General features: G+C 67.5%; 884 protein-coding genes, 9 tRNA genes, 1 other RNA gene, 3 pseudogenes and 1 riboswitch (2 of these 898 cut by a window edge). Of the genes and pseudogenes, 565 read left to right on the plus strand and 332 right to left on the minus strand.

Going from position 1 to position 912171, the window contains the following annotated elements:
* The 5 genes and pseudogenes from JOD62_RS06490 to JOD62_RS15160 all read left to right on the plus strand — a co-directional run.
* Positions 1 to 1453, plus strand: the 3' portion of a protein-coding gene (locus JOD62_RS06490; protein WP_204938494.1) for a YhgE/Pip domain-containing protein. It extends 1334 nt beyond the left edge of the window; the window shows 1453 of its 2787 coding nt (coding positions 1335-2787); the start codon falls outside the window, past its left edge; it ends in the stop codon at positions 1451 to 1453.
* Positions 1450 to 3633: a YhgE/Pip domain-containing protein gene (locus JOD62_RS15090; protein ID WP_271171467.1), complete on the plus strand. Its 2184-nt coding sequence runs from the start codon at positions 1450 to 1452 to the stop codon at positions 3631 to 3633. Before JOD62_RS06490 ends, JOD62_RS15090 begins: the two co-directional genes overlap by 4 nt.
* A gap of 103 nt (positions 3634 to 3736) precedes the next feature.
* Positions 3737 to 6367 (plus strand): penicillin acylase family protein, encoded by a 2631-nt coding sequence (locus tag JOD62_RS06500; protein WP_204938495.1) that lies wholly within the window; start codon positions 3737 to 3739, stop codon positions 6365 to 6367.
* Positions 6368 to 6482: 115 nt separating this feature from the next.
* Positions 6483 to 6848 (plus strand): IS5 family transposase, encoded by a 366-nt coding sequence (locus JOD62_RS15155; RefSeq protein WP_425561506.1) that lies wholly within the window; start codon positions 6483 to 6485, stop codon positions 6846 to 6848.
* Between the two features lie 38 nt (positions 6849 to 6886).
* Positions 6887 to 7069: pseudogene (locus tag JOD62_RS15160) on the plus strand (IS5/IS1182 family transposase); the annotation flags it as partial.
* 82 nt (positions 7070 to 7151) lie between these two features.
* On the opposite strand, the gene JOD62_RS06510 reads toward JOD62_RS15160, so the two are convergent.
* From JOD62_RS06510 to JOD62_RS06535, 6 genes are all read right to left on the minus strand, one after another.
* Complete coding sequence (locus JOD62_RS06510; RefSeq protein ID WP_271171468.1) at positions 7152 to 8336, minus strand: serine hydrolase domain-containing protein; 1185 nt, start codon at positions 8334 to 8336, stop codon at positions 7152 to 7154.
* Entirely contained in the window at positions 8333 to 9175 is an 843-nt protein-coding gene (locus tag JOD62_RS06515) for an ATP-binding cassette domain-containing protein (protein WP_239527071.1), read from the minus strand. The genes JOD62_RS06510 and JOD62_RS06515 overlap by 4 nt, the downstream gene beginning before the upstream one ends.
* Before the next feature lie 5 nt (positions 9176 to 9180).
* Complete coding sequence (locus tag JOD62_RS06520; protein WP_204938497.1) at positions 9181 to 10185, minus strand: ABC transporter ATP-binding protein; 1005 nt, start codon at positions 10183 to 10185, stop codon at positions 9181 to 9183.
* Complete coding sequence (locus JOD62_RS06525; protein ID WP_204938498.1) at positions 10182 to 11087, minus strand: ABC transporter permease; 906 nt, start codon at positions 11085 to 11087, stop codon at positions 10182 to 10184. The genes JOD62_RS06520 and JOD62_RS06525 overlap by 4 nt, the downstream gene beginning before the upstream one ends.
* Positions 11084 to 12100 carry an ABC transporter permease gene (locus JOD62_RS06530; protein WP_204938499.1) on the minus strand — a complete coding sequence of 339 codons (1017 nt, stop codon included), beginning with the start codon at positions 12098 to 12100 and terminating at the stop codon, positions 11084 to 11086. The genes JOD62_RS06525 and JOD62_RS06530 overlap by 4 nt, the downstream gene beginning before the upstream one ends.
* A 75-nt stretch (positions 12101 to 12175) precedes the next feature.
* Complete coding sequence (locus JOD62_RS06535; RefSeq protein ID WP_204938500.1) at positions 12176 to 13774, minus strand: ABC transporter substrate-binding protein; 1599 nt, start codon at positions 13772 to 13774, stop codon at positions 12176 to 12178.
* Between the two features lie 125 nt (positions 13775 to 13899).
* Between JOD62_RS06535 and JOD62_RS06540 the strand changes: the two genes are divergently transcribed.
* Both JOD62_RS06540 and JOD62_RS06545 read left to right on the plus strand, forming a co-directional pair.
* Positions 13900 to 14811 carry a LysR family transcriptional regulator gene (locus JOD62_RS06540; RefSeq protein ID WP_204938501.1) on the plus strand — a complete coding sequence of 304 codons (912 nt, stop codon included), beginning with the start codon at positions 13900 to 13902 and terminating at the stop codon, positions 14809 to 14811.
* 163 nt (positions 14812 to 14974) lie between these two features.
* The gene (locus JOD62_RS06545) at positions 14975 to 17257 is read left to right on the plus strand and encodes a hypothetical protein (RefSeq protein ID WP_204938502.1); all 2283 of its coding nucleotides are present in this window, start codon (positions 14975 to 14977) and stop codon (positions 17255 to 17257) included.
* 87 nt (positions 17258 to 17344) lie between these two features.
* On the opposite strand, the gene JOD62_RS06550 is transcribed toward JOD62_RS06545, so the two are convergent.
* Positions 17345 to 17440, minus strand: a tRNA-OTHER gene (locus JOD62_RS06550).
* Positions 17441 to 17763: 323 nt separating this feature from the next.
* Between JOD62_RS06550 and JOD62_RS06555 the strand changes: the two are divergent.
* Positions 17764 to 18029: pseudogene (locus JOD62_RS06555) on the plus strand (IS5/IS1182 family transposase); the annotation flags it as partial.
* On the opposite strand, the gene JOD62_RS06560 reads toward JOD62_RS06555, so the two are convergent.
* On the minus strand, positions 18026 to 19075 hold the full coding sequence (locus JOD62_RS06560; RefSeq protein WP_204938503.1) for an NAD-dependent epimerase/dehydratase family protein: 1050 nt from the start codon (positions 19073 to 19075) through the stop codon (positions 18026 to 18028). The pseudogene JOD62_RS06555 and the gene JOD62_RS06560 sit on opposite strands and share 4 nt — an antisense overlap.
* A gap of 161 nt (positions 19076 to 19236) precedes the next feature.
* Between JOD62_RS06560 and JOD62_RS06565 the strand changes: the two genes are divergently transcribed.
* A complete protein-coding gene (locus JOD62_RS06565; RefSeq protein ID WP_204938504.1) occupies positions 19237 to 20376 on the plus strand; it encodes an ROK family transcriptional regulator in 1140 nt (379 codons plus the stop codon).
* A 35-nt stretch (positions 20377 to 20411) separates the two neighbouring features.
* Here the strand turns inward: JOD62_RS06565 and JOD62_RS06570 are convergent, their stop codons facing one another.
* The 6 genes from JOD62_RS06570 to JOD62_RS06595 all read right to left on the minus strand — a co-directional run bounded on the left by JOD62_RS06570 (position 20412) and on the right by JOD62_RS06595 (position 28051).
* Entirely contained in the window at positions 20412 to 21383 is a 972-nt protein-coding gene (locus JOD62_RS06570) for a Gfo/Idh/MocA family protein (protein WP_204938505.1), read from the minus strand.
* Positions 21384 to 21415: 32 nt separating this feature from the next.
* A complete protein-coding gene (locus JOD62_RS06575; protein ID WP_204938506.1) occupies positions 21416 to 23782 on the minus strand; it encodes a hypothetical protein in 2367 nt (788 codons plus the stop codon).
* 40 nt (positions 23783 to 23822) lie between these two features.
* A complete protein-coding gene (locus tag JOD62_RS06580; RefSeq protein WP_204938507.1) occupies positions 23823 to 24677 on the minus strand; it encodes a carbohydrate ABC transporter permease in 855 nt (284 codons plus the stop codon).
* Positions 24670 to 25572, minus strand: coding sequence for a carbohydrate ABC transporter permease (locus tag JOD62_RS06585; protein WP_204938508.1), 903 nt, complete (start codon positions 25570 to 25572; stop codon positions 24670 to 24672). Before JOD62_RS06585 ends, JOD62_RS06580 begins: the two co-directional genes overlap by 8 nt.
* A 65-nt stretch (positions 25573 to 25637) precedes the next feature.
* Complete coding sequence (locus JOD62_RS06590; RefSeq protein WP_204938509.1) at positions 25638 to 26909, minus strand: ABC transporter substrate-binding protein; 1272 nt, start codon at positions 26907 to 26909, stop codon at positions 25638 to 25640.
* A 47-nt stretch (positions 26910 to 26956) separates the two neighbouring features.
* Positions 26957 to 28051 (minus strand): dihydrodipicolinate synthase family protein, encoded by a 1095-nt coding sequence (locus tag JOD62_RS06595; protein WP_271171469.1) that lies wholly within the window; start codon positions 28049 to 28051, stop codon positions 26957 to 26959.
* Positions 28052 to 28249: 198 nt separating this feature from the next.
* On the opposite strand from JOD62_RS06595, the gene JOD62_RS06600 reads away from it, so the two are divergent.
* On the plus strand, positions 28250 to 28984 hold the full coding sequence (locus tag JOD62_RS06600; protein ID WP_204938510.1) for an SGNH/GDSL hydrolase family protein: 735 nt from the start codon (positions 28250 to 28252) through the stop codon (positions 28982 to 28984).
* A 78-nt stretch (positions 28985 to 29062) separates the two neighbouring features.
* Here the strand turns inward: JOD62_RS06600 and JOD62_RS06605 are convergent, their stop codons facing one another.
* Positions 29063 to 30604 carry a carbohydrate-binding protein gene (locus JOD62_RS06605; protein WP_204938511.1) on the minus strand — a complete coding sequence of 514 codons (1542 nt, stop codon included), beginning with the start codon at positions 30602 to 30604 and terminating at the stop codon, positions 29063 to 29065.
* Between the two features lie 157 nt (positions 30605 to 30761).
* Here JOD62_RS06605 and JOD62_RS06610 point away from each other — a divergent pair, with 157 nt between their 5' ends.
* Positions 30762 to 31523, plus strand: coding sequence for an alpha/beta fold hydrolase (locus JOD62_RS06610; protein WP_204938512.1), 762 nt, complete (start codon positions 30762 to 30764; stop codon positions 31521 to 31523).
* 85 nt (positions 31524 to 31608) lie between these two features.
* On the opposite strand, the gene JOD62_RS06615 is transcribed toward JOD62_RS06610, so the two are convergent.
* The 7 genes from JOD62_RS06615 to JOD62_RS06645 form a co-directional block, all read right to left on the minus strand.
* Complete coding sequence (locus JOD62_RS06615; protein ID WP_204938513.1) at positions 31609 to 32169, minus strand: endonuclease domain-containing protein; 561 nt, start codon at positions 32167 to 32169, stop codon at positions 31609 to 31611.
* 560 nt (positions 32170 to 32729) lie between these two features.
* A complete protein-coding gene (gene mnhG, locus JOD62_RS06620; protein WP_204938514.1) occupies positions 32730 to 33122 on the minus strand; it encodes a monovalent cation/H(+) antiporter subunit G in 393 nt (130 codons plus the stop codon).
* Positions 33119 to 33388 (minus strand): monovalent cation/H+ antiporter complex subunit F, encoded by a 270-nt coding sequence (locus tag JOD62_RS06625; RefSeq protein WP_204938515.1) that lies wholly within the window; start codon positions 33386 to 33388, stop codon positions 33119 to 33121. Before JOD62_RS06625 ends, mnhG begins: the two co-directional genes overlap by 4 nt.
* Position 33389: 1 nt before the next feature.
* Entirely contained in the window at positions 33390 to 33977 is a 588-nt protein-coding gene (locus JOD62_RS06630; protein ID WP_204938516.1) for a Na+/H+ antiporter subunit E, read from the minus strand.
* The gene (locus JOD62_RS06635; RefSeq protein WP_204938517.1) at positions 33974 to 35533 is read right to left on the minus strand and encodes a Na+/H+ antiporter subunit D; all 1560 of its coding nucleotides are present in this window, start codon (positions 35531 to 35533) and stop codon (positions 33974 to 33976) included. The genes JOD62_RS06630 and JOD62_RS06635 overlap by 4 nt, the downstream gene beginning before the upstream one ends.
* Complete coding sequence (locus JOD62_RS06640; RefSeq protein WP_204938518.1) at positions 35530 to 36144, minus strand: Na(+)/H(+) antiporter subunit C; 615 nt, start codon at positions 36142 to 36144, stop codon at positions 35530 to 35532. The genes JOD62_RS06635 and JOD62_RS06640 overlap by 4 nt, the downstream gene beginning before the upstream one ends.
* On the minus strand, positions 36144 to 39098 hold the full coding sequence (locus tag JOD62_RS06645; protein ID WP_204938519.1) for a Na+/H+ antiporter subunit A: 2955 nt from the start codon (positions 39096 to 39098) through the stop codon (positions 36144 to 36146). The genes JOD62_RS06640 and JOD62_RS06645 overlap by 1 nt, the downstream gene beginning before the upstream one ends.
* A gap of 222 nt (positions 39099 to 39320) precedes the next feature.
* On the opposite strand from JOD62_RS06645, the gene JOD62_RS06650 reads away from it, so the two are divergent.
* Positions 39321 to 40826 (plus strand): hypothetical protein, encoded by a 1506-nt coding sequence (locus JOD62_RS06650; protein WP_271171470.1) that lies wholly within the window; start codon positions 39321 to 39323, stop codon positions 40824 to 40826.
* On the opposite strand, the gene JOD62_RS06655 is transcribed toward JOD62_RS06650, so the two are convergent.
* A complete protein-coding gene (locus JOD62_RS06655) occupies positions 40823 to 41917 on the minus strand; it encodes a LacI family DNA-binding transcriptional regulator (protein WP_204938520.1) in 1095 nt (364 codons plus the stop codon). The genes JOD62_RS06650 and JOD62_RS06655 overlap by 4 nt on opposite strands.
* A gap of 59 nt (positions 41918 to 41976) precedes the next feature.
* Here JOD62_RS06655 and JOD62_RS06660 point away from each other — a divergent pair, with 59 nt between their 5' ends.
* A complete protein-coding gene (locus JOD62_RS06660) occupies positions 41977 to 43209 on the plus strand; it encodes an MFS transporter (protein ID WP_204938521.1) in 1233 nt (410 codons plus the stop codon).
* Here the strand turns inward: JOD62_RS06660 and JOD62_RS06665 are convergent.
* Both JOD62_RS06665 and JOD62_RS06670 read right to left on the minus strand, forming a co-directional pair.
* Positions 43206 to 43847 carry a response regulator transcription factor gene (locus JOD62_RS06665; protein WP_204938522.1) on the minus strand — a complete coding sequence of 214 codons (642 nt, stop codon included), beginning with the start codon at positions 43845 to 43847 and terminating at the stop codon, positions 43206 to 43208. The genes JOD62_RS06660 and JOD62_RS06665 overlap by 4 nt on opposite strands.
* On the minus strand, positions 43844 to 45037 hold the full coding sequence (locus JOD62_RS06670; RefSeq protein ID WP_204938523.1) for a sensor histidine kinase: 1194 nt from the start codon (positions 45035 to 45037) through the stop codon (positions 43844 to 43846). Before JOD62_RS06670 ends, JOD62_RS06665 begins: the two co-directional genes overlap by 4 nt.
* A 117-nt stretch (positions 45038 to 45154) precedes the next feature.
* Between JOD62_RS06670 and JOD62_RS06675 the strand changes: the two genes are divergently transcribed.
* Genes JOD62_RS06675 through JOD62_RS06685 form a run of 3 tightly spaced genes read left to right on the plus strand, consistent with a single transcriptional unit; the run spans position 45155 to position 47472 of the window.
* Positions 45155 to 46030, plus strand: a complete 876-nt coding sequence (locus tag JOD62_RS06675) for a GAP family protein (protein ID WP_204938524.1) — start codon at positions 45155 to 45157, stop codon at positions 46028 to 46030.
* A 41-nt stretch (positions 46031 to 46071) separates the two neighbouring features.
* Positions 46072 to 46767, plus strand: coding sequence for an endonuclease NucS (gene nucS, locus JOD62_RS06680; RefSeq protein ID WP_204938525.1), 696 nt, complete (start codon positions 46072 to 46074; stop codon positions 46765 to 46767).
* A 30-nt stretch (positions 46768 to 46797) separates the two neighbouring features.
* Entirely contained in the window at positions 46798 to 47472 is a 675-nt protein-coding gene (locus JOD62_RS06685; RefSeq protein ID WP_204938526.1) for an HAD hydrolase-like protein, read from the plus strand.
* A gap of 106 nt (positions 47473 to 47578) precedes the next feature.
* Here the strand turns inward: JOD62_RS06685 and JOD62_RS06690 are convergent, their stop codons facing one another.
* From JOD62_RS06690 to JOD62_RS06720, 7 genes are all read right to left on the minus strand, one after another.
* On the minus strand, positions 47579 to 47785 hold the full coding sequence (locus JOD62_RS06690; RefSeq protein WP_110555044.1) for a cold-shock protein: 207 nt from the start codon (positions 47783 to 47785) through the stop codon (positions 47579 to 47581).
* A 727-nt stretch (positions 47786 to 48512) separates the two neighbouring features.
* Positions 48513 to 48908, minus strand: coding sequence for a DUF6389 family protein (locus tag JOD62_RS06695; RefSeq protein ID WP_204938527.1), 396 nt, complete (start codon positions 48906 to 48908; stop codon positions 48513 to 48515).
* Between the two features lie 66 nt (positions 48909 to 48974).
* Positions 48975 to 49736 carry a hypothetical protein gene (locus tag JOD62_RS06700; RefSeq protein ID WP_204938528.1) on the minus strand — a complete coding sequence of 254 codons (762 nt, stop codon included), beginning with the start codon at positions 49734 to 49736 and terminating at the stop codon, positions 48975 to 48977.
* Positions 49733 to 50656 carry an ABC transporter ATP-binding protein gene (locus JOD62_RS06705; protein WP_204938529.1) on the minus strand — a complete coding sequence of 308 codons (924 nt, stop codon included), beginning with the start codon at positions 50654 to 50656 and terminating at the stop codon, positions 49733 to 49735. The genes JOD62_RS06700 and JOD62_RS06705 overlap by 4 nt, the downstream gene beginning before the upstream one ends.
* Complete coding sequence (locus JOD62_RS06710) at positions 50653 to 50886, minus strand: PLDc N-terminal domain-containing protein (RefSeq protein WP_204938530.1); 234 nt, start codon at positions 50884 to 50886, stop codon at positions 50653 to 50655. Before JOD62_RS06710 ends, JOD62_RS06705 begins: the two co-directional genes overlap by 4 nt.
* Positions 50883 to 51449 (minus strand): helix-turn-helix domain-containing protein, encoded by a 567-nt coding sequence (locus JOD62_RS06715; protein ID WP_204938531.1) that lies wholly within the window; start codon positions 51447 to 51449, stop codon positions 50883 to 50885. The genes JOD62_RS06710 and JOD62_RS06715 overlap by 4 nt, the downstream gene beginning before the upstream one ends.
* A gap of 116 nt (positions 51450 to 51565) precedes the next feature.
* Positions 51566 to 51649 (minus strand) — tRNA-Leu (locus JOD62_RS06720).
* Positions 51650 to 51840: 191 nt separating this feature from the next.
* On the opposite strand from JOD62_RS06720, the gene JOD62_RS06725 reads away from it, so the two are divergent.
* From JOD62_RS06725 to pknB, 7 genes are all read left to right on the plus strand, one after another.
* Complete coding sequence (locus tag JOD62_RS06725) at positions 51841 to 52563, plus strand: FhaA domain-containing protein (RefSeq protein WP_204938532.1); 723 nt, start codon at positions 51841 to 51843, stop codon at positions 52561 to 52563.
* Entirely contained in the window at positions 52560 to 53072 is a 513-nt protein-coding gene (locus JOD62_RS06730; RefSeq protein WP_204938533.1) for an FHA domain-containing protein FhaB/FipA, read from the plus strand. Before JOD62_RS06725 ends, JOD62_RS06730 begins: the two co-directional genes overlap by 4 nt.
* Before the next feature lie 8 nt (positions 53073 to 53080).
* Positions 53081 to 54319, plus strand: coding sequence for a PP2C family protein-serine/threonine phosphatase (locus JOD62_RS06735; RefSeq protein ID WP_204938534.1), 1239 nt, complete (start codon positions 53081 to 53083; stop codon positions 54317 to 54319).
* Positions 54316 to 55710, plus strand: coding sequence for an FtsW/RodA/SpoVE family cell cycle protein (locus JOD62_RS06740; RefSeq protein WP_204938535.1), 1395 nt, complete (start codon positions 54316 to 54318; stop codon positions 55708 to 55710). Before JOD62_RS06735 ends, JOD62_RS06740 begins: the two co-directional genes overlap by 4 nt.
* Positions 55707 to 57170 carry a penicillin-binding transpeptidase domain-containing protein gene (locus tag JOD62_RS06745; protein ID WP_204938536.1) on the plus strand — a complete coding sequence of 488 codons (1464 nt, stop codon included), beginning with the start codon at positions 55707 to 55709 and terminating at the stop codon, positions 57168 to 57170. Before JOD62_RS06740 ends, JOD62_RS06745 begins: the two co-directional genes overlap by 4 nt.
* The gene (locus JOD62_RS06750; RefSeq protein WP_204938537.1) at positions 57167 to 58963 is read left to right on the plus strand and encodes a protein kinase domain-containing protein; all 1797 of its coding nucleotides are present in this window, start codon (positions 57167 to 57169) and stop codon (positions 58961 to 58963) included. Before JOD62_RS06745 ends, JOD62_RS06750 begins: the two co-directional genes overlap by 4 nt.
* 76 nt (positions 58964 to 59039) lie before the next feature.
* On the plus strand, positions 59040 to 60731 hold the full coding sequence (gene pknB, locus JOD62_RS06755; RefSeq protein WP_204938538.1) for a Stk1 family PASTA domain-containing Ser/Thr kinase: 1692 nt from the start codon (positions 59040 to 59042) through the stop codon (positions 60729 to 60731).
* 3 nt (positions 60732 to 60734) lie between these two features.
* Here the strand turns inward: pknB and JOD62_RS06760 are convergent, their stop codons facing one another.
* From JOD62_RS06760 to JOD62_RS06770, 3 genes are read right to left on the minus strand one after another with little or no spacing between them, the layout of a single operon-like run.
* A complete protein-coding gene (locus JOD62_RS06760; RefSeq protein ID WP_204938539.1) occupies positions 60735 to 61373 on the minus strand; it encodes an anthranilate synthase component II in 639 nt (212 codons plus the stop codon).
* On the minus strand, positions 61370 to 61525 hold the full coding sequence (locus JOD62_RS06765; protein ID WP_204938540.1) for a hypothetical protein: 156 nt from the start codon (positions 61523 to 61525) through the stop codon (positions 61370 to 61372). The genes JOD62_RS06760 and JOD62_RS06765 overlap by 4 nt, the downstream gene beginning before the upstream one ends.
* Positions 61525 to 62301 (minus strand): class E sortase, encoded by a 777-nt coding sequence (locus tag JOD62_RS06770; RefSeq protein WP_204938541.1) that lies wholly within the window; start codon positions 62299 to 62301, stop codon positions 61525 to 61527. Before JOD62_RS06770 ends, JOD62_RS06765 begins: the two co-directional genes overlap by 1 nt.
* A gap of 55 nt (positions 62302 to 62356) precedes the next feature.
* Between JOD62_RS06770 and JOD62_RS06775 the strand changes: the two genes are divergently transcribed.
* Positions 62357 to 62596, plus strand: a complete 240-nt coding sequence (locus JOD62_RS06775) for a cell division protein CrgA (protein ID WP_204938542.1) — start codon at positions 62357 to 62359, stop codon at positions 62594 to 62596.
* Positions 62597 to 62773: 177 nt separating this feature from the next.
* On the opposite strand, the gene JOD62_RS06780 is transcribed toward JOD62_RS06775, so the two are convergent.
* Together JOD62_RS06780 and JOD62_RS06785 are read right to left on the minus strand one after the other, a co-directional pair.
* Entirely contained in the window at positions 62774 to 63670 is an 897-nt protein-coding gene (locus JOD62_RS06780; protein WP_204938543.1) for a rhomboid family intramembrane serine protease, read from the minus strand.
* 30 nt (positions 63671 to 63700) lie between these two features.
* Entirely contained in the window at positions 63701 to 64258 is a 558-nt protein-coding gene (locus JOD62_RS06785; RefSeq protein ID WP_204938544.1) for a peptidylprolyl isomerase, read from the minus strand.
* A gap of 99 nt (positions 64259 to 64357) precedes the next feature.
* Between JOD62_RS06785 and JOD62_RS06790 the strand changes: the two genes are divergently transcribed.
* Positions 64358 to 64876, plus strand: coding sequence for a DNA helicase (locus JOD62_RS06790; RefSeq protein WP_204938545.1), 519 nt, complete (start codon positions 64358 to 64360; stop codon positions 64874 to 64876).
* Positions 64873 to 65379 (plus strand): aminoacyl-tRNA deacylase, encoded by a 507-nt coding sequence (locus JOD62_RS06795; RefSeq protein ID WP_204938546.1) that lies wholly within the window; start codon positions 64873 to 64875, stop codon positions 65377 to 65379. The genes JOD62_RS06790 and JOD62_RS06795 overlap by 4 nt, the downstream gene beginning before the upstream one ends.
* Positions 65380 to 65386: 7 nt before the next feature.
* Here the strand turns inward: JOD62_RS06795 and JOD62_RS06800 are convergent, their stop codons facing one another.
* Both JOD62_RS06800 and JOD62_RS06805 read right to left on the minus strand, forming a co-directional pair.
* The gene (locus JOD62_RS06800; protein WP_204938547.1) at positions 65387 to 65824 is read right to left on the minus strand and encodes an NUDIX hydrolase; all 438 of its coding nucleotides are present in this window, start codon (positions 65822 to 65824) and stop codon (positions 65387 to 65389) included.
* Between the two features lie 46 nt (positions 65825 to 65870).
* Positions 65871 to 67466, minus strand: a complete 1596-nt coding sequence (locus JOD62_RS06805) for an amidohydrolase (protein WP_204938548.1) — start codon at positions 67464 to 67466, stop codon at positions 65871 to 65873.
* A gap of 308 nt (positions 67467 to 67774) precedes the next feature.
* Here JOD62_RS06805 and JOD62_RS06810 point away from each other — a divergent pair, with 308 nt between their 5' ends.
* From JOD62_RS06810 to JOD62_RS06855, 10 genes are all read left to right on the plus strand, one after another.
* Positions 67775 to 68161: a type IV pilin protein gene (locus JOD62_RS06810; protein ID WP_204938549.1), complete on the plus strand. Its 387-nt coding sequence runs from the start codon at positions 67775 to 67777 to the stop codon at positions 68159 to 68161.
* A 172-nt stretch (positions 68162 to 68333) separates the two neighbouring features.
* A complete protein-coding gene (locus tag JOD62_RS06815) occupies positions 68334 to 68756 on the plus strand; it encodes a type IV pilus modification PilV family protein (RefSeq protein ID WP_204938550.1) in 423 nt (140 codons plus the stop codon).
* Positions 68757 to 68776: 20 nt separating this feature from the next.
* On the plus strand, positions 68777 to 69322 hold the full coding sequence (locus JOD62_RS06820) for a prepilin-type N-terminal cleavage/methylation domain-containing protein (RefSeq protein ID WP_204938551.1): 546 nt from the start codon (positions 68777 to 68779) through the stop codon (positions 69320 to 69322).
* Positions 69316 to 70731 carry a hypothetical protein gene (locus JOD62_RS06825; RefSeq protein WP_204938552.1) on the plus strand — a complete coding sequence of 472 codons (1416 nt, stop codon included), beginning with the start codon at positions 69316 to 69318 and terminating at the stop codon, positions 70729 to 70731. Before JOD62_RS06820 ends, JOD62_RS06825 begins: the two co-directional genes overlap by 7 nt.
* A complete protein-coding gene (locus JOD62_RS06830; RefSeq protein ID WP_204938553.1) occupies positions 70728 to 71540 on the plus strand; it encodes a prepilin peptidase in 813 nt (270 codons plus the stop codon). The genes JOD62_RS06825 and JOD62_RS06830 overlap by 4 nt, the downstream gene beginning before the upstream one ends.
* A gap of 34 nt (positions 71541 to 71574) precedes the next feature.
* Positions 71575 to 72621, plus strand: a complete 1047-nt coding sequence (gene pilM, locus JOD62_RS06835) for a pilus assembly protein PilM (RefSeq protein WP_204938554.1) — start codon at positions 71575 to 71577, stop codon at positions 72619 to 72621.
* Positions 72621 to 73307: a hypothetical protein gene (locus tag JOD62_RS06840; RefSeq protein WP_204938555.1), complete on the plus strand. Its 687-nt coding sequence runs from the start codon at positions 72621 to 72623 to the stop codon at positions 73305 to 73307. The genes pilM and JOD62_RS06840 overlap by 1 nt, the downstream gene beginning before the upstream one ends.
* A gap of 2 nt (positions 73308 to 73309) precedes the next feature.
* Positions 73310 to 73981, plus strand: coding sequence for a hypothetical protein (locus JOD62_RS06845; protein WP_204938556.1), 672 nt, complete (start codon positions 73310 to 73312; stop codon positions 73979 to 73981).
* A 7-nt stretch (positions 73982 to 73988) separates the two neighbouring features.
* Positions 73989 to 75131 (plus strand): type IV pilus twitching motility protein PilT, encoded by a 1143-nt coding sequence (locus tag JOD62_RS06850; RefSeq protein WP_204938557.1) that lies wholly within the window; start codon positions 73989 to 73991, stop codon positions 75129 to 75131.
* Between the two features lies 1 nt (position 75132).
* Positions 75133 to 76368 carry a type II secretion system F family protein gene (locus JOD62_RS06855; RefSeq protein WP_204938558.1) on the plus strand — a complete coding sequence of 412 codons (1236 nt, stop codon included), beginning with the start codon at positions 75133 to 75135 and terminating at the stop codon, positions 76366 to 76368.
* A gap of 74 nt (positions 76369 to 76442) precedes the next feature.
* On the opposite strand, the gene JOD62_RS06860 is transcribed toward JOD62_RS06855, so the two are convergent.
* The 7 genes from JOD62_RS06860 to JOD62_RS06890 all read right to left on the minus strand — a co-directional run bounded on the left by JOD62_RS06860 (position 76443) and on the right by JOD62_RS06890 (position 82054).
* Positions 76443 to 78113, minus strand: a complete 1671-nt coding sequence (locus tag JOD62_RS06860) for a GspE/PulE family protein (protein ID WP_204938559.1) — start codon at positions 78111 to 78113, stop codon at positions 76443 to 76445.
* Positions 78114 to 78222: 109 nt separating this feature from the next.
* The gene (locus JOD62_RS06865; RefSeq protein ID WP_204938560.1) at positions 78223 to 78786 is read right to left on the minus strand and encodes a hypothetical protein; all 564 of its coding nucleotides are present in this window, start codon (positions 78784 to 78786) and stop codon (positions 78223 to 78225) included.
* A 91-nt stretch (positions 78787 to 78877) separates the two neighbouring features.
* A tRNA-Ala gene (locus JOD62_RS06870) sits at positions 78878 to 78950 on the minus strand.
* 28 nt (positions 78951 to 78978) lie between these two features.
* A tRNA-Ile gene (locus JOD62_RS06875) sits at positions 78979 to 79052 on the minus strand.
* A gap of 62 nt (positions 79053 to 79114) precedes the next feature.
* Positions 79115 to 79981, minus strand: coding sequence for a DUF4097 family beta strand repeat-containing protein (locus JOD62_RS06880; protein ID WP_204938561.1), 867 nt, complete (start codon positions 79979 to 79981; stop codon positions 79115 to 79117).
* A 46-nt stretch (positions 79982 to 80027) separates the two neighbouring features.
* Positions 80028 to 80708, minus strand: a complete 681-nt coding sequence (locus JOD62_RS06885) for a response regulator (protein ID WP_204938562.1) — start codon at positions 80706 to 80708, stop codon at positions 80028 to 80030.
* Positions 80696 to 82054 carry a sensor histidine kinase gene (locus tag JOD62_RS06890; protein WP_204938563.1) on the minus strand — a complete coding sequence of 453 codons (1359 nt, stop codon included), beginning with the start codon at positions 82052 to 82054 and terminating at the stop codon, positions 80696 to 80698. The genes JOD62_RS06885 and JOD62_RS06890 overlap by 13 nt, the downstream gene beginning before the upstream one ends.
* Before the next feature lie 118 nt (positions 82055 to 82172).
* Here JOD62_RS06890 and JOD62_RS06895 point away from each other — a divergent pair, with 118 nt between their 5' ends.
* Positions 82173 to 82886, plus strand: a complete 714-nt coding sequence (locus tag JOD62_RS06895) for a VIT1/CCC1 transporter family protein (RefSeq protein WP_204938564.1) — start codon at positions 82173 to 82175, stop codon at positions 82884 to 82886.
* A gap of 55 nt (positions 82887 to 82941) precedes the next feature.
* On the opposite strand, the gene JOD62_RS06900 is transcribed toward JOD62_RS06895, so the two are convergent.
* From JOD62_RS06900 to dnaA, 7 genes are all read right to left on the minus strand, one after another.
* Positions 82942 to 83349: a DUF3566 domain-containing protein gene (locus JOD62_RS06900; RefSeq protein ID WP_204938565.1), complete on the minus strand. Its 408-nt coding sequence runs from the start codon at positions 83347 to 83349 to the stop codon at positions 82942 to 82944.
* Positions 83346 to 85889 (minus strand): DNA gyrase subunit A, encoded by a 2544-nt coding sequence (gene gyrA / locus JOD62_RS06905; protein WP_204938566.1) that lies wholly within the window; start codon positions 85887 to 85889, stop codon positions 83346 to 83348. Before gyrA ends, JOD62_RS06900 begins: the two co-directional genes overlap by 4 nt.
* A 35-nt stretch (positions 85890 to 85924) precedes the next feature.
* A complete protein-coding gene (gene gyrB / locus JOD62_RS06910; RefSeq protein ID WP_204938567.1) occupies positions 85925 to 87913 on the minus strand; it encodes a DNA topoisomerase (ATP-hydrolyzing) subunit B in 1989 nt (662 codons plus the stop codon).
* A gap of 210 nt (positions 87914 to 88123) precedes the next feature.
* The gene (locus JOD62_RS06915; protein WP_204938568.1) at positions 88124 to 88609 is read right to left on the minus strand and encodes a DUF721 domain-containing protein; all 486 of its coding nucleotides are present in this window, start codon (positions 88607 to 88609) and stop codon (positions 88124 to 88126) included.
* Entirely contained in the window at positions 88596 to 89813 is a 1218-nt protein-coding gene (gene recF / locus JOD62_RS06920) for a DNA replication/repair protein RecF (protein WP_204938569.1), read from the minus strand. The genes JOD62_RS06915 and recF overlap by 14 nt, the downstream gene beginning before the upstream one ends.
* 89 nt (positions 89814 to 89902) lie before the next feature.
* Positions 89903 to 91045, minus strand: a complete 1143-nt coding sequence (dnaN, locus tag JOD62_RS06925; RefSeq protein WP_204938570.1) for a DNA polymerase III subunit beta — start codon at positions 91043 to 91045, stop codon at positions 89903 to 89905.
* A gap of 534 nt (positions 91046 to 91579) precedes the next feature.
* A complete protein-coding gene (gene dnaA, locus JOD62_RS06930; RefSeq protein ID WP_204938571.1) occupies positions 91580 to 92977 on the minus strand; it encodes a chromosomal replication initiator protein DnaA in 1398 nt (465 codons plus the stop codon).
* 296 nt (positions 92978 to 93273) lie between these two features.
* Between dnaA and rpmH the strand changes: the two genes are divergently transcribed.
* The 9 genes from rpmH (at position 93274) to JOD62_RS06975 (ending at position 98991) form a co-directional block, all read left to right on the plus strand.
* A complete protein-coding gene (gene rpmH, locus JOD62_RS06935; RefSeq protein ID WP_058724833.1) occupies positions 93274 to 93411 on the plus strand; it encodes a 50S ribosomal protein L34 in 138 nt (45 codons plus the stop codon).
* Positions 93412 to 93416: 5 nt separating this feature from the next.
* Positions 93417 to 93752 carry a ribonuclease P protein component gene (gene rnpA / locus JOD62_RS06940; RefSeq protein ID WP_204938572.1) on the plus strand — a complete coding sequence of 112 codons (336 nt, stop codon included), beginning with the start codon at positions 93417 to 93419 and terminating at the stop codon, positions 93750 to 93752.
* Positions 93749 to 94099, plus strand: a complete 351-nt coding sequence (gene yidD / locus JOD62_RS06945; protein ID WP_204938573.1) for a membrane protein insertion efficiency factor YidD — start codon at positions 93749 to 93751, stop codon at positions 94097 to 94099. The genes rnpA and yidD overlap by 4 nt, the downstream gene beginning before the upstream one ends.
* 3 nt (positions 94100 to 94102) lie before the next feature.
* Complete coding sequence (gene yidC / locus JOD62_RS06950; protein WP_204938574.1) at positions 94103 to 95170, plus strand: membrane protein insertase YidC; 1068 nt, start codon at positions 94103 to 94105, stop codon at positions 95168 to 95170.
* Entirely contained in the window at positions 95167 to 95676 is a 510-nt protein-coding gene (locus JOD62_RS06955) for a Jag family protein (RefSeq protein ID WP_407666006.1), read from the plus strand. The genes yidC and JOD62_RS06955 overlap by 4 nt, the downstream gene beginning before the upstream one ends.
* A 32-nt stretch (positions 95677 to 95708) precedes the next feature.
* Positions 95709 to 96344: a 16S rRNA (guanine(527)-N(7))-methyltransferase RsmG gene (gene rsmG, locus JOD62_RS06960; RefSeq protein ID WP_204938575.1), complete on the plus strand. Its 636-nt coding sequence runs from the start codon at positions 95709 to 95711 to the stop codon at positions 96342 to 96344.
* Between the two features lie 107 nt (positions 96345 to 96451).
* Entirely contained in the window at positions 96452 to 97381 is a 930-nt protein-coding gene (locus tag JOD62_RS06965; RefSeq protein ID WP_204940104.1) for a ParA family protein, read from the plus strand.
* Positions 97381 to 98337 (plus strand): ParB/RepB/Spo0J family partition protein, encoded by a 957-nt coding sequence (locus JOD62_RS06970; protein WP_204938576.1) that lies wholly within the window; start codon positions 97381 to 97383, stop codon positions 98335 to 98337. The genes JOD62_RS06965 and JOD62_RS06970 overlap by 1 nt, the downstream gene beginning before the upstream one ends.
* A 315-nt stretch (positions 98338 to 98652) precedes the next feature.
* Positions 98653 to 98991, plus strand: a complete 339-nt coding sequence (locus JOD62_RS06975) for a tryptophan synthase subunit alpha (RefSeq protein ID WP_378786226.1) — start codon at positions 98653 to 98655, stop codon at positions 98989 to 98991.
* A 1461-nt stretch (positions 98992 to 100452) separates the two neighbouring features.
* Here JOD62_RS06975 and trxA read toward each other — a convergent pair.
* The 4 genes from trxA to JOD62_RS06995 form a co-directional block, all read right to left on the minus strand.
* Positions 100453 to 100776 (minus strand): thioredoxin, encoded by a 324-nt coding sequence (gene trxA / locus JOD62_RS06980; protein ID WP_204938578.1) that lies wholly within the window; start codon positions 100774 to 100776, stop codon positions 100453 to 100455.
* A gap of 81 nt (positions 100777 to 100857) precedes the next feature.
* Complete coding sequence (trxB, locus tag JOD62_RS06985) at positions 100858 to 101811, minus strand: thioredoxin-disulfide reductase (RefSeq protein WP_204938579.1); 954 nt, start codon at positions 101809 to 101811, stop codon at positions 100858 to 100860.
* Positions 101812 to 101930: 119 nt separating this feature from the next.
* Positions 101931 to 103559 carry a murein biosynthesis integral membrane protein MurJ gene (gene murJ / locus JOD62_RS06990; RefSeq protein WP_204938580.1) on the minus strand — a complete coding sequence of 543 codons (1629 nt, stop codon included), beginning with the start codon at positions 103557 to 103559 and terminating at the stop codon, positions 101931 to 101933.
* Between the two features lie 7 nt (positions 103560 to 103566).
* Positions 103567 to 105690 carry a DUF6049 family protein gene (locus tag JOD62_RS06995; protein ID WP_204938581.1) on the minus strand — a complete coding sequence of 708 codons (2124 nt, stop codon included), beginning with the start codon at positions 105688 to 105690 and terminating at the stop codon, positions 103567 to 103569.
* 103 nt (positions 105691 to 105793) lie between these two features.
* On the opposite strand from JOD62_RS06995, the gene JOD62_RS07000 reads away from it, so the two are divergent.
* The 3 genes from JOD62_RS07000 (at position 105794) to JOD62_RS07010 (ending at position 109130) form a co-directional block, all read left to right on the plus strand.
* Positions 105794 to 107299, plus strand: a complete 1506-nt coding sequence (locus tag JOD62_RS07000; protein ID WP_271171471.1) for a DUF7059 domain-containing protein — start codon at positions 105794 to 105796, stop codon at positions 107297 to 107299.
* Between the two features lie 43 nt (positions 107300 to 107342).
* Complete coding sequence (locus tag JOD62_RS07005; protein WP_204938582.1) at positions 107343 to 108401, plus strand: LLM class flavin-dependent oxidoreductase; 1059 nt, start codon at positions 107343 to 107345, stop codon at positions 108399 to 108401.
* A gap of 255 nt (positions 108402 to 108656) precedes the next feature.
* Complete coding sequence (locus JOD62_RS07010) at positions 108657 to 109130, plus strand: hypothetical protein (RefSeq protein ID WP_204938583.1); 474 nt, start codon at positions 108657 to 108659, stop codon at positions 109128 to 109130.
* Positions 109131 to 109227: 97 nt separating this feature from the next.
* Here the strand turns inward: JOD62_RS07010 and JOD62_RS07015 are convergent, their stop codons facing one another.
* The 3 genes from JOD62_RS07015 to JOD62_RS07025 are packed head-to-tail and all read right to left on the minus strand — an operon-like array spanning position 109228 to position 111285.
* On the minus strand, positions 109228 to 109557 hold the full coding sequence (locus JOD62_RS07015; protein ID WP_204938584.1) for a hypothetical protein: 330 nt from the start codon (positions 109555 to 109557) through the stop codon (positions 109228 to 109230).
* Positions 109554 to 110042 carry a GNAT family N-acetyltransferase gene (locus JOD62_RS07020; RefSeq protein WP_204938585.1) on the minus strand — a complete coding sequence of 163 codons (489 nt, stop codon included), beginning with the start codon at positions 110040 to 110042 and terminating at the stop codon, positions 109554 to 109556. Before JOD62_RS07020 ends, JOD62_RS07015 begins: the two co-directional genes overlap by 4 nt.
* Before the next feature lie 10 nt (positions 110043 to 110052).
* Positions 110053 to 111285 (minus strand): FAD-dependent oxidoreductase, encoded by a 1233-nt coding sequence (locus tag JOD62_RS07025; RefSeq protein WP_204938586.1) that lies wholly within the window; start codon positions 111283 to 111285, stop codon positions 110053 to 110055.
* A 72-nt stretch (positions 111286 to 111357) separates the two neighbouring features.
* Between JOD62_RS07025 and JOD62_RS07030 the strand changes: the two genes are divergently transcribed.
* The gene (locus JOD62_RS07030) at positions 111358 to 111987 is read left to right on the plus strand and encodes a TetR/AcrR family transcriptional regulator (protein WP_204938587.1); all 630 of its coding nucleotides are present in this window, start codon (positions 111358 to 111360) and stop codon (positions 111985 to 111987) included.
* A gap of 12 nt (positions 111988 to 111999) precedes the next feature.
* Here JOD62_RS07030 and JOD62_RS07035 read toward each other — a convergent pair whose 3' ends face one another.
* Positions 112000 to 113790, minus strand: a complete 1791-nt coding sequence (locus tag JOD62_RS07035; protein WP_204938588.1) for an alkaline phosphatase family protein — start codon at positions 113788 to 113790, stop codon at positions 112000 to 112002.
* 69 nt (positions 113791 to 113859) lie between these two features.
* Between JOD62_RS07035 and JOD62_RS07040 the strand changes: the two genes are divergently transcribed.
* The 13 genes from JOD62_RS07040 (at position 113860) to JOD62_RS07100 (ending at position 126404) form a co-directional block, all read left to right on the plus strand.
* The gene (locus JOD62_RS07040; RefSeq protein WP_204938589.1) at positions 113860 to 114153 is read left to right on the plus strand and encodes a hypothetical protein; all 294 of its coding nucleotides are present in this window, start codon (positions 113860 to 113862) and stop codon (positions 114151 to 114153) included.
* A 75-nt stretch (positions 114154 to 114228) separates the two neighbouring features.
* Complete coding sequence (locus JOD62_RS07045) at positions 114229 to 115656, plus strand: CCA tRNA nucleotidyltransferase (protein WP_204938590.1); 1428 nt, start codon at positions 114229 to 114231, stop codon at positions 115654 to 115656.
* 136 nt (positions 115657 to 115792) lie between these two features.
* Entirely contained in the window at positions 115793 to 116821 is a 1029-nt protein-coding gene (locus JOD62_RS07050) for a LacI family DNA-binding transcriptional regulator (RefSeq protein ID WP_204938591.1), read from the plus strand.
* Positions 116818 to 117714 (plus strand): ribokinase, encoded by an 897-nt coding sequence (locus JOD62_RS07055; RefSeq protein WP_204938592.1) that lies wholly within the window; start codon positions 116818 to 116820, stop codon positions 117712 to 117714. Before JOD62_RS07050 ends, JOD62_RS07055 begins: the two co-directional genes overlap by 4 nt.
* 46 nt (positions 117715 to 117760) lie before the next feature.
* A complete protein-coding gene (locus JOD62_RS07060) occupies positions 117761 to 118804 on the plus strand; it encodes a nucleoside hydrolase (RefSeq protein ID WP_271171472.1) in 1044 nt (347 codons plus the stop codon).
* Between the two features lie 48 nt (positions 118805 to 118852).
* Positions 118853 to 119674, plus strand: a complete 822-nt coding sequence (locus tag JOD62_RS07065) for an ECF transporter S component (RefSeq protein WP_204938593.1) — start codon at positions 118853 to 118855, stop codon at positions 119672 to 119674.
* Positions 119675 to 119678: 4 nt separating this feature from the next.
* Complete coding sequence (locus JOD62_RS07070; RefSeq protein ID WP_271171473.1) at positions 119679 to 120458, plus strand: energy-coupling factor transporter transmembrane component T family protein; 780 nt, start codon at positions 119679 to 119681, stop codon at positions 120456 to 120458.
* The gene (locus JOD62_RS07075; protein WP_204938595.1) at positions 120455 to 121300 is read left to right on the plus strand and encodes an energy-coupling factor ABC transporter ATP-binding protein; all 846 of its coding nucleotides are present in this window, start codon (positions 120455 to 120457) and stop codon (positions 121298 to 121300) included. Before JOD62_RS07070 ends, JOD62_RS07075 begins: the two co-directional genes overlap by 4 nt.
* The gene (locus JOD62_RS07080; protein ID WP_204938596.1) at positions 121297 to 122121 is read left to right on the plus strand and encodes an energy-coupling factor ABC transporter ATP-binding protein; all 825 of its coding nucleotides are present in this window, start codon (positions 121297 to 121299) and stop codon (positions 122119 to 122121) included. The genes JOD62_RS07075 and JOD62_RS07080 overlap by 4 nt, the downstream gene beginning before the upstream one ends.
* Positions 122118 to 122951, plus strand: a complete 834-nt coding sequence (locus JOD62_RS07085) for a DMT family transporter (RefSeq protein ID WP_204938597.1) — start codon at positions 122118 to 122120, stop codon at positions 122949 to 122951. Before JOD62_RS07080 ends, JOD62_RS07085 begins: the two co-directional genes overlap by 4 nt.
* A 90-nt stretch (positions 122952 to 123041) precedes the next feature.
* Positions 123042 to 124364: a GAF domain-containing protein gene (locus JOD62_RS07090; RefSeq protein ID WP_204938598.1), complete on the plus strand. Its 1323-nt coding sequence runs from the start codon at positions 123042 to 123044 to the stop codon at positions 124362 to 124364.
* A 100-nt stretch (positions 124365 to 124464) separates the two neighbouring features.
* Positions 124465 to 126015 carry an acetaldehyde dehydrogenase ExaC gene (gene exaC, locus JOD62_RS07095; RefSeq protein ID WP_204938599.1) on the plus strand — a complete coding sequence of 517 codons (1551 nt, stop codon included), beginning with the start codon at positions 124465 to 124467 and terminating at the stop codon, positions 126013 to 126015.
* A complete protein-coding gene (locus JOD62_RS07100; protein ID WP_204938600.1) occupies positions 126015 to 126404 on the plus strand; it encodes a DUF779 domain-containing protein in 390 nt (129 codons plus the stop codon). Before exaC ends, JOD62_RS07100 begins: the two co-directional genes overlap by 1 nt.
* Before the next feature lie 31 nt (positions 126405 to 126435).
* Here the strand turns inward: JOD62_RS07100 and JOD62_RS07105 are convergent, their stop codons facing one another.
* The gene (locus tag JOD62_RS07105; protein ID WP_204938601.1) at positions 126436 to 127470 is read right to left on the minus strand and encodes an NAD(P)-dependent alcohol dehydrogenase; all 1035 of its coding nucleotides are present in this window, start codon (positions 127468 to 127470) and stop codon (positions 126436 to 126438) included.
* Between the two features lie 128 nt (positions 127471 to 127598).
* Here JOD62_RS07105 and JOD62_RS07110 point away from each other — a divergent pair, with 128 nt between their 5' ends.
* Positions 127599 to 127952 carry a DUF4259 domain-containing protein gene (locus tag JOD62_RS07110; protein ID WP_204938602.1) on the plus strand — a complete coding sequence of 118 codons (354 nt, stop codon included), beginning with the start codon at positions 127599 to 127601 and terminating at the stop codon, positions 127950 to 127952.
* 83 nt (positions 127953 to 128035) lie between these two features.
* Here JOD62_RS07110 and JOD62_RS07115 read toward each other — a convergent pair whose 3' ends face one another.
* On the minus strand, positions 128036 to 129142 hold the full coding sequence (locus tag JOD62_RS07115) for a hypothetical protein (RefSeq protein ID WP_204938603.1): 1107 nt from the start codon (positions 129140 to 129142) through the stop codon (positions 128036 to 128038).
* 269 nt (positions 129143 to 129411) lie between these two features.
* Between JOD62_RS07115 and JOD62_RS07120 the strand changes: the two genes are divergently transcribed.
* Genes JOD62_RS07120 through JOD62_RS07135 form a run of 4 tightly spaced genes read left to right on the plus strand, consistent with a single transcriptional unit; the run spans position 129412 to position 135025 of the window.
* A complete protein-coding gene (locus JOD62_RS07120; protein WP_204938604.1) occupies positions 129412 to 130431 on the plus strand; it encodes an SIS domain-containing protein in 1020 nt (339 codons plus the stop codon).
* 27 nt (positions 130432 to 130458) lie between these two features.
* Positions 130459 to 131319: a PfkB family carbohydrate kinase gene (locus tag JOD62_RS07125; RefSeq protein ID WP_204938605.1), complete on the plus strand. Its 861-nt coding sequence runs from the start codon at positions 130459 to 130461 to the stop codon at positions 131317 to 131319.
* Positions 131316 to 133379 (plus strand): hydantoinase/oxoprolinase family protein, encoded by a 2064-nt coding sequence (locus tag JOD62_RS07130; RefSeq protein WP_204938606.1) that lies wholly within the window; start codon positions 131316 to 131318, stop codon positions 133377 to 133379. Before JOD62_RS07125 ends, JOD62_RS07130 begins: the two co-directional genes overlap by 4 nt.
* Positions 133376 to 135025, plus strand: coding sequence for a hydantoinase B/oxoprolinase family protein (locus tag JOD62_RS07135; RefSeq protein WP_204938607.1), 1650 nt, complete (start codon positions 133376 to 133378; stop codon positions 135023 to 135025). Before JOD62_RS07130 ends, JOD62_RS07135 begins: the two co-directional genes overlap by 4 nt.
* Positions 135026 to 135074: 49 nt before the next feature.
* On the opposite strand, the gene JOD62_RS07140 is transcribed toward JOD62_RS07135, so the two are convergent.
* Positions 135075 to 136163 carry a LacI family DNA-binding transcriptional regulator gene (locus tag JOD62_RS07140; protein ID WP_204938608.1) on the minus strand — a complete coding sequence of 363 codons (1089 nt, stop codon included), beginning with the start codon at positions 136161 to 136163 and terminating at the stop codon, positions 135075 to 135077.
* A 289-nt stretch (positions 136164 to 136452) separates the two neighbouring features.
* On the opposite strand from JOD62_RS07140, the gene JOD62_RS07145 reads away from it, so the two are divergent.
* The 9 genes from JOD62_RS07145 (at position 136453) to rplI (ending at position 144299) form a co-directional block, all read left to right on the plus strand.
* Entirely contained in the window at positions 136453 to 138012 is a 1560-nt protein-coding gene (locus JOD62_RS07145; RefSeq protein ID WP_204938609.1) for an ABC transporter substrate-binding protein, read from the plus strand.
* A 59-nt stretch (positions 138013 to 138071) separates the two neighbouring features.
* Positions 138072 to 139022 carry an ABC transporter permease gene (locus tag JOD62_RS07150; protein ID WP_204938610.1) on the plus strand — a complete coding sequence of 317 codons (951 nt, stop codon included), beginning with the start codon at positions 138072 to 138074 and terminating at the stop codon, positions 139020 to 139022.
* Between the two features lie 2 nt (positions 139023 to 139024).
* Positions 139025 to 139930: an ABC transporter permease gene (locus tag JOD62_RS07155; RefSeq protein WP_204938611.1), complete on the plus strand. Its 906-nt coding sequence runs from the start codon at positions 139025 to 139027 to the stop codon at positions 139928 to 139930.
* Positions 139927 to 140784, plus strand: coding sequence for a sugar phosphate isomerase/epimerase family protein (locus tag JOD62_RS07160; protein WP_204938612.1), 858 nt, complete (start codon positions 139927 to 139929; stop codon positions 140782 to 140784). Before JOD62_RS07155 ends, JOD62_RS07160 begins: the two co-directional genes overlap by 4 nt.
* Positions 140781 to 142436, plus strand: a complete 1656-nt coding sequence (locus JOD62_RS07165; RefSeq protein ID WP_204938613.1) for an ABC transporter ATP-binding protein — start codon at positions 140781 to 140783, stop codon at positions 142434 to 142436. The genes JOD62_RS07160 and JOD62_RS07165 overlap by 4 nt, the downstream gene beginning before the upstream one ends.
* A gap of 209 nt (positions 142437 to 142645) precedes the next feature.
* Positions 142646 to 143011, plus strand: a complete 366-nt coding sequence (gene rpsF / locus JOD62_RS07170) for a 30S ribosomal protein S6 (RefSeq protein ID WP_204938614.1) — start codon at positions 142646 to 142648, stop codon at positions 143009 to 143011.
* Positions 143012 to 143016: 5 nt separating this feature from the next.
* Complete coding sequence (locus tag JOD62_RS07175; protein ID WP_204938615.1) at positions 143017 to 143517, plus strand: single-stranded DNA-binding protein; 501 nt, start codon at positions 143017 to 143019, stop codon at positions 143515 to 143517.
* A gap of 60 nt (positions 143518 to 143577) precedes the next feature.
* Complete coding sequence (rpsR, locus tag JOD62_RS07180) at positions 143578 to 143832, plus strand: 30S ribosomal protein S18 (RefSeq protein WP_040168021.1); 255 nt, start codon at positions 143578 to 143580, stop codon at positions 143830 to 143832.
* 14 nt (positions 143833 to 143846) lie between these two features.
* Entirely contained in the window at positions 143847 to 144299 is a 453-nt protein-coding gene (gene rplI / locus JOD62_RS07185; RefSeq protein ID WP_204938616.1) for a 50S ribosomal protein L9, read from the plus strand.
* 114 nt (positions 144300 to 144413) lie between these two features.
* Here rplI and JOD62_RS07190 read toward each other — a convergent pair whose 3' ends face one another.
* Both JOD62_RS07190 and JOD62_RS07195 read right to left on the minus strand, forming a co-directional pair.
* Complete coding sequence (locus JOD62_RS07190; RefSeq protein ID WP_204938617.1) at positions 144414 to 145589, minus strand: chaplin family protein; 1176 nt, start codon at positions 145587 to 145589, stop codon at positions 144414 to 144416.
* Positions 145590 to 145670: 81 nt separating this feature from the next.
* Positions 145671 to 146609, minus strand: coding sequence for a hypothetical protein (locus tag JOD62_RS07195; RefSeq protein WP_204938618.1), 939 nt, complete (start codon positions 146607 to 146609; stop codon positions 145671 to 145673).
* A gap of 533 nt (positions 146610 to 147142) precedes the next feature.
* On the opposite strand from JOD62_RS07195, the gene dnaB reads away from it, so the two are divergent.
* Both dnaB and JOD62_RS07205 read left to right on the plus strand, forming a co-directional pair.
* On the plus strand, positions 147143 to 148534 hold the full coding sequence (gene dnaB / locus JOD62_RS07200; RefSeq protein ID WP_204938619.1) for a replicative DNA helicase: 1392 nt from the start codon (positions 147143 to 147145) through the stop codon (positions 148532 to 148534).
* Between the two features lie 231 nt (positions 148535 to 148765).
* Complete coding sequence (locus JOD62_RS07205) at positions 148766 to 150163, plus strand: reverse transcriptase family protein (RefSeq protein ID WP_204938620.1); 1398 nt, start codon at positions 148766 to 148768, stop codon at positions 150161 to 150163.
* A 10-nt stretch (positions 150164 to 150173) separates the two neighbouring features.
* On the opposite strand, the gene JOD62_RS07210 is transcribed toward JOD62_RS07205, so the two are convergent.
* Positions 150174 to 150905, minus strand: coding sequence for a hypothetical protein (locus tag JOD62_RS07210; protein WP_204938621.1), 732 nt, complete (start codon positions 150903 to 150905; stop codon positions 150174 to 150176).
* A 170-nt stretch (positions 150906 to 151075) separates the two neighbouring features.
* On the opposite strand from JOD62_RS07210, the gene JOD62_RS07215 reads away from it, so the two are divergent.
* Together JOD62_RS07215 and JOD62_RS07220 are read left to right on the plus strand one after the other, a co-directional pair.
* On the plus strand, positions 151076 to 152617 hold the full coding sequence (locus JOD62_RS07215; protein ID WP_204938622.1) for an Ig-like domain-containing protein: 1542 nt from the start codon (positions 151076 to 151078) through the stop codon (positions 152615 to 152617).
* Positions 152618 to 152684: 67 nt separating this feature from the next.
* Positions 152685 to 154010: a flavin monoamine oxidase family protein gene (locus JOD62_RS07220; RefSeq protein WP_204938623.1), complete on the plus strand. Its 1326-nt coding sequence runs from the start codon at positions 152685 to 152687 to the stop codon at positions 154008 to 154010.
* On the opposite strand, the gene JOD62_RS07225 is transcribed toward JOD62_RS07220, so the two are convergent.
* The 6 genes from JOD62_RS07225 to JOD62_RS07250 all read right to left on the minus strand — a co-directional run bounded on the left by JOD62_RS07225 (position 154011) and on the right by JOD62_RS07250 (position 158897).
* Entirely contained in the window at positions 154011 to 154916 is a 906-nt protein-coding gene (locus JOD62_RS07225) for a DnaJ domain-containing protein (protein ID WP_204938624.1), read from the minus strand.
* The gene (locus JOD62_RS07230; RefSeq protein WP_204938625.1) at positions 154916 to 155383 is read right to left on the minus strand and encodes a nucleoside deaminase; all 468 of its coding nucleotides are present in this window, start codon (positions 155381 to 155383) and stop codon (positions 154916 to 154918) included. The genes JOD62_RS07225 and JOD62_RS07230 overlap by 1 nt, the downstream gene beginning before the upstream one ends.
* Positions 155384 to 155425: 42 nt before the next feature.
* Positions 155426 to 156076: a YigZ family protein gene (locus tag JOD62_RS07235; protein ID WP_204938626.1), complete on the minus strand. Its 651-nt coding sequence runs from the start codon at positions 156074 to 156076 to the stop codon at positions 155426 to 155428.
* A 42-nt stretch (positions 156077 to 156118) separates the two neighbouring features.
* A complete protein-coding gene (locus JOD62_RS07240) occupies positions 156119 to 157039 on the minus strand; it encodes a DUF808 domain-containing protein (RefSeq protein ID WP_204938627.1) in 921 nt (306 codons plus the stop codon).
* Between the two features lie 65 nt (positions 157040 to 157104).
* Positions 157105 to 157911 carry an arginase family protein gene (locus tag JOD62_RS07245; protein ID WP_204938628.1) on the minus strand — a complete coding sequence of 269 codons (807 nt, stop codon included), beginning with the start codon at positions 157909 to 157911 and terminating at the stop codon, positions 157105 to 157107.
* Positions 157908 to 158897, minus strand: a complete 990-nt coding sequence (locus tag JOD62_RS07250; RefSeq protein WP_204938629.1) for an acetylxylan esterase — start codon at positions 158895 to 158897, stop codon at positions 157908 to 157910. Before JOD62_RS07250 ends, JOD62_RS07245 begins: the two co-directional genes overlap by 4 nt.
* Positions 158898 to 159125: 228 nt before the next feature.
* On the opposite strand from JOD62_RS07250, the gene JOD62_RS07255 reads away from it, so the two are divergent.
* The 7 genes from JOD62_RS07255 to JOD62_RS07285 all read left to right on the plus strand — a co-directional run bounded on the left by JOD62_RS07255 (position 159126) and on the right by JOD62_RS07285 (position 169315).
* Positions 159126 to 160226 (plus strand): LacI family DNA-binding transcriptional regulator, encoded by a 1101-nt coding sequence (locus JOD62_RS07255; protein WP_204938630.1) that lies wholly within the window; start codon positions 159126 to 159128, stop codon positions 160224 to 160226.
* The gene (locus JOD62_RS07260; protein WP_204938631.1) at positions 160223 to 161848 is read left to right on the plus strand and encodes an FAD-dependent oxidoreductase; all 1626 of its coding nucleotides are present in this window, start codon (positions 160223 to 160225) and stop codon (positions 161846 to 161848) included. The genes JOD62_RS07255 and JOD62_RS07260 overlap by 4 nt, the downstream gene beginning before the upstream one ends.
* 39 nt (positions 161849 to 161887) lie before the next feature.
* Entirely contained in the window at positions 161888 to 163195 is a 1308-nt protein-coding gene (locus JOD62_RS07265; protein ID WP_204938632.1) for an ABC transporter substrate-binding protein, read from the plus strand.
* 6 nt (positions 163196 to 163201) lie between these two features.
* A complete protein-coding gene (locus JOD62_RS07270) occupies positions 163202 to 164149 on the plus strand; it encodes a carbohydrate ABC transporter permease (protein WP_204938633.1) in 948 nt (315 codons plus the stop codon).
* A complete protein-coding gene (locus tag JOD62_RS07275) occupies positions 164139 to 165089 on the plus strand; it encodes a carbohydrate ABC transporter permease (protein WP_204938634.1) in 951 nt (316 codons plus the stop codon). Before JOD62_RS07270 ends, JOD62_RS07275 begins: the two co-directional genes overlap by 11 nt.
* A gap of 115 nt (positions 165090 to 165204) precedes the next feature.
* Positions 165205 to 167520 carry a beta-xylosidase family glycoside hydrolase gene (locus JOD62_RS07280; protein WP_204938635.1) on the plus strand — a complete coding sequence of 772 codons (2316 nt, stop codon included), beginning with the start codon at positions 165205 to 165207 and terminating at the stop codon, positions 167518 to 167520.
* A 151-nt stretch (positions 167521 to 167671) separates the two neighbouring features.
* Complete coding sequence (locus JOD62_RS07285) at positions 167672 to 169315, plus strand: MFS transporter (protein WP_239526582.1); 1644 nt, start codon at positions 167672 to 167674, stop codon at positions 169313 to 169315.
* Here the strand turns inward: JOD62_RS07285 and JOD62_RS07290 are convergent.
* A complete protein-coding gene (locus JOD62_RS07290) occupies positions 169304 to 172006 on the minus strand; it encodes a cation-translocating P-type ATPase (RefSeq protein WP_204938636.1) in 2703 nt (900 codons plus the stop codon). The two genes, JOD62_RS07285 and JOD62_RS07290, sit on opposite strands and share 12 nt — an antisense overlap.
* Positions 172007 to 172167: 161 nt before the next feature.
* On the opposite strand from JOD62_RS07290, the gene JOD62_RS07295 reads away from it, so the two are divergent.
* Together JOD62_RS07295 and JOD62_RS07300 are read left to right on the plus strand one after the other, a co-directional pair.
* Positions 172168 to 173661 (plus strand): MATE family efflux transporter, encoded by a 1494-nt coding sequence (locus JOD62_RS07295; RefSeq protein ID WP_204938637.1) that lies wholly within the window; start codon positions 172168 to 172170, stop codon positions 173659 to 173661.
* A 28-nt stretch (positions 173662 to 173689) separates the two neighbouring features.
* Positions 173690 to 174634, plus strand: a complete 945-nt coding sequence (locus JOD62_RS07300) for a DMT family transporter (protein WP_204938638.1) — start codon at positions 173690 to 173692, stop codon at positions 174632 to 174634.
* On the opposite strand, the gene JOD62_RS07305 is transcribed toward JOD62_RS07300, so the two are convergent.
* On the minus strand, positions 174597 to 175397 hold the full coding sequence (locus JOD62_RS07305) for an alpha/beta fold hydrolase (RefSeq protein ID WP_204938639.1): 801 nt from the start codon (positions 175395 to 175397) through the stop codon (positions 174597 to 174599). The two genes, JOD62_RS07300 and JOD62_RS07305, sit on opposite strands and share 38 nt — an antisense overlap.
* A gap of 150 nt (positions 175398 to 175547) precedes the next feature.
* Between JOD62_RS07305 and JOD62_RS07310 the strand changes: the two genes are divergently transcribed.
* Positions 175548 to 176246 (plus strand): acyl-CoA synthetase, encoded by a 699-nt coding sequence (locus JOD62_RS07310; protein WP_204938640.1) that lies wholly within the window; start codon positions 175548 to 175550, stop codon positions 176244 to 176246.
* The gene (locus JOD62_RS07315; RefSeq protein WP_204938641.1) at positions 176243 to 176602 is read left to right on the plus strand and encodes a hypothetical protein; all 360 of its coding nucleotides are present in this window, start codon (positions 176243 to 176245) and stop codon (positions 176600 to 176602) included. Before JOD62_RS07310 ends, JOD62_RS07315 begins: the two co-directional genes overlap by 4 nt.
* 92 nt (positions 176603 to 176694) lie before the next feature.
* On the opposite strand, the gene purB is transcribed toward JOD62_RS07315, so the two are convergent.
* The gene (purB, locus tag JOD62_RS07320; RefSeq protein WP_204940111.1) at positions 176695 to 178077 is read right to left on the minus strand and encodes an adenylosuccinate lyase; all 1383 of its coding nucleotides are present in this window, start codon (positions 178075 to 178077) and stop codon (positions 176695 to 176697) included.
* A gap of 25 nt (positions 178078 to 178102) precedes the next feature.
* Entirely contained in the window at positions 178103 to 178612 is a 510-nt protein-coding gene (locus JOD62_RS07325; protein ID WP_204938642.1) for a low molecular weight protein-tyrosine-phosphatase, read from the minus strand.
* A gap of 130 nt (positions 178613 to 178742) precedes the next feature.
* Here JOD62_RS07325 and JOD62_RS07330 point away from each other — a divergent pair, with 130 nt between their 5' ends.
* Complete coding sequence (locus JOD62_RS07330; protein WP_204938643.1) at positions 178743 to 179009, plus strand: hypothetical protein; 267 nt, start codon at positions 178743 to 178745, stop codon at positions 179007 to 179009.
* On the plus strand, positions 179009 to 180307 hold the full coding sequence (locus tag JOD62_RS07335) for a hypothetical protein (protein ID WP_204938644.1): 1299 nt from the start codon (positions 179009 to 179011) through the stop codon (positions 180305 to 180307). Before JOD62_RS07330 ends, JOD62_RS07335 begins: the two co-directional genes overlap by 1 nt.
* Here the strand turns inward: JOD62_RS07335 and JOD62_RS07340 are convergent.
* Both JOD62_RS07340 and JOD62_RS07345 read right to left on the minus strand, forming a co-directional pair.
* Positions 180282 to 181052 carry a glycerophosphodiester phosphodiesterase family protein gene (locus JOD62_RS07340; protein ID WP_204938645.1) on the minus strand — a complete coding sequence of 257 codons (771 nt, stop codon included), beginning with the start codon at positions 181050 to 181052 and terminating at the stop codon, positions 180282 to 180284. The two genes, JOD62_RS07335 and JOD62_RS07340, sit on opposite strands and share 26 nt — an antisense overlap.
* Complete coding sequence (locus tag JOD62_RS07345; protein ID WP_204938646.1) at positions 181049 to 181996, minus strand: MurR/RpiR family transcriptional regulator; 948 nt, start codon at positions 181994 to 181996, stop codon at positions 181049 to 181051. Before JOD62_RS07345 ends, JOD62_RS07340 begins: the two co-directional genes overlap by 4 nt.
* A 158-nt stretch (positions 181997 to 182154) precedes the next feature.
* On the opposite strand from JOD62_RS07345, the gene JOD62_RS07350 reads away from it, so the two are divergent.
* The 6 genes from JOD62_RS07350 to JOD62_RS07375 are packed head-to-tail and all read left to right on the plus strand — an operon-like array spanning position 182155 to position 187951.
* Positions 182155 to 182910, plus strand: coding sequence for a sugar isomerase domain-containing protein (locus JOD62_RS07350; protein WP_204938647.1), 756 nt, complete (start codon positions 182155 to 182157; stop codon positions 182908 to 182910).
* 59 nt (positions 182911 to 182969) lie between these two features.
* Entirely contained in the window at positions 182970 to 184382 is a 1413-nt protein-coding gene (ngcE, locus tag JOD62_RS07355) for an N-acetylglucosamine/diacetylchitobiose ABC transporter substrate-binding protein (protein WP_204938648.1), read from the plus strand.
* Entirely contained in the window at positions 184379 to 185353 is a 975-nt protein-coding gene (locus JOD62_RS07360) for a carbohydrate ABC transporter permease (RefSeq protein WP_204938649.1), read from the plus strand. Before ngcE ends, JOD62_RS07360 begins: the two co-directional genes overlap by 4 nt.
* Complete coding sequence (locus JOD62_RS07365; protein WP_204938650.1) at positions 185350 to 186267, plus strand: carbohydrate ABC transporter permease; 918 nt, start codon at positions 185350 to 185352, stop codon at positions 186265 to 186267. Before JOD62_RS07360 ends, JOD62_RS07365 begins: the two co-directional genes overlap by 4 nt.
* Entirely contained in the window at positions 186264 to 187244 is a 981-nt protein-coding gene (locus tag JOD62_RS07370; protein ID WP_204938651.1) for an N-acetylglucosamine kinase, read from the plus strand. Before JOD62_RS07365 ends, JOD62_RS07370 begins: the two co-directional genes overlap by 4 nt.
* Positions 187241 to 187951, plus strand: coding sequence for an MgtC/SapB family protein (locus JOD62_RS07375; RefSeq protein ID WP_204938652.1), 711 nt, complete (start codon positions 187241 to 187243; stop codon positions 187949 to 187951). The genes JOD62_RS07370 and JOD62_RS07375 overlap by 4 nt, the downstream gene beginning before the upstream one ends.
* 1 nt (position 187952) lies before the next feature.
* Here JOD62_RS07375 and JOD62_RS07380 read toward each other — a convergent pair whose 3' ends face one another.
* Positions 187953 to 188354: a phage holin family protein gene (locus tag JOD62_RS07380; protein ID WP_204938653.1), complete on the minus strand. Its 402-nt coding sequence runs from the start codon at positions 188352 to 188354 to the stop codon at positions 187953 to 187955.
* Between the two features lie 33 nt (positions 188355 to 188387).
* Positions 188388 to 188816 carry a cupin domain-containing protein gene (locus JOD62_RS07385; protein WP_204938654.1) on the minus strand — a complete coding sequence of 143 codons (429 nt, stop codon included), beginning with the start codon at positions 188814 to 188816 and terminating at the stop codon, positions 188388 to 188390.
* 79 nt (positions 188817 to 188895) lie between these two features.
* Between JOD62_RS07385 and JOD62_RS07390 the strand changes: the two genes are divergently transcribed.
* From JOD62_RS07390 to JOD62_RS07485, 20 genes are all read left to right on the plus strand, one after another.
* On the plus strand, positions 188896 to 189978 hold the full coding sequence (locus JOD62_RS07390) for a histidinol-phosphate transaminase (RefSeq protein WP_204938655.1): 1083 nt from the start codon (positions 188896 to 188898) through the stop codon (positions 189976 to 189978).
* Between the two features lie 27 nt (positions 189979 to 190005).
* Complete coding sequence (locus JOD62_RS07395) at positions 190006 to 191136, plus strand: thiamine pyrophosphate-dependent dehydrogenase E1 component subunit alpha (RefSeq protein ID WP_204938656.1); 1131 nt, start codon at positions 190006 to 190008, stop codon at positions 191134 to 191136.
* Complete coding sequence (locus JOD62_RS07400) at positions 191133 to 192113, plus strand: alpha-ketoacid dehydrogenase subunit beta (RefSeq protein ID WP_204938657.1); 981 nt, start codon at positions 191133 to 191135, stop codon at positions 192111 to 192113. The genes JOD62_RS07395 and JOD62_RS07400 overlap by 4 nt, the downstream gene beginning before the upstream one ends.
* Before the next feature lie 24 nt (positions 192114 to 192137).
* Positions 192138 to 193466, plus strand: a complete 1329-nt coding sequence (locus JOD62_RS07405; protein WP_204938658.1) for a dihydrolipoamide acetyltransferase family protein — start codon at positions 192138 to 192140, stop codon at positions 193464 to 193466.
* 234 nt (positions 193467 to 193700) lie between these two features.
* Positions 193701 to 194696 (plus strand): metal ABC transporter solute-binding protein, Zn/Mn family, encoded by a 996-nt coding sequence (locus JOD62_RS07410; protein ID WP_271171474.1) that lies wholly within the window; start codon positions 193701 to 193703, stop codon positions 194694 to 194696.
* A complete protein-coding gene (locus JOD62_RS07415) occupies positions 194693 to 195484 on the plus strand; it encodes a metal ABC transporter ATP-binding protein (RefSeq protein ID WP_204938660.1) in 792 nt (263 codons plus the stop codon). Before JOD62_RS07410 ends, JOD62_RS07415 begins: the two co-directional genes overlap by 4 nt.
* The gene (locus JOD62_RS07420) at positions 195481 to 196368 is read left to right on the plus strand and encodes a metal ABC transporter permease (protein ID WP_239526589.1); all 888 of its coding nucleotides are present in this window, start codon (positions 195481 to 195483) and stop codon (positions 196366 to 196368) included. Before JOD62_RS07415 ends, JOD62_RS07420 begins: the two co-directional genes overlap by 4 nt.
* 117 nt (positions 196369 to 196485) lie before the next feature.
* On the plus strand, positions 196486 to 197997 hold the full coding sequence (locus JOD62_RS07425; RefSeq protein ID WP_204938661.1) for a coiled-coil domain-containing protein: 1512 nt from the start codon (positions 196486 to 196488) through the stop codon (positions 197995 to 197997).
* 47 nt (positions 197998 to 198044) lie between these two features.
* Entirely contained in the window at positions 198045 to 198452 is a 408-nt protein-coding gene (locus JOD62_RS07430; protein ID WP_204938662.1) for a Fur family transcriptional regulator, read from the plus strand.
* Positions 198453 to 198454: 2 nt separating this feature from the next.
* Positions 198455 to 199459 (plus strand): permease, encoded by a 1005-nt coding sequence (locus tag JOD62_RS07435; RefSeq protein WP_271171475.1) that lies wholly within the window; start codon positions 198455 to 198457, stop codon positions 199457 to 199459.
* Positions 199452 to 200258 (plus strand): TIGR03943 family putative permease subunit, encoded by an 807-nt coding sequence (locus tag JOD62_RS07440; protein ID WP_239526591.1) that lies wholly within the window; start codon positions 199452 to 199454, stop codon positions 200256 to 200258. The genes JOD62_RS07435 and JOD62_RS07440 overlap by 8 nt, the downstream gene beginning before the upstream one ends.
* Positions 200248 to 201882 carry a hypothetical protein gene (locus JOD62_RS07445; protein WP_204938663.1) on the plus strand — a complete coding sequence of 545 codons (1635 nt, stop codon included), beginning with the start codon at positions 200248 to 200250 and terminating at the stop codon, positions 201880 to 201882. The genes JOD62_RS07440 and JOD62_RS07445 overlap by 11 nt, the downstream gene beginning before the upstream one ends.
* Positions 201879 to 202640 (plus strand): DNA-3-methyladenine glycosylase, encoded by a 762-nt coding sequence (locus JOD62_RS07450; RefSeq protein ID WP_204938664.1) that lies wholly within the window; start codon positions 201879 to 201881, stop codon positions 202638 to 202640. Before JOD62_RS07445 ends, JOD62_RS07450 begins: the two co-directional genes overlap by 4 nt.
* Positions 202641 to 202795: 155 nt before the next feature.
* Positions 202796 to 203032, plus strand: coding sequence for a 50S ribosomal protein L28 (rpmB, locus tag JOD62_RS07455; RefSeq protein WP_204938665.1), 237 nt, complete (start codon positions 202796 to 202798; stop codon positions 203030 to 203032).
* Complete coding sequence (rpmG, locus tag JOD62_RS07460; RefSeq protein ID WP_017203558.1) at positions 203032 to 203202, plus strand: 50S ribosomal protein L33; 171 nt, start codon at positions 203032 to 203034, stop codon at positions 203200 to 203202. The genes rpmB and rpmG overlap by 1 nt, the downstream gene beginning before the upstream one ends.
* 2 nt (positions 203203 to 203204) lie before the next feature.
* Complete coding sequence (gene rpsN / locus JOD62_RS07465) at positions 203205 to 203510, plus strand: 30S ribosomal protein S14 (RefSeq protein WP_204938666.1); 306 nt, start codon at positions 203205 to 203207, stop codon at positions 203508 to 203510.
* A gap of 384 nt (positions 203511 to 203894) precedes the next feature.
* Complete coding sequence (locus JOD62_RS14870; RefSeq protein WP_239526592.1) at positions 203895 to 204539, plus strand: DNA/RNA helicase; 645 nt, start codon at positions 203895 to 203897, stop codon at positions 204537 to 204539.
* A gap of 485 nt (positions 204540 to 205024) precedes the next feature.
* A complete protein-coding gene (locus JOD62_RS07475) occupies positions 205025 to 205312 on the plus strand; it encodes an HU family DNA-binding protein (RefSeq protein WP_204938667.1) in 288 nt (95 codons plus the stop codon).
* 115 nt (positions 205313 to 205427) lie between these two features.
* Positions 205428 to 206333 (plus strand): alpha/beta hydrolase family protein, encoded by a 906-nt coding sequence (locus JOD62_RS07480; protein ID WP_204938668.1) that lies wholly within the window; start codon positions 205428 to 205430, stop codon positions 206331 to 206333.
* An 18-nt stretch (positions 206334 to 206351) separates the two neighbouring features.
* Positions 206352 to 208406 carry a cytochrome c oxidase assembly protein gene (locus tag JOD62_RS07485; RefSeq protein WP_204938669.1) on the plus strand — a complete coding sequence of 685 codons (2055 nt, stop codon included), beginning with the start codon at positions 206352 to 206354 and terminating at the stop codon, positions 208404 to 208406.
* A gap of 35 nt (positions 208407 to 208441) precedes the next feature.
* Here JOD62_RS07485 and JOD62_RS07490 read toward each other — a convergent pair whose 3' ends face one another.
* On the minus strand, positions 208442 to 209557 hold the full coding sequence (locus JOD62_RS07490) for a hypothetical protein (protein ID WP_239526594.1): 1116 nt from the start codon (positions 209555 to 209557) through the stop codon (positions 208442 to 208444).
* Positions 209558 to 209677: 120 nt separating this feature from the next.
* Between JOD62_RS07490 and JOD62_RS07495 the strand changes: the two genes are divergently transcribed.
* A complete protein-coding gene (locus JOD62_RS07495; RefSeq protein WP_407666007.1) occupies positions 209678 to 211105 on the plus strand; it encodes an ATP-dependent DNA helicase in 1428 nt (475 codons plus the stop codon).
* Between the two features lie 65 nt (positions 211106 to 211170).
* Here JOD62_RS07495 and JOD62_RS07500 read toward each other — a convergent pair whose 3' ends face one another.
* Together JOD62_RS07500 and JOD62_RS07505 are read right to left on the minus strand one after the other, a co-directional pair.
* Positions 211171 to 211818 (minus strand): biliverdin-producing heme oxygenase, encoded by a 648-nt coding sequence (locus JOD62_RS07500; protein ID WP_204938670.1) that lies wholly within the window; start codon positions 211816 to 211818, stop codon positions 211171 to 211173.
* A gap of 55 nt (positions 211819 to 211873) precedes the next feature.
* A complete protein-coding gene (locus JOD62_RS07505; RefSeq protein WP_271171476.1) occupies positions 211874 to 212185 on the minus strand; it encodes a DUF2470 domain-containing protein in 312 nt (103 codons plus the stop codon).
* 94 nt (positions 212186 to 212279) lie between these two features.
* On the opposite strand from JOD62_RS07505, the gene JOD62_RS07510 reads away from it, so the two are divergent.
* From JOD62_RS07510 to JOD62_RS07520, 3 genes are all read left to right on the plus strand, one after another.
* Complete coding sequence (locus JOD62_RS07510; RefSeq protein WP_204938671.1) at positions 212280 to 213602, plus strand: serine hydrolase domain-containing protein; 1323 nt, start codon at positions 212280 to 212282, stop codon at positions 213600 to 213602.
* Between the two features lie 32 nt (positions 213603 to 213634).
* Positions 213635 to 214651 (plus strand): magnesium/cobalt transporter CorA, encoded by a 1017-nt coding sequence (corA, locus tag JOD62_RS07515; protein ID WP_204938672.1) that lies wholly within the window; start codon positions 213635 to 213637, stop codon positions 214649 to 214651.
* A 107-nt stretch (positions 214652 to 214758) separates the two neighbouring features.
* Positions 214759 to 216051, plus strand: a complete 1293-nt coding sequence (locus JOD62_RS07520) for a cation:proton antiporter domain-containing protein (protein WP_204938673.1) — start codon at positions 214759 to 214761, stop codon at positions 216049 to 216051.
* Here JOD62_RS07520 and JOD62_RS07525 read toward each other — a convergent pair.
* Together JOD62_RS07525 and JOD62_RS07530 are read right to left on the minus strand one after the other, a co-directional pair.
* A complete protein-coding gene (locus JOD62_RS07525; RefSeq protein ID WP_204938674.1) occupies positions 216048 to 217034 on the minus strand; it encodes a diaminopimelate dehydrogenase in 987 nt (328 codons plus the stop codon). The two genes, JOD62_RS07520 and JOD62_RS07525, sit on opposite strands and share 4 nt — an antisense overlap.
* A 73-nt stretch (positions 217035 to 217107) precedes the next feature.
* Positions 217108 to 217575, minus strand: coding sequence for a MarR family winged helix-turn-helix transcriptional regulator (locus JOD62_RS07530; RefSeq protein ID WP_204938675.1), 468 nt, complete (start codon positions 217573 to 217575; stop codon positions 217108 to 217110).
* A gap of 121 nt (positions 217576 to 217696) precedes the next feature.
* On the opposite strand from JOD62_RS07530, the gene JOD62_RS07535 reads away from it, so the two are divergent.
* Both JOD62_RS07535 and JOD62_RS07540 read left to right on the plus strand, forming a co-directional pair.
* Positions 217697 to 218053, plus strand: coding sequence for a DUF7882 family protein (locus tag JOD62_RS07535; protein WP_204938676.1), 357 nt, complete (start codon positions 217697 to 217699; stop codon positions 218051 to 218053).
* A complete protein-coding gene (locus JOD62_RS07540) occupies positions 218050 to 218388 on the plus strand; it encodes a peptide ABC transporter permease (protein WP_204938677.1) in 339 nt (112 codons plus the stop codon). Before JOD62_RS07535 ends, JOD62_RS07540 begins: the two co-directional genes overlap by 4 nt.
* Positions 218389 to 218398: 10 nt before the next feature.
* Here the strand turns inward: JOD62_RS07540 and JOD62_RS07545 are convergent, their stop codons facing one another.
* Entirely contained in the window at positions 218399 to 218782 is a 384-nt protein-coding gene (locus JOD62_RS07545; protein ID WP_204938678.1) for a protein-L-isoaspartate carboxylmethyltransferase, read from the minus strand.
* Between the two features lie 157 nt (positions 218783 to 218939).
* On the opposite strand from JOD62_RS07545, the gene JOD62_RS07550 reads away from it, so the two are divergent.
* Positions 218940 to 221561, plus strand: coding sequence for a metallophosphoesterase (locus tag JOD62_RS07550; RefSeq protein WP_204938679.1), 2622 nt, complete (start codon positions 218940 to 218942; stop codon positions 221559 to 221561).
* An 11-nt stretch (positions 221562 to 221572) separates the two neighbouring features.
* On the opposite strand, the gene JOD62_RS07555 is transcribed toward JOD62_RS07550, so the two are convergent.
* Complete coding sequence (locus JOD62_RS07555) at positions 221573 to 222184, minus strand: phosphoribosylanthranilate isomerase (RefSeq protein WP_204938680.1); 612 nt, start codon at positions 222182 to 222184, stop codon at positions 221573 to 221575.
* A gap of 22 nt (positions 222185 to 222206) precedes the next feature.
* Positions 222207 to 222734, minus strand: a complete 528-nt coding sequence (locus JOD62_RS07560) for a hypothetical protein (RefSeq protein WP_204938681.1) — start codon at positions 222732 to 222734, stop codon at positions 222207 to 222209.
* Positions 222735 to 222864: 130 nt separating this feature from the next.
* On the opposite strand from JOD62_RS07560, the gene JOD62_RS07565 reads away from it, so the two are divergent.
* Positions 222865 to 223305, plus strand: a complete 441-nt coding sequence (locus tag JOD62_RS07565; protein WP_204938682.1) for a hypothetical protein — start codon at positions 222865 to 222867, stop codon at positions 223303 to 223305.
* A 60-nt stretch (positions 223306 to 223365) separates the two neighbouring features.
* Here JOD62_RS07565 and JOD62_RS07570 read toward each other — a convergent pair.
* Positions 223366 to 223439: transfer RNA gene (locus JOD62_RS07570), tRNA-Gly, on the minus strand.
* A gap of 200 nt (positions 223440 to 223639) precedes the next feature.
* On the opposite strand from JOD62_RS07570, the gene JOD62_RS07575 reads away from it, so the two are divergent.
* The 5 genes from JOD62_RS07575 to JOD62_RS07595 are packed head-to-tail and all read left to right on the plus strand — an operon-like array spanning position 223640 to position 228113.
* Positions 223640 to 224563 (plus strand): ABC transporter ATP-binding protein, encoded by a 924-nt coding sequence (locus tag JOD62_RS07575; RefSeq protein ID WP_204938683.1) that lies wholly within the window; start codon positions 223640 to 223642, stop codon positions 224561 to 224563.
* Positions 224560 to 225378: an ABC transporter permease gene (locus JOD62_RS07580; protein WP_204938684.1), complete on the plus strand. Its 819-nt coding sequence runs from the start codon at positions 224560 to 224562 to the stop codon at positions 225376 to 225378. The genes JOD62_RS07575 and JOD62_RS07580 overlap by 4 nt, the downstream gene beginning before the upstream one ends.
* 32 nt (positions 225379 to 225410) lie before the next feature.
* Positions 225411 to 226643: a sensor histidine kinase gene (locus JOD62_RS07585; protein ID WP_204938685.1), complete on the plus strand. Its 1233-nt coding sequence runs from the start codon at positions 225411 to 225413 to the stop codon at positions 226641 to 226643.
* Entirely contained in the window at positions 226640 to 227323 is a 684-nt protein-coding gene (locus JOD62_RS07590) for a response regulator transcription factor (protein ID WP_204938686.1), read from the plus strand. Before JOD62_RS07585 ends, JOD62_RS07590 begins: the two co-directional genes overlap by 4 nt.
* 22 nt (positions 227324 to 227345) lie before the next feature.
* The gene (locus tag JOD62_RS07595) at positions 227346 to 228113 is read left to right on the plus strand and encodes an aspartate dehydrogenase domain-containing protein (protein WP_204938687.1); all 768 of its coding nucleotides are present in this window, start codon (positions 227346 to 227348) and stop codon (positions 228111 to 228113) included.
* Between the two features lie 110 nt (positions 228114 to 228223).
* Here the strand turns inward: JOD62_RS07595 and JOD62_RS07600 are convergent, their stop codons facing one another.
* Positions 228224 to 229447 carry an NAD(P)/FAD-dependent oxidoreductase gene (locus JOD62_RS07600; protein WP_204938688.1) on the minus strand — a complete coding sequence of 408 codons (1224 nt, stop codon included), beginning with the start codon at positions 229445 to 229447 and terminating at the stop codon, positions 228224 to 228226.
* Between the two features lie 132 nt (positions 229448 to 229579).
* Between JOD62_RS07600 and JOD62_RS07605 the strand changes: the two genes are divergently transcribed.
* Genes JOD62_RS07605 through JOD62_RS07615 form a run of 3 tightly spaced genes read left to right on the plus strand, consistent with a single transcriptional unit; the run spans position 229580 to position 231570 of the window.
* Positions 229580 to 230062: an Lrp/AsnC family transcriptional regulator gene (locus tag JOD62_RS07605; RefSeq protein ID WP_204938689.1), complete on the plus strand. Its 483-nt coding sequence runs from the start codon at positions 229580 to 229582 to the stop codon at positions 230060 to 230062.
* A 58-nt stretch (positions 230063 to 230120) separates the two neighbouring features.
* Positions 230121 to 230726: a dCTP deaminase gene (dcd, locus tag JOD62_RS07610; protein WP_204938690.1), complete on the plus strand. Its 606-nt coding sequence runs from the start codon at positions 230121 to 230123 to the stop codon at positions 230724 to 230726.
* 1 nt (position 230727) lies between these two features.
* Positions 230728 to 231570, plus strand: a complete 843-nt coding sequence (locus JOD62_RS07615; protein ID WP_204938691.1) for a hypothetical protein — start codon at positions 230728 to 230730, stop codon at positions 231568 to 231570.
* On the opposite strand, the gene JOD62_RS07620 is transcribed toward JOD62_RS07615, so the two are convergent.
* Positions 231571 to 232440, minus strand: coding sequence for an alpha/beta fold hydrolase (locus JOD62_RS07620; RefSeq protein ID WP_271171477.1), 870 nt, complete (start codon positions 232438 to 232440; stop codon positions 231571 to 231573).
* A gap of 66 nt (positions 232441 to 232506) precedes the next feature.
* On the opposite strand from JOD62_RS07620, the gene JOD62_RS07625 reads away from it, so the two are divergent.
* A complete protein-coding gene (locus tag JOD62_RS07625) occupies positions 232507 to 233178 on the plus strand; it encodes a TetR/AcrR family transcriptional regulator (RefSeq protein WP_204938692.1) in 672 nt (223 codons plus the stop codon).
* 76 nt (positions 233179 to 233254) lie between these two features.
* Here JOD62_RS07625 and JOD62_RS07630 read toward each other — a convergent pair whose 3' ends face one another.
* Positions 233255 to 234655 carry an MFS transporter gene (locus JOD62_RS07630; protein ID WP_204938693.1) on the minus strand — a complete coding sequence of 467 codons (1401 nt, stop codon included), beginning with the start codon at positions 234653 to 234655 and terminating at the stop codon, positions 233255 to 233257.
* Positions 234656 to 234778: 123 nt separating this feature from the next.
* On the opposite strand from JOD62_RS07630, the gene JOD62_RS07635 reads away from it, so the two are divergent.
* Complete coding sequence (locus JOD62_RS07635) at positions 234779 to 235981, plus strand: MFS transporter (RefSeq protein ID WP_204938694.1); 1203 nt, start codon at positions 234779 to 234781, stop codon at positions 235979 to 235981.
* Positions 235982 to 235998: 17 nt separating this feature from the next.
* Here JOD62_RS07635 and JOD62_RS07640 read toward each other — a convergent pair whose 3' ends face one another.
* From JOD62_RS07640 to JOD62_RS07715, 16 genes are all read right to left on the minus strand, one after another.
* Complete coding sequence (locus JOD62_RS07640; protein WP_204938695.1) at positions 235999 to 236937, minus strand: helix-turn-helix domain-containing protein; 939 nt, start codon at positions 236935 to 236937, stop codon at positions 235999 to 236001.
* A 185-nt stretch (positions 236938 to 237122) separates the two neighbouring features.
* Positions 237123 to 237806 carry a deoxyribose-phosphate aldolase gene (gene deoC, locus JOD62_RS07645; protein ID WP_204938696.1) on the minus strand — a complete coding sequence of 228 codons (684 nt, stop codon included), beginning with the start codon at positions 237804 to 237806 and terminating at the stop codon, positions 237123 to 237125.
* A gap of 95 nt (positions 237807 to 237901) precedes the next feature.
* Positions 237902 to 238981, minus strand: coding sequence for a hypothetical protein (locus JOD62_RS07650; protein WP_204938697.1), 1080 nt, complete (start codon positions 238979 to 238981; stop codon positions 237902 to 237904).
* Between the two features lie 100 nt (positions 238982 to 239081).
* Complete coding sequence (locus JOD62_RS07655) at positions 239082 to 240008, minus strand: NAD(P)/FAD-dependent oxidoreductase (RefSeq protein ID WP_204938698.1); 927 nt, start codon at positions 240006 to 240008, stop codon at positions 239082 to 239084.
* Complete coding sequence (fdxA, locus tag JOD62_RS07660) at positions 240005 to 240328, minus strand: ferredoxin (protein ID WP_204938699.1); 324 nt, start codon at positions 240326 to 240328, stop codon at positions 240005 to 240007. Before fdxA ends, JOD62_RS07655 begins: the two co-directional genes overlap by 4 nt.
* Entirely contained in the window at positions 240325 to 241725 is a 1401-nt protein-coding gene (locus JOD62_RS07665) for an FAD-dependent oxidoreductase (RefSeq protein ID WP_204938700.1), read from the minus strand. Before JOD62_RS07665 ends, fdxA begins: the two co-directional genes overlap by 4 nt.
* Positions 241722 to 242606 (minus strand): uroporphyrinogen-III C-methyltransferase, encoded by an 885-nt coding sequence (gene cobA, locus JOD62_RS07670; protein ID WP_204938701.1) that lies wholly within the window; start codon positions 242604 to 242606, stop codon positions 241722 to 241724. Before cobA ends, JOD62_RS07665 begins: the two co-directional genes overlap by 4 nt.
* Entirely contained in the window at positions 242603 to 243508 is a 906-nt protein-coding gene (locus JOD62_RS07675) for an ABC transporter permease (RefSeq protein ID WP_204938702.1), read from the minus strand. The genes cobA and JOD62_RS07675 overlap by 4 nt, the downstream gene beginning before the upstream one ends.
* Positions 243498 to 244331 carry an ABC transporter ATP-binding protein gene (locus tag JOD62_RS07680; RefSeq protein ID WP_204938703.1) on the minus strand — a complete coding sequence of 278 codons (834 nt, stop codon included), beginning with the start codon at positions 244329 to 244331 and terminating at the stop codon, positions 243498 to 243500. Before JOD62_RS07680 ends, JOD62_RS07675 begins: the two co-directional genes overlap by 11 nt.
* The gene (locus JOD62_RS07685) at positions 244328 to 245392 is read right to left on the minus strand and encodes an ABC transporter substrate-binding protein (RefSeq protein ID WP_204938704.1); all 1065 of its coding nucleotides are present in this window, start codon (positions 245390 to 245392) and stop codon (positions 244328 to 244330) included. Before JOD62_RS07685 ends, JOD62_RS07680 begins: the two co-directional genes overlap by 4 nt.
* Before the next feature lie 30 nt (positions 245393 to 245422).
* Complete coding sequence (locus tag JOD62_RS07690) at positions 245423 to 246733, minus strand: sulfate adenylyltransferase subunit 1 (RefSeq protein WP_204938705.1); 1311 nt, start codon at positions 246731 to 246733, stop codon at positions 245423 to 245425.
* On the minus strand, positions 246733 to 247674 hold the full coding sequence (gene cysD, locus JOD62_RS07695; RefSeq protein WP_204938706.1) for a sulfate adenylyltransferase subunit CysD: 942 nt from the start codon (positions 247672 to 247674) through the stop codon (positions 246733 to 246735). Before cysD ends, JOD62_RS07690 begins: the two co-directional genes overlap by 1 nt.
* On the minus strand, positions 247671 to 248408 hold the full coding sequence (locus tag JOD62_RS07700) for a phosphoadenylyl-sulfate reductase (RefSeq protein ID WP_271171478.1): 738 nt from the start codon (positions 248406 to 248408) through the stop codon (positions 247671 to 247673). Before JOD62_RS07700 ends, cysD begins: the two co-directional genes overlap by 4 nt.
* The gene (locus JOD62_RS07705; protein WP_204938707.1) at positions 248405 to 250126 is read right to left on the minus strand and encodes a nitrite/sulfite reductase; all 1722 of its coding nucleotides are present in this window, start codon (positions 250124 to 250126) and stop codon (positions 248405 to 248407) included. Before JOD62_RS07705 ends, JOD62_RS07700 begins: the two co-directional genes overlap by 4 nt.
* A gap of 74 nt (positions 250127 to 250200) precedes the next feature.
* Positions 250201 to 250917 (minus strand): sirohydrochlorin chelatase, encoded by a 717-nt coding sequence (locus JOD62_RS07710; protein ID WP_204938708.1) that lies wholly within the window; start codon positions 250915 to 250917, stop codon positions 250201 to 250203.
* A 189-nt stretch (positions 250918 to 251106) separates the two neighbouring features.
* Entirely contained in the window at positions 251107 to 251682 is a 576-nt protein-coding gene (locus JOD62_RS07715; protein WP_204938709.1) for a DUF2165 domain-containing protein, read from the minus strand.
* 119 nt (positions 251683 to 251801) lie between these two features.
* On the opposite strand from JOD62_RS07715, the gene JOD62_RS07720 reads away from it, so the two are divergent.
* Positions 251802 to 252263 carry a DUF3817 domain-containing protein gene (locus JOD62_RS07720; RefSeq protein WP_204938710.1) on the plus strand — a complete coding sequence of 154 codons (462 nt, stop codon included), beginning with the start codon at positions 251802 to 251804 and terminating at the stop codon, positions 252261 to 252263.
* Positions 252264 to 252318: 55 nt separating this feature from the next.
* Here the strand turns inward: JOD62_RS07720 and JOD62_RS07725 are convergent, their stop codons facing one another.
* Together JOD62_RS07725 and JOD62_RS07730 are read right to left on the minus strand one after the other, a co-directional pair.
* Entirely contained in the window at positions 252319 to 254280 is a 1962-nt protein-coding gene (locus JOD62_RS07725) for a vWA domain-containing protein (RefSeq protein ID WP_204938711.1), read from the minus strand.
* Positions 254281 to 254399: 119 nt separating this feature from the next.
* The gene (locus tag JOD62_RS07730) at positions 254400 to 255005 is read right to left on the minus strand and encodes a hypothetical protein (protein WP_204938712.1); all 606 of its coding nucleotides are present in this window, start codon (positions 255003 to 255005) and stop codon (positions 254400 to 254402) included.
* A gap of 261 nt (positions 255006 to 255266) precedes the next feature.
* Here JOD62_RS07730 and dnaK point away from each other — a divergent pair, with 261 nt between their 5' ends.
* The 5 genes from dnaK (at position 255267) to JOD62_RS07755 (ending at position 260669) form a co-directional block, all read left to right on the plus strand.
* Entirely contained in the window at positions 255267 to 257129 is a 1863-nt protein-coding gene (gene dnaK, locus JOD62_RS07735; RefSeq protein ID WP_204938713.1) for a molecular chaperone DnaK, read from the plus strand.
* 2 nt (positions 257130 to 257131) lie between these two features.
* Complete coding sequence (locus JOD62_RS07740) at positions 257132 to 257755, plus strand: nucleotide exchange factor GrpE (RefSeq protein WP_204938714.1); 624 nt, start codon at positions 257132 to 257134, stop codon at positions 257753 to 257755.
* Positions 257756 to 257768: 13 nt separating this feature from the next.
* Complete coding sequence (locus JOD62_RS07745) at positions 257769 to 258755, plus strand: DnaJ C-terminal domain-containing protein (RefSeq protein ID WP_204938715.1); 987 nt, start codon at positions 257769 to 257771, stop codon at positions 258753 to 258755.
* Positions 258756 to 258826: 71 nt separating this feature from the next.
* Positions 258827 to 259258 (plus strand): heat shock protein transcriptional repressor HspR, encoded by a 432-nt coding sequence (locus JOD62_RS07750; protein ID WP_204938716.1) that lies wholly within the window; start codon positions 258827 to 258829, stop codon positions 259256 to 259258.
* Positions 259259 to 259301: 43 nt separating this feature from the next.
* Positions 259302 to 260669: an FAD-dependent oxidoreductase gene (locus JOD62_RS07755; RefSeq protein WP_239526597.1), complete on the plus strand. Its 1368-nt coding sequence runs from the start codon at positions 259302 to 259304 to the stop codon at positions 260667 to 260669.
* Here JOD62_RS07755 and JOD62_RS07760 read toward each other — a convergent pair.
* Positions 260644 to 261309 carry a Pr6Pr family membrane protein gene (locus tag JOD62_RS07760; RefSeq protein WP_204938718.1) on the minus strand — a complete coding sequence of 222 codons (666 nt, stop codon included), beginning with the start codon at positions 261307 to 261309 and terminating at the stop codon, positions 260644 to 260646. The genes JOD62_RS07755 and JOD62_RS07760 overlap by 26 nt on opposite strands.
* Before the next feature lie 217 nt (positions 261310 to 261526).
* On the opposite strand from JOD62_RS07760, the gene JOD62_RS07765 reads away from it, so the two are divergent.
* The 8 genes from JOD62_RS07765 to JOD62_RS07800 all read left to right on the plus strand — a co-directional run bounded on the left by JOD62_RS07765 (position 261527) and on the right by JOD62_RS07800 (position 270451).
* On the plus strand, positions 261527 to 262195 hold the full coding sequence (locus JOD62_RS07765; RefSeq protein ID WP_204938719.1) for a GntR family transcriptional regulator: 669 nt from the start codon (positions 261527 to 261529) through the stop codon (positions 262193 to 262195).
* 101 nt (positions 262196 to 262296) lie between these two features.
* Positions 262297 to 263268: a tripartite tricarboxylate transporter substrate binding protein gene (locus JOD62_RS07770; RefSeq protein WP_204938720.1), complete on the plus strand. Its 972-nt coding sequence runs from the start codon at positions 262297 to 262299 to the stop codon at positions 263266 to 263268.
* A 54-nt stretch (positions 263269 to 263322) separates the two neighbouring features.
* The gene (locus JOD62_RS07775; protein WP_204938721.1) at positions 263323 to 263850 is read left to right on the plus strand and encodes a tripartite tricarboxylate transporter TctB family protein; all 528 of its coding nucleotides are present in this window, start codon (positions 263323 to 263325) and stop codon (positions 263848 to 263850) included.
* Positions 263847 to 265499, plus strand: coding sequence for a tripartite tricarboxylate transporter permease (locus tag JOD62_RS07780; protein ID WP_204938722.1), 1653 nt, complete (start codon positions 263847 to 263849; stop codon positions 265497 to 265499). Before JOD62_RS07775 ends, JOD62_RS07780 begins: the two co-directional genes overlap by 4 nt.
* The gene (locus JOD62_RS07785) at positions 265496 to 266365 is read left to right on the plus strand and encodes a dihydrodipicolinate synthase family protein (RefSeq protein ID WP_204938723.1); all 870 of its coding nucleotides are present in this window, start codon (positions 265496 to 265498) and stop codon (positions 266363 to 266365) included. Before JOD62_RS07780 ends, JOD62_RS07785 begins: the two co-directional genes overlap by 4 nt.
* Positions 266366 to 266390: 25 nt before the next feature.
* Positions 266391 to 267890 (plus strand): FGGY-family carbohydrate kinase, encoded by a 1500-nt coding sequence (locus JOD62_RS07790; RefSeq protein ID WP_204938724.1) that lies wholly within the window; start codon positions 266391 to 266393, stop codon positions 267888 to 267890.
* Positions 267891 to 267929: 39 nt separating this feature from the next.
* The gene (locus tag JOD62_RS07795) at positions 267930 to 269561 is read left to right on the plus strand and encodes a fucose isomerase (RefSeq protein WP_204938725.1); all 1632 of its coding nucleotides are present in this window, start codon (positions 267930 to 267932) and stop codon (positions 269559 to 269561) included.
* Between the two features lie 2 nt (positions 269562 to 269563).
* On the plus strand, positions 269564 to 270451 hold the full coding sequence (locus JOD62_RS07800) for a ribokinase (protein WP_204938726.1): 888 nt from the start codon (positions 269564 to 269566) through the stop codon (positions 270449 to 270451).
* A gap of 11 nt (positions 270452 to 270462) precedes the next feature.
* On the opposite strand, the gene JOD62_RS07805 is transcribed toward JOD62_RS07800, so the two are convergent.
* Entirely contained in the window at positions 270463 to 271806 is a 1344-nt protein-coding gene (locus tag JOD62_RS07805) for a DUF2252 domain-containing protein (RefSeq protein WP_204938727.1), read from the minus strand.
* A gap of 105 nt (positions 271807 to 271911) precedes the next feature.
* Between JOD62_RS07805 and JOD62_RS07810 the strand changes: the two genes are divergently transcribed.
* Positions 271912 to 272505: a glycoside hydrolase family 38 C-terminal domain-containing protein gene (locus JOD62_RS07810; protein ID WP_271171541.1), complete on the plus strand. Its 594-nt coding sequence runs from the start codon at positions 271912 to 271914 to the stop codon at positions 272503 to 272505.
* A 70-nt stretch (positions 272506 to 272575) separates the two neighbouring features.
* Here the strand turns inward: JOD62_RS07810 and JOD62_RS07815 are convergent, their stop codons facing one another.
* The 5 genes from JOD62_RS07815 to JOD62_RS07835 all read right to left on the minus strand — a co-directional run bounded on the left by JOD62_RS07815 (position 272576) and on the right by JOD62_RS07835 (position 278089).
* A complete protein-coding gene (locus JOD62_RS07815; RefSeq protein ID WP_204938729.1) occupies positions 272576 to 274027 on the minus strand; it encodes a sulfatase family protein in 1452 nt (483 codons plus the stop codon).
* 79 nt (positions 274028 to 274106) lie between these two features.
* On the minus strand, positions 274107 to 275138 hold the full coding sequence (locus JOD62_RS07820) for an aliphatic sulfonate ABC transporter substrate-binding protein (protein WP_204938730.1): 1032 nt from the start codon (positions 275136 to 275138) through the stop codon (positions 274107 to 274109).
* 23 nt (positions 275139 to 275161) lie between these two features.
* Positions 275162 to 275968 (minus strand): ABC transporter ATP-binding protein, encoded by an 807-nt coding sequence (locus tag JOD62_RS07825; protein ID WP_204938731.1) that lies wholly within the window; start codon positions 275966 to 275968, stop codon positions 275162 to 275164.
* A complete protein-coding gene (locus tag JOD62_RS07830; RefSeq protein ID WP_239526599.1) occupies positions 275965 to 276819 on the minus strand; it encodes an ABC transporter permease in 855 nt (284 codons plus the stop codon). The genes JOD62_RS07825 and JOD62_RS07830 overlap by 4 nt, the downstream gene beginning before the upstream one ends.
* Before the next feature lie 25 nt (positions 276820 to 276844).
* Positions 276845 to 278089, minus strand: coding sequence for an ROK family transcriptional regulator (locus tag JOD62_RS07835; RefSeq protein ID WP_204938732.1), 1245 nt, complete (start codon positions 278087 to 278089; stop codon positions 276845 to 276847).
* A 155-nt stretch (positions 278090 to 278244) separates the two neighbouring features.
* On the opposite strand from JOD62_RS07835, the gene JOD62_RS07840 reads away from it, so the two are divergent.
* Positions 278245 to 278655, plus strand: coding sequence for an MmcQ/YjbR family DNA-binding protein (locus tag JOD62_RS07840; protein WP_204938733.1), 411 nt, complete (start codon positions 278245 to 278247; stop codon positions 278653 to 278655).
* A 39-nt stretch (positions 278656 to 278694) separates the two neighbouring features.
* On the opposite strand, the gene JOD62_RS07845 is transcribed toward JOD62_RS07840, so the two are convergent.
* Positions 278695 to 279285 (minus strand): hypothetical protein, encoded by a 591-nt coding sequence (locus tag JOD62_RS07845; RefSeq protein ID WP_204938734.1) that lies wholly within the window; start codon positions 279283 to 279285, stop codon positions 278695 to 278697.
* A 148-nt stretch (positions 279286 to 279433) separates the two neighbouring features.
* Here JOD62_RS07845 and JOD62_RS07850 point away from each other — a divergent pair, with 148 nt between their 5' ends.
* The 3 genes from JOD62_RS07850 to JOD62_RS07860 all read left to right on the plus strand — a co-directional run bounded on the left by JOD62_RS07850 (position 279434) and on the right by JOD62_RS07860 (position 283082).
* Positions 279434 to 280657: a glycosyltransferase gene (locus JOD62_RS07850; protein WP_407666013.1), complete on the plus strand. Its 1224-nt coding sequence runs from the start codon at positions 279434 to 279436 to the stop codon at positions 280655 to 280657.
* 3 nt (positions 280658 to 280660) lie between these two features.
* Positions 280661 to 281884, plus strand: a complete 1224-nt coding sequence (locus JOD62_RS07855) for a glycosyltransferase family 4 protein (RefSeq protein WP_204938736.1) — start codon at positions 280661 to 280663, stop codon at positions 281882 to 281884.
* A gap of 223 nt (positions 281885 to 282107) precedes the next feature.
* Positions 282108 to 283082, plus strand: a complete 975-nt coding sequence (locus JOD62_RS07860; RefSeq protein ID WP_204938737.1) for a GlxA family transcriptional regulator — start codon at positions 282108 to 282110, stop codon at positions 283080 to 283082.
* Positions 283083 to 283124: 42 nt separating this feature from the next.
* Here the strand turns inward: JOD62_RS07860 and JOD62_RS07865 are convergent, their stop codons facing one another.
* Complete coding sequence (locus JOD62_RS07865; RefSeq protein ID WP_204938738.1) at positions 283125 to 283910, minus strand: ABC transporter ATP-binding protein; 786 nt, start codon at positions 283908 to 283910, stop codon at positions 283125 to 283127.
* Between the two features lie 69 nt (positions 283911 to 283979).
* Positions 283980 to 284927: an ABC transporter substrate-binding protein gene (locus JOD62_RS07870; protein ID WP_204938739.1), complete on the minus strand. Its 948-nt coding sequence runs from the start codon at positions 284925 to 284927 to the stop codon at positions 283980 to 283982.
* 40 nt (positions 284928 to 284967) lie between these two features.
* On the opposite strand from JOD62_RS07870, the gene JOD62_RS07875 reads away from it, so the two are divergent.
* Genes JOD62_RS07875 through JOD62_RS07885 form a run of 3 tightly spaced genes read left to right on the plus strand, consistent with a single transcriptional unit; the run spans position 284968 to position 287895 of the window.
* Entirely contained in the window at positions 284968 to 286014 is a 1047-nt protein-coding gene (locus JOD62_RS07875) for a FecCD family ABC transporter permease (RefSeq protein ID WP_204938740.1), read from the plus strand.
* Positions 286011 to 287084 carry a FecCD family ABC transporter permease gene (locus JOD62_RS07880; protein WP_204938741.1) on the plus strand — a complete coding sequence of 358 codons (1074 nt, stop codon included), beginning with the start codon at positions 286011 to 286013 and terminating at the stop codon, positions 287082 to 287084. Before JOD62_RS07875 ends, JOD62_RS07880 begins: the two co-directional genes overlap by 4 nt.
* Positions 287077 to 287895, plus strand: coding sequence for a siderophore-interacting protein (locus JOD62_RS07885; RefSeq protein WP_271171479.1), 819 nt, complete (start codon positions 287077 to 287079; stop codon positions 287893 to 287895). The genes JOD62_RS07880 and JOD62_RS07885 overlap by 8 nt, the downstream gene beginning before the upstream one ends.
* Here JOD62_RS07885 and JOD62_RS07890 read toward each other — a convergent pair.
* Positions 287892 to 288593, minus strand: coding sequence for an NRDE family protein (locus JOD62_RS07890; protein ID WP_204938742.1), 702 nt, complete (start codon positions 288591 to 288593; stop codon positions 287892 to 287894). The genes JOD62_RS07885 and JOD62_RS07890 overlap by 4 nt on opposite strands.
* Before the next feature lie 88 nt (positions 288594 to 288681).
* On the opposite strand from JOD62_RS07890, the gene JOD62_RS07895 reads away from it, so the two are divergent.
* Positions 288682 to 289752 (plus strand): PucR family transcriptional regulator, encoded by a 1071-nt coding sequence (locus JOD62_RS07895; protein ID WP_204938743.1) that lies wholly within the window; start codon positions 288682 to 288684, stop codon positions 289750 to 289752.
* Positions 289753 to 289761: 9 nt separating this feature from the next.
* Here the strand turns inward: JOD62_RS07895 and JOD62_RS07900 are convergent, their stop codons facing one another.
* Positions 289762 to 290685 (minus strand): aminoglycoside phosphotransferase family protein, encoded by a 924-nt coding sequence (locus tag JOD62_RS07900; protein ID WP_204938744.1) that lies wholly within the window; start codon positions 290683 to 290685, stop codon positions 289762 to 289764.
* Positions 290686 to 290885: 200 nt separating this feature from the next.
* Here JOD62_RS07900 and JOD62_RS07905 point away from each other — a divergent pair, with 200 nt between their 5' ends.
* From JOD62_RS07905 to JOD62_RS07920, 4 genes are read left to right on the plus strand one after another with little or no spacing between them, the layout of a single operon-like run.
* Positions 290886 to 291113: a ferredoxin gene (locus JOD62_RS07905; protein WP_204938745.1), complete on the plus strand. Its 228-nt coding sequence runs from the start codon at positions 290886 to 290888 to the stop codon at positions 291111 to 291113.
* A gap of 2 nt (positions 291114 to 291115) precedes the next feature.
* Positions 291116 to 292246 (plus strand): NAD(P)/FAD-dependent oxidoreductase, encoded by a 1131-nt coding sequence (locus JOD62_RS07910; RefSeq protein WP_204938746.1) that lies wholly within the window; start codon positions 291116 to 291118, stop codon positions 292244 to 292246.
* Between the two features lie 16 nt (positions 292247 to 292262).
* On the plus strand, positions 292263 to 293309 hold the full coding sequence (locus JOD62_RS07915) for a zinc-binding dehydrogenase (protein WP_204938747.1): 1047 nt from the start codon (positions 292263 to 292265) through the stop codon (positions 293307 to 293309).
* 11 nt (positions 293310 to 293320) lie between these two features.
* The gene (locus JOD62_RS07920) at positions 293321 to 294490 is read left to right on the plus strand and encodes a cytochrome P450 (protein WP_204938748.1); all 1170 of its coding nucleotides are present in this window, start codon (positions 293321 to 293323) and stop codon (positions 294488 to 294490) included.
* 72 nt (positions 294491 to 294562) lie between these two features.
* On the opposite strand, the gene JOD62_RS07925 is transcribed toward JOD62_RS07920, so the two are convergent.
* Entirely contained in the window at positions 294563 to 297109 is a 2547-nt protein-coding gene (locus tag JOD62_RS07925; RefSeq protein ID WP_204938749.1) for a lamin tail domain-containing protein, read from the minus strand.
* 154 nt (positions 297110 to 297263) lie between these two features.
* On the opposite strand from JOD62_RS07925, the gene coaBC reads away from it, so the two are divergent.
* The 4 genes from coaBC to JOD62_RS07945 all read left to right on the plus strand — a co-directional run bounded on the left by coaBC (position 297264) and on the right by JOD62_RS07945 (position 302471).
* Positions 297264 to 298466 carry a bifunctional phosphopantothenoylcysteine decarboxylase/phosphopantothenate--cysteine ligase CoaBC gene (gene coaBC / locus JOD62_RS07930; RefSeq protein ID WP_204938750.1) on the plus strand — a complete coding sequence of 401 codons (1203 nt, stop codon included), beginning with the start codon at positions 297264 to 297266 and terminating at the stop codon, positions 298464 to 298466.
* Between the two features lie 172 nt (positions 298467 to 298638).
* Positions 298639 to 299817, plus strand: a complete 1179-nt coding sequence (locus JOD62_RS07935) for a hypothetical protein (protein ID WP_204938751.1) — start codon at positions 298639 to 298641, stop codon at positions 299815 to 299817.
* Positions 299798 to 301942 carry an ATP-dependent Clp protease ATP-binding subunit gene (locus tag JOD62_RS07940; protein WP_204938752.1) on the plus strand — a complete coding sequence of 715 codons (2145 nt, stop codon included), beginning with the start codon at positions 299798 to 299800 and terminating at the stop codon, positions 301940 to 301942. The genes JOD62_RS07935 and JOD62_RS07940 overlap by 20 nt, the downstream gene beginning before the upstream one ends.
* 61 nt (positions 301943 to 302003) lie before the next feature.
* A complete protein-coding gene (locus JOD62_RS07945) occupies positions 302004 to 302471 on the plus strand; it encodes a hypothetical protein (protein WP_204938753.1) in 468 nt (155 codons plus the stop codon).
* Positions 302472 to 302504: 33 nt separating this feature from the next.
* Here the strand turns inward: JOD62_RS07945 and JOD62_RS07950 are convergent, their stop codons facing one another.
* The 6 genes from JOD62_RS07950 to JOD62_RS07975 all read right to left on the minus strand — a co-directional run bounded on the left by JOD62_RS07950 (position 302505) and on the right by JOD62_RS07975 (position 307911).
* Positions 302505 to 303083, minus strand: a complete 579-nt coding sequence (locus tag JOD62_RS07950) for a nitroreductase family protein (RefSeq protein WP_204938754.1) — start codon at positions 303081 to 303083, stop codon at positions 302505 to 302507.
* Positions 303084 to 303208: 125 nt separating this feature from the next.
* The gene (locus tag JOD62_RS07955) at positions 303209 to 303937 is read right to left on the minus strand and encodes a hypothetical protein (protein ID WP_204938755.1); all 729 of its coding nucleotides are present in this window, start codon (positions 303935 to 303937) and stop codon (positions 303209 to 303211) included.
* 174 nt (positions 303938 to 304111) lie between these two features.
* Complete coding sequence (locus JOD62_RS07960; protein ID WP_271171480.1) at positions 304112 to 304642, minus strand: gluconokinase; 531 nt, start codon at positions 304640 to 304642, stop codon at positions 304112 to 304114.
* Positions 304639 to 305877 (minus strand): D-mannonate dehydratase ManD, encoded by a 1239-nt coding sequence (gene manD, locus JOD62_RS07965; RefSeq protein WP_204938756.1) that lies wholly within the window; start codon positions 305875 to 305877, stop codon positions 304639 to 304641. Before manD ends, JOD62_RS07960 begins: the two co-directional genes overlap by 4 nt.
* A gap of 103 nt (positions 305878 to 305980) precedes the next feature.
* The gene (locus JOD62_RS07970) at positions 305981 to 307120 is read right to left on the minus strand and encodes an N-acetylglucosamine-6-phosphate deacetylase (protein WP_204938757.1); all 1140 of its coding nucleotides are present in this window, start codon (positions 307118 to 307120) and stop codon (positions 305981 to 305983) included.
* A complete protein-coding gene (locus JOD62_RS07975; RefSeq protein ID WP_204938758.1) occupies positions 307117 to 307911 on the minus strand; it encodes a 6-phosphogluconolactonase in 795 nt (264 codons plus the stop codon). Before JOD62_RS07975 ends, JOD62_RS07970 begins: the two co-directional genes overlap by 4 nt.
* A 71-nt stretch (positions 307912 to 307982) precedes the next feature.
* On the opposite strand from JOD62_RS07975, the gene JOD62_RS07980 reads away from it, so the two are divergent.
* From JOD62_RS07980 to JOD62_RS08010, 7 genes are all read left to right on the plus strand, one after another.
* A complete protein-coding gene (locus JOD62_RS07980) occupies positions 307983 to 308987 on the plus strand; it encodes a LacI family DNA-binding transcriptional regulator (protein WP_204938759.1) in 1005 nt (334 codons plus the stop codon).
* 32 nt (positions 308988 to 309019) lie between these two features.
* Complete coding sequence (locus tag JOD62_RS07985; RefSeq protein ID WP_204938760.1) at positions 309020 to 310018, plus strand: Gfo/Idh/MocA family protein; 999 nt, start codon at positions 309020 to 309022, stop codon at positions 310016 to 310018.
* Positions 310015 to 311010, plus strand: coding sequence for a Gfo/Idh/MocA family protein (locus tag JOD62_RS07990; protein WP_204938761.1), 996 nt, complete (start codon positions 310015 to 310017; stop codon positions 311008 to 311010). Before JOD62_RS07985 ends, JOD62_RS07990 begins: the two co-directional genes overlap by 4 nt.
* Positions 311011 to 311075: 65 nt before the next feature.
* Positions 311076 to 312368, plus strand: coding sequence for an ABC transporter substrate-binding protein (locus JOD62_RS07995; protein ID WP_204938762.1), 1293 nt, complete (start codon positions 311076 to 311078; stop codon positions 312366 to 312368).
* An 11-nt stretch (positions 312369 to 312379) separates the two neighbouring features.
* The gene (locus tag JOD62_RS08000) at positions 312380 to 313303 is read left to right on the plus strand and encodes a carbohydrate ABC transporter permease (protein ID WP_271171481.1); all 924 of its coding nucleotides are present in this window, start codon (positions 312380 to 312382) and stop codon (positions 313301 to 313303) included.
* 76 nt (positions 313304 to 313379) lie between these two features.
* A complete protein-coding gene (locus JOD62_RS08005; protein WP_239527110.1) occupies positions 313380 to 314228 on the plus strand; it encodes a carbohydrate ABC transporter permease in 849 nt (282 codons plus the stop codon).
* Between the two features lie 56 nt (positions 314229 to 314284).
* Entirely contained in the window at positions 314285 to 315643 is a 1359-nt protein-coding gene (locus JOD62_RS08010) for a mannitol dehydrogenase family protein (protein WP_271171482.1), read from the plus strand.
* A 118-nt stretch (positions 315644 to 315761) separates the two neighbouring features.
* Here the strand turns inward: JOD62_RS08010 and JOD62_RS08015 are convergent, their stop codons facing one another.
* From JOD62_RS08015 to JOD62_RS08025, 3 genes are read right to left on the minus strand one after another with little or no spacing between them, the layout of a single operon-like run.
* Complete coding sequence (locus tag JOD62_RS08015; protein WP_204938765.1) at positions 315762 to 315899, minus strand: hypothetical protein; 138 nt, start codon at positions 315897 to 315899, stop codon at positions 315762 to 315764.
* Positions 315896 to 318223: a phosphoribosylformylglycinamidine synthase subunit PurL gene (gene purL, locus JOD62_RS08020; RefSeq protein WP_204938766.1), complete on the minus strand. Its 2328-nt coding sequence runs from the start codon at positions 318221 to 318223 to the stop codon at positions 315896 to 315898. The genes JOD62_RS08015 and purL overlap by 4 nt, the downstream gene beginning before the upstream one ends.
* A 34-nt stretch (positions 318224 to 318257) precedes the next feature.
* Positions 318258 to 319235 (minus strand): helix-turn-helix transcriptional regulator, encoded by a 978-nt coding sequence (locus tag JOD62_RS08025; protein ID WP_204938767.1) that lies wholly within the window; start codon positions 319233 to 319235, stop codon positions 318258 to 318260.
* 107 nt (positions 319236 to 319342) lie between these two features.
* Here JOD62_RS08025 and JOD62_RS08030 point away from each other — a divergent pair, with 107 nt between their 5' ends.
* The 3 genes from JOD62_RS08030 (at position 319343) to JOD62_RS08040 (ending at position 321298) form a co-directional block, all read left to right on the plus strand.
* Entirely contained in the window at positions 319343 to 319798 is a 456-nt protein-coding gene (locus JOD62_RS08030) for a VOC family protein (RefSeq protein ID WP_204938768.1), read from the plus strand.
* Positions 319799 to 319946: 148 nt separating this feature from the next.
* Entirely contained in the window at positions 319947 to 320483 is a 537-nt protein-coding gene (locus JOD62_RS08035; protein ID WP_204938769.1) for a hypothetical protein, read from the plus strand.
* Complete coding sequence (locus JOD62_RS08040; RefSeq protein WP_204938770.1) at positions 320468 to 321298, plus strand: hypothetical protein; 831 nt, start codon at positions 320468 to 320470, stop codon at positions 321296 to 321298. The genes JOD62_RS08035 and JOD62_RS08040 overlap by 16 nt, the downstream gene beginning before the upstream one ends.
* A gap of 52 nt (positions 321299 to 321350) precedes the next feature.
* On the opposite strand, the gene JOD62_RS08045 is transcribed toward JOD62_RS08040, so the two are convergent.
* Positions 321351 to 321833, minus strand: a complete 483-nt coding sequence (locus tag JOD62_RS08045) for a pyridoxamine 5'-phosphate oxidase family protein (RefSeq protein ID WP_204938771.1) — start codon at positions 321831 to 321833, stop codon at positions 321351 to 321353.
* A 145-nt stretch (positions 321834 to 321978) separates the two neighbouring features.
* Positions 321979 to 322947 (minus strand): sugar-binding transcriptional regulator, encoded by a 969-nt coding sequence (locus JOD62_RS08050; protein WP_204938772.1) that lies wholly within the window; start codon positions 322945 to 322947, stop codon positions 321979 to 321981.
* A gap of 167 nt (positions 322948 to 323114) precedes the next feature.
* Between JOD62_RS08050 and JOD62_RS08055 the strand changes: the two genes are divergently transcribed.
* From JOD62_RS08055 to JOD62_RS08070, 4 genes are read left to right on the plus strand one after another with little or no spacing between them, the layout of a single operon-like run.
* Positions 323115 to 324476 carry an MFS transporter gene (locus JOD62_RS08055; protein WP_204938773.1) on the plus strand — a complete coding sequence of 454 codons (1362 nt, stop codon included), beginning with the start codon at positions 323115 to 323117 and terminating at the stop codon, positions 324474 to 324476.
* On the plus strand, positions 324473 to 325906 hold the full coding sequence (locus JOD62_RS08060) for a sulfatase family protein (RefSeq protein ID WP_204938774.1): 1434 nt from the start codon (positions 324473 to 324475) through the stop codon (positions 325904 to 325906). The genes JOD62_RS08055 and JOD62_RS08060 overlap by 4 nt, the downstream gene beginning before the upstream one ends.
* Entirely contained in the window at positions 325906 to 326937 is a 1032-nt protein-coding gene (locus JOD62_RS08065; protein WP_204938775.1) for an NAD(P)-dependent alcohol dehydrogenase, read from the plus strand. Before JOD62_RS08060 ends, JOD62_RS08065 begins: the two co-directional genes overlap by 1 nt.
* Positions 326934 to 327863: a carbohydrate kinase family protein gene (locus JOD62_RS08070; RefSeq protein WP_204938776.1), complete on the plus strand. Its 930-nt coding sequence runs from the start codon at positions 326934 to 326936 to the stop codon at positions 327861 to 327863. The genes JOD62_RS08065 and JOD62_RS08070 overlap by 4 nt, the downstream gene beginning before the upstream one ends.
* Here JOD62_RS08070 and JOD62_RS08075 read toward each other — a convergent pair.
* Together JOD62_RS08075 and JOD62_RS08080 are read right to left on the minus strand one after the other, a co-directional pair.
* Positions 327860 to 328186 (minus strand): DsrE family protein, encoded by a 327-nt coding sequence (locus JOD62_RS08075; protein WP_204938777.1) that lies wholly within the window; start codon positions 328184 to 328186, stop codon positions 327860 to 327862. The genes JOD62_RS08070 and JOD62_RS08075 overlap by 4 nt on opposite strands.
* Positions 328187 to 328313: 127 nt before the next feature.
* Positions 328314 to 329309: an SDR family NAD(P)-dependent oxidoreductase gene (locus JOD62_RS08080; protein ID WP_204938778.1), complete on the minus strand. Its 996-nt coding sequence runs from the start codon at positions 329307 to 329309 to the stop codon at positions 328314 to 328316.
* 83 nt (positions 329310 to 329392) lie between these two features.
* Between JOD62_RS08080 and JOD62_RS08085 the strand changes: the two genes are divergently transcribed.
* Positions 329393 to 329953 carry a TetR/AcrR family transcriptional regulator gene (locus tag JOD62_RS08085; protein WP_271171483.1) on the plus strand — a complete coding sequence of 187 codons (561 nt, stop codon included), beginning with the start codon at positions 329393 to 329395 and terminating at the stop codon, positions 329951 to 329953.
* A 63-nt stretch (positions 329954 to 330016) separates the two neighbouring features.
* Here the strand turns inward: JOD62_RS08085 and JOD62_RS08090 are convergent, their stop codons facing one another.
* Complete coding sequence (locus tag JOD62_RS08090; protein ID WP_204938779.1) at positions 330017 to 330916, minus strand: EF-hand domain-containing protein; 900 nt, start codon at positions 330914 to 330916, stop codon at positions 330017 to 330019.
* A 567-nt stretch (positions 330917 to 331483) separates the two neighbouring features.
* On the opposite strand from JOD62_RS08090, the gene JOD62_RS08095 reads away from it, so the two are divergent.
* From JOD62_RS08095 to JOD62_RS08110, 4 genes are read left to right on the plus strand one after another with little or no spacing between them, the layout of a single operon-like run.
* On the plus strand, positions 331484 to 333433 hold the full coding sequence (locus JOD62_RS08095) for a type I restriction-modification system subunit M (RefSeq protein WP_204938780.1): 1950 nt from the start codon (positions 331484 to 331486) through the stop codon (positions 333431 to 333433).
* Complete coding sequence (locus JOD62_RS08100; RefSeq protein WP_204938781.1) at positions 333430 to 334761, plus strand: restriction endonuclease subunit S; 1332 nt, start codon at positions 333430 to 333432, stop codon at positions 334759 to 334761. Before JOD62_RS08095 ends, JOD62_RS08100 begins: the two co-directional genes overlap by 4 nt.
* On the plus strand, positions 334758 to 337916 hold the full coding sequence (locus tag JOD62_RS08105; RefSeq protein ID WP_204938782.1) for a type I restriction endonuclease subunit R: 3159 nt from the start codon (positions 334758 to 334760) through the stop codon (positions 337914 to 337916). Before JOD62_RS08100 ends, JOD62_RS08105 begins: the two co-directional genes overlap by 4 nt.
* A 19-nt stretch (positions 337917 to 337935) precedes the next feature.
* Positions 337936 to 340227 carry an NACHT domain-containing protein gene (locus tag JOD62_RS08110; RefSeq protein ID WP_204938783.1) on the plus strand — a complete coding sequence of 764 codons (2292 nt, stop codon included), beginning with the start codon at positions 337936 to 337938 and terminating at the stop codon, positions 340225 to 340227.
* A 30-nt stretch (positions 340228 to 340257) separates the two neighbouring features.
* Here the strand turns inward: JOD62_RS08110 and JOD62_RS08115 are convergent, their stop codons facing one another.
* The 4 genes from JOD62_RS08115 to JOD62_RS08130 form a co-directional block, all read right to left on the minus strand.
* Positions 340258 to 341469, minus strand: coding sequence for an McrC family protein (locus tag JOD62_RS08115; RefSeq protein WP_204938784.1), 1212 nt, complete (start codon positions 341467 to 341469; stop codon positions 340258 to 340260).
* Positions 341466 to 343601, minus strand: a complete 2136-nt coding sequence (locus JOD62_RS08120) for an McrB family protein (RefSeq protein ID WP_204938785.1) — start codon at positions 343599 to 343601, stop codon at positions 341466 to 341468. The genes JOD62_RS08115 and JOD62_RS08120 overlap by 4 nt, the downstream gene beginning before the upstream one ends.
* Before the next feature lie 232 nt (positions 343602 to 343833).
* The gene (locus tag JOD62_RS08125) at positions 343834 to 345399 is read right to left on the minus strand and encodes an SDR family oxidoreductase (RefSeq protein WP_204938786.1); all 1566 of its coding nucleotides are present in this window, start codon (positions 345397 to 345399) and stop codon (positions 343834 to 343836) included.
* Between the two features lie 201 nt (positions 345400 to 345600).
* Positions 345601 to 346608: an FxLYD domain-containing protein gene (locus JOD62_RS08130; protein ID WP_204938787.1), complete on the minus strand. Its 1008-nt coding sequence runs from the start codon at positions 346606 to 346608 to the stop codon at positions 345601 to 345603.
* Between the two features lie 269 nt (positions 346609 to 346877).
* On the opposite strand from JOD62_RS08130, the gene JOD62_RS08135 reads away from it, so the two are divergent.
* The 7 genes from JOD62_RS08135 to JOD62_RS08165 all read left to right on the plus strand — a co-directional run bounded on the left by JOD62_RS08135 (position 346878) and on the right by JOD62_RS08165 (position 352873).
* Entirely contained in the window at positions 346878 to 348047 is a 1170-nt protein-coding gene (locus JOD62_RS08135; protein ID WP_204938788.1) for a DUF4303 domain-containing protein, read from the plus strand.
* Between the two features lie 157 nt (positions 348048 to 348204).
* Positions 348205 to 348966, plus strand: coding sequence for a DUF2520 domain-containing protein (locus tag JOD62_RS08140; RefSeq protein ID WP_204938789.1), 762 nt, complete (start codon positions 348205 to 348207; stop codon positions 348964 to 348966).
* Positions 348963 to 349829, plus strand: a complete 867-nt coding sequence (gene panC / locus JOD62_RS08145) for a pantoate--beta-alanine ligase (RefSeq protein WP_204938790.1) — start codon at positions 348963 to 348965, stop codon at positions 349827 to 349829. Before JOD62_RS08140 ends, panC begins: the two co-directional genes overlap by 4 nt.
* Positions 349829 to 350221 (plus strand): aspartate 1-decarboxylase, encoded by a 393-nt coding sequence (gene panD, locus JOD62_RS08150; protein WP_204938791.1) that lies wholly within the window; start codon positions 349829 to 349831, stop codon positions 350219 to 350221. The genes panC and panD overlap by 1 nt, the downstream gene beginning before the upstream one ends.
* Positions 350218 to 351090: a 3-methyl-2-oxobutanoate hydroxymethyltransferase gene (panB, locus tag JOD62_RS08155; RefSeq protein ID WP_204938792.1), complete on the plus strand. Its 873-nt coding sequence runs from the start codon at positions 350218 to 350220 to the stop codon at positions 351088 to 351090. The genes panD and panB overlap by 4 nt, the downstream gene beginning before the upstream one ends.
* Positions 351091 to 351261: 171 nt before the next feature.
* Positions 351262 to 351612, plus strand: a complete 351-nt coding sequence (locus JOD62_RS08160; protein ID WP_204938793.1) for a TraR/DksA family transcriptional regulator — start codon at positions 351262 to 351264, stop codon at positions 351610 to 351612.
* A gap of 31 nt (positions 351613 to 351643) precedes the next feature.
* On the plus strand, positions 351644 to 352873 hold the full coding sequence (locus JOD62_RS08165; RefSeq protein WP_204938794.1) for an MFS transporter: 1230 nt from the start codon (positions 351644 to 351646) through the stop codon (positions 352871 to 352873).
* A 112-nt stretch (positions 352874 to 352985) separates the two neighbouring features.
* Here the strand turns inward: JOD62_RS08165 and JOD62_RS08170 are convergent, their stop codons facing one another.
* From JOD62_RS08170 to JOD62_RS08180, 3 genes are all read right to left on the minus strand, one after another.
* Entirely contained in the window at positions 352986 to 354083 is a 1098-nt protein-coding gene (locus tag JOD62_RS08170) for an ABC transporter permease (protein ID WP_204938795.1), read from the minus strand.
* A complete protein-coding gene (locus JOD62_RS08175; protein WP_204938796.1) occupies positions 354080 to 354976 on the minus strand; it encodes an ABC transporter ATP-binding protein in 897 nt (298 codons plus the stop codon). The genes JOD62_RS08170 and JOD62_RS08175 overlap by 4 nt, the downstream gene beginning before the upstream one ends.
* Positions 354977 to 355130: 154 nt before the next feature.
* Positions 355131 to 356318, minus strand: coding sequence for a benzoate/H(+) symporter BenE family transporter (locus JOD62_RS08180; protein ID WP_204938797.1), 1188 nt, complete (start codon positions 356316 to 356318; stop codon positions 355131 to 355133).
* Between the two features lie 104 nt (positions 356319 to 356422).
* Here JOD62_RS08180 and JOD62_RS08185 point away from each other — a divergent pair, with 104 nt between their 5' ends.
* Positions 356423 to 356995, plus strand: a complete 573-nt coding sequence (locus JOD62_RS08185) for an NADPH-dependent FMN reductase (RefSeq protein WP_378790004.1) — start codon at positions 356423 to 356425, stop codon at positions 356993 to 356995.
* A gap of 63 nt (positions 356996 to 357058) precedes the next feature.
* Here JOD62_RS08185 and JOD62_RS08190 read toward each other — a convergent pair whose 3' ends face one another.
* The 3 genes from JOD62_RS08190 to JOD62_RS08200 all read right to left on the minus strand — a co-directional run bounded on the left by JOD62_RS08190 (position 357059) and on the right by JOD62_RS08200 (position 359414).
* Positions 357059 to 357286 carry a multidrug transporter gene (locus tag JOD62_RS08190; protein ID WP_204938799.1) on the minus strand — a complete coding sequence of 76 codons (228 nt, stop codon included), beginning with the start codon at positions 357284 to 357286 and terminating at the stop codon, positions 357059 to 357061.
* A 146-nt stretch (positions 357287 to 357432) separates the two neighbouring features.
* Positions 357433 to 358113: a response regulator gene (locus tag JOD62_RS08195; protein WP_204938800.1), complete on the minus strand. Its 681-nt coding sequence runs from the start codon at positions 358111 to 358113 to the stop codon at positions 357433 to 357435.
* Positions 358110 to 359414 (minus strand): sensor histidine kinase, encoded by a 1305-nt coding sequence (locus JOD62_RS08200; RefSeq protein WP_204938801.1) that lies wholly within the window; start codon positions 359412 to 359414, stop codon positions 358110 to 358112. The genes JOD62_RS08195 and JOD62_RS08200 overlap by 4 nt, the downstream gene beginning before the upstream one ends.
* A 165-nt stretch (positions 359415 to 359579) precedes the next feature.
* On the opposite strand from JOD62_RS08200, the gene JOD62_RS08205 reads away from it, so the two are divergent.
* Together JOD62_RS08205 and JOD62_RS08210 are read left to right on the plus strand one after the other, a co-directional pair.
* Positions 359580 to 360026 carry a VOC family protein gene (locus JOD62_RS08205; RefSeq protein WP_204938802.1) on the plus strand — a complete coding sequence of 149 codons (447 nt, stop codon included), beginning with the start codon at positions 359580 to 359582 and terminating at the stop codon, positions 360024 to 360026.
* 22 nt (positions 360027 to 360048) lie between these two features.
* Positions 360049 to 360681, plus strand: a complete 633-nt coding sequence (locus tag JOD62_RS08210; protein WP_204938803.1) for a dihydrofolate reductase family protein — start codon at positions 360049 to 360051, stop codon at positions 360679 to 360681.
* A 3-nt stretch (positions 360682 to 360684) separates the two neighbouring features.
* Here the strand turns inward: JOD62_RS08210 and JOD62_RS08215 are convergent, their stop codons facing one another.
* From JOD62_RS08215 to JOD62_RS08235, 5 genes are all read right to left on the minus strand, one after another.
* Positions 360685 to 361533, minus strand: coding sequence for an HAD family hydrolase (locus JOD62_RS08215; protein WP_271171484.1), 849 nt, complete (start codon positions 361531 to 361533; stop codon positions 360685 to 360687).
* Entirely contained in the window at positions 361530 to 362375 is an 846-nt protein-coding gene (locus JOD62_RS08220) for an exodeoxyribonuclease III (RefSeq protein ID WP_204938804.1), read from the minus strand. The genes JOD62_RS08215 and JOD62_RS08220 overlap by 4 nt, the downstream gene beginning before the upstream one ends.
* A 194-nt stretch (positions 362376 to 362569) precedes the next feature.
* On the minus strand, positions 362570 to 363112 hold the full coding sequence (locus JOD62_RS08225; protein WP_204938805.1) for a YbhB/YbcL family Raf kinase inhibitor-like protein: 543 nt from the start codon (positions 363110 to 363112) through the stop codon (positions 362570 to 362572).
* Positions 363113 to 363134: 22 nt separating this feature from the next.
* Positions 363135 to 364313, minus strand: a complete 1179-nt coding sequence (locus JOD62_RS08230) for an MFS transporter (protein WP_204938806.1) — start codon at positions 364311 to 364313, stop codon at positions 363135 to 363137.
* On the minus strand, positions 364313 to 365215 hold the full coding sequence (locus tag JOD62_RS08235; protein ID WP_204938807.1) for a MurR/RpiR family transcriptional regulator: 903 nt from the start codon (positions 365213 to 365215) through the stop codon (positions 364313 to 364315). Before JOD62_RS08235 ends, JOD62_RS08230 begins: the two co-directional genes overlap by 1 nt.
* Before the next feature lie 165 nt (positions 365216 to 365380).
* Between JOD62_RS08235 and JOD62_RS08240 the strand changes: the two genes are divergently transcribed.
* The 13 genes from JOD62_RS08240 (at position 365381) to JOD62_RS08300 (ending at position 378784) form a co-directional block, all read left to right on the plus strand.
* Complete coding sequence (locus JOD62_RS08240) at positions 365381 to 366934, plus strand: ABC transporter substrate-binding protein (protein ID WP_204938808.1); 1554 nt, start codon at positions 365381 to 365383, stop codon at positions 366932 to 366934.
* Positions 366935 to 367001: 67 nt separating this feature from the next.
* Entirely contained in the window at positions 367002 to 367973 is a 972-nt protein-coding gene (locus tag JOD62_RS08245; protein ID WP_204938809.1) for an ABC transporter permease, read from the plus strand.
* Positions 367970 to 368857 (plus strand): ABC transporter permease, encoded by an 888-nt coding sequence (locus tag JOD62_RS08250; RefSeq protein ID WP_204938810.1) that lies wholly within the window; start codon positions 367970 to 367972, stop codon positions 368855 to 368857. The genes JOD62_RS08245 and JOD62_RS08250 overlap by 4 nt, the downstream gene beginning before the upstream one ends.
* Complete coding sequence (gene murQ, locus JOD62_RS08255) at positions 368854 to 369759, plus strand: N-acetylmuramic acid 6-phosphate etherase (RefSeq protein WP_204938811.1); 906 nt, start codon at positions 368854 to 368856, stop codon at positions 369757 to 369759. The genes JOD62_RS08250 and murQ overlap by 4 nt, the downstream gene beginning before the upstream one ends.
* Positions 369759 to 370949 carry an anhydro-N-acetylmuramic acid kinase gene (locus JOD62_RS08260; protein WP_204938812.1) on the plus strand — a complete coding sequence of 397 codons (1191 nt, stop codon included), beginning with the start codon at positions 369759 to 369761 and terminating at the stop codon, positions 370947 to 370949. Before murQ ends, JOD62_RS08260 begins: the two co-directional genes overlap by 1 nt.
* The gene (locus tag JOD62_RS08265; RefSeq protein ID WP_204938813.1) at positions 370946 to 371437 is read left to right on the plus strand and encodes a GNAT family N-acetyltransferase; all 492 of its coding nucleotides are present in this window, start codon (positions 370946 to 370948) and stop codon (positions 371435 to 371437) included. The genes JOD62_RS08260 and JOD62_RS08265 overlap by 4 nt, the downstream gene beginning before the upstream one ends.
* Positions 371434 to 372570 carry a dipeptide epimerase gene (locus tag JOD62_RS08270; RefSeq protein ID WP_204938814.1) on the plus strand — a complete coding sequence of 379 codons (1137 nt, stop codon included), beginning with the start codon at positions 371434 to 371436 and terminating at the stop codon, positions 372568 to 372570. Before JOD62_RS08265 ends, JOD62_RS08270 begins: the two co-directional genes overlap by 4 nt.
* The gene (locus tag JOD62_RS08275) at positions 372567 to 373655 is read left to right on the plus strand and encodes a serine hydrolase domain-containing protein (protein WP_204938815.1); all 1089 of its coding nucleotides are present in this window, start codon (positions 372567 to 372569) and stop codon (positions 373653 to 373655) included. The genes JOD62_RS08270 and JOD62_RS08275 overlap by 4 nt, the downstream gene beginning before the upstream one ends.
* The gene (locus JOD62_RS08280; protein ID WP_204938816.1) at positions 373652 to 375280 is read left to right on the plus strand and encodes an ABC transporter ATP-binding protein; all 1629 of its coding nucleotides are present in this window, start codon (positions 373652 to 373654) and stop codon (positions 375278 to 375280) included. Before JOD62_RS08275 ends, JOD62_RS08280 begins: the two co-directional genes overlap by 4 nt.
* Positions 375281 to 375302: 22 nt before the next feature.
* Positions 375303 to 375875 (plus strand): orotate phosphoribosyltransferase, encoded by a 573-nt coding sequence (gene pyrE / locus JOD62_RS08285; RefSeq protein ID WP_204938817.1) that lies wholly within the window; start codon positions 375303 to 375305, stop codon positions 375873 to 375875.
* 2 nt (positions 375876 to 375877) lie between these two features.
* Entirely contained in the window at positions 375878 to 376912 is a 1035-nt protein-coding gene (locus JOD62_RS08290) for a LacI family DNA-binding transcriptional regulator (protein WP_204938818.1), read from the plus strand.
* 99 nt (positions 376913 to 377011) lie between these two features.
* Positions 377012 to 377923 carry an ROK family protein gene (locus JOD62_RS08295; RefSeq protein WP_204938819.1) on the plus strand — a complete coding sequence of 304 codons (912 nt, stop codon included), beginning with the start codon at positions 377012 to 377014 and terminating at the stop codon, positions 377921 to 377923.
* Positions 377924 to 377947: 24 nt separating this feature from the next.
* Positions 377948 to 378784, plus strand: coding sequence for a phosphotransferase (locus JOD62_RS08300; RefSeq protein WP_204938820.1), 837 nt, complete (start codon positions 377948 to 377950; stop codon positions 378782 to 378784).
* A gap of 3 nt (positions 378785 to 378787) precedes the next feature.
* Here JOD62_RS08300 and JOD62_RS08305 read toward each other — a convergent pair whose 3' ends face one another.
* The 7 genes from JOD62_RS08305 to JOD62_RS08335 all read right to left on the minus strand — a co-directional run bounded on the left by JOD62_RS08305 (position 378788) and on the right by JOD62_RS08335 (position 383586).
* A complete protein-coding gene (locus JOD62_RS08305; RefSeq protein WP_204938821.1) occupies positions 378788 to 379636 on the minus strand; it encodes a universal stress protein in 849 nt (282 codons plus the stop codon).
* An 85-nt stretch (positions 379637 to 379721) separates the two neighbouring features.
* Positions 379722 to 379868 (minus strand): hypothetical protein, encoded by a 147-nt coding sequence (locus JOD62_RS08310; protein ID WP_204938822.1) that lies wholly within the window; start codon positions 379866 to 379868, stop codon positions 379722 to 379724.
* The gene (locus JOD62_RS08315) at positions 379865 to 380434 is read right to left on the minus strand and encodes a YdeI/OmpD-associated family protein (protein ID WP_204938823.1); all 570 of its coding nucleotides are present in this window, start codon (positions 380432 to 380434) and stop codon (positions 379865 to 379867) included. Before JOD62_RS08315 ends, JOD62_RS08310 begins: the two co-directional genes overlap by 4 nt.
* Positions 380435 to 380436: 2 nt before the next feature.
* Positions 380437 to 381234 (minus strand): HAD-IIA family hydrolase, encoded by a 798-nt coding sequence (locus tag JOD62_RS08320; protein WP_204938824.1) that lies wholly within the window; start codon positions 381232 to 381234, stop codon positions 380437 to 380439.
* A gap of 76 nt (positions 381235 to 381310) precedes the next feature.
* On the minus strand, positions 381311 to 381943 hold the full coding sequence (locus JOD62_RS08325) for a metal-dependent transcriptional regulator (RefSeq protein WP_204938825.1): 633 nt from the start codon (positions 381941 to 381943) through the stop codon (positions 381311 to 381313).
* 1 nt (position 381944) lies between these two features.
* A complete protein-coding gene (locus tag JOD62_RS08330) occupies positions 381945 to 382274 on the minus strand; it encodes a hypothetical protein (RefSeq protein WP_204938826.1) in 330 nt (109 codons plus the stop codon).
* A gap of 25 nt (positions 382275 to 382299) precedes the next feature.
* Positions 382300 to 383586 (minus strand): Nramp family divalent metal transporter, encoded by a 1287-nt coding sequence (locus JOD62_RS08335; protein ID WP_204938827.1) that lies wholly within the window; start codon positions 383584 to 383586, stop codon positions 382300 to 382302.
* 89 nt (positions 383587 to 383675) lie between these two features.
* On the opposite strand from JOD62_RS08335, the gene JOD62_RS08340 reads away from it, so the two are divergent.
* Entirely contained in the window at positions 383676 to 384347 is a 672-nt protein-coding gene (locus JOD62_RS08340) for a TrmH family RNA methyltransferase (RefSeq protein WP_239526601.1), read from the plus strand.
* Positions 384348 to 384350: 3 nt separating this feature from the next.
* Here the strand turns inward: JOD62_RS08340 and JOD62_RS08345 are convergent, their stop codons facing one another.
* Complete coding sequence (locus JOD62_RS08345) at positions 384351 to 385676, minus strand: MATE family efflux transporter (protein WP_204938828.1); 1326 nt, start codon at positions 385674 to 385676, stop codon at positions 384351 to 384353.
* A gap of 55 nt (positions 385677 to 385731) precedes the next feature.
* On the opposite strand from JOD62_RS08345, the gene JOD62_RS08350 reads away from it, so the two are divergent.
* The 6 genes from JOD62_RS08350 (at position 385732) to JOD62_RS08375 (ending at position 393273) form a co-directional block, all read left to right on the plus strand.
* A complete protein-coding gene (locus JOD62_RS08350) occupies positions 385732 to 387573 on the plus strand; it encodes a lipase family protein (protein WP_204938829.1) in 1842 nt (613 codons plus the stop codon).
* Positions 387574 to 387686: 113 nt separating this feature from the next.
* Complete coding sequence (locus tag JOD62_RS08355; RefSeq protein WP_271171485.1) at positions 387687 to 388613, plus strand: metal ABC transporter substrate-binding protein; 927 nt, start codon at positions 387687 to 387689, stop codon at positions 388611 to 388613.
* Complete coding sequence (locus JOD62_RS08360) at positions 388610 to 389350, plus strand: metal ABC transporter ATP-binding protein (protein ID WP_204938830.1); 741 nt, start codon at positions 388610 to 388612, stop codon at positions 389348 to 389350. Before JOD62_RS08355 ends, JOD62_RS08360 begins: the two co-directional genes overlap by 4 nt.
* Complete coding sequence (locus JOD62_RS08365; RefSeq protein WP_204938831.1) at positions 389347 to 390231, plus strand: metal ABC transporter permease; 885 nt, start codon at positions 389347 to 389349, stop codon at positions 390229 to 390231. The genes JOD62_RS08360 and JOD62_RS08365 overlap by 4 nt, the downstream gene beginning before the upstream one ends.
* Positions 390228 to 392201 carry a M13 family metallopeptidase gene (locus tag JOD62_RS08370; protein WP_204938832.1) on the plus strand — a complete coding sequence of 658 codons (1974 nt, stop codon included), beginning with the start codon at positions 390228 to 390230 and terminating at the stop codon, positions 392199 to 392201. The genes JOD62_RS08365 and JOD62_RS08370 overlap by 4 nt, the downstream gene beginning before the upstream one ends.
* A gap of 151 nt (positions 392202 to 392352) precedes the next feature.
* Entirely contained in the window at positions 392353 to 393273 is a 921-nt protein-coding gene (locus tag JOD62_RS08375; RefSeq protein WP_271171486.1) for a serine hydrolase, read from the plus strand.
* Here JOD62_RS08375 and JOD62_RS08380 read toward each other — a convergent pair.
* On the minus strand, positions 393270 to 393773 hold the full coding sequence (locus JOD62_RS08380; protein WP_204938834.1) for a MarR family winged helix-turn-helix transcriptional regulator: 504 nt from the start codon (positions 393771 to 393773) through the stop codon (positions 393270 to 393272). The genes JOD62_RS08375 and JOD62_RS08380 overlap by 4 nt on opposite strands.
* Positions 393774 to 393870: 97 nt before the next feature.
* Between JOD62_RS08380 and JOD62_RS08385 the strand changes: the two genes are divergently transcribed.
* Together JOD62_RS08385 and JOD62_RS08390 are read left to right on the plus strand one after the other, a co-directional pair.
* Complete coding sequence (locus JOD62_RS08385) at positions 393871 to 394494, plus strand: NADPH-dependent F420 reductase (RefSeq protein ID WP_204938835.1); 624 nt, start codon at positions 393871 to 393873, stop codon at positions 394492 to 394494.
* 72 nt (positions 394495 to 394566) lie between these two features.
* Positions 394567 to 395784 (plus strand): aminotransferase class V-fold PLP-dependent enzyme, encoded by a 1218-nt coding sequence (locus JOD62_RS08390; RefSeq protein WP_204938836.1) that lies wholly within the window; start codon positions 394567 to 394569, stop codon positions 395782 to 395784.
* Here the strand turns inward: JOD62_RS08390 and JOD62_RS08395 are convergent.
* Complete coding sequence (locus tag JOD62_RS08395) at positions 395744 to 398206, minus strand: glucosidase family protein (RefSeq protein ID WP_204938837.1); 2463 nt, start codon at positions 398204 to 398206, stop codon at positions 395744 to 395746. The genes JOD62_RS08390 and JOD62_RS08395 overlap by 41 nt on opposite strands.
* Positions 398207 to 398624: 418 nt before the next feature.
* Between JOD62_RS08395 and JOD62_RS08400 the strand changes: the two genes are divergently transcribed.
* Genes JOD62_RS08400 through JOD62_RS08420 form a run of 5 tightly spaced genes read left to right on the plus strand, consistent with a single transcriptional unit; the run spans position 398625 to position 403664 of the window.
* A complete protein-coding gene (locus tag JOD62_RS08400; RefSeq protein WP_204938838.1) occupies positions 398625 to 399785 on the plus strand; it encodes an ABC transporter substrate-binding protein in 1161 nt (386 codons plus the stop codon).
* Between the two features lie 11 nt (positions 399786 to 399796).
* Positions 399797 to 400804: a carbohydrate ABC transporter permease gene (locus JOD62_RS08405; RefSeq protein WP_204938839.1), complete on the plus strand. Its 1008-nt coding sequence runs from the start codon at positions 399797 to 399799 to the stop codon at positions 400802 to 400804.
* Positions 400794 to 401681 carry a carbohydrate ABC transporter permease gene (locus tag JOD62_RS08410; protein WP_204938840.1) on the plus strand — a complete coding sequence of 296 codons (888 nt, stop codon included), beginning with the start codon at positions 400794 to 400796 and terminating at the stop codon, positions 401679 to 401681. Before JOD62_RS08405 ends, JOD62_RS08410 begins: the two co-directional genes overlap by 11 nt.
* A gap of 8 nt (positions 401682 to 401689) precedes the next feature.
* A complete protein-coding gene (locus JOD62_RS08415; RefSeq protein WP_204938841.1) occupies positions 401690 to 402793 on the plus strand; it encodes a Gfo/Idh/MocA family protein in 1104 nt (367 codons plus the stop codon).
* A complete protein-coding gene (locus JOD62_RS08420) occupies positions 402786 to 403664 on the plus strand; it encodes a DUF6807 family protein (RefSeq protein WP_204938842.1) in 879 nt (292 codons plus the stop codon). The genes JOD62_RS08415 and JOD62_RS08420 overlap by 8 nt, the downstream gene beginning before the upstream one ends.
* 1 nt (position 403665) lies before the next feature.
* On the opposite strand, the gene JOD62_RS08425 is transcribed toward JOD62_RS08420, so the two are convergent.
* From JOD62_RS08425 to JOD62_RS08455, 7 genes are all read right to left on the minus strand, one after another.
* Positions 403666 to 404682 carry a LacI family DNA-binding transcriptional regulator gene (locus JOD62_RS08425; protein WP_204938843.1) on the minus strand — a complete coding sequence of 339 codons (1017 nt, stop codon included), beginning with the start codon at positions 404680 to 404682 and terminating at the stop codon, positions 403666 to 403668.
* A gap of 10 nt (positions 404683 to 404692) precedes the next feature.
* Complete coding sequence (locus JOD62_RS08430) at positions 404693 to 406084, minus strand: FAD-dependent oxidoreductase (RefSeq protein ID WP_204938844.1); 1392 nt, start codon at positions 406082 to 406084, stop codon at positions 404693 to 404695.
* A 7-nt stretch (positions 406085 to 406091) separates the two neighbouring features.
* Positions 406092 to 406877 (minus strand): enoyl-CoA hydratase/isomerase family protein, encoded by a 786-nt coding sequence (locus JOD62_RS08435; RefSeq protein ID WP_204938845.1) that lies wholly within the window; start codon positions 406875 to 406877, stop codon positions 406092 to 406094.
* Positions 406874 to 408082, minus strand: a complete 1209-nt coding sequence (locus tag JOD62_RS08440) for a CaiB/BaiF CoA transferase family protein (RefSeq protein WP_239526602.1) — start codon at positions 408080 to 408082, stop codon at positions 406874 to 406876. The genes JOD62_RS08435 and JOD62_RS08440 overlap by 4 nt, the downstream gene beginning before the upstream one ends.
* Positions 408069 to 409127 (minus strand): NAD-dependent epimerase/dehydratase family protein, encoded by a 1059-nt coding sequence (locus tag JOD62_RS08445; protein WP_204938846.1) that lies wholly within the window; start codon positions 409125 to 409127, stop codon positions 408069 to 408071. The genes JOD62_RS08440 and JOD62_RS08445 overlap by 14 nt, the downstream gene beginning before the upstream one ends.
* A 15-nt stretch (positions 409128 to 409142) precedes the next feature.
* The gene (locus JOD62_RS08450) at positions 409143 to 410201 is read right to left on the minus strand and encodes a dihydrodipicolinate synthase family protein (RefSeq protein ID WP_239526604.1); all 1059 of its coding nucleotides are present in this window, start codon (positions 410199 to 410201) and stop codon (positions 409143 to 409145) included.
* A gap of 63 nt (positions 410202 to 410264) precedes the next feature.
* Positions 410265 to 411641, minus strand: a complete 1377-nt coding sequence (locus tag JOD62_RS08455; RefSeq protein ID WP_204938847.1) for an enolase-like domain-containing protein — start codon at positions 411639 to 411641, stop codon at positions 410265 to 410267.
* A gap of 172 nt (positions 411642 to 411813) precedes the next feature.
* Between JOD62_RS08455 and JOD62_RS08460 the strand changes: the two genes are divergently transcribed.
* Positions 411814 to 412209 carry a hypothetical protein gene (locus JOD62_RS08460; RefSeq protein ID WP_204938848.1) on the plus strand — a complete coding sequence of 132 codons (396 nt, stop codon included), beginning with the start codon at positions 411814 to 411816 and terminating at the stop codon, positions 412207 to 412209.
* Positions 412210 to 412252: 43 nt separating this feature from the next.
* Here JOD62_RS08460 and JOD62_RS08465 read toward each other — a convergent pair whose 3' ends face one another.
* On the minus strand, positions 412253 to 413686 hold the full coding sequence (locus JOD62_RS08465) for an MFS transporter (RefSeq protein WP_204938849.1): 1434 nt from the start codon (positions 413684 to 413686) through the stop codon (positions 412253 to 412255).
* Between the two features lie 77 nt (positions 413687 to 413763).
* Positions 413764 to 414216 carry a MarR family winged helix-turn-helix transcriptional regulator gene (locus JOD62_RS08470; protein ID WP_204938850.1) on the minus strand — a complete coding sequence of 151 codons (453 nt, stop codon included), beginning with the start codon at positions 414214 to 414216 and terminating at the stop codon, positions 413764 to 413766.
* A 94-nt stretch (positions 414217 to 414310) separates the two neighbouring features.
* Here JOD62_RS08470 and JOD62_RS08475 point away from each other — a divergent pair, with 94 nt between their 5' ends.
* Genes JOD62_RS08475 through JOD62_RS08490 form a run of 4 tightly spaced genes read left to right on the plus strand, consistent with a single transcriptional unit; the run spans position 414311 to position 417439 of the window.
* Complete coding sequence (locus tag JOD62_RS08475; RefSeq protein WP_271171487.1) at positions 414311 to 414967, plus strand: NADPH-dependent F420 reductase; 657 nt, start codon at positions 414311 to 414313, stop codon at positions 414965 to 414967.
* A gap of 26 nt (positions 414968 to 414993) precedes the next feature.
* The gene (locus JOD62_RS08480; protein WP_204938852.1) at positions 414994 to 416037 is read left to right on the plus strand and encodes an LLM class flavin-dependent oxidoreductase; all 1044 of its coding nucleotides are present in this window, start codon (positions 414994 to 414996) and stop codon (positions 416035 to 416037) included.
* Positions 416038 to 416080: 43 nt separating this feature from the next.
* Complete coding sequence (locus JOD62_RS08485; RefSeq protein ID WP_204938853.1) at positions 416081 to 416707, plus strand: hypothetical protein; 627 nt, start codon at positions 416081 to 416083, stop codon at positions 416705 to 416707.
* 42 nt (positions 416708 to 416749) lie between these two features.
* A complete protein-coding gene (locus JOD62_RS08490; protein WP_204938854.1) occupies positions 416750 to 417439 on the plus strand; it encodes a GNAT family N-acetyltransferase in 690 nt (229 codons plus the stop codon).
* 9 nt (positions 417440 to 417448) lie between these two features.
* Here the strand turns inward: JOD62_RS08490 and JOD62_RS08495 are convergent, their stop codons facing one another.
* On the minus strand, positions 417449 to 418921 hold the full coding sequence (locus JOD62_RS08495; protein ID WP_204938855.1) for a peptide MFS transporter: 1473 nt from the start codon (positions 418919 to 418921) through the stop codon (positions 417449 to 417451).
* 141 nt (positions 418922 to 419062) lie between these two features.
* On the opposite strand from JOD62_RS08495, the gene JOD62_RS08500 reads away from it, so the two are divergent.
* The 3 genes from JOD62_RS08500 (at position 419063) to JOD62_RS08510 (ending at position 421804) form a co-directional block, all read left to right on the plus strand.
* Positions 419063 to 420448, plus strand: coding sequence for a glycine--tRNA ligase (locus JOD62_RS08500; protein WP_204938856.1), 1386 nt, complete (start codon positions 419063 to 419065; stop codon positions 420446 to 420448).
* Between the two features lie 77 nt (positions 420449 to 420525).
* A complete protein-coding gene (locus JOD62_RS08505) occupies positions 420526 to 421152 on the plus strand; it encodes a hypothetical protein (RefSeq protein ID WP_204938857.1) in 627 nt (208 codons plus the stop codon).
* A 49-nt stretch (positions 421153 to 421201) separates the two neighbouring features.
* On the plus strand, positions 421202 to 421804 hold the full coding sequence (locus JOD62_RS08510) for a hypothetical protein (protein ID WP_204938858.1): 603 nt from the start codon (positions 421202 to 421204) through the stop codon (positions 421802 to 421804).
* Positions 421805 to 421813: 9 nt separating this feature from the next.
* Here JOD62_RS08510 and JOD62_RS08515 read toward each other — a convergent pair whose 3' ends face one another.
* Positions 421814 to 422131, minus strand: coding sequence for a thioredoxin family protein (locus JOD62_RS08515; RefSeq protein ID WP_204938859.1), 318 nt, complete (start codon positions 422129 to 422131; stop codon positions 421814 to 421816).
* Between the two features lie 236 nt (positions 422132 to 422367).
* Here JOD62_RS08515 and JOD62_RS08520 point away from each other — a divergent pair, with 236 nt between their 5' ends.
* The 6 genes from JOD62_RS08520 to JOD62_RS08545 are packed head-to-tail and all read left to right on the plus strand — an operon-like array spanning position 422368 to position 428338.
* Positions 422368 to 423417: an ABC transporter substrate-binding protein gene (locus JOD62_RS08520; protein WP_204938860.1), complete on the plus strand. Its 1050-nt coding sequence runs from the start codon at positions 422368 to 422370 to the stop codon at positions 423415 to 423417.
* Between the two features lie 6 nt (positions 423418 to 423423).
* Positions 423424 to 424191 (plus strand): ABC transporter ATP-binding protein, encoded by a 768-nt coding sequence (locus tag JOD62_RS08525; RefSeq protein ID WP_204938861.1) that lies wholly within the window; start codon positions 423424 to 423426, stop codon positions 424189 to 424191.
* Positions 424188 to 425030, plus strand: coding sequence for an ABC transporter permease (locus JOD62_RS08530; RefSeq protein WP_204938862.1), 843 nt, complete (start codon positions 424188 to 424190; stop codon positions 425028 to 425030). The genes JOD62_RS08525 and JOD62_RS08530 overlap by 4 nt, the downstream gene beginning before the upstream one ends.
* 7 nt (positions 425031 to 425037) lie before the next feature.
* Complete coding sequence (locus tag JOD62_RS08535; RefSeq protein ID WP_204938863.1) at positions 425038 to 426057, plus strand: Ldh family oxidoreductase; 1020 nt, start codon at positions 425038 to 425040, stop codon at positions 426055 to 426057.
* Positions 426054 to 427394, plus strand: a complete 1341-nt coding sequence (locus tag JOD62_RS08540; RefSeq protein WP_204938864.1) for an acyl-CoA thioester hydrolase/BAAT C-terminal domain-containing protein — start codon at positions 426054 to 426056, stop codon at positions 427392 to 427394. Before JOD62_RS08535 ends, JOD62_RS08540 begins: the two co-directional genes overlap by 4 nt.
* A gap of 53 nt (positions 427395 to 427447) precedes the next feature.
* Positions 427448 to 428338 carry a DUF1684 domain-containing protein gene (locus JOD62_RS08545; RefSeq protein WP_204938865.1) on the plus strand — a complete coding sequence of 297 codons (891 nt, stop codon included), beginning with the start codon at positions 427448 to 427450 and terminating at the stop codon, positions 428336 to 428338.
* 60 nt (positions 428339 to 428398) lie between these two features.
* Here the strand turns inward: JOD62_RS08545 and JOD62_RS08550 are convergent, their stop codons facing one another.
* On the minus strand, positions 428399 to 429319 hold the full coding sequence (locus JOD62_RS08550) for a LysR family transcriptional regulator (RefSeq protein WP_204938866.1): 921 nt from the start codon (positions 429317 to 429319) through the stop codon (positions 428399 to 428401).
* 157 nt (positions 429320 to 429476) lie between these two features.
* Here JOD62_RS08550 and JOD62_RS08555 point away from each other — a divergent pair, with 157 nt between their 5' ends.
* Positions 429477 to 430286, plus strand: a complete 810-nt coding sequence (locus JOD62_RS08555; RefSeq protein ID WP_204938867.1) for a serine hydrolase domain-containing protein — start codon at positions 429477 to 429479, stop codon at positions 430284 to 430286.
* Positions 430287 to 430295: 9 nt separating this feature from the next.
* Here the strand turns inward: JOD62_RS08555 and JOD62_RS08560 are convergent, their stop codons facing one another.
* The 4 genes from JOD62_RS08560 to JOD62_RS08575 form a co-directional block, all read right to left on the minus strand.
* The gene (locus JOD62_RS08560) at positions 430296 to 430718 is read right to left on the minus strand and encodes a DUF1801 domain-containing protein (protein WP_204938868.1); all 423 of its coding nucleotides are present in this window, start codon (positions 430716 to 430718) and stop codon (positions 430296 to 430298) included.
* A gap of 12 nt (positions 430719 to 430730) precedes the next feature.
* Positions 430731 to 431108, minus strand: coding sequence for a VOC family protein (locus tag JOD62_RS08565; RefSeq protein WP_204938869.1), 378 nt, complete (start codon positions 431106 to 431108; stop codon positions 430731 to 430733).
* Between the two features lie 3 nt (positions 431109 to 431111).
* On the minus strand, positions 431112 to 431642 hold the full coding sequence (locus JOD62_RS08570) for an HhH-GPD-type base excision DNA repair protein (RefSeq protein WP_271171488.1): 531 nt from the start codon (positions 431640 to 431642) through the stop codon (positions 431112 to 431114).
* 106 nt (positions 431643 to 431748) lie between these two features.
* A complete protein-coding gene (locus JOD62_RS08575) occupies positions 431749 to 432249 on the minus strand; it encodes a hypothetical protein (protein WP_204938870.1) in 501 nt (166 codons plus the stop codon).
* 70 nt (positions 432250 to 432319) lie between these two features.
* Between JOD62_RS08575 and JOD62_RS08580 the strand changes: the two genes are divergently transcribed.
* Together JOD62_RS08580 and JOD62_RS08585 are read left to right on the plus strand one after the other, a co-directional pair.
* Entirely contained in the window at positions 432320 to 432535 is a 216-nt protein-coding gene (locus JOD62_RS08580) for a helix-turn-helix domain-containing protein (protein ID WP_204938871.1), read from the plus strand.
* A gap of 46 nt (positions 432536 to 432581) precedes the next feature.
* Complete coding sequence (locus tag JOD62_RS08585; protein WP_204938872.1) at positions 432582 to 433118, plus strand: hypothetical protein; 537 nt, start codon at positions 432582 to 432584, stop codon at positions 433116 to 433118.
* Between the two features lie 540 nt (positions 433119 to 433658).
* Here the strand turns inward: JOD62_RS08585 and JOD62_RS08590 are convergent.
* On the minus strand, positions 433659 to 434570 hold the full coding sequence (locus JOD62_RS08590; protein WP_204938873.1) for an AbiTii domain-containing protein: 912 nt from the start codon (positions 434568 to 434570) through the stop codon (positions 433659 to 433661).
* Between the two features lie 156 nt (positions 434571 to 434726).
* Here JOD62_RS08590 and JOD62_RS08595 point away from each other — a divergent pair, with 156 nt between their 5' ends.
* Positions 434727 to 436700: an AAA family ATPase gene (locus tag JOD62_RS08595; protein WP_204938874.1), complete on the plus strand. Its 1974-nt coding sequence runs from the start codon at positions 434727 to 434729 to the stop codon at positions 436698 to 436700.
* 1 nt (position 436701) lies between these two features.
* Here the strand turns inward: JOD62_RS08595 and JOD62_RS08600 are convergent, their stop codons facing one another.
* From JOD62_RS08600 to JOD62_RS08665, 14 genes and pseudogenes are all read right to left on the minus strand, one after another.
* Entirely contained in the window at positions 436702 to 437370 is a 669-nt protein-coding gene (locus tag JOD62_RS08600; protein ID WP_204938875.1) for a recombinase family protein, read from the minus strand.
* Positions 437367 to 437507 carry a hypothetical protein gene (locus JOD62_RS08605; RefSeq protein WP_204938876.1) on the minus strand — a complete coding sequence of 47 codons (141 nt, stop codon included), beginning with the start codon at positions 437505 to 437507 and terminating at the stop codon, positions 437367 to 437369. The genes JOD62_RS08600 and JOD62_RS08605 overlap by 4 nt, the downstream gene beginning before the upstream one ends.
* A complete protein-coding gene (locus tag JOD62_RS08610) occupies positions 437504 to 437827 on the minus strand; it encodes a hypothetical protein (RefSeq protein ID WP_204938877.1) in 324 nt (107 codons plus the stop codon). The genes JOD62_RS08605 and JOD62_RS08610 overlap by 4 nt, the downstream gene beginning before the upstream one ends.
* A gap of 219 nt (positions 437828 to 438046) precedes the next feature.
* Positions 438047 to 438622 (minus strand): hypothetical protein, encoded by a 576-nt coding sequence (locus JOD62_RS08615; RefSeq protein ID WP_204938878.1) that lies wholly within the window; start codon positions 438620 to 438622, stop codon positions 438047 to 438049.
* Between the two features lie 65 nt (positions 438623 to 438687).
* Entirely contained in the window at positions 438688 to 438924 is a 237-nt protein-coding gene (locus JOD62_RS08620; protein WP_204938879.1) for a WhiB family transcriptional regulator, read from the minus strand.
* A gap of 46 nt (positions 438925 to 438970) precedes the next feature.
* The gene (locus tag JOD62_RS08625) at positions 438971 to 439234 is read right to left on the minus strand and encodes a hypothetical protein (protein WP_204938880.1); all 264 of its coding nucleotides are present in this window, start codon (positions 439232 to 439234) and stop codon (positions 438971 to 438973) included.
* Positions 439235 to 439263: 29 nt separating this feature from the next.
* Complete coding sequence (locus tag JOD62_RS08630) at positions 439264 to 440490, minus strand: AAA family ATPase (protein WP_204938881.1); 1227 nt, start codon at positions 440488 to 440490, stop codon at positions 439264 to 439266.
* Positions 440487 to 441212, minus strand: a complete 726-nt coding sequence (locus JOD62_RS08635; RefSeq protein ID WP_204938882.1) for a bifunctional DNA primase/polymerase — start codon at positions 441210 to 441212, stop codon at positions 440487 to 440489. Before JOD62_RS08635 ends, JOD62_RS08630 begins: the two co-directional genes overlap by 4 nt.
* Complete coding sequence (locus JOD62_RS08640) at positions 441209 to 441562, minus strand: hypothetical protein (protein WP_204938883.1); 354 nt, start codon at positions 441560 to 441562, stop codon at positions 441209 to 441211. The genes JOD62_RS08635 and JOD62_RS08640 overlap by 4 nt, the downstream gene beginning before the upstream one ends.
* Positions 441559 to 441777: a hypothetical protein gene (locus JOD62_RS08645; protein WP_204938884.1), complete on the minus strand. Its 219-nt coding sequence runs from the start codon at positions 441775 to 441777 to the stop codon at positions 441559 to 441561. Before JOD62_RS08645 ends, JOD62_RS08640 begins: the two co-directional genes overlap by 4 nt.
* 157 nt (positions 441778 to 441934) lie before the next feature.
* A complete protein-coding gene (locus JOD62_RS08650) occupies positions 441935 to 442225 on the minus strand; it encodes a hypothetical protein (RefSeq protein WP_204938885.1) in 291 nt (96 codons plus the stop codon).
* Between the two features lie 200 nt (positions 442226 to 442425).
* Complete coding sequence (locus tag JOD62_RS08655; RefSeq protein WP_204938886.1) at positions 442426 to 443799, minus strand: recombinase family protein; 1374 nt, start codon at positions 443797 to 443799, stop codon at positions 442426 to 442428.
* Positions 443800 to 443825: 26 nt separating this feature from the next.
* A pseudogene (locus JOD62_RS08660) lies at positions 443826 to 443921 on the minus strand (HhH-GPD-type base excision DNA repair protein); the annotation flags it as partial.
* A 53-nt stretch (positions 443922 to 443974) separates the two neighbouring features.
* Positions 443975 to 445288, minus strand: a complete 1314-nt coding sequence (locus JOD62_RS08665) for a glutamyl-tRNA reductase (RefSeq protein WP_204938887.1) — start codon at positions 445286 to 445288, stop codon at positions 443975 to 443977.
* Positions 445289 to 445393: 105 nt separating this feature from the next.
* Between JOD62_RS08665 and hemE the strand changes: the two genes are divergently transcribed.
* The 11 genes from hemE to JOD62_RS08720 all read left to right on the plus strand — a co-directional run bounded on the left by hemE (position 445394) and on the right by JOD62_RS08720 (position 454689).
* A complete protein-coding gene (gene hemE, locus JOD62_RS08670; protein ID WP_204938889.1) occupies positions 445394 to 446416 on the plus strand; it encodes a uroporphyrinogen decarboxylase in 1023 nt (340 codons plus the stop codon).
* 25 nt (positions 446417 to 446441) lie between these two features.
* Positions 446442 to 447980, plus strand: coding sequence for a protoporphyrinogen oxidase (gene hemG, locus JOD62_RS08675; RefSeq protein ID WP_204938891.1), 1539 nt, complete (start codon positions 446442 to 446444; stop codon positions 447978 to 447980).
* A gap of 68 nt (positions 447981 to 448048) precedes the next feature.
* Positions 448049 to 448465, plus strand: a complete 417-nt coding sequence (locus tag JOD62_RS08680) for a hypothetical protein (RefSeq protein WP_204938892.1) — start codon at positions 448049 to 448051, stop codon at positions 448463 to 448465.
* Between the two features lies 1 nt (position 448466).
* Positions 448467 to 448874 (plus strand): phage holin family protein, encoded by a 408-nt coding sequence (locus tag JOD62_RS08685; RefSeq protein ID WP_204938893.1) that lies wholly within the window; start codon positions 448467 to 448469, stop codon positions 448872 to 448874.
* The gene (locus tag JOD62_RS08690) at positions 448861 to 449160 is read left to right on the plus strand and encodes a hypothetical protein (protein ID WP_204938894.1); all 300 of its coding nucleotides are present in this window, start codon (positions 448861 to 448863) and stop codon (positions 449158 to 449160) included. Before JOD62_RS08685 ends, JOD62_RS08690 begins: the two co-directional genes overlap by 14 nt.
* A gap of 108 nt (positions 449161 to 449268) precedes the next feature.
* Entirely contained in the window at positions 449269 to 449967 is a 699-nt protein-coding gene (gene hemQ, locus JOD62_RS08695; RefSeq protein WP_204938895.1) for a hydrogen peroxide-dependent heme synthase, read from the plus strand.
* 2 nt (positions 449968 to 449969) lie between these two features.
* Entirely contained in the window at positions 449970 to 450968 is a 999-nt protein-coding gene (gene hemC / locus JOD62_RS08700) for a hydroxymethylbilane synthase (RefSeq protein WP_204938896.1), read from the plus strand.
* Positions 450969 to 450973: 5 nt separating this feature from the next.
* The gene (locus tag JOD62_RS08705; protein ID WP_204938897.1) at positions 450974 to 451765 is read left to right on the plus strand and encodes a uroporphyrinogen-III synthase; all 792 of its coding nucleotides are present in this window, start codon (positions 450974 to 450976) and stop codon (positions 451763 to 451765) included.
* Positions 451762 to 452763 (plus strand): porphobilinogen synthase, encoded by a 1002-nt coding sequence (gene hemB, locus JOD62_RS08710; RefSeq protein WP_204938898.1) that lies wholly within the window; start codon positions 451762 to 451764, stop codon positions 452761 to 452763. The genes JOD62_RS08705 and hemB overlap by 4 nt, the downstream gene beginning before the upstream one ends.
* A 15-nt stretch (positions 452764 to 452778) precedes the next feature.
* A complete protein-coding gene (hemL, locus tag JOD62_RS08715; protein ID WP_204938899.1) occupies positions 452779 to 454098 on the plus strand; it encodes a glutamate-1-semialdehyde 2,1-aminomutase in 1320 nt (439 codons plus the stop codon).
* Positions 454099 to 454236: 138 nt separating this feature from the next.
* Positions 454237 to 454689, plus strand: a complete 453-nt coding sequence (locus JOD62_RS08720) for a hypothetical protein (protein WP_204938900.1) — start codon at positions 454237 to 454239, stop codon at positions 454687 to 454689.
* Between the two features lie 58 nt (positions 454690 to 454747).
* Here JOD62_RS08720 and JOD62_RS08725 read toward each other — a convergent pair whose 3' ends face one another.
* Positions 454748 to 457420 (minus strand): ABC transporter ATP-binding protein, encoded by a 2673-nt coding sequence (locus tag JOD62_RS08725; RefSeq protein ID WP_204938901.1) that lies wholly within the window; start codon positions 457418 to 457420, stop codon positions 454748 to 454750.
* A gap of 184 nt (positions 457421 to 457604) precedes the next feature.
* On the opposite strand from JOD62_RS08725, the gene JOD62_RS08730 reads away from it, so the two are divergent.
* The 3 genes from JOD62_RS08730 (at position 457605) to JOD62_RS08740 (ending at position 462819) form a co-directional block, all read left to right on the plus strand.
* Positions 457605 to 458696: an enoyl-CoA hydratase/isomerase family protein gene (locus tag JOD62_RS08730; protein ID WP_271171489.1), complete on the plus strand. Its 1092-nt coding sequence runs from the start codon at positions 457605 to 457607 to the stop codon at positions 458694 to 458696.
* A gap of 161 nt (positions 458697 to 458857) precedes the next feature.
* Positions 458858 to 460585, plus strand: coding sequence for an ABC transporter ATP-binding protein (locus JOD62_RS08735; RefSeq protein WP_204938903.1), 1728 nt, complete (start codon positions 458858 to 458860; stop codon positions 460583 to 460585).
* Between the two features lie 44 nt (positions 460586 to 460629).
* Positions 460630 to 462819: an ABC transporter ATP-binding protein gene (locus JOD62_RS08740; RefSeq protein ID WP_239527130.1), complete on the plus strand. Its 2190-nt coding sequence runs from the start codon at positions 460630 to 460632 to the stop codon at positions 462817 to 462819.
* Positions 462820 to 462889: 70 nt separating this feature from the next.
* Here the strand turns inward: JOD62_RS08740 and JOD62_RS14880 are convergent, their stop codons facing one another.
* The gene (locus JOD62_RS14880; RefSeq protein WP_204938906.1) at positions 462890 to 464413 is read right to left on the minus strand and encodes a D-alanyl-D-alanine carboxypeptidase family protein; all 1524 of its coding nucleotides are present in this window, start codon (positions 464411 to 464413) and stop codon (positions 462890 to 462892) included.
* A gap of 76 nt (positions 464414 to 464489) precedes the next feature.
* Positions 464490 to 464599: riboswitch (TPP riboswitch) on the plus strand.
* Here JOD62_RS14880 and JOD62_RS08750 point away from each other — a divergent pair.
* The 3 genes from JOD62_RS08750 to JOD62_RS08760 all read left to right on the plus strand — a co-directional run bounded on the left by JOD62_RS08750 (position 464592) and on the right by JOD62_RS08760 (position 467493).
* Positions 464592 to 465215 (plus strand): ECF transporter S component, encoded by a 624-nt coding sequence (locus JOD62_RS08750; RefSeq protein WP_204938907.1) that lies wholly within the window; start codon positions 464592 to 464594, stop codon positions 465213 to 465215. It overlaps the preceding riboswitch by 8 nt.
* A gap of 2 nt (positions 465216 to 465217) precedes the next feature.
* On the plus strand, positions 465218 to 466684 hold the full coding sequence (locus JOD62_RS08755; protein WP_204938908.1) for an ABC transporter ATP-binding protein: 1467 nt from the start codon (positions 465218 to 465220) through the stop codon (positions 466682 to 466684).
* Positions 466681 to 467493 carry an energy-coupling factor transporter transmembrane component T family protein gene (locus JOD62_RS08760; protein WP_204938909.1) on the plus strand — a complete coding sequence of 271 codons (813 nt, stop codon included), beginning with the start codon at positions 466681 to 466683 and terminating at the stop codon, positions 467491 to 467493. Before JOD62_RS08755 ends, JOD62_RS08760 begins: the two co-directional genes overlap by 4 nt.
* Positions 467494 to 467579: 86 nt before the next feature.
* Here the strand turns inward: JOD62_RS08760 and JOD62_RS08765 are convergent, their stop codons facing one another.
* A complete protein-coding gene (locus JOD62_RS08765) occupies positions 467580 to 468305 on the minus strand; it encodes an aminoglycoside 3'-phosphotransferase (RefSeq protein WP_204938911.1) in 726 nt (241 codons plus the stop codon).
* Between the two features lie 99 nt (positions 468306 to 468404).
* On the minus strand, positions 468405 to 468764 hold the full coding sequence (locus JOD62_RS08770) for a DUF488 domain-containing protein (protein WP_204938912.1): 360 nt from the start codon (positions 468762 to 468764) through the stop codon (positions 468405 to 468407).
* 125 nt (positions 468765 to 468889) lie between these two features.
* Here JOD62_RS08770 and JOD62_RS08775 point away from each other — a divergent pair, with 125 nt between their 5' ends.
* Together JOD62_RS08775 and JOD62_RS08780 are read left to right on the plus strand one after the other, a co-directional pair.
* The gene (locus JOD62_RS08775; protein WP_204938914.1) at positions 468890 to 469651 is read left to right on the plus strand and encodes an SDR family NAD(P)-dependent oxidoreductase; all 762 of its coding nucleotides are present in this window, start codon (positions 468890 to 468892) and stop codon (positions 469649 to 469651) included.
* A 76-nt stretch (positions 469652 to 469727) separates the two neighbouring features.
* Complete coding sequence (locus JOD62_RS08780; protein WP_204938915.1) at positions 469728 to 470558, plus strand: SDR family oxidoreductase; 831 nt, start codon at positions 469728 to 469730, stop codon at positions 470556 to 470558.
* 6 nt (positions 470559 to 470564) lie between these two features.
* Here the strand turns inward: JOD62_RS08780 and JOD62_RS08785 are convergent, their stop codons facing one another.
* Both JOD62_RS08785 and JOD62_RS08790 read right to left on the minus strand, forming a co-directional pair.
* Positions 470565 to 471299, minus strand: a complete 735-nt coding sequence (locus JOD62_RS08785) for an ankyrin repeat domain-containing protein (protein ID WP_239526611.1) — start codon at positions 471297 to 471299, stop codon at positions 470565 to 470567.
* A gap of 35 nt (positions 471300 to 471334) precedes the next feature.
* Complete coding sequence (locus JOD62_RS08790) at positions 471335 to 471973, minus strand: bifunctional 4-hydroxy-2-oxoglutarate aldolase/2-dehydro-3-deoxy-phosphogluconate aldolase (RefSeq protein ID WP_204938917.1); 639 nt, start codon at positions 471971 to 471973, stop codon at positions 471335 to 471337.
* Positions 471974 to 472158: 185 nt separating this feature from the next.
* Here JOD62_RS08790 and rlmN point away from each other — a divergent pair, with 185 nt between their 5' ends.
* Both rlmN and JOD62_RS08800 read left to right on the plus strand, forming a co-directional pair.
* Positions 472159 to 473403 carry a 23S rRNA (adenine(2503)-C(2))-methyltransferase RlmN gene (rlmN, locus tag JOD62_RS08795; RefSeq protein ID WP_204938919.1) on the plus strand — a complete coding sequence of 415 codons (1245 nt, stop codon included), beginning with the start codon at positions 472159 to 472161 and terminating at the stop codon, positions 473401 to 473403.
* Between the two features lie 146 nt (positions 473404 to 473549).
* Entirely contained in the window at positions 473550 to 475250 is a 1701-nt protein-coding gene (locus JOD62_RS08800; RefSeq protein ID WP_204938922.1) for a DUF4407 domain-containing protein, read from the plus strand.
* On the opposite strand, the gene JOD62_RS08805 is transcribed toward JOD62_RS08800, so the two are convergent.
* Positions 475247 to 475858 carry an NAD(P)H-dependent oxidoreductase gene (locus JOD62_RS08805; RefSeq protein WP_204938923.1) on the minus strand — a complete coding sequence of 204 codons (612 nt, stop codon included), beginning with the start codon at positions 475856 to 475858 and terminating at the stop codon, positions 475247 to 475249. The two genes, JOD62_RS08800 and JOD62_RS08805, sit on opposite strands and share 4 nt — an antisense overlap.
* 65 nt (positions 475859 to 475923) lie before the next feature.
* Between JOD62_RS08805 and JOD62_RS08810 the strand changes: the two genes are divergently transcribed.
* Complete coding sequence (locus JOD62_RS08810) at positions 475924 to 476484, plus strand: TetR/AcrR family transcriptional regulator (protein ID WP_204938924.1); 561 nt, start codon at positions 475924 to 475926, stop codon at positions 476482 to 476484.
* Here the strand turns inward: JOD62_RS08810 and JOD62_RS08815 are convergent.
* Positions 476481 to 476996, minus strand: coding sequence for a glycine cleavage system transcriptional repressor (locus JOD62_RS08815; RefSeq protein WP_204938925.1), 516 nt, complete (start codon positions 476994 to 476996; stop codon positions 476481 to 476483). The genes JOD62_RS08810 and JOD62_RS08815 overlap by 4 nt on opposite strands.
* A gap of 54 nt (positions 476997 to 477050) precedes the next feature.
* Entirely contained in the window at positions 477051 to 478166 is a 1116-nt protein-coding gene (locus JOD62_RS08820) for an alcohol dehydrogenase catalytic domain-containing protein (protein WP_204938926.1), read from the minus strand.
* Between the two features lie 246 nt (positions 478167 to 478412).
* Here JOD62_RS08820 and JOD62_RS08825 point away from each other — a divergent pair, with 246 nt between their 5' ends.
* From JOD62_RS08825 to JOD62_RS08850, 6 genes are all read left to right on the plus strand, one after another.
* Positions 478413 to 479804: an MFS transporter gene (locus tag JOD62_RS08825; RefSeq protein WP_271171490.1), complete on the plus strand. Its 1392-nt coding sequence runs from the start codon at positions 478413 to 478415 to the stop codon at positions 479802 to 479804.
* An 11-nt stretch (positions 479805 to 479815) separates the two neighbouring features.
* On the plus strand, positions 479816 to 481339 hold the full coding sequence (locus tag JOD62_RS08830; protein WP_271171491.1) for an FGGY family carbohydrate kinase: 1524 nt from the start codon (positions 479816 to 479818) through the stop codon (positions 481337 to 481339).
* A 1-nt stretch (position 481340) separates the two neighbouring features.
* A complete protein-coding gene (locus tag JOD62_RS08835; protein ID WP_204938929.1) occupies positions 481341 to 483014 on the plus strand; it encodes a glycerol-3-phosphate dehydrogenase/oxidase in 1674 nt (557 codons plus the stop codon).
* Positions 483011 to 484540 (plus strand): FAD-binding oxidoreductase, encoded by a 1530-nt coding sequence (locus JOD62_RS08840; protein ID WP_204938930.1) that lies wholly within the window; start codon positions 483011 to 483013, stop codon positions 484538 to 484540. The genes JOD62_RS08835 and JOD62_RS08840 overlap by 4 nt, the downstream gene beginning before the upstream one ends.
* A 69-nt stretch (positions 484541 to 484609) precedes the next feature.
* Positions 484610 to 485149 (plus strand): glycerol-3-phosphate responsive antiterminator, encoded by a 540-nt coding sequence (locus JOD62_RS08845; protein ID WP_204938931.1) that lies wholly within the window; start codon positions 484610 to 484612, stop codon positions 485147 to 485149.
* Complete coding sequence (locus JOD62_RS08850) at positions 485146 to 485448, plus strand: putative quinol monooxygenase (RefSeq protein ID WP_204938932.1); 303 nt, start codon at positions 485146 to 485148, stop codon at positions 485446 to 485448. Before JOD62_RS08845 ends, JOD62_RS08850 begins: the two co-directional genes overlap by 4 nt.
* Positions 485449 to 485512: 64 nt before the next feature.
* Here JOD62_RS08850 and JOD62_RS08855 read toward each other — a convergent pair whose 3' ends face one another.
* Positions 485513 to 486568 carry a PLP-dependent cysteine synthase family protein gene (locus JOD62_RS08855; RefSeq protein WP_204938933.1) on the minus strand — a complete coding sequence of 352 codons (1056 nt, stop codon included), beginning with the start codon at positions 486566 to 486568 and terminating at the stop codon, positions 485513 to 485515.
* A gap of 106 nt (positions 486569 to 486674) precedes the next feature.
* On the opposite strand from JOD62_RS08855, the gene JOD62_RS08860 reads away from it, so the two are divergent.
* The 4 genes from JOD62_RS08860 to JOD62_RS08875 are packed head-to-tail and all read left to right on the plus strand — an operon-like array spanning position 486675 to position 490892.
* A complete protein-coding gene (locus JOD62_RS08860) occupies positions 486675 to 487337 on the plus strand; it encodes a GntR family transcriptional regulator (RefSeq protein WP_204938934.1) in 663 nt (220 codons plus the stop codon).
* Entirely contained in the window at positions 487334 to 488860 is a 1527-nt protein-coding gene (locus tag JOD62_RS08865; RefSeq protein ID WP_204938935.1) for an MmgE/PrpD family protein, read from the plus strand. Before JOD62_RS08860 ends, JOD62_RS08865 begins: the two co-directional genes overlap by 4 nt.
* Positions 488860 to 489762, plus strand: a complete 903-nt coding sequence (gene prpB, locus JOD62_RS08870) for a methylisocitrate lyase (RefSeq protein ID WP_204938936.1) — start codon at positions 488860 to 488862, stop codon at positions 489760 to 489762. The genes JOD62_RS08865 and prpB overlap by 1 nt, the downstream gene beginning before the upstream one ends.
* A gap of 2 nt (positions 489763 to 489764) precedes the next feature.
* Positions 489765 to 490892 (plus strand): bifunctional 2-methylcitrate synthase/citrate synthase, encoded by a 1128-nt coding sequence (locus tag JOD62_RS08875; protein ID WP_204938937.1) that lies wholly within the window; start codon positions 489765 to 489767, stop codon positions 490890 to 490892.
* A 56-nt stretch (positions 490893 to 490948) separates the two neighbouring features.
* Here the strand turns inward: JOD62_RS08875 and JOD62_RS08880 are convergent, their stop codons facing one another.
* A complete protein-coding gene (locus tag JOD62_RS08880; protein WP_204938938.1) occupies positions 490949 to 491563 on the minus strand; it encodes an antibiotic biosynthesis monooxygenase in 615 nt (204 codons plus the stop codon).
* Positions 491564 to 491761: 198 nt separating this feature from the next.
* Between JOD62_RS08880 and JOD62_RS08885 the strand changes: the two genes are divergently transcribed.
* The 8 genes from JOD62_RS08885 (at position 491762) to JOD62_RS08920 (ending at position 500057) form a co-directional block, all read left to right on the plus strand.
* Positions 491762 to 492283 (plus strand): hypothetical protein, encoded by a 522-nt coding sequence (locus JOD62_RS08885; protein ID WP_204938939.1) that lies wholly within the window; start codon positions 491762 to 491764, stop codon positions 492281 to 492283.
* A gap of 27 nt (positions 492284 to 492310) precedes the next feature.
* Complete coding sequence (locus JOD62_RS08890; protein WP_204938940.1) at positions 492311 to 493495, plus strand: thiolase family protein; 1185 nt, start codon at positions 492311 to 492313, stop codon at positions 493493 to 493495.
* A gap of 369 nt (positions 493496 to 493864) precedes the next feature.
* Positions 493865 to 495364, plus strand: coding sequence for a CoA-acylating methylmalonate-semialdehyde dehydrogenase (locus JOD62_RS08895; RefSeq protein WP_204938941.1), 1500 nt, complete (start codon positions 493865 to 493867; stop codon positions 495362 to 495364).
* Between the two features lie 30 nt (positions 495365 to 495394).
* The gene (locus JOD62_RS08900; RefSeq protein ID WP_204938942.1) at positions 495395 to 496576 is read left to right on the plus strand and encodes an acyl-CoA dehydrogenase family protein; all 1182 of its coding nucleotides are present in this window, start codon (positions 495395 to 495397) and stop codon (positions 496574 to 496576) included.
* Positions 496576 to 497466 (plus strand): 3-hydroxyisobutyrate dehydrogenase, encoded by an 891-nt coding sequence (mmsB, locus tag JOD62_RS08905; RefSeq protein ID WP_204938943.1) that lies wholly within the window; start codon positions 496576 to 496578, stop codon positions 497464 to 497466. The genes JOD62_RS08900 and mmsB overlap by 1 nt, the downstream gene beginning before the upstream one ends.
* Positions 497467 to 497586: 120 nt before the next feature.
* A complete protein-coding gene (locus JOD62_RS08910; RefSeq protein WP_204938944.1) occupies positions 497587 to 498363 on the plus strand; it encodes an enoyl-CoA hydratase-related protein in 777 nt (258 codons plus the stop codon).
* The gene (locus tag JOD62_RS08915; RefSeq protein ID WP_204938945.1) at positions 498360 to 498812 is read left to right on the plus strand and encodes a putative immunity protein; all 453 of its coding nucleotides are present in this window, start codon (positions 498360 to 498362) and stop codon (positions 498810 to 498812) included. Before JOD62_RS08910 ends, JOD62_RS08915 begins: the two co-directional genes overlap by 4 nt.
* A gap of 90 nt (positions 498813 to 498902) precedes the next feature.
* The gene (locus JOD62_RS08920) at positions 498903 to 500057 is read left to right on the plus strand and encodes a MalY/PatB family protein (protein ID WP_271171492.1); all 1155 of its coding nucleotides are present in this window, start codon (positions 498903 to 498905) and stop codon (positions 500055 to 500057) included.
* A 1-nt stretch (position 500058) separates the two neighbouring features.
* On the opposite strand, the gene JOD62_RS08925 is transcribed toward JOD62_RS08920, so the two are convergent.
* The gene (locus JOD62_RS08925) at positions 500059 to 500601 is read right to left on the minus strand and encodes a MarR family winged helix-turn-helix transcriptional regulator (protein ID WP_204938946.1); all 543 of its coding nucleotides are present in this window, start codon (positions 500599 to 500601) and stop codon (positions 500059 to 500061) included.
* Between the two features lie 142 nt (positions 500602 to 500743).
* Between JOD62_RS08925 and JOD62_RS08930 the strand changes: the two genes are divergently transcribed.
* From JOD62_RS08930 to JOD62_RS08940, 3 genes are read left to right on the plus strand one after another with little or no spacing between them, the layout of a single operon-like run.
* Entirely contained in the window at positions 500744 to 501520 is a 777-nt protein-coding gene (locus JOD62_RS08930) for an electron transfer flavoprotein subunit beta/FixA family protein (RefSeq protein WP_204938947.1), read from the plus strand.
* Positions 501521 to 501528: 8 nt separating this feature from the next.
* The gene (locus JOD62_RS08935; RefSeq protein ID WP_204938948.1) at positions 501529 to 502506 is read left to right on the plus strand and encodes an electron transfer flavoprotein subunit alpha/FixB family protein; all 978 of its coding nucleotides are present in this window, start codon (positions 501529 to 501531) and stop codon (positions 502504 to 502506) included.
* 2 nt (positions 502507 to 502508) lie between these two features.
* Positions 502509 to 504125, plus strand: coding sequence for a cytochrome b/b6 domain-containing protein (locus JOD62_RS08940; RefSeq protein ID WP_204938949.1), 1617 nt, complete (start codon positions 502509 to 502511; stop codon positions 504123 to 504125).
* Positions 504126 to 504188: 63 nt separating this feature from the next.
* Here JOD62_RS08940 and JOD62_RS08945 read toward each other — a convergent pair whose 3' ends face one another.
* Positions 504189 to 504695, minus strand: coding sequence for a GNAT family N-acetyltransferase (locus tag JOD62_RS08945; RefSeq protein ID WP_204938950.1), 507 nt, complete (start codon positions 504693 to 504695; stop codon positions 504189 to 504191).
* A 140-nt stretch (positions 504696 to 504835) separates the two neighbouring features.
* Here JOD62_RS08945 and JOD62_RS08950 point away from each other — a divergent pair, with 140 nt between their 5' ends.
* Positions 504836 to 505396: an acyl-CoA thioesterase gene (locus tag JOD62_RS08950; RefSeq protein ID WP_204938951.1), complete on the plus strand. Its 561-nt coding sequence runs from the start codon at positions 504836 to 504838 to the stop codon at positions 505394 to 505396.
* 13 nt (positions 505397 to 505409) lie between these two features.
* Here the strand turns inward: JOD62_RS08950 and JOD62_RS08955 are convergent, their stop codons facing one another.
* A complete protein-coding gene (locus tag JOD62_RS08955; protein WP_204938952.1) occupies positions 505410 to 505829 on the minus strand; it encodes a hypothetical protein in 420 nt (139 codons plus the stop codon).
* A complete protein-coding gene (locus tag JOD62_RS08960; protein WP_204938953.1) occupies positions 505816 to 507159 on the minus strand; it encodes a hypothetical protein in 1344 nt (447 codons plus the stop codon). Before JOD62_RS08960 ends, JOD62_RS08955 begins: the two co-directional genes overlap by 14 nt.
* A gap of 62 nt (positions 507160 to 507221) precedes the next feature.
* Between JOD62_RS08960 and JOD62_RS08965 the strand changes: the two genes are divergently transcribed.
* Positions 507222 to 508523 (plus strand): hypothetical protein, encoded by a 1302-nt coding sequence (locus JOD62_RS08965; RefSeq protein ID WP_204938954.1) that lies wholly within the window; start codon positions 507222 to 507224, stop codon positions 508521 to 508523.
* Here the strand turns inward: JOD62_RS08965 and JOD62_RS08970 are convergent.
* From JOD62_RS08970 to JOD62_RS08980, 3 genes are read right to left on the minus strand one after another with little or no spacing between them, the layout of a single operon-like run.
* Complete coding sequence (locus JOD62_RS08970) at positions 508507 to 509124, minus strand: hypothetical protein (RefSeq protein ID WP_204938955.1); 618 nt, start codon at positions 509122 to 509124, stop codon at positions 508507 to 508509. The two genes, JOD62_RS08965 and JOD62_RS08970, sit on opposite strands and share 17 nt — an antisense overlap.
* The gene (locus JOD62_RS08975; RefSeq protein WP_204938956.1) at positions 509121 to 509681 is read right to left on the minus strand and encodes a DUF4352 domain-containing protein; all 561 of its coding nucleotides are present in this window, start codon (positions 509679 to 509681) and stop codon (positions 509121 to 509123) included. The genes JOD62_RS08970 and JOD62_RS08975 overlap by 4 nt, the downstream gene beginning before the upstream one ends.
* Positions 509678 to 510421 carry a hypothetical protein gene (locus JOD62_RS08980; RefSeq protein WP_204938957.1) on the minus strand — a complete coding sequence of 248 codons (744 nt, stop codon included), beginning with the start codon at positions 510419 to 510421 and terminating at the stop codon, positions 509678 to 509680. Before JOD62_RS08980 ends, JOD62_RS08975 begins: the two co-directional genes overlap by 4 nt.
* A gap of 140 nt (positions 510422 to 510561) precedes the next feature.
* Between JOD62_RS08980 and JOD62_RS08985 the strand changes: the two genes are divergently transcribed.
* The 6 genes from JOD62_RS08985 (at position 510562) to rocD (ending at position 518398) form a co-directional block, all read left to right on the plus strand.
* Positions 510562 to 514248 carry a proline dehydrogenase family protein gene (locus JOD62_RS08985; protein WP_204938958.1) on the plus strand — a complete coding sequence of 1229 codons (3687 nt, stop codon included), beginning with the start codon at positions 510562 to 510564 and terminating at the stop codon, positions 514246 to 514248.
* Positions 514249 to 514472: 224 nt separating this feature from the next.
* A complete protein-coding gene (locus JOD62_RS08990) occupies positions 514473 to 514907 on the plus strand; it encodes a hypothetical protein (protein ID WP_204938959.1) in 435 nt (144 codons plus the stop codon).
* Positions 514907 to 515122 (plus strand): helix-turn-helix transcriptional regulator, encoded by a 216-nt coding sequence (locus JOD62_RS08995; RefSeq protein ID WP_204938960.1) that lies wholly within the window; start codon positions 514907 to 514909, stop codon positions 515120 to 515122. Before JOD62_RS08990 ends, JOD62_RS08995 begins: the two co-directional genes overlap by 1 nt.
* A 26-nt stretch (positions 515123 to 515148) precedes the next feature.
* On the plus strand, positions 515149 to 516171 hold the full coding sequence (locus JOD62_RS09000) for an NAD(P)-dependent alcohol dehydrogenase (protein WP_204938961.1): 1023 nt from the start codon (positions 515149 to 515151) through the stop codon (positions 516169 to 516171).
* A 155-nt stretch (positions 516172 to 516326) separates the two neighbouring features.
* On the plus strand, positions 516327 to 517202 hold the full coding sequence (gene ddaH, locus JOD62_RS09005) for a dimethylargininase (protein ID WP_204938962.1): 876 nt from the start codon (positions 516327 to 516329) through the stop codon (positions 517200 to 517202).
* Positions 517202 to 518398 (plus strand): ornithine--oxo-acid transaminase, encoded by a 1197-nt coding sequence (rocD, locus tag JOD62_RS09010; RefSeq protein WP_204938963.1) that lies wholly within the window; start codon positions 517202 to 517204, stop codon positions 518396 to 518398. The genes ddaH and rocD overlap by 1 nt, the downstream gene beginning before the upstream one ends.
* A 186-nt stretch (positions 518399 to 518584) precedes the next feature.
* Here rocD and JOD62_RS09015 read toward each other — a convergent pair whose 3' ends face one another.
* On the minus strand, positions 518585 to 519925 hold the full coding sequence (locus tag JOD62_RS09015; RefSeq protein WP_204938964.1) for an MFS transporter: 1341 nt from the start codon (positions 519923 to 519925) through the stop codon (positions 518585 to 518587).
* Positions 519922 to 520365, minus strand: a complete 444-nt coding sequence (locus JOD62_RS09020; protein WP_204938965.1) for a MarR family winged helix-turn-helix transcriptional regulator — start codon at positions 520363 to 520365, stop codon at positions 519922 to 519924. Before JOD62_RS09020 ends, JOD62_RS09015 begins: the two co-directional genes overlap by 4 nt.
* 120 nt (positions 520366 to 520485) lie before the next feature.
* Between JOD62_RS09020 and JOD62_RS09025 the strand changes: the two genes are divergently transcribed.
* The 5 genes from JOD62_RS09025 to JOD62_RS09045 all read left to right on the plus strand — a co-directional run bounded on the left by JOD62_RS09025 (position 520486) and on the right by JOD62_RS09045 (position 525194).
* Positions 520486 to 521223, plus strand: a complete 738-nt coding sequence (locus JOD62_RS09025) for a copper homeostasis protein CutC (protein ID WP_204938966.1) — start codon at positions 520486 to 520488, stop codon at positions 521221 to 521223.
* A gap of 83 nt (positions 521224 to 521306) precedes the next feature.
* On the plus strand, positions 521307 to 522167 hold the full coding sequence (locus JOD62_RS09030; RefSeq protein ID WP_204938967.1) for an alpha/beta fold hydrolase: 861 nt from the start codon (positions 521307 to 521309) through the stop codon (positions 522165 to 522167).
* A gap of 28 nt (positions 522168 to 522195) precedes the next feature.
* A complete protein-coding gene (locus tag JOD62_RS09035) occupies positions 522196 to 523245 on the plus strand; it encodes a lipoate--protein ligase family protein (protein WP_204938968.1) in 1050 nt (349 codons plus the stop codon).
* A complete protein-coding gene (locus tag JOD62_RS09040) occupies positions 523242 to 524231 on the plus strand; it encodes a DNA-methyltransferase (RefSeq protein WP_204938969.1) in 990 nt (329 codons plus the stop codon). The genes JOD62_RS09035 and JOD62_RS09040 overlap by 4 nt, the downstream gene beginning before the upstream one ends.
* An 84-nt stretch (positions 524232 to 524315) precedes the next feature.
* The gene (locus tag JOD62_RS09045; protein WP_271171493.1) at positions 524316 to 525194 is read left to right on the plus strand and encodes a M48 family metallopeptidase; all 879 of its coding nucleotides are present in this window, start codon (positions 524316 to 524318) and stop codon (positions 525192 to 525194) included.
* Between the two features lie 77 nt (positions 525195 to 525271).
* Here JOD62_RS09045 and aztA read toward each other — a convergent pair whose 3' ends face one another.
* A complete protein-coding gene (aztA, locus tag JOD62_RS09050) occupies positions 525272 to 525925 on the minus strand; it encodes a zinc ABC transporter ATP-binding protein AztA (RefSeq protein WP_204938970.1) in 654 nt (217 codons plus the stop codon).
* Positions 525926 to 525979: 54 nt separating this feature from the next.
* On the opposite strand from aztA, the gene aztB reads away from it, so the two are divergent.
* The 4 genes from aztB to aztD are packed head-to-tail and all read left to right on the plus strand — an operon-like array spanning position 525980 to position 530159.
* Positions 525980 to 526810 (plus strand): zinc ABC transporter permease AztB, encoded by an 831-nt coding sequence (gene aztB / locus JOD62_RS09055; RefSeq protein WP_204938971.1) that lies wholly within the window; start codon positions 525980 to 525982, stop codon positions 526808 to 526810.
* Positions 526807 to 528009: a hypothetical protein gene (locus JOD62_RS09060; RefSeq protein ID WP_204938972.1), complete on the plus strand. Its 1203-nt coding sequence runs from the start codon at positions 526807 to 526809 to the stop codon at positions 528007 to 528009. Before aztB ends, JOD62_RS09060 begins: the two co-directional genes overlap by 4 nt.
* Positions 528006 to 528929 (plus strand): metal ABC transporter substrate-binding protein, encoded by a 924-nt coding sequence (locus JOD62_RS09065; protein WP_204938973.1) that lies wholly within the window; start codon positions 528006 to 528008, stop codon positions 528927 to 528929. The genes JOD62_RS09060 and JOD62_RS09065 overlap by 4 nt, the downstream gene beginning before the upstream one ends.
* A 33-nt stretch (positions 528930 to 528962) precedes the next feature.
* Positions 528963 to 530159 carry a zinc metallochaperone AztD gene (gene aztD / locus JOD62_RS09070; RefSeq protein WP_239526615.1) on the plus strand — a complete coding sequence of 399 codons (1197 nt, stop codon included), beginning with the start codon at positions 528963 to 528965 and terminating at the stop codon, positions 530157 to 530159.
* Between the two features lie 29 nt (positions 530160 to 530188).
* Here the strand turns inward: aztD and JOD62_RS09075 are convergent, their stop codons facing one another.
* Positions 530189 to 531088, minus strand: coding sequence for a LysR family transcriptional regulator (locus JOD62_RS09075; RefSeq protein ID WP_204938974.1), 900 nt, complete (start codon positions 531086 to 531088; stop codon positions 530189 to 530191).
* Positions 531089 to 531216: 128 nt separating this feature from the next.
* Here JOD62_RS09075 and JOD62_RS09080 point away from each other — a divergent pair, with 128 nt between their 5' ends.
* Positions 531217 to 534666 carry a bifunctional proline dehydrogenase/L-glutamate gamma-semialdehyde dehydrogenase gene (locus JOD62_RS09080; protein WP_204938975.1) on the plus strand — a complete coding sequence of 1150 codons (3450 nt, stop codon included), beginning with the start codon at positions 531217 to 531219 and terminating at the stop codon, positions 534664 to 534666.
* Between the two features lie 4 nt (positions 534667 to 534670).
* On the opposite strand, the gene JOD62_RS09085 is transcribed toward JOD62_RS09080, so the two are convergent.
* The 4 genes from JOD62_RS09085 to galT form a co-directional block, all read right to left on the minus strand.
* Entirely contained in the window at positions 534671 to 536182 is a 1512-nt protein-coding gene (locus JOD62_RS09085; RefSeq protein WP_204938976.1) for a carboxylesterase/lipase family protein, read from the minus strand.
* Between the two features lie 63 nt (positions 536183 to 536245).
* Positions 536246 to 537223, minus strand: coding sequence for a UDP-glucose 4-epimerase GalE (galE, locus tag JOD62_RS09090; RefSeq protein ID WP_204938977.1), 978 nt, complete (start codon positions 537221 to 537223; stop codon positions 536246 to 536248).
* 82 nt (positions 537224 to 537305) lie between these two features.
* The gene (gene galK, locus JOD62_RS09095; RefSeq protein ID WP_204938978.1) at positions 537306 to 538490 is read right to left on the minus strand and encodes a galactokinase; all 1185 of its coding nucleotides are present in this window, start codon (positions 538488 to 538490) and stop codon (positions 537306 to 537308) included.
* Between the two features lie 55 nt (positions 538491 to 538545).
* Positions 538546 to 539709 (minus strand): galactose-1-phosphate uridylyltransferase, encoded by a 1164-nt coding sequence (gene galT / locus JOD62_RS09100; protein WP_204940141.1) that lies wholly within the window; start codon positions 539707 to 539709, stop codon positions 538546 to 538548.
* Between the two features lie 92 nt (positions 539710 to 539801).
* On the opposite strand from galT, the gene JOD62_RS09105 reads away from it, so the two are divergent.
* The 4 genes from JOD62_RS09105 (at position 539802) to JOD62_RS09120 (ending at position 543472) form a co-directional block, all read left to right on the plus strand.
* Positions 539802 to 540755, plus strand: a complete 954-nt coding sequence (locus tag JOD62_RS09105; protein WP_204938979.1) for a LacI family DNA-binding transcriptional regulator — start codon at positions 539802 to 539804, stop codon at positions 540753 to 540755.
* 99 nt (positions 540756 to 540854) lie between these two features.
* Positions 540855 to 542507, plus strand: coding sequence for an MDR family MFS transporter (locus JOD62_RS09110; RefSeq protein WP_204938980.1), 1653 nt, complete (start codon positions 540855 to 540857; stop codon positions 542505 to 542507).
* A 7-nt stretch (positions 542508 to 542514) separates the two neighbouring features.
* Positions 542515 to 542970, plus strand: a complete 456-nt coding sequence (locus tag JOD62_RS09115) for a MarR family winged helix-turn-helix transcriptional regulator (RefSeq protein ID WP_204938981.1) — start codon at positions 542515 to 542517, stop codon at positions 542968 to 542970.
* A gap of 52 nt (positions 542971 to 543022) precedes the next feature.
* Positions 543023 to 543472, plus strand: coding sequence for a MarR family winged helix-turn-helix transcriptional regulator (locus tag JOD62_RS09120; RefSeq protein ID WP_204938982.1), 450 nt, complete (start codon positions 543023 to 543025; stop codon positions 543470 to 543472).
* Between the two features lie 63 nt (positions 543473 to 543535).
* Here the strand turns inward: JOD62_RS09120 and JOD62_RS09125 are convergent, their stop codons facing one another.
* The 4 genes from JOD62_RS09125 to JOD62_RS09140 are packed head-to-tail and all read right to left on the minus strand — an operon-like array spanning position 543536 to position 548089.
* Positions 543536 to 544894, minus strand: coding sequence for a sulfatase family protein (locus tag JOD62_RS09125; protein ID WP_204938983.1), 1359 nt, complete (start codon positions 544892 to 544894; stop codon positions 543536 to 543538).
* Positions 544891 to 545823 (minus strand): carbohydrate ABC transporter permease, encoded by a 933-nt coding sequence (locus JOD62_RS09130; RefSeq protein WP_271171494.1) that lies wholly within the window; start codon positions 545821 to 545823, stop codon positions 544891 to 544893. The genes JOD62_RS09125 and JOD62_RS09130 overlap by 4 nt, the downstream gene beginning before the upstream one ends.
* Positions 545824 to 545831: 8 nt before the next feature.
* The gene (locus JOD62_RS09135; protein WP_204938984.1) at positions 545832 to 546797 is read right to left on the minus strand and encodes a carbohydrate ABC transporter permease; all 966 of its coding nucleotides are present in this window, start codon (positions 546795 to 546797) and stop codon (positions 545832 to 545834) included.
* On the minus strand, positions 546794 to 548089 hold the full coding sequence (locus tag JOD62_RS09140; protein ID WP_204938985.1) for an ABC transporter substrate-binding protein: 1296 nt from the start codon (positions 548087 to 548089) through the stop codon (positions 546794 to 546796). Before JOD62_RS09140 ends, JOD62_RS09135 begins: the two co-directional genes overlap by 4 nt.
* A gap of 221 nt (positions 548090 to 548310) precedes the next feature.
* On the opposite strand from JOD62_RS09140, the gene JOD62_RS09145 reads away from it, so the two are divergent.
* The 4 genes from JOD62_RS09145 to JOD62_RS09160 are packed head-to-tail and all read left to right on the plus strand — an operon-like array spanning position 548311 to position 553282.
* Positions 548311 to 549429 (plus strand): GntR family transcriptional regulator, encoded by a 1119-nt coding sequence (locus JOD62_RS09145; RefSeq protein ID WP_204938986.1) that lies wholly within the window; start codon positions 548311 to 548313, stop codon positions 549427 to 549429.
* A 15-nt stretch (positions 549430 to 549444) separates the two neighbouring features.
* Positions 549445 to 550443, plus strand: a complete 999-nt coding sequence (locus JOD62_RS09150) for a Gfo/Idh/MocA family protein (protein WP_204938987.1) — start codon at positions 549445 to 549447, stop codon at positions 550441 to 550443.
* On the plus strand, positions 550440 to 551894 hold the full coding sequence (locus JOD62_RS09155; protein ID WP_271171495.1) for a sulfatase family protein: 1455 nt from the start codon (positions 550440 to 550442) through the stop codon (positions 551892 to 551894). Before JOD62_RS09150 ends, JOD62_RS09155 begins: the two co-directional genes overlap by 4 nt.
* Before the next feature lie 2 nt (positions 551895 to 551896).
* Positions 551897 to 553282 carry a sulfatase family protein gene (locus JOD62_RS09160; protein ID WP_204938989.1) on the plus strand — a complete coding sequence of 462 codons (1386 nt, stop codon included), beginning with the start codon at positions 551897 to 551899 and terminating at the stop codon, positions 553280 to 553282.
* Positions 553283 to 553291: 9 nt separating this feature from the next.
* On the opposite strand, the gene JOD62_RS09165 is transcribed toward JOD62_RS09160, so the two are convergent.
* Positions 553292 to 554725: a sulfatase family protein gene (locus JOD62_RS09165; RefSeq protein WP_204938990.1), complete on the minus strand. Its 1434-nt coding sequence runs from the start codon at positions 554723 to 554725 to the stop codon at positions 553292 to 553294.
* Between the two features lie 108 nt (positions 554726 to 554833).
* Here JOD62_RS09165 and JOD62_RS09170 point away from each other — a divergent pair, with 108 nt between their 5' ends.
* The 7 genes from JOD62_RS09170 (at position 554834) to JOD62_RS09200 (ending at position 563201) form a co-directional block, all read left to right on the plus strand.
* Positions 554834 to 556780: a DUF2264 domain-containing protein gene (locus JOD62_RS09170; protein ID WP_204938991.1), complete on the plus strand. Its 1947-nt coding sequence runs from the start codon at positions 554834 to 554836 to the stop codon at positions 556778 to 556780.
* 175 nt (positions 556781 to 556955) lie between these two features.
* Complete coding sequence (locus JOD62_RS09175; RefSeq protein WP_204938992.1) at positions 556956 to 558119, plus strand: Gfo/Idh/MocA family protein; 1164 nt, start codon at positions 556956 to 556958, stop codon at positions 558117 to 558119.
* A 4-nt stretch (positions 558120 to 558123) separates the two neighbouring features.
* Positions 558124 to 559296 (plus strand): dihydrodipicolinate synthase family protein, encoded by a 1173-nt coding sequence (locus tag JOD62_RS09180; protein ID WP_204938993.1) that lies wholly within the window; start codon positions 558124 to 558126, stop codon positions 559294 to 559296.
* Positions 559293 to 560159, plus strand: a complete 867-nt coding sequence (locus JOD62_RS09185; protein WP_204938994.1) for a sugar phosphate isomerase/epimerase family protein — start codon at positions 559293 to 559295, stop codon at positions 560157 to 560159. Before JOD62_RS09180 ends, JOD62_RS09185 begins: the two co-directional genes overlap by 4 nt.
* A gap of 34 nt (positions 560160 to 560193) precedes the next feature.
* Positions 560194 to 560970, plus strand: coding sequence for a sugar phosphate isomerase/epimerase family protein (locus JOD62_RS09190; protein WP_204938995.1), 777 nt, complete (start codon positions 560194 to 560196; stop codon positions 560968 to 560970).
* Between the two features lie 42 nt (positions 560971 to 561012).
* Positions 561013 to 562092, plus strand: a complete 1080-nt coding sequence (locus JOD62_RS09195; RefSeq protein ID WP_204938996.1) for a LacI family DNA-binding transcriptional regulator — start codon at positions 561013 to 561015, stop codon at positions 562090 to 562092.
* Complete coding sequence (locus JOD62_RS09200; protein WP_204938997.1) at positions 562089 to 563201, plus strand: glycerate kinase; 1113 nt, start codon at positions 562089 to 562091, stop codon at positions 563199 to 563201. Before JOD62_RS09195 ends, JOD62_RS09200 begins: the two co-directional genes overlap by 4 nt.
* A 154-nt stretch (positions 563202 to 563355) precedes the next feature.
* Here the strand turns inward: JOD62_RS09200 and pgm are convergent, their stop codons facing one another.
* The gene (pgm, locus tag JOD62_RS09205) at positions 563356 to 564999 is read right to left on the minus strand and encodes a phosphoglucomutase (alpha-D-glucose-1,6-bisphosphate-dependent) (RefSeq protein ID WP_204938998.1); all 1644 of its coding nucleotides are present in this window, start codon (positions 564997 to 564999) and stop codon (positions 563356 to 563358) included.
* Between the two features lie 26 nt (positions 565000 to 565025).
* Between pgm and pheA the strand changes: the two genes are divergently transcribed.
* Positions 565026 to 566018: a prephenate dehydratase gene (gene pheA / locus JOD62_RS09210; protein WP_204938999.1), complete on the plus strand. Its 993-nt coding sequence runs from the start codon at positions 565026 to 565028 to the stop codon at positions 566016 to 566018.
* Positions 566019 to 566144: 126 nt separating this feature from the next.
* On the opposite strand, the gene JOD62_RS09215 is transcribed toward pheA, so the two are convergent.
* Complete coding sequence (locus tag JOD62_RS09215; RefSeq protein ID WP_204939000.1) at positions 566145 to 567188, minus strand: LLM class flavin-dependent oxidoreductase; 1044 nt, start codon at positions 567186 to 567188, stop codon at positions 566145 to 566147.
* Positions 567189 to 567250: 62 nt separating this feature from the next.
* Here JOD62_RS09215 and JOD62_RS09220 point away from each other — a divergent pair, with 62 nt between their 5' ends.
* Positions 567251 to 568960: a cation:proton antiporter gene (locus JOD62_RS09220; RefSeq protein WP_204939001.1), complete on the plus strand. Its 1710-nt coding sequence runs from the start codon at positions 567251 to 567253 to the stop codon at positions 568958 to 568960.
* Positions 568961 to 569005: 45 nt separating this feature from the next.
* On the plus strand, positions 569006 to 569641 hold the full coding sequence (locus JOD62_RS09225) for a phosphoribosyltransferase (protein WP_204939002.1): 636 nt from the start codon (positions 569006 to 569008) through the stop codon (positions 569639 to 569641).
* 65 nt (positions 569642 to 569706) lie between these two features.
* Here the strand turns inward: JOD62_RS09225 and JOD62_RS09230 are convergent, their stop codons facing one another.
* Together JOD62_RS09230 and JOD62_RS09235 are read right to left on the minus strand one after the other, a co-directional pair.
* Entirely contained in the window at positions 569707 to 569919 is a 213-nt protein-coding gene (locus JOD62_RS09230; RefSeq protein ID WP_204939003.1) for a DUF2795 domain-containing protein, read from the minus strand.
* Between the two features lie 33 nt (positions 569920 to 569952).
* Complete coding sequence (locus JOD62_RS09235) at positions 569953 to 570375, minus strand: Hsp20/alpha crystallin family protein (protein ID WP_204939004.1); 423 nt, start codon at positions 570373 to 570375, stop codon at positions 569953 to 569955.
* A 152-nt stretch (positions 570376 to 570527) separates the two neighbouring features.
* Between JOD62_RS09235 and JOD62_RS09240 the strand changes: the two genes are divergently transcribed.
* Positions 570528 to 570821, plus strand: coding sequence for a MerR family transcriptional regulator (locus JOD62_RS09240; protein ID WP_204939005.1), 294 nt, complete (start codon positions 570528 to 570530; stop codon positions 570819 to 570821).
* Positions 570822 to 570882: 61 nt separating this feature from the next.
* On the opposite strand, the gene JOD62_RS09245 is transcribed toward JOD62_RS09240, so the two are convergent.
* A complete protein-coding gene (locus JOD62_RS09245) occupies positions 570883 to 572328 on the minus strand; it encodes a dicarboxylate/amino acid:cation symporter (RefSeq protein ID WP_204939006.1) in 1446 nt (481 codons plus the stop codon).
* Positions 572329 to 572494: 166 nt separating this feature from the next.
* Between JOD62_RS09245 and JOD62_RS09250 the strand changes: the two genes are divergently transcribed.
* On the plus strand, positions 572495 to 573262 hold the full coding sequence (locus tag JOD62_RS09250; protein ID WP_204939007.1) for an SDR family NAD(P)-dependent oxidoreductase: 768 nt from the start codon (positions 572495 to 572497) through the stop codon (positions 573260 to 573262).
* Positions 573263 to 573370: 108 nt separating this feature from the next.
* On the opposite strand, the gene JOD62_RS09255 is transcribed toward JOD62_RS09250, so the two are convergent.
* Genes JOD62_RS09255 through JOD62_RS09265 form a run of 3 tightly spaced genes read right to left on the minus strand, consistent with a single transcriptional unit; the run spans position 573371 to position 574805 of the window.
* On the minus strand, positions 573371 to 573598 hold the full coding sequence (locus tag JOD62_RS09255; protein ID WP_204939008.1) for a helix-turn-helix domain-containing protein: 228 nt from the start codon (positions 573596 to 573598) through the stop codon (positions 573371 to 573373).
* Positions 573595 to 574200: a hypothetical protein gene (locus JOD62_RS09260; RefSeq protein ID WP_204939009.1), complete on the minus strand. Its 606-nt coding sequence runs from the start codon at positions 574198 to 574200 to the stop codon at positions 573595 to 573597. Before JOD62_RS09260 ends, JOD62_RS09255 begins: the two co-directional genes overlap by 4 nt.
* On the minus strand, positions 574200 to 574805 hold the full coding sequence (locus JOD62_RS09265; protein ID WP_204939010.1) for a hypothetical protein: 606 nt from the start codon (positions 574803 to 574805) through the stop codon (positions 574200 to 574202). The genes JOD62_RS09260 and JOD62_RS09265 overlap by 1 nt, the downstream gene beginning before the upstream one ends.
* Positions 574806 to 575019: 214 nt before the next feature.
* On the opposite strand from JOD62_RS09265, the gene JOD62_RS09270 reads away from it, so the two are divergent.
* The 8 genes from JOD62_RS09270 (at position 575020) to JOD62_RS09305 (ending at position 584121) form a co-directional block, all read left to right on the plus strand.
* Entirely contained in the window at positions 575020 to 577548 is a 2529-nt protein-coding gene (locus tag JOD62_RS09270) for an ATP-dependent Clp protease ATP-binding subunit (protein ID WP_204939011.1), read from the plus strand.
* 159 nt (positions 577549 to 577707) lie between these two features.
* Positions 577708 to 579378: a thiamine pyrophosphate-binding protein gene (locus tag JOD62_RS09275; protein ID WP_204939012.1), complete on the plus strand. Its 1671-nt coding sequence runs from the start codon at positions 577708 to 577710 to the stop codon at positions 579376 to 579378.
* Positions 579379 to 579485: 107 nt separating this feature from the next.
* The gene (locus JOD62_RS09280) at positions 579486 to 581363 is read left to right on the plus strand and encodes an FAD-dependent monooxygenase (protein ID WP_204939013.1); all 1878 of its coding nucleotides are present in this window, start codon (positions 579486 to 579488) and stop codon (positions 581361 to 581363) included.
* Between the two features lie 119 nt (positions 581364 to 581482).
* On the plus strand, positions 581483 to 581983 hold the full coding sequence (locus JOD62_RS09285) for an amino-acid N-acetyltransferase (RefSeq protein ID WP_204939014.1): 501 nt from the start codon (positions 581483 to 581485) through the stop codon (positions 581981 to 581983).
* Positions 581984 to 582006: 23 nt separating this feature from the next.
* Positions 582007 to 582657, plus strand: coding sequence for a hypothetical protein (locus JOD62_RS09290; protein WP_204939015.1), 651 nt, complete (start codon positions 582007 to 582009; stop codon positions 582655 to 582657).
* 281 nt (positions 582658 to 582938) lie between these two features.
* Positions 582939 to 583430 (plus strand): dehydrogenase, encoded by a 492-nt coding sequence (locus JOD62_RS09295; protein WP_204939016.1) that lies wholly within the window; start codon positions 582939 to 582941, stop codon positions 583428 to 583430.
* Between the two features lie 53 nt (positions 583431 to 583483).
* Positions 583484 to 583789, plus strand: a complete 306-nt coding sequence (locus JOD62_RS09300; RefSeq protein WP_204939017.1) for a hypothetical protein — start codon at positions 583484 to 583486, stop codon at positions 583787 to 583789.
* 44 nt (positions 583790 to 583833) lie between these two features.
* On the plus strand, positions 583834 to 584121 hold the full coding sequence (locus JOD62_RS09305; RefSeq protein ID WP_204939018.1) for a hypothetical protein: 288 nt from the start codon (positions 583834 to 583836) through the stop codon (positions 584119 to 584121).
* 16 nt (positions 584122 to 584137) lie between these two features.
* Here the strand turns inward: JOD62_RS09305 and radA are convergent, their stop codons facing one another.
* The gene (radA, locus tag JOD62_RS09310; protein WP_204939019.1) at positions 584138 to 585505 is read right to left on the minus strand and encodes a DNA repair protein RadA; all 1368 of its coding nucleotides are present in this window, start codon (positions 585503 to 585505) and stop codon (positions 584138 to 584140) included.
* A 151-nt stretch (positions 585506 to 585656) separates the two neighbouring features.
* On the opposite strand from radA, the gene JOD62_RS09315 reads away from it, so the two are divergent.
* The 6 genes from JOD62_RS09315 (at position 585657) to JOD62_RS09340 (ending at position 592834) form a co-directional block, all read left to right on the plus strand.
* Positions 585657 to 586274 carry a helix-turn-helix transcriptional regulator gene (locus JOD62_RS09315; RefSeq protein ID WP_204939020.1) on the plus strand — a complete coding sequence of 206 codons (618 nt, stop codon included), beginning with the start codon at positions 585657 to 585659 and terminating at the stop codon, positions 586272 to 586274.
* 125 nt (positions 586275 to 586399) lie between these two features.
* Positions 586400 to 587812, plus strand: a complete 1413-nt coding sequence (locus JOD62_RS09320) for a cytochrome ubiquinol oxidase subunit I (RefSeq protein ID WP_204939021.1) — start codon at positions 586400 to 586402, stop codon at positions 587810 to 587812.
* A gap of 16 nt (positions 587813 to 587828) precedes the next feature.
* Positions 587829 to 588857, plus strand: a complete 1029-nt coding sequence (gene cydB / locus JOD62_RS09325; RefSeq protein WP_204939022.1) for a cytochrome d ubiquinol oxidase subunit II — start codon at positions 587829 to 587831, stop codon at positions 588855 to 588857.
* A gap of 118 nt (positions 588858 to 588975) precedes the next feature.
* Positions 588976 to 590664: a thiol reductant ABC exporter subunit CydD gene (cydD, locus tag JOD62_RS09330; protein WP_204939023.1), complete on the plus strand. Its 1689-nt coding sequence runs from the start codon at positions 588976 to 588978 to the stop codon at positions 590662 to 590664.
* Entirely contained in the window at positions 590661 to 592334 is a 1674-nt protein-coding gene (gene cydC, locus JOD62_RS09335) for a thiol reductant ABC exporter subunit CydC (protein WP_204939024.1), read from the plus strand. The genes cydD and cydC overlap by 4 nt, the downstream gene beginning before the upstream one ends.
* A gap of 38 nt (positions 592335 to 592372) precedes the next feature.
* The gene (locus tag JOD62_RS09340) at positions 592373 to 592834 is read left to right on the plus strand and encodes an SRPBCC domain-containing protein (RefSeq protein WP_204939025.1); all 462 of its coding nucleotides are present in this window, start codon (positions 592373 to 592375) and stop codon (positions 592832 to 592834) included.
* Positions 592835 to 592843: 9 nt separating this feature from the next.
* Here JOD62_RS09340 and JOD62_RS09345 read toward each other — a convergent pair whose 3' ends face one another.
* Positions 592844 to 593620: a hypothetical protein gene (locus JOD62_RS09345; RefSeq protein WP_204939026.1), complete on the minus strand. Its 777-nt coding sequence runs from the start codon at positions 593618 to 593620 to the stop codon at positions 592844 to 592846.
* Between the two features lie 154 nt (positions 593621 to 593774).
* Here JOD62_RS09345 and JOD62_RS09350 point away from each other — a divergent pair, with 154 nt between their 5' ends.
* From JOD62_RS09350 to JOD62_RS09380, 7 genes are all read left to right on the plus strand, one after another.
* Positions 593775 to 594824, plus strand: coding sequence for a hypothetical protein (locus tag JOD62_RS09350; RefSeq protein WP_204939027.1), 1050 nt, complete (start codon positions 593775 to 593777; stop codon positions 594822 to 594824).
* A 71-nt stretch (positions 594825 to 594895) separates the two neighbouring features.
* Positions 594896 to 594985: transfer RNA gene (locus JOD62_RS09355), tRNA-Ser, on the plus strand.
* Between the two features lie 145 nt (positions 594986 to 595130).
* Positions 595131 to 595364, plus strand: a complete 234-nt coding sequence (locus JOD62_RS09360; protein WP_204939028.1) for a hypothetical protein — start codon at positions 595131 to 595133, stop codon at positions 595362 to 595364.
* An 85-nt stretch (positions 595365 to 595449) separates the two neighbouring features.
* Positions 595450 to 595650, plus strand: a complete 201-nt coding sequence (locus tag JOD62_RS09365; RefSeq protein ID WP_204939029.1) for a hypothetical protein — start codon at positions 595450 to 595452, stop codon at positions 595648 to 595650.
* A gap of 105 nt (positions 595651 to 595755) precedes the next feature.
* Positions 595756 to 596541, plus strand: a complete 786-nt coding sequence (locus tag JOD62_RS09370; RefSeq protein WP_204939030.1) for a hypothetical protein — start codon at positions 595756 to 595758, stop codon at positions 596539 to 596541.
* 69 nt (positions 596542 to 596610) lie between these two features.
* The gene (locus JOD62_RS09375) at positions 596611 to 598110 is read left to right on the plus strand and encodes a VaFE repeat-containing surface-anchored protein (RefSeq protein WP_204939031.1); all 1500 of its coding nucleotides are present in this window, start codon (positions 596611 to 596613) and stop codon (positions 598108 to 598110) included.
* Positions 598111 to 598319: 209 nt separating this feature from the next.
* Entirely contained in the window at positions 598320 to 600116 is a 1797-nt protein-coding gene (locus tag JOD62_RS09380; protein WP_204939032.1) for a sigma-70 family RNA polymerase sigma factor, read from the plus strand.
* Here JOD62_RS09380 and JOD62_RS09385 read toward each other — a convergent pair.
* The gene (locus JOD62_RS09385) at positions 600113 to 600661 is read right to left on the minus strand and encodes a DnaJ family domain-containing protein (protein WP_204939033.1); all 549 of its coding nucleotides are present in this window, start codon (positions 600659 to 600661) and stop codon (positions 600113 to 600115) included. The genes JOD62_RS09380 and JOD62_RS09385 overlap by 4 nt on opposite strands.
* A 165-nt stretch (positions 600662 to 600826) precedes the next feature.
* Between JOD62_RS09385 and JOD62_RS09390 the strand changes: the two genes are divergently transcribed.
* The gene (locus tag JOD62_RS09390) at positions 600827 to 601327 is read left to right on the plus strand and encodes a CinA family protein (RefSeq protein ID WP_204939034.1); all 501 of its coding nucleotides are present in this window, start codon (positions 600827 to 600829) and stop codon (positions 601325 to 601327) included.
* Complete coding sequence (locus JOD62_RS09395; protein ID WP_204939035.1) at positions 601324 to 602817, plus strand: FAD-dependent oxidoreductase; 1494 nt, start codon at positions 601324 to 601326, stop codon at positions 602815 to 602817. The genes JOD62_RS09390 and JOD62_RS09395 overlap by 4 nt, the downstream gene beginning before the upstream one ends.
* A 22-nt stretch (positions 602818 to 602839) precedes the next feature.
* Here the strand turns inward: JOD62_RS09395 and JOD62_RS09400 are convergent, their stop codons facing one another.
* Complete coding sequence (locus JOD62_RS09400; protein WP_239526616.1) at positions 602840 to 603247, minus strand: hypothetical protein; 408 nt, start codon at positions 603245 to 603247, stop codon at positions 602840 to 602842.
* A gap of 130 nt (positions 603248 to 603377) precedes the next feature.
* Between JOD62_RS09400 and JOD62_RS09405 the strand changes: the two genes are divergently transcribed.
* The gene (locus JOD62_RS09405; protein WP_204939036.1) at positions 603378 to 604820 is read left to right on the plus strand and encodes a glycosyltransferase; all 1443 of its coding nucleotides are present in this window, start codon (positions 603378 to 603380) and stop codon (positions 604818 to 604820) included.
* A 16-nt stretch (positions 604821 to 604836) separates the two neighbouring features.
* Here JOD62_RS09405 and JOD62_RS09410 read toward each other — a convergent pair whose 3' ends face one another.
* Positions 604837 to 605739 (minus strand): hypothetical protein, encoded by a 903-nt coding sequence (locus tag JOD62_RS09410; RefSeq protein WP_204939037.1) that lies wholly within the window; start codon positions 605737 to 605739, stop codon positions 604837 to 604839.
* Between the two features lie 210 nt (positions 605740 to 605949).
* On the opposite strand from JOD62_RS09410, the gene JOD62_RS09415 reads away from it, so the two are divergent.
* Positions 605950 to 606399, plus strand: a complete 450-nt coding sequence (locus tag JOD62_RS09415) for an aromatic ring-opening dioxygenase LigA (protein WP_204939038.1) — start codon at positions 605950 to 605952, stop codon at positions 606397 to 606399.
* Positions 606400 to 606457: 58 nt separating this feature from the next.
* On the opposite strand, the gene JOD62_RS09420 is transcribed toward JOD62_RS09415, so the two are convergent.
* Complete coding sequence (locus tag JOD62_RS09420; RefSeq protein WP_204939039.1) at positions 606458 to 607261, minus strand: DUF1206 domain-containing protein; 804 nt, start codon at positions 607259 to 607261, stop codon at positions 606458 to 606460.
* A gap of 58 nt (positions 607262 to 607319) precedes the next feature.
* On the opposite strand from JOD62_RS09420, the gene JOD62_RS09425 reads away from it, so the two are divergent.
* Together JOD62_RS09425 and JOD62_RS09430 are read left to right on the plus strand one after the other, a co-directional pair.
* Positions 607320 to 608210, plus strand: coding sequence for a TIGR01777 family oxidoreductase (locus JOD62_RS09425; protein ID WP_204939040.1), 891 nt, complete (start codon positions 607320 to 607322; stop codon positions 608208 to 608210).
* 84 nt (positions 608211 to 608294) lie between these two features.
* Positions 608295 to 609464 carry an AI-2E family transporter gene (locus tag JOD62_RS09430; protein WP_271171497.1) on the plus strand — a complete coding sequence of 390 codons (1170 nt, stop codon included), beginning with the start codon at positions 608295 to 608297 and terminating at the stop codon, positions 609462 to 609464.
* Positions 609465 to 609489: 25 nt separating this feature from the next.
* On the opposite strand, the gene JOD62_RS09435 is transcribed toward JOD62_RS09430, so the two are convergent.
* From JOD62_RS09435 to JOD62_RS09450, 4 genes are all read right to left on the minus strand, one after another.
* Entirely contained in the window at positions 609490 to 610335 is an 846-nt protein-coding gene (locus tag JOD62_RS09435; RefSeq protein WP_204939042.1) for a TspO/MBR family protein, read from the minus strand.
* 77 nt (positions 610336 to 610412) lie between these two features.
* Positions 610413 to 611099: a DUF899 family protein gene (locus tag JOD62_RS09440; RefSeq protein ID WP_204939043.1), complete on the minus strand. Its 687-nt coding sequence runs from the start codon at positions 611097 to 611099 to the stop codon at positions 610413 to 610415.
* 21 nt (positions 611100 to 611120) lie between these two features.
* Positions 611121 to 612518 carry an MFS transporter gene (locus JOD62_RS09445; protein ID WP_204939044.1) on the minus strand — a complete coding sequence of 466 codons (1398 nt, stop codon included), beginning with the start codon at positions 612516 to 612518 and terminating at the stop codon, positions 611121 to 611123.
* Positions 612515 to 613036: a MarR family winged helix-turn-helix transcriptional regulator gene (locus tag JOD62_RS09450; protein WP_307818791.1), complete on the minus strand. Its 522-nt coding sequence runs from the start codon at positions 613034 to 613036 to the stop codon at positions 612515 to 612517. Before JOD62_RS09450 ends, JOD62_RS09445 begins: the two co-directional genes overlap by 4 nt.
* 86 nt (positions 613037 to 613122) lie before the next feature.
* Here JOD62_RS09450 and idi point away from each other — a divergent pair, with 86 nt between their 5' ends.
* The 8 genes from idi to JOD62_RS09490 are packed head-to-tail and all read left to right on the plus strand — an operon-like array spanning position 613123 to position 619139.
* Complete coding sequence (gene idi, locus JOD62_RS09455) at positions 613123 to 613665, plus strand: isopentenyl-diphosphate Delta-isomerase (protein ID WP_204939045.1); 543 nt, start codon at positions 613123 to 613125, stop codon at positions 613663 to 613665.
* Positions 613653 to 614678: a polyprenyl synthetase family protein gene (locus JOD62_RS09460; RefSeq protein WP_204939046.1), complete on the plus strand. Its 1026-nt coding sequence runs from the start codon at positions 613653 to 613655 to the stop codon at positions 614676 to 614678. The genes idi and JOD62_RS09460 overlap by 13 nt, the downstream gene beginning before the upstream one ends.
* Positions 614675 to 615535, plus strand: coding sequence for a phytoene/squalene synthase family protein (locus tag JOD62_RS09465; protein ID WP_204939047.1), 861 nt, complete (start codon positions 614675 to 614677; stop codon positions 615533 to 615535). The genes JOD62_RS09460 and JOD62_RS09465 overlap by 4 nt, the downstream gene beginning before the upstream one ends.
* Positions 615532 to 617061, plus strand: coding sequence for a phytoene desaturase family protein (crtI, locus tag JOD62_RS09470; RefSeq protein WP_204939048.1), 1530 nt, complete (start codon positions 615532 to 615534; stop codon positions 617059 to 617061). The genes JOD62_RS09465 and crtI overlap by 4 nt, the downstream gene beginning before the upstream one ends.
* Positions 617061 to 617390, plus strand: coding sequence for a lycopene cyclase domain-containing protein (locus tag JOD62_RS09475; RefSeq protein ID WP_204939049.1), 330 nt, complete (start codon positions 617061 to 617063; stop codon positions 617388 to 617390). The genes crtI and JOD62_RS09475 overlap by 1 nt, the downstream gene beginning before the upstream one ends.
* Complete coding sequence (locus JOD62_RS09480; RefSeq protein WP_204939050.1) at positions 617387 to 617707, plus strand: lycopene cyclase domain-containing protein; 321 nt, start codon at positions 617387 to 617389, stop codon at positions 617705 to 617707. The genes JOD62_RS09475 and JOD62_RS09480 overlap by 4 nt, the downstream gene beginning before the upstream one ends.
* Positions 617707 to 618576: a prenyltransferase gene (locus JOD62_RS09485; RefSeq protein WP_204939051.1), complete on the plus strand. Its 870-nt coding sequence runs from the start codon at positions 617707 to 617709 to the stop codon at positions 618574 to 618576. Before JOD62_RS09480 ends, JOD62_RS09485 begins: the two co-directional genes overlap by 1 nt.
* 23 nt (positions 618577 to 618599) lie before the next feature.
* Positions 618600 to 619139 (plus strand): YaeQ family protein, encoded by a 540-nt coding sequence (locus JOD62_RS09490; protein WP_204939052.1) that lies wholly within the window; start codon positions 618600 to 618602, stop codon positions 619137 to 619139.
* A 41-nt stretch (positions 619140 to 619180) separates the two neighbouring features.
* Here JOD62_RS09490 and rarD (JOD62_RS09495) read toward each other — a convergent pair whose 3' ends face one another.
* Positions 619181 to 620080: an EamA family transporter RarD gene (gene rarD, locus JOD62_RS09495; protein WP_204939053.1), complete on the minus strand. Its 900-nt coding sequence runs from the start codon at positions 620078 to 620080 to the stop codon at positions 619181 to 619183.
* Positions 620081 to 620161: 81 nt separating this feature from the next.
* On the opposite strand from rarD (JOD62_RS09495), the gene JOD62_RS09500 reads away from it, so the two are divergent.
* Together JOD62_RS09500 and JOD62_RS09505 are read left to right on the plus strand one after the other, a co-directional pair.
* The gene (locus tag JOD62_RS09500; RefSeq protein WP_204939054.1) at positions 620162 to 620446 is read left to right on the plus strand and encodes a putative quinol monooxygenase; all 285 of its coding nucleotides are present in this window, start codon (positions 620162 to 620164) and stop codon (positions 620444 to 620446) included.
* Entirely contained in the window at positions 620443 to 620964 is a 522-nt protein-coding gene (locus tag JOD62_RS09505; protein WP_204939055.1) for a hypothetical protein, read from the plus strand. The genes JOD62_RS09500 and JOD62_RS09505 overlap by 4 nt, the downstream gene beginning before the upstream one ends.
* Before the next feature lie 21 nt (positions 620965 to 620985).
* On the opposite strand, the gene JOD62_RS09510 is transcribed toward JOD62_RS09505, so the two are convergent.
* From JOD62_RS09510 to JOD62_RS09520, 3 genes are read right to left on the minus strand one after another with little or no spacing between them, the layout of a single operon-like run.
* Positions 620986 to 621327 carry a DUF202 domain-containing protein gene (locus tag JOD62_RS09510; protein WP_204939056.1) on the minus strand — a complete coding sequence of 114 codons (342 nt, stop codon included), beginning with the start codon at positions 621325 to 621327 and terminating at the stop codon, positions 620986 to 620988.
* A complete protein-coding gene (locus JOD62_RS09515; protein WP_204939057.1) occupies positions 621327 to 621686 on the minus strand; it encodes a YidH family protein in 360 nt (119 codons plus the stop codon). The genes JOD62_RS09510 and JOD62_RS09515 overlap by 1 nt, the downstream gene beginning before the upstream one ends.
* A gap of 20 nt (positions 621687 to 621706) precedes the next feature.
* Positions 621707 to 622687 carry a formylglycine-generating enzyme family protein gene (locus JOD62_RS09520; protein ID WP_204939058.1) on the minus strand — a complete coding sequence of 327 codons (981 nt, stop codon included), beginning with the start codon at positions 622685 to 622687 and terminating at the stop codon, positions 621707 to 621709.
* A gap of 80 nt (positions 622688 to 622767) precedes the next feature.
* Between JOD62_RS09520 and JOD62_RS09525 the strand changes: the two genes are divergently transcribed.
* Positions 622768 to 622995, plus strand: a complete 228-nt coding sequence (locus tag JOD62_RS09525) for an RNA-binding S4 domain-containing protein (protein WP_204939059.1) — start codon at positions 622768 to 622770, stop codon at positions 622993 to 622995.
* 9 nt (positions 622996 to 623004) lie between these two features.
* Here JOD62_RS09525 and JOD62_RS09530 read toward each other — a convergent pair whose 3' ends face one another.
* From JOD62_RS09530 to JOD62_RS09575, 10 genes are all read right to left on the minus strand, one after another.
* Entirely contained in the window at positions 623005 to 623493 is a 489-nt protein-coding gene (locus JOD62_RS09530) for a DUF1877 family protein (protein ID WP_204939060.1), read from the minus strand.
* Between the two features lie 29 nt (positions 623494 to 623522).
* The gene (locus JOD62_RS09535) at positions 623523 to 624620 is read right to left on the minus strand and encodes an alpha/beta hydrolase (RefSeq protein WP_204939061.1); all 1098 of its coding nucleotides are present in this window, start codon (positions 624618 to 624620) and stop codon (positions 623523 to 623525) included.
* Between the two features lie 72 nt (positions 624621 to 624692).
* Positions 624693 to 625631, minus strand: coding sequence for a DUF4862 family protein (locus tag JOD62_RS09540; protein WP_204939062.1), 939 nt, complete (start codon positions 625629 to 625631; stop codon positions 624693 to 624695).
* Entirely contained in the window at positions 625628 to 626323 is a 696-nt protein-coding gene (locus JOD62_RS09545; RefSeq protein WP_204939063.1) for an N-acetylmannosamine-6-phosphate 2-epimerase, read from the minus strand. Before JOD62_RS09545 ends, JOD62_RS09540 begins: the two co-directional genes overlap by 4 nt.
* Positions 626320 to 627279 (minus strand): ROK family protein, encoded by a 960-nt coding sequence (locus JOD62_RS09550; protein WP_204939064.1) that lies wholly within the window; start codon positions 627277 to 627279, stop codon positions 626320 to 626322. The genes JOD62_RS09545 and JOD62_RS09550 overlap by 4 nt, the downstream gene beginning before the upstream one ends.
* A complete protein-coding gene (locus tag JOD62_RS09555) occupies positions 627279 to 628226 on the minus strand; it encodes a dihydrodipicolinate synthase family protein (protein ID WP_204939065.1) in 948 nt (315 codons plus the stop codon). The genes JOD62_RS09550 and JOD62_RS09555 overlap by 1 nt, the downstream gene beginning before the upstream one ends.
* Before the next feature lie 19 nt (positions 628227 to 628245).
* Positions 628246 to 629052, minus strand: coding sequence for an ABC transporter ATP-binding protein (locus JOD62_RS09560; RefSeq protein WP_204939066.1), 807 nt, complete (start codon positions 629050 to 629052; stop codon positions 628246 to 628248).
* On the minus strand, positions 629049 to 631103 hold the full coding sequence (locus tag JOD62_RS09565; protein WP_204939067.1) for a dipeptide/oligopeptide/nickel ABC transporter permease/ATP-binding protein: 2055 nt from the start codon (positions 631101 to 631103) through the stop codon (positions 629049 to 629051). Before JOD62_RS09565 ends, JOD62_RS09560 begins: the two co-directional genes overlap by 4 nt.
* 1 nt (position 631104) lies before the next feature.
* On the minus strand, positions 631105 to 632061 hold the full coding sequence (locus JOD62_RS09570; protein WP_271171498.1) for an ABC transporter permease: 957 nt from the start codon (positions 632059 to 632061) through the stop codon (positions 631105 to 631107).
* A gap of 65 nt (positions 632062 to 632126) precedes the next feature.
* The gene (locus tag JOD62_RS09575; RefSeq protein ID WP_204939068.1) at positions 632127 to 633728 is read right to left on the minus strand and encodes an ABC transporter substrate-binding protein; all 1602 of its coding nucleotides are present in this window, start codon (positions 633726 to 633728) and stop codon (positions 632127 to 632129) included.
* A gap of 131 nt (positions 633729 to 633859) precedes the next feature.
* Between JOD62_RS09575 and JOD62_RS09580 the strand changes: the two genes are divergently transcribed.
* Entirely contained in the window at positions 633860 to 634582 is a 723-nt protein-coding gene (locus JOD62_RS09580; protein WP_271171499.1) for a FadR/GntR family transcriptional regulator, read from the plus strand.
* A gap of 14 nt (positions 634583 to 634596) precedes the next feature.
* Here the strand turns inward: JOD62_RS09580 and JOD62_RS09585 are convergent, their stop codons facing one another.
* Positions 634597 to 635136, minus strand: coding sequence for a TetR/AcrR family transcriptional regulator (locus tag JOD62_RS09585; protein WP_204939069.1), 540 nt, complete (start codon positions 635134 to 635136; stop codon positions 634597 to 634599).
* Positions 635137 to 635231: 95 nt separating this feature from the next.
* Between JOD62_RS09585 and JOD62_RS09590 the strand changes: the two genes are divergently transcribed.
* Complete coding sequence (locus JOD62_RS09590; RefSeq protein WP_204939070.1) at positions 635232 to 635939, plus strand: MBL fold metallo-hydrolase; 708 nt, start codon at positions 635232 to 635234, stop codon at positions 635937 to 635939.
* Positions 635940 to 635974: 35 nt separating this feature from the next.
* Here the strand turns inward: JOD62_RS09590 and JOD62_RS09595 are convergent, their stop codons facing one another.
* From JOD62_RS09595 to JOD62_RS09625, 7 genes are all read right to left on the minus strand, one after another.
* A complete protein-coding gene (locus tag JOD62_RS09595) occupies positions 635975 to 636577 on the minus strand; it encodes a cysteine hydrolase family protein (protein WP_204939071.1) in 603 nt (200 codons plus the stop codon).
* On the minus strand, positions 636574 to 638025 hold the full coding sequence (locus JOD62_RS09600; protein ID WP_204939072.1) for a purine-cytosine permease family protein: 1452 nt from the start codon (positions 638023 to 638025) through the stop codon (positions 636574 to 636576). The genes JOD62_RS09595 and JOD62_RS09600 overlap by 4 nt, the downstream gene beginning before the upstream one ends.
* Before the next feature lie 57 nt (positions 638026 to 638082).
* The gene (locus tag JOD62_RS09605; protein WP_204939073.1) at positions 638083 to 639372 is read right to left on the minus strand and encodes a M18 family aminopeptidase; all 1290 of its coding nucleotides are present in this window, start codon (positions 639370 to 639372) and stop codon (positions 638083 to 638085) included.
* 78 nt (positions 639373 to 639450) lie between these two features.
* Positions 639451 to 640317 carry a PaaX family transcriptional regulator gene (locus JOD62_RS09610; protein WP_204939074.1) on the minus strand — a complete coding sequence of 289 codons (867 nt, stop codon included), beginning with the start codon at positions 640315 to 640317 and terminating at the stop codon, positions 639451 to 639453.
* On the minus strand, positions 640307 to 641536 hold the full coding sequence (locus tag JOD62_RS09615; RefSeq protein WP_204939075.1) for a kynureninase: 1230 nt from the start codon (positions 641534 to 641536) through the stop codon (positions 640307 to 640309). The genes JOD62_RS09610 and JOD62_RS09615 overlap by 11 nt, the downstream gene beginning before the upstream one ends.
* A complete protein-coding gene (locus tag JOD62_RS09620) occupies positions 641533 to 642516 on the minus strand; it encodes an amidohydrolase family protein (protein WP_204939076.1) in 984 nt (327 codons plus the stop codon). The genes JOD62_RS09615 and JOD62_RS09620 overlap by 4 nt, the downstream gene beginning before the upstream one ends.
* Positions 642513 to 643388 carry a tryptophan 2,3-dioxygenase gene (locus JOD62_RS09625; RefSeq protein ID WP_204939077.1) on the minus strand — a complete coding sequence of 292 codons (876 nt, stop codon included), beginning with the start codon at positions 643386 to 643388 and terminating at the stop codon, positions 642513 to 642515. The genes JOD62_RS09620 and JOD62_RS09625 overlap by 4 nt, the downstream gene beginning before the upstream one ends.
* 184 nt (positions 643389 to 643572) lie before the next feature.
* Between JOD62_RS09625 and JOD62_RS09630 the strand changes: the two genes are divergently transcribed.
* Together JOD62_RS09630 and JOD62_RS09635 are read left to right on the plus strand one after the other, a co-directional pair.
* Positions 643573 to 644472: a sulfurtransferase gene (locus tag JOD62_RS09630; RefSeq protein ID WP_204939078.1), complete on the plus strand. Its 900-nt coding sequence runs from the start codon at positions 643573 to 643575 to the stop codon at positions 644470 to 644472.
* A gap of 193 nt (positions 644473 to 644665) precedes the next feature.
* Positions 644666 to 645532: an EamA family transporter gene (locus tag JOD62_RS09635; protein ID WP_204939079.1), complete on the plus strand. Its 867-nt coding sequence runs from the start codon at positions 644666 to 644668 to the stop codon at positions 645530 to 645532.
* Between the two features lie 54 nt (positions 645533 to 645586).
* Here the strand turns inward: JOD62_RS09635 and JOD62_RS09640 are convergent, their stop codons facing one another.
* Complete coding sequence (locus JOD62_RS09640; protein ID WP_204939080.1) at positions 645587 to 645835, minus strand: hypothetical protein; 249 nt, start codon at positions 645833 to 645835, stop codon at positions 645587 to 645589.
* A 131-nt stretch (positions 645836 to 645966) separates the two neighbouring features.
* Between JOD62_RS09640 and JOD62_RS09645 the strand changes: the two genes are divergently transcribed.
* Positions 645967 to 646695 (plus strand): alpha/beta fold hydrolase, encoded by a 729-nt coding sequence (locus JOD62_RS09645; protein WP_204939081.1) that lies wholly within the window; start codon positions 645967 to 645969, stop codon positions 646693 to 646695.
* A 3-nt stretch (positions 646696 to 646698) separates the two neighbouring features.
* On the opposite strand, the gene JOD62_RS09650 is transcribed toward JOD62_RS09645, so the two are convergent.
* Complete coding sequence (locus JOD62_RS09650) at positions 646699 to 647445, minus strand: GntR family transcriptional regulator (RefSeq protein WP_204939082.1); 747 nt, start codon at positions 647443 to 647445, stop codon at positions 646699 to 646701.
* A 174-nt stretch (positions 647446 to 647619) separates the two neighbouring features.
* On the opposite strand from JOD62_RS09650, the gene JOD62_RS09655 reads away from it, so the two are divergent.
* The 8 genes from JOD62_RS09655 (at position 647620) to JOD62_RS09690 (ending at position 656207) form a co-directional block, all read left to right on the plus strand.
* The gene (locus JOD62_RS09655; protein ID WP_204939083.1) at positions 647620 to 648543 is read left to right on the plus strand and encodes a phosphate/phosphite/phosphonate ABC transporter substrate-binding protein; all 924 of its coding nucleotides are present in this window, start codon (positions 647620 to 647622) and stop codon (positions 648541 to 648543) included.
* A gap of 68 nt (positions 648544 to 648611) precedes the next feature.
* Positions 648612 to 649469 carry a phosphonate ABC transporter ATP-binding protein gene (gene phnC / locus JOD62_RS09660; RefSeq protein ID WP_204939084.1) on the plus strand — a complete coding sequence of 286 codons (858 nt, stop codon included), beginning with the start codon at positions 648612 to 648614 and terminating at the stop codon, positions 649467 to 649469.
* Positions 649466 to 651214 carry a PhnE/PtxC family ABC transporter permease gene (locus JOD62_RS09665; RefSeq protein WP_204939085.1) on the plus strand — a complete coding sequence of 583 codons (1749 nt, stop codon included), beginning with the start codon at positions 649466 to 649468 and terminating at the stop codon, positions 651212 to 651214. Before phnC ends, JOD62_RS09665 begins: the two co-directional genes overlap by 4 nt.
* Positions 651211 to 652341, plus strand: coding sequence for a TIGR03364 family FAD-dependent oxidoreductase (locus JOD62_RS09670; RefSeq protein WP_204939086.1), 1131 nt, complete (start codon positions 651211 to 651213; stop codon positions 652339 to 652341). The genes JOD62_RS09665 and JOD62_RS09670 overlap by 4 nt, the downstream gene beginning before the upstream one ends.
* Positions 652338 to 653039, plus strand: coding sequence for an HAD family hydrolase (locus tag JOD62_RS09675; protein WP_204939087.1), 702 nt, complete (start codon positions 652338 to 652340; stop codon positions 653037 to 653039). The genes JOD62_RS09670 and JOD62_RS09675 overlap by 4 nt, the downstream gene beginning before the upstream one ends.
* A 1-nt stretch (position 653040) precedes the next feature.
* Positions 653041 to 654126 (plus strand): alcohol dehydrogenase catalytic domain-containing protein, encoded by a 1086-nt coding sequence (locus JOD62_RS09680; protein ID WP_271171500.1) that lies wholly within the window; start codon positions 653041 to 653043, stop codon positions 654124 to 654126.
* 59 nt (positions 654127 to 654185) lie between these two features.
* Positions 654186 to 655124 carry an EamA family transporter gene (locus JOD62_RS15095; protein ID WP_204939088.1) on the plus strand — a complete coding sequence of 313 codons (939 nt, stop codon included), beginning with the start codon at positions 654186 to 654188 and terminating at the stop codon, positions 655122 to 655124.
* Between the two features lie 39 nt (positions 655125 to 655163).
* Positions 655164 to 656207, plus strand: coding sequence for an NAD(P)H-dependent flavin oxidoreductase (locus JOD62_RS09690; protein ID WP_204939089.1), 1044 nt, complete (start codon positions 655164 to 655166; stop codon positions 656205 to 656207).
* On the opposite strand, the gene purU is transcribed toward JOD62_RS09690, so the two are convergent.
* Positions 656197 to 657048 carry a formyltetrahydrofolate deformylase gene (gene purU / locus JOD62_RS09695; protein WP_204939090.1) on the minus strand — a complete coding sequence of 284 codons (852 nt, stop codon included), beginning with the start codon at positions 657046 to 657048 and terminating at the stop codon, positions 656197 to 656199. The two genes, JOD62_RS09690 and purU, sit on opposite strands and share 11 nt — an antisense overlap.
* Positions 657049 to 657158: 110 nt before the next feature.
* Here purU and JOD62_RS09700 point away from each other — a divergent pair, with 110 nt between their 5' ends.
* Both JOD62_RS09700 and JOD62_RS09705 read left to right on the plus strand, forming a co-directional pair.
* Positions 657159 to 658352 carry a cation:proton antiporter gene (locus tag JOD62_RS09700; protein WP_271171501.1) on the plus strand — a complete coding sequence of 398 codons (1194 nt, stop codon included), beginning with the start codon at positions 657159 to 657161 and terminating at the stop codon, positions 658350 to 658352.
* Complete coding sequence (locus tag JOD62_RS09705; protein WP_204939092.1) at positions 658349 to 658816, plus strand: glutaminase; 468 nt, start codon at positions 658349 to 658351, stop codon at positions 658814 to 658816. The genes JOD62_RS09700 and JOD62_RS09705 overlap by 4 nt, the downstream gene beginning before the upstream one ends.
* Positions 658817 to 658820: 4 nt before the next feature.
* Here JOD62_RS09705 and JOD62_RS09710 read toward each other — a convergent pair whose 3' ends face one another.
* The 6 genes from JOD62_RS09710 to JOD62_RS09735 form a co-directional block, all read right to left on the minus strand.
* Positions 658821 to 659546, minus strand: a complete 726-nt coding sequence (locus tag JOD62_RS09710) for a glutamine amidotransferase-related protein (protein WP_204939093.1) — start codon at positions 659544 to 659546, stop codon at positions 658821 to 658823.
* Between the two features lie 42 nt (positions 659547 to 659588).
* Complete coding sequence (locus tag JOD62_RS09715) at positions 659589 to 660368, minus strand: LysR substrate-binding domain-containing protein (RefSeq protein WP_204939094.1); 780 nt, start codon at positions 660366 to 660368, stop codon at positions 659589 to 659591.
* Between the two features lie 45 nt (positions 660369 to 660413).
* Positions 660414 to 660821, minus strand: a complete 408-nt coding sequence (locus JOD62_RS09720; RefSeq protein ID WP_204939095.1) for a transferase — start codon at positions 660819 to 660821, stop codon at positions 660414 to 660416.
* A 104-nt stretch (positions 660822 to 660925) separates the two neighbouring features.
* On the minus strand, positions 660926 to 661699 hold the full coding sequence (locus JOD62_RS09725) for an Fpg/Nei family DNA glycosylase (RefSeq protein ID WP_204939096.1): 774 nt from the start codon (positions 661697 to 661699) through the stop codon (positions 660926 to 660928).
* The gene (locus JOD62_RS09730; RefSeq protein WP_239526622.1) at positions 661692 to 662510 is read right to left on the minus strand and encodes an EI24 domain-containing protein; all 819 of its coding nucleotides are present in this window, start codon (positions 662508 to 662510) and stop codon (positions 661692 to 661694) included. The genes JOD62_RS09725 and JOD62_RS09730 overlap by 8 nt, the downstream gene beginning before the upstream one ends.
* Entirely contained in the window at positions 662510 to 667195 is a 4686-nt protein-coding gene (locus tag JOD62_RS09735; RefSeq protein WP_204939097.1) for an ATP-dependent helicase, read from the minus strand. The genes JOD62_RS09730 and JOD62_RS09735 overlap by 1 nt, the downstream gene beginning before the upstream one ends.
* 156 nt (positions 667196 to 667351) lie before the next feature.
* Here JOD62_RS09735 and JOD62_RS09740 point away from each other — a divergent pair, with 156 nt between their 5' ends.
* The gene (locus JOD62_RS09740; RefSeq protein WP_204939098.1) at positions 667352 to 668332 is read left to right on the plus strand and encodes a hypothetical protein; all 981 of its coding nucleotides are present in this window, start codon (positions 667352 to 667354) and stop codon (positions 668330 to 668332) included.
* A gap of 15 nt (positions 668333 to 668347) precedes the next feature.
* Here the strand turns inward: JOD62_RS09740 and JOD62_RS09745 are convergent, their stop codons facing one another.
* The 5 genes from JOD62_RS09745 to JOD62_RS09765 all read right to left on the minus strand — a co-directional run bounded on the left by JOD62_RS09745 (position 668348) and on the right by JOD62_RS09765 (position 672663).
* The gene (locus JOD62_RS09745) at positions 668348 to 669940 is read right to left on the minus strand and encodes an ABC-F family ATP-binding cassette domain-containing protein (protein ID WP_204939099.1); all 1593 of its coding nucleotides are present in this window, start codon (positions 669938 to 669940) and stop codon (positions 668348 to 668350) included.
* Positions 669941 to 670208: 268 nt separating this feature from the next.
* Positions 670209 to 670886 carry a GAP family protein gene (locus tag JOD62_RS09750; RefSeq protein ID WP_204939100.1) on the minus strand — a complete coding sequence of 226 codons (678 nt, stop codon included), beginning with the start codon at positions 670884 to 670886 and terminating at the stop codon, positions 670209 to 670211.
* Positions 670887 to 670929: 43 nt separating this feature from the next.
* Entirely contained in the window at positions 670930 to 671265 is a 336-nt protein-coding gene (locus JOD62_RS09755; RefSeq protein WP_204939101.1) for an SHOCT domain-containing protein, read from the minus strand.
* A gap of 1 nt (position 671266) precedes the next feature.
* A complete protein-coding gene (locus JOD62_RS09760; protein ID WP_204940244.1) occupies positions 671267 to 671746 on the minus strand; it encodes a DUF6325 family protein in 480 nt (159 codons plus the stop codon).
* Complete coding sequence (locus tag JOD62_RS09765) at positions 671716 to 672663, minus strand: DUF1214 domain-containing protein (protein ID WP_239526624.1); 948 nt, start codon at positions 672661 to 672663, stop codon at positions 671716 to 671718. The genes JOD62_RS09760 and JOD62_RS09765 overlap by 31 nt, the downstream gene beginning before the upstream one ends.
* A 152-nt stretch (positions 672664 to 672815) precedes the next feature.
* Here JOD62_RS09765 and JOD62_RS09770 point away from each other — a divergent pair, with 152 nt between their 5' ends.
* Positions 672816 to 673913 (plus strand): ATP-binding protein, encoded by a 1098-nt coding sequence (locus JOD62_RS09770; protein WP_204939102.1) that lies wholly within the window; start codon positions 672816 to 672818, stop codon positions 673911 to 673913.
* Positions 673914 to 673917: 4 nt separating this feature from the next.
* Here the strand turns inward: JOD62_RS09770 and JOD62_RS15100 are convergent, their stop codons facing one another.
* A complete protein-coding gene (locus JOD62_RS15100) occupies positions 673918 to 676512 on the minus strand; it encodes a LuxR C-terminal-related transcriptional regulator (protein WP_204939103.1) in 2595 nt (864 codons plus the stop codon).
* A 174-nt stretch (positions 676513 to 676686) separates the two neighbouring features.
* On the opposite strand from JOD62_RS15100, the gene JOD62_RS09780 reads away from it, so the two are divergent.
* The gene (locus tag JOD62_RS09780; protein WP_204939104.1) at positions 676687 to 678348 is read left to right on the plus strand and encodes a SulP family inorganic anion transporter; all 1662 of its coding nucleotides are present in this window, start codon (positions 676687 to 676689) and stop codon (positions 678346 to 678348) included.
* Positions 678349 to 678399: 51 nt separating this feature from the next.
* The gene (locus tag JOD62_RS09785) at positions 678400 to 678723 is read left to right on the plus strand and encodes a hypothetical protein (protein ID WP_204939105.1); all 324 of its coding nucleotides are present in this window, start codon (positions 678400 to 678402) and stop codon (positions 678721 to 678723) included.
* Here JOD62_RS09785 and JOD62_RS09790 read toward each other — a convergent pair.
* Positions 678712 to 679371 carry an alpha/beta hydrolase gene (locus tag JOD62_RS09790; RefSeq protein ID WP_204939106.1) on the minus strand — a complete coding sequence of 220 codons (660 nt, stop codon included), beginning with the start codon at positions 679369 to 679371 and terminating at the stop codon, positions 678712 to 678714. The genes JOD62_RS09785 and JOD62_RS09790 overlap by 12 nt on opposite strands.
* Positions 679372 to 679466: 95 nt before the next feature.
* Between JOD62_RS09790 and JOD62_RS09795 the strand changes: the two genes are divergently transcribed.
* On the plus strand, positions 679467 to 680069 hold the full coding sequence (locus JOD62_RS09795) for an NUDIX hydrolase family protein (protein WP_204939107.1): 603 nt from the start codon (positions 679467 to 679469) through the stop codon (positions 680067 to 680069).
* 18 nt (positions 680070 to 680087) lie between these two features.
* On the opposite strand, the gene JOD62_RS09800 is transcribed toward JOD62_RS09795, so the two are convergent.
* On the minus strand, positions 680088 to 681152 hold the full coding sequence (locus JOD62_RS09800; RefSeq protein WP_204939108.1) for a threonine aldolase family protein: 1065 nt from the start codon (positions 681150 to 681152) through the stop codon (positions 680088 to 680090).
* A 97-nt stretch (positions 681153 to 681249) separates the two neighbouring features.
* Here JOD62_RS09800 and JOD62_RS09805 point away from each other — a divergent pair, with 97 nt between their 5' ends.
* Both JOD62_RS09805 and JOD62_RS09810 read left to right on the plus strand, forming a co-directional pair.
* Positions 681250 to 682725 carry an MFS transporter gene (locus JOD62_RS09805; RefSeq protein ID WP_407666008.1) on the plus strand — a complete coding sequence of 492 codons (1476 nt, stop codon included), beginning with the start codon at positions 681250 to 681252 and terminating at the stop codon, positions 682723 to 682725.
* On the plus strand, positions 682722 to 683315 hold the full coding sequence (locus JOD62_RS09810; RefSeq protein WP_204939109.1) for a hypothetical protein: 594 nt from the start codon (positions 682722 to 682724) through the stop codon (positions 683313 to 683315). Before JOD62_RS09805 ends, JOD62_RS09810 begins: the two co-directional genes overlap by 4 nt.
* 49 nt (positions 683316 to 683364) lie before the next feature.
* Here the strand turns inward: JOD62_RS09810 and JOD62_RS09815 are convergent, their stop codons facing one another.
* Together JOD62_RS09815 and JOD62_RS09820 are read right to left on the minus strand one after the other, a co-directional pair.
* On the minus strand, positions 683365 to 684144 hold the full coding sequence (locus JOD62_RS09815) for an ABC transporter permease (protein ID WP_204939110.1): 780 nt from the start codon (positions 684142 to 684144) through the stop codon (positions 683365 to 683367).
* A complete protein-coding gene (locus tag JOD62_RS09820) occupies positions 684141 to 685196 on the minus strand; it encodes an ABC transporter ATP-binding protein (protein ID WP_204939111.1) in 1056 nt (351 codons plus the stop codon). Before JOD62_RS09820 ends, JOD62_RS09815 begins: the two co-directional genes overlap by 4 nt.
* 61 nt (positions 685197 to 685257) lie before the next feature.
* Between JOD62_RS09820 and JOD62_RS09825 the strand changes: the two genes are divergently transcribed.
* The 4 genes from JOD62_RS09825 (at position 685258) to JOD62_RS09840 (ending at position 687315) form a co-directional block, all read left to right on the plus strand.
* On the plus strand, positions 685258 to 686286 hold the full coding sequence (locus tag JOD62_RS09825) for a helix-turn-helix transcriptional regulator (protein WP_204939112.1): 1029 nt from the start codon (positions 685258 to 685260) through the stop codon (positions 686284 to 686286).
* Between the two features lie 35 nt (positions 686287 to 686321).
* Positions 686322 to 686394: transfer RNA gene (locus JOD62_RS09830), tRNA-Met, on the plus strand.
* 36 nt (positions 686395 to 686430) lie between these two features.
* A complete protein-coding gene (locus tag JOD62_RS09835) occupies positions 686431 to 686988 on the plus strand; it encodes a DUF6578 domain-containing protein (RefSeq protein ID WP_204939113.1) in 558 nt (185 codons plus the stop codon).
* Between the two features lie 36 nt (positions 686989 to 687024).
* Positions 687025 to 687315, plus strand: a complete 291-nt coding sequence (locus JOD62_RS09840; protein WP_204939114.1) for a DUF4287 domain-containing protein — start codon at positions 687025 to 687027, stop codon at positions 687313 to 687315.
* Here the strand turns inward: JOD62_RS09840 and JOD62_RS09845 are convergent.
* Together JOD62_RS09845 and JOD62_RS09850 are read right to left on the minus strand one after the other, a co-directional pair.
* Entirely contained in the window at positions 687312 to 687953 is a 642-nt protein-coding gene (locus tag JOD62_RS09845) for an SDR family NAD(P)-dependent oxidoreductase (RefSeq protein ID WP_204939115.1), read from the minus strand. The two genes, JOD62_RS09840 and JOD62_RS09845, sit on opposite strands and share 4 nt — an antisense overlap.
* A gap of 126 nt (positions 687954 to 688079) precedes the next feature.
* Positions 688080 to 689507, minus strand: a complete 1428-nt coding sequence (locus tag JOD62_RS09850; protein WP_204939116.1) for a DUF6421 family protein — start codon at positions 689505 to 689507, stop codon at positions 688080 to 688082.
* Between the two features lie 71 nt (positions 689508 to 689578).
* Between JOD62_RS09850 and JOD62_RS09855 the strand changes: the two genes are divergently transcribed.
* The 3 genes from JOD62_RS09855 to JOD62_RS09865 all read left to right on the plus strand — a co-directional run bounded on the left by JOD62_RS09855 (position 689579) and on the right by JOD62_RS09865 (position 692538).
* Entirely contained in the window at positions 689579 to 690031 is a 453-nt protein-coding gene (locus JOD62_RS09855) for an Lrp/AsnC family transcriptional regulator (RefSeq protein WP_204939117.1), read from the plus strand.
* 56 nt (positions 690032 to 690087) lie between these two features.
* On the plus strand, positions 690088 to 691416 hold the full coding sequence (locus JOD62_RS09860) for an aminotransferase class I/II-fold pyridoxal phosphate-dependent enzyme (protein WP_204939118.1): 1329 nt from the start codon (positions 690088 to 690090) through the stop codon (positions 691414 to 691416).
* A 165-nt stretch (positions 691417 to 691581) separates the two neighbouring features.
* Complete coding sequence (locus JOD62_RS09865) at positions 691582 to 692538, plus strand: 1,4-dihydroxy-2-naphthoate polyprenyltransferase (protein ID WP_204939119.1); 957 nt, start codon at positions 691582 to 691584, stop codon at positions 692536 to 692538.
* A 3-nt stretch (positions 692539 to 692541) separates the two neighbouring features.
* On the opposite strand, the gene JOD62_RS09870 is transcribed toward JOD62_RS09865, so the two are convergent.
* Positions 692542 to 692814, minus strand: coding sequence for a DUF4229 domain-containing protein (locus JOD62_RS09870; RefSeq protein WP_204939120.1), 273 nt, complete (start codon positions 692812 to 692814; stop codon positions 692542 to 692544).
* Between the two features lie 113 nt (positions 692815 to 692927).
* On the opposite strand from JOD62_RS09870, the gene JOD62_RS09875 reads away from it, so the two are divergent.
* From JOD62_RS09875 to JOD62_RS09885, 3 genes are read left to right on the plus strand one after another with little or no spacing between them, the layout of a single operon-like run.
* On the plus strand, positions 692928 to 693290 hold the full coding sequence (locus tag JOD62_RS09875; protein ID WP_204939121.1) for a PLD nuclease N-terminal domain-containing protein: 363 nt from the start codon (positions 692928 to 692930) through the stop codon (positions 693288 to 693290).
* A 26-nt stretch (positions 693291 to 693316) separates the two neighbouring features.
* Positions 693317 to 694978 (plus strand): 2-succinyl-5-enolpyruvyl-6-hydroxy-3-cyclohexene-1-carboxylic-acid synthase, encoded by a 1662-nt coding sequence (menD, locus tag JOD62_RS09880; protein ID WP_204939122.1) that lies wholly within the window; start codon positions 693317 to 693319, stop codon positions 694976 to 694978.
* Positions 694979 to 695016: 38 nt separating this feature from the next.
* Positions 695017 to 695877 carry a polyphosphate kinase 2 family protein gene (locus JOD62_RS09885; protein WP_204939123.1) on the plus strand — a complete coding sequence of 287 codons (861 nt, stop codon included), beginning with the start codon at positions 695017 to 695019 and terminating at the stop codon, positions 695875 to 695877.
* Between the two features lie 13 nt (positions 695878 to 695890).
* Here JOD62_RS09885 and JOD62_RS09890 read toward each other — a convergent pair whose 3' ends face one another.
* Positions 695891 to 697159, minus strand: coding sequence for an isochorismate synthase (locus JOD62_RS09890; RefSeq protein WP_204939124.1), 1269 nt, complete (start codon positions 697157 to 697159; stop codon positions 695891 to 695893).
* A gap of 585 nt (positions 697160 to 697744) precedes the next feature.
* Here JOD62_RS09890 and JOD62_RS09895 point away from each other — a divergent pair.
* From JOD62_RS09895 to JOD62_RS09915, 5 genes are all read left to right on the plus strand, one after another.
* Positions 697745 to 697939: a hypothetical protein gene (locus JOD62_RS09895; protein WP_204939125.1), complete on the plus strand. Its 195-nt coding sequence runs from the start codon at positions 697745 to 697747 to the stop codon at positions 697937 to 697939.
* Positions 697940 to 698561: 622 nt separating this feature from the next.
* Positions 698562 to 699140 (plus strand): hypothetical protein, encoded by a 579-nt coding sequence (locus JOD62_RS09900; protein WP_271171503.1) that lies wholly within the window; start codon positions 698562 to 698564, stop codon positions 699138 to 699140.
* Entirely contained in the window at positions 699137 to 699874 is a 738-nt protein-coding gene (locus JOD62_RS09905; RefSeq protein WP_407666009.1) for a class I SAM-dependent methyltransferase, read from the plus strand. Before JOD62_RS09900 ends, JOD62_RS09905 begins: the two co-directional genes overlap by 4 nt.
* Positions 699875 to 699921: 47 nt before the next feature.
* Positions 699922 to 700983, plus strand: coding sequence for a polyprenyl synthetase family protein (locus JOD62_RS09910; RefSeq protein WP_271171504.1), 1062 nt, complete (start codon positions 699922 to 699924; stop codon positions 700981 to 700983).
* A 51-nt stretch (positions 700984 to 701034) separates the two neighbouring features.
* Positions 701035 to 702408: an FAD-dependent oxidoreductase gene (locus JOD62_RS09915; protein WP_204939127.1), complete on the plus strand. Its 1374-nt coding sequence runs from the start codon at positions 701035 to 701037 to the stop codon at positions 702406 to 702408.
* Positions 702409 to 702474: 66 nt separating this feature from the next.
* Here JOD62_RS09915 and JOD62_RS09920 read toward each other — a convergent pair whose 3' ends face one another.
* Complete coding sequence (locus JOD62_RS09920; RefSeq protein WP_204939128.1) at positions 702475 to 702858, minus strand: hypothetical protein; 384 nt, start codon at positions 702856 to 702858, stop codon at positions 702475 to 702477.
* Between the two features lie 136 nt (positions 702859 to 702994).
* On the opposite strand from JOD62_RS09920, the gene JOD62_RS09925 reads away from it, so the two are divergent.
* The 12 genes from JOD62_RS09925 (at position 702995) to JOD62_RS09980 (ending at position 713708) form a co-directional block, all read left to right on the plus strand.
* A complete protein-coding gene (locus JOD62_RS09925) occupies positions 702995 to 703633 on the plus strand; it encodes a hypothetical protein (protein ID WP_204939129.1) in 639 nt (212 codons plus the stop codon).
* Between the two features lie 106 nt (positions 703634 to 703739).
* Complete coding sequence (locus JOD62_RS09930; protein ID WP_204939130.1) at positions 703740 to 704357, plus strand: copper resistance CopC family protein; 618 nt, start codon at positions 703740 to 703742, stop codon at positions 704355 to 704357.
* 14 nt (positions 704358 to 704371) lie between these two features.
* Complete coding sequence (locus JOD62_RS09935; RefSeq protein ID WP_204939131.1) at positions 704372 to 704935, plus strand: copper chaperone PCu(A)C; 564 nt, start codon at positions 704372 to 704374, stop codon at positions 704933 to 704935.
* Positions 704935 to 706164: a Dyp-type peroxidase gene (locus JOD62_RS09940; RefSeq protein WP_204939132.1), complete on the plus strand. Its 1230-nt coding sequence runs from the start codon at positions 704935 to 704937 to the stop codon at positions 706162 to 706164. The genes JOD62_RS09935 and JOD62_RS09940 overlap by 1 nt, the downstream gene beginning before the upstream one ends.
* A gap of 67 nt (positions 706165 to 706231) precedes the next feature.
* Positions 706232 to 707299, plus strand: coding sequence for an alpha/beta hydrolase (locus tag JOD62_RS09945; protein WP_204939133.1), 1068 nt, complete (start codon positions 706232 to 706234; stop codon positions 707297 to 707299).
* A gap of 9 nt (positions 707300 to 707308) precedes the next feature.
* The gene (locus tag JOD62_RS09950) at positions 707309 to 707797 is read left to right on the plus strand and encodes a YajQ family cyclic di-GMP-binding protein (RefSeq protein ID WP_204939134.1); all 489 of its coding nucleotides are present in this window, start codon (positions 707309 to 707311) and stop codon (positions 707795 to 707797) included.
* A 178-nt stretch (positions 707798 to 707975) separates the two neighbouring features.
* Positions 707976 to 708605, plus strand: coding sequence for a GntR family transcriptional regulator (locus JOD62_RS09955; protein WP_204939135.1), 630 nt, complete (start codon positions 707976 to 707978; stop codon positions 708603 to 708605).
* Complete coding sequence (locus JOD62_RS09960) at positions 708605 to 711118, plus strand: glycoside hydrolase family 2 protein (protein WP_204939136.1); 2514 nt, start codon at positions 708605 to 708607, stop codon at positions 711116 to 711118. Before JOD62_RS09955 ends, JOD62_RS09960 begins: the two co-directional genes overlap by 1 nt.
* A gap of 57 nt (positions 711119 to 711175) precedes the next feature.
* Entirely contained in the window at positions 711176 to 711328 is a 153-nt protein-coding gene (locus tag JOD62_RS09965) for a hypothetical protein (RefSeq protein WP_204940245.1), read from the plus strand.
* 113 nt (positions 711329 to 711441) lie between these two features.
* Positions 711442 to 712443, plus strand: coding sequence for an ABC transporter (locus JOD62_RS09970; RefSeq protein WP_204939137.1), 1002 nt, complete (start codon positions 711442 to 711444; stop codon positions 712441 to 712443).
* Positions 712444 to 712485: 42 nt separating this feature from the next.
* The gene (locus JOD62_RS09975) at positions 712486 to 712980 is read left to right on the plus strand and encodes a hypothetical protein (protein ID WP_271171505.1); all 495 of its coding nucleotides are present in this window, start codon (positions 712486 to 712488) and stop codon (positions 712978 to 712980) included.
* Between the two features lie 80 nt (positions 712981 to 713060).
* Positions 713061 to 713708 (plus strand): spermidine/putrescine ABC transporter substrate-binding protein, encoded by a 648-nt coding sequence (locus tag JOD62_RS09980; RefSeq protein WP_204939138.1) that lies wholly within the window; start codon positions 713061 to 713063, stop codon positions 713706 to 713708.
* Between the two features lie 4 nt (positions 713709 to 713712).
* On the opposite strand, the gene JOD62_RS09985 is transcribed toward JOD62_RS09980, so the two are convergent.
* The gene (locus JOD62_RS09985; protein ID WP_204939139.1) at positions 713713 to 714126 is read right to left on the minus strand and encodes an META domain-containing protein; all 414 of its coding nucleotides are present in this window, start codon (positions 714124 to 714126) and stop codon (positions 713713 to 713715) included.
* A 136-nt stretch (positions 714127 to 714262) separates the two neighbouring features.
* Between JOD62_RS09985 and JOD62_RS09990 the strand changes: the two genes are divergently transcribed.
* The 37 genes from JOD62_RS09990 (at position 714263) to rplQ (ending at position 747569) form a co-directional block, all read left to right on the plus strand.
* The gene (locus JOD62_RS09990) at positions 714263 to 716290 is read left to right on the plus strand and encodes a S1 family peptidase (RefSeq protein WP_204939140.1); all 2028 of its coding nucleotides are present in this window, start codon (positions 714263 to 714265) and stop codon (positions 716288 to 716290) included.
* A gap of 193 nt (positions 716291 to 716483) precedes the next feature.
* Positions 716484 to 716852 (plus strand): 30S ribosomal protein S12, encoded by a 369-nt coding sequence (rpsL, locus tag JOD62_RS09995; RefSeq protein ID WP_036318318.1) that lies wholly within the window; start codon positions 716484 to 716486, stop codon positions 716850 to 716852.
* A 5-nt stretch (positions 716853 to 716857) separates the two neighbouring features.
* Entirely contained in the window at positions 716858 to 717328 is a 471-nt protein-coding gene (rpsG, locus tag JOD62_RS10000) for a 30S ribosomal protein S7 (protein ID WP_204939141.1), read from the plus strand.
* A gap of 99 nt (positions 717329 to 717427) precedes the next feature.
* Positions 717428 to 719542, plus strand: coding sequence for an elongation factor G (fusA, locus tag JOD62_RS10005; protein ID WP_204939142.1), 2115 nt, complete (start codon positions 717428 to 717430; stop codon positions 719540 to 719542).
* 205 nt (positions 719543 to 719747) lie between these two features.
* Positions 719748 to 720938 (plus strand): elongation factor Tu, encoded by a 1191-nt coding sequence (tuf, locus tag JOD62_RS10010; protein ID WP_204939143.1) that lies wholly within the window; start codon positions 719748 to 719750, stop codon positions 720936 to 720938.
* Positions 720939 to 721232: 294 nt separating this feature from the next.
* Positions 721233 to 730259 carry an isopeptide-forming domain-containing fimbrial protein gene (locus JOD62_RS10015; protein WP_204939144.1) on the plus strand — a complete coding sequence of 3009 codons (9027 nt, stop codon included), beginning with the start codon at positions 721233 to 721235 and terminating at the stop codon, positions 730257 to 730259.
* Between the two features lie 115 nt (positions 730260 to 730374).
* A complete protein-coding gene (locus JOD62_RS10020) occupies positions 730375 to 730599 on the plus strand; it encodes a hypothetical protein (RefSeq protein WP_204939145.1) in 225 nt (74 codons plus the stop codon).
* 474 nt (positions 730600 to 731073) lie between these two features.
* Positions 731074 to 731382, plus strand: a complete 309-nt coding sequence (rpsJ, locus tag JOD62_RS10025; protein ID WP_017201594.1) for a 30S ribosomal protein S10 — start codon at positions 731074 to 731076, stop codon at positions 731380 to 731382.
* Positions 731383 to 731390: 8 nt separating this feature from the next.
* On the plus strand, positions 731391 to 732050 hold the full coding sequence (gene rplC / locus JOD62_RS10030) for a 50S ribosomal protein L3 (RefSeq protein ID WP_204939146.1): 660 nt from the start codon (positions 731391 to 731393) through the stop codon (positions 732048 to 732050).
* Positions 732051 to 732055: 5 nt separating this feature from the next.
* On the plus strand, positions 732056 to 732715 hold the full coding sequence (gene rplD / locus JOD62_RS10035) for a 50S ribosomal protein L4 (RefSeq protein WP_204939147.1): 660 nt from the start codon (positions 732056 to 732058) through the stop codon (positions 732713 to 732715).
* Positions 732712 to 733035 carry a 50S ribosomal protein L23 gene (gene rplW / locus JOD62_RS10040; RefSeq protein ID WP_204939148.1) on the plus strand — a complete coding sequence of 108 codons (324 nt, stop codon included), beginning with the start codon at positions 732712 to 732714 and terminating at the stop codon, positions 733033 to 733035. The genes rplD and rplW overlap by 4 nt, the downstream gene beginning before the upstream one ends.
* A gap of 20 nt (positions 733036 to 733055) precedes the next feature.
* Positions 733056 to 733895 (plus strand): 50S ribosomal protein L2, encoded by an 840-nt coding sequence (gene rplB, locus JOD62_RS10045; protein ID WP_204939149.1) that lies wholly within the window; start codon positions 733056 to 733058, stop codon positions 733893 to 733895.
* 12 nt (positions 733896 to 733907) lie between these two features.
* The gene (rpsS, locus tag JOD62_RS10050) at positions 733908 to 734189 is read left to right on the plus strand and encodes a 30S ribosomal protein S19 (RefSeq protein WP_045275479.1); all 282 of its coding nucleotides are present in this window, start codon (positions 733908 to 733910) and stop codon (positions 734187 to 734189) included.
* A gap of 24 nt (positions 734190 to 734213) precedes the next feature.
* Positions 734214 to 734612, plus strand: a complete 399-nt coding sequence (gene rplV / locus JOD62_RS10055; protein ID WP_204939150.1) for a 50S ribosomal protein L22 — start codon at positions 734214 to 734216, stop codon at positions 734610 to 734612.
* A complete protein-coding gene (gene rpsC, locus JOD62_RS10060) occupies positions 734612 to 735361 on the plus strand; it encodes a 30S ribosomal protein S3 (RefSeq protein ID WP_204939151.1) in 750 nt (249 codons plus the stop codon). The genes rplV and rpsC overlap by 1 nt, the downstream gene beginning before the upstream one ends.
* Positions 735361 to 735780, plus strand: a complete 420-nt coding sequence (gene rplP / locus JOD62_RS10065) for a 50S ribosomal protein L16 (RefSeq protein WP_204939152.1) — start codon at positions 735361 to 735363, stop codon at positions 735778 to 735780. The genes rpsC and rplP overlap by 1 nt, the downstream gene beginning before the upstream one ends.
* On the plus strand, positions 735780 to 736097 hold the full coding sequence (rpmC, locus tag JOD62_RS15020; protein ID WP_204939153.1) for a 50S ribosomal protein L29: 318 nt from the start codon (positions 735780 to 735782) through the stop codon (positions 736095 to 736097). The genes rplP and rpmC overlap by 1 nt, the downstream gene beginning before the upstream one ends.
* A complete protein-coding gene (gene rpsQ, locus JOD62_RS10075) occupies positions 736097 to 736414 on the plus strand; it encodes a 30S ribosomal protein S17 (protein WP_204939154.1) in 318 nt (105 codons plus the stop codon). The genes rpmC and rpsQ overlap by 1 nt, the downstream gene beginning before the upstream one ends.
* Positions 736411 to 736779, plus strand: coding sequence for a 50S ribosomal protein L14 (gene rplN, locus JOD62_RS10080; RefSeq protein ID WP_025102399.1), 369 nt, complete (start codon positions 736411 to 736413; stop codon positions 736777 to 736779). Before rpsQ ends, rplN begins: the two co-directional genes overlap by 4 nt.
* 2 nt (positions 736780 to 736781) lie before the next feature.
* Positions 736782 to 737141: a 50S ribosomal protein L24 gene (gene rplX, locus JOD62_RS10085; protein ID WP_204939155.1), complete on the plus strand. Its 360-nt coding sequence runs from the start codon at positions 736782 to 736784 to the stop codon at positions 737139 to 737141.
* Positions 737141 to 737731, plus strand: a complete 591-nt coding sequence (rplE, locus tag JOD62_RS10090) for a 50S ribosomal protein L5 (RefSeq protein WP_204939156.1) — start codon at positions 737141 to 737143, stop codon at positions 737729 to 737731. The genes rplX and rplE overlap by 1 nt, the downstream gene beginning before the upstream one ends.
* 132 nt (positions 737732 to 737863) lie before the next feature.
* Positions 737864 to 738262: a 30S ribosomal protein S8 gene (gene rpsH / locus JOD62_RS10095; protein WP_204939157.1), complete on the plus strand. Its 399-nt coding sequence runs from the start codon at positions 737864 to 737866 to the stop codon at positions 738260 to 738262.
* A gap of 6 nt (positions 738263 to 738268) precedes the next feature.
* Positions 738269 to 738805 carry a 50S ribosomal protein L6 gene (gene rplF, locus JOD62_RS10100; RefSeq protein ID WP_204939158.1) on the plus strand — a complete coding sequence of 179 codons (537 nt, stop codon included), beginning with the start codon at positions 738269 to 738271 and terminating at the stop codon, positions 738803 to 738805.
* A gap of 2 nt (positions 738806 to 738807) precedes the next feature.
* Positions 738808 to 739167 (plus strand): 50S ribosomal protein L18, encoded by a 360-nt coding sequence (gene rplR / locus JOD62_RS10105; RefSeq protein ID WP_204939159.1) that lies wholly within the window; start codon positions 738808 to 738810, stop codon positions 739165 to 739167.
* A 20-nt stretch (positions 739168 to 739187) separates the two neighbouring features.
* Entirely contained in the window at positions 739188 to 739847 is a 660-nt protein-coding gene (gene rpsE / locus JOD62_RS10110) for a 30S ribosomal protein S5 (RefSeq protein WP_271171506.1), read from the plus strand.
* Positions 739847 to 740032: a 50S ribosomal protein L30 gene (rpmD, locus tag JOD62_RS10115; protein WP_204939161.1), complete on the plus strand. Its 186-nt coding sequence runs from the start codon at positions 739847 to 739849 to the stop codon at positions 740030 to 740032. The genes rpsE and rpmD overlap by 1 nt, the downstream gene beginning before the upstream one ends.
* Positions 740032 to 740649 carry a 50S ribosomal protein L15 gene (gene rplO, locus JOD62_RS10120; protein WP_239526626.1) on the plus strand — a complete coding sequence of 206 codons (618 nt, stop codon included), beginning with the start codon at positions 740032 to 740034 and terminating at the stop codon, positions 740647 to 740649. The genes rpmD and rplO overlap by 1 nt, the downstream gene beginning before the upstream one ends.
* A gap of 99 nt (positions 740650 to 740748) precedes the next feature.
* The gene (gene secY / locus JOD62_RS10125) at positions 740749 to 742071 is read left to right on the plus strand and encodes a preprotein translocase subunit SecY (protein WP_204939162.1); all 1323 of its coding nucleotides are present in this window, start codon (positions 740749 to 740751) and stop codon (positions 742069 to 742071) included.
* The gene (locus tag JOD62_RS10130; RefSeq protein ID WP_204939163.1) at positions 742071 to 742685 is read left to right on the plus strand and encodes an adenylate kinase; all 615 of its coding nucleotides are present in this window, start codon (positions 742071 to 742073) and stop codon (positions 742683 to 742685) included. Before secY ends, JOD62_RS10130 begins: the two co-directional genes overlap by 1 nt.
* Before the next feature lie 3 nt (positions 742686 to 742688).
* Positions 742689 to 743537 (plus strand): type I methionyl aminopeptidase, encoded by an 849-nt coding sequence (gene map, locus JOD62_RS10135; protein WP_204939164.1) that lies wholly within the window; start codon positions 742689 to 742691, stop codon positions 743535 to 743537.
* A 144-nt stretch (positions 743538 to 743681) separates the two neighbouring features.
* Positions 743682 to 744353: a DsbA family protein gene (locus JOD62_RS10140; RefSeq protein WP_204939165.1), complete on the plus strand. Its 672-nt coding sequence runs from the start codon at positions 743682 to 743684 to the stop codon at positions 744351 to 744353.
* 161 nt (positions 744354 to 744514) lie between these two features.
* A complete protein-coding gene (gene infA, locus JOD62_RS10145; RefSeq protein ID WP_102191677.1) occupies positions 744515 to 744736 on the plus strand; it encodes a translation initiation factor IF-1 in 222 nt (73 codons plus the stop codon).
* A gap of 79 nt (positions 744737 to 744815) precedes the next feature.
* Positions 744816 to 744932, plus strand: a complete 117-nt coding sequence (rpmJ, locus tag JOD62_RS10150; RefSeq protein WP_005050492.1) for a 50S ribosomal protein L36 — start codon at positions 744816 to 744818, stop codon at positions 744930 to 744932.
* 156 nt (positions 744933 to 745088) lie between these two features.
* A complete protein-coding gene (gene rpsM, locus JOD62_RS10155; protein ID WP_204939166.1) occupies positions 745089 to 745463 on the plus strand; it encodes a 30S ribosomal protein S13 in 375 nt (124 codons plus the stop codon).
* Positions 745464 to 745494: 31 nt separating this feature from the next.
* Positions 745495 to 745893, plus strand: coding sequence for a 30S ribosomal protein S11 (gene rpsK / locus JOD62_RS10160; protein WP_071644012.1), 399 nt, complete (start codon positions 745495 to 745497; stop codon positions 745891 to 745893).
* Positions 745894 to 746032: 139 nt separating this feature from the next.
* Positions 746033 to 747022, plus strand: coding sequence for a DNA-directed RNA polymerase subunit alpha (locus tag JOD62_RS10165; RefSeq protein ID WP_204939167.1), 990 nt, complete (start codon positions 746033 to 746035; stop codon positions 747020 to 747022).
* Positions 747023 to 747056: 34 nt separating this feature from the next.
* Positions 747057 to 747569, plus strand: coding sequence for a 50S ribosomal protein L17 (rplQ, locus tag JOD62_RS10170; RefSeq protein WP_204939168.1), 513 nt, complete (start codon positions 747057 to 747059; stop codon positions 747567 to 747569).
* Between the two features lie 337 nt (positions 747570 to 747906).
* Here rplQ and JOD62_RS10175 read toward each other — a convergent pair whose 3' ends face one another.
* Positions 747907 to 749373, minus strand: coding sequence for a hypothetical protein (locus JOD62_RS10175; RefSeq protein WP_204939169.1), 1467 nt, complete (start codon positions 749371 to 749373; stop codon positions 747907 to 747909).
* The gene (locus JOD62_RS10180; RefSeq protein WP_204939170.1) at positions 749370 to 750170 is read right to left on the minus strand and encodes a glycosyltransferase family 2 protein; all 801 of its coding nucleotides are present in this window, start codon (positions 750168 to 750170) and stop codon (positions 749370 to 749372) included. Before JOD62_RS10180 ends, JOD62_RS10175 begins: the two co-directional genes overlap by 4 nt.
* 80 nt (positions 750171 to 750250) lie before the next feature.
* Here JOD62_RS10180 and JOD62_RS10185 point away from each other — a divergent pair, with 80 nt between their 5' ends.
* A complete protein-coding gene (locus tag JOD62_RS10185; RefSeq protein WP_204939171.1) occupies positions 750251 to 750736 on the plus strand; it encodes a GtrA family protein in 486 nt (161 codons plus the stop codon).
* On the opposite strand, the gene JOD62_RS10190 is transcribed toward JOD62_RS10185, so the two are convergent.
* Entirely contained in the window at positions 750721 to 752643 is a 1923-nt protein-coding gene (locus tag JOD62_RS10190) for an acyltransferase family protein (protein WP_239526629.1), read from the minus strand. The genes JOD62_RS10185 and JOD62_RS10190 overlap by 16 nt on opposite strands.
* 142 nt (positions 752644 to 752785) lie before the next feature.
* On the opposite strand from JOD62_RS10190, the gene truA reads away from it, so the two are divergent.
* The 10 genes from truA (at position 752786) to JOD62_RS10240 (ending at position 764430) form a co-directional block, all read left to right on the plus strand.
* Positions 752786 to 753634 carry a tRNA pseudouridine(38-40) synthase TruA gene (truA, locus tag JOD62_RS10195; RefSeq protein ID WP_204939172.1) on the plus strand — a complete coding sequence of 283 codons (849 nt, stop codon included), beginning with the start codon at positions 752786 to 752788 and terminating at the stop codon, positions 753632 to 753634.
* Between the two features lie 86 nt (positions 753635 to 753720).
* On the plus strand, positions 753721 to 754389 hold the full coding sequence (locus JOD62_RS10200; RefSeq protein WP_204939173.1) for an endonuclease/exonuclease/phosphatase family protein: 669 nt from the start codon (positions 753721 to 753723) through the stop codon (positions 754387 to 754389).
* 153 nt (positions 754390 to 754542) lie between these two features.
* On the plus strand, positions 754543 to 756393 hold the full coding sequence (locus JOD62_RS10205) for a polysaccharide biosynthesis protein (protein ID WP_204939174.1): 1851 nt from the start codon (positions 754543 to 754545) through the stop codon (positions 756391 to 756393).
* 14 nt (positions 756394 to 756407) lie between these two features.
* Positions 756408 to 757523 carry a DegT/DnrJ/EryC1/StrS family aminotransferase gene (locus tag JOD62_RS10210; RefSeq protein WP_239526631.1) on the plus strand — a complete coding sequence of 372 codons (1116 nt, stop codon included), beginning with the start codon at positions 756408 to 756410 and terminating at the stop codon, positions 757521 to 757523.
* Positions 757513 to 758139: a sugar transferase gene (locus JOD62_RS10215; protein WP_307818795.1), complete on the plus strand. Its 627-nt coding sequence runs from the start codon at positions 757513 to 757515 to the stop codon at positions 758137 to 758139. The genes JOD62_RS10210 and JOD62_RS10215 overlap by 11 nt, the downstream gene beginning before the upstream one ends.
* Positions 758132 to 758818 (plus strand): acetyltransferase, encoded by a 687-nt coding sequence (locus JOD62_RS10220; protein WP_204939176.1) that lies wholly within the window; start codon positions 758132 to 758134, stop codon positions 758816 to 758818. Before JOD62_RS10215 ends, JOD62_RS10220 begins: the two co-directional genes overlap by 8 nt.
* On the plus strand, positions 758818 to 759987 hold the full coding sequence (locus tag JOD62_RS10225) for a glycosyltransferase family 4 protein (protein WP_204939177.1): 1170 nt from the start codon (positions 758818 to 758820) through the stop codon (positions 759985 to 759987). The genes JOD62_RS10220 and JOD62_RS10225 overlap by 1 nt, the downstream gene beginning before the upstream one ends.
* 75 nt (positions 759988 to 760062) lie before the next feature.
* Positions 760063 to 761880 (plus strand): hypothetical protein, encoded by a 1818-nt coding sequence (locus JOD62_RS10230; RefSeq protein WP_204939178.1) that lies wholly within the window; start codon positions 760063 to 760065, stop codon positions 761878 to 761880.
* Positions 761873 to 763123, plus strand: a complete 1251-nt coding sequence (locus JOD62_RS10235; RefSeq protein ID WP_204939179.1) for a glycosyltransferase family 4 protein — start codon at positions 761873 to 761875, stop codon at positions 763121 to 763123. The genes JOD62_RS10230 and JOD62_RS10235 overlap by 8 nt, the downstream gene beginning before the upstream one ends.
* Before the next feature lie 23 nt (positions 763124 to 763146).
* Positions 763147 to 764430, plus strand: a complete 1284-nt coding sequence (locus JOD62_RS10240; protein WP_204939180.1) for a lipopolysaccharide biosynthesis protein — start codon at positions 763147 to 763149, stop codon at positions 764428 to 764430.
* On the opposite strand, the gene JOD62_RS10245 is transcribed toward JOD62_RS10240, so the two are convergent.
* Positions 764331 to 765740, minus strand: a complete 1410-nt coding sequence (locus tag JOD62_RS10245; protein WP_204939181.1) for a hypothetical protein — start codon at positions 765738 to 765740, stop codon at positions 764331 to 764333. The genes JOD62_RS10240 and JOD62_RS10245 overlap by 100 nt on opposite strands.
* Before the next feature lie 73 nt (positions 765741 to 765813).
* The gene (locus JOD62_RS10250) at positions 765814 to 767241 is read right to left on the minus strand and encodes a hypothetical protein (protein ID WP_204939182.1); all 1428 of its coding nucleotides are present in this window, start codon (positions 767239 to 767241) and stop codon (positions 765814 to 765816) included.
* 153 nt (positions 767242 to 767394) lie between these two features.
* Between JOD62_RS10250 and JOD62_RS10255 the strand changes: the two genes are divergently transcribed.
* Positions 767395 to 769329: a DUF4012 domain-containing protein gene (locus JOD62_RS10255; RefSeq protein WP_204939183.1), complete on the plus strand. Its 1935-nt coding sequence runs from the start codon at positions 767395 to 767397 to the stop codon at positions 769327 to 769329.
* A 10-nt stretch (positions 769330 to 769339) separates the two neighbouring features.
* Here JOD62_RS10255 and JOD62_RS10260 read toward each other — a convergent pair whose 3' ends face one another.
* Positions 769340 to 770464, minus strand: a complete 1125-nt coding sequence (locus tag JOD62_RS10260) for a nucleotidyltransferase family protein (protein ID WP_204939184.1) — start codon at positions 770462 to 770464, stop codon at positions 769340 to 769342.
* Between the two features lie 56 nt (positions 770465 to 770520).
* Between JOD62_RS10260 and JOD62_RS10265 the strand changes: the two genes are divergently transcribed.
* Both JOD62_RS10265 and JOD62_RS10270 read left to right on the plus strand, forming a co-directional pair.
* Positions 770521 to 771816 (plus strand): nucleotide sugar dehydrogenase, encoded by a 1296-nt coding sequence (locus JOD62_RS10265; RefSeq protein ID WP_204939186.1) that lies wholly within the window; start codon positions 770521 to 770523, stop codon positions 771814 to 771816.
* Positions 771816 to 772802 (plus strand): Gfo/Idh/MocA family protein, encoded by a 987-nt coding sequence (locus tag JOD62_RS10270; protein WP_204939188.1) that lies wholly within the window; start codon positions 771816 to 771818, stop codon positions 772800 to 772802. Before JOD62_RS10265 ends, JOD62_RS10270 begins: the two co-directional genes overlap by 1 nt.
* Before the next feature lie 69 nt (positions 772803 to 772871).
* Here JOD62_RS10270 and JOD62_RS10275 read toward each other — a convergent pair whose 3' ends face one another.
* Positions 772872 to 774257 carry a tyrosine-protein kinase domain-containing protein gene (locus JOD62_RS10275; RefSeq protein WP_204939189.1) on the minus strand — a complete coding sequence of 462 codons (1386 nt, stop codon included), beginning with the start codon at positions 774255 to 774257 and terminating at the stop codon, positions 772872 to 772874.
* 288 nt (positions 774258 to 774545) lie between these two features.
* Here JOD62_RS10275 and rplM point away from each other — a divergent pair, with 288 nt between their 5' ends.
* From rplM to glmM, 3 genes are read left to right on the plus strand one after another with little or no spacing between them, the layout of a single operon-like run.
* Positions 774546 to 774992, plus strand: a complete 447-nt coding sequence (gene rplM, locus JOD62_RS10280; protein ID WP_204939190.1) for a 50S ribosomal protein L13 — start codon at positions 774546 to 774548, stop codon at positions 774990 to 774992.
* A 30-nt stretch (positions 774993 to 775022) separates the two neighbouring features.
* Entirely contained in the window at positions 775023 to 775502 is a 480-nt protein-coding gene (gene rpsI, locus JOD62_RS10285) for a 30S ribosomal protein S9 (RefSeq protein WP_378788146.1), read from the plus strand.
* Between the two features lie 15 nt (positions 775503 to 775517).
* Positions 775518 to 776876, plus strand: coding sequence for a phosphoglucosamine mutase (gene glmM / locus JOD62_RS10290; RefSeq protein ID WP_204939192.1), 1359 nt, complete (start codon positions 775518 to 775520; stop codon positions 776874 to 776876).
* Between the two features lie 30 nt (positions 776877 to 776906).
* On the opposite strand, the gene lepB is transcribed toward glmM, so the two are convergent.
* The 3 genes from lepB to JOD62_RS15105 form a co-directional block, all read right to left on the minus strand.
* Positions 776907 to 777623 (minus strand): signal peptidase I, encoded by a 717-nt coding sequence (lepB, locus tag JOD62_RS10295; protein WP_204939194.1) that lies wholly within the window; start codon positions 777621 to 777623, stop codon positions 776907 to 776909.
* 36 nt (positions 777624 to 777659) lie between these two features.
* A complete protein-coding gene (locus JOD62_RS10300) occupies positions 777660 to 778319 on the minus strand; it encodes a hypothetical protein (protein ID WP_204939195.1) in 660 nt (219 codons plus the stop codon).
* A gap of 200 nt (positions 778320 to 778519) precedes the next feature.
* Positions 778520 to 779416: a helix-turn-helix domain-containing protein gene (locus JOD62_RS15105; RefSeq protein WP_204939197.1), complete on the minus strand. Its 897-nt coding sequence runs from the start codon at positions 779414 to 779416 to the stop codon at positions 778520 to 778522.
* 172 nt (positions 779417 to 779588) lie between these two features.
* Here JOD62_RS15105 and JOD62_RS10310 point away from each other — a divergent pair, with 172 nt between their 5' ends.
* Positions 779589 to 780938, plus strand: a complete 1350-nt coding sequence (locus tag JOD62_RS10310; RefSeq protein WP_204939199.1) for a hypothetical protein — start codon at positions 779589 to 779591, stop codon at positions 780936 to 780938.
* On the opposite strand, the gene JOD62_RS10315 is transcribed toward JOD62_RS10310, so the two are convergent.
* From JOD62_RS10315 to JOD62_RS10330, 4 genes are all read right to left on the minus strand, one after another.
* Positions 780939 to 782402 (minus strand): tyrosine-protein kinase domain-containing protein, encoded by a 1464-nt coding sequence (locus JOD62_RS10315; protein WP_204939200.1) that lies wholly within the window; start codon positions 782400 to 782402, stop codon positions 780939 to 780941.
* A gap of 64 nt (positions 782403 to 782466) precedes the next feature.
* A complete protein-coding gene (locus tag JOD62_RS10320; RefSeq protein WP_204939202.1) occupies positions 782467 to 783198 on the minus strand; it encodes an arsenate reductase/protein-tyrosine-phosphatase family protein in 732 nt (243 codons plus the stop codon).
* The gene (locus tag JOD62_RS10325; RefSeq protein ID WP_204939204.1) at positions 783195 to 783641 is read right to left on the minus strand and encodes a VanZ family protein; all 447 of its coding nucleotides are present in this window, start codon (positions 783639 to 783641) and stop codon (positions 783195 to 783197) included. Before JOD62_RS10325 ends, JOD62_RS10320 begins: the two co-directional genes overlap by 4 nt.
* A gap of 9 nt (positions 783642 to 783650) precedes the next feature.
* A complete protein-coding gene (locus tag JOD62_RS10330) occupies positions 783651 to 784592 on the minus strand; it encodes a Ppx/GppA phosphatase family protein (RefSeq protein ID WP_204939206.1) in 942 nt (313 codons plus the stop codon).
* Positions 784593 to 784649: 57 nt separating this feature from the next.
* Here JOD62_RS10330 and coaA point away from each other — a divergent pair, with 57 nt between their 5' ends.
* On the plus strand, positions 784650 to 785591 hold the full coding sequence (gene coaA, locus JOD62_RS10335; RefSeq protein WP_204939207.1) for a type I pantothenate kinase: 942 nt from the start codon (positions 784650 to 784652) through the stop codon (positions 785589 to 785591).
* Positions 785592 to 785713: 122 nt separating this feature from the next.
* The gene (glmS, locus tag JOD62_RS10340) at positions 785714 to 787558 is read left to right on the plus strand and encodes a glutamine--fructose-6-phosphate transaminase (isomerizing) (RefSeq protein WP_204939209.1); all 1845 of its coding nucleotides are present in this window, start codon (positions 785714 to 785716) and stop codon (positions 787556 to 787558) included.
* Between the two features lie 98 nt (positions 787559 to 787656).
* On the opposite strand, the gene JOD62_RS10345 is transcribed toward glmS, so the two are convergent.
* Entirely contained in the window at positions 787657 to 788493 is an 837-nt protein-coding gene (locus JOD62_RS10345; RefSeq protein WP_204939211.1) for a type IV toxin-antitoxin system AbiEi family antitoxin domain-containing protein, read from the minus strand.
* Positions 788494 to 788787: 294 nt separating this feature from the next.
* On the opposite strand from JOD62_RS10345, the gene JOD62_RS10350 reads away from it, so the two are divergent.
* The 4 genes from JOD62_RS10350 to JOD62_RS10365 all read left to right on the plus strand — a co-directional run bounded on the left by JOD62_RS10350 (position 788788) and on the right by JOD62_RS10365 (position 791639).
* A complete protein-coding gene (locus JOD62_RS10350) occupies positions 788788 to 789144 on the plus strand; it encodes a holo-ACP synthase (RefSeq protein WP_204939213.1) in 357 nt (118 codons plus the stop codon).
* A complete protein-coding gene (alr, locus tag JOD62_RS10355) occupies positions 789141 to 790247 on the plus strand; it encodes an alanine racemase (protein ID WP_204939215.1) in 1107 nt (368 codons plus the stop codon). Before JOD62_RS10350 ends, alr begins: the two co-directional genes overlap by 4 nt.
* Before the next feature lie 38 nt (positions 790248 to 790285).
* Complete coding sequence (gene tsaE, locus JOD62_RS10360; RefSeq protein WP_204940158.1) at positions 790286 to 790720, plus strand: tRNA (adenosine(37)-N6)-threonylcarbamoyltransferase complex ATPase subunit type 1 TsaE; 435 nt, start codon at positions 790286 to 790288, stop codon at positions 790718 to 790720.
* Between the two features lie 109 nt (positions 790721 to 790829).
* Complete coding sequence (locus JOD62_RS10365; RefSeq protein WP_204939217.1) at positions 790830 to 791639, plus strand: response regulator transcription factor; 810 nt, start codon at positions 790830 to 790832, stop codon at positions 791637 to 791639.
* Here the strand turns inward: JOD62_RS10365 and JOD62_RS10370 are convergent, their stop codons facing one another.
* Together JOD62_RS10370 and JOD62_RS10375 are read right to left on the minus strand one after the other, a co-directional pair.
* A complete protein-coding gene (locus tag JOD62_RS10370) occupies positions 791640 to 793172 on the minus strand; it encodes a chitinase (RefSeq protein ID WP_204939218.1) in 1533 nt (510 codons plus the stop codon).
* Complete coding sequence (locus JOD62_RS10375) at positions 793169 to 795571, minus strand: glycosyltransferase family 2 protein (protein WP_204939222.1); 2403 nt, start codon at positions 795569 to 795571, stop codon at positions 793169 to 793171. The genes JOD62_RS10370 and JOD62_RS10375 overlap by 4 nt, the downstream gene beginning before the upstream one ends.
* Positions 795572 to 795789: 218 nt before the next feature.
* Here JOD62_RS10375 and JOD62_RS10380 point away from each other — a divergent pair, with 218 nt between their 5' ends.
* The 7 genes from JOD62_RS10380 to JOD62_RS10410 are packed head-to-tail and all read left to right on the plus strand — an operon-like array spanning position 795790 to position 802313.
* Positions 795790 to 797388, plus strand: a complete 1599-nt coding sequence (locus JOD62_RS10380) for a sensor histidine kinase (RefSeq protein ID WP_204939223.1) — start codon at positions 795790 to 795792, stop codon at positions 797386 to 797388.
* 11 nt (positions 797389 to 797399) lie between these two features.
* On the plus strand, positions 797400 to 798542 hold the full coding sequence (locus JOD62_RS10385) for a hypothetical protein (RefSeq protein WP_204939224.1): 1143 nt from the start codon (positions 797400 to 797402) through the stop codon (positions 798540 to 798542).
* Complete coding sequence (tsaB, locus tag JOD62_RS10390; RefSeq protein ID WP_204939225.1) at positions 798539 to 799162, plus strand: tRNA (adenosine(37)-N6)-threonylcarbamoyltransferase complex dimerization subunit type 1 TsaB; 624 nt, start codon at positions 798539 to 798541, stop codon at positions 799160 to 799162. Before JOD62_RS10385 ends, tsaB begins: the two co-directional genes overlap by 4 nt.
* On the plus strand, positions 799159 to 799662 hold the full coding sequence (gene rimI / locus JOD62_RS10395; protein ID WP_239526633.1) for a ribosomal protein S18-alanine N-acetyltransferase: 504 nt from the start codon (positions 799159 to 799161) through the stop codon (positions 799660 to 799662). Before tsaB ends, rimI begins: the two co-directional genes overlap by 4 nt.
* Positions 799659 to 800744, plus strand: coding sequence for a tRNA (adenosine(37)-N6)-threonylcarbamoyltransferase complex transferase subunit TsaD (gene tsaD / locus JOD62_RS10400; protein WP_204939226.1), 1086 nt, complete (start codon positions 799659 to 799661; stop codon positions 800742 to 800744). Before rimI ends, tsaD begins: the two co-directional genes overlap by 4 nt.
* On the plus strand, positions 800734 to 801126 hold the full coding sequence (locus JOD62_RS10405; RefSeq protein ID WP_204939227.1) for a hypothetical protein: 393 nt from the start codon (positions 800734 to 800736) through the stop codon (positions 801124 to 801126). Before tsaD ends, JOD62_RS10405 begins: the two co-directional genes overlap by 11 nt.
* Positions 801123 to 802313 carry a hypothetical protein gene (locus JOD62_RS10410; RefSeq protein ID WP_204939228.1) on the plus strand — a complete coding sequence of 397 codons (1191 nt, stop codon included), beginning with the start codon at positions 801123 to 801125 and terminating at the stop codon, positions 802311 to 802313. Before JOD62_RS10405 ends, JOD62_RS10410 begins: the two co-directional genes overlap by 4 nt.
* A 33-nt stretch (positions 802314 to 802346) precedes the next feature.
* Here the strand turns inward: JOD62_RS10410 and JOD62_RS10415 are convergent, their stop codons facing one another.
* The gene (locus JOD62_RS10415) at positions 802347 to 803543 is read right to left on the minus strand and encodes a class I SAM-dependent methyltransferase (protein ID WP_204939229.1); all 1197 of its coding nucleotides are present in this window, start codon (positions 803541 to 803543) and stop codon (positions 802347 to 802349) included.
* Between the two features lie 155 nt (positions 803544 to 803698).
* Between JOD62_RS10415 and groES the strand changes: the two genes are divergently transcribed.
* The 3 genes from groES to JOD62_RS10430 all read left to right on the plus strand — a co-directional run bounded on the left by groES (position 803699) and on the right by JOD62_RS10430 (position 806372).
* Positions 803699 to 803995 (plus strand): co-chaperone GroES, encoded by a 297-nt coding sequence (gene groES / locus JOD62_RS10420; protein ID WP_039394204.1) that lies wholly within the window; start codon positions 803699 to 803701, stop codon positions 803993 to 803995.
* A 73-nt stretch (positions 803996 to 804068) separates the two neighbouring features.
* Positions 804069 to 804983 (plus strand): EamA family transporter RarD, encoded by a 915-nt coding sequence (rarD, locus tag JOD62_RS10425; protein ID WP_204939230.1) that lies wholly within the window; start codon positions 804069 to 804071, stop codon positions 804981 to 804983.
* 129 nt (positions 804984 to 805112) lie between these two features.
* Positions 805113 to 806372, plus strand: a complete 1260-nt coding sequence (locus JOD62_RS10430; RefSeq protein ID WP_204939231.1) for an ABC transporter substrate-binding protein — start codon at positions 805113 to 805115, stop codon at positions 806370 to 806372.
* Positions 806373 to 806574: 202 nt separating this feature from the next.
* Here the strand turns inward: JOD62_RS10430 and JOD62_RS10435 are convergent, their stop codons facing one another.
* The 5 genes from JOD62_RS10435 to JOD62_RS10455 all read right to left on the minus strand — a co-directional run bounded on the left by JOD62_RS10435 (position 806575) and on the right by JOD62_RS10455 (position 811767).
* The gene (locus JOD62_RS10435) at positions 806575 to 807495 is read right to left on the minus strand and encodes a hypothetical protein (RefSeq protein WP_204939232.1); all 921 of its coding nucleotides are present in this window, start codon (positions 807493 to 807495) and stop codon (positions 806575 to 806577) included.
* 230 nt (positions 807496 to 807725) lie between these two features.
* Positions 807726 to 808463, minus strand: coding sequence for an ABC transporter ATP-binding protein (locus JOD62_RS10440; protein ID WP_204939233.1), 738 nt, complete (start codon positions 808461 to 808463; stop codon positions 807726 to 807728).
* A complete protein-coding gene (locus JOD62_RS10445; RefSeq protein ID WP_204940160.1) occupies positions 808460 to 809416 on the minus strand; it encodes an ABC transporter ATP-binding protein in 957 nt (318 codons plus the stop codon). The genes JOD62_RS10440 and JOD62_RS10445 overlap by 4 nt, the downstream gene beginning before the upstream one ends.
* Positions 809417 to 809483: 67 nt before the next feature.
* Positions 809484 to 810461 (minus strand): branched-chain amino acid ABC transporter permease, encoded by a 978-nt coding sequence (locus JOD62_RS10450; protein ID WP_204939234.1) that lies wholly within the window; start codon positions 810459 to 810461, stop codon positions 809484 to 809486.
* A 4-nt stretch (positions 810462 to 810465) separates the two neighbouring features.
* On the minus strand, positions 810466 to 811767 hold the full coding sequence (locus JOD62_RS10455) for an ABC transporter permease subunit (protein ID WP_204940161.1): 1302 nt from the start codon (positions 811765 to 811767) through the stop codon (positions 810466 to 810468).
* Between the two features lie 312 nt (positions 811768 to 812079).
* On the opposite strand from JOD62_RS10455, the gene guaB reads away from it, so the two are divergent.
* Positions 812080 to 813582: an IMP dehydrogenase gene (gene guaB, locus JOD62_RS10460; RefSeq protein WP_204939235.1), complete on the plus strand. Its 1503-nt coding sequence runs from the start codon at positions 812080 to 812082 to the stop codon at positions 813580 to 813582.
* A 76-nt stretch (positions 813583 to 813658) separates the two neighbouring features.
* Positions 813659 to 813934 (plus strand): DUF2277 domain-containing protein, encoded by a 276-nt coding sequence (locus JOD62_RS10465; protein ID WP_204939236.1) that lies wholly within the window; start codon positions 813659 to 813661, stop codon positions 813932 to 813934.
* Positions 813935 to 813996: 62 nt separating this feature from the next.
* Here the strand turns inward: JOD62_RS10465 and JOD62_RS10470 are convergent, their stop codons facing one another.
* On the minus strand, positions 813997 to 814341 hold the full coding sequence (locus JOD62_RS10470) for a DUF4190 domain-containing protein (RefSeq protein WP_204939237.1): 345 nt from the start codon (positions 814339 to 814341) through the stop codon (positions 813997 to 813999).
* 174 nt (positions 814342 to 814515) lie between these two features.
* The gene (locus tag JOD62_RS10475; RefSeq protein ID WP_204939238.1) at positions 814516 to 815085 is read right to left on the minus strand and encodes a hypothetical protein; all 570 of its coding nucleotides are present in this window, start codon (positions 815083 to 815085) and stop codon (positions 814516 to 814518) included.
* Positions 815086 to 815257: 172 nt separating this feature from the next.
* On the opposite strand from JOD62_RS10475, the gene JOD62_RS10480 reads away from it, so the two are divergent.
* From JOD62_RS10480 to JOD62_RS10680, 41 genes are all read left to right on the plus strand, one after another.
* The gene (locus JOD62_RS10480; RefSeq protein ID WP_204939239.1) at positions 815258 to 815809 is read left to right on the plus strand and encodes an OsmC family protein; all 552 of its coding nucleotides are present in this window, start codon (positions 815258 to 815260) and stop codon (positions 815807 to 815809) included.
* Positions 815810 to 815914: 105 nt separating this feature from the next.
* A complete protein-coding gene (locus JOD62_RS10485; protein ID WP_204940162.1) occupies positions 815915 to 817603 on the plus strand; it encodes an ABC-F family ATP-binding cassette domain-containing protein in 1689 nt (562 codons plus the stop codon).
* Between the two features lie 28 nt (positions 817604 to 817631).
* Positions 817632 to 818750, plus strand: a complete 1119-nt coding sequence (locus JOD62_RS10490) for a GuaB3 family IMP dehydrogenase-related protein (RefSeq protein ID WP_204939240.1) — start codon at positions 817632 to 817634, stop codon at positions 818748 to 818750.
* A gap of 13 nt (positions 818751 to 818763) precedes the next feature.
* A complete protein-coding gene (locus JOD62_RS10495) occupies positions 818764 to 819564 on the plus strand; it encodes an SURF1 family cytochrome oxidase biogenesis protein (RefSeq protein WP_378787840.1) in 801 nt (266 codons plus the stop codon).
* Positions 819565 to 819800: 236 nt separating this feature from the next.
* Positions 819801 to 824051, plus strand: a complete 4251-nt coding sequence (locus JOD62_RS10500; RefSeq protein ID WP_239526639.1) for an ExeM/NucH family extracellular endonuclease — start codon at positions 819801 to 819803, stop codon at positions 824049 to 824051.
* A gap of 108 nt (positions 824052 to 824159) precedes the next feature.
* Positions 824160 to 824645 carry a DUF3817 domain-containing protein gene (locus JOD62_RS10505; RefSeq protein WP_204939241.1) on the plus strand — a complete coding sequence of 162 codons (486 nt, stop codon included), beginning with the start codon at positions 824160 to 824162 and terminating at the stop codon, positions 824643 to 824645.
* Positions 824642 to 826237 (plus strand): glutamine-hydrolyzing GMP synthase, encoded by a 1596-nt coding sequence (gene guaA / locus JOD62_RS10510; RefSeq protein WP_204939242.1) that lies wholly within the window; start codon positions 824642 to 824644, stop codon positions 826235 to 826237. The genes JOD62_RS10505 and guaA overlap by 4 nt, the downstream gene beginning before the upstream one ends.
* Before the next feature lie 186 nt (positions 826238 to 826423).
* A complete protein-coding gene (locus tag JOD62_RS10515; RefSeq protein WP_204939243.1) occupies positions 826424 to 827197 on the plus strand; it encodes a sigma-70 family RNA polymerase sigma factor in 774 nt (257 codons plus the stop codon).
* 176 nt (positions 827198 to 827373) lie between these two features.
* A complete protein-coding gene (locus JOD62_RS10520) occupies positions 827374 to 828204 on the plus strand; it encodes a flagellin N-terminal helical domain-containing protein (protein WP_204939244.1) in 831 nt (276 codons plus the stop codon).
* 104 nt (positions 828205 to 828308) lie between these two features.
* On the plus strand, positions 828309 to 829667 hold the full coding sequence (gene fliD / locus JOD62_RS10525) for a flagellar filament capping protein FliD (protein WP_204939245.1): 1359 nt from the start codon (positions 828309 to 828311) through the stop codon (positions 829665 to 829667).
* A 50-nt stretch (positions 829668 to 829717) separates the two neighbouring features.
* Positions 829718 to 830128: a flagellar export chaperone FliS gene (gene fliS, locus JOD62_RS10530; RefSeq protein ID WP_204939246.1), complete on the plus strand. Its 411-nt coding sequence runs from the start codon at positions 829718 to 829720 to the stop codon at positions 830126 to 830128.
* A complete protein-coding gene (locus JOD62_RS10535) occupies positions 830125 to 830412 on the plus strand; it encodes a hypothetical protein (protein WP_204939247.1) in 288 nt (95 codons plus the stop codon). The genes fliS and JOD62_RS10535 overlap by 4 nt, the downstream gene beginning before the upstream one ends.
* A 106-nt stretch (positions 830413 to 830518) precedes the next feature.
* A complete protein-coding gene (locus JOD62_RS10540) occupies positions 830519 to 830866 on the plus strand; it encodes a flagellar basal body rod protein FlgB (protein WP_204939248.1) in 348 nt (115 codons plus the stop codon).
* Complete coding sequence (locus JOD62_RS10545; protein ID WP_204939249.1) at positions 830863 to 831258, plus strand: flagellar basal body rod protein FlgC; 396 nt, start codon at positions 830863 to 830865, stop codon at positions 831256 to 831258. The genes JOD62_RS10540 and JOD62_RS10545 overlap by 4 nt, the downstream gene beginning before the upstream one ends.
* A complete protein-coding gene (gene fliE / locus JOD62_RS10550) occupies positions 831255 to 831581 on the plus strand; it encodes a flagellar hook-basal body complex protein FliE (protein WP_204939250.1) in 327 nt (108 codons plus the stop codon). The genes JOD62_RS10545 and fliE overlap by 4 nt, the downstream gene beginning before the upstream one ends.
* 3 nt (positions 831582 to 831584) lie before the next feature.
* Positions 831585 to 833219: a flagellar basal-body MS-ring/collar protein FliF gene (fliF, locus tag JOD62_RS10555; protein WP_204939251.1), complete on the plus strand. Its 1635-nt coding sequence runs from the start codon at positions 831585 to 831587 to the stop codon at positions 833217 to 833219.
* Complete coding sequence (gene fliG / locus JOD62_RS10560; RefSeq protein ID WP_239526640.1) at positions 833216 to 834313, plus strand: flagellar motor switch protein FliG; 1098 nt, start codon at positions 833216 to 833218, stop codon at positions 834311 to 834313. Before fliF ends, fliG begins: the two co-directional genes overlap by 4 nt.
* Positions 834314 to 834438: 125 nt before the next feature.
* Positions 834439 to 835071: a FliH/SctL family protein gene (locus tag JOD62_RS15025; protein WP_204939252.1), complete on the plus strand. Its 633-nt coding sequence runs from the start codon at positions 834439 to 834441 to the stop codon at positions 835069 to 835071.
* On the plus strand, positions 835068 to 836387 hold the full coding sequence (locus JOD62_RS10570; RefSeq protein ID WP_204939253.1) for a FliI/YscN family ATPase: 1320 nt from the start codon (positions 835068 to 835070) through the stop codon (positions 836385 to 836387). The genes JOD62_RS15025 and JOD62_RS10570 overlap by 4 nt, the downstream gene beginning before the upstream one ends.
* Complete coding sequence (locus tag JOD62_RS10575) at positions 836387 to 836812, plus strand: flagellar export protein FliJ (RefSeq protein ID WP_204939254.1); 426 nt, start codon at positions 836387 to 836389, stop codon at positions 836810 to 836812. Before JOD62_RS10570 ends, JOD62_RS10575 begins: the two co-directional genes overlap by 1 nt.
* Entirely contained in the window at positions 836809 to 838065 is a 1257-nt protein-coding gene (locus tag JOD62_RS10580; protein ID WP_204939255.1) for a hypothetical protein, read from the plus strand. Before JOD62_RS10575 ends, JOD62_RS10580 begins: the two co-directional genes overlap by 4 nt.
* Positions 838066 to 838079: 14 nt before the next feature.
* Positions 838080 to 838532, plus strand: coding sequence for a flagellar hook assembly protein FlgD (locus tag JOD62_RS10585; protein ID WP_204939256.1), 453 nt, complete (start codon positions 838080 to 838082; stop codon positions 838530 to 838532).
* A gap of 30 nt (positions 838533 to 838562) precedes the next feature.
* Positions 838563 to 839729 (plus strand): flagellar hook protein FlgE, encoded by a 1167-nt coding sequence (locus JOD62_RS10590; RefSeq protein WP_204939257.1) that lies wholly within the window; start codon positions 838563 to 838565, stop codon positions 839727 to 839729.
* Positions 839730 to 839844: 115 nt separating this feature from the next.
* Positions 839845 to 840072, plus strand: a complete 228-nt coding sequence (locus tag JOD62_RS10595; RefSeq protein ID WP_204939258.1) for a flagellar FlbD family protein — start codon at positions 839845 to 839847, stop codon at positions 840070 to 840072.
* Between the two features lie 2 nt (positions 840073 to 840074).
* Positions 840075 to 840866 carry a motility protein A gene (locus JOD62_RS10600; RefSeq protein ID WP_204939259.1) on the plus strand — a complete coding sequence of 264 codons (792 nt, stop codon included), beginning with the start codon at positions 840075 to 840077 and terminating at the stop codon, positions 840864 to 840866.
* Positions 840863 to 841672, plus strand: a complete 810-nt coding sequence (locus tag JOD62_RS15110) for an OmpA/MotB family protein (protein WP_271171509.1) — start codon at positions 840863 to 840865, stop codon at positions 841670 to 841672. The genes JOD62_RS10600 and JOD62_RS15110 overlap by 4 nt, the downstream gene beginning before the upstream one ends.
* Before the next feature lie 3 nt (positions 841673 to 841675).
* Positions 841676 to 842599 (plus strand): flagellar motor switch protein FliM, encoded by a 924-nt coding sequence (locus JOD62_RS10610; RefSeq protein ID WP_204939260.1) that lies wholly within the window; start codon positions 841676 to 841678, stop codon positions 842597 to 842599.
* Positions 842596 to 843255: a FliM/FliN family flagellar motor switch protein gene (locus JOD62_RS10615; RefSeq protein ID WP_204939261.1), complete on the plus strand. Its 660-nt coding sequence runs from the start codon at positions 842596 to 842598 to the stop codon at positions 843253 to 843255. Before JOD62_RS10610 ends, JOD62_RS10615 begins: the two co-directional genes overlap by 4 nt.
* A 3-nt stretch (positions 843256 to 843258) precedes the next feature.
* A complete protein-coding gene (locus JOD62_RS10620) occupies positions 843259 to 843714 on the plus strand; it encodes a flagellar biosynthetic protein FliO (RefSeq protein WP_204939262.1) in 456 nt (151 codons plus the stop codon).
* 192 nt (positions 843715 to 843906) lie between these two features.
* Positions 843907 to 844662: a flagellar type III secretion system pore protein FliP gene (gene fliP / locus JOD62_RS10625; protein WP_204940166.1), complete on the plus strand. Its 756-nt coding sequence runs from the start codon at positions 843907 to 843909 to the stop codon at positions 844660 to 844662.
* Positions 844659 to 844934: a flagellar biosynthesis protein FliQ gene (gene fliQ, locus JOD62_RS10630; RefSeq protein ID WP_204939263.1), complete on the plus strand. Its 276-nt coding sequence runs from the start codon at positions 844659 to 844661 to the stop codon at positions 844932 to 844934. Before fliP ends, fliQ begins: the two co-directional genes overlap by 4 nt.
* Positions 844934 to 845695: a flagellar biosynthetic protein FliR gene (locus JOD62_RS10635; RefSeq protein ID WP_204939264.1), complete on the plus strand. Its 762-nt coding sequence runs from the start codon at positions 844934 to 844936 to the stop codon at positions 845693 to 845695. Before fliQ ends, JOD62_RS10635 begins: the two co-directional genes overlap by 1 nt.
* Entirely contained in the window at positions 845692 to 846789 is a 1098-nt protein-coding gene (locus JOD62_RS10640) for an EscU/YscU/HrcU family type III secretion system export apparatus switch protein (protein WP_204939265.1), read from the plus strand. Before JOD62_RS10635 ends, JOD62_RS10640 begins: the two co-directional genes overlap by 4 nt.
* A 41-nt stretch (positions 846790 to 846830) precedes the next feature.
* Positions 846831 to 848885, plus strand: coding sequence for a flagellar biosynthesis protein FlhA (locus JOD62_RS10645; RefSeq protein WP_204939266.1), 2055 nt, complete (start codon positions 846831 to 846833; stop codon positions 848883 to 848885).
* An 88-nt stretch (positions 848886 to 848973) separates the two neighbouring features.
* Complete coding sequence (gene csrA, locus JOD62_RS10650) at positions 848974 to 849216, plus strand: carbon storage regulator CsrA (protein ID WP_204939267.1); 243 nt, start codon at positions 848974 to 848976, stop codon at positions 849214 to 849216.
* Positions 849217 to 849356: 140 nt separating this feature from the next.
* Positions 849357 to 849818 carry a flagellar export chaperone FlgN gene (gene flgN, locus JOD62_RS10655; RefSeq protein WP_239526641.1) on the plus strand — a complete coding sequence of 154 codons (462 nt, stop codon included), beginning with the start codon at positions 849357 to 849359 and terminating at the stop codon, positions 849816 to 849818.
* Between the two features lie 7 nt (positions 849819 to 849825).
* Entirely contained in the window at positions 849826 to 851208 is a 1383-nt protein-coding gene (gene flgK / locus JOD62_RS10660) for a flagellar hook-associated protein FlgK (RefSeq protein ID WP_204939269.1), read from the plus strand.
* Between the two features lie 17 nt (positions 851209 to 851225).
* Positions 851226 to 852113, plus strand: a complete 888-nt coding sequence (locus JOD62_RS10665) for a flagellin N-terminal helical domain-containing protein (protein ID WP_239526642.1) — start codon at positions 851226 to 851228, stop codon at positions 852111 to 852113.
* Positions 852110 to 852490 (plus strand): flagellar assembly protein FliW, encoded by a 381-nt coding sequence (locus tag JOD62_RS10670; protein WP_204939270.1) that lies wholly within the window; start codon positions 852110 to 852112, stop codon positions 852488 to 852490. Before JOD62_RS10665 ends, JOD62_RS10670 begins: the two co-directional genes overlap by 4 nt.
* 204 nt (positions 852491 to 852694) lie before the next feature.
* Positions 852695 to 853111 carry an HU family DNA-binding protein gene (locus JOD62_RS10675; RefSeq protein ID WP_204939271.1) on the plus strand — a complete coding sequence of 139 codons (417 nt, stop codon included), beginning with the start codon at positions 852695 to 852697 and terminating at the stop codon, positions 853109 to 853111.
* 168 nt (positions 853112 to 853279) lie between these two features.
* The gene (locus tag JOD62_RS10680) at positions 853280 to 854086 is read left to right on the plus strand and encodes a sigma-70 family RNA polymerase sigma factor (RefSeq protein ID WP_204939272.1); all 807 of its coding nucleotides are present in this window, start codon (positions 853280 to 853282) and stop codon (positions 854084 to 854086) included.
* 23 nt (positions 854087 to 854109) lie between these two features.
* On the opposite strand, the gene JOD62_RS10685 is transcribed toward JOD62_RS10680, so the two are convergent.
* Positions 854110 to 854790 (minus strand): DNA alkylation repair protein, encoded by a 681-nt coding sequence (locus JOD62_RS10685; RefSeq protein ID WP_204939273.1) that lies wholly within the window; start codon positions 854788 to 854790, stop codon positions 854110 to 854112.
* A 110-nt stretch (positions 854791 to 854900) separates the two neighbouring features.
* Here JOD62_RS10685 and JOD62_RS10690 point away from each other — a divergent pair, with 110 nt between their 5' ends.
* Positions 854901 to 855065 carry a hypothetical protein gene (locus JOD62_RS10690; protein WP_204939274.1) on the plus strand — a complete coding sequence of 55 codons (165 nt, stop codon included), beginning with the start codon at positions 854901 to 854903 and terminating at the stop codon, positions 855063 to 855065.
* A gap of 12 nt (positions 855066 to 855077) precedes the next feature.
* On the plus strand, positions 855078 to 855533 hold the full coding sequence (locus tag JOD62_RS10695) for a phosphatase PAP2 family protein (protein WP_204939275.1): 456 nt from the start codon (positions 855078 to 855080) through the stop codon (positions 855531 to 855533).
* A 60-nt stretch (positions 855534 to 855593) separates the two neighbouring features.
* On the opposite strand, the gene JOD62_RS10700 is transcribed toward JOD62_RS10695, so the two are convergent.
* Together JOD62_RS10700 and JOD62_RS10705 are read right to left on the minus strand one after the other, a co-directional pair.
* The gene (locus JOD62_RS10700; protein ID WP_204939276.1) at positions 855594 to 855866 is read right to left on the minus strand and encodes a GlsB/YeaQ/YmgE family stress response membrane protein; all 273 of its coding nucleotides are present in this window, start codon (positions 855864 to 855866) and stop codon (positions 855594 to 855596) included.
* A 163-nt stretch (positions 855867 to 856029) separates the two neighbouring features.
* The gene (locus JOD62_RS10705; protein ID WP_204939277.1) at positions 856030 to 856950 is read right to left on the minus strand and encodes a Bax inhibitor-1/YccA family protein; all 921 of its coding nucleotides are present in this window, start codon (positions 856948 to 856950) and stop codon (positions 856030 to 856032) included.
* An 88-nt stretch (positions 856951 to 857038) separates the two neighbouring features.
* Here JOD62_RS10705 and JOD62_RS10710 point away from each other — a divergent pair, with 88 nt between their 5' ends.
* From JOD62_RS10710 to JOD62_RS10720, 3 genes are read left to right on the plus strand one after another with little or no spacing between them, the layout of a single operon-like run.
* On the plus strand, positions 857039 to 858025 hold the full coding sequence (locus tag JOD62_RS10710) for a glycerophosphodiester phosphodiesterase family protein (RefSeq protein ID WP_204939278.1): 987 nt from the start codon (positions 857039 to 857041) through the stop codon (positions 858023 to 858025).
* A gap of 48 nt (positions 858026 to 858073) precedes the next feature.
* On the plus strand, positions 858074 to 858985 hold the full coding sequence (locus tag JOD62_RS10715) for an ABC transporter ATP-binding protein (RefSeq protein ID WP_204939279.1): 912 nt from the start codon (positions 858074 to 858076) through the stop codon (positions 858983 to 858985).
* Entirely contained in the window at positions 858982 to 860010 is a 1029-nt protein-coding gene (locus JOD62_RS10720; protein ID WP_204939280.1) for an ABC transporter permease, read from the plus strand. Before JOD62_RS10715 ends, JOD62_RS10720 begins: the two co-directional genes overlap by 4 nt.
* A gap of 6 nt (positions 860011 to 860016) precedes the next feature.
* Here the strand turns inward: JOD62_RS10720 and JOD62_RS10725 are convergent, their stop codons facing one another.
* Complete coding sequence (locus JOD62_RS10725; RefSeq protein ID WP_204939281.1) at positions 860017 to 860409, minus strand: YccF domain-containing protein; 393 nt, start codon at positions 860407 to 860409, stop codon at positions 860017 to 860019.
* 98 nt (positions 860410 to 860507) lie between these two features.
* Between JOD62_RS10725 and JOD62_RS10730 the strand changes: the two genes are divergently transcribed.
* From JOD62_RS10730 to JOD62_RS10760, 7 genes are all read left to right on the plus strand, one after another.
* Entirely contained in the window at positions 860508 to 862961 is a 2454-nt protein-coding gene (locus JOD62_RS10730; RefSeq protein ID WP_204939282.1) for an ATP-dependent helicase, read from the plus strand.
* 43 nt (positions 862962 to 863004) lie between these two features.
* Positions 863005 to 864102 (plus strand): SseB family protein, encoded by a 1098-nt coding sequence (locus JOD62_RS10735; protein WP_204939283.1) that lies wholly within the window; start codon positions 863005 to 863007, stop codon positions 864100 to 864102.
* A 215-nt stretch (positions 864103 to 864317) separates the two neighbouring features.
* Positions 864318 to 864947, plus strand: coding sequence for a SipW-dependent-type signal peptide-containing protein (locus JOD62_RS10740; protein ID WP_204939284.1), 630 nt, complete (start codon positions 864318 to 864320; stop codon positions 864945 to 864947).
* A gap of 55 nt (positions 864948 to 865002) precedes the next feature.
* Positions 865003 to 865605: a SipW-dependent-type signal peptide-containing protein gene (locus JOD62_RS10745; RefSeq protein ID WP_271171510.1), complete on the plus strand. Its 603-nt coding sequence runs from the start codon at positions 865003 to 865005 to the stop codon at positions 865603 to 865605.
* 12 nt (positions 865606 to 865617) lie between these two features.
* Positions 865618 to 866238, plus strand: coding sequence for a signal peptidase I (locus JOD62_RS10750; RefSeq protein WP_239526644.1), 621 nt, complete (start codon positions 865618 to 865620; stop codon positions 866236 to 866238).
* The gene (locus JOD62_RS10755) at positions 866235 to 866867 is read left to right on the plus strand and encodes a hypothetical protein (protein WP_204939286.1); all 633 of its coding nucleotides are present in this window, start codon (positions 866235 to 866237) and stop codon (positions 866865 to 866867) included. The genes JOD62_RS10750 and JOD62_RS10755 overlap by 4 nt, the downstream gene beginning before the upstream one ends.
* Entirely contained in the window at positions 866864 to 867376 is a 513-nt protein-coding gene (locus JOD62_RS10760) for a hypothetical protein (protein ID WP_204939287.1), read from the plus strand. The genes JOD62_RS10755 and JOD62_RS10760 overlap by 4 nt, the downstream gene beginning before the upstream one ends.
* A 1-nt stretch (position 867377) precedes the next feature.
* Here the strand turns inward: JOD62_RS10760 and JOD62_RS10765 are convergent, their stop codons facing one another.
* Positions 867378 to 868058 (minus strand): YqaJ viral recombinase family protein, encoded by a 681-nt coding sequence (locus JOD62_RS10765; RefSeq protein ID WP_204939288.1) that lies wholly within the window; start codon positions 868056 to 868058, stop codon positions 867378 to 867380.
* A gap of 396 nt (positions 868059 to 868454) precedes the next feature.
* Between JOD62_RS10765 and rplJ the strand changes: the two genes are divergently transcribed.
* Positions 868455 to 868943 carry a 50S ribosomal protein L10 gene (rplJ, locus tag JOD62_RS10770; protein ID WP_204939289.1) on the plus strand — a complete coding sequence of 163 codons (489 nt, stop codon included), beginning with the start codon at positions 868455 to 868457 and terminating at the stop codon, positions 868941 to 868943.
* A gap of 48 nt (positions 868944 to 868991) precedes the next feature.
* Complete coding sequence (gene rplL, locus JOD62_RS10775; RefSeq protein ID WP_204939290.1) at positions 868992 to 869375, plus strand: 50S ribosomal protein L7/L12; 384 nt, start codon at positions 868992 to 868994, stop codon at positions 869373 to 869375.
* A 67-nt stretch (positions 869376 to 869442) separates the two neighbouring features.
* On the opposite strand, the gene JOD62_RS10780 is transcribed toward rplL, so the two are convergent.
* Positions 869443 to 870447 (minus strand): LacI family DNA-binding transcriptional regulator, encoded by a 1005-nt coding sequence (locus JOD62_RS10780; protein WP_204939291.1) that lies wholly within the window; start codon positions 870445 to 870447, stop codon positions 869443 to 869445.
* Between the two features lie 262 nt (positions 870448 to 870709).
* Here JOD62_RS10780 and JOD62_RS10785 point away from each other — a divergent pair, with 262 nt between their 5' ends.
* The 4 genes from JOD62_RS10785 to JOD62_RS10800 all read left to right on the plus strand — a co-directional run bounded on the left by JOD62_RS10785 (position 870710) and on the right by JOD62_RS10800 (position 875619).
* Positions 870710 to 872032 carry an ABC transporter substrate-binding protein gene (locus JOD62_RS10785; RefSeq protein WP_204939292.1) on the plus strand — a complete coding sequence of 441 codons (1323 nt, stop codon included), beginning with the start codon at positions 870710 to 870712 and terminating at the stop codon, positions 872030 to 872032.
* A 98-nt stretch (positions 872033 to 872130) separates the two neighbouring features.
* Complete coding sequence (locus JOD62_RS10790) at positions 872131 to 873264, plus strand: carbohydrate ABC transporter permease (protein WP_204939293.1); 1134 nt, start codon at positions 872131 to 872133, stop codon at positions 873262 to 873264.
* Complete coding sequence (locus JOD62_RS10795) at positions 873261 to 874220, plus strand: carbohydrate ABC transporter permease (RefSeq protein WP_204939294.1); 960 nt, start codon at positions 873261 to 873263, stop codon at positions 874218 to 874220. Before JOD62_RS10790 ends, JOD62_RS10795 begins: the two co-directional genes overlap by 4 nt.
* A gap of 169 nt (positions 874221 to 874389) precedes the next feature.
* Positions 874390 to 875619 carry a multidrug effflux MFS transporter gene (locus JOD62_RS10800; protein WP_204940169.1) on the plus strand — a complete coding sequence of 410 codons (1230 nt, stop codon included), beginning with the start codon at positions 874390 to 874392 and terminating at the stop codon, positions 875617 to 875619.
* Positions 875620 to 875627: 8 nt separating this feature from the next.
* Here JOD62_RS10800 and JOD62_RS10805 read toward each other — a convergent pair whose 3' ends face one another.
* Positions 875628 to 875960, minus strand: a complete 333-nt coding sequence (locus tag JOD62_RS10805) for a cupin domain-containing protein (RefSeq protein ID WP_204939295.1) — start codon at positions 875958 to 875960, stop codon at positions 875628 to 875630.
* 74 nt (positions 875961 to 876034) lie between these two features.
* On the opposite strand from JOD62_RS10805, the gene JOD62_RS15115 reads away from it, so the two are divergent.
* Positions 876035 to 877303, plus strand: a complete 1269-nt coding sequence (locus JOD62_RS15115; protein ID WP_307818798.1) for a GNAT family N-acetyltransferase — start codon at positions 876035 to 876037, stop codon at positions 877301 to 877303.
* Between the two features lie 44 nt (positions 877304 to 877347).
* Here JOD62_RS15115 and JOD62_RS10820 read toward each other — a convergent pair.
* Positions 877348 to 877435, minus strand: a tRNA-Ser gene (locus JOD62_RS10820).
* Positions 877436 to 877514: 79 nt separating this feature from the next.
* On the opposite strand from JOD62_RS10820, the gene JOD62_RS10825 reads away from it, so the two are divergent.
* From JOD62_RS10825 to JOD62_RS10835, 3 genes are read left to right on the plus strand one after another with little or no spacing between them, the layout of a single operon-like run.
* Entirely contained in the window at positions 877515 to 878912 is a 1398-nt protein-coding gene (locus tag JOD62_RS10825) for an LssY C-terminal domain-containing protein (protein ID WP_271171511.1), read from the plus strand.
* Positions 878913 to 878921: 9 nt separating this feature from the next.
* Positions 878922 to 879815, plus strand: a complete 894-nt coding sequence (gene trhO, locus JOD62_RS10830; protein WP_204939296.1) for an oxygen-dependent tRNA uridine(34) hydroxylase TrhO — start codon at positions 878922 to 878924, stop codon at positions 879813 to 879815.
* Between the two features lie 42 nt (positions 879816 to 879857).
* On the plus strand, positions 879858 to 881120 hold the full coding sequence (locus JOD62_RS10835; RefSeq protein WP_204939297.1) for a hypothetical protein: 1263 nt from the start codon (positions 879858 to 879860) through the stop codon (positions 881118 to 881120).
* Here JOD62_RS10835 and JOD62_RS10840 read toward each other — a convergent pair.
* From JOD62_RS10840 to JOD62_RS10850, 3 genes are read right to left on the minus strand one after another with little or no spacing between them, the layout of a single operon-like run.
* Complete coding sequence (locus JOD62_RS10840) at positions 881098 to 883404, minus strand: transglutaminase TgpA family protein (protein ID WP_204939298.1); 2307 nt, start codon at positions 883402 to 883404, stop codon at positions 881098 to 881100. The genes JOD62_RS10835 and JOD62_RS10840 overlap by 23 nt on opposite strands.
* Complete coding sequence (locus JOD62_RS10845; protein ID WP_204939299.1) at positions 883394 to 884632, minus strand: DUF58 domain-containing protein; 1239 nt, start codon at positions 884630 to 884632, stop codon at positions 883394 to 883396. Before JOD62_RS10845 ends, JOD62_RS10840 begins: the two co-directional genes overlap by 11 nt.
* Positions 884633 to 884641: 9 nt before the next feature.
* Positions 884642 to 885652 (minus strand): AAA family ATPase, encoded by a 1011-nt coding sequence (locus JOD62_RS10850; protein WP_407666010.1) that lies wholly within the window; start codon positions 885650 to 885652, stop codon positions 884642 to 884644.
* 200 nt (positions 885653 to 885852) lie between these two features.
* On the opposite strand from JOD62_RS10850, the gene ffs reads away from it, so the two are divergent.
* The 10 genes from ffs (at position 885853) to JOD62_RS10900 (ending at position 898012) form a co-directional block, all read left to right on the plus strand.
* Positions 885853 to 885949, plus strand: an RNA gene (ffs, locus tag JOD62_RS10855) — signal recognition particle sRNA small type.
* A gap of 39 nt (positions 885950 to 885988) precedes the next feature.
* Positions 885989 to 886588, plus strand: a complete 600-nt coding sequence (locus JOD62_RS10860) for a rhomboid family intramembrane serine protease (protein WP_271171512.1) — start codon at positions 885989 to 885991, stop codon at positions 886586 to 886588.
* Positions 886585 to 887226, plus strand: coding sequence for a hypothetical protein (locus tag JOD62_RS10865; protein WP_204939300.1), 642 nt, complete (start codon positions 886585 to 886587; stop codon positions 887224 to 887226). The genes JOD62_RS10860 and JOD62_RS10865 overlap by 4 nt, the downstream gene beginning before the upstream one ends.
* 38 nt (positions 887227 to 887264) lie before the next feature.
* Positions 887265 to 889373: a phosphate acetyltransferase gene (pta, locus tag JOD62_RS10870; RefSeq protein ID WP_204939301.1), complete on the plus strand. Its 2109-nt coding sequence runs from the start codon at positions 887265 to 887267 to the stop codon at positions 889371 to 889373.
* Between the two features lie 2 nt (positions 889374 to 889375).
* Complete coding sequence (locus JOD62_RS10875) at positions 889376 to 890590, plus strand: acetate/propionate family kinase (RefSeq protein WP_204939302.1); 1215 nt, start codon at positions 889376 to 889378, stop codon at positions 890588 to 890590.
* 110 nt (positions 890591 to 890700) lie between these two features.
* Positions 890701 to 891429 (plus strand): HAD family hydrolase, encoded by a 729-nt coding sequence (locus JOD62_RS10880; protein ID WP_271171513.1) that lies wholly within the window; start codon positions 890701 to 890703, stop codon positions 891427 to 891429.
* Between the two features lie 30 nt (positions 891430 to 891459).
* Complete coding sequence (locus tag JOD62_RS10885; protein WP_204939304.1) at positions 891460 to 893937, plus strand: glycoside hydrolase family 65 protein; 2478 nt, start codon at positions 891460 to 891462, stop codon at positions 893935 to 893937.
* A gap of 75 nt (positions 893938 to 894012) precedes the next feature.
* Entirely contained in the window at positions 894013 to 896439 is a 2427-nt protein-coding gene (locus JOD62_RS10890; protein ID WP_204939305.1) for a DNA polymerase III subunit gamma and tau, read from the plus strand.
* The gene (recR, locus tag JOD62_RS10895) at positions 896439 to 897032 is read left to right on the plus strand and encodes a recombination mediator RecR (RefSeq protein WP_204939306.1); all 594 of its coding nucleotides are present in this window, start codon (positions 896439 to 896441) and stop codon (positions 897030 to 897032) included. Before JOD62_RS10890 ends, recR begins: the two co-directional genes overlap by 1 nt.
* A complete protein-coding gene (locus tag JOD62_RS10900) occupies positions 897029 to 898012 on the plus strand; it encodes a DMT family transporter (RefSeq protein ID WP_204939307.1) in 984 nt (327 codons plus the stop codon). Before recR ends, JOD62_RS10900 begins: the two co-directional genes overlap by 4 nt.
* A 6-nt stretch (positions 898013 to 898018) precedes the next feature.
* Here JOD62_RS10900 and JOD62_RS10905 read toward each other — a convergent pair whose 3' ends face one another.
* Positions 898019 to 898483 carry a DUF2871 domain-containing protein gene (locus JOD62_RS10905; protein ID WP_204939308.1) on the minus strand — a complete coding sequence of 155 codons (465 nt, stop codon included), beginning with the start codon at positions 898481 to 898483 and terminating at the stop codon, positions 898019 to 898021.
* Between the two features lie 95 nt (positions 898484 to 898578).
* Here JOD62_RS10905 and JOD62_RS10910 point away from each other — a divergent pair, with 95 nt between their 5' ends.
* From JOD62_RS10910 to JOD62_RS10935, 6 genes are all read left to right on the plus strand, one after another.
* Positions 898579 to 899784, plus strand: a complete 1206-nt coding sequence (locus JOD62_RS10910; RefSeq protein WP_204939309.1) for a sensor histidine kinase — start codon at positions 898579 to 898581, stop codon at positions 899782 to 899784.
* A complete protein-coding gene (locus JOD62_RS10915) occupies positions 899781 to 900398 on the plus strand; it encodes a response regulator (RefSeq protein ID WP_204939310.1) in 618 nt (205 codons plus the stop codon). The genes JOD62_RS10910 and JOD62_RS10915 overlap by 4 nt, the downstream gene beginning before the upstream one ends.
* A 94-nt stretch (positions 900399 to 900492) precedes the next feature.
* On the plus strand, positions 900493 to 901779 hold the full coding sequence (locus JOD62_RS10920) for an aspartate kinase (RefSeq protein WP_204939311.1): 1287 nt from the start codon (positions 900493 to 900495) through the stop codon (positions 901777 to 901779).
* A 169-nt stretch (positions 901780 to 901948) separates the two neighbouring features.
* Positions 901949 to 903019 carry an aspartate-semialdehyde dehydrogenase gene (locus tag JOD62_RS10925; protein ID WP_204939312.1) on the plus strand — a complete coding sequence of 357 codons (1071 nt, stop codon included), beginning with the start codon at positions 901949 to 901951 and terminating at the stop codon, positions 903017 to 903019.
* A 57-nt stretch (positions 903020 to 903076) separates the two neighbouring features.
* Positions 903077 to 904549 carry a malate:quinone oxidoreductase gene (locus JOD62_RS10930; protein WP_204939313.1) on the plus strand — a complete coding sequence of 491 codons (1473 nt, stop codon included), beginning with the start codon at positions 903077 to 903079 and terminating at the stop codon, positions 904547 to 904549.
* A 9-nt stretch (positions 904550 to 904558) separates the two neighbouring features.
* A complete protein-coding gene (locus tag JOD62_RS10935) occupies positions 904559 to 905200 on the plus strand; it encodes a thymidine kinase (RefSeq protein WP_204939314.1) in 642 nt (213 codons plus the stop codon).
* Positions 905201 to 905242: 42 nt separating this feature from the next.
* On the opposite strand, the gene JOD62_RS10940 is transcribed toward JOD62_RS10935, so the two are convergent.
* From JOD62_RS10940 to JOD62_RS10955, 4 genes are all read right to left on the minus strand, one after another.
* Complete coding sequence (locus tag JOD62_RS10940; protein WP_204939315.1) at positions 905243 to 906016, minus strand: HAD-IIB family hydrolase; 774 nt, start codon at positions 906014 to 906016, stop codon at positions 905243 to 905245.
* A gap of 97 nt (positions 906017 to 906113) precedes the next feature.
* A tRNA-Pro gene (locus JOD62_RS10945) sits at positions 906114 to 906187 on the minus strand.
* Positions 906188 to 906238: 51 nt separating this feature from the next.
* Positions 906239 to 907174, minus strand: a complete 936-nt coding sequence (locus JOD62_RS10950; RefSeq protein ID WP_204939316.1) for a metallophosphoesterase — start codon at positions 907172 to 907174, stop codon at positions 906239 to 906241.
* Positions 907171 to 909756 (minus strand): transglycosylase domain-containing protein, encoded by a 2586-nt coding sequence (locus JOD62_RS10955; RefSeq protein ID WP_204939317.1) that lies wholly within the window; start codon positions 909754 to 909756, stop codon positions 907171 to 907173. Before JOD62_RS10955 ends, JOD62_RS10950 begins: the two co-directional genes overlap by 4 nt.
* Positions 909757 to 909842: 86 nt before the next feature.
* Here JOD62_RS10955 and JOD62_RS10960 point away from each other — a divergent pair, with 86 nt between their 5' ends.
* Positions 909843 to 910067, plus strand: coding sequence for a DUF4177 domain-containing protein (locus JOD62_RS10960; RefSeq protein WP_204939318.1), 225 nt, complete (start codon positions 909843 to 909845; stop codon positions 910065 to 910067).
* Positions 910064 to 910522, plus strand: a complete 459-nt coding sequence (locus tag JOD62_RS10965; RefSeq protein ID WP_204939319.1) for a RidA family protein — start codon at positions 910064 to 910066, stop codon at positions 910520 to 910522. The genes JOD62_RS10960 and JOD62_RS10965 overlap by 4 nt, the downstream gene beginning before the upstream one ends.
* A 60-nt stretch (positions 910523 to 910582) precedes the next feature.
* Here the strand turns inward: JOD62_RS10965 and acs are convergent, their stop codons facing one another.
* On the minus strand, positions 910583 to 912171 hold the 3' portion of the coding sequence (gene acs / locus JOD62_RS10970) for an acetate--CoA ligase (protein ID WP_204939320.1). It continues 379 nt past the right edge of the window; only the last 1589 of its 1968 coding nucleotides appear in the window; its start codon lies beyond the right edge, outside the window; its stop codon occupies positions 910583 to 910585.

The raw sequence follows: 912171 nt of genomic DNA on the forward strand, positions 1-912171 counted from the left end.
GCTGTCTGGGCTGAAGACGCAGCTCACCGGCACCTCCGATGCTCTCGCCGCGCTCGACGGCAACCTCGCCGCCGCCGAGACGGGCCTCGGCACCGTGCGCACGGATGTGCTTGCGCTGGGGTCGGCCGAGATCTGGAACAAGCTCAGCGTCGTCACCGGCCTCGATCCCGACGAGATCGCGCGCTTCATGGCATCTCCCGTCGAGGTGAGCACGAAAGTGATGTTCCCGACGGCCGCGTACGGCTCCGCCATGGCCGCGCTGTTCACCAACCTGTCACTGTGGATCGGCGCCTTCGTGCTTATGGTCATCATGCGTGTCGAGGTCGACACCGAGGGCGTCGAGGGCATCACCGTGCGGCAGGCGTACATCGGAAGATGGCTGCTGTTCGCGACGATCGTCGTGTTCCAGGCCGCGCTGGTCTGCATCGGAAACCTCGTGATCGGCGTTCAGACGGCGAACGCCCTCGCATATGTCGGCACAGGCATACTCATCGGCCTCGCCTACCTGAGCATCATCTACGCCCTGTCGGTGTGCTTCGGCATCGTCGGCAAGGGTCTGTGCATCGTGCTGGTGATCCTCCAGATCCCGGGCGCCTCGGGCCTGTACCCGATCGAGATGATGCCGGACTTCTTCCGCGGGCTGTATCCGTTCCTGCCATTCACCTACGGCATCGATGCGATGCGCGAGACCATCAGCGGATTCTACGGCGACCACTGGTGGCGGTTCATGGGCGTGCTGGCGATCTTCACCGGGCTGGCCTGGATTCTGGGACTCTTCCTGCGGGGGCGTCTGGGCGGCTTCGCCCTGCTCTTCAACCGGCGCCTCGCCGAGACGGAGCTGATGGTCAGCGAAGACGTGCAGATCACCGGTCGGCGGCGCATCCCCGAGATCATCCGCGCACTGACGGACGGAGACGGGTTCCGCGCCGACGTCGCACGTCGTACGCAGCGCTTCGACGAGCGATACGCGACCCGGCTGCGCCTGACGCTGCTCGTCGGCGCCGGTGTGCTGGTCGTGCTCGCGCTCTGCGGGTGGCTGATCCCGGGTGCGAAAGCCGTCGTGCTCGGCCTCGGCGCGCTCTGGTGCCTGCTGCTCATCGCCGTCCTCGTCACGCTCGAGTACCTGAGACAGAGCATCGAGCAGGCGGCCGAGGTTGCGATGATGCCGGATGCTGATCTGCGCCGTGCCCTCGCCGTCGAGAGTTCCGGGGAGCGAGAGGTGCTCACCACGCCCGTCGATGCGCACCCCGATCGGTTCGACGTTCCTGCACCGGAGCCAGAGCCAGCGCTCGAGCCCGAGTCCGAGCCCGAACCCGAGCCCGAGCCCGAGCCCGAGCCCGACGACACCCTCGTGCTGGATGAGCTGTTCCCTGAGGTGCCGGATGTGGACGAGGTCACCGACGTCGACGCAGACAGCCCCGCGCTTCCGGACGAGAAGGAGGACGAGAAGTGAACAACGTGCTTGCCGTCATCCGACACGACATCCGGCGTACGATGAGCAGCGTCATGGCCCTCATCGTGCTGTTCGGGCTCGTGGTCATCCCGTCGCTGTTCACCTGGTTCAATGTGATCGCGAGCTGGAACCCCTTCGACAACACCCGCAACCTCACCGTCGCCGTCGCGAACACCGACGACGGCTACCAGAGCGACCTCGTGCCGATCCGTCTCAACGTCGGCGAGCAGGTCGTGTCGGCGTTGCGCGCCAACGACGACCTCAACTGGGTCATCACCTCGGAAGACGCCGCGATCGACGGCACCCGCTCCGGTGAGTACTACGCCGCGATCGTGCTGCCGCCGACGTTCAGCGCCGACATGATGACCTTCTACACGAGCGGGGCCGACCGCACGCGCATCGACTACTACCTCAACGAGAAGAAGAACGCGCTCGCTCCCAAGATCACGGGGCAGGGCGCAAGCGAGGTGTCGGCGAGCATCAACGAGGTCTTCACCGAGACCCTCGGCGAAGCGGGCATGAACATCATCAGCTCGCTGTCGTCGTACCTGGACGACGCAGACACCCAGGCGGCGCTGTCGAAGCTGCACGCGCGCGTCGAGTCCGTGGGGGCGCAGCTGCGCGCCGGTGTTGCGACGGCGGACATGTTCACGTCGCTGATCGCCTCGAGCACGCCGCTGGTCGACAGCGCGTCTGGTCTTGTCACGGCATCCGGTGACGCCCTGCGCGACGCGAGCGGCGCGATCGGGGGCGGAAAGGATGCCGCCGCATCACTGAAGACCGTGCTGTCATCGACCACCGCATCCATCGACGAGGCGCTCAAGGGCACCTCGGACAGCTACCAGTCACTGTCCGACAGCATCGACGGTGTGTTCGCCGCGATGGACTCGCAGTCGAGCAGTGCGGCCAACAGCCTCCGTGCCCTCGCTGACCGCGTGCAGGTGCAGATCGATCAGCAGCAGGCGCTGCGCGACGGACTCGTGAACGACGTGCGCCCGGTTCTTCCCGACAGCGCCCTCGCCGCCTTCGACTCATCCGTATCGCGAATCGACGCCGCGATCGCCAGGCAGCAGTCGCTGCAGACTCGCCTTGACGAGGCAGCAACGCACGTCACCGACGCGAACGCCGCCAGCCAGGCGACCCGCGACGAGATCACGGCGTTGACTTCCGAGGCCAAGGCGGCCATTGACGCCGCTCGCCGGTCCTACACCGACAGCCTGCGTCCCCAGCTCGACGCGCTCGCCTCGACCCTCGCGAGCATCAGCGACGGGGTCGACTCCATCGGCGACGAGCTGTCGTCCGCCGCGCGAGCGCTGCGCGGTTCCTCGTCGACGGAATCGGCGCTGGCGCGTGCGGAGACACTGACATCCGGCATCTCGGATTCGCTCACCGCAACGGCCGCCCGCTTCGACGAGCTTGCCGCCGCCCTCACGACTGCGATCGACACCGGCGACCTCAGCGACCTCACCGCACTGATCGGCGCGGACCCGAAGGCCCTCGCCGCGCAGCTCGCCGAACCGGTCGAACTCACCCGCGTTCCGGTGTACTCGGTGGTCAGCTTCGGCGCCGCGATGACGCCGCTGTACACGGTGCTCGCACTGTGGGTGGGCGCGCTGCTCACCTCGGTGGCGATCCGAGTCGATCCGCCGCGCGACGGATCGACCGGTCTCCCCGAACTGTCCCCGACCGAGACCTACCTCGGACGCTTCGGCATCTTTGCACTCATCGGCTTCCTGCAGAGCTCGCTCGTGAATCTCGGCAGCGTGTTCTTCACGCAGGTGCAGCCGCAGCATCCCTTCCTGCTGATCCTCACCGGATGGGTGACTTCGCTGGTGTTCACTCTGATCATCTACACGTTCGTCGTGACCTTCGGCAACGCCGGCAAGGCGCTCGCGGTGCTGCTGCTGGTGATCCAGATCTCGGGATCGGGCGGGGCCTACCCGCTGCAGGTGCTGCCGCAGTGGTTCCAGAGCATCAGCCCGTTCCTGCCGGCGACGCACGCCGTCAACGCGATGCGCTCGGCGATCGCCGGGGTGTACGAGAACGACTACTGGGTGTCGCTGGGCTGGCTGGCGTCGTTCGCGGTGCCGGCGCTGCTGCTGGGTCTGGTTCTGCGGCGCCCGTTCATCCGCAGCAATCAGAAGATGCTCGCGGCGCTGCGGTCGACAAAGCTCATGTAATCGGCGACAGTGGCGGATAGGATGCCAGGGCGCGCGCTGTCCCGAGACGCGCACCCGGACTCCGCGATACCCGGTCCCACCGAAACTTGAGGACTTTCCGCCGATGACGACTGATATTCCCACCGCAGCACCGTCCCGGAGCATCGCCGCGCGCATCGGCCGGATCGCATTCCTCGTCGTCGCGGGGCTCCTCGTCATCGCCACCGCCGCGGCGTTCTTCGTGGTGTGGACGATCCAGCGCTCCTTTCCGCAGACGACGGGCGACATCCCGCTCGCCGGCCTCACCTCCGAGGTCACGGTGCAGCGCGATGCGCGCGGGGTGCCGACGATCACCGCCCAGAATTCCCAGGACCTCTTCTACGCGCAGGGCTTCGTGCACGCGCAGGACCGCTTCTTCGAGATGGACTTCCGACGCCATGTCACCAGCGGTCGGGTCGCGGAGATGTTCGGCGAATCTCAGGTGGCCACGGATGCTTTCCTGCGCACCCTGGGCTGGCGGGTCGTGGCCGAACAGGAAGTCGCGGCGATGGACGAGACGACCCTCGGCTACTACCAGGCCTATGCGGACGGCGTGAACGCCTACCTGGCGGATCGCTCCGGCGCGGAGCTGTCCCTCGAATATGCCGTACTCGGAATGCAGAATCCGGACTACGCTCCCGAGCCCTGGGTTCCTGCGGACTCGGTGGCCTGGCTGAAGGCGATGGCCTGGGATCTGCGTGGCAACGTCGAAAGCGAGACGGAACGAGCCCTGCTCGCCGCGACCGTCGACTCCGAGACGATCAGCCAGATCTATCCGGAGTATCCGTTCGACCGCAACCCGGTGATCGTGCCGACGCTGTCGGTGCTGCCACTCGCCGCATCCGGTGAGAGCGCTGCCGGCGGAGGTGGCTCGGCCGTCGGGGCGGTGACCTGGACGGAAGCGACCGACGTCATCGAAGCGGTGAGTCTGCTCGTCGGCGACACGGGCGAGGGGATCGGGTCGAACTCCTGGGTGGTCTCGGGCGAGCTGACAGACACCGGGATGCCTCTGCTGGCGAACGATCCGCACCTGGGCGCTTCGCTGCCATCCGTCTGGTACCAGATCCAGCTGCGTTGCGAGACAGCGACGACCGACTGTCCGTTCGACCTGGCCGGCTTCTCCTTCGCGGGGCTTCCGAGCATCGTGATCGGCCACAACGGCACCGTGGCCTGGGGTTTCACGAACCTCACGACCGATGTCACCGACCTCTACATAGAGAAGGTCGATGGCGACAGCTACTGGCGCGACGGTGCGCTCACCCCGCTGGAGGTTCGAGAGGAGACGATCTCCGTTGCAGGCGGAGACGACATTCCGCTCACGATTCGCAGCACCGTGCACGGCCCGATCATCTCCGGACTGACGGATGACTTCACGACGATTGCGGAGGATCCGCAGCTGGTGCCGACGCAGCCGTCGGCACCGGATGCGGCGGGGTCCGCGCCTCCCGTCGTCGGCCCACCCGACGCATCCGCCGACGCTCTCTCGGGCGAGTACGCAGTGAGCCTGCGCTGGACCGCTCTCGATCCGGGCACCACTGCGGTCGCCCTCTTCGCGCTGGGCACCGCCACGACCTTCGACGAGTTCCGCGCGGCGGCATCCGGCTTCGACGTTCCCGCACAGAACCTCATCTACGCCGACACAGCCGGCAACATCGGCTACCAGGCACCCGGAAGGCTTCCGGTTCGAGGCGCTGGCGACGGCTGGGTGCCGCAACCGGGATGGCTCAGCGCCTACGACTGGACGGGATACATTCCGTTTGAGGAACTGCCTGCCTCGTACAACCCGAGCGAGGGGTACATCGTCACCGCCAACAACGCGATCGTGACGGACGACTACGCCTACTTCCTGTCGCGCGACTGGGATGCGGGATACCGCGCGGGGCGCATCGTCGATCTCCTGGAACAGGCGATCGCGGAGGGCTCGGTGACGGCGGACGACATGCGACGCATCCAGATGGACAGTGAGATGTGGATCGGCACGCGCTTCGTGGAGGCGCTCGACGGGGTTCCGATCGACCGGCCGGAAGTGGAGCAGGCGATCGAGCTCCTGCGCGCGTGGGACGCCCAGAACGACGCATCGTCTCCTGCGGCCGCCTACGCGAACGTGCTGTGGTCGCGCCTGGCGCAGAACCTGTTCTCCGAGCGAGAGAACCCGCTGCCGACGACCGGCCAGGCGCGCATGTTCACCGTCGTATCGGCGCTGCTGGATGAGCCGACCGCGTCGCTGTGGACCAACGAGTCCATCGGCGTGGACGGGCGCAACGCGATGCTCGCCCTTTCGGCAGAGCAGGCCTACGACGAACTGGTGAGTCTGCAGGGCGATGCGCCCGCGCTGTGGAACTGGGGTTCGCTGCACGCGATCACGCTGACGCATCAGACGCTGGGCACGTCCGGCATCGCTCCGATCGAGATGCTCTTCAATCGCGGGCCGTATCCGGTGAGCGGCGGGTCATCGGTCGTGAACGCGACGGGCTGGAGCCTCGGGGAGTCGTACGCCACGACGACCGTCCCGTCCATGCGGATGGTCATCGACCTGTCCGACTTCGACGCGTCCACCTGGAATCACCTGACCGGCGCGAGCGGACATGCCTTCCACCCGCACTACACGGACCAGACCGAGGCCTGGATGAAGGGCGAGCAGTCGCCCTGGCCGTTCAGCCCTGACGCGGTGACGAAGGCGACGGTCGACACGTTGACGCTGGCACCGCGCGACTGACTACGGCAACCCGCAATCGCTGATCCGCTCGCACCCGGCCTAGGGCGTGTCTCCTATATGCGCGGTGATTGAGCGGTGAAACTGGGGATGTGTCGTCTTCTTCTCGTTCTCGTAGATGACTGATGCGCAGTGGGCGCTGATCGGCCCGCTGCTGCCGTCGAACGCGGATCGGCGGGGTCGCCCGTTCGAGGATGATCGCCGGGTCGTGGACGGCATCATCTACCGGTTTCGGACGTCGACGCCGTGGCGGGATGTGCCGCGGTCGGAGTTCGGGCCGTGGCAGACGATTTGGAAGCGTCACCGCCGATACGCCAGCGACGGCACCTGGGAGCGGGTGCTGCACGCACTCCTCGCGCACGCGGACGCCGTGGGCCTTATCGATTGGGACGTGTCGGTGGATGCGACGATCGCGCGTGCCCATCAGCACGCGACGAACACCATGCCGTCGACGGGCGCGGTCTGCCGCTGGCGATCGTTGTGACCGGCGGACAACGCAACGACGGCGCGATGCTGGAGCAGGTCCTCGACGACATCCGCGTCCCTCGGATCGGCGGCGGGCGTCCACGAACCCGCCCTGATGCTGTCCTCTCCGACGTGAACCGGCGCATGCTCCGCGCCCGCGGCATCCGGGCAGTGATTCCGGAGAAGAGCGATCAGATCGCGTCCCGCAAACGCAAGGGCAGCAAGGGTGACCGACCCGTTACAACAAGCTTGCCATCACGTACCGCGCCGGAGCCGTGCTCTACGCCGCCCTCACCTGGGCGACCCTATTGGGAGACACACCCTAGTCGATCGTCGCGTCGCAGATGTCGCGGAAGAGCCGCGCGTGCAGGCGGTTCCACTCCTCGGTGACCGGCTCAGGGCAGGATGAGAACTTGACGACGACGGTTCGGGTCCCCGGGTCGACCCAGACATACTGCCCGTGGATGCCCACGGCGTAGTAGTCGCCCCGCTCGCTGCCGGTGATCCACCACTGATTCGAGTAGGCGCCCCCGGGGTGCACCCGGTGGAAAACACTGCCCGTCGCGGCATCCGGATTCCCATCCTCGACCGTGCGCCGCACCCAGTCGGCGGAGACGACTCGACGACCGTCGACGAGACCGCCGTCGAGCATGAGCCGTCCGACGCGGCTCAGGTCGCGCGCCGTGCAGGAGATGCCGCCGTTCGCGAAGCCGAATCCGCCGGCGTCGACGGTGATCTGCGCATCGTGCTCGCAGCCCAACCGCGACCAGAGGCGCTCCGACACGACGTGGGGGTAGCGCAGGCCGGTGACGCTCTCCGCCACCCACGCCAGCACATCGGTGCCGGCGGAGCAGTACTTGAATCGTTCTCCGTGCCGTCCGCCTCCGCGGAGGGAGGCGAGGAACGCGTAGGTGTCGGCGGGGTCGCCGTCGAGCCGGGGCCGCCAGCCGGCCACCCGATCCTGCGCCTGCACCTCGGACGCGGGGTTGCGGTAGTCCTCGTCGTAGTCGACGTCCACGGTCATGTCGAGCACCTGCTGCACGGTCGCGTCGCCGTAGGCGCTCCCCGCCAGCGCGGGCACGTAGCGATCGACGCGCTGGGCAGGATCGATCAGCCCTTCGTCGACGAGGGCGCCGACGGTGAGGCCGCAGATCGACTTCGAGACGCTCATCAGCAGGTGGACGCCGTCCGGATGAAGGCCGTCCCGATAGTGCTCGGCGACGATCTCCCCATCGCGCACGACGACGAGGGCGTCGGTGAAGCTCTCCTCGAGGCGAGAGCGCACACCGGGGAGGCTCTTCAGCGCGTCCAATCCGACGACTGCTCTCATGCTCTCCTCTGCCGCGCGGTGCGGGATCGGGGCCGTCGGCACGAACTCCGCGACGTGCGCGAAAGCCCAGCGGTTGTGCGGGGCATCCTGCCACGTGTCGAGCGTCGGCTTCCCCGACGCCCCGGGCACCCGCGGCGGGTGGGTGTCTGCGGCGATCTGGTGGAGCAGTGGGTTCACGACAGGATCCTCTTCTCGCGGGTCTCAGCGGCCGCGCCTTGTTCGGGTTCGTCGACACCGGAGAGACGGAGGGGCAGGGCTCCGGGCGTCTCGGGCATCGCGGCCAGCAGCTGCTGCGTGTACTCGTGCTGCGGCCGGACGAGCACCTCGGCCGCCGGGCCGATCTCGACGAGGCTCCCCCGACGCATGACGCCGGCGGTGTCGCTCATGTACCGCACCACGTCGAGGTCGTGGGAGATGAGCAGATAGCTGAGCGCATGCTCCCGGCGCAGCTCCTGCAGCAGGTTCAGCACCTGCGCCTGCACGGACACGTCCAGCGCGCTGGTCGGCTCGTCCAGGACGAGGAGCCGGGGGCGGGTCGCCAGCGCCCTGGCGATGCCGACGCGCTGGCACTGTCCCCCCGAGAGCTGGTGCGGAAGGCGGTCGGCGTGCGCCTGGGCGAGGCCGACCTCATCGAGAAGCTCTCGAGAACGCGAGGCGAGCGCCCGGCCGCGGAGGTTCGTGTGCGTCAGCAGCGGCTCCGCGATCGACTGCGCGATCGTGAGGCGGGGGTTCAGGGCGGCGACGGGGTTCTGGAACACCATGCCGGTGCGCGCCCGCAGCCGCCGCAGGGCGCCGCCGCGGAGCGCGCCGATCGGCGCGCCGTCGATGCTCGACGAGCCGGAGGTCGGTTCGATGAGCCGGAGCGCGCAGCGGGCGACGGTGCTCTTGCCCGATCCGGACTCGCCGACGAGGCCGAAGGTCGTGCCGGCCTCGACCTGGAACGAGACGCCGTCGACCGCTCGGACCTGGCTGCCGTACGCCCGGTACACCTTCACAATGTCGTCGACGGTCAGCATGGCGGTCACGAGCTGACCCCCTCTGGCGCGGCGGCCACGATGCAGGCGGCCTCGTGAAACGGGGACACCGGTCCGAGCCCCGGATCGATGTCCGCGCAGGCGTCGACCGCGATCGGGCAGCGTTCGCGGAACGAGCATCCGGTGAGGCCGAGAAGGTTGCCCGGCACCGCGCCGCGGATCGCGTCGAGCGCCTGACCGGGCCGGTGCCTGGCGGGAAGGGCGCCGAGCAGGCCGCGCGTGTACGGGTGGGCGGGGGCGCGCAGCACGGCATCCGTCGGTCCCGTCTCGACGACCCGGCCGGCGTAGAGCACGGCGATGCGATCGCAGACCTCCCGCACCACGCCGAGGTTGTGCGTGATCAGCAGCACCCCGAACCCGAAGCCATCCCGGAGCTCGAGGATGAGCTCGAGGATCTGCTTCGCGATGGTCACGTCGAGGGCGGTGGTCGGCTCGTCGAGGATCAGCAGCTTCGGCTCGCACACGAGCGCCATCGCGATCATCGCGCGCTGCAGCATCCCGCCGGAGAGCTCATGCGGGTAGCTGCGGAAGACCCGCTCGGGGTCGGGGAGGCCGACCTGCGCGAGATAGTGCAGGATGTGCGCCTTCGCGGCCGCGCGACCGAGCCTGTGACCGTCGACCCGACGATGTCGGTCGACGACGTCGCGCATCTGCCGGCCCAGTGTGAACACCGGGTTGAACGCGGTCCCGGGGTTCTGGAAGACGATCGAGATTGCCTCGCCGCGGGCGGATCCGCTGCCGTCAAAAGGCTGCTCGACTCCGTCGAGGAGCACCCGCCCTCGCGGCACGGCGCCCTTCGGGAGGAGGCCGAGCACGGCGAGCCCCGTGAGGCTCTTGCCACAGCCGGTCTCGCCGACGATGCCGACGACCTCGCCGGGCGCGACGGCGAGCGTGATGCCGCGGACCGGTCGGTTGGTGAGGACTCCGCGTTCCTCGAACGCGACCTCGAGGTCGTCGATGCGGAGGAGCTCGGTCGTGTGTGCGGTGGTCATCGCTTCACCTGCCGGGGGTCGAAGAGGTCGCGCAGCGCATCGCCGAGCAGGTTGAAGCCGAGCACGGTCACGAAGATCGCGAGTCCGGGGAAGGCCGAGATCCACCAGTGGGTGAAGATCTGCCCGCGCCCCTCGGCGACCATGAGACCCCAGTCGGGGGATGGCGGCTGGGCGCCGAGGCCGATGAAGGCGAGAGAGCCCGCGGCGAGCACGACGCTGCCGATGTCGACGGTGGCCTGGACGAGCACGGGGGTCAGGCAGTTGCGCAGGATGTGCCGGGGCACAATGCGCCAGGCCGGGACCCCGATCGACCGGGCCGCCTCGACGAAGGGCCGATCGCGCAGCGACCGTGCTTCAGCGCGCACGAGCCGGGCGTACCAGGGCCACCAGCAGATCGCGAGTGCGAGGCCGGCGTTGGTGAGGCTCGGACCGAGGATCGCCACGGTCACCATCGCCAGCAGCAGCGGCGGGAAGGCCTGGAAGACCTCGGTGACGCGCATGAGCACCTCGTCGAGCCAGCCGCCGCGGTATCCGGCGATCGCCCCCAGCGGGATGCCGATGAGCGCGGCGATCGCGACGACGAGCACCGAGATGGTGAGCGCGGGGCGCGCGCCGATGATGATGCGGCTCAGGATGTCGCGTCCGAGCTGATCCGTGCCGAACCAGTGCGCGGCGCTGGGGGCCAGCCCTCGGTTCCCGACGCTCGTCTCGCCGTATCCCTGTGCGGGGAACGGCGCGATCCAGGGGCCGAAGAAAGCGAGGATCAGGACGAGGAGGATGAGAGCGAGCCCGAGCGCGGCGAGCCGATCCGTGCGCATCACCCGGGTGAAGCGTCCCAGGGCTCCGTGGCCCCGTGAGACGGAGTCGATGGGCGGGAGAGGGGGCAGTGCGGTGGCGGTCATGCGAGCCTCACCCGGGGGTCGAGTCGCGCCTGGACCAGGTCGACGACGAAGTTGGCGATGAGGTAGCCGGCGGCCCCGAGGAGGGTGATCGCCATGATGGCCGGATAGTCCACGGCGAGCATCGCACCGGCGGCGAACTGCCCGATGCCGGGCCAGTTGAAGACGACCTCGACGAAGAAGGTGCCGGTCAGGGTGTAGGCGGCCGCGAGTCCGATGATCGTCATCGTCGGCGGGAGGGCGTTCTTCAGCGCGAGCCGCCACCGGATGAGTCCGTCGCGCAGTCCATAGGCGCTCGCCGTGAAGACGTAGTCCTGGCTGAGCACCTCGAGCATCGAGGCGCGGGTCATACGGGCGACGAGTCCGAGCGGATAGGCGGCGAGGGTGAGCGCGGGCAGGATGAGGTGCGCGAGCCCGTCGCTGTAGGCGGCCCAGTTCCCCGTGAGGAAGCTGTCGAGGAGCGGGAACCCGGTGACCGGCGTGATCGGCGAAAGGTACTCGACGTCGGTGCTGAACTGGCCGGTCGCCGGCAGCAGCTTCAGCTGCCCGACGAAGAGCACCTGCAGCAGCAGGCCGAGCCAGAACGCCGGCATCGAGACACCGCCGATGGCGAGGAACCGGATCGCGCCGTCCAGCGCCTTGCCCGGCCGTCGCGCGGCCACGACCCCGAGCACGATGCCGACGACGATGGCGAACAGCATCGCGGCGAAGAGGAGCTCGAGCGTGGCCGGAAGCCGGGTCGCGAGCTCGTCGAGCACGGGGCGCTTGGTGGCGAGCGAGTCGCCCCAGTCGCCCCGGACGAGACCGGTGAGGTAGTTGAAGTACTGCAGGACAAGCGGCTGATCGAAGCCGAGCTTCTCGCGGATGCGGGCGAGCTCCTCCGGCGGCGCCTTCGGGCCGGCGTAGACGACGGCCGGGTCGGCCGGGATGACGCGCGCGAGCACGAACACGATGAGCGTGAGCACGAACAGCACGAGCGCCGCGGTTCCGAGCCTGCCGGCGAGGAAGCGGATCATGGGAGTCTCCTGGGTCGGTGGGGTCCGGTCGGGCGCCCCGTCTTCTGCGGGGCGCCCGACCGGACGCGTGCGGCGTCAGTTCGCGGGGGCGATGGGGGCGAAGAACGTCGTGAACGGGTAGTTCTCGTTGAAGTCGGCCACATGGAGCCCCTTCGGGACGACGTTCACCGCCTGGGCGTCGTAGAGGAAGATGCCGGGCGCCTGGTCCACGAGCAGCTTCATCGCCTCCTCGTACTTTGTCTGCGCGGCCTCGCGGTCGCTGCCGGTCAGGGTTCCCGCCTCGTCGACGAGGGCGTCGTACTCGGCGTTGTCCCAGTAGCTGAGGTTGAAGAACGGCGCGTCGCTGGAGTGGAACAGCGAGTACAGGTTGTCGGAGCCGGCGTCGCTGTACGTCGGCCAGTAGTAGACAACGAAGATGTCCTGCGCGCCGGCGGGGTCGGCCTTCGCGTTCTCCCACTGCTGGTTGAACAGCTCGGCGCGCACGTCGAGCGTCACGCCGATCTTCGCGAAGGCGTCCTTGATCAGCGGCACGAACCTGGCCTCGGCCGAGTTCTCCGAGGCGAAGGTGAGCGTGAGCGTCAGGCCGTCCGCGTGGCCCGCCTCGGCGAGGAGCGCCTTCGCCTTGTCGAGGTCCTGGGTGTACTGCGGCACATCCTCGGAGTACGGGAAGATGCCCTTCGGCACGGGGCCATGGGACTGCGTGCCGTATCCGGCGCCGCCCACCTCAATGATGTCCTCGTAGGGGACGGCGTAGCTCAGCGCCTGCCGCACCTTCGGGTCGTCCAGGGGCGCGCGGGTCGTGTTGAAGAAGGCCACGAAGTTGAACGGCGAGTTCGCGGTGCGCACCTCCGTGCCGAGGTCGTCGGCGATCGTGTCGACGTTCTCCAGCGGCAGGTTCGTCGCGAGGTCGACCTCGCCAGATGTGAGCATCTGCTGCGCGGTGACGGCATCCGGGGTGATCGCGATGTCGACGATGTCGTAGGTCGGCGCGGCGTCCTCGTTCCAGTACTCGTCGTACGCCTCCAGCACGACCTTCTCGCCCGGGGTGTAGGACTTGACCGTGTAGGGGCCAGATCCCGCGTCGATGCCCGCCTCGAAGTACTTCTCGTCGTCGGCCGAGGCCTCGAGCGCCTTCGGGGAGACGATCCAGGCGCCGTAGGTGGAGGCGGCGACGAGATCCATGGGCGCCGAGTAGGCGAGGTGCATGACGACGGTCGTATCGTCCGCGGCCTCGATCGACTCCAGCGGCGCCCAGATGAAGGAGGCCCCGGCGTGGTCCTTCGCGGCCTCGATGCTCGCCTTCACGGCCTCCGCGTCGACCGGCTCGCCATCGTGGAACGTCGCCCCTTCGCGGATGCGGAAGGTCCAGGTGAGTCCGTCCTCGCTCGTCTCCCAGGACTCGGCGATGCCGGGCATGAAGTCCTCGTCCGCGCCCTCGGCGTTCTTCCACAGCAGCGGCTCGTAGACGTTGCCCAGGTACAGGGCCTCGGTCGAGAAGGAACGCACCGGATCCCAGGTGGTCACGGCCGCCGACGCGGCGACGCTGAGCACCGAGGTCGACGGCTCACCGCCGTCCTTCCCTCCCGCGGTGCAGCCGCTGACGGTCAGCGCGGCAGCCGCGCCGATGGCCAGGATGGAGAGGATGCGGGGGGCTCCCGCTCGGGTGACTGCCATGTCTGCCTCCTGCTGTGGGGTCGCCACCCGGGATTCTTCGGCGGCGAAGTCTGGCCAGTCTATGGACACCAGGACTTATCACACCAATACTTGGTTTCAGCCAAACTGATACCTCGGAGGCATCGATGGATCTTCGTCTGCTGCGGTACTTCCTCACCGTGTGCGAGACCGGCACCCTGCATGGTGCCGCCGCCGTCCTCCACGTGGCGCAGCCGTCGCTGAGCCGGCAGATACGGCGGCTCGAACAGGACCTCGGCTTCACGCTCTTCGACCGCTCGGCGCGGGGCCTCTCCCTCACCGCCGCGGGCCGCGCGTTCCGTCCCGTCGCAGAGGACCTCCTCACCCGCGCGACGCAGGTGACCTCGACCGCCCGCGCGATCGCCCGCGGCACCGTCTCGGATCTCACCGTCGTCGCCGCCCCCACCACCGTGGCCGACGTGATCTCGCCGTTCATCGTCCACGCCGGCGCCGGCGGCGTCATCGGCAACGCGATCGAGGCGATGCCCGAGCACGTGTACGGCGCCATCGAACGCGGCGACGCCGACTTCGCCGTCGGCACCCGCATCCCGCCAGCGGAGCTGCGGTCGATGGTGCTCGGGCACGCCTACCTGTGGGCGCAGATGCCGGCCGACCACCCGTTCGCGAGTCGCGCCAGCATTCCGATCGAGGAGCTGGTGCGCGAGCGCCTCATCGTCATGAGCCCGGCGCACGGCGTGCGGCACATGCTCGACTCCGCCGCCGCGCGCGCAGGGCTCTCGTTCTCTGCGGCGGTGGAGACGACCTCCCCCGTGCTCGCGCAGGCGCTCGCCGCCGCCGGGCGCGGCATCTGCGTGCTCTCCGACGACCCGCACTACGACCTGGCCGCGGTGCCGATCTCGGCGACCGGCGGCGACCTCATCATCACCCTGTTCGGGGTGTGGGATGAGATGCACTACGCCGGCGCGCAGATCGCGGCCTGTCTGGAGGATCTGAGCGCCTTCAACGCCGTGCTGTACCCGCAGACGACGAAGTTCGCCGTCCCCGTGCCGCCGGCCTGAGAGGCCGAGCAGACTCCCCCGCAGACCTCGGCGATGCTCCGAGAGCATCACTTCGGGGCCGAACAGGTCGTGGACGCATCCGCTCCGGCGCGTCCACACTGGGGGCACCGCGTGGGCCCCTCCCCCATGCCTCCCGCCGTGCGATCGAATCGAAGGAGATTCCATGCGCCGTTCCCTGTCCTCCGTGCTGTGCGGCGCCCTGCTCGCGACCGCCCTGGTCGCCCTCAGCGCGCCCCCGTCCATGGCCGCCGCCGTTCCGGTGCCCGGCGACCCGCTCACCGGCTCCGGGGCCGTGAGCCGCACGGTGCTCACCTCCGCTCAGCTGGCCTCGGGCGCCGCCCCCGCAGCCCCCGTCTCGAACGACGCGTTCACCCTGCCCGCCAACGCGGCGGCGCCCGCGCACTCCTTCGAGGGCACACTCACCCTGAACGGCGTCGCTGCGTCCGGAAGCTTCACGACGCTCAAAGATCCCTACGGCTACGCCTCGACCGCTGCTCTGAAGCACCTGCCGCCGTTCTCGGTGCAGCTCGTGCAGAACGGGAGCCACCTCGTCCCCGTCGCGCGGGGGCTGCAGTACACGGGGAGTCCGTACTGGAATCTCGCGGTCGGCGCGGGGCGCGCGTGGACCGAGAGCGGCGACGGCGGCCAGACGCGCGCGTCCCTTCCGTTCGCGATGATCGAGCGGAACGCGAACTGCGTGCACAACGGCGTCCTCACCTTCCTGTTCACCGGGACGAGCGTCTCGAACGTGCGCTACCAGGTCGTCAACGAGACGTGCGAGTACTTCCAGTTCGACCTCTGGGGGCAGACGACCGCGACGTACGCCCCCGGGGGCGTCAGCGGCGCCGAGGCCGTCCGCGCCGCCTATGCGACAGAGGTCTCCGGCCGGCTCCCCTCGAAGCCGATCAGCGCGCTCGCCACCGATCACCCGAGCGCGGGCGTCGACCTCTCCGCCTTCGGAGGAGGCATCACCCCCAGCGCTCTCAGCACCTTCGGCTTCCTCTTCGAGGGCGTGAACTACGTCGGCGCCTGCCCCACCCGTCAGGGCGCCTACCCGTACTGCAGTCAGATGCTGCTCCCCTCGTACTCGACGGCGAAATCCGCGTTCGGCGGCCTCGCGCTGATGCGCCTCGCGCAGAAGTACGGCCCCACGATCGCCGGCGAGCTCGTGAAGGACCACGTCACGGAGGCATCCGGCACGGCCTGGAACGGCGTCACCATCGACCACGCGCTCGACATGGCCACCGGCAACTACTCCTCCGCCGGCTACGAGGTCGACGAGGCCGGCTCGACGATGTCGTCCTTCTTCCTCGCCGAGTCATACGCCGACAAGATGACCGCGGCGCTCTCGTTCCCGCACAAGGCGAGCCCCGGATCCATCTGGACTTATCACACCTCCGACACCTTCCTCGCCACGCGCGCGATGGACGATGCGCTGAAGGATCGCGCCGGTTCGGGGGCGGAGATCTTCGCCATGCTCCGCGACGAGGTGCTGAAGCCGGCCGGGGTCGGCCCCGACGCGCTGACCACCCTGCGGACCGGCAACTCCGCGAGCGGCGCCGCGTTCGGCGGCTACGGCATGTTCTGGACCCAGGATGACATCGCGAAGGTCGCGAAGCTCCTCACCGTCGACGACGGCGTCGCGAACGGCGCGCAGGTTCTGCATCCGGGCCTGCTCGACGCGACGATGCAGCGCGACCCCGCCGACCGCGGAGTCACCACGACCGGCTCCGTCCCGTTCCGCTACAACAACGCGTTCTGGGCGCGGGACTTCACCAGCGCCGACAACGCGGCTTTCACGACGCCGTTCTCCGTGCCGTTCATGTCCGGGTTCGGCGGGATCTCCGTGGCCCTCATGCCCAACGGCTCCAGCTACTACGCCTTCAGCGACAACAACGAGTTCGCGTGGAACAGCGTGGTCGTCCAGTCGAACAAGCTCGCCCCCATGGCCAGCGGTGGCGGCACGGGCAGCTGCACCGCGGGAGACCTGCTCGGCAACGGCGGCTTCGAGACCGGCACCGCCGCGCCCTGGACAGCGAGCGCCGGCGTGATCGACAACCGCACCTCGCTGCAGCCGCCGCGCACCGGTTCCTGGAAGGCCTGGCTCAACGGCTTCGGCACCGCGAACACCGAGACGCTCTCCCAGACTGTGAGCATCCCCGCCGGCTGCGCCGACGCGGCCTTCACCTTCTGGCTGCGCATCGACTCCGCCGAGAACCTGGCCAACGTCTACGACACCCTGACGCTCACCGCGACGCCGGCCGGCGGATCGGCGGCCACACTCGCGCAGTGGTCCAACCTCGACGAGGCCGGATACGCACGCAAGAGCTACCCGCTCGGCGCGTACGCCGGCCAGACGGTCACCCTGAAGTTCACCGGCAGCGAGGACTACTCGCTGCAGACCTCGTTCGTCATCGACGACGCCGCGACCCCCGCCGCGGGCTGATCGGAGGTGCGGGACGGGGCGGGTCCTCCCGCCCGATGAAAAAGGTCAGGCCCGGTGAGAACCGGGCCTGACCTTGACTTCTTTCTGCGGAGACGAGGGGTTTTGAACCCCTGACCCCCGTAAGGGGACTCCACCTTAGCAGGGTGGTGATCCCCGCTATCGCTGACGTCGCGCCCGTCTGCCCGCTTGGTCGGAGATCGCCCGGAATCCGCGGAAACACACGCATCTCCGACTATTCGAAGCCATTCCTCGCAGAACTCACCACACTCGCGATGCACTCCGAGATCGCTGCGCTCGGGATTATCCGGACACTTCTGGGACACTCGGAGTTCACCAGCGCGCCCTCCCGGCCGACGTCCCCGGAACTCTTCCGTCGGCCCTCCTACCGCGGACTCTCGCAGGGCATGTGTGCAACTCCAGGAACGCATGAGACCACGCGCATCGGTGATGAGCAGCGCCGCGCGCATCTGCGCCGCCTCGCGGGAGCCGACCTCTCAGTGCGCATGATCCGCGCCCGCGGCATCCGGGCAGTGATTCCGGAGAAGAGCGATCAAATCGCGTCCCGCAAACGCAAGGGCAGCAAGGGTGGCCGACCCCTGGCTTCGACGCGAACGCCTACAAAGACCGCAACGTGGTCGAGCGGTCGTTCGCGCTCGTCAAGCAGTGGCGCGGAATCGCGACCCGTTACGACAAGCTCGCCATCACCTACCGCGCCGGAGCCGTGCTCCTCGCCGCCCTCACCTGGGCGACCCTATTGGGAGACACACCCTAGAAGCGGCCGTCGCGAACCGCCCACTTCGTCGGTTTCGCAGAGATCGGGAGACCGTTCCTGATCCACTCCGCCTGCCACCGCACCAGCTGGGCGGCGGACACGGTCGGGTATCCGAACAGCTCCATGCAGCGCCGGGAGTCGCTCAGCAACGCGCTGCCCTGGGGTGTGCCCTCGAGAACGACTTCCTGCTCGAGAAGCACACCGAAGTCTCGCGCCACCTTCTCGACGCTCAGCAGCTCGGGCCCGGCGAGGTTCACGATGAAAGGCTCGGGGTCTGCGTGGACGAGACTTCTCAGCACGACCTCGTTGGCGTATCCCTGCCACACGACGTTCACGTTCGCCGTCTCCAACGAGACCGCCTCGCCGCTCGCAACCGCCTGCCCGATGTCAGCCAGCACGCCGTATCGGAGATCGATCGCATAGTTGAGGCGGATGACCGAGACGGAGGTGCCCCACTCCCGCGCCGCGAACTCGAAGACGCGCTCCCGGCCAAGACATGACTGCGCGTACTCGCCGATGGGCGAGGGGGGTACGCTCTCGTCCGCCCCACCCGTCGCCGGCGAGACGAAGGGGTAGACGTTGCCGGTCGAGAGCACCGCGATCGCCGCACCCCGGTAGCGACGCGCGATCCGGTCGGGCAGCGCGGCATTCACCTCCCACGCCCACGATGCGTTGGAAGCAGCGCCGAACTTCGCGCCCACCATGAACACGACATCGCTCGCGTCGGGCAGCCCGGAGAGGTCATCGTTGGCCACGAGGTCGAACGGGAAGACGATGACACCCGCTTTCGACAGGCGCTCCTTCGTCTCCGCATCACCAAAGCGAGACACGGCGTACACGCGATCAGACTCGCGACCCGCGGCATCGAGCGCTCTGCGGGCGAGCACCGCCAGGGTGGGCCCCATCTTCCCGCCAGCGCCGAGAAGGACCAGATCGCCGGACCGCTTTCGCATGTCTTCGATCAGAGCGGTGCTGGGTGTTGTCAGCGCATCCTCCAGCTCCGACTCCGAGCCAAACCCGCCCGACACAACCGACTCGCCGCTCATCCTGCTCCTTCGCCGTATGACCTTTACCCAATTAAAACACACAACTTGCATAATTCAAGAATGGTTGCGCCTGTTTGTACACAGATTCAGCCCAGAGCCGGGACTTCCGTTTGGCCATTGTGTTACGTTTACTCGACCATTCATCGAATCAGTGAGGCCCCATGTCCGGCACCGATCGCCTCCCCCTCTCTGCGCGCACAGCCGTGCACCTGCGTGACTCCGGCGCCGCGACGGTCACCGACCTCGCCCGGGCGCTCGATCTCTCTCGTACGTCGGTCGAGAGCTCGGTGACTCAGCTCGTCGCCGCCGGCATCGTCGAGGAGACCCTGACTCCGGCGGGCCCTCGGGGCGCCGGCCGCCCCGCCCGCACCTATGAGTTTCGCGCCGATGCAGGCCTGATCGCAGGGTTGGACGTCGGCACGCACAGCGTACGTCTCCTCCTGGCGGATCTCGCCGGTGTCGTGCGGTCGCGGCACTCCTTCCCGGGTCTCGACACGACCGCGACCGGGGCCGAGCAGATCGATGTCGTCATCGGGCACCTCCGTCAGGCCCTCGCGTCCGAAGGACTCGCACCGGGATCTCTGCGCGCGATCGGGATCTCCCTGCCCGGCATCGTCGATGCGACGGGCCGGGTGCTCACATCCGTGATCGTGCCCGGATGGGGGAGCATCGATCTGCCGGCGCAGTTCCACGCAGCATTCGGATGCCCGCTCGCCATCGACAACGGTGTGCGCCTCGCCGCTCTGGCGGAGCACCACCTCGGCGCTGCGCGACTCGTCGATGACGTTCTGTATGTCTCGGTCGGCACACGCGTATCCGCCGGCGCGATTCTCGGTGGTCAGGCCCGGCGCGGAGCGCACAACGTGGCAGGCGACATCGGCCGACTCGCGGTCCGGCAGAGTGATCCGACCACAGGAGAGATCGTCTGGCGCAGCGCAGAGACCGGCGAAGACGCCGCCCGGCTCGCCATGTCCGGAGATGAGGATGCCCGCGCCGAGATCGAACACCTGGTCGACGATCTCGGTCGCAGCCTCGCGCTCCTGACGATGGCGATCGACCCGGCGATCGTCGTCATCGGCGGCGGCATGTCACTCGCCCGCGAGGCATTCCGTGAGCCCCTCGCACGCGCCGTCTCGCGCCACACGGGTCTTCCCTTCGAACTTCCGATCGTCAGCGCCGCCCTCGGAGCGGATGCCGCCGCATACGGCGCTGTCGTCTTCGCCTTCGGGCAGTGCGCGGATTCGCTCTACGGCGGAGTCACGCTTCCCGAGCCGCGCGTGGTCCCCCTCCCTGCCGCGTGACTTTCTGATCGCGCAGCAGGGAAAGGGGGCGGCCATCACCCTTCGGTGACCGCAGCCAGCACGAGTTCTGCGGTCCGCATCGTGTGCAGTGCCCCCGCGAGCCCGACACGCAGCGGATCCCCCGCGGTGATCGCACGTGCGAACGCCAGGTACTGCTCCCGAAGTGCCTCATCGGCGTCGACGGATCGCCACCGTTGCTCGTGCAGCACTCCGTCGTCGTCGACGTAGGTGATGCCCGCACTCGCATCCTCCACCCACGCCGTGCCACGGTCTCCGGTCAGGGTCAGGCGCATACGGGGTCCCCCGCGTGCCACGAGACTCGCTTCGAGAACGCCCAGGCAGCCGCCCGGGAACCGAAGCGCGGCAGCGAGACTCTCCTCGACGTCCACCCCGGGAACACGCGAGGTTCTCCGGTACCCGCGTGCGTCATCCGGCGCGCCGAGGAACCAGACCAGCAGATCCAGGGCGTGCCAGCCATGGTTGAGAAGATTGCCGCCACCCGCCGCCGCTCGACCACGCCATTCGGCGTCCGTGAAGTAGGAATCATCTCGCCAGACGGAGGTGTCGAGGTGCGCGGTGCCGATGCGTCCGAGAAGACCGGCACTCAGCGCATCCTTGACCGCAGCCCCGCCGGCCTGGAACCGTCGCTGGCTGACGACGTCGACGAGCAGGCCACGGCTCAGCGCCTCGCTCTCCATCACCTCGCACTCCTCGGCGGACCTGGCGAGCGGCTTCTCGAGCAGCACATGCACATCGCTGCGCAGCGCGCGCAGCGCGACCTCCACGTGCGCAGCGGTGGGAACGACGACCGTCGCGATCTCCGGACGCACCTGTGCGCACGCCTCCTCGACGTCGTCGTACGCGGCGACTCCGAGCTCCGCCGCCAGTTCCGTCGCGCGCTGCGCGTCACGGTCGACGACAGCGGCCAGCCGCAGCCCGGGAGAGTCCTTGATGGCCTGGGCGTGGGCGCGGGCGTACGCTCCGGCGCCTATGAGTAGGACGTCCACCTGTCTCCTTTCGATGAAGCGATCGCGAGCCGTCAGTCCAGCACCGTCGAGTAGTCGAAACCGTTGACGGTGAGGATCGACGGCGCGAGGACGGCGACGCCGTTGACCTTGCGGAACAGCTGCTCGCGGGCCACGATGTCCGTTCCCACCTGCAGCAGATCACCGCCCGGCGTCGTCACGGCTGACGAGTGCACGGTGGCCGACTGCTGCTGCGAGATCTTGGCCAGGGCCGTCTGGGAGGCGAACGTCTGCGCCTCGGCGAACGACGCGCAGGGGCCGGTCCGCGCGTAGAGCGTGACCGCGGCGCGGTCCGCGACAAGTGCGGTGCGCGTCGCAGACTCGAACTGCGTCAGCGCCAGTCGTGCCATCCCGACGTCGAGGCCCGGCTGGTCCACGACGAATGCCGCCTGCACCGTGTGCCCGTCGATTCCGTCCGCGCGGAGCACACGCACGGCGACACAGCTGTCTCCCTCCCACATGGTGACCGTGGAGGTGAGAGTCGCCGGCGTCTCCCCGACGACGGAGGTGTCCACGACGTTCCCGTCGACGAGGACAGCCTCGGCGACACTCGGGATCAGGATGTTGGTCTCGAACGATGCCGTGCGCACGCCCGCGGGGCGCAGGTCGAGCTGGGTGAGCAGTTCACCGCCCTTCTGCACGGTTACGGGGTAGAGCGGCGCGTGCAGCGGGGCAGACCCGCTGTACGTCTTGCCGTAGGGATCCGTTCCCGCAGACGGGACGAAGCTCACGGTGCCCACCGTCGGATCGCTGCCGACCGCACTGATGCTGATCGCCTTGTCGTAGGGCGTCGGCGCGCCCATGCCCGGAATCACGTTCGTGAACGACTCGCTGGTGCTTCCCATCGCACGGCCGTTCTCGATGTACGTGTAGCGGTCGAGGAACCGGTTGGGATCGGTCTTGGCTTCGACGATCTTCGGAGAGGCGAGCGCCATGGTGCGGTGCGCAGGGCTCGGGTGATAGACGAGGCCGCGATACGAGACGAGCACCTGGTAGTTGAAGACGGAATAGGAGTCGAGCGGACGCGTGCGCCAGTCCTCGACCCTGAGGAAGTAGGCCGGACCGTTCGAGTGGGTCCAGTCGTACTCGCGCGCGGACGAGCCCGCCATCGTCTCCCGCCCGGGCAGGTAGTTCGCGGCGATGTCGTACCAGAAGAAGTCGAGCGCCTTGCGGAACTCCTCTCGCACGACCGGGTCCTGCACGTACCCGTAGCCCATCATCAGCGCTCCGAGGTCGATGCCGTAGTAGACCGTCGACCCGTACTCGCGGATGCCCCATTCGCGTGTGTAGTCGAGCCAGTCGCGCCACCGGTCGACGCCATCCTGATAGAGCGCGGTGTCCCCGGCGCCCTGACCGACGAGGATCATCTGCACGTCGCGCAGGAGCCGCGCATTGGTGTACCCGAGCTGGGCGTGCGAGGCATCCGCCGTCGAGCGGGATGCCAGCACGAATCGCTCACGGATGGTCTGCTGCTGCGCCGCGGTGAACTGGGTGAAGTACTGCGGAGCATTGAGGATGCCCGCGCCCAGCAGCAGCGAGAAGGAGGTCGCGTTGATCTCGGGCGTGCCGTTCGCCACCACGGCGACTCCCACACCGGCTCCCGTCTGCGACGGGGTCCATGCGCCGGGAGCGTCGTCGGCGATCGGCGAGCCGGTCAGCGTCATCGAGTCGACCGAGACCTTGACGGGAAAGTTCGTCACGCCGCGCTTCTCGAGCAGCCGAAACGAGACGGTCGTACTGGTCGAGCCGCTGAGGGCGCTCGAAACGTCGACACTCACATGCTCCCAGTCGGTCGTACCACCCGACACGTCACGCTCCCAGACGACCTGACCGTCGACGAGCGCTTGGAAGAGGTGATAGTTCGCCTGAACAGCCGTCACGGAGTCCTTGACGTCGAACGACAGCACATGCGGGCCTGCGTCCAGGTCGACAGTACGGCTGATGAGCGACGAGGCGCCGGCCACGGTCGGCGTGCTGGGTGCGACGCTGAACTGATAGCACTCGACGCCGTACCAGCAGTTGCCCCAGATGTCCTGCGGCATCGCCCCGTAGTCCGGGTGCGACGGCTCCATGGTCTGATGGTCGAAGACCAGCTGCAACGCCTCCCACGCGGCCGTGGGATCCGAGTGCTCGGCGAGCTCATGGGCGACGACGCTCATGAGACGCCGCGAGGTGACGACCGGGGTGCGCTCGAACATCGCGTCCTGGAAGGCATCGACCTCGGTGATGATGCCCGTGGCGATCTCGTCGAGGCGGTCTTCCCAGGTGAGCGTCATGGGGCGTGGCCCGCCCGGTGCCGCCGCCGCGGGAACGGCAGTGCCGACGGCGAGCGCCGAGGCCAAGACGGCTGCTCCGAGTGTGGTCCATCGTGGAAACTTCATTGTCTCTCCTTGCGTGATGGTCGTGCGTACGGTGGACTGTTCAGCCCTTGAGGCCGCTGAAGGCGATGCCTTCGATGACACGGCGCTGCAAGACGATGAACACGATGAGGATGGGAATGGTCGCCAGAACACTGCCGGCCATGATCACGGGGTAGTCGGTGATCTGATCGCCCTGCAATGTGGCGAGTCCGACGGTGAGTGTCATCGCGTCTTGACGGGTGTTCACGATGAGCGGCCACATGAGGTCGTTCCAGGAGTACAGCACGGCCAGCACGGCGAGGGTGACGAGTGCCGGCCCCGCGAGGGGAAGCGTGACGTGCCAGAACGAGCGCCATGGGTTGCATCCGTCGAGCTCAGCCGCCTCGTCGAGTTCGACGGGAAGCGTCAGGAAGTACTGCCGGAGCAGGAAGGTTCCGAAGGCGTTGAACATCCCGGGGATGATGAGCGCCTGCAGTGTGTTGAGCCAGCCGAGGCTCGACATGATCTGGAACTGGGGCAGCAGGAAGAGCTCGCCCGGCACCATGAGCACCGACAGGAAGACGACGAAGATCACGTCACGCCCCGGGAACCGCAATCGCGCGAAGGCATACGCGGCGAGCGCGCAGAACACCAGCTGCGCCACGGTTCGCCCCACGGTCATGAGCACGGTGTTGACGAACATCTGCCCGAAGGGCAGCACCTCGAAGACCTCGGCATAGTTCGCCAGGTCCCAGGTCTCGGGGAGGATCGTGGGCGGTACGAGGATCGATTCGCCGTAGGTCTTCACGCTCGTGAGGGCCTGCCAGATGAAGGGGAAGACCATCAGCAGCGCGCCCGATGCGAGCACGAGATGACTGGTGGTCGACACCGCGGCGCTCTTGAGGCGCCGCTGCGGGAGCACGGGACGGTCACGCATAGTGGACGACCTTCTTCTGCAGAGCGAACTGAACGAGCGTCAGCAGCATGATGAGGATGAGGAGCACGACGGCGATCGCCGCGCCGTACCCCTTGTCGTTGAGCTGGAACGTGCGCTCGAAGAACAGGTAGACGATCGTCTTGGCCTGCGGCAAGGCGGGGTTCATGCGACCGATCATGATGAACACGAGGTCGAAGACCTGGATCGACCGCATCACCGTGATCACGGTCAGGAAGAACGTCGTGGGGCTCACGAGGGGGACGGTGATGGCGAAGAACTGCCGCATGCCTCCCGCCCCGTCCAGCGCTGCGGCCTCGTAGACCTCACCGGGGATGCTCTTCAGACCGGCGGACAGGATGACGACGTTGTAGCCGATGACGGACCAGATGCCGACGACGATCATCGCCGCCATGACGGTGTCTCCGTTGCTGATCCAGTTGGTGCCGCTGAGCCCGACGGCGCCGAGCACGGCGTTCAGGACCCCGAAGTCGCCGTTGTAGATCCACCGCCACATGATGGCGATCGCGACGGGCATCGTCACCATCGGCACGAAGTAGAGCACCTGGTACACCGATCGTCCGCGCAGGCCCGGCCTGTTGAGCATCGCCGCGATGACGATGCTCAGCGGAACAGAGAGCAGGACGCCCGCGGTGTAGAAGACGCTGTTGCGCAGTGTGGTGTAGAACTCCGCGTCGCCGACGAGGCGCGCGTAGTTGTCCCATCCGACCCATTCCTGGCCGCCGAACGCACCCCACTCGGTGAAGCTGAAGGCGATGCTCTGCACGACGGGCCAGAGGTAGAACACGCTCAGGCCGAGGCCGAGCGGGGCGATCATCAGATAGCCCCAGAGGACGTGCCCGGGGCGGTAGCGACGGGGTCTGCGCAGGCGAGACATGCCTTCTCCGTTTGTTGGACGGTGGGGTCGGACCGTCATCCGCTCCGACCCCACCGTGGATGCGTCTATCGTCCGGTCGCCAGGACGGCGTCGACGTCGACAGTGAGCTGTGAGAGGCCCTCGGGCAGAGGAACTTCTCCGCCGAAGATGCGCGTCATCGCGTCGACCTCGATGCTCGTCCATTCCGCCGTGTTGAGCGTGGCGGGAAGGGCGAACGCCGCGGCGAGCGACTCGTCATAGAGCTCCGTCAGGGCGAACGGGGAGTTGTCTGCCCATTCGCGCCACATCTCACCGAAGGCGGGAGCCTTGTCCTGGCGCTCGATGCGGATCTTCGCCGCCTCCTCCGAAGCGGTGAACGCCGCGAAGCGTGCAGCGACGTCGCCGTGCGCCGACTTCGCGTTGACCGCGGAGACGAGGGAGTTCACGCTGACTCCTTCGCGGGCGCCCGCCGGGAGCGGAGCGACGTCGACCGTCGACGCGAGCGCCGGGTCATCGGTGTAGGGACCGACGTTCCAGGTGCCGCTGTAGTACATCGCGAGCTTGCCGCTCGGGAAGAGCTGGTGCGCCGGAGTCTCCGCCAGCTGAGCGACGGTGGGCGACTGTCCGGCCTCGATGAACTGACGCCAGAAGGCGATGCCCTCCTCGGCCTCGGGAGTGTCCCAGTTGCTGCGGAGACCGTCTCCCGAGAGAACCTCGACTCCCGCCTGGTAGACCGTGTTGTAGTAGTTCGACTGGGAATCGACGCTGGACGCGATCCCGAAGACGCCCTGAGCGGGATCGGTGAGTGCGGCCGCGGCGACCTCCACGTCCGCCCAGGTCCACTCGGCCGTCGGGTAGGCGAGACCGGCCGCATCAAACAGCGGCTTGCTGTACCAGAGACCGATCGTGTCGAGGTCCTGAGGCAGGCCGTACTGGGCCCCCTCCCACGCGTACTTCTCCATGATCGCCTCGGGGTACTCACCGAGGTCTATTCCCTCCTGCGCGATGACATCGTCGAGCGGGGCGAGCACGCCGTTGCTCGCGTAGAGCGGCAGGTTGAGGTGGTTCATCCAGAACACATCGGGGGCGGATTCCCCCTGGATCGATGTCTGCAGCTTCGTCCAGTACTCACTGATGGGCGTCAGCTCGATCTCGATCGTCACACCCGGATTCGCCTTCTCGAAGGCGTCCGCGATCGCACGGAATGTGGGTTCCTGGTTGACGTTCCACATCCCGTATCGCAGCACCACGTCTTCCTGCGTGCCAGCGGATCCCTCGGGTGCGGGGGCGCCCGCGCAGGCGGTGAGCGCGAAGAGCGCACCGATACCAGCCAGGGCGCTCAGTCGAATGCCTTTCATGTCTCCTCCATCGGGTTGTCGCGCCGCATCGTTGCGGCGGCGTTGTACTACTTGAGCCACTCGTCCTTGTTGGCGTGGATGAACTCGTCGTCGCCGAACCACGGGTAACGTGCGTGCGCCTCGTCGATGAGTTCCCACTGCCCCGGAGAGAGGACTTCCGATTCCGCCAGGCACAGGGCGCTGGGGAGCAGACCCTGCCGGTGCAGGATCGCGTTGACTCCCGCGATGCATCCGCGGAAGTCGTTCGCCACGTCGAAGACAGCGGCATTCACCGCAGTCAGCTGCGGTGCTGCCCTGATCACCCACTCTGCCGCTTCGGCGTCGCCCTGGCGTGCAGCACGCACAGTGTCCAGCATCCGCACGGCGGCTCTCGTGCCCACGGCCCACTGTCCCAACAGGCCGCCGTCGAACCAGCGTGTTCCCTGCGGTGTCGCGAAGGGCGTGAAGAGGTCGCCGAGGATGTTGTCATCGTTGCCCGTGTAGAGCGCGATGTCGTTCGCCCTGCCCGAGGACAGCACCGCGTCGACGACGTCGAGCGTCCGGTAGCGGTCGAACGGTGCGACCTTCACCGCGACGACACCTTCGATCTCAACGAAAGCACGCCAGAAGGCGGGAGAGAGTCGGGGCCCGCCGATCGCCTCCTGCAGGTAGAAGCCGATCACGGGCAGCACTTCCGCGACCGCCCTCGCGCGCTCGAGCATCTCCGCGTCGGCGAGCTCCTGATGACGAAGCGGAGAAAGCAGCACGGCCTCGTAGCCGAGGGAAGCGGCCAGTTCGGCCTCCGCCACAGCGTCCGCGCGGTCTCCGGCGACCCCGGCGACGCGGAGCATGCGGGGATTCTCCAGGAGAACTTCGGCGGAGGCGGCGAGAACGGGCTCGTAGAGACCGAAGCGGGGCTCACGGATCTCAAACTGCGTCGTGTGCACCCCGACGGCGACGCCGCCGGCGCCCGCCGCAGCGTAGTACCGGCCGATCGCGCGTTGATGGCGGGGCGAGAAGCTCCGTTCCGCGTCGAGAGCGAGAGGCATCGCCGGGATGACCTGTCCCTCGCGAAGCAGACGGACGATGTCCGCGTGGCTTCGTGATGCGTCGACGCCGCTCGCGATCGCCTGCACGCCGTTTGATTCCGTTCCCACTGCCACGCCCGATCTGCTTCCTCACAAGGTGGCGCGACTGCAACCACCTCTTTATGACATTGCTCTTTGATAATTCACCACGAGTATTGCAAATGTCAACATGCGGATGAAACAATCTTGTTGGAGTATTCGCCAGAAGCCGCTCCCCCTCACCCCTGTCCAACGAGACAGGACGCCACGACAACGAGGCCGACAGGACCATCGATGAACTCTGACTTCTCTGCGCTTCGCTACGCACTCTCCACCCCTGCAGGCAAGACATGGGTGTTCACGGGAGATTCGATCACCCACGGGCTTCTGCACACCCAGGGTCAGCGCAGCTACACCGAACACCTGCATGAGCTCATCCGCGGCGATCTCGAACGGACCGACGACATCGTGATCAACTCCGCCATCAGCGGCTGGCGTCTCGCGCAGATCCTCGATGATTTCGAACGGCGGGTGGCGATGTGGCGACCGGACATCGTGGCGCTCATGATCGGGACCAACGACTGCTCCACGGGCGGCGTCTTCCCCGTGATCGAGCCGGATGCGTTCCGCGGCTCACTGCGGAAGTTCGTCCGCCGGGTACGTGAACGAGGCGCCCTTCCCGTACTCCAGACACAGCCCGGAATCGACATCGCCAACGCCCCCGAGCGCGCGCGCATCGGGGAGTTCGCCCAGGCCGTGCGCGATATCGCGGCCGAGGAAGGGGTGGTACTCGTCGATCACTACGCGCGATACGGCGAGTTCGGTGACGGCGGTGCCGCCGGGGGGCTGCTCAACGACCCGTTCCACCCCAACGGCGCAGGTCACGCGATGCTCGCGCTCGAGTTCGCCACTTCTGTGGAGTTCCCCGCCCACCTGCCCACGATGCGCCACCTTGAGGAGCGCGTGGACGCACGTCAGCGTTCAGCAGGGACGGGTCTGACGAGGTCCGGGCGCGGCATCCGCCCTTAACGTCCGGATGCCCCGGAGAGGCGACTCCGGGGCATCCGCTGTCAGACCGCGCGAGGCGCGCTGACTCCTATCGACCGATCAGCTGCAGGCGGCAACCAGCTGCCATGCACCCCAGGTAGCGGAGCCGGGAGTCTCACCCTGCGTCCACCAGCGAGCCTTGTAGTCAGAGCCCTGGTAACTGACCGTCGCGCCGCCGACGTAGGCGCTGCCCGCGACCCATGCGGGCGCGCACGTGGTGCCCGTCGGCTCGGTCGTGCCCGGATCCGTGGTGCCCGGGTCTGTCGGACCTGCGCCGGGGTCACACGCACCCACGAGGTTCCACACGGCGTTGGTGCCGGGGGTGTCGCCCTGCGTCCACCACTTCGCCGTGTACTCGGAACCGTTGTGGCTGACCTTGTTGCCGCCCGTGTAGACCTTCGACGACGACCAGGCGGGCGAGACGCAGTTCACGCTGCCGGGATCGGTCGTGCCGTCCGTCGTGCCATCGGTCGTGCCGTCTGTCGGGTCTGTCGTTCCCGGGTCGGTGGTGGTGCCGTCAGTGGTGCCGTCCGTCGGCTCGGTCGGACCGGGGGTGCCGGATCCACTGCCCAGACGCTGCCCGATGACGTTCGCCAGCTCGAAGTTGTTGGTCTTGTCCCAGTTGACCGACCACGTCATGACGCCACCGATCTTGCCGTACTGCTTCGCCGGCTTGAAGCTGCCGCAGTTGATGCCCTTCTCCAGGCAGTCGACCGCCTTCACGACGTTCGCGATCGGCTGGTAGCCACCGCCGGCAGCCTTCGGCACCGCCGGCACACCGATGCCGACCTGGTCGGGGCGCAGGCCCATCTCGAGCTTGATCACGCTGAGCGCGGTCAGGAAGTCCACCGAACCCTGCGAGTACACCTTGCCGTCGGCACCGAGCATCGCGCCCGAGTTGTAGTACTGGGTGTTCGTGACCGTCAGGATGTCTTTGATGTTGAGGGTGAGCTGGTAGTAGCCCATCGACGTCGCCTGGTAGTCGATCGTCTGCGGTGCCATCGTGAGGATCAGGCTGGGGCCGACCTTCGCCGAGAGCTGACGGAGCGCCGATGTCATGTACTGCGCGTTGATGCCGTGCTCGAGGTCGATGTCGACGCCGTCGAAGCCGAACTCCTGCATCGTCGCGTACACGGTGTCGGCGAAGTTCTTCGCCTCGGTCGCGTTCGACACGATGACGTTGCCCTTCTCGCCACCGACCGAGAGCACGACCTTGCGCCCCTCTGCCCGGACGGCCGCGACATCCGCCTTGAACTGCGCGTTCGTATAGCCACCCAGTTCGGCGCTCGCGACATCGAACTTCACGCCGCCGGGCGTGCCCGCCAGGTTCTCGGCGAAGGCGATCGCGACGAGGTTGTACGCCTTGGGAATCTCGCTCACACGCATGGTGACAGACTTGTTGTCGAAGTTGTGCCAGTAGCCCGTGAGCCACTGCGCCGTGCCCGCGGTCGCCGCAGCAGGCGCGGGCTGTGCACCCGGCTCCGCAGCCGCCACGGGGGCCGAAATGAAGATCGCGCTGGCCGCGACCGCCGCAGCCGTCGCCACCGTGGCAACAGCGCCGACGATGCCGCGACGACGGCGGGATGGGGAATTCAGTCTCACAGGAGTCTCCTTGGTTCTCCGCGCCGACGTGCAAGGGGAGCCATACCGTCGACACTGGTTCCGCCCACGCTAAGGAGGGGTCCCGCTGCGGCGCATCCGTGGTTTCCACATTCCTGTCTTCAGGGGATTGCGACCACGCCCGTACTAGCGTGGAGACATGCCGGAACGACTGCTCGCGCCCGCAGGGGCGCCCGCCTCGATCGTCGAGTTCGCACACGCAGGAGCCACTCTCATCGCAGAGGACTTCGGGACCGGCCGCAGCACCTTCGTGCTGCTGCACGGAATCGGTATGGGGCGCAGCGTCTACCTCGACCTCGTCCAGCGCTTGGAAGGGCGCGTGATCGCCCTCGACCTACCCGGGTTCGGCGAGGCCCCCGAGCCGATCCGCACCCTCACGATGGAACGCCACGCCGACCTCGTCGCCGCCTACCTCGACGAATCCGACGCAGAGGACGTCATCGTCATCGGCCACTCAATGGGCGCACAGATCGCCGCGGAGCTCGCCGTGCGACACCGTTCACTCGTCGCCGGCGTCGTGCTCGCGGGGCCCACGGTCAACACGGCCGCCCGCAGCATCGGCGCGCAAGCGACCTATCTGCTCCGTGATCTCCTCGGCGAACGTCCGCTCGTGATCTGGCGCGGCGCACGCGAGTATCTGCGCGGCGGGCCGCACCTCATCCGCAAGATGCGGGCGACCATCGTGCACGAGGCCGAGCGCGCCTACGCGCGGATCACGCAGCCCACCCTCGTGCTGCGCGGCGAGAGCGACCCGCTCGCCCCCATGGGGTGGTGCCGCGAGATCGTCGACGCGATCCCCGGAGCGCAGCTCGAAGTCATCCCGGATCACGGGCACGGAACGCTCATCAGCGACGCCGAACCCGCCGTGCGGCTCATCCTGGAGTTCGCGGAGCGGGTATAACTCCTTCAATATGCGGTGACAGCGACGGCAGTGTCGCATCTTTTCGCGAGCTGCGCACGCCGGGGGCAGAAACTGAAGGAGTTAGTTACCGGACGGTGGCCCGGGCATCAAGGATGTCGATCAGTGCCAAGCGGAGCCGATCTGGGTGATCCATGATGTCCGCAGCAAGCGGTCGCACCGTCGTGTATCCCAGACGCGCGGCCGCCAGATCGCGCCGACGATCCGCCACCTGCTGCTCCCACCCCGCATGAAACGCCCGACTGTCGCACTCGATGATCAACCACCCGTCAACCATGAAGTCCACCCGCCCCACACCGGGAATCCGTACCTGCGTCTCGAACGGCACGCCCAAGGTTCGAAGGATCAGACGCACGAAGGTCTCCGGACCGGACTCCGCCGACCCATCGGCGAGCGCGAGCAGAGAACGGAACCGGCGCGGGACGGTGTCGAAGACCTCGATGAGGTCTTCGCGCGTCATGAGTCCCAGAAAGAGCAGGCTGTCCAACGTCGCCAAAGCCGCGCGCGGCTCTTGACAGCGCACGGCGTGACGAACCACGTCGATGAGCGACGCCACATGCAGAAGTTCAGCCTGTTCAATGGCCGGATGCCAGTGCAGAGTCGTCGAACGTGCGCGCGGAGTCCGCAACCGCGACCCGCCCCGAACGATATGCACGTGCAGCCCTCGGGAGCGGTGCACGAAAACGCCGAGTTGCTGCAATACGGAGAGACACGAGGCGGCCGCCGATACGAACGGCCTCACGCACATGCGCGTCGAGGTTCGCGGACGCATAGCGATCGCGGCGGATCCGGATCAGCGCACCCGCGCGCACAGCGTTCGCGATGCGCCGCGGGGTCATTCCCTGCGCCCTCAGGTCAGCTCGGCTGTAAACCATCGGCCGGTACAGGGTGAGGAAGTGTTGTTGATGTGACTGGCGCATAGGCGCAGTCTCTGTGCGGTGGCCGGGTGCCGAAGCGGCCAACTCCGCGAGCTGGGGACGACGCGGGGAGGACGACCGTTGTGCAGAAGACCCCAGGCGGACACAACTCCTTCAATTTATGGTCGGCACAGGTGTGAGCTGCCGGGAAACCGGCGCGGCCCGCGCGACGTCGACAAAACTGAAGGAGTTGTTTACCGCGCGGGCAACGGGCCTCGGCAGCTCACACCTGTGCCGCGGCCCACTCGGCCCCGTCCCGCGAGCCGCTGAGCTAGCCGCCTGCGGCAGGTGGCGTCTCGCGCGACTCCGCAAGCTCGTCGACCACGAGCGAGCGCTCGTCGATCGTGCCGTTGCGGTAGGCCTGCCGCCCGACCATGTGCGCCGACAGCGGTGCGGTCGCGAACTGCATGAGCACCACAGGCACCACGAGGGCGATGCCCGTGACGATTCCGACGATCGAGCGCTGCGACAGCGCAATCGCCAGACAGATCAGCAGCAGCCCGAGCACCTGGGGCTTCGTCGCGGCATGCAGTCGCGTCGGCACGTCCGAGAAGCGCAGCAGACCGATCGCGGCCGTCAGGCAGAGCAGTGCACCCGCGAGGATGAGCACGAGCACCGCGACATCGATCACGGGATCCGGGATGACCAGGTCGAACACGTTCATGAGGTCGTGTTGTCCCTTCGTGCGACGTATCGTGCGACGGAGATCGATCCGAAGACGCCAACCGCGGCGACGATCAGCAGCACCGGAAGCGTGCGGATGTGCTGGTTGATCGCCATCTCGGCGCCCAGCACGCAGATCACTTCGGTGAGCAGCACATCGGATGCCACGGCGCGGTCGAGGATCGACGGACCGATGACGATCCGCACCACGGTGAGGATCGCAGCGATGCCGAAGACGATCATGATGATGAGCAGGAGGGTGTTCATGTCAGACGCTCTCCTTTCGTGCGGCTCGAGCCGCGCTCTCATCCGCGCGCAGAGCGCGATACTGCGCAGGCGAACCCAGCGCACGCACGATGCGGCGCTCCCAGCGCAGCACATCGTCGCGCTGCCGGTCGGCATCCGCCCGCGAGTTCACACCGATGATGTGCAGATAGAGGATGCGCCGGTCTCGATCGGCTTCGACGACGAGCGACCCGGGGATGAGTGACGAGGTAACAGAGACGTGCGTCATGATCATGTCGTCGGCGTACCGCAGCGGAACCGCGATGATGGCGGTGCCCGGGTGGCGGCGCAGATTCAGCGCCTGCGCGGCGACCGTGATCGAACCGCGCACGACCGCTGCGAGGAACTGCACGATGAACAGAGCGGTGTACCAGAGGTTGACGCGCCCGGACAGTTCGATCGTCGGCAGGCGGAAAACGCGGGTCACGAACAGCGCAACGATGATTCCCGTCAGGAACGACAGCACCGTGAACTGCCCCCACAGCAGCATCCACAGCAGCACGAGCCAGAGGAGGAACGGCACCTGCAGCCAGATGTCGCGCCAGAAGGGCGAGCGCATCTCGGGGCTCATTCGCCGACCTCCTCGTCTGCGAAGACGAGCTGAACGGGCTGAAGCAGGGCGTCGCCGATCCGGTCGCAAAGGGCGTAGAGCGGCCCGGCGAAGATCGTCAGCGCGAGAGTCACCGCGACCATGCCGCCCGTGGCGACGGTCATGATGACAGGGATGCGGCGGCGCTGAGACTCGTCATCGGCGGCCGGGGCCGTGCCGAGGAACGCGGTGTGGCCCCCGGCTTCCGCGTCGGAGGTGTCGTCATCCTCGCGCCAGAACGCGAGGTTCCATGCGCGCATGAGCGCATAGAGCGTGAGCAGCGACGTGATGATGCCACCGAAGATCAGCACGATCATGAGCGGGGTGCCGACGGAGGCGGCCGCTTCGAAGAGGGCGAACTTTCCGATGAACCCGGAGAACGGAGGCAGACCGCCGAGGTTGATCGCCGGCACGAAGTAGAGCACGGCGATCAGGGGCGCGGCACGCATGAGCCCCTTGACCTTCAGGATCGAGGTGCTGCCCGCCCTGCGCTCGACCAGGCCCACCGCGAGGAAGAGCGTCGTCTGCACGACGATGTGGTGCACGATGTAGTACACCGTGGCGCCGATCGCGGCAGGCGTCGCGATCGCGAGGCCGAAGATCATGTAGCCGACGTGACTCACGAGCGTGAACGACAGGATCCGCTTGAGCTCGGCTTGCGCAACCGCGCCGAGCACCCCGACGATCATCGTCGCCAGGGCGATGATCAGCAGCAGCGTGTCGATGCTGTTGGAGGCGAAGAGCTGCGTCTCGGTACGGATCAGCGCGTAGACGCCGACCTTCGTCAGCAAGCCGGCGAAGACGGCGGTGACGGGTGCAGGCGCCGTCGGGTAGGAGTCCGGCAGCCAGAACGACACCGGGAAGATCGCGGCCTTGATGCCGAAGGCAGCGACGAGCAGCAGGTGCAGCACAAGCTGCGTCTCCTGCGGCAGCTCACCCATCCGCTGCGCGATCTGCGCCATGTTCACCGTGCCGAGCGCGCCGTAGATCACGGCGATCGCGGCGAGGAACAGGATCGACGACACGAGCGAGACGACGATGTACACGGCGCCCGTGCGGATGCGCGACTCGGTGCTGCCGAGGGTGATCAGCACATAGGACGCGACCAGCAGGATCTCGAAGCCGACATAGAGGTTGAACAGATCGCCCGCGATGAAGGCGTTGAAGATTCCCGCCGCGAGGATCAGGTACGACGGGTTGAAGATCGAAATCGGGGTCTCTTCGGCGCCGTCAGCGGCACCTTGACCGATCGAGAAGAGCAGAACGGCCAGGAGCACAATGCTCGAGATGAGCACGAGCAGCGCGGCGAGTCGGTCGACGTAGAGCACGATGCCGAACGGCGCAGGCCATCCACCCACCGAGACGGCGATCGCGCCGTGAGCGTCGACCGTCACCAGCAGCACCGCCGCGATCACCGAGACCACGGCCAGCGTGACGATCGAGACCGTGGCCTGCAAGCGCAGACGCTTGCCGAAGATGAGCGTCGCGGCAGCACCGAGCAGCGGGATCGTGACGAGGAGGGGAACCAGGGCGCTCATCGCGCGTCCTCCTCGGGGGTGTCAGGGGCGGATGCCTCGGGCTCGGCGGATTCAGGGGCGGATGCATCCGCCGGTGAGGGTTCCGCCTCGGGGGCCGCGACGGGCGCGGCATCCGCGGAATCGACCGGAGCATCGTCGACGATCCACGGAAGATCCCGACTGTGCAGCACGCGAATCGGCGCCGTGTCGACACCCACGAAGTCGGTGGTGGCGTCGTCGTCGTCAGTGTCGCTCTCGTCGTCCATGAGGTCTTCTTCAGCGTCCGTGCGCTCACGCAGCGCGAGGTCGTCCGCGTCGTCCTCGACCGTGTCCGCCTGGCCGAGCTGCCAGGAGCGGTAGATGAGGGCGAGCAGGAACGCCGAGACCGCGAAGGTGATGACGATGGCCGTGAGCGTCAGCGCCTGAGGCAGCGGATCGCTCACCGTGCCCTCGGCACCGTAGAACGGTGCGACGCCGGGCACGCCCATGACGATCAGCAGAAGCAGATTCGTGGCGTTGCCCAGCAGCAGGAAGCCGATGAGCACGCGCGTGAGGCTGCGTTCGAGCATCGCGTAGACACCGCAGGCGAACAGCACCGCCATGATGATGATGAGCGTGAGCGAGACATCCATCAGGCACCCACCCCTCGCGTGCGCTGCGCATGCGCCTGACGATCGACCTCAGCGCCGAGGCTGCGCAGCACGTCGAGCACGAGGCCGATGACGACGAGGTAGACACCGATGTCGAAGATCGTCGACGTGACGAACTCGACGTGCCCGATGACCGGGAGCGTCGCCTCCCAGAACGTGCTCGTGAGGGGCGCTTCGCCGAAGAACAACGGCACGACCGCGGCTCCCACCGCGAGGATGAGGCCCGCGCCGAGCAGGCGTCCGGCGTCTGTGGGAGCGGCGGCACCGAGCTCCCAGCGCCCACCCGCCACGTACCGCATGACGAGCGCCATGCCCGCGACGAGACCGCCGGCGAAGCCGCCGCCCGGCAGGTTGTGTCCGGCGAAGAGCAGGAAGATCGACACCACGATGATGGTGTGGAACAGCACGCGCACGATGACTTCCAGCAGGATCGAGCGACTCTGCGGGTCGACGTGCTGACTGCTCACGAGCCAGGCGCGCGGGGCGTCGCGGTTCTCCGCCGTGCGGAAGCGCAGCCCCTCGGTCGTCTCGACCAGCGGGATGCGCGCCTGGACACGCCGCGACGCATCCGGCAGGTTCTTGGTGCTGGAGAGCAGATCGTCGCGATGCGTGACGAAGACGAGGGATGCGACACCGGTCGCCGCGAGCACGAGAACGGAGAGCTCACCCATGGTGTCCCAGCCGCGGAGGTCGACGAGTGCGACGTTGACGACGTTCTTCCCGTGTCCGAGCTCATAGGCCAGCTCGGTGAAGGCGACGGAGATGGGCTCGGCGATGCGCGCGCTCGTCGCGACGATCGCGACCAGCGCCATCGTGACGCCGACGGATGCGCCGAGCACGGCACGAGGGATGCGTCCGACGGACGCGTTGTGCTCCCCCATGCGCGCGGGCAGTCGACGCAGCACGAGCGCGAACGTCACGAGCGTGACGGTCTCGACGAGGATCTGCGTGAGCGCGAGGTCGGGCGCACCGCTGGTTGCGAAGAGCACGACCATGCCGAGACCTGTGACCGAGACGAGCACGACGCCGGTGTAGCGCTTCTGGGCACGGACCGCGATGATTCCGGCGGCGATCATGATCGGCGCGACGACCAGCTGGATCGGAGTGTGCCAGGCGCTCAGCTCTGCGCGCGCCGGACCGCTCGCGAACAGTGCCGTCGCCTCGGCGGCCACGACGACGACGAAGATCGTGCCGACATACACCGGAAGCGAACCGCGCTGCGTGAGCGTGGTCGTGAGCACGGAGAGCCGGTCGATGCCGCGCACCACGAGGTAGTAGCCGTCGATCGCGGTGAACGGGAGCAGCCTCTTGCGACTGCTCCAGCCGAGGCGCAGCGTGAAAACGAACAGCCCGATGCCGAGCGCGATCGCCAGCAGGGAGATGAAGAGCGCAGGTTCCAGGCCGTGCCACAGCGCAAGATGCCCGGGCTCGAGCGGAGAGCCGTCGTAAGCGGGAATCGTCGACGTGTGGGCGTAGCCCTGCAGCGCGTGATCGACGAGTGGAGCCGCGAGGCCGATTAGCGACAGGCCCGACAGGACCACGGGCGCGACGAGGAATCCGAACGGCGGGTCGGGCCATGCCGTTTCTGGAATATATTCGCCGGCGGAGTCCTTCTTGCGCCAGAACGCACCCCACAGGAAGCGCGCGCCGTAGGCCGCGGTCAGCACAGCGCCGAGAACGACACCCATGAACGCCACGAGTCCCCAGGGGGATCCGAGCTGGGCATCATGCAGGAGCGCGGTGAGCGCTGACTCCTTCGCGACGAAGCCGATCGTCGGCGCGATGCCGGCCATGGAACCGATGGCGATGAAGGCAGCTGTCGCCATGACCGGCGCCTGGCGTCCCACGCCCGAGAGTTCGTTCACGTCACGCGTGGACAGCTGACGGTCGATGACGCCGACGATGAGGAAGAGTGCCGACTTGAAGAGCGCGTGACCGATCACGAGAGCGAGGCCCGCAAGGGCGGCATCCGGGGTTCCGTAGCCGATCACGACCGTGAACAGACCGAGCTGACTCACGGTGCCGAACGCGAGGATGCGCTTCAGGTCGGTCTCACGCAGCGCCTGATACCCGCCGATGAGCATCGTGAGCACGCCGAGGCTGATCACGACCGGGCGCCACGGACCCGACAGGGCGAAGACGGGAGCGAGGCGTGCGATCAGGTAGATGCCCGCCTTCACCATGGCGGCGGCATGCAGGTAGGCGCTGACGGGAGTCGGTGCGGCCATGGCACCGGGCAGCCAGAAGTGGAAGGGGAAGATCGCCGACTTGCTGAGCGCGCCCACCAGGATCATGACGATCGCCGCGTCGATGAGCGGCCCCGTCGGGGCGAGTTCGAGGATCTCCGTGATGCTCGTCGTCCCGGTGTCCACCACGAGGAGCACGACGCCGACGAACATGACGAGGCCGCCGAGTGTCGTGACGAGCAGCGCCTGCAACGCCGAACGTCGGCTCGCACCGCGTCGGTTGTAATACCCGATCAGAAGGTAGGAGAGGATGCTCGTCAGCTCCCAGAACATGACCAGCAGCACGAAGTCATCGGTGAGCACGAGTCCGTACATCGCGCCCGCGAAAGCGAGAAGCACCGCGGCGAACTGACCGAGGCCAGGCTCGGGCTTCTCGGAATCGAAGTACCAGCGGCAGTACAGGAGCACCAGGGCACCGACGCCGGTGACGATGAGGGTCAGCACCCAGCTGAGGACGTCCATGCGGAACGACAGGGTGATCCCGAGCTGAGGGATCCACTCGACTGATTGCTGGGGGATGTGTGCGGCATCGGATGCGCCCGCGATGACGGTCGGCGTCAGAAGCGCTGCATGAACAAATGCCGCTGCGGGAATAAGAGCCGCCACAGCGAATGCCCGCGCGCCGATCCACTTCACGAGCAGCGGCAGAAGCAGCGCAGAGAGCGTGAACACGACGAGGAGGGTCAGCATGTGCGAACTCCTCTGGCTCGTCGGTCGGCGGGCGACTCAGGCGGGCGGTACTCGTCCATTTTACGGGGAAACCAGGCCGGTCCCGACCGTTTGGGGGACAGAAACACGCGAAAGGCGCATCGGATCACCCCTTGGCAACCAGCGCCCAACAGGCGTTTCACGTGAAACGGTGCGCTCAAGATTTCTCGACAATTCCTTGCCATGGCACCGCAGAATGGAGCGGTGACTCACCTGCGACGGGCTCTGCCGGAGATCGGTGGATGGGCGGCGGCCATTGCGATCGCGGTGATCATCGTCGGTCAGGTGGCTTCCACGGCGCGAGCCGAGGTGCTGTTCCGGGATGCGGATTCCCTCATCGTCGCACTCGTGACGAGATCCCTCGTCGAAGGTTCAGCGACACAGTGGGCCATGTCTCCGGTGCTCTTCCTCCCAGAGGTCGCCGCGTTCCTTCCCCTCTGGCTCGTCGCACATTCCCTTCTCGGCATGAATCTGTTCGGAGTCCTGGCGGTGAGCGCCGTGATCACTGTCGCGCTGCTCTATGGGGCTCTCCGCTTCGCAGCCGGGCCCCGCGGGGAGGGCCGATGGCCGATCGTCGCGGCCCTCGCAGCGCTCAGCCTGTTCGGGATCCTTGCTGCAAGTGAGTCCTCCGCGTCTCGCGACTCCCTCGAGTTGGCCTCCCTCGCACTGACCTCCACCTACTACATCGGAGCCGTCGCGGCGATGCTCTTCACCATCGGCGCTCTGCGTCGCCACCGCGAGCAGCCGCGGCACGGCACCGCTCTGCTGATCACCCTCGCGCTGGTCGCATTCGTCTCCACGCTGTCGAACCCGCTGTTCATCGCCTGGGCGACCGCACCGCTCGCACTGCTGCTGGGCTGGCGGATGTTCCGGGGCGATGTGCCCGCACGGCGGGAGCTCGTCCTGCTTGTCGGAGGCTCGGCGCTCGGCTTCCTCAGTCGCATTCCACTTTCGGCATGGATTGCGGACACGAGCGCCGCCTACGCCCAGCCCGCGCGCTGGCTCGACGCGGCGAGCGCCTACCTCACCCTGCTCGGTGAGCGACTGAGCACTCCCCAGGGACTCCTGGCCGCGTTGCTCGTCGTCGGTCTCCTCGGGCTCGGGATCGAGCGCACGCGACACGTCCGCGATTCAGGCACCGCCCTCGTCGCGATGGCATCCTGGCTCATCCCTGCCGTGGTAGTCGTCGGGATGATCGCAATGGGAACGCAGTCCGCGCGCTACCTGCAGCCGGTCGTGTGGGCGCCTCTCCTCGCGGTGCTGTGCCTACCTCGCCCGCCGCTGCCCCGCCGACTGCGCATGGTCCTCGCGGTGACGCTCTCGATCGTGCTGCTTCTCATCGCGGTCCTCAGCACACAGCGGATCCGCACCGCGGTGCAGCATCCGGATCCCGACCTCGCCTGCGTGACCGACCGGATCCGCGCACACCCCGAACAGACCGGCGCAGGGCAGTTCTGGACGGTCCGCCTGCCCAAGGCGCTCCTCCCCGATCCGTCCCAGCTCGTGCAGGTCGATCATGAGCTCAACGCCTACGCCTGGCTCGTCGACCGGGGCGACTTCTCCGTCGACGCCGTCACGTTCCTGATCGAGGATGCGCAGACGGTCGCCGGGAACTTCCCCGGGCGAGAGAACGCCACAGAGATCTCGTGCGGTCGGTACACGATCGTGCAGCTCCCCGAGCCCGTGCCCCTCGGTCCGCAGAGGTCCTAACTGCGCGCGGCGGGACCCGTGGTGGTGCCGATGCGGAAGGTGCAGTTCAACAGCTGGGAGCTTGCGGGCTCACCCCGCAGCATTCGCGCCACCGCGGCACCCGCCGCGCGGCCCTTCTCTGCCGATGGCTGCACGACCGTGGTGAGCACGTGGCCACCGAGACCGTCGACTTCGACCCCGTCGAAGCCGGTCACGCTCACATCCTCGGGCACCCGCAGGCCGAGCTCTTCGGCGGCGCGCACGACGCCGGCAGCGAGCAGGTCGCTCTGCGCGATGATCGCCGTTGGGCGACGACGCGGACCGTCCTCCGGCACGTCGAGCAGCAGCCGCCCGGCCAGCACTCCCTCGTCGATGAAGCTGCCCTCACTCTGGACGACCTGCGCATCCGGGAAGGCCTGCCGCACATCGCGCAGGCGGCGCGCGGTGATTTCGACGCGGATGCGCGCGATCTGCTCCTCGGTGACGAAACCGCGTTCAAGATCCAGCCCGAACGGAAGAGTGACGATCGCGACGTCTTCATGGCCGAGGTCGCGCAGATGCGTGTTGAGCTGCGCGGATGCTTCGTCGCTGTCGAGTTCGACGTGCGCGGCATCCGCTCCGCCGTCGCCTTCGATCACCACGACCGGCAGCCCGCGGGCGCGGATGACGTCGAGGCTCTCATAGGTGCGGGGCGTGCAGCTCAGGAGCACGACCGCGTCGACGGGCGCGGTGTCGAGGGTGACGGGGTTCTCCCCGCCGGGGTCGTGCCGCAACAGAAGCACGCCGGAGCCGAGCGTGGCGAGTGCGTCGGTGAGGCCGTCCATCGTGGCGGTCTTCACGGGGTCGAGGAAGGCGGTGCGCAGGTGCTCTTCGAGGACGACCGCGACGATGCCGCTGCGCCCCGTGCGCAATGAGGCGGCCCGCGGATCGGGCCCGGCGTAGCCCAGTTCGGCCGCCGCATCCAGCACGCGCTGCCGGGTCGCATCCGACACCTTGGTCTTGCCGCTGAAGACCACCGAGGCGGTGGAGCCGGAGACTCCGGCGGCTCGGGCGACGTCGGCGATCGTCGCTCGGCGGGGCGCCGGCGTGCGGTTCGTCTCGGTCGTGCTCATAGAAAGGAGAATACCGCGCCCCTTCTGCGGCATCGAATCGTTTCGATACGATGGAGTCCATGGATGCCACCCTCACCCGCCCGGTCTACGTGCGCTGGCGTACCGCGATCTTCGCGATCTTCTTCTCCAGCGGCCTCTCGATCGCCACCTGGGCATCGCGCGTGCCAGACATCCGCCTCGCCCTCGAGATCGACAAGGCGCAGGTCGGAATGCTGCTGCTCGGCGCAGGCATCGCCTCCATCATCGGCATCTCCTCGAGTCCTGCCGTGCTGGCGCGCACCGGTGCCCGGCTCGGGATGATCCTCTCGATCACGACCTTCGCGACCGGTGTCGCCCTGATCGGCATCGGCGCGAACGTCTTCGGCTCCTTCCAGATCGTGCTGCTGGGACTCGTGCTGTTCGGACTCGGCAATGGGTGCGTCGACGTCATGATGAATGTCGAGGCCACCGCCATCGAGCAGCACTCCGGCAAGACGATCCTGCCGCTGTTCCACGCGTTCTTCAGCTTCGGCACCGTGATCGGCGCGGGCATCGGCGCCCTCGCCGCCCTGTGGCAGATCTCCGTCTTCGCGCATGCCGTGACCGTCGGAATCCTGATCTTCGTGATCGGCGCTGTCAGCGTGGCCAACGTTCCGCGCCGCGCCGAGACACTCGACCCCGTCGAGGGCGACACCGAGAAGGTGCACTGGCGCGAGCGGATGCACGTGGCGCTCTCCGCCTGGCGGGAGCCGCGCACCTACGCGCTGGGTGTGGTCATGCTCGGCATGTCGTTCGCCGAGGGCGGCGCCAACGACTGGCTCGCCCTCGGAGTGGCCGAGGAGCACGCGGGCGGCACGCCCGCTCTGGGTGCGGCGGCACTCGCCGTCTTCTCCGTCGCGATGACGACCGTGCGCATCTTCGGCGGTCCCCTCGTCGACCGTCTCGGCAGAGTGATCGTGCTGCGGGTTCTCGCGTTGACGGCGGCTGCGGGCATCCTGCTCTTCATCCTCGCGCCGTCGATTCCGATGGTCTTCCTCGGCGCCGCACTCTGGGGCATCGGGGCGTCGCTCGGATTCCCACTGGGAATGTCCGCCGCCGCGGACGACCCGGCGAAGGCCGCCGCGCGCGTGAGCGCCGCCGCCACGATCGGCTACATCTCCTTCCTCGGCGGTCCGCCGGTGCTCGGCTTCATCAGCGAGCACATCGGCCTGCTGAACACGCTGTACATCCTGGTCGTGCTGGCCGTGGCATCCGGTCTGTTCTCGGGCGCCGCCCGTCCGCTGCGCGAGGACGAGAAGACGCCGACCACCTAGGCGCGGGGTCGGCGTGCGAGCGCCGCCGCATGCGAGCGGCTCTCCGCGCCGAGCTTGGCGAGCACGTTCGACACGTGGGTCTTCACGGTCGGAAGAGAGATCCCCAGTCGATCGGCGAGCTGACGATTCGACCATCCGTTCAGGATGCCGTCGAGCACCTCGCGTTCCCGCGTCGTGAGCTCGGGCTGATCTGCAGGATCGGGCGCAGCATCCGGCGCATCCCGCACGACGAGTGCGAGCGCACGGCGCGTGACTTTCGGATCCAGTGCCCCGTCGCCAGCGGCGACCGCGTGCACAGCCTGCACGAGCGTCGGCGCATCGACGGTCTTGAGCAGGAACCCTGCCGCACCCGCGCGCAATGCGCCGAAGACCAGCTCGTCCTCATCGAAACTCGTCAGCACGAGGACGTCACTGAGGCCGCGTTCGACGATCTCTCTCGTCGCCGAGACGCCGTCTCGGCCGGGCATCCGCAGGTCCATGAGCACGACGTCCGGGCGCAGCGCCTGCGCATTGCGCACCGCCACATCGCCGTCCGCGGCCTCACCGACCACCTCGACTCCGTGCGCTTCGAGCATGATCCGCAGGCCCGCGCGGATCGCGCCATGATCGTCGGCGAGCAGCACCGTCGGCGCACTCATGCCGCCACCTCTCGCGGAAGCACCGCATCCACCGACCATCCGCGGGCGATCGGCCCCGCATGCAGCGTGCCGCCCAGCATCCCCACCCGCTCCTTCAGCATGCTCAGCCCCCACCCGCTGCCGCTGTAGCCGGGAACCGTGAAGGACGTGCCCCCGCGCGAGATCACGCGCACGCGCACCGCCTCGTCCTCCGTGGCGAGAAGCACATCGACCTCCGCGCCGCTCGCGTGCCGAGCACAGTTCACGAGGGCCTCGCGGATCGTCCGCACCACCGTCTGCTCGGCGGCAGACGACAGCGGCGTGACGGCCTCGAGCACCGCCGTGACCTGCAGGCCCGATCGGCGAGCGTCGTCGATGATCGCATCGAGGTCTGCCAACCGGGGTGTGGAGAGCGGATCTCCCTCGCCGTGCCGCAGCACCGTGATCATGCTGCGCAGCGCCCGGTGCGCGTCGAGTCCGGCATCGCGGACCGCCTGAAGCGCCGCCCGGTCGCGCTCCTGCGCAGGCGCGGTCGACAGCGCCGCCTCGGCGCGGATCGCCATGGCCAGCACGTGCCCGGCGACGACATCGTGGAGCTCCTTCGCCATCGTCTCGCGTTCCTCGCGGATGGCCTCTTCGCGGTCGCGCTCCGCGGCTTCGGCCGCCGCATCCGCACGCTGACGGTGCAGCTCTGCGAGTTCGTTGGCCTGTGCCATCGCGACCGCCCACCAGTAGTCGGTGCCGAAGATCGCCCCGAACTGCGCCGCCGTCAGCAGCGCGACCGGGAACGGCATCCGCGCCATCAGCAGCGCTCCCGCGAAGATGACGATCACGGCGATGACGATGGCCCACAGCAGGCGTCGACGAACAGCAGGCGACGCCTGGAAGGCCATGAACCAGAGCACATCCAGGAGCACGAGCAGGGGCCCGATGCCGCCGACGGTGAGCAGGTCGACCGTGAAGACGACGCTCGCGCCGATCAGGGAGAACAGCGGCGCGCGGCGCTTGGTCAGCATGAACACCGCGGCGGGAAGCACCGTGAGAAGCGTCGCCCAGGAGGATAACCCCTCGATCGCGAGCGGCATGAACCGCCAGCTTCCGCCGACCCCGAGCGCGGCGATCAGAACGCTGAACAGCACGACACCCAACGCATCGAGCACGAGGCGGTGCCGCTGATACGCCTCGCGAATCCACGATCCCGCCTGTGACATGACTTCATGCAACCATGCCCGACCTCCCGTCGCATCCGCCGAAGGTATGAGCCGTTGCGCAGGAAGACGGGACTTTCGCCCGATCTCAGAACGTGATCGCATCGCGAGGCTGAGGATATGGAGATCTTCGGAGGACTGCCTCTGCCCCTCGCGCTGGCGATACTGGCGCTCGTCGACAGTCTGAGCATCGGCACGCTGCTCATCCCTGTCTTCCTGCTGCTGAGCCCGGGGCGGGTGCGCGTGGGGCGCATCCTGCTGTATCTCGCGACCATCGCGGGCTTCTACTTCCTCGTCGGTCTGCTCTTCCTCTGGGGCCTGGTGAATGTCGTCGACGTCGCCGCCGACTTCCTTGCGTCGCCGGTGGGCGTGGGAATCCGCCTCGCGATCGGGATCGCCCTGCTGGTCACGTCCTTTCTGATCCCCAGCGGAAAGAAGACAGCGGATGCGTCGGCCGCACCCGCCGCCGGCTCGATCAGCGTCTCCTCGACCGCTGCCTCTGGCTCCTGGGTCGCCGGCACGAGTCTGAGTGCGTCGACGGCCTTGCCCGCCCCGACTCCGGACGCGAGCGCCGCGGCCCCGGAAGGGCGGGTCACGCGCTGGCGTGCGCGGCTGCTCGATCCCCGGACGCGCGGATCCGCCGTCATGGTCGTCGCGCTGACGGCCGGCCTCGTCGAGGTGGCGACGATGCTGCCGTACATCATGGCGATGACGATGCTCGCGGATTCGGGCGTGAGCACGCCGATGCGGGTGGTCTCCCTCGTCGGCTACTGCGCGCTGATGACCGTTCCCGCACTGTTGTTGCTGCTGCTCCGCCTCGTCGCCGCCGGCATCGTGCAGGGTCCGCTGGAGCGACTGGCCGCGTGGATGCAGCGCACCGGTGCCGAGAACACGGCGTGGATCGTGGGCATCCTGGGGTTCCTCATCGCCCGTGCTGCGGCGACCGAACTCGGCCTCCTCGACGGCGTGGGCTCCTTCCTGGACTCGATCACCTGACCACGCGCGCGCGTCGCGCGCACACGAAGTAGGCTCGTCGGGTGCGTCTTGTCATTGCCCGTTGCTCGGTGGATTACACCGGCCGCCTCAACGCTCATCTCCCCCTCGCCACGCGTCTGCTCGTGCACAAGGGAGACGGCTCGCTGCTCGTGCACTCCGATGGTGGCAGCTACAAGCCCCTCAACTGGATGAGCCCGCCCTGCTCGCTCGCCAACGAGGAGCCGGGCGAAGAAGAGGCATCCGCGGGCGTCGTCGAGGTGTGGCGCGTGACGCACAAGAAGACCGGCGATGCGCTGCGTGTGCAGATCTATGAGGTGCTGCACGACTCGGCGCACGAGCTCGGCATCGACCCCGGGCTGCAGAAGGACGGCGTCGAAGCCGACCTGCAGCGCCTGCTCGCCGAGCAGGTCGATCTGATCTCGGATGGCGCGACGCTCGTTCGTCGCGAGTACCCCACGGCGATCGGTCCCGTCGACCTGCTGGTTCGGGATGCCTCGGGCGCCGCCATCGCCGTCGAGGTGAAGCGCCGCGGCGACATCGACGGCGTCGAGCAGCTCACCCGCTACCTCGAGCTCATGGGCCGCGACCCGCACCTCGCCCCCGTGCAGGGCGTCTTCGCGGCACAGGAGATCAAGCCCCAGGCCCGTGTGCTCGCCGAAGACCGCGGCATCCGGTGCCTCGTCCTCGACTACGACGACATGAAGGGCATCGAGTCGGGCGCTCCGCGTCTGTTCTGAGCCGCCGCGAACGCCCATAGGCTGGGAGGCATGTCTGCCTCCCCCTACACCTGCATCCTCTGGGACGTGGACGGCACGATCGCCGACGCCTCGCCCGGCATCCTTCCGCGACTCGTCGAGACGCTCGCGACCTTCGGGATCGATGCTCCGGATGCCTCGCAGCTGTCGCACTGGATCGGCCCGCCGCTCGCGCTCTCGTTCCGCGACTTCGCTGGACTGGATGAAGCGAGCGCAGAAGAGGCGGTCCGTCGCTACCGTGCCCTGGCCGCGCGCGACGGCTACGCGGCATCCGTGCACATCTATGACGGCGTTCCCGACGTGCTCCGCGCCGTGCAGGCGGCAGGCATCCCCCAGTCGACGGCGAGCACGAAGCCCGAGAATCAGGTGATCGCGATCCTCGAGCACTATGAGCTGTTGCCGCTGTTCACGGCTGTCTCGGCGGCCACGACCGGCCCCGCCGGCAACCACGAGGGGAAAGACATCGTCGTCGGCCGCGCCCTGGAGCGCCTCGCCGCCGCCGGCGCCGACATCTCGCGCCCCGTCCTGATCGGCGACCGTCACCATGACGTCGACGGCGCGAAGCCGTTCGGCATCCCGGTCATCTTCTCGGCATGGGGATTCGGCGACCCGAGCGAAGCCGAGGGGGCGATCGCCATCGCCGAGTCGGCCGCTGATCTGAAGGCGCTGCTGCTTCCTGGCTCCTGAGCACGCAGCATCCACCTGCTCGAGACACAGAACTCCCCGGGTCGCACGTAGCTGTGCGTCCCGGGGAGTTCCTGAGAAAACTTGCGCGGCGAACCGCGTCCGTCACTTAGAGGGGACGGATGTTCTCGGCCTGCAGGCCCTTGGGGCCCTGCGCAACGTCAAACTCAACGCGCTGGTTCTCGTCGAGCGAGCGGTAGCCGTTTGACTGGATGGCGGAGTAGTGCGCGAACACATCGGCGCCGCCGTCATCGGGGGAGATAAAGCCGAAGCCCTTCTCCGAGTTGAACCACTTAACTGTGCCCTGGGTGCTCATTTACTGCCGTTCTGCTGATGGGGCGAAGCCGACGCAGGATGCACCGACGAAGCCCACGCTAGTAGAGCAAGTGCAAGTCGGCGCAAGATTTGAGACCAGAAGGTAACCCAAATGTTGCATGAAGACCCGTTTTGGGTGCTACGCGCGTGCGATACCGGGCAAAAAAGTGGCCCTCACCGCGGGGGGAGCAGTGAGGGCCGAAGACGACCGGAGGGTGCGTCAGACTCCACCCTATCGCGCTTCAGAGATTTTTGTCCCCCATTTGGGGGACAAATCTGAACTTTGGTGGCACAATGATCTCGGGGGAGGACAAAAACGCGAAGTTCCCGATCGCGAATGGGGTCGCAATCGAGATCGTCGCTCACCTGGACCGCGTGAAAACTGGAGAGCATCGCTGATCTTGGGGAATCGGCAACGTTGGACGTCTCGAGCACCGACAACACTTGCACCCACAGCACACGCGGCCCAGGTCCGGACTCTTGACGATCGCGTCGTCGATCGCACCGCAAAGAATGATCCCCTCGAGTGTTTCATTGGGGACGAGCACTCGAGGGGACCCATTTGCCTACGCCAGATCGCCGGCTCTGGGGAAGCCTCACTCGTGGATCTGGGGAACCCACGCTTCGCGATCAAATCCCCGGCGCATGCGACTCTCACACTAGGGGAGCGTAGGTTCCTTGTAAATGCTCCTTCTGTGGCGTTATGACACTTCTGGTCACCGCAGACGTCAGCAGTACGCGAGCACTTCGAGAGCCGGGCCGTTCGGCACCAGTGTCCCGACCCAGAGCTCCACCTCGTCGACCACGACATCCTCCAGCTCATCGCGACTCCAGCCGCGTGGGCGCGCGGGAACCCCCGGCTCCCATCCTTCTTCGGTCCACGTCACCCCGAACAGGTGGCGCTCCTTCTGAAACCGCTGGTTGAGCGCGAAGACATCGGCGCCCTCGAACTGCGCGTAGACATCGAACGGCCCCTCGCCGTCCTGCCCGACGAAGACGCCAAGCGTCAGCGTGACATCCGCCTCTTCGGCCGCATCAAGAAGACTGCGCAGCTGCGCGGATGCCACCTCTGTCGTCGATTCGAGAATCGGACGCAGTGCGGCGAGGTACTCCTCTTTCGACATGACGATCAGCGTAGCGGCGGGGACTCGACGACCGGGTGCGGCGTCTGCGCCTCGACCGAACAGGACCTACGCATCCCGACGGAGGCTCTGCCTGTTCGCCGCGAAACCCGCAACCACGACGCACACCGCGGACACAGCGATCGCCGAGAGCATCGGCAATGCAAGATCGACGAAATCTGCGCCGGATGCCGTGAGAAGCGTGGTGGGCACCCACGGCCCGAATGCGCGGATGCTGTTCAACAGTGGCAGCACGAGCATCAGGACGGTCGTGGCGGCGATCGCCGCCGCCGTGCGTCGGACGAGCGCCATGATCAGAAATCCGATGCTCATCGCCATGACGAGGTAGAGGGCGGACGAGAGTCCCACAGCGCCGACGAGGCTGGGCGGGAGCTCTCCGATGAAGACGGTGGTGAGCCCCACTGCGAGCAGCAGCGCCACGAAATAGCTGGAGATCACGGCAAGACAGCACAGGGCGAGACGGGGCACGGAGAGAGAGGCAAGATTCCCGACTCGGGTGCGGTAGAAGATCGACGATCCCGGCCGTGCGTCCCAGCCGAGTGAGGTGATCGCCATCACGACGGCGAGAATGAGCCCGAGCTGCATGGCGCTCTGGTTGAACAGCGCGATCCCGTCTGCAGGAGTTGCCTCAGCGGCTTCGATGCGCAGTTGCTCAGTGCCGGCAGCGGCTTTCAAGATCTCGGGCATCGAGAGCGCGAGCGCCGGGCCGGCCAGGCCGAAGAAGCCGAAGACGACGAGCACTCCGATCAGAAGACCGGATCGGCTGAGGCGACGCATCTCGACCTGCGCAGAGATGAGGAGCAGAGTCATGAGCGTTCCGTCCTCTGGATGATGCGAGCGAAAGAGGCGTCGAGATCACGGTCGCGGAGGGTGACTTCGAGGATGGGCGCACGAAGGATCCCCAGCGCGACGATGAGCCGGGTCGCGGCGACCTCAAAGCTGGGGAACCGCAGGGTGCAGAGCGTGTCCGTCTCAAACACGATGCGGGCCTCCGGAACCACGTCAGCAAGATCCGCCGCGCTGAACGGTGCGGGTGCGCCGAGACGGACTCGCCACACAGGTTCGAGCCCGTCGGTGAGGATCGACTCGGTGCTTCCCTGAACGACCACGCGTCCCTGATCGATGACAACGATGTTGTCGGCAAGCTGCTCGACCTCGCTGAGCATATGGCTGGAGAGCAGGACGCAGCGGTCGCGCTTCTGCTCGGCGATGATGTCGCGCACGTCCGCGCGTCCGACCGGATCGAGGGCGCTGTTCGGCTCGTCGAGGATCAGAACCTCCGGATCAGTGACCAGGGCCGCAGCGATACCCAGACGCTGAAGCATCCCGCGCGAGAAGTCGGCCACGCGACGATCCATCACCGATCCGAGTCCACAGGCCTCGAGCGCGCCACGAGAGAGCCGGTCCGCGTTCGCGCCGCGTCCGCCGCTGTCACCCCCACGTGATACCGCGAAAGAGACCTGCACGACTTCCCGGGCCGTGAGCCAGGACTCGAACTGCGGCACGTCGGGGCAATAGGCCACCCGTGTGTTCGGTGAGCGGAACTCGACAACGCCCGATTCTGCCCGGGTGAGACCCGCGATGATGCTGAAGAGCACCGTCTTGCCCGCTCCGTTGGGCCCGATCACGGCGGTGACGGCCCGTTCCTGAGCGATGAATCCGACGTCGCGGATGCCCCCACCTCCGGGATAAACACGGGTGAGCTTCTCAACGGTGAGAGCCGCGGTCAATGGAGATCCTCGTCTCGAAGTTCTTGCCCCCGGGCACGACCGCCGATGAGGTAGATGACGGCGCCTAGTGGCACCACGAGCACCACGACCAGCGCCCACGCCCATTTGGGAAGGTGCCGGACGGGCGCTCGGACAATCTGGACGAGCGACCATCCGATGAGGACGGCCACGAGAATGAGCACGGGCGCGAGCGGGATGAGCATCGCCGGGTCGATTCGCACGAGGTTCATGCGAGCTCAGCCTCGTCCGCCGCGGCTTCCGTGCCGACATTGTCTCGCGGCATCAGCACAGTGGTGAGCGTGCGGCGCCGGCGATGCTGAGAAGGTTCATTGGTCAGCATGGCCTCGAGCGCGCCCATCAGAGCCCGGCCGAACTCGTCGACTTCCTCGTCGCTCGCCCAAAATGATGCCTGCGCGAAGCTCACACGGTCTGCGAACAACTCCCTGTCGGCCTGGCGGAGGTAGTCCCCGAAGTCCCGGACGAGACCGGAGGTGAACACTGTGAATGCGGTCAGCAGCTCCTCACTGCTCAGCGATTTCAGTTCCTCGGCCGTAGGGTTCGAGATCCCGGGAGCCAGACGATACGTCCTCTCGCTGGCGCCTCGGATCTGCCGCTCTTCAGCCACCTCGAGCAACTCGTGGACAACCAGGTGGCCGACATGGCGATACAGGGTGGCGATCGGGATGTCGGGCAGCCGCTCATGCAGCTGGTGCGTCGTCAGTTCCGCCTCACCTAACAGTGACTGAACGATACGAAGCCGTACCGGATGCAGCAGTGCCGAAGAAGTCTCCATGCCCGAACCATATCAGTATTGATATTGATATTGATGGCTTCGACCCAGAATCACGCAATGGCGATGCGCGCGAAAACGAAGAAAGGCCATCCCGAAGGATGACCTTTCTTTTCCTGTGCGCGAGGGGGGACTTGAACCCCCACACCCTTGCGAGTACTGGCACCTGAAGCCAGCGCGTCTACCTATTCCGCCACTCGCGCATGTCGCGCTCCGAAGAACTCAACTTCCCGAGGATATCACGCGTTGTGACACCATCCGAACCCGAGCGCGGCCCGGGAGCGGCGCACGCAGCAGATCGCAACGGAGAAGTACCCGGTACGGCCAGGAATCGGGCGGCATTCAGGTCATCTGACTACGATGGCGTTACCGATCGGTCAGCCATGGGAGCCCAGTGGGACTACTAGACAGCTTTGAGAAAGGTCTTGAGCGCGCTGTGAACAGCGCCTTCGCCAAGACCTTTCGCAGTGGCATCCAGCCGGTGGAGATCGCGTCGGCGGTGCGCCGCGAGCTCGACACCAAGGCGGCTGTCGTCAGCCGCGACCGCATCATCGCGCCCAGCAACTTCGTCGTGCATCTGAGTGGTGAAGACGCCGCCGCGATGAACGGTCTCGGCTCCGCGCTCACCGACGAACTGCACACGCTCGTCGCAGAACATGCGCGTGCGCAGGGGTACAGCTTCGCGGGCCCGCTCTCGATCACGCTCGAGGCCGACGACAAGGTCGCCACCGGCACGGTGCATGTCGACTCGGGTTCGTCGCAGGGGCGGGTGACGTGGCAGGCGGTCCTCGAGGTCGATGGCCGACGACACACTCTTACTCAGGCGCGCACCGTCGTCGGCCGCGGCAGCGACGCCGATCTGACGATCGCCGATTCGGGATCGAGTCGCAAGCATGCCGAAATCCTCTGGGACGGCGAGCGCGCCATGATGCGCGACCTCGGGTCCACGAATGGCACGAAGGTCGATGGCGTAAAGGTGCGCGAGGCACCGCTCACGTCCGATACGGTCATCACTATCGGACGCACCGACCTGGTGTTCCGCATTGTTCCTGTCGCCGCGCGCCCACGCTCGGCCGGGGGCGACGATGCCACCCGCACCTTTGGAGTGATGCCATGAGTGAGCTGACTCTGCTTATTCTGCGCATCGGCTTCCTGGTGCTGCTGTGGTTCTTCGTGTTCGCGGTGGTCTATTCGCTACGTGCGGATCTGTTCGGCGTGCGGGTGCGCAAGATGCCCCAGACCGCGGATGCCACGGCAGGGTCCGCTCCGCCGGTCGCCGCCGCGCCGAAGGCTGCGCCTGCGCGCAGCCGTGCGGGCGAACCGGCCACAGCCACCTCCGTGAAGACGCTCGTGATCACCTCGGGTCCGAAGGCGGGGCTCGAGATTCCCCTGGAGTCGGAGTCGATGACGATCGGCCGCTCCAGCGAGTCGGGTCTCGTCATCCGCGATGATTACACGTCCAGCCATCACGCGCGCCTGCAGCTGCGCGGCGGCCAATGGGTGATTCAGGACCTCGACTCCACGAACGGCACTTTCCTCAACGGTCAGCGCGTCAGCGGCACCGCCGCGGTCACGATCGGCACTCCCATCAAGGTGGGCGCGACCACGTTCGAGCTGCGAGCCTGACCGCCGCCATGGTCTTCGAGGGCTCGAGCGCCGCGATCTCCCATACCGGGCGGGTCCGCTCCAACAACCAGGACTCCGGGTACTCCGGGGCGAACCTGTTCGCCGTCGCCGACGGCATGGGCGGCCACGCAGGCGGAGATGTCGCCTCGAGCATCGCGATCCACCGGCTTGAGGGCCTGGACCAGGGCTTCCCCTCGACGCAGGACGCACAGGCGTCGCTGCAGGCTGCGGCGACGACGGCGGCTGGCGACCTGATCCGTGCGGCGAAGGATCGACCCGAGCTCGCCGGCCTCGGCACGACGCTCAGCGCGATCATCATGGTCGATGACTATGCGGTGATCGGTCACATCGGCGACTCGCGCATCTATCTTCTGCGTGACGATGAGCTGACGCAGATCACCGCAGACCACACTTTCGTGCAGCGCCTGGTCGATTCGGGCCGCATCACGCTCGAAGAGGCGCGCTATCACCCGCGCCGGTCTGTGCTCATGCGCGTGCTCAGCGACATGGATGCCGACCCGGAACTCGACATGTTCGTCATGCCGACGCAGCCCGGTGATCGCTGGCTCCTGTGCTCGGACGGACTCTCCGGCGTCGTGGATGACGCGCACATCGAGAAGGTGCTGCGGATGGGCTTCGCGCCCGGACGCTCCGCCGATGTGCTGCTGAAGCAGGCTCTCGATGGCGGCGCACCGGACAACGTCACGATCGTCATCGTCGACGTCGGCGGTCACCACCCCCTGATGTCCGGCACTCCGACGATCGTCGGATCTGCGTCGAACCCGCAGGGCGTTCTCATCCCCGCTGCGCGTGCTCCTCGCTCGAACTGGCTGCACCCCGTTCGTCAGGCCGCGAACGAGCCGTCCCACTTCGAGCCCGCGGCGGAGTACCTCGAAGAGCTCATCGAGGAAGACCGTCGGCGCGCGCGACGCCGCCGCGTCGGCTGGTTCGCAGGCCTGCTGCTCGTCATCGCGATGCTCGTGGGTGTCGCGTTCGCCGGGTACGCCTGGACCCAGACTCGGTACTTCGTCGGCGTCGACGACGGTGTCGTGGTGATCTACCAGGGCATCCAGCAGGACATCGGCCCCATCTCGCTGTCCAGCGTCTGGGCAACGACGAGCATCGAGGTCGACGATCTTCCTGGTTTCGACCGATCCCGCGTCGAGGCGACGATCACCGCCCGTTCACTCGACGATGCCCAGCAGATCGTCCAACGTCTGCGCGATTCCGCGAAGGAGGGCCGATGAGCACGGATCAGATCGACGTCTCGGCCGACACGAGCGTTGTGCGCGCGCTGAAGAAGATCCGGATGCCGCAGTCGCAGCGCAACCGCGAGTTCTGGCTCCTGCTGTTCGCGAGCGCCGTCTCGGGTGTCGCGATCACCCTCGTGCAGTTCGGCGCGCTCGGACAGGTCGACCCGATGATCCTGTTCATCGGCGGCGGTCTTGCGGTGCTCGCGTTCGCGCTGCATATCGTGCTGCGTTTCGTGGCGTCCGATGCGGATCCCTTCGTCCTGCCGATCGCCACGGCTCTCACGGGCCTCGGCATCGCGATGATCTACCGGATCGACATCGCCCAGCGGAACACCGGCTGGGAGGCGTTCTCGAACAAGCAGCTCGCGTGGACGGCGATCTCACTCGCCGGCGCGATCGCTCTCGTGATCGTTCTCCGCAACTACCGCCTGCTGTACCGCTACACGTATCTCTCAGGACTCATCGGCATCGTCCTGCTGCTGCTCCCCTTCGTCCCGGGTCTGCGCGTCGCCGATGCGAACGCGGACGTGTGGGTCTCGCTCGGCGGCATCTTCTCGTTCCAGCCCGGTGAGCTCGCGAAGATCTTCCTGGCGATCTTCTTCGCCGGCTATCTGGTGCGCACGCGCGAGAGCCTGTCGTCCGTGGGCAAGCGGGTTCTCGGAATCACCTGGCCGCGCATGCGCGAGCTCGGGCCTGTCATCGTGGTGTGGCTGATCTCGCTCGGCATCATCGTGAGCCAGCGCGACCTCGGTACCGGCCTGCTCATCTTCGGCATGTTCGTCGCGATGCTCTACGTCGCCACCGGCAAGACGAGCTGGGTGCTCATCGGACTCAGCCTCGTCGCGGTCGGTGCTGTGATCGCTACGCAGATCCTCTCCTACGTGCAAGGGCGCTTCCGCAACTGGCTGGACGCCTTCAACCCCGACCTGATCGCGGCCGACGGTGGCAGCTACCAGCTCGTGCAGGGCATCTTCGGACTCGCGCACGGCGGACTCATCGGCACCGGCCTCGGCCAGGGGCGGCCGCACCTCACGCCGCTCTCGGAGAGCGACTACATCATCCCGAGCCTGGGCGAGGAACTCGGTCTGATCGGGCTCTTCGCGATCCTGTGTCTCTACATGGTGTTCGTCAGCCGCGGTCTGCGCATCGGTCTCGCCGGACAGGACGACTTCGGCAAGCTGCTCGCGACGGGCCTGTCGTTCACGATCGCCCTGCAGGTGTTCATCATGGTCGGCGGTGTCACACGTGTCATCCCGCTCACGGGTCTCACCACGCCGTTCCTCGCTGCCGGTGGCTCCTCCCTCGTCGCCAACTGGCTCATCGTCGCGCTCCTCCTGCGCATCTCCGATGGTGTCCGCCGCCAGCCCCGGGTGGTGATCGGATGACCAAGGAACTGCGCCGCATCAGCATCGTGATCCTGCTGATGTTCATGTCGCTGTTCGCCGCGATCAGCTGGATCCAGGTGATCGAAGCCGAAGCGCTCGGGCAGCACGAGCAGAACCGCCGTACGCTGCTCGACAGCTACGAGATCCAGCGCGGATCCATCCTCGCCGGCGGCACGCAGATCGCCTCCTCGACGCCCACCGACGACATGTTCTCGTTCCAGCGCGTCTACGTCGACTCTGCGATGTGGGCCCCGGTCACCGGCTACTACAATCCGGCGCTCGGCAGCGCGACGGCCATCGAACGTGCGCTCAACAGCGAACTGTCCGGCACCGGGGGCACGAACTTCTTCGCCAGCATCGAACGCATCATCTCGGGCCAGCCGCAGCGCGGGGCGAACGTGGTGCTCAGCCTCGATCCCGCGGTGCAGCAGGTCGCCTACGACGCCCTCGTCTCCGAGGGATACGAGGGCGCGGTCATCGCGATCGAGCCCTCCACCGGCCGTGTGCTGGCGATGGTGTCGACGCCGTCGTACGACACGAATCTGATGGCGGTCCACGATGCGGATGCTGCCGAGGCGACGTTCGCCGCGCTCGAAGACGATCCGACCGATCCGCTCTCGAACCGTGCCATCGCCGGCAACATGAACCCTCCCGGGTCGACCTTCAAGATCGTCACGGTGGCGACAGCACTGGCATCCGGCAAGTACACGATGGATTCGATGATGCCGAACCCGGCGGCGTACACGCTGCCCGGCACCAGCACCTCGGTGCAGAACGCCTGGGGCGGCACCTGCGGCGGCGGCGCCACGGTATCGATCGGCGACGCGCTGAAGCTCAGCTGCAACATCCCGATGGCAGAGCTCGCCGTCGAGCTCGGTGACGACGCGATCCTCGCGATGGCCGAGAAGTTCGGCTTCAACCTGAGCTTCGACATCCCGCTGGAGTCCACGCCGTCGAGCTACCCGCGCGGCCTCGATGCCGCGCAGACGGGCCTGACCGGCTTCGGACAGGGTCCTGTCATCGCGAGCCCGCTGCAGATCGCCATGGTGTCGGCTGCCGTCGCCAACGGTGGGGTCGTGATGAACCCGCGCATGGTGGACAGCATCCTGGGTGACGACCTTTCCGTGCTGAAGGCCTTCGAGAACTCGGAGTTCGGTCGGGCGCTGAGCGCAGATGAGGCGAAGGCACTCACGCAGGTCCTGGTCGCCGGCGTCCAGAGCGGCGCGGCACAGGGTGCAAGAATAGACGGAGTCGATGTAGCCGGTAAGACGGGCACGGCGGAGAACGGTGACGAAAAGCCATACACGCTGTGGTTCACCGGGTTCGCGCCGGCTGACAATCCGGAGGTCGCTGTTGCCGTTGTCGTCGAAGACGGCGGCGGCAAGGGTCAATCCGGTTCGGGTGATGAGATCGCATCCCCGATCGCAAAGAAGGTCATAGAGGCGGTGCTGAGCAGATGAGGCCGACGCAGGGTGTGTCGTTCGGTGGTCGCTACGAGCTGTTGTCGCGTATTGCGATCGGTGGCATGGGCGAGGTGTGGGAGGCGACGGATCACGTCATCGGACGAACCGTCGCCATCAAGATCCTCAAAGACGAGTACATGGGAGACCCGGGGTTCCTCGAGCGTTTCCGTGCCGAAGCTCGTCACGCCGCCTTGGTCAACCATGAGGGCATCGCGAGTGTGTTCGACTACGGCGAGGAGAACGGCAGCGCCTACCTCGTCATGGAGCTCGTGCCCGGCGAGGCCCTGTCGACCATCATCGAGCGTGATGGCTCGCTGAGCGCCGACAAGACGCTCGACATCGTCGCGCAGACCGCCGCAGCTCTCCAGGCCGCACACGCCGCAGGCCTCGTACACCGTGACATCAAGCCCGGCAACCTGCTGATCACACCCGACGGCCGCGTCAAGATCACCGACTTCGGTATCGCCCGCATCGCCGACCAGGTGCCGCTCACGGCCACGGGCCAGGTCATGGGCACCGTGCAGTACCTCTCTCCGGAGCAGGCATCCGGTCACCCGGCATCTCCGGCGACCGACATCTACTCGCTCGGCATCGTCGCGTACGAGTGCCTCGCGGGCAAGCGTCCCTTCACCGGCGAGTCGCAGGTCGCGATCGCGATGGCCCAGATCAACGAGCAGCCCCCGCCGCTGCCGACGACGATCCCCGTCCCGGTGCAGAACCTCGTCATGGCGATGATCGCCAAGAAGCCGGCCGAACGTCCCTCTTCTGCGGCGACCGTGGCTCGGGCTGCGCAGGCTCTGCGTCGCGGTGACCTGAACTCCGCCGCCATCGCCATTCCGGCGATCGCGACGGGTGTCGGCGGCGCCCAGGATGACATGACCCAGCTGCTGACGCCCGGCGTCGACAGCGCCACGCGCATCCTTCCGGCGACGGCCCAGATCCCGACGGATCAGAACGTCGACGCCGAGACACCGGCGAAGAAGAAGCGCAGCCCGTGGACGTGGCCGCTCATCGCCCTGATCGGACTGCTCGTGATCGTGCTGATCGGCACCGTGATCGCGCTGATGAGCAATCAGGGCACGCCCGAGACGAAGCCCACCGACACCGCGCCGACCTCGGCATCGCCGTCGACGTCTCCCAAACCCACTCCGAAGCCCACGACGGAACGCGTCGACATTGCAAGTCTGGGCCTCGTCGGCCTGACCTGCGACGACGCGAGTGCCAAAGCAGCAGCGGCCGGGCTCGAGCCCGTCTGCGCCGCCGGCTCGGCGGCTCCGTCCGACGACAAGGTCGGCACGGTCGAGAAGATCTCGCCCTCGTCCGGCAACGTCGACAAGGGCACCACGGTCACGCTCACCATCTACGGCGACCGGATCCCCGTCGGCGCGCCGACCGGCGCTCCGGCTCTGGTCAATGGCAGCGAGGTCGAGGCCAGCACGACCGTCGACATCAAGTGGGGTGCCTTCACCTGCCCGAGCGGTACCGGCAATGTCAGCGGCTACAACGTCACCCTGACAAACGGCACGTTCGTCACGAACGGCTCGTCGACCGCCACCTTCGGCGCGAACGAGCTGCGTGCGACGATCTCGGTCGCCAACGCCCCGGGTCAGCAGCTGACCGCTGTCTACACGGCGCTCTGCTCGGGTGGCGATGGTGGTGACCGCCGCGAGTCCGGTCCGTCTCCGCAGATGTCGGTGCCGATCGTCGCGGGCGGTTCCACAGACGGCACGACCGATGGTGCAACCGACGGCGCGACAGACGGCGCCACGGACGGCGGTTCTGCAGGCTAGTACGGGTAGCCTTAGTCCATCATCGCGAGAAGGCTCGCGACGGGTATGAGCTGTTCGTCTAGCAGGGGGTCGATTCGTGTCAGCGGAACCACGCGTTCTGTCGGGCCGCTATCAGGTCGGTGAACTCATCGGTCAGGGCGGAATGGCTCGGGTCTACCGAGGAACCGATCTGACGCTCGGCCGCACTGTGGCGATCAAGATCCTCAATCCCGAGCTGGCCCGCGACACGGCATTCCGTACGCGATTCCGTCTGGAGGCGCAGGCGGCGTCCCGCATGGCACATCCGTCCATCGTCCGTGTCTTCGATGCGGGCGAAGAGAGCGAGACCGATGCGCAGGGCACGCACGCCGTGCCGTACATCGTGATGGAGCTCGTCGACGGCGAGCAGCTGAAAGACGTGATCGCTCGCGGTCCGGTCGATGTCGCAACAACGGTGAAGTACGTCGACGGCATCCTCGAGGCGCTGGAGTACTCCCATCGTGCAGGTGTCGTGCACCGCGACATCAAACCCGGCAACGTCATGATCACGACCGGCGACAAGGTCAAGGTCATGGACTTCGGGATCGCCCGTGCTGTGTCGGACTCGTCATCGACGGTCGCTGAGACGACGCAGATCATCGGGACCGCCGCGTACTTCTCGCCTGAGCAGGCGAAGGGCGAGCAGGTCGACGCGCGCGCCGACCTGTATTCGACCGGAGTCGTCCTCTACGAGCTGCTCACGGGTCGCCAGCCCTTCCGTGGCGATTCGCCCGTCGCTGTGGCGTACCAGCACGTCAGCGAGGCGCCTGAGCCGCCGAGCGAGGTCACCGACAAGGCGCCTCGGTCGATGGATGCGATCGTGCTCCGTGCGCTCGCAAAGGATCCGTTCCAGCGCTTCCAGGATGCCGCCACGTTCCGCGCGGCACTCGATGCCGCCGTCACGGGCAAGGCCCCGACCAAGAAGCAGCTCGGCGAGCTCACGAGCGAGCTGTACGGACCGTCCCCGCGCCAGGCGGCGGAGACAGCACGATCGCTGCGCCAGCTCAGCAGCGACACCACCATGGTTCGCACGCAGTCCGGTCCCCCCGTGGCGTGGATCTGGGCGGGGGTCGCGCTTCTGGCCGTGCTTCTGGCGTCGGTGCTCATCTGGGTCGTGACGATGCGTCCCGCGAATGACCTTCCGACGAGCTCACGCACCGTGCCACTGCTGACCGGCATGACCTACGAGCGCGCCGAGGCAGAGCTCGAGAAGCACGATCTCAAGGCAGCCCGCCTGAACGAGTCGAACGCCGAGGTCGCGGAGGGCAATGTGATCCGCTCTTCGCCGTCCGCGGATGCGCGCCTGGAGGCCGGCCAGACGGTGACCCTGTTCGTGAGCACGGGGGCCGAGATGGTGAAGGTGCCGGTTCTCGTCGGCCTCTCGCAAGAAGCCGCGAAAGCCGCGCTCGAGGCGGCGGGGCTGGTCGTCGGGTCGGTCAAGCCGGTGAACGACATTCAGGCCGCAGCCGGTACCGTCCTGAGCGCCAGTGTCGAGGCGGGTGGCGAGGTCGCCCCGGGCACCGTCGTGGCGCTCGACGTCGCCAGTGGTGTCGTGTCGCTGAAGGATCTCAAGGGCTATCCGCTGGAGGCCGCGCAGCAGGAACTCGAGGCGCTCGGGTTGACCGGAAATCCGGTGGAAGATCCGAACTGCAAGGCGACGGATCCCCGCACGGTGATCTCGATGTCGTCCGCTCCCGGTGATGTTCCGGTGCGCTCCACGATCGATCTGCGGTTCTGCGCCGGCTCCTAGGCGTCAGCGCAGCGGATCGAGTGTCGCTGAGGCAGCGACGGCGGTTGCCGATCCGCACTGCTCCAGCCAGTTCGCGAGCAGGCGGTAGCCGCTTTCGGTGAGCACGCTCTCGGGGTGGAACTGCACTCCCCAGATCGGGAGCTCACGGTGCTCGATCGCCATGACGGTCCCCTCGAGCGTGCGCGCAGTCACGACGAGATCATCGGGCAGGGCCGTCTCCGCGACGGCGAGCGAGTGGTAGCGTCCTGCACGGAAAGGCGACCGGATGCCTTGGAACAGCGCCGTTGCCTCGTGCCGCACGTCGGAGACCATCCCGTGCTTGAGCTCCGGCGCCCCCGTCACCGCAGCCCCGAACGCCGCAGCGATCGACTGATGCCCGAGGCACACGCCCAGCAGGGGCATCCGCTTCTCTGCGGCGACCCGGACGACGTCCATCGAGGCGCCTGCAGCCTCCGGTCTCCCCGGACCGGGCGAGATGAGCACGCCGTCATAGCCATCGAGCATGGTGTCGAAGGCGCTCCCGTCGTGGGCATCCGACTCGACGAGATCCACCTCGGCACCGAGCTCACGCAGGTAGCCGACGAGAGTGAAGACGAAGCTGTCGTGGTTGTCGACGACGAGCACGCGCGTCGCGCGGGTCACGACAGGTCGACCTCGCCCGGAGTCACGAACGGTGCGATCCACGGGAAGACGTAGAAGAAGAGCCCGTAGAGCACAGCGGCGATGAGCACGAGCAGGATCAGCAGCCGGACGAACCAGGGGCCGGGGAGGATGCGCCAGAGAGCCGCGTACATCACAGGCCTCCTTCGGTGAGTGAGGCGGGCGGACCTTCGGCGCGCGGCTGGAAGCCCTCGAACAGGCCGTAGGCGACGATGCGCTCCGCGAGCGAGTACAGCGGGGAGCAGGCGGTCAGTGTGATGTACCGCTCGCCGGTCTGCATCTGCGGCATCGCCGGCACGTCCGCGAGAACCTCGACCTGGGTGGGCGTGACGTACTCGAGCGTGCGGAAACGGTAGGTGTACCACCCCTCGGGGGTCTCGACGACGATGGCGTCATTGAGCCGCAGCTTGTCGATGAGGTTCAGGGGCTTGCCCCAGGTGGTGCGGTGTCCGGCGAGAGAGAAGTTGCCGACCTCACCGGGCATCTTCGACTGCTCGTAGAGCCCGAGACCGATCTGGTCGAGCGTGATCTCTCGACTCGTGCCACCTGCGATGGGCACGGCGTAGTCCGCGCCGAAACGAGGGATGTGCATGGTCGCGAAGACTTCGCCTTCGGCGGGGTGCGGCAGAATCGGCGGCTCCCAGACTCCTGTGGCCTCAACGTCGACGCTTGGCGCGGGAGGTTCCGGGACCGGAGCAGACGCCCACTCCTCGGAGTACGCGGCACCGCGCTCGTTGTTCTGCGCGCTGATGATGATGTCGCCGATCCACATCTGCCAGGCGACGAAGAGGAGCACGAGCACGCCGGCGGTCAGCAGCAACTCGCCGAGCACACTCGTCACGGTCGCGCGCGGGCGGCGGCGCTGTCGGCGAACGCGCCGCGGCGCAGTCTCCCCCACGGTCAGCGTCATGCCACCGAGTGTAGCTTTCTCCTGTAACGGGTTGCTGATGAGTAGACTGGTCCGCATGGCACGATCCAGCTCCTCTGAAGACAACGTCGTCGACAAGCCCGAAGGCGACGCCGCACCCAACGCGGTGTGGTTCAAGCCCGTGATGGTGGGCTTCATGCTGCTGGGGCTCGTCTGGATCCTCGTCTTCTACATCAGCGGCATGCAGTTCCCGGTGCCCGGCATCGGCTCGTGGAACCTGGTCATCGGTCTCGGTATCGCGATGATCGGCTTCCTGATGACGACGCGCTGGCGATAACGCCTCTTCTTCGAAACGCCCTCGCAACCGTTGCGAGGGCGTTTTTGCGTGTATCGCGACGAAATTGCAGGAATTACACGGGTGTAGTTCTCCCCAGTGTGGATAACATCTGTGGATAACTTCCGGGGTCGACGAGGGCAACGCGCAGCATCCGGATGCGTCGCAGCGAGGGCTATCTCAGGCGGTGAGAAGCAGCGGCGGGACGAAGAAGACGACCAGCAGAAGCACGACCGAAAGCGCCGCGAGCATCCCGATCTGCACCCACTTCTGCGAGGCCTTGCGGGTGCGCGCGAAGATGAAGGCCACGAGTGCACCGACGACCAGGCCGCCAACGTGCGCCTGCCAAGAAATCTGCGCACCAGGCAGGAACCCGAGCGCGAGGTTGATGCCGAGGATCACGACGATGCCCGTGACGTTCGCTCCGAGATGCCGGCCGATGACGAATAGGGCCCCCATGAGGCCGAAGACCGCCCCGGAGGCGCCGATGACCGGCGTGAGCGGAGACAGCAGCGCAACCGCGACGGAACCGCCGAGGGCGCTGATCAGATAGAGCGTGAGAAAGCGGGCGCGGCCGAGCATGGGCTCGAGGCTGCGGCCGATCATCCAGAGCGCCAGCATGTTGAGGCCGAGGTGCCAGACGCTGCCGTGCACGAGCGCCGCCGTGAGCAGGCGCCATGGCTCGAACGGGAAGAGGGAGATCTGTGGAAGCACGTACGGCGTGTAGAACCACAGCGCTCGGGTGACCAGATCGCCGAATCCGGGGATCAGCTGGAGCAGCCCGACGAAGACCGTGACGGCGATGATGACCGCGGTGACGATGGGGGTTCCGCCGAGGGCGACGGCAGAACCCGCCCGCCCGCGCATGCCCCACTGACGGCGGGCACGGCGCTGGGCGGGCGATTCTGACTTTCGCTGCTCTTTCATGCATTCCGGGCAGATGACGCCCACGGGCGCAGGGGTCTGGCATTCAGCGCAGACCGTGCGCATGCACCGCTGGCACAGCACGAAGCTCTGCCGACCGGGGTGCCGGTAGCAGAAGTTGTCGCGGTTGGCGGTGAACTCCGGAGTCGTCATCGAGGATGCGAAACGTGAAAGAGCGGGCGATCAGTTGGCGACGATGTCGACCGAGTGCAGCACGACCGGCTCGATCGGGCGGTCGCCAGCGGCGGTCGGCACTGCAGCGATCGCGTCGACGACAGCGCGCGAGTCGGCGTCTGCGACCTCACCGAAGATCGTGTGCTTGCCCTGCAGCCACGGGGTGGGGTCGGTCGTGATGAAGAACTGCGAACCGTTGGTGCCCTCGACCTCACCGGTGATCGCGTTGCGACGCAGGCCGGCGTTGGCCATGGCGAGGATGTAGGGCTCGTTGAAGTTCAGTTCGCCGTGGATCTCGTCGTTGAAGTTGTAGCCCGGACCGCCGACGCCCTGACCGAGCGGGTCGCCACCCTGGATCATGAAGTTCGGGATGATGCGGTGGAAGATGACGTCGGTGTACAGAGCGCCCTCGCCCGGCTGACCGGTGGCGGGGTTCGTCCACGCGCCCGTGCCGTCGGACAGGCCGACGAAGTTCTTGACCGTGCGAGGAGCGTGCTCGCCGAACAGGTTGATGACGATGTCACCGTGGTTGGTGTGCAGAGTTGCGACGTGGGTTGCGTGAGCCATGCCCTTATTCTCTCAGAGGTTCTCAGTCAACCCATGTCTTCTGCAGCATGCGTCTGGCAAGATGGGGAATCCGAACTCCGTTTCGATTAGGAGGGCCCCGTGAGCCTCAGCCGCAAGCGCAAGAAGGAACTCCGCCGTCTGCAGGGCGACGCGACCAAGCTGTGGGAATCGCAGCAGATTCTGGTCAACGATGCCGCGAACGTCGCCCGCGAGGCGAGCCGCCAGCTCGGCAATTTCGGTCGGGAACAGGTGATTCCTGCCGTCCAAGACACGTATGAACACCGAATCGTCCCTGCGGTCGATCGGGGTGTGAAGTTCTCGAAGCACATCGTCGACGACCGGGTCGCTCCGGCGATCGGCGGCGTTGTCGGCACGGCGCTCTCGGCGTGGGATGTCGCGAACTCAAAGCGCGCTCAGCTCGCCTCGAGCCGTGCCGGAGGCCGTCCGGTCGCTTTCGTGGCTCCGGAGAAGAAGAGCGGACTCGGCGTGGGTGGCGTCATCGCCATCATCCTCGGCGTCGGCGCCGCGATCGGTGTGCTCTACGCCGCGTGGCAGACGCTCCGCGCTGACGACGAGCTGTGGGTCGCTGACGACCCTCTGAGCGCACCTGAGGCGTGAGCGAGACGGCCGCCGACTCCACTGAGGGAGCGGATGCTGACACGCACGCACGCGTACGGAACGCTGCGGCTGCGCGCGGCCTTGACATCGAGATTCGTCAACGGCCGGCGGCGCGCACCCTGCATGAGGCGGCAGAGCTGCTCGGCCTGAGCCCGTCCGGGATCGTCAAGACGCTCGTCGTCAAGCGATCTGACGACACGTACCTGTTCGCGCTGGTCCCCGGTGGGCGCAAGATCTCGTGGCCAAAGCTGCGTGCCCTTGTAGCGGTGAACAAGCTCAAGCTGCCGGAAGCGGATGCTGCGCTGGCTGCGACCGGCTATGAGCGTGGCACGATCGTGCCGATCGGCAGCACGACGGACTGGCCGGTCTTCGCGGATGAGTCGATCATGGGGCAGCGGATCGCGATGGGCGCCGGCACTCACGGCTACAGCCTTTTCGTCGACGCAGATGACCTGATCAGCGCGTACAACGCGACCGTCGCCGATATCTCCGAGCCCGAGTAGGAACGCCTCAGGCCGGCACGGCGATGCCCGCCATTCGGAGGGCGACGTCGACGAGTTTGACGCGCTGCAGTTTCGAGACGGCGGGGAGCGTGAACCAGCCGGCCATGTCCGTGGAACCGTCAAGCTCGAAGCGCAGCGCACCTCCGACGACGTGCGCCCGGTAGAGAATCCGGAGCGTGTGCAGCGGAGCATCCGTTTCCGGCGCTCGAACCCGCTGTGACGCCGGAATGACGCGCGAGTGGATGCCGAGAAGCCCATCGATCTTGACGCGGTATCCCGTCTCTTCGAGCACCTCGCGGCGCGCAGCCACCTCGGGGTCTTCACCGGGTTCGAGCCCTCCACCGGGCATCGTCCACGCGGCGCGGCGACCTTCGATCCAGCGCGCGAGAAGCACCCGGTCGTCATCATCGGTGATGACCGCGTACGAGGCGACCCGCATGTCCACGGCATCACCCTAACCGGAACTGCGACCCGGCCGAGACGACAACGCGTCACATCACGCGGCGCCCACCGAGATACGTCGCTGCCACCTGAGTCTCGGCCAGAGCTTCGGCTGATACCTCCAGCGGGTCCCGATCGACGACGATGAAGTCGGCGAAGAGTCCCGGAGCGAGTGCACCGATCTCATGTTCGCTGAACAGCTGCCAGGCAGCGTTCGTCGAATGCGCGGCGAGCGCATCCGCGCGCCGAACGGGCCGCCCGCCCGGCATCGTGCGGCCCGCGCGCGTGGTGCGCGTCTCGGCAACCGCCATGTTGCGGAACGGCTCGTTCGGGGTGACCCACCCGTCGTTGTGGAACGTGGCACGTTGACCCGCGGCGAATGCGGCTCCCGCGTCGGCCCATGCCCCGCCGTGCTCTGCACCGAAGAGATCGTCAACGAGCACCTCGCCCCAGTAAGTGATGTGATCGACGAAGACGCTCACCGTCACTCCGAGGTCGGCGGCCCTCTGGAACTGCGCTTGGGTCATGGCGCCGACGTGCTCGAGGCGGAACCGGTGATCCTCCAGGTTATGCCGCGTGATCAGGTCTTCATATACGTCGAGGGTGGCGTCGATCGCACGGTCGCCGTGCGCGTGGCACGCCAGCTGCCAGCCCGCCGCCGCATACGGCTCGGCGATGGCGAGGAGCTCATCGGCCGAGTAGTTCGCCACTCCGATGTGCCCCGGTTCGAGCCCGAGATCGCGGGTCGCAGGCGTGTCCAGGTAGGGGAAGCTCGTCGCGATGTTGCCGATCCACGGCGAGCCGTCCGACCAGGTCTTCACCCCGATCTGACGGATCGCGGCGTCGCCCTCACCCCGCTGCGAGACCGCGCCGCCCGGCTGCGACATCTCGTACCACCGCACCCGCAACGGAAGTGTTCCGCTGTCGCGCATGGCCTCGACGACCGGTGTCAGCTGACGATCCCAACTCAGATCGGACACGGTCGTGTAACCGTGTCGGGACAGGTCTGCGAAGTGCGCGGACAACAGCGCGGGAATCGCGGCCTGCGCCTGCCTGAGGAAGGGGGCGAGCACCTGCTGCACGGCTCGTGCTTCGAGCGCCGTGCCCGCGAGATCGCCATTCTCGTCACGGACGAAGGAGGCGCCCGGGGGATCAGGTGTCTCGCGGGTGAGGTTCGACAGTTCGGCTGCTGCGGTGTTGAAGTATGCAGAGTGACCGGAGTTGTGCACGATCACGAGCGGTGTGTCGCCTGCGAGCTCGTCGAGGAAGCGGATGTCGGGAGTGGGCAGCCCGCGCTGCAGCAGCGCATCCCATCCGTTCACGTATACCGGACCGGTGGCTGCCGCGACGGCGTCACGAAGCAGGCGCAGCACGCTTTCGGCTTCCGGGACGACCACCGGGCGGATGTCGACGACGCGGTCTGAGAGAAGGATCGCAGCAGTACCGGGGTGGCCGTGGGGCTCGATGAGACCCGGCATAACCCATCCCTCGAGCTCCTGCGGGGCAGCATCCGGGTACTGCTCGGCGAGAGTTTTGGGCTCGCCCACGGCCAGAACCCGACCGTCGTCATCGACCACGAAAGCATCCGCCTGCGCCTCGACGTGTGGCCAGAAGGGGCGGACGCGTCCGGTGTACATCGTCGTCATGGTGCCAGTTTTGCACCGGAATCATGCGGCAGCAAGGGCAGTGCGGCGGAACTATATACCGGGATTCTCCGCGCGTCTAGGACTGGTACCGTTACCACAACCTTTTTGTAATGTTTCTTTACTTACGTTTGTTATGTTGCTTGACAAATAGTTTGGCGGTGCCCTAGGAATGGTGTGAGCAGGTGAAGCCTCCACCCGGAAAGTGGCTTCCTGCGCTGGGGCAGGGAAGCTGATTCTCGTCGCGCCATCGCGGGTCGGACGGAGTCACCGGCGACCACTACCCTTACTACCCCTCTCAGGAGACAGCTATGCGTGCAACCATCCGTCGCGCCGTCGAGGCGCACAAGGCTCAGCGTGAAGAGAACGGCCAGGCCGGCTTCTCGCTCATCGAGCTCATCGTCGTCGTCGTGATCCTCGGCATCCTTGCCGCGATCGCGGTGCCGATCTTCCTCAACCTGCAGAAGACCGCGCAGGAAGGTGCCGTCGAGTCCATCGCCGCAAACGCCGCAACCCAGGTCGCGTCGAACATCGCGCAGGATGAAGCCGCCAACGAGAACCTCAGCAAGCTCGAGTCCACTGGAAAGGTCACTCTCACGATCGCTCCGGCCACCGGAGCGAAGATCGATGACTTCTGCGTAACCGCGACCAGCACCGAGGACGCCTCGATCGTCAAGAAGGCGGGCCCCGGCTGCTAACAGCCGCGCCACAACTTCCGGGCCGGTGCCCTCACACCGGCCCGGATACCTCTTTAGAACTACTCGCATTACCTCCGCACCACCCGCAGGATCAGCACCACCCGCTGCGCTACCCCGCAGCCCCGTACGACTCCTACCCCCACCCCTTCCCTGCCCCGAAGGGAGTCTGACAATGCGTCAGCACCCGGCAGATGACGGCTTCAGCCTCGTCGAGCTCATCATCGCGATGTTCTTTCTCGCGATCCTCTCGCTCGCCGTCCTCCCTCTTCTCATTGGCGCTGCCAGCTCGAGTGTCGCGAACCGCGACCAGGTCAAGGCGACAAGCTTCGCCACGCAGCAGCTCTCTTCCCTGCGCGCAGGCTTCCCCCTCGATTCGGCAACCACGTGCAGCGCGCTGTCGGCGCGCGAAGCGAACGCCGCCTCTCCCGTTCCGGGGCCCTCCGGCTCAGGAATGACCGCAACCATCGATGTCGCATCGTGTCCTACGAGCACCACCGCCTACCCCGTCTCCATCGACGTCACAATCCGAGTCTTCGATTCCTCCGGCGATGAGCTGACCTCCCTTCCTACTCAGTTCCGGGTGGCCTCCCGATGATCGCTGATCAGAGGGCGTCCGTGCGCCACGTGCTCCGCAACAACAGTGGCGTGAGCCTTGTCGAGCTCATCATCGTCGTGGTCGTCGTCGGAATCATCGGCAGCCTGATCACGATGGTCTTCGTCAATGGGCTGACATCACAGCAGGCGACGGCCGCCCGCGATCTGGCCACGGGACGCGCGACCGTCATCACAGAGACTCTCGCTGATTCGGTGCGCAATGCTGTCACGATCCGCGTCAGTTCCCAGGGCTCGCGCGTCGATGCGGTCGTCCTGCTCCCAAACAACACCTTCGAGTGTCGGGCCTGGGCGGTCAACCGCAATGCTGAACTCGTCTACAGCAGAGGCTCCTCGGCACGCACCTCCAACCCGGACACATGGGGCCCGCTTGCGGAGAAGGTCTCGGGCGCTCTTACGGGATCTCCGGCCCGCGCGTTCGCAAGCGCCGGCGTGAACGCACTTGATATCGGCCTCAGATTCTCTTCGCCGACCACGCGCGAAGAAACGGTGATCACGACGCGCGCCACCGCGCAGGCGAAGACCGAAAGGACCCCACCCGCATGTTGACGAAGCTTGCGCGGACAGCGCGTCGCGAAGAGGGCTCCATGCTGGTCTCGGTGCTCATCATCATGCTGGTGCTCACGGTCGGCGGACTGGTCATCGCCAGTGCGGTGATCAACACGATCGGCGTCGTCGCCACAGGACGGGACAGTGCACAGTCACGGGCCGCGGCTGATGCGGGCCTCGCGGATGTGAGCGCGCAGCTGCAACGTGGAACGATCATCTGCGATCCCCGCGCCGCCGCGCCCGCGCCCGTCTCAGCCCCCGCGGGATCACCGACGGCGTACACGGTCACGATCTCCTGCGGTTCGAACCCGAGCACCGGTCGCAGTGAACTCACCCTTGTGTCGAAGGGTGTGGGCGAGCAGCAGACGGTCACGGAGACGTCGGTGACCTATGGCCCTGGACTCGCCGGCGCGCTCACCACAATGAAGGCGCCGAACGGCACGTTGATGCTGACCGATCCTCGATCCAGCGCCTCCGGCAACGTGCTCGTCAACGACGGCGACTTCATCTGCTCGAACGACGCCCGCATCATCGAGACCGTCGTCGTGCGGAAGGGCTCGGTGCACAACTCAAACCGGTGCACCGTGAACAAGATCATCGCTTCGCGAGGCGTGACCCTGGACACCGGCGCCACCGTCACCGGTGACGTATACGCGCTGGGTGGAACCTTCCGGCTCGGCACGAATGCCGAAGTCACAGGCAACGTGTACGTCGACGGCGATGTCAGCCTCAACGGCGGGAAGATCAACGGCACACTCACCGTCACCGGTCGTGTGACCGGAACGGCACAGATCACCGGCGGCACGTTCACGGGCGGGTTCCAGTCGCCGCCGGAGATCGCGCCGGATGCCTTCCGCTGGATCGACGTTCCGTATCACGGTCCCCTGCCGGGCAACGACGCAGCGATGAACAGATGCCCTGCCGCAAATGCCGGCGCAGACCTTCTTCCGATCGTGAGCAAGACCACTCCCCAGGTCGTCGACTGGCGTGGCTGTACTTCGCTTCTCAACCTCTTCAGCACCGCGCTGGCTCTGCGCACCGATGTGACGATCTACGTCAGCAGGGCCATCAACCTCGACGGCGTCGTTCTCAGCTCCGCAGATGGCGCCCCACATCAGTTCAACGTGATCATGCCGGACGGTGTGACCGACGGTCGACCCACGGGTCCGTGCACGACAGAGAACCGCCTCGATATCTACAGCCTGAAGATGACCCCGGAGATCTCCGGGATCGCGTACTCACCGTGCGCCATCAGTCCCGGTGGCGCGACCTGGAACGGACTCATCTACGGCGGCGATGTGCAGGCGTTCAATGGATCGACCCTGACCTACCGCGACCTCAGCCTCCCGAACGGACAGAAGCTGCGCGAACCCCTGGGCGCCATCCTCAACATGCGGGACATCGGATGACAGCAGTTCTCACCGTCTTCGCCGGCATCCTCGGCCTGGTCATCGGCTCGTTCCTCAACGTCGTGATCGCCCGCGTCCCTGCGGGCGTCGCGCTCACGAGAGAGAGCCAGTGCCCGCGCTGTGATGCCGCGATCCGACCCTGGCAGAACATTCCGCTTCTGTCGTGGATGCTTTTGCGTGGTCGTTGCGCAGGCTGTGGTGAACCCATCTCTGCCCGATACCCGCTCGTCGAGCTCGCGACCGCGCTGCTGTTCGCCGCGACGGCATGGTGGGTGCTCGCCTCCGAACTGGCTTCGATCGCCACGGGCGTCGTCCTGTTCCTCGCCTACGCCTGGTTCGCGGGAATCAGCGTCGCGTTGACCCTGATCGACCTCGACACGCATCGCCTTCCCAACGTGATCGTCGTGCCCTCGATCGTCGTGATCGCTCTTCTCCTCACGGCTGCCGCCATCCTGAGCGGCGACTTCGCCGCGCTCATCCGCGCCGGTATCGGCGGAGCATCCCTCTTCGCCTTCTACTTCATCCTCGCCTTTGTGCGCCCGGGGGCAATGGGCGGAGGAGACGTGAAGCTCGCCGCCGTCGTCGGCCTCGTCCTCGCCTGGATCGGCTGGGGCGCTCTCATCGTCGGCGCGTTCGCGGCCTTCATCCTCGGCGGCATCCTGGGTCTCGCTCTCATGGCGTCACGGCGCGCAACCCGTCGATCCGCCATTCCCTTCGGCCCGTGGATGATCACGGGCGCCTGGGTCGGAATCTTCGCCGGCACGGCGCTCGCCGACGGCTATCTGCAATTGATCGGGGTGAGCGCATGACCCCACACGCGCTACCTCAGAAGGGAAGGACGACATGAGCAAATCCGTCGTCGCACTGGAGATCACCGAAGAGCACGTGCGCGCCGTCGAGGTGCGGCCCGGTCGCACTCCGCTGATCCTCGCCGCAGGATCGGTGCCGCTCCCCCCGGATTCGGCACGCGATTCCGAGATTCTGGACTCGGATGCTGTCGCCATCGCCGTGCGGCAGCTGTGGTCTCACGCGGGTATCAAGAGTCGCTCGGTGATCCTCGCACTCGGCAGCCGCCGCATCCTCGTCCGCGACTACACGACACAGGCGATGACCGCCGACATGATGCGCCAGGCCCTCCCCTATCAGGTGCAGGATCTTCTTCCGGTTCCGATCGACCAGGCCGTCCTCGACTTCTACCCCGCCAGCGAGGTCGGCGACCAGGTCTCAGGTCTGCTCGTCGCCGCCGTCGCCGAGCAGGTCGAGTCGCTGATCTCGACGCTCGCGAAGGCGAAGATCGAGGTCGATGTCGTCGACCTGCTGCCCTTCGGGCTCGCTCGCATCTCGCGGGCACTGCTCGTACCGGGTGAGACCGCCGCGATGATCCACATCACCGATCACACGACCTACGTCGTGGTCATGCTCGACGGCATCCCGCGCTTCGTCCGCATCATCCCCGTCGACCTTCCCACGACGACGGTGCGTGCCCGCAGAGCCGCCGAGATGCAAGATTCCCTGGCCGCGCAGGATGAGTTCGAAGAGCTGCTGGCCCCGGCCGGTGTCGGCGCACCGCTGCGCTCCCGGGCATCCATGCGTGTAGGCGGATCGGTGACGACCGCACCCGACCCCAACGTCGCCGATCTCGTGCACCAGGTTCGCAACACCATCCGCTTCGCGAACGAGCGTCCGGGAGCCGCAGCCGTCACGAGCGTGTACCTCAGCGGTGCGGGATCCGCGATTCCCGACGTCGCCGCCGCGATCGGCCAGGTGCTCGGAACGCGCGTCGAGTACGTGAACATCAACATGATCACCACATCCAAGATCACGCTCGAGGGCGAGTTCGCACTCGACCTCGTCGGTACCCTCGGTGTCGTCTACGGAGGAACGTTCTGATGGCCTCTCCCTCATCGCACGGGCTGATCCTCGGCAGTGTGCCGCACGTCAACCTCATGCCCCGCTCGGAGATCGAGCGTCGCGGGCGAAAGGTTCTCATCCACCGCTGGCTGCTGATCCTGATCGCCGCCCTGCTGCTGGTCGGCATCGTCGTCCTCGGCGGGTTCTCGCTCAAGATCGCGGCCGATCTGCGCCTCGCGTCGGAGAACGAGCGCACGACGGCGCTTCTCGCAGAGCTCTCATCGCTCTCCGATGTCAGCGACATGCTGCGACAGGAGGCCGATCTCACCAGCTTTCGCACGGAAGCACTCGGCACCGATCTGACGTGGTCCCGGCTGCTGGGGGCGACAGCATCGGTCCTGCCCGCCGGTTCTGCGATCACGAACTTCGCGGTGGAAGCCGCGGGGATCGGTCGCACCGGAGGCGAACCGCAGGATCTTCCCGGTCCTGCAGTCGTCATGACGGTGACCTCGGCGACCCCGCTCGACGTGGTCGGCGTCATTCGCGCGATGCGCGGCGCCACCGGGATCTACGCCGCGGACGGCATCGAGCTTCGCAAAGAAGCGGTCGCCGCCGATCCTGACGCTCCGATCCTCTACTCCTACGTCCTCACGATCCTCGCCGCTGAAGAGATGTACACCGGGCGCTTCGCCCCCGAAGAGCCCGCTGCGGCAGAAGAGGACTGATCATGCCCAAGCAGCTCATCAACATCATCGGCACCCTCGTGATCGTTCTCGTCGTCGTGCTCGGAGTGGTCCTCGGAGTGGTTCCCCTCTCGTCTCAGACCGGCCAGGTGCACGCAGAGGCCACGACCGTGCGTCAGTCAAATGACATCTTTAACGCCCAGGTACGTCAGCTCAAGGCTGTGAAGAAGCCCGAGCTCGAGAGCCGCCTGGCGGGGCTTCGCTCGGAGATCCCCGCGGTCGCTCTCAATGACGACGTCTTCGAGCTGATCAACGCCGCCGCAGCCGCCACCGCGTCGACCGTGGTATCCGTCACCGTGACGGAACCCGAGCCGTGGGTCACGCCCGTCATCGAAGGCGAAGAACCTGCGCCCGCTGAGGAGGTCCCGGCAACCGAAGAAGCCTCGGCCGAAGACGATACTGCCGCGGCAACGGACGACGCACCCGTCCCGGCAAAGCCGGCTGACTCCCCGCGCAAGAGCCTGCCCTTCGCCATTCAGGTCACGACCGCGGACATGACGTCGGCTGCCGCGTTCGTCGATGCCCTTCGCGCCGCGTCGCGGCTCGTGCGCATCGAGACCGTGGCATTCACCGAGAACGTTGCCGCCGACCCTGACGGTGCTCCCACGATCAGCGTCTCCGTCGCGCTGCGCAGCCTCGTGCTCTCCGGAAAGTGAGTCGACCATGAGCGAACCACTCACCCTCGATGCCCTTCTCGCCCAGGCCGCGGGACACCGCGCCTCCGATGTCCATCTGACGGCTGACCAGCCGCCTCTGATGCGCGTCGACGGCTCGCTGGCGCCGATCCCGCGCATCAGCTCGGTGCTGCCCGCGGCATGGTTGGATGCCTCGTTGCGGGGCATCCTCTCCTCCGAACTCGCCGAGGACTTCGAGCGCAACGGTGAAGTCGACCTCGCGCACGCGGTTCCCGGCGTCGGACGGTTCCGTGTCAACGCCTTCCGTCAGGTCGGAAAGACGGCCGTCGCCCTGCGTCTCATCTCGACGAAGGCCATGTCGCTCGCCGAGCTCGGCGCGCCGCAGATCGCCCGCGACCTCGCCCTGCGCCCGCGCGGACTCGTGCTCGTGACGGGTCCGACGGGCTCCGGCAAGTCGACAACGCTGACCGCGATGGTCGACATCATCAACGAGACCAAACCGACTCACATCGTCACCCTCGAAGACCCGATCGAGTTCCAGCACACCAGCAAGCGCGCCCTCGTGCACCAGCGCGAGATCGGCAGCGACACGCGCTCGTTCAGCGAGGCGTTGCGACGCGTGCTGCGTCAGGACCCCGATGTCATCCTCGTCGGTGAGCTTCGAGACACCGAATCGATCCAGACGGCGCTCTCTGCGGCCGAGACCGGTCACCTCGTTCTCTCCACCCTGCACACTCAGGGCGCGGCGAAGTCGATCAACCGCATCATCGACGCGTTCCCCGCGCACCAGCAGGACCAGGTGCGCACCCAGCTCGGTGACACCCTGCAGGGCATCATCAGCCAGACGCTGCTCCCCCTCGCCCAGAAGGCCGGCCGTACGATCGCGACCGAGGTTCTCGTGAGCACCCCCGCCGTCGCGAACCTCATCCGCGAGGGACAGGTGGCACAGCTGTACTCGGCGATGCAGGCCGGATCCGCACAGGGCATGCACACGCTCGACCAGGATCTGAAGCGCCTTGTCGCCAACGGCATCATCTCTCAGCAGGTCGCTCGGTCGATCGCCGTCGACCCGAAGGACCTGGACAACGTGCGCGTCCGTCCAGAGGATCTCGACGCGGACGCGTGGTCGATGCAGGCCACGGAGCATCGCACTCTCGGATGGGCGAACTGACATGGCGATCGTTCAGGAGTACTCCTACCGCGCCACGGACGCGACCAGCGGTGGTGTCGTCAAGGGCACGCTGGAAGCGGCCAGCGAGACCGCCGTCGTCAACAAGCTGCGCGCGCAGGGGCTGATCCCCCTCGACGTGCAGCTGCTCTCGAAAACGGGTCTCAACCAGGAGATCACGATCCCCGGCTTCGAGAAGCGCGTCAAGATCTCGTCCCTTGCGGTGTTCTCGAAGCAGATGGCCGGACTCGTGACCGCCGGGCTCCCGCTGCTGCGGGTGCTCACGATCCTCTCCGAGCAGACGGAAGACAAGGTCCTGCAGACCGCGCTCGTCGCCGTGCAGGCCGAGGTCGCCCGCGGTGCGGCGCTGTCCGTCGCCCTGGAGAGCCATCCCGATGTCTTTCCCCCGCTCATGATCAGCATGGTCCGCGTCGGCGAGATGGGTGGATTCCTCGCGGATGCTCTCCAGTCGGTCGCGCGCACCTATGCGGACGAGGCGGAGCTCCAGAACAAGATCAAGTCAGCGACGACCTATCCCCTGGTCGTTCTGTCGATCGCGATCCTCGGCGTCATCGCCATGGTCACCTTCGTGGTGCCGGTCTTCAAGAGCATATTCGAGGGGATGGGCTCCGAGCTTCCCCTGCCGACCCAGATCATCGTGTCGATCTCGAACAACATGATCTGGATTCTTCCGGTCATGATCGTTGTCGCGGTCGTCGGCTGGATCTGGTGGAGCCGCAACAAGAACACCGAGGCCGTGCGCAAGCGCATCGACCCGCTGAAACTGCGGATGCCCGTGTTCGGGCCCCTCAACACGAAGATCGCCGTCGCCCGCTTTGCCCGGAGCCTCTCGATGATGCTCAATGCGGGCGTGCCGCTCATCCAGGCGCTCGCGATCGTCGGTGAGGCCAGCAACAACTACAAGATCGAACAGGCCGTCCTCACGGTGCAGGAGTCGGTGCGCCAAGGACGTTCCTTCTCGGTGCCACTCGCGAAGGCCGAGGTCTTCCCGTCGATGGTCGCGCAGATGGTATCCGTCGGTGAGGAATCCGGAACTCTGCCCGAGATGCTCTCCAGCATCGCCGACTTCTACGAGAACGAGGTCGAGACCGCAACCGAGCAGCTCACCGCGAGCATCGAGCCGATCCTCATCGTCGGCATCGGCATCATCATCGGTGGAATGGTGATCTCGCTCTACCTGCCGATCTTCACGATCTACGGGGAACTGGGCGCCGCCTGAACGCACCCCGCACAGCACGAATCCCCGTCGCGTTCATTCGCGACGGGGGATTCGTCATCTCGGAGCGTCCGCTCTCAGATCGTGACGCGCATGACCTCTTCGATCGTGGTGAGACCCTGGGCGACCTTCGACCAGCCGTCCGTGCGCAACGAGGTCATGCCCTGCTGCATGGCGACCTCACGGATCGATGTCGCCGTGGCGTGAGTGACGACCATGTGCTGGATCTCCTCGCTGAGCACCATGACCTCGTGCAGCGCGATGCGGCCGCGATAGCCAGTCCCCGAGCAGGTCGGGCACCCCCCGGGCTTGAACATCTGCGGCGGAGTGGATGGGTCATAGGGGAAGCCCAGATCGTGCAGCATCCGCTCCGGTTCGTGCGCCGGCACGCGACACTTCGCGCAGAGCTTGCGTGCGAGGCGCTGCGCAACGACCGCGCTGAGGGCGGTCGCCACAAGGAACGGCTCACAGCCGATCTCGATGAGACGTGTGATCGCACTGGGCGCATCGTTCGTGTGCAGCGTCGACAGCAGAAGGTGACCGGTCAGAGCCGCCTCGACAGCGATGTTGGCCGTCTCGTGGTCACGGATCTCACCGACGAGCACGATGTCAGGGTCGGACCGCAGGATCGAGCGCAGCGCCGCCTGGAAGGTGAGCCCGGCGCGCTGGTTGACCTGGACCTGACTCACTCCGGGGATCCGGTACTCGACCGGGTCCTCCACAGTGATGACATTCACGCGCGGGTTCGCGACCTCGGCAAGCGCCGTGTACAGCGTCGTCGACTTACCCGAACCCGTGGGACCGGTGACGAGCACCATCCCGTGAGGGCGGCTGATGGCCCCGCGGAAGCGCGCCTCGTTGTCGGCTCCGAAACGAAGGTCGCTCATCGCGAGCGCCTGACCGGAGTTGTCGAGGATGCGCATGACGACCTTCTCGCCCCAGACGGTCGGCAGCGTGGCCACACGCAGATCCACCTGGCGCCCCTCATGCGACACCGAGATACGACCGTCCTGCGGTCGACGACGCTCAGCGATGTCGATCGAGGCCATGATCTTCAGTCGTGAGATCACGCCGTCCTGGATCGACGCATCCGCCCGTTGCATCTCGTGCAGCACGCCGTCGATGCGGAATCGCACCATCAGCTGCCGCTCCCCCGGCTCGATGTGGATATCGCTCGCACGGTCGTTGATCGCCTGGGTGATCAGCAGGTTCACGAAACGGACGATCGGAGCATCCGCATCGCCGTCGTCAAGTGACTCGGTGTGCGCCGTCGTGCCGGGACCTGCCGCCTCACCGATCTGCTCCGACAGGTCGCTCAGCTCTTCGTCCGAGCGCAGGTATCGCTCGAACGCCTGGCGCAGGCCGTCGATGCTGACGACGACCGGCTCGACCGTGAGATCGGTCACGCGCTGGATGTCGTCCATCGCGATGAGATCCGCAGGCTCGACCATGCCGACCATGAGCGTACGGCGGCGACGCTCCAGCGGAATCAGCTGGTAGCGACGGCACAGGGCGCTCGGGACCAGACCGATGATCTCGGGATCCAGCTCCCGCGACGTCAGGTCTGTATAGGGCAGATCACGAGCCGCGGCGACCGCGTGCGCGAGCTGCGTCGCGGTGATCTGATTCGTCTCAAGAAGGTGGGTGGAGAGCTGCTCCCCGTCGCCGACCGTGGCCATGGCCGCCTGCAGATCCTGCGGCATGATCGCGCCCGTCAGTACGAGCGTCTCGGTGATGCTGTTGAGCATGTGGTGGTCCCCTTCGTCCCCGCCCCCGTTTCCCCATCCTATGGGTTTTGGTAGGTGACCTGCCTAATCCGTTTTCGGAGGGTGATCCAGGGGCCGCACGGAGTCAGGCTCATCCGTCGATGACGACGACCTCATACTGACTCGCGTCACGGGTGGTACTCGCCCATGTCTGGGCCTGCGCGGCGACATCCTCGGCGCTCGTACCGTGAAAGCCCGGGAACCCGGTGGCAGCGGAGCTCGCCATCCATGCGGTGAGCGGCTCGCCATCCGGGGTGGAAGCCGACATGTATCGCACCACGATGAGCGTCTTCCCTGTCGCCACTGACTCTTCGTCCGTCTTGCGGAAGAAGCTCGCCAGGTCCGAGCTGTCTGACGTTGCGATACTCGCTGCAACCTCTTGTCGGACGGATTCCGGCAACGGCTGCGCGATATCGATGACGATGTACGAGCCGTCATCCTGCTGGTAGGGGCGCTGCGTTCCCACCTGCCCATTCAGTTGCTTCGCCTGTGCGTCCGTGAGCATGTCGCCGACCGCGAGATCGTCGAGCGTTTCCGGAGGGGTGGAAACGCTCGGAGCCGGCGTGGTTCCCGCCGTCTCCGCGACACCAGAACACCCTGTGAGCAGAAGAAGCGCCAGTGCGATGCTGCCAACGACCGAGATGCGGGTGATCATGCTCGAATCCTAGCGGCGCCGGACAGAGCGTCTCGCGCGCGCGTCAGGACACCGAAACCACGAAAACCCCCGCGAAAGCGAGGGTTCTGAGTGGAGCCTAGGAGATTCGAACTCCTGACATCCTGCTTGCAAAGCAGGCGCTCTACCAACTGAGCTAAGGCCCCGTACGGGTATTCAATTGTGGGTGAAACGTGGGGCTACCAGGACTTGAACCTGGGACCTCTTCATTATCAGTGAAGCGCTCTAACCACCTGAGCTATAGCCCCGCAACCTCGAAAACTTTACCCGAGATTGCGTGAAACTCCCAATCGAGCCCGCGACGCGCCGATCAGCGCCCGCGGAACAGTTCGATGCTACCCGCGGATGCCGACACCGACACCACGTGACGAGACGACGACGAGGTGCGCAGTTCGCTCTCCAACGACCCTGCAGAGAGGTCCTGAGTGACCGCGTACTCGACGTCGGGGAGGGTGACGTCCATGCTTCCTGCGCTCAGCTCGAGTTCGACCTCGTCAGGTGCAGATCCCGTGAACTCGGCCACGATGCGGCCCGCGGATGCGTTGAGGTTGACCTCGCGGACGTTCGCGAGCCGGAGTTCGGCGTTCCCGGCACTGAGCTCGGCCGTGACCGACTGGACGGAACCACTTGCGGTGAGCCCACCGGCGCTCACTCCGATGTCCAGGTCGCGGAAGTCACCGTCTGCACGCATGCTGCCCGCCGAGAGGGAGAGGTCGGCGTCGATTCGCCCGTTGAGCGAGTCCGGCAGCGTGATCGTGACGGTGGTCTGGTCACCGAACCAGCCAGCGACCCACCAGCCGAAGCCGACGCGCGGATCACGGACGAGGATCTCATCCTCGTCGCGCTTCATGGTCCAGCCGTTCGACTGCCCGGAGACCTCCATGACGGCCTCGTCGACGTCACCGAAACGCAGGACGACATCGGCGCCTCCGGCTTCCACGTCGATCGCGGTCACACCTGTGGCATCCACCGTCGCTGTGACCTCGGTGGAGCTTGTCGATGTGATCTGTCGTACCGCTCCGTAAGCGGCGGTGGCGCCGGTGAAGAGGAGAACCGCGCCACCGACGATCGCCGTCACTGTTGTGATCGCGGCGACCGCTGCTGTTCGCGAGGGCGGCCTCGGGGCCTCCGGCGTGGGACTGGGAGCCGGCGGGGGAGTGTGCGGTGTGGTGTTCATTTCTGTGTCCTGTCTTCGTGACGGGATGGCGCGGCGGAGCCGGCGCTCACCGATTCGTTCGGTCGGCGGATGCGGCTCCGCCGGTGTGATCGATATGGGCGATGGTGGCGAGCACACGGCGGTTGCCGGACTCGTCGGGCTCCAGGCCCAGCTTCTGGAAGATCGCAGTGATGTGCTTCTCGACGCTCGCCTCGGAGACGAACAGGATTCCGGCGATCGCCTGGTTCGACTTCCCCTCAGCGATCAGAGCGAGCACCATGCGTTCGCGCTCAGTCAGCGCGCGCATCCGGTCATCCTGATTCCGCCGGGTCAGCAGCTGGGCGACGACCTCCGGGTCGAGCACCATGGCTCCCGAGGCGATCCGTTCGACAGATTCGACGAACTCCGCGACATCCGCCACGCGGTCCTTGAGCAGGTATCCGAGCGCGCCACCTTGACCGGCGATCAGATCACTCGCGTACCGCTCCTCGACGTACTGCGAGAGCACGAGGACTGGGAGCTGCGGATGCTGTCTGCGCAGCACGAGTGCCTCGCGGATGCCCTCATCCGTGAACGTCGGAGGGAGTCTCACATCGAGGATGCACAGATCCGGCGCGGTTTCGGCAACGGTCTCGTGCAGTTCGGAGGCATCCGGCAGCGCCGCGACGATCTCGTGGCCGGCGTCCTGCAGCAGACGAGCAAGCCCCTCGCGCAGCAGCACGGAGTCTTCGCAGATCAGGATGCGCATGGCACCGTCACCTCAAGGCTCGTCGGGCCGCCGTGCGGGCTGTCGATGCGCACGGTTCCGCCGGCGGCGAGGATGCGGTTCGAGATGCCGTCCAGGCCTCCGCCCGGCGTGACCTGCGCGCCGCCGATGCCGTTGTCCTCCACGCGCGCCCACAGCGTTCCGCCATCGCGCACCCGCACCACCACTCGGCTCTCGCTGGCCCGCGAGTGCTTCGCGGCGTTGGTGAGAGACTCCGCGATCGCGAAGTACACGGCGGCTTCCGCGTCGCGGCTGCATCGGCCGTCCACGCGCACATCGAGCTGCACGGGGATGTGCGACCGTCCGGCGAGTGCCGAGAGAGCCGCGTCGAGACCACGGTCGTCGAGCACTGAGGCGTGGATGCCACGGGCGAGCTGGCGCAGCTCGGTGATGGCCGCCTTCGTCGAGGTGTGTGCCTCCTCGATGAGCGCCTTCGCGGCATCCGGGTCCGTCTCGATCTTTTGCTGGGCCATCCCCAGTGTCATTCCGACCGACACCAGCCGGGGCTGCACCCCGTCATGGAGGTCGCGCTCGATACGGGTGCGCTCGACATCGGCGGCGCGCACGGCGCCTTCACGCTGTGCCGAGCTCGTGCGCACCTGCTCGGTCAGACGCTCCTCGCGGATCGGGGCGGCCATGATCGCCCGCGAGATCACGCGGTGCAGAGCTACGAGACCCCAGATTCCGAAGAAGGCCGCGGCGACGCCGGCGATACCCGCGAGTGGTGCCCAGGCCACCGACATGGGCGTGCCCCATCCGGTCGTCACGAACTCGGCATTCGCCAGCGGAGCGAATGCGCTGACCGCCGACCAGATGCCCCACCAGAACAGGCGCAGGACGAGGGCACCGAGCACACAGGCGATCGCGAAGTTCGCCAGCGCCCGCCACATGCGCCCGTCGATGCTCTGTCGGCCGAGGGTGCGGAGCCATCCGCCGAATCCAGGTCGCGTCTGCGTCCGCCAGGTGAGCGGGGGCAGCTCGAAGCGGTACAGCGCATCGATCCGCGCCACCTCGAACCAGGCGACGCCGAAGAGCGCGTAGACAAGGCCGACGAGGAGGACGACGCCGATTCCTGCGACGAGCACGAGCGCCAAGCCTGTGCCCAGGAGGGTGGTGAGCACTGTCCAGACGATCGTGCCCACGATGCCCAAAGCCGCGAGCTGCGCCGCGGTGAGGAACAGGCGAAGCGGAGGCGTGCGCTTGTCGGCCGCCGCTGCGGGCGCAGCGGGAGCGGGAGCGGGAGCAGCGGGAGCTGTCGGAGGGACAGGCGCCGTCGGCGCCTGCGCGGACGACGCCGCCGGGGGAGTCGGAGGCAGGTTGCTTGTCATGCTTACAAACTACGACCGCCGTCGTATCCGCCGACACCGAGGCATCCGGATGCTTGTCTTCGGGTTTTCCCGAAGATTTCCGACGCCCCGGGCGTGCCAAGCGTGATTCACTGGGCGCATGAGTACCTCACACAGCGGCGAACCGCACGCCGTCGGCATCAGCCAGCGACTCAACTGGCTGCGCGCCGGCGTCCTCGGCGCCAATGACGGCATCATCTCGGTCGCCTCCCTCGTCGTCGGCGTCGCGGGCGCCACAACCGAGAATGGCGCCCTGCTCACGGCGGGAATCGCAGGCCTCGTCGGTGGGGCGATCTCCATGGCGCTCGGGGAGTACGTCTCGGTGAGCAGTCAGCGCGACAGCGAGCGCGCGCTCATCGCCAAAGAGACTCACGAGCTGGCGACGATGCCCGAGGAAGAGCTGGCGGAACTCACGGAGCTGTACCGGCAGCGTGGACTGTCGGATGCGACCGCCCGCACCGTCGCGCAAGAGCTCACCGCGCATGACGCGCTGGCTGCACACCTCGAAGTCGAACTCAACATCGACCAGGACGATCTCGTGAATCCCTGGCACGCGGCGGTGTCCTCCGCCGTCGCTTTCACGCTGGGCGCTCTGCTGCCGCTGCTGGCGATCCTTCTTCCGCCTGTCAGCATCCGCGTCCCCGTCACCTTCGTGGCCGTGCTGCTCGCGCTTGCGCTGACTGGCTGGGTGTCGGCGAAGATCGGCGGGGCGAAGCCGGGCCGCTCGATGACGCGTCTGGTGTTGGGTGGAGCCCTGGCACTCGGGGTCACCTGGGCGCTCGGAACCCTCCTCGGCACGACAGGCATCGTGTAGCGGGAACGAGGAAGGGCCGGATGCTGCGTAGCATCCGGCCCTTCCGTGAGAAAACTCAGTTCGTCGAGGTGAAGCCGACGAGCAGGCCGCCCGTGACCTTGACGGCGAGGTTGTAGATGCCGGCCACGATCGCGCCCAGCACCGTGAACACGATCAGATTGAGGATCGCGATGACGGCGGCGAACGCCATGACCTGCGGCAGACCCAGCATCGTGGACAGCGAGATCGCCCCCTCGGTGAAACCACCGACGAACTCATCCGCCTTGCCGATGAGGCCCGTGGCCTGCAGCACCATGTACACCAGGAAGTACGACACGAGCGTGACGATTGCCATCGCCACCGCACCGAGGAAGGACAGCTTCACGGCCGACCAGAAGTCGATATAGACCAGACGCAGGCGAACCTGCTTACCTGCGGTCTTGTGAGTGGACTTCTTCGCCAGCTTGTCGGCTACTGTGCTCATGCTTCAGTGCTTTCTTGGGGGGTCTCGGGGTCAGCATCTGCGGCGTCGGACTCTTCGGCTTCTTCTGCCAGTCCTCGCTCGCTGTTGCGAGCGATCGCAAGGATCTTGTCATCGCCGCCGAGGCGAGCGAAGACGACGCCCATGGTGTCGCGACCCTTCGCAGGGACCTCGGCCACGGCAGAGCGTACCACCTTGCCGCTGGCAAGAACCACCAAGACCTCGTCCTCCTCGGACACCATCAGACCACCCGCGAGAGTGCCCCGATCGTCGTTCAGTTTGGCGACCTTGATGCCAAAACCACCGCGTCCCTGGACCCGGTACTCCTCGATCTTCGTGCGCTTCGCGTAGCCGCCATCCGTGACGACGAACACGAACTGACCGGGTGCCGCGACGGACGCCGAGAGCAGGCAGTCGCCCTCGCGGAATTTCATGCCCTTCACACCGGCGGTCGCGCGACCCATCGGACGCAGGGCGTCGTCAGTGGCACTGAACCGCACCGACATGCCGTGCGAGCTGATCAGCAGGATGTCGTCCTCAGCATCGACGAGTAGGGCACTGACGAGTTCGTCGTCGTCGTTCAGACGGATCGCGATGACTCCGCCCTGACGGTTCGTGTCGTACTGCTCGAGACGCGTCTTCTTGACGAGACCGTTGCGGGTCGCGAGCACGAGGTACTCGGCGGTCGCGTAGTCGCGGATGTCGAGCATCTGCGCGATGTTCTCGTCCGGCTGCAGGGCGAGCAGGTTCGCGACGTGTTGACCCTTCGCGTCGCGGCCAGCCTCCGGCACCTCGTACGTCTTCGTGCGGTAGACCCGGCCCTTGTCGGTGAAGAACAGCAGCCAGTGGTGCGTCGTCGTGACGAAGAAGTGCTCGACGACGTCGTCGGCGCGCAGCTGCGCGCCCTTGACACCCTTGCCACCGCGGTGCTGCGAACGGTAGTTGTCGCTGCGCGTGCGCTTGATGTAGCCCTCGCGCGTGACTGTGACGACCATCTCCTCTTCGGGGATGAGGTCTTCCATCGACATGTCGCCGTCGAAGCCGTGCAGGATATGCGTGCGACGCTCGTCACCGAAACGGTCGACGATCGCCACCAGTTCCTCGCGGATGATCGTGCGCTGACGGCCTTCGTCGGCGAGGATCGCCTTGAAGTCGGCGATCTGCGCCTCGAGCTCGGCAGCCTGGTCGATGATCTTCTGACGCTCAAGAGCAGCGAGACGGCGAAGCTGCATCTGCAGGATCGCGTCGGCCTGGATCTCATCGATCTCGAGGAGCCTCTGCAGACCCTCGTTCGCTTCCTGCGTGGTCTGCGACCGGCGGATCAGGGCGATGACCTCGTCAAGCGCGTCGAGCGCCTTGAGGTAACCGCGCAGGATGTGCATGCGCTTCTCGGCCTCGTTGAGGCGGAACTGCGTGCGCCGGACGATGACCTCGAGCTGGTGGGCGAGCCAGTGCGTGACGAAGCCGTCGATCGCGAGCGTGCGCGGCACGCCGTCGACGATCGCCAGCATGTTCGCGCCGAAGTTCTCCTGCAGCTGCGTGTGCTTGTAGAGGTTGTTGAGAACGACCTTGGCGACGGCGTCGCGCTTGAGCACGACGACGAGACGCTGACCCGTGCGGTCACTGGACTCGTCGCGGATGTCGGCGATGCCGGTGATCTTGCCGTCGCGGGCGAGGTCACCGATCTTGACCGCGACGTTGTCGGGGTTCACCTGATAGGGCAGTTCCGTGATCACGAGGCACGTGCGGCCCTGGATCTCCTCGACGTTCACGACGGCGCGCATCGTGATCGAGCCACGACCCGTGCGGTAGGCCTCGTGGATGCCCTTCGTGCCGAGGATCTGCGCGCCGGTCGGGAAGTCCGGGCCCGGGATGCGCTGGATCAGACCGTCGAGCATCTCCTCGCGGGAGACGTTCGGGTTCTCCAGCGCCCAGAGCGCAGCATCCGCGACCTCACGCAGGTTGTGCGGCGGGATGTTCGTCGCCATACCGACCGCGATACCCACGGAACCGTTGACGAGCAGGTTCGGGAAACGCGCAGGCAGAACCGTCGGCTCCTGCGTCTGGCCGTCGTAGTTGTCCTGGAAGTCGACCGTGTTCTCTTCGATGTCCCGGACCATCTCGAGCGCGAGGGGCGCCATTTTGGTCTCGGTGTATCGAGGAGCAGCCGCACCCATGTTGCCGGGGGAGCCGAAGTTGCCCTGTCCGAGCGCCAGCGGGTAGCGCAGCGACCACGGCTGGACGAGGCGCACAAGGGCGTCGTAGATGGCCGAGTCACCGTGCGGGTGGTACTGACCCATGACCTCGCCGACGACACGGGCGCACTTGGAGAACGACTTGTCGGGTCGGAACCCGCCGTCGTACATGCCGTAGATCACGCGCCGATGCACCGGCTTCAGGCCGTCGCGCACATCGGGGAGCGCACGGCCGACGATGACGGCCATCGCGTAGTCGAGGTAGCTCCGCTGCATCTCCGACTGGAGGTCGACCTGGTCGATGCGTCCGTGGTCGTGTGCCGGTTCGGGGCGTTCTTCGTCAGTCATGTGTGTCTTTTCTGTCTTCGTCTCGCGCGCCAGGATCAGATGTCGAGGAAGCGAACGTCCTTCGCGTTGCGCTGGATGAAGGTGCGCCGCGATTCGACGTCCTCACCCATCAGCACGCTGAAGATCTCATCGGCAGCCGCCGCGTCTTCGATGGTCACCTGTCGCAGAGTGCGAGTCGTGTGATCCATCGTCGTCTCCCACAGTTCCTTGGCGTTCATCTCGCCAAGACCCTTGTAGCGCTGGATGCCGGCGTCCTTGGGCATCCGCTTGCCGTTTTCGAGGCCGTGCGCCAGCAGGGCGTCCCGCTCGGCGTCGCTGAACACGTACTCGTGTGCCGAGTTCGACCACTTCAGTCGGTACAGCGGCGGCATCGCCAGGTACACGAAGCCCGCCTCGATGAGACCGCGCATGTAGCGGAAGAGCATCGTCAGCAGCAGCGTCGTGATGTGCTGACCGTCGACGTCGGCATCCGCCATCAGCACGATCTTGTGATACCGGGCCTTCTCGATGTCGAAGTCCTCGCCGATGCCCGTGCCGAACGCCTGGATCATCGCCTGCACTTCACGGTTGCCGAGGGCCTTGTCGAGGCGCGCCCGTTCGACGTTCAGGATCTTTCCGCGCAGTGCGAGAATCGCCTGCGTGTGCGGGTCGCGACCCTGCACCGCCGAGCCACCTGCGGAGTCACCCTCGACGAGGAAGATCTCGCTGATCGACGGATCCTTGCTCGTGCAGTCCTTGAGCTTGTCGGGCATCGCCGCCGACTCGAACACGCTCTTGCGGCGGGCGGTCTCCCGCGCCTTGCGCGCAGCCATGCGCGCGGTCGCGGCGTCGATCGCCTTCCGGACCACATTCTTGGCCTGGTTCGGGTTGCGGTCGAACCAGTCGCCGAGCTGATCGCCGACAACCTTCTGCACGAAGGCCTTCGCCTCGGTGTTGCCGAGCTTGGTCTTCGTCTGCCCCTCGAACTGCGGTTCGCCGAGCTTGATCGAGATGACCGCGGTGAGTCCCTCACGAACGTCGTCGCCCGACAGATTGTCGTCCTTCTCCTTGAGAAGGTTGTTCGCACGGGCGTACTTGTTGACGAGCGTCGTCAGCGCCGCGCGGAAGCCCTCTTCGTGTGTGCCACCCTCGTGCGTGTTGATCGTGTTCGCATATGTGAAGACGTTCTCGGTGTATCCGGTCGTCCACTGCATCGCGACCTCGAGCGAGATCTTGCGCACGGTGTCTTCCGAGTCGAACGCGATGATCTCGTCGTTGACGACCTCGGCGTGACGGATGCGGTTGAGGTACTCGACGTAGTCGACGAGACCGCGCTCGTAGAAGAAGACGTCGTTGCGAAGTTCGACGATGACCTCGCCGTCCTTCTCGATCTCCTGAGCCGTGCCCTCGCGCTCGTCGTGCAGCTCGATGCGCAGACCCTTGTTGAGGAAGGCCATCTGCTGGAAGCGCGTGCGCAGCGTGTCGTAGTCGAACTCGACCGTGTCGGTGAAGATCTCAGCATCCGGCCAGAAGGAGATCGTCGTACCGGTCTCTTCCGTCGCCGCACCCTTGACGAGACCCTGCTGCGGGTGGCCGCCGTTCGCGAACGCGTGGTTCCAGACGAAGCCCTGACGCTTGATCTCGACCTCGAAACGCGTCGAGAGTGCGTTGACGACCGATGAACCCACACCGTGCAGACCACCGGAGACTGCATATCCGCCGCCGCCGAACTTTCCACCGGCGTGCAGGATCGTCAATACGACCTCGACCGTGGACTTCGACGGGTCGGAGGAGTGCGGATCGACCGGGATGCCACGACCGTTGTCGACGACGCGGACGCCGCCATCGGCCAGCAGCGTCACGATGATCGTGTCGCAGTAGCCGGCGAGGGCCTCGTCGACCGAGTTGTCGACGATCTCGTATACGAGGTGGTGCAGACCGCGGGGTCCGGTCGAGCCGATGTACATGCCGGGGCGCTTGCGTACGGCTTCGAGACCTTCGAGGATCTGGATCGCATCAGCGCCGTAGTCAGCCGAGGGCTTCATGGAAGACGTTTCGGCGTCGGCAGCAGTATCGGAGGGTGCGGAACCCCCGTTCGTCTGGGTCGACTCGTTCTCATCAGGGGTTTCAGGCGTCATCTGAGGCAAGGCTCCACATCGAAATCTAGATACTCATCCTATCGCGGATCGAGCGGCGATGTGGCTTATACGCCCTTCTGCGCGTCGATTTACCCGGGGGACAAGATGGATCATGTCCTAGCCGTAGGTATCGCGCGGACCGCGCCCTGGAACGGCTCTCGGACCCCATTTCCACGAGGGGACGTCCGGCCCGATGAAGCGAACGTTCTCCACACCCGCTTCCGGGTACCGCCGGCCGATCTCTGTGATGATGACCGCCCGCATGAATTGCAGGTTCTTGGCCCACGCCGTCGAGTCGCACTGGACCGTGAGCATTCCGCCCTCCAGCGACACCGGCTGCGAGTGCTGTGCGGTCTCTGCGCCCGCCAGATCATGCCACTGCCGCACGAGATCCTCGCGGCTGAGCGTGATCTCCCACCCGGAGTCCTTGCTGAGCTTCTGCAGGACATCCCCCAGCACACCGGGGTCCCGTCCGGGCGTGAACGGGGCGTTGTCGTCATCCGTGACGATGCGTCGCTTGCGCTTCCAGGAGCTCGAGCTCGGCTGCAGACCGCGAAGTCGCAGGTACGTCGCGACGGTCTCGGGCACGTCATCCATCGACATCAGCCTGCTCCTCTCGTTCTGTTTTGTTTATCTGATCTGCGGATTCATCGGCGACATCGCGCTCGTCGCTGATCGTCCCCGCAGAGATCCGAACAACATGCGCGTGCAGCACCGGAGGGATGTCGGCTTCGACGGCAGCGGTCACGAGCACCTGCTCATAGCCGGATGTGAGGCTGGCAAGACGCTGTCGACGATCCGCATCGAGCTCGGCGAACACGTCATCGAGGATCAGCACCGGGTCGCCGGCGGGGGACTCGTGACGAAGCAGCTCTGCAGACGCGAGTCGCAGCGAGAGCGCCACCGACCAGGATTCACCGTGAGAGGCGTATCCCTTCACGGGCAACCCACGGACCTTCATGATCAGATCATCACGATGCGGACCGACGAGAGTCAGCCCGCGGTCCAGCTCCGCTGCGCGCTTCGCGAGCAAGGCGGAGCGGAACAGCTCCGCCGTGGATCCACTCGATTCCGCGGATGCCGCGTCATCGCCCTCTTCCGGATCGCCGCCCCGGATCGACTGCGCCCAGGCGAGCGTCGGGGAGTGGTCCTCACCCGCGATCGCCAGGTAGGCCGACGCGAGCGGATGCTGCAGGTCGGCAGCCAGACGCGAACGCGCGTCGATGATCTCGGAGCCGAGTGCGATGAGCTTGTCATCCCACACATCGAGGGTCGTGAGCGCGTCTCCGCGAATGCCTCGGGCACGTGCCGACTTCAGCAGCGCGGTGCGCTGCTTGAGCACGCGCTCGTAGTCACCGATGACCGCAGCCATGCGCGGTGTTCGCTGAATCAGCAGCTGATCAGCGAATCTTCTGCGGGCGGATGGGTCACCGCGAACGATCTGCAGGTCTTCCGGAGCGAACAGGACGACATGCGCATAGCGAGGAAGGTCGGCGGTGCGCCCCGGCGAGCCGTTGATGCGCGCACGGTTCGAGCCCTGCCTGTTGATCTGCACTTCGACGAGCACAGTGCGTTCGCCATGGGCGAGGCGGGCCCGCACGAATGCCGCGTCATGGCCGTCACGCACCATCGGCGCATCCGAAGACACCCGATGCGACCCCAGTGTGGCGAGGAAGACAATGGCCTCGGCAAGATTCGTCTTGCCCTGCCCGTTGCGGCCGACCAGCACGTTCGGACCGCGGTGCAGGGTGAGATCTGCGGTCGCGTAATTGCGGAAATCGACCAGGTTGAGGTGCTCCACAATCACGCGAGTCACCTTACCTTTCGGATCAGACGTTGGCCTGTCCGCGGGTGAACAGCAGACCGCGACGAACCAGACTCACCCGCGACGTGCGCTCAGCGCAGCAGGAGGTTGGGCTGCAGCAGGTACTTGAACGAATCCAGACCGGCCTGATCCACCGAGGTCTGGCTCGTGACGAGCACCGGGCTCAGCTTGTTGGCGTTGTCACTGGACGTGAAGGTCACGCGGACGAACTCGCTCTTGACGGCGCCGAGTGCTTCGAGCAGGTACTGCGGGTTGAGACCCAGCGTCACCTCATCGCCGCCGATCAGATGCGCGTCGACCGACTCGGATGCGCGCGCCTGCTCGCTGCCGGATGCGTCCATCGTCACCGAGTCGGACGAGAAGGTGAAGCGCAGCGGGGCGGAACGATCGAGCACGAGCGCGACACGACGCACCGCTTCGGTGAGCTCGGCCGTGTTGACGACCGCGTGGTGCTCGGTCTGCTCGGGGAACAGTCGGCGAACGGGCGGGAAATTGCCCTTGATCAGGAGAGAAGTCACGGTCTTGTTGCCAGCCGTGAACGCGATGATCTCGCGGTCGCCTTCACCCGAGAACGCGATCTGGATCGTGCCGGCATGGCCGAACGTCTTTCCGACCTCCTGGAGAGTGCGCGCGGGAACGAGAGCCGTCTGCTCGGACTCCTCGCCATCCCACGGAACATCGCGCAGTGACACTCGGTAGCGGTCGGTGGCGACCAGGCTCAGCTGCTGGCCGCTGACTTCGAGCTGCACACCCGTGAGCACGGGGGTGACATCATCGCGCGACGCGGCAAAGGCGACCTGGGCGATCGCGGTGCCGAACTCATCGGCGGGCACGAGGCCCGATGTGCCCGTCACCTCGGGAATCGAAGGGTATTCCTCGACCGGCATGGAAGCGAGCGTGAAACGTGCGGATCCACAGCGCACTGCGATACCGCCGTCTTCTTCGACCGAGATCTCAATCGGCGCGTTGGGCAGACGGCTTGCGATGTCAGACAGCAATCGTCCGTGCACGAGGATCGTGCCCGGCTCGTCGACCGTCGCCTCGATCGTGGTGCGCGCGGAGGCCTCGTAGTCGAACGCCGAAAGCGTCAGTCCGTTGTCGCCCGCTTCGATCAGCACGCCCGCAAGGATCGGCTGAGGATTGCGCTGGGGTAGCAGTTTGACGACAAACGACACTGCTTCGCTGAACACGTCTCGATTGACCTGGAACCTCACGGGCGCTCCTCTGTCGTCTTTCTGCGGGCAAACCCCACGGGCTCCCATGCTAACGCCCAAGTCCGCTCACACCACGACCCCTCCCAAGGTGATCGATCGCCCTCTTCAGAGTTAACTTCTTAACAGTGTTAACAACTGTGGAATCTGTGGATAAGTCTGGGGATTCCAGGAGAGACAAGGGAACTACACGAGTGTGACATGTGGATTTCCTGCGGAAACAGTGGGATCACTCGAAGAATCACACGCGTGGGATTTACAAGGTTGTCCACAGGCAGCGATCGGATCTGGGGATTTCTTGTCATCCTCACCGCGTGTCATCCACAGGTTATCCACATGTGCAATTTGGGCGATCTCGTCGTTTTCGACGCTCAGAAGCCCGTTTTCGGCCTCTCAGAAGCATCCTGCGGGTCGGACGGGCGCGAGTGGACGCTGCGCAGAATCGTTCTGAGAGACCAAAAAGGGCGGATCTGACGATCCGCCCCGTGGTTGTGAGCTGCGCAGGAGGCCCTGCGCAGCATCCGCGTGCTGTGTGATCTAGCGACGACCGAGCTGCGTGGTGATCTCGGAGACCTGGTTGTAGAGCGAACGACGCTCCTTCATGAGGTCGCTGATCTTCTTGTACGCGTACATGACGGTGGTGTGGTCGCGGTTGCCGAAGAGCTGACCGATCTTGGGCAACGACAGGCTCGTGCGCTCACGGCACAGATACATGGCGATCTGGCGCGCTGTGGCGATCTGCTGCGAACGGCTCGAACCGTAGAGGTCGTCGACCGTCAGCTTGAAGTACGCGGCCGTCGCCGTGATGATGTCCGTCGGCGAGACGATGTTGTCTTCCGCCTGATCGATGATGTCTCGAAGAACGGTCTGCGCAAGCGACATGTCGAGCGTCGAACGGTTGAGGCTCGCGAACGCCGAGACACGGATGAGAGCACCCTCGAGTTCGCGGATGTTGGAGGAGACGACGGTCGCGATGTACTCGAGCACCTCGTCCGGGATGTGCAGAGCTTCGCTCTGCGCCTTCTTGCGGAGGATCGCGATGCGAGTCTCGAGGTCGGGCGCCTGCACATCCGTGATGAGACCCCACTCGAACCGGCTGCGCATCCGGTCTTCGAATCCGGTGAGGTGCTTCGGTGCGACATCGCTCGTGATCACGACCTGCTTGTTGTGGTCGTGAAGTGTGTTGAAGGTATGGAAGAAGGCTTCTTGCGTCTCGGCGCGACCCTGCAGGAACTGGATGTCGTCGATCAGAAGGATGTCGACGTCGCGGTAGCGCGCCTGGAAGGCGGATCCGCGGTTGTTCGCGATCGAGTTGATGAAGTCGTTCGTGAACTCCTCGCTCGAGACGTATCGAACGCGGACCCCCGGGTAGAGCGACTGCGCGTAGTCGCCGATCGCATGGAGAAGGTGCGTCTTGCCAAGCCCCGAGTCACCGTAGATGAACAGTGGGTTGTATGCCTTCGCCGGCGCTTCGGCGACAGCAACGGCGGCGGCGTGTGCGAAGCGGTTCGACTGTCCGATGACGAAGTTGTCGAAGGTGTACTTCGGGTTCAGACGGGATTCGTGACGAAGGGGAGTGGGCTGCGGCTCCATCGGCGACTCCGGGCGCTGCGCATCCTGACGGGCGGAGAACTCCGCCACCGGTGCCGAGAGCGTGGGCTGCTCCGCGAGCTCCTGGTTCACGACCACGCGGTAGGCCGTGACCTCGTCGCCGATGCCGACGAGTGCCTCCATGATGGGCATCCGCATGCGCTTGTTGATCTGCGCAGCCGTGAGATCGTTGGGAACATCCAGGTACAGCGTCGAACCCATGACACCCGCAGGCACCGCGAGACTCAGAAAGCCCCATAGCTGCGGAGTGAGCCGATCGTCCCCTTCCAGAGCCGCGATCAGCTCATTCCAGATCGGGACATCGGGGTGCGACGGTGATGACATGGTGCTCCGGGGGTTCGGAACGGCGAGGATGGGGTATTCCACCGCCTGTGGATAACTGCTCGTGCAACGCTAGTCAGCGACGGGGGTCAGGGCAACCTGTCAGCGGAAAATCGCGGGGTGTGTTCCTTCCGCGCGGGTGACCGAGGCTGTGGATAATGCACAGGCGGATGCTGCGGGTTTGCCAATCCGCAGCGGAAGACGTAGCCTTAATCGGTTGACTTATGCCTGAAATGGCAGTCGTTGTCCACCATGTCTCCGGTCGAAGTGATCCCGGCGACAACACTCCGGAGTAACTCATGAGCAAGCGCACTTTCCAGCCCAACAACCGTCGTCGCGCCAAGAAGCACGGCTTCCGCGCCCGCATGCGCACCCGCGCCGGCCGCGCGATCCTCGCAGCGCGTCGCGCGAAGGGCCGCACCGAGCTCTCGGCGTAAGCCTCGTGCTCGGCCGTCCGTATCGGCTCACCCGTGGAAGCGACTATCGCATGGTCGTTCGCCGCGGTCGGCGATACGGCGGCCCCCGCGTGGTGACCTCTGTGCTGTCTCACGATGAGGATCGCGTACCGCGATTCGGCTTCATCGTGAGCAAGCAGGTCGGCAACGCGGTCATCCGAAACACTGTGCGTCGTCGGCTCAAGGCTGTGTGCGCGCAGTTTTCGTCGACGCTTCCGGCCGGAACAGACGTGGTCATCCGTGCCCTGCCGTCATCGGCCGACGCATCCTTCACAGAACTCCTGGACGACGTCCAGCGTGCCCTCGTTCGGAGTACGAGATGAGCGCGCTGCCGGCATCCTCTCGGGGAACGGCGGAATTCCGGGCACAGGACGCGCTTCGCGCGATCGTGCTTGTGCCGCGGAACCTGGTTCTGGGCCTTCTTGCCGCATATCGACGAGTGATCTCTCCGATGTATGGAGATGTCTGTGCGTACTACCCATCCTGTTCCGCCTACGCTGTAGGTGCGGTGCAACAGCATGGCGCGTTGAAAGGCGCGGCGCTGGCGGCATGGCGCGTGCTGCGATGTAATCCCTGGACGCGCGGTGGCGTCGATGATGTGCAGCCGCGCACGAACTTCCGATATTCCCTCACGCCGCGAGGGTTTGTCGTACCTTCCCGAAAGGACTGATCGGTGGGTCTCGACCTTCTGTTGGCCAGCACTTCCACCCCGGCTCCGGCCGCGGGCGGGTTCGATCTGCTCGGCACGATTCTCTGGCCGCTGAAGTGGGCCGTCGAGCTCATCCTCGTCGCCTGGCACTGGCTGCTCACCCTGGCCGGTCTGCCGGCGGCGGCGGGCATCACCTGGGTGCTGTCGATCGTCGGTCTTGTCATCGTGGTTCGCGCAGCCCTGATCCCACTCTTCGTGAAGCAGATCAAGAGCCAGCGGAAGATGATGGAAATCGCTCCTGAACTGCGAAAAGTTCAGGAGAAGTACCGCGGGAAGAAGGATCAGCTCTCTCGCGAGGCCATGAGCCGCGAGACCATGGCGCTGTACAAGAAGCACGGCACGACACCGGTGTCGAGCTGCCTTCCGCTGCTCGTTCAGATGCCGATCTTCTTCGCTCTGTTCAGCGTGCTGAACGATGTGACCAAGCACGCACTCACCGGCCAGGGTGGTGTGGGTCTGCTCAGCCCTGAGCTCACCAAGGAGTTCTACGACGCGACGATCTTCGGATCCGTCTCGCTGCATGGCACGCTGGGCGGAGCGATCGAGACCCAGAACATGGCAGCGATCATTCTGCTGGTGGTCCTCGTCGCGCTGATGATCATCTCGCAGTTCATCACTCAGCTGCAGATCATCTCGAAGAACCTGTCGCCGGAGGCCAAGACCGGCCAGGCGTACCAGATGCAGAAGATCATGCTCTACATCCTGCCGCTGGGCTTCATCTTCTCCGGTGTCTTCTTCCCGCTCGGTGTCGTCGTCTACTGGTTCGTGAGCAACCTCTGGACCATGGGACAGCAGTTCCTTGTCATTCGTGAGATGCCGACCCCCGGCTCTGAGGCCGCTAAGGCTCGTGAAGAGCGACTGGCCCGCAAGGGCAAGGCAATCGACTCGTCGGGCAAGGTCGTTCCGATTGCCGTGTACGAGGCTGAGCAGCAGCGTCTGCTCGAGGAGAGCGAGAAGGCTAAGGCCAACGCGCCGAAGCGCCAGCAGCCGGTCGGCAAGAAGCGCGCGAAGAAGAAGGGGGACGCTCAGTGAGCACGATTGACGAGCGGTCCAGTGATTCCACAGCGGAGTCGAACACGACGATCGCTGATCTTGAGCACGAGGGCGACGTCGCGGCGGATTTCCTCGAAGGACTCCTTGACATCGCAGACATCGACGGCGACCTGACGCTTGATGTGCGACAGGGACGCGCCTACGTGTCGGTCGAAGCAGAGGATGACGCGCTGCGACTCGTCTCTGCTCCCGATACGGTGCAGGCGCTGCAGGAGCTCACGCGTCTCGCCGTGCAGAACAAGACTGGCGCCTTCTCACGCCTGATTCTCGACATCGGCGGATCCCGCGATGTGCGTCGCCGTCAGCTCGAGACGCTCGTGGATCACGCGGAAGCAAAGCTCGATGAGGGCGCTTCGCAGGCTTCGCTTCCTTCCATGTCGAGCTACGAGCGCAAGCTGGTGCACGACATCGTGGCAGAGCGGAACCTGATTTCGGAGTCCTACGGTGAGGGCGCTGACCGCCACACGGTCATTCGCCGTCGATGAATGTTTCACGTGAAACATCCGGTTCCCGCGATATGACCGAGATCCCCGTGGAGCGTGAGCCGGCCATCGCTGCGGAGCTCTTCGGCCCGACGATCGACAAGGCACGAGCATTCACCGCTGCGCTTGCAGATCAGGGCGAGGAGCGGGGACTCATCGGCCCCTTGGAGCTTCCGCGCCTGTGGACCCGACACATTCTGAACAGCGTGATCGCTGCCCCCTTGTTCCAAGGTTCTGTCGCGGATGTCGGATCCGGCGCCGGACTGCCGGGAATCGTGCTCGCGATTGCGCGCCCGGACGTGCAGTGGACGCTGATCGAGCCCATGGAGCGGCGCGTGACCTGGCTCAACGAGCAGGTGAAGGAGCTTGACCTCTCCAACGTGACGGTCGTTCGGGCTCGCGCAGAAGAGGTACGCCCCCTCGCCGCATTTGATGTCGTGACAGCTCGCGCCGTCAGCGCCTTGCGCACCCTGATTCCGCTGACGGCCCCGCTTGTGCGAGATGGAGGAGAGATCACGGTTCTCAAGGGCGTGAACGCCGCGAATGAGATTTCTGCTGCTGAAAAGCAGATCAAGAAGTTCCGGCTGAGCGATGTTCGTGTGGAAGTTCTTGGTGAAGGCGTGATCGAAGAGACCACTCGCGTCATCCGGGCTCAGGTCCGCGCCTCATAGGGGAGTTCGGGTGATGTTTCACGTGAAACATCACCCGATGAGAACATGTCGTCACTCCCGTTAGAGTGGAAGGCACGTTCCGATACGAACGCAGTCGAAAGGAGTGGATGTTTCACGTGAAACAGTCCGATGAGACATCAACCCCCGGCTTTGGTACGGACACACCCCTTGCTCGCGAACTCGCTGATCTGACGGCACGTCGACGCTCGCTCGAGAAGGTTTCAGTGACGTTCGATGGCCCGACGAGGGTCTTCACGATCTCCAACCAGAAGGGTGGCGTCGGGAAGACGACCACGACGGTGAACATCGCCGCTTCGCTGGCATCCCTGGGTGCAAAGGTCCTCGTGATCGATCTGGATCCACAGGGGAATGCCTCCACAGCCCTGGGGGTGCCCCACACGGCTGAAACCTCGAGTATCTACGATGTTCTGATCAATGACGTGGCACTGTCTGAGATCGTTCAGCAGAGTCCGGAATCCCCGAACCTGTTCTGTGCTCCCAGCACCATTCACCTGGCAGGCGCAGAGATCGAGCTCGTTTCTCAGGTCGCCCGTGAACACCGCCTCCGGACCGCTCTGGATGAGTATCTCTCTGAGCAGCACGTCGACTACGTGATCATCGACTGCCCGCCGTCCCTGGGGCTGCTCACGATCAATGCGTTCACCGCTGCTACCGAGGTCTTCATACCCATTCAGTGCGAGTACTACGCACTCGAGGGATTGAGCCAGCTGCTGGGCAGTATTCGAATGATCCAGAAGCACCTGAACCCGAAGCTGCATCTCTCGACGATCCTGCTGACGATGTTCGACGGTCGCACCCGGCTGGCGCATCAGGTCGCCGATGAAGTGCGTGAGCACTTCCCACAGGAAGTTCTGTCCACGGTGATTCCGCGTTCTGTGCGTGTTTCTGAAGCTCCGAGCTTCGGACAGACTGTGATTGCCTACGATGGACAGTCTGCGGGCGCGATCGCGTACCGCGAAGCGGCGGTCGAGATCGCTGGGCGGGCCACGAGCTCCGCCAAGAAGGGAAAGAACTGATGGCCAAGCGCACGGGACTGGGACGCGGCATAGGAGCACTCATTCCGACGTCGGATCAGACGGAGCGGCCGGTTGATGTGTTCTTCCCCGGCGTGAAGATCGACGCGGCTCCGTCTGCGGACGCTGTGGATGAGAATCTCCTGGCGGTACCCGGCGCACGCCTGGTGCACGTGGATCCGCATGAGATCGTGCCCAATCCGCGTCAGCCGCGTACGCACTTCAAGGAAGACGACCTCGCTGAGCTGGTGCACAGCGTGCGGGAGTTCGGTGTCCTGCAGCCCGTCGTGGTTCGCCTCAACGGTGAGGGCGCCTATGAACTGATCATGGGTGAGCGCCGTACCCGTGCCGCCCGTGAAGCGGGGCTGGAGTCGATCCCGGCGATCGTTCGCGACACCGCAGACGAAGACCTGTTGCGCGATGCTCTGCTCGAGAACCTTCACCGCTCGGAGCTCAATCCTCTGGAAGAAGCATCCGCGTATCAGCAGCTCCTCGAGGACTTCGGTATTACGCAGGAAGAGCTGGCGACACGTATCGGACGATCGCGGCCGCAGATCAGCAACACGATCCGCCTGCTGAAGCTGCCTGTTCCTGTGCAGCAGCGGGTGGCCGCAGGCGTGTTGAGCGCAGGCCACGCGCGAGCCATTCTGTCGTTGGACGATGCAGACCTCATGCAGCGCCTCGCTGACAAGATCGTCAACGAAGACCTCTCGGTGCGAGCCACCGAAGAGGCAGCGAAGCAGATCACGGCCGCGACTCCTCGGGCGGCGAAACCTACCGCCGGCGCGCGCCGTGCGTACCTGGATGAGGTCTCGGGCAAGCTCGGAGACCGCCTCAACACGCGGGTGCAGATCACGCTGGGTGCGCGCAAGGGGCAGGTGAAGATCGACTTCGCCTCGATCCAGGACCTCAACCGGATCCTCCAGGAGATCGGCGAGGCCGAGTACGGAGCTCGCTGACCGGCTTTCGCCACACGGCGATCCGTGCTGCAACAGAGATGCGGCACCTGACTGTCGCGTGCCCGGTGTCGAATGACCCGACCACGGCGCCCGCAGGGACCTTTTTGAGACGTGCGCGGGGGAGTGGGCACACATAACTCTCTTCTCGTGCTTGCCCTTTCCTGTGCGGTGAACACCCCTCCCGCTGACGATTGCCTGCGATGAAGCCTCACGTTCGGTGCGCGGTGCGCGGTGAGGGGCGATGGCGATGGCTCGTGCCTTGCGAGATGTGCGCGCTCAGAGTCTCGGTCGAAGGTGGGCAGTTAGGCTGGAATGGTGAGTGATTCTGTACCCCGGCGCGCGAGCCTCGAAGTGCTTCGCGCGGAGGCCGCTGACGAGCTGGCAGTTCTCGTCCAAGAGCGGCTGCTCGGGGGAGAGGACCCCTGGTCGTTCATGGAGGAACTGCCCAGCGTCGATGAACTGGTGGTTCTTCTCCTTCGCGCCGACAACATCGCTGCGAACGGCGGCGTGCGACCCAATGAATCACGTCAGTATCGGGTGCTGCGACAGATTGCCCTGGACTACCCGGAGCTCACCACGATCGTCTGGGGCATGCTCGGCGATAGCGAGAAGCACCGCCGCTGGCACGCCAGCGTCACCGATCAGGCCAGTTGAGCCCCTCGATCCCGGGTCATGTTTCACGTGAAACATGAGAGGCGGATCGGGTTGAGTAATCGCCCGTTTCACGTGAAACATCACTATGTATGACATCCCCTCTGCGCTTCACGTGAAACATGAGCGCGTGTGAAAGCGCGCCCGCGCTTCACGTGAAACATGTGGCACCCGAGTCTGGCTCTCGATGATGACGTGAGGAGAAGCGGCGTTCGCCGCGTTGAGACCGACCGGTTGCCGTGGGTGTGTACGCGTGCCCGTGGGTGTGAGTGCCCGTGTGGGGAGCCTGTAGGGCCGTCTGCGGAGTCGTGTTGGCGGGCGGTTAGTTGAGTGTGCAGCTCACCGTTCGCGAACGTGGGAGCAGCGTCCGAGTAGACGGTCGAGTAGATGGTCAGCGCGGAAGGATCGGCCGACGGCGAAGCACGTTCCAGAGATACTCATCTTCCGCGACCTTCGCAGGAGCTGGTCCGGGGGTCGGGTTGCGGAGCACACATCCATGGGATGCATCAGATGTCGGCGGAGAGCGTGAGCCAGTCGGTGGGGGTGCTCCCGTGGCACCCCGTCCCTTCTTCGCGAACAGACGTCGAGTGCGACGTGCGCCGCGGTTATGCGCCTTCCTCCCTATCCCTCGCCGTTCAGGTGGAGTGAGGTGAACTCGGGGTCTGAAGCATGGGCGAAGCGTCCGATCCGTGAGGAGCCGTCACGGTCGTCCTCCGACGGGCGTCGGCGTGCTGTCACCGTGAGCGCCGTCGGGAGCGTTGTGTGCGAACGGTCGAAGCACTACTGGCGGAGTCGGCGGCGTAGTGGGGGTGTCGCTAGCAGTGAGGTCCCGGTTCCAGTGAGGTGGCTTGGCTGCAGAGGAGAGTGCAGAAGAGGACCGGGTCGTTCTGCGCGAGGGAGCGATCACGTCCCCGCGACGGACACCTACTCGATGATCACGTGCGTAAAGCTGCGCACGTGGTCCGGCTGCCTCGCGCCGTGGCAGGGGACATGGCACAAAGACCGCAAATGATCGCACACCATCACGTGAGTGTCGCGGGGAGACGGACGCAGCTCGGCCTCTCTCGAGCACTCGCCCCGAGCATCACGCGCCAGCACGGGTGGGTCAGCCCGCGTGGGTCGGCCAGGGTGGGGTTGGCGAGGTGTGGCTATCCCGGGGCTGGGCGCGAGCACAGCTGCGTCGGACGGGTGAGCCTGGGAGGGCGCGCCAGAGGAGTGCGCCAGACGGACGTGATCCCAGTGATGCACGCCCGTTCGAGCGCACCGCGAGTGGGCTAGCCTCCGTGCCGGCTCCACGATCCCTGCACGTCCTGGACCCGCACTGCCGGGACCTCGCTACACACAAGCATTCCGTCGCTCACGGATGCTCGCGGCGGTCGTCGCGGATCTCACCTTCACCATGTTTCACGTGAAACCAAAAAGACCCGCCCCGCGAGACGCGGAGGCGGGCCCTGGGAAGGGGACTCAGCCGATGAACTCGGCGAGGTCCTTCTCGAGCGCGAACTTGGGCTTGGCGCCGATGATGGTCGTCTTGACCTCGCCGCCGTGGAAGACCTTCATCGCCGGGATCGAGGTGATCTGGTACTGCATGGCCAGATCAGGGTTCTCATCCACGTTGAGCTTGAGGATGGTGATCTTGTCGGGGTTCTCGGCCTGGATCTCATCGAGAATGGGCGCGACCATTCGACACGGGCCGCACCAGGCTGCCCAGAAGTCGACGAGGACGGGACCTTCAGCCTGGAGCACGTCCTGCGCCCAGGTCGCCTGGCTGGTTGCCTTGGCAGTCATGGATTCTCCTTGCGATGGGGTGTGATCGTTGTGCGCGGTGCACAGTGATCACAACACGGGGTGTGTCGGATGTGTTCCCGCTCAGTTGGCGACGGCCGCCAGGGGAGCGGCGTCGCCGAGCTCAGCGAGGAAGTGCTCGGCATCGAGAGCTGCCACCGTTCCCGAACCGGCAGCGGTGATCGCCTGACGGTAAGAGGGGTCGATGACGTCGCCGGCGGCGAAGACACCGGGCTTCGACGTGCGCGAGGAGCGACCGTCGACCCAGATGGTTCCCTCGGCGGTCAGCTCGAGCTTGTCGTGCACGAGGTGCGTGCGCGGGTCGTTGCCGATCGCGACGAACACACCGTTGAGGGCGAGCTCACTTGTGCTGTCGTCGACCGTCGAACGCAGGCGCACGCCGGTGACCTCGCCGTCACCGAGGATCTCCTCGACGACGCTGTTCCACACGAACTCGATCTTCTCGTTCGCGAAGGCGCGCTCCTGCATGATCTTGGACGCGCGGAGGGTGTCCTTGCGGTGGATGATGTAGACCTTCGACGCGAAGCGCGTGAGGAAGGTCGCCTCCTCCATGGCCGAGTCGCCGCCGCCCACGACAGCGATCGTGCGCTCGCGGAAGAAGAAGCCGTCGCAGGTCGCGCACCAGGAGACGCCGTGGCCGGAGAGGCGCTCTTCGCCGGGGATGCCGAGCTTGCGGTACGCCGAGCCCGTGGCGTAGATGACCGAGGACGCTTCGTGGGTCGCACCCGAGCCGAGCGTGACCTTCTTCACGGGGCCGTCGAGGTCGAGCTCGGTGACATCGTCGTAGACGACCTCGGTGCCGAAGCGCTCGGCCTGCGCCTGCAGTTTGGCCATCAGGTCGGGTCCCTGGATGCCCTCCGGGAAGCCCGGGAAGTTCTCGACCTCTGTCGTGTTCATCAGCTCTCCGCCGACCTCCACAGAGCTTGCGATGAGCAGCGGTTCGAGGTTCGCGCGTGCGGCGTAGATCGCCGCCGTGAATCCTGCCGGACCGGAGCCGATGATGATGACCTGGCGCATTGCTTCTCCTAGCGTTCTCGTGCTTCAACACATGGTAGTCGCGGCACATTCCCACGCGCTGGGCGCGCGCGAGAAGAACGGAAAGGAAGCGGATGCTGCGCCAGCGGCAGCATCCTGAATCAGCGGCCGGGGAGGAAGCGCCTGATGACGCCCGAGGCGACTTCAAGCTCAGGGGCGCGCAACAACGCGAGCGCCCCGACATAGACGCCGAGGACGACAGGAGCGATGATGATGCACCCGGCGGCGCCGGTGAAGATATTCGCTGTCGTCCAGCCCTGTGTGCCACCGAGGAGCAGGAAAACGCCCCAGCCAGCGGCTGTCGCGGGGACCGCGGCGAGCGTGAATCGCAGGATCGCAAACATCCACTCGGCGGTGTGAATGCCGCCGAGGCGACGGTGCAGCAGCCAGGTGGCGACAATCGTCTGCACGGTGCCCGCGACGGACTGACCGAGTGCGATGGTCGCCGCCAGCGAAGAGAGAGGGATCACGTCGTTCTGGTACAAAACGATCGCGCCGTAGGCCGTGGCGACGATCAGTGCGCACTGGAAGATCGTGAAGAAGAAGGGCGTGCGGGTGTCGCCGTAGGCATAGAAAGTGCGCTGCACGATGAAGAGAACCGCGAGCGAGAGAAGACCGGCCAGGTAGCCCACGAGGACGAGGGCAGCAGCCTCGGCTTCTTCGGGCGAACCGGTGAAGATGCGCGACGCCGGAACGGCGGCAGCCAAAACGGTGGCCAGTGCACCCATGAGGAAGAAGCCGAGCGTTCGGATCGAGCGGCTGATGTCTGCGCGTACGTCGTCGTCGCGACCGGCTGCGGCATGCTCACTGAGCTGCGTGAAGTACGGGGTGCCGATCGAATGCACGATGACCGAGTAGGGGAGCATGAAGATCAGCCAGGCATTCATCATCACCATGACCGACGGGTGCTCACCGGAGGCCTCCATCGCGATGCGGTGCTGGTAGAAGCCCGCGGCGAGGCTGGCGACAGCCATGAGGAGCGTCCAGCCGGCAAGTCGTCCGATGTTCCCCAGGCCCACACCCCGCCAGCGGAAATCAGGGCGCAGCTTCAGCCCGGTCTTCGACCAGAACAGCAGCAGCACTGCGGCCTGTGCAGCAATGCCGAGAGTGCTGAGGCCGCCGAGGATCGCGATGCGATCGGGCGTCCAGTCAGAGAGTTCGGTGAGCGAGCCGCCGAAGAGCACGAGGATGACGGCGAAGCCCGCGATCGAGATGACGTTGTTCGCGATGGGCGCCCAGGTGAACGGTCCGAAGATGCGGCGAGCGTTGAGCGTCTCGCCGATGAGCGCGTAGAGGCCGTAGAACAGAATCTGCGGGAGACACCAGTATGCGAAGGCAATGGCGAGTGACTGCTGCTCGGCGGGGGCGTCACCCGCGACGAGGGATACCAGCCATGGCGCCGCCAGCAGCGCGAGAGCCGTAGCCAGCAGCAGCACGACCGTGCCCAGCGTGAAGAGTTTCGAGATGAAGGCGTTTCCGCCATCCTTGTGTGCCGCCGCCTGCACGATCTGCGGAACGATGACCGCGGTGAGCACCCCCACCGAGATCAACGAGAAGACATCGTTGGGCAGCTGGTTGGCGACAGAGAACGCGTCGGACGCAAAGCCCACGGCGCCGATTACCTGGACCAGAACGATGGTGCGGATGAGCCCCGTCACGCGGGACACCATGGTTCCTGCGGCGAGGATGGCGCTTGCTCGGCCGAGACCTCCGGTGCGTGGGGTAGTCATGCGGCTCCTAGCGGTCAGTGGGCTCAGGGGCATCCTGGGCGAGAGCGGTGCGGGCGTCTGCGCGGCGCCGGAAGACAGTACGGACGACGCCGGCACCGATCAACAGCACGGCGAGGCTCCCGAAGACGATGAGCCCGATGGTCTCCCATTCGGCGCGCACGGTGAGCTGTGCGACCTGGGTGGTGCCGATATGGACGCCGGTGGGGCTGGTCAGGTCCATGATGAGGTCGACCTCGCCGCTGGCGATGCGGGCGGTCACGGGAATCTTGATGCGCGTCGTGGTCGCCGCGGCACCTTCGATCGTCATCATGCCGTCGACCTCAAGACGCGGATCGCTCGGACGGGCGTCGAGCTGAACCGTGACCGGGTAGGGAAGGTCGTTGCGCAGCCATGCCGGGACGTCGACGGAGGAGCTGATGAGGATCGGGTTGGACGGCTGGATGCCGACGGCATTGAGGGTTTCTGTCGTGGTCTGGCGGTGCGCCCCGAATGCCGCCGAGTAATCTTCGTCGGTTGAATGCTCGCCCACGGCGAGGAGACTCAGAATCGACAGACGCTCACGCGCGGTGAGCTGCGCGGGGTCAGCGAGGATCGTCGCAAAGTCACGGATCTGGGCCTCTCCGTCGAGCAGGGTCGTGACGGATGCGGCGCGCACCGCGGAGGACTCGCTGGACACGGAAACGAGCGCGGGGGAGGCCGACAGCAGCTCCGCGAGCGTTCCGGTGTGTCCACCGGAGAGCGCAGTGAGTGCGTCTCTCAGGCCGTCCGCGGAACGGTTCTCGTTGCGATCGAAAGCGACGAGGAGCGACGCCTGAGGGTCGGTGAACCAGCGCAGGGCGCGGGCTTCGGCGAGCGGAGCACCCCGGTGCAGGGGGTTGTCCTCCGCGGCCACGCGGCTCAGCGCGGCTGACAAGGCGCTGTCGGCGACGAGCACGGTGGCACCACTCGCATCCGCGCGGACGGCGACCGGGGCAGCATCCGCTCCCTCTGCGAAGCTCGACGACGGCAGCACTGTCACCGGATCCCCGGAGCCCGTGACGAAGCGGGAGAGGGCAGCGAGGTCGTCGGGGGAGATATCTCCACGCGGCCAGTAGATGTTCGTGCGCGCGCCGACGAGGGCCGTCAGCTCTTCGTCGGTGGGCAGCTCTGCCGTGGCAGGGGCTGCATCGGGACTCGGCGAGGGGGTCGCGCTGTCATCGGTTTCCGCGAAGCCGCGGGGATCGAGGAAGGGGGCGAGCGTGGTCGGCTGGAGCGGGCTGTCCAGTCCTGCGGAGACCTGCGCGGTGAGATCGGCATCGTTGAATTGCAGCAGGAAGCGCTCGTTCGGAAGCGTCTCGAGGCGCTGCAGCCAGTCCACCGCGGAGAGCGGGGTCGCGGTGCCGAGCGCCCGGATCGCCGCCGGGATCGCGGGGTCGATGGCGAGCACAGCACCCGTACCGGCCACCGCCGACAGCTGCAGTGTGAGCGCACCGTCGGCGGCCGTCAGCGCGGTCAGCTCGTCGGCGCTGAGGATGCTGCCGCTGGGGTTCGCGGTGATCGGCACGAGGGCGCTCACCGCGCTGTCTGCTGTCGAACCGGTCGCGGACACGATGATGGCACTCTGCGCGGTCACGGGGTCGAGCGCGTCACCGTCGGTGGTCTGAGAGAACGTGAGAGTTGCGCGCAGCGGGTACACACCGGGGGGCAGTTCGCCGACAAGAGCGCTGGAGACGACAAGGGATGCGGATGCGGCCGCATCCGCGCCGACCTCGGTCGATGCTGTCTCGCCGAGGGGGGAGAGAGGCTGCGCGGTGGTGCCGTCGTTCAGCCAGGCCAGAAGCGATGCGCGGTCGCTGAGCGCAGTGCGGCCCAGGTCGAGAGTGATCTGCCCGGCGGGCGCGGCGGATTCCCCGTCGTTGTCGATCGCGATGGCTGCCGCGAGCGGCAGGCCCGACGTGTAGGCCCCCTGATTCTCGGGGGCGAGCACGATCGAGACATCCGGGCCTGTTTCCGGGGAGGGAGACTCTGTGGCGGCGGTGGCGGACAGTGCCGGGGCGAAGACGCCCGCGAGTACCGTCAGTGCGGCAACGGTGGTGTGCGCAGCGCGGCGCAGACGACCGGAGAGAGAACGCGGGGGATGAGGCACTGTCATGTCGAATTCATCGGGCGGCACGGTGGCCGTCGGCGGAGAGTCCTAGCCCTGTGATTCTAGGCGGCGCGCCGATGCGAACCCTGGAGGCGCGTAGAGTGACGCAGTGCGACGACAGCTGACTCCCTACCCTGATGCTGCCCTGTGCGCGGCTCTCGCCGCCGATCTGGATGCCGCCGACCTGCGATCGGAGCCGCTTCGCGGCGCGTGGGGTGACGACGCGGATGATGCGTTCGGCCGTGGCATCCGCGGTCCGCTGTTGCGGGCGATCGAAGGTCGTACGGACGCGCTGGCGACCCTGGGCCGCTTCTTCGTCGTGGGGCTGCCTCAGCCTGCGGATGCTGTGGAGGCGGCGCTTCCGACCGTGGGCCTCGCGGGCCTCGAAGCGCTCGGGCTCGCGTATCGCGAGGATGATGTGGCGGTGCCGGCGGCGCTTGTGCGGCCGCAGTCGTTCGTCGACGCGGACGGCGTCGGGGAGTGGTGGATCGCGAGCGACCTGGACGAGGTGGCGCTCGGCGGTGCACTTCCGCCCGACCATGTGCTGGGCGTCGGCGGAGCATCCCGCACCCTCGCGGAGCTGGTCATGCCGGTGCCGGTTGCACGGGCGCTCGACCTCGGAACCGGCTGCGGGATTCAGGCGCTGCTCGTCGCCCGGCACGCCACCAACGTCGTCGCCACCGACATCTCGGCGCGGGCGCTCGCCTATGCAGAGATCAATGCGATGATCGCGGGCGTCACAACAATCGAGTTCCGCCAGGGAAGCATGTTCGAACCCGTTGCGGGGGAGACCTTCGGGCTGATCGTGTCGAACCCTCCGTTCGTGATCACTCCGCGTGCCGAGGGCGTTCCGGAGTACGAGTACCGCGATGGTGGACTCGTCGGGGACGCACTGGTGGAGAAGTTCGTTCGTGAGGCGCCTGCGTTCCTGATTCCCGGAGGGGCCGCACAGCTGCTCGGCAACTGGGAAGCACGCGCGGGAGTGGCCGGAATGGAACGCCTGCGCTCATGGGTCCCGGATGGCATCGACGCCTGGGTGATCGAGCGCGAGAGCCTGTCGCCGATCGGCTATGCCGAACTGTGGATCCGCGACGGCGGGACGACACCGCGCGAGCCCGAGTTCGAACCGCTGCTGGAAGCATGGATCGATGACTTCGCAGGACGCGCTGTCGACGAGATCGGCTTCGGCTACGTGCTGCTGCGCCGACCGAAGGACCCCGCGGCGCCACCGCTGAGACGCTTCGAGTCGCTGGCCCAGGGCGTCTCCGGTGTCGGGCGCGCGCTGCGCGACGGACTGCGCGGACACGACGCGCTCAACGCGGGCATGCCGGAGCGTCTTGTCGTGGCATCCGATGTCACAGAGGCCCGCCACCACCTGCCCGGCGCCGAGAACCCCAGCGTGATCGAGCTGCGTCAGGGCGGCGGCTTCGCGCGCACCCTTTCGGTGGATTCCGCGCTCGCGGCGTTCGTCGGAGCCTGTGACGGAGAGCTGACGGTCGCGCAGATCGTGGGCGCGCTCGCGGACCTGTTCGAGGTGCCGCTCCCCGAACTCTGGGCCGACCTCGAACCGCGGATCCGCGCGCTCGTCGTCGACGGATTCCTCGCCGCGGAGTAGACGGCCGGGGAATAGTCCGAGCCTTCATGCGTTCGCATAGAACATGAAGGCATTCGGATTCCTCTCGTTCGGGCACTACGGCAACGTGCAGGGTTCGCTGACGCGTACCGCCGGAGACATGCTGAAGCAGACCATCGAGATCGCCGAGGGCGCCGATGAGATCGGTGTCAATGGCGCGTACGTACGTGTGCACCACTGGGCGAAGCAGGCAGCATCCCCGATGCCCCTCCTGTCGGCCATGGCAGCACGCACGAAGCGCATCGAGGTCGGCACCGGCGTGATCGACATGCGCTACGAGAACCCGTTCCAGTTCGCCGAGGAGGCCGCAGCCCTCGACTACATCGCCGACGGCCGGATCGCCCTCGGTGTGAGCCGCGGTTCACCTGAGACCGCGCTGCGCGGGTACGAGACCTTCGGCTTCGAGGACGCGGACGACAAGGAGCGCGGCAGCGTGCTCGCCCGCGAGAAGTTCGACCTGTTCCTTCGCGCGATCGAGGGAGAGCGGTTCGCGCCCGGTGACCCCCGGATGGTCGGAGCCGGTCAGTACCTGCCGGTTGAGCCGCACTCCCCGGGATTGCGGGAGCGGATCTGGTGGGGTTCCGGATCGAGTGCGACCGCGGGTGAGACGGGCCGTCAGGGACTCAACATGATGAGTTCGACGCTCGTCACCGAGGCGACCGGCGAGCCATTCCACGTGCTGCAGCGGAAGCAGATCGACATCTTCCGTGCCGCGTTCAAGGAGGCGGGCCACACCCGGCGTCCCCGCGTCTCGGTGAGCCGGAGCGTCTTCCCGCTGATCAGCGACAAAGACCGCGCCTACTTCGGTTTGCGCAATGCCGAGAACGGCGATCAGATCGGCGTGATCGACGGGCTGCGCTCGACCTTCGGGAAGACCTATGCGGCGGAACCCGATGAGCTGATCCGGCAGCTGCGCGAGGACGAGGCGGTCATGGCCGCAGACACACTCATGCTCACGATTCCGAACCAGCTCGGGCCCGAGTACAACCTGCATGTGCTCGAGTCGTTCGCGAAGTACGTCGCACCAGAACTCGGCTGGAAGCCCAACACAGAGGGACCGGTGCAGGGCGACGCCGTGCCCTGACAACTTCAGATCGCGCACCGAGCGAGCAATCCACGTATGAGTTCGTGGACGGGTGGGAACTCAGCAAAAGGCAGAGCCATATATTGGCTGATCGCCCCCCTGAGTATTGAGGAACTCATGACCCACGAACGACCCCAGAATCCGACTCTCACCCGCCGTACCCTCGTACGCGCGGGCGCCTGGTCGGTACCCGTGATTGCGGTCGCCGCATCGACCCCCCTGGCCGCTGCTTCGACCGAGCCCACGGCGGCCACGATGACCATCACCTCTACTGGGTCGACAACGCCTGGAAATGGACGGGGCATCGGCGTCTTCGGAAACCCGAACCAGGTCAGGATGGTGCAGGCACCTTACTCCTTCCCATCGCTGCTCGACGTGACGAATGGCTCGATTCCGCGGACGCTGGTGAGTGCCACGGCGGTGATCAGTGGGCCGATGAGCTTCAACGGACCCAAATACGGGTCACTGGCGGTGGCGGGGGTGGGTGCTGCGGAGAGCACCATCTCCGTGCAGGCGCCGATGACGGCCGGCTTCGGGGGAACGACCTCCATTGCGAACCTTGCGACGCCGATGGCGGTGAATGAGACGCGGCAATTTGGGGTCGCTTTTGCGTGGGCGGGCAGTGCCCCTGCCTCTGGCGCGAGCTACGATACGTCCGTCCATTACACCCTGACCTTCGACGACAACTCGACGGTCAGTCTCTCTGGCGCGGTGAGCTTCATCTTCTAAGTCGGCGGGACTGCTCGAGGTCAGATCTGACCGAGTTGCTCAGCGTCGGAGCTCACACGTCCAGCCGATGCGTTTTGAGCCTCATGGCCATACCGCGTCAGCCGATCTGCTCCCAGCGTCCCTCGGTGAAGACACCGGACTCGAGTTCGGCGATCGCCGACAGCACTTCGTCGCGGGTGAGCACATACTCGGCGGGGTAGTCGACGGCCTGCCCGCCGACGGTCAGATCGACGGTGTCATCGTCATCGTCGGGCTCGGTCGAGGTCAGAGCGTTCGCGATGCGCTGACCGGAATCGCGCGTGGCTGTCACGATGAACTGCTCCGGCCCGCCGCCGATCATGACCTCCCACCCGGAGATCTCGCGGGTGACGAGTGTGTGCGTCTGGCCGTCGAGCTCGTCGATGCCCCAGGAGTCGGTCGCCGTCATGCGCTCAGTCTCGCAGGATCATCCGGATTCGGCCCCAGGGAGTTCGTCATGAAGACGCTGTGCGGGTCGTCGGTGTAGTCCCCGAACGGCGCGCATTCGATGAAACCGGCGCGGGCGTACAGTGCGCGCGCCGCAGAGAAGAACTCCATGCTTCCGGTCTCCAGCGACACCTGAGCGACTCCGCGACGGCGGGCATCGTCGAGCGCGTGTGCGAGCAGGCGTGAGGCGACGCCCTGCCCTCGTCGTGCGGGTGCGGTGCGCATGCTCTTCAGCTCCTCGTGGTCTGCATCGATTCCGGCGAGGGCGACCGTTCCGATGATCTGCTCGCCGTCGCGGGCCACCCACATACGCACATGGGGCTGCTGCAGAGCGCTGAGATCGAATGCATGTCGGCTCTCGGCGGGTGCGGTGGGGGTGAGGTCGTCCAGATGCTCCTGCAGGAATCGCGCGAGGTCCGGGTCGGCGAAGTCGGCGACGGCGATCATGCAGACCACCCTAGGGGGCGGGCACCCGTGCGCGCTGCGCCGCGGCATCCGGATCGGGTTGCGCTGCCACCAGGCGCGCGATGGGTCCGAGCACCGCGCGAACTGTCAGCATCCGCGTGATCGTCTCGCGCATCCAGGCGATCAGTCGCCCGCGTCGGAACATGAGGCGCGCGAGCATGCGGGAGTTGTCTTGCGCAGATTCGACGCGGGGCTTCTGCACGCGCTCCCACTCTTCAAGAACGGGTTGCAGCGTCGAGCGGTCGGTGTCGCGCAGCATCCGCCCCAGAGTCCACGCGGACTCGATTGCCATCCCGGCGCCGATGCCGGCGGTGGGCAGGAATCCTGCGGCCGCGTCGCCGAGCAGCACCGCGCCCGGGGTGACCCAGCGCTCCGCGCGGACGTCGGTCAGCGCCCAGTAGTACGGATCGGGGCTCGCCACGACGCCGTCGAGCACGGCACGCAGGCGCTCGCCCATCTCGGGTGCCGCGGCGCGCACGCGTTCCGCGAACTCGGGCAGACCGACGGCGGTGTCGTGGTTCGAGCCGCCGAGGAAGACGCCGAGGCGGCCTCGCACGGGGTACGCGCCGAGGAAGAAGCCGTCGCCCCAGACCTCTTCGCCCAGATCGGTGACGCCCGCCGGATCGACCCAGGAGACCCAGCCGCCCCAGCCCGTGTCGACGCGCGAGACCTCTCCCGTGTCGAGCAGTTCGCGTGTACGGGAGTTCAGTCCCTCCGCCACGACGACAAGGTCGAAGGATGCCTCCGTCGGGCTCTCGTCGGTCGCGAAGCGCACGTCGGTCGTGTTGCCCATCTGCGCCACGGCCTCGATGGTGGTGCCGAAGGCGACCGGGCATCCGTCGGACGTGAGCACTTCGAGGAGCGCGCCGCGATCGATGCCCCGGTACTCGCCGTGCATCGCCAGCAGGGCGCTGAAGTCGTCGGATCGCATCAGTCGCCCGCGATGCGAGCGCGCCGCGTATGTCGCGATGGGAGTGCTGCGGGCGACGTAGTCGTCGTGGCATCCGATTTCGTCGAAGGCCGCATCGACCATCGGCATGAGGGCGAGCATGTAGCCCGGGTGAGCCATCTGCGGCATCCGTTCGATGAGCACCGGATGCAGTCCCTGTCGGCGCAGCAGAGCCGCGAGGGTGAGCCCGGCGATGCCCGCGCCGGCGATCAGAACGCGGAGGCGATCGTCGTGCTGGGCATCGATCTGGACGGACAAGGGGGTGGCGGTGAGCATGGAATCTCCTTTGGACCGGGTGGTCCAAAATATACGCACATCTGGACTGGGTGGTCCAGTAGGCTGTGGAGGATGACAGAGACACCCGGGCACCGCATTCGCGATCAGCGGCTCGACACCCTCGTGCGTGCGACAGTCGACGAGATCTCGCGCGTCGGCATCGAGGGCGCCTCCCTGAACCGGATCATCGGTGCGGCGGGGATGAGCAAGAGCTCCTTCTACCACTTCGTCGATTCGAAGGCTGCGCTCATCGACCTCGTGACGCAGAGTCTGCTCGACGATGTGGCGCGCCGCTGGACCGCCCCCGCGGCCGAGAGCTTCGCGGGCGACGACTTCTGGGAGCGCGTCGATGTCGTGCTGGCGGAACTTGCAGAGGTGAGCGTGGCGGATGCTGCGCTGCAGCGTCTCGGCGATCTCTTCGCTGCGCAGCCCGACGGTGCCGTGGGGGTGCAGCAGCAGTTTCTTGCGAGCGTCGGTCGCTGGGTGCACGACGTTCTCGGCGCCGGGAGGCGCGCGGGACAGGTGCGCGATGATCTGCCCCTCGATCTTCAGGCGCAGATCGTCTTCGCGGTCCTGCGCACCGTCGATCAGTGGGTGCTCGCGCACGGAGGGCATCGGGGCGCTGACGTCGGCATCGACGAGACCGAACCTGCTCGACTGCTGCGCCGTCTTCTGCGTCGGGAAGACCGGTCCGCGGTGTGAGATCCTGCCGGACTACACCTCTCCGGGAGGGCCGAAGAGGCCCTGCCCGTGCGTGTTGAGCAGGTCGTAGGCCTGCCCGAAGGTCTGCGGGATCTCTTCGTCGGGCATCCCGAAGCGAGCGAGAAGCAGTCCGAGGAGTCCGTGCGCGGGCGGGGTCAGCGGCTTGGTCTTATGCGCGTGTGCCGGATGCGGCGGTGTCGCCTGGGGGTTGGTCGGGGTGAAGGCCGGTGTGGTCTCGGGCCAGTCGGCCGGATGCCGCGGCTTGTCCAGGTTCACGACGCTGAACAGGTCGTTCGCCGTCGCGTCCCGGCGAGTCAGTGGCTTGAGACCGTGCAGTCGGCTCAGCGTTGCGATGACGGCGCCGTGGTGCATCTCGTCGTTGATCACGGTGCCTCGCCGGGTGTAGGCCGAGACGGCGATCGCCGGCACGCGGCATCCGAGTCGATCGAACTCGAACCCCATCTCGCCCGGGTCATCGCCGACGACCGGGGGAGTGGCTGCCGGCGGAACGACGTGGTCGTAGCATCCGCCGTGTTCATCGAACGTGATCAGGAAGAGAGTGTTGAGGGCGTTGGACCCCTTGGGGGTCTTGCTCAGCCGGATGGCGTCGTAGACCTCGTGCACCAGCTGGTCACCGGCACGCACGTCGGAGTGCGCGCTGTTGATGACCATCTCGCCGTTGACCTCGCTCTCGTGCAGCTTGCCGAACGGCGGGTGGAAATCGTTGTGGTTGTAGACCATGCGCGGTTCGATGAACGCGTAGACAGGGAGGGTGCCGTTCTCGACGTCGGCGTAGAAGTCCTCCATCGTGCCGAAGTGGTCGGTCTTCCAGTACTGCTCCAGCACGGGCGCGTGCAGGACGCCCGTGTAAGAGACCATCTGCAGCTTGTCGATGTAGATCTTCCAGCTGAGACCGGCCTCTTCCAGGCGGTTGAAGATCGTCGGCTCGGGCTTGGCATCGAGCCACTTGTCGTAGCCGCCGCCGTGCTTGTTCGTCACGAAGCCGTGCGAGGTGGACGCGTGAAAGAACGAGCGATTGCAGAAGGTCTGCGACGGCACCGCGGCGAACCAGTTGTCGAACACCGCGAATTCACGGGCGAGCGTCGACAGCGTCGGAAGCATCTCGGGCGAGAACGAGCCCATGATGTGGCGGGCCGCATCGATCGAGGGCTCGACGCCCTTCTTCAACCGCGTGTAGTTGATGATGTAGTCGTGCAGGAAGCCACCCATGGTGGCCTGCTCGCCGTTCTGCGGTGTGTTGAACGGATGCTTCATACCTTCGACGAACAACGCCGCGTTGGTGGCGGGCTCGACGGTGTTGAAGATCTGGGTGTTGACGTGCGGGTACTCCTCGCCCGGGTCGGGGTCGGGCCAGCCCATGATCGTGTCGGTCGGACCCTCGTAGATGTGCGCGGGAACCCAGGTCACGCCGTCGGGCGCGAAGTTGCCGTAGTCGCCGAAGGCGAGCCCGTTGAAGGTCTGCCCTTTCGGGAGGTTCTTGCTCGTGTAGAGGTAGCCGAGCAGGTTGTCGAAGGAGCGGTTCTCGCCCATGAGGACCACGATGTGGTCGAAGCCGGGCACGTGCCGGGGAGAGAGTGCACCGAAATCGTGCTGTGCTTCGAGGAAGCCCTCGCGGTGGCCGATGGATGCCCCGATGGCCGCGCCGCCGACACCGCCGACCGCTGCACCGGCAGCGGCGATGCCGCCGAACTTGAAGAAGTCGCGGCGCGAGGTCTTCTTCGCGGATGCGTCGGCAGCGGCGTCTTCGCCGGTGGTGTCGTTGTCGCGCGGGGGCGTGGTCATGGGCAGATTCTATTGAGTGCGCGGAGGCAGGGGGTGCGCGTCTGAGCGAGGTCGCCTAGGGTGGGGCGCGTGAGCGAACTCGATGACACCACCGTCGCCGGACGCGTCCGTGCCGTGCAGCAGGAGTACGCCGCGAAGCAGAATCGCTTCTTCATCCTCTTCGCGATCATCGAGGGTGGGTTGCTCGCCCTCCTCGGAGTGCTCATCTACGGCGTCGAGGTGATCGATCCGGATGTCGGCCTGTGGATCCTGCTCGGCGTCGCGGCCATCGGAGGGTTCACGATGATGGCCCTGCTGATGCGGCTGATGACGCAGCGCAATACCGCCGTCGACCAGGCACGCGGCGTGACGCCGCTGACCTGATCCTGGCGGATCGACTTCGCCGGGACGCATCCGCCCGACGGGTGCGCACGGCGAGACCCCGGTACGCTGGAATCCATGCTCAATATGGCCGAGGGACTCGTCCGTCTTCGCGCGCTCGCGGAGAATCCGGTCGTTCGCACCCTCGCCGAGGCCTTTGCGGCCGAGGGCTATGACCTCGCCGTCGTCGGGGGGCCCGTGCGCGATGCACTGCTGGGCCGGGCCACGAATGACCTCGACTTCACGACGAATGCGATGCCGGATGACATCCTCCGCATCGTCACTCCGATCTCCAGCACCCAGTGGGACATCGGCCGCGAATTCGGCACGATCGGCGCCCGTGTGCAGGGCGAGCAGGTCGAGATCACGACGTACCGCGCGGACAGCTACGACGGGCTGACGCGTAAGCCCACTGTCGAATTCGGCGACACGATCGACGGTGACCTGCTACGCCGCGACTTCACGGTGAACGCGATGGCGCTGCAGGTGCCGCAGGTTCGCCTGATCGATCCGACCGGCGGCGTGGAAGACCTCGTGGCGCGCGCGCTGCGCACCCCGACGGATCCGGCGGTCAGCTTCGGCGACGATCCGCTGCGGATGCTGCGCGGCGCCCGCTTCAGTGCGCAGCTCGGTTTCGACATCGAGCAGGCCACGCTGGATGCGATCACCGAGTTACGGTCGACGCTCAGCATCGTCAGCCCCGAGCGTGTGCAGGGCGAGCTCGTCAAACTGTTGCAGACAGATGACCCGGTGCGAGGCATCCGCGTCCTGGTCGACACCGGACTCATCGAAGAGTTCCTTCCCGAGGTCTCGGCGCTGCGCCTGGAGGTCGACGAGCACCACCACCACAAAGACGTCTACGAGCACTCGCTCACGGCGCTGGAACAGGCCATCGCGCTGGAGCGCGCGCGACACCCAGAGGCGGCGCCGGATGCGGCGCTGCGCCTGGCCGTGCTGCTGCACGATATCGGCAAGCCCCGCACCCGCAAGCTGGAAGACGGGGGAGCGGTCTCGTTCCACCACCACGATGTCGTCGGTTCCCGCATGGCGCGCAAGCGCCTGCAGAGTCTGCGCTTCGACAAAGACACGACTGACGCGGTGTCGAAGCTGATCGAGCTGCATCTGCGTTTCTTCGGCTACGCGGAGGGGGCGTGGACGGATGCGGCGGTGCGCCGCTACGTGCGCGATGCCGGCGATCAGCTGGAGCGCCTGCATATCCTCACCCGCGCCGATGTCACGACGCGCAACAAGCGCAAGGCCAAGCGGCTCGCCGCCGCGTACGACGACATCGAGAAGCGCATCGCCGCGCTACGTGAGCAGGAAGAGCTCGACGCGATCCGCCCTGATCTCGACGGCAACCAGATCCAGCAGATCCTGGGCATCAGCCCCGGCCGTGAGGTCGGCGAGGCCTACAAGTTCCTGATGGAGCTGCGCCTCGACGAGGGTGCGATCGGAGCGGATGCTGCCGAGCAGCGCCTGCGCGAATGGTGGGCCGCGCGCGGCTGACCCGCTCCCGACAGCCCGTGTTTCCGCGGATTCTCGCCGATCTGGCGTGCGATCCGAAAGAGATGCTTGCCACCGGCAGTGCGTAGGGCTAGGCTCCTGACCAATTCGTAAGCGCTTACGTTCGCAAAGGAGCGACGTGGTTGTAACGGTGTACGACGTGGCACAGGCGACGGGACTCTCGATCGCCAGTGTGTCCCGCGCGCTCAACGGACGTCCCGGTGTCTCGGCGGCGACGAGCGAGCGCATCGTGAAGATCGCGGCCGACATGGGCTATCAGCCCAACGAGGTCGCGCGTTCGCTCGTGGCCAAGGCCACGCAGACGATCGCTCTGCTCGTGCCGGACATCACGAACCCGTTCTTCCCTGAGCTGGTCAAGGGAGTGCAGTCCGTCGCGGACGAGGGCGACCAGCTGCTGCTGCTCCTCGATGCGCCCTCCGACCCGCACCGCCTCGCCGATCGCCTCGCCGCGCTGCGACGCAAGCAGGTCGACGGTGTGATCGTCGTCGCCAGCGAACTCGACTCTGCCGACGACGATCTCTTCCACGGCATCCCCGGAGTCTTCCTCGACCGCGCGGGCAGCGGGTCGGCCCCCAGCGTGAGTGTCGACCAGGAGCAGGCGGCGTACCTCGCCACGCGCCACCTCATCTCTCGAGGACACCGGCGCATCGCTCACGTGCTCGGCCCCGAGAACCTGGCGGTCTCGGCACTGCGCCGCCGTGGATGGGAGCGCGCCTGCCACGAGGCCGGCCTGCCTGCCGACGACGATCTCGTCTTCCACGGCGACTTCCTCGAAGAGGGCGGCTTCCACGCGGCAGAGCAGATCCTCGACGCCCGCGACGGCATCACCGCTGTGTTCGCCGCCAACGATCTCAGCGCGATCGGGGTGCTCGCGTGCTGCGCGGCTCGCGGCGTCTCAGTTCCCGAAGACTTGTCCGTGATCGGACTCGACGGCATCGAGCTGGCACGGTTCACCGCTCCGGCGCTCACCACGGTCGCGCAACCCATCCGAGAGCTCGGGGAGCGGGCATGCGCCCTGCTGCTCGACGTCATCTCCGGCGCCCCGGCCGGCGATGTCGTGCTGCCCGTGCGACTCATCGACGGCGCGAGCGTGCAGGCCCATTCAGGCGACGGTGGCGGGAGCCCCACGAACGGAGGTCAAAGATGACGGGTCGCGTGGTGGTGTGCGGATCGCTCAACGCCGATGTCACCTTCGCCGTGGAGCGGATCCCCGTCGTCGGCGAGACGACTGTGGCGTCGGGGACCGCGCGATCCTCAGGAGGAAAGGGTGCGAACCAGGCCTACGCGGCGGCGCGCACAGCGCGCACGGCCGACGTGCTCATGGTCGGTGCCGTCGGCGCGGATGAAGCCGGCGACGTGCTGCGCGCCGAACTCGCTGCGGCGGGCGTCGACACCTCCCTTGTACGCAGGGTGGACGCACCGACGGGCCAGGCCTTCATCGCGGTCGATGCAGAAGGCGGAAACATCATCGTGGTCGCCCCGGGCGCCAATCTCGAATGGTCAACCGACGAGCAGCCCCCGTTGGCGGCAGACGACACGGTCGTACTCCAGCTGGAGATCCCGCTGGCCGCCGTTGCCAGGATCGCCACGCAGGCCCGAGGCCTTGGAGCGCGGGTCGTCCTGAACGCCGCTCCGGCCGTCGCGGCCGCACAGACGCTGCTCGATGCGGTCGATATCCTCGTGGTCAACGAGCCGGAAGCAGAGGAGCTGCTCGGACTCGATGCGAAGGCCACAGCGGAGATCAGCCGCAGCGCCGCACGTCTCGACCTTGACATCGTCGTCACCCGCGGATCCGACTCCACTCTCCTCGCCACTCGCGACGGCGAGCTCACCGAGATTCCCACACTCTCCGTCTCCGCGCTCGACACGGTCGGCGCAGGAGATGCCTTCGTCGGCACGCTCGTCGCCGCGATCGCCGAGGGCCACAGCCTTCCGGAGGCCGCGCGTCGCGCGTCCGCCGCGGGCGCCGCGACTGTGACGGTTCGCGGCGCTCGGCACCCCGATCTGTCACCCGCACTTCTCGATCAGATGCTGTCCTAGCCGACCGCGTCCCCCTTCCCGAATCCGCGTCTGCAAAGGAGCATCCGTGACCGGCACCACCACCCGCATCCCACTCATCCTCGACGTCGACACCGGCATCGACGACTCTCTCGCCCTGCTCTACCTGCTGGCGAGCCCCGAAGCCGAGATCGTCGCGATCACCTGCACGGCAGGAAACGTCCCCGCGCGGCAGGTCGCGATCAACAACCTCGCCTGGTTGGAGCTCTGTGGTCGCGAAGGAGTGGAGGTCTCACTCGGAGCCGAGATCCCCGTCATCCAGCCGCTCATGACGACCGAGGAGACGCACGGACCGCAGGGCATCGGCCATGCCGAGCTGCCTGCGCCAAGCCAGGAGATCTCCGCACGCCACGCCACCGCGGTATGGATCGACACGGTCCGCTCGCGACCCGGCGAGGTCATCGGACTCGTCACCGGCCCGCTCACCAACCTCGCGCTCGCCCTCAAGCTGTGCCCGGAGCTTCCGCTGCTGCTCAAGCGCCTCGTGATCATGGGCGGCGCGTTCAACTATCCGGGAAACACCACGCCGACCACCGAGTGGAACATCGCCGTGGATCCGGATGCCGCGAAGATCGTGTTCGACGCATTCTCCGTGGTTCCCGCGGATCGACGCCCTGTCATCTGCGCGCTGGACGTGACCGAGCGCATCGAGATGAAGCCGGAGCACATCGCCGCGCTGGCTGAAGCGGCCGGCAGCACCCCCGCAGAGATCATCTCACCCGATGACGCGCTCGGCCTGCGCTCGACGGCGAGCAACACCGTCATCCGGCACCTCTCTGATGCCGTGCGCTTCTACATGGAGTTCCACCGAGACCAGGACCAGGGGTTCCTGGCGCATATGCACGACCCCTTCGCAGCGGCGATCGCGCTCGATCCCTCGCTCGGCACGACCCGTGCCGCCACCGTCGACGTCGAACTCGCCGGCACCCTCACCCGCGGGCAGACCGTCGCCGACTGGCGCGGAATGTGGGGCCGCGAGCCCAACGCGGACATCGTCGTCGACACCGACCCGGCGGAGTTCTTCCGCATGGTGATCGACCGCGTCGGCCGCTTCGCACGCGAAGTCGGCTGAGAAGAAAGCGCACGACCCACCCATCCGAACGAATGCAAGGAGGCGTTCATGTTCACCACACCCGCGAAGCCCGCGGATCCGCACCGCGTTCGCAATACCGTCCTGATCGCGATCGGCGCAGCCGTCATCGTCGCGACCTACCTGTACCTCGCAATCGGCCAGCCTACGGAGGTCGCCGAGAGCAGCACAAGCCAGGCATCGCTCATCGCGATCGCCGGGTACGTCATCGGCGCCGTGCTGCTCGCCGCCGGGTCGATCCACCGCCTGCCCACCGCCACGATCGCGATGATCCCGGTGGCGATCGCGCTCAACATCGTCGTCGGGCAGATCGTGGCCGTGCTCGGGCTCCCGGTCTACGTCGACTCGATCGGCACCGTGCTGGTCTCGGCGCTTGCGGGACCGGCAGCCGGTGTGGTCACCGGAATCCTGACGAACGTGATCTGGGGCCTCACCCTGAGCCCGATCGCATTGCCTTTCGCCGTCGTGCAGGTCGTCATCGGCGTACTCGCCGGATACGCGGCGCGCATGGGCATGTTCCGTCGCTTCTACCTCGCCCCCGTGGCGGGCGCGATCACCGGCATCGTGGCCGCGATGATCTCGGCACCGATCTCGGCGTTCATCTTCGGCGGAGCGACGGGAGGTGGCACGGGCGCGATCGTCGGTGCCTTCCAGGCGATGGGGCAATCACTGCTCGGCGCCACCACACTGCAGGGGCTGCTCTCCGATCCGCTCGACAAGGCGATCACCTTCACGATCGTGGTGCTGATCCTCGCGGCGCTTCCCGCCAGGTTCCTGCAGAGATTCCCGTTCGTCCGGCAGTACCGGGTCTTCGGTAAAGCACCGGTGACCCCGCGCAGCAGCGGAGCGTGACCTGATGGCGTCGACGCTGTACGTGGACCGGCCGTCGCCGGTGCATCGACTCAATCCCGTGACCAAGCTGGTGGCGCTGCTCACCCTCCTCGTCGTGATCTTCGCGATCCCGTACTGGTGGGTAGCCGCGCTCGGCGTCGTCGCCGTCGTCCTCCCGGCCGCCGTGGTCTCCGGCTGCGGCGGCCGGCTGCTCAAGCTCGGCGGTGCGATCCTGCTGCCGATCATCCTGGTGCTCTTCATCGTGCAGGGACTCACGTTCCCGGGCGGCAAGACACCCGTCTTCCAGTGGGGCATCATCACGGTCACGCTGGAAGGCTTGCAGTTCGCGCTCGGCATCGGCTCGCGCATCGTCTGCCTCGTGCTGGCCTCGCTGCTCTTCGTGCTCACCACCCACCCGGGTGACCTGCTCTCCGAGCTGACCGCCCGAGGCATGTCCCCGAAGTTCAGCTATGTGATCAGCTCGACGCTGCAGCTGATTCCCGCGTTCCGCGACCGTGCCGACGGCATCCTTCTCGCGCAACAGGCCAGAGGGCTGGCCGTTGGCGGCGGGATTGGCGGCCGGATCAAGGCGATGATGCCGCTGCTCAGCCCGCTCGTGCTCGGCATGTTCACCGACGTCGAGGAGCGTGCCACCGCGATGGAGGCGCGCGGTTTCGGATCAGGCGCTCGGCGCACCGTGCTCACTCCGGTGCGCGACACCACGGGCCAGCGCATCGCACGCTGGGTGATGCCCGCGCTCGCGATCGTCGCCATCGTCCTTCCCATCGTGACAGGAGTGCTGTGATCACCCTCGACGGCGTCTCATACGCCTACCCCGACGCGGAGGTCTTCGCGCTCGAGAACATCGAGCTGCACGTGCCCGAGCGCGAGATCCTCGGCATCGTCGGCGCATCCGGAGCGGGAAAGACCACGCTCGCGAAGGCGATCGCCGGTTTCATCCCCCATGTCGACGGCGGCGAGCTCTCCGGTTCCGTCGTCGTCGACGGCACTGACCTCGCCGGTGTGCGCCTCTCGGATGCTGTGTCGAAGGTGGGTCTGGTCATTCAGAACCCGTTCAACCAGATCTCCGGCGCGAAGTACACGGTGCGTGATGAGATCGCCTTCGGGCTGGAGAACATCGGCACCCCGCGTGCCGACATGATCGACCAGGTGCAGGCGGCCGCCGAGCTGCTGCGCATCAGTCACCTGCTGGATCGCTCGCCCTACGCACTGTCGGGCGGACAGCAGCAGCTCGTCGCGATCGCCTCGATGATCGTGATGCGCACCCCCGTGCTTGTGATGGATGAGCCGACGTCACAGCTCGACCCTGCCGGAACCCGGATGGTGTTCGACGTGCTGTCTGCGCTGCGCGATGCCGGGACCACGGTCATCATCCTGGAGCACAAGCTCGAACTTCTTCGCGAGCATGCCGACAGGATCGCGGTGATCGCCGATCGCACGATCGCGGCGATCGGCGGCGCGCAGGAGATCCTCGCCGATCCGCGCACCGAGGAGTGGGGGATCGGCAGCACCCGAGTGACGACGGCCGCACGCATGCTGGCTGCGCAGGGGCGCTTCGAGACGTCGCAGACGTTGCCCGTCTCGGTGGAAGACGCGGTCGTCGCGTTCGGAACGGAGAGATCATGACCGGCCTGGATGTGCGCTTCGACAACGTGCGCTTCACCTATCCCAGTGGCGTCGAAGCCCTGAAGGGGATCACGTTCACGATCCCTGCGGGGCAGCGTGTCGCGATCATCGGGCAGAACGGCGCGGGGAAGACGACTCTCGTGCGTCACCTCAACCGCATCAACGCTCCGAGCTCCGGAACCGTGCACGTCGGCGACACCACGACGGCGGATCAGAGCATCGCGCAGATGTCTGCGCGGGTCGGCTACGTGTTCCAGAACCCGGATGAGCAGATCTTCGCGCGCACCGTCATCGCCGATGTGTCCTTCGGGCCGCGCAACCTCGGCCTCGACGCCGAGGAGGCCGACACGCGGGCGCGGGCGGCGCTGGAGGCGGTGGGGCTCGCCGATCACGCCGACGTGCACCCGCATCAGCTTTCTCTGAGCGAGCGCAAGCGCGTGGCCTTCGCCGGAGTTCTGGCGATGCGCACTCCCGTCCTCGTGCTCGATGAGCCGACGACAGGACAGGATGCGCGCGGCGTCGAGACGATCGCGCGCATCGTGCAGCACGTGGCATCCGAGGGGCGCACGGTCATCGCGATCACCCACGACATGGACTTCTGCGTGGAGAACTTCGACCGCGTCATCGTGATGACGCAGGGTGAGGTGCGTGCAGACGGGACGCCCGGAGAGGTGTTCGCGAGCGGAGAGGTGATCGCGCAGGCCGCTGTCGAGCCGCCACAGCTCATGCGCCTCGCCGCAGAGCTGGGGTGGGCAACGCGTCCGCGCGATGCGGAGGAGTTCGTCGACACCGTCGCACTGCATTCGGGACCGGCCGCATGACCGCGATTCTCGCTCTGCTGGCCGCAGGATTCCTCGGCACGGCGGACTTCCTCGGTGGTGCGCTCTCGCGCCGCGTTCCGATGCTCACGGTGCTGGTGCTGTCGCAGCTCGTCGCGACGGCCGCAGTGGTTCCGCGGCTGATCGCCGAGCCCATCGGCGGCGACCCCGGTGGGGGATATCTCTGGGGTGTCGTGAGCGGCATCGGCGCCGCGGTCGGCGTCTCGGCCCTGTACCGCGCGCTCGCGATCGGCACAATGGGCGTCGTTGCGCCGATCGCCGCACTCAGCGTGCTCGTGCCCGTCGTCGCCGGCCTCGTCGGCGGGGATTCTCCCGGGTCGCTCCTGGTCATCGGGATGATCGTGGCGGTTCTCGGAACGGTGCTGGCGAGCGGGCCCGAGCTCAAGGGCGGAACGGGCGGGATCAAGCCGATCCTGCTCGCTCTCCTCGCCGCGCTCGGGTTCGGCACCAACAATCTCGCCGTCGCATGGGGGAGTGCCTATGACGTGTCGGCGACGCTGCTCGCGAACGTGCTGACGACGCTGGTGCTCTACCTGATCGCCCTGGCCGTCGTGCGGGTCGCCCCCCGGGCATCCGGTTGGCCGCTCGTGGGGATCGTCGCGATCGGCGTGCTGGGCTTTCTCGCGAACCTCTTCTTCGCGATCGCCGCCGAGACCGGAATGCTCTCCGTCGTCGCCGTCTGCGTCTCGGTGTTCCCCGCCGTGACCGTGCTGCTCGGATGGTGGTTCCTGAAGGAACGACTGCGTGTGGTGCAGATCATCGGCGTGGTGCTGGTCCTCGGCGGAGCGGCTGTCGTCTCTCTGTCGGTCTGAGCCCTTCGCGTCGGCTCGGTGCGCCGCCCCTGCCGCCGAGCCGACGTGAAGCCTAGACTGACCAGACCCGTCACCGCCGATCGGAATCCGATGGTCTCGCCCTGGTCTTCGCGACGTGAGGTCTCGCCAGAGACATCACGACTGATGATCGAGCGCGCGCACGAGGAGCTCGTCGCGGGAAACGTCGTGGATCCGCGTCTGACAGATGTGCGTCCGCTCGTTCGTGATTCGTGGCGAAGGTCGATGGCGCAGCTCGTCGGGGTCGAAGCCCTGCCACCGCTCGATCTCGGAGATGCCGTCCTTGAAGAGCATCGTCGCGCGCATCCGCTGGCGGGGGTCATGGACATGGTGCGCGGGCTGCTGCTGCCGGGTGGGGCCAGCGAGTCCGGTGTGGTCGTCGCCGTCGGCGATGAAGCAGGCCGTCTGCTCTGGGTCGAGGGCGACCATCGCATCCGCACCCTCACCGGCGAGATGGGCTTCACCGAGGGTGCGAACTGGTCGGAGGCCGCTGTCGGCACATCCGCTCCCGGCACCGCGCTCGAGCTCGGACGCTCCGTGCAGATTCTGGGAGCCGAGCACTTCAACCGGCTGGTTCAGCCCTGGTCGTGCACCGCAGCACCCGTGCACGATCCGGAGACGCGCCGCATCCTGGGTGTGATCGACGTCACCGGGGATGCCACGGCGATCACGCCACAGGCGCAGCTGCTCGTGGATGCCACGGCGCGGGCGATCGAGGGCGAGCTGCTCGTCTCGCGGCTGCGCGCCCGCGCCGAACAATCGCCGGTCAAGGCGAAGAGGCGCCGTCCGGACGCGTCCCGTTTCACGTTGCGCGTTCTCGGCAGAGATCGCGGACTGCTCGAAGCGGCATCCGAGCGATCATCGACCGCGGTTCCGATCAGCGCACGGCATGCGGAGATCCTGCTCATGCTCTCCACCCACCGTCAGGGGCTCTCGGCGGAGCGCCTCGCCGAACTCGTTTACGCCGATTCCGAAGCACTCGTCACACTGCGCGCGGAGATGGTGCGGCTGCGTCGGATGCTGCAGGAGCACGCGCCCGCGCTCGTGCCCGAATCGCGGCCCTACCGCCTGCCCGCTGACGTGGAGACCGACGCGCAGCACCTGCTGTCGCTGCTCGATCGCGGTGCGCACCGTGTGGCGCTCGCCGCGTATCGCGGAGACGTGCTGCCGGACTCGACCTCTCCCGGCGTCGAAGAGGTACGCGAGAGCGTGCGCGCAGCGTTGCGGGAAGCGATGCTGTCCGAAGCCAGCGTCGAGGTCCTTCTGAACTACATCGACACCGATCTCGGCGCTGAGGATGATGAAGCCCTGCGGCTCTGCCTCAGCTTGCTGCCCGCCCGCTCGCCCAAGCGTGCAGGGGTCGTTGCGCGTCTGGAGGCGCTGAACGACGGGTAGCTGCAGCGCCCCACTCGCGGGCGCAACTGCATGCAACCTTCGCGCGCGTACGCTCCGAGGCATCTCCGGAACCACTCCCGGACCTGTCAAAGGAGACACCATGACCATCGTCGAAGAAGACGTGTCCACCGCATACGCCGCACCCGGGCAGCCCGGGAGCATTGCGAAGTACCGCGCCCGCTACGGTCACTACATCGGCGGCGAGTTCGTCGAACCCGTCAAGGGCCAGTACTTCGAGAACGTCAGCCCAGTCAACGGCAAGCCGTTCACCGAGGTCGGCCGCGGCACCGTCGAAGACATCGACCGCGCCGTTGACGTCGCCTGGAAGGCCTTCGGCAGCTGGGGCAAGACCAGCCCCGCGCAGCGCGCTGTCGTGCTCAACAGGATCGCCGACCGCATGGAGCAGCATCTCGAAGAGATCGCCGTCGCCGAGACGTGGGAGAACGGCAAGCCTGTGCGCGAGACGCTCGCCGCCGACATCCCGCTCGCGATCGACCACTTCCGCTACTTCGCAGGGGTGCTGCGCGCGCAGGAAGGCGGCATCAGCCAGCTCGACGAGAACACAGTCGCGTACCACTTCCACGAGCCGCTCGGCGTGGTCGGGCAGATCATCCCCTGGAACTTCCCCATCCTGATGGCGACGTGGAAACTCGCTCCTGCGCTCGCCGCGGGCAACTGCATCGTGATCAAGCCCGCCGAGCAGACTCCGGCTTCTCTGCTTTTCCTCTTCGATCTCATCGGCGACCTGATCCCCGCCGGCGTCGTGAACATCGTCAACGGCTTCGGCATCGAGGCGGGCGCCCCGCTCGCGCAGCACAAGCGCATCCGCAAGGTCGCCTTCACCGGAGAGACGACGACAGGGCGCCTCATCATGCAGTACGCGTCGCAGAACCTCATCCCGGTGACGCTGGAGCTCGGAGGCAAGAGCCCGAACGTGTTCTTCGAGGACGTCGCACGCTCGACCAGCGACCCCTATTACGACAAGGCGCTCGAGGGCTTCACGATGTTCGCTCTCAACCAGGGCGAAGTCTGCACCTGCCCCTCGCGCGCCCTCATCCAGCGGTCGATCTACGACACCTTCCTCGCGGACGGTCTGGATCGCGTGCAGAAGGTACGCCAGGGCAACCCGCTCGACCCGAACACGATGATCGGCGCCCAGGCGTCCAACGACCAGCTCGAGAAGATCCTGTCCTATATCGACATCGGAAAGCAGGGCGGTGCGCGACTGCTCATCGGTGGGGAGCGCGCCGACCTCGGCGGCGATCTGAGCGAGGGCTTCTACGTGCAGCCGACGGTGTTCGAGGGCACGAACGACATGCGCATCTTCCAGGAGGAGATCTTCGGACCGGTGCTGTCGGTCACGAGCTTCGACGACTTCGACGACGCGATCGGCATCGCCAACGACACGCTCTACGGCCTCGGTGCCGGGGTGTGGAGCCGAAGCGGCGACACCGCGTACCGTGCCGGGCGTGCGATCGAGGCGGGTCGCGTCTGGACGAACACGTACCACCAGTACCCCGCACACGCCGCCTTCGGTGGGTACAAGCAGTCGGGCATCGGCCGTGAGAACCACAAGATGATGCTCGACCACTATCAGCAGACCAAGAACCTCCTGGTCTCCTACGCCGAAGGCCCGATGGGCTTCTTCTGATGCCTGATCAGTTCAGCAGGGTCGCCGTGTCTGACGACGCGGCGGCCCTGCTCCGTCAGCTCACCCTGCAGCACGGGCCACTGATGTTCCATCAGTCGGGCGGATGCTGCGATGGCTCGGCCCCCATGTGCTACCCCGTGGGCATGTTCCTCACCGGTCCGAGCGATGTGAATCTGGGGGCGCTGGATGTGGGGCTGGATGCCGCGGTCGACGTCTTCATGTCGGAAGCGCAGTTCGAATACTGGAAGTACACCCACCTCACGATCGATGTCGTACCCGGCAGAGGAGCGGGCTTCTCGGTCGAGTCGCCGACCGGCCACCGCTTCATCACCCGTTCCCGCATGCTGGACGAGGCAGAGCTCGCATACTTCGGGCTCGCAGCCACCTGACCGCGAGCCCGAAGTATGCGATGAGCGAGACCTACGGCACGACGACCGCCCGCCCGCGCACCTCGCCCTTGTGCAGCTTCTCGTAGGCTTCCACCGCCGTGTCAAGCGTGTACTGCTCGACGTGGACGCCGACCGAGCCGGTGCGGGCCAGGTCGAGCACTTCGATCAGCTCGCTGCGGCTGCCCCAGTAGGGGGCGCGCACCGAGGCGCCGAAGGGTGTGGAGAAGAAGCCGGTCGGCAGGATGCCTCCGCCGATTCCGACGATCTGGATGTCGCCGTCGACGGCGACCACCTGGCGGGCGATGTCGAGCGTCGGCTGCACGCCGGTGAAGTCGAAGACGGCTTCGGCACCCACGCCGCCGGTGAGCTCGCGGATCTTCTCGACCGCGGAGGCATCCGACATCAGCGCGTGATGCGCACCGACCTCTCGGGCCAACGAAAGCTTCTCCTCGCTGATGTCGAGAGCGATCACCGTCACCGGAGACACCGCGCGTAGCACCTGGATACCCACGTGGCCGAGGCCACCCGTGCCGATCACCACAGCGGTCGCTCCGGCGCGAAGCTTCTGCGCCGACGACATGATCGCGTGGTACGGCGTGAGGCCCGCGTCGGTGAGGGAGACGGTCTCGATCGGATCGAGGTCGCCGAGCGGCACGAGGTGACGTGCGTCATCGACGATCACGTACTCGGCCATCGCACCCGGGGCACCGAGTCCCGGAGGGGCGATGCCCAGCTCGGCGGCACGGGTGCAGTAGTTCTCCTTGCCCTGTGCGCACGCGTGACACTGGCCGCATCCCCATGGGCCGTAGATCGCGTAGGAGCCGCCGAGCTCAATGCCTTCGACGCCGTCGCCGAGCTTGTCGACGATACCCGCACCTTCGTGACCGAGAGTGAGGGGCAGTCCGTAGGCGTACTGCTCGGCCGGGAGGCCCATGATGAACCAGTCCGAGTGACAGAGCCCGGCCGCGGTGACCTTCAGCCTGATCTGACCCGGCCCCGGTTCAGGCGTGGGGATCTCGACGAGCTCCGGGCCCTTGCCGATCTCGCGATACTGGATGGCTTTCATACCTGCTCCTCATCTGAGGGCGGATGCGCCCTCGGTCGTGGCGAAGCGCGGCGGCATCGCCGCACATCCAGCTTCGCACTCTCCGCGCGCCGATGGGCGGGTGTGCGCCGTGAATACTGTCCACAGGGATGCCCGCGCACTGCCCGGGTGCCGCTGGTGTGTCGCCCATGGGCGCGTGGGGCCATGGGCCGTTTGAGAACGACGGGGCGGGGCATTTCCTCGCGGAGATTCGCCACGGCGACTTCACTTTAGGGGGCGAGTGGGCATTTGAAGACCCTGACTATCTCGAAGCGGACGGCGGACAGATCGCCGTCCCGCTGGCAGCTCTCGTGCGCGTGACGCACGGCGAGCTGGCGACGCCGGAAGAGGTCGATGCGGCCAGCGTGGAGGCGTTCGCGGCCCAGCTGAATCCCGAACGCCTCGAGTGGATCACCGCTCAGTTCGAACGGACGCTTTCAGACGGTGAGGCTTCCGAGCTCTAGGAGCTCTCGGAGGAGACGGAGTACTTCGAAGCCTGGAAGTAGGCGTCCGTCGCGCCCTGAGAATCGGGTCCTGAGAATTGCGCTCAGAAGAAATGGCTGATCAGGCCGAAAGCCGCAACGAGGCCGAAGAGGATGAACAGCACCCAGGGCACGGACTGCTTTAGCCGCCGACCTTGCGGAGCGACTCCTGGCGGGGGAGCGAAAGCACCGGCAGGAGCGGCGAACGGAAGTGCCGTGCCATCCGCCATCTGCATCGGCGAGGTGCCTGCAGCAGACGCCGTGTGAGTCGCGATCAAGCGCTCGTCGCGCCAGCGACCCCACTGGTCGAGCTTGGTCATGAGCGCATCGACGGCGCCGAACAGCCAGGCCCAGGTGGTGGCATCCAGCGTCGACGCCTCTCGCGAGGCGTAGAGGAACAGCCAGTCGTCGACGATCTCGACATCGAGTTGCGCCACATTCTCGATGAAGCGCGCCATGATGTCGGGGGTGAACAGGTACAGCGCATCGCGCTCGTATCCCTCGGGGCAGTAGAGGGAGAAGTGCTTGTCGAAGTCACCCTCGAGACCCAGACGCTGCTTCTTGTTGAAGCTTGTCGGCAGGTTCGATCCGAACAGCGAGTTGTTGCCACTCGAATCGAGCACGATGTTCGGCAGTGGCACGTCGAGCTTGACCGCCACGTACCCCCACTCGTGCGTCGTGCGGTTCTTGCCCGAGCCGGTGGAGTACTGGAAGTTGCCGAACTCGACCAGGCGTGGACGCTCGCCGCGGATGACCTGCTGAGACACACGGCTGTCGCCCTCATGGAAGATCATCCCGGGCAAGGCGGGGTCACGCACGGTGCCGACGTACTGCATACGGTTCGCTTCGGCGAAACGGTGCAGACGATAGCGCTTGATGCGCGAGTGCCGTAGACCCAGAACCAGCGCGAACGCGGCGCCTGCGATGATCGCCGCTGCGATCCCGATGATGAGTAGTCCCTGCCCTGTGTGGCCGTCGGCGAAAAGCTCGAGGACGTATCCGATGAGCGACGGAACCACCGTGACCAGCATGAACAACGCGACAGCGGCGCCGAGGGCGATCGCGATGATCGCCCCGACCGACACCGGCGTGCGGTGGTTCTTCGCGAAGGCCCTCACCTCATGCGGATCCACGGGCTCTGTCAGCGGGCTGGCATCGAAAGACACGGTCATTGGTTCTCCCGCTGTTGGGTTGAGCACGCAGGCAACGCGCATAACGTGCTCCTCGGTGTTCACGCAGTTGCCCGAAGGGTGGGCGCAGAGGTGTCACTCTGCGTCGTTTCCGAGACGCATTGCGCGCGCTGACTGATTCCAGCGTAGAGCGGCGGCGAGGGGAGAGGGTGACAACGGCGACTTTCCTACTTGACACCGTTCCCAACCTCCGCCAAGCTGGTTATTGGGAACGATCCCACTTAGAATCTCAAAGGAAAGCAGCATTGACGATGAGTGACCTGATTCCGGTTCCGGATGACTTCGAGGCCTGCGTACAGCACGCGATCGATCAGGACGACAAGGCCCGTGGCCTCGTCGACCAGGCCGTAGCGCGTGGCATCGAGAAGGTGTATCTCGTCGGCTGCGGCGGATCCCACTTCGGCACCTACCCGGCATTCGACCTGCTCGACCGCTACGCCACGGGCATCACGACCCAGCGCATCACCAGCGCCGAGCTCACCTCCCGCAACCCTTCCGGCCTGAACGAGCGTTCGCTCGTCGTCGCCGCCTCGCACTCCGGCAACACCCCTGAGACGGTCGCTGCCGCAGAGTTCGCCAAGAGCAAGGGTGCCCTCGTCGCAGGCATCTCCCGCATCGGCGACAACGGCCTCTCGCGCATCGGTGACGTCCACCTCGACTACCCCGACACGATCTCGATCACCGAGCCCAAGCTCGTGCACAACGAGCAGATCGCCCTGGCGCTGCTCGAGGCATTCGGCGCTGCAGACAAGGCCGCCGACATCCGTAGCGGGATGGCTGCACTCCCGGCAGCGCTCCGCGCCGTGAAGGATGAGGTCGCCGAGGTTGGTGAGCGCGTCGCAGACCTGCTCGAGAACGCTCCGCTCAGCTACATCGTCGGTGGCGGACCCGCCTACGGCATGGCCAAGATGATGTCCTGGTGCTACTTCCAGGAGATGAGCTGGATGAACTCCGCCGCGATCAACGCTGGCGACTTCTTCCATGGCCCGCTGGAGATGGTGCTCGAAGACACCACCGTCGTCACCCTCGTCGCTGAGGACGCCAGCCGTGCACTCGGCGAGCGGGTTATCCGCTTCACGGAGAACTACACGAAGAACTCGGCTGCTGTCGACACCGCAAAGTTCTCGCTCCCCGGCATCCCCGCCGCGGCACGTCCCGACCTCAGCGTCGTCGCCCTCATGAGCGCCGAGCGTCGTGTGCTCGACCACGTCGCAGCGCGCCGCGGTCACGACACCTCGCAGCGTCGCTACATGTACAAGGTCGCGTACTGACCTGACTGGCAAGGACACACAAGAACAATGAAGATACTCGGCGCTGGCGATAACGTCGCTGATCGTTATCTGCACCTGGCGACACTTTTCCCCGGGGGTAACGCCCTCAACGTGGCGGTTTTCGCCGCGCGTATGGGTGTCCACGCCGCATACCTCGGCGTCGTCGGCAACGACGACGTGGGGCGACACATCCTCACCTCGCTCGATGCCGAGCACGTCGACACGACGCACGTCCGCGTTGGCGGTGGCCCCAACGCCACCGCCGACGTGGAGCTGCAGGACAACGACCGCGTGTTCCTGCGCTCCGACCGGACAACCGCGATCTTCGAGCTCGACGCGGCCCAGCTTGAGCTCATGCGCGGCTATGACGTCGTGCACAGCGGCTACGCCGGCACCCTGCTTCCGCGGGTAGCCGAGATGGCCGCGCGCACGCTGGTGTCATTCGACTTCGGTAGCCGTTTCGACTTCGACGCCGTCAACGATGCGCTCCCGCACCTCCACCTCGCGTCCTTCTCCGGAAGCCACCTGAGCGAAGATGGAGCACGGGAACTGGTCGCAGCCGCACGAGCCGCCGGCGCGCAGCACGTGCTCGTCACCCGCGGTGACGAAGGCGCCTACTTCGGCGTCGGCGACCGGGTGCATCACCAGCAGGCGGATCGTGTCAGCGCGCTCGACACGCTCGGTGCCGGTGACGCGTTCATCGCGAGCATCCTGGTGGGCCTCGGTACCGGTCGTGAGACCGGCACGATGCTCGCCGCCGCCAGTGCCCACGCGGCACAGGTGTGCCAGGTACACGGTGCCTTCGGGCACGGAATGCCCTTCAACGTCGCGGCGGTGCAGTCCGCAGCGGCTTCCACCCAGACAGATGAGAAGGCGGTAACCCGATGAGCCTGCGGATCGGCGTCGACACAGGCGGCACGTTCACAGACATCTGCGCATTCGACGAGCAGACCGCTCGCGTGCACGTGCGTAAGGTCTCTAGCACCCCGGATGACCCGGGGCGCGCGATCGTGCAGGGCGTCACGGAGATCCTGGATCAAATCGGTGACCGTGAGATCGGTGAAGTCGCGTACTTCGCGCACGGGACGACGGTTGGCACGAACGCCCTCCTCACCGGACGCGGCGCGCTCACCGGCCTCATCACGACCCGTGGTTTCCGCGACCTGCTCGAACTCGGACGTGGTCGCCGCCCCGCGATGTACGACCCGCAGGTCGACAAGCCGGAGCCGCACGTTCCCCGCCACCTGCGCAAGGAGGTCACCGAGCGCCTTCGCCACACTGGCGTCGTCGAGACACCCCTCAACGAGGATGACGTCCGCCTGGCTGTGCGCGAACTCCGTGAAGAGGGCGTGGCATCTATCGCCGTCTGTCTTCTCTACAGCTACCTCGACGCGACGCACGAGAAGCGCATCGCCGAGATCATTGCGGAAGAGTTTCCCGGCGTCTACGTCTCGCTCTCGAGCGACGTCCTGCCGGAGTTCCGCGAGTACGAGCGTCTGTCGACCGTGGTCACGAACTCCTACGTCGGTCCCGTCGTTGCGAACTACCTGTCTCGCCTGCGCGGCGTGCTGGCAGACCAGGGCCTGCGTGCGATCCCGCACGTGACCCAGAGCAACGGCGGTGTGATCCCGTTCCGCACGGCAGAGTCGATGCCCGTGCGTCTCGTGCTCTCCGGTCCCAGCACCGGTGTCGTCGGTGCCGCGCAGATCTGCTCGGCCGCCGGATTCCCCGACATCATCACCTTCGACATGGGCGGAACGTCGTCAGACATCTCGCTCGTGCAGGAGGGCAAGCCCAAGGTCACCGCCGGAATGGAGCTGGACGGCCGCCCGGTCCGTTCGCCCATGCTCGACATCCACACGGTCGGTGCCGGTGGCGGATCGCTCGCCTGGATCGACAGCGGCAACCACCTGCGCGTTGGCCCGCAGAGCGCCGGAGCCTTCCCCGGCCCCGCATGCTACGGCAACGGTGACGGCGCTGCCGTAACCGATGCCAACGTTGTGCTGCGGATGCTCAACCCCGAGTACCTGCTCAACGGCCAGATGAAGATCGACCGCGAAGCCTCCGTTGCCGCGGTGCGTCGCCTCGCCGAGCCGCTCGGGCTCAGCGTGGAGGAGACCGCGCTCGGCATTCTCCGCGTCGTGACCGCCAACATGGCGCGCGCGATCCGTGTTGTCTCGGTGCAGCGTGGTTACGACCCGCGTGACTACGCCCTCGTGCCCTTCGGTGGCGCAGGACCCCTGCACGCCTCGCGCCTGGCGCGCGAGCTGGGCATGCGTCGCATCGTGGTCCCCGAGATCCCCGGCGCACAGTCGGCACTGGGGCTGCTCATGACCGACGTCAAGACGGACTTCATGCGCACGCACATCGCCCCCGTGGCCGAGGCCGGCAGCGTAGCCATCGACGCGATCTTCGCGGAGCTCACCGAGAACGCCGATGAGTGGTTCGTCGAGGAAGAAGTTTCGGAAGAGGGACGTGCCGCTGTGCGTCGTATGGACCTGCGCTACCGCGGCCAGAACTTCGAGCTCGCTGTCGAGATTCCCGAGGGTTACAGCTTCACTGCCAGCGGCGTGACGCCCATCGTGGAGCTGTTCCACGAGGCACACGAGCGTGTCTACGGCTACCGTTCGGAGGATGCGCAGATCGAGGCGGTGACCTTCCGTCTGGAGGCGAGTGGATCCGCACCGCGGTTCGACGTTCGCGAGGACGAGGTCACCGAGAACACAGCGGATGCCGCACGCGTTGACCTGCGCAGCTCCTGCTTCGATCCTGCTGTCGGCTTCGTGGACACCCCGGTCTATGACCGTGCGCTGTTGACGCCCGGCGATGTCATCGAAGGCCCGGCGATCGTCGAGCAGATGGACACCACCACGGTGCTGCTGCCCGGGGACCACTGCCGTGTCGATTCCTACCGCAACCTGATTATCGAGATCGGAGCTCAGTCATGAGTGCAGTGCAGAAGCGATCCGGGCTCGACCCGGTGCTGATCGAGGTCGTCGGTTCGGCGTTCTCCACGATCGTCGAAGAGATGAGCGAGACGCTGGTCAAGGCCGCATACTCGCCCAACATCAAGGAACGCCGCGACTGCACGGCGAGCTTTTTCGACGCCGCCGGCCAGGCAATCGCGCAGGATGAGGGTGGCTCACCGCTGCACCTCGGATCGCTCATGGGCATCGTGGAGGCGCTGCGTGCGCGCTACCCGCTGGAGCAGATTCAGCCGGGTGACATCTTCATCGGTAACGACCCGTACACGGGTGGCGGATCGCACCTGCCGGACATCGTTCTGGCGGCGCCGATCTTCGTCGATGGCGAGTTGAGCGCTTGGGCTGCCACGCTCGCGCACCACGCGGACTTCGGTGACCGTGGCCATGCGCACATCTTCCAGGAAGCAATTCGGATCCCTCCGGTGCACCTGGTCAAGGAGGGCGTGCGCCAGGAGGAGCTGCTGCAGCTCATCCTGCTCAACTGCCAGATTCCCGAGGAGCGAATCGCTGATCTTCGGGCGCAGGAAGCGGCGCTGCGCGTTGCAGTCACGCGCTACGAAGAGCTGTGTGCGCGCTACGGCGTGGAGACGGTGCGCGCGATCGGTGACGAGCTGCTCGACTATACGGAGCGTCGTACGCGTGCGGCGATCGCCGAGTTCCCCGACGGTGAGTACACCTTCGAGGACAAGTTCGATGCTCCGGAGCTCGACGATGAACTCACCCTGAAGGTGCGCATCGTCGTGAGCGGCGAAGAGATGCTGTTCGACTTTGCGGGCAACCCGCCGCAGGTACGAGCCAGCGTCAACGTCGTGTGGACCGGGCTCTACGCCGCGGTCTACTACACGATCAAGACGTTGATCGATCCGGACATCGCTCCGAACGCCGGGCTCTACCGTCCGGTGACGATCGAGGCGCCTGAGGGATCCATCATCAACTGCTCGGCACCCGCGGCAGTCAACGGCCGCAGTGAGACCTGCCAGCGCATCGTCGATCTGATCCAGGGTGCACTCGCCCCGGCCGTGCCGGAGCGTGTAACGGGAGCGTCGAACGGCGCCAACACCGGCGTGCACTTCTCGGGCCATGATGCCGTGCGTGGACGTGACTTTGTCTACCTGGAGACGATCGGCGGCGGCAGCGGTGCCCGTTTCAACAAGGACGGTCTCGACGGTGTGCAGGTGCATATGACGAACACGTCGAACCTGCCGGTCGAGAGCCTGGAGAGCGAGTATCCGCTCATGGTCGAGGCCTACGAGCTCATCGAGGACTCGGGCGGAACCGGTGAGCACCGGGGTGGCATGGGTATCCGCCGGAAGATCCGCGTAGAGGCACCGGACGTGCACTTCTGGCTCGACACGAGCCGTCAGAAGTCACAGCCGTGGGGTGTCTTCGGCGGTGGCGACGGCGACTCGGCGCACTGTGAGCTGAGCGAGGACACGCGCCCGATCGACCACGGCTACACGGTCATGCAGCCGGGCCAGTGGGCGTCGATCGAGACGGCGGGCGCCGGTGGTTACGGCGACCCGAGCAAGCGTTCGGAGGAACGAATCGCCCGCGACCTGCGCGATGGGCGAATCTCTGACGAGACGGCGCAGAGCTACAACAACAGCTGATGCGTTGAGACGGACGGGAGGATGCTGTGACCCAGCATCCTCCCGTTTTCTATGCCTGGGTGATGGAACCCACGGAATCGCGCATGAGCAGCGATGCGTTGAGCAGGTGGTCGTGGGCGGATGGTGCATGTCCGCGAATCGCGCCGATCAGCGTGGTGGCGGCTGTCGCGCCGAGCCGTTGTCGCGGTTGGTCGATCACGGAGACCGCAGGGCGCACGAGGGTCGTCCAGTCCTGGTCATCGAAGCCGATGAATGCCAGATCCTGCGGCACGGCGATATCGCGTGCGGTGAGGGCGCGGTAGGCACCGGAGGTGAGCGCGGCGTCGGTCGAGTGCAGGGCGGTGGCGGTGACGCCACTGTCGAGGAACGCCTCCACGGCACGCTGGGCGTCATCGACGGAGTACGCGGAGCGCAGCAGCAGGTGCTCGTCGGCGGGGATCTCCGCGGCGGCGAGAGCGCGCAAGTAGCCGATCACACGCTGCGCGGACGGGCGAAGAAGAGCGAAGTACGCGTCGTCGGGGCCTTCGGCGATAGCGCGGAGCTCGTCCAGGCTCTGCGTGGCCTCGGTGAGCAGCGCGATCCGAGTGTGCCCGTTGTCGATGAGCGCGCGCACGGCCTGTGCCGTGGCGTCTGCGTGATCAGCGGAGACGAGGGGGAGGGCGGCGAGGGTCGGCAGGCGGCGGTCGAGGAGGACGACGGGGATGCCTTCGGCGGCGATCCGGGCGATGGCCTGGGGATCTCTCTGCAACACGGGGGCGATCGCGATGCCGTCGACGCGCTTCTCGGCGAGCAGTTCGATGGAGCTGCTCTCGATCTCGGGGTCGTTGTCGGTGTTGCTGACAAGGACCTCGAATCCGGCGGATCGTGCCGCGTCGGTGAAGCCGCGGAGGACGGCGGAGAAGAAGGGGTTGGCGACGTCTGGCAGCACCACGCCCAGGGTGTGGGTGAGGCCGGACTTCATCGCTTTCGCGAGCTGGTTGGGGCGGTAGCCCAGTCGTTCTGCGGCTTCGAGCACCTTCTGCTTGGTCTGCGGACTCGCGGATCCACTGCGCGCGAGCACACGTGCGGCGGCGGATTTGGAGACACCTGCCTCCCTGGCGACGTCGATTATTGTGGCAGAGGCGTGGCGCTGCGTCATGGACTGCCTTTCACTGAAGCGTTGCTCGCATCGTACCGATGCCATTCATGGCCGGTTTCGCGAACATCATTTGATCAATTGTGCCCTTTGTGATTGACACCGTTCCCATTTTTCGCGAGAGTGTCTATTACAGGGTTGAGGGAACGTTCCCAGAATGGACTTTCAACCCCGGCTGATGGCGGCCGGTCGGCATGGCTGAGCGAACGCATCAGACCACATACCGACGACTCGCCCGGGTCGTACACAGCACGCGGCCGCATCGCGGTCGAGAAGTCAAAGGAGATTCACCATGGTGAACACGTCAGCGCGGATGCGTCGCACGGTTGGCGCGGTTGTCGCCGTCGCCGCGACCGCAGCCTCCCTGGTTGCTTGTTCCTCGACCGATGGCGGAGGCGCCGCCGCAGGATCGACGACCCTGCGATTCGGACTCGACAGCGACGTTCCCAACCTTGTCACCCCGCAGAACCAGGGCAGCGCGTCGATGATCCTCAACGGTGTGCTCCACCGCGGACTCGTGCAGTATGACAAGACCGGCGCGATTGTCCCGGCTCTCGCCGAGACCTGGGAAGAGGAAGCGGCACAGACCTTTACGTTCCACCTGCGCGAAGGCCTCACCTTCCATGACGGCAGCGAGCTCGACAGCGCCGACGTCAAGGCCAGCCTCGAGCACATGGCGAACCCCGACAGCGTTGCAAAGCTCTACCCCGCAGCCAAGGGAATTGCCTCGGTCGAGACGCCGGACGCAGAGACCGTCGTCGTCGAGCTGAGTGCTCCCGACGCCGCCTTCCTGTCGTACATGGCAGATGTCTCCGGCGCGATCCTTCCCTCCGAGGAAGTCGGCTCGGAAGGCCCCACCTATATTGGTGCCGGCCCGTACAAGTACGTCAGCTACGAGAAGGGCACGTCCTTCGTCGTGGAGAAGTTCGACGCGTTCTACGAGGACGGTCAGCCCTCGTACGACACGATCGAGTTCAGCATCATCCCCGACCAGGCAGCCCGTGACAACGCTCTGCTCAGCGGCAGCGTCGACATGACCTCTTTCGTTGGCTGGAACAGCTACTCGCAGGTCGAGAGCGCGGGCAACCTCGTGCTCGACGCCACCGAGGGCCCGTTCATGTACCTCCTCTTCAACACCACCGAGGGTTCGCCGTTCTCGAACCCGAAGGTGCGCGAGGCCGTCGCGTGGGCCGTCGACCGCCAGGCCGTCGTCGACGCAGCGCTCGGTGGCGTCGGCGCGCCGCTTGAAGGCATGCCGATCCCCGAGGGATCCGACTTCTACAACGCCGACCAGGCTAACCACTTCACCAAGGACGTGGAAAAGGCCAAGGCACTGCTTGCTGAGGCGGGCTACCCGAACGGCTTCACTGCGCGGATGCTCTCGTCGTCGCAGTACTCGTTCCACCAGGACACCGCGATCTCGGTGCAGAACGACCTCAAGGCGATCGGCATTGAGCTCGAGATGAACCTCCCTGACTGGCCGACCCGTCTCGAGATCGGCGCAGCCGGCGACTACGACATCGCCGTCTACGGAACCGTGGGCGTCACAAACGACCCGGCCTTCCTTGACCAGATCCTCACGCCTGCCGGCGCGCAGAACGCTCCCTTCGGCTACAACGACGCGAAGGTGAACGAACTGCTTGCCTCGGGCCGTGCCGAAGCAGACCTTGACGCACGCAAGGCGATCTACGACGAGCTGGGCGAGTACGTGCTCGAGACGGCTCCGATCGTGGGCCTGGCATGGCGCTCGCAGGCCTACGGTCTGTCCGACACGATCAGCGGATTCACGAACATCCCGGGATTCCTCACGTTCAACTCGGGCTACACGCTGGCCACCACCACATCTAAGTAAGACCTGACTGCCCGGGCACCCTCTGGGGTGCCCGGCCAGCAGTACGGAAGGAATGACCGATGGCGATGATGATTCTCCGGCGGCTTGCCGCGGGTATCGTGCTGCTCTTCGTCGTCGCTACCGTCGTGTTCTTGGCGATGCAGCTCGTGCCGGGTGACCCCGCACGGCTCATCCTCACCGGCACAGGAGCGACTCCGACGGAAGAAGCCGTCGAGCAGCTGCGAGAGAAGCTCGGCCTGAATCTGCCGCTGTGGCAGCAGTATTTCCACTTCCTTGGGGATATACTCTCTGGCACCCTCGGTCAGTCCGTGCAGGACGGCAACACTGTCGCCTCGCACATTGCGCTCCGCCTGCCGCGGACACTTCAGCTCGTTCTGACCGCAACGGTCATTTCGGTAATCTGCGGGATCGCTCTCGGCGCGGCCGCCGCTCGACGTGGGGGATGGGTCGACCGTCTCACACTCGCCGGTACGTCTTTCGCCGTCGCGGTTCCTTCGTACGTGGCGGCCGTCATCCTCGTCTACGTCGTCGGCGTGCAGCTGCGCTGGCTCCCCTCCGGCGGCTACACCCCGCCGGATCGTGACTTCGGCGATTTCGTACAGACCCTGATCCTCCCGGTGATCGCGCTGTCGATCGGTTTCACCGGAATCGTGGCGCGGATGACGCGCTCCTCCGTTCTTGGAGTGCTCAACCAGGACTGGGTGCGCACGGGTCGCGCGGTGGGCAACCGTGAAGGCACGGTCTTCCGCAAGCACGTCCTGCGCAACTCGCTCTCGCCTGTGCTCAGTGTCACCGCGCTTCAGCTCGGTGGCCTGCTCGGCGGCACCGTCATCATCGAGCGCGTGTTCAGCTGGCCTGGTCTCTCCGGGTTGCTCATCGACGGCGTTACCGCCCGCGACTACCCGCTCGTGCAGGGCGTGGTGCTGGTCATCGCCGCCATCTTCATTCTCATCAACATCGCGGTCGACATCGCCTATGGCTTCCTCGACCCGCGTGGACGGACGCAGTAATCATGTCGGCATTTCTTCGTGAACTTCGTTCCCCCGGCGTCCTGCTCTCGGCGCTGTTTCTTGCGCTGCTGATCCTGCTCGCCGTTTTCGCGCCCATCGTGGCGCCGTTTGACCCTGTCGCGCAGAGTGCACAGCGACTGGCGTTGCCGAGCGCTGAGCACCTGCTTGGTACGGATCAATTCGGTCGCGACGTGCTCTCGCGCCTGATCTACGGCTCGCGGATTGACCTTGTGGTCGCCTTCGGTGCCGCGGCGCTCGCCGCCACGCTTGGCGTCACGATCGGCCTGATCGGTGGCAGCAGCAAGGGCATCGTGAACCTGCTGTCGATGCGTTCGATCGAGGTCATCCTTGCTTTCCCGCCCATCGTCTTCGCGCTCATGGTCGTCACGATGATCGGTCCTGGCGTGCTCACGCTCATCGTCACGATGGGGATCCTGTTCGCCCCCGCTTTCGCCCGCATCGTCTACGGTGAAGTTCTCACTTTGCGTAACCTCGAATACGTGCAGGCGAGCACTGTGATCGGCACGCCCAAAGCGCGAGTGCTGTTCCGCGTCATCCTTCCCGGTGTCATAGCGCCGGTGCTCGTCCAAATGTCGCTCACCCTCGCCGCAGCGCTCCTCCTGTCGTCCGGTTTGAGCTATCTCGGCCTCGGTGTTGTGCCTCCTGACCCTTCGTGGGGCGGGATGATCGCGGAGGGCCAAGCGCTGATGACGCGCTCGCCCATGCTGCTGTTCATCGCGGGAGGCATCGTCGTGGCGACGGTCCTCTCCTTCTCGGTGCTGGCGGACGCCCTTGAACGCTCATTGGATCCGCGTCGTCGGCGATCCAAGAAAGATAAGGCGGTTGCGTTCGCGCGAACCGAGACAATCCAGACGCGTCGCGTCTCGACCGGAAGGCGGTTGCCATGAAGTTCGGTGCTCACAGCCAGATGTTCGCCCACGAGATCGCAGAGGACCCGCGTGGCGTGCTGCGAACGGTGCGGGAGCTTGGGATGGATGCGATCGAGATCAACGTCGGCGATCCAGCCACATTTCCGGTAGGCGAAGTGGTGGCGGGGGTGGCCGAGACAGAACTCGATGTTGTTCTTGGCGTCGCACTACCTGCGCACCGGAATACGGTCAGTTCTGACGCTACGGAGCGCGCAGATGGGCTCGCTCATCTGCAACGCTGTATCGACATCGCGCATGAGATCGGCGCACGCAAGATCTGTGGGGGATTGCATTCCGCCAATGGTGTGTTCGTGGGGCGCCCTCGAACGGTGCAGGAGTGGCAGTGGAGCATTGATGCGCTGCGTCATGCCGCAGTATCTGCAGAAGCAGCCGATGTCCTCCTTACGGTTGAGCCGGTGAGTCGCTACTCGGGGTACTTTCTCAACACAGCTGCCGATGCGCTTGCACTAGTGGAGGAAGTCAACTCCACACATGTACTGGTCCAGCTCGACACTTGGCATATGAACATCGAGGAGTCGGACACTCCCTCCGCAATCCGGAGCGTAGGGTCTAAGCTCGGGCACTTTCATGGAGTCGAGAGCAACCGCGGGATACCCGGAACGGGACAAGTGCCGTGGAAGGGCGTGTTCGATGCGCTCGCAGACGTCGGCTATGACGACCTCATCGTGTATGAGCATTTTCCGGTGGGTCTGCCGCAGATGGCGGTCCGCACCCACACCTGGCGGAACATTGCCAGCTCCGAGGATGTCTGCATTGACGGTACTCGGCGCCTCACGACGATTCTGGAAGCAAGTAAGGCTGCCAGCGCATGACCGAAGCGACAACCTCTCAGCCTCTGATGCGCGTGCATGACCTGCGGGTCGGCTTCACGAAGGAGGCGGAGACCACCTTCGTTACACATGGCATCAGCTTCGAGATCGGCGAACGCGAGACGCTTGCGCTGGTCGGAGAGTCGGGGTCGGGAAAATCGGTGACGGCGATGTCGATTCTGGATTTGCTCCCGCGCACAGCCGTGCGCAAGGGGTCCGTTCGCTGGGGCGAGGAGGAGCTCATTGGCGTGGGTCCGGCGCGGTTGCGTCAGTTGCGTGGTGGCACGATCGGGGTGATCTTCCAGGAGCCGATGACTGCCTTCAACCCGGTGTACACGATCGGCCGTCAGATCTCGGATGCCATCCTGCTGCACGAGAAGCTCAGCCGCCGTGGGGCGCTGGCTCGAGCTGTCGAACTGCTGCGTGAGGTCGGCATCCCTGAACCTGAGCGACGCATCACCTCGTACCCGCACCAGCTCTCCGGCGGGCAGCGGCAGCGCGCGATGATCGCAATGGCGATCTCTGGTTCGCCGAAGTTGCTTATCGCGGATGAACCGACAACGGCGCTCGATGTCACCGTGCAGGCGGAGATCCTTCGCCTGCTGCGCAGCCTGCAGGAAAGCCGCGGGATGTCGATTCTGCTCATCACCCATGACATGGGCGTGGTCGCAGAGATGGCGGATCGGGTCGTCGTAATGAAGGACGGCCTCGTGGTCGAGGCGGCCGATGTCTACTCGCTGTTCGCCGCACCGCAGAATGCGTACACACAGCGGCTTCTCAACGCTGTCCCTAAGCCGAGCCTGCTCACCGCAGAGGTGCGCGAGGCGGCCCCTGATGTCGAGCCAGCGACGCCGCCCGCGCTCGTCGTGGACGATCTGCACATCCGCTATCCCGGATCGTGGCGAAAGCCCGGCTTCCTCGCCGTCGAGGGCGTGAGCTTTGCGGTTCCGGCTGGCAAGGTTGTCGGCCTCGTCGGTGAATCCGGATCCGGCAAGTCGACGATCGGCAAGGCCGTCGTCGGCCTGCTCCCGATCGAGTCGGGACGCGTGGAGATCGCGGGCACCGACGTCACCTCTGTCGCCGGTGCCGAGCTGCGCCGTGCGCGCGCTGCCTATGGAATGGTCTTCCAGGATCCAGCGTCGTCATTGAACCCGCGCGTTTCCATTGGGGCTTCGATCGCGGAACCGCTCGCGGTTCACCGCTCCGAGCTGTCGGCGGCCGAACGTCGTCGTCGCGTCACGGATCTGTTGGAACAGGTGGAGTTGCCCGCAGCGTGGGCATCACGCTTCCCGCACGAGCTCTCCGGTGGCCAGCGTCAACGGGTGGGCATCGCCCGTGCGCTTGCTCTGGAGCCGAAGTTGCTCATCGCGGACGAGCCAACCTCAGCGCTGGATGTCTCGGTGCAGGCCGCGGTCCTCGATATCTTCCAGGAGCTGCAGGAGCGCCTTGGATTCTCCTGTCTGTTCATCAGTCACGACCTCGCCGTGGTCGAGCTGCTGTCGGAGAACGTGGTCGTGCTGCAGAAGGGCGCGATCATCGAGCAGGGATCAGCGCGTGGCGTGCTCACGAACCCGCAGATGCCGTACACGCGGCGCCTGGTGGCTGCGGCGCCTGTGCCTGACCCCGTTGTCCAGCGTCAGCGTCGGATCGCTTGATTCGGGCGCCGGGTAATGCGCGCGGCGTGGCTCTGTCCCCCGACCTCGCGCGCCACTCGGGCGTGTCGTATGACGTGCTCGACTTCGGCTAGACTGTTGAGGTTGTCTGCCCAGATCCGGAATCGCCGGCTACGGACAGACACGTGCAACACACCCTCCTGCTTCCGGGAAAGTCCCGGGAGCCGTTCTAGTCCGAAGGAGGTGGGTAAGTGACGCACCAGTACGAGCTCATGGTCATTCTGACCCCCGAGCTGGATGAGCGCCAGGTTGCCCCCAACCTCGACAAGTTCCTGAAGGTCATCACCAACGATGGTGGCTCGATTGACAAGGTCGACATCTGGGGCAAGCGCCGTTTCGCCTACGAGATCAACAAGAAGAACGAGGGCATCTACGCCGTCGTCAACTTCACCGCCACCAGCGAGGCCACGCAGGAGCTCGACCGTCAGCTCGGTCTGAGCGAGCTCGTGTTCCGCACCAAGGTGCTCCGCGCCGAAGAAGCAATCGCACAGGTTGCTGCTGAGGCCAAGCGCGCCGAGGAGAAGGCTGCTCGCAAGCCCAAGGCAGCGAAGGCCTAAGACCCATGGCCGGCGAAACCGTCATCACCGTGGTGGGCAACCTCACGGCCGACCCCGAACTGCGGTACACGCAGAACGGGCTGCCGGTGGCGAACTTCACCATCGCATCGACGCCTCGTAACTTCGACCGTGCGGCGAATGAGTGGAAGGACGGCGAAGCGCTGTTCCTCCGCGCGTCCGTGTGGCGTGAGTTCGCGGAGCACGTGGCAGGTTCACTGACCAAGGGCATGCGGGTCATCGCGACCGGCCGTCTGCGTCAGCGTTCCTACCAGGACCGCGAGGGCAACCAGCGCACGGCGATCGAGCTGGAGGTCGACGAGATCGGCCCCTCGCTGCGGTACGCCACGGCGCAGGTCACCCGCGCTGCCTCGAACGGTGGCGGCGGCGGACAGTCTCGTCCTGCGCAGCAGCAGGTGTCGGAAGAGCCGTGGTCTACCCCCGGTTCGTCCACCAGCGCAGATGCTTGGAGCACTCCGGGCAGCTTCGGCGACGACACTCCGTTCTGATCAAGTCTCGGGATGCGCGCGCATAGCGCGGCAGCATCCGCAAAAAACTAAGGAAAAACCATGGCTGGAAAGTCGAGCGGCGACCGCCGCAAGCCGCGGAAGGGCGCGAAGAACGCCGCTCCCGCGAAGTCGATCCGCGTTGGTGTCATCGACTACAAGGATGTCGCGACCCTCCGCAAGTTCATCTCGGAGCGTGGAAAGATCCGCGCCCGTCGTATCACCGGTGTCTCGGTTCAGGAGCAGCGTCTGATCGCCAAGGCGATCAAGAACGCACGCGAGATGGCTCTCCTGCCCTACGCCGGCGCTGGCCGCTAAGGAGGAGCCCCATCATGTCGAAGCTGATTCTTACGAATGAGGTCGCCGGGCTCGGTGGAGCCGGTGACGTTGTCGAGGTCAAGAACGGGTACGCCCGCAACTACCTCATCCCGCAGGGCTTTGCTGTCGCGTGGACGCGCGGTGGCGAGAAGCAGGTTGCGTCGATCCGTGCTGCCCGCGAGGCACGCGCGATCCACGACCGCGACGACGCTGTTGCCCTGAAGAACACGCTGGAGAGCGCCAAGGTGCGCCTTGCCGTCAAGGCAGGCGGCGAAGGCCGTCTCTTCGGTTCGGTCAAGACCGCCGACGTCGCTGACGCTGTTGCTGCAGCCGGCCTCGGTGCGATCGACAAGCGCAAGGTGCACATCCCCGCCCCGATCAAGGTCGTCGGCGAGCACCAGGCCACGGTTCGTCTGCACGACGACGTGACCGCCGTCATCACGCTGCAGGTCGTCGCCGCCAAGTAAGGCGCGACACCTCCGGAACGGCCTCTGTCCCTCGGGACAGGGGCCGTTCCGCATGAGTGCGGGGGTGGATGCCTCGGAGTCGTAAGCTCCGAGGCATCCCTCACCGCGATTCAGCTAGGCGCGACGACCGCGAAGAGCGAACCCGCCGGCCGCGAGCAGCAGCAGGCTCAGAACCACCAGCGCGACCGGCGCCGCCCCACCCGTCGAAGCCAGCATCGGCGTCGAACCGCTGCCGCTTGCGAACGCGTGCGTCGATCCGGGCGTGCTCGCCGGGGTGTTCCCCGGGTTCGTTCCGGGAGTGGTGCCGGGGTTGGTCCCGGGATCAGTGCCGGGGTCCGTACCAGGGTCCGTGCCCGGGTCCGTGCCCGGGTCCGTACCGGGGTCGGTCCCGGGGGTGGTTCCCGGCGTCTCGACGACGCTGGTGCCGAGAACGGCGATGGCGTTGCCGCCGACAGTGATCGGAATCGAGACCGGGAGGCCCAGCTGCGTGCCGCCCAGGAGCGAACCGCCACCACCCGTGGTCGGGGTCGACCACCCGCCCGTCGACGGGCCCGTGGCGGGCGAACCCTCCGCCGAGCTGTCGCCGAGAACCGCGATCGCGTTCCCGACGACACTCACCGGAACCGCGATCGGCGCGAGCACCTGCGTGCCGCCGAGGATCGAGTCATCACCCGAGGTGTTCGGCGCGGGAGCGGGTGCCGGGGCGGGTGCCGGAGCCGTCGTACCGGCGGGTGCCTGCGACACCGTGCTGTCGCCGAGCACGGCGATGGCATTCCCGGACACGTCCACCGGCACGGTGACGTCCAGCAGCGCCTGCGTGCCCGAGAGCAGTCCGTCGATGCCGCTGGTGGTGATCGCCGGCGGGGCTGCCGGCGCCGCGGGCGGCGCAGGCGTGGACTCGGCCTCCGCCGTTCCCAGCACTCCGAGAGCGTTGTCGGTGACGGACACCGGCACGTTCACGGTGACGACCGCCTGTGTGCCGGATGCTGCGCCGTCATCCCCGGAGGTCGCCGGCGCGGCTTCCTCGCTGTGCGCCAGCACCACGTCGGGTGCGGGTGCAGGCTCGGGAACCGGAGTGGGTGCCGGCGCATCCACCACGGACGTGCCGAGCACCGAGATCGCGTTGCCGACGAGCGACAGCGGTGCTGTGACGGGCGCGAGAATCTGCGTGCCCGAGAGCAGCCCATCCTCGCCCGTGGTCTCTGCCGCATTGGCGGCTGTCGCGCCGAGCAGGGTGACCCCGCCGGCGAGGAGCAGGCCCCACAGGGCCCGCTTGATGAAAGTACGCATGATGTATCTCCTGACTGGTTGCTTTGAGTGATGGCGCGCGAACGCGCGGGTTCTTCCGCCTGTGCGGCGGCTCAAGGCAGGTCAGTCAGGTGAGGCGTCAGTGTCGAACGTCGGCGATGACGGCAGCGCCTCGCTGGCGGCGCCGGATGCGTGTGCAGACGCAAGGAGCGTCTTGTCGTAGGCGCCAGGAAGGTGCCCGGCCGTCCCGTTCGATCCTCCCGCGCCACTGGAAGCGGACGCAGAGGGAGAAACTCCCGACGGTGCGTGCGCGGGGCCCTGGGGTGATGTCGGCGGCGAGGGCGCTGCGGACGGCGGGATGTCGTCAGCATCCGTCTGCCATGCCGAGGATGCGCTCGCGGTCGGTGTGCGACCGGACGTCCCCGCCGTCGCGGATGCGGAGGCCAGGAGCGAAGCGCTGGGTGTGATCGCGGCCGGTGCGACCGGAGCGGGAGTGAGAACCGGTGATGCCGGCGTTGGTGGCGTGACCTCGGGTCTCGGAGTCGTCACCCCGGGAAGAACGATCTCGACGATGGGGGCAACGATGTCGTCGACCACGGGGGTGACGACCCCGATCACCGGAGCCAGAGTGTCGTCCAGTTCGGAGCCGACCGTGCCGACTGTGCCAACCGTCGTATCGACGACGTCCAGCACCGTGTCGACCGTATCGACCGCCGTATCGACGACGACCAGAACGTCGTCGGTGACTTCTTCGACGATGGCTGCAGCGGGGGGCCCGGCGACCGGCAGGGACTCGACGACCTCGGTGACGCCGTCGACGACTGGCTCGGGGGCAATCACCGTCTCGACGACACCGAGGACGTCGGACACCGGTGACATGATCGATGACGTCGTGTCGCTGACGACGGAGGTGAGATCTTCGAGCAGCCCGGTCGGGCGCTCGACCGCCGACGCGGATCCGGAGCTCAGCGCGATGCTCAGCACAACCCAGCCGAGCACGATCACGGCTCCACCGAGGAGGCCGGTGATGGCACGGCGGGTCCTACACGCGAGAGCGTCCACGTCACCTTCCCCTCTGAAGGAACGTCTTGCACGGAGCTGGGGTTGTAGGAGCCGAATGTACTCCTCACACGGGCATCCGTCTAGACCGACTTTCTCGGAGCTCGGACAGAAACCGCGTGATTCCGCGGAGGCGCGCCCGGCGCAGTTTCGACTTGACTTTCCCCACAGTTGTACACACGTGCATAGATCACTGACAAACCTTCAACGTGGGGTTTAAGTCGCTTGTTATCCACATCCTGGGGAAACAGCAAATACCAGGTCAGAGCGAAATAACTTAGGCAACCATTGAGTTGTTCCCACAGTTATACACAGAGCTTGTTCACAGACATGCCGGAGTTCTTCGCACACTCTCCACACAGTTATCCACAGGCTCTGTTGCGTGGGGATAAGGGCGCTCGTAGCGTGGGGGAGCCCCCCGATGTCCGAGGCCTGTGGTCTTGTTGTGTCAGGGTCGCCGCGGCCCGATCCAGGCAGCGAAGCGATCTCGGAATCCGGGCGGGCGCGCACAGGTCGCTGACAGCGGAAGGGGTCACGTGTCGATTGCTGACATCTCGGACGAGCGCCTCGGAGGAGGGCGCGGACCCGAACGCACCCCACCGCACGACCTGATCGCCGAACAGAGCACCCTGGGTGGAATGCTGCTCTCGAAGGACGCGGTCGCCGACGTCATCGAGACGCTCCGTGGCACCGATTTCTATGTCCCCAAGCATGAGCTCATCTTCGACGCGATCCTGACGCTCTACTCGCACGGTGAGCCGACCGACGTCGTCGCCGTCACCGACGAGCTGATCAAGTCGGGCGACCTCGGGCGCGCGGGCGGCGCCGACTATCTGCACTCGCTGACCTCCATCGTGCCGACCGCCGCCAACGCCGGCTACTACGCGAGCATCGTGTCCGAGCGCGCGATCCTGCGCAAGCTCGTGGATGCCGGAACCCGCATCGTGCAGATGGGTTACGACGGCCAGGGCGACGCCACCGACCTCGTGAACAACGCCCAGGCCGAGATCTACTCCGTGACCGGCGGGCAAGAGACCGAAGACTACGTCCCGCTCACGATCGCCGTCGACTCAGCGCTCGAAGAGATCGAAGCGGCGAGTGGTCGCGATGGCTCGATGACGGGCGTGCCGACAGGATTCCGTGAGCTGGATGAGCTGACGAACGGCCTGCACGGCGGCCAGATGATCGTCATCGCCGCTCGTCCCGCCATGGGTAAGTCGACGCTCGCGCTGGACTTCGCCCGTGCAGCATCCATCGGGCACAACCAGCCGTCGATCTTCTTCTCGCTCGAAATGGGGCGCGCCGAGATCGCCATGCGACTGCTCAGCGCGGAGGGATCCGTCCCGCTGCAGAGCATGCGTAAGGGCACGCTGGACCAGCGTGACTGGACGACCGTCGCCGCGACCCGCGGGCGTATCAACGACGCTCCGCTGTACATCGACGACAGCCCCAACATGACGCTCGTCGAGATCCGCGCGAAGTGTCGCCGCCTCAAGCAGCGCGCGGGCCTGCGCATGGTGATCATCGACTACCTCCAGCTCATGACGAGCGGCAAGCGCGTCGAGTCTCGTCAGCAGGAGGTCTCGGAGTTCTCACGTGCGCTGAAGCTGCTCGCGAAGGAACTGCAGGTTCCCGTCATCGCGTTGTCGCAACTGAACCGTGGTTCTGAGCAGCGCCAAGACAAGAAGCCCGCGATCAGCGACCTGCGTGAGTCCGGCTCGATCGAGCAGGACGCCGACATGGTGATGCTGCTGCACCGCGATTCTGTCTACGACAAGGACGTGCGCCCGGGCGAGGCCGACCTCATCGTCGCCAAGCACCGTAACGGCCCCACCGCGACGATCCCCATCGCCTTCCAGGGCCACTTCTCGCGCTTCACCGACATGGCGCCGGGTGGCGACTTCGGTGGCGGCGGCGGGTTCGGCTAAGCCGGGTGTCTGCCCCTCTTGCTAGGGTGGCGGCGTGCGATGGCGGGCGGACGAGGCGGGTGGTTCACGAGGTGTTCCATCCTCTCCGGGGATACCCCGGGGCACGCAGGCTGAGCTGACAGAAACGCCGCAGGCGCCTCCCTGCGCTTCGCGCAGTACAGCGCCCGCACTGATGGACGAGTCGTGCGCCCGCCATCGCACGCTGCGTTCGCATCTGGCGAGCGTTAGCGCATGACGTCGACCGCGGCCGCCCGCGCCCTGGGGCACAGTCCGCAGCCCGCGGCATCCGCGATTGCCCGGGCGCTTGCCGACGCCTTCCTCGAGACTCCGTCGTGGACTCGACCCGAGCTGATGGCAGCCGGGGCGCGCGTTCTGGGTGCCCGCCGCCGCTGGCTCGGACCTGTCGTCGATGAGATCCTCGGCGACCTCGTGCGAGCGCCTCACGATTCACCGCGGCTGCTTGCCACACTGATCGAAGACTCTCCCGCCTTTCGGGAAGGCGTCTCCAAGGCCGCGGCACGGCGCGCCCCGCAGCAGATTCATTACCGGCCGCTCGCGCCGCAGCATCCGCCCGCACTGTCGCATCCGCTGGATCCGGAGCCCCCTCTGCCGCGGCTCCGTACCCTCCCGGAGCTCGCCGCGCTGCTCGATCTCAGCCTCGGGCACCTTGAGTGGCTCGCCGACACGAAGAACTGGAATCGACGGGCCCGCCCTGGCAGTCTCCATCACTACCGCTACGAATGGCGGACTCGTCCGGGGCGCGTCCCGCGGCTGCTCGAGGTGCCCGAGGACCGGATGCGACGCACCCAGCGCGCCCTGCTGGATCAGCTCCTGTCACGCATTCCTGCGAACGACGCGGCGCATGGCTTCCTTCCCGGGCGGAGTGCCGTCACGGGGGCCGCGCGGCACGTGGCATCCGACATCGTCATCTCGCTCGACCTGACCACGTTCTTCGCGCGCGTCACCGCGACCCGCATCTACGGAACGCTCCGGCAGGCGGGATACGACGAGCAGATCGCTCACGCCATCACCGGGCTGTGCACGAACGCCGTACCCCCGCGGGTACTGGCGGCGATGCCTCCCGGCGGGTCGCCGGAGGAGCGCTTCGCTCTGCGGCGGGCGCTTGCGGCAAGCCATCTGCCGCAGGGGGCGCCATCGTCGCCGATGCTGGCAAACCTCGCGGTGCGCCGGCTCGACTCGCGGCTGACGGGGTGGGCCGAGAAGGCGGAAGCCAGCTACACGCGCTATGCGGATGATCTGACCTTCAGCGGCAGCGGCGTGATCGCAAGACGGCCGGATGCCTTCGTTCGCGGCGTCCGACGCATCATCGCCGACGAAGGGCACATCGCGAACCCGGCGAAGACGCGCGTCCGACGACAGGGCACTCGTCAGGCAGTCACGGGCATCGTCGTCAACCAGCATCCGAATCTCTCTCGCGTCGAGTTCGACCGGCTCAAGGCGATCCTCCACAACTGCGCCGTCCACGGCCCAGCCGCGCAGAATCGCTCAGACGCGAGCGACTTCCGTGCCCACCTGCTGGGACGGATCTCCTGGGTCGAGAGCCTGAACCCTGGGCGAGGAGCAAAGCTGCGTCGGGAGTTCTCACGCATCGACTGGGGAAGCCCGTAGCGATTGGTCGTCAGGATCCCTGATCCCGCCAGAAGATCGGCGGGCGCTCTGTCGGGCGGCGCGGCACGTAGTTGCTCCAGGACCGCTGGTACGTCCGGTAGCCGTGGAAGGCACCGGTGATCGCCCAGGCGACGCCCACCACGGCACCCACCGTGATGGCCCAGCCCAGTGCACCGCTCACCGTCTGCACGAGCGCGCCGGCGAACATCCCGTACACGCAGGCGTTCACGATGATGATCAGCACGGCAGAGCTGCCGAACAGGTGACTGAAGTCGCTGCGACGGTGCAGGAACGAGTACGTGCGCGCCATCCCGGCTTCGTCGTCGGTGGAAGAGGCGAGGAAGTACTGTGCGACCTGAGGGTCGAGGTCGACGTACCCGCTGCGCATCCGGTTCATTGCGACGACGTACATGAGGTCTTCGTCCGCCACATTGACGACCCGCATCTGCGTCATCACGCCGATGAGGCACAGGAACGCGAGTATGGCCAGCAGTGCGGCCGTGAACCAACCCGAGAACGCGGATGCTTGGCCGAGAAGTCCGATCGTCACGAGTCCCGCCGACACGAGCGTGAGGAAGATCGTGATCCGCGTGAGCACCTCGCTCTGCGCGGTGCTGCGGGCCGCGAGCAGGCCCCAGTGCTCGGTGGCCAGAATCTGCGCGCGGCGTGCGAGCACGGCATCCGATTCCGCCGGATGGATCTCGGGCGGGATGTCGTCTGAAGCTGCGGCGCCTGCGTCCATTGGCTGTGCTCACGTTGTCTGACTGTGCTCGACGTCAGCATCCTTCTCTCTGCGGGTGGCATCCACAAGACCTCTTCGTGTGGCCTTCCCGTGCGGGTCGCCGGGGCGCGCGGCCCGAGGTCGCCGACCTGCGTTTGGTGACATCGTCCCGATGCTCTAATTTTGGACTTATGACAAACATGGTCTCCGTCCAGACTTTGGACTCCTCGCCGCCGCGTCGCCGTCTCGGTCGCGTGATCCTCGGCGCACTGCTCGCGATCTCGCTCTGGTGGCCCGCCCTGCCGGCCGCAGCAGCGCCCGCGCCCGCGCCGGTGGCCACGGTGACGACGGTGGAGTTGTCGCCGGCAGCGGCGCAGTACGGAGACATCACCGTGGCGGTGGCGCGCGTCACCCCTGCCGGGCCGGTGAACGTGATGGGTCAGCCCGTGACTTTCCTCCTTGATGGGGATCCTCTCGGAACGGGGATGCTGATCTACACGGGTTCGGGTGTCTTCACGGCGTTCGGCTTGTTCACCCGTGAGATTGCGGCGGGAACGCACACTCTGACCGCGAGGTTCGACGGGTACGCGCCGGCGACCGGAGACAGCGCCGCGGAGTCGACGAGCGAACCGGTATCCTTCACAGTGCGACAGGCCCCGAGCAGCACGGTGCTGGTCAGCGCCCCGGCAGCGGCGACCGCTTTCGAGACCATGGACGTCTCCGCATCGGTGTCCTCGCCCGTGAGTGGATTGGCTGGAACAGCGACTCTCTACGGAGACACCGTCCCTCTGGCCACGACGACCGTTGCCGTTGATGGCACTGTTCAGTTCGACGACGTCGTGGTCGCCCCGGGAATCAGCGCGCTTCACGTGGGCTTCGACGGGGATGCGGCGGCGAACTTCGCGCCATCGTCGTCGGCCTTCTTCCCCATCACGGTCTCGACGATCGCAACCTCAACTGCACTGCAGCTTTCCGATGCCGACACGTGGGCGGGCGACACGGTGACGGCGACGGTCGATGTGTTCGCCCTGCCCTCCGGAGCGACCGTGACGCCCCGCGAACTGCACGGCACAGTGGAGGTCCTCGTAAACGGGAAGGTGGTGGCCACTGCTCCCGTGCAGCCGAACGGTCCGACGGTCTTCGATGGTGCGCAGGCCCAGATCGCCCTGGATGCCGCCGCGCTCGGGCTCGGCGCGCACACCGTCTCGGCGCGGTTCCTGCCGATGGCCGGGCTCGATCCTTCCCGCAGCGCGGATGCTCCGCTGGCGGTGCGTCCGATCGTGACCACGGTGACTCCGGACCAGGGCACGGTGTCGGGAACACCCTCGCTGCCCGCATCCGTGGCGGTTCGGGTATCGGAAGAGCGGGGCGGTGAGTTCCCGGCGGCCGGCACCGTGCAGCCGTTCGTCGACGGCGCCTCGATCGGCGACCCCGTCGCGCTGGTCGGCGGTGCGGCCGAGGTGACGTTCGCCGGGTTGGCCGTCGGCACGCATGACGTCGAACTGCGCTTCGTTCCGCTCGCCAGTGATCGCGGCGAGAGCACCGCACAGGTTCGTGTCGAGATCGTCGCCGACCCCGTTCCCGCTCCTGCACCCGCACCTGCTCCCGCCGCACCGGCGACCGCGCTGCTGGCGACCACGGGTGGCGAGGTGCCGTGGCGGTCCCTCGGTGCGGGGCTGATGCTGCTTGCCGCGGGCGTGGTTCTGTCGCTGCGGCGCCGAGGCGCCGTCTAGGACTTCGCCCTGGCCTTCGCCCGTTGCTGCGCAGTACGGTGAGCACACGCGGAGCAGGGGAGGATGCATGGATCGCTTCGACACGATCGTCGTCGGCGCAGGCGTTGCCGGTCTCACGGCGGCGCGCCTGCTCGCCAGGGAAGGGCGCCGCGTCGTGGTCCTCGAGGCGCGCGATCGCGTCGGCGGACGAGTCGTCACCGACCGCTCCGATGGCCAGATCACCGATCTCGGTGCGTCGTGGATCCACGGCATCACCGACAGCCCTGTCGCTGCGGCGTGCGAGGCGTTCGGCATGTCCATGGTCGAGTTCACGGTCGGCGGCTATCAGCCCGACAGCCGACCGATCGTGTACTACGGGCCGGACGGGACGCGCCTCAGCCCGGACGAGACCGCGCAGTTCATCGACGACATTCACCGTGCGGATGCGGCGCTGCCGGCGATCATCGCGCACTCCGCGCCGCGCGATTCGTACCTCGACGTCACCGACGCCGCGATCGCTGCGCAGGGTTGGCCAGCCGACCGTGCTGAACGCGTGCGCGAGTACATGCGCCACCGCAGCGAGGAGCAGTACGGCGCGCGCATCGACGAGCTCGCAGCGCACGGACTCGACGATGACGTGGTCGACGGCGACGAGGTCGTCTTCCCGGATGGCTACGATCGTCTGCCGCAGCATCTCGCCGAAGGCCTTGACGTCCGTCTCGGCCACATCGTCACCGGCGTGCGGTGGGGCGATGACGGAGTGACCGTGACGACGGATGATCACACGTTCCGCGCGGCATCCGCCATCGTCACCGTCCCCGTCGGCGTGCTCCAGTCGAGCGACTTCAGGATCGAGCCCCCGTTGCCCGATCCGGTTCGCGGCGCGCTCGGACGCCTCACGATGAACGCCTTCGAGAAGGTGTTCCTGCGGTTTCCGACCAAGTTCTGGGATGACGGCGTTTACGCGATCCGTCAGCAGGGTCCGGCAGCGGACTGGTGGCACTCCTGGTACGACCTCACATCGCTGCACGGAACGCCGACGCTGTTGACATTCATGGCGGGTCCTGCAGCGCAGGCACTCAAAGCCAGCGATGACGCCACGATCGTGGCATCCGCCCTCGCTCAGCTCCGCCAGCTCTACGGTCCGAGCGTCACAGAGCCCACGCGCGCGCACGTGACGCGCTGGCAGGACGATCCCTTCAGTCGCGGCTCATATGCGTACATGACCCTCGGATCCACGACCGACGACCACGACGACCTCGCCACTCCGGTCGGCGGCGTGCTGCACCTCGCCGGCGAAGCGACCTGGACAGATGACCCCGCGACCGTCACGGCGGGCCTGTGCTCCGGTCACCGCGCGGCGGAGCGGGTGGCGCAGCGCAGCATCCCCATCGAGAGCCTGTGGCAGGCCTGACTACGCCAGCCGCACCGTGCTCTGCAGTCGGGTGCGCACATCGAACAGCTCGTTGCCGCCGATCACCCGCGCACCCGGGACGCCTGTCCGCAGGGCGGACCCGACGACGCTGCGGCGCACGACGATCGTCGGAACACCGCGGATGCTGCCGAGGGTCGTCACCGGCTGGGCCACGTCGTCATCGGGGAGCACGATCACCGCACCGTTGAAGCGGACGCCGGCCGCTTTCCCCACGGTGCGCATCCGCGACAGCAGTCCGGTCACCGGGGCGCTCGGACCGATCGCCGGTCCGACGATCTCGCCCTTGCGGAACCCGACGACGTCGCCGAAATCCTCGGAGAGCAGGCCGTACAGGCCTGTCGGGCTGAGGACGACGTGGTCGAGCGTGTCGCCGAGATCGGTGCCCGCCTGCACGTCGTGCCATGCGGTGAAGCCCATTCCGAGCTCGGATACCGCGTGGGCGGTCGCCTCTTGCGCGAGGGCGACGGCGAGCATCCGCCGCAGTTCGCGCGGCACCGTGCGCACCAGCGCGGGGTCGAAGGGATCCGCGATCTCCGTCCCTGCCCACTCGCGCACGAACTCGACGTACTGCGCTCGGATCGCGCCACCGGGAGTGCCGAAGACCTGGCCGCGCACGCGGGTTCCCGTCCGGCTCGGCGGATCCCACGCGCCCCATCCGGAGCTCTCCGCGAAACCGTGGCCGCGGTCATAGGACGCGCGGGCTTCGACGGTGCCCACGAACTCCCACGCGCGCTGCACCTGGATGAACACGGATGCGTCGCCCCCGGTGTCGGGATGCGCCTGGCGCAGCCGCAAGCGATAGGCGCGACGCAGGGTGTCGTCGTCGCTGTCGGGCGCGACGCCGAGGATCTCATAGGCGGATGCCGAGAGCGGACTGTCGAACATCAGTACTCGGCGCGACCCGGGTTCTCCGCCCAGGCGGAGAAGGGGTCGAAGAACGTCGTGGTGTCGCCCCGGCGCCACGGGACGTCCCAGGTCGAGTAGTCCGCGCCCACGAGGTTCCAGAAGTGGCGGTCGTCGAAACCTCCGCGCGCTGCGTCTTCGCGATCTGCGGCGAACACCACTTCGTCGACACGTGCCCACAGCGCCGTCGCGGCGCACATCGGACAGGGTTCGCACGAGCTGTACAGCACGCAGCCCTGCAGCGAGAAGGTGCCGAGCGCCTGGGCGGCGCGGCGGATCGCCACCACCTCGGCGTGCGCGCTCGGGTCGTTGTCGCGGGTGACGCGATTCTCGCCGGTGGCGATGACCTCGCCGTCTTTCACGACCACGGCGCCGAAGGGCCCTCCGCCGTCGGCCACGTTCGCGACGGCGATGTCGATCGCGCGCTGGAGGAAGGGGGAGTCGGTCATCGCTGTGCTCCTCGGCTCGGGTGATTCGAGTGTATCGATGGCTCAGTCGGGAACGTCGATGATGCTCTCGGTGCCGGTGATGGGTTGGACGGCACCGCCGGATGCTTCGGCGAGATCTGCCGCGAGGCGGTCGAGTTCCAGCGCGGGAACCCACAGCTCGAGCTGCGCTTTCGCGCCGTAGTGGGTCTCACCGAGAGTTGCGCCGTGCTGCGTGGCCCAGGCGCGCACGAGGTTGTCGTATCGTCCGGCATCCGCGTGAGCGACGTCGAACGTGACCTGAGTGAGCGGCTCTCGTCGCAGGAAAGTGGCATGATCCAGCGCTTCAGACACCGCCGACCCGTAGGCGCGCACCAGGCCGCCCGCGCCGAGCTTGATCCCTCCGAAGTAGCGGGTGACGACCGCGACGACGTCAGTGAGCTCGCGCCGCCGCAGCACCTCGAGCATCGGGATGCCGGCGGTGCCGGAGGGCTCGCCGTCATCGGAAGATCGTGCCTGATCGCCGAGCAGTCCCGTCACCATCGCCGTGCAGTTGTGCCGCGCATCCCACGCTCGCTTGCGGACGGCCGCGATGACAGCATCCGCCTCCGCCACCGAGGAAACCGGGGCGATGTGCGTGATGAACCGCGACTTCTTGATGACCAGTTCGTGGTCGACCGCCGCCGCGATGGTCTGCGGGTAGCGGCGGGCGGTCACCTCTTCACGATACCGAGAGCGCGGAGGCTGCGCAGGGTACCGCTAGTGGCGGACGAGCGCCTCGGGGGATTCGCCGCCCTCGTGGAACGTGGGCTCCTTGCCGAACAGCTTCGCGATGCCGACCACGACGCCGACGATGACGAGTCCGACGGCCAGCCCTGCGATCGCTGAGACGACGGTGCCTGCCAGCCACATCGCGAAACCGCCGAGTGCGGCCAGGGCGTGCTCGGCGCCGTGCAGCAGATCGGCCGGGAAGTGCCATCCGACCTCACCGAGATTGACGAGCACGAGATGCCCGCCGACCCACAGCATCGCGACCGTGCCGACGATGCTGATCACACGGAACACCGCGGGCATCGATCGGACGATCCGCGTGCCGGTGTGGCGCACGCGCTTGACCGGGTTCTTCGCCATCTTCAGCCCGACATCGTCGATCTTCACGAGCAGGGCGACGGCACCGTAGACGACGCCGGTCATGAGGACGGCGATGACCGAGAGGACCGCGAGCGTCATGCCGAGGTCGAGTCCGGGATCGAGGTTGGCGAGCGAGATGAGCATGATCTCGGTCGAGAGGATCAGGTCGGTGCGGATCGCGCCGAGCACGAGACGCTTCTCGTCGCGGGCGCCCTCTTCGCCGTGGCCGTGCGTCGCGCCGAACCATTCGAGCACCTTCTCGGCGCCCTCGAAGCACAGGTACGCTCCGCCGACGATGAGCAGGTACGGCAGCACCCACGGCGCGAATGCGGTGAGCAGCAGCGCGACCGGGATGATGATGAGGAACTTGTTCGCGATCGACCCGAGCGCGATCTTGCCGACCACGGGCAGTTCGCGGGCGGGCGTGATGCCCTGCACATACTGCGGCGTCACGGCGGCGTCGTCGATCACGACGCCCGCAGCCTTCGACGATGCCTTCAGAGCCGCGGTCAGAATGTCATCGACAACAGCGAGCAGGCCAACCGACATGTGATTCCCCCGGGGTCAGTGAACGTCGGAAAGTAACACTATCGGTGCGCGGCGCCGGCTGCGGATCAGACGCCGAGGTGCTGGAAGGTCTCCAGGATCAGCTCGACGCTCAGGTGCTCGGGAACCTCGGATCCGGATGCCTCGAACTCGGCGAGCTCCACGCCGCGGACGGATGCTGCGGGCAGCGCTGCGAAGATCGCGGCAATCTCGTGCGGACGCAGTCCCTCCGGCACTTTGTAGGCGGCAGGGATGTAGCCGGGGGTCAGCACATCCCAGTCGACGTGAATCCACATATCGCGACCGGCCACGAACTCCGCGACCGCCTCGGGGGTGCTCTCTGCGGGCGCCAGCACGGTCACGCCCGCCTCGGCGAGAAGTCGCTGTTCTGCCGGGTCGATGTCGCGCGCGCCCACGAGCGCCACCTGGTGCGGGTTGAGGCCGGCGCCGTGGCCGCTGTCCCACAGGCCGCAGGCTGCAGCGAGAACCATGCCGCCGAGGTAGCCGGAGTCGGTCGTCGCTGGGGTGTGGAAGTCACCGTGCGCGTCGATCCACAGCACGACCGCATCCGGATAGCGGGCAGCGACCTCGGGGAGCGTCGCCAGGCTCGCCGCGCAGGTGTTCGTTGCCAGCACCGGCGTCGTGCCCGCGTCGAGGGCATCGCGGAGAGCGGCGCGAAGACCCGTGAGGGTCTCGGATGCGGCGGGAAGGGCGACGCTCCAGTCATCCGTCGCCGGTGCGCTCGGAGTGCTGACGATCACGGGATCGACGTGCAGCAGCGTACCGAGTGCCTCACCGGTGATGAGTGCACCCGCAAGCGCACCGTCTGTGCGGTCGGCCACGCGACCCTGATTGACGATGACGGAGCGGGTCATGATGCAGGAGCCTCCTGAGGTGCGAGCTGTGCGGCGAGGAAGGCGGCCTGGCGTGGCCAGTGCAGGCCTTCGCCGCCCTCGTGCCCATTGAAGTGGTAGTCGGTGATGTCGGCGTGCGCCGCCCACGTGTTCTTGGCGGCGTACACGGTCGACGGAGGGCACACCGCGTCCATGTGCGCGACCGAGAACAGCGCCGGCGCGGTCGCGCGACGGGCGAAGTTCACCCCATCGAAGTACGAGAGGGTGCGGAAGACGGTCTCACCCGCGTCGCGGTGTACGGCGAGGTAGCGCACGATCTCCTGATAGGGGTCGCGTTCGGTGAGGCCCACGGCGCGCTCGAAGTGGCACAGGAACGGCACGTCGGGCATGACGGCGACGAGACCGTCGCAGAGTCCGGCTGCGGCGATCGCGATGCCGCCGCCCTGGCTCGCGCCGGTGACGGCGACGCGCGCAGCATCCACGCGATCGAGCTCTCGCACGGTGTCGACCGCACGAACCGCGTCGGTGAACACGCGGCGGTAGTAGTAGCCGTCCGGGTGGGCGATGCCCCGCGTCATGAAGCCGGGGGTGGCGCCTCCCGACCCATGTGGATCGGCCGTGGAGCCACCGGTGCCCCAGCCCCCACCCTGACCGCGCGTGTCCATGCGCAGATACGCGTAGCCGGCGGACGCCCAGGCGAGGCGCTCATGGGGGAGTCCGCGACCGCCGCCGTATCCCACGTACTCGACCACGGCGGGCAGCGGCTCGCGGCCGCCGGCAGGAAGGATCAGCCAGGCGCTGACGGGGTCGCCGCCGAAGCCGCTGAAGGTCACGTCGTAGACCTCGACGTTCGCCAGAGGTGAGTCGACGCGACGCACCTCAGGAGCGGTCGCCAGCGCACGTGACTCGGCAATCGTGCGCTGCCAGAAGTCGTCGAAATCCGCGGGCTCCGCGACCTCGGGACGGTAGGAGCGCAACTGCTCCAGGGGCAGGTCGAAACGGGGCATCGCGGCTTCCTCACAGACACGGGACGTACCAGGGCAGTCTATTGAGGCGAGGCGGGATGCTCGTCGCGATAATGCGGATTAGTGCGGCGGATCTCAGGCAATCAGCGGATGTCGGAGGCCTGTCACAACCTCAAAATAATACGCATTATCAAATTGACCTTCTCTTCGCGCTCTGACCAGACTGGCACTCGTGCCCACCCGGGTGTGCGTTGATCAGAGAGGATCACGATGCCGCGTCACCGCTTCACGCAGGCCGATGTCGCCGCCCTCGCCGGCGTCAGCCAGTCGACCGTGAGCTTCGTGCTCAACGGCAACGCTCCTGCCGGTGTGCGCATCTCGGAGGAGACTCGCAAACGCGTGCTCGAGGCGATCCGGATCATCGGCTACTCGGCGAATCCTGTGGCCCAGCGCCTTGCCGGGGGACGCAACCAGATCCTCGGCGTGTTCACGTACGAGACCACCTTCCCCCGGGGCGGGCAGGACTTCTACGGCGCCTTCCTCGTGGGCATCGAGCACGCCGCCGAGCAGTTGGGCGTCGACACGCTCCTGTTCACCTCCGCCCGTGTGGTCGATGGCCGCCGCCGGCTCTCGCGCGACGGCTGGCAGCGACTCGGCATCGCTGACGGGTGCCTGCTGCTCGGCCAGCACGAAGACCAGAGCGAACTGCAGCACCTGCTCGACACGAGCTATCCGTTCGTCTTCATCGGCAAGCGCGTGAGCGAGGGGCGACGCCTGCCCTACGTCGGCGCGGACTATGTCACCGCGACCGCACGTCAGGTGGAGCGATTCGTCGCCCTGGGCCACACACGCATCGGCTATGCAGGTTCGCGCGGTTCGGATCAGTCCACGATCGATCGCGTCGACGGATACCGCGAGGCGATGGCGCGCCACGGCCTCCCTTCCCGCTTCGTCGATGTGCACGACGCGGAGGCCGCCGCCGACGAGGTCGTCGAGCGCGGTCTCACCGCCCTCGTGGTCGCTCCGGAGAACTACCTGGAGGACTTCAGCGACGCGCTCGAGTCCCGCGGGCGCCGCATCCCGGAGGACATCTCGATCCTGCTGCTCGGGCAGCCGCTGCATCCGGTTCCTCGTGGCCGACGCTGGTCGGGGTTCTCCGTCCCCCGGGAGGAGATGGGGGCCCGCGCGCTCGTGCTGCTCTCGCGCATCGTCAACGAGGCATCCGATACCCGCCGTGACGATGCCCGCACCCGGCCGCCCGCACTCGACGACGAAGACCTGCATCAGATCCTCGTCTGCCCCGACATCGACGGCGAGACGATCGCCGCCGTACCGCCCCACCCCGCTAGACAAGAAGGACATCGTTCGTGACCGCACGTGAACTGACCACCGACGTTTTGATCGTCGGAGCCGGACTCGGCGGCGTCGCCGCCGCGCTCGCCGCCGCTGATCGAGGGGCGCGTGTCGTCCTCACCGAGGAGTACCCGTGGATCGGCGGCCAGCTGACCTCGCAGGCCGTGCCGCCGGACGAGCACCCCTGGGTCGAGGAGTTCGGCATCACCGCGCGCTACCGGGCGCTGCGCGACGGCATCCGCGACGTCTACCGCCGTCAGTACCCGCTTGTCGAAGAGGCGCGCGACCGCAAGGACCTCAACCCGGGCGCCGGATGGGTCTCGAAGCTCTGCAGTGAGCCGCGCATCGCCGTCGGGGTGTTGGAGGAGATGCTCGCTCCGCACCGCTCCACCGGTCGTATCACCCTGCTTGAGCGCGTGCGACCGACCGCGGCGACCGTCGACGGTGACCGCGTCACCTCGGTCACCCTGTCGTCGGAGATCGGCGGAGCGGATGTCACGGTCACGGCGACGTACGTGATCGACGCGACCGAGACCGGCGAACTGCTGCCACTCACCGGCACCGAGTACGTCACCGGGTTCGAAGCACGCTCCGAGCACGACGAGCCCAGCGCTCCCGAGGTTGCGCAGCCGGACAACATCCAGGCCATCAGCGTGTGCTTCGCCATCGAGAACGCAGAGGGCGACAACACGATCGAGCGTCCCGCGAACTACGAATTCTGGCGCGACCACGCACCGTCGGCCTGGCAGGGCGAGAAGCTGCTGTCCTGGACAGCGCCGAACCCCCGCACGCTCGAGCTCGGCACGCGCGTGTTCGACCCGAACCCGGGCGACGACGCCCTCGCCGTCGATGCGGATCAGTCGAAGAACGCGGGAGACCACAACCTGTGGACCTTCCGACGCATCGCCGCCCGCGACCTCTTCGAGAAGGGGTTCTACGAGAGCGACATCTGCCTGGTCAACTGGCCCAGCATCGACTATTTCCTCGAGCCCGTGCTTGACGTTCCGCGCGAGGTCGAGCTCGCCCGCTACGAAGAGGCCCGCGAACTGAGCTTGTCGATGCTCTACTGGATGCAGACCGAGGCTCCGCGCCCCGACGGCGGCTTCGGCTTTCCCGGACTGCGTCTGCGCCCCGACCTGATGGGCTCGGAGGACGGCCTCGCCCAGGCGCCGTACCACCGCGAGTCCCGCCGCATCCGCGCGCTGACGACGGTCACCGAGAACGATGTCTCGTACGCCGTGCGCGGCGACGAGGGCGCGACCCGCTACGAGGAGTCGATCGGTGTCGGCATGTACCGCATCGACCTGCATCCTTCGACCGGCGGCGATACGTACATCGACGTTGCATCCACGCCGTTCGAGATTCCACTGGGCGCGCTCATCCCGCAGCGGATGACGAACCTGCTGGCCGCCAATAAGAACATCGGCACCACGCACATCACCAATGGCTGCTATCGCCTGCACCCGGTCGAGTGGAACGTCGGCGAAGCCGCCGGGCACCTGGCCGCGTACAGCATCGACCGTGACACGACGCCGCACGCCGTGCACGCCACTGCGGAACTGCTCGCCGACTACCAGCGCGAACTCGACGACAGCGGCGTCGAACGGCACTGGCCCGAAGGCCGCGTCTACGCATTCTGACCCGCTTTACCCACCCACCCACAGCACAAGGAGCAAGGCATGAATCACTTCACGCCCCGTCGCCGGCGCACCGCGCTGGTGGCCGCCGCTGGCATCGCCGCCAGCGCCCTCGTCCTCGCCTCATGCAGCGGATCTCCCGCTGCCACCGAGACACCGGACGAACCCGTGAGTCTGCGTATGACCGTCTGGACCGCAGACGAGACCCAGCTCGCGCAGTTCCAGGAGATCGCCGACGCCTATGTCGCCGAGAACCCGGAGCTCGTCTCGGACATCACCTTCGAGACCCTGCCGTTCGCGGACTACACCACCTCGCTCACCACCCAGCTGGCCGGAGGCAACGCCCCCGACCTCGGTTGGATCATGGAGAGCTACGCGCCCGAGTTCGTGCAGAGTGGAGCCCTCGCCGACATCAGCCAGACACTGAAAGACGCCGAGGGATACGAGTACGACGACCTGCTCGACTCCTCGCTCGAACTGTGGCAGAAGGACGACGGCCTGTACGCCTACCCCTTCTCCAATAGCCCCTTCGCGATCTTCGTGAACACGACGCAGATCGCCGCGGCAGGTCAGCCGAACCCCGCCGACCTCGCGGCTTCCGGCGACTGGACCTACGAGAACGCCCGCGACATCTCCGCGGCCACTGCCGCGGTGTCGGGCAAGCAGGGTCTCGTCGCCCGTGACTTCGACTTCAAGGTGTGGGAGAACCTCTCCACCATCTGGAACGGCTGGGACGCAGAGCCGTGGCCGGCCGACGGCGCCAGCTGCACATTCACCGAGCCGGAGATGGTCGAGGCGATGACGTGGATCCACGATGCGATCTTCGTCGACGGCGCCATGCCCGGCCCGGGCGTGACCGCGGACTTCTTCGCCGGCGACGCCGCCATGACGATCACGCAGATCAGCCGCGCATCCGCGCTCGACGGCTCGTTCGAGTGGGACGTCCTCCCGCTTCCTGCGGGCCCTGAGGGGCAGCAGAACGTGATCGGTCAGGCCGGGATCGGCGTCTTCGCGAACGCGAAGAACCCGACGGTCGCCGCGGACTTCCTCGCGTACTTCACGCAGCCGGACAACGCCGAGAAGCTCGCGGCGTTCTTCCCGCCGCCCCGCGAGTCCCTGCTGAACGCGGATGTGCTGGCCGTCGCCAACCCGAAGCTCAGCGCCGAGCAGCTCCAGGCCGTCGTCGTCGACGGCATCCAGGGGGCGGTCACCAAGCCGACGCACGTCAACTTCGCCAAGGTGCAGGACGCCGTGCGCGCCCAGCTCGACGCGATGTGGACCGCGGATGCTGACGTCGAGGCTGTTCTCGACAAGACGTGCTCGACGATCGCTCCGCTCCTGAAGGGCTGAGAACGCATGACCTCCACCGTCGTCGAACAGACGACACGGACCGCGGAGCGGAGTGAGGGTCCTCGCCCTCGCCGCTCCGCGGCTGTCCGCGCCGACTGGATCGTGGGTTACACGATGGTCGCGCCCGCTGTGCTCGGCGCACTCGCCTTCGTGATCGCTCCGCTCGTGGCGGTGCTGTGGTTCTCGCTGCACGACTGGAACGTCCTGGCGAACACCTTCGTGTTCTCGGGGACCGACAACTACGAGCGCATGCTCGCAGACGAGGGACTGAAGGACTCGCTGCTGGCGAGCCTGTGGTTCTCGATTGGGCTGGTCGTGTTCAACATCAGCCTGGCGCTGCTGCTCGCGGTGCTGCTGAACCAGAAGCTCCCCGGCACCACGACGTTCCGCACCTTCTTCTTCTCGCCCGTCGTCGTCTCGCTCGTCGCCTGGACGATCGTCTGGAGCTTCCTCCTGCAGGCCGACGGCGGCATTAACGGCTTCCTGTCACTCATTGGCATCGAGGGGCCGAACTGGCTGCGCGGCGAGTTCACCGCGATGGTCTCGGTGATCGTGGTGCAGCTGTTCAAGAACGTCGGCCTCAACATGATCCTGTTCCTGGCGGCACTGCAGAGCGTGCCGGAGGAGATCCTCGAAGCCGCACGCATCGATGGGGCGGGCGCCTGGCGGCGTTTCCGCTCGGTCACGCTGCCGCTGATCAGCCCGACCATCCTGCTGGTGTCGATCATCACGATCGTCGGCTCGCTCGAGGTGTTCGCGCAGATCGCGGTGCTCACCGGCGGTGGACCCGGCAACTCGACGACCGTGCTCGTCTACTACCTGTACCAGCAGGCGTTCCGCTTCAACGACTTCGGCTACGCGAGTGCGATCTCGGTGCTGCTGTTCGTCATCGTCCTCGTGCTGACCCTCATCCAGTGGCAGACGCGTAAGAGGTGGGTCTTCCATGAGAACTGAGACACAGATTCCGGATGCCGCGGGCACCCTCCCGACGGCGAGCACGACCGCGATCGTGACCGGTTCACGTGTGCGTCCCCGCCTCCGCCGGGCGGGCAGCTCGAAGACACGCCGCCGACTCACGACAATCGGGTTGGTCGCGCTTCTGGCGGTCATCAGCATCCCGTTCATCTTCCCGACGCTGTGGATGGCGACGTCCAGCCTGAAGCCGATGAGCGAGATCCTGCAGAAGGTGCCGACGCTGTGGCCCTCGGATCCGAGCTTTGCGGCGTACGGCGAGGTGTTCCGACTGCAGCCGTTCGCGCAGCAGTACTGGAACAGCCTCTACATCGCGGCCCTCGTGACGATCGGAACGATGCTGGTCGCGGCGATGGCCGGGTACGCCTTCGCTCGCATCAAATTCCCCGGAGCGAACGCCCTGTTCCTGGTCGTGCTGATCGGGCTGCTCGTGCCGTCGGAGGTGACGATCGTCCCGCTGTTCCGCATGGTCAACGCGATGGGTCTCATCAACACGCATTGGCCGCTCATCGTCATTCCGATCTTCGGGGCACCGGCCGTGCTGGCGATCTTCATCATGCGCCAGTTCTTCCTCGGGCTGCCCACGGAGCTGGAGGAAGCGGGGCGCATGGACGGTCTCGGACGCTGGGGCATCTTCTGGCGGATCGCCTTCCCGCTCGCACAGCCCGCGCTGGGCGCCGTGGCGATCTTCACGTTCCTCAAGTCGTGGAACCTCTACCTCGAGCCGATCGTGTACCTGTCCAGCAAGGACATGTTCACGCTTCCGCAGGCGCTGACGCAGTACGTCGACGCCTACGGCGGCCCGATGTGGAACGTCCAGCTCGCGGCGACCACGCTCACCGTCATCCCGGTGCTGGCTGTGTTCCTCGTCGCGCAGCGCCAGTTCGTGCAAGGTCTGGCGCACACCGGCCTCAAGGGCTGAGAGAAGGGGCGGGATGATCTCCCGCCCCTTCTTGTCTGACGGCTCCGCCACCGCGGGGGCGCTGTTCGTCGTGTCTGAAATCGCTGTTCTGTATTCACTGTCGAAGGAGATGGTCATGAGAAGAACCTCACCCCGGACCTGGCATCGGCGGCTCTTCGCCGCGGCGCTGGCGACGGCTCTCGGAGCGGGAGGGCTCGCTGCGGCGACACCCGCCGCCGCCGCATCCGCCCCGCAGGCATCCGCGACGTCTGTCGCCCCACCGCCGGAAGGCTGGCCGACCTTCGGCTATCAGGGCGTGATCACCGACAAGTCGCAGATGAGCTACAACCCCACCAACGAGTTCATCTTCCCGACGCTGTTCCACGCGGGGGAGCACTTCGAGAACCCCCTCGGCGAGTGGTACCTGTACACGGCGCCGCACGACGCCCCGGCGGGCATCATCCTGATGTACTCCGACAGCCTCGCCGGCCCCTGGACCGAGTACACGGACAAGGCTCCGCTCATCTCGAACGTCTGGGAGCCGCACTACAAGGTCAGCCACACCTCGAGTCCGGACGCGATCTGGAACGAGGAGGCCGGGAAGATGTTCATGTACTTCCACGGCGAGAACTCGGTCACCCGGTATGCGACCTCCGACGACGGCATCACCTTCGAGTACGGCGGCTCGGTGGTGACGAACGCCATGGGAGGTCCGAACGTCACCGAGACCAGCTACGCGCGCGTCTTCGAGCACCCGGACGAGAACTCCGAGTACCAGTACGGCATGTTCTACATGGGCAACGAGCGCGACAACATCCGTCGCGTGCGTCTCGCCGAGTCCGTCGACGGCGTCACGTGGACGGTCGACCCCGACTACGTCGTCGCACCCGGTGCCGAAGAGGGCGCGAACGTGTCCGGCGGCAATCTGTGGGAGCGCGACGGCCAGCTGTACGTCATCTATCACGGCTCCAGCGGCAAGAGCTATGCGCGCACGATCGACGAGACGCTGCGCCAGGTCGGCGAGGTGCCGATCGTGCTGCACCAGTCGACAGGCATCGGAGTGGATGTCGGACGTGTTGCCGCTCCCGAGATCGTGACGGACGACACCGGAACGTACCTGTTCTATGAATCCGGAGACCGCCTGGGCGCGACCGTCGCCTATGCGAAGGAGGGTGCGGAGCCCGAGGTCGGCCCGATCTTCGAGGGATTCCCCTCCGATCCTGAGAACCCTGTCTTCGCTGCATGCGCGGCGGAAGGGTCGGATGAGTTCGCCGGAGCCCTCGCTCCCGTGTGGGATCGCGTGGTTCGTGAGGAGTCGGCGCGTCACGCTGTCGAGGATGACGCGCTGGTCATTCCGACCTACACGGGCGGCGTCGCTGCGGCGCCGCTGCTGCAGCAGGAACTGCCCGAGGGCGCATGGCAGGTCACGACCGAACTCGACATCGCCGCGACGCAGAAGTTCCAGCAGGGAGGGATCCTGCTCTACGCGAGCGACACGCACTACGTGAAGCTCGGAATGGGACGCGCGACGCCCGGCCCGACCGTTGAACTCGTCTTCCACCGGAACGGTGTGAACAGGCAGGATTCGCGTGCCCCCGAGGTCGCGGGCGCGACGAAGATCTGGCTGCGCCTCACGAACGATGGCGCGCAGGTGCAGGCATCCGTCTCCTACGACGGCACGACCTTCGCGGACTTCGGGCGTCCCGTCGAGTCACGCGACATGGCGTTCACGCACATCGGCCCCTTCGCGTTCCGCGGGGCGACGGAGGCGGCGGAGATTCCGGCGCGCTTCGACTGGTTCCGCTTCTCACCGAGCACAGAGCAATACGAAGAATGCCAGAACGCGGAGCCGCCGCTGCCCGCGGACAACGAGACTGCCACGCCCGGCGCGGGCGTCCTCTCTTCCACGAGCGGCTGGACGACCGGTCTGCATGACGGCACATTCGAGCTGCGCTGGAACCTCTGGTGGGGCGCGAACGCATCGCGCGTGAAGGTGTATGAGAACGGTGCACTGATCCACACGGGTGACCTCGTTGCGGCGGGACCTGCAGCGCAGGGTGTCACGGTGCCGATCTCGGGCCGCGTGAACGGCGAGTACGTCTACACGGCGGAGGTCATCAACTCGCAGGGCGTCTCGCAGCCGCAGCCGCTCACGGTCACCGTGAAGGACGCACTGCCCGGCATCCCGAAGCTCGCGCTCGCAAAGACTCCCGCTCCGGGAGTGGTTCGAATCGTCGCGAACATGTGGTGGGGTACCAACGCCTCCGCGTGGCGTCTGCTCGAAGACGGCGCCGTCGTTGCCGAGGGTGAACTCGCGGCGGTGACTCCCGAGGCGCAGCGCGTCGAGGTCCTGCGGGAAGGTCGCGAGGCCGGTACGCACAGCTACGTGATCGAGTTCGTGAACGCGGCTGGCGTCACCGCCAGTTCGCCGATCACGGCGACGATCAAGTAGGCCAGGACGGGACGATCACGTAGTCCAGGAGGGGACGGCGCTCGGAAGCATCCGGGTGCCGTCCCTTTCCTATATCCACAACTCCACCGTTTGAATGATTCGAATCCGGTGGCGGACGCGGCAGACTGCAGGCAGACGGAGAGGATCTCGCATGCATGCAGTGACGGCGGACAAAGCAGAGGCGCAGGCCCCGAGTCGCCGCGACTGGATGGCGCTCGCCGTCCTGGCCGCGGGACTCGGAATGATCGTCCTCGACGGAACGATCGTCGGTGTCGCATTGCCGGCGATGATCGAGGATCTCGGGCTCACGCTCACCGATGCGCAGTGGGTCAACAGTCTGTACGCCGTGCTGCTGGCGGCGCTGCTCCTGTCGACGGGCAAGCTCGCAGACACCTGGGGGCGCAAGCGTCTGTTCCTCGCAGGCCTCCTCGTTTTCATGCTCGGCAGCGTGCTCGCCGCGATGGCGTCGGATGCGGGGCTGCTCATCGGGGCGCGCGCCGTGCAGGCCGTCGGCGCCGCGCTCATCATGCCGTCGACGCTGTCGACGGTGAACGCAGTGTTCCGCGGGAGGTACCGGGCGGCCGCGTTCGGCGTGTGGGGTGCAGTCATCTCGGGTGCGGCTGCGATCGGACCGCTGGCGGGTGGCGCGCTGACGCAGTGGGCGGGTTGGCACTGGATCTTCCTCGTGAACGTGCCGCTCGGGCTGATCGTGCTCGTCGCGGCGCTGTTCACCGTCCCCGAGACGCGCGCGGTCAAGAAGCTCCCGGGGGCCGACGTCGACGGGGCGCTGCTGAGCGCGATCGGCTTCGGCGCGCTCGTGTTCGCGGTGATCGAGGGGCCGGATCTCGGGTGGTGGGCGCCATCGGGCGACCTGCAGATCTTCGGATGGAAATGGCCGACGGATGCCCCGGTGTCGGCGGTTCCTGTCGCGTTCGCGATCGCGGCGGTGGCGCTCACGCTCTTCGTGATCTGGGAACGCCACCGGGAGCGCGTGCAACGTTCGGCGCTGCTCGACCTCAACCTCTTCGTGCTCCCGACCTTCTCCTGGGGAAACCTCACGGCGGCGATGGTCGCGGTCGGCGAGTTCGCGATCATCTTCGTCCTGCCGCTGTTCCTCATCAACGCGCTCGGCCTCGATGTGATGGGTGCGGGTCTCGTGCTCGCCGCGATGGCCATCGGCGCGTTCCTCTCCGGCGCGGCCGCACGGCATCTCGCTGCGCGGCTGGGGGCGCCCGGCACGGTGCTGCTGGGCCTCGGCCTCGAGGTGGTCGGCGCGGTCGTCATGGCGCTGCTGCTCACGAGCACGAGTCCCGGATGGCTGATCGCCGTGCCGCTGGTCGTCTATGGCCTCGGTTTGGGTCTCGCTTCCGCGCAGCTCACCGGAACGGTGCTGCGCGATGTGCCGGTGGACTCCTCGGGGCAGGCGTCCGCGACGCAGAGCACCGTGCGGCAGATCGGCTCCGCGCTCGGCACGGCTTTCGCGGGCGCGGCGTTGTCGGTCGCTCTCGCGATCACTCTGCCGGGTTCGCTCGCGGCGGCAGGCTTCAGCGGATCATCCGCCGATGCGCTCGCCGCGAGCACCCGTCAGTCTGCGGGCGCCGTCATCGGTCAGCTGCGCGCTCAGGGAGACGCGAGCACGCTCGGGGATCAGACGGCGACGGCTGTGGACGCCCTCGCGTCGGGATTCGCGGATGCCACGCGCTGGGCGGTCCTCATCGCCACTGCGTTCCTGATCCTGGGTTTCCTCGGTGCCCTGATGCTGCGCCGCGCCTCGCGAAGCACCTCAGCGGACTGACGCCGTGCGGCGCAGAAGCGCCTTCTGCGCTTCGACGACCAGCGGCACGATGACGGCCAGGGCGAGAACGGTGAGCCACTCGCTGCCGCTGAGCGAAACGGTGCCGATCAGGCGCTGCAGGAAGCCGAGCTCGACGCAGGCGACCGTCATGACCGCAGGGATCGCGAGCCACTTCAGCGCATTGGCGATCGGCGAGACGAACCCTGAGCCGGGGGAGCGACGCATCGCCAGCCCGCCGAGGATCGCACCGAAGCTCGCCACGGCGAAGGCCATGGTCACCGGGACGCTCGGCTGCTCGCCGTGGAGCTCGTCGGCACGGGTGAGCAGCGGCGTGATGGTCGTCGCAGCGATCACCGCACCGAACAGCAGCCACTGCAGCACGGCGCCCGGGTGCGAGAGCGTGACCTTCGGATCGCGTGGCGGACGCGACATGATGTCGTCGGGAACCGGGTCGAGCAGGATGACGATCACGGGGAACATGGTCGTGAAGAAGTTGAGGAACAGCACCATGAGGGGTGTCATCGGCACGCCCTCGTTGATGTTGAAGATGCTCGCGGTGAGGAACAGGATCACGAGCGAGAACAGCAGCGACATCTGGAAGCGCGCGTAGCTGACGATCTTCTCGTAGATCGACCGGCCCACTGTGATCGCGGTGATGAGGGTGCCGAAGTTGTCATCGGTGAGGATCATGTTGCCGGCCTGCTTGGTCACCTCGCTGCCCGAGCCCATCGCGACGCCGACATCCGCCTGCTTGAGTGCCGCGGCATCGTTCACGGCGTCACCGGTCATCGCGACGATGTCACCGGACTCCTGCATGAGCCGTGCGATGCGCAGCTTGTCCTCTGGCGTCACGCGGCCGAAGACGTGGATGTTCGGCAGCTGCGCGCTCAGCTCCGCGTCACTCATCGTGCGCAGGTCGCTGCCGCTCGCCGCGCCGGGGCCCAGATCGAGCTGCGCACCGATCGCCGCGGCGGTGATCGCGTGGTCGCCGGTGATCATGCGCACCTCGATGCCGGCTTCGTGCGCCGTGCGCACGGCGTCGACGGAGGAGGGGCGGAGCGGGTCGATGATGCCCACCATCCCGACGAAGACGAGGTCCTCGACGGCGCTCATGGGGTTGGCGGTCATGGCCGCCTCCAGCGCGTCGTCGGCGCGGAAGGCGAACGCGAGCACTCGCAGGCCCTGCTCGGACAGCTCTCGCTGTGCCTGCTCGATGCGCGCCCGTTCCTCTTCGATGTCCACATGTGTGCCGTCGGCGGTCATGGCCTGGGAGCATCGGGCGAGCACGACATCCACTCCGCCCTTGACGACGCTCAGCAGGCGCTCCTCGCCGCGCACGGGGGCGTGGTGGAAGGTGGCCATGAACTTGTACTCGGAGTCGAAGGGCACCTCGGCCACGCGCGGGTACTCCCGGCGGGTCAGTTCGGCATCGACGCCGAGCTTCGCGGCGAGCACGATCAGCGCCGCTTCTGTGGGATCGCCGATGACGGTGCCGGTGTCGGAGACCGTCGCATCGCTGCAGAGGCAGAGACCGTAGGCGAGGGCGGTGAAGTCGGGCACGGTGGTGCCGGCGGCGCCGCGGATCTCGCCCTGCTTGGAGTAGCCGCCTCCGCTCACGGTGAACCACTCGTGTGCGAAGTAGAGCTTCTGCACCGTCATCTCGTTGAGGGTCAGGGTGCCCGTCTTGTCGGAGTTGATCGCGCTCGTGGCGCCCAGCGTCTCGACGTCAGCGAGGTTCTTCACGACCGCGCGATGAGCGGCGAGCATCTTGGCTCCGTAGGCGAGCATCCCCTGCACGAAGGTCGGCATGCCGGAGGGGATCGCCGAGATGGCCATGGAGATTCCGAGCAGCAGCAGCGCCTCGAAGGGCTGCTGGCGGGCCACGCCGATCACGACGATGATGGCGACCGCGCCCCAGGCGATGAGGGCGAGCACCTTGGTGAGCGAGCGCAGCTCCCGCTGCAGCGGCGACAGCGTCGGCTCGACGGCGGCGAGCAGTTCGGCGATCCGACCCATCTGCGTCGCGGCGCCCGTATCGGTCACGACCACGGTGGCGGTGCCGCGTGTGATCTGTGTGTTCTGGAAGACCATCGAGCTGCGATCGCCGAGTGTCGCATCGGTGTCGACGACCGCGTCGACGCCCTTGTCGACCGGTGCGCTCTCACCGGTGAGCGCGGCCTCCTGCGCTTCGAGGCGCGCCGCGCGGAGGATGCGCGCATCCGCGGGCACGAGGTCTCCCGCCTCGAGCAGCACGATATCGCCGGGGACGAGCTCCGAGGCCGGGATCTCTTGCGTCGATCCGTCCCGCACCACGCGGGCGTGCGGGATCTGCAGGTCTGAGAGGGCGTCGACCGCGGCACGCGCCGACATCTCCTGCCGCGCCCCCATGACGACGTTGACGACCACGAGCAGGCCGACCATCACCGCGACCGGGATCTGATTGATGAAGCAGCTCACGACGGTGACGGCGATGAGCATGATGTTCATCGGATCCACGAGCAGGCGCAGCGAGATCTGCCAGAGCGAGGGCCCCCGTTCGGCGGGGATCGTGTTGCTGCCGTACCGCTCTCGCCGCTGCGCGACCTCGCTCGAGGAGAGTCCCGTGGTCGGAGCGACGCCGAGGGCCTCGGTCACGGCTTCCGGGGAGCGGGCGAACCAGACGTCGGGCTGGTCGGAGGTGGATGCGGTCATGTGCGTCGCCCTTCGCAGGAGTATGCGGTCAGTCTGGCGCACGCCACGGCGAGGCGGAAGACGGATGTCCGTGTTCCGTCGTGTCGAATCGATTCGATAGAATCGACTGACGGTGCCGCATCCGACACCCCACATCCCCCGTTTCTGTTCTGCGAGCACCCATGGCTACCTCCCTGACCACTGGCCGCCCCTGGCGCGTCATCCTGGCTTTCTCGATCCCCCTACTGATCGGCAACGTCGTACAGCAGCTGTACCAGTTCGCCGACGCGATCGTCGTGGGGCGTCACCTCGGCGTCAACTCGCTCGCCGCCGTCGGGGCGACCGGAAGCCTGCTGTTCCTGCTTCTCGGCTTCGCCTGGGGTGTGACGTCCGGCTTCGCGATCCCCACCGCGCAGGCCTACGGCGCGCGTGATGCGGCAGGCGTACGACGTTCGGTGGCCGCGGGGACCGTGCTCACCGGCATCCTGAGCATCCTGCTGACGATCGTCGCGCCTCTCGTCAGTGAGCCTGCCCTTCGCCTGATGCAGACGCCGCCCGAGCTGCTCGCGGAGGCCACGGTCTTCACGCAGATCAGCTTCCTGGGCGCCAGCGCCATGATGGCCTTCAACTACCTGGCCGCGATCGTCCGCGCGATCGGCGACTCGCGCACACCGCTCATCTTCCTGTCGATCTCGTGCGTGCTCAACGTCGGCCTCGTCGTGCTCATGGTCGGCCCGCTCGGGTGGGGAGTCGCCGGCGCGGCGCTCGCGACCGTCGTCGCCCAGGTCATCTCCGTGCTCATGTGCCTCGAGTTCGTGCGTCGTCGCCTGCAGGACCTCAAGGTCTCGCGCGCGGACTTCCGTGCCGTCACGAAGGCCGACCTCGGCGAGCACCTGCGCATCGGGCTGCCGATGGGCTTCCAGGCCTCGATCATCGCGATCGGCACGCTCACGGTGCAGGTGGCCCTCAACACCCTCGGTGCGGATGCCGTCGCCGCCTACACGACCGGATCCCGCGTCGACGGTCTCGCCGTCGCGCTGCTGTCCTCGCTCGGACTCGCGGTGTCGATGTACGTCGCGCAGAACCACGGCGGCAAGCGCCCCGACCGCATCCGCAAGGGTGTGGTCGAGGCAACCTGGATGTCGATCATCGCGGCCGTCGTCCTCGGTGCGCTGCTCGTGGCCTTCGGCACTCCGATGATTCGACTTTTCGTCGGCGAAGGCTCTGACAACGTCGTCGAGATGGCGCACCTCATGCTCATCATCAACGGCCTCAGCTACAGCGCCCTGGCCGTGCTGTTCGTGCTGCGCGGCGCCCTGCAGGGGCTCGGCCACACGCTGATCCCCACTGTGACAGGTGTCATCGAGCTCGTCATGCGCGTTGCTGCGGCCATCATCCTCGGGGCGCTGCTCGACTTCACGGGTGTCGCGCTCAGCAACACCCTCGCCTGGGTGGGCGCCGCTGCGCTGCTGATCCCCGCGTACATCAAGGAGCACCGCCGACTCGCGAAGCTCCCGATCGAGCCGGACGAGCCGACGCTCACGACACCGATCGCGATCGTCGGCCCCGTCGATGGCTCGATGAACGTGGACGCCGTGGTCACCACGACCCAGCCGATCGCCGTCGTCAAGAAGTCGTCGACGCGGATGCTGCGCCGCCGCGAACCGCAACGATGAGCACGCTCTGCGCGACTAGCGTTAAGCGGTGACATCCGCGCCCCTTCGCTCCCGCCTGCGCTGGAGCGGCCTGAGCCGACAAGAGCTCGCGCTCATCGTGATCACCGTCTTCTGGGGCGGAACGTTCCTGATCGTGCATACGGCGATGGATCACAGCGGTCCGATGTTCTTCGTCGGGGTGCGGTTCCTCACCGCCGGTCTGCTGTGTGCCGTGCTGTTCTGGCGGGTGCTGCGCGGCATCCGCTGGCGGGAGATCCTCGCCGGTGCGGCGATCGGCGCTGCCATCTTCGGCGGATATGGTCTGCAGACCGCGGGGCTGCAGACCATCGACTCGAGCACCTCTGCATTCATCACCGCCTTCTACGTGCCGCTGGTTCCCCTGCTGCAGTGGATCGTCTTCCGCAAAGCGCCGCGCGCGCTGACGCTCGTCGGTCTGGCGCTTGCCTTCATCGGGCTCCTTCTCGTGGCCGGTCCCACAGCCGACGGCTTCGCGTTCGGCGAGGGAGAGATCCTCACCCTGATCAGCACGATCCCGATCGCCGCGGAGATCATCCTGATCAGCCTGTTCACCGCGAAGTTCGACCTGGGCCGGCTCACCGTCGTGCAGCTGCTCACGGCCGGCGTGCTCGGCTTCGCCGCCATGCCGGTCGTCGGTGAGAGCGTGCCCGCGTTCTCCTGGGTGTGGGTGCTCGCCGCGGTTGGCATGGGGGCAGTCAGCGCGCTGATTCAGCTCACGATGACCTGGGCGCAGCGCTCGGTCTCGCCGACGAAGGCGACGATCATCTACGCCGCCGAGCCCGTGTGGGCGGGTGTCGTCGGGCGCATCGCGGGCGAGCGCATCCCAGCTCTCGCGATCCTCGGCGCCGGGCTCATCATTCTGGGCACGCTGGTCAGCGAGTTGAGGATCCGGCGGCGTGGGGCGGATGCCCCCGTCGTCAGCCCTTCGCCAGAAACTCCAGCGCCGCCTCCTTGAACGCGCGCGACCCCGGAGCGTTGAAGTGATTGCGGCCCGGGATCTCGAAGAACTCACTGTTGGGGCACGACGCGGCCAGCGCCCGTGACCCTTCGATGACGGTGTCTTCCGAGCCGGTCGCGAACAGCGTCGGCGTCGTCGGGGCGTTCGACGCGTCGGGGTTGATCGTGCGCGAGACGCGCATGCCCTCCGCGAGTGCGAGCAGCGCGGTCAGATCGTTGCCGGGAACACGCTCGGTCAGGGCGATGTACGCCTGCGTCGTCACATCCTGGACGGGCGTGCCGTTGAGGATGTAGGCGCGAACCTCGTCGAGATCGAGGCGCTCCAGGGGGATGCCCTCGGGGACGCCCCCGAGGATGGCCCGCGAGATGCGGTGCGGCAGGTCGCGAACGACCTCCCATCCCACGCGCGCGCCGAGCGAGTAGCCCAGGTACATCGCGTCGTCGACGAGGTAGGTGTCCATCACCGTCTCGACATCGTTCGCGAGGGTGCGCATCGCATACGCCTCGCCCTCATGGGGTTTGTCGCTCTTGCCGTGCCCGCGCTGGTCGAGCGCGAGCACGCGGTACCCCTCGCGGGTCAGGGCGCGTATCCATCCCGTGAGCACCCAGGTGTCGCGCGCGCTGGACGCGAAGCCGTGCACCGCGACGATCACGGGGGCATCGAGTTCGCCCCACGTGTACGTCGCCAGGCGGGTGCCGTCCGCCGCATAGACATACTGGGGATCGGGCATTGCGGTGAGTTCAGCGAGAGGTTCAGCCACACCTCCATCTTGCTCCCTTCTCCGCGGCCGGGATCGGAATCGCCCTCCGGCATGCCCGGGGGGCGGATCCGTATCCTTGCAGGGACTCAGGAGATCCCTCACAGCGCGCGCGTAGACTGGGGAGGTACCCCGTCTGTCAGAGGATTGAACATGCCGGCACCTGTTGCCCACACCTTTACAGCGCGCACCGTGCAGTCCCTGCGCGCGCTGTTCGCGGCCGCTGCCGCTCTCATGATCACCTTCTCGTCGGATCATTCGGCGCAGGTCGGTCTCGCCGTCTTCAGCGGTTTCGCCGTCGCCACCGCGCTCGTGTGCGTTCTCGCCGCATGGCTCGTCGCCGCGTCCGGCAACCGCTGGCCGTGGGTGCTTCTCGCGGCGATCAGCTTCATCGCCGGTGTCGCCGGCGGTGTTCCGATGTGGCGCAGCGACGTGCTCTTCTTCGTGCTGGTGATCGTCTGGGCGGCGGCCACGGGCCTGGTCGAGCTCATCGTCGGCATCCGCGGTCGACGAGCGCGCGCCCAGGGAGTCGTGTCCGTTCCGGGCGGTGTGGCCGACGAGAGCACGCGCGACGCACTCCTCATCGGAGCCGTCGGGATGCTGCTTGCCGTCGTCCTGCTCGTGGTTCCGGTGCAGTACGCGCTCGACTACTCGATCGAGGGGGCGGGCGACTTCACGCTCACCGGCATCACGATCGCCGTCGGCCTCTTCGGAGGGTACGCGGCCATCGTCGCCGTCATCCTCGGCATCGCCGCCTTCTCTCCGCGCACGACCACCCCAGACCGTGCCGACATCATCACCGAAGCCCCCGCGCCGCGCGCTGAGGCGACCGACAAGGGAGGCCACGCATGAGCGACAAGACCACCCGCCGCGACCTGCTGCGACCGCTTCACCTTCTTCTCATCGCGCTCGCGTGCGGTGTGTTCGCGGCTGTGGTGACGCTGTTCTCCACGGGTGCCTTCACGTCTCGTGTCAACGACCTCATCTCGCGGGGGCTGTATGAGGGCCTCACGCCGGTCGCGCTCAGCCTCGTCGTCGGCGGTGCCGCGTTCATCGTGACGCTCCTCGGCCTCGCGATGCTCATGCTCGCCGTCGATCCCGCCGAGGTCACCAAAACCGTCGACCGCCCCGTGCTCTACGACGCGTCCGCCGATGACGCAGAGGGCGACGCCCCCGCCGGCGGCACCCCGAAGACCACGCACCCGTAGGGTCGGCTCACGCGCGCTCGCGTGTCCGCACCTCTGTGCAACGCAGAAGCGCACGCCCCCGTGGGGACGTGCGCTTCGTGCTTTACGTCGGATCAGCGCGCGAGGCGCTCGGCGATTCCCGTGTACGTGGCGGGCGTCAGCGCGAGCAGACGCTGCTTCGCGGCATCGCCGATCTCGAGGCCCTGCACGAACTCGGCAAGCTCGGCCGCACCGACGCGGTGACCGCGGGTGAGTTCCTTGAGCAGCGCGTAGGGGTCGGTGATCGTCGAACGGCCGGCGACGACCTCCGCGCGGATCACGGTCTGGATCGCCTCGGCGAGAACTTCCCAGTTCGTGTCGAGGTCGTCGAGCAGCACGTCGCGGCGCAGCGAGATCGCGTTCAGGCCGCGGCGCAGGTTGTCGAGCGCGAGCAGCGAGTGCCCGAACGCGACGCCGATGTTGCGCTGCGTCGTCGAGTCCGTGAGGTCACGCTGCAGGCGCGAAGTGACGAGCGTCTGGGACAGCGAGCCGAGCAGCGCGCCCGAGATCTCGAGGTTCGCCTCGGCGTTCTCGAAGCGGATCGGATTGATCTTGTGCGGCATCGTCGACGATCCGGTCGCACCGGCGACGGGGATCTGTGCGAAGTAGCCGAGCGAGATGTAGGTCCAGATGTCGGTCGCGAGGTTGTGCAGGATGCCACCGGCGTGACGCACGCGGTCGTACAGTTCGACCTGCCAGTCGTGCGACTCGATCTGGGTCGTCAGCAGGTTGAATCCGATGCCCATGCCCTCGATGTACTCGCGGGCGATCGTGGGCCAGTCGGCGTTGGGGTCGGCCGACAGGTGCGCCGACCAGGTGCCGGTCGCGCCGGAGAACTTCGCGAGGTAGTCGGATGCCGCGATCTGAGCGCGCACGCGCTCGAGGCGCCATGCGAAGACGGCGAGTTCCTTGCCCATGGTCGAGGGGGTGGCCGGCTGGCCGTGGGTGCGCGACAGCATCGCCGCATCCGCGTGCTCCTCGCCCAGCTCGCGGAGCTTGGCGATCACGGTGTCGAGGGCGGGCAGCCAGACCTCTTCGACGGCGCGCTTGACGGTCAGCGCGTACGAGGCCGAGTTGATGTCCTCGCTCGTGCACGCGAAGTGGGTGAGCTCGGCGATCTTGTCGAGACCGAGGGTCGCGAGACGGTCGCGCACGAGGTACTCGATGGCCTTGACGTCGTGCTGCGTCACGGCTTCCTTCTCTGCGAGCCAGTCGATCTCGTCCTGGCCGAAGTCGCGGTACAGACCGCGCAGTGCCTGCTTGTCGGCATCCGACAGCGGCTGGGTCTCGAACAGCGAGCGATCGGTGAGCGCGATGAGCCACTCGACCTCGACCTCGACGCGGGCGCGGTTCAGGCCTGCCTCGGAGAGGTAGTCCGACAGCGCCGCGACGGCACCGCGGTAGCGGCCATCGAGCGGGCTCAGCGGCTGGAACGGGAGGGAAGGCTGGGCAGTCAGGGGAGACCTCCTGATAGAGGCACCCTCAGTGGCGGGGCGCCGGCGGCCGAATGGCGGGTTCGAGCTGTCGGAGAAGACCGTGGCTCGCGTTCTCAATCATACCGAGCACGTCGTCGAACATCTGGGTGTCGGCGTAGTACGGATCGGGCACATCGAGGCCGTCTCCGTGGGCTCCGAAGGTGAGCAGCAGCGTGACCTTGCCCTCATCGGATTCATCGCGCGCCCACTGCGTCAGAATGCGCTCGTGCGTGCGGTCGAGTGCGACGACGAGGTCGTTCTCGGCGAACGAGTCGGCGGTGAACTGGCGGGCGCGATGTGCGGAGCCGTCGTAGCCGCGGCGTGCGAGCGCGTCGATCGTGCGCTCATCAGCGTGCTCGCCGACGTGCCAATCTCCGGTGCCGGCGCTGCGCGAGACGATGCGGCCGCTGAGTCCGCGTTCCTTCACCAGCTCGCGGAAGACGATCTCTGCCATCGGGGAGCGGCAGATGTTGCCTGTGCACACGAAGATGACGCGAAACGGGTCCGGATCGGTCATTGCTCCATTATCGACCAGGAGACGGATGCTGCCAGTGCCGTTTCCTGCACAGCGGCGAGCGTTCATCAACTGTGCACGCACGGGGGACAGCGTCGGCGGTGACCGACGACTCCCGTTCACAGTGGACGTCATGACCCCTGTGAACGCGATCCCCGTCATCAGCGCTGCGATCGAAGAACCGTGGCAGCTCTCCGAGGTCCGGGCTCAGCTGGGCCGCATCCGCGATGACCTCACCGATCTGCACGCGACGCTGCAGGGTCTGATCGCGCAGACGACGTGGGAGACCCGATCACGGGCGATCAACGCGTTCCAGAGTCGACTGCGCGATCACGCGGAGCACACAGCGGGAGCACTCACGATCATCGACGACGAGATCACGCGATTCGGGGCCTGGTGATGGCAGAGGGTGACCTCGACATCTCCACCGGCGGCGTGCTCGCCGTGGACAGTGAGCAGCTCCGCGACGTCCACGACCAGCTGATCCGGGTACGCGACGGCATCGAGATCGTTCCGGGGCGCCTGCAGAACGCATCGAGCCTTGCCGGAGACGTGGGGCGCGAGTTCGCTGAGCCGGCGCTGGTGCTGCGGATGCGAGAGCTGTCCGACGAGGTTGCGCAGACCTGCGCGAGCCTGATGGCCACGATTCAGACGTTCGAGCTCGTCGAAGCGCGACTCAGCGGTACTCCGCTCATTGAGCAGCAGCGTGATCGCCCCTGGTGGGACTGGCTGGGGACGACGCGCTGGTTTCGGGATCCCACTCTGGCTGAGCGCGCGGATGACGTGATCGCCGAATGGCAGTTCAATCGCACGCATCCCTTCGCCCAGAAGGCGGCGGACATGGGGCTCTTCCTCGCTCGGAGCGGACTCGGTCCGCTCAGCTACGTGGTCCTTGCCGCACTCGGACGCGCCTATCCCGCTCTGGTCGACGCTGTCGGACGGGGAGTCATCCCGGGCCATGCCCCGCTCGCACCGAAGGAGCACAGCACGTCTCTTCACGTCACGACGGACACACGACCGCGGCCCCCGATCCGGGGCGTCGAGGACGCCGTCATCCGCATGCAGATGACCGAAGACGCGCAGGTCAGCGTCGAGACCTACGAGATGCCGGACGGCACGTCGAAGTACATCGTCTACATCAAGGGCACGGATCTCCTCGACCCGGGCCAGCCCTGGGACATGCAGTCCAACACCGACCTCTACATGTCCCAGCAGGAGTCAGCGTCTTTCGCTGCCGCCGAGAGCGCGATGCGACTCGCGGGGATCCAGCCCAGTGACCCGATCCTGCTGTTCACCCATTCGCAGGGCGGCATGATCGGCACCCATCTGGCGGCGAGCGGGGAGTTCACCGTGCTGGCGCACACGTCGTTCGGCAATCCTGTTCAGGCCGTGCCGATTCCTGGCGTGCTGGATGTCCCCGTGCGGCACAAGGATGACCCGGTGGCCAGGCTCGCGGGCGGCGGTACAGGGATGGAGACCGATGACAGCGTGCTTGTCGAACGTCTGGCCTTTCCTGAGACCGACATCCGTGACTTCGGCATGCGCAGTCATCATCTCGATGCCTATCGAGAGACAGCGGCGCTCATGGACAAGTCGTCGGATGGCCGTCTTGACGACCTGCGGGCGATCATCGCCGGGTTCGATCGGGCGACCCTGGTCACCGCGCGCAACTTCACCGCCGACGATCCGGCGCGGTGATGCCGGGCTCAGGTGCAGAACCGAGAGCGAACTGATCACGTACGGCCAGTGCCCCGGCCGGGTCGTTGGTGATGATTCCACCGATGTCCGCCGTGATGAAGCGCTCCCAGAGTCGGGGGTCGTCGACGGTCCATACGCGCAGGGTCATTTCCGCCTCGTGAAATCCTTCGAGGACGCCAGGATCCTGCAACGTCGCGAAGTGCGGGTGTGCCTGGGTGATCCCGATCCGCGAGAAGTAGGCCCACGGGTCAATCAGTCCGTCCGCGTACAGAGCCGCCGTCTGGATCCGCCCGTCCCGTTCGCGGAGCTCGGTCAGAAGACTGTGCTGGAAGGAGGACACGACGATGCGGTCGCGCATTCCTGAACCTCGCAAAGAACGTTCGATGCGTTCCGTGATGCCGGGATAGCGGTGCAGCAGGTTCTTCACCTCGACGTTCAGTTGAAGGCCGGTGGGAGCGAGGAGGTCATAGACCTCTTCCAGGAGTGGGACGCGCGTCGGCCCTGTCGTTTCATCTCCGACCACGATCTGAGCGAGATCAGACACAGATGCGTCCCCGACGGTGAGGATCTTCCCCCCGGGCAGGGGCACCCTGCCGTCATGGAGACAGACCAGGTGTCCGTCGCGCGTGAGGTGCACATCGAGTTCGATGCCGTCTGCGCCTTCCTGGACTGCCTGCGCGTAGGACTCGAGCGTGTTGGCGGCGGTGACACCGGTCGAGCGCGCATGCGCCCAGATCAGGGTCATCTGGGCGCCTCGTTCTCTGCCCGGTGATTGGCCCGCAGTGCATGCGTCGAAGGGATGTGCGCCGTCGCCGCGAGCGTCTCCGCCGAACGTTGCGGGTCTCGCTGCGCGACGCGCGTGTAGAGGACGTCAAGCACCAGCAACTGGGCGTGACGTGCGGCGAAGGATGCCGTGCGGTACGGCATCTCTCTTCCGATCGCCGTGAGGTGGATGTCGGCGACGCGCGCCAGTGGCGAGTTGGCATCTCCGGTGACGGCGATGGTGGCGGCCCCTCGAGACTTGGCCTCGGACAGGGCGTCGTAGACCTCCCGCGTGCGTCCCGACGCGGAGATCGCGATCGCCGCGTCGCCCGGCCGGCGCAAGGCGGCAGAGCTGAGCGCGCTGTGCATGGCCGTCCACGCGCGGATCTGGATGCCGATTCCCAGCATTCGCAGTTCGAGTTCGTTTGAGATCACCGCGCTTGCGCCCGCGCCATAGACATCGACGCTGCGCGCTGACGCGACCACTGCGGCGGCCTCTTCCAGGGCCGCGCGATCGAGGGAGCGCGCGGCGAACTGCATGGCGTCGACATCCACGCTCGTCATCACCTGGATCACGTGCTCGAGATCGTCTTCCGGTCCGATCTCCTCGTACCCGGCTGAGATCCAACGCGGCTCCTGGGCGCGGCCAGACTCCTGGGCGATGTGCAACAGCAGAGCTTGGTAACTACTGAGCCCGACCGCCTGACAGAAGCGGGTGACCGTCGGCTGGGAGACGCCCACCTCTGCGGCGAGCTGCGCAGCCGAGAGTGAGGCGACGCCCTCCGGGTCATCGAGAACGCGGCGAGCGACGAGCAACATGGATGGGGAGAGCCGGGGCAGCGCCAGACGGATCTGGTCCGTGACGGCAGGCTGATCCGGCGCGAGAAGTCCGCGGTGGCCGGGCTCGATTGGAATGCGCGTGGTCATTCGTTCTCTCTGACGTCGTACCGATTCATGAATCTCAGCTGAACTCTCTCGTATGAGGTGGACAGGCAACGCTTAGGTATGCATGAATGATACATGCCACAGTTTCGCGGCAACTGTATGAACCATTCCTAGTCCGCATCAATCCCTCAGGAGAATAGATGATCAGCGCCACGGCTCCGCGTTTCGAGCAGGAAGTCCTCGGCCGAATCCGAGACATCACAGAGGGCGCTCGCTCGGGGGAGCTCGACGAAGCCATCACGATGATCGCGGAAGCACTGCGCGCAGGCGGCGTGATCCACGCGTTCGGCACCGGCCATTCCGAAGCGTTCGCGATGGAGATCGCCGGCCGTGCGGGCGGATTGATCCCCAGCAACAAGGTGGCCCTGCGTGACACAGTGCTGTGGGGTGAACGCTCAAGCACCGAACTCGTGGCAGACCCGCCGCTGGAGCGAGACCCGCAGATCGCGGACGAGATCTTCGCCACAGTTCCTCGTCATGCTGAGGACATCTTCGTCATTGCCTCCAACTCCGGCGTCAACGGCTCGATCGTGGGCATGGCGCTGCTCGCGCAGTCGCACGGTCACAAGGTCATCGCCGTCACCAGCCTTGCGCACACGGCACGGGTCAGCCCGATCCATCCGAGCGGCAAAAGACTGTGCGAGATCGCAGATGTCGTCATCGACAACCGCGCGCCGTACGGTGACGCAGTGCTGGAAGGGGAAGTGCCGATGGGCGCAGTCTCGTCGATCACCTCCGCGTATCTCGCGCAGCTGTTGACAGTCGGTGTGGCCTCGGCCCTGGAAGCCACAGGCGACGTCGTCCCGGTCTTCCTATCCGCCAACGTCCCCGGGGGCGACGCCCACAATCGGGCTCTCCAAGCTCAGTACGGATCGCGGATTCGCCGCGTGGCCTGAGGCCCCTTCTCAAAATCCTTCCTTTCCTGACATCAACGACATACAACGGAGTGCAAACGATGGTCTCGTCTCAGAAGCCGATCAGTCGGCGACAGGTTCTCTCACTCATGGGGTTGGCCGCCGTGGCCGTGCCGCTCGCCGCCTGTGCGGCGACACCGGGCGGAACGGCGTTCGGCACCCCTAGCGCCACCCCGGTTCCCACGCTCGATGCGAAAAACCCGTTCGGGGTCACGGCCGGCACCACTGTTGACAGCGTCATCTTCGACAACGCGAAGAACACCGAGTTCTTCGCCTACCTTGCGAAGGAGCTTGAGAAGTCCTCCTCGGCCCTGACGTTGGCAGTGACGCCGTCTGCGCAGATCGCGCAGCAGGTGCAGCCTCGTTTCGTGGCAGGCAATCCGCCGGACCTGCTTCACTCTGCGGGGGCCGGGTCGATTCCTGTTGCGACGCTGTTGCCGAGCGTGCTCGACCTCAACGATCTCGTAGATGCGCCCAACCTCGAAGGTGACGTCATCCGTGACGCCGTCTATCCCGGGGTGCTCGAGTTGGCCGATTTCGACGGCAAGCTCGCCGCAATCAACTACTCCCTGAGCGTGCATGCCCTGTGGTACTCCCGCAGTCTTTTCTCAAAGATGGGGTGGAAGGCGCCGCGGACCTGGGATGAAGCGATGGACCTCGGCGCAGCGGCGAAGAAGGAGGGCAAGTACCTCTTCACGTGGGGCAAAGAGGCAGCGTCGTACTACCTGTCGATGGCGATCGACAGTGCCATCAAGGAGGGCGGCAACGAGGTGCGCGTCGCGCTCGCCAATCTGGAGCCGAAGTCTTGGAGCCAACCGGCCGTCAAGGCGGCGTTCACGGCGATGAAGAAAGCCGTCGACGCGGGCTACTTCCTTCCGGGCGGCGCTGGCACGCAGTTCAAGGCCGCCCAAGCACAGTGGAGTCTGCGCCAGGAGGCGATCATGTACCCCTCGGGTTCGTGGATCGAAGCGGAGATGGGAGCGGAGATCGCCGACGGCTTCGAGATGGTCGGCGCGCCGAACCCGACAGTGACCACGAAGTCGGCCTTGCCGTATGAGGCGATTCGCTTTGCGGGCGGCAACCGCTTCGTCGTTCCGACCGCTGGGGCGAATACGGTCGGCGCCAAGGAGACACTGCGTACCATGCTGTCCCGCGATGCCGCGATCGAGTTCGCCCGCATCAACAAGTCTCCGACGATCTTGCGCAACACTGTCCCGAAGGACGGTTTCGGCTCTACCGCGCTCGTCTCCGCGACCGACCTGCTCGAACAGGCGGGCACAAACGCCTACGCGTGGGACTTCACGGACGCCTACCCCTTCGGGGACGACAAGGGGCGAGTCATGAACGACTTCCTCTCTGGAGGTATGTCGGTCGCCGATGCGCTCTCCGAGCTGCAAAAGGCGTCGGATCGCATCCGCGAAGATGACACCATCGTGAAGATCAAGGCGTCATGACCTCACCTGTCATCGCACCGACTCCCGAGACGGCGACGACGCGGCGGGGTGGTCGCCTCGGTGCGGGAGGCGCTGACCGGCTCTCACTTCTGCTGGTCTTCATCGGAGTGCCGCTGGCGCTCTATGTCACCTTCGTCATCTGGCCGATGCTGCAGGCGGTGGTGTATTCGCTGACGGACTGGTCGGGCTTCACCGCGGGGTTCCAGTTCATCGGCTTGGGCAACTACGCGCAGCTCATGGGCGACGAGTCGTTCTTGATCGCGATTCGCAACAACCTGACGATGCTGGTGGTGATGCCGCTCATCACGCTGGCGATCGGCTTCGCGCTGGCAATCATGGTGACGATCGGCGGAGATATGCGCGGCGGTGTGTCGGGTGTCAAGGGTGCGGCGTTCTATCGCGTCGCTGCCTTCTTCCCGGGAGTCATTCCCTCGATCATCGTCGGGATCATCTTCGCGCAGGTCTACGATCCGAACAACGGCATCCTGAACGGTCTTCTCACGGGCGTGGGTCTCGAGCAGTTCCGTTCATTCGCCTGGCTCGGAGATCCTGCCACCGCCATGGGGGCGACGGTCGCCGCCGTGGTCTGGGCGTCTGCAGGTTTCTACATGGTGCTGTTCGTCGCCGCGATCCGTGGCATAGACACGGAGCTGTTCGACGCCGCTCGTCTGGACGGTGCGGGGCGGGTGCGTATCGCGCTGTCGATCGTGCTGCCGGGGATCGCGAAGAACGTGAAATCCGCGTACATCTATGTCGGCATCGCCGCTCTCGACGTCTTCGTTTTCCTCCAGGCATTCAACCCGAACGGGGGGCCGCAGCGCTCCACACTCGGCATCACGCAGGAGATCTACTCGGCGGCATTCCTGGATGGTCGTTTCGGGTTGGCGTGTGCGATGGGTGTCGTCCTCACGCTGTTGACCTTCATCTTCGTCGCGCTCGTGGGCCTGGCGGGAAGGATCGGAAGAAAATGACTCAGGTGCTCCCACCGATCTCGGAGGCTGCGCCTCGGCACATCCGTCACGAGCGGATCGTCCCCGACGCGCCTCGACGACGCAGGGCCAGCGAGCCCTTCGTCACCTTCTCCTCGCAGACAGTGATGATCCTCTGGACAGCGCTGGTGTTCGTACCGCTGCTGTGGACTCTCATGTCCTCTTTCAAGACGAGTCGAGAGATCCTCGAGTCGCCGTTCGGGTTGCCCACACGATGGAGCTTTGACAACTACATCAACGCCTGGACCCAAGCAGGGATCGGGCATTTCTTCGCGAACACGGTGGTCGTCGTCGCCGGTGCACTCGCGCTCACGATGCTCCTCGGGGCGATGTGCGCCTACGCGCTGGCGCGCTTCGACTTCCCAGGTCGGGCGTTCATTCGCAACCTCATTCTGGCGGGCCTCACGTTTCCTGTGTTCCTCGCCGTCGTGCCGTTGTTCTTCGTGGTGCAGAACTTCGGGCTCATGAACTCTCACATCGGATTGATCGTCACGTACACGGCGTATGCACTGCCGTTCACGATCTTCTTCCTCGCGGCGTTCTTCGAGCAGCTGCCCGCCGAGATCGCCGAGGCGGCCGCGATTGACGGTGCCTCCCAGTGGCGCACGTTCTTCTCGGTGATGCTGCCGATGGCGGCGCCCGGCATGTCGGCGATCGCGCTTCTGAACTTCGTCGGGCTGTGGAATCAGTATCTGCTTCCGCTCGTGCTGATCACCGACCCTTCGAAGTCGGTGCTCACGCAGGGCATGCAGACCTTTGCCGTGCAGGCCGGATTCAACGTCGATTTCGGGGCTCTGTTCGCAGCCGCGGTGATGACAGTGGCACCTGTCTTGATCGTGTACCTGCTGTTCCAGAAGAAGCTCCTGTCGTCGGTGGCGCAGGGTGCGTTGAAATGACGGTGGTTCTGGCTATCGACGCGGGAGGTTCACATACTCGCGCCGCCTGCGTCGACGCCAAGGGCACAGTGCTTGGCTGGGGCAGGGCGAGCGGGGGCAACGCGACATCCCTGGGCGAGGGCGGCGTGCGGGCCATCGAGACGGCGGCGAGGGCGGCGATCACCGAGGCGGCCGCGGATGCCTCGACCCTGACGGCCGTGCTGTGCGCGGCCGGGGAGGCGCCCGTCGGTAGGCTCGGAGAGCTGGCGGAGCGGTTAGGGATGCACGATTCTTCGAGCTGGCATCCTGTGGGGGATGCGTTGGGAGCGTACTTCTCCGGCTCGAGCGCTCCCGACGGTATCGTGCTGATCGCGGGGACGGGCGCCATCGCAGCGCGCGTTCAGAACGCTCAGGTCGTCAGTGTGGTCGACGGGCTCGGTTGGCTCCTGGGCGATGCCGGAAGCGGGTTCTGGATCGGACGGGAAGTTGTCTCTGCGGTGGCTGCGGCTGCGGACGGACGCGGATCGCCGACGGCGTTGACGGAGCAGGTGTTCTCGCGGATTGGGGGCGCGACCGCATGCTGGTCTGGTGTCCGCACCCCGGACGTGGCTGCAATCTTGCGAGCGGTCTACGATCGACCTCCGACGGCCCTCGCCGAGTTCGCACCCCTCGCATTCGACGCTGCAGCGGAGGATGACGCGGTGGCCGCATCGATCGTCTCTGCTGCCGCGAGCCATCTCGCCACCACGATCGAGACCGCCAGGCGCGGGCATGAGAATCTGCCTGTCGTGGTCTCGGGGAGTGTGCTGACGGAGGGGATGCTGCGCGCGGGGGTGTGCGCGGGCGCGCTGCTCGAGGTGCTTCAGGACGCAGACCTGCGACCTGCGACAGACGGGGTCGTGGGCGCTGCGATTCTCGCGCTCCGGCGTCGGGGCGTCGAGGTCTCAGAGCAGTTGAGAGTCACCATAGCGGAGCAGGTCGAACTGCGGCGCGCATGATGGACATCGAGTGGTTTGGGCCGTCGACGCTCACTGAGCTGACACTGCTGGTACTCGCCTTCGTGCTCTCCGCGGTGATCGGGTGGGAACGTCACCGGAAGCTCAAGAGTGCGGGGATGCGCACGCACACTCTCGTTGGCGTCGGATCGGCTGTGTTCACTCTGGTCTCGGCGTACGGATTCAGCACCGTCACGAGCGAGGGCATCACCTTGGATCCATCCCGGATCGCCGCGCAGATCGTCTCGGGGATCGGCTTTCTCGGAGCCGGACTGATCTTCGTGCGGCAGAACAGCGTGTCCGGTCTGACTACGGCGGCGTCGATCTGGGCCACGGCAGCCGTCGGAATGGCCTGCGGCGCCGGGTCTCCCGTGCTCGCAATCATGGCGACAGCCCTTCAGCTTGTCGCAGTCACCCTACTGGGGCGTTGGCGCCGGTCGCGGGAGCATGAGCACCGTCAGCGGGCAGTCGTGCTCAGGTACCGTCCTGGAAAGGGGTCTCTGGCCCAGGTTCTGGCTGTGGCGAAGCGGCAGGAGGCGACAGCAGTCGTGATCGACTCTCGGCTCATGGAGCGAGACGGTCGCTCGCAACGCTGGGAAGCGACGGTGACAGTTGAAGCGCGGAAGACGCGCCTCGAAGACCTCCTGGCCGACTTCGCCGACGTTCCGGGGGTCAAGCGCGTCCGACTTGTCGACGAAGACGCGGTGTAGCTCAGCGTCGGTCGCGCTTGTTCTGCGGGCGGAGGATCGCCCCGAAGACGGCATTGATGATCGAGATGATGATCGCCGCGACGACGCCCCACCAGAAGTTGCCGACGCTCAGACCCCACCCGAACCAGCCGGTGATCGCGGCGGTCAACCACAGCAGGAAGCCGTTGATGATCAGCCCGATGAGGCCGAGCGTGAGGATGTAGAGCGGGAACGCCACGATCTTGATCACGGTGCCGATGATCGTGTTCACGATCGCGAAGATCGCACCGATCGCGAGCAGCGTGAGCACGAGCTGCAGCGTCTCGCCGGGGGCGAAGGAGGTGACGGTCACCTGCAGGCCTGGGATCAACGAGACGACCCAGATGGCGAAGGCGTTGATGATGACGCGGATGATGAAGCGCATAGTGCGCCCAGTTTTACACGCGGGCCCTGCCTGTCACCAGGGCATCGGCTTGTCGGGGTTTCGCGATCCGTCATTGGGCATGTGCGGCAGAGGCGTCCCGCCGGCGCGGATGCACAGCCACCGCAGCTGTGTCGTGCTGTCCGGCCGTGCCCGCCAGGTGCGCCACACGTGCTGCCCGACCCGCACCACCGACCCGGTGCGCACCTCGACGAGATCGTCATCGAGGCCCATCTGGCCTTCACCGTCGAGGAACACGTAAAGCTCCTCCACCTCGCTGTGCGTGTGCCAGTAGCCGGCTTCCTCGCCCGGTTCGAGCGCATTGGCGGTCATGCCGATGTACTGCATCGTCAGCTCATGGTCAACGACCCGTCGGCCGTCGCGCGAGCGTGCGGCATCGAACCCGCCGAAGTGGTCCCGCCAGGCGTCCGGGGCGCCGATCTGCGTCACCTCGTAGTCGGTCATCCTGCATCCTCCCGTCGCGGACGTGTGCCAGAACTCTACTGCCGCCCCGTCGCCCGGACGCCTCTTCTACACTCGAACTGTGACCGAGCCCACGCTGCCCCGCATCCGCCCTGAGATCGCCGCTCTGCCCCCGTACCGTCAGGGCAAGCCCGCAGGCGCAGACGCGTTCAAGCTCTCCAGCAACGAGAACCCCTTCGACCCGCTGCCGTCGGTCGTCGACGTTCTGGCGCGGCAGACGCCCATGAACCGCTACCCGGATGCGACGGCCGCAGCACTCCGCACGCGACTGGGGGAGCGCTACGGCGTCGCGCCCGACGCCGTCCACGTGGCATCCGGAAGCGTGTCGATCCTCTACCAGTTCGTCCTGGCTGCGGCGAGCGTCGGCGATGAGGTCATCTACGCCTGGCGCTCTTTCGAGGCCTACCCCGGGCTGCCGCTCGTCGCCGGCGCTACAGGCGTGCCGGTGCCGCTGCTGCCCGACTCCCGCCACGATCTCGACGCGATGGCGGATGCCGTCACCGATCGCACCCGCGCGATCATCGTCTGCACGCCGAACAACCCGACCGGGCCGATCGTCACGAGCGCCGAGTTCGCCGCCTTCGTCGAAAAGGTTCCGTCCGACGTGCTGATCCTGCTCGATGAGGCGTACAGCGAGTTCGTCACCGCGCCCGACGCCGTCGACGGCCTCGCCGAGCGCGTGTTCGAGAAGCACCCGAACGTGGTCGTGCTCCGGACCTTCTCGAAGGCGTTCGGTCTGGCGGGGCTCCGCGTCGGCTACGCGATCGGTCACCCCTCGGTGCTCGACGCCGCCCGCACGACCGCGATCCCGCTGTCGGTCACGTCCGCGGCCGAGCTTGCGGCGATCGCGAGCCTCGACGCCGAGGACGAGCTGCGCGACCGTGTCGCCGTCATCGTCGAGCGCCGTACCGAACTTGTCGCGGGGCTGCGCGCCCAGGGATGGGACGTGCCGGACGCGCAGGGCAACTTCGTGTGGCTTCCCGCGGGCGAGCAGACGATGGCCGTCGCTGAGGCGTTCGACGCCGCAGGACTCATCGTGCGCCCGTTCGCCGGAGACGGTCTGCGTATATCCGTCGGTGAGCATGAATCCGTGGAGAAAGTCCTACGAGCTGCGGAATCCGTTGTGCACACTCTCCAGCCCTGAGCGCCGATGCTCGGATAGCGTAGAACGGTGACAGCTGCCGACCCCGCTCTCGTTCGCATCCTCGATGCCGACGGCGCGTTCACCCCGAGTCCTGCTGCCGACGAGTATCTGCCGCTGATCGAAGCGCTGACGGATGCCGAGCTCGAGCAGTTCTACCGCGACATGGTCGTGATCCGCGCCGTGGACACGCAGGCGATCAACCTGCAACGTCAGGGCCAGCTCGCCCTGTGGCCACCGAGCCGCGGACAGGAGGCGGCGCAGGTCGGATCCGCGCACGCCGCGCGACCACAGGACACGATCTTCCCCTCGTACCGCGAGCACGTCGTGACCCGCATCCGCGGCGTCGACACGATCGATGTCATCAAGCTCATGCGCGGCATCTCGCACGGCGGGTGGGACCCGACCGATCCCAAGAACGGCAACACGCGTCTGTACACCCTGGTGCTCGGCTCGCAGACGCTGCACGCGACCGGATATGCGATGGGTCTCGCGTTTGACGGCAAGCACGCGTCCGGCGATGCCGACGTCGATCAGGCCGTCATGGTCTACTACGGCGATGGCGCCTCCAGCCAGGGCGACGTGCACGAGGCGATGGTCTTCGCCGCGAGCTACCAGGTGCCCGAGGTCTTCTTCCTGCAGAACAACCAGTGGGCCATCTCGGTTCCGGTCGAGACGCAGTCGCGCGTCCCGCTCGTGCTGCGCGGTCGCGGCTACGGAATGCCCAGCATCCAGGTCGACGGCAACGATGTGCTCGCCAGCTACGCGGTCACCCGACGTGCGCTCGATGAGGCACGCGCCGGCCAGGGCCCTCGGGCGATCGAGGCCGTCACCTACCGCATGGGCGCGCACACCACGACGGACGACCCCACGAAGTACCGCGGGACCGACGAAGAGTCGCAGTGGGCGCAGAAAGACCCGATCGCGCGCATGCGCGCCTTCCTCGAAGGGCGCGGAGCGGCGGCATCCTTCTTCACGGATGTCGACTCGGAAGCCGCCGAGGCCGCCGACGACCTGCGCGTGCGCACGAACGCCCTGCCCGGGCCGGACCCATCGAACATGTTCGACAACGTCTACAGCGAGGCCCACCCGCTCATGGAAGAGCAGCGCGCGTGGCGTGCCCAGTACGAAGCATCCTTCACGACGGAGGAGCAGGCATGACCCTCGAGACGATGACCTTCGCCAAGGCGCTCAACGCCGGTATGCGCAGGGCGATGGAAGACAACCCCAAGGTGCTGCTCATGGGAGAGGACATCGGCCAGCTCGGCGGCGTCTTCCGTGTTACCGAGCACCTGCAGCGTGACTTCGGTCCGCAGCGCGTGCTCGACACCCCGCTGGCCGAGTCCGGCATCGTCGGCACGGCGATCGGACTCGCGATGGCCGGATTCAGCCCGGTCTGCGAGATCCAGTTCGACGGTTTCGTGTACCCGGCCTTCGACCAGATCACCTCGCAGCTTGCGAAGCTGACCTACCGCCACGAGGGCGCGATCTCGATGCCCATTGTCATCCGGATCCCCTACGGCGGGCACATCGGTGCCGTCGAGCACCACCAGGAGAGCCCGGAGGCGTACTTCACGCACACCGCGGGTCTCCGCGTGATCTCACCGTCGACGCCGAACGACGCCTACTGGATGATCCAGGAGGCGATCGCGTCGAAGGATCCCGTCATCTTCATGGAGCCCAAGAGCCGGTACTGGCACAAGGGCGAGGTGGAGACGGATGCCTCGGCCCTGCCGCTGCACGCGTCCCGTGTCGCGCGTCGCGGCACGGATGTGACCCTCGTCGGTCACGGTGCCATGGTCGCGACCCTGCTGCAGGCCGCGGCGCTCGCCGAGTCCGAGGGGACCAGCTGCGAGGTCATCGATCTGCGCTCGCTCTCACCGGTCGACTACGGACCGATCCTCGACTCCGTGCGCTCGACCGGCCGCATGGTCTACGCGCAGGAGGCGCCGGGCTTCAACAGCCTGGGCAGCGAGATCGCGGCGACCGTCATGGAGCGCGCCTTCTATGCGCTGGAGGCTCCGGTGCTGCGGGTGTCGGGCTACGACATCCCCTTCCCTCCGGCGAAGATCGAGGGCGCGTACCTGCCCGACGCCGACCGTATTCTCGAAGCCGTCGACCGCGCGCTCGCGTACTGACCGGCCCCGCCGAAAGGACTCGCAATGAGCACCCAGACCTTCATCCTCCCCGACGTCGGCGAGGGCTTGACCGAGGCCGAGATCGTCACCTGGAAGGTCGCCCCCGGCGACACCGTGGCGATCAACGACGTCATCTGCGAGATCGAGACGGCCAAGTCGCTCGTCGAGCTTCCCTCGCCGCACGCGGGCACGGTCGGCGAGCTGCTGGCCGCGGAGGGGGACACGGTCGAGGTGGGTGCTCCGATCATCACCTTCGTGAGCGCGGATGCTGCGCCCGCCGCCGCTGCGCCCGTGACGCCGTCCGTTCCGGGGGAGAGCGGTGGATCCGTCCTTGTCGGCTATGGCTCCGCGGGTGCGGTGTCCTCGCGGCGCCGCAAGGCCCCGGAGCGTCCGGTGCGCGCATCCGTGGGTGTCGTGGCGAAGCCTCCGATCCGCAAGCTCGCCCGCGATCTCGGTGTGAACCTGGCCGACGTGACCCCGTCGGGTGCGGACGGCGAGGTGACTCGCGATGACGTCGTGAAGCAGGCCGAGCAGGCGAGCGTGTTCCGCAACATCCAGACACCCGAGTGGGGTGCTGTGCGCGAAGAGACCCGGCCGGCACCGGCATCCGCTCCGGTTGGTCTCGCCCGGGGCATCGCCCCCGGCGACCCGGCTCGCACCGAGTCGATCCCCGTCAAGGGCGTGCGCAAGGCGACGTCGTCTGCCATGGTGCAGAGCGCGTACTCGGCGCCGCACGTGACGGTGTGGAAAGAGGTGGATGCCTCGCGCACGATGGAGCTCGTCAAGCGCCTGAAGGCCTCTCCGGACTTCGCCGACATCAAGGTGTCGCCGCTGCTCATCATGGCGCGCGCCGTGATCTGGGCCGCGCGCCGCACTCCCATGGTCAACGCCGCCTGGGTCGACACCGACTCGGGTGCCGAGATCCTGGTGCGCCACTACGTGAACCTCGGCATCGCCGCGGCCACGCCCCGCGGCCTGCTCGTGCCGAACATCAAGGACGCCCAGCTGCTCGGCATGAAGGATCTCGCCCGTGCGCTGGAGCGACTGACGCTCACCGCGCGCGAGGGCAAGACCTCGCCGGCGGATCAGCAGGGCGGCACGATCACCATCACGAACATCGGCGTCTTCGGCATGGATGCGGGCACCCCGATCATCAACCCGGGTGAGGCGGGCATCGTCGCCATGGGCACGATCGCGCAGAAGCCGTGGGTCGTCGACGGCGAGGTGCGCCCCCGCTGGGTGACGACGGTCTCGGGCTCGTTCGACCACCGCGTGATCGACGGCGACGGCATGAGCCGCTTCATCGCCGACGTCGCCGCGGTGCTGGAAGAGCCGGCGCTGCTCGTCGACTGATCGGGGCGATCCCGGCGCCGACTCTGCGGAGCGGGGCCGGTTCCGCGTGTCGTCCCGCGGGAGATCTGCCCTCGCTTGGGCGTGCCGCATGCGACACGCTGTTCGGCGTGAAGTTTCGCCCGCGGGAAGACACGCTGGCTTACGCCTATGAGCGACACGGGCCGGGGGGACCACGCGAGCGAAGCTGTGAACTTCCTTATCGATAACGATTCTCATGTGCGTTATGCTTTTCGAGTGAAGAAGCCCGCCATCACCCTCGTGACCGTCGCCCTGACCGCCCTCGTGCTCACCGGCTGTGCGCCGTTTGCTGCCGAGACCGTGGATGACGGCACGATCGACGTCGTCACGACGACCAATGTCTACGGCGACCTGGCCGCGCACATCGGCGGCGACCGTGTCACGGTGACGGCGCTGATCGACTCGGCCGCGAAAGATCCGCACTCCTACGAGGCATCCGCGCGCGATCGTCTCACCGTGCAGGGCGCCGACCTCGTGATCGAGAACGGCGGCGGCTACGACGCCTTCATGCACGATCTGCTCGACGGCAGCACGGCGACCGTGCTGACAGCGGTCGAGTACTCACATGACTTCCCGGGCAATGAGACGCATGAAGAAGATGCGGATGCTGCGCACGATGAGGCCGCCCACGACGCCGAGTCGCACGACGAACATGCGCACGACCACGGCGACCACGAGCACATCGAGGGCTTCAACGAGCACGTCTGGTTCGACCCGCACACCGTCAGCCACCTGGTCGACGACATCGCTCGCACCCTGACCGAGCTCGACCCCGAAAGGGCCGAGACGTTCGCCGCGAACGCCGCCGAGCTGCAGACAGACCTGGAGGGGTTCGAAGCCCAGCTCGCCCAGCTCAAGACGGATGCCGCCGGCGCGGGAGTCTTCGTCACCGAACCGGTTCCCGGCTACCTCGCCGTCGCCGCCGGGCTCACCGACCTCGCCCCCGAGGGCTTCGCCGCGGCGGTGGAAGAGGGGCGCGATGTGCCGCCCGCGATGCTGCTCAACGCCCTCGACGTCATCGCTTCCGGCGACGTCAAGGCCGTGCTCAGCAACGCCCAGACCGGTGGTGCGGAGACGGAGCGCATCGAGACCGCCGCTCGCGACGCGGGAATCCCCGTCGTCGGATTCCGCGAGATCCTGCCCAAGGGAACCACGTACTCTGAATGGATGACGTCTGCGATTGACTCTCTCGTCGCGGCTCTGACCGCATGAGCGTGCTGGAGATCCGCGGCGCGAGCCTGCGCCGCGGCCAGCGCGAGCTCTGGGCCGGACTCGACCTGAAGGTCGAGCCGGGGGAGTTCATCGCGGTGCTGGGTCCGAGCGGCTCGGGCAAGACGACGCTGCTGCGCAGCATCCTGGGTCTCCAGCCGCTCAGCGAGGGAAGCATCGAGGTCGAGGGGTCGCCGGTCCGCCGCGGCAACCGTCGCATCGGGTACATCCCGCAGCACCGCCCGTTCGCACCCGACACCGGGATGCGCGCGCGTGACGTCGTCGCGCTCGGCGTGCAGGGCACCCGCTTCGGCCCGCCGGTGCCGCGCCGTGGTGATCGTGAGCGGATCGACGGCGTCCTCAGCGCGGTTGGCGCCGAGCACTACGCGAACCGTCGCGTCGGCGAGCTCAGCGGTGGCGAGCAGCAGCGCCTGCGCGTCGGGCAGGCGCTCGTCGATTCCCCGTCGCTCCTGCTCTGCGACGAGCCACTGTCGAGCCTCGACCTCGCCAACCAGCAGGGCGTGATCGAGATCATCGATCGCCAGCGTCGCGAGCACAATGCGGGCGTCCTGTTCGTCACCCACGACATCAACCCGATTATGGGCAAGGTCGACCGCATCCTCTATCTCGCCCGCGGTCGCTTCATGCTCGGCACCCCGGACGAGGTGCTGCAGAGCCGCGTGCTCACCGACCTGTATGGCGCTCCGGTGTTCGTGCTGCGCGCGGGAGACCGGCTGGTCGTCGTCGGTGTCCCCGACGCCGATGCCCACGACCACGGAGGCGACGAATGAGCCTCGGGATGCTTCCCACCGTCGACTGGAGCGACATCTTCTCGTTCCAGGACTACGGCGCACTCGTGGCGCTGCTGGCGAACTCGATCATCGCCGGCGCGGTGCTCGGTGTCGTCGGCGGACTCATCGGCGTCTTTGTGATGCAGCGCGACCTCGCCTTCGCCGTGCACGGCATCAGTGAGCTCTCCTTCGCGGGAGCCGCCGCGGCCCTGCTCTTCGGCGGAAGCGTCGTGGCGGGCTCGGTCGGCGGCGCACTCGTCGCGGCGATCATCATCGGCGTGCTCGGCTCTCGGGCGCGCGACCGCAACTCGGTCGTCGGTGTGCTGATGCCGTTCGGGCTGGGCCTCGGCATCCTGTTCCTCTCGCTCTACGACGGACGCAGCGCCAACCAGTTCAGCCTCCTCACTGGGCAGATCGTCTCGGTCTCCAGCCCTGACCTGGGCTGGCTCGTCGGTATCAGCGCGATCGTGCTGGTCGGCCTCGTGCTGATGTGGAACCCACTGCGCTACGACTCGCTCGATCCCGTGTCGGCGCAGGCGCGCGGTGTGCCCACGCGCACCGTCAGCATCGTCTTCATGGTGTTGCTGGGACTCATCGTCGCGGTCAGCGTGCACATCATCGGCGCGCTGCTCGTCATGGCTCTGCTCGTGACGCCTGCAGCCGCCGCGATGCGGGTGGCCGCGGGACCGGTTCTCGTGCCACTTCTCGCCGCCCTGTTCGGTTTCACGGCGGCCGTCGGCGGCATCCTGCTCGCGCTCGCAGGCACCCTCCCTGTGAGCCCGTACATCACCACGATCTCGTTCGCGATCTACGGAGTCTGCTGGCTGGTGAGCCGTGCACAGGGGCGGGTTCGTCCCGAACGCAGAGCGCGCATCGCGGGCTAAGCTACAACCACCCCACGCCGTCGCCGAGCGGGTATCGGTACGGTCTTCCTTCCTCGCTGTCTCACATCGCCCCGGATGCTGCAGATGCCGCGAGAGCTGAATCAGGAGAGGTCGCACGTGACCGAGCAGAGCACGACCGAGAACGAGCAGGGCGACTTCTTCGACCAGCTCATCGACCGCAACCCGCGCGAGCACGCCTCGTTCACGGTGGCCTTCCGCGGCTACGACCGCGACGAGGTCGACGCCTCCGTCACGGCACTGCGTGCAGAGGTGCGCCGCCTGACCGAGCGCCTCGATTCTATGAATGACCGCACCCGCGACGAGATCGAGCGTGCGCGTGAGCAGATCCGCCGCGAGAGCGATGAGGCGGCGCAGGCGTCTCAGGAGGAACGCGACGAGGTCGAACGCGCGTCGCGTGAAGAGCTCGAAGAAACCGCCCGTGCGCAGCGTGAAGAGCTGGAAGAGGCACTGCGTGCGGCGAAGGCAGAGGCTGCCGACGCCGAGTCCGCTCGTCAGGCCGCCGAGGCCGAGCGCGCGACCGCCGAGGCGAAGGTGGCAGAGGCTGCGGAGCAGGTTGCCGCTCTCACGGCCGAGCTCGCTGGCAGCACCGCCCTGGCCGACGCGGATGAAGCGTCGTCGCGTCAGCAGTTCGACGCCGTCCTTCGTGTGGCCGAAGAGCAGGCCCGCTCGCTGATCCAGAACGCCGCCGTGCAGTCCGAGCGCCTTCTCGAAGCCGCTCGCGAAGAGGTCGCCGTCAAGCGCGCCGACCTTGAGGTCGATGTCGCCCGCATCACGACGCAGGCACAGCACGACGCCGACCAGGTGCGCCTGAAGATCGAGACCGAGTACACCGCCCACGAGGCGCGCATCGAGCGTGAAGCCGCCCACGCCGCCGAGAAGGCCGCGCAGGCCGAGCGCGAGGCTGCGGCCATCCGCACAGAGGCAGAGAAGGGCGCCGCGGCGCTGCGCGCGCTCGTCACGCGTGAGGTCACCGACCTGCGCACCGACGCAGAGCGCAGCGCTCGCGAGATGAACGCGCGCACGCTCGAGTTCGAGGAATCGCTGGCACGCCGTCAGGACGACGCGCAGCAGGAGTTCCTGGTGCTGCACGAGCAGGCCGTCGCGCACGCGGAGCGCATCACGTCCGACGCGAACGAACAGGTCTCCTCCTCGCTCGAGCACGCGAAGCGCATCTCTGCCAAGGCGGATGACTACGAGCGTGTGGCGCGCACGCAGGCGCAGGCGGTCGACGCCGACGCCCAGGCGCGGGCACGCGAGACGCTGGAGCGCGCACGCGTCAAGGCGCAGAAGATCGTCGAGACGGTCGCAGAGCACACCAACACGGTGCTTCGCGACGCAGAAGACCGCGCCCGTCAGCTGCGCTGGCAGCAGCAGCAGATGTCGAGCTTCATGGCTGAGGTGCGCGAGCTCATCCGTCCCGATGGTGTGCTGTCCGCGGCTGCGACGGACGACGAGCAGAAGGCGGATGCTCCTGCACCGGCCGAGTCCGTTGAGGGGACGCCGGCTGAGGGCGCGGATGCTCCCGCGGAATCCGCCGCGAAGGCCGATGCGGATGCTCCCGCGAAGTCGCCCGCGATCACAAAGCCGACCCCGAAGAAGAAGGGCTGATCCGCGCTCTCAGGGCTCTGTCACGAGGCCGGATCTAGACTCGAATCATGGCTCAACGCAACACCTGGCAGCGCGAACGCGTGCGCGAGGCACTCGCCGACGTGCGGGGCTTCGTGAGCGCGCAGACGCTGCACGGCACACTGCGCGACGAGAACACGGGCATCGGCCTGGCTACGGTCTACCGTGCGCTGGCGGGCCTTGTGGCGTCCGGCGATGCGGATTCGCTGCTGAGCCCCGACGGTGAGGCGCTCTACCGCGCGTGCAGCACGCAGGGGCACCACCATCACCTCATCTGCCGCCGGTGCGGACTCACGGTCGAGATCGAAGCGACCGACGTCGAACAGTGGGCACAGCGCACCGCGGCGATGCACGGGTTCCGCGATGCGGAGCATGTCGTCGACGTCTTCGGGCTGTGCACCCCCTGCGCGAAGGCCAAAGCTCGCGCCGAGGCCTGACCGTGGCTGTCGTCACCCGCACAGGGCGCCCCTCCGCCGCGATCGGCGCCGGCATCGGCATCCTGATCATCGCGGCCTTGGTGCTGCTCGATCTCTTTGCGCCGGCTCTGTTCCCCATGTCGCTCCCCGAGCGTGCACAGGACGGACTGACCCTCGCGCTCAGCGTGCTCTTCGAGGCTCTGCCGTTCGTGATCCTCGGCGTGCTGCTGTCGATCGTCGTGCAGGTGTGGCTGCCGACGGGCGCGATCGAGCGCATCCTGCCGCGCCGCGGGTGGGCGCGCCGGGCCGTCCTCTCGCTGCTGGGCATGTTCATCCCGGTCTGCGAGTGCGGCAACGTGCCGTTCGCGCGCGGCCTGATGATGCGGGGTCTCGCCCCGGCGGAGGCACTGACCTTCCTGATGGCGGCGCCGATCGTGAACCCGATCGTGATCCTCACGACGCACGCCGCGTTCGGCTGGGACGGAGGCATCCTCGTGGCACGCCTCGTGGGCGGCTACCTGATCGCCAACCTGATCGGCTGGATCTACTCCCGGCACCCTTCGCAGGACGCGCTGTTGACCTCGCGGTTCATTGCGACCTGTGAGCGCGTCGCCGTCGAGCCGGGAGCACCGGTCCGCCGCAGCCTCACCCAGTTCCTGATCGAGCTGCGTGCCGTGATGCCTGCGCTCGTGATCGGGTCGGCGCTCGCGGGAGCCGTGCAGGTGCTCGTGCCGCGCGACGCCCTGCTCGCGATCGGCGCGAACCCGGTGCTGTCGATCGTGGCGATGATCGCGCTGGCGATGACGGTCGCGATCTGCTCGAACGTCGACGCCTTCTTCGCGCTGTCCTTCGCTTCGACGTTCTCGCCGGGTGCCCTCATCGCCTTCCTGCTCGTCGGCCCGCTCGTCGACGTCAAGATGCTCGCGCTGCTGCGTACGACCTTCACGACGCGCACTCTCGTCGGCCTTGTCGTGATCGTGGTGTTGAGCGCCTTCGCGATCGGAATCGGGGTGAACGTCTTTGGCTGACATCTCGCTGTCGACTCCGGATGCTGCGGCGCACCGCCATCCGTCGCGCGCGGCCGCGCTCGGCAGCCGGTGGCTCGGCGTCGGCCTTGCTGCGGGCATTTCCGTCGTCACTCTGATGCTGGCGTTCGCGGGCCAGCTCACCCTCTACATCAGCCCGGAATCCGTCTGGTTCGCGTGCGCCGCAGCGGTCGTGACGATCGCCGGGGCGGTCTGGTCGTGCACACTGCCCCTCGGCGCCGAGAGCGATCACGATCACGATCACGACCACGGCGAGGCATCCGGTGGTCGACGCGCGGTCGCCGTCGGTGCCACGGCCGTCGGCGGGGTCATCGCGACCGCCGTGGTCGCCGGCGCCGTGCTGCTTCCTCCTGCCTCGCTGTCGGTGAGCCTGGCGCTCTCCCGCGACACCGGTGGCGCCGGTCTCTTCGCAGGCGCGGATGTCGCGACGCTGGGCGCCGCGAGCGACACGAGCTCGTTCGGTGTGGGGGAGTGGTCGACGGTCTTCGCCACCGCCACGCGTCCAGAACTGTACGACGGAGCCGCCGTGACCCTCACGGGGTTCCTGACACCGGGTGCGGATGACAGCGCGCAGCTGACCAGACTCGTCATCACGCACTGCGTGATCGATGCGCAACCCGCCTCCGTGCCCGTGGATATCGCCGACTGGCAGAGCGACTACGCCGTGGGCGACTGGGTGGAGATCGCCGGAACCGTGCGTGTCGCATCCGACGGCTCGCTGAGCATCGAACCGGCCGATGTCGCGCCGATCGAAGAGCCGGGGGATCCCTATGAGCACTGACGTGCCCGATCCCTCGCACGCCACGGGCGATGCCCCGGAGCCGCGGCCCATGACGCGCGCCGAAGCCCGCGCGCTGCGAGAGGCCGCCGAGGCCGCGCAAGCGACCCAGGCGGAAACCCCCGCCCCCGCGGAGGCATCCGGCCCCGCGTCGCCTTCCGGCCCACCCATCCCCACTCCTTCCACTCCGCTTTCCTCGGAGGAGCTTCCGGTCGGTTACGCAGCCCCAGAACCGACGAAACCCTCCTCTCATCCGCGCTCTTCGCGCCGATTCCTGCTCCTGTTCGCGTCCGTGCTCGGCGTCCTCGCCGTCGTGGTCGGAGCGCTCAGCGCGGTGAGCCTCGTGCAGGGGCCCCGGCTCGCGAGCGTGCAGGTGGATCCGAGCGGCGCTGTCGAAGCATCCGGAAGCCGCCTGATCCTCACCGCCAACCAGGCGCTCGCGCCGATCGACGAATCTCAGGTGAGCATCGAACCGGACGTGCCGTTCACGATCGACAGCACCGGGCGTGCGCTGGGCGTCCGCTTCACGGTGCCGCTGCACGATGACACGGTCTACACCGTGCGGGTCGACGACGTCACCGGCGTCGGCGGCGGGCCGAGTGCGGTGCTGGAGACGGAGTTCCGTACCCCGAAGACGCACATCTTCCTTCTGCAGCGCAGCGTCGATGGCGACGACAAGATCTTCCGCACCGACCTCACCGGACAGAAGGCCGTCGCGGTGTACCAGCACCCACAGATCGACGACTTCCGCGCGACGGCGAACGAGCTCATCGTCGCGGTCGAAGACGGGGGCACGTCGAGTCTCATCGCGATGGACCGCGACGGGAAGAACGAACGCGAGCTGCCGCTGCCGGGCGTCGGCTACGTCTCGACGCTGCAGGTGTCCGACCGAGGGGGACTCGTCGGCTACACCTTCACCGACAAGAACCTGTCGGCGACGCAGGGGCGCGCGAGCGTGCTCGCGACCCAGTCGCTGCGTGATGCGAACGCCGAGCCGCAGCTCATCGAGATCGGTGGCGAGCCTGCGAGCATCGCGTCGTGGGAGTTCGTTCCGGATGCTGCTGCGGTGCTGTTCGTCGACTTCGACGGCACGCTCTCCCTGGACGACCGTTCGGGCGATGCCGGCCCGCAGACGTTGGGACTGGCGCAGTCGATCCAGGCGCTCTCGCGAGGTACGTACACGGCGATCATCGAGCGCACCGAGGGTCTCTTCGTGCTCGACCTCGCCGACGGTGCGGAGGAGCCCCTCGCCCTCTCCGTCCCGGACTTCGGCACCCCCGTGGGCATCACCCTCTACCCCGGCGGTGAACTGCGTCACGTGATCGCGCGCGACGCGGGGGGTCTACCCACCGGGCAGGCGATCATCCGCGTCGACGATGACGGCGCGGCACAGCCGCTGTTCGAGGTCTCCAGCACGGACTCGATCGTGCAGAGCTGCGCCTCCCCGAGCGGCCGCTACGCTGCCGTCTCGGTCGCCCCCGACCTGCTGAACAACCCCTACGACCGTTCACTGCTGCCGATGCCCGAGACGGTGCAGACGCACCTCATCGAGATCGCGACGGGAGAGGAGCTGGTCGTGCTGGCAGGTTTCGACACCTCCTGGTGCGCGAAGGGGCCGCGCCGATGAGTGCAGAGGCGAGGATGCTGCGCCGTGCGAGCCGCGCGGACCTGGCGGGTCTCCCCGCAGACGTCGCGCCCTCCCTGCTCGGTGCCGAGCTGCGCACGATCGTCGGCGGATCCGAGGTGCGGGTACGCATCACCGAGGTCGAGGCGTATCACGGGCACGGCACAGGTGAGGTGGCTGACCCCGGATCTCACGCCCGGATGGGACGGACCGCCCGGAACGCGACGATGTGGGGAGAGCCCGGCCATCTCTACGTCTACCTCAGCCATGGCATCCACTCCTGTGTGAACGTGGTCTGCGGACGTGAGGGCGAGGCCGGAGGAATCCTCCTTCGTGCCGGCGAGATCATCTCAGGCGTCGAGACCGCGGCAACGCGACGCGGTGCGACGGCGCCCCTGCGCGCGACCGCCCTGCGTGATCTCGCCCGTGGCCCAGGACGCTTCGGTCAGGCGGTCGGCCTGCGGCATCCGATCCACGACGGCATCGATGCGATCACGGGGATCGCGCAGGCCGGAGCATCCGCCGAGCTGTGGCTGGGTGCGCGCGAAGCGGATGTCGCCAGTGGACCGCGCGTCGGCGTTGCCGGCCTCGCCGGAACGGCCGCATTCCCCTGGCGGTACTGGATCGCCGGTGACCCGACCGTCTCGCCCTTCCGATGGGGACGCGGAGCAGCAGAAGCCGCTCGTGCCGCGTCCCTGACGGGCGACGTCGACAGCGCGCAGCATCTGTCGCTCTCGTCCACCGACACGCCCGGCTTCTGAGGCGTGCTAAACTGACTCCTTGTCTGTGCGCACTCCTGTGCACAGTTCGCATACTTCCCCTTCCTGAGGCCGAGAAATCGGCGAGGGACGGCTGTGTGCAGACAAGGGATCTTGGGTGAGGCCGTCCGGCCTCACGGTAATGAAGGAGTCACAACATGGCAGCAGTGTGCCAGGTGACCGGAGCTGTTCCCGGCTTCGGACACAACATCTCGCACTCGCACCGCCGGACGAAGCGTCGCTTCGACCCGAACGTGCAGAAGAAGACCTATTTCGTGCCGTCGCTCGGTCGTAAGATCACGCTGAACGTGTCCGCCAAGGGCATCAAGGTGATCGACGTTCGCGGCATCGAGAACGTGGTCAACGACCTCCTTGCGAAGGGTGTGAAGCTCTAATGGCCAAGAAGGCACAGGACGTACGTCCGATCATCAAGCTGCGTTCGACGGCAGGTACGGGCTACACGTACGTCACCAAGAAGAACCGTCGCAACACCCCCGACCGCCTGGTGCTGAAGAAGTATGACCCGGTCATCCGTCAGCACGTCGAATTCCGCGAGGAGCGTTAATCATGGCGAAGAAGAGCAAGATCGCTCGCAACGAGCAGCGCAAGGTGGTCGTCGACCGCTACGCAGAGCGTCGCCTCGAGCTGAAGAAGACCCTGATCGACCCGAACGCGACCGACGAGGCCCGTGAGGCTGCACGCGTCGGCCTGCAGAAGCTCCCGCGCAACGCGTCGCCGGTGCGTGTGCGTTCGCGCGACGTCATCGACGGCCGCCCCCGCGGTGTCCTCACGAAGTTCGGCATCTCGCGTGTCCGCTTCCGTGACATGGCACACCGTGGCGAGCTGCCCGGCGTGACCAAGTCGAGCTGGTAAGCATCGCTTTCTGAAAGGGGCGGGGTTCTTCGGAACTCCGCCCCTTTTGCGTGCCTTCGGCGGCTTTGCGCCGCGCTGTGGTTTGTCCCTGTTTCTTGTTTGTCCCTGCTTCTTGTTGCCCTGTTTCTTGTTTGCCCTGTCTTTGGCCCGGCCCCCATGTGCGGAGGAGTTCTCACGGATCGGAGGACTCTCCCGCGCGATTCGTCCTCCGTTCGGGGAGGACTCCTCCGGAGCCGGAGCCGGAGCCGGAGCCGGAGCCGGAGCCGGAGGCGTACGCCTCCGCACGGCCCGCGCGTGTTCTGCACGTCGCCCCGGGTGAGGTTCTTCTCCACAAGCCGAGCCGTCGGAGGCATCCGGGTGCTGCGCACTCGCCATCCTCGAGGCATGCACCCGATCGATGCTCTCCGTCCCCGCGCCGGCGTCGCGCCGATCGCCGCGCTTCGGCGTGATGGCGTCTCGGAGCATGCCCTGCGCACGGCGCGCGAGCGCGGCCAGATCTTCTCCGTGCGGCGCGGGTGGGTGGCCCTTGCCGGAGCCGATCCGATGCTTGTGGCCGCCGCGCGGCGGGGCGTCATGCTGACGTGTGTCACACTCGCGGCGCGCAGGGGCCTCTGGGTGCTTGAGCAGGATGGTCCCCATGTCGCGGCACATCCGAAGTCGGGTCGTGCGCGGGTTGATCGAGGCGTAGTCCATTGGAACGTGCCGGTGTTTCCGCGTGACCGGGAGTCCTGCGAGGACTCGCTGGAGAACGCCCTCATCCAGGTGGCACGATGCCAGCCGTATGAGCAGGCTCTGGTGGTGTGGGAGTCGGCGCTCAAGAAGAAGATGCTCGATCCGCAGGTGCTTGCCCGCGTTCCGCTGCCTCCCGCGGCTCGTAGGATGCTTGCGGATGCACGCCCGTTCGCGGATGCAGGCACGGAGACGATCTTTCTTACGCGCCTGCGCTGGCTTGACGTCCCGATCGTGCCGCAGGTGTGGGTTCTCGGGCATCGCGTGGACTTTCTTCTGGGCGAGCGGCTGGTCGTTTAGATCGACGGCGGACACCACGTCGGGGCGCAGCGCACGAGCGACATTGCGCACGACGCACTGCTGAAGCTGCACGGCTACCACGTGATCCGCGTCAGCTATGAGCAGCTGATTCATCAGTGGCCGCGCTTGCAGGCGACGATCATGGCGGCCATCGCGCAGAGGCTCCACTGCGCCGCCTGACTGCACCCGCGAAGGGAGGAGAACTCCCTGATCGGAGGAGGGCTGTCTCTCCTGCATCCGCCGATCAGGGAGAACTCCTCCGAAGCCCTGGGACGTCGCGAAACTCCGGGCTCAGCCCCTCCGCCTGTGACTGGAGTGACGAAAGTAGCGCGACACGCCGACCGAATTCGTCAAATTCCGCGAAATGACGCGGAAATTCGGGCAGAGATTGATACATTCAAGGCGGTCGTTCCGACCATCGGGGGGCATCCGCTCTTCGACTTTCTGAACACGATGTGACGGAATCTCCGTCGCTGGAGGATGCAATGGCTGACAAGTCCATCACCAAGACCGAGCTCGTCGCGAGCATCGCAAGCGCCACCGGTCAGAGCCAGGCCGCCGTTTCCGGCGTTCTCGACGCACTGTTCTCCACGGTCGCCGACGCTGTTGCCAAGGGCAGCAAGGTCTCGATCCCGGGCTGGATCGCGTTCGAGCAGGTCGCAACCGCTGCTCGCACGGGCCGCAACCCGCAGACCGGTGCCGAGATCAAGATTCCGGCCGGCCACCGCGTGAAGGTGACCGCTGGTTCCAAGCTCAAGGCAGCCGTCAAGTAAGACCGCCTGTCGCAGAAGGCCGCTCTCTTCGGAGGGCGGCCTTTCGCGTTCCCGGTTCTCCACAGTTCTCGAAATCGCGGCAGCGCGACGGATGCTGACCCCTACACTGGCGCGCATGACCTCCGCCCCGGGCCCTGTGCCCTCCCTGTCTTCTGGCGCCCTCCGCCGGGAGACGCTGCTGCACGACTCCTCCCGGTCCCGCTGGGGCGGCACCGGGCCTCGGCCCGTCCGTGCGCACATCCTGCGCCCCGCGGGCGAGGGTCCGCACCCGGTCGTGCTGCTGTCGCACGGCACGGGTGGGGCGTTCGACGACCTTCAGTGGCTTGCGGATGCGCTCGTGTCGGCGGGCTTCCTCGTTGCAGGCGTCGACCATCACGGCAACTCCACAGCCGATGAGTACCTTGTCGAGGGGTTCGCCTTCGTCTGGGAGCGCCCTCGTGACCTCGACGTGCTGCTCACGCATCTGCGCGACACCGAGCAGATCGATCCGCGCAGCATCGGTGCGGCCGGGTTCTCGCTCGGCGGGTACACGGTGGCGGCAGCCCTGGGGGCCCGTGTGAGCCCGACCACGGCCGCCGGCGTTCTGCTGGGACTCGTGCCCACCCCGCCGCTGCCCGAGTTCCCCGATCTCATCCCGGAGCTGCGGGCGCGCTATCCGCACGACGAGCTTCTCGCCCAGATCGTGAGCGGCACAGGCTCACAGCGCATCCCTGAGGTGCGGGCCGGCCTGCTTCTCGCTCCAGCGATCTGCGACCTGCTCGACCCCACAAGCCTCGCCGAGATCGCCGCCCCCGTCTCGATCCTCTGGGGCGATGCCGACGACAACGCCGTTCCCTCTCGAAACGCGCACGTCTACCGCGACCGGATCCCCGGGGCGACGGGTGAGAGCGTCGGCGCGGATGTCGGTCACTATGTCTTCACGGCGGATGCCGCCGATCCGACGGACGTCCGGGCGCGCACCGCATCCGCGGCAGTGGCGTTCTTCAGCGCGGCTCTGAGCCCGGGCGGCGCCGCTCATTAACGCGCCTAGGCTGGAAGGGTGAATACGCGCGTGCCCTCCGCCTCCCCGCTCTATCGAGTCGCGGGTCTCACGATCCTGGTGGTGGCCTCGCTGGTCGGGCTCGTGATCGCCCTGATCGCCGGTGGCGGTGCCGCTCCGCTGCTGCTCGGAGACGCGGGTCCTGTCGTGCGCTGGGGGCTTCCGCTCGCGAAACTGCTGAGCAACCTGTCGGCCGCGGTCATGATCGGCTCGCTCGTCCTGGCTCTGTTCGCGTTGCGCAGCGATGAGCGCAGCTTCGCGATCGCGTTCGACACGGCCTCGATCGGCGCGGCCCTGTTCACGGTGACGTCCGCAGTGGCGGCCTTCTTCACCTTCCTCATCTCGTTCAATCCGCAGCTGAGCCTGTCGACGGAGTTCGGTGCGCAGCTGGGGCGCTTCCTCTTCGAGCTGCCGCTGGGTCAGTCGTGGATCATCACCGTCCTCGTCGGCGCGGTCGTCACGATCATGGCCTTCGCCTCGCGCTCGTGGACGGCAGGACTGTTCACCGCCGTCATCGCCGTCGCGTCTCTGCTTCCCATGGCTCTTCAGGGGCACTCGGGTGATCTCGAGGGCCACACGACGGCGGTCAACTCGATCCTGCTGCACACGGTCGGAGCCGCGGTCTGGGTGGGCGGTCTGGCCCTGCTGATCGTTCTGCGCAGTGCGCGCCGCAGTGACGCGAAGGCGAAGGAAGCTCCGGCCACGCCCCTCAACAGCGTCCTGCGCCGCTACTCGTCGCTGGCGCTCGCCGCCTTCATCGTCGTGGGCGTCTCCGGCATCGTGCGCTCGCTCGTCGCGATCGGCACCTGGGAAGGCCTGTTCACGCCCTACGGGGCGATCCTCCTGGCGAAGACCGTGCTCCTCGGCCTCCTCGGTGCCTTCGGCGTCTGGTACCGCGCGCGGCTGATCCCGCGGATCGACGACGCCAAGAGCGGCGCGAGCCGGTGGTTCTGGATGCTGGTGCTGGGCGAGCTCGCCCTCATGGGCCTCGCCTCGGGAGCCGCTGCGGCTCTGGCGCGCACGCCCCCGCCGATCGGCGAGGAGCCCCCGGCCGTGCGCACGCCGGCCGAGATCCTGACGCGTTCGCCGCTGCCGCCCGAGTTCACGATCGACCGCTGGTTCACCCAGTGGGACGTCGACATCCTGTGGGTCGTCGCGGCCGGCTTCGGCGCAGTCCTGTACATCGCCGGTGCGCTGCGTCTGCGCCGTCGCGGCGACACCTGGCCGGTGCATCGCACGATCTTCTGGATTCTCGGACTCCTGCTGCTCGTCTGGGTCACCGGTGGGCCCATCAATGCATATCAGGAGTACCTGTTCAGCGTGCACATGCTCGGGCACATGATGCTGTCGATGGCGATCCCTCTGCTGCTCGTGATGGGCGCCCCGGTCACCCTTGCGCTACGAGCCATCGAGAAGCGCGACGACGGCACCCGCGGTGGCCGTGAGTGGATCATGTGGGCGGTGCACTCGCCGTACTCGCGCATCATCACGAACCCCTTCGTCGCAGCCGCGATCTTCGTGCTGTCGCTGTGGGCGTTCTACTTCACCGACATCGTGCGGTGGACGATGAAGGAGCACCTCGGGCACGAGTGGATGATCATCCACTTCCTGATCTCGGGCTACCTGTTCGTGCTGTCGCTCATCGGCACGGACCCGGTTCCGAAGCGTCTGCCGTACCCGGGTCGGCTCATCACCCTCATCGCGGTCATGGCCATGCATGCCTTCTTCGGGATGGCGATCATGATGCAGGAGGGCCTGATCGTCGCGGAGTGGTTCGGCTCGATGGGGCGCACCTGGGGTCCGACACCGATGGAGGACCAGTACATCGGCGGCGGCATCGCCTGGTCGATCGGTGAGATCCCGACGCTGATCGTCGCGGTGACCGTGGCCGTGCAGTGGAGCCGCAGCGACACGCGTGAGGGGCGCCGTTCCGACCGGCATGCCGACCGCACCGGCGACGCGGAACTCAACGAGTACAACGAGCAGCTTGCGGCTCTCGCTGAGCGTGACCGGCGACGCGCGGAGCGGGAGCAGGCTGCACGCGGCAACCGCTGAGCGCTGGCGGCGGAGAGGCTCTGCGGACCTGCGGACTACTCCGCGGGCGCGCCGATCCGGATCGAGGCGGAGCCGTCGGGCAGGATCGTGATCGTGCCGTCGACCCGGAACGGCACGTCCTCGGAGAGTTCGGTGACCTCGCCGTCGAAGAGGGACTTCACCTCGACGTCGATGTGGGCGACGGCCGATGCCGGCAGGATCTTCCAGTTCGCGCCATCGGGCACGACGCTGATGACGGGCATCTCGATGATCGACCAAGCGGGCGCGCTCGTGACGCGATTCTGCACCTGCAGGCCGAACGGGCAGGCCGTGGGCTGCAGCACTTCCTGCTGCGCACACGCCGTCAAGAACTCGCTGACGCGGGTGGTCACGGTCTCGGTGAATGCCTCGGTGGGTTCGGTCTGCACGTTCAGCGGAACGGTCACGAGCGGAGCATCCGCCAGCACTCCCACCGGATCGGCGGTCGAGATCATCGTGTCGACCGCCACGGTGTACAGGCCCGGTGAGAAGACGAGCAGGGGCAGCGGTTCGAGCGGGGGCGCCTCGATGCCCCCTGCGGCGACCTGGCGGCGATCGAGCGTGAAGCCGTTGACGCTGAACTCCTCGGCGCCCCGGAGCGTCAGTTCGATCACCGACAGGGGACTCTGCGCGAAAGCCCACGACGGGGCGACGCCGATCCAGCCCAGCTGGTGCACGCGGAAGGTCGTGGTTCCTGCGTGGGAGCCGGCGTTGTACGTGGCGGTGACGAGGAACTCGTCGCCCTCCCTGCGCTGGTCGACGATCTCGACGTCGCTCAGCGTGTTCAGCGCGGCGCGGCGCAGCAGCACGTCTGAGGCGGTGCCGAGGATGTCGGTCGTGGCGAGGTCGGTGTGACTGATCGCGACGCCCGGCAGCTGCAGTGCGTCGGCGGCGCGGCCCTCTTCCAGGAGGGAGAGGTAGCGCTGGACGAACGCAGCCGGGCTGTAGAACTCGCGGTACAGCGCGGCACCTCCGGCACCGATCGCGGCGACGAGCAGCAGGCCGACCACCAACAGGAGGGTCAGATCGTTGGTCAGGTTCGCAGGACGACGGGCGGATGCGGCGCGGCGCGCTCTGCCGGATCGGGTCGGCGGGCTCGCCGATGAATCCGCCACCCCCTGCCTCTGCGCCATGCGCTCAAGTCTAGGCAGAGCGTGCTGGGTCTCTCCCGAGTGCCTCCCGGGAAGGCTGCGGGGCCGGTCTCGACCGTGCTGTCCGCCGTACCATGGAGGGGCGCTTCGCACCCGAAGCGCATGCAGAGCCGAGAGTTCGAGAGCGCGTTGAGCATCCCCACCCTGTCCGAGGAGCAGCAGGAGCTGTTCCGTCTCATTGAGGACACCAGGGAGCACGTCTTCGTGACGGGACGCGCCGGCACCGGGAAGTCGACGCTTCTGCAGCACTTCGCGTGGAACACGAGCAAGCAGATCGCCGTGTGCGCGCCGACGGGCGTCGCCGCGCTGAATGTCGAGGGGCAGACGATCCACTCGCTCTTCAAGCTTCCGATCGGACTGATCGCCGATACGCAGATCGATCAGTCGGATGCGACCCGTCGCATCTTGAACGCGATCGACACGCTGGTGATCGACGAGGTCTCGATGGTGAACGCCGACCTCATGGACGGCATGGACCGGGCACTGCGCCAGGCTCGCGGGCGGCGGTCCGAGCCCTTCGGCGGGGTGCAGGTCGTGATGTTCGGCGACCCGTATCAGCTGGCTCCGGTTCCCCCGCGTGGCGACGAGGCCCGCTACATCGAAGATCACTACCGCTCCTTCTGGTTCTTCGACGCGAAGGTGTGGGCGGGGTCGGTCGAGAATGCCGAATCCGGTCTGCTCGACCTCGGGCGACACGGGGCGCACCTGCATGTGCGGGAGCTCGTCCAGATCCACCGCCAGTCGGATGACGGCTTCAAGGCCATGCTGAACGCGGTGCGCTACGGCAGGGTGACCGCCGACATCGCGGAGAAGCTCAACACGGCCGGCGCCCGTCCCGCGCCTGAGCCCGCGCCCGGTGAGACGCCCGTGATCACCCTCGCGACGCGCAATGACATCGTCAACAGCATCAATCGCCGTCATCTCGCCGCCCTTCCCGGCCGCGAGCAGACGGCGAAGGCGGAGGTGAACGGTGACTTCGGGCGCGGCGAGTCCGCGTTTCCCGCGGATTCCGAACTCAAGCTCAAGGTCGGTGCGCAGGTCATGTTCCTGCGCAATGACGTCTCTCAGCAGGGGGATCCGCCGCGGTGGGTGAACGGGACGATCGGCACCGTGCAGCGCATCCTCGGTGACAGCGTGCGCGTCGAGATCGACGGCGAGAGCGTCGACGTCGAGCCCGCCGTCTGGGAACGCTTCCGCTACGCCTACAATCCCGGCACCAAGACGCTCACCCGCGATGTGGTCGCGGAGTTCACCCAGTTCCCGCTGCGCCTGGCGTGGGCCGTCACGATCCACAAATCGCAGGGCAAGACCTACGACCGGGCGGTGATCGATCTCGGCTCGGGCGCCTTCGCACCCGGCCAGACGTACGTCGCCCTGAGCCGACTCACTTCACTCGATGGGCTGCACCTGTCGCGGCCGCTGCGGCCCAGCGACATCCGTGTGGACCCGGACGTGACGCGCTTCATGAAGGCCGCATGGGAGGCGCGCAACGCTGCGGCCGGCGCGGAGATCCCGGCGAAACAGGGCTGACCTGCGGCATCCGGAAAACAGCGAAGCCTCCGTGCAGGACGGAGGCTTCGTGCGGATGCTTCGGCTCAGGCGGCCCGGCGTTCGCGGTCGAGCTCTTCGAAGAGCTCCGTGTTGAACCGGTACGCGAGGATGACCTCCTCGATGACGCGCTCGCGCTCCGTGTCGTCCCAGGGGGCGGCATCGAGCTGTTCGCGGTAGACGTTCTTGAACTCGTTCGGGTCGGCGATCGCGTCGAACAGGTAGAAGCCGATGCCGTTCGTCTCGAAGCCGAAGCGACGTGCCATGACGCGGCCGATGAAGATGCCGCCGGAGAGGTCGCCGAGGTAGCGCGTGTAGTGGTGTGCCACGAAACCACCCGCCCACGTCGCGCCGACCTTGCGAATGCGGTCGACGTAGCGCTGCGTGGTCGACAGCGGAGAGATCTTCTCGCGCCAGTCGGCACCGATCAGGAACTCGAGGTCGGCTTCGAGCGCGGGAAGGCGCGTCAGCTTGTCGGAGAGGAAGGTGGATGCCACGGCATCGTTGCGCATCAGCTCACCGGCGGCCTCAAGGGCCTCGTAGATGAAATAGTGCTGCGCGACGAGGTTGACGTAGTCTTCGCGCGACCCCTCGCCCTTGAGGAGGTCGGCCATGAAGCCGGCGTGCTCGCTTCGGGAGTGCGAGCCGGACGAACGCTCACGGAGCGCCGTCGAGAAGGAGATGATCTCGGTCATGCTCCTAGTGTAAGGGTGACCTTACCTTCGGCGAAGACGAAGATTTCGTGACGTGTCAGTGCGGGCGCGGTGTGATGCCCAAGACCGCGCAGGCGGCGTCGTACAGGGCCACGATCTCGCGGCGCACCTCCGGGCGCTCGGTGATGGCCCCACCCGGCCACGGCACGCGCAGTTCCTCGGGCGCAGCATCCGCATCGGCCCTGCGAATCTCCCACACGCCGGCATCCCCATCGAAGGTGACCATCGTCGCGGCCGTCACATCGGATCCGCCGAAGGCGCGGCCGATGAGCAGATTGTCGTCGCGGTGATCGTCGTTCATGTGATGCAGGACGGCGGCGATGACCTCAGGAGAGAAAGGGGAGGACACCCGGCCACTCTACGCCCGATCCAGGATCATCCTCGAGGTGGATAGGATCGCGCGCGCAGGCAACCTAGACTCGAAGGGGAGCTCAGGGGGTTTGATGCAGGTCACAGCAAAGCAGCGCATGCGCGCCGCGGTCGTCGGCGTCGCCGCGCTCGCACTGGTGCTGACCGGATGTGCCGGGGCTTCAGGCTCGATTTCGTACGCCGGTCCCGCGCAGGTTGACGGTGCGCTGCCGCAGGAGACACAGGCACAGCTCAACGATGCCGTCACGCATGCGATGGCGGCCTCCGGTGCATCGGGTGCGATCGTCGGTGTGTGGGCGCCCTGGAGTGGCAGCTGGGTCACCGGTCTCGGTACGCAGACGGTCGACGGTACGACCGCCGTCGACGCCGAGATGTCCTTCCGTGTGGGTGATGTCACCCGTCTCATGACCTGCGACGTGCTCTACGCGCTCGCCGACCGAGACATCCTCGAACTCGACGACCCGGTCACGAAGTACGTCTCGGGCGTCGCCGACCTGTCTTCTGTGACACTCGTCCACCTCTGCAACGGCACGGGCGGGCTCGGCTCCTCCGCCGCTGTGGTGGGGCCGTCGATGCTGAACACCCCGAACCGTGCCTGGAACCCCAAAGAGCTCGCCAGCTTCGGTCTGGAGCGTTCGCGCCTGGCACCCGGCCTTCAGTACCAGGATTCGGATGCCGGCTACCTTCTGCTCGGGCTCGCGATGGAGCGCGCATCCGGAAAGAAGATGGAAGAGCTGATCGACGAGTACGTGGCGGAGCCGCTCGATCTCGACAGCACGAAGCTTCCCGGCTCGGCACCGGGCACTCCGGGTGATGCACCGCTCAACGGGCACTTCCTGTTGCCCGCAGAAGAGGGCGGCATGAACTGTGCGGCACCTGTCGACATCACGACGAGCTCCGCGAGCGCCGGGTTCTCCAATGCCGGCGCCGTGTCGACCATCACCGATCTCGGACGCTACGCGCAGGCAGAAGCGGTCCAGGCGCTGCGCATTCGCGAGAAGCCCCAGCGCTACGCCGAGGCCATGCCCGCGTACGCAGACGCGCCGTCCTGGCTGCAGGCCACCGGCGGCGGCTTCATGGTCGGATCCATGATCGGGCAGCACGGCTGGGCGCCTGGCTATCTCACCGCCGCGTACTCCGACCCGACCACCGGGTTCACGGTCGCGGTCGTGCTCAACAACTCCGCTGCCGGCAAGGACCTCATCGCGGCTCTCGCCTGGGAGCTCGCCGCGATCGCCTCCAAGGCACCGGCCGCCGCCGGACAGACCGCGCCCGAGTTCGGCCTGCCATTCACGGCCGAGCAGTACCGAGAGCAGGTCACGGCACTCGCGGTGTGCCCGATTGCGCCGCCCGCAGATGAGACTGCGCCGGTGGAGGGCGAAGAAGAAGAAGGCTGAGCCGCCTCCGCGGACTGACCGAGAGGGGCAGCATGGCGATCATCGACAACGGGATCTACGTCGACGGTGTGCGCACGTCGAATCCGGCGACGCTCGATGAGACGTACGAGCTCATGCGTCATCGCGGTGGTGTGGGCTGGATCGGCCTGTATCGCCCGAGCGAGACGGAGATCCGCTCGGTGGCGCAGGAGTTCGGGCTGCATGAGCTCGCCGTGGATGACGCTCTCGCCGGGCACCAGCGCGCGAAGCTGGAACGCTACGGAGACACGCTGTTCGTGGTGCTGCGTCCCGCCCGCTATCTCGATCCACTCGAGGAGGTCGAGTTCGGCGAACTGCATGTGTTCGTGGGACCCAACTTCGTGGTCACGATCCGCCACGCCGAGTCGCCCGACCTGGGTGCGGTGCGACGGCGTCTGGAAGCCGATCCGGCGATGCTCGCCCGTGGGCCGGAGGCGATCCTGTACGCGATCCTCGATGAAGTCGTGGACGAGTATATGCCGGTGCTCGCGGGCCTCGAGAACGACATCGACGAGATCGAAGGGCAGCTGTTCGTCGAAGAAGCCGATGTGACGCAGCGCATCTACGAGCTCGCCCGTGAGGTCATCGACTTCCAGCGGGCGACGCAGCCGCTCGCGGCCATGCTGGAGGCGCTGCTGCGCGGCTCGGAGAAGTACGCCGTGGATGTGGAGCTGCAGCGCCACCTGCGCGATGTGCTCGATCACGTGCTGCGGGTGAGTGAGCGTTCGGCATCGTTCCGCAGCATCCTCGACAACGCTCTGACGGTGGAGTCGACGATCGTCGCGCGCCGACAGAACGAGGAGATGCGTCGGATGACCGAGCTGAGCGTCCATCAGAACGAGGAAGTCAAGAAGATCTCCTCCTGGGCGGCGATCCTCTTCGCTCCGACGGTCGTCGCCGGCATCTACGGCATGAACTTCACCGAGATGCCGGAGCTGGAGTGGGTGTTCGGGTATCCGATGGCTGTGGGGTTGATGCTCGCCATGGCCGGTGGCCTCTACCTGGTGTTCAAGAGACGGGGCTGGCTGTAGTCCGGCACGGGCCCTCCGCTTGCGAATGACGGGGTGCCCGAGCGCCGGGTTGTAGTCTTTCGTCGCGGGCTTCCCCGCGCAGACGACCCCCGAAGGAGCCGACGCCGATGCCATCAGTCGTCTTGTTCGGGCTCGCCGCGATCATCCTCTGGTCGCTCGTCGCGCACCGCTTCGAGCGGTGGGGCGTCGCAGGACCGGCAGGTCTCATGCTGCTCGGCGCGCTCTCGGTCATCTGGGACGTCGACGCCTTCGGAGTGACGATCGACTCGCACCTGGCGGAGAAGGTCGTTGAGATCATTCTCGCCGTGCTTCTCTTCGTGGATGCCACGGAGGTCAAGGGCGGTCTGTTCGGCGGCGAGGGTCGGGTGATCGCCCGTCTCGTGCTGATCGGTCTGCCCCTTTCGCTCGTCCTCGCTGTCGCATCCGGATTCTTCCTCGCCCCCGGCGCGGGCATCCTCGTCGCGCTCGTGCTGGCCTGCGTGCTCATGCCGACCGACTTCTCGTCGGCCGCGCAACTGCTGCGTGGGCGACACCTGCCGGAGCGCACCCGCCAGATCCTCAACGTCGAGAGCGGATACAACGACGGTCTGATCTCGCCCCTATTCAGCATGGCGCTCGCCGCCGCCGTCTTCGTGTTCGCGCTCGGACCGATCACCTCCGACACGATCGAGGTCACCGACGAGCAGGCATCTCAGCTCGAAGGTCCTGCGGAAGAGTTCGTCGTCGCCTTCTTCAATGCCGTTCCGGCGACCGTGAACGCGCTGATCGTCGGAATCGTGTTGGGCGCGGGCATCGGTCTTCTGGTCGCGTTCGTCCGCCGGCGGGAGCTCGCCAACGCGGTGGGTGTGCGCTACATCATGCTGCTCGTCCCCCTGGTCGCGTACGGCATCGCGACCCTTCCCGTGCTCGGCGCCAATGGCTTCGTCGCCGCGTTCGTCGCCGGCATCGCCTACCGTTTCGCGCGCACGCGGAATCTGCCGGAGCGTGAGATCGATCGCTCGGAGCTGCTCCTCATCGACGAGGTCGGCACTCTGACGGCCTACTTCGTCTGGTTCGTGGTCGGCGGTGCTGCCGTGCTCGTCTTCACGACGGGCGTCGACTGGCGCATCGTGCTGCTCGCGTTCCTGGCGCTGACGGTGCTGCGCATCGGGCCTGTGTACCTGTCACTCATGGGCAGCTCGGTGGCGCGTCAGGAGCGGCTGACGATCGGCGCACTCGGCCCGCGTGGCACGGCATCGATCGTGTTCGGCCTGCTCGCGTACAACGCGCTCCCCGAAGGCCCTGATGACGTCGTGCTCAGCGCGACCGTTCTCGTCGTCGTCGGCAGCATCCTGCTGCACGGCGTGATCGCGCCGTTCGCGGTGCGGCGGATCTACCGCGACGCCGCCGCAGTCAGCTAGAGGAGCTCGGCGCGCAGTGCGGCGGGCGTCTTCGGTGACAGCAGTGCGGGGGCGACGTCGAGCACCGTGACGGCACCCGTGCGGCCCTGCTGATTGAGGCGGTGCGCCGCGCGGGCGTAGGTCACGAGCACGCTCGCCGTGAACTCGGGGTTGCTGTCGAGCGCGAGACGGTACTCGATCGTCTGCGACGCCTCGGTGCTCGTATTGCCGCTGCGGATGACGAAGCCGCCGTGCGGCATCGCGGAGTGGTCGCGAGCGAGCTCCTCCGCGCTGATGAAGTGCACGGTCGTGTCGTATTCGTCGAAGTAGTGCGGCATCGTGACGATGGCCTGCTCGACAGCGGCAGCATCCGCTCCGTCTTCGAGCACCACGAAGCACTCGCGCGTGTGCTTCTGGTTCGTCGCGAGCACGGGGCGTGATCCACTGCGCACAGCGTCGATCGCGGTGTCCGACGGCAGGGTGTACTGGGCGGCTCCCGCGACGCCGGGCACGCGGCGAACGGCGTCGGAGTGTCCTTGACTCAGCCCCCGGCCCCAGAAGGTGTACGTGTCGCCGTCGGGCAGGAGCGCTTCGCTGTACAGGCGGTTGATCGAGAAGAGGCCCGGGTCCCAGCCGACTGAGATCATCGCGGTGGTGCCGGCGGCCGTGGCCGGAGCATCCATCGCCGCGAAGTACTCGGGGACGCGCGCATGCGTGTCGAAGCTGTCGACCGTGGTGAACAGCGCTGCGAGCTCGGGACCCTGGACGGGGAGGTCGTCCTTGGAACCGCCGCACAGGATGAGCACGTCGATCTCGTCCGTGAACGACGGAAGCTCGGTCATCGTGCGCACGACCGTGTCGGCGCCGAGGGTGGTGACCTGCGCCGGATCGCGGCGCGTGAAGACACCCACGAGAGTCATGTCGGGATTCTTGTCGATGGCCGCTTCGACGCCGCGGCCCAGATTTCCATAGCCGGCGATGCCGATGCGGATGTGCTCACTCATGCCTTCTACGCTACCCGTGAGCGTGAGCGTGAGCGTGAGCGTGAGCGTGAGCGTGAGCGTGGGCGGGGCTGTGTCAGTGAACGGCGACCCGGCTGGCGCGATCTGCGGCGTGGGTGAGCTTCTCGAGGAACGCCACCACGACGGCATGGTCGTCGGACGGAAGGTCGTCGGCAATGCGCTGCGTCTCGTTCTGGAACGCGACGACGGGCGCGCCGACGGTCTGCTCGGCGTGATCGGTCGCCGTGATGAGGAGGCTGCGGCGATCGGAGGGGTGGCGCACGCGCTCGATGGCGCCGGCGCGCTCGAGGCGGTCCAGCAGTGCGGTCATCGAGGCGGAGGTGACTCCCAGGTGCTTCGACAGATCGGTGGGCGTGACGGCGTGCTTCGCCTCGGCCTGCGTGAGGAGGTAGCGCACGATGCGCATCTCGTTCTCGCTCATGCCCGACGCGGCTCGTGCACGGTCATTCATGGCGTTCTCGGCCATGCGATAGCGATGCAGTGCGTCGAGCACCTGCGTCACTGAGTCCGTCTTCTCTGCCATTTGATGCCTCTTCCCGCCGCCCATCATAGCAAGATAGCAAGTGTGTCAGATAAGTAGTTTGACAAACTAGTTTTCTGGTGAGTAAGTTTCTAACCACAACGAACCCAATCAAGGAGGCGTCATGGGCAAGCTCTACTACGGCAACGCGATCGAACCGGTGGAAATGCCGGATCGGACGCTCGCTCACGTCAAGACGCTCATCACGACCAAGCTCCGCCGATCCGAGAGCTTCTCCCTGTCGTGGGATCGAATGGTCGACGGAGAGGTGCAGCGCTCGGGCATCTGGCTCCAGAGCTCGATCCCGCTTCGGTTCGAGCTGAGTGCCGAGGCTGCGACGAAGCTGGACATGGCCTATCTGCAGCAGCTCGCTCAGGCCGCCAACTCATCCGCCGGAGTCATCATCGATCTCTGCGAGGCTCCGATCGAGACGGAAGCGCAGACCATTCCGCGCATCAGCGAACTGGGGCGTGCAGCATGAGCATCATCGACGACGTCGTCACCCGGGTCAGTCCGGACGCGATCACCTGGAGCAAGGTGGATACAGATTTCTACGTCGCCTCGCGCGCCGGAGAGTACGTCGGCTCGGTCGACGGCACGGCAGACGGGCATTTCATCGGATTCGATGCCACGTCGACACCGATCGGGCGCTACTCCGAACTCAAAGAGGCGCAGCGGGCTGTCGTTGAATGGAAGCCGGAGCAGGCACGCGAAGAAGACCGTCAGCTGTCAAAGGTTCTGATGCCGATCGCCACTGCCGCCGGCCTCGTCGCGAGTGTGACCGCAGTGACCGGGATGCTGATCGCCGCGGCGTGATCCGCCGCGCTCAGCTCGTGATCGGGTCAGGTTCGGTCTGAGCGCGGGTGCTGTCGTGCGCCAGCAGCGCCGCATCCGTCTTCATCTGCAGGAAGATGCACAGGCCGCTCAGCGCACCGATGTCTGCCGACAGCTGCTCGAGTTCAATAGTGTCGAGGTCGAGGGCCTCACTTCGTGGCTCGAACGTGACGATCCACCGAGGGACGCCCTGAGCGATCACGGGGTGGGCGTAGGTGATCGTCGATGCCGTGCGCAGTTCGACGACGACCAGGCCGGAGTTCGGGCCCGATTCGAAATTCTTGTCGAGGACGGCAACGTGCAGCGCCTCGGGCGCGCGGGACGCGAGGTACTCGGAAATCCAGGATTCGACTGTGTTGCGGTCGCGGTACGGCATGATGACCCCGTCAGTTAGAAGTGCGAGTGCACTGATCTGAGCGTACCCCAGGGGCCTATGCATTTGTTGCTCTTGTATCTGCGCCGCCACGGGTGTAGGACTGAGCCAGCTGATGTTCACTGGGGATCATCGGCATTGGGGTTGGTGGCTCATGGGGATGATTCATCGCGCCCGAACAGCAGCGATCGCGCTGCTCGGAGTGGCGGCAGTTCTGGGTTCGACGCTCGCCGTACCCGCCGCACAAGCGGCGGAGGACACCTTCACGATCGTTGTTCTGCCCGATACGCAGGGGTACACCGCGACGACCACGTATGAGCAGACGATGGGGGCGCAGACCCAGTGGATTGTGGACTCCCGGCAGCAGCTGGGGACGAAGTTCGTGATCCAGGTGGGCGACCTCGTCGAGTCCTGGCCCAACGTCAATCACTGGGAGCGCGCGAGCCGCTACATGAAGACGCTTGACGATGCCGGCGTCCCGAACTCGGTCCTGCCCGGCAACCACGATCTCAACATCACGACCGGAGAGTCGAGCACCTACGACACCTACTTCCCGCCATCGCGGTATGCGAACGCATCCTGGAACAATGCAACCGTGTCCTACGGCGGGTACCTCGGGCAGAACCTGTACGGACCCGATGGCATCGACAGGAAGAACAAGGACAACTTCGCCCTGCTCACGGTGGGCTCGACCAAACTGCTCATCCTGAACCTCGAATTCGAGTCGCCGGCGTACACGCTGACCTGGGCGCAGAAGGTGCTCGACGCGCATCCCGATCGCGAGGTGATCCTCGCGACGCATGGATTCATCAACACCGCCGGTGTGCGCTCGTCGCATGTGATCCGCACGGATGTCACGCCCATCTCGGCCGTGACGCTCTGGAACGAGTTCGTCTCGCGCAACTGCTCCATCTTCATGGTCGTCAACGGGCACTGGCACGACGGTGATCTCGGTGAGGCGCGTCGTACGGACGCGAACTCCTGCGGGGAGCCCGTGCACCAGATCCTCTCGGACTACCAGAGCCGAGCGAACGGCGGTAACGGATGGCTGCGGTACTACACCTTCAATCCGACCGCGGGAACCGTCGACGCGTACACCTACTCACCCACGCTGCGGCAGTACGAGACCGATGACAGCAGTCGCTTCACCCTCCCGATCGACCTCTCTGGCGCGAAGACGGAGGTGCTGCTGCCCGGTGGTTCGACGTGGAAATGGCGCAACTCCACGCAGACCTGGCCGATCGGCTGGAACATGCCGGGCTACTCCGATGCATCGTGGGGCACGGGGGCGGCGCCGCTGGGATGGGGAACCGGCGTCGCCACCGTGCTCGACCTCGCGCCTCCGACGTCGAATCGGGCGAGAGCGATGATCTTCCGCAACACGGTGACGATCGCCGACGTGGATGAGCTGTCGGATGTCACCGTCACGACGCGTGCCGACGACGGCGTCGCGGTCTGGGTCAACGGGACCCTGATCGGCACGTCGCATCTGCAGTCCACGAATCCGAACAGCTCGACCTACGCGGATGCCACGAGGTCGACGAATCTCGCCACCTCCGACCCCGCCGTGTTCACCGTGCCCGATGGCCTTCTGCAGGACGGGGCGAATGTGATCGCCGCGTCGGCGCACGTGAACTATCGGGCGACGGCGAACAGCACCTTCGATCTCTCCATGACCGCCCGCCGCACGACGGTGTCCGAGCCGGACGATCCCCCGGGAGCGCCGATCGTCTCCGCCACCGCGACCTCACCGACGAGTGTCGAGGTCGCCTGGTCGGCAGGGATCGGAGCGCCCGTCGCGAGTGTCGAGGTAGCGCGCACCGGCATGACGACGTTGACCGGGACGGGGGCATCCGGAACCGTGACGGATGCGGCGGCTCCGCCGAACACGGCGCTGGAGTACGCGGTGACCGCGATCGGCGTCGACGGGCAGCGTTCCGCCCCGACCGTGGCGACCGTCACCACACCGCCGGTGGTCGTCGTCGATCCGCCCGCAGCGCCGACTGCGACCGCCACCGCGACGTCGGCAACCAGCGTCGACATCGCCTGGGCTGCGGCGGCGGGCAGCCCGATCTCCGGCGTGGAGGTGACGCGTGTCGGGATGACAGCGCTCGCGGGCAGCGGCGAGACGGGGACGGTGACGGATGCGGCGGCTCCGCCGAACACGGCGCTGGAATACGCGGTTGCCGCGATCGGCGTCGACGGGCAGCGTTCCGCTCCGACGGTCGTGACGGTGACGACTCCTCCTGGTGGCGAACCCGTGCCGACGACGCTCGTGGCGGCCACGAACAGCTGGCGCTACCGTTACGCCGCAGGAGCGTGGCCTGCGGGGTGGACGGGCGTCGGCTTCGACGACTCGACGTGGAGTCAGGGAGCTGCGCCGCTCGGCTTCGGTTCCGGGATCACGACGGTCGTCGATGTGCCGCCGCCGACGTCTAACCGGCCGATCAGCATGATCTTCCGCACGAGTTTCGACGTCGCCGACCCGAGCAAGCTCTCCGCGCTCGTGCTCACGGCGCGCGCGGATGACGGTGTCGTCGTGACGGTCAACGGCGTGGAGGTGGGCAGGCTGCGGATGCCGACCACGGCGGTGTCGGCGGGGACGTACGCGACCGCGGCGCCGAACACCGCGGCGGCGGCGAGCTCTCCGCTCGTGATCGCGATCCCGTCGTCGGCGCTCGTTCCCGGCAAGAACGTGATCGCAGCATCCACCCATCTGAACTATCGGGGGACGGCCGGAGTGCAGTTCACCGCGACGCTCGAGGGGATGACGCTGCCCTGAGCTGACCGAACTCAGACGCCGCGCGCGGCGGCGAGGAAGGCTCGGATCAGGGACACATCCTTCTGCCCGCGCGTGCTCTCGACGCCGCTCGAGACATCGACTCCTGCGGGGGAAACCGCGGCGATGAGCTCGGCGACATTCTCGGGAGTCAAGCCTCCGGCGAGCAGCCAGTCGCCCTGTGGCGGATGCGCGTCGAGGGCCGCCGGGTTGAACGGCTCGCCGGCCCCGGGGATCGGAGCGTCGATGAGCAGGCGGTGCGCGAGGAGGCCCTCGGGTGCGGTCCGCGCCTCGTGGGCGTACTCGTCGATCGACAAGGCGCGGATCGTGCCGAAGCCCTCCGCCCGCAGGCGATCGAAGTCGTCGAGCGGCTCGCCCCCGTGCAGCTGCACGGTGTTGACCCCGGCCAGGTGGGCGGTCGCGAGAACCTCCTCGATGGGCTGCCGACGGAAGACGCCGACGGTCTGGATGCCGTCCGGTACCGACTGCACGAGCTGGCGGACGGTCGCAGCATCCACGGTCCGCGGGCTGCCCGGTGCGAACACGAAGCCGACGGCATCCGCTCCGGACTGCACCGCAGCATCCACCGTGAGCGGCTCACGCAAACCGCAGATCTTCACGAACATGCGATCAAGACTGCCATGGCCGTCAGTGCACGAAGGCCTTCAGGGCGATGAAGACGATGCCGAAGGATGCTGTCATCAACGCGCCCAGCAGACGAACGGGCATGCTGCTGCCGCGGCGCAGGAAGGCGATGTAGCCGAGGAACGCCAGGATGATCGTTCCCGACCAGAGGGCGAGCTCGTTCGCGAGGTTGTCCGGGATGATGCGTGTTGTGCCCGCCAGAAGAATGAGTGCGGGGATGCTCGCCGACGTCAGCATCCCGAAGGAGTGACGCAGCGAATGGCGCAGCGCGGCGCGCACGCCGATGTGTTCCCCTGCCGCGTCATCGCCCATGTGGGCAACGGCACCCGCATAGACGTGCGCCGCCCAGAAGACGAAAACCGTGACAGCGACCGTGACCAGGACCAGAACCGATGTCTCCCCGTGTGCCGACGACACCGCGATCAGACCACTCACGAGGATCGTGCCGTAGACGGCCGCCTCGGTGCCGAAGCCCGGGCGAAGAAACCGGTGCGCCGCCAGCGCGGCGTGATCGTGCGGAGGGATCGTCATGCCGCCGAGCCTATTGCGGATGGCGAAAGAGAGAGCTGCGAATCTCGCACTCCGCGCACACGGGGGCAATACGCGCATCGCGAGGCTGCCTGACTTCTTACGGCACCGGGAGCGCCCCTAAGGTGAGCGAGTGCATGACTTCTCTCGCCGCGGTGCGCTCAAAGCCGCCGCCTGGTCTGTTCCTGTCGTCGCTGTCGCCGCGACCACTCCGCTTGCGGCCGCCAGCGTGCCGCTGCCACCCTTCACGGCGACGATCACCGGCATCACCTACACGGGCAACTTCGATCGCTACCGCCTGTCGATCGCGTACACCAACGTCCCTGCGGACAAGCAGCTGACCGGGCGACTGTCGTGGTCATCCGCACAGGGATCGACCATCGGATCGTCCCTTTTCTTCGTGGACGCCGCGGGCACCAGCATCATTCTCACGGGCTTCCCCACAGGGGAGCTGATCACGTTCACCGCGCGGATCAACGGTGCAGACCCCGATCCGATGTTCGTCACGTACGACTACACGTTCGGCAGCGCCAGGAGCAGCACCATGGAGCGACGCCAGCGCGCCCTCTCGTGAAAAGCGAGAAGCCCCACCCGCTTCGATGAGCGGTGGGGCTTCTTCTTTGGCTCAGGCCAGTGGAGGGACTGACGGGAATCGAACCCGCGCTATCTGCTTGGGAAGCAGAAGTTCTGCCATTGAACTACAGTCCCGCAGCCGGTTGGCGTCTGGCCAGCATAACAAACCTCGCGGCGGAGCCCCATGGTCGCATTCAGTCGGCGGGACTGGCCGCGTTCTCCCGGAGATAGCCCGCCGGCCCACGGCATCCGCCTCAGAACTCATCCCCAGGTATGGCGCCATGGGTACTGGAGGATGATGTGCCGCCTGTGCCTCCGGAAATAGCGTCGAAGGCATGATCACAGCAGAAGGCCTCACGAAGAGGTTCGGGGACAAGACGGCGGTCGACGACGTGTCGTTCACGGTGCGTCCGGGCACGGTGACTGGCTTCCTCGGGCCGAACGGCGCAGGCAAGTCGACCACGATGCGGATGATCGTGGGGCTCGATCGTCCGACATCCGGACACACGACCGTCAACGGCACCGCGTACCGCAGCCTTCGCGCACCCCTCACCGAGGTGGGTGTGCTGCTCGACGCGAAGGCCGTGCACACGGGGCGCACGGCGCGCAATCACCTGCGGGCGATGGCAGCGACGCACGGCATCCCTGACTCCCGGGTCGATGAGGTCATCGACCTCGCCGGCATCACGTCCGTGGCACGCAAGCGTGCGGGCAAGTTCTCGCTCGGCATGGGGCAGCGACTCGGCATCGCGTCGGCGCTGCTCGGCGACCCGCACACACTCATCCTCGACGAGCCGGTCAACGGCCTCGACCCGGAGGGTGTCCGCTGGGTGCGTCAGTTCGTCCGGCACGCCGCATCCGAGGGGCGCACGGTCCTTCTGTCCAGCCACCTGATGAGCGAGATGGCCCAGACCGCCGATCACGTGATCGTGATGGGGCGGGGGAAGGTGCTTGCGGATGCTCCGCTGCAGGAGCTTGTTCGCGCGTGGACCAGCACCACGGTGCGGGTGCGCAGCCCTCGTCTCGCCGAGCTGGCGGCAGTGCTCGCGGGCCCCGCCGTCGAACTGTTCACGGCCAGCCCCGAGACGATCGACGTCACCGGCCTTTCCGCCGAGCGCATCGGCGACCTCGCCGCCGAGCACGGCATTCCTCTGCACGAGCTCACCCCGACCGTGGGCTCTCTGGAAGAGGCCTATCTCGCTCTCACCAACGATGCCGTCGAGTACCGTGCGGCGCGCAGTGCCCTGGAGGCATCATGACCACGACCGTCGCACCCCCTGTTCCGGCCGTGCCGCGCACGGCGTCGCCGTACCGGCACTCCTTCTCGCGCTCGCTGCGCAGCGAATGGATCAAGCTCGCCACCCTGCGCTCGACCTGGTGGTCCATCGCCCTTGTCGCCTTCGCGACCGTCGGCATCGCGATGCTGTCGGCGCAGCTGATGGCAGGTCAGGGCTACCCGCCGGCGCAGTACGTCGTGGGAGCGCTGCAGCTGACGATGCTGCTCGCGGGCATTCTCGGCACGATCGCGGTCACGGGCGAATACTCGACCGGCATGATCCGCTCGACGCTCACCGCCGACCCGAAGCGGGGTTCGGTGCTCGCGGCGAAGATGACCATGGTCGCCGCACTCCTCTTCGTCTCGTCGCTGGTGATCTTCCTGCTCGCCGCAGTGGCGATCTCCCCGCTGCTGCAGGGGCAGGGCGAATCGTTCCCGTGGACCGAGCCCGGGGAGTGGATGCCGCAGATCCTCACCGCCTCGGCCGCGATGGCCGTCTTCGCGCTGCTCGGCGCCAGCTTCGGTTTCGTGATCCGTTCGGGCGCGGGCGCCATCGCCGCAACAGTCGGTCTGCTGTTCGTGCTGCCGGTCGTGCTCGGGATCTTCTCGACGCCCGACCATCAGTGGGAATGGCTGCGGGTCATCGCCAACCACCTGCCGTCCATGGCGGCCACGAGCGCCATTTCGCCGACGGACGGCTTCGGTCTCTCGCAGGTCGAGGGCTACGTCACGCTCGGTGCCTGGGCGGTCGCCGGGATCGCCGCAGGTTGGATCTCCCTGCGGTCTCGTGACGCCTGACACCCGACGCGTCGCCGCGTAGAGTCAAGGCGATGTCGACGGATTCCTCTCGCAGCTCCTCGTCCACCATGGACGAGGAGCTGCGTTTGCCGCGTCCGCCCGGGGTCGTCCGGCGGTTCTGGGCGAAGCATCCGCTGCTCGCCGACATCCTGATCGCCATTGTGTGCCTGCCGCTCTCCGTCGCGCCGACCACGTTCCTCGCGGAGCGGCCGTTGCCCGCACCGGCGGCGATTGCGGCGAGCATCCTGATCCTGGGCGCGTGCGTGCTGCTGGTGTGGCGGCGCCGCTACCCGCTCGTGGTTTTTGCCGTCGCCTATGCAGTGTCGACGTTCTATCTGCTGCTGCTCACCCCTTCTGGGACGCCCCTGCTGCTCGTGGCCAGCTACTCCCTTGCCGTGTACCGGTCGGTTCGGGCCGCCTGGATCGGGCTCGCCGTCGGTGTGGGTGTGCTTCTGGTGATCTCCTTCGCGCTGTTCGCGGGTGGGGCGATCAGCCTGCAGGTCACGATGAACGTGGTTCTCGGAGAGTTTGCGACCGGGTTGATCGGCACGCTCATCGGCGCGAACGTGCGCGGTCGCCGACGCTACCTGGCTGCGGTCATCGATCGGTCGAAGCAGCTGTTCGTGGAGCGGGATCAGCATGCGCAGCTCGCCGCATCGGCGGAGCGCGATCGCATCGCCCGCGAGATGCACGACATCCTCTCGCACTCTCTGACCGTGGTCGTCGCCCTCTCGGAAGGGGCTGCGGCGACGAACGATGCCGAGCGGGCGCGCAGCGCCTCGCGGGCTGCTGCCGACACGGCGCGGAGCGCGCTCACCGAGATGCGCTCCATGCTCGGGGTGCTGCGCGATGGAGACACGGATGCTCCGCTCGCGCCGACCGCCCCCGTCTGCCCGAGCGACACCGTGGCGGCCGCCCAACGCGCCGGCTTCGCCGCGACCCTCACCACCACAGGCGAGAGCGACCTCCCGCCCGCGCATGCGCTCGCCGTCGGGCGCATCGTGCAGGAGGGCGTCACCAATGCGATGCGTCACGCCCCGCGCGCGACCCGCATCGACGTGCGCATCGACTACACCGACGAGCACGCCCGCATCGAGATCAGCAACGACGGCGCTCACGCTCCGCAGGGCCTCGCCGGTTTCGGCCTGCGCGGACTCGCCGAGCGCACGACGCTTCTGGGCGGCACGTTCCGCTCCGAGCCGGCGGGCGCGGGCCGGTGGATGCTGCGCGCTGACCTGCCCCGACCATCAGGAGCCTCCACATGACCGACCCGATCCGCGTGCTGCTCGTCGATGATCAGCCCCTCATCCGCGTCGGCTTCCGCCTGGTGCTCGATGCGGAACCCGATCTGCTCGTCGTCGGTGAGGCGAGCGACGGCGCTGCAGCGATCGCGAACGTGGCGGAGCATCAGCCCGACGTCGTCGTGATGGACGTGCGGATGCCGGGCGTCGACGGCATTGCCGCGACCGAGGCGATCGTGCAGCAGCATCCGCAGGTCCGCGTGCTGGTGCTGACCACGTTCGACCTCGACGAATACGCCTTCGGGGCAATTGCCGCGGGAGCCAGCGGATTCCTCCTGAAAGACGCCCAGCGGCACGAGCTGGTCGAGGCCGTGCGCGCCGTGCACCGGGGCGACAGCGTGCTCGCGCCTCGGGTGACGCGCAGCATCCTGAACCGCCTGGCCCCGCAGCTGCAGGTTCCCGTCGACATCGACGATCCGACAGGCGAGCTCACCGACCGAGAACGCGACGTGTTCCTCGCGATGGGGCAGGGGCTCACGAACGCGGAGATCGCGAAGCACCTGTTCGTCAGCGAGTCGACGGTGAAGACGCACATCGGTCGCGTGCTGATGAAAATCGGCGCGCGAGACCGCATCCATGCCGTGATCCTCGCCCACAGGCTGGGGCTCATCGACGCGCAGCATCCGCTGCCGCCGCTCGCGTGAGGCGCTGCCTTATGGTCGAGACATGGCAGAGATGCGGGTCGGATTTCTCGGCGACGGGCACATCAGCGGGGTGCTGCGCGACGCCGTCGAGCAGACGCGACCCCACCTCGTCGTCGGAACCTTCGGTCGCGACGCTCTGATCCCCGACGGCCTCGACGTCGTCGTGGAGGCCGCGACGCAGCAAGCGGTGCGTGAGCGCGTGCCCGGCCTGCTTGCCGGGGGAGTCGACGTGATCCTGCTGTCGGTCGGCGCGATGGCGGATGCCACGCTGCGCACGACGCTGCTCGCCGGTCCGGGACAGCTCATCGCCTGCACGGGTGCGATCGGCGGACTCGACCAGGTGCGAGCGCTGCGCGCCGCCGGTCCGCTGCGGGAGGTGTCTCTGGAGAGCCGCAAGCTGCCCGCAACGCTCGTGCAGCCGTGGATGGCGGACGAGTTGCAGGAACGGCTGCGGCGCGGCACGGAGGAGATCGTGCTCGCCGAGGGGCTCGCTGCGGATGTGGCGCGGCAGTTCCCGACGAGCGCCAACGTCGCCGCCTCCCTCGCGCTCGCCGCGGATGCCTGGGACACCGCGACCGCTCGCGTCATCGCCGACCCCACGGCGACACACACCCGGCATGAGGTCTTCGCAGCCGGTGATCTGGGCGAGGTGCGCGCCGTCGTCGTGAACGCTCCGTCGCCGGATCGTCCGCGCTCGAGCGCCATCGTCGCCTGGGCCGCCCTGCGGGCGCTCGACGACTACGCCCGCATGCGCAGTTTTGCCGCACCAGGGGGAGTGGTGTTCCTCTAGGGCCGCGTTGAGGAGGAGTTCTCGCTCATCGGAGGAGGTTTCGCGTGGAAAGCTCCTCCGATCGCGGAGAACTCCTCCCGCCGCTAGTGCCGCGGGTACGCCCCGCGCCGCTAGCGCAGCGGGTTGAACGGGGCGATCGCCGGATCCGTCCTGCCCGTGACGATCTGCTCGGCGAGAAGCTTTCCTGTCGCGGGTCCGAGCACGATGCCCCACATGCCGTGGCCACCCGCCACGTAGACGCCGTCGGCGCGGGTGGCGCCGACGAGGGGCAGGCCGTCAGGGGTGACGGGGCGGGAGCCGACCCACTCGTCCTGACGGTTGTCGAGGTCGACGCCCTGTAACAGTGTGCGCGACTGGTTGATGATCGCCTGGATGCGGCGCGGCTGGAGCACCTCGTCCGGGCCACGGAACTCCATCGTGCCGGCGATGCGGAAGCGCCCCTCGTAGGGGGTGCAGGCGATGCGCTGCGCGGGGAGGTACACCGGATGCTCCGCCGGATCTGTCGTCTCCACGGTGAAGGAGTAGCCGCGACCCGCCTGCACGCGGGTGCGCACACCGAAGCGTCGGGCGAGTTTCGGCATCCACGCGCCCGTCGCGATCACGACGGAATCCGCAGCGATGCGCTCGCCGGAGGAGAGGGTGACGGACGGTTCTGCGCCGCCGGTGACGTCGATGACGTCAGCGCCCGTGCGCAGTGTCGCGCCGCGGGCGACGACGGCCTCGCCGAGCGCCTTCATGAACGGCCACGGCTCCAGGAATCGCTGGCCGTCGAGACGGTAGGCGGCCTTCACCGCGGGGGAGAGTTGCGGGGCGAGCTCCTGCGGGTTCTCCAGCCGCTCCAGCGGAACCGACTGCCCGTGCCGCTCGACGCCGGCGATCTCACGCAGGAAGCCCTTGGCGTGTGCCTCTTCCGGAAAGCCGATCACGAACGGGCCCTCGCGCGTCCACGAATCGACGCCGCCGTCGGTGAGCTCGTCGAAGCAGGCGAGCGCGATCTTGTCGATGGGCGTGAGCGCCGCCATTGTGCGGTCCCAGGCGCGATGCGTGCCGTGCGCGGCGAACTGGGCGAGGAAGGTCCACAGCGTCGCATCCACTCGGAACGGCACATGCAGCGCCGCATCCGGGTCAATCAGAGCCTTCGGTCCGTACGTCCACAGGCTCGGGTCTGCCAGGGGAATCGCCTTGCCCGGGGTGAGCCATCCGGCATTGCCCCAGGAGGACCCGGCCGCGACTCCGGTGCGGTCGAGGACGGTGACCTCGACCCCGCGCTCCTGCAGATGCCAGGCTGTGGCGAGTCCGACCATGCCCGCGCCGATGACGATCGAATGCACCATTGCAACCTCCGTGAGAACAACAACTGCGCCCAGGATGGCAGATCTGCGTGGCATCAGACAGAATGACGGGAGATTCTTCGCCAATAGGGTAGGAATCAGTTCTTTCCTTCGATAGATCAGGATGCCGTGGCCATGCCAGAGACGGATTCTTCGCACTACCGTGAGCTCGATCGCACCGACCGGGCGATCCTCGCGGAGCTCGAACGCGACGGACGCATCTCCAATGCCGAGCTCGCCACCAGGGTGGGCATCGCCGAGTCCACGTGCCACAAGCGCGTACGGGCGCTCGTGGCATCCGGCGCAATCGTCGGCTTCCATGCCGAAGTAGACCCGGCCGCCCTCGGCCTGCACATCGAGGCGCTCATCTCGGTGCGACTCCAGGCCCATGCGCGCGGAGACCTTCGACGCTTCCAGCGCGACCTCGAGAAGCTGCCCGCCACGCGGCGGGTGTACTTCCTCGCGGGCGACCGGGACTTCCTGGTGCACGTCGCCGTCCGCGACGCCCAAGCGCTGCGCGAGCTCGTCGCTGACACGATCAGTGTGCGCGAAGAGGTCGCCGGCACGACGACGAACCTCATCTTCGATCACGCACCGCGTCATCACGAGGCGCGCTGAACGACGCACGGAGTCGTGCGCGTGGCATCCGCTCGCGGGCACTAAGTAGGCTGTTGCCGTGCTTCTCAGTGACCGCGACATCAAAGCCGAACTCGCGTCGGGCCGGATCGGACTCGACCCGCTGGCTCCCGAGCTGATCCAGCCGTCGAGCATCGACGTGCGCCTCGACCGCTACTTCCGGCTGTTCGACAACCACAAGTACCCCTACATCGACCCTTCCGAAGATCAGCCAGAGCTGACGCGGCTGATCGAGGTCGCGCCGGACGAGCCGTTCATTCTGCACCCCGGCGAGTTCGCCCTCGGCGCCACCTTCGAGCAGGTCACCCTCGCCGATGACATCGCCGCGCGCCTTGAGGGCAAGTCGTCACTCGGGCGCCTGGGTCTGATCACGCACTCGACGGCCGGGTTCATCGACCCCGGCTTCTCCGGGCACGTGACCCTCGAGCTCGCGAACGTCGCGACGCTGCCGATCAAGCTCTGGCCGGGCATGAAGATCGGGCAGCTCTGCTTCATCCGCCTCACGTCGCCCGCCGAGAATCCCTACGGCTCGGGGCCCTACGGCAACCGCTACCAGGGGCAGCGCGGACCGACGGCGTCGCGGTCGTTCCAGAACTTCCACCGCACCGACGTGGGTACGACCGACGCAGGTGCGATCGGCGGCTGAGATGTCCCCTTCCCGTGACGACCAGCACGACGACCTGATCTATCACCCGCCTCCGCCGCCCGAACCCGTCGTCGAGACGGAAGAGGCGGAGCCAGAGCCGGATCCGGCGACGACGGCGGTCGTCCGGCGCAGTCGCATCCTTGTGGTGACCGTGATCGCCGCGTGCGGCACGCTGCTGCTCGGCGCGATCATGGCGATCGTGCTCCTGAGCACGGGCCTGATCTCCTCGCTCGATCGCAAGGATGAGGGGGCAGAGCCGCGACCGATCGTCGCCGCGCCCGAACCGGTCGACGAGGCGCCGGCGGAGCCCGACGACACCGTGAAGACACAGGCGCAGGAGGCGGCGGAAGAGGCTGCGCGCAACGCGCGCCGGACCAGCTATCACCCGCTCGTGCGCACGGGCGCGGAGTCATGCGGAACGTTGTGCACCTCTCTCGTGCAGGAGGTCGGCACGCAGGCCGGGGACTGGACCGTGGATGCGGCATGGGCGGATGCCACGCGCGACGTGGGTGCTCGCGATGCCGCCTCGGCGGGATTCGTGCGCGGCGACGTACACGGCACCTTCACCGTGCTGCAGTTCGCCAGCGATGCAGAGGCCGCGGAGGCTGCCGTGAAGATGCGCGTCCTGCTTGGGCAGCCGTCATACACGACGGCCCTCTTCGAGAACGGCACGGGCGTGCGATACGACTTCATCGACGCCGTCAACGCCGTGCTCTGGCATCCGGACGCGAACTCGGACGAGCACCTCCCGGGCCGGCTCTACCTCGTCGAATCGCCCTCGATCGACGCGCCGGACTTCTCGACGGAGTCGGCCTTCGAACTGTTCCTCTCGCTGCCCATCTGATCAGCGCTGCGGTGAGGCGGCTACGGGTGCCGGACGCACGGCGAACGCCAGTACCGCGTCGAGCACCTCGTCGGAGGCGAGGATGCGGTTGTGTCCGAAGCCGTCGGTGAGCAGCAGGTGGGATCCGGGGTGTGCGGCGTGCAGTCGCTCGGAGTTCTGTGCGCTCAGCGCGGGATCGTCGCGGTCGTGCGCGATGAGCAGGGTCGTGCCGCGCAGTGGGTGTGCGAGCGAGTCGTAGAGAGCGGTCGCGTCGGTGCGGGTCATTCCGAGGCGGCGGTAGAAGGATGCCTCGAACGCCGCGCGTGTCCGCGGGGTGAGGCGCAGCATCCGCTCGAACTCGCTGTGGAAGGCGTCGACCGTGCCGGCTCCTGCGATGGTCACGAGCCGTGGCGTGGTGACGCCCGCGCGCACGGCGGCGAGGGCGGCGAAAGCGCCGAAGGAGTGCCCGACAATCAGGTCGAACGGGCCTTCGGCGGCGCTGAGCTGCTGCGCGGCGTCGACCCAGTCGCGCACATCCGTGGCCGCTGCGGCGGAGGATCCATGCGCGGGTGCGTCGAACGACACCACGCGGAATCCTTCGGCGGTGAGGTCGCGCACGAGCGTCGCGAACTGTGAGGCGCGCCCGCTCCAGCCGTGCATGAGAAGGGTGGTGCGCGATCCCGCGCCCCATTGATAGATGGTGATGCGATGGCCGCGCACCAGAAGCGTGCCGCGCCGGGCTGTCTCGTGGGTGGCTCGATCGGCTTCGCGCACGCGCATTCGCGGATCGGTGGAGAAGAACGCGCGGTTGGCGATGCTGCCGGCGAGGGTCGGCGAGAGTGCGGACGTGAACCGGATGCTGCGGGCGAGGGCGTTCATCAGTGCAGACACGACATCTCCTATCAATACGAACGATCGTACATAGAGTATCTGAACGAACGTTCGTAGACTAGAGGCATGGTGGAATCGGTCGAGATATCAGCGCGCGCACCCGTCGATGGGCGCCGCGCGCGAGGGGATGCCTCCCGCCGCACCGTGCTCACCTACGCGACCGACCTCGTCTCCGTCGAGGGTCTCGATGGACTCAGCATCGGACGCCTCGCCGAAGCATCCGGACACAGCAAGAGCAGTATCGCCGGCCTCTTCCAGAACAAAGAGGGGCTGCAGCTGGCGACGATCGCAGCCGCCCGCACTGTTTTCATGGCTGTCGTCGTCGAGCCGGCACGCGAAGAGGAGCGCGGACTCACCCGGCTCGTCTCGCTCATGCACCACCTCATCGAGTACTCCCGCACACGTGTGTTCGCAGGCGGATGCTTCTTCGTCGCGGTGAGTGTCGAGGTGGATTCCAAGCCCGGGCCCGTGCGCGACGCGGTGCGCGCAGCAATGGCGGATTGGTACGGCTACGTCGAAGCGCAGGTGCGCACCGCCGCCGATGCCGGCGAGCTCGCACTCGACGCCGAGGGGGTCGAGCTGCTTGCCTTCCAGCTGCCGGCGATCTACGAGCAGTCGAATTCGCGGTCGTTGCTGTACGGCAGCGAACGTCCCTACGTTCTCGCGCGTCGTGCGATGCGCGCGCTGTTGGCACAGGCGGGGGCGGATGCTGCCGCACTGCGCCTGCTCGACACCTAGGCCCATCGAGTGGTCAGTTTCGGCAGCTCTTCGGTCGAAAACTTGCCGAAACTGACCACTCGATCACTGGGGAGGGTCAGACCGCGCGGCGCTCCTTGACCGGCAGCAGCAGGAGGAACCCGGCGACGAGCACCAGCACGATGCCGAGAATGCCGAAGGCCGTCGACTGCGTAGCGACGATGAGCAGCGTCCAGGCTCCGGAGGCCATCCAGCTCGCGGCGCGACCCGTCGTCGCGTAGAGGCCGAAGATCTCGCCCTCGCGACCGGCCGGGGTGACGCGTGCGAGGAAGGAGCGCGAGGCCGCCTGCGCGGGGCCGACGAAGGCGCAGAGGATGAGGCCGCCGATCCAGAACGCGACGGTGCCCGCCTCCACCAGGAAGAACACCGCGAGCCCCGCGACGATCATGCAGGCGAGCGACCACAGGATGATCCGCTTCGGGCCGAAGCGATCGTCGAAGCGCCCGGCGATGATCGTCGAGACGCCGGCGATCAGGTTGGCCGCGATGCCGAAGATCACAAGCTCCATGAACTCGAAGCCGAACACCGCCGCCGCGATGACCGCGCCGAAGGCGAAGACGCCGCCGAGTCCGTCGCGGAAGACGGCGCTCGCCAGCAGGAACCAGAACGTGGGACGCGTCTCGGTGTTGCGGTACAGCCCGATGACGTCCTTGGTCAGCAGGACATAGGACTGGAAGAAACCGACCTGTCGTTCCGGACGACCGAGCGAGGGCTCCGGCACGTTCAGGAAGATCGGGATGCTGAACACGATCGCCCACACCGCACAGCCGACCGCGATCAGGCGGAACGGCAGGCCGTTGTCGGTCGACATGCCGAACCAGTCGGCGGTGTCGAGCACGACGACGATGACGAGTGCGACGATGCCACCGAGGTAGCCGAAGCCCCATCCGAGTCCGGAGATGCGGCCGATGTTCTTCTGATTCGCGATGCCGATGAGCATCGCATTCGAGTTGACCGCAGCGATCTCGCCGAACACGGCGCCCGCCGAGATCAGTGCCACACCCAGCCAGAACAGCGAAGGGACGGGCTCGACGAACCAGAGCCCGAACATGCAGGCGATGAGTGCGCCCGTACCGATGCCGAGCCAGAGCTTCTGCTTGCCCGCGGCATCCGCTCGCTGACCGAGCACGGGAGCGATCAGCAGGATCGCGAGCGCGGCGATCGTCGAGCCGAGACCCAGGCCCGAGGTGAGCTCGGCGATCGCGGCTTCCTTGACGGGATCTGTCTTGTCGAGCGCCTGCAGCTCCGGCGGGAGGAACGCATCCGTCGTGAGATAGAGCGCCGTGAAGATGAACGTCAGGATGACCGTATTGAACGGCTGCGTCGCCCAGTCCCACAGTGCCCACGAGTAGACCTGCTTCTTCGGTGCGGGGGTCTCACCGCGAAGGTCGAGACCGACCACGCCCACCACGCCCGTCGTGGCGACGACCGGGACCTGGGGCTCTTCGGGAACGCTCATGATCGCAGTCTGTCGGTGCGGAGTGAACGGCAGGTGGCGGCGCGCCGTGCGCTCTGGACGATCGGTCGGGTGCTCCGGACGACCGGTCCTGCGGATGCCTCAGCGGGCTGCGAGCGTAGAAGCATGACATCCACGGCTTCCCTTCCCCTCCCGGTCGATTTGCGTGCGCAGCCGCTGCGCTACGGCGGTCTCATCGTGATGATGCTGCTGAGCTTCCTGCTTGTCACGGCGGAGTTCCTGCCGAACGGGATGCTGATCGAGATGGCGACGACACTCGGGGTGACTCCGGGCCAGGCGGGCCAGACCGTCACGGTGACGGCACTCATCGGACTGCTGGTCGCTCCGACGGTTGGGCTGGTCTTCCCGCGTGTGGACCGACGATCGCTGCTGGTCTGGATGGCGATCGCCGCGGCGGTGTCGAACCTCGTGGTGGCGATCGCGCCGAACCTCGTGATCATCCTGGCCTCGCGGCTGCTGCTGGGTGCGGCGATCGCGACGTTCTGGTCGATGTCGATCACGGTCGCCGCGCGTCTGTCCAGCCCGGAGCGGCTCGGGCGAGCGGTCATGTTCACGACGGCAGGCACCTCGCTCGCAACCGTCGCAGGGGTGCCCTTGGGCGTCATGCTGAGCGAGCTGACCGACTGGCGCACGGTCTTCGTGATCATCGGCATCGCCACCGGACTGCTCGCGATTGCACTGCGGGCTCTGCTGCCGAGCGTCCCCGCCGCTGCGGCATCGAGCATCCGCGTGCTCGTTGACACGCTGCGTCGTCCCGGAATCGGCCTGGGTCTTGCCGGTCACTCGCTCGTCGTGCTCGGGCACTTCCTCGCGTACACCTACGTCCGCCTCGCGCTGGAGCGCATCCCGGACGTCGAGCCAGGAACCCTTGTGATCCTGCTCGCGCTGTTCGGCGTCGGCGGACTCATCGGCAACATCGTCTTCGGCCTGGTGATCGATCGTGCCTTCGGGATGCTCGCGGTCGTCGTTCCGCTCGTCACAGCCGCGTCCGTCGCGGCGATGGTGGCCTTGCCCGCCTCCATCGGGGGAGTCGGGGTCGTGATGGTGATCTGGGGTGCGCTGTTCTCGTCGTGGCTGATCGTCGTGAACGCCTGGGTCGGGCATCGGATGCCGGACCGGCTCGAGGCGGGAGGCAGCCTTGTCGTCGTCGGGTTCCAGGCTGCGATCATGGTCGCCGCGGGCGTCGGCGGACTGCTCGTGGATGCTGTGGGCGTCGAGCTCGTCTATGCGCTGGGCGCAGGACTGCTGGTGGCAGGGGCACTCCTGTTCGGGCGCGCGAACCGCGCCTCGAACCGTGCGGCTGTGTAGGCGTCTGGAACCCGGCGTCAGACGGGCAGGCCCACCGGGACCTGCTCGTCGCGGCGTTCCGGCATCAGGTCGTCGGACGTCGTCCGCCATGCGGATGGGCTCATCCCCGTGCGGCGGCGGAAGGCACGACGGAAGCCCTCATCGGAGCCGTAGCCCAGATCGCGAGAGGTGGCGGATACCGAGCGGCCTGCGTGCAGCATCCGCTTGGCCGCATCGATGCGCACCTCGGTCACATACTCCGCAGGCGAGCGGCCGATCGCGGAGCGGAAGCGTTCGGCGAACGTCGATCTCGACATGGCGCCGACGCTTGCCAGTCGTGCGACCGTCCATTCTCGACCGGGTTCGTCGTGGATCGCGGCGATGACGCGGTCGAGGAAGGGATCCCCCTGGCGCGATGGCCACGCGGCGGCGTGGTCGCTCATCGCCCAGGCGCGGATCACGGCCAGCAGTACCGTCGTCGCCATCATGCGGCACACGAGCAGATCGCCGGTGCGCTTCTGGCAGATCGCCGGATCGTCGATGCCCATGTGCGCAGCCAGTGCTGCCGCCGCAGGATCTGCGGCATCGAAGTCGTACACCGCCAGCGTGGATGGGATGTCGTGCGTCAGGCGCACCGCGGCGTCGGAGAGTTCCAGGTCGACGATGACGACCTTCGCCGCGTCGACGGCCTCCAACGCGACCTCGCTCCGCCCGAAAGAGAGGAAGGCGTCACCTGCCGACAGTCGCACCGCATCCGCGCCCGTGGGCTCGAAGGCGGCACCGTCGGACTTCAGACGGCAGGCGAGACCAAGCCGCTGGTGGGTGCCGAGGGACCCTTCGGCGACGTAGATGAGTGTGGCGCCCGCGCGGGCGAGCGGCAGGAGACCACCCGCCGAGAGGCGTTCCCGACGCGCTGTGCCGATGCGCAGGTCAACGGCGCTGAGCACCTGTGAGAGAGCATCTGCGTCCACGGTCATACGATCGGGAACGCCCGGTCAGGCCCTGCTATTCCGCGCGCTCGGCCACGCGGGTCAGTGCTCGCATTGACGCGGATGAGCCATGCGGGGGACGGATGGCGGGACGAACGCCGCAGGCGCGGAGAACCGGCCCGGATTCATCCGCCATCCGTGATTTCTCCCGCCATCCGTGCCGCGGGTTGCGGTCAGTAGCTGGAGCTCTGCGCGCCGACGAGCTCACGACCCAGCACGCTGCGCGTGCCGGAGACACCGAGACGGGATGCTCCGGCGTCGATCATCTCGATCGCCTGATCCCAGGTGCGGATGCCGCCGGATGCCTTCACGCCAAGCGCGTCACCGACGACCGAGCGCATGAGTCGCACCGCGTGGGCCGAGGCGCCGCCGGCCGGGTGGAAGCCCGTCGAGGTCTTCACATAGTCGGCGTCGGCGGCCATCGAGGCGCGGCATGCCTGCTCGATCTGCTCGTCGTTCAGTGCGGCCGACTCGATGATGACCTTGAGGAGCGCGCCGGGAATCGCGTCGCGCACGGCGCGGATGTCGTTCTCGACAGACTCGACGTCGCCGGCGATGAGTGCGCCGATGTCGATGACCATGTCGATCTCGTTCGCGCCCGCCGCCACCGCTGCGGCAGCTTCCGAGGCCTTGATCGACGAGAGGTGCTTGCCCGAGGGGAAACCCACGACGGCGGCAAGGTTGAGATCGCCGAGCTGCGCGTCGACAGGCAGCATGTTGGGGGAGAAGCACACGGCGTAGGTGCCGAGTTCTCGCGCCTCGGCGATCGCCGCGGTGATGTCTGCGGGACTCGCATCCGTCTTCAGCACGGTGTGGTCAATGTACTGCGCAAGCTGCGCGGCGGAAAGCTCGCTCATGGCGATGGGCTCCTTCGGGTACGGGGGTGAGCGTCATCGTTGACACAAGCAACCTCTATGGTTTCACGGTTTGCTACACGAAGGGTGTGAGACGCCTACTCCGCCGGCGGGGTGACTCGCACGAGAACCCCGTCACCCTCTCCGCCGATCGCGATGATCCAGGCATCGTCGACCCGGGTGGCGGCGTTCGCGCCGCAGAGGAAGTGCAGCGGATGCGTGGATTCTGCGGTTCGCAGCGCGAGAGCGTCTTTGCGGAAGGAGTCGACGCAGTCGGTATGGCCCTCGATCGTCCTGCGCGCATCGGCAGATCCACCGACGAGCATGAAGGACTCGGATGACGCCTGCGCGCCGCCGCCCCACCACAGGGTCGAACCGTCGAGGGTGGCGGCGACGATCGGCCGCTTGACGGTCTGGGATTCGCGCCACAGTTCCGCGCCCGCCGCGTCGAGGGCGAACTGCTCGGCGAGCGTCGCGACGAAGATCGTCCCATCCGCTCCCGTCGTGATCGACACGGCGGGAGCCTCGAGAACCTCCTGGGGGAGGTCCGGCACGAAGGGCTCGCTGTGAAGAACGGTGGCGGGGCTGCCGTCGAGCGGAACCTCGATGATGTCGAGCGTGGGGTCGCTGCCGGGCGTCGCAGCGACTTGCTGCAGGGCGAGAAAGGCGGTGTCGTCGTGCACGGCCAGGTCGAGCACTCGGGCGAAGAGCATGTGCGGATCCTGCATGAACGGCGTCGGAATCGTGCGGATCTGCCGCGCCGTCGTGTCGAGCACTCCAAGAGTCGGCGGCCTGATTCCGGACGCGGCGCCGGCGTCGGACACATCGTGCGCGATCCCCGCGCCGCCGAAGGCCACGACGAGCGTGTCTGGTGTGTACGCGGCGATGTGATCGACGGTTCCGAGCAGGGTGTCGGGCTCGGCGGTGAAGACGTCGCGCGTCTCGCCGTCGGCGTCAACGTGCAACCAGGTGGTTCCCGAAACCGCCCAGAAGCCGCCGCGACCATCAGCAGCGAGTTCGTGCATCCCGAACGCGAAGTCCGTCGACTCCCCGTTCGCAAAGCGCATCGTGATCGGCTCGAGTGTCCAGTCGCCCGGACCTGGCTGCGCCGTGCACCCCGCAAGCAGCAGTGCTGCGCCGACGGCAGCGGTTCCGCGCAGCATCCGCCCGTGTCTCATGCCTTGACCCTAGGGGGTCGGGGTGCGCGTCCGTCGGGCGATTGCACAACTGTAGGGCGAAAGTAGGAAAACCACCCTGCATCCGCCCGACAGGCGCGCGTCAGTGCGTGGTCGTGACGCCGATCGTGTCGTGCACCATGACGGCCGCCGCGCGGGCGCCGGTGCCGGCGGCGACGATGAGTTGCTGCGGTCCGGGGGCAGTGGCATCGCCGGCGGCATACAGGCCCGGGATGCTGGTGCGCCCCGATCCGTCGGTGATGAGGTGTCCTTCGACGTCGCGCTCCGGATCAATGCCGAAGAGGAACGACAGATCCAGCGTCCAGTGTGGACGGATGAAGCCGCCGGAAGCCGCGATCACCCTCCCGTCGACGAGTCGGACGCTCTCCAGACGGCCCTTCTCCCCGACGAGGTCTGCGATGAGTTCACGTTCCACCGTTACACCGAGCGTCGCGAGTTCGGCTTCGGCGACCGCGTCGATCACCTCGGCACCGTGGGTGAAGACCGTCAGGTCGTCGCTCCACCGGGAGATCAGACGGGCGCGGTCGGCGAGATCGTCGCTCTGACCGAACAGCGCGAGCGGCTGACCGCGCAGCTCCCACCCGTCGCAGGCGGCGCAGCTGAACAGGGTCACGCCGTAGAAGCCGAGCAGATCCGGCACAGGGGGCAGGGTCTCGCGCAGCCCCGTCGCCAGGAGGACGGCCCTGGCCTGCACGGTCTCCGTGGCCTGGCTGCGACCGATCTCTGCGACGAAGACGTCACGGTCGTCACGACGCAGCGAGAACACGCGCTGCCGCGTGCGCACCTCGACGGTCGAGTACGCCGACACCTCCTCCCGGGCGAGCTTGCGCAACTCGCTCGGAGGAACGCCGTCACGCGTCAGGAAGCCGTGCGAGAACACGGTCGCCGCATTGCGCGGGCGATCCGCATCCACCACGAGCACGTCGACGAGCGAGCGCCCCAGGTTGAGCGCGGCGGACAGTCCCGCCGGGCCGCCGCCGATCACGAGAACGTCGTACGGCTCGCTCATTCGTGCCCCTGCGGGGGGAGAGCGCTGATGACGGGATGATCGAAGTCCAGAACGCCGGTCTTTGCGGCGCCGCCGGGAGATCCGATCTCGTCGAAGAACTCGACGTTCGCCTTGTAGTAGTCGGCCCATTCTTCCGGCAGATCGTCTTCGTAGTAGATCGCCTCGACCGGGCACACCGGTTCGCAGGCGCCGCAGTCGACGCACTCATCCGGGTGGATGTAAAGAGAACGCTCGCCCTCGTAGATGCAATCGACGGGGCACTCGTCGATACAGGCCCTGTCCTTCACATCGACGCAGGGCAGTGCGATCACATAGGTCATCGGACGACGGACCCCGCGGATGCCTCGGAGATCTCGACCTGCTCGTCGCGGGGAACGACCTTGACGCGCTCGCGGGCGTACACGTGCGTCTCACCCAGGGTGCGTTCGTGGGCGTCCAGCTGCAGCCAGCCGTCCCATGTCGTGACGGGGCGCTCGGCCAGCAGCTCCAGAAGATCGGATGCCTCGGTGGGCTCGGCGAGCAGACCGGCCTCCGCATCGGCGACCAGGTGGGTGATCGTCTCGAGGGCGTCGGACTTCGTGTGGCCGATGAGGCCGACCGGGCCGCGCTTGATCCATCCGGTGGCGTAGAGACCCGGCTCGCCGTCGACGCGTCCCCCCGCATTCGGCACGACGCCGCGGGCCTCATCGAAGGGAGCATCCACGACGCGGGAGCCGAAGTACCCGACGGCGCGGTACACGGCCTGCACGGGGTACTCGCGGAACTCGCCCGTGCCCGTCGGGCGTCCGTCTTCACCCGGAGCAGTGCGCTCGAAGCGGATCGCCTCGACGCTCTCGTTGCCGAGGATCTCGGACGGTGCGTGCCAGAAGTGCAGGTGCAGACGACGCGACGCGGCCTCGGTGCGCTCGCCCTGCTCGGCCCGCCATGCGTTGAGCGTGCGGAGCATGACCTTCAGCTGGTTGGTCTCGGCGGCCGTGATGTCGACACCCTCGAAGTCCTCGTCGTGCAGCACGATGTCGACATCGCGCACCTCGCCCAACTCGCGCAGCTCGATGGGCGTGAACTTGATGTCGGCCGGGCCCCGGCGACCGAAGACGTGCACGTCGGTGACGGCGGATGCCTCGAGGCCGGCGAGCACGTTGTCGGGAACTTCAGTCGAGCGCAGATCCTCGCCGTGCTTGGCGAGGATGCGGGCGACGTCGAGCGCGACGTTTCCGTTGCCGATCACGGCGACAGACTGCGCCTCGAGCGGCCAGGTGCGCGGCACGTCGGGGTGCCCGTCGAACCACGACACGAAATCGGCGGCACCGTAGGAACCGTCGAGCTGCACGCCGGGGATGTCGAGCTGCGCGTCACGCACCGCGCCCGTCGCGAGGATCACGGCGTGATAGCGGCTGCGCAGCTCGTCGAGCGAGACGTCGCGACCGACCTCGATGTTGCCGAGGAAGCGGATGACCCGGCGATCTGCGGCCGGATCGGCGGAGGGGCGGTCGAGCATCTCGTGCAGCGAGTTCACGATGCCCTTGATGCGCGGGTGGTCCGGGGCGACGCCGTAGCGGATCAGGCCGTAGGGGGCGGGAAGCGACTCGATCAGGTCGATCTCGACGCGGCCGCCCGCACTCGTGACGGTGGTGTTCAGGATGTCACCCGCGTAGATGCCGGCGGGGCCGGCGCCGACGATCGCGACGCGCAGGGTGGCAGGGGCAGAAACGGTCACGAGAGCTGAGCCTTTCGGTGGGTCGTGCGAGAAACAGGGACGGTCACGAGCACGCCGGTGTCGACGGCGAGGCCGGCGTCGAAGGCGTCGGCGAGGCGGCTGCGAGCCGACAGCGGGGCATGCGCGGGCTCGGGGGTCGCGTCGTCGAAGAGGACATCCGCTGCGAACGGACTGAGGCGCACCACGTCGCCGATCACGATGACGGCAGGGTTGCGTACTCCGCGTTCGGCCGCGCGGGCGGCGATGTCCGACAGCGATCCGATGGTCACGCGCTCGCCGCTGCCGAAGCCGTCCTCGATGATCGCGACGGGGCAGTGCCCGCCGCGGGTGCCACGGGCGAGCGTCGCGGAGACCTGCGGCAGCGTGTTGACGCCCATGAGGAGCACGAGCGTGTGGTCGGATCCGCCCGGAACCTGCTCAAGCGGATCATGCGCGCTCGCGACGGTGAAGGCCGTCGCGACCCCGCGATGTGTGAGCGGGATGCCGGCCAGCGCGGGTACCGAGATGGCACTCGTGACACCCGAGACGACGGTCGAGGGGATTCCCTCGGCCTCGGCGTACAGCTGCTCTTCGCGCCCGCGGCCGAGGACGAAGGGGTCGCCGCCCTTGAGGCGCACGACGTTCTTGCCCTCACGCGTGAGGCGCACGAGCAGCGCGTTGATCTCGGTCTGCGATACCGGGTGATGCCCGGGGTTCTTGCCGACGTCGATCACCTCGGCGCGGATGGCGACGCCGTCGGCCGCGAGCTCTTTCAGCACAGCGCGTGCGCCGAGCCGGTCCGCGACGATGACATCCGCAGCCTCAATCGCCCGCAGCGCGCGCAGGGTGAGCAGGCCGGCGTCGCCGGGACCTGCGCCCACGAGAGTGAGTGTTCCGGTCATGAGGATGCCTCCGAGAGAAGTCCGCGACGGCGCAGCATCCGCCGTTCCAGCGGGCCGAAGAAGACGAGTTCGATGAGGATGCCGATCGCGAGGATCAGGATGATCGTCGAGAGGACGCCCGAGAGGTCAGCCAGTTCGCGCGACTGCTGCAGCATCGTGCCGAGGCCGAAGCCGATGGATCCGCCGATCGTGATGATCTCGGCAGCCATCAACGATCGCCAGGAGAACGCCCAGCCTTGCTTGATGCCGGCGAGGTAGCCGGGCAGCGCCGCGGGGAGGACGATCCTCGTCGCCGCTTGCCAACGGCTCGCTCCGAGCACGGTGCCGACACGATGCAGCTGCGGCGGAACCTGGTCGATGCCAGCGAGCAGCCCGTTCACGATCGAGGGGATCGCGCCCATCAGGATCACGAAGTACACGGTGGCATCCGACAGGCCGAACCAGATGATCGCGGCCGGAACCCAGGCGACCGACGGCAGCACCTGCAGGCCCGAGATCAGCGGACCTGCCGCACGGCGAAGGAACCGCCACTCGGCCAGCAGCAGCCCGATGGGTGTTCCCACCACGACGGCGATCGCGAAGCCGAGCACGCCGCGTTCGAGGCTCGTGAGTACAGCCTCCTGGAGGCGCCCGCTTGACCAGGCGTCGCCGAACGCCCCGATCACCTGGGCCGGTCCCGGGATGATGTCCGGACGCGGTTGCGCGATCAGCACGTACGCCTGCCAGGCGGCGATCAGCACAAGCAGCAGCACGATCGGCGGCAGCGCCTTCGAGAGGATGTCGCGGGTGCGCGGCGTCGTCACGCGCTGCTCGGACTGCAGGCGATCGAGTCCCTGTTCGAGGTCGCGCAGGTCGTCGGCCGGTGCCTCGCGGGTGACGGTGAGTGTCGTGTCACTGGGCATTGCGGCGGATCTCCTTGCGCAGTTCAGCGGTGATCTCGGTGGCGAGCGCCGCGACCTCGGGGGACTCGATGCGTCGGCCTGAGGTCGATGCGACCCGCCATTCGCCGACGATCCGACCGGGACGACTGGAGAGCAGGATGACGCGCTGCCCGAGTCGTGCTGCCTCGCGCACATTGTGCGTGACGAACACGATCGTGCGTCCTGTCGCACGCCAGACCCGTTCGAGCTCTTCGTGCAGCAGGTCGCGGGTGATGGCGTCGAGCGCCGCGAAGGGCTCGTCCATCAGCAACACGGCGCGCTCCTGCGCGAGGGCGCGGGCGAGGGCAACGCGTTGACGCATGCCGCCGGAGAGCTCGTGCGGCCGCTTCTCGGCAGCATCCGAGAGGTTCACCGTCGCCAGCAGTCGCAGGGCCTCCTCGCGACGCTCGGCTCGCGCTACGCCACGCAGACGCAGCGCGAGCTCGATGTTGCCGCGTGCGCTCAGCCAGGGCATGAGCGCGGACTCCTGGAACATGACCGCCGCGCCACCATCGGGGGTGGTGATCTCGCCCGCACTCGGACGCTCGAGCCCCGCGATGAGGTTCAGCAGGGTCGACTTGCCGCACCCGGACGCGCCCAGCAGGCAGACGAACTCACCCGGCGCGATGTCGAGCGAGATGTCGTCCAGCACGACGGGACCCGTGCCGTAGCGCTTCGAGACATGGGAGATGCGCACAGAGGGTTCGACCGGCTCCGACGGCGTCGCGGGAAGCGCGATGCCGTCGAAGCTCGGCGCGATCGGACGGACCTGCAGCGGAGCATCCGTCGTCTTGCTCTGCGTCATTCTTTGGCTCCCAGCCCCGCATCGTCGACCTTGTCGGCGCCGGCTGCGGTGAGCAGACCGTTGAGCGCCCGCAGATCGAAGAGACCCTCGATCGAGCCGTCCTTCTGGGTCCCCGCGGCGACGCCGTTCTCGACGAGTGCGGCGAATGCCTCCGCGTGCGGGTCGGGAGAGAAGGTGACGTTCTCCAGCGCCCGTGCGAGCACATCGTCCGCGAGCGGCTTGCCGGTCGCGGCGTCGAGCGCGGCGTTGATCGTCGACGGCAGGGCGTCGGGGTTCTCGTCGATCCAGGCGAGGGCGGCCAGATGCGCCTCCAGCAGGTCCTCGACGACATCCGGATGCTGCGCCGCGAACTCGGCGCGAACCAAGAGCACCGTCGTGGGGAATGCACCATCGGGCCACAGCTCGCCCTCATCGACGAGGACATGCGCGCCACCCTCGATCACGAGACGAGACACCCACGGCTCGGGGAGCCAGGCGCCGTCGAGCTTGCCCTGCTGGAAGAGCGTCAGCGTCTGCGCGTTCTCGGTCGGCGTGACCTGCACATCGCCGCCGCCGGAGGTCGTCGTCTCGAAGCCCTCATCCTTCAGCCAGCTGCGCAGCGCGACGTCCTGGGTGTTGCCGAGTTGAGGGCTGGCGAGCGTGGTGCCCGCGAGGTCTGTGGGACTGTCGATGCCGTCGCGCACCACGAGAGCTGCGCCGCCGGACGTCGCACCCGCGATCACACGGGCGGAGGCCCCGCCGGACTGGATGAACGTGTTGATCGCCGGGTTCGGCCCGATGTACGCCGCATCGATGGCCCCGGCCGAGAGTGCCTCGATGACTGCGGGACCGGCGTTGAAGACCTGCTCCTGCACGGTCACGTCGCCGAGAGCCTCATCGAACAGGCCCTCTTCGACGCCGACCAGCGCAGGCGCATGGGTGACGTTCGCGAAGTAGCCCAGACGCAGCTCTGAGACCGCGGTGGGCGCCGCATCCGCAGAGGTCGACGCGCACCCCGCGAGCATCGCCATGGCCAGTCCGAGCGTGACAGCGGTGGTGGTGATGCGGGTGGGGGTGTTCATAGTCGCCTCCTTAGGCGGTTGTGGGGGATGTCAGTCGAGATCGACGACAGTGGCGGCGGCGAGTGTGGCGCCGTCGACAGGGTGGATGATCAGCAGGGCGCCGGACTCGCGGTTTCGCGCGTACGGCTCCAGAGGCAGTTCGGCCGCGAAGCGCAGGCGGACCCGACCGATCTCGTTGACGGCGAGAGCGTCGGCGCGCTCGTGCGACAGCGTGTCGAGTTCACGGCGCGACAGGACCTCGGAGACCAGCCCCTGGACGGTCGCGGTGCCGTGCTTGACGAGCACACGATCGCCGCTTCGCAGCGGACGGGCATCGAGCTGGAACACCTCGACCTCGGCCTCTCGCAGGCCGACCGGCAGCGTCCCGGCGGCGGCGATCACGGCGCCGCGCGCCGCATCCACCTCGTCCGCGAGGGTGAGAGCGACAGACTGCCCGGCGCGCGCAGCGGATGCTTCGGCACCGGCGACCCGGATGCCGGTGACGGTCGTCTGCCACCCGCCCGGGAACACGGTGACCGTCTCGCCGACGTTCACCGTGCCGGAGGCGATGCGCCCTGCGAAGCCGCGGTAGTCGCGCAGACGCTCGGCCTCGTCGGGGTCTGCTGCGTACTCGGGCGAGAGCCCTCCCTGCGGGCGGATGACCGACTGCACCGGCAGGCGGAAGTGCTCATCGTCGCGCGCACCGATCGTGGGCAGCGTCTCGAGCAGGTCGAGCAGTGTGGGCCCGTCGTGCCACGGGGTGCGCGGCGAGAGCTCGACGATGTTGTCGCCGTCGAGCGCCGACACCGGAAGGACGTGCGGAGCATCCAGACCGAGCGACGTCGCCACGCGGTAGACATCATCCTCGATCGCACGGAACGTGGTCCCGTCGAAATTGATCAGGTCGATCTTGTTCACGGCCACGATCACGTGCGGAACGCGCAGCAGCGACACGACCGCAAGATGGCGGCGCGTCTGCTCGGAGACGCCACGGCGGGAGTCTACGAGCACGATCACGGCATCGGCGGTTGCGGCGCCGGTCACCATGTTGCGCGTGTACTGCACGTGTCCGGGGCAGTCGGCGAGGATGAAGCTGCGGGTGTCCGTCGCCAGGTACCGGTAGGCGACATCGATCGTGATGCCCTGCTCGCGCTCCGCGCGCAGGCCGTCGGTCAGCAGGGCGAAGTCGAACTCGCCGTGCGCGAAGCCGCGTTCCGCCGACGTGCGGGCAATCTGCGCGAGCTGATCGGCGAGGATGCCCTTGGTGTCGTGCAGCAGGCGCCCGACGAGCGTCGACTTGCCGTCATCGACCGAGCCGGCGGTGGCGAAGCGGAAGAGCGTGCTCTGTGTGGTGGTGCTCATCAGAAGTACCCGTCCTTCTTGCGGTCTTCCATCGCGGCTTCGCTGATGCGGTCATCTGCGCGTGTGGCGCCGCGTTCGGTCAGGGTTGACTGCGCGACTTCCGCGACGATCGCCGCGATGTCGGCAGCATCCGATTCCACCGCCCCGGTGCAGCTCGAGTCGCCCACCGTCCGGTAGCGGACGCTGCGCGTGACGATCTCTTCGCCCTCGCGCGGCTGAGAGTGCTCGGTCACGGCCCACCACATGCCGTCGCGGCGGAAGACCTCGCGGTCTGCGGCGAAGTACAGCGGGGGAAGGGCGATGTTCTCGCGTGCGATGTAGCGCCAGATGTCGAGCTCGGTCCAGTTCGAGATGGGGAAGGCGCGCACATGCTGGCCCGGCAGATGGCGCCCGTTGTAGAGGCTCCACAGCTCGGGGCGCTGATTGCGCGGATCCCACTGCCCGAACTCGTCGCGCAGCGAGATGATGCGCTCTTTCGCGCGGGCCTTGTCTTCGTCGCGCCGCGCACCCCCGAAGACGGCGTCGTGCTTGCCCGCCGTGATCGCATCGCGCAGGGGCTGGGTCTGCAGGGTGTTGCGTGTGCCGTCGGGACGCTCGGCGAGGCGGCCGTCGTCGATGTACGACTGCACGCTTGCGACCTCAAGGCGCAGGCCGAGACGGGCGACCGTCTCGTCGCGGAAGGCGATGACCTCCGGGAAGTTGTGGCCGGTGTCGACGTGCAGCACCGGGAACGGGATGCGACCGGGTGCGAATGCCCGCGCGGCGAGATGCAGCACGACGACCGAGTCCTTGCCGCCCGAGAACAGCAGCACGGGGCGCTCGAACTCGGCGACGACCTCACGGATGATGTGGATGGCTTCTGCCTCCAGAGCGTCGAGCGTGCTCAGGCCGGGGCCTGCGTCGAGCTCGTCGGTGAGGGAGGCGATGTCGATGAGGGTCATACGTGGAGTCCGCATTCTGTCTTGGCCTGGCCGGCCCAGCGGCCGGAACGAGGGTCTTCGCCCGCCGCGACGGGGCGGGTGCAGGGCGCGCATCCGATGGACGGATATCCCTGGTCGATCAGCGGGTTGATGACGACGTCGTGCGCGGTCGAGTAGTCGGTGAGGTCATCGAAGCTCCAGGCGGCGACCGGGTTGACCTTGACCAAGCCGTTGCGCTCGTCCCAGGTGACCAGGGGAGTGTTCGCGCGGGTGGGGGCCTCATCGCGACGGACGCCGGTGAACCACAGCTCGTAGCCGCCGAGCGCGCGCTGCAGCGGAGCGACCTTGCGTCGGGCGCAGCACAGTGCAGGATCGCGCTCGAACAGGTTCGCGCCGAACTCGGCGTCCTGTTCGCGCACGGTCTGTTCGGGGAGTACATCGACGATGCGGACGTCGAGCGTGCGCGCCACCTCACTGCGCGTGAAGCTCGTCTCGAGGAAGTGGTATCCGGTCTCGAGGAACAGCACGTCGACGCCGGGCAGATGCTCTGCGACGAGGTGCGGCAGCGCCGCATCCGCCATCGAACACGCCACAGACACCTGCCGCACATCGAAGTTCGCCGCGACCCATGCCACGACCTCGGCGGGGCTCGCCTCGTCGGGCTGTCCGCTGCGGAGCTCGTCGTTGCCGCGCGCAGCGAGCGCACGCAGCTCTTCGGCGCTGCGGCGGGCGGGCGTGATCGCGACGGCGTTCACTGCAGGGCCTCTTCGTCTGCGCCGTGCGCCCAGACCGCGAAGGACTCACCCTCGGCGCGGTCGGCAAGATAGCGGCGGATGACGCGCTCGGCGTAGTCCGCGATGCCGGTCGCCTCGACCTTCAGGCCCCGGACGGTGCGGCCGAGGCCGGCCTCTGCACGTCCCTCGCCGGCGAGACCGCCACCGAGGTGCACCTGGTAGCCGGGCACCTGCTCGCCGGCAGCGTTCGTGATGAGCTGACCCTTGAGGCCGATGTCGGCGACCTGGATGCGGGCGCAGGAGTTCGGGCATCCGTTCACGTGCAGCGTGATGGGGCGGCCGATCTCGGGCTCCAGGTGACCGAGTCGCTCTTCGAGCTGGGTGATCGCGTCGGCCGCGTTCGCCTTGGTCTCGACGATCGCGAGCTTGCAGTACTCGATGCCCGTGCACGCGATCGTGCCGCGGCGGAACAGGCTCGGACGGGCGGCGAGGCCCAGGCGGTCGAGGCCCGCGATGAGCGACTCGACCCGATCTTCTGCGATGTCGAGCACGAGCAGCTTCTGGTGCGGCGTCGTGCGGATGCGCTGCGACCCGTGCGCCTCGGCCAGGTCGGCGAGGGCGGTGAGGATCGAGCCGGAAACGCGTCCGACGGCCGGTGCGGCTCCGACGTAGAAGAGGCCGTCCTTCTGGCGGTGCACGCCCACGTGGTCGCCCTGGCCGATCGGCTTCGGTGCGGCCGGGCCGTCGGGAAGCGGGGAGTCGAGGTACTCGGTCTCGAGGACCTCGCGGAAGCGCTCGACACCCCAGTCGGCGAGGAGGAACTTCAGCCGCGCCTTGTTGCGCAGGCGCCGGTAGCCGTAGTCGCGGAAGATCTGTGTGATGCCGTGCCACACCTCGGCGACGCGCTCCGGAGGAACGAACGTGCCGAGACGCTCAGCCAGACGGGGCACGGTGGAGAGCGCACCGCCGACCCACAGGTCGTAGCCAATGCCGAGTTCGGGGTGCTCGACGGCGACGAATGCGCAGTCGTTGATCTCGTGCACGACATCCTGGCTGGGGTGCCCGGTGATGGCGGTCTTGTATTTGCGGGGCAGGTTCGCCAGCGACTCGTCGCCGATGAAGCGCTCGGCGATCTCGTGGATCTGCGGCGTCGGATCGATGATCTCGTCGGCCGCGATGCCGGCGACGGGGGAGCCGAGGATGACGCGGGGCACGTCGCCGCAGGCCTCGGTCGTGCTGAGTCCGACCTCCTCGAGGCGACGCCAGACCTCGGGCACGTCTTCGATCGCGATCCAGTGCAGCTGCACGTTCTGGCGATCGGTCACGTCAGCGGAGTCGCGGGCGAACTCGGTCGAGATCTCACCGATCACGCGCAGCTGCTGTGTCGTCAGCTGGCCGCCGTCGATGCGCACTCGCAGCATGAAGTACTCGTCTTCGAGTTCATGCGGCTCGAGCTGCGCCGTGCGTCCGCCGTCGATCCCGGGCTTGCGCTGCGTGTACAGACCCCACCAGCGGAAGCGGCCGTGCAGATCGGTCGGATCGATCGACGCGAAGCCGCCCTTCGCGTACTCGTTCTCGATGCGCTCGCGCACGTTGAGACCGTTGTCGGCGAGCTTGAACTCCTCGTTGCCGTTGAGCGGCTCGGTGCCGTCGACGGCCCACTGGCCGTGCGGCTTCGTGGGTACGCGGGCGGTGCGGGTGCGGGCACCCCGCACGGCGATGGTGGGTTCGAGCGTCATGCCGCCACGCTAAAAAACGTGACGGGCGTGTGCATTCGGGGGTGACGTCGGAAGTCACGCACCGTCATACGGCGTCACACAGCGCGGACGAGCTCCGATTCGAGCAGCGCGACACCCTCGAGGTAGCGCGACGCGATGAGGTCGATAAGGGCTGTCGGCGGTTCGGTGGGGTTCGCGACCGTGCCGTCGAGGAGAGGGTCGCAGAGGAGTGCAGGACCGGCGAGGCGTCGCGCGACATCGAAGAAGAAGCCGCGGCCGAGCAGATACGTCGCCACGGCAGCATCCGGATGCTGCGCCCGCACCGCATCCAGTCGCGGTTCGCGTGCTGCGAGGAACGCCGGGATCACGGTGCGTCCGAGCTGTGCGCCGAGCAGCGCGGTCATCTGCTCGGCATCGTCGAGCGACGCGGGGTCACGGGAGCCCGCGATCGCGAGGACCACAGGAGCAGACGCGTCGTGGGGCACATCCGCGATGCGTGCCGCGAGCACTTCGGCGAGCCTCGGATCCGGGCCCAGTGGTGTGGTCGCGACGACCCCACGTCGGTCGCGCACCGCGCGCCCGAGGTCGACGCGCACGTGGAAGCCGCGCGACAAGAGAAGTGGGATGACGACCGTGGGGCCGTCCATCTCCGCGAGAGCCGCCTCGGGATCGGGCTGCTGCACGTCGACGAACGCCGCGCGCACATCGACGTCGGGCAGCCGCTCGGCGACGCGGCGCACGAGCAGCTCGATCGCGGCGACGCCGTCCGGATCGGACGTGCCATGCGAGACCGCAAGAAGCGACGGGGACATGGCCACGGAGTCTATGGCGCAGCATCCGGAGCCACCAGATGTCGCGTCATGTGACGAAACGACCCGCAGTTCACCTGACGCCGCCGCGGACAGGGACGGATGGCGGGAGAAAGTGCGGATGGCGGGGCGAAACGGCCTTTCGCGCCCGATGTCCGGCAAGGCTCCCGCCATCCGTGCTGGGGGAGCCGGTCACGCCTTCCGGGCGACCGCGTCCTCCCAGCGCTGCGACGGAAGGTGCAGCAGGACGAGACCGATGCCGGCGAGCACCGAGTTGCGGAATGCGGGGTCAAGGCCGTTCCACGCCTGCGAGCGCCACATCTGGAACCACTCGCCGCCCATCGTGATGAAGCCGCCCACGAACAGCAGGATGATCATCACGAGGCCGATCGACGACCACACGCGGGCGGCGGCGAAGCCGTGGCCGAGGAACCCGCGCACGAAGAACACCACCGCCGTGATGAGCACGATCGCGGCGACCGACTCCCAGATGATGATGCCGATGTAGCCGAGGTTCCAGATCACGGGGTTCGTGATCGCCCGCCACATGACGTCGGGGTCGAGGCCTTCGCCTGCGGCCTGACCGAAGTTGGTCGTGTCCATCGATAGCACATGCTGCACGAACGCGAAGTTGGTGTCGTAGTCGGTGATGTTTCCGAGCGCGACGAGGAAAATGTAGAGCCCGTTCACGAGAACGAGAGCCGCTGCTGCGAACGGGAGAGATCCGAGCAGGTGCCAGCGGGGCGTCTTTGCATCCGAAGCTGTCATGGCCACACCGTAGCGGGCCTTCTCCACCTTTCGATGGATCTTCGCGCCCAGACGCGCGAGATGGCGCAGAACCATAGGTGCGTTGTCTTAGCGTGGAGGCAGACAACCCGAGGAGACCCGTGTTCACCCAACCCGCCCGTCTGTACCGAGTGCTCGCGATCGCCGAAGCGATCACGTGGACGATCCTGATCGGCGCGCTCATCGCTCGTGCGCTGGGCGTGAACCCGCTCGTCGTGACGATCGGCGGAGGCATCCACGGATTCGTCTTCCTCTCATACGGGGCGACGGCGATCCTCGTCGCGCTCAACAACCGCTGGAAGCCGGGCGTCGCGATCGCCGCGGTCGCCAGCGCGATCGTCCCCTACGCGACGATCCCCATGGAGATCTGGTTGCACCGCACCGGCCGTCTCGCGGGCGAGTGGCGCGTGACCGAGACCGACGACCCCCGCGACCGCACGTGGTTCGACCGGCTCATGCGCTGGTTCCTGCGCCGCCCGTGGGTGCTCGGCGCTCTCATCGCCCTGGCGATCGTCGCGCTCTACACGATCCTGCTGATCCTGGGTCCTCCCGGGGGCAAGTAACAAGACGAGGAGGGCCGGATGCTGCGCAGCATCCGGCCCTCCTCTCTTTCCCGCGTCAGAAGCTCGTCACCAGGTCGCCCAGAATCGCGGTCACCTTCGTCGGGTCTGTGGCGTCGTAGAAATGCGCCCCCGTCGTCGACGAGATCGCCCGCAGCGTGGTGACATCCGCGTTCGCACCGTACGCGAGCGTGAACACCAGCACCGGCGAGGAGTGGTGCAGCTCGCTGAGCTTCGCGAGCAGCCCTGCCTGGTCGATCGTCGGCTCGGCCGTCTCGTTCGCTCCGTCGCTCAGCAGCACGACCGCGTTGATGCGGTTCGGATCGTGCTGGCTGGCGTGCTGCGCCGTGAACTGATCGACTGCCGCGTACAGCGGTGTGAAGGTCAGCGGCGTCAGTCCCTGCACTCCGGAGAGCAGGGCATCGCGGTTCGTGCCGATGTCGGCGACGGGGGCCACGAGTCCCGGTGCGATCTCTGCGCCGCCGGCGGAGGAGAACGCCGCGAGCCCGACGGAGTCGCCCGGCGTGAAGTGATCGAGCGCCGCGATGATCGCCGACTTCGCCGCATCCAGCTTCGACTGCCCGCTGGGGATGGGCTCGGCCATCGAGCCCGACACATCGATCAGGAACAGCACCGACGCGCGCTTTCTCACTTCGGGGAAGGCGTACTGCAATCCCGCGATGATCTCCTGCGCGGGGAGGTTGATGGGCTGCGGGATGCGCCGCGGCAGAATCCCGATGTCCTGCACCGCCGGCGCGAGGCGTCCGTGCAGATCGCGATACCCCGAGTCCGTCACGATCTTCTGCCCCTCGGCGGTGCCTGCGAAGCGGATGAAGTCTTCCGCCGCCGCAGCCTCCTGCGGATCGACCCACTCTCCGGTCAAGACGACGGCAGGGTTGTCGGCGACGTAGACCCCCTCCTCCGGATAGATCGCGACGAGCTCATCGCGCGGGGCGTGGCCCTTCGTGCGAGTGACGCCGTCATTGCTGGTCATTCCGCGGTTGTAGTCCCACACGGACTTCTCGTCGACGATGACGGCAGACAGGAAGTCGGCCGACGAGCCACCGGCGTCCTCGGCCTGCCGGGCGTGCCAGAGGAAGTGCTCCGGAGTGGCCATGTAATGACTCGTGGCGAGCTCGTTCTTCGTCACTCGCTCGATGATCTCGGGGTCGGCGAGGTCGCTGACGGTGGTGGTGCCGAAGCCCGATCCGGATGCTCCGAAGGAAGCGAGCAGCGCTGCCTCTCCGGACGTCGCCACCAGAGGGCTGGTCTTGCCGAGCTTGAACTCACCCCACTCGGGGTGACCGAGCGCGCTCCAGATATCAGGATGATCTGCGGCTTCGAAGACCTTCTCCCAGGTGGGCGGATCGGTGTACCACCCGATGGCGAACGCCAGCGGCGCGGGCATCGCGAGGACGATCGCGGATTCGGCGATGCCGATGCCCTTCGCAGGAACGGCGGTGGCCCCGCTCGCATTGGCCATCGACAGCCAGGACGTCGAGTCGGGAACCCACACTGTCGGGCGCAGTTCGGGCGCGCTCTCGGTGAAGCCGTTCGCGGCACGCAGCGCCGCGTTGCCGGACTTGTCCTTGCTCGCGACCACCGTGACGCACTGCCCGTTGATGTCGCGCGGCATGTCGTTGTAGCCCTTCGCGAGACGTTCGATCATCTCGGCGTTCTCGAAGGACGACAGCACGGTCACGACCGTGCAGGGGCCTGCACCCGCTGCCGCGGCAGGACTGTCCGCGGGGAATGGCGGCGGGGGCGGTAGGGAAGGGTCGAGTTCTTCCTCGGCGTGCGAAGCATCCGGCTTGTTCGTCACGATCGCGAAGCCGAGCGTGCCCAGGGACACGGTGAAGACGGTGATGATCGACAGCAGTGTCCATAGCAGCGCTCGCCGCGGGGTTCTCGGCGCGGCGTCGGGTTGGATGAGGCCGCCGGCAATCGGATGGTTCGGGTTCTCTTCGGGCGGACGAGGGGCGATGCTCCCTCGAAACCTGATCGGGGGGTCGTCAGACATGGGTCTCCTCTTTGTCGGTGTGCCCCCTCATAGGCTCCTGTTCACTGAGCAGCCCACACGGTACTGCCTGACAGGCCCTGTGTGGCAGGCCTGCATCACAGCTGTGGATAACCCGTCGGCTATGCGCCGCGGCTCGCCGTGTTGAGTGTGCCGAGGAGAACGGCCGACCACCAGGCCAGCTGTGAGACGAGCCCCGTCGCGAGCGACCAACTGCGCAGCCGCCACGGCGCGCGGCGGAAGGGAAGGTCATCGGGCAGGCCGTGCAGGACGACCGTGAGCCGCGCCGTCGCCACGGCGTTGAGGCCGATCGCGAGGACGACGATCATCTTGAGAGCGGTCAGCGGGTTGGAGACGTCGGGGGAGAGGAACATGCCCGTCAGGAGCATCCCGCCGAATCCGAGCCAGGCGAGGGGCGCCAGGCGCTCCTCGGTCGCGCAGACCTCGTGCAGGGTGCCGCGGCCGATGGTCCACAGGAACCCGGCGTACTCGATCATGACGGCGGCGCCAAGCCCGACGACGAGTGCGGCGAGGTGACCGACGAGCCAGATCCAGCGCAGCTCTCCGGCCGGGAGGATTCCGCCGATGATGACGGACGTAGCCCAGAGGATGGTGACCGCGATGCCGCGAAGCGCGAAGGTGCCGCGCCCGATAGCGCGACGGCGAGAGGCAGGGGTGGGGGAATGCAGGGCGGGCGCGACAGGCGCCCGTGTCGAAGTCTCTTCCACGGTTTCTCCGGTGTTCGTCGAATGCCGCGACATGCTGTCGGTCCCCCGGCACTGCGGGTGATCCGCGCCGAAACAGTAGCCGGTCGATGCGGCACTGCGTGGGGAGCATCCGTCACATGTGGAAAACCCTGAACTTGAGTCGAGTGATATCAAGTTTTTGACAGACTTGACGAAGCGAGGTACAGTTGAGTCATCGCGACTCAGGTTTTGTGGAGTCGCCCCCGAACTCAAAGAATCCGCCTCGGCAAAAGGAGAAAACATATGTCACGTGCTGTCGGTATCGACCTCGGTACGACGAACTCTGTCGTCAGCGTCCTCGAAGGTGGCGAGCCCAAGGTCATCGCCAACGCCGAGGGCTTCCGCACCACCCCCTCGGTGGTCGCATTCACCAAGGATGGCGAGGTGCTCGTCGGTGAGACCGCCAAGCGCCAGGCCGTCACCAACGTCGACCGCACGATCGCATCGGTCAAGCGCCACATGGGCACCGACTGGTCTTTCGACGTCGACGGCAAGAAGTGGACGCCGCAGGAGATCTCCGCGCGCATCCTCCAGAAGCTGAAGCGCGACGCCGAGGCCTACCTCGGCGACACCGTGACCGACGCCGTCATCACGGTGCCCGCGTACTTCAACGACGCTGAGCGTCAGGCCACGAAGGAAGCCGGCGAGATCGCAGGCCTCAACGTCCTGCGCATCATCAACGAGCCCACCGCTGCGGCTCTTGCCTACGGCCTCGACAAGGGCAAGGAAGACGAGCTCATCCTGGTCTTCGACCTCGGTGGCGGTACCTTCGACGTCTCGCTGCTCGAAGTGGGCAAGGACGACGACTTCTCCACCATCCAGGTGCGCGCCACCGCCGGTGACAACCGCCTCGGCGGCGACGACTGGGACCAGCGCGTCGTCGACTACCTGATCAAGCAGTTCAAGGAGACGACGGGTGTCGACGTCTCGGGCGACAAGATCGCGCTGCAGCGTCTGAAGGAAGCCGCAGAGCAGGCGAAGAAGGAGCTGTCGAGCTCGACCAGCACCTCGATCAACCTGCCCTACCTCTCGCTCACCGAGAGTGGCCCGGTCTCCCTGTCGGAGACGCTGACCCGCGCGAAGTTCGAGGACCTCACCAAGGACCTCCTCGACCGCACGAAGAAGCCCTTCGAGGATGTCATCCGCGAGGCCGGCGTCAAGGTCAGCGACATCGCCCACATCGTCCTCGTCGGTGGCTCGACCCGTATGCCCGCCGTGGCAGAGCTCGTCAAGCGCGAGACCGGCAACGAGCCCAACAAGGGTGTCAACCCGGATGAGGTCGTCGCCGTCGGCGCTGCCCTCCAGGCCGGCGTTCTGCGTGGAGAGCGCAAGGACGTCCTGCTGATCGACGTCACCCCGCTGAGCCTCGGCATCGAGACCAAGGGCGGCATGATGACCAAGCTCATCGAGCGCAACACGGCCATCCCGACCAAGCGCAGCGAGACCTTCACCACGGCCGACGACAACCAGCCGTCCGTCGCGATCCAGGTCTTCCAGGGCGAGCGCGAGTTCACCCGCGACAACAAGCCGCTCGGCACCTTCGAGCTCACCGGCATCGCACCGGCTCCCCGTGGCATGCCGCAGATCGAGGTCACGTTCGACATCGACGCGAACGGCATCGTGCACGTGTCCGCCAAGGACAAGGGCACGGGCAAGGAGCAGTCGATGACGATCACCGGTGGCTCGTCGCTGTCGAAGGACGACATCGAGCGCATGGTGCGCGAGGCGGAGGAGAACGCCGCTGAGGACAAGAAGCGCCGCGAGGCCGCTGAAGTCCGCAACCAGGCCGAGTCGCTCGCGTACTCGATCGAGAAGCTCCTCAAGGAGAACGACGAGGCGCTCGCCGCAGACGTCAAGGAGAGCGTGCAGGCGGATGTCGACGCGCTCAAGACGGCCCTGGCCGGCGAGGACGACGACGCCGTGAAGACGGCCTTCGACAAGCTCAACGAGAGCCAGTCGAAGATCGGCGAGGCGCTCTACGCCAAGTCGCAGGCGGATGCTGCCGCCGGCGCCTCCGCAGAGGGCGACGCCCCTGCCGGTGACAGCGCTTCGGATGAGGATGTCATCGACGCAGAGGTCGTCGAGGACGAAGACGAGAAGAAGTAACCATGACAGACAAGAACTTCGACGAGAACGCCGAGGTTCCGGGCGAGGGGTCGGGTGCGCATGCACCCGGCCCCCAGCCGCAGAACCCGGCTGCCGCAGACGCGCAGGCCGCGGAGGGCTCGGACGACGAGCTCACGATCGACGACATCCTCGGCGCCGCCCAGACCGCAGAAGCGGCCGGCGCGGAGGAGGCCGACCCGATCCTCGCCGCCGAGGGCGCTCTGCTCAATGACCTCAAGAGGCTGCAGGCCGAGTACGCCAACTACCGTCGGCGCACCGAAGAGCAGCGTGGCGTCGAGATCGAGCGCGCGAAGGGCGAGGCCGCCAAGGGCCTGATCCCCGTGCTCGACGACCTTGACCGCGCCGCCCAGCACGGCGATCTGCAGGAGGGCACGCCCTTCTTCGTGATCGGCGAGAAGGTGCGCGCTGTCGTCGAGCGACTCGGCGTCGTCGCGTACGGCGCGGCGGGCGACGACTTCGACCCGCAGCAGCACGAGGCGATCTTCCAACAGCCCACGCCGGGTGCCGAGAAGGCGACGATCCTCGAGGTCGTCGAGGTCGGCTACCGACTCGGAACGGTCGAACTGCGTCCGGCGAAGGTCGTCGTCGCCGTTCCCGCAGAGTAATCGGAGGAGGCCTATGGCAAGCCAGGACTGGTTCGACAAAGACTTCTACAAGACGCTCGGTGTCGACAAGAACGTCACCGACGCCGACCTGAAGAAGACCTACCGCAAACTCGCGCGCAAGTACCACCCGGACTCCAACCCGGGTGATGCGAAAGCCGAGGCGACGTTCAAGGAGATCAGCGAGGCGTACGCCGTGCTCTCCGACAAGGAGCAGCGCGCGGAGTACGACCAGATCCGTGCGATGGGATCGGGTGCCCGCTTCACCTCGGGCGCTTCCGGTGCCAACGGTGGCTTCGAAGACGTCTTCTCGATGTTCAATCAGGGTCGCGGCGGGCAGCAGTCCGCGGACTTCGAGGACATCTTCTCGATGTTCAACCAGGGTGGCAGCTCGTTCGGCTCGGGTCGTTTCGGCCAGCCGACGGGCGGCTACCGTGGACGCGGAGGACCTCGGCGAGGTGCCGATGTCATGGCGCGCACGACGATCGACTTCATCACTGCGGTGAAGGGCGAGACGATCTCGCTGCAGGGCGAAGACGGCAAGCCGTTCAAGATCAAGATTCCCGCCGGCGTCGCCGACGGGCAGAAGATCCGCCTCCGCGGCCGGGGTCGTCCCTCGCCGGACGGCGGGGAGAACGGCGACATCGTCGTTCAGGTGACCGTGCGTCCGCATCCTGTGTTCACGCGTGACGGGCTCAACCTTCGCGTCACCGTCCCCGTGACCTTCACGGAGGCGGTGCTCGGCGCGACGATCGAAGTGCCGACGCTCGGCGGCGACCCGGTGAAGCTTCGTGTGGCGGCGGGCACCCCCTCGGGGCGCGTTCTGCGCGTCAAGGGGCGCGGTGTCGAGACGAGCAAGGGCACGGGGGACCTGCTCGCCCAGCTCGAGGTGGCTGTGCCCAGTCATCTCGATGAGGCGGCGCGCGAGGCGCTCGCGAAGTTCCAGGAACTGGAACCGAAGGAGAACCCTCGCGCTGACCTGATGGCGAAAGCACGGGCATGAAGACCCGTTTTCGGGCGTTGAGCGGGGCGCGAGGCGCCTCGCTCAACGCCCGTACCCAGGAGGTGATCTGAATGGCTGATGCGCGCATGAACGCGGACACTCCGGTCTTCGCGATCGCCGTCGCCGCAGAGCTTGCCGGCATGCACCCGCAGACGCTGCGCCAGTACGACCGCATCGGTCTCGTGGTGCCGGGCCGCACTCGCGGCGGCTCTCGCCGCTACTCCACGCGCAACATCGAGCAGCTGCGCGAGGTCGCGCAGCTCTCTGCAGAGGGCATGAGTCTGCCCGCGATCGCGCGACTTCTCGACCTGGAGGACGAGGTGCGGATGCTCCGGCACCGCGTCGCCGAGCTCGAGGGTGCCCTTCGTGTGGAACGCGAAAGCCGCCCGGGCGTTCGTGTGTTCGCCGCCGGTTCCACCGGGCAGGTCACGCCGGTGCCATCCGGGCGCCGGATCCGCCGTTCGACCGAGGTTGTGCTCTGGAGTCCCCGCGCGGGCGGCTAGCTCGCTTCCGGGCCCAGCGCGGTATCGTTGCGACACCATGAGGATGACGCGGCGCACTCTGCTGATCGGTGCCGGAGCCGGGTTCGTGGGGGTTCTTCTGGCCTCCTGCACACCCGAGCCGGTGCCGACGCCCACGCGTACCCCGTCGCCCTCCCCGCAGCCGACGGGCGACACTATCGTGCCGCTCGCTTTCGCGCGCAGCGCCTGGACGACCGATCCCTTCTCTCTCGGAGCCGCCAGCTTCACGCCCGTCGGCGTGCAGAAGAGCGTCCGGGGGAGCCTCGCGCAACCCGTCGTCGACCGGGTCTTCTTCGCCGGAGAGGCGACCGATGACGAGCAGTCGGGAACGCTCGAGGCTGCGCTCCGTTCAGGGCGCCGTGCCGCCGCAGAGGTGCGCGACGCGTCCGGACCGGGCGAGCGCATCGCGGTCATCGGCGCCGGGTTGGCCGGAGCCGCCGCGGTGTCGATTCTGGCCGGCACTGATCGTGAGGTGACCGTCTTCGAGGCGCGCGAGCGCGTCGGTGGCCGCATCATGTCTCACGTCGACGAGAAGGAGTGGCCGTTCCCGGCCCAGCTCGGCGGATGGCTGCACAGTGCGCAGGACGCCGAGTGGATCGAGCAGCTGAACTCCCTCGGCATCCGCAGCGCGGTCCTCGCCTCGTCGGCCTGGCGTTCGAGGGAAGGCGTCGTCGACCCCGTATCCACGGAGACGGTCGCGTCGGCGGTGGTCACAGCCCAGGAGCTGCCGAGCGACGTCTCGCTGGCTCAGGCGCTGTCCGACGCCGGGTCCGATCTGGAAGATCCGGCACTCGCGGCGCTCCTCGCGGCGGTCGCAGCGGCAGCGGGAGCGGATGCTGACGAGCTGTCGTCGTGGTTCCCGCCATCTCTTCCGGCAGCCGAGCCGATCGCGCCCCTCGCCGATCTCGACGCCGTCGTCCGCGATCTGCTCGGCGACGTGCGGGTCAGTCTGTCGTCACCGATCGCCCGCATCGTCTACGACGACGCAGGTGTGAGTCTGGCGATGGCGACGGGGGAGTCCCTGTCCTTCGATCGGGTGATCGTCACCGCTCCCCTCGGCGTGCTGCAGAGCGAGGGCATCGAGTTCTCGCCCGCGCTGCCTTTTGGCCATCGCGGTGCGATCGCGGCGCTGGGCATGGGCCGCATCGAGACGGTGTGGTTGCGGTTCGAGGAGCCGCTTGTCGAGAGCGAGGCGGAGATCTGGCATGTCGTCGGCGGAGATGCTCTGATCCGCACGTGGATGAACCTGGCCCCGGCCACGGGGGAGGCTGTGCTCGTCGGCGTGGTCGGCGGCGCCGCTGCCGAAGAGTTCGCGGCTCTCGATGATGACGGCGTCCTTGAGGCGGCGATTGCCTCTCTCGCCCCGTTCATGCAGGCCGACGCACCCGGCTGATCACGACGAGGACCGTGGCGACGACGGCGAAGATCAGAAGTGCGAGGGCGCTCGTCAACGCGAACTCCGCAGGCCCGGAGACCTGTCGTGGGTCGAGGAAGTAGTACGGGTACCAACCGACGCGAGGCCCGCGCCACAGCGTGACGACGCCCCAAGCGATAGGGAATGTCAGGGACGAGGGGACCACCCACCACGGGACCCCGCGGTGTCCCGGTGTGAGGACCCAGGCGATGGCGGTGCACGCTGGCAGCCAGAAGTGCAGCAGATGATCGGACCAGGGGACGTCAACGCGGATGCCGCGGAGTCCTGCCTGCCAGACGATCAGCGCGAAGGCGAGCCCTGCTGTGATCGTCCACGTGAGCACGAGCGCGAGGGCTACGGTGAACCACCGCGGGTCGACCGGGCGGAGGAAGGCGAGAAGCGCCCCCAGGGTGAGCACTGCGACCAGTGCGAGGTTCGACTGCACTGTCAGGTAGGCGAAGAAGTTGTCTCCCGCGATGCTGCGCGAGCTCAATCCCCAGAACAGTCGGTGGACGAGTGCGATCACGCAGACGACCGCGGCGGCCAGACGCAGCGCACCGAAGATCGTCCGAGCCTTCACAAGCCGTCTGCTCTCCTCTCTGCGCGGAGTCCGCGCCATCCGGCGAGTCTACGGAGTTGCGACCTCAGGCGGGCTTCGCCGCGAACGCATTCTCGTCGATCGAGCCCCGCGAGCAGGGTGAGTGCGACAACCGCGACGGCGCGTTCTGCTGCGCAAGCAGGCGGGGCCTTGCATTTCGCGCTCCTGCCTGTGGACAACCGGTGGCACGAAATGCGGAGTGTGTATCCTGTCAACAGTTAACAGGAGGGGTGTTCTCGTGAGCCAGGGTGTCAAGCGCGGAGAATCATTGGGCGCGCAGGTGGCGCGTGTGCTGCGCCAGCGCATTGTTCGCGGAGACCTCGCCCCCGGCGATCGCCTGACCGAGGAAGGGCTGGCTGAGGAGTTCGAGGTCAGCCGTGGTCCCGTGCGCGACGCGATCACCCAGCTCGCGTTCGAGAAGCTCATCGAGGTGCAGAAGCCCCGCGGCATCTACATCGTCGGCCTCACCGATGACGATGTCGACCAGCTCTACAGTCTGCGCTCGGCTCTGGAGCAGCTCGCGATGTCCCGCGCCATGCGCGTTGACGACGAGGATCGCTGGCAGGCGATGACGGGTGCGGTCGAGCGGATGGAGGAGGCGGCGGCATCCGGGAATCATGAGGCGTTCGCCGCAGCCGACCTCGATTTTCACTCCCAGATCTACGTGCTGGCGGACCATCCGCGCCTGGAGGGCGCGTGGAATCAGTACCTTCCGACGTTCACGGCACTGCTCGAGGTCACGATCAACCATGACCACGATCTGACGGAGTCCTCGCACGACCACGTGCTGCTCATGAACATCATGCGCGGCGGAGACGTCGGCGTCGCTGCTGACGTGCTGGCGGCTCACCTGGATGGCGCGCGGCACCGCATGATGCTGGAGCTCGCCGCGCGACGCGCGGAGTAGACGGAAGTGTTGACGGACACCCATGTGTTGACTGTTAACAGTCAACACTGCTACGGTCGGTGAATCGACAACAGGGTCGATCCACCCACCAAGGAGCAAAGATGCCCCGCATGCGCATCACCCGCGCGGCAGCCGCCATCGCCGCGATCACAGCAACCGCGCTCATCCTTTCTGCGTGCACGAAGGTCGAAGAGGCACCCGAAGAAGCCGCCCCGACCTTCCCCGAGAAGGACATCCGCCTCATCATCCAGGCGAACCCGGGCGGTGGCTCCGACCTCTCGTCCCGCGCGCTCGCCACGGAGCTCGAGAGCATCCTCGGCGTGAGCGTCATTCCCGAGAACATGCCCGGCGCCGCTGGTGCGCTCGCCATGGAGTACGTCGGCTCGCAGGACCCTGATGGCTACGTCATCGGCTTCGGCCCCGTCGAGATCGCCATGCTCAACACCACGCAGGGCGCGAACGTCCTGCCGGAGAACTACGACCTGCTCGGCCAGATCATGCTCGCCCCTGGCGTCATCACGGTCGGCGCGAACAGCGGTATCGACAGCCTCGAGGCGCTCGTCGCCCAGGCGAAGGCTGGCGCGGTCACCGTCGCCAACTCGGGCGCAGGGAGCATCTGGGAGGCCGCGACCCTCGGCCTCGGCCAGGCCACCAAGGCGACCTTCACCCCCGTGGCTTACGACGGCGGCGCGACCGCGGTCAGCGCCGCAGCATCGGGAGAGACCGTCGCGGCCGTCTCCGGCCTCGGTGAGGCTCTCGCGCAGGGCGAAGCCGTGCGCATCCTCGCGGTCATGCACGACGAGCGTCACCCGAACGCGAAGGACGTGCCGACCGTCAAGGAAGAGATCGGCACCGAGGTGCTGTTCGGCGGCTGGGGCGGCATCTACTCCGCCAAGGGTCTGCCGGACGACGTGAAGGCCGTTCTCGAATCGGCCATCGAGGAGGCTGTCGCCAGCGACGGCTACCAGGACTTCCAGGCCTCCGCCGGAAACCTGGTCGTCTACCGCGACTCGGCGCAGTTCACCACCTTCGTGAACGAGCAGTTCGGCGTCTTCAAGGACCTGCTGGGCTAAGACCCTGATGGGGTCGGGGCGTACAGCCCCGACCCCATCCCGGGAAGGAACACCATGTCCACCGTCGAAGAGATCGAACAAGACGAGTACCAGGGTGCACCCGCATCGCGGACGCTGGAGATCGTCTTCGCCATCGTCGCCCTCGCGTTCGCCGCCGGGTACACCGTGCTCACGACACAGATCCCTCTGCGCCGTGAAGCCGCGCCCGGGCAGCTCGATGCCCGATTCTGGCCGATGATCATCGGAATCACCGCCATCGTCGCCGCCATCGCCCTTCTGGCAATCGCCATCACCCGTCCCGCGCCCTCGCGCGAGGAGATCGAGCGGATCCAGCCTGGCGGCGTCCGCCGGGTCGCGATCACCCTCGCCATCGTCGCGGCCTTCATCGCCGCGTGGTCGCTGTCGACCGTCGTGCTCTTCGGCTACCGCTTCGAGGTCTTCCCCTTCGCATCCGCGCTGCTCATGGCCGCGCTCATGTTTGCCTACGGTCACCGCCGCTGGATCAGCCTCGTCATCTACTCCGTCTCCGTCGCGGCGTTCGTCTACGTCATCTTCGGAATGCTCCTGAGGATTCCCCTGTGAACCCCTTCATCGACGGGATCAGCTCCCTCCTCGACGTCTCGATGCTGCTGTACATGGGCGTGGGCCTCGTGCTCGGCTTCATGGTCGGCGCCTTCCCCGGCATCACCGCGACGATGGCCGTCGCGCTCGCCGCCGGCTTCACGATGACCCTCGAGCCCGTGCAGGGCCTGGCGGTCATGCTCACGATCTACGTCGCCGCGAACTTCGGCGACCGGGTGCCCTCGATCCTCATCAACACCCCGGGCACCCCTGCCTCGATCGCGACGACCCTTGACGGCTATCCCATGGCCAAGCAGGGACGCGCCGGCCTCGCCCTGACGATCTCGGCGATCGTCTCCGCCGTCGGCATTCTCGCCTCGCTCGTGCTCTTCTCGATCGCCGCCGTGCCGATCGCGAACTTCGCCCGCGACTACTTCAAGTCGCCCGAGCTGTTCGCTCTCGTCGTCTTCGGCATCGCGATCATGATCGGCATCTCGTCGAAGTCGATGCTCAAGGGCATCCTGGCCGGTCTCTTCGGCCTCATGCTCGGCACCGTCGGCACCTATGCCGCCACGGGAGACAAGCGCTTCACCTTCGGGGTGCTCGAACTGGTCGAAGGCGTTAACTTCATCGCCGTGATCATCGGCCTCTTCGGCATCGCCGAGCTCTTCGACCAGTTGCTCACGCATCGCGCCTCCCGGCAGCGACCGATCTCGAGCCTGGGTCGCTGGTGGCCGAACCGCTCCGAGCTGAAGCAGAGCGGACGGGCGACCGCCGTCGGCGGCGCCGTCGGACTCGGCGTCGGCCTCATCCCCGCCGCGGGCGGCGACATCGCCGGCCTCATCGGCTGGGAGCGCGCACGCAAGGCGTCGAAGAAGCCGCAGCTGTTCGGCAAGGGATCGATCGAGGGCGTCGCCGCCGCCGACACGGCCTCCAGTGCGACGCTCGGCGGATCGCTGACGACCACGATGGCTCTCGGCATCCCCGGTGACTCGGTCATGGCCGTCATGATCGGCTCGATGATCATCTGGGGCATCACTCCGGGACCCACGCTGTTCACCAACCGCCCGGACCTGGTGGTCTCGATCGTCGGCATCATGCTGATCGCGACGCTCCTGTCGCTCGTGTTGAGCCTCGTCCGTATGAAGGGCATGGTCAAGCTGCTCGATGTTCCTCCGCAGTACCTGTGGAGCGGCATCCTGATCTTCTGCGTCATCGGCACCTACGCGACCTCGAACAGCATCTCGACGGTCATCACGATGCTCGTCTTCGGTGTCGTGGGTGTGCTGCTCAAGCGGATGGCGGTGCCTGCGGGCCCCGTCGTGCTGGGCCTGCTGCTCGGTCCGCTGGCCGAGGAGAACCTCGCGCGCACCATGGCGATCCTGCCGACGCGTCCGTTCTTCGAGGTCGTGAGCCCCATCGCGATCGTCCTCCTGGCTCTCGCGGTGCTGTCGATCGTCATGCCGGCGATCCGGGCGGCCCGCAAGCCCCGCGACCAGCGCGCTGCGTTCGAGGACTCGGTGCTCGGCACCGACAGCATCACGCAGATCACGAAAGCGCACGACGAGCTCGCGGCGCAGCCGGATCTGCTCACCTCGACAGTGCGCACCCCCACCCCAGAACCCCGCCGTCGCCTCCCGCGCCGGAACTCGAAGGAGAACAAGAAGTGACCCGCTACGACATCCTCACCGCGATCCCCACGGCGTTCGGCCGCGACGGCTCGCTCGATCTCGACGGGTCGCGCTCCATCTTCCGATTCGTGGCGCAGTCGGGCAACGAAGGCGCCTTCGTCCTCGGTACGACGGGGGAGTTCCCGTCGGTCAACGCGGAGGAGTTCGCAGCCCTCGTCGAGGCCGCGATGGCGGAGCTCGCCGAGGCGATGCGGGTCATCGTGCACGTCGGTCAGCCGAGCGCGTACGAGGCCGTGCAGCGAGTGAAGCTTGCGCAGCAGTTCGGGGCGACGGAGTTCGCCGCCCTCACCCCCTACTATCTGCCGGCGACGGATGACTCGATCTTCGAGTACTTCCAGGCGGTGTCGGATGCGGTGGCTGACGGGCGCCTCTATGTGTACGTGTACCCGGCGCGCAGCGGCAACCACGTCACGCCCGACCTGCTCGTTCGCCTGTCGGCTCTGCCGAACGTCGTCGGTGCGAAGGTGAGTGAACTACCGCTGGAGGCGATCGCCGAGTACCGTGCCGTGGTTCCGGCCGACTTCGAGCTCTACACCGGAGCGGACCGCGACCTGATCGCGGCCGTCGAGGTGGGCGCGCAGGGCGTCGTGTCGGGCGTCTCCTCGGTCACGCCCAAGCCGTTCCGTGCACTGGCAGATGCCGGCCGTTCGGGTGATGCCGCCGCGATCGACTCCGCGCAGAAGGCCGTCGACGAGGTCGTCGCCCTCATCGGCGGCGACATGGCCCGCATGAAGGAGGCCTACCGCGTTCTGGGCGTGACGGATGCGGCCTGCCGCATGGCGATCGCCGAGCCGAGTGACGAAGCCCGCGCGGACGTCGCCCGCGTTGTCGCGGCGCACCGCTGAATCCGCTTTCGGCACAGGAGTGCGCATGACACAGTCGGTGACCCTCGGCGTCGATATCGGCACCTCCAGCAGCAAGGGCGTGCTCGTGGGCGCGAACGGCGCGATCCTCGCGACCGCCGTGCGCGCCCACGAGGTGAGTCGCCCGCGGGCGGGCTGGGTCGAGATGGACGGACGCATCTGGTGGGAGGAGTTCGTCGCGATCACGCGCGAACTGCTCGCTGCGGTGCCGGATGCCGTGGCCGCCGCCGTCGGCGTGAGCGGTATGGGCCCGTGCGTGCTGCTCGCTGATGAGAACGACGAGCCCGTGCGGGCCGCGATCCTCTACGGCGTCGACACTCGTGCCGGTGCGCAGATCACCGAGATGTCTGCGGAACTGGGCGACGAAGAGATCGCGCGCGTCGGCGGCTCGCTGCTGACCTCGCAGGCCGCAGGCGCCAAGATCGCCTGGGTCGCGGAAGAGGAGCCGGAGGCCTGGGCGCGTGCCGTCCGGCTGTTCATGCCGGCCTCGTGGCTGGCACGCAAGCTCACGGGCGCCTACGTGCTCGACCACCAGTCGGCCAGCCAGACCACGCCGCTCTACGACATCGAAGGCGAGGCGTGGCACAACCCGTGGTGGCAGCGCTTCGCCGCACCGATCGAGCAGCCCACCCTGGGGTGGGCGGGCGACATCGCCGGTCACGTCACGGCCGAGGCATCCGCGCTCACCGGTCTTGTCGAAGGCACTCCTGTGATCATCGGCACGATCGATGCCTGGACCGAGGCCGTCAGCGCCGGCGCGCACGAGGTCGGTGACCTTATGCTCATGTACGGCACGACGATGTTCATGGTCTTCACCGGGGCAGAGACGCTGCGCACGCCCTCGATGTGGACGACGGCCGGCGCCTTCGCGGGAACGCGGAACCTCGCGGGCGGTCTGTCGACCTCGGGCGCCCTCACCTCTTGGCTCAAGGGCCTCACGGGAACCGACTATCCCGAGCTGCTGGCCGATGCCGCAGCATCCGGTCCGGGCGCGCGCGGACTCCTGATGCTGCCGTACTTCGCGGGGGAGCGGACCCCGATCCAGGATCCGGACGCCCGCGGGGTGATCGCAGGTCTCACCCTCGATCACGGTCGCGGCGATCTTTACCGCGCCACCCTGGAAGCCACGGCGCTCGGGGTGCGGCATAACGTCGAGACCATGCGCGCCGCAGGAGCCGACATCCGCCGCATCGTCGCCGTCGGCGGAGGCACTCAGGGCCAGCTGTGGCTGCAGGTGGTCTCGGATGTCACAGGGCTCGTGCAGGAGGTGCCGCAGATCACGATCGGCGCCAGCTTCGGCGCCGCATTCCTCGCAGCATCCGCTCTCGCCGAGCGCGATGGTGCGACACCGCCCGTCATCACCGACTGGAACCCGGTCGCCCAGAGAATCACCCCGAACCCCGAGCTCGCCGCCCTGTACGACGAGCTCTATGACCGCTACCTGCGCCTCTACGCCGGCACCCGCGACGTCGTGCACGAGCTCGCCGCCGATCAGCGCGGCGCCTGAGCGCAGCATCCGATTTCCCACCCCCACCACGGAGACACCATGACCTACCTGCTCCCCGCCCCCACCGCTCGCCCAGCGTCAGCGCCGAAGACCGCCTACCTGATCGCCTCCGGCGACCTGCGCGAATCGGCCAACGTCGGCGGATGGCCCGTGCAGGCCGCGATGGAAGCCGACGTGATCGCGGCGCTCGCGGACCTGGGCTGGACCGTCATCCGCGCACATGATGTCGACCCCGCCACCGGCCACGGCTTCATCTCCAGCCAGCGCATGGGTCTTGAGGTCTTCAAGAACATTCCGACGGATGCTCCGCTCATCGTCGCCGAGGCGGTGTGGCAGTACTCGCACCACGTGCTCGCGGGTCTCCGGACGCACGAGGGGCCGATTCTCACGGTCGCGAACTTCGCGGGTGACTGGCCGGGCCTCGTCGGACTGCTCGGACTCAACGCGGGCCTGACGAAGATGGACAAGCCCTACGCCACCATCTGGTCGGTCGACTTCACCGACGACTGGTTCAAGGCCGGCCTCAAAGAGTGGACAGAGACGGGCGTCATCACGCACGACGCCTCGCACGTGCGCGCTCTGCCGACGCTGCCCGACAGCCCCGAGAAGCAGCTCGGAGAAGCGCTCGCCGCGCAGCTGCTCGCCGACAAGGCCATCATCGGCGTCTTCGATGAGGGCTGCATGGGCATGTATAACGCGATCTTCGACGATGAGCTGCTCAACCACACCGGCATCTACAAGGAACGGCTGTCGCAGTCGGCCCTGTACGCCGAGATGCTCGAGGTCACGGATGCCGAGGCCGACGCCGCCTACGACTGGCTGATCGACGCGGGTATGACCTTCGTCTACGGCGAGGACGCTGCGACCGAACTGACCCGCGAGCAGGTGCAGTGGCAGCTCAAGATGTACATCGCGGCCCTCCGCATCTCGGACGACTTCGGTCTGGATGCCGTGGGCATCCAGTACCAGCAGGGTCTCAAGGACCTCGTGCCGGCGTCTGACCTCGCCGAAGGCATCCTCAACTCGACCGAGCGCCCGCCGGTGTTCTCCCGCGACGGGCAGCGCGAACTGTTCGCGGGTCGCGCGTTCCCGCATTTCAACGAGGCGGATGAGGGCGTCGCCGTCGATGCGCTCGTGACCGACCGGGTCTGGACGGCCATGGGCCTCGTGCCCGACAACACCCTGCACGATGTGCGCTGGGGCGAGGACTACGACGGTCAGTTCGTCTGGGTCTACGAGATCTCGGGCTCGGTGCCGGCATCGCACCTGGGCGGATGGCAGAACGCGCAAGGGTGGCGCCAGGGGCACGTGTTCTTCCCCGCGGGCGGCGCGACGATCAACGGCGTCTCCAAGCCCGGTGAGGTCGTGCTCTCGCGTGTCTTCATCGCCGACGGCATCCTGCAGGCCGACATCTTCCGCGCCTCTGTCATCGAGCTTCCCGAGGAGGAGACCGAGCGCCGCAAGCAGGCCACGAACCCTGAGTGGCCGATTGCGCACGTCGTGCTGCACGGCGTCTCGCGCGACCAGTTCATGGCCCGCCACAAGGCCAACCACGCCCAGCTCGTCTATGCGCCGGACGCGGAGACCGCCGACAAGGCACTCATCGCGAAGGCCGCTATGTTCGCAGGTATGGGCATCCAGGTGAACCTCGTCGGCGACGTGACGGTCTGATCATGGGCAGGGTCGTCGTGCTCGGCAGCGCCAACATGGATCTGGTGGTGCGGATGCCACGACGACCCGAGCCGGGGGAGACCCTGACCGGAACGCGTTTCGAGACCGGTGCCGGAGGCAAGGGCCTGAATCAGGCCATCGCCGCCGTCCGCGCCGGTGCCGACGTCGCGTTCATCGGGGCGGTCGGAACGGATTCCTTCGGCGAACGGCTGCGGGCGCGGCTCGTCGACGACGGTGTCGACGACTCGCGCCTGCAGACCCTCGACGCGGCGACCGGCATCGCGCAGATCAGCGTGACCGACGACGGCGAGAACACGATCGTGATCGTTCCCGGCGCGAACGGGCACGAGGGCTTCGATGCGGCGGATCGCGCGCTCGTCGAGGGGGCGTCGCACCTCGTCGTGCAGTTGGAGCGTCCGGCCACGGTGCTCGCGGAAGCGATGCGCTTCGCTCGTGAACAGGGTGTGACGACCGTGCTGACCCCGGCGCCGGCGCGGGAGGGCATCGACGACCTCATCGACCTGAGTGACATCCTCGTACCGAACGAGGGGGAGGCGATGCTGCTCTCGGGCGCCCCGGACGCCGAGTCCGCGGCGATCGCGCTCAGCCGGCGGGCGCGAACCGTGGTCGTGACGCTCGGCTCGCGGGGTGCGCTGGTTGCGGAGGCCGGCGAGATCGTGCGACGGGTCGCACCGCGGCCGGTCGAAGCCATCGACACGACCGGTGCGGGCGACACGTTCGTGGGCGTGATGGTCGCATGGCTCGTCGCCGAGCACCCGCTCGCCGAGGCGCTCGACGCCGCGACCGCTGGCGCATCCATCGCCGTCACGCGCGCGGGCGCGGCCTCGTCGATGCCGATGCGGGACGAGATCATCGCCGCGCTCGCGTAGAGGGGCGGGCGTCAGCGCGCCGCGACAAAAGCCGCGTAGTCGGCGAGTGAGACCTCGGCGTAGGCGCGCGCCCAGGCGAGGAGCGCCTGACCGATGACCCGGCCATTGCCGATGTACCCGGCGACCTCACCGGACGTGACCGACTGGCTGTGGGCGCGCGCGATCACCGCGGCGCACGACTGCGCAGAGGTGACGAAGGGGCCGTCATCGAGCTCCTCGATCTCGATGCCGCCCTTCATGTCGTGGAACTGGCGCGAGTAGTAGTCGAAGGTGGGCCCGCGGAGCGACCCGAGGAAGGGATCGGAGAGTGCCTGCAGAATGCGCTGCATCGCGACGACGCGACCGCCTTCGCCGTGGCTCGCGATGATGTCTCTGATCTCGCGCGGCTGCTCGATCCGTCCGTACTCGACGAGCACGCTCTGCGCCGCCTGCTTCGGCTGCATGAGCAGCGCGTTGCCGTCGCCGTCCTGGAAGAGCACCAGGTAGCAGCGCGTTCCCACGCTGCCCACCCCCACCACCCGACGGGCGACATCGCTGATCGCGTAGTGCTGGAAGAGGAGAGCGACGTCCGGCGTCGCGGTCACCCGGTACTGCGCCACGAGATCGTGCACGCGCTCCAGGATCTCCGGCTCGACGGGTCCCGTCGTCGGCGGCTGGTGGATGAACCGGAGGCGGCCCGTCTCATCCGCTTCCGTCAGCTTCCGCACCGCGCGCTCGCCGGTGCGCTTGACGGCGTGCTTCACCGCGGCGCGTGTCGCCTTCTGCGAGGCGCGGTCGAGCATCGAGGTGGTCGATTCGACGTCGAAGTGGGTGAAGTAGCGTTCGGTAGGGCTGAGGGCGGAAGCGCGCGCGATGTTGCGCGCGTACGCGGTGACAGCCGCGAGGACAGCCTGATCGACGACGCTGTCTGCACGTCCCGAGGCCTGTCCGCCGATGACGATGCTCGCCACCAGGCGTTTGACGTCCCACTCCCACGGCGCCCAGGCGGCTTCGTCGAAGTCGTTGAGGTCGAACATCAGGCGGCGCTGTGCCGAGGCGTAGAAGCCGAAGTTCGACACGTGTGCGTCGCCGCAGGAGGCGACCAGGATGCCGCTGTGCGGCGCGTCTGCGAGGTCTGCGGCCATGAGCGCCGCGGTGCCCCGATAGAACGCGAAGGGACTCGCGGCCATGCGCTCGATGCGCAACGGGACGAGCTCCGGAATGCGGTCCGCGTTCTGCCGGGACAGGATTCCGAGTGGATCGCGGCGGCCGGGGTTCATCTCAGCCAGGGCGCGCCGCGGTGTCGTCTTGCGGGCGGCCATGCCCGCTTCGCGGTGCTCGGCCAGGGAGAGGGGCGGCGCCCACGCGGAGATCATGGCGACATTCTGGCAGGCGAGGGGCATCCGCCCGGCGAGGGGGTGGGGCGTGGTGAGGCAGGTTGCGGTGACTAACTAAAGCGTGAGTCCACGATCGCACCGACGCTGACGCTCGCTCCGGGGGAGCGCACGAGCTGGGAGGCGGCGAAGTTCGAGACCTCGATGCACCGCTTCGTGCTCGTGCGGGAAGCGGACTTCGGCGTCGCACTCGTGAACGACTCGATCTACGGGTACGACACCACGCGCGAGGTCGCGGATGACGCGATCACGACGAACGTGCGGCTGTCGCTGCTGCGCGCCCCGCGCTTCCCTGACCCCGACACCGACCACGGCGTGCACGTGATCACGGTGGGGATGGTCATCGGCGCGGATGTCGCCGAGGCGACGCGTGCGGGCATCGAGCTCAACGCGCCGGCAACGACGGTGCGCGGTGGCAACGACGTCGAGCCGCTCGTCGCGGTCGAGGGCGAAGGCATCATCGTCTCGGGCGTCAAGCTCGCCGATGACGGCTCGGGCGATGTGATCGTGCGCGTCTACGAGTCGCTCGGGCGTCGCACCGTCGGCTCGCTGAAGGTGGGCTTCGAGCACCGCGAGGTGCGCGAGGTCACGCTCATCGAAGACGATCTGGAGGGTGCCCGCGTCGGCAGCGAACTGAAGCTTCGCCCGTTCGAGGTTCGCACCGTGCGCATCACCCGCTGAGTCGGAACGAGAAGGAGGGCGCACCCATCGGGTGCGCCCTCCTTCTCGTTGGCGGATGCGGAGCGGGTGCTCAGCTCTTCGTGTTCGCTGCGGAGAGCAGGCTCGGGACGGACTGGGTGTGGTGGGGTTCGTCGAGGAGCTCGGCCTGCAGTGTCCAGAGCTGTGCGGTGAGTTCTTCCCGAATGCTCGCATAGCTGGGGTCGTGGTACACGTTGTGCATTTCTTCGGGGTCGGTGGCGAGGTCGTACATTTCCCATTCGGGTGGGTAGGTGTGGGGGGAGGATCCGGGCAGGCCGAGGCCGTCGTTGTAGAAGTAGATGAGTTTGTGGGTTTCGGTGCGGATGCCGTAGTGGGCGAGGGCGTGGTGGTTGATGTCGTCGTTCTCGAAGTACCGGTAGTACATCGCTTCGCGGGTGGGGGCGTCGGGGGTGGTGGTGAGGTGGGGCCAGATGCTCAGGCCCTGCATGCGCGGGTGTGGGGGGAGGCCGGCGGCGTCGAGGATGGTCTGCGCGAAGTCGACGTTCGTGACGATCTGCTCGATCGGCTTCTCGGTTGCGGGGATGCGGGCCGGGTAGGAGATCACCAGCGGCATGCGCAGGGATTCGTCGTACATGAACCGTTTGTCGAACCAGCCGTGGTCTCCGAGGAAGAAGCCCTGGTCGGAGGTGTACATCATCATGGTGTCGTCGAACAGGTCCCGCTCACGGAGCCAGTCGATGACCCGGCCGACGTTGTCGTCGACGGACGCGACGCAGGCGAGGTAGTCCTCCATGTACCGCTGGTACTTCCACAGCGCGGCCTGCTCGTAGGTGAGCCCCTCCGGCGGCATCTGCTTCAGGTCGGTGAGGGTGAGGTGGTCCGCGATCCGCATCGCCGCACGGTGCGCGGCCGAGGAACGCGTCGCATAGTCGTCGTCGAACGTCGCCGGCACCGGGATCGGCTGCGCATACATGCCCTTGTGTTTCTCGTCCGGTTCCCACGGCCGGTGCGGGGCCTTGTGATGAATCAGCAGACACCACGGCTCATCCCCGTCGAGGGATTCCAGCCAGTCCAACGACAGGTCGGTGATCACATCCGTCGCATACCCGGGCACGATCTGCACACCGGTCTCGGTGAGGATCTGCGGGTCGAAGTACTCACCCTGATCCCGCAGCACCGCCCAATAATCAAACCCCTCCGGGTCATGACCTGGCCCCTCACCCATATGCCACTTCCCGACAATCGCAGTGCGATACCCCGCCTCGCGCAGCTGCGACACGAACGTCGGCTGCGACGCATCGATCGGCGTCTCCAACGTCGTCACCCCATTGATGTGGCTGTACGTCCCGGTCAGGATGGATGCGCGACTCGGGGTGCACAACGCGTTCGTGCAGAAGCAGTTGTCCAATCGCACACCCGCCGCCGCGATCTCATCAATCCGCGGCGTCGCATTCACCACCGAACCGTATGCACCGATCGCATGCGACGCGTGATCGTCCGTCAGAATCAACACGATGTTGGGGCGGCGGTTCTGGTCGTTCATCTTCCTCATTCGTTCCAGGAGGGTCGGGCTGATGCGGGGCGAGCGGAGTGCAGTCCACCCGCCCCGCAGGACTTTCGTGTTACTTGCCGGCGCTGACGAACTGCTCGCCGAGGTAGTACGTCGACGCGTCGGTGGGCTTGTCGAGCTTTCCGGCCGAGACGAAGTACTCGTTCAGGCTCGTGAGCCAGGTGGCGACCGTGCCGTCCTCGGTCAGAGCGTCGAGCTCGGCGGCGGTCAGGTACTTGGCGTTCTTCGCGTCTGAGGCGAAGCCCGCCGCGTCACCCTTGAGCATCTTCGCGGTGAGCTCGACGGTCTCGTCGATGTTCGCGGCGCGGAAGTCCATCGCCTCGCGGAGCACGGCGAGCACGGCCTCCGTGGCCTCCGGGTTCGCCTTCGTGAACGACGGGTTCGCGACGAAGGCGCTCGGGAATGCGACCTCATCGGAGAAGTCCTCGTTCTCCGCGAGGATCTCAAGGTCGGGCACCTGCGCCTCGATCGTGTTGATCAGCGGGTACCAGATGCCTGCGGCATCCACCTGCTGCGAGGCGAATGCGGCGACGACCGTGGCCGGATCCATCGCGACCTTCTCGACGTCGTTGATCGTGAGACCGACCGATTTGAGAGCCATCGTGAGGATCATGTCGCCCGAAGTGCCCTCGGGAACGGCGATCTTCTTGCCCTTGAGGTCCTTGAGAGAGGTGATGCCGGGCTGTGCGATCACGCGGTCGGCGTTGCCGAGGCTGTTGATCGCGGCGACCTCGGCCTGACCGGACGCCGGCAGCCACATGGCGCCGGGGCCGATGTAGCCGAAGTCGAGGTCGTTCGTGCCCAGAGCCTGGATCTGCAGCGGCCCGTTCGTGAAGACCGGCGTCTCCACCTCGAGTCCGTGCTTGTCCCACAGGCCTTCGGCATCCGCGATCGCGAGCAGGCTCGCACCGTTGAAGTCGGCGATGTACCCGAAGCGGACCTTCGGGAACTCGACGGCGGGAGCGGCGCCCTCGCCGTCCGCGGCGGGAGCCTGGGCGGCGGGGGCGCAGGCGGCCAGCGCGAGGGCTGCAGCAGCGGCGACGGCGACGGCGACGATGCCGCGGCGCGATTTCCTGATGTTCATGAGGTTCCTTGTGCGTTGAGCTGTCAGGCGACAGCGGTGGTGGATCGGTGTCCGGGGGTCTGGTGGTAGACGGCGCTCCACACCCGGTTGCGGAGTTCGGTGAACTCCGGGCTGAGGCGCATCTCCTCCGTGCGGGGGTAGGGCAGGTCGACGTCGATGACGTCGTAGATGCGGCCGGGGCGGGCCGCCATCACCACGACGCGGTTGGCGAGGAACACGGCCTCGTCGACGTCGTGGGTGATGAACATGACGGTGCGCTTCTCACGGCTCCAGGTGTCGAGCAGCTGCTCCTGCAACTTCACGCGGGTGAGGGCGTCGAGCGCGCCGAAGGGCTCGTCCATGAGCAGGATGCTGGGGTCGACGGCGTAGGCACGAGCGATCGCGCAGCGCTGCTTCATTCCTCCGGAGAGCATCTTCGGAAGGGCATCCGCGAAGTCGGAGAGCCCCACCATCTCGATGAAGTGCTCGGCCTTCGCACGACGCTCCTTGGCGCCGAGGCCGGCGGTCTTCAGGCCGAACTCCACGTTCTTGCGCACGGTCAGCCAGGGGAAGAGCGCGTACTGCTGGAAGATCACCCCACGGTCGGGACCGGGGCCGCGGACGGCCTTGCCGTCGACGAGGGCCTCACCGCTGGTGGGCGAGTCGAGGCCGGCGAGGATGTTCATGAGCGTCGACTTGCCGCATCCGGAGGGCCCGACGACGGTGATGAACTCGTTGTCGGCGACGTCAAGCGAGACGTCGTCGAGGGCGTAGAAGGCCTCGCCCTTCAGGTCGAAGGTCTTGGTGACGTTGCGGACCGAGATGCGCGGGCCGAGGGTCTGGGCGGTCATCGACGTTCCTGCCATTTCGTGAGCTTCTTCTCGGCGAGCAGCAGCAGCCGGTCCATGACCAGGCCGAGCACGCCGATGACGATGAGTCCGACGAAGATCGTCGGGAGGTCGTAGTAGAGCTGCGCCTGCTGCATCCGGTATCCGAGACCCGCCTGCGCGGCGATGAGCTCGGCGGCGACCAGGGTCGCCCACGCGGCGCCGAGGCCGACCCGCATGCCGACGAGGATGAAGGGCACGGATGCCGGCACGACGACGCGTACGAAGATCCCGGCGTCGTTCGAGCCGAGCACGCGCGCCGCGTTGATGAGCGTGCGATCCACGTTCACGACGCCCTGAAAGGTTGAGATGACGCAGGAGAAGAACGCGGCGAGGAAGATCACGAGGATCTTCGGCTCCTCGCCGATGCCGAGCAGCACGATCGCCAGCGGGATGATCGCGAGGGGCGGGATGGTGCGGAAGAACTGGATCCACGGCTCGATGAGCCCGCGTGCCCAGGCGTACCAGCCCATCAGGAAGCCGACCGGGATCGCGACGGCCGTGCCGAGTGCGAAGCCGATCAGCACGCGGGTGAGGCTGGCGACGATGTCCGAGCCGAGCGTGCCGTCGGCGGCGAGCTCACCGGCGCGGACGACGACCTCGACAGGAGTCGGAAGGCGGAAGCCGCTGACGGAGAGCAGCCACCATATGCCGATGCCGGCCACGACACTGATGGTGCTCAGCAGCAGCATCCGCTTCTTGCCGGTGTCTTTCTTCTCGCGACGGGCGCGCGCACGGGTCGTCGGCACAGGATTCGCGGATGTCGCGGTTTCGGGGGTGCTCCCCGTGACGAGGTTGTCACTCATCGAGGGCATGGGTTTCCTCCTCGGGATGGACGGGTCACTTGCGGGTGCTCCTTCGCACTAGGGTTTCGGCGCGTGCGCTCTCCCCCTGGAGTTCGCCGTAGCCGACGAGCAGGGGGGAGTTGCGCAGGAGCGCGATGATGCCGCCGATCGCACCGGCCTCGTCGCCGAGGACCGTGCGTCGGATGCGGGGTGAGAACTCACTGAACGGGACGAGCTCGTAGCCGACGGTTGCCGCGATCTGTTCGATGATCACGGGAGAGATGTCAGCCACCTCGCCGCCGATAACGATCTCCGCCGGGTTCGTCGCGACGGCGAGCGAGCCGAGGACGTGCCCGACGGACTCGCCGACGGCGCGCAGGATCCCCAGAACGAGCGGGTCGCCCTTCTCGGCTGCGGCGGTGACGTCGGACAGGGTCGTCGCCGACACTCCGGCGTCGGCGCACCGCTGGAGGATGCCGCCGAGGGAGGCGACGGTCTCGAGGCATCCGCGCTTGCCGCAGGCGCAGTCAGCCTGTGACCCAGGAACCGTGATGTGTCCCAGCTCGCCGGCGAATCCGGCTGCGCCGCCGACCAGGCGTCCGCCGATCACGAGGCCACCGCCGATTCCCGCCGAGAGCCGAAGGTAGAGCAGATGCTCGGTGGGGGCGCCGACATCACCCGCAGCCTCCGCCAGGGCGGCGAGACGGGTGTTGTTGTCGATGAGGATCGGCGTCGAGAAGTGGGACTCGAATGCGCTGCGCACGTACTCCGCGCCCGCGCGGCGTGCTTCGGCGACAGGTTCGGTGTCGCGCCGCGGCAGGCGGGAGGAGAACGGGCCGGGGAAGCCGATCGCAATGCCCCGCAGCCCGTCGAGGTGCAGGGCGGGGCTTTCGCTCATCTGCGCGATGAGGTCGAGGCTGAGGCGCACGCGTGCGGGCCAGTCCGCGCTGGTGTCGTAGGCGGTGTTGTCGGAGGCGATGATCTCGTGAGCGGCGTTGGCGAACACGATTCGTACGCGGCGGTGCGAGAAGTCGACTCCGGCGTACTGTCCCGCAGCGGGATCGAGCGTGAGGATCTCGGCCGGCCGTCCGCGGCCGGCGCGAGGCGCGGCATCCTGCGTGACCGAGATCACGCCGCGCTCGATGAGGTCTCCGGAGATCTCCGAGAGCGTCGTGCGGGACAGTCCGATGTGGGTGGCGATCTCACCGCGGGTCATCCCGCCGTGCTCGCGCAGCAGCTGAAGCACACGGCCTTCGTGTGTTCGTCTGACGAGTGCATGCACTCCAGTGGGCATTGGCATGGGTGCAACGCTAGGAACGCCGATTTTTTCCGTCAACTTACCGACATAATTCCGCCCGATATTCTCCATAACATTTTCGAAAAGACGCTCGGAAGAATTTCTGACGCGAAGCGCAGAGGCATTGAGGCATGAGTATCGCGGTGTGACGATGGAATATGGCCTCCGTCGACGACGTCCGCGAGATCGCACTCGCGCTGCCCACGGTCGAGGAGCGCGCGAGCGGATTCACCGGTGAGCCGATGTGGCGCACGAAGCGGGGACCCGTCGTGTGGGTGCGCGGCCCGAACGGGTCGGATCTCCGTCAGCTTGACGAGATCGGGCAGGAGTGGCCCGACGGCGAGATCGTCGCCGTGCGCGTGGAGAGCCTGGAAGACAAGGACGCGCTGCTCGCCGCGGAGCCGGAGTTCCTCTTCACGATCCCGCACTTCGAGGGGTACTCGGCGGTGCTCGTGCGGCTGGACCGCATCGAGCGCGAGCGGCTGGCCGAACTCATCACGGATGCCTGGCTCACGCGGATCCCCGTGCGCATGGCACGCGAGTGGCTCGCCGAGCACGGCCTCGAATAGAAGGAGGATGCTGCACAGCATCCGCCCTCGCCATACGGCTTACGCCGGATCGATGCGCAGCACGCCGGGCGTCTCGCCGAGCGTGAGGTCTTCCACGGTGCGCAGCGTGCGCGCGATCTCGTCGACGGCGCCGATGACGGTGCCGAATCGCTCCTTGTCGGCGCAGACCGCCTGCAGAGTGATGAGGTGCGTGCCGGTGTCCCACGTGTAGGTGACGAAGGGCGGCGTCTTCGGCTCGGGCGGCATGGCCATCACGAGCTTCTCGCCGACACCGAGGTAGGGATTGCGGAACTCTTCCGTGTCGTCGTACTCGATCGGCATCATGGCACGCGCCGTGCGCAGCTGCGGGGTGAGCTCTTGGGCGGTCGCCATCGCGACGATGAGCTCGGGCTCGGCCTTCCACGTCCACACGAGAACTCGTCCGTCGGCCTTCCGCATGAGGAGGGGCGCTGCCTGGCTCATCGCCCAGGCGGCGAACCCGGAGCCCGGACGCGGGGTCGCGCCAGCGGCCTGGTTCATCTGCCCGAGCAGCATCCCGATCGCCGCCTTGCGATGACGGCGTCCCTTCCATCCGAGGGATCCGGTCACGGGGATCCAGCGGGCGGGGTCGGCATCGGCGTCAAGGCGCATGACAACCACGGTAGAGGATGCGGCTGAGCAGCGGCCGACCGCCTCTGCACACCTCGTCGTGGCACCGGGTCTCGCTCAGCGCGCTCAGGTAGAGTTACGTCCGCCCGAACCTGGGCGCATTCCCTGTCCGCGGGCCAGAAAAGGCAGCATCCACGTGACCTCACCCGGCGATCATCGCTCCTCATCCGAGTCTGCGCAGTCGACCCGACCGCTGAAGATCCTCATCGGCGCCGACACCTTCGCGCCCGACATCAACGGCGCCGCACGGTTCGCCGAGCGCCTCGCCGCCGGCCTCGTCCAGCGCGGGCACGAGGTCCACGTCGCCGCACCCAACTCGGCGTACCGCCGCGCAGCCGCACGCACCGAGGTCATCGAGGGTGAGCCGATGACGATGCACCGCCTGCCTTCGGTGCGCTGGGCTCCGCACGACTGGCTGCGTTTCGTGTGGCCGTGGCGCGCGAAGCACTACGCCCGTGCCGTGCTCGACCGTGTTCAGCCCGATGTCGTGCACATCCAGTCGCACATCATCATCGGCCGCGGCCTCTCGCGCATCGCGCACGAGCGCGGCATCCCGGTGATCGCCACGAACCACGTGATGGCCGAGAACCTTCTCGACCACTCCGCCATGCCGCGTGCGTGGGACGCGCAGATCGTCAAGTGGGCCTGGGCGGATGCGGCGCGCACCTTCGCGCTGACGCGTGCCGTGACCACGCCGACGCGTCGCGCCGCGGACTTCCTCGAGCGCACGGTCGGCATCAGCGGAGTCATCCCGATCAGCTGCGGCATCGACCGCTCGCACTACCTGCCCGTGGTCGGTCCGCGCGAGAAGAACCGCATCATCTTCGTGGGGCGTCTCACGGCCGAGAAGCAGATCGACGTGATCCTGCATGCCATGACGAAGCTCGACCCCGCGCTCGACGTCACGTTCGACATCGTCGGCGGAGGCGACCAGCGCAAGAACCTTGAGAACCTGACGCGAGACCTCGGCCTCGCGGATCGGGTGACCTTCCACGGACGCATCAGCGATGAAGAGCTGCGCGCGCTGTACTCGCGCGCCTCGGTGTTCGTGATCGCGTCGATCGCCGAGCTGCAGTCGATCGCGACGATGGAGGCCATGGCCTCGGCGCTGCCGGTCGTCGCCGCGGATGCTGTCGCGCTGCCGCACCTCGTGCACGACGGCGAGAACGGCTACCTGTTCCCGCCCGGTGACGTAACGGTGCTCGCTGAGCGCCTCACGACCGTCCTGACCGCGGATGCTGCGGAGTACGAGCGGATGCAGCGCGCATCGCTCGACGGTGTGGCCGTGCACGACATCACACGCACGCTCGACACGTTCGAGGCCCTGTACCGCGACGAACCGCTGCCGGAGTAGTCCGTGCACGTCGTCTTCTTCGGCGACCAGCACCTGGAGTCGCTGGGCGGGGCGCAGGTGTCGATGAGGCTGCAGCGCACCTACCTGGAGCGCGCAGGGCACCGGGTGACGGTCGTCGCGCCACGCATGCACGGCCCCCGTGCGGCGCTCGGTGCCGGCGACTCCGGCTACCTTAACCTGCCGTCGATGCCGATCACGCTCGACCGGGAATACTCGATGAGCTGGCCGGGTCGGCGCACGGATGTGTACCTCGACCTGGCGTTCCGTGATCTTCCACCCGTGGATCTCGTCCATGTGCAGGCCGACTTCTGGGGTGCGTTCATCGGACACCGCTTCGCCCGGCGGCACGGCATCCCGGTCGTGCACACGATGCACAATCGGGTCGAGGTCGGCATCGCCGCCGTCACGCCGCTGCACCGCCAGGTGCTGTGGGTCCTCAACGCCTGGCGCCGCCGAGCGGTCGGAGGCGGTGCCGGATCCGACGGGTGGGCCTACCTTCGCGGGATCGCCGCGGGCTCGCGCGCGGTGACCGCGCCGTCGGGACACTTCGCGCGTCGCCTGGAGCAGAACGGCGTCTTCTCGCCGGTCGAGGTCGTCTGGAACGGCATCGACGACGAGATGCTCGCCGAGGTGCGCGCCGAGGTGGCGAAGGACGTGACGGATGCTGCGCCTCGACGCCCGCGGTTCATCTGGCTCGGGCGGATGAGTCCGGAGAAGCGTCTCCTGCCGTTCCTGGAAGCGGTGGTGGCCTCCGAGGTCGATGCAGATGTCGAGATCATCGGCGGTGGGGGCCAGCTGCGCGCGGCCGAGCGGATCGCCGCACGTGCGACGAAGACACGCATCCGCTTCGCCGGTCGGGTCAGCTACCGCGATGTGCTCCTGCATGTAGCGCGGGCGGATGCCGTCGTGCAGACCTCGATCGGATTCGAGACGCAGGGGATGACGCCCTTCGAGGCCGCAACCCTCGGCACTCCGACGATCGTGAGCGACCCGGACATCGCGGGGGAGCTGCGCGGTGGGCTGTGGGCGGTTCCGGATGTCGGTGCGGACGAAGCCGCGCGGATTGCGGCGCTCGCCGAGACGTTGCGCATCGCCGCTGCCGACATCCGCGCGGGCACCGCGCCTTCGCCGCATCCTGCGGTGGTCGCGGAGTTCACGCAGTCCTCGCGGACCGCGGCGATGATCGAGGTGTACGAGCGCGTGCTGCGTGAGGCACGCGGCGCCTGAGCAGATCCGGCGGTCTAGGCGTGTTCGCGCTGGGGATCGGTCGGGAGGGCTCGATAGCCATCCGTGCGCAGTGCGCGCACGGTGCCGACAAGTCCCCAGAGGGCTAGTGCGGTGAGTGCGATGATGAGTACCATGGCAGAAACACTACGTTCAGCGCAGAACGGCCACGAGTGGCAGGAATGACGATGAACGTAGGAAATCCGCCAATCATGTGAGGTTGCTCATGAAGACCGTCGCGTGCATCATCCAGCCGCACTTCTCACCGTTCGAATTCGGGATCGCGTGCGAAGTGTTCGGCCTCGATCGCTCCGATGACGGCATCCCGAAGCTGGACTTCCGCGTGGTCACGGCCGAACCCGGTGTCGTGCCGTCGAAGATGGGCTTCTCGGTCAACGTCGAGCACGATCTGTCGTTTGCGTACGAGGCTGATGTCGTGGTCGTGTGCCCTTTTCCTCGGGAGATGTGGGACACGGTCGATGAGCGAGTGCTCGACGCGATCCGCGCGGCCGACGCGCGCGGCGCCTGGATCGTCAGCGAGTGCAGCGGGGTGTTCGCTCTCGCCGCGGCGGGAGTGCTCGATGGGCGTCGTGCGACGACGCACTGGATGTACGCCGGTGAGCTCGCCCGCCGATACCCGCAGATCGACGTCAACCCGGATGTTCTGTTCGTGCACCACGACCACATCATCACGAGTGCAGGCACCGCGGCGGGCATCGACGCGTGCCTGTCGCTCCTGCGGATCGAGCTCGGTGCCGAGACGACGAACCGCATCGCGCGCCGCATGGTCGTTCCCCCGCAGCGCGACGGCGGGCAGGCGCAGTTCATCGACCGTCCGATTCCGCACGACGCAGAGGCATCCCTGGCGCCGATCGCCACCTGGGCGGTGGGGAATCTGCGCGATGACCTGTCGGTCGAGCGCCTCGCGGCCCACGCGCACATGTCACCGCGAACCTTCGCTCGTCGTTTCAAAGCAGAGTATGGCGCGACGCCGGCGGCCTGGCTCACCCGACAGCGTCTGATCCAGGCGCAGCGGATGCTGGAGCGCACGGACCTCTCCATCGAGCAGATCGCCGATGAGTGCGGCTTCGGTTCTGCCGCCGTGCTGCGTCAGAACTTCACGCGCGTGCTCGACACGACGCCCACGGCGTACCGTGCGCGGTTCTCGTGCGCGGATGAGGCGGAGATGTCGATCGCGTAGTACGCACGCTCGATCGCGTGAAGGGGTGCGCGCATCGGGCCGTCAGCGGCGGATGACCATGGGCGTACCGGTCACCGGGTCGGGCACGACGAGCGCATCCAGCCCGAAGACGTCGCGGATGCGCTCGGCGGTGAGAAGCTCCTGCGGTGAGCCGGTGCCTGCCACCTGGCCGTCCTGCATGAGGATCAGGTCGCTGGCGTAGCGCGCGGCCTGATTGAGGTCGTGCAGCACGGCGACGATCGTCTTGCCCTCGTCGTTGAGAGTGCGCAGCAGATCGAGAAGTTCGTACTGGTGGGAGATGTCGAGGAACGTGGTGGGTTCGTCGAGCAGCAGGACGGGCGTCTGCTGGGCGAGGAGCAGTGCGACCCAGACGCGCTGCCGCTGACCGCCGGAGAGTTCGTCGACGCGCCGCTGCGCGAGATCGCTCGTGCGCGTGGCCTCGAGGGCGCGACGCGTCGCTTCGTCGTCCTCTGCGCTCCAGCGGCGCAGCGGCGTGTGGTGCGGGTGCCGGCCGCGGGAGACGAGGTCGACGACGCGCATCCCCTCCGGTGCGATCGCATCCTGCGGGAGCAGCCCGAGCTGACGGGCCAGCTCTTTCGACCCGTAGTCGGCGATCGCGCGGCCGTCGAAGCGCACCTCGCCGGAGGCGGGATGCAGCACGCGGGCGAGTGCGCGCAGCACGGTGGACTTGCCCGAGGCGTTGGGGCCGAGGATGACCGTGAATGACCCCCGTCGCACTTCGATGCTCACGCCGTTCACGACCGTGCGGGTGTGGTCGTAGGTGACGGTCAGCTCGTGCGCTTCGAGGGCGGGCGTCGTCGGGTTCACGGGGTTCCTGATGGTGGTTCGGGTGAGAAGACGGGGCTCCTCATCGTTGCATGAGGAGCCCCTCCGTGCTCAGGAGAGCTGATCTTCGATGTCGTCGAGGATCAGGTTGGCGCCGATGACGCCGATGCCGACCATCCAGGTGTCGTCGTCGACGCCGAAGGCGTTGCCGGATGCGACGCCGGGGAGGCCGCCCCACAGGGTCGAGATCGTGGCGTAGCTGGTCGCAGACGGGTCGCCGCCGGGCGTCGTGTAGAAGACGATGTCGCCGTCGATCTGCTCGTAGAGCTCGGGGCTGAGCTCCATCATGGAGTACTCGTTCCAGTCGCGCTCACCCAGGTCGAAGCCCATGTCGGCGAGGATCGAGCCCGAGAACGTGCCCGGACCGTAGAGGCGGAAGTTGTCGGTGCGGAAGCGGACGATCGACGCCGTCTTGCCGGTGGCCTTCACGGCCTCGCCGACCTCGGCGGCCCGCTCGGACACCTGTGCGAGGAGGCCATCCATCTCGGCGGACTGGTCGACCGCGGCGGCCGTCAGCTCTGCCTGCTCGGTCCAGTTGGTGCCGGAGTCCTTCGCGAACACCGTCGGTGCGATTGCGCTGAGCTCGTCGTAGATGGCCTCGTGGCGCACCTTCGAGCCGATGATCAGATCGGGTGCCAGGTTGGCGATCGCGTCGATGTCGGGCTCGGAGATGTTGCCGACGGTCTCGGTGCCGTCGAGCTCATCGGCGAGGTAGGCGGGGAAGCCCTGACCCGCACGCACCTCGGGAGCGCCGACGGGCGTGATGCCCAGAGCGACCAGCGCGTCGAGGGCGGGGGAGTCGAGCACGACGATGCGCTCGGGAACGGCGTCGAACTCGACCTCGCCCATCGCATCGGTCACGGTGTACGAGGTGCTGGCCGCAGCGGGCTCGGCCTCGGACGGGGCGGGAGCGCTGCTGCATCCGGTCGCGACGAGCGCGAGAGCGATGACGGACGAAGCAGCGGCGAGAAGGGAGCGGGTGCGCGAAGTTCTGTTCACAGTCACATGATCTTAGACAGTTTGGGTAGGCTAACCAAACGTGCCTACCCGACAAGCTCCTCCACCGATCCTCGCGGAATCCGCGCAGCGCATCGGGCGCGGTGCGCTGCCCTTCGTCATCGCGGGCATCGCGCTGGTTGCGGCTGTCATCCTGAGCCTCGCGATCGGGGCCCGCGCTGTGGCGATCGATGAGGTGGCTCTCTCACTGCTCGGAATCGGTGATGAGAACGTCGTCGGAATCGTGGGCACGCTCCGTGTGAACCGCACGATCAACGGGCTCATCTGCGGTGTCGCGCTGGGCCTCGCCGGAGTCCTGATGCAGGCGCTGACGCGCAACCCGATCGCCGACCCCGGGATGCTCGGCGTCAACGCCGGTGCCGCTTTCGGCGTCGTCGTCGGGCTCAGTGCCTTCGCGGCGCTCGGCGCGGGTGGAACCATCTGGTTCGCGCTCGCGGGCGCCGCGCTCGCAGCCGGTGTCATCTTCGCCTTCTCGACGAGCCGGGTCGTGGCGGGATCGCCTGTGCGACTCACCCTCGCCGGCGTCGCGTTCTCCGCCGTGCTGGCCGGGGCGTCGCAGGCCATCGTGCTGTCGAACGAGACCGTGCTCGACAGCTTCCGGTTCTGGCGTGTGGGCTCGCTCACGGCGCGCCCCGTCGAGGACGCGCTGCCGCTCATCGGATTCGTCGTCGTCGGGACGATCCTGGCGCTCCTGATCGCACCGTCGCTGAACATGATGGCGCTCGGTGACGACAGTGCCATCGCACTCGGAGTTCGCCCCGGAGCTGTGCGCCTGCTGGTGCTCCTCGCGGTCACCCTGCTCTGCGGTACCGCGACCGCGCTCGCCGGTCCGATCTCCTTCGTCGGACTGCTCGTCCCGCATCTGCTGCGCCGGGTCGTCGGGCCGGATCTGCGCATCATCCTCCCGCTCGCGCTGCTCGCATCGCCCGTTCTGCTGCTCGTCGCCGACGTCTGCGGCCGCGTGATCGGCAACGGGGCCGAGGTGCAGGTCGGTGTCGTGACCGCCCTCATCGGAGGCCCGCTGCTCATCGCGATCGTCAGCGGCCGTCGCCGGGGGGTGCTCTCATGACGACCACGGAGCGACCGATCGTCGCGCCTCGGCACGTCTTGGGTGACGAGCAGCGCGTACTCCGCACCCGCCGCGGCTGGTCGCTGCGCTATCACCGCCGCACGGCGATCGTCGTCGGTGTGCTCGCGCTCGCTCTGGCGCTGCTCCTGGTCGCCGCTCTGATGCTCGGCGACTACGTCGTGAGTCCGGCCGCCCTGATCGACACGCTGCGAGGGCAGGCGCCCGATCGGCGGACGGAGTTCTTCGTCCTCGGGCGGCGGCTGCCGCGAGCCCTCGTCGCGATGACGGTAGGCGCGTGCCTCGCCGTCGCAGGCGCGATCTTCCAGGGGTTGACCCGCAACCCGCTCGCGAGCCCCGACGTCGTCGGCGTGAGCAGTGGCGCCGCGGTCGGCGCGGTTCTGGTCATGCTGGTGCTCGAGGGCTCTGTCGATCAGGCCGCGATCGGCGCCGCGGTCGGAGCGATCGTCGTCGCCGCTGTGATCGTCCTGCTGACCTGGCGATCCGGGTTGCACGGTGTGCAGCTCATCCTCACCGGCATCGCGCTCTCGGTGATCGCGATGGCGATCGTCGACTACGTGCTGTCACAGGTCTTCGTGGCCAGCGCGACCACGGCGCAGACCTGGCTGGTCGGCTCGCTGCAGGGCCGCAGCTGGTCGGATCTCATTCCGGCGCTCATCGCGCTCGCTCTGATCACTCCGCTCCTCATCTGGAAGTCGGCGGATGCCCGGGTCATGGCCCTCGGCGACGGCATCGCGATCGGGCTGGGCGTGCGCACGACGCGGGCTCGCTGGCTGCTCCTGGTCGCGGCGACGCTCCTGGTCGCCGTCGCCGTCGCGACGGCGGGGCCGATCTCCTTTGTCGCGCTCGTCGCCCCGCACATCGCGCGCAGTCTGACGAAGACGCCGAGCTTCGCCGCATCCGCGCTCGTCGGCGCGATGCTGCTTCTCGTCAGCGACCTCATCGCGCTGTATGCCTTCCCCGCGCCGCTGCCGGCAGGGGCTGTGACGATCACGGCTGGAGGAGCCTTCTTCCTCTGGCTGCTGTGGAGAGAGGGAAGAACCCGTGCCTGACAAGACCGAGGTGCGAGAGCGCGAGGAACGTGCGCCGCAGCGTCCGCAGCGCGAGGTGAGCCGGATCTTCCGGGCGGAGGTCACGGCCGTGATCGATCTGACGCCGCACCTGCGACGGCTCACGATCCATGCTCCCGAGCTGGCGAACTACGAGACGGTCGGCCCTGACGAGTATCTGGGTCTCATCCTGCCGCGCACCGAGGCCGATCCGCTCGTGCTTCCCGATGCCTCGAATCCCGCGGCGATTCGCGCGGCGGTCGCGGAGCTTCCGGAGGATGTGCGTCCGGATCTGCGCTGGTACACCGTCCGGGAGCACCGACCGGAGGCCTCCGAGCTCGACATCGACTTCGTCGTGCATGGCGACGAGGGACCGGGGTCGCGATTCGCGCTGCGTGCCCGCCCGGGAAGCGTGCTCGGTGTGCGCGAGTGCAGCGCGCTCTACGCATTGCCCGACGGCGCGCGCAGCCGCGTCATCATCGGCGACGAGTCGTCGCTCCCCGCGATCGCACGCATTCTGGAGACGACACTCGACGAACCGGAGCCGTTCGTCTTCATCGAGACGGCGGATCCCCGAGACCGCATGGAACTGGCCGCGCCGGTGCAGTGGGTCGATCGCGTCGGCGAGCCCGGCATTGCACTGGAGGCCGCCGTGCGGGAGAGCGCCCTGCCTGAGGAGATCGACTACGCCTGGGTGTGCGGAGAGCGGGTCGGCGTGCAGAACATCCGGCGCCATCTGGTCGCCGATCGCGGTGTGGCGAAGAGCCGGATCACCTTCTCGGGCTATTGGCGTCTCGGTGAGATCCGCGCCTAGTCCCAGTGTCCGGGGCGGGTCAGCGCACGATCGTGCACGGTGACGCCGGTCGGCGAGACCTCCGCGACAGCGTAGAGCAGGGAGAGCGTCGGATAGCCGTGCGGACGGTTGTCGCGGATGATCGCACGGTCGTCTTCGGGATTCAGTCGCGCGGAATCGCCGAGCAGTGACACCCAGGGGTGCCACCACTCCTCATCCGTCGTCGATGCGTCGGCGCGTGCGGCGAACTCCGGAAGCCAGCGCGCGATGCGGGGCGTCTCCGGGTCGTCGAGGTCGTCGTGCGCGATCATGTGCACACCCGCGTCGATCGGCATCTCGCGCAGGTCGACGCCATCCCACGAGAGGACCCGAGCGCCATCGGCCCAGACCTCCAGCAGGTTGAACCCGTGCATCCGCTGGGGCCCCTCGGGCGAACGCCCCGCCACGGACTCGAGCGCGAGCGAACCGCGCGAGAGCGTCTCGGTGTCGGCGAGCTCCAGGACATCGGCGCGGTTCAGCAGCACCGCGAGCCGACCGGAGTTCGGGTCGGCGGCCAGCCACGCGCCCCCGGCCCGGCGGTCGTGCACGCCGATGACACCGGGATAGGTCTCGGGCCACCACTCGCCGAGGGGGTCCCATGCGCGCTGCGGGTCTTCATCCCGCACCGCCAGCAGACGGGACGAGCCGTCATGAGCGACATCGATCATCACTGTGCACACGTTCTCGAGTCTAGGCACCGTAGTGACAGCACGTCCCCGCCCCGAGAATCGAGGGGTCGGTCTCTGATCTGTGACAGGGTGGGGAGCTATGCACGATGGCGTCGAAGAACAGCTTGCGATACTCGCTGACGAGATCGGGGCGCCGCTGGTGCTGCTGGACGCCGAGTACTCGGTCGTCGCGTTCACCCCGCACAGTGTCGACGCCGACCCCTCGCGTGCGGGTGTGATCCTGCGCGGCTCGCCCCGCGAGTCGGTGCGGCAGGGATTGGATGCTGCAGGAGTGCGTGAGGCGCGCGGGCCGGTGCAGACCCCCGCGGTGCCGGGGGTCCCGTTGCGGATCCTGCTCCCGTTGCGCGTCGACGACGTGCTGATGGGCTTCGTCAGCTGGCTCGATGAGAACGATGACGCACAGGTGCGTCGCACCGAGGGCAGCCCCCGCGTGCACGCGATCGCTCAGCTGCTGCACGCGCGCGCGAGCGCCGATGATCGCTCAGACCTGGTGCGTCGTCTGATCGCCGGGCAGGTCTCGGTCAGCGAGCTGCAGGACGACGGTCTGGCGGCGGATGTGCCCTCTCGGGCGATCTCCGTGCGCGCAGATGGCACGGTTCCCGCTGTCGCGGAAGGTCTGCTTCCCGGGGCACTCGCTGCGCAGGTCGGCGGGGTGCTGGCGTTCATCGTCGCCGAAGATCTTCCCCTTGATGCCCTGCGCGAGCACCCGGGAATCGCGGTGGGCGTCGGCCCCGCGCTGCCCCTGGCGGAGGCGGCGATGTCGTGGCGGCAGGCGGTGCTGGCGTCGCGGATCGCGTCCCGCGGTGACACCGAGCACGGCAGCTTCGTGCGCTGGGATGACCTGGGCGTCGAGCGCCTGCTTGCGCGCATCCCGCTGGAACTCGTGCGGCACGAGGATCTGCCGAAGAGCGTGCGGATGCTGCTCGCCGACAGTCGTGGGCTCGACCTCGCTGACACGCTTCTCGCGTTCCTCGATCGCGGGGGCGACGCGGCGGCGGTGGCCGCCTCACGTGGGATCGCGCGCAGCACGGTCTATCACCGGCTCGAGCGGGCCAGTGCGGTGTCGGGTGTCCGCCTCGATGACGGCTCGGCACGCCTGGACCTGCATGCCGGTCTGCGCATCGCGCAGTTCGCGGGCCTGCTCGACTGAGGAGTCGACCTACGCCCCGAAGGTGCGGAGCGCGTCATCCACCGTCTTCGCGGGGCCGCTGATGGCGCGGCGCCCGTCTTCGATGTCCCACAGCGTGTTCTGCAGCAGGCGGGCGAGTGTCCAGGCGGCCGCACGGTCACGGTCGAGCGCGAGCATCTCCGTGAGGATGTCGAAGCGGCGCCGCACGATGCGGGGCGCGTCGGCGTCGCCGCCATCCGCGCTCCACCCGCTGTCCAGGGCAGGCCAGAGATCGAACCCGGCGTCGCCAACGAGGGGCTCCGGATCGATCGCCAGCCAGGGCTCGCGGTCTGCGGCGAGGACATTGCCGTAGTGCAGATCCCAGTGCAGGAGGTGAGTGCCGGGCTCGCTCTCGACCTCGGCGATCCTGCGTACCCATCGATCGATCCGAGACTGATCCTCGCTGTCGAGAAGACGCATCGCCGAAGGCGTGCCGTCGATCATCTCCGCAAGGATCGCCGCGAGGGTGGGGAGACCATCGGGGGTTGGAACGCCGTGCAGCTGCGTCAGGAGGTCACCGACGATGCGGATCGCGACGTCATCGTCGTCGATGGTTTCGAGGCTGCGATCGCCGTGGAGGCGCTCCAGCAGCATTCCACCCTGCTCGGTGTCGCTGTCGAGAAGTCGAACCGCTCCGCGGCCGTCCCATCGGGCGAGGCCGAGAATGGCTGCCCGGGTCTCTGGGCTCGGAGCCTGCAGCTTCAGCGCGGCCTGCGTCCCGTCGGAACGGCGCACGGGCACGAGGATCCCCGCCTCACCCGAACGGATCGCTCCGTCTGGTCGAAGATCCCACCGCCGCGCGAGACCGTGGGCGATCGACGGCAGCGCGCTCACCCAGGTGTGGCGTGCGTCATCCCCGTCCTCGAACTTGCGGAGGATCTCCGCAGGAATGAGGATCTGCTGCTCTTCGCCCATGCCCAACAGTTCACCACGGCCCGCGAGGCCTCGGCCGAGTGAGACGCCAATCCGATCAGGCCCGATCGTATTGCGACACGGTGTCGGATACAAGCAAGGGGATGTTGGACTGAGGTCCGATGAGTCGCCGCCCTCCTCGTTCATAGGCTGACGGCACGACGGTGAGCCCGTCGCATCCGTTCACCGACGAAAGGCTGATCATGGGCTCCGACATCGAGGTCTTCCCTCTCACGATCGACCAGACCCGCTGTGAGGCCTACGGCTTCTGCACCGAGGCGGCGCCGGCGCTGCTCGAACTCGACGATGAGGGCTATCTGCACGCTCTTGCGCATCCGGTGACCGCACAGGCGATCGCAGATGCGGAGGCCGCCGTGCGCGTCTGCCCCGTCGCCGCTCTGCGCCTCGAAGCCGTGGCCGTCGCGGAATGACCATGGAGCACATCCTCATCGTGGGCGCGGGCATTGCAGCGGTCACGGCCGCTGACGCCCTGCGTCGAGCCGGTCATACCGGGCGCATCACCGTTGTCGGCGACGAGCCGCACGCGCCGTATTCGCGACCGCCCCTCTCGAAGGGCGTGCTCAAAAAGACCGAGACGCTCGACTCCGTCACTCTCCCTGCGCTGCCCGCGGATGTCGAGCTGCTCCGAGGAACACCCGCCGTCGCCCTCGATCGCGACGCGCGGACCGTGCGTCTCGCCGACGGACAGTCGCTCCCCTATGACGGCCTCGTGATCGCCACGGGGGCACGGGCACGCACACTGCGTGCGGATGGTGCCGGGGAGACTGTGCTTCGCGGCATCGATGACGCGCTCGCGCTCGAAGCCCGCTGGGCACATGCCCGCTCTGTGCTCGTGATCGGCGGCGGATTCCTCGGCATGGAGGTCGCGTCGACCGCCCGGCACCTCGGTCTTGACGTCACCGTGATCGATCTCGTTCCGCACCTCGTCCGGCAGTTCGGCACCTACCTCACCGAGCGGATGACGGCGGCCGCCGAAGCATCCGGAGTCTCCCTCGTGGTCGCTCCCGAGGGCATCGAGCTCATTGGCGACGACGTCGTGCAGGGGGTGCGCACCGTCGGTGGGGCGACGCGCGCCGCCGACGTCGTCGTCAGTGCTGTCGGCGACCTGCCGAACGTGGAATGGCTTGCGTCTGCGGGGCTCGCGGATCCGCGTGGTCTTCTCGTCGACAGCCGCTGCAGAATCGCCCCCGACATCGTTGCGATCGGCGACGTCGCGCGGACCGGGGAACGTCGCACCCCGCACTGGGGTGCCGCGATCGATCAGGCGCGGGTCGCGGCGGTAGCACTGCTCCACGGCGACGAAGCGGCGGAGTACGTTCCGGCGCCGTACTTCTGGACGGAGCAGTGGGGGCTCGACCTCAAGATCTGCGGGGAGATTCCGATTGATGTCGAGCCGGAGGTCATCGCCGGGTCCTGGCACGAGAACTCGCTTCTGCTGCAGTACAGCGTCGATGGGGTGCCGGTCGCCGCGGCATCCGTGAACCGACGCTTCCCCATCACGAAGCTGCGCGCCCTCGCGCAGCCCGCTCTCGTCGCTTCCTGACGTTCGAAGGAGAACCATGCGCGCTGCGCTGCTGGAGGAACCCGGACGGGTCGTCGTCGCCGACGTGCCTGAACCTGTCATCGTCGACCCGCGCGACGTCATCGTCGACATCCGCTTCGCCGGGGTCTGTGGGTCGGATCTGTGGCCGTACCGCGGTCTCGTGGCGAAGACGCCCGGGTCGACGAGCGGACACGAGTTCCTCGGGGTCGTGCGCGCGCTCGGCGCGGAGGTCCGCGGGCTCGCCGTCGGCGACGCGGTGATCGCGCCTTTCCTGTTCTCGGACGGCGACTGCGAGGCCTGCGACCGCGGTCTCACCTCGCTGTGCGCGCGGGGTGGGATGTGGGGGAAGGATGCCGGTGGCGGGCAGGCCGAGCGCATCCGCGTGCCCTTCGGCGACGCGACCCTCGTGCGACTCCCGTGGGCTGCCGACGAGCTCGACGGAGCTCTGGCACGGGCACTCATGCCCGTGACGGATGTCTTCGCGACCGGCACACACGGCGCGACTCTCGCCGAGATCGCAGACGGTGACGCGGTCGTCGTGATCGGTGACGGTGCGGTCGGCATCTCGGCGGGAATCGCTGCACGCCGCCAGGGCGCCGGCAGCGTGCTCGTCGTCGGTGAGAATCCGGCGCGGCTCGCCGTGGCATCCGACTATGGGCTTGACGTTCTTCTCACGCATCGGGGAGATGACGCCGTGGGCAGCGTGCTCGCATCGACCGGTGCTCGTCGCCCCGATCGTGTGATCGAGTGCGTGGGGGTGGAGGAATCCTTCGCCTCTGGGTTGGAGCTCGTCCGGGACGGCGGACGGATGAGTTTCGTCGGCGTGCCGCACGGTGTGACACCGATCGCGCCGATGCGGCTGTTCGCCCGACAGATCTCGCTCGTCGGGGGAGTGGCGCCCGCGCGGCACTACCTGCCAGGCCTCGTGGAAGAGGTGCGGTCCCGGGTTCTCGACCTCGCGCCTCTCGTCGAGGCCGAGTACGCGCTCAGTGAGGTCGCGGATGCGTACGCGGCGATGGACAGCGGGGAGGCCCTCAAGGTCATCCTCGACGTAAGCAGATGAAAGAGCAGACCATGACCCATCCGACACTCGACATCGACCTCTTCACGGACGAGGCCCTCGCCGAGCCCTTCGAGGGATATCGGCAGATCCGCGAGGCGGGACCCGCCGTGTTCCTCGAACGCTACGGTGTCTGGGCGATCGGGCGCTACGAGCCGTTGCGCGCGGCGCTCGCCGACTGGGAGACCTTCTCCTCGGCGCAGGGGATCGGCCTGAGCCAGGCGTCGAACCGCACGACCAAGGGGCTCATCATCGCGACGGATCCGCCCGAGCATGACCGGCTGCGCGGCGTGCTGGCCGACAAGCTCTCACCGCGGGCGCTGCGGGGGATGGGCGGATGGATCCGCGAACAGGCCGAGGCACACGTGGAGCGCGTGCTGGCGCAGGGCGGGTTCGACGCCGTGACTGCCCTCGCTGCCCCCTTCCCTGTGCAGATCGTCCTCGACCTCGTGGGTCTCCCGCAGGAGATGCGACCGAAAGTGCTCGGCTGGGCGGAAGCCGCATTCAACGCGGGCGGACCGCCCGTGCCGCGGACGTTCGAGGCGCAGCCGCTGCTGGAGGAGCAGTTCGCGATGCTTGCCGAGATCGACTCCGACGCGCTCGCCGAGGGCAGCTTCGGCCGGGCGATCTACGATGCCGCGGCGGAGGGCAAGATCGACCGCGACTCGTGCGTACCCCTCATGTCGGCCTACGTCACGGCGGGGCTCGACACCACGATCAATGCGGTGAGCGCAGCGATCCAGCTCTTCGCGGAGCATCCGGAGCAGTGGGATGCGATCCGTGCCGACCAGTCACTGATGGGCGGAGCATTCAACGAGATCGTGCGGCACCAGTCGCCGGTGTCGTGGTTCAGCCGTGTGACGACGCGGGATGCGGATGTCGACGGGGTCGTGATCCCCGCCGGCTCGCGCGTCATGATGATGTACGCCTCGGGCAACCGTGACGAGCGCAAGTGGGACGATCCGGAGCGCTTCGACGTGCACCGCAACCCGGTCGACCACCTCGCGTTCGGATATGCCGTGCACGGCTGTGCGGGACAGGGCCTCGCCCGGCTGGAGGCCATCTCTCTGCTGCAGGCGCTGAGCACCCGGGTCGCGCGCTTCGAGATCGGCACTCCGGTGCCGCGGCTGAACAACCGCATCCGCGGGCTCGCCTCGTTGCCGACGGTGGCTGTTCGCGCCTAACTGACGTTGAAGGAGCGATGTTCACCCTGATCTCGATGATTCGAGGGTGAACATCGCTCCTTGAGCGGTGCGTCAGCTCTCGGTGCGGCGGCGGCGTGCGATCACGAGGATCGCGCCGCTCAGCGTCAGCATGACCGCCGAGCCGAGCAGCGCCCAGGCGGGCTCGGCTCCGGTGGTCGCGAGGGCACCGGCAGCGGATGCTCCGGATCCGCCTGTGTTCGTACCGCCACCGGGCTTCGTGCCGGGGGTGTCGGTGCCGCCTCCGGGGGTGCCGGGGGTGCCGGGCTCACCCGGAGTGCCGGGTTCGCCCGGCGTTCCGGGGCCGCCGGGCTCGCCGCCGCCGTCGGTCGTGCAGGCCATCGCGCCTGCGCGCAGCGCGTGTCCGTCCGTCTCGCCGTCATCCGCCCAGACCGCGGCGCGCGCGCCGTCGGTGCAGACGGGGGAGAGCGCGAAGCCCTCGTTGTTGAGGTTCGGCATTCCTGCGGGGCGTGCGACGACGGTCGACACGGTGAAGGCTCCGGATGCGACGCGGGCTGCCGGAGCAGCATCCGCACCGATTTTCAGCGCAGCCATGCGCCCCTCGCAGGTGTCATCGCAGACAGCCCACAGGGTGTCGGTCGCCGGGTCGTACTCCAGCTCCATGACTCCGGGGAAGCCACTGTCGATCGTCGCGACGCGGGTGAAGCCTGCGCCGTCTGCATCGAGCACGTAGCCGTACACGCCGCCGGTCGCTTCCAGCGCGACGAAGAAGACGCCTCCGGAGTGCGCGCCGTAGCCGGCCGGATCGTAGGCGGCGCCGGTCGACTCGTCGACAAATCCTGCGGCGACGAGGTCGGCATCCGGGATCCACGCGATGCCCTCGAGGCCAGCGTTGGCGCCGACCACGGGGAGATCGCTCACCAGGTTCCACTCGGCGCTCGCGACGAGTTCGCCCGCGCTCGTGCCGGGCTGGTACCGCAGCACGGACGGGCGACTGATCTTGCTCGCGCTGTTGTTGCGCTCGGATGCCACGAAGATCTGATCGCCGACGAGCGCGACGCCCTCCGCGTCGACCTTGCCGGTGCCGTCGGGGTAGCGCAGTGCGCTTCCGCCGGTCCAGCCGGCGTCCTCGACCCACGATGCGCCATCGCGCACCAGGCGGTGCAGCGTGCCGTTGCCGTTGTTGACCGCCCAGAGGGCGGCGCCGTCGGCAGAGAAGGCGAGGCCGCTCATGTCCGATCCGAAGGTTCCCGCGACGTCTGCCGCCGTGATGTCGGCGGAGCCTGGCCAGACGTCGGCGGTGGGTTCCGTGCTGACGCAGGCGTTCGCCGCGCCGGGCGTCGCCGCGGTGCTCTCAGCGAAAGCGCCCGTGCCGTCGGGGCAGCGTGCCCAGGTGATCGCGGCGTGTGCGGTCCAGGCGTGCTCGTCGATGAGGGTGCCGGTGGCGTCGAACAGGCGCGCAGCATCCGCGCCGCCCAGCCCGAAGTTCTCGAACACGCTCACCTGCAGGTATCCGCCCGCGGCGATCGTCGTGCCGACCGGAAGGACCACCGGCGCCTTGTCGCCGGAGTCGCGCAGGCTGAAGCCCGAGGCGTCCACCGGCTCGGTCGAGATGTTGATGAGCTCGACCCAGTCGCCCACGGCGTCGCCGTTGCTCTCGATCTCGTTGATGCGCACGGGGGTCGCGCAGTCGTTGGGTGCGCCCTTGGTCGGCGCCGTCGTGACGCCCCACGCTCCCGTGCCGTCGGGGCAGCGGCCGAACGTGGTCGGGGAGTGGCCGCCGTCGGCGACCGCCGTCCAGGAGTAGGAGTCGATGAGCGTGACGCCGTCGGCGAGGAAGAGGCGCGCCGAGTCGGCCTTGCCGAGTCCGTATCCGAGGAAGGTCTCCTCGGCGACCCAGAAGCCACCCGCCGGGATGCTCGTGCCCGCCGGGATCACGGCCACGTGCGCATCGTCGCTGTCGCGCACGATGAAGCCCGAGAGATCGACGGCGGATGCCCCGGCGTTGTAGAACTCGATCCAGTCGCCGGGCACACCGTCGCTGGACTCGACCTCGTTGACCACGACCTTCGGAATCTCCGACGGGTCGACCGGATCGACGGGGTCGACAGGCTTCTCGGGGATCGAGCAGTCGTTCGCAGCGCCAGGTGTGGCCGTCACCGAGACGAGGAATCCGTCACCGCAGAAGCTGTACGAGGTGGGGGCGTGGTCGGTCCAGGCGAACTGGTCGACGAGCGTCGTCGCGTCCGGCAGGTACACACGCACGGTGTCGGCGCGGCCCAGCCCGAAGCCGGCTTCGGAGTCGTCGTCGACCGTGATCACCGCGAAGGCGCCCGGTGCGAGGAGGGTTCCGGCGGCGATCGCGAAGGTGCGGTCGTCCTTGTCGTCCTTGACGATCCAGCCCGAGAGGTCGACGGCCGCGTCACCGGTGTTGGTCAGCTCGACAGCATCCGCGACCGTGCTGTTGTTCTGGAACACCTCATTGATGCGGACGCTCGGGGTGGGTGCGGCTGCGGGCGTCGTCTCGGCGGCCGCGGCAGGGCTCGCTGCGAACAGCGGTGCGATGAGCGCGAACGCGGCCAGCGCGGTCGATGCGCCGCGGGCGACGGTGCGAGTCGGAGGGCGGACGGATGAACGCAAGAGCATCTCCTTCGGGTGGGCGCGAGGTCACGCGCATGCCCGTTCACGCTCCCGAGGTCGGGTGAACGCGGGCCGTGCGCCCGATGAACGCCCCGCAGCGCCCGTATGAACGTCGTCTCGACCGTGCGCGCAACCGGTGAGGCAGAATCGAAGCGTGAACATCGTCGTAGGGGTCACCGGTGGTATCGCCGCGTACAAGTCAGTTCAGCTCGTGCGGCTGCTGATCAAAGCGGGGCATGAGGTGCATGTCATCCCGACCGAGGATGCGCTCCGCTTCGTCGGCCTGCCGACGTGGGAGGCGATCAGCCGCAACCCGGTCACGACGAGCGTGCATGACGACGTCGCGAAGGTGCGCCACGTCGCCCTCGGACAGAATGCAGAGCTCGTGATCGTTGCCCCTGCCACGGCCAACACGATCGCGAAGATGACGGCAGGCCTCGCCGATGACCTGCTCGGCACGACGCTTCTGGCGACGAAGGCGCCGGTCGTGATCGCCCCCGCGATGCACACCGAGATGTGGCAGCATCCGGCGACACAGGCGAACATCGCGACGCTGCGCTCGCGTGGCGTGCACATCGTCGGTCCGGATGCGGGTGAGCTGACCGGCGGCGACAGCGGGCCGGGGCGGATGGTCGAGCCGGAGGCGCTGGTGGATGCTGCGTTCGCCGTGCTCGTTCCGCAGGATCTCGACGGAGTGCGGGTCGTCATCTCGGCCGGCGGAACCCGCGAACCCATCGACCCCGTGCGCTACCTGGGCAACCGTTCGAGCGGCAGACAGGGAGTGGCGCTCGCCGCGGAGGCGGCCGCCCGCGGTGCGAGCGTGACGCTGGTGGCGGCGAACATCGCCCAGGACGTGCTGGCCGCCGCGTCCGGTGTGCGTGTTGTGCCTGTGGCGACGGCCCGCGAGTTGCAGGACGCGATGGCGGATGCTGCGCCCACGGCGGATGTCATCATCATGGCCGCCGCCGTTGCGGACTATCGCCCGGCGACGGTATCGACGTCGAAGCTGACCAAGGAGGACGGCGTGCTGGAGCGCATCGACCTCCTCGAGAACGATGACGTGGTCGCGGGGCTGGCGGCAGCGCGGGTGCCAGGTCAGACCATCGTCGCGTTCGCTGCGGAGACGGATCCGGATGCTGCCGCCCGTCGCGATCGCGCTCGCCGCAAACGCGAACGCAAGGGCGTCGACCTGCTCGCCGTGAATCTCGCGAACGAGGAGCACGGCTTCGAGAAGGCGGACAACGCGGTCGAGATCATCGGTCAGGAAGGTGCCGTCGTCGGCGAGGCCGCCGGTGCGAAGCGCGTCGTCGCTGCGGCGATCCTGGACGCGGTCGTCGGGCTGCGGGCCTCCCGCTAGCGGAGGACTTCTCCTCCAACGGAGGAGCTTTCGCGCAGAAGAGTCCTCCGATCAGTGAGTTCTCCTGCGCGGCGGCTGCGCGAACGCGGCGTGGGCGTGCACTCCGGGCTTGTCGTCCACAGGCTGCGGGAAACATGCCGCGTACGCCCGGTCTGTTCGCCATGATGTGAGCGTGAACACACAGAGCGTCGAGAATCAGGGCCCTTCGGGCGAGAGCAATCACGCGGGCGCGGGTTTGGAGGGTAGTCAGGCCGCACTGTTTCTCATCGCAGGCCCATTCCTGACGTTCTCGTGCGCCTTGGTTCCCTTCATGCTGGCCGGTGTGCTCACGAGCCCCGACCGGTCGGATTACTGGATGCAACTGGGGCGGATCGCAGACCTGCTTCAACCCCTCCTCGGTGACTTCATCGGCGTGGCCGGAGTCATCGCAACGCTTCTGGTCGCGCTTGCCGCCGCTACGAACTTCGGCCGAGGACACCACATGCTTGATGCGCGAGCGCGGTTCGCGATCGCGGCGATCGTGCTCATCTGCGTGATCGGACTGTCGATCGTCGCCGCGGGGACGATCGTGATCGCCGTTGACAATCCACGTGAGTGGGTGAGAGTTCTTCCGATCCTTCTCGTCTCGTGGGTTGTGGGACTGGCGGGGCAAGTCGTCGGATCGGGCGCTACGCCGCAACTTCGTGCGTATGAGGCCAAGAAGGTCTGGCATGCGCGCAAGGACCGTGCGCGGGCTCGAGGGATTGGCTGGCAAGACCTGTATCCGAAGAAGCGGAAGCGAGTGCTCGCAGAACTGCTCCTGTGGGGAGTGCCGATCGTCGTCTGGGGAGTGATCGTCGGGGTGTTGATCGCGACGGGCGAGGAATGGCTGCGCGAGAACGGCCCATCGATGTTCGCGCTGGGAATGACGCTCTTCGGCGGCAATCTGCTCGTCGTCGCTGGCTGGCGGGTATCCGCCGATGTGTCGGTGTCGCCGTGGGCGCGGGTAGTGCAGGCTCTGAGTATCGGGATCGTCGGACTCGCCATGAGTGTCTCCCTCGCGATCGTGGTCATCACCTCGTCTACGGTCATTGCATCGTTTGGCTGGTGGGTTCTCGGCGCCTCGGCGGTGACGGCGATCGTGGTCGCGGTTCCGTGGGTTCGTCGTTGGATATGGCCGATGGCCATCATCGAGCGAGCTTCGACGATTGGGGCATTGAGGCGTGTTCGTGCGTGGAGGGATCGGATGGTCGCCGCCCGGAATGCGGAGGCTCCTAGCGCAGCATCCGCCCCTCTGTTAAACTTGAGTCCAAGCCACTCAACTTTGAAGGAGTCTCTCCAAGGAGGAAACGATGACAACGCCCCAGAATGACGAACAGCAAAGCGCCCTCGAACAGTTCGGAATCAACCTCACTGACCGTGCCCGCCAGGGCAAGCTCGACCCGGTGATCGGTCGTGACAGTGAGATTCGCCGTGTGAGCCAGGTGCTTACCCGCCGCACGAAGAACAACCCTGTCCTGATCGGTGAGCCCGGCGTCGGCAAGACCGCCGTCGCGGAAGGGCTGGCGCAGCGCATCGTCGCCGGTGACGTCGCCGAATCCCTGAAAGACAAAGAGCTCGTCTCGCTCGACATCTCGGCTCTCGTGGCCGGTGCGATGTACCGCGGCCAGTTCGAAGAGCGCCTGAAGAGCGTGCTCAAGGAGATCACCGAGTCGGATGGCCGCATCATCACCTTCATCGATGAGCTGCACGTGCTCATGGGTGCGGGTGGCGGCGAAGGCTCGGTGGCGGCGTCCAACATGCTCAAGCCGATGCTCGCGCGCGGTGAGCTCCGCCTGATCGGTGCCACCACGCTCAACGAGTACCGCGAGTTCATCGAGAAGGATGCTGCGCTGGAGCGCCGTTTCCAGCAGGTGTACGTGGGCGAGCCATCCGTCGAAGACACCATCGCGATTCTTCGCGGGCTCAAGGGCCGCTACGAAGCGCACCACGGTGTGACGATTTCCGACAGTGCGCTCGTCGCTGCCGCTGCGCTCTCGAACCGCTACATTCCGAGTCGTCAGCTGCCGGACAAGGCGATCGACCTCGTGGACGAATCGATGTCCCGTCTCAAGATGGAGATCGACTCTTCGCCTGTCGAGATCGACCAGCTCAAGCGTCAGGTCGACCGGATGAAGCTCGAAGAGCTGGCGCTCAAGAAAGAGAAGGATGCTGCGTCGAAGGAGCGCCTTGCTGCGCTTCGCGAGCAGCTTGTCGACCTGGAGCGCGAGCTCGATGTTCTCGAGCAGCGCTGGGCGCGTGAGCGCCAGAGCCTCAACCGCGTCGGCGACCTGAAGAAGCAGCTCGACGAGGCGGTCACGCAGCGCGACCGCGCACTGCGTGAGGCCGACTATGCGAAGGCATCGAAGCTCGAGTACGAGACCATCAAGCGACTCGAACGCGACATCGCCGAGGCCGAGCAGGCAGAGGCATCCGGAGCAGACGAGCCTCGCATGGTCAACGAGCAGGTGACCGAGGAAGACATCGCCGCCGTCATCGCCGCATGGACGGGCATTCCTGTCGGTCGGCTCATGCAGGGGGAGAGCGAGAAGCTGCTGCACCTGGAAGCCGAGCTCGGCAAGCGCCTTATCGGTCAGAAGAACGCTGTCGCAGCGGTGTCGGATGCGGTTCGCCGCTCGCGTGCGGGCATCAACGACCCCGGTCGCCCGACCGGATCGTTCCTGTTCCTCGGGCCGACCGGTGTCGGAAAGACCGAGCTGGCCAAGGCTCTCGCGGAGTTCCTCTTCGACGACGAGCACGCCATGGTGCGGATCGACATGTCGGAGTACGGCGAGAAGCACTCGGTCTCGCGGCTCGTCGGTGCCCCTCCGGGCTACGTCGGCTATGAGCAGGGCGGTCAGCTGACCGAGGCGGTTCGTCGCCGCCCCTACAGCGTCGTGCTGCTGGACGAGGTCGAGAAGGCGCATCCGGAGGTCTTCGACGTGCTCCTGCAGGTCATGGATGACGGACGCCTGACCGATGGTCAGGGGCGCACGGTCGACTTCTCGAACGTGATCCTGATCCTCACCTCGAACCTGGGCTCGCCGATTCTCATCGACCCGACTCTGTCGCTCGAAGAGAAGAACGATGCCGTGCAGGCGCTCGTGCGTCAGGCCTTCAAGCCCGAGTTCGTGAACCGGCTCGATGACATCGTCATCTTCCAGGCGCTCAGCGAAGACGATCTCGCGCAGATCGTCGAGCTCGCGGTCGATCAGCTGCAGGCTCGCCTGCACGAGCGTCGACTGACTCTCGCGGTGACTCCGGATGCTCGCGCCTGGCTGGCCGAGCGCGGATACGACCCGGTGTACGGGGCGCGCCCGCTGCGTCGGCTCATCCAGAAGGAGATCCAGAACCGCCTCGCCACCGCGCTGCTCTCGGGCAGCGTGCACGACGGCGACACCGTGCGGGTCGATGTTGCGACCGACGGGGCCGGGCTCACGCTCATCCCGCAGCGCTAAGACGCAGGGCACTAGTGGCGCGCATCACGCTTCGGCGGATGCGCGCCACTAGTATTTCGGCATGAAACTCTCCGGACGATTCGTATTCGTCTTCCAGTGGATCGCTCCGGTCGTGCTCATCGGATGGGTGCTCTTCGGCAGGGGACTGCTGGGAGCACCGCTCGGATGGCTCGCCGCGATCGGTCTCTTCCTGTCGCCCATCGCGCTCCTCGCCATGTACATCCCACCCGTACTCGTGCTCTTCGACCGCGAGGCGCGGATGTCGGCGCGCACACGGCAGGGGTACGAGATCGCGAGCTACACGCTCTGGGGCGTGCTGGTCGTCATGGGCATCGTGATCGTCGACGGGGGAGACGCCGGTCCCGTCGGTTCGCTGCTCACGATGTGGACCGGAATGGATGCGGGCGGGGGCGAAGTGTTCCTCGTGCCGGTGATGTTGCTCGCGGTCGTGGCGCTCGCCGCGCAGCTGGTCATGGCTGTTGTGGGGATCGTGGTCGCGCGTAAGACCGCCCCGGTGGCTGCTCGCTAGACCGGTCCGGGGCGGTGTGCCTTGCGCCTGTGATCAGTCGTTGAGAAGAACCGTCTCGGACAGCAGGCGACGCTCGCGCGGTGCGACCTCGCGCTCAGCGAGCGGGCCGGGCAGGGACGAAGGGTCGCCGACGAGGCCGACAGCGATCATCGTCGTAGGAACGAAGCGGGCTTCGAGGCCGGCGATCTCGCTGACCGCGGCGCGGTCGAAGCCACCCATCTGGTGCACATGCAGACCGTCGTGGTGGGCCTGCACGGTGAAGTGTGCGACTGCCTGGCCGAGGTCGTAGGCGGCGAAGTGAATCGGCTGGCCTTCGGCATCCGCGGTCTCTGCGACCGCGACGATCAGCGCGGCAGCGGAACCCGCCCACGCGGTGTTGAAGCCGGCCAGCGTGCCGAAGAGCTGGCGGTGAAGCTCGGATCCGCGACGGGCGACGATGAAGCGCCAGGGCTGCACATTGTTGGCAGACGGCGACCAGCGTGCAGCCTCAAGGGCCGAGGAGAGAGCGTCCTCATCGATGGGCGTGATCGGGTCGAACGCGCGAGGGCTCCAGCGCCCGTCGAGAACGACGGGGTGATCGGTGGGAGCGGTGCGATCGAGGACAGCGGTCATGAAGAGGCCTTTCGTGGTCGGAATGCTTGGACCACGCTGTCCGTATGTAAAGGCTAAACCCATGCGAGTGGATGGATATTCCGCACATCGCCAGCGAGGGCGAGCGGGACGACGCCGAGGGAGGCTCAAGCCCCGAGCTCGGGCGCGACCTTCTTCTCGAGCACCTGCACGGCTTCGTCGGAGAGCGAGATGAGGCCGTCGAGCTCTTGGCGGACGCGCTTGTACGCCGCCTGGCGTTCCGCTGAAGTGGCCGACTCATCGACGGCGACCTTCAGTAGCTGCTGTGCGCGGTCCAGGCGCTTGCGCTCATCCTCGGTGAAGGTCGAGTTGCGCAGGCGGCGCGCATCCTTCTCGGCGATCTCGAACGCCACAGCGTAGTCGCCGACGGCATCGAGATACTCGGCCGCCTGCTGCTCGGTGATCTTGGTGTCGGCAGAGGCGGGGCGCAGGGCATCCGCCGTCTTCTTGGCGCGGAGGAACGCCGCCGTCAACGGCTGCCGACCGTCACTCATGGCAGGGAAGGCGATGAGCTTCGCGACATCGAGTTCATAGTCGAGCCAGCGCGCGGTGATCTCGTCGTGCTCAGCGAGGGTGCGCGCGAGCAGCTGCGCGGATGCTGCGGCCGGCGCGCTCTTCGCGGGGAGAACTGTCCGCGCAGGTGCTCCTCCGCGCGCGGCGATCTGCGCAGTCTTGATCTCTGCCTTGAGCCGCAGCGTCTCCATGCGACGCTCGTGGCGACGCTTCGCGCTCTTCTCCATCGCCTTGTAGACGCCGCCGATCGCGCCCGACGTCATCGCGAGGATCGGAAACGCCAACCACCAGTAGTTGCCGGCGAAGGTCCAGAACGCATTCATGATGCTGACAGCCTAGTTCTGGCGGGCCCCGATCGGGAGCAGGTGCCGTCTCGTCGCGCACGGTGTTCACAACTCCGCCAGAATGCGCCGATTTTGGGCTGAAGCTGCAAATCGGGTCGATCTGCTTCAGTTCTGGAGGAGTTGTGAACCGGCGGCCACCGAGAAGAGCCGCGCCTAGCTCGACGCAGACACGAGACGGATGCCGTAGCGGCGCAGCATCCGCTCGACGAGCACCTCTGGTGCCGCATCCACCTCGATCGTGATGCCCTGCTCATCGTCGCCAAGCGGCTCGAGCGCGGCGAGCTGCGACTGCAGCAGCGCGGGCGGCATGAAATGCCCCTGGCGTGCCGATACCTGGGCTTCGATCTGCGTGGCATCCGCCGAGAGCAGCACGAACGGCGTCTGCGGTGCTTGCGCACGCAGCGCATCGCGGTATGCGCGCTTGAGGGCCGAGCAGGCGACGACAGCAGGCGGATGCTGAGCCAGCTCGGCGCCCACCCGGGCAAGCCATGGCCAACGGTCCTCGTCCGTGAGCGGAATGCCCGCACTCATCTTGGCGATGTTCGCTGCGCCGTGCAGGTCGTCGGCGTCGACGAAGCGAAGGCCCGTGCGCTGCGCGAACAGCTCGGCCACGGTCGACTTTCCCACTCCGGAGACCCCCATCACGACGAGGGAGGTGCCGACATCGGTCGGTGCGGGGATCACCAGTCGTGCACCGTGCCGTCGGCGAGTCGGTTGTACGGCAGGTAGGCCTGCTCGTACGGGTACTTGCCCGCCTCGTCCACGTTGAGCTCGACGCCGAGTCCCGGGGCGTCACCCGGGTGCAGCAGGCCGTTCCGCCAGGTGAAGGACTGCTCGAACACCTGATCGGTCTTGGCTCCGTGCTGCATGTACTCCTGGATGCCGAAGTTGTGGATCGCGAGACCCAGGTGCATCGCGGCGGCCATGCCGACGGGGGAGATGTCGGTGGGCCCGTGCATGCCGGACTTGATCTGGTACATCGCCGCGTAGTCGAGGGTCTTCTTCAGCGCGCTGATGCCGCCCATGTGCGTGACGGCGCCGCGCACGTAGTCGATGAGCTGGTCGCGGATGATGTCCTTGAAATCCCAGACGGTGTTGAAGATCTCGCCAATCGCGAGTGGCGTCGTCGTGTGCTGACGCACGAGGCGAAGGGCTTCCTGGTTCTCGGCCGGCGTGCAGTCCTCGAGCCAGAACAGATCGTAGGGCTCGAGTGACTTGCCGAGCTTCGCCGCCTGGATCGGTGTCATCCGGTGGTGGCCGTCGTGCAGCAGCGGGATGTCTGGGCCGAACTCATTGCGCACGGCTTCGAAGACGCCGGGGAGGTGATGCAGGTACGCCCGGGTGTCCCAGTCCTCCTCGACCGGCTTGGCGCCGCGGCGGGCGGGCTCGTGGTCGTAGCGTGCCTCGCCTCCGCCGGTGTCTGCGGCCTGGGATGCGATGCCGTAGATCGCCTTGAGTCCGGGTACGCCCGTCTGGATACGGATGGCGCGATAGCCCTGCTCCAGGTGGGAGCGCACCGAGTCGAACAGCTCGGGCAGTTCCTTGCCCGAGGCGTGGCCGTAGGCGAGCAGCCCGCTGCGCGATGCGCCTCCGAGCAGCTGGTACACGGGCATCCCGGCCTTCTTGCCCTTGATGTCCCACAGCGCCATGTCGACCGCGGCGATCGCCGCCATGGTCACCGGGCCGCGCCGCCAGTACGCGCTGCGGTACAGGAACTGCCAGGTGTCTTCGATGCGGTCCTCGTCGGCTCCGATCAGCAGCGGAACGACGTGTTCGCTGAGGTAGGCGACGACCGCGAGCTCGCGGCCGTTGAGGGTCGCGTCGCCGAGACCGGTGACGCCGTCGGCGGTGGTGATCTTCAGCGTGACGAAGTTGCGGTCGGGGCTCGTGACGATGACGTCGGCTCTGTCGATGGTCATGGGTCTCCTCGGGAGGGTGGTGGGTCGCCAGCGTTCTGGATCGACGGGAAGGGATGCCACGGCGCAGCGGTGCGCGAGGCGAGAGGGGCGAGGGGGAGCGGCGTCAGACGGTCGCGGGCTCGCCGGCGATGAGCACTCGTACGGGGTGGATCTCGGTATCGCCCGGGGCCCATTCGAATTGCACGACATCCGCGCGTGCGCCCGGCTGCCAGAGCGCGGGCAGCCCGAGGGCCGCTGCGGGCGCGTGCGTCGCGAGGGCGTACGCCGTGGCGAGTGAGTCAGTGATGCGGGCGACGGTCGCGACGCCCACGTCGAGCGTCTGAACGGATCCGGCGAGGTAACCGGTGGCTACGTGTCGCAGTGCTCCGTCGGACGCGAGCTCGACGCCGCCGCCCACGGTCGACTCGCCGCCGTGGCGCAGAGCGGCGGGCGTGGCGACGGCATCGCTCACGAGGAAGATCCCGTGGTCGCGCTTGGCCGCCAGCATCGTCGCGAGGGTGGAGTCGGGAAGGTGATGACCGTCGGCGATGACCCCGGCGCGGAGGCGGGGCTCAGCCAGCTGCGACCAGATGTAGTTGGGGTGTCGCGGCAGGACGCCATGCGCACCGTTGCCGAGGTGCGTCGACAATGTCGCCCCGGCGTCCACGACCGCGCGGATCTGCTCCTCGTCGGCATGCGTGTGGCCGATCGAGACCTGCACGCCGTTGGCGACCAGAAAGCGGGTCGCCTCGACCGCACCGTCGTGGTGCGGAGACAGGGTGACGACGCGGAGCAGACCGGATGCGGCATCGAGCCAGCGCTGCAGTTCGTCGATGCGGGGAGGGCGGATGTGCGCGAGAGGATGCACACCGCGGGGTCCGTCCTGCTCCGAGAGGCTGGGCCCTTCGATGTGAATACCGGCGACCGAACGGGCGATCGCCGGATCGGCGCAGGCGTCGACGACGGCGCGGATCCGGGAGATGATGTCGGATTCGGAGGCGGTGATGATCGTCGGCAGAAACCGCGTGACGCCCCGGGCGCTCAGGCTGCGGGACATCGCAGCGATTTGCGAGGCATCCGGCTGCGCCGCGTTCGCATCGCCTTCCGCGTGCCCGTTGACCTGGAGGTCGATGAGTCCGGGGCCGATCCACGGCAGGCTCGCGGCGGATGCGGCAAGCGGGCGGATCTCGACGATCTTGTCCCGTTCGACGACGAGTTCCACAGCCTCGCCGCTGAAGACGTCGCGACCACGCAGGAGAGTCATGAGCCGTGAACGACGACGCGTTGGCGCGCCGGTCCGGTCAGAGGGACGAGCGACGCCGCATCGCTGTCGACGTGCACCTCGCAGCGGGTGTGTCGGCGCAGGACGGTGCACGGCCACGCCTCCGTCACGGGTTCCTCGACGAGCGCACGCACGGCGTCGGCTTTGCGGGCGTCGGGAACGGCGCACACCAGGTGGCTGCCCGCGAGCAACGCCGGGATCGTCAGTGTGAGTGCGTGGGTCGGCACGTCTCCGAGGGTATCGAAGCACTCGTCATCCACCTGCTGCACGCGGCTGGCCTCGTCGAGAGCGACGATGCGCACCGGGGACGCCTCGTCGAAGCGCGCCTCGGGCGGATCGTTGAAGGCGATGTGTCCGTTGACGCCGATGCCGAGGCACACCAGATCGATCGGTGCCTCCTCCAGCAGCGTGACGTACTCAGCCGCCGACTGCTGCGCGCCGAGCTCTGTACGCATCGCGTGGAACACCGGTGGGGAGGAGAGCGCGTCGAGAAGGTGCGTGCGCAGCCAGTTGCCGAAGCGCTGGGGCGCGGCGGCGTCGAGCCCGACGTACTCGTCCATGTGCAGCACGGTGACCTTGGACCAGTCGATCCCCGGCTCCTGCGCAAGAGCGCGATACACATCGAGCTGGCTCGGAGCTGCGGCGGCGATCATACGGGCCGCGCCGCGCTCAGCGATCGCCGCGCGCAGCGTTGCGGCGGCGGATCGGGCGGCGCTGACACCCATCTCGGTGCGGTCGGGATGGACGTGCAGGGCGAACGTAGGCGTGCTCATGCGACACAACAATAGTGCAACCGGTTGCAAGCGCAAGTCCGGATCTGTGGAATCCCCACTATCGTTGACGCATGACCTCGAAACGCAACGGCAGGGCGACCCTGGCCGATGTCGCCGCGGCCGCGGGTGTGTCAAAGTCGACCGCCTCCCGCGCATTCAGCCGCCCCGAGCTGATCAGGCCAGAGAACGTCGAGCGCATCCGGCGGATCGCCGCGGAGCTCGGCTACACGGCGGATCCCCGTGCGCGCGCACTCTCGACCGGGCGCACGGCGAACATCGCGGTCATCGTTCCCGACATCGCCAACCCCTTCTTCCCGCCGCTCGTCCGGGCTGTCGAGTCGGGGGCCGAGCGGGCCGAGCTCGCCGTGTTCCTCGGCGACACCGACGAGAGCGCCTCGCGTGAGCGAGTCCTGGTCGACCGGCTCGAGAAGCAGGTGGACGGCTTCGTGCTCGCCTCCCCGCGCCTTCCCGATGCGCAGATCCGCGAGCTCGCCGAGCGGGTGCCCACGGTGCTGATCAATCGCGACATTCCGGGCGTGCATCGGGTTCTGGTCGATGCGGCGACCGGTGTGCGCGAAGCAGTCGAACTGCTCATCGCCCTCGGGCATCGGGCCATCGCGTACCTCGCGGGTCCGCCCGAGTCATGGGCGGATCAGCAGCGCCGGGACGCCGTCGTGCAGGCCGCCGCGCATGCGGGGCTCGCGCTCTCGGTGCTCGAACTCGGGCGCCCCAGTTACGAGGCGGGTCGCGAGTGCGTCGGCTCCATGATCGCGACGGGGGCGACGGCGGCGATCGCCTTCGATGATGTCATCGCCCATGGGGTGCTCGCCGGTTTCGCAACGCTCGGTCGCGAGGTGCCCGCGGATTTCAGCGTCATCGGGTGTGACGATGTGCTCGCGGCGACGACGTTCCCGGCGCTCACGACGATCTCCGGTGGTTCGGCGGCGAGTGGTGCGGCCGCGCTCGACACGCTGCTCGCGCTCATCGATGGCGAGCACCCGGAGCAGCGCACCGCGATCGCGGGCCATCTGGTGCATCGGGCGAGTGTCTCGGCGGTGCGTCAACACGCACGTTGACACTGCAACCGGTTGCATGACACAATGCCGACATGACAGGCATCGTGATCGCCGGCGTGGCCCACTCCCACGTCGACTACGCCACCGCAGAGCTGCGGGCGCGACAAGACCTCTCCCTGCTCGGCGTCTTCGACGCAGACCGTGACGCGGCGGCGCGCATCGCCGAGCCTTTCGGTGCACCCGTGGCCGAGTCGCTCGACGCACTGCTCGCGCTCGGCCCGGAGATCGTCGTCTGCGCCGGTGTGTACAGCGAGCGCGCCGCCACCGTGATCGCCGCCCTCGAGTCCGGCGCCGATGTGCTCTGCGACAAGCCGCTGTGCATCGCCCTCGACGAACTCGACCAGATCGTCGCGGCCTGCCGGCGCACCGGGCGGCACGTCGCCCTCATGCTGGAGAAGCGCACCTACCCAGAGACGCTCGCGCTGCAGGCGGCGCTTCGTTCAGGAGAAATTGGCCGGCCCGTCGCCTTCTCGTCATGGGCGCCGCATAAGCTCCTGCGCGACGTGCGCGCTCCCTGGTTCCTCGATCCCGCCCGCTACGGCGGCATCCTCGCCGACCTGCTCGTGCACGATGTCGACATCGCGCTGCAGGTGACGGGCGCCACCCGCGGAACCGTCCGCGGCTGGCTCGGTCCGCAGATCGACACCGGATTCCACCTGCAGGGCGGAGCGACAGTCTCGTTCGGTGACATCGGTGGCCCTGTGCTCAGTGCGGAAGTCGATTGGCTCACTCCCGCAGGCTCCGAGATCCACGGCGACTACCGCATGCGCGTCGTGGGCACCGAGGGCACCGCGGAGCTCTACTGGGGCCGTGGGCGCTGCGAACTCACCACCGCGACGCAGGCACGTCACGATGTGGCCCTCGACGCCGGCCGTCGTCCCGCAGAAGACGCCCTCGACGCCCTGCTGGCCGGGGGCGAGCGCGCGGCCGAGGCCACGAGCGACGCGATTCTCGCCACCCGCATCGCCCTGCTCGCCGAGCAGAGCGCCCGCTCCGGTGGGATCGAACTCACCTGGGAGCACACCGCATGATCGACATCGCCATCATCGGAGCCGGATTCATCGGAGGCGTGCACGCGCGTCTCATCGATTCGATCGACGGCGCGCGGGTCAGCGCGGTCATCGACTCGAACGTCGACCGGGCGCAGGCTCTCGCCGCACCGCGAGGGGCGCGAGTCGCCACATCACTGGATGATCTCGGCGATCACGTTCCCCACCTCGTGAGCATCTGCACGGTGAGCGCCGGCCACGCCGATCTCGCCATCGCCGCACTCGAACGCGGCTTCCCCGTACTCGTCGAGAAGCCCGTCGACATCACGCTCGAGGCTGCTGCGCGGTTGGCCGACGCGGCGCGACTGCATGATCGGGTCGTCGGCGTCGTCAGTCAGCGTCGGTTCCTCCCCACCGCACAGGCGCTGCGGGAGGCCATCGACGCCGGACGCCTCGGGAAGCTCACGGGTGGAACCGTCGAGTCGCCCTTCTTCCGGGCCCAGTCGTATTACGACTCCGGCGACTGGCGCGGTACCCGGGAGTACGACGGAGGTGGCGCTCTCATGAACCAGGGCGTGCACGCCCTCGACCTGCTCCTCTGGTTCCTCGGCGACCCGGCGAGCGTCAGCGCGGCATCCGCATGCGTGGCGCATGAGCGCATCGAGGTCGAAGACGTCGTCGGTGCGGCGATCGCGTTCCGCTCCGGGGCGGTCGGCACCGCCTTCGCCTCGACCGCGGCCTTCCCCGAAAGCGGTGTTCGGCTGTCGGTGTTCGGCACGGAAGGATCAGCCACGATCGCCGACGGGCGCCTCACGATGCGCTTCGCCGACGACGAGGTCGTGATCGAAGACTCGGCTCCCGACGGCTGGTCGACGATCGACTGGGCGCACCGGGCACAGTACGTCGACGTTCTCGCAGCCATCGCCGAGAACCGCGCGCCGGCCATCGGCATCGAGGACGGCCGCCGCGCGCTGGCATCCGTCCTCGGCATCTACGAATCGGCCGAGACCGGCCGTGCCGTCTCTCTCATCTGAAATCCCGACACCATACCCACCCGGTGGTGGATTCTTCCACCACCGCTACCAACGGAGGTAGAAGCATGAAGCGCACAGCACGACTCAGCATTGCTCTCGCAGGCGTGACCGCAGTGAGCCTGGCACTTGCCGGCTGCGCGGGCGGTTCGACACCCGCCACGGAAGAAGGCGGCGATGTCACGCTGCGCTTCGCCTGGTGGGGTTCGGATGCACGCCACACGGCCACGCAGGCGGCGATCGATGCCTTCGAGGAGGCCAACCCCGGCATCACGGTGGAGGCCGAGTTCGGCGACTGGGGTGGCTACTGGGATCGCCTGGCAACGCAGACCGCCGGCGGCAACGCCCCCGACGTGATGCAGATGAGCGACGCCTACCTTGCGGAGTACGCCGGTCGCGGGGTGCTCCTGCCGCTCGATGATCGCGCGGAGATCGACTTCTCGGGTCTCGACGCAGGCGGCGTCGCGAGCGGCGAGGTGGACGGAAAGCTCTACGCGCTGCAGGCGGGAGCCAACTTCCCGGCGGTGCTCGCCAATCCGGCGCTCTTCGAAGCCGCGGGCATCGAGATGCCGGACGACAGCACCTGGTCGTGGGAGGACTACGTGCAGGTCGCGGCGGACCTCACCAAGGCCGGTGTCGGCGCTGTCGGCACCGACTCGATCATCGGAGACCCGGTGACGAACGCCTGGCTGCTGCAGCACGGCGACTCGCTGTTCACCGCAGACGGCAAGGTCGGATTCGACAAGGACGGCCTGACCGGGTTCTTCGAGCTCGTCTCCGAGCTCTCGACCTCGGGCGCCGCGCCTGCGGCCTCGGTCATCACCGAGCAGATGGTGCTCTCGCCCGATCAGTGGGGCATCGCCACGGGCAAGAGCGCGATGGGCTTCGCCTGGTCGAACCTGCTGACCACGATCGAAGGATCGCTCGGATCGGAGCTGGATCTGCTGCGCATGCCGACCGACAGCAAGGAATCGGGCCTGTACCTCCGCGGGGCGATGTATTACGCGATCTCCGCGGGCACCAAGCATCCTGTCGAGTCCGCGAAGCTCATCGACTTCCTGCTCAACGATGAGGCGGCAGCCGATGAGCTGCTCGCCGAGCGCGGACTGCCCCTGAACACGAGCATCCGCGAGTACATCGCCGACAAGGTCAGCGACCCTGAGCAGCGGCTCATCGCCTTCACGGTCGACAACGCCGACGCCCTCGGCACGGCGCCGTCGGTCCCCGCCGTCGGCGGCGGGACGTACGACCAGGTGATCCAGCGCGGCATCTCGGACGTGCTGTTCGGCACGCTGAGCCCCAAGGAAGCATCCGAGCGCGTGCACACCGAACTCAGCGACCTGTTGACGGCCGCCGGCTGACGGATCCTCTCGTGACAGACACCACCCTCACTCGCACCCCCTCCCGCGCCAAGCGCGGGAGGGGGTGGCGGGACTCCCTCGCCGCCTACGGGTTCCTCGCGCCGTGGATCATCGGCATGCTCGCCTTCACGATCGGGCCCGTGATCGCGTCGTTCTTCCTCTCCTTCACGCAGTACAACCTGCTGCAGCCGCCCACCTGGATCGGCACCAAGAACTACGAGATGATGCTGCAGGACGAGCGCCTGCACCACTCGATCGGCGTGACCTTCACGTATGTCGCGGTCGCCGTGCCTCTGCAGCTGATCGTCGCGCTCGCGCTCGCGATGCTGCTCGACCGCGGTATGCGCGGCATGTCGTTCTATCGCTCTGCCTTCTACCTGCCGTCGATGCTCGGCGCCTCCGTCGCGATCGCCGTGCTCTGGCGGCAGATGTTCGGCGCCGACGGACTCGTCAACCAGGTGCTCGCGATGTTCGGCGTGGAGGGTGCCAGCTGGATCGCGAGTCCCGACACGGCGCTGGGCACGCTCATCCTGTTGCACATCTGGACCTTCGGCTCCCCGCTCGTGATCTTCCTCGCGGGGCTGCGCAACATTCCGCGCATGTACTACGAGGCCGCGCAGGTCGACGGCGCAGGACCGCTGCGTCGATTCGGCGCCATCACGCTCCCGCTGCTGTCGCCCATCATCTTCTTCAATCTGGTGCTGCAGATCATCGGCGCATTCCAGACCTTCACGCAGGCCTTCGTGGTCTCGAACGGTACGGGCGGCCCCTCGGACGCCACGCTGTTCTTCACGCTGTACCTCTACCAGAAGGGCTTCCCGGGCTTCCAGATGGGCTATGCCTCGGCGATGGCCTGGCTGCTGCTGCTCATCGTCGCTGCGGTGACGGCTCTCAACTTCTGGATCTCGAAATGGTGGGTGTTCTATGAAGACTGAGACCGTAAGAACAGGCGCTGACGGCGAAGGCTCGGCAACGCAGCTGATCGTCACGGGGTCGACGGATCCGCGCCCGATGCGCATCACACGTACCGCGGGATCGCGCGTCCGATCCGTGCTCAAGCACGTCGGTCTCTCGCTGCTGGGACTGCTCATGCTGTATCCACTGCTCTGGATGCTCGTAAGCTCGTTCCGCCCCACGGAGGACATCTTCAGCTCGCCGGGCCTCTCGCTGGAGGGGTTCACGCTCGAGAACTACACGCTCGGCTGGGACGCGCTTTCGCACCCCTTCGGTCGATACCTGCTGAACTCCGCCGTCGTCGTGCTCGGTGCGATCGTCGGCAACCTCATCTCCTGCTCGCTCGCGGCCTATGCGTTCGCCCGGCTGACGTTCCGCGGCAGCAAGTGGATGTTCGGGCTCATGCTGCTGACGATCATGCTGCCGCTGCAGGTGATCATCGTCCCGCAGTACATCATGTTCAACTCGGTCGGCTGGGTGAACACGGTGCTGCCGCTGATCATCCCGAAGCTGTTCGCGACGGATGCCTTCTTCATCTTCCTCATGGTGCAGTTCATCCGCGGTCTGCCCCGCGAGCTCGACGAGGCGGCGCGCATCGACGGGTGCGGGCACTTCCGCACCTTCACGCAGATCCTGCTGCCGCTCATGACCCCGGCGCTCGCGACGACGGCGATCTTCACCTTCATCTGGACGTGGAACGACTTCTTCAGCCAGGTGATCTACCTCACCTCGCCCGAGTCCTACACGGTGCAGCCCGCACTGCGTGCGTTCCTCGATTCGCAGGGGCAGAGCTCGTGGGGTCCGCTGTTCGCGATGTCGATCGTCTCGATCATCCCGGTCTTCCTGGCGTTCCTCTTCGGCCAGAAGTACCTGGTGCGGGGTATCGCGACGACGGGAATGAAGTGAGCGCAGCGCTTCTCGGGTCCCCTCGGCTCCGCCGGGGGGACCTTTCCCGTCCGCCCGTGCGGATCGTCCACCTGGGTCTCGGGGCCTTCCACCGCGCGCATCAGGCCTGGTACACGGCCCGCGCTGCGGATGCCTCCGAGTGGGGGATCGCTGCTTTCACCGGTCGCGGTCCCGAGACGGCGCGCGTGCTCGCAGAGCAGGATGGCGTGTACACCCTGGTCGAGCGCGGAGCCGCGCACGACCGCTTCGAGATCATCGGCTCCATCGTCGAGACACGGGATGCATCGGAGACGACGGCGCTGCGGCGGCTGGTGAGCGACCCCGCAGTGACGGTCGTGACGCTCACCGTGACCGAGAAGGGATACCGGCTGGGGCCGGACGGCACGCTCGACCCGGGCGATGCCGATGTTCGTGCAGACATCGCCACGCTGCAGGCGGCTTCGCGCGGTGGTGGAGTGCCCGACGGCGCGCTTCGGACGATGCCGGCGCGGCTGTTCTGGGCGCTGGACGGGCGGTTCGCTCTGCGCGACGACGCGATCATCGCCGTGGTCTCCTGTGACAACCTGCCGGGCAACGGGGCAGCAGCGCGCGCCGCGATCGAGGGTGTCGCGACGGTCGTACACGGTTCTGTGCCCGCATGGCTGGATGCCGGCGTCGATTGGATCGAGACGTCGATCGACAGGATCACACCGCGCACGACCACGCGCGACCTCGCCATCGTCGAGGAGAACTGCCGGTACGTGGATCGTTCCCCGGTCGTCACCGAGCCGTTCTCGAGCTGGATCCTCAGCGGAGAGTTTCGAGCGGCCCGTCCGTCGTGGGAGACCGCGGGAGCGGAATTCGTTGAGGAGCTCGCACCCTTCGAGAGCCGCAAGCTCTGGATGCTGAACGGGGCGCACTCACTGCTCGCCTACGCGGGGATACTCCGTGGGCACGACACCGTCGCCGGCGCGATGGCGGACCCGATCTGCGCATCGATGGTGAACGATCTGTGGGACCTCGACGAGTCGATCCTTCGTACGTTCGACGCCGAGCTCGCCGTCGATGAGTACCGGGCAGCCCTGGTGGCCCGGTTCGAGAATCCGGCGATCGTCCATCAGCTGCGCCAGATCGCCGCAGACGGCAGCGTCAAGCTGCGCGTTCGGATCGCCGACCCGATACTGCGCGCGCGGGCTGCGGGTGGTGCGGGCGATGCGGGTCTTCGTGTGATCGCCGCATGGATCCGCTTCGTGCGGGATGAACTCGCGCGGGGGCACGCGATCGACGACGTCGCCGCCGACGAGCTCGCCCGGCGCGCAGCATCCGAGGATCCGATCGCAGCTCTGCTGGGAATGATCGCATCGGAGCTGGCGGACGACCCGCACAGCCTGGCGCGCGTCCGCGCGCAGGTCGGCGAAGGCGTGGCCATCGGCTGATGGTCGTGCGCGACTCTGCGCAGCGGATCGCGACCGTGACGTGCGGCGATCTGGGGAGTTGATCTTACGAAGAAGGCGGGCACCCCTCAGGGATGCCCGCCTTCTTATGTGTTGCGAATCAGCCGAAGATCAGCGTCAGCACGGTCGCGCCGCCGCCGACGAGGATGAGCGATGCGATCACGACCCATGCGACGATGCGGATGCGCCGGTTGCGCTTGTCGCCGAGGTCGCCGTAGTCCTCGCTGAGGTCGCTCATGCGACGGGCTCGGTGACGGTCGGGCCGAAGGCGGCGGTGAGCGTGGCCTTCGAGGTCTCGCGCAGCTCGGCGACGGATGCCGTGAAGACATCCTGGATCTCGAGCTGCGGCTCGCTGTCGGTGACGCCGATGCGCAGGACCGGGTAGCCCCGGCCTTCGCAGAGACCGCGGAACTTCACGTCGTCTTCGCGGGGAACGGTCACGATGACACGGCCGGTGGACTCGGAGAAGAGGGCGGATGCGGCATCCACACCATCTCGCTCCATGAGCTCGGTCAGCCAGACGCGTGCTCCGACGCCGAAGCGCATGACGCCCTCGGCGAGGGCCTGGCCGAGGCCGCCCTCGGACAGGTCGTGTGCCGAGGAGATCAGCCACTCGTCGCGCGCTGCGCCGATGAGACCGGCGAGGCGACGCTCGGCCGCCAGGTCGACCTTCGGGGGCAGGCCGCCGAGGTGGTTGTGCACGGTGTCGGCCCAGGCCGAGCCGGAGAGCTCGGTCGAGGTGGTGCCGAGCAGGTAGATGTTCTGCCCCTCGTCCTGCCAGCCCGACGGGATGCGACGCGAGACGTCTTCCATGATTCCCATGACGCCGACGAGCGGGGTCGGGTGGATCGGGGTGTCGCCGGTCTGGTTGTAGAAGGAGACGTTTCCACCGGTGACGGGGGTGCCCAGCTGGAAGCATCCGTCCGCCAGACCATCGACGGTCTGCCCGAACTGCCACATGACCTCGGGGTTCTCGGGGGAGCCGAAGTTGAGGCAGTCGGTGATCGCGGTGGGGGTGGCACCCGTGACGGCGACGTTGCGGTACGCCTCGGCGAGCGCGAGCTGTGCGCCCGCGTACGGGTCGAGCTGGCAGTAGCGGCCGTTGGCGTCGGTCGAGATCGCGAAGCCCAGGCCGGTCTCTTCGTCGACGCGAATCATGCCGGCGTCATCGGGGAAGGCGAGGGCCGTGTTGCCGAGCACGTAGTAGTCGTACTGGTTGGTGATCCAGCTGGTGTCGGCCAGGTTCGGCGAACCGACGAGCGCGAGGAACTGCTCCTTGAGCTCTTCCGGGTCGTTCGAACGGGGAAGGTTCTCGGCAGCATCCGCCTGCAGTGCGTCGATCCACGTCGGGTAGGCGACCGGACGGTCGTAGACCGGGCCGTCGACAGCCACGGTCGACGGGTCGACGTCGACGATGCGCTCGCCCTGCCAGTCGATCGTGAGGCGTCCGTCGCCGGTGACCTCGCCGATCACGCTGGTCTCGACCTCCCACTTGTTCACGACGGCCATGAAGGCGTCGATCTTCTCGGGGGAGACGATGGCCATCATGCGCTCCTGCGACTCCGACATGAGGATCTCCTCGGCCGTGAGCGTGGGGTCGCGCAGCAGCACGTTGTCGAGCGAGACCTTCATGCCGCTGTTGCCGTTGGCGGCCAGCTCGCTGGTCGCACAGGAGATGCCGGCGGCACCGAGGTCCTGGATGGCCTCGACGAGCTCGGCCTTGTAGAGCTCGAGGCAGCACTCGATGAGCACCTTCTCAGCGAAGGGGTCGCCCACCTGCACCGCGGGGCGCTTGGTGGGGCCGCCGTCGTCGAAGGAGTCGGAGGCAAGGATGGATGCTCCGCCGATGCCGTCGCCACCGGTGCGTGCGCCGAAGAGCACGACCAGGTTGCCGACGCCCGTGGCGTTGGCGAGCTTGAGGTCTTCGTGGCGCAGGACGCCGACCGCGAGCGCGTTGACGAGGGGGTTGGCCTGGTAGACGCCGTCGAAGATGGTCTCGCCGCCGATGTTCGGCAGGCCGAGGCAGTTGCCGTAGAAGCTGATGCCGCTGGTCACGCCGTGCACGACGCGCGCCGTGTCGGGGTGGTTGATGTCCCCGAAGCGCAGGGCGTCCATGACGGCGACCGGGCGTGCGCCCATCGAGATGATGTCGCGGACGATGCCGCCGATGCCCGTTGCCGCACCCTGGAAGGGCTCGATGAACGACGGGTGGTTGTGCGACTCGGCCTTGAAGGTGACGGCCCAGCCCTCTCCGATGTCGACGACGCCGGCGTTCTGGCCCATGCCGACCATGAGGCGCTCGCGCATCTCATCCGACACCTTCTCGCCGAAGCGACGCAGGTAGTTCTTGGACGACTTGTAGGAGCAGTGCTCCGACCACATGACTGAGTACATCGCCAGCTCACCCGAGGTGGGGCGGCGGCCGAGGATCTCCTTGATACGCGCGTACTCGTCGGGCTTCAGGCCCAGCGCGGCGTACGGCTGCTCCTTCTCCGGAGTGGCGATCGCGTTCGAGACAGAGTCGGGAACATGCTTCTTGACGGATGCTTCGGGGGTGGTCACGCGCACTCCAAGGGAAAGGGCCGGCGGGGCAGGTTCAGTCTACCGGCGCGAACTGGGCGTGACGCGTGGGTTGCGCGGCGTCCGCGAAGCGCGCGGCGAGAGCGGCGGCGGATGCGCGAAGCGGCTCCGGCCCGACGATGTGGAAGGGCGCGTCGAAGCGGGCTGCCTGGGCGAGAACGCCGGCCCACGACCAGGATCCGATGGTGATCTCTGTGGATGCGTCGCCGACGGCGCGTAGCTGTCCGTCGCCGATCCACGGGGCGACGGCCTGCGGGGGCAGCTCTATTCGCACAGTGCCGGTGCACGGCCACCGGTTCTCAGATGCCGAGCCCTTTGACCGTGCCGCGAGGAACGTCTCGGCATCGGGTGACGGCAGGCTGCGCGGGGTGAAGCGCGGCCCTGCTGGTGTGCGCGGCAGCATCCGATCCATCCGGAAGATGCGCCAGTCCTCGCGCTCAAGATCCCACGCGATCAGATACCAGAGGCCCGCGCGAGCGACGACGTCGTGCGGCTCGGTGCGTCGCGGCGGTCGGTCGGATGCCTCGCCGTAGTCGAACCGCAGGATCTGCTGAGCACGCACGGCGGCGGCGACGGCTTCGAGCACGGCGGGGTCGACACGTGCCTGCGCCGAGGAGTCGGTGAACTGGATGCCGTCGACGCGGTGACGCAGACGCGAGGGCATCACCTGACGCACCGTGGCGAGTGCGCGGGATGCAGCCTCATCGATGTCGATGCCGCTGGAGGGGATGCTGCGCAGAGCCACGGCGATCGCGACGGCCTGCGCCTCGTCGAAGAGGAGGGGCGGAAGCTCGGACCCGGCTTCGAGCGTGTACCCGCTGTGCGGACCCTTGCCGGAGGTGACGCGGTAGCCGAGGGCGCGCAGGCGCTCGACGTCGCGTCGCACGGTGCGGGCGCTCACCTCCATGCGCTCGGCGAGGACGTGACTCGGCCACTCCCGTCGAGCCTGCAAGAGAGACAGCAGCGCGAGGAGGCGATCAGTCGGACCGGACATGGTCTCATTCTGCGTGAAGTAGCGGACAGGAACAGGCCGCTTCTGTTGGGAACGTGGGTTGTGACGCAGCATCCGCTCGTCGACGGGATCAACCGAAAGGCCCTCTCATGGCGCTGACGACCACTACTCATCTCAACTTCCGCGGCACCGCTCGGGCGGCACTCGAGTTCTACCAGCGAGTCTTCGGAGGGGACTTGTCGATCGCCACCTACGGCGACTTCGGCGCGCCCGCGGGAACGCCTGGCGCCGATGGCGTCGTTTTCGGGGTGCTGAACGGCGCCGTGCGGCTCATGGCGTACGACGTTCCTGGCGGCGACGGCGCGAGCGTGGATGTCGCGAGCGTGGCGGGCTCGACCCGTCGGGAGAACGGGATGACGTTCACCGATCGCGCGTTCTTCCAGTCGCTGCGCGCGGACTCGTTGGAGGAGGCGACCGCGTCGTGGGAGGCGCTCGCTGACGGCGCGAACATCATCGAACCCCTCACCGCCTCAGCCTGGTCGGCAGGCTTCGGCATGCTGACGGACCGGTTCGGAGTCACCTGGGTGGTCGACGTCGCCGCGTAACTGACGTGATCACCTGAGAGGAGGCTTGGTCGGTTCTCCGAGCGCAGAACCGACCGAAGTCTCCTCTCATGTCGGAGCGCTCCGTGTCGGGTGAGTGGGCTGTGGAAAACTCCGGATGAGGCGGATGCTGCGCGGTTACCGTGGACGGATGATCACCCGCACACGCCCCGTCGTTGCGTTCACCCTCTTGCTCGTCGCGTTGGGCATGATCAGCGGGTGCGCCCCGCAGGCAGAGCCGGAACCGACGCCCAGCGCCGTGTTCGCCAGCGAGGAAGAAGCCTTCAAGGCGGCGGAGGAGACTTATCGGGCGTACAACGAGGTTTTCAACAATCTGAACTATCAGGATCTCGTCACGCTCGAGCCACTCGCGGAGCTCTCGACGCCGGAGAACTTCGCGTTGGAACGGAAAGCTGTGTCGGAGTTCGGGGCAGAGGGCATCGTTCGCGGCGGAAGGGCCGAAGTCGAGTGGTTCCGCCCTCAGGCCTACAAAGTGGGCGAGAGCTTGACCGCATGGTCGTGTATCAACATCAGCGCAACGACGTTCGTGGATTCGAGCGGCACGTCGATCGTCCCCTCGACGAGACCGAAGCGGTATGCGCTTGAAGTTGTCATGGTCTTGTACCGGAAGCAGTGGGTCGTTTCGGAAACGAGTGAGATGGAGGATCCGAGTTGTCCACCGTCTTGATCACGGCATACGTATTGGCGGTCGTCGCGGCACCAGCGCCCGCTGAGTTGAAGTCGGTTTCGTGCCCAACTGTCGTAAAGCAGGCCCTTGGTTACTGCCCAGGTATCAGCGTTGACGATGACGGCCTCGGAGTCGGCGGCGAGCAGGACACCGGGGGTGGCCCGGGAAGCCCTGGCGACGACGGCGGCTCAGGCGGTGACGACGACGGTTCGGGCAACGAGGTTGAGGCTGGGCCTCCGGCGGTCGTGCCCTTCGATCCCGAGGACTGCTTCCGGGGCTCCGACAATCTGAGTCCCAACATGTACTGTCCCCAGCCCGGCGAGGACCCGCTCCCGGTGATCACGATTCGCGACCTGGTGCGTTTCGTTCCGTCGGACAGCACAATTGCCGCTGAGCCCAACAACCTCGGCGTCGCAGGCCTGGCGACGAACTTCGTGGCGAACGCCCGGACGACGGTCGTCGAGGCGACCCTCTTCAACCGTCTGATCAGCGTCGAATTCACGCCGGTCGAGTATGACTTCGACTACGGCGACGGCGCAGCCGCAAGCCACGCCACGGGCGGAGCATCCTGGGAGTCCCTCGGACTCGCGCAGTTCACGCCGACCGATACGAGCCACGTTTACCTCGACCGCGGCACGTACACGGCGAGCATCACCGTCGACTACACGGCCCGTATCAACTTCGGATTCGGCTGGTTGCCGGTGGAGGGCACCGTCGCCGGGCCACCCGCGTCGCAGAGCATCCAGATCTTCGAAGCTCGCACCGCGCTTGTCGACCGCACATGCGACGAGGACCCCAAGGCCGCGGGCTGCTGAACGCATACGGAGGGGCGACGGTGCTCGCGCACCGTCGCCCCTCCGGCGAAATCTAGAGCTCGACCTTGCCGCTCTCTCCGCCGTCATAGGTCTCACCGGTGAGCTTCGCCTTCACCAGGCTGAAGACCGACGCGATCCTTCCGCCCGGCGTATCCCAGTACTGGGCCGACTCGGCGGCGAAACGCAGAATTCCGATGTCCGGATCCTCCGGTCCTTCGGGGAACCACGCCTCGACGAACGGGTTCCACAGGTCCTTGATCTTCTCCCGGTCGTCGCTCAGCCATGCGGTGCCCGACAGCGACAGCCAGGCATCGTCAGAACTCATCGAGACGTTGGCCTCTGCGTCCGCAGCGAGGTCCTTCACCGGGGAGGAGCTCTTCGAAACGAGGAACCAGAGATCCCCGTCGAACTCCGCCTCTTGGACGGTGAGCGGATGCGCGACCAGCTTTCCATCCGCATGCTTCGTGGTCAGCATGGCGAAGCGGAACTTCTTGATCAGTGTGGCGATCTTCTCGCGGTCTGTGGTGTCGGTCATGATTCACGCCCTTCTCGATCGGATACGGGTGTCCGAACACTCTCGCCGCGGAGGCGGGATTGCGCGAGGGGGTTGCGATATCGCCTTCCACCTACTACCGGGCTCCAGTCCTCGCGCGGTGGTGCCGCGCGACGCCAGTCGGTGATCAGTGCGTGTTCTCGGTCCCCAGAATCGCGCGGGCCAGCAGCTCGTCGGCGACCAGCACGTCGATGAGTCCCGACCGTGCGGCGGCCGTCGTGGCCGCCGCACGGTGGCTGCCGTACGAGGTCGCGATGATGTGCGGAACGTCGCGCAGTGCGTCCAGCGTCGCGCCGATCACGCGGTCATCGATGTCACTGCTGACGCAGCGCCCCTCGGCGTCGAACACTCGACCCGACACCTCTCCGACGGCCCCTGCGCTGCGCGCGGCTTCCGCCATCTCGCGCGGCACGATCGGATAGAGGGCAGACCCCGTCTCCTCCCACGTCCCCACCGAGACAACGGCGACATCCAGCGACGACACCCGCTCCAGACATTCGGCGATCTCCGGCTGCTGTCGCAGCGCCGCGGCAGCGTCCAGATCGCCGACGAACAGCGGGGCGTACATCGGGTGCGCGGTGCCCTCAGCGACGCGGGCGACCTGGCGGATGACCTCGACAGAACCGAGCCGATCTCCAGAGAACGTGAGAGCGCCCGCAAGCTGTACGACATCACAGGGGGCAAGCCGGTCGAGGTGATGGGTCATCGCCTCGATCGCCCGACTCCAGGTCAGGCCGATCGTCTGCCCGGCGTGCACCTCTTCGGCGAGGAGCGCGGCGAGTGCCCGCCCGATCCCGTCGATCGTCGGCGAATGCGCGGACTCATCCGCACGCGAGATCACGATCGCCGACTTCAGGCGCAGGTGTGCGGCCAGGCGGCGTCCGAGTTCCTCGTTCTCCTCGCTCGGGTCTCCGACCTGGATCCGCACGAAACCGCGGGTGCGCGCGGTGGAGATCAGACGTGCCACCTGCCACCGGGAGAGGCCGGTCTCGGCGGCGATCTGCACCTTCGAGTGGTCGTCGAGGTAGTACGAGCGGGCGACCCGGAGCATCAGCTCGTCGTCGAACAACTCGACAGAAGGGGGTTGCGTCGCCACGGGGAGCCTTTCGTCGGGCGTGGATGCCACCGCATCAACGCGCTCATATGAGCACAACTCTAGTGCTCAGAATTGAACTTTGGGCAGGTGCGTCGTACGTTAACCAGACCCGCGCTCAAACGTGAGCCTAGGTATGCTCAAAAGTGAGACACCCCTGGAGGAATCCCATGACCGCACCCACCCGTGGCACAGTCGCCGCTCGGGCTGAGGGCAAGACCGCTCGTCGCGCCACCACCGCAGCTTTCGCTGGCGCATTCATCGAGTGGTACGACTTCTATCTGTATGGCACCGCGTCGGCGCTGATCTTCCCGGCGGTCTTCTTCCCGGAGACGACTCCGGCGCTCGCGCTCATTCAGTCGTTCGCAGCCTTCGCAGTGGGCTTCCTCACACGCCCCATCGGCGCGATCCTCTTCGGTCACTTCGGTGACAAGATCGGCCGCAAGCCGATGCTGCTGCTGACCGTTCTGCTGATCGGCATCGGCACCTTCGCGATCGGCCTGATCCCGAGCGCGAACCAGATCGGCATCTGGGCTGCCGTGCTTCTGATCTTCTTCCGTCTCGTGCAGGGTGTCGGCATCGGCGGTGAGTTCGGCGGCGGATCGCTCGCTGCGCTCGAGAACGCGCCGACCGGCAAGCGTGGCCTCATGGGCAGCTTCCACCAGATGGGAACCCCCGCGGGTCTGCTCGTCTCGACGGGCGTGTTCAGCCTCGTGCAGCTTCTCCCGAAGGAAGCGCTGTTCGACTGGGGATGGCGTATCCCGTTCCTGCTCTCCGGTGTGCTCACGCTCTTCGCGTTCTACATCCGTCGTCACCTGCCTGAGACCAAGTCGTTCACGGAAGACGCAGAAGCCACCCGCAAGATTCCGTTCTTCGCCCTCATCCGCGAGAACTGGCGCGGCCTGCTCATCGGCATCGGCGCGCGTATGGCGGATGCTGTCACCTACAACGTCATCAACGTCTTCGCGATCTCGTACGCGACGATGTACATGGGTCTCGACAGCAGCTACATCCTGACCGGCTTCATCATCTCGGCCGCCGTGCAGATGTGCATCCTGCCCTTCATCGGTGCGCTCTCTGACCGCATCGGTCGCCGCCCGGTCTACATCGCCGGCATCGTGATCTGTGCCGTCGGCGCGCTGTTCTACTTCCCGGCGCTGCAGGTGGGCAACCCCGTCCTCACCTGGGCGATGATCATCCTCATCCACGCTGTCGGCACCGGAAGCATGTTCGCCATCCAGGGCGCGTTCTTCGCGGAGCTGTTCGGCACGCGCATGCGCTACACCGGCCTCGGCGTCGTCTACCAGGGCTCGGCCCTGCTCGGCGGTGCACCGACCCCGGCGATCGCCCTGGGCCTGAGCCTGGCGTTCGGCTCGTACTGGCCGGCCGTCATCTACCTCGTTGCCATCTGCCTCATCAGCATCGTGTGCGTCTGGCTGGCCGGTGAGACCAGCCGCGTCGACCTCAACCAGGTCGGACGCGCGCGTACCGCTGTCAAGGCCAGTGCAGCGGCCCTCAAGGAGAACGCATGACAACCCGCCCGAACATCGTGCTGATCATGACCGATCAGCAGCGCTACGACTCGATCGCAGCCCTCGGTCATGACCACGCGGTCACCCCTGTGCTCGACCGCCTGGTCAATGAGGGAGCTGCGTTCACGAACACGTACGTCGCAAGCCCCTCGTGCGCGCCGAGCCGCGCGAGCCTGTTCACGGGTCTGTACCCGCACAGCTCGGGCGTGCTGCGCAACGACGACCCGTGGAAGCACTCCTGGGTCGAGCTGCTGGCGGATGCGGGCTACCGCACCACCAGCATCGGCAAGATGCACACGTACCCGTACGAGGCTCCGGTCGGTTTCAAGGAGCGCCACGTCATCGAGAACAAGGATCGGGCGCACCCGAACCTGCCCTACTTCCTGGACAACTGGGACAAGGCGTTCTGGATCCGTGGGCTCGAGAAGCCGAGCCGTGTCACCTACCGTGATCTGCCCGACTACGAAGAGCGCCTCGGTGCCTTCGAATGGGAGCTGCCGGAGGACATGCACGCCGACAACTTCGTCGGCGGTCTTGCCGAGCACTGGCTGCGCACCTACCCGAACCGCGATGAGCCGTTCTTCCTGCAGATCGGGTTCCCCGGGCCGCACCCGCCCTACGACCCCACTCCGCGGCACCTCGACCCGTTCCGGGACAAGGACATGCCGGAGGTGCCGCGGTCGCAGGAAGACCTGGACAGCCAGCCGACGCCGCTCAAGGAGCTGCGCAAGCACCACCAGGCGAACGATCACGACGCGATCGTCATGCTGGAGAACCCCACGCTCGAGCAGCTGCAGCGTCAGCGCCGCCACTACTTCGCGAACGTCGCGATGATCGATGAGAAGGTCGGCGATCTGATCACGGCTCTCGACGAGCGCGGTGTGCTCGACAACACGATCATCGTGTTCACCTCGGACCACGGGGACGCCCTCGGCGACCACGGGCACTCGCAGAAGTGGAACATGTACGAGGGGTCGGTGAAGGTGCCCGGGATCATCTGGGGCCCGCCCTACCTTCGCGGGGCACAGGTGCACGACGGTCTCATCTCGCTCATGGACTTCGCGCCGACGATCCTCGAGTTCGCGGGCATCACGCCTCCCGCCTGGATGGAGGCGGACTCCCTTGTCCCGGCCCTCTCGGGTGAGAAGTGGGAGGGTCGCGAGTACGTGTTCAGCGAGCATGCCCGTGACTTCATCCTCACCGAGACGGCGCTCATGACGATGGTGCGCGACGCGCGCTACAAGCTCGTCGACTTCATCGACTATGACGAGGGTCAGCTCTTCGACCTGCAGGAAGACCCTCGTGAAGAGATCAACCTGTGGGCCGAGCCGCAGCACGCCGAGACGCGTGTGCGTCTGGAGAAGGCCATCGCGCGCTGGCGCGCCGAAAGCTCGATGCACACGGCCACCTGGGGGAAGGACTTCCGTTGATGGATGCTCGTACGACGATTCCGGAGCGCATGCGCGCCTCTGAGCTGCTCGCGCAGGACTCGCTGACGGTCGGCGATCGGCCTGTGCCCGTTCCTGCCGCCGATGAGGTGCTGATCCGCGTCGCCTCTGTGGGCGTCTGCGGTTCGGACACGCACTACTTCACGCACGGTCGCATCGGTCCGTTCGTCGTCGAGCAGCCCCTGGTGCTCGGCCACGAGGCATCCGGAGTCATTGTCGCGGTGGGCGAGGGAGTGGATGCTGCGCGCGTCGGCTCGCGCGTCTCGATCGAGCCGCAGCGGGCGTGCCGTGTCTGCGAGCAGTGCAAGAAGGGCGCATACAACCTGTGCCCCGAGATGCAGTTCTTCGCGACGCCGCCGATCGACGGTGCGTTCGCCGAGTACGTGACGATTCAGAGCGACTATGCGCACGACATCCCCGACAGCGTGTCCGCGCATGCGGCAGCTCTCATGGAGCCGCTGTCGGTGGGGATCTGGGCGTGTCAGAAGGCGGGTGTGACCGCGGGTTCTCGGGTTCTCATCGCCGGTGCTGGTCCGATCGGACTCGTCACGGCGCAGGTCGCACGCGCTTTCGGCGCGACCGAGATCATCATCACCGATATCTCGGAAGAGCGCCTCGCGGTTGCCGCGCAGCATGGCGCGACGCGTGCCCTGCACGCGAGCGAGTCTGTCGAAGAGATGACCGTTGACGCGTTCATCGATGCGTCGGGTGCGGGCCCCGCGATCCGCGCCGGGATCCCCGCGGTGAAGCCGGCTGGGCGGATCGTGCTGGTCGGCCTCGGCGCCGACGAGCTGACCCTGCCGGTCAACCTGCTGCAGAACCGTGAGCTGTGGCTCACCGGTGTCTTCCGCTACGCGAACACGTGGCCGCTGGCGATCGAGCTCGTCGCAGCGGGCCGCGTGAACCTCGATGCGCTCGTCACGCACACCTTCGGGTTGGACGACGTGGAGAACGCGCTCATGGCCGGACGGATCCCCGGAGCACTGAAGGCCATCGTCGAGCCGTGGCGATGAGCAGGAGCCGGCTCGTCGTGATCGGCGAGTCTCTGGTCGATGTGATCGTCGAACCCTCCGGAACGCGCACCGCGCGACCGGGGGGTTCGCCCATGAACGTCGCGATCGGCGTGGCGCGCCTGGGCATTGAGGCGACGCTGATCACCGCGTTCGGCGGCGACGCCTACGGTGCGCTCGTGCGGGAGCACATCGAGCGCGAGGGTGTGGAGCTGCTCAACGGGGGTCGGGAGGAACGTGCGACCAACGAAGCCATCGCCACACTGGGTGCGGATGGTGCGGCCACCTACGTCTTCCGACTCGAGAACCACGTGCAGGATGCCGCCGCACTGCTCACCGAGCGCGAGATCACGCACCTGCATGTCGGATCGCTCACCGCGATCACCGACGAGGAGTGGGTCGGCACCCTCGCGGCCGTGAATGCCGCACGCTCGTCGGCCACGGTCAGCTACGACCCGAACTGCCGCCCGGACTTCGGTGTCTCCGTCGACGATGCGCGCACCCGCGTGGAGGCGTTCGCCGCAGCATCCGACATCATCAAGGCCAGCGACGAAGACCTCATCTGGCTGTACCCGGGCGAGGAGTTCGACGTGATCGCCAAGCGCTGGCTCGCCGGCGGGGCGCGCCTCGTCGTCGTGACGCAGGGGGATGGCGGGCCAGTCGGCTACACAACGGGGCTTCGTGTGAGCGTCGCCACTCCACGAATCGACGTCACCGACACCGTCGGCGCGGGCGATTCATTCATGGCCGCGATGCTTGCCTGGTGCGACGATCACCGGATGCTGGGCCACGGCGCCCACACGCCTCTCGGCGCCGATGACCTCGGGCACCTGCTCGGCTTCGCCGCGCGCGCGGCTGCGATCACCTGCACGCGGGTCGGGGCGAACCCGCCGACGCGTGCCGAGTTGGACGCGGAGCTCCGCGCTTAGACGCGGATGTAGGCGGCGCCAGCCCACTGCGCGTCGCTGAGTGCGGCGATCGCAGAGGGCGTGGTCAGGACGCCCGGCTGCAGGGCGTCCATGGCGATGGTGTGCGCGCGCATCCCGACTTCGCAGGCCTCGACGGTTGCGAACTCGGGCAGGCGGAGTTCCTCCGCGTCGCGGGTGATCCCGGTGATCGCCGGTCCGTTGACGATGATCCGGATCTGCGCGTCGGGGTGGAAGCGGTGCAGTGTGCTCGCGGATCCGATCGCCCGGGCGACGTCGGCAGGGGCGTCGGAGACGTGGATGACGACGTCACGGGATGCGGTCATGAGGCTCCTTGCGGTGAGTGGATGCCTCCACCATACGAAAACGGGGTGGAGCGCGTTCGGGTCGCGCTCCACCCCACCGGAGGCGCTGACTCCGGGGGAATCGTCAGCGCCGGGGCATCCGGTTGTCTTACTGCACCGACCAGCCGCCGTCGGAGGCGACGATCGCGCCGTTGATGTTGACGGCGTCGTCGCTGAGCAGGAAGGTGATCGACGCGGCGAGGTGCTCGGCCGTGGCGACGGTCGGGATCGCCTGCTGGAACGGCGCGAGGCGAGCCGAGCCGACCTCGGACATGTTCGGCGGCATCGGGATGCCGGTGGCGACACCGCCCGGGGCGACCGAGTTCACGCGGATGCCCTTCGGCCCGTACATGAACGCCGCCGACTTGGTGACGCCGATGATGCCGTGCTTGCTGGCCGTATAGGCGTTGCCCGAGGCGTTGCCGCGCAGGCCCGCTTCGCTGGAGACGTTGAGGATCGATCCGGTGCCTGCGGCCTCCATGAGAGGGAGAACCGCGCGCATGAGCTTGAACGGCGCGGTGAGGTTGATCGCGATGACGCGGTCCCACACGGCATCCGGGGTTTCGCCCGCGGGGGAGAAGTCGTCGTTGATGCCGGCGATGTTGGCGAGTCCGTCGATGCGGTCGCCCGCGGCGGCGATGACGGCGTCGATCGCGTCCTGCTTCGTGAGGTCGCCGGCCACCGTGATGATGCCCGGGAACTGGGCCTTGAGGGCGTCGAGCTTCTCGGCGGAGATGTCGGCAGCGATCACGCGGCCGCCTTCGCGCGCGATGCGGGAGGCGGTGGCCTTGCCGATTCCGGATGCTGCGCCGGTGACGATGATCGTCTTGCCGTCGAAGCGTCCGGGGGTGACTTTCTCGACCCAGCCGGTCGGCTCGGTCTCGGCCGGAATCTCGCCGCCGTTGGCCGCGCGCACCAGGTCGTCGACGACGGACTGCGGCATCTGGCCCTGGCTCAGCGCGACGAGTTGCTGCAGCGGCAGGCCGAGAATCGGAGCGAGCGAATCGGCGTTGGCGCCGGACTGAGCGAGGAGGCCCTTGATGAGCTCTCCGCCGGTCGGATCATTCAGCCAGTCGCCGATGGAGGACTGAGCGGTAAGTGCCATGACATCTCCTTCTTGTTGCCTACAGTGGCGATAACGCAACGCATTGTCTACTTATTCCAGCGTACGCCCGATAGCCTTGATTTGTGCCTCGTCCTCGCAGTGAAAAAGCCCGCCAGTCGGTTCTGGCGTCGATGCGCGCCGCCCTCGCGGCCGGCCAGTACGAGGCGCTGACGATCGAGGGCCTCGCCGCCGAGGCCGAGGTCTCGAAACAGACGATCTACCGCTGGTGGCCGTCGAAGGCCGCGATCCTCGGTGAGGCGCTGCTTGAGGGTGAACTGCCGGGGGCGGATGCTTCGGTGCCGATGACCGACGATCTTGAGGGTGACCTGCGGGCGTGGTTCTCGCTGTCGTCGGATGCCGCGGATAACGTAGAGGTGGCGCGGGCGCTCATCTCGGTTACGGCGACGGACCCCGAGCTGGGTGCGGCGTTGAACGACCGGTTGGGCGCTCCAGTGAGGGAATGGGTGACGACGAGGCTGGCGCTCGCTGTCGAAGCCGGAGAGGTACGCGCCGACGTGGATGCCGCGGTCATCGCCGAGCAGTTCGTCGCGATGTCGTCCTACGCGGTTCTGCTTGGCAGGCCTCTGGGCGGCGCCGGGGCGGATGCCATTGTCGATGTAATGATGCGGGGGATCCGGTCGTAACTTTCACCCCGAAGGTAGGACTCATCATGGAGTCCTCGAAAGGGGTGCGGACGAGCGTCGCCTCTATTCGATGGGTGGCTCACCCTCGTCGGCAGCTGCCTTCTTGCGCGTGAACATCGCCGTCACCTTGCCGCGCGCATTCTCGGCCGCCGAAGCGACAGCGCTGCCGGCGTCTTTCACGGCTGTGAGTGCTCGCGCCTCGTCTGGGACCCCATCACCGTCGAGATCGACCGCGCGGAAGTTGTCGGCAGCTTTTGTCGCCGTGCCAGCGACGGCGCTGCCCGCGCGTTTGACGGCCGTGAGGGCGCGCGCCTCATCGGGAATGCCATCACCATCCAGATCGACCGACCGGAAAGCCTCGGTCGCGGAGCTGAATTTGCCCCAGACGTTCTCACTAAAGTCCTTGACGCTGCTGGCTGCTGACTCGAGCGCGACTGATGCACGAGACGGCTCGCCCTCCTTCGCGCGCTTCTCATAGTCTCCAAGCCACTCTGGGAAATCGAGGGGCGTCTCCGGGAAAGCGAGACGTGAGGCCTTGACGACGTCCCGCCCGAAGGTGAAGCTGCCGACTCCGCCGATGACCGCTCCGACGCCAAACGGAATCGCCTTTCCGATCGTGCTCGCGCCCATCTTGCCGCCGAGCTTGAGAGCCTCGCGTCCGATGACAATGGTTAGCGGCGCAAGGGCAGAATCGGGAAGCTGTTCAGTCAGGATCTCGCCCCACCCCTTCGGCAGCGTCTTGGCGACCACGCCCGAGGCTACGGTGCGAGCCTGACCTACCCCTCCAGCTCCGAACGATGTCAAGACCATGCGACTTACTTCGCTCTGCGATTTTTGCCCGAGCAGCATGCCGAGCACGAGAGGGCGGGCGCGGTCGGGGTCGGTGACCGGGATGCCGTGGAGCTCGGCGACGGCAAGTACGTAGAGAGCGCTGGTCTCATAGAAGAAAAGCAGATCGGCCACGCCAAGCCCGAGCGCGACGGGGATCCCGACGCCAGGGATCGCGGCAGACGCACCAACTCCGCTGCTGGTGATCGTGACAGTGGCTACGTATCGGCTCTCGAGCTCCTTTAGGAGGTCTGCCGGAGAGGCGTCGGGCTTGTCTCGCCGCACTGAGCGCAGGTACTCGAGCACAACGGGTCGCTGAACCGCAATCGCCTTAAAGATCTGCGCCTGGAAGCCGTCGCCCTGAGCCAGCTCCTTCGCTTTCTCGGCTACCAGTTCTGGAGGAACGTCGAGGGCGCGGGCGGTGTCCGCTTCTTCCGGCGCGGTGGGAGGCGTCGGCTCTGCGACATTGCTCATTGGATTCTCCAGGGAGTGAAGACGTTGATTCCGGGCAAGTCGCCACGAGAGTCATAGTAGGGCGGGAGGAGCGGCTCCCGTACTCACGTGACAGCAGACGGGGCCATGTTCCTTGTGGTGCTTTTGTGTGGTCTGTCTAGCAGCACCCCCGGACATCCCTAGGTGCCGACAGAACTGCGCCATGATGGAGACGGCGCGTGTTCGGCGCCAGGGACAGGGGCATTCTTCGTGGTCAATCACGTCAACTTCATCTGGAACATCGCCGAGTCGCTGCGGGGGCCGTTCAAGCCGTCGGAGTACGGCTCGGTGGTTCTGCCGTTCACGGTGCTGCGGCGTCTCGACGCAGTTCTGACGGAGACGAAGCCGAAGGTAGCCAACGTCGCCAAGGCGACCGAGACGATGCCTGACGTGCTGCGGCACCTGCGGCTGACGGAGGCCGCTGGCCACCAGTTCTACAACACCAGCACCTTCGATTTCGCGAAGCTCGTCGCCGACCCTCAGGATCTCCGAGCAAACTTCGCGGCCTACCTCGCGGGTTTCTCAGAGAACGTACGCGACATCTTCGAGCGCTTCGAGTTCGAGAAGACGCTCAACAAGCTCGCCGAGAAGAACAAGCTCTACTCGGTCACCGAGAAGTTCGCGCAGGCCGACTTCCACCCCACCGCGGTCAGCAACATCGAGATGGGTCTCATCTTCGAGGAGCTAATCCGGTGGGCCAACGAGCGCTCGAACGAGACCGCGGGTGATCACTACACGCCCCGCGAAGTGATCGCACTGATGGTGCAGTTGCTGTTCGCGCTTGACGATGACGCATTGTCGAAGTCAGGTGTCGTGCGTTCCATCTACGACCCGACGGCGGGCACCGGAGGGATGCTGTCGGTCGCGGATGAGTTCCTGCGGAAGATGAACCCCGACATTCAGTTGAACCTGTACGGGCAGGATTACAACGACGCCTCGTACGCGATCTGCAAGGCCGACATGGTCATCAAAGGACAGGATGTCGACAACATCGCGCTTGGCGACACTCTCACTGAGGATGCGTTCGACGAGAAGAAGTTCGATTACGGGCTCTCCAACCCGCCCTTCGGCGTCGACTGGAAAGACCAGCGGGCGTACGTCGACGAGGAGCACGCGCGCCTCGGCTTCAACGGACGCTTCGGCCCCGGAACCCCCGCGGTCAGCGATGGGGCGATGCTGTTCTTGTTGCACCTGGTGTCGAAGATGCGCAAGCAGGAAGACGGCGGCTCCCGCATGGCGATCGTCCTCAACGGGTCACCGCTGTTCTCCGGCGGCGCCGGCGGCGGCGAGTCGAACATCCGCAAATGGCTGCTCGACAATGACCTCGTCGAGGCGATCATCGGGCTGCCAAAGGACATGTTCTACAACACCGGCATCTCCACGTACATCTGGGTGCTCACCAACCGCAAGGACGATGACCGCAAGGGTCGGGTGCAGCTGATCGACGGCCGGGAGATGTTCACCAAGCTCCGCAAGGGTCTCGGCTCCAAGCGCAACGAACTCTCCCCGAAGAACATCGAGACGATCGTCGGGCTGTACTCCACGTTCGAGGGCGGCGAGCACTCGAAGATCTTCCGCAACGAGGAGTTCCTGTACCGGACGATCACGGTCGAACGCCCGCTGAAGCTCAATTGGCAGGCCACTGCCGAACGGATCAGTGCGGTTTTCGCCGCGAAGGCGGTGCAGAAGCTCAAGGAACCGGATGCTGATGCTCTGCGAGCCGCGCTAAACAGACTCGGCTCAGAGACGGTCTGGAAGAACCGGGGCGAGTTCCAGAAGGCGTTGAAGGATGCTGCGAAGCTCGAAGGTTTCGCCCTTGCCGCGCCGCTGCTCAAGACGGTGACGAACGAGCTGGGGGAGCAGGACGACACCGCCGACGTCTGCACTGATGCAAAGGGCAAGCCCGAGCCTGACGCATCGCTCCGCGACACCGAGAACGTGCCGTGGGGCGAGGACGTCGACGCCTATGTAGCCCGCGAGGTTCTGCCGTACGCGGACGATGCGTGGGTCGATCATGCAAAGACCAAGGAAGGCGCGGAGATCCCCTTCACTCGTCACTTCTACCGGTACATCCCGCCGCGACCGCTGGAAGAGATCGACCGTGACCTTGACGCTGTGATGGACCAGCTCCGCGCCATGTTGGTCGAGGTTGAACGGTGATCCAGGAAGGCGCGACTCGGACGAGACTCGAGTGGGCGCCCGACATTCCAACCGCATGGGATGTCGTCAACTTGAAGATGCTCGCGAGGATCTTCGCTGGCGGCACTCCGGATCGGAAGAACGTCGACTACTGGTCCGACGGCACGGTTCCATGGTTGAATTCGGGGTCCGTGAACGACTGGGCGATCTCGGCGCCGTCGGAGTTGATCTCTCAGGGAGCGTTGCACAACGGGGCGACCCGGTGGGCGCCCAAGGGCTCGGTCTTGGTGGCACTTGCTGGGCAAGGCAAGACCAAGGGGATGGCCGCGCGACTGGAGATCGACAGCACTCTCAATCAGTCTTTGGCCGCAATCGTCCCCGGCCCCTCGATCGACTACCGCTTCCTTCAGTACTGGCTGACGTCCAATTACGGGAACATCCGCGGGCTCGCTGGGGGAGACCTTCGCGACGGACTCAACCTTCAGCACATCGGTTCGATCCAGGTCCCGAGGCCGCCTGTCGAGGTGCAGCGGGCGATTGCGGACTATCTGGATCGGGAGACAGCGCAGATCGACGCGTTCATCGCGAAGAACGAGGAACTCATCACCCTCCTCACCGAACGCCGCGCCGCGGTCATTGCGCACGCCGTGACCCGCGGGATCGACGCCAAGGCCCCGCTCAAGAAGAGCGACGTGGAGTGGTTGGGAGACGTCCCAAGCCACTGGTCGGTTCAGCGGTTGGCTTCAACAGTTGCCCGTGCGCGAAATGGTGTCTGGGGTGCTGACCCGGAAGGGGGCGGAGAAGATCTCCGTTGCGTGCGCGTGGCCGATTTTGATCGGCCTACGCAGCGGATCCATGATGCCGCTCATACGCTTCGAAAGCTGACGCCATCTGAGCGCGCTGGACGGGTCTTACGAAACGGCGATCTGCTGCTCGAAAAGTCCGGCGGGGGTGAGAAGTCTCCGGTCGGCTTCGTGGTCCTCTACGACCGGGACGAGCCGGCGGTGTGCTCCAACTTTGTTGCTCGAGTGGAACTGCGCGCGGGCATGGATCCGAAGTTCTGGACCTATGTGCACGGAGCCATGTATCGGCTGCGGATCACGGAAAAGTCTCTTAAACAGTCGACGGGGATACAGAACCTTGACCAGTCGGCCTACTTCAACGAGTACGTTGCCGTCCCGCCCTACCGTGAACAGTGCGTGATCGCCGAGCAGGTCGAGCGACGGACTGCGGAGATCGACGCAGCAGTGGCGACAGCACGCCTGAGCGTTGAGCTCGCTCGCGAGCGCCGTGCTGCGCTGATCTCGGCGGCGGTAACCGGGAAGATCGATGTGGGGGTAACGACATGAGTGGTGTTGCGGGGGCTCATCTGGAGTCGATGCTGGAGAACGAGATCGCCGAGCATCTCGCCGCGAACGGATGGTTGTACTCGCCGAATGACGCAGGCTACGACCGAGAGCTCGCGCTATTCCCCGAGGACGTGCTCGGCTGGCTGGAGGACACCCAGCCGACCGAGTTCGCGAAGGTGGTTCGTCCCAATGACGCAGAATCCCAGCGGGACACCGCTGGTCGCGACGTTCTCGCTCGCCTCGCGAAGTCGCTCGATCTGGACCCGCTGAAGAACGGCGGGACGATCCGCATTCTGCATGAGGGATTCTCGATGGTCCCTCAACAGGGTGGTGCGGTGAAGTTCCGCCTCGCCCAGTTCCGCCCGGTGACGACGAACAACCCCGACACCCTGGGCGCGTACGCGAAGATGCGCGTGCGGGTGATGCGTCAGGTGCACTACTCGACGAAGCATCCAAACAAGTCGTTGGATCTCGTGCTGTTCGTCAACGGCATCCCGGTCGCCACGGTCGAGCTGAAGACCGACTTCACCCAGTCGATCGGTAACGCCGTGAACCAGTACCGGTTCGATCGCTCACCGGGGGGTGAACCGCTGTTCGCGTTCGCCAAGCGGTCGCTCGTGCACTTCGTCGTCTCGAACAGTGAAGTGCGGATGACAACGAAGCTGGCGGGACCGGATACGCGGTTCCTGCCGTTCAACCGCGGCCATGATGAAGGCGCCGGCAACCCGCCCAACCCGGCCGGTTCCGCATCCTCGTACTTCTGGGAAGAGATCCTGCAGCGCGACACCTGGTTGCAGGTGCTCGGCTCGTTCGTGCATCTGCAGGTGGAGGTCGACGTTGACCCCGACACAGCGAAGAAGACACGCACGGAGAAGATCCTGTTCCCGCGCTACCACCAGTGGCGCGCCGTGAACCGCCTGGTGGCGGCAGCGCGAGAAGAAGGTGCCGGTCACCGCTACCTCGTGCAGCACTCGGCTGGATCGGGGAAGACGAACTCGATCGCATGGCTCGCGCACCGGCTGTCGCAGCTACATGACGAGCAGAACGAGAAAGTCTTCGACACGGTGGTCGTCGTCACCGACCGCACCGTTTTGGACAAGCAGCTTCAAGATGCCATCGCCCAGTTCGAGAAGCACGCTGGCGTCGTGCAGTCGATCACGCGCGACGGCGGCGAATCGAAATCGAGCGAGCTGGCCTCAGCGCTGACGGGCGGCAAGCAGATCGTTATTGTGACGATCCAGACGTTCGAGGCGTTGATCACGACGATCCAGTCGAAGCCCGAATTGCGGGGTCGCAGATTCGCCGTGATCGCCGACGAGGCGCATTCATCGCAGACCGGGTCTACGGCAGGCGCACTGACCAAGGTGCTCTCGCCGCAGGAGCAAGCGGCGGTGGCCGAGGGCGCGACGATCGACTCGGAAGCGTACTTGCGGTGGGCGATGGAGGTGACGGGGAACGCCTCGAACATCTCGTACTTCGCGTTCACCGCGACTCCTAAGCCGAAGACGCTCGAACTGTTCGGTCGTGAGCCCGTCGGTGGGGGAACACCGGAGCCGTTCGATCTGTACTCGATGCAGCAGGCGATCGAGGAAGGGTTCATCCTCGACGTGCTGCAAAACTACACCCCGTACAAAGTGGCGTGGCAGCTCCAGCATCCGGGATCTGACTACGAGGCGCCTGGTGAAGTCGACGAGTCGACTGCGGTGAAGGCGCTCGTTCGGTATGTGCGACTGCATCCGACCAACATCAGCCAGAAGGCGAAGATCGTCGTCGATCATTTCCGCCAGTTCGCGCAGCCGCTGCTCGACGGCAAAGCGAAGGCGATGGTCGTGACAGGGTCTCGCTTAGAAGCCGTGCGCTGGAAGAAGTACCTCGACGCGTATCTGTCGGACTCGCACATTCAGGGAGTGAAAGCACTGGTCGCTTTCTCCGGCACGGTCGAAGACCCCACGGATGTGGGCGAGGGGCTGACCGAGAAGACGCAGAATCCGGGGCTCTGGACCTCTGATCTCGCGGCGGCCTTCAAGCCATCGACGTACAACGTGATGATCGTCGCGGAGAAGTTCCAGACCGGATTCGATCAGCCGCGGCTCGTGGCAATGTATGTGGATCGCAAGCTCGGTGGTGTGCAGGCGGTGCAGACCTTGTCACGGTTGAACCGGACGTACCCGGGCAAGGACAAGACGTTCGTGCTCGACTTCGTGAACGAACCCCTCGACATCCTCGATGCCTTTAAGGACTACTACCGAAAGGCGGAGCTCACCGCGACGACCGATCCGAACCTCATCTACGATCTGGTCTCGAAGCTCGACAGTGCCGCGATCTACACGATGGCTGAGGTCGAGCAGGCGTTCGATGCGGCCCTGGCTGGTGGCGTTAATGCCAACAGTGCGGTGAGCGCTGCGACCGCGCCTGCGGTCGATCGATTCGCGAAGCGCTGGTTCAACGCGGTGACGGATGGCGATGGTGCCGAGCAGGACGAGCTGAAGCTGTTCAAGAGCGACGCGGGGCAGTTCGTGAAGTTCTATGACTTCATTTCGCAGGCGCGGAATCTTGAGGACACCGACCTGCCGCGCCGGCACTATTTCTTCCGACGCATCCTTCCGCAGCTCGTGACGGCGACGTGGGAAGAGCCGGTGGACATCTCGAAGGTGAAGTTGTCGCAGTACAGCGTCACTCCGGGCGAGGCCGTCAAACTCACTCTCGCGCAGGGCCCGGGTCTTGACCCGATCACCGCGATCGGCTCGGGCGCTATTCACGAAAAGCACCGCAGTGCGCTCGAAGAGATCATCGGCAAGCTCAACGACCGGTTCGGCGACAAGTACGGAGTCGGTGCTGTTGACCTCACGGTGAATCACATCGTCGGGAAGCTCGCGGTTGATTACGACCTCGCGCGGCAGGCCGAGGTGAATACGCCTCAGCAGTTCGCCGAATCACCGGCGCTGCCGAAGGCGTTCGCAAAGGCCGTGATTGAGGTGCGGGATGAGACGCCGATGCTCGTCGACGACATGCTCGGAGATACGAGCTTGTTTGCGGAGTTGAGCAAGGCGCTGCCGGCGATGTTGTATGAATTCTTGAAGGGTAAGGACAAGGACAAGGGCAAGGGCAAGGTTGCCGGAGACGGTACGGGGCCTGACGCGTTCGATGAAATCTGATCGGAATTCTCTCTCACCTATGAAAGGACTGAATTTGGACTCCGCTGCAGAATCTGGGTCGGACTTTGAACAACGGGCCATAGTTCTTGCACGCGCGCTTCACGACCCGATGGGGATCCAAGGCGCGGTGATGTTCGGCGGCCGCGAACGAGACGGTCCCTTCGTAGGCCATGACGAGATCCACGCCTACGAGTTCACCGTTGGTCGCACGAAGGAGAAGGCCGAGAAGGACGGAGAGAAGCTTGCGGAGCTGCTCAAAGCAGTCGGTGGGCTTCCCGGGAACGCCTTGAAGAGTCGCACCGGGTGGTTTGTAACTCGGGAAGAGCCGACTCCCGATCAACGCACGACGGTCGACGCGATCGGGAGGCGCAGGGGTGAGAGGCTTCATGCCATCAGCATCGGAACTCTCCATCAGCGGATGGTCAATTCGGAGAAATACATCCAAGCCCGTGACAACGCGCCGTTTGGCAGTACCGCCTTCGGAGGGCAGCGACGTCCAGGGAAGGCACCGAACGTCCCAGTAGTTCTTGAAGCCGCGAATGGTGAACCGACCTCTGTGCAGGGCCTCGTAGATCGCCTCCTTCAAGGTCAACGATCTCTGTTGGTGGGCAACTACGGCGTTGGGAAGAGTCATACGCTGCGCGAGATCTATTCGGCGCTCCGGAAGGAGCACTTTAAGAAGGGGAAGCTCACACCGTTTCCCGTCCACATCAATCTCCGTGATTGCGCTGGTCTCAAGTCTCCGGCAGAGATTCTGCGTCGACACGCTGAAGAAGTTGGCTTTGATCATTCTGGAGGGCTGATCTCGGCCTGGCGGGCCGGCGCGTGCATTCTCCTGCTGGATGGCTTCGACGAAATCGTTCCGAGTCGATGGTTCGGCGCCGCCAGTGATCTAAAAACGGTGCGTTGGGAGGCGTTGAGCCCCATCCGCCGCCTCGTGAGTGAGACTCCGGTGGGCGCGGGCATTGTCGTGGCCGGCCGCTCCCACTACTTTTCGGGGCAAGCGGAGATGGTTTCGGCGCTCGGGTTCAAAGCTTTCGAACAGTTCTCGGTTCCGGACTTCGACGAGGCACAGATGTCGGAGTTCTTGACTCAATCGGGAGTGACGTGGACCGTCCCCGACTGGGTTCCGACCAGACCACTACTGTTGGGATATCTCGTCTCGATAAGCGCGGAGAATGCATCCAACGTCGCATTGTCAACCACTCGGGCCACCGGATGGCGCAAATTCGTAGATGCGGTATGCGAACGCGAAGCGCAGATGTTCACAGCAGTGCGGCCAGAAACGATTCGCAGCATCGTTTCCAGAGTAGCTACTCTGGCGCGATCACGGTCCGATGTCACAGGCCCAATCGACATGGACATGCTTAGGCAAGCGTTTGTGTCCGTCAACGGCTTGCAGCCCGATGAAGAAGGTGTGCAAGTGCTCCTTCGGCTACCTGGCCTTGCGGCAGCGGATCCCGATGATGCAACAGACACACGTGTTTTCGCCGACCGTGACCTCGCAGACACCGCATACGGCCTAGACCTCGCCGACTACGCGATGGATCCTTACGGTGACACCCATCCGCTCAGTGGGGTGGCGTCATGGGCAACCGCGTCGAGTGATCTGGGAATCGAGGTCGCGACAGATTCACTCAATGAGATGGGCGTTCCCTCTGCAACTGTTCTCTCTGCGTTGGTGGCGCGAGACAAGCAAGAGCGGTTCGACGCTGTGATGGCAGACCTGATTCGTGTCGCCGCGGAACTGCCGTGGGAAAACCGGCCAGTCACCTCCAGCTTTCAGATCTCGGGGGTGTACTTCGAGCAGTTGGTGCTGTCTGATCACCCGATTTTCGCGGCCACGACGATTCGCGACTCGGTCATCGAATGCCTTGACGTGGGGGGTGTCGACGAGGCGAGCGCGGTACCACACTTCCAGCAGGACCTGATCGGCCTGCTCGATGGTGTGACGGGCCTGCCCCGGTGGCTCGAGGCTCGGTTCGTCGAATGTGAGATTGACCGCTTCAGCATCGCGACTCACACGACCGCCGGCATTATGCAGCTTGGTATCGATCGTGACTCTCGCATTGCGTTGAGCATCCTAAAGAAGGTCTTTGGGCAGCGTGGATCTGGGCGCAAGGAGGGGGCCCTCAGCCGAGGACTAAGCCTGACCGATCGACCTCTGGTCCCTAAGGTGATCGACGAGCTTGTTTCTCAGGGCCGGCTCCAGAAATCGAGCTCCGGCAACAGCATCCTCTATCTTGGAGTGAAGTCCAGACGGAAGGATGCGCTTCAGGCACTCGCGTCTCCCGCGGATTTCCGTCTCTGATTCCGCCTAGGCGGCGTTAGGTAGTTCTGGTCATTCAATTGCGTTTGTGTGTGAGAGTAGGTCTTCGGCGACGTCTCGAAGCCGGAAAACCAACTCACTCGGCCCGCCGCTCAGTTCCATCGTATGCGCCACAACTGTTGTTCCCGTGGCCGCAATTTCGTATTGCTGCGGCTCGACATCTCCAGAGACGTAAAGCAGATGCGCTTCCGAGACTCCCGCCGTGATCGCGTACGCAAGTGCCTGGTACACGTCCGCATTCGGGGGTGAGGCACCTGTCGCTCCCCACACCTTGTACTTCGTATCGGCAACGGCGACGATGGCCCCGTCCCTGGAGATCACGATGTCGGGGCGCAGGTGAACCTTCCCGTCCACGTCGAGCCGCCAGTCTGATACCTGAAGGTCGACGTCGAACCCCTCCGGTTCGAGGACGTCCCGAAGGCAGCGTCCGACGAATTCCTCATAGACAAGCGCCGCGTTCAAGAGGAACGTTGAGCCGCTGCTCGTGCCGAGCGCGTGCGCCCACGATGTTGCCTCGAGGATCCACCGCGCCAACCAGAGCGCTGGGCGATAGTGCGCGTTCAACCGCGACTCGGCAGGAACCGGCACGCTCCGCTGGTACGTAAGATCCGAAACGTCGACGAACAGGGCCAGTGAAGTGCTTACGTGCCCGCGAAGGGTCGGCGATAGCTGTTCAAGCCGCAACAAGCGACGCAGTGCTGCCTTGAGCAGTTGATTCTCAATGACGTCTTCCGTGAAGTCGTCATATGTGAGCTCCACCGGCGAGGGAATGCCAGGGCGGACTTTGAGTTGGCGAGCGATGTCCCATCGCCCGCGGATCACCGTCCCGGTATCGGCGACAGACACATACCCCTTCAATAGGCCGCGCCGTGTTGCAACTCCGACTTCGTGAACGAGTGCAGCTGCCAACGCGGCAGGCACGTCGTTCTCGCTGTCGAAAGCAAACGAGTCGTCGTGAACCGAAGCTTGGCCGCCCGCATACGACGCCATGAAGATCAAGCTCTGCAGCTCCGTCTTCGGACGGATGAACAAGCGGACATCATCGATTGCGACCACACCAATGCGGGTGACGTCGGTGATGCGCCAGACATCCGGAGTTGTCGTGGGTGAGACGCGGCAGAACCTCAACTCCTGCAAGCGCGCCGCCTGAGAAGACGTCAGAGAAACGAACGACTCGCCCTTCTCCGTGATCTCCACGTGGCGATGCGCCGTCGCGAGGGTCATGATGACGATGCGGGCGGATCTGACTGGAGCGCCTTCATCAAGCCGGTGAGACCGTACTTCTTATGCACGTCGACGCCCGTCCCGATGTGTCGTTCTTCCAGCAGTGGCAGGATGCTCTCTTCCCAAATGGCATCGAGATCGTCGTGCGTCAGGTCCTCAGCTCGGAGCAGATGGCTCGGACCGATGCGGTCTTCTCGATCACGGATGCTCTCATTCAGCTGTTCGAAGAGCGCCGCCACGGGCAGTGACTGCGGGTGCTTGGTGGACCACCGCGTGAGGATTCCTTGAACCGGCTCAACATCGGGATGAAGTTCGAAGAACGAGAACCGGCGGCGCATCGCCGAGTCGAGCAGCGCAATAGAACGATCCGCGGTGTTCATCGTTCCGATCACCAGCACGTTCGGAGGCAGGCTGAACGACTTCCCGCCGTCGTCGCCCGATCCCGCGTACAGCACGTCGATGGCGTCATCGCGGTATTCGAGCAGGTAGTACAGCTCTCCGAACACCTTGCTGAGGTTGGCGCGATTGATCTCGTCGATCATCAGCACGTGCGGGACGTCGGGATTCTTCCGTGCCTCGTCTGCGATCTCACGCAGCGGTCCGCGCGTGAGCGAGAACGAGAGCTGCCCTGAGCCGTCGGTGACCGGCCGGTAGCCGGCGAAGAAGTCCTCATAGGTGTAGGAGGGGTGGAACTGGATGCGCTTGATGACGCTGCCTGGCTTGTTCAGACTCTCCGCAATCGCACGGGCCACGTAGGTCTTTCCTGTTCCGGGTGGGCCATACAGAATGACCTGACCGCGGCGGTGAAGCGCATTCACGACCTTGTTCAGCCAGACCTCATGAAGATGCGTGGCGCTGGCAAGCGCGGATGCGCTCACCTCGGAAGGCATGAATCCACGGGGGTGAGAAGTCTCGGGCTCATCGCGTGCCAGCGTCTTGGACGTATCGCCCGCGTCAGGGGCCGGTGCGTCCTCGCCCTTCCACCGCTGCTCGAGCTCCCCGTAGAAGTCGATCGGTTTGCCTTCCTTCACCTGCAGTGCGATCGCAATGGCTTGCAGGTCGGCATCCGCGTCGGCGGAGAACTCACCGCCGATCTCGCCGACGAACACCTCGCGGATGCGCTCGCGGTGGTCGGGCGAGACGATCGGGCCGAAGAAGCCGGGATGAACCAGGTACAAGAGCGCATATCGCTGGGTGGGGAACCCGGCGCCGTCGCCGAATACGATCTCTCGCCACGCCAGAGGATCGTCGAGCGCCGTCTGCTGCTCGTCTTCACTGAGCTTCGACCAGGCGAGCAGGATGTCGAGGATCACGGTGATCGCGTGGTTGACGTGCGACAGCATCCCTTGGCCCGGGTTGAACGCTCCGCCCGTGAAGGCAGTGTCGAAAACGCGGGGGATCGCTACGGGGTGTCGCATCACGTTCAACGCGGACTCCACTCGCGCGCGTTTCTTCGCGTGACCAATGACTTTGGCGATCGGCAGGAGCTGAAAGGCAAGGATCTCCGCCATCAAGAGCTTCTGATCGTCGGTGGCGGGACCGAGCTGACGCTCCAGATTCTCGTTGAAGCCTTGCCCTTCGACCTTTTCGGCGGCTTCCCACAAGACGTGCAGGGCCTGGATGTTCGTCGGCGTCCACACCTCGCGCCCAGGTGCGAACGCAGAGAGTCCCTTTCGCAGGCACTCGTCGACGATGACATCCGCAGCGGACAGGAGCCGACGCTGCGCGCGGTCATCCGTGACCCACCGCTCGGGCAGTGCCCGCTCGATCTCGTCTCGTCGTCGTTCTTTCTCCGCTGAGGTGATGCGAGCGGCCTCCGCAAGGAGTTCATTGCCGGGGTGCTGAGCGAGTGCAGCGGCTCCTGCGGGAGTAATCGCCCACTCGCCCAGGCCCGACGGATTCTTCGATAGCCACCCTGCTCCGACGAACTCGGAACTCGCGAAGCGCCAGTTCGTGTCGCCTCGACGCAATCCGCGTGTGTTCGCCTCGCTCTCGTGGGGAGTCAGCGGAACGCGTGCCTCGGCAGCGGGCCAGATGTCTGCGATGGGCACATACGTGCCGTCTGGTGCGACCTCCGCGAGATGCTCCAGAGCGACTCGTGCGCGTTCTGCGGTCTTAAGTTCCTTCTCCATCGTGCTCCTTGCGTGAGACTCGCTGCGAGTCTACGAGGTGGTGATCTGCCGCGGCTCAAGCGCTCGGGCGAGAGTCCCCTGAGCCCACGTGGTCCAGGGGTGGTTGGGGCTCCCGGTTCCCGAAGACGTCGACGTCGAGTGGTCCCGATTCTCCGCCGTGGTGCCCCCGGCGACGGTGTTCTTGGGGCCACTGAACAGGTGGTGGGATGGGGCGGGCATGAAGGCGGCGAGTTCACCCCGGCTCCACAAACGCCTGCTCCTCCTTCAACGCCTCCGCTGCAGCAGCAATCCTTGCGGCCATTCCCGCAAAGATGAACCCGTGGAACGGCAGCACCGCCAACCAGTACAGCCTCCCGGCCAGCCCCCGCGGGAAGAACACTGCCCGCTGCTCGTACCGCGCGCCCTCAGTATCCGGAACCGCCCGCAGCTCCAACCACGCATCTCCGGGAACCTTCATCTCCGCGCGCAGGCGCAACAGCCGCCCAGCATCCGTCTCATCGACCGCCTCGACGCGCCAGAAGTCGATCGCATCGCCGACCCGTGCGCCCGCACGACTGCGGCGGCCGCGCTGCAGGCCGACGCCGCCGACGAGGCGGTCCATCCACCCGCGCAGCGCCCACAGCAGCGGCGACGAGTACCAGCCGTTCGAACCGCCGATGCCCTGGATCACCTGCCACAGTTCCTCGACCGACGCGGACGTCTTCACCGAACGCTCGTCGGTGAACACGGTCCGTCCGGCCCAGTCCGGGTCGCTCGGCAGAGGGTCACTGGGTACACCGAACACCTCCGCATCCTGCCAACTCGTCTCCACCGAGTCCGCATCGACGCGACCCAGCGCCAGTGCGACGGCACGGCGATAGGGCGTCAGCCCGTCCGCGGGCGGCGGGATCAGCGCATCCACCGAGCGATCCTTCACGACGCACTCGTTCTGCAGCGAGGCCACCAGCGGCCGGGCGATCGACCGCGGCACCGGCGTCACCAGGTTCACCCAGTGCGAAGCGAGACCGGGTGTCAGCACCGGCAGTGCCGCGATCGCGCGCTGCGGCAGCCCCGCCTCGACGGCGTAGCCGTTCATCATCTGCCCGTAGCGCAGCACATCTGGCCCGCCGATATCGACCGCCCGATTCACCGAAGGGTCAACCCGCGCAGCCCCGAGCAGATAGTGCAGCACGTCACGCACGGCGATCGGCTGGATCCGATTGCGCACCCACTTCGGCGCCGGCATGTACGGGAGTACCTCGGTCAGATGCCGGATCATCTCGAACGACGCCGACCCCGACCCGATCACGACACCGGCCTGCAGCACGAGCGTCGGCACCCCCGACTGCAAGAAGATGTCGCCGACATGCACCCGCGAACTCAGGTGCGCCGAGAGCTTCGCGTCATCCGGATGCAGGCCTCCGAGGTAGACGATTCGACCGACCTCAGCGCGGCGGGCGGCTTCCGCGACAGTGCGCGCGGCGTGCTCATCCGCTTCTTCAAATCCCTTGCCCGCGCTCATCGAGTGGATCAGGTAGTAGACGACATCCACGTCATCCGTGGCTTTCGCGACAGCATCCGCGTCGTCTGCCGAGCCCTCGACGATCTCGCACTCGGCACCCCAGGGGAAGGATGCTGCGCGCACCCGATCCCGAGCGAGCACCCGCACTCGGTAGCCGGCGTTCAGCAGTCGCGGTGTGAGCCGCCCGCCGATGTAGCCCGTCGCTCCGAGCACAAGCGCACGCGGCGCTGAGCCATCGGGCCGTGGGAGCGCGCGCAGTTCGTTTTCGGCGCCGGTGGGCTGGGAGAGATCGACCATGATCCGAGAGTAGGTCGGGTTCGGCGCGCGGCACAGGGGGTTGCGGATGCCGAATGCCCAACGCTACGCCGAGAAGATCGCGCCGCACGGGAGCGCGCGGCCTACGACACCACCTCTGCGCTCCCGCTCGCCTTCGAGGCGCTTCTCAACAGAGTTGGCGACCTCGTCGCGCGCGACCGGTGAGGTGAATCGACACACTCGTCACTCCTGCTGAGCGAACACTTCGAACGTTGCACCTGTCGGCAGGGCGTGGGCGAATCGCGCTTCGATCGCACGCGTTTCATTCGCAGTCAGGGCTTCGAGCCCCACCCTTGCGAAGCCGAGGATGGTCCCGTCGGTGTCGTAGGCAACCGCTGTCACGGCGACGTGCTCGAGCGGAGAATCAGTCAGGTTCGTCACATCGCCCTTCACCGCAGCGATGCCCTGAGAGTCGATGGTCTCGGAGACGTTGCCGACCGCGAGTAACTGGGTGCCAGGGCCCGATACGGAGAAGGGGGGAGTGCTGATCACGGAGTCGATCGAGACGACATCGGAGTCTCGTACGTCGGTGAAGAAGCCCGCGACAACGGTGCGCCCAGGTTCGAAAGACAAGCTGAGCAGCTCGGACTGCAGCGGGGCCTGGTCTGCGCCAAGTGCCACGGCGGTGATTGGAGTGTCAACATGCGTCTGCCCGACATCGCCGTTCTCCACGATGAACGCGTACCACCACTCTCCGGTGAGCGGGTCGCGCCCGAACCCTGCCTCGGCGAACGTGAGGAGCGGAGGCGAAGCGGGCTGCAGGGGCGGCAGTTTTTTGGGCGAGCGCTCTGGCGCTGCATCTTTCCCAGGAGGGGAGAGAAGCTCCTCACGCAGCTGCTGAGCCTCGAGCTCCGTCAGCGGATCCGGCTGGAGAGTGCCCAGCAAGAGCGTGATCGCCACCGCGCAACCAAGAATCGAGATGGCCATGGCCGCGACACCGAACGCTGTTCCTCCCTGCGCCTTCTTCCGCATCGCCACGAGCGAGAGCGGGAGTGTGAGCGCGAACACGACCAAAGAGAGCCATGCGGAACCCGGCACGATGGCGAAGACAGCGCCGATCCATGCGCCGACGAACGCCGCCACGGCGAGGTGCTTATGCAGACGCCGAGGGGCAGAACGCCCGACAGGAGAGGATTCCGGCACTGCGGCATCAGCAGAGATCTGATCGGACAGGAGGGGAGGTCGTGTCATGCCCACTACCCTCTGCGATGCTCGTCACCCGAGCGGATGAGGGCTCACGAACACGGGATAAGTCTGCGAAGGTGCGTGATGTGGAGAAAACGGTGGTGCCGGCATGGGGTCGGAGCGGTCCCAAGTACTCTGCCCCGCAGAGGACAGAAGGCGGTGTTTCTGGGACCAGAGGGGGAAGAGAAGCTGCACCCCCGACCGGCGGTCGGGGCGGATGCCGGATGTCGCAACACAGCGCTACGCTGATGCCCGTCGCCACCCGGAGGAACCGCATGCCCGCAAAGACGTCCGCCCTTGACTGGAAGGCGCTCGACGCGCATATCCTCGACCGCCTCACGGAATCCGTGCGGGATCACGCAGCGCGGCATCCGGGCGATCACATCTATGGCGCAGCGTTCCACGTCTTCTACGGGGAGACCGGCGGAGTGGTCGCCTGGCCCGCGCTGGCGATCGCCACGGAAGAAGACCTCGTCGCGATCACTGCGGAGTCGCGCTTCTCGCCCGATGACCTGCGGTGGAGCCCGGCCGATTGGAGCGTGCAGCTCGATCCCTCCGAGCAAGACGACGCGTGGGTCGCGAAGGTCGAAGCACATGCCGTCGCGGGTGATGACGCCCACTGGGAGAAGGCCTACGATCGCTTCCTGCGTGCGTTCGCGAAGGCGGCAAAGAAGGCGCGCGGATCACTCGTCGCCGAAGGTCTTGTCGAGAAGAGCTTCATCGCCGTCGCGATGGATGAGGCCTGGGAGCTCATCCCGCTGAGCCTCACCCCGGCACAGGTGCGCGCGCACTTCCCGGAACTCGACGAGGAAGCACAGGAGCTGGCACGGCTTGCCGCCCTCCCGCCGCGGGAGCGGGCCGTCGCGCTCGGTGGGATCATCGACGCATTCGTCCCGGGGGCGGTGTCGGGTGAGGATGCGGTGCGCCTGCTGGTGCAGCTCGGCCCGGACGCTGCGGCCGTCGCCGTCGAGCGGATGCCCCGCTCTCGTGACCGCTGGCGCTGGGCGAAGGTGCTCGCCGACACCGGCATCGCCGACGATTCTGTGATCGAGGCGCTCACGACTGTGATGAAGGGCAAGAAGCTCTCGGAGCCGGATCGCGCCTGGGCGGCGGCTGCGCTGGCGCGGCTCGGGCGTCTCGACGTGGTGCTGGCGGAAGGCGCGCGGGTGCCGCAACCGGTGCTGCGGCGTGCGCTCGCGGCACCGTTGACGTCATTCCGCGACCATGCCGTCACGCACATTCCCCTCGACTACACGCCACTTGAGGAAGCGCTCGCCACCGACCCCGCGCTGGCGGAGGAGATGCTCGCGGAGCTCGCACCGGGAAGCGGGTACTGCGCGATTACTCCGGCGGAAGCCGACACCGCACGCGCCGCACTCGATTCGCCCTTCGAAGTGATCCGACGACATGCACGCATCGTGTTGGAAGATGCGGGCGCCCGATAGCGTCGAAATCATTCTGCTCAAGATCGAGCGTCGCGCATGATCATTTAGTTATGCAGAGTGGTCTTGTTGCACAGCGTTCTGCTCTCTGATTTGGAGCGGATGCCTCTCGAGGCAGATACTCGTGGCGTCCCGCCGTCCCTCTCCGACCGGAATCGTCATGACCAGATCGCACGCGCTCGGCCCCGAAACGACGTTTGCGGTGATCGGCGCAGGGCGCCTCGGAACTGTCCTCGCCCCAGCGCTGCGCGCGGCCGGTTTCACCGTGCACGGACCTCTCGGCCGCGGTGAGACAGTGCGCGCTGACATCGCGCTTCTTGCGGTGCCCGATGCGGCGATTGCGGATGCTGCCGCTGCCGCCCACGGTTTCGCGCGCCGGGTCGGCCACCTCTCGGGGGCGACCTCGCTCGATGCCGTGGACTTCCGGCTTCACCCGCTGCAGACCTTTACCGGCGTCGAAGGGCCCGATGCCTTCCGCGGCATCGGTGCGGCGGTCGCCGGCCGCACGTCAGCGGATGAGCACCTGGCCGCCGACATCGCCACAGCCCTCGGCGCCCGGGCGTTCCCGCTCGACGACGCGCGACGCGGCGAGTATCACGCAGCCGCGTCCTTCGCCTCGAACTTCGTGCTCACCGTGCTCGACGCAGCGGAACAGCTCGCCGGAGCGAGTGGCGTCCGCGGTTCGCGGGAGCTTCTTGCCCCTCTCATCCTGCAGACGGTTGAGAACTGGCGTAGCGCCGGCGCCACGCAGGCGCTGACGGGGCCGATCGCCCGCGGCGACGAGGAGACGGTGGCGCGGCAGCGCGCAGCATCCGCCTCCGCCGACCTCGGCGATCTCTTCGACGCACTTGCGGCGGCGACGCGCACGATCGCGGCGCGCTCCGCGCAGCATCCGCCCACAGACAGGGAGACGGCAGCATGAGAATCCTCCGCACGATCGCCGAGGTACGCGGGGCCGTCGTCGCCGCTCGCGACCGCGGCGAGAGCGTCGGCCTCGTCCCGACGATGGGTGCCTTCCACGAGGGCCACCTCTCGCTCATGCGGCGTGCGCGCGAGGGCAACGACCTTGTCGTTGTCTCGCTGTTCGTCAATCCGACGCAGTTCGGCGCGAACGAAGACCTCAGCACGTATCCGCGCGATGAGGCGCGCGATGCCGCACTCGCCAAGGCTGCGGGCGTCGACATCCTCTTCGCCCCGGATGCGGCCGAGATCTACCCCGACGGCTTCGCGACGAGCATCCATGTGGCGGGCATCACCGACGTGCTCGACGGTGAATCCCGCGGGCCCCACCACTTCGACGGCGTCGCCACAGTTGTGACGAAGCTGTTCGGTATCGTGCGCCCCGACGTCGCGTACTTCGGGCAGAAGGATGCCCAACAGGTTCTCGTCGTGCGCCGCGTCGTGCGCGACCTCGACCTCGACGTGCGGATCGAGGCTTGCCCGATCGTGCGGGAAGCCGACGGTCTCGCCATGAGCTCCCGCAACGTGTACCTCGACGACGCGGCCCGCGTGCAGGCCACCGCACTGAACCGTGCGCTCGACGCCGCCGCCGCGCTGCATCTCGCGGGGGAGCGCGACGGTGTGCGAATCGTGGATGCGGCGCGCAGCATGCTCGCCGACGCCGGAATCACGCCGGAATACCTCGAACTGCGCGACGCCAACACGCTGCAGCCCGTGCCCACCGTCGAGGGCGACGCGCTCCTGGCCGTCGCCGCGCACATCGGCGCCGCGCGGCTGATCGACAACCACGTTCTGCACGCAACCCACGGGAGAGGCGACGCCTGATGCGACGCACCATGCTGAAGTCGAAGATCCACCGCGCGACGATCACGGGCAGCGATCTGCACTACGTCGGCTCGATCACGATCGACCCCGACCTGCTCGATGCCGCCGACATCCTGGTGCATGAGCAGGTGCACGTCGTCGATGTCGACAACGGCGCCCGCTTCGAGACGTACACGATCGCGGGAGAGCGCGGCTCGGGCGTCATGCAGGTCAACGGCGCCGCTGCCCGACTTGTGCACTCCGGCGACACGATCATCGTCATCTCCTATGCCGACTACTCACGCGAAGACCTCGTGACCTACGAGCCGCGGGTCGTGCACGTCGACCGGTCGAACAGCATCATCCAGGTCGATGACGTGGTCGACGCGCTGCTGACCGAGGCCACCGCATGAGCGCGCACGCCGCCCCGACGACACGCGTCGCCCTCACCGACCTGGCGGCGAAGAAGGCGGCTCGCGAGCCGATCGTCATGATCACGGCCTACGACCACCCGAGTGCGCAGATCGTCGAAGCGGCGGGCGTGGACGTCGTTCTGGTCGGCGACTCGGCCGCGATGACGGTGCTCGGCTACGACAGCACCGTTCCCGTCACGGTCGACGAGATGATCATGCTCACCAGGGCGGTGCGTCGCGGCCTCTCCCGGCCACTGCTCGTCGGCGATCTGCCGTTCGGCTCGTACGAGGCGTCCGATGAGTTGGTGATCGCGACCGCGCAGCGCTTCGTCAAAGAGGCCGGATGCGACCTCGTCAAGATCGAACGCGGCGGAACCAGCGTCGATCGAGCACGAGCTCTCGTGCACGCGGGCATCCCGGTCGTCGGTCACGTCGGGCTCACCCCACAGTCGGTGGCCGCCCTCGGCGGATATCGTGCGCAGGGACGCACGGCCGAGGCGGCTCTCGCCCTGCGCGATGAGGCACTCGCCTTGCAGGCGGCCGGATGCTCGCTGCTCGTGATCGAGGCCGTGCCGAGCGAGGTCGCAGAGATGATCGTGGCTGCGCTGGAGATCCCGGTGATCGGCATCGGCGCGGGCGCGAGTGTCGACGGGCAGGTGCTCGTGTTCCACGACCTGCTCGGCATCTATGACGGCCCGGCCGCGAAGTTCGTCAAGCGCTATGCCGATCTACGCGGCGCGATGGTCGATGGTGTGGCGGCCTACGCGCATGAGGTGCGCGAAGGTTCATACCCGGCACCTGAGCACGAGTATCGGATGCCCGAGGACGAGTCCTCACGGCTTCGGGAAGCGCTCTGCTCGGCGCGCTGAGCGGGCGCGCCCGCGGGCCTCGCTGTGCCGGCCGCGCCGCCCCACCCGCCGTCCCGCCCGCGCCGCGCCGCCCCGGCGAAAGGAGCCTTTCGTCGGCTATCCGGCACCAGAACCGACGGAACTCTCCTGCGAACGGCCCTGATCATCCCGGCGGAGGGCAGGATGAAGGGCATGGACACTGCCCGCTTCCGCGCTCTGCTCGATGCGCGTCGCGCCGAGCTCGAAGAGCTTCTCGCGCGGCTGGAGCGTGACGAGGCCAGCATCCGCCATGACCGCGCCGACGCGACGGCCGACGACGAGCACGACCCCGAGGGGACGACGCTGTCGGGGGAGTGGCAGAAGCTCGACGGGCTGCAGCGCTCGATGAAGGCCGAACTCGCCGAAGTTCTCGCCGCACTCGGCCGCATCGACGACGGCACCTACGGCAGGTGCATCCGCTGCGGCCAGCCGATTCCGACCGGGCGGCTGGAAGTGCGCCCGATGGCGACGATGTGCGTGCCGTGTGCCGAGAAGGCGAGCTGACCGGTCCGCAACGCGTGACAGGATTGTCCGGATGAATGCCTCGGGTGACTCCACAACCGCCGACGCCCGTGTGACCCCGGATGCCGCCGCCCGCCGAGCCCGGCTCGCGGTCGCCGCGCTCTTCCTCACGAACGGTGCTCTGTTCGCGAACCTGCTGCCGCGGTACCCCGAGATCAAAGCCGCGCTCGGCCTCGACAACGCGACGTTCGGACTCTCGGTGGCGGCGCTCCCTGCGGGCGCGATCGTCGCAGGTCTTGCTGCGGCGGTGATCATCCGGCGTTTCGGATCGGCGCGCGTCGCCGTGTTCGGCACGACCCTCACGAGCCTCGGCTTCCTCGCCGCGGGCCTCGCACCCTCGGCGTTGCTCTTCGCCCTCGCGCTGCTGCTGGCGGGGGCGAGCGATGCCATCACCGACGTCGCGCAGAATGCCCATGGCCTGCGGGTGCAGAAGCGCTACGGGCGTTCGATCATCAACTTCTTCCACGCGATCTGGTCGATCGGAGCGGTCATCGGCGGCGTCATGGGCGCAGCGGCGATCGCCCTCGGCCTGCCCGTGGCCGTGCATCTCGGCATCTCGACGGCGGTGTTCGCGACGGTTGCGCTGCTCGCGCTGCGCTTCTGCCTGCCGGGCAAGGACGAGGCGGATGCTGTCGCTGACGTCCCCGAAGCGCTCACCCCGCCGCGCCGCGGCGTGAGTCCTCGAATCATCCTGATGCTCGCCGCGCTCACCCTCGTCGCGATGGCCGGCGGCATCGCTGAGGACGCCGGCAACTCCTGGGCGACGATCTACCTCGCCGAATCCCTCGGAGCTCCTGCGGCTATCGCGCCGATCGGGTTCATCGCCCTCGTCGGCGCGCAGTTCGTGGGACGCATGCTCGGCGACCCCATGACCGACCGTTTCGGTGCCCGCGCGGTCGCACGCGTCGGAGGATTGATCGCCGCGGTCGGCATGGGGCTCGCGCTCGCCTTCCCCTCGATTCCGGGCACGATCGCAGGCTTCGCAGTCGTCGGTTTCGGCATCGCCACCCTGATCCCCGCGGCGATGCACGCGGCGGACGAGCTCCCAGGACTCCGCGCGGGTGTCGGCCTCACGATCGTCTCGTGGCTGCTGCGCCTCGGATTCCTGTTGTCGCCACCCATCGTCGGGTTCATCGCCGACAACGAGTCGCTGCGCGCGGGCCTGCTCATCGCGCCGATCGCGGGAATCGTGGCGCTGCTTCTCGCCGGCGCCCTGCCGAAGCGGGAGCCTCGGACGCGCTGATCGCGGAGCATCCACCCGCGTCGTGCCGTCGTGGTCCCGACGGTGACGAGAAGCATCACACAGGAAGCGCCCGCCGGTCGAAACCTGACGGGCGCTTCACTGATGCGGAACCTCAGCCTCGCAGGGCCTCCTTGAGCTTCACGCGGCCGCCCATGCGCAGCAGCGAGTTCTCGTAGATCTTCGCGCCGATCGCGATGGCGACGCCGCAGCTGATGAGCAGGATGACGAGCGACACGAGCGGCTCCCACCACTGCGCCTCTCCGACGAACAGGCGCATCGGCATGCCCACGGGCGCCGAGAACGGCACGTACGACAGGATCGTCATGACCAGCGGGTTGTCGTTGAAGAAGATGACGAGGAAGTACGGCAACATCACGAGCATCGTGATCGGCATGGTCGTCGATCCGATGTCCTCCTGACGCGAGACCATCGCGGCGGCCGCAGCGAACAGCGCCGCCAGCAGGATGAACCCGAAGAGGAAGAACACGGCGAACCACAGGATCGGTGCGCCGAGGAACGACAGCACCTCGCTCTGCCCCGTCACCGAGAGTCCGACGACGGCGATGGCAGCGAGCAGCAGGATCTGCCCCATCGCGAGCACCGTGTTGCCGAGCACCTTGCCGGCCAGGAGCGTGCGGGCGGGGATCGCCGAGATCAGCAGCTCGACGACGCGCGTCTGCTTCTCTTCGACGACGCTCTGCGCGATCGTGCCACCGAACGTCGACGCCGCGATCAGGAAGACAATGCCGAAGGCGATGGCGATGAAGTAGCGCAGCATCCCATCCGTCGTCGCCGGCTCGAGGATGTCGACAGACGGAACCTTCGCGAGCTGCATGAGCAGCGAGTTGGAGACACCGTCGAGGAAGACGGCGCTGTAGCCGAAGGTCGGGTCATCGCTCGGGACGAGAGCCACGCTCACGTCGCCGTTGCGCACCAGTTCCTCCGCGGCGGCCGCATCCGCGACCTCGGTGATCTTCGTGTTCTGCATCGCCTCGGCGACAGCAACGGTCTCGGAGGTCACCGCGATCGACGTCGGGTCGGGGTTCTTCGCGGTGAAGCCGCCGAAGAGGACACCGGCGAGGGCGATCAACATCATGATCCCGGTCGAGATCATGAACGCCTTGCTGCGCAGCTTCGATCCGATCTCACGCTCGGCGACCAGCCAGACCGCGGACGTCTCGCGCACCGGAGTGCGGGTGGGGGTGCTCACTGGATGACCTCCTTGAAGATCTGGGCAAGAGTCGGATGCTGCGGGGCGAAGCTGTTCACGCCGCCGCGATCGACCGCGGAGCGCAGCACGCGCTGAGCAGTGTCGGGGCTGTCGACGTCGAAGACGGCCGATCCGCCCTCGAAGTCCACAACCGTGACGCCGGGCTCAGCGCGGAGCCAGCCCGCGTCTCCGGCGGAGACGAGTTCATAGCGGGGTGCCGAGTACTGTGCGCGGAGGGCGTCGCGTGAGCCCGATGCACGGATCGTGCCGCCTGCGATGATGACGAGATCGTCGCAGAGGCGTTCGACGACATCGAGCTGGTGTGACGAGAACAGGATCGACACGCCCTGTGCGGCACGCGCCTGCAGGACGCCGGCGACGACATCGACGGCGAGTGGGTCGAGACCGGAGAACGGCTCATCGAGGATGAGCACTTCCGGTTCGTGCACGAGCGCCGCGGCGATCTGCGCGCGCTGCTGGTTGCCCAGCGACAGCGACTCGATCAGCGAATCCAGGCGCTCACCCAGGCCGAGCTCGGTCAGCAGCGCGGTCGCGCGCGCCGTGGCATCCGCCTTCGAGAAGCCGTGGAGGCGGGCCAGATAGGCGACCTGCTCAAGCACCTTCATCTTCGGGTACAGCCCGCGCTCTTCGGGCATATAGCCGAAGCGGCGGCGGTCGGCGGTCGTGATCTCCTGGCCGTTCAGCGTGACGCTGCCGCCATCGGCGGACAGCACGCCCAGGATGATGCGCATGGTCGTGGTCTTGCCGGCGCCGTTGCCGCCGACGAAGCCCGTCAGGCGGCCAGGAGCGACCGGGAAGGTGATGTCATCGAGCACGCGCCGCGAGCCGTAGCTCTTGGTGATGCCGGAGAGGTTCAGCTGCCCTGTTGTCATACCTCCACGGTACGAATCCGCCGCACGGCGGACATCCCCCGCGCGGCGGATTCTCACGGGTCATCCCCGCGGTGGAGTCTCCCCTCGCGTTCGAGGAGCGATGTTCACCCTGGTTTCGACGATTTGAAGGTGAACATCGCTCCTTGAAGGCGGGTCAGCGCCGCCCGAGATGCAGGACGCCCCGCACGAGCAGCCCGGCCACGATCGCCCAGAACGCCGCGCTGATACCGAGGACCGCGACGCCGGATGCCGCCACCAGCAACGTCACCACAGCGGGGATGCGCTCGCCGGGGTCGTCGATCGCCTGCTGCACGGATGAGCCGAACGCGGCGAACAGGGCGATGCCGGCGACCGCCGGGATGACGGCGGGCGGCGCGAGCAGGACGAGTGCGGCGGAGGCGGCCGCGCATCCGCCGAGCAGAACGTAGGAGATCCCCGTGGAGAGCCCGGCGACCCACCGCCGCCTCGGGTCGGGATCCGCCTCGGGGGCTGCGGCCAGCGCTGCGCTGATCGCCGCGAGGTTGATCGCGTGACCTCCGGCGGCGGCGCCCGCGGCAGTGCCGAGTCCCGTCACGAGCATCGCCGGACGCCACGGCACCTCGTACCCGTAGCTACGCATGATCGCGATGCCCGGCACGTTCTGCGACGCCATCGTCACGACGAACAACGGCAGGGCGATGCCGATGACCGCGCCCAGCGTGAAGGTGGGTGCCGTCCACTCGAGCTGCGGGATGAGGAGCGCAGGATCGACCGTCTTGCCGGAGGTGACGACGCCGATGATGACGACCACGGTCGCGGCGACGAACGCGAACGGCACCGCCCAGCGGGGCGCGAGGCGCGCGAAGATCAGCCAGGTGATCGCGACCGGTGCGACGCCCCACGGATTCAGGGCGAGCCCAGTGACCGGCGCGAGACACAGCGGCAGCAGCACCCCGGCGAGCATGGCCTGGGCGATGGACGCCGGGATGGACGCGATCAGCGCGCCGATCTGCGGCACGAGCGCGGTGAGCAGAATGAGCGCCGCCACGACGAGGAATGCGCCGACGGCGGCGGGCCATCCGCCCTCGACGAGTCCCGTGGCGGCGAGGAGCGCGGCTCCCGGCGTCGACCAGGCGACCGTGATCGGCATCCGGTAGCGCGTAGCGAGCACGATGCAGGCGATGCCCATCGTGAGACTCAGCGCGAGCAGGCCGCTGGCGGCCTGGCCCGGGGTGGCCCCGACGGCGGCGAGTCCCGTGAGCACGACCGCGAACGAGCTGGTGAAACCCACGAGGGCGGTCACCACCCCCGCGATGATGGGGCGCGACAGCGGTGCTCGCGTCTTCGCAGAGGAGTTCGTCATCGAGACCGAGAGTAGTGCCGACGGAAAAGATTTTGTATTCGTGGGAATAGATCTCGAGCAGGTGACGTTTTCCCTGCTGACCTCGTCCCAGACGCACAAAGGAAATCCCTGTGACTCGCACCATCGGCTACATCGTCGGCAGCATCTCCAGCACCTCCATCAACCGCAGCCTCGCCACCGCGCTGGAGAAGCTCGCACCGGAGGGCACGACGCTCGTCGAGATCCCGATCAAGGACCTCGGCTTCTACTCGCCCGACCAGGACGCCGACTACCCGCAGGTCGCCCGCGACTTCAAGCAGGCCATCGCCGACGTCGATGGCGTCCTCATCATCACCCCCGAGTACAGCCGCTCGATCCCCGGTGTCCTGAAGAACGCTCTCGACTGGTCGGCCCGCCCCTGGGGCCAGGGCTCGTTCAACGAGAAGCCCGTCGCCGTGATCGGCGGCTCGATCGGCGGCGTCGGCACGGCGGCTGCGCAGCAGCACCTCCGCGCGATCCTCGGTCACTACAACGCGCTGACGATGGGTCAGCCCGAGGGCTTCATCCACATCACCCCCGGCCTCATCACCGAGGACGGCGACGTGACCAACGCGGGCACCGCAGAGTTCCTCACGGCATGGCTGGAGGCCTTCAACCTGCACATCTCGCGCTCGCACGCGGCGCTGCAGCTGGTCTGAGTTCGGTCCGAACAGCACACGGCGGATGCCCCGAAGACACAGTCTTCGGGGCATCCGCCGTATTCACGGGGTGACGGTGTCCGCATCGGCACCCGGCGCACCGGGGCCAGGGCCGGGACGCACCTCGGCGTCGGGTGCGATGTCGATGCGGGTGTTGCCGTCATGCCTGCTGACCGTGATCCGCGGGGCAGCATCCTCCTCGGTGGCATTCGGCGCCGTGGTGAGCTGATCGCGGCGCTTCTCAGCTCGGGTCATCTCGTCATCTTCGGGTGGGGTGGTGTGATCAGACATCGGTGCTCTCCTCATCGTTGCCGACGGTTCACGCGGCCGCAGCCACGCTAGGCGGGGGCGCTCGAGTGCACGACGGGGTTGACACGCGGGGCGCTCTGACGAAGGAGCCGGGTGCAGACTGCGCCCCGACGCCGAGAGGGAATCGTTCAGGCGATCCCGTGTCGCAGGGCGAGCACGATGGCCTGCACGCGGTCACGGGCTCCGAGCTTCTGCAGCACGCGGGACACATGCGTCTTCACCGTCGCCTCGCCGATGAAGAGAGCGGCCGCGATCTCGGCGTTGCTCCGTGCCTCCGCCATGAGCCGCAGGACCTCGGCTTCCCGCTCGGTCAGGGGCTCTGCGAGCACCGAAGAGGGGGAGCCGGATGCGGCACGCACCGCACCCGCCATCGGCGTTCCCACCGGTGCGGTGAAGCGCTGCAGTACGCGTCGGGTGACCTCGGGGGCGAGGATCCCGTCGCCAGCGCCGAGTGCGCGCACGGCCGTGACGAGCTCCTCCGGTGTCGCGTTCTTCAGGAGGAATCCGCTGGCGCCGGCGTCGAGTGCGGAGAACAGGTAGTCATCGTGATCGAAGGTCGTGACGATCGCGATCGCCGCGGTGACGTTCGCATCCGCGACGATGCGGCGGGTCGCCTCGATGCCGTCCATGTCGGGCATCTGCACGTCCATCGTGATGACGTCCGGCTGCAGAGCGGATGCGGCAGACACCGCCTCCGCGCCGGTCGCGGCCTCGCCGATCACCGTCATGTCGGGCTGGGAATCGATGATCGTGCGGAACCCGGCGCGCAGCATCGCGTGATCGTCGACGAGCAGAACGCGGAGCGTCATGAGGCGGATCCCGTCGGGTCAGAGGCCGGGGTCAGGGCGTTCGCCGCCGTGCCATCGCGCAGTGGAACCGTCGCCCGCACGCGGAAGCCACCGTGCTCGCGCGGCGTCAGCTCGATCGTGCCTCCAGATGCCAGGGCGCGCTCACGCATGCCGACGAGTCCCAGGCCGGGGCGCAGCACCGTCACCCGCCGTCCCGTGCTCACGATCTCCAGCTCGACATCGTCTCCGCCGAAGCGCACCCTCACATCCGCAGTCGCATGGGGCCCGGCGTGGCGCCGCGCATTCGTCAGCGACTCCTGCGCGATGCGGTAGAGGTTCACCGCGGTGAGGGAAGGGATCGGCGTGGGATCACCGACGACGGTGTAGCTCGTCGGGAGCCCCGCCTGCTCGGAAGCAGCGATCAGATCCGGGATGTCATCCAGGCTCACCGTCGAGCCTGCCTCGTCAGTCTCCGAGTCCGGAGTGCGCAAGGTCTCGAGCAGATGCCGCAGCTCACCGATCGCGGTCCGTGCCGAATCCTCCACGCCCCGGAGAATGCGCCTCGTCTCTTCGGGGTCCTGATCCAGCACCATTCGCGCAGCACCTGCCTGCACACCCATCACCGAGACGTGATGCGCGACCACATCGTGCAGCTCGCGTGCAATGCGCACCCGGTCGAGAGCGACCGCCTGTGCTGCCGTCAGCTCGCGCTCGCGCTCCAGATCGGCGGTGCGCTGCTCCAGAACAGCGCGCTGCTGCGCGGACGCCCAACTGCGCTCGCCGAAGTAATAGGCGCCGCCGAAGTACAGCACGTTCGTCAGGACATTGATCAGCATGAAAGCGATGTAGGGGGAGAACAGCCCCGCGGCGATGTCCATCTCATCCGCGTTGGTGAGCGCGTCACGGAACATCGTGACGATGAGCCAGATGAACATCCCCACGATGATGGCGATGCGCACGATCATCGCGCGCATCCGGTCGTTCATCCAGGCGCCCGCCGTGTACAGGCCGATGAACATGGCGATGTTGCCCACATAGATCTCGGGAATGCGCAGCGTGACCGCGGCGAAGTACGCGACGGCGACGACGACGGCGACAACCGCCGGCCACCGGCGGCGCACGGCGAGCGGCGCCGAGATCGCGAGCGCATAGATCGGAGCCGCCCACAGCGGCCCCTGCTCATCGCCGTACACCTCCGCGATGGAGCTGAGCCCGGCACTGAGCATCGCGCCGACGAACACCACGCCCGCGAGAATGCCGTCCAGGCGATGATCCCGCGGGGTCGGGATGCGCGGCACGAGAGGCGCAGACGATAGGGACATGTTTCCACCGTACGGGCAGGGCGCGGCGCGCAGCATCCGTCACAAGGGGGATCTGTCGTGCACGCGCCGCGGGACGAAGTGGGGCTTGACGATGCGGATGCGGTTTGCGAGCATCGCCGTGTCGCGCCGAAACCTCGCGTGCGATGCCGCGCCGAAGGAGCCATCATGACCAAGGTCTTCGTCAATCTGCCCACCGCCGATCTCGAACGCTCCAAGGCGTTCTACGTCGCTCTCGGATGCGAGATCAACCCGCTCTTCACCGATGAGAACGCCGCGAGCGTCGTGTGGAGCGACGATGTCTACTTCATGATGCTGACGCGCGACTTCTTCACGACGTTCACCGACAAGCGGCTCGTCGAACCCAAGGACGACGTGCAGGTGCTTGTCGCCCTCTCCCGCGATTCTCGCGATGACGTCGACGCGATCGTGGCCGCAGGGCTCGCCGCCGGCGGCACCGAACCGCGCCCGGCCACCGACTACGGCTTCATGTACTCACGCGATCTGGAAGACCCTGACGGCAACGTGCTCGAGTTCGTCTACATGAGCGAAGAGGCCGCCGAGCAGGGGCCCGAGGCGTACCTGAACGACCAGGAAGGGCTCGGCGCAGCCTGACGCTGCGGCGAGAACCTCGATCATGAGTGCGGCAGGACGCGTCGTCATCGATCTGTTCACGACCCTCGACGGCGTCGCGCAGGCGCCGGGAGGTCCGGAGGAAGACCCGTCCGACGGCTTTCCCTTCGGTGGATGGCAGGCTCCGCTGATCGACGAGGCGGTCGGCGCCGGCGTCGACGAGGCCATGCGCGACATGGACGGGCTGCTGCTCGGCCGACGCACGTACGACATCTTCGCCGGATACTGGCCCCACCACACGACCGGGCCGGAAGGGGCGATCGGGCAGCTCTTCAACCGGATCCCGAAGTACGTCGCCACCCGCGACTCGGGGTACCCACTGGAGTGGGAGGGGTCGAGCCGCATCGGGGACAACCTCGCGGCGGAGATCGCAGAGCTGCGCACCCGTCACCGCCAGGTGAACGTCATCGGCAGCGTCGACTTCGTGCAGACTCTGCTAGCCGAACGGCTCTACGACGAACTGCGCATGTGGGTGTACCCGATCGTGCTCGGCACGGGCAAGAAGGTGTTCCCCACGGGGGCCGCTCCCGCGAATCTGCGCCTCACCACGGCGCCGGTGGTCTCGGATCGCGGCGCGGTGCTGCTGCGATACGCCCCCGAACCGGGGACCCCGCAGACCGGGACGATGGGGGAGTAGTGGTCAGGTAAGGCGCAGCATCCGCTCGATGACCTGAGCGACCCCGTCGTCGTCGTTCGATGCGGTGATCTCGTCGGCCGCATCTTTCGCGGCTGCCTCGGCGTTCGCGACCGCGACGCCGTGCCCTGCCCAGCGCAGCATCTCGACGTCGTTCAGGGCGTCGCCGAAGGCGAGCACCTCGTGCTGCGCGATGCCGAGGTGGGCGCAGAGCTGCGCGAGGCCCGTGGCCTTGCTGACACCCTCGGCCATGACTTCGACGAACGGGGCGCCGGAGAGCGTCGCCGCGAAGCCGGTGAGGCCGAGGGCCTGCAGGGCGTCGTAGATCAGCGGCGGTGCGAGTTCAGGATGTCGCACGACGAGCTTGAGGGTCGGCGCATCCAGCACCTGATCGAGCGGCACGCCGCCCATCGTCTGCGGATCGCGTTTGTGGTCGTTGAGGTCGGCGATCGCGGCATAGCCGTGCTGGGCGACGAAGCCTTCGCCGCCGTCGCGCACGCTGGCGAACAGCAGGCCGGGGATGCTCGCGCTCAGCGCCTCGGCGACCGTACGCAGCGTCTCCGAATCGAGTTCGTCGGCGAAGAGCATCTCGTTGGTCGTGAGGTGGATGCCGAAGGAGCCGTTGCTGCACAGCGCCCACGCGTCGAACCCTGCGCCGGCGGCGACCGCCCGCAACCCGATCGGCTGACGCGCGGTCACGGGCACGACATGGATTCCGGCGGCGCGGGCTGCGTCGAGCGCGGCGCGAGTGCGCGTCGAGACCTGCGCGTCGGAGGTCAGCAGCGTGCCGTCGAGGTCGGTGGCGATCAGGCGGATGCGCGGTGCCGTCGCCTCCGGAAGATGCGGCGTGCTCACGCGAAGATCATCGGCATGTCATCGTCGTCTTCGTCGCCTCGCAGATCGAGATCGACGACGACGGGCACGTGGTCGCTGGGCTGCTCGCCCTTGCGCTCATCGCGGTGGATCGATGCGCCCGTCACGGCGTCGGCAAGCGCACGGGAGCCGAGCACGAAGTCGATGCGGATGCCCTCGTTGCGGGGGAACTTGAGCTGCTGATAGTCCCAGTACGTGTAGCCGGTGGGAAGCAGCGGACGCACGACATCGGTGAGGCCCGCGCCCTCGAACGCGAAGAACGCGGCCCGCTCGGGCTCGGAGACGTGCGTCGAGCGACCCTTCACGATGGCCGGATCGCCGTTGTCGTCATCGAACGGGATGATGTTGAAGTCGCCGACGAGCGCCAGCGGGAGGTCGGGGTCGGCCGCGAGCTGCGCCTGCGTGGCCGTGCGCAGCGCCTCCAGCCAGTGCAGCTTGTACTGGTAGTGCGGGTCGTCGAGCGAGCGGCCGTTCGGCACGTACAGACTCCAGACGCGCACGCCGTTGATCGTGGCACCCAGCGCGCGGGCCTCGAGCGGCGCATCCGGACCCTCATGGCCTTTTGCGAAGCCCGGCATTCCTGCGAACGCCGTCTCGATGTCGGTCATGGGCTCGCGGCTGGCGATCGCGACGCCGTTCCACTGGTTCAGCCCGTGCACCTCGACGTGGTAGCCCGCCTCTTCGAAGGGCGCGTACGGAAACTGCTCGGGCTTGCACTTGATCTCTTGCATCGCGAGCACATCGATGTTCTCGCGAACCGCGAACTCGACCGTGCGACGTACACGGGTGCGGATGGAGTTGACGTTCCAGGTGGCCAAGCGCATACCCCCAGCCTACGGCGGGGGCCGGACATCGCCGGACCGCCGGGATGCTGGCCGGCCGGCCAGACCATCGGGGTGCCAGAGGACGGATGGCGGGAGAAATCCCGGGCGGCGGGAGAAACGGCCGTGCCTGGGGAGACGGATGCTGCAAGCTCCCGCCATCCGTTCCCGGATCGGCCGCGTGGCGGCTGGCCGGCTCAGTGCTCCGTCGGGTCCGCGGTGCCGATCAGTACGCCGCGGGCGAGTGTGTGGAAGTGCCGGTTGAAGCCGAGGATCGCCGGTGTCGATCCCGCCGGGATCTCCAGATGGTCGATGTCGAGCGCGTCCACCACGAAGAAGTAGCGGTGCACGCCCGTTCCCGCGGGCGGGGCGGCGCCGATGTAGCGCTCGGTGCGCGCCTCGTTGGGAAGTGTGAGCGCGCCGAGCGGCAGCGCGCCTTGCTCGCCGGAGCCGACGCCGGCGGCCAGACTGCGGATATCCGCGGGGAGGTTGTAGACGGCCCAATGCCAGTAGCCGGATCCGGTCGGAGCATCCGGGTCGAAGCACGAAATGGCGAAGCTGCGCGTGCCGACGGGCGGCTCGCCCCAGGTCAGTGCGGGGGAGCGATCCGCGCCGCCGCGGCCTTCGGCCCATGCCGACAGCGGCAGCGGCCCGCCATCCGTGAAATCGGGGCTCGTGAGCGGCAGTGGGGCCGTCGGACGCAGTGCGGCGAGCTCGGCATAGGGGTCGAACGAGAACATGTGATTCCTCCTGCGGCCTACGTTAGGCCACGACGTGCGGAGGAGACGAGCGATCCGATGTCGCGCGCCGGGTTCGTGCCCCGACCAGGACGAGGACGGGGACGGCGGCGCAGAGCGCGGCAGACAGCAGGAACGTCGCGCTGGAGGCCGGACTGTCGCCGACCAGGAGCACGAGTGATGGCACGAAGGTGCCACCGACGGCGCCGCACGCGACGAGCGCGCCGGTCGCGGCGGCGCTGTTCGCGGGATCCAGACGATCGAGGGCGACGCCGACGATGAGACCGTAGCTCGGTGCGAAGAGCACGATGACGACCGCGAGCGCGAGCAGCGCGAACACCGGCGCGGTCTCGATGAGCAGTCCCGCCGTCGCCAGCAGCACGGCGGCACCCGCGGTGCTGCTGGCGAGGATCACGACCGGGCTGACGTCGAGGCGACGCAGGCCGGCGGCGGTGAACCGGCCGACCGCCATGAGTCCCCAGAAGACAGAGGTGCCGAGAGCGGCAAGGGCCGGATCCAACGCGAGCGCACGTTCGGGGATCGTGGCCGACCAGCCCGAGAGGACGGTCTCGACGCCGACGTAGAGGGGAAGGGCCACGGCGAAGGGGATCAGGACGATCAGTGCACGAAGGTCGCGACGTGCCGGGGTGTCGTCCGTCGTGGCAGCCGCTGAGTGCGCCGGTTCGGAGCGCCGGGCGAGCAGGGCGACGGTCGCGAGGGGCACGAGCGCGAGCAGGCTCAACACCGGCAGCATCGATGCTCCCAGCGCGACGAGCAAGGGGGTGACCGCCGCGCAGACGGCGACCGTGCCGAGCAGCGCGCTGAGGATGCCGGTCGCGCTGCCGGTGCTGACGCTCTTGGCGCTCACCGCGCCGGCGGCCTCGACGAGTCCGAATCCGAGCCCCGCGATCGCCGCTGCGACGAGGAAGACCACCGCGGTGCCCGCCCAGGGTGCGGACGCGATCGCCAGCGCCTGCAGCACGCTGCCCAGGATCAGCGTCACGCGCGGGGGGAACCGTACGAGCAGCGGCCCGGAGAGCAGCACGCCGATCAGCAGGCCGCCGAAGAGTGCGGGCACGGCGGCACTTAGGCCACCGCCTATCGCACGCTCTGCGGCAGGAAGCATCGCGGGGATGAACGCGGCGGTGACTCCCAGGCTCGCGAACGCAGCGAACAGTCCCGTTCGCAGCCGTGTGTCGAGCATCAGGGGCGACCGTCGACCGCGCGATGCACCGCGACGTAGGTGTTCCGCAGCGCTTCCATCGAGCGGTCGTAGCTGGACTGGGCGACGCCGATGAACATGCAGTCGACGACCATGAGCTGCGCGATACGGCTGCCGAGGGCGCCCGAGCGGAAGCCGGTCTCACGGGCGGCGGTCGTGAGCACGATGTCGGCCTCGCGGGCGAGGGGCGCTCCTGCGTGATTGGTGATCGCGATCGTCGTCGCGCCCGAGTGGCGTGCGATGCGCAGGAACTCGATCGTGTCGCTCGTCGCACCGCTGTGCGAGACGGCGATCGCGACGTTCCCGGGGCGGAGGGTCGCAGCGGAGGTCCACGCGGCGTGCGGGTCTGACCAGTCCAGGGCCGTGCGGCCGATGCGGGTGAGCTTCCGCTGCAGGTCGAGACCCACGATCGAGCTCGCTCCGACACCGAAGATGTCCACGCGCGTGGAGGTGGAGACGGCGTCGACGGATGCGCGCAGCGACTCCGTGTCGAGGACCTTGGCGGTGTCGGCGAGGGAGAGGGTCTCTGCGAGGGACACCTTGGCCACGATGTCGGTGAGGGTGTCGTTGCGATCGATGTCTCCCGAGACATCCGGGAGGGAGGCGGTGTCGAAGGTCTCGCGTTCGACGTCGCGGAGCACGGCGTTGCGCAGTTCGCGGACGTGGTCGTAGCCGAGGCGCTTGCAGAAGCGCACGACAGAGGTCGTGGATGTGTCGGCGCGATGAGCGAGCTCGGCGACGGCGAACCCGGCGGTCTCGGCGGGCGACCCCAGGAAGAGATCCGCGATGCGCTGTTCGCTGGGGCGCAGCTCGGGGCGGATGGCGCGCATGCGCACGAGCACGGGGATGGCGTTGGCTTCCTCGCGAACGACTTCTGGGGGCATGGCGTCTCCGATCGCTAAAGATCACACTAGGGGAACATTTGGTACACGCAACAGAGAATTCGTGTACTTTTGGTACTTACCAAGACCAATGATGTTCGCTGGCGACATGGCAGTAGCCGACCCGGCGCCGATGCGATGCATCCACAAGCCTGGAGGAAAACAGCAATGAGCACAGCACGGCGGGCGTCATACGGCGCCATGACCGCGACGGGCATCGCTTTGGCGCTCGTCCTCACGGGATGCACGACGCCGACGTCGACTCCCGATGCCACCGAGACCGCAGCTGCCGGCGGCGACCTCGTCATCGGCGTCACCAGCGACCCGGACACCCTGTTCCCGTGGAAGGCCACGCAGTTCCAGGCCGTCAACGTCCTGCAGAACCTGTACGGCACCCTGACCGAGTTCGATGCCGACCTCAACGTCGTCCCCGGCCTCGCAGAGTCCTGGGATGTCTCCGAGGACGGCCTGACCGTCACCTTCACCCTGCGCAAGGGCGTCACCTTCGCCGACGGCAGCACCTTCGGCGCGGAGGATGTGAAGTTCTCGCTCGACGCGATCGCCGCAGAGGCCACCGCAGCCGTCGCGCGCAGCTCTCTCGCATCCGTCGCTGCGGTCGAGGCGACCGACGAGCACACCGTGACCCTGACCCTCAAAGCCCCGGATGCGGCGCTGCCCGCCAACCTCGCCGTCATCAACATGGCGATGCTGTCGTCGGATGACACCGAGGAGGCGCTGAACACGACGCCGAACGGCACTGGTCCTTTCGTCCTCGACGCACGCAAGCCCAGCCAGTCGATCACGCTCGCCAAGAACGACGAATACTGGGGCGACACCGCGCTCCTGGACACGGTCGAGTTCCGCGTGATCCCGGATGAGTCGTCCATCGTCTCGGCCATGCAGTCCGGCAACGTGCAGTTCGCCGTCTTCAACGACCCGCTGGTCGCGCAGACCGCAGAGGGCGCGAACGTCACCGTCGCGACCACTCCGCAGCTGAGCTACCACGCCCTGCAGCTCAACGCCGCACGCGGCGGTGCGCTGGCCGACGTGAACGTGCGCCTCGCGATGCAGTGCGCGATCGACCGCCAGGAAGTGCTCGACACGGCTGCTCTCGGCGAGGGTGAAGTCACCGGCCCGATCACGTCGCCGGCGTACAAGTCCGACCCCGACGCGCGTCCGTGCGCGACGAAGGATCTCGACAAGGCCGCCGAGTACCTGAAGAAGGCCGGCATGGCCGACGGCGTCACGATCAACGCGATCGTCTCGCAGGGTGAGTACGCGACCTCGGTCAACGAGGCGCAGAACCTCAAGGCACAGCTGGCTGACGCGAAGATCAACCTCGAGCTCGAGGTTCTCGAGTCGGGTGCGTTCGTGGACCGCTGGATCGCTGCCGACTTCGAAGCTGCTGTCGCGCTCAACGGCGGACGTCCCGACCCCGACGGCATGTACGGCCGTTACTTCACGAGCACGGGCAACCTGAACAAGGTCGCCGGATACTCCTCGCCCGAGCTGGACGCCCTCTTCGCACAGGGCCGCGAGTCGTCTGACCCGGCCGAGCGCAAGAAGATCTACGCCGAGATCTCGGAGAACCTCGAGGACAACGCCGCCTGGATCTGGCTGTTCACCAGCTACACCTACACGGCAACGGCATCCACCGTCGACGGGTACGTCCCGATGGCGAACGGCTCGCTGCAGTTCCTGCGGACGACCTCCATCAAGTAGTACCCCAGGGGCGGCGCGGGCATCGGCCCGCGCCGCCCCTCCCAACGACAGGCAACCACCCACGCGCATGTTCAGACAGATCCTCCGCAACAGTGTGCTGCGCCGCATCCTCGCAGCACTCGGCACGCTTCTCGGCGTCGCCGTCTTCGTCTTCCTGATGCTCCGGGCCATCCCCGGAGACCAGATCAGTGCGGGCCTCGGCACCGAGGCGGCCGCCCTGACTCCGGCACAGCGCGCGGCGCTGGAGGCCTACTACGGTCTGGACCAGCCGCTCTTCGTGCAGTTCTTCTCGTGGCTGGGCAACATCTTCACCGGCAACCTCGGCTACTCGTCGCGGGCGCAGATGAGCGTGCTGGAGCTCACGGCCGACGCGCTCCCCGTGACATTGGAACTCGCGATCTTCTCGATCGTGATCGCGCTCGTCATCGGCATCCCGCTCGGCATGCTCTCGGCCTCGAAGCCGGACTCCTTCCGTGATGGCGCAGGGCAGGTCGTCGGACTTGCGGGCCTGTCGATCCCCGCCTTCCTTCTCGGCACCGCACTGCTCGCGGTGCTCGCCTCGTCCTTCGGCTTCAACCCGAACGGTCAGGGCTACGCCTACCTCTTCGAGAACCCGCTGCTGAACCTGCAGCAGATGCTGCTGCCGTCCTTCGTGCTCGGATTCGGCATCGCCGCTCCCATCATGCGCACCACACGCACGGCGGTCCTCGAGATCCGGGCCAACGACTTCATCCGCACCGCCCGCGCGAAGGGCGTCCCGCCGCGTCGCCTGCAGCTGCGTCACGTGCTCGGCAACGCGCTTGTCCCCATCGTCACGATGACGGGTCTGCAGTTCGGCTACCTGCTGGGTGGCGCCGTGGTGGTGGAGCAGATCTTCTCGCTCCCCGGCATCGGACGCCAGGTGCTGCTCGGCATCCAGCAGAAGGAGTACGCGCTCGTGCAGAGCACGGTGCTCGTGATCGCGCTCGCCTTCGTCATCGTCAACCTGCTCACCGACCTGCTCTACCGGGTCATCGATCCCCGGGTGCGTGCCGCATGACCGACATCTCGCAGACTCCCACACTGGCTCCGGGCGGCGGACGCACGATGGAGCGGGTTCGCCTGCTTCTGCGCAGCCGCAGCGGTCTGGCCGGTCTCATCATCGTCGTCGTGCTGGCGCTGCTCAGCCTCGTCTCGGCGTTCGGCCTCCTGCCGTTCGACCCGCTGGCGCAGGATCCGCCCTCGCGGCTGCAGGCCCCGAACGCGACACACTGGTTCGGCACGGATCAGTTCGGCCGCGACGTGTTCTCCCGCGTGGCCGCGGGTGTCGCCAACTCGGCGCTGATCTCGGTCGTCGCGGTCGCCTTCGCGACGGTCGTCGGAACGGTCTGCGGTCTCATCGCCGGCTTCTACCGCGGTTTCTCGGACGGTGCGATCACCGCGGTGACGAATGTGCTGTTCGCGTTCCCCCCGCTGCTGCTCGCCCTGTCGCTGGCGTCGGTGTTCGACCGCAACTGGTTCACGATCGCCGTGGCCATCGCGATCGTGTACGTGCCGATCTTCATCCGCGTCACGCGCGGTCCGGTGCTCTCGCTGCGTGAGGTCGAGTACGTCAAGGCCGCCAAGAGCACGGGGCAGAGCCGGATGGCGACGATGTTCCGCCACGTGCTGCCGAACATCACGTCGATCATCATCGTGCAGGTCACACTGTCGCTGTCGTGGGCCGTGCTGACCGAGGCATCCCTGAGCTTCCTCGGCCTCGGCACCCCGCCGCCGGCGCCGTCGCTCGGCTCGATGATCTTCGAGGCGCGCACGCTCGTGACGATCGCGCCCTGGACCATGATCGCTCCCGGCGTCGTCGTGGTGCTCCTCGTCGTCGGACTCAACCTGCTGGGCGACGGGCTGCGCGACAGCCTCGACCCGCGCAACAGGGGGAAGCGATGACCGTCGAGAACCTCGGCGCGCTGGCGACGGAGTCCGTCGACCCCCGCTACGCGCGGATCGACCAGATGAGCGTCGCGGAGCTCGCACAGACGATGAACGAGGCGGATGCGACTGTCCCCGCCGCCGTGCAGCGCGCGCTGCCGCAGATCGTCCCCGCGATCGAGGCGACCGCCGAGCGGATGTCGCAGGGCGGGCGTCTCGTCTACGTCGGTGCGGGCACGCCTGGGCGGATCGGCATCCTCGACGCCTCCGAGTGCCCTCCGACGTTCAGCACGCCGCCCGGCCTGGTCTTCGCGATCATGGCGGGTGGGCCGGGTGCGATCGTCACGCCCGTCGAAGGTGCGGAGGACGACGCGGATGCTGGTGCCGCGGCGATCGACGAGGCCGAGATCACACCCTTGGATACCGTGATCGGCATCGCGTCCAGCGGCCGCACGCCCTACGTCGTCGCGGCGGTGCGCCGTGCACGTGAGCGCGGTGCACTGACGGTCGGGCTCTCGTGCAACACCGGGGTGATCCTGAGTGACGCGGCCGAGCACGGCATCGAAGTCGAGGTCGGACCGGAGGTGCTCTCCGGGTCCACCCGACTGAAGTCGGGCACCGCCCAGAAGCTGGTGCTCAACATGTTCTCGACGATCGCGATGGTGCGCCAGGGCAAGGCCTATGGCAACCTCATGGTCGATCTCAAGGCGACGAACCACAAGCTGCGTGAGCGGGCCATCCGTATGGTGCAGACGATCGCCGACGTCGATCGGGAGACCGCGGTCGACGCGCTGGAGCGCGCCGACTACGACGTCAAGATCGCATCCATCATGATCCGGCGCGGCGAGGATCTCACCGCCGCAACGATTCGACTCGCAGACGCCGACGGGCGACTGCGCGCAGCACTGGAGGAGAGCTGATGCGGGTACTGGGACTCATCTCGGGAACGTCTCACGACGGCATCGATGCGGCCGTCGTCGATTTCGTGACCAGCGCCGGCTTCGCATCCGAGGGCGTCGAGCTCAGCGGCACCGTCCTCGCGGCCACGAGCGTCCCCTACGCCCCGGAGCTGCGCGCGCGACTGATCGCCGCGCTCCCGCCCGCGCAGACGACGCTCGCGGAGGTCGCAGAGCTTGACACTCTGATCGGCCAGGCGTTCGCGGAGGTGGCAGCCGATATGGCCGCCCAGGTCGGCGGAGTGGACGCCGTCTGCTCGCACGGGCAGACCGTGTACCACTGGGTGGAGGGCGCACACGCGCTGGGAACCCTGCAGATCGGCCAGCCGGCGTGGATCGCCGAGCGCGTCGGTGCGCCGGTCGTCTCCGACATCCGCATCCGCGACATCACCGTCGGCGGACACGGCGCACCGCTGGTCTCATTCCTCGACGAGCTGCTGCTGCGTGCACGCGCCGGCACGTCGGCCGCACTGAACCTGGGCGGCATCTCCAACATGACGGTCGTGAGCGACAAGGGTCTGTACGCCTATGACGTGGGACCTGCGAACGCGCTCGTCGACGCCATGATCGTCGAGCACGGTCTGAACGACCTGGGCTATGACGAAGACGCTCGCGTTGCGCGCACGGGAACCGTCGACGACGCGCTGCTGACGGCCATGCTCGCCGACCCGTACTACGCACTGACCCCGCCGAAGAGCACGGGCAAGGAACATTTCCACCTGGCCTACGTGCAGTCGCATCTCGCCGCGCAGGGCCGGGAGATCCCGGTCGCCGACGTCATCCGCACGCTCACCGAGCTGACGGTGCGCACGGTCGCTCGTGACGTGCAGGCGGCGGGCATCAGCTTCCTCGCCGTGTCGGGGGGCGGATGCCGGAACCCGCTGATCCTCGACGGGCTGCGTGCCGCGCTTCCCGACACCGAGGTGGTGCTCGCCGACGAGCTCGGCGCTCCGGCGGATGACAAGGAAGCGATCCTTCTGGCGCTCATCGGCTGGTGCACGATGCACGGTGTTTCCGCGATCGTTCCCGGGGGAACCGGAGCGCGCGAGCCCCGCATCCTCGGCACGATCACCCCGGGCGCAGGCCCCCTCGTGATGCCCGAGATCATCGCCGGTCTCACCTCCCTCTCGCTGCAGGCGGCGTCGGCATCATGACGCTCGAGGTGCGCCGAGCGACCCCGGACGATCTGTCCGGGGTGCTCGGCGTGTTCCTCGGATGCTGGCGGGAGAGCTATCAGGGAATCCTCCCGGAGCACTCGATCACCGAGATGACAGATGAGCGCGCGGAGGCGCTGTGGTGTCGTGTGCTCGCCGACCCTGTGGGGGTCGTGCTCGTCGCGGTCCGCGAGGGTGAGATCGTCGGCATCACCCGCTATGCGCTCGGCGACGACGGGGAGGGTGCCGTGCACTCGCTCTACGTGTCGCCGCGGGCCCACGGCGGCGGCATCGGGCGGCAGCTTCTGACCGCGGCGGTCGACGCGATGGCGGCCGCGGGGTCGACCTACGCACGGCTCTGGGTCTTCGCGTCCAACGCCCCCTCGATCGGCTTCTACGAGAAGCAGGGCTGGGTCGCAGACGGCACGACCCGCACACAGGACGAGTTCGGCGCGCTCGAGCAGCGGATGCGGCGGGAGCTGACATGAGCGTCATCGAGCGTGTACGCGTGCTGCGTGTGCCGGTGCGGCTCTCGCGCCCCTTCATCACAAACGTTCGCCGCGCTGATCAGATCGACGTCGTGCTCATCGAGGCCACAGATGCCGACGGCCGCATCGGGTGGGGCGAGGCCGCGGCGAGCTGGCGTGTCACGGGAGAGAGCCCAGAGAGTGTGGCTGCCGCGGTGCTCGGTCCCCTCGGTGACGCGGTACTCGGTCAGTCCGCCCGCGAGCCGTCGACGATCGACGCACTGCAGGCATCCGTGTGGGGCAACGCGGCCGCACGCAGCGCCGTGGAGTGCGCTGTGCTCGATCTGGACGCCCAGCAGCAGGGGCTTCCGCTGGTTCCGTCTCCGGAGACGGATGCCGCGCCGCGTCGCATCCGCACCGACATGACGCTCTCGGCTGCGGCCCCCGCCGAACTCGCGGAGCGCGCGACCGCGCACGTGTCCGACGGATTTCGCTGCCTGAAGGTCAAGGCCTCGGCAGGAACCGACACGGTGGCGGGGCTTCGCGCGATCCGGGCCGCGGTCGGGGAGAGCATCGAGCTGCGAGTCGACGCGAATCAGGCCTGGGACGCCCACACCGCCATCCGCATCATCCATGAGAGCGAAGACGCCGGACTGGCGCTCGCTTTCGTGGAGCAGCCGGTGGCCGCGCATGACCTCGACGCGCTCGCGCAGGTCGCCGGCGCCGTCTCGACGCCGATCATGGCTGACGAGTCCGTGCGCACGGCACGCGACGTGCGCGCCATCGCCGATCGCGGTGCCGCTGCCCTCGTCAACATCAAGCTGGCCAAGACCGGCGGGCTCCGTGAAGCGCAGGCTGCCGCGCGGACGGCCCAGGAAGCCGGACTCGGCGTGGTCTTCGGCTGCATGATGGAGGCGCACGTCGGCGTGAGCGCGGCGGCGCAGCTCGCTGCGGCTCTGTCGCCGGACGTGGTGCACGATCTGGACGCGGCACAGTGGCTGCGCACATCTCCGGTGATCGGAGGCGCCGTGTTCGACGCGGACGAGATCATCCTGCCCGCGGGTAGCGGACTCGGCATCGCGGGACTCGTCGCCGACGCCGAGGCTGTCGTGCTCGCAGATGTGCGGGCATCGTCACGGGGGAGGATCGCATGAGCGCAGGATCCGCCCTCACTGCCGTCCTCGCCCACCCCGCCGCGCCCCTCGGTGCTGTCGTCGGTGTGGACTCTTCGGCCGGACGCGGTATCGCCGTCGGCGGCGCGGCGACCCTGGACGGCCTCGCCGTCACACGTGAGACCTCCTTCGACCTCGCCTCGGTCACGAAGGTGGTGGGGACGACGACGGCCGTGCTGCGGCTGGTGCACCTCGGCCTGCTGCGCCTCGATGATCCGGTGTCCCGGTTCCTGCCGGACGCGCCATGCGCCCCCGGAACGACCGTGCGTCACCTCCTGCTGCACAGGGCCGGACTCTGGGAGTGGCAGCCGCTCTACTTCGCCGACACCGACCCCTTCGTCACGATCGCCGCCCTCCCGCCGAGATACGCCCTCGACGAGGGCAGGCACTACTCGGATCTCGGGTTCCAGCTGCTGGGCCGTGTCATCGCGCAGGCATCCGCCGCTCCGCTCGACCAGGCCGTCCGCGCGCTCGTCACAGAGCCCCTCGGACTGGCCCGCACGGCCTTCGGCCCGGTCGACGCACCCGTGGCTTCGAGCGCCCTCGGAGACGGCGCAGAACAGCAGATGACCCGCACCGGCATCCCGTACCCGATCCTGATCGACGATCCGGGCTTCGCCTGGCGCGACAGCGAGATCACCGGCGTCGCCAACGACGGCAACTGCTTCCACGCCTTCGGCGGCATCGCCGGACACGCGGGGCTCTTCAGTACCGTCGATGACCTCCTCACTCTCGGTGCTGCGCTCGCCGCACCCGAGGAGAACGCCGACCTCTGGCATCCGGATCTCGTCGCCGAATTCTTCCGCGATGGCCCCGACGAGGGCCAGGCGATCGGGTGGCGATCCGAGAACGTCGTCATCGATGGGCGCGAAGAGCGGATGCTGTGGCACCCCGGATTCACCGGCTGCGCCCTCGGCATCGTCCCCGCTCTGCGCACCACCGCCGTCCTGCTGAGCAACAGACTTCTCGCCACCGAACCCGTGCCGACCCAGACGCTCTGGCACGCCGCACTTCCCGAACTCCTCGGCGGACGCACCGCCACCGAAGAAAGAACGACAACATCATGAGCACCGAGCCCGTTCTGAGCATCCGCGGCCTGGCAGTCGCGTTCCGCACCGGCGCCGACCTCGTCACCGCGATCAGCGACATCAACATCGACGTCGCCGCCGGTGAGACCGTCGCCATCGTCGGCGAATCCGGTTCCGGGAAGTCGACGACCGCGGCCGCCGTGAACCGGCTGCTTCCGGAGAACGGCGTGATCACGGCCGGCAGCATCCGCTTCGACGGCAAGGAGATGACCGAGCTGCCGGAGAGCGCGCTCATCTCGCTGCGCGGTGCCGGCATCGGCCTCGTCCCGCAGGATCCGATGTCGAACCTCAACCCGCTCATGCGCGTCGGCACGCAGATCGGCGAAGCCCTCGAAGTGCACGGCTACACGTCCGGGGAGGCGACGCAGGCCCGCGTCGTCGAACTGCTGGAGATGGTGGGCATCCCGGATGCTGCGCAGCGCGCCAGTCAGTACCCGCACGAGTTCTCCGGTGGCATGCGTCAGCGCGTGCTCATCGCGATGGGGCTCGCGTGCCGCCCGCGCCTCCTGATCGCGGACGAGCCGACCTCCGCGCTCGACGTCACCGTGCAGCGCCGCATCCTGGACCAGCTCGACACGCTCACCACGGAACTCGGCACGGCGGTGTTCCTCATCACCCACGACCTCGCGCTCGCCGCAGAGCGCGCGGACCGCATCGTCGTGATGTTCCGCGGAAAGATCGTCGAAGAGGGCACCTCCGCGCAGGTGCTCGGCAACCCGCAGCACGAGTACACGAAGCAGCTGCTGGCCGCCGCCCCCAGCCTCGCTTCCCAGCGAGAGATCGAGGCGCGCCCTGCGGATGCATCCGAGGGCCAGGCGTTCGTCGAGATCCGCGACCTGCGCAAGGAATTCGCGCTGCGCTCGCCGAAGGTGGGACAGCCGCAGACCTTCACGGCCGTCGACGGCGTCAGCTTCGAGATCCGCCGGGGAACCACGGTCTCGATCGTGGGTGAATCCGGCTCCGGCAAGTCGACGACGGCGAACATGGTGCTCGGCCTGGAGGACGTCACGAGCGGATCCATCCTGTTCGACGGACTGGATCTCACGAAGCTGCGCCGCAAGGAGCTCTTCGCCCTGCGCCGTCGGGTGCAGCCGGTCTTCCAGAACCCCTACGCCTCGCTCGACCCGCGCTACACGGTCGAGCAGTCGATCGCGGAGCCGCTGAAGGTGCACAAGGTCGGCACCGCCGCGACCCGCCACGCCCGCGTGCTCGAACTGCTCGAGCAGGTCGCGCTGCCCGCAGCGATGGCCGAGCGTCTGCCGCACGAGCTCTCGGGTGGGCAGCGCCAGCGTGTCGCGATCGCGCGCGCCCTCGCTCTCGAGCCCGAGCTCGTCGTGCTCGATGAGGCCGTGTCCGCCCTCGACGTGCTCGTGCAGGCGCAGATCCTCGATCTGCTCAGCGACCTGCAGAAGCGTCTCGGCCTCAGCTACCTGTTCATCAGCCACGACCTCGCCGTGGTGCGGATGATCTCCGACGAAGTGCACGTCATGCAGCGCGGCGTGATCGTCGAGAGCGGCACGCCGGAGCGGATCTTCGACGCACCTCAGCATCCGTACACCCGCGAACTGCTCGCGGCGATCCCCGGGGCGTCGCTGGCGTCGTGATGGCGCGCTCTAGACTGATTCCGTGACCGCGCGTACCCCTGAACTCGAAGCCGACCGCCAGGCCCTCATCGCCCTCATCAAGGATGAGGCGGTGTTCCACGGCGACTTCACGCTCTCCAGTGGCAAGAAGGCGACGTACTACGTCGACATGCGCAAGCTCACGCTCGACCACCGGGCGGCTCCGGCGATCGGCCGCATCATGCACGATCTCGTGGCTGACCTCGACGTCGTCGCCGTGGGTGGTCTGACGCTCGGCGCCGACCCGATCGCGAACGCCGTCATGCACGCGTCGGCCGGCCTCGACAAGCCGCTCGACGCGTTCGTCGTGCGCAAGGAGCCGAAGGACCACGGCCGTGGCCGTCAGGTCGAGGGCGCCGACGTCAAGGGCAAGCGCGTCGTCGTGCTCGAAGACACCTCGACGACGGGCCAGTCGGCGCTCAAGGCCGTCGAGGCTCTGCGCCGCGAGGGTGCAGAGGTCGTCGCCGTCGCCGTGATCGTCGACCGCAAGACCGGCGCGCAGGCTGCGATCGAAGACGCCGGGCTCACCTGGTACGCCGCCATCGACCTCGACGACCTCGGGCTCGCCCCGCAGTAATCGTGGCGCAGCGATCGGGGGAGGGCTCGGGTCGCTCCGGCCGTCCGACGATGAAGGATGTCGCGGCGCACGCCGGCGTCGGACTCTCCACCGTCTCCCGGGTCGTTGCGGGCTCTCCTGGCGTGAGCCTCGAGAAGACGCAGGCCGTCGAAGACGCGATCGCTGCTCTCGGCTTCCGCCGCAACGACTTCGCGCGCACCCTCCGCACGGGTGCCACGCACACGATCGGCGTCGTGGTGACGCGGATCTCGGATCCGTTCTATGCAACGCTCATCGGCGCGATCGAGCGACGCGCACAGGAGCATCAGATGCTCGTGCTCGTCGCGTCCGGCACGGATGACCCCGACGAGGGTGTGCGGGTGCTGCAGCGTGTGCTGAGCCGCCAACTCGACGGACTGATCCTCGTCGCGCACGAAGACGCCGACTACGGCTTCCTCGCGCAGGAGCAGCGGGCCGGCGCACCGTTCGTGTTCGTCGATCGCCCACCGCGCGGAGTTGACGCAGATCTCGTGATGGTCGACAACGAGAACGGTGCTGCCGCGGCAGTCGCACATCTCGTCGCCGCGGGGCATCAGCGCATCGCGTGCATCGCGCATGTGTCCGGCCGGTTCACCTCGGAGCGACGGCAGGCCGGCTACCGCGCCGGACTGCGTGCGGCAGGGCTCCCGGTGGATCCCGCGCTGATCGTCGAGGTCGAGGACGACGTGGACGCCTGTGCCACGGCGTTGCGTGCGCTTTTCGCAGCGGATGCTCCGCCGACGGCGCTCTTCACGACGAACAGCCGCACGACCACCGCAGTGCTGCAGGCGCTTCGTGCGCTCGGTGAGGCTCCGGCGCTGGTGGGTTTCGACGACTTCGCGCTTGCGAACCTCATGACACCACCGACGACGACGGTCGCGCAGGACCCGACCGCGATCGGCGAAGCCGCCGTCGATCTGCTGTTCGAGCGCATCGCAGGGGCGGCAGGCCAGCCGCGGCGCATCGAACTCGGGACGCGAATCATCCCACGCGGCTCCGGCGAGATCGCACCCCGCTAGCGAGCAGCATCCGCTCTGCACTTTTCGCTCTGCATGGGGGATGGTAACGTTTTCAAGATTCCGTGGAGACGTACCGCGGACGTGTGCCTGGAGGATTCCGTGACCCGTTTCGCCCTCGCTGTCGACGTCGGTGGCACCAAGATCGAAGCCGCGCTCGTGAGTGAACAGGGTGCCGTCATCGAGGGCACGCGCAGTCGTCGGGCGACCGGCCCAACCGCCACCCCCGACGACATGCGCGCCGCGATTGCCGCCGTCGTCGACCACGCCCTGTCATCGGACGCCGCCCGGGGCGGCACCCTTCTCGGCGCAGGCGTGGGAAGCGCCGGGCCGATCGACAAGACCACCGGCACGATCCACCCGGTGAACATGGTGCAGCTGCGCGGTTTCCCGCTGGAGGAGAGCGTGCGCAACGCCGCATCCGCCTCCTGGGGCAGCGACGTGCACACGGTCTTCGCGCACGACGGCGGATGTCTCGCCCTCGCCGAGTCATGGCTCGGCGCCACTCGTGACGCGCGCGTCTCGTTCTCGATGGTCGTCTCGACTGGGATCGGCGGCGGATTCGTCCATGACGGTCGCTACGCTCCCGGCGCCTCCGGCAACGGCGGGCACATCGGCCAGATGCGAGGCGGCGAGGGGCTGCGCCTGGAGCCCACCGCCTCCGGGCCGGCGAGCGCCGCCTGGGCGCGCACGCAAGGGTGGACGGGCGAGACCGGCGAGGACCTCGCTCGGGATGCGGCGGCCGGGGATCCGATCGCCCGCGCCGCCATCGAGCGCTCGGCCCGCGCGGTCGGCGCGGCCCTCGCTGATGCCGTCACACTCGTCGACGTCGACATGGTGGCGATCGGCGGAGGGTTCTCGCATGTGTCTGAGGACTACGTCGACCTCGTGCACGCGGCCCTCGTCGAGAACGCTGTGCTTGATTACGCAGCCCGGGTGCAGGTCGTGCGCGCGGGACTGGGCGGAGATGGTCCTCTGATCGGCGCCGCTGCGCTCATCCTGCGCCAGGGGTGACCGTCGACATGCTTCGATAGGCAGATGACTGCAGGGACTGTCGAGCGCTCTTTCGAAGGCTTCTACGCCGACCTCGACCAGGTGCGCTCCGCGAGCGGTGTGCGGCACATGGTCAAGCGGTTCCGCCTTCGCGGCATCGCCGAGCCCGAGTCGCGTGCCCTCGCGCTGCTCCGCGCGCATACTCCGGTCGACATCGCCGTACCGGCGCTGCTCGGCATGGAACTCGATGGCACCGAGGAGACCCTCGTCCTCAGCTACATCGACGGTGAGCCGGCAGGCAACGCCCAGAACCCGGATGCTGTCGCCGAGCAGATCATCGATGTCGTGACGCACTGGCACACCCAGCGCGGCACGGCCTTCGAAGACCTCGAGGGTGCGCAGCATCCGGACTTCGCGAGTGCCTACCGTGCCGACATCACGCGGCTGAGCGACTGGCTGCGTACCGCCGATCGCTTCGACGAGACCGTGCGCCATCGCATCCTCGCACTCGTCGCCGATGTACCCGCCCTGCTCGCACCGCTCTCCGACGACACCCCGGTGTTCATCCACGACGATGCGCACGCGGGTAACTTCCTCGCCGCGGACGACCGGCTCGTCGGTGTGATCGACCCGGGCCGTGCCCGTTTCACACATCGGGAACTCGACGTCTTCCACCTCGCGGATGCGGGGGCCGCTCTCGACCTCCTGCCGCGCTACCTCGCCCGCGCACCCCTGGCCCCCGGATGGGAACAGCGACGGCTGCTGTTCAGCATCTGGGACGACGTCAAGCACGCGCGCGATGCCGACTGGCGTGACGACGCGTGGTTCACGACGAAGCTCGACGCCTTCGAGAAGGCGTCGAGCTCGTTCGGACCGCAGTGAGGATCAGCGCACGACGGCGGTGACCGAGGCGAGGCGCTGCAGCACCTCGTGGCTGATCGAGCCGAGCAGGAACGTACGCAGGCGGCCGTGGCCACGCGTGCCGACGACCGTCAGACGTGCGCTTTCTCCGAGCTCGTTGAGCACCTGCGAGGGGTAGCCCTCGGCGACGCGCTCGGTGATCTCGAGGTCCGGGTAGCGGCTGCGGAGTCCGCCGAGTGACACCGACAGCGCCTCCTGGGCTGCGCCCTGCATGCCCGAGCGATACATCTCCGGAACCACGGCGAGTGAGTTGCGGGGCGCGGAGATGGGCGTCCACACCGTGACGGCCGTCAGCGGCTCGCCCAGCCGGTCGGCCTCGGCGGCGGCGAAGGCGATCGCGTGCTCGGAGACAGGGGAGCCGTCCACGCCGACGACGACGCCGCGGCGGGCGGACACATCCACATCGAAGTCAGGCACGACGATCACCGGACTGTGCGCGGCGGCGGCGATGCGGATGCCGTGCGCGCCGCGTGCGGGACCCTGACCGGGGCCGCGATAGTCGCTGCCGATGACGAGAAGCGCCGCGGTCCGGGACGCCTCGATGAGAACCTGCACCGGGTTGCCGGCTTCGACGCGGGTCATGACGACGAGCCCGTCGGCGGCGATGCGGGCCGCTTCGGCGTCCAGATGCGCCTGGGCTTCGGCGAGAGTCGCGGTGAGGATGTCTGCTTCGCCGACGGCGCCGATGGCCCCTCCGACGATGCTCACCAACTCCAGGTGCTGCCTGCGGGCGATGGCTCGCGCGGCTGCCCAGTCGACAGCGCGACGGCTGGCTGCGGCTTCGGTGACGCCGACGACGATCTTCTCAGTCATTGCGGTTCCTCCTCGTTCGGTGCGGCAAGTCTACGAACAAAGTGCGACGCGGGGGTGGGCTGAGCGCCGTGGAAATCGGGGCTGCCTAGCGCTGGTCGTCCCAGGGGCCTTCCCACCAGTTCCCGCCGTTGTGGCGTCCGCGGCGGGAACGCACCCACTGCACGATCACGACGACGAGGGTTGTCGAGATGATGCCGATCATCACGAGGAACATGAGATCGCGACTGTTCATGGGCGCTTCCCCTCTGCGGCGTCCGCGACGATCTTGGCGATCCGCGCGGCGCGGGTCTCGTCTCTTTTCGCCATGGCGATGTTCGTCAGTCCGAGCTTCTTGACCGACTTCGGAAACGCATCCCAGTGCGCACGAGCGGCGGGCACGGCGTCGAGTGCGGCGGTCAGCTCAGGCGGTTCGATGCCGGCTTCGGGGCCATCGAGCATCGTCCACGAGCCGTCCTGTCGTGCCTTCTCCAGCACGCGGATGCCCGCGGGGGCGAGCAGGCCCGCCGCTTCGAGGTCGACGAGGCGAGCCTTGTTCGTCGCCGCCCAGCCGCTGCCCGATCGGCGCGGTGAGAACCACTGGCCGTTCGAACCATCGTCGAACGTGCGCACGGGCCCATCGATCCACCCGAAGCACAGTGCCTGGCGGACCGCGTCTTCATAGCTGACGCCGTCGACGGCCGCGCCGCGGACGTTCAGCAGCCACACCCCGGCCGTACGCGTGTGATTCTCTTCGAGCCAGGCGCGCCAGCGCGCAGCATCCGCCGCGCTGATGCGCTCGCCCTCGTCGAGAACACCCATGGTCAGTCCTCGACGGACGTGCTCTCGCGGGAAAGCAGGTCGGCCACCGAGTTCACGATCTCATCGGGGCGGAACGGGTACTTCTCGATCTCGGCCTGGTCGCTGATGCCGGTGAGGACGAGCACCGTGTGCAGTCCCGACTCGATGCCGGCGACGATGTCGGTGTCCATGCGGTCGCCGATCATGCCTGTCTTCTTCGAGTGCGCGTTGATCTTGTTGAGGGCCGAGCGGAACATCATCGGGTTCGGCTTGCCGACGACGTACGGCTCTTTGCCGGTGGCCTTCGTGATGAGCGCGGCGATCGCACCGGTCGCAGGCAGCGGGCCATCGGCGCTCGGTCCCGTGGCGTCCGGGTTCGTGACGATGAAACGCGCACCCTTGTTGATGAGGCGGATCGCCTTGGTGATCGCGTCGAAGGAGTAGTTGCGGGTCTCGCCCACGACGACGAAGTCGGGGTTCGTCTCGGTCATGATGAAGCCCGCGTCGTGCAGAGCCGTGAGGATGCCCGCCTCGCCGATGACGAAGGCCGAGCCGTTCGGCACCTGCTGCTTGAGGAAGTCGGCGGTCGCGAGAGCGGAGGTCCAGATACGGTCTTCCGGGACGACCAGACCGCTCGCGCGCAGGCGTGCCGACAGGTCGCGCGCGGTGAAGATCGAGTTGTTGGTGAGTACGAGATACGGGATACCGCGCGCTTCCCAGCCCGCAAGAAGCTCGGATGCTCCGGGGATGGCGATGTTCTCATGGACGAGAACGCCGTCCATGTCGGTCAGCCAGCATTCGATGTCATCGCGGTGTGCCATGTGCTCAGCCTATTGGGCGGGGGCGACGCTGGAGATCACGTGTCAGCGCGCGGCGCGGAGGACGAGTCCTCTCGTCTCAAACGCTGAGCCACACCACTTCGGCCGTGCCCTCGGGCAGTTCCACGGCGACGCCGTCGAGTTCGATCCCCGAAGCGGTGATCGCGATCGTGGAACCGACCGTCAGCCCCAGAGCCTCCAGCGAGCGCAGCAGAGCGGGATCGCGGTCGCTGACACGCAGCACGCGGCCATTGTGACCGGGGGTGGCGTCGGCGAGGAGGACGAAATCCTCGCGGATCACCGCACCGCTGGCATCCGGAATCGCGTCGCCGTGCGGGTCGAATCGCGGCCGTCCCAGCCGCACGTCGATGCCCTCGAGCAGCCGATCGCTGATCGCGTGCTCGAGCACCTCGGCCTCGTCGTGCACCTCATCCCAGGCGTAGCCGAACTCGCGCACGAGCCAGGTCTCGATGAGGCGGTGGCGGCGGATGATGGTGAGCGCACGCTGCTCGCCCTCGTCGGTCAGGCGCACAGCCCCGTAGGGGACATGCGAGACCAGGCCCGCGGCGGCGAGCTTCTTCACCATCTCCGTCACGGACGACGGGGCGATCCCGAGGCTCGCGGCGAGCACCGACGGGGTGATCGGAGCATCCTGCCATTCCGTGTGCGCGTAGACCGTCTTCAGGTAGTCGTCGGCGGCGGGGGAGCGCATGTCAGCTTCCGAGGGACAGAAGGACGTTGAACGCCGCCGCGCCCGCGAAGAACAGGGTGATGAATCCGAGGATCGCGGCGAGCAGTGACAGGCGTCCGTCGTAGTCGTTGACGCTGCGGCTTCCGATCGAGCGCGCACGGAACGCGAGCACGAGCGTGATCACGCCGAGTGCGAGTTGCACCCAGGGGGCGCCGACGGTGAGCAGATCCGGCCAGGTGATGAGCACGACGCCGAGGACGCCCGTGCCGACGGCGAACCAGGTGCTCAGGCTCATCGCCCGCCGAGCGGCGGAGTCATCGCGGGCGGGCTTCTTGTCGCGGGCGGAAGGCATGCATCGAGCCTACCCGCGCGGCGCCTCAGCCGCCGGTCGCCACCAGCCACAGCAGTGTCGCGTTCAGCGCGATCAGCAGCACCGAGGCGATCACGCCGGCGACCGTCGTCAGAATGCGGTTGGTGAACGCCCCGAGGGTGCGCCGCTGCGCTGTCAGGGCCACGAGCGGGAGCAGGGCGAAGGGGATGCCGAACGACAGCACGACCTGGCTGAGCACGAGAGCGAAGGTGGGATCGACGCCGAGGCCCAGGATCAGCAGAGCCGGAATGAGGGTGACCAGGCGTCGGGCGAGCATCGGGATGCGAACCTTCAGGAGCCCGTGCAGGATCTCCCCACCCGCGTAGGCGCCGACCGCGGTGGATGCCAGGCCCGACGCGAGCAGGCCGACGGCGAAGAGCGTGGCCACGACCGGGCCGAGCCCCGCGGCGAGAGCGGCATGCGCACCTTCCAGCGAGTCGGTGCCCTCGACGCCGGCGAGGTTCGCGGCGGCGAGCAGCAGGATCGCCAGGTTCACGGAGCCGGCGATGAGCATCGCGACCGACACATCCCAGCGGGTCGCGGTGAGCAGGGTGCGCACGCGTCCGGCGTCGGTGGTGTGGATGCTGCCGCCGAAGCGATCGCGGGTGAGGGCGGAGTGCGCGTAGATCGCGTGCGGCATGATCGTCGCGCCGAGGATGGAGGCGGCGAGCAGCACCGAGCCGGTGTCGGCGAAGCGCGGTACCAGTCCGCCGACCACGCTCGCGGGATCGGGTGGCCCGATGAAGACGCCCGCGGTGAATCCGACGGCGATGATGATGAGCAGGCCGATGATCGCGAACTCGAACGGCCGCGCGCCGCGGCGCGCCTGCACCAGGAGCAGCCCGATCGAGACGGCGCCCGTGATCGCCCCGCCAAGCAGCAGGGGAATGTCGAACAGCAGGTACAGGGCGACGGCTCCGCCGATCACCTCGGCGATGTCGGTCGCCATCGCGACGAGCTCGGCCTGCAGCCAGTAGGCGCGGCGAGCCCACGGATTGCGGATGCGCTCGCCGAGGACCTCGGGAAGGCTCTGGCCGGTGACGATGCCGAGCTTCGCGGACAGGTACTGGATGAGCCAGGCCATGACGTTGCCGACCACGACGACCCAGACGAGCAGATAGCCGTAGCTCGCGCCCGCGGTCATGTTGCTGGCGACGTTGCCGGGGTCGAGGTAGGCGACGCCGGCGACGAGGGCGGGGCCGAGCAGCCAGAGGCCGCGCGGCAGGGGCGTCGCGGGGCGAGGGGTGGTCAGCGAGCGAGGGACCACGGTGTCCGACGCAGAATTCTTCGGCATGCCGAAATCATAGGCTGTTTTCGGCGTGCCTAAAAGCCAGTCGTGTGCTCGGGGCCGGCCACTCTCGGGGCGCGGGATACGCTTCTGGGATGGAAGAGCGGATGCCCGAACCCGTCCCGACCACCCCGGCGGATGTCCCTGCGACCCCCGAGTTCACGACCCATGGCGTCGGCCCGTGGCCCGGCGGCGAGGCTGAATGGCCGCGGGAGGAGTGGTTCGATCCCGAGCTCCTTGCGAACGGCGACACCCGCAACGTCATCGACCGCTACCGCTACTGGCGGATGGAGGCGATCGTCGCGGACCTCGACACGCAGCGGCATCCGTTCCATGTCGCGATCGAGAACTGGCAGCACGACATGAACATCGGCTCCATCGTGCGCAGCGCCAACGCCTTCCTCGCGGACACCGTGCACATCATCGGCCGCCGTCGTTGGAACAAGCGCGGCGCGATGGTCACCGACCGCTACCAGCACGTCGTGCACCACGAGAGCGTCGAGGCGTTCACCGTATGGGCCGCCGCGGAAGAGATCCCGATCATCGCCGTCGACAACGTCGGTGATGCGGTGCCGGTGGACAGGGCCGAACTGCCCCAGCGGTGCGTGCTGCTCTTCGGACAGGAAGGGCCGGGGCTCACGGACGAGGCCATGGCCGCCGCATCCGGGCATATCGAGATCACCCAGTACGGGTCGACCCGTTCCATCAACGCGAGCGCCGCGGCGGCCGTCGTCATGTACGAATGGTGCCGACGCTACGCGAGCTGACTCTCAGGCCCCGGCGGTGATCCAGCGCCCCGTGCGGATGCGCGCGCCCAGGGTGATCAGTCGGGCGATCAGGTAGACGCCGAAGAACGCCACGGCGAGCCAGATCAGGCCGACCGTGCCATCGACGCCGGTCGCGGCGACGATCCAGAGCGCGGGCAGGAACGGCACGAGGTTGAGGCCACCGGCGATCGCGAGATAGCGGGCATCGCCCGCGCCGATCAAGACACCGTCCAGGACGAACACGATGCCGGCGATGGGCTGCGCGATCGCGAGCACCAGCATCGCGGGTTGGATGAGGGCGGCCACGGCGGGATCGCCCGTGAAGACGAGACCGATCACCCCCGACAGCGCTGCAAGCAGTCCGCCGACCAGCACGCCGAACCAGGTGCCCCAGGCGACGGTCCGCGCGAGCACATGCTTCGCGTCGTCGACATCGCCGGCGCCCAGGCTCTTGCCGATGAGCGCCTGCGCGGCGATCGCCAGCGCGTCGAGCGCGAACGCCGCCGCCGAGAAGATGGTGAAGACGATCTGCCACCCGGCCAGCTCGTCCGTGCCGATGCCGGTCGCGACGGCGACCGTGGCGAGCAGGGCGATGCGCAGACTGAGCGTGCGCAGGAACATCCAGCCACCCGAGCGTGCCGATCCGCGGATGCCCTCGCGCTGCGCGCGCACCGAGGCGGAGTGTGTGCGGGCCAGGCGGCCCACCACCACGACGTAGGCCGCGACCATGCCCCACTGCGCGAGCACGGTGCCGACCGCGGATCCGGCGATGCCCCAGCCGAGTCCGTAGATGAAGAGAACGTTCAGCGCGGCGTTCGCGGCGAAGCCGAGTCCCGCGATCCACAGCGCCGTCATGGTGTCTTGCATGCCGCGCAGCAGGCCCGTCGCCGCAAAGACGATGAGCATGGCGGGCAAGCCCCACACCGAGATGACGAGGTAGGTGTTCGCCTGCTCGGCGACCGCATCGCTTGCCCCGAACAGGCTCACGAGCCACGGCGACAGCAGTGCACCCGCCGCGGCGAGAACGGCGCCGAGACCGAGGGCGAGCCACATTCCGTCGATACCGACCGAGACGGCATCCCCGGGCTTCCCTGCACCGAACTTGCGCGCGACGGCCGGTGTCGTCGAGTACGCGAGGAAGACCATCAGGCCCACGAAGGTCTGCAGCACGGCGCCCGCGATGCCCAGACCCGCCAGCGGAACCGTGCCCAGATGGCCCACGAGAGCCGCGTCGATCATCAGGAACGCAGGCTCGGCGATGAGCGCTCCGAGTGCCGGGACCGCGAGTCGGACGATCTCGCGGTTGAGCGAGGAGGAGCGAGTGGTCACGCTGACGAGCCTAGACGGGGGCTCGGACACCTGCTGCCGTCGCTAGGCTTGCGCCGTGAACGCCCGATTCCTGCCGCATCACCCCCTTCGGGTGCTGGCGCATGTGATCGCGCGACTTCCGGAGCCCGTCGTGCTGATCATGGCCTCGATCGGTCTCATCGCCGGGGGCTTCCTCCTGGTGCGTCCGACGACATCGCTCGACGTCCTGGTGTCCGTGATCGGAATAGGGCTGATCGCCGCCGGAGGGATGGAGCTCGCGCTGCCCGGCACCCGCCGCGAGGGCAGCCGCGGTGTGCTCTCGATCGGGTGGGTGGTCTCCGGCGTCGCCATGCTCTTCCTGCCCGGATTGACCGTACGCGCGCTCGCCGTGTTCGTGGGGCTGCTGCTGATCGCCCGCGGGGTGGTCGGTCTGATCTCGCCCTGGAGGTCGACGACAGGGGCGCCGCGCCCGATCGATGCGAGGATCGCGTCCGGGCTGCTGGGAGTCGGGGGAATCGTCTTCGGTGTGCTCGCGATCGTGTGGCCGGACATCACCCTGCTCATCGTGGGTGTGCTCTTCGGTGTCGCTCTGATGACTGCGGGCGCCGTCGTGCTGTTGCGCGCCCTGCGTCGGCGTCGCGCTCGCCGGGCTGCGGCGGGGCTGGGCGAGGGACTCGATCCGATCACGCAGCCCGTGCCGCCCGGCGGGGAGTGGGGGAGGAGGTCGCGATGGGTGCGCACGATCGGGGCTGTCCTGGTTGTGGCGATCGCTACGACGGCCGCGGGGCTCACGATCACCCTGCATGATGCGACGACCGTCGCCGACGAGTTCTATGCGCCGCCCCGGGGCGTGCCCGACGAGGCGGGGCAGCTCATTCGCGCCGAGCCGTTCACCCGCGGGGTTCCCGACGGAGCGATCGGCTGGCGAATCCTGTACACCACCTCGCTCGATGATGACGAGCCGACGGTCGCCAGCGGTCTGGTTGTCGTTCCTGATCGGGGTCGCGATCATCCGGTCATCGCCTGGAATCACGGCACGACCGGCTTCGATCGCTCGTGCGCGCCGTCGTTGGCCGAGGAGCCGTTCGAATCAGGAGCGCTGTTCACCCTCGACCGGATCGTAGACCACGGCTGGGCGCTGGTCGCCACCGACTACATCGGGCTCGGCACGCAGGGGCCGCACCCCTATCTGGTGGGCGAGGCGAGTGGCCGCGCGGCGCTGGATGCGGTGCGTGCCGCCCGCCAGCTGGAGGACATCACGCTCAGTGAGAAGACCGTGCTCTGGGGGCACTCGCAGGGCGGAGGGTCGGCGCTGTGGGCGGCCGCGATCACCAAGGACTACGCGCCGGATCTGCCGATCGAGGGCGTTGCGGCGTTCGCGCCGGCGAGCGACCTCATCGGACTCGTCGGAAACCTTCCGAAGGTCACGGGAGGAAGCGTCTTCGCATCCTTCGTCCTGGCCTCGTTCACTGAGATCTACCCCGACATCACGCACAGCGGCTATGTGCGACCCGGTGCCGAGGTGACGGTGCGCGAACTGTCGAAGCGGTGTCTGTCCGGCCCGAGCATGATGGTCATGCTGCTCAACGTCGTCGCGCTCGCCGATGACCCGAACCTGCTGACCAAGGACCCGACCGCGGGGGCGATGGGTGCCCGGCTGCAGCAGAACATCCCGCCGAGCGACATCGATGTGCCGCTGCTGCTCGGACAGGGTGAGGACGACACCCTGATCGAACCGGAGGTGCAGGCGCGATTCGCCTCGCGACTCTGCCGGGCAGGCGTGGACGTCGACTTCCGACGGTATCCGGGGTTGGATCACGTGCCCCTCGTCGAAGACGGCTCGCCGGCCATGCGTGACCTCTTCGCCTGGACGAGCGATCTGCTCGCGGGCGAGGACGTCCGCGTCGACTGCCGCTGAGCGGCCGCCGCGCTCTGAGACGACGTCGCCTTCACGCGGATGCCGATCGCTGCCGTGCCTTGGATGCGTGCGCTCCGGTTGTTTTCGGTGTGCCTAAAGTCTAGGTTTTCGGTATGCCTAAAAATCTTGACTACGGTGTTCGAATCGGAATGAGCGCGCTTGCGCTGTTGTCTTTGGCGGGCTGTGCCGCACGGCCCGCTGAGGCCGTCACAGAGGAACGTCCGGTCGTGCTCACGACCTTCACGGTCCTCGCCGACATCGCGGCGAACGTCGGGGGAGACCACATCCAGGTCGAATCGATCACCAAGGCCGGCGCCGAGATCCACGGCTACGAGCCCACCCCCGGCGACGTCGCCAAGGCCTCGAAGGCCGACCTGATCCTCGACAACGGACTCAACCTGGAGTCATGGTTCGCGCAGTTCGTCGAGGCGGTCGACGTGCCGCACGTGGTCGTCACCGAGGGCATCGATGTGATCGACATCGCCGGCGACGCCTACGCCGGGCTCCCCAACCCGCACGCCTGGATGAGCCCCGCGAACGTCGAGATCTACGTCGAGAACGTGGTCCGCGCCTTCGGCGAGCTCGCCCCCGAGCACGCCGATGACTTCGCGATGAACGCGGAGGCGTACAAGGCCGAGCTGCGCGACATCCGCACCGAATTGACGGATGCGCTATCTGTGCTCCCTCAGAATCAGCGCGCGCTCGTGACCTGCGAGGGGGCATTCTCCTACTTGGCCCGCGATGCCGGGTTGACCGAGGTCTACATCTGGCCCGTGAACGCCGAGCAGCAGGCGACGCCGAAGCAGATGGCCGCCGTGATCGACTTCGTGCGCGCGAACGATGTGCCCGCGGTGTTCTGCGAGTCGACCGTGTCGGACAAGCCGATGCAGCAGGTCGTCTCCGCCACGGATGCGGTGTACGGAGGCGTGCTCTACGTCGACTCCCTCTCCGAGGCGGGCGGACCGGTGCCGACGTATCTCGACCTCATTCGCCACGACGCCGACACCATCGTCGCGGCTCTCACGGGAGGTGCGCGATGACCGCGGCCGTCGAGGTCGCCGACGTCAGCGTCCGCTATGGCGGTGTCGCCGCGCTCGACGGCGTGACGCTCGCGGTCGAGGCGGGACGCGTCACGGGGCTGATCGGCATGAACGGATCCGGCAAGTCGACGCTCTTCAAGAGCATCACGGGCGTCGTCAAGCCGGGGCGTGGCAGCGTGCGCATCGATGGTGCAGCGCCGGCACTCGCGCGCAGACGCGGACTTCTCGGGTATGTGCCGCAGAGCGAGGACGTGGACTGGACGTTTCCGGTCTCGGTGCGCGATGTCGTGATGATGGGGCGCTACGGGCGCCTCGGCGTGCTGCGCTCGCCGCGCGCGCGCGACCGCGCCGCCGTAGACGAGGCGCTTGAGCGGGTCGAACTGAGCGACTTCGCCGAGCGTCAGATCGGGCAGCTGTCGGGTGGGCAGAAGAAGCGCGCCTTCGTCGCACGGGCACTCGCCCAGGACGCGCGAATCCTGCTGCTCGATGAGCCCTTCGCGGGCGTCGACAAGAGATCCGAGGGCACGATCGTGCCGCTGTTGCGCGAACTCGCCGCCGACGGCCGCACTGTGCTCGTGTCCACGCACGACCTGCATGCCCTTCCCGCACTTGCCGACGAGGCGGTGCTCCTGCGTCATCGGGTGCTGTTCCACGGATCGGTGCGCGAGGCGCTGCGACCCGAGCGGCTCGCGCAGGCGTTCGGACTGGACCTTGCCCTTGAGGAGGAGGCGGCATGACCGTGATCGACATTCTCATGGAGCCCCTGCAGTACGAGTTCATGACGCGTGCACTCGTGACGACCGTGATCGCCGCCGTCGTGTGCGCTGTGCTCTCCTGCTGGCTCGTGCTCGTCGGCTGGTCGCTCATGGGAGATGCGGTGTCGCACGCGGTGCTCCCCGGTGTCGTGCTGGCGTATGTCGTGGGGGCGCCTTTCGCGCTCGGTGCGCTCGTCTTCGGCGTGCTCGCGGTCGTGCTGATCGGGGCGATCCGCGGGACGAGCCGGGTCAAGGAGGATGCCGCGATCGGCATCGTCTTCACCACGCTGTTCGCGCTGGGGCTCGTGCTGATCTCGGTCACACCGAGTCAGACCGACCTCAACCACATCATCTTCGGCAATGTGCTCGGTGTGTCGGTGAGCGACATGGTGCAGATCGGGGTGCTCGCGGCGATCGCGTTCGCCGCTCTCCTGATCAAGCGGCGCGACCTCACCCTCTACGCCTTCGACCCCATGCACGCCTTCGCGATCGGGCTGTCCCCCAGGTTCCTCGGCGCGCTCCTCCTCGGGGTGCTCGCACTCACGGCCGTCGTCGCCCTGCAGGTGGTGGGCGTGATCCTCGTCGTCGCGATGCTCATCATCCCGGGCGCCACCGCGTATCTGCTCACCGACCGCTTCGGGCGGATGCTGGTGATCGCCCCGACTGTGTCCGCGCTGTCGTGCGTGGTCGGAATCTACCTGAGCTACTGGATCGACGCCGCGTCGGGCGGACTCATCGTGGTCGTGCAGGGGGCGGTGTTCTTCCTGACGTACCTGTTCAGTCCGCGCCAGGGCGTGATCGGGCGTCGAATCGCTCGGCGACGTGCCTCCATGTCGCAGGCCCCGCATATCCTGGTCGCATGACCGATGCTCTGCCCGCAGGCCTTGCCCTCGATGACCTCAGCTCCGACATCCGCCCCCAGGACGACCTGTACCGGCACGTCAACGGCGCCTGGTTCGCGCGCACCGAGATCCCGGAAGACAAGGCGCGCTGGGGGTCCTTCCACCTGCTCGCCGAGCAGGCCGAGAAAGACGTCCGCGCGATCATCGACGAGTCGCAGACGGCCGAGGCGGGCAGCGAGCAGCGCAAGATCGGCGACCTGTACGCGAGCTTCATGGACACCACGCGCATCGACGAGCTCGGCACGCAGCCGCTCGCCGCGACCCTCGAAGAGATCGACGCAATCTCCTCGGTATCCGAGTTCCTTGCCGCCGTCGGTGCGTACGACCGTGATGGCCGCGCCTCGGTCATCGGACTCTACGTCGACGGCGACCCGGGCAACCCCGAGCGATACCTGCCGATTCTCGTGCAGGCGGGGCTCTCGCTGCCGGATGAGAGCTATTTCCGCCTCGACACGTTCGAGGGCACGCGTGCCGCATACCGCGCGCACCTCGAGCGTCTGCTCGTGCTGGCAGGAGTGGCGGATGCGACGGCGAACGCCGACCGTTCGATCGCCCTTGAGACCGAACTCGCCGGTCACCACTGGGACAACGTGCGCAGCCGTGATGCGGTGGCCACCTACAACCTGAAGACCTGGGACGAGCTGCAGGCGCTCGCCGGCGTCGACCTCACGCCGTGGCGCCAGGCGGTCACGCCGTCGAACCCTGCGGCGTTCGACGAGGTCGTCGTCGCGCAGCCGAGCTTCTTCGAGGGGCTCGGATCCCTCCTCACCGCGGAACGCCTCGACGATTGGAAGGCGTGGCTGCGCGCCAAGGTCGTGCACGCGGCTGCCGCCTATCTCACCGACGATCTCGTGCAGGAGAACTTCTCGTTCTACGGCACCGAGCTCACCGGCGTCCCCAGCATCCGCGAGCGCTGGAAGCGCGGCGTCTCGCTCACCGAGGGCGCACTCGGCGAGGCGATCGGCAAGGTCTACGTCGCCCGGCACTACCCGCCGACGGCGAAGGCCGCCATGGACGAGCTGGTCGCGAACCTCATCGAGGCGTACCGCCAGAGCATCACCGACCTCGAGTGGATGACCGCCGAGACCCGCGAGCGCGCGCTCGCGAAGCTCGACTCCTTCACCCCGAAGATCGGCCACCCGGATGTCTGGCGCGACTACTCGAGCCTCGAGATCGACGCGGCCGACCTCATCGGAAACGTGCGGCGAGCCGCGATCTTCGAACACGACCGCAACATCGATAAGGTGGGCGCGCCGATCGATCGCGCCGAGTGGCACATGCCGCCGCAGATGGTCAATGCCTACTACAACCCGTCGATGAACGAGATCGTGTTCCCGGCGGCGATCCTCCAGTACCCGTTCTTCGACGCCGGGCGTGATGCCGCCGCGAACTACGGCGGCATCGGCGCCGTCATCGGCCACGAGATCGGTCACGGTTTCGATGACCAGGGCAGCCGCTACGACGGTTCCGGAAAGCTCGAGGACTGGTGGACGGATGCCGACCGCGCCGCCTTCGAAGAGCGCACGAGCTCGCTCATCGCCCAGTACGACGCGCTCGTGCCCGAGGGCCTCGACCCCGAGCATCACGTCAACGGCGCTCTCACGATCGGTGAGAACATCGGCGACCTCGGCGGGCTGGGCATCGCGCTGAAGGCCTATGAGCTGTCGCTGGGGGCGGATGCTCCTGCGGAGGGCCCGGTCGTCGAGGGGTACACCGGCGTGCAGCGCCTGCTGCTGTCGTGGGCACAGGTCTGGCAGCAGAAGAGCCGCGACGCCGAGACGTTGCGCCTGCTGACGATCGACCCGCACTCGCCGAACGAGTTCCGCTGCAATCAGATCGTCCGCAACATCGGCGCGTTCTACACGGCGTTCGGTGTCACCGAGAGCGATGAGCTCTGGCTGGCGCCCGAACAGCGCGTAGAGATCTGGTGACCAACAGGGGCGGCTGAGAGCCGCCCCTGTGATCCTGCACTCGTGCAGGGTTACGATGTCCGTGACGTTTGAGGGAACGCGCGTAGCTGTCTCTGCCTGTGGCGTGGGTCCGCAGGTTGCATCCCCTCGACTTTCCGCGGAAGGAACATGCGTGGGCACCTCCTCCGAGCCTTCGCCGTCACGTGTCACGGTGCGGCGGTCGCAGCGCTCGACGCGCCGACTGCCACGCCGTGCGGCGCTGGGGCGCCGCTCGTTCGACACCACGTTGCGCACGCTGGATCGGCTTGCCGCATCCGGTGCGCAGGTGGGTGTGCATGTCGTCGATCTCGACAGCGGCGAGGAGGTGCTCCTCGGTGACGATCACGTGACGCTGCCGATCGCCGGACTGGGCATCGTGCCGCTGTTGATCGAAGTCGCGGCGGGTTTCGCCGACGGAACGCTCGAGCCGTTCGAGATCATCGAGCGCAGCTCGCTCGACCCGGTGACGACCGCGGGAACCTGGCGGCATCTGAAGGCACCGGCCTTGCCGCTGTGCGATCTCGCGGTGCTGGCTGCGGCGACGGGCGACCCCCTGGCGTCCAATGCACTCCTGGAGCGGGTGACGCATGAGAAGGTCCGCGCCCGCATCGAGTCGCTTGGTCTGACGCGGACAGCACTGCTCGACCGTTACCGGGACCAGCGCGGGCCCGATGACGCACCGCGGCTCGCGGTGGGGTCGGCGCGCGAACTGGCACGACTGTTCTCGGAGCTCGTGAACACCCGCGTCGTAGACCCCGCGGTGAGCGCGCAGGTCTCGGAGTGGCTGAGCCTCAACCACGATCTGAGCCTGGTGGCATCGGCGACAGGGCTCGACCCCTTCGCGCACGACAATGATGCGCACGGGGTGCTCTTCGTGAACAAGACGGGCCGCGAAGCGGGCATCCGCGCAGAAGCAGGAGTGCTCGCCGGGCCCCGGGCCGGAATCTCCTATGCGCTGATCGTCGCCTTCGACGATCTGTCGATCATGCACCGCCTGCGCGTGCACGATGCCTTCCGCGTGCTGGGTGTCGAACTCATGGAGTACGCCTTCTAGTCGCCACTTTCGTCGGGTGCCTGATCGGGCATCGGCCCGAAGCGGTGCTGCGGATCGAGTCCTGCGACGATCGGCGCGAGGGTGTCGGCGAGTGTGTTCAGCTGGCTCTCGTCCAGGTGATCGAGGACGAGCCGGTGGACGGTGTCGAAATGTCCGGGTGTCGCGTGCACGAGCCGACGGCGTCCTGCGCCGGTGAGGCGGATCTCCACGCTGCGGCGGTCGGTCGTGTGGTCGGTGCGTTCGACGAGGCCGCGTTCACGCAGGCGTGTGACGACCTTCGAGGTTCGGGGGAGGGTGGCGTTGGTGGCCGCGGCGAGGTCGCTCAGGCGCTGGGGCCCGCGCCGTTGCAGTGTGCTCAGCAGGATGAACTCGTAGTGCGTGAGGGCGTCGTCGCGTTGGAGCTGCGCGTCGAGTGCGACCGGGAGCAGTTCGGCGACGGTGATCAGTGACAACCACGCGCGTGACTGCGCGGGGGTCATGCGGGCGAGCTTCTCGGACATGGATCCATTCTGCCGGGAATAGTTGCCGGTGCAAGTGAGTTGCCACTATTAGTTGCCACGGCAATAAAGACTGAGACTCTCTGAGGAAGGCAAGACAATGACTGCGATCACCGTCATCGGAACAGGAAACATGGGCCAGGCCATCGCCGGCATCGCCGCCAAGGGCGGTGCGTCGGTGCAGATCCTGGGACGCGACCTGGAGAAGGCCGGATCGGCGGCCGCGCCGCTGCGTGCGACCGCTGGAGTCGTGGGGGATCCGATCACCGGCGAGATCGTCATCGCCGCGGTGCCCTACCCGGCGCTCGCAGAACTGGTCGAGACCTACGGTGCGCAGCTCGCCGGAAAGATCGTCGTCGACATCACCAACCCGCTCGACTTCACGACCTTCGACGCGCTGGTCGTTCCCGCAGACTCCTCGGCGGCGGCCGAGCTCGCCGCAGCGCTGCCCGGTGCTCGCGTGATCAAGGCATTCAACACGAACTTCGCCGCGACCCTGGTCGGCGGAGAGCTGGGCGGCGAACCCACCACGGTGCAGCTCGCCGGCGATGATGACGCTGCGAAGAAGCTCCTGGCTGACGTGATCGTCGCTGCCGGACTTCGTGCCGTGGACGCCGGCACGCTGAAGCGAGCGCGCGAGCTCGAAGCTCTCGGCTTCCTGCAGCTCGTTCTCGCTGCCCGTGAGCAGATCGGCTGGACCGGCGGTTTCGCGGTTCGCGCCTGACCTCTCGATGGGATCCGTGATTCGTCATCTCGGGCGTGAACCGAGATGATGGATCGCGGAGAGGGGCGCATCATGGACGAGCGCGCGCGGCGACTGCACACGGTGCTGGGGGATTCGGGCCGCTCGGTGTTCGCGCTCGATCCCGCCGTGCGCCACATCAACCACGGATCCTACGGGGCCTCGCCCCGCGTGACGCTGGAGTATCAGGCGCAGCTGAAGGCCGCGCTCGACGCGAACCCGATGCGCTGGTTCGAGACGTTGCCACCCCGGCATGCCGCGGTTCGCGATGAACTGGCGCAGTTCCTGCGTGTGCCGAGCTCGACGCTCGCCTGGGTGCCCAATGCCAGCGCGGCCTCGACGGTCGTGTTCTCGTCGCTTGAGCTCGATGCCGGTGACGAGGTCATCGTCACGGACCACGCCTACGGCGCCGTCGCGCAGGGCGTCACCCGGCTTGTCGAGCGGCGGGGTGCGCATGTCGTCACCGTCGGGGTTCCTCTTTCGGCGGGCGAGGAGCAGACCCGCGCGCTGATTCTGGATGCCGTGACCCCCCGTACACGTGTCGTCATGCTCGATCAGATCTCGTCAGCCACCGCCCGACGCTTTCCCGTCGACGCCGTGGCCGACGCGCTCGCCGACACCGGCATCCTGCTCGTGATCGACGGCGCCCACGGGCTCGGGCTGCTGGAGGATCCGGTCGTGTCCGGCGACCACGTCGTCTGGTTCGGCAATCTGCACAAGTACGCGTGCGGGCCCCGCGGCGCAGCGGTCCTCGCCGCCCGCGGCGACGTCGCCCAGCGGCTCTGGCCTGCCATCGACTCCTGGGGTGCCGCCGAACCTTTCCCGCAAAGGTTCGACCTGCAGGGATCCCTCGACAGCACGGCGTTCCTGAGCGCTGCTCATGCGATCCGCACGATGGCTACGGCGTTCGGCGGCTGGTCGCCGATCCGCGAGCACTCAGCTGTGCTCGGCCGATACGGTGCGGATCTTCTGATCACGGCGCTTGGGCCGATCAGCGACGACGACCCGGCGATTGATGTGGGGATGCCTGTCGCGCAGCAGCCGCTCGTCCGGCTGCCGCGCGGCGCCGCCCACGATGGCCGCTCGGCCCGATCCCTCAAGGATGCCTTCGCGGAAGACGGATTCGAGGTGGGTGTGTCGACCTTCGGTGGGCGCGGCTATGTGCGCATCTCAGCGCACGCCTACAGCGAGGCCGAAGACTTCGAGGCCTTCGCTGAACGCGCGCCGCGAATCATCGCCGATACCGTCGCAGCGCACTCGCCAGCACGCTGAAACCTTCGATCAGCTGGCCCTCGTAGCCACTCGGGGTTCCATCGGCCATCCGCCAGTCGCGCCCGGATCCGAGTCCTCCGAACGACGTGTCGTCGGCGATGGTCGTTGCGAGCCCTTCGAGCACGAGGTCGGCGTGCACGGTCATGCCGACGCGGTCAAACGCATCGACGATGACGCGCGCCCCGTGGTGGGAGTAACCGCCCTGCTGGTAGGAGCCAAGCGGGAGGCCGAAGATCACGCCACCGATGTCGCTCTCGGGGATACGCCAGAGGTTGAGCGGGATCCCGTTTCGGAAATCGGTGAGCGCGGTGGCGTCCCACGCATGCACGAGGCTCCCCATCACGGAACGCGCCTGCTCCTCCGAGAGCAGATCGGTGGCGCAGGCGGCGCCGTTCACGACGGAGTATCCGTGATCGTGCAGAGCGCCGTCACGCGAGCGCCATCCGGCGATGAGTCCGGTCTCGGGGTTCAGGAAGGTCGGCAGATAAGCCTCGCGCAGGCGCAGCCGGGCGGTGTCGATGCGCGCGGCCAGATCGGTCTCGCCGAGAGCTCGGAGTTCCGGCTCCCACAGCTGCCACAGCTCGTACGTCACCGCGTTCGCCCAGGCATCCTTCCAACCGAACGAGATGACATCGGCCCACGCGGTGCTCCACTGATGCTCCCCGGAGTTGCCGAGGCGGAGCGTGGACTCGACGAGTCCGTCGCCGTCGACGTCGCGGGCCAGCATCCCCTCGAGCTCCCGGTGAAGCGCTGCGCGATTGCGCCGGAACCAGTCATGCCCCTCGGGGGCGTGGCGGACGAACCGTGCCGCGGCGACGAGCGTGTTCGCGGCCATGTGCACGTACTCGTCCTCGAGTCGGTGGGTGCCGTGGGAGGTGGCGCCGCTGCCGTAGCTAGGTGCGCCGTCGAGCCAGCGCTGTAGGGAGTCGCCGACCCACTGCAGTGGGGTGAGGCCCGGCGCGGCATCGAGCTGCACGGCGATCGCCGACACATCGGCGAGCGAGGTCGTGCAGTGCATGGAGGCGCCGTTGTTCGAGTAGGTCGCCGTATCGGGGCGGAACGAGAGCGCGGTGAGCGTGTGTCGCTCGAGCATCCGGCGCACCGCGGGGGACGCCTGTGTGTCGAGTTCGGCGAGTTGGGGTGTGCGCACCTGCATCTCGACCTCGGCGGTGTAACTGCCCGCAGGGAGGAGATAGTCGCCGAACTCGGTAGGGCGCTCGCCGAGTTTCAGTTCGAGAGTGTTCGTGTCGAGCGGGCGCACGGAGTCGCTGCGCCAGAGCGCATCGCCGCTCGCGTGGACCGACAGCGTGCCGTGACGCGGGAAGTGCCACGAGATTGGTCCGTTGAGCAGTCCGGTCTCGCCGGTGAAGGTCGGGGCGCCCAAGACCTCGGACGGCGTCACGCGATTGTCGGTCGCGACATGCCATGCCGAGCTCGTCCATGCGCGTCGATTCTGTGCGGATGACCTCGTCGCGCGGAGCGAGATTCGGTCGACGTGCACCGTGAACTCAAGAATATAGCTCTGATCAGCGATTTCGCTTTCGAGTTCGTAGCGCACACGATTGTTCACCACGGATGCAGAACCGCGGTATTCCGTGTGAAGGAACCCCAGGGGGATCATGCCGGTGATGTCGGTGAATCGCGGCCCCTGTGCCAGGTACTCGGCGTTCTGGTCGCGGAGCACCGGATAGACACCCGAGGGATAGACCCCGCTGCGCACGATGTCCATCGAGCGCGGCATCTGGAGGAGGTTCCGATCTGTGCGGCCTTCGCCATCGGCGTCGAGGCCGAGGTGTGACCACGCCGGTGAGATCAGGCGAAAGCCGAGCTCGAGGTGCGAAGTGCGAAAACGCACCTCGGTCTGCGTCGCCGTCGCGGTGATCCCCGGCGGCAGCTCATCGAGCGTGACGGCGTCGACCCGCAGGTGACCCTCGGCGCGCGCCTCCCATTCGGTGTCGATCCGCCCCTGAACCTCGATCCCCGTGGTTACGAGATTCCACCCCGGCCACCACTCATCCGTGGCCGCCCGGCGGGCCTGTGCGACGAGGGCCGTGGTCTCCACCCCGTCGAGTTCGATGCTTGCGCCGTTCGCGAGGATATCGCCCGCAAGCCCCGAGATCCTGCCGATCTCGCGCCATTCCTGCCCCTCCGGAATGAAGAGGCCGAGGTCGAGTACGGCGTCTCTCTCCTGACCGCTCGCGCACTTGTGATAGCCCGCCGCGGCGCCGATCGAGACGCGTTCGATTCGGGCCGGACGATCGGCGAAGAGCGCGCGACTGTGGATGATGCGACGGGCCGGGGCGGTTGCCTCGTCCTGTGCGGGAGTGGTCCAGAGTGAACGCGTGTGCAGGCGTGTTGTCGCGGCCGGCGAGAGCTCCCACGCCGGTGTGGCGAGCGGGTGGGTGAAGAGATTGGGGGTCAACGTTGAGCCCTTCTGTGCGGTCTGATGAGGGAAGTGCTTCCGTCTGGGTGACGACAATAGCCCGCCGGATGCTCGGTGGCACAGCGCGAATCGTCGTGACGTGTCGAGGAGAGCAATGTTCGCTGGCGCATTGACCGGTGCGCGGGGGCTGGCATATAGTTCACGAAGAAGGTGCGAAATCGATTGTGCAAACCCGAATCGATCACCGAACACCTTCACGCCCGGCGCGGTCCTTCGAGATTGAAGGGGCGACGCAAGCGTCTCAACGAAGAGAACGGAATCAATCGTGGTGACACAGCGAGGTCGCAAGGGTCTTTCCCTTGCAGCGGTAGGAGTCGTTGCCGCACTGTCACTTTCTGCATGTGCAGGTGGCGGTGCTCCCGCAGCGGAGGAATCACAGGGGCCGGTCGAGCTCCGCATGTCGTGGTGGGGATCTGACGCCCGCCACGAGGTGACCAACGAAGTGCTGGACCTGTTCGAGGAGAAGAATCCCGGGATCACCGTCGTCCGCGACTTCGGTGGATTCGACGGGTACCTCGACAAGATCACGACGCAGTATACCGGCGGAAACTCGCCCGACGTGGTCCAGCTGTACAACGAGGTGTTGCGCGAGTTCGCCTCGCGTGGCCAGACCGCCGACCTCAACACGGCGATCGAAGGCGGAGAGCTCTCGCTCGACGGGTGGCCGGACGACCTCGTCGAGACGAACACGATCGACGGACAGCTCAGCGCCCTTCCCTTCGGACTCAGCACGCACGCGTTCATCTTCGACGAGGCGCGTTCGGCAGAGCTCGGCGTCGAAGTGCCGGCCGAGGACTACTCGTGGGATGACCTCAAGGAGTACGCCACGGCGATCTCCACCGCATCCGGCGGCGCTCTCTACGGAGTCACCGACCTCTCGCACAGTTACCAGGTGTTCGAGGTCTGGGCGAAGCAGAACAAGGAGGAGTTCCTCACCGCCGAGGGTATTGGCTTCACCGCAGACACGCTCGTCGACTACTGGGACTACTGGGCGGACATGCGCGCTGCCAAGGCCGCCACCCCGCCCGACGTCACCTCGGAGTATGCCTCGCCCTACGACGCCGTCATCCAGGGCACGGCTGCTTCCACGTTCCTCTTCGCCAATCAGTACGCGGGCGTCGTCTCGAACTCGGGAAACCCGCTTGCACTCTTGCGTATGCCGGGCGAGGCAAAGAACCCGGGACAGTACCTGCGCACGGCGATGAACCTGCTCGTCTCGAGCCAGTCGAAGCACCCCGCCGAGGCCGCACTGCTGGTGAACTTCCTGCTCAACGATCCTGAGGCGAACGCGATTCTCGGTATCGAACGCGGTGTTCCCGCCAACGGCAACGTCGTCAAGGCCGCGACCGAGAACGTCGATGAGAACAATGCCAAGGCGATCGCGCTCATCGAGAGCGTGCGCGAGCACGGTGCCGCCGCACCTGTTCCTGCGCCGACCGGCTCCGGAACCGTCAACACCCTGTTCACGGAGTTCGCGCAGCAGGTTCAGTTTGGTTCGCTTTCGTCCAAGGATGCTGCAGATCAGTTCATCGCCCAGGCGAAGAGCGAACTCGGCTAGGAAGATCGATCATGGCTCTCACCCACAGCCGACCGAGCGACACCGAACGGTCTGCTCCGGGCTCCGAGCCGCACGTGGTGCGGGGGTCGGAAGACCCCCGCACTCCGCGGGCGGCGCGTGGTCTGCGCAGCCTGCGGGCGGCGCGCTTCAACGAGCGCCTCGCGCCGTACCTCTTCTTGCTGCCGTGGCTCATCGGCTTCTTCGTCATCACCCTCGGCCCGATGCTGTACTCGCTCTATCTGTCGTTCACGAACTTCAGCATGCTCGCCCCACCCGAATGGGTCGGCATCGACAACTACATCAAGATGTTCACGAACGACCCGAAGTATCTCGAGTCTGTGCGCGTGACTCTCGTCTACGTGTTCGTCTCGGTGCCCCTTCAGCTGGCGTTTGCACTCATGCTGGCGATGGTGCTGAACCGAGGACTGCGCGGACTGCCGATCTATCGCTCGATCTACTATCTGCCATCGCTGATCGGAGGCAGCGTCGCGATCGCCGTGCTGTGGCGACAGATGTTCGGGCACAACGGTCTGATCAATCAGATCCTCGATGTCTTCGGGATCGAGGCGCAAAGTTGGATCGGGAATCCCAACACCGCCCTCGGCACGCTCATCATTCTCAACGTCTGGACCTTTGGGTCACCCATGGTGATCTTCCTTGCGGCACTGAGGCAGATTCCCCAAGAGCTCTACGAAGCCGGAGCTGTGGATGGCGTCAACAAGCGGCAGCAGTTCCTACACATCACGCTGCCGATGCTCACCCCGATCGTGCTTTTCAACCTCATCCTCCAGCTCATCGGGGCGTTCCAGGCGTTCACGCCCGCCTTCGTCGTCTCCGGGGGCACAGGTGGTCCTGTCAACTCGACGCTGTTCTACACGCTGTATCTGTATCAGCGCGGATTCACCAGCTTCCAGATGGGCTACGCCAGCGCGATGGCGTGGGTGCTGTTCGTCGGGATCGCCGTGGTGACCGTGATCAACTTCTGGTTCTCGAAGTACTGGGTGCATTATGACGACTGACATCAAGATCGACTACACGCGCGAGATCGGTGTTGTCGGCCGACGCAACAAGGCTCCGCGCAGCGTGCTGCGGCATGGGCTACTGATTGGCTTCGGGCTCGTGATGCTCTATCCGCTGATCTGGATGGTCGGTGCATCATTCAAGGAAAGCTCCGACATCTTCACGGAGATCTGGCCTTTTCCTGATCCGGTGGTGCTGGAGAACTATGAGCGGGGCTGGCGCGGGTCAGGTGTCGGCTTCGGAACGTACTTCCTCAATTCGACGATTGTCGCGGTGCTCTCCGTCGTCGGAAACCTGTTCGCGTGCACCTTGGCCGGCTATGCCTTTGCGCGGTTGTCGTTCAAGTTCCGTGCAGTGTTCTTCGCCTGCATGATGGCGACGCTCATGCTGCCGCACCATGTGCTCATGGTGCCGCAGTACATTCTCTTCGCGAACCTCGGGTGGGTGAACACGTTCCTGCCGCTGATCACACCGAAGTTCCTGGCCGTGGATGCGTTCTTCGTCTTCCTGATGGTGCAGTTCCTGCGTGGCCTGCCTCGCGAACTCGACGAAGCAGCCAAGATCGACGGCGCTGGACCATGGCGCACCTTCTGGCACGTCATCCTGCCCCTCACGCTCCCGGCACTGGCGACGACCTCGATCTTCACATTCATCTGGACGTGGAACGACTTCCTCTCGCCCATGATCTACCTCCAGGACCCGCGCACGTACACGGTTCCGCTGGGGCTCAACTCGTTCCTCGACGCAAGCGGCGACAGCGCCTGGGGTCCAATGTTCGCAATGGCCGTGCTCTCGCTCGGCCCGCTGTTCGGCTTCTTCCTGGCCGGGCAGAAGTATCTCACCACCGGCATCGCCACAACAGGTCTGAAAGGTTGACCAAGAAAATGAAGAAAGCACGGATCGCGGTCGTCGGGGCAGGTGGCATCGGTGCCGCCGCCCATCTGCCCGCGGTAACCGCTCTGCCCGAGGAATGTGAGCTCGTCGCGATCGTGGATCTCGACGAGGCCCGGCTCTCGGCTGCCGTCGAGCAGTTCGGGCCCTCGCGCGGCTACGCCGACATCGGCGAGATGCTCGCCGTCGAGAAGCCCGACATCACGATCATCGCGACGCCTCCGCATCTGCACGAACCGCTGGCGGTGCAGGCCATGCAGGCCGGGTCGTGGGTGTTCAGTGAGAAGCCGCTCACGGGGTCGCTCGCCTCCGCCGATCGTCTGCGTGCCGCGGAGGAGGAGACCGGTCAGTGGTGTGTGACCGTCTCGCAGTTCCGATACTCGGGTGGTTCGCGGCAGGTGCGAGAGGCGCTCGCGTCGGGGCGCTGGGGTCGGCCGCTGGTCGGTATCGCGCACACGTCCTGGTACCGCGGGCCGGACTACTGGGAGGCCGCATGGCGTGGCAAGTTCCGCACCGAGTTCGCGGGCGCCACGACAAGTCAGGCGCACCACGCGATCGACCTGCTCCTCTGGCTGATGGGGTCACCATGGGAGGCTGTCTCGGCCTTCTCTGACACGCTCTCCCGGCCGATCGAGGTGGAAGACGCGAGCGTTGCGTCGGTGCGCTTCGAGGGCGGGGCTTTCGCGAGCATGGTGTCGACCGTGCTCAGCCACAATCAGGAGACACGTCTGCAGGTGATGGCGGAAGACGCGACAGTCGACCTGAACACGCTCTACATGCCGCTCCTCGAGGAGTGGTCGGTGCGCCAGACCGGCGCCGACGGCACACGCACGCTCGAGGACTGGACGGTCCCCGAGGAGCCCGTGCAGGCGCATCGTGCGCAGCTCGCGAACATCCTGATGCACTGGCGCGCGGGCGAGGCGCCCGAGCTCACCGTCGCGGAGGCGCGCGAGACCCTCGAGTTCCTCACGGCGCTGTACAAGTCGGCGGCGACCGGGGAGCGCGTGCAGCGCGGTGAGATCGCCGCGGGAGACGAGTTCTACGAGGCTCTGGATGCTGCGGGCCCCCGTCGTGCGGAGGTGCGTCGTGGTGCATGATCTGCAGACAGACACGGGTGACGCGACGATCGCGATCGATGGCGTCGAGGTCGCCCGTTACTCGGTGGCATCGGATGTCAGCAGAGTCGACCTCTCCAAGCCGCATTTCCACCCGCTGCGCACGCGGGCAGGGATCGAGATCACCGGGTTCGCCCCCGAGGATCACCCGTGGCATCACGGCCTGATGTTTGCGTTCCCCCGCGTCAACGGGCACAACCTCTGGGGAGGCGGGACTTTCCACGATCTCGATCGCGGCTACGTCGTCGTCGATGATCACGGTCGGATGGATCATGTCCGGTGGGAGGAGGTCTCGTCAACCGAGGAGTCGACCCGTCTCGTCGAGCACAACGCCTGGCGCGGCCGCAATGAGCAGGAACTGCTCGAGGAGCGCCGCGAGTGGCGTGTGGAGCCGGTGCACATCGGCGACGTGGATGGCTACCTCATCGACCTCGACACGACCCTGATCAACCCGGCGCCCTTTGCCGTCGCGCTCGCCACCCCCGCAGGGCGCGGACGACCGGATGGCGGCTACGGCGGACTGTTCCTGCGCCTCGCCGTCGGGTTCACCGCAGACGCGCTCATCGCCGAAGACGGCCCTGTGCAGGCATCCGGTCACGAATCGCGCACCTTCGTCGTCCACGGCCAGACGGCCGCGGGTGAGCCGGTCACTCTCGGTCTATCATTCCGAGACGCCACCGGACCCGGTGCGCAGAAGTGGCTCTACCGCTTTGAGGACTTCGCCTCGATCGGCTGGGCGCACGCCTACGACACGGACCTTGAGGTCGCAGCGCACGGTTCGCTCCGTTTCGCGCACAGGCTCATCGTGCTCGACGGGCACGTGCCGGCAGAGGAGGTGCGTGCGGCGCTCTAGATCAGCGTGAGGGCGCTGGCGCAGTCGAGGCTCGTGCATGCAGCACGGGCCTCGGCTGCGTCATGACGACATCTTCGAGCGGTGCGCCCGCGAGGTGACGCAAAAGCATCGACGCGGCCATGGTTCCGGCGGCATGCATGGGCATGGCCACGGCGGTGATCGTGGGAGTGGTGTACTCCACGACCCACGCATCCTGGATGCACAGCAGCGAAAGGTCGCGCGGCACCGAGACCCCGGCCTGGAGCGCCGCAGACAGCGCGCCGACGGCGGCGTTCGTGCTCGCGGCGATCATCGCGGTCGGGAGCGTGCCGCTCGCCAGGAGGCGGCGCATTCCGGCCGCGCCACCGAGCGCTTCCCACCCGGCCGGCTGCACCCACTCGGGGCGCGTGCTCATGCCGAGCGCCGCCGAGTACGAGGTGAAGGCATCCATACGGCGGGTGGCCGCATCGTGCTGGTCTGCGCCGGCGAGGAAGCCGACGTCGCGATGTCCGAGGCTCACGAGGTGGTCCAGGGCGATCTTGAGGGCCTGGTGGTCATCGAGCGCGACGGAGCCGACATGATCGTCGAGTCGAGAGTTGAAGAGCACGACGGGGCTCGGCACCGTGATGAGGCTGCGCAGGCTCTCGTCGCTGATCCCTTCGGCGCGCTGCAGGATCACCCCGTCGACGCGGCCGTTGCCGATGAGGCTCGCCAGGCCGTTGCGTCCGCCGCTCTGGGCGGTCAGCTGGCCGAGGAGCACCGCGGAGCCGGCATCCTGACAGGTCTCCTGCACACCTTGGTACAGACTCGCGAAGATCGCGTTGTTGACCTCGGGAACCACGAGGGCGATCGCGCCCGCGCGGGAGAGACGCAGGGCTCTGGCTCGGTGATCGGGCACATAGTTCAGACGGGCGGCGGCCGCCAGCACGCGCTTGCGCGTCTCGGGGTTGATCCGGGCGTCGGCATCGTCGTTGAGAACGCGGGATGCCACGGAGGGGGATACTCCCGCAGCTTCCGCCACGTCCTTGAGGCGCGTCATGGCTCCCAGGCTACCGCGCATGATCGATCGTGCTCCCTGCCGCCGTCATGAACCGACGAACTGTGTCGACGGGGACCTCGCGCAGCGGGACGTCCGCGTCGAGGGAGTGCACAGCAGCGAAGGCTGCCGCCGCGCCGTACTCGAAGCACTGCGCCGTGACCCGCGCCGATGCGAGAGCTTCGTGGTCCGCGCCCAGGCAGCGTCCGGCGACCAGGACGTTCTCGCCGTCCTGCGGGATGAGCGCCCCGAGCGGAACGTCGTAGTAGTCGTCGAGTAGCCAGTGCAGGCGCGGGCGCGGGCCGTCGTGGAGTTCGATCGGCCAGGGGGAGCGGCAGATCCCGTCGTCACGTTTGCGCGCTGTGACGACGTCGTCGTTCGTGAGGTCGTCGGTCGACCGGATGCTGCGGGTCTGACGGATGCCGACCTCCACACCGGTGTCGACGACGAAGGCGTCAGCGCAGCCGGGCACCTCCTGGCGGAGGAAGCGCTCGTAGGCGCGCACCTGCCGGCGACCGTGGACCTCTGCGTATGTGAAGTCCTCAGGGTCGACGACGTTCAGCACGCGACCGTCCGCGGCCGCGAGCCGTGTCGCGTTGACCATGAGTTCCCCGGCCCTCGGCGTGCGGAAGACCCAGATCTTCTCGCGCGGCAGATCGGCGCCCGCGTCACGTCGGGCGCGGATCCGCTCGGTCACCCAGGGAGGGCAGATGGTGTCATCGCCGAACGCCGACCAGAAGGCGTCGGTGTTGACGCCACCGAGCCGGAAGAACATCGTGGGGTTCTGGATGCGCCCGTCGTCGCCGAAGTGGTACTCGCCGCCGAGCTGCGAGATCACGGCGGCGTCACCCGATGCGTCGATGATGCGGGAAGCATGCACGGCGACCTCTCCGGCGGTCGAGAGGAGCGCGACGCCGAGACAGCGCCCCTCCTCAGCGATGACGCGTGAGACGGTGGTGTGCAAGAGCACGCGCACCCCGGCAGCCGTCAACAGGTCGTCGGCGGCCTCGCGCCACATCAGCGGATCGTGCGCGACGGTGAACGTCTTCCCGTAGCGCTGGGGCGGGGTGAGTCCGCCGCGTGCCGCGAGCTCGCCGCGGAAGCGCTCGGCGAAACCGTGCACGATCTGGGTGGGAACATCCGCCGGTTCCTCGTGCGCGAGATACAGCCCGCAGATCGTGCCGGACATGCCGGCGACTGCGGCGCCGCCGGCGAACCCGTACTTCTCCACGAGCAGCACTCGCGCGCCATGCTCGGCGGCCGTCGTCGCGGCGGCGACACCCGCCGCGCCCGCGCCGACGACGACGATGTCGACGGTCGCGAGCACGGGGAGACCGTGATCGGAGGGCAGCGGGGCGGGGAGGCGCCAGCTGTCGAGATGAGGTGAGGTGTGGGCGGGGAGCATGGTGGTGTCAGCGTCCGGCCCACTCCGGCGCGCGCTTCTCGACGAAGGCGCGCACGCCTTCGCGGCCGTCCTCGGTGTCGAAGAGTGCAAGAAGGAGCTCCCGCTCACGGTCGAACCCGGCTGACGCGCCGGAGTGCGGATCGACGGCGAGGGTGATCGCGTTCTTGGCGGCGCTCGCCGCGAGCGGAGCGGTCGTCGCGAGGCGTCCGACGATGTCGGCGACAACGGTCTCGAGCTCGACGGCGTCGGCGACGACGGCGCTGACCAGCCCGGCGTCGCGTAGCTCGCCGGCGGAGAACGTCTCGCTCAGCAGAACGGCGCGCTTGGCGCGATTCGCCCCGACATGCAGCGCGAGCCGCTGGGTGCCTCCCCAGCCGGGGATGAGGCCCAGGCGCAGTTCGGGCAGGCCGAAGCGCGCCGACTCCACACTCAGCACGATGTCCGCGGCGAGCACGAGCTCGAAGCCACCGCCGAGTGCGGTGCCGTTGACGGCCGCGACGATCACGACGGGGGACTGTGTGAGTCGCGTGCACAGCCAGCGGGCGCTGTCCGTGAAGAGGCGCAGCGCCGCCGGATCGTCTGCGGCGTCGCGGTAGCCGGCGATGTCGGCACCGGCGCAGAACAGTGAGCCCTCGGCCGTGAGTACCAGGACGCTCGCGTCCGCCGCCTCGGCCTCGTCGAGTGCGGCGTGCAGGCCGTTGATCATCTCGGATGTCAGCGCATTGCGCTTGTCGGCGCGGGTGAGGGTGACACGCCACACCGAGTCGGACGATTCGACCGTGATGCTGCTCATGAGACGATCTTTCGTTGAAAGTGCTGCGCGATGGACTCGTCGGAATGCCCCAGATCGGCGAGGATCTCGCGGGTGTGTGCGCCGAGCGTCGGAGGAACGGTGCGTACGCCGGGACGCGATCCGCCGTACATCACCGGGTGCTTGAGCACACGCACGCGACCGGCCGCCTCGTCGTCGAACTCGTCGAAGGAGTCGTTGAAGGCCACCTGCGGGTCTGCCAGCACCTCGGCGTAGGAGTTGACAGGGGCGAACCACATCCGCGCGGCCGTGAACGTCTCGGTCCAGTCGGCGCCTGTCCGCGTGCGCATGTGGGTCGCGACCCGCGCGTTCACGTCTTCCCGTGCGTCGTAGGGTTCGCGGTGCTCGGCGGTGAACCAGGGGTCCTCGAAGACCGCCTCGAGGGCCGCGGGCGAGGTGAGCGAGATGCACAGGTGCCCGTCGGATGTTGCGAAGACGCCGTAGGGGGCGGTGTAGTACATCGACGAGACGCCGTTCTCGGATCGCGCGCCCGTCCAACCGTTCAACGCGTAGGTGAGCGGCTCGATCTGCAGGTCGAGGGCGGCGTTGAGCAGGTTGCTCTCCACGAGCGTGCCGCGCCCGGTGCGCGCCCTGCCGTGCAGTGCGGCGAGAATCCCGAAGGCTCCGAGCACTCCCGCATGCTGGTCCACGATGCTCGCTCCTGCCGGTGTCGGTGGTGCGCCGGCCCCGCCGGTGGCGCCAGCCAATCCGGACAGCGCCTGCACCAGCACGTCCTGCCCCGGGCGGTCCCGGTAGGGCCCGTCGGAGCCGTAGCCCGACAGCGACGCGTAGACGATACCCGGGTTGAATGCGGCGACATCCTCATAGCCGAACCCGAGCCGGTCCAGGGTGCCGGGGCGGAAACTCTCGATCAGGACATCGGCACTTTCGAGCAGCTCGCGCACGAGCGGTGCCGCATCCGGATGCTTGAGATCGATGGCCATGCTGCGCACGTTGCGATTGCCCAGCGCGAAGAACGGGCTGTATCCGTTGAGCGAGCGGTTGGGGGCGCTCCACGAGCGCTCGAATGCTCCGGTGTGCGGCTCGATCTTGATGACCTCAGCGCCGAGGTCGGCGAGTAGCTGACTCGCCGAGGGGCCCTGTAGGAAGTGCGTGAAGCTCACGACGCGGATTCCGGTCAGCATGCCGACCGCGGGGGAGGCGGACTTCTGCTCAGAAGATGCCATTGCGCACCTCGAACTTGCTCGGCTTGCCGTAGAGAGGCTTCTCGTTCTCGACCCATTCGGCGATCCAGCGCAGCATCGGCTCGAGAGTGACGGTGGGGTTGCCGAGAAGGTCAGCCGCCTGGTCGCAGTTCACGAAAAGGAGGTGATCGGACTCCGTACCTTCGAAGATCGGGTCGATGTCGAACAGCTGCCCGAAGCGCTCGGCGACGTGCCGCACGCTGACACACTCGGGCCCCCCGATGTTGATAGGGGTCGCCGGGGTTTCTACATGACGGAGCAGCCGCGCGAAGTGGTTGATGGCATCGCCCTGCCACTGCACGTTCACGTTGCCGGTCGCGAGCGGAATGGGGGTGCGGGTGCGCACCCAGCTCGCGATCTCCTGCAGGGCGCCGTAGCGCATGTCGACGGCGTACACGAAGCGCACGAGGCGACCCGGCGTGCCGTGAAGACCGCTGAAGTACTGGAACGTGCGCTCACGACCGACGACCGAGTTGGCGTACTCACCGGGGCGCGCGACGGGTGGTGTGCGCTCGTCGACACCACCGCGGCGGGGATCGGACCAGGGGTAGACGTGAATGGTCGACAGCGCCACGATGCGCGAATCGCGGAAGGTGTCGGCGACGATCGCGGGGGCGAGCGTGTTCATCGCCCAGAGGAAGTCCTCGCGACCCCGATAGTCGAACTTCAGGCCCGCCATGTAGATGATGTTCGCGACGCGGGGCAGCTTCTCGACAGCCGCGCGATCCAGGAGGTCGCAGCGGATGGTCTCGACGCCGTGGGCGCGCAGGTTCTCCTCGCTTCCCGATTCCGAGAACCGGGAGACGCCGATGACGCGTTTACCGGGGGCGGCCGCCTTGATCATGCGGGCGAGCGAGATGCCCATCTTCCCGGCGACGCCGAGGATCATCACGTCGCCGTCCAAGGCAGCGAGGTCGGCGACGGTCTCTGCCGTCGGCAGTGACATGAAGTCGTCGAGATGGTCGGCATCCCGGAAGAACTCGGGCAGAGAGTCCCGGGTCAGCAGGTTCTGGGTGGTGGTGGTCATATTCGTCCTTGAATGTCAGGTCAGCCAGCGGGAGAGGTTCGAGGCGACGAAGTCGTCGTCGGAGAGATCCGGATGCTCCGCGTACACGCGATCGATCTCCGCGAGCTGACCGGGGGAAAGCGCTTCGGCCGGGTCGAGGCACCAGATGCCCTCAAGCAACCCCTGGCGGCGGAGCACTTCCATGCATCCGGGAATGCACCCGGCGAAGTCGTTGCGGGCGTCATAGATCGCCCCGTTCGCGTCGGTCACTCGCGAGTCGAGTGCGAGGGCGTCAGCCGGCACCAGGTCTCCGGATGCCGCGTCACGGAGCCACTCGGACTGTTCGACCGCGCGCCGGGTCCAGACGCTCCAGTGTCCGAGGAGTCCTCCTCGGACCTGCATCCGCACGAGCTCTCCGTCTCGGGGGATGTCGAAAGGGGCGAGCAGATCGAGCACGATGTGGTCGTCATTGCCGGTGAACAGTGTGATGTGTTCCTCAGCGCGTGCATGCACCACGCCCCGCACGATGTCGATCGTGCGATAGCGGTTGAACGGCGCCATCTTGATCGCCACCACTTGCGGAATCTCCGCGAACGCGCGCCAGAAGTCGAACGACAGGTGGAACCCGCCGACCTCGGGGAGCAGCGCGAACCCGATCACAGGTGCGACCTCGGCGACGGCGCGGCAATGGGCCAGAACCTCGGACTCCTCGGCGTCGCGCCATGATGCGACGTTGAGGAGCACCGCGTGATAGCCCGAGGCAATGGCGAGCTCGGCTTCCGCGACCGCCTGCGCCGTGTCGCCGATGACGCCTGCGATGAGCACGGGCTCGCGCTCGGCGTGCTCGGCGGCGGCTTCCGCGCTGATGCGGAGCACGTCGGGGAAGAGCCCCGCGTCGCGGATGCCGAACTGTGTCGTGTGCACGCCGACGGCGAGTCCGTTCGATCCGGCGTCGAGGTAGTAGCGGCTGAGCGCGCGCTGGCGACGCTCGTCGAGCTGCCGATCTGCGGACAGGGCGAGGGGGTGCGCGGGGATCACTCCGCCGCGTGCGAGGAGCCGTCGCGCGTGATCGACGCGATCATCCATCGAGGTCATGCGGCCTCCTGGGAGAGAAAACGATTGTTCATTGCGGACGAGAGAGTGCGGTGATCGGTCATCTCAGATCAGGCCATCGGTGGCTGTCGCGGAGGTGAGCGGAGGGAGGGCGGAGACGTTGAGAAGAGGCGTGAGGCCGAACGGGGCGGTGAGCACCGACTCCGTCGCGACGCGTCCGTCGCGGATGCGCAGGCGAACGCGGCCCTCGAGCTCCTCGTAGAGGTCCGGATGTGCCGCAGCAGCGCGATCGTCTGTGTCGGGACCGAGGCCGGCAAGGCGACCGAAGTAGTGGTGTCCGTTGCGTTCGATGTGAGTCATCCCGAGAGTTGCCGCGACCACGAGGTCCTGCGGGACTGTCAGGGGAGGGAGAGTGGCGAGATCCTCCGCGGTGAACACGGTCGGGCGCTCTGCGCCGCGCGCGTCGACCAGCGCAGCGTTCGCGATGCCGCGGAACACACCCTTGCACCCCTTGTAGGTGCCGCCGGCATAGCCGAGGTCCATCGCCAGGCGCACGGAGTCCACGTCGGCATCGGATTCATCGATGATCACGGGAACGGATGCGGCGCGCAGTGTCCGCCCGACCTCGTCGCTCAGGGCGACGGTGCGGGCGAACGGCTGTTCGACGGCAATGAGGTCGCGAGTGAGCGCGCCTTCGAGTTCACGGTCCTCGGAGAGAGCGCCCCACCAGTCGGTGAACTGAGCCGCCTGCGTCATCGCCTCGTTGCCGTCGATCGTGAATCGCGGTGTCACGCCGGCTTCCCTGGAGAGGGCGAGGATGCGATGCAGACGCTCGATGTCTTCTCCGGCCTCACCGCGGGTCTTGATCTTCAGGTGGGTCAGTCCGTAGTGCCGGAGCGATGCCTGCAGGCTCACCGGCAGATGGTCGGGAGCATCATGTACGTCCGCATCGGTGAGCGGGTCGCCGAGGCCGACCGTGTGACGCACGAAGAGGTGCGTTGATGGCGCGGGGGCGAAGCGATGCCCGTGAAGTTCCGGGTGGATGATCTGGGACTGCAGGCCCAGGAGCCCGCTTCGGAGAGCGTCGGCGAACGGGGTCTCCTCGAGCCGGCAGATCGCGTCGATCACGGCACGCTCGACCAGGGCTGTGCCAAGACCGCTGAGCAGCCCGGGGATGCCCTGCGCTTGTCCCCAGTCGCTCTGTGCACGGTCGAGCTCGCGCCAGAGTTGAAAGGCATCCGGCGCAGACATGCCCTCTGCGACGCCCGCCGCGTGCAGGATGACGTCGACCATGACGGCCAGGTCGTCAGCGTAGGGCGAATCCGGATCCTTCGTGAACCACTTCGGCGGGAGTTGCTCGGCGGCTAGACCGCGCGAGCGCCTGCCGTCGCGGACGATCTCGACCTCGACGACGGCATGCGGCGCGCGTGTCATCTCCGCGATCCCGTAGCGGAACGGGATGCGGGTGTCGGTTTGCGTCACGCGCGGGGTGACCCTGACGATTCGGTACAAGTCAACTCCAGTGTTGGTTGACGCGACTCTATCGAAGCACAAACGATTGTGCAAGGTGCGCACTCCGAACATTCCTTGGGCGTGGTGTCACGCAAGGCGTCGTCGCTTGGTTCCGGAGGACTTCGCTCCGTAGGGTCGAATGATGACCGCGCCTGATTGGACCCCGCATCGTAGAGACGACGGTGAGCTACTGGGGTGGATTCATCCGAACGGCGAGCACTGGACCGCGGTCGACGTGCTGGGCCGCGCGGTCTCCGGCGCTGTTGAATGGCTCGATGCCGAGGCAGTCCTGGAGGAGCACGGCATCGCCTGGCTCGCGGACGCCTGGATGCTGGAGGGTGAGGCCGATCGGCCGTTGCGCGTGCGCATCGTCGAGGTCACGCCGACAGCGAATGGTCGTGCGGGGCGCATCGTCGTCAAGGTCGACGACTTCGGCGATACGAGCCGGCCGGCCACCGCGCCGTACGTCCTGGAGTGGCCGCTTCCGTCGCGCCTGCGTCCGCCGCATGCCGGCGATCCGGACCCCCGGGTGCTCTGAACTCGAAGACGCGGACCCCCGCTCGCTGACGCGGGGCTCGCGGCTACCGCAGTGCGGCGTGCGGCAACGGCTTCGGGCGCGGGATCATCAGCGACAGGACGACGGTGATGACGCCCGCACCGATCGCCAGCCAGAAGCACAGCAGGAACGCCTCGCGAGTCGGAACCATGGCTCCGGCGACCTCGACGCTCATCCCGGCGAGTACCGCGCCCATGACAGCGGATGCGGTCGAGGTGCCGACGGAGCGGAACAGGGCGTTGAGTCCGTTGGAGGCCCCGGTCTCGTCGGCGGGCACCGAGCGCATGATGATCATCGGCATCGCGGCGAACGTGAATCCGATGCCGACGCCGATGAACAGGTTCGCGACCAGGATGTGCCACACCTCGGTCGACCAGATCAGCACGAACACGTAGGCGAGCACGATCGCCGCGGCGCCGACCGTGAAGAGCGGGCGAGGCCCGACGGTGCGCTCCAGCCATCCGGATAGGGGTGAGATCACCATCATCACGAGACCTGCGGGCATGATGACGAGGGCGGCGCCGAGCATGTCGAGGCTGAATCCGCCGCCGAGCTCTTCCGGCATCTCGAGCATCTGCGGGAAGGTCACGTTCGACGCGAAGAGGGCGAAGCCCATCCCGATGCCGGCGATGTTGGTCAACAGCACCGCGGGGCGCGCGGCGACGCGCAGGTCCAGCAGTGGATCCGTCGTGCGCAGCTGATACCAGCCCCACAGCAGCAGCATCCCGATTCCGCCGATCGCGCACCCGAGCGCGAGGGGAGAGGTCCAGCCCCATTCCGCGCCCCGAGAGATGAAGAGCAGGATGCCGCTGAGTCCCGCCGCGAGGCCGATCGCGCCCCGCCAGTCGAGACGCCCGGGTGAACGCAGCACATCTTCGGGAACGACCAGGAACACGAGCACGAGTGACAGCAGACCGAGGCCGGCGCCGAGCCAGAACAGGGCGTGCCAGTCGGCGTTCAGGGCGATGAACGCGGCGAGGGGCATGCCGACAGCGCCGCCGACGCCCATTGTCGCGCTCATGAGAGCGACGGCGGTGCCGAGTCGCTGGGGCGGGAGCACGTCACGCATGATGGCGATGCCCAGCGGGACGACACCGCTGACGGCGCCTTGCAGACCGCGGCCGATGATGACACCGATGATCGAGGTCGACAGCGCGGCGATCGCGGACCCGACGACGAGGGCGAGGAGCAGGGCGATGACGACCCGGCGCTTGCCGTACATGTCACCGAGGCGTCCCGCGATCGGGGTGGCGACCGCGGCGACGAGAAGCGTGATCGTGATGACCCAGGTGGTGTCTTCGCGAGTGGCGTTCAGCAGGCGGGGCAGATCGGCCTGCAGGGGCACCACGAGGGTGAACATGAACGACGAGCACATGCCCATGAAGGCAAGTGCCGCGACGATCGCCCACCGGGGAGGGGTTCGGGAGAGACGATTTCGGGCGCGGGCATCATCTCTCATCGATCCAGGCTATCCCTGCTGGGATGACTCTTCGGCCGCCGCTCGCGAACCTGCACCTTCCGCTGCGGTGCGTGGCTTCAGGCGTGGTGCGGCTCTTCGAGGTGGGGGAGCAGCGCTTCGGAGATGTCGCGCAGCTGCTGCAGCTGCTCTGAACTGAGCGCCTGGGTCACGTAGCGGCAGACCGCCGCGTCGTACGTCTCTTTCGCCGTTGCGTGAGCATCCCGCCCTGCGGTGGTGATGGTGATCTCGAAGCCGCGCCCGTCGTCGGCGCAGCTCTCGCGGGTCAGCAGGCCGCGCTGTTCCATGCGGCGCAGCTGGTGCGAGAGACGGCTCTTCTCCCAGTCAAGCTCGCAGCCGAGTGCCGTCGGTCGCACGGGGCGATCTTCGCGGACGAGCGCGCCGAGGATCTCGTAGTCGGCTTCGGAGAGCCCGGTCGTGGCGAGTTCACGGGCGATGCGCGCGGACAGCCGCTGCCGCATGCGCTGGTAGGACTCCCAGGCCTGCAGGTCGGTGGCGGTTGCGTGCTCCATGCCTCCAGTGTAGTTGATGCATCATCTAGTTCTGCTATCATCGTTGACGTATCAACAAAGCGCGTCGCCCGCGGGCGGCAGGAAGGGAGTGGACGTGCTCACGAAGATCGCCGTCCTCGGTGTCGGACGCGTCGGAGCCGCTGTGGCGCGCACGGCCATCGCCGCGGGCCTCGATGTCACTGTTGCCGGTTCCGGTGCGGCAGAAGACATCGCTCTCCTCGCCGAGATCGTGATCCCTGGCGCGAAGGTCGCCACGGCGGCTGATGCTGTCGCCGATGCCGACCTCGTCGTCGTGGCCGTACCGCTGCACAAGTTCCGCTCTGTCGACCCGGCCATCCTCGCGGGCCGCATCGTGGTCGACGCCATGAACCACTGGGCGCCGATCGACGGGGAGCTTCCCGAGTTCAGCGATCCCGAGGTGGGCACGAGCGAGGTCGTCGCCGCATACTTCGCAGAGGCTCGCATCGTGAAGGCTCTCAACCACATCGGCTACCACGAGCTCGAAGAAGACGCCCGACGTGACAGCGCTGACGGCCGTCGCGCTCTCGCTTACGCCTCGGATGACGCGGAGGCGGCCGCATCCGTCCATGAGCTGCTCGACCGCTTCGGTTTCGATCCGATCTCCGCAGGCCCCCTCGCCGTCGGCATCGCCTTCGAGAGCGGTACCCGCATCTTCACCTCTCGGCTTGACGCCGCGGGCATGCGCCAGGCGCTGTCCGAGGCCGCGGAAGACTCCGCGCTCGCCGCCTGACGATCTCTCAGACCAAAGGAACTCTCATGGAAATCGGTGTCTACAGCTTCGGCGACTCTCAGCGCAACGAGGACGGCTCGCTGCGCAGCACGACCGAGGCGATCACCAACCTCTTCGACGCGATCGTTCATGCCGACCGTGTCGGCGCGGACTTCTTCGGTGTCGGCGAGCACCACACGCTTGAGATGCCCGCCTCGTCTCCGGGCGCGATGATCGCTGCCGCTGCGGCGGCGACGACGCAGATCCGCCTCGGCAGCGCCGTCTCGATCATCAGCACCGACGACCCTGTGCGGGTGTACCAGCAGTTCGCGACGGCATCGGCGATCTCCGGCGGTCGTGTGGAGATCACCGCCGGTCGCGGATCCTCCGTCGAGTCGTTCCCGCTGTTCGGATACGACGTCGTCGACTACGAGCGCCTGTACGAGGAGAAGCTCGAACTGCTCATGGCGATCAACGACGCCGGCGACGACGCAAAGGTCACCTGGAACGGCAGCGTCCGTCCGGCGCTCGACGGACTCGAAGTCGTCCCGCGCCCCGCGGGAGGAAAGCTGCCCATCTGGATCGGCACCGGCGGCAGCGCACCCTCCAGCGTGCGCGCAGGGCGACTCGGGATGCCGGTGACCTACGGCATCATCGGCGGCGCCCCCGCGCGCTTCGCTCCGCTTGTCGAGCTGTACCGTCGCACCTTCGCGCAGGGCGGGCACGCGATCGAGAACCAGAAGGTCTCGGTCGCCGCTCTCGGCCTCGTCGCGAAGACGAAGCAGGAGGCGCTGGAGCGTGCGTACCCCGGCTGGTACAACATGAACCTCGAGATGGGTCGCCGTCGAGGGTGGCCCGCGCCACAGCAGGATGCGTTCCTCGCACAGGCGCACGGTGCCGGCGCGTATTACATCGGCGACCCCGACGACGTCGCCGAGCGCATCGTCGACCTGCACGGCCACCTCGGCCATATGCGGCACTTCCTGCAGATGGACATCGGCAGCCTCCCGCAGGAGCACTACCTCGAGTCGATCGAGCTGCTCGCCACCGAGGTCAAGCCCCGCGTGACACGTCTGCTCGCGAAGAAGTAGCGCGCGGAGGCTGCGTCATTGCCCCTGTGTTTACATAGGGGCCATGACGACAGATGGCGACTTCGCGCAGCATCCGGCTGACTCCGAGTGGCACCGCAGGCTCACCTTCGGTGAGCGGCCCGATGGATCCTGGATGACGCAGGGCCCCGCGCACGCGTACGAGAGCGTCGTGATGCGACCGCTGGAGCCGATGTTCGTCCCGGAGAAGCCGCGTCATGGCGAGCTCGATCCGCAGAACTGCGGGTCGTGTGCGCCATCGGAGCACACGATCTGGGCGGACGAGCACTGGCAGGTGCGCGCGGGATGGGAGACGGGCGGGCTTCCCTTCATCGGCGCGATCGCGCCGCGCGAGCACTGGCTGCTGGAGGATGCGCCGCTGGAGGTCATGGCGGCGCTCGGCCCGCTGATGCAGCGGATCTCCGAAGCCGTGAAGACCATTCCCGGCGTCGCCCGGTGCCACTTCAGTCGCTGGAACGACGGATCCGCACACCTGCACCTCTGGGCGTTCGCGCGGCCTGCGGGAATGATGCAGGGCCGCGGCGCCGTGCTCTCATACTGGGACGGGATGCTGCCCGAGATGAGCGAAGAGATGATGAACGAGTACGTCGGCATCGTCGCGCAGCGTCTCGCCGCCGGCGGAGGAGAGGCCTTCCCGCACCGCGCGGTGTGAACAGTCGAGCATCCGGGGCTGCAAAAGGGGCAGACTAGACGCGTGCGCACCATTCGTGATCTGGACACCGTCGAACTCATCATCAAGGCGCAGGAGCTGCTGGATTCGATCCGCGGCCCCGAGCGCGTGATCGATGCCGGCACGCTGCGTGCCCTGGAGCAGTCGGGCAACTATGTCGTAGGGCTCTTCGACGGCGAGGGTGCGGATGAGCGCATGGTCGGCGCATCCATCGCCTTCTTCGGCGTGCCTGCGCAGCGCACGATGCACTCGCACATCACCGCGCTCCTGCCCGAGTACCGCGGTCGCGGCTGGGGGCGTGAGCTCAAGGAGCACCAGCGTCAGTGGGCCTTCTCGCGCGAGGTCGGACGCATCACGTGGACCTTCGACCCGCTTGTAGCCCGCAACGCGCACTTCTTCCTCTCGGTGCTCGGCGCCCGCGTCACCGGGTACTCGGTCAACAACTACGGCATCTTCGGCGGCGGCGACGCCGGCGACGAGAGCGACCGACTGGATGTCGAGTGGAAGCTCGCCGACATCGCCAAGGCGCCCGCGGCCGATGCGGTTGCCGCGACGCTGGAGATCCCCGAAGACGTCGAGGCGATGCGCGTGAGTGACCCGGATGCTGCGCACGAGTGGCGTCTGCGCCTTCGTGACGAGATGCAGCAGCTGCTCGGACAGGGCCTGCGCCCGGTCGGCTTCGAGGCTGGGCGCGGTTACCTGTTCACCGCGTAGGTTCCCGCCTCAGCGCACGCCCTTCATGAGGGCGAGCACGGGCCGTGACACGAGAAGCAGCACGACGCCCATCCCGATCGCGATGGCGCCGAGGATGAGGAAGTACGGAACCTCGTTCGACGGGTCATAGAACTGCGCCAGCCAGCCGGCGATCGCCGTGCCGAGCGCGACGGAGAGGAAGTACAGCGCCACCATCTGGGTGTGGAACCGCTCCGGGGCGAGCTTCGTCGTCACCGAGAGTCCCGGAGGCGAGATAAAGAGCTCCGCCACCGTGAACACGAGCAGGATGACCACGATCGCGATCAGCGGGCTGGAGTTCGGTGCACCGTTCGCCCACGGCAGGAACAGCAGGAACGCGGCACCCATGATGATCGCGCCGAGCGAGAACTTCGCCGGCGCCGACGGCGCCCGGTTGCCGAGCTTCGACCAGATCGCGGCGAATACCCCCGACAGGATGATCACGAAGATCGGGTTGATGGAGTTGACCCAGGACACCGGCATCTCCCATCCGAAGATCGTGCGATTCAAGCGTTCGTCAGAGTAGATCGTCAGCACCGTGAACTGCTGCTGGTACAGCGACCAGAAGCCGACGTTGACGACGAACAGCGGGATGAACCCGATCACGCGCGAGCGTTCGTCGCGGTTGAGCTCCCGCGAGGAGATGATGACCGCGAAGTAGGAGATCGCCGCTCCCAGGGTGACCAGGATCACAACACCCGCGAGGTTGTCTGCCCGGATCACCCCGGTCAGCACGAGCGCGGCGAGAGCGATGACGACCAGGACGGCGATGCCGAGCACGAGCGGTCGACGGTTCGCGGGGAGTGGGTTGGCGACGATCCGGGACGACTCCGGCAGCTGCCTGCGGCCGATCGAGTACTGCAGCAGACCGAGGGCCATGCCGACGGCGGCCGCACCGAAGCCCCAGTGGAAGCCGATGCTGTCCTGCAGCAGACCGGTGATGAGCGGGCCGAGGAACGCACCGAGGTTGATGCCGAGGTAGAACAGCGAGAAGCCCGCGTCGCGGCGGATATCGCCGGCGGCGTAGAGAGTGCCGACGACGGCGGTCGCGTTGGCCTTGAGTCCGCCCGATCCGATCGCGACGAGGACGAGTCCGATGCCGAGACCCCAGACGCTCGGCAGCAGGGCAAGCGCGATGTGGCCCGCCATGATGACCCAGGCGCTGTAGAACAGCACCCGCTCAGATCCGAGCAGACGGTCGGCCGCCCAGGCGCCGAGGATCGACGACAGGTAGACGGTGCCGCCGTAGGCGCCCACGATGCCGGTCGCGATGCCCCGGTCCATGCCCAGGCCGCCGTCCGTGACCGAGTAGTACATGTAGATCAGCAGGATTCCCTGCATGCCGTAGAAGCTGAACCGCTCCCACATCTCGACGCCGAAGATGTGGGTCAGTGCCCAGGGCTGCCCGAAGAAGCGGGTGTCGTCCCTGCCGGTGCGCGGCTGATCTGCCTGTGCGGTGCTCATGCTTCGACGGTAGTCCTGACGGGCACCAGAGTGTGACCCGCCCTGGCCTCTCTCGTCGGTGGAACCGCCGATAGGATTGAGAATGCCGCGGCATCGCCGTGTGCGCACCCCGGATTCCGCCCTCCGACCATTGGAGCCACCGTGGCCGAACAGTCCCGCCTTGATAAGGTCATCGCCCTCGCCCGTCACCGCGGGTTCGTGTTCCAAGCGGGTGAGATCTACGGCGGTTCGCGGTCGGCATGGGACTACGGCCCCCTCGGTACCGAGCTCAAAGAGAACATCCGCCGTCAGTGGTGGCAGACGTTCGTGCGCGGACGCGGCGACATGGTGGGCCTGGACTCGTCGATCATTCTCCCGAAGCGCGTCTGGGAGGCGTCCGGCCACGTCGCGACCTTCACCGATCCGCTTGTCGAGTGCCTGAGCTGCCACAAGCGCTTCCGCGCCGACAACCTCCTGGAGGACTTCGAGGCACGCAAGGGCCGTGCGCCCGAGGGCGGCCTCGCAGGCGTTCCCTGCCCGAACTGCGGCAACAAGGGCCAGTTCACCGAGCCCAAGGCCTTCTCCGGCCTGGTCAAGACCTACCTCGGCGTCGTCGACGACGAGAGCGGCCTGCACTACATGCGTCCCGAGACGGCGCAGGGCATCTTCGTGAACTTCGCGAACGTCGTCACGGCGAGCCGCAAGAAGCCGCCGTTCGGCATCGGCCAGGTTGGCAAGGCGTTCCGCAACGAGATCACCCCCGGAAACTTCATCTTCCGCACCCGCGAGTTCGAGCAGATGGAGATCGAGTACTTCACTCCGCCCGCCGAGGCGCAGCAGTGGTTCGACCACTGGGTCGAGGCCTGCTGGAACTGGTTCCTCGATCTGGGTGTCAACCCCGAGAACATGCGTCAGTTCGACGTTCCCAAGGAAGACCGCGCACACTACTCGGCCGGAACCATCGACTTCGAGTACCGCTTCGGCTTCCCGGGCAAGGAGTGGGGCGAGCTCATGGGCGTTGCCAACCGCACCGACTACGACCTCTCCAGCCACACCGAAGCATCCGGCCAGAGCCTGACGTACTTCGACCAGGCGTCGGGCGAGCGCTACACGCCCTACGTCATCGAGCCCTCGTTCGGTCTCACCCGCGCGATGATGGCCTTCCTCGTCGACGCCTACGTCGAAGAAGAGGTGCCCAACGCCAAGGGCGGCACCGACACCCGCACCGTGCTCAAGCTCGACCCGCGCCTCGCGCCGGTCAAGGTCGCCGTGCTCCCGCTGTCGCGCAACGAGAACCTCTCGCCGCTCGCGCGCGAGGTTGCCGACCAGCTGCGCGGCCGCTGGGTCATCGACTTCGACGACAGCGGCGCGATCGGTCGACGCTACCGTCGTCAGGACGAGGTCGGAACCCCGTTCTGCGTCACGGTCGACTTCGACTCGCTCGATGACCGCGCCGTCACGGTGCGCGACCGCGACACGATGGCGCAGGAGCGCGTGCCGCTCGAGAACCTTGACGCGTACCTCTCGGAGCGCCTGAAGGGCGCCTGATTCGAGCGAAGGGGCGGATGCTGCGGCATCCGCCCCTTCGTCATTTCCGGGCGGGGCGCCGTCGATAGGCTGGTCGGATGATCGACCGGACGTTCGCTGCCCCCTCGACCACGTTCCGCAACGTCTGGCTTCTCGCGGGTGGGCTGCTCGCAGCGTCCGGAATCCTCGGCGTCGTGCATTCGCCGCTTCTCGCAGGCCCGCTGGGGCTCGCCGAGGGAGGGCTCACGCCCCTCGTCATTCTGCTGTTCGGCGGGGGAGGGATGCTGTTCGCGCTGGGTTTCCGCGGCGTGGGCAGCGTCACGGCCCGGCGTCCGCTCGGGACGACAGCGATCATCCTGCTTGTCGCGATCCTGCCGTTCGTGCGCCTGTTCGTCTGGGACGCAGTGCCTCCGTCCGTCTATGCGTCCGGGTGGCTGTTCTTGTACACCGGGATCGACCTTCTCGTGGAGCTCGCGCTCGCGCTGGTGGCGGCGATTGCGATCGCCCGCGCCGGTGTCGTCCCGGAGCCGTGGTGCCGTGCGCCGTTGTGGGCGGTGGGAGTCTCGGCGGCCGCCGAGGTCGTGCGGGTCGTCGTCGGCATCCTGGGTGACGGCGCGGTCGTGGATGTCATCGTGGGGATCGCGCACATTCTTCCTGCGCTGGCGACCGCGTCGCTCGGCGTCATCGCGATCCTGCTCGTGACGTGGGGGCGTGTGGCGAGGTAGCTCGGAGGTGGGGCGCGTCCTCGACCAGGCCCTCGGTTACGCTGTGGCCATGACCGAAGCGACGACGCTCGACCATCGCATGCGCCTCTGCCGTGTCTGGGTGCTCGGAGGCATCCTGTTGCTCGGCTACGTGCTGATCGGCCTCGCGCTGCCGATGATGGCGGGCACGGCGACGGTGACGCGGATCGCGTTCGCCGCCGCGACGGTGCTGTTCGCGATCGGATGGCGCGGTGTCGGCAGCGTCACCGCACGGAGACCGCTCGGGACCGTGGCGCTGATCCTGCTCGGCGTGTGGCCCTGGGTGATGGACCTGCTGTGGCTGGTCTTCCCGGCGACGCCGTCGTCTTTGGCCGCGATGCCGATCGTTCCCGTGGGTACTGTCGTGCAGCTCCTGGTGGCGATCGTCGCCGTGACGCAGATCGCGCGGGCGGGCGTTGTGCCGCAGCCGTGGTCGTGGACGCCGACGATCGCGTTGGTGATGGTCGTCCTCGCACAGGTGCTGATGATGGCGTTCGCGTCGATCTCTCACGATCAGACGGCGCTCGTGGCCGCGATGGACGTCGCGGCGCTGGCGCAGGCGGTCGCCGTTGCCGGGGTGGGTGTGGTGGCCATCGTCCTCGCAACTCGAGCGGAGCCGGGTGGCCGGGGGTAGCCCTCGGGATCAGACCTCCAGGGCGCGGACCATCTCGTCCCTCATGACGGCGCCGAGCAGTGTCTGCGTGAGCGCGCCGTCGCGATAGATCTTGACCACCGGCACGGAGGAGATCCCCTCGCTGGTCACGAGGTCGGGATGCTCGTCGATGTTGATCTTCACGAGCAGGATCTTCTCGGGGTGTGCGTCCGCGACGCCGGCCAGCATGGGGGACATCGACCGGCACGGACCGCACCAGGGTGCGCCGAAGTAGAGGATCACGGTTTCCCGGCGAGAGAGGAGCGCCGCGTCGATGACGGGGGACTCAAGCGAGATGACTGCGGTCATGGAGTCTTCCTTCGTTGAAACGGATGCTCCGACAGTGCACCGGAGTGGTCATAATGACAATTGCGAGTTTGTTAAGGCCAAATAACGAACGCTTATAGATGCCGACAGCGTGTCTCTCTGGACCACTCAGATGTCAGCAATTTTTCGTTATATGTCCTAGAAGGAACTCATCGTTGTACTTATGCGAACTCGCCTGACAGGCTGTGACTCACACCTCGTCCTCGAAGGAGAGATCAATGACCGTACGTAGACGTGTCGTCGCCATCGCGGCTCTTGCTGCCGCCACTCTCGCGCTCGGTGCCTGCGCGCCCGCAGGCCCGGCTGCCGCGGGCGCAGGCAGCGGTGACGACGGTGCCACCAAGATCACGTTCATGTACTCCCCGTATGCCGACTACGCCGGGTTCTTCGTGGCCGAAGAGAAGGGCTACTTCGACGAGGCGGGCCTCGACGTCGAGCTGATCCCCAAGGGCGGAAGCTCCGGCGAGACGTTCCAGCACGTCAGCACGGGCAACGTCAACGGCGGCGGCGCATCCTGGGGTGCGGGACTCTTCAACGCCACGGCGGCCGGATCGTCCCTCGCTGTCATCGCCGGCGTCTCCCGCGTCCCGGACTCCGGGCCGAACCCCGCTCCGCTCATGGCCTCCGAGGCCTCGGGCATCGAGGACCTCAAAGACCTCAAGGGCAAGAAGATCGGCACTCCGGGGCAGACCGGCTTCGGAATCTACTCGATCTACAAGGCGCTCGACTCGGTCGGGCTCACCCTCGACGACGTCGAGCTGATGAACCTGAGCCCCGGCGACATCATCCCCGCGATGGCCAACGGTTCGATCGACGCGAGCTGGACCATCGAACCCATCTCCTCGGCGCTGAAGCAGCAGGGGATCGCCCATGAGATCACCGACACGAGCTATCACGCCGGCACCGAGCTCGGCATGATGCTCTTCAACGCGAAGTTCGCCGACGAGAACGAGGAAGCGGTCGTCGCATTCCTCGCCGCCTACCTCAAGGCCGCGCGCGAGCTGAAGGACGGCGGCTGGCAGGACCCGGAGATCAAGAAGATCGTCGCCGAGTACACCGAGCTCTCCGTCGAGGCACTGGAGTCCATCGCCCTGACCGACGTCGACCTCGACGGCAAGATCGACTGGACGAGCGTCGCCGAGCAGGAGGCGTACATGCGCGAACTCGGAGTCCTCGAGTTCTCCGGCGAATCCGGCATCGAGAAGGCCTACCGCGACGACATCCGCACGAAGGCCGTCGAGAAGGCCAACCAGACGGCGAAGGGCTGACCCGTCATGAGCGCGGTTTCGCTGAGCAACCTCTGGATGGCGTATCCGAACAAGGATGCTGCCAACGGGCTCCGCGTTGTGCTCGAAGACGTGTCGCTGGAGATCGCTGAGCACGAGTTCGTCTGCATCCTCGGGCCGTCCGGATGCGGCAAGAGCACGATCCTGCGGATCGTCGCCGGTCTCGAGAAGCAGAGTCTCGGTACCGTCTCGACCGCGAGCCGGCCATCGGTCGTGTTCCAGGAGCACGGCGTCTTCCCCTGGCTGACGGTCGCCGAGAACATCGCGTACCCACTCAAGCTCCGCGGCGTCTCCCGCGCGAAGCGCAAGGAGCGAGTGGACGAGCTGCTCGAGCTCGTGGGTCTCGTCGACTTCGCGAAGTACTACCCCGGGCAGATCTCGGGCGGCATGCGGCAGCGCACCTCTGTGGCGCGCGCGCTCGCCGACGATGGCGACGTCCTGCTGATGGATGAGCCGTTCGGCGCGCTCGACGAGCAGACCAGGGTGCTGCTCCAGCAGGACCTCCTGCGGATCTGGGACCGCACGTCGAAGGCGGTGATGTTTATCACGCACAGTGTCGACGAGGCACTGCTGCTCGCGGACCGGGTCCTGGTCATGTCGACGAACCCCGGAACCATCATCGAGGATGTGCGCGTTCCCTTCGATCGTCCGCGTGACCTGACCACCCTGCGCCGTGATCCGCGCTACTCCGAGATCACCGACCACCTGTGGTCGGTGCTGGGCAAGAACACCGACACGATCGAGGTGGCATCATGACGAACGTCGCAGAGCGGACGGAGGCAGCACCTGCCCTCTCGCCAGAGATCGAGTCCCGGCTGAAGTCAGCGGTGAAGTCGGCACAGGGCTCCACCGTCATCCGCCGCATCGGCCCGTTCATGCCGTTGCTGATCATCGTGGCGTGGGAGCTGTGCAGCCGGCTCGGAGTCATCGACGCGCGGTTCTTCCCCGCGCCGACCGCGATCCTCGACACGTTCTGGCAGATGCTGGTGAACGGCTCTCTCATCGAGGACATCGGGATCACACTGTCGCGCATCGGCATCGGCTTCGTCATGGGAGCCGTGCCGGGGATCGTGCTCGGGCTGCTGCTCGGATCCGTGCGTCCGCTTCGTCAGCTCCTCGAGCCGATCTTCGCCTCGCTGCTCCCGATCCCCAAGATCGCGATCTTCCCGCTGCTGCTGCTGATCTTCGGACTCGGCGAGACGAGCAAGTACCTCATCGTCGCGATCGGCGTGTTCTTCTATCTCTTCTTCAACACGCTCTCGGGTGTGATGCAGACGCCACCGCTGTTCAACGATGTCGCGCGGGCATCCGGAGCGTCCAAGCTCCAGATGCGCCTCACCGTGTCGTTGCCCTACGCGCTTCCCTCGATCTTCACCGGCATCCGTCTGGCGACCGGTGGCGCGTTCGTCATCATCGCGGCGGCTGAGTTCGTCGGCTCGAGCAGCGGTCTGGGGTATCTGATCTGGAGTGCGTGGTCGGCGTTCGCCGTCGCGAAGATGTACGTCGGCATCGTGACGATCTCGGCGCTCGGATACGGAATCACGATGCTCGAAGGCGTGATCGAACGCCGCCTCGTGCCGTGGGTCAAGTACTGAGGCTGAGATGAGTGTGCGGATGGAGCAGGCGGAACTGCTCGCGGTGGTCGAACGCGTCCTGTGGGCGCAGCGCGACCGCGCTGGCGTGGCATGGGACATCGCGGACGTCACGGCAGAGGACGTCACCCGGGCGTCGCGATGGCTGGTCTCCGCGGAGCAGCTGGGACTTGGCGCCTTCGGTGTGAGCATGCTCATCCGCGAGATCGATCGTCTGGGCGCGTGCCCCGCGGGGGAACAGGCCGTCCGCGACGGAGGCAGCACCGCCGACGCGACGGTGACGATCGACGCGGCCCGGATTCCCGGGCCGGTCGCGCTGGCGGTCGCCGTGCGGCGCCTGCTCGCGGCGAGTGTGGATACGGCATCGCGGGCGATCCGCGCGGTGAGCATCGAGAACGTGGGTGCCCTGGGCATCCTCGGTCTCGCGGCGCGGGATGTCGCAGAGCAGGGGCTCCTCGCGCTGCTCTGCGCCCGCGCACCCGCAATGGTCGCACCGTGGGGCGGGAATCACGCCGCGATCGGCACGAACCCGCTGGCACTGGCTGCGCCGCGACGCGACCGCGCTCCGCTTGTCCTCGACTATGCGACCTCGCCGATCTCGATGGCAGCGCTGAAGGCCGCGGCGTCCGCAGGGGAGCAGCTGGATGCGCCCGGAGGCTTCACCGCCGAGGGCGCACGGACGACGGACGCGACGGAGGTCGCGACCATCGCGCCCGACAGCCGCATCGCGTCTCTGACCGGCCTTGCGGTGGAGCTGCTCACGCGCAGTACGACGGCCCAGCGGCCGGAGCCGACCTCGAGCACTCGCAGCGCGCTGCTGATCGCCATCGATCCGCACAGCTTCGGTGCCGCGTCCTTCCCGGACAGCGTCGCGGATCTCGCCGCCGGCTGGGCAGCAGCCGGCGGGCACGTCCCACGACGCTTCGATGAGGGGGCCACGACGACAGCGGTCGAGATCGACGAGACCCTTGTGCGGACGCTCCGCGGCTACGCGGATGAGGGCGCCACCGCGGATCGGAGCGAGCCATGACCGCCGAGCGGACTCTGGATGTGCGGGTGGTGCCCGCAGACGCGGAGCTGTGGCGACGTCGCACGATCACCATCGAGGGTGCGACGCCCGATGCCGTCGTCACCGTGAAGGCGACGACCGTGCGCAACGGCGTCGACTGGACGAGCCGGGTGAGCTTTCTCGCCGATGCCGCCGGCCGGGTCGATCTCGATGCGGACGCGCCGATCTCCGGTCGCTACCGCGTCGCCGACGCCATGGGGCTGCTCTGGTCGCAGACCGCGGTCGACGGGCGCCCCGGCGGACTCGATCCGGAATCCGTCGAGACTCCGCTTGTGACAACGATCGAGGCGTGGAGCGAGGCCGGCACAGGGTCCGGTACGAGCGGAGCGGGTGAAGAGCACGGCAGTGCGCAGCTCATCCAGCGCTTCGTCGGCGACGGCATTCGCCGCGTCGAGGTGCGCGAGGAGGGCCTCGTCGGCACGCTGTTCGTGCCGGAGGGAGAGGGCCCCTTCCCGACGATCATCGTCATGAACGGCTCGGGTGGCGGCCTGAACGAGGTTCGTGCGGCGCAGTACGCGTCGCGCGGCATCCAGGCTCTCGCACTGGGGTACTTCCGGGTGCCCGGGCGGTCCCGATACATCTCGCGCACGCCGCTGGAGTACTTCGAGACGGCCATCGACTACGTCACCAGAGAGTTGGCACCCCTCGGCGGAAAGCCCCTGGTGAGCGGCCAGTCCCGTGGGGGTGAGCTCACTCTGCTGCTGGCAGCGCGGTTCCCGGAGCGCATCGCGGGGATCGTCGCGTTCGTACCGGCGGCCTATGTGTTCGGCGCTCAGGGTGCGGCGGATCCCGAAGAAGGATGGGACGGCCCGACCTGGACGTGGCAGGGGGAGCCGCTGGAGCACCTCTGGCACGACAACAGCGGCGTGACCTGGCAGCCCTGGGACGGCGTGGCCCACGAAGATCCCGATCGGGACGTCTACATCGACGGGCTGCACGACCGGGAGCTCGTCGCTGCGTCCCGGATTCCGATCGAGCGCTTCCGCGGACCCGTCGCCTGCGTCTCCGGCCTCGACGACCGGGCGTGGCCGTCGAGCATGGCCTCCCGCCTTGTGATGCGGACTCTCGAACGATCAGGACACGAGGCCGAGCGGCTTCACCTCGACTTCGAATCCGCCGGACACATCACTCCGCTCCCGTTCATGCCCACAACGAACATCGACGTGCTGCATCCGGTCTCCGGAGCGCGGTACTCGAACGGCGGCACGGTTCTCGGAAACGCGCGAGCAGCCGAACGGTCCTTCGAAGAGGTCTGCGCGTTCATCCACCGAGCCACGCGCGAACCGCAGCGCTCATGACGCGAACGCCGCGCGGCGGCGATTCGACGTGTCGACACTGAGAAAGGAAAATCATGTCCACTCTTGAACATCTCGCAGGGCAATGGCGCGAATGGCGGTATGCACACGTGGCCGACATGTTCCGCCCCTACGGCTGGACCTCGCTGGTCGCTCAGTACTGGCTGCACGACGGCGATATGGATCGCGAGTTCGAGCTGCTCCCCGGCAGCTGGTCGGTGCGTGAGGGCAAGGTGATCTTCACTCCTCCGGCCAGCGGTCCGTCGCTCTCTGTCGACGGCGCCTACCCGGAGGGCCCGGTCGAGATCGTGCCCGGACGCAACATGACCTACGGTCATGGGGACAGCCGGCCGGTCTACTACGGCGACTGCGAGGTCGAGACGCTGGTGCGCTCGACCGATGACGGTGAGGCGATCTACGCGGTTCGCGTCCGCGACCCGAAGCAGGCATCCGACCTCACTGCAGCGGGCATCACCGAGTACCCGTACGACCCGGCCTGGCGGATCCCCGCGCGGTTCACGCCCACAGCCCGCGTCGACGTCGAGGCCGTCACGGTGGAATCCGGCGTTCGCGAGGTGACGCCGCACATCGGCACGCTCGCGTTCACCCATGGTGGGCGGGACTACAGCATCGTCGTTCTCGGCAAGGACACGGATGCCGGAACCGTGCAGCCGGTCGCGCACGTGCGCGACCGGACGAGTGGCCCGATCACCTACGGCGCGGGACGCACGATCGAGCTGCAGTTCGCGGACGAGTCGGGCGAACGCATCGACTACATCGACTTCAACTATGCGTCCGCGCTGCCGTGCGCGTTCACGAACTTCGTGACGTGCCCGTTCCCCCCGCCGCAGAACAACCTCGACTTCGAGGTCACGGCGGGAGAGAAGAAGCCCGTGATCGAGGTTGCGCGCTCGCTGACCTACCAGGGCGCCGGCGCGGGGTTCTGACGGCGGTCAGAGAGTCGCCCATGTGAGGCGGGGGAGACGCTGGTTTGGCTCTCCTCCGCCTCAGATGCTGAAGGTGGGATGCTCGACATCGAGCGAGGCGTTGTAGCGTCCGACCGCGTTCTGCAGTTCGAACATGAGGGCTCGCGTCGACGGCTGACGTCGGGCAATCGGGCTGATCATCGCTGCGATGCGACGATCGAGCGTCGGCGTGCAGGGGCGCACGACAACACCAGGATGCTGCATCGGAAGCAGGTTGAGTCGGGTGATGAGCGCGACGCCGAGACCGGCCGCCACGAGACCCTGAGCGGCGTTGTGGCTGTCGACGGTGAACCTGATCTGAGGTTCGAAACCCACGGAGCGGCAGAGATCCGGAAGCGGAGAGCGGTAGGCCGCGGAGATCCACGCCCGGTCCCGGAGATCGCGCAATGCGACGACCGGCTTCTGAGCCAGCGGGTCGGTGCGCGGCAGGACGACCATGACGGGATCGAACAGCAGCGGGATCTCTTCGATCTCCGCATCCGCGTTGTCGACGTAGTCATACAGCACAGCGATGTCGAGATCGCCGGTCTCCAGAGCGCTGAGTGCGGCATCCGGTCGGGATTCGACCATCGAGACCTCGATGTTGGGGTGCGTCGCGGACATCGACGCCAGCGCCTGCGGGGCGAGGGTCGCGGCGAAGCTCGGAAACACCGCAAGGCGCACCCGGCCCGCGCTGAGGCCGTTCAGCTCGGCGATCTCCTCTTCCGCTGCCGCAAGACTCGCGATGGCCGTTGCGCCGCGCTGGGCGAGGATGGTTCCTGCCGGGGTGAGGACGAACTGTCCCCCGAGGCGGACGACGAGCTGTGCGCCATAGCGTTGCTCCAGTTTGGCCATCTGCTGACTGACCGCGGGCTGAGAGAAGCCCAGCGCGCGGGCGGCGCCGGAGAAGCTCCCCGTTCGAGCGACTTCGCGGAGCATCGCGATCGCGACGAGGTCCTTCATGTACCGCAGTATAGGTCGGGCTTATGGTTTGCCAAAGGCGTATGTCGTTTGATGAATGCCGAGCGTCATCATGAGGTCGGCGCCTCATTGCTGCGGGGCAGGAGAATCTGCGCGACGAGAGAGGCTGATAAGGCCGTGGGACGATGGTTGAGTGGACATGACGACCTTCGCTGCGACCGCCGACTTCCCGCACACCGCTCTCGTCGGGGTGACGAACAGCGCCGAGACGCTCGCGCTGCAGGGCGATCCGCAGCAGGTGCTCGCGCTCGCGTCGGTGACGAAGCCCTTGACCGCGTGGGGTGTGTTCGTCGCGATCGAGCAGGGGCTTGTCGATCTCGACGACGCCGCGGGGCCGGAGGGATCGACCTTGCAGAACCTCCTCGATCACACGAGCGGGCTTCCCTTCGAGGGTGACGAGCCGCAGCATGCCCCGGGGGCGCGCCGCACGTATTCGAATGCAGGTTTCGACGCACTGGCGACGCACGTCGCGGGCGCCGTCGGGATGGACTTCGCGCAGTGGATGACGCAGCAGGTCGTCGGCCCGCTGGGCATGACGAGCACCGATGTCACGGGCCGTCCGTCGGCGGGTGCGCAGTCATCGATCGCTGACCTTCTCGCCTTCGGGCGGGAGGTTCTTCATCCGACGCTGATCACCCCCGAGCTGCGCGACTACGCTCTGACCGTCTCACACGAGGGGCTCCGCGGGCTCGTGCCCGGGTATGGCACCTTCGCCGACAACCAGTGGGGTCTCGGCTTCGAGCTGAAGGGCGCGAAGACTCCGCACTGGACCGGAGACACCCTGCCTGCCGAGACGGCCGGCCACTTCGGCGCGCAGGGCAGCTTCCTTTTCGTCGATCGCTCGCACGATGTCGCGGCGGCATTCCTCTCGGGCGTGCCGTTCGGCGAGGACCACAAGCGCATCTGGCCGGGGCTGACCGATGAGATCCTCGCCCGCTACGGGCGCTGAGGTCTTCGGTCAGCCGGTGACCGTCAGGCGCGCCTGCTCGGATCCGCCCGCTTCGCTCCACGCGAGTGAGCGCTCCAGGATGCCCCGCAGCACGTCGAGGTCGACCTGTTCCAGGTCTTTGATGTAGAGGCATCCGAGGCCTGTGGTGTGCGGCCCGAGGTCGGCGAGCTCAGCGGCGTACTCGTCGGTCGATTCGAGGTAGATCGTCGTGGCCGTCTTGCGCGGCGCGAAGGCCAGCAGGGGCATATCGCCCTCGGTGCCCGTCGGGTAGACGTAGTGGCAGGAGCCGAAGCCGATGATCGTTCCCCAGGTGACCGGCTCACGCCCGGAGATCTCCTGCATGAGTGCGGTCAGCGTCTCGGCGTCTCGACGGCGCGTCGCGGGGGAGGAGCGGGCGATGAGGCCCGCCACATCGGTGCCGGTGGGTTGCATGAGGTCCCCTGTCTAGTCGTGCGCGTTCGCACGTTCGGTGAAACGGAGGAAGTAGCCGTCAGGATCGAGAAGGCGGAAGTCGATGAGTCCCCAGACCCGGCGCTGCAGGTCGTCGAGGAGCGGGATGCCCGCGGCCACGATGCGCTCGCGTTCGGCGACGATGTCATCCACCTCCAGCACGATCTCGACGCCGAAGGGCGGGAGACGATCACCGACGGTTCCGGGCGACCCGAGCAGGCCGATCCGCACGCCGTCGCGGCGCACGGCCACGTACGGCGTTCCCGTTGCGCGATCGTCTTTCTCCACGGTGAAGCCGAGCCCACCCGTGTAGAAGGCGACGGCGCGTTCCAGTTCCGCCGGGAACAGCTCGATGCGCAGAGAGACGGCCATGACCTATTTCGCAGCCTTCGCCGCAGCCTTCATCGCCTTCTTGTGTGCGCGCACCTGCGCGAGTGACTCGGGTGAGACGATGTCGGCGACGCTGCGCAGGGATCCGTCTTCGCCGTAGGGGGCGGATGCTTCGCGCCAGCCCTCGCCCGTGAATCCGTACTGCTTGCCCAGCAGGGCGAGGAAGATCTTCGCCTTCTGCTCGCCGAAGCCGGGGAGCTTCTTCAGTCGCTTCAGGACCTCGGCGCCCGTCGGGTCACCCTGCGTCCAGAGCGCTGCGGCGTCTCCGCCCCAGTCGTTGACGAGTGTCTGACAGAGCGTCTGCACGCGGGTGGCCATGGACCCTGGGAACCGGTGCACGGCGGGCGTCTCTTTGAAGGCCGCCAGGAACGTCTCCGGATCCATGTGCGCGATGGCGGAGGCATCCGCTGCCCCCGTGCGCTGCTCGATCTTGAGCGGCCCCGCGAACGCCGTCTCCATCGGAACCTGCTGGTCCAAGCGAGTGCGTTGACCACCTACTGCGAGTTCTGCCTTCACGGCCCAACTCTATCGGCCACGGGAGCGCCAGCCGAGGTGGTCCACGCTCCCGTCAGGGCAGTGGAGCCGTTGTGCCCTGACCCAATCCACATCGTGTGGAAGATCGCTACCGCGCGCAGACATCTTCTCCTTGCGCGTAAGTGATCGGGTGGTCGGCGGCGCTGTAGCCCGGTGTCGCGATGCTGACTCGGTCGTCCGTCTTGACGAATCCGGGGGGCGACTGTGTGTTCGCGCAGAGGAACAGCATCGCATCGTTGGCGATCTGCTGAGCTTGATCCCTCGCCGTCTCGGTAGGAACGTAGATCACCACCGTTCTCGCGCTCACCTGAAGGTCGTCAAAGACAACTCCTGCCTCAGCCAGAAAGCGCTCAAGCTCCGGACGAGATGCATACTTTGGAGCGTCTGGCGACGCGGAAGGTTCGGGCTTCGGTGTAATGATCGGGGTATTGATCGGTGTGGACTCCCCGGCGGGGCTCGCAGTGCTGCTTGGATCGATGAGCGCACCGATCCCGCCAATCACCAGCACGACAGCGATCAACCATACCCACCATTTCATATACCACGGTTTCTCTGGTGCAGGTGCTTGGGCCTGAGACTGCTCTGACATGAGTGACGCTCCTCGACTATGTGACTCATAGTCCGTGGACTCATTGTCACCTTAGCGCGAGCGTTGAGGGATGCCCGTTCCAGCTCACCGAGCCGCCTTCGGTGCGCGCGTGCGCGAACTCCGAACTGAGCGCGGCTGGTCTCAGGAAGGCTTCGCCCACCGGGCGGAACTAGACCGAACCTACGTCTCGGGCATCGAGCGCGGCACCCGCAACCCGACGCTCGACATCATTTATCGGCTCGCTCAGGCGCTCGGTGTGCCCGCCGCTGATCTGCTCACGAGGTAGGAGTCGGATGCTCAGCAACGCCTGACCCAGCGTGTAGCCTCAGCGTATGTACATCGGGGACTGGCACTGGCTCGACTTTGCCAACATTCCCGGCATGCTCGACTGGATCGGGTTCGTGCTCGGCGGGCTGGGTATCGTGGTTGCGCTTGTCCAGCTCTACAAGAGTCGAGGGGCACTCCAGGCGGCAAAGAACGCTCTGGATGAAGCGCGCAATGGTCTGGTTCGTGATCAGATCATCGTCTTGCTGCCTTCGTTTAGCGAGATCGCTTCTTCGCTGACTGGGGCGATGCACGCGGATTCACGCGAGGCAGCCGTGGATGTTCTGCAGCGCTTTTCCGAAAGAGCCAGCGAGGCGGAACAGCTGCTGACGAATCGGGGAACCCTGCATGAGGAAGCGGTGCGCGAACTCTCGGATGCGAGAGCTGCCGCAGCCAAGGCTATCGACCGCCTCTACCGGAAGCCCGATATGACCACCGCTGAGAGAGTAGGTACTGCTGCCACGAAGATTCGGGCGGTAGCGGTTACCTTGAACGCGATACACGTATTGGTTCGGAACGAGATTGGAAGCCCAAGAAATGCTTGAAGATCAGGACTGGGTGCGCCTCATAGCTGGTCTCGTGAGTGCTACTAGAGATGGCCGACTGGAGTGGCAGGGCGATGACTCTAGTGCGCGATCAGTGTATGCCTCCATGGCATCTGGCATCGCCAGCGCACTAGGCACTGCGCGCACGCGCCTGAGAGCCACCACAGCCCGATCTGCCTACGAGGTATCTGCATCTCCAGGCGGCCTTGCACCGCACGCGTTGAGTGTCTGGGAGGTCGACGGATCGACACACAAGAAGATCGGGACAGTCGAATCGTCGGTCCGAAGTCTGGAAATGCGAGAAGGTATCAACGAGGCGCTTCGAGCGCTGTGGTCAGTAGCAGCGGCGACCATCGAACCGGGAAACGTAGTCGTTGACCGGCTCCTAGGCGAACTCGAGGAGTAAGCCCTCTCGTCTCAACCGTGCGGCAGCCGGTCAGGTGGTGCACGAAGCTGCGCCGTTGGCCTGAACGGCCCCCTTCAGGCATCTGTCTACTCCTTTGGTGCGCCGGAGTCGGCCGCTCATTTCGGTGCTGGTGTCTAGATCTGTCCCAGGAACTGTTGAACTAGGAGATCCAACTGGCCGCCAGCCACTTCTGCGGCGACGGTGCCGGTCAACGACAACGCTCCCGCGCCTACACGTTTTGCGACTGCCTTGAGTTTGCCTTGACGCTCGGGGACGGGAGCCTCAGCCGCTTCACGCAGCTCGGCGATGCCATCTTCCGCGAGACCAAGCTCGCGAGCGGCTGACAGCAGACTCTCCACATCATTTACAACGACCTTCGATCGCAACTCGGCGTTGTCACCGAAAGCGAGGTTGGTGCCGTGGCCCCACACATTCGTGACGAAGTTGGTAACCGTGGTTGCGATCGGTGCGTCCGCGACGGTCGGTCCGTTAAGGGTGCCCGCGTTCTCATCCGTGGTGTGGAGGTTCAGAGCAAGATCCAAAGCGGTGTTGCGGATGGTGTCGATCACGCCGCGGATCGAGGCACGTGACACGATACGGCGGGCATTCAGCAGCTGCATGTTCTCCATCCAGACGCCCTTACCCTCGCGGTTCCATTTGTTGTACTGGACGACCTGCCAGGGGTCCCAAGATTGGGAAGGATCCTCAGGAAGCCTTGTCAGCTCTTCGAGCTCAGAAATCGGCTGGAAGAAGCTGACGTGAAAGAGAACCTCTGCGGCGTCTTCGGGCAGCCCTTGCGAGCTCAGGAGCTGCGTCGACGAGTTGCCACCCCAGCCGGTCCACGTACCCATGACGGGCGTGATGGAGTTGTGCCTGTATCTGGGCAGCGACTCGACTGTCTTGTATCCGTTGAGTTCGCCCCTCACCCAGTCCGCGACATCGGCAGCCTTCAGGTAGTGCGCAACCACAGTCACCTTCCGCAGGAGGTTGCTCGTGCTGACGTTGTCATCCGTTGCCCCGACGATGATCTCTTCAAGCAGGTTCACACGCTCATCCTGTCAGAGGGCTTGGTCTCGTCGTCCTGGGATCACTGGGACTCTCGCGGGCCGTTTCAAGCAAGCTCAGACTCAGGCGACGCAAGACGGGTAGTGTCGGCGTCCTCCGCTATCCTGAGCCAAAACATCGGTATCGAGGGAGAATCCGTGAAGCTCGTCGCAGTTACCGTGCAGAAGTTCCGCAACTTTGTCGAACCGCAGAGGATCGAGATCGAGCCGGACGTCACCGCCCTCGTCGGCAAGAATGAGTCGGGCAAGACGACGATCTTGAAGGCGCTCCATCGCCTGAACCCTGCAAACGGCGATAGCCGGAGCTTCGATCTAGTGACTGAGTACCCTCGGTGGCGCTTGGCGCGCGACCGGCGGGAGAACCCTGACCTCGAACGTGAGACCTGGCCGGTGATTGCTCAGTTCGCGCTGGACCAGTCCGACAGCGACGCGTTGGCTGATGTGCTCCCTGCACGGCCGATGGTTGGCACAACGCTCAAAGCTGCCAAGAACTACGCCAACCGCTACACCGTGTACTTCAAAGCAGACCTTGCGGACGTCATCGAGGCGGCGTGCTCCGACGCCTCGGTCGGCTCGGAAGAAGTGGCGATCCTGAAGGCCGAAAGCTCCCTCGACGATGCAATCGCGAAGAGCAAGGAGCTTGCCAAGAGCCTCAAGGAAGCAGGCGAAGCCGCTCTGGCCAAGGCTGCCTCAGGATTTGCCAGTGCGGCAGAGAGGCATCGGTACCTGCTGGAAACGGGTCAGCTGGATGAAGACCAGCTGACAGCGCTAAAGGCACGTGTCCCCAAGTTTTTCTACTTCTCCAACTACAGCGTCCTCCCGGGGGAGACTGATCTAACGAGGCTGGCAGCCAACGTGGGCGCGGGCGTCGCTCTCGAAGAGCAGGATCAGACTGTCGTCTCGCTGCTCGCGCACGCGGGGGTAACGCCCGCCGATTTCCTCGACGCGAATTACGACAGCCGCAAGGCCGAGCTTCAGGCAGCGGCCGGGGACCTCAGTGGTGAGGTTTTCAAGTATTGGCGAGTCAACACCGATCTGGCGGTTGTGTTTGGGGACGACAACGTAGCCGTACTGAATCCATCCACGAACGTGCAGGAGAACCACCGGCTCCTGAAAATTGAACTCCGCGATGCGCGCCACGGTGATGTTGAAACCAACTTCTCGACCCGATCCAGCGGGTTCCAGTGGTTCTTCTCGTTCTTCGCCGCTTTCAGCGAGTACCTGCACACGAGCAGCCCAGTGATCGTGCTCTTGGATGAGCCAGGAACTAGCCTTCACGGCGAGGCCCAGAAGGACTTCATCGACTACATCTTCATGGAGCTTGGCGCATCGAAGCAGACCATCTACACCACGCACTCGCAGTTCATGATCGACCCGACAGTGTACGAGAAGCTGCGCGCGGTGCATGACAAGGCGACTCGGGAGAACCGAGAGGGAGGCGTGGCAGTAACCCAAGTCAGTTTGTCCGCAGACCGCGACACAATCCTCCCGGTGGAGTCGGCCCTCGGCTACTCCATCAGCCAACACCTATTCCTCGGGTCGGGTCCTCACCTCGCAGTCGAAGGCAGCAGCGACTTCATCTTCTTGATGCGGATGAGCGCTTACATGGAGCAGAACGGCAAGACCCCGCTGAGCCCTAAGTTGGCCATCATTCCAGTTGGCGGCATCTCGAACATGCCCGCATTCGTCGCTCTCATGGGCAGGAGGCTGAAGGTTTCGGCTCTGGTCGACGGAGCAACTACCGACGCTACCCTTGCGCGAACTAGAAAGGCGGCGTCAGAGAACGGGGTTGACCCCGGCAGCATTGTGGCAGTCTCCGAAGTCGACTCGAAGCTGCCTCCAACCGCTGATATCGAGGACCTTTTCGCTGCATCTGACTACCTCCGCCTGTACAACTGGGCATTTGGTCGCAACGTCAAGGAGTCGGATCTTCCCTCGATGCCCGTCCCAATCGTCAAGAAGCTCATCGACTTGCACGGCAAGTATGATCATGCACTTCCGGCTCACGCATTAACCGACAACCAGGATGACTTCTTTGCGACCGTGAAGACGGACACGGTCTCGAGATTCGAGAAGGCGTTCGAGAAACTCAATCAGGCGCTGACGATCTAGCTCACGGGCTGGCAAGAACCTCGCACCTTCTCAGGAGAAGTCGCTTGTGCGTTTTGCAGACGGCGTTCTCCGTCCACGCGGTGCCGGTCGCCGTCGTAAGCCCCTCGGCGTTGAGAGCGGTAGCCGTGGCGGCAAGCGTATGAGTGGTGCGCAGGGCCACCAGGCGCGCCCCGGTGGCCTCGGGCAGCGCGGATACCCGGCCCATGTGACGACCGGCCCGCTTGGCTGCCTGCATGGCGGCGGATGTGCGCTCACCGATCACGCGTCGCTCCCACTGAGCTACCGACATCATCACGTTGGCAACCAGCTCGCCCGTCGGACTGGAGGTGTCCACACCCAGGTCGATAGCGACGAGTGCCCACTTGCGCGCACGGGCCAGCTCCAGCACGCCGGCGAAGTCAACGACGCTACGGCTCAGCCGGTCGAGCTTCGCAACCACGATGCCGTCAACGTCGCGCCGCTTAGGTGCCACGGCGAGCCGGTCGAGCGCCGCCTGTAGCTGAGGCCGGTCTAGCGACTTAGCGCTGAGGCCTGCGTCCTCGTACCAGACCACGTCCCAGCCGTGCGCGTCGGCGTAACGCAGGATGGTCTCACGCTGAGCCTCCAAGCCGAGGCCGCTGTTGGCCTGCTCCTCGGTGGACACCCGCAGGTAGCCGATCATGGTGGTCATCGCTCGTCCTCCGTCGAGTCGTCAGCTTTGGGTGCGTCGGGCACGATGGTGCCGTCGGGGAGGGTGTGGAACGTGCCTACCTGCTCGAACACGTTGTCGCCGAGAGTGGGCCGGGGCTGCCCCTCGCGTGCGCTCATGCTCGTGCTGCCTTGGCGGTGCGCTTGGCCGGGGTGGGCTTTGGTGCGGGCTTGGCCGGAACCTTGATCTCCCAGCCGGAGGGGAGGGCGTCCACGTTGGCGCTGGCCCGCTGTACCAGGGCTTCGAAATCCCCGGCCTCGATGCTCTCCACGAACGCGTGCCACGCGATCGCGCGCATCGCCTTGTAGCGGTTCTTCTGCACGTCGATGCTGTGCGTCTCGATCACCTGCATGATGCCGTCGCTGACGAGCTGCAGGAGGTCGATTGCTTCGTCCTGCTCGACGGTCTCGACTGCCGGGGTGCTCTTCTTGGTGGCCATGATGTTCTCCTTGCGGGGTGAGTGCGAATCGAACGGATGTTCGAGCAAGCTGAACTTTGCCTGAAGGGGACCCATCGAGCAAATGGTTCTCGATCTGACCGCCGGGCGTCTACACGGCAAGAGACCCCCAGCGCGGTGCCAGGGGTCTCTCGTGCTGAGTGATGCACCACTCAGCAGGGCGAGGGCGAAAGGAGCCGAAAAGCCCTCGCCCGGTCAGGGTTACTCGACAGGCGACGAGTAGGTGATCTGGTTGGACAGGTTGTACGCGGCCCCGCTGGTGTTGGCCTCGACGTACGAGAGCGCCGCAGCCGTCTCCGCCGTGGAGGGGTACGCGGCCTTCCAGGTGTCGGCCACATCGACCCAGCCGACGTTGTAGGCGCGGATGCCGATCGCGTGGGCCAGGCTCTCGTCACTGTTGGTGATGGCGTCCTGCAGGATCTCCTTCGCCTCCTGGGGAGTGCCGATCTTGCGCACGCGGTCGGCGGCGTCGCGGCGCAGCAGCACGCTGTTGGCGTCGGTGGGCTGGGAGCCACGCAGCTCGGATTCGAGGCTCCTGATCAGGCCGGTCTTGTACGACTCCTGCTCGGCCTGGATGCTGTCGAGCTCCTTCCGGTGGGCGTCGAGCAGCTTGGCCAGGTCGCTCGTTCTGGCGGTGTCGGACAGCCGGTCGTTCTGGAGGATGTCGCGGCGCTGGGCCTGATACGCCTCCTTGGCGGTGGTGGCGCGGTTCTTGAACTCGCCCAGGCGCGAGGGCAGGGTCTTCTCGAGCGAGGCGACGGTGGTCTTGCTGGTCATGATGGATTCCTTCTGGTGATGGGTTGCCGGGTTCCGCCCGGCGCGGTGGTTGATGGTTGGAGGGGTCACTTGCGCCCCTTTGGTGAGTACGAGTGCCCGGCCCAATATCCGGACTCGACCTTGGCCGTGATGGCGTATGCGTCGCACAGGTCGAAGAGAGGGCACCGGGCACAGATCGACTTGCACAGCGCCCGCTGATCGTCTGAGAGCCGGTCGGCGGTGAACAGCACCCGGCCCTCGCATGCAGGCGTCGTGTGTGCCAGGGCGTCGTTCAGGGCGTCCCAGGCGTCGTCGGCACTCATGGCGTCCACCTGTGGGCCTGGATCGAGAGCCGTACAGCCGGTGAGGTCACGACTCGCCCGGTGTCCGGTTGACCGCGACCGACTCAGGGTCGATGTCCGCGACCAGAACGACCGTGCCGTCGTCCAGTTCGAGCGCCTCCGTAGACTCGATGTACCCCAGCGCCCACACCGTGCCCGTGTGCATCACGTTGACGCCGATCTCGTACGAGACTCGAACAACCGTGTCGGGGTAGGCCACAGGGCGGCGTCCCTCGCGCAGGCGGAAGAAGATCTCGTCGCCCTGGTGGATGGTGAGCGGGATTGTGCTCATGGTGTTGGCTCCTTCTCTGCTTGACCTGCTCATCGACGTGTCTGGCGCGGGGTTGCGCGTTTGGTATAACCCCCTGAGTTGCGTGAGTTGGAGTTGCCCTTCACATCACCAAAATCAGGGGAACTGACATCAGGAGAGACCGCTGCAACTCGCAACTCAGGCAACTCAGGGGTTGCAAGCAAAAGCGCGTACTTGCCGCCCGCGTTCTTGGACACGAGCCCTCGGCTACGCAGGCGTGCGAGCGCGTTCCGCACGGACTGCACGTTGGCGGTCGCGTTCGGCTCGCGCTGATAGACCTCGTACGCCACGGCGGGCGTCATGGGGCCGTGCAGCCGCAGCAGGTCCATCAGCTCGGAGTTGAGGTCACCCTGCTTGGCGACCCGCTCCTGGCGGCGGTGCTCCATCGCGTTCATGCGGGCTTCGAGCAGGCTCGCGCCGTCGAACACCCAGCCGTCGACACCGAGCAGGAGCGCGTACTCGTCACCTTCGATGTCGCGCAGCTCGCAGATCAGCGTGGCCCCGGCCTCACGGCGGGACGGACGGTTGAGCGCGAGGATGCCATCCACGGCGGCAGTCAGACCGTGCGTACCCGATGACGCATCGACGCTGTCGCCCTCCCGGGACTTGCGGTTGTGATGCACGACGATGATCGACGTACCGGGATCGTCGGCGCACAGCTTCTGCAACGGCTGGAGGGTGCTCTTCTCGTGCTGGAACTGAGTCATGTCACGGGGGCGGCTCCCCATCACGCCCGAGAGCGTGTCGAGGATCACCAGCGGTGACTCGCCCCGGTGCTCATCCAGGAACGACCGCAGCACGGTAAGCGCCGTGTCGGGGTCGGTGTGGTACTCGAAGCTGCCCGGCAGGGTGCGCACTCCGAGCGCCTTCAGGCGGCTCTGTAGGCGTCGCTCACCGGACTCCAGGTCGAGCAGCAGCACCGGACGCTGACGCACCTTCACCAGCCCGAGTACCTTGCCGCCCGTGGCGCAGGCGATACCGACCCCGAGCGTGAGCAGGCTCTTGCCGATCTTGGGAGCCGCGATCAGCAGGTGGCACCCATCAGGGATGACACCCGGCACGATCCAGTCCAGCTCGGGGAACTCCTGCTGGAGCAGATCGTTGGCCTTCTTCGGGGCGGGGTTCGACAGTGCCTCGGCCACATCCTCACCGAAGGTCGGTTCGGTGTCCTTGACGGATGCCTTGGGCACCGGCCTACGCCGACGCGTCGGCTTGCTGACTGACTTGCTGGCGGTCACGAGCGTGATCCTTCCTGTGCAGACTCGACCACGCGGCGAGCCTCGTAAGGGGAGAAGCCGATGTCTTCAGCGGCCTCGATGAGTTGTTCGGCGTGGCGCGTGCTGGCACCGGCCTCGTGCATGCGGCGCGCGGCCCAATGCAGGCCGTTGTGACGCTCGCCCTTGGGCAGGGTGCGCACCCACGAGACCAGCGCGCCGATGTCGTAGACGCCTCCATCGCGGCGCTCGGCGGGGGTCGCCAGCACCAGTTGGGCGAGTTCGAGCGTCATGTGCTCGATGGGGCGACGGTTCCACCTGTACGGCTGGCCGGTGTCGGGATGGATGCTCGGCGGCATCACCAGGTAGCCGTTGGACTTGAAGTCGATGCCGGTCGGGAGCTTGCCGCCGCTGACGTGCTCCCACGGCCGGACGTAGTACAGGTGCCAGCCACCCGATCCGCTCCGAGTCGTCAGCGTCGGGACGAGCGGCACACCGGCTGCCAGTTCCAGCGCCCGACGCGAGCCGCCGTTGCGGGGGTCGATGTCGAACACCACGACGTTGTCGGGTACGGGAGCGCCGATGTTCCAGTCACCCTCGGCCCACCATTTGCGGATCGTGCGCCGGTCGGTAGTTGCGTCCTTGTGCCCGTGCGGAGTGAGGCCTGTCGTGGGCTTCTTGCCGTCGAGCGGCAGCACCGCCCATCCGGCATCGGCCAGACGCAGCGCCGCACGCAACAAGCTCACGACTCTGCCTCGCCGTCGTAGTTGACCGTCCCCGGCGTCCAGTAGAAGACCGCGACACACCGGCAGTCGGCCGGATGGGAGATGTAGAGCCAGTCCAGCGCCCACCGCGCGTCCTCTTCCGAGTAGAAGGTCTGGACGGCCCGCCGTGGGTTGCCTTCGGCATCGATGTACCAGTGGGCCAGCCCGTAAGGCATCCGGTTCGGGTGAGCGGTGCGAACCTCCCCGAGCACGGCGAACGGGAAGAACCACCTGAGCGGAGCGCCGCTACTCAGCACGCTCAGTTCCTCGGAGGGCGAGAGCTTCGCCTTGGCCGGGTAGGTGTTGGTGCCCCACCTGATCGCGGTGCTCATGACTGACCGCCGGAGTGGATGAGCGCGGCGATCCGTCGCTTCTGTGCGGCGGTCAGCGGCGGGCTGGATGCGAGGGCACGCTTGACGGCAGCGGTGATCTTGGCTTCGGCCAGGTCACGACGGGCGATCTTCTCGCCCTCGACATCACCGAGCCTTGCGGCGGTCATGACCGGCCCCATCGCCTGATGCGGGGTCAGCGGTTTGGAGGTAGACACGGGAGTTTCCTTCGCGAATGGAAGTAACTCCCGCGAAGGAGGCTCGACCGAAGTCCGGTCACGGCACCTGGAGCGTCCAGGCATTTTGATGCCGCAGTATGGCCATCATGTTTACCGCGCCGACCACCAGCGCGTGCTCTTCAGTTGTGGTGCAAGTCTAGATCAGGAGCAGACCGTCATCGGACGCGGCTCGCTCAAGTTCACGCTGGAAGACATCGTGTTCGTACACGCGCTCCCGCTTGCACTTCGGGCAGCGGAACTCAGGGCGCGGGTACTGCTCCACGCCTTCCTCTGTCTTGCGCAGGAACCACTCGTCATCACCCTGGATGCGCTCCCAGGTGCCGTCACTCTCAGACCGCTCGTACTGGCGCAGCCGGATGAGGCGGTGGGTATGGCCCGCGCCCCCTCGGCAGCCCACCAGGACCAGCGACTTGACTGTGAACGACATGTGCCAAGTTTGCCCAAGGCGGCCCATCTGGCCAAATCTCCGAAACCGCCTCGGCGCGCCGCGTACTGGCGCTAGGGAAGGCAGTTTGCGGGTCTCTCAGCGACCGCCTGCGTCGTTGGGGAGCCGTTGGTAGCCCGGCACCTACCCAGGGCGCTGCTAGCGAGCCAGCGGGTCGCTGAGAGACGGGCGTAGAGACCCCGCTACCGCCAGACGAACTCCACCCGGTCGGGGTCGAACCGGTTACCGCCGCGTGTGGCGGGGCGCACCAGCACGGCACCCAGCAGCGACTCAACGACCCCGCGCCGCGCGTCCATGCTCATCTTGGCCCACCGCGCACGATCCACGCTGCTGAGGTCGGGTGCGGCCTCGGCTGCCTGGATGCGGCGGCGCTCGGCACGTAGTTGGTCGCGCTCTTTTTCGAGCCGAGACACGGCGGGGAACACTACCTCGGCTGACAGCTCGTGCGCCGTGAACGACGCCATGAGGCTTGCGATAGACGCCTCAACCTCCGCCAGCCGGTCTGAGTCCGTGAACTCCGGCTTCGGGGTATCCAGCTCGACATCGGCCAGCTTCGCCAGCACCACGGCGGTGACCAGATCATCCACGGCGACCGTGCTGGCAGCGACCGTGTGGTCGGTCGCGGCGCACCGGTAGGCCGGATACTTGGCAGCGTTGCCGTACATCACCGCTCCGCACACACCACACCGCAGGGTGCCCGTCATCAGGTAGTGGCGCGCGTTCTTGCGGGGCACTCGGGAGCGGGTGTCTGCGGGGCTGAGCGCGATGACGAGAGCGTCGTGTGTGGCCTGATCCAAGATCGGCTCCCACTGACCGCGCACTGGCTGCCCGTCGCGGCCGATAGCGACCTGACCCTGATGGATGCGCCACCCTGCCAGCCGTGGTGACTTCATCATCCGACCCAGCACATGCCCCTGCCACGGTCGGCCCGTCGAGGTCGTCACCCCGGCGTCGTTCCACCGCCGCGCGATCGCGTAGGTGCCGATGCCCGCGATGATGTCGGCTGCTGCATCACGGATCAGTTTGGCCTCCTTGGCGTCCAGCTCGCGCCCTCCAGGCTGCCAGCCGAACGGGCGGGTGCCCGCCACGGGGCGACCTTCGCGCGCGCTCTCCAGGTGCTTCCGGGCCACGCGCTCGGCGGTGCGCTCAGCCTCGGCGGCGTCTACGTTGCCCTTGATGCGCGCCACCATGCGCCCGTCAGCCGTGGTCAGGTCGTCGTTGCCCGACACGACCGTAGTGATGCGGACGCCGTGCTGCTCGTACAGGGTGATGAGCTCTTCAAGCTCCAGGGGGCGGCGCGTGAGTCGGCTGTTGGAGTAGGCGATGATGACGCCGAACTCACCTGTCCGTGCGCGGCTGAGCATGTCGGTGTACTGGGGGCGTGTCTTCTTCCGCGAGCGGGTGCTGGCCCCGGTGTCGTTGTCGCTGAAGACTGCGACCACGTCGAGGCCGTCGCGCGCTGCGAGATCGCGGCAGTCCTGCTCCTGCCGGGCCACGCCGAGCGCTTCGCCTTCCGTGTCGAGGGAGATTCGAGTGTAGATAGCCGCCTTGGTCACGTCTACATTATTGCCAATGGTTACCGCACCTGCTGGTCGAGGAGCATGCCGACGAGCAGCGCGAGCGGGTTCTCGGTCAGCAGGGCGTCAGCCGCGGGGTCGCCCGTGATGTGCAAAGCCATGCGCCCAGTCTGACACTGCGCGCGGACATTGGGGGAGAGTCGGCGTCAGAGCCTCAGGCGATGTCGGATGCGTCTGCGGCGTCGACGTCGTCGGCGATGCCGAGTCCGAAGAGCGTCGAGAGCGCGGTCGCGAACTCGTCTCCGCGACCCTCCGCGGCGAGTTCGTGCGCCCGGGCCGTCGGGGTGTGCAGAAGGACTCCGGCGAGGTGGCGCATCGCCTGTTCCACGCGTCCGTCGTCGTCACCGCGGCGGCGCGCACGGTCGATCTCGGCGTCGAGGAGCGAGAAGATGTGGGATCGCAGGGCGACGACCGCGGGGGTGACGCTCTGACGTTCACCGACGAGATGGAAGGTGTCGGCGGCATCGCGCACGATCGTGCGGGCAGCATCCGTCGCCTGAAGCTCTTCGAGAGGCGCGTGAAGCCGGATCGTCTCGAGGTCGAGCAGCGCGACACCCTCGATGCCGGAGACGTCGGGGTCGACGTTGCGGGGCATGCCGAGGTCGATCACGAGCTGGCCGTGCGCGGACCCCATGGGGCACCCGACGCTCTCGATCGCCACGGGACCCACGCCCGTGCGCAGGACGGAGGCATCGAGCACCGGCTCGGTGGCGCTCGTGCAGGTGATGATGAGGCTCGACTGGGCGGCGACGCGCGCGTAGTTGGCGGCGTCGAGCGCCGTGATGCCGTACTTCTCGGCGAACGCCACGGCACGGCCGGACGGCGAGTGCACCGAGATGTTCGTGGCACCGCGCTCGCGAAGAGTCGCGAGGGTCACCGCAGCGTAGGCGCCGGTGCCCACGAGCAGCACGCGCTCGGCGGACCAGTCCGCGATCCGGCTGTCGGCCAGTTCCAACGCGAGACGAACGAGCGAGCGCCCAGCTCGACCGAGCGCCGTGACGTTCTTGACCTTGCGCTGCGCCTGGCTCGCGCGCTGGAAGAGGCGCTCGAGTTCGGGGGAGGTCGTGCCGTTCTTGCGGGCGGAAGTGAGCGCGCGCCGAACCTGGCCGGCGATCTCGCCCTCTCCGGAGACGACGGACTCCAGGCCGGATGCGACAGAGAAGAGGTGCTCGGCGACGCGGCGACCGGAGTGCACGCTGTAGGCGCCGTCGAGATCGGCCATCGGGATGCCGGTCGCGGACTCGACGGCTTCGAGGACTGCTTCGACACCGATCGCGCCGGCGGCCGTCACCGGCTCGTCCATCTCGACGTACGCCTCGAAGCGATTACAGGTCGCCAGAACGACCGCACCCTGCACGCACGGCGCCAGCTCCACCAGGATGGGAGCGACGTCTTCGGGGGTGCGGCTGAGGCGTTCGAGAAGGTCGAAGGAGGCGGTCTTGTGACTCGCCGTCACGCAGAGCAACACGTCAACAGGATACGCCTGCCTGCCTTTGGGTCGGCTGAGGTGACCGCGAAAGTCAGACCGCCGGTGCACAACAGACTCATAACCACCGGTGTCAGGATGGCCGCCATGTCCCTTTCTGATGCTCCGCTTCTGCGCGCTCTCGCCGGTGACCGCCCCGATCGCACTCCCGTCTGGTTCATGCGCCAGGCAGGCCGATCGCTGCCCGAGTACCGCGAACTGCGGGTGGGAACGCGGATGCTCGACGCGTGCCTCACGCCGGACCTCGCGGCCGAGATCACGCTGCAACCGGTGCGTCGTCACGGAGTGGACGCGGGCATCTTCTTCAGCGACATCGTGGTGCCGCTGCGCCTGGCCGGTGTCGAGGTCGAGATCGAGCCCGGCCGCGGCCCCGTGTTCGCCGAGCCGATCCGGACGGCCGCGGACGTCGAGCGCATCACCTCCATCGACCCGGAGTCGCTGGACGCATCCGCTGTCGCCGAGGCAGTGCGCATCGTCGTCTCCGAACTCGGGGAGACACCGCTAATCGGCTTCGCCGGTGCCCCCTTCACGCTTGCGGCCTACCTCGTCGAGGGCGGCCCCTCGAAGGAGCACATGCGCGCACGTGCGCTCATGCACACCGACCCCGAGTCGTGGCACCGCCTGGCCGGGTGGCTCGCACAGGTCTCCCGCGTCTTCCTGCAGGCGCAGATCGACGCCGGCGCCTCTGCCGTGCAGCTGTTCGACTCGTGGGCGGGCTCGCTGAGCCGGGCCGACTACCTGGAGTTCGTCGCTCCGCACTCGACCGCCGCGCTGCGCGACGTGACCGCGCCGATCATCCACTTCGGTGTGGGCACCGGGCCCTTCCTGGCTGACATGCGCCTCGGGGGCATCGCCGACGCCGTGGGTGTGGACTGGCGGATGCCCCTGACTGAGGCCATCTCGGTGCTGGGTCCCGACGTCACTGTGCAGGGCAACATCAACCCCGCGCTGCTCTCGGCGCCGTGGCCGGTCCTCGAAGCCCATGTCCGCGACGTGCTCGCCCAGGGCCGCGGCGCGCGTGCGCACATCGTCAACCTCGGGCACGGCGTGCCGCCGGAGACCGATCCTGAACAGCTCACTCGGATCGTCGAGCTCGTCCACAGCATCTGACGCGCGCAATGAAAGGATTGAGCGTATGACCGCTCAGCCCCCGGACCTCGCTGCTCGCGCCGCACAGAAGAACGTCATCGTCGTCGGTGGTGGCATCGGCGGACTCATCGCGGCGCGCGAGTGCGCGAAGGTCGGCATGAAGGTCACCGTCCTTGAGGCGGAAGACTCCGTCGGCGGGGCGATCCGTCGCACCGAGCTCGACGGCATCGTGGTCGACGCGGGCGCCGAGAGCTACGCGACCCGCGGGGGCACGGTCCGCGCACTGCTGGAAGAGCTCGGACTCGCGGATCGCATCGTCACGCCCGCCGCAGGAGGCGCGTGGCTCGCGGGTATCCCCGGCATCGGTGCGGCACCGCTTCCTGTCGGGGGGATCCTCGGCATCCCGGGCAACGCGTTCCAGGACGACGTGCGCCGCATCATCGGGTGGTCGGGGGTGTGGCGGGCGTACGTCGACCGCCTCCGTCCGCCGCTCACAATCGGTCACACCCAGAGCCTCGGACGGCTGGTCTCCTCGCGCATGGGGGCGAAGGTGCACGACCGCCTGGTCGCCCCCGTCGTCACGGGCGTGTACTCGGCATCGCCGGACGACATCGATGTCGAGGTCGCGGCTCCCGGGCTCAGTGCGGCACTGACTCGCACGGGATCGCTCGCCGGCGCCGTCCAGGTGCTGCGCGGTGAGAGTGCCGAGCGTGCCAAGGCTGCGCCGGGCTCCGCCGTCGAAGGCCTGCGCGGGGGGATGTCGACCCTGATCGACGCTCTTCTCGCCGACCTCGCGAAATTCGGCGTCGACGTGCAGACCGGTGTGCAGGTCGCTGCCGTCACGCGCGACGGGCAGCGCTGGCTCGTGCGGGCGAACAAGGATGCAGCTGCGGCGGCGGACGCTCTTGTGGATGACGAGGAGATCGCCTCGGAGGCGATCGAGCTCGGAGCCGACGCGGTCATCGTCGCCACATCCGAAGACGCCGCGCGCCAGCTTCTGGCGGACGCAGCGCCGGCACTCGCCGAGACTCCGTCCGTCACATCGCCCGAGATCGAGATCATCACGCTTCTCGTGTCATCCCCGGCTCTCGACAGCGCCCCGCGGGGCACAGGCGTGCTGACGGTCCCGGGCAGCTTCACCGCGAAGGCGCTGACGCACTCGACCGCCAAGTGGTCGTGGCTGAGCGAGGCCGCAGGCGGCCGCCATGTGGTGCGTGTGTCGTTCGGCGCACAGGGTGAGCTCGCAGCGACCGCGACGATGAACGACGAGGATGCGGCGCAGCTGGCGCTGCGCGAAGCATCCGCGCTCCTCGGCGTCTCTCTCGGCGACGCCGACCTGATCGCCTCACACCGTTCACGGTTCACGCAGTCGCAGCCCGCATCGGTCATCGGTTCTGCCGAGCGCCGATCCGCTGCGCGCACCGCCGTCCGGGGGGTGCCGGGGCTCGCCGTCGTGGGGGCATGGCTGGCGGGAACCGGGCTCGCCCAGGTCATCCCGGACGCCGCGAAAGAGGCGGATCGCCTGCGTGCGAGTCTGCTCTGGGGCGGCGAGGATACAGGTCCGCGTCCTCCCGCGGAAGCCTAGATACCGAAATTGGCATATGGGGTTACGCTGGAGGTTCGCAAGGCCGGACCACAACGTGAGGAGACCCCATGAAGGGGAAGATCGGACTCGTCGTCGGACTCGGCGTCGGATATGTGCTGGGCACCCGCGCCGGACGCGAGCGCTATGACCAGATCAAGACGCAGTGGCTCAAGGTCTGGAACCTCGACCCCGTGCAGGCGCAGGTGTCGAAGGTCAAGGGCTTCGCGAAGGAGCAGGCCGCAGCCGTGCCGCAGGCGCTGTGGAAGGGCGCGGTGAAGGTCGTCAAGGCGGCCAGCGCTGACGGCACTCCTGGCCAGCGCGTTGATGCCGCCGTCGCGACGGCGAAAGACGCGATCGACGACGTGAAGGATGCCGCAGAAGACACGCTGGACGCCGTCGAGAAGAAGGCCAAGGAGGCGTCGAAGCCCGCAGCCAAGCCCGCCTCGAAGCCGGCGGCGAAGAAGTCCACGCAAAGCGGTTCCTGACATGCCCCGCGCATATCGTGATCGCGCCGAAGACAGCTTTCTGTCGCTGATCGGCGACCTTCCCGACCTCGTCAGCAACCTCGTCAAGGCCGAGATCAATGCCGCGAAGGTGTGGATCTCGCGCACCGCGAAGGATGCCGGAATCGGCAGCGTCTGGTTCCTCGTCGCGCTGTTCTTCCTGTTCTGGGCCATTCCTCTGCTGCTGACCTTTGCGGTCGCCGGACTCTCGTCCTGGTGGCCGGTCTGGCTTTCGGCGATCGTCGTGTTCGCCGGGCTCTTGGTCGCCGTCGCGCTGTTCGCACTGCTGGGCGTGCTGAAGTTCCGCCGTGTGCTCGCACGTGAGAACCCGGCCCAGGCCGTCGCCGAAGACATCCGACTCGTACGAGAGGCAGACGATGACTCCCTCTGATCACCTTCCCGGTTCGCCGTCTGCGCGTCCCCTGCCTGCCACGGCCGTTCCCGCGGGCATCCTCGATCCCGTGGAATCCGCGCGCGCTGAGCTGAAGGCGGCTCTCGCTGCGATCGAGCAGAAGGGCAACCTGCCCCGCCGCCTCGACAAGGCGGCGAAGCGTGGCGCGGTGCGAGCGCGGGCTTTCGCCGAGCAGAACCCGGCTGGCGCGATCGCTGCGGCCGTGGGCGTTGCGGCGACGGTCGGTGGGATCGTCTGGCTCGTCGCGCGAGCGCTGTCGCGCTGAGCGAACTTCGACGGATGCTGCCCCGCAGCAGCCATCGAATCTCCTCCTTTCGGGTGCAGAACGCGCCCTGGGTTCGCTCCTCATAGAGAGAAGGGGCAGACTGGGGGCATGTCCGACGTGCACGCACAAGCGCCCGCTGACCCGTCCGCCTCTCCCGAGGGCTTCACCCTCTGGGCTGTCTGGCGCCGCAACCCCGACTCGCCTGTCCTCGAGACCGACGCGACCGAGCTCGAAGATATCGTGGCCCACATCGAGGCCGGGGGCATCTCCGTCCGCGGCTTCTACGACGTCAGTGGTCTCAAGGCCGACGCCGACCTCATGGTCTGGCTGCACGGCGACACCGCGGAAGAGCTGCAGCGCGCGCTGCGCCGCCTGCGTCGCACCGAGATGCTGCGCCCGCTGCTTCCCGTGTGGAACGTACTGGGCGTGCACCGCGATGCGGAGTTCAACCGCTCGCACGTGCCCGGCTTCCTGCGCGGCATCGAGCCGAAGGGCTGGCTGTGCCTGTACCCCTTCGTGCGCACCCCCGAGTGGTACCTCATCCCGGAAGACGAGCGTCGGCGGATGCTCGCGGAGCACGGACGCAAGGGTGCCGCGTTCACGGGCGTCATCGCCAACACCGTCGCGTCCTTCGCGCTCGGCGACTATGAGTGGCTGCTGCCGCTTGAAGCCGACGACCCGAAGGAACTCGTCGATCTCATGCGCGACCTGCGGTACACGGATGCGCGCAACTTCGTGAAGGAAGAGGTGCCGTTCTACACCGGGCGCCGCCTGCGCCTGGACGAGATCGCCGAGGTCCTGCAGTAGCCATGACCAGTCGCATCCGTCTCGGAACCCGTCGCAGCGCGCTCGCGCAGGCGCAGTCGGGGCATGTCGCCCTTGCGCTCGAGAAGGTCTCCGGCCGTGCCGTCGAGCTCGTGCCGATCACGTCCGAGGGTGACACGAACCGTGCCTCGCTGTCGGAGATCGGCGGAGTCGGCATCTTCGCCACGAGCCTGCGTGAGTCACTGTTGCGCGGGGAATGCGATCTGCTCGTGCACTCGCTGAAGGATCTTCCGACGGATGTCCCCGCGGCCCTCACGATCGCCGCCACCCCGCGCCGTGCGGATGCGCGGGACGTCATCGTCACTCGTGACGGGACCCCGATGCACGAGCTCGCTCCGGGCAGCCGCATCGGCACCGGGTCTCCGCGCCGGATCGCGCAGGCGCGGATCCGCGCACCCCGAGTCACGGCGGTCGACATCCGCGGCAATGTGGATTCGCGCCTTGAGCGGGTGCGCTCGGGCGATCTCGACGCGGTCGTGCTCGCCGCCGCGGGACTCTCGCGACTCGACGGCGATCCGCTGCACGGTTTGTTCGCCGAGCCCATGGGTCTGGCCGAGTGGCCGACGGCACCCGGGCAGGGTGCGCTGGCTGTCGAGACGACGGCGGATGCTTCGCCCGAGCTCATGGAGGCTCTGGCTGCGCTCGATGATCTCGACACCCGGATCGCGGTGACCGCTGAGCGTGCGGTGCTGGCTGGACTGGACGCCGGATGCCAGGCGCCGATGGCTGCCCACGCCACGGTGGAGGGCGACAATCTGCGTGTGCGTGCGGTCGTCTACGCGCCGCACGAAGAGTGGCGAATCGGCATCGACGTCACGGAAGCCCTGAACGGGGGGTATATTCGACAGAACGGCAGCAGCAATGGAGCGGACGCTGCCGATGGTGCAGACCCGATCAGCGCAGCGCGCGAGATGGGGTTCGCTGTTGCCCGTCGGCTGCTCGAACGTGGGGCGGCTGACCTCCTCCCACGAGAGCGTTCCTGATTTCCATGACTGAATTGAATGACCCGAAGCCCCTGACCGGTTGGCGCGTGCTTGTTCCGCGCGGTGGTCCCTGGGGCGATGGTGTTGCGGCCAGCCTGCGCGCGCAGGGCGCGGTTCCGGTTGTCGCGCCGCTCATCAACTTCGCGCCCACGACCGACCAGGGTGCTCTCGATGAGGCGCTGGTTCGTCTTTCCGAGGGGGCGTTCGACTGGTTGACGGTCACGAGTGCGACGACGGTCGACGTGCTGTTCGCGCACCGCGCGGTCATCCCTGCGAGCACGAAGGTCGCCGCCGTCGGCGAGACGACCGCCGCAGCGCTGCAGGCTGTCGGCTACAAGGTCGACCTCGTTCCCGAGACCGACAACTCCGCCGCGGGTATGGCCCAGCAGCTCATCGCACTGGAGGCGGAGCCGCGGCAGATCCTGACCCTCCGCAGCGAGATCGCCAAGCCCGTCCTGACGCAGTCGCTCATCGACGCGGGGCACCACGTCGAGAGCGTCGTCGCCTACCGCACGGTCGGTGTCCCTGTGACCGAGCGCATCCTGCGGGATGTCTCGAACGGCCGGATCAACGCGATCCTCGTCACGAGCGGTTCGGTCGCCGAGCAGGTCCGCGAGCAGTTCCCGGAGATTCCCGACACGACGCTTCTCGCCGCGATCGGTCCCCGCACCGCGCAGGACGCGCTGAACGCCGGCCTGTCGGTGTCGGTCGTCGCCGACCGGCAGACGGTCGATGCGCTGATCGAGGCGGTCTCCACCTTCACGCTTCCGCACGCCTCGGACGAATTCGCACCGTGACCGGTTCCTTCCCCGACGCGCGTCTGCGTCGGCTGCGTCAGTCGCCCGCCGTGCGGAACCTCGCACGCGAAACCGATCTGCTGCCGCGTCAGCTCGTGCAGCCGCTCTTCGTGCGCGAGGGCATCACCGAGCCCACTCCCATCGGCTCGATGCCGGGTGTCCTCCAGCACTCGCTCGACTCTCTGCGGCGCGCGAGTGTCGATGCCGCAGCGGCGGGCGTGGGCGGCATCATGCTGTTCGGCGTCCCCGCGGTGCGTGACCCGCTGGGCTCCGGAGCGGATGACCCGCAGGGCATCCTGAACCTCGCGACGGCCGCGGTGGCATCCGAGGTGGGAACAGCGCTCGTGGTGCAGACGGATCTGTGCCTGGACGAGTTCACCGATCACGGGCACTGCGGTGTGCTCGGCGCCCCCGACGCATCCGGAACCCCCACGGTCGACAACGACGCGACTCTCGAACGCTATGTCGCGATGGCCCTTGCGCAGGCAGAGGCCGGTTCGCAGCTGCTCGGGCTGTCGGGGATGATGGATGGCCAGGTCGCCGCCGTGCGCCATGCGCTTGACGCCGCGGGCCACACTCAGACGTTGCTGCTCGCCTACGCCGCGAAGTACGCGAGCGCGTTCTACGGACCCTTCCGTGAGGCTGTCGACTCGCAGCTCTCGGGCGACCGCCGCACGTACCAGCTCGACCCCGCGAACCGCCGTGAAGGCGTGCGCGAGGCGCTGTTCGATGAGGCCGAGGGGGCCGACATCGTGATGGTGAAGCCCGCGATGTCGTTCCTCGATGTCCTTCGTGAGGTCCGCGACGCCGTGAGCATCCCGGTCTGGGCGTACCAGGTGTCCGGAGAGTACGCGATGATCGAGGCGGCCGCCGCCAACGGATGGATTGACCGACGCGGAGCCGTGCTCGAGTCTCTTCTCTCGATCCGCCGGGCCGGTGCGGATGCTGTTCTGACGTACTGGGCGACCGAAGCTGCCGGCCTTCTGCGCGATCGCTGAACCAAGGAGTGTGCGATGACTGACCGCAACGATGATCTGTTCGCCGCCGCTCGATCGGTGATCCCGGGCGGGGTCAACTCGCCCGTTCGCGCCTACGGCTCGGTGGGTGGCACCCCGCGCTTCCTCGCGCAGGCATCCGGAGCGACCGTGACGGATGCTGCGGGCACGACCTATGTCGATCTCGTGGCGTCCTGGGGCCCTGCCCTGTTGGGGCATGCGCACCCGGAGGTCGTCGCGGCCGTGCAGGAGGCGGCCGTGCGCGGTCTCTCCTTCGGCGCTCCCACGGAGGGCGAGGTCGAGCTCGCAGAGCTCATCGCCGGTCGTGTGCAGGCGGGCGGGCTGCGCCCGGTCGAGCGCGTGCGTCTGGTTTCGACGGGCACCGAGGCGACCATGACGGCGATTCGTCTGGCGCGCGGTGTCACCGGTCGCGACCTGCTGGTGAAGTTCGCCGGTCACTACCACGGGCACTCGGATGGGCTGCTGGCCGCGGCCGGCTCCGGTGTCGCGACGCTGGCGCTGCCGGGTTCTGCGGGGGTTCCCGCGCCGATCGCCGCGCAGACGCTCGTGGTTCCTTACAACGACCCTGACGCGCTGGCCGAGGTCTTCGCCGAGTACGGCGACCGCATCGCGGCCATCATCGTCGAAGCATCCGCCGCGAACATGGGGGTCGTCGCTCCGCGTCCCGGGTTCAACGCCCTGCTCGCGGAGACCGCGCACGCGCACGGCGCGCTGCTGATCTTCGACGAGGTGCTCACCGGCTTCCGCGTGCACTCTGCGGGCTTCTGGGGCCTGCAGGTCGAGGCGGGCGAATCGTATCTGCCCGACATCATCACCTTCGGCAAGGTCGTCGGCGGTGGCATGCCCCTGGCAGCGCTCGGTGGCCGGGCCGAGGTCATGGACATGCTCGCGCCCGTCGGACCGGTGTACCAGGCGGGAACCCTGTCGGGGAACCCGCTGTCCGTCGCCGCAGGGCTCGCGACGCTGCGGCTCGCGACACCGGAGGTCTACACCCGGGTGAATGCGGCGGCAGCCCGCGTCTCGACGGCGCTTGACCGAGCGCTCACGCATGCCGGCGTCGTGCACGCCGTGCCGCACGCCGGAAACCTCTTCGGAGTCGCCTTCGCCCCGGATGCTCCGCACGACTATGCGGCAGCCCTCGCGCAGGAATCGGCCCGCTACGCGCCGTTCTTCCACTCCATGCGCGAGCAGGGCATCGCACTGCCCCCGAGCGTCTTCGAGGCGTGGTTCCTGACGGCCGCGCACGGGGATCCCGAACTCGAGAAGATCGAAGCCGCACTCCCCGCCGCCGCGCGGGCAGCCGCCGCGGCGGTCTGATCTCACGCGGAAACGACAGCGCGCAGCATCCTGAGCCCTGTTTTTTCGCGGATGCTGCGCGAGGCAGGACAAGGATCGTTGCCGTCCTGTGAGGTTGTCACAGTCACACGGTGTGCGTCGCACTGGCAGACTTGACCCATGGTGACCCTGCTGTTGGATCGGACGCAGCTCGAGGTGGTGCTCTCACCCATCGAGCGCGTGGCAGCCTTCCACCGCGAGAACCTGCGCATCGATCGCGAGTCGATCGTGAAGGTTCAGCTCACCGACGACGCCTGGACCTGGCTGCGCGGAGTCGCAAGCCCCGGTACCCACATCCCCGGCGTTCTCGCCGCGGGCACGTGGAAGTCGGCCACCGGCGAAGACTTCGTATTCATCCGCCGGCGGCGCCCCAGCGTCATCATCGACCTGGAGAACTGCGAGTACGACCGTCTGATCTTCACCACGCGCAACGGGCTCGCCCTCACGCAGGCGCTGCGCCTCGACGTCGCAGAAGAGCCGACCGACGTTGTCGAGATCGCCGCGACCGGGGCGATCCCCGTGACCACTCCGTCGAAGCGCCGCAAGACGACTCCGGTCGTCCGCCCCGTCTGACGCAGAAAGCGCCTCATCGGCTCGGAGTCGATGAGGCGCTTTGCTGTCTGGGTGCGGTCTAGAAGCCGCGACGCTCGTCGTTCGCCGTGGTCTCCTCGGCGTTGTCCGCCGTCTCGTCGGCGTTGTCGTCGGTGCCCTCTGAGGAGGACTCTTCCTCCGCTTCCGCTTCCGCTTCCGCTTCCGCTTCCGCTTCCGCGTCGCTCTTCGCGAGCGGAACGGTGTCGATCACGCCGGTGATCGCGACGGCCCACGCGGCGCGGGTCTCCTCGCCTGCGGCGTCCTTCTCGGCCTGCGCCTCCTCGGCCGTCGCCGGTCCGGGCGTGTACGAGGGGGCGTCGCTGTCGTCGCCCTGGAAGTAGGCGCGGGCCGCGGCGGCCAGTGAAGCGCTCATCGCGGCGGCGCGCGGATCCGCGTCCGCAGCTCCTGCGTCGGCATCGGCGGCGTCGTCGCTGTCGTCGACGCTGGTGGCGTCGTTGCTGTCGTCAGCGTCCGTGTCGGATGCCTCGCTGCCGGACGGCTCCGAAGCGGTGGCCTCGCGGGCGCTGGCCCGCGGAGACGGCTCCACGGTCTGGATGTTGCCGTCCTCATCGAGGTGGAGAATGTCGACGCCGAGCGTGTCGAAGACCTCGATGCCCTCGACCTTGCCGGTCTCGGTCGAAGGCTCCTGGGTGACGCGCGGAGTGGCGACAGGAGCCTCATCCTCGGTGTCAGAGGACTCGGACTCGTCGTCGAGGACCGGGATGTCGAAGCCCTCGTGGCCCTCGACCGTCACCGGTGCCGTCAGTGCGACGTTGGCGTGCAGCGCCGCATCGGCGGAAGGGGCGTCGTCTTCGACGGAGGCATCGTCCGACGGCTCATCGTCGGTGTCAGATTCTTCGGTGACCGGCAGCTCGACGTGGAATTCGTCGAAGTCCGCTGCTTCTTCCGGCGTCGTGTCCTCTGACCGGAACTCGTCCGTCGCCTCATCTGAGGTCTGCGCAGCGGGCTCGATGGCCTGCTCCTCAACGGGTTCGTCTTCGACGGCGTCGCTCGCAGCAGCAGCGTCGTCGTTCTCCGCCGTGGCGAACATGTGCTCGAGATTCAGAGTGATGCCGGCGATGGGGGTCTCGTCAGCGATGACATCCGCGTCGTCTGACTCTTCCTTGGCGTGCCAGGCGTCCAGGAGCACTTCGGTACCGAAGCCCGACGGCGCGACCGGAGCCGTGAGCGCGACGCCGGCGATCAGGTCGTCGAACGAGGGCTCGACAGGAGCCGCCTCTGCGTCGGCGGCCGGCTCGTCCTGCCCGTCTGTCGCGTCGCTGTCGTCGCGCACGAGTGCAGCGAGCGGGTCGGCGGTGGCGACGTGGTCGGATTCGGCGGCAGCATCCGCGTCCGTGGGGGTGGCATCCGCAGGCTGCGCCTCGGGCTCCGTGTCGGTGCTGTCTGCGGCGTCCACCGCGCCGGTGATGGCGTCGTCGATCGACTCGATCGAATCTGCGTCCGTCTCCGGCGCATCCGCGTTCGGGAATCCGGTCGCTGCGAAACCTGCGCCTGCGAGGCTCGCCGACGCCGCGGCAGCAGGAACGGCGAGTCCGAGCTCAGCTGCGGCGATCGCGTCGTCCTCGGCGAGGTCGGCATCTTCGTCGATCACGGCGTGCGAGGTCGCGGCGGATTCGGCGTCGGAGTCAGCAGGCGCCTCGGCGTCGTCGCCCGCATCCGTCTCGTCAGGAGCCTCCGTCGGGGCGACCGCTTCCGTGGCTGCGTCCGGCGAAGCATCCGCCTCGTCCGACTCCGTGACCGGGGCATCGAGCTCCGGCGCGTGCTGCACCGGCACCGCCATCGTCTGGGTGCGCACGAGGCGACCCTCATTCACGAGCTGCAGGAAGACGTCTTCGAGTGTCGGGCCGCGCTGCTGAAGCGTGGTCAGCGCGATGCCGGCAGAGGCGGCGATCGCACCGACGGCTGCGGCATCGCTGCCGCGCACCGTCAGACCGGAGCGCAGAAGCTCCACCTCGGCGCCCGCCGCGTGCAGAGCGGATGCGAGCCCCGTGCGGTCCTCCGCATCGACGACGACCGCTGCCGACGTCGGATCGACGAGGTGCTCGATGCCGTCCGAGTAGACCAGGCGGCCCTTCGAGATGACCAGAACGTTGTCGGCGACCTGCTCGATCTCGCTCAGCACGTGCGAGGAGACGAGCACGGTGCGGCCCTCATCGGCGAGACGGCGCATGAGCATGCGCATCCAGCGGATGCCGGCCGGGTCGAGTCCGTTGGCCGGCTCGTCGAGAACGAGCGCGCCCGGGTCGCCGAGCAGGGCGCTGGCGATGCTGAGGCGCTGGCGCATGCCCAAGGAGTAGGTGCCGATGCGCGTCTCCGCGTCGTCGCCGAGACCCACCAGGCGGATGACCTCATCGACACGGGACAGCGCGATGCCGTTGGCCTTCGCGGCCATGGTGAGCTGGCGCACGGCCGTGCGGCGCGGGCGGTAGGCGACGTCTTCGAGGACAGCGCCGATCGTGCGCAGCGGATGGCGCAGCTCGGAATAGGGGACGCCGCCGATCGTCGCGGTGCCTGAGGTCGGCCGGATCTGACCGAGAAGAATGCGCAGCGAAGTGGTCTTGCCGGCGCCGTTGGGGCCGAGGAATCCGGTCACTGCACCCGGCTCAATGCGGGCTGAAAGGTCCGAGACGGCAGCAATCGTGCCGAAGCTCTTCGTCACCCGAGAGAACTCGAGCACCTGTCCATCGGGCATTCGGGGCCTTTCCACTCGCGGGTGTGTCACCCTATCTTGTCGGAACCCGGTGGAAAACGTGGTTTCTCCCGGTGCATTTCGCCTGATTGCACCGCTCTATGACGTCCGAGAGGGCGGTTCTCGGACACGATGCAGGAATCGGATGCGGCGGGCGCCCGCAGCACCCCGGGGTAACGTGACTCTCGTGACCGCTGCTGCTGACGCCCGTGACCGCTCGCCCGTTTCCGCTCCTCGGGTGCTCACTCGTGCTGAGGGCTCGCTGGGGCGCATCACGCTGAACCGGCCGGAGGCGCTCAATGCCCTGGACATCGGGATGATCCGCGCGTTGCGCGACGCGCTGGACGCGTGGCGCGATGACACCGACGTGCAGCTGGTGTACATCGACGGTGCGGGCGAACGTGGGCTGTGCGCCGGGGGCGACGTGCGCGCCCTCTATGACTACGTGCGTGCCGGGCAGGCAGAGGACGCCGCGCAGTTCTTCCGGGAGGAGTACGCGCTCAACGCGGCGATCGCCGAGTACCCGAAGCCGATCGTCACGATCGCCGACGGCATCACGATGGGCGGTGGCATCGGCGTCGCCGGGCACGCGACGATCCGCATCGTGACGGAACGCTCGAAGCTCGCGATGCCCGAGACGCGCATCGGCTTCACCCCGGATGTGGGCGGCACTCGTCTGCTCGCCCAGGCCCCGGGGCGACTAGGCGAGTACTTCGCGATGACCGGCCGCACCATGACCGCCTCGGACGCTCTCTACATGGGCTTCGCCGATTACTACGTGCCCTCCGAGAACCTGGAGGCGCTGCGCGAGGCGCTCGCCTTCCGCGCCGATCCGGCCGGGCCCGCCGAGATCGTGCTGCTGTTCGATGAGACTCCGGATGCCTCGCCGCTGGCGCAGGCCCGCGCCGAGTGGATCGATGAGGCCTTCGCTGCGGGGTCGCCTGCCGAGATCGTGGAGCGACTGCGGGAATCGACCGCGGATGATGCATCCGCAGCCGTCGACCTGCTTGGCGAGCTCTCGCCCACCGGAGTCGCCGTCACGCTCGACGCGGTGCGCGAGGCGCGGGAGCTGCCGACGCTGCGCGACGCGCTCGAGGGGGAGTACCGCCGGGTGATGTGGTTCGTGCAGCAGCATCCGGATCTCGTCGAGGGAATCCGCGCGCAGCTGGTCGACAAGGACCGCGATCCGAAGTGGCAGCCGGCGACGATCGCTGAGCTCGCTGCAGATGCCGGTGCCGGAGCGCGTTCGTTCGTGCCGGCGCTCCCGCTCTGGGACTGAACTGCGGGAATAGGGCACGCCGATCCGGCGTTGCGAAGCATGCACATCGTTTCGCTGACAGCGAAGGTTTACCTTCTCCATAGGCGAATGTCGGTGGTGCGTGGCACCCTATGTCGTGGCCATTTTTCGGCCCGCCGAATGCTGATTGAGGAAGTGCGCTCGTGCTCGCCAAACTTCTCGTCCGATATCTCACGCGATACCGATGGTTGCTCCTCGCCGTTCTGGTCTTCCAGTTCGCGAGTGCCATGGCATCGCTCTACCTTCCCCGCTTGAACGCCGACATCATCGACAAGGGCGTAGCCGTCGCCGACATCGGCTACATCTGGTCGCACGGCGCATTCATGCTGATGATCTCGCTCGGTCAGATCATCGCGTCGATCATCGCGACCTACTTCGCGGCTCGCGCCGCGATGGGCGCAGGGCGCGACATCCGCGCTGACGTGTTCTCGCGCGTGAGCGGCTTCTCCGAGCGTGAGGTCTCGCAGTTCGGTGCCGGCTCCCTGATCACTCGCAACACGAACGACGTGCAGCAGGTGCAGATGCTCGCCATGATGGGCGCGACGATGTTCGTCACCGCGCCGCTGCTCGCCATCGGCGGCATCATCATGGCCGTGCAGACGAACGTCGGACTGAGCTGGCTCATCGCCGTCTCGGTGCCCGCGCTGCTCATCGTCGCGGTCATCATCATCGGTCGCATGGTGCCTCTGTTCCGCTCGAACCAGAAGAAGCTCGACAGTGTGAACCGCATCATGCGCGAGCAGCTCACGGGTGTGCGCGTGGTTCGCGCCTTCGTGCGCGAGCGCATCGAAGAAGACCGATTCCGCGACGCCAACACCGACCTCATGATCCTCGGTCGCAAGATCGGCTCGCTGTTCGTGCTGCTCTTCCCCCTGTTCATGCTGATCCTCAACGTCACGATCGTCTCGGTGATCTGGTTCGGCGGCATCGAGATCAACAACGGCGGCGTCCAGGTCGGCACGCTCTTCGCCTTCATGCAGTACATCGGTCAGATCATGATGGGCGTCATCATGTCGAGCTTCATGGCGATGATGATCCCGCGTGCGGCCGTGTCGGCCGAGCGTGTGGGCGAGGTGCTGGACGCGACCTCGAGCATGGAGCGCCCCGAGCACGGCGTCACCGCGTTCCCGACGCCGGGGGCTGTGGCCTTCGACAACGTCGAGTTCACCTACCCGGGTGCGGAGGCACCGGTGCTCACCGGCATCACCTTCGAGGCCGCTCCCGGAGAGACGGTCGCGATCGTCGGTTCGACAGGTTCGGGCAAGACGACGCTGGTCTCTCTGATTCCGCGACTGTTCGATGTGACGGGCGGCGCCGTGCGCGTCGGTGGCGTCGATGCACGTGAAGCCGACGTCGACGCGCTGTGGAAGAGCATCGGGCTCGTGCCGCAGCGGCCGTTCCTGTTCACCGGCACCGTGGCGTCGAACCTGCGGTACGGCCGGGAAGACGCGACCGACGAAGAGCTCTGGGCCGCGCTCGAGATCGCCCAGGGGCGTGACTTCGTCGAAGAGATGCCCGACGGCCTGTACACGCGCATCGCCCAGGGCGGAACGAACGTCTCCGGCGGTCAGCGTCAGCGTCTCGCGATCGCCCGTGCGATCGTGCACCAGCCCGAGATCCTCGTCTTCGACGATTCGTTCTCGGCGCTCGACCTCACGACCGACGCGAGACTGCGGCAAGCGCTGTGGAGGGAATTGCCCGACGTCACCAAGATCGTCGTCGCCCAGCGCGTCTCGACGATCACGGATGCCGATCGCATCGTCGTGATCGAAGACGGCACGCTCGCCGGCGTCGGCACGCACGAGGAGCTGCTCGCCACGAACAAGACCTATCAGGAGATCGTCGAGTCGCAGCTGGGGGTGGACGCATGAGCGAGAACGCCAAGGCTGAGAAGAAGGCCGCGCGGCGCGAGCGCATGGCGGCAGCCCGCGCCGGCTCCGGAGCCACGGTTCCCGCGGTCCCCCTGACCGCCGCCGAGCTGGAAGAAGCCGAGCTCGCCGAGAAGGCGCGCCTCGAGGGCGGCAGCATGTTCGACGGCCCCGCCCCTGGCAAGGCCGATCACTTCGGACCGAGCTTCAAGCGGATGATCGGGCTGCTGAAGCCCTCCGCATGGTGGTTCGGCTTCGTGTCCCTGCTCGGCGCCATCGGCGTGGTGCTGGCCGTGATCGCACCGAAGATCCTCGGCGAGGCGACGAACATCGTCTACGAGGGCTTCATGTCCAACGTGCTGGCCTCGGGTCTGCCCAAGGGGACGCCCGGCTTCCCCGACGGCGTGCCCGGTCTTCCCGAGGGAATGACGCAGGCGCAGGTCGTCGAGATGCTCCGCTCCGCGGGGCAAGACGACTTCGCCAACATGATCGGCGCGATGAAGGACTTCACGGTCGGCGCCGGCGTCGACCTGGAAGCCCTGCGCTGGATCATCATCGCGGTGCTCGCGATCTACGTCGCGTCGGCGTTGCTCAGCTGGATCCAGGGCTACGTCATCAACGTGATCATGGTCCGCACCATGTGGCGCCTGCGCGAAGACGTCGAGGCGAAGATCAACCGTCTTCCCCTGTCGTACTTCGACAAGGTGCAGCGTGGTGAGCTGATCTCGCGCGTCACGAACGACATCGACAACATCACGCAGACCATGCAGCAGTCGCTGTCCGGCGCACTCACCGCGGTTCTCACGGTCGTCGGCGTCCTGATCATGATGTTCTCGATCTCGTGGCAGCTGGCCCTGGTCGCCCTGGTGTCTCTGCCGCTCATGGGCGTCATCTTCGGCATCATCGGTCCGCGTTCGCAGAAGGCCTTCGGCCTGCAGTGGCGAAAGGTCGGTCGCCTCAACGCCCGCGTCGAAGAGGCGTTCTCGGGTCACGCGCTCGTGAAGGTGTTCGGACGCGAGAAGGAAGCCCTCGAGAGCTTCCAGCACGAGAACGACGAGCTCTTCGAGGCGAGCTTCAAGGCGCAGTTCCTCTCGGGCATCATCATGCCCGCGATGACCTTCGTCGGAAACCTCACCTACGTCGGCATCGCCGTGCTCGGTGGCCTCATGGTCGCCGGCGGCAACCTGCGCCTGGGTGACGTTCAGGCGTTCATCCAGTATTCGCAGCAGTTCAGCCAGCCGCTGAGCGAGCTGGGCGGCATGGCAGCGGTCGTGCAGTCGGGTACCGCATCGGCCGAGCGCGTGTTCGACTTCCTCGACTCCGAGGAACAGGACGCGGATGCCGAGAACGCGCCGACTGTGACAGGTGGCCGTGGCGTCATCGAGTTCGAACACGTCGAGTTCGCGTACGATCCTGCGCGTCCGCTCATCCGCGACCTCTCGTTCCGGGTCGAACCGGGGCAGACCGTCGCGATCGTCGGACCGACGGGGGCGGGCAAGACCACGCTCGTCAACCTGATCATGCGGTTCTACGAACTGAACGGCGGGCGCATCCTGCTCGACGGGCAGGACATCTCCGAGATGACCCGCCACGACCTGCGTTCGCGCACGGGCATGGTGCTGCAGGACCCGTGGCTGTTCGCGGGCAGCATCCGTGACAACATCCGGTACGGCAACGAGGCGGCCAGCGACGAGGAGATCCAGCAGGCTGCCGCGGCGACATACGTCGATCGCTTCGTGCACTCGCTGCCCGAGGGGTACGACACGGTCCTCGAAGAGGACGCCTCGAACGTCTCGGCCGGCGAGCGCCAGCTCATCACGATCGCGCGCGCGTTCGCGTCGCAGCCCTCGATCCTCATCCTCGATGAGGCCACGAGCGCCGTCGACACCCGCACCGAACTGCTGCTGCAGCACGCCATGGCGGCGCTGCGAGAGGGCCGTACATCCTTCGTGATCGCGCACCGTCTGTCGACGATCCGCGACGCCGACCTCATCCTCGTGATGGAGCACGGCGACATCGTCGAGAAGGGCAACCACGAAGAGCTCATCGCCGCGAAGGGCGCCTACTGGCGTCTGTACCAGTCGCAGTTCGAGCAGGCGTCCGATGTCGAAGATCCGCTCACGGAGTCGGCACCGGTTCTGGTCGCAGGCGACGCGGTCGATGTCGAGCAAGTCGGGGTCGCCGCCTCTGAGACGTCCCCATCCGGCGGCAGGGGCGAGAGCCCGACCGGCGCCTGAGCCGCTCCGGCACACACCAACGCGACAGCGGGTCCGTCCCTTCGGGGGGCGGACCCGCTGTCGTATGCGGCTACTGTGCGTCGATTCCCAGAAGTTCCAGCGGGTGGGTCAGTCGCCACCAGAAGGAGGGGCCATCGATGTCCTCCGCAAGCTCCGCCGCGACCGTCGTGTCATCGAGGGGGCCCGTGACCGTCAGCGACCCCGCATCCGCGCCCTGCGTCCAGTCCTCCCCGAGAGCGTAAGAGCCCGCCGTCGATGCGACCGCACCGTTCCACAGCACGACCCGGGCATCCTTCGCAGCGACCACGGGGACCTCCGCGCCCCACATCGTCCGCACCGTGCCCAGCACGTCGCCCTTCGCGACAGTCTGCGGCTGCGCCTTCAGCGCGGCCTCGACCTCTGTGAACAACGAGCGGCTCGCGGCGACGCGCTGCTCACCATCAGCCTGCCCGAGTACGGACGCGTACACGCGCACGGTCGTCCCATCGATCTCGATGTCCTTCGCGGACAGCAGGTTGTAGAGAATGTCCGGATCTTCGCCGATTGTGCCGGTCTTGACACCGATCACGCCCGGATCCTCCAGTACGAGCTTGTTCGTGTTGGTCACGAGACCCGCACCGGGGATATCCGCCTCCTTGGTCGCCACGATCTCCGCGATGACGGGGTTGCTCTCCGCGAGAGCGGCGAGCTGCAGGAGCGCGCGCGGCGTCGCCGTGTTGCCCCAGCCGATGCCGGACGGGTTCTCCAGCTGAATGTCGGTGACTCCGCGATCGCGGAGCCACGCCGTTGCCGCGATCACGAACTCGGAATCGGAACCCCAGATGTCGTCCGACAGGCGATCGGCGTAGTTGTTCGCCGACCCGAGCAGGATGCCCTGGAACAGCTGGTACTGAGTGAGCGTCCCGTCAATCGGCACGTCGAGTGCCGACTGGTCATCACGCCGGTAGTCCCAATGGACTTCGCTGTCATTGCTCGTGAACGCGAACGAGGGTCCCTGCTCACCCAGGCCGAGCGGCATGCGCTCCAGCGCGGCGAGAACCGTGACGACCTTGGTGATCGAGGCCATGGGCGCCGCGTCCTCCGTTGACGCCACGGCAGAGAGGCCCTCGATCCCCACAGCGGCGCTGCCGACGGCCGGCCACGTGATGGTCGCGAGTGCGGCGGACTCGGGTGCGTAGGTCGCGGCGTCGATCGTCGGCGCCACCTCGTGTAGGGGCCAGAGCGCCATGGCGGAGGCATAGACGATGCCGGTCGTTGCCAACACGGCGAGCGGCGGCAGGACTCCCGATCGCAGGAACGAGCGCCGCGGAGCCCCGGCGGTCAGCGCGGGACCGGCGGCAGCGCCGGTCAGGGGAGCCGGCGGCGTGGGCGTGGAGCCTGCCGCAACGGCAGCGACGTCGATCCAGCTCAGCGCGGGACGTCCGGCAGAGGCCGGGGCGGTTGCGGGTGGGCCCGCAGGCACGAGGGTCGGCAACTCTCCCGTCTGCTGCGCGCGCAGCGCGGCGCGGGTCCCGGGAGCATCGGCGCTGGCGGGAGCGTCCATGCGAGGCGCAGCTGCGGGGTCAGCCGCAGCCTCGGGAGTGTCGGTGGTCACCGTCCTAACGTAATGGACGTGTCCCTTGTGTCGTCTGCACGCGCGGTCTGCGGCCATGCGCGGCGGGATATGATGACCTCAACACCACGGGAGTCCGGTGATCCGGGCTGAGAGGAAGCGAAAAGCGCTTCGACCGTCGAACCTGATCTGGGTCATGCCAGCGCAGGGAGGAGAAACAATGTCTACTGTCACGCCCACACGTCTCGGCCTCGGTCGTCCGGAACTCTGGCGCTGGCGCGTCGTCGACATCGTCGTCGCGAGCGTCATCGCCGTCGCCTGTGCGGTGATCTTCCTGCTCTGGAACGTCGGATACGAGGCGCCGAGCACCCTGCTCAAGCCGCTGCTGCCAGGCCTTCAGGGGCTGCTGGCCGGTCCGTGGCTGATCGCCGGCGTGCTGGGTGGGCTCATCATCCGCAAGCCGGGTGCGGCGCTGTACACCGAGCTCGTCGCTGCGGTCATCTCCGCCCTGATCGGAAACCAGTGGGGGCCGCTCACTATCGTCTCCGGCGTCGTTCAGGGTCTCGGCGCCGAGCTGATCTTCCTCATCTTCCTGTACGGCGTGTGGCGTCTGCCGGTCGCGATCCTCGCGGGTGCCGGTGCGGGACTCGCCTGTGGCATCAATGACCGCATCCTCTGGTACGCGGGTGCCGACACCCTGTTCACGACGGTTTACATCGCCTCGACCACGGTCTCCGGCGCCCTCATCGCGGGCCTCGGGGCCTGGCTGATCGCGCGCGGTCTCGCGGCGACCGGTGCACTCAACCGCTTCGCCTCCGGGCGGGCGGCCACCGCCCGGGTCTGATCATGGGCGGTGCGGCGGCGCCGACCCCAGCCGCGCTCGAGGCGCAGGCCTGGGGCTGGCGCTATGCGACCCGGCATCGGTGGGCGCTCTGCGAGGTGACGCTGCGGATCGAACCGGGGGAGCGCGTGCTGCTGCTCGGCGCCTCGGGATCGGGCAAGTCGACTCTCCTGCAGGGGTTGGGCGGTGTGCTCGGCGGCGCGGATGAGGGAGAAGAGCTCGGCGCTCTGCTCGTCGACGGGGTGCCTGCCGCACAGGCCCACGGCCGGGTCGGTATGGTTCTGCAGGATCCGGACACGCAGACGATTCTGGAGCGCGTCGGGGACGACGTGGCGTTCGGATGCGAGAACCTGGGCGTCCCGCGAGACGAGATCTGGCCGCGGGTGGACGCTGCGCTCGACGCGGTCGGGCTCGATCTGCCGCTCGACCGGTCGACCGCCACGCTGTCCGGAGGGCAGAAGCAGCGGCTCGCGTTGGCGGGAGTGCTGGCGATGCGGCCCGGTGCGATCCTGCTCGATGAACCGACGGCGAACCTCGACCCGGAGGGTGTCACCGAGGTGCGCGATGCGGTCGCGGCGGCATTGGATGCCACGGGCGCGACGCTCGTCGTGATCGAGCACCGCATCGACGCCTGGCTGGATCTCGTCGATCGGGTGATCGTGCTCGGGACGGAAGGCGAGACGACGGTCGTGCACGCGGATGGCACGCCGAAGGCCGTGCTCGGCGCCCGGGGAGCAGAACTCGCCGCTGCGGGAGTGTGGGTGCCGGGGCATCCGCCCGCCGTTCCGCCCCCGCCCGCCGCCACACCGGGGGAGGAGCTGCTGCGCACGCGTGACCTCGTCGTGGCGCGGCGACGCGGCGTTCCGGTCGCCGGCCCCTTCGAGCTGACCGTGCGCGCGGGCGAGGCCATCGGGATCGTCGGCCGCAACGGAGCCGGGAAGTCGACGCTCGGTCTCACCCTGGCCGGGTTGATCGCACCGGAGACGGGGCGGGTCGAGGCATCCGCGGTTTTAGCGGAGGGTGCCAAGGGCGACCCGATCCGATGGACCTCGCGTGCCCTGCTCACGCGCATCGGCACCGTGCTACAGAGCCCGGAGCACCAGCTCCTCGCGCGCACGGTGCGTGAGGAGCTGGCGGTCGGTCCGAGGGCGCTCGCCCTGCCCGAGGACGAAGTCAACGCGCGCGTCGATGACCTCCTCGAGCGTCTGCGGCTCACCGCACTCGCCGCCGCGAATCCGTACACGCTCTCCGGTGGCGAGAAGCGCCGACTCACGGTCGCCGCCGCCCTCGCGACGCGCCCTCGTGTGCTCGTACTGGATGAACCGACGTTCGGGCAGGACGCGAAGACCTGGGCGGAACTCGTCGGCATCATCGCCCGTCTGCGCGACGAGGGTGCCGCCGTCGTGGTGATCTCGCACGATGAGCAGGTGCTGCGTGCACTGCACGCGCGTCGGATTGAGGTGGGGGCATGACCGACCTGCTCTCGCACGACACCGGCCGTGTGGTGCGCACCGGACCGATTGCGCCACGCAGCGCACTCGCGAAGCTTGCGGCCGCGCTGCTCATCTCGGTACCGCTTATCCTGTCGATCGACGTGCTCTCGGCGTCGGTCGCCCTGCTGCTGTCTGTACCGCTGCTGCTGATGTCGGGTCTGCGCCCGCGTGAGTTCTGGCTGCGGACCGCCGTGCTCTGGATCGCTGCCCCCCTCAGTGCCGCGACGATCGCGCTGTACGGCGCAACGAGCGGCACGATCTACTTCGAGTGGCTCGTGATGCGCGTGAGCGAAGGATCTCTTTCGCTCGCGGCGGCGACAGCCCTGCGCGTGCTGGCGATCGGCTTGCCTGCCGTCGTGCTGTTCTCCACCGTCGACCCGACCAACCTTGCCGACGATCTCGCTCAGCGTCTGCGCCTGCCCGCACGATTCGTGATCGGTGCGCTCGCAGGGCTCCGGATGCTCGGTCTCCTCGCCGACGACTGGCGGGCGCTCGCGCTTGCCCGTCGCGCACGGGGCGTCGCCGACGAGGGGCGCATCCGCAGGGGCCTGGGCATGGCCTTCGCCCTCTTCGTCCTCGCCATCCGCCGTGGTTCGTCGCTCGCGACCGCCATGGAGGCCCGCGGCTTCGGGGGACGCGGTCGACGCACGTGGGCGCGTCCGTCCCGGTGGGGTCGCGGCGACACGATCCTGCTCCTGGTCGCGGTGATGATCCCGACTGCTGCGCTCTCGGCGGCAGTCGTCTTCGGGACCTGGAACTTCATCCTGGGCCCGTCCGTCGCGGGATAGGTGACGGCAGGGGCCTCAGGCCGGCCGGCAGCGCGACGTCGATCGTGCTGCATCCGCCGGCAGCAGTTCCCGGCGCTGAACGGTCGTCAGCCGGCGTTCCACAGGTCGCGGTAGTACGCGAGTCGTTCACGGTCGGGTTCGACGCCGTAGGCCTCGATGAGCGTGTCTTCCCACCCGGGGCCGAAGTTCCACAGGGTGCTCATCGAGGCGACGGCGATGTCGGCCCAGCGGTCGCCGGTTCCCAGAGCGGCGAGATCGACGTGCGCGGTGCCGCGCCCGGCGTCGTCCAGCAGAGTGTTCGGCAGGCAGGCGTCGCCGCGGCAGACGACGAGTTTGTCGATGGGAGGGGCGTCGCGCAGGGCATCCGGAATCTCGGCACCCCAGCTTTCTGCCCGCGCGATTCTGCTGGCGACGCTCCACTCCCAGGGGCACTCGTCGACGGGAAGAGCGTCGTGCAGCATCCGCAGGGCTTCGCCGACGGCGCGCACCGTCGTCGCCGGTTCGTCCTTCCATCGCGGATCGACGGCGCTGTACCCGGGGATCGCGCGGGTCACGAGCCACTCGTGCGTGGCATCCTCTCCCTGCGTGAGCACCTCGGGGACCGTGATCCAGTGCCGCGCCCATCGCATGCGCTCAGCTTCGTCGCGCATGCTCGCTTCGGGATCGTGCGGGCCCCACTTGATGTAGCGCCCGTCGTCGGTGCGGAAGGTGAGCCCGCCGATCCCGTTCTCCCATACAGGGGTGAGTGCGGCGTCGCCCGCAAGGTGGCGCACGAGCGCGGGGACGGGCAGGGACGGGACGGGAATGCTCACCGGACGACCCTAGCCCGTGAGAAACCATATTCTGCGCGAGAAACCATGGCACACGTCGTGTTTCGTGCGGGAAATGGTTTCTCGCGGGGGCACGGGCGCCTACAGCAGCGCCCGCAGCGCCTCCTCCAGCACGACGGCGTGATTGTGCTCGAGGTCATGAGCCGCATAGACGAGGGTGACGCGCGGATGCTGCCGCACGATGTCCGCCAGTTCGCGCAGCGCGTCCGCGGAGTCGCCCTCCAGCTGTGCGCGGTAGCGGTCGGCGTAGACGTTCCAGTCGGCGTCCGGCGCGGCGTGCCATTCGCGCCGCAGCTCGGGGGTCGGGGCCGTGTCCTTCGCCCAGAAATCGATCTCGGCGCGCTCCTTCGAGACGCCGCGTGGCCACAGGCGATCCACCAGGATGCGGAAACCGTCATCGGCGGAAACGGTGTCGTAGGCTCGCTTGCGACGCAGTTCCATATCGCCAGCATTCCCTTATCGGGGCGTGAAATCCAGGCGATCTTCTGCAGCGTGAGTGAATCAGATGAAACTGAGAACCGCGTATGCTGAAACCCCGTCGCACGACGTTTCGAAGGAGAACACGTATGCAGATCCAGGGATCCGGCGCACTCATCACCGGCGGCGCGAGCGGCCTCGGCCTCGCCACGGCCCGACGACTCGCCGCCGCAGGTGCGCACATCACCATCGTCGATCTGCCCTCCTCGCCGGGGGCTGACATCGCCGCCGAACTCGGCGGCGTCTTCGTGCCTGCCGACGTCACGAGCGTCGACGAGGTGCACGCGGCCGTCGCTGCCGCGCAGGCCGCCGCACCCCTGCGCATCGTCGTGAACTGCGCCGGCATCGCCCCTCCCGCCAAGGTGCTCGACCGCGAGGGCAACCCCGCCGTACTCGCCGATTTCGAGCGCATCGTCCGCATCAACCTCGTCGGAACGTTCAACGTCACCTCGCAGGCCGCAGCGATCATTGCCAAGAACGACCCAGATGCGACGGGCGACCGCGGCGTCATCGTCAGCACCGCGAGCGTCGCGGCGTTCGACGGCCAGATCGGCCAGCCCGCATACTCGGCATCGAAGGGCGGCGTCCATGCGATGACGTTGCCGATCGCGCGCGAACTTGCCCGCTATGCGATCCGCGTCTGCACGATCGCCCCCGGAATCATGGAGACCCCGATGCTGAAGGGGCTGCCCCAGGCGGCCCAGGACTCGCTCGGCGAGCAGGTGCCGTACCCGTCGCGGCTCGGTAAGCCCGAGGAGTATGCCGCGCTCGTGCAGTCGATCGTCGAGAACGGCTACCTCAACGGCGAGACGATCCGCCTCGACGGCGCGATCCGCATGGCGCCGAAATGATTGAAGGAGCGATGTTCACCCACATTCGCGCCGAACACCCCACAACATCGCTCCTCGAACGCTGAAAGGCATCAACATGAGCACGCTGGCAGGAAAGACCATTCTCATGTCGGGCGGAAGCCGCGGCATCGGCCTCGCGATCGCGCTGCGCGCTGCGGCCGACGGGGCGAACATCGCGATGCTCGCGAAGACCGACACCCCGCACCCGAAGCTCGAGGGCACCGTGCACACGGCCGCCGAGCAGATCCGTGCGGCGGGCGGTCGCGCGCTGCCGATCGTCGGGGATGTGCGCGATGACGATGACATCACCGAGGCCGTGCTGAAGACGCAGGGCGAGTTCGGTGGCATCGACATCGTCATTAACAACGCCAGCGTCATCGACCTCTCTCGCTCGCTCGACCTGGGCGCGAAGAAGTACGACCTCATGCAGGACGTCAACGTGCGCGGCACGTTCATGCTGTCGCGCGCGGCGGCGCCGATCCTGAAAGAGGCGCCGAACCCGCACATCCTGTCGCTGTCGCCGCCCCTCAACATCACGCCGCGCTGGCTCGGTGCCCACACGGGGTACTCGCTGGCGAAGTTCGGCATGACGATGGCGACGCTCGGCCTGGCCGCCGACTTCGCGGAGTACGGCATCGCCGCGAACACCCTTTGGCCGCGCACGACGATCGCGACGGCCGCCGTGCAGAACCTGCTCGGCGGGGATCGGGTGATGGCGGCGAGCCGCACGCCCGAGATCTACGCGGATGCTGCCCATGCCGTGCTCACGAAGCCTGCCCGTGACTACACGGGACAGACGCTGATCGTCGAGGACGTGCTGGAGGCTGAGGGCGTCACCGACTTCGCGAAGTACGCGGCAGTGCCCGGCACCCCCGACGATCGGCTGTTCCCGGACATCTTCCTCTGAGGGAGCTCAGCCAGCCCGGTCGATCTCGGTCACGATCGCGTCATAGCCGCTGTTCGCTGCCAGATCGCGCGGACTCACGCCGTTGCCGTCGGGGATCGTCACGTCTGCGCCGCCGGCGATGAGGGCGCGAACGATGTCGACGTAGACGGCCGAGCCGTCGCCGAGCACGATCGCCTCGTGCAGGGCTGTCCACCCGAGGTTGTTGATGTGATCGGGGTCGACGCCCGCGTCGAGCAGGATCTGCACGGTCTGCAGGTGACCTCGCTCGGATGCGGGGATGAGGGCGGTGCCCCCGTAGCGGTTCGTGCTCGCCAGGTCGGCGCCGTTCGCGAGGGTGAGCGTCAGGATCTCGTTGTGCCCGCGGGCTCCGGCGTAGAGGTAGGCGGAGTCCTGGATGTCGTCCTTGGCGTTCACATCGGCACCCGCCTCGATGAGCACGCGCGCTGCCTCGATGTGATTGGACTTCGTCGCCGCCACGAGCGCCGTCATGCCTTCTGCGCCGCGCGCTTCGAGATCGGCTCCGGCATCGATCGCCGCCTGGACACCGTCGGCGTCGCCAGCAGCAGCGGCGGTGAAAAGGTCGGTGGTGGCCATGGGGTTCTCCTCGGCGATCGGGGTCGCGCTCGCGCGCGGGGTCGACGAGGTGCTCGCCGTCGGTTCAGGGGCGGATGCTGCGCAGGAGGCCAGACCCGTCAGCGCAGCCGTGAAAGCTGCGGCGAGCAGCATCCGTCGAAGTCTCATAGCTCAGGTGTACCAACAGCGCCTGAGCGCTGCGCTCAGCCGCGGACGACTGCGAGCGCTGCGGCGAAGCGCGCCGAGCGCTGTTCGATGTCTGCCCAGTCGCCGGCCGCGATCGATGCACCGTTCGCGAGGTCACCACCGGCTCCTACGGCCACGGCGCCCGCCGCGAACCACGCGGCCAGGTTGTCGGGGTTCACTCCACCGGTCGGCATGAGCGGAGCATCCGGGAACGGACCGCGCAGTGCGCCCAGGTACGAAGGGCCGCCGAGGGAGGCGGGGAAGATCTTGGCCACGTCGACACCGAGCTCGAGCGCTGCCATGACCTCGGTCGGCGTCATCGCGCCGGTCATCACGACGCGCCCTGTCGCGAGCATGGCCCGGGTCAGGTCGGGCAGCGTGCCGGGGCTCACCAGGAACTCGGCGCCCGCTTCTGCTGCCGCCTCGGCCTGTGCGACGGTCGTGACGGTGCCCGCGCCGACGTAGGCGGCGTCGCCGTGGCGGACGATGAGCTCGCGGATGACGGCAGGCGCGTCGGGGGTCGAGAAGGTCACCTCGATTCCGGTGATGCCACCGCGGATGATTGCTTCGGATGCCTCCAGTGCAGCCTCCGGCGTGGCGGCGCGCAGCACGGCGAGGACTCCGGTGGAGCGGGCACGGGAAAGACGGTCAGTCATGGGGCTCCTTCAGTGATCGCCTTCGCGGTCGTCGGCGTGAGGTGGGGATCACTTCATTCTCTCGTGCTTCCTGCCGCGGCATGCACAACCGACGTTGCAATTGACGCACAGGCCGGCGATGCAGCATCCTCGTCCGCAGGGCGACCCCAGGCGTCTCCCATCCGACACCGCGTACCCTAGGGGGTATGACTGAGACTCCTTCCGTGCGCCCTGCGAACACCGGCGTCCGTCAGACGCGCCCGCGCACCGAAGGATGGACCCAGAAGAAGGATGCCGATGGGCGTCCGCTGCTGCAGTTCGCCAGCCCCAAGCGCGGCAAGCCGCCCGTGCATCTCGCGGACCTGACCGTCGCAGAGCGCGTCGAGAAGGTGAAGGAGCTGGGTCTTCCCGGTTTCCGCGCTAAGCAGCTCGCGACCCACTACTTCACGCACTACACGTCGAACCCCGACGACATGACCGACCTTCCCGCGGCGACGCGGAGCGACCTCGTCGCCGGCATGCTTCCACCGTTGCTGACCGAGGTGCGCCGACTGGAGACCGACCGCGGAGACACGATCAAGTTCCTGTGGCGTCTGCACGACGGCGCACTCGTCGAGTCGGTCCTCATGCGCTACCCCGGGCGCATCACGCTGTGTGTGTCCAGCCAGGCCGGATGCGGCATGAACTGCCCGTTCTGCGCCACGGGTCAGGCGGGGCTAACGCGCAACATGTCGGCCGCCGAGATCGTCGAGCAGGTCGTGCGCGCCAACGCGCTCATCGCCGCCGGTGGCCTGGGTGGCAAGAAGGCTGACGACCACAGCATGGAGCGCGTCTCGAACATCGTCTTCATGGGCATGGGTGAGCCGCTGGCCAACTACAACCGCGTCATGCATGCGGTGCGCACGATGGTCGCTCCGCAGCCCGAGGGCCTCGGCATGAGCGCCCGCGGCATCACGGTCTCGACCGTCGGACTCGTTCCTGCGATCAAGAAGCTCGCCGACGAGGACATCCCGGTGACGTTCGCGCTGTCGCTGCACGCGCCCGACGACCAGCTGCGTGACGAACTGATCCCCGTCAACTCGAAGTGGAAGGTCGACGAGGCCCTCGACGCCGCGTACAACTACTACGAGAAGACCGGCCGCCGCGTGTCGATCGAGTACGCGCTCATCAAAGACATGAACGACCATGCCTGGCGTGCCGACCTGCTCGCGACCAAGCTCAACGAGCGCGGCCGCGGATGGGTGCACGTCAACCCGATTCCGCTCAACCCGACGCCCGAGTCGGTGTGGACGTCCTCCGACAAGGATGTGACCGCCGAGTTCGTGCGTCGCCTGAACGACGCCGGCATTCCGACGACGCTCCGCGACACCCGCGGCAAAGAGATCGACGGTGCCTGCGGCCAGCTCGTGGCCACCACAGAAGACGAAGCCGCCGCGGAGGCGCTCATGTAACCTCGCGCGCTGTGTGAAAGGAGCCTTGTGCCGGGTCTGCGTATTCGTAGCCGACACAAGGCTCCTTCCGTCAGCGGCGGGGTTTCTGGGAGGGCGCCCAGCGCTCTCGCACCGGTCTTCCAGGCGGGTTTTCGTACATTTGACGAATGTCTTTCTCCGCGCATCGGCCTGGGCGTCTCGATTCCCAGGGGCGAATCTCCTTCGGCGTCGACGGTTCCGCTGAGGGCGAGAACACGATCGATGACGAGCTTCTCGACTTCGTTCGCGAGTTCGAGCCGGATGCCACGGGCAGCCGTCCCGCACAGGCGAGCACCGCTCCGACCGAGGTCGTGACAGCACAGGGTCAGCGGGACATCCCGCATGTGCCGACGTTCGGCCGCGACACCCAGGCGCCGAGCGCTCCCGTTCCGACGGCGCCGGTTCTGCCTGAACCGCAGCCTGGCGCATCCGCACCTGCTCCCGCGCTGCAGCCGCGTGCCCCGCGGGCGCCGAGGCTTCCACGCGAGCGCCGCGAGCGTACGCCGGGATCGCGTCTGCGCCAGCTCGCTATTCTCGGCGGAGCATCCGGACCCATCCTCGATCGCGTGCCGATCGAGACGTCACGGTTCGTGCAGATGTTCTTCGTGCTTCTCGGAACCGCCGTCGTCTCCGGCCTGTCGATGCTCTTCGCACTGACCACCGGTGTGCAGGTCGTCGTCTGGCTCGCGGTGCCGCTGTCGATCGTGTGGGCGCTGTTGATCTTCAACCTCGACCGCTTCCTCACGTCGACCATGAAGTCGACCCGCAGCGCGTGGAAGCTCACGGGGCTTGCGATTCCGCGTGTCATCATGGCGATGATCATCGGCTTCGTCGTTGCGGAGCCGCTCGTGCTGCAGGCGTTCCACAACGACATCGCGCGTGAGGTCGCCTCGACCAACATCACGCAGTCGCTCAGTGACCAGGAGGCTCTGGAGACCGGGCCCGAGCGCAAGGCGCTGGATGCGGCGACCGAACGCGTCGCGACACTCGAGACCCAGGCTGCGACGGGCATCGTGGCGGGTGCGGAGGGGGCATCCGCCTCACAGTCCGCGGCCAAGTCGACCGTCGACCAGCTGACCGCGCAGATGGCGGAGCAGCAGCTCGTGATTGACCAGGCGCGAGCGCTCTACCAGTGTGAGCTGACCGGCGAAGGCGTCGGCACGGTCCCCGGCTGCACGGGCGTCTCCGGCGAGGGCGCGAGCTCGGGCGCCGCAGAAGCACAGCTGGCTCAGGCTCAGCAGACCTACGACGGTCTGGCCGCGCAGCTGCGCGATGCGAACGACCAGCTCTCCGCCGCCGACACCGCCGCGAAGGACGCCACCTCGGCGTCCGAGGCGCAGAACCGCGAGCAGGCCAAGGCGCAACTCCCGCAGGCACAGGCGACCTACGAACAGGCGCTCGCCGCCTACGAGGCCCGTTCAGCCGCCGTCGCCGGAACGAACGCGGATGCCATCGGTCTCCTCAGTCAGATCGGCGCGCTCAACCGACTCGCCGAGAAGGAGCCGACCATTCTCTGGGCGCATCTCCTCATCGCGGCACTCTTCTTCATGATCGAGCTGTTGCCCGTGATCGTGAAGGTGCTCACGAGTTGGGGTGAGCCCTCGCTCTACGAGAAGGCCGAGCGGATCACGACGCAGACGGAATCCGACCGCATCACGGCGCAGGGCTTCCGTGATCGTGCGGACATCGTCGCGGCGGGTGCCACGGCGGTCGAGCGAGCTTCTGCCGTCGAGCCGGTCTCTGGGGTCGAGCAGGCCGCCGCCGTCGAGCGGGCCCCCGCGGACGAGGATCGCGCGTCGGAGCCCGAGCCGATGGGCGCGCGCGCCTAACGACCGACCAGCGCTTTGGCGGTGGCGGGGCGGATGCTGTGATCGCGTCGCCCATCGTCAGCACCCAGCTGCTCGGCGCGGTCGAGCCAGCGCGAGATCTTCGCCGGCGAGGCATCCTTCACTCCGAGCATCCGGTGCGTGCGCACCGAGCGCACGCCGCTGAGCTTCAGTGTGTTACGCGCCACCTGCGTCTGCACGGGCAGTCCCGTGAATGGCAGGAAGAACCAGGGAGTGTCGGCGAGCAGAAACAGTCGGGCGCGATCTGCGGGGATCAGCCCGACCGGCAGCCCCAGCGATGAGTAGCGGTACTCCTGCTGGGGGAGGAACGAGCGATCGAAGAAGCCCTTCAGCAGAGCAGGGACGGAACCCCACCACAGGGGTGACGCGACGATGATGCGCTGTGCGTCGTGCAGCGCGTCCTTCGCGCTCACGAGGTCGGGTTCGAGGGTCATCCGCGCCCGGTAGCCGAAGCGCAGGTGCGGGTCGAAGTCCAGATCCCGCAGGGCGAGCACCTGTGCATCCGGGTGGCCGGCGGCGTAGCGCTGGGCGATGGCCGCGGTGAGGGACTGCGGGTCGGGATGGCCGTCGATGACGAGAGCTGCGGGCATGCGGGGTTCCTATCTTGACAGTGTCAACCAGATGGACACTGTCAAGATAGGAGAGGATGTTGCTCATGTCAAGTTCGAAGGATGCCTACCACCACGGCGATCTTGCCCGTGCGCTGGAAGACGCGGCGATGCAGCTTCTCGAGCGCATGCCGGCATCCGAGGTGAGCCTTCGCGAGGTCGCACGCGCGGCGAACGTCAGCCACAACGCGCCCTACCACCACTTCTCCGACCGGCGAGGTCTGCTGAAGGTGCTTGCCGAGCGCAGCATGGTAGGCCTCAACGCGGCTGTTCGTACCGCCGTGGAGCGGGCGGATGCCCCCGACGCGGCCCTGCGTGCCGGGGGAGCCGCATACATCCGCTTCGCCGTCGAGCAGGCGAACGCCTTCGACGTGATCTACGACCCCACCGTGTGCATCCCCGGAGCGCCGACCGCGACCATGGCGCCGCTGATCGTCGAGCTGGAGGAACTTCTCGGAGAGGCAGCTGCGGCCGTCGGGCGCGGAACGGCCGACGAGATCACGGCGCTGTGGGGGATGGTGCACGGCCTCGGCACGCTCGCCGCCGCCGGGCACTTCACGCTCGCCCAGGCCCTCTCGGCCTGGGACAGCACCGTCGCGTCGAGTTAGCTCGCGAGCGTGATGTCGACCTGGATCTCGGTCGCCAGGCGCTCGAGATCGGTGCGGAGGCTCTCGGGATCGACACTCGACGGAACATCTGCGGTCACGGACGCCTCGAAGAGCCGCCCGCCCGCCATCGCGGCGTCCCGGGTCGTGGTGCTCATGTCGTCGATGTTTACGCCATGCGCTCGGAACACCGTCGAGATCTCTCGCACGATACCCGGACGATCGTTCCCGAGCACCTGCACCGTGAGCGGGCGGGTGTCGGCGCTGGCATCAGCGGTTTCGGCGCCCGCCTGCACCGTGACCGTCAGCAGAGAGTCCAGGCCACGCAGCGCGTGTTCGAGGTCGGATGCGCGTTCGGGGGCGATCGACACCTCGACGACGCCCGCGAAGACGCCGGCGAGCTCGGTGAGGCTGCTGTTCTCCCAGTTGCCCCCATGCGCGTCGACGACGTCCGCGACAGCGGCGACGAGGCCAGGGCGATCCGAACCGACGATGGCGAGGATGAGCGTGGTCATGGTGACAGCGTAGGCCGCGGTTGTCCGCCCGTCACCCCTCGCGTCGCGTTGGGATCAGAAGACGATCATCTGCCGAATGGCGTCTCCGGAATCAAGTATGTCGAGCGCCTCGTTCAGCTCGTCCAACGTGATGGTCGACGTGATCAGCTTCTCGGCGGGCAAGCTGCCGTCGCGCCAGAGGGCCTCGAACGCGGGAATGTCCCGTGCGGGGACCGCGGAGCCGAGGTAAGAGCCGATGATCGTGCGCGCCTCGGCTGTGACGGTCAGAGGGGGAATCTGGGAGAGGGCTCCCGGTGCGGGCAGCCCCGCGGTCACGGTGGTGCCGCCCGGTGCGGTCGCGTGGAAGGCGGTCTCGAAGGCGCGTGGATGCCCCGCAGCCTCGACGACGACAGGAGCGGTGATCCCGAGATCAGCGGCCTCCTGTGGCGTGTACACGGCATCCGCGCCGAGAGCGAGCGCGGTGGCGTGCTTGTCGGTGTTCGAGTCGATTCCGATCACTCGTCCGCCCGCCCCGTGCGTGATCGCGCGTCCCGCAAGCACCGCCGACATCCCGACCCCGCCGAGCCCGACGACGATCAGGTCCTGGCCGGCCAGGAGCCCGCCTGCGTTGCGCACCGCTCCGCCGCCGGTGAGTACCGCGCAGCCCAGCACAGCCGCGACGGTCGGGGGGACATCGCTGCCGACGCGCACCACGGATCTGCGGTCCACGACGGCGTGCGTCGCGAACCCGGAAACTCCCAGGTGGTGGTGAATTTCTGCGCCGTCTTCCTCGTGCAGTCTGCGTGCGCCGGAGGGGAGCGTTCCCGCACCGTTCGTCTCGCTTCCGGGGGTGCAGGGGAGCTTTCCGCCGGTGAGGCAGTTGGCACACTTCTCGCACCGCGGAAGGAACACGGTGACAACGCGATCACCGACCTCCAGATCATCGACTCCCGGGCCGAGCGCCTCGACGATTCCGGCGGCCTCGTGGCCCAACAGCATGGGCATCGGACGGGGTCGTGTTCCGTTCACGACCGACAGATCGGAGTGGCAGAGACCGGCGGCCTCGATGCGCAGCCGCACCTCGCCGTGGCCCGGTTCATCAAGTTCGATCTCCCGTACGACCAGGGGTTTGCTGGATGCATAGGGGCGCTCCACGCCGATGCGAGTGAGGACTGCTCCGGTGATCTTCATGCGAATGGGTCCCTTTCACGGGGGAGGGGGCGACGGGTATGGGTCAACAAGGTAGGCCGAGAACGCACCTGCAGCCAAACTTGCACCGCGGCTTGCGCCCTGCGTCCGGACATGTCACTATGGCTCCCACAGGGCAAGATGAAGATTTCCTGACGGATGTCTTCGCTTGCCCTTTTTTGCTGAGGTTGCATTCCGTCGGGATGACAGAGAGGTCATATTCCGATGGCAACACGTAGCCTTCGCGGCGTGCACGACGTCGTCGCGTTCATCGATTCCCGCACCGGGATCCGTGGTCGCGCCGCGATCATCTGGTGGCTCGCGCTCGGCGGGCTCTTCCTCGATGCGTTCTCCAACTCGGCGCTGAGCGCGGGGCTGGGGCCGATGACGCGCGACATGAGCCTCACGGCAGGGCAGGTCGCGCTGCTGACCTCGATGGCATCGTGGGTCGCCCTGGTCTTCAACCCGATCGGCGGCTGGCTCGCCGATCGCTTCGGCCGCATCCCCCCGCTGATCGCGGCGAAGGTGCTCGCACTCGCCGGTGCACTCATCGCGGCCTTCGCGCCCACCTTCGAGCTCGTCGTCGCCGGTCGCTTCTTCGTCGGCGCCGCCTACGGCATCGACTTCGCCATCGCCATGGCGCTCCTGGCCGAGTTCACCCCGGCTCGCTTCAAGAGTCGACTGAACACCTGGCAGGGCATCTGGTACGTCGCCGTGTCGACGAACCTGCTTCTCGCCATCGGCTTCTACAACATGAACGTCGGCGATGCGATCTGGCGCTACGCCGTGGGCGCTGCCGGTGTCGTCGCGCTGATCCTGCTGATCCTGCAGGCAACGCTGCTGGTCGAGAGCCCCACCTGGTTGGCGCGCAAGGAACGCCTGGAGAAGGCGGCGGAGTCGATGACGCGCATCTACAAGGAGCAGTTCGTCGCCGCACCAGAGTCGGAGCGGGTCGCGGTCGTGAACCTCGCCAACAAGGGCATTCGCAACGTCGCCCTGATCTTCCGAGGCACCTACCTCCCGCGCACGATCCTCGCGGCGACCGTGCAGATGGGGCAGTCCATTCAGTACTTCGCGGTGGGATGGTACCTGCCGATCATCGCGCTCGCGCTGTTCGGCGAGGGAGACTTCGTGCTCGCGACCCTCGGCACGCTGCTGTTCAACGTGTTCGGCATCATCGGCGGATTCCTCTCGCCCGTCATCGCCGGGAAGCTCGGCTTGCGCCGTGCCTCGGCATTCGGCTTCGGCGCGGTGTTCGTGATGCTGCTCATCCTCGGGTTCTTCTTCGACTCGATGCCCCTGTGGCTGGCCTTCATCGTGCCGTCGCTGTTCATCCTGTTCCACTCATCCGGACCGGGAGCGAACGGGAAGAGCCTGTCGACGCTGTCGTTCCGCAGCGAGCTGCGCGCCGGCGCGAACGGCATCATCGGTGCGATCGGCTCACTCGGCGCCGCTCTCGGTCTCGTCGTCTTCCCGCTGCTGCGCGAACAGCTCGGCCTGGGACCGACGTTCCTGATCCTCTCTCTTGTGCCGCTCGCCGCGTTCATCATCTGCTCCGTCATCAAGTGGGAGCCGACGCGAGCGACGGTCAGCCCCGATGAAGAGGTCGATGCACCGCAGTTCGCCAGCGTGACCCGCTGAGAGGAATGAACGTGGCACAGCGAAAGGCGATCCTCGCGATCGACGAAGGAACAACCGGCACTCGCGCCGCATGGGTCGATGAAAGCGGTGACGTCGGCGGCCTCCACTACGAGAGACTTGCCGTCTCCGCACCTCGCCACCGCGTGGTCGAGCAGGACGCCGCGGAGATTCTCTCGAAGACGATCATCGCGGTCCGCCACACGCTGGCCGATGCACAGTCCAAGGGGGTGGCGATCGTCAGCATGGCGATCGCCACCCAGCGGGCGACATCCGTCGTCTGGGACACGCGCACCGGACAGCCGCTCGCCCCCGCCGTGGTCTGGCAGGACACCCGCTATGCCGATGATCTCGCCGAACTCGGCAAGGCCTGGAACGGTGCGCTGATCCCTCGTGTCGGTCGAGGAACGGGAGTACGTACGCCGTACCTCACCGCCGCGCGTCAGATTCAGGACAACCCCGCAGTGCGGGAGGCCTATCGGGCCGGACGTCTGGGGTTCGGCACGATCGACACCTGGCTGATCTGGAATCTCGTCCAGGGTCGACCCCTGGTCTCGACCGCCACGAACGCGACGAGCAGCGGCGCATACGATCTGCGTGCACACTCCTACGCGCACGACTACATCGATGCGCTCGGCTTCCCTGCTGAGCTGCTCCCAGAGCTGCGCGATGATGGGGGCGAGTTCGGTCTCACCGATCCCGAAGTTCTCGGCATCGCAGTGCCGCTTCGCGCCGTCATCGGAGACCTGCACGCGGGGATGATCGGCGTCGGCGCCCTCCACTCCGGTGACGCCATGTGCGTGCATGGCACGGGATCCTTCGTCGATCTGAACATGGGTACCGCTCAGCCCGACAACCCGGGTAGGTACGACGGGGCGCTGTCACTGGTCGCCTGGCGCTCCGGCGGGCTCTCGCGGTATTCGATCGAGACGTTCACCGCGGCGACGGGCAGCGCCCTGGACTGGATCTGCGACACCCTTGGCTGGTTCGAGAGCGCGAAGGCGATCTCGGCGGCCGCAGCCGAAGCGGATGCCGCCGGCACGGTGCAGTTCATCCCCGCGATGACCGGGGTGCGGATGCCCGTGGTCAACCCGGATGTGACCTCGACGCTCGCGGGGATCGATTTCGCGACCACCCGTGCGCAGGTCGCGTTCGGGGTGCTTGAAGGCATCGCGCAGTCGGTCACCTGGAGCCTGGAGGCAGACACCGAGGTCGCCGGAATCGACGTGACCGGTGTCACCGTCGGCGGCGGCCTCGCACACAGTGATCCTCTTCTGCAGATGCAGGCCGACCTCACCCAGGTGCCGCAGCGGCGTCTGGAGGGAACCGAGTACGCGAGCATCCGCGGCGCCGCATTCCTCGCAGGCGCGGGCGACCTCTGGGCCGACCTGGAGTCCACGTCCGCTCTGCTGGCACAAGAGGCGTACTTCGAGCCCGTGATGTCACGGGCCGAACGCGATGAACGAGTGGCGTCATGGCGCGCCCGTGTTCACGCGGAAATCGAACTCAGTCAACGACACACAACTCAGGAGGTGTGAGATGGTCGGCCTGCCTGCCCGCAAAGCAGACCGTGCGCGTGAGCGCATGACCCTGGTGGAACCACTCCGACTCGACCGCAGCGAAAGCAAAGAGAAACTGCGGACCGAGCGATACGACATGGTCATCGTCGGCGGTGGCATCACCGGTGCCTACGCGGCGATGGATGCGGCCCTGCGCGGCTACAAGGTGGCGCTGCTGGAGAAGGGGGACTTCGCCGAGGGCACGTCTTCCAAGTCCTCGAAGATGATCCACGGAGGACTGCGCTACATCGAGCAGGGGAACCTGCCGCTCGTGCGGCACTCGCTGCTGGAGCGTCAGCGGTTGCGGCGCAACGCGCGTCACCTCGTTCAGCGGCTGCCCTTCCTGTTCCCGGTGCTCAGCGTGGACGGCGTCTTCGATCGCCGTCTCGCTGCCGGCTTCGAGTCGCTGCTGTGGACGTACGATCTCGCAGGCGGCTGGCGTGAGGGAATTCTGCATCAGAAGCTGTCGAAGAACGAGGTGCTCGCGCACTGTCCGACGTTCAAGGCGGAGAACCTCGACGGCGGCTTCATGTACTACGACGCGCGGGCCGACGATGCACGACTGACGCTGACGATCGCTCGTACGGCGGCATTCCATGGGGCGACGATCCTGAACGGCGCGAAGGTCACCGATGTGCGTCGCGAGGGCGGGAAGGTCGCCGGCGTGGTCGTCGAGACGGACGGTGCGTCCATCGACGTTCGGGGACGGGCGGTCGTGATCGCTGTCGGGTCGTGGCTGCGCGACTGGGACGGAACGAAACCAGGGACCGATGTGCCGAACATCCGCCCCGCCAAGGGGGTGCACGTCGCTGTTCCCTGGGTGAAGATCCAGAACGACTGCACCGTGACCATCCCCGTTCCGGGGCGCAACCGTCGCGCCACCATCACGCGCTGGGGCGACACCGCCTATCTCGGCACGACCGACGAGGACTACCAGGGCGACCTGGACGACGTGCACTGCACGCGCGATGAGCTGGACTTCCTGCTCGATGGCGCCCAGGTGGCGCTGAACACCGAGATCAAACCGGAAGAGGTGCTCGGCAGCATCGCGGGCACCCGACCGCTGGTCGCGCCTCCCGGGGGCAAGACGATCGAGGTCAAGCGCAACCATGAGATCCGTACCGACGCCGACGGCCTGATCACGGTGGTCGGCGGCAAGCTGACGACGGCGCGCCACATGGCGGAGCAGACGGTGGATGCTGCGCAGAAGGTTCTCGGTGAGCGTCGTCGTGTGCGCACGAAGGATGCATACCTGCTCGGCTCTGCAGGCTATGACCCGGAAGCCGTTGTGGCATCCGGCGGCATGCGCGCCCACTTCGGTGAGCGCTACGGCACGGAAGCAGCATTCCTGGGGCAGCTGATCGCCGATGACCCGTCGCTGAGTGCGCCTCTGGTCGCAGGGCTTCCCTATCTCGAGGCGGAGGTCGTCTACGCGGCCCGCCACGAGATGGCCCGCAATGTCGATGACGTTCTGGCGCGCCGCACGCGCAGCCGGATCCAGGCCCGCGATGCGTCGGCGGAGGCCGCGCCGCGCGTCGCCGCCCTCCTCCAGCGCGAGCTGGGTTTCAGTGACATCGAGCGCGACGCGCAGGTGTCGGGCTACCGCGCCGCGGTCGCCAAAGAGAAGGCCATCCTGATGGGAGACAAGGCATGATCAGCAAGGAAGCCGTCAAGCGCGGATACAACCGCGGAAACTATGTGGTGGGTGCTCCGACACCTCCGCACTGGGCGCCGGAGTCCGCTGCTGCAGCCGACACCGCATCCCTCGCCGCTGACGTGGTGACGGTCCCGGACGCCGTGATCGCCGAGCTGCGCGGAGCGTCCGATGAGGTCCTCACATCGCAGGCGGATGTCATCGCCGGCACTCGTGACTGGTGGGCGCGCACCATGATCGCCGAGACCAGCGGAGTTCCTGCCGTCATCGACGCGGCCATCGTCAAGGTGTCGACGACGGAGCAGGTGCAGGCCGTCATGCGCATCGCCTCGGCGCACAGCATTCCGGTGACCGTCTCCGCCGGACGCTCCAACGTCACGGGCGCGGCGCTTCCCCTGCGCGGCGGGATCGTGCTCGATGTGTGCGGCCTCGACAAGATCGTCTCGTGGGACGCCGAGAGTCAGATCGTCGATGTCGAAGCGGGTGTCTTCGGTGACATCTTCGAAGAGACCATCCAGCGCGATTACGGGATGACGACCGGACACTGGCCGTCGTCGTACGCGATCTCGACCGTCGGAGGATGGGTCGCCTGCCGCGGCGCCGGGCAGCTCTCGACCCGCTACGGCAAGATCGAGGACATGGTCGTGGGCATGGACGTCGTCCTCGCCGACGGCACTCTCGCCACCTTCGGCGGCGCCGCGCGCGCCGCCGTCGGACCTGATCTGCTGCAGCTCTTCATCGGCTCGGAGGGAACGCTGGGCGTCATCACCCGGATTCGCTTCAAGCTGGAGCGCCTGCCGGAGTACGGACGGGCGATCGCCTACGGGTTCCCGGACTTCGCCGCCGGCCTCGAAGCGTGCCGCCAGATCATGCAGCGGGGCGCGACGCCTGCGGCGCTGCGCCTGTACGACGCGCTGGAGAGCGGAGTGCAGTTCGACATCCCGGATCAGGCGGTGCTGCTGATCGCCGACGAGGGTGCGGCGGGGATCGTCGACGCCGGGATGGAGATCGCGGCGACAGCCTGCGCAGAGACAGGTGGGACCGAGCTCGACGGTGACGTGATCTTCGAGCGCTGGCTCGACACCCGCTACCTGACCGGAAAGAGCGCCGAGGGTTTCAAGAAGAGCCCCGGGTTCGTCGCGGACACCCTTGAGATGATCGGCGTCTGGCGTGACCTGCCGGCGATCTACGACGAGGTCGTCGAGGCTCTGCAGAGCGTCCCCGGAACGCTTGCGGGATCGGCCCACCAGTCACACGCGTACGTCGACAGCGCCTGCCTGTACTTCAGCCTGCGCGGTGATGTCGCTGTTGAAGACCGTGCGGACTGGTATCGCGCGGCCTGGGATGCGGCGAACGCCGTCATCATCAAGCACGGCGCCACGCTCAGCCACCACCACGGCGTCGGTCTCTTGCGGGCGCCGTACATGGCGGAGTCGCTCGGCGCAGGCTTCGATGTGCTGTCCACCATCAAGGCGGCTCTCGATCCGAAGAACATCCTGAACCCGGGGAAGCTCGGTCTGCCGTAATACGCTGACGTGATGGAGCTTTTGGATCACCGGAGGAGCCTGCTCACCAGGCTCCTCCGGGATCGGCCGGTGATCGCATCGCTGTTCACCCCCGATGACATCGACGCATTCAGCGCGACCGATGCGCCGACGTGCATCCTGGCCAACACGGATCTCCGCTCGCTGGAATCGCTCGTCTCCGCACTTCGTGAGCAGGACCGGTTCGTCTTCGTCAACCTTGATTCGATCGCGGGCCTCGCCAGCGACGCCGGGGGAATCGACTACCTCGCCGGCATCGGCGTCGACGGGACGGTGACAACGCGGGGCACCATCATCTCCCGGGTTCAGTCGCGTCAGATGGTCGCGGTTCAGAAGCTCTTCGTTACCGACCGGTTGAACCTGCCTCGTGCGACCCAGGCTGTGGCCTCGGCACAGCCCGGATACGTGCAGATCATGCCGGCGCCGGTGCTCCCTTTCATCCGTGATGAGCCGATCATGGCCGTCAGCCCTGTGCTGGCCGGCGGGTTCATCGCGACTCCCCACGATGTGATCGCCGCACTCGCGTGCGGCGCGACAGGTGTCTCGACGAGCGCTCGCGCTCTCTGGACATACAAGAAGGAACGAAAATGACAACGCACTTCACTGTGATCGCGACGTACACGGCGACAAGTGACACTGCTGACGAGGTGGCAATGCTGCTTCCGCAGCTCGCCGAGGCGAGTCGCGCGGAGGAGGGCAACATCTCCTACACCGTGGCACGCGATCTTGAGGATCCCAGACGATTCACGATCACGGAACGCTACGTCGATGCCGCAGCTTTCCAGGCGCACAGGGACAGCGAGCACTTCCAGCGCATCGGTGTCGGCACGATCATTCCGCTGCTCGATGACCGCGTGGTGTCCGCGTACACGGGAACCGGCGCGCTCTGACCACGCCGGGGCTTGCCGTTTCGATGCCCTGTCCTGCAGCCCGTAGGCCAGGGCATCGCGGCGTTTACGCCCAGGCGCCGCCGTCGAGGAAGCGCTCGAAGCGTTCGCGGTGGGGCGTGAGGTCCCAGCCCTGCGCGCCGACCCAGTCATCCGAGTAGTACGTGGCGGCGTAGCGGATGCCGCTGTCGCAGATGAGGGTGACGACGCTGCCGGTCTCGCCGGCATCGCGCATGCGTGCGATCACCTCGAATGCGCCGTAGAGGTTCGTGCCGGTCGAGCCGCCCGCCCAGTGCAGGGTGCGCTCGCGCAGCAGTCGGATGGCGGCGACGGATGCGGCATCCGGAACCTGGATCATCTCGTCGATGACGCCTGGGACGAAAGACTTCTCGACGCGCGGCCGTCCGATGCCCTCGATGCGGCTCGGGCTGCCGGCGATGTCGCTGCTGCCGGTGCGCCATCCTTCGTAGAACGCGGAGCCCTCGGGGTCGACGACGGCGATCTGCGTGTCGTGGCGGCGGTAGCGCACGTAGCGTCCGAAGGTCGCGCTCGTTCCGCCCGTTCCCGCGCCGACGACGATCCAGCGTGGAATGGGATGACGCTCGCGGGAGAGCTGGCTGAACACGCTCTCGGCGATGTTGTTGTTGCCGCGCCAATCCGTCGCGCGCTCGGCGAAGGTGAACTGGTCGAGATAGTGGCCGGTGCAGCCTTCGGCGAGACGCATCGCCTCGGCGTCGAGTTCGGAGGCGTGGTCCACGAAGTGGCATCGGCCTCCGTAGAACTCGATCAGGTCGATCTTCTCCTGGCTCGTGGAGCGGGGGACGACGGTGACGAAAGGCAGTCCGAGCATCCGTGCGAAGTACGCCTCGGAGACGGCGGTGGAGCCGCTGGACGCCTCGACGAGCGTCGTGTTCTCGTGGATGCGCCCGTTGACTAGGCCGTACAGGATGAGCGATCGCGCCAGGCGGTGCTTGAGCGACCCCGTCGGATGCACCGACTCATCCTTCAGGTACAAGTCGATGCCCCACTCGGCTGGCAGGGGGAAGAGATGCAGATGCGTATCGGCGCTGCGGTTGGCATCCGCCTCAAGCTTGCCGATCGCCGCATCAACCCAGTCGCTCATGATTTCGAGCGTAGTGCGTGGCCGCGCTCGTCCATCAGTGTGTACATAAACGAGCGACCAATGCCCTTTCGTGGCCTTCGCGCGGTTCAGTGTATACACTGAGGGGATGAGTTCGGCGACGACAACGCGCACCACGGCAAGTGACCGCGCGTACGCAGAGCTGCTGACCGAGATCCAATCTGGGGCGCTGCCGGCCGGCACCGTGCTCGCGGAGGTCGAGCAGGCGTCTCGGCTCGGAGTGAGCCGCACTCCGCTGCGCGAGGCCCTGCGCCGTCTCGCCGCGGACGGGCTCGTCGTGCAGCAGTCCCCGCGCGTCACCGTCGTCGCGGGTATCGACGCCGACGACATCCGCGGGCTCTTCGAGATCCGGCGGGCACTGGAGGAGACCGCTGCGCGGCTGGCCGCGCAGCGCGGCGATCGCGCACTCTTCGCCTCTCTGGCGGCGGAGCTCGCCGGCGTCCACCTCGACGGCGAAGCCGCGCGCGACGACTACTACGCCCTCATCGCACGCTTCGACCGTGCCCTCGATGACGCCGTCGCCAACGACTACATCACGGCCGCCCTCCGCACGGTGCGCACGCATCTCGTGCGAGTGCGGCGGATGGCCCGCGACAAGCCCGCTCGCCTCGCGGCGTCCGTCGCCGAGCACCGTCTGCTCGCCGACGCCCTCGCCGCCGGCGACGCGGAGCTCGCCGCCCACGCCACGCACGTGCACCTGCACAATGCGCTCACCAGCATCCTCGATTCCCTGTCGGAAGGAACACCATGACCGTCAACCACCACCTCCGCGTCCACCGCAGCGACGAGAACCTCGCCCGCGAAGGCCAGCTGGCCTGGCGCATCGCCGAGATCGCCGCGGACCCGGTCGAGGTCGACGCCGACGTCGTCGACATGATCATCAACCGCCTCATCGACAACGCCTCGGTCGCGGCGGCATCCCTCACCCGGGCGCCGGTCAGCGCCGCCCGTCAGCAGGCGCTCGACCACCCCGTCTCGGTCGGCGGTGCGGGCGCCACGATCTTCGGCGCCGCGCTCGAGCGCCGCAGCAGCCCCGAGTGGGCGGCCTGGGCCAACGGCGTCGCCGTGCGAGAGCTCGACTACCACGACACCTTCCTCGCGGCCGACTACTCGCACCCGGGCGACAACATCCCGCCGATCCTCGCCGTCGCGCAGCACGTCGGCTCTGATGGCAAGGCCGTCGTCCGCGCCCTCGCCACCGGCTACGAGATCCAGATCGACCTGGTGAAGGCCATCTGCCTGCACAAGCACAAGATCGACCACGTGGCCCACCTCGGACCGTCCGCCGCCGCCGGCATCGGCACCCTCCTCGGCCTCGATGTCGAGACGATCTATCAGGCCGTCGGTCAGGCGCTCCACACCACGACCGCCACGCGTCAGAGCCGCAAGGGCGAGATCTCGACCTGGAAGGCGCACGCCCCCGCGTTCGCCGGCAAGATGGCCGTCGAGGCTGTCGACCGTGCCATGCGCGGTGAGACGAGCCCCTCGCCGATCTACGAAGGCGAGGACGGCATGATCGCATGGATGCTCGATGGCCCGGATGCCTCCTACGAGGTGCCGCTGCCCGCCCAGGGGGAGGCCAAGCGCGCCATCCTCGACTCGTACACGAAGGAGCACTCGGCCGAGTACCAGGCGCAGGCCTGGATCGACCTCGCTCGCAAGCTGCACAACGAGCGTCCCGAGCTCGGCGACCCGGTGAACATCGAATCGATCGTGCTGCACACGAGTCACCACACGCACTACGTGATCGGCTCGGGCGCGAACGACCCCCAGAAGTACGACCCGCACGCATCGCGCGAGACGCTCGACCACTCGATCCCGTACATCTTCGCCGTCGCCCTGCAGGATGGCACCTGGCACCACGTCGACTCCTACGCCCCGGAGCGCGCGCAGCGCGAGGACACCGTGGCCCTGTGGAACAAGGTCACGACGCTGGAAGACGCCGAATGGACGCGCCGCTACCACTCGAACGACATCACCGAGAAGGCGTTCGGCGGACGCGTGGAGATCACGCTCACCGACGGCACCACCGTCGTCGACGAGATCGCGGTCGCCGACGCGCACCCGCTCGGGGCACGCCCGTTTGTTCGGGAGAACTACATCGCGAAGTTCCGCCTGCTGGCGGAGCCCGTGCTGGAACCCGCCGAGATCGAGCGTTTCCTCGACCTCGTGCAGCGCCTTCCCGAGCTGACGGCTGACGAGGTCGCACAGCTGTCGATCGTCGCGAAGCCCGGTGTGCTGGCCAACGCGCCCGCTCCCAAGGGGCTGTTCTGATGCTGTACTCCACGACCCCGGCGGCCGAGAAGCGGCGGATCCTCCGCGAGCGCCTCGCCACCGGTGAGCTGCTGCGCTTTCCGGGGGCCTTCAACCCGCTCAGCGCGAGACTCATCGAGCGCAAAGGCTTCGAGGGCGTCTACATCTCGGGGGCGGTGCTCTCCGCGGATCTCGGCCTCCCCGACATCGGGCTCACCACGCTGACCGAGGTCGCGGGGCGCGGCCAGCAGATCGCGCGGATGACGGGGCTGCCGGCGATCATCGACGCCGACACCGGCTTCGGTGAGCCCATGAACGTGGCGCGCACGATCCAGACCCTCGAAGACGCCGGCCTTGCCGGCATGCACATCGAGGATCAGATCAACCCGAAGCGCTGCGGTCACCTCGACGGCAAGGCTGTCGTCGACGAGTCCACGGCGACCAAGCGCATCCGCGCCGCGGTCGATGCGCGCCGTGACCCGAACTTCCTCATCATGGCGCGCACGGACATCCGTGCGGTCGAGGGGCTGGATGCGGCGATCGATCGTGCGAAGGCGCTGGTGGATGCCGGGGCGGACGCCATTTTCCCTGAGGCCATGCGCACCCTCGACGAGTTCGAGGCCATGCGGAAGGCGCTGGACGTGCCGATCCTCGCGAACATGACCGAGTTCGGAAAGAGCGACCTCTTCTCGACGGATCAGCTGCGCGACGTGGGAGTGAACATCGTGATCTGGCCGGTCTCGATGCTGCGCATCGCGATGGGCGCGACGGGCCGTGCGCTCGACACGCTGCTCGAAGAGGGCCACCTCACGGGCAAGCTCGACGAGATGCAGCATCGCGCCGATCTCTACGAGCTGGTGGACTACGAGCACTACAACCACTTCGACACGAACGTCTTCAACTTCCGCATCACGAAGGAGTGACCATGACCGATTCCGAGATTCGCAAAGGCCTGGCCGGCGTCGTCGTCGACTACACGGCGATCTCCAAGGTGAACCCCGAGAGCAACAGCCTGCTCTACCGGGGCTACCCCGTGCAGGAGCTCGCAGCGACCCAGCCGTTCGAGGCGATCGCGTACCTGCTGTGGAGCGGTGAGCTTCCGGATGCGGCGCAGCTGGAGGCGTTCCAGAAGCATGAGCGGGCACAGCGCGCATTGGATCCGCGGACCGTGGCGCTGCTCGACACGATGCCGGAGGATGCGCATCCGATGGACATCGTGCGCACGGCGGTCAGCCAGCTGGGCACGTTCGATCACACACTGCACCGTCCCGGCGGATGGACCGACCCCGACCTCGACCTGGGCCGCGCGCTGTACCTGTTCGCGCAGATCCCGACGATCGTCGCCGCGGTGCAGCGTCGTCGCCGAGGGCTCGAGCCGATCGCCCCGCGCGACGACCTCGACTACTCGCGCAACTTCCTCTGGATGACCTTCGGAGAGCTGCCTTCGGACGCCGCGGTCGACGTCTTCCGGGTCTCGATGGTTCTGTACGCCGAGCACTCCTTCAACGCCTCGACGTTCACGGCGCGCGTCATCGCCTCGACCACCTCCGATATGTACTCGGCGGTCGTCGGTGCGATCGGCGCGCTCAAGGGCCCACTGCACGGTGGCGCTAACGAGGCCGTCATGCACATCTTCGACGAGATCGGCACCGCCGAGAACGTCGTCCCGTGGCTGGACAAGGCGCTCGCCGAGAAGCGCAAGATCATGGGCTTCGGTCACCGCGTCTACAAGAACGGCGACTCGCGGGTGCCGACTATGAAGGCGGCGCTGGACGTGCTGCTCGAAGAGTCCGGACGCACGGATCTCGCTGAGCTCTACGCAACCCTCGAGAGCGAGTTCGTGGCGCGCAAGGGCATCTACCCCAACCTCGACTATCCCTCGGGGCCGGCATACAACCTGCTGGGCTTCGACACCGAGGTGTTCACCCCGCTGTTCATCGCCGCGCGCGTGACCGGCTGGACCGCCCATGTGATGGAGCAGGCCGCATCCAACGCGCTCATTCGTCCGCTGTCGGCCTACAACGGCGTCGATGAACGGCACGTCGAGGGCTGAACGTCTGAACGGTACGAGAAGGGCGGATGCTTCGTGGCGAAGCATCCGCCCTTCTGTCAGCGCTGGAGCCAGGGACGCAGCACCTTCGTGACCCAGGGCAGCACCCAGTACGCCATGATCGGCGTGAGGACGAGAGTGGTCGCGAGCACCCGCACCCAGATGTCCAGCGAGCCCCAACCCGGAATCGGGTTCGTCGCGTAGGAGAACGCGAGGTTCACGGGGAAGAAGCCGAGCCAGATGGCGGTGGCCTGCTTCCAGCGCGGGGGAGTGCGCACGAGGGCGACCGTCGTGGTGCCTTCGCCGGTCGGGGCGGGGATCGTGATGCTGCCCGTCGCCGGCTCATCGAACCAGCCCTCGATGCCCGTGCGGCGGCGGCTGCGTTCGCTGATCACGAGTCCGTCGCCGGTGGAGCGCCACCATTCGCGCTCGGGTGACTGCTCCCAGGCGTCGAGTGTCTCTTCGCTGTCGAAGCGATAGAGCATGTGCCAGACATGCGAGTCGGAGCTCTGTCGCACCCAGCCCGAGCCGAGAAAGCCGGGGTAGGTGTTCGCGAGGTTCACCCCGCTCTGCGCCCAGGCCGTCGCTTCGGCGATACGGGTGGGATCGACCTCGCGACGGATCGACACGGTGATCGGTGCGGGGGATGCAGTGACGCGGGATTCGCTGGACATGGTGAGCCTCGGGAAAAGCGTCTCCCCAGTCGCACCCGGGTTGCGGATGCGATGAGGAGACAAGACGACGCGCTCGGGGTTTCCGAGCGCGGGACGCCTCCATTCTACGGATCCCACAGCTGGGCAGATGCTTCATGACGTCGGTGGCACGGGAGGGATCAAGAGGCGTGAAGTGGGCGAATCTGGCAGGGTGGCAGGGTGTCCGCATCCTCGCTCGTGATCCGTGTGTCTCGTTCCGTCGCCGCCATCGCCCTGGCCGCCGTCGTGCTGAGCGGCTGTGCGCCCGCTGCGTCCGAGGCGACGCCGTCGCCCTCCGCGCCGGCCGCGCCCTCCGCGAGCGGAACCCCGACGCCGGAGCCCACCGTGGAGCCGGTCGGTGCAGAGCAGGGGTTCCGCACCTGGCTGGAGCTGTCGCGCATCCCGGATGCTCCCGCGGCCTGCGCGCTCATGACCCCCGCGCTCATCGAGAAGATGCTGGCCGAGGTGGCCGCGAGCGGGATGCCCATGAGCTCCTGTGAAGAGATGATCGCCCTGACGGCCGAGGCCTACCGCGCGACGGGCACCGACGCCGAGGTCAGCATCGCGGTGCAGGAGGAGACGGCGACCGCTGCCACTCTGTTCGTCACCTACGTGAGCTCCGGCAAGTGCGGCACCGTCGTGATGGAGCGTGCCGGAGATGACTGGATCCTCACCGAGCAGTCCGAGGTCTGCGGCGCCTGAGCCGGCCGCACGCGCGATGATGGAGGCATGAGCACGCGCAGAGAAGCCGTCATCGTCGATGTCGTCCGCACCCCGGTGGGGCGCGGTAAGCCGGGAGGAGCACTCTCCGGCGTGCATCCGGTCGATCTCGCCGCGGGGGCGCTCGCGAGCATCCTGGAGCGAAACGGTCTCGACTCTGCTCTCGTCGACGATGTGCTCATCGGATGCGTGAGCCAGGTCGGTGAGCAGGCGATGAACATCGGACGACAGGCCGCGCTCGCCGCAGGTTTCGACGAGCGGGTCCCCGCGACGACGATCGATCGCCAGTGCGGATCGAGTCAGCAGGCGGTGCACTTCGCCGCGCAGGCGATCGCTGCAGGAGACGCGAGCATCATCGTGGTCGGCGGCGTCGAGTCGATGAGCCGCGTGCCGCTCGGGTCCTCCCTGGGCGGAGTGTCGCCGATGTCGCCGCGGCTGCGCGCCCGCTACCCGGAGGGTCTGGTGAACCAGGGCGTCTCGGCCGAGCTGATCGCCCAGCGTTGGGGCTTCGACCGCGCGGTTCTGGATGCCTTCTCGGCGCGGTCGCACCAGCGTGCGGCGCAAGCCTGGGCGGACGGGCGCTTCGCCGACACCGTCATCGCGGTCGAGGAGGCTCCCGACGCCACGAGCGACGAGACGATCCGAGCGACGACGACCGCGGACGGCCTTGCCGGGCTGCCGGTCTCGTTCCGCACGGACGCGCTGGCCGAGCGATTCCCCGAGCTCGAGTGGCGAGTCACCCCGGGCAACTCCTCGCCGCTGACGGACGGCGCCTCGGCGGCGCTGATCATGAGCGCGGAGCGCGCGGCCGAGCTCGGGCTGCGGCCCCGCGCGCGCATCCACGCGATGTCCGTCGTCGGAGACGACCCGCTCATGATGCTCACCGGCCCCATTCCGGCGACGCGCGCAGTGCTCGAGCGTGCGGGCCTGTCGATCGACGACCTGGATGCCTACGAGGTCAATGAGGCGTTCGCCTCGGTTCCGCTGGCGTGGGCGGCGGAGCTCGGTGCGGACGAGGCGAAGCTCAACCCGTGGGGTGGCGCCATCGCGCTCGGACATGCGCTCGGATCCTCGGGAACTCGCCTGCTGGGCACACTGCTCGCCTATCTCGAGCACACCGGCGGTCGCTACGGCCTGCAGACCATGTGCGAGGGCGGCGGCATGGCCAACGCCCTCATCATCGAGCGCCTCTAGGTGGCGTAGCTGCCGTTCGCTGGAACAGGAGGAGACCCCCGCCGACCCGAATTCGGCGGGGGTCTTCGCGGCGTCAACACCGCGGCGGAGGCCCACGACAGGGCGGTCCGCGAAGCACGGAGGACGTACACCCCATCCGGTCGGCGTCTGCGTTCCGCGCTGAGACAGTTCTACGCGGCAAAGATTTCCGTGAGGTAAACAGCGGGCGACAGGCGGGGCGCGCATTCGAAGAGCGATGTTCACCCTGTTCTCGGCCAAAAGGGGGTGAACATTGCTCCCTCAACGAAATAGAAGGGCTCCCTAGTAAATTCTCTGTGATCCGCGTATCCTGATCAGGATGCCAATGACGGCACGAGAGGATCGAGCACAATGATTCGTGAAATCCCCCACTTTGTAGGCGGAAAGCGTGTCCCCACGACGGGCGGTCGCGTCGCGGACGTCTTCGAACCGAGCACCGGGGCCGTTCAGGCACGCGTGCCGCTGGCCACCGCAGACGAGGTGCGCGCCGTCATCGCGAACGCCGAAGCGGCGCAACCGGCCTGGGCTGCCACGAATCCGCAGAAGCGCGCGCGTGTGCTGCTGCGTTTCCTCGAACTCATCCAGGGCGAGATGGACGACCTCGCACGACTTCTCGCGAGCGAGCACGGTAAGACCGTGGACGACGCGAAGGGTGACATCCAGCGCGGTCTCGAGGTCATCGAATTCTGCGTGGGCGCACCGCATCTGCTCAAGGGCGAGTACTCCTCCGGCGCAGGCGCCGGGATCGACGTGTACTCGATGCGCCAGCCGCTCGGCGTCGTCGCCGGCATCACGCCCTTCAACTTCCCGGCCATGATCCCGCTGTGGAAGGCCGGGCCCGCGATCGCCGCCGGCAACGCCTTCGTCCTCAAGCCCAGCGAGCGTGACCCCTCGGTGCCGGTGCGCCTGGCCGAGCTCTTCATCGAGGCGGGGCTGCCCGCCGGCATCTTCAACGTCGTGCACGGTGACAAGGTCGCGGTGGACACGATCCTGGAGGATCCGCGGGTGCAGGCCGTCGGCTTCGTCGGATCGACCCCGATCGCCGAGTACATCTACAAGACGGCCGCGGCGAACGGGATGCGCGCGCAGTGCTTCGGCGGTGCGAAGAACCACCTGATCGTGATGCCCGACGCCGACCTCGACCAGGTCGCCGACGCCCTGATCGGAGCGGGATACGGCTCGGCCGGAGAGCGCTGCATGGCGATCTCCGTGGCCGTTCCGGTGGGGGAGGAGACCGCGGATGCTCTTGCAGCGAAGCTCGCCGAGCGCGTGCGCGACCTGCGCGTCGGTCCCTCTCTCGACGGTGACGTCGACTACGGACCGCTCGTCACTCGAGCCGCCGTCGAACGCGTCGAGGGATACATCCAGCAGGGTGTCGATGAGGGGGCGACGTTGCTCGCCGACGGACGGGGGCTGGTGGTCGACGGGTATGAGAACGGCTTCTACCTCGGGCCGACCCTCTTCGACCACGTCACGACCGACATGGCGATCTACCGGGAAGAGATCTTCGGTCCGGTGCTCGTCATCGCCCGTGCGCACGACTACGAGGAGGCACTGCGGATGGCCTCCGAGCACGAGTTCGGCAACGGGGTCGGCATCTTCACCCGCGACGGCGACGCCGCCCGCGATTTCGCCGCCCGCGTGAACGTCGGCATGGTCGGGGTCAACGTGCCGATTCCCGTCCCGATCGCGTACTTCACCTTCGGGGGCTGGAAGAACTCCGGATTCGGCGACCTGAACCAGCACGGCGCCGACGGCTTCCGCTTCTACACGAAGACCAAGACGGTGACGAGCCGCTGGCCCAGCGGCATCCGCGAGGGCGCCAGCTTCGTCATCCCCACCATGCACTGACCCACCGCCCACAAGGCAAAGGAGCCTCCGATGACCACCGTCACCGCAGAAGAACGCACCGCCATCCTCGACGCCGTGCGCGAGTTCGCGGACACCGAGCTCGCACCGTTCGCCGCCGAGCGCGATGAGAAGCACCTGTTCCCGCGCGAGTCGTTGCAGAAGGGCGGCGAGCTCGGTCTCGGCGGCATCTACGTCAGCGAGGAGCACGGCGGCACGGGACTGGATCGGGCCGACACGGTCGCGATCTTCGAGGAGCTTGCGAAGGGTGACCCCGCCGTCGCCTCGTACATCTCGATCCACAATATGGTCGCCGGCATGATCGACGTCTACGGCGACGACGAGCAACGGGCGCAGTGGCTCCCTCTTCTCACCTCCATGGAGGGATTCGGTGCCTACTGCCTCACCGAACCCGGCGCCGGATCGGATGCCGCGGCGATCGCGACGAGTGCGATCCGCGAGGGCGACGAGTATGTGCTGACGGGGGTCAAGCAGTTCATCTCCGGCGCAGGCGAGGCATCCGTCTACATCGTGATGGCGCGCACGGGAGAACCCGGCGCGAAGGGGATCACGGCCTTCCTGGTTCCCGCCGATTCCGCGGGCCTCAGCTTCGGCGCGCCGGAGAAGAAGATGGGCTGGCACGCGCAGCCCACCCGGCAGGTGATCCTCGATGCCGTCCGGGTTCCCACGGCGAATGTGCTGGCGGGCGAGGGGCGCGGGTTCGGCATCGCGATGTCGGCGCTCAACGGCGGACGCCTCAACATCGCGGCCTGCTCGCTGGGCGGCGCGCAGTGGGCGCTCGATCAGGCCGTGCGCTACGTGCATGAACGATTCACCTTCGGCGACCCTCTGGCCGAGAAGCAGTCGATCATCTTCGCGATCGCCGACATGGAGACGGAGCTGCGGGCGGCTCGTCTCATGGTGCGCGACGGGGCCACCGCGATGGATGAAGGCGCCCCGGACGCAGCGATGCGCTGCGCCGCGGCCAAGCGCTTCGCCACCGATGTGGGGTTCCGCGTCGCGAATGAGGCCCTTCAGCTGCACGGCGGCTACGGGTACCTTCAGGACTACGGAATCGAGAGGGTCGTGCGCGACCTGCGCGTGCATCAGATCCTGGAAGGGACGAACGAGATCATGCGCCTCATCGTCGGTCGTGAAGTTCTGAAGACGGATGCCTCGGCGCCGCGCCTCGCCCCCGCGCAGAGGGCCTCCTGATGGTCACCCGGGTGGCGTTCCTCGGCCTGGGCCACATGGGGCTGCCGATGGCTCGCAATCTCGTCGCCGCCGGCTATGACGTCATCGGATTCGATGTCGTGCCCGCCGCGGTCGACGCGGCTCGCGCCGCAGACATCCCGATCGCGGAGAGCGGCATAGCCGCGGCATCCGACGCTGATGTCGTGCTCACGATGTTCCCCAGCGGTCGGCACGTGATCGACGCCTACGAGAACGGTCTGCTGGCAGCCGCGCGGGCGGACACCCTGTTCATCGACTCCTCGACGATCGCCGTGGACGAGGCGCAGACCGCGCACGAGCTCGCGCTCGCCGCCGGACATCGCAGCATCGATGCACCGGTCTCCGGTGGCGTGGTCGGCGCGGAGAACGGCACGCTCGCCTTCATGGTCGGCGGATCCGAAGAGGACTTCGCGAGCGCGCTACCCCTATTGGAAGTCATGGGCCGAAGGATCGTGCACTGCGGCGGCCCCGGACTCGGCCAGGCCGCGAAGGTCTGCAACAACATGATCCTCGCGGTGTCGCAGATCGCTGTCGCGGAGGCGTTCGTGCTGGGGGAGCGCCTGGGGCTGACGCATCAGGCGCTCTACGACGTGGCATCCAATGCCTCGGGGCAGTGCTGGGCGCTGAGCACGAACTGCCCGGTGCCGGGGCCGGTCCCCACGAGTCCCGCGAACCGCGACTATCAGCCGGGGTTCGCCGGAGCGCTCATGGCAAAGGATCTCGGCCTCGCGCTGCAGGCGATCGAGGGCACGGGAACGGATGCCAGGATGGGGCGACTCGCGCAGGAGCTTTACGCCGCATTCGCCGCGGGCGACGGCGCGAGCCGAGATTTCTCGGGCATCATCACGGACATTCGCGAAGGCACGGTCTAGTCGCCGAATCGAGTGGTCAGTTTCGGCAACTCTCTGCGCGAAAAGTTGCCGAAACTGACCACCCGACGTGAGGTGCGAGATACTGGAGGGGCCGCAGCGTCGCGGCGGAGGGGAGCCGACATGGCGGAGTACGAGACTGTCCTGGTCGAGCAGCGAGGGCGCGTGGGGTGGATCACCCTGAATCGCCCTGACGCACTGAACGCACTGAACGCGCAGGTGTCGCGCGAGGTCTCGCACGCCGCGGCGGCGTTCGATGAAGACCCCGGCGTGGGGGCTATCGTCGTCACCGGATCCGAGCGCGCGTTCGCCGCGGGTGCCGACATCAAAGAGATGGAGGACATGACGGCCGAGCGTATGCTCGCGACCGATCACTTCGGCGAATGGAACACGTTCGCCGCGGTTCGCACCCCCGTCATCGCCGCCGTCTCCGGCTACGCGCTGGGCGGCGGATGCGAGCTGGCGATGATGTGCGACATCATCCTGGCCGCCGACTCCGCGAAGTTCGGACAGCCCGAGATCAACCTCGGCGTCATCCCCGGAATGGGCGGCACGCAGCGACTGATCCGCGCCGTCGGCTACTACAAGGCCGCCGAACTCATCCTGAGCGGTCGGATCATGGACGCCGCCGAGGCGGAGCGCAGCGGCCTCGTGTCGCGCGTGGTTCCCGCCGCGGATCTGCTCGCCGAGGCATCTGCACTCGCTGAGTCCATCGCCGCGAAGTCACTGCCCTCCGTGTACGCGGCGAAGGCGGCCCTCGACACCGCGATGGAGACGACCCTCGCTGAGGGACTGGCGCACGAGAAGACCGCGTTCGCAGCCCTCTTCGACACCGCCGATCAGAAGGAGGGCATGTCCGCCTTCCGTGAGAAACGTCCGCCAGAATTCCGACACCGATGAGCATGACGATCGACACGACCCTGCCGGACGACAACGATCTGGAGCTGCCCGAGCGCGACCGTCGCGCCCTTGTGGAGTGGACAGTCGCGTGCGCGGAACGGCTGCTGCCGCTGTACCTCGCCGCGCGCCCGGATGACACGCGGCCCCGCGACGCGCTCGACGCGGCGCTTTCGTTCCTCAGCGGCGAGCTGAGCATCGACGAGGTGCGCGAGAGTGCGTTCGCCTGCCATGCCGCCGCGCGCGAGGTCGAGGATCCTGCGGCTAGTGCCGCCGCACGGGTCTGCGGGCAGGCTGCCGCGGTCGCGCACATGGCCGGCCACAGCCGCCAGGTGCCTCGGCACACGGCCAAGGCCTTCCCCGACGACCGGTCTCGCCGCGACGAAGAGCTCGCCTGGCAGCGGATGAACATTCCCACGCGTTACGACCGCTACGTCTACGAGGGCGACTGACCCTTTTCGACGCATAGAGTGGACGGTGCGACCCCTCGGCGGCGACTGCGCAGCATCCGCTCGAGCTCATGGCAGACGGAGTGAATCACAGTGCACAAGGCTTTCGACGAGACCACGATCGCAGACCTGCAGGAGCAGGGGAGCCTGAAGTGGAGCCACTTCCCGGACACGATCGGCGCGTTCGTCGCCGAGATGGACTTCGGCACTGCTCCCGCCGTGCGGGATGCGATGCACGCGGCCATCGATCGCGGGCAGCTCGGCTATCTGCCGCAGCACCTGCTCACTGGCCTCGGTGAGGCGACCGCCGCCTGGCACCGCGATGCCTATGGCTGGGAGATCGACCCGGCTCGCGTGCACCACGCCTCGGATGTGCTGAACGCGCTTGAGGTCACGATCCGCCACTACTCGACCCCGGGGTCGGCCGTGATCGTGCTGACGCCGTCGTACATGCCGTTCCTGCGCGTGCCGAAGGAGTGCGAGCGCGAGATCATCGAGGTCCCGATGGTCGTTCGCGACGGTCGCTACGAGATGGATCTGGACGGCATCGAGCGGGCGTTCGAGGCCGGCGCGAATCTCTTCATCCTGTGCAACCCGCACAACCCGGTCGGGACGGTGTTCCGCCGCGACGAGCTGCTCGCGCTGAGCGAGGTCGTCGAGCGCCATGGCGGACGCGTGTTCTCCGATGAGATCCATGCGCCGCTCATCTATCAGGGCGGCACGCACGTGCCCTATGCGAGCCTGACGCCTGAGACGGCCGCGCACACCGTGACGGCGACGTCGGTGACGAAGGCGTGGAACATCCCCGGGCTCAAGTGTGCGCAGCTCATCTTCAGCAATGATGCGGATGTCGCGACGTGGAACGAGGGTGCGCAGGTGGCACGCAGTTCGGCGAGCACGATCGGCGTCATCGCGAGTATCGCCGCGTACAACGATGGCCGTGAGTGGCTCGACGGTGTCATCGAGTACCTCGACGGCAACCGTCGCGAGCTGCACGCGCAGCTGGCCGAACACCTGCCCGAAGTGACCAGCACAATGCCGGAGGGTACGTACATCGCGTGGCTGGACGCGCGCGCTCTGGGGCACGAGAACGCTTCGGTCTTCTTCCGCGAGGCGGCAGGGGTCGCGCTGACGGATGGTGTCGCCTGCGGACGTGGCTACGAGAACTACCTGCGCTTCATCTTCGCGACGCCGCGTCCGGTCATCACCGAGGCCGTGCGCCGTATGGCGGCGGCCGTTCACGGCTGAGCTACGGCGACAGCGGTTCGGGTTGCGGCCTCGGATCGGCGAAGTCGCCCGCGTTCTTGCGCATGCGCGCGACGATCGCGACGAGGTCGGTGGCGTCGTCTTCGCTGATGCCCGGGTCGGCGAAGACCTCGCGGTTGAGGGCGTCGGTGGCGTCCTCAACGAGCGTGCGTCCCGTGGGGGTGAGCTCCAGCAGGGCCGCGCGTCCGTCGTGCGGGTGCTTGTGGCGAGCAACCAGGCCGTCGCGCACGAGGCGGTCGGCCGTGCTCGACACGCTCGTGGCGTGCACCTGCAGACGGGCCACGACGCTCGACAGCGGCAGGCGTCCTTCGCGGCTGAACGCCAGCAGCCGCAGCACCTCGTAGCGGGCGAAGGACAGCTCGAAGGGCTTCAGGGTCGATTCGACGCGGGCGAGGAGCAGCTGCTGCGCGCGCATGACCGAGACGACGAGAGACATGCCGCCCGCGGCATCCGTCCATCCGTGCGCGAGCCACTGCCGCTTCGCCTCGGCGAGCGGATCGACAGGCAGCGGGTGCGATCGGGCCACGGCTCTACGGTACCGGCAGGGTGGTCGATTTCTGCGTCGTGGCGAACGGGCGGATGTCTACCTTGAACCTGAGTCGCAGAGTAGATGAGACTGAGTCTCACCGGCTAGAATCGAGAATCAAGAGCGTCGTGAGGAGTAGTCGATGAAGATCTTCGTCCTGGTCAAAGAGGTGCCTGACACCTATGGCGACCGCACACTGAGCCTTGCGACAGGACTCGCTGAACGCGGAGCGAGTGACGCCGTGCTCGACGAGATCACCGAGCGGGCACTGGAAGTCGCCCTCGTGACCGCCGCGGCGAATCCGGGTTCAGAGGTCGTCGCCGTGTCGATGGCTCCCGAGACAGCGACGGCCTCGGTCCGCCGCGCTCTCGCGATCGGTGCGGATTCGGCGGTGCACATCGCCGACGAGGCGTTGCGCGGGGCCGACCTGGGCGTCACAGCGAAGGTCCTCGCGGCAGCGATCCGCCGCGGCGCTCCCGACCTCGTCATCACCGGCAACCTCTCCACCGACGGCTCGGGCGGTGTGCTTCCGGCGATGCTCGCCGAGCACCTCGGCTTTGCGCAGGTCACGGCGCTGAGCGCGGTGCAGGTCAGCGCGGACGCCGTCACGGGCACCCGCGCCACGGACTTCGGCGCGCAGGAGGCATCCGCGCCTCTGCCTGCGGTGATCTCGATCACCGAGGCGCTGCCGGACGCTCGCTTCCCGAACTTCAAGGGCATCATGGCGGCGAAGAAGAAGCCGCTCGAGGTGCTGAGCCTCGCCGACCTCGACGTCGATATCGACCCGGCGGTCGCGCCGCAGGCGATCCTGACGGCCGTCGCCGAGAAGCCTGCCCGCGCCGCGGGCGTCAAGATCACGGATGAGGGTGACGCCGGCACACAGCTGGTCGAGTTCCTCGTGCAGAACCGGCTGGTGTGAGGACCATCATGAGCTACCCCGCAGACGCAATCCTTGTTCTCGTCGACGTGACCCCGACCGGTGACGCGGCACCCTCCACGGCAGCCCTCCTCGGTGCCGCCGCACAGATCGGCACGCCGGTCGCGCTCGTAGCGGCTCCGGCGGGCACCGCCCAGGCTGCGGTCGACGCCGCCGGATCCGCGGGTGCCGCCGTCGTGCTGACGGCCGACGCGGATGCCACAGCGCTGACCGTTCCCCTTGTCGATGCGCTGCAGGCGGCGGATGCCCTCGTGCGCCCGGACGCCATCCTGGTCTCGAACTCGATCGCCGGCCGTGATGCCGCCGGCCGCTTCGCGGCCCGCGCCGAGCGTGCACTGCTGGTCGACGCGATCGGCGTCTCCCGTGACGATGAGGGCATCGTCGCGCATCACTCCGTCTATGGCGGGGCTTACCTCACGGACTCGGCGGCGACCTTCGGCGCTCCGGTCATCACCGTGCGCCAGGGAGCCATCGATGCTCGTGCGGAGGCGCAGCAGGCGCAGGTCGAGGAACTCTCTGTCACCGCTTCCGGTGCCGCCGCAGCGTCCGTCGGCGCGATCGAAGCGGTCGAGGCGACATCCTCGCGTCCGGATCTCCGCGGCGCAGCGCGCGTGGTCTCCGGCGGACGTGGGCTCGCCTCGAAGGAGAAGTTCGTGCTCGTCGAGCAGCTCGCCGACGCCCTGGGCGCCGCCGTCGGCGCATCCCGTGCCGCTGTCGATGCCGGGTACATCCCGCAGTCGCATCAGGTCGGCCAGACGGGCGTCTCGGTCTCGCCGCAGCTCTACATCGCCCTGGGCATCTCGGGCGCGATCCAGCACCGCGCAGGAATGCAGACGGCGAAGACGATCGTCGCGATCAACAAGGATGGCGAGGCGCCGATCTTCGATGTCGCCGACTTCGGCATCGTCGGCGATCTGTTCACGGTCGTGCCGCAGGTGATCGAGGCACTCGAAGCCCGGAAGAAGTAGTCATGGTCGAGCGGATGCTGCGCCGAGGCCTGCCACGTGTCGCCGGAGGCGATCCGTGGCCGCCCGCGCTGGCCGTCGAGGTCGGGGTGAGCGCCGACGCGCCCGCCGAGTCCACCGCGCCTGCGCCTGGGGTCCCGGAAACTCCGGTCTCCGCAGACCTGAGTGCTGCAGAAACGGGACCGCTCGCAGAGCAGAGCCCAGCGGTCCCGGAAACTCCGCCGGTGCCTGCGAAAGCGGGACCACTCGGCGCGATGCGTCGCGGGCTGCCGCGCGTCGCCGACGGTGAGCCGTGGCCCCCTGCTGGCGCCGCATCGCCGGCGGGTACGCCCTCGCCAGCGGTCCCAGAAACTCCGGTCTCCGCAGGTCCTGGCGCTGCAGAAGTGGGACCGACCGTGGAGCAGAGCCCAGCGGTCCCAGAAACACCCGCGGCGGTAGCTGCGAATCCCGCGCAGGCGGGACCGGCCGCGACCATGCGCCGCGGGCTGCCGCGCGTCGAAGGGGGCGAAGGGTGGCCACCCGCCGGGCTCACCGCTCGCGTCGCGGTGGCCGAAATGGCGACGAATGCGCCGTCCGTGCCGGCATCCGAGGTCGCGGAGGTCCCCGCTGCCGCACCCGCCGCCGTGGCTCTCACGCGCGATGTCTCGACACCGCTGCCGTTCCGTCGAACGGTCTGGCAGGGTACGGCGCCGCGCCATGCGGTCGAACCAGAGCCCGAGGCATCCCGCTTCCGCCCCACCTGGCCGCAGGTGCTGGGCGGACTCATGGGAGCCGCCGCCCTGGGCATCATAGCGGGCGCGGGCATCGCGCTCGTGCGGGCGCTGCTGAGCATGTCGTTCATGCAGGACTTCCTGGCGGCGTTCCCCGGCGAATACCACCTGCCGGAGGGCACGCAGCCCGGCTTCCCCGCCTGGATCGGCTGGCAGCACTTCTTCAATGTGTTCCTCATGGTGCTGATCATCCGCTCGGGTCTGCGGGTGCGCAGCGAGAAGCGTCCGACGGTCTTCTGGGCACCGCGAGGCAACGCGAAGGGCAAGATCAGCCTGACGCTCTGGTTCCACCAGGCGCTCGACATCCTGTGGCTCGTCAACGGTGTCATCTTCGTCGTCCTGCTCTTCGTGAGCGGCCACTGGGTGCGCATCGTGCCGACGAGCTGGGAGGTCTTCCCGAATGCGCTGTCGGCGCTGCTGCAGTACATCTCGTTCGACTGGCCGACCGAGAACGGCTGGGTGAACTACAACAGCCTGCAGCAGCTGGCCTACTTCACGACCGTGTTCATCGCGGCTCCGCTCGCGGCGATCACCGGATTCCGCATGTCGGGGATGTGGCCCAAGAAGGCCGAGAAGCTCTCGAAGGCGTACCCGGTCGAGTGGGCGCGGACGCTGCACTTCCCGATCATGCTCTACTTCGTGGCGTTCATCTTCGTGCACGTGATGCTCGTGGTCCTCACCGGGTTCCTGCGGAACCTGAACCACATGTACGCCGCACAGGACGCCGTCACGTGGACCGGCTTCTGGGTCTTCGTCGCATCGATGGTCGTCATCGTCGGCGCGTGGATCGCGGCGAGACCGATCGTCCTCGCGCCGATCGCCAAGGTCTTCGGCAACGTCAGCGGGCGCTGAGCGCACAGACGAAGTGAGGGGCGGATGCTGTGCCGCATCCGCCCCTCATTCTTGCGAAGATGATCAGCGCACGAAGCGCACCTCGGTGAGCGTCTCGCCGAGGAAGGGCTCGGTGTGCGTGGCGCCGTCGAGGGTCATGCCGTTGCGCGTGTAGAAGCGGTGCGCGCGGGGGTTGTCGTCGGCCACCCAGAGGTAGACCGGCTCGTCCTTCTCGATCGCCGCATCGAAGAGGCGCTGGCCGATGCCGGTGCCGTGCCACTCCTCAAGCAGGTAGATGAAGTACAGCTCGCGGAACGCGGGGGCATCCTTGTCGCGGGCAGGACCCGAGCCCACGAAGCCCACGATCTCGCCGTCGACGAGGGCGGCGCTCATGCGGAAGTCGGGACCCTGGGCGGCCCAGTGCGTCCAGAGCTCTGCCATGCGACGGGGCGACACGTTCTTCAACGCGGCTTCGCTGATCAGGTGGTCGTAGGTCTCGTGCCAGCACTGGGCATGGACGCGACCGAGGGCTTCCGAATCGACATCACGGACCGGACGGACAATGACTTCAGGCTGGGCAACGGCGCTCATGCCGCGACTCTACGCTCGCGACGCCCCGACACGAAATCGAGACGAAATCCAGGGCGAGAAGCGCGAGGCCATCGGGTCTCTCTGTGCGTTCTCTACAACGGAATGTCGGTTCTGTGCGGTGATTGCTACGCTCGCACCTCGTGAACGTGATCTGGCGCACTCTCCTGACGATCCTCGGCGCACGACGACGTGTGCGACGCGAAGGGCACATCGACGCGACCGCCGTCGGCAGCATCCGCCTCACCACCCTGCCGACAGATCTCGACATCCTGCGGCACATGAACAACGGCCGGTACTTGTCGCTGTTCGACCTCGGACGCTGGGACCTGCTCATTCGCACCGGCCTCTTCGACGCGATGAAGGAGCGCGGCTGGTACGCCGTGGTGTCGAGCGAGACCGTCACCTTCCGCAAGTCTCTGGAGCTCTGGCAGCGCTTCGATGTCGAGTCGCGCTTCATCGGTCATGACGACAAGGCGCTGTTCCTGGAGCACCGCGCGGTGGTCGACGGTGAGGTCTATGCGCGCGTGATCGTGCGCGCGCGGATGCTGCGGCGCAGCGGTGGCACGATCTCGCATGAAGAACTCTTCGGTGCGCTCGGACGCCCAGAGGGCGTCCCCGACATCGACGAGTGGATCCACGACTGGGCCGTCGCCAGCGCCCTGCCGCCGACGAAGAAGCCCGCGCCGAGCGTCTGGGCGTGATGCGTCCGCGTCGTCAGCTCGTCGGCGCCTGTCGGCGGGCGAGCGTGCGGCGCAGCGCCGGTCCGAAGAGCGCGACGAGAGTGGCGAAAAACGCCCAGAGCGCGAGGGCGGTGAGCGCGACATTGCCTGCGAGCGCCAGCCCGTCCACGGTGGTGGGGAGCGGGGCGACGCGATCGCCGATGATCCGGACGACCGTCGGATAGTCCGAGAACGTATATCGACTGAGGTCCTGGTGGTACCAGGGGATCGGCCATCCGAACGCGACGCTGCGCATGGCCTCAGCCGAGCGCACCGTCACCGGAACCATGTGTGCGATCGTCCACGTCGTCGCGAGTGCGGCGAACAGCAACCCGGCGATCATCGCGATCCGCTGCGACCAACGCCCGTGCAGCGCCCGCGTTGATACGCGCTCGGGGGAGTCAGGCTGCGTCATTCCAGGCCTCCAGGAAAGCGCGCTTCTGTGGCGTGGCATCGCGGATCTCGGCCGGATCGCCCGCGCGCGCGGCGGAGAAGCAGAGGGTGTCGCCCGGCCATTCGACGCAGACCCGCTCGTTGCCGTCGGACAGCGCCCGCAATGCCCGCGCGGAGGAGACCAGAGCAGACTCCGACGGTGGGGTGCGGAGCCCGAGGTCGAGGGAGATTCCCTGCACGGTGCTGACGGAGGTGACGCCATCGTCCGCGGCGAGGGCGTTCACCAGAGAGAGGCGCTCGGCGAGGTCGTCGGGCGTCGCCGTGACCCGCAGCGACGGCGCATCGGCGGGCCCGACTGTCACTTCGAGGGTGGAGAACTCCGCTGCTTCCGGGGCGTCCGAGAGAGCTGCGCCGAATGTGCCGGCGCTCTCGCGCGAGTCGAATCGGAACGATGCCGTGCGATCGTCGGTCCAGACCGCGAGGAGCCCCGTGTGCGCGGCGGCGTCGAGACCGGAGAGCAAGGCTCGCGTGGTGGCCCCACTCGCCCCTGGCGCCAGCGTGACCAGATCGCTCTGCACGAACACGTCGACGGGCGCGCCATCGAGGAGGGAGGCCGCGAGAGTCGCTGCGGCGCCCGCGTCGTTCTCGTCGGGCACTTTCAGGGTCAGCTCGGTCGCCGACACCCGGAACGCGCGGAGGGGCAGGGCGGCGAGGATCCCGCCGTACACCTCGCGCGCCGTCTGCAGCCACGGTCCCGGTCGTCCCTCGACGTGCACGGCGACAGAGGCGTCGCCGGGAGTCTCCACCGTCAGCGCGGCATTCCGCGCGGCGGCGGGCAGCGCCTTCTCCGACTCGGCGAACAGGGCGAACACGTCCGTGGGTGCGGCGACGACCAGGCTCACGTGATCGACCGTGCGCCGAGAGTCCGAGGAGCGAACGGCGCCGGAGACGACACGCGAATCAGAGTGATAGTTCTCGACAAGGTCGAGCACATCCTCGTTCGCGGGGCGGTCGATCAGAACGGGGAAGCGCCATCCATCGGCGTCGAGGTCGATCCGGTAGCGCGGATCCGACGCATCGCCGATCAGGTCTTCTCCGAACCCCCGCACGTCCTCAGAGAAGGCGCGCCTCTGCGCGTCATCCAGGTCGGGGCGAAGGAAGACCGTGCCGCCCACGCCACCGGTGAAGGGCATGTTGTCGGCGGTCGACAGGTCGAGGCGCTCGACCGCCGGGGCATCCGCGAACTCCCGGGTGAAGTCCGCGACCTCCGCGCTTCCTGCCAGACAGCCCGTGAGAGACATCGCGGCTGCGCATGCCACGGCGACGGCCAGCAGGCGTTTCGGTCTCGACATTCGGCGCATCCTGCCTCACTCTAAGCGACGAGATCGCGCGCCGTGCGCGGTAGCGTAGGCGCGTGCTCTCGATTCTGCCGACGTTCGGTCGCGTGCTGTGGCGGCACTGGCCCGCCCTTCTCGCATGGGCGCTGATCGGTGAGCTTGGCAGCTATGCCGCGATCGAGATCTCGGGTTTCGTCGGCGCGTACACCTCCGTCGGCGGTCTGCTCCTGCTGCCGCTCGCGGTGCTCGTGCGACTGGTGAGCTTCGTGGCGATGTTCCTCGTCATCCGCGATGCCCTGCAGAACCTTCAGGCGCTGGCTCCTGTGCCAGCATCGCCCGCGGAACGGCGCAGAACCTTCGTCGATGCGCTGCTGCTCAGCATCCTGCCGTTCTTCGCTGTCTATGCGGCATGGGGGATGCTGCGCGATGACGTCACGGCATACTCCGAGCGTGCGCTGGAGGTGCGGCAGGGGCTTCGCTTCGAGTCGATCCTGAATGGCTCGACGCTGGCAGAGGACGCCGTCACCAACATCGCCTTCAGCCCCCTGACGGTGTCGATCGTGCTGGTCGCCTTCTCCGCGCGCTGGCTGGTGAAGCGCTTCGCGGAGCGGCTTCCGAAGATCGCCGCGGTCATCTCTGTCTACCTCGAGGCCGCCTGGGTCTTCTTCACCGCCTTCTTCGTGTCGAACGCCATCGGCTCAGTGACCGGATGGATCGACAGCCGCATCGCCACGCAGTGGCTGGCGGATGCGCGGCAGTGGTTCAGCGATCAGCTCGTGCCGGTCGCCTGGATCTGGGACTTCGTCGAATGGGCACTGGGCGCGATCGGCGGTGTGATCCTGGAGCCGCTCGCCTGGCTCGCGATCGCGGGCGTCATCTACGGTCAAGCGATCGCGCCGGAGCGGCTGCGCGTGAAGTTCCGTTCCGTGGAGGCCGCGAAGGGGCGCTACGAGCGCGTGCCCGAGGTGGTGCGTGCGCGCATCGATGACGTCGCGGACGACTTCATCGGGCGCTTTCGGCCGATCGGTCGATCGCTGCTGTTGATGTTCCGTTCTGGGCCGCTGCTGCTTGCGGGTTTCGTGTTCGCGCACGCCCTGCTGATCTTCGTGGAGAACTCCATCAAACCGGCGATCGTGCTGCTGTTCGGACCACAGGACCTCTACACGTTCTGGATCGTCGCCGACACCTTGATCTTCACGCTCGTGGCGCTGCTCATGGAGCCGCTGCGCGTCATCGTCGTCGCAGTCTTCTATGACGCGACCCTGGGCGGTCTGCGCAGGTCGGTCGCCGCAGAAGCGACGAAGGCGGATGCTGCCGCGCAACCGCCCGCCGCCGCGCAACCACCCAGTCCTGCGGGCCCGGCTACGGATCGATCGTGAAGCGGATGAACTCCGGACTCGTGAGTGTGTCGATCTCGACCCAGTAGGGCCCCTCTGCGTCGTCGGGCACGACGAACGGCACGAAAATGTCGAACGGCGCGGACTGATCGGCCAGACAGTCGGTGGGCTCTTCGGAGTCCGAGGGCAGACCGATCTCGGTGCGGACCTGCGTCCAGCGGCGGCCGGTGCGCTGCTCGACGAGTTCCGGAGCCTCGCAGTTCGTCTTCTCACCCTGCACATCGACGGGAATCTGCACGAGGATCAGGCTGCTGCCCGGTGGAACATCGAAGCCCTCGTCCGTCGCGAACGCCTTGGACTTCACCGGTCCCCAGATCGCGTCGGCGTGCGTGACGACGCCGTCCTCGTCCTGGTCGATCGCGATCACGGGCCGTCCAGAGAAGTATCCCCACCATTCGTAGGAGCCGATCACGCCCACCGCGACGGGAAACAGGACGGCCACGGCCCCCAGGGCGAGTCGATTGCGGCGCCACCAGGTCTCGCGCGGGGGCGCTGCCGGCGCAGCATCCGCGCTCGCCGGTGCTACGAGCGGTGGGGCCAGCGGCGGCGCAAGCGGGTTCTGAGCGTCTTCGGGAAGAGTCATCGTGCCGACCAGCCGTTCGGGAGCAGCTCGGCGTCGGCGGCGACGGGAAGCGCATCGAGGTCGATGGGCACCTGGATGACCGAGTCGCCACGGGTGTCGCTGCCGGTCGAGAACGAGAGGACGGCGGTTCCGGTGAGCGCGCCCTCCGGAAGCTCGAACGCGACGCTGCCGGAGCGCGGCACACCGGCCACGAGCCGCTGCCCGAAGAACGATTCCATGCGTTCGCTCGCCCGGAATGTCAGGTCGCCGATCTGAAGGGTCACCCCGCGCAGTCCGGCGGCCGACGAGACCACGGCGGCGGCGTCGAGGTCGACGACGAGCCAGGTGCCCGGGGCCTGCCAGGTCGGTGTGGACGCCCCTCGCGCGGCGCGCACATCAGTCACGGTCGCGACGATGTTGCGTCCGCCCGCTTCCTCGCCGATCTGGGCCGTGACCACGTGCGCGGGTTCGATCGCGTACTCCGGCGGAGTCGCAACGCCCACACCCCAGGCCGCGACCAGGAGGACCGCCGCTCCCGCCCACGGGGCGGCGCGGCGCAGCCAGGTCTGCGCGGTCATGGCGTCGCCTCCACGTAGGCGGTGCCGAGCCCGATGTCGTCGACCGTCACCGTGACGTAAGCGCCGGTGCGAAGGTCCGTCCAGTACTCGCCGCTGACGACCATCGTGCCGACCGTCTCGACGGCGGTGGGCAGTCGGAGGCGGATCTCGTCTCCGTCGTGGAGCGTGTCGGCGGCGACCTGCCACGACAAGATGAGGCGTACGGGCACGTTCGGCTGCAGGTAAGGATTGAAGTTCGGCTCGTCGATGCGGGCGACGCTGGCATCTCCGTTGAGGATGCTGGTGGTCTCGTCGACATCACGCGTCTCGACATCGACGAGCGTGATTCCCCGCGCAGCGTCGTAGCCGTAGGACGTTCGTGCTTCCTCGTCACGGTTGACGACATCCAGCACCACCGTCAGCACGCGGTCATCGCCATCGTGTGCCGGAGAGACGCCTGATCCGCTGCGCTCATCTGCGAGCTCGGCGCTCACGACGGTCATCTCCAGCTCGGCGCCGAGGAACATCTGCCCCGCGCTGAGCTCGGGGATCGCGGGCTTCGCGACTTCGGCGGCGCCGCCGAAGGCAGCCGTCGCGCCCAGGAAGGCGAGCGTGCAGATCGTCGCGATCCACTTCGTTGGCACGCGATCGTTGACCGCGCGCGCCCAGCGGCGGGGCGACCACCTCGGGGGAGCGGATGGCGGAGCAGCAGCAGCGGGGGCTGCAGCATCCGCGCCGCCTGCGCTCTGCTCACTCGTCACGCCACACAGCCTAAAGCCGCGAGCGTGAGATTCTGCGCGCCGCCGGGGTGTGCAGAGAACAAGGCCGCGACGCAGGGGGATGATGGAACCACCGCCCGATGCCGTGCGGACCGTTCGATGAGAAAGACCCGATCGCTCTGATGCCGCAACCACTGTCCGACGAGACCCGAGAACGCGCCGAGAAGGCGATCGTTCTGACGCAGCGGTGGATCGCGGAAGCATCCGTCGCCGAGGTGGATCCTGCGGCCGAGCGGCTCGCCGGGGTGCTGCACGACCCGCAGGGGCTGCCGTTCACGGTCGGCTTCATCGACGGCGTCATGCGCCCTGAGAGCCTCGCCGCCGCTGCGACGCAGCTCAGCAGGGTCGCCCCGCTCGCCCCGGGCTTTCTGCCCTGGTATCTGCGCGCGGCTGTGCGCGTGGGAGGTGGCGTCGCGCCGGTTCTGCCGACGCCGGTCGTGCCGATCGCCCGGCGGATGCTGCGCGAGATGGTGGGCCACCTCGTGGTGGATGCCCGCCCGAAGAAGCTGGGGCCGGCTCTCGCGCGGATTCGAGAGAACGGCTCGCGGCTCAACCTCAATCTCCTCGGAGAGGCCGTGCTCGGCGAGAAGGAGGCGCAGCGTCGACTCGATGGCATCCACGAGCTCATCCGCCGAGCCGACGTGGACTACGTCTCGGTGAAGGTCTCGGCGATCGCCAGCCGCCTGTCGATGTGGGCGTTCGACGATGTCGTCGAGGATGTCGCCGCTCGTCTGCTGCCGCTGTACCTGACGGCCGCGAGCGATGGCACCTTCATCAACCTCGACATGGAGGAGTACCGCGACCTCGATCTGACGATCGCGGTGTTCACGCGGATTCTCGAAGACCCCCGCCTGAAGAATCTCGAAGCGGGGATCGTCCTGCAGGCGTACCTGCCCGATGCCCTTCCCGCGCTGCGGGAGCTCACCGCCTGGGCCGTCGATCGTGTCGAGCACGGCGGCGCGCGCATCAAGGTGCGTCTCGTCAAGGGCGCGAACCTCGCGATGGAACGCGTCGAGGCCACGATGCACGGCTGGGCGCGTGCCCCCTATGACCGCAAGGCAGACACGGACGCGAACTATCTGCGGTGCCTGAACGAGGCGCTGCGTCCGGAATCGACGAAGGGCGTGCGCATCGGCGTCGCCGGGCACAACCTGTTCGACGTCGCCTATGCGTGGCTGCTCGCCGGCGACCGTGGGGTGCGCGACAGCGTCGAGTTCGAGATGCTGCTGGGCATGGCAGAGGGCCAGGTGCGCGCGGTCAGCCGCGAGGTCGGTCGGGTTCTGCTGTACGTGCCGGTCGTGAAGCCCGCGGAGTTCGATGTCGCGATCAGCTACCTCGTGCGTCGCCTGGAAGAGAACGCCTCAGACGAGAACTTCCTCTCCTCGGCGTTCCGGCTGCACGCGGATGCTGCGCTCTTCGACCGCGAATGCGAGCGCTTCGTCTCCTCCCTGGAGCGATCCTTCGACACGACCCTGCCGATCGGACCGCGGCGTACGCAGAACCGTCTCGCGCCGGTGCACGAGTCCTTCGCACGCCCGCTGGACAACGCCGAGGCGGATGTGGCAGAGCTGACCGCCGCGGTTCTCGGCATCGGACAGGATGCCCGCGACGACGACGGTTACGTCGAGACCGCCGTGTACTCGTCGCGAGAGCATTCGCCGCTCGTCTCCGCGTTCGGTGATCCGCTGGCGCTGCCGCAGGGAGCCCCTGGCTTCCTGAACACCGCCGACAGCGACCCCGCGCTTCCCTCGACGCGCGAGTGGGCGCGGGGAATCCACGCCCGCATCGCGGAGTCCGCACTCGGTGAGGCGACGGTGCGCGCCGCGCGCATCAAGGACGCGGAGACCCTGGAGCGGACGATCGTGCGCGCCGCTGCGGCCGGCGCCGAATGGGGTGCGCGCCCCGCCGCGGAACGCGCCGAACTTCTCTCCCGCGCCGGTGTGGTGCTGGAAGCGCACCGTGCAGAACTCATCGAGGTCGCTGCATCCGAGACCGGCAAGGTTCTCTCAGAGGCCGATGTCGAAGTTAGCGAGGCGATCGACTTCGCCCGCTACTACGCAGCGAAGGCCAAAGAGCTCGACACGATCGCGGGTGCCGCGTTCGTGCCGGCGGCTCTCACGGTGGTCACGCCGCCCTGGAACTTCCCGCTCGCGATCCCCGCGGGCGGCGTGCTCGCCGCGCTCGCCGCAGGATCTGCGGTCGTGCTGAAGCCGGCGCACCAGGCGCGGCGCTGTGCCGCCCTGCTCGCCGAAGCGCTCTGGGAAGCCGGCATCTCGCGGGACGTGCTGACACTCGTCGACCTCGATTCGCGCGACCTCGGACAGCACCTCGTCGCGCACCCGAGCGTCGATCGGGTGATCCTCACCGGCTCGTGGGAGACCGCGGCGCTGTTCCGCAGCTGGCGTCCGGACCTGCCGCTGCTCGCCGAGACGAGCGGCAAGAACGCGATCATCATCACGCCCTCCGCGGACGTGGATCTCGCGGTCGCCGACCTCGTCAAGAGCGCGTTCGGGCACGCCGGGCAGAAGTGCTCGGCGGCGTCGCTGGCGATCCTGGTCGGACCCGTCGGGCGGTCGAAGCGCTTCGCGCGACAGCTGTCGGATGCGGCGCGCTCGATCCGCGTCGGCCTGCCGAGCGACCCGCGGGCTGAGATGGGGCCCGTGATCGAGAAGCCGACGGGCAAGCTCGCGTGGGCGCTGAACACGCTCGAAGCGGATGAGCAGTGGCTGCTGAAACCGCAGTCGCTCAGCGAGGACGGGAAGCTCTGGAGCCCCGGCATCCGCGTCGGCGTGCAACCGGGCTCACGCTTCCACCAGGAGGAGTTCTTCGGGCCGGTGCTGGGCATCATGCATGCGCCGTCGCTCGCGAAGGCCATCGAGTTGCAGAACGGGGTCGCGTACGGGCTGACCGCAGGGTTGCACACCCAGGACCCGGAGGATCTCGGGTTCTGGCTGCGCCGCGTCGAGGCCGGAAATCTGTACGTCAATCGCGGCATCACCGGGGCGATCGTGCAGCGGCAGCCGTTCGGCGGATGGAAGCGCTCGGCCGTCGGGCCCGGGGCGAAGGCAGGCGGCCCGAACTATCTGATCGGACTCGGCTCGTGGAAAGCGACGAGCGGCGGGGCGCCGTCGAGCACACTGCATCTGCGCGGGCTCGACACCCGGATCACGGCGCTCATCGAGGCCGCGCAGCCGTCGCTGGACTTCGACGGCTTCGAATGGCTGCGCCGTGCGGCGCTCGCCGATGCCGTCGCCTGGGATCGGGAGTTCGGGAGGGTCCGTGACGTCTCTCGCCTCGGCGTGGAACGCAACCTCTTCCGCTATCGCCCCGTGCCGGTCGCCGTGCGGGCTGCGGGCGATGCGCCATGGCGGGAGCTGCTGCGTGTCACGATCGCCGCGATCCGGGCGGGTTCGGACTTCACGCTGTCGACGCCGGTCGGTCTTCCGGCTGCCGTGCGCCGCGTGCTCGGGGAGCTGAGAGTTCCGGTGTCGGTCGAGACGGACGACGAGTGGATCGAGCGGATGCGTCGTCGCGGCGATGCCGTCGGGATCGATGCGGATGCCACGGGCGATTCCGTCGTCGCGGTGCCCGCGGCGCGCACTCGCATCATCGGCGGGGCGGCAGCTGTCGCAGCACTCCACCGGGCGCTCGCGGAGGCCGTCGACGGCGATCCTGACCTCGCGGTGTACGACGGAGAGGTCACGACGGCCGGCCGTATCGAGCTGCTGCCGTTCGTGCGGGAGCAGTCGATCGCGATCACGGCACATCGCTTCGGGCATCCGGATGCCTGGTCGGAGGACGTCATCTGAGCCGTGCGCGTGCGCTCCTGCGGGAGCTCTGGCTCGCGGAGGGGCGTGTCGCGTGCGGCGCGTCGTGCGGCGCGCGTTTCGCCCGCACGGGGACACAGATTCCGGATGGCGCAGTGCGCAGCATCCTGAATCGCGACCCACGCATGTAAATAATTCTTGACACCTACGCCTGGTTGGGCATATCTTTCTGCATGTAAAGAAACTTTGACATGCAGGAGGTTGTCATGGCCTACGAAGAACGCAACGTGTGGGCGTCGCTCGTCGTGAGCGTCATCACGCTCACGACCTACATCGTGCTCGTGTTCCAGCAGGCTGGCGACGGGCCGCTCACCGACGTCGACTGGTTCCCGCTCATGCTCTGGACGATCGGCGGCGGCATCGTCGCCGTTATCGTCATCAGCATCCTGTGGGGAATCATCGCCGGCGCGCGTGACCGCGACGGCATCGGCACGGCAGACATCCGCGATCGCGACATCAGCCGCATGGGCTCCCGCGTGGAGCAGGCCTTCGTCGTGATCGCAGGCCTCGGCGTGATCGTCCTCTGCGCGGTCAACGCGCACGTGTTCTGGATCGCCAACACGATGTTCCTCGGCTTCGCGGTGGCTGCGCTCGTCGGCGGCATCGCCCGGGTCATCGCCTACCGGCGGGGTCTCGTCTGATGGTCAAGCCCACGCTCGTCACCAACGTGATCCGTGAGCACCGTGAAGCCGCCGGGCTCACACAGGCCGAGCTCGCTCGCCAGATCGGCGTCACCCGCCAGACCCTCATCGCGATCGAGCAGGGCAGGTATTCGCCGACGCTCGAACTCGCATTCCAGATCGCACGAGCCTTCCGGCTCCCGCTCGACGACATCTTCCAGTACCCCGGCGCCTGAACGCACGACCGAACGAGAGGTGTGACATGACTCAGAAGACCGCGGCGCTGCCGCACACCATGACCGCCTGGCAGCGTGAAACCTACGGGTCCGCAGGGGGCACGCACCTCGCGCGGATACCCGTGCCGACGCCCGGTCGGGGCGAGGTTCTGCTGAAAGTGCGCGCTACCACGCTGAACGCCGCGGACGTGCGCATTCTGCTCGGCGACCCCCTGCTCGTTCGGCCCGTGTTCGGGTTGCGGCGGCCAAAGCAACCGGTACGAGGGATCGACGTCGCAGCCACCGTGGTCGCGATGGGCCCGGACGCCACGGGGGTCACGCGCGGAGACGAGGTCATCGTCGAGCTCCCCGGAGGCGGCGGGCTCGCCCCCTACGCGGTGGCTCCCGCCGAAAGACTTGTGAAGCGGCCGGCGACGCTCGCCCCGGAGGCCGCGGCGTGCCTGCCGATCGCCGGGGGGACCGCGTGGCAGGCGCTGGATCTGGCGGGTGTCGACGAACAGACCGGACGGGTGCTGATTCTCGGCGCCTCGGGCGGCGTGGGCACCTTCGCCGTGCAGCTCGCCGCGCTGCACGGTGCCGAGGTCTGGGCCACCTGCGGTGAACGCAACCGCCCTCTCGTCGAGGGGCTCGGTGCGGTGCGGACGTTCGATCACCGCACCTCACCGCTCGACGACCTCCCCTCCGACCATTTCGACGCCGTGATCGACATTGCGGGCGGGGTGTCGTTGCGTGCGCTGCAGCGGCTTGTGGCCCCGGGCGGGACGGTCGTGCTCGTCGTCGGCGATGGCGGTCACGTTCTGGGACCCGTTCCGCGGATGATCCGTGCGGCATTCCTGTCGATCGGATCGAGGCGACGCATCCGCCCGCTGGCTGCGACGGCCAAGCGCGAGATCGTGCGTCAACTGGCGGCGCTCGCCGCAGACGGGCGGATCGCTCCGGTGATCGAACGCGAATGGCCGTTCGAGGAGGCATCCGCAGCTCTCGCCCATGTCGAAGGCGGACATGCCGTCGGCAAGGTCGTCGTGCGGGGCGCAGCATCCGCTGAATGAATCGCCCGCCGGATCTGGTGCCTCACAGCACGAGGATGCGACAATACTTCTGGCGTGCCTGAGTCGCATCTTCCCCGCATGGTTCTTCGGAGCGCGGGTCGAACTTCCGCCAGGCCCCTGGACAGCGTCCGCCGCGCCCCTCTCGAGGAGGACCCATGACGACGCCCGAAACTCTCGCCACTCCGGCCACGACGCGGACCGCGCACCACCGCCGGTACCTGATGTGCCGGCCCGAGCATTTCACGGTGAGCTACACGATCAACCCCTGGATGGAGCCGGCCAAGCCGACCGACACAGCCAAGGCCGTCGCGCAGTGGCAGAAGCTGCACGACCTGTACCTTGAGCTCGGTCACGAGGTCGAGCTGATCGAGCCGCTCGCCGGCTACCCCGACATGGTCTACACGGCCAACGGCGGCTTCGTGATCGGCGGTCGCGCCTATGTTCCCGAGTTCCGCTTCGTCGAGCGACAGGGCGAGGCGCCGGCGTTCGCCGACTGGTTCCGCGCCAACGGCTACGACACGGTCATGCCCGAAGAGGTCAACGAGGGCGAGGGAGACTTCCTCCTCGTCGGCGACGTGATCCTCGCCGGCACCGGCTTCCGCTCGACGGGCGACAGCCACCGCGAGGTCGGCGAGGTCTTCGGCCGCGAGGTCGTCTCGTTGAACCTCGTCGATCCGCGTTTCTACCACCTCGACACGGCCATCGCGGTGCTCGACCCGGTGCAGGGCGTCGAGAACGGCGGCCCCGAGCGTGCCAACATCGCGTACCTGCCTGGTGCGTTCGACGACGCGAGCCGCGCGATTCTCGAAGAGCGCTTCCCCGACGCGATCCTCGTCGCGGACGAGGACGGCGCGGTGTTCGGTCTCAACTCGGCCAGCGACGGCTACAACGTCATCATCTCGCCGCGTGCCAAGGGCTTCGAGAAGCAGCTGCGCGAGCGCGGATACAACCCCATCACGGTCGATCTCTCCGAGCTGCTGCTCGGCGGCGGCGGCATCAAGTGCTGCACGCTCGAACTGCGCGGTGCCTGATGAGCGCCGTCGCGGGCGTGAGCGTCGAGCCGCACGTCGCTGAGAACTATCACCCGCTGCCCGTCGTCATCTCCCATGGCGAGGGGGCGTGGGTCACCGATGTCGACGGCAAGCGTTACCTCGATCTGCTCGCGGCATACTCGGCCGTCAACTTCGGTCACCGTCATCCCGACATCGTGGCCGCGCTCGAGAAGCAGCTGGGACGCGTGACGCTCACGAGCCGGGCGTTCATGAACGACCAGCTCGAGCCGTTCGCCGCGGCCCTCGCGCGCCTGTGCGGCAAAGAGCTCGTGCTGCCCATGAACACGGGCGCCGAAGCCGTCGAGACCGGCATCAAGGTCGCTCGCGCCTGGGGCTACCGGGTCAAGGGCGTCACAGCGGGACAGGCGCGGGTCATCGTCGCCGCCGGCAACTTCCACGGACGCACGACGACGATCGTCGGCTTCAGCGACGACGAGACGGCGCGTGACGGCTTCGGCCCGTTCACGCCCGGTTTCGACGTGGTTCCGTATGGGGATGCGGATGCCGTCGCTGCGGCGATCACTCCGGACACCGTGGCCGTTCTGATCGAGCCCATCCAGGGAGAGGGCGGCGTCATCATTCCGCCCGAAGGTTACCTGCGTCGCATCCGCGAGATCTGCACCGCGAACAACGTGCTGTTCGTCGCGGACGAGATCCAATCCGGACTCGGTCGCGTCGGCACGACCTTCGCCTGCGACCGGGAGGGCGTCGTACCCGACCTGTACCTGCTGGGCAAGGCGCTGGGCGGTGGCATCCTCGCGGTATCGGCCGTCGTCGGCGATCGCGACGTGCTTGGGGTCATCCGCCCCGGTGAGCACGGTTCGACCTTCGGGGGCAACCCGCTCTCTGCCGCCGTCGGCCATAAGGTCGTCGAGATGCTGGAGACCGGGGAGTTCCAGAAGCGGGCCCTGCGGCTGGGCACTCACCTGCGGGAGTCTCTCGAGGCGCTGATCGGACACGGTGTGACCGCCGTCCGCAGTGCCGGCCTCTGGGCGGGCGTCGACATCGATCCCGCCTACGGGACGGGCCGCGAGATCGCCGAGCGCCTCCGCGAGCGCGGCGTGCTCGTGAAGGACACGCACGGTCAGACCGTGCGCATCGCGCCGCCCATCGTCATCCGGGCGACAGAGCTCGACTGGGCGGTTGAGCAGCTCCGGCTCATCCTGGAGGGCTGACGCCAGACGAGGGGCCGGATGCTGCGCAGCATCCGGCCTCTTTCGTGTCGTGCGCCTGGCGCCCCTGCGCGCGGCGTCCTTGCACGAGAAACCACATCGAGCGCGAGAAACCACGTGGGGACGTGTGTGTCGTGCAGGAAGTGGTTTCTCGCGGGGAGTGGGACGCGGGCGCGGGGAGCGGACGACTCAGTCGAGCCGCTTCTTCTCCGTGCGGATCGGGGTCGTCGCGGCGACCTCGTCGCTGAACTCCGCCGGCTCGACTGGCGGGACGACGGTCAGGGACCGCGTCTCATCGATCGTGAGCAGGAAGCGGCGTCGCTCGCTGCGGTGCAGGCGGCCGGAGGCGATCATCCAGATGAGTCCGAACAGGCAGGCGATGATGCCCGCCGCGGCGCCGACCGTGATCGCGACGCGGGGGCCGAAGGCGTCAGCGATCCAGCCGATGAACGGGGCCCCCAGAGGGGTGCCGCCCATGAGGACCGCCATGTACAGCGCGAGCACGCGACCGCGCAGCGCCGGGTCCGTCGTCGTCTGCACGTAGCCGTTCGCGGTCGTCAGCGTCGTGACGATCGCGAATCCGATGAACACCAGCAGTCCTGCGTAGAGCCAGTACGACGGCATGAACGCTGAGATCAGCGAGGCGACGCCGAATCCGCCGGTCGCGAAGATCACCACGCGCAGCCGTGCACGATCCCGGCGGGCTGCCATGAGCGCACCCGAGAGTGAGCCGATCGCGAGGATCGACGAGAGCAGGCCGAAGCCGTCGGCGCCGTGGCCGAACTCGAGCGCCATCGTGGAGGCGTAGATCGGGAAGTTGAGCCCGAACGCGCCCAGCAAGAACACGATCAGGAAGACCACGAGCAGGTCGGGGCGCTTCGAGACGTAGCGGAAGCCTGCGGCGAGACCACCGCGGCTTGCGCCGGCGACGCGCGGGATGAGTTCGTGCGGGCGGATCAGGAACAGCGCGATGCCCATGCCGATGAAGGTGATCGCGTTGATCAGGAACACCCAGCCGCTGCCGAACGCCACGATCAGCACGCCGGCGGCCGCAGGGCCGATCATGCGCGCGCCGTTGAACGACGCGGCGTTGAGTGCGACGGCGTTGGAGGCGTTCTCGCGGGTGACGAGGTCGGAGACGAACGCCTGCCGTGCGGGGTTGTCGAACGCGGCGACGATGCCGAAGCCGAGCGCGAACGCGTACATCATCGGGAGCGTCATGACGTCGGTCAGCAGCAGCACGCCGAGGGCGATCGCGAGTGCCATGAGCAGTCCCTGCGTGATGAGCAGAAGCTTGCGGCGGTCGAATCGGTCGGCGACGTAGCCGGTGACGCTCACGAGCAGCAGGGGAGGGGCGAACTGCAGGGCCATCGTGACGCCCATCGCGGCGGCGTCATTGTCGGTGAGCTGCGTCAGCACGACCCAGCTCTGCGCGGTCGACTGCATCCACTGTCCGACGTTCGAGACCAGCGCGCCGATGAACCAGACGCGGTAGTTGAAGGACGAGAACGACCGGAACATCGCGCTCATCGTTCAGCCACCCTTCGCATCAGGGCGCTTGCTTGGCGCAGGATCTCGAGCTCCTCTTCGCTGAGGTGCAGCTCGGCGAGCGCCTCCGCGAGTGCGTGGTCACGCAGTCGGATCGTCTCGGCGACGATCTCGGCGCCGCTCTCGGTGATCTCGATCAGCACGCGGCGACGGTCTTGCTCGTCGGGTGTGCGCACGAGGTAGCCGGTCTCTTCGAGGACGTTGACGGTGCGGTTCATGGAGGGCGCGGTGACGCGCTCGCGCTCAGCGAGTGCGCCGAGTGTCTGGGTGCCGTGCTGGCGCAGGATCACGAGGACGGCGAACTGCGCGTCGCTCATCGAGTCGAGGGCACGCTCGTGGCGCAGCCTCCGTGCGAGACGGAAGGTCGCCAGGCGCAGGTCGGTGGCGGCGAGGTCGAGGGAGGGATCAGGCGAATGCGGCATTGTTTAGGTAGTCTAACTAAATTTTCTCCGCGGATGCTGGGTGTCGTCGGATTCCGTCACCGAGAAGGCGCCACGCAGGAGAACCGGCAGAATGGAAGCTCCACTCAGCCAGGAGGATCCATGAGCCGCTCGCTCGCCCTTGAAGTCGCCGTGCAGGATGCTGCAGGAGTCCGCGTCGCGCGGGAGATCGGCGCCGCTCGTGTCGAGCTCACCCAGGGTCTTGCGCTCGGCGGTCTCACGCCGTCCGCCGCGACACTCGACCTCGCGCTCGAGGTCTCCGCCGATGGCGGCCCGGAGATCCACGTACTCGTGCGCCCTCGTGCGGGCGGCTTCCAGTACGACGCCGGCGAACTGGAGACGATCGAGCGAGACATCCGCTTCGCTGTCGAGCGCGGTGCGCACGGCGTCGTGATCGGCGCGCAGGATGCCTCGGGAGGTCTGGATGCCGACGCGCTGAAGCGCCTGCGCGACGCCGCCGGGGAGGCATCCGTTACCCTGCACCGTGTCATCGACGTGACCCCGGATCTGCTCGCCTCGCTCGCGATCGTGCGGGAACTCGGCTTCGCGCGCGTCCTGACTTCGGGCGGAGCATCCGCCGCGATCGATGGCGTCGACACGCTGCGTGCACTCGTGAGTGCCGCCGAGGGCGCCGTGCAGATCATGGCGGGCAGCGGAGTGACCTCGGCGAACGTCGTCGAGATCGCCGGCACCGGCGTCGACGCCGTGCACTTCTCCGCCAAGCGCACCGTCGTGGAGCAGGGCGGCGTGCGTATGGGATCCGCCTCCGACGGTGTCGGCGGCTACGAGGTCACCGACCTCGCCGAAGCGCAGGCCGTCCGCACCGCGCTCGGCCTCTAGCCTCCGGCGCGCATCTCGACGGGGGTGAGGGGCTGACGGAGTTCTTCGTCACGGAACGCCCGGGTATCCGTAGACTGCATCCCATGCCCGAAACCCGCACTGCCGAGTTCCGCGACGCCCACGACATCGCCATCATCTATGACGTGCACCCCGCCGAGGGCGACGTCCGCGGGGTCGTGCAGCTGCTGCACGGCGTCGGCGAACACGCCGGGCGCTACGGCGCGCTGATCGCCGCCCTCACCGGCGCGGGGTTCACGGTCTACGCCGACGACCACCGCGGCCACGGTCGCACCGGCATGCGCCAGCACGGTGACCCCGAGAAGCTGGGTCGCCTCGGGCCTGGTGGCCTGAACGCCGCGGTCGACGCGGTCTGGCAGCTCACCCAGATCATCCGTTCAGAGAACCCTGGGCTTCCGCTGATTCTGCTCGGCCACTCGTGGGGCTCGTTCCTCTCGCAGAAGCTCGTGAATCGGCATCCTGAGGCCTACGACGCCGTCATCCTGAGCGGATCCGCGCACCTCACTCCGAGCGACCTGAACGCGGCGCCGCTCAACGCGCGCTGGGCGGGAGACGATGCCACCGGTCTCGAGTGGCTCTCGCGCGACCCGGCCGTGCAGGAGGAGTTCCGCAACGACCCGCTCACGACAGAGGTGCCGCTGCTCAAGCTCTTCGGAGTGATCGAGGCGGCGAAGCTCTACGGTCGTCCTAAGAAGAACCTCGGCCACGACATCCCGCTCCTTCTGCTCGTCGGACGCGACGATTCGGTGGGTGGGCCGCGCAGCGTGCACAAGCTCGCCGATGCCTACCGCACCCGCTCGGGGCTGACCGACGTGACCACCCTCGTCTATCCGGACGCGCGCCACGAGATCTTCAACGAGCTGCAGCAGGACGAAGTGCGCGCCGACGTGCTCGCCTGGTTGGACAAGCACTTCCCCCGCGCCTGACACGAGGCGCGCGCCGTAGGCTGGGAGCATGCACGGTGAGTACAAGGTTCCTGGCGGAAAGCTCGTTGTCGTCGACGTCGATGTGATCGACGGCGCTCTGGCGAACTTCCGGCTCGCCGGAGACTTCTTCCTCGAGCCCGACACGGCGCTCGACGACATCAATGCCGCCGTCAACGGCCTGCCCGCAGAGACCGATGCGGTCGGTATCGCGACCGCCGTGCGCGAGGCACTGCCGCAGGGGGCGCAGCTGCTCGGGTTCTCGCCGGAGGCGGTCGGCACCGCGGTGCGGCGCGCTCTCGTCACCGCGCCCGGCTGGCGCGACTTCGAGTGGGAGATCGTGCATGACAAGGCCGTGTCGCCTCGCCTGCACCTCGCTCTCGATGAGGTGCTCACGACCCGGGTCGGCACGGGCGACCGCCGCCCCACGCTGCGCATCTGGGAGTGGGATGAGTCCGCCGTCGTGATCGGCTCGTTCCAGTCGTACCGCAACGAGGTCGATCCGGAGGGTGCCGCCCGTCACGGCTTCGACGTCGTGCGGCGCATCTCGGGCGGCGGCGCGATGTTCATGGCGGCCGGCCAGATCATCACCTATTCGCTCTACGTGCCCGCGGCGCTCGTGCAGGGGATGACGTTCGCGGACTCCTACGCGTTCCTCGATGACTGGGTGCTGCAGGCGCTGCGCTCGCTCGGTGTGGATGCCACGTATCAGCCGTTGAACGACATCGCGAGCCCGACCGGCAAGATCGGCGGAGCGGCGCAGAAGCGCCTCGCCAACGGCGGAGTGCTGCACCACGCGACGCTTTCGTACGACATCGACGGCCAGAAGATGACCGAAGTGCTGCGCATCGGGCGAGAGAAGCTCAGCGACAAGGGAACGACATCCGCTGCGAAGCGCGTCGACCCGCTGCGTACCCAGATCGGACTGGAGCGCTCGGCGGTGATCGAGCGGTTCATCGAGACATTCCGTGGGCTGACCGGCGCCGTGGACGGCACGGTCACCGACGAGGAGTACGCAGAGGCGGAGGCCCTCGTCGCGTCGAAGTTCTCGACGGACGCGTGGCTGCACCGCGTACCGTGACCGACGCTTCTTCCGCGCCGGCGCGCGGCGCGGTCACCCTGTACGAGGGTGACAACCTTGAGGTGGCGGCTCGTCTTCCCTCGTCGTCCTTCACGCTCGTGTACCTGGATCCGCCGTTCAACACCGGCAGGACTCAGGGGCGGCAGATAGTGACGGCTCGTCGCGCGTTCACAACTCCTTCAGAATCGACGTCGCCTGCCGAGCCGCCCGCGGAATCCCGCGAGCCGGCCGCCGCCGCGACGACAAATGGGAGGAGTTATGAACCGGAGGACGAGCCGACGGGCGAGATTCGTCACGGCTTCCACGGGCACGCGTACGAGCGCGTCCGGGGGATGCTGCGCGCCTACGACGACCGCTTCGACGACTACGGCGCCTTCCTCATGCCGCGTCTGGAAGAGGCGTGGCGCCTGCTCGCCGATGATGGCACGCTCTACCTGCACCTGGACTATCGCGAGGCGCACTATGCAAAGGTCATGCTCGATGCGGTCTTCGGGCGGGACTGCTTCCTCAACGAGCTGATCTGGGCCTATGACTACGGTGCGAAGCCCCGCACACGCTGGCCCACGAAGCACGACACGATCCTCGTCTACGTGAAGAATCCCGGGGAGCACGTGTTCAATGTCGACGACATCGAGCGCGAGCCGTACATGGCTCCGGGGCTCGTCACGAAGGAGAAGGCGGAGCGCGGCAAGCTGCCGACGGATGTGTGGTGGCACACGATCGTTCCGACGACGGGCCGCGAGAAGACGGGCTACCCCACGCAGAAGCCGGAGGGTGTGCTGCGCCGAATCGTGCAGGCGTCCAGTCGCCCCGGCGATCGCGTGCTGGATCTCTTTGCGGGCAGTGGCACGACGGGGGCCGTGGCTGCGGCGCTCGGTCGCGATGCGGTGCTCGTCGATGACAATCCGGAGGCCATCCGGGTGATTCGAGAGCGGATCCCGGATGCGGTGGTCGGCGCCCCACGCGACGCACCTTGGACAGAGTAAAAGTTTGCACTGAATCCATAGTTATACGTAGAGTGTGATTCTCCCATCCCGCGGAGAGCCGCTTGCGCATGACAAGGATCGTCTGTGACCACTTTCACCTCTTCCGCCGCCGGAGCGGTACCCGTCGCTCCTGCGGCCACGCCCACGAATGCGCACTTCCGTCACCGAGCGGAGGTTCCGATGCTGATCGTCGGCGGGCTGACGACGATCGTCGCCTTCGTCGGGGCGCTCACCTTCGTGACCCGCGGTGTCGACGAGCTGCCGGAGTGGGCGGGGGCCGCGCTCTCGGCGATGCTCATCCCGGTGCTTGCCTTCTTCCTCATCCGCTACATGTTCTGGAGCACGATGGGCGATGCCGTCCCGGTCACGCCCAAGCAGTTCCCCGAGCTCTACGAGCTGTACGCCGACCTCGGCGCCGAGATGGGCTTCACGGGTGAGAAGCTGCACGCGCTGCCGCAGCTGTACGTCGTCAACGGCAACGGTGTGCTGAACGCGGCTGCGGCGAAGTGCCAGGTGCGCAAGGCGTACGTGCAGATCAACAGCGACCTGCTCGACATCGCGTATGAACTGGGCGACTTCCGCACGGTGCGCTTCGTTCTCGCGCACGAGCTCGGTCACGTGAAGCTGCGGCACATCAGCATCTGGCGCATGATCCTCCGGCCCGTGAACACGCTGCTGACCCTGGCGCCGAGCATCAGTCGCGCGCAGGAGTACTCGGCGGATCGCGTCGGCTGCTACTACGAGCCCGAGGGGGCGCGCGGCATGGCTGTTCTCTTCGCGGGCAAGCGCATGTACCAGCGCGTCGATGTCGAGGAGTACTACGACTCGATCCGCACCCACCGCGTCGGATTCTGGTTCAAGGTCGCGAACTACTTCGCCGACCACGCTCTCGGCTTCCGTCGCATGGCGGCGATCGAGCAGACGGCGACTCAGGGCTGGAACGTGCACGGCAAGATGCTCTGACCCCCGGTTCCCCACGCGACGCCCGGCCTGTGCGCCGGGCGTCGTCGTGTCTTCGGCGGTGTCTCCTCGGCGGGAGGTCAGGGCATGAGTCGACCCTCGTTCAGCTCGATGAGGTCGTCGACGGCCGTGAACTCGCCGGGATCGTGTGTGGCGGCGACGACAGCGGTGCCGCTCGTGACGAGCTGGTGCACGGTGTCGGCGATGATCTGCCGCGAGCGCGTGTCGAGTGCTGCCATGGGCTCATCGAGCAGGACGAGGTCGGCGCGCTGCGCGAGTGCCTGCGCGAGCAGTGCCCGCTGGCGCTGCCCGCCGGAGAGTGTGCTGATCGGGCGACGGGCCTGCGCCGTCAGCTCGACGGTGGCCAGGGCGGATTCGACGATCTGGCGATCGGCCGGGCGGCGTCGGCGCCACGGGCCGAGCCGTGCCCATGTACCCATCGTGACGACGTCGCGCACGGTGAGCGGCAGGTGCGCAGGCAGCGGTGTCGACTGCGCGAGCAGGGCGATGCGGATGCCGCGCTGTCGCTCGACGCTGCCGTACTGCGGCTCGCGCAGACCTGCGGCGACGTCGAGCAGAGTGGATTTTCCTGACCCGTTCGGTCCGATGACGGCGCAGAGGCGCCCGGCGTAGAAGGTGGCGGTCACGTCTCGAAGTGCGGTGTGGTCGCCGCGGGTGACGCGCACCTCTCGCAGAGAGAGCACGCGCGTCGTCGTGAGCGGTGGTGTCGTCATGCGTTCATTATTGCAAATGAAAATCATTCTCAATAAGTGCTACGGTGTCGGACTATGCCCCCGTTTCTCGAGCTCTTCGACGTCGCCTTCGTCCAGCGCGCCCTGGTCGCCGGCACGCTCGTCGCCGTGATCTGTGCCGTCGTCGGCACGTGGGTCGTGCTGCGCGGCATGGCGTTCCTCGGGGAGGCGATGGCGCACGGCATGCTGCCGGGGATCGCCGTCGCGACGCTCGTCGGCGCCCCGCCGCTTCTCGGCGCTGCGGTGAGTGCCGCGGCCATGTCCACAGGCATCGGCATGCTGCAACGGCGGGGTCGCATCTCGGCCGACACGGGCATCGGGCTGTTGTTCGTCGCCAGCCTGGCGCTCGGCGTCATCATCGTCTCCGCCTCGCGCTCCTTCGCCACCGACGCGACCGCCATCCTCTTCGGCGACATCCTCGCGACGACGACGGGAGACATCCTCACCCTCGCGGTGGTCGCCATCATCACGCTCGTCGCGGCGTGCCTCGGACACCGTGCGTTCGTCGCGCTGACGTTCGATCCCCGTCAGGCGCAGCTGCTCGGTCTGCGTCCGCGTGCGGCGCAGGTGCTGCTGGTCGCGCTCGTCACGGTTGCCGTCGTCGCCGCCTACCAGTCGGTCGGTTCGCTGCTCGTGGTCGGCATGCTGCTCGGCCCCGTCGTGGCTGCGGGCCAGTGGACGGGTCGCATCCCCACCACCGCAGCGCTGGCTGCCGTCATCGGCACGGTCAGCGTGGCCCTCGGCCTCCTCATCTCCTGGCACACCAGCACCGCCGCCGGCGCGACGATCGCGTTCGTCGCGATCTGCTCGGGTGCTGTCTCGACCCTCGCGCACCGGCTCTTCGTGCGCCCGGAAAGGAACTCATGACCCCCCGCCACGCCACGCGCGCCGCACTCCTGCTGGCAGCGACGCTCACGCTTGCCGCCTGCGCACCCGCCGTCCAACCACCGGACGATCCTGCACCGCCCGCGGAGAGCGCACACGGAGACTTCGACGGCGCGCGCGAACTCGCTGAGCCCGCGTTGCATCTCGCGACGGTCGACGGCGCGGGAGTGGTCACCCATGTCGACCTGATCGACGGGAGCAGCGAGACGCTCGCCGAGATCGACCCCGTGGACGAGCTCATCGGTGACGGGCGTTTCCTGTTCGGGGTGCGTGACGGCTCGGTCAGTGTGATCGACAGCGGCGTGTGGACGTGGAGCCACGGCGATCACTTCCACTACTACGAAGCCCCCTCGCGGGTCGTGGGGGAGATCGTCGGCGAAGGCATCGCCACGGTCGTCGCGAACGACCACGGGGTGGGTCTGCGCTTCGCTGATGAGGCCGTGCTCCTGGATCAGAAGGCGCTCGGCGAAGCGCGCATCGTCGAGACGTTCCGCGTAGCGGCGGACGGTGTGCAGGGAACCGTCGTTCCTCTGAGCAGTGGCGCGGCGATGACCGCGACTGCTCCCGACGGCACATCGGTCATCGAGGTCGTGACAGCCGGGGGAGAACCGCACTCCACCCAGGCGTGCACAGGGGCGGGAGGAAGCATCACGACTACGGTGGGCGTGGTCATCGGCTGCGCCGACTCCGCCCTGCTCAGCGTCGGCGGCTCCCTCGACGAGTGGGAGCGCATCCCCGCGCCTGCGGATGCACTTCTGCCGACCGATTTCGAGGGACGAAAGGGTCGGCCCCGTGTGGCGGGTCTCGCCGACGATGGCGCGCTGTGGATGCTCGACACCCGAGCGCGGGAATGGCTGAGGCACGACATCGGCGAGCCGATCGTGCGCGCGGCGGCGATCGACGACACCGAAGGGCGGATGGTCCTGCTGGCCTCCACAGGCGACGTGCTCATCCTGCAGGACGGCGCCATCGTGGCACGCACGACGCCGCTCGTCACGGCGTCGCTCGCGACCCCGGAACTCGCCCTCGGCATCTCCTTCGTCGTCGATCAACAGCGTGTCTACCTCAACGGCCCCGCGGAGAACACCGTGTGGGAGATCGCCCCGGCAGACGGTGCCCGCATCTCGCGGACGTTCGACGCCCAGCATCCGCCCCTCCACCTCGCGGGGACGGGGCGATGAGCGTGCGGCATACCGGAACCATCGCGGCCCTTGCGGCGACAGCACTCGCGCTCGCCATGCTCAGCGGATGCGCACCGGCGGCGCAGAGCGAGCGGCCCCAGGTGCATGTGACCACGAACATCCTGGGTGACGTCGTCGCCGAACTGGTCGGTGCCGAGATCGACGTCACGACGCTGATGGCGCCCGGAGCCGACCCGCATTCCTTCGAGCTGTCCGCCCGTCAGGCGGCCGAGATGCGCAGCGCCGACCTCATCGTCGCCAACGGTCTGGGCCTCGAAGAGGGGCTCAGCCAGCACGTGACCGCGGCGGCGGAGGAGGGCGTTGCGATCTTCGAGGCGGGAGCGGCCGTGGAGGTGCTGGCCTACGCCGAAGGAGCCGGTGACGACCCGCACTTCTGGACCGACCCGGCCCAGATGATCCGCGTCGTGGACGCGCTCACCCCGCTGCTTGCCGGCCTTGCCGCGGATGCGCGCGGAGCCGAGCGTGTGCGAGCGGCGGCCGCGGACTACCGGGCGGATCTCGCGGCACTCGACGAGGACATGACCGTGGCCTTCGCGGCGATCCCGCCGTCACAGCGGGCGCTCGTCACGAACCATCACGTGTTCGGATACCTCGCGCGTCGCTTCGACTTCGACGTGCTGGGCGCGGCGATCCCGAGCGGCACGACGCTTGCGGCGCCCAGCGCCGCAGATCTTCAGGGACTCGTCACGGCGATCGACGCCGCCGGTGTGCGCACGATCTTCGCCGAATCCTCGCAGCCCGACCGCCTCATGCAGGTGCTCGCCGAGGAGGCGCACCGCGACGTGGCCGTGGTGGAACTGCTGACCGAATCACTGGCACCGCGTGGAGAGGAGGGGGACACCTATCTCACGATGATGCGCACGAACACGGCGCGTCTGGCGGCCGGACTGAGCCGCTGAAGAACTCTCTCGAACCCACCCAGAAAGGTGACGATGACATATCCCTCACGAATCAACACCCGCGCGCTGCTCGGCCTCGCCGCAGTGACGGCCCTCGCCGGCGTGGTGCTGGCCGGTTGCGCCGCGCCGGCACCCGCAGCGCCACCCGCAGATGAGCCCGCTCCCGCGGCCGACGGCCCCCGCGTCGCGGTCGCCTACGAAGGCGGCGTGCTCGTCGTCGACGGCACGACCCTGGAGGTGATCGACGACCTCCCCTCCGAGGAATTCGTCCGAGTCAACGCCGCGGGCGACGACCGCCACGTCGTGGTCACGACGTCGGAGGGCTTCCAGTTCCTCGACATGCGGGCCGCGGAGCTCACCGATCTCGTGGTCCCGGCGGCGGCCGCAGGCCATGTCGTCCGGCACGCCGGTCGCACGGTGCTCTACGACGATGCCACGAGCGACACGACGATCTTCGAGACGGCGGCACTCGCCGACATGGACGGTGCACTGCCTGACGCCGAGACCATTCCCGGTGTCACCGCGCATCACGGCGTCTCGGTCGTGCTCGAGGACGGCACACTCGTGACCACCGTCGGAGACGAGAAGACCCGCACCGGCATCCGCGCCATCGACGACCATGGTCATGAGATCGCCGCCAACGCCGACTGCCCCTCGGTGCACGGTGAGGGAGCGGCCGCGAACGAGGCGCTCGTCTTCGGCTGTGAGAACGGCGCGCTCCTGTACGTCGACGGCGAGATCACGAAGCTCACCTCTCCGGACGCCTACGGCCGCATCGGCAACGCGTACACGAGCGACAGCAGCCCGCTCGTGGTCATGGACTACAAGAACGACCCGGATGCCGAGGGTTACCTGCTGACGAACATCGCCCTCGTCGACACCGAGGCCAAGTCACTGCGCACCGTGGCTCTGCCGGAGGGAGTGAGCTACACCTGGCGGGGTGTCGTGCGCGGTCCCTCGGGTGACGCTCTGATGATCGGCTCGGACGGAAAGCTGCACGTGATCGACCCGGCGACGGGTGAGGTCACGGCGTCGCATGCCGCGATCGAGTCCTGGAAGAGCCCGAGCGAGTGGCAGCAGCCGCATCCCGCGATCGCCGTCGCAGGCGATGTGGTCTACGTGACAGATGCCGCGGCGCAGAAGATCGTCGCGCTTGACGCGGCCACCGGAGAGCGTCTCGCCGAGGGCGAGCTGCCGCACGCCCCGAACGAGATCGCCGTCGTCGGCTGACCATCTCAGAATCCTGGCGGCACCCGGTCTCAAAGACCGGGTGCCGCCGTGTGCGCGGCGAAGGCATCCGCGAGCGCCTCGCGCGCGGTGCGGATGCTCGCGCTGTCGCGGGATGCGCTGCGCATCGCCGTGAAGACCTCGCGCACGGGTTCTCCCGGAAGCAGCGCGAGAGTGACCGGCGGTTGCTGTGCGGTCCAGACGAGGTCGGGCAGGACGCCCACGGCGTGCCCGGCGGCGATCAGACGCACATGCGCGGCGAGGTCCGCGGCCTCGAATCGCACCTCGGGTTCGAATCCGGCGGCCCGGCACTGCTGCACGGCCCAGTGCCGGGAGGCGGTTCCGTGTGGCTCCATGACCCAGATCCGGTCGCGCATCTCCGAGAGTCGGGTCTCGTTCTCGCCGGGCGGGAGCACGAGGCGGATCGGGTCGTGGCCGAGCAGCGTGTGCTCGACACCCTCGTGCCGTTCCCGCGTGTAGCCGGGGTACTGCTCGGCGATCACGAGGTCGAACCGACGCGCCGACAACTCGAAGAGGCCCTCCTCGGGTGGCGCCTCGGTCAGCTCCACGCGCAGTGCCGGTGCGCGTTCGGCGAGCAGCGTGAGCGCCGGAGGGATGATCGCTTCGGCGGCGGTCTGCATCGCGCTGATGCGGACGGGGTCGAGGCTGCTGTCGGTGGACGCGAGCGCCTCGCGTGCGGCTTCGTCGAGTTCGAGAGCTCGGGCAGCGTGCTCCGCCAGGAGGCGTCCGTGCGCGGTGAGGCGGATGCGGCGCCCGTCGGGTTCGAGGAGCGCGACCCCCGCCTCACGTTCGAGCTGGGCGAGCTGCTGAGACACCGTGGATGGACTGTAGGAGAGATTCGCGGCGACCTCGGCGATCGTGCCGCGCAGGGCGAACTCGTGCAGCAGACGCAGGCGGCGCAGCTCGAACATCTGTGTCTCAATTCATCGGAGATAGTGAACGGTATCCATTGTAAATGTGCGCTTTTCTCGGATAGTCGCGCCCTCCACACTGAGAGGAGCGCTGCCCGCCCGGCAGCCTTCACGAAAGCCGAGCACCGATGACTGCTTCTCCTGGCGCGCACACGAGCGCGACACCCTCCACCGATCTCAGCGACCTCGCCGACGACGCCGTCGCGCTCGTGCGCCAGTGGCTCGTCGAGAGCCGGAAGGTGCCGGTGGATGCCGCGGCGGAGCGCCTCGCCGGAGTGCTGCGCGACCCGAACGGCCTCGACTTCACGGTCGGCTTCGTCGACGGCGTGGTGCGTCCGGAGGACACCCGGGTCGCGGCGCGCGCACTCAAGGATCTCGTCCCGCTCACTCCGAAATTCCTGCCGGCCCCGCTGCGCGGAGCGATCGCCCTCGGCGGTGCACTCGCCCCCGCGTTCCCCGGCATCGTCGTGCCCATCAGCCGCCGGGTGCTCCGCAGCATGGTGCGCCACCTCATCGTCGACGCCCGCGACGCGCAACTGGGCGCGGCGATCCGGCGCATCCGCTCGGAAGACGTGCGACTGAACATCAACCTCCTCGGCGAGGCGATCCTGGGCCAGGAAGAGGCAGCTCGACGCCTTGATGGCACCCGCCGCCTTCTCGAACGCGACGATGTGGACTACGTCTCGATCAAGGTCTCCTCGACCGTCGCTCCGCACAGCCCCTGGGCCTTCGACGAGGCCGTCGCACACGCCGTCGACGCGCTGCTGCCGCTGTACCGCATCGCCGCGAACGGGACCGCATCCGGGCGCAAGTTCATCAACCTCGACATGGAGGAGTACAAGGACCTCGACCTGACGATCGCGGTGTTCACAGGCATCCTCGATCGCGCCGAGTTCCGCGACCTCGAAGCCGGCATCGTCCTGCAGGCCTACCTGCCCGACGCGCTCGCCGCCATGATGCGCCTGCAGGAGTGGGCCGCTGCCCGCACCGCCTCTGGTGGCGCGCCGATCAAGGTGCGCGTCGTCAAGGGCGCGAACCTGCCGATGGAGACGGTCGACGCCGAGGTGCACGGCTGGGAGCTCGCGACCTGGTCGACCAAGCAGCAGTCGGATGCCTCGTACAAGGCCGTGCTCGACTACTCGCTGCGCCCCGAGCACATCGGCAACGTGCGCATCGGCGTCGCCGGTCACAACCTCTTCGACATCGCGCTCGCGTGGCTGCTGAGCGAGCGTCGCGGGGTGACAGCGGGCATCGAGTTCGAGATGCTGCTCGGAATGGCCTCGGCGCAGGCGCAGGTCGTGCGCCGCACCGTCGGCTCGCTTCTGCTCTACACGCCCGTCGTCCGCCCGCAGGAGTTCGACGTCGCCATCGCGTACCTGATCCGCCGCCTCGAAGAGGGCGCGAGCCAGGAGAACTTCATGTCGGCGGTGTTCGACCTGGACGAGAACCCCGCACTGTTCGACCGTGAGAAGCAGCGTTTCCTCGACTCGATCGCCACCGTGCCGGCGGAGGTGCCCGGCCCGAACCGCGTCCAGAACCGTGCGCTCCCGGCTGCGCCCGCACCGACCGACGCCTTCGAGAACACCCCTGACACCGACCCGTCGCTGCGCGCGAACCGTGAGTGGGCCGACGGCATCCGCGCCCGCATGCAGGGATCGACGCTCGGCGACGACACCGTTGCGCAGCACACGCTCTCGACGTCCGCCGAGGTCGACCAGATCATCGCGGCCGCGGTCGCCGCGGGTGAGAGCTGGCGTGCGCTGGGTGCCGAGGGACGTGCGGCGATCCTGCACCGCGCTGGCGACGTGCTCGAAGCGCGCCGTGCCGATCTGCTCGAAGTGATGGGCTCGGAAGCGGGCAAGGTCATCGAGCAGGGTGATCCCGAGGTCTCCGAGGCGATCGACTTCGCGCACTACTACGCGGAGAGTGCGAAGAACCTCGCCGCCGTCGACGGCGCCACCATGCACGCCGTGGGCCTGACGGTCGTCACGCCGCCGTGGAACTTCCCCGTCGCGATCCCCGCGGGCTCCGTGCTCTCGGCGCTCGCGACCGGGTCGCCCGTCGTCATCAAGCCCGCCCGCCAGGCCCGCCGCTCCGGCGCGGTCATGGTCGAGGCGCTGTGGGAGGCCGGCGTTCCCCGCGACGTGCTGCAGTACGTGCAGCTCGACGGGCGCGAGCTCGGCACGCAGCTCGTGAGCGACCCGGCGGTCGAGCGCGTGATCCTCACGGGTGGTTACGAGACCGCGGAGCTGTTCCGCGGATTCCGTGCCGACCTTCCGCTGCTCGCGGAGACGAGCGGCAAGAACGCCATCATCGTCACCCCGAGCGCCGACCTCGACCTCGCCGCGAAGGATGTCGCCTACTCGGCCTTCGGCCACGCGGGGCAGAAGTGCTCGGCCGCATCGCTTGTCGTGCTCGTCGGCTCGGCTGCCCGCTCGGAGCGCTTCCGCCGGCAGCTCGTCGACGCGGTGAAGGCGTATCCCGTCGGCATGCCGTGGGACGGCTCGACCCGCATCGGTCCGATCATCGCTCCCGCCGAGGGCAAACTGCTGAGCGCCCTCACGACGGTGCACGCGGGGGAATCGTGGCTGCTCGAGCCGGAGAAGCTCGATGACGCCGGTCAGCTCTGGCGTCCCGGCATCCGCCAGGGCGTCGCCGCGGGCTCGGAGTTCCACCTGACCGAGTACTTCGGTCCGGTGCTCGGCATCATGACCGCCGGGTCCCTCGATGAGGCGATCGACATCGTCAACGCGATCGACTACGGCCTCACCTCCGGCTTGCACTCGCTCGACGAGGATGAGATCCAGACCTGGCTCGCCGCGATCCAGGCCGGGAACGTCTACGTCAACCGCGGCACCACGGGCGCGATCGTGCAGCGCCAGCCCTTCGGTGGCTGGAAGAAGGCCGCTGTCGGTGCCGGGACCAAGGCAGGTGGCCCGAGCTACCTGGTCGGTCTGTCGAACTGGGCGGATGCTGCGGTGCAGACCACCACGCCGCTCGACGCTCTCGCCCGCGCGGCCGCCGTCGCGGGTGGCGACGATGAGTGGCTTGGTGCCGCGCTCGCGACCGACATCGATGCCTGGAACACCGAGTTCGGCGTCGTGCGCGATGCGACGGGACTCGTCTCCGAGCACAATGCGCTGCGCTACCAGGCTGTGCCTGTGACCGTGCGCTTCGAGGGCGATCGCATCGCCGACCTCGTGCGCGTCGTCGCCGCGGGTGCGAGGGCCGGAGCGGCGCTTACCGTGAGCACCGTCGATGCACTGCCGACCACGCTGCGCGCGTGGGTCGCATCCACCGGTGCAACCGCCGTCGTCGAGGACGCGGCGGCCTGGGCCATCCGCGCTCGCGAACTCGCCGCGCAGGGCGGCCGTGTGCGTCTGATCGGCACGTCCGCCGCCGCGACCGCCGAGGCCGTCAACGGCTCGCCGAGCCTTGCGATCTATGCGGCGCCGGTCGTCGCCGCAGGCCGCATCGAGATGCTGACCTTCCTGCGCGAGCAGGCGGTGTCGATCACGGCGCACCGCTTCGGAACGCCGCACCGCTACGAGATCCCGGTGCTGCAGCCCGCGCGCTGAACCGCTAGATGAGGGGAAGCGCCCCGTCGTAGGCATCCACACTGAACTGCTCGGCAGAGTAGTCGGATGTCTCGGCGGGGCCGACCCCGAAGTCGCGGGTGCAGCCGGGGTCGGAGCGCCAGCGCGCCCACCCGGGCTCGCCATCGGTGATGAAGCGCACGGCCGCCGCGTGCATCGCGGTGGCGAGAGCCTGCGGCGGATTGTCGCCGGTCTGATCGGCGACGAACGCGTCGTCCAGGCAGTCGAACCAGAACGGCACATCGAGGCAGTGGCTGGCATGGCCCGTCACGGGAGACGCCCAGGCGAAACGATAGGCCCAGGTAGGGGCGTCCTTCCGCGCTTCGGCAGCCCGCGCGACCAGCGAGCGGAATACGTAGTCGGTGACATAGCGGCCCAGCAGCGCAGGGGTTCCTGCGTGAACGAGGGCGCGGTTGGCGTGCACGTAGGCGCGGCGACGGGCGCGATCCTTCTGCAGCTGACCGAGCGCGAGGCGCGGGGGGACCCAGCGCAGCTTCTGACGGATGGGCCCTGCCGGCAGAGCGAACTCGTCGTCGGCGGCGCCGAGCAGGAGCGGCTTGTCGGCGCCGATGCCCGCCCGCAACGCCTCGATCGTGCGCTGCGGGAGCAGTTCGCCGTCGATCGTCGGCCCCCAGGGCAGCCCCTGCGTCAGCTGGGTGAGCGCGCCCGCCGGGCCGTGCGCGCCGAGAGAACCGGCCTTGCCCTGCAACTCGTGCACGCGCTCTTCGGTCAGGGAACGGATGCCGTCGACATGCGCGTCGACGCCCGCGAGCTCGGCGAGCAGTTGAGTGCGCTGCTGCGCGAGATCGAGCGGCACGTCACCGAGCGCGGACGAGATCGCAAGCGCCCCGTGAAAGAGGTGCTGCGCGCGCTCCATTCCGAGCAGTGTGAGCACGGCACCGCCGCCAGCTGACTGGCCGCCGATCGTCACCCGGGCGGGGTCGCCGCCGAAGGCCGCCACATTCTGCTGCACCCACTCAAGGGCGGCGATCCAGTCGAGGACGGCCCGGTTCGAGGGAGCGCCGTCGATCTCGCCGAAGCCGTCGAAGCCGAGACGGTACGATACCGCGACCAGCACCACGCCATCGCGGTTGAACGTGCGACCGTCGTACCAGGGGCTTGACGGTGAGCCCGCGATGAAGCCGCCGCCGTGGATCCAGACGAGCACCGGCAGCGCCGCGCCCGGCGTCGGATCGGGTGAGAAGACATTGACGTTGAGAGTGCTGTCGCCGGGGATGCTCGGCTCAGGGATGAGCGTCTTGCCCATGTCGCCCCGCTGCGGCGTGGCGCCGTAGGCGGTGGCATCCCTAACCTCCGACCAGGGTGCGGGCGGGACGGGCGCGGCGAATCGCAGGGCGCCGACAGGAGCCTGCGCGAACGGGATGCCGAGAAAGGCCGCGGATGCCCCGGCGCTGCCGGGGGTGCCTCGCCACGTGCCCCGCACGGGCCCGGCAGCGGTCTCGACGACGGGGGCGGTATCGGGGTTCGCGACAGTCATCGTCACCTTTCGCGGCGTCGGGCGTTTCCGTCAGCGTATCGGCCGCCCGACATGCAGGTGAGATCAGCCCGCGTTGCGGTGCGCCGTCCAGCCGGATGCCACCATCTCGTCGACGGTGTGCCGCATGGTCCATTCGAGGTCGCGGGCGGCGAGCTCGCCGGATGCCACGATGCGGTCGGGGTCGCCCGGGCGACGCTGATGCATCTCGGGGACGAACTCGATTCCGGTGACGCGTGCCATCGCGTCCATGATCTGCTTCACCGAGAGCCCGTCACCTGAACCGAGGTTGTAGGCGGGCTCGATCGGCTCTCCGAGGGAGAGGCGTTTCGCGGCGACGACGTGGGCGTGGGCGATGTCGCCGACGTGCACATAGTCGCGCACGTTCGTGCCATCCGGGGTGTCGTAGTCGTCGCCGAAGATCCGGGGCGTGCGACCCTCGAGAAGCGCCGAGAACACGAGCGGGAACAGGTTGTGCGGGCTGGAGTCGTAGACCGTCGGGTCGGACGAGCCGACGACGTTGAAGTAGCGCAGCGAGGTGTGACGCAGCGGGCGATCGGATGCCTCGGTGGCGACGCCCTGATCGCGCAGCAGCCATTCGCCGATGAGCTTCGACTCGCCGTACGGGCTCGCCGGGCGCTTCGCGGTGTCTTCGACGACGAGGTCGACATCGGGAGTCCCGAAGACAGCGGCGCTGGAGGAGAAGACGATGTTGCTGACGCCCGCGGCCTCCATCGCCTCAAGGATCACGCGCGTGCCTTCGACGTTCTGCTCGTAGGTGTGCAGAGGCCGCTGCACCGAGACGCCCGCGTACTTGAACCCGGCGACGTGGATCACGCCCTCGACGCCGTGGGTGCGCAGGGTGTGCTCGACGAGCTCCCGATCGAGGATGCTGCCGTCGACGAGCGCGACGTCGCCGGGGACGAAGGATGCGTGCCCCGACGACAGGTCGTCGATCACGACGGGGGTCATTCCGGCTTCCGCGAGCGCGCGCACGACGTGTGCTCCGATGTATCCGGCGCCGCCGGTGACCAGCCAAGACATGTGAGCTCCTTACATCCTCCGCGAGGCTCGCGGTGGTCTTCAGTCTGACAGACGCCCCTGGGGCGCCCCCGGGCGTGGACCCTCAGGCGTCGCGGCGCGGGCCTGCGGAGGGCGCCACTGTGAACAGGTGCGGTGCGTCGAACCCGGACGCCGCGAAGGCGGCGCGCACGGATTCGGCGACCTGCTCACTGCGATCGTGATCGATGAGGGCGATCGCGGACCCGCCGAAACCGCCGCCGGTCATGCGGGCACCGAGCGCCCCGGCGGACAGTGCCGCGTCGACGGCCACATCGAGTTCCGGTGCGGAGATCTCGAAGTCGTCCCGCATCGAGGCATGCGATGCCGTGAGAAGCTCTCCGATCGCGCGCGGACCCCGCGCGGCAAGGGCGTCGACGGTGTCGAGGACTCGCTGATTCTCGGTCACGATGTGGCGCACCCGGCGGAAGGTCACGTCATCCATCAGGCCTGCTGCGCGATCGAGATCGTCGACCTGCACGTCCCGGAGGGCGGGAACGCCCAGGATCGCGGCCCCGCGCTCACAGGACTCCCGGCGTTCGCGGTAGCCCCCGGTCGAGTGGGCGTGCATGACCCGGGTGTCGATCACGAGCAGCTCCAGACCGGAGTCGGTGAAACCGAGGGGGACCGGGCGTGAGACGAGCGAACGGCAGTCGAGGAAGAGGGCGGCGTCGGGCTGTCCGAGCATCGACGCCATCTGGTCCATGATGCCGGTCGGCGCTCCGACCGCCTCGTTCTCGGCGCGGCGGCCGACCTGCGCGAGGGTGACGGCGTCGAGTCCGAGGCTCCAGAGGTCGTTGATCGCAGAGGCGGTCGCGCCCTCGATCGCGGCCGACGAGGAGAGCCCCGCCCCGACAGGCACCCCCGAGGACAGAGCGATGTCGAGTCCTGGCAGCGCCCCGGCATCCGGCGCATGCGCGAGAAGCGCCCATGCGACGCCCAGCGGATAGGCGGCCCACTCGGTGACCGCGGGCACCGCGCCGGAGGCCGTCGGGAAGAGGCGGTCGAGATCGTCGATCGCGACTTCGACCGCCTCGGCGGTGAAGGTGGACGTGACCCGGATGCGCCGGTCGGCACGCGGACCCGCTGCGGCGTAGGTGCGCTGCGGGATCGCGAAGGGCAGGACGAAGCCCTCGTTGTAGTCGGTGTGCTCGCCGATCAGGTTCACACGGCCGGGCGCCGACCAGATTCCGGCGGGCGAGGTCCCGGTGACGGCGTGAAAGAGGGTGCGGGCAGCATCCTGAGAAGTCATGGTGTCTTTCCTTGTGGGCGTGCGCCGGAGTCGTGAGGGAGGGTGAGACTGCGGGTCAGCTGGTGACCGTGTCGATGGCCGTGCGGAGGCGATCCGCGGTCTCCTCCGGGAGGATCTCGGCGGTCCACGCCGACATCGCGGCCTCGGACCCGGCGAGGAACTTGAGCTTGTCGGCCGCGCGGCGCGGGCTCGTGAGCTCGAGGCGCAGTCGCACGGAATCGCGCCCGACGTGCACCGGCGCCTGATGCCAGGCGGCGATGTAGGGCGTCGGCGTCTCGTACAGTGCATCGACGCCCCGCAGCAGTCGCAGATACAGTGGCGCGAGCTCGTCGCGCTCGGCGTCGTTCAAGGCGGCGAAGTCGGGCACGTGCCGGTGCGGCATCAGCTGGACCTCCAGCGGCCACCCTGCGGCGAACGGCACGAATGCGGTCCAGTGCTCACCGCGAAGCACGACGCGCTCAGAGGCCAGCTCGAACTCCAGCACGCGCGCGAAGAGGTCGGGGGAGGTGCGGTCGATGCTGTCGAGCAGTCGCGCGGTACGGGGAGTGACGTAGGGGTAGGCGTAGATCTGCCCATGCGGATGCGGCAGTGTCACGCCGATCGCCTCGCCACGGTTCTCGAAGGGGAACACCTGCTCGATGCCGGGCAGGGCGGAGAGCGCGGCGGTGCGGTCGGCCCAGGCCTCGATCACGGTGCGCGCGCGGGTCACGCTCTGGGTGCCGAACGAGCCGGCGTGCTCCGGACTGAAGCAGACGACCTCGCACCGACCGACGCTCGTGCGCGTGCGACCGAGGCCGAGTGCGGCGAGATCGTCGAGTCCGCGAGGTGCGTTCGGAGCGGAGGGAGCGCCGCCGACGGCCTCGGCAAGGGCGGGGCCGAACGAGGGGGAGCGGTTCTCGAAGACCGCCACGTCGTACATGCTCGGCACCTCCGAGGGGTTGCTCGCGGTCTGCGGTGCGAGCGGATCGGCGTCAGCCCCCGGCATCATGACGCGGTTCTGGCGCTTCGTCGCGAACGTGATCCAGTCACCGGTCAGGATGTCCTGCCGCATCGTCGCGGTCTCGGGTCGGGGGTCGAGCACGCGAGCGTCCACACCGCGAACGGGGCCGAGTGTCGTGTCGGCGTCGTCGAAGTAGATGAGTTCGCGGCCGTCGGCGAGCAGCGTGGGGCGCTTGATGACGCCGGCGCTGAGGGGGATCGCCGCGGGAGAGTCGTCCATGTTCACGTGAACATGGTACGCATGGCGGCGTGATAACGTCAACACGACCGAACTGAACGGGGGAGCGGATGCCTCAGCCGCAGCGTGTATCGATGGCGCAGGTTGCTGCGCTCGCTGGTGTCTCAACCCAGACGGTGTCCCGGGTCGCGAATGACAGTCCGCGGGTCGACCCCGCCACGCGCGAGCGCGTCGAGCGCGCAATGGGCGAACTCGGGTACCGGCCGAATCGTGCGGCCAGGGCCCTGCGCACCGGCCGCACGCAGACGCTGGGTCTCGTTGCGCAGACGCTCTCCACTGTGGGGAACGCGCGCATGCTGCAGGCGGTCGCCGAGGCGGCAGCATCCCGTGGCTACGCGCTCACCATCTTCACGCTCGGCGCCGACGGCGACATCGCGGCCGTGTTCGATCGCCTGCACGACCAGGGTGTCGACGGTGCGATCGTGCTCAATGAAGCGACGGCGCTTGCGCGACACGCGTCGTCGGGAGGCCTGCGCCTCGTGGTCATCGATTCGCCGCCCGACGATCGCTTCTCGGTGGTCTCCACTGACCACGCAGTGGGCGCCCGGGCTGCCACAGAGCGCCTGCTCCACGCGGGGCATCGTGTCGTGCATCATCTGTCCGGTCCCGACGACTCCTTCGCGGCCGCACAGCGTGAGAGGGGCTGGCGTGCCGCGATTGCAGCTGCGGGTGTCGAGGCTCCCCCGATTGTGCGGGGTGATTGGAGCGCGGCATCCGGCTATGCGCAGACGCGGCAGATGCTGCGCACTGGCGCGGTCACGGCACTGTTCGCGGCGAACGACCAGATGGCTCTCGGAGCGCTGCGCGCGATCACCGATGCCGGGCTGCGGGTTCCGCAGGATGTGGCGGTGATCGGATTCGACGATGTCGTGGATGCTGCGCAGTTCCGTCCTCCGCTGACCACCGTGCGGCAGGACTTCGACGCGTTGGGTGAACGCGCGGTGCAGCAGCTGATCGCTCTGATCGAGGGGGCTCCGGTGCAGGATCTGCGCTTGGCGCCCGAACTGATCGCTCGGGAGAGTGGCTGACAGGGGTCGCTATGGTTGCTGTTCCTCAATAGTTGCGAAAGCGCAACTACCAGCGTATGGTTGATATCCATCAACTTTCTACGCGGGAGCGCCCACCTTTTGACTTCACACACAACCACCACGCCCGAGACCGTGCGCTCGGCCCGCGAGGTCTTCACCGCGATCTCCGGGCTCGTCGTCGGCATGTTCGTCGCTGTCCTCTCGGGGACCGTCGTCTCGACCTCTCTGCCCGTCATCATCGCCGACCTCGGCGGCACCCAGGCGCAGTACACCTGGGTCATCACGGCCAGCCTGCTGGCCACCGCCGTATCTACGCCGGTCTGGGGCAAGCTCTCCGACCTGCTCGATCGCAAGATGCTCGTGCAGCTTTCTCTGGGGCTGTTCACGATCGGCACCGTCATCTCGGGCTTCGCGACCGACACGAACATGCTCATCGCGGTCCGCGTCGTCCAGGGCATCGGCGTCGGCGGTCTGATGTCGTTGGTCATGGTGGCCATCGCGCTGATCATCTCCCCGCGAGAGCGTGGCAAGTACATGGGCGTGGTCGGCGGAATCATGGCGTTCGCCACGATCGGCGGGCCGCTGCTCGGCGGATTCATCACCGATGTGTGGGGATGGCGCGCGAACTTCTTCGTCGGCGTCCCCTTCGCGATCCTCGCGTTCGTCCTGCTGCAGGTCACCCTGCACCTGCCCAAGCCGCAGAACGCGAAGGTGTCGATCGACTACCTCGGCATCGTGCTGCTCGCCGTCGGCGTCTCGGGACTGCTGATCTGGGTGTCGACCGGCGGCACGCAGTTCGAGTGGGACTCGATGACCAGCTACGTGCTCGTGATCGGCTCCGGTCTGACTCTCGTCGCCTTCGTCGTCGCGGAGTTCTTCGTGAAGGAGCCCATCATCCCGATGACGCTCTTCCGCAACAGAACCTTCACCCTGTCGGTGATCGCCTCGATCTCGATCGGCGTCTCGATGATCGCCACGTCGGTGTTCCTCGCTCAGTACTTCCAGCTCGCCCGCGGGGCGACACCCACCGAGTCGGGACTGATGACGATCCCGATGATCGTCGGCCAGATGGGCGCATCGATCATCATCGGCCAGCTCGTGAGCCGATTCGGCAAGTGGAAGGGCTGGATGCTGCTGGGCTCGGTGCTCTCGGTCGTCGGCATCAGCCTGATGGCGACGCTGCGCTACGACACCTCCTTCGCTCTCGTCGCGGTGTACATGTTCGTTCTCGGCGCAGGCCTGGGCATGGTGATGCAGAACCTCACCCTGATCGTGCAGAACGACACCCCGCCGCAGCAGCTGGGCGTCGCCTCATCGGGCGTGAACTTCTTCCGCACCATCGCCGGTACCGTCGGCGTGACGATCATGGGGTCGATCCTCGCCTCCAACGTGGCCAGCTACATCAAGGACGGACTCGGCGCGTTCGTGCCGACGACGCCCGAGGAGATCGGCGCACTGAAGGCGCTCGGGTCGGGCAATGTTCCCCACATCGCAGACCTGCCCGACGGCATCCGCACCGTCGTGGAAGCGGCATACGGAAACGGCATCGCCGATGCCTTCTTCATCGCCGTGCCGCTCGCTCTGATCGGCGTGATCGCGATCGCCTTCGTCAAGAACAAGCCACTGTCGACCAAGACCGCCGCTGACCAGCTGCGTGAGCAGGCGGAGGAATCTGTGATCGAGGTCGCCGAAGCCGAGATCGGAGCGTCGCTCAACACGACGGGATCGATCCGCACGGCAGAGGTGAAGTAGCGCGGCGATGAGTACCGTCGATGACGCAGATCGGGTTGACCTCGATGAGGTGGTGACCGAGTTCCAGGGGCACATGAGCCTCATGTTCACGCGGGCACGATCTCTGTGGCGAGAGTCTGCGGCGATGGTGCACCCCGATCTGCAGCCATCCGGATACAAGCTCCTGACCCATATCGCGCGGGTCGGCAGCTCGAATGCGCACCAGCTCTCTGAGTGCTTCGAGATGGACAAGTCGGCGATCAGCCGGCAGGTGCGGATGCTGGAAGACGCCGGTCTCATCGAATCGCGCCCTGACGAGAGCGACGGGCGGTTGCGGGTGCTCACGGCCACCGCAGCCGCCCGCGACCTGCTGGCGACGGTGCGCAATCATCACAGCAATCGCATTCGCACGGCGATCAGCGGGCTGACCCCGGACGAGATGCGGGTCGCATCGATGGTCTTCAGTCGCCTCGCTGAGATCTGAGTCACGACTGCCGCGCGGACCACCGGTGGGCGTTCCCCGTAAACTGGCGAGCATGGATGCCCAGCCCGCCGACGATGTGGCACTCGATGCCGCCATCGCCCGGGTCGAACAGGAACTCGGACGTCTCTTCGCGCGAATTCGCGTCGGCTGGCGGGAAGCCGCGGCCACGGTGCACCCAGACCTGCAGCCTCTCGGCTATCAGGTGCTCACCTCGATCGCCACGGGCAAGGCGACCTCGGCCGGGGCGATCATCGATCGTCTCCAAACCGACAAGTCTGCAGTGAGCCGCCAGGTGCGCCAGTTGGAGGAGTGGGGCCTCATCGAGAGTGTCCGTGACCCGAACGATCGACGGGCGCGGCTGCTCGTGGCCACACCCCTCGCGCAGGAGCGGGTAGAGATCGCCCGCTCTCGCTATCACGACCGCATCGGCGAGCGTCTCCGTGCCTGGTCAGCAGATGACGTCGATCATTTCGCCGAGTTGATTCACGCTCTCGGGGCCTGACGCGACGCCGTGCTGGCTACGAGCTGTTCGCGGTCGACGGGCGCGACGCCGTCTGAGACACCATTAGTAGGGGCGGGCGAAGATCTCTCGCTGCGTTCCTGCCGGTGCATCCGCGGGGAGCACCAACACCTTGAGGAAGCCTTGGTCATCGGTGGCGAGGCACCATTCCAGCAGGCGCATCCGCATCTCTTCTCGCATGGCGTCGAAGGCGGACTCGACCGCCAGATTCCGGCGCTCGCCCGGATCTGCTTCGATGTCGAAGAGCTGCTCGCGGTAGCGACCCCAGCTGTACACGACGTACTTGTAGGCGCCGTGATAGAGCGCCCGCCCGCGGGTGCGCGGGGGAGCATCCTGATCGAACAGCGTCTCCACGACGATGCTGCGCGACGCCGTGGCATCCGATTCCCCCGCGTGCTCCACCGGGAGTGCATGTCCGGGCAGGTCCTCCGGGGTCGCTGTCTGCGCCCAGGCGAGCACGCTCGGCAGGATGTCGATGCTCGCGGACACGCGAGCGCGGCGGGAGCCGGGCGTTACTCCCGGGCCGCTCACGATCAGAGGCACGCGCACGCACTCCTCGAACAGGGCGGTCTTCTGGTTCCAGCGGTGGGCGCCGTCGCCGTCGCCGTGATCGCTCGTGACGATGACGATCGTGGATTCGGTGAGGCCCGCGGCGTCAAGACCGTCGAGCAGGACGCCGAGAGCGTCGTCGAAGCGCTCGATCAGCCGTCGATAGGCGAAGCGGTACTGGCGCCAGTCGTCAGGGGAGTAGTCCAGGGTGCCGTAGGACTGCGCGGCACGGGACTGCTCGTCGCGCACGGCCTGCGACTCGAAGGGCGCCGGCGCGAAGTTGGCCGGCAGCGGTGGCGCGTCGCGCACGTCTCCGAGGACGATGTCGCCGTAAGGGAGTGGCTGATTGCGCGCGAACTCGCAGATCGTGTGCGGGTCGTCGAACGACGCTACGAGCAGGAACGGATCATCCGTGACGGCGCGACCGGCGATCCAGGACGTGCACGCGTCGACGAGGCCGACGTCGCCGAAGGGATGGATGACGTCGAAGCCGGCGTCGTGCGGCGGTTCCGGCGTCGTCGCGTGCCACTTGCCCGCGTAGGCGCAGTCATAGCCCGCGCCGGAGAGCAGGTGCCCGAGGCTGTCCGGTCGCGTGCCGGGCTCGACCACATCCGCATGACGGTTGCTCATGACGCCGACCTCGTGCGGCATCCGCCCGGTCAGCAGGCTTGCGCGCGCGGGAACACAGAGCGGGAAGGAGACATACGCGTTCTCGAATGTGGCCCCGGACGCGCGCAGCCGATCCAGATGCGGCGTGCGCACTCCGGCGCGGTCGCGATCCAGCACGTGGGCCCCGAGCTGATCCGCCATCACGAGCAGAACGTTCGGGCGGGCACCGGGGCCCACGCGGGTCACTTGCCCATTCCCAGAGTGAGGCCCTCGGTCAGGCGGCGACCCAGCCAGAGGTAGATCGCCAGCATCGGAAGCACCACGATGCAGAGTCCGGCGAAGAGACCGCCCCAGTCCGCACCCGAGTAGGTCTGCTGCTGGATGAACGAGATGAGCGCGACGGGCAGCGTGTACTTCTCGGTGGACTGCAGCAGGGTCAGTGCGAGCAGTGTCTCGTTCCAGTGCGAGATGACCTGCAGGACGAAGGCCGTCAGGATGCCGCCCTTCGCCAGCGGCAGCGTGATGCGCCAGAAGGTGCCGAACGCCGTCGTGCCGTCCAGCGCCGCGGCCTCCTCAAGCTCCAGAGGCAGCGATCGGAAGAACGCGGTCAGCAGGAACACCGTGAACGGCATGGAGACGCCGATGTAGACGAGGTTCAGGCCGATCAGGCTGTCGGTCAGGTAGACCTCGTTGAGCATCACGAACAGGGGGATCACGATGACCTGAGCGGGGATGCCGAGGCCGAGCACGAAGTACAGAGTCAGCGAGTTCGTGAGGCGGTTCTCGACGCGGCTGAGGTAGTACGCGGCAGGGGCCGCGAGGAGCACGGTGAGGAACGACGAGACGAGGGTCGTCACGACGCTGTTCATCGTCGCGGTCGCGAAGTCGCCGACGGTCCAGGCCGTCACGAAGTTGATCGGGTCGAGCGAGGTGGGCATCCCCCACGGGTCGCTGAGGATCGCGCGGGTGTCGCGGAACGCCTGGATCACCATCCAGACCATCCACGCCACATTCAGGACGACGAACGACCACAGCAGGACCAGACCGACGCCGCGCAGCAGGCTGCGCTCGTGGCCGATGGCTGCGCCGCGCCGACGGCGCCGCCGCTTCTGAGGCGGGACGACGACGGCCTCTGTGGAGAGGGTCGGGGTGGGGAGCATGTCAGTGGTGGTCACGATTTCTCCTAGAACTCCACCGCATCGCGCTTCATGACGCGACGCAGAAGCAAGACGAGCACCGAGACCAGTGCCAGCGAGAGCACAGCCGACGCGGTGGCCGCGCCGTATGCGGGGACCGACTCACCGGAGAAGGCGGTCACGTAGGTGTAGACCGCGGTGGTCCAGGTCTGGGTCGGCGGCATGCCGGCGCCCGTGGATCCACCGAAGACCCAGATGATCTCGAAGATCTTCACCGAGGAGATCGTCCAGAGCACGGCGCAGGTGCCGAAGACATCCCAGGTCAGGGGGAGGATCACGTGGCGCAGACGCTGGAAGGCGTTGGCGCCGGCAAGGGCGCAGTCCTCGTAGTAGTACGGGGGGATGCGGTCGACGCCGGCCATAAGGATCGTCGTGAAGTAGCCGGTCGTGACCCAGGTCATCATGACCATGATCAGCGGGAACAGGTTGTCGTGCGACAGCCAGGCGGGGGGCTCGTTCACGCCGAAGACGGCGAGAAGCGAATTGACGAGGCCGCCCGGATTGAAGATGAAGCCGGCCAGGACGCCGAAGATCATCGCGTTCACGAGGTGCGGGAAGAAGATCACCGACCGGGCGATCTTCCGTCCTGCCATGTCGCGCAGCACGAGCGTGAGCCCGAAGGCGATCACGAAGATCGCGATGCCGACGACGAACAGCAGCAGCAGCGTGTTGCCGAACGACTGCAGGAAGAGCTTGTCGGAGAACAGGCGGATGTAGTTGCCGAACCCGACGAACTCCATGGGGCCGGCGCCGGCCCACTTGTTGAAGCTGATCCAGACCGCGTACCCGGCGGGTACGACGAAGAGCAGCGTGTAGAGCAGGAAGGCCGGTCCCACGAAGGGGACGAACAGGCGCTTGCGGGCGCGATCGATGGCGTTGCCGCCGGTACGGCCACCCCGAGGGGCAGCCGTACCGACGGTCAGACGCTCTGTCGCGGTGGCGACCTGGGTCATGAGTTCTGCTTCCAGTAGTCGATCTGGCCGCTCTTCATCTGGGCGACGAACTCTGCGGCGGAGATCTTTCCGAGCACCAGCTGATCGATGGTCGGCCACAGCAGCTTCTCGGTGTAACCGGGGAAGCTGATGCCGTCGTTCTGCTGGTAGTAGCCGTCCGCGTTGTCGAGGGCGGCCTTGACGGTCGACATCTCGGTGCTCACGGTCGCATCGCTGCGGATCGGGATGATCTTCGCGTCACTGCCGAGGCTGTCCTGGTAGGACTTGCCGAGGAAGTATGCGGCGAACTTCTGCGCGCTGTCGGCGTTCTTTGCTCGCGTCGGAACAGCGAACCCGACGAAGTCTGCACGCTGGGCGTTGCTGCCGCCGTCGACCGTCGGGAACGGGAACGACGAGTACTCGAATCCGTCGGCGGCGTAGGGGCCGGTCTCGGTGGGGATCCAGGTGCCGTTGAAGAGCAGCGCGGCCTTGTTGTCGGCCCAGGCCTGCTGCTGCGCCGGCCACTTGCTGGCGTTGTAGCCGGAGATGAAGTAGCCGCCCTGGACGAGCTCCTCGACGAGTTCCGCGGCCTTCAGGGCCTCCTTCGAGTCCCAGCCCTCACCGCTCGGGTCTTCGGCGATCTCCTTGAGCGAGCCGGGGCCCGCGACGCGCACCATCGCGGTCGTGTACCAGTAGGCGTTGTAGCCCGAGACGTCGCCGTCGACGGCGAATGGGGTCTCGCCGCCGGCCTTGATCGCGTCGAGGGTGTCGATGAATCCGTCCCAGTCGGCCGGCGGAGCGTCGACGAGCTCGGGGTGGGCGGTCGCGTTGAACCAGATCGCATCGCTCGTGAGCGAGTAGGGGAGCATCCACGGGGCGTCGCCGCCCTCGACCGACAGCGTGTCGACGTCGAGGTAGGCGCTCGGGATGAGGTCGGACACCTTCGAGCCGTCGACCTCGGCGTCGTAGGCGGCCTCGAGCGACTTCGCCTGACCGGTCTCGGCGAGGATCGGCGCGAGCTTCGCGAACGAGCCATCCACAAGGTCGGGCACCTTGTTCGTGTTGAGCGTGGGCACGACCTTCTTGATGTTGTCACGCCCCTGCCACTGCACGTTGACCTCGATGCCGGTCTCCTTCTCGAAGTCGGCGATCGCGGCGGCCACGACCTTCTGCTGCGCCTCGCCCTCCTTCCACATGGACCAGTAGGTGAGGGAATCACTCGATGAGTCGCCCGCGGCGGAAGCGCATCCGCTGGCGGTGACCGCCAGAACGCTGACGAGGGCGAGTGCAGAGAACGTACGGATCTTCGCCATCGGATTTCCTTTCGTGTCGAGGGTGCCTCTTCGCCCCTCGGAGCCTCGACTCAAACAAGCACTAGAGAGAGTATTCAAGGAGTAATTCAGAATCGATTTCTCTGGGTTTGGCGCGAGAACGAACAAAACCCGAGATATCCGAGAGTCCTTCCCTCAAATACTTCTTTATTCCTCTCTTCTGGAGAGGCAGACTCGGAGAAGTACGTAGGAGGGGAGAAGCCGTGGCGACACGACGATCTGTGATTCGCGATGCGGATTCGAAGGGGCTGAAGTTCGAGGCCCTTGCGGATGAATTGCGCCGCGGAATCCTTGCGGGCACCTGGACGGCGGGGCAGAAGCTCCCGACCGAGCAGCAGCTCGCAGAAGAGACCGGATACTCCCTGACAACGGTACGCCGTGCATTCGACGACCTGGTGGCGGAGGGCGTCGTCGTGCGTCGTCAGGGCGCGGGCAGCTTCGTCGCCCACACCCGTCCGCGCGAGCAGCGGGCGCGACGTCGCATCGGCGTGCTGCTGCCCGACACTCAGCTCTACTACCCCCGCGTGCTGCAGGGCATCGACGAGTCGCTGTCGGCTGCAGGTGCGAGCCTGCAGCTCGCGACCTACCGCTACGACCGGACCAAAGAGGATGCGGCGATCGAGTCCCTGCTGGATGCCGGTGTCGACGGGCTGCTGCTTTCTCCGACTCTCACCGAGATCGACGACCCGGATGCGCGGGCCCAGACGCTCATGCAGCTCCCCGTACCTGTCGTGATGGTCGAGCGCAGCCTTGTGGACCTCGGGCCGCGTGACCGCACAGAGCACGTCTGCTCGGACCACCGCGGTGGCGCCTACGACGCGGTGCAGCACCTTGCGGCCCTGGGTCATCAGCGCATCGCTCTGCTCATGCGCGAGCGGACCCCCACTGGACCTGCGATCATGAACGGCTACCGCCACGCGATCGCCGATCTCGGTCTTCCCTCGGGGCTGGAGTTCACCCAGGCGAAGACCGCCTGGGAGGTCGACTCGGCGCAGGGCGCCTTTGATCGGCTGCGCGAGCTCGAGGCGACGGCGGCGCTCGTCTTCGGCGACCGTGAGGCCACGCTGCTGCAGGGCGCCATCCGCCGCAGTGGCCTGAGCGTGCCCGGCGACATCGCGCTCGTCTCCTATGACGATGAGGTCGCCGACCTCGCGGAGGTGCCGCTGAGCGCGGTCGCCCCGCCCAAGTACCGCATCGGACGGATGGCCGCCGACGTGCTGCTGCGTCGCCTCATCGAGGGCGATGACTGTCCGCTGCATCAGATCAGACTTCGGCCGCGCATCGTCATCCGCCGCTCGTGCGGCGCTGTCGTGGCCGAGTAACGACGAAGGAGTTTCATGCGTATCGGACTGATTGGCGCCGGGGCAGTCGCCAAGTACCACGTCGAGGCCGCGCTGGCGCTGCCCGGCGCGCGCTTCACGGCGATCTGCGATCTCGATGAATCCGCCGCGGCGCGCGCCGCGAAGGACGTCGAAGGCGTGCAGTTCTTCACGGACTACCGGGCGCTCGTCGAGAGTGACGATGTCGATGCGGTCATCGTGAACACTCCGCATGCGCTGCACCTGCCCATGGCGATCGACGCGGCGCGCGCGGGCAAGCACGTTCTCGTGGAGAAGCCGATGGCGACGAGCCTCGCCGACTGCGACCTCATGCAGGAGGAGACGGCCGCTGCCGGGGTGAAGCTGGCCGTCGGCCACATCCAGCATTTCCTTCCCGACAAGGTCGCGGCGCGCGCCCTTCTGGAGCAGGGCGAACTCGGCGAGGTCGTGATGATCCGCGACCAGCGCAGCACTGACTATCGTCCCGGAACCCGTCCGGAGTGGTTCTTCTCCCGACCGATCGCGGGTGGCGGCGCGCTCATCAACATCGGAGGGCACTGCCTGGATCGCGCGCTCTGGTTCGGCGGCGCGCCGGCGGTCGAGGTGAGCGCCAGCGTGGCGCAGCGCTTCGGTGTTCCGGTCGAGACGGATGGCACGATCGCGCTGCGCCTGGCCAACGGTGTCGGCGTGACGATCGCCGTCGTGAGCGATCCGCCCGCGCGCAGTGACCTGCTGGCGATCGTGTGCGAGCGAGGAGTGATCGAGGCAGACCCGCGCGTGGGGACTCTGGTCCGCGTCGACGGACACACCCGCGTCGTGCGCGACCCGGATGCCGGCGACATCCAGCAGGCCTTCACCGCGCAACTCGCGGACTTCCTCGGTGTGATCGACGGCGACGCCCCTGCGGTGCCGCTCGAACACGCACGGCACGTCGTCGAGCTCGTTCTCGCCAGCTACGAGTCCGCCGCCGCGCAGCGCTCGCTGCAGATTCCTCTCCGCGCAGAGGTGCCGGCGTGACCCAGGAGACACGGCGGCCTCCCCACATCGTCTTCGTCATGAGCGACGACCAGGGCCCCTGGGCCTTGGGAGCGGCGGGCAACGCCGAGATCCAGACCCCTGTGATCGATGCGCTCGCGGACCAGGGCATCCGCCTCTCTCGTTTCTTCTGCGCATCGCCGGTCTGCTCTCCGGCGAGGGCATCGCTGCTGACGGGGCGGGTTCCCTCGCAGCACGGGGTGCACGATTACCTCGACGGGGCGCATGCGGGACCGGACAGTGCCGACTATCTCGGCGGAATCCCCACGTTCACGGATGCGCTTGCGGACGCCGGGTATCGCCTCGGCCTCAGCGGCAAATGGCATCTTGGTTCGAGTGATGTGCCGCGTCGCGGCTTCGTGCACTGGTTCGCGCTCCACGGAGGTGGCAGCAGCTACGACCGCGCGCTCATGTATCGCGACGGCGTGGCCGAGCAGGTCGAGGGCTATCTGACGGACATCATCGCGGATGATGCGATCTCGTTCATCGAGGCGGAGGCGGGCGGATCCGCGCCGTTCTTCCTCGCGGTGAACTTCACGGCACCGCACAAGCCGTTCGCGGGGCAGCATCCCGAGCGGTTCACCGACCTCTATCGTGACTGCGCGTTCGAGAGCTGTCCGCAGGAGTCGCCACATCCCTGGTTGCAGACGCTGGATGGCGGGCCGATCGGCGGTGAGCCGGACGCGCGCGAAGCGCTGATCGGGTACTTCGCGGCGGTGACCGCGATGGATGCCGCGATCGGCCGCATTCTGGATGCGCTCCGCGCGCAGGGGGACGACCGAGAGACGATCGTGGTCTTCACGAGCGACAACGGCTTCAATGCGGGCCATCACGGCATCTGGGGCAAGGGCAACGGCACCTTCCCGCTCAACATGTACGACGAGTCGGTCATGGTGCCGTTCGTGCTCCGCGCTCCGGGTCTCGTGCCGGAGGGTGTCGTCGACGATGCGCTCGTGAGCGCCTACGACATCGCTCCCACGCTGCTGGATCTCGTCGGCATCGACCCGACGCGCTTCGAGAGCGGGCCGGGGCGAAGCCGGGCGCCGCTTCTGCGTGGGGAGACCGGGAGGGACACGGACGCAGAGATCGTCGTGCACAACGAGTATGGTCCGGTGCGGATGATCCGCACCGCCGATCGCAAGTACGTGCACCGCTTCCCCTACGGCCCACATGAGTTCTACGACCTCGCAGCCGACCCCGGAGAGCGGGAGAACCTGGTGGACGATCCCGCACGTGCGGACGAGGTCGCCGACATGCGGCGACGACTGGCCGACTGGTTCGCCACCCACCGAGGTGATGCGCGCTATGACGGTGCGCTGCTGCCGGTGACGGGAGCCGGGCAGATCGCTCCGCTGGCCGAGGATCCGCAGTCCGCTTTCGGTATGCCAATGTGGGATGGCGCGCTCGCGCAGAACTCCGAAGGAAGAACTTGAGCATGAACCAGAAGCGGCCCAACATCGTCTTGATCGTGTCGGATGATCACGGGTACGCGGATCGGTCGGCGCTGGGAACCCCGGGGGTCAGCACCCCCGCTCTTGATCGGCTGGCCGCGGAGGGCGTCACCTTCTCCGACGCCTATGTCACCGCGCCGATCTGCTCGCCGTCCCGCGCGGGCCTCATCGCGGGGCAGTATCAACAGCGCTGGGGTGGGCTCTGGTTCGACTCGGCGGAGATCGGTGACGTCGACACGATCGCCGAGCAGCTCGGTGCTGCCGGGTACGCCACCGGCTACTTCGGCAAGGTGCACTATGGCACCGAGACCGAGAGGGATCGAGGGGCCCCTCCCGGGCACGGCTTCCACGAATCCTTCTACGGGCTGGCTGGCCAGTCGATGGGGCGACTGCACTATCGACACCACAGCGCCGAGTCCGTCGAGACCTACGGCGACGCCGCCGAGGCGATGGGCGTGCAGCCTTTCTGGTCGGGCACGGAACCGGCCGAGTTCGACGGCTTCACGACGGATGAGATCGCCGATCGCGCGATGGACTTCGTCGAGCGGCACCAGGACGAGCCGTTCTTCGCGATGGTCGCCTTCAACGCGGTGCACAACTTCTGCTGGCAGCTTCCGGACGAGGAGCGGGAAGCCCGCGGCCTGCCGGACTTCGCCGACTGGAACCCGGGGGCGAGTGAGTACCTCGACTGGTACGACGGCGCGATCAGCCCGAACCTTCCGGACGGGCGTGCGTTCTACCTCGCCCAGCTCGAGCTCATGGACCGGGCCATCGGGCGCATCCTCGGCCAGCTCGATGCCGCGGGCCTCGCCGACGACACGATCGTCGTGTACCTCACCGACAACGGCGGCTCGCACTGCAACTACGGCGACAACGGCACCCTGCGTGGTTCCAAGTACACGCTCTGGGAAGGCGGCATCCGTGTGCCCTTCCTCGTGCGCTGGCCCGGGGTCTCGGCACCCGGCGTGACGATCGACGCCCCCGTGAGTGCGCTTGACCTTGCCCCGACCTTCGCGGCGGCGGCCGCAGTCTCGCCGGTGCCGGACACCGATGGCAGGGATCTCCGTGCCGTGCTGGAGGGCGCGAAAGCAGAAGAGCGAGTGCTGCACTGGGACTGCGGATGGCAGTGGGCGGTGCGCCACGGCGACTGGAAGCTCAGCTGGTTCGACGCTGCCGATCCGACCGCGGCGTACATCCGCAGCGTCGAGCACACCGAGCCCGGAGACGGCCTCATGCTCTGCGATCTGGCGAAGGATCGCAGCGAGCAGCACGACGTCGCCGCGGAGCATCCGGACATCGTCAAGAGCCTGCTCTCGCAGCATCAGCGGTGGCGGGCCGAGGTCGGACTGCCGACACCCGGACCCGCCTGAGCACCTCCGCTACGAGATGACGGGGGAGAGAGCTCGAAGAGCGTCGGCCCCCTCGAAGTCATCGTCGGTCGCGTCGAGCGCGGCGATGAGTCGTTGCGCGAGCAGACCCGCCGCGGCGGAGTCTGCCGCATTGCGCGCCTCGAACGGGTCGCTCGTCAGGTCGTAGTACTCCACGCGCAGCCCAGTGGTCGGCTCCCACGTCGTGATCAGCTTGTCGATGCGGGTGCGGATGCCGCGGGCGCTGCTGTGATCGCTGCGTGAGGGGTAGCGGTAGTAGAGAGCCGCGGGATCAGCAGATTCCGGGGCCTCTCCGCGGAGGGCCGCGGAACTGTCCTGACCGACCATCTGCGGGGGGATCGCGTGCGCGAGGCCCGCGAGGCCGAGCAGGGTGGGTGCGAATCCGAGGGAGTCGATCAGCTCGCCGCTCTCCTGCGCCGGCAGCAGCCCGGGGGAGTGCACGATGAGCGGAATGCGCATCGACTCCTCGTAGCCGACGTTCTTGTAGAGCAGCCCGTGGCTGCCGAGCTGCATGCCGTGGTCCGAGGTGAACACCAGGATCGGTGCGGGAGAATCCGGGTCGGATGCGTCCCGGAGGTCGTCGAGTGCGGCGACAAGCCGGCCGATCTCCGCGTCGACGCCGGAGACGGCGGCGAAGTAGTCTGCGGCGACGGAAGCGGCCTCGTCCACGGCGGCCGCTTCGGCGGAACCGGGCGCGGCGTCGTGTGGCACGTTAGGGCGCGTGAGGAGATCCGCCCCGTCGACGTCGGCATAGAGCGCGCGGTATTGCTCGGGCACCTGATCGAACGGCTGATGCGGAGGGTTCAGAGAGACCATGAGGGCGAACGGCGACGCATCCGCGCTGTGCCCGCGGATGAAGTCGATCGCGATGTCGATCTCGTGCTCGGCCGACCACTGGTCGACATCGATGCGCTCGCCGCGTTCTGCATCCCCATGCCAGTAGTGCGGCGCCAGATGGCGGTCAGCGGCACCGTAGGAGTACCAGAAGTCGAACCCGAACCGACGCGCGGGCGGCGACCAGGCGTCCCACACCTTGCCGTCCGGGCGGCGCCCCTCGCCGTGCGTCTCGTCATCGGGGGTGGGCGGTTCGAGGTGCCATTTGCCGATGTAGCCCGTGCGGTATCCGTGCGCGCGCAGGACGCTCGCCCAGGTCGGAAGCCCGTCGCGCAGGCCGACGCCGTCTGCTCCGGTCTCGGAGTTGACGTTGAGCGTGACGCCGTTGTCGACCGGGCGCAGTCCGGTGAGGAACATCGCCCGGTGCGGGCTGCACACGGGATAGCTGCTGACGGCATGGCGCACGAGACGCCCCTCGCGCGCGAGACGATCCAGATGGGGTGTGCTGACCGGATCCTCTCCGAGAAGTCCCAACGCCGAAGCGCGGAACTGATCGGCCATGACGACGACGATGTGCGGGTGTGCAGGCATGGGGCTCCTCTGTACGGCGGGCTCTCTTCGATCAAAGCGGCTGCGCACCAGAGGATTCCACGACTTTTGGTCTGTAATCCTCTGCTCGTCTCCGCGGACGATGGGGACATGCCCTCTCGTCTGCTCGCTTCTGCCCTCACGGCAACGCCGTGGATGCCCGCCTTCGACCCTGACGCGTCCCCGTTCACCGGGTACACGCGTGCGCACTGGGAATCCGCTGCCGATCGGCTGCTCGCCGGCGCACGTGCGCACGCGCTAGAGGGTGGTGCGCTGATCGATTTCTCTGCGGCTGCGTCGTCGGCTCCGGTCGATCGACTCGAAGGGTTCGCCCGGGTGTTCCTGCTCGCGGCGCTGCGGATCGCGGGTGACCCGTCGGCGCGGGCGGAGGACGCGGAGTACTGGCGCGAGGCGCTGCGCCGAGGCGTCGCGGGTCGCCTCTGGTTGCCGTTGACCGATCACAGTCAGCCCACCGTGGAGGCATCCGTGGTTGCGATCGGCTTGCATGTCGCGCGCGCCGAGCTCTGGGAGCCACTGGACGAGGCGACGAAGATCGGCATCTGCGAGTGGTTCGACGGGGCGGCGGGCACCTGGTGCGCCGACAACAATCACGTGCTGCTCGGCGCGACGCTCGCCGCCTTCACGACAAGCGTCGGCTTCGGCGATCGGCGCGCCCTCATCGAGAACGCGCTCGACCGCATGGAGGACTGGTATCGCGGCGACGGCTGGTACACGGATGGCGACGGTCGGCGTTTCGACTACTACAACGCCTACGCGTTCCACTGGTATCCGTTCTTCATCGCCCGCATGCTCGGCTCTCGTCTGGATGACCGACGGGCGGAGTATCGCGGGCGACTTGCGGCGTTCCTCGATGGCTATCAGCACCTGTTCTCGCCGAGCGGTGCGCCCATCCTGATGGGGCGCTCGCTCATCTACCGCTGGGGGATCACGGCTCCGTTCTGGATGGCTCGCTGGGAGGGTGTGGAGTCCCTGCCGCCGTCACGGATGCGGCGGATCGCCAGCGGAACGCTGCGGTACTTCGCCGACCAGGGCGTGCTCGATGACGGGGCGCTCTCACTGGGCTGGCGACGAAACGCATCGCGCGACATCGTGCAGTCGTACAGCGGATCAGGCTCTCCCTACTGGTCGAGCAAGGGATTCCTCGGGCTGCTCCTCCCGGCCGATGACGCGGTCTGGACCGATGTCGAGGCGCCGATGGTCTCGGAGGAGCGGGATGTGCGGGTGCCGTTGCATGCTCCGCGTTGGTTCATCGAAAGCCGGGACGGGCTCGTCACGCTGCACAACTTCGGCAGCGACGGTCACCCCACGCGAGACGACCACCTCTACCGGCGTCTGCTGTTCTCCTCGGCGACGGTGCCGGTGCGCGGCGAGAGCATGCGCGACGCCGATCTGACCGTGGAGGGGGCAGTGCACCGGGCTGTGGACACCGCGACCGTCACGCCCCGTGGCGGAGCGGTGACGCGCGCGCTCGACGCCGCGGGGCGGCACGTCGACACCTCCGTCTGCGCACACGTGACCGGGGATGCGACCGTGTATCTCGCGCGCGTTCGCGGCGCTGTCGGGCTGTCGGTGACGGTGAGCGGCGCAGCGGTGTCGTGGGACGACGCGGATGCGCTCGATGTGCACGATCGTGTCTCATCGGCCGGCGAAGCCGCGGTCGCCACGGCGGGACTGCGATCGGTGATCCGCTGGCTCGGAGCCTGGCACGCGGAGGCGGGACCCAGCCCTGCGGAGGCTGCGCTTCTCCCGGTGGAGGCACTGATCGAGCAGGCTCCCGAGGGAACCGCGTTGGGCGACCATGCGGCGTTTCCGCGGGTGCGCACGTCGCCACTCCGCGGTGACGTCGTGATCGCCTGGGCGGTCTCGCTGCGTGCAGGGGCGAACGGGGGCGCGGAGATTCGCTCAGAGGTCTCCGACGTGCACGTCGCCGAGGACCATGTGCGTCTGCGTCTCGACGGTGAAAAGCGCGTGTTCCGATGGGCGGCGTCTGAGCGATTCGACGGTGATCGTCGCGCACAGCAGGTCTTCCGTCCCTGAGTTCTTTTGGGCCGGTCCCAGGCGATTTCTTCAGGTGCTGCTCGGGGTCTCTGTTGCACGCCATCAGAAACTGTGACACCATCTCGGAAAGCGCTTACCCGAATCGACGCCGCGACGCGATCGATCCGACGAACTCCCTCCCGCGGCTCAGCCGCCCCACAGAACGGACCTCCTCATGTCTTCCACCCAGACCCGCGAGATCGGCATCATCATGAACGGCGTCTCCGGACGCATGGGCTACCGCCAGCACCTCGTGCGCTCGATCCTCGCGATCCGCGACCAGGGCGGCATCGTGCTCTCCGACGGCAGCCGCGTGACCGTCCGCCCGCTGCTCGTCGGCCGCAACGAGCAGAAGCTCGCCGAGATCGCCGCAGAGCATGGCATCGAGGACTACACGACCGACCTCGACGCCGCCCTCGCCGACCCGATGTGGGAGATCTACGCCGACTTCCTCGTCACCAAGGCGCGCGCCACGGCGATCCGCAAGGCGATCGCCGCAGGCAAGGCGATCTACACCGAGAAGCCCACGGCCGAGTCCCTCGAAGAGGCACTCGAACTCGCGAGCCTCGCGAAGGCGGCCGGCATCAAGACCGGTGTCGTGCACGACAAGCTCTACCTGCCGGGCCTGCAGAAGCTCAAGCGCCTCATCGACTCCGGCTTCTTCGGACGCATCCTCTCGGTGCGCGGCGAGTTCGGCTACTGGGTCTTCGAGGGCGACTGGCAGCCCGCGCAGCGCCCCAGCTGGAACTACCGCACGGAAGACGGCGGCGGCATCATCTCGGACATGTTCCCGCACTGGAACTACGTGCTGGAGAACCTGTTCGGCGAGGTCAAGAGCGTCTACGCCCAGGCCGCCGTGCACATCGCTGACCGCTGGGACGAGAACGGCGAGCACTACAACGCCACCGCCGAAGACGCCGCCTACGGCATCTTCGAGATCGAGGGGGGCATTGTCGCCGAGATCAACTCCAGCTGGACCGTCCGCGTGAACCGCGACGAGCTCGTCGAGTTCCAGGTCGACGGCACGCACGGCTCGGCCGTCGTCGGCCTCTTCGGCTGCAAGATCCAGCCGCGCAACGCGACGCCCAAGCCGGTGTGGAATCCCGATCTGGAAGACACCCGCGACTACGACGCCGATTGGCAGCAGGTGCCCACGAACGACGTCTTCCTCAACGGCTTCCGTCAGCAGTGGGAGGAGTACCTGGAGTCGTACGTGCTCGGCACCGACTACGCCTTCGACCTGCTGGCCGGTGCGCGCGGCGTGCAGTTCGCCGAGGCGGGACTCAGCTCCAGCGCCGAGGGTCGCAAGATCGTTCTCAACCCGCTGAGCCTGGCCTGATCCCATGACCACTCTTCGCTTGCTCGCGGCATCCGGGGCCACCTCGGATGTGCCGCTCAACGACTCCGGCGTCTACACGCGCCCGACGTCGCCGCTGCGCAGCCGCGTCGCCTACGCGGCCGCGCACGTCGTACCGAAGACGCACGCCGACAACACCCCGGGTCAGCCCGCCGACATCGACTGGGATGCCACGCTCGCGTTCCGCCGCAATGTGTACTCCTGGGGTCTCGGCGTCGCCGATGCCATGGATACCGCGCAGCGGAACATGGGTCTGGATGCCGCCGCGACGCGCGAACTGATCGCGCGCAGCGCCGAGGTCGCCCGTGAGGAGGGCGGATCCGTTGTCGTCGGCGTCAACACGGATCAGGTGGACGAGACGCACATCTCGCTCGACCAGGTCATCGATGCCTACAAGGGGCAGCTGCATTTCACCGAGGAGCAGGGTGCGGGGCCGGTGCTCATGGCCTCGCGTCACCTGGCGCGCACCGCGCAGAGCGCCGACGACTACCGCCGCGTGTACCGCGAGGTGTTGGCCAGCGCGACGACTCCGGTCGTGCTGCACTGGCTCGGCACGGCGTTCGACCCGGAGCTCGCGGGATACTTCGGCGCGGATGATTGGCAGACGGCCTCGGCGGTTCTGCTCGACATCATCAACGAGAACCCGTCGAAGATCGCGGGCGTGAAGATGAGCCTGCTCAACGCCGAGAGCGAGATCTCGGTGCGCGAGCGCCTCCCCGAGGGAGTGCGCATGTTCACCGGCGACGACTTCAACTACGTCGGACTCATCGGCGGCGACACCGTCGGTCAGGATGAAAGCCACTCGGATGCCTTGCTCGGTGCTTTCGCGGCGATCACGCCGGTCGCCTCCGCGGCGATCCAGGCGCTGGATGCCGGCGATCCCGCGCGCTACCTCGAGATCCTCGGCCCGACCGAAGAGCTCAGCCGGCAGGTGTTCGCCGCACCCACCTTCTACTACAAGACGGGTGTCGCGTTCCTCGCCTGGCTCAACGGGCACCAGCCCGCGTTCCAGATGGTGGGCGGCCTGCACTCCGCACGCAACCTGCCGCACCTGAGTCGCATCATCGAGTTGGCCAACGCCTCGCTCGCCCTCGAAGTTCCGGAGCTCGCGCGCGAGCGCTGGCACGGGATGCTGCGCCTGAACGGGATCGACGCATGAGCGCCGTGGATCCTCGCCTGTCGATCAACCAGGCGACCATCAAGTACGCCGATCTCGCCACGGCCCTGCGGGTGACCGCAGACGCCGGCGTCGAGGCGATCGGCCTGTGGCGCGAACCGGTGAACGAGGTCGGACTCGATGTCGCGACGAAGATGCTCGCCGACTCCGGTCTGCGGTTCACGACGCACTGCCGTGGAGGCTTCTTCACTCTCCCCGCGGGGGCGGCGCGGGATGCCGCACTCGACGACAACCGTCGTGCGATCGACGAGACCGCGGCGCTGGCCGCCGCGGGTGCAGAGGGATCGACCGCTGTGCTGGTGCTCGTCGCCGGCGGCCTTCCTGAGGGCTCGCGCGACATCGTCGGCGCACGAGAGCGCGTGCGCGACGCGCTCGGCACGCTCGCACCGTATGCCCAGAGCGCCGGCGTGACGCTCGCGATCGAGCCGCTGCATCCGATGTTCTCGTCCGACCGCTGCGTTGTCTCGACCCTCAGCCAGGCGCTCGACATCGCCGCGGACTTCGCCCCTGAGGTCGTCGGTGCAGCCGTCGACACCTTCCACATCTGGTGGGATCCGCAGGTCGAGGAGCAGATCGCCCGCGCAGGGCGCGAAGGTCGCATCGCCACCTATCAGGTGTGCGACTGGGCGACCCCGCTGCCTGCCGACGTGCTGCTGTCACGGCACTACATGGGCGATGGCGTGATCGACTTCACCGCGCTGACTCGTGCGGTGATCGCGACCGGATACGACCGCGACATCGAGGTCGAAATCTTCAACGCTGACATCTGGAGCCGCCCCGCCGACGTCGTCGTGCGCGAGACGATCGAGTCGTTCGCGCGGACCGTGTCGCCGGTGCTGCGCTAGGAACCGGCCACACACGACGTGAGAGAGTGACACGATGACCACGATCCGACCCGGCCTGTGCTCGGTGACCTTCCGCGCGCACACGCCCGAGCAGATCATCGAGGCCGCCGCCGCGGCGAAGCTCGAGGTCATCGAATGGGGCGGTGACGTGCACGTGCCGCCCGGAGACGTCCGCACGGCGGAGCGGGTTGCGACAGCGACCCGCTCCGCCGGGCTGCTCTCCTGCTCGTACGGTTCGTACTATCGGGCGACGCCGTCCGACGAACTCGCTCCCGTGCTCGACAGCGCAGAGGCGCTGGGTGTCGATCGCGTCCGGATCTGGGCGGGGCGCACCGCCTCGAAGGATGTCAGCGTCGCAGAGCGCGACGCCCTCGCCGATCGGCTGCAGGACGCGGCTGAGGCAGCCGCGCAGCGCGGCATCCGCCTCGCCCTCGAATACCATGCGCGCACGCTCACCGACACGGTCGAGACGACCGAATGGCTGCTGCAGCGCGTGCCCGCGTTGAGCACGTACTGGCAGCCCGACGTCGGCGCTCCGGACGACGTCGCGCTCGCGGCCTATCGCACGCTCGAATCCCGAGTGGATGCCGTGCACGTCTTCTCCTGGTGGCCGACGATCGAGCGGCTTCCCCTCTCGGCGCGGGAGAGTCTGTGGCGCGCGTTCGTGCACGAGGTGTCTCTCGTCGACAGGGCGCCTCGCGACGCCCTGCTCGAATTCGTCCCCGACGACGACATCGACGTGCTTGCACGCGAAGCCCAGACGCTCCGCGACTATCTCGGCTGCGGCCTGAACGCGGGCGCGGCCGAGTGACGCGACCGAAGCTCCAGGCGTGGCGCCGGATAGGGTCGGAACATGACCCGGCCTGACCCCTCCGCACCACCGGCACCAACGCGACGGGCGCCGGAGACGACCGGACTCCCGACACTCGAGGACGTCGCCCGAGCGGCGGGTGTCTCGCTCGCGACAGCTTCCCGCGTGCTCAATGGATCGACCCGCAAGGTCGCGGATTCCTACCGCGAGCGCGTCGAGCGGGCTGCTGCAGAACTCGGCTACTCGACGAACGTCTCCGCGCAGGCCATCGCCCGCGGCACCTCGCCCGTCATCGCACTCCTCGTCGCGGACATCGCCGACCCCTACTTCGGTCTCATCGCGAGCGGGGTGGCCCGAGGTGCAGATGAGCACGGACTCATCGTCACCATCTCCGTCACCGAGCGCGATCCTGCCCGGGAGGCGCGCACTCTGCGCGCCTTGCGAGGCCAGCGCCCCAAGGGGCTCATCCTTGCCGCATCCCGCGCCGCCGAGGCATCCGAAAGCGACACCCGGCACGAGATCGCCGAGTTCGCGCGCACGGGCGGACGCGTCGTCGTCCTCGGTGCGGCGGGGCCGGACACGCGCGGTATCGAGATCGACAACCGGGGCGGCGCGGAGATGCTCGGACGCCAGATGGCCGCGCTCGGCTACCGTCGCGCGATCGCTCTCGCAGCCGCCGACGGCGTGCATACCTCGGATGAGCGTCTCGCGGGCTTCCGGCGCGGATTCGCGGACCGCGACGGCGTCGTCGACCGGGTGTACCGAGGCGACTTCCGGCAGGAGTCCGGTGCGGAGATGATGTCCGCCGCCCTGCAGGACGGCGTCGAGGCGGGCACCCTCGTCTTCGCGCTGAGTGACGTGGTGGCAATCGGTGCGATGTCGGCCATCCGCGCTGCCGGACGCGAGATCGGCCACGACATCGCGGTCTGCGGCTTCGATGATGTCCCGTCGAGCAGCGACGTCACGCCGACGCTCACCACGGTGCACGTCCCTCTGAGTGATGTCGGACACGAAGCGTTCCGCGCGGTCGTGGACGAGGACTGGACTCCCGGGTACTTGGCACTGGACGTCGTCGTGCGCGAGAGCACACCACCCCACCCCGCCGCACAGGAGTCTGCATGACCCGCATCGTCCTCGCCCTCGACAGCTTCAAGGGCTCCATCACGGCGGCGGATGCCTCTGCGGCGCTCACGGCAGGCATCCACGGTGTCGATCCGTCGATCGATGTCGTTCCGAGACCGATGGCGGACGGTGGCGAAGGCACGGTCTCGGCGTTCGCGAGCGCGGTGCCGGATGCGCGGCTCATCCCTGTGACGGTCGACGGCCCCGCGGGTCGTCGCGTCGAGACATCCTGGCTCCTGCTCCCTGCGACACCGGATGCGCCAGCGGGAACCGCCGTCATCGACCTGGCATCCACCTCGGGGATCGAGCTGCTCGACGAACTGCGTCCGTGGGACGCCGACACGACGGGGTTCGGGCAGGCGATCGCCGCAGCTCTCGATCACGGTGTCTCTCGGCTCGTGCTCGGGATCGGATCGAGCGCGTCGACCGACGGCGGAACCGGTCTGCTGGCGGCACTCGGCGCGCAGTTCCTCGACGTCGAAGGTCAGCCGATCGCCCGCGGCGCCCGGGGCCTCGCCGACCTCGCCCGCGTCGACCTCTCTGGCCTCCGCTCGCCGATCGAGGTGCTCGTACTGACGGACGTGCTGAGTCCGCTCGTGGGGCCCGCCGGGGCCGCCGCGGTCTTCGGCCCGCAGAAGGGGCTCAGCGATGCCGCCGACATTGCCGCCGTCGATGCGGCGCTCGTGCGTCTGGCGAAGCTTCTGGGCGTGGAACCGGCCACGCCTCGCACCGGCGCCGCCGGCGGTGCCGGACTCGCTCTGCACGCCTGGGGTGCGCAGCTCGTCTCCGGAGCTCCCGAGGTCGCCGCACTCATCCGCCTCGACGAGGCGATCGCGGAGGCCGATCTCGTCGTCACCGGCGAGGGCTCCTTCGATGGACAGTCCTCCGAGGGCAAGGTGCCGTCGCTCGTCGCCGAACGGGCGCAGGCACACGGTGTGCCGGTCGCGCTGGTCGCCGGTCGCATCGCCGAGAGCGCGGATGCCACGGGGTTCACCTCCGTGGTCTCATTGACCGTGCTGGCAGGCAGCTCCGACGCGGCGATGGCCGACCCCGCGCACTACCTGCACGAGGCCGGAGAGATCCTGGCCCGCCAGCACCTCGCGCGCTGACGTCCGCCCCTCAGCGAGAAACCACTTCCTGCACGAGAAACACATCCCGCCGTGGTTTCTCGCGCGGAATGTGGTTTTTCGCGGGCCGCGCGCGGGAGCTGGGGCCGACGGAAGCCCGGGCCGGGAGACGAGGGCCGGGTCGCCGGCCGCGCGCTCAGCCCCCGAGCGCCGCGCTGACGACCGCCCGCGCCTCGTCCTGCACCTGCGCGAGGTGCTCCGGGCCGAGAAGGCTCTCGGCGTACAGCTTGTAGACGTCTTCCGTGCCCGAAGGGCGCGCGGCGAACCAGGCGTGCTCGGTCTGCACCTTCAGCCCCCCGATCGCCGCACCGTTGCCGGGAGCGTGCGACAGCTTCGCGATGATCGGCTCGCCGGCGAGCTCGGTCGCGCTGACAGCATCCGGAGCCAACTTGCCGAGCGTCGCCTTCTGCTCCGGTGTCGCCGGTGCGTCGATGCGCTGGTAGACGGATGATCCGAACGCCGCTTCCAGTTCGCGGTAGCGCTCGGAAGGGCTCTTGCCGGTCACCGCGGTGATCTCAGCGGCAAGCAGACACAGCAGGATGCCGTCCTTGTCGGTCGACCAGGGCGTGCCGTCCATGCGCAGGAACGAGGCGCCGGCGGACTCCTCGCCGCCGAACGCGACCGTGCCGTCGAGCAGGCCCGGGACGAACCACTTGAAGCCCACGGGAACCTCCAGCAGACGTCGACCCAGCGACTCGGCGACGCGGTCGATGATCATCGACGACACAAGGGTCTTGCCGATCGCTGCGTCCCGCGCCCAGCCCGGACGGTGCGCGAAGAGGTAGTCGATCGCGACCGCGAGATAGTGGTTCGGGTTCATGAGGCCGGCGTCGGGGGTGACGATGCCGTGGCGGTCGGCGTCCGCATCGTTGCCGACGAGCACGTCGAACGAGCCCTTCTTCGCCACCAGCGATGCCATCGCGTGCACCGAGGACGGATCCATGCGAATCTTCTCGTCCCAGTCCAGGGTCATGAACCGCCAGGTCGGATCGACCTCGGGGTTCACGACTGTGAGCTCCAGGCCGAACAGCTCGCCGATGCGCGCCCAGTACTCCACCGCGGCGCCACCCATGGGGTCGGCGCCGATGCGGATCCCGGAGCGCTTGATCGCATCGATGTCGATGATCGACGGCAGATCGCGCACATAGCTGTCGCGGAAGTCGTAGGAGCCGATGCGCTCGCGGTTGATGTCGGCGAAGCGCACCCGCTGCACGCCGTCGAGGCCCGCCTCGATGAGTTCATTCGCGCGGGTGGCGATCCAGCCCGTGGCATCCGTGTCGGCAGGGCCGCCGTGCGGCGGGTTGTACTTGAATCCGCCGTCACGGGGCGGGTTGTGTGAGGGCGTCACGACGATGCCGTCCGCGCGGCCCGCAGCATCCGGCGCAAGTGCGCGGTTGAAGGTGAGGATCGCGTGGCTCAGTGCCGGCGTCGGGACCCATGCGTCGCGCGAGTCGACGAGTACCTCGACGCCGTTCGCGATGAGCACCTCGATGGCGCTGCGCTCTGCGGGGCGTGAGAGCGCATGCGTGTCGCGGCCGAGGAAGACGGGGCCGGTGATCCCCTGCGTGCGGCGGTAGTCGACGATCGCCTGCGTGGTCGCGAGGATGTGCTGCTCGTTGAAGCTGCCCGACAGCGAGGAACCGCGGTGCCCGCTCGTGCCGAAGGCGACGCGCTCTGCGGAGACTGCGGGATTCGGCACGCGGTCGTAGTAGGCGGCGATCAGTTCGTCGACATCGATCAGATCAGACGCCTCAGCGGGGAGGCCAGCGCGGCTCGTCATGGTTCTAGTGTGCCCCTCGCATCTGCATGTCGCATCTCGTGCGTCCTCACGTGGCATCCGCCGATAGGCTGAACGCCGTGACTGAACGCCGCACCTACAGCTACCTCGGCCCTGCGGGCACCTTCACGGAAGCGGCTCTGGCACAGGTGCCCGAAGCTCGCGGCCAGGTCTGGAACCCCGTGCACAACGTGGGCGAAGCGCTCGCCGACGTGCTCGAAGGCCGCAGCGACGCCGCGATGATCGCGATCGAGAACTCGATCGAAGGCGGCGTGTCCACCACGCTCGATGCACTCGCGACCCTTCCCGGCCTGCGCATCGCGGGGGAGTACCTCGTCGCGGTGAACTTCGTGCTCGTGGGGCGCCCCGGCATCCGGCTCGAAGATGTGCAGGTCGTTGCCGCGCATCCCGTCGCCTACGCGCAGTGCCACGGATGGCTCGGCGAGCACCTTCCGCGTCACGCGCATGTCCCCGCGGCGAGCAATGTCGCCTCGGCGCTCGGAGTGCTCGATGGATCGCTGCCCGCACAGGCCGCGATCGCGGCACCCGGTGTCGTGCAGCACCAGGACGTGGAGGTTCTCGCGGAGCAGATCGGCGACAACGACAACGCCGTGACCCGCTTCGTGCTCGTCACGCCGACGACGGTGCCGCCCGCGCCCACCGGCGCCGACAAGACCTCGCTCATCATCGAGCTGCCCGTCGACCAGCCCGGTGCGCTGCTCGAGATGCTGGAGCAGTTCTCCACCCGGGGCATCAACCTCTCGGCCATCCAATCGCGTCCCATCGGCGACGAGCTCGGACGCTACCGCTTCGTCATCGACGCCGACGGGCACATTCACGACGAGCGCATGTACGACGCACTTCTCGGCATCCGCCGGTTCAGCCCGCGGGTGGTGTTCCTCGGCTCGTACCCGCGTGCCGACCGCCGCATCGTGCAGTACCCCGAACGCTATGCGGACGACATCTTCGTCGAAGCCCGCGACTGGATCCGCGGCCTGCTCAGCGGCGAGCCCGAGGCCTGAGGGTCGCCTTCCGGCGCTGACCCGCTCCGGCACGGATGGCGGGAGATCGCTCGCCGGGCGGCCTGAAGGCGAGCGGCGACCGCGGAAACTGTCTGCGGCTCCCGCCATCCGTCCCGCGGGGTCGGATCAGCTCGCCAGCAGTTCCAGCGTCTGCTGGCGCCCGATCGAGGTCTCCAGCGACTCTGTGGCGAAGGCCCCCGCCACCGGCGAGATCATGATCTCGTCGACGCCATGGCGCGCGGCGAAGGCTTCGAGCTCCGTACGCACCTCCGCGCCGGTTCCGATGAACCATCCGGTCCCCGCGGCAGCGAGAGTTGTCGGATCTGCGGCAGCATCCGCGGCGGCAACGCCCGCCTGCGCCTGCTCGACAGTCTCCAGAGGAGTGAGCGGGAGGCCTCGACGCAGACGCACCATCGTGCGCAGCTGCGGCAGCGCGCGTGCCTCGGCTTCGTCGCGCGTCGGGGCGGCGACAGCGTTCGCGGTGAGGAAGGTGCGCGGCTCGGGATGCTGCTCGCTGGGCCGGTACCCGCTGCGGTACAGATCCAGCGCGCGTTCGAGCCCGGCGCCGGAGAAGTGGTTCGCAAAGACGTACGGCAGGCCGTGCGCGGCCGCCAACTGCGCGGAGTAGTCACTCGACCCGAGCAGCCAGATCGTGGGAGCCTCTGATGCGGCGGGCGTCGCGTGCACCGAGTACTCGCCGCCGCTCGTGAACTGCACGGTCGCGCCGTCCGGCTGCAGCATGAGTCCGATGTCCTGCACGTGCGAGGGGAATCGCTCCACGTCGCCGGCGGTTCCCGAGGCGCGCAGGAGCTGGGTGATGACCGGATCGCTGCCGGGGGCGCGTCCGATGCCGAGATCGATGCGTCCGGGCGCGAGTGCTTCAAGCGCGGCGAACTGCTCGGCGACGATGAGCGGTGCATGGTTCGGCAGCATGACGCCACCGGAGCCGACACGGATGCGAGAGGTGCGCATGGCGGCGGCCGCGATCAGCACGGGTGGTGCCGTGGAGGCGACGGCCGGCATGTTGTGGTGCTCGGCGAACCAGTAGCGGCGGTAGCCCAGAGCATCCGCCTTCTGCGCCAACGCGAGCGATGCGGCCACCGCCTGCGCGCTGGTCTGCCCGGTGCGCACCGGGACGAGGTCGAGAACAGAGAGTGAGAGAGCAGTCATCCCTGAGAGCAACCGCCCCGGCGCCGCATCAATTCCCGCGGTCGGCCGCGTACTCTTGCCGCATGGATGCCGCCTTCTTCTACATCGTCGTCGGTGCTGTCGCTGTCGCGGCGATCGCGCGCTGGAGAGGGTGGCCCGCTCCGCTGCTCGTGACGATCGTTGCGCTCGCGGCATCCTTCCTTCCCTTCGTGCCTGAGATCACGATCGACGGGCATGTGCTGTTGAACATCGTGCTGCCGCCGCTGCTGTACTCGGCGGCGCTGGATGTGTCGTTCGTCAGCTTCTCGCGCAGCCTTCCCCAGATCCGACGTCTGGGAATCGGGCTTGTCGTCGTCACGGCGGTCGCCGTCGGGTTCGTCGCCTGGTGGCTGATGCCGTCGCTCACTCTGCCCGGTGCCCTCCTGCTGGGCGCGATCGTCGCGCCGCCGGATGCGGTCTCCGCCGCCGCTATCGGACGCAAGCTCGGCCTGCCTCGACGCGTGATGACCGTGTTGTCGGGGGAGAGTCTCATCAACGACGCGACATCGCTCACGATGTACCGGGTCTTCGCGGGCGTGATCGTCGGCGCGGCGTCGTTCGTCCTCTGGGAGTCGATCTGGCAGTTCCTCGTTGCGGTCGTCGTCGGCGTCGCGGTCGGTGTGGTCTTCGGGATCGTGCTGCATCAGCTGCGGATGAGGGTCAGCGATCCGGTCGTCAACGGCACGTTCGGTCTGCTGGCTCCCTTCGGTGCCTACGGCATCGCGGAGCACCTGCTCGGATCGGGCGTGCTCGCGGTCGTCGCGATGGGCCTGTTCGTCGGCTACAACGCTCCGCGCACCGACTATCTGACGCGTCAGCAGGAGGCGCCGCTGTGGCTGTCGGCTGACTTCCTGCTCGAGTCCTTCGTCTTCGCGTACATCGGCCTCCAGCTGCCTCGTGTGCTGGCGGATCTCAACGACGGCGCGGTCGGAGAGGTCATCGTACTGGCGATCGGGGTACTGCTGGTCGTGCTGATCGTCCGACCGCTGTTCGTGTACCCGGCGCATGCCTGGGGGCAGTGGTGGCTGCGGCAGAAGGTGCGGAGGTGGGAGAAGCATCGCGGCACTGTGCCGGAAGAGCGCGAGCGTCCGGCCAAGCGCGGTCACCGTGCGCGCACGGAGCAGCAGCTGAAGGCTCGTGTCGCGGAGTCGGCGCTGTCGTGGAAAGACAATGCGGTGATCTCGTGGGCGGGAATGCGCGGTGTCGTCACACTTGCCACGGCGCTCGCCGCCGCTGACCTGGCGGGCCTGGATCCCAACGCGGAGCATGCGATCGTCGTGGTCGCCTTCGTTGTCACGGTGGGCACCCTGCTGCTGCAGGGCCTGACGCTGCCCTGGATGATCCGTCGGCTGGAGGTCGTCGACGACGTGGAGGCGAAGGAGGATGAGCGGCAGATCGCGGCCGTGCGCGCTCGCAGCCGCGAGGTCGGCAAGGCGTATCTGAGGGAGGCGCGCACCCGCTGGGCCGCCGAGTATGGCGAGGAACAGCTTCGCACCTTCGACGCGTTCGCGAAGCGACTGGTGAAGTTCGAATCGGATGCCGACGCTGTCGCCCCGGATGCTGCGCCGGCCCAGATCGGATACGAGCAGTTCCTTCCTCTGATGAAGGGATGGCTGTCGGTGCGGCGTGCACTGCTGCTGGAGGAACGCGACGCCGGCACGCTGAGCGAAGAGGTCATGCATGAGCTGATCGCCGCGATGGATGCGGAAGAGCTCGCGCTGGATGCGCGCGCCGCTACTCGCTATTCCCGTTGACGCCGCGTCTGCTCCGGAGTAGGCCTGGAGTACGAGGTGAGCGCAGTGGACAGATTCCGTGATCGCGACGAAGCGGGGCGTCTGCTTGCCGACCGGCTGACTGAGCAGGCGAGGCCGGATGCCGTCGTGCTGGCTTTGCCTCGCGGAGGCGTCCCTGTCGCGGCCGTCATCGCCGCACGACTCGGGATGCCGCTGGATGTGCTCGTCGTGCGGAAGCTGGGTGTGCCGTGGCATTCGGAGCTGGCGATGGGCGCGGTCGGCGAGGAGGGTGCGACGGTGTTGAACGACGATGTGATCGCCGCGGCGCGCATCGACGAGACCACGCTGCAGGGGGTGATCGCTCGGGAGCGGTCCGAGGTCACACGACGCGTCGACCGATTCCGGGGCGCACGGCCGCCGGTTCCACTGGCGGGGCGCAGGGCGATCATCGTGGACGACGGGGTGGCCACGGGAGCCACCGCCCGGGCGGGGTGCGCGGTCGCACGACTTCGCGGCGCAGCATCCGTCGTGCTTGCGGTGCCTGTTGGTGCGCCATCGGTGATCCGCGACCTTCGTGAGGTGGCGGACGAGATCATCTGCCTGCACGAGCCGCCCGGATTCATGGCAGTGGGGATGCACTATCTCGACTTCCGTCAGGTCGAGGATGCGGAGGTCGGGCGACTGCTGCGCGCCGGTCGCTGAACACAAGGGGATCGGATGTCAGGACGAGGAGTCCTGACATCCGATCCCCTTCGGACTTCCTCGGATCAGGCCGCGAGAAGCACGGCGGCTTCCGCCGGCTCGCGCAATGCGAGACTCACCTGCCAGCTGGCGCTGAAGCTGCGTTCGGGGAGCGCCTCCAGCGCCGAGCAGTCGGCGGGTGCGAGTTCGTCACGGCGCGCCTCGCGGAGGAGATCGTCCTTCGTCGCGGGGTACTCCATGGTGAGGAGGAACCGCTGAAGAGAGGGTGAGGTCGTCATTTTCGGTCCTTCCGTTCTCTGATGAGGGGCGGGTCAGGCGTCGATCGCCTGTCGATCCTCAAGATTGTCGACGCGGATCTTGCGTGGCTTCGCACGCTCGCTGACCGGGATGACGACGGTGAGCACTCCGCTCTCGTACGACGCCGAGATGTGATCGACGTCGACGCCATCGCCAAGCGTGAACTGGCGCAGATAAGCGCCGTCGCTGCGCTCGCGAGTGATCCAACGCATGCCTTCGCCGTTGCCGGCGGTGCGCTGTGCCCGGATCGACAGCTGCGATCCGTCGATGTCGACGTCGATGGATCCGGGGTCGGCGCCGGGGATGTCGGCATGGAGCAGATAGCGGTCACCGTCGCGACAGAGGTCGACGGGCATGGTGCGGGGTGTGCGGACGGAGTCGAGCACGCTCGCGGCGAAGCGGTCGAGCTGACTGATCGGGTCGAGTGTCATTGCCATGGTGTTCTCCTCTCGTATAGGGGTGCGATCCCGGATGCGTCATCTCCGTCGGTGGGAAACCTGCATCCGGCGCTGTAGATTTTTTATACCCAAATGCGTGGAAAAGTTCAACAGGGTTTGGGAAGATCGACGAGAACGATGAAGGAGATGCTGTGGCGAGTCATGACCCGGGAACCCCGCTGTACGGAATCGCCGTCGCGGCGCAGCTCGCCGGCGTGCCTGAACCCACGCTCCGTCTCTACGAGCGCCATGGGCTGCTGAACCCATATCGGAGTGAGGGGGGCACGCGCCGCTACAGCGAAGACGATCTGGAGCGGCTGCGTCGGGTCGCGGGGCTGCGCGATGCCGGTGTGAATCTCGCGGGGATCAACCGTGTGATCGACCTCGAAGACGAGAACGCGGATCTGCGGCGCGAACTCGACGCCCGCGCCGACGCCGCAGAGTGAACAGAGAAGAAACGACCCCGCACTGCAACGCAGTGCGGGGTCTTGACGGGAGTGCTCGGTATCAGCGGGCGGGAGCGGGCTCCGCGGATGCCTCGGGTGCAGCATCCGGGGCCGTGCTGTCGTCCTCGTTGCTGTCGTCGCCAGAGTCGTCGGCGAACGGCAGGCCCTCACGGGGAGCGTTGTAGAGCTCCTCATCGAGGATGCCCTCGCGCTTGGCGACGATCGTCGGGATGAGCGCCTGACCTGCGACGTTGACCGCGGTGCGGCCCATGTCGAGGATCGGGTCGATCGCGAGCAGCAGACCGACACCCTCAAGGGGCAGGCCCAGGGTCGACAGCGTCAGCGTGAGCATGACGATCGCGCCCGTGGTGCCGGCGGTTGCGGCGGAACCGACGACCGAGACGATCACGATCAGCAGGTACTGCACGAAGTTCAGCTCGATGCCGAAGAACTGTGCGACGAAGATCGCGGCGATGGCCGGGTAGATCGCGGCGCAGCCGTCCATCTTGGTCGTCGCGCCGAACGGCACGGCGAAGGATGCGTAGGCGCGGGGCACACCGAGGTTGCGCTCGGTGACGCGCTCGGTCAGGGGCAGCGTGCCGATCGACGAGCGGCTCACGAAGGCGAGCTGCACGGCGGGCCACACACCCGAGAAGTACTGCTTGATCGAGAGGCCGTGCGTCTTCACGAGAATCGGGTAGACCACGAACAGCACGAGCGCGAGACCGACGTAGATCGCGATCGCGAACCAGGCGAGACCGACCAGCTTGTCCCAGCCGTACTTGATGACGGCCGATCCGATGAGGCCGAAGGTACCGAGCGGGGCGAGGCGGATGATCCACCACAGCACGCGCTGGATGACCTTGAGCAGCGACTCGGTGAAGGCCAGGAACGGCTCGGCCTTCTTGCCGGCCTTGAGGGCGGCGATGCCGATGACGGTCGCGACGACGATGACCTGGAGGATGTTGAAGCCAACGCTCGACGAGAACGTGCCCTCAGCAGCGCCCGGATAGGTGCTGACCGTGATGCCGAGGAAGTTCTGCGGGATGAGGCCGAGCAGGAAGTCCCACCACGAGCCGACGCGCGAGGGCTCTGCGGGCGCTTCGAGGCCTTCTCCGGCGCGAGCGCCCGGCTGGATGATGAGGCCGAGGGCGATACCGATCGACACGGCGATGAACGCGGTGATCGCGAACCACAGCAGCGTCTGGCCTGCGAGGCGAGCGGCGTTCTGCACGCGGCGCAGGTTCGAGATGCTCGCGACGATCGCGGTGAAGATCAGCGGAACGACAGCGGCACGCAGGATCGTGACGTACGACGAGCCGATCTTGTCGAGCGTGTCGGACAGCACGGTCGGCGCACCGTCGACGGAGATCTGGCGGCCGATGAGGCCGGCGGCGATGCCGAGCACGAGCGCGGCGAGGATCTGGAAGCCGAACGACGTCAGCAGCTTGCGGATGGGGCTGCGCGTGTCGGGCGCCTTGGCGGCGCGGGCGGTGGTGGTGCTCAAGGGGACTCCCGTCGATGCGCGCCGGGTGCGCGCCGTGGAGTTCAACGCTAGACACCGTCATTCATTCCCGTGAATGGTGTGACGCCGCGTGACACCGAGTGTGACGCCGCGTGACACTCCGGCGGCTGACGGCATACTGAGGGCTGGTCAACAGAGAGTGGGCGCGATGTCGGTCATGCAGAAGTTCTCCCTCGAGGGCCGGGTGGCGCTCGTCACGGGCGGCAACCGAGGGATCGGACGCGGCATCGCGCAGGCGCTCGCCGAGGCGGGGGCTGCGGTCGCGATCACTGCGCGCACGGCTCAGGCGGCTCAGGATGCTGCCGCCGAACTCACCGCGGAAGGCCACACGGCCCTCGGCGTTGCCCTCGACGTGACGGACGCCGACAGTGTCGAGTCCGCCGTTGCGGAGGTTGAGGTCGCGCTCGGCCCGATCGACGTACTGATCAACAACGCGGGCATCTCCATCGGCGGTGCGGCGCTCGAGATCGATGACGACGTCTGGACGCAGACCCTCGACACCAACCTCAACGGTGTCTGGCGCTGCAGCCGCGCCGTCGGTCGTCGCATGGCCGAACGCGGTGGCGGCACGATCGTGAACATCGGCTCGATGTCGGCCATGATCGTCAACCAGCCGCGCTGGCAGCCGGCATACCTGGCCTCGAAGGCCGCGGTGCATCAGCTGACGAAGGCCCTCGCTGCGGAGTGGGCTGCGCACAGCATCCGGGTGAATGCGATGGCGCCGGGGTACATCCTCACCGAGGCGTCCCCGGTCGATCAGCCCGAGTACTACGCGTCTTGCGTCGAGCCTGCCGCGATGAAGCGCTGGGGGACACCTGAGGAGCTCGGCGCGGTCGCCGTGTTCCTCGCCAGCGAGGCATCCAGCTTCATGACCGGCTCCGTGCTCGTCGTTGACGGTGGCTACACGCTGTTCTGAGTCTCAGCCGGAGGCTGGTGTCCTGCGAGAAACCACAAACGCCGCGAGAAACCACGGCAGAACACGTGTCTCGCGCTGAAAGTGGTTTCTCGCGGAGGTGTCGCCGCGTCAGGAGAGAACGAGCAGCTCGCCGACCTCGCACCCGAGCGCATCGCAGATCGCGCGGAGGGTCGAATACCGGATGGCCCGGGCGCGGTCGTTCTTCAGCACCGAGAGGTTCACGATGCTGACGCCGACCCGTGCGCTCAGCTCGGTGAGTGTCATGCCGCGCTCGGCGAGCAATTCGTCGAGACGGCAGTGGATGCCGGTTTCCTCTTCTTCTGCCGCGGGAGTCATACGAGGCCCTCGGTTTCCTTCTGCAACCGGATGCCACGGCGGAACGCGTGTCCGAGCAGGCCGACGGCAACGGCGATCGCCCAGACGGGCGCGAAGGCCGCGAACTCGGTGGGATGAATCGGCTCACCCTCGATGCCGACCGCGGCGAGCACGCCGTTTCGGGCGAGGGTGTCGAAGCTCATCACTCCGACGCCCCCGATGAGCAGTGTCCATCCGATCACGTCGAACGCCCGTGCGGTCGCGGTCACGAAGAAGCCTCCGCGGAGGAAACGCCACGCCACGAAGGCGACGGCGGCGGTCACCGTCAGGGCGGCAAGGCCCGCGATGATTCCGGATACTGCGCCCGACGCCATCGACACCGCGTTGACGTCAGGGGAGACGACGAGCACGGAATCCGTGAGCGCTGCGCCGAAACTCGTGTCGACCGGCAGTTCATCGATGTGCAGACGCCAGGCGAACCCATCCGGGCGGAACATGTCGAAGAGTCGAAGCGTGGTCGTGATGATCGTTCCGATGCCCGCCGCGATGGCGAACAAGATCACGGTGACGAAGTCGGCCGTCGCCGAACGCTGGGCACGGGTCGGGGCGGGAGCGGTGTTCATCAGACAAGTCCTTCCGTGTCGCGCTGGAGGCGGTCACCGACGGTGAAGGCGGTGCCGACGGCGGCGATCGCGAATGCGCCGAGGATCAGCGTGAACGGCGCGATCGTCATCACGAGATTGTCGAGGCCGGGGGCTGCCTCGGCGATCGCAGCGTTGGCGAGCATCGTGTCGAAGAACTTCGCGAGCGAGAAGCCCGCGAGCCCTCCGACCCCCGCGATCATCACGAGGCGCGTGTTGCCACGGCTGAACACCCTGCCGCGCAGGATGTTGCGGCTGAGGAGGACGAGTGTCGCGACGATCGTGAGAATCGTGAGGAGGAAGGTGAGCTGACCGAGGATCCCGGGCACGATCGCGATCGGGTCGAGACTGTCGGCGAGGACGACACCCTGCTCGATCGCGAGGTCGAGGTTTCCGCCTGAGTGGGCGATCGTCGCGTTCTGGCCCGTGAACTCGACGAGCACCGGCACATCGGTGCCGCGTGCGATCTCGATGATGCGCGCGATGGCGGTGATCGCGCTCCCAGCGGCGATCGCCGCGCCTGCGGCGACGAAGGCGAAGAGGGCGATCCGGTCGCCCCGCGTGAGGGCTGTCTGCTGGCTGGTCATTCTCGGTCCTTTATCGATTGTCGTTGTTATCGATGAGCGTTAACATAACGACTTTCGATAAGCGGCGTCAAGTGTCTCGTCTCGTTCGCCGCGTGCGACGACCGTGGGCCCTGCTATGCCGACGGCGAACACGGGCATACCTGGTGGCGCTGGTCGTTACTCTCGATGTACAGGCGCCGCAGCGTCTTCGCCCTGTGCGATAAGGAGTCACAGCATGTTCGAGAGATTCACCGACCGAGCCCGTCGTGTGGTTGTGCTCGCCCAAGAAGAGGCGAAGATGCTCAACCACAACTACATCGGCACCGAGCACATCCTGCTCGGCCTCATCCACGAGGGTGAGGGCGCCGCTGCCAAGGCACTGGAGTCCCTTGGGATCTCGCTCGACGCCGTGCGCGAGCAGGTGCAGGACATCATCGGCCAGGGGCAGCAGCAGCCGACCGGCCACATCCCCTTCACGCCCCGTGCGAAGAAGGTCCTCGAGCTGAGCCTGCGCGAAGCGCTGCAGCTCGGCCACAACTACATCGGCACCGAGCACATCCTCCTCGGCCTCATTCGTGAGGGTGAGGGCGTCGCGGCTCAGGTGCTCGTCAAGCTCGGCGCAGACCTCAACAAGGTGCGCCAGCAGGTCATCCAGATGCTCTCGGGCGCTTCGGGCCGTGAGCCCGCCGCCGTCTCGGGCGCCGCGCACGAGACCCAGCAGTCCGCGCAGGGCGGCTCGGCCGTGCTCGACCAGTTCGGCCGCAACCTCACGCAGGCCGCACGCGACAACAAGCTCGACCCCGTCATCGGGCGCGAGAAGGAGATCGAGCGGGTCATGCAGATCCTCTCGCGTCGCTCCAAGAACAACCCCGTCCTGATCGGTGAGCCCGGCGTCGGCAAGACCGCCGTCGTCGAGGGCCTCGCGCAGGCGATCGTCAAGGGCGACGTGCCCGAGACGCTCAAGGACAAGCAGGTCTACTCGCTCGACCTCGGCTCGCTCATCGCCGGATCCCGCTACCGCGGTGACTTCGAAGAGCGACTGAAGAAGGTCACCAAGGAGATCCGCACGCGCGGCGACATCATCGTCTTCATCGACGAGATCCACACCCTCGTGGGTGCGGGTGCCGCCGAAGGTGCGATCGACGCCGCCTCGATCCTGAAGCCGCTCCTCGCGCGCGGCGAGCTGCAGACGATCGGCGCGACGACGCTCGACGAGTACCGCAAGCACTTCGAGAAGGATGCTGCGCTCGAGCGCCGCTTCCAGTCGATCCAGGTGCAGGAGCCGAGCATCCCGCACGCGATCAACATCCTCAAGGGTCTGCGTGACCGCTACGAGGCGCACCACAAGGTGCAGATCACGGATGGCGCGCTTGTCGCCGCCGCGAACCTCGCAGACCGCTACGTCTCCGACCGCTTCCTCCCCGACAAGGCCATCGACCTGATCGACGAGGCCGGCGCACGCCTGCGTCTGTCGATCCTGTCGAGCCCGCCCGAGCTGCGCGAATTCGACGAGAAGATCGCCGCCGTCCGCGAGCAGAAGGAGCTGGCGTCGGAGGAGCAGGACTTCGAGAAGGCCGCATCGCTGCGCGACCAGGAGAAGGAGCTGCTCGCCGAGCGCCTCCGCCTCGAGAAGCAGTGGCGTTCGGGTGACGTCGCCACCGCTGCCGTGGTCGACGAGGGTCTGATCGCCGAGGTTCTGGCACAGGCCACGGGCATCCCGGTCTTCAAGCTCACCGAGGAAGAGACCAGCCGTCTCGTCTTCATGGAGAAGGCGCTGCACCAGCGCGTCATCGGCCAGGAAGAGGCGATCGCGGCGCTGTCGCGCACGATCCGCCGTCAGCGCGCCGGCCTCAAGGACCCGAAGCGCCCCTCGGGCTCGTTCATCTTCGCCGGCCCCACGGGCGTCGGAAAGACCGAGCTCGCGAAGGCGCTCGCCGAGTTCCTTTTCGACGACGAGGCTGCTCTCATCTCGCTCGACATGAGCGAGTTCGGTGAGAAGCACACGGTGTCGCGTCTGTTCGGTGCCCCTCCCGGGTTCGTCGGCTTCGAAGAGGGCGGCCAGCTCACCGAGAAGGTCCGTCGCAAGCCGTTCTCCGTCGTGCTGTTCGACGAGATCGAGAAGGCTCACCCCGACATCTTCAACTCGCTGCTGCAGATCCTCGAAGAGGGGCGCCTGACCGATGGTCAGGGTCGCATCGTCGACTTCAAGAACACGGTCATCATCATGACGACCAACCTCGGAGCGCGCGACATCGCGGGCGGCCCCGTCGGCTTCCAGGCCGAGGGAGAGACCTCGACGAGCTACGAGCGGATGAAGGGCAAGGTCAACGAAGAGCTCAAGCGGCACTTCAAGCCCGAGTTCCTCAACCGTGTCGACGACATCATCGTCTTCCCGCAGCTGTCGAAGTCGGAGCTCATCCAGATCGTCGACCTGTTCACGAAGCGTCTCAGCGAGCGCCTGCTGGACCGCGACATGACGATCGAGCTGTCGCAGGTCGCCAAGGAGCGTCTCATCGAGATCGGCTTCGACCCGGCCCTCGGTGCTCGTCCGCTGCGTCGCGCGATGCAGCACGAGATCGAAGACCGCCTGTCGGAGAAGATCCTGCACGGCGAGCTCAACTCGGGCGACCACGTGAAGGTCGACGTCGCCGATGGCGCGTTCACCTTCGATCACGGCCCTCGCGGCGAGAAGGTCTCGGTCGGCATCAACACCGGCGGCGAGATCTCGGCCACTCCCGACCTGGCGGTCGCCAGCGGCGAGTAAAGACGTCTGACAGAGGGCGGCGGATGCTTCGGCATCCGCCGCCCTTCTTCGTTCGCGCGACACCGTGTCGCACGCCGGCGCGCACACTTCGCACGTCTGGGCGACGACGGCGGAGCTTTCGCTCCCTAGCCTCGCGGGTAATGCTCGAGGAGGACGACGATGACCACCGCTGACGATGTCCTGGATGTGCTGCGCGGATGGCAGGTCCCCTACGTGTTCTGCTGTCCAGGAACCAGCGAGACCCCGCTGCTGGATGCCCTTGCGGACCCGGCGAACGCAGGGCGCGGGCCGGAGTTCCTGCTGACGACCCACGAAGCGATCTCCGTCTCGATGGCGGACGGCTTCGCGCGCGCATCCGGGGAAGTGGGTGTCGCCTACCTGCACACGAACGTGGGCCTCGCCAACGGTCTCGCGCACCTCTATGCGGCGCAGCTCGCGCGCAGCAGCGTGGCGCTGCTGACCGGTGTGAAAGGGACGGCCACGCTGCCGCATCGCGCGCTCACCACTTCGTCGCGCATCCTCGACACGGCAGCGCCGTACAGCGGCTACACCTGGCAGAACCTGCGTGGCGAAGACCTCATGACCGACATCGACCGGGTGCTCTGGAAGACGACGGTCGTGCCCGAGCAGCCCGCGGTGCTGACGATTCCGCAGAACCACATCGGTCGCACCCGTGCGGACAGCGGCGGCTTCCGACGCCGTCGCGCCGCGCGCCAGAGTGCCCACGCCGACGAGCTCAAGGATGCCGTCGCACTTCTCCAGAAGGCCCGCCGGCCCGTCATCATCGCGGGCACCGACATCGCCCGTCGCGGTGCAGAGGCCGAGATCGAGCGCATCGCCGAACGGCTGGGGGCGCCGGTGCTCGTCGAATCGCGTCGCGATCTCGAACGCTGGGCGTTCCGCACGGACCATCCGCACTATGCCGGGCTCTTCGATCCGCGTTCGCCGCTGTTCGCCGAGGCGGATCTGCTCGTGCTCGCGGGCGCTCCCACGCCCCTGGAGTTCTCCGCGGAGCGACCGATTCTTCCGCACGGCGTTCCGCTGCTGCACATCGCCGAGGACGCCGGGGAGCCGGGGCGGCGCCAGACGCCCGCCGCGAGCATCGTCGGTGATACGGGCGCCGTGCTGCGCAGCATCCGCCAGCTGCTGGAGCAGGAGTCGGCTGCCCGCCGCACCCAGGGCTGGCTTGATCGTGCTCGGGGTGTCTTCGCCACGCAGCGCGCGGCCTGGGCCGAGCAGGTGCCCGTTCGGGCGACCGGTGCGGAGTTCAGCGCGGCCAGCGCCATGCGCGTGCTCGCCGAAGAGCTTCCCGACGATCGTCCTGTCGTGCTCGATGCCGTCACGTCGACCCTGCCGCTGCTGCGCTTCATCGAGCGTCCCCGGCGCGACACCCTCTTCGCCACGGCGAGCGGCTCGCTCGGTTGGGGGATGGGCGCCGCACTGGGTGTCACCCTCGCACGGCAGGAACGCACGGTCGCGGTGGTCGGAGACGGCGTCGTGCAGTTCGGCGTCCCCGCTCTCTGGACGGCATCGCACTACCGGATCCCCGCTACCTACGTCGTCGTCAACAACGGCCGGTATCAGGCGGTCATCGCCGGTCTTGTGGGCATCAACGGCACGGCGCACGCCGAGGGCGCCTACCCGCTGACGGACATTGGCGGCGTCGACATCGCCGCGCTCGCGCGTTCGTTCGGGATCGGCGCCGAGCGCGTGCACGGCTCGGACGAGCTGCGCGCGGCCCTTGCCGCAGACCGCGTACGCTCCGCCGACGACGGTCCGTACCTGATCGAGGTCATGGTGAACGAGGCCATGTGGCCGGAGAAATCATGATTGCGACATGGTGTCGGAATAGGCTGCGCAGAATCACTCCTCTGTTCCGTATCGACGGGTGATCCGGGCTTCCTAGCCTGGGGTTCCACGCATCCGAGGAGGAATCCGTGCCTGAATCCGTGAAGAGCACTCTCACACCCCTGCCCGCCATCAGTGACGATGTCTGGCCCACCTCGACCGAGGTTCTGATCATGGGCGGCGGCCCGGTGGGACTCACCTGCGCCATGCTGCTCGCCCAGCAGGGTGTCGACGTGCTGCTGGTCGAGCGCCGCGACTTCGTGTTCCGCTTCCCGCGCGCGCACCTGCTCAACACCCGCACGATGGAGGCATTCCACGACATCGACGTCGCGGACGACATCTACGCGGCCACGCCCACGCATGACCGCTGGCGCAAGGCCGTCTGGTACACGACCGCAACGGGCCCCGGCGAGTTCGACGGCCTCAAGATCGGCGAGGTCCCCGCATGGGGCGGCGGACCCGACGCCGAGCGCTACCGTCAGTCGTCCCCCCGCGCTTTCGCGAACATGCCGCAGCTGCGCCTTGACCCGCTGCTGTACCGCCACGCGCTCGCCGCGGCGCCCGGACGCATCCGCAAGCGCCAGGAGGTCGTGGGTATCGAGCAGCAGGCGGATGCTGCGGTCGTGTCGATCCTCGACCGCACCACGGGCGACCTGCGCGAGGTGCGCGCGAACTACGTGATCGCCGCCGACGGTGGCCGCAGCAGTGCGGACATGCTCGGTGTCGAGATGGAGGGCCCGCGGGACATGCGCGAGGTCGTCAACTACCACGTGAGCATGGACCTCTCGTCATGGTCGGAGCCGGATGCTCTGCTCGGCCACTTCCTGCACCCGGCCGGCGGCGCGCGTCGCCGCGGCACGATCCAGGCGATCGGTCCGACCGAGTACAACCGCAACTCGGAGGAGTGGCTCGTCTCGGTGGCCGCATGGATGGTCGAGGGCGACCCCGACGACGAGGCGGCGCTGTTCGCCTCCATCCGCACGATGCTCGGTCTGCCGGAATCTCACGAGATCACCATGCACTCGATGACGCGCTGGAGCTACAACGGCCTGGTCGCGAAGCAGTTCCGCAACGGCCGGGTCTTCCTCGCCGGCGACGCGGCGCACAAGCATCCGCCCACGGGTGGGCTCGGCCTCAACAGCGGTATCCAGGACGCGCAGAACCTGTGCTGGAAGCTCGCCGCCGTGCTGCATGGTGAGGCATCCGACGGTCTGCTCGACAGCTACCAGGCGGAGCGTCGCCCGATCGTCGCCTGGTACACGGCGCACTCTCTGGAGAACGCGAACCGCCACCCCCCGATCGCAGAGGCTCTCGGCTTCAGCGAGGACGTCGAGGAGGGCTTCCGCAACCTCGCCGAGTTCGTTGCAGACACACCTGAGGGTGATGCGCGTCGCGCGCAGGTCAAGGCCGAAGTGGACCACAACGAGCACGACTACAGCCAGTTGGGTGTCGAGGCCGGGTACCACTACTCCGAGGGCGCTTTCGTCCCCGACGGATCGCCCGTCCCCGGTGACCCGAACGACCCGGTCGCGTTCCACCCGACCTCGCGACCCGGTCACCACCTGCCGCATGTGTGGCTGGCGGAGGCGGATGCTGCGGGCCAGCCGGTCTCGTCGCATGACCTGATCGCGCGTCACGGCCTCACACTGCTGACCTCTGCCTCGGCGGCGGAGCGCTGGCGTGCCGAGGCGGAACGAGTGCGCACGCACATGCCGCTCACGATCGCGACGATCGCCGACGACGATGCGGCATGGGCCGAGGCCCGTCAGATCGACGCGGATGGCGCGCTGCTCGTACGTCCTGACCGCAAGGTCGCGTGGCGGGTGACGTCGCTTCCCGCGGATCCCGCACAGGCGCTCACGGATGCGCTCGACGTGATCGTGCGCGGCGGAGACCGACTCGACAGTGACCCTGCCGAGCCGTACCTGGTGCGCATCCGCGCCGCAGCCAACGTCCTGGTTCGCTGATCGTTGCGTGTCTCGCCGCGGGCGCTCCGTGTCGCTCACGGCGCGTTGCGGCGAGACACGCGGCAGTGAATGCGTTTCTCCCGCAGGTGCGCACAGGGCGGGCGTTCTAGGCTTGTCATGTGAGCGAGATCATCGTGCGGCCAGCCCGCAGCGCAGACGTCAAAGGCATCAGCGCGCTCCTTGCGCCGATGGTCGAGCAGCGCATCCTGCTGGGTAAAGACCTCGCGGTGCTCTACGGGGCGGTGCAGGAATTCGTCGTCGCGGAGGCGGAGGGCGAGCTCATCGGATGCGGTGCGCTGCACGTGTTCTGGGAAGACCTTGGAGAGGTGCGCACTCTGATGGTGCGCGGTGACTGGCTGCATCACGGTGTCGGCGGCGCGATCGTCGGACGCCTGGAAGAGAACGCCCGCGAGCTGGGGCTGTCCCGCCTGTTCTGCCTGACCTTCGAGGTCGACTTCTTCGGTCGTCGCGGTTTCACACCGATCGGCGAGCAGGTCGTCGACCCGGACGTCTACTCCCAACTGCTGCGCAGCGGAGACGCCGGTGTCGAGGAGTTCCTCGATCTCGCACATGTGAAGCCGAATACGCTCGGCAACACGCGCATGCTCAAACTGCTCTGAGCGGAAGCGTCTAGCCTGGAGTCATGACCGCGCGTGTTTCTCCCGCCGTGTATCGGCGGCGTCGACTGGTCTTCTTCGGTGCCATCGTCGTGATCCTCGCGCTCATCGCAGGGCTGGTCTGGTTCCTTGTCGCGCAGGCGCAGGAGGCATCGGCCCCGCCCTCTGCGGGAACGTCGGAGACACCGACTCCGGATGCATCGGCGACGACCGACACGACGGCGACTCCGACGCCCGGCGACTCGACTCCGCCCGATGACGGTGCCGTGGGTCCGTGCGTGGAGGGTGACGTCACGGTCGCCGCTGTGACGGACTCGGAGAGCTACGCCAGCGACGCCCTGCCGCAGATGTCGATCTCGCTGACCAACAGTGGGGCACGCGATTGCACGATCGATGTCGGCACGGCGACCCAGCAGTTCACGGTCGTGAGTGGTGCCGATGTGTGGTGGCGTTCGACGGACTGCCAGCAGAATCCTGAAGGCATGATCGTGACGCTCGCGGCGGGGTCCACGGTGACGAGTTCGCAGCCGGTGGTGTGGGACCGCACGCGCTCCTCGCCGGACACCTGCGCTTCGACCGAGCGACCGCGCGCTCCGGGCGGTGGAGCTTCCTACCACGTGAGCGTGTCGATCGGCGGCTTCACGAGCGCCGAGAGCGCTCAAATCCTGCTCTACTAGAGCTTTTGTGGCAATGTTTGTGCACAATTGCCGATCCTTTGGGATACCATTGGATACAGCTACTGTGACACAGGACGAAAATCCATCCCCAGTGGTGTCGAGTTCATAGCGTCCCCAGCGCTTCGACTTCGTCCTCCAGGAGCATCCTGGGCCCTCTCGAATCATCCAGTCCCCAATGGCGGATTCGAGAGGGCCCCTTCTGCTTTCCTCCGTGACGCTCCCGCTTGTCGGTTGCAGCGTGCGGAGGAAAGCGGAAGCACTCCTGCGCCTAGGCTGGAGACATGGCCGCGAAGAAGTCTGCGCGCGCGAAGCGCGCCAAGGGATCCAAGAGCAAGCCCGGTCCGGAGGAGTTCCGCTCCGAGGCGCTCGCTCAGGCTCTCGAGAAGCAGGACATGGCCGCGGTGGCCCTCGCTCTGCGTCACGGCACCACCGTCGTTCCGCTGATCCGACCCGGCGCCCGCGACAACCCCATCGACGGCGGTGAGGTATGGACGTACCGCGATCCGCGCACGGGCGAGGTCGCGCTGCTGCTGTTCAGTGACGCCCGCAACAAGCCCGCCAACCTGCCGCCAGGTGTCGGGATCTACTCCGCTGGGTGGCTGCGCGCGTTCCTCACCACGTATCAGGACCGCATCACGACCGTCTTCCTCGACATCGCCGGCCCGCACCCCATGCAGGCTGCGCCCGCCGACCTGCTTGCCGCGCTGAACGTCGGAACCGACGAGGACGCGGATGCCGCGCCTGAGGGGGATGCTGCAGCGGACGAGGTCTAGCGGCGCCGCGATACCCTCGCAGTGGCGGAGATGGCTGGCAATCAGGGAGGCGGATGAGGCGACAACTTGTGGTCGTCGGGCCACTCATCACGTTCTTCCGAACTGCTGCCCTGGTTGCGGTGGCACTGGGCGCCCTCGGGTTCTTCGTCGTGTTCGCGCTGGGCGTTGCCCCGATGCCGAACGCACTCACGTTCGTCTTCGGCGGGGTCCTCTTCGGGCTGGCCGCGCTGTGGGGGTTCGTCGTCTGGGTGCCGCTCACCAGACGATTCGAACGGGCGGCAGGCGCCGAGGGAAGCTCCGCGGGATCCGCGTTCATCAATGTCAGAGCCGAACGACAACCGAGGAGAAGGATGAAGTGATACCGCGCGATGGGCAGTCGGCTCGACCTTCCGGGGCGCCTCTTATGAAGATCGTGCGCGGAGTCGCAGGATTCTGTCTTCTCGTGGTTCGCGGCTTTCTTCTGTGGTTCCTGGTGCCCCTCGCCTTTCTTGCGTGGCTGGCCGTTCACTCTTGGGTGCAGCGAGCCCGACTGAAGCAATCCCTGGCCTGGTACGACCGCAATGTCGTGGTGGCTCTCCTAAGAGGACCCTTTAGGGTGCTGGTCGATGCAGAGCAGCCGCCGGGGTTCGTTCCTCTCTCGCGGATGAGGACCTATGATGCGCACACGATCGGAATCATGGATTTCATCTAGCGACCGCGCAGCCTGACTAGAACGCCGGGATGTCGTCTTCGCGGCGGCGCTGTGTGCCGCGGGCTTTGACGTCGTCGATGGCGGCGCGCAGTGTGCCGGAGCGGTCGTCGACGACCTGCGCGTAGCCCAGCCGGCCCGCTTCTGAGCGCCGCTGCGCGGCCTGCGTGACCGGTCGCACCTCGCCCGCGAGGCTGAGCTCGCCGACGGCGGCCACCGTGCGCGGCACGGCGACGTTGCGCAGGGAGCCCGCGACGGCGATCGCGATCGCGAGGTCGGCTGCCGGCTCGGTGAAACGCACGCCGCCGACCGTCGAGACATAGACGTCTTGATCGCTCGTCTTGATGCCGGCGCGGCGTTCGAGTACCGCCAGCACCATCGCGACGCGGGCTGAATCGAGGCCGTTCACGACGCGGCGCGGGTTGGGCGCCGCGGTCGGAATCGTCAGCGCCTGCACTTCCACCGGCATCGCCCGACGGCCCTCGAGGGCGATCGCGACGCACGTTCCCGGTTCGGGCTTGCCGCGGGAGAGGAAGAGCTGGCTGGGGTCGGGCACCTCGGCGATGCCCGCCCCCGTCATCTCGAAGCATCCGACCTCGTCCGTCGGGCCGAAACGGTTCTTCAACGCCCGCACGAAGCGCAATGCCGTCTGGCGGTCACCCTCGAAATGGCACACGACATCGACGAGGTGCTCAAGCATGCGCGGGCCCGCAACCTGCCCGTCTTTCGTGACATGGCCGACGAGGATGATCGGCAGATCGCGCTCTTTCGCGACCCGGATGAGTGTGGAGGCGACGTCGCGCACCTGGCTCGGCTGCCCGGCCGCTCCGTCGATGAGCGATGACGCGACCGTCTGCACCGAGTCGACGATGACGAGCTGCGGCTGCACCTCGTCGATGTGGCCGAGGATCGTGCCCAGATCGGTCTCGCTCGCCAGGTACAGCTCATCGTGCAGAGCGTTCGTGCGCTCAGCACGCAACCGCACCTGCGCCTGCGACTCTTCAGCACTCGCGTAGAGCACGCGTCGCCCGGACTGGGCCGCCCGCGCGGCGACCTCGAGGAGCAGCGTGGACTTGCCGACCCCGGGCTCACCGCTGAGCAGAATCGCGGCACCCGGAACGATGCCCCCGCCCAGGACGCGGTCGAATTCGGCCACACCGCTTGACCTGCGGGGCGAATCGGCGGTGGTGATCTGTGTGATCGGACGAGCGGCGCGCCCCGCGCTCGGCGCCACCGGTGAGACCTGTCGCACGATGCCGGTCTGTGCTGCGCGTTCGACGACGGTGCCCCACTGCTGGCACTCGCCGCAGCGGCCGGCCCACTTTGCGGCGGTCCACCCGCATTCCGAGCACACGTAGGCGGAAGGAGCGGGTCGACGAGTGGCCATGAGATCAGGCTAATCGGGGCAGCGGACATCGAGGTCGCGCCGGCCCGGAGCATCCGCCCTTGCGCCCTTGTGAGCAGGGGAATTCCGGGCGCACTCATTATTCACGGCCCAACGAATAGGGGTTTTATACGGACCCGTGAATAATGGAGACATGCCTCCCGCAAGGCCCACCTACGGGCCGATTTCGAGCTACTCGCGAGTGCGGATCCTGCACCTCGTGCAGTCGCAGCCACACCGCACGATCGGTGAGCTGTGCGATGCGACCGGGCTGCACGCGAACACCGTTCGCGAGCACCTGCAGCGGCTCATCGACGGCGGGTACGTGGTGCAGGAGAGCGAGAAGCGTGCCACTCGTGGCCGCCCCCGCACGCTCTACAGTGCTGCGACCGGTGCCCCCGGAGCATCCAGCTCCATCGCACAGGAGAAGGTCATCGCGGCTGCGCGCCGTGGAGACCTGCTGCGCCGTGCGATCCCGGGAGTCGCGGGCGAGACCCTCGAAGAAGCAGCGACCCACCAGCTCGACGCCCTTGTCGAGCACCTGGAGGAGTCGGGCTTCGAGCCCCTCATCGACGAAGGTGCGCTCACGGTTGACCTTTCCCCCTGCCCGCATGCCGCAGCGTTGCCGCAGCACCGACCGGTGCTGTGCCAGGTTCACCTCGGGCTGATGCAGGGAGTGCTGGCGCAGGCGGGAGGGCCGCTTCTGGCCCGGTGCGTGCGCACGACCGATCAGGTAAACGACTGCACGGTGGAACTGGCTCACGCCTCCTAGGGCGTGCGGAGACTGCAAAAAGGCAGCACAGGGGAAACACAGTGAATTATCACGGTGCCGGCCCCCGAAATCGGCGTACCCGCCGAACTAGCGTGGAGAACAGGGCAGAAGCCTGAGGAGGCACGATGGAATGGCTTGATCCACTCGTATTGTCGAGATGGCAATTCGGATTGACGACGGTGTACCACTACCTGTTCGTCCCGCTGACGATCGGCATGGCACTTGTCGCGGCGATCTTCCAGACCGCGTGGGTGCGCACCGCCAAGGTGCAGTACCTCCACCTCACCCGCTTCTTCGGCAAGATCTTCCTGATCAACTTCGCGATGGGCGTTGTGACGGGCATCGTGCAGGAGTTCCAGTTCGGCATGAACTGGTCGGACTACTCCCGGTTCGTCGGCGACGTCTTCGGAGCTCCGCTGGCTTTCGAAGGTCTCCTTGCCTTCTTCTTCGAGGCGACCTTCATCGGCCTGTGGATCTTCGGCTGGGACAAGCTCAGCCCCAAGCTGCACCTCATGACGATCTGGTGCGTCGCGATCGGCAGCATCCTGTCGGCGTACTTCATCATCGCCGCCAATGCGTTCATGCAGAACCCGGTCGGCTATGAGTTCAACCCTGAGACCAACCGCGCCGAGCTGGTCGACTTCGGCGCGCTGCTGACGAACCCGGTCGCACTTGCGGCGTTCCCGCACACGATCTTCGGTGCGTTTATGTTCGCTGCCGGTGTCATCATCTCGGTGTCGGCGTGGCACCTGGCCCGCGGCCAGCACCTCGACACGATGCGCATCTCGCTCAAGTTCGGTCTCTGGGCGATGATCATCTCGACCGTGGGCGTCGTGCTCACCGGTGACCAGCTGGGCCTGGCGATGTACGCAACACAGCCGATGAAGATGGCCGCGGCCGAAGCGACTTTCAACACCGTGTGCGGCAAGGAGGCGGCGTTCAGTCTCTTCACGCTCGGCACACCGGACGGCAAGACGGACCTCTTCTCGATCCGCGTGCCGTACCTGCTGTCGCTGCTGTCCACGCACACCCTCGACGGCTGCGTGCACGGCATCAACGACCTCAACGCGCAGTACGCGATCGAGTTCGCTGACACGGGCCTCACCGACTTCACCCCGGTGCTGTGGATCACGTACTGGGCCTTCCGCTGGATGATCGGTCTCGGCATGGCCGCTGCCCTCGTCGCCGTCGTCGGCCTCTGGATCACGCGCAAGAAGGCGAAGAACCCGCCGGCACCGTGGATGTGGAAGATCGCGATCTGGTCGTTCCCGTTGGCGCTCTTCGCCAACATCATGGGATGGGTGTTCACCGAGATGGGCCGTCAGCCCTGGATCGTCTTCAGTCTCATGTCGACGCAGGACGGCGTCTCGCCCGGCGTGAGCGGCGTCGAGGTCCTGATCTCGCTGATCGCCTTCACTGCGATCTACGCGGCGCTCGCCGTCGTGGAGATCCGCCTCATCGTCAAGGCCGCCCAGAAGGGGCCTGACACGTCCGAGAAGCCTGATGAGGCGGCCAAGCTGCCGTCGGTCGTCTACTGAGTGAGAGGAGAGACACATGGATCTCGCAACAATCTGGTTCTGGATCGTCGCCTTCCTCTTCGTCGGCTACTTCCTTCTCGACGGCTTCGACTTCGGTGTCGGCATGTCGCTGCCGTTCCTGGGCAAGAACGATGTCTCGCGTCGGCAGATCATCAACACGATCGGCCCCGTCTGGGACCTCAACGAGACGTGGGTCATCGTGGCCGGCGCCGCGCTGTTCGCGTCGTTCCCGGAGTGGTACGCCTCTCTGTTCAGTGGCTTCTACCTGCCGCTGCTGATCATCCTGCTGGCACTCATCGCGCGCGGTGTCTCGTTCGAGTACCGGCACCAACGCGACGACGACCGCTGGCGCAACCGCTTCGACTGGATGATCGTGATCGGCTCGGCGGTTCCCGCGCTGCTGTGGGGCGTCGCCTTCGGCAACATCGTGCAGGGGGTGCCGCTGGATGAGAACCACATCTTCCGGGGCACGATCCTCACGCTTCTGAACCCGTACGGTCTGCTCGTGGGCGTCACGACGCTGCTGCTGTTCTTCGTGCACGGCCTGTACTTCATCGGGCTCAAGACCGACGGCCAGGTGCGCAGCGATGCGATCCGGCTTGCGAAGATCGCCGCTGTGCCGACGATCCTCGCCGCCGCCGGCACCGTCGTGTGGACGATCGTGATCGCCGCGGGGCGTCCGGATGCGCTGCTCTGGCTCGTCATCGCGTGCGGTGCGATCGCCGCGGTCTTCCTGATCACTGCGGCCATCTTCTCGGCGAAGGGCCTTGAGGGCTGGGCGTTCACGAGCATGCTCGTCACGATCGCCGCCGCCGTCGTGATGCTGTTCGGGGCACTGTTCCCGTACGTGCTGCCGTCGACGATCGACCCGGCGTACAGCCTGACGATCGCCAACGCATCGAGCACGCCGTACACCCTGCAGATCATGAGCTGGACGGCCCTGTTCGCGATCCCGTTCGTGCTGCTCTACCAGGGCTGGACGTACTGGGTGTTCCGCAAGCGCGTCACGCGCGCCTCGATCGAGGCGGCGCCTGCGCACGCGTAATACTGTCAGTGCTCGCTCTCGGCGAGCAGGTTCCTGATCTGCGGATGCTTCCGCGCGGAGCATCCGCAGATCGGGACCTGCGCCGAGAGAGACCTGCACGCCGATTCGGAGCATCCGCATGAAACCCCTCGATCCTCGCCTCCTGCGCTATGCGCCGGCGGCGCGAGTTTACGTTGCCGCCTCGGCGCTGATCGCGGTGGCGCAGACGGCCGTGACGATCGCGTTCGCGTGGTTCCTCGCGGATGCGCTGACGGGACTCATCGCGGGGCGCGACGTGCGTACGTCTCTGCTGTGGCTCGTCGCGACGATTCTCGTGCGCGGTGTTCTGATCTGGGCGAGCGAGGCCTGGGGGCTCCGCGCTGCGGCCCAGACCGGTGCGCAGCTGCGGGCGGCCCTGCTGCGCGCGATCGGACGCCGAGGGCCCGGATGGCTCGCACAGCGCAACCAGGCGGAGCTCGCGGTCACGGCGGGGCACGGGCTGGATGCGCTCGATCCCTACTTCGCGCGGTACATCCCGCAGCTCGTGCTGACGATGATCGCGACTCCTGTGATCGTCGCGGTGATGTGGTGGCAGGACTGGCCGAGCGGCGTCGCGGCGATCATCACGCTGCCGCTCATCCCGCTGTTCCTCATCCTCATCGGCATTGCGACGCGCAGCGTGCAGCGACGGCAGCTGGGGGTGCTGCAGCAGCTGGCCGCGCGCTTCGCCGACACCGTGCAGGGTCTCGCCACGCTGCGCGTCTTCGGACGCGAACGGCGTGCCGTGACTCGCATGCGCGAGACCGCCGAGCAGTATCGCCGCGAGACGATGGGGGTGCTGCGCTACTCGTTCATCTCGGGTTTCGCGCTCGAGTTGCTGTCGTCGCTGGCGGTTGCGATCATCGCGGTGTCGGTGGGCTTCCGCCTGCTCGACCGCGACATCACGCTCGAAGTCGGCCTCTTCGTGCTGCTGCTCGCGCCCGAGGCATTCCTCCCGCTGCGTCAGGTGGGGGTGCAGTTCCACGCCGCAGCCGAGGGGGTGGCGGCGACAGAGCAGATCTTCGAGGTGCTCGACGGTGCGGCCGCGGAGGGGCCTGGCGCATCCGCATCTGCGATCGCATCCGCCCCTGCGCAAAGGAGCCTTTCGTCGGTTCTGGAGGGTCAAAACCGACATAACCCTCCTTTCGGCGAGGCCGCATCGCACGAGGGGAGCGTTCTCGCGCTCGCCAACGTCTCTGTGCGCTACGGCGATCGCGTGCTGCCCCCGGTCTCGCTGACCGCTGAGGCCGGCACGGTCACTCTGATCGAGGGACCTAGCGGCTCCGGGAAGTCGAGCCTCTTCGCGGCGCTGCGCGGTGCGGCGGACTTCGACGGATCCGCGACGGTCGGGGAAGCGGATGTGCGCGCCCTCGCGCCCTCTGACTGGATGGCATGGGCGGGGCAGCGGCCGGGGCTCATTCGCGGAACGGTCGCCGAGAACGTCGCTCTGGGGCAGCAGCCGGATGCGGCTCGCGTCTCCCGAGCCCTCGCCGCCGCGCAGGCCGACACGATCGATCCGACGCTCGCCCTCGGTGTGCAGGGCTCGGGACTCTCCGGCGGCCAGGCGCAGCGCGTCGCGGTCGCCCGCGCGCTGTACCGGCTCGATGACGGTGTGCAGGTGCTCGCACTCGACGAGCCGTCCAGCGCGCTCGATGCCGAGACCGAGGAGGCGCTGTGGCGAAGCATCCGCGCGGTGGCAGATTCCGGTGTCGCCGTCCTGCTGATCTCGCACCGTCGATCGGCGCGGGAGATTGCCGACCACATCGTCTCCGTGGGGGTGTCGGCATGAGCGTCTCGACCGCGTCCGTCCGCGGCATCCTGCGTGCCGCCCAGCCGCCCCTGCGGCAGTTCTGGCCCGGGCTGCTGAGCGGCATCCTCTCCGCCGCCGCCGCGATCGGCCTGCTGCTCGTGAGCGGATGGCTCATCGTGAGCGCGTCGATCGTCGACTCGCTCGTGCCGCTGTCGGTCGCGGTCGTCGGCGTGCGCTTCTTCGCCGTGTCGCGTGCCGTGTTCCGCTATCTGGAGCGGCTCGCCGGACACAGCGCGGCGCTGAAGCAGCTCGCCGGCCTCCGTGCCGGGATCGTCGACCGTCTCATCCCGCTCTCGCCCGCCGGTCTCGGCTCGACCGACCGCGGTGCAGTGCTGTCGAGTCTTGTCGACGACGTCGAAAACCTGCAGAACCTGCCCTTGCGGGTTGTGCAGCCGCTCGTGACGGGTGGCGTCATCGCCCTGACGGCGATCACCGTCGTCGCGTTCATCTCACCGGCGGCGGCGCTGTCGCTCGCCGTCTGCCTCATCGTCGCGACCGTCGTCGCAGTGTTCGTCGGGGGAGTGCTGGGCAGTCGTGCGGAGCGCGAGATCTCCGCGCGTCGCGCCACGCTCTCGGGTGCGCTCGTCGACTACCTGGCCAGCCTTGACGTGCTGCTCGCCTACGGGGCGGAAGAAGCGGCACGCCGCCGGATCACGGACGCGGATGCCGCGCTGCGCCGAGCGGTGACGCGTGCGGCGCTCGCGCAGGCGGTGTCGGCCGCGGTCGTCTCGGTCGCTGCAGGTGCGGCGTCGGTGTGGGCGCTCCTAGTGTCCCTCCCAGGGCAGCCGGGTGGCGCCGTGGATGCGCCGTGGTTCGCGGTTGCCGTGCTGCTGCCGATGGCCGTGTTCGAGGTCTTCGCTGTCGTCCCGCAAGCCGCGTCGTCTTGGCGCAGTGTGCGAGCGAGTGCGGAGCGGATTCATGCGGTGTTGCCGCAGGAACTGCCCAGCGAAGTGCGCGACGACGACGGAGAACCGCTGGTGGTATCTGCGTCCAGCGCCCCGGCCGTGCGGGTGCGGGGCCTCCGGGCTTCCTGGCCGGGTGCCCCCGAGACCCTGCGCGGTATCGACCTGGACGTCGAGCCGGGGGAGCGCGTGCTCGTGACCGGATCCAGCGGCGCCGGGAAGTCAACCCTCGCGGCTGTTCTCGTCGGCTTCCTGCGCTTCGAGGGTGATTACCGTCTGGGGGATCAGGATGCCGCGCGCATCGCCGGCCCGGAGCTGCGCTGCGTCGTCGGGCTGTGCGAGCAGTCGCCCCAGCTGTTCGATGAGGACATCCGGCAGAACCTGCTGTTCGCGAACGATTCGGCGACCGATGAAGAGCTGCTGGCCGTGCTCGACAGGGTCGGCCTCGGCGGGTGGGTGGCCGAGCGTGGCGGACTGGATGCGCGGGTCGGCGAGCGGGGAGCGCTCGTCTCCGGTGGCCAGGCGCAGCGCATCGCACTGGCCCGTGCGCTGCTGCGCGGCTTCCCTGTGCTGGTGCTCGACGAGCCGACCGCGGGCGTCGACCCCGAAGCATCCGATGCGCTGCTGCGTGACCTGCTGGCCGCGGCTGGTGACCAGTCGGTCATTCTGATCTCGCACGTCGCGCCCCCGGACGGGACGATCGATCGCACGGTGCGGATCGTGGCAGGGCACACCATCGCTCGCTGAGGGGTGACACCTCGGCAGTGCCGACGTAGCGTGGAAGGATGACGCGCACAGATGAAGCACGCCGAAGGATTGACGCCTCACCGGTGCGGGTGTTCGCCGCACTGACGACACCCGAAAGCCTGGAGCAGTGGCTGGCGCCCGACGGGATGACGGCGCGTGTCGAGCGTTTCGACGCGCGCGCCGGCGGGGAGACGCGCATGGTGCTCACCTACGACGACGCCAGTGATGCTCCGGGAAAGAGCGACGCCGCGCATGACGTCGTGGAGACCACGATCGTCGAGTTCGAGCCCGGGGTTCGCATCGTGCAGGCGATCACCTTCGAGACCGACGACGACGCTTTCGCGGGTGTCATGCGCATGACCTGGGAGGTTCTTGCCGACGGCGCGCACTCACAGGTGCTGTTCCGTGCGGAGGATGTGCCGTCGGGGATCTCCGCAGAGGATCACATCGAAGGGCTGACGGCGTCGCTGCGCAACCTGGCGGCCCTCGTCGAGCGCTGAGCGGCCGAACTAGAGGTCTTCGGGCTCGGGCGGATCGACCGTGAAGCCCTGCGCCTCCAGCATCCGCCGACGCTCTTCCAGACGGCGGTGCAGCTCCTGCTGCCCGTCGGCGATGAGGTCGGCAGGCAGGTCGACGTGAGCGCCGCGGGCGGCGCCGTGGCGTTCGGCGATGAAGCGGTCGAGCTCTGGGCCTGAGGTCCACGAGGAGATGAGCGCGTACCGCGGTGCGCTGCCGCGGTGCCAGACCGCGTGCCAGAACCGCTGCGTATCGAGCACCAGACGGGTGCCCGCCGGAAGGGGGATGCGCGTCTCGGTCGCGGGATCGAAGCGGTCCTCGCGGAGGATGAGCAGCGATTCGCCGTCGTCGCTGAGGTTCTCGTAGCCGCGGACGACCCAGCCGGTGCCCTCGGGGTTGAGGCGGTTGTTGTCGTCTTTGTGCAGGTTGTAGATCGCGTCGGCGTAGGTGTTCGGCTGCAGTTCGATGACGCGGCAGCGGCCGACCCCTGCGCCGGCCGCGAGAGCTCGACGCTGCAGGGACGGAGCGATCGCGACCTGAGATGGGATCCACACGCCGTCCTTGTCGGTGCGCGGGGGAGTGTGGTTCCAGAAGGCGTTGCAGTCGACCTCGCCGAACGCACTCGCCAGAGGCGCGAAGCGGGTCACCCCGGAGGAGCGCCACGGCACATACGCGAGGTTCATCCACTCGCTCGCATCGACGTCGCGCTCTGCGCGGTCGAGGATGACGTAACCGGTCTCATCGAGAGCACTCGATCTGATGTACGGCATGCGCCCACCTTTCCTGCGGCACCAAAGGCACTAAGGGCATGCTAAGCCAGCGGGCTGAAAGAGCCGATTCCGGTCGCCGTGAATAAGTCCCCGGTGGTCTCGCGGATGCCTCGGCGCGAAGCATCCGCCTGAATGGAACCGATAGCGTGGAGGCATGACGCAACCCCAGGGAGCCCACCTCGTCGGCAGCGTGAACTACGACGACGCCGAGAAGACGATGCGCACCGCCGCGGCCGAGATGGGGTCGCTGCTGCGCCGCATCCCGGACGGCGAGGTCGGCAAGAGGTTCCACTGGATCATGTTCCAGCCGGACGTGCTCGGGCAGACCGAGGGGCTCGAGCGCATCGGCGACGAGCCGCGGATGCTGCGCACTCTCGACACGCGTCCGCTGCGCATCGCGGAGGGCGTGGATGCTGCCGCGCTGCAGTTCCCGCCGCTGGGGTACGCGTCTGCGGCGATCGAGTCGTACGCGATCTTCGCCCGTCTGCGCGCCGAGGGTGTGATCGCCGCCGGCACGCGCTTTCAGGTGTCGCTGCCGACGCTCGTCGCCGTGGTCTCGGCGTTCTTCTTCGGCGATGACCGTGAGGCCATCGAGCCCGTCTACACCGCGGCGATGCTGCGTGAGCTGGACGAGATTCTCGCGGCGATCCCGCACGAAGACCTCGCTGTCCAGTGGGACGTCGCCTCGGAGATGGGCATCATTGAGCAGGCCGCCATCTACGGCAAGCCGATGTCGGCCTGGTGGCCTGGCGATCCCTTCGACGGTCTCGTCTCGCGCCTCGCTGCGCTCGTGGATGCCGTCCCCGTGGACGTCGAGGTCGGTGTGCACCTCTGCTACGGCGACATCGCCGAAGCCCACTTCATCGAGCCGAAGGACGCGGGAACGCTGACCCGCTTCGCGAACGCCGTCGTCGCGGCATCCGCACGTCCGCTGACCTGGTTGCACCTGCCCGTGCCGATCGAGCGCGACGACGAGGCCTACTATGCACCGCTCGCAGACCTCGCGCTCACGGACGAGACCGAGCTGTACATCGGTCTCGTGCACCGTGAAGACGGTGTCGAGGGCGCGCAACGTCGCATCGCCGTCGCCTCGAAGTTCGTGCCGACCTACGGGGTCGCGACCGAGTGCGGCATCGGACGCGCGCCCGAGGGGACGACCGAAGGCATCTTCCGCACGCACGCCGAGGTCGCCGCAGCCTGGTGAGTGTTTGTCTCGACGCGCCGTCGCAGCAGCTCGATTAGCGCTCAGGCCCGTCGTGTCGTAAGCTTTTCCGCGGTGACGTGTCCGAGCGGCCGAAGGTGCAACACTCGAAATGTTGTGTAGGTTCACCCCTACCGTGGGTTCAAATCCCACCGTCACCGCCATGAAAACCCCCTCCTCGTGAGGGGGTTTTCGCGTTTCGGGACCTATCGGTGATCGAGTCTCCCTCATGGCCTCGGGCCGGAAGTGGGCGTGCGAGTGCGTGACGGGGCGCAGCGCGCACTAGCCTTTCAAGGACGAGAGGGCGACATGGCGGTCGATGGCAGGACGCTGACGAAAGCGGAAGCGCGGGAGGCGGCACTCAACGCCCTCGACAAGGCCTGGGCGCTGATCCCCGCCGAGCGACCGGATGATCTGCCGGGGAAGACGAACTCCGAGGGCGTGTACATTCCCGACCATCACCACTTCGAGACCACCGTGTGGGGCGTACGGGTCGGATATCTGGGCACTGCTCACCGCCCATCCGAGGCTGAGAGGCGATGATGACCTGCTCGCGCAGCTCCTCGCTGTTGTGAATGACCGCGCTGCGATGCGGGGCCGTCGCTCCTTCAGGCTGCTGTTCGGGTCGGTGAAGCTCGCCAAGTACGCACCGCAGATCGCCGCTTATGTCGATGATCCCGACGTCTACGGCCACGTCGTCGGAACGCTCTACAAGATGCGGACGCCGGACTACGTCGACCAGATCCGCCCTCATGCCAACTCGCCTTCTGCGTGGATTCGCAAGGAGGCGAAGCGGTATCTGGCGAAGTACGACGCGAACCCCTCCTGAGGTCTCAGCAGCTCGAGGGTGGCCCCCGCGTCACTTTTTCGGCCACGCGGACTCCTTCTTCATGAAACGATGCCTCGTCGGCATGATCTGAGGGGATTCTGTGTGATGAAAGACAACGACGCGATGGTCTCGACGAATGCCGTGTCTCGACGGACGGTCGTTCAGGCTGCCGCATGGTCGCTGCCCGTGATCGCTGCGGCCGCGACCATTCCGATGGCGGCCGCATCCGTGAACTGCGTCGCGACCGTGAGCTCCGCAACAGCGTCGTACGCGAAGCTGAGCGCGACGTCCGCGGTCTTCACCTGGACGAACATCTTCGGCGACGGCAAAGACCTCACGCTGACGCTCGTGAGCGTCCCCAACGGCGCCACCAACATGACGATCAACCAGACGAACAACTTCATTCTGGACCCAGCTATGCAGGGTGGGGAAGCCCAGCCCAGCGTGCGGCTGTCGATGGACACTGTCGATCTGCGGAACATCGCCGGGGGCCAGCGGGTGACGTTCAGCTTCGCTTTCGACGGCGCACCGACGACAGTGGATGCACTCAGCTACACGATCAAGGACATCGACGGTGTTCAGGCGTTGGACGGCCTCGGAGGTGCAGAGCGCGTCTACCTGTCCGAAGGTACGGGCACGTACAACTCTGACTGGATTCGCGGGCAGGGGACCGGCGCCAACCCGTGGCGTCCTTTCACGGGGGCTCCGAACTCCGAGGTGATCCCGAGCAGCGGTGCCGGCAATGTGGCGGTCAGCCTGCCACAGGCCAGCGCCTTCAGTCTCACCTTCGTCGCCAACAACTCCGGCCGCTCGATCAACGACCGACCGAACCAGAACATCTGGGTCGGTCCATTCAGTTTCACAGCCGTCAATCCGGCCTGTGTGCTGTGAGCGACCGATGACCACGGTGCCGCAGACGCGCGCGTCGACAGCACGACAAAACCAGTGGGGAGAAGCACGATGAGCAACGCATCTTTGAAGAGATCGAGCCGAGCGGGGGCTGTGTTCGCGGGGGCGCTGCTCGCCCTCGGCGTGATCTTCGCACCCGGCGGTGCAGCGCTGGCCGCCGAGATCGAGAACGGGGACCCCGTCTACATCGGTGGGCGCGAAGGGTACTCGGGCACCGGGATCTTCCCGATCTGGTCGTCGGGCAGTCAGGCTGGGGAGCCTGACTACTGGGCGTATTGCATCGAGCACGACGTGAGCGCCAAGACCGGTCTCCAGGGCACCGTCGGCGATGTCGACAGCTTCCTCGGGAGCAACTACTTCGCCGATCCTGCGATCCCCGGCAAGGTCCGCTGGGTCCTCGCGCACAGCTACCCGGCGGTGAGCCTCGAAGAGCTGGCGGCGGAGGCGGGCGTGCCCGTGATCTCGCGCAGCGACGCGATCGAGGCCACGCAGTATGCGATCTGGCGCTACACGGATCTCAACTTCGATGCGGCGTGGGCGTGGGAGACGCCCGAGTCCGAAGCCGCGTACTGGTATCTCGTGAACGGCGCGAACGCCAGTCCTGGTCTGACCCCGGGTGAGCTCACCGTCACGGCATCTGTGACGGCACCGAGTGCGGCCCAGATCGCAGGAACACTCGTCGGCCCGTTCGTCGTGAACACCAACCAGGCAACCGTCGCGCTCTCCGTCGACCCCGTCGTCACCGTCACGGATGTGGACGGGAACGCGATCGACGTCAACACCGTCGCCGACGGGCAGGAGATCTATCTCGACCTGCGCGGAACCACGACCACCGGAAGCGCCACCGTTCGGGTCGTCGCGGACGGTGCAGCCACCGGGAAGGTCGTGTCTGTCCCGAACACACCCGGAGGCACGCCGAGCGAGGCGGATCATGCGCAGACGATAATCCTGGTCGCCCCGGGCTCCGCGACCACGACGGCCGAGGCTGCCGTGACGTGGGCCGCAGTGCCGGTGGCTGTCGTGCCGGCCATCGGAACGTCTTTGGTCGACTCCGCCGACGGAGACCGGGTGCTGGCCTGGAACGGCGGCACGGTGATCGACACCGTCGCCTACGAGAACCTGGTGCCTGGCACGGAGTACACGCTCGTCGGTGAGCTGATGCGCAAAGCGGATGGCTCGTCGACGGGCATCACGGGAACGACGACGTTCACCCCGACGTCCGCCAACGGATCGGTCGACGTCCGCTTCGTCGTGCCGGAGGGATTCGCAGGACAGACTCTCGTCGCATTCGAATGGCTGTTCGTGGGGACGGACACGCTCGGCGAACCTGTTGCGGCTCACACCGACATCGAGGATGCGGCACAGACGGTCGTCGTAGACACCACAGTGCCGGTCGCTCCGGTCGTGCCCGCCGCACCGAGCCCGTCGGGCGGGCAGCATCTCGCCGCGACCGGTTCACCGGCGCCGGTCGCGCTCGCCGCCGGTGCGCTGCTTAGCGTCCTCGCCGGCGCGGCTCTGATGATCGCCAGGCGACGATCCGCAGAAGCCTGACTCGACCAGTGAGGCAGGGGAGCGGAACCCGAACCGCACCCCTGCCTCACTCGTTCCCCACGGAGATGCGCCCACAGGAATTTCTGCGAGAGAGGTGCCGCGCGGGCATCCGACTTCTAGGATGTGGATGCGGGCGAGGCGGATCGGCCGTGCTCATCCTCTCGGCCCGAAGCCAGAGAGGCGGGCGAGCGTCATTCTGAGGGGAAGACGTGAACGAGTCTCGTGGCGACGCCGATCTTCTACGCAGCCTGCGCGAGGGAGATCAGAGCGCATATGCGATTCTGTGGGAGCGCCACATCGGCGCCGCCCTGCGCTATGCGCACCGGGCCTACCCCGTGCGCGCGGAGGATCTGGCCTCCGAGGCGTTCCTTGCGATCTACCAGCAGGTGACGACCACCGGCAAAGGCCCTGAGTTCGCCTTTCGCTCGTACCTTAAGGCGGTGATCCGCAACACCGCCATCCGGTGGCGGAAAGAGGCCGATCTCGTCGATGACACCGCCGCCGTTGACAGCACGGACTTCCGCGATGCGCTCAACCTCATCGAAAGGGAGGCGAACGCCAGCGACCTGCGAGGGGCATTCGAGGAGCTTCCGGAACGCTGGCAGCGGGTGCTGTGGCTCAGCGAGGTCGCCGAGGTCGGGCGTCCCGAGATCGCCCTCGAGCTCGGCATCAAGCCGAACGCTGTTTCCGCGCTGCAGCGGCGGGCGCGCGCAGGTCTCAAACTGAACTGGCTGACGAGACAGATTCCGCTCGCACTGCGCGAGGACCCGGGGCACGCCGCCCATCTCTTCCCTCGCCATCTGGCTGACCCCCAGGACGCGATTGTGGCGGAGGAGGTTTCTGCTCACGTCGCCGAATGCGTGGTCTGCGGTGAACTGCTGCTCAGCCTGCGCAGCGACGCGCGTCGACTGCAGAACGTCACTCTGTCGGCGGTCGGTTTCGGTGCCCTGGGGGTCACGCTTCCCTCCGTCGGCGCGTTCGCGCCCGGGACCGTGGCCGCGGCGGCGCTCGCCACGGCTGGCGCGGGGATCGGCGTGGCCGGTCTCCTCACCGGTGGCATCGGTGCGCTCTCGATCGGTGGCATCCTGCTCACGACACTTCTGCTCCCCGGGCCTGTTCCCGTGGTTCCTTCTGCGGCGGTGGCGGACTCGACGGCAACAGCGGCGCCCGTCACGCCCGGTCCGACCGTGCCCCCGGGCGTGATTCCCGCGCCTGCGCCCGCGCCGGCGGCCACTCTGCCCGGCGTACCGTCGCCGACGGGGCGCTGGAACGCCGATCCGTCCATCGACTCCGTTGATCTCGTGAACGACCCGGCCGCGGAAGTGCCACTCGCTCCGACTGCGCCGGTGACGGCACCCGGGACGACGCCGGGCCCCGGCGAGGGCACGGCATCGACGCCGAGCCCGGGAGTATCCACTCCGCCGACGTCGTCCGGCTATCTCGCTCCGGTACTGGCGGGGCGGACGACGCCGGGGGCGGAGATCGGCATCGACGTAGACGGCCAGCGCTACGCGCCAGCGGTCGCCGCGGATGGCTCATGGTCTTTCGATCCGCGGGGGCTTCAGCTCCCTGCGGGCGACTACGAGTATCAGGCGTGGGCCTTCGACAGCACCGGTGAGTCGCCCGCGACAACAGGGACGTTCACGATCCTCCCGGTCGTGATCGGGGGTTTCGAGAACATCTCAGGCACAGAGGACATGCAGGTGGCTGAGGCGAGCACCACGGGTCTCGTGATCTCCGCCACGGGACCCGCCAACGGCTCCATCTACATCACCACCATGCAGGGGCACACCGCGATCATCCCCCTCGACGAGACCGGGCACGCGCTGAAGCGTCTGCGGATGCACTCACGTGGCTGGTACTGGTTCACCTTCCGCGCGCTCGACGCAGACGAGTACTGGGGCCCGCCCACGGAGCATCCGCTCGACGTCTACGACCCCGATATCATCTTCGATCCCTGGGGACCCGGGCCCGAGGAGATGACCTTCGAGCTCACCGATCCCTAGTCGCCGGCGCCGCTGCGCTCGGATGGCCGCGATCTCCGCCACCACAGGCGCCGCTTCGGTGCCGGCGAGGAAGGCGCAGAGGCGGCTGCCGTGGATGCTCGCTTGCGCTCGTGCCACGCACGGACGTCATCGTCGATGTCGCGCAGCGGCGTCACGACCGGCGGCCCGCCGAGCAGCTGCATGCGCGCATGGCGGACGCGCTTGTTGAATTCCTTCAGGTACTCGCGCACATCGGACTCGTGCCACATCGCGTCGAGTATCTCCTCGACCTCGGCAGACTCTTTGCGCAGTTGGAAGGCGGGCGGCGCCAGCCCTGTGAGGTCTTCGGTCTGGATCTTCCGGCGGATCCACCAATCCGGATCATTCGTCGTGCCGAGACCTTCAATCGGCTTTCCCGCGCCAGGCAGGTTGTCGAACTCTCCTCGATCGATCGCCATCTGGATCGTCAGCTCGACCGCAGCCCAGCGCTCTTCCGTCGTCGACCATCGAGGCGGCCCGCCGGCGCCGTGCTCGGGCACGGATTCGGTTTCGTCGTCGTCGCGCATCTTCCGCACCTCCGATCCGTCCTCAGTAACAGGCTAACGAAAAAGGCCGGATCCTCTACCCCGTTCCGCGCCGTGCAGCAAGGGGGATGATCTTCCCAGCGCACGCGGCCTACCGTCAGGCATGAGCACACGAACGGACGCCTTCCGACCCGACCGGCGGCGCGCATGAACACCCCGACGTCGCAGGTGAGAGAGTTGGCCGAGCGGATCACGGAGGCGCACGCTACGATCGCGGTCGCGGAATCGCTGACGGGTGGGCAGCTGAGCAGTGCGCTCGCCGCGGCACCCGACGCGTCGGACTGGTTCCGCGGCGGCCTGGTCGCCTACGCGCCCGAGGTCAAGTTCGACGTCCTCGGTGTCACGCCGGGGCCCGTGGTCACCGCACCGTGCGCGGAAGAGATGGCCACCGGGATCGAGCGGCTGCTCACGGCGCGCGTCGGCGTCGGTGTGACAGGTGTCGGCGGGCCGGATCCGGAAGAGGGCCGTCCGGCAGGGACGGTCTTCGCTGCGGTGTCGACGCAGGGGCGCGTGGTCGTGCGGGAGTGGCACTTCGACGGCGAACCTGAAGAGGTCTTGGAGCAGACGATCGATGCCATCATCAGGCTCGTCCAGGCAGAACTCTCGCGGCCACATCCCGCAGCCGACACACGAGGAGGACGCTCATGAATTCGCTCTGGATGGACACGTCGCTGCCCGTCGAGGCGGTCGTGCATCGGTTCGAGCCCGGGGCGAGATTCGACGTGATCGTGGTCGGCGCGGGTCTCACCGGTCTCGCCTCCGCGCAGATGCTGTCGGACGCGGGCATGTCGGTCGCCGTCGTCGAGGCGCGCACACCGGGCGCGGTGACGACCGGGCATTCCACAGCGAAGCTGAGCCTCCTGCACAGTGGCGCCATCGCCGACATCCGCACGCACACCTCTCAGGACGTGCTGCGTGCATACATGGACGGAAATCGCCAGGGGCAGGCCTGGCTGCTCGAGTACCTGCAGGGTGCCGGAGTTCCTGTCCAGCGTCGTGACGCCTTCAGCTACGTGACGCACACCGACGCCCGCGCTGAGGCGGAAGCGGAGAAGGCTGCCGCGCGGGAGGCGGGTCTCGATGTGGACGATGTCGACGACCTCGGTCTCCCGTTCCCGACCTACTCGGCGCTGCGGCTGAAGGACCAGGCGCAGTTCGACCCGCTGCACGTCGTACGCGCACTTGTCAGCGGTGTGCGACGCGCGGGCGGAGTCGTCATCGAGCGCGTGCGCGTGACGGATATCGACGTCGGCGAGCCGTGCACGGTGCGCACGACCGCGGGTGACATGCTCGCGAACCATGTGATTCTGGCGACGGGAGTGCCTTTCCTGGACCGCGGACTCTACTTCGCGAAGGTCACCGCTCACCGTTCGTACGCACTTGCTTTCCGGATGCCGGAGGACGCGCTCCCGGCGGGAATGTACCTGTCGCTGGACTCGCCGACCCGTTCCTTGCGCACGGCGCCGGTGCAGGGTGAGGAGCGCCTGATCGTCGGGGGGAATGGGCATCTCGTCGGGGAAGGGCAACCGACGCGCAGAAACGTCGAGGAGCTCGAAGCGTGGACGGCGTCGCACTTCCCCGGAGCCATCCGCACGCATGCCTGGTCGGCGCAGGACTATCAGTCAGCGAACCGGATTCCGTTCGTCGGATGGATGCCGCGCACGGGCGGCAAGGTGTCCCTCGCGACGGGGTTCAACAAGTGGGGCATGACGAACGCCGTCGCCGCGGCTCTCAGCCTCAGCGCAGATCGTCTCGGCGTGCCGTTGCCGTGGGCGGAGAAACTGCATCATCGCGTGACGCGGCCTGCCTCGCTCGGATCGGGCGTCGCGGCGAACGCACGCGTTGCAGGGCTGCTCGCCACAGGCTGGGTCGATGCGGAACTGAGCCCTTTGCCGGATGCGGATCCTCCGGAGGGGGCGGGTGTCGTCGGCAACGAGCGCGGCGCCCCGGTCGCGGTGTCAACCGTCGAGGGTGTGGTGTGCCGGCTCTCCGCGGTCTGCACGCATCTCGGCGGGATCGTCACCTGGAATGACGCGGAACGCTCCTGGGATTGTCCTCTGCACGGGTCGCGGTTCGACGCGCAGGGGCGCCTGCTGGAGGGGCCGGCGACGCAGGACCTGCGCAGGATGCCCGGCTGACTCGCCGCGCGTGCGCGGACGCTCAGACGTCGAGCGCCCGTGCCCACTCAGCTTCGTGAGTGCGCGCGTACTCGGCGACTCCGGCCCAATACGCGCCGTGGCCCTCGGTGAACATCGTCGACCACGGTTCGACCCCGGATGCTGCGGCATCGCGCAGCATCGCATGCATGGCGGCCGCGCGGGTGCCCAGCGTCGCGGGCAGGGCCGCGCGGAGTTCGTCAGCGGGCGCATAGCCGTCGATGATCGCGGCGAGTCGCGCCGCAGCGTCAGCGCCCAGGTGGGCCGGAACATCGATCCCGGCATCCTGTACGACCGCCATCAATCGGGCAACTGCGGGCGTCGAGGACAGCCATGGCTTTCGCACCGTCTCGCCCACGCGCACGACGCTCGCCGTCGCGTTGCCGCCCGCGAGCGGTTCTTCCACCATCATCCTCTCAGCGTAGGCGGACGCACTGTTCCTCAGGCAATGTCGGGTTGCCTCGCGTAGTGTCGAGGTTCCTGCCCCGCACTGAGCGTCCTTTCTGAGGTGTCGGGCGAACGAATCGAGGGAGGCACTCCGGATGCCACGCACGGTGCAGTTTCCCGAAGGACGGCAGATCGCGCTGACCTGGTCGATCCCCGAATCCTTCGGCGGGCTCACGACGGCCATGCTGCGCCGCTCTCGGGCGTTTCGAACATTGGGCGGAACGGATGTCTCGGTGTTCACCCTGGATCCGCGCGAGAACCGCGTGCGCCGCGACCAGATGCTGGCCGAGCGCGAGGCGCTCATCGACGGTGTGACCGTCGGGAACCTGTACGACTGGCTCCGCGAGCATCCCCTTCCCGGTGGCGGCCTGTACCTTGATCGCGAGGTCTTCACTCCGATCGAACCCGGACAGGGGCTGGACGAGCGTGACACCGAAGACGGGCCGGTGCGTCGTCGCATCCGGCACAACGACGCGGGCGACGTGATGCAGATCGACCATCTCCGTGCCGACGGAACGCTGGTTCTCAGCGACCGCTACGACAGCACCGAGCCGGGAACGAAGAGCGGCCGTTCGCTCGTGCTGTGCGATGAGACCGGCGCACCGGTGAGGTCATGGCGCAAGGTCTGGCATCTGTACACGGCATGGCTCGACCGCTTCACGGCGAAGAAGCCGTCGTTCCTCATCGTCGACAGCAAGGTCGTCGCAAAGTTCGTCCTCACGTATCGACGCGAGCATGTCACCACGATCCATGTCGTGCACGGCTCGCATCTCAATGACGGCCCTGAGCCCGTGCGCATCTCCCGCCGTGAGGTGTTCGCTCGTCTGTCGGACTTCGACGCCGTCGTCTTCCCGACCAACGGACAGCGCGCCGATGTGCGCGCCATCGTCGGTCCCGAACCACGGCTCTTCACAGTGCCGAACTCGCTGCCCGACCCGATGCCGTCCGCGGACTCCGGCAGAACCGGCGCAGCCATGGTCGCGCGACTTGAGCCACTCAAGCAGGTCGACCAGGCGATCGAGGCCGTGCAGCGCGCGAACACGACGCTCGCCCCGCCGGTCACGCTCGACGTCTACGGTGACGGACCCCTGCGGGCGGAGCTGGAAGAACGGACGAGCGGCGACCCGAATGTGCGGCTGAACGGTTTCACGACCGACGTGCAGGAACGCCTGGCTCAGGCATCCGTGCTCCTGCTGACCAGCCGGTCCGAGGCGTTCGCGCTTGCCATCGGCGAAGCCATGGCAGCGGGGTGTCTGCCGATCGCCTACGACATCAGCTACGGGCCGAGCGACTTCATCGATCACGGCAAGAACGGATGGCTTGTCGCGAAAGACGACGTCGCGGCGCTCTCCGCTGCGCTCGTCGACGCGTCTCGCCTCCCCGAACGACGCCTGACAGCGATGCGTCGCAGCGCCCGCAAGCGTGCCGCGGACTTCACCGAGGCGCGCGTGATCGAGATCTGGGCGCGGGTGCTGCGTGAGGCCGCAGGGCACGCGCCCGTCGAGCCCCGCGGGTTCCTGTCTCGTCTGCGTCGCTGAGATCTTCTCACAGAGGTCAGATCCCTAGCGAGGCGAAGCGGATGCCGCGCACGACACGCTTCCAGGGGTGCTCGCCGATCGTCCACAGCATCTGATCCTGCGGGTCGAGCGCCAGATCTTCCGTGCCCACCGGCAGGGGGATCGGGCTGCGCTGGAGCATCCGCCCCTCGCCGACCCACAGCCGTCCGGGCTTGCGGATTCCCCGTGACTGGGAGACGAAGATCTGATCGCCCCATCGGGCGACGCCCTGCATGCGAGGGATGCCCGGTGCGCCTGCCTCCGCGGCCCCGTCGGCTGTCGGTGTCGGATCGTCGACGGCGATGAAACCGACTGGTCCGTCGGGGATCGTGAACTCGCCGATGCGCCCGCGGTCGTCGATGCGATACTCGCCGATCAGCACCCGTGGCAGCGGGGTGCCGTCCCCATCGAAGGCGCGTCCGAGGAACGAGCAGCGCAGCGAGACGGGATGGACGCGCGTGCGCACGACGGCGAGACCGGTGAATCCTCGTCGCCCCGTCACCCGGCGCACGTCCTTTCGGTGCAGACGCGTGACCTCGCTGAGATCGAACTCCCAGATGCCCTCATTGGTCGCCGCCGCGAAGAGACGGTCATCGAACCAGGCCAGACCGCCGGCATGGATCTGCGCAGGCTGGAGATCGCCGTTCTCATCACGGATCGCGAAGCTCAGATCAAGGTGACGGGATCGCTGTGGATCGATCAGAGTGACGCGGGATGCGAGGTGCTGCCCCGTCTTGTCCTTGCGGAACCAGCTCACGGCAAGCGCGCGTCGGCCCTGCCAGACGCCGACATCGATGCCCTGCGGGTACCACTTCTCGGTGAAGGACCTCGCCGACAGCCACCGCAGATCCACCGTGTCACGGTGACGGCGCAGCATCCGCCGCCAGCGAGGACCAAACATCCCTCTATCGTCGCCGACCTCGCTGCATGGCGCCAACCGTGATCTGCGCGCGCCTCGCCTATGGGGAAATCCACATACCCCGACGATCACCCCCAACAACGCCCCGACCTGGTTGACACTGAACGCTGCTCGCGCGAGGAGCCTCCCCCCTTGTTCCCTTGCGCAGCCGTGAAAACACCGACCACACACATACGAAACGGAAGACGCACTATGACAGATGCAGCGCTTTCTCCCCATGCGCGACGGATTCGACTCTTCGCCACCGTGGCCATGACGATCGGCGTTCTGTTCGTCCTCGCGGGCATCGGCGCCTGGATCGCCGTGAGCACGCAGCTGGCCGCCGAGAACATCACGGTCTCGAAGGATGCGGCGATTCTCGCCGGGAGCCCCGTGCAGGACCCGGTCACCGCGTTCGCGCAGGCCGAGGTCATCAATCAGCACGCTCTGGAGATGACGGACGGCAAGACGTACGCCGAACTCGGCAAGGACGACCCCCTGCGCGAGACCATGAAGACCGCCTCGACTCTGCGGACGTCGCTGTTCACCTCGGTCATCTCGTTCGGGGTCGCGCTCTTCGCGATCGGCGCCGGTGTCGTGACGATGGTCTTCGCCTACATCGCCATGCTGTCGTTGCGGCGCGAGGTGGTTCCCGCGCACTAGGCATTCCGCAGCGCCCTGTCGCCGCCGAGGGCGATGGCAGGGCGCTGTGGTAGATCCCTCAGAGGTCGGCGTAGCGCCCGCGGAATCCGCAGAAGACGCCGTAGAGGACGAGCCCGGCGCCGATTCCGAGCGTGAGCGCGGGGCCGAAAGGCATCTCGAGCAGCGCGGCGATCGCGGCGTCCAGCCCGCCTACGGCATCCGGATCGACTTTGAATGCGGCGACGAGCAGCAGCACGCCCATGCTCATCAGCGACAGTCCCTTCGCGATGAACCCCGCAGCGCCGAGAGCGGTGACAGCGTGCCCGACGGGACCGTCCGGCAGGCGCATCTTCGCGACGAAGCTGCGCCGCACACCCATGACGGCGAAGGCGACGCCGGCGATCGCGAAGCCTGCCCCCACGCCCCCGAGAACGAACACGCCGCCGGGGACGAAGAGCACACCGCGGCTGACATCCGCCGCCGTCTCATCTGCGTCCGGGCGTGCCCCCAGAGCCACGGACGCTGCGAGGATGCCGATCACGAGGAAGACCGCGGCCTGGCTCCACTCCGAGACGCGTCGACCCCACTTCTGTGCGGCGCTGCCCCGCGGCGCGAGGATGCCATCGAGAACGTGCCACAGAGCCAGCGCCCAGAGCGCAGCGGCCAGCACCCAGAGCAGTGCAAAGCCGAACGGTGCGGCGGCCAGCGCCTTGAAAGCACCCGCCTGATCCGACTCGCCCCGACCGCCCAGAGCCACCGCGAGCACCAGCGACCCGATGAGCACGTGCACGACACCGTTCGCGGCGAAGCCGGCGCGCGCAAGCACGCGCAGGATCGTGGATGACTCGGCTTTGCGCGCGGCCCGACGGGCTTCGCTTCTCATGTGCTCATCCTAGGGATGCCCGGTTGTCGCGCGGGACCAGGCATGGAAGCATCGCAGCATGAGCACAGTCGTCATCGCAGGAGCATCTGGTCTCATCGGCACGGCGCTCGCCGACAGTCTGCGCGCCGATGGCGTCGATGTCGTGCGGCTGGTGCGCCGCCCTGCGCGCGGGACGGATGAGCGGGAGTGGCTGACGGATGCTGCGCCGTTGAACCCCGATGTGCTCGCGGGGGCTTCCGCGGTGGTGGGTGTGAACGGTGCGAGCATCGGGCGTCTGCCGTGGACGCCCGGCTATCGGCAGACATTGCGTGAGTCGCGCCTGCGTCCGACCGAGACGCTGGCCGCGGCCCTGAAGTCGCTCGGCTCCGACGCGCCACCCTTTCTGAGTGGCTCCGCTGTCGGGTACTACGGGTCGCAACCGGGAGTCGAGCTCGATGAGGCCGGTTCCCGCGGTGACACCTTCCTCGCGGAGCTCTGCGTCGAATGGGAAGCGGCCGCGCGCACCGCAGGGGCGTCGACCAGGGTCGTGCACCTGCGCACTGCGCCGATCGTGCATCCGGATGGAGTGCTGAAGCCGCTCATGCGACTGACCGCACTCGGCGTGGGTGGACCGATCGGACGCGGCACGCAGATCTGGCCGTGGATCTCGCTCGAGGATGAGGTGCGCGCCATCCGGTACCTCATCGACGCCGACGTCGAAGGGCCTGTGAATCTCAGCGGTCCCACCCCGGCATCCGCGAACGATCTGGGGCGTGCTGTCGCTCGCGCGATGCATCGTCCGTTCTGGCTCCGCGCACCGGAATGGGCGGTGCGGATCGGCCTCGGGCGCGCGCCAGTCGATTCGCTGCTGACCTCGGATGCGAAGGTCGTTCCGCGCGTTCTCTGTGACGCCGGATTCACCTTTCGGGACGAGACCGTCGAGGCGGCCACGGCGGCGGTGCTCGGCTGAGAGCCCCCTTTCGGGCGGTGAGAGTGCTCGCTAGGTTGTGCAATCGGCCGTCGCCGTCTGAGCGCCGCGCATTACGCTGTGCAGGTGACCAGCCCCGCAACGCCTGCCCCTCCTCTGCTGCCCCCGACCCTGCGCACACTCCTCGGGCTCGCCGCAGCCGCCGTGGTGATCGCGGGCATCTTCTTCGCGAAGGAGATCGTCGGCCCGATCGCGCTCGCGATCGTCATCGTCGTCATCTGCGAACCTCTGCGGGTGCCGCTGGAGCGGCGAGGATGGCCGCGCTGGCTCAGCACGACGAGCGTCATCGCCCTTGCCTACGGGATCCTCCTGGCGATGGGCGCCCTGCTCTGGTTCGCCGGAAACCAGTTCGTCCGGCTCGTGATCGGCCTGACCGACGACGGCGAGCTCGGGAAGCGTCTCGATGAGTTCCTGGCCTGGCTGGAGTCGCTCGGCATCACCGAGCAGACCACCGATTCCCTTGCGCAGGCGCTCGACCCGGCCACTCTGCTGCGGCTTGCCTCCGACGTCGGCGGCACTGTCCTCGCGGTGGCTACGGCGCTCTTCTTCGTCTTCGCCTATGTGATCTTCATGGCCGTCGACGCCGCCCGATATCGGAACGTACCCGGGGCCTTCCGTGCACCGCACGCCGCCGCGATCGAGCGCATCACTCGACTCAACTCGGGCATCCGCCGCTATTTCATCGTCAACGCCGCGTTCGGCGCCATCGTCGCGATCATCGATGGTCTGGCGCTGTGGTGGATGGGCGTGCCGGGACCTGCGATCTGGGCCGTGCTGGCGTTCGTCACGAACTTCATCCCGAACATCGGCTTCGTGCTCGGTGTCATTCCGCCGGCGATCCTCGCCTTTGTCGTCGGGGACTGGCCGATGCTGATCGGCGTGATCGTGGTCTACTCCGTCGTCAATGTCGTTCTGCAGGTGCTCGTGCAGCCGAAGTTCGTGAGCGACGCCGTCGACCTCAGCCTCACGCTGAGCTTCTTCTCGGTGATCTTCTGGACGTTCGTGATCGGGCCCCTCGGTGCGATCCTGTCGATTCCGCTGACACTGGCCACCCGGGCGCTGCTCCTCGAGCCGAATCCCGACGCGCTGTGGCTACGGTGGATCACGGGCGATCGCACGGCCGTGCCGCCGGGTCCACCGCACGAGCATGTCGCGGCCGCAGAGGCAGAGAGCGACGCGGCACCGGAAGATGAGTCCCGCACCGACGAAGATCCGGTCCCGGATGACAGGGCGTGACCTCGCCCGCTACCGACCGTAGGGGTTAGGTCGCACCGCCGACCAGAGCCTCGACCGTCTCGGGGCGACGCCGCGACCGATCTGTCAGCCGTGCGATGAGAGCTGCCGCGAGGACAAGTGCGGCCGCAGTGAAAGCTGTCGCGCCGACCAGCGCTGAGGACGGTTCGTCGATCACGCGGGCGACGCCGATCCAGGCGAGTCCCCAGGCGGTCGCGATCGCAGGGGCCAGGCGCCCGCGGCTCCACAGCGCCGTCGCCACGGAGATCGTCGCTCCCACCACGATCACGATCAGCCCCCAGACCTCCGGGGGCCAGCCGAATCCGTCGAAACCGATCGCGACGAGCCACGCGGTGATGTTCGCGATCGTCGCGACGGTGACCCATCCGAGGTACAGACCCATCGTGGCATCCATCGTCAGCATGTCGACCCATCCGCGAGCGTCCAGCTGTCGCATCCGCACGAAGACGATGATCAGCACGAGCAGCAGCACGGCGATGATCACGACCGAGGCACCGAGGAAGCCCGCCTGCACGCTGAGGATCCAGAGCGCGTTCAGCACCTGAGAGGCCAGGATCCACCAGCCGAGCAGACGATGACGGAGCCGTGCGGCCTGACTGGGGAGCAGCTGCCAGATGGCGTAGCCGAGGAGCCCTGCGTAGATCACCGACCAGATCGAGAAGGCGGGACCGTAGGGGGCGAGCAGCGTGGCGTCCGCAGCGAGCGCGCCGCCCGCCGCATCCTGAACCGGCGTACCGCCGAGCGCCCCGGAGCCGAGGAACGCCCCGAAGAGGGCGAGCAGCCCGCCGAGGAGGACGGTGACCTGCCGCACGCGATCTGCGGGGGTGGGGGTGTTCTCACTCGGTGTGCTCATGCTGGCACCGTACCGAGCGTGATGCCATCGCGGAAGAGGGGTTGCGGCGGGGTGGATTCTCTGAGATGTGCGGATGCTCAGGCAGAGCCGTAGAGCCGTGCGATGTCAGGTGAGTCGAGTCCGTGCCCGTAGGTGGGTCGCTGCGGCCATCCCTCTGGCACATCCTGCCATTCCTCCTGGCGTCCGTAGGGCAGGACGTCCATGAGGCCGTGCAGGTAGCCGAGCTGCTCGGTGCCGCGCGCGTCGGTGTGCCACGCGCGATAGACCGTGTCGCCTGAACGGACGAAGGTGTTGATCGCGAAGCCTTCGCCGGGAGCAGCACCCATGTCGGCACCGAAAGGGCTCTCGGCGCTCGAGTACCAGGTCATCTGGTTGCCGACGCGGTCGCGGTAGGCGAGCGCCTCGTCCAGCGGGCCGTTCGTCACGATGACGAACCGGGCGTCGTACTCCTCCTGGAGGAAGTCCAGGCGCGTGAACTGCGAGGTGTACCCCGTGCATCCCGGGCACTGCCACGTCTCGTGCGGGAACCACATGTGGTGGTAGGTGATCAGCTGTGAGTGCCCGTCGAACATCTCCGCGAGGGTGACGGGGCCGTCTGCGCTCTGCAGGGTGTACGTCGGCAGCTCGACGACGGGAAGCCGCCGTCGCTGGGCTGCGATCGCATCGAGCTCGCGTGTCGCCGCCTTCTCGCGTACGCGCAGGGCGTCGAGGTCGCGTCGCCACGATGCGGCATCGACGATCGGCGGCAGGGGGAGATCGCTCATGAGAAGCCTCCAGTGAGAGTCTTACGTCTGCGCCCGCTCCGGAGGGGCGTCGACCGGGTCAACGGGCACGGCGGGCGGGCGACGGATGCCGATCCACGACACGATCCCGCCGAGGGCCATGAGGATCGCGGTCACCCACGCCGCCGTGTGGAATCCGGCGAGGTCCAGCGTGCCTCCCACGATCGTGGCGAGCAGCGCCACGACGAGCAGACCGGCCACGCGGGCGACGGCGTTGTTCACGGCCGAGGCGATGCCAGAACGGCTCTCGTCGATGGCACCGAGGATGGCGGAGGTCAGCGGCGCGACCGTGATCGCAAGGCCAAGGCCGAGCACGGTCACCGACGGCAGCACCTGCCACCAGTAGTTGAAGTCGAGGGATACCGTCAGGAGCAGGATGGCGCCGACGCCCATGACCAGCGGACCCACGGTCATGAAGATGCGCGGTCCGAAGCGGCCGGCGAGAGCGCCTGCCCGCGAGCTCAACAGCACCATGAGCACCGTCGTCGGCAGACTCGCGAGACCCGCGAGTGTCGCGCTCAGGCCCGCACCCTGCTGCAGATACACGCCGATCACGAAGCCGTTCAGGGCGAGGGCGGCGTACACGAAGAGAGTCGCGAGATTGCCCCAGCCGAAGTTGCGCACAGTGAACAGCGAGAGGGGCATGAGCGGAGCGTCCGACCCCTTCTGTCGCATCAGGAAGAGGGCGAACAGCGCCGCACCGCCGAGGGCGGGGACCCAGATCGCAGGCGAGTCCCAGCCGAGGTTCGGCTGCTCGATGAGTGCGAACACGACGGCCCCGAGGCCGACAGCACAGAGCGCGCCGCTGACCCAGTCGACCCGGGCGCCCCGGGGGTGCTGGGGGAGATCGAGCCGCGCCAGCAGGAACAGCGTCACAGCGATCGGCACGACGTTGATGAGGAACACCCAGCGCCAGGAGGCGTAGTCGACGAAGAGGCCGCCCATGAGTGGCCCGATGAGGAAGGCGGCGGTCGTGAACGCCGTCCAGGCGCCGATCGCCCGTGCCTGCACCTCGCCGCGCATGGTCGCGGTGATCAGGGCGAGCGAACTCGGTACGAGCAGAGCACCGGCGGCCCCTTGAAGCGTGCGGGAGATGATCAGGATCAGCGGGTCGGGCGCGAGTGCGACGGCGACGGATGCGATGCCGAAGGCGATGAGGCCCACCCGCATGATGAGTACGCGACCGTACGCGTCGGAGAGGGAGCCGGCCAGGAGGATGAGTGCGCTCAGCGTGATGAGATACGAGTCCACGACCCACTGCTGCGTGGTGATGCCCCCGCCGAGTTCGCGGCTGATCGCCGGCAGGGCGACGGTCACGACGCTCCCGTCGAGGAAGGTCACGAAGGAGGCCAGGATCGCGACGACGACGACGCCGCGCTGCGTGGAAGTGAACGTGGTCACACGCTGAGCGTACGCCCGTCGGGGATGCTGCGGGAGGGACTCTGCGCGTCCGACTCCTGCTCGTCGAGAGCCTCGCTGATCGCGGTGATGACGCGGGTGGCCGCGGCGAGCTCATCGTCGGTGAAGTCGGCGACGGCTCCGCGCATGGCTCGCAGGCGCACGCCGAAGAGTCGGAAGAACTCCGACTTGGCGAAGTCTGTGAGGGTCACGACGCGGGCGCGGCGGTCGACCGGGTGCGGCCCGCGGAGAACGTGTCCGGACGCCACGAGCCGGTCGAGCAGCTTGGTGGTCGAGGCCGTCGAGATGCGCAGGTGCCGGGCGATGTCGGCGGGGGTGACCTGCGCGCCGCTCTCGGCGCGCATGATCAGCAGCCGGAGCGCGGCGATGTCGGTGATGTTCATGTCCATGCCGAGCTTCATGCCGGTGCTCATCCGGTCATGGGAGTCGCCGAAGGAACGCACGGCGCGAAGCACGTCCATGATGATGGCTTCGCGTTCTCCCATCGGGGATTCGCGCACTTCTTCCTCCCGCAGTCCCGCAACTCAGTATTTCATCATGCAATGAGTTCGGTTATATTGCTAGAGAAACTAGCGATTGGATGCACATGGGTCACGAAGAACGCGTCGTCCTGGTCGACGACGACGGGCAGCCGATCGGTACAGCGCTCAAGAACGAGGTGCATCACGACACCACTCCGCTGCACCTCGCGTTCTCCTGCCATGTCTTCGACGACAACGGCCGGATGCTGATGACACGTCGAGCGCTCACGAAGAAGACCTGGCCCGGAGTGTGGACGAACTCCTTCTGCGGGCACCCCGGCCCAGATGAGCCGATGGAGGAGGCGATCCGTCGTCGGGCACAGCAGGAACTCGGCCTCGAACTCACTGACATCACCCCACTGCTCCCGGACTTCCGCTACTCGGCTGTCGATGCGAGCGGCACGGTCGAGAACGAGATCTGCCCGGTGTACACCGCGCGCGCGACATCGGCGGTGCGACCCGACGCGACTGAGGTTGCAGAGTTCGTCTGGGCTGATCCGAAGGATCTGCGCACAGCGGTGCGGGCGGCCCCCTTCGCATTCAGTCCGTGGTTCGAGCAGCAGCTCGACGAGATTGCCACAGGAGAGAAGACGCCATGGGCAGCGTGAGCGACCACGATCGCGTCGATGAGGAGATCTCGTGCATCATCGACGAGCTTCCGCTGCCCGGGGCATCCGGACACGCGCTCCGTGCGCAGATGCGCGCAGCGACCACCGGAGGAAAGCGGTTCCGCCCGCGCCTCGTGCTGGAGTCTTTCCGTGCCTTCGCTTCGTCGAGCCCGTTCCCCGACAGCCTCTGGCGGGTGGCCGCCGGCTACGAGATCCTGCACGCGGCCTTCGTCGTGCACGACGACATCATCGACCAGGACACCCACCGCCGTGGTCGCTTGAATGTGCGCGGGGATCTGGCGCGCCAGGCGCAGACCGCCGGAGAAGACGAAGCAGCCAGCACCCGCATCGGAGACGCGGGCGCGCTCCTCGTCGGGGACCTGCTGCTGTATGCCGCCTCCCGAACCATCCTCACCGCAGACGCGGAAGCACCCGTGCGGGCACGGCTCGCCGCGCACCTCGATGCCGCGCTCGCCGTGTCGGCGGCCGGGGAGTGGGAAGACGCGACCCGCGCAGGCGCGGACCGCGACGCAGCCCTGGGGATGACCGCCAACAAGACCGCGGTCTACTCGTTCACGGCGCCGTTGTGCGCGGGTGCGGCGCTGGCCGGCGCCGATGAGGACGCAGAGCAGACTCTGCGCGCGGTCGCCCACGAGCTCGGGGTGGCGTTTCAACTCGCCGACGACCTCATCGGGGCCTTCGGGACCGACGCGCAGGCCGGACGGGAAAGCGGTGCGGATCTGCGCGAAGGCAAGCGCACACCCCTCGTGGCGCTGGCGCAGGAGAGTGCCGAGTGGCCGGAGGTCGAGGGTGCGCTCGCGCTCGCGAACACGGGCCCCGTCGCGGTGCGCCGTGCACAGCGGATGCTCGAGCGCAGTGGTGCGCGGGACCGGACCGTCGTTCTGCTGCGCGGACACCTGGAGCGGGCGCGGGCGCAGGCCGCTGAGCTGCCCGTGGGGATCGTGATGCTCGTCGAAGATGTGGCCGCCGAGATCGAAGGGCGAGTGCCATGAGCCGCAGACTCAGCGACAGCGAGCGCTACGACGAGACCGCGTCCGCCGCCGCCGCTGTGGTGATCGGCCACTACTCCACCTCGTTCTCTCTCGCGACGCGGATGTTCGGTCCACGCGTACGCCCCCACGTGCGCAACGTCTACGCGCTGGTGCGCATCGCCGACGAGATCGTGGACGGGCCGGGACGAGGAGCATGCCGTGATGCCGAGGCGCTGCGGACGCTCATCGACGCCCTGGAGAGTGAGACCCTGTCGGCGGTGGCATCTGGCTTCAGCACCGATCTCATCGTCCACGCCTTCGCGCAGACCGCGCGCGAGAGCGGCATCACCGAGGGACTGATCCGCCCGTTCTTCGACTCGATGCGCACCGACATCGACGTGACCGCACATGACTCCACATCGCACGACCGCTACGTCTACGGCTCGGCGGAGGTGGTCGGACTCATGTGCCTGCAGGTCTTCCTCAACGCGGGCTACCACCGGGCGCGGACCGCTCCCGCGCATCTCACCGCGGGAGCGCGGCGCCTCGGGGCGGCCTTTCAGGACATCAACTTCCTCCGCGACAGCGCGCACGACCGTCAGGTCCTCGGGCGTGACTACGTCGGCGCAGATGACCCGGCCCAGCGCGAAGAGGTGCTGCGGCGCATCCGACACGATCTGAATGCGGCCGCACGCGTCATCCCCGACCTTCCGCCGGATTGCCGCCGTGCCGTGATCCTCGCGCACCAGCTGTTCAGCGCGCTCGCCCGACGCCTGGAGACGAACCCGACCGAGCGGGCGTCGGTGCCAACATCGGCCAAGGCGTTCATCGCCGTCCGCGCGCTTCTCGGCGGCTCGGCGAGCGAGGTCGCGGCATGAGTCACGTGATCGTGATCGGCGGGGGAGTGTCAGGTCTTGCCACCGCTGCGCTGCTCGCCGCCGACGGCCACGACGTCGAACTGCACGAGGCGCGCGATCAGCTCGGCGGACGCGCGGGCACGTGGGAGAAAGACGGCTTCCGCTTCGACACCGGGCCCAGCTGGTACCTGATGCCCGAGGTGTTCGAGCACTTCTTCGCTCTGCTCGGCACGAGCGCCGACGAACAGCTCGATCTGGTCGCCCTCGACCCCGCATATCGTGTGTACAGCGAGGGACATCCGCCCTTCGATGTCGTGAGCGGACGGGCGCAGGCCGTCGCGCTCTTCGAGTCGATCGAGGCGGGCGCGGGGGCCAAGATCGATCGCTATCTGGATGCGGCCGAGCACGCGTACCACCTCTCCGTCGACCACTTCCTCTACGACGGCTACCAGAATCTGTCCGGCCTGCGGCATCCGGCCGTGCTGCGCAGCGCGCCCCAGCTCGTGCCGTCGCTGAGCCGTTCCCTGGCGAGGCACGTCGACGCCCGCTTCACCGACACGCGGCTGCGCCAGGTGCTCGGCTACCCGGCGGTGTTCCTCGGGGGCACGCCCTACACCGTGCCCGCCCTGTATCAGCTGATGAGTCACCTCGACCTCAACGACGGGGTGCTCTACCCGCAGGGCGGCATGTACACGTTCGTCGCCGCGTTGGAGCGCCTCGCGCGCGAGCGCGGCGTGCGCGTGCACCTGGGCAGTGACGTGCGGCGGATGCTGGTGAGCGATGGTCGTGCGCACGGCGTCGAGCTCGCCGACGGAACCACTCATGACGCTGACCTCGTCGTCGCCGCCACCGATCTGCACCACCTCGAAGCCGACCTTCTCGGTGGCGCCAGCACCGGACGGAGACGTGAGCGCACACCGAGTTCGGGGGCGCTGCTTCTGCTGCTCGGCGTGCGCGGTGAGGTGCCGCAGCTGGCTCACCACACACTGCTGTTCACCGCCGACTGGCAGCAGAACTTCGATGCGATCACCCGCGCCGGCGGCCACATCCCCGATCCTGCGTCGCTGTACGTCTGCGCCGCGTCGCAGACGGATCCCTCGGTCGCGCCCACGGGAGACACGAACCTCTTCGTGCTCGTCCCCGCACCCGCGAACCCGGAATCCGGGGCGGGGGGAATCGACCGCGGTGGCGACGAGGAGATCGAGCGGACCGCCGATCGTGTCATCGCACAGATCGCCCAATGGTGCGACATTCCGGACCTGGCCGAGCGCATCGTCGTGCGCCGCACGATCACGCCGCAGGACTTCGCGACCGACCTGCGCACCTGGCAGGGCAACGCTCTCGGGATGGCGCACACGCTGCGACAGAGTGCGCTGCTGCGCGATCGCAACACGGTTCCGGGGATCGACGGGCTCTACCGGGTGGGCGCCGACGTCACGCCCGGAATCGGCCTGCCGATGTGCCTGATCTCGGCCGAGATCGTCACCAAGCTCGTCCGCGGTGAGACAGCGCCCGGGCGCATCGGCGCGCTGCGGAGCGCGCTCTGATGCCGGGCCTGTACCTGGCGGCGATCCTCGTGTCGGCGGCGGGCGTCGCCGTCTGCGATGCGCGCTGGCGGCTCGCCCTCTGGCGCGATCGCCGTCGTACGCTGCTTCTGCTCGCGATCGGATGGGGGTTCCTGCTCGTCTGGGACATCGTCGGGATTGCGGCCGGGGTGTTCGTGAAGGGGACGGGCCCGTGGTTTCTGGGCATCGACCTCGCTCCTCATCTGCCCCTCGAAGAGCCGTTCTTCCTCGCCTTCCTCACGTATCTCACGCTCGTGCTGATCGGTGCGGGCGAGAAGTTGTGGCGCCGACGAGGAGCGGATGCCGCGTGACCTACCTGCTCATCAGCCTGCCGTTCCTCGCCGTGACCGTGCTCACGGTCGCGGTCTCCGCTCGCGTTCCCGGCATCGGGCGGCGCTTGCTCGTGTCATCCGCGGCATTCGTCGTGCTCTTCGTTCTCACCGCCATCTTCGACAACCTCATGATCAGCGCAGGCCTCTTCACCTACCCGGAGCCCCTCATCAGCGGCATTCGCATCTTCCTCGCTCCCATTGAGGACTTCGCCTATCCGCTCTGTCTCGCCTTCGGGCTGCCGGCGCTCGCAGCACTCCTCGCGCAGAAGACCGCGCGAAAGAAAGAGAGCGCCTGATGCGCGACACCGTCCGTCAGCTGTTCCTCGCGTCGCGTCCCATCAGCTGGATCAACACCGCCTATCCCTTCGCGGCCGCCTACCTGATGACGGCGCGCGAGATCGATGCCAATCTCATCGTCGGGACGCTGTTCTTCCTCGTGCCCTACAACCTGCTCATGTACGGCATCAATGATGTGTTCGACTACGAGTCTGACCTGCGCAATCCGCGCAAGGGCGGCGCGCACGGTGCGGTGCTCGGAACGCGGATGCACCGCACGACGATCATCAGCGCGGTCGCTCTGAGCGCCCCGTTCCTGGTCTGGATGCTGGTCGTCGGCAACACCGCGAGCCGCATCGTGCTGGCGATCAGCGTGTTCTTCGTCCTGGCGTATTCGGTGCCGAAGCTGCGGTGGAAAGAGGTGCCCTTCCTCGACTCCTTCACGAGCGCCGTGCACTTCGTGTCACCCGCCGTGTACGGTCTCGTCCTCGCCGGGGCGCGCTGGGATGTGTCGCTTGTGCTCATCGTCATCGCGTTCCTCTGCTGGGGCATCGCAAGTCATGCCTTCGGTGCGGTGCAGGACATCACGTCCGACCGGGCGGCGGACATCTCGTCGGTCGGCACGGTGATGGGGGCAGCGCGAACAACCCGCTTCGCGCTGGCTGCCTATGCTGCGGCGGGCGTGCTCATGCTCTTCACGCCGTGGCCGGGCCCGCTGGCGGCCGTACTCGTGGTGCCATACCTCGTCGCGATCTGGCCCTTCCGCTCTCTCGCCGACGAGGAATGCGAGCAGGCGACGCGTGGATGGAAGAGGTTCCTCTGGCTCAACCAGATCGCCGGATTCGGTGTGACCATGCTGCTGATCTGGGTGTGGAATCTGCCGAGCTGATCCCTCGCGTAGGCTCGTGAACTATGGCTATCGGCGCGACCATCCACACGTTCACGGTGAATCTCGCCGATGTCGACCGCGGAGTCTATGAAGAGCTCACGCTGCGTGTCGCGCAGCATCCGTCCGAGACGCTGGCCTACATGATGACCCGCGTGCTGGCGTACTGCCTCGAGTACGAGGAGGGCATCGGCTTCAGCGAGGGCATCTCCTCGGTGGATGAGCCCGCGATCCTGGTGCGTGATCTCACCGGACGCGTGACCGGATGGATCGAGGTCGGCGCTCCGGATGCCACTCGTCTGCACTACGGCAGCAAACTCGCCGATCGCACGACGATCTACACGCACCGCGACCCCGCCAAGGTCGTGATCCCGTGGGCAGGCAAGACGATTCACAACGCCGAGGCCATCACGCTGCACAGCTTCGACCCCGGGTTCATCGAAGACGCGGTTGCCGCGCTCGAACGCCGCAGCACCATGACCCTGTCGGTCACCGAGGGGCAGCTCTATCTCGAGCTCAACGGCACGCATCTGAGCTCCGCTGTTCACCAGCACCCGATTCAGTAGACAGCCGCGATGGCGGATGCTGCGTCGTCGTCGCATCCGCGTCAGAGAGAGGTCTTCGGGCCTCGGCGTCGGAGTCCCTCGCCGGCGAGCAGGACGAGAGCGAGCGCGATCGCGGCGTAGGTCGGAAGCTCCTGCACGGACAACGGCTCTGCGAGCACCACGGTCGCGGCGACGATGAGCAGCACCGGCTCCAGGTAGCTGAGCATGCCGAAGAGGCTCAGCGGGAGAAGCTGGCTCGCGCCGATGTACAGAGCGAGCGCGCCGGCGCCGAGCACCGCGAACAGGCTCAGGCTGAGGGCTGAACCGGGATCGCGCAGGGTCGCCAGAGTCGGGTCATCGATCAGCAGAAGCGCGAGCGCGACCGGCAGGATCAGGATCATCTCGGCGGTCAGGCCGGCGCTGCCCTCGATCCGCGCAAAACGGCGGACGGCGAAGTAGATCGGGTACCCGAGCGCCACGGCCAGCGTCTCCCACGACAGGGCGCCGAACTGCCAGACCTGATAGCCGACGCCGACGGCCGCGACGCTCACGGCGGCGATCCGCCACGGTCCCAGCCGCTCGCGGAAGAGGAGGCGTCCTGTGAGCGCGAGGGCGATCGGCATCACCAGATAGCCCAGTGCCAGGGGCAGCCCACGGCCTTCGCCGGGGGCCCACGTGAACAGCCATTGCTGAAAGCCCAGCATCGCCGAGGAGAGCATGATCGCGAGGATCAGGCGTGGATTGCCGCGCAGTCGTCGCAGAAGGCCGCGGAGTGCGGGCAGGCGGCGGGTGATGCCGAGGAAGCCGAGCAGCAGTGCGACGGCGAAGACGATGCGCCAGCCGAAGAACACGTTGCCGGTGAAATCGAGCGATGCCGACAGGATGAACACGACGCCGAAGATGGTCGACGAGAGCACCGAGGCGATGACGCCGAGGCGTGCTCGGGGCGCGAACTCTGACACGGTACTGCTCTCCCGCCACGGAGGGCGACCGGGCGTGCAATCCAGCCTATCCGGGTGACGCCGACGTGGGAGGATCGCAGCATGACCACCGTGCGACTCACCGGACAACTTCGCTGCGCCACCGATGCCGACATCGCGCGCGTACGCGCGCACCTTCCCGAGCATGTGCGCCTGACGAGGGAAGAGCCGGGGTGTCTCTCGTTTGACGTCGTGCAGACGGCCGATCCGCTGATCTGGCAGGTCGATGAGGAGTTCGCGGATCCTGCCGCGTTCCGCGCGCATCAGGAACGGGCTGCAGACAGCGAGTGGGCGAAGGGCACGGTCGGAATCGAACGGGCCTACACGGTCGAAGGCATGGGTGCGTGAAGCCCGGATCGGCGTCGGATGTGTCTCGCGTCGTGGAGCGGTTGCGATCCGCGGGGTGGCAGCATGCGCCCGCGCCCGCACCAGACGCGAACCTGCCGGCGCGCCTCGAGGGGGCGCTTCCGGATGCCATCGCATGGGTGAGCTCCTTCGGGCTGCTGTCGAACGCGGCGGAGACGACGTGGTTTCTCTCCCGCGATGACTATGCGCGCGCCGACGCAGACGGTTTCGCCTGGGATGAGTTCGAGGTTCTCAGCAGGGACGCGGCCGACGATCCCGAGAGCCTCGCCGCGGTGGCGGCGTTCTGGCGGTCGCATCTGCCGATCCTTCAGTCGGTTGACGGCGCGTACGTGTATCTGGCCGTTCGCTCTGATGGTGCTGTCGTCTGCGGAGAGGAGCCCGAGTTCGAAGAGACGACCGTCGTCGCGGACAGCATCGGGCACCTGCTGGACCGGATCATCGCGGAACCCGTGGTGCCGGGCGACATCATCGACCGGCTGTTCTTTCGCAGCGCGGTGTAGGGCACGCGCTCGCTCCGGAGATCAGCGCCCCGCTGCCGCCGAAACCACCGCGAAGAGGGCGACGGCGCCGACAGCGACCGAGAACAGCACGCTCACGAGCAGCAACCGCGCATCGGGCAGTCGAGAGGCATCCTCCACCGGTTCCAGCGCCCGATACGCTGCCCGGTAGCGCGCTCGTGCGGCAACCCACAGCAGCGCGGAGACGATGAGCCCGATGACCCCGGCGATGATCCACAGCGCCGAGTCGAGCATGACCGGAAGGATCCGCATGCTCACGAGCGACCCCACCGCGATGGCGAGAGCCGTCCGGCGCCAGGCGAGCTCGGTGCGCTCAGGCTGCAGGCCGACGTCGTAGAGAGCCATCAGAGCAGAGTCGCGATGACGATCAGGATGCCTGCGACGGTGACGGCGATGCCCACGGCGGGGGCGAGCAGCGACGCCGGCAGGGGAGTGTTCAGGCGCATCGCCTTCTCGCTGCGGATCCACCCGATCCACGCAAGCGCCGGGGTGATGATGCCGGCGATGATCAGCACGAGAGAAGCCGCGAACTTCAGGTCGGGCTGCAGATCGAGCCCAAGCAGTTCGAGGGCGACGCCACCGGCGATCAACGCGAGCGCGGTGCGGGTCCACGCGAGGAACGTGCGCTCGTTCGCGAAGGTGAAGCGGGCGTCGGGCTCGGTGCCGTGACGGTAGACGGCCTGCGGGAATCGGCGGTCAGACATAGGTCTCCCATCGGTGGTCCTCAGAGCGCGACGGTACGGAAACCGGCGTTGCCCATCGAGGAATCGGGGGTGTTCTGCGAGCGCGCCGAGTTGCGGTAGCGGTTGCAGTAGGAGATGTGGCAGAGGAAGCTGCCGCCGCGCAGGACGCGGGAGGTTCCGGATGCTGCGCCTGTCGGGTTCGCGGATTCGGAACGCTCATAGTACGTGGGGTCGTACCAGTCAGCGCACCACTCCCACACGTTGCCGACGGTCTGCCACAGGCCGTAGCCGTTGGGCTCGAAGGTGCGCACGGGGGCCGTGGTGAGGAAGCCGTCGTCGAGCGTGTTCTCGCGGGGGAAGGTTCCCTGCCAGATGTTGACTCGCCATCCGCCGTCGTCGACCTCTGCGTCGCCCCACGGATACTTGGCGGCGTGCAGTCCGCCGCGGGAGGCGTACTCCCACTCGGCCTCCGTGGGCAGACGGCGGCCTGCCCACTCGCAGTAGGCCATCGCATCGTTCCAGCTCACGTGCACGACCGGGTGGTCACCGAGTCCTTCGATCGATGATTCGCTGCCGCCGGGATGTGCCCAGTCAGCGCCCCGTACGCCGAGCCACCATGGCGTTCCCGGGGGCTGGCCGAGGATGTCTTCCTGCGGAGCAGCGAGTGCGAGGTGGAAGACAGCGGAGAATCCGAACGTCTCGGCCTCCGTGCGGTAGCCGGTCGCCGCCACGAAGGCGGCGAAGGCGTCGTTCGTGACGGAGGTCGCATCGATCGAGAAGGCGTCGATCGCGACCTCGTGCAGTGGGGTCTCGCCGTCACCGGGGTTGCGGTCGCCGGACGAGTCGCCCATGAGGAACGTGCCTGCGGGGATCTGCACCTGCTCGATCGAGTGGGTGCTGCCTGCCTGCGGGACCGGGGCTGCTTCTGCCGGGCGGGGCTGCAGGGTGAGGAACTGTTCGCGTCCGGGCGCGCCGCAGGCGCAGTGGGGGCCGCAGCCCTCGCCCTCAATCGGTTCAGTCATCGGAAACGATTCTACCGAGAGGCTCCCGGGAGGGAGATTCCGCGGGACCGGGCGCTCCACAGGAGAGCTACGATTCTGAGATGGCCAGCGAAGAGCAGATCGACGACGTCTCCATCGGGGGCGATGTCATTCGCCTCGGGCAGTTCCTGAAGTTCGCAGGACTGATCGACTCCGGCGGCGACGCGAAAGAGGCCATCATCGACGGCTATGTGCTGGTGAACGGCGAAGCCGATCGCCGCCGCGGACGGCAGCTGCACGACGGCGACATCGTCAGCTTCGAAGGTCGTTCCGCGCGCGTGCGCCCCTGACCGGACGGGTCAGAAGCCCACGGAGAAGACGACGTGCTCCTTCGCTGATGCCGCATCCGCGAAGAACGTGCGCACACCGGCGAGCCAACCGAGCGCGTACCCCTCCTCATCGGGGCCGTACTCGGGGTTGCGAAGCTCTTCCGGCATGACGGCATAGGCGCGCGAGAACTCCTCGTCGCTGAGCACCGCGAGGTACTCGGCGACCTCCGCGACCTCAGCCGGATCGAGGTGCGTCACCCAGGATTCGTCGTCATCCTCCTGCAGCTTTCGAGCGCCGCCGATCACGCCGCGGGCGGGCCAGGCGGCCTCATCGCCCTCGGGCGCGATCGCGCAGTGGATCGGATCCCACGCCTTGTCGGTCTCACACGCGCGCGAGTACACCTCTTCGTTCTCTTCCAGAGCCGACAGCGCCGCTCCCAGAGCCTCATCGTCGCCCGTGCAGGCGAGGACCGCCGCTGCCTGTTCCGCCGTCAGCCGCATGTGCAATCCGAGTTCCATGGGGACAAGATAGCGCGGACGCCGCGGCTCTATGGCTGCGTGGTGTGAGCGTTCAGGAAGTCGATGGTCTTCTGCAACGCGGTCTGCGCATCCGGCATGTCGAGGTGGAACTGGTACTCGTGCGGCAGTGCAGGTTCGTGATCGGCGGGCCAGAACTGCGTCGTCAGATCGACGCCGAGCGCATCCAGGCGCTGGGCCATCGGGATCGACTGCAGCCAGGTGAGTCCGTCGCCGTTTCCACCGGAGATGTAGGTCGTGGGGAAGTCCTCGTTCACGAAGTCGATCGTCGACATCATCGCGCCGGTGGAGCCCACCGCCCAGTTCTTCGTGCCGCTGTACGCCCACATCGACGTCTTCAGCCCCCAACCCAGGATGCCGTCGAGTGCCGCGAGAGCCGAGAGGTCGTAGACGCCGCAGTTGAGAACGGTGGCGACGAGCTGGGATGACGTGAGCGCGGGCGTCATGTCCATCAGAGCGGCATAGTCGGGGTTCGTGACGATCGTTGCGACCTGGCTCGCGAGCTGTGCGCCAGCGGAATCTCCGGCAAGCACGATCTGCGAGGGATCGACGCCCAGGTCGTCGGCGTTGTCGACGATGTAGGCGAGCGCCTCGTTGATCTGGTGAACGGCGAGGGGATAGACGCCCTCGGGCCCGCGCGTGTAGTCCACGGCGATCATCGTGTAGCCCTCGCCGGCGAGGATCTGCATGTACGGATCGACGTCTTCCTTCGATCCGGAGATCCAGGCACCACCGTGGATCCACACCACGGTCGGGAGCGGCTCCGTGGCGGAGGCCGGGGTGAAGACATCCATCGTCGTATCGTCATCGCCGGTGAGTCCGTCGGAGCCGTAGGCGATGTCGCGCGTCGCCGTGACGGGCGTGTCGGGGACGTGCCGTTTCATCTCGGCCGCCGTCGCCTCACCGCCCTGTGTGAATACCGCGCGGATGAGCATCGCGGACGGCCAGGACGTGATCGATCCGACCAGAGCCACGATCACGCCGACCGCGAGGATCACGCCGATCGTGATGCGGGTGCGATGCCACGGACGGTGCCGCTTCTTCGATGTCGTCGACGCCGGGGGAGCCGTGGACTCATCGTGCTGGGCGGTGTCTGCGGGGTTGGTCATCGTCCCTCCTCGCACTCAGTGTGGCAGGAGAGGCGTCGGTGAGGCCAGCACCAGTATTCCGGGGGCGACGGCTCAGCGGGCGGCGTGGACGACCGCGAGGTTGCGCTCCGCCGTCGTCACGATCGCATCCACGGTGACGTCGTCGGGGCGTCGTGCCACCTTGACCGAGAGCCAGGGCACATCGCCCGCCGCGGCGAGAGCAGCCGACACGTGCGCTGCGTCGAGCAGAGACTCTGATTCGGGGAACGTCTCGGCGATCGGCAGATGCGCGTCGAGCCAGGCCGGGCCGTAGGCCCCGGAGACGGCAGATGCTCCGGAGAACGCCAGCCCTGCGAGGTGGCCGCTCGCGGCCGCATCCGCGATCTGTGCGGTCACCGCATCGGCATCCTGCAGCTCGATCGCGGAGCGGCCCCAGTTGATCCACATGCCGACGGGAGCCTTCGATGCCTCGATCGCTTCGAGCTCGGCGGCCATCGAGAGGAAGCGCTTCTCACCGGCCCGCCCCGCGACGAACGCGTCGCAGTGCTCGATGACCAGCTGTGCTCCCGACCAGTCCCAGCTGCCGATCTCGGCGAGGGAGCGTGCGAGCGCGTCGATGCTGTCCTGCCCGTAGGCCGCAGCGTTCTGCGGGGCGCTGTGCAGCGTCACGATCGCGACGGATGCCGCGCTCTCCGCGCGGACGCGCGCGACATCGGCCGCCACGCGGCGCAGATCGGTGAGAGCCTTCGCGCGACCGGTCTCGTCAGGGGAGGCGATGCCGTAGGAGGCGTCTGCGGCGCAGCTCTTCATGACCCACGGAATCGCCGTCAGCGCGAGCTGCGCGCCGGCGGGGACGTGGGCAAGGAACCACGCCTCGTCGTGCGGATGCAGCCCGTCGACCCAGGGAACCTCAAGACCGGTGACGCCCGGCAGTGCGAACAGCGCGGGAAGCAGTTCGGCTTCCAGAGTCGGATCCCACTGCGCGTGTGCCGGAGAGAGTGGGTACGAGCTCAGGAGGATGGGCGTACTCATTCGTTCGCTTCCTTGGCGATGGCGGCGACGAACCACGAGGTGATCGTCGACGGGTGGGTGATCGCTGTGCCCACGCATACCGAATCGGCGCCGGCCGCGAGCGCTGCCGCCGCCTGTGCCGGGCTGTGCACACGGCCCTCCGCGACGATCGGGCGCGAGCAGTGCTCCGCGAACTGGGCGATCAGCTCAAGGTCAGGGCCCTCGGTCTTCGGGCGCTCGCCGGTGTAGCCCGAGAGCGTCGTGCCGAGGATGTCGGCTCCCGCTGCTTCGGCGGCGATCGCGTCGTCGAGCGAACCGCAGTCGGCCATGATGAGCACATCGCTGTGCGCGCGGATCTGCGCGATCGTCTCGGTGAGCGTCAGTCCGTCGGGACGCGGGCGACGGGTGCCGTCGATCGCCACGATGTCGGCGCCGGCGTCGGCGACGGCGCGGGCGTGCTCCGCCGTCGGAGTGATGAACACCTCGTCGTCACCGTCCTTCCAGAGTCCGATGATCGGCACAGGGAGTTCGGACACGGCGCGGATGTCGGCGATGCCCTGCACGCGGATCGCGGCGGCACCGCCCACGATCGCAGCCTGGGCGACCTGTGCCATGGTGCGCGGGTCGCGCATCGCTTCGCCGGGGTAGGCCTGGCAGGACACAGTGAGGCCGCCGCGCAGGCGGTCGACGATCTCGGCGGGGGTGAATCTCATGGGGTGACCTCTCCGGCGTCGACAGCATCCCAGGCGGATGCGGCCGCGCCGCGCAGCGGTGCGTCGTTGCCGAGAGCACCGGGAAGAAGGGGGATTGTCTGCAGGGCGTCGATGACCTCGGCGCGGAAGGCCTGCTCCATCGGCTGCCACCAGGCGTCGCCGATGTGCGGCACGCCGCCGGTGATCACGATGCGCTCGGGATCGAGCAGCGTGGCTGCTCCTGCCAGCGCGCGGCCGACGGCGGCGGCGGATTCCCGCATCGCGCGGAGGGAGAGGGCATCACCGGATGCCGCAGCGGCGGCGATCCCGCGGGCATCGCGGATCTCAGGAGACCCGCCGATGGCGAGGTAGTGCGCGTGCATGCCGATGCCGGAGCCGATGGCCTCCAGGTGGCCCAGGCGACCGCAGGGACAGCGCAGATGCTCGGCACCGGGAGTGGGGACGTGCGCGATCTCGCCAGCGACGTGGTGCGCACCGCGCACGGCTCGCCCGTCGAGGATGAGTCCGGAGCCGACGCCCGTGCCGACGGCGACGATGAGGGCGCTGCGCGCGCCCGATGCAGCGCCGTGACGGAACTCTCCGGCGGCATGTGCGTCGACGTCGTTCTGCACGGCGACGGGGGAGTCGCCATTCAGATGGACCGAGAGCCCCGCGCGTACGAGATCGGCCAGGGGCGTGCCTGGCCAGTCGGTGAAGGTGTCGGTCGAAGAGACGATGCGGCCGTGTGCCGCATCCACGACGCCTGCCGTGCCGATGCCGACGGCACGCAGGCGCGCGCCGTCGGCATCAGCGAGGAGCTGTTCGGCGAGGGAGATCACCGTCGCCACGACCGCCGCCGGCCCCTGCAGCGCAGGGGTCGGGGCGGTCATGGTGAACAGCGGAACATCGTCGCGGCCAGCGAGCGCGGCAGCGGTCTTCGTGCCGCCGATATCGACAGCCAGGACGACGTCAGTCATCAGGCGCTGACGCCCGCAGGAAGCAGCTCGTGTGCGGCGAGGATGCCGCGGATCTTCTCCACAGCGTTCGCGTCGAGCGACTGCACGCCGGCAGCCATCGTCGCGTGGTCGATGATGCCGCGTGCGTGCATCGCCGCCTTGAACGCGCCGACACCCGTGGCGTCGCCTGAGAGGCCCTTGGGCTGGAACACGATGTCGAAGATGCTGTTGATGCGCTCCTGCTCGGTGCGCGCAGCATCCCAGTCGCCGCGCTCTGCGGCATCCCACAGACGCACGTAGCCTTCGGCCTCGACGTTCGCGAGACCGGGAACCACGCCGTCGGCGCCCGCGAGCGCCATCGCGTCGACCACCATCTCGTGGCCGGTCAGCAGCTGCAGCGGGTGTCCGGCGGCGTTGTTGGCGGCGAGGAGGCGGCGGAAGCCCACGTCGTCACCCGAGGAGTCCTTCACACCGTGAATCGTACCGTCGAGTGCGAGCTCCATGAGCAGGTCGAGGCTCAGCTTGGAGTGCACGCGCACCGGGATGTCGTAGGCCCAGAGCGGCGCATCGATCGCGGCGGCGATGGTGCGGAAATGCGCAGCGTGCTCGGCCACGGAGTTCAGCGTGTAGAGCGGCGTCGTGGTGACGACTGCGTCTGCGCCTGCGGCGACGAGCTGGCGTGCGAGCGCAGCCGTGCGTGCCGAGGTGAGGTCGATCGCACCGGCGATGATCGGCGCGCGGCCGGCGGCTGCGCTCTTGATCGTGGCGAGGATCTCCAGACGCTGTGCGTCGGTGAAGTACGCGGTCTCACCCGTCGAGCCCAGCGCGAACAGGCCCTTCACTCCCGCGGTGATGAGGTAGTCGACCAGGCGCTCCAGCGATGCGTGGTCGATCTCGCCGCTGGGGAGCAGGGGAGTGGCGACGGGAGGGACAACCCCGGTGAAGACGGGGGCAGAGGTGGCAGTCATTTTCTTTCCTGTGTGATCTCTAGAGCGAAGTGTGAGGTTCAAGCAGCGAGGGCGCGGCGCCCAGCAGGGTGCGCGTGTACTCGTCGGAGGGGTTGTCGAAGACCTGGGCTGCGTCGCCGAACTCGACGACGCGACCCTTGTTCATGACGGCGATCTCATCCGACAGGTAGCGCACCGTCTGGATGTCGTGCGAGATGAACACCATGCCGAGACCCAGCTGCTCCTTGAGGTCGGTGAGCAGGTTGAGGATCTGCGCACGCACCGACACATCGAGGGCGGAGGTGGGCTCATCGGCGATGATCACCTGCGGATCCAGCACCAGGGCGCGGGCGATCGCCACACGCTGGCGCTGACCGCCGGAGAGCTGACCGGGCAGCGCATCCAGAGCGGATGCCGGCAGCCCGACCATTCCGATGAGGTCGCGCACCTTGCGCTGGCGGCTCGCCGGTGTGCCGAGGTGGTGCACCTGCATCGGGTCGATGAGAGCATCGCGCACCGTCATGCGGGCATTGAGCGCCGTGGCGGGGTCCTGGAACACGACCGAGAGGATGCGCCCGAGACGCTTGCGCACCGACGGCGTGAAGGACCGCACGGATTCGCCGTCGAAGACGACCTCGCCGCTCGTGGGCTGCTCAAGGCCGATCAGGACCTTCGCCGACGTGGACTTACCCGAGCCGGACTCGCCCACGATGCCGAGCGTCTGTCCCCGCTTCACGGTGAGGGAGACACCGGCGAGCGCGTCGACGTAGTTGCGCTGGAACAGGGACGAGTTGCGCGTCTTGTAGCGGACGTGCACATCCTTCAGCTCGATGACTGCATCGCTCATCGTCCGGCCCCGATCGCTTCGACGGGCGCATCGTCGGGATGCGCGGAGTAATAGTGTTCAGTGCCCTCGATCTGGCGGCGCACCGGGGTGACACCGCGGTAGCGCGCGGGGTTCGAGGAGCGCGGCGCGAAGCGGTCACCCTCCGGGAAGTCCCGCGGCGACGGGACGACGCCGGTGACCTGGTGCAGGCGGTCAGAGCCTGCCTCGATCGACAGCACGGCGCCCAGCAGGCCCTGCGTGTACTCGTGGACGGGCTGGGTGAGCACCTCTCGGGTCGTGCCCTGCTCGACGACCTGCCCCGCGTACATCACGGTGATGCGGTGGGTCAGCTCGGCGACGAGTGCCAGGTCGTGCGAGACGAAGATCATCGCGAAGCCGAGCTCGCGCTGCAGACGCATGAGCAGTTCGACGACCTGCGCCTGCACTGTCACGTCGAGCGCTGTGGTGGGCTCGTCGGCGATGACCAGTCGCGGATTGCGGGTGAGCGCCATGGCGATCAGGACGCGCTGGCGCTGTCCGCCGGAGAGTTCGTGCGGGTACGACGCGAGCGTGCGCTTCGGGTCGAGGCCCACGAGCTCCAGCAGTTCCTCTGCGGTGCGGGTGCCGCCGCGCGAGGTGAGCTGCTTCATCTGCGAGCGGATGAGCATGGCCGGGTTCAGGGAGCTGAGTGCGTCCTGGTAGATCATCGCGATGTCGTGGCCGCGCAGCGCGTTGCGCTCGCTCGCCGACATCGTGAGCAGATCCTTGCCGTCGTAGAGGATGCGGCCGGTGACCTTGGCCTTCGGGTCCAGCAGGCCCATGATCGCGAGCGAGGTGATCGACTTTCCGCAGCCGGACTCGCCCACGAGCGACATGGTCTCGCCGGGGCGCACCGTGAAGCTGACATGGTCGACGACGTTCACATCGCCGTGACGCGGGAACGCGATCGACAGGTCCTGGACCTCGAGCAGCGGTGCGGCGTCACCCGTGTAGACCATGCGGTCAGTGCGCTGCAGCTCGCGCTCACGCAGCTGCGCGAGACGCTCCTCGAGCGGAACCGTCGAGGTCTGCGGCACGAGGATGTCGCGCACGCCGTCGGGAACGGTGACGTTGACGCTCGTGTCGATCGTGGTGATCACGTTCGTCGCGTCGGGGCCCGCCATCGCGGTCTCGAGGTCGTGCGTGGACTCTTCCGTGTTGGCCGCATCCGCCGTCACCCGACGTGCACGCGGGGAGACCATCGCGTCCGTCATGCTCTCCGAGAGGATGTTCAGGGCGAGCACCGTGAGCAGGATCAGCAGACCCGGGAAGAACGTCGCCCACCAGGCGCCGCTCATCACGAGGTTGCGACCGGCGGCGATCACGTTGCCCCACGAGGGCTCCGGGTCCGGAACACCGGCTTGGATGAACGACAGCGATGCCTCGAAGACGATCGCATCTGCGACCAGCACCGTCGTGAAAACCAGCACGGGGGCGATCGAGTTGCGCACGACGTGCTTGATGATGATGCGCGGCGTGGATGCGCCCATCACTCGGACGGCGGAGACGTAGTCCTCGCCGTACTGGTCGAGGATGTTCGCACGCACCACACGCGTCAGCTGCGGCGTGTACAGGAAGGCGATCGTGAGCACGAGCACCGGCAGGGACTGCCCGAAGACGGCCACGAAGACGGCGGCGAGGGCGATGCCGGGGAACGACATCACGATGTCGAGCACGCGCATCACGGTCTCGGAGATCCACTTGGGAGCGGTCGCTGCGATCGTGCCGAGCACCGCGGCGGCGGCGAGGGCGACGAGGGTCGCGCCCAGGCCGATCACGAGCGAGTAGCGGGCGCCGAACAGCAGGCGAGACAGGATGTCGCGACCCTGGCGGTCGGTCCCGAACCAGTGCTCGGGGCTTGGGGGCTGCACGGGCGCGCCGGAGGCGAGCGGGTCGTAGGGGCTGATCAGCGGCGCGAAGATCGCGGCCAGGGCGATCAGTGCGACGACGGCGAGGCCGACCTTCGCGCTGATGCTGAGTCCACCCAGGCGCAGGCCCGGGACGGAGAGGCGTTCTGTCAGTTTGCGTCGCATGTCACACCGACCGGATTCGGGGGTTGATGAGGACGTACAGGAGGTCGACGATGATGTTGATGACCACGAAGGCCATCGCGACCGCGAGCGTCACGCCCTGCACGAGGTTGGGTTCGTTGTTGGTGACGCCGTTGAGGATCAGCGTTCCCATGCCCGGGAGGGCGAAGATGATCTCGATCACGACGGCGCCGCCGAGCAGGTAGCCGACGCGCAGACCCAGCACCGTCACGGGGGTGATCAGGGCGTTGCGCAGCACGTTGCGGCCGACGACGACGCGGCGGGGGATGCCGAAGCCGAGCGCGGTGCGCACGTAGTCGCGATCGAGTTCCTCGACCATGGCGGTGCGGACGACGCGCGAGAGCTGGCCGATCACGGGGACGGCGAGGGCGAGAGCGGGCAGCGTCATTCGGGCGAGCCAGCCGGCGGGATCTTCGCTGAATTCAGGGAGCTTGCCGGAGGAGGGGAGCAGCCCCAGCTGCAGGGTCACCAGCTGGATGAGCAGGATCGCAAGCCAGAACGAAGGCGTCGACAGCGACGCGATCGAGACGATGCGGATGACCTGGTCGGGCCAGCGGTCACGGTAGACAGCGGCCACGATGCCGAGGATGGCGGCGCCGATGACGGCGATGATCAGGCCGAGGAACGTGAGCTGGAGGGTGATCGGGAACGCGCGGGCGACCTCGTCGATCACGGGGAGCTGACGGGCAGAGTAGGTTCCGAGATCTCCCTGGAGCAGGCCGAGGAGGAAGCTGAAGTAGCGCACCAGCAGCGGATCATTGAGACCGTGGGCTTCGCGGTACGCCTCGCGGCTCTCCAGCGATGCGCCTTCGCCGAGCGCGGTGAGTGCCGGGTCGACCGGCGAGAACGACATCACGACGAACACGAGGAACGTGATGCCGAGGATCATCAGAGGCAGCTGCAGGAGTCTGCGTCCGATGAGGCTGAGCGTGTTGGACACGAGGTCGGGCCTTCCTGGGGAGGAAGCCGGGGGCGCGGACAGGGATCCGCGCCCCCGGCAGGGGACTACTTGGCGGCTACGCCGACGTCCAGGAACGAGAGTCCCGTGGTCGGAACCGGAGCGAAGCCGACAAGGCTGTCAGCGTCCCAGCCGGTGGGCAGCTTGCGGTGGAACAGCGGGTACAGCGGAACCTCGTCGGAGAGGAGGTCGAATGCCTCGTTCCACGACTTCTGCTGTGCGTCGCCGGTCTCGCGAACCGCGGCGTCCATCAGGGAGGTCAGCTCTGCGTACTCGGCGCTGTCTGCCCAGTTGTAGCGGGTGTTGGGCCACACGTTGTCGCCGTACCACCAGCGCATCAGCACGTCGGGGTCGTTGCCGAAGACCGAGGGGTCACCGGGGGCGACCATGACCTGGTAGTCACCGGCGTCGACCTTCGTGTACTGCGCACCGGACTGGCCGATGTCGAGCGTGGTGTTGATGCCGACAGCATCCAGCGACTCCTTGATGAGCGGAGCAACCTCGCGCACCCAGCCGGTGTCGGTCGTGAGAAGCGTGAGGTCCATGCCGTCGACGCCCGCTTCCTTCAGCAGCGCTTCAGCCTTCTTCGGGTCGTAGGTGTAGACCGTCGATGCCTCGTTGTAGTTCGGGTGCGACTTCGGGAGGAACGACGTGGCTGCCTCAGCGTTGCCGAGCAGGCCGGTGCCGAGGATCTTCTCCATGTCCAGTGCGTAGAAGAGCGCCTGGCGCACACGCACGTCGTCGAAGGGGGCCATCTTCGTGTTGAACATCATGAAGAGCAGGCCGAAGGACTGCACGCTCTCGACATCTGCGGTCGCGGCGAGGCCGTCGACGTCGATGTAGGGCACGTCTTCCATGGCCTGGATGGTGCCGCTCGACAGCGCCGTGACGCGAGCTGCGGCATCCGAGAGCAGGTTCCAGTTCATGCCGGCTGCGAGCGCGGGGCGCGGACCGGTGTAGTCGTCGAAGCGCTCGAAGACGATCTTGTCGTCAGGAACAGCCGAGACGAGCGAGTACGGGCCGGTGCCGATCGGCTGCGAGCCGAAGGCCTCAGCTCCTGCCTCGACGACGGCCTTGGGGACGATCTTGACGACGCCGAGGCGCTCGTTGACGAGCGAGAACGGGTAGTCGGTGGTGATGCGCACGGTGTCTTCGTCAACGGCGGTGACGGTGTCGACGAAGTCGATGAAGCTCGTGAACAGACTGTTGTTCGCCGGGTCGAGGACGCGCTCGTAGCTGTAGACGACGTCTTCGGAGGTCACCGGGTCGCCGTTGTGGAAGACGGCGCCGTCGCGGAGGGTGACCTCGTAGGTGGTGTCGTCGATCTTCTCGGGCATTTCGGCGGCCAGTGCGGCGTAGGGCTCGCGGGTCACGGGGTCGAGGTCGACCAGACCTTCGAAGACGTGCCAGTTGACGGCCTGCGTGACAGCGCCCGAGGCGAGCATCGGGTCGAAGCTGCCGCTCAGCGAGTAGGAGATACCCGCTTCGATGATGGCGTCTTTGTCGATTTCTGCTGCTGCGCTGCCACCGTCGGCAGGCTTCTCGGCGGCGGGTGCGCCACAGCCGGCAAGTGCGACCGCGGCGGCAACGGTGCCAGCCAGCGCGATCGCGATACGTCCCGCGCCTCGGCGGGAAGTGTTGCGGTACATGTGTACTCCAGTTGGGTGTGGGGAGAACTTCTTGAAGACATCAGATGTCTGACGTAATATAAACATGTGGATCAAGAATTCACAAGAGTGGGATGATCATGCCAAGCACATCGATACAGGAGCGAGATTTCGTGAGAACCACGGGACCGGGGCGTCAGGCCCGCATGCGTCGATCCACGACGGCGGATCAGATCAAGCAGTTGATCCTTACGCGCGGGCTCCGCCCGGGCGATCCGCTGCCGACGGAGGCTGAGCTCTGCGACATCCTCGAGGTGTCTCGTTCCTCTGTCCGCGAAGCGATCCGTACGCTCTCCACGTTGGACATCGTCGATGTGCGCCATGGCCACGGCACCTATGTCGGCGCCATGTCGCTGGATCCCATGGTGGAGGCGCTCGTCTTCCGCGGCGTTCTCGCGCCCGAGGGGTCTCTCAACGCACTGCGTGAGGTCGTCGAGGTGCGCCTCGCCCTCGACCTCGCCATGGCTGACCGTGTCGTCGCTGCCGTCAGCGCTGCGAGCGCAGATGATCTGAACGAGCTGGCGGCCCTCGTCGACGAGATGGTCGACAACGCCGGCCGCGGTGAGAACTTCCTCGACGCGGATCGCGCCTTCCACACGAAGCTGTTCGCGGAGGCGTCCAATCACCTCGCGACGCAGCTCGTCGGAGCGTTCTGGGATGTGCACACCGCGGTCCTCCCGCAGCTCGGCATCGCTCCGCCTGCCGACATCCAGCTCACTGCCAAGGCGCACGGTGACATGCTCGACGCGGCGCGGAGCGGCGACATCGATGCGTATCGGCGCGCGGTGATCGAGCATTACCAGCCGCTGCAGCGGGTTCTCGCTCAGGCGGGCTGACTCGGCGGGCAGGGCTACGCGGTTTCGCTGTCCGTGATGCCCGCGATGATGTGCGCGAGGGCGTACTCGAAGGCGGCGTCGACATCGCCCCCGAGCCGGAAGGCCCCCGCGATCTCCATCGACAGGAAGCCGGTGGCCCAGGCGGTGAACATGCGAGCGGCGTGCAGAGCTGCTTCGGATTCGCCCACCTTTGCGGCACAGCTGCTGATCACCGGTGCCGCTGCGCGCTGGAGGGCATCAAGCGGTGCCAGTGGGCTGGACAGCAGGCGAAAGCCCTCGGGGTTCGCGTGACCAAAGCCGCGGAAGGCGACGGCGAGTGATCGCAGGTCGCCCGTGTGTGGGCTCAGTGCCGATCCGAGGTCGTCGATGACATCCTCGACGATCGCGGTGAGCAGGGCGTCGCGATCGGCGATGCGCTTGTAGAGCGACGGGGCGCGGACGCCCACATGGTCGGCGACCGCTCGCATCGTGACCCCCGACGGGCCTTCGCGCTCGAGGAGGAAGCGGCCAGCGGCGATGATTTCGCTCCGTGAGGTGCGGTCGGGGGTGGGCATCGTCGTGCTCCGGCTCTTCATCGATGGCTATTGACAGTAGCCATGATAGCTAACTAACGTAGCTATGTCATCTCCTCGCACTCGGAAAGCTCCTGATGAAACTCGCACCGCACCTGCACCGCCTTGGCAACGACATCGTCGCGTCCTATCTGATCGACCTGCCCGAGGGCGTCACCCTGATCGACGCAGGGCTGCCGGGGCATTGGAAAGATCTGCACAGTGAACTCGCCGCAATCGGGCGCTCGCTCAGCGACGTGCGCGGAGTCATCCTGACCCACGGCGACTCCGACCACATCGGATTCGCTGAACGACTGCGACAGGAGGCCGGGGTCCCCGTGTTCATTCACGCGGCCGACGAGGAGCGCGCCCGCACGGGCAGGAAGCCGAAGACGGGCGGCGAGCGGATGGCTCTTGCCGGCGTCGTGTCGTTCTTCACCTACGCCCTCGGCAAGGGAGGTCTCCGTGCGAAGTACGTGCAGGAGATGAGCGTCGTCGCCGACGGCGATGTGCTGGATCTCCCCGGCTCCCCGGTGATCGTGGGCATTCCTGGGCATTCCCCGGGCAGCATCGCCGTGCACGTCCCCGCGGTGGACGCGCTGTTCGTCGGAGATGCGCTCACGACGCGGCACGTGCTGACCGGAGAGCTCGGGCCGCAGGCGGCGCCGTTCACGGACGATCCCGCCGGCGCGGATGCATCCCTCGATCGCCTCAAGAACCTCTCGGCATCGTGGGTGCTGCCGGGCCACGGGGAGGCCTGGCAGGGCTCGCCGGCCGTGCTCGTCGATGCCCTTCGTGCTCGCTAGCGCGACGGTCTCGGGGTTCGACCCCGCGGCGCGCGTCAGTGAGACGCGAGTACCTTCGCGGTGTCGCTGATCGTGATCTGCGGTGGGTACAGGCCCATGACGTGGAGCGCGGCCGCGTGATTCTCGGCGGTCGATCCCGCGCAGGCATCGGCGGCGACCGTGACGTACGCCCCGGCATCGGCTGCCGCGAGAGCAGTGGAGATCACGCAGCAGTCGGTGCTGACACCCGCCAGCACGACGTGCGCGCCGTGACCGACGATCGCCGCCAGCTCGGGCCCCCACTTGCCGAAGGTGGGAAGGTCGAGAGTCGGGTGCGGGCTCAGCGCGGCAGCATCCGGCACCAGCGAGAACAGCGGGTCATCCGCGGGCTGATCCGCGAACGGCCAGTCCGCGAAGTACGCCCCCCATGACGTTGAGCGATCCGCCGTGGGCATCCATCGCGTCACGAGCACGCGCTCACCGAAGGCCTCGGCGAGCCGCGTGATCTGAGGCATCGCCGCGGCGAAGAAGGGCGAGCCCCACGCGGAATCCGGGGCCGCGAAGATGTTCTGCGGGTCGATCACGACGAGCCACGGCTGCGGCGTGGTCGGTTCGGATGCGGCGAGGTTCTTCGCGTTCTCGACGACCGGGTTCGTCATCCGTTCTCCTGTGCGCGGATCTTCGCCGCACGGGCGAAGTACGTCACGAGGAACGAGAGCACCAGGGCGAAGAAGACGCCGAGGTTCGCGTAGGCCCAGTCGCCGTCCGCACCGCCCACGAGGCCGAGGAAGTAGCCCTGCCAGTTGTTCCACGGGGCGGCGTCCGCGAAGCCGTTGAGGACGAAGCCCCAGCCGATGATCGAGGCGACGACCAGGGTGCCGACGGACGTCCAGTCCCACGCGCCATAGCGGCCGTTGGCGTCGAAGAGCCCGTCTTCGTCGTATGCCTTCCTGCGGCGCAGGATGTCGGCGATCAGAATGCCCGCCCAGGAGGCGAGCGGCACTCCGAGCGTGATCAGGAAGCTCTGGAACGGGCCGAGGAAGTCAGCGGAGAAGAACACGACGTAGATCGTGCCGAGCGTCAGGATGACGCCGTCGATCGCCGCCGCCGAAGGACGGGGGATGCGGATGCCGAGGCTGATGAGCGTGAGGCCCGAGGAGTAGATGCCGAGCACCGCGCCGGAGACGAGTGCGAGGACGGCGGTGAGCAGGAACGGCACCAGCACCCAGACCGGCAGGATCGACGCGAGTGCGCCGATCGGGTCGGCGCCGACGGCGTCCATGAGCTCCTGGTCGGAGCCGGCGAGGAGCAGACCGAAGACGACGAGGATGACAGGGGCGATCGCGCCGCCGAAGGTGTTCCAGCCGACGATCGCGGCATCCGATGCCGTGCGCTTCTGATACCGCGACCAGTCTGCGGCGATGTTGATCCAGCCGAGACCGAAGCCGGTCATGACCATGACGAGCGCGCCGATGACCTGGCCGATTCCTCCATCGGGGCGAGCGAGGACCGCCGCGAAGTCGATGTGCGGCACGGCGAGGATCACGTAGAGGATCGTGACCGCGCCGGTGATCCACGTGAGGACCGACTGCATCTTCATGATCGTGTGATAGCCGAGCACGGAGGCTGCGACGATGAGCGCGGCCACGATGACCGTCGCGATGATCTTGAGCACGATACTGTCGCCGTCGCCGCCCAGCTGCGTGATGACGGTCGCTGTGGCGAGCACCGCCATGATCGCGAGGAACGTCTCCCAGCCGATCGAGGTCAGCCACGAGACGATGCCCGGGATCTTCTGCCCGTGCACGCCGAACGCGGCGCGCGACAGCACCATCGTGGGAGCGGAACCGCGTTTTCCGGCGATCGCGATGAGCCCACAGAGGAAGAACGAGACCACGATGCCGATGACCGACACGAGGGTCGCCTGCCAGAACGAGATGCCGAAACCGAGCACGAAGGATCCGTACGACATGCCGAACACCGAGACGTTCGCCGCGAACCACGGCCAGAACAGGTCGCGCGGCTTCGCCGTACGCTCGGACTCGGGGATGATCTCGATTCCGGCGCGCTCGATGAGAGTCGACGTCGTCGTGCTGGTTTCGCTCATACGCCCATATTGGCACCGGCGGGACCCGCGGGGCGGGAATCTGCGCGGTCTGCGGCGTCAGCGCGTGAAGAACGCCTCCGCGACCCGCGCGAGGTCGTGCAGGTCGGTCACCCCGGCAAGCTCACGGGCCGAGTGCATCGAGAGGATCGGGATGCCCACATCGACCGTGCGGATGCCCAGACGCGTCGCCGTGATCGGTCCGATCGTCGAACCACAGGGAACCGAGTTGTTCGACACGAACTCCTGTGAGGCGACGCCCGCGCTCTCGCACCACTCCGCCCACGCGGCAGCACCGACGGCGTCGGTGGCGTAGCGCTGGTTCGCGTTGATCTTCAGGATCGGGCCTGAGCCGAGCAGCGGCTGCACCACCGGGTCGTGCTTCGCAGCGTAGTTCGGGTGCACGGAGTGCCCCACGTCGCTCGACAGGCACCAGGATGCCGCGTAGGCGCGGTGCTTCTCGGAGATGTCTGCGCCGAGGCCGGCGTAGATGCGCTCGAGGATGTCTTCGAGGAAGGGACCGGCGGCACCGGATCGCGACGCGGACCCGAGCTCTTCGTGGTCGAACGCGGCCAGCACGGGGATGACATCGCCCGTGATCGGCGTGGCGGCGAGCTCGGCGAGGGCCACGACCCCCGCGTGCACGGAGGCCAGGTCGTCGAGGCGGCCGCTCGCGAAGAACGCGGAATCTTTGCCGAAGACGGCCCCCGGCGCGGCATCCGCCACGACCGCATCGAAACCGCGGATGTCTGCGGCGTTCACCCCTGCGGCATCCGCGAGCTCGGCCAGCAGGTCGGCGTCGCTCGGGTCGCCGAGGCCCCACACCGGCTGCGTCTCGAACTGCTTGTCGAGCGAGAGGCCGTTGTTCGCGCCGCGGTCGAGGTGGATCGCCAGCTGCGGCAGACGCAGCAGCGCATCGGTCGCGGCCAGCACGACGCTGCCGTCGGCCATCGCGAGGCGTCCGGCCAAGCGCAGCTCACGATCGAGCCACGAGTTCAGGAGCGGGCCGCCGTAGATCTCGACACCGGCCTGCAGCCAGCCCTTGTGACCGGTCGTCGGCTGCGGCTTGAGCTTGAAGCCGGGGGAGTCCGTGTGTGCGCCGAAGATACGCGTTCCGGTCGTCGCCGTGGCATCCGCGGGCACCGCCCAGGCGATCGCCGCACCGTCGCGAACCACCACGAAGCGCCCACCGACCTGCGTCGGCCACTCTGCGGTCTCGTCGAGACGGACGAAGCCCGCGGCTTCGAGGCGGCGCGCGACCTCTTCCGCGGCGTGGTAGCTCGAGGGCGATGCGGCGACGAAGTCCGCAAGGTCTTCGGCGTGGCTGAGGGCTGCGGGGGTGGGGGTCATCGACCGGCCTTCCTTGTGGGAGCAGACCCTTCGATCGTATCGAGGGTGGCGGAGGCATCCCTGTTCAAGGGACGATGTTCACCCTGTTTTCGCGGATTCTCGGGTGAACATCGCTCCTTGAACGGAGGAAGTGACCGCTCGCACGTGGCTCAGGGCGGGACCGGCCCAGCGTGACGACAGCTTCTCGAAGAGCGCGAAGCTGCGCATGCCGGGCCAATCGGCGGGAAGCAGAGACGACGGCAGGCCGGGGTCGATGTAGGGCAGAACGCGCCAGCTGTCGATCAGGTGCACGTAGGAGTGAAAAGCCGTCCCGCTGTCGAGCGAATCGAGTGTGGACTGAAATCGCTCGTGCTCGGCGCGCAAGGCGTCGAGGTCCCACCACTTCGTCACGGCCTCGGTGAGCGGTGTTCCCGGCCGTGGGTCTTGGGTGCGGAAGAGGGTCGCGAAGGCGCGAGCATCCAGCTCTTCCAGGATCTGCTCGACCTCGGCGGCGAGATGATCGGGGCAGGTCCAGAGTCCGGGCGCGACGGCGCCGCATCCGATCCACTGCAGACGTCGTCGCAGCTGGTGGCGCAGGTCGCGTCGCGACTCCGGAACGGTGAACGACACGAGACACCACGGATCGCCGGCGCTCATCTGCCGGATCTCGAAGATGCGGCGGTCGCCGCGTTCGAGCATCGGCAGAGCCGCAGGATTGAGCGCGTAGTCGCCCGCGTCCGTGAGCAGCAGCCCCTTCTGCTTCAGGCGCGTGATGCCGGTGCGGGCACGCGGTGCGGGAATGCCGGCATCGCCTGCAAGCCGCACGAGCGCTGGGGCGCTGATCCGACCGCCCAGCGGGCGCAGATAGAGGCCGATGATCGTGCGCAGCAGCGACGTCGTGCTGCCGGGACGGGCGTCGAGATCATCCAGCACCGCGGGCACCGGAGCGTCGTGGCTATCGGGCATCAAGCGCCTCGCGCACGGCGAGCACACCGCGGGCGACTTCTTCGAACGAGGTGCTGAGCGGGGAGAGACCCAGGCGGATGCCGTCGGGGAAGCGGAAGTCCGGGATCACGCCGTCGGCCCAGAGTGTCTGGGTGACCTCGCGGAAGGAGGGGTGGCCGATCGTGACATGGCTGCCGCGTTGCGTGGCGTCCCTCGTGCTGAGCAGTCGCACACCGGCCGGTGCGAGCATCTCGTCGTAAGCGCGCACCGCGAAGTCGGTCAGGGCGATCGACTTCGCGCGCACCGCGTCGATGCCGACGCTGTCGATGAGGTCGAGCATCCCCTGCATCGCGAGCATCGAGATGACCGGCGGAGTGCCGCTCAGCAGCTGGCGGATGTCGGCGGAGGGTGCGTACTCGGGGCCCATCGCGAAGATGTCAGCGGCGCCCCACCAGCCCTGGATCGGCTGGCGCAGCGTGCCGAGCAGCTCACGCCGCACATAGGCGAAGGCGGGGGAGCCGGGGCCGCCGTTGAGGTACTTGTAGGTGCATCCGACCGCGAGGTCGACGCCCCAGGCATCCAGCTGCATGGGGATCACGCCGACGGAGTGGCACAGGTCCCACATCATCAGCGCACCCGCGTTCTTCACGGTCGCGGTGATCGCGGGCATGTCGGCGAGGGCGCCCGAGCGGTAGTCGACGTGGCTGAGGGCGACGAGCGCGGTGCGCTCGGAGAGGACGGATGCCACGTCTTCGGCCGTCACACCCCGCACTGCATCCGGCTCCAGCCAGCGCAGGGTCATGCCTGCTTCGGCAGCGACGCCCTCGGCGATGAAACGGTCAGTGGGGAAGTTGCCGCGCTCGATCACGATCTCGGTGCGGCTCGCGTGACGCCCCGCGGCGGCACGCATGAGCTTGTAGATGAGCACGCTCGTCGAGTCGGCGACGACCGTCTGGCCGGGCGCGGCGCCCAGCGCCACGGCGCCGATGCGGTCGCCGAGCACCATCGGCAGATCCATCCACTGCTCATCCCATGAGCGGATCAGACGCGTGCCCCAGTCGTGGCGCACGAACGCGGCGATCTTCTCGGCGGTATCGCGGAGCGGGCGGCCGAGGGAGTTGCCGTCGAGGTACGCGTCGACCCCCGGTGCATCCGCGAAGGCAGCGAGATGCGGGTGCAGGGGATCAGCTGCGTCCAGAGCGCGGGCGTCGTCGAGCAGGGCAGTGGCGAGGGCGGTCATGGCAGCTCCACGGTGAGGGCGGTGACGAGGTCGGTCGGGGCGAGAGGTGCAGCAGTGAGGGGATCGAAGACGCCCGCTGCGGGCTGAGGGACGCGGAGCAGGACAGCACCGGGTGTCCGCGGGTCAACGGGGGCGAGTGTGGCGATGAGGGCTGCGCCGTCGATTCCGGCTGCGCGCATTGCCTCGACCTCTTCGGCGCGGAGGTCGATCGGGGTGGGGCCGTTGCCCATGTCGGTGCCGTAGAGCACGGTGCCGCCCACCGCGGCGAAGCGACGGAGATTGTCGATCGCAATGGACAGCGGCTCGCCCTCGTGAATCGCGAGGGTCGTGATCCAGGCGGCGGATGCTGCCTGCCGTGCGATCTCGCCGTCGTCGAGTCGTTCGGTGAAGGGGGTGTGCACGAGGCCTGTCGCGCCGAGGCGCACCGCGCGCTCGGCTTCGCCAGGGCCCTCGGCGTGGGCGTAGACGGGGATCCCATGCTCTGCTGCGGATGCGACGATCGCGGCGAACACGGCATCGTCGAACACGGGGCCTGCCTCGCTGTTGCTCATGACCTTGATGCAGGATGCTCCGGCATCGGCCATCTCGGCGACGGCGAGCGCTGCGGCATCCGCATCCGCGATCTCGCGCACCGAACCTTCTCGCGCCCACCAGCGGTCGGAGGGATAGCCGCCGGGAGGCGTGAGAAACGCCCCGGCGAAGTCGATCTGCACGGGGAGCTTCGGCGCCCATTCGCGCAGCCGGGCGAACGGTGCACCGAGGTCGAGAACGCGACCGAGCCGTGAGGAAGTGAGCGGAGAAGGGTCGACGAGCATCAGGTGCACGTGGTGGTCGGTGAAGCCGCCGACGATCGCGTGCGGGAAGCGCGGGAGCGAAGCATCCGGCGTCTCGTCGTGCACGACGGGGCGTCCCTCTTCGAGAGCCAGAACCCCCTCGCGCCAGGTCGTGCCGTCGAAATAGGTGGCAGCGGACGAGGTCATGAGGCACCGATCTCCGTGCGCACCGAGTACAGCTCGGGGAAGAAGGTCAGCGACAGCGCGCGCTGCAGGAAGTCGACTCCGCTCGATCCGCCGGTGCCCTTCTTCATGCCGATCGTGCGGGTGACGGTGCGGAGGTGACGGAAGCGCCAGAACTGGAAGTTGTCCTCCACATCGACGAGCTCTTCGCACGCCTCGTACAGATCCCAGTGCTCGCGCGGGTTCTCGTAGATTTCGCGGATCACCGCAACCAGCTCCGGCGTCTCACGGTACGCCTCACGCACGTCGCGCTCCAGAATCGAGGGCGGAACCGGCAGGCCACGTCGCGCGACGAGGCGAAGGAACTCGTCGTAGAGGGTCGGGCGCTCCCACTCGGCGGTCAGCAGCGCGAGGTTTTCGGGGTGCGTCTTGAAGACGCTCAGCATCCGCTCGTTCTTGTTGCCGAGTGCGAACTCGACGGCCCGATACTGCACCGACTGGAAGCCGGAGGAGTTGCCCAGCTCGCCGCGGAACTCGGCGTACTCGGTGGGCGTGAGAGTCGCCAGCACCGACCACTGCTGCGTCAGCACCTCCTGGATGTGCTTGACGCGAGCGACGTGCTTCAGTGCGGCGCGCAGATCATCGTCGGCCAGACGATCGCGGGCGGTGCCGAGCTCGTGCAGCACGAGTTTCAGCCACAGCTCGGTGGTCTGGTGCTGAATGATGAACAGCATCTCGTCGTGGTGCTCGGGGGAGCTGACCGGATGCTGCGCCGAGAGCAGCCGGTCGAGGTCGAGGTAGCCGCCATAGGTCATGCGGTCGCGAAGGTCGGTGACGATTCCCTCTTCGAGGGCGCGTTCGTTGCCCGTGGTCGTCGGCTCGGCTTCACTGCTCATGCAGCGAACATAACACTTTCGTGGCGATCGTCACAGATATGAAATGAATGCGGCGGCTGTGACGGGGGGGTCTGTGTCTCTGTGTGACCCTCGATGAAGCGGCATGTCGACCCCAGATGACGCCGCGCGCTGCGACGCGGATTCTTGGTAGCACACCAACGCTGCCATCACCGTGAGGAGTGCCATGACCGTCCTGTCTTCCGGTGCGCCGCGGTGCGCGAATCTCATCTCGCCACAGGAGCTCGCGGCGGCGCAGGAGGCCGCGGCGAACGGAACCGGGCCGACGGTTCGCCTTCTGGACGTGCGGTGGCGCTTGGACCGCCCGGAAGGCCGGCCGGAGTATCTGCGCGCGCACCTGCCGGGAGCGGTCTACGTCGACCTCGACCACGAACTCGCTCGCAAGGGCGATCCGGCAGAGGGGCGGCATCCGATCCCTCTTCTCGACGACCTGCAGCGATCCGTGCGGGGATGGGGCGTGAACGAGGGGGATCTTCTCGTCGCGTACGACGACATCCGCAGCGTCGCCGCCGCCCGACTGTGGTGGCTCCTCTCCCGCGCGGGAGTCGCTGTGCGCGTGCTGGATGGAGGGCTGCGGGCATGGATCGGCGCCGGCTTCGGCCTGGAGAGCGGCGACGTGCGACCGGTCGCCGGCGCCATCACGCTCTCGAGCTTCGACTCCGGGGTGCTGACGATCGATCAGGCGGCGGTGTTCCCGGCGGACGGGGTGCTGCTCGATGTGCGCTCTCCTGAGCAGTACCGGGGGGACCGGGCGCCGCTCGATCCGGTGGGAGGGCACATCCCCGGAGCCGTCAACCTGCCGACGATGGCGCATGTCGCCGACGACGGTCGCCTGCACGCACCCGACGTCCTGCGCCGCATCTTCCAGACCGCGGGAGTCACAGAGAAGATCTCCGTCGGGGTGTACTGCGGATCCGGGATCGCCGCGTCGCACACGGCGCTGGCGCTCGCCGAGGCGGGAATCGCCGCACGCGTCTTTCCCGGTTCGTGGAGCCAGTGGTCGAACACGAAGGGGCGGCCCGTCGCCGTGGGCATCCTGCCGAGCGGCCGCATCGAGGCGGTGTGAACGCGGCAACAGCGACCGAAGCGCGAACCGCCGCCGTGTAGGGTGAAAGCGATAGCGCCTAGGGTTCCGGAGTCTCACTCGACTGGTCCGAGCGGCGCCACGGTCCGCCTCCGCAGGCGGAGCGTCATCTGACAGGACAAAAGCCCGGAGGAACCTCGTTCGGCATGCCGTCATGTCGTCCGGAAGGTTCTTCGTGTCTCTTCTCGCATTCGTTCTCGTCTTCGGCGCAGCGCTCGCTCACGCGGCGTGGAACATCATCGCGCACGGCGTCAGCCGTGCCGGTCTCCCCTTTCTCTGGTGGGGCGCAGTGGCGAGCACGGTGCTCTGGGCGTTCGCCGTCCCCTTCACGGGAGGACTCGGCACCGACGACCTGTGGGGCGTCGGGATCGGCGTTCTCGTCTCGGGTGTGCTGCACGTCGCCTACATGCTGGTGCTGCAGCACGGGTATCGGGTCGGCAACCTCTCGACCGTCTACGCGACTGCGCGCGGCACCGGTCCGTTCCTGGCGGTGCTCATCGCGATCGTCCTGCTGGGGGAGCGGCCCACACCTCTCGCACTCGTGGGCGTCGCCGCCATCATCGTGGGCGTCGTGGCGATCGGGTTCGTCGACCGCGGAGCATCCGGATCCCCTCGTCGCGGAATCGACCCCGCGTTGCTTTTCGGCCTGCTCACGGGCGTCGCGATCGCCGTCTACACGATCTGGGACGCCCACGCCGTGCGCACCTGGAACCTCTCACCGGTCGCCTTCATGGTCGGGACGACCCTCGTGCAGATCCCGTTCTACTCCTTCGCCGTGCGCCGGCAGTGGGGCGCGGTGCGAGAGCTTGGTCGTCGCCAGTGGCGGCGCATCCTCGCGTTCGGGATCCTCTCGCCGCTGTCGTACATTCTCGTGCTCACCGCGATCACAATGGCCCCCGTCGCGCTCGTCGCGCCGCTGCGTGAAGTGAGCGTTGTGCTCGTGAGCCTCTTCGGCGCGTTCGTGCTGAAAGAGTCGCGACCGGGGTGGCGCGTGGCGGCGTCGGTCGTCGTGCTCGCCGGGGTCATACTGCTGGCCGTCTGAGGCGGATGCTGCGCGGGGCTCCATTCTGTGAGCGGAGCCCCGCGTGCCCTGGCGCTAAGGCCGCTGGTACGGCGAACCCGGAGCGGACGGTGGCGCTGCGTATCCGCCTCGCGGTGGCGTCATCGCCGGATAGCCGCGTCGCGCGCGTTCCTCGTCTGCTTTGAGGATGCCGTTCTTCACCGCCGTGCGGATGATCAGGTACGTGATCCACAGCGACAGCGCGAGGATGCCGAGGTAGATCACCGCTACCAGCAGGAACATTCCGATGCCGAGTCCTGCGGCCCAGCCATAGTCGTCGTTCATGACTTCCCCCTTCGTGGGCGACGATCGCGCTCCTCGGAGCGGATGCCGCGTCGATGTGTGGTCAGTGTAGTGGTCGTCGGACGAGCCGCTTCAGGCGTTGTGCACACGCTGCCGTCAGTAGGGTGGGTCGCATGGGAGACTCTGGCCTTCGCGTGCGCACCTTCGGTGATCCCAGCGGTGAGCCGCTGCTGCTCCTGCACGGCGGTGGCGTGGCTGGATGGATGTGGAATCCGCTCCTCGAGCACCTCGATCCGCGCTTCCACGTCATCGTGCCCGACCTGCCTGGTCACGACGTCGACTCCGACGAGCACTATCGCTCCCACGTGGCGACGATCGAGGCGCTGGCGCCGCTGCTCGCACCGGGGACGACGGTCGTCGGCTTCTCGCTCGGCGCCCAGCTCGCGGTGCTGCTGGCCGCGCAGCATCCGGATCTCGTCGCCCGTGTCGTCGTGATCAGCGCGCAGACGATCCCGACCCGCGCGCCTGGCGCCACGCTCGCAATGCTCAGAGCCGCCGCGCCCCTCGCCCGCTACGAGTGGTTCGCGCGCCTGCAGGCGAAGGAGCTCTTCGTCCCCGACACCCTGATCGACGAGTATCTGCGCACCTCGCGCCGCATCTCCGTGGAGACGCTCACGCACGCGGTCGGCGAGAACATCCGCTTCACGATCCCGGAAGGCTGGGCGCAGTTCCCGGGAATGGCCGTGATCCTCGCCGGATCCCGCGAGAAGGCAGTGATGCGCGCCTCCGCCTGGCGGCTGCACGAGGCTCTTCCGGGCAGTGAGTTCGCACTCGTCGCCGACTGCGGCCACGGCATCCCTCTGCAGAAGCCCGAAGGGCTCGCGCAGATGCTGAACGGCTGACGCTCACCCGCCCACGGCGCGCAGGTACTGGCCCTCGGCGGAGATGCCGGATGCCGCCACCGTGAAGCGCACGATGGTGGAGAGGTAGCGGTCTTCGGATGCTTCGAAGACACGGCCCTCCGCATCGCGGGACGTGCGGGTGAGGCGCAGAATCGGTGACGCGACGGGCACGCGCAGCAGCGCCGCGTCCTGATCGTCGGCGGCGACCGCGTCGATCTCGTGCTGCAGCCCGACGATCGGATGCCCGTGGGCGCCGAGGTACTCGGTGATCGAGATGGCGTCGGTGTCGGCGTCGAGCAGCAGGCGGCCGACGGATTCGATGTAGTTGAGGCGCTCCAGCATCGCCGGGCGTCCGTCGAGCAAGCGCAGGCGCACGACGCTCACGATCGTGTCGCCGACCGCGACATCGAGGGCGGCGGCCAGCGAGGCATCCGCGCGCCGCAGGCTCAGCTCCTGCGTCTGCGCTCCCGGAACCACGCCGAGATCGCGCGCCCAGCGTGTGAACGGCACCGACACGTCGACGGCCTGCGTCGCCTTGGGCGCGGTCACCCGGGCCGGGCGTCCACGGGCCGTCTCGATCAGCCCCTCGCCCCGCAACAGCGCGAACGCGTTGCGGATCGGCCCGCGGGACGTCTTCCACCGCTCTGCCAACTCGGCCTCGGTCGGAACCGCTTCACCCGGGCGCAGCTCACCCGACGAGATCCGGGTGCGCAGATCGTCGGCGATCTGTAAGTAGACAACATCGCTCACATAGGCATACTACTTCGCCGGTATATCTCCACAAGGCGCGTTCTCGCGATGTTCACGCGTATGGCCAGCGGGTGAACAGCCTGCGAACAGTGCCGAGATAGGTATACATCTCGCGGAAATCGCTGGAAGAGTGCTCTCGGATCATCCGAATCCCACACACAGCGAAAGGTCCTCATGAAGCTTCGTGCTCTCCCCGTATTGGCAGGCGCCGCCGTGCTCGCCCTCGGTCTCGCCGCCTGCTCGGGCAACGCCAGCGCCGCCCCCGGAGAAGACAGCGCCGCCGCGACCAGCGGCTACGCCGTAGACGATCACACCCTCGTCTTCGGCGTCGTGCCGGACTCGGTCGACACCGAGACCAACTACCAGCCGCTCATGGACTACATCGCCGAGGTCACCGGCAAGGACGTCGAGTACCACGAGTCGACCGACTACGCCGCACTCATCGAGGCTGCGATCGCCGGCAAGATCGATGTCGCATCGTTCTCGGGCTTCACCTACGTCACGGCGACCAACAACGGCGCCGAGCTCACCCCGATCTCCTCCATCGTCACGAAGGAAGGCCAGGAGCCCGGCTACTACTCGGTCGCCATCGCGCCGAAGGACAGCGCCGTCAAGACGATCGAGGACTTCGCTGGCAAGAAGGTCTGCTTCGTCGACCCGTCGTCGACCTCGGGCTACCTGTTCCCGTCCTACAACCTGCTCGAGGCGGGCATCGACCCGAAGACCGACATCACCCCGGTCTTCGCCGGAAAGCACGACGTGAGCGTGCTCAAGACAGGTGAAGGTGTCGAGTGCGAGGTCGGCTTCGCCGAGGACTCTGAGGTCGCCAAGTCCGAGGATGTCAAGATCATCGCCGAGACCATGGTTCCCGGAGCGCCGCTCGTCGTCTCGACGAAGCTTCCGAAGGACGTCGCCTCGGTGATCACCGACGCGCTCGCCGAGGTCACGATCGACGACATCATCGCCGCCGGCATCACCAGCGCCGACAGCGAAGGGTTCCGCAGCGTCTTTTACGCCACCAAGCCGGTCGACGACACCTACTACGACCTGATCCGCGACATCTGCAAGAAGACCGAAGCCGAGCAGTGCAAGGGCTGACCCGCCCGCCGCTACTGAACGCAGCCCGCTGAACACTGCAGCCCACTGAGATCCCGGAGAGCCCAGCCATGAGCACCACCACCGATTCCCTCATCCGCCTGGACGGCGTGACCAAGACCTTCGGGTCGACGACAGCGCTGCGGGATGCTTCGCTGCGGGTGTCGCGCGGAGAGATCGTCGTGCTGCTCGGGCTCTCCGGATCCGGAAAGTCGACACTGCTGCGTCACCTCGACGGGCTGGAGGTTCCGACCTCCGGCTCCGTTGAGGTGCTCGGCGCCGACGTCCCGCGCCTGCGCGGACGGGCGCTTCGTCGCCTGCGCAGCCGGGTCGGCTTCATCTTCCAGCAGTTCGAGCTGGTGCCCTCGCTGACGGTTCTGGAGAACGTCCTCACTGGATCCCTCTCTGGCATCCGCGGCCCGCGCCTCGGCCTCTGGGGGTACAGCAAGGCCGCCAAGCTTCGCGCTCTGGAGCACCTCGACCGCGTGGGCCTGCTCGACCGCGCCTACCAGCGCAGCGACACCCTCTCCGGCGGCCAGCAGCAGCGGGTGGCGATCGCCCGCGCTCTCATGCAGAAGCCCGAGATTCTGCTCGCCGACGAGCCGGTCGCCTCGCTCGACCCCGAGTCGAGCGACCAGGTGATGGCGCTCATCCGCGAGATCGCCCGCGACGAGGGGCTGACCGTCGTGTGCAGCCTGCACCAGGTGGATCTCGCGATCTCCTGGGCGGACCGCATCGTGGGCCTTCGCCACGGCGAGGTCGTGCTCAACATGGCGACTGAGCATCTCACCAAGGCCGAAGTCATGGAGATCTACGGCCGGGTCGCCACGACGACGGCAGAGCTCGCGATGGTCTCCGACCTCGAGAGCGCTCCGACGGATGCTGCCGCTGCCGCCACGCCCGCGCGCACCCCGGAGCCCGTCGCATGACGCTCACCACCGAACGTCCCCGTGCGGCCCGCGTGCCGTCGCACCTCGCCGACCTCGAACACCGCGCGCCGCGTCCGCGGCGTTCGCCGGAGCGCATCGCCGCGGGCCTCACCCTGATCGTCCTCGTCGTCCTCGGCATCGCCGCCGTGAACGAGACCGGCATCTCCCTCGGCGGGATGCTGGAGAGCTGGGGCAACGCCGAGCGGTTCTTCGCCCGCGTCGGTGCGCTGCAGTTCCCGGAGCCCGCCGAACTCGCCGGCCTCATCGCACTGACCGTCGGCCTCGTGCTGGTCGGCACCCTGCTCGCCGCGCTCATGTCGGTGCCGATCGCATACCTGGCGGCATCCAACACGACGCCCGGACCCGGATGGCGTGCCGCCGCCCGCTTCATCGGCGTCTTCACCCGCGCCCTTCCCGACGTCGTTCTCGCCATGGCGTTCGTGCTGATCTTCTCGCTGGGCACCCTGCCGGGCATTCTCGCGATCGCGATCCACTCGATCGGCATGATCTCGAAGATGTTCGCCGACGCGATCGAGCAGATCGACGAGGGGCCGCGTCTCGCCATCCGTGCGGCGGGCGGCACCAAGATGCAGGAGTTCGTCTCGGGCATCCTGCCGCAGGTGCTGCCCAGCTGGGTGGCGACCGTGCTGCACCGCAACGACATCAACCTCCGCGGCAGTGTCGTGCTCGGCTACGTGGGGGTCGCGGGCCTGGGCTTGGAGATGTCCTACGCCTTCAAGTCGCTCAACTACGGCCTCGGGCTCGGCATCGCGCTCGTCATCTTCCTGCTCTGCATCGCGATGGAGATCGTCTCCAGCACAGTGCGCGGCGCCATGCTCGGACGCACCGCCCAGACGCGGTCCTGGATCGACCGGATCCTGCACCCGCGGATGGCGAAGGCGGATGCTGCGAAGACACCTGTCGTGTCGGCGAAGCCGGCCTGGGCGCAGACTCCCGAGACGGCCCTGCGGCGCCCCTGGACGGGGGCACGCGTGCGCGGCAACCTCGGCGGCATCATCGCCGTGCTCGTCGTGATCGGCAGCGTGGTCGTGAGCAACATCACCTGGAACGACTTCTTCACCGTCTGGGCGAAGATCCCCGCGATGGCCGTCCAGTTCTGGCCGCCGACCTTCGGCACCTACGAGGCCGACGCCATGATCGACGCGATGCGCGACACCATCGCGATCGCGCTCGCCGCCACGGTTCTCACCCTGCTGCCCTCGCTGATCCTCGGATCCCTCGCGGCACGCAACGTCGCTCCGACTCCGGGTATCCGCAGCGGAGCACGCTTCCTGCTCGTCGGCATCCGCGGCATCCCGGAGCTGATCCTCGCGATCGTGCTCATCGTCGTGACCGGCCTCGGTGCCCAGGCGGGCGTCATCGCCCTTGCCATCGGCGGGATCGGGCTGCTCGGCAAGCTCATCGCCGATTCGTTCGAAGAGGTCGACGCCGGCCCCGAGCGCGCACTGTCGGCGGTCGGCGCGACGCGTCTGCAGCGCTACAGCTCGGCCACCCTGCCCCAGGGCATGCGCGCGCTCATCGGACACAGCTTCTACATGCTCGACACCAACATCCGCGCCGCCACCGTGCTGGGCATCGTCGGCGGAGGTGGCGTCGGCTACTACCTGCTGAACGCGGGCCAGGGCGCCCGATACGGCACGGTCACCGCGATCGTGCTCATGATCCTCGCCACCGTCCTCGTGGTCGAAGGCCTCGCGATGTGGATGCGGCGGGTGTACCGATGAACCGGTTTGACGTGATCGTGGTCGGGTCGGGCATCGTCGGACTCGGTGCCGCCTACGCGGCCGTCCGCCGTGGACTGCGTGTCGCGGTCGTCGATCGCACCGAAGCCCCCGTCGGCGCGAGCATCCGCAACTTCGGACACCTCTGCATCGGCGCGCAGACCGGTGAGGCGCGCCGCTACGCGGACATCGCGCGGGAACTGTGGCTGCGGCTCTCTCGCGACGCCGACTTCTGGCTGCGTCCGTCGGGCACGCTGATCGCCGCACGCCACCGTGATGAGCTCAAGGTGCTGGAAGCCGCAACGCGCGACGGCGGAGAGCTGCGGATGCTGGAGGCGGATGAGCTTCGCAGGCGCGCCCCGCTGCGGGCCGACGGGCTGCTCGGCGGTGCGCTCATCCCCACCGACCTGCAGACGAACCCGCGCACGGCGGGCGCGGCGATCGCCCGGCATCTGGCCACGCTCGGTGCCGACTTCCGCTGGCGGACGGCCGTCACAGGCGTGCGCTCGGGCGTCGTCGAGACGACGCGCGGCACGCTGACCGCTGCGCAGATCGTGCTCGCCGTGAACCACGACATCGACCAGCTGCTCCCGGAGCTCGCCGCGCAGCGCGGCGTCATGCGCTGCGCGCTGGACATGATGCGCGTCGCCGTCTCGCTGCCGACGCCGCTGAGCGCGCCGCTGCTGACCGGCTGGTCCCTGGTGCGCTACGGACGCTTCGCGGCGCTGCCTGAGATCGACGCGGTGCGTGCGCGACTGCATGCCGAGCGCCCGGACCTTGCCGCGATCGACCTCAACCAGATGTACACGCAGCTGCCGGACGGCACGCTCATCATCGGCGACTCGCACGTCGGCGCTGTGCAGCCGGATCCGTTCCAGTCGGAGGTCGCCTTCGATGCGTTCCTCGACGAGGCCCAGGCGCTCTTCGACATGCCACGTCCTCGCGTGCTCGAGCGCTGGCAGGGCGTGTACGCCAAGGGGCCGGGCGACTTCCTGATCGAACAGATCGACGACGGTGTGCTGGCGCTCGCCGCGACCACCGGCATCGGCATGACGACGGGCCTCGGCCTCGCAGAAGACTCTCTCACCACCGCCTTCGGGTGGGAATCCGCTTTGGAAGGAACATCATGAACACCCCCATCGAACTCGTCGTCCTCGACATGGCAGGAACCACGATCACGGATGACGGCATCGTCGAGCAGGCATTCCAGCGCGCTGCTGAGCGCACCGGGATCGCCGAGCGGATGCCCTGGGACGAGGCGATCGACTACGTGCGCGTCACGATGGGGCAGTCGAAGATCGACGTCTTCACACACCTCGGCGGCGGCGATGTCGCGGCCGCCGAGCGCGCGACCGCCGCGTTCGAAGGCGCGTACGCCGAGATCGTCGCCGAGCAGGGCGTGGAGGAGATCCCCGGGGCGGCAGCGACCATCACTGCGCTCCGCGACGCGGGGCTCAAAGTGGTGCTGACCACGGGTTTCGCCCCGGTCACGCGCGACGCCCTGATCGACGCCCTCGGCTGGCACGACCTCGTCGACCTCGCACTCTCGCCGGTCGATGCGGGCCGCGGACGTCCGGCGCCCGACCTCGTTCTCACCGCCGCACTGCGCATGCAGGTCAGCGCCATGTCGGCCGTCGCGGTCGCCGGTGACACCGCGAGCGATGTCGCCACCGGACGCAACGCCGGCGCGGGCTTCGTCGCGGGAGTGTTGAGCGGTGCGCACGAGCGGGACGCACTCGCATCCGCGGATGCGGTGCTGAGCAGCGTCGTCGAACTGCCCGACGCCCTCACCGCTCGCGACCTGCTGCGCTGTGCCGCGGCGGTCTGACGTGCGACTGCCGCTGCTGCGACGCCCCCAGACGCACCGCGACGTCGTCCTGCGCCCGCCGGCCACTGCCATGGTGTGGCTCGGCGAAGGCCAGCCGCACGAGACGGTCGCCGTGCCGGGCGTCGCCCTCGCCACCGGCGATGTCCTCGTCGCGGTGGAGATGTCGACGATCTGCGGGTCGGATGTGCATACGGTGCACGGACGGCGTTCAGCACCCGTGCCGCTCGTCCTCGGACATGAAAGCGTCGGACGCGTCATCGCGGTCGGTGATGACGGAGCATCCGCCGTCGACGGCGCACCGGTCCGCATCGGCGACCGCATCGTCTGGTCCGTCGCAGTCACCTGCGGCACGTGCGACCGCTGCGTCGCCGGTCTCACCCAGAAGTGCCGCACGCTCTCGAAGTACGGCCACGAGCGCATCGGATCGCACCGTGAGCTCACCGGCGGATTCGCCAGCCACGTACAGCTGCGGGCGGGTACCGCGATCGTCCGAGTGCCCGAGTCTTTGCCCGCCCAGACGCTCGCCCCGGCCGGCTGCGCGACCGCGACCGCATGGGCGGCCGTCGCCCGTGCGGGACGCGACCGTGATCTGCGGGGGTCCAGGGTGCGTGTCTACGGTGCGGGTCTCGTCGGGCTCTCCGCCGCGGCGATCGCGACGGCCCAGGGCGCTGTCGTGGACGTGCACGATCCGCACCCCGGCCGTGCCACGCTTGCGGCGTCCTTCGGTGCGACTGGACTGGATCGCGAGCCGGATGTCGTGATCGAGGCATCCGGGCATGCCGTGTCCGATGCGCTCGACACCGTCGCCATCGGGGGAACCGTCGTGCTCATCGGCAGCGTGTTCCCTGCACCTCCGGTTCCGCTGGACGCCGAGAGCGTCGTCCGGCGGATGATCACGATCACGGGCGTGCACAACTACACCGCGGCTGACCTCGCCGCTGCCGTCGACTTCCTCGGGGGCGCCGGACGCGACTATCCCTTCGCCGACATGGTGGGCCGCGTGCGGACACTCACCGATCTCGATGAGGCGCTCGACGACGCATCCGCTCCTGACGCTCCACTGCGCGTCGGGCTCGTGGCGCGGTAGCGCGAAGCCGCGGGCGCGCCGAATTGCCAGGCGAGCGATCGCGGGTACAGGCTGGAGGGGTGCACGCCCCCTCCACCTCACGCCCGGCCATCGGCGTCGCGCTCGTCATCGGCTCCTGCCTCTCGCTGCCGTTCGGTGCGGCCATCGCCGTGCAGCTCTTCCCCGCGCTCGGATCCTGGGGCGTCGCGTCACTGCGCATCACGATCGCGGCGCTCGTGGTCATGCTGCTCGTGCGTCCGCGCCTGCGACGCTGGAACCGGCAGCAGTGGGGGGCGGCCACGCTCTTCGGCCTGACGCTGGCGGGGATGAACGGCTTCTTCTACGCGGCCATCGAGCGCATCCCGCTCGGCCCCGCCGTGGCGATCGAGTTCATCGGGCCCCTCGTTCTCGCCGCCGTGCTCACCCGTCGCCGGGCAGACGCGATCTGGGTGGGGGTCGCCATCATCGGCATCGCCCTGCTCGGCATCGACGGCATGATCGGGCAGGACCCGCTGGACCTGCTCGGAGTGCTCTTCGTGCTCGTCGCGGCCGGATTCTGGGTGCTCTACATCCGCATGAGCGCCCGCGTGGGTGCACTGATCCCGGGGGCGGGCGGTCTTGCCGTGGCGCTCGCGGTGGCGGCCGTCGTACTGCTGCCGTTCGGCATCCCGGCCACGATCACCGCTGTCAGCGACATGAATCTGCTGCTGCTCGCCGCACTCACCGCACTGCTGGCATCGGTGATTCCGTACACGTTCGAGCTCGCGGCGCTCCGGCGCATTCCCCAGCGCGTGTTCGGTGTGCTGCTGAGCCTGGAGCCCGCGTTCGCGACGCTCGCCGGGTTCATCATGCTCGGTCAGCTCGTGTCGCCGCTGAAGCTCCTCGCGATCGCGCTGGTGATCGCGGCGAGCGTGGGCACGACGCTCACGTTGCGCAAGAAGAAGGGGGCGGATGCATCGCAGCAGCCACCTCCTCCGGTCACGGCCTACACGGGCTCGATTCCGGTCGTCCCCGACTGACCGAGCCGAGGCATGCGCTGTGGGGCGTAGCCTCGAAGAATGAGTGATCTGCGCGCCCTGTTCGGAGTGGATGTTCCCGTCGTGCTCGGTCCGTTCGGCGGGCTGTCCTCCGTCGCTCTCACCGCCGCCGTGAGTGATGCAGGCGGCCTCGGATCCTACGGCCTGTACGGATACGACGGCGAGCGGATTCGCGCCACCGCCGCGGCCCTGCGCGAGGCGACGAGCAAGCCTTTCGCGTTCAACATCTGGCTGCCGATGGGAGACGAGGTCGAGCCAGGTGCGCAGCACTCCGTCTTCGCGCAGGCTCTCCAGCCGTTCTATGAGGCCGTCGGCGTGGATGTTCCGGCCAAGCCCGACCGCTACCTCCCGCCTCTCGAAGAGCAGCTCGACGCGATCTGGGACGCGCGTCCCGCTGTGCTGAGCGTCGTCTACGGTGTGCCGGCGCCGGAGGTCATCGAAGAAGCGCATCGCCGCGGCATCCGCGTGGTGGGAACCGCCACGACCGTGGCCGAAGCCGTCGCGTTGAACGAAGGCGGCGTGGATGCCATCGTCGCGACGGGGTTCGAAGCAGCCGGTCACCGGGTGTCGTTCCTGGGCAAGGCGGAGGAGTCCCTGGTCGGCAGCTTCGCGCTGATTCCTCAGGTCGTCGATGCGGTCTCGGTGCCGGTGATCGCCGCCGGCGGTATCTCGGATCGTCGCGGGGTCGCCGCAGCGTTCGCGCTCGGCGCCCAGGGTGTGCAGGTGGGCACCGCGTTCCTCGCCACGGCCGAGTCTGCAGCGAACGATGCGCACCGCGCGGCCATCCGAACGACACCAGCCGAGGCGACGGTGCTGACACGGGCGATGAGTGGACGCCTCGCGCGCGGAGTGCGCAATCGCACGGTGCGCGCGATCGAGGCATCCGGATTCATCGCGCCGTTCCCCGCGCAGAACTGGCTCACCGGGCGCTTCCGCCCCGCCGCCGGAGAACAGGGCCTGCGCGAGATGCAGTCGCTGTGGCTCGGACAGGCCGCGCCGCTCGCGCGGTGGGATGCCGCCGCCGACGTGTTCGCGGAGCTCGCGGCGGGCGTTCCTACAGAATGACGGTCGAGCGGCCGTGCACGATCACGCGGTCTTCCGCGTGCCACTGCACGGCGCGCGCCAGCACCTGACGCTCGACGTCCGCGCCGCGGCTCTGCAGCTCGGCGGCGTTCTCGGCGTGCGTGACGCGGGTGACGTCCTGTTCGATGATCGGACCCTCGTCGAGATCGGCGGTCGCATAGTGCGCCGTCGCCCCGATCAGCTTCACACCACGGTCCTTCGCGCGGGCATAGGGGTTCGCGCCGATGAAAGCGGGCAGGAAGGAGTGGTGGATGTTGATGACCGGCGCGCCGAGCTGCTGGATGAAGTCGTCCGAGAGGATCTGCATGTAACGGGCGAGCACGACGAGGTCGACGTTGCCCTGCAGCAGCTCCAGCTGGCGGGTCTCCATGGCAGCCTTGTCGGCCGAGGGGATGTGCACGAACGGCACACCGAAGGAGCGCACGGATTCGGCGAGGTCGGGGTGGTTGGAGACGACCATGGTGATATCGACGTCAAGCTGGCCGCGCTGCGTGCGCCAGAGCAGCTCCATCAGGCAGTGGTCGTACTTCGAGACGAAGATCGCCACGCGCTTGCGCTTGGAGACGTCGTGCAGCGACCACTCCATGCCGAACCGTTCGGCGACGTCCTGGATGCTCGCCTCGAGCGCCGGCCGTGCTGCGGCGAGGCCGTCCAGATGGATCACGGTGCGCTGGAAGAAGCGCCCACCCTCGGAGTCCGTGGAGTGCTGATCGAGCGAGATGATGTTCGCTCCGTGCTCGGCGAGGACGCCGGCGACAGCGGCGACGATGCCAGGCTGGTCGTCGCAGGCGATCAGCAGGCGCGCGGTATCAGGCTGATTCATGGATGCTCCTTGCAGGGGGTCTTGCTCGATTCTGCCGCTCCGAGCGCCGTCCCCGCGAATCGACGGCGATCTGGGCGGACGAGGGAGCGCAGGATCGCTACCCTGAATGCGTGACTCCCAACGATGCCGCGCTCGTGCTGATCCCCGCGCTCGCGGTGGTCGCACCACTGCTGGCGCGGATGCTGCGCCCGCTGCTGCGCGTGCCGATCGTCGTGTTCGAGCTCCTCCTCGGCATCCTCGTGGGCCCGGCGGTCCTCGGCTGGATCGCACCGCATGACGTCATCGACACGCTCGCAGACTTCGGGCTCGCGATGCTGTTCTTCATCGCGGGCACCGAGATCGTCTTCGCCGGCATCCGCCGAGCCACACTCGCTCGGGCGTCACTCGGCTGGCTGCTGAGTCTCGCGGCGGGCATCGGGATCGGACTCTTCTTCGCCCCCGGAGAGGGGATGGTCGTCGTCGGCATCGCGCTGAGTTCGACAGCACTCGGCACGCTGCTCCCGATCCTGCGCGACACGGGCGATCTGCCGACCCCCTTCGGTGTGGCGGTCACCGCGATCGGGGCGGTTGGCGAGTTCCTTCCGCTCGTCGCGATCTCGATCTTCCTCAGCACCCGCACAACGCTGACCGCAGCACTCGTGCTCGTCGGATTCGTCGTGCTCTCGATCGTCGCGATCGTGATCGCGCGTCGTGCGCCCCACGGTCAGCTGCACGGGATCGTGCGCGCGACGCTGCACACCTCGGAGCAGTTCGGGGTGCGCTTCGTGCTCATGCTGATCGCCGCGCTGGTGGTGCTCAGCCTCGTGCTCGATCTCGACATGCTGCTGGGCGCCTTCGTGGCGGGGATCGTCTGGCGTCTGGTCATGGCCCGCGCGCCGGAGGCGGATGGCGAGGCGATCGAGAGCAAGGTCGAGGCGATCGCCTTCGGCTTCCTCGTGCCGATCTTCTTCCTCTCCACGGGCGTGAACTTCGACCTCGACGCGCTCGTGAGCGACCCCGCGGTGCTCGCGCTCGTGCCGATCTTCCTGGTCGCTCTGCTCGTGATCCGGGGCGCTGCGGCGCAGCTGTCGGCGCCGACAGGTTCCTCGGTGCGGGATCGGGGCGCGCTCGGGCTCTTCGCGGCCACCGGCCTTCCGATCATCGTGGCGGTCACCGCAATCGGCGTCGAGCAGCAGATGCTGGATTCCGGCGTCGCCGCAGCGCTCGTCGGTGCCGGGATGCTCTCGGTGCTGCTGTTCCCCGTGCTGGCGATGTCGCTGCGCGGCGAGCGGGTTCCCGCCGCCGTACCTCAGGGGGAGCTGTGACGACAACGCGCACACTCATCGCCGACGCCCGCCGCATCCTCTCGGACGTGCCTCAGGAGGCGCTCGGAGTCGACAAGATCTCGCGGTGGCGGGCTCCCCGCATCGTGCGGGTGGGTGCGGCCTGGCACATCGGGGTGCTGCTGATCGACGAGTCCCGGGTGCTGGCCACCGCAGAGGTACTGCGAGCTGCGGACCCCGGACGCCGCGGATACACGGCCGAGTCGGCGCGTGCCAGAGCGGAGCGCCGCGCGCAGGCGCTGCGCGGAGGCTTCACAGCGGGGGAGACGGTGCACGTCGGGTGGGAGGAGATCGACGTGGATGCCGTCGACCGGGGCTCCTCGTCGGGTCCGCTCGCACTCATCGACGGAGTGCCGTCGGTGCGGTGGTCATCGACCGGCGGCTACATGCCGTTGGAGGGCTACCTGCGCGAACGCATCGCGCTGCTGCGCGGCGACGGGCTCTGAGCCCTCACACGGCGAACGTCTGCGCGAACCGACGCAGCAGCTGCGGCGGTTCGGTGACATCGGCCTGAAGCACGGCGGCGGCCACGGCGTCGAAAGCGGTGGGGTCGAAGTACCCGGTCGAACGGTAGAAGTGCATGCGATCAGCGAAGTCTCGCGGCGTTGGTTCCGGATGGAACTGCGTCGCATACAGACGGTCACCGACCCGGTACGCCTGCACCGGACACGCGTCGTTCGTGCCGAGCAGCACCGCACCGGGAGGCACGGCGCGAGATCCTTCTTTGTGCGCGGTGAGGGCCGAATAGGAGGCCCCCGCTGGTCCGAAGATCGGGTCGGTCGCCGCATCCGCCGTCGCTGAGACCTGCGACGCACTCGTCGGCTCTGGGGTGTCGAGGCCGACCGTGCCGCCCAGCATGCGGGTCACGACGCCGATGCCGTAGCAGGTGAAGAACGCCGCCGTGCGGCCGTCGAGCGCCGCTCGCGCGATGCGCTCCAGGTCGCGTTCGACGCGCACCTGCACGTCGGACTTGGCCGCGTCGGTGACGTTGAAGGGGGAGCCGCCGATGACGAATCCGGCGTAGGAGTCGAGGGCGCGCTCGGGCAGCTCATCGCTCAGCAGGTCGATGCGATCGAGGTCGCCCGTGCTCACGCCGAGGGCGCGCTGGAACGACGCGTGCTCGGCCGTCGCTGCTTCCAGCTCAGGGCGCACGCAGACATAGGCAAGCGGCGGCATCCCGCGATTCTAAGCGAGGGGGATCGTGGGCCGGAAAACGGGTCAGCGCGACGAGTTCGCGGTGCGTCCGCGGATGATGCCGATGAACGTCTCGACATCCGCTGTCGTCCGTGCCGCAGGCCACGCGAAGCCGACGGGGGCGCGGGGACCACCGCGCAGCACTCGGTACCCGGCGTCCTTGCGGTGATGCAGTCGGGCGAGCGACATCGGCACGACCACGATGCCGACCCCGGCGGCGACCGTCGCGATCGCATCCTGCGTGGTGTTCAGGGGCTGCACGGTGCTCGGCCGCGTGCCGGGAAGATCCAGCGGCCCGAGCACGTCCTCGTGTGTCGTCAGCACGACTTCACCCGCGAGGTCGGCGATGTCGAGTTCCTCGGCCGCCATGAGGTGAGACTCGGCCGAGGCGACGACGACAGGAAGCTCCTCGTACAGCGGGATGACCTGGAGCTCGGGATCCGTCAGCGGAAGACGGACGAGCGCCGCATCGATCCGTTCATCGGCGAACGCCTGCTCCTGCGCCTGCGCGCTCAGCTCGACGATCTCGATCGCGACGTGCGGCATCCGCTGCTTCCAGGTGTCGACCCAGCGGCCGACCGTGGCTCCGGGCACGATGCCCAGACGGAAAACGCGCGGCTCCTCTTCGACCACGTCCGGGCGCTGATCGAAGACGACAGGCGCCTTCTTTGCGGGCGCCTTCGCGCGCGAGCCTGACGGACTCTTCCCGGATCGGCCGCCCCCGGCCTTCTTGGGGCTGCCTGCGCCCGACTTCCGCGCAGGAGGTCGCCCCGAGCGGCGCGGTCGGTTTCCGGAGCTGGCCATGATTCGAGCGTACTCGTCGTGGCGTCCGCGCTTCGGCGGGAACGATCAGGCGGCGAGCCAGAGCCCGCGACGGTCCGTCGCGATCGCGGCACCCGCCGGCACGGTCTCGTCGTCTCCGATGCGCGCACCGCGGGCGATGCGCGCTCCTGCACCGACGTCCGTGCGGACACCGACGTGCGCGCCATCCGCGATCACTGCGCCCTCGCCGATGCGCGCGTGCGCTTCGACGCGTGCGCCGACGCCGACGGCCGCGTTCGGTTCGATCCAGGCACCGCGTCCGATGAATGCGTGCGCGCCGATCTTGGCGCCCGGTTCGACATAGGCGCCTGCTTCGACAACCGCCTGCGGGTGCACCTTGGCACCGTGCGCGATGAAGCCACGCCCGTTGGCGTGTTTGCGGTATCGCAGCACGTCGCCGCGGTCGTCTTCGATGTCGATGTAGTTCTTACCCACGAAATCCTCCCGTGCCCGGAATCCTCCGGCACTAGAAGGTAACGACAGACCTAGGTGGGGTATTCCAGGGATCGCAGATGCGGATGAGGGCGGGCGTGTCGGAGTTACCGCTGGCAGCGGGGACACCAGAAGGTGATCCGCTCCTCGGTCTCGACAGCGCCGAGTTCGCCGGTCTCGATGAGCGTTCCGCACCGGCGGCACGCGCGGTGTGCGCGGCCGTAGACCCACGTGCGATGCCCAGGGCGGGCAATGCCGGTGAAGGTGCGCTCGCTGCGTTCGATGTTGGCGCGGATCGTGCGCGCCCCGAGATCGACCAGTGCCCGTGCATCGACATCCGACGCGGGAGCCGTGGGCAGCACCCCGCGCAGAAAGAGAAGCTCGGCGGCGTACTCGTTGCCGAACCCCGCGACGTTGCGCTGATCGAGGAGGGCGACGTGGATGCTGCGCGCGTCGGAGTTCACGCGGCGGGCGGCCTCCGCCGGATCCCAGTCGTCCTGCAGCGGATCGGGGCCGAGATGGCCGATCAGCGATTCTTCTTCGCGGGTGGGAACGAGCGCCAGCATGGACACCTCGAATCCCACGGTCTCGGCGTGGTCTGTGGCGATGACGGCCCGCGCCTGGTGGGCCGGCGCTCGCCACCGCTCACCCGGGCGGTACACATGCCAGGACCCGTCCATGCGCAGGTGCGAACGGAGCGTCATGTCGCCGATGCGGTGCAGCAGGTGCTTACCGCGAGGGACGACCTCATGCACGATCTCACCGCGCAGATCCGCCGTCGCGAGCGCCGGCACGCGCAGGTCGAAGCGCGTGACTTCATCGCCCTGCAGCGCCCGATTCAGGCGTCGCGCGGCCCGGAAGACGGTGTCACCCTCAGGCATCCGCACTCTGATCTGTGGGCGATGGCGATGGTGCTCCGGAGGTGGCGTCACTCGATGTGGGGGAAGGGGCGGATGCAGCGCGATCGAGTATGCTCCGGGCGAGCATCGTCGCCCCCGCGACGGCGGCCGGCATCGTGAGCACAGCGCCGAGTGGCACCAGGAAGCAAAGCTGCGTCGCAACACCGAATCCGAGCACCCGTGCCCGTGAGGCGCGCAGCAGGTCGCCGCGGACCGTGCCGGCGAGATCGCGTGCGTCGAACGCGCGGCCCGTGAGCTCGCGGGCGAGGACACGACCGGTGAGGAAGACGCCGCCGACAGCCGCGAGTGCACCGCCGACGACGGGAACGAGGCCGATCAGCAGCACGAGCACCGCGACGAGTGTGCCGGTCAGCACCAGGCGGATGCCCTCGTTGACGGTCGACCAGAACGAGCCCTCGCCTGTGGGCAGCGGGGCACCCAGGTCGCCTTCGACGGCGCGCCAGATGCGCTGGTAGAACGGGTCGCCGATGATCAGTGCGAGCGCGCTGAAGAGCGCAGCCGACAGTGCGAGCGCGGCGACGAAGACCACGAATCCGACCGCGATGCGCAGGGCGGTCCGCCAGCCGATGATCCAGCCGTCTGCGAAGGGCGTGATCGCATCGGACAGCGGACCGAGGTTCAGCGTCAGGGGGACGAGCGCTGTGACGAGCGCGGCGAAGGCGATCGCTGCGGGCAGGAGCCCGAGCGCCATGAGGGCGGGGCGCTGCTTCCAGTACGCGAAGCCGCGCAGCAGCATCCGCACTCCGGCGAAGAACTCGGTGATGAGCGTCATCACACGCCCTTTCTCAGGGTGAACCCTCGCGGCGTGGCGACGAACCCAGCCTCCTGCAGTACGCGGCTCAGCGCCGCGCCCTGTTCGGTGCCGTACATGCCCTCGCCGTTGACCTTCTCGACCGTCAGGGTATCGAGCCGGTAGGCGCGGGCTGTGGTGGCGAGGTCGGATGCTGCGGCGCGCAGCGTCTCGTCGTCGTCGTCGAACGCCAGCACGGTGCGGCCGCCGCGCTCCAGATACAGCACGAGCCTTCCGTCGACGAGCACGACGAGCCCACCGGCCTTGCGCCCCGGGCGGTGGGATACGCCGTCGATGCGAGGCCAGGTGAGGGCGGCGCCGTAGGGGTTCGCGGGATCGGTGGCGGCGAGGGTGATGGCCTTGCGCGGCGGAGGGTCGCTCAGGCCGGAGTACTCGCGCAGCCGGTCGACGGTCGCTGACGCGGCGAACTGGGCGGCACCGAGTTTCTCGATGACGTAGCCGCGGCGACAGTGTCCGGCCTCTTCGAATCCGGCGAGCACGCGGTAGACCTGCGCGAAGCCGCCCGGCACGCTCTCGGCCTGCACCGCGCCGCGGGTGACGACGCCGTAGCGATCGAGGAGCAGTCCCGCGGTGACGGTGGCGCGCCGAGCCGGATCGCTGTCGGGTGGGGGAAGCAGCGACCAGCGCCCGCCGGGCGCGGTCGGCCGGGGAGCCGTGACGGCCGAGCCCAGGGTGACGCCTCGGTAGGTGCGGGTGCGGGGTGCACGGCGTGTGACCTTGTGGGCCTGCGATCCGCCCGAGAGAAGCGCACGGATCGGAGCGAACGTGTCGTTGGTGACGTGTCCGGCCCACGCCAGGTTCCAGAGCGCCTCGGTGACACTCAGGTCGTTCTCGGCGCCGGTCATCGCGCGGAGCTGGCTGGCGAAGTATGCACCACCGGCGTCGAGCGCGGCCAGAAGCTGCGCCTCCAGGGAACCGGCGGCGGGCTGCTCCTCGGGCTCGGGGCGGGTGAAGGCAGAGAGATCAGTGGGGTGAAGGGAGATCCATCCGTCTCGCCCGGGCATCGATCCGTGGCCGGCCCAGATCACCTCGCCCGTGGAGGTGAGCTCGTCGAGCATCGCGGGGGTGTAGTCGCGCACGCGCCGAGGGAGGATCAGCGACTCCCAGGCGCTCGCCGGAATCGGCACACCCGCGAGCTGTTCGATCACGGTGAGCACCCCGTCAAGACCTTCGAGCGGGCGCGTGAGGTGCTGCCAGGAGGGCAGGAATCGTGCGAATGCCTCGGGAGCGACGGGTTCGACGCTGCCGCGAATCGCCGCGAGCGAGCGCATCCGCAGTCGTCGCATGACCTCGGCGTCGCACCATTCGGTCTCGGAGGCGGATCCCGCTGCCTCCGGCAGGAAGTATCCGCTCGTCAGGCGACCCTGCTGCTCAAGCCGCTGCAGCGTGTGACGGGCGACGGCGGTGCCGATGCCGAAGCGGGTGGCCGGAGCATTCGCCACGAAAGGACCGTGGGTGCGCGCGAACCGCGCGAGCAGATCACCGAGGGGATCCGCGATCGGCTCGAGGAAGGCCACGGGAATGCCCACCGGCAGGGGGACTCCGAGCGCATCGCGCAAGCGTCCCGCGTCTTCGATCGCGGCGACGCGAGGAACGCCGCCGATCGTGACCTCGATCGCGCGGCGCGCGTCGACCAGTGCCTGCAGATGGATGGCCGCCTCGGCGACCGTCGCGTGCGCTTCCGAGGCTTCGTCGCCGGTCGCGGGGGGCGGTGCGTCTGCCGCGAGCCGCTCCGCGACCTCCGTCGCGTCCAGGGGGCCGAGCAGACGCAGCAGATCTGCCACGCCCTCCAGCCCGCGGGCTCTGCGGGCCGGGTCGAGGCGCTGGGCTTCCCGTTCGAACTGCGCGATGACTCCGGGATCGAGCAGCTCGCGCAGCTCGATCGTGCCGAGCAGCTCACCGAGCAGCGCCGGGTCGACCGAGAGTGCCGCTGCCCGTCGTTCGGCGAGGGGCGAGTCGCCCTCGTACATGAACGCCCCGACATAGCCGAAGAGGAGATCGCGCGCGTATGGGGACGGCTGCGCGGGGGCGGTCTCGACCAGACGCACCTTGCGATCCGCGATCGACGTCGCCAGCCGCCGCAACGCAGGCAGATCGTAGACATCCTGCAGGACCTCGCGCAGGGTCTCGAGGATGATCGGGAACGTCGGGTACTTGCGGGCGACCTCCAGAAGTTGCGCGGAGCGCTGCCGCTGCTGCCACAGCGGCGTTCGGCGCTGCGGGTTCGTGCGTGGCATGAGCAGGGCGCGTGCGGCGCACTCGCGGAAGCGCGAGGCGAACAGCGCGGAGCCGCCGACCTCGGTCGTGACGATCTGCTCCAGCTCGTCGGGGTCGAAGACGAAGAGCTCAGCACCCGGAGGTTCGGCGTCGGCATCGGGGATGCGCACGATGATGCCGTCGTCGCTGCCGACGGCCGAGCCCTCGACGCCCAGACGCTCGCGAACCCGCGCGTTGACCGCCAGCGCCCAGGGCGCGTGCACCTTCATGCCGTACGGGGAATGCAGGATGAGACGCCAGTCGCCGATCTCGTCGCGAGAGCGTTCGACCGTGAGGGAGCGGTCGGTCGGCAGCGTTCCCGTGGCCTCGCGCTGCTCGTGCAGGTAGGCGATCAGATTGGTCTGCGCGTGCTCGTCGAGCCCGGCCTCCGTGAGTCGCGCGCGGGCGTCCTCCGCCGGGGCGGCGTGAACCTCGCGGGCGAAGCGGCCGAGTGCCTCGCCGAGCTCGAACGGGCGGCCGATGCCGTCGCCGTGCCAGAAGGGCACCTTGCCCGGCTGGCCGTAGGCTGGGATCACATTCACGCGGTCGTGGGTGATCTCGGCGATGCGCCAGCTTGTGGTTCCCAGAGTGAAGACATCGCCCACGCGTGACTCGTAGACCATCTCTTCGTCGAGTTCACCGACCCTGGCGCCGGTCGTCTCTCCTGCGACGAACACACCGAAGAGCCCGCGATCGGGGATCGTGCCGCCGCTCGTGACGGCGATGCGCTGCGCGCCGGGTCGGCCGGTGAGCGTGCCCGCATCGCGGTCCCACACCAGGCGCGGCCGCAGTTCCGCGAACTCATCCGAGGGGAAGCGCCCCGCCAGGAGGTCGAGCGTCGCCTCATAGGCCGAGCGCGGCAGCGACGCGAACGGCGCGCTGCGTCGTACCGTCTCGAACCACGACTCGACCTCGATGGGGGCCAGCGCACAGGCGGCGACCGTCTGCTGCGCGAGGATGTCGAGCGGATTCCGGGGGACGGAGATCGCCTCGATCTTGCCCGCCAGCATCCGCTCGGTCACGATGGCCGTGTGCAGCACGTCGCTGCGGTGCTTGGGGAAGAGCGCGGCACGACTGATCTCGCCGACCTGGTGACCGGCGCGTCCGATGCGCTGCAATCCGGAGGCCGCGGATGGCGGGGCCTCGACCTGGATCACGAGGTCGACCGCACCCATGTCGATGCCGAGTTCCAGGCTGCTCGTCGCCACGACGCAGCGCAGCACGCCGGACTTCAGCTCTTCCTCGACCTGGGCGCGCTGCTCTTTCGAGACGGAACCGTGGTGCGCTTTCGCGAGCACAGGATCCGCACCCGCGGTCGTACCCGCCTGCGCCATCATCTGCGCGGGGACGCTCGGCGCAGGGAGGTCGAGGCCGATCCGCTCGCTGTAGATCTCGTTGAGACGCCCGGTCAGTCGCTCGGCGAGCCGGCGGGAGTTCGCGAACACGATGGTCGAGCGGTTCTCGAGAATGCGATCGACGATCGCCTCCTCGACGTGCGGCCACACGGATCCGGTGATCTCTGTGTTCTCGAATCGGCCTTCGGGATCGTCGTCGATGGCGCTGACACCGGGCGGAGGCGGCGGGTTCAGCATGTCTTCGATCGGCACGACGACAGACAGATCGAAGGTCTTGGATGCGGGAGGGGCGACGATCTCAACCGGCTGGGCACCGCCCAGGAACCGCGCCACCTCGTCGATCGGTCGGACCGTCGCCGACAGCCCCACCCGCTGCACGGGGGCGCGGTCGGGGTCATCGGCTCGACGCAGTGCATCGAGACGTTCGAGCGTCACGGCCAGATGCGCGCCACGCTTGGTCGCGGCCACGGCGTGCACTTCGTCGATGATGACCGTGTGCACATCGCGGAGAGTCTCGCCCGCACGACTCGTGAGCATGAGATACAGCGACTCAGGGGTCGTGATGAGGATATCCGGCGGTGAGGCGACGAGCTTGCGCCGATCACTCGAGGTTGTATCGCCCGAGCGCACGCCGACACTGACCTCGGGGGCGGGAAGCCCGAGTCGGCGGGCCGACTGTCCGATGCCGATGAGTGGCGAGCGCAGGTTCCGCTCGACGTCGACGCCCAGCGCCTTGAGCGGCGAGATATAGAGGATGCGCGTGCGTGCAGCATCCGCCGCCGCCTTCTTCGCGCCCCGTTTGGGGGGATCGACCGGGGCGGATGCTGCGCGCTCCGACCGCTCCCGAAAGACACTGTCGATCGCCCAGAGGAACGCGGACAGCGTCTTGCCGGATCCGGTCGGCGCGACGACGAGGGCATTCTTGCCGGCAGAGATCGTCTCCCACGCGCCGGTCTGAGCGGACGTGGGCGCGGTGAACGCCCCGCGGAACCAGTCTTGGGTTGCGGGGGTGAAGCGGTCGAGCACGTCGCTCATGCCTCTATCTTTGCGGAGGCCGCCGACATCCGCCTGACGGTTATAGCCGCGTTCCTCGGACGGCACAGCGACACGAGCGAACCAAGTGCAGTGTCACGCTGTTGATAACCGCGGATCGCCTTCGCGCGACTGGTAGAAAGAGCGGCGGAGGATCGCATGAAACCGCAGGACGAACCCACGCTCGAAGCGCCTGCGGCGCGCCGTCGCTGGCTTCTTCCCGGCGCGCTCGCGGCAGTCGTCACCGCGGTCTCCCTCGGCATCGTCGCTCTCGTGTACGCCCACGCGCCCCAGGCCGTCGCCGAACGCTACCTCGGACACATCGCGTCCGGCGATGCGACGTCCGCCGCCGCGCTGTTGGCTCCGTCGCATCCGGGCGTCGCCGGGTTCCGTGATGACGCTCTGCTCACGGACGAGGTGCTGCAGTCCGCGGTCGAGCGGATCAGCGACGTGTCCATCGCGCGGCATCCGGCCTCCGACGTCGACGTCGCGAACTTCGACATCACCTTCACTCTTGCCGGAGAGAAGTACGACGAGCGCCTCGATCTCATCGCCGGACCGCCGCTGTGGGGCGTGATCCCGACCTGGCAGGTGCGGGCGCCCTTCTCGGTGGCCTTCCTGCTCGAAGCATCCGGTCCTGCACCAGTGACGATCGCGGGAGTCCCGATCTCCGCACCCGCTCGCGGAGACGTGGCGTGGGTGACGATGTACCCCGCCGTCTACCGGCTCGGCGTCGATGGCGACTACTACACGACGACCTCCGACACGATCACCGTCGGCATCGACAACTCTCCCGGCACGGTCGACCTCCGACCGACGGAACGCCTCCAACAGGCCGTGCAGGAAGAGGTCGAGGCAGTGCTGGCCGGATGCATGGCGCAGGCGACGATGGCGCCCGAGGGGTGCCCGTTCCAGGCCAGCGCGGATGCGGCGGGTGTCCCGGTGTCCTGGGGGATGGACGCACCACCCACCGTGGTCCTCGACGAGACCGGCACACGGTTCTCCTTCGATGACGGGTGGATCCGCGCCGTGTACACACCGGCGCCCGCCTCCGGTGAGACGCAGGAAGAAGCCGCGCTGTGGCTCAGCGGGACCGTCTCCGTACGCGGCAGCGACGTCGAGGTGCGCTTCGGCGCCTGAGACGGCCCTGCTGCGTCAGCCGATGGCACGGAGTCCCTCGTGGTCGAGCTCGAGGGTGAGATCGAGATCGAGCCGGTCGAGGAACGCATCATCGTGGCTGACGACGAGCACGGCGCCGCGATAGGCACGCAGCGCTTCGACGAGCTGATCGACCGTGTCCAGGTCGAGGTTGTTCGTCGGCTCGTCCAGAACAACGAGATGCGGCACGGGCTCGGCGAGCAGCAACTGCGCGAGTGCCGCACGGAAGCGCTCGCCGCCGGAAAGTGCCCCCACCGGGCGGTCCACCGTGGACCCTCGCAGCAGGAAGCGCGCCAGGCGGTTGCGGAGTTCCTTGTCCGGGACGTGCGGCGCTGCCGTGGTGACGTTCTCCAGAACCGTTCGCTCGTCATCCAGGCCGTCGACGCGCTGCGACAGGTACCCGATGCGGTCGGTGTGCGGTTCGCACCTCCTCAGATCGTGCTCACCTCCGTCCACCAGCGTCCGCAGCAGTGTCGTCTTCCCGACCCCGTTGGCGCCGATCAACGCCACCCGCTCGGGACCCTGGATGATCCACTCGCGCTCGCCGTCACGCAGCGTCGCCACGCGTCGCGACGGGGAGAGTCCGGGGTCGGGCAGCTCGATCTTCATGCTGTCGTCGCTGCGCACCCGATGCCCGGCTTCATCGAGCGCGCTTCGCGCTGCGGACTCCCGCGACTGCATGTCGCCACGCAGCTTGCTCGCAGACAGCTCCGCTGAGTTCTTCAGATGGTTGGCGATGATCTTCGGCATGTTCTGCTCACGCTGAATGCGCTTCGCCGTGCGCGCGCGTCGGGCCAGCTTCGTCTCGGCCTCGATGCGCTCGCGCTTCTCCCGTCTCACGGCTTGCGCGGCGGTCCGCTCCGCCTGACGTGCGGCATCCTGCTCCGAGTCAAGCCAGGTGCGCCACTGCGAATAGGGCCCGCCGAAGACGGTCAGTTCCGTGCCGTAGATCTCCGCGGTCGCATCCATGAGCTCGAGCAGCGCCGTGTCGTGGCTGACGATGATCAGAGTCCCGCGCCAGCTCCGCACCATGTCGCCGAGCCGTACCCGCGCATCACGGTCGAGGTTGTTGGTCGGCTCGTCGAGAAGTGTGATCGGTGCGCGGCGCAGGCGGATGCCGGCGACCGCCACGAGCACAGCTTCGCCTCCCGACAGCTCGCCGACGGTGCGGTCGAGGAACGAGGGGTCGAGTCCGGCGTCGGCGAGCGCCACCTGCGCGCGCGCCTCGACGTCCCAGTCGTCGCCGACGGCGTCGAAGTGCGCGGGGTCGACGTCACCGGCGGTGATCGCTCGTACAGCGTCCAGCGCGTCGGCGACGCCGAGCAGCGTGGCCACCCGGGCGGTTGTGTCGAGCGTCAGCTGCTGTGGCAGGTAGGCGGCTTCGCCGCTGCGCGCGACGGCTCCCGTCGTCGGCGTGAGTTCGCCGGCGATGAGGCGCAGCAGCGTGGACTTGCCCGAGCCATTGCGGCCGACGAGACCCGTGCGCCCGGCGGCGAAGGCGCCAGAGAGCGCGTCGAGGGCGACGGAGCCATCGGGCCAGACGAAGGTGAGCTGGTCGAGAACGACTGAGGAGGAAGAGGGTGTGAACATGAGCGGCTCCCGGAGGGTATGCGGGTGCGCTGCACGACGAGACGGTCGTCGAAGACGTCGAAAGGACCGGATGCCGGAGCAGAGACGCTCAGGGCGGGAAGGGTCGTCGGGTCAGCGCGTGGACAGAACGCGGAGGCGACGACTCAGATCAAGGGACTTCCCCACACGGCGGACAGGACTGAACGAGACTATCGACCGGCGACGGTTCGTGCAACCCGGGCGTGTCGCGCACGTGCCCGCTGGTGGCCGGAGGCGAAGGGGGACTTCGTCAGAAGCTGGCCAGTCCCTTGCCGATCACCTGCGCGCCCAGCACGAGGAGGACGACCGTCATGATCGCCGCGTTGTGCTCGGCGAGCCAGACGCGCACGCTGGCGAGGACGCTCGCCGCCTTCTTCGGGGCGAAGACAGCGAGGAGCACCGGTATGGCGACGGTCAGCGCTGCGATGACGGTGAAGAGTCCGATCGTCGCGAGCTGACCTCCGATCGCCAACTCCGCGGCACGCCCGATCACGGTGCCCGCCGCGGCGGCCATCAGCAGGTTCTTCGGATTGACCGCGGCCAGCGCGAAGCCCAGCGCGAGCGCCGCCATGGGGCGCATCGCGTCGATCTTGGACATCCACGCCGGAAGCTCCGCTTCCTCGCCCGGCTTCGGCCGGGACTTCCACTGCCGCACTCCGAGCAGCACGAGGAGTGCACCGAGAACAAGCTGAATCACGGCAATCACCGGACGTGATCCCCCGGAGGAGTCCGGCTCCGGGATGACGCCCGCAAGCAGAGTGAACACGGTCGTCGCCGCGGAGACGCCGATGACCCAGCCGAGCAGGAATCCGACCCCGAGCTGTCGTGCGCGCGGCGACATCAGCATGAGGATCACGGCGATGATCGGCAGGGGGCTGATCGCGATCGCAACAGCGTTCGGCAGCACGCTGCCAAGGGATTCCAGCATTCGATTTCTCCTTGCTGCGCGGGTGCTTCACACCCGGATGGACTCAGGACGAGAGCAGCTGCTGCTTCGCGAGGGCGAACTCTTCGGCGGACAGAAGTCCCTGCTGGTGCAGCTCGCCGAGCTGCTGCAGGCGGGCGACGACATCGTTCACCGGTGCCGGTGCCGGTGCCGGAGCGACCGGAGCGACCGGAGCGGATGCGGCCGCAGCCTGCGCGTAGGCGGCTGCCTGCTGCTGCTCCATCGCCTGGTGCTCAGCCGCACGCGCGTGCTGACGCTGGGCGACGGCGCCGCTCACGGCGGTCGCGGTGCCGGCGACGACGGCCGTGCGGGCCGCCATCCCGAGGAGGCCGGGACGACCGGCGCGTCGGAGGATGGGCATCTCAGACCTCTTCCTGAGCAGGGGCGCCCAGAGCGAGGGCGACCAGTTCGTTGACGACGGGCGCGGGGATGCGCTCGGCACGGACGACGCGTCCCCCTGCGTCGGCGACGCGGGAGGCGAGCGTTCTCGCCCAACGCATCTCGAGGGCCAGAATGGCGACGCCGGATCCGGCCGGGGTCTCGGCGATCGCCTCTGCGATGTCGTCCTCGCCGATGACGCCCTCGAGGTCCATCACGAGTTCCGAGATCACACCGCTGGCGCTCTCGCGCATCTCGGTGATCTGCACGGAGTCGTCTGAGCGCCGCACAGCGATGACGAGGTCGAGCACACGCACCGTGTCGGAGACGGCGAGGTCGGCGACGGCGGCGAGCACACCCGCATCCGGGGCGTCGCCGTCGAATTCGACGACGAAGACCTCGACGGGGCCGAAGGCGAACTCCGCAGACATCGTCAGCGACCTCCGATGGTCGGGAACGTCCATGAGCCGTCGAGGATCTCGGGACGCGGACGATACAGGCGGACGAGGTAGTTCCAGCCCTCCATGATCGGCAGGGTGTTCGGGCGGTGGGGGTCGCCGCCGAAGCGCACGGTCACCGTCCCGTCCTCGTTGTGGGCGGCGGTGATGTTGTTGATGCTGTAGGCGTTCGTGGAGTTGGGCTCGAGGTACCCCTCTGCGTTGTAGAGGGTGATCGACCAGAAGCCGTCGACGGGCACGTCGCCGACGACGAGCTCGTACTCGCCGACGGGCAGCTCAGGATTGACGTTGATGTAGGACGCCTCTTCGACAGGAAGACCGCCCCATGCCGAGGCCGTGCCGAGCAGGTGGCGGATCGGATCGACGTCTTCCTTTCGCCCGAAGCATCCCTCCATGCCGCCCAGGCCCTTGGCGAGCTCGATGAGGGCGGCACGGGTCGCCGTGAAGGAGGTCTCCTCCCAGACCGTCGGCGTGAAGATCGTTCCGCCCGCCGAGGTGGCTGCGAACTGCCGCTGGAGCTCGTTGACCGTCGCGATGTCGTCGGGGTTCTCGGGGTCGACCAGGATGCGGCCTGCGGCGAGGACGAAGTCGCTGCCGACCTCTTCCGCGGTCAGCTCGTAGGTCCCGCCGCTGTGCAGCACGCGGGGGATGTAGTGATCCTGGCTGACGAGCATGACCGACACGTACCGATCTCCGGCATCGGGGATCGTGATCGTGGCCCCGCGCGAGACATCCAGGATGATGGCGCTGTAGAGGGTGTCGCGGTTCATGCGGATCACCGTCTGCTGGTCGACCGGCGTCGGTGAGAAGTAGTGATTCCACGTGTTCGGTGCGGGTGCTGCGGCGGCGATGCCGGCGAACATCCGGTCACTCTCCGCGCGAACGAAGTTCGCGAACGTGACGGGGATCGGTGCGGTCGTCATGGGGATGCCCTTTCTGCACAGGTCCTGCCATCCTCGCCGGGAGAACGCGCGGGCGCATCATCCTCTGCGGATGATTTCTCGGCGCTGACCCTGTCGAGCAGGCCGGTACTCGCGAGAGGATCGGAACGATCCGGAACGACGAAGGGAAGACGATGACCGAGGTGACGATCGGCTCTGTGCTGGGGGATGCGGAAGCACCGGTGCGCCTGGACGCCCGCCGGTTCAACCGGCACACGTTCTGGTGCGGGCAGAGCGGCAGCGGAAAGACCTACGCGCTCGGCGTCGTTTTGGAGCAGTTGCTGCTGCACACGGAACTGCCGATCCTGATCCTCGATCCCAACGCCGACTTCGTGCACCTCCCCGAGGCGCGGGAGACCGCGAGTGCCGAGGATGCGCAGCGTCTGGCAGAGACCGACATCCGCGTCTTCCGCTCGTCTGCGGGTGTGGGCGAGCCCCTGCACGTGCGTTATCTGGATCTGTCCACGGCGTCCAAGGCGGCGCTGCTGCAGCTTGATCCGATCGCGGATGCAGACGAGTACAACGTCCTCCTGCATTCGGACGAGCGCGCAGAGACTTTCAGTGCCGCGGAGATGCTGGCGCGACTGCGCGGGTCCGGTGATCCGGGACAGGTTCGTCTGGCCAACCGCATCGATAATCTGGAGGTACTCCGCTGGGATCTCTGGTCGCGCGGCGAATCCTCCGTCGTGGATGTGATCGATGAGCGCCCGCGGGGAACAGTTCTCGACCTCGGCGGATTCACGCACCCCGCGGAATCCAAGGTCGCGGCTCTGGCTGTGCTCGAGCATCTGTGGGCGCGGCGAGAGGAGCGGCGACCGATCCTGATCGTGATCGATGAGGCGCACAATCTCTGCTCCCCTCATCCGCGCACCGATGTCGAACGCGCTCTGACGGAGCAGCTCGTGCAGATCGCCGCGGAGGGGCGCAAGTTCGGGTTGTGGCTGCTGCTGTCGACGCAGCGTCCGACGAAGATCCACCCGAACGTGCTGTCGCAGTGCGACAACCTCGGACTCATGCGCGTCAATGCCCCGCGCGACCTGCTGGAGCTCTCGGAGGTGTTCGGGTTCGCCGGGGAGGAGGAGGTGCGGCGCTCCGCGAGCTTCGGCCTCGGGCAGGCGCTCTTCGCGGGAGGGTTCGTCGCCGAACCGACCTTCGTGCAGATGGGGGAGCGCGTGACGGAGGAGGGCGGCGGCGACGTGCGTGTGCCGCTGCGGGGCACGCCGTCGGCCTGACCGCTCAGGTGCGGAAGCGGATGGCCTCGCGGCGGTTCGCGACGCCGAGCTTTCGGTAGATCGCGCGTTGGTGCGTGCGAATCGTGTTCACGGAGACGAACAGCGCCTGGGCGATCTCCTCGGCTGTCATGGTCGTGCACAGATAGCCGAAGATCTCGCGCTCGCGCGCCGAGAGCGGCAGGCCGACAGCAGCGCCGTCGGGCGCGGCGGCATCGAAGGCGGTGATTCGCGCCGCGATGAATGCTCCGTGGGCGGTCCCTGCCGCTGCGTGATCGGCGAGAAGGGCTCGGTACCGGGCGTCGCGTTTCGTGAAAGGCTGCAGGATCCCCTCGGGGATGGCGGCGTCGAGTGCTCGCTCGAACAGTCTCCGACTCTGCGTCGCATCGCCCTGCTCATGAGCGATGAGCGCGGATGTGAGGTACCCGGAGGAGGCCACGAGTGAGACCCGGCGTGCCTGCGGTGAGATCCGGGCGAGGACGCGGATGGCTTCGGCGGAGCGCCCGGCGTTGCGGAGCACTTCTGCGGCGATGACGCTGACGAGGGGGACGTCATCCATGTCGGTGATCGTTGCCAGCATCGCAAGGGCGCGCTCGTGATCTCCGCTCGCGGAGAGCAGCCGCGCGTCGGCGATGGCCCGGTACGTGGGCCAGGGAAGTCCGTGCACGCGCTGCGCGCTGATGCCGTCGAGCTGGGCCCGGGCGGCCTCCCACTCGTCGGGGTTCCCGTCCTCGGCCGCGCTGAGCGCCGTGTAGACGCGGGCGAGCGCCGCGTAGGACGCATCGTGACCGCCCTGCGCGAGGAGGGCACGGAACGCAGCGCGTGCGTCTCCTGTCCGCCCCTGCCAGTAGTCGACGAAGCCTCTCGCGAAAAGGGCGATCCCACCGTCGTAGTGGAACCAGTCCTCCGCATGATCGGCGGCGTCGTCGACATCGTCGAGCAGGCGACGAGCATGCTCGAGGCGCCCGCCGTAGCTCAGGGCGAAGGCGAGGTTGCCACGGGCTCGTCGGGCAAGGATCGGACGTGCGGCGGCATCGGCTTCGAGAACGGCCGACTGCAGCAGTCGTACAGCCGACGGCGGGTCGCGCCGAAGGCGCAGCTCCACCCATCCGAGCAGGAACACCCGATACGCGTTCAGAGACGGATCGGATGACGCGTGCGTCATCACGGTCCGTGCGCGATCGGCGGCCGACGCGAGGACAGTGGGATCATCGGTGAGGAACAGGGCGGCGAAGGCCTCTGTCGCGACGAAGTTCGGGTCTGACCCTCCCGTCGCCGTCGCCTGTGCGTGCAGCAGCGTCGCGCCGGTCGCGTCATCGAGCAGGTTGAGGCACGCGGCACGGATCACGAGGAGTTCGGGGTGGTTGCGCAGCTCAGGCGAGAGCCGCAGGCATTGCGCGTTGAGCTGTCTCGCGCCGGACTCGGTGATCACGCGCAGCCACATCGTGCGGATGATGTCGACGGCCACGTCATCCGCACCGGCGCGGAGGGCATGCGTGATCGCCTCCGCGGGGGAGTGCGGTGCGAGCCAGCGCGCTGCGAGCGTCTCCAGGGCGCGACGACGCACGCCGTTCGAGCGCGCCAGGATGTCACGGCAGCGAGTCGCGAACTCTTCGTTCCAGCGGAAGAGCGCGTTCCCTTCGGCATCCCGGTATCGCGTGAGGAAGAGTCCGTGCGCGATGCACTCCTCCAGGAAGCGCTCGCTGTCTGCTTCGCCCGTCAGCGCGTGCGCCAGCGCGGGTGTAAGCAGTGAGCAGGTGGTGGCGGAGAGGACGAACTCGGCGAGTGCGGGCGGAAGGCGTCCGAGGACGTGATCTGCGATGTAGTCGGTCAGCAGAGCCGCGTGTTCGGGCTCGGGAAACAGCTGTCCGCTCGTCGCTCCGTGGCTGTCTTGTGCGTGTGCGGTCAGCCGGTGCAGGCGCGCAGCGATGGGCCATCCGCTGCTCGACGCGATCAGCGCGCTCGCCTCGGCTTCGGTGATGTCGGCGTCCCAGTGGGCGTACTCCGCCATGACCTCCTCGACGGTGACCGCGAGGTCACCGGCGGAGAGCGCCGTCGCGCGGCGACTTGCCACGGCGCCGGCGAACCAGGTGAGGAGCACGGGGGCCCCGGCCGCGATGATGCGCACTCTTCCGTCGGTGCGCGCGATGAGGGTGTGGAGAACACGGGGTGTGAGTGTGGCACCCGCATGGTGGGCATCGTCGATCACGAGCGTCACCGGTGCGCCGAGATCGTCGACCACGGCGATCAGCCGTTGCCAGGCATCCGCGGACGGCGCGGAGCCGGACGAGGAGAGCGCGATTCCGTCGAGCTGGAGCAGGGCGCTCCAGATGCCAGTGAGGAGATGCTCCTCATCCATGTCGTCATGGGCGGTGAGCGTGAGCCATGCCGTGTGTGCGGTGCTCCGCGGCGCCCAGGCGGAGAGGAGCGTCGTCTTGTCGTAGCCGGAGGGGGCGGCGAGCAGCGTCAGCGGGTAGTCCCGCACTGCGGCGTCGAGGTGGGCGAGCAGACGCGGCCGCGCGGGCGCGGTCATCGCCGACTCCGGCGGCGACATCAGAATCCACGGCGAGGCCCCCCGAACCCGCATCGACTGCTCCCTCACAGGGCAGATTCTAGTGAGCGGGCGTCGCGAGGGGGCGCATCGTCGGCGATCGATCGGCCGCAGCCACGGTCATCCTCTCCGGATGAGATCGGCGACTGGCCCTTCCGGGAGGCCGGACGATGAGCCATGGTGAGAAGCGCGCTCCGTCCCTGGGTGCCAGAAGGAGGATGATCGATGCGGCGACCGCTCGCGGGGCTGACCCGCCACAATGTCCTGCGTGAGGCGCTCTCCGGCGTGACTCTGCTGGCGATCTCGGTGCCGCTGAACATCGGCTACGCCCAGATCGCGGGACTTCCTGTGACCGCAGGACTCTACGCACTCGTCGTGCCGACGCTCGTCTACGCGCTTCTCGTCTCGTCCCGGCAACTGGTGGCCTCACCGGACGCGGCCGCCGCGGCACTCGTCTTCTCGTCTCTCACGGGCCTCGGCATCGCCGGAGCGGACTTCCCGACGATGGCGGCCGCGCAGGCGATCATCTGCGGGCTCGCCCTGTTGTTCGCGTCCTGGCTGAAGCTCGGCTTCCTCGCCAACTTCCTGTCGAAGCCGATCCTCGTGGGGTTCGTCGCGGGGCTCGCGCTCGAAGTCCTGCTCAGTCAGATCGCGAAGATGCTCGGCATCAGCCTCGAGAGCGGTGGCGAGTTCTTCGAGAACATCGCGTCGCTCATCACTCGTCTGGGCGAGACATCCGCGCTTTCGGCGGTGATGGCACTCGCGGCCCTCGCCCTGCTGCTGGCGGGAAGACGGTTCGCGCCGAAGATTCCCGCAGCGCTCGTCGTGCTCATCGTCGCAACCGTCGTCACGGTCGCCTTCGGGCTGGACGAGCGCGGGGTGGCCGTGCTGGGCTCGGTGCCGGCGGGACCGCCCCGGTTCGACCTGCCCTCGCTCTCGCTCTCGCAGTGGATGGCAATCATCCCCTCTGCGCTGGCGCTCGCGCTGATCACGATGGCGGAGGGAGTGCTCGTGTCGCGCTCGTACGCCGATCTGCGCGGCTACCGGGTCAACGCTGATCGCGACCTTGCCGCATTCGGCGCAGCGAACGTCGCCGCCGGACTGTCCCTCTCGTTCGCCGTGGGCTCTTCGACCTCGCGGACCGCGGCGATGGATCAGCTCGGCTCGCGCACGCAGCTGCCCAGCATCGTCCTTGCGCTCGGATCTCTGCTCCTGCTGCTCTTCGGGACGGGCCTGCTCGAGGGGATTCCCTCCCCGGTGATCGGGGCGGTCGTGGCGGTCGCCGTGATCCGGCTCCTCGGCGTCGCGGAGCTGCGCCAGATCGCAAGGCAGTCCCGATATGAGGCAGCGATCGGCGGCGCGTGCGTGCTGGGCGTGCTGATCCTCGGCCCGATCGGCGGGCTGCTGCTGGCGTTCGTCCTCTCACTCGTCAACCTCGTGCGTCGTGCGGCGCATCCGGAGGTGGGGGCACTCTCGATCCCCGCGGATCCGGATGCTTCGCTCACGGACGTCACCGAGGACGCGCAGCCGGATGAGGCAGGAACTCTCGTCGTCCGTTTCGCGGCTCCGCTGTTCTTCGGGAACGGCGCCACCCTCGCCGGATACCTTGACGACGCCACCCGAGACAGCGATGGCCGTATCCGCACCGTCGTTCTCGATGCCGAGGCCATCACGGATGTCGACGTGACCGGGGCTGCGGCGCTGCGTCGGGCGATGGACGCGCTCGAGGCCAGGGGTATCGGGTTCAGCCTGTCGCGACTTCGGCCAGAGCTCCGCGCGCGGTTCGCTCGATTCGGGCTGCTGGATGAGGGCGTGGGGGAGTTCGCCACGACCCGTGAGGCCGTTCGGGTGCTGCGCGAGCGGTACGGGCCGCCCAGAGACAGCTGACTCCGCCACGCGACGGATGCGTGCATGCCCAACCGGCTCTAGCGTGGACGTATGGCACGCGATGAGATGAGCAGACACGAGGCGAAGCAGCGCATGAGCTGGGGCGTGGGCATCGCGCTCGGCATGGGCGTCGGAGTCGCCATGGGCGTCGCCACGAAAAACATGGGGGTCGGCATCGGAGTGGGCATCGCGATCGGTCTCGTCTTCGCGATCGCGGTCAACGGGGCACCGCGCCGGCCGAAGGCGCAGCCGGGAGATGCGACACCGTCTGATGACGCGCCGTCTGATGACGCGCCGTCGGATGACGCGACGCCGTCGGATGCCGCGCCGTCGGATGCTCCGCCGAGGACGGAGAATTCCGACTCAGACCGGTAAGTCCTCCGGGCGATCCCGCCATTTCGTGAGGAACACGTGCACGTCGTCGAGTTCATCTTCGGAGATGCTGTGAGTGAGCCCGGGGTAGACCCGACCCGAGAGCTCGCTGTGGTCGGGAAGCCACTGCGCCGTGTGCGCGATGAGCGCCGCCGGGATGACGTCGTCGTGTGAACCGCGCCCCCAGAAGACGGCGGGCTTCCGCTCCCGCAGTGCGGCGTCGCCGTCGAGGGCGCCAGGCGTCGCGTACCCGCTCAGCGCGACGACCGCGCCGAAGCGCTCGGGGGCCAGTCGCAACGCCTGCAACGACACCGCGGCGCCCTGTGAGAATCCCAGCAGGGCGACGCGCGACGCATCCGGAGCCTCGGCATCGAGCCAGTCGAGAACCGCCTGCGCAGCTGCCGTGACATCGGATGACGAACGACCGTTCAAGCCTTCGATCGGGTACCAGGAGCGCCCGGGCATGGGCCACGGCGGGGTCAGCGGAGCGGCGACGGATGCCACGGCGATGTCGGACGGGAGGTATCGGACGAGCCCGAACAGGTCGTTCTCATCGGCCCCGTATCCATGCAGGAGCACGAGCAGCGGAGCATCCGGGCCGCGGCCCGACCATCGGGTCGCCGACGCATCGAGCACAAGTGGAACAGTCACGATCCCATCCTGCCAGCGGCTGCCGACATCGACGTTCTCACAGAGTTTCTGCGCCCGCTCCTGTGTTCGTGGGCTTGCCCTGGTAGAACTGACACATGGCGGTACGCACACCAGATCCCGATCCGTCCGACTCCGGCGACGAGCTTCCCGAGTTCGGCAGCGACGGCGTCTCCGACGCCAGCAACCCGGGTTGGCTCAGCGAGTTCGAGCTCGCCGAGGCCCGTCGACGACTGCCCATGCTGTACGTCGAGGCCGTCCCGGTGCGCACGGACGGATCCGGGCAGGTGACCGATATCGGCATCCTGCTGCGGGCGACCCCGTTGGGTGAGATGAAGCGGACGATCGTGTCGGGGCGCGTGCGATTCGGTGAGACCGTGCGTGATGCGCTCTTCCGCCACCTCGAGAACGACCTCGGACCGATGGCCTTCCCGCTGCTTCCGGCATCGCCCGCCCCGTTCACGGTCGCCGAGTATTTCCCGCTTCCCGGAGTCAGCGCGTTCCACGACGACCGCCAGCACGCGGTGTCACTCGCGTTCATCGTGCCGGTCACCGGCACCTGCGAGCCACGGCAGGACGCGCTCGAGGTCACCTGGTTCTCGCCGGAGGAAGCGGTGTCGGATGCGCTCGCCGCAGAGATGGAGGGCGGCCGCGGTGCGCTCGTGCGTCAGGCGGTCGCGCACCTCGGCCTCATCCGCTGACAGCGGACGTCGCGACGCTCAGGCCGTGAGGCGCGCCACTTCGGCGACGAGCGCATCGATGTCGGACTCCTGCGTGTCGAAGCTGCACATCCAGCGCACCTCGTTGCGTGCGGCATCCCAGTCGTAGAAGCGGAACTTCTCGCGCAGCGCATCCGCGACGCCGTCGGGGAGTGTGGCGAAGACGCCGTTGGACTGCGTGGCCTGCGTGAAGCCGACGCCGTTGATCGTGCCGGCGGCGATGCCCTCTTCGAGCTCGCGGCGCAGGCGTGCGGCCATGGCATTCGCGTGGCTCGCGTTGCGCAGCCAGAGGTCGCCCTCGAGCAGAGCGATGAGCTGGGCCGAGACGAAGCGCATCTTCGACGCGAGCTGCATGTTGAACTTGCGCGAGTAGCGCAGACCGTCGGATGCCTCGGGATTGAGGACCACGATCGCCTCGCCGAGCATCGCGCCGTTCTTCGTGCCGCCGTAGCTGAGAACGTCGACGCCCGCGTCGGTGGTGACGGCGCGCAGCGGCAGGTCGAGCGCGGCGGCGGCGTTGGAGAGGCGCGCACCGTCGAGGTGCAGCTTCATGCCCCGCTCGTGCGCGTGATCCGCCAGGGCGCGGATCTCATCGACCGTGTAGAGAGTGCCGAGTTCGGTGGACTGCGTGATCGAGACGACGAGCGGCTGAGCGCGGTGCTCGTCGCCCCAGCCCCAGGCCTCCTGATCGACGAGCTCGGGCGTGAGCTTGCCGTCATCAGTGGGAACGTTGAGAATCTTGAAGGCGCCGATGCGCTCGGGGGCGCCGCCCTCGTCGACGTTGATGTGTGCGGTGGACGCGGCGATCACCGCGCCCCAGCGGGGGAGCATCGACTGAATGCCGGTGACATTGGCCCCGGTGCCGTTGAAGACGGGGAAGGCCTCGGCGTCCTCGCCGAAGTGCTGCTGGAAGACCTCCTGCAGTCGGGCCGTGTAGACGTCGCCGCCGTAAGCGCCCTGGTGGCCGTCATTGGCCGCCGCGATCGCCGCGAGCACCTCGGGGTGGATGCCGGAGTAGTTGTCTGATGCGAAGCCTCGTAGGCCGCTGTCATGCAGTGGGGTCACCAGATCAGCCTAGTTCGGGATGCTGACATCCGGCCTCGTTCGCCGTGCGCGGCATCCGCCACTATCCAATGTCCGAACCCCGAACTACCCTTTTCCTGTGAACCAGGACGCACCGCATCCGTCCGCAGGTGAGGCTTCGCTTCCCCCTGCGGTGTCCACAGGCACGCACTCGATGCGCAGCTTCATCCAGGTGCTCATCAACACGGCGGTCGCCAACCTGACGACGAGCTTCCTCTGGTTCGGTCTGACGTTCTGGGTGTACCTCGAGACCGAGAACGTGATGGCGACCGGCATCGTCGGCGGTGCCTACATGCTGCTGATCGCGCTCTTCGCGATGGTGTTCGGCACCTTCGTCGATCGCCATCGCAAGCGGGCCGTCTTCGTACTGTCGAGTGCGGTGACGGCCGTCGCGTTCGTGCTCGCACTGCTGCTGTACTTCTGGCAGCCCGAATCTGCACTCCTCGATTTCGGCGGTCCGTGGTTCTGGCTGTTCGCGGGTGTCATCCTGCTCGGGGCGGTCGTCGAGCAGATGCGCAACATCGCCCTGTCGACGACGGTCACGCTGCTGGTTCCCGTCGAACGTCATGCGAACGCGAACGGGCTGGTCGGCACGGTGCAGGGCGTCGCCTTCATCGCGACGAGTGTGTTCAGCGGTCTCTCGATCGGCTTCCTGGGGATGCAGGGCACGCTTCTCATCGCGGTCGCGCTCACGGTGGTCTCGCTCGTGCACATCCTGTTCGTACAGATCCCCGAGAAGTCGCCGGAGGTCGATCCGGACGCTCCGTCCGCTCTGGACTTCCGAGGAAGCGTCTCTGCGATCCGTGCTGTGCCGGGCCTCTTCGTGCTGCTGTTCTTCGCGATGTTCAACAACTTCATCGGCGGCGTGTACATGGCGCTCATGGACCCCTACGGTCTTGAGCTCATGCCCGTGCAGTGGTGGGGAATCGTGTTCGGGGTCGCGTCGACAGGTTTCGTGATCGGCGGCATCGTGGTCGCCGCTCGCGGACTCGGACGCAATCCGATCCGCACGATGCTCTCACTCGTGATGGTCATGGGCGTGCTGGGCGCGCTTTTCACGATCCGTGACTGGTGGTGGGTCTACGCCCTCGGCATCTGGGTGTACATGATGCTGATCCCCGCAATCGAGGCGGCCGAGCAGACCGTGATCCAGAAGGCGGTTCCCTACGAGCGTCAGGGGCGCGTATTCGGTCTCGCATCCGCGATGGAGGCGTCCGCTGCGCCCGTCACGGCCTTCCTGATCGCGCCGCTCGCGCAGTACGTGATCATCCCGCATGTGGAGTCTCCTGCGGGAGTCGCCCAGTGGTCCTGGCTGGTCGGCGAGGGCGACGCCCGCGGTATCGCGGTCATCTTCTTCTTCGCTGGACTGGCGACGATCGCGCTGGGCGCGATCGCCTTCACGACGAAGGCGTATCGACGCTTGAGTGCACTGTTCGTGGAAGAGAAGCAGGCGGATTCCCAGCATGAGGGTCGCCCGGTGGGCTCACCCGAGCCGGTCGCTACCCACTCCGTTCAGGCCGCGGACGAGGACGGTCCCGATATATTGTCCAGGTGAAGATTCGATACGTAACCGCTCTTGCACTCGGCTCCCTGCTGGTTCTGACGGGCTGCGCCGCTCAGGCGCCGCAGCGCCCCGCAGATCCAGACGGGGCTACCGATGCCGTCGCCGCTTCCGAGGGCGATGCGACCTCCGGGGCATCCGCCCTGGCATCGATCACCAGTTGCGACCAGGTCGCAGATGCCGTCGCCCCGTTCATCGAGAACCTCGTTCCCATGGAAGACAACGCCGTCGACGAGTGGGGTGTGACCTGCTCGTGGGAGGCTGCGGAAGACGAGACCGACTTCGCCAACAACCGTTCCGTCGAGGTGGGCATCGCTCCCAACGAGTCCGGCACGCCGATGCCAGATCCGTCGCTCGTCACGGCGATGGACGGCGGGGCGCTCATCGAAGACGCCTGGGTGTCCGACAACGACGGCGTCGCCTTCTCGCTGACCATGGGCATCGCCGTCGCCGGGGTTACCGCGACGACGGTCTGGTTCCCCGGCTTCCAGGCGAACATCACCGGCGGCACCTGGGGCGACTACCCGGCGCTGGACGGCCCCGCCGCCGTCCAGATCGTGAAGACCCTGCTCCCGAACCCCTAGTCCGCGAGTGTGCCCCTCCACTGTCAGAGGGGCACACTCCGCATCATTGTCAGCTGCTGCGGCGGATCGCCCGCACGCCGACGATGAGGCCCACGGCCGCGACCGCCACTGCCGCGAGCCATCCCCACAGCACCGTGATGTCGGCGAGGTCTCCTGCGAACAGTGCGCGTTCGGCCTGCACGATCCAGTTGACCGGATTGACGGCGGCGACTCCGCGCATCCACTCAGGCGCGGCGTCCAGAGGCAGCAGCATCCCCGAGAGGATCAGCAAGGGGAAGATCAGCATCTGCTGCACGCCCCAGAACAGCCATTCGCGCTCTTTCGAGGCGATCGCCAGCGCGTAGGACAGTGAGCCGAGCCCGATGCCGAACACCGCCAGCAGCGCCAGGCCGATCACGAGTCCGAGCGGGTTGACCGCGAATCCGAATGTCCAGGCGATCGCCACGATCACGAGTGCCTGGATCACGATCGGCGCGACCTCCTTGAGCGCACGACCCGTGAGCAGCGAGGAGCGGGCGAGAGGGGCGACCAGCGTGCGCTCGTGCGAGCCGGTCATCATCTCGTACTGCAGGTTCGAGCCCGTGGCACCGGTGCCGAAGAGCACGATCATGACGAGCACCCCGGGGACGAACCAGGCGAGGGTCTCCGCGGGCGGCTCTCCTGAGCTTCCGATCAGCAGCGGTCCGAAAAGCCCCAGGAAGACGAGCGGCTGCAGAAGGCTGAAGATCATCGTGAACGGATCGCGCAGCACCGGCTTGAGCTCGCGGGTGAGGACGTTCCTGGTATCGCGCAGCAGGTGCGGACGCACGAGCGTGTCGGGGGTGGTCATGAGCGGACTCCTGTCTCGGTGATGGCAGCGGGGACGGTGATGGTCGTGGCGTCGGATGCCGAATCGACGGGCGCGGCATCGCCGCCCTCGCCCGCCTCCCGCAGCGTGCGTCCAGTGAGGGCGAGGAAGACGTCATCGAGAGTCGGCGGAACGCCGGTCGCGCGAACGACGCGGACATCCGCGGCATCCAGTTCCCGCAGCACGACGGGCAGCAGACGGGCTCCGTCCTGCGCCGTCAGCGACAATGACGTCCCGTCGATCGTGATCTCGCCAGGGGTGAGGCGGCTCACGATGGTGTGTGCGTGCGCGGCCTCCGCCGCATCCGCGAAGCCGAACGTCAGCACGTCGCCGGCGAGCTGCGCCTTCAGCGCTGCGGCGTCGTCGTCGGCGATGATGCGGCCGCGATCCATGACCATGACTCGTTCGGCGTAGCGGTCGGCCTCTTCGAGATAGTGCGTCGTGAGGAACACGGTCGTGCCGTGTTGCGCGCGCAGCGTGAGGATGTGCTCCCACAGGTTGGCGCGGCTCTGCGGGTCGAGGCCTGTCGAGGGCTCGTCGAGGAAGAGCAGGGGAGGAGCGTGCATGAGTCCCAGCGCCACGTCGAGTCGTCGCTTCTGCCCTCCGCTCAACTGCTGCACCGATCGCGTCGCGAACGATCCGAGATCCAGGGACTCGATGAGCTCGTTCGCGCGGCGAATGCTGTCGCGTTTCGACATTCCGTAGAACGCGCCCTGGCTGAGCAGTTCATCTCGCACGCGCTGCGAGAAGCTTCCGCTGGTGAGCTGGCCGACATACCCGATCCGTGCGCGCACGCCCGCAGCATTCGTGCGGATGTCGTGGCCGACAACCCGTGCGGAACCGGACGTCGGCGGGATCAGCGTCGTGAGCATGCGTAGGCTCGTCGACTTCCCGGCGCCGTTCGGGCCCAGGAAGGCGACGAGCTCGCCACGTGCGGCCGTGAAGGTCAGGTCGCTTACCGCGGCGACCTGCGCCTTCTTGACGGTGAAGACCTTGCTCAGGCCTTCGGTCTCGATGATGGGTTCGTGTGTCATGCCGCGAGCGTAGAAAACGATGCGGACAGATCCTGTCCTGGATGCATGAGAATCTTGGAACATGTCCGACACCACGTCACGCGCCCTCGCACTGCTCAACCTGCTGCAGACGCACCGGCACTGGCCGGGCGGTGAGCTGGCCGCACGGCTCGGAGTCACCGAGCGCACGGTGCGCCGCGACGTGGATCGTCTGCGCGAGCTCGGTTACCGCGTCGAGTCGACGCCGGGGTCCGCGGGCGGATACCGGCTCGAAGCCGGCAGCGCGCTGCCGCCCCTTCTGCTGACGGACGATGAAGCCGTCACGATGGCGATCGGTCTGCGGGTGGCGGCGACCCAGCAGTTGTCGGGCGGAGCGGATCTCACGCTCACGGCCCTCGCGAAACTCGAGCAGGTGCTTCCCCCGGCGCTGCGCCAGCGGGTGCACGCGCTCGCCGCATCGATCCAGACAACACCGGGGATGGGGGTGGCGATCACGGTTTCCCCGGCGGTCCTCGGTGAACTTGCCCTCGCGACGCGGGACACCGAGCGCTTGCGCCTCCGCTATGTCGACGCGGAGGGGCGGGAGAGCATCCGCCGGGTCGAGCCGCACGCACTGGCTCCCGCGGGGCGCAAGTGGTTCGTGCTGTGCTGGGACCTCGATCGTGACGACTGGCGCACCTTCCGCGTGGACCGGATCGAGTCGGTCGAGCATACGCGCGTGCTGTTCAGCCGCCACGAGATCAGCGCTGAGGAGGTCGACGAGCTCATCGCCGTCGCGGCATCCTGGACGCCACAGAAGGTCGAAGCCGATGCGGTCATGGAGCTTCCGCTCGCCGAGGTGCAGGCGCAGTTCGGTCCATGGGCGCAGGGCGCGACCGCAGAGGATGTCGGGCACACGCGGTGGCCCTTCGGCGGCGCCGACTGGCGGGAGGCGATGTACGGGATGCTCTGGATCCCCGAGGGCGTGGAGTACACGACGACATTCCCCGAGCCCGAGCGTGCCGCGTTGAGAGAGGCGCTGGGGCGGATGCTGCGCGCCCTTGACGCTCCGGCTCCTCGCGATCCGCAGTCATCCGCGGACGCATTGGGATATCCCAGGCAACACACCTAGCCGCCGAAGTCACGGCCCGGTAACGTCGGGGTCATCGCGGCGATCCGGGCGGTCCCGGGCCTCAGTTCATACCTGCGGGCGTTGCGGGTTCGACTCCCGCCGTCGCGTCTACCTCGCAGTGACGGGCTCCGCTAGCCTGAGCGCATGACACGCGTCTGGCTGTCCGGATGGGAGTGGGAGTGCTGTGGCGATCCCTTCGCCGTCGGCGATTTGGTGGATTTCGGCATCCAGTCGCGTACCGTCGACGCATTCCTCATCGACGCCCTCGGAGTTGAGCTCGCAGCCACCGTGGACGCGGCGGAGTCACACCACGAAGAGGAGTACACCGATCACGTGCGCGGACGCGTCGCGGCGGTCCACGCCGTCACGCAGGATTCCATTCAACGCTGGTCGCTGCGGCGACCCGGACACGGGGCACCGCCGGATGCGGTCATGCCGCCGGACGGCGAGCAGTGGCCATTGAACGGACTGAGTCTCGGCAACGGTGTGTTCGTGGGGTCCCGACCGACCCGCTACATCTCCGAAAACGTCCCGGTCCCGAACTCGGCGGCGCTCGTCTCCGTCCGCGGTGTACGCCTCCCCGGCGAACGCGAAGACGATACGCCTGTCGATCGCACGGGCGACCCTCCGCCGGAGCGCCTCATCCGCACGCAGCCCGGATGGCTCGTCGATGTCGACGAACAGGCTGTCGCCGGGCAATAGACTGACCCGCACGGTCCCCGACGATCAGGAGCATCCATGTCCTTCCAGGCGTATCTCGACAAGGCAGAAGAGCAGACCGGTCTCACGCCGCGCCAGTTCATCGCGCTCGCGAAGGAGCAGGGGTTCGACGAGAACACGAAGTCGTCGGTCGTGCTCAACTGGCTCAAGCAGGAGCACGGCCTCGGGCACGGTCACGCGCAGGCGATGGTGCACGTGATCCTGAAGGGGCCCAAGATCAGCAGCAAGCACGTCGGCACCGGTGGCACGCACAGCGATGCCTCCGACACGCTGTGGCTCGATGGCAAGGCGAGCAACCCGAACGGCTAGCTCAGGTCGCGCACGCCGTCGTTGAGCTCGGCGGCATCCTTCGTCCAGAGGTCAAGGAAAGCCGGTGTCAGAACCGAGGCATCGAGCGCCTTCACGCGGAAGATGACGGATGCTGCGCGCAGCGGCGCTCCGGAGTCTCGGGCGGTCTTCGCGAAGCCGTGTGCGACGGCACGCGCCCACGCTTCCGCCGCGGCCTTGACCGCTGCATAGTTCGCGCCACCGGCGAGCGGACGCGCGACGGCCGTCGACGAGACGATCGCGAAGCGACCGGCATCCGATTCCTGCAGTGCCGCGTCGAAGGCGCGACTCGTCGCACGCACCGCCTCCAGCGAGGGGAGGAGCGCCGCAAAGTCGGCATCCGACTGTCCAGCCAATCCGCCGCCTCCGCGCCAGCCGCCGACAAGTGGCAGGACGCCGTCCACCTGGTCGAGGCGCTCAGCGAGCGACTGCATGTCCGAGAGCGACGTCCCATCCGCGACCTCGACCTGCGCACCGGCCGCCTGCAACGGTTCGAGGCGCTCGGCCGATCGGCCCGTCGCGACCACGCGTGCGCCGGCCGCGATCAGCGTCGTTGCAAGAGTGAGACCCGCGGCGCTCGTGGCACCGGCGAGGACGATGGTTCGTTCGCTGACAGTCATGATTCCCACCTTCGCGGATCGGAGCGGGTTCTGCGACCGCACACGGCGGGACACCCCGCACTGTGCGGCCGCAGAACCCTCGCGTCCCCAGCTGCTGCGTGCCGCGACGCGGCCGCAGCAGGTCTCTCAGTCGTCGCTGCCGCGAATGCCGGCGGTCGACTCGATGACCGGCTTCATCTTCTTGTCGAGTGCTTCGAAGAACATCGACAGAGGGAACTCGTCGTCGAGCACCGCATCCGTGTAGCCCTTCGGGGGCCCCGCGAGGACCTCGTCCGACAGGCCCCGCGCCCACACCGACGCGGGGTGCGGGGTCACCGTGGCGCGCACGAGGTCGTACGCCGCCAGCCAGTGAGCCGTCTTCGGGCGGTCGATCGAACGCCAGTACAGGTCGTCGATCGCCTCTCCCAGAGCGACGACCGCGTCGGGCACGCCGTCCCAGTCGAAGGCGAGGGCCGTGTCGGTCCAGTGCAGCACGCCGCGCTGGTGCAGCCAGGCGAAGAGCAGCTGTCCGCCGAGGCCGTCGTAGTTGCGCACGCGTGAGCCGGTGATCGCGAAGCGGAAGATGCGGTCGAAGATCACCGCGTACTGCACGAGTCCCGCGTGGTCGAGTGTCTCGCGCTCGATCTCCGTGAGGTCGTCGCGCGCGGCGAGCGCCCGCTCGATCTTCACCGATTCGCGGAACGCGGTCAGGTCGCAGCGCAGCTCCTCCAGAGAGTAGAGGAAGTACGGCATGCGCTGCTTGATCATGAACGGATCGAACGGCAGGTCGCCGCGCATGTGCGTGCGGTCGTGAATGATGTCCCACATCACGAACGTCTTCTCGGTCAGATCCTGATCGTCGAGCATCGCCGCGGCACGCTCGGGCAGGTCGAGCTTGGTGATCTCGGACGCCGCGCGCACGACCCGGCGGTACCGCGCCGCCTCCCGGTCCTGGAAGATCGCACCCCACGTGAACGTGGGAATCTCGCGCATGGCGACGGTCTCCGGAAAAAGTACGGCGGAGTTCGTGTCATATCCGGGCGTGAAATCGATCAGGCGCAGTGAGACGAAGAGCTTGTTGCCGTAGTCGCCGGCCTCAAGTTCCGCGATGAACTCCGGCCAGATGGCCTGCACGATGAGCGCCTCGACGAGCCGCTGGTTCGAGCCGTTCTGCGTGTACATCGGGAAGACCACGAGGTGGCGGATGCCATCGACGCGGTGCTGTTGCGGCTGAAATGCGACGAGCGAGTCGTAGAAGTCGGGAACGCCGAATCCTTCCGCCACCCAGCGATCGAAGTCGACGATGGATGCGTTCAGATAGGCGGAATCATGCGGAAAAGCGGGTGCCAGCGCGCGGATGCCCGCGGTGAGAGCGGCGACGAGTTCCGTCGCGGCCGGGTGCAGCGCAGCATCCGGGATCGACCCGTCTGCGCTCTGCAGGTCACGAAGGGCAACGGCGGCACTCTTGAGCTGCGCCCACGCGCTAGTGTTCTCGGCAGTGGACGCGTCTTCGACGACCTCGGGTTCGCCGATGACGGACGGTGCGACAACATTGTTCGCGGTGGTGGGGGACATCAGTGCCTCCGATCGTGAAGTCTGCAGGAAATATTCCTGCGGTTGACGTTTTCTATGGATAATCTTACGGCATGGTGGATTCTGTAGACCGGGCGATCCTCACCGAGATCTCCCGCGAGGGGCGTGCAACGCTCGCCCAGCTCGCCGACGCTGTCGGCCTGTCGATCTCCGCAGTGCAGTCACGGCTGCGACGGCTGGAGACCCGGGGCGTGATCTCCGGGTACCGGGCGATCCTCGACCCCGAGCAGGTGGGAACACCTCTCTCGGCCTTCATCGAGATCACCCCCCTCGACCCGGCCCAGCCCGACAACGCCCCCGAGCTCCTGCAGCACCTCGAAGCGATCGAGGCCTGCCACTCCATCGCCGGCGACGCCAGCTACATGCTGTTCGTGCGGGTCGCCTCGCCACGCGCTCTGGAAGAGCTCATCCGCGACATCCGCCTGGCAGCCTCCGTGAGCACCCGATCGACGGTCGTGCTGCAGACGTACTACGAGCACCGGCCGATCGTTCCGCTGGACGCGTAGGTTCGCGGTCTCCGCGCCAATAGGCTGGAGCGATACAGCGCACGGAGAGGAGCCGCATGATCACGGGCACCACGGCGAACGAGATCGCCGAGAGCGTCCGCCAGCAGATCGATGCCGGCATCCTTCATCCGGGCGACCCCCTGCCGCCGGTCCGCGCGCTCGCCGAACAGCTCAGCGTCAACCGCAACACGGTGTCCTCCGCGTACCTGGCGCTCGCGCGCGCCGGCGCCGTCATCAGCCGTGGGCGCGCAGGAACCATCGTCGCCGGAGCGCCCGTGCTCACGGAGGAGGAGGGCTTCGCGCCCGAGACGGTGCTGCGCGATCTCGGCAGCGGCAACCCCGATCCCGACCTCCTGCCCCTCCCTGTGCTCGCGGAGGTCGACCTGCGCACGCCCGCGCTCTACGGCGATGCCTTGATCGACGCGGATCTGCGTGAGTGGGCGACGGCGTGGATGCGGCAGGCGCAGCCCCGAGAGTTCGAGCTCACGGTCACGTCCGGCGCGGTGGACGCGATGGAGCGTCTGCTCGCGCAGTCGCTGACCCAGGGCGATGTGCTCGGCCTGGAAGACCCGTGCTTCCTCTCCAGCATCAACACGGTGAAGCTCGGGGGCTACCGGCCGATCGGCATCCCGCTCGACGACGAGGGCATGACCGTCGAGGGGCTTGCCGCGGCGCTCGACGCCGGCGCTCGAACGATCGTGTGCACACCGCGGGCGCACAACCCCACGGGGATCAGCCTGTCCGCGCGTCGTGCCGCGGCTCTGCGCGACCTGCTCGTGGGCGTGCCGCACGTGCTCATCATCGAGGACGACCACTACTCGCTGCTCGCGCGGACCCCGTATCACTCGATCATCCCGGAGGGGCATCCGCGCTGGGCGCTCGTGCGGTCGATGTCGAAGTTCCTCGGTCCGGACCTGCGCCTCGCGTTGCTCGCGAGCGACCCCGACACCGCGCAGCAGCTGCGCACTCGCCTGTCGCCCGGTACGACGTGGGTCAGCCGCATCCTGCAGCGGGTGGCCGTCGGGATGCTCGATCACGAGGCGACGGCCGACAATCTCGCCAAGGCGAGCGCGCACTATGCGGAGCGCAACGAGGCACTGCGGGTGCTGTTGCGAGAGCGCGGCATCGCTGAGCGCGGGGATGACGGTCTCAACGTGTGGGTCGAGTGCGGCACGGATGCGCGGGCCGTCTCGGAGTCCATGATGCGGCGCGGCTGGCTCGTCCGCACGGGAGGTGTGTTCCGCCTCGACGGTGACGAGTCCGCTCCCGAGCTGCGCATCACCGCGCACACCCTCGACGATGCCGAGATGCGCACCTTCGCCGACGACCTCGCGGCTTCGATCGCCGAAGCCCGCATCGCCGTCGCGAACCGGAGTCGGCGCTAGCCGCTCCTAGTGCCCTCACGCAACGGAGGAGTTCTCCCGGATCGGAGGAGGTCCTCGGCGTAGGACTCCTCCGATCAGGGAGTTCTCCTCCGCATACCCCGCCCCGCGCCCACACCCGCCCTCGCGCTGGCTTCTCCGCATCGGCGCCAGAACTAGGCTGGTGCCGTGGCATCCTCGAAGCGCTCCTCCCGTCCCTCGCCCGTCCGCCGTTCCGGCAACCCGGCGAAGAAGCCGATCATCGCGGCGGGCCCCGTGACCGTCGGCGACTGGATCGGCGCCGCGCGTCCTCGCACGCTGCCGCTCGCGATCGCCCCGGTGCTTATCGGCACGGGTGCCGCGATCGTCGCGACGGGAGTGTTCCACTGGGTCATCGCGCTGGCGTGCCTTGCCGTCTCGGTGCTGCTGCAGATCGGCGTGAACTTCACGAACGACTACAGCGACGGCATCCGAGGAACAGACGCGCACCGCGTCGGCCCTGCCCGCTTGACCGCTTCCGGTCGTGTGCCGGCGCGCACCGTGCTCGTCGTGGGGCTGTCGTTCTTCGCCCTGGCCGCACTCGCGGGCCTGGCGATCGTCATCCGCACGCAGCAATGGTGGATGCTGGCGGTCGGTGCCGTCGCGATCATCGCGGCGTGGTTCTACACCGGCGGCAAGCGCCCCTACGGCTATGCGGGTCTGGGGGAGCTCTTCGTCTTCGTCTTCTTCGGACTCGTCGCAACGCTCGGAACCACCTGGGTGCAGGCTTTCTCGCTGCCGCAGGAGTCGTGGGCGGGGGCGATCGCCGCGGGACTCTTCGCGTGCGCCGTGCTGCTCGCGAACAATCTGCGCGACATCGACCAGGATCGCGCCGCGGGCAAGCGCACGCTCACCGTGCGCATCGGAAAGCGTGCGACGCAGGTGCTGTTCACCGTGTTCGCGCTCGTGCCTTTCCTGATCGCCGCGTGGCTGGCACTGTTCTACCCGATCGCCTGGCTGTCGCTGCTCGTGCTTCTCGCGGTCATCCCCGCGGTCATCATCATCTGGACCGCGCGCACGGCGAAGGAGCTCATCCTCGTGCTCGCGCTCACTTCCGTCAGCTCTCTGCTCTATGCAGGGATGCTGTTCTGGGCGTTCGTCGGCTGAGGCCTACGCGGCAGGGTCTGCGCCGTCTTCCGCCTCTTCATCCGAGGCTTCGTCGCGCTGACGGTTCTGACGTCGGCGGTAGATCTCGGTGGAGGCGCCGGCGAGGGGCGCGCGCAGGAAGAGCAGCGAGATGCTGATGCCGATGAGCGCCGCGAAGAGCGCCGCCAGCCACCAGAACTCGCGGAAGATCGGGAAGAAGAACCAGAGGATCCCGAGCGGAACGAGGAAGGCGAGCAGCCGCAGCACGGAATACACAAGGAGGGGCGGAAGCTTCACCCCTCCAGTCTAGGTGGGCACATTAGCCCTCAGCTGTGCGTGGGACGGAGGGCGGATGCTGGGGGTTCGCCGCATCCGAGGTCGCGGCGCGGGAACCTGCCTAGACTGGGAAAATGGCACGTTTACTTGTCGTTGGCGGTTTCCTCGCGGCGATCTTCTGGATCTACAGCGTCGTGGACTGCGCGCTGCAGCCTGCCACACGCCACCGGGGCGTGTCGAAGGGCGTGTGGGTCGCGATCGTGCTCCTCATTCCCGTGCTCGGGGGCATTCTCTGGTTCGTCCTCGGCCGTTCGCGCCCGGGGCAGAGCCCGCGCGGTGACCTGTATGTGCCGCTCGACGACGACCCGACGCATCTGCGTCGCATCAGCGAGGCCGAACAGGACCGTCGCATCCGCCAGCTGGAGGAAGAGCTCGCTCGTCTGGACCAGGAGGGCGATGCGCCCGAGGCCGGAACAGGCACGGGCGAACGCTCGTGACGGCGACGGATGCTGCGACGCCGTCCATGTCCGCCGCAGTGGCGCTGTTCGCGGAACTCGTCGCGCAGGGCGTGGAGCACGTGGTGCTCTCACCGGGGTCGCGTTCGCAGGCGCTGGCGCTGACGGCGGTCGCGCTGGAGAAGCAGGGCCGCCTGCGGGTGCACGTGCGCATCGACGAGCGGGTGGCGGGATTCACCGCTCTCGGCCTTGCGCGCGAGACGGGAAGACCCGCGGTGGTCATCTGCACGTCGGGCACCGCGGCCGCGAACCTGCTGCCCGCCGCCATGGAGGCCTTCCACGCCGGGGTGCCGCTGCTTCTGCTCACGGCGGATCGCCCGCCCGAACTGCGGGGGATCGGTGCCAACCAGGCGACGATCCAGCCCGGCATGTTCGCCGCGTGGGTGCGGTACGAGCTCGATGCCCCTGTCCTCGGTGAGGGAGGCTTCGAGGTCTTCTCCCGCATCGCCGCACACGCCGTCGCGGCGTCGCTCGGCGCGTCGGGTATCGAGGTCGATGGGCTCTCCGGCGTCGCCGGCCCCGTGCACCTGAACCTTCCGTTCCGGGAGCCGCTGTCGGGAGCTGTCGTCACGACGTCCATCCCGGATGCCCCGCCCCCCGCGGCCGTCGAGCCCGAGGCGTTCCTCCTTACGCGCGGTCCGCGCACCGTCGTCATCGCGGGTGCAGACGCCGGCCCGGACGCGGAAGAGATCGCGCATCAGGGCGGTTGGCCGCTGATCGCCGAGGTCGTCAGCGGGGCGCGCTTCGGTCGCCACCTCGTGCACGGCTATCGTGCCCTGCTGCGAGAGCCTGTCCTGGGCGGACGCATCGAGCGGGTCGTCGTGCTGGGGCATCCCACGCTCAGCCGTGAGGTCCCCGCGCTCCTGCGCCGCACCGATGTCGAGGTCATCGCCGTCCGCTGCGGTGGTGAGGCGCTCGACTTCAACGGCGCCACGCGCGCTGTCGACGCCGTCACGGTTGAAGCCGGAGCATCCGATCGGGAATGGCTGGGGGAGTGGATGCGGGCATCCGCCGCGTCCGCCGTCGACCTGGACGCCCCGGCGCGCGACGTCGAGGGGCTGTCCTCGTTCGACCGCGCGGAACGGCTCAGCGCCGTGAAGGCAGAGCTCCAGGCCGTGCGGCGTCCCCTCGATCGTGAACTCCTCGTCGACTCGCTCTGGCGGGCCACGTGGCCGCACGACCGCCTGGTGTTCGGATCCTCGCGCCTCGTTCGTGTCGCCGATGCCGTGCTCGGCGGCAAGCGGGTGCCCGTGCACGCGAACAGGGGCCTGGCCGGGATCGACGGCACGGTCGCGACCGCGACCGGCATTGCGATCGCAAGCCAGGCCGCGGGTGGTGCGGGCGTCACGCGCGTGCTCCTCGGCGACCTCGCGTTCCTGCACGACGTGGGTGCGCTGCTGCTTCCGCCAGATGAGGCAGAACCCCGCCTGCAGGTCGTCGTCGGCAACGATGGTGGCGGAACGATCTTCGACGGACTCGAAGTCGCGGCGACCGCCGACCGCGACGACCTCGATCGTGCCTTCTACACGCCGCACACCGCCCGGCTCGAGCATCTCGCGCTGGCCTACGGGTGGGAGTATCAGCGCGTCACGACCCGATCGGCACTCGACCAGGCGCTCACCTCTCCGGTCGGAGGGCGCCAGCTGATCGAGGTCCCGCTCGCACGGTAGGCATTCCCCACAGGGCTGCACTGCGGCAGGATGTTCGCATGAGCACAGACCACTCCGGTTGGAAGGCCGCCGCATCCGAGGTTCTCCGCGTGGGGCCGGACTTCCGTCTCGGCGCGGTCGACCCAGAGACGACTCCGGGCTATGAGGGCGGCAAGGCCCGCGGGGCCGCGGATCTCGCGGGAGGGATCGGCCAGCTCAGCGAACTGCAGGAACGTCTCTTCGCCGAGAGCCGCGTCGGCGTGGCGAAGGACTCCGTGCTTCTCGTGCTCCAGGCGATGGACTCCGCAGGCAAGGGCGGCATCGTCCGTCACGTCGTCGGGGGCGTGGATCCGCAGGGAGTCCACCTGACCGCCTTCAAGGCGCCCACGGCGGAGGAGCGCGCGCACGACTTCCTCTGGCGCATCGAGAAGCGGCTTCCCGAGCACGGTTTCATCGGCGTCTTCGACCGCTCGCACTACGAGGACGTGCTCATCGGCCGGGTCCGCCAGCTCGCCCCGCCGGAGGAGATCGAACGCCGCTACGACGCCATCAACGCGTTCGAGGCCGAGATCGCGGCATCCGGAACCCGCATCATCAAGGTGATGCTGCACATCTCGCGACATGAGCAGAAGAAGCGCCTCAGTGAGCGTCTGGAACGTCCGGACAAGCACTGGAAGTACAACCCGGGCGACGTCGACGAGCGACTGCTCTGGGACGACTACATGGCGGCGTTCCAGACCGTGTTCGAGCGCACCTCCACGGCGGCGGCACCCTGGTACGTGGTACCGGCGAACTCCAAGTGGTACGCGCGTCTCGCTGTGCAGGAGCTGCTGTTGGAGACGCTCACCGCGATCGATCCGCAATGGCCCGCGGCAGACTACGACGTCGAGGCTGAGAAGAAGCGGCTCGCCGCGAGCTGACGGTGCGGATGCCTCAGGCGAGCGCGTCGACGATGGGGCGGAACTTCACGCGGGTTTCGAGCAGCTCGGATTCCGGGTCGCTGCCGGTGACGATCCCTGCGCCCGCGTAGGCCGTGACCGCGATTGGCCCGCTGCCCGTGCCGCGCACGTGTCCGCGTTCGAACTGTGCGCAGCGCAGCGCGATCGCCCACTCGCCGTTTCCGGCGGCGTCGACCCAGCCGACCGGGCCGGCGTAGCGCTCGCGGTCGAACGGCTCCAAGCGGCGGATCGCCGCGATCGCGGCCGGAGTAGGGGAGCCGGCGACGGCAGCGGTGGGATGCAGCGCGCCGACCAGATCAAGGGAGGTCGCGCCGTCCGACAACTCGCCCTCGACATCGGTCGCGAGGTGGAAGAGGTTCGGCAGCTTCAGCAGGAACGGCTGTTCACTCGACGCGAGCGCGCGCGTGTGCGGGCGCAGCTCGGTGAGCACGCTCTGCACCGCGTACTGGTGCTCATCGAGGTCCTTCTCGCTGGAGGCGAGAGCGGCGGATGCGGCGACGTCAGCGTCAGCATCCGCCCCGCGCGCCGTCGTGCCGGCCAGCACCCGCGCGGTGACCGTTCCGTTCTGCGCCGTGACGAGCGTCTCGGGGCTCGCACCCATCAGACCGTCGACCGCGAACGCCCAGGTGTCGGGGTACTCGCTCGAGAGCGCGCGGACGAGCCGGCGCAGATCAGCGCCCTCGGGAACCGTGCCGGTGAGGTCTCGTGCCAGCACGACCTTGCTGACCTCGCCCGCCGCGATCGCATCGAGTCCTGCACGGACGCTGTCTTCATAGCCCTGCGCGGTCTGCGCGCCGGGGCCGAGCGTTCCCGCCCAGTGCGGCCCGTACTCGCGAGGTTCGGCGATCGCATCGGGAACATCGTCGTTGCCGCGGATCGTGGTGATCCACGAGCGCCCCTGTGCGCGACCGATGATCGCGGACGGCACGATGAGGACGCTCGCGGCAGCGGATGCGTCGTCAAAGACCAGGGTGCTGAAGGCGACGAGCCCCGTGCCTGGAAGCCCGACCGGGTCGTCGATGTCGGCCTGGGCGGCGATCTGCTGCCAGCCGGACGACATGATCGCGGCGTGCGGCTCGTCGAAGCCGCCTGCGATGCGCAGGTGGGTCTGCATTCCCGCACCGACGGCGACGATGCCGTCGCCGCGACGCAGCCACGCGAGGGGGGTCGTCGGGTCGGCATAGGCGAGAAGATCTTCGACCGGATCGATCTCGCGCGTCACCACGGAAAGGCGGAAGGGCATCACCTGCCCAGCTTAGGCCGCGGGCCTGCACCGCACCGCCGAGCGGGCACTAGGCTCGCCCCGTGACTTCTTCGCTCCCGGTTCCCGGAACCCCGATGATCATGCAATGACGGAAAGACAAGTCAGAGGGTAAGCGCTCCGCTTCGAACCGGCATTTTTGCACTCGACCACCCTGGCGACAGGCCGCGACACGCCGAAATGCTGTTTCCACAGAAAATGCTCGTCGGAAGGCCTCCGTTTCACACAGCCTGTTGATGGGAGTCGTTCACGCCCTGTGGCTACAGGCGGTGACTGCCGTCTCCGGGTGGGACCGCCTGTGGAAGAAACGGTGGAGAACCTGTGGTGTACCAGTGGAGAGCGGTGGAAAACTACACGGATGTAACTACTACCCCTTGTAGTCCCGGTGGATGTCGGTCCCCATATGTAGTATTGGACCACCGGGTAGACACGGAGACGCCCCTCAGACCTTGCCGGGTCGGAGGGGCGCAAGATTCCTAGTAGGGGAATTTCTCCAAGGTACGCGCGGGAACGACGTTCACCAAACGGTTGGGCGTGTCCTACAAAATCCTTTGGAGGATTTGCAGCATGAGTACTAACAGCAACAATCAGCTCCGTTCGGGGCAGATCGCAAAACAGTCGGGTCAGTACGGGGTCGTCGGTCCTCGTGGTGGTGCAACCGGTCGGGAAGTCACCGTCACGAAGGGCGAGCCGATGCCGCCGACACCGAAGCCGAACATGGGCTTCAAGCTCGTTGACGCGACGAAGCACGGGAAGCGCTGATGGTTACCTTCCTTTTCGACACGAACGGGGAAGGTGTCGCCTTTCGGCGCACTCCCGATGACCGATTTCTCTGGGACAAGGACGGGAACTGGGTTGGGTGGTTCCCGTGGGGCGATGCCGACGCCGTGGATCAGCAGGGTAACTACCTCGGCACGGTGGTAGGTAACCGACTCCTCGCCCGAGAGAATCCGCCTTACCGTGGTTATCCGGGCTACCCGGGTTACCCGGGATACGCCGGATATCCCGGGTATCCGGGCTATGCCGGTTATGGCGGATATCGGTCTGGCTTTCGAGACGTGAGTGCCGGACGCCTGAAGGGCTAGCGAGAACGGGGCTGACAGCGCATGCTGTCAGCCCCGTTGTCATGTCGCCGGTACCCAGTCCCCGCCACCCCACGATAGATTCCACGCGTGTTGCTTTCACGTCCGAGGGGAGGTCGTCCCATCGCGCGGCGGCGCGGGATTTGTTCACGGGCGCATCGTTGTCGGCGTAGGTTTAGACCAAGGACCGCTCCCGGGCCTCAGCTAGGACCTCGCAGCGCGCAATTGCGTTGTCGATGCCCTCGACGTGATCGAGAAACTGACGGACATTTATGGCTGCGCGACCTGACGTAGGGTCTCCTGTGATCTTCCAGTGGCGCAAGTGGGACGACTCCGTGCACTGGAGGCACGAGTGCGTGTATCTCGGGTCCGATGAGTGGGGCGACTGGGTCGGTCAGCCCGTCGGCTGGCACAGCGCGCGGCCCGGGGTGGAGATGGACGCGGAGTGCCTGAACGTCACGCTGATCCCGCCGATCGGCGAGTACGCGATGACGGTGAATCGGGACCACCCTCGTGGCCTGCGCGTCTACATCGATCTGGCGTGGGATGTGCACTGGGGTGCGCCCGCCGGTGCCGAGAACGCGGATGCGGCGGCAGGGCTTCCCCTCATCACGGGAATCGACATGGATCTCGACGTCGTGCGTCGCTTCGACACGCAGGGCGCGTACCCGTCGGGAACCTACGTGGATGACCGCGACGAGTGGGAGGAGCACCAGCAGAAGTTCGGCTATCCCGAAGATGTCATCGAGGTGCTGGAGGAGCTCACCGCAGAACTCGAAGAGGCCGTGCGCGAACAGTACGAGCCGTTCGACGACGCCACTGCGGACGCTTGGCTCGACCGCCTTGAGGCGCTGAACCTGCCGCCTAGACTGGAAGCGTGACCCCCGAAAGCGAAGCCAATCGCGCCGACCTCGGCAAGGACCCTGATCGCGTCAGCAGAATGTTCGACCAGGTGGCGGCGGGGTATGACCGCACGAACTCCGCGATGACGGTCGGCAACGACGCGCTCTGGCGTGCGGCCACCACCCGCGCGGTCGCGCCGAAGCGCGGGGAGCGCATCCTCGACCTGGGGGCGGGCACGGCATCGTCGTCGGCGTCCTTCGCGGCGAGTGGCGCCGAAGTGGTGGCCGCAGATTTCTCGCCGGGCATGCTCGCCGAGGGCAAGCGTCGCCACGGGCATCTGCCTAACCTCAGCTTCGTGCAGGCGGACGCCACGAATCTTCCCTTCGAAGACAACGAGTTCGACGCGGTCTCGATGTCGTACGCGCTGCGCAACGTGCAGGATCCGAAGAAGGCCCTCAGGGAGCTGTACCGCGTGACCAAGCCCGGGGGGCGTCTCGTGATCAACGAGTTCTCGACTCCGCCCAGCGCCCTCGTGCGCGGCTTCTACCGCTTCTACAACAGCCAGGTGCTGCCCCGCGTCGCCCGGGTCGCGGGCACCAACGGCGGCGCCTATGACTACCTGAACGAGTCGATCCGCGACTGGCCCGACCAGAGGCGCCTGGCCGCATGGATTCGCGAGGCCGGATGGTCGAACGTCGCGTACCGCAACCTCTCCTTCGGGATGGTCGCGCTGCACCGTGCGACGAAGCCCGCGAAGTCCAGCGGATCCTGACCGTTCGCCCGAATCTGCCGCTCACGACAACAGATAGGCTGGAACACGTGACTTCGAGCCACTCCGCCTCGGGTTCGCGCCTCGCGAGCCGTCTTGGCTTCAGCGACCGCGTGTTCGTCGGCCCCTCCGCGCGCCGTCTGGCCCGCGAGGTCGAGGCCGGACTCGATGTCATCGAAAGTGGTCTGGCGGAAGATCTGCGCGTGGCCGATTCGTTGGCCGATGCCGCTGCTCGCTATCTGTTCGAGGCTGGCGGCAAGCGTGTGCGCCCGGTGCTCACACTTCTCGTCGCGCAGCTGGGTGACGGCAACATCGCGCCCGTCATCGACGTGGCCAAGGCGATCGAGATCACGCATCTCGGATCTCTGTACCACGACGACGTCATGGACGGCGCAGACCGCCGTCGCGGTGTGCCCTCGGCCCATGAGGTCTGGGGCAACAACGTCGCCATCCTCACGGGTGACATCCTCTTCTCCCGAGCGAGCCAGATCATGTCGCGTCTCGGAGAGCGCGCGATCCGGCTTCAGGCCGACACCTTCGAGCGTCTCGTGCTCGGACAGATGCACGAGACCATCGGCGCGCAGCCCGATGACGATCCGATCGAGTTCTACATTCAGGTGCTGGCCGACAAGACCGGCTCTCTCATCGCCGCCGCGACGCAGGCGGGGATCATCTTCTCGAACGCACCGTCCGCCTTCGAAGAGCCGCTGCGTGTGTACGGCGAGAAGGTCGGCGTCGCGTTCCAGCTGCTCGACGACGTGATCGACCTCTCGGCCGATGCCGAGAACACCGGCAAGGTCCCCGGCACCGACCTGCGCGCGGGCGTTCCGACGATGCCGTATCTGCTGTTGAAGACCGACACCGATGCGACGTCGATCGACCTGGCCGCACGGATCGACGCGGGCGTCGCTGAGATCGCCGACGGCGCAGACCCGGCGATCCTCGATGGGCCGCTCGCCGAGCTCCGAGACCACGCGGCGACGCAGCGCACCCTGGATCTGGCGCGCACGTGGACCGACGACGCGATCTCCGCGATCGCCCCCCTTCCCAACGGGCCGGTGCGCGAGGCGCTCACCCGGTTCGCACAGACTCTCGCTGATCGCAGCAGCTGAGGCGTCCCGCGGCCGGTGTGCCGCGTGTGGGCGCAGTGACGAAAGGACCTCATGACCAAGCTGAGACTCGCCATCGTCGGAGCAGGACCGGCCGGCATCTACGCCGCAGACATCCTGCTGAAGGCGGAACGCAAGTTCGACGTGTCGATCGACCTGTTCGAGCAGCTCCCTGCGCCCTACGGTCTGGTCCGCTACGGTGTCGCGCCTGATCACCCGCGGATCAAGGGCATCATCACGGCGCTGCGCGATGTGCTCGACCGCGGCGACATCCGCATCTTCGGCAACGTGCGCTTCGGCGAAGACATCACGCTCGAAGACCTGAAGAACCACTACAACGCGGTCATCTTCGCGACCGGCGCCATCCGTGACACGAGTCTCGACATCCCGGGAATCGACGCCGTCGGCTCCTACGGTGCGGCGGACTACGTGAGCTGGTTCGACGGCCACCCCGACGTGCCGCGCGAGTGGCCGCTGGATGCGGAATCGGTTGCCGTCATTGGCAACGGCAACGTCGCGCTCGACGTGGCTCGGATGCTCGCGAAGCACGCCGAAGACCTGCTGGTCACCGAGGTGCCGCAGAATGTCTACGAGGGCCTCGCCGCAAGCAAGGTCACCGACGTGCACGTCTTCGGTCGTCGCGGACCGGCGCAGGTGAAGTTCACCCCGCTTGAGCTGCGCGAGCTCGGTGAGCTGCGCGACGTCGACATGGTCGTCTACGACGAGGACTTCGACTACGACGAGGCCTCCCGCGATGCCGTCGCGAGCAACAAGCAGGTCATGGTCATCGACCGTGTGCTGCAGTCGTGGCGCAAGCGGGACTCGGTCAACAACGCCGGCGGCACCGCATCGCGTCGTCTCCACCTGCACTTCTGGGCGCGCCCGGTCGAGCTGCGCACCGACGAGGAAGGCCGCGTCGCCGCGATCGTCTACGAGCGCACGAAGCCGGATGGCGAAGGCGGTGCGGTGGGCACGGGCGAGATGCGCGAGATCGAGATCCAGGCGCTGTACCGCGCCGTCGGCTATTTCGGTTCGCCGCTGCCGGGTGTGCCCTTCGACAAGAAGCACGGTGTGATCCCGAACCGCGAGGGGCAGGTCATCGAGGCCAAGTCGAACCAGCGCGTGCCGGGGATCTACGCCACCGGTTGGATCAAGCGCGGACCGGTGGGTCTCATCGGCCACACGAAGTCCGACGCAATGGAGACGGTGCGCCACATCATCAACGACCAGGGCTCCTGGTGGCAGCCGACCGATCCTTCCGAAGAGGCGATCCCGGCGCTGCTCGCCGAGCGTGGCGTGCAGTGGACCGACCTCGACGGCTGGCACCGCCTCGACCAGCACGAGATCGCGCTGGGCGAGCCGCACGAGCGTGCGCGCGTGAAGGTCGTTCCGCGCGACGAGATGGTGCGGATCTCGCGCGGCGAGTGAGCCAGAGAGCATGACGGCGGATGCCCCAGACCGATCGGTCCGGGGCATCCGCCGTTCTCTGTGTGATCAGGGAGCGGGCGTCACCTCGACGGTGAACGTCACGCTGTCTCCGCTTTCGGAGTTGTCGAGGGTGACCTCGGTGGATCCCTCGGCCAGGGCTTTCAGCCCGGGGTTGAACTGCGCCGAGCCGTCGTCCTTTCCGGGGGTGAACTCGACGATCTTCGGGTCGGCGATGTCCGCCTCCCACGACGTGTACGTCTTGTCGTCTCCGGTGAGGTCGATGACGTTGCCGACACCGACCGTGACGGTCGTCCCATCGATCTTCGTGAGGTCGGCGATGACGGGCGCGATGACACCTGTCGAGGGTGCGGCGCAGCCGGCGAGGGCGAACGCGGAAGCCATGCCGAGGGCGAGAAGCGCGGCGGTACGGGGGCGGGTCGTGCGGGTCATAGGAACCTCCGAAGGGCAGAGACGGGGTAGTTGTGCCTGTAGCGCTCAGCGTAGGGGGAGCGGCGCACGCAGCGGCTGGGAATGCGCAGTGATCCGCGCGTGCGAAAAGGGGTGGCGGATCTGAGAGGATGGAGCCATGCGACAGTCCCGGGCCACGCGCGTCCTGCGTGGTGCTGTCGCGGCCTCGGTCGCGACGTTCGTCGCGCTGCTCTCGCACGTCGCCGGTGGCGGTCCGCTGCCCGGCCTCCTGTGGATGCTGACGCCGTGGGTCTTCTCGATCCTCATTTCGGTGATTCTCGCGGGTCGCGCGCTCTCGCTCCTGCGGTTGTCGTTCACGGTGGCTCTGAGCCAGGTGCTGTTCCACGGCATGTTCGCGCTCGGTGCCGTTCCGACATCAGGGCTCGTGGGCGTTCCGGAAGCGGCAGGCGTGCACGTGCACGGTGGGGCATTCATGCTTCCGGCGCTCGGCGCATCCGCGGCGGCGAGCCCGCTCGCCGGTGATGCCCTCATGTGGGCGATGCACGCGGTCGGCGCGATCGTCACGACGGTGGCCCTGTACCGGGGCGAGCGTGCGGTGCTGCGGCTGCTCCAGCTTGCTTCGGACCTGCTCGCGTGGGTGCAGCGGAAGCTCATCCCCGTGCAGACGGTCCTGGCGGCGGTGCTCGCACCGCGGCCGCGCGGACTCGCCGCGGCGACCGCGCTTCTGCCGGTGGCGGCGACGTCGCCTCATCTCTCGATGGTGATCCGTCGAGGCCCTCCTCTCCTCTCGGTGTGAGTTCCTTCGTGCGCCCGATTCGCGCACGCCTTCACCCATCTGTGCGCGCACGGCGCTGATCGTGCGCGCCGGGGGCGTGGTGCTGCCATGCCCCGAAAGGAGAGACATGTCTCGTATTCGTACCCTTCTGGCGGGGGCCGCATTGGCGACCGCTGTTGTTCTGGGCACAGCGCTGCCTGCTGCCGCCCATGATGATCTCGTCGGGAGCACCCCGACCGCGGGCGAGACGCTCGCGACCCCGCCCACATCGGTGACCCTGTCGTACAGCGCCGACGTGCTGACGATCGGGGCACTCGTCTCTGTCGTCGACGCGAGCGGCACGGACTGGGCCGCGGGAGAGCCCGTCATCGAGATGACCGACGTGACCACGCCGTTGAAGGACGGTATGCCCGCCGGGGCATATGAGATCCGCTGGCGCGTGGTCTCCAGCGACGGACACCCGATCTCGGGTCTGGTTCCGTTCACGGTCGAGGCATCCGAGGCCCCCGAGGTCGTGCCGTCGCCGACGCCGGAGGTCACCGCGGCAGCGACGTCGGAGCCAGAGCCGGAGGCATCCGCCGGTCCGGTCGCCGACGATGCTCAGGATTCCCTGTGGGACTCGCCGGTCGCCCGCACCATCGTGATCGCCGGTGCGGGTGCCGTCGTGGCCCTCGCGCTGTTCTTCGGCATCTCGTTCTTCCGTCGACGCCGCAAGGCCGCCGGTTCCACGGACGAGAAGCAGTGAGAGGGCGGATCACCATGAACACGACATCGCGCAGCATCCGCCTTGCCGCTCTCGCAGCCGCCGTCCTCGCCCTCAGCGCCTGCGCGCCGGCGGCACCCGCTCCCGAGTCCGCCCAGGCGGAGGTGACGATCGCCGCAGACTCCGTGACGATGGCGGACACCTGGGTCAAGGCCGTGCCCGAGGGTATGTCCGCGGCCTTCGGTGTCATCGAGAACCCGAGTGCCGTCGATGTGACGATCGTCTCGGCGACCAGTGAGGTCGCACATATGGTCGAACTGCACGAGACCGTGGAGGACGAGACCGGCCAGCACGTCATGCGCGAGAAGCAGGGCGGGTTCGTGATCCCCGCGGGCGAGCGTCTCACGCTCGAGCCCGGCGGAAACCACCTCATGCTCATGGGGCTCACCGGTCCACTCGTCGCGGGTGCGGATGTCACGCTCACGCTGACGTTCTCGGACGGATCGACGCTCGATATCACGGCGCCCGTGAAGGACTACGCCGGTGCGAACGAGAACTACGAGGGCGGGCACGGTGGCTCGGATGAGGACGCCGGTCATGATCACGGCGGCGATCACTGATGCCTGACCCAGACACTGCCAGCCCGCGGCGCGCCAGCCGACGGCAGTTTCTGCTGGGCGGTGCCGTCGCGGGCGTCGGTGCCGTCGCAGCGGTGGGGCTCGACGCGCTCGTCGCGTCGGCCCGCCCTGCGCCGGCGGTGGCGGAGCCGGCAGCATCCCCGCTGCACGGTTCCGAGACGGTGCCGTTTCACGGCATCCATCAGGCCGGAATCGCGACGGATGCTCCTGCGCACGCTCTGTTCGTCGGGCTCGACCTCCGCCCCGATGCCGACGCCGCCGCGTTGCGCCGACTCATGCGGACGCTGTCGGATGATGCGGCGCGCCTCACTCAGGGGCGGCCCGCGCTCGCCGATACCGAACCCGAGCTCGCGGTGGCGCCGGCGAAGCTGACGGTCACCTTCGGGTTCGGTCCCGGGTTCGTCGCCCGTGCACAGGGGGAGGCGCCTTCGTGGCTGCGTCCGCTGCCGGCGTTCGGCATCGACCGCCTGGAGCCCGCGTGGTCGGACGGCGATCTGCTGCTGCAGATCTGCGCCGAGGACCCGTTGGCTGCAGCGCATGCCGCGAGGATGCTGTTGAAGGATGCTCGCAGCTTCGCCCAGGTGCGGTGGTGGCAGGACGGCTTCCGCCGGGCGCACGGCACCGTCGCTCCGGGCACCACGATGCGCAACCTGTTCGGTCAGGTCGACGGCACGAGCAATCCGATCCCCGGCAGTGCGGACTTCGACCGGCTCGTGTGGGTGGCTGACGGATGGATGGCCGGAGGTACAGGGATGGTCGTGCGCCGCATCCGCATGGATCTGGACACCTGGGATGAGCTGGACCGCCCCGGACGCGAGCAGTCGGTCGGGCGCACACTCAGCACAGGAGCACCGCTGACGGGGATGCGCGAGCATGACGAACCCGATTTCACCGCGGTGAACGGGCTCGGGTTTCCGGTGATCCCGGAGTTCTCGCACGTTCGGCGTTCGCGCAGCGACGACCCGCGTCAGCGCATCTTCCGGAGGGCGTACAACTACGACGTCGCCCCGGACGGCAGGGGCGTCTCGGAGTCGGGTCTCGTCTTCGCGACGTTCCAGGCCGACATCGATGCGCAGTACGTGCCGTTGCAGCAGCGCCTCGACGAGCTCGATCTGCTCAACCAGTGGACGACGCCCATCGGCTCGGCCGTGTTCGCTATCCCCCCAGGGTGTGCGGAGGGCGGGTACGTCGGCGAGACTCTGCTCGACTGAACCAGGGGTGCGACGTCTTCGCGGCGTCGCACCCCTGCGGCTGAAGCCGCAGCACTACGCTGGCACCATGGCCGACTGGATGCCCGACGTTCTCGGAGACGAGTTCGAACAGCTGACGCTCCCGCTCGGGCAGGACGATGAGGGGGAGGTCGTCGCGACCCTCGTGCGCGCCCTGCCGCAGCGTTCGTTCTGGAAGCGTCTGCTCGAGGGGCCGCTCCCGCTCGCCGACGTCGATGTGCTCTACGTGCACGGGTGGTCCGACTACTTCTTCCAGAAGCGCCTCGCCCGTTTCTGGACGTCCCGAGGAGCCCATTTCTACGCCCTCGACCTGCGCAAGTACGGCCGCAGCCTGCGTGAGGGGCAGACGCACGGCTTCGTGACGAGCCTCACCACGTATGACGAGGACATCGCCGCGGCCCTGGCTGCGATCGGAATCGAGGTGCCGCCGAGCGACGGCGTCGAGACGACGGGGGATGCGCGTCCCGCGCGTGCGCGGCGGCTGGTGCTCCTCGGTCATTCCACGGGTGGGCTCACGCTCAGCCTCTGGGCCGACCGGCATCGCGGCGTCGCGGACGCGCTGGTGCTGAACAGCCCCTGGCTGGAGCTGCAGGTGCCCCGGTTCGCCCGCGAGACGATCGCGCCGTTCGTGGGTCTGCAGGCGCGCCGGCGTCCACTCGACAGAGCGCCGCAGATCGATCTGGGCTTCTACACCCGCGCGCAGGCGGAAGCCGCGGATCCGCTCGATCCCGTCGAGCCGGACCGGCACTGGCGTCCGGAGGTCAGCTGGGATGTGCACGCCGGGTGGCTCCATGCGATCCTCACCGGACACGCGACGGTCGATGCGGGTCTCGCGATCGACGCCCCCGTGTGCGTGCTGCTGTCTGCGCGATCCACGCTGCCGACCGCCTGGTCGGACGAGCTCACGCGAACAGACAGCGTGCTCACGGTCGACAACATCGCGCGCGCAGCCCTCAAGCTGGGATCGTCGGTGACGATCGAGCGCATTCCCGGCGCCCTGCACGACATCTTCCTCTCGCGCCATGACGCACGGGAGGACGCCTACCGGCGCCTGGATCGGTGGGTCGCCGGATGGAACGCGGTCGAGACCAGGGAGATCAAAGGTCGCCCTCGCTAGACTGGAGGCATGGCTGACTCATCTTTCGACATCGTCTCCAAGGTCGATCACCAGGAAGCGGAAAACGCCCTGAACCAGGCGCACAAGGAGGTCGAGCAGCGCTACGACTTCAAGGGCACGGGCGCATCGATCAAGTGGAGTGGTGAGCAGATCCTCATCATCGCGAACACGGAAGAGCGCGCGAAGGCGGTGCTCGACGTGTTCCAGTCGAAGCTCATCAAACGGGGCATCTCACTCAAGAGCCTCGACGCCGGCGAGCCCTTCGCCAGTGGCAAGGAGTTCCGCATCGTCTGCTCCCTGAAGGACGGCATCTCCTCGGAGAACGCGAAGAAGGTCAACAAGATCATTCGCGACGAAGGGCCCAAGGGCGTCAAGAGCCAGATTCAGGGGGATGAGCTGCGGGTGCAGTCGAAGAGCCGTGACGACCTGCAGGCGGTGATCGCGCTGCTCAAGGGCAGCGACCTCGACGTCGATCTGCAATTCGTGAACTACCGCTGAAATTCGCGGGCCTTCACGGCACCTGCTGGCCACGGCCACGGGTGCCGTTCCCCATTGAGGCCCGCTCAACATATTGGTTTGCCCCAGATCGTTCGAGGCTCTTGAGAATCGGGCGATCGGCGTGGTGTAGTTGTCCTCCTGGGCACGACGCTGGGCATGACTTGGGGGTGCAAGGACTATGGATATCGCCGAAGGAACGCCGGGCGGCAAGAAGCTCCTGGCCGACGAGGTCTTCGACCGACTCGCGCATTCGATCATCGACGGAACGCTGCAGGCGGGTGAGCGCATCCGCGATGCCGAACTCGCAGCGAGTTTCAACATGTCGCGCATGCCTATTCGTGAGGCGCTTCAGCGCCTGGAGCGCATCGGCATGGTGGTGATGTACCCGAGCCGTTTCACGCAGGTGACCGAGGTCACGCCGGAGGTGTCGGATGCTTCGCTGGAGTTCGCCGGCTACCTCTCTGGTTCGGTCGCGCACATGAGCGTGCCGAAGCTGACGAGCACGGAGCGCGAACATGCAGCGAGTCTCGTCGACGCCATGATCTCGAGCATCGGGAATGCGAAGGAGACGTCGAACGCGCGATGGGCCATGTTCGACTATCTGGGGGCCCGCACGGGCAATCCACTTGTGCGCTCGGTGCAGCTGGAGTACGGCATCGCCATGTTCCGAAACCTCAGCGAGTGGCATCTGACCGATGAGCAGTGCGCACGAATGCGCGAGGTCACCGAGGAGTTCCGTGCGGCGCTGCTCGCAGGCGACGCCGCGGCAGCGGAGCGGACGGCACGCGCCATGCATCTCGTCGATTGATGCACTCCACTTCGCTCGACTCTGATTCCGGCACGACGTGGACGCTCCACCCCGTGCGTCTTGCGGAGGGCGCGCCGGTCCTTCCGGACACGATCGGCGCAACGGTGCCCGGGGTCGTGCACACCGATCTGCTCGACGCCGCGCTCATCGTCGACCCATATCTGGGCATGAACGAGCAGGTCGATGCCTGGATCGGCCATTCCGAGTGGGCGTACCGCGCCCGGATCGCGGCTCCGGCGGATGACGCCGCCGCCGAGCACATCGAACTCGTCTTCGACGGTCTCGACACGATCGCGACCGTGAGCCTGGACGGCGTGGAACTCGGGCGCACGCGCAATCAGCACCGCACGTACCGCTTCGACGTCACGGACGCCCTGCGTGCGGCCGGCGTCGCAGGGGCCGAGCTGGAGGTGCGCTTCGATGACGTGTGGGCGCACGCCGAAGCTCTGCGCGACGAACTGGGCGATCGTCCCAACGACTACCCGACTCCGGGCAACTTCGTGCGCAAGATGGCGGCCAACTTCGGATGGGACTGGGGACCGCAGCTCGTCACCGCCGGCATCTGGCGCACCGTGCGGCTGGAGAGCTGGAGCGGTGCGCGGCTGATGAGCGTTGTGCCGCAGGTCACGGTCGACGACGAAGGCGCGGGCCTCGTGCAGGTCACCGCGGTCGTGAATGCCACGACCCCTGCTGTGCGCACCGTCCGCATCGCCGTCGGCGACCTGTTCGCAGAAGTTCCGGTGGAGACATCCGGAACCACCACGGCCACGCTCCGCGTGCCGGAGATCGAGCGCTGGTGGCCCCGCGGAATGGGCGCGCAGAGACGCTACGACCTCGATGTCACGTTGCGTGAGGCCGCAGACGTGCTCGACGTCCGCAGTCGCAAGATCGGCTTCCGCACCGTCGCGCTCGATACGACACCGGATGCCCACGGCACGCCGTTCACCTTCCTCATCAACGGCACGCCGGTGTTCATCCGCGGGGCGAACTGGATCCCCGAGGACTGCTTCCCCTCGCGGGTGACCCGTGAGCGCTACCGCGCGCGCCTGACCGACGCCGTCGATGCCAACCTCAACATGATCCGCGTGTGGGGCGGTGGGATCTACGAGTCGTTCGACTTCTACGATCTCTGCGATGAGCTGGGCCTGTTGTCCTGGCAGGATTTCCTCTTCGCATGCGCGACCTATCCCGAGGAGCAGCCCCTCGCCGGTGAGATCGAGGCGGAGGCTCGCGACAACGTGGCGCGTCTCGCCGGTCACCCGAGTCTGGTGATCTGGAACGGCAACAACGAGAACATCTGGGCCTGGCATGACTGGGGTTGGCAGGCGAAGCTCGAGGCAGCCCCCGGCGGCAAGAGCTGGGGTCTCGGGTACTACACCGACCTCCTGCCCGAAATCGTCGCCGAGATCGATCCCTCCGTGCCGTACTGGGAGGGCAGCCCCTACTCGGGTGTCGCCGACATCCATCCGAACGATCCGGCGCACGGCAACATGCACATCTGGGACACCTGGAATCGCGTGGACTACCGGCACTACGCCGACTACCGCCCGCGGTTCGCCTCGGAGTTCGGGTTCCAGGGACCGGCGACCTGGTCGACGATTCAGCATGCGATCGCGGACGAGCCGCAGCATCCGGACTCCCCGGCGATGCTGCTGCACCAGAAAGCGGGCGACGGCAACGCCAAGATCATCCGCGGGATGCTGCCGCACCTGCCGACTCCCGCGCGCACGGCCGACGGTCACTATGACCTGGAGCAGTGGCACTATCTGGCTCAGCTCAACCAGGCGCGGGCCGTGGCCTTCGGCACGGGGTACTGGCGGACGCTGCGCCCGCTGTGCATGGGGACCATCATGTGGCAGCTCAACGACTGCTGGCCGGTGACGTCCTGGTCGATGGTCGACGGCTACGGTCGACGCAAGCCGCTGTGGCACGCGGTGCGTCGCGTCAACGCCGAGCGCTTCGCGCTCATCCGCCGCGGGGAGACCGGGCTCGTGCTGCACCTCGTGAACGACGGTGTGACTTCCTGGCGGGCCGCAGGAGTCGTGCAGACCCAGGACTTCGGCGGGGGAGTGCACGCGGAACAGGAGATCGACGTCATCGTCGCACCGCTCTCGTCGTTGCGCGTCGACCTCTCCCGCGGGGTGTCGACCGTCCGCGACACCGGACATCAGGTCGTCGTCGCCCGTCTCGACGGGCTGCTCGACGACCGCCCCGTCGTGTTCCTGTACGCGGAAGACCTCGACCTCGCACTGCAGGACGCGCCCGTCGACGTCCAAGTGGGCACCTGGGTCGACGGCGTGCAGCCGGTCACTCTCACGGCGCAGACGTTCACCCGTGGCGCTTCGCTGTTCCCGGATCGCCTCGACGCAGCCGCCTGGGTCTCCGACGTCGACCTCGATCTCTTCGCCGGGGAACCGGTCACCGTGCAGGTGCACGCGGATACCCCGCTCGATGCGGCGGCACTCGCCTCGACGCTGCGCACCCTCAACACTCTGGTGCGGGCCGCGCGCTGACCGCCGGATGCCCGCGCGCCTCGCCGTGGGCGGGTATCTGCGAGCTACCGTGAGGGCATGGCACGGATTGCGGGGCGAAACACGGCGATGGCCTGGACCGCCGGAGTCATCTGCATCGGGGTGGTCGCAGCACTCTTCGTCCTCGCTGCCCCTCTCGCTCCCGTTCTCGCGCAGTTCGCCGGAGACCTCCTGCGGTCGGTGACCGGCTGAGCGCACGGAGTTCTGATCTCGCGCGGCATCCGGTGTTTTCCGGCACGCCTCACGGGCGCAGGCCTCCGCGCGGAATACTCTCTGTGTGCACACATCCGAGGTGAGGAGCACTCATGAGCGAGCCCCAGGTTCCCCAGTCGTCAGACAAGGACGAGGTGAACGAGGTCGTCGACAGCGCCAACGCCGCGCTGGCTGACGCCGAGGCAGCGCGTGCCACCGGTGCAGACGCCGCTGCTGTGAGCGACGAGCCCGTCGGAGACGCCACCGCCCCGGACCCCAAGGCCGAAGCCAAGGCATCCGGTGTCGACGCCGATCTCGCCGCCTTCGAAGAGGCCGAGCGCGCGTTCCCCGGCACCTTCGGCGGAACCTTCACGCCTCCGCCGCCCGCGGTCGAGACGCCCGCATCGGCGCCTGCCGCGGCCGACGCCGCCGATGATGTGGCCGTCGCGGCGACCGCAGCGACCGTCGCCTATGCGGCAACGGCGAACACGGCTGACGTCACCGAGACGCGGATCGTGGCACCGGAGCCCGTCTTCGTTCCGCCCGCACAGCCGCAGCCCATCTTCGTGCAGGCGCCGGAGGCCCCGCGTGAGCGTGGCAACCGTGGCACCATCGCCGGCATCGGCCTTCTCGCCGCGCTCAGCTTCGCCGTGCTTCTGCTCGGCACCGCTCTGGGCCTCGGCGCCCTGACGGGTGAGGTCTCGTTCGAGAACATCGGCACCGCCGTGCTCGCGACGATCAGCGGCGTGGAGTTCTGGACGACCGTCGTCGTCTTCTATCTCGTCTTCTGCATCCTCGGCGCGATCATCAACCGCGGACGCTGGGGTCACTGGGTGATCTGGGGCCTCGTCGTCGGCCTCGGGGCCTACGGTGGCTACCTGCTCGGTGCCCTGCTCGCCGCGCCGTTCTGGACGCTCACTGCCAGCCAGGGCTCCGCGCTCCTCGCCGAGCACCTGTTCGCTCCACTCGCGCTCGCCTCCTTCGTGTTCGGACGAGAGCTGACGATCTGGTTCGGCGCGTGGGCGGCCCGCAGCGGCGCACGCAAGACGGTGTTGAACGCGGAGGCGCAGCGCGAATACGAGCGTACGCTGGAGGCAGGGCCTCAGCTTCCCTAGCGAACTCCACGGGGCCTGAACGCTTCTCGCATCGAGGTCACCGTGAATGCTTCATCGCCCAACCCCCGCGGCCCCGGGTCTGCGGGGGTTTCGGCTGTCCTGGCGCTGGTGCTCGCGATCATCTCTTTCTTCGCATTGACGATCGGCGGTCTCGGATTCCTGAGCCTGCTCACCGAGACCGACATCATCAGCGTGCCGGGGCTGGGGCAGCTTCCGGGCGTCATCGGCATGGTGAGCGCGGTCGCCGTGTTCGCTCTCCTGCTCGGAGTCGTCCTGCGTGCCGCCCATCCTTCGTACTTCGCGAGCATCGGGGTCGCCCTCGCGACCGCACTGGTGCACCTCGGCGCGGTCTGGATCACCGCATCCGGCACCGGTGACGGCCCGGTCTCGGCGGGGACGGCCGTCGGTCAGCTCGTCCTCGGCGGGGCCAGCGCGCTCATCGCCGCGTCTGCGCTGATCGCCGCCTGGGGTGGAATCGCGCTGCGGCGAACGCGGGCGCAGCATCCGCAATGGCCGTGGGAGAAGCGCGGCGAGTAGTCGAAGACGGATGCTGTGGAGCATCCGCCTCTTCCGCGTCGAAGTGCCGCACCACGGGCGCAGCGTCGTACGCTAACCACGTGGAGCGTTCACTGGAGACGCAGGTCAGCCTGGCCGTCGAGGCCTGGCTGCGATGGGTGCCGCGCTGGGAGCCGGCAACCCATCGCGGTCGCGTCGCGCCCTGTCGGCGCTGTCTCGGATCTCCCATCCTCGCCGCCGCCGGGATCGGGGCCAACGTTCCGCACGGGGTGCAGCATGGGCTCTCCACGCGAATCAAGGCGATTGTGGATGCGGCTGTCGCCGCATACACCGCCGTGAACCTGCCCATGCTGCAGGCCGAGCTCGATCAGCAGTCCGCCCGGAACCGTGCCCGTGCCTACCGGCCGGCCGAAGACCTGGCCCCGGAGTTCGAGGGCATGCCGTTGGACCCGGAGCCCGTGCCCGGTGCGCCCTTCCTCTTCACCCTCGCGGGACTCGCCGACGAGGCATCCGCGGTGCTGCCGCCGCTGCCGCCACTGAGCGACGAGGCGAAAGCCGCGCTGCGACGCGAGGTGGCGCTTGCGGACGAGTACGCGAACATGATCGGTCGGGAGATCTGCGGACTGCTCCTGCGGCATCGGCTCGCCGTGCAGTCGGCGATCTCGCAGTATGTCGAGCCGCAGATCGAGGCGATGCTCGCCGAGCTCACCGAATCACTCGACTCGCCCTTCGACCCCGATAGCCTCTGAACCGCTACTTGCTCTCGTCGAGGATTCCGAGGGGGTCGCCCTCCAGGTCGTAGACCCGCAGAGTGCCGTCGACGATCTCGGCCGATCCGGCGTTGCGCAACCATGTGTCCACGCCCATGCACGCCTTCAGTGTGCCGAACCCGAGCTCGAGCTGAATCGCGTCGCCCTCGCGGGTGTACGTGCCGCCGAACGCGTTGCACCCGTCGAAGCCCCCGAGGGTGCCATCGGAATACAGTGCGAGGGTCGGCTCGCCGGGCTGCGCGCTGGACCACGTCGCGGTGGCCGTCGGCGTGGGCGAAGGCGCGGCGGACGGGGGAGCGGAGGATTCCCCCGGACTGGCCGGTGCAGCAGTCGCGCAGCCTGCCAAGAGCAGCACGCCGGCTGCGGCGAACGTGGCGAAGACGGTGGAAGCGCGCATGATCGGTGCCTGCCTTTGGAGTTTCGTCATTGTGCCTCGAATCTATTCCCTTGCCTCCGGTATACGCGATATGTTGGCGACGTCGTGTGTGAAAACGCCACGAAGATGTTCAAGTCAACGGTGGGGAACAGGGTCTGTGAAGAGAACAAAGCAGGTACGGGCGGCAGGAGCGGCGTTGGCTGCACTGGCGTTGACAGCGAGCGGTGTGGTCCTCACGCCGATCGCGGCGTCGGCACAGGGCGCATCTGACGTCGCGCCGACGGACGACGCGGGCTACCAGGCCTTCGTCCAGGAGCTGATCGCAGAAGACGCCGCGGTCACTGCTGTGAGCCAGGACGGCAACGGCAACGTCGTCGTCGCCGCCGTCGAGGGAACCCTCGCGGAGACGACGGTCGCACAGCTGCAGAGCTACGAGAACGTCGTCCTCAAGGACCGTCCCGTTGCGCAGGCGTACGCGATCGACGACGTCGTCGGCGGTGCGGGCTACGCAGTCAACCGCGCCAGCGTCTGTTCCTTCGGATTCAGCGGATGGTCGCCCACCGGCGATCCCGCGATCATCACCGCCGGCCACTGCGGCCCGACGGGCGCGACGATCGAGCGCACCCTGCCCAGTGAGGACGACGCCCCCTACTTCCCGGGCTTCGAGCCTCGGTACACTCCGGCCATCCTGGACAGCGTCGGCACCATGGCGTTCTCGCAGTGGGGCGGCCCGGGCGGCAGCGAAGGTGGCCACGGCGATCTCGACAGCACCGACATCGCGGCGATCGCCGTCACCAACTCCGACCTGCGCCTGCGCCCGCTCGTCACGGACTGGACGAGCTGGCAGAGCGAAGACCTCTCTCTGTCCGGCACCCCGGTCACGGCAGTCGGCACCGTGCAGGTGGGCGACCAGATCACCCGCAGCGGACGCTCGACCGGTACCACGACGGGCGACGTCACGGGAGCGCCCGGCGCTGAGGTCGTCGAAGACAAGTCGTGGACTCGCGTCTGCGAGATCGTGACTCCTGTTCCGACCAACTGCCACTGGGTCTACGGCTTCTGGACCGACGCTGACACGCGCCCCGGCGACTCCGGCGGAGCCTACATGCGCGGCACGACCGCCGTGGGTGTCCTCTCCGGAGGCGGCGGCGGCATGAGCTTCGCCACCGACCTGCAGAACGGCCTGCGCCTGACCGGCGGCTACACGGTCATGCTCGACCTGGCGGAGCCGATCGTCACCTCTGACCTCGCTGTCGCGCCGAACGGCATCGTGCACGGCACGGGCCCGGCAGGCCTCACCCTGCGCGTGACCCTGGGTTCGTCCACCACGGAGCTCCCCATCGCTGCAGACGGGACGTGGAGCTTCCGTGCGCCCACGACCGAGGGAGCGCACGCATACTCCCTCGCCACGCTCGACGATGGCTTCAACGTCTCCGACACCGTCTCGACGACGATCACCGTCGACGGCGACCTCGTCGTCAAGCCGCTGATCACCGCGCCCGCGAACGGCGCGGTCGTGACCGGAAACGCTGTCACGTTCAGCGGTGTCGGCGCCCCGTCCGCCACCATCACGCTCTCGGATGGAGCAACCGGAACGGCGACGGTCGATGCGAACGGCTCCTGGTCGGTGACGGCCGTGCTCGGCTACGGCCCGGCGACCGTGACCGCGACTCAGAGCATCTTCGACGTCACCGCGGCGACCTCGATCGATCTGTCCGTCATCCCCGTCTTCGCTGCTCTGACGAGCCCCACGGCGGGAACGACCTACACGACGGCTCCGACCGAGATCACGGGCACGGCGCTGCCGGGTGCGACGGTGGTCGTCACTCTTGACGGCAAGCAACTCGACGGCGTGAAGTTCGCAGCGGCCGCAGCGAATGCCCGCGCACTCGCGGCAGACGCGGCATGGTCGGTTCCGATTCCCGGTGCGCTGGCGGTCGGAGCGCACGAGATCACGGTTGTGCAGACGATCGACGGCGTGTCGAGCGCAACGCTTCGTGCATCGTTCACCATCGCCGCGCCTCCGGCAGGCGGCGGTGACGGTGCTGGCTCGACGCCGGGGTCGCTCCCCGCGACCGGTATGGACCTGGCATCCGCTGCCGTTCCGACCGCGATCGGCGGCGCGCTGGTGCTGGTGGCGGGCGCGCTGCTGCTGATCGCTCGGAGGCGTGCTACGCGCATTTGACCGTCAGGTTACGTCGCATTACCATTGATCGGGTGTGGGTGTGTCTTGACGCGCCCACACCCTTTGGGCTCCGGCACTCGTCGGTCAGCCTCCACGGCATACCCGTCACCACAGCGCAGCGGTTCCGTTGCGCTGACGGGTCATGATGTGAAACCCATCACGCTGTCACCGTGCAGCACAACAAGGAGAGAACGTGCCAACTATTCAGCAGTTGGTTCGCAAGGGACGCACGCCTAAGGTCACCAAGACCAAGGCTCCGGCTCTGAAGTCGAACCCGCAGCAGGCCGGCGTATGCACCCGTGTGTACACCACCACCCCGAAGAAGCCGAACTCGGCGATGCGCAAGGTCGCTCGTGTGAAGCTCCGTAACGGCACCGAGGTCACCGCATACATCCCGGGTGAGGGTCACAACCTTCAGGAGCACTCGCTGGTGCTCGTCCGCGGTGGTCGTGTGAAGGACCTCCCCGGTGTCCGCTACAAGATCGTCCGTGGTGCGCTCGACACCCAGGCAGTCAAGAACCGTAAGCAGGCTCGTAGCCGCTACGGCGCGAAGAAGGGTTAAGACCAATGCCTCGTAAGGGTCCAGCCCCCAAGCGTCCCGTCGTCAACGACCCGGTATACGGCGCTCCGATCGTCACCTCGCTCGTCAACAAGATCCTTGTCGATGGCAAGAAGTCGCTCGCAGAGTCGATCGTCTACGGCGCCCTCCGCGGTGTCGAGGCGAAGAACGGCCAGGACGCCGTCGCCACCCTCAAGAAGGCGCTCGACAACGTGCGCCCCACGCTTGAGGTTCGCAGCCGCCGCGTCGGTGGTTCGACGTACCAGGTTCCGGTCGAGGTCAAGCCTCACCGTGCCAACACGCTCGCACTTCGCTGGCTCGTGAGCTACGCGAAGAGCCGTCGTGAGAAGACCATGACCGAGCGCCTCCAGAACGAGATCCTGGATGCCTCGAACGGCCTCGGTGCCGCGGTGAAGCGCCGTGAGGACACCCACAAGATGGCCGAGTCGAACCGCGCGTTCGCACACTACCGCTGGTAACAGCGATGCCGGTTCCGCGCCCTTCCGGGGGTGCGGAACCGGCACCCACATTCTTCGCACGCGTCGCATCGCGACCGCACAGCAGATAAGGAAACGCCCGTGGCACAAGACGTGCTCACCGACCTGAGCAAGGTCCGCAACATCGGCATCATGGCGCACATCGACGCCGGAAAGACCACCACCACCGAGCGCATCCTGTTCTACACGGGTGTCAACCACAAGCTCGGTGAAACCCACGACGGTGGCGCCACGACCGACTGGATGGAGCAGGAGAAGGAGCGCGGCATCACGATCACGTCGGCCGCCGTGACCTGCTTCTGGAACAAGAACCAGATCAACATCATCGACACCCCCGGTCACGTGGACTTCACGGTCGAGGTGGAGCGTTCGCTCCGCGTCCTCGACGGTGCTGTCGCCGTGTTCGACGGCAAGGAGGGCGTCGAGCCCCAGTCCGAGACCGTGTGGCGTCAGGCCGACAAGTACAACGTCCCGCGTATCTGCTTCGTCAACAAGATGGACAAGCTCGGCGCTGACTTCTACTTCACGGTCGACACGATCGTGAAGCGCCTCGGCGCACGCCCGCTCGTCATCCAGCTGCCGATCGGTGCGGAGAACGACTTCATCGGTGTCGTCGACCTCGTCGAGATGCGTGCGCTCGTCTGGGCCGGTGACTCGAAGGGTGACGTGACGATGGGTGCCTCCTACGAGGTGCAGGAGATTCCTGCCGACCTCGTCGAGAAGGCCGCCGAGTACCGCCAGGCGCTGCTCGAGACCGTCGCCGAGACCGACGACGCGCTGCTCGAGAAGTTCTTCGGTGGCGAAGAGCTCACGGTCGCAGAGATCAAGGGCGCCATCCGCAAGATGGTCGTCGCCTCCGAGATCTACCCGGTCCTGTGTGGCTCGGCGTTCAAGAACCGCGGCGTGCAGCCCATGCTCGACGCTGTCGTCGACTACCTGCCGAACCCCCTCGACGTCGGTGCCATCGAGGCGCACGACCCGAAGGACTACGACACGATCATCGAGCGTCGCCCCTCCGCGGACGACCCCTTCGCTGCTCTCGCGTTCAAGGTCGCCGTGCACCCGTTCTTCGGTCGCCTCACCTATGTGCGCGTCTACTCGGGTCACCTCGACTCCGGTTCGGCCGTGCTGAACTCGACCAAGGGCAAGAAGGAGCGCATCGGAAAGATCTTCCAGATGCACGCCAACAAGGAGAACCCGGTCGACTCGGTCACCGCGGGCAACATCTACGCCGTCATCGGTCTGAAGGACACCACCACCGGTGACACCCTGACCGACATCGCGCAGCCCGTCGTCCTCGAGTCGATGACGTTCCCCGAGCCCGTCATCGAGGTCGCGATCGAGCCGAAGACCAAGGCTGACCAGGAGAAGCTGGGCACCGCGATCCAGAAGCTCGCTGAAGAAGACCCGACGTTCCGCACGGAGCTCAACCCCGAGACCGGTCAGACGACCATCAAGGGCATGGGCGAGCTGCACCTCGACATCCTGGTCGACCGCATGAAGCGTGAGTTCAAGGTCGAGGCCAACGTCGGCAAGCCGCAGGTGGCGTACCGCGAGACGATCCGCAAGGCCGTCGAGAAGCACGACTACACGCACAAGAAGCAGACCGGTGGTTCGGGTCAGTTCGCGAAGATCCAGTTCAACATCGAGCCGCTTGAGCTCGACTCGGACAAGACCTACGAGTTCGTGAACGCCGTCACCGGTGGTCGCATCCCGCGTGAGTACATCGGTTCGATCGATGCTGGTTTCCAGGACGCGATGAACGTCGGCGTGCTCGCCGGCTACCCGATGGTGGGCGTCAAGGCGACCATCGTCGATGGTGCGGCGCACGACGTCGACTCGTCCGAAATGGCGTTCAAGATCGCCGGCTCCATGGGATTCAAGGAGGCCGCTCGTCGTGCCAACCCTGTGATCCTCGAGCCGCTGATGGCCGTCGAGGTCCGTACTCCGGAGGAGTACATGGGTGACGTCATCGGTGACCTGAACTCCCGTCGTGGTCAGATCCAGTCGATGGAAGATGCCACGGGCATCAAGATCGTCCGTGCTTCTGTGCCGCTGTCGGAGATGTTCGGCTACATCGGTGATCTGCGCTCGAAGACCTCGGGTCGCGCCGTGTACTCGATGGAGTTCGACAGCTACGCCGAGGTTCCTCGCAACGTGGCTGACGAGATCATCCAGAAGACCAAGGGCGAGTAAGCCCTCGGGAGCCCCGGATGCGTCTGGCGCCGAAACTCTCGGCTGACGACGCATCCGGGGCACCTACCCCGGCTGGTGGGTCACCGCCGTCCGGGAATCGCACAACTTCACATTCATCTCTCTACTAAACTGAGAAAACAAACCGTAGTGAACCGGTCGCAAACCAGTGCCCGGAACATCTACACGATGTCCTGAGGAGGACCCAGTGGCCAAGGCCAAGTTCGAGCGGACCAAGCCGCACGTCAACATCGGTACCATCGGGCACGTTGACCACGGCAAGACCACGCTGTCGGCAGCAATCTCGAAGGTGCTCGCTGACAAGTACCCGTCGGAGACCAACGTTCAGCGCGACTTCGCGACGATCGACTCGGCTCCCGAGGAGCGCCAGCGCGGTATTACCATCAACATCTCGCACATCGAGTACGAGACCCCGAAGCGCCACTACGCGCACGTTGACGCCCCCGGCCACGCCGACTACGTCAAGAACATGATCACCGGTGCTGCACAGATGGACGGCGCAATCCTCGTGGTTGCTGCTACCGACGGCCCGATGGCTCAGACCCGTGAGCACGTTCTGCTCGCAAAGCAGGTCGGCGTTCCCTACCTGCTCGTCGCGCTGAACAAGTCTGACGCGGTTGAGGACGAGGAGATCCTGGAGCTCGTCGAGCTCGAGGTCCGTGAGCTGCTCGCCGGCCAGGGCTTCGACGAGGACGCTCCCGTCGTGCGCGTCTCGGCTCTCAAGGCTCTTGAGGGTGACGAGAAGTGGACGCAGGCCATTCTCGACCTGATGCAGGCTGTCGACGACAGCGTTCCGGAGCCGGAGCGTGACCGTGACAAGCCGTTCCTCATGCCTGTCGAGGACGTCTTCACGATCACCGGTCGTGGCACCGTCGTCACGGGCCGCGCCGAGCGTGGCACGCTGGCCATCAACTCGGAGGTCGAGATCGTCGGCCTGCGCCCGACCGTCAAGACCACGGTCACGGGTATCGAGATGTTCCACAAGCAGCTCGACGAGGCATGGGCCGGCGAGAACTGTGGCCTCCTGCTCCGCGGCACCAAGCGTGAGGACGTCGAGCGCGGTCAGGTCATCGTGAAGCCGGGTTCGGTTACGCCGCACACCAACTTCGAGGGCACCGCCTACATCCTCTCGAAGGACGAGGGTGGCCGTCACAACCCGTTCTACACGAACTACCGCCCGCAGTTCTACTTCCGTACCACGGACGTCACCGGCGTCATCTCGCTGCCCGAGGGCACCGAGATGGTCATGCCCGGCGACACCACCGACATGACGGTCGAGCTGATCCAGCCGATCGCTATGGAAGAGGGCCTCGGCTTCGCTATCCGTGAGGGTGGCCGCACCGTCGGCGCCGGCACGGTCACGAAGATCCTCGCCTAAGCATCTGCTTGCAGCAAAGGGGTCGAGCCTTCGGGCTCGGCCCCTTTGTCGTACCCCGCGGCTGCACCCAGGGGCTGCCGACTTGCGCCCGATTGCTCTCGATATATAGGCTGACCTCGAATGGCTCTTGCAGCCATGCCATTGGGGGCACAGTCTGTGCGGCACCGATTACCCGATCGGAGCCTGCACGGGGGGAACTGGTCATCGCGTGTGTGTCGCGCGCTCATTGGCGTGCGCTTTCGGAGCCGTATGAAGCGATGGACCCGCCATCGCTCATCCTGAGGGGGATGGCTCATGCGTGCACTCCTGCGCAAGCAGAAACGTCAACAGCGTGTCCGGAAGATCACTGCGATGATCGCCACGGCATCTTTGCTGACGGCTGGACTCATCGTCGGAGGCCTGGGCATCCAGGGGGCACTCGCGGCGCCGTTCACTCCCACGGTGGCCGCGGACGGCACAGGCAACGCGGGCAAGGACTTCATCCTCGCGGGTGAGGATGCGACCTTCGAGATCACGGTCTCCAACGAGACCGGACCGAAGCAGTTCAACCTCGGCGTCACGGCGATGGTGCCCGACAGCGTCTCGCTGGTCTCGGGCGGCGCCTTCGGAACGCCGACGATCTTCCGCGCGGGAGACGTTCTGCCGAACACGTCGCGAAGCGGCAACGCGGACTGTGCTGCGCTCGGCTTCGTTCCTGCGCCCGGCAACCTCAACCGCTGCGCGGTGCCAGCCGGTCAGCAGTTCTGGGTCTGGTCGGATGTCAACGATCTTCCGACAGGCGGCGATGTGACGTCGACGGTGACGGTGCGTCCGCATGCGACGGCGTTCCCAGTGGGGACCGAGATCGACTTCACGGTCTCGGCCTACACGAGCAGCGAGCCCTCGCGCCTGCCTACCTTCGACGGCTCGCCGAGCAAGGCGAAGACGACCTCGCACACCTCCGGGCGCGGCGAGGACGCGACGCCGTCGCCCCTGCCGGTGAAGGCTCTTCGCATCACCAAGAGCGAGCCTAGCCCGGAGAGCGAACTGCTCCGAGGCGTGCACGACAACGTGACGACCTACACGATCACCGTCGATGCAACAGGCGAGGCCGCGACGAACGGCATCACTGTCACGGACTACCTTCCTGCGGGACTCGAGTACCTCGGCGTCGCCGGAGGTGACCAGTCGACAGGTGGCGACGAGTACCCGACGTCGGGCACGATTCCCGGCACCTGGACGCACAGCGGCGAGAGCGTGGAGACAATCGCGCTGGATGCGGCACAGGCGAGCGCCCTCGGCCTCTCGGGTGCAGGTGTATACACCAAGGTGACCTGGACGCTGCCTCCGATCGCCGGCGGCACCGCACAGGTGCTCCCCGGCACGCCGGGAACGGCCGGCACACACACCTTCAGCTACCAGGCGGGCATCCCGCTCTTCGAGAACACACTCTGGCCTGCCGGTGCGGAACCGGATGTCGCGTCCGGCGCGCAGGCGGCGAACCTCGACAACAACACCGGGCCATCGACGCGTCACGGCAGCACCGATTCGAATGCACCCGCGCAGGCGCAGTCGCTGGTGAACGCCGCCGTGGCAACGGGAACCTACACCGGAGCGGTGACGGACGAGGTGCTGCGCGCAACATCCGACCGAGACACGGAGTCCGTTGACGCTGTGGATCTGCGCGTGATCAAGAGCGTCGCCACGGACGGCCACGGCGACGCCTTCGCGACGGGGACGCTCGCGACCTACACGCTGTCTGTGGGCGTGAGCGAGTACGTGAATGCGTCGAACATCACGTTGACCGACGTCATCCCGAACGGCCTGTGCCCGGCGTTCCCCGTACAGTCGACCCCACCGACGCTGCTCATGGACGGCAGCGTTGTCACCGCCGGTGTCTGGAACACGACCATCACGCCAGGGAGCCGCTGCAACTATCCGAGCACGGAGCCTGGCTCGACCCTGACCGGGGCCACGGTGACGTCGATCGAGTACTCGTCGACGGATGGAACATTCACGGTCGTCTTCGCGGCGTCCGACATCGCGGCGGGCACCGATCACGCGGCCGTGCAGTACACGCTCATGCAGCGCCCCGACTACACCGGCAGCGGCGGCGGTACGAGCTCGGGTGACGTGCTCACGAACACCGTCAAGATCGCCGGCACCACGACGCCGATCGATGAGATCGCCGGTGACCCCACGCTCTCTGGCATGGTCGGTGGCGACTACTTCCCGCTCGATGACTCGGAAGCGACGATCACGTCGCCGCCGTCGGTGCTCCAGAAAGACGTGCTCGAGCGTGGCAAGACCCCGGCGACCGCAGCAGCGGGTGACTGGAAGGAAACCTCGAGCGAGCCCTTCTCGACGGGGGACTCCGTCTGGTACCGGCTGCAGATCGATTTCGCCGACGGTGTCGACACGCGCGGCGCGACCCTCGAAGACTACATCCCCGTCGGCGTCGAGTACGTCGGTGCGACGTACCAGTGGGCAGGTATCCCCGGCTTCGCCGACCAGACCAGCCCTGTGGCTCACGGTGCGGGAACCTTCCCCGGCGACTATCTGCCCACCCCGCAGGTGAACGGAAACGTCATCGCGTGGCAGCTCGGCGCCGAGAACCGCGACCGCAGCTCGGCGCGATTCATGCCAGCAGGGAGCGCCGTCACAATCCTCGTTGAAGGGCGAGTGACGGGCGTCTCCATCTCGAGCACCGACATCGACAGTCCGCTCAACCACGCGAAGTACCAGCAGGAGAACGTCGAAGGCAAGATCGTCTTCCAGCGCGACTCCGCCGGTTTCGACCTCGACTGGACCCCGACGCTCACCAAGGGAATCAAGACGAACCCTCACCCCGGTGGGAGCACGGATAAGACCTTCGACCAGGGCGGCACCAACGAGCTGGTCGTCCAGGGCGATCAGGTCATCTACCGTATCGACGTCACTGCGCCGCAGAACACGACCGACGACTACCTCATCTGGGATGTCCTGCCCAAGGGCGTCAAGGCTGCGGATGTCTCGAACTACACCGCCGCTCTCTACGACGGCGGCACCGAGACGGCGACCGGCGCGTTCACGGCGCAGGCGTATGACACCCTGCCCGCTGGCATCCAGCTGAGCACGGCATACACCGGGCGTTCTGTTGTGGTCTGGAACTTCACCGCGAACGTCGCGGGATCCGAGAAGGGGGACACCCCCGTCACCCGCGGCTTCACGCTGGGCTACACGCTGACCGTGCCGGACGGTTCGACGGCGAGCGCTGCGGCAGAGCTCGGTCAGAGCTTCACGAACACCGCAGGCATCGTCAGCTACGAAGTGCCGAACAACGGGGGAGGGGTCTCGACTCTCGTTCCGCAGAAGACCGCAGGAGGCCAGGAGCTCACGACCCGTGTGCCGACGTCCTCCGAGCTCGCCGTAGGTGACGCCAACACCTACGACTCCGCCGAGATCCACCTTCCCGAGTCCACGATGGTGAAGAAGCTGGTCTCCACGGAGGTCGGCCCCGCCGCAGCGACCGGTGCGGACGGAACCGTCGGTCTGAACAACCTCAACGACGCCAACAACACCCAGACGCGCATCGTCCAGGGTGAGTACGCGACGTTCGAGTACAGCGCGACGATCCCGGCGCACACGAGCGTCTCGGGGGCCGTGCTGGCCGACAACGGCAACTTCGGTGGGACGCCCTACACGTTCGTGGATGGCTCGGCAGTCTTCACAGGGCCGCGCGGACAGACGGCGGCCGACCTGCAGACCGCAGGCTTCACGCTCTTCCCCGCGAAGGTGGGTGCAGACAACGCGGGAACCATGAAGTTCCCGACGACGTACACCAACACCACCGCGGCACCTGAGGTCTTCTCCGTGCGCATCACCGTGCGCGTCGGCGACCTGAACAACAACACGACGCTGACCAACACGGCGACCTTCAGTCACACCAACGTCAACGGTGGCGCTCGCGTCGTCAAGTCCGACACGGCCCAGACCGTGTACGTGGAGCCGGCGCCGTCGATCACGAAGACGGCCAACCCGTCGACCGACGTGCGCGCAGGTCAGGACATCACGTACTCGATCGTGGTCTCGAATGCCGCAGGACGTCCGATCAGCTTCGACAACCGCGTCGTGGACACGGTTCCGGCAGGGCTGCACGTCGACCTCTCGTCGTTCACGGCGACCGTCGGCGCGACCACCGTTCCCGTTCCGCAGAGTGCGCTGACCTTCACGGGCGACGTGGCAGCTGGAGACGGCGGAACGATCACCTGGGCGCCCAGTGCGGTCGCCGCTCTCGGAGCGATTCTGCCGGCCGTCACACTCAAGTACACGGCGCAGATCACCGATATCGCCGCGGCAGGGCAGACCTACACCAACACCGCCACGGTGACGGGCTACACGCTGCCCTCTACCGTCGGCGGTGAAGACACGACGACGCGCCGCGGGGAACGCACCGCGACCGACGACGCGGTCATCACTGCGACGACGCTCGAGCTGACCAAGGGCGTGCGCCTCGGCAGCAGTGGTGCGTACTCGCCGACCGCGAACGCGCCCGTCGGCGAGACCGCCTCCTACGAGGTGTCGGTCGTGCTGCACGCGAACATCAACTACTACAACATCCAGCTGCGTGACCTGCTGCCGCAGGGCGTGACGCTCGTCGGCACGGCGCCGGTGGTGACCGTCTCGCCCGCAGGATCCGGCGCAGACGCCGCGTGGAACTGGACCGACACGGCGAACCGCTGGACGGGAACGTACAGCGGCCCTGGCGGTGACATCCTGGCGAGCACGCAGGAGCGCGTGCTGACGTTCACCTATGACGCGTTGCTGACGACGTCGATCCCGCAGAACGCGACCACTCTCACGAATGAGGCCGGCGTCAGCTGGACCCAGGGTGAAACCGGTCCGCGTACGGAGATCACGGATGACGCGACGATCACGGTCTCGAACCCGAACGTCGTCATCTCGAAGAAGGTCGACGGCGTCGACGAGGTGCACGATCACCCGGACAAGACGTTCACCTACCGTGTACAGGCCCGCAACACGGGCACAAGCGCGGCCTACAACATGACCTTCGTCGACCAGGTGCCTGCGGGCGTGATCGTCGATGAGAGCAGTGTCACGGCCAGCGGCGGTGTGCTGACCGGCGCATCCGCCACGACCGGCGGTGGCACCATCACCTGGACCGCACCCGGTCCGCTGGCGGTGTACACCAACGGTGGGGCAGGTCAGCTGCAGACATTCACCTACACGGCTCGTTTCGCGGATTCGTCGGAGCTGTCGGGCAACCTCACGACGGGGCGTGGAGACACACTCACGAACACGGTTCGTGTCACGCACGTGGAGTCGTTCCCGACCGGTGGACGCGAGTACACCCCGTCCGGACCGGACTCCGTGGCAGACGCCAAGGTGGTCCCGCTGTTCCCGGCAGTGACGCTCGGCAAGACCGTCGTCGCAGGTGTGACTGAGGCGTTCGTCGGAGAGTCCTTCCGCTGGAAGCTCACCGCCACGAACAACGGCCAGGGCAACGCTCAGACCATCACGCTGACCGACACGCTTCCGGCCAACTGGGAGTACGACGACACGGTCGCGCCGATCATCACGATCGCAGGCGTCGCGGCGCCGTCGCAGGTGCCGACCGAGAGCACTGTCGGCGGACGCGAAACGCTCACGTGGGTGTTCGGCAACACGACGACGGCGGCGCTTCGTGGCACCGTGCTCGAGGCCAATCCCGCGAACCGCGTGATCACGGTCGAGTTCGCGGCGAAGCCGAAGCCGGAGGCGCTGCAGGATGCGGGTGCCGGCTTGGACATCCCGCACACCAACACGGTCTCGGCGGTGACGACGGACACGACCGGCGCATCCGAGAACAGCACCGGCTCCTACACGGGCGCCGACCGCACCGCGGATGCTGCCATCGCGCGTGCCGATCTGAAGCTGCAGAAGGAGGCGATCGGTGGCGAGAACGGGGCGTGGATTCCCGGCAAGGCTGTCGACGCGGACTACACGCAGCCGCAGTGGCAGATCACGATCTCGAACCAGGGACCGGATGCTGCGCACGGACCGTTCACCGTCATCGACACCACGACGGTGCCGGCGGGTGTCACCACCGGCGCATTCAGTGCGCGCTACTACTCCAGCGCCGCAGACACCGTCGGCACGCCGGTGACATTGAGCGGAGCGGGAACCGTCGCATCGCCGTACATCGTTGCTGATACCGGCCTTAGCCTGGCATCGGATGAATCCGACAGCATCGTGCTCGTCGCTGACGTCACGATCGCCGCGGGGGCGACCGGCACGGCCGAGAACACCGCCAGCGTCAAGGGACGCACCTACGAGACCCCGTCCGACATCGTCGAGGACAACGAGGACGACGCATCGAAGGTGCTGGGTCCGCAGGCGGACCTCGCGGTCGAGAAGACGACATCGACGACGGATCCGACGGCGGGATCCTCGCTGGCGTGGGCCATCTCGCTCACGAACCGTGGACCTTCCGTCGCGGAATCGACGGCCGGCAGCGCAATCGTCGTCACGGACGTGATCCAGCCGGGCGTCGCCGGGGTTCTGGAACCCGCGGCCACACCCCAGTGGACCGTCTCGGCCAGCAATGGCTGGCCGGCGGCGGCGGGCGACACGATCACGTGGACGTTCACCGGAAGCAGTCTCGCCGTAGGCGCCGTCGTCAACTTCGCCCTGATGGGCACGGTCGACTCGGCGTGGACCAGCGGAGCGATCTCCAACACCGCGACGGTCACGCCCGGTGTGACTCCGGATCCCGACCCCGATAACAACACCAGCACGGTCGTGGTGACGCCGGATGACGAGACCACTCTCGGCATCACGAAGACGCGCGTCGTGTTCCACGAGGGTGCGTGGAAGGACGCTGCCCAGCTGGGTGCGGCGCTGCCCGACATCATCGCCGGCGGCGAGGCGAGCTACCGCGTGACCGTGAGCAACAACGGCCCCGCAGACGCGCGCCAGGTGGCGGTCGTCGATTCGCCGCCGACGGAGTTCACCTACTCCGCCTTCGCGGATGAGGTCGGCACCTGGACCCACTCGGTGGTGGCTGCCCCCGGCACCGGGGACAGGTTCGCGCTGGGTGGAACGCTGATCGCACTCGAGTCGGCCTCGTTCATCGTCACGTACAGCGTGGATGACAGCATGCCGGCGGGGACGATCCTCGTGAACAGCGTGGAGGCCTCGGCTGAGAACTCGACGAACACGCCGACCGACGACGATTCCAACTCGACGCAGCGCCAGGCAGATCTCAGCATCGAGAAGTCGGTGCTGGATTCCGCAGGGGACCCGGTCGCCAACGCGACCGCCACGGCCGGAACTGCGCTGAGCTATCGCCTGGTCGTGACGAACAACGGGCCGAGCATCTCGTCGGCACCGATCAACGTCACGGACACGCTGCCCGCGGGGATGACCTTCGTCTCCTCGGAGATCGTGCTCGGAGGCACGGCATCGGCTGCGTCGCCGAGTGACGTCAACGGTGTGCTGACCTGGTCTGATATCACGGAAGGCGACCCGCTCGCAGTGGGCGAGACCGTGGTGATCGATCTGATCGTCGACATCGCGTCGACCGTCAGGGCGCAGGTTCTCACGAACACGGCGACGGTCGCGGGCCCCGAGGACAGCGACCCGAGGAACAACACCGACACGGAACCCGTGACGATCGAGACGGCGGCAGACATGACGATCGTCAAGGACGTCGCGGCCGGGCCGTGGATCGCCGGCACGAACGTGACGTACACGATCACGGTCACCAACAACGGGCCGTCGGTGGCCGACGCGACCGTGACGGACGTGCTGCCGACGGGCCTCACGGCTGTGTCGATGTCCGGCGCAGGCTGGACGTGCGACGGCGCTGCCGGTCCGTGCGAGTACCCGGCGCACCCCGTCGGCACGAGCACGATCACGGTCGTCGCGGCGATCGCGCCGAACGTGGCGACGGGCACAGAGCTCGTCAACACGGCGACTCTGCAGTGGACCGACACCACCGGTCCGCACAGCGAGTCCGACCCGGCGGACATCACGGTCACGACCCAGGCTGACCTCGCGCTCGTGAAGACAGCAGTCGACCAGGACGCCAACGAGATCACCCGCGTCACCGCGGGTACCTCCTCTCGGTACCAGGTCGTGGTGAGCAACAACGGCACGAGTGACGCGGTCGCTCCGCTGACCGTCGTCGACACGCTGCCCGCGGGCATCCGCTTCGTCTCGCTGATCGACACGACCGGCTGGACGGCATCCGCAGCGCAGCCCGCGCAGGACGGCACCCAGCAGGTGACGTTCACCCGCGACCCGAGCACCCTCGGTCTCGCGAGCGGGGCCTCGGCGGCGCTGTTGTACGAGGTGCTGATCGACTCCGATGTCGCCGACGGCGCGATCCTGACGAACACCGCGACCGTGTCGTCCGGAACCCCGGATTCCGATCCGACGAACAACACCGACACCGCTGACGTCACGGTCGACACCCTTGTTGACCTCATGATCACGAAGTCGGCCACGGGTCCGACGGTGATCGGCGAGACGGCGATCTACGAGCTGCTGGTGCACAACAAGGGACCGTCGACGGCTCAAGGCATCGTTGTCGAGGATCTCGTGCCGGCATCGCTCGAGCTTCTCGGCGCGACGGGAACAGGCTGGGACTGCATGACGGATCCGGCCACCGGCCAGGTCACCTGCACGCTGGACGAGCTCCTCGCAGGGGAGACGGCTGCTGTCATCGAGGTCGAGGTGCGTGTGCTTCCGGCCGCGTACAGCGAGGTATCGAACACCGCGACTGTCGGCTCGACGACGCCGGAGCTCCCGGAGACGCTCGACGACAACACCTCGACGGTGACGACTCCTGTGCCGCCGCTGGCGACGCTCGCGGTGACCAAGACCGCGGTGGGCGAGTTCCAGGTCGGCAAGACGGGAACGTACTCGATCACAGTGCGCAACGATGGCCCGACGGAAGACCCGGGGCCGATCACGGTCACCGACGTCCTGCCGAACGGCCTGAGGTTCGCCGGATCTCCTGATGCGGGCGTCTCGGTCGCCGGTCAGACCGTCACCTGGATACTCCCCGACGCCCTGGCGGTGGGCGACGAAGTGACGCTCACACTTGAGGTGAGCGTCGGACAGGCGGCGTACCCGAAGGTGGAGAACACGGCGACGGTGCAGACACCGACGACGCAGACACCCGATGCGAAGCTGACCGACAGCGTCACCGTCGATGTCAAGGCCGCCGACCCGCTCGCCCTCACCGGCGGCGAGATCGCGGCGAACATCATCATCCTCGGACTGATGCTGACGCTGCTGGGAGCAGCGGGCGTCGTGATCGCACGACGTGGCCGCGGCCCGGAGTCGACGCAGTAGCATCCGCCTGACCCGCACCGCCCCCGGAGAAGTGATCCTTCCCGGGGGCGGTTCCTTTGTGCAGAATGGGGGCAGGCCACGACCGCTGGCGCACACGCAAACGAAAGGGGACTCCATGGGCATTGGAGACTCGGTCAACGACGCAATCAACAAGGGCAAAGACTTCCTTGAGCAGAACAAGGACAACATCGAGGGTGCGCTCAAGAGCGAGCAGGCCGAGGGCATCAGCGACAAGGTTCTCGATGGCCTTTCCGACCTCGCGAAGAAGATCGCTCCGGACGCCGCAGACAAGATCGACGAGGTCCGTGACAACGTCGACAAGAACATCGGCAACGAGTAGTTGCTCACCTGCTGACAGGCAGGTGTGAGGCGGTCCGCTCAGCGAGCGGGCCGCCTCGTCTTTTGCCCCGGAATCACCGCGATGCCGGAGGGTGCGGCGGGGGAGGTCCGAGCGCGACACGCCCGGGTTTGCGTGGGTCAGATCCGCATGGCAAAATAGACAGGTTCCACATTTCGGCGTTGCGCGTGCGTGCGCCGAATCACTGCCAGGCAGTGCATAGACGGCGCGGAAGCGCAGGGATCTAGGCCGCGGGTAGCAGAACACACAACCGACTCTCTCTCCGGAGAGACCCGCATGCGCGGGCGTCGGCATCCGTTCGCCCTCGGGCAGCGGGCTGACAGAAGAACAGTGGTGCAGCAGATCGACTCGCAGAGCCGGTCCGGTGCCAGGCGTGAAACACGCTGTGGTGCGTCCAATGCCCCCGATCCACCTGGGTCGGGACGGTAAGACGCTTTAAAGAAAGATGAGCAGACAATGGCGGGACAGAAGATCCGCATTCGCCTGAAGTCGTATGACCACGAGGTCATCGACACGTCGGCACGCAAAATCGTCGACACCGTGACCCGTGCGGGCGCGACCGTCGTCGGCCCCGTGCCGCTTCCGACCGAGAAGAACGTCGTGTGCGTCATCCGGTCGCCGCACAAGTACAAGGACAGCCGCGAGCACTTCGAGATGCGCACCCACAAGCGTCTGATCGACATCGTCGACCCGACGCCGAAGGCTGTCGACTCGCTGATGCGTCTCGACCTGCCGGCCGATGTCAACATCGAGATCAAGCTCTGAGGTTCGACATGGCTACCATCAACGAGAAGATTTCCAAGGGCATGCTGGGCACGAAGCTCGGCATGACGCAGGTGTGGAACGAGAACGGCAAGCTCGTTCCCGTCACCGTCATCGAGCTTGCACCTAACGTGGTCACCCAGCTCCGCACCATCGAGAAGGACGGCTACAAGGCTGTTCAGATCGCTGCCGGACAGATCGACCCGCGCAAGGTCAACAAGCCCCTCACCGCTCACTTCGAGGCCGCAGGCGTCACGCCGCGTCGTCACGTCACCGAGATCCGCACTGCGGATGCCGATGACTACACGCTCGGCCAGGAGCTCACGGTTGACGGCCTTTTCGAGGCCGGCCAGCTCGTCGACGTCGTCGGCACGAGCAAGGGTAAGGGCACCGCGGGTGTCATGAAGCGCCACAACTTCGCTGGTGTCAGCGCTTCGCACGGTGCACACCGCAACCACCGCAAGCCCGGCTCCATCGGCGCATCGTCGACCCCGAGCCGTGTTTTCAAGGGCATGCGTATGGCTGGCCGTATGGGTGGAGAGCGCGTGACCGTGCTCAACCTGACGGTGCACGCCATCGACACCGAGAAGGGACTCATGCTCGTCAAGGGCGCCGTCCCCGGTGCACGCGGCCGCATCGTTTTCGTCCGTAACGCAGTGAAGGGTGCCTAAGTCTCATGGCTGACACGACTCTCACTCTCGACGTCATCGGCGCCAGCGCGAAGAAGACCGGCACGGTCGACGCTCCCGCAGGCCTCTTCGATGTCAAGACCAACGTCCCGCTGATCCACCAGGTCGTCGTCGCGCAGCTCGCTGCCGCACGCCAGGGCACCCACTCGACCAAGCGTCGTGGTGAGGTCTCCGGTGCAGGCCGCAAGCCGTTCAAGCAGAAGGGCACGGGTAACGCTCGTCAGGGCTCGATCCGTGCACCGCACATGACCGGTGGTGGCATCGTCCACGGCCCGAAGCCGCGCGACTACTCGCAGCGCACCCCCAAGAAGATGATCGCCGCCGCCCTCCTGGGTGCGCTCAGCGACCGCTTCCGCGGCCAGCGTCTGCACGTCGTCGAGTCCTTCGGTCTCGAGGGCAAGCCCTCGACCAAGATCGCTGCTGCGCACCTCTCGGCTCTGCCGGGCAAGACGGCGCTCGTCGTGATCGACCGCACGGACGACAACAGCGCACTGAGCATCCGCAACCTTGCTGGCGTTCACCTGCTGTACGTCGACCAGCTCAACGCATACGACGTGCTCGTCGCTGACGACATCGTCTTCACCAAGCCCGCTTTCGAGGCGTTCGTCGCCGCGAAGACCGGCACCATCGAGGAGGTCTCGGCATGAGCGCACAGGACAACGTCCTCGCAGCCGCGAGCAACAAGGACCCGCGCGACATCATCCTGAAGCCGGTCGTCTCCGAGAAGAGCTACGGTCTCATCGACGAAGGCAAGTACACCTTCCTGGTGGACCCGCGCGCTTCGAAGACCGAGATCAAGCTCGCCATCGAGAAGATCTTCGGCGTCAAGGTTGCTGCAGTCAACACGATCAACCGCGTCGGCAAGGCCCGCCGCACTCGCTTCGGCACGGGAAAGCGCAAGGACACCAAGCGCGCCATCGTGACCCTGAAGTCGGGCACCATCGACATCTTCACGGCAGTCGGCTGACCGGGGGATAAGGACTAATAATGGCTATTCGCAAGTACAAGCCCACGACCCCGGGCCGTCGCGGCTCGTCGGTGGCTGACTTCGCTGAGATCACCCGATCGACGCCCGAGAAGTCGCTGCTCCGCCCGCTCTCCAAGACCGGTGGTCGCAACAACCAGGGCCGCATCACGACCCGTCACATCGGTGGTGGCCACAAGCGCCAGTACCGCGTCATCGACTTCCGTCGCAATGACAAGGACGGCGTCAACGCCAAGGTCGCTCACATCGAGTACGACCCCAACCGCACCGCGCGCATCGCGCTGCTGCACTACTTCGACGGTGAGAAGCGCTACATCCTCGCGCCGGCGAAGCTCAAGCAGGGCGACATCGTCGAGTCGGGCGCAAGCGCTGACATCAAGCCGGGCAACAACCTCCCGCTGAAGAACATCCCGACGGGTACCGTCATCCACGCAATCGAGCTCCGTCCCGGTGGCGGCGCGAAGATGGCGCGTTCGGCCGGTGCGTCCGTCCGTCTCGTCGCCAAGGATGGCCCCTACGCTCAGCTGCGTCTCCCCTCGGGCGAGATCCGCAACGTCGATGCGCGCTGCCGCGCGACCATCGGCGAGGTCGGCAACGCCGAGCAGTCGAACATCAACTGGGGCAAGGCTGGCCGTATGCGCTGGAAGGGCGTTCGCCCGACCGTCCGCGGTGTTGCCATGAACCCGGTCGACCACCCGCACGGTGGTGGTGAGGGTAAGACCTCCGGTGGTCGTCACCCTGTTACCCCCTGGGGCAAGGCAGAGGGCCGCACCCGTCACGCCAACAAGGAAAGCGACAAGTACATCGTGCGTCGCCGTACCGCCGGCAAGAAGCGCAAGTAGGAGTAGAGGAAGATGCCACGCAGTCTTAAGAAGGGCCCCTTCGTCGACGAGCACCTGCTTCGCAAGGTTGTCGTCCAGAACGAGGCGGGTACGAAGAACGTCATCAAGACCTGGTCGCGCCGATCGATGATCATCCCGGCGATGCTGGGTCACACGATCGCGGTCCACGACGGTCGCAAGCACATCCCCGTGTTTGTGTCCGAGACCATGGTCGGCCACAAGCTGGGCGAGTTTGCGCCCACCCGCACCTTCCGCGGCCACGTGAAGGACGACAAGAAGGGCCGCCGCCGCTAACGCGGGGCGATAGAGGAGAGAGAAATGGTGGAGTCCATCGCACGCGTGCGACACATCCGCGTGACCCCTCAGAAGGCTCGTCGCGTCGTTGCGCTCATCAAGGGCAAGCAGGCGCAGGAAGCGCTCGCGATCCTGAAGTTCGCACCGCAGGCCGCAAGTGAGCCGATCTACAAGCTCGTGCACTCGGCTATGGCCAACGCACAGGTGAAGGCAGATCGCGACGGCGAGTACCTGAACGAGGCAGACCTGTACGTGAGCAACGCTTACGTCGACGAGGGCACGACGCTCAAGCGTTTCCAGCCCCGTGCACAGGGTCGCGCCTTCCAGATCAAGAAGCGCACGAGCCACATCACGGTCGTGCTCTCGACGCCGGAGGTCGCTGAGACCGCCGACGCCGCAAGCAACAAGAAGGCGAGCAAGTAATGGGACAGAAGGTTAACCCGTACGGCTTCCGCCTCGGAATCACGACCGACCACGTGTCGCGTTGGTTCTCGGACTCGACGAAGCCGGGCCAGCGTTACGCCGACTACGTCGCCGAGGACATCAAGATCCGTCAGCTGCTGCAGACGCAGCTCGACCGCGCCGGTGTCTCGAACATCGAGATCGAGCGCACCCGTGACCGCGTCCGCGTCGACATTCACACCGCCCGTCCGGGCATCGTGATCGGTCGCCGTGGCGCCGAGGCCGAGCGCATCCGCGGCGACCTCGAGAAGCTCTCGGGCAAGCAGATCCAGCTGAACATCCTCGAGGTCAAGAACCCCGAGGCTGACGCTCAGCTCGTCGCACAGGGCATCGCCGAGCAGCTGTCTGCTCGTGTGGCGTTCCGTCGTGCGATGCGCAAGGGCCTTCAGGGCGCGCAGCGCGCTGGCGCCAAGGGCATCCGCATCCAGGTCTCCGGCCGCCTCGGCGGCGCCGAGATGAGCCGCTCGGAGTTCTACCGCGAGGGTCGTGTGCCGCTGCACACGCTGCGTGCGAACATCGACTACGGCTTCTACGAGGCGAAGACCACCTTCGGCCGCATCGGTGTGAAGGTCTGGATCTACAAGGGTGACCTCACCAACAAGGAGCTCGCTCGCGAGCAGGCAAACCAGAAGCCTTCGCGTGACCGTGGTGGCGACCGTCGCCGTGGCCCGCGCAACGAGGCACCTGTGGCAGAAGGAGCGTCGGCATAATGCTCATCCCCCGCAAGGTCAAGTACCGCAAGCAGCACCACCCCGGTCGTGCTGGCCAGGCCACCGGTGGCACCAAGGTGTCGTTCGGTGAGTTCGGCATCCAGGCCCTGACGCCCGCTTACGTGACGAACCGTCAGATCGAGTCCGCTCGTATCGCGATGACCCGTCACATCAAGCGTGGTGGAAAGGTGTGGATCAACATCTACCCCGACCGTCCGCTCACGAAGAAGCCGGCTGAAACCCGAATGGGTTCCGGTAAGGGTTCCCCCGAGTGGTGGGTCGCCAACGTCAAGCCGGGCCGTGTCCTCTTCGAGGTCGCGGGTGTCAACGAGGAGCTCGCACGCGAGGCTCTGACCCGTGCCATTCACAAGCTGCCGCTCAAGGCACGCATCATCAAGCGCGAGGAGGGCGACGCGTAATGGCGATCGGCACCAAGGAGCTCGCTCCGGCAGAGCTCGACACGTTCGAAGACCAGCGCCTCGTTGAGGAGCTGCGCAAGGCCAAGGAGGAGCTGTTCAACCTCCGTTTCCAGTCGGCCACCGGCCAGCTGGAGAGCCACGGCCGCATCCGCGCCGTCAAGCGCGACATCGCGCGCCTCTACACCGTGATCCGTGAGCGTGAGCTCGGCATCCGTGCGACGCCGGCTCCGGTCGAGGCTCCGGCCAAGAAGGCGACCAAGTCGAAGGCGAAGAAGTCCGAGGATGCCTCGGCTGACGCCGAAGGGAAGGCTGAGTAATGGCCACGAAGAAGGAAGCAGCCGTCGAGGCTGAGCACGCCGCGCACGATGTGCGCGACGCCGACGCTCGCGGTTACCGCAAGTCGCGTCGTGGCTACGTCGTCAGCGACAAGATGGACAAGACCATCGTCGTCGAGGTCGAAGACCGCGTGAAGCACCCGCTCTACGGCAAGGTCATCCGCCGCACCTCGAAGGTCAAGGCGCACGACGAGTCCAACTCGGCCGGCATCGGTGACCTCGTCCTCATCAACGAGACCCGCCCGCTCAGCGCCACGAAGCGCTGGCGTCTGGTGGAGATTCTGGAGAAGGCCAAGTGATCCAGCAGGAGTCACGCCTCAAGGTCGCCGACAACACCGGCGCGAAGGAACTGCTCACCATCCGCGTTCTCGGTGGCTCGCGCCGCCGCTACGCCGGTCTTGGTGACACGATCGTCGCAACGGTCAAGGACGCGATCCCGGGTGGAAACGTCAAGAAGGGTGATGTCGTCAAGGCGGTCATCGTCCGCACCAAGAAGGAGACGCGCCGTCCCGACGGCTCGTACATCAAGTTCGACGAGAACGCTGCCGTGATCCTGAAGAACGACGGGGAGCCCCGCGGCACCCGCATCTTCGGCCCGGTCGGCCGTGAGCTTCGTGACAAGAAGTTCATGAAGATCGTCTCGCTGGCACCGGAGGTCATTTAACTATGGCGAACATCAAGAAGGGTGACCTGGTTCAGGTCATCACCGGACGCAAGCAGGACAAGGGCGGCGACCGCGGCAAGCAGGGCAAGGTCCTCGAGATCCTGACCGAGCAGAACCGCGTTGTCGTCGAGGGCGTCAACTACGTCACCAAGCACACCCGCGTCGGCCAGACGCAGCGTGGCACGAAGACGGGCGGCCTCGAGACCATCGAGGCTCCCATCCACATCTCGAACGTCGCACTCGTCGACCCCTCGACCAAGAAGCCGACCCGTGTCGGTCACCGCGTCGAGGAGCAGGTGAAGGATGGCGTCAAGCGCACCGTCCGCGTGCGTTACGCCAAGAAGAGCGGTAAGGACCTCTGATGAGCACCAACGCTGCCGCGCCGGCTGGCAAGATCCAGCCGCGCCTGAAGCAGAAGTACAAGGCTGAGATCCAGCAGAAGCTGCAGGAAGAGTTCGGCTACGCGAACGTCATGCAGATTCCTGGCCTGGTCAAGGTCGTCGTGAACACCGGTGTCGGTGAAGCGGCTCGTGACAGCAAGGTGATCGAGGGCGCCATCGACGACCTCACCAAGATCACCGGCCAGAAGCCGATCGTCACCAAGGCTCGCAAGTCCATCGCGCAGTTCAAGCTGCGTGAGGGCCAGGCCATCGGTGCACACGTCACGCTGCGTGGCGACCGTGCCTGGGAGTTCCTGGACCGTCTCGTCTCGCTGGCTCTTCCCCGTATCCGCGACTTCCGCGGTCTTTCGGCGAAGCAGTTCGACGGAAACGGCAACTACACCTTCGGTCTCCAGGAGCAGAGCGTGTTCCACGAGATCGATCAGGACAAGATCGACCGCGTTCGCGGTTTCGACATCACTGTCGTGACCTCGGCGAAGACGGATGACGAAGGACGCGCACTGCTGCGTCACATCGGCTTCCCCTTCAAGTCTGAGGACGCACAGGCGTAGCACTCTCAGCGGGCCCGGTGACCACGTGTCATCGGGCCCGCTGGATGGCACGTACAATTGAAGATTGCTGCTTCAGAGCAGGTCGTCTGTCGTGTAACGGCAGCCGAAACCTCTTGAACAAAGGAAAACATCATGACAATGACAGACCCGGTCGCAGATCTGCTGACCCGTCTGCGCAACGCGAACTCGGCGCACCACGACTCCGTGTCCATGCCGTCGAGCAAGCTCAAGACGAACATCGCCGCGATCCTCCAGCAGGAGGGCTACATCGCTGGATGGGAGGTCACCGATGCACGCGTCGGCAAGAACCTCACCATCTCGCTGAAGTACGGTCCCAACCGCGAGCGTTCGATCGCCGGCATCAAGCGCGTCTCGAAGCCCGGTCTCCGCGTGTACGCGAAGTCGACCGAGCTGCCCAAGGTCCTCGGTGGCCTCGGCGTCGCGATCCTGTCCACCTCCTCCGGTCTCCTCACCGACCGTCAGGCTGAGACGAAGGGCGTGGGCGGAGAAGTCATCGCCTACGTGTGGTAATCCAAAATGTCGCGTATTGGACGTCTTCCCATCGACATTCCCGCCGGCGTGACCATCACGGTCAACGACGGTGTGGTTTCGGTCAAGGGCCCCAAGGGTGAACTCACCCTTCCGGTCGCATCCCCCATTCAGGTCGCCGTCGAGGGCAGCCAGGTTCTGGTCACCCGTCCCGACGACGAGCGCGAGTCGCGTTCGCTCCACGGCCTCACCCGCACGCTGATCAACAACGACATCATCGGTGTCACCGAGGGCTACACCAAGGGCCTTGAGGTTGTCGGCACCGGTTACCGCGTGATGCAGAAGGGCGGCTCGGTCGAGTTCGCTCTGGGCTTCTCGCACCCGGTCCTCGTGGACCCGCCGGCGGGCATCACCCTGACGGTGGAGGGCAACAACAAGCTCACCGTCAGCGGCATCTCGAAGCAGGCTGTCGGCGAGGCCGCAGCGAACATCCGCAAGATCCGCAAGCCCGAGCCCTACAAGGGCAAGGGTGTGCGTTACGCCGGCGAGGTCGTGCGTCGCAAGGCCGGAAAGGCTGGTAAGTAACCATGGCTGTGAAGTCAAAGTCCGTCGCCCGCGCGCGTCGCCACGCACGCCTTCGCAAGAAGGTCGTTGGCACCGAGCTGCGTCCGCGTCTGGTCGTCAACCGTTCGGCCCGCCACGTCTTCGTGCAGCTGGTCGACGACAGCAAGGGCCACACTGTGGCATCCGCATCGACTCTCGAGAACGACGTTCGCGCCATCGAGGGTGACAAGACCGCCAAGGCCCGCAAGGTTGGCGAGCTCGTCGCCGAGCGTGCGAAGGCTGCCGGCATTTCCGAGGCTGTGTTCGACCGTGGTGGCAACCGCTACGCCGGTCGTGTCGCCGCTATCGCCGATGGCGCCCGTGAAGGGGGGCTGGCACTGTGAGTGACATCAAGGAGACTGAAGTGACCGAGACGGCTCCCGCCGCCACCGAGGCAGAGCCCGCGCGCGACCAGCGCGAAGGCCGCCGCGGAGGACGCGACCGTGGCCAGAGCCGCGACCGCAACTCGCGCGACCGTGGGGACAACCAGTTCCTCGAGCGTGTCGTGACCATCAACCGTGTGTCGAAGGTCGTGAAGGGTGGTCGTCGCTTCAGCTTCACCGCTCTCGTGGTCGTCGGTGACGGCAACGGCCTGGTCGGCGTCGGCTACGGCAAGGCTCGTGAGGTTCCCCTCGCGATCTCGAAGGGTGTTGAAGAGGCCAAGCGCAACTTCTTCCGCGTTCCCCGCGTCGCCTCGACCATCCCGCACCCCGTGCAGGGTGAGGCCGCCGCAGGTGTCGTGCTGCTTCGTCCGGCCGCTGCCGGTACCGGTGTTATCGCCGGTGGTCCGGTTCGTGCCGTGCTCGAGTGCGCCGGTATCCACGACGTGCTGTCGAAGTCGCTCGGTTCGTCGAACACGATCAACATCGTGCACGCGACCGTCGCGGCTCTGAAGAGCCTCGAAGAGCCTCGCGCCGTCGCCGCACGTCGTGGTCTCGAGTACGACGCTGTCGTGCCGGAGATCATCATCCGCAACGAGGCGAAGGCAGCTGCTGCCGCCGCCGCGCAGAAGGTAGGTGCCTGATGGCCGCTCGGCTCAAGGTCACGCAGATCAAGTCCAAGGTGAGCGAGAAGCAGAACCAGCGCGACACGCTGCGCAGCCTCGGTCTCAAGCGGATCGGCGACTCGGTCGTCCGTCCCGACGACGCGCAGGTGCGCGGTTACGTCAAGACCGTTGCTCACCTCGTCAAGGTTGAGGAGATCGACTAATGGCTGAGAAGAACGAAGCCGTCGAGGCCGAGAAGGCCCCGGAGAAGGCCGCTGCTCCCAAGGCAGCTGCCGAGAAGAAGCCCGCTGCGGAGAAGGCTCCCGCAAAGGCCGCTGCGAAGCCGGCTGCTGCGAAGAAGCCTGCCGCCAAGAAGGCTGAGGCGGATGCTCCTGCGTCGCGTCCCAGCGTTCTGAAGGTTCACCACCTGCGTCCGGTCCCCGGCGCCAACACCGCCAAGACTCGTGTCGGCCGCGGTGAGGGCTCGAAGGGTAAGACGGCAGGCCGTGGCACGAAGGGCACGAAGGCCCGCAACACCGTGCGCGTCGGCTTCGAGGGTGGGCAGATGCCTCTGCACATGCGCACCCCGAAGCTGCGCGGCTTCAAGAACCCGTTCCGCGTCGAGTACCAGGTTGTGAACCTGGAGAAGCTCGCGGAGCTCTACCCGGCCGGTGGCGATGTCACCGTCAGCGACCTCGTCGCGAAGGGTGCCGTTCGCAAGAACGAGAAGGTCAAGGTTCTGGGCAACGGCGACATCGCCGTGAAGCTGAACGTGGCAGTGGACAAGGTCTCCGGCTCGGCTGAGCAGAAGATCGTTGCCGCTGGCGGTTCGGTCAAGTAGTACACAGTCGAGAGGGGCCGGAGAATCTCCGGCCCCTCTTGCGTTACCCTGGTGTTTCAGCCGTCTTCGTCGACGGCATCCCCTTCAGGAGGCCCGCTTTTGTTTAGCGCTATCGCGCGGATCTTCCGCACGCCAGACCTGCGTCGGAAGATCGGTTTCACGCTGGCGATCATCGCCATCTACCGCCTCGGTTCGACGATCCCTGCTCCGTTCGTGAATTTCCCGAACGTCGAGGAGTGTTTGGCGCTCAACAGCGGCACCGATGGGCTCCTGGGGCTTGTCAACCTCTTCTCCGGCGGTGCCCTGCTGCAGCTGTCGATCTTCGCCCTCGGTGTGATGCCATACATCACCGCGACGATCATCACCCAGCTGCTGCGCGTGGTCATCCCGCACTTCGAGGCGCTCCACAAAGAGGGGCAGGCGGGGCAGTCGCGTCTCACGCAGTACACCCGCTACCTCACGATCGCGCTCGCGCTGCTGCAGTCGACGACGCTGGTCACCGTCGCGCGCAGCGGTCAGCTGTTCGGTCAGACCGACTTCGCCGCGTGCCAGCAGCTCCTGACCAACGATGTGTGGTGGGCGCAGCTGCTCATGATCATCACGATGACCGCCGGTACCGGCCTCATCATGTGGTTCGCTGAGCTCGTCACCGAGCGCGGCATCGGCAACGGCATGTCGCTGCTCATCTTCACGTCGATTGCTGCGACGTTCCCCGGCGCCATGGGCGTCATCTGGGAGTCGCGTGGCTTCGAGGTCTTCCTCCTCGTCCTCGCCGTCGGCATCGTCGTCATGGCCCTCGTGGTCTTCGTGGAGCAGTCACAGCGTCGCGTGCCCGTGCAGTACGCCAAGCGCATGGTGGGGCGCCGCACCTATGGCGGCACGAACACCTACATCCCGATCAAGGTCAACATGGCCGGTGTGATCCCGGTCATCTTCGCCTCGTCGCTGCTCTACATTCCGATGCTGATCGCGCAGTTCAACACCCCGCAGGACGGCTCGACGCCGCCGGCCTGGGTCACGTGGGTCTCGCAGTACCTGACGACGGGCGATCACCCGTTGTACATGGCGGTGTACTTCTTCCTGATCATCGGGTTCACCTACTTCTACGTCGCGATCACCTTCAACCCGGTCGAGGTCGCAGACAACATGAAGAAGTACGGCGGATTCATCCCGGGCATCCGCGCCGGTCGCCCGACCGCGGAGTACCTCGACTACGTGCTCACCCGCATCACGTTCCCCGGTTCCATCTACCTCGGTCTCATCGCTCTGATCCCGCTCGTCGCGCTGGCCACGATCGGCGCCAACCAGAACTTCCCGTTCGGTGGCGCATCGATCCTGATCATCGTCGGTGTTGGTCTTGAGACGGTCAAGCAGATCGACGCGCAGCTGCAGCAGCGCCACTACGAAGGGCTCCTCCGCTAATGGCATCCACTCCCGCCACGACCGCTCGTCTGCTCATCGTCGGGCCTCAGGGCTCCGGTAAGGGCACGCAGGGCATCCGCATCGCAGAAGCGCTCGGTATCCCCGTCGTCTCGACCGGTGACATCTTCCGCGCCAACATCAAAGAGGGCACCGAGCTCGGCCGACAGGTCACCGAGATCCTCGATCGCGGAGACCTTGTGCCTGACGAGCTGACGGGCGCGATCGTTCGCGATCGCCTTCAGCAGGCGGATGCTGCACGCGGCTTCCTCCTCGACGGCTACCCGCGCAACGCGGCGCAGGTCTCCGACCTCGATGCGTTCCTCGCGGAGAGCGACGCCGCTCTCGACGCCGTCATCCTTCTGGATGTCGCCCGCGAAGAGAGCATCGCGCGACTGAGCCTCCGTGCTGTGGAGCAGGGGCGCTCGGACGACAACGAAGAGGCCATCGCAAAGCGTCTCGACATCTACGAGAAGGAGACCGCTCCGATTCTCGAGGTGTACGGCGCGCGTGGCATCGTCGACCGGATCGATGGTGCGGGCGACCTCGACGAGATCACCGAACGCATCCTCGCCGCGCTCGAGGCTCGTGGCCTCGCGCCGGCCGCCGCGGTCTAAGCAGTGTTCCGCCGCTCCATCTACAAGAATCCCGCACAGTTGCGGGCGATGGTCGAACCCGGCCTCATCACAGAAGAGGCTCTGGCGGGTGTGCGCGCGCTCATCCGTCCTGGGGTGACGACGGCCGAGATCGACGCCGAGGCGTCGCGCATCATCGTCGCCCGTGGTGCGGAGTCGAACTTCAAGCTCGTGCGTGGCTACCACCACACGACGTGCATCTCGGTCAATGAGCAGGTCGTGCACGGCATCCCTGGTGCACGGGTAATCGAGCCCGGAGACATCGTCTCCGTTGACTGCGGAGCCCAGTTCAAGGGATGGAACGGCGACAGCGCGATCACCGTGGTCGTCCCGGATCCGGAGCGCCCCGAGCTCGTCGCGCGGCGGGAAGAACTCTCCCGTGTGACGGAAGGCTCCATGTGGGCCGGAATCGCCTCGTTCGCGACGGCACGACACCTGGGTGATGTCGGGGCCGCGATTCAGGGTTACATCGAAGCGCAGGGGCCTTCGGCGGTCTCGGGCGAGACCTACGGCATCCTTCGCGAGTATGTCGGGCACGGAATCGGTCGCAAGATGCACGAGGCGCCGAGTCTGTTCAACTACCGCACGCCCGACCCCGGCGCCGACGTTCGTCCCGGCTTGGTCATGGCGGTGGAGCCGATGGTCACCGCCGGTGGCGAAGAGACGTTCATCGAAGACGACGACTGGACGGTCTCCACGATCGACGGCTCTGACGGCTCGCACTGGGAGCACAGCGTCGCCGTGCACGAGGGCGGGATCTGGGTGTTGACGGCCCCAGACGGCGGCGCTGCGGGGCTGGCGCCTTTCGGTGTCACGCCGACGCCCATCGCCTGAGTTGTTCTCCAGAGACGCCATCCTGCGGGGTGGCGTTGTCTGTTTGTCCACGCCTTTGTCGCGTTCACAAGCGGGGCATAGGGTTTTGCGCGAAAATGTTGACAACTGCGCCACTGGCGCGCTGAACGAGAGAACGGATTGCACGTGGCTGCAGCGAAGGGCAAGACCAACTGGTTTGCCATCATCATCTCGGCGGTCGTCGTCGTCGCCCTCGTGGGCCTTGGCGCAGTCGTCGTCAACCTGAACAACCAGGCGACCGCACCGGCAGAGATGCCCAAGGCGGAGATCATCGACCAGGAAACCGGCGCGATTTCCTTCGGTTCGGGTAAGACCGAGGTCGACACCTTCCTCGATTTCATGTGCCCCGCGTGTAACGCCTTTGAGCAGAAGCACGGCGCGGCGCTGCAGGAGGCTGCAGCGAATGACGACATCACGCTCAAGGTGCACCCGATCGCGATTCTCGATCACCTTTCGCAGGGCACCAACTACTCCTCCCGCGCTGCCGGTGCCATGTACTGTGTCGCTGAAGAAGCCCCTGATGCCGCGCTCGACTTCCTGAACCTGATGTTCGCCAACCAGCCCCAGGAGGGAACCACGGGTCTGGACGACGCTGCGATCGCTGCGATCGCCAAGGAGGCCGGCGCGGAGGCGGCATCCACATGCATCACCGACGGCACCTACAAGAAGGTGGGCGCGCAGCAGGCGCAGGCACACGAGATCCGCGGTACGCCGACCGTGAAGATCGACGGCCAGGAGGTCGAGAACCCGATCAACAGCGACGTCATCCCGAAGCTGCTTGCCAGCTTCTCAGAGTGACCTGATTCTGACAGTGGGCGGTCCCGGCTTGCCGGACCGCCCACTGTCAGATAACATAGATCCTTGGTGCCTTGCGCCTTTGTTCGGCGTGTCCGACAGGTGCGCACCACCATCCATCACCCACCGCAGATCGACCGATCTGCAGAAGCGTCAGCGAGGCTATGGCTAAGAAAGACGGTGTCATCGAGATCGAGGGCGTGATCTCCGAGGCTCTTCCCAACGCGATGTTCCGCGTTGAGTTGGCCAACGGTCACAAGGTCCTTGCAACGATCTCCGGCAAGATGCGGCAGAACTACATCCGCATCATCCCCGAAGACCGTGTGGTCGTGGAGCTCTCTCCATACGACCTCACCCGCGGTCGTATCGTCTACCGCTACCGCTAATCGGTCGAGAAGTAACGACTCTCGGCTGCGCTCTTCGCGAGCACAGCAGCGAGTACGAAGACAGCGAACAGGAAACATCATGAAGGTCAACCCCAGCGTCAAGCCCATCTGCGATCACTGCAAGGTGATCCGCCGTCACGGCCGCGTCATGGTGATCTGCAAGAGCAACCCGCGCCACAAGCAGCGCCAGGGCTGATCCCCGTCGGTCACGCCGACAGGGTCTCTTCAGATCTGACTCACAACTGAATACGCATCAGGCAGAGCTAAGAATCCGCACCAGCGGAGGACACCTCGAGACAGAGGCTCGGGTCCATGTTCTGCCCCACACCTCTACACATCCCAGGAGAACCGCATGGCACGTCTTGCCGGCGTTGACATCCCGCGCGACAAGCGCGTGGTGATCGCACTTACCTACATCTACGGCGTTGGCCGTACCCGTTCGGTCGAGATCCTCAAGGCCACCGAGATCGACGAGTCGATCCGCGTCAAGGACCTCAGCGACGACCAGCTCATCGCACTGCGCGACTACATCGAGGGCAACTACAAGGTGGAGGGTGACCTTCGCCGCGAGGTTGCTGCAGACATCCGCCGCAAGGTCGAGGTCGGCTCCTACGAGGGCCTCCGTCACCGCCGTGGTCTTCCGGTCCGTGGTCAGCGCACCAAGACCAACGCTCGTACCCGCAAGGGCCCGAAGCGCACCGTCGCTGGCAAGAAGAAGGCCCGCTAAGTAGCGGCCAAGGGACTAGGAGAACACTTTCATGGCTGCACCCAAGGCCGCCGCGCGCAAGCCGCGCCGCAAGGAAAAGAAGAACATCGCGCTGGGCCAGGCCCACATCAAGTCGACGTTCAACAACACCATCGTTTCGATCACCGACCCGTCCGGCGCTGTCATCAGCTGGGCATCGTCGGGTGGCGTGGGCTTCAAGGGCTCGCGCAAGTCGACGCCCTACGCCGCTGGTATGGCTGCCGAGTCGGCTGCCCGCCAGGCTGCCGAGCACGGCGTCAAGAAGGTCGACGTCTTCGTGAAGGGCCCGGGTTCGGGTCGCGAGACGGCGATCCGTTCGCTGCAGGCCGCTGGCCTCGAGGTCGGTTCGATCCAGGACGTCACGCCGCAGGCACACAACGGCTGCCGTCCGCCGAAGCGTCGCCGCGTCTGATTTCCGGCCGTTGCCGGGGGTGCTTTCGAGCATCCCCGGCAACTCTGGTTGATCTTCCGGGCCCTCGTGCCCGTACACAATTCAAAACCTCACTCACCGCACGTGTCATATAGCGGGCACGTGATCGAAAGGAACCATAGTGCTCATTGCACAGCGTCCCACTCTCACCGAGGAAAAGATCGCCGAGAACCGTAGCCGGTTCGTCATCGAGCCGCTCGAGCCCGGATTCGGGTACACGATCGGCAACGCGCTGCGTCGTAGCCTGCTGTCGTCGATCCCCGGCGCGGCAGTCACCAGCATCCGCCTCGATGGCGTTCTGCACGAGTTCAGCACCATCCCCGGTGTCAAGGAAGATGTCACTGAGATCATCCTGAACATCAAGCAGCTGGTCGTCTCCTCGGAGCGCGACGAGCCCATCACGGCATACCTGCGCAAGACGGGTGCCGGCGAGGTGACCGCGGCCGACATCTCGGCTCCCGCGGGCGTCGAGGTGCACAACCCCGAGCTCGTCATCGCGACCCTCAACGACACCGCGAAGTTCGAGCTGGAGCTGACGATCGAGCGTGGCCGTGGCTACGTCTCGGCCGCGCAGAACCGCAACGAGTACGCCGAGGCCGGCCAGGTGCCGATCGACTCGATCTACTCGCCGGTCTTCAAGGTCAGCTACCGCGTCGAGGCGACTCGTGCCGGTGAGCGCACCGACTTCGACAAGCTGGTGCTGGATGTCGAGACCAAGTCGTCGATCCTGCCGCGCGACGCCGTCGCATCGGCTGGTCGCACCCTGACTGAACTGTTCGGCCTCGCTCGCGAGCTGAACGTTGAGGCTGAGGGCATCGAGATCGGCCCCGCGCCGGTCGAAGCTGTTCTCTCGAACGAACTGTCGATGCCGATCGAGGACCTCGATCTGTCGGTGCGTTCGTACAACTGCCTCAAGCGTGAGGGCATCAACACGGTGTCTGAGCTCGTCGCCCTCTCGGAGACGCAGCTCATGAACATCCGCAATTTCGGACAGAAGTCGGTGGACGAGGTGCGCGACAAGCTCGTGTCGCTCGGCCTGTCGCTCAAGGATTCGGTGCCCGGTTTCGACGGCGCCCACTTCTACGGCGGCTCCGAAGACGAGTCCTACTGAATTACCGACCTTTCTGACCAGGAGTTAGATCACTATGCCTAAGCCCACCAAGGGTCCCCGTCTCGGAGGCGGCCCCGCACACGAGCGTCTGCTTCTCGCGAACCTCGCGGCAGCCCTCTTCACCAACAAGTCGATCCGCACGACCGAGACCAAGGCCAAGCGCCTTCGTCCGCTGGCCGAGCGTCTCGTCACCTTCGGCAAGCGCGGCGACCTGCACGCGCGTCGTCGTGCCCTGTCGATCCTGCGCAACAAGGAGGCCGTCCACGTCCTCTTCGCCGAGATCGCACCGCTGGTCGCTGAGCGTGAGGGCGGCTACACCCGCATCACGAAGGTCGGCAACCGCAAGGGTGACAACGCCCCCATGGCCGTGATCGAGCTCGTTCTCGAGCCCGTCGCGCCGAAGGCGAAGTCGGCCAAGAAGGCTGCTCCGGCTGCCAAGGCTCCCAAGGCTGAGGTCGTCGAAGAGGCTCCGGCGGAAGAGGTCGTCGAGGCGCCGGTCGAGGAGACCGCTGCTGCGGAGGCACCCGCCGAGGAGAAGGCTGAGTAATACTCACCACCTCGTCACGAAGCCCGTCACCCCATTCCGGGGTGGCGGGCTTCGTCGTTTCTCGAGTGCGGCGCGCTGAGGCGCAGTGCCGAGGCGCCGTGCGTTGTGGGCCGCGCACTGTAGGGCCTTGCGCTGTTGGGCCTTGCGCTGTTGGGCCGCGCGCTGTGAGCCGCATTGCGGAGGAGATCTGCACTTCGGAGGATGGAGGGGAGCGCGATCGTCCTCCGAAGTGCGGATCTCCTACGAAATGAGCGCGGAGCGGGACACGGTCCCGCTAGGCGAGCGCGCCACGGTCCCCGCCGGGGGAGCGCATTACGGGCACCGCCGGGGGAGCGCGCTACGGTCGGCAGATGCGGTAGGTGCCGCTGTCGGCGAGCGCCTCGTTCGAGCATTCACCGCCCGTGACCTGTGGGACGCCCTGCATGGCGGGAGCGTCGAACATCCCGACATGTGCCCCGGTGAGGACGATGATCGGCACGGCGGCGCCCCAGGGTGCCGCGGCCAGCCAGGTGACCCTGTAGTCGTCCACCCATGCCGCCAGGGGGGCCGCCGCGGCACGCTGCGTGTGCAGAGTCTCCCAACCAGGATTGAGCGCGCTCACGGTGTGCGCTGCGGAGCCGATGCCGAGAACGGCGATGAGCGCCGTGGCAGTCGCGGCGCTGAGCGCGCGCAGCGGCAACGATCCCTTCCAGAGGAACTGCATGCCCCGAACTGTGAAAGCCGCGAGCAACGGCGCGAACGAGAACACTCCCGGTGCGGGATGGCGCACCCACAGCGGCGTGTGCGCGGCCTGTGCCCACCAGCCGACGAACGCGAGGAAGCCCACGACAGCGGCGAGGCCGAGTGCGAGGTCCTCCGCAGCAGGTTTGGCACCCGTCGTTCGCCAGGTACGCCACGAGCGCGTGCAGGCGACCGCCCCGACAGCGAGTCCGAGCAGGACAGCGGCGAGGACGAGCCACGGCGAGCTGAACCAGGAGTCCGCGAGAACGGTGACCTTCTCTGGAATCGTCGTCGGCGCGACGTTCTGACCGCTGCTGCGCACGAACGAGGCGAGTTCCCGCAGATGCGTGAGGTAGGCGGCGGGGCCGAGGATGACGAAGGCCGCGATCTCCATGAGAAGAGTCGGCAGGCCAGCAAGCACCAGCGGAAGGATGCTGCGCGTCGCCGTTGCTCCGATGCGCTTCCAGCCGCGGCCGGGTGTGAGCGCCCAGAGCGCCACAGCGAAGGCCGGGAGCGCGATCAGAGCGATGAGCTTCGCCTGCAGGGCGAGGCCGAACAGAAGGCCGGCGAGCCAGGCGCGACGAGGCAGAACGATGAACGCCCAGACCAGGAGCGCCGCGGCAGGGATCTCACCGAGCAGATCTGCGGGGCCCTGGATCGGCGAGTTGCTCGCGGCCGTCTGGAACGCGAGCGGCACCGCGATTGCGACCAGTGCGCCCCACCGACCTGCGATGCGACGGCCGAGGATCCAGAGGCCCGCGAGAAGCAGACCCCAGTACAGGAGTGGGATGAGGCGGGCGCCGATGACAGGGTCGATGCCGGTTGCGAGAACGAGCGCGACGGGGAGGAGGACGGACGCTCCCGTGGAAATCCGAGGGTCGAACGGTGTGAGCGTCGAGCCAGACAGCGCGCCGTCGCTCGTGTAGCCGAGGCCCCCGAGCAGATTGCGCGGCACCGTCAGGTTGAAGGCCTCGTCTTCCCAGAGGCGGAACGTGGTGAGACTCTGCCAGCACAGCACCGCGTTCGCGATGACGAGCGCGGCGAGCAGAACCCAGAAGGCCCCTCCGGACAGACGGCGCATCACGGCTTGGCGGCTCCTGCCGGAGCATCCGGAATCAGGTGGATGCCACGCAGCGGCGCGGTCGGGGAGAGGGAAGTGCGCCAGACCTCACCGAGCGCCTCGACGGCGAACGTGCGCAGGCGCGCAGGAGGAAGGGCGATCCGCGGGCCTCGACCCCACATGGTTCCGGTCGTCGACGCGCCGCGACGGGGGATGCTGCGCACACGCACATAACGCACAGTGAAACCGCTGTGCACTTCTGCGAGCGAGAAGTGCACGTGCGGCACCAGCGACTCATCGGGCACCGCCGAGACGAGAGCCTGAGCGACCTCGGGTCGGTACGCTCGCAGCGGGGTGTTCACATCGGGGACGCCGCGACCCGAGGCCAGCGCGACGAGCAGACGAACGCACCCCGTGAGCACCTTCCGGTACCAGGGGTCGGTGCGTCCGCCGCGAACGCCGTGCACGACATCCGCGTCGGAACTGGCGAGTGCGCGCAGCAGAACAGGGAAGTCGGTGCCGAGGAACTGACCGTCGCCATCGACGTGCACCAGGACGTCGGGAGAGAGGGCGAGGCCGGCCCGGTAGGCGGCGAGTGCTGTGGGGCCGTGACCACGATTGACCGCTTGGCGCTCGACCTGCACATCTGTGATGTCCGCAAGCGCTGCGGCGGTGCCGTCGGTGGACTGGTCGTCGGCCACGACGAAGGTCACCCGCTCGACAAGCGGTGTGACGCAGTCTCGGATCTCATCGATGAACCCGGCGATGCCTTCGGCCTCGTTGAAGGCGGGCATCACGACGACAAGATGGGGAATCGACAAACCGGATCCTCAGGATCGAAGGCGGCGGCGCGGGGCGCCCGAACTGCGCAGATTGCACTTCCGAGTAGTCTAGAGGAGTCATGAATCGCCTCACTCAGGTTCGCCGCCTCGCTGGAGTCGGCACCCGCTTTCTCATCGTCGGCGGTCTGAGCACCCTCATCGAGGTGGGCGTCTTCAACCTGCTCGTGTATGTCTTCGGCTGGGATCTCGTCGCCGCGAAGATCACCGCATCGCTTGTCGCACTCGTCAACGCGTACATCGGCAACCGAGAGTGGACGTTCCGCCACCGGGATCGTCGCAGCCGCACGTCGGAGCTGTTCTGGTTCCTGCTCACGAATGCCGTGTGCACGGGGCTTGGTGCCGCGCTCGTCTGGGTGGGCGTGGAAGCGCTCCGGGGCATCCTCGGTCACGCGCCGGGTGCGTTCGCGGTGAATGTCGTGAACCTGTTCAGCATCGGAATCATCGTGCTGGTGCGCTTCGCGCTGTACCACTGGGTGGTCTTCCGCGTGGCGCCGAAGACAGTCGAGACAGTCCAGCCGGCCGAGACGGATCAGCCGGCGAGCTGACGCAGTGCGTCGCGGGCCTCTTCGAGCAGGGAGGCTGCGGCCTTCTCTCGCTTGCGAGCTTCCTGCCGCTCGACCGTGACGTCGCGGATCGCCTGGTCGACGGCATCCGCGAAGAGCTCACCGCCCGCGTCGCCCGGATGCACGAGATCCTCCGCGAGGAGGTCGGGCCGCGGGGCGATCGCTGCCGACCAGTCGGCGACGACGACTCCGACGTGTGCGGCGGCGAACGCGGCGAGCTGTTCGTTCACGCCAGGGATCCAGTCGCGGGGAGCATAGGCGTTCACCAGGATCAGGTCACGCCGGGGGCTGATGCTGGCAGCGATCTGGTCGAGCGCCTCGTCGTCGATGGCCCCGTTGGTCCCGAGGCCCACGACGACGGTCTCACGGAGATCGCCGCCAGAGGCGAGGGCGCTGACGATCTCGGTTCCCGTCCACATCGAGCGCGAGACCTCGGCGTCGACCGCGATGCCGGGGAAGCGTGCCAGCAGCGCGGGCGCGGAGGCGAGCATGACGGAGTCGCCGATCGCGATCATGTCGGAGCCATCCGACGAGGGCGCGGGCGTCGGTGACGGCGCACCGGGCAGGCCTCCGGTCAGGCTCTCTGTCGGAGCCGGGGAAGGCGTCGCCGTTGCCTGCTCGAGCGCCCTCTGGCCCGCACGGATTGTCGCTGCCGCGGATGATTCGGCAGGAGCAGTCGTGATCGACACGACCGTTCCGGCGATCGAGAGAATGATCACGCTGGAGATCGTGAGCGCGGCGAACCGTCGCGCAGGGCGTCCGCCGAAGGCGCGGACGAGACTGCGGATCGAGGCGCGCAGCCCGCGACGACGGATGGGCATCTCGATGAACCGATAGGACAGGGCTGCCAGCACGAGCGTGAGCACGAGCGTCACGGCGGCAGCCGTCGGCGGAACGCGAAGATCGACGCTGCCGCCGCTCGTGGCTGCGACGACGAGTACGAGAACAGGCCAATGCCAGAGGTAGATGCCGTACGACCGATCGCCGATCCACCGCAGCGGGGCGATGTCGAGGCGTATGCCGAAGCGGGCCTGCGGCCAGACCGAGGCCACGACGACCCCGATGGTGCCGAGACTGGCCAGAAGGAGCGAGCCTGGGAACGTAGCGGCATCCGGTGTCTCGGGCAGCAGTGCGGATGTCGCGATGGCCGCGAGCCCGGCGACGCCCAGAACGGCCGCGCTGCGTCGCGCGGCAGGGCGAAGCATCCACTCGTGCTCGATGCGCCCCAGTCCTGTGATGGCGAGTGCAATGCCGAGCAGGATGCCGAACGCATGCGAGTCGGTGCCGTAGTACCCGCGCGTGACGTCACCCGCCGCGGCGAGCTGTGCCATCCACCATGCGGAACCGGCGGCCGCGACGAGGGCGAGTGCAATACGGGCCCCGCTGCGTCGAACCATCAGGAGGAGCGGCAGCAGGAGGGGCCAGAGCACATAGAACTGCTCTTCGACCGCCAGCGACCACAGATTGCGGAAGAGCTCCGGGCTGGTCGCAGCGAAGTAGTCGGCACCGGACGTCAGCGAGACCCAGTTGTAGCTGAACGTCGCTGCGCCGAGCACCTGTCTGCCCAGGTCGACCAACACGTCGCCGCCGATGAACCATGCGGCCGTCGCGCAGGTCGTCACGACGAGCCCGAGGGCGGGGAGGAGCCGCCGGGCGCGGCGGGTCCAGAAGTCGACGAGGGATGCGCGCGAACCCAGGCGGCCTGCGGGGGAGGACTGGAGCAGCAGAGACGTGATGAGGAAGCCGCTGACGACGAAGAAGACATCGACGCCGACGAATCCGCTGCGCAGCGGCGAGCCGGGGAACAGGTGATAGATGACGACCAGAGCCACCGCGATCGCCCGGAGCCCATCGAGCCCGGGGTAGCGTGCGGGGCGCAGTGATGGCATGGTTTCGAATGGTTCTCGACGAAGGCGTGCAGCGGCGCGGGGGAGTGCGCAAGGATGCTCCAGTGTACGTCGCGACTCTGAGAGCGATGAGGTGGTGTCTGCGCGCAACATCCGGGATGTGCGTCGCGCGATACCCTGAATCGTGCGCATCCGGCTCGACATCTCCTATGACGGCACCCACTTCCGGGGGTGGGCGCGCCAGCCGCAGTTGCGAACGGTCCAGGGCACGATCGAAGCCGCTCTCGCGCGGATCGTCGGATCGGATGTGCAACTCGTCGTCGCCGGTCGCACGGATGCCGGCGTGCACGCGAGCGGCCAGGTCGCGCACGTCGATCTGGATGATGCGCAGTGGGAGCGTGTGAAGGCGCGACGCGGCGTCCCGCAGGACAGCGCGGCGGCGGCTCTCGCCGGCCGCCTGCGCGGAGTGCTCGGCGCGTACTCGGATGTGGCTGTGCGGGCGTCGTCGGAGGCCCCGGCGGGTTTCGACGCCCGCTTCTCAGCCGTCTGGCGTCGCTATGAATATCGGCTCGCCGATGATGTGGCGGGCTACGATCCCCTCGCGCGGCACAACACGACGTCGGTCAAGGGCGCGTTGGATGTCGAAGCGATGGATGCCGCGGCGCAGAGCCTCATCGGACTGCACGACTTCGCCGCGTACTGCAAAGCGCGCGAGGAGGCGACCACGATCCGCACTCTCCTCGATTACCGCTGGCGCCGCGACGAGCGCGGTGTGCTCGTCGCCCACGTGAAGGCAGATGCCTTCTGCCACAGCATGGTGCGCGCTCTCGTCGGCGCATGCGCCGCGGTGGGCGAGGGACGCCTGAAGGTTGCGGATGTCGCAGTCCTGCGCGACCGACTTGAGCGGACGAGCGAGTTCAAGGTGCTCGCCGCCCGCGGGCTCACCCTGAGCGAGGTGGGATATCCGGATGCGTCGCTGCTCGCCCAGCGTGCCGAGCAGACCCGCGCACGCCGCGATCTGGGCGCAGACTGACCATCACCGTCGGTGCGAAAGCACAGCGACACGAAAAGTCGCAACCCCCTTCTCCGGGGTGTCAACCGGAGTAGCGTGGGTGGCAAATGAAGGTCATCTCGTACAACCTGCGAAAGCACAAGGCAGCCGACGAGCTCGCAGCTCTCGTCGAACAACACGACCCCGATCTGCTCTGCCTTCAGGAATGCCTCACGACCAGCCTGCCCGAGCGGATCGGCTCGCTGCAGCTCGTGGATGCGACGCAGGGAAACCGCTTGGGTCTCGCACTGTACTCGCGGACCGCGATGTTCCACGTCGACGACGTCCGCACCGTCGGATTGAAGAAATCACTGCACGACCGGGTCCTGAGGCCTGCCCACGAGCGGGTGCTGGGCGCGCGACTGCGGGACATCGATTCAGGGCGAGCGTTCGTCGTGGCATCTTTCCACGCGGCACCCCTCACGGCGCTCAATTCGCTGCGTCGCCATCAGATCCGCGCAGCCCTCGATGCGCTCGCCGAGTTGGGCACAGGTCTGCCGATCCTCATGATGGGCGACTACAACTATCCGGTCTTCAAGGAAAACCTGAGTCAGAACATCAGTCGGCATGGATATGCGATGACGCTCAGTGACGACCACACCTACACGCGCTACCGCGTGTTCCGCGGTCACTACGATTTCGCGACATCCACCGGATTCCGCATCGACAGGATGCAGACCCTGCCGCAGGGTGTGAGCGACCACCGTCCGGTCGTCGTCGAAGCCGAGCTCGACTGAGCGCCGGAGAGCGCTTTCAGTAAACCGCTTCACGCTGCGCAGATGGGCGGAGGAGTTATGCGATGCTGGATACCGAAGTCGTGTGGGGGAACCGTCGCGTTGGCACGAGGTGCCGCATCCTCGCTTCGCGACGCATCGGAGGATATATAGGTCATGGAGGCACCAGCCACCCATTTGGAGACGCCCGTTTCCAGCGCACAGAAGCAACGCCGCTTCTGGGCGTCGATCGTCGACGGCTCTGCGTGGGTGCTCGGGATCGTCGCGGCCGTCGGATTGCGCTTCGAGTTCGTCATGACGCCAACCGGATGGGCCGCAGCGCTGCTGCTCGGCGCCGCGGCCGGACTCTTCCAGATCATCGGCGGATATGCGATCGCGCTGTATCGCGGTCGCTTCACCTACGGTTCCTTCGACGAGGTGCGAGCGCTGGGACTCTGGGTCATCTTCGAAGTGCTGCTGCTGTCTGTCGGTGTGATCATCCTCGGCAACACCATCGGGATTCCCCGCGGCACGGTCTTCCTGGCCTTCCCCTTCGTGCTGCTGATCATGTTCGGCGTCCGCTACGTCGCGCGACTCATGCTGGAGCGGCTGCGTAAGCCGGGTGCGGATGCGGAGCCTGCACTGATCGTGGGGGCGGGGTACGTCGGCGACACTCTGCTGCACAACATCACGACCGACCCCTCCTCTCCGATCCGCGCCGTCGGAATCCTCGACGACGACATCTCAAAGAAGCGCCTTCGCCTGCGTGGTGTGCCGGTCATCGGCCGCACGCGTGACATCGCGAAAGCCGCGGCGAGCACCGGCGCCACGACCCTGGTGATCGCGATCGGCGGCGCCGACGCCGCGCTGATCCGACGGCTGACCGATGCCGCGGACGCGGCAGGACTTCGCACCTCCGTGACGCCGTCGCTCGTGAACCTCATGTCGGGCGCGCAGGCTGCGACCGATCTGCGCGATGTGAGCATCGAAGACCTCATCGGGCGGCACCCCGTCGACACCAACGTCGAGCTCATCGCCGGCTACATCACCGGCAAGCGCGTGATGGTCACCGGCGCCGGCGGTTCGATCGGATCCGAGCTGTGCCGCCAGCTGTCGAAGTTCGGCCCCGCAGAGCTCATGATGCTCGACCGTGACGAGACCGGCCTGCAGCTTGCGCAGATCGGCACCGCGGGCCATGGGCTCCTCGACACCAACGACGTCGTGCTCGCAGACATCCGGGAAGAGGCGACGCTGCAGGAGATCTTCGCTGAGCGGCGCCCGCAGGTGGTCTTCCACGCCGCGGCCCTCAAGCATCTGCCCATGCTCGAGCAGTACCCGGATGAAGCCTGGAAGACGAACGTGCTGGGCACGCTCAACGTGCTGAAGGCCGCCCAGTCGGTGGGCGTCACGACCTTCGTGAACATCTCCACGGACAAGGCCGCGAACCCGACGAGTGTGCTCGGACACTCGAAGCGCGTCGCCGAGAAGCTGACGGCATGGATGGGCGAGCAGACCGGCATGCGCTACCTCTCGGTGCGCTTCGGCAACGTGATCGGCAGCCGCGGCTCGATGCTGCCCACCTTCCGCGCCCTGATCGATGCCGGCGGCCCGATCACGGTGACGCACCCGGACGTCACCCGCTACTTCATGACGATCCCCGAGGCCTGCCAGTTGGTCATCCAGGCCGGCGGAATCGGCCGCCCCGGCGAGATCCTGATCCTCGACATGGGGGAGCCCGTCTCGATTCTCGACGTGGCCAAGCGCATGATCGCGATGTCGGGCAAGACGATCGAGATCGTGTTCACCGGCCTGCGTCCCGGCGAGAAGCTGCATGAGGTGCTCGTCGGAGATCGGGAAGACCTCGAGCGACCGTTCCATCCGAAGGTGTCGCACACGACCGCGGACTCGATTTCTCCCGAGCGTCTGGACAAGGCTGGCTGGGAGGCGCGGATGTTGGCCACCCCGCGCGACAACGAGACGGCGATCATCGAACGCATCGACGCCACACCCGGAGAACGCACCTCGTGAACGAACGCATCCACATGTCCTCACCCGATGTCGGCGTGCGCGAGGAAGAGGCCGTCCTCGGCGCGATGCGGTCCGGGTGGATCGCTCCGCTGGGACCCGACGTGGATGCCTTCGAGCAGGAGCTCGCAGAACGAGTCGGCGTTGCGCACGCGGTCGCGCTGAGTTCGGGAACGGCCGCCCTGCACCTCGGGCTGCTCGCGCTGGGCGTAGGCCGCGGCGACATCGTCGTCACGTCGACCATGACGTTCGCGGCGACGACCAATGCGATCGTCTACACCGGGGCGGAGCCTTTCTTCGTCGACGCTGAAGTCACGACGGGCAACATGGATCCTGCACTTCTGCGTAAGGCGCTGGAGTCGCTGCAGTCGGCAGGAGAGAAGGTCGCCGCCATCGTGCCCGTGGATCTTCTTGGGAAGACGATCGACTACACGAGCATTCTCGCGATCGCCGAAGAGTTCGGCGTGCCGGTGCTGTCCGATGCGGCCGAGTCCCTGGGAGCGACGCACGCAGGCCGCGCTGCAGGCAGCTTCGGACGTGCCTCCGCCGTCTCCTTCAACGGCAACAAGATCATGACCACCTCCGGTGGGGGAATGCTCCTCACCGACGATGCCGACATCGCGCAGCGCACCCGGTACCTCGCGACGCAGGCGCGTCAGCCGGTGGTGCACTACGAGCACACGGACGTCGGGTACAACTACCGCATGAGCAACCTGCTCGCGGCGCTCGGTCGTGCTCAGCTTTCGCGCCTCGATGAGATGATCGGCCGGCGTCGCGAGATGCGACAGCTGTACAAAGACCTGTTCGCCGCGGTCGACGGCGTCGAGATCTTCGGTGCGGCAGGCGATGAGAGCGACAACGTGTGGCTCACCTCGATCGTGGTCGATGAAGAAGTGTCCGGCTGGGCGTCGGCCGACCTCGCAGCGGCCCTCGCCGCACAGAACATCGAGAGCCGCCCGCTCTGGAAGCCGATGCACCTCCAGCCCGTCTTCGCGCACCATCGGGGCGTCATCTCGGGGGCATCCGAGGCGCTTTTCGCACGGGGGCTCACGCTTCCGAGCGGATCTGCTCTCGTGCCCGCCCAGCGCGAGCGGGTCACTGATGCCATCGACGAGTTCCTCCGTGCCCGCTGACATGAGAAGCCGGCCGTACGATGTGCTCAAGCGTGCGCTCGATGTGCTCGCGGCGCTGATCGGTCTCATCCTGCTGTCACCGGTGATGCTCGTCACGGCGATCCTTGTGGCGGCGCGGCTCGGTCGTCCCGTCGTCTTCGCCCAGCCCCGTCCGGGCAGGGGCGACCGCATCTTCACCCTCTACAAGTTCCGGTCCATGCGCGCTGTGGATGAGTCCCGTGGGTGGGTGAGTGACGCGCAGCGACTGACCCCGTTCGGGCGCCGACTGCGCTCCACCAGCCTGGACGAGCTCCCCTCCCTGTGGAACGTGCTCCGCGGAGACATGAGCGTGGTCGGGCCGCGCCCGCTTCTCGTGGAGTATCTGGATCGTTACACACCTACGCAGGCGCGCCGACACGAGGTGCGCCCTGGGGTTACCGGTCTTGCACAGGTGAACGGTCGCAATGCACTCGGGTGGGAGGAGAAGTTCGCGCTCGATGTCGAGTACGTCGAGCGGCGCTCGCTGGCGTTGGATGCCCGGATTCTCTGGGACACGGTGCGGTCGGTGATCGCCCGCGAGGGCATCAGCCAGGATGGCCAGGCGACCGTTGAGAAGTTCGGGGGATCCCATGGCTGAGCCGCTCATCATCATCGGCGCCGGGGGCTTCGGCCGCGAGACCCTCGACGTGGTCGAGGCGATCAACGCCGCGGCGGATCAGCCGGTCTGGGACGTCATCGGCGTGGTCGACGATGCCCCCAGCGAGCGGCACCTCTCCCGTCTGACGGCGCGGGGCTACTCGCACCTGGGAAGCCTCGCCGAGGTGGAGGCTCCTGAGAAGTGCGCGTACATTGTCGCGATCGGATCGCCTGCCGTGCGCTCGCAGATCGCAGAGCGCGTCGACGCCGTCGGCGGCCGATGGGCGACTCTTGTCCACCCCACCGCTGTGGTCGGCTCCCGGCCCTCGCTCGGCGCGGGGACGGTAGTGTGTAGCGGCGTGCTGGTGTCGACGAACGTCCGTCTCGGCGCTCATACGCATCTGAATCCCGGCGCGATCATCGGCCATGATTCCGAGCTGGGGGACTTCGTCTCGGTGAATCCGGGAGCAGTCGTCTCCGGTGAGGTGATCGTGGAGGAGCGCGTGCTGGTCGGCGCGTCGGCGACGATCCTGCAGGGACTCAGGATCGGCACCGATGCCGTGGTCGGCGCAAGCGCGTGTGTGACGCGTGATGTGGCGTCGGGAACGACGGTTGTCGGGGTGCCGGCACGCCCCTTCCATGGGGGCGTCGATACGCAGAATCTGGATGGAGAAGAGTGATGAGTAGACCCGAGCGTGGGCAGGAGGGGCTGAATCTTCATATCTACCCGTCGACGCTCGAAGGGGCGAGCCGTCTGCGCAAGATCTCGAGCAGCGTGCAGCGCGAGAGCGCGTTCTCTGAGACGCACGTCGTCGGAATGCGTCGCGGAGATCTGCCGACGGAGGAGCAGGTCGCACCGGATGTGCGCTTCATCCGGCTCGCGGGCACCAAGCGCACGGGCAACCTTGGTCGGATCCTCAAGACTCTGCTCTGGCAGCCTCGTGTGTTCCTGACCTATAGGCGACAGAACGTCGCCGTCGTCGCCGCGCACAGCGTGTGGGTGCTGCCGATGTGTGCAGCGCTCGCGTCATCGACCGGGGCAGCTCTGGTCTACAACCCGCACGAACTCGAGACCGAGACTGTGGCGATGCGCGGACTCAAGCGCTGGGTGGCTCAGCGGATCGAGCGCCGGCTCGTTCGGAAAGCCAGCGTCGTCACAACCGTGAACGGCTCTATCGCGCAGTGGTACGCGGATGCATACGACATCCCGACCCCGATCGCGGTCACGAACATTCCTGAGGACGACGGCTCAACGACCGACCTGCGCGCGGATCTCGGCATTCCCGAAGACGCGCTGCTCTTCGTCCACACAGGGAACCTCGCCCCCGGACGCAACATTCCGCTGCTGCTTGAGGCGTTCCCCGATCGTCCTGACCGCCATCTTGTCTTCGTCGGGGATGGGCCCCTCAAGGGGCTCGTCACGGAGGCGGCCGCGCGGCAGCGCAACATCCATCAGGTTCCGCCTGTGGGCCCCTTCTCGGTCGTCGGTGCGATGCGCAGCGCGGATGTCGGCGTCAGCCTCATGGAAGGCGACAGCCTTTCCCAGCAGTACTGCTCTCCGAACAAGTTCTACGAGTCGCTGTGCGCGGGCGTGCCTCCGCTGGCGACCAAGCTGGTCGAGCTGCGTCGGGTCCTCGGCCCGCACGCGGATCGCTGGACTGTCGCGCCGGAGATTGATGCCCTCCGAGCCTGGATCGACGAGATCACCCGTGAGGACATCGCGCAATTCCGTGCGACGCCGCCTGTGGTTGGAAGCTGGGACGATCAGGTGGCCCCGATGGTGCGGCGGTACCAAGAACTGGCCCTTGAGCGGGGCAACGCGCGAGCACGACAGCGCGTATCGAACTGAGCGAACAGGCGCTGTGTCCGTGGGACCGCGCCTCTTACGAACGAATCCTCGGCAAAGAGGAGTTAGGAGCAGCCCGTGTGCGGAATCTTCGGGATCTGGGCGAACGATGAGGTCCCGCAGCGTGATCTGCAGAGCCTGCTGAATCACGCTGAGCAGCGCGGTCGGGACTCAAGCGGTCTCGTCGTGTTCCGTGACGGCGCATACGGGGTGCATCGAGCGGACCTGCGCATTCGCAAGCTCGCGAACCGCACCGACACGACGCGCGCGACCTTCGTCATCGGGCACAGTCGATTGGTCACCAACGGCACGGAAGACAATCAGCCGGTGATGCGCGATGGCTTGATCGCGTTGCACAACGGGATTGTGACCAATCACGAAGAGATGTGGACCGATCTGGAGGCAGAGCGCCGGCAGACGATCGACACTGAGATCATTCCTGCGTACATCGCTGAGCATGTCGCCGCCGGAAACAGCCTCGAGAAAGCCGCGTCGGCGTTCCTGGAGCACGCACAGGGGATCGTCGCCAGCGTGGTTCTCGACCCGGTGGCGGGCACCGTGGTGCTGTTCTCGAACAACGGCAGCCTGTACCACGGTGTTCACGGCGGCAACCACGTCATCTCCTCTGAGCTCTACCCGCTGCGCGAAATGGGCGCCGAGGACATCCAGCAGGTGCGCGAGCCGGTGTCTTTCGCTGTCGCGGCGACGCCCGTGGCGCCGACCGTCAAGGAGCACGCATCGCGGACGGTCAACCTCGTTCCGCAACTGATCCTGAGCTCATCCGAGGAATCCCTTCTGGAGTACCGTCAGCTCGATCTTCGACGGTGCACGAAGTGCGTGCTTCCCGAGACGATGCCCTTCATCAGCTTCGATGCCGACGGCGTGTGCAACTACTGTCTCAACTACCGTCCGCGCAACAAGCCGCGCGACAAGGCGGAGCTCTTCGAGCTGGTCGAGAAGTACCGCCGCCCCGGCCAGGACGATGCCCTCGTGCCGTTCTCGGGAGGCCGCGACAGCTGCTACGCGCTGCACCTCATCGTCAACGAACTCGGCATGCGCCCCATCACGTACACCTACGACTGGGGAATGATCACCGATGTGGGGCGCCGGAACCTCAGCAAGATGTCGGCGGAACTCGGCGTGGAGAACATCATCGTCGCCGCAGACATCACGAAGAAGCGCGCGCACATCACCAAGAACCTCGCAGCATGGCTGAAGGCTCCCGATCTCGGAATGCTGAGCATCCTGACCGCCGGGGACAAGCACTTCTTCCGCTACATCGAGACGATAAAGAAGCAGACCGGCATCGATCTCAACCTCTGGGGTATCAACCCACTCGAGGTGACGCACTTCAAGGCCGGGTTCCTCGGCGTTCCGCCGGACTTCGTGGAGGAGCGGGTGTACTCGCACGGGGCGATGAAGCAGCTGCGTTACCAGCGTCTGCGTTTCGGCGCGATGATGAAGAGCCCCGGGTACTTCAACAGCTCGCTCTGGGACACGCTGTCCGGCGAGTACTACCGCAGCTTCACGACCAAGAACGACTACTACCACGTCTTCGACTACTGGCGTTGGGATGAGCAGGAGATCGACAACACCCTGCTCAACCAGTACGGGTGGGAGAAGGCCGTGGATACCTCCACCACCTGGCGCATCGGCGACGGCACGGCGGCGTTCTACAACTACGCGTACTACACACTGGCGGGCTTCACCGAGCACGACACCTTCCGCAGCAACCAGGTGCGCGAAGGCGACCTCACTCGCGACGAGGCGCTACGGCTCGTCGAGGAGGAGAACGCTCCGCGCTACCCGAACCTCAAGTGGTATCTGGATGTCCTCGGGTTCGATTTCCCCACGGTCGTGCGTGCGATCAACTCGGCGAAGCGCGTCTATGGCTGAGGCATCCGCGTCGAAGACGATCTGGTACATCGCGAAGTACATCGCGCCTCCCGGGCCATCCACCGTGGGCAGCCGGGGTTACCAGCTCATGCGCGCGCTTGTCGCGAGAGGTGATCAGGTGGCGCTCATCACCTCGGATTCGAACCACCTCGCCGTGGTCCCGGAGATGGCGACTGCACACCAGGTGCAGCACGTCGACGGACTTCAGGTGCACTGGGTGCGCACGCTCAAGTTCTCCGGAGCGAAGTCGATTCGTCGGATTCTCAGTTGGCTGCACTTCGAGTGGCGTCTGCTGTTCGTGCCGTGGAAAGAGCTTCCGCGTCCTGATGCGATCATCGTGAGCAGCCTTTCCCTGCTCACGATCCTCAACGGAATCCGCCTACGACGACGCTACGGCGCCACGCTCGTCTTCGAGATCCGCGACATCTGGCCGCTCACCCTCGTAGAAGAGGGAGGCTTCTCTCCGCGGAACCCGCTGGTCAGGGCGCTGGGAGCCGTCGAACGCCGGGGCTATGCGCGCGCCGACGTGATCGTGGGAACGATGCCGAACCTGGGCGCCCACGTCGAGCAGGTTCTGGGCCGCCCCGCGCGCGTTGAATGCGTGCCGATGGGATACAACGCTGCAGAGCTCGAGGAGGCAGGCGACCTACCGATCGAGTACCGTGATGCCGGGGTTCCCGAGGGCAAGTTCCTCATCGGATACGCCGGATCGATCGGAATCTCGAACGCTTTGGACACGTTCTTCGAGTGCGTCGAAGCCATGGTCGATGAGCCGGATGTGCATTTCGTCGTCGTCGGCGATGGCGGTCTCCGTGCCTCGTATGAGCAGAAGTACGGTCAGCTTCCCAACGTGACCTTTGTGGGACGCGTACCGAAGGCAGCCGTGCAGAGCGTGCTGGCGGAGTTCGACGTGCTCTACTTCGCAGCACACCGCTCGCGTGTGTGGGACTACGGACAGTCCCTCAACAAGCTGATCGACTACATGCTCTCGGGCAAGCCGGTGCTGGCGTCGTACTCCGGGTTCCCGTCGATGATCAACGAGGCGGACTCGGGCGTGTACGTCGAGGCAGGTGACGCGATCGCACTCGCTGCGGAGATGCGCCGCCTGGCGAAGACCGCTCCGGAAGAGCTGCACGCGATGGGGCAGCGGGGGGTGCAGTGGCTCCGAGAGAATCGTGAGTACGCGACGCTTGCTGAGGATTATCGGGCGATCATGTTCCCGGAGCAATCCGTCTCGCACTGAGCGAGGCTCGCGAGGAGGCGAGTGTGAAGAACCGAATCGTCCGGGGCATGCTCGCCCTGGTCTCCGGCGCGCTGCTGGGGCAACTGATCCTGGTGTTGGCGACCCCTCTGCTCGCCCGCATCTACGACCCCGCGGCGTTCGGAGCATTCAGTGCATTGGTCGCTGTCTCGTCGATCCTCGGTCCTGTTGCGGCGCTGAAGTTCGATGCAGGAATCGTCCTGCCCGAGAGCGAGGACAAAGCGCGAGGGCTGCTGCGGCTTGCGCTCTGGTCTTCGTTGGGCATCTCCGTGCTCTCGGGACTCCTCGTCGGGGGGCTCTCCCTCACGCCGTTCGGACAAGCCTGGGCGCTCGTCCCCGGTGCCCCCCTCTGGGCAGGTGCTCTGGTGCTGGCAACATCCGTCTTCACGGTACTGGCGCAGGCGGCACTGCGGCGCCAGCGCTACGGCGTCGTGGCCACGCGCGCGCCCTTCCAGTCTGCGGGGACGGTGGTCGGACAGGTCGGGCTTGGTCTCGTCGGTGCGGGAGCAACGGGACTCGTCGGCGGGTTCCTGGTCGGCCGTCTGTTTGGCTTTCTGCCTCTGTACAGGACCGCACGGCCGTTGCTCGCGCGCCCTCAGACGGGCGACTACCGCAGCCTGATCCGGGAGTACCGTCGCCTCCCGTTGATCCTGTCGAGCGCCGCGCTCGTCAACGCCCTGGGCGCCCAGCTGCCGCTGCTGCTGATCGCGGGCCAGTTCGGACAGAGTGATGCCGGCCAGTTCGGTATGGCCCAGCGCCTCATTGCCGTTCCCGCAACACTGCTCGGTGCCTCTGTCGCCCAGCTCTTCGGTGCGGAACTCGCCGCGCTCGTGCGCAACGGTCTTCTCGGGGCGCGCCGCATGTATCTGCAGACCACTCTGCGCCTTGGCGCGGTCGCGGTCGCCGTCGCACTCGCCATCGTGTTCCTGTCGCCCCCTGTTCTCCCCTTCGTGCTCGGCGAGGGATGGGAAGCGACCGTTCCCATCGCTCAGGCCCTCGCGGTCTACGCCGCGGCGAGTCTGGTCGGATCGCCGCTCAGCCAGGTCTATACGATCTATCAGTCACGGGCGACGATCGTGGTCGATGCGCTGCGGGTTGCCTTTGTGGGGGCTGCGTGGATGCTGGTGCTCGCGCAGGGCTGGGGGATGATCCCGGCGGTCTGGGCGCTCTCGATTGCCCAGACCGCCGGCTACGTCGTGCTCTGGGGGTATGGACTGCGTCTGGTTGTCCGCCACGAAGGCCGCGGTTCGACCGCAGGGGGAAGATCCGCCGAGCCTTCTGAGGCGTGATTGGGCGTGGGGCGCGGAAGCAGCGCGAGCAGGACCACCGCGGCGACCAGTCCGTGCGAGAGCATGGAGGTCAGGATCGACGAGTTCGACAGTGATACGGAGGGGATCACTGTGACGAGCCCTACGAGCGTGATGGGAAGGCCAGCGGAGGCCCGATCGATCACCCGCAGGTAGATGAGAAGCACAGCACCGGCTCCGATGATCCCGAGCCACCCGAAGTTCGCGAAGCCATCAGCGAAGAGGTTCGCGTTCGATGACATCGCGGGATCGTTCGCGATCCATGCGCCGATGAGGTACGGCGGTGTCGTCTGGTAGGGGTAGTCGACGAACGGTGCGAGCACTGAGTACCCGAGATGCGCTTGAGGATTCTCGGAGAAGAAGCGCACATACGCGGACGTGAAGACGCCCGGCGTGAGGATGAATCGCCGGGAGAAGAGGGAAGTCGCCAAGTTCGTCGACATCGCCACGTCGATGATCGCCGAGATCACGATGACACCGACGGCCCCGACGAGGATGGAAGCGCCGCGAGGGCCCGTCGCCTTCTTGCGACGCAGAAGAATGAGCATGATCGCCCACGCCAGAACAGCGAAGAGGACATGTTTGAAGCCGGTCGTCGCGTAGAGGACGAGCTGCCCTCCGACGGCTACCGCGATGAGGAGCAGGTTGCGGCGCTGGACGCCGAGAGCGGCGATCAGCGGGTTGATCACGTTGGCCTGCGTCGTGACCAAGTAACCAAGGATTCCGACTTGGCGCACCTCGTCTGCAAAGTCCGAGCGCACGTCGTACACATCGAGGATCGAGAGAAAACGGAAGCTCAGCCCTTGGGTGAAGAACAGCAGCAGGTAGGTGACGGACGACACGATCGCGAGCACGATCCAGAGGCTGGTCGGCGAGACACTGAACTTGAGCGGCTTCGGGTTCGATGACTGTGCAAGGGCGACGACCGCAAAGGTCACGCCGACAGTGATGCCGACTTGAATCGCCGTCGCTTCGTCGAGGTAGGACGTGTACGGGGCCAGGAGTATGGACGGCGCCACAGTCACGGTGTAGAGGATCCACAGCATGATGGACGAGGCCCGGTTCAGTCGACGCGGCAGGGCGAGCGCGACTCCGATCGCCATCAGGACCGACAGCACCACCGAAAGTTCGGTAGGAGCGGAGTAGCGGTATCCCAGATAGCTGTATTGCGGGGAGACCAGCGTCGAATACACCCAATGCAGGGCGAGCGCGTAGGCACACACGAGGGGGGGCAGGACCAGAACCGCGACAACGCGCTCGGAGGTCTTCTTACCCTCTGCGCCGCTGTCCACTCTACGAGCCTATCGGTGCCCGCCGGGGAATCGGGAAGGTCTCCACGACCGGGGAACTCGCTTGGTCGCCAGTTCAGGCCGGGCGTGCGCCGCTGGTTTCGTCGACGGAGTCATGAGCAGCAGCTGGCGCCATGTCGTCCAGAGATCGGGCGTATGAGGGCCTGTCAAGCGCTCGGCGTCGTTTCCGCCAACGGTCGCCGAGCATCTCCACGATGCCGCGTGAACGCGGCCGGGTGACGTCGCGAGGAAGGAACTCCTGTTCCGCGGCTGTCGGCCGGCCCATGAGTGCGAGCGCCAGCCAGGCGGCAACGAGCCCGTGCGAGAGCATGGACGTCAGGATTGATGAGTTCGAGAGCGCGACCGAGGGAATCACGGTCACGAAACCGACCAGGACGATCGGCAGACCCACGGCTGCGCGATCAAGAAGGCGGAGGTAGACGAGGAGAACTGCTCCTGCCCCGATCATCCCGAGGAAGCCGAAGTTTGCGAACCCGTCGGCGAAGAGATTCGCGTTCGATGACATCGCGGGATCGCCAGCGATCCAATCGCCGATGAGGTACGGAGGTGGTACATCGTACGGATAGTCGACAAACGGGGCGAGGACGGAGTACCCGAGATGCGCTTGAGGGTTTTCGGAGAAGAAACCGACGTAGACCGACGTGAACAGGCCCGGTGTGAGGATGAATCGCCGGGAGAAGAGCGACGTCGCGATGTTCGTTGAGATGAGTGCATCGGCGACCGCGGCGACCAGGACCATGGCGCTCGCGCCCCACATGATCAGATTCGCGTGGGTCATCTTGCCGTGCGCGCGCAGAAGAAGGGCCATCACCGCCCACGCCAGAACGGCGAAGAGAACATGCTTGTAGCCCGTCGTCGAGTACAGCACGAGCTGCGCGGCGACGGCGGTCGTTAGGAGAGGCCAGTTACGGCGGGTGAGTCCTACCGCGGCGAGCAACGGGTTGATCACGTTGGCCTGAGCAGTGACCAGGTAGCCCAGGGCGCCGACGCGACGCACCTCGTCGGCGAACTCTGCCCGCACATCGTACACATCGAGAATCGACAGGAAGTTGAGGCGCAGACCCTGAGTGAACAGCAGCAGCGAGTATGTCACGAGAGAGAACACCGCGAGCACGATCCACAGGGTCCGTGGCCGCACGTGGAAGTTCAGCGGTCGAGGGTTCGGCGACTGGGCGAGCGCGACGAGAGCATAGGTCGCGCCGACAACGAATCCGATCTGAATGGCCACACCCTCATCCACGTAGGACGTGTACGGTGCCATGAGAATGGACGGCGCGACAGCGACGGTGAAGAGGATCCACAGGACGATCGACGATGCGCGGTCCAGCCTCCGAGGGAGTGCGAAAGCGACCCCGATGGTGATGAGAACGGAGATCGTCACTGCGACGGGGGAGGGCTCCTCGTATCTGTAGCCCAGGTAGCTGAACTGCGGTGACACGTGGGTCGAGTAGACCCAGTGCAAGAGGAACGCGTAGATGCACACGAGGGGAGGCAAAAGAATAGCCGAGCGGAGGGGCTCGGCCATCAGCGATCTCAGCCGGGGGCGCACCATAACCGAATTCTAGCTGTGCGTACAGGGAGAACCCCGACGGCGCTTCCAGGAGTTGCCGAAGTCGGGCATGGTTGGATGGTGAGTATGGCAGATTCCTTCCCGACCTCGCGCCGTGCGCGACGTGAGCTCGAGATGCGCCTGGCGGCATCCGCCTCGCAACCCTCGCAGCCCGCGCCACCCTCGATGACAGCGTCCGCTGTCGACGAGTCGCAGCCGCAGCGTCCGCGCAAGTCACGGAAGTGGCTCTGGATCGTCATCTCGATCGTCGTGGTCCTCCTCGCGCTCGCCGCGGTCGGCGGGTGGGCGGCGAAGCGCGTCTACGACCAGGCGATGGAAGCCCGCTCGCACCTCCTGGCCGCCATGCCGCACGTGACCGATGTGAAGATCGCCCTCTTCGCCTCCGACATGGAGGCGTCGAAAGCTGCATCCGAGGCCTTCGCTGAAGAAGCGCAGAAAGCCGTCGCGGCAACGGATGACCCGGTGTGGAAGTTCATGGAGTCGGTTCCGATCCCGCTGATGGAGAACCTGCGCGCCGTGCGTGTTGTGACAGAGGTCGCCGATTCTCTCGCCACTGACGTCCTGCAGCCCGCGAGCGGTGTCGATGTGCGTGCACTCGCCCCCGCCGGCGGGGCGATCGACGTCGCCGCGCTCTCTTCGCTCTCCGGACTCGTCAACGACGTCGCCAGCGGCATCGAGACCTCGACGGCTATGATCGACGGCATTGACCGTGCCCCGCTGATCGACCAGGTCGAAGCGGGCGTCAGCGATCTGGAGACTCAGCTCGGCGAGCTGGGGGCACTCATCGGGCCGGCGAAGCAGGTGCTCGGGTTCCTCCCCGATGCGCTGGGTGCGAGCGGCCCACGCAACTATCTCTTCATGTTCCAGGGAAACGCCGAAGTGCGAGCGAGTGGCGGCAGCCCCGGATCCTTCATCCTGCTGCAGGTGGATCAGGGGCGAATCTCGATCCTGCGTGAGGCGGCAAGCACCGAGTTCGCTTTCGAGCTGCCGCAGACCGTTGTTCCTCTGGACGCAGAGACCGATGCGCTCTACTCCGACATCATCGCGCGATGGGTGTCCAACCTCTCTGCGACTCCGGACTTCCCGACCAGCGCCGCGATCGCCCAAGGGTGGTGGTCGACGCTTTACGACGACAGGATCGACGCCGTCGTGTCGATCGATCCGATCGCGCTCGGGTACTTCCTGAAGGCCACCGGACCCTTGGCGCTGCCGACGGGCGGCGAACTCACGAGCGAGAACGCCGCACCGCTGCTGCTCAACGAGGCCTACTTCCTCTACCCGACAGGCGTGGAGTCGAACGAGTTCTTCTCCGCCGCGGCGATGACCGTCTTCGGCGCGCTCACCGGGGGCGCTGCGAAGCCTCTCCCTCTCGCGCAGGCGGCGATCGCCTCGGCTGAGGAGGGGCGGCTCAAGATCTGGAGCGCGGATCCGACGATGGCCGAGGCTCTCGCGGACACTCCGCTGGCGGGGGTTCTGCCCGTCGACAACGTGGATGAGAGTGCGGTCGGTGTCTTCTTCAACGACACGACCGGTTCGAAGATGGACTACTACGTCGACGCGGCCGTTGCCGTCTCGACGGATCAGTGCTCTGCCACCGCCGCGCCGAACTGGACGACCACGGTGACGCTCGCCAACAACGTGACGCCCGAACTCGCCGAGGAACTTCCTCGATACATCACCGGGCCGTATTACACGCCGGGCATCATCGCGACCGACATCATCGTCTACACGCCGGTGGGAGCGACGATCACAGGTGTCACGGTGAACGGCTCCGTCTATCCGATCACGGCGCAGACGCGTCACCTGGGGCGCGACGCCGTGCGCATCAACGTCGAACTCGAACCGCAGACCTCGGCGACCATGCAGGTCACGATGGTCGGAGCCGAGGGCACGACGTCGGCGGACTACGGGGCACCGACCGTTCGTCACACCCCCATGGTGCGACCGACGCCGGTCTCGATCGATGCGCCCGGATGCGCGGTCCCGGCGGCGGAGAACTGACGAACTGCGGCTAGGGAGCCGGGCGCACGAGATCGACGAGCGCCCGGCCCGCCCGGCGCAGCCGCAGGGCTGCGCGGCGAGGCGCGGCGATGGTCGTGTCGCCCGCGAGCGCCTGAGCGCTGCGGTTGTCCGGCCAGAGCAGTCGGAAGATCACCCGCGGACGATCGCGCCATGCGACCAGGCGCAGCGCAGCAAGATGCCGACGCGGCCCCGAGGTGATGGACCGCCAATGCCAGTCGGCGGGAGTGGGGGAGAGGGACTCCGAGCGCGTGACCTCGGGGAACGCCCCGCGGAGAGCGAGCTCAAGGGCGAATCCGGCACCGTACGCCTCCACGGCGCCGATGACCTCGTGGCCCGCACGACGCAGGGGGTCCTTCGCCCGTTCGATCTGCGCGCTGGTGACGGCCTGATGTTGAGGTCGCGCTTCGTGCAGCGCGGCGATCACCGCGTTGTCCGCTTTCGCGGGCACATGCGCCGACGTGCCCGCGTAGATTCGCGGCTCCGAGCGCTCCTGCAGCAGGGCGAACGCCCGCTGTGGCGCGACCGTCATCCCCGGGAAGTAGGTGTGCACGTCGATCGCACATCGCCAGCCGTCGGTGCTGAGCGTGAGCGAATGCGGAACGCCCGTTCCGGTGAACGGCGAGATCACCGCATCCCAACCCCAGGGGGCGAGGGCGGCCGCGAGCCGCAGGTCATCGCCGTGCGCGACCCAGCAGTCGACATCCCCGGAATGCTCCCGATCGCGCAGCCCCTGCGCGTGGAGAGCAGGTCCCTTGATGAACACGAGAGGGATCGAGTTCTCCTGGGCGACGCTCTGAACGACGGAGTACACCAGTTCGTGAAAGGCGGATGTGAGCCAGGGCGGTTGCACGGCACGGATGCGGTGCGGGTGCTGGACATCCGAAGAGGCGAACCCCGCCTCGGCCATCTCTGCGATGATCGCCCGATCCGCGGCTGTCAGAGACGCGTCATCCACCGGCCCATCCACGAGCGCCTGCCAGAGCCGAGCGCCGTCTCCGGTCAGAAAGACAGGGTCGCCGGCGCTGATCGAAGCGACCAGGAGATCGCCGTGCTCGGCGAACTGCCCCCCGCGCACGTCGAGGGCGCCGAACCCGATCGCGATCCACTCGCTCATGTCTCCATGATTGCAGGCGCGCAAGTCGAGGTCCGCGTCATCGTAAGGTAGAGATCATGCGCGTCGCCGTCGTGGCCCTGGGAAAGATCGGGCTCCCCCTAGCTGTCCAGTTCGCCGACTCCGGTCATGAGGTCATCGGTGTCGACGTGAATCAACGTCACGTCGACATGATCAACAGCGGCACCGAGCCCTTCCCGGGGGAGGCGCACCTGCAGGAGAAGCTCTCGCACGCCGTGAGCACCGGGAAGCTCCGTGCGACCACGGACTACTCCGACGCCATCCCGAACGCGGAGGTCGTCGTGATCGTCGTCCCGCTCTTCGTCGACGACGAGACGTGGGAGCCGGACTTCGCCTGGATGGACGCGGCCACCCGCTCGCTCGCCGAGCATCTGACCCCTGGCACGCTGGTCTCGTACGAGACCACACTCCCGGTGGGAACCACGCGCGACCGGTGGAAGCCGATGCTCGAGGCGGGTTCCGGTCTCGTCGAAGGTGAGCAGTTCCACGTCGTCTTCTCCCCGGAGCGCGTCCTGACGGGCCGGGTGTTCGCCGACCTGCGCAAGTACCCCAAGCTCATCGGCGGTCTGTCCGAAGAAGGCGCTGCACGCGCGCGGGAGTTCTACGAGAGCGCGCTGCAGTTCGATGAGCGTCCTGACCTGCCCCGTCCGAACGGCGTCTGGGACCTCGGCTCTGCCGAGGCATCCGAGATGGCGAAGCTCGCAGAGACCACCTACCGTGATGTCAACATCGGTCTTGCGAACCAGTTCGGGCTCTTCGCCGCGGCCAACGGGATCGACATCTATCAGGTGATCGAGGCGTGCAACTCCCAGCCGTTCAGCCACATCCACCGTCCTGGCATCGCCGTCGGCGGACACTGCATCCCGGTGTACCCGCGCCTGTATCTCTCCACAGACGGTGACGCCGACATCGTCCGCACCGCGCGCACGCTCAACGCGTCGATGCCGGAGCGTCTCGTCGCTCAGGCCGACGGGCTGCTGGGAGGCCTCGACGGACAGCGGGTCGTTGTACTCGGTGCTGCATACCGCGGAGGCGTGAAGGAGACCGCATTCTCCGGTGTCTTCCCGACCGTGGAGGCTCTGCGAGCGCGCGGCGCCCAGCCGGTCGTGCATGATCCGCTCTACAGCGACGACGAGCTCCGCGCCCTCGGCTTCGAACCGTACACGCTGGGCGAGGCTGTCGACGTCGCCGTGCTCCAGACGGATCACCTCGACTACCGTTCTCTTGCCCCCGCAGACCTGCCGGGGATCAAGCTTCTTGTTGATGGCCGCGCGGCCACCGATGCCGCCCGGTGGGCGGGCACGCCGCGCATTGTCGTGGGAGTGGGTTCCTGATGTCGAAGCTGCGTGTTGGTCTGCTGGGTGTGGGCATGATGGGTCGTCATCATGCGCGCGTGATCCGTGAGGTCGAGGGCGTTGAGCTGGTCGCGATCGCGGATCCCGGTGGCGACCCGCACGGTGTGGGTGGGGATCTGGGTGTTCTTCCGGATATCGAGTCGCTGATCGGTGCGGGCATCGATATGGCTGTTGTCGCGGTGCCGACGCGGTTCCATGAGGATGCGGCGCTGAAGCTGGCGGCGGCCGGTGTGCACACGCTGGTGGAGAAGCCGATCGCGCACACCCTGGAGGCGGGGCAGCGGATGGTGGATGCGTTCGCGTCTGCCGGGCTGGTCGGCGCGGTCGGGCATGTGGAGCGGTTCAACCCGGCCCTTCAGGAGATGCGTCGCCGCCTCGAAGCGGGTGAGCTGGGTGAGGTGTACCAGATCGCCACGCGCCGCCAGGGGCCGTTCCCCGCGCGTATTGCCGACGTGGGTGTGGCGAAGGACCTCGCGTCTCATGACATCGACCTGACGAGCTGGGTCGCGCAGAGCGAGTACACCACCGTCTTCGCGCAGACCGCGTACAAGAGCGGCCGCGAACATGAGGACATGATCACGATCTCTGGGCGTCTCGCCTCGGGCATCGTCGTGAACAACATCGTGAACTGGCTTTCTCCGATGAAGGAGCGTCTCACCGTCGTGACGGGTGAGCGTGGTGCGTTCGTCGCAGACACCTCCACCGGAGACCTGACTTTCTACGCCAATGGCACCATTCCGCTGGAGTGGGAGTCGGTCTCCTCGTTCCGTGGTGTCTCCGAGGGTGACATCACGCGCTATTCCTTCGCGAAGCGTGAGCCGCTGCGCGTGGAGCACGAGGCCTTCCGCGACGCTGTTCTCGGCAAGCCCAGCGACGTCGTGACGATGGAGCAGGGGCAGCGCACCCTCGCCGTCGTCGAGGCGGCGCTCGCCTCGTCTCGCGAGGGGCAGTCCGTCAGCCTCTGACGGCTTCCGACGATACGAGGAGGGGCGCCTGGCGAATCATCGCCAGGCGCCCCTCCTCGTATCGTCTGCTCAAGCGTCGGCGTCGACCAGCGCGGTGCCGTACTGACCGTACTGGCCGTACCCCGAGGAATCTGGCCCCTTCTCGGGCAGCATCGTCACGACGACCCCCACCAGTGGTCCGCCTGCGGTCTCCAGGGTGCGCACCGCCGCTTCCAGCTGCTGCTTCTTCGTGCGGCCGGAGGCGGCGACCATGATCGCACCCTGCGTCTTCTTGGCCACCAGTGCCGCATCCGTCACGAGAAGCAGCGGCGGTGCGTCGAACAGGACGTAGTCGAAGTGCTTCGTGAGCGAGTTCAGGACGTGGTCCATCGCGGCGGAGCCGAGCAGCTCGCTCGGGTTCGGCGGGAGCGTGCCGGCCGGGAGCACGAAGAGCTTGCCGGTACCCCACTTCTGCAGGGCGTCCGCCAGTTCCACGCGCCCGACGAGGACATCGGTCAGTCCGATCGTCCCGTCGACGTCCATGTAGCTCGCGACGCGCGGCAGCCGCAGGTCGCCATCGACCAGAGCGACACGAGCGCCGAGCTGCGCGAGAGCGATGGCCAGGTTCGCCGTCGTGGTCGACTTGCCCTCGCCCGGACCGGAGCTGGTCACCACGAAGGCGCGAGGCTCGCCGTTGACGCCGACGAACTGAAGGTTTGTCCGCAGAGTGCGGAAGGACTCCGCGCGAGGACTGCGGGGATCTGCGTGCACGATGAGGGGGCGCTCGCGGGCACCCGGATCGAAGCTGATCCCGCCGAGCACAGGAGCATCGGTGATCTGCTCGATGTCGTTCAGCGAGTGGATGCGCGTGTCCATCATGGTACGGAGCATCGCCGCTCCGACACCTGCGGCGAGGCCGAGGAACGCACCCAGAGCGATCAGCAGAGGGATGTTGGGGCTCGCCGGCCGCGGCGGAATCGGTGCGGACTGCACGACACGCAGCTGAACGGCGCTCTGTCCGCCCTCCACAGCTGGTGGCTCCAGAGTGGTCTCCACTGCGGTGATGAGGCTCCCCGCCACAGCATCCGCGATCTTCGACGCCTGCTCCGGGCTACCGTCGGCGACGCGGATGGAGATGATGACGGTGTTCGGGGCGCTGCTGACCGTCACCTGTTTCGCCAGAGCAGCCGCGGAGGTGCGCAGGTCGAGCGCTTCGATGACCGGATCCAGCACGAGCCCCGTGGTCGCGACCTCGACGTAGCTCGTGACGACCTGGCGGGCGAACGTCGTTGCCTGGACGAGGTCTCCCGTGGCTGCGCTGTCGGTGCGCACGGAGACATAGATCTTCGTGGCGCTCTCGTACTTCGCGGGCGTTGTGAGCCCGATCGCGGCCCCCACGCCGGCTCCGACGGCGAGGAAGACGAGGAGAAGGACCCAGTTTCGATGCAGGACGCGGACATAGTCGCGAAGTTCCATATGTGAGTGATTCGTTCCGTGAAAGACGTTCCGAGAGCAGCCGCCCGCGGTGGCGCCCCAGCCTAACCCAGGCAGGTTTCGGGGTCACGACGGGGGCGTGTCGGCCTGTGTGACGCGAGCTGCGGCATTTGCAGAGCGGAAGATTGTGACGTAGCCTGGTTCTTTGGTACTCGACTGCCGAGTGCCACGAACGTGAGCCCTCCACTGGCGTGTTCTCCTCCTTTACGAGAGAACCACCCCGGAGTGGGATTCACGAACCTCTCCGTTCGACAAGAAAGCAGCACTATTGTGACGCGCACTTACACCCCGAAGGCCGGCCAGGTCCAGCGTGACTGGGTCGTCATCGACGCCACCGACATCGTTCTCGGTCGTCTGGCCTCGCAGGCGGCAATCCTCCTGCGTGGCAAGCACAAGGCCACCTTCGCCAACCACATGGACGCCGGTGACTTCGTCATCATCGTCAACGCTGAGAAGGTCGCACTGACCGGACAGAAGCTCCAGAAGAAGATGGCGTACCGCCACTCGGGCTACCCGGGCGGCCTCAAGGCTGTCTCGTACGCCGAGCTCCTCGAGAAGAACCCCGTCCGCGCAGTGGAGAAGGCCGTCCGCGGCATGCTCCCCAAGAACACGCTCGGCCGCGAGCAGCTTTCGAAGCTGAAGGTGTACGCAGGTGCAGAGCACCCGCACGCCGCGCAGCAGCCGAAGACGTTCACCCTCGACCAGGTCGCCCAGTAAGCGCCGCACAGACTGACTAAGGACAAACTCGTGGCGAACACCGACACTGACTTCCCCCAGAACTACTCCACCGAGACCCCCGAGGCGGAGGCCGTCGAGACGGCTCCCCGTCCCGTGCTGAGCGTTCCCGGCGCAGCCGTGGGTCGTCGCAAGCAGGCCATTGCCCGCGTGCGCCTCATCCCCGGCTCGGGCACCATCACGGTCAACGGCCGCACGCTGGAGGACTACTTCCCGAACAAGCTGCACCAGCAGCTGATCAACGACCCGTTCACGGCGCTCAACCTCGTTGGTGCCTACGACGTCATCGCCCGCATCTCGGGTGGCGGCGACTCGGGTCAGGCTGGCGCTCTGCGTCTCGGCATCGCTCGCGCGCTGAACGAGATCGACGCGGAGAACAACCGTCCGACCCTGAAGAAGGCCGGCTTCCTCTCGCGCGACGCTCGCGTCAAGGAGCGCAAGAAGGCTGGTCTCAAGAAGGCCCGTAAGGCGCCTCAGTACTCGAAGCGTTAAGCACTCAGTTCCTTCATGGCACTGTTTGGCACAGACGGCGTGCGGGGGCTGGCTAACGGCCCCCTCACCGCTGATCTCGCGCTCACCCTGGCCCAGGCGACTGCTGTCGTCCTGGGCCAGGGGCGTATTGCAGAGGCTCGCAAGGCCTCGGGCAAGCGGCTCACGGCGGTTGTCGCCCGTGACCCGCGCATCTCCGGACACTTTCTGAGCGCTGCGGTCGAGGCTGGGCTCGCGTCCTCCGGTGTCGACGTGCTCGACGCCGGAACGTTGCCGACCCCTGCTGCGGCGTTCCTGATCGCCGATATCGACGCAGATTTCGGCGTGATGATCTCCGCATCGCACAATCCGGCAGAAGACAACGGCATCAAGATCTTCGCTCGCGGTGGCGTGAAGCTTCCCGACGACGTCGAGCAGCGCATCGAAGAGGCGATGGCGGGGCCCAAGCTCCAGCCCACCGGTGCTGAGGTCGGACGCGTCACGCGATTCTCCGATGCAGAAGACCGCTACGCGATGCACCTTCTTGCATCGTTGCCGCACCGTCTCGACGGCATCCACGTCGTGCTGGACTGCGCGCATGGCGCAGCGTCCGGTGTCTCGCCCGAGACCTTCCGCAATGCGGGAGCCAAGGTGACGGTCATCGGTGCCGACCCCGACGGGCTCAACATCAACGACGGCGTGGGCTCCACGCATCTCGACAAGCTTGCCGGTGAGGTCATCCGCGTGGGTGCGGATGTCGGAATCGCGCATGACGGCGACGCTGATCGTTGCCTCGCGGTCGACGCCGAAGGCAATGTCATCGACGGCGATCAGATCATGGCGATTCTCGCGGTCGCGATGAAAGAACGCGGAAGCCTCAAGGACGACACCCTCGTCGCCACGGTCATGAGCAATCTCGGACTGCACATGGCGATGAAGGAGCATGGGATCGCCCTGCGCCAGACCGCGGTCGGAGACCGGTACGTTCTCGAAGAGATGAACGCCGGCGGATTCGCACTGGGTGGTGAGCAGTCCGGCCACGTCATCATGAGCGAGTTTGCGACCACCGGCGACGGTGTGCTCACGGGCCTGCATCTCGTGGCCGAGATGGCGCGACAGAAGAAGTCGATCGCCGAGCTGGCTTCTGTGATGACCGTCTACCCGCAGGTTCTGATCAACGTCAAAGGCGTCGACAAAGACCGTGTCGCCGATGATGAGCATCTCCAGGCATCGGTTCGCGAGGTCGAGGCAGAGCTCGCCGACAGTGGCCGTGTGCTGCTGCGCAAGTCGGGTACTGAACCCCTCGTGCGCGTCATGGTGGAGGCCGCGGATGCGGACTCCGCACACTCCTACGCCGAGCGGCTTGCCTCGGTGGTCAAGGAGCGCCTCAGCCTCTGAGCATCTGCAGTCGCACAACGATGGGTCGTTCTACGGAACGGCCCATCGTTGTATCGGCCAGAGGATCGCGACGACCTTGCCCACGACGTCGCCTCCGTGCGCCCAGCGCCAGCACGTCGGGCCAGCGTCCGTCACCCCACGGCACTGGGCGGCGGAGTCGGACGAGTTGCCCCGGTTGTCGCCGAGGACGAGGTAGGAGTCCTCTGGCACGGTCACGCTGTCGAAGCAGCGCAGCGACCTGGGGTCGGTCGTGCAGTCGACGGACCCGGCGATGAAGGGGAAGTCCTGGAAGACGTAGGGCTCGTCGATGGGAATCCCGTCGACGATGAGTGCTCCCTGAGCGGTGCAGCATTCGACGGTCTGACCAGGCCCTGCGATCACGCGCTTGACGAGCGTGTGCTGTCCGGAGGGGCCGAATCCGCTCACAGAGCCGAGCCAGCGTGCGAAGGCGATCACGGGGTTCGCGTCCTGCGGGGCATGGGCGCCCCAGGTCTCATCGGCGTCGAACACGATGATGTCCCCTGTGGCCGGTTCCGCCGCGACATAGGCAAGTCGGTTCACCAGGACGCGATCGCCGATCTCCAGTGTCTGCTCCATGGAGGCCGAAGGCACCCAATAGGGCTTCGCGATGAACGAGAGCACGAGGCCCACGACGACGAATGCGAGCACGAGGTGGAACCAGGCGCTGCCGGTGACGCGGCGTATGGGCGTGCGCCTCGGCGGCGGGGGAACGGAATCGGCGGTCACGTCATCAGTATGCCGTGACCGCCGGTCCGGGGTCTGCTAGAGGACGGACAGGTTCAGAAGGAAGGAACCGGGTGCTGTCACCGACGTTCCGCCGACGATCGCGTTGCTCGCGTCCCGCACGATGACGGTGAAGTTGAACGTGATCAACGCTGACAGGTTGAGGAGCCCGTCGATGTTCTGGCCGTACATGTATCCGACGTCGAAGGTGTGGGCAGCATTTCCGGCGAGGCCGGGGACGCTGAACGTCGAGGTGATCGTGTAAGGAGCCCAAAGGAGGGGAGTGCCCACGACAGGGACGCTGACGAGCACGGCGCCTTCGCTCTCATTCCATCCGGATGCGGTGTAGCCGCTCAGAGTGCGCACGCCGACTCCGCGAGGCTTGCCGAGAAGGCTGAGGTCGAGGCCCGAGCTGTACTGGCTGACGATCTGAATCGTGAGCGGACCCGCGATCGGGGTGGTCGTGTTCTGAATGCTCAGCTGGTTCGGAGCGGTCATCAGCGCGGTGATCCCCGCCACCTGCCCGCCGTTGAACACGCTCAATCGAAGAATCTGCCCGGCATTCGTCCAGGCGACGGTCGCCGCGGCCGTCGACGCGGCGGCCATCGGCGTCGCCGCCGCAAGCGCAAGGACGGGCACCGACCACGCGGCGCCCTTCACGAGTGTGCGGCGGGAGATGCCCGTCGTGGATTCCGTCATGGTGAGCCCCTCTTCTCCTGTGCAGACACAGGTCAGACGCGAATAGTTCATTCGCGAGGAGCGACGCACTCTTTCGCATCCCCCAGGAGCGACCCCGCACTGCTCAAGCTAGGGAGCGGGCGCAGAAGGCACATCAGGTGAGGTGCGCTTTCTGCGCGAAGTGTGCGCACAATGCGCGGAAAGTTTGTTAGGAGAGTCGACTATTCGGAGGCGCGCGGCGGGTCAGGTCCGTCGCCTCGGTGCTCGCGCACGGCACGGGGACTCTGGTGATACACCGCCTCGGTGGCTCGACGCAGGCTCATCGACGTCGCGAAGCCCGACTTCGCCGCGATCTGCTCGATGGGGAGAGCATCGAAGCGGCTGTCGGAGAGCAACGCATGTGCGGCGCGAGCTCGCGCACGTCGAATCTCAAGGGCGATCGAGGTCCCCGACTCCGCGAAAACGGCCTGCAGCTGACGCAGGGAGGCATGGACACCTGTCGCGATACGCGCGGGGGTCAGATCCGGATCCGCGCACTCCTGAGAGATCAGCCCGAGCGCGCGATCGCGCAGCACGGCATGGGGGCTTCCCTGCGCCCAGTCGGGTCCCGTGCGGTCGAGCAGCACCCCGCCCGCCATCTCGGTCGCCAGCTGCTCGATCGCCGAACGCTCGACGGCGGATCCGACCGAGCCCGACTGCAGCACCGCGGCGACGAATCGGTGCATCGCCGAGTCCAGCATCCGCGTCGTGCTGAACACTCCCACACTGTTCGGCAGGAAGGGTACGTAGGCCTCGACAGCGCGCAGAGGCAGTTTCGCGACGGTGATGCTCCACGTGCCCCGAATGCGGATGCGGCGGGCGCGCACGGTCGGGACGACGATGAGAGGCGCATCAAGTGAGCGCCAGGCCTCACCCGGAGTCCGTGCGCTGACGATCCCGGATTCGACGAAGACGAAGGAGACGTCCGGCTCCGCCCTCGGGCGGGGATGCATGGCGAACTCGCACGAGCGTCCCCACAGCCTCCAGAGCCCGACGTGGCCATACCGCTGACCGACGATCTCGACGCCGAGCGATCCCGGAACCTTCACGAGATCCAACTCTGCGAGCCCTGCGCGCACGTGTGCAGACGGCTCGCGGGCACCCCCGTGTTCGCGGTGCTTCGCTGCGGAAGCCGACCGCTGTTCTGGCCCAACAATCTGTGTCGCCCTTGAAACGGACTGTGCTGCCATTGAAACCGACCCCCACGCCCTCATCGCGAAAGAACCCACTTCGCTGGGTAGGGTAGCAGGCATGTCGCAGAGGGTGATCGTGGAGGCGCTGGGTGCACTCATCGAGATCGATGCGACGGCTCGATCGGCCGCGTCATTCGCGGCGATACAGGCGGCATGGGCGGCCGGAACCTCTCACAGATCGCCCGCCGACGCGACAGTCGCGGTCAGTGCCGAGCATGACGATGACGTGATGCTCTCCGTACTGTCGACCGACGTCACTCTCGCGGCGCTCGCGCACAGGCGGGGTGAGCTGTGGATGCTGCACGCCGCGGGACTCGCCGATGAGCAGGGCCGCACGGTGGCGCTCGTCGCGCCCTCGGGGACCGGCAAGACGACCGCCGCGCGCGTGCTGTCGCGCGATCTCGCCTATGTGAGTGACGAGAGTGTGGGAGTCGACCCCCAGGGCGGCGTCGTCGCCTATCGCAAGCCGCTTTCGATCATCGAGATCGACGACGCGCCCAAGACGCAGGTGTCGACAGCCACGCTCCCCGGCGTTCCGTGGCATCCGACGTCACTGCGCCTGGCCAAGATCGCCGTTCTGGATCGCGATCCCGAGGGGCCGGACGAGCCGGTGATCATGCCGCTCGACCTCGCTGAGGCTCTTGCGCTCCTCGGCCCGCAGACGAGCTACTTCTGCGACCTGCCCGGAGGTCTCCGAGCGGCAGCTGCGCTGCTTGAGGCCACCGGGGGAGCGGTGCGGATCCGCTATCGTGAAGCCGAGACGCTGCGCCCTGTGATGCGCGAGCTGCTGAAGAGCGATCCGGCGCACGGGGTCAAACCCGCGGAGCGTCGTGCGCTCCGCGACTTCACAGGTTCTGCTCCGAACGACGGCCGCATCCGCTACCACCATGCGGCGATGGTCGATGAACTTCTCGTCGACGGCGGTGCGATCGCCGTGCTGCGACGGGGCGGCGAAGGCGGAGAACTGCGTGTCCTCGACGGGGTGGGGCCGGCGATCTGGGAGGCGGCGCACGGCGCTGATTTCGAGGAGATCCACGCGAACGTCGTCGCCGTGCACGGTGCGCCTGACGGCATCGACACGCGCGCCGTGCTGGCAGACACGCTCTCGGAGCTCCTGCGTGATGGGACGCTCGCGAATGAGCCCTCGTGGTGTCTCGCCGACGGTGTGCACTGGGTCACTGAACAGGATCGCACCACGGTCTTCACCACCGACGGGGGGAACCCGGCGGTGGTGTTCGAGGGCGTGTCGCACACGATCTGGCAGGCCCTCGCCGCGGAGATCGCGATACCGCAGTCGGTCCTCGTACGCCGGGTCGCGAAGAACGCCGACGCGGTCGACGATGTTCGCGACGACACCGTCGCCATCCTCGCGAAGATGAACCGTCAGGGGCTGGTCGGGCTCACCTGATCAGCTCGACTGCGTCGCCCGTGACCGCCGCGCCCGCGGGGGCGGGGCGTCGTCCGCCGAGGGGCGGGGCGCCGGCGCGGTGTACTCCTCGAACGTGCCGTAGTACTCACGGCCGTAGTAGGCCGATGCCGAGCCCTTGCGGGGCACGCGATTCAGGACGATTCCCAGCACGCGCCCCGTCGAACGGGTGATGTTCGCCACGGCGCGCTGCAGCATGTCGAACGTCGTCTTGCCGGACGACGCGATGACGATCACGCCGTCTGCGGAGCCTGCCAACACGGCGGCATCGGTCACGGGCAGCACCGGGGGAGAGTCGAGAATGACGATCGCGGACTCACTCAGCGCGCGCACGAAGTCGCGCATGCGCTGGGAGCCGAGGAGCTCGCTCGGGTTCGGAGGAATGCGTCCTGCCCCGATCACCGCGAGCGGGGTGTCCTTCTGCGGGCGGAAGGTGACATCCTCCAGCTGGGCGCGTCCGGCGAGGATGTCGGTCAGGCCCGCGTCCTTGGACATGCCGAAGATGTCCGCGATCACCGGTCGGCGCAGGTCGCAGTCGATGAGGATCGCCCATTGCCCGGCAGCGGCCAGGCTCGAGGCGAGGTTCACCGACACGGTGGACTTGCCGTCGCCGGGCACGGAGCTGGTGACGACGATGACACGGGGCGGGTTGTCGACGTCGATGAACTGCAGGTTCGTGCGCAGTTCGCGGATCGCCTCGACGGTGTGATGCGAGACCCGATCCGAGCCGCCGAGAGAGAAGTCGATCACCTGGCGCTCACCGCTGAGGTTCTTCTCCAGGGGCAGCGTGCCGATCACCGAGACGCCGGTCTCGCGTTCGATGTCGCGTGGGTGGCGCACGCGTCGATCGAGCATGTGACGGAGGAATGCGTATGCGAGGCCGAGTGCGAGGCCGACCCCGGCGCCGAGCAGCACGTTGAGCCGCATGTTCGGCGACGAGGGCGCGCTGGGCAGGCGCGCGGAATCGCCCACAGTGAGTGTCACCGCGCCAGGGGTCGTCGATGTGCCGCCCTCGAGCGTCGAGATCTCGGCCGCCATACCGCGCATCCAGGCCTCAGCGAGCTCCTGTGCGTCCTCGGGCGTGCTGCCCGTCGCCGTGACCTTCAGCACTGTCGTGTCGATGGGATTGGTCAGTGTCACCCGCGACACCAGGGACTCCGGCGACGTGTCGAGACCGAGCTCGTCGATCGCGTGCTCCGCGACCGCGCGCCAGGAACCGAGGTTCAGATACGACTTCACACGGCTCTGCGCGAGTTGATTGCCGATCAGCGCACTGCCCGTCGAACCATCGTTCGAGGTGGCGGTGACGATCCCGGTGGCATCTGCCGTGTACACCTTGGGCTGCAGCAGGCTCCAGCCGAACGCGACACCCGCGCCCAGCGCCGTTGCCAGGATGATGACGATCCAGTGCGCGCGTACGATGCGCAGATAGTCGCGAAGCTCCACGTCGTTCCCCTCAGCTCGCGGGCCCCAGAAGCCCGCTTCCAGCCGAGCATACGGCGAGTCGTGGCTAGTTTCGCTGTTTCTCGAGCGCCGCGCGCAAAATGCGTTCGACTTCGTCGAGCGCAGGCAGCAGCTCGTTCGCGGACTGCTCGTAAACCTCGCCGGAGCGGCGGTACGGGTCGATCACGTCATCCTTGCTCTGGTCGGCGGGCGACTTTCCCCGCTGATCGGTGACGGCCCGAAGGGCGGCCCGCACTCGCGCGTGCACATCGCCGCCGGCTGCATGGGCCGCGGCGCGCGCCTCGTCGGTGGTGAGAGTTGCAGCCAGACGCGCGAATTCGCGTACCGGGAAGGCGCGCTTCATGAGCTGCGGCACCATCTGGACGACGTGAGAGCGGTGCTCGCGTGTCATGGTGATCACGAGATCTGACTCCATCAGCAAAGGCTCGACCAGGTAGCGCGCGGCATGTGCGGATGCATCCGCTTCCCGCGCCCCGCGCTGCACAGCGATCTCCTGGGCCTGCGGGGTCATCCCGTGGCCGACCAGCGCATGGGTGCCGGCGCTGTGAACGCGGACCCCGAGATCGCGCAGACGCTCGCGCAGGAGCACCTCGGCCATGGGCGAGCGGCAGATGTTGCCGGTGCACACGGTCAGGATCGTGACGGGGGTCTCCGAGCCCTCGGGCGACCTCGCGTCCACAGCAGCGGGGCCACCGAACGGTGACCGTGCCGCTGCGAGCTGTTCACGCCATTCACGGCGACTCAGGTTGGGGCGGGTGTCGTCGAGATCGGGGCTCATGCGTTCAGCGTAGAACGTCGACGCTCCACGACCCGTGTGGCAAGACGCCACACCAGCCAGCCGAGCGCTGCTCCCGCAGTGTTGGCGATGACGTCGGACAGCGTCGGAAAGCGTGTCGGCAGCAGGATCTGCACGACCTCGATCAGCACACTCGTCGCGCACCCGGCGAGTGTCACACCCCACCACGACATGCGAGGAGCGGACGCGGCGAGAAGAAGGCCGAAGGGCACGAAGAGCGCGACGTTCGCGAGGAACTCCAACGGCACGTACGCGGCGTCGAAGGGCACTCCCACGCTGTCGGCCACCCACTGGGCGATCGTTCCGACGATGCCCGTGACCTGCGAGGCGTCCTCGCCCGGAAGCCAGACGATCAGCGCGAGTGCGACGAGATAGGGCACTAGCAGCACGCGCGCGGCGAAGCGCAGGCGGGCGTGGGTCGGCATCGTTCCAGCCTAGACGGGGGTCGCCCACTCCATCTGCTCGATGTAGCGCAGCAGCACCCCCTCGCGCAGGGCCCACGGCGACACCTCCAGCTCATCCACGCGCAGCGCCGTCATCGCCGCGTGCAGAGCCACAGCGGCCGCGACGATCTGGAACGTGCGATCGGGGGTGATGCCGGGCAGCTCCTGACGAGCGGACGCGGGGAGCCGGGCGAGCCGGGGGATCCACGATCCGAGCTCGCTGCGGCGCAGCAGCATCCGCTCTCCGCCCTGCGCGCCCGGGAGGGGGGAGCCGGCCAGCCGCGCGAGCGAGCGGATCGCCTTCGACGAGCCGACCACGCGATCCGGGCGGGGGAGCGTTGCGAAGGATGCTGCGACCGGGGCGAGCACCTCGTCGGCATGCGCACGCAGATGCTCGACCGCGTTCTCACCGGGAGGGTCGTTCGGCAGGAACTGCACCGTCAGCCGCCCCGCGCCGAGCGGGATGGATGCGGCGACATCAGGAACCTCCTCGGCGCCGGACGCGATCTCGAGCGATCCGCCGCCGATGTCGAACAGCAGAATGCGACCGGCCGACCAGCCGAACCAGCGGCGCACCGCCAAGAACGTGTGCCGCGCTTCGGCCTCGCCCTCCAGAACCTGCAGGGGCTGGCCGAGGATCGCCTCCAGACGGGCGATCACCGCGGGGCCGTTCGCGGCCTCGCGCACCGCACTCGTCGCCGTCGCCAGCAGCGCATCCACACCCTCGGCGGTGGCGACGGCCTTCGCCTGCGCGACAGCGGCCTCCAGCGCCTGCACTCCGTCTTCGCTGATCGCGCCGGCAGGCGTCAGATAGCGCATGAGCCGCACGATCGTGCGATCACTCGTCGTCGCGAGCGGACGACCACCGGGGTGCGCATCCGCCGCCAGCAGATGCACCGTGTTGGAACCAATGTCGAGAACTCCGAGTCGCACGTCACGAGAGTAGTCCTCCCGCGCCGGCCTTGAGTTCCGCATCAGTACCATTGAGCTGTGACCGCCGATCAGAAGACGCCGCTCTCGCCGTACCGGCAGATCGACCGTGCAGAGTGGGCCCGCCTCGCGCAGGGTCTCGACCAGCCGCTCAGTGAGACAGAGGTCGTGGAGATCCGCGGCATCGGCGACCGCCTCGACGTGACCGAGGTGCGCGAGGTCTACCTGCCGCTCAGCCGTCTGCTCAGCCTGTACGCGACCTCGACGAAGCGCCTCGGCGCGGCGACGAGCACGTTCCTCCAGGAGGAGGACTCCACCACGCCGTTCGTCGTCGGCGTCGCCGGATCGGTGGCCGTCGGCAAGTCGACGATCGCCCGACTCCTGCGCGAGCTGATGAGCAGGTGGCCGGGAACGCCGCGCGTCGAACTCGTCACGACCGACGGCTTTCTCTACTCGAATGCCGAGCTCGAGCGCCGCGGCCTCATGGACCGCAAGGGCTTCCCCGAGTCGTACGACCGCAGGGCGCTCATCGACTTCCTGACCGAGGTCAAGAGCGGTGCCGCCGAGGTGCGCGCACCGTTCTACTCGCACATCCGCTACGACATCGTGCCCGACGCGCACGTCGTCGTGCGGCGTCCCGACGTCGTGATCGTCGAGGGGCTCAATGTGCTGCAGCCTCCGGCGGCGCCGAACGACGTCGCCGTGAGCGACCTGTTCGACTTCTCGATCTTCGTCGATGCCGCCCCCGAGAACATCGAGCAGTGGTACGTCGATCGCTTCCTCGCGCTGCGCAAGGGGGCATTCTCCAATCCCTCGTCGTACTTCAACGTGTTCGCACACCTCACTGACGAGGAAGCCGTCACGACGGCGCTCGGGTACTGGAACGACATCAACATGCCCAACCTCGTCGAGAATGTCTGGCCGACTCGGCACAGGGCCTCGCTCGTGTTGAACAAGGGCACCGATCACGCCGTCGAGAGCGTTCTGCTGCGCAAGCTCTAGGAATCACGGAAAGCGGATGCTGCGGCATCCGCTTTCTGCATCGCCACCAGCGGTTATGTTCGGCGTCTGTGCAGAATAAATGTTCAGAACCTTCGCAAAAATCCGGCTCTACTCTGGGCTCTATGTGTGGAATCGTCGGATACGTGGGGCCGCGCCCCAGCCAGGAAATCCTGATCGCCGGACTCGCCCGCCTGGAGTACCGCGGTTACGACTCGGCAGGCATCGCGGTGATCGACGCCGAGGGTGGCCTGAACATGCGCAAGAAGGCCGGCAAGCTCAGCGTGCTGCGCGACTCGCTCACCGAGCACGAGCTCGCCGAGGGGACGACCGGCATCGGCCACACGCGCTGGGCGACCCACGGTGGGCCGACGGATGTCAACGCGCATCCGCATCTCGCCGACGATGACCGTCTCGCGGTCATCCACAACGGCATCATCGAGAACTTCTCCGCGCTGCGCGCCGAACTCGAAGCAGAGGGTGTGACCTTCCGCAGCGAGACAGACACCGAGGTCGCCGCGGCGCTGCTGGGACGCGAGTACCGCAAGACCGGCGATCTGCAGAGCGCGTTCCTCGCGGTGGTCAACCGCCTGGAAGGTGCGTTCACGCTGCTCGCTATGCACCAGGACCAGCCGGGGCTCGTCGTCGGCGCTCGCCGCAACTCTCCGCTCGTGATCGGCCTCGGCGAGGGGGAGAACTTCCTCGGATCCGACGTCGCCGCCTTCGTTGAGCACACCCGTCACGCGCTCGCGATCGGCCAGGATCAGATCGTCTCGATCACCCCCGACGCGGTCACCGTCACCGACTTCGACGGCAACCCGGTCGAGCCCGAGCCGTTCGAGGTCTCGTGGGACGCGGCAGCGGCAGAGAAGGGCGGATGGCCGAGCTTCATGGCGAAGGAGGTCGCCGAAGAGCCAGAGGCCGTCGCGAACACCATCCGCGGCCGCGTGCGTGACGGGGCTGTCGTCATTCCGGAACTCGACGGACTCGATGACCTCTTCACGGGCATCAACCGCATCATCATCACCGCCTGCGGCACGGCGTCGTACGCGGGCCTCGTCGGCAAGTACGCGCTGGAGCACTGGGCGCGCATCCCCGTCGACGTCGAGCTCGCGCACGAGTTCCGCTACCGCGACCCGGTGATCGGCGCCGACACGCTCGTCGTGTCGATCAGCCAGTCCGGCGAGACGATGGACACCCTCATGGCCGTGAAGTACGCCCGCGAGCGCGGCGCCCGCACCCTCTCGATCTGCAACACCCAGGGGGCGACGATCCCGCGCGAGTCGGATGCGGTCGTCTACACGCACGCCGGACCCGAGGTCGCCGTGGCATCCACCAAGGCATTCGTCGCCCAGATCACCGCGCTGCTGCTGCTCGGCCTGCACGTGGGGCGTGTTCGCGGTTCTCTGGAGGACGGAGCCGCCTCGGTCGCTGAGCTCGAGGCGCTGCCGGCCAAGCTCGCGCACGTGCTCGAGTCGGAGCAGGGTCACGTCGCCCAGCTCGCCGGCTGGATGGCCGACACCCGCTCCGTGCTGTTCCTCGGGCGTCACGTCGGCTACCCGATCGCGCTCGAGGGTGCCCTGAAGCTCAAGGAGATCTCGTACATCCACGCCGAAGGCTTCGCCGCCGGTGAGCTCAAGCACGGCCCGATCGCGCTGATCGAGCCGGGCCAGCCTGTCTTCGTGATCGTTCCGTCGCCGCGGCACTCGGCTCTCATCCACGCCAAGGTCGTCTCCAACATCCAGGAGATCCGTGCCCGCGGAGCCAGGGTCATCGTCGTCGCGGAAGAGGGAGACGCCGCGGTGCTCCCGTTCGCCGACGAGGTCATCCGCATCCCGCTCGCCGGAGCGTTCTTCGAGCCGATCCTTGCGGTCATCCCGCTGCAGATCTTCGCGATGGCGCTCGCCACCGCGAAGGGCCTGGATGTTGACCAGCCGCGCAACCTCGCCAAGTCCGTCACCGTCGAGTGATCCCGGGCACAGATGGCGGGAGATTCCGGGGCAGGCCGCCGGCGATGGCCGGATCTTGCCTTCGGACGTGATATCTCCCGCCATCCGTACCCGATCCTTTATCCACGTCGGGCGCGGACGATCGCGGCGATGATCGCCGCGACGACGGCGTCCCACTCGTGCACGATCTGCGCATAGTCGAATCGCAACGTCTCATAGCCTCGCTGCGAGGCCGCCGCGTCGCGCACCAGGTCGCGGTGCCGCTTCGGTGCGCTCTCGTGGTTTGCGCGTCCGTCGGCCTCGAGGATGAGGCACCGTTCGATGACCATGTCGACACGGCCCACGCCGCCGATCTCGACCTGCGGCTGCACCGCGATCCCGAGCAGGTGAAGGCGCAGCCGGAGAAGCGACTCGAGTCCGCTTTGGGCATCGCCGCGCGCGAAATCGACCAGCCATCGCGCATCGCGGGGGAGTGCAGTCCGGATGCGCTGGCGCGCAGACGCCGACAGCAGCCTCAGGTTCCACGCGGACTCGAACGCGACGAAGAAGAACTCGGACCCGTGACAGGCGAACGCGTGCACGAGGGCATCTTCGAGCGGTGCGATCCCGAGCAGGAGACGCCCCGGTCGGTAGTGCGGCACGCAGTGGCATCCGGAATGAGTATGTGCGCGATTCCCCTGCCCGAGCCACACGTGGACATGCTCATCCTGAACGTCCAGCACCCACACGCGGTGCAGGCGCAGCGCGCGGGCGCAGGTCACAGCTCCGCCGTGGGCGGCCGCGATGACCACATCCTCATGAGCGTCGCGGGACGCGAAGACGCCGGGCCGAACCCGGATGATGGCCCGCTGATGGACAGCGGCACTCAAACGTTTGCGGCTCCAGCCGTACGTCGCGAGTTCGGTTCCGCGCGCGACGCCGTCGCGGGCGGCGAGGATGGATCTGAGCTGAGGCATCCGATCATCGTGCGCCTGGGTCGCGGCCGGTGGCTCGTTGATCCCGGAACCCGTGCACGGGACGAGAGAGACGCATGCTGTGCAGAAGGCGTCGACGACACTTGTGGCCCCACGCTTCACCGGGCCGCGGGACGGATGGCGGGAGGGCGGGCCGCAACCAGGGGTGAGCCCATCCGTTTCTCCAGCCAGGTGGGAATTCTCCCGCCATCCGTTCCTGGGAGGGGAAGGGCCGGGAGGGGAGGGGGACCAGAGAGGCGCCGGACCACGCCCGGACCCGACGACTAGGCTGGAACGGTGATCATCGGCACCGGCATCGATCTTGTGGACATCCCGCGGTTCGAACGCACGCTCGAGCGCACACCGCGGTTGATGGAGCGCCTTTTCGCCCCATCGGAGCGGATGCTGCGCCTGCCGTCGCTGGCCGCACGCTACGCCGCCAAAGAGGCCCTCATCAAGGCTCTCGGTGGTTCGGACGGCGTGCACTGGACCGAGATCGAGATCGCCTCGGAGGCATCCGGTCGCCCGGTCTTCGTCCTGTCCGGTTCCACGGAGGAGGTCGTGCGCGAGCGCGGGATCACCACCGTGCACCTGACTCTCACTCATGATGCCGGAATGGCCGCCGCGTTCGTCGTCGCAGAAGGAGCCCCGTGACCGATCTGTTCCGTGAGGCCGTGATCGACCTCGACGCCATCAGCGACAACGTCCGTCACCTGCGTCGACTCACCGGCGTCGACGTCATCGGCATCGTGAAGGCCAACGCCTACGGGCACGGTGACGCCGCGGCCGCCGTGGCGGCGCTCGCCGGAGGCGCCACCCGCCTGGGTGCCGCGACGATCGATGAGGCGCTCGCGCTGCGGCGCCACGGCATCACGGCGCCGCTCATGGCGTGGCTGCACGCGCCGGGTGAGGACTTCCACGCGGCCGCGGAGGCGCGCATCGAGGTCGGCGTCTCGTCCTTCGCTCAGATCGAGGCCGTAGGTCGCGCGGCGACGACCGAACCCGTCGGCGTGCACCTCAAGCTCGACACCGGACTCTCGCGCAGCGGCATCGCGCCCGCACAGTGGGAGCGGGTCTTCGCCGAGGCGGCGCGCCTGGAGCGCATCGGCCGCATCCGCATCATCGGCCTCTTCAGCCACCTCTCCAACACCTCCGACGACGATGACCGAGCGGCGCTCGCCGAGTTCGAACGCGGCGTCGCGCTCGCAGCGGCATCCGGCATCCACCCGGAGATCCGACACCTCGCCGCGACCGCCGCCGCGATCGCGTTGCCCGAGACGCGCCTCGACGCTGTCCGCATCGGGATCGGCCTGTACGGCCTCTCGCCGTTCGACGATCGCACCTCCAGCGACTTGGGCCTGCGTCCGGCGATGACACTGCGCGCCGCTGTCGCCGCCGTGCGTCGTGTGCCCGCAGGCACGGGCGTCTCCTACAACTATGTGCACCGCACCGCCGCCGAGACGACGCTCGCGCTCGTCCCGCTCGGCTATGCCGATGGCGTTCCGCGCCAGGCATCCGACCTTGGGCCCGTCATGATCAACGGGCGGCGCTTCCGGGTCGCCGGGCGCATCGCGATGGATCAGTTCGTGGTCGATGTCGGCGACCATCCGGTCGACGTCGGCGATGAGGTCGTACTGTTCGGCGATCCGACGCTCGGTGTGCCTTCGGCCACGGAGTGGGCGGATGCTGCCCGCACGATCAACTACGAGATCGTGACCCGCATCGGCAATCGCGTGCCGCGCCGGAGTGTCTCGTGACCCTCGCCGGACGCCGGGAGATCGCGACGTCCGACGGCATGGAGCGGCTGGGCCACGAGGTCGGCACGGCGCTTCGTGCGGGTGACGTCGTGATCCTCACGGGTCCGCTCGGCGCAGGCAAGACGACCTTCACGCGCGGCCTCGCGGAGGCGCTCGGAGTGCGCGGGCCAGTGCAGAGCCCCACGTTCGTGATCGCTCGCACACACCCCTCACTCGTGGGCGGTCCTGCCCTCGTGCACATGGACGCGTACCGTCTCGGGTCCGCCGCCGAGGTCGATGACCTCGACATCGACGTCGCGCGCTCCGTCGTGGTCGTCGAATGGGGACGGGGAATGGCGGAAGAGCTCGCCGACGAGTGGTGGGACATCGAGATCGAGCGCCCGATCGGCGCGCAGACGGATGCTCCGGACGAAGAACTCGACGCAGATGCACCGCGAGTCGTTACGATCGAACGTCGTACCGCTTCACGCTGATCCGACGGCGTTTCCCTTGGGACACGCCCGACCGGTAGGATATCGGCCGACTACCCCGTCGCGTGCGCCTGCGTTCAGTGACAGCCCCGAGAGATGAGCTTTCGCCTACATGACTGATCCATCCGCACAAACGCAGACCGCTGTGATCATCGAAGACGACGCCGCCGTCCGAAGTCTGCTCGACGAGGTCTTCCGGTCGGCCGGATTCCGCACGGTCATGGCCGAGACGGGCACCGACGGTGTCGAGGCGGTCATCGCGCACCAGCCGACGATCACGACCCTCGACATCAACCTTCCCGGCATCGACGGCTTCGAAGTGGCCCGGCGCATCCGCAAGGTCAGCTCGACGTACATCATCATGCTGTCGGCGCTGGCAGAAGAGTCCGACATCGTGCTGGGGCTCGCCTCGGGCGCCGACGACTACCTGGCGAAGCCGTTCCGACCGCGAGAGCTGCGTGCCCGGATCGAGGCGCTGATGCGCCGCCCGCGCACCGAACTCACTGTTCCGGATGCTGCCACTGCCGCCGTGCCGGCACGCAACCCGGCCGTGTCGGCCGCGCTGGAGGATCTCGAGGGGGCCGCCGTCTGGCGCCTGCACCGCGATCTCAGCCTGAACCTGGAGACGCACACGGTTCTCGTCGCGCAGAAGGAAGTCGATCTGACTCCCACCGAGTTCGGACTGCTGGCGACGCTTCTCGAATCGAAGCGCCGCGTGCGCAGCAAGGCCGACCTCGCGCTCGTTCTGCGCGGCGAGGCGTTCGCGTCGTCGTACTTCGTGGGTGAACCCGACAAGCGGGTCATCGAAGCGCACATGGCGAACCTGCGACGCAAGATCGGCGACAACACGGCGGATCCGCGGTACATCGAGACCGTCCGCGGGGTGGGCTATCGCCTCACCCCGCAGGTCGACGGTCGCTGACTACTCCTCGTCGATCAGCGCCCAGGGGGAGCGGTCGCGGTCGGTGATGCCATCGCTGGGCAGATCTCCCAACGTCCACCACTTCGCGCGGTAGCCCACACCTTCGAACATCACTCGGGCGCCCTTCTCGAAGGCCTGCGTCTCCGACCACTCGGGGTACGTCCCGGCGGGGAGGGTCGGCAGGGCGAACGGCTCATCATCCGGCATGACCGGGCCGACGAGCACCCAGGAGGTCTGGTCGGCCGTCGCGATGGGGTCGTCGGGCTGGGGGCCACCCGTCACCCACCACTTCGCGGAGTACACGTAGCCGTGCCAGACGACGCGCACGCCCGCGGAGTACGACGTCTCCGGTGACCAGATCGGGTAGGGGCTCGTCGCAGGGTCGTCGGGCACGGGGGTGAATGGCGTCGGCGCCGGGTCATCGCTCTCGAGCCGTTCCCCGTCGAAGCCGTTGGCGAGCACACCTGCGAACGACAGGCCGGCCTGATCGACGCCACTGCACGCATCCGACACGACCGAGAGGTCGGGGTAGTTCGTGCCGCACTGCCGGTCGCGGTTGAGTGACCACATCGAAAGACGTGCGAGTTTCGCCTTGCGGGCGAAGGCGTTGAGCTCGCGCGCATCATCGATCGTGAAGACCTCGCTCGCGATGTCGTTCTGGCCGATCATCGGCGTCGCACCGAGCACCGCCCAGGCGCCTTCGGCCGGGAGGCCGATGCGCAACTCCGCGTAGATGTCCGCGAGCTGATCGTGCGTGGCCTCCAGAGCCTCGATCGAGACGTCTGCGAGCGAGCGCCGGTTGAGGTCGGTGCCGTAGTTCATCGTCATGACGTTGACGCCGGCGAGATCGACGCCGCCGCGCAGCAGCGTGCGCACGGCCTGCAGGCCCTCGTCGGTGAGGCCATCGGTCGCGACCGGCAGCGTCACCCAGACATCCAGGCGACCGCCGGCAGCCTCGCGCTGCTGCTGCAGTGCGGCGACCGCATCCGCGCGGCGCTCGGCGGCGACCGTGTCGGCCAGGTTCTCGCCCTCGAGATCGAGGTCGATCGCCGTGATGTCGTAGCGGTCCAGAACCGCCGAGTACGCCTTCATGAGGTCCGGAACCGACGCGCAGGCCGAGGCCAGTTCGGTGTTGATCGCGCCACCGAAGGAGACCGCGACGTGCGTGCCGTCTCGGCGCATCTGGTCGACCCTGCGGTCGAGGTCGAGTTCGCTGCCTGCCTGCCGCAGGCCGTACGCACCGCCCCAGGTCGGCACGCAGCTCATATCGCTCTGCGCGACGATGAACGCGAGCACGACGGTGTCGGAAGCGTCGCTCGCGTTCGGCTGCTCCGAGACAGGCGCGGCGGTGACATCGAAGTAGCCACCGAACCAGTGCGGTCCCGCACCCGCGGTCGTGATGGGTGCGGTGCGCGACAGCTGCCACGGGACGACGATCGCTGCACCCGTGACGGCGAGGACGACGGCCACGCCGATGAGCACGCGCAGCGGCGACAGGCGCTTTCCGGGGTGACGACCGGTACGGACACTCATGCGGACACGCTCACGTTCTCATCGCGGGTTTCGGTGACGGGGGAGGGGCGGCGGAAGTCGGCGTCGTCGGCGCCCACCGCGGGCACGGTGTCGTACCGAGGGGTGGCCGACGCAGGCAGCACGCTGCGCGTCTCCGCGGCACGACGGATCTCGTCGACGCCGCGCGCACCGGGAGCCGGGTGCCCCTCGTGCAGCACCGTCCGCCAGTCACGGGCCGGCGCAGCATCCGCTTCTCCTGCCGCCGCGGCGTCGGCGTCCTCCACCCACATCCAGTCCGTCAGCCCGTACCAGGTGTCCACGAGTGCGGCGCGGATGCCGACGTTCGCCAGGAACGACCAGGTCGCCAGCGTCGCGTTGACGAGCGAGAACGCGAGCGTTCCCCACGACCCCTGCTGGAAGCTGATCCAGGCGATGAAGCCCGAGTACACGATGATCACGATCGGCGCGACGATGTACAGCAGCGGAGCGCTGGTGCGGTCCTTGACCTTCGGCGTGCGTGCGAAGGGGATCTTCATGCCGGTGAGGCCCTGCTGGATCGACTTGAGGACTCCGGCCATGTTCACGGGGAGCAGGATCAGGTTGAAGCCGTAGATCCGCAGCACATCCGTGCGCTTGTAGCCGCAGTACTTCAGGTCGCTCGCCATCGCGAGGAAGTACGGCAGCGCGCCCAGCAGGATGAACGGGCTCACGAGTCGGTTGTCGTAGGGGTAGACGAGCAGGAAGATCAGGCCCACGCTCGCCCAGGCGATCGAGGCCATGTAGTTCAGTCGCAGAGTGACTTCGCCGAGCGACAGCGGCGTGTAGGCGCGACGCTGCTCGCGCACGCGACGCCACATCTTCGGCATGATCAGCAGACCGCCGTTCGCCCAGCGTCGACGCTGCACGATGAGTGAGCCGAAGTCCGGCGGCGTCGCGCTGTAGCTCAGACGCTCGGGGTAGTTCACGAGCTTCCAGCCGTGCACGGCGAGGTCGATGCTGGACTCGGTGTCTTCGATGACCGTGCGGTCCTGCACGTAGCGGCGGATCTCGAACCCGTTGTCGTTCTCGATCTCGAGAATGTCGTCGAGTGCCTCCATGCGGATGACGGCGTTCGCCCCGACCCAGAAGGTCGCGTTGTGATAGGTCATGCCCTGATGCAGGATGTGCTGCACGTCGGTTGTCGCACCTGCCAGCCGCTCCAGACGGGTGGGTGCACCGCGGAACGAGGAGTACGGCGTCTGCGTGACGGCGACGGTCGCGTTCTCGGGCTGCTCCAGGAAGTGCACGAGCCGCAGGCAGTAGTCGCGCAGCAGCAGCGAGTCGGCGTCGAGGGTCAGCACGAAGTCGGAGTAGGGGATGTCGAGATCGGCCCGCGCGCCACCGGGGGCCGGTCGCAGCATGATGCCCTTCTCCGTGTGCTCCTCGACGAAGCGCCCACCGAGCAGTCCGATGTACGAGTTCAGGTTCATCGCCTTGTTCGCCTCGTGCGACAGCGAGATGTACTTCTTGCGCTCGAAGCTCGCGAGCTCGGCGGTGAAGATCCACACGAGGCGTCGCAGCAGCTCGTGCACGCGCTCGGCGGGGAGGGTCGAACCCTCGGCGATCGCAGTCCCCACTGCGATCGCCGAGGATTCGAGATCATCAGCCAGCCCGAGCAGAACCTCGTCGATGAAGAAGTCGTCGACGTGGTCCTCGCGCGGAACGCGGGCGGCAAATCTGTGCAGCCAGTCCACGGCGTCGTGGTACGCGCCTTCCACGAGCAGGAGGCCATTCGCGGCATCCCAGTCCTCTTCGAACTCCTCCAGCGTGGTCTGGAACAGTGCGGCAGGCTCGGCCATCTCGAGGGCGATCTCCTGTGCGATACCGCGGGTCTCCGTCATCCGCGCGATGGCGCTCTCGCCCTGCGGGTTCGGGTTGTCGTCGATCAGGAGCACCACTCGCAGCGAGGGGTACTCCTGGAGTGCGGCTGACCAGAGCGTCTTGCGGATGACCGCCGGCTCCTCGGCGTACGACGGCACCAGGACGGTCAGCGGGCGGTGCGCGTGCGCGAAGTGCCGGTCGAGTTCGGCGCGGGGCGTGCGCTGGTGCGTACGGAACCGCTCGAAAGCTCCCTGTCGTGCGACGAGGTACATGAGGGCCGAGAAGGTGAGGAACGTCACGACGATGACGTAGGACGCTCCTTCGATCACGCGCCAGGGCGTGTCGAACTCGCCCGCGAAGAACAGTGTCACGACCACCGTCAGCACATAGAGCATCCACATCGCCACGGTCACCCAGATCGCGACACGACCGAGGATGAGCTTCGTGGTCGACGGGCGCTCGTGCACGGCGGGCAGTGGCGGCTTTGGGCGCTCAGCGCCCCATTGCCGACGGCGGCGCGGTGCAGGCGTCGTGTCGGGCACAGACGTCGTCTCGCTCATTGCTTTCCTCTTCCCCAGCGCCCGGACGGGGTAGTTTCGGGCGCCCCACAGTCAGGCTAGGGGCGCTGCTGCGCAGAAAGCGGGCCTGCGGTCTTTCTTCGAGTAATCTTGCGGCTGCGTTGAGCATCGGATGTCGCGCAGCAGGGCATGCTCTTTTGTGAGGGATGCACGCGGTCACCGAGCGCTCAGGATCAGGTGGCGCGTGGGAGAGGACAGGCATGCGACGCAGCGCGTCTGTGTGGCGGTGGCAGCTCATGCTGGCCGCGAGCACCGTGCTCATCGTGGCGCTGATCGCCGCGTTCAGGCCAGAGATCTTCGGAACCCAGCCGTTCCTGTTCGGCATCTTCCTCATCACGGTGATCACGCTCGCAACGTTGCTGGTTCCCTGGCACCGTGTGCGCCCCGGTCTCATGCTCGTCGTTCCGTTCGCGGACATCCTGGCGGTGGGACTCGCCGCATCAGCGAGTGATGTGCGCCTGAGCTTCCTCTGGGTCTTCCCGGTGACCTGGATCGCCAGCTACTACGCGATGCCGACCATCATCGCCGCGCTCGCTCTCATCAGTGTGTGCCTGGCGGCGCTCACGAACTCGAGCATCTCTCCGTCCGACATGCTGCTGCGCATCATCGTGACGGTGCTGTCGTTGGGCTTCCTCGCCACAACGATTCGCATCGGGACGCAACAGGCACGGGCAGCACGCCGTCTGCTGCTGAGCCAGTCTGAGCAGATGAACCGCATCGCGCAGCGCGCGGAGGCGCATGAGCACCGGGTGACGCAGATCATCGATTCCCTGGATCTCGCGCTCGCGGCCGTCACCGCCGAAGGTCGGATCGTGAAGGCCAATGACGCCTACCGGCAGCTCTATCGCCGGAGCGAGAGCGATGGCGATCTGCCCTCGCGCGCTGTCGAGTACGACGATCGCCAGGGTGAGCCACTGCCGCCCGAGTGCACCGCGGTGGCCCGCGCCGCGCGGGGAGACCATATGCAGGCCGAGCGCATGTGGCTCTTCGATACCGACGGCGAGTGGCGGGCGCTGCAGGTCTCTTCGCAGCCCATAGCGACCGTCGAGGATCGCGCCGGCATCGCCCTCTTGATCATCGAGGATGTGACGGCTCTGCTGGAGGCCGCGCAGGAGCGCAAGACGGTCGCAGCGATCGTCTCGCATGAACTGCGCAACCCGCTCACGGCGATCATCGGTCATGTCGATCTGCTGCGGGATCGCGATGATCTGCCCGAGCGGGTGCAGGAGCAGCTGAGCATCGTCGCCAGCGCGAGTGACCGGATGGAGCGGCTTGTCGCGCGCGTGATGGAGGAGAGCCATCCGGATGCGGCCGTGCTGTCGGAGCCCGTCGACCTGCGCCAGCTCGTCGACGCCTCGATTGCGTCCTTCCTGCCGATCGCGCAGTCGCACCACCTCACCCTCACCGTGGAGGGCGCCCAGACCCTGATGCTCTACGGCGACGCCTTCCGCCTTCGCCAGGTGATCGACAACCTCATCAGCAACGCCGTCAAGTACACGCCGTCCGGCGGGCGTGTCGTCGTCTGGCTCGGCGTCGCCCCGGACGGACAGGTCGACCTGCAGATCGCCGACACCGGTATGGGAATGGCGGATGAAGACCTCGCGCGGGTGTTCCAGCCGTACTTCCGTGCGGAGGCCGCCGCCGCCACGGACATCCCCGGCACAGGTCTCGGCATGGGTGTCGTCGAGGAGATCGTCCACCAGCACGGTGGGACGATCGGCGTCGGCAGCGTTCTGGGCGCCGGAACCACCGTTGCGGTGCGACTGCCCCGTAAGCCCCCGACAGAGGAGAGTCGATGAATGCAGAGACGATGAGCATCGCGTTAGACGTGAATCTCGCGGTGTCGCTCGTGTCGCTTGTGACGCTGGCGACCGCATTCGTGATCGGGCTCGCGCTCCTGCCTCGGCCCAGCAAGGCCACTGTGATCTGGGCCTCGGCGTTCGTCCTCGGCACACTCGGCACGTATTGCCTCGTGGCCGCAGGGCAGCTCGAGTCGCGTGCGCTGCGCGCATTGTCGTCTGCGGTGATGATGACCTTCATCCCGATCGTCTGGCTCGGACTGCGTGCGTACCTGGGAAAGCGGATGCCCTGGTTCAGCGTGGTCGGCTACTCCCTTGCCATGCTGGTGGCGTTGCCGCTGCTGGCGGGGTTGCCCGAGTTCGCGATCGGATTCCGTCTCGCGTTTCTGGGCTCGGGTGTCTTCGCGGGGTTCCTGGCGTATGAACTGACTCGTATGCGTGCGGTGCAGCGTGACATTCTGCTGCCGCTCATATTCGCTGCCTGCGCCTATGTGCTGATCACGGTGCTGGCCGCGATGGACGCGATCACCCAGTTCGCGGCTCCTCGCGCAGATCCGCTCGCGGTGGTGCGTGACATCAACGGCGTGGGATCGCTCGTGGTGAGCCAGTGCGCCGCGCTCACGATCGTGCTGCTCGTGCGCACCCAGCGTCGGCGCAACAGGGGAGGTGCCGGTGCGGTCGTGAATCAGCTGACTGAGCGCCTGGCACGCGCCGAAGCGCTGAAGGAGGCCGCCTGGTCGCTCATCGATATCCGTCTCGATAATCGCGAAGATCTGCGGATCGCGGCGAAGTCGCAGGGTTACGCTCACATTCTCGACACCTTCCATGAGCGCGTGCGAGCAGGGCTGCCGGCCAGTGCCGACGTGCAGCGCATCGATGAAGCCCGCGTGGTGGCGTTGATCCCGGGATCTGAGCAGGCGGTGCGCCACCATCTGCGCATCCTGTTGGCGAAGATCTCGGCTCCGGATGAGGGGCGGGATGCGGCCGCGATCTCCCGCGTCTCCGCGAGCATCGGCTGGGCGTCGGTCGCAGAGGAGGGATACGAGTATCAGGCGCTGCTGGCGGCCGCAGCCCTCGGTGCCGCCGACGCGCAGGTGCTCGGCGGTGGCCGCTGGGGCCGAGCTCGCGAGCTCGCGGCTACCCTGGAAGGGTGATCCTCGCCGTCGACACCTCCCTGGGCACTGCCATCGCCGTCATCGACGGTGCCGGCGCGATCTGCGCGGAGCGTGCGGCGGTCGATCCGCTCGGGCACGTTGAAGTCATCGGCGAGATGCTCGCAGAGACCCTGCAGGACGCCGGAGCGGAGCCAATCACGCACGTCGTCGCCGGCATGGGGCCGGGGCCGTTCACCGGGTTGCGCATCGGCATCGCCACGGCGCGTGCGGTTGCTCTGGCGCGAGCTATCACGGTCGTCCCGGTGCCGAGCCACTTCGCAGCCGCGCTGACCGAGATCGAGGCGGATGCCGCTGCGGGCCGCTTCGCGATCGTGACCGATGCGCGCCGGCGCGAGGTCGCCGTCACCGTGTTCGACGGTCTTGATGCCGACGGTATCCCGCATGTCGTCGCCGACACGGTGCTCGTGCTGCGTGCCGATGCAGAGGCGCACCTCGCGGGGATTCGCGCTGTCGAGGTCACCGCGCTCTCCGCCGCAGCACTCGCACGGGTCGGCCAGCGTGCGCTCGCCGCCGGCCGCGATCTCACAGACAGCGAGCCGCTCTACCTGCGCCAGCCCGACGTCGCACAGCCACGCGCTCCGAAACAGGTCGGATCATGATCCGACCCGCCGGAGCATCCGATCTCGACGCGATCATGCGCATCGAGACCGCATCCTTCCCGACCGACGCCTGGAGTGCCGAGATGATGGCGGCCGAGCTCCTCTCCGAGCACGGTCGCTACTTCGTCGATGACGAGTTCGGAGAGATCGTCGGCTACGGGGGAGTGCGCGCACTGCGCGGATCCAGCGACGCCGATATCCAGACGATCGCGCTCGACGCCGCTCACCGCGGGGCCGGACGCGGGCGGGCGCTCCTGCGCGCGTTACTCGGCGAGGCATCCGACCGCGGCGCGAACGAGGTGTTCCTCGAAGTGCGCGCCGACAACCCCACGGCCGAGAAGCTGTACAGCTCCGAGGGGTTCGCCGAACTCGGCCGCCGCCCGCGCTACTACCAGCCCGACGACGTCGACGCGATCGTGATGCGGCTCGATCTGCGCGTCTGGCGTGAGCGCGACGCATCCGCGACATCCGATTCCGCGACCGAGGAGAGCACCGCATGACCACCGCCCCCCTGGTTCTCGGCATCGAGACGAGCTGCGACGAGACCGGCATCGGCATCGTCCGCGGCCGCACCCTGCTGTCGAACACGATCGCGTCCAGCATGGACGAGCACGCCCGCTACGGCGGCGTCGTCCCCGAGGTCGCCGCGCGTGCCCACCTTGAGGCGCTGGAGCCGTCGATCGAACAGGCGCTCGCCGAGGCACAGGTGCGCCTGGAGGATCTCGACGCGATCGCCGTGACCAGCGGGCCGGGTCTTGCAGGAGCACTCATGGTCGGCATCGGTGCCGCCAAGGGGCTCGCCGCCGCGCTCGACAAGCCGCTGTACGCGGTCAACCATCTCGTCGGACACATCGCCGCTGACATCCTCGCGGGAGACGCAGAATCTGCGCCTCTCGAGTATCCGACGATCGCGCTGCTGGTGAGCGGCGGGCACACCTCTCTGCTGCACGTACGCGACCTCACGACCGACGTCGAGATGCTCGGCGAGACGATGGACGACGCGGCCGGCGAGGCCTTCGACAAGGTCGCGCGCCTGCTCGGCCTGCCCTACCCCGGTGGGCCGGAGATCGACCGTGCGGCCGTCGGCGGCGACCCGCAGGCGATCCGCTTCCCGCGCGGACTCTCCCGGGCCTCAGACATGGCGAAGCACCGCTACGACTTCTCGTTCTCCGGTCTCAAGACGGCCGTCGCCCGCTGGGTCGAACAGCAGGAGGCGACGGGGGAGCCGGTGCCCGTCGCGGATGTTGCGGCGAGCTTCCGCGAGGCCGTCGTGGATGTGCTGGTCACGAAGGCGCTCGCAGCCTGCAAGGATCTCGGCGTTCCGCGCCTTCTGCTCGGCGGCGGCGTCATCGCGAACCGACGCCTGCGTGACGTCGCCTTGGAGCGGGCGGCAGAGGCCGGGGTGAGTGTGCGGATTCCCCCGCTGTCGCTGTGCACCGACAACGGAGCGATGATCGCAGGGCTGGCCGCAGAGCTCATCGCGTCGGGGCGTCGCCCGTCCACGCTCGCGTTCGGCGCCGACTCGACGCTGCCCGTGACCGAGATCCAGGTCGCCGAACGGGAGGCCGTCGATGTCGGATGACCGTGGCTACAGTCGCCTCCCCACCGCCCCGACGCCGGTCACCGTAGAGACGGGGCCCGACGCCGATCACATCGGGTGGCAGCCGGACGCGATCGCCGTGGGCGCCGCCGCAGGTTCCGGTGCGGCGCCCGCTGTCGCATCCACCCCTCGGATCGGACCGTGGGCGCTGTTGGCGGCCATCGTCGCGCTTGTGGCATCGTTCTTCGTAGGGTGGGGAATCCCGCTCGCGATCATTGCCGTGGTCGCCTCGATCATCGCCCTGCGGCGGCCGGTCGAGAACCGGGCGCTCGCGATCTGGTCGCTTGTGCTCGCGGTGCTGGCCACGCTCTACAGCGCGGGCTGGCTGGTCTGGTACGCGTACGAGTTCAACATTCTGGGGTGATCATGTTCACCGAGGTCGAAGCAATGGAGCTTCGTGCCCTGCAGCACCGCGCATATGGGCGCGGCGGTGCGCTCACCGATGCGGATGCCGCGCGCTTGCGTGAATTGGAAGCCCGCCGGATCGCTCCGACGGCTGAACCCGGCGATGCGGAAGCTGACGCCGTTGCGACGAACGCGGGGACCGATGAACTCCGACGCGAAGTGGCAGGGAGTGACGGTGACGCGGCCACCTCCGGGGAAGAGCTCCCTTCGGACGACGCCTCTGATGCCGCTCCTGAGCCGCCGCGCGCACCGGAGCGGCTCGCTGATCGCCTCCGCCGACGACTCGGCGACGGCGTGGACGCGCTGCGCGCGAAGTCGTGGGCCCGGCGTCCGCGCGTGGTCGTCGGTGCGCTGATCGGCGCGCTCGTGCTGGCCTTCGGCGTCGGCCTGGCCTTTCCGCGCACACCGGTCGTCGCCCTGCACGAGACCTCAGAGCAGCAGGATCGGCGCGCGGCGATCGTCGCCCAGTACGAGGACCTCGATGAGGGCAGCCTCATCCTCATCGCCGCGCGGGGCATCGGGACACTCTGGTATGCGACATCCAGCGAAGAGCAGCTCCGGTGCGCGATCGTCGACAACAGCGACCTCATGCAGCAGCAGTGCATGCGACCAGGCGATGGCCGGACCGACGGGCTGCAGATCTTCCTGGACCCGGCCAATCCCGAGGTTCCCGGCTACTTCGGTCAGGTCGCCTTCTCGGTGGAGGGGCTTCCGATCGGTTCGCTGCAGGAGCTCACGGGATTCACCAGCGTGGACACGTCGCTGCTCACCGAGGAGGAGCAGCGTTTCGCCGATGGTCTGGTCGTGGAGGGGTATGCGCCCGGTGCGCAGATTCTCGGCTACCTGGACGATCAGCCCATCTGGCTCGCGTACTCCGCTGGAGGGTCTCAGACCTGTCTGCTCTATGACGAGCCGCTGGGGGAGATGGAGGTGAGCTGTGATGAGGTCTCTGGCGTCGCCATCGTCACGTCGGGGGACGGAGAGGAGGGCCCGGAGGCGCGAGTGCCCATCTCCTTCCGGACGGTCTCTGCGCAGACCGGCGAGTCCGTGCTGGTCGAGCTGTTCGCGACGGGCTATGGAGGCTTCTCGCTGACGATCACGCGGTCAGCGGATCATCCGCCGACCGCGTGGGGTCCGCGGCTTTAGTGAGGCGCTCCCGGGCGCTCCGCTGTGCGACCGCTAGGCGGCGTCGACGCGGTCGGCGAGGATCGCGTGCCGTTTGCTGCCGACGCGCGCCAGGATCAGCGTGGCCGCGTTCGGGCCCCGCAACGTGAGCTTCTTCCGGAAGGTCGCGGGGTCGATGTCCACGCCGCGCTTCTTGATCTCCAGCGTTCCGATCTCGCCAGCCCGCAGCGCGGCGCTGATCGCCTTCGGGGTCACGGGCAACACCTCGCGCACGCGGAACGACTGTACGAAGGGGCTCGTCAGTGCGGCATCGGATGTGAGGTAGGCGATGTGCTCATCGAGCATCCCCGCCTCCAAGTGGCGAGCCACATCGCCGATCAGCCGGGCGCGGATGACGGCGCCGTCCGGCTCGTGCAGGAACGCACCGAGTTCGCGCACCGGCGCGTCCTCGCTGTCCGCGGGCGCGGTCAGCTCGTGGGTGTGTCCGCCGCGTACGACCATCGCCGCACGGTGCACGCCGGGGCGCGCAAGTGCGCCGGACCACAGCACGAGCTCGACCACACTGCCGTCGACGCTCACCCACTGCGCCTCGCTCTCGGCGGGCAGCTGGTCGCGGTCGTGCCCCGGTCCGAGCTTGATGCCCACGGGCATCCGCGTGGCGAGATCGAAAGCCCAGTCGAGCGAGGGGGAGTAGTCGGTTGCGGCCACCCGGCGCGTCTCACTGTGCCCAGCGGTGCGTCGGGCGGGATCCAGCCACACCGCGTCGATGCCGGTGAGATCCGCGGTCTCCGCGGTGCTATGCAGCACGGTCGCGTCGTCCCCGAAGGGGGCGAGGTTGAAGGCGGTGAGGGCGGCGGTGATCTCGTCAGCATCCACCGCGGTGACACGCAGGCCCGCGCCTGCGAAAGCAAGGGAGTCACCGCCGATCCCACAGCCGAGATCGGCGACGTGGGTGATGCCCGCGGTGCGCAGACGTCCGGCGTGCCGTGCGGCGACGGAGAGGCGCGTCGCCTGCTCGAGGCCCGCGCGGGTGAACAGCATCCGAGACGCGAACTCGCCGAACTTCGTCCGCGCCTTCGCCCGGAGGTGCGCCTGCCCGACCACCGCGGCGACGAGGTCGGGGCCGTGGCCCGCGGCGCGCAGCGTCGAGACCGCGCGAGCAGCGGCGTCTGTCGTCTCCACTGTGCCGAGTGCATCCAGCAGGCGCAGGCCCTCGGGGGTGAGCAGGGCGGTGAGCTCAGACATTTCCACCGGATCAGCCTAGACCGGCGGGCGTGTGCGCCCACGGCGAAACGTTGGCACTCGCATTGCGTGAGTGCCAATGAAGCGCGTAAGGTGAGTGTTAGCACTCTCGGGTAGAGAGTGCGAATGACTTCCGATGTCTCTGTCATAGAAAGAGGTAGACCGTGTCGGTTTCCATCAAGCCGCTCGAGGACCGCATCGTCATCAAGCAGGTCGAGGCCGAGCAGACCACCGCGAGTGGCCTGGTCATCCCTGACACTGCCAAGGAGAAGCCCCAGGAGGGCGAGGTCGTGGCCGTGGGCCCCGGCCGCATCGACGACAACGGCAACCGTGTTCCGCTCGACGTCGCCGTCGGCGACCGCGTCCTGTACAGCAAGTACGGCGGCACCGAGGTGAAGTTCGGCGCCGACGAGTACCTCGTCCTCTCGGCGCGCGACGTTCTGGCGGTCGTCGTCCGCTGACGACAGCTGCAGGCGAAGGGCTCGGATGCTACGGCATCCGGGCCCTTCGTCATTTTGTCCCTACAGTTGACGGATGACAACTGAGCTGCGCATCGGATTCGCGTACACGGCAGCCGCGTACGTGCTGTGGGGATTCGTTCCGCTCTTCTTCGTCTTGCTCATCCCCACCGGTCCGTGGGAGATCGTCGCGATGCGGGTGCTGTTCTCGCTCGTGCTGTGCGTCCTCCTGCTGACCGTCACCCGCGGGTGGGCGGCGTTCCTCGCGATTCTGCGCGACCGTCGTCTGCGGTGGCTCACTCTTCTCGCCGGCGCCCTCATCTTCATCAACTGGCAGACCTACATCGTCGGCGTCGTCACCGATCGCGTTCTCGAAACCAGCCTCGGCTACTTCATGAACCCGATCCTGATCGTGCTCCTCGGCGTGATCGTGCTGCGCGAGCGCCTGCGGCCGCTGCAGTGGGTTGCCATCGGCATCGCCGCGGTCGCGGTCGCAGTGACCGTGATCGGCTATGGAACGGTGCCGTGGATCGCCCTGCTGCTCGCCTTCTCGTTCGGCCTCTACGGACTCGTCAAGAAGAAGATCGGGCCCCGGGTGGATGCCGTCTCCGGCCTCACTCTCGAGACCATGTGGCTCACGCCGGTCGCCATCATCGAACTCGTGATCGTCGCGATGACGACCGGCATCACCTTCGGAACACTCGGATGGGGCCACGCGGCGCTGCTCGCTGCGACCGGCGTCGTGACCGCGGTGCCGCTGCTGCTGTTCGCTGGGGGAGCGCGTCGGATCCCGCTGAGCATGGCTGGCATCCTGCAGTTCATCACGCCGATCATGATCTTCCTCATCGGCACGTTCCTTCTGCATGAACCCATGCCGCCGGAGCGCTGGGCGGGCTTCATCCTGGTGTGGATCGCTGTGGTGGTCTTCCTGCTCGACGTGCTCCTGGCCAGTCGAAAAGGACGCCGGGCGGCGCCGGTCGAACTCGTCTAGCAGAGGTGGGTGCACTCGGGGCAGATCGTTAACGCACCGAGACAATGCGTGAGCGTGGTTGTCATAGGGTGAGACCACCCGATAGTGGGCATCGTAAACAGTCCACGTTCATACACGCAAAGGAGCACCATGAACGCACTGAAGAACTCGCGCACCGCGAAGGTCTTCGCAGGCGTCGCGCTGATCGGCGCATCCGCCCTGGTGATTGCAGGCTGCAGTACACCCGGCACAGCGCCCGAAACCGGCGGTGGCGAGAAGCCTGCGACAGAGCTCGCGCTCAAGCTCGGCTCGCTGCTCCCGCAGACCGGTTCGCTGTCCTTCCTCGGCCCGCCCATGGAGTCCGGCGTCGGTCTGGCCGTGCAGGAGATCAACGACGCCAAGGCCGGTGTCACGATCGAGATGCTCTCCGAAGACGAGGGTGACACCGACACGAAGGCCTACGAGACCTCGATCACCAAGCTGCAGAACGCCGGGGTTGCCGGCATCGTCGGTGCCGCAGCATCCGGTGTCTCCAAGCTCATCCTCGACGGAAACATCAACGCAGGCATCATCACGATCTCGCCGTCGAACACCTCGCCGGACTTCACGGCCTGGGACGATAACGGGCTGTACTTCCGCACCGCACCGAGCGACCTGCTCCAGGGTGAGGTGCTGGGCAACCTGATCGCCGAGGACGGCAAGAAGACGCTCGGCATCATCTACCAGAACGACGCATACGGCACCGGCCTGTTCGACGCGATCAAGACGACGTTCGAGAGCACGGGCGGCGAGGTCGTCGCAGACGCCTCGTTCAACGTCGGCGACGCGCAGTTCGACGCGCAGGTTGCGACGATCACGGCCGCCAACCCGGACGCTGTGGCGATCGTCTCCTTCGACCAGTTCAAGACGATCGCACCGCTGCTGGTGAACGCCGGCATCACGGGCGACAAGTTCTACATGGTCGATGGCAACGTGTCGCAGTACGGCACCGACATCCCGGTCTCGCTCGAAGGCGCTCAGGGCACCCGCCCCGGCCCGGAGCTCGAGGACGACTTCACCGAGCGACTCCAGGCATTCTGGACCGGTGAGGGCAACGCCGAGGTCAAGGACTTCACCTACGCGGCAGAGGCCTACGACGCCGTCGTGCTGATGGCGCTGGCAGCGCTCGCGTCCGGCTCCACCGAAGGGCCGGAGATCGCCGCGAAGATGCAGGAAGTCTCCGGTGGCTCGGGTGACGGCACGCCGTGCACGAGCTTCGCCGACTGCGCGAAGATCATCAACGATGGTGGCGTCGCCGACTACGACGGCTACTCCGGCAAGGTGACCTTCGACGAGAACGGCGACCCGAAGGGTGCCGCGATCGGCATCTTCAAGTTCGGCGCCGACAACATGTACACCCGCGTGAACTGAGTTCCGCAACGAGAAAGGCCCCGGATGCGCGCATCCGGGGCCTTTCTCGTGGCGCGGACTCGCCCTGTCCCACCCGGCTCGCCCTTATCCACCCGCGTCTGGCTTCGCGGGAGGTTTGTGTCGGTTCTGGAGCGCCTTTCCCGACAGAAGTCTCCTTTCCTTAGGGAGTTCGCCTGTGCCCGGGTCGCCGGGAGGCGCCGTGTCAGAGTGCGGCCGCGATCGCGCGACGGAGGTGCCTGAGGAACGCAGCAGGTTCATGAAGGTCTGCCTCGGTGAGGCGGATGACGGTCCAACCGCCATCTTCAAGATCTCGCTGGCGCTGGATGTCTCGCCGCCACTGCTCCCGGTCGGTGCGATGGTCATCCTCCTCGTACTCGACGGCGATGCGCCACTGCGGGTAGCCGAGATCGACGCGCGCGAGGAAGCGTCCGCGATCCCTGACGATGTACTGGACCACCGGCTCGGGCATCCCGTGGCGGATGATCAGAAGTCGCGTCTCCGTCTCCTTCGGCGATTCGACTCCGGCTCGTGCGTCCTTGAGCGCCGCACGAACGGCGCCGCATCCGGGAATTCGTCCTCGCTGGCGCAGCCGAGACTCGATGTCGTCGCGAAAGACGAGCGGATGCCGTCGCGAGCGCCCCCTGTACGCGGACGAGGTCGCGAGGATCGCGTCGATCAGGACGATCGTCTGCGTGACGGTGAGCCCATGCGCGGCGGTGAACAGTGCGGCGACCGGATCGAGGAGTGGCACGCCGTCCAGCACGCTCTCGCTGTCATCGGTCGGTGCCACACGGTATCCGCGAACCCCAGGGCGTCGCGGCGGCGCGGCATCCGGAGGAACCACGATCTCCAGCGGCTCGGCGGGCGACCACCACCCCGGACAGGGGAGACCCCACAGTCGCAATGCAGTCTTGCCTCCGAAGCGCTGCGCTGGTCGCAGCAGCGGTCGATACGCGCCGACCGACTCCGTGAACGTGGAGGGCGTGCGCACAGCCCGCGCACCGCGGAAGGTGCGGACGAGGTCAGCGCCGTCACGGCGCGTGCGACCGACGCTGACCCGCTCAGCATCCCCGGTCGAGAAAGAGGGACCGAGCGACGCTGGCAGGGGACGGGCGATGCGCATACGCTCAGACTGCGTGCTGGACCCACTCGCCGACGCCTTCCTGCGCGCGACTCGTGGAGAGCGTGATCCCGCGCCGTCCTGTGCAGAGACGGCAGAAGGAGGGTTGTGTCGGTTCTCAGGGGTGAGAACCGACACAGCCCGTCTTTCACGCGGGATGAAGCGGAGTCGCGGACGTGAGGCGCGCGCGACGCCAGACCGGGGACGCCCAACTCGGGGCGCCGAACCCGGAACTATGCCGCGTCGGTCCCGAGCGTTCCGAGGTAGAGTCCGATCACCTTCGGGTCGTTCAACAGCTCGCGGCCCGTGCCCTCGTACGCGTCCTTGCCCTGGTCGAGCACGTAGCCGCGGTCGCAGATCTGCAGGCAGCGGCGCGCGTTCTGCTCGACCATGATCGTGGTCACTCCGGCCTTGTTGATGTCGGAGACGCGGATGAACGCGTCGTCCTGGCGCACCGGCGAGAGGCCCGCGGATGGCTCGTCGAGCAGCAGCACCGAGGGATCCATCATGAGGGCGCGCGACATCGCGACCATCTGACGCTCACCGCCCGAGAGTGAGCCCGCACGCTGGCCGAGCCGCTTGCCGAGCTCCGCGAAGATCCCGGTCACGAACTCCAGGCGCTCGCTGTAGATCTTCGGGTTCTGGTAGAGCCCCATCTGCAGGTTCTCTGCGATCGTGAGCGACGGGAACACATTGTTCGTCTGCGGCACGAACGCCACCCCGCGTTTGACCAGCTTGTCAGCCTTGAGCCCGACGATGCTCTCACCGTTGAGGGTGATCTCCCCGGAGCGCACCTGGAGCATCCCGAAGATCGCCTTCAGCAGTGTCGACTTGCCGGCGCCGTTGGGGCCGATGATGCCGATGAGCTCACCCTGACGGGCGATCAGGTTGGCGCCGTTGAGAATGTTGACCCCGGGCAGATACCCGGCGTGCACGTCGGTCAGCTCGACGACGATGGTGTCCTCGGTCACGAGCGCTCCTCCTCTGCGGATGCGTCCGCGTCCAGCTCTTCGGCCGCTTCGGCCTCGATCACCTCGCGGATCCGCTCCGCGGCCCCCGACTCGACGACGGCGATGCGTCCCGTGACGGCTCCGAGATCGACGTCCTGATGGGCGCCCAGGTAGGCGTCGATCACCGCAGGGTCTTCCATCACGGTCTCCGGCGGCCCTTCCGCGACGACGCGACCTTCCGCCATGACGACGACCCAGTCGGCGATGTGCCGCACCATGTGCATGTCGTGCTCGACGAAGAGAACGGTCATGCCGAGTTCCTTGAGATCGAGGATGTGGTCGAGGAGAGACTGCGTGAGTGCCGGGTTGACGCCGGCCATCGGCTCATCCAGCATCACGAGCGTGGGATCGCTCATGAGCGCCCGCGCCATCTCCAAGAGCTTGCGCTGCCCGCCCGAGAGCGAAGCGGCGAAGTCCTTCTCCTTCGCGTCGAGCTTGAAACGGGCGAGGAGCTCCCGCGCTTTGGTCTCGATCTCGGTGTCCTGCGCCCGCCAGAGGAAGGGGAACAGGCTCGACCAGAACTTCTCTCCGCGCTGGTCGCGAGCCCCGAGCTTCATGTTCTCGAGCACGGTCAGCAGCGACAGCGACTTGGTGAGCTGGAAAGTGCGCACCTGTCCCATGCGGGCGACCTTGAACGACGGGATGCCGGCGAGATCGGTGCCGTCGAACGACCAGGTGCCGGTGTTCGGCTTGTCGAATCCGCAGAGCAGGTTGAACAGGGTCGTCTTGCCGGCGCCGTTGGGGCCGATGAGCGCCGTGATCGCCCCGCGCGGGATCTCCAGGTGATCGACGTCGACGGCCGTGAGACCGCCGAACCGCCGGGTCACGGCGTCGACGACGAGGATCGGATCGACCTTCGCGACGCCGGGCGTTGCCGGCCCCTTCGCGAGGCCGGTCGTCTTCGGACGGCGGATGCTTCCGGTGGGCGTGACGCCGGCGGCGGCGGTGCCGTCTGCTGTGGCATCCGCTTCGGGGGTCAGTTCATTTGACAAAGGTCATCTCCCTCTTGTCTCCGAGGATGCCCTGCGGGCGGAAGATCACGAGCAGCATGAGCGCGATGCCCACCAGCACGAATCGGATGGTTCCCGCCTGCGCATCGGACATCGGCAGCAGATCCGCCTTGGCCAGATCGGGCAGCAGGTTGCCGAGGAACGCGAACACGAGCCAGAAGATGATCGCGCCGAGCGTCGGACCGAAGACGGTCGCAGCGCCGCCGAGCAGCAGGATCGTCCAGAGGAAGAACGTGAGCGAGGTCGAGTAGCTGCCCGGGACGACTGCCGACGGCAGGACGAAGACGATGCCGCCGAGCGCGCCGATCACGCCGCCGATGACGAGCGCCTGCATCTTGTAGCCGAAGACGTTCTTGCCGAGCGAGCGCACGGCGTCCTCGTCTTCGCGGATGCCCTTGAGGACGCGTCCCCAGGGGCTGCGCATGAGTGCCCAGACCACCAGGATCGCGACGGCGAGCACGAGCAGGCCGAAGACGCGGTTCCACAGATCGTTCTCGTTGTAGGTCCACGGGCCGAAGCCGTAGGTTCCCGGAGGGAAGGGGTTCGCGCCGCGGAATCCGGCGTGGTATCCGGCCAGGCCGTCCGCCGAGTTGGTCCACTCGTCGAACAGCTGCGTCGTGAACAGCAGGCGCACGATCTCACCCGCGGCGATCGTCGCGATCGCGAGGTAGTCGGCGCGCAGGCGCAGGGTCGGGATGCCCAGCAGCAGCGCGAACAGCGCGCCGCCCGCCATGCCGATGATCATGCCGAGCCACCAGGGCAGGCCGAACGAGAGAACCGAGATCGCGTAGCCGTAGCCGCCGATGGCCATGAAGGCCGCCATGCCGAAGTTCAGCAGACCTGCGTAGCCGAAGTGCACGGCGAGGCCGGTTGCGGCGAGTGCGTAGGCGATCGTGACCGGGCTGAAGAGGTAGCTTGCGGTGTTTCCGAAGATGCTTCCGAAGTCCATGGCGTCAGCCCAATCTCTCGCGGCGGCCGAGCAGACCCTGCGGCCGGATCAGCAGGATGATGATCAGGGCTGCCAGGGCGCTGGCGTACTTCAGGTCGGAGGGGATCCACAGCGTCGAGACCTCGACGGCGATGCCCACGATGAGCGATCCCAGGAGCGCACCGAACGCGGTGCCGAGGCCGCCGAGGGTGATGGCGCAGAAGATCAGCAGCAGCATCTGCATGCCCATGTCCCACTTCACGCCCGGGCGGAAGTAGGCCCACAGGATGCCGGAGATCGCGGCGAGGACGCCGGCGAGAATCCAGACGATGCGGATGACGCGGTCGACGTCGATTCCAGATGCGGCCGCCAGCTGCGGGTTGTCGGAGATCGCGCGGGTCGCCTTTCCGATCCGCGTGCGGGTCAGGAAGTACGCGACGGCGAGGATCACGACAAGGCTGACGCCCATGCTGATCAGGTCGATGTACGAGAGCGAGATCGGGCCGAACCGGATCGGGGTCGGGCTTGCTCCCGGCAGCTGCGACGTGCCTCCGCCGATGACGTACTGGAAGGCGTATCGCAGAGCGAGCGAGAGGCCGATGCTGACGATCATGAGCTGGACGACGCCGAGTCCGCGACGGCGCAGTGGCCGCCAGAGTCCGGCATCCAGAGCCCAGCCGAGCAGAGCGCCGCCGATGATGGCTCCGGCGATGCCGGCCCAGAGCGGCAGCTGCCAGAACGAGGTGAACACCAGGGCGACGAGACCACCCCAGGTCACCATCTCGGCGTGCGCGAAGTTCGACAGACGTGTCGTGCCGTAGATGAGGGCAGCGCCCATGGATGCCAGCGCAAGCAGGAGGCCGAAGTTCAGACCGTTCATCAGACGTGACAGCAGCTGATCCACGAACGATTCCGTGACCCGTTCGCCTTCGCCGAGGAAGAGGTTGATGATCTTCGTTCCGGTCAGGCCGAACTCCGCCTCGAACGAGCCGGTCGTGCCGGACACGAGTGCGACGCCGTCGGGCAGCTGCGCGGCATCGACGATGACGCCATCGGGCAGTGTCTTCTCGTCGATGGTGAGCGTGTACCTCTCCTGTTCCGGAACGTACAGTCGCCACTTTCCTTCCGGGTCGGTCTCGGTCTCCGCATCGAATCCGTTTCCGTCGACACTGATCGTGACGCCCTCGACGGGCTTGTCATCGAACGTGATCGTTCCGGCGAAATAGAAGTCGGTCACTTCTTGCTCGTCGGTCGCCGCGAGCGCGGCGGTCGGCCCCTGCAGCACGAAGATCGCGGTTGCGATCAGCGCACACAGTGCCGCGAGCAGCCATCGTCGGGTGTACCCGATGGCCGTTGTCCTGTCTCTCACGCATCCTCCACATTGAGTGCGTCGTGCCGGCGCCTCGTTGCGCCAGCGGACGACGGATTGAGCGTAACCCGACAACACCGCGTACGCCTACCATCAGGGGCAATCCGTGATCGGATCGCATGCCAACGCTCGGATCCTCACTCGGGAATGAACTGGGCGTGCGCGCGTTTACACTGGAGAGGAGCCCGGGAAGCTGTTCCCGTGCTCTCCCGGTCGAAGACGTCCCGCGCGCAAGCGCGTTACCGCGCCGTCGGCGCGAGAGGAGCCCCCATGGACCAGCCCGATCCCTTCGGTTTCGTCGGTCTCACCTATGACGATGTGCTGCTCCTGCCTGGGCACACCGACGTCATTCCGAGTGAGGCGGACACCTCGTCGCGGGTGACGCGTCGCATCTCCGTCGCCACGCCGCTGCTCTCCAGTGCGATGGACACCGTGACCGAGGCCCGCATGGCGATCGCCATGGCCCGTGAGGGTGGCATCGGCATCCTGCACCGCAACCTGTCGATCGCCGACCAGGCCGCGCAGGTCGACCGCGTGAAGCGGAGCGAGTCGGGCATGATCACCGATCCCATCACGACGTCGCCGGATGCGACCGTCGACGAGGTCGACGCACTCTGCGCGCAGTACCGTATCTCGGGCCTCCCCGTGGTCGATGCGGACGGTCGCCTCGTCGGCATCATCACGAACCGCGACATGCGCTTCGTCTCCGGATTCGAGCGTCAGTCCACCTTCGTGAAGGACGTCATGACGAGCGAGAACCTCGTCACCGCGCCTGTCGGTGTCGCCGCCGGCGAGGTCATCGCACTGTTCGCGAAGCACCGGGTCGAGAAGCTGCCGCTCATCGACGAAGACGGAAAGCTCGCCGGCCTCATCACGATCAAGGACTTCGACAAGAGCGAGAAGTACCCGCTGGCCACGAAGGACGAGCAGGGTCGGCTTCGCGTGGGAGCTGCGATCGGCTTCTTCGGCGATGCGTGGGAGCGTGCCGAGGCGCTGCGTGACGCGGGCGTCGATGTGCTCGTCGTCGACACGGCCAACGGCCAGTCGCAGGGAGTCATCGACCTCGTCAAGCGTCTCAAGGCTGATGAGTCGTTCGCGCACATTGATGTCATCGGGGGCAACGTCGCGACCCGTGAGGGTGCGCAGGCTCTCGTCGACGCCGGTGTGGACGCCGTCAAGGTCGGCGTCGGGCCGGGCTCGATCTGCACCACGCGTGTCGTCGCCGGCGTCGGTGTGCCTCAGGTGACGGCGGTCTATGAGGCGTCTCTGGCTGCGCGCCCCGCGGGCGTTCCGGTCATCGCAGACGGTGGCCTGCAGTACTCGGGTGACATCGCGAAGGCCCTCGTCGCCGGCGCGGATGCGGTCATGCTCGGTTCGCTTCTGGCCGGAACCGACGAGTCGCCGGGAGAGATCGTCTTCCAGTCGGGCAAGCAGTTCAAGCAGTACCGCGGCATGGGCTCGCTCGGTGCGATGCAGACGCGCGGCAAGCAGACCTCGTACTCGAAGGACCGCTACTTCCAGGCTGACGTCCCCAGCGACGACAAGCTGATCCCCGAGGGCATCGAGGGTCAGGTGCCGTACCGCGGTCCGCTCGCCGCAGTCGCATATCAGCTCGTCGGCGGTCTGCGTCAGTCGATGTTCTATGTCGGCGCGCGCACGATCGAAGAGCTCAAGCAGCGCGGCAAGTTCGTGCGGATCACGGCGGCCGGGCTCAAGGAGTCGCACCCGCACGACGTGCAGATCGTCGTCGAAGCACCGAACTACAAGAAGTAGTCAAAGACACCGGAAGGGGCGGATGCTGCTGCATCCGCCCCTTCCTTCTTTTCGCGCCCCAGCGTAGCGTGCGGGTATGTGCCGGAACATCCACACCCTTCATAACTTCGAGCCTGCAGCCTCCTCAGAAGAAGTGCAGGCAGCAGCCCTGCAGTACGTGCGCAAGATCGCCGGCACGACCAAGCCGTCGAAGGCGAATCAGGAGGCCTTCGATCGGGCCGTCGCCGAGATCGCGCATGCGACACAGCATCTGCTGAACGATCTGGTCGCGGTGCGTCCTCCGAAGAACCGAGAAGAGGAAGCCGCGAAGGCGCGCGCCCGCGCTGTGGCATCCGGGCGCTACGCCGCCTGAGAGCGGGTACGCAGCGACGGTGCCGTCCCTGCGAGAGGAAACGGCGCCGAATGCGCGGTGCGCTATTCGCAGGTGATGGTTGCTCCGTCGACATCCCAGACGCCCGGACCCAGGTCGAGGCAGGTGCCGACCATCTCGACCGCTGCGCCGAGGATGGCCGTGCTGACGATGATCGTCACGATCCATCCGATGGTGCCGAGGGCGCCGATGATGATGCCCGCGATCGCGAGGCCCTTGCTGCTCCCGCCGGCCTTGTTGATCTTGACGAGCGCGACGATGCTGAGGATCGCTCCGAGCGGGGCGATGAGGAACGCCAGGACGAAACCGGCGATCGTGAGGCCGCGCGCGGGCTCGGCCGGGGCCGTGACGGGCGCGGGAACGGGGGCAGGGGTGATGGGCGACGTCATCGCGAATCCTTCTTCTCTGGGGTAGACAACGGAGCGTATCTGCCGGCAGAGCGTGCCAAACCGCTTCTGTGCGCGGTCGTGCGCGCGATGCGCGCACCGCGCGTGGATTGCTCGATGCGGCGACGAAAGCGCCCCGCCACCCGAAGGTGACGGGGCGCCTGAACGCTGCTGCGATCACTCGCAGGTGTAGGTGACGCCGTTCACGTCCCACACCCCAGGGCCGAGCTGGGAGCACATCTCGATCACGTTGCCGAGCAGTCCTGCGGCGAGAGTGACGGTGATGATGATGCCGATGATCCACGCGATCGTCACGAGGATGCCGATGATCAGACCCGCGATGGCGATGCCCTTGCTGCCGCCGCTCTTGTTGAGCTTCACGAGAGCGATGATGCTCAGGATGATGCCGACGGGAGCGACCAGGAACGCACAGATGAGTCCGGCAATGGCCAGTCCTCGACCCGGAACGGACGGCGCGGGCGCGTAGCCGGGAGCCGGCGGTGCAGCGGGATACCCGGTCGCCGGCGCACCCTGATAGCCGGGGGTGGGCTCCGCAGGAGGATACCCGGGAGCAGGCGGCGTCGCGTATCCGGCGGGACCTGCGTAGCCGGGAGCGGCCGGATCGGCGCTCGGCGCATGCGGCACGGACGCGGCCTCCGGCGGAACAGGCGGTGCGGGCGGAACCTCGCCGACCGGGTCTGCGGGTCGTTCGGGGTTCTGCGGATCGTAGTTCGGTGGCAGGGACATGACGACTCCTTTTCAGAGGGGCAGTACCTGGAGGATAGGGGGCGAGCGGGGCGCGGGGAAACCCCCTGTGCGCACGACGAGGCGAGTCGCTGCGTGACGGCATGTGACACGGGGATGACTTCACATGACGCACGGGGCGCGGCGAGGCATCCGCCGTGGATAGGTTCGCGACATGACACAGCTTCTGGATCCGCCGACCGCTCTCCCGACGATCTCCGATGACGAGCGCGCCGCGCGCCTGAACGCCGCAGGCGCCGCGTGGAGCGAGCGCATCGCCGCGAGTCCGGCGAACGCGCAGCTGAAAACGCGAGTTTCCGGTCGCGCCGTCGGGTCCGTGGCGACCGAGATTCGCGCGGGCGCGCATCGCTTCCTGGTGGACGAACCCGCCGGTCTTGCGGGCGACGACGCAGCGCCGAGCCCCGTCGAGTACGCGCTGGGTGCTCTCGTCTCCTGCCAGGTCGTCGTGTTCCGTCTCTACGCGCAGGCGCTCGGGCTCACGATCGACGAGCTGGAGATCACCGCGGAGGGTGACCTCGACGTGCGCAAGATCTTCGGCATCGACGAATCGGTGCGCGCCGGCTTCCAGGGTGTGCGTGTGAGCGTCGAGATCACGGGGCCGAACACCCCGGAGGAGTACGAGAACCTGCGTCAGATCGTCGACGCGCACTGTCCCGTGCTGGATATCTTCGAAAACCCCGTTCCGACGACGGGTGCGCTGGTCTGAGACTTCGGCTCGCCCGGATGTGCGGGCGAGCTGCTCCGGCTGATAGCCTGGTCGGCTCGCCATTCGGCATCCTGCTACCGTGCGGGCGTAAGGATGGCCACGCACGTGGGGTACATCGATGTGTCTGGCGTCTCGCTGACGCTGCCTGATGGCAGACCGCTGCTCGACGAGGTCGACTTCCGCGTCGGCTCGGGGTCGACGAGCGCCCTGATCGGGCCGAACGGGGCAGGGAAGACCACGCTGCTGCGGATCATCCGCGGCGAGCAGCGCGCCGATGCCGGTGTCGTCACGATCGACGGCGGTCTCGGCGTCATGGATCAGTTCGTCGGGCACGGCGAAGCGGGGCAAACGGTGCAGGAGCTGCTCATCCGGGTCGCGCCGCGGCGCATCCGTGCGGCGGCGGACGCGCTGGAGGCGGCGGAGAACGCACTGATCGAACGCGATGAGCACGACACGCAGATGGCCTACGCCGCGGCGATCAGTGAATATGCGGATGCCGGTGGCTACGAGCACGAGACGATCTGGGATCAGTGCACGGTCGCGGCTCTCGGCGTCCCCTATGAGCGTGCGCGTTTTCGCGAGCTGGTGACGCTGTCCGGCGGGGAGCAGAAGCGCCTCGCCCTGGAGGCGCTGCTGCGCGGCCCTGATGAGGTGCTCCTGCTCGACGAACCGGACAACTATCTCGACGTTCCTGCGAAGCGCTGGCTCGAGGAACGGCTGAGGGAGACGCCCAAGACGGTGCTCCTGGTCTCGCACGACCGGGAACTGCTGGATCGCGCGGTCGACCGGCTCGTCACGCTCGAGCCGGGAGGCGCCGGCGCGACCGCCTGGGTGCACGGCGGTGGGTTCTCGACCTACGCGCAGGCGCGCAGCGAGAGGATGGACCGGCTGGACGAGCTGCGACGTCGCTGGGATGAGCAGCATGAGAAGCTGCGCGTGCTGGTCGCGAATCTCAAGGTCAAGGCCTCGGCGAACGACGGCTTCGCGTCCCGCTACCAGGCGGCGCAGACGCGTCTGCGCAAGTTCGAGGAGGCGGGGCCCCCTGAGGAGCGCCCTCCTGCGCAGGAGTTCGACATGCGGCTGCGGGGAGCGCGCACGGGCAAACGGGCCGTCATCGCCGAGGCCCTCGAACTGACGGGGCTCATGCGCCCGTTCGACGCGGAGATCTGGTACGGCGATCGGGTCGCGGTGCTGGGGTCGAACGGTTCCGGAAAGTCGCATTTCCTGCGGCTGCTCGCTCGCGGCGGAACCGACCCCGACCCCTCGCTGGGGCACGTCACATCGACGGGGCAGCAGCTCGCCGCGGTCGCGCACACTGGGCGCGCAGTGCTGGGCGCGCGAGTCGTGCCGGGGCTGTTCGCGCAGACGCACGCGCACCCCGAGTTCGTCGGTCGCTCGCTGCTGGAAATCCTTCACCGCGGGGATGAGCGGCGCGCCGGGATGCCCCGGGACGCCGCCAGCTCCGCGCTCGACCGCTACGGCCTCGTGCGTCAGGCGCAGCAGAGCTTCGACTCGCTCTCCGGTGGGCAGCAGGCGCGGTTCCAGGTTCTCCTGCTGGAACTCGCCGGAGCCACTCTGCTGCTGCTCGACGAGCCGACCGACAACCTCGATCTCGAGTCGGCCGAGGAGCTAGAGAACGCCATCGCACGCTTCGACGGGACGGTGCTCGCGGTCACGCACGACCGCTGGTTCGCGCGCTCGTTCGATCGTTTCCTCGTCTTCGGCTCTGACGGCGCCGTGTACGAGTCGGATGAACCCGTGTGGGACGAGACCCGCGTCGTCCGGGCCCGCTGAGCAGGCCGGGTAGGCTGGAGGGGTGAGCATGGAAATCGAACTTGGCCGGGGCAAGCGTGCGCGTCGCGCATATACGTTCGACGACATTGCGGTGGTGCCGTCGCGGCGCACCCGCAACCCGGAAGATGTGTCGACCGCCTGGACGATCGACGCGTTCTCCTTCGACATCCCGGTTCTCGGCGCGCCGATGGACTCCGTCGTCAGCCCGCGCACGGCGATCATGCTCGGACAGCTCGGCGGACTCGGCGTGCTCGACCTCGAGGGTCTGTGGACGCGCTACGAGAACCCGGAGCCGCTGCTGGAAGAGATCGCCGGCCTCACCGAGGCCGAGGCGACGGTGCGGATGCAGCAGCTGTACTCCGAGCCGATCAAGGCCGAGCTCATCACGAAGCGTCTCGATGAGGTGCGCGCCGCCGGCGTCACGGTGGCAGGTTCCCTCACCCCGCAGCACACGCAGGAGTTCTACGACACCGTCGCGAGCGCCGGCGTCGACCTCTTCGTGATCCGCGGTACAACGGTCTCGGCAGAGCACGTCTCGAGTGCGGCGGCACCCCTCAACCTCAAGAAGTTCATCTACGACCTCGACGTTCCCGTCATCGTCGGCGGCGCGGCCACCTACACGGCGGCGCTGCACCTCATGCGCACAGGCGCGGCGGGCGTGCTGGTCGGCTTCGGCGGTGGCGCGGCCTCGACGACGCGCGCGACGCTCGGCATCCACGCTCCGATGGCGACGGCCGTCTCCGATGTCGCCGCTGCGCGCCGCGACTACCTGGACGAGTCGGGCGGACGGTACGTGCACGTGATCGCGGACGGCGGCGTCGGCACCTCCGGTGACATCGTCAAGGCGCTCGCCATGGGCGCCGACGCGGTCATGCTCGGTGTGGCTCTCGCCCGTGCGACGGATGCTCCGGGTCGCGGGTTCCACTGGGGTCCCGAAGCCCACCACCCGCAGCTTCCGCGCGGCCGCCGGGTGGCGGTCGACGGCGTGGCGACTCTGGAGGAGATCCTCTACGGTCCCGCTCCGGTCGCGGACGGCACGGCGAACCTCATCGGCGCGCTGCGCAAGTCGATGGCCACGACCGGATACTCCGACCTGAAGGAGTTCCAGCGCGTCGAGGTCGTTCTCGCTCCGTACGAGCAGGTCTGACGGACTTCTGCTCGTGACGACCCCTTTGGCGTTTCCCCCGACGCTGCGTGAGGTGCTCTTCCGCGGCAAGTGGATCCGCATGCTGTTCCTCTGTCTGGTCGTCGCGGGCGTCTTCGCGTGGCTGGGACAGTGGCAGCTCGGTCAGGCGATCGACACGGATCCGCCGCCGGCGGGTGTGACCGAGACCCAGCGCCCCCTCGATGAGGTCGTGCAGCCGGGGGAGTACCTTCCTGAGCCCTATGTGGGGCACAAGGTCGAGACCCGCGGGTCCTGGGTTCCCGGCGACTTCGTGATCATCGCCTCGCGTTTCAACGATGGTGTCGAGGGCTACTGGGTGAGCGGACAGCTGCGCCTCGCGGATGCCGCCGAGCCGACGTCTCTCGCCGTCGCGGCCGGGTGGGCTGCCGATCGGGCGACGGCGGAAGCCGCTGTCGATGAACTCGAGAGATCGGCGGACGGAACCGTCATCGAGGTGGCCGGACGCATCATCTCAGACGAGGGCGCCGTGGTCCCGCCGCGCGCCGAGCCGTTCCTGTTGACTCGGATGTCTCCCGCAGCGCTGCTGAGTCGCTGGAGCGACATCGACGGGCTCTCTGTGTACCGCCCGTATCTTGCCTCGACGACGGCGATGGGCGGGCTGGACGACATCGCGTCTCCGGCGCCCGCCGAAGGCTCGCCCATCAACTGGCTCAACGTGTTCTACGCGGCTGAGTGGGTCATCTTCGCCGGCTTCGCCTTCTACCTCTGGTACCGCCTGGCGCGGGACGAGTGGGAGCGCGAAGTCGAGGAGTTCGAAGAGAACGCCACCGCCTGACAGGCGAGAGCACGCGCGTCCGCCAGACCGTCCGGCGGATGCCCTTCGTCGACTATCCCGCCTGACCGACAGGCGTCCATCGGGTGACGGCTGCGTGAAGACCCATTGAGGTGACTCACAGGTTTTCGTAGGCTCGCATCGTGCGTGCGGTGAGGGGGACTCATATGGCCGCCGCACCCGCCGGGCTTCACAAGGGCCCGACGGAAGCGTCAACCAGACCGAGGAGACTGTCGATGATGTCTGTCCCAGATGACGGTGCGCACCGCGCACTGTCTCCGTCCTGGCGGAAGGGGCGTCACGGCGCCCTCGCCTTCGCCACCACGATCGCCCTTGCCGCAGGAGCGTTCGCCGCATCACCAGCCATCGCTGCCGAGACACCGTCACCCGCGGACCAGCAGACGACCACCCCGGCGCCGGAGACACCCGCTCCCGCCGCGACGGAGTCCCCGGCCCCGGACGAGTCCGCCGCGCCGGAAGAGAATCCGGATGCGACGGAGCCGACCCCGCCAGCAACTGAAGTGCCGCCTGCGGAGACGGACACGCCCGATGCGCCCGTCGAGGCCGCACCCCTGGTCGCGCCGGCGACGCACTCGATCGCCGAGGTGCAGGGCACGACCGACGTCTCGCCGCTTGTCGGCCAGAGCGTCACGGTCGAGGGCATCGTGACCGCCGATCACCGCACGGGCGGGTACCGCGGAATCGTCATCCAGACGGCAGGATCGGGCGGCGACGCGGACGCGACGCCGGGAGCATCCGACGGCATCTTCGTGTTCCTCGGCGCGCTCGCGCCGACTCTCGCGATCGGCGACCTCGTCTCGGTCACCGGCTCCGTGAGCGAGTACTTCGGGCAGACCCAGATCAGCCCCGCCGCTGTCGAGGGCGTCTCCGTTCTCACCGCCGGTGTGGGAGTCCCCGCTGTCACACCTCTGCCCACGACGGTGCAGGGTGCCGACCGGGAAGCGTACGAGAACATGTTCGTCGCGCCGACCGGGGACTACCTGCTCGCATCCAGCCACCAGCTCTACAACTTCGGCACGCTCTGGCTGAATGCCGGCGAGCTCAACGTCAAGAGCACCGAGCAGGTGCAGCCGGGCGACGAGGCGGCGGCGATCACCGCCGCCAACCGCGCTTCCCGCATCCTGCTCGACGATGCGTGGTCGCTGCAGATCTCCAACCGCAACCACCCCGGCGAGCAGCCCTACTTCACGACCGACGCGGTCGTGCGCAATGGCGACCTCGTGGACTTCGGAAGCAACGGCTACGTCCTGCAGTGGGGCTTCGATGATTGGCGGCTCCAGCCGGTGGTTCCGATCGACGATGCCACCCCGGCCGCGCAGAAGGCCGGATTCTCGGCACGCAACACACGCCCGGAGACTGCGCCCGCCGTCGGCGGTGACGTGCAGGTCGCGGCGTTCAACGTCTTCAACTACTTCACGACGCTCAAGAGCGACAATCCGGACGCCCGCGGCGCCGCGGACGCCGAGCAGTTCGCGATTCAGAAGTCGAAGATCGTCACCGCGATCAATGGCCTCGACGCCGAGATCGTCGGGCTCATGGAGATCGAGAACTCGATCATCCTCGGTGGCACGGTCGATGACGCGCTCGCTGACCTCGTCGCCGGGCTGAATGCGGATGCCGGCTCCGATGTCTGGGCCTACGTCCCGACGCCCGCGGCGCTGCAGGATGCGACGACGACCGATGCGATCACGAACGCGATCATCTACAAGAAGGACACCGTGACCCCGCAGGGTGACAGTGCGACCGTCACGGATGAGACCGTCTGGGGCAACGCCCGCGAGCCGATCGCCCAGGCCTTCGACATCGGCGGACGCGTCATCACGGTCGTCGCGAACCACTTCAAGTCCAAGTCACCGCCGTCCGGCGCCGGCGCAGAGCCGGCCGACGGCCAGGGTTTCTTCAACGCCGACCGTGTCGCCCAGGCGCAGTCCGTCCTCGCGTTCACGGAGGAACTCGCCACCGTCAGCGGGTCCGAGGACATCCTGCTCGTCGGAGACTTCAATGCGTACAGCGAGGAAGATCCGATCGACGTCTTCACGGATGCCGGGTGGAGCGACCTCGTCGCAGACACGACCGACGGGCAGTACACCTACACGTTCGACGGTGAACTCGGCTCGCTCGATCACGTGATCGCCTCGCCGTCGCTGACGTCGTCGATCACGGGCACGGGGGTGTGGACGATCAACTCTCCGGAGTGGAGTGACCGCGGTTACGCGTTCGGCGCGGCGGAGAGCGGGACGCCCTTCCGCTCCAGCGACCACGACCCGATCATCGTCGGCGTGAGCGCCGCCGCCCCTCCGGTCAGCATCGACATCGTGACGATCAACGACTTCCACGGTCGGATCGAAGCAGACGGTGCCGCTGCTGGCGCTGCGGTGCTCGCGGGTGCCGTCCAGCAGTTCCGTGCGGCCAATCCGAACACCGTGTTCGCCGCGGCCGGTGATCTCATCGGCGCATCCACCTTCACCTCCTTCATCCAGGATGACAATCCGACGATCGACGCACTCAACGCCGCCGGCCTCGACGTGAGCGCCGCCGGCAACCACGAGTTCGACCAGGGCTGGGCAGATCTGCGCGACCGCGTGCAGGATCGCGCCGACTGGGAGTACATCTCGGCCAACGTGTTCCTCACCGAGACCGGTGAGACCGCGCTGGCGCCCTCGTGGGTGACCGAGCTCGACGGAGTCAAGGTCGGCTTCGTCGGAGCGGTGACTGAGGACCTCGACTCCCTCGTCTCGAAGGAGGGCATCGCGGATCTCGAGGTGCGCAGCATCGTCGACTCTGTCAACGCGACCGCCGATGACCTGCGTGACGGCGACCCCGCCAACGGCGAAGCGGATGTCGTGATCCTGCTCGTGCACGAGGGCGCCGCGAGCGTCGACGTCGCCAGCATCACGCCGACCTCTCCGCTCGGCGAGATCGTCTACGGAGTCGATGCCGATGTCGATGCGATCGTCTCCGCGCACACGCACCTGGCGTACAACCACGTCATCGACGGCCGCCCGGTCGTCTCGGCGGGGCAGTACGGCGAGAACGTGGGGCTGATGAACCTGCAGGTCGATCCGAACACCAAGGAACTGCTCTCGATCGTCAACGAGATCAAGCCGCTCACCGAGAACCGGGTGCCGCTGTACCCGGCGGTTCCCGAGGTGCAGGCGATCGTCGACAAGGCGAAAGCTGAGGCCGACGTTCTCGGCGCCGTCTCGGTGGGGCAGATCACCGCCGACTTCAACCGCGCGCGACAGAGCGACGGCAAGACGGAGAACCGGGGCGGCGAGTCGACGATCGGCAACTTCGTCGCCGACGTTCAGAAGTGGTCCACGGGCGCGGACCTCGCGCTCATGAACCCGGGCGGAATCCGCGCCAACCTCACCTACGCATCCAGCGCGGCGGGGGATCCGGACGGCAACGTCACCTTCCGTGAGGCCGCGACCGTGCAGCCTTTCGCCAACACTCTGATGACGCTGCAGCTCACGGGCGCGCAGGTGAAGCAGGTGCTCGAGGAGCAGTGGCAGCCCGCGGGCGCGAGTCGGCCGTTCCTCAAGCTCGGTGTGTCCGAGGGCCTGGTGTACACGTACGACCCGAGCGCGGCTGCCGGGTCGCGGATCACCTCGATCACCTTGAACGGGACGCCCCTGGACGCGACAGCGAGCTACACGGTCGCGGCGAACTCGTTCCTCGCGGCCGGTGGAGACAACTTCTTCACCTTCGCGGAGGGGCAGAACAAGGTCGACACGGGCAAGGTGGATCTCGCGTCGATGGTGGACTGGTTCGACGCGAACGGCACCGCGACTCCCGACCTCGCCCAGCGGGCGGTGGGAGTGACGCTGAGCCCACCCGACGCGGACGGCTACAGCGCGGGCGATGTCGTGACTGTCGCGCTCTCCTCGCTGGGCTTCAGTGCCGGCGAGCCGGCGCCGACGAGCGTCTCGCTGTCGCTGGATGGCGCGGAGCTGGTATCCGGGCCCATCGATGCGTCGATCGTGGACACGACCGACGAGAGCGGTCGGGCGTCGCTGAGCTTCACGGTCCCTGCGGGCGTGTTCGGTGCGCAACAGCTCACCGTGGCCGTCGCTGAGACCGGGACGAGCGCGCAGGTGCCGTTCGAGATCGCCGGTGAGGCCGAGTTCTCCGGAATCATCGCGCTCGGCTCGACGAAGGTGGCTGCGGGCAAGACGCTCACGATCACCGGCGAGGGCTATGCTCCGGGCGAGACGGTGACGGTGCAGCTGCGGCCCAAGAAGGGCGCAGCGCTCACCGTCGGCGAAGTCACGGTCCAGGCGGATGGCACCTTCCAGACCGCGGTGACCGTGCCCAAGAAGGCGCAGCCCGGCAAGTACACCGTCGCGGTGTCGCAGGCCGACGGCGACGAGGCGACGGCCACCGTCACCGTGAATCGCGCAGGAGGGGCATCCGCGATCCGCGACCTCATCGACTGGCTGTGGGATCTGATCTCCGGCTGGTTCTGAGGCGCGCACGCCTGAGCGCGGAGGCCGTCGGGACGCGATCCCGACGGCCTCCGTCCCGCCTGAGAAGGGCAACAGGAGCGCCCGCGCATGGCGGCTAGACTGAAATACATGCCCGAACCCAAAGTCGCCAGTTTTCCGGCGATCCGCGGCGCGCTGAAGTTCTACAAGATCGCCTCGATCATCACCGGCGTCATGCTGCTTCTGCTGGTCGCCGAGATGGTGCTCAAGTACACGCCGCTGCACCTCGAACTCTTCCTCGGCGGCAGCGGAGGCTTCCTCTGGTTCGCCGAGGCCGTCGAAGGCCCTGACGGGCTCGAATCGACCGGCGACGGAATCAACCTCTCGCTGCTGATCCTGATCGCGCACGGCTGGTTCTACGTCGTGTATCTCTTCGCCTGCTTCCGCGTGTGGAGCCTCATGCGCTGGCCGTTCCTGCGCTTCCTCCTGCTCGCCCTCGGTGGCGTCGTGCCGCTGCTCTCCTTCTTCATGGAGGCCATCGTGGTGCGCGACGTGCAGGCCTATCTTGCCGAGCGCGAATCCGCCGAGGCATCCGCTTCTGACTCTGCAACCCCCGCTACGGAAGGTGCCCGGTGACCGATCACACCAACGCGAACTCGACCGCACAGCGCCCGGCGCTCGTCGTCGACTTCGGCGCACAGTACGCGCAGCTCATCGCTCGCCGCGTGCGTGAGGCCGGCGTCTACAGCGAGATCGTGCCGCACACGGCGACGGCCGAAGAGATCGCCGCCAAGAACCCGGTGGCACTCATCCTCTCGGGCGGACCGTCGTCCGTGTACGAAGAGGGCGCTCCGCAGCTCGACCCGGCGGTCTTCGAGCTCGGTGTTCCGACGCTCGGCATCTGCTACGGATTCCAGGTCATGGCGCAGACCCTCGGCGGCGAGGTCGCCAACACCGGTCTGCGCGAGTACGGAGCAACCGACGCGACTCTCGCCGGCGAGGGCGGTTCGCTGCTGAGCGGGCAGCCCGCAGAGCAGAACGTCTGGATGAGCCACGGCGACCAGGTCTCGCGCGCCCCCGAGGGCTTCGCGGTGCTGGCATCGACCGGCGCGACCCCCGTGGCGGCCTTCGCCGACGAGGAGCGTCGCTTCTACGGCGTGCAGTGGCACCCCGAGGTCAAGCACTCCGACCACGGCCAGCAGGTCATCGAGAACTTCCTGCACAAGGGCGCAGGTCTCGCCGCCGACTGGAACAGCGACAATGTCATCGCCGAGCAGGTCGAGCGCATCCGTGCGCAGGTCGGTGACGCACGTGTCATCTCCGCCCTGTCCGGCGGTGTCGACTCGGCGGTCTCCACGGCGCTCGTGCACAAGGCGATCGGCGACCAGCTCACGGCCGTCTTCGTCGATCACGGGCTTCTGCGCAAGGGTGAGCGCGAGCAGGTGCAGAAGGACTACGTCGAGTCCACCGGTGTGCGCCTGATCACGGTGGAAGCCGAGGAGACCTTCCTCGGTCACCTCGCCGGCGTCACCGACCCCGAGACGAAGCGCAAGATCATCGGCCGCGAGTTCATCCGCGCGTTCGAGCAGGTCCAGCGCGACCTCGTCGAAGAGGCGAAGGCCTCGGGCGGCGCGCCGATCAAGTTCCTCGTGCAGGGCACCCTGTACCCCGACGTCGTCGAGTCCGGCGGCGGCGCGGGCACCGCGAACATCAAGTCGCACCACAACGTGGGTGGACTCCCCGACGATCTCGACTTCGAGCTCATCGAGCCGCTGCGCACCCTGTTCAAGGACGAGGTCCGCGCGATCGGCCGCGAGCTCGGCATCCCCGAGGCGATCGTCGGGCGCCAGCCGTTCCCGGGCCCCGGCCTCGGCATCCGCATCATCGGCGAGGTCACCCGCGACCGCCTCGACCTTCTTCGTGAGGCCGACGCGATCGCGCGCGAGGAGCTCACGAAGGCGGGTCTCGATCAGGAGATCTGGCAGTGCCCCGTCGTGCTTCTCGCAGACGTCCGTTCGGTGGGCGTGCAGGGTGACGGCCGTACCTACGGTCACCCGATCGTGCTGCGTCCGGTCTCGTCGGAAGACGCGATGACGGCCGACTGGTCGCGCCTGCCCTACGACGTCCTGTCGAAGATCTCCAACCGCATCACGAACGAGGTGCGCGATGTGAACCGCGTGGTTCTCGACGTCACGTCGAAGCCCCCGGGAACCATCGAGTGGGAGTGATCCTCACGAAAGGCGCGAACTTCGGTTCGCGCCTTTCGGCGTTTCCAGCCCCGGTGCGTGAGCCTGTCTGGCAAGCTCGTCAGGCCCGAAAACGCTGGTGCTGCGTGTCGAAGGCCGTGATACCGGGTTTCGAATGAAACATGCTACGTTTCCTCGTAAACGAGCAGTCTTAGCAGCGGAGTGACATTGTCGAGAACTTCATCCCCCTCCGCTGACCACGATGAGGATGCGCCACCCGCGCCGAATCCGGAGCAGCTGGCGCGAGAGAACATGCCCCTCGCCGTCTACCTGGCGGTGGAGAAAGCGCGCACGACCGACCTCCTCTCGCTCGATGACCTGCTGTCGGCTGCGCGACTCGGGCTTGCGAAGGCCGCGATGACCTTCGACCCCAGCCGGGGTGTTCCGTTCGGGTCCTTCGCTCGCGGACCCATCAACTGGTCGATGCTCGATGAGCTTCGCGCGGCAGACCCGGCGGGCGAGTACAGCCGCACGAAGATCAGGCAGGTCAACGACGCCGCGGAGACCTTCGCCCAGCTCACCGGGCGCGCGCCGACGATCGCGGAGCTCGCGGCGGAGGCGAGGATGACAGTCGACGAGGTCAGCCGCATCCGACGGCTCGACGACATGGTGTCCAGCGCCATCAGCCTCGACGAGTACGTCGAAGCGGGGGAGGGCCACCACAGTGCGAGTCTCACCGACAGTGTCATCCTCCCCGAGCACGCGGCCGAGCGCTCGGAGAATCGCACCATGCTCCTGAGCGCCATCGCGTCCCTTCCCGAGACGAGTCAGCGCATCATCCGCGGGATCTACCTGGAAGACCGCATGGTCAAGGATCTCGCGGAGGAGATGGGCGTCAGTCATGCGTACGTGTCCAAGCTGCGGCGCACGGCGCTCGCCCTGATGCGAGAGACCATGACCTCCGCGGGGAGCGCACCGCAGGAGCTGCTGGCGACGTACTGACCGCGGCGGGCGAGGGAGGCAGCGCGCATTCGCGATCGACCCACGCAGGGTCTGGTCTTCGAGCGACGGGAAAAAGTTCCGGAATCTGGTTACGCGCACGGTGTCGGGTCGCGAATGTCGGATATGCAGGCCCACGGATGGGCCCGCAGACAACCCCATAACCACGGAGGATTCTCATGGGAAACCAGATCGCAACCAACGTCGGTGCACTCAACGCGTACCGCAACCTCTCCGCCAACCAGAACGACGTGTCGAAGTCGCTGGAGAAGCTCTCGAGCGGTCTGCGCATCAACCGCGCTGCGGACGATGCTGCCGGCCTCGCCATCTCCGAGGGTCTGCGTTCGCAGGTCAACGGCCTGAACGTTGCAGCCCGCAACGCGCAGGACGGCATCTCGGTCATCCAGACCGCGGAAGGTGCCCTCACCGAGGTGCACTCGCTCCTGCAGCGCATGCGCGACCTGTCCGTCCAGGCGGGTAGCGACTCGAACAACGCGGCATCGCGCACGGCCATCCAGACCGAGATCGACGCGCTGGGCCTCGAGCTCACCCGTGTCGCTGCGTCGACGAACTTCAACGGCATCAAGCTGCTTGACGGTTCGAACGCATCGCTCACGTTCCAGGTGGGTGCGGGCAACAACGCCGCACAGGACCAGATCGCCGTGGCGCTGACCAACGTCACGACCATCGCGACCGCGGCGTCCGCCATCGACGTCGAGACCGACGCCGCATCGCGCCTCGCAGCGATCGGCACGATCGACACGCAGATCGCGGCGATCTCGACCGCTCGCGCCGGTTACGGTGCAGCGCAGAACCGCTTCGAGTCGACCATCAACTCGCTGCAGGTCTCGGCAGAGAACCTCGCTGCCGCGAAGAGCCGCATCGCGGACACCGACATGGCCGCTGAGATGGTGCGCTACACCGCATCGAACATCCTGCAGCAGGCCGGTACCGCCATGCTTGCTCAGGCCAACCAGTCGGGCCAGGGCGTGCTTCAGCTGCTCCGTTGAGCCCCCGCGCCTGAGGCGCACAGGACGCCCGGGCGAGGTCTTGCACCCCGCCCGGGCGTCTTCCCGTAGGACCGAACCGACGCACCGCAGAGAGGCACCCGAGCATGAAGATCGACGGCCTGGTATCCGGCTTGAACACGGCAGAGCTGATCGACTCCCTCATGAAGGTGAGTGCGATCCCGCAGACGCTGCTGAGCAACAAGATCACGGATCGCAACGCGGTGATCAGCAACCTTCAGTCCTTGAACACGTCGCTGCAGAGTCTGATGGACAAGGCCAAGACGGCCAGAGGTGCCGACTCGCTGGCCGCGTTCACGCCGCGCTCGTCCGCAGAGTCCGTCACCGTCACCGCGGGATCGACGGCCACCGCCTTCTCGACCAGCATCGTCGTCGACGCCGTGGCCACGGCGCACTCCGTCGTCACTGCCGCCGCGGGAACGGACGCGTGGGGTGGAACGTTCACGCTCGTCGCAGCCGACGGCACGATGAAGGAGATCACGCCCGCCGGCGCGCGACCGCAGGATCTGGCGAAGGCGATCAACGCCGCCGGTGCCGGTGTGTCGGCGACCGTCGTCCCCGCGGGTGTGGACGCCTCCGGCGCGCCGCTCTCCCGACTGCAGCTCACCGCGACCGAGACGGGAGCGGCCGGCGCTTTCACCCTGCACAGCGGTGCGCCCGCCGACGTCACGGCGGGAACCTCCACCGACGTGACCGCCGCCGCCGGCAGCGCGCTGCTTCGCCAGGGCGCTGACGCACAGATTCGCCTGTTCGCGGGGACATCTGCCGAGCAGATCCTCACCGGGGCGAGCAACACCTTCACCGTCGCGGACGGCATCGACGTCACCGTCTCCGAGGTCAGTGCGACCCCGGTCACGATCACCGTCACTCCGGATCCGAAGGCACAGACCGCGGTGGCCCAGGAGTTCACCGCGATCATCTCGAAGATCCTCGCGGGCATCGACAAGGGCTCCAAGGCCACTGTCGGCGAGACAGGGCAGAAGACCACGCTGGGTGTCTTCACGGGCGACAGCACCGTGCGTGCGCTGCGTGGCGCACTGGCATCCGCAGTGCAGGCGCCGGTCGACGGAACCTCCCCGTCGACGATCGGCATCTCCTTCGACAAGTCCGGAGTGATGCAGTTCGATGCGGAGAAGTTCGCCGCCGCGATGGCGGAGGACCCGGACAAGACCCAGGCCGTGTTCTCACAGATCGCGGGGCGCGTCGAGGATGTCGCGAAGCAGTACTCCGACAAGTACGACGGCCTTCTCACCACCCGCATCACCGGCCAGGAGACCGAGGTGCGCGACCTGAAGAAGCAGGTCGAGCGCTGGGACATCCGCCTGGAGCAGCGTCGCAACGCGCTCGAGCGCACCTACTCGCAGCTCGAGGTGCAGCTGTCGTCGCTGCAGTCCCAGTCGTCCTGGCTCAGCTCGCAGCTCGCCGGCCTCACGCCGAAGAACTGATCGACGCCTCCGGCATTTGCCTCTCGCCCGAACGACACGGAGATCACCCGATGAACGCTTCGCTGGAACGTGCAAAGCAGCAGTACCTGGAACTGCAGGTCAGCTCGGCCTCGCCCGAGCGTCTGCTCACGATGCTCTACGACCGGCTGCTCGTCGACATCGACCGGGGGCACGCCGCACTCCAGGCGCAGGAATGGTCCGCAGCGTCCACCCACCTGACGCACGCCCAGCAGATCGTCGCCGAGCTCACCTCGTCTCTGACGGATGCCTGGGACGGCTCCGAGGGGCTCCGCTCGCTGTACGTCTTCGTGAGCGGTCGTCTGATCCTGGCGAACGTGACGCGCAACAGCGAGGTGGCCGCGGAGTGCCGGGCGCTCATCGCCCCGCTGCGGGACGCGTGGCACGAGGCCGCCGCCACACTGGAGCGGGTACCGGTAGCCGCAGCATCCGCACAGGCGTGACCGCGGTGTCCGACAACCTGGCCGCGTGGCTGAAGCTGCTCGATCAGTTCGAGCGGGCGCTCGACGCCGCCGACGAGACGCTGGAGCCGCAGAGCTTCGATGAGCCGCCGGGGCCGATGCCCGAGGAGGTGCGTGAGCGCGCGGAGGACATCTTCGCTCGTCAGCAGCTGATGATCAACAGCGTCATCACGTCGCGGGCGAAGGTCGCACGGGAGCTCGCTGCGCTCCGACGTGTGGCGACGCCGAGCACGGACGCCCCCGTGTACCTCGACGTCGAAGGCTGACCGATCGGTTACGCCCGTCGCGCCTTGTCGCGATAGTTCCCAGTGAGCACGGATCGCTCGACTCCCGGCCACGGATCGGCCTGTCTCCCCACATCCGGAGTTCCCTGTGCTCGATTCCGTAACTGCGAACGCCCTGTCCGGCGCGCTCGACGGCCTCGCCCTGCGTCAGCGCGCGATCGCCGACAACATCGCGAACATCAACACCCCCGGCTATCAGGCCCAGCGAGTGCTGTTCGAAGACGCCCTGCGCCGCGCCGTCGAGAGCGGTTCCGGTGTGGCACAGCCCACCGTCGAGCGCTCCCTCGAGCCGACGCGCCTCAATGGCAACAACGTCAACCTCGACACCGAGACCCTCTCGAACATCGACACCGTGCTGCGGTTCCAGTTCGCCAGTCAGGCGCTGAGCGGGCAGGCGGCCTCCATCACCAAGGCGATCGGTCAGGCCTCCGCATGACCTTCGACGCCATCGGCATCGCCGGCACAGGACTGAACGTGCACCGCAAGTGGCTCGACGCCCTCAGCGACAACATCGCGAACGTGAACACGGCGACCCCCGCCGGCGCAGAGGCCTTCCGGGAGAAGCTCGTGACCGTGCAGGCGGGGACCCAGGGCCCGGGTGTCTTCGTCACCGGTGTCGTCGAGTCCGAAGCCGCAGCCAAGCTCGTCTACGACCCTGAGCACCCCTACGCCAACGAACAGGGATACGTGCAGTACCCGAACGTCGATCTGGGTGATCAGATGAGCATGCTCATCCTTGCGCAGCGTGGCTACGAGGCCAACGCCGCCGTGGTCGATCGCGCCAAGACCACCTACGAGGCGGCCCTGCAGATCGGACGCAACGGATGAGCCTGTCGGTCGACGGTGTCTCCGGGGTCAGCGGACTCGGCGCGCTGAGCTTCGAGACCGCCGAGGTCGCCGGGGGCGCCGGGAGTGCCGATCCGGCCACCGCAGGCGCGTTCGCGTCGTCGCTCACCGGGGCGATGGAGAACCTTCAGCAGCTCCAGTCGACGTCGAACGAACTCGCCGTGAATGCGGTCACCGGTGACCTGCAGGACATCCATCAGGCGATGATCGCCTCGGCGCGGGCGTCGGTGACGCTCGACCTGGTCGTCGCCGTGCGCGACCGGGGAGTCGCGGCGTTCAACGACATCATGCGGATGCAGGCCTAAGCCATGCCCAAGATGCTCACCAGCTCCTTCGAGCGCACGAAGCAGATCGTCTCCGGCTTCTCGCTCGCCCAGCGGACGATCGCCCTGATCGGCGTCGCGCTGCTGGTCATGGGTGCCATCGCGCTCGGGTCCTGGCTCGCGAAACCGCAGATGAGTCCGCTGTTCACCGGGCTGAGCGCAGCGGATGCCTCGGCGGTGGTGGAGCAGCTCAAGTCCGCCGGTGTCGCGTACGAACTCACCGACGGCGGAGCCACGATCCTCGTCCCGGACGCGCAGGTCTACACGCAGCGCCTCGCGGCCGCGGCATCCGGTCTTCCGGGAGACAACCGGGCGGGCTACACGCTGCTGGATGAGATGGGCGTGACGGCCAGTGAGTTCCAGCAGTCGGTGACGTACAAGCGTGCGATCGAGGGGGAGCTCGCGAGCACGGTCAGCGCCATGAAGGGCATCAGCAGCGCCAGTGTGCAACTGGCGATCCCCGAGGAGAGCGTTTTCGTCTCCGAGAAGCAGCACCCCACCGCATCCGTGTTCGTCAAGACGCAGAGCCGCGCGCTCGACAACGACCAGGTGCAGGCGATCGTCCACCTCGTCAGCGCATCTGTGGCAGGCATGCGTCCCGAGGACGTCGCTGTCACCGACCACAACGGCAACGTCCTCTCCGCGGTGGGCGCAGGACTCACGGGCAGCGCCTCGACCCAGGCATCCGAGCATGAGTCGAAGGTCGCGCTCGCCGTCAACAAGATGCTCGAGACCATCGTCGGCCCGGGCAACGCCACCGTCACGGTCTCGGCCAACGTCGCCAACTCCACATCCGAGCGCCTCGATGAGACCTACACCGCGCCGGAGGGAGACCTCAGTGCGGCGGAGCAGATCAAGAGCGAGATCTACACGGGCGGGCCCGGAGCCGGCACGGGCGTGCTCGGACCCGACAACATCGCCGTCCCCAACGGCGCGGAGGGGGCCGGTTCCTACGAGCTCGAAGAGACCTCGCGCAACAACGCCGTGAACAAGACCACCGAGAAGACCGTCACCCCCGCGGGCGAGGTCACCCGTCAGACCGTCAGCATCGCCCTGAACCGCGAAGCCGTCAGCGGGGTCACCGCCGCGCAGATCGAGGCTCTTGTCGCGACAGCCGCGGGAATCGACACGGAACGCGGCGACACCGTCGCCGTCGAGTTCGTGTCGTTCAGCCAGACCGGTGCGCAGGCGGCGCAGACCGCGCTCGCCGCGGCGGAGGCAGAGCAGGCAGCGAAGCTGCAGCAGGAGCTGCTCCGCTCGGCGATCATCGGCGGCGCCATTCTGCTCGCCACGATCGTCCTCGTCGTGTTCCTCGTGCTGCGCCACCGCAAGAAGCACCGCGTCGCCTACACCGATGCCGGTCCGATCGAGTACCTGGCGACGTTGACGGAGACCGAGGAGGAGAAGCTGCGCGCGCTCAAGGGCCTGTCCAAGCCGCCGCTGGAAGCATCCGTCCCGCCGAAGGTGCTGCCGCAGATCGGGCTGGACATCGAAGAGGAGCCGGAGGTGGATCAGGTGCTCGTGGAGCGTCGGCGCCGTGAGATCGATGAGATGGCCAAGAGTGACCCGCAGGTGATCGCAAGCGCACTGGCCAACATGATGGATGAGGCCAGGGCATGAGCCTGCTCGGCGGCACGACCGCGGCCACTGCGGTCCTCGATGAGCAGTCGGAGCCCACGCCCCCTGTGGCCCAGAGTCCCGCAGAGGCCGCGGCCCCCGCGATCTCCGGGCTCCGCAAGGCAGCGATCGTGCTCCTCAACCTCGATCGGGCGGCGAGCGTCGAGGTGCTCCGGCACCTGGGCGAGGAGCGAGCGGAAGCCCTCGCTGCGGAGCTGACGCAGCTGGGCGGTGTGGACGTCGCGACCACGGCGCGCGCTCTGGGCGAGTTCCGACGGATCGCAGCAGGCGGGGCTGTCCCCTCGCGAGGGGGACAGGATCTCGTGACCGGGCTGCTGGAGACCGCGTTCGGCCGCGAGAAGGCGGTCGGCATGGTCGGACGCGTCATGTCGCAGGGGAGCGTCTCGTTCGACTTCCTCAACGCGGCGGATCCGGGACAGCTCGCGACCGTCCTCGAGGGCGAGCTGCCGACGACCGTGGCCGTGGTGCTCGCGAACCTCCGAGCGGATCGCGCGGCGGCGGTTCTCGCCGAGCTGCAGGATCCGCTGCGCACCGATGTCGCCCAGGCGATCGCGACGATGGGTACGGCCACTCAGGAGGCCATCTCGATCGTCGCCGAGTCGCTGCGCTCGCGCACCGGCGTCTTCGCGATGCGCGACATGCATGAGGCGATCGGCGGTGTTCAGCCGCTGGTGGAGATCATCAACCGCGCCGACACGGCTCTGGAGAAGGCGCTGCTGACCGGTCTGGAGGAGCGCGATCTCTTCCTCGCCGAAGACATCCGCAGTCGGATGGTCACGTTCGCCGACATCGTCCGGCTCGAGGATCGCGACGCACAGCTCGTGCTGCGAGGCATGGATCTGCGCATGCTCGCGATGGCGCTCAAGGGCGCCGACGAACAGATCAGCGAAGTGATCGCGCGCAACATGACCGTCCGGAACCGGGAGAACCTCGAAGAGGAGACGCGCACGCTCGGACCTGTGCGGATGCGTCAGGTCGACGAGGCCCGCACCGAAGTCGTGCGCATCATCCGCGAACTCGAGGCCTCCGAGCAGATCCACATCTCGCGCGAGGACGAGGACGAATTGATCGAATAGAAACCACGATCGCGGCAGAGCAGCGAGGTTACGCGCCCGCTCCATGTCGCGATAGTCGGAAGAGAGCATGGATTGCTCGACATCGCGCCAAGGATCGGCGAGCCGCTTACCTCACAGGATGTGTCGTGCCCGATCCCGCTTTCACCCCGTTGGTGGTCCCTCGCGTCGGCGAGGCTCCCACGGACGCGCGCGGAGAAGCGGAGCGCGCACGCGTCCGAGGATATGCGGCTGGCTTCGCCGAGGGGCGCAGGATCGCTCTTGAAGAGCATCGCGCGCAGCACCTGATCGATCAGGAGCGCCTGCGCGCGCAGGAGGAGTCATCCCGCCGCAGCGTCGCCTCCGGGCTCGAGACGCTTCGCGCGGCGGCGGATGAGCTCCACCGTCAGACAGAGGCGCTCACGGCCATGGCCGTGGACGAGATCGAACGTCTCGCCGTCGAACTCGCCGAGATGATCCTCGACGCGGAGCTGTCGGACCCTGCGCGATCGGCCGCGCATGCGCTGCGCCGCGCCGTCGCCGAGGTCCCGATCGATCGTTGGATCCGCGTCAGCCTGAACGAGCGGGACCTCTCCCAACTCGCCGCGCACGAGTCGCAGCTGCTCGACGGCATCGAGGCGGTTGCCGCAGGGCACGTCGACGCGGGCGGAGCGGTCGTCGAGGTTCCGCACGGCGCGGTGGACACCCGGGTCTCGCGGGCACTGGCCCGGGCGCGCAGCGCGCGTGCGGGCGTCGATGATGCCGAGGGGGCATCGGGATGAGCACAGCGACCTGGGAGCGCGTACTGCACGCGGCGGCACCGGAGCGCTCCGGAACAGTGAAGGCCGTCGTCGGACTCGGGGTGGAAGTGCTCGGGCTGGATGCTGCCGTCGGTGATCGCGTGCAGATCGAGTCATCCGGACAGCGCCCGGTTGATGCAGAGGTCGTCGCGGTCGACGGCGCCTCAGCACGGTGCATGCCACTCGGCCCGGTCGATGGAATCACCGCACGGGCGCGTGTGCGTCACGGGGGCGCCGCTCTTCAGGTTCCGACGGGGGCGGCGCTGCTCGGGCGCGTCCTGGACGGGCTCGGCCGTCCGATCGACGGCAAGGGGCCCGTGGATCCCTCCGCGCTGTACGTCCCGTTGGACAACGAGACGCCCAGCATCATGCAGCGTCAGCGGATCCAGACCCAGCTCGGCCTGGGCGTGCGTGTGCTCGACACGATGACTCCCGTGGGCACCGGACAGCGTCTGGGGCTTTTCGCCGGATCGGGCGTCGGCAAGTCCTCCCTGATGTCGATGATCGCCCGCGGATCCACCGCCGACGTCTCTGTCATCGCGCTCGTCGGGGAGCGCGGACGTGAGGTCCGTGAGTTCCTCGAGGATGACCTCGGCCCGGAGGGGCGTGCGCGGGCGGTCGTTGTCGTGGCCACCTCCGACCAGCCGGCGATGGCTCGGCTCCGGTCGGCGTTCGTCGCGACGCGGATCGCGGAGCAGTTCCGTGCCGATGGCAAGAACGTGGTGCTGATGATGGATTCGCTCACCCGCGTGGCGATGGCGCAGCGCGAGATCGGACTCTCTGCCGGTGAGCCTCCGGCGACGCGCGGGTATCCGCCATCGACCTTCTCCGTGCTAGCCCGGCTGCTGGAGCGCGCGGGCACAGGCGAGGTCGGATCCATCACGGGCCTCTACACGGTGCTCGTCGACGGAGACGATCACAACGAGCCGATCGCGGACGCGGCGCGCGGGCTTCTCGATGGGCACGTCGTGCTGGATCGGGGCCTCGCGGTGCGGGGTCATTTCCCCGCGGTGGACGTTCTGGGCTCGGTGTCGCGCGTCGTGTCGAAGATCACCACGCCGCAGCAGCGCAAAGACGCGGTGACGTTGCGCAGCGTGCTCGCCGCGAGGCGCAGCGCCAACGACCTCATCGACATCGGCGCCTACCGGCCGGGCGCGAACCCCCTTGTCGACGCAGCCCTGACCCATGCGGGCAGCATCGACGGGTTCTTGACACAGGCCATGGACGACCGGGCGGACGCGGGGGACTCGTGGCGTCGTCTGGCCGCGCTCACCCACGACTTCGGAGGACTGATCTGATGGCATTCCCGCTGGCAGGACTGCTGCGCGTGCGCGGCACTCAGGAGCGCATCGCGGCCGAGCAGCTGTCGCTCGCGAGCGAACGACACAGACTGGCGGAGGCAGCGGTGTCGACGGCAGAGGAATCGGTGGCGGCCATCGACACCGAGATCCAAGACGGCGCAACGCTGCTTGCGATGGCCGCTGCGCGATCCGCCGGTGCCAGCATGCTCGCGGATCTGCGAGCCCTCACGGAGATGACAGCAGCGGAGCAGGCGGACGCCCAGACGACCCACGTCGCCGCACGCCGCGAGCTCAAGGGGCTGGAGCGGCTGGAGTCCGCGCATCAGAGTGAAGCAGACAAGGCGGATCGGGACCGTGAGCAGAGCGCGCTCGACGAGATCGCCGTCGTCATGACGGTGCGCCGTGGAGGGCAGGACGCATGACGTCGATGGCTCCGCTGCTCACGCTCCTCACGCCGCAGTCCTCGACCGCGGGGACGACGGCCGCCACACCGGCGGCGGAGGGCGACGGCGCCTTCGGTCTGGCTCTGCAGCAGGCCGAGGCGCAGCTCCGCGACGCGATCGAGTCGGAGACCGCACCGGTCCCCGCGGAGACCGAGTCGCACGGCGAGGCTCCGGACAAGGCGGTGTCGGCGCCGTCAGGTTCCGATGCGGGCACGCATCCGCCCTTGTCGGTGTCGGCGTCGGTGTTGGTGCCAGCGCCCACCGATTCCGCGCCGCTCGCGCAGACGCTCCCGGCCCTTCTGCGTGAGCAGCCGCCCGTGTGGCAGCGGCCGACAGCCCCGGCTTCCGACGCGGTGCCGATGGCCCTCGAAGCGACGGCGCTGCAGGAGAACACAGACGCCGACGTCGACGGCGTCGTGGGGACGCCGGCGGCGAGCGGTGTCGTCCCGGCCTCCGCCAGCTCTCTCCCGCGGGCCGCTGCGGTACCGGGTACAGCGAGTGGTGTCGTCGAAGCAGAAGCCCCCGCCCCCGCACCCGCGTCGGCAGCGCGCACGGGCACCGATCCGGCGACGACCGTGCGTGCCGAGCCTGACCCCGCAGCGGCGCAGGCTCCGGGCGCGCGCCCAGCGGCCGAGACCGCTGCCGACACCGACGTGCCGGTCGCGACGCACCGTGCCGTCACCACGGTTGCGGCGCCGATCTCGGTCCCCGTGCTGGCCACGCAGGCCGCGGCGCCGGAGCTCGACACGGTCAGCGTCCCTCCGCGCTCTGTCGCCGCGCAGGTCGCCCCCGCCCTCATGAGAATCGTGCAGCGTCCCGCGGGCACCCATCAGCTCACCATGACCATCAGCCCCGACACTCTCGGGCCCGTCACGATCCGTGCGCACATCGGTGCCGGCGGCGATGTGCGCGTGGAACTGCTCGGCGGCACCGAGTCGGGCCGCGAGGCTCTCCGCACGATCGTCGTCGACCTGCGCCGCGATCTCGCCGCCGTCATGCCCACCGCGCAGCTCAGCCTGAGCTCCGCAGCGACCAGCGACCTCGGAGCGAACGACCGCGGAGGGCAGCCCGGCGCCCCCGGCGCCGACAGCGGCGCCCGCGGCGAAGATCGTCCCTCCGAGCGTGGACGCACAGGGGAGGCCTTCACCGAGACTCCGGACCCCCTCCGCAGCACCCTGACCATGAATCCGATCGGCGCCGCACCCGGTGCCGGTCTCGACACCTTCGCCTGAGAGGGGCATCACCTATGCCTGTTGCACCTGTGACCCAGACGCCACCGCCCACGTCCATCCACACCGGGACCACCACGGATCCGAGCGCGCGAAAGCAGACCCTCGATGGTGAAGTGTTCCTCCGCCTGCTGGTGACGCAGCTGACCAACCAGGATCCCTCGAGCCCCATGGACACGAACGCGATGATCTCGCAGACGACCGAGCTGGCGATGATGGAGCAGATCACGGCGCTCACGAACACGAGCAGCGAGGCCTTCGCGCTCAATATGCGTCAGGCAGCCACAGCCATCATCGGCCATGAGGTCTCGTACAAGGGACCCGACGGCGCCACGATCACGGGGATCGCCACGAAGGTCTCCTTCGACGGGCCGATCCCGCTCGTCACCGTCGGCGGCAAGTCCGTCTCGCTGGACGCGCTCACCGCCATCACCTCCACCACGCCCACGGCCGACGCGCCGGCCGCCTGATCACCGACCTTCCCAGAAAGAGAACCGCACATGCTCCGTTCGCTCTACTCCGGAATCTCCGGTCTCCGTTCGCACCAGACCATGCTCGATGTCACGGGCAACAACATCGCCAACGTCAACACCGCAGGCTTCAAGGGCTCCTCGGTCCTGTTCCAGGATTCGCTCTCGCAGATCATCGGGAACCCCGGAATCCCCGCGGACCAGGTCGGCGGACGCAACCCCTCGCAGGTGGGTCTCGGCGTGCAGGTCGGCGCCGTGCGCACCAACTTCGCTCAGGGCGCCCCGCAGTCCACGGGCCGCGGCGGTGACCTGATGATCGCCGGCGACGGCTTCTTCGCAGTCCGCGCCGGCGGCGAGACGCTCTACACCCGTGCGGGTGGCTTCACCTTCGACGCACGCGGTCAGATGGTCACCGCCGACGGTGCGATCGTGCAGGGGTGGACGGCCCAGGATGGCGTCGTCGACAGCGGGCAGATCCCCGGCAACATCACGCTGCCGCTGGATGCGGTCTCCGCAGCACGGGAGACGACGAACGCTGCGGTCACCGGCAACCTCCCGTCGACGGCCGCGGTGGGCGATGAGCTCATCCGCGATGTCACCGTGTACGACGCGCAGGGTGCGGCCACGACGCTCAGCCTCGTCTTCACGCGCACTGCGACGGGCTGGAACGTCGCCGAGCCGAACAGCGGCGCCACCGGCTCGCTCAGCTTCACTGACGGCAAGCAGGCGGCTCCCGGGCTGACCCTCACCGCCGGGAGCATGTCGATCGACCTCACCGCCGTCACCGGCTACGCCGACCTCAGCACGGTGGCGATCACCGAGCAGGACGGCACCGCCGCAGGAACGCTCAAGTCGTACGCCGTGACCAGCGACGGATCGATCGTCGGCACCTTCAGCAACGGTCAGACCGAGACCCTCGGCAAGGTCGCGATGGCCACCTTCGCCAACCCGGAGGGACTTGAGAAGGCCGGTGGCACCGCCTACCGCATCTCCGTGAACTCGGGCGCGCCCCAGTACGGCGAGGCCGGTCAGGCCGGGTTCGGCAGCCTGGTCTCGGGTGCGCTCGAGATGAGCAACGTCGATCTCTCTCAGGAGTTCACCAACCTGATCGTCGCGCAGCGGGGTTTCCAGGCGAACGCGCGCATCATCACCACGAGCGATGAGGTGCTGCAGGAGCTCACCAACCTCAAGCGCTGACGCCCATCCGTCACCGGCGCCCCCGACGCCTGACCGCGCCCGTCCTGGTTACCCAGGACGGGCCGGGTCGCGATAGTCGGAAGCGACACCCCTACCCCCTTCCGGAGTTCCCTCGATGATCATCGTCACCCGCCTCGACCACACCCGGTTCGCGGTCAACCCCGACCTGATCGAGCGCGTGCACGAGGCCCCCGACACCACGCTGCATGTGGTCGGCGGACGGGTCTACGTCATTCAGGAGTCCCTGCCTGCGCTGATCGACCTCATCGTCGAGTACCGGGCGCGCGTCCTCGCGAGCGCGCAGACACTTGCGCAGCACCAGCAGCAGCAGTCGGAGGCGTGAGCATGGATCCCGCATTCCTCATCGGCATCGTCATCGCCTTCGGCGCCCTGGTCGCGATGATCAACCTGGAGGGCGCGAGCATCACCGCGCTGCTCCTGCCTGCCCCGATGATCCTCGTCCTCGGATCGACCATCGGCGTCGGCATCGCCAGCCACACCATGCGAGACACGATCACCGCCGTCACGAGCCTCGGCCGCATGGTGCGGGGGCCGAAGACGACGCCCGCTGCCGTGATCCCCTTCCTCGTCGGCTATGCGGAGCGCGCCCGCGCAGAGGGCCTCCTGTCGCTGGAGCAGGAGCTCGATGGCGCGCCCGACGCCTTCACACGCAATGCTCTCCAGGCTCTCGCCGACGGTGCAGACGCCGAAGACATGCGCATGGTGATGGAGGACGAACTGTCCGCGGTCGCCACTCGCAACCGCGTTGCCTCCAAGTTCTTCTCCTCCCTCGGCGGCTACGCGCCGACCATCGGCATCGTGGGCACCGTCGTCTCTCTGACGCACGTCCTGGAGAAGCTCGACGAGCCCGACCACCTCGGACCGATGATCGCCGCAGCGTTCGTCGCGACCCTGTGGGGGCTGCTCTCCGCCAACTTCATCTGGAACCCCATCGCGGGTCGACTCGGCCGCATCGGCGCGGTCGAGATCGAACGCATGACCCTCGTCATCGAGGGGACGCTCGCGATCCACTCCGGTAATCCTCCGCACCTCGTGCAGGAGCGGCTGGACGCGCTGTGCAGCCAGAAGCCGAAGCAGAAGAAGCAGAAGGCGCCTGTCGTCGAGGACGAGCAGTGACCGCAGTCCGCCGGGGCAGGCGTGCCCTCGATGACGACGGCCACGACGAGCCCGACGAGCGATGGGCCGTGTCCTACGCCGACATGGTCACGGTGCTCATGTGCCTGTTCATCGTGATGTTCGCGGTGTCGACCATCGACAAGGGCAAGTTCGAGCAGCTCGCCAACAGCCTCGCCGCGGGCTTCGGGCAGGAGGACACCGGCAAGGGAGCCGACACCACCGAAGGTCTCGTGATCCCCCCGGAGATGGTGGACGAGAACGGGGTCGAGGATCTCACGGAACGGGCCGCCGCCGAGTACGAGTCGCTCGAAGAGCTGCGCGACCAGATGTACAACGCACTGGCCGCGCAGGGTCTCCAGGACACCGTGGCGTTCGTGATCGACGAGCGCGGCCTGAAAGTCGGGCTGGTGGGCGCGGAGACGTTCTTCGACAACAACAGCACCGACCTCACCCCCAAAGCGGACGCCGTGCTCAACGCCATCGGCGACGTCCTCGTCGGCGTCGACAACGAGGTCAGCGTGGAGGGCCACGCCGACCACCGTGTCGCCGCGACGCCCTTCGCGACGAACTGGGAGCTGTCCGGCGGGCGGGCGACGCAGGTGGCGCGCTTTCTCGTCGAGCATGAGGGTGTCGCCGGACCCCGTGTACGAGCGACGAGCTTCTCCGACACCCGTCCTGTCGTCCAGGGCGACACGATCGAAGCGCTCGCGAGCAACAGACGCGTCGACATCGTCGTCGAATCCACCGAGGAGGAGCGCGTGCGCGCTCTCATCCCCGCGCTGTCCGGCGCCCCCGTGAAGGGCTGACCCGTGACCGCCACGTACCAGGAGGCCGACATGATCGCATCGAGTGTGCTCGACGACCCCGCGAAGCGCTATCCCGCGTATGACTTCAGCCGTCCCGCGCAGCTGGGGCGCGACAGCACCCGCCATCTCGAGGCGGCTTTCGAGGCGTTCGCCCGACTGTGGTCCTCGCAGCTGACCGCCAAGGTGCGCGTCCGCACGCACATCACGCTGGAGAGCGTGGCCCTCACCTCCCACGAGGAGTACGCGCAGACGCTTCCGTCGACCACGGCGATGATCGCCGGATCCTTCGCCGACCGCGATGAGCCGTGCGTGATCCAGTTCGGTCTCGACAGCGCGCTGCTCTGGGTGGTGCAGATGATGGGCGGGAAGAGCACGACCCTTCCGGAGTCGCGCACCTTCACGCCGATCGAGCACGCGCTGGTTCGCCATCTGATGGATGAGACGCTGGAGCACCTCTCGTCCAGCCTCGGCACTCTGCTGCCGGGAGACTGCGTCTTCGCCGGGGTGCACTACAACCCGCAGTACATGCAGGTCATCTCCGCGGCGGCCCCGGTCGTCGTCGCCCGCTATGCGATGCGTCTGGGCGAGATCGACACGGTCGCCACCGTGATGCTCCCCGTGTCCGCGATCGTGGATCGCCTCACCGAGACGAGCGGCGACACGGGCGCCGCGCACAGCGCCGAGCAGACTCTGGAACAGCTGCGCGCCACGCCGCTCGACATCACGCTGCGCCTCGCGCCGCTGACGATCGGCGCCGGAGAGATCCTCGAACTCGCTCCCGGCGACCTGCTGCGCCTTCCGCATTCCGAGACCACACCGTTCGAACTCATGGCAGGATCCGCCCCGATCGCGCGAGCGACCGCGGGGGCGCGCGGGTCGCGCCTCACCTGCCAGATCACCAGCATCCACGAGGAGACCACCCGATGAGCACCTTCCAGGAGACCGCAATCGCCGCTGCCATCGCAGGCAAGCTGCCCTTCAGCGTTCCGGTGATCCCCAGCGTCTCCACCGACCCGAGCGCCGTGGGAACGGCCGTCGCCGTCACCTTCACTGGCACGCCCGGGGCGCGTCTGGCGATCCAGATCGCCGACCCCACGGCCCTCGCAGACGGGTCTGCGGAGGCGGTCCTCGCGGATCGGCTGCACCCGATCTTCGAAGCCGCGGTGGTCGTGCTCGGTACCGGAGCTCTCAGCGACGCCGAAGAGGTTGACGCCGCGGAGTTCTTCACGGCGTCGGGCACTCAGATCTTCGACATCGTCGCTGAGGACGGCACCGTCATGGCCCGTGCGGCGGTGCGCATCGATGATGAGCGTCGTCGCAGCGGGTCGTCGGGCCCGATGCGGCTGAACCGCATCGCCGGCGTCGAGATGGAGCTGGTCGTGGAGATCGGCCGCACGCGGATGCCCGTCCGTGACGTGCTCACACTGGAGCCCGGCCGCGTCGTCGAACTCGATCGTGCTGCCGGATCCCCGGCCGACATCGTGCTCAACGGTCGCCTCATCGGCCACGGCACGGTGGTCGTCGCGGACGGCGATTTCGCGATCCGTGTCGAGCGCATCCTCGACGGCGCGCAGGACATCTGAGCCATGGACGAGATCCTGGTCGTCGTCCGGGTCGTCGTCTCGCTGGCGGCGGTGCTCGGCCTCATGCTGTGGCTGGGGCGACGGCTGCAGAAGGGGCAGAACACGCGGAACAACCCACTCGCCGGTCTCGTGCCTGCGAAGCTCGCGGAGCGTTTCGTCCCCTCCGGGCCGGCCCGCCCGCGGGCGCGAGCGCAGGCAGCGGAGAAGATCACGGTCGTCGCCCGTGCCGGTCTCGGTGGACGGGCGCAGCTCGTCGTCGCGGAGTTCGGCGGCGTTCGCTACGTTCTGGGCGTCACCGAGCGGGATATCCAGGTCGTGGACACCCTGGGTGTTCCCGCGGAGGTCTCGGCAGAGCAGCCCGCGGAGGCCATCGTGACCGCCACCCCGGACGTCGTGGGGGAGCGTCGCGCCGCCCGCCTCGCCCGCTTCGAAGGCATCGCCGCCGCTGCCCGGCAGTAGTCCCTCCACGAGTGACCTGCGCCCTCCGGTTACGGGGCGCGCCGCTCCTCGCGATAGTTGCCTGCGAGCACGGATTGCTCGCACCCTCGGCTACGGATCGGCCACGTCACCCTACTCCGGAGCGTCGCTTTGCCCTCATCCGTGCCCGCCGCCGCTGCTGTTGCGCTCACGCGCCGGCGCCTGTGGTCACTGATGGCGATCGCCGGGGGAATCGTCGCGGTGTCCGTGCTGACGTCCGCCGGCGGGGCCTACGCCGCCGAACCGCTGGCCGTGCCGGACGGAGAAGGCGTCACGATCAACGGGGTCAACGGGACACCCTCCGACAGCATTCTCACGGTGCTCGGGATCACGGTGCTCAGCGTCGCCCCTGCGCTGCTGCTGATGATGTCGAGCTTCACGAAGATCTTCGTCGTCCTGGCGCTCACCCGCAACGCGCTCTCGCTGCCGTCGATCCCTCCGAATCAGGTCCTCGCCGGTCTCAGTCTGTTCCTGACGCTGTTCATCATGTGGCCGGTGCTCGTGGACGTGAATCAGATCGCCGTGGCTCCGTTCACCGCGGGGCAGATCGATTTCGGTCGCGCCTTCGATCTCGCTCAAGCCCCGCTCAAGGAGTGGATGCTCGGCTTCACCCGCGAAGAAGACATCGCGCTCATGTATCGCGCGGCGCAGATGGAGAACCCCGCGGATGCCTCGAGCATCGAGCTGTACACGCTCGTGCCGGCCTTCATGCTCAGTGAACTGCGTGCGGCCTTCCTCATCGGCTTCATGATCTTCGTGCCGTTCCTCGTCATCGACCTCGTGGTGGCCAGCGCCCTCATGTCGATGGGAATGATGATGCTCCCGCCGGTGATGATCTCCCTCCCGTTCAAGATCCTGCTGTTCCTGCTCGTCGATGGGTGGGGGCTGGTCGTCACGGCGCTCGTGCAGTCCTACGGAGGTGCCCGATGACACCGGAGGCGGTCATGGACATCGGCCAGTCGGCGCTGATCCTCGCCGCGAAGCTCTGCGCGCCACTGCTGATCACCGCGCTCGTCGTCGGATTCGCGATCTCGCTGCTGCAGTCGATCACGCAGGTGCAGGAGATGACCATGTCGTTCGTGCCGAAACTGATCGCCGTCGGCATCGCGCTTCTGGTCTGCGGTCACTGGATGATCTCGGAGACGGTGACCTTCACGCACGAGATGTTCGAGCTGATCCCGCGCCTGCTGAACGGCGGCTGATGTTCATCCCGATCGATTTCCTCTGGCTGGAGGCCACCGCGCTGGCCTGTGCACGGATCACCGCGTTCCTCGTCATCGCGCCGCCGTTCAACCACTCGACGATCCCCACGCGGATCAAAGCGATGCTCGGGGTCGCCCTCGCCCTCGCCGTCTCACCGACCGTCAGCGTCGGCTACACGCAGCTGGACACCGGAGCCTTCATCCTGGCGCTCATCGGCCAGGTGATCACGGGAGCGCTGCTGGGCTTCCTCGTGATGGCGCTGTTCAGTGCCATCCAGGGCGCAGGTCACCTCATCGACACGTTCGGTGGCTTCCAGATGGCGCAGGCGTTCGACCCGGGAATGGTGATCAACGGCGCGCAGTTCACCCGCCTGTTCCAGATGACGGCGATTCTGCTGCTCTTCGCCTCCGACGGATACCAGCTCGTGCTGGGCGGGATGTTCCGCTCCTTCGATGCCGTGCCGGTCAGCGGAATGATCGACCTCACGAAACCCGCCGATGCGCTTCTGGGTGCGGCCGGGCAGATGATGCTCAGCGCCGTCCAGATCGCGGGGCCCCTGCTGATCGTCCTCTTCCTCGCGGACGTGGGCCTCGGCCTCATCACCCGCGTCGCACCCGCCCTCAACGCGTTCGCCATGGGCTTCCCGATCAAGATCGGCCTGACCCTGCTCCTGGCCGGCTTGGTCTACGCCGCGTTGCCAGGAATCGTCGGCGCGCTCGCAGAAGATGCGGCTCGACTGCTCATGGGGGTGGTCTCATGAGCGGAACCGACAGCGGGGAGCGTACCGAGAAGGCGACCGCCCAACGGCTCCAGGAAGCGCGCAAGAAGGGGCAGATCGGACGCAGTCAGGACTTCACGGCCTGGGTCTGCATTGCCGCGGCCGCCATCATGACGCCGCTGACGATCGCGAATGCGAGCCAGGTGCTCACCGGACAGGTTCTCGACGTCGCCGCGGTCGCGAAGAACCCCACCCCGGGGAGCGTGATCGACGCCCTCAGCGCGGCGATCTCCTCCATCGGAGGCATCCTGCTGCCGTTTCTGGCGGTGGTCCTCCTGGCGACGACCGCGACCGCGGTGGCGCAGGGCGGGATCCACCTGCGCAACGTTCCGCTGCGGGGAGAGCAGTTCAACATCGTTGCGGGGCTGATGCGCGTCTTCGGAAAGCAGGCGCTCTGGGAGGGCGTCAAGGCACTGCTGAAGACGCTCGCGATCGGCGCAGCCCTCTGGATCGTCGTGTCCAACCTCGTACCGGTGCTGATGGCGAGCGGCAGTCACAACATCACCTGGCTGCTCGAGCAGGCCGGCGGCGGTGTCGCGGCCCTTCTCCAGGTAGCCGTGGTCGTCGGCATCCTCCTCGCCGCGGCAGACGTCGCCGTCGTCATGAAGCGCAACCGCAAGCACACGCACATGACGAAGCAGGAGGCGAAGGACGAGCACAAGAAGAGCGAGGGCGACCCGCTCGTGCGCTCCCAGCGGCGCTCCCGACAGCTCGCTCTGAGCCGCAATCGCATGATCGCGGCGGTCGGCGACAGCGACGTGGTGCTCGTGAACCCGACGCATGTCGCCGTCGCCCTGCGCTACGAACCGGGCAAGTCCGCCCCGCGCGTCGTGGCGAAGGGCGCGGGGATCGTGGCGCAGAAGATCCGGGAGCGTGCGGAGGAGGCCGGCGTGCCGATGGTCCGCGACATCCCGCTTGCCAGAGCCCTGCACTCCGCCTGCGAGGTGGGGCGGGAGATCCCGGAGGAGCTCTACACGGCTGTGGCGCAGGTGCTCGCTTTCATCGAGCACCTCAAGCGCCGCGGATCGGCACGAGGGACCCACACGATGAGCACCGCGGGCGTCCCCAGGACTTGAGACGAGCACATGCGAATGAAGATGAGAAGGCGAGACGGATCGTGAGACAGCTCCTGTTGAAGGCTGCGGTGCCGGTGGGCGTCGTGGGCATCATCCTTCTGCTCATCGTGCCGATTCCGGCGGGGCTGCTGGACGTGCTCATCGTCCTCAACATCGCCTTCGCGCTGCTGATCCTGTTGACCGCGATGTTCGTCAAACGGCCGTTGGACTTCTCGGTGTTCCCGAGCCTTCTGCTCGTGGCGACGCTGTTCCGGCTCGGGTTGAACGTCGCATCGACCCGGCTTGTCCTGAGCGAGGCGCATGCCGGTCAGGTGATCCAGGCGTTCGGGCAGATCACGATCAGCGGCTCGCTCGTGATCGGCGCCGTGATCTTCCTGATCCTCACGGTCATCCAGTTCGTCGTCGTGACCAAGGGTGCGGAGCGTGTGGCGGAAGTCGGGGCACGATTCACCCTCGACGCGATGCCGGGCAAGCAGATGGCGATCGACGCCGACCTCAACGCGGGCCTGATCACGGAAGAGGAGGCGCGCAAGCGTCGCGCGGACGTCTCAGCGGAGGCCGACTTCTACGGCGCGATGGACGGTGCGTCGAAGTTCGTCAAGGGCGACGCGATCGCCGGCATCGTGATCGTGGTGATCAACTTCGTCGGCGGCATCATCATCGGCATGGTGCAGCACGGCATGGAGGCCGACGAGGCGCTCTCCACGTACAGCATCCTGACGATCGGCGACGGACTCGTCACACAGATCCCGGCGCTGCTCATGGCGGTCGCCACGGGCATGATCGTCACCCGCGAGAACGCGGAATCGGAGATGGGGCAGTCGGCGAGCCGCCAGCTGATGCAGTCCCGCAACGCCCTGCTGATCACGGGCCTGGCAGCCGTCTCGATGGGATTCATCCCCGGCATGCCGATCCTGCCGTTCCTACTCATCGGGGCCGCGCTTCTGTTCGCGGCGTCCCGGGTCACCGCGAATGCGGCGAGAGAGTCCGAGGACAAGCTGGACGCGGAGATCCGCTCCAGCGAATCCGCGGCCGAGGGGCCAGAGGAGCTGATGGATCGGATGCGCGTGCACGCACTCGAGATCTCGCTCGCGCCCGACATCGTCGACCTCGCCGCCGGGGGCTCCGGCGACCTGCTCACCCGGGTCAAGTCCCTGCGCCGCAAGCTCGCGATCGAGATCGGCTTCCTCATGCCGCCCGTGCGCACGCGCGACAACATCGACCTCCCGTCCGAGAGCTACGCGATCCTCATCGCCGGTGTCGAGGTCGGCCGAGGGACGGTTCCCCGTGGTCACCTCCTGGCGATCGGCTCAGGGCTCGAGCACCTTCCCGGCAGCTCTGTCACGGATCCGGTCTTCGGGCTGGAGGGCAAGTGGATCCCGGTGGAGATGTCGCATGCGGCCGACCTTGCCGGCGCCGCCGTGATCGACCGCGCCAGCGTGATCATCACCCATCTCTCCGACATCGTGCAGGCCCATGCCGATCGGCTGCTCTCACTGGAGGACGTGCGCCAGCTCACCGAGCACCTCAAGCAGACGCATCCGACCGTCGTCGAGGAGCTCACCCCGGCGACGATGAGTCTCGCCGCCATCCAGCGTGTTCTCGCCGGTCTGCTCGCGGAGCGCATCCCGATCAACGATCTGGCGCGCATCTATGAGGCGCTGGCGCTGCGGGCGAAGACGTCGACGGAGACCGCGGCGCTGATCGACGCCGCGCGCGCCGTGCTCGGGCCGGCGATCTCCGCGCGCTTCGCCCGAGACGGGCGCCTGCGCGTCGTCATGTTCGACCCGGGGCTCGAGCAGCAGCTGCTGGAGGGCATGCGGGTGTCTGACGGCGCGGCGCAGATCGTCCTCGCGCCGGACACGACTCTGCAGCTTCTGGAGAGCGTGCGCACGACGATCAGCACGCTGGATCACACCGGCTCTGACCCCGTTCTGGTCTGCGCCCCCTCCATCCGCCAGGCCGTGCGCAAGCTGATCGGCGCTCAGGCCGGGGGGATCGCCGTGCTCTCCTACGAGGAGGCCGCCGCCGGCGGGCACGCCACCGATGTGGTGGGGGTCGTGCGGCTCGTGCAGTCGGCTCTCCCCAGCGCCTGAGCGGAGTCACGCGCTTCAGGCCGCATGGGTAGACTCCTGAGCGGGAAGCGCGCAGACGCGCACACAGCCATGGAAGGCGGACGAACACATGCTTGTGCTCACTCGACGTGTGAATGAGAGCATCAAGATCGGCGAGGACATCACGGTGACCGTGCTGGCCGCCGGACCCGGCGGGGTCCGGATCGGGATCGATGCACCCCGCGACCGGCGGATCAACCGGGCGGAGATCATTCAGGCGGTCGTCGATGCGAACCGTGAAGCAGTGCATTCGTCCTCCGACGACGTGGCGCAGGACGTTCTTCGCAGCGTTCTCGCGCGGCCTAATCGATAGAGGCATTTCTGTCAATGGGGACTAATCCCCGGAAAACCGAGTTACTGGCGTACTGAATACCGCGATAGTCAACTACGGCGGGGATTTCTTACTGAACTGGGACGGATGAGGTGACCACCGTGGCCGCTCATGAACTGAGCATGCAACTGATGCGAGAGCGCGAGATGCTCGAGCTGCTGCTCTTCAAGCTCGATGTGCAGCAGATGCTTGTCGCTACCGGGCGAAACCGCTGGGTGCAGCACGCAGCGAACGAGGTCGAACGCGTCCTCGCGGCGATGCCCGCCACCGCGATCACGCGCGACACCCTCGTCGTCGCGGTCGCCGACGAGTGGGGTGTGCCGGAGGCGACTTCTCTGCGCGAGCTCATCGACGCGGCACCGACCGACGCGTGGCGAGAGATCTTCACCGGCCACCTGGAGGCGCTCCTCGCCCTGGCTGCGGAGATCACCGAGATGAAGGCGATCAATGAGCAGCGTCTGCGCACGGCGCTTCGGATCGTCCAAGAGACCATCGCCGCGCTGGACAACTCCACCGGTGAGTACGACCCGTCAGGAGAAGTGATCCGCCCCAGCGGATCGCACATCCTCGACACGCGAGCGTGAGGTAACTGTGTCTTCTTTCGCGGGAATCCGCCTCGCCCAGTCGGGCCTCACGGCGGCAAAGGCCGGGATGAACGTCACCGGTCAGAACATCGCCAACCAGACGACCCCCGGCTACACGCGCCAGCGCATCGAGCAGAGCCCTCTGTTCGCGACCGGGCCGGGTGTCGGCTCCGGCGTGAATGTCACCGGGATCAGCCGGCTCGGTGACGCGGTCCTCGACGCACGTGTGCGAGACGCACTGGGCTCCTCCGGCTTCTGGGCCGCCCGTGCGACCTCCGCTCTGCAGGCGGAGGCGGTGATGGCTGAGCCGACGAAGGACGGCCTCGCCGCGAACATGGATCGCTTCTGGTCAGGATGGTCCGACCTCGCGAACGCGCCGGAGCCCGCTGCGGCGCAGGTCGTCCTCACGAACGCCGAAGTGCTCATCGGGCAGATCGCCGCAGGCTATGAGTCCATCGCCGGTCAGTGGTCCGCGCTCCGGAGCCAGGTCGATCGCCAGGTCGCCGACGTCAACGCGATGGCGGGTGAGGTCGCCGCGTTGAACGGCGAGATCCGCACTGCTCTGCAGTCCGGTCGCAGCGCGAACGAGCTCATCGACCAGCGGAACGTCCTCGCGCAGCAGCTGTCTTCGGCGATCGGTGCCAAGGGCACGGTCGAAGCCGACGGCACGCTGACGATGCGTGTGGATGGCAACCCGCTCGTCGCCGGTGACATCGCGAGAAAGCTGACCGCTGAGGGAGTGACCAACATCGCCGACGGCGGCCGGATCACGGTCTCCTGGGCGGATCGTCCCGGAGTTCCCGTCGCTGTCACCGGAGGCTCCATCGGCGGCACCATCAGCGCGCTCGCCCCGGCCGCAGACGGCGGCACGCTGGCGCGGGTGGCCGATGCCTACAACCGAACGGCGACCGAACTGGCGTCCGCCGTCAACGCGATTCACGCCACGGGCGTCACATCGACCGGTGTCGCAGGCGGCGCGTTCTTCGCGCTGAACGCCTCGGGCCCTGCAGCCCTCGGTCTGAGCGTCGTGCCGACGTCGCTGGACGAGCTGGCGCTGGCGGCTCCCGGCGCCGGTGCCCTGGACACCTCGATCGCCGACAAGATCGCGACCATCGGCAAGTCCGACACCGGACCCAGCAAGACCTGGTCGAGCTTCGTGACCGGTTTCGCGGTGTCGGTGGGCGGCGACGTGCAGCGCGCCGATTCGGCCGACGCGGGCGCGATCGCCGCGGTCACCGCACAGCAGTCGAACGCCTCCGTGGACGGCGACGAGGAGACGATCAACCTCCTGACGTACCAGACCGCCTATCAGGCGGCGGCGCGAGTGCTCACCGCGATGGATGAAGCGCTGGACGTTCTGATCAACCGCACCGGCCTCGTGGGTCGCTAGGCATTCGGGGAGAGATCATGATCGGACGAGTCACAAGCACCACGATGGCGGAGCAGACGCTGCGCACCCTGCAGTCGAACCTTGCGGAACGCGACCGCATTCAGAACCAGGCTACGTCGCAGCGCGCGTTCAGCAGGCCCAGCGAAGATCCGACCGGCACCGCCACGGTGCTGGGCGTGCACGGCGAGCAGGCCCGTACGGCGCAGTACGCGCGCAACATCAGCGACGGCCTGGCCTGGGTGACGACGGTCGATACCGCACTCGGCGCGAGCGTCGAGCTGCTCAACCGCGCACGGGACCTCGTCGCGCAGGGGGCGAACTCCGGCGCGATGAGCATGCCGGCACGAGAGGCGATCGCCGCCGAGCTCGAGAGCATAGCCACCGAGCTGCTGTCCCAGGCCAACACGACGGTGCTCGGACGCAGTGTCTTCGCCGGAACCAGCGATGCCGGACGCGCCTTCGAGGCGGGGACCTTCACGTTCAACGGTGCCGCCGGGAGTGGCGTGCAGCGTCGCATCAGCGATACCGACACCGTGCGGGTGGACAGCGATGGTGCGCAGGTCTTCGGCGAGGGCGCGAACAGCGTGTTCGCGCTTCTGGCCGACATCGCGGGGGAGCTTCGCGGCGGGCAGGAGGTCGGTGTGCGTCTCGGCGACATCGACGACCGGCTCACCTCCATGATCGCGGCGCGCGGCACGACCGGCGCGCGCCAGGCCCAGATCGAACGGGCATCCGCGCAGAACCTCTCGGTCTCCATCGATCTCGAAGCCCAGCGCACCGAGGTCGAGAATGTCGACAGCTTCGAAGTGCTCGTGCGGCTCCAGTCCGCGGAGCTCGTGTACCAGTCCGCCCTGCAGGTCACCGCGCGGAGCCTGCAGACCAACCTGATGGAGTTCCTGCGATGACCGTCGCCCTGAACGTCGCGTTCGTCGCCTCCCCTCCGGGACTGAGCCCGTACACGGCATTCACCCTCGATCCGATCGAAGGTGCCGACGGCCTCTACGCGCTGCGCTCGCAGGAGCAGGATGACGTGCGTCTCTACGTGCTCGACCAGACCGGGGGGCGTTCCGGCTACGCGCCGCACGTGGGCGGGACGATCCGTGCCGAGATCGGCGCGGAAGATCCTGAGGATGTTCGTCTCTTCGTCGTTGTGAACCCGACGGAGAGCGGCGTCTTCGTCAACCTCCGCGCCCCGATCATCATGCACCGTGAGAGCGGACGAGCCTCGCAGATCATCCTGGAAGATGAGAGCTACTCCTTCCGGGAGCCGCTGACCGCCTGACCTCGGCCGGGCTCTAGGGGCTCCGGGGTCACCTTTCCGCAGTCGCAACATCTGCGGGCAAAGAACCCGTATCCTCTCAAGCATGCGGGGCAGGGCACTGATGCTCGGGCCCGCCGGCCTCATGCGACCCGACATGGCGGCCAGTGTCGCTGTTGCGTGCCCGAGGGATCTTCTCTCGGGTGCGGACACCATGGATGGTGAATCATGAGCACGACGATCGAACCCCGCGAGAAGAAGACCGCGGAGTCTCGCATCAGCAGGACCGAGTTCGTCCAGCGGGCTGCCCGGCGGGCGAAGCTCCCGGTCCGCACGATGCAGGCGGCGTACGACGCCCTGACCGAGGAGATCATCGACCTCGTGAAAGCGAAGAACCGCGTCACGCTCACGGGCTTCGGGCGCTTCTATCAGCAGCCCCACAAAGGGCATCTGGCGCAGGCCAGCCCGGGGGAGAAGGGCAGTTCGACCACCCGTGTTCCCGACTACGTCGTCCTCAAGTTCTCGGCGACGCGCGATGCCAACAGAAGGCTGTCGATGACGGACGAGGAGGCGGCGGCGGAACTGCTGCAGAAGCGCCGCCCTGTGCAGAGAAAGACGGCTGCGGCAGGAGGCCAGGAAGGCTGAGGAGCAGCGTCGCTCTGATTCGCCACACCGGGCATGCGACCCTTGCTCCGGCGCTCGCCGCACTGCTAACCTGAGTGTGCGCTGAGAGCGATGGCCGCAGGAAGCGCACGTGGGTGGTTTGGGGGAATCGCTCGCTGGGGATTTGTGTACAAATCGAAGGGACCAGCGATGCAGACCTCCACGCGAGATCAGTGGATCATCGACAGCATTCCGCTTGTGGGATATCTGGCCCGTACGGTCTCGGGTCCGGTGTCGTCGCCCCACCGCGAAGCTCTGACGACGGCAGGCGCGCTCGCGCTGGTCGGTGCGGCGGACTCCTTCGATCCCGCACGCGACGCCTCCTTCACAGCGCACGCGCAGTCCCGCATCCTCGCTGCCTTCGCCACGGTCGCACGGGATGCGGAAGTCGCATCACTCGAGCTCCGGATGCCCGCGGCCGCGACGCCGGGAGCTGCTGATGTCCTCGGCGCGACGCTGGGGCGGCCGCTGACGGTCACCGAGGTGGCGATGGTGCTGGGCGTCGACGCGGTGGCTCTCCGCGAGCCCACGGATGACTCCGGCCGCGTCACCGTCTCGTTCGAGGACGATGCGGCGCGTCAACTCCTCGTCAGCGGCATGATCTCACCGGAGGTGGCTGCGGAACTGGATGCCGCCGAAGGGCGGCTTCGCGGCGCTCTCGATGCTCTTCCCGAGCGGCTGGCACACGTCATGCGGGGCCTCTACTTCGAGGGCCGTACGGCGGCGAGTCTCGCGGAGGAGCGGGGCGTGGGAATCGCGGACGTGCTGCAGGAGCGCGCGCAGGCGTTGCGGGTGCTCCGCGGCACGGTGGCGGCGCGTTCGGATGACGACGCCGCAGTGCAGCTCGACGGGGAAGCAGCCCCTGTCGCGCCCGCCAAGGAGGCGCACTACAGCCAGATCGCTCAGCGCGGTCGGCACCTGGCGCAGTCGCTGTTCCCGCAGCGTTCGCCGGCGTAGCGGCCGCTGCGCAGCCTCGTCGCTCAGGCGAGATTCTTGAGAGCTTCTCTGCGCGAAAGCGGGGAGAGGTCGGGGTGCTGTGCGACGAACGTGCGCACCCATGCGGGATCGGTCTTGGCGTACTCTCGCAGCGCCCAACCGATCGCTTTGCGAAGGAAGAACTCGCTCTCGCGGATGTTCGCCTCGATGGTGTCGGTCAGCAGAGCCCTGTCGGTGCGGGACTTTCGTCCCAGCTGCGAGATGATCGCCGCGCGTCGCATCCAGAAGTCAGCGTCATCCGCCCAGACGCGCATCTCCACAGCCATCACGTCCGGGTGTGCGTCGAGCAGCTCCGCCAGTCGGTGGGCGGTCTCATCGACGTGATCCCACCAGCCACCCGCGCGGATCATCTCCTCGTGCACCGGCAGCAGGTCGAGGTCTCCGCGCAGTGACCGCGCGGCCAGAAGTGCCTGCGCGGCGTAGCGCTCCTCGCGATGCGTGGCCGTGCGCCACAGCGACAGGGCGGCGCCGCGCAGCACCTGCGCATCCGCGTGCCCCTTGGCACATGCGCGGGCGATCGCCCGCACCTCAGGGACGCGCACACCGAGGAACGGCATCGTCGACTTCATGTACGCCTGCTGGCCGGGAGCACGCTCCGGATCCGCAGCCGCGCGCAGCGCATCGCGGATGTCTGCCGCGAGAGCGGCGGCGGGGTCGTGGCTCACGGGGCGATTCTAGGGTGCGGTGGCGGAGGGGACACATACGTCGTCAGGATGACCGGGATCAGTCCGCCGCCCGATGACCGGAAGCGGCGCCGGTTCCTACCGTGGAGATCATGCCCATATCTTCGCTCTCCCTCCGCCGTTCCCTCCCGCTGCTCATCGCGGCAGCGCTCGCCGTGCTCGTTCTGCTCGTCCCGGTTCCGGGAAGTCTCAGCGTCATCGGAACGCGTGAGCTCGCCTCTCTCGGCGCGGTCGTGCCGCACGTCGAGCTCGTGTGAGAGGTCCTCCTGGTGTTGCTTGCTCTCGCGACGGTGGCGAGCGTGACGCTGGCGTGGTTTCGGACTCCTGCGCGTCGACCGTCGCTCGCGGCGGGCGTGGCAGGCGTGGGTGTCGCCTACGCGGCGAGCGAGGCGCTGAAGATCCTCTTCACGCAGCCACGTCCCTGCAGTCGTTGGCCGATCGCCGCGGAATGCCCGCCCCCGGGGGACTGGTCACTTCCGTCCAATCACGGGACTCTGGCATTCGCCGCCGCGGTGGTGATCGCATTTGCCGCTGGGCGGAGCTGGGCGTCCTGGGCTGCCGTGGTGCTGGCTGTCCTGGTGGCGCTCGGACGCGTGGCCCAGGGGGTGCACTACCTGCATGATGTCGCCGCGGGTGCGTTCCTCGGGCTTGTGGTCACAGCGGGTGTCGCTCTCGCGGTCGGACGTCGAGACCGCGTGCGTTCGTCCTCTGAGCACAGGCCGTAGGGATGCGAGAGGGGCTCGGCAGCCGAAGCTGCCGAGCCCCTCTCGCGGACGGTGATCAGATCAGCTGCGTGCGCGGTCTCCACGGCCGACGATGAGGCCGTAGATGAGCAGAACCACGATCGCGCCGCCGATGGCAAGCAGCCAGGTGGACAGATCCCAGAACTCCTCGAGCCCAACACCGAAGATCATGCTGCCGAGCCACCCTCCGAGCAGTGCACCGACGACGCCGAGCAGCAGTGTGATCAGCCATCCGCCGCCCTGTTTGCCGGGGAGGATGAGCTTGGCGATCGCTCCGGCGATCAGCCCGAGCAGAAGAAAAGCGAGGAAACCCATGTTGCGCTCCTTGATGTCGTGAGCCCTGGGATGCGGGGCTTCGAGAGGTCCATTCTCTGCGCCGGGGGAGCGAGCGACAACGCCCTTGCGCGGCGAGGGAAACGTGCGCTAATAGAAGAGGCCCACCCCGTCGCCAGGGTGGGCCTCTTCGAGAAATGTCAGATCACTCGCTGCCGCGAACGATCGCGATGATGCGCAGAATCTCGACGTACAGCCACACAACCGTGACCATGATGCCGAAGGCGCCCATCCAGCCGTACTTGCGGGGAGCGCCGTTGCGCACGCCCTGCTGGATCTGGTCGAAGTCCATGACCAGCGAGTACGCGGCCATGAAGACGACCAGCACGCCGATGATGAGACCGAGCGGGATGCCGAAGATCTCCTGGCTGAGAAGGCCGAAGGCCTGACCGGCCGGCAGGACGCCCGTCCACATGAGGACGAGGTTGACGACGGAGAAGACCAGGTAACCGATCATCGCGATCATGACGATCTTCGTCATCTTCTTCGACGCACGGACCTTGCCGCTTGCGAAGAGCGCGAGGGTGACACCGACGACCGAGAGGGTCGCGAGCGTCGCCTGCATGACGATGCCGGGCCACATGACCTCGAAGAACGCCGAGATCGCGCCGACGAACAGACCCTCAAGCGCCGCGTAGGCGAAGATGAGCGCGGGGCGCACCTTCTTGCGCGAGGTGAAGGTGATGACCATGGCGAGCACGAAGCCGCCGAGCGCGCCGATCATCCAGGGCAGCATGGACGCGCCGCGCGCGGGGTCGAGCTGCAGTCCACCGAGGGTCCAGACCCATCCGACGGCGGCGGTGACAAGCAGGATCGCGAACAGACCAGCGGTCTTCCACACCGTGTCCTCGACCGTCATGCGGTCGGTCTCGAGAGCGCCTGCGGACGGAGCGGCGTACATGCCGTCGAGCTGCGCGTTCAGCGCAGCATCCACCGTCTGGTGCGACGCGGACGCCGCCTGGGTCTGAGCGCCGTAGCCCTGCTGCGACGCGGTGCCGGGGTAGGTCGCGACATTGCGCGGATCCTGGAACGCCGGGTTGTTGAAAGCGGGGTTGTTGAGTGCCATGGCCTCATACTCCAAAGTGATCGCAACGGTTGCGGTGACACCAGACTAGCGGCGCAACCCTTTGAATGGGGTGTTCTACGCTGAGAGCGTGCCTCGCAGATCTCCGCTCGTCATCGGTCATCGCGGTGCTCCGGGATATCGGCCGGAGCACAGCCGGTCCTCGTACGAGCTGGCGCTGGCCATGGGGGTCGATGCCGTCGAGCCTGACGTCGTCGCCACGCGCGACGGAGTGCTCGTCGTACGGCACGAGAACGAGATCTCCGGCACCACCGACATCGCCGACCACCCCGAGTACGCCGATCGCCGCACGACGAAGAAGATCGACGGCGTCTCGCTGACGGGCTGGTTCACCGAGGACTTCACCTGGGACGAACTGTCGGTGCTGCTCTGCCGCGAGCGTCTGCCCGAGATCCGGCCAGAGAGCGCCTCTTTCGACGACACTCAGCCGTTGCTGCGTCTCACGGACCTGCTCGACCTGGTGCGCGAAGGGTCGCTTGCCCACGGACGAGAGATCGGCGTCATCCTGGAGATCAAGCATGCCACCTACTTCGCGAGCATCGGCCTCGATCTCGCACCCTTGATCGAGCGCGATCTGCGTACCGCAGGCTGGGCCGACGGCGAGCATCCGCTCACGATCGAGGCGTTCGAGTCGACCGTGCTCGCAGATCTTCGCGCCCGCAGCATCCCGGCCAGCTACATCTATCTGATCGAATCGACTGGCAAGCCCTTCGACCAGGTCGCGCAGCACGGCCGCGCCGCCCTCACATACGCGGCGACCGTGTCGCCGCGGGGACTGGATGCGCTGGTCGGCGTCGTCGACGGCATCAGCGTGAGCAAGCGGATGCTGCTGAAGCGCGGACGCACGCTTGTCGACGACGCGCACGCTCGGGGGCTGCGCGTTTTCACCTGGACGGCCCGACCCGAGAACGCGTTCCTCGCCGGCGACTATCGAGCTCTCGGCGGCAAAGGGGCGTTCGGTGACTACGAAAGCGAGTGGGAGGCGATCGCGCGGACCGGTATCGACGGCGTGTTCGTGGACCACCCGGATCTCGGAGTCGCGTTCTTCCGCGAATGATCCACAGCCATCCGCGCGATGTCACCCGCATGTGGTTAGGTGTGGGGCATGCCGTCAATCTCTGCGCAGGGAGTCAGCCGCGCCTTCGGGAGCGTCCAGGCCGTTCGTGACGCGAGCTTCGTCGCGAACGAGGGGCGCATCACGGGGCTGATCGGGCCGAACGGGGCAGGCAAGACGACGCTCCTGCTCATGCTGGCGTCGCTCCTCGCACCCGACACCGGATCGATTCGGATCGGCGATGTCGATCCGATGGAAGACCCTTCCGCCGCGCGCGGCCTTATCGGCTGGATGCCCGACGCTCTCGGGGCCTGGCCCTCGCTGACGGCGCGCGAGACACTCGTGACGACCGGACGCCTGCACGATCTGAGCCGAGAAGAGGCTCAGGCGCGTGCCGCCGAGCTCGTCACGCTCGTCGGACTCGACGAACTCGCCGATCGCCCTGCGCGCGTGCTCTCACGCGGACAGAAGCAGAAGCTCGGTCTGGCGCGCGCCCTTGTCGCGCGTCCGCAGGTGCTCCTGCTCGACGAGCCCGCCTCGGGTCTGGACCCGATGGCCCGGGTACAGCTGCGTGTGCTGCTTCGTCAGCTGGCGGATGAGGGCTGCACGATCCTCGTGTCCAGCCACGTGCTCAGCGAGCTGGAGGAGCTTGTCGACGATGCAGTGTTCCTTGTCGCGGGAAGCGTGGTCGATGCCGAGGCATCCGCCGTCCGTGCCCGCGAGTGGCGGGTGCGCACGGTCGGTGAACCGCTCACCGCGGAGCAGGTCTCTCTCGTTCTGACGACGACGGTCTCCCGCATTCGCCTGGATCGGGGCGCTGTGCTCGTCACGCTCGCGGGGGAGCAGGAGGCGGCGGATGCGCTGCGTGCACTCATCGCGGCCGGCCTTCCGATTGTCGAGTTCGCGCCCGCACAGGGCGAACTCGAAGACCGATTCCTCACTCTGGGCGGAGGTGCCGCATGAGCATGCAGCGCGTGATGACGATCGTCCGACTGGAGCTGACGCAGCGTCTGCGGAGCGTGGCGTGGTACGTGCTGCTCGGCGTCTTCGCGGTGGTGCTGATCGGGGTCACCGCGTTGTCCCTGATGATCTTCTCCGGGGTGGACGAGCCGGGTGCCGGCGTCTACTCGGTCGTCGTCAACATCGTGCTGCTTCTGGTGGTTCTGATCTCGCCGACGCTCAGCGGCAACGCCATCAACGGCGACCGGGAGAACGCGACTCTCGCCGCCGTGCAGGTCACGAGGGCCACGACCGGTGAGATCGTCTTCGGCAAGCTGCTGGCAGCGGTCGTCACGGGCTCGGCGTTCCTCGTCGTGGCGATCCCGTTCCTGATCTTCGCCATGCTCACCGGCGGAGTCTCACCGCTGACCGGCTTCGTCTCCGTGCTGGTGCTGCTGGCCGAGATCGTCGTTGTCGCGGCGATCGGCGTGGGATTCAGCGGCGTGCTCGCACGTGGCTTGTTCTCCGTCGCGGCGACCTACCTCGTCGTCGCCGCCTTCGTGCTCGGCACGCTCATCGTGTTCGGCCTCGGAGGTGCGGCTCTCCGTTCTGAGGTCACGTCGCAGTCGCGACCGTACACGGAGAGCGGCCCCGATTGCGAGCGCTGGGAGACGTACACGCATGAGGTGCCCCGCTTCGATCGGGTGTGGTGGGTGCTCGCTGCGAACCCGTTCGTCGTGCTGGCAGACGCGACGCCCGTGGAGTTCTCTCGTGACGGCTATCCGGTCGACCTGTTCGGCCAGATCAAGCTCGGCGTGCGCGCAGCGCAGCAGGCGCCCGAGTTGGAAACGCGATGGGATGACTGCGAAACAGGCTGGCGCGTCGATCAGAACTGGGAGACGCCCCAGGAGATCATCGAGGGCAGCGCTCCGAGCTGGTTCGTCGGACTCGCCCTGCAGGGTGTCGTGGCGGGGCTGCTGATGTTCGGGGCCGTGCGGCGGACCGACACCCCCGCGAAGCGACTCCCGCCGGGGACGCGCATCGCCTGATCTGATCTAGCGCGCGAATGCGCCCGTGCGCGTCGACACGATCTCTTTGCCCAGGGGCATGAGCGAGATCGGCACCATCTTGAAGTCGGCGATGCCCATCGGGATGCCGATGATCGTGATGCACAGGGCGATGCCCGAGATGATGTGCCCGATGGCGAGCCACCACCCGGCGAGGATCACCCAGATGACGTTACCGAGGAACGAGCCCACACCCGCCGTGGGCTTGGACACGATCTGACGTCCGAAGGGCCAGATGGCGTACCCCGCGATCCGGAACGAGGCGATCGCCCAGGGGATCGTGATGATCGGGATGCACAGCAGGATGCCTGCGAGCGCGTATCCGAGGAACAGCACGAAGCCGGCGAGGATGAGCCAGATGATGTTCAGGATGGTGCGCATGCTCGCATCCTCTCACCCCCTGGCTGACAGAGCGCCGTTCCCTTGAGGGCAGATCACGAGGAGCCCGTGTCCGAGGCCCCGCCTACACTGGAAGGGCAATGACTGACAACGTTCTCCTCGTGCCCCCGGCGGGCGAGCCCACGCCCGACGCAGACCTTCTCGCGGGGCTCAATCCGCAGCAGCTCGAGGCGGTGACCCACCGCGGCCAGGCGCTGCTGATCGTCGCCGGTGCCGGCTCTGGCAAGACGAGCGTGCTCACGCGGCGCATCGCCCTTCTGCTGCGCAGACGTGAAGCATGGCCGAGTCAGATCCTCGCGATCACCTTCACGAACAAGGCGGCGGGCGAGATGCGCGAGCGCGTCGGCCAGCTCGTCGGCGACGCGTCCCGAGGAATGTGGATCTCCACGTTCCACTCCGCGTGCGTGCGCATCCTCCGCAACGAGGCACAGCAGTTCGGCTTCACCAAGGCCTTCACGATCTACGACTCCGGTGACTCCCGTGCGCTCATCAAGCGCCTCGTCAAAGAGTTCCAGGCAGACTCGTACGGCTTCACGCCGGCGGCGGTGCAGTCGAAGATCTCCAAGCACAAGAACGAGCTGCTGGATGCCGAGGGCTTCGCTCGTCAGGCGAACCTCGCCGATCCCGCGGAACGTGTGTTCTCTGAGGTCTTCCAGGCGTATCAGCGTGAGCTGCAGAAGGCCAACGCGTTCGACTTCGACGACCTCATCGGGCAGACCGTCTTCCTCTTCCGCGCGTTCCCGCATATCGCCGACGTCTACCGTCGCCGGTTCCGTCACATCCTTGTCGACGAGTACCAAGACACCAACCACGCCCAGTACGCGCTGATCCACGAACTCACCCGCCCCGTCGCGGGCAATGCCGAGCCGTATTCCGCCGGCGGCATGATGATCTTCGAGCCCGAGTCCGCCCCGGAACTTGATGGGGCATCGCTCACCGTCGTGGGTGACTCCGACCAGTCGATCTATGCGTTCCGTGGTGCGGACATCCGCAACATCAGCGAGTTCGAACGCGATTTCCCTGGCGCCAAGGTCGTGCTGCTCGAGCAGAACTACCGTTCTTCGCAGAACATCCTCACCGCGGCCAACGCCGTCATCAGCAACAACTTCGACCGCAAAGAGAAGAAGCTCTGGAGCGACCGCGGTGATGGCGACAAGATCATCGGCTTCACCGGCTACTCGCAGCACGACGAGGCGCAGTTCGTCGCCGACGAGATCGAAGCGATCCACCGTGCGGGCACGCCCTACTCCGAGATGGCGGTCTTCTACCGCACGAACTCGCAGTCGCGTGCGTTGGAAGAGATCTTCATCCGCTCGGCCGTCCCGTACAAGATCATGGGCGGCACGAAGTTCTACGAGCGCGCCGAGATCAAAGACGCGCTCGCGTATCTCGTGGCCGTCGCCAACCCCGCCGATTCGATGGCGCTGCGGCGCATCCTCAACAAACCGCGCCGGGGCATCGGCGACGTGACCGAGACAGCGATCGCACGCTTCGCGGATGACCAAGGCATCACCTTCCGTGAGGCTCTGTCGCGTCCGGCCGAGCTCGGGGTCGGCCCCAAGCTGCAGGCCGCCATCGCACAGCTCGACGAGACACTCACGGCCGCATCCGTGCTCATGCTCCCGCCCAGCGGCGAGCTCGCACCGCCCACGGCCGTCGCCGAAGGACTCACGCTTCTGCTGACGCAGAGCGGCTACTTCGAGTCGCTGCGCGCGAGCCGTGACCCGCAAGACGAGGCCCGTCTTGAGAACCTCGACGAGCTCGTCGCCGTCGCGCGCGAGTTCGCACGAAACAACCCTGAGGGCACCGTCATCGACTTCCTCACCGAGGTCGCGCTCGTCTCCGACGCCGACGACCTCGACGACTCCTCCGGGTCGGTGTCGCTCATGACGATGCACACCGCGAAGGGCCTCGAGTACGACGCCGTCTTCGTCACGGGTGTTGAAGAAGATCTCATCCCGCACCGCATCTCTGCGGGCGAACCGGGCGGACCGCAGGAAGAGCGGCGCCTCTTCTATGTCGGCATCACCCGTGCGCGCAAGCGTCTGCATCTCTCGCTGGCCATGACTCGCGCCCAGTTCGGAGAGATCTCCGCCGCGATGCCCAGTCGCTTCCTCCAGGAGATTCCCGCCCACATCATCGACTGGCGGCAGTCGCCGGGCGACGTCAACTCCCGCGGCGGAACACAGTCGCGCGCCCTTAACGGGCGCCGACCCGGGGGCGGCTACGGCGGTTCCGGTGGCGGCTTCGGCGGCTCGGGGAGCGACCGTTTCGCGCCCCGGGAGCTGCCCAAGAGCTCGCTCAAGCCACTGTCGACCTCGATGGATCGGTTCCCGAACCGCGTGCCTGCCAAGGTGCGTGACAACGGCGACCTCGAACTCGCCGCCGGCGACCGCATTCGTCATGACGACTTCGGCGAGGGCCGCGTCGATGCCGTGACCGGTGAGGGCGCGAAGCGCATCGCCCACGTGCGATTCGACACGGCGGGGCTGAAGAAGCTGCTCATCAAGATCGCGCCGATCCAGAAGCTGTAGCCATACGGCGCATCGCTTTCCTTGCGGCGGATAGGCTGACGGCATGGCTCTTTTCTCGCGTCGCTCCAAGTCCGACAACGCTGCGTCCGAGGCGGACGCTGCGGAGAACGCGACGACGGAGGCATCCGTCTCCGGGGCGCCCGCCCCCGTGACAGCAGAAGAGCCCTCGACCCCGGACGTGCCCAACGTCTCCATCTCGATGGAGACGTTCCGCGGCGTAGGAGCGGCATCGACGCCGGCGCCCACCCCGCAGGCGCCCCCGGTGCGACCAGCCACGCCCGCGCTGCCCCTCGCTCCCGCCGACCCGCCGGAGCAGACCGAGACGGTTCCGGGCATGAAAGACAACGTGCTGCTGCGCGAGGCGCTCGCAGAGCTCGGCGAGGCGCCCACCAATGAGCAGCTCCTCGGCGTGCTGCGTCAGACCCTTCAGGGGCACCTCTACCTGCGAGTGCAGGGCGACGCACAAGAGCAGATCAACGCCGGTCAGCCGCTCGCGATCGCCGTCGCGCGCGAGGGCGAGAACCAGTTCATGCTGGCCTACAGCTCGGCAGGAGCGGTGAAGGCCTCGGTGCTGCTCGAGAGCGACCCGACGGCCACATCCGCGGTGGCTCAGCCCGTCCATGCCGTGTTCTCGCAGCTTCTCGCCGGCCCGTTCGCGGGTGTCGTGCTCGACACCGCGTCGGCTCCGCATCGCGCGGTCTTCCCGCGTGAGCTGATCGAGAAGGCGATGAATCAGGCCGACCCCGGTTTCGCGCTCAAGACGCAGCTCGCGACACCGCGCGACGCATCCTCTGAGGCGCGTGTCGGCGAGGAACTCGCAACGGCCCGACTCTGGGTTGCGGTCGCGACGGGGCAGGAAGAGGGGCAGTTCGGCATCGCCGAAGCACAGACCGCTGATGGCTCCCGCCTGCTGCAACTGTTCTCGCACCCCCTGGAGATCATCGCACTCGGGCGTGGAGAGCAGCCGATGCCCTTCACCGCGGAGCAGCTGGGCACGGTTCTCGCCCAGCACGCCGAACTCGATGGCGTTCTGATTGACGCAGCGGGCCCCACGATCGCGGTACGCCGCGCCGCTCTCGGCGCGGTCATCGCGCTCGCGAAGCCCCAGGAGGATGGCGCAGCGGAGCCCGCAGCCGAATAGAATCACCGTCTGCAACGAGGGGTGAGCGGAAACATCCGCCCACTCCTCGTTTTTCGCTGTACCCGACTCTCGGCATCTTCATCTGGCCCCGGTGCGTTCGGAAATATCGCCCTTGCCACCGACGGCGGGGCAGTCCAGGATGTAGGCACCAGCGCGACGCGGCGCACCGGAAAGCGACGTTCTTGCGCACCATCCAGTTCATTGAGGGGAACGAGATGTCTAAGAACAACAATCGCCGCAAGGTGCTGGCCGTGCTCGCGGGCGGGCTTGTCCTCGGGGTCGGCGCTGCTGTGACGCTTGCTGCCTGGAACGACTCCGAGTTCGCTACCGGAACCTTCACCGCCGGCAGCTTTGACCTCGAAGGCTCCATCACCAGCGGAACGACCGGGTTCGCGAACCACAACACGGCGGGCACCGCTCAGGCGCTGTCGTTCACGTTGCCCGCGGGCGTCGTGAACAACATGTCTCCCGGCCAGACCGTGTACGCGCCGTTCTGGGTGCGGCTGGCGGCGAACACGACGAGCGATGCCACCGTGATACCTGCGGCCATCACCGCCGGCACCGGAGGCAACGAGGCGAACATGTCGTACTCGATCTCCGTCATCGGCGTCGCGGAGACGTGCAATCAGACCACAGCCGCCGCGGGCACGACCATCGCGACGGGATCCACGCTCTCGGCGCTGACCGGTGCCGCATCCACCGCGCTCGTGAAGGGCTCGCCGACCACGGCCGCCGGCACCGCGATCCAGATGTGCTTCGCCGTCACGGCGGGGAACCAGGCGTCGCTGGTGCAGGGAGCCTCGGCGACGGCCACATGGCGATTCGAAGCGACCTCGACGAACTGATCTCATGCACACCCGCAGAGCCGTGCGGGAGAAGAGGCAACAACGCTCCCGCCGCGTGAGAGCAGTGCTTGCCGGAGGCCTGGTCTTCGGTGTCGGGGCTGCCGCGACGCTCGCTTCCTGGACTGATCAGGAGGTCGCGACGGCGACCATCACGGCAGGGACCTTCGCGATCGAATCGCGTACGAACCTCGGAGCCTTCGAGGATTCGCCGCATACACCTGCGCTGACTCTGCCTCTCGGGGCAACCGGACTGTATCCGGGTGAGAAGCGTGCCGCGTGGATCCAGATCCAGAACAAGGGGTCCGTGCCCGGCACGGTCAGTCTCAGCGGGGTGACGGTGGTCGGTGCGGACAACGTGAGCGCGCCGACAGGCAACAGCGCGAACCTGCAGAACGTGCTGAAAGTGGGAGTCGCAGTGACGACCACCACCAATGGCGCGGTTGCTCCCTCCTGCACGACGGCGACGCCGACGACATCCGTCGCCACCGGAGCGACCGTCGTGCCCGCTCCGGTGGCCACGGGGGCGCTGGCGGCGAATCGCGGCAACATCGTCTCCTTCTGCGTCGTCGTCGAGTTCCCGGTGACCGCGGGCAACAACACGCAGGGCGGCGATGTACGACCCACCTGGACCTTCACGGCGACCACGCCGACGACCTGACAAGGAGGAGAGATGCTGCGGATGCTGCGCGCTGTCGGGCGCGGGATACGAGAAGGACTCCTCACTCTGGCCGCCGCGGGCGGTGTGATCTGCATGGTCCTGGTCGTGCTGGCGTTCACCGGCGGCTTCTCGCTCATGATGTTCAAGACCGGATCGATGGCGCCGACGATCCCGGCGGGCTCGGTCGCGCTCGTGCAGGAGATCCCGGCTGCCCAGATCGTCGTCGGCGACATCGTGACGGTTGCCCGCGAGGATGAGCTCCCGGTCACACACCGGGTCACGAGCGTCGCATCCGGCGATGATCCTGACGCGCGCGTGATCACCATGCGCGGTGATGCAAACGATGTCGACGACCCCGTGGCCTACGTCGTCTCGGACGTGCGCATCGTGCGCGGCTCCCTCCCGCACCTGGCGAACGTGGTCGTCTGGCTCGCTCAGCCCCTCGTGCTCGGCGGCATCACGCTCGGAGCGGCGCTCCTGGTCGGGTGGGCGTTCTGGCCGCGTTCCCGAAGAGAGGAGTCGGATGCTGCGGCATCCGATCTCCCGGCCGATGAGGCGGGCGCCGATGGCGCATTCGGCGGAGACGAGCCGGTGCCCGTGGGGGCGGGTCTGCGGAGGGATCGTCGGACATGAGGCGTCTCCGGTGTGCGACAGCGGCGCTGGCGATGATGATCGCCGGGATCGCGGGTGCGCCGGCGGTGCATGCGGACGCGTCGACACAGGTCGTGCAAGGGCAGTACGTGCGCCTGGTCTCGGTTGCCGACTGGGATGCTGCGCAGAACCTGCGCCCGGGAGCATCGGTGCAGTGGGATGTCGCGGTGAGCGCGGATGCTCCGGAGGCGGGGAAACTCACCGTCGGGGTGAGTGCGCGCGGTGACGCCTCTCTGCGCATTCATGCCGTTCTGTGCATGAATCCGTGGGAGGGTGAATCCTGCCCGGGTGGGGCGCGCACTCTCGTCGAGAACTGGAGCGTTCCGCGCGATGGCTCGCTGACGCCGCTGGCCGAGTTCGATGCCGCTCGCGAAGGGCACCTGCGCCTGCAGGTCGCCCTCGACCAAGGGGCTGTCGGAAGCAGTGAGCTGCGCGTGCACGGGCAGGGCGCAGGCGACGCCGTCAGCGTCGGCCCCGGAGATGATCTCGCTCCCACCGGGATGTCGCCTTTCGTCCCTGTGCTGTTCGGGCTGAGCGCAGCGCTGCTCCTGCTCGGGGGCGCGCTGGCGTTGACGTTCCGCCCGCGAGGCGCTGTCCGGAGCGGACGATGAGGCGCCGGGTGGCCGCGGCCGCCGCGGGCCTGTCGATCCTTCTCGCGGGCGCGCTGATGCCCGGCGTGCAGCCGACAACGGCCTCGTTCGTCGACGACGAGTATGCAACGACCGCGATCTCCACGGTCACGCTGGCACCTCCGCAGAGCCTCTCGATGATCAACTGCACGGGTCTTCTCGGAACCGGTATCGGCGCGGGTGTGACGATCGAGTGGCAGTTTCCCGCGGGCGCGCCGTACACGGGTTTCACACCCGCCGCGAACGTGCAGTGGGCATTCAACAGTGCGGGGGACAACTGGCAAGCGGTGGCGACGCAGGCGCAGGGCAACGGGCGCTATCGCACCACATTCAACACGGGCATCATCAGCGGGCTGCTGAGCCTCCTTCTCGGTGGCGAGATGACCTTTCAGTCGCGCACGGTGCTCGGCAACTGGGTCTCGGGGAGCAGCACGAAGGTGAAGTACACCGCCCCCGTCCTGGGAAGCCCCAGCTGCCAGATCGTGCCCTGAGTCAGTCCATCAGTGCGAGCGCGCGGAACGCATCTCGCTCGCGCAGCTCCTCACGGCGGCTGGCAGGAGCAGGAGAGACGCGAGCCGGTGCGGCGCGCCCCGTGGTGCGCTGGTAGAGCTCGTCGATGAGGGAGGTGGCGAGTCCGACGAGCTTCGCGATCTCGGTCTCGTCGCGGTCGATCCAGGTGCATCGGGGCTCGTCGTCGACAGGCACGAAGTCGTCGTGCTGCTCCCAGACGACGAGGGTGCGCTCGGCGCCCAGCACGTGCTGCTGCCACCACACCTGGCGGAGGTAGGTGCGCGGCACGGAACGCCAGGCCTTGTTCGTCGTCTTGATCTCGGCCAGCACGATGCGTCCGTCACCGTCCACCGCGATGCCGTCGGGGGTGGCGAGATGACGGTGCTCGACCTCGGCGCGGAACAGCGCAGAAGAGGGGAGGATGCCGTGGGTCGCGGCGACCCAGGCCGCGATCTCGGGCTCTCGCCGGCGGCCATGGTCGGTGTAGGCGTTCCCCATGAAACGGGCGCCCCCGCCGAGTTTCGCCTCCGCCGCGCGGGCGATGGAGGCGGGGCTGGTGAGGTTCGCGACATCCGTCGCAGTGATCCCGCGCGAGCGCGCCCGAAGCCAGGCGACCCGGTCGCGGGAGTCCGCGACGATTCGGGCTTCGAGTTCGGGGGTCACCTTTCGAGGCTACCCCCGGGCGCGCATGCCTGCGTCCGCACACGCCGTGCCGCACCGGCGTCGCTCCGGCGTGCCACCGCCGGGAGGATGCGGCCTCGGCGTTCACGGGGCGAAGGGAAGAGGGGGAGTAACACCTCCTCGATTTGGGTGGCGGATGCCGGTGGGGTAAAGTTGTCGGTAACCGAAGACCGCCGGTCATCGTGTTGCGTGAAAACGCAGCATGATCGAAGCACTGCTCTCGCAGGGGCCCGCGCAGGACACGAACGAATCCCAGTTCTCTGGATGTAGCTCCGTGCGCTTGCGCCGGAGCTTTTTTCTTGCCGCAGCGCCGGATCCGGAAGGTCGAGGTCGATGCTCCTCTCACCAGGAGCATCCCGTACCCACCAAGGAGTGACCATGGCGCAGAAGGATGCATCGGTTGCCGAGCTCACGAAGAACTTCGAGAACTCGAACGCCGTCCTGCTGACCGAGTACCGCGGTCTGACGGTTGCCCAGCTCAAGGAGCTGCGTAACAACCTTCGTCAGGACGCGAACTACGCCGTGGTGAAGAACACGCTGACCAAGATTGCTGCGAACAACGCAGGAATCACGTCGCTGGACGACGACCTCAAGGGTCCGTCGGCTGTGGCGTTCGTGCACGGTGACTTCGTCACCGCTGCAAAGGCTCTGCGTGACTTCGCCAAGGCCAACCCGCTTCTCGTGATCAAGGGTGGCGTCTTCGAGGGCACCGCTCTCAACGCTGACGAGGTCAACAAGTACGCCTCGCTGGAGAGCCGTGAGGTTCTGCTGGCAAAGGCCGCGGGCATGATGAAGGCGACGATGGGCAAGGCTGCGGCCACCGTCGACGCTCTTCGCGAAAAGCTGGAGACCGCCGAGGCCGCGTAAGCGACCAGCGATTTCCTCTCTACAAACCACATCAATAGGAGATACATCATGGCGAAGCTCACCACTGAGGAGCTGCTTGAGCAGTTTGCTGGCCTGACGCTCATCGAGCTCAGCGAGTTCGTGAAGGCGTTCGAGGAGAAGTTCGACGTCACCGCTGCTGCCCCCGTCGCCGTTGCCGGCGCTGCTGGTGGCGCTGGCGCTGCTGAGGCTGAGGAAGAGAAGGACTCCTTCGACGTCATCCTCGAGTCGGCTGGCGACAAGAAGATCCAGGTCATCAAGACGGTCCGCGAGCTCACCTCGCTCGGCCTCGGCGAGGCCAAGGCTGTCGTCGACGGTGCACCCAAGGCTGTGCTCGAGGGCGCAAACAAGGAGACCGCCGAGAAGGCCAAGGCTGCTCTCGAAGAGGCTGGCGCAACGGTTACCCTCAAGTAATCTCGCGTTCTCACGCTTCGCGAAGGCCCTGGGTTCTCCCGGGGCCTTCGTGCGTTGAACGAGAGAATCAGCCTCGGGGGGCTGTCGAGTTCCGCACCACGAGAGCGGATGCCTCCACCCGGCGAGCGAGCGGTGCATCCGGGTTCTGCATGCGCTCCTGCAGCAGCCGCACCGCCGTGCGCCCCTGTTCCCGAGGATGCTGACGCATCGTCGTCAGCCCGAACATCTCCGCGTACTGGTGATCGTCGATTCCCACGACACTCAGTTCGCCGGGGATCGAGATCGCCATCCGCCGCGCCGCGATCATCGCCCCCACCGCGGTCTCATCGCACACCGCCAGCAGTCCCGTCGGCCGCGTGCGCTTGTTGCCGAGGAGATCTCCGGCTGCTGCGTATCCTCCGGGCACGGAGGACTCTGCGGGGACGATGCGCGCCGCATCCTCGAGGCCTGCCTCCGCCATCGCGTCGAGGTAGCCGCGGATGCGCAGCGCGTCGCCGAAGCCCGCCCGCTGGGGGTCAGCGGGGCCGCCGAGGAACGCGATGTCGGTGTGACCGAGGTCGATCAGATGCTCCGTCGCGACGTGAGCAGTGAGGCGATCATCGAGCATGATCGAGCTCGCCCCCTCGCTGTGCGGGCCGATCGTGACGATGGGGCGCCGGGCCTTCAGCAGCCTCTCGATCTCGTGGGCCTCCGGCTCGATGCCGACGGCGATGACACCGTCGAAGCGTCGCCGTGAGATGGCGTGGTCGAGCATGCGCGCCCGGCCTTCGCTGCCGTCGGCGCCGTTGTACAGCATGAGGTCGAGTCCGCCCGTGAGGAGCTCCTCCTGCACGCCGTCGAGGAGCTCGGCGAAGTACCAGCGGTCTGCGCGGGGCAGGATCACCGCCACGGTCTGGGTGCGTCCGGTGGCCAGGCTCGCCGCTCCCGGGTGAGCGACGAATCCGAGCTCTTGCGCGGCACGGGTGACACGCGCGTGTGTCTCGGCGGAGACGTATCCGGAGCCGTTGAGCGCGCGACTGGCCGTCGACTTCGAGACGCCGGCGCGCGCGGCGACATCGGCGAGTGTGGACATGATCGACTCCGGGGTGGGGCCGCTGCGATGCGGATCGGGATCAGCCTAGCGCGGCTGGAGAAAAGAGGGAACCGGTTCCATCTTGTCCGCGCGGGAGCGCTTCCATAGTCTTCGAGAAGCGGCAAGAAGGTTGTGAGCTTGTGACCCGACAGCCATTGTGCCGCGGAGGAGATCAACAGTAGGTTGGCCTGGAATCGGTTCCCGACGCGGTCATGCAGTGGGATGCGCCGCGTCGCGAACGTGAACTCGAAGAGGAGAAGTCATGGCACTGACACAGCGTTACCGGCGACTCGCGCCGCTCGCACTTGTGGGCGCAGTGGGAATCGCTCTGGCGGGATGTGGGGCGCCCGGTGCGCCCAGTGGCGGTGGGGGCGACGGGGGTGGCGGCGGTGACAACACCGTGACGATCTACGGAACCATCGTGGATGCGGAAGCGGAACTCCTGCAGCAGTCGTGGGCTGACTGGGCTGAGGCCGAGGGCATCACCATCAAGTACGAGGGATCTCAGGACTTCGAAACGCAGCTCGGAACGCGCGCGCAGGGTGGCAACCCGCCCGACATCGCGATCTTCCCGCAGCCGGGCCTCTTCGCGGACTTCGCATCGCGTGACTTCCTCAAGCCCGCTCCGGAAGAGGTCGAGAAGAACGCCAACGAGTACTGGACCAAGGACTGGGTCAACTACGGCACGGTCGACGGCACCTTCTACGGCGCCCCGCTCATGGCCAACGTCAAGGGCTGGATCTGGTACTCCCCGGCGAAGTTCGCCGAATGGGGCGTCGAGATTCCCAAGACGCTCGACGAGCTCACGACGCTGACCGAGACGATCGCCTCGACGACAGGCGCTCCGGCCTGGTGTGCCGGCTTCGAATCCGGCACGGCGACCGGCTGGCCGGGCACCGACTGGATCGAGGACTACGTGCTCCGTGACAGCGGCGCCGAGGTCTACGACCAGTGGGTCACGAACGAGGTCAAGTTCACCGACCCTGAGATCAAGGGCGCTTTCGACAAGGTCGGTGCGATCCTGCTGAACCCGGCCTACGTCAACGCCGGCTTCGGTGACGTGCGCTCGATCAACTCGACGGCCTTCGGTGATGTCGCTCCCGCCCTGGCATCCGGCTCGTGTGCGCTGACGCACCAGGCGTCGTTCCTTGCGGGCTTCTTCCCGGAGGGCACCAACGTCGCGGAAGACGGCGACGTCTGGGCCTTCATGCTTCCGGGTAAGACCGAATCCGATTCGGCCGTCACCGGCGGTGGCGAGATCGTCGGTGGCTTCAGCGACGACGAGGCCACGCAGAAGGTCCTTGCCTACCTGTCGAGCCCCGAGTGGGCGAACAGCCGCGTCAGCCTCGGCGGCGTCACCTCCGCGAACAACGGGCTGGACCCCGAGAGCGCGAAGGACCCGATCCTCCAGGAGACCATCAAGATCCTGCAGGACCCCGACACCACGTTCCGCTTCGACGCATCTGACCTGATGCCGGGTGCCGTCGGCGCCGGAACGTTCTGGAAGGGCATGGTCGCGTGGGTCAATGGCACCGCGACGGATGAGGTGCTCACACAGATCGAGTCCGGTTGGCCGGCCGGATGATCTGAGCAGAGCGGGTCGCCTTTCACCGGGCGGCCCGCTCTGTCCCACCCGGCAGCGCCGCCCGGTGGGTGACCACGCACACCCGAGAAGGGACTGAAGTGACCCAGTTCTTCCAGTGGATCGGCACGATGCATCCGATCCTTCAGGCGCTGATCGTCGTGCTCGCATTCGCGGCCGTCGTCGCGCTCATCCTGTTCTTCGTCGATATCGCGCCCCGCAAGGGCACCATGTACACCGTGATCCGGTTGGCGATGTGCCTGCTCATTCCGCTCGCGGTCATGCTGCTCTTCAACTCGTACTACTGGGCCATGGGAGTCGCGGTCGTCGTCGGCGGCATCTTCTTCCTGCTCGATCTTCGTGCCAGGGAGGGACGCGGTTATCTGATCCAGCTCGTCGCCTTCATGGCGCCGGCGATGCTCCTGCTGCTCATCGGACTCGTGCTGCCGTCGATCCAGACGATCTTCGCCTCGTTCATGAACTCCTCGGGCAAGAGCTTCGTCGGTCTCGCGAACTACGCCTGGATCTTCGGCCAGCCTGACGGCATCCGCGTCGTCGTGAACACGATCATCTGGGTGCTGGTCGTGCCGACGGTCTCAACGGTCGTCGGTCTCGCCTACGCCGTGTTCATCGACAAGACCCGCGGCGAGAAGATCTACAAGGTGCTCGTCTTCATGCCGATGGCGATCTCGTTCGTCGGCGCAGGCATCATCTGGCGGTTCATGTACGAGTACCGCGCGAAGCAGTACGACCAGATCGGCTTGCTGAACCAGATCGTCGTCTGGTTCGGCGGCGAGCCGCAGCAGTGGCTGCTCAACCCGCCGTGGAACACCTTCTTCCTCATCGTCGTGCTGATCTGGGTGCAGACCGGTTTCGCGATGGTGATCCTGTCGGCATCCATCAAGGGCGTCCCCGTCGAACTGCTGGAGGCGGCGGAGCTCGACGGAGCCAACGCGTGGCAGCGGTTCATCTCGGTGACGGTGCCCGCCATCCGCCCCGCGCTCATCGTGGTGCTGACGACGATCTCGATCGCCTCGCTGAAGGTCTTCGATATCGTGCGCACCATGACCGCCGGAAACTACGAGACCAGCGTGCTCGCCAACGAGATGTACACGCAGTTCACCAAGTTCGAGGCGGGGCGCAGTGCAGCGCTCGCCGTGATCCTCTTCCTCCTGGTGCTGCCGATCGTGATCTACAACGCGCGCCAGATCCAGAAGCAGCGGAGCATCCGATGACTGACACCGTGAGCACCCACTCGTCCTCCACCCGCGCCATCACGACAGGCGGGAAGCTGGATGCCTCGGCGGCACGCGCTCGCCGCAAGCTGTCCCGGCCCTGGGCATCCGCCGCATCCATCGTCATCGCCGTGCTGTGGACGATCCCGACACTCGGACTGTTCATCTCGTCGTTCCGTCCGCGCGATCAGATCATCTCCAGCGGATGGTGGGAGTTCTTCCTCAACCCCGAGGTGACGGGGGAGAACTACGTCGACGTGCTGCAGTCGGGCACGACGCAGCTGACCATGCTCGAGTCGTTCGTCAACTCGATCGCGATCACGATCCCCGCCACCGTCGTTCCGCTCCTGATCGCGTCGATGGCGGCCTACGCCTTCGCATGGATCGACTTCAAGGGACGCAACGCGCTGTTCATCTTCGTCTTCGCGCTGCAGATCGTGCCGATCCAGATGGCCCTGGTCCCACTGCTGAGCACGTTCTCCCGGGGGCTGAACCTCTTCGGCCTGCAGGTGACACTGCCGCTGGGTGCCTCCGACGGCTACGCACAGGTGTGGTTCGCGCACTCGATGTTCGCTCTGCCGCTGGCGATCTACCTGCTGCACAACTTCATGTCGGAGATTCCGGGCGAGGTGATCGAGGCCGCACGCGTCGACGGAGCATCCCGCGGACAGATCTTCTTCCGCATCGTGCTGCCGCTGACGATGCCCGCGATCGCCTCGGTCGCGATCTTCCAGTTCCTCTGGGTGTGGAACGACCTGCTGGTGGCCCTCGTGTTCGCCGACGGCGCGGCGGCTCCGATCACGAAGCTTCTGGCCGAGATCACGGGCACACGCGGCAATGACTGGTACCTGCTGACCGCGGGTGCCTTCGTGTCGATCATCGTTCCGCTGATCGTGTTCTTCTCGCTGCAGAGGTACTTCGTCCGCGGACTCCTTGCGGGGTCGACGAAGGGCTGAGTCTCGCATCGCCCGTAGACTGGACGAATCCTCACGCACCGGCGCTGGCCGAGGCGTGAGGATTCGCTTTTGAGGAAGGACCCGCGTGCCCGACGCCACCCACCCGAACACATCCGCGTCCACGGGGGCGATCCGCACGCTCGGATCCAACCCGGTGACCGCGCCCATCATGCTGCACCCGGGAGACTCGATCACGCTCCGCCGCCGCGTGATCTACATCGTGCTGCTCGGGGCGCTGACGGCACTCGGGCCGTTCACGATCGACCTGTATCTGCCGGCTTTCCCCGTGCTCGAGGCGGATTTCCAGACGACGGCCGCTGCCATCCAGCTGACGCTGACCGGAACGATGATCGGCTTCGCCGTCGGCCAACTCGTCGTGGGACCGCTGAGTGACAAGGTGGGGCGCAGGATTCCCCTCATCGCTGTCACGGCGCTGCACGTTCTCGCGAGCGCGGCGGCTGCGTTCGCTCCCGACCTCGGCCTGTTGAGTGCTGCGCGCGTGTTCATGGGCATCGGCGCGGCGGCGGGCGGCGTCGTCGCCATGGCGATCGTGCGTGATCTGTTCGGCGGGCGGCGCCTCGTGATCATGCTGTCCCGGCTCGCGCTGGTCTCCGGCGTCGCGCCCGTGATCGCGCCGCTCATCGGGTCGATGCTGCTGACCGTGATGCCGTGGCGGGGGATCTTCGTCGTGCTCGCCGCCTACGGCGCGGTGATGCTCGTCGCAGCCATCATCCTGATTCCCGAGACGCTGCCCAAGGAGCGTCGCCACGATCGCGGATCCACGACCGTGCTGCAGCGCTACCGCAGCGTCTTCTCCGACCGCGTCTTCATCGGCGTGCTCATCATCGGCGGCATGACCTTCTCAGGGCTGTTCTCGTACCTTTCGGCGTCTCCGTTCCTGTTCCAGCAGACGCACGGCCTGGACGCTCAGCAGTACGGGGTGCTGTTCGCGGTCAACTCGCTCGGCGTCGTCGTCGGCGTGCAGGTGGCGTCGCGACTCGCCACGCGCTTCGGACCGCAGTGGGTGCTCGCCTTCTCGACCGCTGTGCTGCTGCTGGCGGGGGCGGCGATCATCGTCACGGACCAGCTCGGCCTCGGCCTCTGGGGCACAGTGATTCCGCTGTTCGTCTTCATGACGGCGTGCGGTTTCACGTTCCCGAACGTGCAGGTTCTCGCGCTCGACCGCCACGGCAAGGCTGCAGGGACCGCAGCATCCATCCTCGGCGCGGTGAACTTCGGTGTCGCCGGCCTCATCACCCCGATCGTGGGCTGGGTGTCGCGCGATGCCGGCATCACGGCGACGACGATGGCGGCCGTGATGGTCGGATGCGCCGCGATCGGAGCGCTCGCGCTGTGGCTGATCGTGCGTCCGCGCACCGTGGGGATGCTCGCTCCCTGACCGCGCGGTCAGTTCAGGATGCTGAGCATGGCGCGCGTTGGCTCTCTGGCCTGCAGTTCGTGGGGCATGTTCGCAGGGACATGGATGATTCCGCCGGGTAGGAGCTCGTGCTCGTCACCGCCCACACGGAAGAGGAGGCGGCCACTCATCACCTGGACGAGGATCGGGAACGGCGAGCGGTGCTCAGCGAGGGTGGCGGACGTATCGAATGACAGCATCCGGATCTTCACACCTGTTCCGTCGAATACCCGGTGCGGGCGGACGCGGCCTTCTTCTACGGGGGCCGCATCCAGGAGGTCCTGCAGCGAGGCGGCAACTGTCTGCGCGGTATCAGTGCTCATGACTTGAGGCTATCTCGGTGCTGAACACGGTGGGCCGCAGGGATGCCTTCCGTGCCTCCCGGCACAATGGAGGGATGACTCGATGCCTCGCCCTCTCCCTTGCCGCGGGCGCCGCCGCGGCTGCCCTGCTGCTGGGGCTGCTCGTGGTCCTGCTGCCGACGGCGGGGATCGCAGCCATCGACCAGGGGTGGAATCAGCTCATGGGCGGCCTGCGCCAGCCCTGGCTGTTGAGCTTCGCCCACGCGATGAACATCATCGGCGGAGGGTGGGTCGCGGTCTTCCTCGTCCCGCTCACGATGGCGGCTCTGCTGTGGGCACTGCGCGGGTGGCGCACTGCCGTGTTCGCCCTGATCTCCTTCGCGGCGAGTGCGCTGCTGGTGCAGGTGCTCAAGCACCTGTTCGCTCGCGCGCGTCCCGACGACATGCTCGTGTCCTCCGACTTCGGGTCCTTCCCGTCGGGGCACGCGGCGAATGCGGCCACGGTGGCGATGGTGCTGTGGATCGTCTTCCCCCGGGTGTGGGCGGTGATCGCCGGGGTGGCCTGGGTCGTCCTGATGGCCCTCTCTCGGACCCTGCTGAGTGTGCACTGGCTCAGCGACACGATCGCAGGCACGCTCCTCGGCGCGGGCGCGGCGCTTCTCGTCGCCGTCGGGTGCGCGTCCTGGGTGCGCCTGGCGGCGTTCGACACGCTCGCGCGCTCTAGTGTGGACAGCAGCCTCCCCTCGACGTCTCAGGAGTTCTCTGTGCCCCGCATCCGCCCCTACCAGCCTGCTGATCGCGACGCCCTCTACGAGGTGTGCGTGCGCACCGCCGACGCCGGGGGGGATGCGACGGGCATCTTCACCGATGACGCGCTGTGGGGCGACATCTTCGCGGTTCCCTACGCCGAACGCCACCCCGACCTGTCCTGGGTCGTGGAGAGCGAGGACGGCCGCGTGATCGGTTACCTGGTGGCCACCGACGACACGAACGCCTTCGAGAGCTGGTTCCGCGACGAGTGGTGGCCGACGAAGGCCGCCCAGTACCCGCTGTCCGGCGAGGCCGAGCCGACCCGCCAGGACCGCATCATCTCCTACGCGGCGGGGCGCGCGCCCGGCAAGGAGCCGAACGCGGGGGAGTACCCGGCGCACCTGCACATCGACCTGCTGCCCGAGACGCAGGGCCACGGCCTCGGCCGCACCCTCATGCAGACGCTCTTCGCCGAGCTGGAGCGCCGCGGTGTGCCCGCCCTGCACCTGGGGATGGATCCCGCGAACATCGGCGCGGCAGCGTTCTACACGAAGCTCGGCTTCGAGCCGCTTCCCGCGCCGGAAGGCGCGATGACGCTCGGCATCCGCTTCTGACGAAACGAGTAAGGGCCCCGCATCTGCGGGGCCCTTACTCGTTCTGGCGGTGACGGAGGGATTCGAACCCTCGGTTGCTTGCACAACACACGCTTTCCAAGCGTGCTCCTTCGGCCGCTCGGACACGTCACCAGGAAACAACCTCACCATCGTACCTGACCGCGGGAGCGGTTCGAGACCGCGGAGGGCGTCCCACCCCTAGAGTGGGCGTGTGGGAAGGGAAAAGGCGACGCAGAAGCGCGGGGGAGCGCAGCGCCGATGGGCGATGCAGATGCAGCAGCCGCTTCCTCCGACGACGGTCGGCGATCGCGTGTTCTTCCTGATCGGGACGGGAGCCGCGATCTGGCTCGCCGTGATCATGGCCATCCAGGGCGTGCGTTCCTGGTGGGCGCTGCTGCTCTTCGTGCCCGTGTGGGCGATCATCGCCTACCTCGCGCTGCCGCGCCTGCACCGCATGCTCTCCGACCTCTATGTGCCCGACTACTTCTTCGGGCGCACTCGCACGGCGGACGGTCTGCTCGGCGATCCGGTGAATCTCGGCGTGGACGGCTCGGCTGCGCAGCTGGATGCCGTCATGACCTCTGCAGGGTGGCATCGTGCGGACGAGATCACCGCGGCGTCCACCTGGGGCATCATCGTCTCCACGCTGACTCGTCGCAGTTACCCGACGGCACCGGTCTCGCCGCTCATGCTCTTCGGTCGGCGGCATGACGTCGCCTATCAGCAGGAGGTCGAGGGCAATCCGAAGCAGCGTCACCATGTGCGCTTCTGGCACTGCCCGCCGGGCTGGCTGCTCCCAGGCGGCGCGAAGACCGACTGGCTGGGCGCCGGCACCTACGACACGGATGTGGGGCTGTCGTTCTTCACGTTGCAGGTCACGCACCGGATCGACGAGAACACCGACATCGAACGCGACTACGTCGTCTCCTCCGCCCGTGCGGCCGCCCCCGCCGTCCAGGTGCGGGTGCTGCATGACTTCACGACTGGCTACCACTCCCGCAACGGCGGTGGCGACCGCTTCATCACCGACGGCAACCTCCCTGTCATCGACGTCTCCGCTGTGACGGTTCCGCCGGTTGCGGAGCACGTTCCAGAGGCGACCGCGCGCCCCGAGTCGGCGCGCCCCGAGTCGGTGCGCGAGCGGGCCCGCGAGGCGGCAGCATCCGCGGAGCAGATCGCGCAGCGTGTGCCGCTGTCGATCGTCGCGGGCGTCGCTTTCGTCCTCCTCTCCGGTCTGATCGAGCTAGCCGTCTCCCTCGCCGTCGACGACATCTGGGGGTTGCTGGGCTCCACCTCCGAAGACAACAGGATGATCGCCGCGAGCGTGCTCGTCATCAGCGGGCTCATCACCCTCGCCCAGGTCGTCACCTGCGTCTTCGTGCTGCGCGGCGGGCGGCGCTCGCGTGCGCTGCTCATGGTGCTGCTGAGTCTCGGCATCCTCGTCACGGCAATGGACTACATCGACGGTCAGGCGGTGCTCGCGCTCAACTTGACGCTGCTCACGGCCTCACTGGACTGCATCGCGCTGCTCGCGCTGTCGAGCGAGTCCGCGAGCCTGTGGTCGCACCGCAGGCGCCGCTCGCGGGAAGCGTCCATCCCGGCGTCCTAGGATTTCAGGGTGAGTACCCCCAAGATCGTCCTGTTCTACGCCTTCACCCCGCTCGCCGACCCCGAGGCGATCCGTCTCTGGCAGCGCGACCTGGGCGAGGCGCTGAACCTGCGCGGTCGGGTGCTGCTGTCGAAAGACGGAATCAACGGAACACTCGGCGGCGATCTGCTCGCCCTGAAGAAGTGGTTGCGCTCTTTCCGCTCCTACGCGCCGTTCAAGGACGCCGACATCAAGTGGAGCGAGGGCACGGGATTGGATGCCACGGGGCACAGCCTCGACTTTCCGAAGCTCAGCGTCAAGGTGCGCGACGAGATCGTCTCCTTCGGTGCGCCGGGCGAACTCCGAGTGGATGAGCAGGGCGTGATCGGAGGCGGCGAGCGTCTGAGTCCTGAGCAGCTGCACGAGCTCATGGATGCGCGTGGCGACGAGGTCGTCTTCTTCGATGGGCGCAATGCGCTCGAGGCGCAGATCGGCCGCTTCAAGAACGCGATCGTCCCCGACACCGAGACCACGCGGGACTTCGTCCAGCTGCTCGATTCCGGCGTCTATGACGATCTCAAGGGCAAGCCGGTCGTCACCTACTGCACCGGCGGCATCCGCTGCGAGGTGCTGTCGAGCCTGATGACGGCGCGCGGTTTCGGCGAGGTCTACCAGCTCGAAGGCGGCATCGTCCGTTACGGCGAGAAGTACGGCGACACTGGTCTCTGGGAGGGGTCGCTGTACGTGTTCGACAAGCGCGGTTCGGTCGATTTCAGTGCGGAGGCGGCGGTGATCGGCGAGTGCGCCGGCTGCGGCGCGGCCACCAAGCGCACCGCGAACTGCCCTGACCTGTCGTGCCGCCACCAGTTCGTCGTCTGCGAGAGCTGTGACAGCGTGCCGTGCGCGGAGCACCGCGCAGCCTGACCGTCTTCCACGTGCGCGTCGGCGACCGATACTCTCGTCGCTATGGGCACCTCTGACACCCCGGCTGCGGACTACGCGCGCCTCGGCACCCCGCGAGGGCGACGGATCCTGCGCAGCACCGCCGCTGCGGTTCTCATCACGCTCGGTGTCGTCCTCGCGCCCGTCGCGCTCACCGCGACCACGGCGCAGACCATCCTGCGCGACTCGGATCGCTTCGTCGAGACCTTCGCACCGCTCGCCGAGAATCCTGCCGTCCAGCGAGAGGTGACGGCCCAGGTCGCGACCGCGATCGACGACGCCATCGACACTCCGACGCTGGCCCGCGAACTGATCGGGGGATTGCAGACCCTCGACATGCCCGCTGTCGTCTCCGGGCGTCTCGCTCTGCTGGAGGCGCCGCTCGCCGCGGGCATGCAGTCCCTCGTCCACGACGTGGTGGAGCGATTCGTCTCGTCGCCCGCGTTCGCGGAGACCTGGCGAGGAGCCCTGCGCGTCGCGCACACCGGCATCAACGCCACGATCGCCGGTGCCGACGGTGCCGTGCTCGTCGTGGATGGGCCGACGGTCGCCGTCGACCTTGCACCGATCATCACCGCTGTCCGCGGCGAGCTGGTCGACCGTGGCATCACCCTGGCCAGCGCGATCCCTGAGGGCGTCGGTCCCCAGATCGCCGTCGCCGAGGTCGAGGGCCTCACGCAGGTGCGCATGATCATCGTCGGCCTCGACATCGCCAACGCCTGGCTTCCCGTCCTGTTCGCGGTTCTCCTCGTCGCAGGCATCCTGCTCGCGATGAGCTGGCGTCGTGCGATCTTCGGCACCGGAGTCGCCCTGCTCGCGATCGGTCTCGTGCTCGGTGCGGGGCTCGGCATCGGGCGGATGTTCGCGACGGGTGTGGCCGCGATCTCCGCGGATGCGGTCGGTGCTCTCTTCGATGCCGCCGCGCACCAGGTCTCTGCGGGAGTGGCTGCTCTCACCACCCTCGGCGCGCTCATGGCGCTCGCCGCATGGTGGGCGGGCCCGAGCCGCCCGGCGCGCGCACTGCGCGTGGGAATCACAGACACCGCCGCGCGTCTGCCGCTGCCCGCGTCGTTCCGCCCGATCGGCGCCGCTGTCCGCGGCGCATCCCCGGTGCTGGCGGGAGTGGCCGTTGCGGCGATGGCGGTGGTGCTGACCCTGGTGCGCCCCTTCACGCCGGAGCTCGTGCTGACGACAGGTGCCGTCGCCCTGCTGCTGCTCGTGGTCGCGGTCGTGCTGCGCGCGCAGAAGGGACCTGAGGCCGCCGCTACGCCAGTGCCGGTGCCATAGCCCGACGACCGAGCAGCGAACGCGGGGCCACCATCGCAAGCATGCGCTCGCGCCCGCTGACGCTCCTCAGCAGATCATGTCTGACGGTGTGCAGCGCTCGCGCCAGATCGGGGCCCTCATGCGGCGGGTACCCGTGCCGTGCGAACCGTGTGCGCTCGACAGCGCGCACGAGCTCGTCGATCGATGCAGCATCCACCGCCCTCCCGGCGTGCAGCGCCGCACCCCGCGCCCGGGGCGTATCCGCCGCCGACGCCGGCAGGCCCAGATCGACGAGCGTGTCGTGGACCTCGGCCCATGCTGCTTCGGGGTCTCCGCGGTGGGCGCGCGCAATGCGCACACGACGACGCACGAGTCGCACGAGGCCCGGTACCACCCCGGCGATCAGAACGCCCAGCACGGTGAGCAGAACGGGCAGCGGGTTGAGGGTGCGCAGCGGCGCGGCGGCTCCGCCAGCGGCATCCGCATCCCGGCGATCCACGTCGCTGTCCGCGCCCGGTGCTGCAGAGGGGGCAGTAGTCGCCGTCGGTGTGTCCGGCGACGCCGTGTTTCCGCTCGTCGCCGCGGGAGAGAAGCGCGTCGGCACGCCCAGCGTCGCGGTCGGCTCGAACGGCACCCACCCGATCCCGTCGAAGTACACCTCGGGCCAGGAGTGCAACTGGTCGCTGGAGACGACATAGATGGGCTTGCCGTCCTGCTTCTCCTCGCTCTCACGGCCGGGCAGGTAGCCGACGACGATGCGTGTCGGCATGTCGAGCGCGCGAGCCATGAGGGCGAACGCTCCGGCGAAGTGGATGCAGTAGCCCGAGCGCTCCTCCAGGAATCGGGCGACCGCTTCGACTCCGGTGCCGTCGAAGTCCTCCTCGACCGGTGTCTCCAGGGAGTAGCGGAACCCGGCCCGGAACCAGGTCTGCAGCGCGGCCAGACGGTCGTAGTCGTTGTCGGCGTTGCCCGTGACCTCGGCGGCCAGCTGCGCGACGATCGGAGGCAGGTCTTCAGGCAGCGCGTGCAGAAGCGCGTTTGCGGCCTCCTGCTCGGGAGTCGTCGGGGCGGGCAGCGCCGCGTTCGCCGCACGCACCTGCTCCAGGGTGGGAGAGACATCGAGCGCATCGACGGTGTAGGTCTGTCCTGCGGCGTCGGCGCCGTGCGTCATGACCGTGCGGTTCGACGGCATGATGCGCCAGACGCCGTCGAGGCCGCGGATGTCGGTGGCCGGGTAGGGCACCGGCAGCCAGGTGCTCGAGATGCCGGTGACCCGTACGGAGCTGCGCTGGGTCGTCGTCGCGACCTCCTCGCTCCACTGCGGCGCACCGAATCCCGTGCGCAGCGCGACGCTGTCGGTCTGGTCGGGATGCCACACCTCGCCGTCGAAGCTGGAGAGCGTCGCCACCCGCAGATACGGCGCACGCGTGGCATCCGTCACCAGCGTGAGCGCCGGCGCCGGTGCCGGGCGGCGGAGGTCTTCGCCGAGCCGCAGCGACGGATTCAGCGACATCGTGCCGCCGAAGCTGAGCCCGGTCGCCGAAACCGGCAGCGCCGGCGCGACCAGCAGCGTGCCGACGATCGTCGCCGCGCCGACCATCGCGGTCACGCGGGCGCGGGGGCGTGGAGCAGGGGCATCGCTCACAGCGGGCGTGGCCCCGGCTGCGAGCCGTTCATCGATGCGCAGGCGCAGAAGAGCCAGGATCAGGATGCTGAGCAGGACGAACCAGAAGAGATTCACATCGCCCGGCACGATGATCGACGGCAGAGCCCCGACCACGGCGACGCAGAGCCCGGCGAGCAGCGGGACCCGCGCGACGATGATGAGCAGGTCCAGGGCGATCAGAAGGATGCCCACGGCAAGGGCGAGCGAGAAGGCCAGCGCCGGGGTGGACTCGAGCGGCGCGGCCCCGTTTCGCACCTCCAGTCCCGCCGCAGTGAGCACCCCGAGCGCCCGGCTCACCACGGCCGGGCTCGGGAGGACGCCGAGCCATGCGTCGTCTCGGAAGTTCAGAAGAGTCAGCGAGCCCACCAGCATCACGATCTGCGCGAGCAGCGGCAGCAGGATCCGCCCGCGCCGGCCCGCGGCGAGCCGCCGGACGAGAAGTCCTGTCGCCGCGATCAGCAGGGCGACGGTCGTGGCCTGATTGCTCCACCGGCCCGCGGAGATCACCGATGTGAGGGGCCAGACGGCCAGTGCGACGCTCGCCAGGGTCAGCAGAGCAGCGCCGAACGCTCCGAGCGTCCGGCGCCCTGTCGTCGTCGCCCAGGCACTCTGGGGCCCGGTGGTCGATTCAGCGGACACGACGTGCCTCGGCGGGAGAGAGCGCGGCGGGCGGTGCGGCGGACGTCGCATCCGCCCAGGATCCGGCGATGTCGTCGCCGAGCGGCACGACCCGCCAGCCATGGGCGGCTGCGGCGCGTGCGGAATCGTCGTCGACGGAGGTCATCATGAGCACGGGCAGCACCGCGCCGCCGTGCGCCCACTGCGACGCCTCGGCGGCGGTGATCGTGCCGGTGAGGACGACCAGGGGGCCGAGCAGGTGACCGGAGGTGGCCGCGTGCAGCGGCACGTGCACGTCGGTCCCGCGCGGATGCACGGAGGCGAGAGTGACGAGCAGACCGTCGCGGTCATCTTCGCCGCCGCGAAGCTCTCCCAGGAGGACACCACCGGGCTCCATGACGTCCACGCTGTAGCCGTGCTGGGCCAGATGGATCGCGATCGACGCACACGCCGACACGGCGTTCTCGAAGTCCGCACCGGAGCGCCAGTGCGCACCCGTGCGGTCGAGCACGACGATGGCGTCCGGGTGGGACTCCTGCTCTTCCTGTCGCACCATGAGCGTGCCGCGGTGCGCGGTCGCGCGCCAATGGATCCGGCGCATGCTGTCGCCCGGAACGTAGCGCCGCGGCGAGAGGTTGTCGGCGCCCTGACCGACGCGGTTCGAGGAATGCTGTGCGGATCCACTGGCCACGCCGCTCTGCGCCGCGGACGAAGGCAGGGTCAGTACCGCGGGGACGACCGTGACCGGATGCGTCTCACCGAAGTCCTGCATCCGACGTACCAGGCCGAAGGGATCGGTCGTCGACAGGCTCAGCGGCCCGATCGCCCAGACACCGCGGCGCACGCCGCGGATCGGGTACGAGAACGTGAGGGGCTCATTGCCGGAGAGCGGGGCGGGAAGCCCGGACAGGAGTCGCGGCGGGAACAGACCTTCAGCCTCGCCGGCGACCGCATCGGGGAGCGCATCGGACCAGGTGCCGTTCGGCACCCCCAGCAGCGAGCGGAACGCGAAGCGCACGATCACGCGGGAGTCTTCGCCGACCGTGAGGAGATCGCTCGTGACCGTTCGGCGCACGCCGCCCGTGCGTCGCGGTGCGCGCACGGCGATCGCCGCGATCACGACGAGCAGGATCAGCAGCAGGCCGAGATAGAGGAACAGCGGAGTGCCGAGGATGTTCGCGGCGATCAGGCACACGCCGCCGGAGAGGAGCGCAGCGAGGCCGCGACCGGTGAGAGGACGCCGCTTCATCGTGTCCCCCTACGCGCGGGGCGCGACCGGAACGGGGGTGCGCTCGATGATGTGGGCGATCGCCGCATCGATCGGGCGGGCGCCGGCGCGGTGCGCACCGCGCGCCGGGATCAGACGGTGTGCGAAGACGGCGGGCAGGAGCGCGGTGAGGTCGTCGGGGATGACGTAGTCCCGGCCGTCGAGCGCCGCCGAGACCTTGGCCGCGCGCACGAGCTGCAGCGTCGCGCGAGGACTCGCGCCCAGATGCAGGTTCGCGTCGGTGCGGGTCGCCTGCGCGAGCGCGACGGCGTACTGCTCGATCACGGGAGCGACGTGCACCGCACGCGCCCATGCGATGAGCGCCTGCACATCGGCGGTCTTGAGTACGGGGCGGATCCGCTCGAGCGGGTTGATCGTGTCGCGCTGGCGCAGCATGAGGGCTTCGGCGGCGGCATCCGGGTACCCCATCGAGATCCGCATCATGAAACGGTCGCGCTGCGCCTCGGGGAGCGCATACGTGCCCTCCATCTCGAACGGGTTCTGCGTCGCCACGACGAGGAAGGGCTCCGGGAGGTAGTGCGTCTCACCGTCGACGGTGACCTGGCCCTCTTCCATCGCCTCCAGCAGCGCGGACTGCGTCTTCGGGGAGGAGCGGTTGATCTCGTCCGCGATCACGAGATTCGCGAAGATCGCCCCGCGCTTGAACTCGAACTCACGCGCCACAGGGTTGAAGACGGAGACTCCGGTGACGTCTCCCGGCAGCAGGTCGGGGGTGAACTGGATGCGCCGGACGGACGCGTCGATGCTCGCCGCGAGCGCCCGGGCGAGCATGGTCTTTCCCACGCCCGGCACGTCTTCGATGAGCAGATGCCCCTCGGCGAGAAGGCACACCAGCGCGCTGCGCAGCGCGTCGGCCTTGCCGTCGATCACCTCGGCGATCGAGGCGAGAATGGCGCCGGTCTGCGCCGCGAAGACCTCCGCGTTCATCGCGGTGTGGGGTGCGTACCCGGTCGACGTCGTCATCGAGGGGGTGGCTTCCATGCGTTCCCTTTCATGTCCTCCGCAACGGGACGGAGGGCGAAGCGCCGATGCTGCACCGGCGCAGTTGTTGTGATCCTAACGCGCGCAGAGGGTCATGCGGCGGCGGATTCCCACAGAGAGATTGCCCACGGAACAGACGAGTGCGAAGGCGGTGCAGGGGTGCTGTGCGCGAGCACTCTCCGAACCCGGGTAGACTGGTGCACGGCTCTCCGCGTGGCGACACCCAGGCCAATTCCCCCAGGACGGAAACGTAGCAAGGGTAACCGGGCTCTGTCGGGTGCGCGGAGGGTCTTTTCTTTTCAGCTTCCTCTGGGATCCTCCTGCCAGGATCGAGCTGTGAGCACCTCCACGACCGCCCCTCGCACCTCTGCGCTGGGGCGTTTTGCGTCCCCGGTGCTCCTGCTCGCGCTGATGTGGGTCGTGCAGTTCGTCGATGCCGTCCTCCCGATCAGCTTCACCGGGTTCGGTCTGCGTGCCTGGGACACGAGCGCGCTGGGCGGCGTTCTGCTCGCACCGCTGCTGCATGCCAGCTGGGCGCACCTGATGGCGAACTCGCTCCCATTCCTGGTGCTGGGGTGCCTCGTCGCCGTCGAGGGCGCCCGCCGCTTCTGGATGGTGACGCTCGTCGTGGTGCTCGTCGGCGGCGCCGGAACCTGGCTGTTCAGCGCACCGGGAAGCGTGACCGTCGGAGCATCCGGCCTCGTGTTCGGCTACTTCGGTTACGTCGTCCTGCGCGTCTTCGCCCCCGGCCGCGTCGCGCACCGCGTGCTGTACGCCGTGATCGGCCTCATCGTCATCGGTCTCTACGGTGCCTCAATGCTCGCCGGCATCATCGGGGTGAGCTCCGGCATCTCCTGGCAGGCACACCTGTTCGGCGCTGTCGGCGGCGGGGTCGCGGTGCTGCTCGCGCGCCGCCGGCCCGGGGCATCCGGATGAAGAAGAGAAAGAAGAAGAAGCCGGCCGCGAAGCGCCGTCTGACCGCGAAGCAGCGCGCCGCACTTCAGGAGCGCCGACGCACGCAGCGCCTCATCGTGATCGCCGCCGGCGTTCTCACGACCTCTGTGGGGTTGGCCGTGCTCCTGCCGACCGCCGTCGCTCAGGCGCCGCAGCCGGTCTGCATCCACGACGCCGAGACGCTTCCGTTCACGGGAGTCGCCGGCTGGTCGGGGGAGCAGCTCGCCAACGCGGCGACGATCGTGCTGACCGCGCAGTCACTGGGCTTCGGACGCGACGGGCAGATCATCGGGGTCATGACCGCGATGGGCGAGAGCAGCCTGCGCAACATCGACTACGGCGACTGGGAAACGCGCGGATTCACGAATCCCGACGGCACCCGCACCACGAGCATCGGGCTCTTCCAGCAGCAGGACTGGTGGGGCAGCGTCGACGCGCGGATGGACCCGGCAACCGCTGCATCCCTCTTCTACGCACGCCTCGGCGGCCTCGAGGGATGGCAGCAGATGGAGCCCTCCCACGCGATCCACCGCGTCCAGGTGAACACCGATCGCGACTACTACGCGCAGTATCGCGAAGACGCGACCGCGGTCGTCGACGCGCTCGCTGGCGCCTGCTGACGGGTGGTGCGACGGGCACCCCGGCCTAAGCTGGAGGGGTGGCACAGAGCATCTACATCACCTCTGCTGAGGGTCATACCGGCAAATCGACGATCGCTCTGGGAGTGCTCGACGCCCTGATGCGCGCGACGCCGCGCGTCGGCGTGTTCCGGCCCATCGCGCGTTCGACCGAAGAGCGCGACCACGTCCTCGAGCTGCTGCTCGCCCACGACGGGGTGCCCCTGGAGTACGACGAGTGCATCGGCGTCACCTACGATGACGTGCGCGATCATCCCGAACATGCGCTCGCGACGATCGTCGCGCGCTTCAAGGCGATCGAGGCGCAGTGCGACGCCGTCGTGATCGTCGGCAGCGACTACACCGATGTCGCCAGCCCCGCCGAGTTCGGATTCAACGCCCGTATCGCGGCGAATCTCGGCGCCCCTGTCCTGCTCGTGCTCAGCGGACGTGATCAGCAGCGGCAGGCGGAGCAGCTCGGCACGACCACCGCGCGCACGGCCGCGCAGGTCGGACAGAGCGCATCCCTCAGCCTCGCCGAGCTCACCGCCGAACGCGCAGAGCTGTTCGCCGTGATCGTCAACCGCGCCGATCCCGAGCGCCTCGACGACATCGTGCATGCGGTGCACGCCGCGCAGAGCACCGAGACCCCCGTCTGGGTCATCCCGGAGGATCGCACGCTCGTGGCGCCGTCGGTGCGGGGGATCCTCGCCGCCGTCGACGGGCGTCTGATCAAGGGCGACCAGGAGCTGCTGACGCGCGAGGCGCTGAGCGTCGTGGTGGCCGGGATGTCGATGGTCAATGTGCTGCCGCGTCTCACCGAGGACTCGGTCGTCGTGATTCCGGCCGACCGCACCGAGGTGCTGCTCGCGACCCTGCTCGCCGACGCGTCCGGAACCTTCCCACGTGTCGTCGGCGTCATCCTCAACGGCCCCTTCGAGCTGCCGGAGCCCATCACGCGCCTGCTCGACGGGCTCTCCTCGACCGTGCCCATCATCGCGACGGATCTCGGCACGTTCGACACCGCGATCCGCGTCATGTCCGCCCGCGGACGCCTCGCCGCAGATTCCCGCGCTCGCTACGACCGCGCCCTCGCGCTCTTCCAGGCGCACGTCGACGTGCCCGAACTGACCACGCAGGTCGGTCTTGCCGAGGCGAGCGTCGTGACCCCCCTCATGTTCGAGTACGACCTCATCGAGCGCGCTCGCCAGGATCGCAAGCGCATCGTCCTGCCCGAGGGAGGAGACGACCGCATCCTGCGCGCCGCGGCGACCCTGCTCGCTCGCAACGTCGCCGACCTCACGATCCTGGGCGACGACACCGAGATCCGCTCCCGCGCGACGGAGCTCGGCATCGATCTCTCCGCGGCGCAGATCCTCAGTCCCACCGACCCAGTTCTCGTCGAGCGCTTCGCCGCCGAGTACGCGCGCCTGCGGGCGCACAAGGGCATCACGCTCGCGCAGGCGGCCGACACCGTGACCGACGTGTCGTACTTCGGCACGATGATGGTGCACCTGGGTCTCGCCGACGGCATGGTCTCCGGTGCCGCACACACGACGGCGCACACCATCCGCCCCTCCTTCGAGATCATCAAGACGAAGCCCGGTGTCAACGTCGTCTCCAGCGTCTTCCTCATGGCGCTCGCCGACCGGGTGCTCGTCTACGGCGACTGCGCGGTGATCCCCGATCCGACCAGCGAGCAGCTCGCCGACATCGCGATCTCCTCAGCCGCGACGGCGAAGCAGTTCGGCATCGATCCGCGCGTCGCGATGCTGTCGTACTCGACGGGCGAGTCCGGATCCGGCGCCGACGTCGACAAGGTGCGTGCGGCGACCGCGCTCGTACGGGAGCGCAGCCCCGAGCTGCTCGTCGAGGGCCCCATCCAGTACGACGCCGCGGCGGATGTCGCCGTGGCGCGAGCGAAGCTTCCGGACTCCGCTGTGGCAGGCCGTGCGACGGTCTTCGTCTTCCCTGACCTCAACACCGGCAACAACACGTACAAGGCCGTGCAGCGCTCGGCCGGTGCACTCGCGATCGGGCCCGTGCTGCAGGGCCTCAACAAGCCGATCAACGACCTCTCGCGCGGAGCGCTCGTCGAGGACATCGTCAACACCGTCGCCATCACGGCGATCCAGGCGCAGGAGGCCTGAGCGTGAGCCACATTCTCGTCATCAACAGCGGCTCCTCGTCTCTGAAGTACAGCCTGTACGACATGACCTCCGAGACCGAGATCGGTCACGGACTGATCGAGCGCATCGGCGGTGCCAAGGGACAGGTCTCGCACAGCACGCTGGTCTCCGCGGATGCGACGGGGCACGCCGTCGAACAGACGGTGAAGAGCGACCGCCCGATCGCCGATCATGCCGAGGCATTCGGTGTGATGCTGGAGCAGTTCGATGCGCACGGCCCCTCGCTGGAGACGCATGCTCCGGTCGGCGTCGGTCACCGCGTCGTCCACGGCGGCGCCCGCTTCTTCGCCCCCACGCTCGTCGATGAGCGCGTCGAGCACGAGATCGGTGAACTCGCAGTGCTCGCACCCCTGCACAACCCGGCGAACCTGGCGGGCATCATCGCGGCCCGGGCGATCTTCGACACCGTGCCGCACGTCACGGTGTTCGACACGGCCTTCCACCAGACGCTCCCACCGGCGGCGTACACGTACGCGATCGATGCGCAACTCGCCTCTGAGCACCGGGTGCGCCGCTACGGCTTCCACGGCACGAGCCACCAGCATGTCTCCGCGGCGGCCGCGGAGTTCCTCGGCCGCGACATCGCGGACCTGCGCCAGATCGTCTTCCACCTCGGAAACGGCGCCTCGGTCACGGCGATCGACGGCGGTCGCTCGGTCGACACCTCGATGGGACTCACGCCTCTCGAGGGACTCGTCATGGGCACGCGCTCGGGTGATCTCGACCCCGCGGCTCTTCTGCATCTCGCCCGCACGGCGGGCTATACGATCGACGACCTCGATGTCCTGCTGAACACACGCAGCGGGCTCAAGGGGCTGACCGGACACGCCGACATGCGCGACATCCTGCAGGGGCTGGAGACCGGCGACGAGACCGCACAGCTCGCCTTCGACGTGTACGTGCACCGGCTGCGGGCCTACCTCGGCGCGTACCTGGTCCAGCTTGGGGGAGTGGATGTCATCGCGTTCACCGCGGGCGTCGGCGAGAACGCGGTCCGTGTACGCGCGGAAGCACTCGCGACCCTCGGATTCCTCGGCGTCGAGGTCGATCCGGAGCGCAACGCCTCATCGGAGCGGGGCACACGCCGGATATCCTCCGACGCGTCCACCGTCGAGGTCCTCGTCGTTCCGACCGACGAGGAGCTGGAGATCGCCCGGCAGACGTACTCGCTCGTCTGAACCTGGGCGCCATGGCGCAGCATCCGCCCAGGGGCATCCCGGTTCTGCGTACTACGCTGGCACCATGGCACGCAGAGGTGCCGACCACTCGAACCCTCCGGGAGGCCCGCGTGTCTGATCTTCTGCCCGATATCCGCAGCGCCCGTGGCGTGCTCTTCGATCTCGACGGGGTCCTGACCCCCACCGCCGAGGTGCACATGCGCGCCTGGCAGTCCGTGTTCGACGACGTCTTCGCCCAGTGGGCGATCACCCCGCCCTATACGGATGACGACTACTTCGCCTACGTTGACGGCAAGAAGCGCTACGACGGGGTCGCCAGCCTGCTGCACAGCCGCAACGTCGAGGTTCCCTGGGGGCAGATCGACGACCCGCCGTCCGCCGACACGATCTGCGGCATCGGAAACCGCAAGAACGCCGCCTTCACCGCGGCCCTGCGGCGGGACGGGATCGCTCCCTATCCGGGGTCGCTCGCACTCGTCCAGCAGCTGCACGCGGTCGGGGTTGCGCTCGCGGTCGTGTCGAGCTCGAAGAACGCCGCGGAGGTTCTCGCGGCGGCCGGACTCACCGAGTACTTCCCGCTCGTCGTCGACGGTCTCGTCGCCGAGCGCGAGCATCTCGCCTCCAAGCCCGCACCCGATGTGTTCCGCGTCGCCGCCGAACGCCTCGGCGTGCCTGCCGCGGAGGCCGTGGCCATCGAGGACGCCACCTCCGGCGTCGCGTCCGCCGCGGCCGCCGGCTACGGACTTGTGATCGGTGTCGACCGCGGCGCCGGAGCATCCGCCCTGCGCGAATCCGGAGCATCCGTCGTGATCACCGACCTCGCCGACCTGCTGCACTGACCCGCCCGCACCGACCATTTCTGGAGTCTGATGTTCGACCGCGACCTGTTTCCCGTCGACCCGTGGCGCCTCATCGAGACGCGCTACCCCGCTGAGAAGTCCGGCGTCGCCGAGACGCTGTTCACCGTCGGAAACGGCTATCTGGGCCTCCGGGGCAACCACATCGAGGGGCGCGCCGCGCACGAGCACGGCACCTTCATCAATGGCTTCCACGAGACCTGGCCGATCCGGCACGCCGAGCAGGCGTTCGGATTCGCGGAGGTCGGCCAGACGATCGTTAACGCCCCGGACGCCAAGGTGATGCGCGTCTACGTCGATGACGAGCCGCTTTCCTTTGACGAGGCCGATGTGCGCGAGTACTCGCGGATCCTCGACTTCCGCACCGGTGTGCTGAGCCGCGATGTGCTGTGGGTCACGCCCTCCGGCAAGCGGGTGCGGATGCGCGATGAGCGCTTCGTGTCGTTCAGTGAGCGGCACCTCGCGGTGCTGCGGCTTGAGATCACGGTCGAGAACGCGGATGCCCCGGTCACGATCAGCTCGCAGATCATCAACCGTCAGGATGGCGAAGACGTCTACGGCGGAGCTCCGGGGCCCGCGGCCGGGTTCGACCCGCGACGCACCGAGCGCATCGCCGAACGGGTGCTGCAGCCGGTCGAGTACTGGCAGTCCGACCTGCGCTCGGCGCTGTCCTTCCGCACGACGGAGTCCGGGATGACACTCGCCGTCGTCGCCGACCACGTCATGGTCACCGACAACGACTACTCGGCGCGGCGACTCGTCGAGCCCGACATCGCGAAGAACGTGTTCCGCGTGCAGGCGAAGGCCGGTGTGCCCATCCAGCTCACCAAGCTCGTGAGCTATCACTCGTCGCGCGGCGCCCCCGCGCGCGAACTCGTCGACCGCGCCCGGCGCAGCCTCGACCGCGTGCTCGTCGAGGGCATCGACGCACAGTTCGAGGCGCAGATCGACTGGCTGGAGGCGTTCTGGGAGCGCTCGGACGTGCGCATCGTCGGACACGACGATCTGCAGCAGGCGACGCGCTGGTGTCTGCTCCAGCTCGCGCAGGCCGCGGCGCGTGCGGACGGGGCAGGCGTCTCCGCGAAGGGCGTCTCCGGTTCGGGCTACAGCGGGCACTACTTCTGGGATACCGAGATCTACGTGCTGCCGTTTCTGTCGTACACATCGCCGCTGTGGGCGCGCAACGCGCTGCGTGCGCGGGTGCTCATGCTTCCCGCCGCGCGCCGTCGCGCCGCGATGCTGAACGAGGCGGGCGCACTGTTCCCCTGGCGCACGATCAACGGCGAGGAGGCATCCGCGTACTACGCCGCGGGCACCGCGCAGTACCACATCAACGCCGACGTCAGCTTTGCTCTCGGCAAATATGTGCGCGCGACGGGCGATGAGGAGTTCATGCGTCGCGAGGGCGTCGACATCGCCGTCGAGACCGCGCGGATGTGGGCGACCCTGGGCTTCTGGCGCGCCGGCGGGGGAGTGGAGACGTTCCACATCCACGGCGTCACCGGCCCCGACGAGTACACGACGGTCGTCAACGACAATCTCTTCACGAACGTGATGGCGCGGTACAACCTGCGTTTCGCGGCCCGCGTGGTGACTGAGCTGCAGGAGGAGTGCCCGGAGGACTACGCCGCCATGGTGGAGCGTCTCTCTCTGGGCGAGGATGAGGCAGACGGATGGGAGCGCGCTGCCGAGGCGATGTACATCCCGTTCAGTCCCGCTCTCGGCATCCACCCGCAGGATGCGCTCTTCCTCGAGCGCGAGGTGTGGGATCTGGAGAGCACTCCGCCGGAGAAGCGGCCTCTGCTGCTGCACTACCACCCGCTCGTGATCTACCGCTTCCAGGTGCTCAAGCAGGCGGATGTCGTGCTTGCGCTGTTCCTCCAGGGCAACCACTTCACCGAGGCGGAGAAGCTCGCCGACTTCGAGTACTACGACCCGCTGACCACCGGCGACTCGACACTGTCGGCGGTCGTGCAGTCGATCCTCGCGGCCGAGGTCGGGTACCAGGATCTGGCGAGGACGTACTTCGAGGAATCGCTGTTCGTCGATCTCGGGGACCTTCATCACAATGCCGCCGACGGTGTGCACGTCGCGTCGGCGGGTGGCGTGTGGACGGCCCTCGTGAGCGGGTTCGGCGGTATGCGCGACCACCGCGGTGAGCTCAGCTTCGACCCGCGCCTCCCTGCGGACTGGCCGGAACTGGCGTTCCCGTTGCAGTGGCGGGGCTCGCAGCTGGCCGTGAGCATCACGCGCGCGCAGATTCGCGTCGAGGTGATCGAGGGGGATGCCGTCGAGTTCACGGTACGCGGTGTCGCACACACGGCTGCCGTGGGAGCCCCCGTCGAGGTGCCGCTGTCGCATCAGGGCCCGTTGATCCCGGGGCGTCCGCGGATCGCGGACTTCGCCCATGCGCGCCGCGACGACGGGACTCTCATGTCGGCCTCGGTGCCGGTGACCACGACGTCGCTGCCGATTCTGGGGGAGTTCTAGGGGCGCCGGTCGCTCCGCCGGGGCGGGTATGCGTCCGGCGGAGCGGATGTCCGGGGCACGCCGTAGGCTTAGCGGGTGACCACAGCCCTTTACCGTCGATACCGGCCCGAGAACTTCGCCGAGATGATCGGGCAGTCTCAGGTCACCGATCCGCTCATGACGGCGCTGCGCAGCGATCGCGTGGGGCACGCGTACCTGTTCTCCGGTCCGCGCGGATGCGGCAAGACCACGTCGGCTCGTATTCTCGCGCGTTGCCTGAACTGCGCAGAAGGGCCGACCGACACCCCGTGCGGCGTCTGCCCGAGCTGTGTCGAGCTGTCGCGTGCCGGAGGCGGGTCGCTCGACGTCGTCGAGATCGACGCGGCCAGCCACAACGGCGTCGATGACGCGCGTGATCTGCGCGAACGTGCGACCTTCGCGCCGAGCCGTGACCGCTTCAAGATCTTCATTCTCGATGAGGCGCACATGGTCACACCGCAGGGGTTCAACGCCCTGCTCAAGCTCGTCGAAGAGCCGCCCGCGCACGTCAAGTTCATCTTCGCGACGACCGAGCCCGACAAGGTGCTTGGCACGATCCGCTCGCGTACGCATCACTACCCGTTCCGGCTGGTTCCCCCGGCGGCGATGCTCGAGTACGTCGAGAAGCTGTGCCGAGAAGAGGGCGTCTCGGTCGAACCCGGGGTTCTGCCGCTCGTGGTGCGCGCCGGTGGCGGCTCGCCTCGTGACACCCTGTCGCTGCTCGACCAGTTGATCGCGGGATCCGAGGGTGACTCGGTCGGCTACGCCCGCGCGGTCGCTCTGCTCGGCTACACGCACGGTGCCCTCCTCGATGAGATCGTCGATGCTCTCGCCTCGAACGACGCCACCATCGCATTCCCCGCGGTGGACCGCGTCGTGCAGACCGGGCAAGATCCTCGGCGCTTCGTCGACGACCTGCTCGAACGGCTGCGCGACCTCATCGTGATCGCCGCGGTGGGCGACGGCGCATCCGCCGTGCTCCGCGGCGTTTCGGAAGACGATCTCGCCAAGATGCGCGATCAGGCGGCGCTCTTCGGGGCGTCGCGGCTCTCGCGCACGGCCGACCTCGTGAGCACCGCGCTCGACGACATGACCGGCGCGACCTCGCCGCGCCTGCACCTCGAACTGCTCGTCGCGCGTGTGCTCGCCGGCGCGCAGGATGAACCCGCGAGCCAGGCATCTCCTGTGCAGAGCGCAGACGCATTGCGCGACGCCCGGGCCGCCGCGATGGCCACCGTCGGTTCGGGACGCACGGCTTCGGCAGCTGCTGCTGCCCCCGCAACCGCGCCGCGGGCATCCGAGGTCCCCGTGGTGCCGCCAGCCTCTGCGGCTCCGCCGGTGCCGGAGGTCCCCGCCGCGTCGTCGCCTGCGGAGGCGCCCGCCACCGCTCCCGATCAGGTTTCCGCATCCGCGCCGGAGGCCCCCGCATCCGAGAGCTCCGCGTCCGAGAGTTCTGCGTCTGCGGCTCCTGCTCCGGACCCGTCCGGGCCTGCGGCCGACGCGCCCGAGTTGCCCGCGCCGGAGTCTGCCTCGACAACGCCTGCTCCGGCCCCCGACGCCTCAGGGCCGGTGGATTTCGATCGTGTCCGCGGCGCCTGGCCAGGAATCCTGACTCGTCTGCAGGCGATCAGCAGTTCATCGTGGATCGTCGTCACGGCTGTGCAGCCGCTCGGCTTCGACACCGCCAGCGAGGTGCTCACCGTCGGCTTCCCGTCACAGTCAGACGTCGGGCGCTTCCGCGGTGCGACACCCGGCGAGGGACCTTCCGACCACCTGCGCACCGCCATCTCCGACGAGCTCGGTGTGCGCGTCAAGTTCAAGCCCGCACCGCTACCGCCAGCCGGTGCCGAGGGAACGAGCCGACCCGCTCCCGCGCAGCGTCCGTCGAACGGTCCGGCACGCAGCGTGTCCGACAACGCCGCCCCCGTGACGGAATGGGTGGTCGCGTCGATTCCGCGCGGCGAGAGTGCAGCTGCTGAGGCGCCCGGGGCGGAGTCCGCGGCGCCCACAGCCTCGACGTCGCCCGCGGTTCCGGCTTCGAACGTGGCGGCGCCCGCGCCGGTCCGCGAGCCGCAGTCGATCCCCGCGCCGGCCAGGGAGACGCAGCCCGTCACCGCACCGGCCCGCGACGCACAGTCCGATGCCGACACGATGCCCGCCTCCGGTTGGTACGAGCCCTCGAGCGACTACGACGACATGCCCCCTCCGCCCGAGGACGAGCCGCCGTACGATCCAGGACCGCCCGCAGAGCACGCCCCGCGCCAGAGCGTCGGGGCGCAGAGCTCTTCCGTTGCGCCTGACCACGCGCCGGCATCCGCGCCCGCTGCGCCGCGTGATGCGGCCGGGCTGGCGTCTCGTCCCACGGTGACATCCCGACCCATCGGCGGCGGGGTGCAGCGCTACGGCGAAGCGGTCGTCCGGCAGGTGCTCGGGGCGTCCTTCGTGCGCGAAGAGCCCTTTGATCCCCCGACGAGGTTCAACTGATGTACGACGGCATCGTTCAAGAGCTGATCGACGAGTTCGGTCGTCTGCCGGGCATCGGCCCGAAATCCGCGCAGCGGATCACCTTCCACATCCTGCAGACGCCGAGCTTCGATGTCGCACGTCTCGCCGAACTCCTCGGCGAGATCCGTGAACGCGTGCGCTTCTGCGAGATCTGCGGCAACGTCGCCGAGCAGGAACGCTGCGCGATCTGCCGCGATCCCCGTCGCAACCCGGCACTCATCTGCGTCGTCGAAGACGCGAAGGACGTCTCGGCGATCGAGCGCACGCGCGAGTTCCGTGGGCTCTATCACGTGCTCGGCGGTGCGATCAGTCCGATCGCGGGCGTCGGTCCTGACGATCTGCGCATCACGCAGCTCATGACGCGTCTCGCCGACGGCACCGTGCAAGAGGTCATCATCGCCACGAACCCGAACCTCGAGGGCGAGGCGACCGCGAGCTACCTCAGCCGTCTGCTCACGACGATGCAGATCACGGTCTCGCGGCTCGCCTCCGGTCTGCCGGTCGGCGGCGATCTCGAGTACGCCGACGAGGTCACCCTCGGTCGCGCCTTCGAAGGCCGGCGCGTCCTGTGAACCAGAGCGGTGGCTTCACCCGCCGCGGGTGGCTGCTGTTCGCCGCGATGGCGCTGATCTGGGGCGTCCCGTACCTGTTCATCAGCATCGCCGTCGAAACGTACTCGCCGCCGGCCGTCGTGGCCGGACGCACCCTCATCGCCGCCCTGCTGCTGCTGCCATTCGCGATCCGCAGCGGTGCGCTCAAAGCCGCATGGAAGCTCTGGCCGTGGGTGCTCGCCTTCGGTCTTGTCGAGATGGCGGGGCCTTTCCTCCTGCTGGGACACGCAGAGCAGACGCTGCCTTCGGGGCTCACAGGTCTTCTGGTGGCAACCGTGCCGCTCGTCGCCGCGGTCATCGCTCTGCTGGGCGGAGACAGGGGAGTGCTGCGCCCCGCGCGCATCATCGGCCTCTTCGTCGGCATCGTGGGAGTGGGGATCGTCGTCGCCGGCCCCAGCCTGTTCGGCCACGGTCAGCTCGACCTTCTCGCGATCGGCGAGGTGCTGCTGGTTGCGGTCCTCTACGCGATCGCGCCCTTCATCGTCGCGCGCAAGCTGTCGTCCGTGCCCTCGCTCGGCACGATCACGCTCTCGCTCCTCGCGATCGGGCTCCTGTACCTGCCGATCGCGCTCGTCGTTCCGTCGGCACCGCCGACGCTCGAATCGACGGTCGCCCTCGTCATCCTCGGCGTGCTGTGCACGGCCGTCGCATTCCTGGCGTTCTTCGCTCTCATCCGCGAAGTGGGGCCTGTGCGTGCGCCGCTGTTCACGTACGTCAACCCGGTCGTCGCGATCGTCCTGGGTGCGTTGATCCTCGCGGAGCCGCTCACACCAGGACTCCTCATCGGTTTCCCGCTCATCATCCTCGGGTGCTGGTTCGCCGGAACTGGCGGGCGACTGCGCCCGGTCGCCTCGGAGGCCGTGCCCACCGATACGAGTGCGATCGCGGAGTGCGCCGAGGCCGAGCCGTCCGCGCCGACGCAGCGCGCCGACACGGAGTAGGCCCGCTCAGCTCGCGACGGTCGCGCGGGCATCGCGGCGCAGCGCCACGTTGAGGTTCAGCAGAAGCAGCACGAAACCGGCGCCGATCAGGATGTGCCCGAGGCCGGCGATCCCCGAGATCATCCCGGAGCCCTCCAGGCCCTTCACCTGCAGGATGCCGTGCCACACGAGCAGCCCCGTCGTGAGCACGACGCCGAAGTTGTAGATCCAGAAGAACCAGCGCAGCAGACGACTCGTCGACAGGCGGAAGACTTTCTCCAGGACCAGCACGATCAGCAGCACGAGCATGCCGAGAGTCAGGATGTGCGTGTGCGCGAGACCGAGCTGGCCGGCGAAACCCTCCGGGTACCCGTTCGCCTTCGTGAATTCACGGTAGAACAGCCCCGCGGCGAGGCCGAGCACGGCATAGACAGCGGTCGCCCCGAGCAGGATGCGCAGTGTGCGGTGATGGGTGGCAGTGTTTTCCGTCATACCTCGAGCCTCCGCGCATCGCGGAGATGCGACATCCATCGAAGGATCGATCTCCGTACGTGGCAGCGATCGCGGCGACGCGCGAGGATGAGAACATGGACGCGCACGCCTCGCTGGGTTCGGCACGACAGCGGATGCTCCGTGGCGCCCGATTCGCGCTGCATGTGATCACCGTCGTGCTGGCGTTCGTCGGCACGATCCGTGCGATCGATGCGGGTGCCGAGATCGTCGTCGCCTCGATCGCCGCAGCACTCTTCCTCGGCTGGTACGCCACAGGTGCCGCGCTACTGCAGGGCGCCGTGGCCCGCTGGTGGCTGTTCGCTCTCGCTGCTCTGTGGGCGGGGCTGCTCGCGATCTCCGCCGAGTACGTCTGGCTGGCGTTCCCTCTCCTGCTGCTGGCGGGGCACGTACTGCGCGCCGGGTGGTCGGTGGTGTTCGCGATCCTCGTGCTCGCCGCGGCGATCATGGCGCCGCTCCTGCACCACGGCCAGACGTCGTTCGCGCACATCGTCGGCCCGGTCGTCGGCGGCGGCTTCGCACTCGCGATCTCGCTCGGCTACGACACGCTGCTGCGCGACGCGGCGGAACGCGAACGCCTCATCGCCTCTCTGGTGCGCGCGCAGGACGAGACGGCGGAGCTGCAGGATGAGCTTCTGCGGACGCAGCGCGAGGCCGGCGCGAGCCGCGAGCGCACTCGTCTCGCGCGCGACCTGCACGACACGATCGCGCAGGAGCTCAGCTCGATCTCCCTCCTCGCGCGCACGGGCGAGATCGCGCGGCTGCCGCAGATCGATGCTCTGGCACAGAAATCGCTGACCGAGCTGCGCCGCATTGTCGCGGCTCTCGACCCGACGGAGCTGGAGGGCTCTGCCCTCGCCGGGGCCCTGGAGCGGATGCTCGCGGAGGCACACGTCCACAGCGGTATCCAGACGAGTCTCGAGGTCGACCTGCCACCGCGGGCTCTGCCCACGGCGGTCGAGGTCACCCTTCTTCGCGTTGCTCAGTCGGCGCTGGCGAATGTGCGCCAGCACGCGGCGGCGAGCACCGTCGCCGTCCGCCTTCACGAGAGTGAGGGAAGCGTCGGGCTTGACGTCGTCGACGACGGCGCGGGCTTCGATCCCGACGCCGGCGAGCAGCCGCGTGCAGAGCGCACGTCCTACGGCCTCGCAGCGATGCGCGCCCGAGTGCGGGAGCACGGCGGTGAGCTGCACGTGCAGAGCGCGCTGGGCGAAGGCACGCGGCTTCGGGTGCGCATCCCCCTTCCGGGTGCCGACTCATTCGGTGAAGGGGGCGACGCATGAGCATCCGCCTCCTCCTCATCGACGACCACCCCATCGTGCGCGCCGGATTGCGCGCTGTCGTCGAAGGGCGCGGCTTCACGGTCGCGGGCGAGGCCGCGACGGGCGAGGAGGGGATCGCCGCGGCATCCGAGCTCCGTCCTGATGTCGTGCTGTGCGATCTGCGCCTGGGGGAGGGGATCGACGGGGTCGCTGCGACCGCGGCGCTGCGCGCGCTGCCGGATCCGCCCGCCGTGCTGATCCTCACGACGTTCGACCACGACGCGCAGATCGTGCGCGCGCTGGAAGCCGGTGCCGCAGGATACCTGCTCAAAGACGTCGACACCGACACGATCGCGCGAGCGATCCGCGATGCGGCCGCGGGCGGACTGGTCTTCACTCCGGAGGGAGACCAGCGACTTCTCGCCGCGCTCCGTGCTCCGCGCGTCGCCCTCACCGCGCGAGAGCTCGAGGTGCTCGGCCAGGTCGCCGCGGGCGCGAGCAACAAGGAGATCGCGGCCACGCTGTTCATCACCGAAGCAACGGTCAAGACCCATGTGGTGCACCTGCTGCAGAAGCTCGGAGTCGACAGTCGCACGGGCGCCGTGAGCGAGGCGCGGCGACGCGGCCTGCTCTGAGTAGGCCGCGGCCCCGTCACATGTCCGTTTCGGCATACGGCCCGCTTCTAGAATGTGAGGGGCTGTATCGCCCACCATCCCCCAGGAGTGTTTCGTGGCTCTCATCGTGCAGAAGTACGGCGGCTCGTCCGTCGCCGACGCAGAAGGCATCAAGCGCGTCGCCAAGCGCATCGTCGACACCCGTCGTGCCGGTCATGACGTCGTCGTCGCCGTGAGCGCCATGGGCGACACGACCGACGAGCTGCTCGACCTCGCGGCCGAGGTCGCCCCGATCCCCGCGCCGCGCGAACTCGACATGCTGCTCTCCAGCGGAGAGCGCATCTCGATGGCGCTGCTGGCCATGGCGATCCACTCCATGGGCTTCGACGCGCGCTCCTTCACCGGCCCTCAGGCCGGAATGCGCACCGACAGCCGACACGGTGCGGCGCGCATCGTCGAGGTGACCCCGACCCGTCTGCGCGAGGCGCTCGACGAGGGAGCCATCGTCATCGTCGCCGGATTCCAGGGACTCAACGACGACACGCAAGACATCACGACCCTGGGCCGCGGCGGTTCCGACACGACCGCCGTCGCGCTCGCCGCCGCGCTCGAGGCGGATGTCTGCGAGATCTACAGCGACGTCGACGGCATCTTCACGGCCGACCCGCGCGTCGTGCCTCTTGCACACAAGCTGGGCTCGATCGGCGCAGAAGAGATGCTCGAGCTCGCGGCCAACGGCGCGAAGGTCCTCTACATCCGCGCGGTCGAGTACGCACGCCGTCATGGCGTCCTCATTCACGCTCGTTCGACGTTCTCGTCGAACGAGGGCACCTACGTTCTGGGCGAGGGGCAGAAGTCCCCCCGCGAATCCGAGGGAGAAGACATGGAAGAGCCGATCGTCGCCGGAGTCGCGACCGACCTCAGCCAGGCCAAGGTCACGGTCACAGGCGTTCCGGATGTTCCGGGCAAGGCCGCCGAGATCTTCAAGATCGTGTCGAAGTCGGGCGCGAACGTCGACATGATCGTGCAGAACGTGTCGGCCGCCGGCACCGCACGCACCGACATCTCCTTCACCCTGCCGAAGTCGGATGCCGCCGCTGCGCTGCGCGCACTGTCCGCCGAGCAGGAGGAGGTCGGCTTCGAGGGACTGCTGCACGACGACCAGATCGGCAAGCTGTCGGTCGTCGGTGCGGGCATGCGCACCCACTCGGGTGTCTCTGCGACCCTCTTCGAGGCGCTGAGCTCGACCGGCATCAACATCGAGATGATCTCCACGTCTGAGATCCGCATCTCGGTCGTGCTGCGCGGTGACGATCTCGCTCACGCCGCACGCGTCGTGCACACCGCCTACGGTCTCGACGGCGACGTCGAGGCGATCGTCGCCGCCGGCACCGGCCGCTGATCCGCCGGGGAGAGGCGCCTTCGACGCGAAGCATCCCGCCCCTCTCGTGAGCCGCTAGACTCACGGAAACCCTGACATCGGCGACAGGCGCGGCATCCGCACCCGGCCGCCGTGCCTTGCGCCTCGCACGTCTCCCGCTTCCGCGGGAGTTTGAAGCCAAGGAACCCCAATGACCCGCATCTCTGACTCTGGACTCTCCGTCGCCATCGTCGGCGCCACCGGCCAGGTTGGCACCGTCATGCGCCAGATTCTCGCAGAGCGGTCCTTCCCGATTCGCGAGCTGCGCCTGTTCGCCTCCGCGCGCTCTGCCGGTTCCGAGATCGACTACGCCGGTGTCTCCGTCATCGTCGAGGACGTCGAGACCGCGGATGCCTCGGGCATCGACATCGCGCTGTTCTCGGCCGGTGCGACGGCCAGCCGTGCCTACGCCGAGCGCTTCGCCGCCGCAGGCGCGGTCGTGGTCGACAACTCCAGCGCATGGCGCATGCACCCCGAGGTTCCGCTCGTCGTCAGCGAGGTCAACCCCGAGGCGATCGACGACGCCCCCAAGGGCATCATCGCCAACCCGAACTGCACCACCATGGCGGCGATGCCCGTCATCAAGGCGCTCCACGCCGAGGCCGGCGTCGAGCGCCTCATCGTCAGCACCTACCAGGCCGTGAGCGGTTCGGGCATCTCCGGCGCAGAAGAGCTTCTCGGCCAGGTGCAGGCGGTACTGGAGCAGGGCGACACTCTGCGACTCGTGCACGACGGTGAATCGGTCGAGTTCCCCGCGCCGAACAACTACGTCGCTCCCATCGCCTTCGATGTGATCCCGCAGGCGGGCTCGGTCGTCGACGACGGCGAGAACGAGACCGACGAAGAGAAGAAGCTCCGCAACGAGAGCCGCAAGATCCTGGGCCTGCCCGACCTTCGTGTCGCAGGCACCTGCGTGCGCGTTCCTGTCTTCACGGGCCACTCGCTCTCCATCCACGCGGAGTTCGCGAACGACATCACCCCCGACCGTGCGCGCGAGGTCCTCGCGGCCGCGCCGGGAGTCGAGCTGCGTGAGGTCCCGACCCCGCTGCACGCCGCAGGCAAGAACCCCAGCTTCGTCGGGCGCATCCGCCAGGATCAGTCGGCGCCCGAGAACAAGGGCCTCGTCCTGTTCATCAGCAACGACAACCTCCGCAAGGGTGCAGCGCTCAACGCCGTCCAGGTGGCCGAGCTCGTCGCCGAGCGCATCGCCGTCGCATCCTGAATTGAGGGGCCTGGGGTGGTGGTCTGCGGCCACCGGGAGGCGAACTAGACTGTTCAGGTGACTGAAACCGTCGACGTCGTCCTCATCGGTGGTGGCATCATGAGCGCCACCCTGGGTACCCTTCTGCACGAACTCCAGCCCGACTGGAAGATCGTCGCCTTCGAGCGACTCTCCGATGTCGCGCAGGAGAGCTCGAACCCCTGGAACAACGCAGGCACGGGCCACGCGGCCCTCTGCGAGCTCAACTACATGCCCGACACCGGGGGCGACGACATCGACCCCGCGAAGGCCGTTGGCATCAACGAGCAGTTCCAGCTGAGCCGTCAGCTGTGGTCGACGCTGGTCGAGCGCGGTGTTCTCGACGAGCCTTCGACGTTCATCAACGCCACCCCGCACATGACCTTCGTGCAGGGCGAGAAAGACGTCGACTACCTGCGTCGCCGCTACGAGGTGCTCAAGAAGCAGCCCCTGTTCGCGGGCATCGAGTACAGCGAAGACTCCCGCGTGATCAACCAGTGGGCGCCGCTGCTCATGCAGAAGCGCCTCAAGGGCAAGAAGTTCGCCGCGACCCGCGTGCCCGCCGGCACCGATGTCGACTTCGGCGCGCTCACGCACCAGCTCTTCGACCACCTGCAGAAGAACGGCACGACGGTCTACAAGAACCGTGAAGTCCGCTCGCTGAAGCAGCAGAAGGACGGCACCTGGCGTCTGAAGTACCGCGACACGATCGGCAGCACGCCGGGCGAGATCAAGGCCCGTTTCGTGTTCGTCGGAGCGGGCGGCTGGGCGCTCAAGATGCTGCAGCGCTCGGGGATCCCCGAGATCAAGGGCTACGGCGTCTTCCCCATCGGCGGGCAGTTCCTGAAGACCACGAACCCGAAGATCGTCGCGCAGCACAAGGCGAAGGTCTACTCGCAGGCATCCGTCGGCGCACCGCCCATGTCGGTGCCGCACCTCGACGCGCGCGTCGTCGACGGCGAATCGTCGCTCCTGTTCGGCCCGTTCGCGACCTTCAGCCCCAAGTTCCTCAAGCAGGGTTCGCTGCTCGACATCGTCACCCAGGTGCGTCCGCACAACCTGTGGCCCATGCTGCGCGTGGCCTTCGCGAACCCGGATCTCATCACGTACCTCGTCGGCGAGCTGATGAAGAACCACCACAAGAAGGTCGACAGCCTGCGCACCTTCATGCCGACCGCGAAGGACGAGGACTGGACGCTCATCCAGGCCGGCCAGCGCGCGCAGGTCATGAAGAAGGACGCGAAGAAGGGCGGCGTCCTCCAGTTCGGCACCGAGGTCATCACCGCGAAGGACGGCACGATCGCCGGTCTTCTCGGCGCGTCCCCTGGAGCGTCGACGGCCGTGCCGATCATGCTCGACGTGCTTCAGCGCTGCTTCCCTGAGCAGTACAAGGGCTGGGAGTCGGCGATCGAGGAGCTCATCCCGACCTACGGCACGAAGCTGAACACCGATCCTGCGGCTGCGCAGGCGTCGATGGCGGCGACGGCAGGCGTTCTCGGGATCTCGGAGTAGCTCGGCGCCGTGGCGAAGCTCTACTTCCGCTACGGGGCGATGAACTCCGGCAAGTCCACGGCGCTCCTGCAGGCCGCGTACAACTACGAAGAACGCGGGCAGCGGGTGCTGCTGGCGAAGCCGGAGATCGACACCAAGGGTGCCGGTCAGATCGAGAGCCGGCTCGGGATGACGCGTGAGGTGGACTTCCTCATCGCGCCGGGCGCATCCGTGCAGGAGCTGTTCCAGCAGCAGCGCCTGTGCGCCCAGCAGGAGGAGGCGGATGCGCTGCTTCCCGGGAACCCCCGCGACATCGCCTGCCTGCTCGTCGACGAGGCGCAGTTCCTCTCCGCCGAGCAGATCGACGACCTGTTCCGCATCGCCGTCGTCGACGGCATCCCGGTCATGGCCTACGGCATCCGCAACGACTTCCTGACCCACGCCTTCCCGGGCTCCGCCCGGCTGCTGGCGATCGCGCACTCCCTGGAGGAGCTCAAGACGATCTGCCGCTGCGGACGCAAGGCGGTCTTCAACGGCCGCCGGATCGACGACCGCTTCGTCTTCGACGGTGATCAGGTCGCCATCGACGGCGGCGGAGACGAGCACATCGTCACCTACGAGTCACTCTGCGGCAACTGCTATCTCGCGGAGTCCGGCGGGCGCCTGGGCTGAGGCGGCGTCCACTCCGCGGTGCAAGTAGTGCGCCGATGGGCCTCAGACGGCCTCAGACGCGCGCAGAGCGAGCAGCAGCGCGTCGAGGTGGTCCGCGGTGTCTTGCCAGCCTTCGACGGCCACAGAGGGCACTCCCATGGCTTTGACGGGGTAATCGTTGCCGCCTTCGTCGAGTCGGTCACCGTAGAAGAGCATGTCGGCGAGGGGGATGCCTGTGCGGGCGACGAGCTCAGCCATGCCGTAGGCCTTGTCGATACCCGCGCGGGTGATGTCGATCGACGTGGAGCCGCCGGCGCGCACCTCGAGGTCGGGCACACGGGGTGCGACGGCGTCGCGCAGCGCGATGCGCTTCGACCCATCCGGGTCCCAGGCCTTCTTCGCGTCGTGGGGCGCACGTTGCCCGAGAGCCGAGAATGTGATCTGCGAGCCGCGGTCTTCGAGGATCGGGCCCCAAGTCTCGGTCTCCCAGATGTCGAGGCGCTGCGCTTCCTCTTCCAGCGCGGTGAGGGCCGCTGTCTTTTGCGCCGCGGAGAGGTCATGGGCGTAGACGAGTGCGAACTCCACACCGTCGTGGTGCAGGTACCGGGTGCCGCAGGTGGGCATGAGGTGGATGCGCGCCAAGAGCGTCGCATCCGCGTCGCCGAGCCGGGAGATCACCTGACTGCGAAACTGCTCCTCGTTGCCGCCGGAGATGATCGCGACCTCGACGGTCTCAGCGAGTGCGAGCAGCTGTCGTGCGATGCGGTCGTCGATCGGGCTCTTCGAGGGGGCGAGGGTGTCGTCGAGGTCGAAGGCGACCAGGCGCGGCGTCGTCATGATCCTCCAGCGTAGTGCGCGGCGATGCGGGGCGACCGTCCGGAGGTCGCCCGGATATGGAGAGAGGGACCGCACCGAAGTGGGTCCCTCTCTGTTGTCGGGATGACAGGATTTGAACCTGCGACCTCTTCGTCCCGAACGAAGCGCGCTACCAAGCTGCGCCACATCCCGCGACAACCGTTCAAGTCTATAGCGAAAGTCGCACAGCACCCAATCGGCGTGTCACCCGCGCGCGGTGAGGGTCAGCAGTGTCGCCTCCGGGCGGCAGGCGAACCGCACGGGGGCGTAGATCGAGTGGCCGCAGCCCGCGCTGACGTTGAGCGGAACGCGGATGCCGTGGTGTTCCCAGGTGCTCAGGCCCTTCGCCTGCTTCAACGGGATGTCGCAGTTCGCGACGATCGCCCCGAAGCCGGGCAGGCACACCTGGCCGCCGTGCGTGTGTCCTGCGAAGATCGCGTCGGCACCGAGGTTCACGAATTCGTTCAGCACGCGCTGGTAGGGCGCGTGGCTGACGCCCAGCACGACCGTCTCGTCGGTATGCGCGCCGAGTGCGGCGATGCGGTCGGGGAGGACCCCCAACTCGTCCCAGCCACGGTGCGGATCGCTCACACCGAAGAGGTCCACGCGCAGGCCGCCGAGCGTGACACTGGTGGCGTCGTTGTTGAGGTCGTGCCAACCTAGGCCGTCGGTGAAGAACTGGTCCATCGCAGACGAGTCCAGCGGCTCGGCGCTGCGGTGCTTCTTCGACGGGCCACGGAAGTAGTTCAGCGGGTTGCGAGGACTCGGCGCATGCAGATCGTTGGATCCGTGCACGAAGACGCCGGGGATGCCGGCGAACGGCGCGAACGCCCTGCGGATGCCCGCGAGCCCTTCGACATGACCGATGTTGTCACCTGTGTTGATGATCAGGTCGGGCCGCAGTGCGGCGAGAGAGGAGAGCCACTGCTGCTTGCGGTGCTGCCAGGGGGCCATGTGCACATCGGAGATGTGCAGGATTCGCAGTGGTGCGCTGCCGCGGGGAAGGGCCGCCGCCGTCACCTCGCGCACAGTGAAAAGGTAGCGTTCGATGCCGATGCCCCAGATCGCGGCCGCCGCGCCAGCGGCCCCCACCGCGCCGAGCGCGATGAGGGCCGGGTGGGCAGCTCTGTTCGTGGTCAACAGGTCTGCTTCTTGTAGTTGAGCACGATGGGCGTGCTCTTCGCCGTCATCGTTCCAGCGGGCGGGTTCGAGCTTGTCACCGAGCCGTCCGGACCTCCGCTGCCGGGGCTGCAGGTGCCGAGGGACACGCTGCTGAATCCCGCCGCCTGGAGCTTCGCGACCGCGTCTGCGGGCTTCTCACCCGCGACATTCGGAACCGTCGCACCCTTGCCGCTGCTGGGCGAGATGTAGACCGTCGAGCCGCCGTAGACCTGGCCGGGGCCAGGAGACTGCAGTGCGATGACGCCGGCAGCGATGTCGCTGGCGTAGGGGTCGGTGACCTCCACTTCGAAGCCGGCATCTTCCAGCCGCTTGACCGCGTCGGCCTGTGACATTCCGACGACGTCGGGCAGGTCGACCATCGGGCGCACGAGAAGCTTCTGCGCCGGGCCGGGGAAGGCGTCGCCACCGTAGATGTCGTTCGCGGCGCGCTGCATCGCGGGGGTGAGCTCATGGCGCAGGTTCAGCAGGTTGTTGCCGTAGGAATAGAAGTCCCAGAGGTCGAGGAAGCCGTTCGCCTGACCGACCCATACCGCCGTCGTGGCATAGGTGCTCGACGTGATCATCATCGTCTGCTCGTCGTTGTGCGTACCCGTCTTACCGATGAGCGGGACACCATCGCCGGTGCGTGATGCGGTGCCAGTGCCGTCGCCGCTCATGACGCCTTCGAGGGCATAGGCCGCGGTCGCGGCGACCTCGGGGGAGATCGTCTGGGTGCACGAGGGCGGGGGAACAGGGATGTCGGTGCCGTCCGGTCCAATCACGCGGTCGATCGCGCGCGGCGTGCAGGTGATGCCCTTGTTCGCCACCGTGGCGTATGCCGAGGCCATCTCGAGAGGCGCGATCGCCTTGTCGCCGAGCACGTTGAACGGCACGTTCTCATCGGTGACCTTGCCCATGTTGCCGAGGTGCACGCCCATGCGGTCGGCGACGCGGTTGATGTCGCAGAGGTTCAGCTTCTCCGCCATCGCGAAGTAGCCACTGTTGAGCGATCCGGCCGTGAACTGCATCGGGGTGCCGTTGTAGCCGCCGACACGACCGGCGTTGGCGACATCGGACGTGAACGGAACGGGGCTGCCATCACAGCTCATTTTCGTGAAGCGGCGGTTCTTGCCGTCGAGGCGCTCGTTGAGCGACTTGCCCTTCTCGAGCCAGTCCAGCAGCGTGAAGAGCTTGTACGTCGATCCGACAGGGAAGCCGATCGAGCCACCGTGGTCATAGTCAGCGGCGTAAACGAGCGAGGAGTAACCGGGAGTGGTCGCCAGGGCTTCCTCTTCGCTGAAGACGGTGTTCTGCACCATGCCGAGGATGCGACCGGTGCTCGCTTCGATCGTGACACCCGCGGCGCCGAAGTCCATGCCCTCGATCGAGGCCGCGAACGAGTTGTCCATGACGTCGATACCGGCCTGCTGGATCGACGGGCTCAACGAGGTGTAGATGTCGAGGCCGCCACGCAGCAGGTTGTCTCGACGCTCTTCCTCGGTTGCGCCGAAGGCCGGGTCGTTCTCGAGGGTCGTCTTGACGTACTGGCAGAAGTACGCGTTGCGTCCGGCATCGCCGCAGCCCGAGGGCGGGGAGGAGAGCACGGGAGTGATCGGCTCGGCGTACGAGGCGTCGTACTGCTCCTGGCTGATCTTCCCGTCGATCAGCAGGCGCTCGAGCACGTAGTTACGACGGGTCAGCGTCTCGGCGTAGCCGTCGTCGGCGGAGTTGTACCAGCTGTCGGTCTCGCTGTCGTACATCGAGCCGGTCGGCTGATCGATGCGGTACGAGTTCGGGTTCTGCACCATGCCCGCGAGGATCGCCGCCTGGCTGATCGAGAGGTTCGCGGCGCTCACACTGAAGTAGCGCTGGGCAGCGGCCTCGATGCCGTAGGTCGTGCCGCCGAAGTTGGCAAGGTTCAGGTAGCCGAGAAGGATGTCGTTCTTCGAGTACTCTTTCTCGATCTGCAGCGCGAAACGCATCTCCTGCAGCTTGCGCTGGATGCCCTTGGGGCCGACCGAGGCAGAGGCCTCCAGCCAGCACTGCTCCAGCTTCTCGGTGCGCTCCTCGTCCTGCAGGCTGACGCCACGCTCACACTCCTGCAGCAGCACGTTCTTCACATACTGCTGACTGATGGAGGAGCCACCGCGCGTCGATGTACCGCGAAGGTTGTCGATGAGGGCTTTGGTCGTGCCGAGCAGATCGACGCCACCGTGCTTGTAGAAGTTCTTGTCTTCACTCGACAGGATCGCGTCATACATCACCTGGGCGACGCCGTCATAGGTGACCGGCACGCGGTTCTGGTCGTAGAAACGCGCCAGCTGCACGGGGACACCGTCGGCGGTGTAGTAGTAGATCGTCGTCGGCTCCATGGGCCGGTCGACCTCGAGGTTCGAGGGAAGCGCTTCGAACAGCCCGATCGCATTCGAAGCGGTCGCGCCGGTGACAGCGATTGCAGGGGTCACCGTGGCTGTGACGAGCACGCCGGCGACGACGCTCAGGCCGACGAGTCCGGCGAGGCCGCCGAGCACACCTTTAGCCGTGCGGGTGGAATGAGGCATACGCTAGATCGTAGGGGAGTTCCCTGAAAAGCGCCTTTGACGACTGCGAGTTGTGCGGTCATCCGGCCTGAGCACATCGGAGAACCATGACGACGTGGGAGTACTTCACCACACCGCTGCTGATTCACAACACCACCGCGATCCTCAACAACTGGGGCAAGCAGGGGTGGGAGCTGGTACAGGTCATCACCGGTCCTGAGGGTGGGCTCGTGGCCTACTTCAAGCGGCCGGTGTCGCAGGATGCCACCGCCAACCCGGGCCTCGCCGCTGCGGCAGACGCCGCGCGTCAGTTCGAAGGCGGTGCCGCATGAGCATCTCCGCACGTCTTGCCGAGCTCGGGATCGAGCTCCCTGCCGTCGCGGCACCGGTCGCCGCATATGTGGCTGCGCGTGTCCACGGCGATCTCGTCTACACCTCCGGGCAGCTGCCCTTCACGGATGGTGCGCTGCCTGCCACGGGCAAGGTCGGAGACGCGGTCTCGGCGGACGATGCCAAGGTTTACGCACGCACCTGCGCGCTGAACGCGATCGCGGCTGCCGCATCCGTCGCCGGTGGCGTCGACAAACTCGGTGGCGTGCTGCGGGTCGGCGGCTTCGTCGCATCCGTTCCCTCTTTCACCGGCCAGCCGGGCGTCATCAACGGCGCCAGCGAGGTGCTCGCTGAGATCTTCGGCGATGCGGGACGCCACGCCCGCGCCGCAGTCGGGGTGCCCGTGCTGCCGCTCGACAGCCCGGTCGAGGTCGAGGTGACGTTCACGCTCGCCTGAGCCTCGTACACACGAAGACGCCGCCCCGGTCACCCGGGGCGGCGTCTTCGTGTCTGGGGCCTACTTGACCTGTGCCGAGATGATGCTCATGACGGCCGTGTCGGCGAGTGTCGTCGTGTCGCCGACCTCGCGACCCTCTGCGACATCGCGCAGCAGGCGGCGCATGATCTTGCCCGAGCGGGTCTTGGGCAGCTCGCCCACGATGTACACGTCGCGCGGACGTGCGATCGGGCCGATCTGCTCGCCCACCCAGAGGCGCAGCTGCTGCGCGAGTCCCTCGGGGGTGTGCTCGGCGAGGTAGCTCTCCTTGAGGATGACGAACGCCACGACCGCCTGGCCGGTGGTCTCATCCGATGCGCCGACGACCGCTGCTTCTGCCGTGGCCTCGTGCGCCACGAGCGAGGACTCGATCTCGGCCGTCGACAGTCGGTGGCCCGAGACGTTCATGACGTCGTCGACGCGGCCGAGGAGCCAGAGGTCGCCGTCTTCGTCATGGCGTGCGCCGTCGCCGGCGAAGTAGTAGCCCTGCGCTTCGAACTTCTCCCAGTAGGTCTCCTTGAAGCGCTCGGGGTCGCCCCAGATGCCGCGCAGCATGCTCGGCCACGGCTCCGTGACGACGAGCAGGCCGCCGCTCTCGTCGCGGATCGGGGTGCCGGATTCGTCCACGACGTCGATCGAGATACCGGGGAGGGCAACCTGCGCGGAGCCTGGCTTCGTGCTGGTGACGCCCGGGAGTGGCGACACCATGATCGCGCCGGTCTCGGTCTGCCACCACGTGTCGACGATCGGCGTCTTGTCGCCTCCGATGACCTCGCGGTACCACATCCATGCCTCGGGGTTGATGGGCTCGCCCACCGAGCCGAGCAGACGCAGGGAGGAGAGGTCGAACTGCTGCGGAACGCTGCGCCCGATCTTCATGAAAGAGCGGATCGCGGTCGGAGCGGTGTAGAAGATGGTGACGCCGTAGCGCTCGATGAGCTCCCACCAGCGGCCGGGGTGCGGGGAGTCCGGGGTGCCCTCGAACAGCACCTGCGTGGCGCCGTTTGCGAGGGGGCCGTACGTGACGTACGAGTGTCCGGTGATCCAGCCGATGTCGGCCGTGCACCAGAAGACGTCGGTCTCGGGCTTCAGGTCGAACACGTTCTTGTGCGTGTACGCGGCCTGAGTGAGGTATCCGCCGGACGTGTGGAGGATGCCCTTCGGCTTTCCGGTCGTGCCCGAGGTGTAGAGGATGAAGAGGGGATTCTCCGCGGGGAAGGCCTCAGCGGTGTGCTCTGCGGATGCGGCCGGAACCACGTCGTGCCACCACACGTCGCGCCCTTCTGCCCATTCGACCTCGTTCTCCGTGCGGCGCACGACAAGCACGTGCTCGACGGTCTTCTGCTCGCCATCGCCCCGGTCGGCCAGCGCCTGGTCGACGGCGGGCTTGAGCGGCGACACGCGACCCTTGCGGAAGCCCCCGTCGGCCGTGATGACGACCTTGGCGCCGGCGTCGTCGATGCGCGAGCGCAGGCTGTCGGCGCTGAAGCCGCCGAAGACGACCGAGTGGATCGCGCCGATGCGTGCCACGGCGAGCATGGAGGCGACGGCCTCGGGGATCATCGGCAGGTAGATCGCGACGCGGTCGCCCTGGCCGACGCCCATCTCGG

Source organism: Microbacterium keratanolyticum (genome assembly GCF_016907255.1).
Lineage (GTDB): Bacteria > Actinomycetota > Actinomycetes > Actinomycetales > Microbacteriaceae > Microbacterium > Microbacterium keratanolyticum.

Coding starts and splice junctions, on each gene's coding strand:
- JOD62_RS06500 (WP_204938495.1), top strand. CDS start 3,737: ATGACGACTGATATTCCCACCGCAGCACCGTCCCGGAGCATCGCCGCG.
- JOD62_RS15155 (WP_425561506.1), top strand. CDS start 6,483: ATGACTGATGCGCAGTGGGCGCTGATCGGCCCGCTGCTGCCGTCGAAC.
- JOD62_RS06515 (WP_239527071.1), bottom strand. CDS start 9,175: ATGCTGACCGTCGACGACATTGTGAAGGTGTACCGGGCGTACGGCAGC.
- JOD62_RS06520 (WP_204938497.1), bottom strand. CDS start 10,185: ATGACCACCGCACACACGACCGAGCTCCTCCGCATCGACGACCTCGAG.
- JOD62_RS06525 (WP_204938498.1), bottom strand. CDS start 11,087: ATGACCGCCACCGCACTGCCCCCTCTCCCGCCCATCGACTCCGTCTCA.
- JOD62_RS06530 (WP_204938499.1), bottom strand. CDS start 12,100: ATGATCCGCTTCCTCGCCGGCAGGCTCGGAACCGCGGCGCTCGTGCTG.
- JOD62_RS06535 (WP_204938500.1), bottom strand. CDS start 13,774: ATGGCAGTCACCCGAGCGGGAGCCCCCCGCATCCTCTCCATCCTGGCC.
- JOD62_RS06540 (WP_204938501.1), top strand. CDS start 13,900: ATGGATCTTCGTCTGCTGCGGTACTTCCTCACCGTGTGCGAGACCGGC.
- JOD62_RS06545 (WP_204938502.1), top strand. CDS start 14,975: ATGCGCCGTTCCCTGTCCTCCGTGCTGTGCGGCGCCCTGCTCGCGACC.
- JOD62_RS06560 (WP_204938503.1), bottom strand. CDS start 19,075: ATGAGCGGCGAGTCGGTTGTGTCGGGCGGGTTTGGCTCGGAGTCGGAG.
- JOD62_RS06565 (WP_204938504.1), top strand. CDS start 19,237: ATGTCCGGCACCGATCGCCTCCCCCTCTCTGCGCGCACAGCCGTGCAC.
- JOD62_RS06575 (WP_204938506.1), bottom strand. CDS start 23,782: ATGAAGTTTCCACGATGGACCACACTCGGAGCAGCCGTCTTGGCCTCG.
- JOD62_RS06580 (WP_204938507.1), bottom strand. CDS start 24,677: ATGCGTGACCGTCCCGTGCTCCCGCAGCGGCGCCTCAAGAGCGCCGCG.
- JOD62_RS06585 (WP_204938508.1), bottom strand. CDS start 25,572: ATGTCTCGCCTGCGCAGACCCCGTCGCTACCGCCCCGGGCACGTCCTC.
- JOD62_RS06590 (WP_204938509.1), bottom strand. CDS start 26,909: ATGAAAGGCATTCGACTGAGCGCCCTGGCTGGTATCGGTGCGCTCTTC.
- JOD62_RS06600 (WP_204938510.1), top strand. CDS start 28,250: ATGAACTCTGACTTCTCTGCGCTTCGCTACGCACTCTCCACCCCTGCA.
- JOD62_RS06610 (WP_204938512.1), top strand. CDS start 30,762: ATGCCGGAACGACTGCTCGCGCCCGCAGGGGCGCCCGCCTCGATCGTC.
- mnhG (WP_204938514.1), bottom strand. CDS start 33,122: ATGAACGTGTTCGACCTGGTCATCCCGGATCCCGTGATCGATGTCGCG.
- JOD62_RS06625 (WP_204938515.1), bottom strand. CDS start 33,388: ATGAACACCCTCCTGCTCATCATCATGATCGTCTTCGGCATCGCTGCG.
- JOD62_RS06630 (WP_204938516.1), bottom strand. CDS start 33,977: ATGAGCCCCGAGATGCGCTCGCCCTTCTGGCGCGACATCTGGCTGCAG.
- JOD62_RS06635 (WP_204938517.1), bottom strand. CDS start 35,533: ATGAGCGCCCTGGTTCCCCTCCTCGTCACGATCCCGCTGCTCGGTGCT.
- JOD62_RS06640 (WP_204938518.1), bottom strand. CDS start 36,144: ATGGATGTCTCGCTCACGCTCATCATCATCATGGCGGTGCTGTTCGCC.
- JOD62_RS06645 (WP_204938519.1), bottom strand. CDS start 39,098: ATGCTGACCCTCCTCGTCGTGTTCACGCTCTCTGCGCTGCTTCTGCCG.
- JOD62_RS06655 (WP_204938520.1), bottom strand. CDS start 41,917: ATGAGCACGACCGAGACGAACCGCACGCCGGCGCCCCGCCGAGCGACG.
- JOD62_RS06660 (WP_204938521.1), top strand. CDS start 41,977: ATGGATGCCACCCTCACCCGCCCGGTCTACGTGCGCTGGCGTACCGCG.
- JOD62_RS06665 (WP_204938522.1), bottom strand. CDS start 43,847: ATGAGTGCGCCGACGGTGCTGCTCGCCGACGATCATGGCGCGATCCGC.
- JOD62_RS06670 (WP_204938523.1), bottom strand. CDS start 45,037: ATGTCACAGGCGGGATCGTGGATTCGCGAGGCGTATCAGCGGCACCGC.
- JOD62_RS06675 (WP_204938524.1), top strand. CDS start 45,155: ATGGAGATCTTCGGAGGACTGCCTCTGCCCCTCGCGCTGGCGATACTG.
- JOD62_RS06685 (WP_204938526.1), top strand. CDS start 46,798: ATGTCTGCCTCCCCCTACACCTGCATCCTCTGGGACGTGGACGGCACG.
- JOD62_RS06690 (WP_110555044.1), bottom strand. CDS start 47,785: ATGAGCACCCAGGGCACAGTTAAGTGGTTCAACTCGGAGAAGGGCTTC.
- JOD62_RS06695 (WP_204938527.1), bottom strand. CDS start 48,908: ATGTCGAAAGAGGAGTACCTCGCCGCACTGCGTCCGATTCTCGAATCG.
- JOD62_RS06700 (WP_204938528.1), bottom strand. CDS start 49,736: ATGACTCTGCTCCTCATCTCTGCGCAGGTCGAGATGCGTCGCCTCAGC.
- JOD62_RS06710 (WP_204938530.1), bottom strand. CDS start 50,886: ATGAACCTCGTGCGAATCGACCCGGCGATGCTCATCCCGCTCGCGCCC.
- JOD62_RS06715 (WP_204938531.1), bottom strand. CDS start 51,449: ATGGAGACTTCTTCGGCACTGCTGCATCCGGTACGGCTTCGTATCGTT.
- JOD62_RS06730 (WP_204938533.1), top strand. CDS start 52,560: ATGAGTGAGCTGACTCTGCTTATTCTGCGCATCGGCTTCCTGGTGCTG.
- JOD62_RS06735 (WP_204938534.1), top strand. CDS start 53,081: ATGGTCTTCGAGGGCTCGAGCGCCGCGATCTCCCATACCGGGCGGGTC.
- JOD62_RS06740 (WP_204938535.1), top strand. CDS start 54,316: ATGAGCACGGATCAGATCGACGTCTCGGCCGACACGAGCGTTGTGCGC.
- JOD62_RS06745 (WP_204938536.1), top strand. CDS start 55,707: ATGACCAAGGAACTGCGCCGCATCAGCATCGTGATCCTGCTGATGTTC.
- JOD62_RS06750 (WP_204938537.1), top strand. CDS start 57,167: ATGAGGCCGACGCAGGGTGTGTCGTTCGGTGGTCGCTACGAGCTGTTG.
- JOD62_RS06765 (WP_204938540.1), bottom strand. CDS start 61,525: ATGTACGCGGCTCTCTGGCGCATCCTCCCCGGCCCCTGGTTCGTCCGG.
- JOD62_RS06770 (WP_204938541.1), bottom strand. CDS start 62,301: ATGACGCTGACCGTGGGGGAGACTGCGCCGCGGCGCGTTCGCCGACAG.
- JOD62_RS06775 (WP_204938542.1), top strand. CDS start 62,357: ATGGCACGATCCAGCTCCTCTGAAGACAACGTCGTCGACAAGCCCGAA.
- JOD62_RS06780 (WP_204938543.1), bottom strand. CDS start 63,670: ATGACGACTCCGGAGTTCACCGCCAACCGCGACAACTTCTGCTACCGG.
- JOD62_RS06785 (WP_204938544.1), bottom strand. CDS start 64,258: ATGGCTCACGCAACCCACGTCGCAACTCTGCACACCAACCACGGTGAC.
- JOD62_RS06805 (WP_204938548.1), bottom strand. CDS start 67,466: ATGACGACGATGTACACCGGACGCGTCCGCCCCTTCTGGCCACACGTC.
- JOD62_RS06810 (WP_204938549.1), top strand. CDS start 67,775: ATGCGTGCAACCATCCGTCGCGCCGTCGAGGCGCACAAGGCTCAGCGT.
- JOD62_RS06815 (WP_204938550.1), top strand. CDS start 68,334: ATGCGTCAGCACCCGGCAGATGACGGCTTCAGCCTCGTCGAGCTCATC.
- JOD62_RS06825 (WP_204938552.1), top strand. CDS start 69,316: ATGTTGACGAAGCTTGCGCGGACAGCGCGTCGCGAAGAGGGCTCCATG.
- JOD62_RS06830 (WP_204938553.1), top strand. CDS start 70,728: ATGACAGCAGTTCTCACCGTCTTCGCCGGCATCCTCGGCCTGGTCATC.
- pilM (WP_204938554.1), top strand. CDS start 71,575: ATGAGCAAATCCGTCGTCGCACTGGAGATCACCGAAGAGCACGTGCGC.
- JOD62_RS06840 (WP_204938555.1), top strand. CDS start 72,621: ATGGCCTCTCCCTCATCGCACGGGCTGATCCTCGGCAGTGTGCCGCAC.
- JOD62_RS06845 (WP_204938556.1), top strand. CDS start 73,310: ATGCCCAAGCAGCTCATCAACATCATCGGCACCCTCGTGATCGTTCTC.
- JOD62_RS06850 (WP_204938557.1), top strand. CDS start 73,989: ATGAGCGAACCACTCACCCTCGATGCCCTTCTCGCCCAGGCCGCGGGA.
- JOD62_RS06855 (WP_204938558.1), top strand. CDS start 75,133: ATGGCGATCGTTCAGGAGTACTCCTACCGCGCCACGGACGCGACCAGC.
- JOD62_RS06860 (WP_204938559.1), bottom strand. CDS start 78,113: ATGCTCAACAGCATCACCGAGACGCTCGTACTGACGGGCGCGATCATG.
- JOD62_RS06865 (WP_204938560.1), bottom strand. CDS start 78,786: ATGATCACCCGCATCTCGGTCGTTGGCAGCATCGCACTGGCGCTTCTT.
- JOD62_RS06880 (WP_204938561.1), bottom strand. CDS start 79,981: ATGAACACCACACCGCACACTCCCCCGCCGGCTCCCAGTCCCACGCCG.
- JOD62_RS06885 (WP_204938562.1), bottom strand. CDS start 80,708: ATGCGCATCCTGATCTGCGAAGACTCCGTGCTGCTGCGCGAGGGGCTT.
- JOD62_RS06890 (WP_204938563.1), bottom strand. CDS start 82,054: ATGACAAGCAACCTGCCTCCGACTCCCCCGGCGGCGTCGTCCGCGCAG.
- JOD62_RS06895 (WP_204938564.1), top strand. CDS start 82,173: ATGAGTACCTCACACAGCGGCGAACCGCACGCCGTCGGCATCAGCCAG.
- JOD62_RS06900 (WP_204938565.1), bottom strand. CDS start 83,349: ATGAGCACAGTAGCCGACAAGCTGGCGAAGAAGTCCACTCACAAGACC.
- gyrA (WP_204938566.1), bottom strand. CDS start 85,889: ATGACTGACGAAGAACGCCCCGAACCGGCACACGACCACGGACGCATC.
- gyrB (WP_204938567.1), bottom strand. CDS start 87,913: ATGAAGCCCTCGGCTGACTACGGCGCTGATGCGATCCAGATCCTCGAA.
- JOD62_RS06915 (WP_204938568.1), bottom strand. CDS start 88,609: ATGTCGATGGATGACGTGCCCGAGACCGTCGCGACGTACCTGCGACTT.
- dnaA (WP_204938571.1), bottom strand. CDS start 92,977: ATGTCATCACCGTCGCACCCCGATGTCCCGATCTGGAATGAGCTGATC.
- rpmH (WP_058724833.1), top strand. CDS start 93,274: ATGAGCAAGCGCACTTTCCAGCCCAACAACCGTCGTCGCGCCAAGAAG.
- yidD (WP_204938573.1), top strand. CDS start 93,749: ATGAGCGCGCTGCCGGCATCCTCTCGGGGAACGGCGGAATTCCGGGCA.
- rsmG (WP_204938575.1), top strand. CDS start 95,709: ATGACCGAGATCCCCGTGGAGCGTGAGCCGGCCATCGCTGCGGAGCTC.
- JOD62_RS06965 (WP_204940104.1), top strand. CDS start 96,452: ATGTTTCACGTGAAACAGTCCGATGAGACATCAACCCCCGGCTTTGGT.
- JOD62_RS06970 (WP_204938576.1), top strand. CDS start 97,381: ATGGCCAAGCGCACGGGACTGGGACGCGGCATAGGAGCACTCATTCCG.
- trxA (WP_204938578.1), bottom strand. CDS start 100,776: ATGACTGCCAAGGCAACCAGCCAGGCGACCTGGGCGCAGGACGTGCTC.
- trxB (WP_204938579.1), bottom strand. CDS start 101,811: ATGCGCCAGGTCATCATCATCGGCTCCGGTCCGGCAGGATTCACGGCG.
- murJ (WP_204938580.1), bottom strand. CDS start 103,559: ATGACTACCCCACGCACCGGAGGTCTCGGCCGAGCAAGCGCCATCCTC.
- JOD62_RS06995 (WP_204938581.1), bottom strand. CDS start 105,690: ATGACAGTGCCTCATCCCCCGCGTTCTCTCTCCGGTCGTCTGCGCCGC.
- JOD62_RS07005 (WP_204938582.1), top strand. CDS start 107,343: ATGAAGGCATTCGGATTCCTCTCGTTCGGGCACTACGGCAACGTGCAG.
- JOD62_RS07010 (WP_204938583.1), top strand. CDS start 108,657: ATGACCATCACCTCTACTGGGTCGACAACGCCTGGAAATGGACGGGGC.
- JOD62_RS07015 (WP_204938584.1), bottom strand. CDS start 109,557: ATGACGGCGACCGACTCCTGGGGCATCGACGAGCTCGACGGCCAGACG.
- JOD62_RS07020 (WP_204938585.1), bottom strand. CDS start 110,042: ATGATCGCCGTCGCCGACTTCGCCGACCCGGACCTCGCGCGATTCCTG.
- JOD62_RS07025 (WP_204938586.1), bottom strand. CDS start 111,285: ATGCTCACCGCCACCCCCTTGTCCGTCCAGATCGATGCCCAGCACGAC.
- JOD62_RS07030 (WP_204938587.1), top strand. CDS start 111,358: ATGACAGAGACACCCGGGCACCGCATTCGCGATCAGCGGCTCGACACC.
- JOD62_RS07035 (WP_204938588.1), bottom strand. CDS start 113,790: ATGACCACGCCCCCGCGCGACAACGACACCACCGGCGAAGACGCCGCT.
- JOD62_RS07045 (WP_204938590.1), top strand. CDS start 114,229: ATGCTCAATATGGCCGAGGGACTCGTCCGTCTTCGCGCGCTCGCGGAG.
- JOD62_RS07055 (WP_204938592.1), top strand. CDS start 116,818: ATGACGGGTCGCGTGGTGGTGTGCGGATCGCTCAACGCCGATGTCACC.
- JOD62_RS07065 (WP_204938593.1), top strand. CDS start 118,853: ATGTTCACCACACCCGCGAAGCCCGCGGATCCGCACCGCGTTCGCAAT.
- JOD62_RS07070 (WP_271171473.1), top strand. CDS start 119,679: ATGGCGTCGACGCTGTACGTGGACCGGCCGTCGCCGGTGCATCGACTC.
- JOD62_RS07080 (WP_204938596.1), top strand. CDS start 121,297: ATGACCGGCCTGGATGTGCGCTTCGACAACGTGCGCTTCACCTATCCC.
- JOD62_RS07085 (WP_204938597.1), top strand. CDS start 122,118: ATGACCGCGATTCTCGCTCTGCTGGCCGCAGGATTCCTCGGCACGGCG.
- JOD62_RS07090 (WP_204938598.1), top strand. CDS start 123,042: ATGGTCTCGCCCTGGTCTTCGCGACGTGAGGTCTCGCCAGAGACATCA.
- exaC (WP_204938599.1), top strand. CDS start 124,465: ATGACCATCGTCGAAGAAGACGTGTCCACCGCATACGCCGCACCCGGG.
- JOD62_RS07100 (WP_204938600.1), top strand. CDS start 126,015: ATGCCTGATCAGTTCAGCAGGGTCGCCGTGTCTGACGACGCGGCGGCC.
- JOD62_RS07105 (WP_204938601.1), bottom strand. CDS start 127,470: ATGAAAGCCATCCAGTATCGCGAGATCGGCAAGGGCCCGGAGCTCGTC.
- JOD62_RS07110 (WP_204938602.1), top strand. CDS start 127,599: ATGCCCGCGCACTGCCCGGGTGCCGCTGGTGTGTCGCCCATGGGCGCG.
- JOD62_RS07115 (WP_204938603.1), bottom strand. CDS start 129,142: ATGACCGTGTCTTTCGATGCCAGCCCGCTGACAGAGCCCGTGGATCCG.
- JOD62_RS07120 (WP_204938604.1), top strand. CDS start 129,412: ATGAGTGACCTGATTCCGGTTCCGGATGACTTCGAGGCCTGCGTACAG.
- JOD62_RS07125 (WP_204938605.1), top strand. CDS start 130,459: ATGAAGATACTCGGCGCTGGCGATAACGTCGCTGATCGTTATCTGCAC.
- JOD62_RS07130 (WP_204938606.1), top strand. CDS start 131,316: ATGAGCCTGCGGATCGGCGTCGACACAGGCGGCACGTTCACAGACATC.
- JOD62_RS07135 (WP_204938607.1), top strand. CDS start 133,376: ATGAGTGCAGTGCAGAAGCGATCCGGGCTCGACCCGGTGCTGATCGAG.
- JOD62_RS07140 (WP_204938608.1), bottom strand. CDS start 136,163: ATGACGCAGCGCCACGCCTCTGCCACAATAATCGACGTCGCCAGGGAG.
- JOD62_RS07145 (WP_204938609.1), top strand. CDS start 136,453: ATGGTGAACACGTCAGCGCGGATGCGTCGCACGGTTGGCGCGGTTGTC.
- JOD62_RS07150 (WP_204938610.1), top strand. CDS start 138,072: ATGGCGATGATGATTCTCCGGCGGCTTGCCGCGGGTATCGTGCTGCTC.
- JOD62_RS07155 (WP_204938611.1), top strand. CDS start 139,025: ATGTCGGCATTTCTTCGTGAACTTCGTTCCCCCGGCGTCCTGCTCTCG.
- JOD62_RS07160 (WP_204938612.1), top strand. CDS start 139,927: ATGAAGTTCGGTGCTCACAGCCAGATGTTCGCCCACGAGATCGCAGAG.
- JOD62_RS07165 (WP_204938613.1), top strand. CDS start 140,781: ATGACCGAAGCGACAACCTCTCAGCCTCTGATGCGCGTGCATGACCTG.
- JOD62_RS07175 (WP_204938615.1), top strand. CDS start 143,017: ATGGCCGGCGAAACCGTCATCACCGTGGTGGGCAACCTCACGGCCGAC.
- rpsR (WP_040168021.1), top strand. CDS start 143,578: ATGGCTGGAAAGTCGAGCGGCGACCGCCGCAAGCCGCGGAAGGGCGCG.
- rplI (WP_204938616.1), top strand. CDS start 143,847: ATGTCGAAGCTGATTCTTACGAATGAGGTCGCCGGGCTCGGTGGAGCC.
- JOD62_RS07190 (WP_204938617.1), bottom strand. CDS start 145,589: ATGCGTACTTTCATCAAGCGGGCCCTGTGGGGCCTGCTCCTCGCCGGC.
- JOD62_RS07205 (WP_204938620.1), top strand. CDS start 148,766: ATGACGTCGACCGCGGCCGCCCGCGCCCTGGGGCACAGTCCGCAGCCC.
- JOD62_RS07210 (WP_204938621.1), bottom strand. CDS start 150,905: ATGGACGCAGGCGCCGCAGCTTCAGACGACATCCCGCCCGAGATCCAT.
- JOD62_RS07215 (WP_204938622.1), top strand. CDS start 151,076: ATGACAAACATGGTCTCCGTCCAGACTTTGGACTCCTCGCCGCCGCGT.
- JOD62_RS07220 (WP_204938623.1), top strand. CDS start 152,685: ATGGATCGCTTCGACACGATCGTCGTCGGCGCAGGCGTTGCCGGTCTC.
- JOD62_RS07225 (WP_204938624.1), bottom strand. CDS start 154,916: ATGTTCGACAGTCCGCTCTCGGCATCCGCCTATGAGATCCTCGGCGTC.
- JOD62_RS07230 (WP_204938625.1), bottom strand. CDS start 155,383: ATGACCGACTCCCCCTTCCTCCAGCGCGCGATCGACATCGCCGTCGCG.
- JOD62_RS07240 (WP_204938627.1), bottom strand. CDS start 157,039: ATGTCGGTTGGCCTGCTCGCTGTTGTCGATGACATTCTGACCGCGGCT.
- JOD62_RS07245 (WP_204938628.1), bottom strand. CDS start 157,911: ATGACCCGCTCCGTCATCGTCAATCAGGGTCGCGTGGCCGACCGCACA.
- JOD62_RS07250 (WP_204938629.1), bottom strand. CDS start 158,897: ATGCCCCGTTTCGACCTGCCCCTGGAGCAGTTGCGCTCCTACCGTCCC.
- JOD62_RS07255 (WP_204938630.1), top strand. CDS start 159,126: ATGCCGCGTCACCGCTTCACGCAGGCCGATGTCGCCGCCCTCGCCGGC.
- JOD62_RS07265 (WP_204938632.1), top strand. CDS start 161,888: ATGAATCACTTCACGCCCCGTCGCCGGCGCACCGCGCTGGTGGCCGCC.
- JOD62_RS07270 (WP_204938633.1), top strand. CDS start 163,202: ATGACCTCCACCGTCGTCGAACAGACGACACGGACCGCGGAGCGGAGT.
- JOD62_RS07275 (WP_204938634.1), top strand. CDS start 164,139: ATGAGAACTGAGACACAGATTCCGGATGCCGCGGGCACCCTCCCGACG.
- JOD62_RS07280 (WP_204938635.1), top strand. CDS start 165,205: ATGAGAAGAACCTCACCCCGGACCTGGCATCGGCGGCTCTTCGCCGCG.
- JOD62_RS07285 (WP_239526582.1), top strand. CDS start 167,672: ATGCATGCAGTGACGGCGGACAAAGCAGAGGCGCAGGCCCCGAGTCGC.
- JOD62_RS07290 (WP_204938636.1), bottom strand. CDS start 172,006: ATGACCGCATCCACCTCCGACCAGCCCGACGTCTGGTTCGCCCGCTCC.
- JOD62_RS07295 (WP_204938637.1), top strand. CDS start 172,168: ATGGCTACCTCCCTGACCACTGGCCGCCCCTGGCGCGTCATCCTGGCT.
- JOD62_RS07310 (WP_204938640.1), top strand. CDS start 175,548: ATGCCGGCACCTGTTGCCCACACCTTTACAGCGCGCACCGTGCAGTCC.
- JOD62_RS07315 (WP_204938641.1), top strand. CDS start 176,243: ATGAGCGACAAGACCACCCGCCGCGACCTGCTGCGACCGCTTCACCTT.
- JOD62_RS07325 (WP_204938642.1), bottom strand. CDS start 178,612: ATGACCGATCCGGACCCGTTTCGCGTCATCTTCGTGTGCACAGGCAAC.
- JOD62_RS07330 (WP_204938643.1), top strand. CDS start 178,743: ATGACCCCTGTGAACGCGATCCCCGTCATCAGCGCTGCGATCGAAGAA.
- JOD62_RS07335 (WP_204938644.1), top strand. CDS start 179,009: ATGGCAGAGGGTGACCTCGACATCTCCACCGGCGGCGTGCTCGCCGTG.
- JOD62_RS07340 (WP_204938645.1), bottom strand. CDS start 181,052: ATGACCCTGATCTGGGCGCATGCGCGCTCGACCGGTGTCACCGCCGCC.
- JOD62_RS07345 (WP_204938646.1), bottom strand. CDS start 181,996: ATGACCACGCGCATTCCAATCGAGCCCGGCCACCGCGGACTTCTCGCG.
- JOD62_RS07350 (WP_204938647.1), top strand. CDS start 182,155: ATGATCAGCGCCACGGCTCCGCGTTTCGAGCAGGAAGTCCTCGGCCGA.
- ngcE (WP_204938648.1), top strand. CDS start 182,970: ATGGTCTCGTCTCAGAAGCCGATCAGTCGGCGACAGGTTCTCTCACTC.
- JOD62_RS07360 (WP_204938649.1), top strand. CDS start 184,379: ATGACCTCACCTGTCATCGCACCGACTCCCGAGACGGCGACGACGCGG.
- JOD62_RS07365 (WP_204938650.1), top strand. CDS start 185,350: ATGACTCAGGTGCTCCCACCGATCTCGGAGGCTGCGCCTCGGCACATC.
- JOD62_RS07370 (WP_204938651.1), top strand. CDS start 186,264: ATGACGGTGGTTCTGGCTATCGACGCGGGAGGTTCACATACTCGCGCC.
- JOD62_RS07375 (WP_204938652.1), top strand. CDS start 187,241: ATGATGGACATCGAGTGGTTTGGGCCGTCGACGCTCACTGAGCTGACA.
- JOD62_RS07380 (WP_204938653.1), bottom strand. CDS start 188,354: ATGCGCTTCATCATCCGCGTCATCATCAACGCCTTCGCCATCTGGGTC.
- JOD62_RS07385 (WP_204938654.1), bottom strand. CDS start 188,816: ATGACCGACTACGAGGTGACGCAGATCGGCGCCCCGGACGCCTGGCGG.
- JOD62_RS07400 (WP_204938657.1), top strand. CDS start 191,133: ATGACCCTCGAGACGATGACCTTCGCCAAGGCGCTCAACGCCGGTATG.
- JOD62_RS07405 (WP_204938658.1), top strand. CDS start 192,138: ATGAGCACCCAGACCTTCATCCTCCCCGACGTCGGCGAGGGCTTGACC.
- JOD62_RS07415 (WP_204938660.1), top strand. CDS start 194,693: ATGAGCGTGCTGGAGATCCGCGGCGCGAGCCTGCGCCGCGGCCAGCGC.
- JOD62_RS07420 (WP_239526589.1), top strand. CDS start 195,481: ATGAGCCTCGGGATGCTTCCCACCGTCGACTGGAGCGACATCTTCTCG.
- JOD62_RS07430 (WP_204938662.1), top strand. CDS start 198,045: ATGGCTCAACGCAACACCTGGCAGCGCGAACGCGTGCGCGAGGCACTC.
- JOD62_RS07445 (WP_204938663.1), top strand. CDS start 200,248: ATGAGCACTGACGTGCCCGATCCCTCGCACGCCACGGGCGATGCCCCG.
- JOD62_RS07450 (WP_204938664.1), top strand. CDS start 201,879: ATGAGTGCAGAGGCGAGGATGCTGCGCCGTGCGAGCCGCGCGGACCTG.
- rpmB (WP_204938665.1), top strand. CDS start 202,796: ATGGCAGCAGTGTGCCAGGTGACCGGAGCTGTTCCCGGCTTCGGACAC.
- rpmG (WP_017203558.1), top strand. CDS start 203,032: ATGGCCAAGAAGGCACAGGACGTACGTCCGATCATCAAGCTGCGTTCG.
- rpsN (WP_204938666.1), top strand. CDS start 203,205: ATGGCGAAGAAGAGCAAGATCGCTCGCAACGAGCAGCGCAAGGTGGTC.
- JOD62_RS14870 (WP_239526592.1), top strand. CDS start 203,895: ATGCACCCGATCGATGCTCTCCGTCCCCGCGCCGGCGTCGCGCCGATC.
- JOD62_RS07475 (WP_204938667.1), top strand. CDS start 205,025: ATGGCTGACAAGTCCATCACCAAGACCGAGCTCGTCGCGAGCATCGCA.
- JOD62_RS07480 (WP_204938668.1), top strand. CDS start 205,428: ATGACCTCCGCCCCGGGCCCTGTGCCCTCCCTGTCTTCTGGCGCCCTC.
- JOD62_RS07490 (WP_239526594.1), bottom strand. CDS start 209,557: ATGGCGCAGAGGCAGGGGGTGGCGGATTCATCGGCGAGCCCGCCGACC.
- JOD62_RS07495 (WP_407666007.1), top strand. CDS start 209,678: ATGCAGAGCCGAGAGTTCGAGAGCGCGTTGAGCATCCCCACCCTGTCC.
- JOD62_RS07500 (WP_204938670.1), bottom strand. CDS start 211,818: ATGACCGAGATCATCTCCTTCTCGACGGCGCTCCGTGAGCGTTCGTCC.
- JOD62_RS07510 (WP_204938671.1), top strand. CDS start 212,280: ATGCAGGTCACAGCAAAGCAGCGCATGCGCGCCGCGGTCGTCGGCGTC.
- corA (WP_204938672.1), top strand. CDS start 213,635: ATGGCGATCATCGACAACGGGATCTACGTCGACGGTGTGCGCACGTCG.
- JOD62_RS07520 (WP_204938673.1), top strand. CDS start 214,759: ATGCCATCAGTCGTCTTGTTCGGGCTCGCCGCGATCATCCTCTGGTCG.
- JOD62_RS07525 (WP_204938674.1), bottom strand. CDS start 217,034: ATGAGTGAGCACATCCGCATCGGCATCGCCGGCTATGGAAATCTGGGC.
- JOD62_RS07530 (WP_204938675.1), bottom strand. CDS start 217,575: ATGGCAGAGAAGACGGACTCAGTGACGCAGGTGCTCGACGCACTGCAT.
- JOD62_RS07535 (WP_204938676.1), top strand. CDS start 217,697: ATGGGCAAGCTCTACTACGGCAACGCGATCGAACCGGTGGAAATGCCG.
- JOD62_RS07540 (WP_204938677.1), top strand. CDS start 218,050: ATGAGCATCATCGACGACGTCGTCACCCGGGTCAGTCCGGACGCGATC.
- JOD62_RS07545 (WP_204938678.1), bottom strand. CDS start 218,782: ATGCCGTACCGCGACCGCAACACAGTCGAATCCTGGATTTCCGAGTAC.
- JOD62_RS07550 (WP_204938679.1), top strand. CDS start 218,940: ATGATTCATCGCGCCCGAACAGCAGCGATCGCGCTGCTCGGAGTGGCG.
- JOD62_RS07555 (WP_204938680.1), bottom strand. CDS start 222,184: ATGTTCGTGAAGATCTGCGGTTTGCGTGAGCCGCTCACGGTGGATGCT.
- JOD62_RS07560 (WP_204938681.1), bottom strand. CDS start 222,734: ATGACGATCCCTCCGCACGATCACGCCGCGCTGGCGGCGCACCGGTTT.
- JOD62_RS07575 (WP_204938683.1), top strand. CDS start 223,640: ATGATCACAGCAGAAGGCCTCACGAAGAGGTTCGGGGACAAGACGGCG.
- JOD62_RS07580 (WP_204938684.1), top strand. CDS start 224,560: ATGACCACGACCGTCGCACCCCCTGTTCCGGCCGTGCCGCGCACGGCG.
- JOD62_RS07585 (WP_204938685.1), top strand. CDS start 225,411: ATGTCGACGGATTCCTCTCGCAGCTCCTCGTCCACCATGGACGAGGAG.
- JOD62_RS07590 (WP_204938686.1), top strand. CDS start 226,640: ATGACCGACCCGATCCGCGTGCTGCTCGTCGATGATCAGCCCCTCATC.
- JOD62_RS07595 (WP_204938687.1), top strand. CDS start 227,346: ATGGCAGAGATGCGGGTCGGATTTCTCGGCGACGGGCACATCAGCGGG.
- JOD62_RS07600 (WP_204938688.1), bottom strand. CDS start 229,447: ATGGTGCATTCGATCGTCATCGGCGCGGGCATGGTCGGACTCGCCACA.
- JOD62_RS07605 (WP_204938689.1), top strand. CDS start 229,580: ATGCCAGAGACGGATTCTTCGCACTACCGTGAGCTCGATCGCACCGAC.
- JOD62_RS07615 (WP_204938691.1), top strand. CDS start 230,728: ATGTCCCCTTCCCGTGACGACCAGCACGACGACCTGATCTATCACCCG.
- JOD62_RS07625 (WP_204938692.1), top strand. CDS start 232,507: ATGGTGGAATCGGTCGAGATATCAGCGCGCGCACCCGTCGATGGGCGC.
- JOD62_RS07630 (WP_204938693.1), bottom strand. CDS start 234,655: ATGAGCGTTCCCGAAGAGCCCCAGGTCCCGGTCGTCGCCACGACGGGC.
- JOD62_RS07635 (WP_204938694.1), top strand. CDS start 234,779: ATGACATCCACGGCTTCCCTTCCCCTCCCGGTCGATTTGCGTGCGCAG.
- JOD62_RS07640 (WP_204938695.1), bottom strand. CDS start 236,937: ATGACCGTGGACGCAGATGCTCTCTCACAGGTGCTCAGCGCCGTTGAC.
- deoC (WP_204938696.1), bottom strand. CDS start 237,806: ATGAGCGAGCTTTCCGCCGCGCAGCTTGCGCAGTACATTGACCACACC.
- JOD62_RS07650 (WP_204938697.1), bottom strand. CDS start 238,981: ATGAGACACGGGCGGATGCTGCGCGGAACCGCTGCCGTCGGCGCAGCA.
- JOD62_RS07655 (WP_204938698.1), bottom strand. CDS start 240,008: ATGAGCGAGCCGTACGACGTTCTCGTGATCGGCGGCGGCCCGGCGGGA.
- fdxA (WP_204938699.1), bottom strand. CDS start 240,328: ATGACCTATGTGATCGCACTGCCCTGCGTCGATGTGAAGGACAGGGCC.
- cobA (WP_204938701.1), bottom strand. CDS start 242,606: ATGACCGGAACACTCACTCTCGTGGGCGCAGGTCCCGGCGACGCCGGC.
- JOD62_RS07675 (WP_204938702.1), bottom strand. CDS start 243,508: ATGCCCAGTGACACGACACTCACCGTCACCCGCGAGGCACCGGCCGAC.
- JOD62_RS07680 (WP_204938703.1), bottom strand. CDS start 244,331: ATGACGCAGAGCAAGACGACGGATGCTCCGCTGCAGGTCCGTCCGATC.
- JOD62_RS07685 (WP_204938704.1), bottom strand. CDS start 245,392: ATGAACACCCCCACCCGCATCACCACCACCGCTGTCACGCTCGGACTG.
- JOD62_RS07690 (WP_204938705.1), bottom strand. CDS start 246,733: ATGAGCACCACCACACAGAGCACGCTCTTCCGCTTCGCCACCGCCGGC.
- cysD (WP_204938706.1), bottom strand. CDS start 247,674: ATGACCCTCATCGACATCGCCTCCCTCACCGACGAGCTCGACGCAGGC.
- JOD62_RS07705 (WP_204938707.1), bottom strand. CDS start 250,126: ATGACGCTCGAACCCACCATCGCCGTGCGGGGTGCCCGCACCCGCACC.
- JOD62_RS07710 (WP_204938708.1), bottom strand. CDS start 250,917: ATGTCCCCGTCGCTTCTTGCGGTCTCGCATGGCACGTCCGATCCGGAC.
- JOD62_RS07715 (WP_204938709.1), bottom strand. CDS start 251,682: ATGACAGCTTCGGATGCAAAGACGCCCCGCTGGCACCTGCTCGGATCT.
- JOD62_RS07725 (WP_204938711.1), bottom strand. CDS start 254,280: ATGTCTGACGACCCCCCGATCAGGTTTCGAGGGAGCATCGCCCCTCGT.
- dnaK (WP_204938713.1), top strand. CDS start 255,267: ATGTCACGTGCTGTCGGTATCGACCTCGGTACGACGAACTCTGTCGTC.
- JOD62_RS07740 (WP_204938714.1), top strand. CDS start 257,132: ATGACAGACAAGAACTTCGACGAGAACGCCGAGGTTCCGGGCGAGGGG.
- JOD62_RS07745 (WP_204938715.1), top strand. CDS start 257,769: ATGGCAAGCCAGGACTGGTTCGACAAAGACTTCTACAAGACGCTCGGT.
- JOD62_RS07750 (WP_204938716.1), top strand. CDS start 258,827: ATGGCTGATGCGCGCATGAACGCGGACACTCCGGTCTTCGCGATCGCC.
- JOD62_RS07755 (WP_239526597.1), top strand. CDS start 259,302: ATGACGCGGCGCACTCTGCTGATCGGTGCCGGAGCCGGGTTCGTGGGG.
- JOD62_RS07760 (WP_204938718.1), bottom strand. CDS start 261,309: ATGGCGCGGACTCCGCGCAGAGAGGAGAGCAGACGGCTTGTGAAGGCT.
- JOD62_RS07770 (WP_204938720.1), top strand. CDS start 262,297: ATGCCCCGCATGCGCATCACCCGCGCGGCAGCCGCCATCGCCGCGATC.
- JOD62_RS07775 (WP_204938721.1), top strand. CDS start 263,323: ATGTCCACCGTCGAAGAGATCGAACAAGACGAGTACCAGGGTGCACCC.
- JOD62_RS07790 (WP_204938724.1), top strand. CDS start 266,391: ATGACACAGTCGGTGACCCTCGGCGTCGATATCGGCACCTCCAGCAGC.
- JOD62_RS07795 (WP_204938725.1), top strand. CDS start 267,930: ATGACCTACCTGCTCCCCGCCCCCACCGCTCGCCCAGCGTCAGCGCCG.
- JOD62_RS07800 (WP_204938726.1), top strand. CDS start 269,564: ATGGGCAGGGTCGTCGTGCTCGGCAGCGCCAACATGGATCTGGTGGTG.
- JOD62_RS07805 (WP_204938727.1), bottom strand. CDS start 271,806: ATGATCTCCGCGTGGGCGCCGCCCCTCTCCCTGGCCGAGCACCGCGAA.
- JOD62_RS07815 (WP_204938729.1), bottom strand. CDS start 274,027: ATGAACGACCAGAACCGCCGCCCCAACATCGTGTTGATTCTGACGGAC.
- JOD62_RS07820 (WP_204938730.1), bottom strand. CDS start 275,138: ATGAACATCAGGAAATCGCGCCGCGGCATCGTCGCCGTCGCCGTCGCC.
- JOD62_RS07825 (WP_204938731.1), bottom strand. CDS start 275,968: ATGACCGCCCAGACCCTCGGCCCGCGCATCTCGGTCCGCAACGTCACC.
- JOD62_RS07830 (WP_239526599.1), bottom strand. CDS start 276,819: ATGCCCTCGATGAGTGACAACCTCGTCACGGGGAGCACCCCCGAAACC.
- JOD62_RS07835 (WP_204938732.1), bottom strand. CDS start 278,089: ATGCCAATGCCCACTGGAGTGCATGCACTCGTCAGACGAACACACGAA.
- JOD62_RS07840 (WP_204938733.1), top strand. CDS start 278,245: ATGGCCTCCGTCGACGACGTCCGCGAGATCGCACTCGCGCTGCCCACG.
- JOD62_RS07845 (WP_204938734.1), bottom strand. CDS start 279,285: ATGCGCCTTGACGCCGATGCCGACCCCGCCCGCTGGATCCCCGTGACC.
- JOD62_RS07860 (WP_204938737.1), top strand. CDS start 282,108: ATGAAGACCGTCGCGTGCATCATCCAGCCGCACTTCTCACCGTTCGAA.
- JOD62_RS07880 (WP_204938741.1), top strand. CDS start 286,011: ATGACGACCACGGAGCGACCGATCGTCGCGCCTCGGCACGTCTTGGGT.
- JOD62_RS07895 (WP_204938743.1), top strand. CDS start 288,682: ATGCACGATGGCGTCGAAGAACAGCTTGCGATACTCGCTGACGAGATC.
- JOD62_RS07900 (WP_204938744.1), bottom strand. CDS start 290,685: ATGGGCGAAGAGCAGCAGATCCTCATTCCTGCGGAGATCCTCCGCAAG.
- JOD62_RS07905 (WP_204938745.1), top strand. CDS start 290,886: ATGGGCTCCGACATCGAGGTCTTCCCTCTCACGATCGACCAGACCCGC.
- JOD62_RS07910 (WP_204938746.1), top strand. CDS start 291,116: ATGGAGCACATCCTCATCGTGGGCGCGGGCATTGCAGCGGTCACGGCC.
- JOD62_RS07915 (WP_204938747.1), top strand. CDS start 292,263: ATGCGCGCTGCGCTGCTGGAGGAACCCGGACGGGTCGTCGTCGCCGAC.
- JOD62_RS07920 (WP_204938748.1), top strand. CDS start 293,321: ATGACCCATCCGACACTCGACATCGACCTCTTCACGGACGAGGCCCTC.
- JOD62_RS07940 (WP_204938752.1), top strand. CDS start 299,798: ATGACAACGCCCCAGAATGACGAACAGCAAAGCGCCCTCGAACAGTTC.
- JOD62_RS07945 (WP_204938753.1), top strand. CDS start 302,004: ATGAAACTCTCCGGACGATTCGTATTCGTCTTCCAGTGGATCGCTCCG.
- JOD62_RS07950 (WP_204938754.1), bottom strand. CDS start 303,083: ATGACCGCTGTCCTCGATCGCACCGCTCCCACCGATCACCCCGTCGTT.
- JOD62_RS07955 (WP_204938755.1), bottom strand. CDS start 303,937: ATGAATGCGTTCTGGACCTTCGCCGGCAACTACTGGTGGTTGGCGTTT.
- manD (WP_204938756.1), bottom strand. CDS start 305,877: ATGACCATCGACAGAGCCGACGTCATCGTCACGAGCCCCGACCGCAAC.
- JOD62_RS07970 (WP_204938757.1), bottom strand. CDS start 307,120: ATGACTCTCCTGCGTGGTCGCGACGTCTTCAGCGGCGAGGCTGTGGAA.
- JOD62_RS07975 (WP_204938758.1), bottom strand. CDS start 307,911: ATGAGCACGCCTACGTTCGCCCTGCACGTCCATCCCGACCGCACCGAG.
- JOD62_RS07980 (WP_204938759.1), top strand. CDS start 307,983: ATGACCTCGAAACGCAACGGCAGGGCGACCCTGGCCGATGTCGCCGCG.
- JOD62_RS07985 (WP_204938760.1), top strand. CDS start 309,020: ATGACAGGCATCGTGATCGCCGGCGTGGCCCACTCCCACGTCGACTAC.
- JOD62_RS07990 (WP_204938761.1), top strand. CDS start 310,015: ATGATCGACATCGCCATCATCGGAGCCGGATTCATCGGAGGCGTGCAC.
- JOD62_RS07995 (WP_204938762.1), top strand. CDS start 311,076: ATGAAGCGCACAGCACGACTCAGCATTGCTCTCGCAGGCGTGACCGCA.
- JOD62_RS08005 (WP_239527110.1), top strand. CDS start 313,380: ATGCGCATCACACGTACCGCGGGATCGCGCGTCCGATCCGTGCTCAAG.
- JOD62_RS08015 (WP_204938765.1), bottom strand. CDS start 315,899: ATGAGCGACCTCAGCGAGGACTACGGCGACCTCGGCGACAAGCGCAAC.
- JOD62_RS08025 (WP_204938767.1), bottom strand. CDS start 319,235: ATGTCCGGTCCGACTGATCGCCTCCTCGCGCTGCTGTCTCTCTTGCAG.
- JOD62_RS08030 (WP_204938768.1), top strand. CDS start 319,343: ATGGCGCTGACGACCACTACTCATCTCAACTTCCGCGGCACCGCTCGG.
- JOD62_RS08035 (WP_204938769.1), top strand. CDS start 319,947: ATGATCACCCGCACACGCCCCGTCGTTGCGTTCACCCTCTTGCTCGTC.
- JOD62_RS08045 (WP_204938771.1), bottom strand. CDS start 321,833: ATGACCGACACCACAGACCGCGAGAAGATCGCCACACTGATCAAGAAG.
- JOD62_RS08055 (WP_204938773.1), top strand. CDS start 323,115: ATGACCGCACCCACCCGTGGCACAGTCGCCGCTCGGGCTGAGGGCAAG.
- JOD62_RS08060 (WP_204938774.1), top strand. CDS start 324,473: ATGACAACCCGCCCGAACATCGTGCTGATCATGACCGATCAGCAGCGC.
- JOD62_RS08065 (WP_204938775.1), top strand. CDS start 325,906: ATGGATGCTCGTACGACGATTCCGGAGCGCATGCGCGCCTCTGAGCTG.
- JOD62_RS08070 (WP_204938776.1), top strand. CDS start 326,934: ATGAGCAGGAGCCGGCTCGTCGTGATCGGCGAGTCTCTGGTCGATGTG.
- JOD62_RS08075 (WP_204938777.1), bottom strand. CDS start 328,186: ATGACCGCATCCCGTGACGTCGTCATCCACGTCTCCGACGCCCCTGCC.
- JOD62_RS08080 (WP_204938778.1), bottom strand. CDS start 329,309: ATGGCACTTACCGCTCAGTCCTCCATCGGCGACTGGCTGAATGATCCG.
- JOD62_RS08105 (WP_204938782.1), top strand. CDS start 334,758: ATGAGTGGTGTTGCGGGGGCTCATCTGGAGTCGATGCTGGAGAACGAG.
- JOD62_RS08110 (WP_204938783.1), top strand. CDS start 337,936: ATGAAAGGACTGAATTTGGACTCCGCTGCAGAATCTGGGTCGGACTTT.
- JOD62_RS08115 (WP_204938784.1), bottom strand. CDS start 341,469: ATGACCCTCGCGACGGCGCATCGCCACGTGGAGATCACGGAGAAGGGC.
- JOD62_RS08120 (WP_204938785.1), bottom strand. CDS start 343,601: ATGGAGAAGGAACTTAAGACCGCAGAACGCGCACGAGTCGCTCTGGAG.
- JOD62_RS08125 (WP_204938786.1), bottom strand. CDS start 345,399: ATGGTCGATCTCTCCCAGCCCACCGGCGCCGAAAACGAACTGCGCGCG.
- JOD62_RS08130 (WP_204938787.1), bottom strand. CDS start 346,608: ATGACACGACCTCCCCTCCTGTCCGATCAGATCTCTGCTGATGCCGCA.
- JOD62_RS08135 (WP_204938788.1), top strand. CDS start 346,878: ATGCCCGCAAAGACGTCCGCCCTTGACTGGAAGGCGCTCGACGCGCAT.
- JOD62_RS08140 (WP_204938789.1), top strand. CDS start 348,205: ATGACCAGATCGCACGCGCTCGGCCCCGAAACGACGTTTGCGGTGATC.
- panC (WP_204938790.1), top strand. CDS start 348,963: ATGAGAATCCTCCGCACGATCGCCGAGGTACGCGGGGCCGTCGTCGCC.
- panD (WP_204938791.1), top strand. CDS start 349,829: ATGCGACGCACCATGCTGAAGTCGAAGATCCACCGCGCGACGATCACG.
- panB (WP_204938792.1), top strand. CDS start 350,218: ATGAGCGCGCACGCCGCCCCGACGACACGCGTCGCCCTCACCGACCTG.
- JOD62_RS08160 (WP_204938793.1), top strand. CDS start 351,262: ATGGACACTGCCCGCTTCCGCGCTCTGCTCGATGCGCGTCGCGCCGAG.
- JOD62_RS08165 (WP_204938794.1), top strand. CDS start 351,644: ATGAATGCCTCGGGTGACTCCACAACCGCCGACGCCCGTGTGACCCCG.
- JOD62_RS08175 (WP_204938796.1), bottom strand. CDS start 354,976: ATGACAACAGGGCAGCTGAACCTCTCCGGCATCACCAAGAGCTACGGC.
- JOD62_RS08180 (WP_204938797.1), bottom strand. CDS start 356,318: ATGACGAACTCCTCTGCGAAGACGCGAGCACCGCTGTCGCGCCCCATC.
- JOD62_RS08190 (WP_204938799.1), bottom strand. CDS start 357,286: ATGTCTGATCACACCACCCCACCCGAAGATGACGAGATGACCCGAGCT.
- JOD62_RS08195 (WP_204938800.1), bottom strand. CDS start 358,113: ATGACGCTCCGCGTTCTGCTCGTCGACGATCACGCGATGCTGCGCGCC.
- JOD62_RS08200 (WP_204938801.1), bottom strand. CDS start 359,414: ATGTCCCTATCGTCTGCGCCTCTCGTGCCGCGCATCCCGACCCCGCGG.
- JOD62_RS08205 (WP_204938802.1), top strand. CDS start 359,580: ATGACCAAGGTCTTCGTCAATCTGCCCACCGCCGATCTCGAACGCTCC.
- JOD62_RS08210 (WP_204938803.1), top strand. CDS start 360,049: ATGAGTGCGGCAGGACGCGTCGTCATCGATCTGTTCACGACCCTCGAC.
- JOD62_RS08220 (WP_204938804.1), bottom strand. CDS start 362,375: ATGCGCTTGGCCACCTGGAACGTCAACTCCATCCGCACCCGTGTACGT.
- JOD62_RS08225 (WP_204938805.1), bottom strand. CDS start 363,112: ATGTTCTCGTTCGACCCCTATGCCGAGCTCGCCGCACTGCGTCCGACG.
- JOD62_RS08230 (WP_204938806.1), bottom strand. CDS start 364,313: ATGCTCGACACACGGCTGCGAACGGGACTGTTCGCTGCGTTCGCGAGC.
- JOD62_RS08235 (WP_204938807.1), bottom strand. CDS start 365,215: ATGCCCCCAGAAGTCGTTCGCGAGGAAGCCAACGCCATCCCCGTGCTC.
- JOD62_RS08240 (WP_204938808.1), top strand. CDS start 365,381: ATGAGCACAGCACGGCGGGCGTCATACGGCGCCATGACCGCGACGGGC.
- JOD62_RS08245 (WP_204938809.1), top strand. CDS start 367,002: ATGTTCAGACAGATCCTCCGCAACAGTGTGCTGCGCCGCATCCTCGCA.
- JOD62_RS08250 (WP_204938810.1), top strand. CDS start 367,970: ATGACCGACATCTCGCAGACTCCCACACTGGCTCCGGGCGGCGGACGC.
- murQ (WP_204938811.1), top strand. CDS start 368,854: ATGACCGTCGAGAACCTCGGCGCGCTGGCGACGGAGTCCGTCGACCCC.
- JOD62_RS08260 (WP_204938812.1), top strand. CDS start 369,759: ATGCGGGTACTGGGACTCATCTCGGGAACGTCTCACGACGGCATCGAT.
- JOD62_RS08265 (WP_204938813.1), top strand. CDS start 370,946: ATGACGCTCGAGGTGCGCCGAGCGACCCCGGACGATCTGTCCGGGGTG.
- JOD62_RS08270 (WP_204938814.1), top strand. CDS start 371,434: ATGAGCGTCATCGAGCGTGTACGCGTGCTGCGTGTGCCGGTGCGGCTC.
- JOD62_RS08275 (WP_204938815.1), top strand. CDS start 372,567: ATGAGCGCAGGATCCGCCCTCACTGCCGTCCTCGCCCACCCCGCCGCG.
- JOD62_RS08280 (WP_204938816.1), top strand. CDS start 373,652: ATGAGCACCGAGCCCGTTCTGAGCATCCGCGGCCTGGCAGTCGCGTTC.
- JOD62_RS08300 (WP_204938820.1), top strand. CDS start 377,948: ATGACTGCAGGGACTGTCGAGCGCTCTTTCGAAGGCTTCTACGCCGAC.
- JOD62_RS08305 (WP_204938821.1), bottom strand. CDS start 379,636: ATGACTGAGAAGATCGTCGTCGGCGTCACCGAAGCCGCAGCCAGCCGT.
- JOD62_RS08310 (WP_204938822.1), bottom strand. CDS start 379,868: ATGAACAGTCGCGATCTCATGTTCCTCGTGATGATCGGCATCATCTCG.
- JOD62_RS08315 (WP_204938823.1), bottom strand. CDS start 380,434: ATGGGTGTTCTCGACGAGGGCGAGCGCATCAGCGCGGCGGATGCTGCG.
- JOD62_RS08320 (WP_204938824.1), bottom strand. CDS start 381,234: ATGGCACACCGCGATGACATCGAATGCTGGCTGACCGACATGGACGGC.
- JOD62_RS08325 (WP_204938825.1), bottom strand. CDS start 381,943: ATGCGCTCCCCCGCCGCCGACGACTACCTGAAGACGGTCTACGCGCAC.
- JOD62_RS08330 (WP_204938826.1), bottom strand. CDS start 382,274: ATGCCTTCCGCCCGCGACAAGAAGCCCGCCCGCGATGACTCCGCCGCT.
- JOD62_RS08335 (WP_204938827.1), bottom strand. CDS start 383,586: ATGCCGAAGAATTCTGCGTCGGACACCGTGGTCCCTCGCTCGCTGACC.
- JOD62_RS08340 (WP_239526601.1), top strand. CDS start 383,676: ATGGAAGAGCGGATGCCCGAACCCGTCCCGACCACCCCGGCGGATGTC.
- JOD62_RS08355 (WP_271171485.1), top strand. CDS start 387,687: ATGCCTAAAAATCTTGACTACGGTGTTCGAATCGGAATGAGCGCGCTT.
- JOD62_RS08360 (WP_204938830.1), top strand. CDS start 388,610: ATGACCGCGGCCGTCGAGGTCGCCGACGTCAGCGTCCGCTATGGCGGT.
- JOD62_RS08365 (WP_204938831.1), top strand. CDS start 389,347: ATGACCGTGATCGACATTCTCATGGAGCCCCTGCAGTACGAGTTCATG.
- JOD62_RS08370 (WP_204938832.1), top strand. CDS start 390,228: ATGACCGATGCTCTGCCCGCAGGCCTTGCCCTCGATGACCTCAGCTCC.
- JOD62_RS08380 (WP_204938834.1), bottom strand. CDS start 393,773: ATGTCCGAGAAGCTCGCCCGCATGACCCCCGCGCAGTCACGCGCGTGG.
- JOD62_RS08385 (WP_204938835.1), top strand. CDS start 393,871: ATGACTGCGATCACCGTCATCGGAACAGGAAACATGGGCCAGGCCATC.
- JOD62_RS08390 (WP_204938836.1), top strand. CDS start 394,567: ATGGACGAGCGCGCGCGGCGACTGCACACGGTGCTGGGGGATTCGGGC.
- JOD62_RS08400 (WP_204938838.1), top strand. CDS start 398,625: ATGTCGTGGTGGGGATCTGACGCCCGCCACGAGGTGACCAACGAAGTG.
- JOD62_RS08405 (WP_204938839.1), top strand. CDS start 399,797: ATGGCTCTCACCCACAGCCGACCGAGCGACACCGAACGGTCTGCTCCG.
- JOD62_RS08410 (WP_204938840.1), top strand. CDS start 400,794: ATGACGACTGACATCAAGATCGACTACACGCGCGAGATCGGTGTTGTC.
- JOD62_RS08415 (WP_204938841.1), top strand. CDS start 401,690: ATGAAGAAAGCACGGATCGCGGTCGTCGGGGCAGGTGGCATCGGTGCC.
- JOD62_RS08425 (WP_204938843.1), bottom strand. CDS start 404,682: ATGACGCGCCTCAAGGACGTGGCGGAAGCTGCGGGAGTATCCCCCTCC.
- JOD62_RS08430 (WP_204938844.1), bottom strand. CDS start 406,084: ATGCTCCCCGCCCACACCTCACCTCATCTCGACAGCTGGCGCCTCCCC.
- JOD62_RS08435 (WP_204938845.1), bottom strand. CDS start 406,877: ATGAGCAGCATCACGGTCGAATCGTCCGACTCGGTGTGGCGTGTCACC.
- JOD62_RS08440 (WP_239526602.1), bottom strand. CDS start 408,082: ATGGCATCTTCTGAGCAGAAGTCCGCCTCCCCCGCGGTCGGCATGCTG.
- JOD62_RS08445 (WP_204938846.1), bottom strand. CDS start 409,127: ATGACCACCACCACCCAGAACCTGCTGACCCGGGACTCTCTGCCCGAG.
- JOD62_RS08450 (WP_239526604.1), bottom strand. CDS start 410,201: ATGACCTCGATGGATGATCGCGTCGATCACGCGCGACGGCTCCTCGCA.
- JOD62_RS08460 (WP_204938848.1), top strand. CDS start 411,814: ATGACCGCGCCTGATTGGACCCCGCATCGTAGAGACGACGGTGAGCTA.
- JOD62_RS08465 (WP_204938849.1), bottom strand. CDS start 413,686: ATGAGAGATGATGCCCGCGCCCGAAATCGTCTCTCCCGAACCCCTCCC.
- JOD62_RS08470 (WP_204938850.1), bottom strand. CDS start 414,216: ATGGAGCACGCAACCGCCACCGACCTGCAGGCCTGGGAGTCCTACCAG.
- JOD62_RS08480 (WP_204938852.1), top strand. CDS start 414,994: ATGGAAATCGGTGTCTACAGCTTCGGCGACTCTCAGCGCAACGAGGAC.
- JOD62_RS08485 (WP_204938853.1), top strand. CDS start 416,081: ATGACGACAGATGGCGACTTCGCGCAGCATCCGGCTGACTCCGAGTGG.
- JOD62_RS08495 (WP_204938855.1), bottom strand. CDS start 418,921: ATGAGCACCGCACAGGCAGATCAGCCGCGCACCGGCAGGGACGACACC.
- JOD62_RS08505 (WP_204938857.1), top strand. CDS start 420,526: ATGATCGACCGGACGTTCGCTGCCCCCTCGACCACGTTCCGCAACGTC.
- JOD62_RS08510 (WP_204938858.1), top strand. CDS start 421,202: ATGACCGAAGCGACGACGCTCGACCATCGCATGCGCCTCTGCCGTGTC.
- JOD62_RS08515 (WP_204938859.1), bottom strand. CDS start 422,131: ATGACCGCAGTCATCTCGCTTGAGTCCCCCGTCATCGACGCGGCGCTC.
- JOD62_RS08520 (WP_204938860.1), top strand. CDS start 422,368: ATGACCGTACGTAGACGTGTCGTCGCCATCGCGGCTCTTGCTGCCGCC.
- JOD62_RS08525 (WP_204938861.1), top strand. CDS start 423,424: ATGAGCGCGGTTTCGCTGAGCAACCTCTGGATGGCGTATCCGAACAAG.
- JOD62_RS08530 (WP_204938862.1), top strand. CDS start 424,188: ATGACGAACGTCGCAGAGCGGACGGAGGCAGCACCTGCCCTCTCGCCA.
- JOD62_RS08535 (WP_204938863.1), top strand. CDS start 425,038: ATGAGTGTGCGGATGGAGCAGGCGGAACTGCTCGCGGTGGTCGAACGC.
- JOD62_RS08540 (WP_204938864.1), top strand. CDS start 426,054: ATGACCGCCGAGCGGACTCTGGATGTGCGGGTGGTGCCCGCAGACGCG.
- JOD62_RS08545 (WP_204938865.1), top strand. CDS start 427,448: ATGTCCACTCTTGAACATCTCGCAGGGCAATGGCGCGAATGGCGGTAT.
- JOD62_RS08550 (WP_204938866.1), bottom strand. CDS start 429,319: ATGAAGGACCTCGTCGCGATCGCGATGCTCCGCGAAGTCGCTCGAACG.
- JOD62_RS08555 (WP_204938867.1), top strand. CDS start 429,477: ATGACGACCTTCGCTGCGACCGCCGACTTCCCGCACACCGCTCTCGTC.
- JOD62_RS08560 (WP_204938868.1), bottom strand. CDS start 430,718: ATGCAACCCACCGGCACCGATGTGGCGGGCCTCATCGCCCGCTCCTCC.
- JOD62_RS08565 (WP_204938869.1), bottom strand. CDS start 431,108: ATGGCCGTCTCTCTGCGCATCGAGCTGTTCCCGGCGGAACTGGAACGC.
- JOD62_RS08575 (WP_204938870.1), bottom strand. CDS start 432,249: ATGTCAGAGCAGTCTCAGGCCCAAGCACCTGCACCAGAGAAACCGTGG.
- JOD62_RS08580 (WP_204938871.1), top strand. CDS start 432,320: ATGCCCGTTCCAGCTCACCGAGCCGCCTTCGGTGCGCGCGTGCGCGAA.
- JOD62_RS08585 (WP_204938872.1), top strand. CDS start 432,582: ATGTACATCGGGGACTGGCACTGGCTCGACTTTGCCAACATTCCCGGC.
- JOD62_RS08600 (WP_204938875.1), bottom strand. CDS start 437,370: ATGACCACCATGATCGGCTACCTGCGGGTGTCCACCGAGGAGCAGGCC.
- JOD62_RS08605 (WP_204938876.1), bottom strand. CDS start 437,507: ATGAGCGCACGCGAGGGGCAGCCCCGGCCCACTCTCGGCGACAACGTG.
- JOD62_RS08610 (WP_204938877.1), bottom strand. CDS start 437,827: ATGGCCACCAAGAAGAGCACCCCGGCAGTCGAGACCGTCGAGCAGGAC.
- JOD62_RS08615 (WP_204938878.1), bottom strand. CDS start 438,622: ATGACCAGCAAGACCACCGTCGCCTCGCTCGAGAAGACCCTGCCCTCG.
- JOD62_RS08620 (WP_204938879.1), bottom strand. CDS start 438,924: ATGAGTGCCGACGACGCCTGGGACGCCCTGAACGACGCCCTGGCACAC.
- JOD62_RS08625 (WP_204938880.1), bottom strand. CDS start 439,234: ATGAGCACAATCCCGCTCACCATCCACCAGGGCGACGAGATCTTCTTC.
- JOD62_RS08640 (WP_204938883.1), bottom strand. CDS start 441,562: ATGAGCACCGCGATCAGGTGGGGCACCAACACCTACCCGGCCAAGGCG.
- JOD62_RS08650 (WP_204938885.1), bottom strand. CDS start 442,225: ATGTCGTTCACAGTCAAGTCGCTGGTCCTGGTGGGCTGCCGAGGGGGC.
- hemE (WP_204938889.1), top strand. CDS start 445,394: ATGTCCCTTTCTGATGCTCCGCTTCTGCGCGCTCTCGCCGGTGACCGC.
- hemG (WP_204938891.1), top strand. CDS start 446,442: ATGACCGCTCAGCCCCCGGACCTCGCTGCTCGCGCCGCACAGAAGAAC.
- JOD62_RS08680 (WP_204938892.1), top strand. CDS start 448,049: ATGAAGGGGAAGATCGGACTCGTCGTCGGACTCGGCGTCGGATATGTG.
- JOD62_RS08685 (WP_204938893.1), top strand. CDS start 448,467: ATGCCCCGCGCATATCGTGATCGCGCCGAAGACAGCTTTCTGTCGCTG.
- JOD62_RS08690 (WP_204938894.1), top strand. CDS start 448,861: ATGACTCCCTCTGATCACCTTCCCGGTTCGCCGTCTGCGCGTCCCCTG.
- hemQ (WP_204938895.1), top strand. CDS start 449,269: ATGTCCGACGTGCACGCACAAGCGCCCGCTGACCCGTCCGCCTCTCCC.
- hemC (WP_204938896.1), top strand. CDS start 449,970: ATGACCAGTCGCATCCGTCTCGGAACCCGTCGCAGCGCGCTCGCGCAG.
- JOD62_RS08705 (WP_204938897.1), top strand. CDS start 450,974: ATGACTGAATTGAATGACCCGAAGCCCCTGACCGGTTGGCGCGTGCTT.
- hemL (WP_204938899.1), top strand. CDS start 452,779: ATGACTGACCGCAACGATGATCTGTTCGCCGCCGCTCGATCGGTGATC.
- JOD62_RS08720 (WP_204938900.1), top strand. CDS start 454,237: ATGGTGACCCTGCTGTTGGATCGGACGCAGCTCGAGGTGGTGCTCTCA.
- JOD62_RS08725 (WP_204938901.1), bottom strand. CDS start 457,420: ATGCCCGATGGACAGGTGCTCGAGTTCTCTCGGGTGACGAAGAGCTTC.
- JOD62_RS08740 (WP_239527130.1), top strand. CDS start 460,630: ATGGCGGCAGCCCGCGCCGGCTCCGGAGCCACGGTTCCCGCGGTCCCC.
- JOD62_RS08750 (WP_204938907.1), top strand. CDS start 464,592: ATGTCTACTGTCACGCCCACACGTCTCGGCCTCGGTCGTCCGGAACTC.
- JOD62_RS08755 (WP_204938908.1), top strand. CDS start 465,218: ATGGGCGGTGCGGCGGCGCCGACCCCAGCCGCGCTCGAGGCGCAGGCC.
- JOD62_RS08760 (WP_204938909.1), top strand. CDS start 466,681: ATGACCGACCTGCTCTCGCACGACACCGGCCGTGTGGTGCGCACCGGA.
- JOD62_RS08770 (WP_204938912.1), bottom strand. CDS start 468,764: ATGGAACTGCGTCGCAAGCGAGCCTACGACACCGTTTCCGCCGATGAC.
- JOD62_RS08775 (WP_204938914.1), top strand. CDS start 468,890: ATGCAGATCCAGGGATCCGGCGCACTCATCACCGGCGGCGCGAGCGGC.
- JOD62_RS08780 (WP_204938915.1), top strand. CDS start 469,728: ATGAGCACGCTGGCAGGAAAGACCATTCTCATGTCGGGCGGAAGCCGC.
- JOD62_RS08785 (WP_239526611.1), bottom strand. CDS start 471,299: ATGAGACTTCGACGGATGCTGCTCGCCGCAGCTTTCACGGCTGCGCTG.
- JOD62_RS08790 (WP_204938917.1), bottom strand. CDS start 471,973: ATGACTGACCGTCTTTCCCGTGCCCGCTCCACCGGAGTCCTCGCCGTG.
- rlmN (WP_204938919.1), top strand. CDS start 472,159: ATGACTGAGACTCCTTCCGTGCGCCCTGCGAACACCGGCGTCCGTCAG.
- JOD62_RS08800 (WP_204938922.1), top strand. CDS start 473,550: ATGTCTTTCTCCGCGCATCGGCCTGGGCGTCTCGATTCCCAGGGGCGA.
- JOD62_RS08805 (WP_204938923.1), bottom strand. CDS start 475,858: ATGCCCGCAGCTCTCGTCATCGACGGCCATCCCGACCCGCAGTCCCTC.
- JOD62_RS08810 (WP_204938924.1), top strand. CDS start 475,924: ATGTCAAGTTCGAAGGATGCCTACCACCACGGCGATCTTGCCCGTGCG.
- JOD62_RS08815 (WP_204938925.1), bottom strand. CDS start 476,996: ATGACCACGCTCATCCTCGCCATCGTCGGTTCGGATCGCCCTGGCCTC.
- JOD62_RS08820 (WP_204938926.1), bottom strand. CDS start 478,166: ATGAAGATCACCGGAGCAGTCCTCACTCGCATCGGCGTGGAGCGCCCC.
- JOD62_RS08835 (WP_204938929.1), top strand. CDS start 481,341: ATGGTCGGCCTGCCTGCCCGCAAAGCAGACCGTGCGCGTGAGCGCATG.
- JOD62_RS08840 (WP_204938930.1), top strand. CDS start 483,011: ATGATCAGCAAGGAAGCCGTCAAGCGCGGATACAACCGCGGAAACTAT.
- JOD62_RS08850 (WP_204938932.1), top strand. CDS start 485,146: ATGACAACGCACTTCACTGTGATCGCGACGTACACGGCGACAAGTGAC.
- JOD62_RS08855 (WP_204938933.1), bottom strand. CDS start 486,568: ATGAGCGACTGGGTTGATGCGGCGATCGGCAAGCTTGAGGCGGATGCC.
- JOD62_RS08860 (WP_204938934.1), top strand. CDS start 486,675: ATGAGTTCGGCGACGACAACGCGCACCACGGCAAGTGACCGCGCGTAC.
- JOD62_RS08865 (WP_204938935.1), top strand. CDS start 487,334: ATGACCGTCAACCACCACCTCCGCGTCCACCGCAGCGACGAGAACCTC.
- prpB (WP_204938936.1), top strand. CDS start 488,860: ATGCTGTACTCCACGACCCCGGCGGCCGAGAAGCGGCGGATCCTCCGC.
- JOD62_RS08875 (WP_204938937.1), top strand. CDS start 489,765: ATGACCGATTCCGAGATTCGCAAAGGCCTGGCCGGCGTCGTCGTCGAC.
- JOD62_RS08880 (WP_204938938.1), bottom strand. CDS start 491,563: ATGTCCAGCGAATCCCGCGTCACTGCATCCCCCGCACCGATCACCGTG.
- JOD62_RS08890 (WP_204938940.1), top strand. CDS start 492,311: ATGAGCACGCGCAGAGAAGCCGTCATCGTCGATGTCGTCCGCACCCCG.
- JOD62_RS08895 (WP_204938941.1), top strand. CDS start 493,865: ATGATTCGTGAAATCCCCCACTTTGTAGGCGGAAAGCGTGTCCCCACG.
- JOD62_RS08900 (WP_204938942.1), top strand. CDS start 495,395: ATGACCACCGTCACCGCAGAAGAACGCACCGCCATCCTCGACGCCGTG.
- mmsB (WP_204938943.1), top strand. CDS start 496,576: ATGGTCACCCGGGTGGCGTTCCTCGGCCTGGGCCACATGGGGCTGCCG.
- JOD62_RS08910 (WP_204938944.1), top strand. CDS start 497,587: ATGGCGGAGTACGAGACTGTCCTGGTCGAGCAGCGAGGGCGCGTGGGG.
- JOD62_RS08915 (WP_204938945.1), top strand. CDS start 498,360: ATGAGCATGACGATCGACACGACCCTGCCGGACGACAACGATCTGGAG.
- JOD62_RS08930 (WP_204938947.1), top strand. CDS start 500,744: ATGAAGATCTTCGTCCTGGTCAAAGAGGTGCCTGACACCTATGGCGAC.
- JOD62_RS08935 (WP_204938948.1), top strand. CDS start 501,529: ATGAGCTACCCCGCAGACGCAATCCTTGTTCTCGTCGACGTGACCCCG.
- JOD62_RS08940 (WP_204938949.1), top strand. CDS start 502,509: ATGGTCGAGCGGATGCTGCGCCGAGGCCTGCCACGTGTCGCCGGAGGC.
- JOD62_RS08945 (WP_204938950.1), bottom strand. CDS start 504,695: ATGAGCGCCGTTGCCCAGCCTGAAGTCATTGTCCGTCCGGTCCGTGAT.
- JOD62_RS08955 (WP_204938952.1), bottom strand. CDS start 505,829: ATGACGCAGCCTGACTCCCCCGAGCGCGTATCAACGCGGGCGCTGCAC.
- JOD62_RS08960 (WP_204938953.1), bottom strand. CDS start 507,159: ATGTCGAGACCGAAACGCCTGCTGGCCGTCGCCGTGGCATGCGCAGCC.
- JOD62_RS08970 (WP_204938955.1), bottom strand. CDS start 509,124: ATGACTCTTCCCGAAGACGCTCAGAACCCGCTTGCGCCGCCGCTGGCC.
- JOD62_RS08975 (WP_204938956.1), bottom strand. CDS start 509,681: ATGACCGCGCAGACCTGGCTGCGCCGCGCCGCCCCGTGGGCGGGAGCG.
- JOD62_RS08985 (WP_204938958.1), top strand. CDS start 510,562: ATGCCGCAACCACTGTCCGACGAGACCCGAGAACGCGCCGAGAAGGCG.
- JOD62_RS08990 (WP_204938959.1), top strand. CDS start 514,473: ATGGCCTACGAAGAACGCAACGTGTGGGCGTCGCTCGTCGTGAGCGTC.
- JOD62_RS08995 (WP_204938960.1), top strand. CDS start 514,907: ATGGTCAAGCCCACGCTCGTCACCAACGTGATCCGTGAGCACCGTGAA.
- JOD62_RS09000 (WP_204938961.1), top strand. CDS start 515,149: ATGACTCAGAAGACCGCGGCGCTGCCGCACACCATGACCGCCTGGCAG.
- ddaH (WP_204938962.1), top strand. CDS start 516,327: ATGACGACGCCCGAAACTCTCGCCACTCCGGCCACGACGCGGACCGCG.
- rocD (WP_204938963.1), top strand. CDS start 517,202: ATGAGCGCCGTCGCGGGCGTGAGCGTCGAGCCGCACGTCGCTGAGAAC.
- JOD62_RS09015 (WP_204938964.1), bottom strand. CDS start 519,925: ATGAGCGCGATGTTCCGGTCGTTCTCGTCCTTCAACTACCGCGTCTGG.
- JOD62_RS09020 (WP_204938965.1), bottom strand. CDS start 520,365: ATGCCGCATTCGCCTGATCCCTCCCTCGACCTCGCCGCCACCGACCTG.
- JOD62_RS09025 (WP_204938966.1), top strand. CDS start 520,486: ATGAGCCGCTCGCTCGCCCTTGAAGTCGCCGTGCAGGATGCTGCAGGA.
- JOD62_RS09030 (WP_204938967.1), top strand. CDS start 521,307: ATGCCCGAAACCCGCACTGCCGAGTTCCGCGACGCCCACGACATCGCC.
- JOD62_RS09035 (WP_204938968.1), top strand. CDS start 522,196: ATGCACGGTGAGTACAAGGTTCCTGGCGGAAAGCTCGTTGTCGTCGAC.
- aztA (WP_204938970.1), bottom strand. CDS start 525,925: ATGACGACACCACCGCTCACGACGACGCGCGTGCTCTCTCTGCGAGAG.
- aztB (WP_204938971.1), top strand. CDS start 525,980: ATGCCCCCGTTTCTCGAGCTCTTCGACGTCGCCTTCGTCCAGCGCGCC.
- JOD62_RS09060 (WP_204938972.1), top strand. CDS start 526,807: ATGACCCCCCGCCACGCCACGCGCGCCGCACTCCTGCTGGCAGCGACG.
- JOD62_RS09065 (WP_204938973.1), top strand. CDS start 528,006: ATGAGCGTGCGGCATACCGGAACCATCGCGGCCCTTGCGGCGACAGCA.
- aztD (WP_239526615.1), top strand. CDS start 528,963: ATGACATATCCCTCACGAATCAACACCCGCGCGCTGCTCGGCCTCGCC.
- JOD62_RS09075 (WP_204938974.1), bottom strand. CDS start 531,088: ATGTTCGAGCTGCGCCGCCTGCGTCTGCTGCACGAGTTCGCCCTGCGC.
- JOD62_RS09080 (WP_204938975.1), top strand. CDS start 531,217: ATGACTGCTTCTCCTGGCGCGCACACGAGCGCGACACCCTCCACCGAT.
- JOD62_RS09085 (WP_204938976.1), bottom strand. CDS start 536,182: ATGACTGTCGCGAACCCCGATACCGCCCCCGTCGTCGAGACCGCTGCC.
- galE (WP_204938977.1), bottom strand. CDS start 537,223: ATGTCTTGGCTGGTCACCGGCGGCGCCGGATACATCGGAGCACACGTC.
- galK (WP_204938978.1), bottom strand. CDS start 538,490: ATGACTTCTCAGGATGCTGCCCGCACCCTCTTTCACGCCGTCACCGGG.
- galT (WP_204940141.1), bottom strand. CDS start 539,709: ATGGACGACTCTCCCGCGGCGATCCCCCTCAGCGCCGGCGTCATCAAG.
- JOD62_RS09105 (WP_204938979.1), top strand. CDS start 539,802: ATGGCGCAGGTTGCTGCGCTCGCTGGTGTCTCAACCCAGACGGTGTCC.
- JOD62_RS09115 (WP_204938981.1), top strand. CDS start 542,515: ATGAGTACCGTCGATGACGCAGATCGGGTTGACCTCGATGAGGTGGTG.
- JOD62_RS09120 (WP_204938982.1), top strand. CDS start 543,023: ATGGATGCCCAGCCCGCCGACGATGTGGCACTCGATGCCGCCATCGCC.
- JOD62_RS09135 (WP_204938984.1), bottom strand. CDS start 546,797: ATGACCCAGGTCGCCACCGCGACAGAGCGTCTGACCGTCGGTACGGCT.
- JOD62_RS09140 (WP_204938985.1), bottom strand. CDS start 548,089: ATGGCGAAGATCCGTACGTTCTCTGCACTCGCCCTCGTCAGCGTTCTG.
- JOD62_RS09150 (WP_204938987.1), top strand. CDS start 549,445: ATGCGTATCGGACTGATTGGCGCCGGGGCAGTCGCCAAGTACCACGTC.
- JOD62_RS09160 (WP_204938989.1), top strand. CDS start 551,897: ATGAACCAGAAGCGGCCCAACATCGTCTTGATCGTGTCGGATGATCAC.
- JOD62_RS09165 (WP_204938990.1), bottom strand. CDS start 554,725: ATGCCTGCACACCCGCACATCGTCGTCGTCATGGCCGATCAGTTCCGC.
- JOD62_RS09170 (WP_204938991.1), top strand. CDS start 554,834: ATGCCCTCTCGTCTGCTCGCTTCTGCCCTCACGGCAACGCCGTGGATG.
- JOD62_RS09175 (WP_204938992.1), top strand. CDS start 556,956: ATGTCTTCCACCCAGACCCGCGAGATCGGCATCATCATGAACGGCGTC.
- JOD62_RS09180 (WP_204938993.1), top strand. CDS start 558,124: ATGACCACTCTTCGCTTGCTCGCGGCATCCGGGGCCACCTCGGATGTG.
- JOD62_RS09185 (WP_204938994.1), top strand. CDS start 559,293: ATGAGCGCCGTGGATCCTCGCCTGTCGATCAACCAGGCGACCATCAAG.
- JOD62_RS09190 (WP_204938995.1), top strand. CDS start 560,194: ATGACCACGATCCGACCCGGCCTGTGCTCGGTGACCTTCCGCGCGCAC.
- JOD62_RS09195 (WP_204938996.1), top strand. CDS start 561,013: ATGACCCGGCCTGACCCCTCCGCACCACCGGCACCAACGCGACGGGCG.
- JOD62_RS09200 (WP_204938997.1), top strand. CDS start 562,089: ATGACCCGCATCGTCCTCGCCCTCGACAGCTTCAAGGGCTCCATCACG.
- pgm (WP_204938998.1), bottom strand. CDS start 564,999: ATGACGAGCCGCGCTGGCCTCCCCGCTGAGGCGTCTGATCTGATCGAT.
- pheA (WP_204938999.1), top strand. CDS start 565,026: ATGTCGCATCTCGTGCGTCCTCACGTGGCATCCGCCGATAGGCTGAAC.
- JOD62_RS09215 (WP_204939000.1), bottom strand. CDS start 567,188: ATGACTGCTCTCTCACTCTCTGTTCTCGACCTCGTCCCGGTGCGCACC.
- JOD62_RS09220 (WP_204939001.1), top strand. CDS start 567,251: ATGGATGCCGCCTTCTTCTACATCGTCGTCGGTGCTGTCGCTGTCGCG.
- JOD62_RS09230 (WP_204939003.1), bottom strand. CDS start 569,919: ATGACGACCTCACCCTCTCTTCAGCGGTTCCTCCTCACCATGGAGTAC.
- JOD62_RS09235 (WP_204939004.1), bottom strand. CDS start 570,375: ATGGCAATGACACTCGACCCGATCAGTCAGCTCGACCGCTTCGCCGCG.
- JOD62_RS09250 (WP_204939007.1), top strand. CDS start 572,495: ATGTCGGTCATGCAGAAGTTCTCCCTCGAGGGCCGGGTGGCGCTCGTC.
- JOD62_RS09255 (WP_204939008.1), bottom strand. CDS start 573,598: ATGACTCCCGCGGCAGAAGAAGAGGAAACCGGCATCCACTGCCGTCTC.
- JOD62_RS09260 (WP_204939009.1), bottom strand. CDS start 574,200: ATGAACACCGCTCCCGCCCCGACCCGTGCCCAGCGTTCGGCGACGGCC.
- JOD62_RS09265 (WP_204939010.1), bottom strand. CDS start 574,805: ATGACCAGCCAGCAGACAGCCCTCACGCGGGGCGACCGGATCGCCCTC.
- JOD62_RS09270 (WP_204939011.1), top strand. CDS start 575,020: ATGTTCGAGAGATTCACCGACCGAGCCCGTCGTGTGGTTGTGCTCGCC.
- JOD62_RS09275 (WP_204939012.1), top strand. CDS start 577,708: ATGACCACCGCTGACGATGTCCTGGATGTGCTGCGCGGATGGCAGGTC.
- JOD62_RS09290 (WP_204939015.1), top strand. CDS start 582,007: ATGACCGCGCGTGTTTCTCCCGCCGTGTATCGGCGGCGTCGACTGGTC.
- JOD62_RS09295 (WP_204939016.1), top strand. CDS start 582,939: ATGGCCGCGAAGAAGTCTGCGCGCGCGAAGCGCGCCAAGGGATCCAAG.
- JOD62_RS09300 (WP_204939017.1), top strand. CDS start 583,484: ATGAGGCGACAACTTGTGGTCGTCGGGCCACTCATCACGTTCTTCCGA.
- JOD62_RS09305 (WP_204939018.1), top strand. CDS start 583,834: ATGAAGATCGTGCGCGGAGTCGCAGGATTCTGTCTTCTCGTGGTTCGC.
- radA (WP_204939019.1), bottom strand. CDS start 585,505: ATGGCCACTCGTCGACCCGCTCCTTCCGCCTACGTGTGCTCGGAATGC.
- JOD62_RS09315 (WP_204939020.1), top strand. CDS start 585,657: ATGCCTCCCGCAAGGCCCACCTACGGGCCGATTTCGAGCTACTCGCGA.
- JOD62_RS09320 (WP_204939021.1), top strand. CDS start 586,400: ATGGAATGGCTTGATCCACTCGTATTGTCGAGATGGCAATTCGGATTG.
- cydB (WP_204939022.1), top strand. CDS start 587,829: ATGGATCTCGCAACAATCTGGTTCTGGATCGTCGCCTTCCTCTTCGTC.
- cydD (WP_204939023.1), top strand. CDS start 588,976: ATGAAACCCCTCGATCCTCGCCTCCTGCGCTATGCGCCGGCGGCGCGA.
- cydC (WP_204939024.1), top strand. CDS start 590,661: ATGAGCGTCTCGACCGCGTCCGTCCGCGGCATCCTGCGTGCCGCCCAG.
- JOD62_RS09340 (WP_204939025.1), top strand. CDS start 592,373: ATGACGCGCACAGATGAAGCACGCCGAAGGATTGACGCCTCACCGGTG.
- JOD62_RS09345 (WP_204939026.1), bottom strand. CDS start 593,620: ATGCCGTACATCAGATCGAGTGCTCTCGATGAGACCGGTTACGTCATC.
- JOD62_RS09350 (WP_204939027.1), top strand. CDS start 593,775: ATGACGCAACCCCAGGGAGCCCACCTCGTCGGCAGCGTGAACTACGAC.
- JOD62_RS09360 (WP_204939028.1), top strand. CDS start 595,131: ATGGCGGTCGATGGCAGGACGCTGACGAAAGCGGAAGCGCGGGAGGCG.
- JOD62_RS09370 (WP_204939030.1), top strand. CDS start 595,756: ATGAAAGACAACGACGCGATGGTCTCGACGAATGCCGTGTCTCGACGG.
- JOD62_RS09375 (WP_204939031.1), top strand. CDS start 596,611: ATGAGCAACGCATCTTTGAAGAGATCGAGCCGAGCGGGGGCTGTGTTC.
- JOD62_RS09385 (WP_204939033.1), bottom strand. CDS start 600,661: ATGCGCGACGACGACGAAACCGAATCCGTGCCCGAGCACGGCGCCGGC.
- JOD62_RS09390 (WP_204939034.1), top strand. CDS start 600,827: ATGAACACCCCGACGTCGCAGGTGAGAGAGTTGGCCGAGCGGATCACG.
- JOD62_RS09395 (WP_204939035.1), top strand. CDS start 601,324: ATGAATTCGCTCTGGATGGACACGTCGCTGCCCGTCGAGGCGGTCGTG.
- JOD62_RS09400 (WP_239526616.1), bottom strand. CDS start 603,247: ATGATGGTGGAAGAACCGCTCGCGGGCGGCAACGCGACGGCGAGCGTC.
- JOD62_RS09405 (WP_204939036.1), top strand. CDS start 603,378: ATGCCACGCACGGTGCAGTTTCCCGAAGGACGGCAGATCGCGCTGACC.
- JOD62_RS09410 (WP_204939037.1), bottom strand. CDS start 605,739: ATGTTTGGTCCTCGCTGGCGGCGGATGCTGCGCCGTCACCGTGACACG.
- JOD62_RS09415 (WP_204939038.1), top strand. CDS start 605,950: ATGACAGATGCAGCGCTTTCTCCCCATGCGCGACGGATTCGACTCTTC.
- JOD62_RS09420 (WP_204939039.1), bottom strand. CDS start 607,261: ATGAGAAGCGAAGCCCGTCGGGCCGCGCGCAAAGCCGAGTCATCCACG.
- JOD62_RS09425 (WP_204939040.1), top strand. CDS start 607,320: ATGAGCACAGTCGTCATCGCAGGAGCATCTGGTCTCATCGGCACGGCG.
- JOD62_RS09435 (WP_204939042.1), bottom strand. CDS start 610,335: ATGAGCACACCGAGTGAGAACACCCCCACCCCCGCAGATCGCGTGCGG.
- JOD62_RS09440 (WP_204939043.1), bottom strand. CDS start 611,099: ATGAGCGATCTCCCCCTGCCGCCGATCGTCGATGCCGCATCGTGGCGA.
- idi (WP_204939045.1), top strand. CDS start 613,123: ATGGGTCACGAAGAACGCGTCGTCCTGGTCGACGACGACGGGCAGCCG.
- JOD62_RS09460 (WP_204939046.1), top strand. CDS start 613,653: ATGGGCAGCGTGAGCGACCACGATCGCGTCGATGAGGAGATCTCGTGC.
- JOD62_RS09465 (WP_204939047.1), top strand. CDS start 614,675: ATGAGCCGCAGACTCAGCGACAGCGAGCGCTACGACGAGACCGCGTCC.
- crtI (WP_204939048.1), top strand. CDS start 615,532: ATGAGTCACGTGATCGTGATCGGCGGGGGAGTGTCAGGTCTTGCCACC.
- JOD62_RS09475 (WP_204939049.1), top strand. CDS start 617,061: ATGCCGGGCCTGTACCTGGCGGCGATCCTCGTGTCGGCGGCGGGCGTC.
- JOD62_RS09485 (WP_204939051.1), top strand. CDS start 617,707: ATGCGCGACACCGTCCGTCAGCTGTTCCTCGCGTCGCGTCCCATCAGC.
- JOD62_RS09490 (WP_204939052.1), top strand. CDS start 618,600: ATGGCTATCGGCGCGACCATCCACACGTTCACGGTGAATCTCGCCGAT.
- JOD62_RS09500 (WP_204939054.1), top strand. CDS start 620,162: ATGACCACCGTGCGACTCACCGGACAACTTCGCTGCGCCACCGATGCC.
- JOD62_RS09510 (WP_204939056.1), bottom strand. CDS start 621,327: ATGGCTCTCTACGACGTCGGCCTGCAGCCTGAGCGCACCGAGCTCGCC.
- JOD62_RS09515 (WP_204939057.1), bottom strand. CDS start 621,686: ATGTCTGACCGCCGATTCCCGCAGGCCGTCTACCGTCACGGCACCGAG.
- JOD62_RS09520 (WP_204939058.1), bottom strand. CDS start 622,687: ATGACTGAACCGATTGAGGGCGAGGGCTGCGGCCCCCACTGCGCCTGC.
- JOD62_RS09525 (WP_204939059.1), top strand. CDS start 622,768: ATGGCCAGCGAAGAGCAGATCGACGACGTCTCCATCGGGGGCGATGTC.
- JOD62_RS09530 (WP_204939060.1), bottom strand. CDS start 623,493: ATGGAACTCGGATTGCACATGCGGCTGACGGCGGAACAGGCAGCGGCG.
- JOD62_RS09535 (WP_204939061.1), bottom strand. CDS start 624,620: ATGACCAACCCCGCAGACACCGCCCAGCACGATGAGTCCACGGCTCCC.
- JOD62_RS09540 (WP_204939062.1), bottom strand. CDS start 625,631: ATGAGTACGCCCATCCTCCTGAGCTCGTACCCACTCTCTCCGGCACAC.
- JOD62_RS09545 (WP_204939063.1), bottom strand. CDS start 626,323: ATGAGATTCACCCCCGCCGAGATCGTCGACCGCCTGCGCGGCGGCCTC.
- JOD62_RS09550 (WP_204939064.1), bottom strand. CDS start 627,279: ATGACTGACGTCGTCCTGGCTGTCGATATCGGCGGCACGAAGACCGCT.
- JOD62_RS09555 (WP_204939065.1), bottom strand. CDS start 628,226: ATGACTGCCACCTCTGCCCCCGTCTTCACCGGGGTTGTCCCTCCCGTC.
- JOD62_RS09560 (WP_204939066.1), bottom strand. CDS start 629,052: ATGAGCGATGCAGTCATCGAGCTGAAGGATGTGCACGTCCGCTACAAG.
- JOD62_RS09565 (WP_204939067.1), bottom strand. CDS start 631,103: ATGCGACGCAAACTGACAGAACGCCTCTCCGTCCCGGGCCTGCGCCTG.
- JOD62_RS09575 (WP_204939068.1), bottom strand. CDS start 633,728: ATGTACCGCAACACTTCCCGCCGAGGCGCGGGACGTATCGCGATCGCG.
- JOD62_RS09585 (WP_204939069.1), bottom strand. CDS start 635,136: ATGCCCACCCCCGACCGCACCTCACGGAGCGAAATCATCGCCGCTGGC.
- JOD62_RS09590 (WP_204939070.1), top strand. CDS start 635,232: ATGAAACTCGCACCGCACCTGCACCGCCTTGGCAACGACATCGTCGCG.
- JOD62_RS09595 (WP_204939071.1), bottom strand. CDS start 636,577: ATGACGAACCCGGTCGTCGAGAACGCGAAGAACCTCGCCGCATCCGAA.
- JOD62_RS09600 (WP_204939072.1), bottom strand. CDS start 638,025: ATGAGCGAAACCAGCACGACGACGTCGACTCTCATCGAGCGCGCCGGA.
- JOD62_RS09605 (WP_204939073.1), bottom strand. CDS start 639,372: ATGACCCCCACCCCCGCAGCCCTCAGCCACGCCGAAGACCTTGCGGAC.
- JOD62_RS09610 (WP_204939074.1), bottom strand. CDS start 640,317: ATGCCCGATAGCCACGACGCTCCGGTGCCCGCGGTGCTGGATGATCTC.
- JOD62_RS09615 (WP_204939075.1), bottom strand. CDS start 641,536: ATGACCGCCCTCGCCACTGCCCTGCTCGACGACGCCCGCGCTCTGGAC.
- JOD62_RS09620 (WP_204939076.1), bottom strand. CDS start 642,516: ATGACCTCGTCCGCTGCCACCTATTTCGACGGCACGACCTGGCGCGAG.
- JOD62_RS09625 (WP_204939077.1), bottom strand. CDS start 643,388: ATGAGCAGTGAAGCCGAGCCGACGACCACGGGCAACGAACGCGCCCTC.
- JOD62_RS09630 (WP_204939078.1), top strand. CDS start 643,573: ATGACCGTCCTGTCTTCCGGTGCGCCGCGGTGCGCGAATCTCATCTCG.
- JOD62_RS09640 (WP_204939080.1), bottom strand. CDS start 645,835: ATGAACGACGACTATGGCTGGGCCGCAGGACTCGGCATCGGAATGTTC.
- JOD62_RS09645 (WP_204939081.1), top strand. CDS start 645,967: ATGGGAGACTCTGGCCTTCGCGTGCGCACCTTCGGTGATCCCAGCGGT.
- JOD62_RS09655 (WP_204939083.1), top strand. CDS start 647,620: ATGAAGCTTCGTGCTCTCCCCGTATTGGCAGGCGCCGCCGTGCTCGCC.
- phnC (WP_204939084.1), top strand. CDS start 648,612: ATGAGCACCACCACCGATTCCCTCATCCGCCTGGACGGCGTGACCAAG.
- JOD62_RS09665 (WP_204939085.1), top strand. CDS start 649,466: ATGACGCTCACCACCGAACGTCCCCGTGCGGCCCGCGTGCCGTCGCAC.
- JOD62_RS09670 (WP_204939086.1), top strand. CDS start 651,211: ATGAACCGGTTTGACGTGATCGTGGTCGGGTCGGGCATCGTCGGACTC.
- JOD62_RS09675 (WP_204939087.1), top strand. CDS start 652,338: ATGAACACCCCCATCGAACTCGTCGTCCTCGACATGGCAGGAACCACG.
- JOD62_RS09690 (WP_204939089.1), top strand. CDS start 655,164: ATGAGTGATCTGCGCGCCCTGTTCGGAGTGGATGTTCCCGTCGTGCTC.
- purU (WP_204939090.1), bottom strand. CDS start 657,048: ATGAATCAGCCTGATACCGCGCGCCTGCTGATCGCCTGCGACGACCAG.
- JOD62_RS09710 (WP_204939093.1), bottom strand. CDS start 659,546: ATGCCGCCGCTTGCCTATGTCTGCGTGCGCCCTGAGCTGGAAGCAGCG.
- JOD62_RS09715 (WP_204939094.1), bottom strand. CDS start 660,368: ATGGCCAGCTCCGGAAACCGACCGCGCCGCTCGGGGCGACCTCCTGCG.
- JOD62_RS09725 (WP_204939096.1), bottom strand. CDS start 661,699: ATGCCTGAGGGTGACACCGTCTTCCGGGCCGCGCGACGCCTGAATCGG.
- JOD62_RS09730 (WP_239526622.1), bottom strand. CDS start 662,510: ATGACGCTCATCACCGAGTTCTTCGCCGGAGTGCGGATGCTGCTGCGC.
- JOD62_RS09735 (WP_204939097.1), bottom strand. CDS start 667,195: ATGAGCGACGTGCTCGACCGCTTCACCCCCGCAACCCAAGACTGGTTC.
- JOD62_RS09740 (WP_204939098.1), top strand. CDS start 667,352: ATGAAACCGCAGGACGAACCCACGCTCGAAGCGCCTGCGGCGCGCCGT.
- JOD62_RS09745 (WP_204939099.1), bottom strand. CDS start 669,940: ATGTTCACACCCTCTTCCTCCTCAGTCGTTCTCGACCAGCTCACCTTC.
- JOD62_RS09750 (WP_204939100.1), bottom strand. CDS start 670,886: ATGCTGGAATCCCTTGGCAGCGTGCTGCCGAACGCTGTTGCGATCGCG.
- JOD62_RS09755 (WP_204939101.1), bottom strand. CDS start 671,265: ATGCCCATCCTCCGACGCGCCGGTCGTCCCGGCCTCCTCGGGATGGCG.
- JOD62_RS09760 (WP_204940244.1), bottom strand. CDS start 671,746: ATGGACGTTCCCGACCATCGGAGGTCGCTGACGATGTCTGCGGAGTTC.
- JOD62_RS09765 (WP_239526624.1), bottom strand. CDS start 672,663: ATGACGACCGCACCGATCCCCGTCACGTTCGCGAACTTCGTTCGCGCG.
- JOD62_RS09770 (WP_204939102.1), top strand. CDS start 672,816: ATGACCGAGGTGACGATCGGCTCTGTGCTGGGGGATGCGGAAGCACCG.
- JOD62_RS09780 (WP_204939104.1), top strand. CDS start 676,687: ATGCGGCGACCGCTCGCGGGGCTGACCCGCCACAATGTCCTGCGTGAG.
- JOD62_RS09785 (WP_204939105.1), top strand. CDS start 678,400: ATGGCACGCGATGAGATGAGCAGACACGAGGCGAAGCAGCGCATGAGC.
- JOD62_RS09795 (WP_204939107.1), top strand. CDS start 679,467: ATGGCGGTACGCACACCAGATCCCGATCCGTCCGACTCCGGCGACGAG.
- JOD62_RS09815 (WP_204939110.1), bottom strand. CDS start 684,144: ATGACCACCCCCGACACGCTCGTGCGTCCGCACCTGCTGCGCGATACC.
- JOD62_RS09820 (WP_204939111.1), bottom strand. CDS start 685,196: ATGACACACGAACCCATCATCGAGACCGAAGGCCTGAGCAAGGTCTTC.
- JOD62_RS09825 (WP_204939112.1), top strand. CDS start 685,258: ATGTCCGACACCACGTCACGCGCCCTCGCACTGCTCAACCTGCTGCAG.
- JOD62_RS09835 (WP_204939113.1), top strand. CDS start 686,431: ATGACACGCGTCTGGCTGTCCGGATGGGAGTGGGAGTGCTGTGGCGAT.
- JOD62_RS09840 (WP_204939114.1), top strand. CDS start 687,025: ATGTCCTTCCAGGCGTATCTCGACAAGGCAGAAGAGCAGACCGGTCTC.
- JOD62_RS09845 (WP_204939115.1), bottom strand. CDS start 687,953: ATGACTGTCAGCGAACGAACCATCGTCCTCGCCGGTGCCACGAGCGCC.
- JOD62_RS09850 (WP_204939116.1), bottom strand. CDS start 689,507: ATGTCCCCCACCACCGCGAACAATGTTGTCGCACCGTCCGTCATCGGC.
- JOD62_RS09855 (WP_204939117.1), top strand. CDS start 689,579: ATGGTGGATTCTGTAGACCGGGCGATCCTCACCGAGATCTCCCGCGAG.
- JOD62_RS09860 (WP_204939118.1), top strand. CDS start 690,088: ATGATCACGGGCACCACGGCGAACGAGATCGCCGAGAGCGTCCGCCAG.
- JOD62_RS09875 (WP_204939121.1), top strand. CDS start 692,928: ATGGCACGTTTACTTGTCGTTGGCGGTTTCCTCGCGGCGATCTTCTGG.
- menD (WP_204939122.1), top strand. CDS start 693,317: ATGTCCGCCGCAGTGGCGCTGTTCGCGGAACTCGTCGCGCAGGGCGTG.
- JOD62_RS09885 (WP_204939123.1), top strand. CDS start 695,017: ATGAGCACAGACCACTCCGGTTGGAAGGCCGCCGCATCCGAGGTTCTC.
- JOD62_RS09890 (WP_204939124.1), bottom strand. CDS start 697,159: ATGCCCTTCCGCCTTTCCGTGGTGACGCGCGAGATCGATCCGGTCGAA.
- JOD62_RS09895 (WP_204939125.1), top strand. CDS start 697,745: ATGAGTACTAACAGCAACAATCAGCTCCGTTCGGGGCAGATCGCAAAA.
- JOD62_RS09915 (WP_204939127.1), top strand. CDS start 701,035: ATGACCAAGCTGAGACTCGCCATCGTCGGAGCAGGACCGGCCGGCATC.
- JOD62_RS09920 (WP_204939128.1), bottom strand. CDS start 702,858: ATGACCCGCACGACCCGCCCCCGTACCGCCGCGCTTCTCGCCCTCGGC.
- JOD62_RS09925 (WP_204939129.1), top strand. CDS start 702,995: ATGCGACAGTCCCGGGCCACGCGCGTCCTGCGTGGTGCTGTCGCGGCC.
- JOD62_RS09930 (WP_204939130.1), top strand. CDS start 703,740: ATGTCTCGTATTCGTACCCTTCTGGCGGGGGCCGCATTGGCGACCGCT.
- JOD62_RS09935 (WP_204939131.1), top strand. CDS start 704,372: ATGAACACGACATCGCGCAGCATCCGCCTTGCCGCTCTCGCAGCCGCC.
- JOD62_RS09940 (WP_204939132.1), top strand. CDS start 704,935: ATGCCTGACCCAGACACTGCCAGCCCGCGGCGCGCCAGCCGACGGCAG.
- JOD62_RS09945 (WP_204939133.1), top strand. CDS start 706,232: ATGGCCGACTGGATGCCCGACGTTCTCGGAGACGAGTTCGAACAGCTG.
- JOD62_RS09950 (WP_204939134.1), top strand. CDS start 707,309: ATGGCTGACTCATCTTTCGACATCGTCTCCAAGGTCGATCACCAGGAA.
- JOD62_RS09955 (WP_204939135.1), top strand. CDS start 707,976: ATGGATATCGCCGAAGGAACGCCGGGCGGCAAGAAGCTCCTGGCCGAC.
- JOD62_RS09960 (WP_204939136.1), top strand. CDS start 708,605: ATGCACTCCACTTCGCTCGACTCTGATTCCGGCACGACGTGGACGCTC.
- JOD62_RS09965 (WP_204940245.1), top strand. CDS start 711,176: ATGGCACGGATTGCGGGGCGAAACACGGCGATGGCCTGGACCGCCGGA.
- JOD62_RS09970 (WP_204939137.1), top strand. CDS start 711,442: ATGAGCGAGCCCCAGGTTCCCCAGTCGTCAGACAAGGACGAGGTGAAC.
- JOD62_RS09985 (WP_204939139.1), bottom strand. CDS start 714,126: ATGCGCGCTTCCACCGTCTTCGCCACGTTCGCCGCAGCCGGCGTGCTG.
- rpsG (WP_204939141.1), top strand. CDS start 716,858: ATGCCTCGTAAGGGTCCAGCCCCCAAGCGTCCCGTCGTCAACGACCCG.
- JOD62_RS10015 (WP_204939144.1), top strand. CDS start 721,233: ATGCGTGCACTCCTGCGCAAGCAGAAACGTCAACAGCGTGTCCGGAAG.
- JOD62_RS10020 (WP_204939145.1), top strand. CDS start 730,375: ATGGGCATTGGAGACTCGGTCAACGACGCAATCAACAAGGGCAAAGAC.
- rpsJ (WP_017201594.1), top strand. CDS start 731,074: ATGGCGGGACAGAAGATCCGCATTCGCCTGAAGTCGTATGACCACGAG.
- rplC (WP_204939146.1), top strand. CDS start 731,391: ATGGCTACCATCAACGAGAAGATTTCCAAGGGCATGCTGGGCACGAAG.
- rplD (WP_204939147.1), top strand. CDS start 732,056: ATGGCTGACACGACTCTCACTCTCGACGTCATCGGCGCCAGCGCGAAG.
- rplW (WP_204939148.1), top strand. CDS start 732,712: ATGAGCGCACAGGACAACGTCCTCGCAGCCGCGAGCAACAAGGACCCG.
- rplB (WP_204939149.1), top strand. CDS start 733,056: ATGGCTATTCGCAAGTACAAGCCCACGACCCCGGGCCGTCGCGGCTCG.
- rpsS (WP_045275479.1), top strand. CDS start 733,908: ATGCCACGCAGTCTTAAGAAGGGCCCCTTCGTCGACGAGCACCTGCTT.
- rplV (WP_204939150.1), top strand. CDS start 734,214: ATGGTGGAGTCCATCGCACGCGTGCGACACATCCGCGTGACCCCTCAG.
- rpsC (WP_204939151.1), top strand. CDS start 734,612: ATGGGACAGAAGGTTAACCCGTACGGCTTCCGCCTCGGAATCACGACC.
- rplP (WP_204939152.1), top strand. CDS start 735,361: ATGCTCATCCCCCGCAAGGTCAAGTACCGCAAGCAGCACCACCCCGGT.
- rpmC (WP_204939153.1), top strand. CDS start 735,780: ATGGCGATCGGCACCAAGGAGCTCGCTCCGGCAGAGCTCGACACGTTC.
- rpsQ (WP_204939154.1), top strand. CDS start 736,097: ATGGCCACGAAGAAGGAAGCAGCCGTCGAGGCTGAGCACGCCGCGCAC.
- rplX (WP_204939155.1), top strand. CDS start 736,782: ATGGCGAACATCAAGAAGGGTGACCTGGTTCAGGTCATCACCGGACGC.
- rplE (WP_204939156.1), top strand. CDS start 737,141: ATGAGCACCAACGCTGCCGCGCCGGCTGGCAAGATCCAGCCGCGCCTG.
- rpsH (WP_204939157.1), top strand. CDS start 737,864: ATGACAATGACAGACCCGGTCGCAGATCTGCTGACCCGTCTGCGCAAC.
- rplF (WP_204939158.1), top strand. CDS start 738,269: ATGTCGCGTATTGGACGTCTTCCCATCGACATTCCCGCCGGCGTGACC.
- rplR (WP_204939159.1), top strand. CDS start 738,808: ATGGCTGTGAAGTCAAAGTCCGTCGCCCGCGCGCGTCGCCACGCACGC.
- rpmD (WP_204939161.1), top strand. CDS start 739,847: ATGGCCGCTCGGCTCAAGGTCACGCAGATCAAGTCCAAGGTGAGCGAG.
- rplO (WP_239526626.1), top strand. CDS start 740,032: ATGGCTGAGAAGAACGAAGCCGTCGAGGCCGAGAAGGCCCCGGAGAAG.
- JOD62_RS10130 (WP_204939163.1), top strand. CDS start 742,071: ATGGCATCCACTCCCGCCACGACCGCTCGTCTGCTCATCGTCGGGCCT.
- infA (WP_102191677.1), top strand. CDS start 744,515: ATGGCTAAGAAAGACGGTGTCATCGAGATCGAGGGCGTGATCTCCGAG.
- rpmJ (WP_005050492.1), top strand. CDS start 744,816: ATGAAGGTCAACCCCAGCGTCAAGCCCATCTGCGATCACTGCAAGGTG.
- rpsM (WP_204939166.1), top strand. CDS start 745,089: ATGGCACGTCTTGCCGGCGTTGACATCCCGCGCGACAAGCGCGTGGTG.
- rpsK (WP_071644012.1), top strand. CDS start 745,495: ATGGCTGCACCCAAGGCCGCCGCGCGCAAGCCGCGCCGCAAGGAAAAG.
- rplQ (WP_204939168.1), top strand. CDS start 747,057: ATGCCTAAGCCCACCAAGGGTCCCCGTCTCGGAGGCGGCCCCGCACAC.
- JOD62_RS10185 (WP_204939171.1), top strand. CDS start 750,251: ATGAATCGCCTCACTCAGGTTCGCCGCCTCGCTGGAGTCGGCACCCGC.
- JOD62_RS10190 (WP_239526629.1), bottom strand. CDS start 752,643: ATGCCATCACTGCGCCCCGCACGCTACCCCGGGCTCGATGGGCTCCGG.
- JOD62_RS10200 (WP_204939173.1), top strand. CDS start 753,721: ATGAAGGTCATCTCGTACAACCTGCGAAAGCACAAGGCAGCCGACGAG.
- JOD62_RS10205 (WP_204939174.1), top strand. CDS start 754,543: ATGGAGGCACCAGCCACCCATTTGGAGACGCCCGTTTCCAGCGCACAG.
- JOD62_RS10210 (WP_239526631.1), top strand. CDS start 756,408: ATGTCCTCACCCGATGTCGGCGTGCGCGAGGAAGAGGCCGTCCTCGGC.
- JOD62_RS10220 (WP_204939176.1), top strand. CDS start 758,132: ATGGCTGAGCCGCTCATCATCATCGGCGCCGGGGGCTTCGGCCGCGAG.
- JOD62_RS10225 (WP_204939177.1), top strand. CDS start 758,818: ATGAGTAGACCCGAGCGTGGGCAGGAGGGGCTGAATCTTCATATCTAC.
- JOD62_RS10235 (WP_204939179.1), top strand. CDS start 761,873: ATGGCTGAGGCATCCGCGTCGAAGACGATCTGGTACATCGCGAAGTAC.
- JOD62_RS10255 (WP_204939183.1), top strand. CDS start 767,395: ATGGCAGATTCCTTCCCGACCTCGCGCCGTGCGCGACGTGAGCTCGAG.
- JOD62_RS10260 (WP_204939184.1), bottom strand. CDS start 770,464: ATGAGCGAGTGGATCGCGATCGGGTTCGGCGCCCTCGACGTGCGCGGG.
- JOD62_RS10265 (WP_204939186.1), top strand. CDS start 770,521: ATGCGCGTCGCCGTCGTGGCCCTGGGAAAGATCGGGCTCCCCCTAGCT.
- JOD62_RS10270 (WP_204939188.1), top strand. CDS start 771,816: ATGTCGAAGCTGCGTGTTGGTCTGCTGGGTGTGGGCATGATGGGTCGT.
- JOD62_RS10275 (WP_204939189.1), bottom strand. CDS start 774,257: ATGGAACTTCGCGACTATGTCCGCGTCCTGCATCGAAACTGGGTCCTT.
- glmM (WP_204939192.1), top strand. CDS start 775,518: ATGGCACTGTTTGGCACAGACGGCGTGCGGGGGCTGGCTAACGGCCCC.
- JOD62_RS10300 (WP_204939195.1), bottom strand. CDS start 778,319: ATGACGGAATCCACGACGGGCATCTCCCGCCGCACACTCGTGAAGGGC.
- JOD62_RS10310 (WP_204939199.1), top strand. CDS start 779,589: ATGTCGCAGAGGGTGATCGTGGAGGCGCTGGGTGCACTCATCGAGATC.
- JOD62_RS10320 (WP_204939202.1), bottom strand. CDS start 783,198: ATGAGCCCCGATCTCGACGACACCCGCCCCAACCTGAGTCGCCGTGAA.
- JOD62_RS10325 (WP_204939204.1), bottom strand. CDS start 783,641: ATGCCGACCCACGCCCGCCTGCGCTTCGCCGCGCGCGTGCTGCTAGTG.
- glmS (WP_204939209.1), top strand. CDS start 785,714: ATGTGTGGAATCGTCGGATACGTGGGGCCGCGCCCCAGCCAGGAAATC.
- JOD62_RS10345 (WP_204939211.1), bottom strand. CDS start 788,493: ATGCCTCAGCTCAGATCCATCCTCGCCGCCCGCGACGGCGTCGCGCGC.
- tsaE (WP_204940158.1), top strand. CDS start 790,286: ATGGAGCGGCTGGGCCACGAGGTCGGCACGGCGCTTCGTGCGGGTGAC.
- JOD62_RS10365 (WP_204939217.1), top strand. CDS start 790,830: ATGACTGATCCATCCGCACAAACGCAGACCGCTGTGATCATCGAAGAC.
- JOD62_RS10370 (WP_204939218.1), bottom strand. CDS start 793,172: ATGAGTGTCCGTACCGGTCGTCACCCCGGAAAGCGCCTGTCGCCGCTG.
- JOD62_RS10375 (WP_204939222.1), bottom strand. CDS start 795,571: ATGAGCGAGACGACGTCTGTGCCCGACACGACGCCTGCACCGCGCCGC.
- JOD62_RS10380 (WP_204939223.1), top strand. CDS start 795,790: ATGCGACGCAGCGCGTCTGTGTGGCGGTGGCAGCTCATGCTGGCCGCG.
- JOD62_RS10385 (WP_204939224.1), top strand. CDS start 797,400: ATGAGCATCGCGTTAGACGTGAATCTCGCGGTGTCGCTCGTGTCGCTT.
- rimI (WP_239526633.1), top strand. CDS start 799,159: ATGATCCGACCCGCCGGAGCATCCGATCTCGACGCGATCATGCGCATC.
- tsaD (WP_204939226.1), top strand. CDS start 799,659: ATGACCACCGCCCCCCTGGTTCTCGGCATCGAGACGAGCTGCGACGAG.
- JOD62_RS10405 (WP_204939227.1), top strand. CDS start 800,734: ATGTCGGATGACCGTGGCTACAGTCGCCTCCCCACCGCCCCGACGCCG.
- rarD (WP_204939230.1), top strand. CDS start 804,069: ATGACAACTGAGCTGCGCATCGGATTCGCGTACACGGCAGCCGCGTAC.
- JOD62_RS10430 (WP_204939231.1), top strand. CDS start 805,113: ATGAACGCACTGAAGAACTCGCGCACCGCGAAGGTCTTCGCAGGCGTC.
- JOD62_RS10435 (WP_204939232.1), bottom strand. CDS start 807,495: ATGCGCATCGCCCGTCCCCTGCCAGCGTCGCTCGGTCCCTCTTTCTCG.
- JOD62_RS10450 (WP_204939234.1), bottom strand. CDS start 810,461: ATGGACTTCGGAAGCATCTTCGGAAACACCGCAAGCTACCTCTTCAGC.
- guaB (WP_204939235.1), top strand. CDS start 812,080: ATGGACCAGCCCGATCCCTTCGGTTTCGTCGGTCTCACCTATGACGAT.
- JOD62_RS10465 (WP_204939236.1), top strand. CDS start 813,659: ATGTGCCGGAACATCCACACCCTTCATAACTTCGAGCCTGCAGCCTCC.
- JOD62_RS10470 (WP_204939237.1), bottom strand. CDS start 814,341: ATGACGTCGCCCATCACCCCTGCCCCCGTTCCCGCGCCCGTCACGGCC.
- JOD62_RS10475 (WP_204939238.1), bottom strand. CDS start 815,085: ATGTCCCTGCCACCGAACTACGATCCGCAGAACCCCGAACGACCCGCA.
- JOD62_RS10480 (WP_204939239.1), top strand. CDS start 815,258: ATGACACAGCTTCTGGATCCGCCGACCGCTCTCCCGACGATCTCCGAT.
- JOD62_RS10490 (WP_204939240.1), top strand. CDS start 817,632: ATGGAAATCGAACTTGGCCGGGGCAAGCGTGCGCGTCGCGCATATACG.
- JOD62_RS10500 (WP_239526639.1), top strand. CDS start 819,801: ATGTCTGTCCCAGATGACGGTGCGCACCGCGCACTGTCTCCGTCCTGG.
- JOD62_RS10505 (WP_204939241.1), top strand. CDS start 824,160: ATGCCCGAACCCAAAGTCGCCAGTTTTCCGGCGATCCGCGGCGCGCTG.
- JOD62_RS10520 (WP_204939244.1), top strand. CDS start 827,374: ATGGGAAACCAGATCGCAACCAACGTCGGTGCACTCAACGCGTACCGC.
- fliD (WP_204939245.1), top strand. CDS start 828,309: ATGAAGATCGACGGCCTGGTATCCGGCTTGAACACGGCAGAGCTGATC.
- fliS (WP_204939246.1), top strand. CDS start 829,718: ATGAACGCTTCGCTGGAACGTGCAAAGCAGCAGTACCTGGAACTGCAG.
- JOD62_RS10545 (WP_204939249.1), top strand. CDS start 830,863: ATGACCTTCGACGCCATCGGCATCGCCGGCACAGGACTGAACGTGCAC.
- fliE (WP_204939250.1), top strand. CDS start 831,255: ATGAGCCTGTCGGTCGACGGTGTCTCCGGGGTCAGCGGACTCGGCGCG.
- fliF (WP_204939251.1), top strand. CDS start 831,585: ATGCCCAAGATGCTCACCAGCTCCTTCGAGCGCACGAAGCAGATCGTC.
- fliG (WP_239526640.1), top strand. CDS start 833,216: ATGAGCCTGCTCGGCGGCACGACCGCGGCCACTGCGGTCCTCGATGAG.
- JOD62_RS10570 (WP_204939253.1), top strand. CDS start 835,068: ATGAGCACAGCGACCTGGGAGCGCGTACTGCACGCGGCGGCACCGGAG.
- JOD62_RS10575 (WP_204939254.1), top strand. CDS start 836,387: ATGGCATTCCCGCTGGCAGGACTGCTGCGCGTGCGCGGCACTCAGGAG.
- JOD62_RS10580 (WP_204939255.1), top strand. CDS start 836,809: ATGACGTCGATGGCTCCGCTGCTCACGCTCCTCACGCCGCAGTCCTCG.
- JOD62_RS10585 (WP_204939256.1), top strand. CDS start 838,080: ATGCCTGTTGCACCTGTGACCCAGACGCCACCGCCCACGTCCATCCAC.
- JOD62_RS10590 (WP_204939257.1), top strand. CDS start 838,563: ATGCTCCGTTCGCTCTACTCCGGAATCTCCGGTCTCCGTTCGCACCAG.
- JOD62_RS10595 (WP_204939258.1), top strand. CDS start 839,845: ATGATCATCGTCACCCGCCTCGACCACACCCGGTTCGCGGTCAACCCC.
- JOD62_RS10600 (WP_204939259.1), top strand. CDS start 840,075: ATGGATCCCGCATTCCTCATCGGCATCGTCATCGCCTTCGGCGCCCTG.
- JOD62_RS10615 (WP_204939261.1), top strand. CDS start 842,596: ATGAGCACCTTCCAGGAGACCGCAATCGCCGCTGCCATCGCAGGCAAG.
- JOD62_RS10620 (WP_204939262.1), top strand. CDS start 843,259: ATGGACGAGATCCTGGTCGTCGTCCGGGTCGTCGTCTCGCTGGCGGCG.
- fliP (WP_204940166.1), top strand. CDS start 843,907: ATGGCGATCGCCGGGGGAATCGTCGCGGTGTCCGTGCTGACGTCCGCC.
- fliQ (WP_204939263.1), top strand. CDS start 844,659: ATGACACCGGAGGCGGTCATGGACATCGGCCAGTCGGCGCTGATCCTC.
- JOD62_RS10635 (WP_204939264.1), top strand. CDS start 844,934: ATGTTCATCCCGATCGATTTCCTCTGGCTGGAGGCCACCGCGCTGGCC.
- JOD62_RS10640 (WP_204939265.1), top strand. CDS start 845,692: ATGAGCGGAACCGACAGCGGGGAGCGTACCGAGAAGGCGACCGCCCAA.
- csrA (WP_204939267.1), top strand. CDS start 848,974: ATGCTTGTGCTCACTCGACGTGTGAATGAGAGCATCAAGATCGGCGAG.
- flgN (WP_239526641.1), top strand. CDS start 849,357: ATGCAACTGATGCGAGAGCGCGAGATGCTCGAGCTGCTGCTCTTCAAG.
- JOD62_RS10665 (WP_239526642.1), top strand. CDS start 851,226: ATGATCGGACGAGTCACAAGCACCACGATGGCGGAGCAGACGCTGCGC.
- JOD62_RS10670 (WP_204939270.1), top strand. CDS start 852,110: ATGACCGTCGCCCTGAACGTCGCGTTCGTCGCCTCCCCTCCGGGACTG.
- JOD62_RS10675 (WP_204939271.1), top strand. CDS start 852,695: ATGAGCACGACGATCGAACCCCGCGAGAAGAAGACCGCGGAGTCTCGC.
- JOD62_RS10680 (WP_204939272.1), top strand. CDS start 853,280: ATGCAGACCTCCACGCGAGATCAGTGGATCATCGACAGCATTCCGCTT.
- JOD62_RS10690 (WP_204939274.1), top strand. CDS start 854,901: ATGCCCATATCTTCGCTCTCCCTCCGCCGTTCCCTCCCGCTGCTCATC.
- JOD62_RS10700 (WP_204939276.1), bottom strand. CDS start 855,866: ATGGGTTTCCTCGCTTTTCTTCTGCTCGGGCTGATCGCCGGAGCGATC.
- JOD62_RS10705 (WP_204939277.1), bottom strand. CDS start 856,950: ATGGCACTCAACAACCCCGCTTTCAACAACCCGGCGTTCCAGGATCCG.
- JOD62_RS10715 (WP_204939279.1), top strand. CDS start 858,074: ATGCCGTCAATCTCTGCGCAGGGAGTCAGCCGCGCCTTCGGGAGCGTC.
- JOD62_RS10720 (WP_204939280.1), top strand. CDS start 858,982: ATGAGCATGCAGCGCGTGATGACGATCGTCCGACTGGAGCTGACGCAG.
- JOD62_RS10725 (WP_204939281.1), bottom strand. CDS start 860,409: ATGCGCACCATCCTGAACATCATCTGGCTCATCCTCGCCGGCTTCGTG.
- JOD62_RS10730 (WP_204939282.1), top strand. CDS start 860,508: ATGACTGACAACGTTCTCCTCGTGCCCCCGGCGGGCGAGCCCACGCCC.
- JOD62_RS10735 (WP_204939283.1), top strand. CDS start 863,005: ATGGCTCTTTTCTCGCGTCGCTCCAAGTCCGACAACGCTGCGTCCGAG.
- JOD62_RS10740 (WP_204939284.1), top strand. CDS start 864,318: ATGTCTAAGAACAACAATCGCCGCAAGGTGCTGGCCGTGCTCGCGGGC.
- JOD62_RS10750 (WP_239526644.1), top strand. CDS start 865,618: ATGCTGCGGATGCTGCGCGCTGTCGGGCGCGGGATACGAGAAGGACTC.
- JOD62_RS10755 (WP_204939286.1), top strand. CDS start 866,235: ATGAGGCGTCTCCGGTGTGCGACAGCGGCGCTGGCGATGATGATCGCC.
- JOD62_RS10760 (WP_204939287.1), top strand. CDS start 866,864: ATGAGGCGCCGGGTGGCCGCGGCCGCCGCGGGCCTGTCGATCCTTCTC.
- rplJ (WP_204939289.1), top strand. CDS start 868,455: ATGGCGCAGAAGGATGCATCGGTTGCCGAGCTCACGAAGAACTTCGAG.
- rplL (WP_204939290.1), top strand. CDS start 868,992: ATGGCGAAGCTCACCACTGAGGAGCTGCTTGAGCAGTTTGCTGGCCTG.
- JOD62_RS10780 (WP_204939291.1), bottom strand. CDS start 870,447: ATGTCCACACTCGCCGATGTCGCCGCGCGCGCCGGCGTCTCGAAGTCG.
- JOD62_RS10785 (WP_204939292.1), top strand. CDS start 870,710: ATGGCACTGACACAGCGTTACCGGCGACTCGCGCCGCTCGCACTTGTG.
- JOD62_RS10795 (WP_204939294.1), top strand. CDS start 873,261: ATGACTGACACCGTGAGCACCCACTCGTCCTCCACCCGCGCCATCACG.
- JOD62_RS10800 (WP_204940169.1), top strand. CDS start 874,390: ATGCTGCACCCGGGAGACTCGATCACGCTCCGCCGCCGCGTGATCTAC.
- JOD62_RS10805 (WP_204939295.1), bottom strand. CDS start 875,960: ATGAGCACTGATACCGCGCAGACAGTTGCCGCCTCGCTGCAGGACCTC.
- JOD62_RS15115 (WP_307818798.1), top strand. CDS start 876,035: ATGACTCGATGCCTCGCCCTCTCCCTTGCCGCGGGCGCCGCCGCGGCT.
- JOD62_RS10835 (WP_204939297.1), top strand. CDS start 879,858: ATGGGCACCTCTGACACCCCGGCTGCGGACTACGCGCGCCTCGGCACC.
- JOD62_RS10845 (WP_204939299.1), bottom strand. CDS start 884,632: ATGAAGCGGCGTCCTCTCACCGGTCGCGGCCTCGCTGCGCTCCTCTCC.
- JOD62_RS10850 (WP_407666010.1), bottom strand. CDS start 885,652: ATGGAAGCCACCCCCTCGATGACGACGTCGACCGGGTACGCACCCCAC.
- JOD62_RS10865 (WP_204939300.1), top strand. CDS start 886,585: ATGAAGAAGAGAAAGAAGAAGAAGCCGGCCGCGAAGCGCCGTCTGACC.
- JOD62_RS10885 (WP_204939304.1), top strand. CDS start 891,460: ATGTTCGACCGCGACCTGTTTCCCGTCGACCCGTGGCGCCTCATCGAG.
- recR (WP_204939306.1), top strand. CDS start 896,439: ATGTACGACGGCATCGTTCAAGAGCTGATCGACGAGTTCGGTCGTCTG.
- JOD62_RS10905 (WP_204939308.1), bottom strand. CDS start 898,483: ATGACGGAAAACACTGCCACCCATCACCGCACACTGCGCATCCTGCTC.
- JOD62_RS10910 (WP_204939309.1), top strand. CDS start 898,579: ATGGACGCGCACGCCTCGCTGGGTTCGGCACGACAGCGGATGCTCCGT.
- JOD62_RS10915 (WP_204939310.1), top strand. CDS start 899,781: ATGAGCATCCGCCTCCTCCTCATCGACGACCACCCCATCGTGCGCGCC.
- JOD62_RS10925 (WP_204939312.1), top strand. CDS start 901,949: ATGACCCGCATCTCTGACTCTGGACTCTCCGTCGCCATCGTCGGCGCC.
- JOD62_RS10940 (WP_204939315.1), bottom strand. CDS start 906,016: ATGACGACGCCGCGCCTGGTCGCCTTCGACCTCGACGACACCCTCGCC.
- JOD62_RS10955 (WP_204939317.1), bottom strand. CDS start 909,756: ATGCCTCATTCCACCCGCACGGCTAAAGGTGTGCTCGGCGGCCTCGCC.
- JOD62_RS10960 (WP_204939318.1), top strand. CDS start 909,843: ATGACGACGTGGGAGTACTTCACCACACCGCTGCTGATTCACAACACC.
- JOD62_RS10965 (WP_204939319.1), top strand. CDS start 910,064: ATGAGCATCTCCGCACGTCTTGCCGAGCTCGGGATCGAGCTCCCTGCC.